Origin of the sequence: Legionella israelensis, from assembly GCF_004571175.1 — a bacterium.
GTDB lineage: Bacteria > Pseudomonadota > Gammaproteobacteria > Legionellales > Legionellaceae > Legionella_D > Legionella_D israelensis.
This window is the reverse complement of record NZ_CP038273.1, coordinates 1,845,484-2,768,229: the sequence shown is the minus strand read 5'-3', so window position 1 is coordinate 2,768,229 and position 922,746 is coordinate 1,845,484. Positions and strand designations below refer to the sequence as shown.

The window sequence follows — 922,746 nt, the reverse complement described above, 5'->3', positions numbered from 1 at the left end:
ATCTTCAGTCCAATTTCTTTGCCGGGAACCATCTCTCCTTCCATTAGATGGGCTTTAATGATTTTCTCACTGACGTTCATTTTGACTCCATTCAATTTGCTTTCCAGTGGCTTAATTATAGCAGAAAGGAGATGCGGAACCGCACAGGTATATTTTTTACTGCAACCTTGCGGTAAAATTGATACTTTGACTCTTTATTTTGGAGATTAAGATGAAAAAATATCTCATCATTCCTTTTATTGCCTTTTTATTCAGTTTGCTTTCAGCTTGCAATACAGGCACACAAATGGATGATTTCCTCGGTGTAAGTCCCTCAGATGCTATTCTCACCAGCAATGTACAAAAAGCTTTATATCTCAATGATGACCCCGTTATCGCAAATCTTCATGCTGAGAGCATCGACGGAACAGTAGTGCTTACAGGCTATGTCAAGAAAATTCATCAAAGTGATGAGGCAGAAGCCATCGCCCGCGGCACAAGAGGTGTTAAAAGCGTAAAAAACAACATTATTGTCCGTCAATAGCCTGATTCAATCCTGGGCCTTGGTGAATGGAGTTTCAAGGCCGTTTTCTTCAATGTAAAAACAACCCAAAAGCTTCTACAAAGCGAATATCGATATTTCTACTTCTTAATATTTTCTTAATCAATAAGAACTAAAATAAAACAAATTTTTAGTGACCAATAATTGATTGAGGAAAGATATGATTGTAGTAATAGGCGCAGGTCCTGCCGGTTTATATACCGCAATTAAATTAAGAAAAGAAGGCATCCGTGTAAAAGATATTATTGTTATTGATCCTCGTGCGGGCATATATACTCGCCCTGGCCATTTAAATGAAAATGCTTTCAGGAAAGCAGAAACAGGCATTGGTGTATCGTTTTGGTCAGGAAATAAAGGGCATATTAAAGATTTTGAGAGGCAGTTATATCAGCAAGCAGAAAAATTAGGAATAAACATTGAACAAAAACAGTTTATTGCCTTAAAAACTGACCCAAAACAACCGGCGGTCATTGTAGCTAATAAAGATGAGGAAAGAGAAGAAATACCTGCTGAATATGTTTTTGACTGTACCGGCTCTAGACGTGAAGTGATTAAAGCAGTCAATGCTCTATATCAAACCCCTCCTTTTCAGTTGAACACCATTGTTGATCTCCCTCTTCACAATCATTTTCTGGCTTACGTTCGTATGAGTGAAAAAGATTTGGAAGATATTAATGATAACTCTCAAATTTTACGAGGAATGGGCGAAACATATATGAAACTTTTTCCGGGTAACTTTGCCGATTCAATTCTAAAATTAAGAGAACTTGGCTGGAATGAATTTAGCTTACCCAGATGTTATGGGGTTTCATTTGGCAAAAATAAAGTTTGTTTGTATTTACAGGCACCGGATAATCTGGCACCTGAGCACTACGATGCTTGGGTTACAGCGACCATACAAAGCTATGCTCCCTCAGCAAGCTATGAGCATTTACCCCCTTCTAAAAAATACAAATCAAAACCAAGATTTGTCCCTTTCATGGTCAATGCGCACTATTTGGAACAAGTCTCTTATCAAGGAAAAAACCTACCCACTGTCATTGCTCTTGGCGATACACAGATTGACCCGGATTACTATCTGGCTCATGGCATATACAATGGAATGGAACGAATTGATGCTTTATTCAGCGAAACCATGGAAATCGTCGATGGGAAAATCCTGTATTTTGATTCTGAAGAATATCTTGCAGCCATCAATAAAATGTTAAAAAAACATAAAGAGGATATTATTGACCAGGCAAAACAACAAAAACAAACTTTTAGCGATATCTTAGAGAACATCAAAGAAGATCTTCTATGGGCTTCACGATTTAATCCAGAGGACAGTAAAAGAGAAGCCTTTTCAAAACTCTTAATTGAGGTTGAAGCAAGAATAGCCTATGAAAAAGCTCGGAAGGATTTTTCCAGCATTCATGACAGTAAAGATCAATTTAGAGAGGGGATTAGCGATACTGTCCTTTTCAAAAAATTAACGGACATTCAAAAGAATTTAATCAAAGCACATGATGAGCTACCAAAAAATCGTGAAGCTGAGAAAAAAGATACAGAGCTCTTACTGCTCAAACTGGGAGCAAGCTGGAAAGTATTGGGAAGCAAATTTTTTAAAAACAATAACCTGGAAAAAGCAGAAAAAGCGTTTCAAAAAGCCTTATTCACTTATCATTTACCTTCCTTCTCTGTTAGAGAACATATGGATCAAATAATGATTTTGTATTCCAATTTAACCATTGTTTATCTTAAAAATAATGATTATTTATCCGCAATTAAAACGGCTAAAACCGCTTTACGCTATATTCCTTCTGATAGTCAAACATCCAATCTGGTAGAAGAAAAACTGGTATTTAATCTTAATAAGGCCTTATGTTCCTATGCATCAGAATTACTTGAAAAAGGCGAGCATGAATTGGCTCTTTCCATGTTTCAGGAAACAAAGCCACTGATTGAGCAGCATCAACAGCAACTTAGTAAAGCCAATTATATACTGGCTCATAAAATCATTGGTGAATTGGAGTTGAAATTTAATTCAGCAGAAAAAAATATTTCCTATTTGTGAGGCTTTCTTCATTGAAAAACCTTTCTAAAAATTCCATGTCTTTTTATCATTGTTTTCTTTTTCAATAATATGATAATATTGGCAAAAATTTGCTCATCTTTTGTCAAGCTGCCTGAACAACAAGCTTTTTTATTATCTTGAACGGAGAAAACATGAAGGAACTACCTGATACTGTTGTTATTGTAGGTGCCGGCCCAAGTGGATTATTTGCCGCTCGTCAATTGAAAATGCTGGCAACTGAACAAAAAAAAGAGATTAGTATCATTGTACTGGAACGTGAGGACGTGGTAGGTGGAAAATGCCGTACTTACTCAGATCCCGAAAATCACGAGCTCAAAACCGAATGGGGGGCAGCCTTACTCGCACCCAATTATGGTGTGGTCCTGGATCAACTATGTCTTAACCGTTTTTTTAAATTTAATTACTCATGTTACGCACAATTGACTTTAACGAGCCATATTTTTTAACTCCTGCATGGCAATTTGGTTAGCCCTGAGTATTAATTTGTACTTGATGGCAAAGTGATTCAATTTTGTCTTTATTTTCATCATTTCCAGTTTGCAGTATGCAATGATTGCGGCAAAGATATGATTGGATTGTGTTTTAACCGTGCGGGTTGGAGATTTGTTCAGGCTTGCATTTTGTTTAATTGACTTGTGATACTCTTCAATCCGCCACCGTTTCTGGTACACTTCATAAAGACGTTCGGCACTACTGGTCATGTCATTAGAAACGAGATAGAGAACACCTGTAGAACCATTTTCGTTTTTGAAAATTTTCTTCAAAAGCCTCACTGGGAAGTCTAATCCCTTGAGATAGACTGTGTGGGCTATGTCCTCTTCAAGCTCTAATTCTCTGACTTTTGTGTACCGTCCGTTGTTGGCGTCGTTTTTGGATAAAGCTAAGGTTCGATTAGATTTAATCCCAATAATAAACGATTTTTGAAGGTCATTATGGATGTAAGCCATATTGGCCTTCGAGCCAAACCAATTGTCCGCAAGTACAAAGTCAAACAACACATGATTACTAACCGCTTGTGCGATAAGCTTGCGAAAAAGTTCATTTTTAGTCGTGGATGACTTTCTGCGAGCTTGCCTTGTTTCAATGTCACAAAAAGCAACGTCTTTTTTGATAACTTCATAACCAACAGGAACACTGAAGTCACCATACCGAACCATGCAGGTCAGGATATTAATCCCTTTGACCACATCACCTTTAGCATGGGAATAATGCCAACAATTAATTTCATTCTCATCGGTATAAGACTTCTCCTCAATCGAGTCATCCAATAAAAGAACACCGTCTGATGCTTCACTCTCCCTGACTGACTTCTTGACATAATTCCAGAGCGCTTTGGAACCAAAATCTTGTAGTCGTAAAAATCGTGTCACCTTGTCGTGCGCAAATTCACCATCCAACATCTCCGATAAACCTGTAGCTGTGGCATATTTATTCTGGCAAATTAAATAGTCAGTATAAATATCAAGCATATCCATTAAATCTTCCTCCCTAAAAATCAGGGATGAAATTTTAATTAAATTTCAGGGAGCAGCAAGGTTTAGTGCGTAACATGAGTTAATTAATCTATCATCATGCACAAAATAATCCCGAATTAAAATCTCTTATTCTGGCATTTGCAATAACAATGATTTTTCGCATTAAAGCAGTTAAAGCTACCATCTTTTTCTTTCCGGAAGAAATTAACTGATTGTAGAAAGATTTTAAGCTAGAATTTGAATTTCTTGCAGCCATGGCAGCTAAGAATAATATGGGCTTAATTCCACATCTGCCATAACCAATACACCGATAACCGCTAAACTGCCCGCTATCATTTGCCTTTGGTGCAAGGCCAGCAAGCGAAGCAATTTTACGTCGCGTTAAGGAACCTAATTCTGGTAATAAGACAAGAAGCTCATTAGCAATGATATCCCCTATGCCGGGAATAGTTTTTAGAATAGCTTTTTTTTCTCTTAACACAGAGTCAGCCTCTATCAAGGTATTTATTTCATCTGTAATGGTCTTGATTTGATTATTAAGCACCTCGAGCATTGCATTACAGCTCGCTTTGATGATGTCCGCGCGAGGAGCTTTTAATCTATTCTTTTCTGCAACAAGCATTTGTTTTAAATCATTACGACGCTGCACCAACTCAAATAAGGCAAGGGCTTTTGTTGATTGAGGAGTAAATAGTTCTAGTCGTTGTGCTCGCTCATACCCATATAAAGCCAATGAGAGGGCATCCAGTTTATCCGTCTTTGCCTCATTGCCATAAGATTGAATAAATCGTTTGACCTTACGTGTATTAGCTCGATGTACTGCAAACCCTGACTCACACAAAGTGAGCAATAATTGCATCTCATAACCACCTGTCGTTTCTAATACAGTTAAAGCATATTTTAATTTACTCTTGAAATCGTTTATAAACGCTTTAATACCTGTCGGATTATTTTCATATTCGTATATCTTTTTTGAGCCATACATCGCTACAACAAAAGAAATTTTTCCAATATCGATACCAATATAATTACTGTATAATGACATGCGCGCCTCGAAATTTTATTGTTTAGGATTGTAAGCGGACGTTCTTTAATCAGAGTCCTTTCAACTATTCAAACGTTTCGAGAGCAGGGCTAGAGTACCTTGATCCAGACGGTTGTTAAAACCTATTCCGCGACGGTCGCTCACGCCCGTGCCCTTTATTTTTACAATAAGGGGCTACTCTCTTAATGGCCATTATATAATTTTTTGTAACTTACAATGCCGTCAAAGAACACCATCTCGAGTTTGAAATGGTCTTGCCTGCTCAGACAGAAGATACTGAATTTACTCAGTACCATCAGCAGCAATCATTCTTGCAAAAATTTTCTTTAGCTAGAGCAGTAGCTCAGGAACTTTATACCTTTAATCAAGATTATGCTGTCTATAAACAGGCAAAGCAGCAAAAAACACCACTTCCCGAGTACCTGCAACAACCTTTTTCTGAATATGCGGAAGCAAAAGGAATGAAAGTTCTGCCTCTTTTTGCCAAATTGTTTGTACCTGGCTTTGGTTACGGCGCCATCACTCATTGTCCGACTTACTCAATTCTTGAATACTTTGGTAAAATGACCGTTCCGGATATTATGCTTTCTGAGACATTGCTGAGACAACCGCCCTTACTATCCATTAAAGGTGGTTTTCAGTTGTTAATGGAAAAAATCGCTGCCGGGTTTGAAGTACGTACTAAGGTGGACATCACGAAAATTGAACGTAATTGCAACAATAATGATGGCATCAGAATTCACTATCAACAAAATGGCATGGAACACGTTCTTTCTGCCGATGCATTGATTCTGGCCACTTCTCCACTAAACTGGCCGAAGATGGGACTGGATTTAACGGAGGTCGAAAAAAATTGTGTTGAGCAGCTGGAATATTACCGTTATCCTGTGGCGGTATGCAAGATCAAAGGACTTCCTCCCAAACAGCAATATTTTTCAGAAGCCTTGAATGAGGACGGTTTTGGTCATCTGGCTTTAATTACAACGAGAGACAATCGCACTAATCCTGAAGATGGTCGCTTGTGCACCATTTATGTCAATTTACCTCCAGGCAAGAACGATTATCAAATAGATCAAGACACCCTATGTGAGGAAATAAAAAAAATCGAGGGCGTCACCAAAGTCGAATTTATTGAAGAAAAAACATGGGAAGACTACATGTCTACCCTGCCCTGGGACTTGCGTCTTAAACTTGATAAAGAAAAACACCATACTAAAACGCATTATCTCGGTTCTTTTGCGCTCGGCAGCTTTGAAGATGTGGTTTGTGTAGGCAATCTAGCCACAGATGAGATGAGGCAAAGCTACAGCCCGAGTCCAAGTTTTGTAGAAGACGATACCGTGAAAAATATGTCCAGAGCCTGGCAGTTTTTTTCGGCCGATGTATATCCTCCTGTGGACTCAACAGGTTCTGAAAAAAATAAAATGAGTCGCTGTATTATTCAATAAAATACCTGTTTCAGGCCAGGTTAAGCATTTGGATTTGCTCTGACAACTGATTATACCCGGCCTCAACATTAATATAGGATTTATGGCGAAACAAAACGGATAGTGAACCATCATCGCTTGCATTTTCAGCCTGTAAAACGCCATTTAATCCTAATGTTTTGAAGTGAAGATAATCCTTTTTTTGGGTAACCAGATAAAAATTGCGGAAATAATGTCCGGGTGATAAATAAACGGCTTTTGCATCAGAAGCCAATGAATGCCCTGGCAAATAATCACGAATGGAGTAACCCTGATTATTATGAACGGCGATGATTCGCCCTTCAGGTAAATGCTTTAATATGGCCTCTGCTAATTTTTTTACTTCCTGATAGGCTTCAGGTGTATAATGGCTGTATTTTTTTAAACTCGCTTTTATGCCCTTATCGGTAAAAATACGGTTAGGGTCAAATTCAAAACGTTGATGATTTAATCGAAAATGAATATTTCTGCCGCCAGAATGTTGCAGCGTCAGTAAGCCGGCTTTCTGCTGTCTGAAAACGGTCTTAGCAGCTTTTAAGGCTGTGGTTTCATTCTGATGCAGATGAACAAAAGTTTTTTTCCCCTCTCCTTGCCAGACTTTAATGAGAACTTTTTCATTACCAACCATAACTGGATACACACTGGCAGAAACCATATGGCTGATAAGCGTTAAAAGAAAAAAAGAATACCTGAACATAAGTTTAAACATTTTTTAATTTGGCACAGGATACTGAATGCCACAAAAAAGATCAACCCTTGTTCATTTTGTTTGAAATATATCTAACCTCAACTTGACGAGCATCAAGCTGAGGTTAGATATATTTCAAAAAGAATTGCTTTAAAGCGTTCAAATAAGCCAGTATATTCCTAAGCTCATCATCACTGCCATTTTCTTTTAAAGGCATATGCTGAATAACAGCAAAACTCTGTTGCAGTTGTTTTTCAAGCGCCGGTACTGTTTTTTTCTTTTTATATCGATATAAGTCAATAATACCGGTTTCAATGACAGTCAAAGGCAAATCGTAATTTTTCGCTGTTGTTCTTGCTTTTTCAATGTTTACACTGGAATAGACATAACTAATAGTAGCCTGGATAATGACATAATGTTCAAACCTGTTTCTCAAACCAACCAATTGCTTCTCTTTTCCTGCACTTAGTTTTTGAGCACTCAAAGTTTCAATCAAACCGCGACTAAGCCAGAATAAATTGGTCAGATCATGCAGACGAACATCCTCTTTTTTACTACAGAGCACTGTGTTTAAGTTTTCTGTCATGTAATAGAACAATTTATTTAAATAACGCCGCAAGATGATCCAGGCATCCGTACGCCATAAAAGATTGCCGACAGCAAAGCTGGCAATAATCCCCATGATAATACCGGCCAGGCGTTCCAGAGGCGGTGCAAGAGTATGGGGTGGCCCACCTCCCTGAGCCAGAGTAATGATAAGAGCGATATTCGCCTGCAGACCTATATAGGCATATTGAGGATATTTAAAAGAAAAATAGGAAAATAACCAAACTGAAAACAATAAAATAACAATAAAATCATAAAGATTCATTCGAACCAGAGCAAGCGAAGTCAAGGCAATCCCACCACCTATAAAACATCCTATAAAACGATGGCTGCTGATGTTTTTCATCTCATAAAGATGTTTACGGACCGAAATAACAATGCTGCTTATAATACCGTTGATTCCTCCTGGCCAGCTACTGGCAAGCCAAATGAGCAAGGCCAGCACAATCGTGATGCCTGCTCTAACGCTATGTTTAATAATATCGGGATCGTTTCGCAGCCTTTTTTGCGCATTGATGTAAATCGAGGGCTGTTCCTTAATCTCCTTTCTTTCTAAAAGTAATTTCATGGCCATCAGATGCTGCTCTACCCCTTTCATAAAATGACTTAATGAGTAAATTGACGGTAAAAAGGCGGTCAAAAGCGAACGATTTTTCTTAAATTGCAGTTCAAATTGCTGTAAAGAAGCCTGTAATTGAAGTGGCTGTTGCCTAGATTGAGGTTTTTTTAGTGCGAATCGTAAAGAAGAAATATCGTTCTCTAAAGCATGAAAAACCTCTTTTAAAGGTAAGAATACTGGCAAATGATATGGCTTTATTGGCTGACTGATTTGATACTGAAATAAGCGTGCTAACTGATAAATGGACTCCAGCAAAGCTCGATATCGGTCAATATTTTCCTTTTTTATACTGGGGTCTTTAGGCATAGCTCCGATAAGCTCAACAGCTTTTCGGCAATGTATTTTTAGTTGCACATTCGATTCTGCCAGTGTCTGAAAATCCTTGGAAGAATCCGTAAGACAAGCATATAATTGCTTTAAACATTTGTCTAAATCCGCTAACAATATATCAAATTGCTTAATTAGAATCTTTTTTATGGGATTAGGGAACACGGATAAGGCGAACAGAGAGGACACAAAAACGCCCAAAGCAATTTCGACCGAACGCCAGATCGCCACATAAAGAACATTTTGCGGATTGACAGCCAACTGAGAAATGATGATAAGAGCAGTCAGTGAGCCAAGTAGCCAGGCATAGGCATAACGGCTGAAGTTATAATAATAAACAGCAACAGCCACTAATAAAAAACTGGTTAGTAAATACAGCAAAAAACTGTTAACCACAAGGCCGGCTGCAATAAAGCCGAGAAATGCGCCGGCAATGGTTCCGATAATCCGCATTAAAGCCTTGTCAATGATATTTCCGGTATACAGATTAGAAGTAATAACCACAGTCATTCCAGACCAATAGGGTGTTTCAAAATGAAACTTAAATGCTAAGAGTACGGCTGTTAACGTTGCGATGGCCGTTCGTATTGCTGCACGGTTTTCAGCGGTTTGCGGTATGAAAGGCAGGAAAGCAGACACGGGATCACCGATAAGTTACAGTGGTTGCGCTGGCACCTATACGCAGAGGATATTTTTCCGTCAAATCATCAATAAGAATTCTCACGGGGAAACGCTGAGCAATTCTTATCCAATCTTCCGTAGGCTCCAGGTAACTTAATGTAGATTTAGCCACATTTCCAGATTGCACACGATTTATACCCCAGCCAATACTTTCAACATGCCCATGGAAAACTTTCCCTGGATACATATCGATCATAATTCTGGCCTTATCGCCCGGTTTAATTAAACGCAGAGCTGTTTCCCGATAACGAGTGACTATCCACCAAATATTGGTATCTATCAAGGCGAATAAACCTTCCCCTGTTTTGACATATTGACCAATACGTAAATTAAAATTTGTCACATACCCTGTTGCCGGTGCTTTTATCGTAGTGTGTTCATAGAGATATCTGGCTTCATCGAGCTCGGCCTGGGCTTTTAATATGGGATTGTCATCCACATTGATCTCAGCTATTTTTAATTCCTGAACCGCCTCCTCTACTGCAGCTTCTTGTTGTTTTATTTTTTCAGTCAAATCAATTAATGTTATTTTGGCCATATCCCCTTTTATTTCCAACTTGGAATAGCGCGCAAAATGATCCTGACTTAAAGCCAGTATAAGTTTGGCCTGCTTTAATTTTTGTTGAGCCATGATGAGAGCCATTTTGTCATTCTCATAATTTAAACGAGCTATATTAAGCGCTGATTCAGCTTTCCTGACTGCATACAGATAAGGAAGAGGATCAATTTCAATGAGCTTTTCTCCTTTTCTAACAGCCTGATTCTCGCGAATAAAAATTCCAGTGACAGGACCTGAAACAAGCGGCGCCATGTTAATGACATGCGCTGAAACATAAGCATCACTGGAGCGGGTGTCATAAAAAGCAAAATATCGGTAGAGGGAATATCCAATAAGCAATAAAGCCAACACTGAGACTTGCGGCCAATATTTGAACCTGGTAAAAACAGACAGATTCATTGTTTTAATATCCCTCTTTTGTTGTTTAATTTCTACAATACATCCTTACCAAACAAGGCTCAAGATAGAGATAAAAGATTCTTGCCCAGATTATATTTTTGCAATGACTCTAAGAAGACTTGCGTCAAATACCGCCAGCTGCTGATACCTTCCTTAACGGTCTTTTCTTTTCCCTGGCAAGACGCAAACTGGCCAGGTTTAATGAATCGTAATTGTAATGCTGAGTAAAATTGATGTTCTTTTAAATAAACTACCGTATATCGAAAATGGTGTGTACTTCTTTTTTGCCCTTGATATCTTATCATTAAGCAGTTTTTTTCACCCAGGTCTTCAATAAAATAATAATATTGTCGGGTATCTTCAAAGAGGCTGCAGCCCTTTCCCTTTTTTTTCAGCAATGCAAAAACGTTATTCATCTTATCCATTTCACATCGACAAGGCTTTGGGATTTGGGTGAAATCCATCTTTACAAGTTTTCTCGCCACATATTCAAGCTGATAAAAATCCTGATGCTGCAATTTTTGTCTTGCGCTCATCTTGCTGAACAACAGCAATTCATGCATGCGGGTCAGTAGCAATAAAGCCATGATGGTAATGACCGTCAGAGTAGTAAAAAGCACAAACCCTTTATCCTGATTTTTCATAGATTGCGCATCATTGTAACCAAATGATAGGAAAAATTTTTCTTTGCTTTCAACAGAACATCAATCCAGTTTTTATTTTCATTGGTATGAGCAAAAACTTTCACATCACTCACCTTTGCAGTCAATTCTTCCAAATGATGGCTTTGTAAATAAAAACGCTTTTTGCCTTTAGAGTCGGCGCGAACTAACCATTTTTCTTCTATCCATTCTCCAATATAAATTTTATCAGAATATTGAAAAGTCAAAGGTTTTTTCAGTTGAATCAATACTCCCTGCTCATTTGCTTTAATATCTGTTATATCCTGTACTTCAGCATAATGACAGTCAGTAATGATGATAGAATGCCTGGGATTCAATAAAAAAGGCCTGTCAGCCAATACGTGTCTCGCTCCTTTAATCTGAATCACTTCGGAAATTGCTTCTCCCATATAAGATATGGCAATGAGTGGCTCAGGCACAGGTTGAATGCTCAGATATTCCAGTGGTTTATCAGCATATCGTCTATCTTGCGTTGTTAATTGAGCCAAACTCACACAAGGGGTAAATCCGACTCTCATGAACGATTGCCGCATCAAATCGGCAAGCCAGTTTATATCAAATTGTATTTCCATATTGGACAATGTGCTTAAGTATTGACGTTTATGGCTTAAATAACCCTGAACCAGAGAAGTCATAATCAATGTTGATATAAAAAGACTAATAAGCACTTCCGGCAACCCCACTCCCTTCAAGCTTTTCATGATATGACGACCCGCTTTAAGTGTCTCACTAGGGAAGATGGGGAATTACCATCACCTGGCCACTGAACATCCAGCTGTACTGCGTCATTCAGGCGTGTTGACTTTAAAATAAAGGACTGTTCTTTAGAGGGAAGACGGTTAAAACCACTTAAACAATATTCAGATGCATTGTCCAGCATTTGCAGTGCACCGGATTGTAGAGAGAGTTGATTCAATAAGCGATGACTATGCCACTGTTGTTGCAACAGGGCCAAAACTGTCGTTGTTAGTAGTATAAGTGACACAAGCACTTCAATCAGCGAGAATCCCTTCTGCCTTTCCATAACTTTTCCTGAGGTTGTTTGCTGCATGAAGCTTAACTTAATTAGCTGACAAATTGCAAGCCTGGATTTTTGGATGGTCGGGGCAAAATCATACCACTTAAAGCATAAACAATAGGACATCATTGTGAGCAATTTGGTTTTATTTGGGTAAAGTATGATTTTGTCCTGTCTTAGAATCAATAGAAGATGACATCATATGAGGGCTTCTGTAATATAAAAACAGATTTTAGAATAAGGATTCGTCATATGTCTGTAGATTTTCAACTACTTCCACACCAAGGTATTCGTACCTTATCGCCTTATAAACCTGGCAAATCTGTTAGAGAGCTTGAGCAAGAACAGGGAATAAGTAACATCATCAAACTGGCAAGCAATGAAAATCCCTTAGGTTGTAGCCCTTCCATTCTTCAGGCGCTGGCAGACATGTCAGATACTCTCATAGCGTCCTACCCGGCGCCACTGATTCATCCCTTAATGCACAAACTGGCAAAACACCTAAACATCGAACCTCAGCAATTGATTATTTCCAATGGTTCCGATCAGATTTTCAATTTCCTGTTGTCAGGCTTTGCTCTTCATACCAACAAACATTTATTAACTCATCAGTTCGCTTTCAGCACCTACCAGATTCAAGCCCAGACTTTAGGAATACCAGTAAAAACGGTAGCTATAGAAAATAATTGGCAAGTAGATGTAAATGCCTTAATTGAAGCCTGTGATGAAAAAACCGGTTTGATTTGTCTGGCCAACCCAAATAACCCTACCGGCACTTTAATTTCAAAAGAAGATATACTCCATTTGCTTGATGAGATTAATCCTCGCACCTTGGTTGTTCTTGATGAAGCCTATTTCGAGTATGCTCGTAACCAGCAGCAATATAATGCCATTAACTGGCTTGAGAAATATTCAAATCTGGTACTGACACGTACATTTTCTAAAGCTTACGGTATTGCAGGCCTCAGATTAGGTTATGCAATCGCTCATCCCTCAATAATAGATATCCTCAGGCGTCTACAGCTCCCCTTTGCCGTCAATCAGGCCGCACTTATAGCCGGTTATGTGGGACTTGACGATCAGGGCTTCATAGAAAAAACTCTGGAAATCAATCAATTGGGTATGAAACAAATTACTGAAGGATTAGCAGACTTAGGATTGAATTTTATTCCCTCTGTCTGTAATTTTATTACCTTTGACTGTAAACAAGATGGCCTGCCCGTCTACCAGCACTTATTAAATCAAGGTATTATTGTTCGACCATTACATCCATACAACATGGATAATTATTTAAGAGTGAGTATCGGCACCCCCGAACAAAATTCACGTTTTCTGGAAGCACTAAGAGGAGTTTATTCATGAGCAGCGATTTGAGCAGCAAGCATTGCGAATCTTGCGAAGGGATTGGTTCAGCTCTTAACAAGGAGCAAATTGAAAATTTATTACCACAACTGGATAAAAAATGGGGAGTAACGGCGGATCAAAAAAAGCTAAAGCGCTCTTTCTCTTTCAAAAATTTTTATGAAACCATGGCTTTTGTGAACGCCTTAGCGTGGATAGCTAACGTTGAGAATCACCATCCCGACCTGGAAGTCGGCTATAATTATTGCCATGTCAGTTTTATGACGCATGCCTTAAATGGTCTAACCCAAAATGATTTTATCTGCGCTGCCAAGACAGATAAGTTATTAGCTGATTAGTCATAAATCATGATGCAAGTGCCCAGCCTTGGTCTTCCAGGGCACTAAATGATTTAAAATTATACATCCAATATTTGACTATAAAGAAAGGTATTGATTCATATACAATTTCTACGTCCCGCCGCCTGTCCGCGAGGCCAGAAATTTCACAGCATCACTGGATGCTGAGGTCAAGCCGAGACAGAGTAAATATTTTTGAGCCATCAATAATCATTCGGCGCTCTAGGGCCTGTCATCAATGATCTTATTGGACGTTGGCAGAAAATCTCTGCGGTTTAATCCCATGGAAACGGCCAATGCACCTGCTACATAAATGGAAGAGTATGTGCCAATAACGATACCAATGATCAATGCAAGAGAAAATCCCCGGATCGTTTCTCCTCCATAGACAAATAAGGCCACAACGACAAATAAAGTCAGTACTGAGGTCATGATCGTTCGTGACAAGGTCTGGTTAATGGAGATATTCATGATCTCGATAGTATCCGAGCGGCGCAGCTTAATAAAATTCTCCCGTACACGATCAAACACCACAATGGTATCGTTAAGGGAGTAACCAATCACCGCCAATAATCCTGCCAGCGCTTTTAAATCAAACTCAAAGCCAAACAAAGCAAATACTCCAAGAATCAGTACGGGATCATGAATCAAGGCCACAGCAGAGCTTACAGCAAGACGATATTCAAATCGCATGGCAATGTAGATCATTGTAGCCAGCAAAGAAACAATGATAGCGAGAATTCCTTTTGTCGCCAGCTCCTGTCCTACCTGAGGTCCAACATAATCCACGCGCTTGCTAACAGCTCCCGGAAGTTGTTTCAATACGCGATTCACCAATTCAGTTTGATCGATGTCAACACGAGGACCTATGCTGATAAGGACATCTCTTGAAGTGCCATAACTGACCACTTGCGCTTCCTTAAAATCAGCTTTATATAAATCCTCCCGAATCTTTGCTAAATCAGCCGACTCTGGAAAAGAGACCTCAATTTGCGTACCGCCGGTAAAATCCAATCCCCACTTAAGACCATAAATGTATAAAGCGCTGAGCGAAACCACAAAGACTAAAATGGAAAACGCTGCTGTCCAGTAACGCGCACCCATAAAATCAATTTTTGAATTTGGATTAAAAAATTCCATCTCAACCTCTCAAGTAATGAGTTCGACATCAAAAGCATTAGCTTGGATGTCGCTAAACAAGTATTAGCTTATAAAAAGCACAGTTTTTTATACAGAAATCAACCAAAGTAGCCAATCAATATAAGAGTTACTTATGTTGATCTGATATTAATGCCAATAGATAATTTCTTAATCTTTCTTTGACCGTAAATCCAGTTCACGAGAGCTCTGGTATAGGTGATACCCGTAAGCATGGAAGTCAATAAGCCTAAACACAGAACCACAGCAAAACCGCGAACTGGCCCGGTACCGATGGCAAATAAAACAATCCCCACAATCAGTGTGGTGATATTGGCATCAAGAATTGTTGAAAATGCCCGATCGTAACCGGCATAAATAGCCGCTTGTGGAGACAGGCCACTGCGCAATTCTTCACGAATACGCTCATAGATCAACACATTCGCATCCACAGCCATACCGACGGTCAAAACAATACCGGCAATACCAGGTAAAGTCAGTGTAGCGTCGATAATAGAAAGCAAAGCCCCCAAAATAATAAGGTTTAGAACTAAAGCAATATCTGCAACCAATCCAAAAAAACGATAATAGACCACCATTAGGAGAAGAATAAGTCCCATGCCGACTTCAAGAGAAATAAGTCCGCGCCTGATGTTTTCTTTTCCTAAACTTGGACCTACGGTACGTTCTTCGACAGGATAAATAGCTGCAGGCAAGGCTCCTGCACGAAGAAGCAAAGCCAGGTTACTCGCTTCCTTGCTATCGGTAAGGCCTGTAATCTGAAAATTGTTACCTAAAGCACTCTGAATGACAGGGGCACTAATGATCCGTTCTTCGCGATGGGTAATTCGCTTCTGCTCACCATCTACATTTTGCAGATCTGTCTTTGTTTCAACAAAGACAATGGCCATTCGTTTACCGATATTTTCGCGGGTAATTTTGGTGAACATACTTTCTCCACCACCGCCAAGCTGAATCTGCACAGCTGGTGATGCAGTCTGTTGATCAAAACTGGAAACGGCACTGGTAATAGAGTCTCCACTCAAAACTACTTGCCGCTTCAGCAACATTGGCCGGCCATCCGTCATATACAGTTTACTGCCAAAAGGAATAGCACCTGTCTGTTTGGCAATTTCAGGATCATGCTCGTGGTCCACCAGATGAAATTCCAAAGTGGCTGTACCTCCCAGAATCTGTTTGGCCCTGGCAGCATCCTGTATCCCGGGCAAATCTACAGCAACGCGGGTAGCTCCTTGCTGTTGTACAACGGCCTCACCCACACCCAGTTCATTCACCCGATTGCGCAAAATACTCATGGTTTGTTCAATGGTATTTTGTCTGAGCTGGTTCAGTTCTGTGAGAGAGAGAGAAATAACGACTGAATTATTGTAATTTTTGACGTTGAAGGTAAATTCAGGAAACTTTGGCTTTAATTGCTGCACCGCCTTTTCCAATTCTTGAGAAGCACGGAATGCAACCGATACACCCGTGTTAGGAATATGACGAATACTGGCATAGCGGATACCAGCCTCTCGCAAGTCCTGACCCATATTTTTCATTAACCCTTCGTACCGGCGATTAATCACACTGTCAATATCCACTTCCAGTAAGAAATGAACCCCTCCCCGTAAATCCAGGCCTTGTTTCATTGGTGTTGCGCCAATCGATGTCAGCCAGGCTGGCGTCGATGCAGCAAGGTTTAATGCTATGGTATATTTGTCCCCTAAACTACGCTTAAGGGCATCTCTGGCGAGGATCTGAGTGTCTGTGGAAGAAAAGCGAATCTCGATTTGATCGTTGTTCACGGTAATTTTTTTAAAATCCAGATGGGCTTCATTCAGGATTTCCCGCACTTTTTGTTCGATTTGTGTACCATCAATGGCATTGTCATAGGAAATTTGTACAGCGGGATCTTCACTGTAAAGATTAGGAAGTACATAAATCAAACTAAGAACAGCAATCAAAATCAATAACAGATTTTTCCATAAAGGATATTTATTTTGCATATTTTTGTCCCTGAAACCGGATTAAAGGGATTTTATCGTGCCTTTAGGCAACACACTGCTTACGGCACCACGTTGCAAACTAAACTCAATACCTTCTGCTGGACTTATTTTTATATATTGCTCATCTAAGCCAACCACCTTTGCCAGAATTCCTCCTGAAGTGACTATCTCATCGCCTTTTTTTAATTTGCTTATCATTTCACGATGTTCCCTGGCTCTTTTATTCTGTGGTCTTATCAGCATGAAATAAAACAGGACAAAGATAGCGGCAATCATGATCAAAGAAAAAGTACCATCGGCTTGGCCTCCAGTAGCCGGAGTGGTTGCTGCAACAGCATCACTTATAAAAAAGCTCATTAAAATCTCCCGAAATCGACAATAACCTAATTAACGTGTTTTATGACAAGCTCATGTTAGGTTCTGTGAACAATAATTTTCACAGAGCGAAAATTTTGTTCACAGAACCTAGTTATGAAATCCATCAGGCTCCTAATATCAGGCAGCCATCTTACAATAAGCTTGACATAATATAGTGATTTCTTTCCGTCGTAAATGAGCAAATTCTTTTTTCAATGATTTCCGGATATTTTATTGAGAAGAAAATGGTTTTGGAAGACTGAGGTTAAGACTGAGGGGTCATAGCTTGCTGGATAAAATAACTGTTATGTTGAATCAAAAGTCGATGGCATAACAAAGGAGTGTGCTGAAGCAAGTGGTGTAAATAAGCACGACTGAATTGCTGTTCACATGTTGGGCATGTGCATTTCGAATCAATAAGCTCATATTGCTCAGCCACCCCAGACTCAGTCAGATTTATTTGTCCTTTTGTCGTATATACAAGCCCCTTATAAGCATCGCTTAAAGGGCGATCCGATTCTACAAATAAAGCACCTTGCTCTATCAGTCGTTTAATTTTACCTGGTTCAATGTCACCAAGCCATGCAAAAGGGAGGGGATCATGATAGCGTCTATCCATTTTTATTAGGGCAGGCGGATGCATTTCCGGGGTATAGTAAATTCCAAATGAGCGTCTGGTTTCAATCGTATCAAAATCTCTTGCAGCAATCAGGGGAAAAACAGACTCAGCAAGAAGCTCTTCCATGACCCAGTTTAAACGCTCCATACCTTCAGGCAAGACTAAATAATCCGGGGCAAGATGATTAACCAGCTGTATGCATTCTTTCAGGCCAATATGCAAGCCCGAACCGTCATAGGGAGAACGCAAGGTATAGGTCTCTTCGTTCAGAGGCATGGTCAGCAACTTAACAACAAACGTTTGTGACCAGCCCATAAAATCACTCAACTGAGTCATTTGTTTCAACACGGAAACGCCTGGTTTAAACAGCAAGGGCTCCAGAGAACAGGACAAAGCCGATAGGCCTGCCTCCTGCCAGTTTGCCGCTGTCAGGCAAGCACCGGCTCTTGTATCTATCGGCGGGACAAAACCGTATTTTTGATTGCTCATATACACTCACCTGCCATTTACCGTATTAGGTTATAACAATAAGCTGGTATCACCGTAACTGAAAAAGCGATATTGCTTCTCAATAGCCTCTTTATATAGAGCCATAGCGGTTTTATGCCCAATAAATGCCGAAACCAACATCAATAATGTAGACTCAGGAAGATGAAAATTGGTGATTAAACCATTACAGATCTTAAATTTATACCCTGGATAAATAAAAATATCGGTCTCTCCATAACGTGGATGCAGTAGACCATTATCGTCAGCCGCTGACTCAAGAGTACGCATCGCTGTTGTGCCCACGGCTATGATGCGTCCACCCCGCGCTCGTGTTTGATTGACTAAACTGCACAGCTCAGCGTCTATAGAGTAATGCTCGCTATGCATTTTGTGTTCCTTGATGTTTTCGCAACGAACGGGTCGAAATGTTCCAGCCCCAACGTGTAATGTTAAATAACCGATGTGAATGCCTTTGGCTATCAAGCGGCTAATAATGGATTCATCGAAATGTAAACCTGCTGTTGGAGCTGCAACCGAGCCTTCTTTTCTAGCATAAATCGTCTGATAACGTTGCTCATCAAGCAATTCCTCACGACGTGTAATATAAGGAGGCAGGGGGATATGGCCGACTTGATATAATACTTCAAAAACCTCCTTTTCTGAGACACATACAAACAAATCATCCTGACGTCCAGCGATTTCAATGATGAAATCATGATCAAGCCGTATTTGACTCCCTGGTTTAGGTGCTTTACTGGTCTTTATATGGGCTAAAAAAGTTCTTTCATCAACAATGCGTTCAACCAGTAACTCAATTTTACCACCCGTGGTTTTGTGTCCATATAATCTTGCAGGAATCACTTTGCTGTCATTCATGATCAATACATCACCGGTACGAAGAAAGTCTGGCAAGTCCTTGAATATATGATGACCATATTCCCCTGTTGCCCGAGAATACGTCAACAGTCTTGAATCACTGCGATTGGACAGAGGATATTGGGCAATAAGCTCAGGTGGCAAGTCAAAATAAAAATCTTGTTTTTTCATAATTAATAAAATCTAACAACAATAATTCACAGATTAAGGTCAAGCATTTTTTATGGACTCATTCGAGAACATCAAGACTTCAACATGTTCACTGTTCTTATAATAGCCGTTTTGTCCTTTCTAAACCACCAGCATCAGTAGACTAAAGAAAATAAAAAGTACGATAAATAATAAACGGATATATGTAAAAGGCCGGTGATGATGTTTTCTCTTATAAAACCAGTCAAAAAGGATCACTGGCGCAACGGTCATCAGAGACAAATTAATGATTTGTGCCGTTTTTCTCGCGCCCCATTCAAAAGGCAATATATCCATGAGTAACTGAATATCGAATTCAATCCATCGATGCACATAAAAAAGCATCAGTCCTACCCAGTATTCAAAATAAATAACAAACCAGGAAGCGATAAATAACGGAACAAAAAGTTTAACCCCGGGAATTTTTGCAAGTTTCTTTATAAATTCTGCAAACTCTTCTGAAAAAAAGACCACAATGGCGGCACTTAAAACCAGCAACACTAAGGTGAAGAACATAATCTTTCCCAAATGATTTCTGGATAATATTATTTCATTCAAAGACAATGAATTTTATCCAGTTTGTAGCAAAGAATTAAAATTATTGCCCGATATTCGCACAGTATTTTTTGGATAAAAAGCCGCAGATGCGAATATCGATATTACCGTTTCTTTACATTTATCTTTTCACATTCGTCTTTATTGTATTTATTTTTGTCACTAAAATAAACATATCATGCAATGATGGATAGATTTTATGACAAAAGCAAACAAAATGTTTAAAACAAGTTTATTGGCAACACTCTTCTATAGTTCAAATCTTATAGCTGCCGCTTATTTTCCAGTAAATATCAAAAATCAGACCAATATTGCAAGCGATCAAAATTTATATGTTTTGGTGAAAGCCAGCCTTTCAGGAAAAGATTGCATCATGTCTTTTGACGATAATGGCAAAGGTCAGTGTGAAATAATCTCTCCTGATACTCCCTTAAATTCCTATTCTTATCCTTTGTCAAAATTAACGGCTAATGAAGGCAAAGTAACCTTGTATTTGCCCCAGGTTGACTCCGGAAGAATCTATTTTTCCTTGAATTACCCGCTGGATCTGCACATCGATAAAAAGACCAATCGGATTGTTGATCCTGACGGTTTTAAACCGAGAGACAATAATTATTATACACTCTATGACAAAGTCGAATTTACCTTCAATAAAGATGGAACCTGGATCAATCCTACTGCCGTCGATTTTTTCTCAATCCCTATTACCATCGAACAAAAGGGCGCTGTCTCCGAGTTAAATAAAGCGGGATTATCCAAACCGCGTGCGGATATCTTACAGCAGGTGGAACAACAGTTTACCCAATACGACATGACCACAAACCATGAGTGGAATCACTTATTCTTAAGTTATGACGATACCATATTACGTTTAATATCACCTGGGAAAGCCATGATAAAAGGTGTCCCCAATACCCAACCCTTTGATCCAGATTACTTAAACAATGAATCACGCTACGGCTTCAGTTACATAGACAACCTCTGGGAGTACTATAAAACGCATACTTTACAAATCGATTGCAGCGAGATAGCTCCTTTCATGAAACTGGATGATTATCTCTTCACTGGACGGGTGGAAAATGATCAATTTATTTTTTCAAATCAAAGCAAAACCAGCACGGTTGCTATTGCCAAACCAAGCCTTTCACGGGCATTTTTTGCCGGTGCTGGCGACAGTTTTGATGCGGAAAACAACACGCCCAAAGCCATTATCGTCCGCCAACTGACATCAGCCTTTGAAGTAGGTTTTCTGCCTGCTCCTGACAAAACTTTACTCAATCAAGAGTACTTTAAAACCCATAAAAACCATTATTATCAGAATAATGATTTATGGCCTTCAGTTGATCAGGGGCCTTGGTACGACTTATATTCCAAAGCTTTGCACAGTTTCAATGAGGCCATTTATACCTTTGCCTACGATGATGCCCTGGCACAAGATGGAACCTTGCATGATTCAAATGGCAACAATCCTTCACCGGTTACCATCAGCTTAGGCGACATGAGCGGCACCAGAATCATCGACCCCTATTCAGATCAAAACACATATACCGTCACACCTGTTATCGGCGATGGCTCAATCGTCATGTATAAGGGTCATCAACTTCAGTCCAATCAAGCCGAGCAGGATGTCACGATACCCATGCATGTTACGGTGAATGGTACTGAGGCTGACATCTACATTTCTCCGCAAATGGTCAGGCCGTTTTTTGAGGCGGCAGACGGTATTGTCATCAATAAAACATCAGAAAAGGCAGCAACGATCATTTTTCCTGGAAAATGAGTTTCATGAGTGTTTATAACTCATGCATGTTATGCAGCACAGGATTTTTTAGAAAATTTGGGCGCATTTTGGAATTTTAAAACACAGTTTACGTCAGTAAATGCATAATGCCGGATCACTTTGCTTCCAAATTCTCCCAACGCTCATAAAGCACCGCCAACTCAGATTCGTCTGCTGCAAGCTGCTGATTATACTGACTGATGTCTTGAGGGTCTTGTTGATAGAATTGAGGCTCTGCCATTTTCATCTGCAAGGCGGCAATTTTTTTCTCCAGCACTTCAATTTTCTGCGGCAACTGGGCCAACTCCCGTTGCTCATTAAAACTTAACTTAACGGAGGTATTTCGTGGCTTTACAGAAGGCTTGACGGATTTTTCCTTCAGCTCTTTCTTCTCAAAAAGATAGTCTTCATAACCGCCCACGTATTCCCTGAAACAACCTTCGGCCTCAAACACCAGAACGCTGGTTACCACTTGATTGATAAAAGCCCTGTCATGACTGATAAGTAATAAGGTTCCTGGATAATCCATTAAAATGGTTTCCAGCAATTCCAGAGTTTCAATGTCCAGATCATTGGTTGGCTCATCCATAACCAGTAAATTGACCGGCTTGGCAAAAAGCTTAGCTAATAGCAGACGATTGCGCTCCCCGCCAGATAAAGTTGAAATGGATTGATTAAATTGTTCAGGAGGAAAAAGAAATTCACGTAAATAAGTGGCTACATGTTTTTGCTGACCATTAATGCTCACATAATCAGCCCTGTCGGCTACGTTTTGCATTAATGTTTGCCCTTCATCCAGCTGGCAGCGTAATTGATCAAAATAGGCGATTTCAAGCGCAGTTCCTCTTCTTATTTCTCCTGAATGAGGTGATAGTTCTCCTAACAAGAGACGAATCAAAGTTGTTTTTCCACATCCGTTTGGACCGATAATGCCTATTTTGGCGCCCCGTGTTAATAATAAAGAAAAATCCTTAATAAGATAACGATCGTCCAATTTATAATGAAGATGTTTAGCTTCCAATACCAGCTGTCCAGAGCGTTTAACATCTAGTTCCATGGATTTGACCTTGCCAAGCTCTGCCCGCCTGTTTTTATATTGCTCACGCATAGCTTTCAATGCACGAACACGCCCTTCATTTCGTGTTCGTCGTGCTTTTATTCCCTGGCGAATCCAGGCTTCCTCATCAGCCAGTTTTTTATCAAACAAATTCTGCTGTTTTTCTTCACTCAGACGCCTTGCTTCACGTCGATCAAGATAGGTTTCATAATCACACTTATAGGAATATAGTTGGCCTTTATCAATTTCAACAATTTTATTGGCCACTTGTTGTAAAAATTCGCGATCGTGGGTGACAATAAGCAAACTTCCACGATAAGACTTTAAGTAAGATTCCAGCCATTCAATCGCTGCCATATCCAAATGGTTTGTGGGCTCATCAAGCAAAAGTAAATCAGGTTCGGCAATGAGTGCGGCGGCCAACAACGCTCGACGCTTCATCCCGCCTGATAATGAAACCATTTTCGCTGCAGGGTCAAGAGCAAGTCGGCTGGCCATCATGTCCACACGAGGCAATAAATCCCAGGCTTGCAATCTATCCATTTTCTGTTGACATTCGGCGAGTTCCTCCAGGCTCCCCTTAGCTGACAGGCGATAATATTCAGCCATCACTTCACCGGTTAAGCCTAGACTTTTCACTAAAAAATGATAAACACTCTCATTGGCACTAACCGGCACCTCCTGAGATAATCCTGCGACTCGCAAAGAGGACTGTCGATTAATTTGTCCGCCATCTATCGTTAAATGCCCTTGTAATAATTTGAGTAAGGAGGATTTACCGGCGCCGTTTCTGCCGATTAAAGCGATGCGATCCTGGGCTTCAATAGCCCAGTCTACCTTTTCCAGGAGGCAGTTACCGGCCAGATTCAAGGTTACACCATGTAAGGAAATAATACTCATTTACAGCGACTCATATCGATTGATTGTTCAAAGTAAGCGTTCAGCTCAGCCTGGGATGCTGTGAGTGTGGCCATCAACATAGAGTTGAGCTACTTACCGTTCAAGATAAAGTTTCAAAAGCTCTGATTCACAGAACCTAATGCTTAATGATCAATTGTTTATTTTTTTGAATCATATTGAATTGATTTAAAACATTCATTCCCATCAGTACCATCTTATCACGATCCCCGGGAATAATAACCGCTTTTACATTTTTAAGAGTAAACTTGCCAAATTCCAGTTTGTCCAAACGGGTCAGCATGCCAGTAATATTTCCACCGGCTGTTTGGATACGGACTGGATAGCGGCCAGTTAAATGCAGTTGATTTGCCAAAGTTTGCGGCACAGCAACAAGGCTTGCACCCGTATCAAGCAAAAAATGGACGGGTCTATCATTAATATGACCTGCCATTCGATAATGACCTTGCTCATCAGCATCAAGAATCAACTGCCCTTGTTGAATTCGATAACGGGGTTCATTCTCCTGACCGTAATAATGAAAGAACAGGAAAAGAAAAATAAAAAAGATCAACCAGGCCAATATAAACATGGTACGTCCCGTACGGGCGTACTGATCATTACTCACTTATGTACCTCTAAATCAACCACCCGATGGCTAACCACAAAAATTGACTCATCATCTGGTGCTTTCATCCTATTTTTACTTCATAGGGCCGTTTCTCACTACTGAGTAGACATTACTCAGTTACAATACCATTATAGCATCCATTTCAACCTGAGAATCACGAGGCAAGGCCGCCACCCCAATAGCTGCCCGAGCTGGATAAGGTTCAGTAAAATAACGGCTCATTACATCATTAATCAATGGAAAATGGCTCAAATCCGTTAAATACACATTCAGTTTAACGATTTTTGCCAGACTTCCGCCCGCAGCCTCACAAACAGCAGCCAGATTTTCCATCACCTGAGTAATCTGCGAACGAATTTCATCACTGCATAATTGCATGGTTTTCGGGTCAAGCGGAATTTGTCCGGAAAGATAAACGGTATTTCCTGTGCGAACGGCCTGACTGTACGTACCTATAGCTTGAGGTGCCAAACTTGTTTTGATGGGTTGCATAACCATTATTCCCCTTGTTTTTTTCGATAAAGACGTGTCACTACTTTATTCGCTCTCAAACGCCGCATAATTCGCGCCAAATGCGTTCTGTCTCGAACGCTGATGGAAAAAGTCACTGCATTATGTCGACCATCACGAGGATCAACATTAATGTTGCCGATATTGGAATCAGCCTCGGAAATGGTGGAAGCCAGCGCAGCAAGAACACCGCGCTGGTTAGCTACTTCTACAGTAATATCCACCCAAAATTCACCTTGCACCTGTTCATCCCAACGCAGAGAGATGAACTGATCAGGATTGGATCGGGTTTGTTTGATCATCGGGCATTCATTACTATGAACAATAATTCCTCTACCTTGTTGAAAACGCCCTACAATATTATCACCTGGAATCGGCTGACAGCATTCGGCAAAATTCACCACCATTCCTTCCGTTCCCTTAATTGCCAGCGGACGAGTTTTCAAACTTTTATCCAGCTCACCACTATCCTGTGAAATCATCAATCTCTTGGCAATCACCATTGGCATCTGATTGCCAATTCCAATGGCATACAACAAATCATCTTCCGTTTTATAGTGAAGATCATTCAATAAAACCTGCATAGACTCAGGAGGAATCTTTTCGTAATCGGCGGATAATTCTGAGAAGGCCTGTTCAAGTAAACGCTTGCCAAGCACGATGGATTCAGCATGTTGCTGGCTTTTCAAAAAATTGCGGATATTGCTTCGTGCCTTACCTGTAACTACGAAATTTAACCAGGTTGGATTCGGATGGGCTCCAGGGGCGGTAATGACTTCGACCGTCTGTCCATTGGTCAATGGTATACTCAATGGCACTAAACGACGATTGACTTTGGCTGCCACACACGTATTTCCCACATCAGAATGCACAGTATAGGCAAAATCAACAGGGGTCGCGCCTTTCGGCAGCTCCATAATATGTCCTTTCGGAGTAAAGACGTACACTTCATCCGGAAAAAGATCAATTTTAACGTTCTCAATGAATTCCAGTGAACTGCCGGTACTTCGTTGCATTTCCAGCAAACTCTGCACCCATTCTCTTGCACGAATCTGTGCTTCGTTGATTTCTAATCCTGAAGATTTGTAAATCCAATGAGCTGCCACACCATTTTCAGCCACTTTATCCATATCTTTTGTGCGTATCTGTACTTCCAGAGGAACCCCATAGGGTCCGAATAATGTCGTGTGCAAAGATTGATAGCCATTTGCTTTGGGGATCCCTATATAATCTTTAAAACGTTGAGGCACAGGTTTATAAGTGCGGTGCAATGCCCCTAAAGCCCGGTAGCAGGAATCAATATCTTCAGTAATCACGCGAAACGCAAATACATCGGTGATTTCAGTAAATGAGGCTTTTTTCATTCGCATTTTTCGATAGATGCTGTATAAATGCTTTTTACGGCCAAAAACATGTTGATAAGGTATTTTCAAAGCATCCATCGCCTGTTGCAGATCTTGTTCAATCTTTTGCGTCAGCTCCCGACGATTGCCTCGTGAGTGTTCCACGGCATTTTTAATGGCTCGGTATCGCATTGGATAAAGTGCCTGAAAACCTAAATCCTCAAGCCCTGTATAAATGGCATGCATGCCCAAACGATTGGCAATGGGCGCATAAATTTCCAGCGTTTCAATGGCAATTCTTCTTCTCTTCGCTGAAGGCATGACGCCTAGAGTGCGCATGTTATGTAATCGATCGGCGAGTTTAACGATAATAACCCGAATATCCTTGACCATGGCCAAGACCATTTTGCGAAAATTCTCTGCCTGAGCTTCCGCTCGGGATTCGAATTTAATTTTTGTTAATTTGGTGACCCCATCGACAAGAGCTGTGACCTCTTCACCAAATTTCTGCAGTAAATCCTCTTTACCGAGAGAGGTATCTTCGACGACATCATGTAAAAGTGTAGCCATAATCGTCTGATAATCCAGACGCATATGAGCAAGTATTAAAGCCGCAGCCACAGGATGAGTGATATAAGGTTCACCGGAACGGCGCATTTGGCCATGATGTGCTTTTTCAGCCACCAGATAAGCCTGATAACATTTTTCAATATGAGCTGGTTCAAGATAGGTCTTAAGTTCATCGCCCAGCTCCTTAAAGTAGCTCACGCCGCACTCCCTTAACATTTAACCTCATTACAAATGATTATGATTATCAGACCCCTTTTGAAACTCTGCTGCAGATGAAGAATCACTTTTTCGATAATACTCGAACCCTCATGTACTGAGGTACACTTACATTCTGCATTCCATGTCCCTCGCACTTCTCTTTGCAGTAGTTGCGAAAGAGGTCTATTATATTCCAGTGTATCCTTATACCGGAGAATTTTTTCCTGTTTCTTTCAAACACAGATACATCTTGCAACTCTATGAGCTCACCATGATATTGAACGGTTTTGAAAAACAGGAAGAAATCCTTCAGCACAACAAATAAAATCATCTGAAATAGAATCACCTGTTACAGCCTAACAATGCCGTCAGATGTTCCTGTTAGAGCCTCCTTCTATTATCTTAACTAAACAAAACAGACAGACTCTAAGTGCGACATAAAACCACGCGTGTTTTAACTCATGTTATGCAGCCCGTCTTTTTCACATCTTTCGCAAATATTTGCTAAAAAATAATACAGTGCTGCATGATATAAGTTATTCATTCTGTAAAAATGAAGGCCGCCCTGGAACATCTGACTGGCTTCATAAAAAACAGAACCTTAATATAATTTTAGTCCTTATCCAGAATCTCGGGGCCGACCAACCCTTCGGCAATCTCACGTAAAGCAACAACGGTAGGTTTGTCGTTTTCCCACTCGACCATGGGTTGTTCTCCGCGCACAGCTATTTCACGTGCACGTTTTGTTGCAACCATAACCAGTTCAAAACGGTTTGCGACATGCTCTAAACAGTCTTCGACAGTAACACGTGCCATAAATATCCCCCCACAATCAAAAAACCAGCCAGTAAAGTCAACACTTGACTTAACAATAACCAAATAAGTTCATTAAAGTCGCCATCAAACAACTAAACATCAATTCAGTTAATTTCAATAGCATACATTTACTCGACTTTGTGAATTTTACTACTTATGAATCACCGCCGCATCGACTGCGGTGTCCATCACCAGTATACTTATCAAAATTCAGGATTTTCCAAGACTTTGATAAATAAGACTGGCCTTTTTATGGACCCGTGGTCAAGCTACAGGAATTCGTAAATTTTTCACAAAGTCGAAATTTAATCATTCAATTCTTTAGAGAACAAATTCCTATTTTACTTGGAAGACAGTAGAAATGAAAGCAATTTTGCCTGTTCTAAGGCCTGCCTCTTCAGTCGAAGTCGATGAGCGATAACGATAGCCTGTAATTCAAAGGCAGCCTTCTCAAAATCCTCATTCACAATCAAATAATCAAATTCCCCATAATGGCTTATTTCTTTCTGAGCCTGTTTCATACGATCCTGAATAATCGCCACATCCTCTCGCTGTCTATCCGATAGTCGCTGTCGCAAAGCACTGAGCGATGGCGGTAAAATAAATATACTTGCCGTGCTGGGAAATAAATGTTTTATTTGCTGAGCACCTTGCCAGTCGATGTCCAGAATAACATCAATTCCTGCCTTTAAACGATTGTTGATCTCGTCTACGGATGTTCCATAAAAATAATCAAACACCTTAGCATGTTCAACAAAAGCATTTTCATTGATCATTTTTAAAAATTGTTCTTCATCGATAAAATAATAATCAACACCATTTTTTTCACCAGGGCGTTGAGGACGTGTCGTGTGTGATATGGATACTTCAATATTATCCAATGTCTTTACCAGTTTCTTAATCAGACTGGTTTTGCCTCCCCCCGATGGAGCAGCCAAAATAAACACATTTCCTGAAATTTGATCAGCCATAATATCACTCTATATTTTGAATCTGTTCCCGCATCTGCTCTATAAGCACTTTCATTTCTACAGCACAACGCGTCAACTGAACAGAATCGGATTTTGAACCCAAGGTATTTGCTTCCCTGTTTAATTCCTGCATTAAAAAATCAAGTCGGCGACCCGCTGCCTGTTCATGTTCAAGTACGAGGCGAACTTCATTGACATGAGTGTGCAAACGATCCAGCTCTTCTCTGACATCCATTCGAGCGATTAGCAGAGCCATTTCCTGCTCAATACGCGTATCTGTTACCGAAATGTCAACCGCTTTCAATCGTGTCATAAGCTTGTCTTTCAGTTGCTCATTGATGATGGCAACAAGACCATCGGCTTGTGAAATTTTTTCACCAAGATGGTCCAGGCGTTGTAGAATATGTTGTCTTAAAGCCTGTCCTTCTTTTTTTCTGGCTGTTATCAGTTGGTTTAGAGTTTCCTGAAAGATAAGCTTGGCTTGTTCGCTGAGCATCTCAGTATCAGGTGGATTCGCTTGCACAACACCTGGCCAGGATAATATCTGACTGGCGCTTAAATCGTTAGGTATGTGTTGCTCTGATGATAATTGTTGTGCAGCATCCATCAAGGCCGTGACTAATCCTTTATTCACAAGGATTGACTGCTTATCGGCACCGGTATCTGTATATTTTAGCTGACATTCAAGCTTGCCGCGACTCAGTTTATTACGAAGCAGGGAACGAAGTTCAATTTCCATAAAGCGAAAGGGTTCTGGAACACGAAACGATACATCCAAATATCGATGATTGACTGATTTGATTTCCCAGCATAATATGCTGTCGTCAAGCTGTTTTTGTGTTCGAGCAAAAGCCGTCATACTGTAAGTCATATCTATACTGGCCAGATTAACGTGCGGTGCACTATACCCCAAATTCATATAAATGCAAGCCGCTCATTTGACATTATGGACTGAATTTCTTATCTTTACACACCTGCATGTACAAACAAACATAACGCTTAATTCTTATAGCGCTTTTTCCAAGGACTTCATTATGAGACCCAGCAACCGAGAACCCAATCAACTGCGCCAAATCAAACTGACACCTCAGTACACTCATCATGCCGAAGGCTCTGTTCTTGTTGAATTTGGACAGACCCGTGTCCTGTGTAATGCTTCGGTAATTGACGGCGTACCGCGCTTTCTCAAGGGAAAAAATCAAGGTTGGATTACAGCAGAATACGGTATGCTACCGCGGTCTACTCACAGTCGTAGTGAACGTGAAGCCAGCAAAGGTAAACAAGGCGGAAGAACATTGGAAATTCAACGGCTTATCGGTCGATCTCTCAGGGCATGCATTGATCTTAAATCCTTGGGCGAGAATACAATAACTCTGGATTGTGACGTTATCCAAGCCGATGGCGGCACAAGAACGGCTGCTATTACTGGCGCCTGTGTCGCTCTGCGAGAAGCTTTAAACTGGATGGTGAAACGGGAAAAGCTCCGTAAATTTCCTGATTTTCAATATATTGCGGCCGTGTCCGTAGGAATTTATCGTGGCCAACCGGTTCTGGATCTGGATTATGCCGAAGATGTTCTGGCGGAAACTGATATGAATGTGGTTATGAATGAGGCCGGACACTTCATTGAGGTACAGGGAACTGCAGAAGATAAAAGTTTTACTCGCGAAGAATTAAACAGCATGCTGGAACTTGCCGAAAAAGGCATCCAGGAACTCATAGAAATGCAGAAAAACATCTGAGAATAAAGGCACTAGCCAGAGGGTTTAGCATCTCCCTTTCGCGGGTCAGTATTTAAAATACTGACTTATCAATGGCCACATCCCGGGCGGTCTGGGCTGTAATCAAATGTTCATTGACCAGTTGTTTAAGATGCTGATCAAGCGTCTGCATCCCTTTTGCTTGTCCAGTTTGGATAGAAGAATACATTTGTGCCACTTTGTCTTCACGAATTAAATTACGAATGGCTGATGTACACAACATGATTTCCAGCGCAGCCACACGCCCACCACCAACTTTCTTTAACAGAGTTTGGGCAATAACTGCTTGCAAAGACTCGGAAAGCATTGAACGAATCATGGCTTTTTCCTCACCAAGAAAAACATCGATGATCCGATTTATTGTTTTTGTAGCTGAATTCGTATGCAAGGTTCCAAATACTAAATGCCCTGTTTCCGCAGCCGTCATTGCCAATCGTATGGTTTCCAGATCACGTAACTCTCCAACGAGGATAATATCAGGATCTTCGCGAAGTGCTGAACGTAAAGCAGCATTAAAGCTGAGTGTATCACGATGGACTTCACGTTGATTCACCAGGCATTTTTTACTTTCATGCACAAACTCAATGGGATCCTCTACTGTCAATATATGATCATACCGATTCCGATTAATATAATCGATCACGGCCGCCAGGGTAGTACTCTTCCCGGAACCGGTCGGACCTGTGACCAACACCAGCCCTTTGGGAAAACTGGCAATTTCAGTAAACACGGGGGGTAAGTTCAAATCTTCCATGCTGAGAATATCAGAAGGAATCGTCCTGAATACGGCACCCGCGCCTCTTCCTTGTGTAAAAGCATTCACTCTGAAACGTGCAAGATTGGTGATTTCGAATGAAAAGTCTGTTTCAAAATTTTCTTCATATTCCTTGCGTTGCTTGTCGTTCATGATATCGTAAATGATTTTAATGACAGCCTTGTGATCCAGGGGAGGTACATTTATTTTTCTTAAATCACCATCCACGCGAATCATCGGAGGCATTCCTGCAGACAAATGCAAATCAGAGGAATTATTTTTTACGGAAAACGCTAAAAGCTCTGCAATATCCATATACTCATAGTCTTTTGAATATTCTTATGTTTTATAGATTAGCTTACCCAGCCAATCGCATCAAATATTATTATCAAGTTTCACTCAGATATGCCGTTTAAAACTGACTTTTCAAAGTTTCTTGGCTATAATTCCTTTGCTGCAGCGGCTAATGCAGTATTTTTAAATGAACGGCGTAGCCCTAAATCCTCTAATTTCATATTAACCATGACAAAGATAAGCGAACGTATAGCCAGAATAAACCAGATCATCCGCCAAGAAGAAGCCAACAGTCATAGACCGCCTGGTTGTGTGAGTCTGCTTGCTGTCAGCAAGGGCCAGTCCATTGAGAAAATCAAAAAAGCCTATCGCAGCGGATTGAAGGAATTTGCTGAAAATTATCTTCAGGAAGCCGAAAAAAAAATAGCAGCCCTTCAAGAATTGTCGATCCATTGGCATTTTATTGGTTCTGTCCAGAGTAATAAAACACGCGCCATTGCCAGCAAATTTTCCTGGATACACAGCATTGATCGCTATAGAATTGCTGAGTTACTGAATCAACATCGTCCAGATGACCATCCTCCGTTAAATGTCTGTCTACAAATCAATTTAACGGGGGAAACGAGCAAGTCTGGAATAGCCAAAGAACAATCCTTTGAGTTGCTGCAGAAACTAAGAACACTTCCCCGGATTAAATGCCGAGGATTAATGACAATCCTGCATACCAGCGCTACAGAGCAGGAGCAATATCTTCTGTTCACTGAACTTAAAAAGCTTTTGCAAGAGCTCAATCATCACCTGCAGCTAAAATTGGATACATTATCGATGGGAATGAGTAATGATTATATTTCAGCCATACATGCCGGCAGCACCATTATCCGGCTGGGGCAAGCCATTTTTGGAGAACGAGAAAAGAGGTCACAACAATGAATATAGCCTTTATCGGTTTTGGCAACATGGCTAAAGCGATTGCCCAGGGACTTCTCAACACAGACCAACATCATCTTTCAGCTTCAGCACCATCTTTGTCTGAAGGCTATACCATGGATATCATAAGAACTTATTCCGATAATGCCATCGCTGTTCAGAAAGCCGATATCGTTATTTTAGCCGTTAAACCGCAGCAAATGGCTGATGTACTAAAGGACATCATTCCTGTGATACATGAAAACTGTCTGTTGATTTCCGTAGCCGCCGGCCTTTCCCTATCCTGGTTAGGTCATCGATGTCATCCCAAACAGCCCATTATTCGCAGCATGCCTAACACACCTGCTGCCGTAAATGAAGCCGCAACAGCATTAATAGCTAATACATTAGCCAACCAACAGCAAAAAATATGGGCTGAAGAGATATTTTCCAACATTGGAATGGTGAAATGGATTGAGAGAGAAACTGATCTCGATATTTTGACTGCCCTTGCCGGTAGCGGTCCTGCTTATGTTTATAAATTTATGGAATCATTGGTTTCAGCAGCCGAAGAACTCGGACTAAATCATAAGGATGCCTATTCATTCACCTGCCAGACAGTTAAAGGGGCTCTTAAATTAGCAGAACAAACCAACCTAAACATTAAAGAATTAAGAAAAAAAGTGACATCTCCTATGGGGACAACAGCGGCCGCACTCGATATACTATGTAATGGTGAATTCGATACACTCATTTTAAATGCATTAAAAGCAGCGCAACAGCGCTCGATTGAGTTAGGCAAAGACCTTTAGGTTCCAGCGCTTTATTATTCTGGAAATGACATGAGCATTAGCACAGTGAATTCCCGTGGCTTAACCATGGCACCCATGAAAGCCAGAAGACTTACAGGTCCACGACCATGTCTTATACAATTATTAAATTTAGTGAAAAGTCAGATTTGAGCTTGTTAAACAAAATTACTTTGAAAAAACGCCGCATGGCTGTCTGTTTGAGCATTTTTCAAAGTAATTTTCGTTTAAGATCTGCAAAATTTGACTTTTCGGTAAATTGTATCCTGAAGACGTGTCAAGCCATGGAAATTCATTTACCATAGTCATTTACAGGAAAGATATTTACTTTTATTTCCATTTAGTTCCATTTAGTTCTTAACAGATGACGGAGGAATAATGTCCGGTTTTCAAGCAGTAGGTTTATTTTTAGTATCGATTTTTTTTACTCTTGTGATTTTCAGCTTATGGCTGCGGATAGCCATACGATTTTTCCGTATCAGTGCTATCAACCCCGCCAGTCAAATTATCTATAAAATAACAAACCCTATCGTTTTGCCGCTAAATCATATATTTAACATCGAATACAAAGCTTCAAATCGCTACGATTGGACAACGTTTGCTGCTCTTGTCGTTGTAGAATTTATCAAAATAATTATTGTCAGTCTGCTTGTATTTGGTGCATTAATACCATTTACTTTTATATTGGTTTATGTACTGGCTGATTTAATTATTCAGCCTTGCGATCTCTTGTTTTATATCATTTTGATTCAAGTTGTTTTAAGCTGGGTCAGTCCTGCTCTCCAGCATCCAGTATTAGATGTTATCCGTATCATCACAGCGCCATTTTTAAACTTTGGTCGAAAAATCATTCCCGATATTTCAGGCTTTGATTTCTCACCGTTCATCATCTTAATTATACTGAAAGTGATTACTCTTTTTATCAACCACTCACTCCCCTGGCGTTTGTTATAGAGCAAAATAAAGCATCAGGCTGCGACTCTTAAAAAAAATGGTGATTTGGCTATACTATATACAAGTCACCTTCACTCCTTGGATTGAATCATGAAACAAGCACCTCTTATTCTTCTGATTCTTATGATGTTGCCTTTGTCGGTTTTTGCTTTGGATTCCTATTATTGCCCAGGAAATCATAAATACATTAATACAGGGATGACTCAGGACGAGGTTATCAATGCCTGCGGGCAACCCATAAAAAAAGAGCAATCTAACCAACCGGTTACAGAAAAAGTGCCAGTAACTCAACTTATATATAACAATCAAGGTACCGGAGAAGCTTTTTATGGAGTGTGGAGTGTTCCAACCGGTTATGGCGGAGCAAGATTAGAAGTAGATATCATAAACAATAAGGTAGCTTCTGCGCGGATTAACGGCTCCTCAACCAATGCCTTTAGTATCTGTGGCAGCAGTGTGGAAGTTGGCAGTCCTGTCGCAGCCGTCTACAATACCTGTGGCAATCCTTCTCTCGTCAATAAAACGTACATTAACCGGATTCTACCAGGCGATAACAAAACTGAAATATGGACGTATCAGGCAGATCAATATCAGCCATCCGTTACCTTGACTTTTGTCAATGGAAGATTACAATCCATCGTCAAATAAAATTAATGGATAACTGTAAATGGCAGAGCATATTGATGATTTAACCGTTGCATTTAAGGAAAACGGCATCGAAACCACGCGTGAGTTGGATAAACATATCTTGTCTAAAGGGGCGTGGACAACCATCATTTTTCAATATCAAGACTGGGATAATGTAAAAAAGGAATTTGGACCAGTAAAATATACTATTCGCCGTTATCAAAAAAGAAATAACCAATATTGGCAAAAATCCAAATTTAATATTTCCAGTGAAGATCAGGCACGGAAAATCATCGAGGTGTTGGGGGAGTGGTTAACCAAGAAATAAGCCACCTCCTCTCGACAGTCAATGAAGAAACACCGGCAATCGATAGAATTACCTAATCCATTGTAATAAATTAAAAATGATTAACTCATGTTACGCAGCATAGTATTTTTTAGAAGACACGAGGCAAAAAAGACGAAGCGGCGTAACATGAGTAATTAAGGATTCCATATAATACAGCAATAAAAATATCTCAAGGAAAATATGCAATCCCTTCATTCAAAAAACATTATCTATGCCTTGGCTGGATTATGTTGCATGCTTGTTGGAGTAGGTATAGCCCGCTTTGCTTATACTCCCATCATGCCGTTAATGATTGATCATCATTGGTTAAATAAACTTGAAGCCGGCTATCTTGGCGGGATAAATTTTCTCGGTTATTTTCTTGGCGCAATCTTCGCCAAGTCGTGTACTCATGTATTAGGAGAACGAAAAGCCATACAATGTGCTTTAATATCCTGTGTGATCAGCCTTTTTTTATGCGGGTTTCCCATCGGATTCTATTGGTTGGATTTTTGGAGGTTTTTAGCAGGATTCGGAGGGGCATTATTGATGGTCACCACATCTTCGCTTATATTTTCAAATACCCCGGAAAAATTGAAAGGTATAACAGGGGGAGTAATATTTACAGGTATTGGGCTAGGTATCGTCTTGTCAGGAACTGTGATTCCTTACACCATTAAAGTTGGGTTAAGCTTTACCTGGTTTATTTTAGGGTTAATATCTTTAATAACGGGCTTGTTTGCCTGGTTTAACTTGCCAACTTCAAAAGATAGCGCTCAAGTTCCACATCCCAAAGCTCTGCAGAATAATAGAATGAACTTACCCTTCTTTATACTTGCAGGCGCTTATTTCTTATTTGGTATTGGTTTTACGCCACACACGCTTTTTCTTATAGAATATATTATAAGTAATCTCCATTACAGTACTGAACTGGCTGGTTTTAATTGGTCCTTATTTGGTATAGGGACTGTAGTAGGGACCTTGAGCAGTGGCTTGATTGCTGATCGCATCGGTGTTACGGAGTGTTTAATAGCCGCATATCTAATAGGTATTTTAGCCATTCTATTGATTATACTTCCGCATAACCCTGTTCTGATAATGCTTTCCAGTTTATTGATGGGAATGCTATTTTTAAGTATCGTTTCTCTTTCTTCCGCACAATTAAGCGAAATGGTTCCCCACCAGGACTATTCTTTGCTGTGGGGAATTATGACGGCTTTTTTTGCAGTAAGTCAAACTCTAAGTGCTTATGGAATGTCCTATTTAATTCACAAAATTCCAAGAGGATATGATTGGAGCTTCTTAATTTCGTTAACGTCTCTGGCAATAGCAGCAATCATGACAACAGCACTCATCAAGCGTTAAATAGGTCCTGTTCGTTTCTTTCGCATTAGGCCGCCTTGCATTTCATAGACTTAAGCTCCCTAGGCTCTGTGCACTTATCTTACCGGCTGCAAATCACCCAAATTTTCGCTACGATAAAAGATAAGTGCACAGAGCCTAGAGCTTTTGATACCAAGAGATTAGATAAATATGAGGCAGATTGCGGCTTACACGCCAAGTTGATAACTAGTTGTAAAAATCTACTAAACTTAATTTAAAAACTCATGTTAAAAATTTCAGGAGCATCAAGATGCGTATTCTTAATTATTTTGAAGTACTGAAAGAAAAAGAACAATTTCCTCAAGGCAAAACAAATATTAATATCCTTAAATTATTCGAGCAATTACCTGAGGCTGCTTTCGCATGTGGTTATCTTTCTCCGGCAGGAAAACAGCGTAAACATTGGCATAAAACAGGGATGGACATTTTTATTATTAAAGAAGGGGAAGGAATACTTCACACTGCAGATGTAGATAAAATGTCAGAAACGGCGAGCAATTTCGAAAACCATTCTGTAAAAGCAGGCGATATTTATTATATTGGTACTTATCAAGTTCATGCTTTGGAAAACAGCAGCGACATACCCCTTATTTGGCTCAATATAGCCCCTATCTCTCATGGACAGAGCGATATATTTTTTATTTAGGATCCATCCCCATACGTCTGCTTATAAAAATAAAGAAGTTGGAAATTCTGGCAATCGGAGAAAGACCTTATTAGAGTCAGCAAAAGAAAACCTCGACTTACGATTCTTAAATCAAGGACATATTTAGCTTTATTTACTTCTTTCGAAAATCAACTCCCTAATTTGATATCGCATAGGAATAAACACGGGAATTGCATCACCCAATTCTTTTAAGGATATCTTCTAATTCTCATACCAAACTACACTGACACTATTCTTTAATAAAACTGATATTTCCATCTCTTTCCAAATAAGCTTTTTTGATTGTCTCAATCCGCAAAATCTTATTTTTTCTTGCTTCTTCTAATAAATCTTCTTCCGTAATTTTACTTTCTTTCATATGCTCCCAATTAATCTCACCATTTTCTATTAATAACTGTTCTTTTCCCTTCAAAACTCGTCCAATCCAATCGGAATGATAGGAAATCAATGCAAATAATTTATGAAGCATAATGAGAGTAAAGGTAGTAAGTAAAGTTGGAATTAGTTCTGCTTTACCATTAATTATCCTACTTAGTAAGGAACCGATTAATATTATGATGACGAAATCAAAAGGTCTTTTAAGCCGAATCCTTGTCTTTGCTATTCTCAACAGAAAAATAGCATATAAAAATACAGCTACGCCTATTCCAATCATCTTTAATGATTCAAAAAGTATATCCATATATATATTTATTCTTCCTTCATTTAACTAAAGAAACGTGAATTCGATATAACTGGTCAAACGACAGCCACGAATGTTTTTTCAATATTCAAGGAAGGTTTCTTTGGCTTAAGTGCATAAGCTGCCAAACCAGCCAAGATATTGACCATAAAATTAAAGACAGAACGATGCCTTGAGTGTTCGATATTTGAAATATTTTTTAATTGGTCAATAACAGATTCAACAATGGCTCTTTTTCTCAACAGGACTTTGTCAAAGGCATCGAGCACTTTTTGCTTCATATTTTTTCTGACTTTGGTCAGTAGTTGCAAGCCTCTTTCAGCAAGTTTCTCGGTCAGATTTTGGGAAATATATCCCTTATCTCCAATCATTTTACCCAACAGATTTTTACTTAAATCGGGCACAACCGTTCGGTCATCTGTTCGGCTTGAGGTTATTTTAAAAGCCATTAGCTCACCTTTATCATTGGCCACCAAATGAAGTTTAAAACCAAAATACCATCCCATAGTTGATTTGGACTTCTCCGCTAACCCCTTAAATGTTTTATTCTGTTGCGCTCTTTTAACGTGGCAGACCTCAATAGGGGTTGAGTCTACGAAATAAATGCCAGTTAGAGTCTTTGATTGATTGTGGCAAAATGCCGTTAATGGCACTATACAAGATGGCATCAGCTCAGTCATTCTGCTATAGCTGACCAGTTTTGGGAAATAGGGACGTAAATCTTTCTGCAAAACATAAGAATAATAGCTTTTGAAGTTTCGATAATTGGATTGGTGGTAGTGTATCACTATCGTCATTATTTCGGACATAGACAGGCTACAGGGTTTCTTCCTGACTTTGCCTGAAATATTTATAAGTTGCTGCTCAAAGATTGGTAAAAACTTTTGACAAAAATCATCGACAATACAGAATAATTCGACTAACTTATCCATTCCAGGCCTCTTGTATCCTATTACTGTTCTTAGAAAAAACAAATAAGATCACAAAAGGTCTGGGTTTTCAATATATTTTCTCTTTGCAGGATAATCCTTAAACAGTTACATCGAATTCACGTTAAAGAAGCTATTCCTTTTTACAATTAATTGAAGAAGTTGTCTATATTTAAAAAAGTTAATTAAAAGAGTCTGCTATATACCAAAAGGAGATAGATATGCCATGGACGAAATCAAACTATCCAGATTCAATGAAAAATTTAGATACTTCAACTAGAAATAAGGCAATTGAAATCGCTAATAAATTACTTGAAGAGGGGTATGAAGAAGGTCGCGCCATAGCGATTGCAATCGATCAGGCAAAAAAAGAACAAAATTCAAAATAAGTTATGAATTAAATCGACGGCCAGGTATAGCATCTGATCGTTTAACTGTTTATCCGTACAAAAAATTTTGGCAGCATGAAGCCCCATGCAAAATGGTATGTGGACATGATGTGTTCATATAATAATATTCTATTTACACTCTTCCCATCAAAAACAGAAGGATCAATATGAGTAACAGCAGCCCTATCCCGCCACTCGGATAATATCCCCATCCACGACTATAAGGCCAGGCAGGCAAGACGGCTATTAACACCAATATTAAAATAATTAAAAATAATAAATCCATCATACTCTCCTTATAAAATAATATTCCTTTCTCCTATAATAAAGATTAGTCCATAAGTTAATTTATACAATTTAGTTGGCTCATAGGGGCTGAAAAAAACCAAATTTGCGATCGTTTCATATGTCGATAGAAATTTATCGTGAATTCGATATAACTGGTCCGATTTTTCCGATTTTTTTGAAATTTATTCTTTAATATTTTATAATCCCTTACCATATTGAATTCATAATGAACAAAAACATGAGGTTTAAACGGATAGCCCTGTTCGGAATCATTCTCCTTGCTATTATCACTACAGCTTATTCTGTATTTTCAAAAAAACCTTCTCCACCCCCGGCGATAGAAAATAAACCGGTTTCAGTAGAAACCAGTCCTGTTGTTGAAGCAAGGTTTGCTGATCAGTATGAAACGCTCGGCAGCCTCAACAGTACGGACAGCATCGATATCAGCTCTGAATTAGCAGGCCAGATTTCAGCCATTCACTTTAAGCCGGGTAATCGAGTCAAAAAAGGTCAACTCTTAATTCAACTGGATGCAACCATTTATAAAACGGAATTAGCTTCTGCCGAAGGCAATCTGAAACTCAGTGAAATGAATTTCAAACGCACCCGTGAATTGGCAAAACGTCATCTTGCTTCTGAACAAGCTTTGGATCAAGCCCTTGCTGACTTAAAAGAAAAGGAAAACCTGGTCAAAGTTAAACGTGCTCAGGTTGAAAAACTTAATTTACGTGCACCATTTACCGGCATCCTTGGCTCCAGGCAAATCAGTATCGGGCAATATGTCAATGTGGGCCAACCCTTAGTACACCTGGTTGCCAATCAACAACTACGGGTGGAATTTCAAGTTCCCGAACGCTATCTTGGCCAACTTCAAAGAGGTCAGAAAGTCTCTGTGGTATCCGAAGCTTTTCCTGATAAACACTATACCGGTGTCGTCAATTACATGGGTCCTTCTATTGATAAAGATACACGCACGGTCGCGGTTGAAGCATTGATTGACAATAAGGATCATCTTCTGTATTCAGGATTGTTTGTTCGTATCACTCATCAGTTTGGCAACGAAAAAAAACGTCTGTTGATTCCTGAAGAAAGCATTATTCCAACCATTAACGGTCAAAAAGTTTTTGTGCTTCGAAATCATAAAGCCGTTGCTGTGAATGTCATTACCGGTACACATCATGCCGATATGACTGAAATTAAAGAGGGACTTGTGGCCAGTGATATTGTCATTGTCAGAGGACAGCACAAATTAAAAGATGGCAGTCTGGTCATCGACAGTAAACAGGCTTAGGAGATATTAAGTGCGTTTATCTCAATTTTTCGTTCAACGTCCTGTTTTTACCATTGTTTTTACTTTTCTTTTGATGATTGCCGGTCTTTTAAGCTTTTCCGGACTGGCTTTAAGGCACTTACCGGACATTAATAAAGCAGTTGTAAACATCAGCACAGAATATGAAGGTGCAAGTCCTGAGTTGGTTGAAAAAGAAATCAGCATTCCTATCGAAAATGCCTTGTCCGGTATTCCCGGCATTGACAGTATTAATTCAACCTCTAAATTAGGTAAAAGCTATATTACGGTTGATTTCCAATTGGGAACCGATGTCAATGAAGCCGTGAATGATATTCGCAATAAAATGTCCGCCATCCAACGCAAGCTGCCCTTAGGCAGTGACGCCCCTTCCGTCAGAAAAAACGATGCCAATGCCAATCCTGTCATGGTATTGGGCTTTGAAGACAAACAACGTTCTGCTTTGGATATCACGGATTATGTCAATCGTTTCATCAAACCTGTTATACAGGAAATCAACGGTGTCGGTGAAGTGAGTTATTACGGTGCGCGGGAATATGCCGTTAAAATAGCTATTGATCCGGTAAAAATGGCCGCCCGTAAAATCACGGTTTCTGATATTAAAAAAGCACTTACTCAACAAAACATTGATATTCCAAGCGGACAAATTCAGAGTAAAAACCGTTATTATACTGTCGTCACACAGGCACGTATCGATAAAGCCAAACATTTTGCTGATTTAGTCATTACTCGAAAAAATAACCACCTCATTCGTCTTTCGGAAGTTGCCCAGGTGAATATCGGCAATGAAAACGAAGAAAACTTGTTACGTATAAATGGCAAACCGGCTATAGGCCTTGCCGTTCTTGCTCAATCTACCGCAAATCCTGTCGATGTCGCTCAACGAATTTATGAAACGCTTAAACAACTGCACAGCAGTTTCCCAAAGTCGTTTAAAGCCTCTGTTGTATTTGATTCTACTTTATATATTAAACAATCGATTTATCAGGTGTTTAAAACCTTTCTTGAGGCCGTCCTGTTTGTTGCTCTGGTTGTTTTTTTGTTTCTTGGCGATCTGCGTTCTGCCTTAATCCCCATTGTGACGATACCTATTTGTCTTGTTGCCACGTTCTGGCCAATGCAATTGCTTGGTTTTGATTTAAATACCCTGACATTATTGGCGATGGTTCTTGCTATAGGGCTTGTTGTGGATGATGCCATTGTCGTTCTGGAAAATTGCCATCGTCATATGCAACAAGGTAAATCAGCCATTAAAGCGGCAATAGAAGGCAGCCAGGAAATCACTTTTGCCATTATCGCAATGACCATCACACTTGCTGCGGTCTACGCTCCTATGGGGTTTGTAGATGGCTTTACCGGCAAACTTTTTTTACAGTTCGGTGTCAGTTTATCACTTGCCGTTCTGATTTCAGGTCTTGTGGCCTTGACTCTGTCACCAATGATGTGCGCAAAATTACTCAAGTCTCATAAAAATCGCTATACATTGTGGCTGGATAATTTTTTTAATCATCTTGCCCATTGGTATCAAATTAGCCTGCAATATGTTTTAAAACAAAAATTATTTTTCAGTCTTTTAATTCTTGTCTGCCTTCTAACAGGCGTTTACTGTTATCAACATATCAAAGCTGAGCTGGCGCCGCTTGAGGATCAATCCTATATCATCGCTCCTATATCTTCGCCAACAAATTCCAGTACGGCCTATACGGATAAATATGCCAGGGAACTAGAATCCATTTATGACGCCGTGGCTGAAAAACAAACGTATCTAATGTCCGTCAGACCTTCAGGGGCATTTTCCTTGCTTAAACTTGTTCCTTGGGAAAAACGCCAGCGCTCACAGCAACAAATCAGTCAGGAGCTGAATAAAAAAATGGAACAGCTCACCGGTGTCAGTGTGTTTCCCGTCACACCTCATCCCTTGGGGCGAAACAGCAATAACAGTCGTTTCAGCTTTGCTTTATTAGGCCATACCTCCTATAAACGCTTAAACTTGATCAGCAATGATGTCATCAAAGCATTAAATCACATACCTGAATTACGACAGATTAAAAATAATCTGGTTTTAGACAGTGAGCAAATCAATATTGATATTAACCGCCAGCTTGCAGCAGATTTACAAGTTAATCTGGCAGACGTAGCTGAATTACTTTCTACCACGTTGGGAGGAAGCAATCCTGTTAATTTTAACTACGATGGCCAGGCCTATAAAGTTATCGTTCAACTGGATCAAAGCCTGAGGCAGGATGTATCTATCCTTAATAGCCTGTATGTACAGAGTGAGCGAAAAGAAATGATTCCTCTCTCAGCCTTGATTCAAATGAACACCAGTATCGGACCAGATGCTCTACCCCATTTAAACCGTATGCGCACAGCAACGATAACCGCTGAATTAACTGAAAATGCACACATGGATAAAGTCATTGCGAAAGTTGAACATGTTTTACAACAACAATTACCCAGTGACATTCAATACCGTTTCACTGATGGCGTTAAAGATTATCTTGAATCATCAGGGCATAGTCTTTATGCTTTTGCCCTGGCATTGTTATTCATATATCTGGTGCTGGCCGCTCAATTTGAAAGTTTTATCGATCCTTTTATAGTCTTAACCACCGTTCCCTTATGTTTAATTGGCGCTCTTTTTACCCTTTGGCTATTTAATGGAAGCTTAAATATCTACACAAATATTGGAATGGTAACTTTGATTGGTTTAATCAGTAAGCACGGCATTATGATCACAGAATTTGCCAATCAGTTAAAACAACAAGGAAAAGATAAGTTATCCGCTACAGTAGAAAGTGCCACGATACGATTAAGACCTATTTTAATGACCACCAGTGCTATGATATTAGGCGCCATTCCTTTAATACTTGCCACAGGAGCCGGTAGTGAAAGCCGTGAGCAATTGGGCTTTGTCATTATTGGAGGATTAGTGGTCGGTACCTTTTTTTCGCTATATCTTGTTCCCATGATGTATCTGCTGTTCTCAAGACAAAAACGGCAGACAGAATCGACAGAGACACAAATCATTCAAAATCAGGACATCTCCGTTGACACCGCGTAAATCTTCCGTGTTCTATCTGTTTTTTTACAAAATTTTACATAATAAATGCAAATAAATAACCTCAAAAATCAAATATTAATCATTCTGTACTAAAATAAAATTAAGACGGGTTAACGGATGGAACATATGAATAAAACAGACGAAGCGATGCAAGTTTCCAATGTGCGGTTATTGTCTGCCGTGTATTTTGGGCTTCTTGCCATCATTGGCACTATCATTATTGATACTGTGTTATATGTGTTGGGTGTGGCTGAGCTTCTACCTATTTTTCAGTCCATTCTTTTTGCCGTGATTTTAGCATCGATATTTGGCGCTCTGTTTGCCAATAAGATCATCCATTGTAAAAGACCTTATAAATTAAAAACCTTTGGCTGGGGATTTTTAATGGTTATTCTTGCCTTACCCATATATAACCTGGCACTCATATTTTTTATCTATCAACAACATACCGAAGCATTTGCCGTTACAACTCCCATGCAGTATGTCTATTTATACTTTATTTATCTGTTTTTTACCTTTATTCTGGCAGGTCTCTGGTTGGCCATTGTTTCAGGATTTGCAGCTATGTATCTGCGCGGCCGTCTGGCTTATGATATTTTGCATTCTCAAAACATGAACCGCGTACTTCCCGTAGAGAAAAAAACAAAAATGCACCGCTCAAGCACGCCGCACCGTGCGAAGCATTCTCATTAAGGAATCAAATATTTACTGATGAGGGACTTTCCCTGAATAGTTAGAAAGTCAGCCATGTTTTGCGACACTGTTTTTAACCGCCTCTTTTTGGTATTCTTTCTCAACAGGATTTTCAGTTCTCTGGCGTGTTGAGATCGCACCCGCTTACTTAACTAAATCTTTTAATCTTAGCGATTTTAAAAAACAGCCAACTCAATAAGGCTCAACGTATTTATGCTGCAATTGATTGAAGATAAAACGGTTCTCATGGAATTGCTTTTGCAAGGCAGTTATGTCATAACCCCTAATAATCGTTTAAGTCTGAGCCTTATCAATGATTATTATCATAATATGCAGCAGGCCACTGTTGCCAAGCCGCATTGCCTTCCATTTGCCGCTTTTATCAGACAAATACATCAACGATTACTTCTCAACGACAGGCTTCCAGCAGCAAGTCCCATCTTACTATCAGGTCCTCAAACCCGCTATCTTTGGGAACAGGTTCTCAAATCTCAAGCTGATTTTACTTACAGCAAGGGTCTGCTCAATACCGTCATGGATGCATGGCGTACATGTCTGCAATGGCAGCTATCCCCTGAAGATGAAAACTTTAAACAAACACCTCAATGTGAAGAGTTTCAACAATGGTGGCATGCTTTTAATAGAAAATTAAAACAGTTAAATGTACTGCCTGAAGAGCAACTCACTGACTATTTGATTTCAACAGGTTTTTCCTTGATCAGTCAGCCGTTAATATGGGCCTGTTTTGACAATTTCACTCCTCAGCAACAACTTTTGCAAAAACATTCAATACAGCAAGGTATTCAGAATTATATTTACGATCTGAGTTCTGATATTGAGTTCTGCAGTGAGCAGTTTATTGCCAAAGACGAGGAAGAAGAATGCACTCAATTGATTCAATGGCTTTTAGATCGTCTTGATAGCGGGGAGAAGAAAATTGCTGTTGTTGTTCCTGACCTACAACAACGCTCACGTACTTTGCAGAGACAATTCAAGCGTCATATCAAGGACGATGTTTTTAACTTTTCCCTGGGACAGTCCCTAAATCATTATCCCTTAGTGACTCATGCATTCATCTGCCTCTCTCTAAATTCCAGACATCTCACTCATCATCAGGCACAGGTATTGCTGTATTCTGCTTATCTAAAAGGTTCTGACGGGGAATTTCATCAAAGAACACAGGCAGCTCAGGATAGTTCTCTACTACGTGAAAAAAACATTGCTTTATCCCAGTGGATTAAAACATTCCGCTATCAGCTTCCTGTATTAACCTCCTGTCTGGAGCAACTAAACAATTACCCCATAAAAGCAAGCATTGATGAATGGATAGAGCTTTTTGTAAAACGACTGGAGATTCTCGGTTTTCCCGGAGACCTTCCTCTGAATTCTGAGAACCATCAATGTTTCCAGCGTTTTTTTGAACTTTTTGATTCTTTCAAACAACTCGCTTTGATTTCTACCACACTTAGTTTTCAGGAAGCTTTCCAGGCCTTGCGTGATTTGGCCCAACAAACCATTTTTCAGCCCGAATCAAAAAATAAACCGGTCCAGGTACTGGGTCTTTTAGAGGCTTCCGGTTGCGAATTCGACAGCCTTTGGTGTATGGGATTAACGGATCAATGCTTGCCTGCCAAAACACAGCTCTCTCCTTTCATTCCTTATCCTCTGCAACGTGAAAAAAACATGCCGCACAGCTCTCCTGAGCACGAATGGCAACTCGCGCTCAGGCTGCTCCAACGCTTTCAACGAGCCAGTAAAAGGACGGTTTTCAGCTACCCTGAATTATCCGGGGATACACCCAACTTGCCCAGCCCCCTAATCACTGAGATGGCCAAATTTATCCCTTCTGTGGTTTTGACGGAGCAATCAAGCTTACCGCCCCTAAATATTCTTAAAGAAAATTATGTTATCCCCTTACAGCCCGATGAATTGATTTCAGGAGGGACAACATTACTTGCCAATCAGGCTAAATGCCCCTTTCGTGCATTTGCAGCACATCGTCTAAGGGCCAAGCCTGCTAACCGACTAAAGGATGGTTTGGATCCACAGGAACGCGGACAGATTGTTCATAAAGTGATGGAAAAAATATGGCGTTCACTGGGCAATCAGCAAAAACTATTATCTCTTGATGAGCAAGCATTACATCAATGCATTGAGACAGCTATCAAAGATAGCTTACGTATTTTCTTCATGGATAAAAATGAGCTTTTTCCATCCTTAATGAAGGAAGTTGAATTAACTCGTTTGAAACGATTGATATACAGCTGCCTTAGCTGGGAAAAACAGCGCCCTTCTTTTACGATAGAGGCCCTTGAAAAAGACTTTATTTTCCGTATTCACGACCAGGATTTCAAAGTGCGTGTGGACAGAATAGATAAACTGGAAGATGAGGAAAAATGGGTTATCGATTACAAAACCACCATCCCAGCTGGTCAACCTTGGAATGAAGACAGGCCCATAGAGCCGCAATTGCTTTTATATGCTTTATTGGATGAGGCCATCAAAACATTAATGTTTATTCAGCTTAAAGCTGGCCAAATCACCAGTAAAAGTTTCAGTGAAAAAGATTTGAATATTCCTCATAACCGTAGCCTGAAAAACGATGAGTCCTGGTCGAAGCAGCGAAAACGCTGGAAGAAACTATTGGATGATCTGGTAAAAGAGTTCAGTGACGGTTATTGCGCGCCCCACCCCATCCATTCATCCATTTGCACACAATGTGATTTTCAAAGTTTATGTCGCTTGACCTCCAAGTAAGCGATGAACAAAAAACAAACTATATTGTATATTTTTAATCAATATGTTAGCATCGAGCTCAAACAATACCCCTCGGATACCAGAGAAGTAAAATAAGGTGACTCATATGCGAAGATATAAAAAATCTGTTATACCCGTTCCAGTCGACCCTGAAAAATGGCAACCTTCCCCAGACAAGACTCAACAACTTGAAAATCTTATCAGGTACCGTTTTGATAATAATGTCAAGAACGATTTAACGGATTCGCAATCCCCTGAAACAAAAAAACCTGTCAGTCTCGATAGTCAATTCATAGAAGACTGCGCCAGAATTGCCGCATTTCTTATGGACAAACAGGCTGTATTAGCTCAGTTGAAAAAACTTGACAGCTTGCTGGAAAGCAAGAAAAAAGAATTCGATGACAAACTTCCTGTCTCTGTTTTAAGAACGTTTCTTGAAGAGGAACTGGCAAAATTTGGTTTTCAACCCCATTTTGGAAAAACATTGGCTAATGTCCGCCCAGAATTATTTCGCGCAGCCATTTCCAATGGTCTTTTATTAAAAGACGCAGCCATTGGTGATGCTCCTCATGGTGAATTTACTCATTTAATACAGTGGTTAGTCATTGCCTGGCAACAAGAAGCCAGTCATTTTCTAAATAAGCCAGTTATAGACCTCTTTAAACAGCTTGGCGATGAAAGCTCGGTTTACTATCGTGATCCTCCATCATCCATTGATAAAGAAGGCAGTAGAGAAGAGAAAAGTTTATGGGATATCATTATAGACAACGAGGGAGAAAATGATTTTCGATCCCCTGAAGCATTTAATTTATTTATGCTTGAATCAAGCGATCTCTCTACTTTAGGCGAGTTGTTACAAAATCGAATGGATAAGCGAACGAGGGATATTGAGAAATTTGAAAAAAAATACCGAGAGGTTCAATCGCTAAGTTCGCCCCGCCTGTTTTACCGTAAAAATAATAACATTCCCTATGTAGGAGGAAGGTTAGAAGGCATTTTAGAGCCAGAGGATTGTAAGATAAATTTTAAAGCCTCCTAGGTCCTGACGTTAACGGGAGTGACTTGAGGGTTAATACATTTCCAACTAAACTACGTAAGCCTATGATCGCTTTTAAAAAGGAAAAAAGCTTATGGATATATTAATTGCCGGTGCTTCGGGATTTATTGGCCAGGAATTAGTAAAAGCTTTAAAAAATCATCACCAAATCACTGTGCTGGGCAGAGACAGCTCAAAACTGCAGGATAAATTCTCCAAGGAAATAAAACAATGTACCTGGGATAAACTGGATGAATTGAAAGCAAAAAACTATGATGCCGTCATTAACCTTTGCGGTCATAATATTTCAGCCGGACGCTGGACAGTAGAAGTCAAGCAGAAAATCATCGACTCTCGCGTCGATACGACAACCTCATTGATCAACTGGGCAATCAGCCAAAATGCCAAACCTCATTTTTATTGTGCGAACGCCGTAGGTATTTATGGCCTACAAAAAAATGGCGATAAAGAAACCTTTAATGAAAACAGTCCAATTGAATTTGAGCATCCACGTGATTTTCTCAATCTGGTTGGAGCACGTTGGCAACAGGCCACTCAATTGGCGATTGATCATGGCATGAATGTAACCATTACCCGTTTTGGTGTGGTCTTGAAAAAAGGCAAGGGAATGCTTAAAAAGTTAACTCCCAGCTATTATTTGGGCTTGGGCTCAGTTATCGGTGACGGCCAACAAGTGATATCCTGGGTTCATTTGGATGATGTGGTTCATACTTACCTTTTTTTGCTGGAACATCCTGATCTCATTGGCGCGTTTAATATCACCTCCCCTTATCCGGTAGAACAAAAAGAATTTGCTAAAACACTGGCAAAATCCATGCACAGACCACTGTTATTAAAAACACCTGCTATAGTTATTCGTCTTTTATTTGGTGAAATGGGCGATTGTTTAATCAATAAGGGTCAGCGTGTCGCAGCAAAACGTCTGATTGAGGCGGGATATCAATTCCGCTATCCAGAATTGAAAGATGCCCTAACACATGAATTTGAATAAAAGTATTGTCGATAAAATTGACCTGCTGAAGAAGCTGAATTTCAGATATAGACATCTGCAGCAAAATTGAGTTAAAACTATGTAATAAAAAAGAAAAGGATTACCGCATAATGACAAATCAGATTGATGTTTTGGTCGTCGGCGCAGGACCTGTGGGTTTATTTTGTGCAAATGAGTTGATCCGACATGGATTAAATTGTCGCATTGTTGATAAAAAAAGCGGTTTAAGCGTTAAATCCAAGGCATTGGGAATACATATCCGTACACTTGATGTATTTGCCGACTGTGGTTTTCTTGATGAAGTTTTGGCTCAAGGGCATCAAGTAAAGGGAGTGATCTTCAAATCCAAAGGCAAAGAACTAATCCATGCCAGTTTTGAGGATATCGAAGCTAGCCGACATTATTTGATAGATTTGCCGCAGAATAAAACAGAAACCATTTTATATCAGGAATTACAGAAAAAAGGACTGGACGTTGAATGGAACACTGAACTTGCTGACTTTAGTCAAGCTGAGGAAAAAATCAAAGCTATCGTTAAAAAAGCAGATGAGAAAACGGAAACCATCGAAGCCGACTGGCTTATCGCCTGTGATGGAGCACATAGCACCGTTAGAAAGCAGACTAAGGCTGATTTTAAAGGCGCTGAATATAATAAAAACTGGTGGCTTGCTGATTTATTTATAGACTGGGATGTGCCGGGTGATTATATGGCCATTTATGTCAGTGAAAAAGGACCTCTTGCCTGCTTCCCCATGGGTAATAAACGCTATCGACTGGTCATGACTGCACCGGAAGGAGCTACGAAAGATCCCTCAATGGAAGACATGAAAAAAGCCTTTGAGGAAAGATGCTCCGATAAAGCCAAGTTAAGCGATCCCATTTGGCTGAGTCAGTTTTTTATTCATCACCGACAAATTGAACAGTATCGTCATAACCGTATTTTTTTTGCGGGTGATGCTGCTCATATTCATAGTCCAATGGGTGGACAGGGATTAAACACCGGTATACAAGACATTTACAATCTAGTATGGAAACTCGCCCTGGTACAAAAAAAGCAGGCTAATCCAAAACTTCTTGACAGCTATCAGATTGAACGGCATCCCGTGGGTGAAAACGTATTGAAAAAAACAGACCTCATGACCCGTATGATATTACTAAAAAATTCTTTTGCGGTAAGTCTGCGTAATTATATAGCCAAGATGTTACTTTCCTTTAAACCGGTTAAGAGAATATTCATGAAAGACATGGCTGAACTGACCATTTCATATGCTAAAAGTCCTATTGTTACCGAAAATGGTCGCATCAGTACTATTAAAGCAGGCACCTACTGCCCGGAACTTCTTTTTATTGAGCCGGCCACCCGTGCATCTATATCCAGCTTTGATATTTTAAAAGGTACAAAACATCATCTCTTGCTCTTTAGCGGCCTTAACCAAAAACCAGAGCCCCTTATTGAACTGGCAACTAAGCTCACTCACCGCTACCCAGAAGTCTTGACCACACATCTTATTTTGAGTCAGCCTGGGGACGAAAAAGGTTGGCTAGGCCAGATATGGCATGATGAAGGACAAAAAGTCCATAAAAAACTGGCTTTAAACGATCCGGCGCTCATATTTATTCGACCGGATAAATACGTTGGGCTTATTCAGAATCCTGTAAAAGAAAAAGAGCTATTTAACTATCTGGAAAATTGGTTGTCTGCCAATCATTAATTGCGAAAAACTACTGGATAATTGATAATGATAACTTTTAAAGAGTAATGGACTGGTCATGTCACTCAAAAAAACAATAATGCTATCCCTTACAGGACTATTGATTTGTTCCCTGACAAGTTGCTTTCGGCCTCCTCACAATCATTTTCAACATTATCCTTTCACCTTATATACTGGCTGCTGTGGAAAAGTAACTTCCTCTATATTACGCAGAAATGACCGTCTTGCGCTGATCAAAGAATTGCAGAATCAGGATATTCAATTTGTACAATATGGTGATACTAAGACCTTGATTGTACCCACTGATAAATATTTCAGATTTAATAGTGCTCAAATCAATGATATTTGTTATCCAGGATTATTTAATATTGTAAAACTGATAAAACTTTATCCTAAAAGTACCATATACATTGCCGGATTTACCGATAATATCGGCTCAGAAAAACATAAAAAAACGCTCTCTCAGGCCCGCGCTGAAGCCATGTTGACATACTTATGGGCGCATAACATTCCAGCTCAATGCCTTAACGCGGAAGGTTATGGTGACAAACATGCTATTTCCAATAATAAAATTATTCATGGCAGTGCACAAAATCGCCGTTTGGAAATACAATGGTTTCAGGATCGGCTTGCTCAAGTCGCCCCACCCCCATATGTTGGCTTAACGAAATAGTTTTGTTAACATGTCTTCTTGCCGAAACGGCACTATCCGAGCCAATTTTTCTGTATACTATTCATTTTTCCTCGTGAGTAGAGGGAGATCAGGCCCGGAAATAATGAATAGTTAACAAAAGATTTTCGTATGCATTCTAGATTCATTGGCGGTATTCTTCTGATTGTTGGTACTTCGATAGGAGCGGGCATGCTTGCTTTGCCCGTTGCAAATGCAGCTGCAGGCTTCTGGCAATCTTCCTTATTTTTACTTCTTTGCTGGGCATTAATGACGCTCGGCGCTTTTTATATTCTGGAAGTAAATCTATACCTTCCTCCTCGAACCCACATGGTATCCATGGCTACAGAAACACTGGGAAAAACAGGATTGTTGACTGCCTGGCTCAGTTATTTGTTTCTTTTATATACTTTGCTGTCGGCCTATATTTCCGGCGGTGCAGATGTCATGCGCAGCTTGGTTTTTCATCTTGGAATTTCTCTTAAAGACTGGCAGGCCAGCACACTGTTTACCTTTCTTTTTGGACTGGTGGTCTATGGCGGTATTCGCTATGTTGATTATACGAACCGTTTTCTTATGTTTGGTAAATTAGGCATTTATCTGTTGCTGGTTATTTTGATTGCTCCTTATGTTCAAGCTGCTAATTTTGAACATGGAACATTTCGCTACATTGGCAGCACTTTGATGATTTTAATTACTTCTTTTGGATTCGCCATCATCGTTCCTAATTTACGGGATTATTTTAATGATGACATTCCTACTTTAAAAAAAGTGGTCTTTATCGGTTCTCTTATTCCCTTATTTTGCTATCTGGCATGGGATGCCGTCATTATTGGTACTTTGCCTTCAAGAGGAGAACACAGTTTAGAATCATTGATGTTTGCCACACATACCACCAGTTCACTCGCGGCTATGCTCTCAGATACAGTACAAAATCAAATCATTACCTCTTTTTTCAATTTGTTTACTTCTATTTGTATGCTAACGGCTTTTCTAGGTGTTTCACTCTGTTTATATAGTTTTCTTGCTGATGGACTTAAGCTTCGACAACAAGGCAAACATGGCATAGGATTATTTTTTCTTACCTTTTTACCACCTTTGCTAATTGTAATTTTTTATCCTGGTGCCTATATCCATGCTCTAAAATATGCAGGAACATTTTGCGTTATTTTACTACTGTTGCTTCCCGCATTAATGAGCTACTATGGAAGGAAAAAATTTAAGACGCCGTTTACGGTACCGGGAGGAAAAATCACTCAATGGAGTGTTATTCTATTATCTGTCCTATTGTTATTCTACAGCGCGTGGTAAATGTAAAACGATTTACTGCTAAACAGGAGAAATTTTGTGGCAAGGAAATTGGCTATAAAAAGACAAGATAAGTTCTCTTTAATTTTATACGGTATATCGGCTTCTCTTAAACTATTTTATCTTTTTTTAAATCGTCTGTTTATTTCTATTTTCTTATTATTGTCCTCCTTATCGCTACATGCTGAGCCATATTTAGCTCCTAAACATGCGCGTGCAGAAAAGAAAAACGTAGCTGGTGTTTTTATCGGTGGACTGAGAAGCGACGGTAGAAACTTTTTTTCTTATGGAATGGAATATCATCGAATCATCTCATTTCCATTTGCTGTCGCTTTTATGGCAGAGGATGTTCCAAACAATAAAAACAGCCAACATGAGTATGAAATTATTTCTTCCATGATCTGGCATCTTCCTCATAATTTTCTAGTTGGCTTTGGGCCGGGAATAAAATTTGAAAAAGGTGAGCCTGACAAGGGACTCGCTCGCTTTGAGATAGGCTATATCTTTCTTCCTGCTCAGAGCATCGAAATCCTGCCTAATGTTAATTTTGATATAGTGGAAGGCGGTTCCAGAGAATGGTCATATGGCATAACGTTTGGAAAACAATTTTAGGGTAAATGCCATACCCTGGATACAAGACCACCGACTAAGAAAGCCAATGTTACTTTAAATTATACTGTAAATAATGGCTGACAGCGCTATAAAGCCAATGAGTGTTATAAAAATGTCAGATTTCAAATGACGAAATTTCTTCATTGCTGGAACCTTAATCATTGCATACATCGGCATCAAAAATAAAATCATGGCAATTACCGGCCCTCCTAAAGTTTCAATCATCCCCAAGATGCTTGGATTGACTGTAGCAATGATCCAGCAAGTGATAACCATAAAAATATCTATAAACAATTGCAGCTTCTTTTGACAGACATGATAGTTTTTCTTGCGTAATGATTTAGCAATTAAGCCAAATAAACCTTCACTTGCCCCCAGATAATGCCCAAGAAATGATTTTGAAATGGCTATAAAAGCCACAAATGGGGCAACATAGGCAATGAAAGGCGTATTGAAATGGTTGGCAAGATAAGAAAGGATTGAGATATTTTGTTGTTTAGCCAGAGCCAGATCCTGAGGTGAGAGGCTCAATACGCAAGAAAAAACAAAAAACATAACCGTAGATACCATGAGAATATGGCTGTTTCTCAAGATCCAGGAACTCTTTTCATCTGCCTGATACCCATAAGTTTGTTTTTGACTGACAGCAAAAGATGAGATAATAGGCGAGTGATTGAAAGAAAAGACCATGATAGGAATACCAAGCCATAAAGCCATCAATATGCCATGATTCTGGCCGGCTGCAATAACATTTTCCTGCTGAAAAGCCGCCCCATTCCAGTAGGGAATTAAATAGAGTGAGAAAAAAATCAATATGGCAATAAATGGATAAACCAATACACTCATTGATTTAACCACCATATGTTGTCCAATACGAATAATAATCATTAAAGCAAGAATCAAAACAATCGATATTAAAGCTCGTGGAGGCGCTTCTAACCCCATCTGATGAACGATAAAACTCTCGGTAGTATTGGTAATCGCAATACTGTACATTAACAAGATGGGATAAATGGCGAAAAAATAAAGGAAGGTTAACAGATTACCAATTCTTGATCCAAAATGCTCATCTACCACTTCGGTTATATCATTGACCGAGGTAGAACCGGATAATACAAAACGACAAAGAGCTCGGTGAGAATAGAAGGTCATAGGAAAGATGAGAAGACTCATCAACAGTAAAGGAAATATACCGTTAAGGCCAGCCCCTATTGGTAAAAAAAGAGTTCCTGCTCCAATTGCAGTGCCATACAGGCTTAGCATCCACACGGTATCTTTTTTATTCCAGTTTAAGGATTTTACCTGTGTATCCGAGGTTAATACATTGGCTTCATTCAAGGACATAAAAACACCTTCTTGGTTATGGACCTTTGAGTACCCATCCTTGTTGACCCAATAAAGCTCTATTATACATCGGATTATATAAAATTTACCAGCACACTATGTGTAAATTTCATGTTGGCCGCTAAATTGTCTGGTTTCCATTAACGGCTTTCATAAGAAGAAAAAATAACTCAGACTCTAATTGAGCAGACTTAGTTCTTTACCTAAAATTCGCTCCATATTTTCTCTTTTTCATCCTGAGCATTCGGATCATCCCGTAATTTAGCTATTCGCTCATGTTTTTTTATTTCTTTTACTTGTGATTTGCTTTTTTCATGTTCTCTATCAAATTTATAGAGAAACTCGTCGTAAGGACTCACGTAAAATTTATCAATATCACTCATAAAATATCCAGCCTGATGTGTATGCAAAAAGAAAATTTCTATAAACCGCCTTTTCGCACCTGTCTCATTTTTCTATAAATGCGATGGTGCGTAATCTTGGCTATAAATGCTATTTTATCCTTTTTTTTTCTACGTTACTATGTCAGTATTTAAAAATTTATGAGAGCAAATAATGTCCACAATCAAAAAAGCTGAACTGCATGTACACTTGGAAGGCACGATTTCTCCTGAGCTCGCCAGAAAACTGGCCGATAGAAATCGAATTAGCCTACCTGATAATTTAATTACTGCGGATAATAAAAGCTATATTTCAAAAGACTTTCTTGATTTTCTAAACGTTTTTGATGTTCTTGCTTCTGTGATCAAAAGTCCACAGGATTATTATGACATAACCTTTGATTATCTACGAACAAATGCTTTGGAGGATACCATTTACGTAGAAATGATGTATTCACCGGATCATGCGGAAAAATCCAGTGGAATTCCATCTATAGAACATCTACATGCTATACAGCAAGCTATAAATGACACGGAAGATAAATATAATATCATAGGACGAATCATTATTGTTGCCGTTCGTCATTTTGGTGTTGATGCCGTCACAAGAGTGGCAAAACAAGAAATCAAAAACAAATTGCCCTGTGTTGTCGGTTTTGGTCTCGGTGGCGATGAGGCCAGCTTTCCCCCTAAATTGTTTCAAAAAGCATATCAAATTGCACATGACGGTGGATTAATGTGTACTGTTCATGCCGGTGAATTTGCTCCGGCAGAAGGTGTCATTGAAGCCATCAACTACCTGCCAATAAAGCGTATAGGTCACGGCGTTATGGCCATTCATTCCTCAGAGGCCATGGCTATGATTAAAGATAAAGGGATTGCTCTGGAAGTTTGCCCATCCAGCAATATTTTCCTTGGCCTGTTTCCCGATATGTCCCATCATCCATTTCCGAAACTTTTAGACGCAGGCATCAACATCAGCATTAATTCTGATGATCCTCCTTTTATGCGCACGAACCTCGCCCATGAATACAAACAAGTGCAACGGTCTTACCAATATAGTGATGAAACCATGGAGGCCATCACAACAATGGCTATTGAGCATGCTTTCGCAGATGAAGCAACTAAATCTCACTTGAAAGCAAAGATCAATAAATAAAAAATTATTTATAGTTATGGTAAATTTATAGGAAACACATTTAAATGGCTGCAAATTCATTTGATCTGATTGTTTTAGGCGGAGGTAGTGGCGGTATTGCCAGTGCGGTAAGAGCTGCTAAGCATGGCGCAAAGGTTGCCGTTATTGAGCAAGCTCACTTGGGAGGAACTTGTGTTAATCTTGGCTGTGTTCCTAAAAAAGTCATGTTTAATGCCTCAGCGGTTGCCGAATATTTGCACAAAGCTTCTGATTATGGTTTTTCTTCCCAGAAACATAAACTTAACTGGTTGACATTAGTCACTAGACGAAACAACTATATTGCAAGACTGCGAGAGAATTACAAAAATCGATTTGAACAACATCAAATCACCTGGATTCAAGGACATGGCTATTTCATTGATCAGCAAACCCTCCTCGTCAATGATAAATCTTATAAAGCGAAACATATCATTATTGCTACCGGTGGAGAGCCAGCTCAACCTCAAATAGCCGGTGTTGAATATTCCATTGATTCGGATGGTTTCTTTGCCTTAACTGAACAACCTCATAAAGTAGCCATTATTGGAAGCGGTTATATTGGTGTTGAACTTACTGGAGTATTAAATGGTCTGGGTTGTGAAACTCATTTATTTATGCGTGGCGCAACACCGTTAAGTCGTTTTGATAGCATGCTTGGCGACACATTAATGGAAATAATGAAACAACAAGGTGTTCATCTGCATCCCAACCATAAAGCCAAAGCTTTCGAGCTACAGAAAAACGGAAAAAAATCAATTGTTTGCCCGGAGGACTCAGTGATTCGGGATTTTGATGCCATCATCACTGCTGTAGGAAGAGCCCCCCGCACCAAAGATCTAAATCTCGATAAAATTGGTGTCATTACTGATCAAAGAGGACTGATTGGGGTAGATACCTATCAAAATACATCCGTTAAAGGTATATATGCGATTGGAGATGTGACCAATGCGCCCCCACTGACGCCCGTGGCTATTGCTGCTGGCAGAAAATTATCTGATCGACTGTTTGGTTCACATGAAAATGCAAAATTAGATTACGAAAACATATGTACTGTCGTATTCAGTCATCCTCCTATAGGTACAGTGGGTTTAAGTGAAAAAGAAGCTGAAATCATTCATGGCAAAGAAAATATTAAAATATATCAAACTCGCTTTAATCCAATGTTTGATGCCCTCAGTAAGGACAAAACTCCAACCGTTATGAAGTTAATCACTGCGGGGGCTGAAGAACGAATTGTCGGTTTACATGTGATTGGTTACGGTGCGGATGAAATGCTTCAGGGTTTTGGAGTTGCCATAAAAATGGGAGCTTGTAAAAAGGACTTTGACAATACCGTTGCCATTCACCCAACCAGCGCTGAAGAATTCGTCACCATGGTGTAAATAATGACACTTCGATCATTTGATTCAAAACAACCTCAGTTAGGGGAAAGAGTATACATTGATCCCTCAGCGACAATCATCGGTGATGTTATCTTGGGGAATGATACCTCCGTTTGGCCTAATGCTTCTATTCGAGGTGATGTTAATTCCATTTTTATTGATGAGATGACAAACGTGCAAGACGGTGCTATTCTTCATGTCACACATGAAGGGCCCTACACAGGAAAAGGAGAGAAGCTGTATATCGGCAAAGGCGTCACCATTGGGCATAAGGCTGTACTTCATGGTTGTCAAATTCGAGATTTTTCTTTAATTGGAATCAATGCCATCATTTTAGATGGTGTTGAAGTAGAGTCGCATGTTCTTGTTGCTGCCGGCAGTCTCGTACCCCCGGGCAAACACCTGAAAAGCGGTTATCTGTATTTGGGTAACCCTGCTCGAGAAGTGAGGATTTTAACGAAGAATGAGATAAAGCATCTGGAATATTCCGCAAAACATTATATTCAACTTAAAAATAAATATTTACGTAGACATGAATGAACTTCGTTAAAAACTATCGGGCATATCTTAACTTCTTTTACCAGCCGGATGTAGTTATCATTCATGCATGCGAATACTTTCATGCTCAGATGGTTCATCTACGGGAAATTTTTTTTACATATTCTCTTGCATTAATAATATTTTCCCCAGTTTCCATCACACCGCAGCCTTGAGCATTCATTTTCAGAATTTTATCTAAAGCGTCATTAAAAGCAGCCTCAACCAATTGCACTGTTCTGCTTCCGCCTTCTCGGCGTGAGTCCCAGGTATTTGCAGTTTTTTCATCTATAAATGGGGCATCACGCTGCATTGCCGATCGATTGAAATAGTGCAATACGTCAAGATTTCCCACCTTATAAGCCTCTATTATACAACTTAAAACTGTAATTTTGTTATCTCGTTTGCTGTCTTGATGATATAAACGAAACATGGATTGTCTTGCCATTCGTAATTTACGTAACTGTTCTTCAAGCGCATTTAATAAATTTCGATTTACCGCATAATCCTGCAAGGATTATACGGTAAATCCAGGGGGTTATTTCTTAGTTGGGTTTGGAAGTAAGATAAACAGGGAGTGGAAAGATTTTTAAATAAAAAAAAAGCGGCTTTTCGGCCGCTTTAAGGAAAAAAGCCCTGGCGATGACTTACTTTCGCATGGGGAGACCCCACACTATCATCAGCGCGTGTTTGTTTCACTACTGAGTTCGGAAAGGTATCAGGTGGTACCAAACAGCTATGGTCGCCAGGAAAACGGGTTATTCTGCCTTATTGAAGGCAGAAGGTAAAGATTGAATGGGTTTGATTCACAAGCGTTTAAACTCATTTTGTATCATGCCCTGAATGATTTCAGGATATATGGTCAAGACAATCAGCCAATTAGTACGAGTTAGCTTCACACATTACTGCGCTTCCACACCTCGCCTATCAACGTCGTCGTCTTCAACGGGCTTCAAGGGAAAACTCATCTTGAGGAAGGCTTCCCGCTTAGATGCTTTCAGCGGTTATCCCGTCCGAACTTAGCTACCCGGCCATGCCACTGGCGTGACAACCGGCGCACCAGAGGTTCGTCCACTCCGGTCCTCTCGTACTAGGAGCAGCCCCTCTCAATTTTCCTACGCCCACGGCAGATAGGGACCGAACTGTCTCACGACGTTCTAAACCCAGCTCGCGTACCACTTTAAATGGCGAACAGCCATACCCTTGGGACCTGCTTCAGCCCCAGGATGTGATGAGCCGACATCGAGGTGCCAAACACCGCCGTCGATATGAACTCTTGGGCGGTATCAGCCTGTTATCCCCGGAGTACCTTTTATCCGTTGAGCGATGGCCCTTCCATTCAGAACCACCGGATCACTAAGACCAACTTTCGTTCCTGCTCGACACGTCCGTCTCGCAGTCAAGCACCCTTATGCCTTTACACTCTTGGTACGATGTCCGACCGTACCGAGGGTACCTTTGTGCTCCTCCGTTACTCTTTGGGAGGAGACCGCCCCAGTCAAACTACCCACCATACACTGTCCTCAACCCGGATTACGGGCCTAAGTTAGAACCTCAATAACAACAGGGTGGTATTTCAAGGTCGGCTCCATGCAAACTGGCGTTCGCACTTCATAGCCTCCCACCTATCCTACACAGTCATCATCAAAGTCCAGTGCAAAGCTGTAGTAAAGGTTCACGGGGTCTTTCCGTCTAGCCGCGGGTACACTGCATCTTCACAGCGATTTCAATTTCACTGAGTCTCGGGTGGAGACAGTGTGGCCATCGTTACGCCATTCGTGCAGGTCGGAACTTACCCGACAAGGAATTTCGCTACCTTAGGACCGTTATAGTTACGGCCGCCGTTTACCGGGGCTTCGATCAACCGCTTCTCCTGCCACCGCATTACTCGTATCTGTGCGTTGAACCCCTCTTTCGCTCAGTCATTTACCCAATGTAAACGCCTTCGCTCATTCGTCGTTCACCTTCATCTACAAGCAATCCGGTGGCAGGATAACAGCATCAATTAACCTTCCGGCACCGGGCAGGCGTCACACCCTATACGTCTTCTTACGAATTTGCAGAGTGCTGTGTTTTTAATAAACAGTCGCAGCCACCTGGTCTCTGCGGCCTCCACCAGCTCATTACGTAAAGCAATTCACCAGCAAAGGCGTACCTTCTCCCGAAGTTACGGTACCATTTTGCCTAGTTCCTTCACCCGAGTTCTCTCAAGCGCCTTGGTATTCTCTACCTGTCTACCTGTGTCGGTTTGCGGTACGGTTCTCCGTAAGTTATGGCTAGCAGCTTTTCCTGGAAGCATGGCATCAGTGACTTCTCTGCGCATCGAAATGCCAGAACCACTTCGCACCTCAGCGTTAACAAGAAACCGGATTTGCCAAGTCTCTCCGCCTACATGCAAGTACCAGGACAACCATCGCCCGGCTCACCTAGCCTCCTTCGTCCCCACTTCACCACTTACAGAAAGTCCAGGAATATTAACCTGGTTCCCATCGACTACGCATCTCTGCCTCGCCTTAGGGGCCGACTCACCCTGCTCCGATTAGCGTCGTGCAGGAATCCTTAGACTTCCGGCGAGAGGGTTTTTCACCCTCTTTATCGTTACTCATGTCAGCATTCGCACTTCCGATACCTCCAGCTCACTTCTCAGTCAACCTTCATCGGCCTACAGAACGCTCCCCTACCACGTGTATCACTACACATCCGCAGCTTCGGTGTATGATTTTAGCCCCGTTACATCTTCCGCGCAGGCCGACTCGACCAGTGAGCTATTACGCTTTCTTTAAAGGATGGCTGCTTCTAAGCCAACCTCCTGGCTGTCTATGCCTTCCCACATCGTTTCCCACTTAATCATACTTCGGGACCTTAGCTGGCGGTCTGGGTTGTTTCCCTCTCCACGACGGACGTTAGCACCCGCCGTGTGTCTCCCGTGGTCCAATTATCCGGTATTCGGAGTTTGCATCGGTTTGGTAAGCCATGACAGCCCCCTAGCCGAAACAGTGCTCTACCCCCAGTAATCAACCCACGAGGCGCTACCTAAATAGCTTTCGGGGAGAACCAGCTATCTCCGGGCTTGATTAGCCTTTCACTCCTAGCCACACGTCATCCGATAATTTTTCAACATTACCCGGTTCGGACCTCCAGTTGGTGTTACCCAACCTTCATCCTGCACATGGCTAGATCGCCCGGTTTCGGGTCTACTCCCAGCGACTATCGCTCTATTCAAACTCGATTTCTCTACGGCTCCCCTATCCGGTTAACCTCGCCACTGAAAGTAACTCGCTGACCCATTATACAAAAGGTACGCAGTCACCTAACCTAAGTCAGGCTCCCACTGCTTGTACGCAAACGGTTTCAGGTCTATTTCACTCCCCTCTCCGGGGTTCTTTTCACCTTTCCCTCACGGTACTCGTTCACTATCGGTCAGTAAGGAGTATTTAGCCTTGGATGATGGTCCACCCATCTTCAACCAGAATTTCGCGTGTTCCGGCCTACTTCTCCGCGTGCCTAGTTCTACATCAATGCTTCGTGTACGGGGCCTTCACCCTCTCCGGCTTACCTTCCCAGATAATTCCACTCACATCAACGCTAAATCACGCCAGGCTCCTCCCCGTTCGCTCGCCGCTACTAAGAGAATCTCTCTTGATTTCTTTTCCTTTGGGTACTTAGATGTTTCAGTTCCCCAAGTTCGCTTCCATACCCTATGTATTCAAGTATGAATGACTAATAAATTAGCCGGGTTACCCCATTCGGACATCCCAGGTTCAACGCTCGTTTTCAGCTCCCCCAGGCTTTTCGCAGAATACCACGTCCTTCTTCGCCTCTTACTGCCAAGGCATCCACCGTTTGCGCTTCTCTTCTTGACCATATAACCTCAAATCACTCAAGACTATATCCAACATGAAGACAATACTTCTTCGCTTGTGTTACCTCGTCGTCTCTAACCTCACCCAATCAGCAACAAAACCAATCAGTCTCAGCTAAAAACTTCAATCTCTACCCTAATTTTTAATGAACCTCTGAATCATCAGAACAAAAGAATAAAAACATCCATCCCTTTGTTCTGACCACTCAATGCCATCCTGCCAAACAACCCATCCCCTTGGTGGAGCCGAGGAGGATCGAACTCCTGACCCCCTGCGTGCAAGGCAGGTGCTCTCCCAGCTGAGCTACGGCCCCTTTCTTTTGCTGCGGCTTTTTTCCTTACTTCGTTATCCGCGTGCGTTCGTGCTGTCACGTACGGATGTACGCGCCTTCACTTCCTTACACGGATGCCTCAATTAAGGCAAAAACCCCTGGCAAAATGGATGAATACTTCTTGAAAACAAACTGTGTGGGCGTTTTGAGGATTTGTCGCACCTTTTATCTTTATATTTAAGGAGGTGATCCAGCCGCAGGTTCCCCTACGGCTACCTTGTTACGACTTCACCCCAGTCATGAACCACACCGTGGTAAACGTCCCCCCGAAGGTTAGACTATCTACTTCTGGTGCAGCCCACTCCCATGGTGTGACGGGCGGTGTGTACAAGGCCCGGGAACGTATTCACCGCGACATGCTGATTCGCGATTACTAGCGATTCCGACTTCATGGAGTCGAGTTCCAGACTCCAATCCGGACTACGAACAGCTTTTAAGGATTCGCTCCAGGTCGCCCCTTCGCTTCCCTCTGTACCGTCCATTGTAGCACGTGTGTAGCCCTACCCGTAAGGGCCATGATGACTTGACGTCGTCCCCGCCTTCCTCCGGTTTGTCACCGGCAGTCTCCTTAGAGTCCCCACCATAACGTGCTGGTAACTAAGAATAAGGGTTGCGCTCGTTACGGGACTTAACCCAACATCTCACGACACGAGCTGACGACAGCCATGCAGCACCTGTACCAGTGTTCCCGAAGGCACACTCGCATCTCTGCAAGCTCCACTGTATGTCAAGGGTAGGTAAGGTTCTTCGCGTTGCATCGAATTAAACCACATGCTCCACCGCTTGTGCGGGCCCCCGTCAATTCCTTTGAGTTTTAATCTTGCGACCGTACTCCCCAGGCGGTCAACTTATCGCGTTTGCTGCGCCACTAACTTTCTCTATAAAGCCAACAGCTAGTTGACATCGTTTACAGCGTGGACTACCAGGGTATCTAATCCTGTTCGCTACCCACGCTTTCGTGCCTCAGTGTCAGTATTAGGCCAGGCAGCCGCCTTCGCCACTGGTGTTCCTTCCGATCTCTACGCATTTCACCGCTACACCGGAAATTCCACTGCCCTCTCCTATACTCCAGTCCAGCAGTCTTATCTGACCAGCCTAGGTTAAGCCCAGGAATTTCACAGATAACTTACCAAACCACCTACGCACCCTTTACGCCCAGTAATTCCGATTAACGCTCGCACCCTCCGTATTACCGCGGCTGCTGGCACGGAGTTAGCCGGTGCTTCTTCTGTGGGTAACGTCAATCCAGTCAGCTCTTAACCAACTGAACTTCCTCCCCACCGATAGTGCTTTACAACCCTCAGGCCTTCTTCACACACGCGGCATTGCTGGATCAGGGTTCCCCCCATTGTCCAATATTCCCCACTGCTGCCTCCCGTAGGAGTCTGGGCCGTGTCTCAGTCCCAGTGTGGCTGTCCATCCTCTCAGACCAGCTACCGATCATAGCCTTGGTAAGCCCTTACCTCACCAACTAGCTAATCGGACGTAGGCTAATCTTAAAGCGCCAGGCCATAAGGTCCCCAGCTTTACTCCAAAGAGCATATGCGGTATTAGCCCGAGTTTCCCCGGGTTATCCCCCTCTCTAAGGCATATTCCTACGCATTACTCACCCGTTCGCCACTCGCCATCAGTCCAGCAAGCTGGACCATGCTGCCGTTCGACTTGCATGTGTTAGGCATGCCGCCAGCGTTCAATCTGAGCCAGGATCAAACTCTTCAGTTCAATACCTAGCGCTAGTCTACACTAGCTTCTTTTCTTCAAGCACTCCAAATTCCTTCAAAGCGCCCACACAGTTTGTCTTCTAACTTCTTAATGAACTCGCCCCAAAAGCGTCTGCACATTCTAACCATTTCTCATCTACTGTCAATCGCTTTTTTTACTTTTTTTGAAAAAAAGATTTTTAAGCCGTCCTTAATAAATACAGTCTGGCAATCCTTTTTCCTGTTTGAATAAATTCGATCAAGAAACGATAAAACGCAGTATTTTTTGTTTATTTTATATACAATCTAAATAAATATAGAATACAATTTGTTTTAGGTCAAGTCATCTTGTTTAAAATTATCATCATTTTAAACTGCTTTTTCCAAGTGCAGCTTAGCAATTCTTCTTTTTCCCACTTGGACGATATAAGTTTTACCAAGAGATAATACCAGAGCAGTGTCTGTAATTTTTTCTCCGTTTATTTTTACAGCACCTTGTCTAATCAATCTTATAGACTCTGATGTGCTTTTCGTCAAGTCAGATTGTTTTAATAATTGAGCGATGGTTGTTGACTCGGAACACTGGAGTCTTTCTTCCTGTAAATCGGTCGGTATTGCCCCCTTTTGAAAACGTTCAATAAAGTCTTTATATGCCATTTCAGCTTGATGTGCATTATGAAAGCGGGCCACAATTTCTTTTGCAAATTCGACTTTTACATCCCGCGGATTTGCTCCTTGTTCAACTTCACTTTTTAATCGATTTATTTCATCGCTTGTTTTAAAACTTAACAAATCGATGTATCGCCACATTAACTCATCTGAGATGGACATTAATTTACCAAAAATTTCCACAGCAGGCTCATGAATACCAATATAATTATTAAGTGATTTAGACATTTTTTTAACACCATCCAATCCTTCAATCAATGGTGTCATCATAATGACTTGCGGCTCATAACCATAATGCTTCTGCAATTCTCGCCCCATAAGCAGATTAAATTTTTGGTCTGTACCGCCTAACTCTATATCTGCTTTTAAGGCCACAGAGTCATAGCCTTGTAACAAAGGATAAAGAAATTCATGTATTGCTATCGGTTGTCCGGACGCGTAACGTTTATGGAAGTCATCACGCTCAAGCATTCTTGCTACAGTATAAGTCGCGGCAAGACGTATGATATCAACTGCATTAAACTGGCCAAGCCATTGAGAATTAAACATCACTGTCGTTTTCTCAGCATCCAGAATTTTAAACACCTGATCCTGATATGTTTTTGCATTTTGCAATACTTCTTCCTCGGTTAAGGGCTTGCGAGTCACATTTTTGCCTGTAGGATCGCCTATTCTGGCTGTAAAATCACCAATCAAAAAAATAATATTATGACCATACTGCTGAAACTGGCGTAATTTATTTAACAAGACGGTGTGCCCTAAGTGTAAATCAGGGGCTGTCGGATCAAAGCCTGCTTTAATGGTTAAGGGTTTACCTTTCGCTATTTTTTTTTCAAATTCCTGTTCTGGAAGCACTTCTTCACAACCGCGAAGCAACTCGGTATAGATGGATTCTTCTATTCTCATTACATCAAAACCTTTTTTAATGATTGACCTATCTTCTTTCAGCCGGTATCTTAGCCCGGTTAATGTTTTCCTGCCAGAGTAACGGCTTATATTTCTTTACTAGGGTTTGTGAACATTTCGCCAGTTTAAGCTGAAAAATCGAGATTTTCGAGCATAGCTGCAGTATATAGGCTGTGAAAAATAGAAAATCAAGATTTTGAGGTCATGATAATAAAAATACCGACAGACCTACAGGAATAAAGGTAGATATGGAGCAGCGACAAAGAGCATCAGTTGAGCCACATAAAAAGCCATCCAGGCTTGTTATGCTGCTTGCTTTATGCATAGCCTTTTCTTTGCCCTATCTGCTGGTAAAAACTTTTTCCCATCCTCAAAACGCAAAACTGACAAATCAACCTCTTTCATTACCAAAACCGCAAAAGACAGAAGAGGAAACGCATAAAGATTCCATAGAAGATAATGAATGGCAAATGGTAAAAACGCAAAGTGGTGATTCTCTTGCTACGGTTTTTAATCGATTAGGCCTGTCTGCCAAAACATTACACACTATCATGAAAGACAACCCTCATGCCAAAACCCTTTCCACATTAAAGCCAAATCAGCAACTGCAATTTCTTATTCATCATAAAACATTGGAAAAACTCATTGTTCCTTTCACCACCATGCAATTTATTGTGGTATATCGTGATGGCGATACTTATCGCACGAAAATCAATTCCCGTAAAATGAACTCTCATAACCATTATGTCACTGCAACAGTAAAGGGATCTTTATACGGAACGGCCAAGCGGCTTAACATCCCTTATAAACTCATTCGGCAAATGACGGAAATCTTCAACTGGGAAATCGATTTCTCTAAAGATGTCAGGGCAGGTGATCAGTTCAGCATTATATATAAGGCCTTTTATATAGAAGACAAATTAGTGGGAACAGGTGATATTATTGCCGTGAGCTATACTACCAAAAATAACCGTTACCAAGCTATACGCCATACTAACACCGAAGGCGAATCGGATTATTTCACCCCTCAGGGAACAAGCCTGAAAAAAGCTTTTAACCGTTATCCTGTAGCATTCAGTCACATCAGCTCAACCTTTTCGCTATCCAGGAAGCATCCTGTTTTACATTATAAAAGAGCCCATAAGGGCGTTGATCTGGCAGCGCCTTTGGGAACTCCTATCCATGCCACCGGTGACGGTGTCATTGAAATCATCGACCGTCATAACGGCTACGGAAACATGATAAAAATCAAACACAATAAAACTTATAGCACAATATACGCGCACATGCTGAAATTTCAAAAAGGTCTGTCAAAAGGCTCAAAAGTCAAAAGAGGCCAGGTGATTGGTTATGTGGGGCAATCCGGCCTGGCCACAGGACCTCATTGTCATTACGAATTTCGTATCAATCAAAAACCAAAGAATCCAACTACAGTTCCTTTGCCACAAGCGGCTTCCATACCCACTAAAGAACTCGCTTCTTTTAAAGCCAATGCTAATACCTTACTGGCTCATCTTAAACTTTTCGAAGAAGCCTCCCTTGCCAGTACAGATAAAAATCATGTAAACTTGGGCTAAAGCACCGAATGATTTAAAAGTGCCCAGCCAATATTTAGCCCTAGAGTAGAGCAATTGTATTGATTTATATACCATTTCTACGCCCTATGGCTATCCTCGAGTCCAGAAATCTCTCAGTATTACTTTCGAATTACTGTCAAATATTTAAGTAACCCCAATTCGGAGTTTTAAGTAAATAAATAACGACAAACCGTCACAGCCGCCACAACACCGGCAAAATCAGCTAAAAGACCTGCAGGTATAGCATGACGCGTGCGTTTTACACCCACCGCTCCAAAATACACGGCCACCACATAAAAGGTCGTCTCTGTACTTCCCATCATTGTGGCGGCCGTTTTACCAATAAAGGAATTACCTCCATAAGTATCAATGAGCTGTGCCATCATTCCTGTTGAAGCACTTCCAGAAAAAGGACGTATCATTGCAAGAGGCAATAATTCAGAAGGCATACCGATTGCAGATAGTAAAGGAGAAAAAATATAATTCATTAACTCAAAGAAACCGGAAGCGCGTAACATACCAATGGCCACCATCATGGCAATCAAATAAGGAATAATACGGACACTTGTTTCAAATCCTTGTTTTGCTCCATCAATGAAAACATCAAATACATTGATTCGTTTTAATGCTCCATAAAGAGGTATTCCTGCCACAAAAGCAAGAAAAATCCAGTTTGAAATCTGATTCGCATAGGCAATCATCATTCACCTGTAGATTTAATTTTAAAAAAAGGTAATCTTGCAAATTGCTTAACCGCAATAATTGCAACTACAGTTGACGCAGTCGTTGCAACAAGAGAGCTGAATATCACCTCGCTTGGATTTGTACTGCCGTGGGCGGCTAAAAACGCAATAGCAGTAACCGGTAAAAGCTGAACACTTGAGGTGTTTATGGCAAGAAAAGTGCACATTGAATCGGAGGCAACCGTTAAATGAGTATTGAGCTTTTGCAATTCTTTCATCGCTTCCAATCCAAAAGGAGTGGCAGCATTTCCCAGGCCAAGCATATTTGCTGAAATATTCATGACCATAGCCCCCATTGCCGGATGTTCTATAGGTACCTCCGGAAAAAGCCGGCTTAAAATGGGCTTAAGCCATTGTGCAAAGCGAGTGACCAATCCCGATGCTGAAGCAATGGCCATGATTCCTAGCCATAAAGCCATGATGCCTGTTAAACCAAGCGCTACCTCAAATCCCAGTTTGGCCGAATCTGTGGCGGCCTGAACAACTTGATCTATTCTTCCTTGAAACATCCCGACGATAACCGAGAGCACAATCATTCCTAACCAAATTGCATTCAGCATTGTTGCCTCCAGATTTCCTGCAGGGTAGTATGTCAGATAAAAACACTAAAAAATACCATGATTCGAAAAAATATAACTCATCCATCAACCCATTTAAATCAAAACAGCTCAAGAAAACATCTATTTTCTTTCAGCATACAAGAACACCTTGCATTGTTTAAAAAACAAAAACACAACCATCAATCCATGGTTATAGCGAGAGGATTTTTAATCATATTTGCAGTCATCTTATTTTCATCACAAATTTTTGCAAAAACCTCACCGCAGATTGAACAGCAAGCTAATAAAGCCATTGAGCAACTATACCACAGTCTTGACGGCTTATATAAGACCACCATGCCAGAGAGAATTGAGTGGATAAGTGCACAGTTTAAAAACAAACCTTATCTTCTTGGGGCTCTTGGGGAAGGATATACAGCACGTTTCGATCAGTTTCCTCGCTATCGCACCGATGCCTTTGATTGTGCCACTTATGTTACAACGGTAATGGCAATTGCTTTGGCAAATAATACAAAAACTTTTGAGCAGTGTCTGAAACAAGTACGGTATAAAAATGGCCGCCGCTCATACATCCATCGTAATCATTTCACTTCTCTCGACTGGAATGTGAATAATCAGTCCCAGGGATTTTTGCAGGACATTACTTTAACAATTAAAAACCATCAGGATAAGCCCATTGCCCAAATAGCCAAGGCAGTCATTAATAAACCTGCTTGGTATCAATACAAAACAACAGTGCATATACGTCTTCACCCGGAACATCAGCAAGAACAACAGAATCGGCTTGAGGAATTAAAAACAAAAGGACAGTCGCTGGAAATTCGCGAAGCAAAAATTCCATATCTTCCTTTAAATGAATTATTTAATAACAAGAAAGAAGCAAATCATTATATATTTAAACAAATTCCTCATGGAGCAATCATAGAAATTATAAGACCAAACTGGGATTTACGTGAAAAAATAGGCACCTGCTTAAATGTATCACATATAGGCTTTGCTATCTGGTCTAATGGCATTTTATATTATCGTGAGGCATCCTCCACAGAAGGAAAAGTTATTGACATCCCATTAATTAGCTATCTCAAAAACACGCTTGACAGCCCTACCATTAAAGGAATCAATGTACAGGTTATAAAACCTCAGACGCCATTTGAAGGTCAGTGTAAAATAAATTGATGTAAAAAAATCTGCTTGCTAAATGGTTGAAGATTGTTTTGAACCAGGGAGTAGAGTTATTACGAAATTCCAGGGCGGAGTTTTTTAACATTTTTCCATCTTGGATAAAACCAGGGGAATGTCAACAGACCCTAATAAAACCTCAACGTGACGTAAGCATCGTGCCTAAACTTTGATAAATGGTATCTCGCTAAGGACGATGCTTACATCAAGTTGAGGTTAATAAAATATTATTTTTTAATTTCGGTGTTTTTCTTTGTTTCTTGAACCATAGACATCATGGCCTTCTCAAAAATATGAAAAGATTTTTGCATATAGTCTAAGGCCTTATGACCATTTTCAACGGCAAGATTGATTTGTTTTTCCCAAATTTCTTCAGGATTTTTTAATTTTTGAAAATCTTCAGGCTTTAAATAAGTCAAGTCTTGTAAAGTCTTAACATTAAGTTCAGCTATAGCTTGAAATGGTTCCTGCATTTTTTTTGCAAAATCATTCCATCTTTCATAAGCAGCTTGTGTCATCATTATCTCCTTTATGTTGCATTGCACAATAAAATTGTAGTGCATCTATGATGAATAAGTCAAATGGTATTTTTTATTTTTTTGCATATCATTCACTCAAGTTACGAGTCATTCACTTCGATTTATTAAAAAAATTTTGCCACTGCTGCATGACGGTTTCCAATTGCTCGCTCCAGGCTTCTGTGGCTTTTTGATAAGGAGTAGCCTGCAAAGGTTTATCCATTGTAGCAAGCATTTGTTCCATCATTGTTTTTAATGAATGATGCATGGGGTGATGAGCCAGACAAATGATCTGACGCAACATGTAGGATGATAAAAATTGCGTTGCACCGGCTTCCATTTCAACGATGATTTGTAACAGTGTGGAATTCGTCAAATCCTTTCCCGTAGAAGAATCAATCACTTTAAAAGGAATTCCTTCTACGACATAACGCTCTAAATTCTCAATCGTAATATACTGACTGATTTCAGTATCATATAAACGACGATTCTTATATTTCTTAATTAGTCTTGACATAAAACACAACCCCTGAATCAATAAGCCGACTTACCATTAAAGATGTAAAGCAAGAAATTATTCCATGTATAAACCACCATTGATGCAGAGGTTACTGCCCGTAATATAACGGCTTTTTTCGTCGATTAAAAAGGCAACGGCCCAGGCAATTTCTTCAGGTTCTGCCAGACGCCCGGCAGGAATCTGTTCAATAATATTTTCTAAAATATCAGACCTGATCTTTTCCATCAATCGTGTATTCACATAACCTGGTGATAAAGAATTGACGGTAATATTTTTACTCATAAGCTCCTGGGCAAGCGTTTTCGTAAAACCATAAATGCCGGCTTTGGAAGATGAATAATTTGCTTGAGAAAATTGTCCTTTTTGTGCATTAACCGAAGAAATATTGACGATGCGCCCGTACTCCCTATCCCGCATATACCCAACCACATGGCGAGTTACATTAAAGATGCCATCCAGATTCACGGTCAAAACATCATCCCACTGCTTCTTTGTCATTTTATAAAAAACCGCATCTTTTGTGATTCCGGCATTGTTAATTAACGCATCGATATGATCAAAATCATCAATGATTGAATCGATCACCTTTTTACATTCATCAAAATCCGTCACGTCCAAGCGGCGATAACTAACGTTTTTAATTCCTTGTTTTGCTAACTTTTTTTTCCATTGTTCCGCCTCTTCTGGAGAAACAATATCCAGAGCAATCACATGCGTGCGTTTATCACTGATTTGTCGGGTAATAGCGGTGGCAATATCACCTGTTCCTCCGGTAACCAGTACGATGTTAACGGCTTTCATTTAATTATCCCTAATATTAATTAAGATTGATAACATCCCCGCCAAAGTCATTTTGACGGGACATAACCGGTTTATTCATGCTACATATATTGACCGCCATTTACATCCATGTTAGCTCCTGTAATAAAATCACTTTCTTCGGATGCAAGAAAGGCAACAGCATGAGCCACATCTCTTGGCAAACCTAATCGCCCAACAGGAATATTGGCAATGATAGCATTCATGACATCCTCACTAACCGAAGCCAACATTGGCGTCTCAATGTATCCTGGGGAAACTGTGTTTACCGTAATTCCCTTTGCGGCTACTTCTTGCGCAAGGCTTTTACTAAAGCCATATAAAGCAGATTTACTTGAAGCATAATTACATTGTCCAAACTGTCCCTTCCGACCATTTATTGAGGAAATACTAATGATACGACCGTACTTTTTCTCAATCATCATCGGTAAAACATTCCGTGTCATATTAAAGACACTGGTTAGGTTAGCATCAATCACATCCTGCCATTGTTGGGGTGTCATTTTTTTCAGACTGATATCTTTTGTAATTCCGGCATTATTGACCAGAACATCAATACTTCCATAACGTTCCATAACCAGCGAGGTTATTTTTTCACAGTCGGAAAAATCGGATATATTACCGTACACGATATCGATTTCATAACCTGCTCTTTTTTGCTCTTCCTGCCACTGCTTGGCTTGCTCATGCTGGCCATTTTTATAATAGCAAGCGATCACCCTGTAATCTGCAGCCAAATGTTGGCAGATGGCAGTACCTATGCCACCTGTACCTCCGGTTACAACAACAATCCTACGATTCATAAACTACTCCTTGTCATTTCTCAAAATACCTGGACTTATAAACCGAATGACAATTTTTAATATTGTCAACGAATTCCAGTATAGCTTATTGAAAAAGATTCGCCCATACAAAATACTTCCAGCTAATATATTTTAGGGAATATCTCTAATTTTACGCTTAAAATTAACTATAAATCTCTTTCATCAGGCCAAGAACATCCAATCTCATTTGTTTTAACTCAAATTTTCCCTCTTGTATAACGCTCTGATGCAAAGCAGCATGGTAACTCCGATAAGCCTTGTTTAATATTTTAAATTGTTCCTCAGGCAGAATCCCCAGACGATATAATTTTTCCATCTGAGACAAAGGATGAATCAAACGTGAAAAAATGGGCTGGGCAGCACGTAATATCAAAAATTGCAACAAAAATTCCAAATCAAACAAACCTCCTGGAGCATACTTTACTTCATCCCCCCTCTGAAAATGATTTATTTTAGCCCGCATATCCAATATATCTTTTTTAAGCTGCTTCTCATCTCTTGGCAAACTTAAAACATACTTTTTTAAATGATTAAAAGATCGGCGGAAATGTGGACTACCTAAAAGAACCCGGGCTTTTACCAGTGCCTGATGTTCCCAAGTCCAGGCATGGGTCTTTTGGTAGTCAATAAAAGTATCTAAATGACTAACGAGAAGACCGGCAGACCCTGAAGGTCTTAAACGAGTATCCACCGAATATAAAATACCTGCCTGAGAACGAGTCATTAACATATGCAATATTTTCTGGGTCAATCGGGTCACCAGACTTTCCTCGGATGATTTAGCCGTATGCAAAAAAACCAAATCCAAATCAGAAGCATAATTCATTTCCCGACTTCCTGATTTGCCATAAGCAATGATGGCAAAATTGGATTGGATATGAGAAATGTCAGGATATTTTTCAGAAAGCTGCTCGCAGGCAAGGATAAATAATTCACCTACAATAATCTCGGCTACATCGGACAAGAATCGACCTATTCTTACAGCATCCTCTCGGTGATAAACTTCTGCTCTTGCTGCCAGTAACCAATGAGTCAATTTAAACTGGCGCAGTATTTCCTCTTTCAACTCCGGTTCATTACTATGAGCTAACTGGGCTTTTAGCAAGTCGGCCAGTTGTTTTTTTGATAAAGGCTTCCAGTTTTTATCCTGATCCAGCAAAATTTCAAGTAAAAAAGGCTGGCCAACCAATAAAGAAGAAATAAAAGGACTATGGGCAAACCAAAACAAAAGTTCTTTAAGAACAGAGGGATTTTCCGTCAATAAAGCGAGATAAGCGCTGCGTGTTACAATATTTTCCAATAGTTGTATAACTTGCAACAAAATCTTATCCGTCTCTTCGTATACCGATAACTCAGTCAAAAGAAGAGTCATGAAGCGATCCAAACGTATTCTGGCGGTCTGGGTTAAACGGCGACAACGCGGGCTGTGCCTGAAGGCATGAATCATTTGATAGCAGCGCTCCGGCTCTTTAAAACCAATACTGGCTAACCAATTGACGGCCATGTTTTGTTCTATATGCCCATGCCAAATATTGGCCAATTGCTTTGTCAGTAATCGTTTTTCATCTTCATACACATCCATTTTTTTTAAAACTGACTGAAACGAATGGCTGATGATTCTTTGATATTGCTGTATTCGTTGAAAGAAATCCTCCCAGTTTGTGTAATGCATGGCATAGGCTATCTGTATTTTTTTAATCGGCTCCTCTGGCAGGCAATGAATTTGTTGATCATTTAAAATCTGCGAGACATTTTCAAGTCGTCTTAAAAAAAGATAGGCTTGTTTTAGTGCCTCTGCCCTGTCGAGAAGCCGCTCTTTTCTTAGGATAGATAAGGCATTCATTGCATTTTGCTGGCGAAGTTGGGGCATGCGGCCTCCCCGGATTAATTGCACACTTTGAATGATAAACTCTACCTCTCTTATCCCTCCCTGACCACGCTTGATGTCATCAAGTCTCGGGTCAAGTTTCACCTCACGCTCTATCATAGCTTTCATGCTTCGCAAGGACTCAATCACACTAAAATCCACATAACGGCGATAAACAAAAGGATTAATGATTTGATAAAGAGTTTTACAGGCATTTTCATCCACCTGCTGAATAACTCGTGCTTTAACCATGGCATAACGTTCCCAGTCTCTACCCTGCTCTTGATAATAGGTCTCCATAGCTGCAAGGCTGCTGACCAAAGGACCGCTTTCCCCGTTAGGACGCAAACGTAAGTCGACTCGAAAGACAAAGCCTTCGGGGCTGATATTCTGCATACATTGAACGAACAGTTGTATTACCCTGGAATAAAATTGCTGATTGGAAATCTGTTCTTTTCCATCGGTTTCTCCATTAGCTGAAAAAGCAAAAATCAAATCAATGTCTGAAGAAAAATTAAGCTCTCTGCCACCAAGTTTTCCCATGGCCAAGGTTAATAAATGACTTGTTTTGCCTTGAGAGTCACGCGGAGTGCCAAAGCGTGTTTTCAGTTGATGTTGGCAATAATCCAGGCAATGCAGAATCAATGCATCAGCACAGTCAGACCAGGATAACAGCGTCTCTTCGGTTACCGCTATTCCGGCAAGCTCACGCAAGTAAACTCTCAATAAATGTTTATGTCGAAACAATCTTAGCACCTTCGCATATTGAGGCTGTGGTGTATCAAAAGAGATATGAGATAACATGGACTGATAGGCAGAACGGCCCAAGGCATGTTGTAAATTATCTTCAGCCAATAATTCCTGAAGTAATGCTCTGTGTCTGAAAGCATAATCGCTGGTTAACAGCAAACGATGGACAGCATCAATGCAAGGATGAGAAACATCAGCAAAATATTTTTCAATTAATAAGAGTTTGGAGCGCAATATGTCAGGGATTTCTTGAGTTGTCAGCATAGAATCGATTATAAGATAGAAAAAATGTTGCGATACAAATCACAATGTATGCCGTGGCAGCTAAAAATTCAACGCATTTCGAGAACGATATCGCAGAAAACATTCTCCATTGCAATAAAGCCTCGAAAAAAATCTTGTGGATTTGGCGGGCAAAGTAATCGGCCACATGCCCACCAATGCTTTTTACAGCCATGAATTAATGAAAACAACCCACACCATCATATCCAATAACCTGGCATTTTTTAAATCCGGATTGATCCAGCTGATAGGTTGTTTTTCCATAAAAAGCAAGGATTTTTCCATCCTTCATTTGCTGGATAAGGGGATGGCGAAAATCATCTGCAGACTCACAACTAGTATTGATGGCTTCCCATACAGCATTTTTGGCTTCTATTTTTTCCTTCGCTGGTTTAAATAAACCGTTTGAGCAAGATGCCAAGGTTGATTCAGAAATAGAAGGGGCGGATAACAATAGCTCATAACCGGTAAGCGTTGTTAAAACTGCGCTTTCTGCATCGAGAATACCGTGACCACAAGGTTTTTTACCTACACAGGATCTGTTGCTGTCCTCGGTTTGGCCAAAATCATGCGTTGTGGTATACAGTATCTGTTCAATATCCCGCGGTAATAAAGAATCATTTATCGCAAACAGCAGGCCTGCGACACCGGCAACGTGGGGTGAAGCCATACTGGTTCCCTGATAAAAGGCAAAACCGGAATGATGATAGCCGCCACCCTGATTGACTGTGGATAAAATACCGCCTGTGTCTCCATATCGTTTGTCACCTCCAGGCGCTGCCAGAGTTACCCCAGGACCATAATTGGAATAATAGGCGCGATAACCCTCAGGACCTGTAGAAGCCACTTTAACAGTACCGTTGCATACAGCAGGCGCATTATAGTGTTCCCAACGATTATCATTTCCAGCAGCAACTACAATAACGGCTCCCTGGCTTCGAGCAAATTTAATGGCTTCCTGCAAGGCTTCATCACAATGATCAATTTCCTTACCCGGCGCTTCATCTACTCCAAAACTCATATTAAGGACTTTCGCCGGATAGGGATTTTCAGGAATTCCGGGCACATCCCCGCCAACAGCCCAATAAATACCATTTATTACAGAACTTTCATAAAACATTCCTGAGGCATCAGGTATTTTAACGGTCAATACTTTAAGGTGCTCACCCATTCCCATCATCACATCACCATATCCAGCGATGGTTCCAGAAACATGAGTTCCATGATAAGACGCTGTTTCATCGGAAAGGTTTCTATTATTACCGGCAAAATTCCACCCCCAAATACTACCGTTTTTATCTTTTATTAAATTGGGCATGAGACTGTCATTAGGCTCTACTCCTGTATCTAAAACCGCTACCACAACAGGCTTTTTAGCCTGACCGGTGGTATAAGCCCAGGCACCATCGCGTCGACCAGGCGCTGATTCCAGCATGATCCCAGCCGGAGGCGTAAACTCATCCCACTGCACATCATGAGAGAGCACATTTTCGTAAGGTTTGCTTTCTGTTTCAGGTAAAGGTTTAAAATACCCTACTCTGTCTTTCACGGCATACAAAACATCAGGGTTTTTCCTCAGATTGCGTAATAGGATTTCGCTTGGATCACTATGCTGTTGCAAATCTTTTATCGACGAGGGTATGTTAAAACGAACGCTATAGGCACCGCCTGCCATTGGCGACAGAGAATCAACCGATAATCCAGTTATTTGTTTAAGTTGAGTCTGAAGGCTTAACAGGCTTGGAGGCGATTTTTTATATTTTACAATGAAACGAATACTTGTTGTATCTGCAGCCTGTGTCTGAAAAATAAAAATGAACAAGATGAGTCCCAGCAATCCCAATTTGCATTTCATAAGCATCTCCTTACTGATTCAATTTTTCAGTATAGCGACAATGATTCAGATTACCAGCATTTTAAATAATGAACGCTTTCTAAGCTTCTCTCCCCTAATACTCATAGATTTCTCATTAATGACTATAATTTATATAAAGTGTGTATAAATACTGACATTAACAATATTCATTTAACATTAGATTTAGAAAAAGAACAAAAAGAAGAACTTCGCTCAAACGTAAATTTAAATCAATAGGCATTAAATCTTTATGGTTTGAAGACACGAGAAGGTTTCATCAAAAAAGTCAGACAATTTGACAGATCCTCAGCCTTAAATTAATTTTAAAAGACTCTTTGCAGTCATTAAGATAAAAAAATGAAAGAACTTATTCTCGCGACAGGCAATAAAGGTAAAATTTCAGAGTTAACTGCTCTTTTAGCTCCTATAAAATGTATTCAGCAAGTTTCTTTAGGCATTCCTGAGGCCAAAGAAACCGGGGCAACATTTATTGAAAATGCCCTTCTCAAAGCTCGACATGCATCATCCCTTAGCCATAGGCCTGCCTTGGCAGATGATTCCGGCTTGGTGGTTCATGCTCTTCAAGGTGAACCTGGCATTTATTCTGCACGTTATGCAGGAAAGGATGCTACTAATACAGAGAACATTAAAAAATTACTTAAACAGCTTGAAGATACACCCGATGAACAACGATCAGCTTATTTTTATTGTGCTATTGTTCTCATCCAGCATGCCTCTGATCCCGCTCCGTTGATTGCCACTGGCAAATTAAACGGCTTTATTACCCGGCAACCGGCAGGCTCTGAAGGGTTTGGCTATGATCCTGTTTTTTATATTCCTTCTCAGGAATGTACGGCAGCACAGTTGCCATCTCGAATTAAAAACAGCATCAGTCACAGAGCACAGGCTTTAGCAAAATTGCGCGAACAATTATGACAAACAGTACATTTAAAATCCGACTGATGCCTTTTGAACAACTTGATCTGCAAATGCTGTATGATATTCTGGCCATGAGAAACAGGGTATTTATTGTGGAGCAAAATTGCCCATATCAAGATATTGATTATGAAGATCAGAACGCCTTGCATCTTTTAATCCATGATAAAGATCAACTCATCGCCTATGCCCGTGTTTTTATCAATGAAACCGAGAAAAAAGCAAGTTTTGGACGCGTACTGACAGCCCCTTCTCATCGGGGAAAAAAAATCAGCAAACAATTGCTACAATTTTTAATGAATTATTTTAACAAACATTGTCCCTCTTATGATATTTCAATTTCTGCACAATATTATCTCCTGGATTTTTATCGCTCCTTTGGTTTTATCGAGCAAGGAAAATCTTATGATCTCGATGGCATCCAGCATGTTGACATGGTAAAGCCCCATGAATGAAAATCTTGATACGCTTTTTGCCAAAGCCAGACAGTTTCAATACGAGAGTCAATTGCCTCAGGCCATTCAATGTTACCAACAAATCTTAGAAGAGAATCCTGAACATTTGTCGGCCTTAAATTACATAGCTCTTGCCTATGCACAGCTTGGAGATATGGAAGAGGCCATCAGATATTTAAAACGGGCCTTAAAACAGGACCCAGATCAAGCCAGCCTGCATAATAACATCGCCAATGCCTACCGTAACATAAATGATTTAAGGACAGCCATTCAGCATTACCAGCAAGCCATTCAACTGGCTCCGGATTATGCCCAGGCCCATAATAATTTAGCCGCCATTTATGATCTGCAAGGGAATTTTCATCAAGCCTTGCGACATTATAAACAGGCCGTGCATGCTGAGCCTGATTTTACAGCCGCTCATTTTAATCTAGGATTATTACTGCTTAAAAAGCATGAATTGCGCGCGGCCAAAACTCAATTCCGAAATGTATTGACGCTGAATCCCGAACACCTTGATGCCCGCTTTTTATCCGGTGTTTTATACCTTGAAGATGAGCAGTTATCGGAAGCAGAAAAAGCTTTTAAACAGGTCTTAGACATGAATCAGGAACATGTAGAAGCCATTACCAACCTTGGGGTCATCGCCTTGAAACGAAACAAGGCTCAGGAAGCCATTCATTATTTTACTCAGGCCTTGGCTCTGAACAATGAACATATAGAAGCACGAAATAACCTCGCTTCCACTTTTATGCACCATGATCGGTTTGAAAATGCCTTAATGCATTATGATGAGCTTTTAAAAAAAGAGCCTGATAATATTGAATATCATTATAATTCTGGTGTGGCGCAAATGGCTCTTGGACATTTGAACGAGGCCATTGAGCATTTTGAGCACATTCTAAGTCTTAATGACGCTCATTTTGCCGCGCTTAACAATCTTGCCGCCATTTACATCCGACTTGATGATAAGGAAAAAGCACGCTCCCTCCTTAAGCGCGCTGTACAAGCCAATCCCAAAGATGCTGCCAGTCGCCACATGCTCCAGGCATTGCTTGGAGAAGCCGTCAATGCTTCATACAGTCCTGAATATGCCAATCATCTTTTTAATAACTATGCCCTATATTATGATCAGCATATGCAAAGCCGTTTGAATTATGCCGTTCCTCAACAAATTGGCAAAGTATTGCATCAATTAAATGTTTTATCGGTGAATAATGTTTTGGATCTGGGCTGCGGAACAGGCTTATCCGGTGTGGTTTTGCGTGAGATAAGCCAGCTCTTAACCGGTGTTGATATCTCTGCTAAAATGCTGGCACAGGCGAAGGAAAAACAAATATATGATCAGCTCATAGAGGCTGAACTGATACAATTTTTAAAGAAAGACAAGCAATATTATGACTTGATTGTTGCTGCCGATGTATTACCTTATTTTGGCGAACTTCAAACTTTATTTACTTTGATTCATCAACGTCTGGAGCAAGAAGGTTTATTTATATTCACCACTGAAATCAGCACAGACAAACCGTGGCAATTGCAGACAAGTGCCCGTTTCAGTCATCAGGCCGAATATATTGAATCGCTCTGTAATTCCTTAAATTTCTCCGTCGAGAGCCGACAAGTTATAACCGCAAGATTACAGGAAAAAGCCGATCTGAAAGTATATTTATATGTTATCCGCAAATTATAGGAAATTTAAAAAGAAATGATAGAAACTTAATGCAAATTTCTGTTTATTTTGTTATTATAGTGTACAATTTTTATATACTTAATGTTTCGTTCCAGGAATGTCGTCTAAATTACCCCGAACAGAAATTATTCCACAATTTAAACCAGTTTTTATATCAGGATTATCATGACTCAAGAATCGCTCACATTTTCCTCGCTTAATTTGTCCAATGAATTGTTAAAAACCCTGGAAGAAATGAAGTTTCATACACCTTCTGCCATTCAAGCAAAAACCATCCCACCCTTACTTGAAGGAAAAGATGTCATTGGGCTTGCGCAAACAGGCACGGGAAAAACCGCCGCTTTTGCTCTGCCCATTCTGCAAGGTTTATCAGATAAAATAAAAAACACCCAGGCTCTAATATTGACACCGACACGTGAATTGGCCATACAGGTGGCTGACCAAATTGAAACGTTAAGCCGTTATCAGAAAAATTCCACCGTAGCAATCCTTTGTGGCGGACAGGATTACCGACGTCAGTTAAAACAACTTCGTGACGGCGCCAAAGTGGTCGTGGGGACCCCTGGCAGAATACTTGATCATATTGAGCGTGGCAGTTTGCAACTTGGGCAATTGTCAACTTTTGTTCTAGATGAAGCCGATGAAATGTTACGCATGGGATTTATCGAAGATGTCGAAACCATCCTCGCCCAATTACCTGAAAAAAAACAAATGGCTTTATTTTCTGCCACCATGCCTTCCCGCATTCGTCATATTGCGCAAAATTATTTAAATGACCCAGTCTCTATTGAAATTCAGTCTAAAACAGCGACAGTAAAAACCATAGAACAAAAATTTTTATTTGCCTCTGGCACTCAAAAATCAGCCGCGTTGCTGAGAGTTCTGGCCGTAGAAGATTTTCAGGGCGTTATTGTCTTTGTCAAAACAAAAAGCAGTACAGAAGAAGTGGCTCAAGTTCTGCAGCAGCAAAATTATCGCGCCATGGCCATTCACGGTGACATCAGTCAAAATCAGCGTGAGTATATCATCACTCAGTTTCGCCAGGGCACTATTGATATCCTTGTAGCCACCGATGTTGCAGCGCGAGGACTCGACGTCGACCGTATAACGCATGTCATTAATTTTGATATCCCTTTTGATTGTGAAACTTATGTGCATCGAATCGGTCGTACAGGCAGAGCCGGGCGCAGCGGGACAGCTGTTTTGTTTGTGACCCCCAAGGAAACCCGCATGCTGAATATGATCGAGCGACATACTCGCCAGCGCATTGAAAAAATGTTCATCCCTGATGATCGTCAAATCAAAACAGCGCGAAAAAAGAAGTTTATGGCAAAAATTACCGAGCGTTTGCAGCATGAGAATATTAAAGATTATTTGTCTTTGATTGAAGAATACATCACCGTTCAGCCTACTACTTCCGCCATGCATGTTGCAGCTGCCTTAGCCTTACTGGCTAATCAGGATGAATCGTTGCAGGAAGAGCTGAGGCTGCCTCAAGTCTCTGACCCTGTAAAAGATAAACCGCGAAAACACAAAGCAGATCGTTCTTATTCAGAAGACAAACCTTCACGTTCGACCCGTCGCTCAAATCGTGAGAGAAGCAGTGGTGATCCCCAGCAAGACCAGGATCTTTTTCGCATTGACATCGGCAGGGTCCATGGAGTCAAACCAGGAAATATCGTTGGCGCTATTGCCAATGAAGCAGGGCTTTTAGGAAGACAAATCAGTGGATTAAAAATTCATGCCGATCACTCAACTGTACGTTTACCTAAAGGATTACCCAAAAACATAGTCAAAGATCTGACCAAAGCCTGGGTCTGTGGCCGACAACTTAATCTTAGCTTAATTGATAAGGCTTAAGTGCCGTCTCTACCTTGGCCTTACCGTCCAAATCATCTCCAATTGCCGACGAAAGTCGGCATCCAAGTTCTTTTTATTGTAATAGTTCAACCGCTATGTTGAGATAAGGGATAATTCATACCAATTTTCCGAGCAAGGCCGAGCACTTACTTTTTATCATCTGAAGGAGGAAATATAGATAAGGCTTACAATTTATTTGTATTGTAATAGGACACCGCCGCTACCGCACCAACTAAAGCAGCGCTTCCGGCCAGCCCCCAAAAAGTGAGTGGATTATCTTTATATAGGGAGCCTTTCCATTTTTCTTGTTCGGTGGCTATTCTTTGCTTAATAATTTCTCTCCAGTTTTCAGAACTGGTATTTTCAATAAGCTGAGGCATGATGTTTGTATCAATATAATCTTTAAACTCAGCGGTCAGATGGGCTCCATTCATATTATTTACCCATTCTTCATTGGCTGCAGCAATGGCTTCGAAATAAGCAGCACTAAAAGCATATCGGTCCATTTCAGACCAATGCTGAATAGCGAAACTTTGTAATTGACAACGAGGTCCCTTGCCAAAATCATTTTTAGCCTTTTGCAAACGAGTTTCACTACAGAGCGTTAATTGAAAATAGTGCAGAAAAGTTTTTATGTATTTTTTTAAATGAACATCCATTTTATTATTCCCTGTCAAAAATAAGTAAAATCAATCAAGTGCGAACCATCAAAAGATTCGCATGGAAAATGGATTTTATAGGGAAATAAACAATAAGAAAACCGCTATCAACATCAACAGTGATAAGCTGAGGTTGCCGCCGGGTATCATAGGCATCACCTCTCCTGTGCATGTTTTACGACCCCTCCAGGCCATGATGGTGGGTAGAAGCAATAATAAAATGACACAGCAGATTCCTGCATAACTTAAAGCCTGTAAGTAAATTCCAGGTTTGACCAATACCAGTAATAAGGGCGGAAGAAAAGTTAAGGCCAGAGTAAACTTACCTTGTTGTCCGCTTTTTCCAAGCTTCAAACCATCGGCAAGAAAATCAAAAAGCCCAAGGGACACGCCAAGAAAAGCAGTTAGCATACATACTGAGCTGAATACACCAAAAAAAGCACTGATGGAATTACTGCGGACTGCATGACTTAAAGCATCACTTAAACCACTGGTGGCATGTTCTGACTGCATCAAGGCCAGCAAACCATATTGCCCATCCCTCGCCACCACACCCATAATGACGGCATCCCAGAGAATGTAGCAGGTTAAAGGAATTAAAGATCCTAAAAGAATGGCCTTTCGCAATGCCCGCACATCATCTTCAAAATACTCACGAAGGCTTGGTACAATGGAAGCAAACCCAAAGGAGGTCACTAAAATCATCAGACTGCCTGTGATGGCAAGAGATGAGCCGCCCGTTAAAAATTTAGGTGATACGTGCGGGCTGATGATGATAACCAACAGCAAATAAACGCCAAGCTTTCCAAACATTAGGCCACGATTGACATAATCAACGGAGCGTATGCCGCTGTAGACAATGAGTCCAAATAAAGCGGTAAAAAGAACCGCTGCCCATGCATCTGAAAGATGAACATTGATTTTATGAAGCAAACCGTTGAAAACATCACTACCGCCTGAAATATAGGCTGCAAGTAAGGTGTAAAGAAGAAAAAGATAAGTCATCCAGGCAATGACCTGACCAGGCAGACCAAGAGTCGATTTGGCCATGGAAATCATGTTGCTACCGGCGGGCAGACGTAAATTGACTTCAAGTACCAGTAAGGCCCCTGCCGTCATAACAAGCCAACATAAGAAAAGAAAAACTATGGAATTGGCAAAACCGACTGCAGCCGTCGAAACAGGAAGTGCCAGCATGCCGCCGCCTATTGAAGTCCCTACAATGAGTAAAAGTCCACCGACAAGTTTTGAATCTGGCACTATGTCATCCAAAATAGTACAAATTTAATACAACATGATAAGTTAAATAACCGACTAAGTCAATGATTATTTATCTTTGATAAGAAGACAGTTCAGGACAAAATCCTACTTTGTCCAAATAAAACCAAATTGCCGTTATTGCGAGCAAAGCGTTCCATCGATACCTCATAAAAAATTGAACTTACAATTGCTTTACTTCGTCCGCAATAACGTCTTACTGTGCATGCTTTAAGTGCTATGATTTTGTCCTGTGAGTTCTACTAAAAATAATAAATTCTCAGACTCGACTTTAGCTATTTTTTGGGATCGAATCGCCGCCACTTGATAGCGGGGAGACCATACGGAGCTTCGCATTGGTTACCGCGGTCGATGCCACGGTAATTCGTGCCATTCTATTTTCTCAAGCATCGATTTAAAGCGACTTTGATAAAGATAACAGTACGCTTCTATGGTCTTTAATCTATTGCATTCCTTTACTTGAAAAATGGCTAAAGTCCAGATCAGAGATATGTATTTTAATAAAATAGAAAATAAAAAAGCAGGTGGTAAAGTCCAACCTGCCTTACGATTTTAGATAATAATTTATTAAAAATAATATCGGATAATCCTAATTTTTTCCATTAAAACATTTTCGCCTTACTATTATATTTTTCCGGATTAGCCAATTTATCCAAGTTATCAATCTTTTCAATGGTAGTGGTTTTAAGCCCAAAATGACCAAAAACGCGGGTGGTAATATTTTGCCCCTTATTTAAGATTTCATAATCGGTTTCACCACCAGTTTTTAGCTGCATTCCTTTACCCTGATAAAATTCATTTAATACATCCTTAATTCCATCCATTGTTTTTTGCTTGGTAAGGTTATCAATTAAATCTTTCAGGACAGATGCTTTCTCAACTTTAAGGCTGAATAGACCGCACAAATAAGAATGGGAACGATTATCATGAAGCAAAGTCTGCTGATAATAATCATTAAGAGCCTTAAACTGCTTGCTTTCTAAAAAGTCCAAAACCTCTGGCTCCTTACCTTCTCCAAAAAGAAGTTTTTCACCTTCTTTTAAAGCACCCTTGATATGTCTTTTAACGTCTTTTTCATGTTTTTTTTGTCTCTGCTCTTTCTTCTTTACTTCCTGATGTAACTGCCGGGCAAGACCGAGCGTTCCTTCTTCTTGAAGTAATGGCTCTTTTTCCTTTTTATCGTTCTTAGGCTTATGAGGGAATAAACCAGAAAATAATGGTGCCTTTTCTTTCTTTTTAGGTTCTGATAAAGATGCAACGTGCTCTTCTATTATTTGTTCTTGAGGAACAGGAGGTTCAAAACGCATTCTGTTCTCAAATATTGGAGACCCTTTTATAAAAAGTATTAATGCTGAGCAGTGTTTATCTATGATTTTTTGATGCTCAGGATTTTGCTCTTTCTCCTTTTTATACAAAAATTCAGCTGCTAACCCAAGAGCAAAAGCATAATTAGCTAATTTTTCCTTGTATTTTTCAGAGGGAGAAATGACATTTTTTGGTACAGATTCTAATTCTTCCGCCGCTTTTCTTAAAGCATCGTTATAATAACTCCATTTTTTTTCATTATTTAAAATATTCGCTGCTTCGAAGGCAAGTCCTTTACCGGAAAGAGCCTCGGCCGCCATTTGCGCATATTGATAAACATCTTTTAAGTTATACGTCATTTCCTACCTCATCAAGACAATAAAACATACTTATTCTACACCATCGATGCTTAAGGAAAAATTAACAATAAATTTTATAAAAATTGTACAAAAAGCATTGGATTACTGCTTCCTAACTTGACTCGAGAGTCATAGCGGGTTCTAAAAAGTTTACGATGTTTATGGATCCCGCGATCAAGCCGCGGGAATTCGGCATGGCAAGCCGCGGGAATTCGGCATGGCAAGCCGCGGGAATCCGGTTTGGCAAACTGCGGGTATTCAGGCAAGCCGCGGGAATTCGATTATAATCTTTAATGAGTTTATTTGATTATCTCTAAATCAAATTTAAACTGTGCGAATTTAAATGATTTCGGAGTTTTAATAAAGCTTTTTTATCAATCCAAAGTCTTACGATAGCGGCTGAAACTAATCAGCATCACCACTACCATAAAGATAATGATGGGAATGACTCTCGCCCACACGTCCATAAAGCCGTTTCCTTTTAAAAGAATGCCGCGCACAATGACTAAAAAATGAGTCAAAGGCAGTACACTCCCTACCCATTGGGCCCATTCCGGCATGCCGCGAAAGGGGAACATGAAACCTGACAGTAAAATGGAAGGCAGAAAGAAAAACACAGAGCCTTGAATGGCCTGCAATTGATTTGAGGCCAGAGTGGAAAAAGTCAGCCCCACGGCAAGATTGGCAACAATAAACGGTAGGCAGAAAAACAATAAGAGAAGAATACTGCCTTCTATGGGTATATCAAACAAGAGTTTCGATAAAAATAAAATCAATAAAACCTGCAGATAACCAACAATAATATAAGGTAAGATTTTACCGATCATCACTTCCAGCGGTTTCAATGGTGTGGCCAGCAGATTCTCCATGGTACCGCGTTCATATTCCTTGGTGATCGCCAATGAGGTGATGATCACCATGGTCATGGTCAATACCACACCTAATAAACCTGGAACAATATTGTAAGAAGTAATTGCCAGGGGATTGTATATGGCATGAACGACGGGCTCGTAAGGAGGCTTATTGACAATGAGGTCTTTTAATGGACCGGTCAGTTCCTCATTTAATGTAAGAAAAGCAAGATCGCTGAACACAGAAATAGCGCGGCTGGTTGCGGCAGGATCCGTGGCATCGGCTTCAAGTAAAAGTTGAGGTCTTAACCCTTTAACCAGATCACGGGAAAAATTAACCGGAAAATTCACCACAAAAGATGCCTGTCCTTTTTTTAATAATTCGCGTGCTTCTTTTTCACTCGATTGTGGGCTAATAAATTTAAAATAAGTGGAGTTTTCCATGCTCTTTAAAATCCTGCGGCTGAAAACGCTGTGATCATCATTCACAATCGCTGTAGGTAGTGAACGCGGATTGGTGTTAATGGCATAACCAAATAAAATCAACTGCATTAAAGGCACCCCCATGAGCAAGGCAAACGTTCCTTTATCACGGCGCATTTGAATAAATTCCTTAACGATGACAGCAAGCAGGTGGTGTGGAATCCTTATCTTCAATCCTGTTCTCCATTCGATTTTTTCAGCAAATTGATGTATGCATCTTCCAAAGTAGGCTTGATCCTTTTCCAGCTTAAATCATTTTTTTCAGAAAATACTTTCAATTCTTTTTCAATTTTTTTGACATCTTCCCCACAAATATGAATTTGATTACCAAAAAGTGCTGCCTGAGTCACTCCTTCAATTTCTTTAATCTGCTTTAATAAAGCTGTGGTAATAAAGCCTGTAATTTCCCAGGTGTTTAATTGAGTTTTGGCAATGATATCATCCACCGTCCCCGTCACCAATAAATTACCTCGAGACAAATAAGCAAGCCGGGTACAGCGTTCCGCTTCATCCATGTAATGAGTGGAAACGAAGATGGTAACGCCTTGTTCACTGAGCAGATGAATTTTATCCCAGAATTCCCGTCTGGCAACCGGGTCTACACCGGCTGTGGGTTCATCCAGTAGCAATAACTCCGGTTTATGGATTAAACAGGCTGCAAGGGCGACTCGTTGCTTCCAACCACCGGATAAATGTCCGGTCAACTGTTTTCTTCGTGGTGTTAAGCTAAATTCCTCCATGATTTTTTCAATTTTTTCTTTGCGATGCTCGACTCCATATATTCGCGCAATAAAATCGAGATTTTCCTCAATGCTTAAATCCGTATAAAAGCTGAATTTTTGAGTCATATAGCCTACATGACGTTTGATTTTATCGGATTCATCAATAAGATCATAACCAAGGCAAGTACCTGTACCAGCATCCGGCGTCAACAGACCGCATAACATGCGAATGGTCGTGGTTTTACCACTGCCATTGGGTCCGAGGAAACCAAACACCTCCCCTCTTACCACATGCAGGTTGATATGATTAACCACGACTTGATCATCAAACGATTTCGCTAGATTTTTTACATCAATAATGATATTATCGTCTGTCATGGTAATATAACGGTTACCGGTTGCCCAGGTTTAAACATCCAAGGTTCTGCGACCCTTGCTTTAATGCGAAAGACGAGCTTCTCAGCATTTTCACGACTATAGACCAGCGGTGGAATATATTCTGCTTCCGGTGAGATATAACTTACTGTCGCTTCACTTTTTTTATCACAACCATAGCATTTAAAAGCGATTTTCTGCCTAAGATATATTTTAGAAAGATGGTCAACAGGAATAAAAAATTCAATACGAATATTTTCAGGCGGTAATAAAGCCAATACGGGTTGTTGAGTGCCCACAAATTCACCTTCACGAAAAAAAGTATCAAAAATAAAACCATTTGCAGGTGCAGAAAGGCTTTTTTGCTCCAACTGCCATTTGGCTTCCTGTAATTTTTCTTCCAGTGATTCTACTAAAGCTTGCTGAGCCTTAATCTGCCGCTCGCGACTGCCCAATTGTGCCAAAGCCAGATTGGCTTGATACTGCGCTTTTAACTGCTGTAATTCTTCATACTCGGCGACAGCTTCATCCAGTGTTTCCTTATCAGTTGCATTCCTTTCATAAAGCTCTCGTCGTCGCTTTACCACAAGTTCAGCCAGCTTGATTCTCGCTTCTGCCTGTTCAATCTGTGCTTTGATAGCAGCAATTTCAGGAGGACGGCGAGGTCGTTTTAAATCCTGTAGGGTTTGTTGCGCTTGAACCAACTCAGCTCTTCTTTGTTTTACGAGCAATTGCTCTGGATCACTGTCCAGCTTAAATAACATTTGCCCTTTTCCTACTCGTTCCCCACGCTGCACTAACAATTTCTCCAGCACACCAGAATTGGGTGAAGCCAGAAAAACGTTTTCTCCCTCGACATAACCCTGATAGTGATGCTCTTTCGGTTTGCCACAGCTCAAGAGCAATAACGTCAGTAATGTAAAAAACAAAAAACGTTTTGTCATATGTTTTGTAGTTATTTTTTCTTTAATCATGAAAAAATGGTCTGCTTATCTTATCGACTTTTCGCACCTGCGTCTTTTCTTTTAAAAAATACCACGAAGCGAAATGTCAAGTTTATTTATATAATGGCATATCTGTGTCGTTTCAGCATCACTTTCAGCTTTTTACATTTCAAATTTACTCAATTTTTAGCAAAAAAGACTCAGCTTGGGTTTTCCTGCAATAAAGGTTTGAAAAAAATTATTGTAATTTCGTGGTTATAATTTGATCTTTTCCCCGTTTTTTTGCTTCATATAGTGCCTTATCCACTGCGATCACAGCATTTTCTATATCTTTTTGATATTCAGAGGGAATAAAAACAACGCCTATGCTTAGCGATATTTGTTGAAGAAGATCATGTTCATCATTTAACTTCTCTTTTTTAGCGAACTTTGCTTTTTTAAATTCAGTACAAAGAGTTTTACATATTGACAAAGTGTTTGCCAATGTTGTGTTGGCCAATATGGCAGCAAACTCATCACCGCCAAGCCGAAAAACAGTATCATTTGAGCGACGCATGGTTTGTTTTAACAAATTGGCAAGATAGACCAATAATTTATCTCCTAAAGGATGCCCAAAGGTGTCATTAACATCTTTAAAATTGTCAATATCAATAAAAACGAGATTTAAAGCATAATCATTCCGCTTTGCCCTTTTAAATTCATGATTTAAAACTTTTTCGAAATAACGCCGGTTATATAAATTTGTTAAAGGATCGGTTATTGTTATGGTTTTTAGCTTCTGAATGTACTTTTCCAGTTTTTTATTCGTGTAAGTCAGCTTGTGAATCAAACTGTCTTTTTCCTTAGATAACTCAGAAGTCTGAAGCAATAAATAGGCATTACTGTGGGCATGAATAATCAGCATGATAATGAACAATAAAAACATAATAGCCAGAATGATTCTTTCCATTTCAAAAAAAGAAAAATTATAGGTCACAATTGGCAGAAAGATAGGTAATAAATAGGCATAATAAGCAAGCAAAAATACAGATAAACTTCCTATTGAGCCAGCACATAGACCGCCGGCGATAAGAATAATAATCACTTCAAGAAAAGGAGTGATATAAGGCAAAAAAATCACATAGGCACTGCCCCAGAAAAGTCCTGTCAGAAAAACGAACAGTAAAAATACTCCTAATACCGGTGCTGGATGGGTATTGTAATATTCGGTTTTCATCATGAAATAGCTATAGAGCCAACGTACAACACTCAGGATAATAATCGTTAAAGACCAAAGACCAACCAGCCTCATCGGTACATCATTGTAAAGCAGTATAAGAGCTAACAATGCCGCAAGGAAAACATTAAAAGGGACGGTTTTTAATGAATTACGTAATAATAACAATACCAATTCATTTTGAATGTTAAAGATATTCATTTTTTTGTATCTGTTCTCCTCTTTTTACTCTCAGTATAGTAGAGGCATAAATCAAGACTAGGTCCTGAAAATAAGAGGCAGGAATTTGGATATGGCGTGTGTCACCATTAACCCAGAAAATAATGAATCAGTTTGTAGGATAAGATGGTCAATAATGAGGATGCTGGCAAGGTTAATATCCATGAGGTAAAAATATTGCGAATAACGATCAGATTAAGTGCGCCGATGCCGCGAGCAAGACCAACACCCAATACCGAACCGACTAAAGTTTGTGTTGCAGAGACAGGTATACCCGTACTTGTTGCCACGACCACCGTCGTTGCGGCAGCAAGTGTTGCAGCGAATGCTCGACTGGGAGTTAAGGCCGTTATTGAGCTGCCTACGGTTTCAATGACTTTCCGGCCGTACATTAAAAAACCACAAATGACCCCTATACAGCCCAAAAGAATGATCCAAGCCGGATAATTTTCAGCACCAAAAGGCTGATTGGAATGAACCACCAGGCTGTGAATTATAGATAAAGGTCCGACGGTGAGTGCTACGTCATTTGAACCATGGGCAAACACCATGGCGCAGGCAGTCATTGCCATAAGCACGGCAAAATACCGTTCAACCTGAATAAATCGCTCGCGACGGCGAATATTGGGATTTTCAGGGATACGTCTTATAAACAGCAGGCCAACAATAGTAATGGTGATACTGGTGGCCAGTGTGACCGCCAAATCCTGTTTTAAATTTAAATGAATTTTAAAATGATTTAAGCCTTTAAATACTGTGATAAAGGATAAAACTGCACCTACCAAAAAAAGATAAACCGGAATATAAAGCTTTGCTTTTTCCAGGGGATTTGATTTGATGAAAATCGTTTGCTGAATACTGATAAACAGCGCATAACCAGTGATGCCGGCGATAATGGGAGAGGTGACCCAGCCAATAGCGATATGAGACACCTGAAACCATTTTACAGCATCTGTGCCAAGAACAATACTACCGAACCCTACCATCGAGCCTACAAGTGCATTGGTAATAGATACAGGAACACCTAAATAACTGGCAAGATTCATCCACACCGTACAGGCAAATAATACACCCAGCATACCTTCGATCATAATCAGCGGTTGATCGGAAAGCTGGCTGGTATAAATAATGCCATCTCTTACGGTTTCCGTCACTTCCCCACCACCAAGGAAGGCACCGGCAAATTCAAAAAAAATAGCGATCACCATTGCTTGTCGCACCGTGATGGCTTTCGACCCCATGGTGGTGCTCATGACATTGGCAAGGTCATTGGCACCAACTCCCCAAGTCATAAGGAAACAAAGGATAAGAGCTGCAAAAAGATAAATAATTGAAAAATCCATAGAAATTACCGGGCAATGAGAATTTGCAACCGACCACCCACTGTCTGAGCATAATCGGCAAGATCGCCAATCCATTGAACCAGTTTATAGAGAAAAATAATTTCAATAGCAGGTAAATCCTTTTCCAACTCAAAAATTCGATGTCGGATGGCAGCCAGCTTTTCATCACTGTCCTGCTCTATTTCATCGAGCGTTAAAATCATTTCCTCAACGATTTTAACTTCACTTCCCCTGAAGCCGCTTTCCAATAGTTCATCAAGTTCATTAATGGCCTTGCATGCCTGCTTGGAAGCATCAAGGCATCGACTTAAAAAAGGAAGAAAGTCAGGGACAAGGGCCTCAGGTATAACCATTTGTCGGCTGATAATCAAACCGGCAATATCTTCAGCTTTATTGGCAATTCTGTCCTGGGCACTCAGAAGCTCAAGTAAATCCGTACGGGAGACAGGAAGAAACAGGCCGGTAGGTAAATGTAAACGAAGATCACGTTTAATCAAATCAGCTTCTTTTTCAAGCTCGGTGATTTTGTTTTTAATGACATTGGCCGTTTGCCAGTCTTGTTGCAGTGCGGCTTCAAAGAAAGGATATAGCTGCTTTGCGCATTGATGCGCCTTGCGAATATGCTTTTCTATTGGCCGAATAGGTGACGGCCCAAACATATTAAATATGCTGCCCATGTATTAACATATTTATAAAAATTGTTGCAAGTATACCTGAAACTTTATGAGAACAAAACAATCAATTATAAAATCCTCTGGGGCATCAGAAAAATCTGTCATGCCCAGAGATAAAACCAATAAGGCAAAATCCTATTTTGATTATATTATGCCTTATTTGTCTCATCTAAGCGTAAGAGGAAGTCCATCTTGCAAAGTAATGAACTACCATAAAAATTTATTCCACCAGCTTGGAAATAACCCGTTTTTAATTCCTTTATGAAAACATTTATGAGGAATCCCCTCATCAAAAAAGCTCAGGATCTGTTGACATTTCGTTTCGTGATCTCGCTCAAATGCCCACGTGCCGCGGTTTATCCGCTGCATCCATGAGATCTCGGCAGCACGTAGGAACTATAGAGCAATTGTCAATAAGCTCGAATATTTTTTTTGATTTCTGTTGAGATGAGCCATGCCATATAAATAAAAATGGATTCATTTGCAATATAGGAGGGTAAGGCATATCTTTAAATTATAAATTGATCAAATAATAACATATATGGTTAAATAAAAATCGAATGCTGCCTTTAAATCATTTTAAATTTAGTATTTTCGGACTGTCCAACCTTCTCGTTGCCTGCGCCGTTTTGTTACTAGGCTTGGTTAGTCTTTTTCGAACGCGTTTCAGTTTTCTTGCCATAACCTTGTTTCTTTTGACTTTCACCATTAGTTCCTGGCTGTTGAGCTTTATTTTTCTTTATATCTCAAAAAGCGAAGCACTGGCGTTTTGGTGGGCCAATGTAGGTTATTTATTCGTACCTGTTATATCTCCGGCTGCTTATCTTTTTATTGCTTCCTTTTTAGGAATTGTGAATCAAAGAAAATTTTATCTTATTTTATTTTTTTCCCTTGGCGTTTTTTTTACCATTTCACAGTTTTATTTTCATGCCATTTTCAGTGAGCTTTATCAATATCAGTGGGGATATTATCCAAAATTTGAATGGCGATTCTATCCAAAATTCAATTCCGGCTTCAGTCTTATTTTTCTCTTCTTTTTCTTTTCTGTGATGATTCTCTGCTTTGTGGAGTTATGGAATGAATATAAAAAAATCCGCCATACCCATAAAATGCAAAAAATAAAACAGATTAAACTCGTAGGTTTTGCATTTTTAACCGGTTACATAGGATCCATCGATTTTATTCCTTGCTTTGGTATAGATATCTATCCGCTGGGTGTGATGTTTATTGGCTTTTTTATTGCTATTTTATGTTATGTCATTGAAAAGTATCACTTGTTGGATTCCCCTACTTTTGTAGCCAATCAAATCATTGAGACCATTAATGATGCACTTATTGTCTGTGATCATGAAGGTTTGATTCGCATTGCCAATCCTGCTGTCATTTCGCTTAGTCAATACAGACAAGAAGAACTCATCGACAGATCCATTAATTCATTGTTGCTGATTCACTCCTATGACAATGAACATGAAAACTTTTTCCAACTGATCGTAAATGAAAAATTTATTCAGGGTTTGGAAATAAGCATGGCCAGAAAAAACAATTCAGATATCCCTGTTGCTATTTCCTGTTCCCATATTGTTGGCATTAACAACAAAACAAAAGGTTGGGTCATTGTGGTTCGTGATATTAGTGAAATCAAAAAAAATATTGCCCAACTTATTTATCTATCCAGTCATGATTATCTGACAGGAATTTATAATCGTAAGAAATTTGAAGACGAGCTGGCCTATCATATTCGTTTATCGAATCGAACCCACCAGTGTAATGCCTTTTTACTATTGGATATTGATCATTTTAAAGAAATCAATGATAACTTTGGTCATCAGCATGGGGACAAACTACTTATCTGTTTTGCTGATTTTCTAAAAAAATATTTTCGCCAAACCGATGTGGTCGGTCGTTTTGGTGGGGATGAATTTGCCGTTATTGTGACAAACATTCAACCGCAAGACATCAATGAGCTTGCTACCCAACTCATCAAGACAATTCGCAATTTTCCTTTTTCCGTCAACGGACAAACCATTACAGTAACTGTAAGTATAGGGATTGCTCTCTTTCCAAAAGCTAATGAGGATAAACTGGATTTGCTCATGCATGCCGATTTGGCTTTATATCAGTGTAAAGTCAAAAACAGAAACGCCTATGAGATTTATGACCCAAGCGTTAATTGGAATTTTCTTTTTAAAAATAAAGTCCAACTAGCGAACATGATTAAAGAAGCAATGAATGAGGGGCGCTTAATTTTATTTTCACAACCCATTTTTAATGTACATCAGGATAAAGTCTCTCATTATGAGCTCTTATTGCGAATGAAAAACAAGGATAAAATTATCCTTCCCGAGAATTTTTTAGACGTCGCAGAACATTATGGCTTAATGCGGGAAATCAACCTCTTCGTTATTAAAACCACCATCGCATTACTTGAAAAATACCATGATCTTTATCTGACTTGTAATATATCCTCTAATGCTTTAAATGATGAACAAATATACCATGTATTGATAGAGTCCATTAAAGAGAAAAAATTTGCTCCAGAGCGATTAATTCTTGAAATTAATGAACACATTGTAGTTACTCATATCAAATCAGCCATCAATTTCATGAAATCCTGTAGAAACCTAGGCGTGAAATTTGCTCTTGATGATTTTGGTGTAGGATTGTCTTCTTTTACCCATTTAAAATATATGCCAGTAGATTTCTTAAAAATCGATGGTAGTTTTATTAAAAATATTCTTAAAAATGAAATTGACCGACAATTTGTGAAATCAATGGTCGAGATTGCAAAAACATTGAAGATAAAAACCATAGCTGAATATGTGGAAGATGAAGAAACTGTCCATTTGCTCAGGCAATTAGGGGTCGATTACGCCCAGGGATTCTATTTTGGCAGACCCGAATATAAATTCAAGCTTATAGACTAAATTCTACACTCCACACTTATCTTATGTGTTTTTTTTTAAAAATTTTGCTTTATATTGAAATTTAATGTTCATTTTTTGTCTTATACTTAGACTATAAGAGATGTATTTTTGCAACTTCTTTATAGCAACTATAGGATAAATAATGACCAATATAAACTCTTTAACCAATCACTTACTGATAGCGATGCCCACCTTAAACCAATCAAGTTTTGAGCGCGCTGTCGTGTATGTTTGTGAGCATAAAGAGCAAGGGGCAGTTGGTCTTATTGTCAACCAGCCAATGAATTACCACTTAAGCTTTGTGTTTGAACAATTAAATATTAAATCCGAGCACAATGAAAAAAATAAAATGCCTCTTTTATATGGCGGTCCAATGCAGCCAGAAAGAGGATTTGTGATTCATAAACAAATGGTCAATGACTGGCGTTCCAGCCTGATGTTACAGGATGACGTGACTATCACTACATCTAATGATATCATTTTAGCCATTGCGCATAACAAAGGTCCCCAGGATGTTCTTATCACCTTGGGTTATTCCAGTTGGGGTGAAAAACAACTGGAAAAAGAAGTCATTGAAGATGCCTGGCTTATTTGCCCTTTTAAAACCGAAATACTCTATGAGGTCCCTTTTAATGAGCGCTGGAATTACGCGGGATCCATTCTTGGAGTAAATATGTCACAACTTAGTACAGAAACAGGCCATGCCTAACCGAGTCTGCCTGGGCTTCGATTTTGGCTTTAAGCGTATTGGTGTCGCAGTCGGTCAGACTTTTACGCGTACCGCTTCTCCTTTAACAACCATTGCAGCCAAAGCCGGCACCCCTGATTGGTCTGATGTTAAGAAAATCATAACTCAATGGCATCCAGAGGTGTTGATTGTAGGCCTACCAACCTGTATTGATGACTCTGAGCTGTACACCACAGCGGCTGCGCGAGAATTTGCAAATCAACTTCAACAACGTTTTTTATTACCCGTACATTTGGTGGATGAACGCCTTTCCACCATCGAGGCACGCGAGCAGTTGTTTGCTAAGGGAGGATATCGTAAAATCCGCAATTCACAAATCGACAGTATTGCCGCTTGCATTATTCTGGAGCAATGGTTACACCACCCAGATGAGGTTTTATGAAACATTTCTTAGAAATAAGTCAGATCCCAGGCGATGAAATAGAAAACTGCATTCAGAGAGCTTTGTATTTCAAAAGAAATTCCCTATATCCTGTTTATCCGCAATATACGGTAGCCCATCTTTTTTATGAAAACAGCACACGCACGCGTGTAAGTTTTGAGGTGGCTGCGCATCGTCTCTCTATGCCTGTGATTAATCTTGATGTGCAACACTCTTCCGAAAGCAAAGGTGAAATCATTGAAGATACTATTCTTAATCTCTCTGCAATGGGGATCTACCATTTTGTTATCAGACATTCTCAAGATGGGCTGCACAATCAGCTGGCAACAAAATTAAACGGCAATGTTCATCTGATCAACGCAGGTGACGGCAAACACGCTCATCCAAGCCAGGCCATGCTTGATTTAGTCACCATTGTGGAACAAAAGCCTCATTTGCCAAAACTAAAGATGGTCATTATTGGCAATATCCGCCATTCGCGAGTCGCCAATTCCCTGCAATGTATATGTAAAGCGCTGGGTGTTGGAGAACTGGCCATGGTCGCCCCGAAACTCTGGCAGCCAGAGACAGTCCACTATGGCTATGTGACAGATAAAATATCTGAAGCTTTGATCGATGCAGATGTTATTGTCTGTCTGCGTGTACAAAAAGAGCGTCTGTCTCAGCATGAACAATTTGACCTTGCCATCTTTCAGCGAGATTTCAAACTTAGTAAAGAACGTTTAGCTATAGCCAAACCTGAAGCCATGGTCTTACATCCGGGACCTGTTAATCGTGGAATTGAGATCGACAGCGATGTTGCAGATGGCCCCCAATCCTTTATTCTGCAACAGGTCACCAATGGGGTTTATACACGCATGGCAATTCTTGAAGCATTAATTGGCGGTATTAAAAAATAAAAAGAATAAAGGAAGCGAAAAAATGTCACTACAAATTGTTATTCTTGCCGGTGGACAAGGCAAGCGAATGCACTCCAATACCCCTAAAGTCCTCCATCAAATCGCCGGAAAACCCATGCTGTCCCACGTCACAGGAATAGCTAAGCAGCTTAACCCTGATGCCATACATGTGATTATTGGACATGGAGGTGAGCAAATTAAAAAGGAGCTTTCAAACTTGCCTGTTAACTGGGTTGTCCAACATGAACAGCTTGGCACAGGACATGCCTTAATGCAGGCCATGCCGTTTATACCGGACTCTTCTCAGGTACTGGTCTTATCGGCGGATGTGCCGTTAATTCGCCTAAATACCCTTGAGAAGCTGATCCAAATAAGAACAGAAAAGCAACAAAGACCTTCTCTGGCTTTACTGTTAGCTGTACTGGATAATCCAACTGGACTGGGGCGCATCATACGTGATATGACAGGAAATATTCTGTCCATTATTGAAGAAAAAGATGCCAACTCTGCTCAAAAAGCCATTCAGGAAATATACAGCGGTATCTGCTGTGCGCAAGCTCATGATTTAAAACGCTGGTTGCCGCAGCTTAAAAATGAAAACGCTCAAAAAGAATATTATTTGACCGATATCATTCACATTGCTGTCAATGAAAATCAAGCCATAGCTTCCATCCATGCCGAAGAACCCATTGAAATACAGGGAGTCAATAATCGACTGCAATTACAAGAACTGGAACGTGCCTGGCAGAGGCGTGAAGCTGAAAGACTTATGCTCAATGGCGTTACCATTGCAGATGCTTCTCGTCTGGATGTACGTGGTGAACTTGTTTGTGGAAAAGATGTTTTTATTGATATCAATGTTATTTTCAGCGGGAAAGTACGCATAGGAAATCATTGTTCTATTGGGCCAAACTGTCAGTTGAAAAACGTCACCCTTGGCAGTCATTGCGAAATACAGGCGAACAGCGTTTTGGAAGATTGCATTATCGATGAAGCCTGTCAGATAGGTCCCTTCGCCCGTATTCGCAAGGGAACGGAACTGAAAGCACACTGTAAAATTGGCAATTTTGTCGAAACAAAAAATGCCCGCTTCAACACTGGAACTAAGGCCAGTCATTTAAGTTATCTGGGGGATGTGGTGCTGGGAAAGGACGTGAACGTAGGAGCCGGAACCATTACCTGTAATTATGATGGCGTCAACAAACATGAAACCATCATAGAAGACAATGTCTTCATTGGTTCAGATACGCAATTAGTTGCTCCTGTGACCGTTGGCAGAAATGCAACCATAGGTGCCGGCAGCACCATTCGGAAAAATGTCCCTCCTGATGAATTAACCCTGACCGTCAGCCAGCAAAAAACCATTCACGGCTGGAAGCGACCGAAAGCCAAAAAGTAAAAACAAGAAGTTATTAATTCATGAGTCATTAAGATATGTTGACATTTCGCTAACTGGAGTCGAAGCTTCGATGTTCGTTAAGTACTCAGTTCTTCTTAAGGAAGCGGCCATATTTGATCCCTCTTGCGAGAAAACTTCCTAAAAACTGCTGCTAATTGCCCTCAACTTTAGCCATTTTTTTAAGATTGATCCCCGCTCCTTGATAGCAGGGTCTAAACAGAGCTTCGTGTAGATTACTGCGGCCAATGCCGCGGTAATTCGTGGTTGTATTTTTACAAGTCATTTTTTCCTTCGAATCCCCGCCCGCTACCTGATAGCGGGGTCTAAACAGAACTTCGTGTAGATTACTGTGATCGGCGCCGTGGTAATTCGTGGTTGTATTTTCCAAAGTCTTAATACTTCAGAACTTCATCTTCTTTTGCTGCAGACGGTTTCTGAAAAGGTTCTGCCGGTTGAAAAATGCTTTTTTTAACGCCTGGAGAAGAAGTGCAGGATTTTATCGCATGCATCTTTTGAGCTAGCAAAGGTGTTTCCTCATTAATGGGAGATTCTGATGCATGATAGATTTCATAACATTCATATGGATTTCTGGAAATCACCACATAATCCTTAACACCGCCTTCAGCCTGCAGTAATTGCAAAGCCTTTGGTGTTATTTCAATGCTTATTATTTTATTAGACTCTACTGGGCTGAATCGCGTATCTGGACAACCGCAGAAAAAAAATTGATCGCCACTGCTTAAGGTTAATTTTTTTCTTGTCTTGCACATGGTATTAATTTTACTTTAGTGGATAAATTTACGCCACAAGATAACATATTCATTCACATTTGTATAATTCCCAACAGAAAAATTCAGGAGATTAGAAGAAAGAGCATCAGCGATAGGTTTTGCCATCTTGATTCGCTCAGGCCGCACACCCTATGGGAAAGGAATCTTTTCTCTATAGGCTGTCTCAGGACAAATTGATAAGCATCGAGCATAAGCGCCATTCAAATTTAAACGTTTATCCACTCCCATATGCATGAAGAAATCAGGACTGAGGATTTTCGTGTAATGAACTTTTGTGCAAACATCATAATGATGATAGTAATAAATTTCAGAGGAAATGATCTTTAACTCCGCTATGGCTTCATTAAAAAGAAAGGGAGGATACTGATTCAGATCATCTGTTGTCTTAACATCAATTGACTGCTCTGAAAGATTGTCCATAAAAGGAATAATAGCTTTAACACCCAAATGATTACATTGCTGGAAATTGAGATGATAATCAGAACCTGCTTTTTCTTCCAAAAGATGCGTGTTTTCAACATTATATTGAAATGTGTAACACTGCCAAAGTTCCTCAAGGGCAGAAATAAGTGCCTTTTGCAAAGATAAGCCGGCACTCGCTCCAACTGAATATTGAACAGATTCTCTCTCCGATTTGGAAAAATAAAACATAAGGACAGAATAACCCGGCAACTGCAAACCATTCTCAAAGATATACAGTTCACCATTATCAAGCAGATTTTTAACTAACTCAGAATAAGGCGTTACTTCCATCAGTAATTCAGGTTCGATTCGATAACGATAGCGGCGAGCCATCCAACTGCCGATAAGTGCCTGACGTTCTATAAATTCAGATAAAGAATTAAGTAATGATTTGTCTTTTGAACGGTGAGAGGCACAGGAACAACTGTCATTGAATGGAATGAAATGACGGTCTTCTTTTTTACCGTTCAGACTTACGGCATTAAAAGGATAATCACAGGCTTGACCGTTAAATAAATCCTCTACCTGTGTAAAACAAAAAGCGTGTTCATCTATATTTAATGATTCATTAATTTGAAGCTCCTGACATAGCGTCTTCAATTTCGCCGACAGTGTAGGCGTCTTTACTTCTGACAAAGGCTTGCGAGCCGTTATAGGTACGCCAGTAAAAAAATGGTTTCGCTCCAAAAACTCCCCATAGGCTTTACGGGCCAGATTAAAGCCAGTTCCAGTTCCGCCACCATAACCGATCATACCGTCACAACCCGCTGAACGAGGAACATAAAGCAAATGATTGGTAAAAATTTTCAGGTGTATCGGATAGTCAACAGCCGCATGTGTAGCACGGCATAAAGGACTGAAATCCAATTTATCAAACGCTAAATTTATCATTTCTCACTCAATATAACCAAAAAGTTGCATCATCAATGGCATAAAAGCACCAGGATCTAAACCCAAAGCCGCCAGAAACTCATATTCAGCAAAGGAAGACCAGACTGTATTGCTCAGTCCCAGCGCCTGTGAAGTGATAATGGCCTGCTGATACATCGAACCAGCTTCCATGACCGCATGCCTGTAACCCCGATAACGATATTTAAAAATCGATTTTCCAAGATGAGCCAGATATAGCAGACAAAAAGCCGGTCGTTTTTGCTGAGCAATAAGATGATGCAATAAGCGGCTATAAAAATGCTCTGCTGTCATGGGTTTAATCAACTGCAAGGTTCTCGAAACCGGTCGAAAATGATAGCAACCGGAAATCAATGAATGCTCTGTTTGAATACGATCCTCAAAAAGAAACACCAACGGTTCTACAGGATACAATCCTCCAGCAGAAGGATAAGGTCTTCTTCCATGCTCATCAGGAGAAAAGCTCTGAATCAAAAAGGATTGTAATTGAATAAAATTCATTTTTTGGCTGGAGAAGTGGATGGAGCTAGGCTGGCGATGAAACTGGCGCTCCTCAGTATCAGAACAATCAATATCATTTTTATGAAATGGCGATATTTCACATTCTGTAAATTGTACTCGCTCAATAATCGCCTCTTCCACAGAGCTGATAGCGGCAAACCCATGATCAATCAAGCTGATGCATTCTTTTGCATAAGCTTTGCTCACTTCATTATGTACCTTGCTGTCAATATAATTTTCCACATGACTGCTGATAAATGTTTTTTTCTTATCCACTTCTAACACTGCGCTTCCTCTTTTAAAACAGAGTCCGAGAGTTTAAGATTCATATCATATTCAGAATAAGGCGAATGAACAGCAACCTCTTTAAACACCGTAAGTCCGTTCAAATCAACATGCCAGAACCAGTTTACAGCGTCTAGCGTCATTGGAAAATTCCAGAAATGGGTATATTGAGCAGCAAATCTGGATAGACAGTGAGCAATATATCCTTTCTGTGACAGGTTAATCTTAGGATCAGGGAATTGTTCAGCGCGATCTTTTAATAATGAACGATAAAAGAGCAGCCAGTTATTTTTTGTGACCGACAAATTACTATACACGCTGGCTAAAAGATTACTAAAATTGGAAAAATGTGTTGGCAAACCACTGTTTCGATAATAAAGATTATCGATAACCAGGATATTGTGTACAACACCTGCGGTAATCAGGTAAACATCATCCGAAAGACAGTGAAATACTTTTTTGAAGTCCTGATGCGAATAATTGCGACGAAAAAATAAAAGTAGTGATTTGGGTTGGCAGGTAAAAGATTCGGTATCCACTTTTTCTACCCTGTATTCCTTATTAAAAGAATCAAATAAGGCATCTGCAATAAAATCATCATCGGCATTGATATAGATGCAGGAAAACTTCCTGGAAGTTAAGGGCTTAAGCACAGAGAGTTTTTCTATAAGTACCTGCTTAAGTTCTGAAACCTCTGTTTCAAACTGTCTGGCCATATCCTCTAACTGCTGCTCTGAAATTTCAAGCTTATCCTGTTTTTGCAACAACACTAAAATCTGCTTAAGCTTGGAGCTGGAAATTTTAATACCCTTATTGTAATTATTTAAATAAAGATCACTATCTCTTTCTATTAGCTGATAATCATTGATCATGTACATAATAAAACTCGTTTGTGATTTCTTCCGAAGCAATCATCAGACCTCTTACGAAATCTGCTGGAGAGCGAGAAAAGCAAAGAGAAACGGAGCGCAGAAACAGAATGTTCACATCAGTTCATGAAAATTCGAAAGAGGTCCATTCTATTGCTTCGGCAAAAGATCAATTCTCCGAAAACTCTTCACAGTCTGATGAACAGGCAGCAGAACAGCAGCAGGAACTACAACAGGAACAGCAGCAGGAACTCAGTGAAGAATCAATGCTAACCGCGTCGTCATAAAGAATTTCAAAATCAAGAGCATTAGCTTCATTTAACATACAACCTCCTTATCATAAATTAAAAAAAAACTTTATTAGAGCGTGTTGACATTTGCTCTATAGTCCCTAATACCTCGGCTTATCCGCAGCACGTAAACATTTGAGCGAGTTCATAAAAACGAAATGTCAACAGATCCTAACCTACCAATTTGTTTACCTTTCGCTTGAGTCAAAATTATTTTTCGGAATTTTCCGATTTATTCGATACAATAACAGAAAGTTTGCCAGTAAAAAACCACTTATAAAACCTGCCTGCAAACCCACTGCGCCAAATTTAAGCACAAAAGCAACAAAATAGGCGCAAGGTAAAGAAACAAGCCATAAACAAATTAAGCCAATATGCATGGGTGTTTTTGAATCATGCATCCCCCTTAAAACGGCACTAAAAGCATTTCTTATGGCATCGAAATACATAGTCAACAGCATGATCACGAAAAACACCAAAGTATAATGTTTAAATAGTTGATTTTCCGGAAGTGAAACATCAAAAAATAAGTTTAAAAACACATCGTGAAAAAAATAAAATAACCAGGATACAAATAGAAAAAAGAACAAAATAATAATTTGTGTCGCCTGCGAATACTGTTTAATTAAACCTGTATTATTCTGGCGATGAGCGCCGCTAACCAAAACAGATCCTGCCTGGGTAATGCCCAATATCATCATGATAGACACCAGACCAAACTGGGAAACCACCTGAGAAGCTGCCAGTGGTACTGTTCCAAAATAGCTCATTAAATACGTCATGATGGTCATAACGAGCAGCTCACCGCCAAACTGTATTCCTATAGGAACACCTATGAACAGAATGTTCTGAATGACTTTCCTGTTAAACCTTAGACCATGACTGAACAATTGATATTGCTGCAGTTTCGTACTAAAACGCATGAAAATGAGAATACTGATGCAATAAAGTATTTGCACGATAAGATTGGCACATGTCATACCACCTATATCCAGTTTAGGAAATCCAAAATGTCCTCGAATAAACGCATAGGAAAAAAATACAGCGAAAGGTAAACGCAACAAGGAAGAAAACAATCCAAAACGAGGCCTTCCAATGCCAATATAAAATTGAGCAATGGACATGGCAATAAGTGAAGGCAATACAGAGAAAGCCGCAAAATGAAAATAAACGGTGGTCAGCTGAGCCAAACTTTTTTTCTGGCCGAAAAATAACAATAAATCACTACCAAACCACAAGAGCAAACTGGTTGGTATAGCAAGAAATAAAGACACCCAAAGACTACTTCTGAATAACTCTCCTATTTCTTCCGCTGCTTTTTCCTGCGCATCAACGAAAGAATAACCAATAAGTATACTGATGGAGTACAAAACACTCGTAGCCGTGACAAAGATAGTTATATAAGTCGATGTGGCCAATGTAGCGGCCGCCACTTGTTCCATACCAAGTCCGGCAATGAAAACCATGGCTATAAAATTGGTGAGGATATTGACAACACCGGTGATGCTGATAGGCAAAGCAAAAACCGATAATGTTTTTACCCGTTGCAATAATTGCCGCATGAGAACTCCAAAGGATCACAGGATCTTTAATTTTTCTATTTCTATCTTTTCCAGCCAACGCAGGTTCGAGCGCAAAAAGCTCAATGAGAAAGTTTTTATGGCTATTAGCTGAATAAATAATCTAATTGAAAACTTTTTATAACGAAGCGATTGGCGTTTTTCGTAAGTCCTGATCAATATAAAATCTTACTATGGAATGTTGCAAATTAAATTACAACGAGTATAGAATGGCGAAGTACAAGATGTACGATTGTCTGATTTAAATTAATAAGGATGGTTAATTTCCAGATGTATTTTTGAAAGTATCATCCTCTTTGATTTAAAAGTTTCAAACCCAAAGAGAGGCCATACTAATGAAAAAAAATTGCTTAACTGCGATCGTTCTCGCTGCCAGTTCTGCCGTATCTTATGCAGGAACCATGGGACCTGCAGTCATTGATCATCATCAACTGATGATTGAAGGTGGATTTAGTTATCTGCATACTTTTTATAAGGATCGTGTTGTTCCTCCAGAGTCCCGTACCGCTTTTTTCCCCTTTGGATTCCCGATAGACCCTAGCGATTTTTACCCGGAAAACTTCTATGGCGGATACATCGGACTCTCCTACTACGTTCCCAACTGGCTATTGAACTCCCGCTTAAGCATGTATGGCACAGAAACCGAAAGAAATCGCCGGCATGATACCTCTGTCAGCCTTTCTCCTGTACGCTTGGTTTTCAGTGCAGACAGAGTATTCGGCGATATTAATAATACCTCTTTTGGTATTGGTGCCGGTGCCGTCATTACTAACAACAATGATGGAGAATACCTTGAAGGTCCACGTGCAGAGCCAGGTACAGAAAGATCTCATTCTTTAGCCGGTGAAAGTACAAGAATTGATCCTATCGTTGAGGCTTTTGTAATGCAGCGATTTGCCAATAACTTCAATGTTAAATTTAACGCTGAATATCAAATTCCTGTCAATGACTCGCACAGTCATGGAGACTTAGTGCTTTCTCTTGGTGTTAACTATGCAATGAATGTTTAATTGCAAATCGTGGGCCCCATCGGCCCGCGGTTAAACAATCTACTGATAAAAAATATACATTTTTGTGTGAAGGCTAATCTGAAATCATCTAAACGGTTAAGCACCGTTTTTAGAGTTAAAACAGATATCCTGCCTGGTGAACTGTGAGTGATTTATGTCATTATATACCAATTTAAGCTACTCCTTGTTATGTCCTTTTCAATTACTGCTTGATTTAGCCTTCCAGACAGATAAAAAAGCCTATCTGGATGTTAGTCGATTGGCTTTTACCCCCTTCGGGGAATTAAACTCTCCCAATGAATGGATTAATCTTGAATCATTGGGAAATATTGTCCCTATAAGAGCTCAGCAATTAATCAAATATTTATCTCCTTATTTATCTAAAACGCTTTGCATCCATATTTATCTTGATGAACGCAGGCTAAGCTCTGATAACCTTTACTCGCTTTTATTGTTGGCCGAAGAATTACCGCAATTGACTTTATTTTTTTATATCGCGGAAGATGAAAATCCATGTCGAGAACAATTAACTCAACTCTTTACTGCAAAAAACTCAGTGGATATTCATTTTGCAAAGTCCAATACCATCCAGGCATTTCATCAGGCTCAACTAAAAGAACTAAGGCCTCATCAACAGGCAGTTTTGGCATCAAAAGGTTTTAAATTTGATTCAGCTTTAAATATCAATCTGTTAATCGGTTATGCGTGGACATTATTAAAAACCGGAGCCTACGAGATAGGAACCCATCTTTTGGAAGAGGCACGTTCTTCTTGCGAAAACATACAAGATGCTGACATGTTATTGTTACATTTACAGCTTATTCGTTTTCATTCTCATCAATACGAAAAGCTGGCATTAGAACCCTATCCACCGTTTTTTTCTGGTGTAGATGCTGATTCGACAAAATATCTTTATTATCTCAAAGCCTATGCAGCCACTTTAACACGGCATTTGGACATCGCTGAAATTTATTTTGAAAAGGCTGGCATTAATGAGCATTTACCCTTAGCCGACGAGTTTTCTTTATATCAATTGAATATTTTTGCTTTATATAGCGTGTTTCAACAAAAAGCAGATCTCGCCTATCGGCTGGAGAAGAAAATTGAACAATTTGCCCAAGATCATCAGCTTGATTCAATAGGGTTAAAATACGTTAATTTTATCAATATTGCCCGTTTACATAAAAAAGCTCATGAATACCCTTTATCTCTCAGCTATTACGAGAAAGCCTATAAAATCATCTCTCAAGGGGGGTATACGACTTCGGATCACATATATTACAACATGAATCTTGGAAGCCTTCATGAAGCGGCGGGGGACTTTAAAGCAGCATTGCTATTCTGGATAAATGCAGCTTTACACTGGTTAGTAGCAGAAAATCCCTACGCGCTGGCCTGGCGGCCTAAATTAATTTTATGCCAGGAAAAAACCACTGAATTAAATCATCCTTTATTGTTGAGCGATGTCGTCCGATTCTTTCATCATAAAATCGATAATTTACTCGATAAAGCCGGTATTCCTGAACCCAAAGCCACAGAGCAACATTTTCATTTTTGTCTGAATCATCCAGCATTGTTAAAAGAAGCCTGCTATGTCCACAACGGATTAATTCTATATAGTTCCTATCAAATCACGCCACCTGTTTTTGAAGAATTAAAACCTCTCGCTGATTATTTATCCAGCTTACTTAAGCACATACTGAATTTTAATTCTGATTACCGAACACTGGTCATTGATGATTCCGTTCAAAACCTCTACCAAATCGACAAACAGCAGGCGCGTATTCTGGCAAGCGTTAATCACTGCCAAAGATGCTACTGGAATGGAGAGTCATTAACCTTGCAAAAAATAACGAGCAACGAACTGCAAAGCGGCTTAACCTTATCCTTATCCGAGCTTATTGAAGATACAGAAAAAGAAGAACATTTGCTGAAATTAAAATATAAGCGCTCTTTTTTAAACAAAACCCTTGATGATGAAGATGAGATTAATATCTTTCTTGCTTTAAAAGAAGGCGACCATTCAAAGGCCTCACAACAGTTACTCTCTAATTTGCCACTATTGCAGCGATTGCTTTATAAAAAAATCATTTGCCTGCAAATCAATCCTGAAAAATAACTCATGAGAAAATAATATAGATCGGGCTCAGAGAATAATGCCGACAGGATGATTCAATAGTTCGAAGCTTACTGGTGTTTGCCCAACGAGCTCACCGTCTGCCTCCACAAACAATGGCTTGCTATCTAAAGATTCAATACGAACTTTTTTAGCCTGTAAATAGTGAACATTCGGCTCCAATATATGTTTACCAGAGTAAATTTTTCTTAACTTCAAAACAGCGGAAGACTTATTAAAATCATGAAAAATAGCAACATCCAGTAAAGCATCATCCACTTTTGCCATTGGCGCGACATGCATTTGACCACCAAAATACTGGCCATTGCAGACGGCCATCAACAATAAATTAAATTCGCGGGAGAAATAATTATCAATAGAAACACGAACCCGTGTTTGACTATATTTCATCAAACCCATTAGTGCATGTAAAAAATAATTGACACGCCCCCCAAGTTTTTTTAACCAGGTACTCTTTTGAGTGAGTTGTGCAACATAGGCGGAAAAGCCACAGCTTGCCACATTGATAAAATAATGAACGGATTCATTGGCAAATACAATTTTGCCAACATTGGTATTGATCTGCTGATGGTGTTTTAAACGGCCCAGAAATTCAGTCACTCTTTGTATGGGAAACTGCCTGGCATAATCTCCGCCACTACCCGCGTTGAAATAAGCAAGTAATGTTTTAGATACGCGCCATTTATCAGTCGAAATCATCCCATTTAAAGCACTGCTTAATGTTCCATCTCCTCCAATTACTAATAAATAATCAGGTTTTTCCTCTAGCAAACTTTGGGTGAGCAGCTTTATATCATCTACATGATTTGACATTCGATAATCCACATTGTCAAACAGCGCGTGTAAGCCGGCACTCATTGCCTGCCAGATTTTCCTGCCTTTTCCCTTCCCTGCAATCGGATTAATAACAACTGCAATTTTGCGACTCATATAATAGCAGCCAGACGGCAAGCTTGATCAATGGCATGTCGAGCATCAAGCTCCAAAGCTTTATAGGCACCCCCAATCAAATGAGTGGTAATACCAGCCTTTTTCAAAGGTTCAAAGAGATCGTTCAATTCGATTTGGCCTGCGCAGATAATAACCGAATCCACTTTAAGTAATTCAGTTTTGTCATCAATCCGGACATGTATACCTTCATTATCAATTCGCTCATAAACCACTCCGGAAATCATCTGAACCTGTTTATGTTTTAGACTTAAACGATGTATCCAACCCGTGGTTTTGCCAAGACGTTTTCCAAGTTTCTCCTTTTTTCGTTGCAGCAGATAGACCGTGCGTGAACTTGGTTTAATCTCGGGTGTTTTAAGCCCGCCTCGATGCTTCACTTCAAGATCAATACCCCATTCTGCATAAAAATGCTCAGGAGGAGCATTCCGCTCATGAGTTAAAAATTCAGCAACATCAAAACCGATCCCGCCAGCACCGATGATGGCAACTGTCTGCCCTACCTCACGCCGTTGCATAATGGCATCCATATAAATCATCACTTTTGGATGATCAATTCCTTCAATATCTGGAATCCTGGGTTTAATGCCAGTGGCCAACACCACATCATCGTATCCTTTTAATTCTTCGATCCCAGGCTCTCTTTGCAGACATATCTCAACCTTATATTTATCCAGCTGGTATTGAAAATAGCGAATGGTATGCTCAAAGACTTCTTTTCCAGGAATGCGCTTTGACAGGTTAAACTGTCCTCCAAGAACATCGCTTTTTTCAAATAATGTCACCAGATGACCTCTTTCGGCGGCTACAGCGGCAAAAGCCAATCCTGCTGGCCCTGCCCCAACGACAGCAATTTTTTTAGGTTTATGTGCCGTTTGATAGACTAACTCTGTCTCGTTACAGGCTCTTGGATTAACTAAGCAAGAAGCGGTTTTATTTTGAAACACTTGATCAAGACAAGCCTGATTACAAGCGATACAGACATTAATGGCTTCGCTTTCGCCAATTTTAGCCTTCTCGGCAAATTGAGCGTCAGCCAGGAAAGGACGAGCCATGGAGACCATATCCGCAAATCCATCTTCTATAAGCCGATTAGCCACTTCCGGTGTATTAATACGATTTGAGGTGATAACAGGAATATTTAATTCCGGTTTAATGCGCCGGGTCACCTCTGCAAATGCTGCCGCTGGAACCATGGTTGCAATGGTGGGTATGCGTGCCTCATGCCAGCCAATACCGGTATTGATTAACGTTGCCCCGGCTTCTTCAATGGCTTTCGCCAGGCTGACAATTTCTTCCCAACTGCTGCCCTCTGCAATTAAATCCAACATGGATAATCGATAAATGATAATAAAATCATCGCCTACGGCTTCACGTACAGCGCGCACCACTTCAACAGGAAAACGCATGCGTTTGGCAAAACTGCCTCCCCAGGCATCCTGCCTCCTGTTGGTATGAGCAACAATGAACTGATTAATCAGATACCCTTCACTGCCCATGATTTCTACGCCATCGTAACCGGCATTTTTGGCCAGGCGGGCACAACGAGCAAAATGCTGAATGGTTTTTAAGATACGAGCATGAGTCATTACCCAGGGTTTAAAGGGGCTGATTGGTGATTTCAAGCCGCTTGGAGCGACAATAAAAGGATGATATCCATAACGTCCGGCATGTAGAATCTGCAGAGCGATTTTCCCTCCTGCCTCATGCACCGTATGGCTGATCAACTCATGACGTCGCTGCTCCTTTTTATTGGTCAGCTTTGCTGAAAATGGCGCAAGTCGTCCGGAACGATTAGGGGCAAAACCGCCGGTTACAATTAAGCCCACACCTCCTAAAGCCCTATCTCGATAAAACATCGCTAAACGGTGCAGGCTTTCCTTATCTTCTTCAAGGCCGGTATGCATTGATCCCATTAACAAGCGATTTTTCAATTGAGTAAAGCCCAAATCAAGAGGCTCCATTAAGGATTTAAAAGGCGGATTGTCGACAACTAGCTCCATGTTAACTCTCATTCATCAAAAATAAATAAACAGTATAACTGCATCCCATCATTTTGCGAAATTTGCTTATATTATTCAAGATTGCTACCATAATCAGGAACACACTCAACTTAACGCAATACCATGCAAATCAAGAAGTATCCTACCTGGATAGGATATACTGCACTGGTTTTCTGGGCCCTTGCTGCTCCTTTTGCCGTTCGCATTAAAAACATTCCTGTCTTTGAAACTTTAACCATTGTATTTACTGTCAGCTTTCTGTTTTCCGCTACCCGACTTACTCTTCTCAAACAATGGTCAAAACTAAAACAACCTTGGCTTTTATGGCTTATTGGTTTTCTGGGCATTTACGGCAATGATCTTCTTTACCTTGCCGCTTTTAAACATGCTCCTGCTGCACAAGCAGATTTAATCAATTATCTCTGGCCGGTGATTGTTATTTTATTTACAGGCTTATTGCCCGATGAAAAACTTAGCTTACGCCATATTATAGCCGCGTCTATGGGGTTTGCTGGTGTTTTCGTACTTATCAACAAAAATGGCCAGGGATTTGATAGCCAGTATCTATTTGGTTATATTCTAGCTTTTCTTGACGCCATTGTCTGGTCTGTTTATACACTGGTGGCCCGCCGCTATGGAAAAAGCCCTGTTGAGATGATCGGGATGTATTGTGGCGTTGGTGCCCTCTGCTCATTAATCATCCACTTTTACTTTGAGCCTCATTATCTCCCTACAGGAAGCCAATGGATTATTCTCATTATGATGGGAATGACCACTCAATGTCTAGCCTATTTCTTTTGGGATTTTGGCATCAAACGTGGCGATTTCAAATTATTAAGTATTTTATCTTATGGCAATCCAATACTTTCCATCGGTTTTCTGATATTTTTTGGCATGGCTGAACCCACCATCGAACTTATTATTGCCTGCCTTTTGGTAACTGCAGGAGGGATTATCGGTATTATACCTTGGCAGAGCTTATATTACCGATGGCTGCATGGTTGGTCTTTAGAGATTGCGACAAACGAAAACGATTCGCGATAAAAGCCCCGGCAAGGGCAATCAAGCCGCCGATAAAGGAGAGTAAAGAAGGCATTTCATGTAAAAAAATAAATCCCATTAACGTAGAAACTATCGGCAAACCGTACAGATACATTGCAGCATTGGAAGCGGGCAGGTGATTCAGAACATAACTCCATGCAACATAAGCTAATGCCGCAGGAAAAACTCCCATATAAATCACGGCTAAAGTGGCTTGAGAGTTAGCCTGCAATATTTCACCTGCCAATGCAGGAAAAAACATCATCAGCATCAGTGTGCCTCCCCATATAATCCAGGAAGTCACAGCGACAGGATGATAGCGCTGTAAATAATGTCTTGACATTAATGAATATACAGCTCCTGTAAATGCCGAGATCACAATGATCCACACACCTCCTGATAATTGAACTTGCGTTTGTTCACCAAGAATAATAATAAACAATCCCAAAAAACTGACCGCAACTCCAAACCACACCACCATCCCTTGTTGTTCTTTTAAGAAAAAAACTGACATGATAATCGTCATTACAGGCATTAAACCAATGATAAAACTGGCCATGCCCGCTGACACCGTCATTTCACCGTAATTTAAACAAATATTATAAAGACCGATGCCGACCATCCCCAGAAAGAGTAATTGCAAACGATCCATCCACTGCACCGATTTTTTTATCTTCATGCTTCTGTAGATAACAGCCATTGAAAATGAAGCTACGATAAACCGCAATAAGGCTAATGAGCCGGGGGAATAGGTCGTCAGCCCATAACGAATACCTACAAAAGCCGAAGCCCACAACACAATAGTGGCTGCTAACGCCGAATTAACTTTTAGAGATGTCACGAAATGTTACTCCCAGCCACAAAAAGAATAATATTTTAACAAAACCTGCACGGTTTTCGCTAGGTTCTGTGCACTTGTCTTCCAAAGAAAAATGACCTGTTTTTTAGAAAATTCTGCGATTCCATAAGAATCTAAAATAGACATTTGCCAAATACCTGCTCTTAGGTTATTTTTTGAAGGATGATTATTTTATAAGGACATATCATGAAAAAATATTTGATTTTTCTTTCCACTTTAATATTTTCCTTCAATATATATGCTGCGGAGATTTCGGTAAAGATATACAAAACAGGAAATGACAAACCCATAGGTGATATTCAATTTAAAGACACCAAATACGGACTGCTGGTTACGCCTGATTTAAGCCAATTACCTCCTGGGCTTCATGGCTTACATTTACATCAAAATCCCAGTTGCGCTGATAAAGGGCAAGCCGCCGGTGGACACTTTGACCCCAAAAAAACCAATACTCACCAAGGCCCCTATGGAAAGGGACATTTAGGCGACCTACCTGTTCTTTATGTCAATAAAGAAGACAAGGCCGATGTACCTACACTGGCTCCCCGTTTGAAAGTAAAGGATTTAAAGGGTTTGACTGTCATGATTCATGCCGGTGGAGATAACTACAGTGATACTCCCAAGCTTGGCGGTGGCGGTGACCGCATTGCCTGTGGTGTTGTTAAAATGTCTGATAATAAAAAATCCTGAAATGCTTATATCCCGCGAAGCAAGTCGCGGGATCATTGGATTAATCAAGTAATCCTAATTCCTTGACAGTATCACGCTCTTTGCGTAATTCATCCAATGTGGAATTAAATTTTTGCTGGCTATAGTCATTAAAAGGCAAATCTTCTACCACGCGCAACTCGGAATGAACTCTGCGGCAAGGATAAGAGAAAATCAAACCTTCATTCACCCCATATTCACCTTCAGAGCTCAGGCACATGGAAAAACTTTCATTATCTGCTGTATCATGGATTAAATTATTCACGCCCACAATAATTGCGTTGGCGGCAGAAGCGGCAGATGAGGAGCCTCTTGCCTTAATGATCTCAGCGCCCCGTTGCTGTACTTTTGAGACAAACTCATTTTTTAGCCAAGACTCATCATCGATGACTTTTGCGGCTGAATAGCCATTAATTTTGGCATTATAAAAATCAGGGAACTGAGTTGAGGAATGATTACCCCAAATCGTCATCTGGTTGACGGCTGTAATGTCAACGTCTGCTTTTTTAGCCAGCTGAGTTCTGGCACGTAATTCATCCAGAGTCGTCATTGCAAAAAAGCGATCATCCGGGATATCTTTGGCATGATGCTTGGCAATAAGGCAATTCGTATTGCAAGGGTTACCCACCACAAAAACACGAATATCATCACTGGCATAGTTATTAATGGCTTTACCCTGCTTGGTGAAAATACCACCGTTAATTTCCAATAAATCAGCACGTTCCATACCTTGTTTACGAGGAACAGAGCCCACCAGTAAGGCCCAGTTAATGCCATCCATTGCGGTTTTCAATTCGGAAGTACAAACAATACGCTTTAGTAAGGGAAAAGCACAATCTTCAAGCTCCATAGCAACACCGTTGAGTGCCGGCAGTGCATCCTCAAGTTCCAGCAGATTTAATTCCACATCCGTATGTGGGCCAAACATCTGACCTGAAGCAATACGGAACAATAAAGCATACCCAATCTGTCCGGCAGCGCCGGTCACAGCAACTCTTACACGTTCATTCATTTTTATTTTTCCTTCTTGTTCAACCAATCTTTAATTAAGTATAAAGCCGCTATACTGCGCGCTTCAGTAAAGTCCGGCCTTAGCAATAAATCTTCCATTGCTGTTACCGGCCATTCAACCACTTCCGGCAACTCCGGCTCATCCCCTGGCAGTACAGAGGGGTACAACTGCTGTGCAACCACCAGATCCAGTCGAGCACCGAAATATCCTGGCGCAAGAGTCATGGATCTTAACCAGGTCAGCTTCTTCGCAGCAAAACCGACTTCCTCCTGCAATTCCCTGTTAGCTGCGTCAAGACATGACTCGCCACTGTCCACCAGTCCTTTGGGAAAAGCCAATTCATAAGTATCCGTACCCGCGGCATACTCACGGACCAGCAACAAGGATTGCCCTGGCGTAATGGCAACCATCATCACCGCACCGTGCCCATGGCTGCGAATACGCTCGTATAGACGATGTGCTCCATTAGCAAATTTCAATTGCATTTCTTCGATAGTAAATAATCGGGTTTTTGCAATTACTGTTCTTTTCGAACAAAAAGGTTTCTCTCGCATCCTTCAACCATATTTGGTTACAAAATGATGCCATGATACTATTGCAGATTAAAACAAGCCAGTTTTTAAGATAAATCCTTAAGCCCAACTTATGAACATGCCTGCAGTTTCCTTATATATACACATTCCCTGGTGTATTCGCAAATGCCTTTATTGTGATTTTAATTCACATAAAAGTCCTGACACCCTTCCTGAAGAAAGCTATATAAAAGCCTTAATTCAGGATTTGGAAAATGATCTGAAACGATTTCCGGTGACAAAAGAAATCTCTTCCGTTTTTATCGGAGGCGGTACACCCAGCCTGTTTTCCGCAACAGCTTTTCATGATTTATTTTCTCGACTACAAGAGATGCTGAATTTTTCATCTTCTGTTGAGATCACCCTTGAGGCGAATCCCGGTACTGTGGAACAGGAGCGCTTCAGGGATTATCGTCAAGCAGGTATTAATCGACTATCCCTTGGAATACAAAGCTTTAATCCTTTTCACTTAAAAGCCTTGGGCCGTATTCATGATGAGCATCAATCTCACGCTGCCATCGAATCAGCCCGTCTTGCTGGATTTGACAATATTAATCTCGATATCATGCACAGTTTACCTCAGCAAACCGTAGAGGAGGGTTTAAAAGATTTACAAATTGCGCTCTCTTATAAGCCGGAACATCTTTCCTGGTATCAATTAACCATCGAACCCAATACGGTTTTTTATAAGAAACAACCCATACTACCTTCCGAGGATGACAGCTTTCAACTGGAAGAACAAGGATTGGCATTATTAGAGCAATCTGGTTTTCAACGATATGAAATCTCTGCTTTCAGTCAAGCGCGCCAATGGTCCAGGCATAACTTAAATTATTGGTTGTTTGGCGATTACTTAGGTATCGGAGCTGGTGCACATGGCAAACTAACGATTGGAAAGGATGTGTTTCGAACCCGTAAACAACGCCAGCCTAAAGATTATCTTAATCCACAGAAAGACTTTCTTGCTGCCGTGGATAAAATTGATGAGGAAAATCTCTTATTTGAATTCATGTTAAACACCACTCGTCTTGAGCAAGCCATTCCTTTTGATTTATTTTTTCAGAAAACTGGGCTATCTTCATCCATATTTCATTGCAAATTAACTGAAGCCATCAATAAAAAACTCATCAAGGTAACTCCTCAACATTGGCAGGTTACCCCGCTTGGCCGACGCTATACAAATGATTTACAATCGATTTTTTTACCGGATGAACTTCACAAGCCATAAAGATTATTTGATAATTAATCAACATTACGTACCACAGTAGTTTTTCCGGCAAAACGACGATTCTTAAACGGAGTAGATTATGTCAGTCCTGCTATTTATTTTCAGTGTTCTTTTGGGTTATTTACTTGGCTCACTCTGTTCGGCAATCATCGTCAGTCGCATGTTCTCTCTTCCCGATCCTCGTCTTGAGGGCTCCAAAAACCCGGGAGCCACGAATGTACTGCGGTTGGCAGGAAAAAAGTATGCACTTATTGTCCTTCTGTTTGATGCTTTGAAAGGCGTTATTCCCGTTTTGCTGGCCAAAGCGCTTGGTGCATCTCCTACCACAGTTGCATTTACCTGTCTTGCAGCGGTTGCAGGGCACATGTTTCCTGTCTTTTTTCAATATAGAGGCGGGAAAGGAGTGGCTACGGCAATAGGTGCATTTCTAGCATTACATTTCATTCTAGGCGTAACTATCATTGCCACATGGCTCATTGTTGCCAATTTCACCCGATATTCCTCATTGGGCTCCATTGTATCCATGTGCTTAGCTCCTTTTTATTCCATGCTCATGCTAAGCAACATTAATACTTTCCCTCCTCTTTTTTTCATCGCTATTTTTATCCTTTATAAACATAGAAACAACATCACTCGCCTAATTGATGGAACGGAACCCAAAATCATTTTCAAATCCAATGTCCTTGCCAAATTAACGGCATCAGCACGAGAAGCCAAACCTGAAATAGAAAAATCCATTCAAACAACACCAAAAGATCAGGAAAAGAAAGAGGAAAGAACAAAACGAAAAAAAGCAAAGAAAAAACAAGAAAAACCTGATTAACTTACTAAAGGCCAACGTGCTTTGACTTCGATTGCATGACTCTTATCTTTTTCCTGTTGCAACATTCGAAGACAACCGGCATATGCCACCATGGCACCATTGTCAGTGCAATACTCAAGCCTTGGAAAATACAGTTTACCTTTAAAAGTAGCCATCCACTCAGTCAATGTGGCGCGTAAGGCCAGGTTAGCTCCCACGCCTCCTGCTACTACCAGGCTATGACAGCCGGTCTGTTTTAAAGCACGTTGACACTTGATCAACAAAGTGTCCACTACCGCATCCTGAAAAGCCTTGGCAATTTCCTCTCGTGCCCTGTCATCTTTTGCACTCTGATTCCAAGTGGTTAAGGCGTAAGTTTTCAAACCACTGAAACTGAAATCCAAGCCGGGTCGATCCGTCATAGGTCTGGGAAAACGATAGGGTGTAAAACCACAACGATCAGCGAGCTTTGCCAGCTTAGCGCCGCCAGGATAATCGATTCCCATTAATTTTGCGGTCTTATCAAATGCTTCTCCTGCTGCATCATCCAGCGTATCGCCCAATAATTCATAATCACCTAAAGCATTGACCTGAACCAGCTGACTGTGTCCTCCTGAAACCAATAAGGCAATAAACGGGAAATCCAATTCCAGGCTATCCAGTTTTGCAGCAAGTAAATGAGCCTCAAGATGATGAATGGCCAAAGCCGGTATTCTTAACGAATAGGCAAAACTTTTAGCAAAGCAGGCACCAGTTAATAAAGCACCGATTAACCCAGGGCCTGCGGTATAGGCGATGGCATCCAACGCTGATTTTTTCAGGCCCGATTGCAGCAAAGCTTCATCAATGAGAGGAACAAGATGATTAACATGATCACGAGAAGCCAATTCCGGAACAACACCACCATACACCGCATGAGTTTCAATTTGTGAATGAAGTGTATGTGCTAAAAGCCCATTTTGACTATCATAAATGGCAACGCCTGTTTCATCACAGGATGATTCAATACCTAATACTCTCATAACACGCTGTTTTTCACTTAAAATGTCAATATTTTATCATAGTTTAACTCAAGGCAGGCTATTTATCGGATAAGAAGCAGCTATTTTCCCATTATTTCACTTGACGAAGAACATAACTGCAACTAAAATTGCCGCTTATTATATGAAATAACAAGAGGATCTATTTAATGCCTACCGTTCGTGTGAAAGAAGGCGAAAACCCTGAATATGCATTACGCCGTTTTAAGCGTGCATGTGAAAAGGCCGGTATCTTAACTGAGTTACGTCGCCGTGAATTTTATGAAAAACCCACTGCAGAGCGCAAACGCAAGCAAGCAGCCGCTGTTAAACGTCATCTGAAAAAAATCTCTCGTGAACTGGCTACTCGTCAAAAAGACCGACGACGACGCAAGTAATATCCTGTTTCATCAACTTCACATTCAAAAAATTCGACGCAGGATATAATAGATACCCCAACATTCCGCACCACTTTATTTTAGCAAAAAAGACTCGGGTGCGGAATGAATGCATAATTCCGAATAATTGAGAGTACCATTGCCATGATAGTTGTGGCATTTTAGTTTTTTTTGCACATCGCCATATTGAACCTGGCTACGTAAAGTATTTCAAACAGGGGAATAAAAATGACTATAAAAGAACAGATTACCAATGATTTGAAAGATGCCATGCGTGCAAAAGATAAAAAAAAGCTCGAAGCACTCAGGTTGATTACGGCAGCCATTAAGCAGATTGAAGTCGACGAACGAATTGAGGTCGATGATGACAGATTGCTGAGTATCCTCGATAAAATGGCCAAGCAACGCCGCGAATCCATTGAGCAGTTTGAAAAAGCAGGAAGAGAAGATCTCGTCGATCAGGAACAATATGAACTGGATGTGATTTCCAATTATCTGCCAGAACCTCTAACTGAGGAGGAAATTCGACAACTCATCGACGAGACCATGCAACAACTTGATGCCAAAACCATGGCCGACATGGGGAAAGTGATGGCACAACTTAAACCGAAACTACAAGGACGCGCCGATATGAGTGAAGTCAGTAAAATCATTCGGGCCAAATTAAGCTAAGAGTCTCGATAGCCATGTCTGGCTTAATTCCTCAGCCTTTTATTGATGATCTCCTGCAGCGCACAGATCTTGTTGAATTGATTGACAGTTATGTTCCTTTGAAAAAAAGAGGGACAAGCCACCTTGCTTGCTGTCCTTTTCACAATGAAAAAACTCCGTCATTTAATGTTATCGGCAAAAAACAGTTTTATCATTGCTTTGGTTGCGGCGCTTCAGGAAATGCCATTAGCTTTATCATGAATTATCTCAACCAGGGTTTTGTTGATGCAGTAGAAACCCTGGCTGGTCGGTTAGGATTAACCGTACCAAGAGATCAGCAAACCACAGCAAAAATAAATCAAAGCCAGGATCTTTATCAGTTATTGGCCAAAGTCAATCTTTTTTACCAAAAAACACTTAAAAATCAAGGTAAAATAGCTATTAAATACTTGCAGCAACGTGGGTTAAACGGTGAAACTGCAAGGCGTTATCAGTTGGGTTATTCTCCCAATCAATGGCATACCCTGGAAAAAATATTCAAAAACCAGCAACGCGAACTCATCACCACAGGCATGCTCATTAAAACGGATGAGGGAAAAATATATGACCGTTACCGACATCGAATCATGTTTCCCATTCATGACCGGCACGGTCGAATAATTGGTTTTGGCGGTCGCACGATTGATCCTGCACAAAAACCAAAATATCTGAACTCGCCTGAAACCGTGCTTTTTCAAAAGAACAGAGAGCTCTATGGCTTACATCAGGTCATCAGACATCAAAAAGATATTGATGCCATTATCATCGTTGAAGGATACATGGATGTCATTGTTCTTGCGCAATACGGCATTATCAATGCCGTTGCTACGCTGGGTACCGCTACAAGCAGCTATCATATTCAACTATTATCAAAATATACCCGTCGTCTTATCTTTTGTTTTGATGGTGATAACGCCGGCAAACAAGCTGCCTGGAGAGCACTTGAAAACAGTCTGCCTTATTTGAATCAGGGCATTGATGCCAGTTTTGTTTTTTTACCACAAGAACATGATCCCGATAGTCTTGTTCGCCAGGAAGGCAACCACGCTTTCTTAAAGAGAATCCACAATGGCATTCCCCTGCATCAGTTTTTCTTTACAACCTTAAGTATGGGCATCGACTTGCATCAGCCGGCGGGGAAAACGCAACTGATAAACATGGCCAGACCTTATCTGGCAAAAATGAATGAGGGTTCTTATAAACAGTTACTGATTGACGATCTTGCCCGTAAAACACATATCGATCACCATCGATTAACACAATTATTAAGCGACAAGGAGAATATAAAACCTCAGGAACCCAGAGCCATTATATCACGCACACCGATCCGTGTCGCTGTTGCTCTTCTTCTGCAAAATCCGGAAATTTATTCATCCTGTATCGAGCATATTAATCCAAATCTGCTGGTAGGAGACGATCAACTCATCTTGAAAAAATTACTCCTGTATCTTTCAGAGACTCCACAAAGCAATACCGCCACACTGATCGAATTATGGCGCGATTCACCGCTTTTTGAATCCATCAACAAACTGGCTGCCTGGGATCACCAAGTTCCAGAAGCAGAACAGATTAGAGAATTTATCGATATTGTTCTATTCTTACAGAAACAGAACAAAGAAAATAAAATTCATCAACTTATTGAAAAATCCCGCCAGGAAGGCTTAACTGATGAAGAACGTATCTTGTTACAAGATATGCTCAGAAAACGCCATCAAACCTCCATTGATGAAAAATAAAACAGTAATGGGCTGGCAAGTTTTCTTATGCCAGTCTATAATAAAAGGTTTGAAATTTTTAACAATTCTTACGAAAGAAACTGCCTATGACCACAAATGACCAAGAACAGCAACGCTCACAGATCACAAAAGTCATAAGTCTCGGAAAAGAACAAAATTACCTGACTTATGCTCAAATTAACGACCTGTTACCAAATATTGTTGATACTGAACATTTTGATGTGATCATCAGCATGCTGGAAGGCATGAACATCAAGGTCTTTGAACATCCTCCCAGTGACGACGAGCTGGCACTGCTTGGAAACACAGAAGAAGCTCCGGAAGATGTCGAAGAAGCCGCTGCCGTTCTTGCTTCCGTTGATAAGGAAACGGGACGCACTACTGATCCTGTCCGCATGTACATGCGTGAAATGGGTACGGTTGAGCTATTGACCCGTGAAGGCGAGATTCGTATTGCCAAACGGATTGAAGAAGGTATTTATCAAGTCCTGAAATCACTGGCACATTATCCTGAAACCATACAGCTTGTTCTTGAGGACTATGATCGGGTGCTGGAAGATGAAATGCGCCTTAGTGAAGTCATTAGCGGTTTTTCCGACTCAGAAGAAGAAGCTCCGGCGGCAAGCATCGGCTCCATGCTCGACGAAAACGAAGGAGGAGGTATCCTCGGTGATCTGGATGAAGAAAACGAGGAAGGAGGACAAGATGATATTGGCGATACGGATACCGGGCCTAGTCTGGAACAAGCAAAAGCTTATTTTGATGAACTTCGGGAAAATTTCGATCTGTCCATGAGTGCTCTCCAGGAACGGGGACGTAGCGATAAAAAAACAATTGAACTTCTGGAAATTATGTCCGATTCCTTCCTGAAGTTAAAGCTTACCTCAAGACAGGTAGATAAGCTCACACGTCATTTCCGCCAATTACGAAACCATATTCGTGAATTTGAACGAAACATCATGCGCCTGTGCATTGAAAAAGCACGTATCCCGCGAAAGCTGTTTATTGACACTTTCCCAGGACAGGAAACGGATCTGACTTGGCTTAATACCCTTCTCTCCAAACATAAGGCAAAATTGGACCTGGAACGTATCAGTGAGCATCGAAACGAAATTATTCGTCTGCAAACTAAGCTGGCCAACTTTGAAGAAGAATACGGCTTGAAAATCAGCGACATTAAAGACATTAACCGTAAAATGTCTATCGGAGAGGCCAAAGCCCGACGTGCTAAAAAAGAAATGGTAGAAGCAAACCTGCGCCTCGTGATTTCAATTGCCAAAAAATACACTAACCGCGGATTGCAATTTTTAGATCTCATTCAGGAAGGCAACATTGGTTTGATGAAAGCGGTTGATAAATTTGAATATCGACGCGGTTATAAGTTTTCAACCTATGCCACCTGGTGGATTCGTCAAGCCATTACCCGCTCCATTGCTGATCAGGCACGAACCATTCGAATACCTGTTCATATGATTGAGACCATCAATAAGTTAAATCGAATCTCTCGTCAGATCCTGCAGGAGACAGGACGCGAAGCCACGCCTGAAGAGCTGGCTGAAAAAATGGATCTGAGTGAAGACAAGATACGAAAAGTCTTAAAAATAGCCAAAGAACCCATTTCTATGGAAACCCCAGTGGGTGATGATGATGATTCTCATTTAGGTGATTTTATTGAAGATGTCAATATTGATTCTCCCATTGATAAAGCAACGGCTGAAGGCTTACGTGAAGCCACACTTGAGATACTGGAAACATTAACACCAAGAGAAGCCAAAGTCCTGCGCATGCGTTTTGGCATTGAAATGAACACGGATCATACCCTTGAGGAAGTCGGCAAGCAATTTGATGTCACCAGAGAACGTATCCGTCAAATCGAAGCCAAAGCCTTACGCAAGTTACGTCATCCATCACGTTCAGAAAAACTGAGAAGCTTCCTGGAAGGAGACGAAAGCTAAAAAAATTTCTCTGGTATTTTAAGCCTTTTATGTTTAGAATACCCGCCACATGATAGAGGTTAGACGCTCTAACCTCTATCAACAGAGAAAATCCGGGCCCATAGCTCAGTTGGTTAGAGCAGCGGACTCATAATCCGTTGGTCCTAGGTTCGAGTCCTAGTGGGCCCACCAATAAAATCAAGCACTTGCAGTGCTTTTCAAAAAACTCGAAAATCTCATGTAGACGTAATGTAGACAGATTATATCATCTGCTTTTAGATACATAGTGTGGATTAGACACATTATCACTTGGCTCAAAATTCCAATGCCGGTAAGGGTGCCTAAATCTATTAGATATATCGTTTTGATAACTAGTTGAGGCTCCTATGTTAAAATTTGGATATATTTCTCTTATGTGGCTATTTATACGTTTATATAGATTTTCTTTTAATCTTGTTTTTTCGGGTCGTTTTTTGTTTTTATTTTTATTAGCAAACTTGTCATTCAACTTTGCTTGTATAGCGCCTAATACAATATCAACTGATTGAATTATAATTGATTTTTTAGAGTCTACTTCATGTATCTGCTCAGCAGAGCAAACTAAATTATATTGATCTGGAATAAATTTATCTAAATTGCTGACAAAATACTTAAACTTATTACAATCATCTTCTTTCTGAGGCAATAAATCTAAATAATAATGCATTGAATATTTATTTTCACTTGCAAGGTATTGTAAGCCAAAAGCATGTTTCAAAAATTGATAGTATAAAAACAAATAACCTTTCTCTTTATGCTCCTTTGTTAAATTGCATGCAACCTTATTATTTTGACTAAACATTATTCTTATTTTCACGATATCATCATTTATTAAGCCGAAAAAATACTCTATAAATTTACTATATTGTAGAAATGTCTTCCCGCTAACTTTATCCCATTTTATTTCCCCATTAATTTCCAGCTCATCTTTTTTGCTATTGAGAAGTTGAGAATAACATCGTTGTGATTTTCATCGACAAGCAAAGCCCCACCATAAAAATTTGAGAAATATTTTCCCTTGCGTACTGACTCATCAGCATATACATAGATATTATTGCTTACCTGACTCATAAAATATCGTTATTCCTTTAACCGATTAGAGAAAATGCATTATAAAGGTGAGGGCTTCAAGAAAACGCTCCTTTAGTTCCCATCTCAATAATTTTGTATGTATAATTATAGAACATCAAAACTTTTCCACATTAGTTTGCAACCTGACTGCTATACTAAATATTAATGGATTAAAATGGATTTTGATTTTGAGAAAAGAAAATACAAATAATCTTCTAAAATTTTTACGCTCACTTAAAGTTCAAGAAGATACACAAAAAGGTTTCACTCCAGATTCTATTGCTCAAGAAACTAATTATGCGCCTTCCACAATAAAAAAATATCTAAGTGCCTTTTTAAGGGAGTATTGTTTTTATAGCTATAAAGAAAAATTGTGGTACTGTTCAGGCCTATCAGAATTAACTGATTTCGATTTTCTTACGTTAATGAGTCAGAATAAAGGAAGTGACTTTCTAAACGACACAGAAAAGTTTATACATAATCTATACCAGAAAAGCAAAAACTCATTCTTAACAGCTCTACAGCTTTATAACAGCCCCAATCAGCCATCAAGGATAGAATTATTTGCAATGTTGATAGCTAACTCATGGGAGTTATTACTTAAGGGAGAGATTGTTCAAACCAATGCACTTGAAGCAATTTATAAAAAGAACAAGAGTCAAACAATTAGTTGTAGAGATGCGTTGAAAAAGCAATATCCTGAACATAGTAATATTAGAAAAAATATTGAAGAAATTTTGAATATCCGAGATCAGGCGGTACATTTGGCTATAAATGAAATTCAATATGACTTATGTCGTTTATTTCAGTCAACAATTTTAAATTATGTAAAAAAATATAACCAGATAACTGGAGGAACCCCTTTACCTTCTATGAACTCAGGCTTATTAAATTTAATTATAGAAGGAAATGCTGTCTCAACAAATATATTAAAACAAAGATATGGTGAAGCTTCAGCAGATATAGTCCAAAAATTCCTTGGGAAACTCAGAAACCAGTCGAACAAAATAAATAGTCCTGAATTTGCAATATCCATGGATTATAAACTTTGCTTAACTAAGAATGAAAGTGCATCTGATATTACGTTGCATTCAGGTGATACTGGAGAAAAAGCGATAAGAATCTATGAGCCTGTCGATCCTACACGCTCTCATCCTTATAAAACTTTTGATGCTAGAGATGCTATAAACGGTAGAATCCGTCCTAAAATGATAACGAATCACATTTTTTACAAAATAGTTAGGAAATACAAAATAAAATCTAATAGAGATTATTTTTATCTAAACGAAAGCACACCTAGGTATTCAGAAAAATTTATCGAATGGTGTTCTAATAACATTAATAATCAGGTGGGTTGGCTAGAAAATATATAAAATCTTTATTAACCAGATAAAAAGATTGTTCTGCGTCACTGCATATTCCGTGCAGTGACGCAGGAAACCATCCTTGATTTTACCCAGTAAAATCAACACATTCCGCCCTTTTGTTCAAAGGCGCTCAACGCGTTTGAACAAAAAACCCACTATAAATCCTTGCGCAGCAAGCACCGATTTGATAGCTTTTAATTAGCACAGCTGATGAGCCTGTAAAGGCGAAACCTTTTACAAGGTCTTGTGCTTAGCCACCCCAATCCCTAACCCTGTGGCTGGACGTTCAGTCGGGATACCCTTCACGGATACTTGCCATTCGGCAGAACAAATTCCAGCGGAATTTGAAGTCAGCATACATACTCTGTATTGACACCATCTAAGCAAATGCTACGCATTTTGCTATGTCGTTAACATTTCAACAATAAGGAGGATAACCACCAAAAAAATGTAGTACGGCAATTTGATTTGCCCCCTGTTTCGAGCTTTATGGCATAAGCCAGGTTTCGCCTTTGAGTGAGCCGCTCGACCAACACTAAACCAAAGCCAGGGCAAATAACATTGAGGTGAAGCGATGCGAAAACAATCATTAAGACAAACCGCCAACCGGTTTTTAAACTCTGATCATCGCGGCTGTTTCAAGGAGAGAAAACGCCGGTACTATGTCATTCATAAAATGATTGACGATCTTTTTATCGTTGGCAATGTGCCGCCTAAATGGCAGACGATTAAGCCAGTACATATTCAGAAACTGGTTGAACACTGGCAGAAGAGAAAATTAAAAACTGCCACTATCACGCGCCATCTGGGCATCATTAGAAAATTCCTTTATGAAATGGAATGTCCAACTGCAAATGAAATCAATAACGAGAGCCTTGGACTTAAAAGACCAAAAAAACATAAGAAAAAGCCAAAGATTTATCCTGGCTTTTGGCAAAACATAAGCACCCCATCAGCCAGATTATTAACCGGCTTACAAATTCAATTTGGCCTCACGTTAAGCGAAGCGATGCGCCTTAGTCCTGACTTTCATGTCCAGGAACATTCTTTATGGATTACACGCGAAATTGCTACCAATAGCCACGATCGATTTATTCCAATACGCAATGACGTTCAAGTAGCCCTACTACGAGATTTTAGTTCATTAATCGGAGGTTCTGGCAACCTTATTGATGCCATTGGCTATCAGATTTTACTCTGTAGCTATAGGCAGGAATTAACCAGATTAAAACTCTCATCATCAATTAAAAATTTCCGCTATTTGTACACCAGGAATCTCAAACAACAGCTGCAATCAGATATAAGCAATTATGAATTAACCTGGCTGATTATGGAGGAGATGGGGCTATCATCACGTACAACCGTGTGGAATTACCTGCATGAGCAATAACAAACTACGCAGCGCCAAATTTTCAATTAACGAAATGGTGAAGGAGATTAAAAGATATTCTCATGCCAGCCGAGCTGACATGCGGGTGATGCTCAATCGTTGCATCAAGGATCTGCATGAGAAAGGCTATAAGTTATCGCATATCAAAGGATTAAAGCCTAAGCATATCTTTGTTCTGGTGGAACATTGGAAAGAACAAGGCAAAAGCCCTGCCACCATCAAAAATTATATGTCAAAGCTTAGAGGGACAGCCAAATTTTTAGATAAGCCCCAGCTAGTAAAATCTAAAAACGATGATTATCAGATTCCTCAGCGAAGTCATGTCACCACAGTCAACAAAGCAATCCACGAGATAGATTTAAGCAAATGCAGCGATCCATTAATACGCTTATCTTTGGAGGCACAATCCTTATTTGGCCTTCGAAGGGAAGAGTCGATGAAGGTTGTGCTATCCGATGCCTTTCAGGGAAACTATTTGCAAATAAAACCATCATGGACAAAAGGCGGTATTGGCAGAACTTTATGGATAACTAATGATGCCCAAAGGCAATGGTTAAATAAGGCACTTCAGCAATTACCGTCAGGACAATCCTTGATTCCTCAGGACAGAACTTACAAACAGCATTTAAGACATTACCAAAGTCAGACTGAATTGATGGGTATTAACAAATTACATGGCCTAAGACATGCCTTTGCACAGCGAAGGTACTTTGAATTAACAAAACAATTTGATCCGCAACATAAAGGCTGGCAATCTCCGATTAATGGAGGACCAACCACAAAACAGCTGAATCAACAGGAAAGGCAAATTGATCACAAAGCACGTGGAATTATGAGACTGTAGATAAAATTGTGTAACTGTCTATCATATAGGCCTTTATGGCTAAGGATAGATAGTAATGAATCGAAAAGAATTAGAAGCTTTTGCAAGAGAAGCAGCCAAATCATTAAAGACTGAAAAAGGTCTAAATGATATCAGTCAAATGTTAACCAAGATTACCGTTGAGGCAGCGCTTAATGCCGAACTGGATGAGCATCTTGGTTATGACAAGTATGAAAAATCTGATATCTCAAATAGCCGTAATGGCTATAGCAAGAAAATATTAAGCACTGAGGAAGGCCAGTTTGAGTTGAGCACTCCAAGAGACAGAGAAGGAAGCTTTGAGCCGCAGTTAGTAAAGAAGCACCAAACTCGTTTAACCTCAATGGATAGCAAAATCCTTAGTCTTTACGCCAAGGGCATGACAACCCGGGAAATTGTTGCAACCTTCAAAGAAATGTACGATGCTGATGTCTCTCCGACCTTGATTTCTAAAGTTACTGATGCAGTACGTTATCGAGTGGCAATCTCGTCCTTTGGAAGCCGTTTATCCTATCGTTTATCTGGACTGCATTGTGGTTAAAATCAGACAGGATAAGCAGGTTATCAATAAATCCATTTATCTTGCGCTGGGTGTTAATCTTGAAGGCCAGAAAGAGCTGTTGGGAATGTGGTTATCTGAAAATGAAGGGGCTAAATTCTGGCTGAACGTGCTGACAGAACTGCAAAATCGTGGCGTCAAAGATATTCTTATCGCCTGCATTGATGGGCTTAAGGGCTTTGCCGATGCCATTAATACTGTATTCCCGGAAACAAAAATCCAGCTTTGTATTGTCCATATGGTGCGTAACTCTGTTAAGTACGTTCCCTGGAAGGATTATAAGGCAATTACCGCTGATTTGAAGCTCATCTACAAGTCAGCAACCGAAGATGAGGCCTTGCTTGCATTAGAGCAATTTTCTGAACGCTGGGATAATAAATACCCTCAGATAAGCCGCTCCTGGCGCAGTCACTGGCATAATCTCAATACCTTATTCAATTATCCAGAGGACATTCGAAAGGCTATTTATACAACAAACGCCATCGAGTCTCTAAATAGTGTCATCAGAAAAGCCATTAAAAAAAGAAAACTCTTTCCTTCCGATGATTCGGCTAAAAAAGTTGTTTATCTGGCTATAATGGATGCTTCCAAAAAATGGACTATGCCCATTAAATATTGGAAGGCCGCTTTAAACCGGTTTATGATCGAGTTTGAAGAACGCTTAATTGATTTTGTTTAACCAATGACAGTTACACAGAATTATTTACAGGGTCGGAATTATCAGTCGTCAACTTGGCCATTCTCGCATTTCTATCCTACGAACTTATATAGGCTGAATAATAAGATAAGTTCAATCAACTCTCATGCTGTCTCAAAAACCAAGTTAACTTCTTTGTCTGTTTGATATTCGAGAATATCACCTGGCTGACAACGTAAATATTTACATATATTCTCCAAAGTAGAAAATCGAATTGCTTTTGCCTTTCCATTTTTTAGAATAGACAAATTTGCTTCTGTTATTCCTACAGCTTCAGCCAGCTCTTTTAAACGACATTTTCGCTTTGCCATCATTACATCTAAGTTAATTACAATAGCCATAATGTCTATCCTATATCGTTAATTGTGCATCATTTTTTAATTCATATGCTTCTTTTACCATCCAAGATGCTATTAGGATAATAAAAGCTGTAATGAGTGTAGTAAGATTAGTCGAGCCAAGTGTGATAGACGCAAAACGTTGGCCTGCAGGGTTATTAAAGCTCAAAGCTGCAGTTATCAGAGGTTGGTAAATAATTTGAATGAACTCCCCTATAATCATGAGAATACTTATTTGCTTTATAATCTTAATATTATCGAGCTCGAAAAGACTTCCATGCTCATATAAATTAAATAATTTAGCGAGTCGATGACAGATAAATATCGTTATAGAAAGAGGTAATAATTGAATAGTGAATATTATTGCTTTATGTATCAATGAATAATCAGTTGAGTGGATTTTTGATGAGGAAATAATTTGATCAAACATGCCATAGTGGATCATTGTATCTATGTGGAAGAATGTAAAAAATGCCGTAACTATTGGTAGCAACCAACATAACGACATGAAGATTAAATGGAGTATTCGACTAGCAGTTTTTATTTTTCTCATAGCATTCACCTTTTTCAATTAAATAAAATTGAATAATAACATATTTTTATTGTTTATCAATAAATATTTATTGTAACAATTGTAATTTCCGATAACAAACAATAACAGCCAATATCATTTGATATCAATTAGAACATCCTGTTGAATTAAATTCCTACGCTGATAAAATCAAAAGAGAAAGTAACTGATGAGCCTGTGAAATCCTGGCGAAACCTTCATGGTCTTACTATAAAGCCACCTTCTTTCCCTAATCCTGTGGCTGAGCGTTAAGTCGGGAAAAACATCTTGTATGGAAAACAAGATTTTCACGGACAGTTTTACGGTGTCATGCCGTATATGCTTTGAGCATTCATTCTTTAAAAACTTGGCAAATCAACTTTATGGTTGGTGATATTGCATAACCCAATGGGGATGAGTTTGTCCCCATCTGGGACCATCTCTCCCTCTTTTATTAAAGGAGCGATACCATGCAAAATTTCGATTCTGCAAACATTCAGATGGACCATTTACTGTTTGAATTGACCCGATGTGTAAATGACCTACAAGGATTTTATCGTCAATTGTCCATTGAAGATAGAAAACAGATTGAACTTAGTCTGAGTAAGCTGGAATTTCTGGTTTCTCATTCAGACAGGTATCAAGGTCAAACTGCCCTTGCTGTTGTTTAATCTTATTTTTTAACCGCATAACAGGAAAAAACTGCTTTATGCGGTGCTTTTTCTGTTGTGCGGACTTTTTCACTAACGGGAGAACACAATGACAGCATCATTAAATAAGGTACAACTGATTGGCAACTTGGGCGCAGAACCAAAAACCATCACCAGCCAAAACGGTCAGTCTTTTGTCACAGCCACTCTGGCAACCAATGAATCATTCAAACAGAATGACGAATGGCAAACCAGAGTTGAGTGGCATCAACTGGTGATGTTTGGCAAATTGACCAAAGTTGCTGAGTATTTACAGAAAGGATCGCAAGTTTATGTTGAAGGTAAGTTGCGTTCCAACCATTGGACTGATGGCGATGGCAATACCCGTCATAGCCTCAGTGTTGTGGTAAATAGTATTCAACTTCTTGGCCAATCCAAACCAACTAATGAGACTGCCAACAAAACCGCAGAAAGCCATATGGCACAAATGCGGGAAATGTTGCAGACAGAATCAGAAGAAATACCGTTTTAATCAAACCCAGCGCGGGAGTAAATTCCCGCAGGGGCTTGCTCTCTGATTATCATTTTCAAGGAGAACAACCCCAATGGATAAATCGGAAATCTATGTCGCTTGTTTGGGTGCGACTCGAGGTCGCCTATGTGATTGTATGAATTGTTTATGCTTCGATATCTTATATTATTTCTCGAGGCTGGACTTTTAGAGTACCTATGATTCCCTTCATAGTAGCCTAGTTCGACGTGCATGGCCGGTAACAGCGATGTGCGAAGCTCGAATGACAATGTACTGAAATTCACTTTTGTGGATGTCATAGATTTGCTGACAAGTAGACTATGAACCTAGAAGGTTCATCTGGGATAAGGCTAGGCTGGTGGGTATGGTTAACGAAAGTGTGAACTACTGATAAACATCGTGAGCGACGATGAGCTAAAGAAGCTGATAAGCTCAAGCCAAAACGGCACGCATGGGTCAACCCAGATCCAGACTTGGGTTGCAGGGACAATCAACATGCACGGTGAAGAGGTAGAACCTAACCCCTCCTTGTCATGTAGGTGGAACGAGGTAAACCCGATTCTGTGCCTTATTCATAAGGCAGGTTAACCGTAAGGAAAACTGTTGCAGGAGCGGGCAGAAGATAGACTAAAAAGCAAATGCTTTTCTATAATGGAAAAGATAGGAATTTATGTTCTAAGGTGAAAGCCTGCCCACTTAGTCTTGGTCAACATCGCGAGATAACTATAGAATTTCTTTTTAAGGAGACAAGCAAATGACCAAATCAAAATTAAATGATGAGGATGCGGCTCCTACATCGGATATATGGCATCCCATTAATTGGCATACTTGCCATGAAGAAGTTAAGAAACTGCAGCGTCGTATCGCGAAGGCAACACGAGAGAAACGCTGGCGTAAGGTCAAATCCTTGCAATGGCTGCTCACTCACTCGTTTTCAGCAAAAGCTATTGCTGTAAAACGTGTTACAGAAAATAAAGGTAAAACGACAGCGGGAGTTGATGGAAAAATCTGGTCAACTTCTAAAGCCAAATCGAAAGCCATTACTCAACTTAAGAGACGTGGGTATCGCCCACAACCTCTCAAACGAGTATATATCCCAAAATCAAATGGCACCAGAAGACCGCTAGGCATTCCTGCAATGAAGGACAGAGCTATGCAAGCTTTATATTTACTTGCACTAGATCCTGTTTCTGAAACCACTGCAGATGGGAACTCTTATGGTTTTAGGTCATATCGTTCTGCGCAAGATGCTATCAGCCACCTCTTTATCATGCTTTCTCGTAAGGGAGCTGCTCAATGGGTGCTAGAAGGCGATATCAAAGGGTGCTTTGATAATATCAGTCATGATTGGATACTTGATAACATTCTGTTAGACAAGAAAATACTCCAACTCTGGCTTAAAGCGGGATATGTTGAGAAAGGAAGTCTATTTCCTACCTACGAGGGTACACCTCAAGGTGGAATAATCTCCCCTACTTTAGCTAACTTGGTACTGGATGGTCTGGAAAAGTTGCTCGCAATAAAATTTGGATCATTGCGATACGATGGACACAGCTCTCGTACCCGTAAACACCAAGTACACTTCGTAAGATATGCTGACGACTTCATAATCACAGGAAAATCAAAAGAACTTCTTGAAAATGAAGTCAAACCACTGATCAGAAGTTTTCTGGCAAAACGAGGTTTACTGCTCTCTGAGCAAAAAACCAAGGTAACGCATATTAAAGAAGGATTTGATTTTCTTGGTCAGAATGTACGGAAGTACCGCTTGGGAAATCCCAACGAAAAACTTCTGATAAAACCATCAGTGAAAAATGTTAAGACATTTAAGCGGAAGGTAAAATCAATGATAATAAAATTGCGTACAGCTAAGCAACACGAGGTAATAGGTATTTTAAACCCTATTATTCAGGGTTGGGCAAATTATCATCGTCATATAGTGGCCAAGGAAACTTCGCCAAAGTAGATAACTTCATCTGGCACACGTTATGGCATTGGGCATGTAGGCGACATCGAAATAAAGGCCTTAAATGGGTAATGCGACGATACTATACTGCCATAGAAAATCGTCGAAATATGACATTCGCCTGTATGGTGAAAACAAAGGAAAGTAACCACAAACTGATCACATTGCGCTTTGCAACGGACACCAAAATAGTTCGTCATAAAAAGATAATGAGCTCAGCGAATCCTTACCTTCCTGAGTTTGACCAATACTTTGAGAAAAGAACATTTGAGAAAATGCTTCAAACCTCTCAGAGAAGTCCAAACTGTCAGTCGTTAAAACTGTAATGTTGTCGGCTAGCTCAAGCTAGCTTAGGAAAGGTATAGTTATAATACTGTATCTGTGATTGAAGCCGTATGCGGGGAAACTCGCACGTACGGTTTTTATGGGGGAATGCTGCAGCAATGCAGTGTTCCTACCTACTCATCTTATAATAGCGGCTACCTGCATGGTCAATGGGTTGATGCAAATCAATCTGAAGATGCAATTATGGAAGAAATTCAAGCCATGCTTGATGACAGCCCAGTTTCAGATCCAGGTGACTGGGCAATCCATGATTATCAAGGATTCGGTGATATTGAGATTCATGACTTTGAGTCTATCAGCACGATAACGGAATATGCTGAGTTTATTTCTGAGCATGAAGAACTAGGTCAGGCATTAATTGCTGATTATGGCCTTGAGGCTGCCAGGGTGATGATAGAAGATCAATATCATGGTTGTTATGATTCTGAAGTTGATTTTGCCCATCATCTTATCGATGACTGCTACAGCGAGAAACTGCCAGATAATTTGATGATGTTTTTTGATTATATGGCATACCGTTTTTCAAGAAATTTATGGTCACCAAAAATTGATGTCGGATATAATTGGATTGATGGATGTGTTCCGGTCTCAAAAGCTGGACAGGGCTTAAATACGCTTATAACCTGCCGGTCCCGGGTAAGGTGGTTCTGCGGCCTTTTTATCCTTTGTCCAGTTACCACTCGCATAATTTTGGATGTCCTTAATAACATCCCTTACTCTGTGAGAAAACGTTCCTTTTAAAGCAGATGCTTTTATGTCTTTTTTTGAATCGTTTACGCTATTTAAAATATCATTAAAGGGCTCATTTTCATCTGCATGGTTTACAGCATCATGTAATGCCTCTAAATACATAATCTTGAATTCTTTTCTTTCTTGATTCGGTAAAAAAAATCCTTTTAATCCCTTTGTTTCGCTTTTTAATTCTTTGATTAAAGCGTCCAGTTTTTCAAGCGCGTATTCTTTCCAGGAGAGCTGATTGAGTAAATTAGTCCAATCAGGGGTAGGGATTTGTTGTTGTCCTAAAGCATTTTTATAATCTTCAAAGACTTTTGTTGCATCTTCTCTCGAGTAAAGATTTTTATAAATTAGCCAGAGCAGCAACGGTTGAAGTTGATCGAGAGAAACAAAATCATTGATTTTTACGCATGCGGATTCAACACTGTATTTCTCTCCATGAGCAAAGCACGTACCTTCGGCATCTTTAAAGAAGGTTGCATCTAATCCCAACTGATTTGCAAACTCTTTAAACTGATGGGCTGTAATATCACAATAAGCCCTTATCCAGTCTATCTTTTCCTGTTGTCCTTCAACCCGGTCATCTCGTTTGTCGACAGCGAAACACAAAATCCAGCCAGGTTCTTTCTGATAACGTGAGCTATCTGAATCTATTCTTATTCGTAATTTACCTAAATCTGCCAATAAGCCCTGGTTATTTGACAAGGCCTCGTTTAAGGCTGAATTTGAAGCTGCGCCACTTGTTTTCGCAAGGATGGTAAAGGTGTTAACCTCTGAGTTTTTGTACTTGTAAATTGGATAAGGAGGGTGTGAGCTCTGTGGAAATTTTGCGCCTGCCATGATTTTGGGGACTGTATTTCCACTCTGTTTTTTAAGCTTTTTCGAAGTGTGGCGAGCCTGCCCTTTAGACGAGGATAAACCCTCAATGCTATATACTGTTTCCGGCGGAGCGGAAGGCTCAGTATAAAAATAAGAATAGCTCTCATCGTCAGGGGGCGGTGCTGATGGAGAAAAGGTATGATTATGGACATTATAGCCAAACTGTTGCTGCACAAGGCTCCATTGGCCACGGCCAATGGCACGCAAATCGATGGTTTGATAGGTCCCGGAAATAACATTCCCTACTGGATTGTTAAGCCGGGTATGAGTTGAGGTAAATAATCCCTCAATATCTTCTCTTGGATACCAACCTTCAGGCATAATACATAACTCTATAAATTTGTTTGGCTACATTATTTAAATGATAGCATTTAAGTTCTTAAGGGAGGCTTAAATGGCAATTAAAAGAACAAATTGTGCAGGACAAAACTTCATAAGTCAACTTCTATTCGTACATTTTCGGGAACAAGTTGTCTGATAATTTTTCTAAACTGCGCTAAATTTATCGCGAATAAAATCCAGGCCGTATTTGAAGAAGCTGGTTCGTGGTCTTTGTTGTTTTTTTATGGTTGTCCACTTAATTGGGCGGTTATTTGTGTCGTTATGGCCAGGCAATTGCAGAGCATTTGCTTCTGAATAATTTTAAAGTCCTTGCTATCGACTTTAATCCGGATGAAGTCAACAGCTGGCGCCGACAAGGGCATTCTGCCATTTATGGTGATGCTTGTGACATCGAATTTATGGCTTCACTTCCTTTAAAGAAAACTCAATGGGCCATATGTGCGATCCCACAACATGAACATTGCGCAACTTGGTTAAAATAGAAAACACAGGATGGTTATTTATGGAACTATTTGAAGCAATAAAACGAAGACGGGCGGTACGTCAATTTTCTGATAAACCTCTGAATGAGGAAACCATTGAAAAGATACTGCAAGCCGGTCAATATGCACCCAGCCCTTTAAATTCACAACCCTGGCATTTTACTTTGGTACGGGATAAAAAAAATCTCAAAGCATTAGCGGAAAAAGCTCGTCATGCTTCCTTTCTGGCAAAGGCATCGCTTTTAGTTATTGTGACAGTCAATACAGAACCCAATATTGACGAATGGTTAATACAGCACAACCAGCATCTCTACAGTGGTGCAGCCGCTTTACAAAACATGTGGCTCACAGCCTGCAGCCTGGGTATTGGGAGTTGCTGGGTTACCTTGGATGAGTCGTTTACCAAAGAACAAATGTCAATCCCTAAAGAGCATACCATAATTGGAGGACTGGCCTTGGGTCACCATAATGAACCACTCAAAGCCTATGCCGATGAAGACAGGAAAGCTTTGCCCATATTAATATCTTTTGAGCAGTTTAATTTACAGGAAAAGAGCGAAACAGAAAGCTGTTACACTTGTCTTAAAATGGTTCCCAAATCAGCGGCCAATTCGTTTGAGGGAGACGATTATGTCCGATATTTTTGCGGCAATGAATGTTATGCTGAATGGAAAAAACAAACCCAGAAATGGCTTGATGAAGACAGCTGACGATGGCGTTTCTTACTCAACATAAAAAACCTCTGAATGTCGGCAAGACAATAACAGTAACAATCAATAACAATTGATATCAATTAGAACAACCTGTTGAATTTTATTCGGGCATTGATAAACTGTTAAAGAAAGTAACTGATGAGCCAGTGAAAGCCTGGCGAAACCTTCTGAGGTCTTACTATAAAGCCACCTTCTTTCCCTAATCCTGTGGCTGAGCGTTAAGTCGGGAAAAACATCTTGTATGGAAAACAAGATTTTCACGGACAAAGTACAATATACACCAGGATTATTAAGAGCAATAAAACTTTTTGGTCTCTGATCGAGCTCTCCAATATGTCCCCTTGATATGTGTGGGTTATGAAACCGCCAACACCTTCTTATTTATTTTATCCATCTATAGTGTAGGCGTTCAAAATTACCGCGATAACAGTAAATTGTGAAATTTAAAACAATTTATATGCAAGATCCAAAAAAAACTGTCTTTTTTGCCGCTATAACAGTAATTATCGGTATATTTATACGAAAAAGAAAAATAAAGACTGTATCTTTACCGTTTTTACTGCTATAACAGTAATATACATTCATTTATGGTATTCTATGCCCAAACAAAATATTGCTAATATAGTTCATTATCACCGAAAACAAAGCGGCTTATCGCAACAGGAATTAGCTAGATTAGCTGGTGTTGGTAAAACTGTTATATACGATATTGAAAAAGGGAAAGAGTCCGTGCGGTTAAACACATTGCTAAAAGTGTTAGATGTTTTAAATATCCAAATGAAATTTGAAACGCCCTTTCCTCAAACAACGGATAATAATTCATGAGAAAAGCATATGTATCAGTGAGTGGTGTTAAGGCTGGAATATTAGAAGAATTACAAGGTGGAAAATATCAATTTACCTACTTTGATGATTATCACGGTGCACCTATTTCTCTCACAATGCCTTTAACAAAAAAGGTCTATGATTTTGCTGAGTTCCCCCCCTTTTTTGAAGGCTTACTTCCAGAAGGCATTATGCTTGAAGCACTATTACGCAAATATAAGATAGATAAAAATGACTATTTTGGCCAATTGATAATTGTTGGCCAAGATGTCGTAGGAGCAGTTACTATTGAGGAACTAAGATGAAACGCTGCCCCATTACGTATGAAAGGATTGGTGACCGAGAACACTATTCGCAACGTGGATTGCATTTGCTTTCCCCTAAATTAAAAAGCCTTAGTCCATTAAACTTAAGTGCTGATGAGCAGCGGCAGGAAGCAATTGCTCGTGTAGGGAAGATGTCTATTCAAGGTGTTCAAAAGAAACTAAGCGCAAAACTAAAGGTTAAAGATGGGTATTTTGAAATCGTTGATCAAAATGGTCATTATATTTTAAAACCACAAAGTGATATTTATCCAGAATTACCCGAAAATGAAGCCATTACTATGTCCCTTGCAAAAACCATTGGTCTTGAAGTACCGGTTCATGGTTTAGTTTATTCTAAAGATAACAGTATGACCTACTTCATTAAACGGTTTGATCGAATAGGCCATAATAAAAAGCTAGCTTTAGAAGATTTTGCACAGCTATCAGGTGAAGATCGTCACACAAAATATAAAAGTTCTATGGAAAAAGTGATTGCAGTCATAGAACAGTTTTGTACATTTCCAAAAATTGAGTTCGTTAAATTATTTAAGTTGACATTGTTTAACTTCCTGGTCGGCAATGAAGACATGCATTTAAAAAATTTTTCCTTAATTACTAAGGATAAAAAAATTTCCATATCACCAGCATATGATTTACTTAACTCAACTATCGCTCAAAAAAACACAAAAGAAGAAATGGCTTTGCCCCTCAAAGGGAAAAAAAATAATTTAACACAGCGTGATTTTCTTATATATTTTGCCATTGAAAAATTAGAATTAAACCAGAACGTTATCGATGGGATCCTACAAGATTTTCATCAAGTAATACCTCAATGGCAAGAACTGATTGGTTCAAGTTTTTTATCTCAACATATGCAGGAAAGATATCTCCAATTGTTAGATAAAAGATGCGAGCGATTAAATATTTTTTGATTAACTGAAATCAGCGGCCTCCATCATATTTTCTAGTAAAAAATTAGCCGCCTGCTGCATCGGCTTGCGTAAGCGTTCAACGTCCTTCATGATATACCCTGCTGTTACATCATTATTCATTTTATGATTGAGCAAAGGTTTTAAAGCATAGGCTGGTAAGTCAAGGCTATCTGCAATGGTGGCAAAGGTTCTTCTCAGATCATGTAAAGTAAACGGTACTCCTGATAATTCCACTACCCTGTTCACAGCTTTTTTAGGTTCATAGATATAACCGGTTTTGCTTTCAGCTGGGAATACATACTCACTGGTTTTGTTTCTGCTTCTTCGCTCCATTAGGTCAAATACAAAATCAGACATAGGCAACGTATGGATTTCATGGTTTTTTGTATCTTGTAGGGTGATAATTTTAGATTTGAGATCAATGTCAGTCCATTTTAGGGATGCTGCTTCCATTTTTCTCATACCGGTGAAAAGGAGCAATAAGAAATAATCGTGCCACAAGAGTGCATTTCTGTAGTTATCTACTTCCACCAACATGATCACCGCTTTATACCAAGCAGCTATTTGATGCGGTTTAATGACGGTTTGCTTTCTATCTACTCGATACCATGCTCTGGTATGTGGTAGGTATTTAACTGGATTAATGGTGATAATTGGATGACCATTGCCATCTTGATATTCATACATGGCATAATTAAAAATAGCTCTTAATACCCGCATGGCATTATTGGCACGTGCTTTACTATTGGTCTGGCCATGCTTGGTATGCCGTTTGGCAATCATCTCTCGGGTAATATTCACCAGCGGCTTATCAAGCCAATCTGGTACCACTTCATGGAGCACACATTGATAATCGGTTAAGGTGGCTTTAAATCTTTTCTTGCCTTGAGGTAATCATTCAACACCTGCTGCAAGGTCATGGCATGAACTTTTTTGGTTTTCATCTCTGCAATAGGATCATCGCCTCTAGCGACACTACCCAATAGGGCTTTGGCTTGCTTTCTGGCCTCTTCAACCGTCAAGTTACCATATTTACCTAAAGTCACCCTTTTGACCTTGCCACTAATTCTGGTTTCAACGATGAAGCTTTTCACGCCACTTGAGGTAATTCTTAAAGCAAATCCCTTTAGACCCGAACTGGGGCTTAATAATTTAGCAATTACTCCCAAAATGAAGTGGGTTTCAAATAAGTGGAAGTTGTGACTTAGTCATAAGCATATAGTATTATAGGCATAGAAGTTTGGCTTTTATAATTTTTTAAAATATGACCAATTGTTCTCATGCTGGTTTTAAAGCACAATTTAAATAGATTCCAACCTTATGATAAATCATTTAATTTCACTTAAGCTAAAATGGTATGGAAGTAATTTAATGAAAACACTATATGAATATAGTGTGGCATTTCTTCGCTCTTCATCTAGCCCTATATTTGATACTTTGTATTGGGTGACTAGAAAGAGAATGAATAAGGATATGTTAGTTGACGCCGATGATATGATTACTAATTATCTCTCAAAAAAAATATAAATCGATATTACAATTCAGCTGCCATTTCTGAATATTGGTGCGATAAATTAAATATATATTTATTTTCTCTCAACTATTATAGTTGTAGTTTTACCATGGTTAAAACAAATTTTTCATATTAAATAAAGATAGTTAAGGTCAAAATCCACCTATTTTGAGCCCTTAGCAAGCGTAGCCTTGATAAGCGCAGCGCATCAAGGTTTAGGGACATCAGCCAGAGTAGGTATCAAATTATAAAAGGACGACCTTCTGCGTCACTGCATTCATGTGCAGTGACGCAGAACAACACCGTTGATTTTACGCAGTAAAATCAACACATTAAACGCCTTTGTCCTAGCGCGCCTCATGCGATAGGACAAATTACTGCCTTTAAACCCTTGCACAGCAAGCACCACTTTGATAATTTTTTAAATGAAGCATAACTGACGAGCTGGTGGAATTCCGGCGAAACGTCATCTGACGTCTTATGCAAAGCCACTTCATTCCCTAACCCTGTGGCTGGACGTACAGTCGGGAAACCCTTCATGGATTTTCTACCAACCGGTAGAACAAATGTTTCTTAGCATTTGCAGTCAACTACTTTCATTTTGACCACGGACTTGTGACAGGCCGTTGCTTTGTCGTATTCATTTATCAATAAATTTAAGGAGGACAAAACCATAAAAACCGTTGTAACCAAATGAATTGTGAGCCATTGAACGATTGATTTGCCCCCTGTATCGAGCTTTATGGCACAAGCCAGGTATCGCCTTTGAGTGAGCCGCTCGACCAACACTAAACCAAAGACAGGGCAAATACCGGCTTGCGACATGACCAAATTCGGATCGGATGATGAGAAAATATTCTTTAAGACAGACCGCTAACCGATATTTACAAATGGATCATCGGGGCAGCTTCAAGGATAAAAAACATCGTGCTTTTGTCATTCACAAAATGATTGATGATCTATTTGCGATTGGCCATGTTCCTGTGTCATGGCAGGCATTGGAAAAGCACCACATTGAACAACTGGTTCAGCACTGGCGAAAACGCGGCATTAATCCAGCCACTATCATGCGCTATATGACCACCATTAGAAAATATCTGATGAATATTGGCAGGCTAATTGCTGATATCGATAACCAAAGCCTGCAATTGGTGCGCTTGAAAACACGTAAAAGACAAATCAATATCTATCCTAATATCTGGGAATGGATGGGTTCGCCCATACCTCGATTGATCATGGCGTTGCAAACGCAATTTGGATTAACTTTTTCCGAAGCTCTTCATTTACAGCCAGACATTCATATCAAAGATCATGGGCTTTGGATTACCCGGGAAATCGCTTTTAATTCAAAAGATCGCATGATTCCGATTAGAAATACTGTACAAAAAACGATTGTGGCCGAGTTATGCCAATTGACAAATAACCAAAGCATGAGAGAAACAAACAGCTATGACAATATCAGAACGGCGTGGCGCAACGAATTAACCACCCACCACCTACCAACCAATAAATCATGGCGCTACCTCTATGCCAGACACTTGTATCAAACCCTGTGTCCCTTATTAGGTAATTATCAAACCTGCTGGTTGATACGGGATGAAATGGGGATTAAATCACGCAACACGTTATGGCTATATCTCAATGAGTAAATCAAAACTACGCAGTGCACAATTTTCAATTAATGAAGGATTGAAACAAATCAAAGGTTACTCCCATGCAAGCCTCGCCGACATGCGCCATATGCTCAACCGTTGTGTTAAGGATCTTCACGAGCTTGGATATAAAGTTGGCCATATCAAAGGATTAAAGCCTAAGCATGTACATGTATTGGTTGAGCATTGGAAACAACAGGACAAAAACCCGGCCACAATCAAAAACTACATGTCCAAACTGCGAAAACTGGCAATTTTATTAGACAAACTAACGCTGGTTAAGCCCAGCAATGATGATTACCAGATCACACGAAGAAATTATACCCCCACCCACAACAAAGCAATTCATAACCTTGATACCTCGAAATGCACTGACCCCATGATCCGCTTATCCCTTGAGGCACAAGAATTATTCGGTCTACGCCGGGAAGAATCGATGAAAATCATCATCAGTGAAGCATGGCAGGGTAACTGCCTTAAAATCAAACCAAGCTGGACAAAAGGCGGTATTGGCCGAACACTGGAAATTAGTAATGAACAACAACACCAGTGGTTGCAACGGGCTTCGCATCAGGTATCTCCCGGTTATTCTTTAATTCCCAAAGAACGAACATATAAACAGCACCTTCGATGCTATCAGACTCAGACCGAACAGATGGGCTTAAGCAAATGCCATGGACTACGCCATGCGTATGCGCAAAGGCGATATTTTGAATTGTCTAAAATATATGATCCTCAAAGCAAAGGTATGTGTTGTCCTTTGGAAGGAGGAAAACCCTATCGAGATATGACAGCAAAAGAACAAGAAATTGATTGCAAGGTTAGAAATATACTTTCCCGGGAAATGGGGCATTCCCGTAGGGTTATAACTCGAATTTATTGTGGATAGTAGAATATTATGTGCTGTAATTTCTGACCAATTCAATGAAATTAATGATGATTATTTGTCTACTGTGCATAAGTGATAACCACAATAAATCTTATGTTCTGCAACACTTAAAATTTACCTTGAGTGCTAAAATATAAGATATATCATTATGGTTATGTAAATAAAGCCGTGTATTTTATTTATGGTTTTATATAAGGAAATATATGATAGAAAGGTTATGTCCGTAAACTGCTGTAAATTCAGGTTGACTTTTTAGGAGTGGAGTCATCGCTAAAATTCGGTACTATTGAGTTGTGAAAAACAATAACTATCGAAGGAGATTAGCGATGACGGATTACAATATTACAGTTGGAAAGGAATTGCTTCCAGAACTTTTATCAAGCCAGGATGGGCTCGCAAAGCTTGTTGAAGGTGTATTGAATCAGGTATTGGAGGCACAGGTGTCAGAAAGTCTGGGAGCAGACAAGCATGAACGTTCAGGTGAACGTATAGGCTATCGTAACGGTTACCGTCCAAGACAACTATACACTCGTGTGGGACCAGTCACTCTTCAAGTGCCGCAGACACGTGATGGCTCTTTTTCTACCGATATTTTTAAGCGCTATCAACGCAGTGAGCAGGCTTTTGTATTGGCTCTGATGGAAATGGTTGTTAATGGCGTATCAACCAGAAAAGTTAATAACATTACTGAAGAACTTTGCGGTGCTAGTTTTTCAAAGTCAACCGTCAGTCAACTGTGTTCTGGTCTTGATGCAAGAGTCAGAGCCTTCAACGAGCGTCGGTTTGATGGTGACAACTACCCATTTATCATGGTTGATGCGATGTTTATCAAGTGTCGTGATGGTGACAGAGTCGTGTCTCGAGCAGCCTTGACCATCTCGGGTATCAGAAGTGATGGCTACCGTGAAATACTGGGCCTTCGCATTGGTGACACTGAGAGCTATGCTACATGGGATGAAGCGTTTAAATGGCTAAAATCTCGTGGGCTAAAAGGCGTGATGTATGTTGTGTCAGACCAGCATGCAGGGCTTGTGGAAGCGGCTAGAAAGCACTTTCAAGGTGCAACCTGGCAACGATGCCAAGTTCACTTGATGCGCAACATCCTCGGGCACTGCTCTGTCAGACACCGCAAAGATGTTGCTGAAAAGGCAAAGCTTGTTTTTCAGGCACCTGATATGGAAGAAGCCAGGCGTAGACGCGATGATTTTATTGATGCCTTTGAGAAAAAAGCACCAAAATCAGTTACCTGCCTTGAGGAGGCTTTTGACGATGCCATGGTAGTTATGGCGTTGCCGGAGAAATACAGGAAGCGACTTCGCACCACCAACATGCAAGAGCGAATTAACGAGGAAATCAGGCGCCGAGAACGAGTGATAAGGATATTTCCTAATGATGATTCTGCATGGCGGCTGATTGGCGCTTTATTAGCTGAACAAAACGAGCAGTGGCAATCAAGGCGTTATCTTAATATGGACGAATTTAATGACTGGCTGGCTGAGAATGAAGCCGGAAAGTCTAATGTTGTAGGGATGAATGCTTTGACTAAATAACGTACTAACTTGATAGGCTGAATTAATGGGAATTTACAGCACTTTTTGGACTTGACCTGATAGAAATTTTAATCGCTTTAATTTCATCCGGGTTTTTAATATTAATATTCAAAGAATGCAAAGATTGTAGAAACAAAAAAATAAAACATGATTTAAAAATTTACCGGAAATTTAATTCTATTTTTAATGATAAAATGTTGGAGTCTATCATAAAGATGACACAAGAAGGATATTTACCTGAGGGGACTTATTGGCGAATAGATACTTTGGTTGAATTCATACAGTTACCAAGCAATCAATTTCTAGACAAAAAGTTAAATAAATTATTATCAGAGCTTACCTTCAATCTTCATGAAATTGGACAACTTTACTCAATGTGTGGCAGATGCGAGCTTGTTGGTGATAGGTATAATTTAGTTGCGCATAAAGACGGAAATCCTGAAGCATTTAAATTAATAAATGACAGTGAAGAAAAATCTCGAAGCCTTCTCAAATCCTACAGAGCATTTCGAGGTAAAGTTAAAAGAAAATTCAATTTATAAGCTTTAAATAGTAAATTACATTAATTTCATTTAATATCAATATGTTATTTTCCTTGATATTCATATCTCAATTGGTATTCTCAAAGAAACACAACTGAAGAGTCAGTGAAACCCTGACGAAACCGCAAGGTCTTGTGATACACCATTTTTTCCCTAATTTGATGGTGGAGCGTTTAGCCGGGAAACCCTTCATGGATACGTCTTGTGGCTTTAAGCCAATGGAATGTGCTTAGGCATATCATCTTTAATAATCAGGCAAATCAACCGACACGTCGGTGATCTTTGTTTTACATAACCCACAGGGGATTATTTATCCCTGCTGGGGTTAATCCTCTTTATTAAATAAGGAGTATATCATGCAAAAAGCAGAAGCGTTGCAGCTGGAAGTCGAGCACTTATTGTTTGAACTTAATTGTTGTGTGAATGATTTGCAAAATGTTCGCCTGCGAATATCTGCGGATGACATTCACCAAGCAGAACTGAGTTTAAATAAATTGGAATCGCTCATTTCCTTTGTAAAAATTTTCTCTAAGAGAAAAATCGCTTGCTGATCCCTTGAAGTAATTCATTAACCGCATAACAGAAAAACGTCTGCTTTATGCGGCTATTTTTCTGTTATGCGATTTTTAACCCCAACAGGAGAATATTATGACTGCATCATTGAACCGCATCCAGCTTATTGGCAATTTGGGTGCTGATCCAAAAAGTATCACCGGCAAAGAAGGTCAAGCTTTTGTCACTGCCACGCTGGCCACCAATGAGTCGTATAAACAAAACGACGAATGGCAAACCCGGGTGGAATGGCATCAACTGGTTTTTTTTGGCAAATACACCAAAGTTACTGAATTTTTACATAAAGGCAGCAAGGTTTTTATAGAGGGTAAGCTGCGTTCTAATTCATGGACTGATAAAGATGGAAATACCCGTTCTGCCACCAGTATTGTGGTAAGCAATGTTCAGTTACTGAGTCAAAGTAAAGCCAGTGATGACCAACCTGCTAACAGCACTGCTGAAAGCCACGTGGCTCAAATGCGTGAAATGTTGCAGGAAACGACAGAAGATATACCGTTTTAATCAATCACCCAACATGGGAGCATGCTCCCATGGGGCTTGCTCTTTAAATGATTAAGGAGAAAGCCTATGGACACCCCTCAAATATATGTTGCCTGTCTGGCATCTTATAATAACGCAATCTTGCATGGCGAGTGGATTGACGCCACACAAAGCGAAAGCGACATCATGGCTGAAATCTATGAGATGCTGGACAATAGCCCAATAGAAGGCGCAGAAGAATTTGCGCTGCATGATTTTGAAGGTTTTGGTGATGTTGATATAGATGAATATACCTCGATACAAACCATTGCTGAGTATGCGTTTTTTATTCAGCAACATGGCCGCATTGGTGCAGCATTGCTATCTGAGTATGAGGTAGCAGAAGCCGAATCAATGATGGATAACTGTTATCAAGGTTGTTTCGATTCAGAGGTTGATTTTGCTTGGCAATTATTTGATGAATGTTATGCGCACCAGATACCGGATAATTTGAGATTTTACTTTGATTGCGAGGTTTTTTCCCGTGATCTATTTATCAATGATTATTGTTCGGTAGATGTTGATGGCGAGACGCATGTATTTTCAAGGTATTAAGCCCCTGTTTGGGGCTTTTTCTTTTGTCCTAAAAGCGCTTTTTATAATAGAGGAAGGATGGTTTGATCAAGGGAGTATTCCAACAACAAATAATGGATAAATATTGATCACTTTTAACTTATTCATTATAATCTTTATTTTCTGAAATTGTTTTTCATTATATTTATATGTATATCAATAAGTTAATTATTATTCTATTGGTTTCTATTTCAAGTGGTATTTGTAATGCTACTAAAAGTTCGATCCTTATGAATGGGACCCACGATAATTTACTTATTGAATATCAAGTGTGCATTACTTTAGAGAAGAAGCATATTTGTACTGAATTGAGGACAAAAAATTTGTCTATTGGACAAACATGGATTCCAGAAAATGATACTGAGTCCCATCCAATTTTTATTACTAAAATTCAAACATCTGTTTCAGAAAAAAGTTTTCCTGGATTTGATGAAATGTTAAATATTCCTAGTAAAGAATTAAGTAAAGTGCAGTTTTGCATATTAAACATGTTTCCTATTGCTATAAATACATTTGCTGACGACTTATTTTGTTCTCACGTTGAGGGTAAGTAGTAAAAATGTCATTACCATATTATTTATTTATATTTTCTGCTTTGATTTCTACTTGTTCATATTCTTCTATCGCAGATTTACCCATTAAAAGTCATGGAAGCTATATTGTCAATTACTCTGACTATCCTATTACAGTTCGATATAAATCTTGTCGAGATCATAATAACCAATATATTTGTGATAAAAATGAATTTTCAATTTCTATAGATGGTAAATCGTCAAAGTATATTGGTAATTATACAAGTAGAAATGGCTCTAGGGACGGAAAATTATATATTGTTACGCTTATATCTAACAATGTTAGGACTAAAGAATATTCAGATGATTTAGCAATGAAGAATCAATACTTACCTACATGTATCATCCGTGAGAGAGCAGAAATCGATGATTTTGGAACCATAAATTTGTTTTGTACTGGTAGGTCTCATGCGGGAATTAAGGCATGAAAATATTTATTTTACTTTTATCTTTGATTCCATTCAGTATAAATGCCTATCAAAGTGTTTCAGGGTATTCTGTATTTAATAAAACAAAAGAGTCTATCAAAATAACTTATTTATATTGTGAAAAGAAAAATGGTGCTGGACCGAGCTCTTTATCTCAATGTGGGAATCCCAGTGAAATAGAGTTAAAATCGCAAACAATAGGATTAATTCCCTTTAATAATGATGCTGATTATGGGGTGCTTATTACCTCTATAATTTCGCCATCACAAAGGGTTTTATTTGCAACTGATAAGCAAGCTTATGATATGAATCTTCATGGAGTTGAAATGGGGGATATTATGCAATGTTATAATTTTTTTAATGCAGCAGCTAAGGATGCATTTATAATCGAAGATATTATTGAAAATAAATTAACTTGTACCCGGCATAAAATTAATGCTTATTAGCTGTTTGTTGTTATTTCCATAAGCACATTTTGTACTAACTCTTAGTGTTGATTGGAATGAATGTTGAACCATAGTCATATCGCCACAGGTAAACACAGAAACACACACATCAGTATGTGGTTTGTAAAAAATTCATTTGAATAGTGGAAAATACACATGCGTGACTTTTGCGTGTTTGAGTATGACACAGTTATACATTATACGCCATTTGTAGTGGTATCATGCGACAAATTATTATTTTAAAATCAACGGGTTAAATTTAAAGTTGAGGGCTCATAATCCGTTGGTCCTAGGTTCGAGTCCTAGTGGGCCCACCATATAAATCAAGCACTTACGGTGCTTTTTAAAAATATCGAAAATCTTATGTAGACGTAATGTAGACAGTTTAAAAAGGATTTCCACTATGTTACAGGATTTACTAAATGACAAAGTGACCCTAGTAAAAAATAATGGGATGAAAGTTAAATCTGATATTCCAGCCCAAGTTTCTTCCAATAAAATAATGTGAATTAGTTTCGACTTAATCTGACATAACCACTTGAAAAGGTGAGAGTTTCCGGTTTTGATAGAAGTGCAAACTTTAACAAAACCAAAAGGAAAACTCTCATGATAGATAATAACGTTAAAATTATTAAACACAAAGTTGGCTTACTAAATTTAGCTGAAGAATTAGGCAATGTATCGAAAGCCTGTAAGGTAATGGGTTTATCACGAGACACCTTCTATCGTTATAAATCAGCGGTAGAATCTGGTGGGGTAGATGCCTTATTTGATAAGTCACGAAGGCAACCTAATCACAAGAACCGTGTTGACGATTCTATAGAGCAAGGTAAACGCTTAATTAACCCCACTCTTCTCAGGCATTTCCAAAGCAGGTAAGCTGCGCATGTTTTCAAGTTCGGAAGGGTTTACATGAAAGGGCAGCAAAGCTTCGAGCTGTTCGATGGTTTCAGCATATTGGATGTTGGTCAGTGCGTATTTCAACCATGCGAAAGCATCAACCTGGTGTTGCTTACAGGTTTCGATGAGGGAATAGAGGATAGCACCTGCTTTGGCGCCCGTTTCGTTGCCATGAAAGAGCCAGTTTTTTCGTCCGATGACGAAAGGTTTAATGGAGCGCTCTGTTCGGTTGTTATCTATTTCGAGACGGCCATCGTCAAGGTATCGTTTGAGCGCAACCCAGTGCGTCAACAGGTAATGAACGGCTTTGCCCAATGGGCTTTTCGGTGGGATATTGATTTTTTTATCTTCAACAAAGTCTTTGAGTTCATCAAGAATAGGTTTGGCCTCTTTTTGTCTTGCCTGATAAATATCGTCTGGTGCAGCTGTAAACCTCCCTTTTTTAGTGCCAGTTATAATTAGAGTTTTCCGACCTGTTTTTAATCAATCTGTAATCCAAAGGTGACATATCACCGAGTGATTCATGTGGTCTTTCTTCGTTATATTCTTTCATCCAATTTGTGGTAATATCACGTACCTCATTGAGACTTCTAAATAGATAAAAATCCAATATTTCATTCCGATAAGTTCTATTGAACCGCTCCACAAATGAATTTTGAGTTGGCTTTCCCGGCTGAATAAACTCAAGAATAACACCATGCTTTTCTGCCCAATCCGCTAACGCAAGGGAAATAAACTCAGGTCCATTATCAAGTCGCAACCTTGCAGGATATCCTCGATTGGCGGCAATATGGTCAAGTACCCGAATAACCCTTAGAGCAGGCAAGCTCAAATCAATTTCAATTGCCAAAGCTTCCCGATTAAAATCATCTACCACATTAAAAGTCCTGAATCTTCTGCCGCAATTGAGGGCATCACTCATAAAATCAGCTGACCATGTATGGTTAAGGGAATCAGGCACAGCAAGAGGTTCCGGGTGACGGGAAGCTAATCTGCGTTTTCCTTTTCGCCTTATATTTAACTTCAACTCACAATAAACACGGTATACTCTTTTATGATTCCAGGAGAAACCTGCCTGCCGCAATTTGATAAACAACTTCCTGAAACCATAACGCGGATAGTGTTCGGTTATGGTCACCAATTCTTTTATCACCGCTTCATCCTTATCCATCGCCGGCTGATAGTAGTAAGCTGTACGACTTAAGCGTAATACCGAGCAGCTTCGCCTGAGACTCAGACCATGTTCCTGCACCAGATAATCAGCCATTTCCCTCTTTTCAGCCGGCTTCAAAGCTTTTTTTCTATAACATCCTTCAGTGCACGGTTTTCCAGAGACAAATCAGCAAACATCCGTTTCAGCTTTGCATTTTCTTCCTCAAGTTGCTTCATGCGTTTAATATCTGAGGCTTCCATCCCACCGTATTTTGCTTTCCAGTTGTAATAGGTGGCATCGGATATCCCATGTTCCCGGCATACATCCTTTACCAATCGTCCTACTTCAACTGATTTTAATATGTTTAAAATTTGATTTTCTGTAAAGCGACTGCGTTTCATCGTTCCTCCTCTTTTTTGCTTATTATGCCGGAGAAACTCTAATTGAAAATGGTGCTATTTTAAGGGAGGGTTACACAGCCTTTGCCTCTTTGAGGGAAGCTTCCAGCTGATAAAGCTCGGTAAAATAGGTCAAGACTTTATGGGCAATGCCTTTTTTCTTGCCGGCAAGTTTGACCACATCGACAAAATACCTTCTGGCGTGCGCCATACAGGCAACATGGGTAACATGGTCTTCTTTGTCTAAAGCGACATAACCACCATAACAGTCAGCATGCAGGTAGCCGCTGAAGTCGGAAAAGAAATCAGCCGGTATCTGGTGAGTGCGTGACGGATGGTACTGATAAACATAACAGCGTTTATCCGGTGGACCGCCAATGAATAGCCACATATAGGATTTTGATGTTGGCGGTTTGTTTTTCTGCTTGAGCACCTGCACGGGTGTTTCATCCGCATAAGCGATGTCATAATCGTGAATGGCCGCAACCATGAGTTTAACCAGCGGCGTTAATAAATCAGCGGCTTTTACCACCCAGTTGCAAAGCGTTGCTCTGGTAACGGGAATGCCCGCTTCTTTAAACATCGCCTCCTGGCGATAAAGCGGCATGTGGCGGTTAAACTTGGCATCAATCACTGCTGCCAGTAAACCAGACGATGCAATGCTTTGTGGAATAGGTTGTTTCGGCAGTTTGGCCGTTTGAATGGTTTCTTCACATGTCTTGCAAGCGTATTTTTTACGAACATGAACCACACGGAAGGTCATTTGCGGTACAACATCCAGTTGTTCTGAGATGTCGTCACCAATATGAGTTAACTCACAACCACAGTCGCAATGTTTTTCTTCATCGCTTAAGTCATGAATCTGCTCAACATAGGGTAATGACTTGGGCAGTGCTTTGCGGCCTGTGCCTTTTTTAGCACGGGTATAGGTAATGGTTTCAGTTTGAGAAGGCTCAACAGTCGATTCATCCTGTTCACTGGATGGCTCTGCTTCGTCAAATTGCAATGCCATTTGTTCCGGCACGACACCTTTTTCGCTTTTGCGGCCAAAGCGTGCATTACGGAATAAGTGCAGCTGGTGGCGAAGCGTTTCGATAGTGCTTTCCTGCTGAGCCAACAATGCCAACAAACGCGCATTTTCTTCGCGTAATTGCTCTACTGTTAAGTCAGATTGTTGTTTCATCGTTGGTATTATTTGTGTTGTTTTAATGGGCACTATTATACCAAAATAAGCATGCAATGTAACGGTTTAATTTAATAAAATCATGAAGTTAACTTAAAAATAATGCTTGAAATCAAGCATGGGAAATTCAGACATCAACTTAAATTCAAGCCCCGCCAACAACCAGTCCAACTGTTGGTGAGTAATGGCTTCAAGCTGGGTTGACGTCTTCTCCATCTTAAATTTTCCACGCTCTAAGCGCTTGTGATAAAGCACAAAACCATTCTTATCCCAAAACAAACACTTAACCCTGTCACGGCTACGATTATAAAAAACGTAAACAGAACCATCGTTCGCCGGCGATTCAAATTCCTCAATCACCATGGCAGCCAAGCCATTAATGGCTTTTCTGAAATCAACAGGTGTTGTTGCAACATAAATCGCTGTCGTTTCCGGTAAGCGCAACATTATAACGCCCCTGCAAACGTTAAAACTTCACGTAAAATGACTTTGTCGGTCTGACCGCTGATTCCAAGGCGTACACCATTTGGCAACATTAACTGAATGGCCGGCTCATAGGGCGTGTTTGCCGAAGTAGGTTCAACAGCTGACTTAACCGCTAGAAAATGAGGGGATGTTCTCTGCGCTTTTGAAGCTTTAGGACGAAGACGTCCTCGCCAATAACAAAACGCTGAATGACTTATGCCTTGCTGTTCACAGTAAACAGCTTGGGTTAAACCACTGACTTCCCATGAGTCATTATGAGATTGCCAAAATTCGCGTCGTGATCTTTTCGGATTGTCTGTCATGCTGATTTTCTCCGTTGTTAAAAATAAACGGAGTATCAAGGTTGGGAAGGAACTTTGCTAGGTGAGGTTAATTAAGCGCTTACAGAGCAAGCGGTAAAAGAGTACGCCATAGAATATCCAGCTCATGGTCAACTACGCACCAGTAATGAGTTGCGTAAGAAAGGGATTTTTGTATCCCCTAGTGGCGTTCGCAGCGTCTGGCTTAGGCATAATTTAGCTAACTTTAAAGACCGTTTGAAGGCACTTGAAGCCAAAGTAGCATCAGAGGGCATTATTCTCACAGAAGCACAAATTGCAGCTTTGGAGAAGAAGAAGTTTGATGATGAGGCTTGCGGCGAAATTGAAACAGCACATCCTGGCTATCTTGGTTCCCAAGATACATTCTATGTGGGAACTATCAAAGGAGTTGGCCGCATTTATCAGCAGACTTTTGTTGATACTTATAGCAAAGTGGCATTTGCCAAGCTCTATACAACAAAAACGCCTATTACATCAGCAGATCTCCTTAACGACAAGGTCTTGCCGTTCTTTGAGCAGCAGCAGTTACCTATGCTGCGTGTTTTAACTGACCGGGGTACAGAGTATTGTGGGAAAGTAGAACAGCATGACTATCAGCTTTATTTAGCTATTAACAACATTGATCACACGAAAACTAAAGCACAATCACCGCAAACAAACGGTATTTGTGAGCGTTTCCACAAAACGATTTTGCAGGAGTTTTATCAAATCACATTCCGTAAGAAAGTTTACGATGACATGGATGAACTGCAAAAAGATCTGGACGTATGGCTTCATTATTATAATAATGAGCGCACCCATCAAGGCAAAATGTGCTGTGGACGTACTCCAATGCAAACATTGATTGATGGCAAACAAATCTGGAAGGAAAAATTGATAGGCTGAATTTGACCTGACAGACACTTCTGAAAAACCGGTAACTGTCAGATCAAGTTTGAACTACTACAAATAATGGGTCTTTCCCATTTACGGGGGCACTCACTTAACAGCACAGCACTCTAACACGAGTCCTATAGTTTTCAAAGTTTCTAAATCCATATGCACGTCTTTGAATCAGTTTCATCTTTCTATGAAAGCCTTCTGTAATGCCATTAGACTTTCTAAATCGCCACATACAAGCTATCTCCTCTCTCCATGAGTAGAAAGTTCTACCAAGAGAAGCTAATGCCTTGAAGGGGCTCTGTTTCAACTCCTTTACCATGTTTAAAAACTTGGGTATAGCTTTTCGACACCACTTCTTATTCATAGCCTTGAACAGTAGTAACTGATGCAGCTGTTGTTGGAAGTCATAAACCGCTTTGACGGCAGGGTTGTCTTCCAAGAAAGCATCTCTTCTAATTCTTTTTTTAGTTGTTAGCTTGTCAGGTCTCGTACGAAGCAAAGGTAACAGGCCTCTATTGCTTTTCACGTTAGAAGCCAGCTCTCTGTAGGTCATCATACATTGATGCTGCAACAAACGAATCACATGAAAACGGTCAGCTACTATCCTTGCATTCGGAAAGTGCTTTTTTACGATAGAACGGTATGTACTACTTAAATCCATACAAACCACTCTGACTTGTTCCTTTCCTTCTAATGATGCCAAATAGCTAGAAAGGTCTTTTTCACTTCGACCTTTAACAATATCAAAGACTCTGATGTGGTCAAGCAAATTTGTACACCCCAGTTAAGCCACGTTTTTCATTAACCCCCAGAACCTGTTTTCAAATTGATTCGGACTTTGATAATCCAAAAACGAATGCAACCTTTGATTATTATAAAACATGGTCATGTAATCCAGAATATCCTGTTTTGCCTCGCGTCTGGTTTGATAATTACGCCAATGAATTAATTCATTTTTCAAGCGGCTGAAAAAGCTCTCAGCAACACTATTATCCCAGCAATCGCCCTTTTTACTCATGCTGCCCACAAGACCATGCTGATTGAGCAAGTCACGATATTGTTTGCTGGCATATTGTGAGCCTCTATCGGAATGCACGATAAGGCCTGCTTTGGGCTTTCTTTGCCAAATTGCCATGGTTAACGCATCACAAACCGTGTCGGCCTTCATTCTTGAACTCATGTTCCAGCCAACCACTTTTCGGGAAAACAAGTCAATCATCACCGTCAGGTATAGCCAGCCCTCATGGGTCGGGATATAGGTAATATCAGATACATAAGCACGATTGGGTTCATTGACATTAAATTGCCTGTTTAAAACATTATCAAAAACAGGCTGATTATGATTACTGTTTGTTGTTACCTTGTATTTCTTTTTATAGCGAACAAAAACACCAGCCTCACGCATCAAACTGCGGGTTTTTCTTCGACCAACCGGGTAGCCAAGAGCATTCAGCGCCTTTCTTATCCTGCGATTTCCATACGAGAATTTGCTAGATTCTGATATTTTTTTAACCCAATCCAATAACCCCTGATGTTCTGGTTTATTTGCCGGTCTTGTCCGTTTGCGTTTTTGATAACTATAGTATCCGGATGGAGTAACGCCCATTAGCCGGCACATCATGCCAACTGGCCAGGTCTTCTTATGCCGGGCGATAAACGAATATTTTATTTCGCTTCTTTCGCAAAGAAGACCGTCGCCTTTTTTAAAATTTCTTTCTCCTTATTTATGCAGGAAATGATCGTCGCAATAGAGGAAGTTGCTGGTACCAAATTCTTAGTAGGGGCATCAATTCTTATGCCCCTTCCCCTTCTTCTTTAATCGAGAAATTTTCCGTCGCACATGGTTATCAGGTTTGAATCCTTTCCGCTCCAGGTGATCATGTGCATTATCCGGCAATAGCACTTGACCTCCTCTGGTGAGCTGAACCAGATCGCATTTGGACAGGTTTCGCAAGCTGTTGTGATCTTTGGCTGGCGACCCTTGTCTAATGCTGAAAGGGTTGGACTGTGTACTTCCCTTTCTATTTCCGGTGGCTGTTCCAGAAGTCTCATAGCCTCCTGAAGTTCTTCCTCGATAGCTTTGTCGATTTGATCTTGATTGCTCATAAGATTTCTCCTTTTCAAAATTTAGTTTTTGACGTTGATTTTCCAAATCCAAATCAGCAAAAGTGATTGGCATTTGATAGTGAATGACGATTTGCAAAATAATCTTTTTAAACAGTGGAGACCCGTTCACACAAATACAGTTACCATAACGCTGTCTTGCCATCTCCAATGCGCTTTTCAGTGCAGAAATAGACCCACCTTTAGAAATGATAATTTCTTTTCCATTGTCTCTAATAACGCTGTTATCTTTTTTATAAATCTCAGTGCCTTCTTTCGTAACAGAGTCGATTTGTCCAAAATTTAAAGTAGTAAAAACTGAATCTGCACCTGAAATGGTATAATCATGTTTATTTTTACGATTACGATAACGCATTGCCACCAAGGCATCCTGGTCGCCACTTTGTGCTTTTTGTTTCAGCCAGTCAGCCCATGTTTTGTTTTGATGAGAATCTAATAATCGGTTACGTTCTTTGGCGTAATTTTTCCTAATGTTATCAATTTCATTAAGCAGCGTTTTGTTTATGTGACTATATAAGAACTTTTTCTGTACTTTAGATAGGTTCATTAATTTCAATGCAGCTCTTTTAATTCGGCCCCGCTTTTTAGCCTTTTCAATGAGTATGGCTCTAACCTCGCGCAAGTTTTTAAGCTTGTCTGAGATGAAGTGTTTATTATGTGATTTTTCATGCAGATATTTGGCATAGAGTGCAGAACCGAGTACTTTTTTATTTAATGGTTCATAACGGTAAACATTGGATGCAGGGGCATCGCCTTCTGAGTAGTATGGTACGAAGGAACCTAGCTTGGATTCGAGATTTTTTTTTGAAAAGCTTCTGGAAATTGAACTGGCTTTAACAGTCATCCCTTGTACATTGCAGAAAACAAAACCATTGGCTTGAGCACGTATCATCAATCCATGTTCTACCAAAATACTATGAATATCCTTCCAGCTTCTAGCCGCCTCTATTTTTTCCTTACAGTGACGCTTCATCCAATTAATCAAGCTTTCAATACCTGAATGGTGCTCCATATCGTCTGCAAGATTTTCCGAACGATTTTTCTGAGTTTGATGATTGGTTATTTGAAGACCTAATTCAATTTCGAGCTGGGATGCAACCTCAGCAAAGGTCTTATATGCCCTGTAAGGTTCAATCATATTAAAAGTTTTAGGATGAATTTTATTAATCGCGACATGAATATGAAGATTATCTGTATCATGATGAACAACTGAGATTCTTTGATGTTCTGTAAATCCAATCGACAATGCCACCCTATCTTCAATTTCCCGTAAAACTTGTGGTGCAGGGTTTTCACCTGCGGCGAAAGAAATAAGCATATGGTAGGTTTTATCCCCAGTGGCTCTTTGGTTTTTAGCCTGTGTTGCTAATACTTCCTGAACAGCCCAAATAGGATCGAGACTATTGCAGTTTGATAATCTGACCTTACCCACTCGCTCCTGTTTGTTTTGTTGATTACACAGGTAATGAACAAGACCCGAAAAACTACTAAGTCTAGTTTTCTTCATAGGAATATGGCGAATAATCATAGTTTTTTCACCACTTCCAACATTGCATCTTGGGTGGTTTGAATACGATTTAATAATGTTTTTACTGTTTGGAGGTCAAAATGCGCAACGCGTTTATCCTGAGTCAACCATAGTTTTAATAGTCCACCAAGCCGTCTTAAGTACTCGGCAATTGAAAGACCGGCTGTGGCTGCATTCGATTTAATTTGAATTTCTTCAGAAGGCAAAACAGGTACGCGAAGATGACGACCATTTTTTCTGGTGGGTGTTTTAAGATTCTCGTCCATAAGGATGCCGACCTCTTTATTAAGTGGTTATGCAATCCTTTGGGTATTGATTTGACCTCAAAACACGGGTTTTTCGTTGAGCACCGAAGGTGTGAATAAGACTTGTGAGGTTTGGTAGCCAGCTTGCTGGTTAGCTAACTTCACCTATCTTGCCCTGCGTTTTAAGTTCATCTAATAGCATACTATCAGGTAATTTTATGTAATTTCAAGGCTATTTGTTTTAAAACCAAATTAATTTCTAATAATTACCAATTATTACGATAAATAACATATTTATGCATTTAATAAGATGTTTAATTACGCCAAAAGGAAAGGGTCAAGTCCAAAAAGTGCTGTAAATTCCCATTAATTCAGCCTATCAAGTTAGTACGTTATTTAGTCAAAGCATTCATCCCTACAACATTAGACTTTCCGGCTTCATTCTCAGCCAGCCAGTCATTAAATTCGTCCATATTAAGATAACGCCTTGATTGCCACTGCTCGTTTTGTTCAGCTAATAAAGCGCCAATCAGCCGCCATGCAGAATCATCATTAGGAAATATCCTTATCACTCGTTCTCGGCGCCTGATTTCCTCGTTAATTCGCTCTTGCATGTTGGTGGTGCGAAGTCGCTTCCTGTATTTCTCCGGCAACGCCATAACTACCATGGCATCGTCAAAAGCCTCCTCAAGGCAGGTAACTGATTTTGGTGCTTTTTTCTCAAAGGCATCAATAAAATCATCGCGTCTACGCCTGGCTTCTTCCATATCAGGTGCCTGAAAAACAAGCTTTGCCTTTTCAGCAACATCTTTGCGGTGTCTGACAGAGCAGTGCCCGAGGATGTTGCGCATCAAGTGAACTTGGCATCGTTGCCAGGTTGCACCTTGAAAGTGCTTTCTAGCCGCTTCCACAAGCCCTGCATGCTGGTCTGACACAACATACATCACGCCTTTTAGCCCACGAGATTTTAGCCATTTAAACGCTTCATCCCATGTAGCATAGCTCTCAGTGTCACCAATGCGAAGGCCCAGTATTTCACGGTAGCCATCACTTCTGATACCCGAGATGGTCAAGGCTGCTCGAGACACGACTCTGTCACCATCACGACACTTGATAAACATCGCATCAACCATGATAAATGGGTAGTTGTCACCATCAAACCGACGCTCGTTGAAGGCTCTGACTCTTGCATCAAGACCAGAACACAGTTGACTGACGGTTGACTTTGAAAAACTAGCACCGCAAAGTTCTTCAGTAATGTTATTAACTTTTCTGGTTGATACGCCATTAACAACCATTTCCATCAGAGCCAATACAAAAGCCTGCTCACTGCGTTGATAGCGCTTAAAAATATCGGTAGAAAAAGAGCCATCACGTGTCTGCGGCACTTGAAGAGTGACTGGTCCCACACGAGTGTATAGTTGTCTTGGACGGTAACCGTTACGATAGCCTATACGTTCACCTGAACGTTCATGCTTGTCTGCTCCCAGACTTTCTGACACCTGTGCCTCCAATACCTGATTCAATACACCTTCAACAAGCTTTGCGAGCCCATCCTGGCTTGATAAAAGTTCTGGAAGCAATTCCTTTCCAACTGTAATATTGTAATCCGTCATCGCTAATCTCCTTCGATAGTTATTGTTTTTCACAACTCAATAGTACCGAATTTTAGCGATGACTCCACTCCTAAAAAGTCAACCTGAATTTACAGCAGTTTACGGACATAACCAAGGAAAGAAAATTACTTAACTCATTGCACAGCAACAAAATAGTTTGTACTATCAGAAAGAGAACAATAATAAGTTGATGGTATGACATGGGAAACTCCCTCAGCGAACGAATCGCAGCAAAGCAAATGGTAAGAAAAGCCTCTGCTAAATCTGTAAATAAAGCTGCATTTCTTGCTTTAAAAAATGATATCGGATCAGCACTAGCTGACGGCTGGTCTATAAAGCTTGTCTGGGAAACTTTAGTTGAGGAAGGCAAAATCTCATTTTCATATAAAACTTTTTGTGGCTATGTAGCACGTTTGATTGCTGCAGAAAAAAAGCCATCTATGCAGGAAAACACCAAGGATGATGAAAAGGCTAAAAGTAAGGCAAAAACCGAAATTCGCGGCTTTACTTTTAATCCAAAACCCAACTTGGAGGAACTCTTGTAATGGCAAAAATACATATCACACTGCAGGGAAAAGGCGGTGTCGGCAAATCATTTATTTCAGCAACAACTGCACAATACAAACAACACAAAGGCCATACCCCGCTGTGCATTGACACCGACCCTATCAATTCAACCTTTCATGGCTTTAAAGCCCTCAATGTCGATCATATTCAAGTCATGAGTGGTGATGAAATCAATCCCCGTCTTTTTGATGCCCTCATCGAAAAAATTGCAGCAACAACTAATGATGTGGTCATTGATAACGGTGCCAGTTCGTTTGTACCGCTATCTCATTATTTAATCAGCAACCAAGTTCCCACATTGTTACAGGAGTTAGGTCATGAAATGGTGATTCATACAGTCATCACCGGTGGCCAAGCGCTATTCGATACCATTAATGGTTTTGCACAGCTAATTGACCAGTTTGCAAATGAAGCACAGTTTGTTGTCTGGCTCAATCCCTATTGGGGAGCTGTAGAGCATGAAGGAAAAGCATTTGAACAACTAAAAGCCTACCGAGATAATAAAGACAGAATATCAGCCTTAATTCAAATTCCCGATCTAAAAAAAGAAACATACGGTCGGGATCTAACCGAGATGCTTCAACAGAAACTGACCTTCGATGAAGTTTTGAGTACGCCAGAGAAAAGCATTATGACCCGCCAACGTTTAAAAATCGTTCGCGATCAACTGTTTGGGCAGCTGGATAGTGCCAGGGTGATCTAATGTCTGAGAAACTCGATAAAATCGTTCAAGACATTACCGTCAAACATGGTGTTCTTTTGGGTAAAGACGATCCCATCCTCATGCTTCAGACCATGAATGAACAACTGATTGAGGAAAATCGAAAAGCCCAACAGGATTTGCTGGTAAAGTTCCGAGAGGAAATGGAGGGCATTTCCTCTCAATGGAAAGATGATGCCAAGGAAAAAGCCGAAAAGGTTCTCAATGCAGCATTAGCTAGTAGTAAAGAAGCTATAACCCGATTGCTGCACGAATCTACTAAAGAATCGGTTCAAGCCATGCAAAAATTGCTCTCGGATTCATTGATTGAAGCTCGCTCCTTGACACGAAAGACACAAAAATTCAGTCAATTTGCATTGGTATCATCAGCTACATTGTTTGCTGTTTCATTTACGATTCTCTTATTATTTTATAAATAAAGTTCTTCTGTTATTAAGCCCCATATTGGGGCACCTTATTTTTATCGACAATTTAATTTTTCTACAACTGCAACTTTTTTAAAAACAAGTTGTTATAGTTCAGTTCCTAATATTACCAAGGTTCTGTAAACGAAATTTCTGATCCATCCATTTAAGCGCTGCGGGCAAATGTTAAAATCCAGAGAAAGCGAATGAATTATTAGACATCACTCCATTGCTCTTCAGACCAAGGTAAATGCGCGTATCCTTTTATGATATTGGGTGGGAATATAGGGTACTTAATCACGGAAAAAAACGGCGAATAATCAAAATCACTCGGCGTGAATAAACGAGGATTGCGTCTGACAAGCTCCATATGATGTTTATTTCCCTCTTGAATAAAGGGTAAAATTGGATAATGCACTGACTGAAATGCATCGGCAATCATTGAAGAACAAATATCCTCTGTAGGTTGCATAGCATTGTGCTGAAATAAGGTTGAGCGCCATTTTCTAGGGAAAACTCCCCAAGGAAATAAAAGGCGCGCTAAATCGAACACATGACGCACATCATAATTCTTACCCAAGCGATTGAGCGCATAAACCACAACACGAGATACATCCTCTTGGGCTAACCATTCTGGCCTTACAATACGAAGATGGTCGTCTTTGTATTTATCAAGTGGTGAAATAATAGTTCCTAGTCCCAGCTCGCTTTCAACCAAAAGTTGTTTATCGGATGGGCCATCATAGTGCGTCTTAATGAGCTCCTGCACAGAATGCTCCTGTATGTCTTGCAGACGCCCTATATATAATGCAGCGTGAGACCAGGGGCTTTGAGTTACATGCCGAATAATGCGACTGACTCTGCTTCTTCCTTCCACCAAAAGCACATCTGCAGGATGTATTTTGTCGCATAATTTATTAAAATCACACAAATAGGCTCTTTGAGGCGGCTCTTGATGTGACAATAAACCGCCTATTTTTTCAATGAACCACTCGCTCCAGCATCCAGTCATAATGTTTCTCGAGGATTCAATTAGTGCCTCCTTTCATGCTATTAGATGGGGTATATTGATTTTTATTTAAGTAACCCCCTGCCAGTTTCGGGAAAAAAGGCCCCAATTTGCTGATGAAATCATAAGCCATGACGAGTGCTCCTAATGCAAAGACTACATCACCCGGAAGACGCAACCATTGCCACAACAACGTGGTATTATAAAACTCAAGGCTTCTGGAATGAGCAAAACCATGTTCGTAGACGTCCATTAATTGAGCCCACCCTATGGGAAAGAAATTCAGAGCAATCCACAATAAAAGCCCCAAATTATAGAACCAAAATGCCCAGGTGCCCATACGGTCACTCCATGACAAACGTTCTCCTGCCGCATAACGCAAACAAAAATAAATCAATCCAAGGCCCAGTAGGCCAAATGCACCAAATAAAGCCGTATGCGCATGATTGAGCGTTAAAAAAGTACCGTGCTCATAATAATTTACCAGTGGTGCGTTGAGTGTTCCCCCACCAAAGACTCCCGCACCAACAAAATTCCAAAATGAAGCGCCTAACACATAGAGATACGCTAAATTATAAGTAAAATCACCCTGACGTTTAATCAACTGCCGATGTTCAATCGCATCAATAATGAGAAGCACTAAGGGTAATACCTCAATAAAGGAAAACATGGAACCAAGCGGCACCCAAATATCGGGCGTACCAGTCCAATACCAATGATGCCCGGCGCCAATAACTCCACCTAAGAAAATAAGAATGGTTTCAAAATACATAGTTCGTTCTGCAAGAGCACGCGATACCAAGCCGGTACCCATTAAAAGATAAGCAGTCGCACACGCTGCAAAAAACTCAAAGGATTGCTCAACCCAAAGATGAACAACCCACCAACGCCAAAAATCAGTAATGGTAAATGATTTTTCAATGCCGGTTAACGGAATCATCCCAAAGCAATACAATACGGCAACGTTGGCGGTGCTGGCCCAAAACAGATGTTCCAGACGAATTCTACCTGTCCAAAATTGTACCGTGGCTTCTTTGACAACGCTCCAGTCAGGCCACATACCGCGAAATACAATAAAACTCCAAAGAAACAGTCCCAGACAAAACCCAATTTGCCATAAGCGACCGAGTTGCAAATAAGAAAGTCCCTGATTGCCAATCCAAAACCAGTATTGGTTGACGTACCCCATAATTCCTAAATAATCACCAATTAAGGCGCCACTTACAACAAAGAGTGTAACCCAAAATAAAAGGCTGACTAAAAAGCTTTGGCCTTTTGCTTCTTTTTTACTGATAATGGACGCTATAAATACCGCGGCACTTATCCAGGACAGCGCAATCCAGACTATGGGCGTTTGTATGTGCACATCCCGCAGAAAGTTAAAGGGTAAATAGTCATTAATTGCGATACCATAAAAACCCTCACGCTCAGAATAGTAATGCGCCATAATAGCACCTACTCCGATTTGAATGAGTAAAATCACTGCAACGACCAGGAAATACTGGCCCACTTTACGCTGGCTTGATGTCAGTGGTTTAAAATGCATGAATAGCGGTGTTCTGGGAGAATTATCTGGCACACTTAGATAGCGATGATAAATATACAAAATGGCGCCAAAACCTAAAAACACAAAACAAAAGGAAACCCACGTCCAATAAAACGTAGCTGGGGTTGGATTATTACCCATGCTGGGCTCATAGGGCCAGTTGTTGGTATAAGAGCTGTTTTGTCCTGGTCTATGAGCAATGGTGGTCAATGAGGAATAAATCAGGAATGCTGCTGTGTGCAATGCGCTTTGCTCATCGAGACTATAGGCTTTAGTCCAACCTTTTTGGGCATCATGGTTCAATAAGGTTGAGGCAATTTCTTGTTTTAATTGTCCGATTGAATCAGCAATAGATTGTGACAAAACACTGATTGGTGCACTTAAATCCGTACTTTGTAATTCACGCTGCATGGTTTTTCGAACTAAATACTGCTCTTCTTCGGCCAAATCGGCAAACGCTTTACCATATCGCGCTTGCGCTATTTTATCCTCAACAAGTCGTCCTAAACGCACGACGCGACCTGAAGGAGCTTGAAATTGTTGTGGGAGGGGCGGAGCAAGTTGATAGGTTTTATAAGTACCCCATATGAGCACCACAAAACAAATCAGTGCTGTGAACAATAAAATGAATTAGTTTCGACTTAATCTGACATAACCACTTGAAAAGGTGAGAGTTTCCGGTTTTGATAGAAGTGCAAACTTTAACAAAACCAAAAGGAAAACTCTCATGATAGATAATAACGTTAAAATTATTAAACACAAAGTTGGCTTACTAAATTTAGCTGAAGAATTAGGCAATGTATCGAAAGCCTGTAAGGTAATGGGTTTATCACGAGACACCTTCTATCGTTATAAATCAGCGGTAGAATCTGGTGGGGTAGATGCCTTATTTGATAAGTCACGAAGGCAACCTAATCACAAGAACCGTGTTGACGATTCTATAGAGCAAGCGGTAAAAGAGTACGCCATAGAATATCCAGCTCATGGTCAACTACGCACCAGTAATGAGTTGCGTAAGAAAGGGATTTTTGTATCCCCTAGTGGCGTTCGCAGCGTCTGGCTTAGGCATAATTTAGCTAACTTTAAAGACCGTTTGAAGGCACTTGAAGCCAAAGTAGCATCAGAGGGCATTATTCTCACAGAAGCACAAATTGCAGCTTTGGAGAAGAAGAAGTTTGATGATGAGGCTTGCGGCGAAATTGAAACAGCACATCCTGGCTATCTTGGTTCCCAAGATACATTCTATGTGGGAACTATCAAAGGAGTTGGCCGCATTTATCAGCAGACTTTTGTTGATACTTATAGCAAAGTGGCATTTGCCAAGCTCTATACAACAAAAACGCCTATTACATCAGCAGATCTCCTTAACGACAAGGTCTTGCCGTTCTTTGAGCAGCAGCAGTTACCTATGCTGCGTGTTTTAACTGACCGGGGTACAGAGTATTGTGGGAAAGTAGAACAGCATGACTATCAGCTTTATTTAGCTATTAACAACATTGATCACACGAAAACTAAAGCACAATCACCGCAAACAAACGGTATTTGTGAGCGTTTCCACAAAACGATTTTGCAGGAGTTTTATCAAATCACATTCCGTAAGAAAGTTTACGATGACATGGATGAACTGCAAAAAGATCTGGACGTATGGCTTCATTATTATAATAATGAGCGCACCCATCAAGGCAAAATGTGCTGTGGACGTACTCCAATGCAAACATTGATTGATGGCAAACAAATCTGGAAGGAAAAATTGATAGGCTGAATTTGACCTGACAGACACTTCTGAAAAACCGGTAACTGTCAGATCAAGTTTGAACTACTACAAATAAAATCCATTTTAAGACCAGGGCAACTGGGTCGTTTGTTTCCTGGGCATATTCCGTTACCGCTTTTTTATTTTGAGTCATTGTTCCATTCCTTGAAACATCGTGTCGCTTCTTTAAAATTATTGCTTATAAAAATACATCACTTAAGATAGCCTGAGAAGGTACGCCCGCAAGAAAAATCTTTTTTTTCATCTTATCTGTCGTTTCTTTAGGGCCACAAACATAAACTCGTGTCTCTTTCAGCTGGTTTAAATGCATTAATGCTCGTTGTTCAATGGAGGCCTCAGGATATAGCCCCTGGCTTTGAAGTACACAAGGGTCATACACAAAAGAAGGAAACAACATGGATAATAGTTCCAGCTCTTCTTGATAGTAGATGTCTTCATCCGAAAGCCCTCCGTGAACCAATGTAATGGTGCCTTGATGGTTTTGTTTCATGGCGCTTTTAATAATGGCAATGAGTGGGGCAAGTCCTGTGCCAGTTCCTGCCAGTAACATATTAAAAATCAATTGCTCCGGGTTATAGTAAAAACAGCGACCAAATGGCCCCCTTAGTTTTACTTCAGTATTTTTTGTTACTTTGTTTACCAGCCATTGCCCCATGCTTCCATCCGGGTAAATTTTAACGTGTAATTCAATAAATCCTTCTTGGTTCGGGATGTTGGCGATTGAATAACTGCGTATTGTGCCCTCAGGATTAATGAGACTAAGATATTGACCAGGAATCCAATGTTCTAAATTATCCACATGAAACCTCACTTGCATTACATTGTAATTCAGTGATTTGATATCGATGATTTGTGCGCTCACCTCGCATTCAGCGCTTTCAGGAACTGACACATCAAGTGGCGTTTCAGGCTTTGCAAGACACGCCAGAAAATAACCTTGCACTTTAAGCGTTTCGGGTAATCCTTATTGCCAGGCAGGGTTAATCTCCCCATCTTTGACTTTTATTAAGCAGGACTGACAAATACCTGCCTTACAAGAATTAGGATAATCAACCTCATGGCGCAGCAGACATTGCAATACACTTTCTTGAGACTCCAAGGTATAGAGTTGATTTTTAAATGCTACAGTACTCATGTGCGCCCCAAAACGTCATTGCGAACACTATTGGCAATTGCTGCCACTTGCTTCATATCTTCCGCGTTTACCCTTAACCCAGAAAGTGTTGCACCGAGATGCTCAATCACAATATCCACATGCGTATCATTTAGTCCGCGCTTAATTAAGTGGGCATGTCCTTCCCGCATGTTTTTTCCACTGTAGTGATTGGGTCCACCGAAGACCATGGTTAAAAATCCTTTTTGCTTCAGGATTTGTTGTTCCATATCAATATCATCAAAAAAATGACTGACTCGTTCATCTGTTAACATTTTGCGATAGAAAATATCAACCGCTGCATTGACTGCGTTTTGACCTCCCAGGCGTTCAAATAATGATTCAAACATAGCATCCCCATTAAAGATATATTTGCAATGCACCTTATAAAAAGAAATAATCACAGTCAATAACCCAATTAGGAATTCATGATGCAGCTCACCCAATTTACCGATTATTCATTACGTGCTTTAATTTATATCACGCTTAGAAAGGAAACTTGTACCATTAAAGACATTACTGAAGCTTATGACATATCAAGCAATCATATGGTTAAAATCATTCATAATTTGGCCACACTTAAACTTATTAAAACCATTCGCGGGAAAAATGGCGGCATTTTAATGGCCGCTCAACCTGAAGCCATAAATTTAGGTCGATTAATTATTCAATTGGAACCTCATTTTGATTTGGTGCCTTGTTTTAATAAAGAAAAAGCAACCTGCTGTATTGCCCCAGTATGCAAATTAAAGAGTGTCTTGCATGAAGCGCAAGCTGCTTTTATGAGTGTTTTGGAACGCTATACCTTAGCGGATGTAGTCTTTAATAAGGCGGAGCTGTCTTTATTATTAAACATGAAACCGCTAGAACAGTAAGGCCTTATCAGGAGCAATAGGCCAGATTTGCTCTACCAAAGTACTTTTATTGTTTAGTTTTTCAATGTAACAATCAATAAATTCGCTCCGTTGCTCCTCAATATTTCCTAGAAACCATTGTCTTAACGTGACACTTAGCGTGATGTCTTTTAGCCAGAAATCAAAAGTAAGCGCTTCTTTTTAAGACTACGAGGCCAAAGCCTATCAATCAAAATCCATACTCCTTCTTTAATCTATGGAGGAGTATAGACGCGGCAAATCTGAATCATATTTCGATGAGTAGAAATCATGGCATTCCTTGTTATCGACTATGCATCACCCCAGTTTTTGCGCAAGCAAGATACCAAACACACCAGGTATCTGTTTTCCAGATGCATCTTGCTTATGCAAATGCCCCACTGATTCTTTATACTCCAGTATAGACCATCCGGCATCTTGATATCGATGATAGAGCTCTTCTTGATTTGGCAGGTAAGTAAAAAATTCAGGTAATGAATAGAGTTCCGATTGAATAGGGAAAACCAAAAAATGGTACCCATTCTTATTGGTCGCCTCTTGAAGCTCTGTAAGCAAGAAGGGAATACGTTCTGAATTTAAGAATTGCAGGGCGACAGTTGAAAGCACGAAATCAAAACGTTCTACACCAAGCTTTAAGGGCTGATTTAAATCGTACAATTGGGTGACCACCTTGCCAAATGCTTCTTTTCGAGCAATCTCCTGAATAGTCTCTAATGCCGATTGGTTGTTGTCCAGCCCAGTAATTTGATACCCCATTTTGGCCAAATACAATAAATTCCTTCCTGAGCCACAACCTACATCGAGAATAGATGCTTCTTGCAGATGGTGCAAGTAAGTCTGATAAACATACACCAGATCACTCTGCACGGCACTTAGTCCGTATTTTTTATTAAAGTAGCGGTGGGGTATGCAGTAAAACTCAAGTGTTGCCTTAAATGATTTACTGACAGGGATAATTTTATGCCATGCCGCTGGTGAAATCTGAAGCTCGGGATGCTCTTGATCGATGCGCGTGCGTGAACACTCTTGTCCCAGGCCATTTAAGAATGCAAAATCAATCGCACCTTCATGCAAAAAAAGCCTTCCCCAGGTGCCTTCTTTGGTGCTGTGTTTTTCTAAAAAAAACTTCAGTTTTCCATGGCTGTCAATGTCGGTTTGTTTGTAGCACAGTAACTTATTGTGTTCTAATGACATGATGCATCCTTATATTCTTAATATTGGTTCTGTGATTCCGTGTTGTTTGCATCGTCGATGTATTCTGGTTTCAATTGAGTCAACAAAGTTCTGTCATTTACCAACTTATCTGCTAATTGATGGTTTACATCACGATGTTCCACTTCATCGTCCCGCACAACCAAAAGCACGTCGCGTAATCGAGCATTAGAGGCAAGCTCCCAATATTGTTTAGCGATCTCAGGAGCAGGAACATTCTCAATACGCCCTTCATCCAACTCCTGTAAATAATGGGTATAACTGACAACAGCCTCCTCTTCAAGATAACCAACAAAACGATGTGCTGTTTTTGAAGAACAAACATACATCAACAGATACAACACCACAAAAATAGCTTGTGCCATAAAAATAATAAAACGCTCAAACCAATTGGGTTTAGCAATGTACATAAACGTAATCAAATGCATTCGTTCATTATCTGCTTCATCCAATAAAATTTTAATCCACCCCTCATCGTTTTTAATTTTTCTTAGGCAGCGTAAATGCAACAAGGCAGCACCTACCATACCAGGAACAGCAGCTACTGTTTCCAGCACAATGGCTCGATTGCCATAGCGTTTTTGAAAAAAGGTATCCGCGAAAAATCGGAAAAACTTTACCATACCAAAGGCAATTTTATCACTTATGGTTTTGGCGGACCTATGAGTTACTGGCATGATATGCTCCTTTGTGGTGCGTGATATACGATATATTATATTAAAGATGTATTTTAAATACAACTTTAATGTGGCTGATTAACTTGAAATTGCAGGCGATGATTCGTTCAGTGAATACCGTATGCAATTTCGTTTAAAAACTATAATACTCTGATTAGTAAAGATTTTAGAATTAGCGGTTCTTGACTGAGCCCGCTTCATCTTAATAAGATGTATTTTAAATATTTATATTGGTTGTCAATTGCCACGCTCTTATGGATAAGTGGCACTGTAAATAGACCTATTTCTTTGTATTTTTTATATGATGAAAATAAAACACAGAATTTGACTGAATCAATGCGTCTTTGTTTAGGCATCTTGCTAATTCAGATTAGGTTTATCCAGTAATCCCTTATTGTTTAGTTTTTGCAATAATAAATGAAAATAAATAAATCCTGCATAGGGATACCATTTTTTCGTAATTTTTGAAATTTGTTCGTAATCCAATTTTGTTTTAATACCTAACAACAGCTGTAAATTTTTTGCGGCACCTACATCATCTCCCGGGAACATTTCAATTTTACCCAATCCACGTAATAAAACATATTCTGCAGACCATCGTCCAATCCCCTTAAATTGGCATAGAAATGTTACAATTTCATTGTTGGTTCTATCCTCTAAATTATCAAACAAGGTTTCATCAGCGATTATTCTTAACGATAACTCAATAAGTGTTCTGCATTTATTGGTGCTAAAGCCCAACTTTTTTAATTCAGGAATAGAGCAACTTGCTACATCTTTTGGGAGGGGAAATAAATAAAATGTTCCAAAAGCATCACTCATACTTTGTCCAACATATTGAACAAAACGGTTTTGAATTTGTAACCCTGCATCAAGTGATAATTGTTGGCAGGAGATAGCGTTAACAATTGCCTCAAATATACTAGGAAATCGAGGGGGCTTAAGTCCTTTAAATTGCCTCACCATAGAATTTAAATAAGGATCTTCTTCTGCAATACGATAAAAATTGAGTAAGTTACGATTAAGCCCAAACATCATTTCTAATAATCGAATTAATTCTATCTTTATTTGTGAGCTAATTTTTATATTGGTAGATACCAAAATTTCTTTTTCATTTTTTTGTTCTACATCTACTTTAATCAATTGATTTTCAATTAAAAATAATCGTGTATAACGTTCATGACTCCATAAATCAACAATGTTCTTATCCCTTCTACGTAGGGCCCAAATGGTGTAATCAAGTCTAAATGGGTATGTTGGTTGTAAAAGAAATGAACTATGCATAATCTCTCAGTCCTATTAAATTAAATATGCCTTTCCATTGATTCAATAGATCTATAAAAGTGAGCTCCATATTGAAGGACAATTTAACCTGTTCCTCCAATAACAGATAGGTGTTTTAACCAACGTCGATCATCACGTTAGGATAATCATCACGAGTATATACGCCCTATATCTTTCTTATGAGTTAAAAATTCCTGTTTAAAGATAATAAGGAAATAATGATAATTTCTTAATTCATAGCCAGAAAATACGAACAAGAATGTACAAAATTGTCATTCCAACTACAGGGATAACAATAAACCCAAGAAAATTATAAAATCCTATTCGGTTTTCTGCTGATTTATTATAGAATTTTTTGAATATTTTCCATTCACTTTTAAAAAAGTTCTTTTTGGTCATAATTAATCATCCATGCTATTGGTTTTCGCCTACTATCATTTTAAAAGTATAGCTATACTATTTAATCATTGTATTACTTTGTATAACACGTAGCATCCTTTGCGGGACCTTACCAGCATCTAAGTTAAGAAATTTCTTTTGAAATATTCATAAAATAATTAACTATACTATAAATCTCACTCCCTAAATTTCATCAATACATAAAGTTCCGATAAGGATATCGTATGCTACCAATAAAAAATTGGATCATGGGTGCAAAACAAAAAAATAATCAGGCTATAATAAACGAGTCCTCTGAGGATTCATTTCCTGCAAGCGATCCTCCCTCCTGGGCAGGGGGAATACAGGAAATCAAACAGCATACTATTGTATCAGACCTTGTTCTTACCAGTGAATTCCATAAAAGTACACAACAAATTCTTTCGATACATGGTATCGCTTATCATTACTATAGTTTACGCGCTGCTGAACAAGGAGGACTTAAAGATTTATCAAAACTACCCTACACTTTAAAAATTCTTTTGGAGAATTTACTTCGTCATCTCGACGGACAATCTGTTACAGTTGATGATCTCAAAGCAATCATTGAGTGGTTAAAACTAAAAACGTCTAATCGTGAAATAGTTTATCGTCCTGCACGTGTCTTAATGCAGGATTTTACTGGTGTACCTGCTATTGTAGATCTTGCTGCAATGCGTGCTGCGATTGAAAAGCTTGGCGGAAATCCGGAACAAATTAATCCCCTTTCAGCTGTTGATCTGATTATTGATCATTCCATACAGATTGATCAGTTTCTCATACCCGATGCCTTTACAATCAATGCCACAATGGAAATGGAAAGGAATTATGAGCGCTATGAGTTTTTACGATGGGGACAAAAAGCATTTAGAAATTTCCGTGTTGTACCACCTGATACGGGAATATGTCATCAGGTGAACCTGGAGTACCTGGCCAAAACGGTTTGGACCCAGGAAATCAATGGGAAAATATATGCCTACCCAGATACATTAGTGGGTACAGACAGCCATACGACTATGATTAATGGTCTTGGGGTACTGGGTTGGGGAGTCGGCGGTATTGAAGCAGAAGCAGCTATGTTAGGACAACCAATTTCTTTACTAATTCCTGAAGTAATTGGGGTAAAACTGACAGGACAATTACAAGAGGGCATTACAGCAACTGATCTGGTTCTTTCTGTAACACATCTTTTACGTGAAAAAGGTGTCGTAGGAAAATTTGTTGAATTCTTTGGAGATGGGTTACGTCATTTATCTCTTGCAGATCGAGCAACAATTAGCAATATGTCACCTGAATATGGTGCAACATGCGGTTTCTTTCCTATTGATGAAGCCACTCTCGATTATTTGCGTTTAAGTGGAAGAGAGGAGCAAAGCGTTGCTCTTGTTGAAGCTTATGCAAAAATTCAGGGATTATGGCATGATCCTCAAGCTGAACTTATTTATACAGATTTGGTTACGCTAGATTTATCAACTATCCGAGCATGTATTGCTGGCCCAAAACGCCCACAAGATCAAGTTGAATTGTCAAAGCTGGCTAATACTTTTGATAAATTATTAGCAGAAAACAAACGTAGCGAAGAGAGAGAACAATCGTTTGATACCGATATGAATTATGAATTGCATCATGGGGATGTTGTTATTGCAGCAATCACCAGTTGCACCAACACCTCAAACCCAAATGTACTTATTGCAGCTGGATTATTAGCAAAAAAAGCAGTTGAAAAAGGGATGACACGAAAACCCTGGGTGAAAACCTCATTTGCACCAGGTTCCCAAGTGGTCACTCTCTATCTTGAAAAAACTAACTTACAAAAATATCTTAATGAACTAGGCTTCACATTAGCAGGCTATGGATGTACAACGTGCATCGGAAATTCTGGCCCTCTTCCCGAACCTGTAGAAAAAATAGTGATTGAAAATGATTTAATTGTTTCAGCTGTACTTTCAGGTAATCGTAATTTTGAAGGACGAATCCATCCACTTGTTAAAGCAAATTGGCTCGCATCACCACCGCTTGTTGTTGCCTTTGCCATTGCTGGGACTGTATTGATTGATTTGACAAAAGATCCTCTTGGAGAAGATAAAGCAAGAAATCCTGTTTATCTACATGATTTATGGCCCACAAATGATGAAATTGCCCGAGAGGTAGCTACTATTACTAACAAGATGTTTCATGACACCTATGCAAATATATTTACAGGAACAGATGAATGGCGCTCTATGAAAATTTCTGAATCAGATACTTATGCATGGCCTTTAGATTCAACATATATTCAACACCCACCATTTTTTGATGGTATGGGCGTGACCCCAGAAAAAATTAAGAATATTAAAGGTGCGCGAATCTTGGCACTGTTTGGAGATAGCATTACTACAGACCATATTTCACCAGCCGGTTCTATAAAACCAGAGAGTCCCGCTGGGGAATATCTGCAATCCAAAGGTGTCACAATTAAAGACTTTAATTCTTATGGCTCACGACGTGGAAACCATGAAGTCATGGTACGAGGAACATTTGCAAACATCCGTATTAGAAATGAGATGACTCCAGAGCTTGAAGGAGGCTTTACAAAATATATTCCCACTGGTGAAATAATGTCGATATATGATGCTGCAATGCGTTATAAAAATGGACGTACTGCATTGGTTGTAATTGCTGGTAGGGAGTATGGAACAGGCTCTTCTCGAGATTGGGCGGCAAAAGGACCGAAGCTTCAGGGTGTTGTGGCCGTCATGGCAGAGAGTTTTGAGCGAATCCATCGCTCAAATTTAATTGGTATGGGAATTTTGCCCTTAGAGTTTCCTGAAGGAGTCACACGTAAAACACTACAAATTTCAGGCTCTGAAGTCATTGATATTATAGGTCTTACTCATCAGATGAAACCACGCATGCCAGTAAAGGTTGTTATCCATAGAGAAGATGGAAATCAAAGCGAAGTTACTCTTATTTCGCGAATTGATACATTAAATGAATTAGATTACTACAAAAATGGTGGAATTTTACACTATGTATTAAGAGGAATGTTAAAAAAATAAGCGTATCAATGTAGAGTTGTTTTTATTAGTAAGCTAAGTATTTTCGCAGGGAGCCATTTACAATGAATATACAGGTTAAACGAATTTATGAGGAATCAAACGAATCGGATGGGTTTCGAATCCTTGTTGATAGACTTTGGCCTCGCGGAATAAAAAAAACTGAAGCGAATATTGATCTGTGGTTAAAAGACATTGCACCCAGTGATTCATTACGCAAGTGGTTCAATCATGATCCAAAGAAATGGACTGAATTTCAAAAACGTTATGCTCAAGAAATAATAGATAAACAAGAGGATATTGATATTATTTTAAAAGAAGGGAAAAAAAGAGTGACTTTATTATTTAGTTCTAAAGAAACTGAACACAATAATGCTGTGGCTTTATTTGAATTAGTTTCGACTTAATCTGACATAACCACTTGAAAAGGTGAGAGTTTCCGGTTTTGATAGAAGTGCAAACTTTAACAAAACCAAAAGGAAAACTCTCATGATAGATAATAACGTTAAAATTATTAAACACAAAGTTGGCTTACTAAATTTAGCTGAAGAATTAGGCAATGTATCGAAAGCCTGTAAGGTAATGGGTTTATCACGAGACACCTTCTATCGTTATAAATCAGCGGTAGAATCTGGTGGGGTAGATGCCTTATTTGATAAGTCACGAAGGCAACCTAATCACAAGAACCGTGTTGACGATTCTATAGAGCAAGCGGTAAAAGAGTACGCCATAGAATATCCAGCTCATGGTCAACTACGCACCAGTAATGAGTTGCGTAAGAAAGGGATTTTTGTATCCCCTAGTGGCGTTCGCAGCGTCTGGCTTAGGCATAATTTAGCTAACTTTAAAGACCGTTTGAAGGCACTTGAAGCCAAAGTAGCATCAGAGGGCATTATTCTCACAGAAGCACAAATTGCAGCTTTGGAGAAGAAGAAGTTTGATGATGAGGCTTGCGGCGAAATTGAAACAGCACATCCTGGCTATCTTGGTTCCCAAGATACATTCTATGTGGGAACTATCAAAGGAGTTGGCCGCATTTATCAGCAGACTTTTGTTGATACTTATAGCAAAGTGGCATTTGCCAAGCTCTATACAACAAAAACGCCTATTACATCAGCAGATCTCCTTAACGACAAGGTCTTGCCGTTCTTTGAGCAGCAGCAGTTACCTATGCTGCGTGTTTTAACTGACCGGGGTACAGAGTATTGTGGGAAAGTAGAACAGCATGACTATCAGCTTTATTTAGCTATTAACAACATTGATCACACGAAAACTAAAGCACAATCACCGCAAACAAACGGTATTTGTGAGCGTTTCCACAAAACGATTTTGCAGGAGTTTTATCAAATCACATTCCGTAAGAAAGTTTACGATGACATGGATGAACTGCAAAAAGATCTGGACGTATGGCTTCATTATTATAATAATGAGCGCACCCATCAAGGCAAAATGTGCTGTGGACGTACTCCAATGCAAACATTGATTGATGGCAAACAAATCTGGAAGGAAAAATTGATAGGCTGAATTTGACCTGACAGACACTTCTGAAAAACCGGTAACTGTCAGATCAAGTTTGAACTACTACACTTTATTAAATATTTTACTAACTAAAATTTGATTGTTCATGTATATCGAGGTTAAAAGGAGTCGTAATTATGGCTATTTACTAAATTAAACTTTTAGATCGTCAAATTGTTGCTGAAGGAACGATGGCCTTTATTTTTGAAAAACCAAAGGATTTTACCTTTAAGTCTGGTCAATTTGGTGATTTCACCCTACTTAATCCCAAAGAGACAGATGAGGAAGGGAATACTCGTGCTTTCTCGCTCACCAATCCTCCTTTTGCGAACGATTTAATGGTGGCAACTCGGATGCGCGACACAGCCTTTAAACGAGTATTAAAAACACTTTCTTTAGGTACTGAACTTAAATTAGATGCACCCTATGGATCTTTTACGCTACATAATAATAAAGCGATACCTGCTGTATTTCTTACAGGTGGAATTGGTATCACACCAGTGAGAAGCATTATTACACAAGCTACCAAGGATAAAGTACCACATCAAATTTATTTATTTTATTCAAATAACAGACCAGAAGATACCGCCTTTCTGGAAGAACTAAAGTCTCTCGAAAAAGTGACCTTTCCCCTAAATTAGTACCACTTCCTTGATGAGATTCGAAATCTTATGCTACCTGTTTCGCATATTCAACTGGTGACATATAATTGAGTGAGCTATGCGGGCGAACATAGTTATAGTGCTCACGCCATAGAGCAATCTCATATTTTGCTTCATCCAGTGTCCGGAACCAGTGCAGGTTTAGGCATTCATTTCTAAACTTGCCATTCAAGCTTTCCACAAAAGCGTTTTGTGTTGGCTTTCCTGGTTGAATAAAACCAAGGTTCACACCACTTTCTTTGCTCCAAAAGAACATTGCTTTGCTAGTAAATTCGGTCCCATTGTCGCAAATCACTTTATTTGGCTTAGAACGTTGCTCAATTAATTGATCTAGAAAACGTGCAACTTGCCGGCCACTGATTGATGTGGAAACCAGCTGACCAACCATCTCACGGGAAAAATCGTCGACAACATTTAATACACGAAATCGTCTTCCATTACTCAGTTGATCAGATACAAAATCCATTGACCAACGTTGATTAGGTGCTGTGGGTAATTCTATTGGCTGTCTAGGTCGGGTAAGCTTTTTACGCTTCTTCGTTCGTACTTGTAATCCCTCCTCGGTATATAACCGATAAGTATGTTTCTTATTAATGACCAAGCCCTCTGCTTTGAGTAAACCATGAAGTAACAAATAACCATAAGCAGGGTATTGCGTTGCCAATGCCCTGAGTCTTGCTCTGACTACATCATCCGCCCGTGATCTGGGTTGATACCGAAACATCGTTCGACTCAATCCCGTTAGCCTACAAGCCACACGCTCACTGAGTTTAAAACGTAATATAAGGTGTTGAGCAATTGGCTTTCTTTCCGCGGGCGTTACCACTTTTTTGACAGCACATCCTTCATTGCTTCTACTTCAAGAAGTTTGTCAGCTGACAAACTTCTTAAGTTTATTGTTCTCAGATTCAAGTTCACGTAGCTGCTTAGCCTCATTAATTTCAAGCCCTGCGTACTTACTTCGCCAATTGTAAAATGTCCCTGAGGAAATGCTGTATTCACGACAGATATCAGCCACTTTGGTTCCAGCTTCGTGAGATTTAATGGCTTTGATGATTTGTTCTTCTGTATAACGTCTTTTCATTTTGAGTTCTCCAATCTTGCAATTTTAATGGAAATCTCATCAATGTCATGGTCTTATTTTTGGGGGAAAGGTCAAAAGGAAATCCTCATTATAAATTTATATCAACGATGACGGCTATGGAAAAATCAAAACAGCCATGGACTGGTGAAAAAGGTTTTATTAATCGAGAAATGCTAGAAAAATACATTAAAGATTTAACTCAACCTATTTATTATATCTCGGGTCCAGCAGCAATGGTTGCTGCCATGCGCAAGATGTTAAATGAAGCGAATATTAATGATGATAATATTCGTACAGAAGAATTTTCCGGGTACTAACAGCATTGATAAAGTCGGAGATAGGTATGGCTAATCATTCAGCTTCAATTCACTGGCAACGTAATGGTCAAGACTTTAATTATGAAACCTATGATCGTACTTACACCATCAAATTTAGCGGCGGAGAAAACATTCAGGCATCAAATCCAAAGGACTACTTCGGTAAATCAGAATTGCCTAATCCGGAGGAATTGCTCGTGTCAGCTCTATCAGGTTGTTATATGCAAACTTTTCTAGCGGTAGCTTGCAAAAATGGTTATATCATTGATAGTTACCTCGATGACGCTATTGGCATAACGAATAAAAATGAGCAGGGAAAAATTAGCGTGACAGAAATTACATTGCATCCCAAAATTAAATTTGGCGGTTCTAAACTTCCTGACGATGATGCCCTAACTAAAATGCGGGAGAAAGCTCATGCAAATTGTTTTATTTCGAATTCAATCAATAGTCAGGTAAACATAGAGATAACAGCTAACTAATCATCCAAGATGGAGGAAAGATAGAGTTAAATTATGACTAAACTTTATACCATTGGGCATTCGACACATACTATTAAAGAATTTATTGACATATTACAGGCATATCAAATTACACACGTCGTGGATGTACGTACCATACCCAAATCTCACCATGTGCCCTGGTTTAATGAAAATGAACTAAAAGAATCACTTCGAAAAGAAAAAATTGGCTATACTCATTTATCAAAATTAGGTGGATTACGCCCAACGACTCATAATTCCATCAATATGGGATGGCGCAATAAAAGCTTCCGTGGCTTTGCAGATTATATGCAAACACCTGAGTTTTACGAAGGGCTGAAGGAATTAAACAGCTTAATAAAAAATAACCATAAAGTCGTCATAATGTGTGCTGAAGCGGTACCATGGCGCTGTCATCGTTCTCTTATTGCAGATGCAGAAGTAGCTCGGCATCTTGTGGTTTTGGAAATTATGAGCAAAAACTCGGTTCATCTTCAAAATTTAACCAACTTCGCGGTAATTAATAGAAAGAAAAGACCCATTCAAATTTATTATCCAAAGATAAATGGTAAACGCTTAATTAACCCCACTCTTCTCAGGCATTTCCAAAGCAGGTAAGCTGCGCATGTTTTCAAGTTCGGAAGGGTTTACATGAAAGGGCAGCAAAGCTTCGAGCTGTTCGATGGTTTCAGCATATTGGATGTTGGTCAGTGCGTATTTCAACCATGCGAAAGCATCAACCTGGTGTTGCTTACAGGTTTCGATGAGGGAATAGAGGATAGCACCTGCTTTGGCGCCCGTTTCGTTGCCATGAAAGAGCCAGTTTTTTCGTCCGATGACGAAAGGTTTAATGGAGCGCTCTGTTCGGTTGTTATCTATTTCGAGACGGCCATCGTCAAGGTATCGTTTGAGCGCAACCCAGTGCGTCAACAGGTAATGAACGGCTTTGCCCAATGGGCTTTTCGGTGGGATATTGATTTTTTTATCTTCAACAAAGTCTTTGAGTTCATCAAGAATAGGTTTGGCCTCTTTTTGTCTTGCCTGATAAATATCGTCTGGTGCAGCCTTTGCCTCTTTGAGGGAAGCTTCCAGCTGATAAAGCTCGGTAAAATAGGTCAAGACTTTATGGGCAATGCCTTTTTTCTTGCCGGCAAGTTTGACCACATCGACAAAATACCTTCTGGCGTGCGCCATACAGGCAACATGGGTAACATGGTCTTCTTTGTCTAAAGCGACATAACCACCATAACAGTCAGCATGCAGGTAGCCGCTGAAGTCGGAAAAGAAATCAGCCGGTATCTGGTGAGTGCGTGACGGATGGTACTGATAAACATAACAGCGTTTATCCGGTGGACCGCCAATGAATAGCCACATATAGGATTTTGATGTTGGCGGTTTGTTTTTCTGCTTGAGCACCTGCACGGGTGTTTCATCCGCATAAGCGATGTCATAATCGTGAATGGCCGCAACCATGAGTTTAACCAGCGGCGTTAATAAATCAGCGGCTTTTACCACCCAGTTGCAAAGCGTTGCTCTGGTAACGGGAATGCCCGCTTCTTTAAACATCGCCTCCTGGCGATAAAGCGGCATGTGGCGGTTAAACTTGGCATCAATCACTGCTGCCAGTAAACCAGACGATGCAATGCTTTGTGGAATAGGTTGTTTCGGCAGTTTGGCCGTTTGAATGGTTTCTTCACATGTCTTGCAAGCGTATTTTTTACGAACATGAACCACACGGAAGGTCATTTGCGGTACAACATCCAGTTGTTCTGAGATGTCGTCACCAATATGAGTTAACTCACAACCACAGTCGCAATGTTTTTCTTCATCGCTTAAGTCATGAATCTGCTCAACATAGGGTAATGACTTGGGCAGTGCTTTGCGGCCTGTGCCTTTTTTAGCACGGGTATAGGTAATGGTTTCAGTTTGAGAAGGCTCAACAGTCGATTCATCCTGTTCACTGGATGGCTCTGCTTCGTCAAATTGCAATGCCATTTGTTCCGGCACGACACCTTTTTCGCTTTTGCGGCCAAAGCGTGCATTACGGAATAAGTGCAGCTGGTGGCGAAGCGTTTCGATAGTGCTTTCCTGCTGAGCCAACAATGCCAACAAACGCGCATTTTCTTCGCGTAATTGCTCTACTGTTAAGTCAGATTGTTGTTTCATCGTTGGTATTATTTGTGTTGTTTTAATGGGCACTATTATACCAAAATAAGCATGCAATGTAACGGTTTAATTTAATAAAATCATGAAGTTAACTTAAAAATAATGCTTGAAATCAAGCATGGGAAATTCAGACATCAACTTAAATTCAAGCCCCGCCAACAACCAGTCCAACTGTTGGTGAGTAATGGCTTCAAGCTGGGTTGACGTCTTCTCCATCTTAAATTTTCCACGCTCTAAGCGCTTGTGATAAAGCACAAAACCATTCTTATCCCAAAACAAACACTTAACCCTGTCACGGCTACGATTATAAAAAACGTAAACAGAACCATCGTTCGCCGGCGATTCAAATTCCTCAATCACCATGGCAGCCAAGCCATTAATGGCTTTTCTGAAATCAACAGGTGTTGTTGCAACATAAATCGCTGTCGTTTCCGGTAAGCGCAACATTATAACGCCCCTGCAAACGTTAAAACTTCACGTAAAATGACTTTGTCGGTCTGACCGCTGATTCCAAGGCGTACACCATTTGGCAACATTAACTGAATGGCCGGCTCATAGGGCGTGTTTGCCGAAGTAGGTTCAACAGCTGACTTAACCGCTAGAAAATGAGGGGATGTTCTCTGCGCTTTTGAAGCTTTAGGACGAAGACGTCCTCGCCAATAACAAAACGCTGAATGACTTATGCCTTGCTGTTCACAGTAAACAGCTTGGGTTAAACCACTGACTTCCCATGAGTCATTATGAGATTGCCAAAATTCGCGTCGTGATCTTTTCGGATTGTCTGTCATGCTGATTTTCTCCGTTGTTAAAAATAAACGGAGTATCAAGGTTGGGAAGGAACTTTGCTAGGTGAGGTTAATTAAGCGCTTACGATAAATGACAAATGAAAAGGATGTATCATATTCATGGTTCTCCACTGAAGCACATTAATGAACCTTTTTCTCGCCTCGGCTTCCAATTTTCCTTGGCGAGAAGTAAAAGATTCAAATAAATTTAAATTATCTGTTAATAATAAGAAAAGTATGGGGATTATTTATCGACTAGAGTTTGTTTATGACATCTGTAAATGACGTTATCAGTAGCAAGATCTATGAGTTCTCCTCTAGCACCGGAAGATTCCAAGTCACATAGTAGAATCAAGCGTACCTTCAACTCGTGAAGAATTTTTCCAGTAATTTTAGATATAATGTGAGGTCCTATTTTAACTCGAGCTTCATAGGTATCTTTTAACATATACGCACCTCCAGTTTACACGATTACTTAAACTATAGCTCAAAACCCTCTGAATGTACAATTTTTGAACATATCTCAGTAAAATGCTAATAATTGCTAAATTATACTCTTATGTTTATTGACCAAATAGACAATAAGATAGAAATACAAGGCATTCTAGCCAAAACTAAACAATTAGTTTCTCAAATACAAAATTAAACAATGTTTCCGATTTATTCAATAATGCCCTACCAAGTTAAACGTTTTACTTTATGAAGGTGGCACCACCAACATATCAATATAACTTAGTTGTAATAATCGCTTAGCCACACTTCCTGTCATTAAATAGTGTAATTTAGAGTGTCCTTGTGCTCCAAAAGCCAACAAATCTGCGTTCCAATTTTTTGACTGCATAATAATTGTGTCAGCCACATAACCACCCATGATTTTTTTTTCAAATTGATCATATGTAACATTGCATTCTTTTAAAAAATAATCCAACTGCTCCATAATATTTTTTGTATTTGATTCGAGGAGGTCAACGGAATTTCCTTTTAAATTCTGACTGTTAAAAATATCCACAACATGTAATAGCTGAAATTGAGCTTCTGGAAAGCATTTAAAGGTAAATTCAATGGCTTTTTTACTGGGTTTTGAAAAATCAGTTGCAATAAGTATTTTTTTATAGGAAAAAGAGGGTTCCTTTTTGATGAGCAAAACAGGAGTTTTCCCTTGTTCTATAAGATAACTCGATGTGGTTCCTAACACATACTCATGGATATAATACTGTCCCTGAGCTCCTGCAATAATTAAATTTCCTTGATTTTGCTCCGTATATTGAGTGATTTCATCTGAAGCCCTTCCTGCAAGAACTGATAGATTAATTGAAATATTGGTAGGATATTTCAGAATTAGGGCAGAGAGCTTATCCAGTGTGTCTTTCTCTAATGAGAGAAAATCTTTTGGTTGTTCACTGAGATATTGGTCAAAATCTACCGACAATGGCTGTTGTAAAACGTGTATAAGATGAAGAGGGATATGATGTCGCTCAGCTAAAGATATGGCTCTTTGTAGTGCATATTCGGCATATTTAGAAAAATCACTGGCAATGACTATGTGTTTTAGCGGCATCATCTTTTTCCTCAGAAGGATATGCTCTTAATAATAAAGCTTAGCAAAGGCGCAACGATTTAAGTAACTCCTTGCATGAGCTTTAGTCCTTGGCCTCACCATTCCAGATTCAACGGATGTTTATTTCAAATAAACAAATCACCTGTAGTTCAAAGATATGAATATAGTATGCAATGAGGCCAATCGTTTGCTAATCTTTATATAAGCTTAAGTGCAGAGAGTTTAAAATGGAAATAAATAATATATTAATTGCTAGTGACTTTTCAAAGCATTCAGACTACTCCCTTTCAAGAGCAGTTACTTTAGCTGAACAACATAAAGCAATACTCCACTTTTTACATATCTTAATCCAGCCCAGGATTGGTAATTTTTCACAATTTTCGATTGAAGAGTTGGAACAAGATTATCTTGCACAAAAAAAGAAAGTTGAAAAAAAACTTTTAAAATGCATAAAAAAATATTCTCATAACATTGAAACCTATGTTTCTGTATTAGCCGGCAGAGCCGCTGATGAGATTGTCAGATATGCTAAAGAAAACAAGTGTAATATGATTATTGCTGGCGCACATGGCGAATACTACATCAATGATTACATCTTAGGCACTACTTCAAGTTCGATGGTAAGTCATAGTAATGTTCCAATCCTACTGGTAAAAAAAGAGCCTTCTTTTGCGTATAATCGGATAATTATAGCTACCGATTTTTCCGAAGTAAGTAAAAATGCAATTGAATTTACCTTCAAATGTTTTCCTAATGCAACCTTTCAATTACTACATATCATTGATATATATTTTACTAAAATGTTACTGGGATATGGACAGGAAGAGACAAAAGATATCAGTCACAGGTTAGATGATTTTCTTGGTAAGTGTAATGTAGATCAAACTAAATTCCAGAAAAAAATCATGGGTGGATATATTGCAGACACTATTGTCATTCAGTCTGAAAAATGGCAAGCCGATTTGATTTCATTTGGTGCTCAAGGAAACTCTAAATTACAGTATTTAATAACAGGGAGTGTGGCTAAACGATTATTACAGCTAAGTACCACTGATATGTTAGTTGTTCCACCAAAACAAAAATAGGACATTGATAATTATTAAAAAGTTGATGTATTGGACTACAACCTATGCTGGCATAGAACTTCATGATGTTCCGTGAAATTTCGTACCCTCCAGCAAATTACCCTATAAAATCAGCTGTTTTAATTTTTTAGAGTAGTTATTTATGTGTCATACACCGATTGAATGGACGTAAAAAATCAATTTCTGGTCCTAAAGGAACTATCTGGGTTGGGTTAATCATAGAATGACTATAATAATAGTGGCGCTTGATATGATAGAAGTTGACCGTTTCACTCACACCAGGCCGCTGATATAACTCACGCAGATATTCCGAAATATTGGGATAATCTTCAATTCGTTGTCTATTACATTTGAAATGGCTGTAATATACCGTATCGAATCGAATTAAGGTTGTAAAAAGTCGCCAATCTGCTTCGGTGATGGTGTCACCTAATAAATAACGTTTTTTACGTAAAATTGACTCAATGCGATCCAGTGTCTTAAAAAGGCACTTGTATGCGCTTTCGTAAGCACGCTGCGATGTGGCAAAGCCGCAAGAGTAAACACCATTATTGACATTTTTGCAAACATACTCATTAATTTTATCAATAGCGCTTTGAAGATTCTGCGGATAATAGTCCTTGGCGCTTTGTGTAATAGAATTAAACGATTGATTAAACATACGAATAATATCTGATGATTCGTTGTTAACAATTACCCGTGTTTCTTGATCCCATAATACGGGAACCGTCACCCTACCTGTATATTTGGAATCATTTGCAATATATATTTCATAAAGATAGCTTGCATGATTAACTTCATCCCCGGTACTTCCTTCGCTCACACAAAAGGTCCAACCATGCTGCAACATTTCCGGGCTAACAATGGATATAGATATATGTTTTTCAAGATTTTTCAATTTTCGGAAAATTAAAGTTCTGTGTGCCCAAGGGCATGCTAGTGAAACATATAAATGATAACGCCCAGTTTCGGTCTTAAATCCACCTTTACCTGATGGTCCAGGTGCTCCATCGGGAGTTATCCAGTTGCGTATAGTAGAATCCTCTCTAAGAAATTTGCCACCGTGTGATTTAGTTTCGTACCATTGATTAACCCATTGTCCATTAATCAATAAACCCATAATGATGCCCTTCAATTGTATGTAGGTTATATGAAGTATAGACTCAAATTAATGGACTATATAATGAAGGTGTACAGCAATAAACCCTAGAATTAATACCAGTCCAAATCCTATTGCAATGGTAATAACTAAGGGAAATGAATTGATGCATTTAAAACAATCCTTTTTATTCGCTCTGCTAACTTTTCGTAGCTAATTATTTTTGTTGTAAATTTAGATAATAGGTTAATTTAAGCTACAATTATTAGTATTAAGATAGCTTATACTCAAGCATCTATTAAAATACATTGAAGCAGCCAATCTGGCAGGGAGAATGCAAGAATGAAACAATTTCATAATATCCTCTTTGTGAGTAATGGACTTGGAAAAGACACACAAGCATTGCAACAAGCAATAAGTTTGGCTTTGGCTAATAATGCCAAATTAAGTATTTTGATACTTTGCCCCTCATTCCCGCACAGTCTTGAGGAACATAAAAATTCATATGAAGCATTTCTGTTAGAGAAAATGCAGCAATCAATTGACACGGCAAAAGCCTCTTTATCACTCGCCAAGAAAAAAACCTCTTTTAAATTAGAGATTGAATGGGGGGACACACCTGATATTCGGATTATTCAACGAGTGCTCCGCGAGTCTTATGATCTTATAATTAAAGCCGTAGAAAATAAGGAAGATACAAAAGGTTTTGAAGCTTTAGATATGGCTTTATTACGTAAATGTCCTTGTACTTTATTTTTACACCGCTCATTTAACTCAACTGAAAATCTTCATATAGCTGTTGCAATCGATCCTAAAGATGAGGAAATATCTGGTCACGATCTCGCCCTTAATTTATTAAAATTATCTCAAACACTTTCAACTCATTACAATGGCCATTTAAGCATTATTTCTTGCTGGGACTTTATTTTGGAACACTACTTGCGCCATAGTGTTTTTATTGATACATCTGCAACAAAAATAGATGAAATGACCATCCGCGAGAGCGAAAAACAGTATCATACGCTTCTTAAATTGATTCATGGTGCAAACATCAAAGATCCAACTATATACTATCTGAAAGGTATTCCTACCGAAATTATCCCCACTATGGTCAGTGAAAAAAAGATCGATGTTTTAATCATGGGGACAGTAGCACGTACTGGATTATCAGGATTTATTATAGGCAATACGGCTGAAAATATTCTACAAAAAATTAATTGTTCACTATGGGCACTTAAGCCACCAGGATTTATATCACCTGTAAAAGCTTATTAAATAACAATACTGGTTCGTTCGGTGTAGAAATCAGTTCTCGTGTTGTTGTGACATCCGGAATAATTCAGTAACTACTAACATTTAAACTCATGCAGTCACCCAATAATCATAATTTTCCAAATCGATTTAAGGCATATTCTCCCATGCTTTTGGCAAGTTCTTCCTCGGCAAAGAATACTTTGCCTGAAATTTCGTTCTGTAATAATACGGCTTCTTCTTCATCATGCGTACGGACAACAATTTCTATTTTTGGATTAAGTTGATGAGCATATTGAATAATCTTCCTTAGATAGATAGTATCTGCTATGACAATCATGAGCATACTGGCATGAGCAATATGGCTTTGAATCAGCACGGAAGGTTCAGATGCATCTCCATAAACCGCAGGAAAGCCAGCGGCCCGTAGACTTGCAATTAACTCTCTATTTTCCTCAACTACAACATAGGGAATGTTTTTTTCAGAGAGTAAATGGGCAACGCGCTTCCCAACACGCCCATAGCCCACTAAAACCACTTGTCCTGCAAGATAATCATCTTTTGTGGACATCGGTAATTCAGTCAAAGAATCCTGGGCGCGTTCAAGAAAATGGAGTAATCCAGGGCAAGAGTTTATCCAAGCAAGAACAGGATTCACTAATTTAAATACAAGAGGGTTAATAGCTATAGATATAAGTGCACCTGCAAGAATAAAACTTTGCCCTTCTGCAGGAAGCATGCCCAAGCGCACCCCTAGCTCAGCAAGAATGAATGAAAACTCACCGATTTGTGCCAGACTTGCTGATACGATTAATGCTGATTGTAATGGATAGCGAAATGCAAGGACTAGTACAAAAGCTGCAATTGACTTACCGATAATGATAATACCTACCACAATTAAAATTTGTAAGGGTTGTTCAACCAACACCGAAGGATTAAACAACATGCCTACTGAAACAAAAAACAATACAGCAAATGCATCTCTAAGTGGCAAAGACTCTTCAGCAGCACGATGACTGAACGAAGACTCCCGCATAATCATACCTGCAAAAAAAGCGCCTAAGGCAAACGAAACACCAAATAATTTAGAAGCTACGTAGGCAATGCTAATTGCTGCAGTAATCACACATAAAGTAAACAATTCACGTGAGCCGGTGCGAGCAACAAGCCAGAGTAGCTTCGGGAAATATCGTCGGCCGACCAAGAGCATGAACGCAATGAACGTTGATATCTTAAGAAGTGTTAGGCCAAAAACGAACCATAGCGGCTTGGTATGAATGCCCACAGAGAAGCTGTCACCCTGCCAGTGTGATAGAGGTGGAAGCAACACCAGCACAACCACCATAACCAGGTCTTCAACCAAAAGCCATCCTACCGCAATGTGGCCATTAATCGACTCAAGAGCGCCTCGCTCTTCAAGTGCTTTCAACAATACAACGGTACTGGCTACAGATAGTGAAAGTCCAAAAATTAGAGCGCTGCTATTGTAAGCCTCCCCTAAAATAGGTGTATTTCTGATTAGAGTTCTCCAAGTTAAACTATGTTTGAGGAGAACAAAAATGAAAAAATCGCGGTATACAGAAACACAAATTGTCAAAATTCTAAAAGAAGTCGAAGCAGGTCGGCTGGTAAAAGAAATTTGTCGTGAATATGGCATTTCAGACGCAACCTATTACAACTGGAAAGCAAAATATGGTGGTATGGAGGCATCCGATATAAAACGTCTGAAAGATCTTGAAGAAGAGAACCGTCGTCTAAAGCAGATGTATGCTGAGCTAAGTCTTGATCACAAAATCCTGAAGGATATTGTCGAAAAAAAGCTGTGAAGCCATCTGTGAGACGGGAGCTGGTTGATTATGCAGTGAATGCTCATACTGTGAGTTTACGCCGGGCGTGTAAGGTTGTGGGTATCAGCGACTCAGTTTATCGATATAAGCCGGATAGCCAATCTGATGAAGGCGTTATTGTGGCATTGCAGGAATCATCCGAACGCTATCCGGCGTATGGCTTTAGTAAATTGCTTAAAGTCTTACGCCGCCAGGGTCATAGGTGGAATCATAAACGTGTTTATCGGGTGTATTGTGAACTGAAGCTCAATATGCGTCGTAAAGGCAAAAAACGGCTTCCTAATCGCTCACCCGAACCACTGAGTGTGCCAGCATCCATTAATCAGTGTTGGTCTATGGATTTTATGTGTGATGCGTTGATGTGTGGCCGACGCTTCAGAACATTTAACATAGTAGATGATTTTAACCGTGAAGTGTTGGCTATCGAAATCGATTTGAGCCTGCCTGCTCAGCGAGTGGTTCGCGTATTAGAACGTGTTGTTGCATGGCGAGGTTTGCCTGCTAAATTACGCATGGATAATGGTCCTGAATTTATCTCAAGCACATTAGCAGACTGGGCTGAAAAGCATCACGTGGCTTTAGAATTTATTAAGCCAGGTAAACCAACGCAAAATTCATTTATTGAGCGATTCAATAGAACTTACCGCACGGAGATATTGGATATGTACGCGTTTAAAAATTTACAAGAAGTCAGGGAGCTGACAGAAAACTGGATAAAAGAGTACAACGACGAAAGACCCCATGATTCACTAAATGATTTAACGCCGTGGGAATATCTGGCAAAAAATCAGCCAATGAACTCTAATTTAGGATGCCACTAAATATGGGGGGTTTACACTCTTATTCATTATGACGTCTCAAATAGTCATTTTTATGAAACCCAAATGGCCTTTCCAGTAAAATGCCAATAAAGTTGCTAAAAATATACTTGCGTGAGATTTGCGTGTTTGAGTACGACACTGTTATACTCTGTACGACATTTGTAGTGGTATCTCGCGACAGATTATTTATTTAAAATCAACGAGTTAATTTTAAGGCTGAGGGCTCATAATCCGTTGGTCCAAGGTTCAAGTCCTTGTGGGCCCACCAATAAAATCAAGCACTTACGGTGCTTTTCAAAAAGCTCGAAAATCTCATGTAGACGCAATGTAGACAGATTATTAAGGATATCGATAGGAGAGCAAATTGGAAGCAGTAACTACACCTCTATATTCTAATTGGTCCTTTTGGGCAGTGTTTATTGCTGCTATCGCAGTAATTCTTTCTCAATGCCCCCCTGTCCGTTTTTGGTTTAAAAAAGCAAAATTAGATATTGAAATATATTCAAAGATATCAATCACACATAAAGTAGGTAATCCTAATCTGCAGATCCATTTAATAGTAAATAATATTGGAGGCCGAAAAGTCAGAGTCAAAGGTATTACTGCATCAATAAAAAAAGATGGTAAGTTGGTAGCCACTTTACCCGCACAAAATTATTTAGAAAGCCAAAATAATCAGAACACCTTACTATTCACCCCCTTCTCATTAAATCCTTCTGAAGAATGGGCTCATATTATTAATTTACTCAATTTTTTTAATCGTGAAGATGAGCAAGAGTATAGAGGACTAGAAGCCAAAATACTTGCTAACTATCGTTCAAAAAAAGAAAACTCTAAACAAGAGTCACAAGACCTTATCGAAATTGATGAAGTTCTTGTTCAACCATTTCATGACTTCTTCAATAAACATTTTATCTGGAGCACTGGAGAGTACCTACTAACTGTTAATATCAATACTGATTATAAAAGTGCCGATATTTCCAAAGATTACAGGTTCACCATCTTTGAATCACATACTGCTCAACTCAAAGAAATTACTGATAAATATAAGTTTGGTGATGGAATATGGTGGAACTCTGCCTTATCAAATGTAATTATTGATATAAAAGAAGCCTAAGCTGTCGTTTGAATACGCCCAATTCTGCATATTTTTATAATGAAGATTTGTTTAATGCTGAAATAATATCAAGCAATGATGTAAACCTCCCTTTTTTAGTGCCAGTTATAATTAGAGTTTTCCGACCTGTTTTTAATCAATCTGTAATCCAAAGGTGACATATCACCGAGTGATTCATGTGGTCTTTCTTCGTTATATTCTTTCATCCAATTTGTGGTAATATCACGTACCTCATTGAGACTTCTAAATAGATAAAAATCCAATATTTCATTCCGATAAGTTCTATTGAACCGCTCCACAAATGAATTTTGAGTTGGCTTTCCCGGCTGAATAAACTCAAGAATAACACCATGCTTTTCTGCCCAATCCGCTAACGCAAGGGAAATAAACTCAGGTCCATTATCAAGTCGCAACCTTGCAGGATATCCTCGATTGGCGGCAATATGGTCAAGTACCCGAATAACCCTTAGAGCAGGCAAGCTCAAATCAATTTCAATTGCCAAAGCTTCCCGATTAAAATCATCTACCACATTAAAAGTCCTGAATCTTCTGCCGCAATTGAGGGCATCACTCATAAAATCAGCTGACCATGTATGGTTAAGGGAATCAGGCACAGCAAGAGGTTCCGGGTGACGGGAAGCTAATCTGCGTTTTCCTTTTCGCCTTATATTTAACTTCAACTCACAATAAACACGGTATACTCTTTTATGATTCCAGGAGAAACCTGCCTGCCGCAATTTGATAAACAACTTCCTGAAACCATAACGCGGATAGTGTTCGGTTATGGTCACCAATTCTTTTATCACCGCTTCATCCTTATCCATCGCCGGCTGATAGTAGTAAGCTGTACGACTTAAGCGTAATACCGAGCAGCTTCGCCTGAGACTCAGACCATGTTCCTGCACCAGATAATCAGCCATTTCCCTCTTTTCAGCCGGCTTCAAAGCTTTTTTTCTATAACATCCTTCAGTGCACGGTTTTCCAGAGACAAATCAGCAAACATCCGTTTCAGCTTTGCATTTTCTTCCTCAAGTTGCTTCATGCGTTTAATATCTGAGGCTTCCATCCCACCGTATTTTGCTTTCCAGTTGTAATAGGTGGCATCGGATATCCCATGTTCCCGGCATACATCCTTTACCAATCGTCCTACTTCAACTGATTTTAATATGTTTAAATGAATTAGTTTCGACTTAATCTGACATAACCACTTGAAAAGGTGAGAGTTTCCGGTTTTGATAGAAGTGCAAACTTTAACAAAACCAAAAGGAAAACTCTCATGATAGATAATAACGTTAAAATTATTAAACACAAAGTTGGCTTACTAAATTTAGCTGAAGAATTAGGCAATGTATCGAAAGCCTGTAAGGTAATGGGTTTATCACGAGACACCTTCTATCGTTATAAATCAGCGGTAGAATCTGGTGGGGTAGATGCCTTATTTGATAAGTCACGAAGGCAACCTAATCACAAGAACCGTGTTGACGATTCTATAGAGCAAGCGGTAAAAGAGTACGCCATAGAATATCCAGCTCATGGTCAACTACGCACCAGTAATGAGTTGCGTAAGAAAGGGATTTTTGTATCCCCTAGTGGCGTTCGCAGCGTCTGGCTTAGGCATAATTTAGCTAACTTTAAAGACCGTTTGAAGGCACTTGAAGCCAAAGTAGCATCAGAGGGCATTATTCTCACAGAAGCACAAATTGCAGCTTTGGAGAAGAAGAAGTTTGATGATGAGGCTTGCGGCGAAATTGAAACAGCACATCCTGGCTATCTTGGTTCCCAAGATACATTCTATGTGGGAACTATCAAAGGAGTTGGCCGCATTTATCAGCAGACTTTTGTTGATACTTATAGCAAAGTGGCATTTGCCAAGCTCTATACAACAAAAACGCCTATTACATCAGCAGATCTCCTTAACGACAAGGTCTTGCCGTTCTTTGAGCAGCAGCAGTTACCTATGCTGCGTGTTTTAACTGACCGGGGTACAGAGTATTGTGGGAAAGTAGAACAGCATGACTATCAGCTTTATTTAGCTATTAACAACATTGATCACACGAAAACTAAAGCACAATCACCGCAAACAAACGGTATTTGTGAGCGTTTCCACAAAACGATTTTGCAGGAGTTTTATCAAATCACATTCCGTAAGAAAGTTTACGATGACATGGATGAACTGCAAAAAGATCTGGACGTATGGCTTCATTATTATAATAATGAGCGCACCCATCAAGGCAAAATGTGCTGTGGACGTACTCCAATGCAAACATTGATTGATGGCAAACAAATCTGGAAGGAAAAATTGATAGGCTGAATTTGACCTGACAGACACTTCTGAAAAACCGGTAACTGTCAGATCAAGTTTGAACTACTACAGTTTAAAATTTGATTTTCTGTAAAGCGACTGCGTTTCATCGTTCCTCCTCTTTTTTGCTTATTATGCCGGAGAAACTCTAATTGAAAATGGTGCTATTTTAAGGGAGGGTTACATACTCAACATTATGGATTTCCAACTCATTCAATATTGATAGATAATTTTTGGACAAATAATCCACAAGAAGGAGGGATGCGAAACTGCACAATAAAACCATTTATTTCGATATCCTTTATCACTAACAATCATAATTTTATGAACTTTGGGAGCCAAAGCCAGAAAACAAAAAGAAAATCTGATATTGATAGATTTAAGAAACATATAAATTCTGATAAAGCCAATCTAACGCTTTTGATCAGAAATTATATTGATATGATATGGGAACTACACAAATCAATAAGATTGATTATTGATGAAAAATTACGAGATAATATAAAAATTTTCACTGATGCAATCGAATCAATGACACAAAATAACCAAACTAAGCTGGGGTGTCATATAGAGATATACAAAGATGGATCATCCATCTCAAAAATACCATTAGCCCAAAGAGTAATTAACGAATACAACTTGTTAAAGCAAAAACATCAGTCAGGAAAATTTTCTAATATTCTAATAAGTAACCAATATGTAGATAAGGAATGGTAATTTATTCCTTAGTAAATCATTAATAACCATACTCGATCTATACAGGACTACTTTCTGCGTCACTGCAATTTATGTGCAGTGACGCAGAAAAAGAGCTTTGATTTAACCCAGTAAAATCAACATGTTCAGCACAAATGTTCAGGCGCGCTCAACGCGTTTGAACAAAAAAGCACAATGAATTGCTAATTTTTCTAAAAAAATCACTAATGCCATTACAAATTTATCAAAAAGCACAGGGACTAATGGGACTATTGGGGCAACCGCGTCATTGCTGGTCTAAAGGAGTCCCCCACCTCAAAATTCAAGATGGGGCATATGGGACAATCTGATGATAAAGATCTCTGCAATCAAAGCAGCTCCTCAATATTAGGAATCGGATTATAAGAAAATGATGGCATCGAATCAGTTTTTTTCTTCGTGGAATGATTCTTAACCAGTTTTTTATGTCGATGCTCAACGCTTTCCTTTTGCGAATACCCTGGCTTTTGACCATTAAGATATTCCAATACATAAAGCCGGAACGTATTGTAACTGGCGGTAAAGCGTCCCTCATCCCGAAGCGTTTCCCATATGGTGGTCATAGGCCAGCCTTTTTCTAAGGCTTCGGATATATCATCTTTTAAGGCTAAAAATTCTACTTTATTTTTTCTTGCTGGCATTTTTCGCTGATTTTGATCAGCTGCCATCATACTTTCTATCAGGGAATTTTTCATAATCTTCTCTCTGTAAAATTGGTTGTTCAATACTTTGGTGTTTATTATTTTTTTTTATTTATTTTGGTCGCTTTTACTTCCTCTCAAAGTCCTTTTTGGTTATTTATCAGCCCTTTTTTATTTATTCCCGTTTATTTTTGATTATTTTCGTTAATAATCGTTTAAGTTCCAAAAAGAACCTTAAAATAACCCAACGTGAGGTCCAAAATAAATTTCAAAATACTGGGCAAGATAGGTGAAGTTAGCTAACCAGCAAGCTGGCTTTCATACTTCACGAGTCTTATTCTCACCTTCGGTGCTCAACGTTTTTAATGTTATTTTCAATCTGGAGGACTTAGGAGAAACCCCAAGATCGAGGCATAAATCTTTTTCAATGAGGGAGTTTAGATTTACTAAATGACCGAATTGAAAATGATTTATAACGAAGAGATTGGGAGTTAATCCTAAGTCCCTCATTATTCACCTCCCCAGATTTTGCTGGTGAAAACATACAACCTTGGTGTCCCTACCCCTTTGATTCTTGGCTTATGCGAGGCATTGCCATCTGGGGCAGGTTTCAACCAACCAGCTTGTAATAAGACTTTTGTCACCGTGCGTTGATCGAAGCCTTTGCATAACTCATTTTTATACACTTCGGTTAACACCATATAGATTCGAAGACCTTCGCTATCCGTTTGGAAAAATCCGGCACGGTTAATAATTTTTTCATTATTGGGGTGGTTGGCACTATCAAAACGACTTGCTCCATGGGACTCAAAGAAGGCACGCACCTGCGCCATGATGGCTCGGTCTTCACGATTACCATCTGAACCAAAAGCCTCAAGCCATGCAGTAAAGCATTTCTGTGCAGCAGTAAATGACTCTCCTTCTTTCCAGCCAGTCAAACCAAAACGACTCGCCAACTCACCAGCAGCAGCAACCAGTGCAAAGCGTCTGACAACCCGGATAATTTGACCTGTTACATCAGACTGGATTACCCTATCAACAAAGTTTTGAATAGTGTCGGTAACAAATCTGGCGATTTTTTGTCGGTGAGTAACAACCTGATTGAGCCACTCTATACCAATAGCACCATAGTATTGGCTGGTATATTGCTTTAGCGATAAGGCCATACTGGCAGGACTTAGTTGATCATGGATCGTTTCAAACAACCCCATGTCACACCCAGCATCTGCTTCAATATCAGCAAGGCGTATTTCCTGTCCTGCATTACTGCGCTGGCCTGTTTTTGCCATAAGTGCGGTCAAAGATTCCTCACCAGCGGAGAGGAAAAACAAAGACCATTGGGAAGATTTTCTGACAGTACCACTACGAGAAGCTCTTGTTTTCCCCTGACCATTGGCCAACAAATAAGCCGCCTCTCCTGCTTCTCTGGGGTCCATTTGGCTGAGTTCATCAAGGATGAGCAAGCCATCGTTATGCAATGCTGCCAGACCCTCAAGACCATTAGCCGTACTACGCCATAAACGGCAATAGGATTGTGGGTTGCCCCAAACAGAAGCAGCAACTTTCAATGCAGTGCTTTTGCCAGATGACGACGCACCTCTGAAATGAAAACCGCCTGAGTCTTCCCCGGCTAGATTTGCCAATGCAGGTGCAAGTGCTGTTGATATGGCAAAGACTAATCTTGAATTGCCATTTGCAAGACGGGCTATTGAATTACGCCATTCTTCGACCGTGCCTTTTGAAGACAACGCGGGTTCAATGGCATTGGTGTTTTGGAAAACAATTTTTTCTGATGTCTCTCCAATACACTGACCTGCAGTAACAAAAACCTCTTCATGCCAGCCGAGTTTATCAACACACCTTGCGCGCGCTTCAACTGGAAAGACTTGTAAATAGGAAGTAAGCAAGTCACGAGCGGCTCTATTGGGTGATATACTCAGCCCAAGTCTTGCCAGCTCTCGCCTTACATCAGAGGAATCGCCTTGCAGCAAGGACAACGGCATCGCCCACTGATGGGTTATGCCATCATCGTCCTGCCATTCCAGCAAGCGACCCCATTCACCACTCTGGGCATCGCGTGTTTTTGCAACGACATACAACGGCGAACATATCCATCGAGGTGGCAATGGATTGCCGTCCTTATCAATACCTACAAATATTAACCCCTCATCCGTTAAGCGAAACCGACCGCCGGCATAATCGCATGAAATCGGTCGCTGTTTTGACTTATTGGGTAATTCAATAACGTGACTTTGTGACATATATTTTTCTCCAAACAACATTCAATTAAGCGGAATGAAATAGACTCATTCCGATCAATCAAAAATGATAAAAAGTTAAGCGCTCTTAACCGTCTGTGGCTGACCTTCGTCACAGGTTGAGTGATATACTTTTTGTTGTTGGAGAAAATCCAGCACATCGCTTTTCCGATATAAAACCTTACGGCCAATTTTTAAATAAGGCACGCCACTACCAGCCCAACGGTTACGTTCAAGTAACTGGGTGGAACAACTTAAAACGGCTGCAATGGTTTGTTGATTGAAAAGTGCCGATTGAGGCGCAGATTCAAATTCGTTTAATAGATGTAAACGGGATGGTTTTTGATCAGACATAGGGGACTCCGCAAGTGATTATTCATTCAGCATAATGCCGACCTGCACCGTCCTTGGAGATGAATTCAAATGCCTATCCGACTAAAATTGGACAAGTAATTGATATTCACTAGCCTTTTGGCTATGAAAGCTTGAACTTCAAGCTTGGGAAAAGTATTGCGTATTTCTTCAAAGATTGTCAAGGGTCAAAGATCGAATTCAAAGGAATGTTATCGAATGATACTGAAAGTCGTTAAAAAAAGAATGTGTCCCATGCGTCCCATTGATGTGAAACAAGGTTGGGGCAGCTCAAACCCAGTAATGGCGCGGATGCCCCACTTGTCCCCTTTGTCCCTGCAATTTTTACTATGTATATGGAAGAGAGAAAGCAACCTTTTGAGATGATTTGTTTTTGAACATATCAAAATAATTGGAAAATATGAACTTGAATCAAATCACGAGTTAAACAAATGCAACTTTCTTAACATCAAAAAAGCCTATGCAGCGATTCTAGCTCATCTAGGGCGTGTTTTTAAAGTTTCAGCCACAGCAAAATACTTATCACAGTTAAAGCACCTAAAAACATGGCGGCAGTTTTATCATACCGCGTAGCAATTCTTCTGAACCCTTTGATTCTGTTAAAAAATCGCTCGATATGATTCCTTTCTTTATAAATATGAGCGTCATGCTCAATAAAAAGGTATCGGTTCTTTTTACTTGGAATAACGGTCTCAACTCCGCGCCTTGCCAACTCTTCTCTAAATTCATTGCTATCGTAAGCGCGATCAGCTAATAAATATTCACTTTTATCTTCACTCAATAAATCTTTCGCCATCTTTATTTCATGTTCTTGGCCACCGGTTAATATAAATCCTAATGGGAGCCCAAATGAATCTACTTTTGCATGAATTTTCGAGCTAAATCCGCCGCGACACCGTCCAAGTGCTTGATAGTCCTGACCCCCTATCGCACCTGCCGCATGTTGATGTGCCCTAACAATACTACCATCCATCATGTGCCATTCGTGATCGCCATCTTTTTTTTAAAATTTCAAGAATTCCATTGAAATTTCCCTTTTTTACCCACCTATTGTAACGACCGTAAACACTTTGCCATTTCCCATAATCTGGCGGTAAATCTCTCCAGGGCGCACCAGTCCTGATTATCCAACAAACTGCTTCAATAAATAATCGATCATTTTCCCCATGGCGACCTTTCGGAGCAGGAAGTAATTCTTCTAATTTGATCCACATTTTGTCATCAATAACAAATCTTGACATCCATTTGCTCCATTTTCAGTATGGAGTCTTTTTATCAGATTTTTAATCGTTTGAAAAACTTTAAAAACACGCCCTAGAAAAACATGAAATAAATTATCTTAAAATCAATTGGATACCTCATTTTCTCTAAATAATACTCCAGATTGGAGGATAAACTTTTCCTAAATAGACGGGTGATATTCCAGATTAGCCCTACGTATTCTAATATAACATATTGATTTTTATTAATAAAAATTTGGGAATTTCGGGTTAAGAGGTTGGATTTTTCGGGATAAGGGATTTTGAGCCATAAGTTGAGTATATTTTAAACTATTCTAAAGTTCCGAAATACATATTAAATTATCCTAGAATTCGTAAATTCCCATTAAAAAATTCTAAAATTCATACTTTTAATGTATTATATTCTATAATTCATATAAATAACTCGCTTAAATTCAATTAGTAAATAAAATCATGCTAAAAATTGCAAATACTACAGAAGAATCCAAACAGCTATCTCAAGAATATCGTGAAGGAAAGCTTATAAGGATATATCAAGGGATCTACACGGATGACTTTAAGACGAATGTAGAGCAGATTGTCATACAAAACTGGATGCAAATTCTTCCTCATATTGTATCAAAAGGGATCCTTAGCTTTGCCACAGCCTTGGAGCTCAAACCCAAGCGATATGAAAACAAAACGATTGTTTTTGTAACCAGCTCTTATGTTAAAACCATTAATCTTCCAGGTTTAATCATTAAAGTATATAAGGGTAATAATAACGAATTTATCGAGCAACTATTACCAAACTTATTTAGAAGTAACGAACCCAGAGCTTTACTTGAAAACCTGACAACAGTAAGAGGTGCTTCTTACCTTGGTATTAAGACGATTGGAAGTGAAGGTGTCGAAAAGTTTTTGGCTAAGAAATTACATACACTAGGTGAAGATTATATTAACAACCTTAGAGACGAAGCTGGAAGTATTGCTGAAAAGCTAGGTTTCACAAAAGAGTATCAAAAACTAAATAACATAATTAGTGCCTTATTATCGACCCATTCAGATAGTAATATCTTATCTTCGAATTATGCAAAAGCTATTGCAAAAAAAAATCCTTATGACGAACATAGAGTAAGTCTGTTTAATGATTTGATTATATATCTAAATCAATGCTCTTTTGCTAATAGAGAATATAAGTACAACTCAACTTCTTTTAAAAATTTAAGTTTTTATGAATCTTACTTCTCAAATTTTATTGAAGGTACGGAGTTCCTTATTGATGAAGCCGAAGATATTGTGTTTAAGGGAATAGAAATTAATAACAGACATGCAGACAGTCATGATGTTTTATCTAATTTTTATATTACCAATGATTACACTGAAATGTGCATCACTCCCCAAGACCCACATGAGCTAATTGAAATATTACAAAAAAGGCATGCATTAATAATGAAAGAGCGGCCTGAGAAACGGCCAGGGGAGTTTAAGTTAAATCAAAATAAAGCGGGTAATACCCTATTTGTATCACCTAAGGATGTAATTGGAACTCTATGGCAAGGATTTGAAAGATATACACTGCTAAAACCTGGTATTGAGAGAGCTTTATTTATGCAGTTTATGATCAGTGAAATACACCCTTTTGATGATGGAAATGGACGACTATCAAGAATAATGATGAATGCAGAGTTAGTTTCACAAGCTCAATATAAAATTATTATTCCTAATGTTCATCGAGATAATTATCTTAATGGTCTAAGGCTTGCTTCACGAGATAGGCTTTTCAGAACTTATATAAAAGTAATGGATCAAGCACAAGCTTATACTGCCTCTATCAATTGGGCTGATTACGGCGAGGCAAGGAACAAGTTAGAAAATGATGATGCTACACTTTCTTCTGATGAAGGGGTGCCGAGTTTTAATCGAGTTTTACAGAAACTACAGCTATCAGATATACCTGATTAATTGAGTCTGTAAAATTTTCTGTGTAACTAGCCATTCCATTATTCAGTAACTCTATCACCGAATTCGATCATAAACCGATTCATAGCTGGCTTCCAGTTGTGGATCGGCATTGTCCATTTCCGAGCAATTCGTTCAATCGCAAGATAGAGCAATTTAAAAACTGATTCGTCAGATGGGAACATTCTTTTATTTTTAATTACCTTTCGCAAAGTCATATTCAACGATTCGATGGCATTTGTCGTATATATGGCTCGACGGATGTGTAAGCGCTTAATTAACCTCACCTAGCAAAGTTCCTTCCCAACCTTGATACTCCGTTTATTTTTAACAACGGAGAAAATCAGCATGACAGACAATCCGAAAAGATCACGACGCGAATTTTGGCAATCTCATAATGACTCATGGGAAGTCAGTGGTTTAACCCAAGCTGTTTACTGTGAACAGCAAGGCATAAGTCATTCAGCGTTTTGTTATTGGCGAGGACGTCTTCGTCCTAAAGCTTCAAAAGCGCAGAGAACATCCCCTCATTTTCTAGCGGTTAAGTCAGCTGTTGAACCTACTTCGGCAAACACGCCCTATGAGCCGGCCATTCAGTTAATGTTGCCAAATGGTGTACGCCTTGGAATCAGCGGTCAGACCGACAAAGTCATTTTACGTGAAGTTTTAACGTTTGCAGGGGCGTTATAATGTTGCGCTTACCGGAAACGACAGCGATTTATGTTGCAACAACACCTGTTGATTTCAGAAAAGCCATTAATGGCTTGGCTGCCATGGTGATTGAGGAATTTGAATCGCCGGCGAACGATGGTTCTGTTTACGTTTTTTATAATCGTAGCCGTGACAGGGTTAAGTGTTTGTTTTGGGATAAGAATGGTTTTGTGCTTTATCACAAGCGCTTAGAGCGTGGAAAATTTAAGATGGAGAAGACGTCAACCCAGCTTGAAGCCATTACTCACCAACAGTTGGACTGGTTGTTGGCGGGGCTTGAATTTAAGTTGATGTCTGAATTTCCCATGCTTGATTTCAAGCATTATTTTTAAGTTAACTTCATGATTTTATTAAATTAAACCGTTACATTGCATGCTTATTTTGGTATAATAGTGCCCATTAAAACAACACAAATAATACCAACGATGAAACAACAATCTGACTTAACAGTAGAGCAATTACGCGAAGAAAATGCGCGTTTGTTGGCATTGTTGGCTCAGCAGGAAAGCACTATCGAAACGCTTCGCCACCAGCTGCACTTATTCCGTAATGCACGCTTTGGCCGCAAAAGCGAAAAAGGTGTCGTGCCGGAACAAATGGCATTGCAATTTGACGAAGCAGAGCCATCCAGTGAACAGGATGAATCGACTGTTGAGCCTTCTCAAACTGAAACCATTACCTATACCCGTGCTAAAAAAGGCACAGGCCGCAAAGCACTGCCCAAGTCATTACCCTATGTTGAGCAGATTCATGACTTAAGCGATGAAGAAAAACATTGCGACTGTGGTTGTGAGTTAACTCATATTGGTGACGACATCTCAGAACAACTGGATGTTGTACCGCAAATGACCTTCCGTGTGGTTCATGTTCGTAAAAAATACGCTTGCAAGACATGTGAAGAAACCATTCAAACGGCCAAACTGCCGAAACAACCTATTCCACAAAGCATTGCATCGTCTGGTTTACTGGCAGCAGTGATTGATGCCAAGTTTAACCGCCACATGCCGCTTTATCGCCAGGAGGCGATGTTTAAAGAAGCGGGCATTCCCGTTACCAGAGCAACGCTTTGCAACTGGGTGGTAAAAGCCGCTGATTTATTAACGCCGCTGGTTAAACTCATGGTTGCGGCCATTCACGATTATGACATCGCTTATGCGGATGAAACACCCGTGCAGGTGCTCAAGCAGAAAAACAAACCGCCAACATCAAAATCCTATATGTGGCTATTCATTGGCGGTCCACCGGATAAACGCTGTTATGTTTATCAGTACCATCCGTCACGCACTCACCAGATACCGGCTGATTTCTTTTCCGACTTCAGCGGCTACCTGCATGCTGACTGTTATGGTGGTTATGTCGCTTTAGACAAAGAAGACCATGTTACCCATGTTGCCTGTATGGCGCACGCCAGAAGGTATTTTGTCGATGTGGTCAAACTTGCCGGCAAGAAAAAAGGCATTGCCCATAAAGTCTTGACCTATTTTACCGAGCTTTATCAGCTGGAAGCTTCCCTCAAAGAGGCAAAGGCTGCACCAGACGATATTTATCAGGCAAGACAAAAAGAGGCCAAACCTATTCTTGATGAACTCAAAGACTTTGTTGAAGATAAAAAAATCAATATCCCACCGAAAAGCCCATTGGGCAAAGCCGTTCATTACCTGTTGACGCACTGGGTTGCGCTCAAACGATACCTTGACGATGGCCGTCTCGAAATAGATAACAACCGAACAGAGCGCTCCATTAAACCTTTCGTCATCGGACGAAAAAACTGGCTCTTTCATGGCAACGAAACGGGCGCCAAAGCAGGTGCTATCCTCTATTCCCTCATCGAAACCTGTAAGCAACACCAGGTTGATGCTTTCGCATGGTTGAAATACGCACTGACCAACATCCAATATGCTGAAACCATCGAACAGCTCGAAGCTTTGCTGCCCTTTCATGTAAACCCTTCCGAACTTGAAAACATGCGCAGCTTACCTGCTTTGGAAATGCCTGAGAAGAGTGGGGTTAATTAAGCGTTTACACGGATGTCAGCTGGATAATCAAAAAATGGGGTAATACGTATCCAGTCTCTGCGCCATGAGGAGCTTATGGATGGGTATTGGTCGTCCCATTTCTCAGAAAATGCTTCCAGCGCCATTTCAGCCTCAATGAGTGTTTTGGCACTGTAGATTGTTTTTAAATCAGCAGCAAGGATTTTACGGTCTTTCCAGCTGACATAAGCCAATGAATTTCGAATTTTGTGTACAATGCAAAGCTGAACTTTAGCGTGTGGATATACTGTTTCAATGGCTTCTGGAAAGCCAGTAAGTCCATCAACACACGCAATAAATATTTCATCCAGGCCACGATTTTTTATATCTGTCAGTACGTTTAGCCAAAATTTTGCGCCTTCATTTTGGCTAATCCACATGCCCAGAAGTTCTTTGTAGCCATCTGTATTAACACCCAATGCCAAATAGACGGATTTGTTAATAATACCTTTGTCAGTCTTTACTTTAACGACAATACAATCCAAATAAACAATGGGGAAGCAACTATCCAGAGGCCTTGCCTGCCAGGCACGTACATCTGATAAAACCGCGTCTGTCACGCTTGAAATCAATGTGGGTGATATGGTTGTACCATAGATTTCTTCAAGCTCGCTTTGGATGTCGCGTGTACTTAAACCTCGGGCATAAAATGAAATGATTTTTTCATCAAGACCATCAAAGCGGGTAGCGTATTTAGGGATAATATGAGGTTCAAATGTGCCTGTTCGGTCACGTGGCACCGCAATTTCCATTTCGCCTTCATTAACCTGAATAGTCTTCTTGCTGTACCCATTACGACTGTTGCTCTTGCGTTCAACAGCCTTGGCATGCTTGTCATAGCCTAAATGATGCGTAAGTTCTCTTATTGATAATGGCATATCGCTGATACCCATCACCGAAACCAGACTGGATGTCACTGTTTCAACCAATTATTTGAGTACAGGAATTAAAGGACTTGACCGTATGCTCGATGATAAAGGCTATCAAGAAGGAGCGCCCATTATGATTAGCGGTCGTTCGGGCACTGCTAAAACACTTTTTGCAGCCAGTTTTGCAAAATCATGTCTGCATCAAGGCAAAAAAGTTTTATTTGTCTCTTTTGAAGAATCTCCCAGTCATTTAATTCATCATTTTATATCTGTAGATATTGATTTGCGACCATTCTTAGAAGACGAGACTTTAGCGATTAATGCAAGACGCTCTGTGGAAATGGGCCTGGAAAACCATATTATTTCAATTATTGAAATGAACCAGAGACATGAATTTGATGTCATCATTGTGGATCCTATTTCATCTTTGTTAGATCTGGGCGATGTGATGGATGTCAAGATGATGTTTGTACGGTTCATTTCTTATATGAAAGCACGAAAAAATACCCTGCTTTTTACCGAGTTACTGCCAGATTATGCAGAGGAACATAGCCTGCTTGGCTTATCCAGTCTGACAGATACCTGGATTCGATTAAGCTATATTGAAAAAAATGGTGAATTTAACCGTCTAATGTACATTTCCAAATCACGCGGTATTAAGACTTCCAATCAAGTCAAGGAATTTTTAGTCACAGATGAAGGTATAATCGTCGAAGATCCTTATATAGGGGATGAAGAAATGGTTTTTGGCTCGCACAAAGCCGCTCGTATATTAGAAGATAAACAACAGGAAACGCAGAATGCTCAGGAAATTGCTCAACTGGAGAGTGAAATCAAAGCCGTGGAAGAAGAACTTGTTGCCCATCAGAAAGTTCAAATCGCAGAATATCAGGCCCGAAAAAATGCCTTGTTGCGTCAAAAAAATAAGTTAGTCAATGAGGAAAAACAAATGCAGGCAAGAAGACAGGCAAATAAATTATTAAGGGAGTAGGCAGTGAGCAAGATTAAGCTGAAACTTTATGTTATTGGAAACAGTCTTGTATCAAAACGGGCGATTAGAAATTTTAAAGTTCTGTGTTCCACGGCAGGGTTAAAAGGTTGCTGCGACATGGAAGTGATTGATCTAATGGAACATCAGGATTTAGCCGAGAAAGAAAGAATTTTGGCAACGCCACTTTTAATCCGAAAAGAGCCTCTGCCGCAACGAAGAATTATAGGTGATTTATCCAATAGACAAAAAGTACTGAGTACTCTGGAATTGCCCGATGAAGAGCATGAATAAAAAAAAGAATAATTATTGGCCCAAACTTCTTAATGCCTTGGCAGAAGGCGTGGTGATTATTAATAAAGAGGGAGAAATACTTTTCATTAACGCCTATGCAGCAAACATGTTAGGACATCCTGTCTCAGATCTTTTAGGCAGCAATTTTTTATACCCATTGGCCGAAGATGAAACACAGGAAATTGAAATTATAAAACCCGATGGTGAAATTTTACCGGCACAGATGACAGTCAAAAAAGGCGCCTGGGAAAATGATGTTGCATGGGTTATTTCATTACAAGATATTTCCGAATTTAAAGCCAAAGAAAAAATGTTAAGTATTTCTTCCAAGGGAATCAGCTCCGCTTTCGAAGGCATTATTATCACTGATGCAAATGGTACAATTCTGGAAGCAAACAATGCTTTTTTGAAAATGACTGGATTCAAGGAAGAGGAAATCATTGGTAAAAACCCGCGAATATGGAAATCAGGTTATCAATCTGCGGAATTTTATAAACAGCTATGGAGCGCTTTGATAAAAAGAGGCCATTGGAGCGGTGAACTCTGGGATAAATATAAACATAATAAATTATATCCGGTTTTTCTATCCATATCAGCCGTTAAAAATTCCGAAGGTGACATCACCAATTATATTGGTTTTTTCCATGATTTGAGCGTCATTAAAGAGCAGGAAGAGCAAATAGAGCATTTTAAATTTTATGATTTTTTAACCGGCTTACCTAACAAATTTATGCTGACTCAAAGGTTGGATAACTACATTGAACAAAGTTGGAACATGAAAAGCAGGCTCATTGTCATTAGTATCAGGATATTTGACCCGGGAAAGCAAAATTCAAGTTACAATGAAAGCGCTGAAATTCGAGATAAAATGATACTTAAAGCCATTGAACGTATCGAGCGATGGACCCATGGAAAAAAACTGTTGTCACGTATAGGTTATAGTGAGTTTATTTGTAGTAGTTCAAACTTGATCTGACAGTTACCGGTTTTTCAGAAGTGTCTGTCAGGTCAAATTCAGCCTATCAATTTTTCCTTCCAGATTTGTTTGCCATCAATCAATGTTTGCATTGGAGTACGTCCACAGCACATTTTGCCTTGATGGGTGCGCTCATTATTATAATAATGAAGCCATACGTCCAGATCTTTTTGCAGTTCATCCATGTCATCGTAAACTTTCTTACGGAATGTGATTTGATAAAACTCCTGCAAAATCGTTTTGTGGAAACGCTCACAAATACCGTTTGTTTGCGGTGATTGTGCTTTAGTTTTCGTGTGATCAATGTTGTTAATAGCTAAATAAAGCTGATAGTCATGCTGTTCTACTTTCCCACAATACTCTGTACCCCGGTCAGTTAAAACACGCAGCATAGGTAACTGCTGCTGCTCAAAGAACGGCAAGACCTTGTCGTTAAGGAGATCTGCTGATGTAATAGGCGTTTTTGTTGTATAGAGCTTGGCAAATGCCACTTTGCTATAAGTATCAACAAAAGTCTGCTGATAAATGCGGCCAACTCCTTTGATAGTTCCCACATAGAATGTATCTTGGGAACCAAGATAGCCAGGATGTGCTGTTTCAATTTCGCCGCAAGCCTCATCATCAAACTTCTTCTTCTCCAAAGCTGCAATTTGTGCTTCTGTGAGAATAATGCCCTCTGATGCTACTTTGGCTTCAAGTGCCTTCAAACGGTCTTTAAAGTTAGCTAAATTATGCCTAAGCCAGACGCTGCGAACGCCACTAGGGGATACAAAAATCCCTTTCTTACGCAACTCATTACTGGTGCGTAGTTGACCATGAGCTGGATATTCTATGGCGTACTCTTTTACCGCTTGCTCTATAGAATCGTCAACACGGTTCTTGTGATTAGGTTGCCTTCGTGACTTATCAAATAAGGCATCTACCCCACCAGATTCTACCGCTGATTTATAACGATAGAAGGTGTCTCGTGATAAACCCATTACCTTACAGGCTTTCGATACATTGCCTAATTCTTCAGCTAAATTTAGTAAGCCAACTTTGTGTTTAATAATTTTAACGTTATTATCTATCATGAGAGTTTTCCTTTTGGTTTTGTTAAAGTTTGCACTTCTATCAAAACCGGAAACTCTCACCTTTTCAAGTGGTTATGTCAGATTAAGTCGAAACTAATTCAGTTTATTGTTGTTTATTTGGGTTCTCAAAAAATTGAGGGCATGGAGTCTGTAGCAAAAAAAATTATTCATTCACTGTCAAAACCTTACAGGGTAAAGAATAAAAAATATACAATGCAATCGATTATAGGCATCACCTCTTTATCGGACAATGGTACTTTTAGCGGAGAAGATCTATTAAATCAAACCGAAATAGCGCGGCATAAAGCCATGCAAAAAGGTTTTAATCAATTTGATTTCTTTGATGCAGAAAGTGAAAAACAGACCCTGATATTTCATCAACGTATTGAAGCTCTCCGAAAAGCCATAAAACAGAATCAATTAGAGCTACACTATCAACCCAAGGTGGATTTAAGCACTGGAAAAGTCATTGGCGCCGAGGCTTTGCTCCGCTGGATACATCCCGATAAACATTTATTAATGCCTTCTGATTTTTTAGCAGGATTAGATAAACATCCCGTGTCTATAGAGCTGGGTGACTGGGTACTTAATCAAGCCTTAAAACTATCTGAGAAATTGATTAAAAATAATTTAAATATACCCATCAGTATCAATATTTCTTCATACCAACTGGAAGATAAAAATTTTACTAAACATCTGGAAGAAACATTATCCAAATACCCGCATCTGCCTAAGAGCTGTATCATGCTTGAAATTCTTGAAACCGAAGCTTTAGAAGACCTTGAGCGTATTTCAAACATCATTAATGACTGCAAAACCAAAGGCATATTATTTTCACTTGATGATTTTGGAACAGGATATTCATCACTAACTTATCTTAAAGATCTAAATACAGCGGAAGTAAAGCTGGATCAAAGTTTTGTTCGTAATGTTTTGAGTAAGCCAAAAGATCTGTCTATCTTAAAAACGACGATAGAATTATGCCGCTTGATTGATCGTGATCTGATAGCTGAAGGCGTAGAAACAATTATTCATGGCAAGTTATTACGTCATCTAGGTTGTCATTATATCCAGGGATATGTCATTACCAAACCTATTCCTGAGCAACGGTTGATTCCCTGGTTGAATAAATGGACGCTTGGCAAAGAGTGGCAGAAAGATCGATTTAGCAAGAAAGAGTTAGATGAATTGATACTTCTTTCTATTGAACATTATCTTTCTTTTGAAGCTCTGCGCCGCTATCTAGAGCGCAATCACCAGGAATTACCCGATTTTTCATTTGAACACTGTCCAACAGCGGTTCCCGGCGAAGCCGGAACCCGCTGTAAATAAGTTGTTTTAATTGTCTAAAAAGATATTTTTCGCGAAGTCTATGATTTAAAATGTCATTTTTAATTTTAAAGTTGACATCTGATGTTGAGTTGCAAAGATTTGGTTGAAACAGTTAAAACAAGTTTCGCATCGATTAAAGAAGTAAAAAAACGCCAAAGACCCATCAGTTTAGTTGATACGTTAATGTCGGGCTATGCTTTATTCAGTTTGAAATATCCCTCTCTGTTACAGTTTGATCGTCACCATCGAGAGGATATGATTAGCCATAATCTCGAGCATATTTTTGGTATTAAAGCAGTGCCTTCAGATACTCAGATGAGAAAGCGTTTAGATGAAATTGAGCCAACCTTACTCCGACCCACTTATCGACGTCTCTTTGCGCAATGCCAGAGAAGTAAGCATTTAGAGCTATTCAAATACTATGAGAACCGCTATTTGATGCCATTGGATGGAACAGGTTATTTCAATTCAGATGATGTGCACTGTGATAACTGTTGTCAGCGGCATCATAAAAATGGACGAATTAGTTACTACCATCAAATGCTATCAGCAGCCATAGTTCATCCAGACCATAAAGTGGTGATTCCTTTTGCCCCAGAGCCGATTATGAAAACAGATGGTGCCAATAAAAACGACTGTGAACGTAATGCGGCCCTGCGTTTTCTTAATGATCTGAAACGCGAGCACCCTCATTTAAAGCTAATTTTTACAGGGGATGGTCTGTTTTCAAATGCTCCATTCATCAAACGCTTATGTGATGATGATCATTGGTTCATCCTGGTTGCCAAAGAAGGGGATCATAAACATTTGTTTGAAGAGTTTAATGCATTGCCTCGAGCTACTCATGAAGTGAGAGAAGGCAAAATAACTCATCGTTTTAGTTGGTCAAATCAAATTGCAATTAATGATACTCACCTTGATTGTATAGTGAACGTTTTAGAGTATTGGGAGGTGCATGATAATGGTAAAAAACAGCGTTGGGTTTGGGTAACCAATATTCCCTTAACTGAAAAGAATGCTTACAAAATTATGAGAGGAGGACGGGCACGACATAAGATAGAAAATGAAACGTTTAATACATTAAAAAATCAAGGATATCAGTTTGAGCACAATTTTGGTCATGGTAATAAACATTTGAGCACCGTATTTGCTCATTTGATGATGCTTGCTTTTTTTGTTGATCAGCTGCAGCAGCTTGGCTGTAAACTATTTAAAAAAGCACTTGCAAGATTGCATACTAAGCGCTCGTTATGGGAAAGAAAACGAGCATTATTTTTTGATTTTTTTATCAATAGTATTGAGGACTTATGGTCTGCTTTAGCGTTTGGACATAAGGCATCATTAGCGCCTAATTCATCATAATGCTGCAAGCATCTTTTTGTTATTATATACCGGATTGGATTTGAACTACCTTGTAAATTGATTGTTTTTTAGACTGAATCTAATTTCAGCGCTTGCGCTTGCCCTATAAAAACTGAGCTAATACCGCTTTTTAAAAATTTCTTAGGCGGGAGCCGCTGACTGTCCAATAAACTATTGGCTTTTAAAACATAAGCAAGGCATGAAAGATGGAGACACATTTAAGGTATTACATCAGTTACATAAAAAACAACATGCTATGGCCAATCATATTCTTCAATTGAAAATAAAGGGAAAGAAAGAGCAAGCACTTGAAAAATTAAAAGAACTTGATGATTTGTTAAGTACTCTTTTAGTAAAGTTAATAACAGCCATTTTTGAGCCTTAGCCTGCATTAAAATTCCACCTCAGCAAATATTAACTCCTATTGCAATCCATGCAAGGCTTCCTGTATGGTCTTGTAATTAAATTCAAACCCTCTCTCAAGCAACCTTTTTGGCTGTACTTGTTCAGAATCTGTTAATACAACAGAAGACTGGCCGATGAGTAATTTTAAAACCGACTTAGGCATTGGTAATCCCTGCCCCCATTTAACTAATCGCAATTCCTTTAACATTTCATAATTTCTACATGGCTTTGGAGCAGTGATGTTTATTGCACCATCGATAATATTTCTGTTATGCGCAATAAATTCGATAGCTCTCGCCACATCTTGAATATGAACAAAAGGAACAAATTGATTACCGGAACCAAACTTACCTATATAGAAAAAACCAGATAATCTTAAATAGTGCAAAAGGCCGCCTGTATTTGATAGAACATGTCCAATTCTTAAATGTGTCACGTTGCATTTCGCTTTTTCTGCTCTGCTTTCTATTTCTTTACAGACCTTTACCCGAAATTTCGTTCCAGACTCTCCACCAGGTATTGGCTTGCTTTCTTCTGTTAAAACAGCATCACCAGCATGCCCATAAAATCCGACTGCGGAAGCTTGAAGATATTTTAATGGTTTTTCTTGAGCCCTATCTATATTATGAATAATTGTGTCAATTACGCGAAATCTTGATGTTGCTATTTCTGATTTTACCGACAGGGTCCATCTTTTAGCCCCTGGATTTGCCCCACTTAGATTGAGTATAATTGTGTTTTTATCAATAAGATCGGACCAATCTTCATCAATGAGTCGGACTTTAACACCTTCGATATTTAATCGCGTATTCGAAGAACGACTTAAGCAATATACATCATATCCTTTTTTAATAAACTCTAAGCAAACTTCTCTTCCGATCATTCCAGAGCCGCCAGCTATAATGACTCTTCCATTTTTTACGGAATCTGTTTGCTCAATCTGAAAATATCCATAATAATGGAACAAAGTGCCAATGATAGGAAAAGATACTCTACCATCAAATTCCCAGCCTTTTTCGATTGGTTTTTCGGTCCACACTGATTTAGGAGATAAAAAAGAGGGTATGGGTATTTTAAATGAATCAAAGAAGGTTATTCCTTGCGATTCATACATTAATGACTTATCCGATTGAAATTTGATGTTGTAGATAAATTGAAAAACTTTATCCAGATACCCCCCAAAGCCTTCACTTAAATACATGCACCGATTAAACCTACAATATAATGAATGTGTGGTTTGATATGTTTTTTGTAGAGGCGTTTTATAGCCGAATATTCTTCTCCAAAGTTGAAAATCTTGAGACAAATTAAATACCTCAGCATAAAACGGTTGTTTCTGCATTTCTTTGGGAAACCCGGCAAAAAATCCGATTAACTTTGACAAAAAGGTCGGTTTTTCTATTGTCACCACACCAAAACCACTACCGCCGGTTTTTGAGGTTTTAAAATCTTTTATATGATTGTCCAATAAAGGAAAGTCAGGAAAAACCCTGGCAATTAAAGAAGTCGGTGCGTCATCGACAATAAATAATGGAGGAGCTTGCCAAAATCTTGCTTTTGTTGAGCCACCTAAACTGTAAGAAACAACGTATTCAAAAATGCGCCTTTGTAACATGGGAGTAAGGAGTGTGGTAGCTCGCAATACACGGTTTCTTAATGTTTTAAGTAATGGGTTTTTAACTTGTCCTGCCGTAGCAATGAAATCCGCCACATTTTGAACGGTTTTAGCTCGAGGTTTTCGTTCTTGTTCGTATTCAGAGAGGCCCTGTAAATAATCTACTCTGTTCAGTTTAGAGACAAGGCAGGCCGCATCTTCAATACACAACCCTGCTCCTTGAGCAATATTAGGTGCAGTAGCATGAGCCGAATCGCCCATTAATAAAATCCGGCGATCACGTGATGTCCAGGGAAATTTATCGAGGCCTTCTATTTTAGCAATATCAGTTCTTAATATTTTATAAGTTAAATTAATTAATTCTTCATAATCAACTGCGACTTCACCTGGATGGGCATGGTTATGTCCGTAAACTGCTGTAAATTCAGGTTGACTTTTTAGGAGTGGAGTCATCGCTAAAATTCGGTACTATTGAGTTGTGAAAAACAATAACTATCGAAGGAGATTAGCGATGACGGATTACAATATTACAGTTGGAAAGGAATTGCTTCCAGAACTTTTATCAAGCCAGGATGGGCTCGCAAAGCTTGTTGAAGGTGTATTGAATCAGGTATTGGAGGCACAGGTGTCAGAAAGTCTGGGAGCAGACAAGCATGAACGTTCAGGTGAACGTATAGGCTATCGTAACGGTTACCGTCCAAGACAACTATACACTCGTGTGGGACCAGTCACTCTTCAAGTGCCGCAGACACGTGATGGCTCTTTTTCTACCGATATTTTTAAGCGCTATCAACGCAGTGAGCAGGCTTTTGTATTGGCTCTGATGGAAATGGTTGTTAATGGCGTATCAACCAGAAAAGTTAATAACATTACTGAAGAACTTTGCGGTGCTAGTTTTTCAAAGTCAACCGTCAGTCAACTGTGTTCTGGTCTTGATGCAAGAGTCAGAGCCTTCAACGAGCGTCGGTTTGATGGTGACAACTACCCATTTATCATGGTTGATGCGATGTTTATCAAGTGTCGTGATGGTGACAGAGTCGTGTCTCGAGCAGCCTTGACCATCTCGGGTATCAGAAGTGATGGCTACCGTGAAATACTGGGCCTTCGCATTGGTGACACTGAGAGCTATGCTACATGGGATGAAGCGTTTAAATGGCTAAAATCTCGTGGGCTAAAAGGCGTGATGTATGTTGTGTCAGACCAGCATGCAGGGCTTGTGGAAGCGGCTAGAAAGCACTTTCAAGGTGCAACCTGGCAACGATGCCAAGTTCACTTGATGCGCAACATCCTCGGGCACTGCTCTGTCAGACACCGCAAAGATGTTGCTGAAAAGGCAAAGCTTGTTTTTCAGGCACCTGATATGGAAGAAGCCAGGCGTAGACGCGATGATTTTATTGATGCCTTTGAGAAAAAAGCACCAAAATCAGTTACCTGCCTTGAGGAGGCTTTTGACGATGCCATGGTAGTTATGGCGTTGCCGGAGAAATACAGGAAGCGACTTCGCACCACCAACATGCAAGAGCGAATTAACGAGGAAATCAGGCGCCGAGAACGAGTGATAAGGATATTTCCTAATGATGATTCTGCATGGCGGCTGATTGGCGCTTTATTAGCTGAACAAAACGAGCAGTGGCAATCAAGGCGTTATCTTAATATGGACGAATTTAATGACTGGCTGGCTGAGAATGAAGCCGGAAAGTCTAATGTTGTAGGGATGAATGCTTTGACTAAATAACGTACTAACTTGATAGGCTGAATTAATGGGAATTTACAGCACTTTTTGGACTTGACCATGGGCATAAATTGGTTTCCAAGATCGAACTAATTCTAAAAGAAATTCCTTGGTTTCCTCATCAACTAATTTGACCCCTTTGATCGGTGATAAATATTTATGATTATTTTGAGTTTTAACGGCGATAAACCAAAAGACTGTCGGTGGTTTTAATGGAACATACCCAAAGCGAATTTCATAATTTCCGAACTTCTTGGATTTGCACGTTCCCCAAGTTTCAAAAGATACAGACCACCACTTATACTTTGTGTCTATTGGAAGCTTGGTATTTGCACGAAAATAAGTATAACCAAGATCGGTCTCAAAGACTGGTGGTCGTTCTAATTCAGACATCTGACGTGGTCAAGCAAATTGCGACACACCAGTTAAGCAACCATTTTTAACAACCTCATTTCCTTTTCGAATTGATTTGGGCTTTTATAACCAATTGTTGAGTGAAGCCGAAAATCATTATAAAAAACGGTGATGTAATTTAATACATCCCGGTGTGCCTCAGAACGCGTCTGATAATGTTTCCATTGCACTCGTTCTTGCTTCAAGCTACCAAAAAAGCTCTCTGCAACCGCATTATCCCAACAATCACCTTTTCTGCTCATGCTGCCAGTACACTTCCAGTCGTTGAGTAATTTACGGTACTCATTGCTGGCATATTGAGAGCCTCTATCTGAATGCACAATTAAGCCAGGTTTTGGTTTACGTTGCCATAAAGCCATTTTCAGGGCATCACAAACTAAATCTGCCTTCATCCTTGAACTCATACTCCAGCCAACAACTTTCCTGGAGAACAAATCAATAACCACTGTCAGATATAACCAACCCTCTTGTGTTGACAGGTAAGTAATATCCGATACATAAGCTCGGTCTGGCGCACTGGGCGAAAAATCACGGCTCAGAACATTTTCAAAAACCGGTTTTTTATGTCTGCTATTGGTCGTTATCTTATATTTTTTTCTGTACCGAACCATAACGCCCGCTTCTTTCATCAGGCTCTGAGTTTTACGCCGACCAACCGGATATCCTAGAGCATTTAGCGCTTTTCTCATGCGTCTACTGCCAAATGTATAAGTACTTTTCTCCGCGATGTCTTTCACAAAATCAATCATCTCCTGATGTAATGGATCGCTCGGTTTACCGTGTCGATTTCGACGGTATCGATAATATCCTGAACGCAAAACGCCCAGTAATAGACACATCTTGTCTATTGGCCAGACCTTCTCATGTTGGGCGATAAACGAATATTTCACTTCGTTTCCTGAGCAAAGAAGGCCGCCGCCTTTTTTAAAATCTCCTTTTCCATCTTCAGCCGACGGTTTTCTTCTCGTAGCTGGCGAATCTCAAGCTGTTCAGCCGTTAATTTCCCGTTACCCCTGAATGCATTCCCTTGATCTGATTCATGTTCTTTTATCCACCGACTAAGCATATTGGGATGAATTGATAAACTGCGAGAGGCCTCAGCTCGACTGTAACCTTGATCTTTTACAAGGCTTATCGCATCAAGTTTAAATTCTTGTGAAAATTTTCTTCTAATTGTCATCTTTTTTACTCCAGTTAAGCTTATTATCTCTTAACTGCTGTGTCCGAATCCATTAAACCACGTCAATCAGGCAATTTCTGATTTTTGAACGAATGCCATCACAAGCAATGAGTAAATCACCTTTATTAGGACTTACGCATTGACAAGAATCTGTTAAAATGCGTGCTTTTTGCAGGCAGGGAATGCTCCCAAAAACCAAGCCCTCAACAGCCCATTGTAACGAAGTAATTTATACCTCATATCTGTTAAGTGATCCGCGCTATCCCAGTTGTACGCGTTTATCTGAGGTGATGGGGTCGATATCACACGACAGTGTAAATCGATTTCTAGGACGAGAACGATATGAACCAAAGGACTTATTTGATGAAGAATCGGATAAAATAGAGTTAGCAGGCGGGATACTTAGCGTGGATGATTCTGTATTAGATAAACCCTACATGAACCCTAAAAAAGCTGAGTTGATAGGTAATTTCTGGTCTGGAAAGCATAAACGGGTTGTGAAAGGCGTTAACCTGATTACGCTTTTTTATACAGATGTGGCTGGGATTTCAGTGCCCGTTAACTATCGTCTTTACGATAAATCTGAAGGCAAAACGAAGAATGACTACTTTATAGAAATGCTGCATGAGGTACTGGCCTGGGGGCTAAAACCGGCCTGGGTAACAGGTGATAGTTGGTATGCGAGCATTACTAACATGAAAACGTTACGGAAATTAAGTTTGCAATTTATGTTTGGGGTTGAAAGTAACCGTACCGTATCAATCGAGCGAGGCCAGTACACCCAAGTACAAAAATTAGAGGACTGGCAAGGCGATGAGCAAACGGCTTATTTGAAAGATTACGGCATGGTGAAAGTGTATAGACAGATGTACAAAAAATCATATCGCTATTACATCATCAGCGTTCCTGACCTCGATAATTTACCAAACATTAAAAAACAAGACTTTGAAAGAGTTCATGCTGCTCATTGGTCTATTGAGCGTTACCATCGTGCTTTGAAGCAAGTGTGTCATATCGAGCATTTTCAGGTGCGTGGTTCTAATCAAATTAAAAATCATATTTTCTGCGCCATAAAAGGCTTTGTTCAGCTTGAGTTTATGCGGGTTAAAAACTTGATTTCTCATTGGTATGAGGTTCAGCGTGACCTGTTTCTTGCCAATATTCGTGGATTTATTCAAGGCGGCACAGGTCTTTTTAAAGCTGTCAATGCGTAAGTCCTATTTATATAACTTCTTATCAACTCTAATTCCGATTTGATTATTGTATCGTTCGTATTCACAGATCTTCTGGGATGTGATTATTTCAACATCTTTTCTATTTTTTAAACCTGCTGAGAGCAGGTTGATTAAATCATAGCGCTCTAAACATTGAACAGGGAATCGATCACCAAAGTCTTCATTAGCTCTTGCCAATATTCTTCCCTTCGAATCTCGATAACTCGGAGATGGCATAAAATAAGCAAATTGCTTCATAAATCTTTGATAATTTGGTATGTTCCTCAATACCGACTGACTTGGCGGCCAAATACCTATCCCTCCAGCTATATTGTTTTCCTTACAACCCAAATACGGTCGTGACTCGAACAGGGTAACATGGTATTTAATCTTTTTATTTCCATGAATTAATAAGTTAGCAAGCGTTAATCCCGAGATACCACCACCTACGATCAGAGCATGGACTGATTTCACCACTGTATTTACCCTTCATTTAAAATGTCACAGTAGATATAGCACTTATTGAGGTATTTCTGGACAAACGAAAGTAACCTTAAATAATTGCTCATATTTTTTACTACTTATACATTAGTTTATATTTTAACTTATGTGATTCACAATGCGGTATAACCTGCAATAATTAATAAAAAATTCATGCTTATGAATCGCAGAATTTAAAAGCTTATCATCGCTGAATCCGGTAAAAAATGATGATAAGCGTTGATGTATAAAACAAATTTTAATTGTCCATCGGAAGTACGCTGAACAATCCAGTCTTCACCGACAAAACATTTTATTTTTTCCCTGTTTTTGGAATGTCTAACGCGTCCTTCCCAATAAACACAACCTACAGCCCGAACTCGTTCAGGCTCATTACACAAGGGAGTGATGAGCCAGCTTTTCTGAGGGATATGAATTTCATCAATAAGTTTTTGATGGATTTCATGGTTTTTTTGTAAGCTAATATCCTCACCGTGCAGAAGAAAAATGCGAGGTTCCGGGTATAAAAAAAACTCAGATTGTTGCTCAGCGTTGCCTTTTTTTACCATAACGAGGTTATGAAATTGATGACTGAGCTCAATAATCTCTTCTTGTCCAATAGGCATGCTCGACTCCTGTAGATTAGTTATTTTAATAACAAATGAAATTCTTGCGTATGATCCGTCGGCGAATAACCTTCGCGATAAGCAAAATGTTCACAAACATGAGAGACAATCAACAAGTGGCCATCTGATTGTTTTTCAAGTCTCCACGTATGCCTTAAATCGGCAATCAACTGCTGACTGTAAGCCGCTGGATATTGCCAGGTTTTGGCATACCAGACACCTTTGGTTTCAACAATCATTTGATCGTTTTCCATGTGACTATGAATGAACTCACAATCAAAAGATTGATCAAAAAAGATTTGCTTACCTATTTGATGATCAGCTAATCCAGCAATACCTTTAAAAAAGATATTGCTGCCCTGTAAACGTATTTCGAAATTTTCAATATCAATCAGATTAACAAATTCGGCAATGGGAGCTCGAGAAGCGTTTAGTTGATTAAATTTTTCTATTATCTGGAAGGCTTCTTGTTTGCTGATGGTTGCTTTTGACATAAAAGTCCTTGTGATGAAATTAATTATCTATTTTTAGATTAGATCATTAATGCTCAATATTGAAACATTCCTTAAAACGAAGCGCAGCTTATCCATGATATATAAACGGCAATAAAAATCATTAAACTCAACTTCTTTTTCGCTATCGACATTCAGGCTAATTACAATTAAGGCTTTATCGTTCATAGAGGTTTTCTTTCAGAGTCTGAATAAAATCAGTGTTCGAAAAGAGTTTGGTTCAAGGGGTATTCAATTGTCATCGAGTTTAACTTCAGATACATTAAAAATACTTCTTTTAAAACCATTACTTATGAAAAAAATTGCTATCTTATTCATCTGCCTTTTCCTGTTTTCAACCATTACGCATTCCTGTGATTTAGACAGGACTATACGCTTCGCTGGCAATGACTGGGATAGCAATAGTTTCAGTACTGAGGTGGCCCGCTATATTCTCGAAACAGGCTATGGCTGCAAAACGGAATCGATTCGAGGCACCTCCGTACCGCTGTTAAACGCACTGGTGCGTGGTGATGTTGATATCAATATGGAGTTATGGAAAGCCAATAATATTCAAATTTGGAACAAAATGCTCAAAACAGGTCGAGTATCAGAAACTAAGGGCGTTTCCATTGATAGAGCAACTCAAAATTTTTATATCCCACGTTTTATCGTCTATGGGGATCCAAAACAAAATATCAAACCATTAGCGCCCAAACTCCGGTCGGTTGTTGACATGAAAAAATACCATCAACTATTCTCAGACCCTGCCGACCCCAATAAAGGGCGATTTTATAACTGCAAAATAGGCTGGGATTGTGAGACGATGAATAGTAAGAAACTGGCAGCCTATGGCTTATTGGATTATTACAACAATTTCCGCACAGGTTCGGGAGAAGCGCTGCGATCAGAGATCATATCAGCCCTCCAACGCAGAAAGCCATTATTTTTCTATTATTGGAGACCAACCTATTTGATGGGCAAATATGGCAATCAAATGCTGGAGCTCAAAGAACCACCATACAATACTAAAGATTGGAATCGACTCGTCAACAGCAAAACCGGCAAAGGCTTGAAAGGTGTGGCATATCCCAGTTTAACCATTCATATTGCTGCTAACGTAAAATTTTTAGACAAAGCCCCCAATATCGCCAAATTTCTCAACCTTTTTTATATGAGTACAGAATTTGTTAATGAAGGCTTGGTCTATATGAATGACCACCAAGATCTAAGGGGTCGCAAAGCAGCGATTGCTTTTTTAAAGAATAACCCGGAAATTTGGCAAAGCTGGATTCCTGAGGCCAATGCCAAACGCGTGCATGAAGCGTTATCAGCCGATCATTCTCTCGACAAACAAAAAACGGCTTCATTTTTACTTAAATTATCAGGCATCTCAGCTATTATTATATTAACGGCTCTGGCCTATTTAATTGGCCAACGACGTTGGTCTAAGCATCGGCTTATTGTCTTTATTTTACCTATTATAACCTTGATTACTCTTGTTAGCTTATATATTTTATACTCCAGGCCATTGTTTTATAACGCAACGCCAGCTCATTCCTTTATTCCTTTTCGCAGTTTTATTGACGAGTTCGTTAATGAGCTCGTAATACATTATGCTGATTTTTTAAGACATTCAATCAGTTACCCGATTTTATATATCGTAGGCGTATTTGAGCGCTTCTTGGTCAACCAACTATCTTGGTTATTTTTAACCGCATTGTTTACCGCTCTTGCTTTCCATGCTTCTAGAAAAATAGGATTAACCTTATTTGTATTGATAGGCAATTTAATCATCTGGGGAATGCAGTTATGGGTACCTGGCGTACAGACGTTAATCTTAATTTTTATTGCCATCATACTGACTGCATCACTTGGCTTACCGCTAGGTATCCTCGCAGGTTTAAATCAGACAATATATCGAACGCTTTCTCCTATACTTGATGTCATGCAAACCATGCCTTCATTTGTCTATTTAATTCCAGTGGTCATGCTGTTTGGTTTGGGTACCTTTTCTGGCGTCGTTGCCACGGCAATGTATGCCATGCCACCATTAATTCGCCTGACCGCATTGGGTATTCGCCAAGTGGATAGGGAAACCTTAGAAGCAGCCAAGGCATTTGGTACCCACCGTAAACAAATCCTGACCAAAGTCCAATTACCTCTTGCCTTGCCCAGTATCATGGTTGGTATCAACCAGGCGATTATGATGGCCTTGGCGATGGTTGTGATTGCTTCTATGATTGGTGTAAAAGGCTTGGGTCAGCAAGTGTTATTTGGTTTACAACAACAGGATATGGGGGTGGGATTTACCGCCGGTTTAGCGATTGTGTTCTTATCGATTATGCTGGATCGAATAAGTCAGGCATACGGTCATCGATTACAAGTCCATTATCATATGCAAGGATCTGAATGAATGAGTGATATTGTCATCCAAGACTTATGCAAAATATACGGTCAAGTTTCCAAGGAGGCAGTAGCCTTATTAAGGCGAGGAGCCAGCAGCGATGATATCAAAGCCAAAACCGGTGAGATGGTGAGTTTAAATCATGTGAACTTAACCATCCATCAGGGTGATTGTCATGTGATCATGGGATTATCAGGTTCTGGTAAATCGACTTTTTTGCGCCACTTGAATGGGTTACTGAAACCGACCCTAGGCCATATTTATATTGATAATGAGGATATCACCCAATATAACGAGAAAAAAACCAACCGCTTTCGCCAACAAAAAGCCAGTATGGTGTTTCAACACTATGGTTTATTGCCGCATTTTAACGTGTTTGAAAATGTAGCCTACGGGTTAATGGTGCAGTCAAAATGGCGCCGGTCTGCTTCAATTGAAAACAAAGTTGCCCATTGGATTGATCAAGTCGGATTATCCGGCTTTGAAAAAGCCTATCCGTCCGAACTGTCAGGCGGGATGCAGCAACGGGTTGGCTTGGCCAGGGCTTTAGCTACAGAGGCAGATATTTTGCTTATGGATGAGGCTTTCAGCGGCTTAGATCCATTGATACGTCATGAAATGCAGACATTATTATTAAATCTAGAATCGCAAATGAAACGCACCATTATTTTTGTTACTCATGATTTGGATGAGGCACTCAGACTGGGGGATCGGGTGACGATTTTATATCAGGGCACTATTGCTCAAACTGACACGCCAGTGAATATTGTACGAAATCCGTCTAATGAGTATGTCAAACGCTTTGTCGAACATGTCAATCGCAGCCAGTTTATGACAGCGGGTACCGCCAAACTGTCGTGCTTAAATTTTCCCCCCGATATCTCAATTGAACAGGCAATTTCCCAGATGAAACAACAAGGGGTGGGGGAGTGTTACGTTGTTGAACACACTAATATTAGTGTGGTTGGTTTGGCTCAATTAATCGGCTCGGATAAACAAGGTACTATCCAAGCTCATCTAAAACCTGCATTAACGGTTACTGAAGATAAAACACTAGAAGAAGTATTACCCTTAAGCTTACAATCGGATTTGCCATTAGCGGTCATTGATAAGCAAGGCCATATTCAGGGAAAGCTATCCAGAAAAGCCATCCTCGCCGCGCTAACCTCCTGAGCCAAGCAGATAAACCATCTTTAATCCACCGTAAATCTTTCGCTACAAATACTAGCAGGCTGTCTTCATGATAAAAAATCTTTGTAAAGGGATTATTTTGGCATACTGATTTATAGATTAAAATGAGGATTTTTATACCATAATTGCTATTATGGACTGATATTTGAGAAAATTTTAGTCTGGCGTCTATCGAATACAATGGATACATGTTTTATAAAGAGGCGCTTCGAGATGTTCTGCCTGCGGATGGTAACCTTAAACTATTTGCACACTGGAGTTTGGCGAAATAACGATAGTGCGATAAATCGTATGAATTGGGAGCTATGCACAAAGAATAGTGGGAGGTATGGGGAAGCTCCCTAGTTTACTTGATCATCTTTGTTATATCACCATTATTTTTTGTATGGTTTTGTTTCAATTTTATCAATATCATCCTGAATGTTCTCAATATTTTCTTTTGATGTGGTTTTAAATTTAAAAAACAAGTTGCTGCTAGGAGTATTCGAGCTTATGCTTTTTATCTTAACGGGAAGAGCAATAATCGCATTTAAAATTGCTCTTCCAATTTTTTCACGCCAGCTCATTTCTAATGCGTTATTATCCATTAAATGAATTTTGATGATCGTTTTCATTTGATTTTTACATTCTGACCTGAGACTTTCCTGATTTTTTCCTCTGTAACTTAAAAAGTCCTCTTTGCAACTTTGTTTGGTTGTACTGATTTGGCTTTGCATTAAAGCTTCAACATGACGTAAGTGCGTGATACGATCATCATTGGGATTCTTAAGGCTAATTCTAGTTATTTCACCGTTAATTTTTCCTTGAATGCCATTTAAAGCTAAAAAGAATGGATCCTGCTCTACTTTATCATGTATTTCTTGTTTTCTTTGTTCTTCTCTTATCCTAATTGTCTCTTCTTCCCTTTGTTTCTCTTCTTCTTTTCGTTGCTGTTTTAAGTTCTTTGCTTCCTTTACCGCTTTAGGAAAATCAGCTTTAAACATTTCTGTAGATAAGGTGGATTTGCCTTGAGCTTTTGTTGATGCTTCAATTAGCTTATAGGGTAAATTTCCAGGAAATGGTAAGTCTTTGTATGATTGAACACCAAAAAATTGGCATGCCTCTTGTAAAAAACTTTGGGCGTCAAGATAAAATTTATCACCGCCTTTTATTTGTGCAGGCTCTGTAGCAAGGGTTATAGTTATTCGTCTAAAATCCGACCACTTCTCCATTAAATCTAATAAATTCTCTGGCTTAGGCACCCTCAGAGAAAAGATATCTTCCCACTTTTTTTTGGTTTCCATCCAGTGTCTTAATACTTTGTCAGTCATTTTATTTACCTTAAACATCTGTATATATAAATTATACAGTCTGATTATTAATTAAATATTACGTAGAGATAGTTATTACAGGCAGCGGGCAGGAGAATGTCCTCTGATGACGACTTTTAAAAGCAAGCACTGGTGCAGATAACATCGAAGAGGTGGAAAATATCTCGCAATGTGCCTTGAAGAAATAAGACTGGCAACAATTTAACGCGTAGGTGTGGGTAAAAAGAAAAGTGTTTTTTTTATCTTTATTATTCAATCGTTTAAGGAATGAAGGAAGTTTTAATTATTATCTAAGATCGAAACATGCCATTTATAGGGTTGTTGAACGGACGAGGGCTTTAAAGAGGTTGCGGAAGCATTTTTTATAGATTAAAAACTCGGGATGAAACTGCACTCCTAAAAAAAATTGTTTTCTTGGATCTTCTATGCATTGCACGATTTTATTTTTTTCGGAAGCGGTAATCACAAGATCACGACCAAGTTGACTGATAGATTGTTTATGAAGACTATTCACCTTTATCTCAGGTTTTTGTATTAGTAAAAATAATTTACTTCCTTGTTTAATATAAATCTTTTTTCTAAAGAAGATATAGCCTATTAAATTTGAAGGGTATTGTGCCTTTTCATACGCTTTAGTGATATCTAAATGCAACTTGCCAGAACGAAATATATTCATAAGCTGACACCCCCGACAGAGACCAAACACGGGGATGTTTTTTTTCTCGGCAAAGGTTAAATGAGCAAGCTCTAATTCATCTCGTTCGGGTTCATACGGGTAGCCCGTCTTTTTTGTTTCCTCATATAGCTCGGGGTTTATATCCACCCCGCCACATAACACCAAGCCATCATAATCAAAAAAATTTGAATTTTTTTTAGCGGTGATGCATTTAGGCTTTCCACCAGCTAGCCAGATGGCAAATTTTACAAAAAAAATCACTGTTCTTGATTGTTTAACAGAGTGAGTAATGGCAATAACAGGTCGATTGTTCATAAATCTTGTAGATAATTTGAAGTGGTATTAATCCATTGATTTTTATTAAAAAAAAGGGATTGCCGCTCCAAAGCCAAATATTCTTTCACCATTTCCTCTTGCATTAATTCATTCGCTGCCAGTTTTTCGATATACAACCACCGTCTCCATTCAGTTGTAAAATTCCAATCAGGCAGGTTTAAATTCGAATTAGCTAGACGATAATGAAACGTGGGACGTGCATGAATCAATCTTGAGCCTACTTTTTCTTTCACAGTTTGTTCATCAATATACATAAATAACGGCAACATATCCAACGCGCGGTTACGCGTGCGATTGTAGCGGATATAATCACGCATTAAGGTATCCATTGAAGGCTGATAGTCGGATTGCAAAATCTTTTTTTTGTAAGCCCGCGGATACTCATTAATAAAGGGGGATACGGCTCGGCTAAAATCAACATCAATTTCGTTTCTTAGCCAATCACTAAGCAACACATATGCACGCAAAAAACTTAAAATGCAGGCAGCGGATAAAGAAGGGATATCAGGATTAACATGTACCCCAAACGCAGCAATTTTTGAGGTATGTGTCCCCTTTGCCCCATGTTCACGTAAATCATCTACAATCGGATCCAATGATTGAATGGATTGAATGGTCACGGGCGGAGTTATGATTTCTAAAGGAATAATTTCATCAAAGGCCGAGGAAATAAATTGTTCAATATACCCTTTTATATCCATTTTATTTTCTTTGCGATTTTTTTCTGATTCAGCCGCCAGTTGCTTTAAAAGATGCGCATCCAGTTCTACTTTAAATTGCCCAAGACATGAATCGTTTAATATGTATTCATTTTGATTGAGACGCTTAATATTTCCCGAGAAAAGATTTTTCAAAAGTTGAATGGATTCGTCAATAGAAATACCCACAAATTCAATTTCAAATCCCACAAGACGCTCATTTCCCTCATGGTTTTTTAGATAGGGTGGAAATAAATCCTTAGAAGATGTCTCATATTGAGTATTCATCCACGCTCAGGAAACTGGAAAAAAGAGTTATTTTTAAACAATAAATTAATATAGGCTATAAAACAAGAAGATCCCATTGCTGAGAGACTATTTTTACTATTACTGTTTACTGGAATGAGAAAAAATGGAAGCAGCATCTTTTTAGGTGGGCTTCCAGTGCATCGCAAACTTTTTATTCACAAGATAAGCGTAACATACTCTGTAATTTAACCCGACTTTTGCCATAACTTAAAAAATCAATGGCAAATAGCAGATATCACATAGGAACTTAAACTGGTAAATTGGATTTGAGAATTTGCATTTATAACGATTTGCATGGTTTGCAGCTGCTTGACGGAAATATTCATACTATTGCCTGTATTTAACGTTGTTCCGTTAACCTCGCCTCGTCCTCGTAATTGCTTAATATAGAATGTGTTATCAGCATAACTATCTACATGCATTTCACACCACATTTGAATATTTTTACTGGTAGAGTTAGTCATGATAACCGGCTTATTAGGTAAAAACTCATACTTTATAGCTGATGGTTGAGCTTCCAAGGCAGCCGCAGTAACATCTCCTGTCAACAAAAAAAGAAGAAAAAATGCAATTGATCTGAACATGGGTTGATATCCTATATTATTAAATTCCGTTTCATACAATGAAATAAATAAATTGAAATTTCAATATAGGCGAATGATCGCCAATCCAGAAGCTCATTTTATAAATGGATTAAGTAGATTCATATCAAGAAGAGTTAATGAAAATAACGTGCACCTTATTTGGTGTACAAATTTTAATCCCCACTAAAAAGAGAGCTTTAGATAAAAGAGGAACGCTTTATTTGACATGCCTACAGCAAATAGACTTGTAAAATATATTGCGGCCTTGGGGTTACTCAAATCAATCATAACGCCCTTAATAAAAGCTTTCATAATGGTGGTTGAGCGATTTATCGGTTGAGGGTGATCTGAAATTATTTTTTTTTGAGTGAGTATGGTTTTTATTCCCAAATAAATTAAATAAGCCCCACCTAATAATTTCAATATTTCGTAAACAAAGCTGCCTGAATGAAGGATGACAGTGACGTGGTCAAGCAAATTGCGACACACCAGTTAAGCAACCATTTTTAACAACCTCATTTCCTTTTCGAATTGATTTGGGCTTTTATAACCAATTGTTGAGTGAAGCCGAAAATCATTATAAAAAACGGTGATGTAATTTAATACATCCCGGTGTGCCTCAGAACGCGTCTGATAATGTTTCCATTGCACTCGTTCTTGCTTCAAGCTACCAAAAAAGCTCTCTGCAACCGCATTATCCCAACAATCACCTTTTCTGCTCATGCTGCCAGTACACTTCCAGTCGTTGAGTAATTTACGGTACTCATTGCTGGCATATTGAGAGCCTCTATCTGAATGCACAATTAAGCCAGGTTTTGGTTTACGTTGCCATAAAGCCATTTTCAGGGCATCACAAACTAAATCTGCCTTCATCCTTGAACTCATACTCCAGCCAACAACTTTCCTGGAGAACAAATCAATAACCACTGTCAGATATAACCAACCCTCTTGTGTTGACAGGTAAGTAATATCCGATACATAAGCTCGGTCTGGCGCACTGGGCGAAAAATCACGGCTCAGAACATTTTCAAAAACCGGTTTTTTATGTCTGCTATTGGTCGTTATCTTATATTTTTTTCTGTACCGAACCATAACGCCCGCTTCTTTCATCAGGCTCTGAGTTTTACGCCGACCAACCGGATATCCTAGAGCATTTAGCGCTTTTCTCATGCGTCTACTGCCAAATGTATAAGTACTTTTCTCCGCGATGTCTTTCACAAAATCAATCATCTCCTGATGTAATGGATCGCTCGGTTTACCGTGTCGATTTCGACGGTATCGATAATATCCTGAACGCAAAACGCCCAGTAATAGACACATCTTGTCTATTGGCCAGACCTTCTCATGTTGGGCGATAAACGAATATTTCACTTCGTTTCCTGAGCAAAGAAGGCCGCCGCCTTTTTTAAAATCTCCTTTTCCATCTTCAGCCGACGGTTTTCTTCTCGTAGCTGGCGAATCTCAAGCTGTTCAGCCGTTAATTTCCCGTTACCCCTGAATGCATTCCCTTGATCTGATTCATGTTCTTTTATCCACCGACTAAGCATATTGGGATGAATTGATAAACTGCGAGAGGCCTCAGCTCGACTGTAACCTTGATCTTTTACAAGGCTTATCGCATCAAGTTTAAATTCTTGTGAAAATTTTCTTCTAATTGTCATCTTTTTTACTCCAGTTAAGCTTATTATCTCTTAACTGCTGTGTCCGAATCCATTAAACCACGTCACAGTCAAGCCGAGTAAGCTTAAGAAACACCATATGGTAGTTCCAAAAGCAATGCCCATAGATGTTGCAATACCGGCCATACGCGAATGGGAAGCAGAGGATGATACAGTTGCAAATAAATTTGGTCCGGGCACGATAACAATGATGGCCCAACTTACAATTATTAAAATGAAACTTGAAAAATATATAGTCATAACTACCTTACCTAATCAGCTTTCTCAATATAGTCGATAATAAAATCAGTAAATTGACTGGTACGTTTTGCTTTGGTTTCATCGCTAGTCAAGTCTACAGTAATCATCCCCCTGGCAAAGGTTGCATTGATGGCTTCTTCAATAAGATTTGCCTCTTTATGCATTTCGAATGAATGCCGTAACATCATTGCAGCAGACAGTATCTGAGCACATGGATTGGCAATGCCTTTACCGGCAATTTCTGGCGCTGACCCACCGGATGGCTCATAAAGCCCCAATCCATCTGCATTCATGCTGGCAGAAGGGATTAGGCCTATGGATCCTGGTAATGCGGCTGCTAAATCTGAAATAATATCCCCAAACATATTTTCTGTGACAATCACATCGAATTGCCGGGGGTTAAGTATCATTTGCATTGCACAATTATCAACAAGCATGTGAGTTAATTCCACCTCTGGATAGTAACAGGCCACTTCATTCACTACTTCACGCCATAACTTAGAGGTTGCTAATACGTTAGCTTTGTCTACTGAACAAATTTTTTTATTTCGATTCATAGCTGCCTGAAAAGCCGAATGGGCGATTGTCTTCACTTGCGTTTCATCATAAATGCAACTATCTGAAGCTGTTCGAATATTATTTTTCTTCTGTTGTTGGTGCTCACCAAAATAGATGCCTCCCGTTAACTCTCGAAAAATGATAAAATTGATTCCATTCTTTATTTTATTTTTTTGCAGTGGACTACATTCCGCTAATTCAGGAAATACTGAGATTGGACGAATATTAATAGACAAATTAAAGTGTTTTCTTAATTTCAATATGCTATTCACTTCACAATGTTGCCATTTGTCTAGATGCTGTTGGTTAATTGGGCCTCCCACTGAGCCAAACAATATGGCATCAGCTGACTGGCAAATATCCAGTGTTTCCTCCGGTAAGTGAGATTGGTAAAGGTCAAAGGCCTGTCCGCCTATTTTGCCTTCAAAATAGTCAAACTGGTGTTCAAATTTGTCAGCTACACAATTTAAAACCCTTAAAGCTTGTTGCATGACCTCGGGACCAATGCCATCACCCGGCAAGACTGCAATTCTTTTTGTCATCTGGTTACCTCCAACAAATAATCAAGTTCATCGTGACCTTTTAAAAAACATTCTTTATGAAAAGAGTCAAATTCAAAATGATAGCTATCTTCATTCAATATCGTGATAGCTTGATGGTCTAAATCAACCGTTAGGATAGGCGCATTTTTTTTCACGTTTTTTATCATAGACTCAATCATTGAAGACTCTAGGCTAATTAGTAGCAGTCCGTTTTTTGCAGCATTGTTATAAAAGATATCTGAATAAGATTTTGCTATCACAACGCGAATGCCTGCTTGCATTAATGCCCATACAGCATGTTCTCTTGAGGAGCCACAGCCAAAATTTGTTTTTGTTACTAGAATTTCAGCATTTTTATAGCTAGGATTATTCCAAATGAAATCAGGATCCTGTTCACAAAGTCTTTGGAACAAATGATTACCATAGCCATTTTTATCAATTTTTGTTAAAAACTGTGCTGGTATAATCATATCAGTGTCAACATTATCCATATCAAGCGGGATGGCTTGACTAACGATGTTTGTAAATGGCTGCATTTTTATATCTCCTCAGCTGAACAAAAAGAGCCTTTGATGGCGCTGGCTGCGACAGTGGCAGGTGATGCCAGATGGGTAATGCTGCCAGTTCCTTGTCTTCCAATAAAATTGCGATTTGAAGAACTGATACAACGTGCGCCCGGAGGAATTTTATCTTCGTTCATTGCCAGACATAATGAGCATCCAGGCATACGAAATTCAGCGCCAGCATCTGTAAAAATTTTGTCTAGATTTTCTTTGATAGCTTGGTGATAGACCTGCTCAGAGCCAGGCACGACATACATGCTCACATGTTTTGATATTTTCTTCCCTTTAAGAATCTTTGCAGCCAATCGTAAATCTTCAATCCGCCCATTGGTGCAACTGCCAATAAAAGCCCAATCGATTGATATATTGCGAAGATAGTTGCCAGGATTTAATTTGGTATAGGCATAAGCTTGCTCGGTACCAGATAATTTGGGGATACACTCATCAATGCTAACGGCTTGTTCCGGATTAATTCCCCAGGTAACCATCGGTCTTAATTTATTGATATCAATGTTAATTTGTTTGTCGTATTGGCAACCTGGATCACTTTTTAGTTCTTTCCAAAATTTTAGGCCTGACTGCCAGTTTTGACCTTTAGGACTATAACGACGACCTTTTAAATATTGGAATGTGACTTCATCAGGGGCAATTAACCCCGCTCGAGCACCACATTCGATGGACATATTACACAATGTCATCCTGGCTTCCATTGACATAGAATTAATCACTTCCCCTTTATACTCGATGATATGTCCTTTAGCCCCAGCAACACCAATAGTGGCTATTAATTTCAATATAATATCTTTAGCTGTAACGGATTTATCCGGCTGTCCTTGGAACGTGATCAACATTGTTTTTGGTTTGTTTTGCAAAATGGCACCGGTTGCTAATACATGGGCTACTTCAGAGGTACCAATACCAAATGCTAATGCGCCAAATGCCCCATGGGTTGATGTATGTGAATCACCACAAACAATGGTTTCTCCCGGCAAGGTAAAACCCAATTCAGGGCCAATCACATGGACAATGCCTTGATGATTGCTATCAAAATCAAAGAGCTTGATACCAAATTCTTTGACATTCTTTCTTAAAGTCTCAACTTGAATCCTGGCATTTAGGTCATTGATAATTTGTCGATTGTTGGATGTCGGAATACTATGATCAATCGTTGCAATGATGCGTTCAGGATAACGGACATTAAGGCCGCGCTTTCGTAACTCATCAAATGCCTGTGCTGAAGTCACTTCATGAATTAGCATTTTATCAATTGCAAAGACGCAAGGGTGAGATTTTTTTTGCATAATCACATGATTGTCCCATATTTTTTCAATAATATTCTTAGCCATATCTTACTTCCTCAAAAACTTGATAATTTGCTTCAACATAGGCTTGATTAACTGCATCTATATAGGCTTTAAGCGCTGATATATGAATATCGGAATCAATGGCTTTACCAATGAAATTATCCTGGCCTGCAATCGACACGATGACCGTGGACATACATTTTGCATTGACATCGTTCCCTGCGCAGGAGTTTGACCGATAATCTGTTATTTCTATCAGTGGAAAATAGGCCTTTACCGCCTTATCCAATGCTGCTAAGGCAGAGTTCTCACTGATATTTTTAATGACAATACCGTTTTTAGAAAAAAACGTTCCATGTATTTTCAACGTCATATGGCCTGACTCATTTTTTGAATACTCAATTCCTTCAAGCTTGATAGGGGATTTGATGAATTTATATCCTTTAATTACCTCTTCATCGGTAATGCCTTTTCGCCTGTTTGGATACTTATCCTTTATACCTTGCGCAATAGACACTTTCTCATTGGTTTCGCAGCGATAGCCGTTTTTCTCAATAATGTGTTTTGCATGATTACCGCCACTTAAAGGTCCAAAGATGAAGCTTACTTCCTGGCCTATTTGCTTAGGATCAAATGGTTGATAGGCGAGTGGGTTTTTTAAAATAGCATTTGTATGCCCACCGGAACTATGTCGGGCCGCATTTTGGCCGGTAATTGGCCAGTGAGGCTGCCTGCTTAACATTTTTTGTGCAATAAAATCTGAAATTTCACTTAATTTTTGCAAGTTAATGTCCGTGTAAAATTCATGATCTGAATGCATGTCACGACCAAATTGGTCAATGAGCATGATGCATTGCTCCAATGCAGCATTACCCGCTCGCTCACCAACACCGTTCATACATCCTTCAATTTGCCTGGCCGGCCCATGTACAATCGCATTGATGCTATTATCTAAGGACAAACCAAAATCATTATGACAATGAGCTGACCAAGTCACTTCTTGTTGTGGGAATTCTTTTTTTATAATGTCAGCATGTTTATTCATGTTCCAAACAAAATAATCTTTCTGCCAACGTGAAGCACCGCCAATTGTATCTGGGCAGTTAATAACCGTAGCACCAGCACTTACCGCTGCTCTTATCGCATCGGTGGTAAAGTCGAAATTGCCTTGCATTCGAGAATAGCCCTCGGCGCTAAACTCCACTTCAAATCCGTTCGATGTTGCCAAGCTTATATAACGATAAATATTTTCTATTATCTGCAAACAATTTGAATTTGATTTGCCCAAAGATGCCCGCATTAAGTTGGGGTCGACAGGCACATAGGTGTGCAGTCTCGCTTTATTTAGGACTAAACTTGGCTCTAGTGCCTTCATCGTACGAATGATTTGCTCTTCCCGAAGTTGGCATAATGCAGCAATGGTCATGTTTGATTTTCTTTGTGCCATATGTTTTGCAATACTTTGTACGATCTCAAAGTCATATTGACTGGCTGCAGGAAAACCGGCTTCTAATACATCAATACCAAGTGCATCCGCATATTCTGTGTATTTGATGTTATCTTCAAAGGACATACCCGCACCGGGAGATTGTTGCCCATCTCTCAATGTTGTATCAAAAATGTATATTCGTTCTTTCTTTTTCATGCTACCACCTCTTTTTGAGGACTGATAAAAGTTAAGGCAGCATCAAATTCCTTTCTTTCGCCATGAACTATTTGATTGTAAATTCGTTTAATTTTCTCTGTAATGGGTCCAATTTTCCCGTCCGCAATGTACCGGTCATCTAAAGATCGGATTGCCGTAACTTCAACTGCGGTTCCACAAAAAAATGCTTCATCTGCTGTGTAAATTTCATCAATTTTGAAACGTCGTTCCTTGATAGAAAAGCCATTCTGATTGGCAATGTCTATAATCGTGTCTCGTGTAATCCCTTTTAAAATAGTCCCTGTTGGGGTTGTGATTATTTTTCTGTCTTTTACAATAAATATATTTTCAGCACTTCCTTCTGCCACATACCCCTCCACATCTAAAAGCAGAGCTTCATGATATTGAGTATTTTTTATGGCTAAGCCGGCTAAAATGCTGTTAATGTAATGACCACTAATTTTGGCATCAGCGATGGTTGATTTAGGGTGTATCCGAATAAAAGGACTGGTGGCAATATCAACGGCCTGTACAGGCAAATAATCCCCCCAAGGCCAGCAGGCAATGATGATATCCACGGGTAAATCAGACGTAGGGGTGACTTTCATACTTCCATAACCATAATATGCTAACGGACGAATATAGGCCTCATCACAATGGTTTTTTTGTAGTGTAGTGATGACAGCTTGGCATATTTCTTCGATACTATATGGAATTTTCATACCAAGTTGTTTTGCAGAATAAAAAAAACGTTCGATATGTTCTCGCAATTTAAAAACAGCTGATCCGGTTGATGTTTGGTAGCAACGTATGCCTTCAAATACCGCGGAACCATAATGGAGCCCATGGGTTAGAACATGCGTTTGAGCGTTTTGCCACGGAATAAAAGTACCATTTTTCCAAATAAAGCCTGATGTGTTCATATTATTTCCATAAAAGTCATGTTAAATCTTCTATGGTTAATATAATATCAAAAAGTGATTGGAATATGATTGCTAATATTTCATGAAATGGACTTGAATTGGCATAAAGTATCTCTAAAATATATTATATGTGGTATATTATTTTAATGAAGGTTTTTATATTGGTATATTTTGGTGAGCATGATGGATCGAATCGATAAACATATATTAGAATTGCTACAACAAAATAGTAAAATTAGTAACCAAGAGCTAGCAGATATGGTTTCGCTCTCTCCTTCGCCGTGTTTAAGACGAGTGAAACAATTAGAAGACAATGGTTATATTGACAGGTATGTTGCTTTGCTCAATCCCAAAAAACTTGGGCTTGAGTTAACCATCATGGTTTCCGTTGGACTAAGCAGCCATGATCATAAGATTATGACCAGTTTTGAAGGAATTATTAAAACCTTCCCGGAAGTTGTTCAATGCCATTTAATTGCTGGTCAAGCACAAGACTATATGCTTAAGGTAGTTGTTTCAAGCTTAAATGACTATCAAGAATTTTTACTTAACAAACTGACGCAGATTGAAGGCGTAAGAAATATCCACTCAAGCTTTGTCTTGAGAAGCATCGTAGACCAATCTTCGTTACCCTTGAATCAATTTAAATAAGTATGCTTGATAAAAAAGAAGTTTGTTAAAACTATTTTTGGCAACAAGAATCAAAAACTTGTCAAAGACAAGCAGAGGACCAATAGTCCATTGGTTCTAGATTTAAAAACCATATAAAACAAGTGGTTGCGTTGTTAAGAGGAAAATGTGTGGGAGTTTTTCGTGAGTTAATCCCCACAAAATCCCCACAATGGATTTCAGGGATTTAGAGATGAAATTTGCAACCTACTGATTTTAAAGGCTTAAATTGGTGGGCCCACTAGGACTCGAACCTAGGACCAACGGATTATGAGCCCTCATCCTATAAAGTAACCCGTTGATTTTAAAGTAATAATTTGTCACGGGATACCACTACAAATGTCGTACAATGTACAACAGTGTCTTACTCAAACACGCAAATCTCACGCACGAGTAATTTTGACATTCTATCCATTCTTAGCAGAGGAAGTCACTCTATTTTTATGAAAATGACTATTTGTAGCGTTTTTTTATGCTATAATAAAAATGACTATTTGTGCCGCTATAGTGAATATACTATGAACAGAAAAAAACATTACAACACGGGTTATCGTGATAAGTTAAGAAAAAAAATTAATCACATCACGAGTCATGTATTTTCAAGGGATGACTTGACCCAAGATCATTCCAATCGCGAGCAATTAAGATTAAACCGTGCGCTGCGTGCTTTTATAGATGAGGGTATCATCATTAAAGTGGCACATGGTTTATTTGCCAAGGCCGAACCTATTTCACTTCCTGGAAGAGAATCACAAGCAATGCTTACTGATTCTTTTGAGGCGGTTGCTACGGAAGCACTGGATAAATTAGGTGTTAAATGGGAGTTAGGCAGTGCCATCCGTGATTATAATGAAGGCAAGACTACTCAAGTTCCTGCTGTCTTTAGTGTTCGATTAAAAAGCCGATACCGCGGTTCAATTCATGCTGAAGGCCGAAAGCTGGTCTTTGAGGGTGGTATCAATGCCAGGTGAATTAAATGAACATCAAATTCGTCAAACTGCCATAATATTAGGTCTGTCTCCCGATTTTATTCGTAAAGATTATTTTGTGACCAAAGCAATTGGTTTGCTGTCTGATATATCCAATGATTATTTTGAGCTGGTATTTCAGGGAGGAACAAGCCTTTCTAAAGGTTATGGGGTGATTAGCAGACTATCGGAGGATGTAGATTTCCGCGTAATTTCAAAACCATCCTGTCTGAACTTGGGTCAAAGTGCAAAAAGGCGCGAGCTTAGACTGTTTCGGCATTCTTTAGTTGAGTTATTAGTTAATGCTGGCTTTGACGTCCAAGCTCAGGATGTGAAAGTGTTTTATGAAGGCCGATATATGAGCATTCGCGCTTCATTTTATGGTGCTCAAGGTATTGTCTATTTGAAGCCGCATATTGCCATTGACTGTTTTCTTGGCGAGCTTGAATTAAAACCAGAAATTAAAAACATTTCATCAATGATTAAAGTGACGCTTGGGGATGCAGAATGTGATCACCGCTATTTTCCAGTTCCTTGTGTGGCATTGAACGAAACGGCTGCAGAAAAATGGGTGGCATTGTCACGCCGAATCGTAGATGCTAATCGAACTCCGCGAGATTCAGATAAACACTTGATCCGTCATTTGTATGATCTTTATCAATTACATCAGCAAAATTGTCTTTCGGATGATTATTATCTTGTCCTTGAACGTGTGCTTGAAAAAGAGCAGGAAATGTTTGGTACGGGGGATTTTGATGGCATGCGCACAAAAGTGACATCAGCACTGTATCATCTTCGTGCTGATAAAAAGTGGGAAGAGCATTGGCAATTTTTCCTTGAGCAAATGGTTTATCAATCAGAAAAACCTAGTTTTGAGCAGGCTATTATTGCTGTAGAAGAATTAAATTGTAGATAGAAATAGGAAGCCACAAATAGCAACTTCAATTGATAACCGATTATAAGCAAACGCACCATAATCAAAATATAGTTTATCTTCAATTATTACATAGCAGCATCAAAGCCATAATCAGCAATTTTTATCTTCATCAAGCCATTTTTGGGTTTGTTTTTTCCATTCCGCATAGCACTCATTGCCGCAAAAATACCGGACCTAATCTTCCCCTTCAAACGAATTAGCGGCTGATTTTGGAACCAGTTTAAGGCAGGTATAACAGCTTTCTGTTTCGCAGTTTTCCTGAAGATTAAATTTTTCAAACGAAGTTAATAAGGGCAAGGCTTTTCTATCTTCTTCGGCATGTGCTTTGAGTGGTTCTGTATGGTGTCCTAAAGCCAATGCACCAATAATGGTATGTTCTTTAGGGATTTCTATTTGATCTTTGGAAGAAGCCTCATCCAAGGTAACCCAGCAGCAACCAATATCAAGGGCGACCGCCGCCAGCCACATATTCTGCATGGCAGCTGCACCGCTGTATAACTGCTGATTATGCTTCTTTAACCACTTATCAATATCAACGCCTGTATCAACAGTCACGATAATCAACAGTTGGGCTTGAGAGAGAAATGAAGCATGCTGTGCTTTCTTAGATAATGTTTTCAGGGTGTCTTTGTTGCGAATCAGCGTAAAATGCCAGGGTTGTGAATTTAAAGGGCTGGGTGCGTATTGACCAGCTTGCAGTATTTTTTCAATGGTTTCCTCATTCAGAGGTTTATCAGAAAATTGACGTACCGCCCGTCTTCGTTTTATTGCTTCAAACAGTTCCATAAATAAGTATCCTGTGTTTTCTATATTAACTAAGTAACACAACGCTCATCACTCAGAAAAAGTGCAGAAAAACCGTTACCGGGGTAGTTTGCGCGTTGTTGATTTTCGCCAGCCAGTGCAAGATATTTTTTCTGGGATAGTAATTCCTCGAGTACCACGCGCATCTCTAATCTGGCAAGAGGTGCTCCTAAGCAAAGATGAATCCCTTGTCCCCAAACCAAACTATGTTTCGTGTCCCGCTCAAGCTTAATGGTGTTTGGTTCATCGAAGACACGTGGGTCGCGATTAGCTGCTATCCACATCAACGACAGGTTCTCACCTTGTGGAATGGTTCTTTCAGCGATTTTAACTTCACGTGTTGTAACACGACGATTGGCGACAAGCGGGCCATCTGCGCGCAAAATTTCTTCGATTGCCTGAGGAATAAGCTTATGATCGTTTTTAAGTCTATCTTGCAGACTGAAATCTTTAGCAATATGGAATAGTAGAATACTTAATCCAGCAGCAACGGTACCGTGCCCGGCTGTCCAGTTGCGTAAGATACTTACGATTTGTTCATCATCTAATTTCGCACCATCCACCTCGGTCTTAAGTAGCGCATCGGTTGCGTTATTTTCAAACTCTAATGAAGCTCGGTGTTTATCTAAATTAGCCTTGACGCGTTCTGAAAAGAGTGTGGCCAGTGCTTTGCCAGCAGTTTGATCTCTATTAAAAGCAGCTTGTTGATTCTCATCCGCCCAGCCGCTTAAAAATTCCCATTGCTGCTCGGGCCAACCCAGAAAAGCACACAAGACTTGGAATGCAAACGGGGTAACAAAAGAGCGCATGAGTTCTGTTTTTTCATCAAAAGGTATAGAATCAATAATATCTCTGGCAATTTTGCGGGTTTGGGGCTCAAGGCTTGCCATTTGTTTTTTGCTAAAGTTGGGAGCTAAGGCTTTGCGGTATTTTTCGTGAATAGGAGGATCCATTCCGTTAGGAATCGCTAAAAATTGAGATTGATTACTAAAGATTTCTGGATCGGATAAAACAGTTGTAATATCTTGATGGTGAAATAGTGACCAGCCCATAAAATCGCTATGTGCTACTGGACATTTCTCCCGCATTTTATCATAGGCTGATCGTTGATTTTGCAAGACCGATTCATCTCTCGGGTCCCAGTCATTACGCGTCGTTTCATCCATTGTGCACGTCCTTGTTCAAATATTGGAATTGAAAAAAATCAAATGTAATTTCTTTTGTCTGGCATTTTAGTTATTTTAAACTATGAATCATAAGGTGGTGATTGTCACGTTCTTAACATTTTTGAAATACTTTACATTCTTTATTTTTACAAAAACGCATCGCTGTATATTTTAGATGAGGGAACTCCAGCCAGGAAGGCTTTTGTTTTTAGTTTATTGGTCGTTTCTTTCGGCCCACACACATAAACTTGAACACTATCGGTATTATTTAACTGTATCAATAATTGTTGTGCAATATCTGATTCCTGGTAACATCCATTACTCTTTAATACGCAGGGTAGGTATTGAAAATTCTGATAAAATGACGCCAGGGTTTCCAGTTCTTCAGCGTAATAGATGTCATCGTCCTGACAGCCCCCATGAATTAAGGTGATTTTGCCTTGGTGTTGTTTGCTTAATGCTGTTTTGGCGATAGCCAATAAAGGTGCTAATCCAGTACCGGTTCCGGCTAAAAGTATATCAAATGAAGATTGATTCGGATTCATATAGTAACATTTACCAAAAGGCCCTCTAATATGAACCATTGTGTCAACAGTTGCCTTTTTCCGAAACCATTGGCTCATTGCCCCATCTTCTTTAAGCTTGATATGCAGTTCAATGCAGCCTTCTTTTTCTGGCATGTTGGCGATGGAATAACTTCGTGATATCCCTTCAGGATTTAATAGATTCAGATATTGTCCTGGTATCCAGTTTTCCAAATGCTCTGCTAAAAGTTTTACTCGAATAACATTATGAGTGAGGGGCGTTAGCTCTGTAATCATGGCCTGTTGCTCACACTCAGCGGCATCTGGATTTTTGAGATGCAGTGTATTAGCGGGTTTGGCCTGACAAGCAAGAAAATATCCTTGAGATTTTAAGGTCTCAGGCAAGCCATCCTGCCATTTTGGCTCAATTACGGTATCGGTGGTTTTTATCAAACAAGCCTGACAAACTCCGGAACGACACGAGTTAGGATAATCAATATCATGTCGTAACAGGCAATCAAGTACTGACTCATCTTCTATTGATTGTAAGATTAGTTGGTTGTAATGCAGTTCGGCCATAATTTCACCTGTCTAACACATCATCACGCACGCTGTTAGCAATAGCTGCTACTTCCTGAATATCTTTTTCATTTGCGCCTAACTCTTGCAACGTTGCTCCCAGGTGCTCAATGACAATATCCACATGGGCATCATTCAAACTGCGCTTGATTAAATGGCGATGACCTTCGCGCATGTCTTTTCCGCTATAATGATTAGGGCCACCAAAAACCATGGTTAAGAAGCCCTTTTGTTTGAGGATTTGTTGTTCCATATCCACATCATCAAAAAAATGACTGACTCTATCATCGGTTAACATTTTGCGATAAAAGATATCAACCGCAGTATTGACGGCATTTTGACCACCTAAGCGATCAAATAAGGATTCAGACATGGTATACTCCTTAAAGATGTATTTGAAATACATCTTATAAAAAGAAATAATATCCGTCAAGAAATGATTTAGAGAGATTAGTATGCAGTTAACCCAGTTTACTGATTATTCATTGAGGGCATTGATATACATTGCTCTTAGAAAAGAATTGTGCACCATTAACGATATTGCCAATGCCTATGCAATTTCATCCAATCATTTGCTTAAAATCATTCACAATCTATCTAAGATGGGGGTGATTAAAACCACTCGAGGCAAAAGCGGTGGTATTACGATGGCGCAAAACCCTTCTGAAATTAACTTGGGCGAGCTGGTAATCAAGCTGGAGCCGAACTTTGATTTGGTGCCTTGTTTTAACAAGGAAAAGACAAATTGCTGTATCGCGCCTGCTTGCAAGCTAAAGCGTATTTTATTTGATGCCAAAGAAAACTTTTTAGCTGTTTTAAAAGAATATACGCTTGCGGATATTCTCGATAATCAAATGGATTTGAAAGGGTTGCTTTCTATTGATGACATAGAAAACTGTTAAGTTTTTAAATGCTTCTGAGCAAACAGATGACCAGTTTCTCCTTATATTCGAGAATAGACCAGCCACTGTCTTGATAAAAATGATAGAGTTCGTTTGTATCTGCCAGATAGGTGAATCTTTGAGGATAAATATAGGGTTCTGCCAGATAGGTGAATCTTTGAGGATAAATATAGGGTTCTGCCTTAATGGGGATCGCTACATTTTAAATAATGGCGTCTGTACAATTTCGTTATACGATTTAGCACTCTTATCGCTTGAACCGTACCTTCTTTCTTTTAAATTATTTAATGCCTGGCGTTGCTCCTGAGACAAGAAAACATGTCCTTTATTTTCAATATAGCTCTCAATGAATTTTGGGGTAGTAATACGTCTATTTTTAAGATAAATTTTATCTTTACGTAGTTTAATAATTTCAAAAGTAAATTCTTTAATTAATGACTCATTTGCATTGAATATAAATTTTTTGAATTCAGGAATTTGTTTGGCAGCGAGCTCTAATGCCTCAGTCCGTTTTTTTGTCTCTGTAAATATATCGATTTGATAATGTGTTATTACTTCTTGTTTTTCTACCGGAAATAAGAATTTTACCTTTATCAATGAATCAAACAAATAGTAAGGTAAGAAGCTAATAATGTAATGAGAGTATTAAAGGCATTTTTTAACTTTGCTATTTATGAATATCAAACAGGGGGAAGGCCAGCCGATTATTACTATTAACGTGAATTCGATATAACTGGTCAAACGACAGCCATGAATGTTTTTTCAATATTCAAGGAAGGTTTCTTTGGCTTAAGTGCATAAGCTGCCAAACCAGCCAAGATATTGACCATAAAATTAAAGACAGAACGATGCCTTGAGTGTTCGATATTTGAAATATTTTTTAATTGGTCAATAACAGATTCAACAATGGCTCTTTTTCTCAACAGGACTTTGTCAAAGGCATCGAGCACTTTTTGCTTCATATTTTTTCTGACTTTGGTCAGTAGTTGCAAGCCTCTTTCAGCAAGTTTCTCGGTCAGATTTTGGGAAATATATCCCTTATCTCCAATCATTTTACCCAACAGATTTTTACTTAAATCGGGCACAACCGTTCGGTCATCTGTTCGGCTTGAGGTTATTTTAAAAGCCATTAGCTCACCTTTATCATTGGCCACCAAATGAAGTTTAAAACCAAAATACCATCCCATAGTTGATTTGGACTTCTCCGCTAACCCCTTAAATGTTTTATTCTGTTGCGCTCTTTTAACGTGGCAGACCTCAATAGGGGTTGAGTCTACGAAATAAATGCCAGTTAGAGTCTTTGATTGATTGTGGCAAAATGCCGTTAATGGCACTATACAAGATGGCATCAGCTCAGTCATTCTGCTATAGCTGACCAGTTTTGGGAAATAGGGACGTAAATCTTTCTGCAAAACATAAGAATAATAGCTTTTGAAGTTTCGATAATTGGATTGGTGGTAGTGTATCACTATCGTCATTATTTCGGACATAGACAGGCTACAGGGTTTCTTCCTGACTTTGCCTGAAATATTTATAAGTTGCTGCTCAAAGATTGGTAAAAACTTTTGACAAAAATCATCGACAATACAGAATAATTCGACTAACTTATCCATTCCAGGCCTCTTGTATCCTATTACTGTTCTTAGAAAAAACAAATAAGATCACAAAAGGTCTGGGTTTTCAATATATTTTCTCTTTGCAGGATAATCCTTAAACAGTTACATCGAATTCACGTTACTATTAATCCAGTGAAATATTTATCTCATACCAGAGCTTGGTATCGAGTTGATCGCAAACCAACCGTCATTAAACCGCATCAATTAGCTGCTTGGTATAAAGCGGTCATCAAAGTAGACAACTACAGAAATGCAAGGTTATGGCATGACTATTTCTTATACTACTATTCGTGATAAATAGGGCAGGGCCTGTAAAGGCCTAAAATAGAAGTAAAATAACTCGTAATTCGCCAAGTTCTACTACATATTATTGTAGAGTATGGAGTCAGAATTCAAATCAGGGTTACAGCTTTTTTGAATTTCAGATAAAAGCGTTTCGGTTGTACTATGATGTTTAAAACTTGAAGCAAAAAAATAAAGGCCAGTGCCTCGATTGATCATTAAACTGTGCTCTCGATTGGATAAAATAGAGTTGACTCGTTCTTTAATTTTTTCTGCAGGTAATTGATATAACTCTTTAACTAAATGTTGAATTTCGTGGGCTTTGATCCTGGCTTTAATATATTTTTCACTTCTTAATTTTAGCGCATAATTAGATAAAGCATCTAAGGCATTTTTTAAATCAGGTGTGTGTAGTATTTTTTCTACTTCAACTTCATCATTAAATTCTTTCTTAATGATGCTTTGAGGTACTTCAGCAAAAACATCTTGCTCTACAATATTAGTGTAAGGTAATTTATATACAGTAATGAACGATACATCTCCACCTGCAGACTGGGCTTGGTTTAACAAATATGCTGCTAAAAAATTTACCGCATTTTCACGCGTGCTAAATTTTACAAGACCATGATTGTTTTCGTAATATTCAATTCCATCACCGTTCATTCTTAAGGCAGTGGAGTGAAAGCCAGGCTTATTTATTAAAAAATTAAAATTCAATATGGATTTGTCATCCAATTCTTGTAAAGAACGCCAAATTGCTCGTCGAATTTTTGCTTCAAGTTGAAGCGAGAAAAACCAACCTACGCGCCTGAAAAGTATATCAGCAAAAGTCCAATTTTTTTTGAAGGTTTCATATAGCTTTTGATCTGAAGCATCGGATAACTCATCTAAAATACCTTTGGAGGCCAGGCTTCCATAGCGATGACTGTGCCCCCAACAATAACCTTGAAAATCAGATCCCTTAAACGGGTCGTTGCCTTGATTAAAGGGAATGTAATGTGTGGCATACTGCTTGGCAATGACCTTTCCCCCAAAAATAAGACCATGACATTGATGAGATTTCCATTAAAATTGCAAGATTGGAGAACTCAAAATGAAAAGACGTTATACAGAAGAACAAATCATCAAAGCCATTAAATCTCACGAAGCTGGAACCAAAGTGGCTGATATCTGTCGTGAATACAGCATTTCCTCAGGGACATTTTACAATTGGCGAAGTAAGTACGCAGGGCTTGAAATTAATGAGGCTAAGCAGCTACGTGAACTTGAATCTGAGAACAATAAACTTAAGAAGTTTTTCAGCTGACAAACTTCTTGAAGTAGAAGCAATGAAGGATGTGCTGTCAAAAAAGTGGTAACGCCCGCGGAAAGAAAGCCAATTGCTCAACACCTTATATTACGTTTTAAACTCAGTGAGCGTGTGGCTTGTAGGCTAACGGGATTGAGTCGAACGATGTTTCGGTATCAACCCAGATCACGGGCGGATGATGTAGTCAGAGCAAGACTCAGGGCATTGGCAACGCAATACCCTGCTTATGGTTATTTGTTACTTCATGGTTTACTCAAAGCAGAGGGCTTGGTCATTAATAAGAAACATACTTATCGGTTATATACCGAGGAGGGATTACAAGTACGAACGAAGAAGCGTAAAAAGCTTACCCGACCTAGACAGCCAATAGAATTACCCACAGCACCTAATCAACGTTGGTCAATGGATTTTGTATCTGATCAACTGAGTAATGGAAGACGATTTCGTGTATTAAATGTTGTCGACGATTTTTCCCGTGAGATGGTTGGTCAGCTGGTTTCCACATCAATCAGTGGCCGGCAAGTTGCACGTTTTCTAGATCAATTAATTGAGCAACGTTCTAAGCCAAATAAAGTGATTTGCGACAATGGGACCGAATTTACTAGCAAAGCAATGTTCTTTTGGAGCAAAGAAAGTGGTGTGAACCTTGGTTTTATTCAACCAGGAAAGCCAACACAAAACGCTTTTGTGGAAAGCTTGAATGGCAAGTTTAGAAATGAATGCCTAAACCTGCACTGGTTCCGGACACTGGATGAAGCAAAATATGAGATTGCTCTATGGCGTGAGCACTATAACTATGTTCGCCCGCATAGCTCACTCAATTATATGTCACCAGTTGAATATGCGAAACAGGTAGCATAAGATTTCGAATCTCATCAAGGAAGTGGTACTAATTTAGGGGAAAGGTCAGCAATAACCTTAAAACGAGAATTGTTGTAAAGACCATAGCGTTCCTTTCGCATATCAGCAGTTTTCTTTATGTCAGTTAATATTTCTCTTATTAGTGGAATTCTCGGGTCAACTTCATCTTTTGGCAAATCGTTAGCTAGTATGGCATCAATGCCTACGATAACTTTTTCGAGTTGATTAATATCGAATATTCTTCTTAATTCTTCTATGGGTATTTCTGAATTTTCTTTTTGTTTAAGAAATTTGATAAAGCTTGGATTATTGACTTCGTTTTCAAGTGTTTTTAATGCTTTTTCTAAACGATTGGCGATAGTCTTGTCTTTTAATTTTTTTAAATGCAAATAGGAGTCTGAAAAATGCATGATGCTCTCGTTTTGGCCTTTATGCGTTTTATTTTATCATTTAATGCATGAAATAACAATCAAAAAGCATTTTCTGTTAATTAGGTTCTGTCGACATTTATTTTAACCAAAGGGCGGTGGCAGCGATGTAAACGAACGATAAAAAAGATTGAGCAAGTTTGTCATATCGTGTTGCCACTCTTCAAAAATGTTTGAGTTTATTAAACATATGTTCGATGAGATTTTGGCGGTATAATCGCAACAGTATTCATGTCTATGGCAGCGTTGATAATGTAATCTGCATCATAACCTTTATCTGCGAGTATAGCGGTAGTCGTCTCTCCTTCAAGCAATGTCAGTGCCTGAGTAAAATCTGAAGTCTGTCCCAGAGTAAGAATCAATTTAAGGCATAAAAATCCACAAAATAGTGAAATTAATCTGGTTATTTTTTTGATTGTTCGTTAAAATAATGTCGATTTTTTGATTGGTGGTAGGCTATGAGACCGTTAACTCGTGATATTCTGGTCACGCTCATCATAAAGTTATCCCTGCTTATTGCTTTGTGGTTTGTTTGTTTCAAAAATGTTGAAAAGCCATCGAAGGATGTTCGGCAATGGCTACTCGGCACCGGCTTGTCTACTCATATAAGCAGTAATGATCATAAACCGTAACTTAAAACGGCAATGAGGTGACGTATGATACCGGGCAGTGATGTTGTTGATTTATCCCGTCTGCAGTTTGCTTTGACCGCGCTCTACCATTTTCTTTTTGTGCCACTGACGTTGGGGCTTTCCTTGTTGTTGGCTATTATGGAAACTGTCTATGTGATGACCGGGCGGGATATCTGGCGGCGCATGGTAAAATACTGGGGTGTCTTGTTTGGTATTAATTTTGTGCTTGGTGTCGCCACTGGTTTAACCATGGAATTTCAGTTTGGTACAAACTGGGCCTATTATTCCCACTATGTGGGCGATGTATTCGGGGCTCCTCTTGCCATTGAAGGTCTTATGGCTTTTTTTCTTGAAGCCACTTTTGTGGGGCTTTTCTTTTTTGGTTGGGATAAGCTCACTAAATTACAACACATGACATGCACCTGGTTGCTTGCATTGGGCACAAATTTATCGGCATTATGGATTTTGGTTGCCAATGGCTGGATGCAAAACCCTGTAGGTGCGAAGTTTGACTATGAAACCATGCGAATGGAAGTCACGGATTTTGGTGAGATTTTCTTCAACCCAGTTGCACAGGCCAAATTTGTTCACACCATCAGCGCAGGTTATGTAACGGGTGCGATTTTCGTGTTAGCCGTCAGCGCTTACTTTTTGTTGCGGGGCCGTAATCAGGATTTTGCCAAGCGTTCCATGACCGTTGCCGTCTCCTTCGGTTTGGCTTCCGCTTTATCAGTTGTTGTTTTGGGGGATGAGAGTGGTTATGTCGCCAATAATAACCAAAAAATGAAGTTGGCCGCTATGGAAGCGATGTGGCACACGGAAAAGCCTCCAGCAGGCTTAACGGTATTCGGCATCCCAAATGAGAAAAAGATGAAAACCGACTATGGTCTGGAGGTACCTTATGTACTGGGCCTGATCGCCACGCGTTCAATTAGTGAGCCGCTGGAAGGTATTAATGAACTCATCCAGCAAGGAAAAGAACGCATACGTGAAGGCATGCTTGCATACGATGCCCTAACCCGCTTGCAGAAAAACGGTAAAGACAGCCAGGCAAAGGCGGATTTTGAAGAACATGGCCAATATTTAGGTTATGGTTTGTTATTAAAAAAATACACGGAAAATGTAACCGATGCGACCGAAACACAAATCGATAAGGCAGCACATGACTTAAAGCCGCATGTGCTGCCTTTGTTCTTCTCATTCCGGATTATGGTTGCCTGCGGTTTGTTTTTTATTTTATTGTTTGCCACAGGATTTTATTTATCCATGAAACGCAAGTTACATTTGTCTCGGTGGTACTTGCACATCGCTTTCTGGTCCCTTCCTTTGCCTTGGGTCGCTGCAGAATTAGGTTGGATCGTGGCAGAATATGGCCGGCAACCCTGGGTGGTACAAGGTGTATTGCCCACCTCATTAGCTACGTCCAGTGTCAGCTTCTCGCAAGTGTTAACGTCCTTATCCGGTTTTGTCATTTTTTATACCGTATTAGCTATCGTTGAAGTGTATTTGATGGTGAAATACATCCGGCTTGGTCCTGACAATATGACTCATTAAGGAGGAAATATGCCTTTAGATTATGAAACTCTGCGCATTATATGGTGGGTTTTGTTGGGGGTCTTGCTAATTGGTTTCGCTGTGATGGATGGGTTCGATTTGGGTGTGGCCATGTGGCTTCCATGGCTTACAAAAACTGACATGGAAAGGCGCATTTTATTAAACAGCATAGGACCAACGTGGGAGGGCAACCAGGTTTGGTTTATTTTAGGCGGTGGTGCGATTTTTGCTGCCTGGCCTGCCTTGTATGCTTTGTCTTTTTCGGGATTTTACCTGGCTATGCTCGTGGTGCTGCTGGCTTTAATATTGCGTCCCGTTGGTTTTAAGTACCGATCGAAACTACCCAATAAGCATTGGAAAGCGGTTTGGGACTGGTCGTTATTCATCGGTGGGTTTATCCCGGCTTTGATCTTTGGCGTTGCTATCGGCAATGTTTTACAAGGCGTTCCATTTTACTTTGATGACAGCTTGCGCCCTTTTTATACGGGTACCTTCCTAGCCCTACTAAATCCATTTGCTTTATTATGCGGCCTATTATCGGTATTCATGCTGGCTATGCATGGTGCGTTTTTCTTAAATGTGAAAACAGAAGGCCATTTGCAGCAACGCGCTCAATTAGCCGCTCGAATTTGCAGTTTGTTAACGATAATCCTTTTTGTCGTAGGAGGCATCTGGTTATATAAACAGATTCAAGGTTATAGCATTTCGGGTGTGATGGTTCATGATGGTCCTTCTAATCCGTTGCATAAGTCTGTGATTCGTGAAGCGGGAGCATGGTTTGCCAATTATCAGCATGTCCCATTCGCATGGCTTGCTCCTCTAAGTGGGATAACGGGCGCCCTATTGGCTCTATTGCTTGTGAATTATGCGCGTACCGCCTTTGTTTTCAGTGCAATCACGGTCATTGGCATCATCGCAACGGTTGGCGTCAGTATGTTTCCATTTATTTTGCCTTCTTCCTCAAATCCATCACAAAGCTTGCTAGTTTGGGACAGTTCATCCAGCTCATTAACTTTATTCATTATGTTGGTGGCGACCGTTATTTTTTTACCGATTATTCTTATCTATACCACTTGGGTATACCGCGTACTGCGTGGAAAAGTGACGGTGGGAACCATTACCCAAAATAAAGAAAGTGCTTATTAGGAGGTGTATATGTGGTATTTTTCCTGGATCCTAGGTACGGGCCTTGCCTGCACCTTTGCTATACTAAATGCAATGTGGTTGGAATTAAGCGTGGATGACGCTGGTTTTTGAAAGTTAGCGTGTTTTATTTTCGCCTGTGCGTGACGCTATACAAGCTAAGCCGCGATCGGTAATTGATATAATCCGCGACACATTTTCCCTCAGCGATAATTACCTAAATCAGCCACGTTTTTAGCATTGCCAACCGATTCTTCTGGGGGTAATTGTGCATCGAGACTCTCATGGCCACGATTGTAGTTATAATAACGTTGGAATGCCTCCAATTTATTTTGTAGATCATGTTATTCCAAAATAAAATTTTATCTAAAAATTCCCGTCGACATGTTCCAATGAGTCGTTCAACGAAGGGGTGGGATATAGGGACATAAGGCACTGTTTTGATCTCTTCAATTTCGAGGATGCGTAAGTTAGCTTGCCAACGATAGAATGTAAATAGCGGATCACTATCGCTTGATAAGTATTTTGGTGGAGATTTACCAGAAATAACTTGGTTAAACATAAAACAAACATAAATCCCCATGAGCGAACCTTTATGGACAGCGAAACCAATAATTCTACCTGTAAACTAATCCATCACAATCATAACCCAGTGTGTTTTCAAATTAATTGATTCGGTTTGGAAAAAAACAATTGACTAAAGGCTATCTTTCATGTGACCAATAAACGTGAGCCAAGATGGACCACCGCCATCCGGACGCAGTTGTAGTGCTTATTAAGCACTCTACGAACAATGTTTTTATCAATATTAATATCAAAAGCAATAGATATCTGCATAGTTATACGCCGGTACCCATAGCTTGGATTTCGTTTTTTCATTTCCAAAATTGCATCAATAACTGCTTGTTCAGTGCCTTTTCTACCCGGCCTTTTAGTCTTTTTACTTGAAAATAAAGTGCTATATTTTCGTTTGATAAGCGCTTTATGAAATTTTAAAATCGTATCAGGTTTTAACAATATGGATATTTTTTCTAATCGATGGATACTGATTATTGCTCCTAACATCCCAAAGAAAATACGATCACTTGTTTGTAATTTGGGTGAACGCTTCATGCCACGAGTCATTGTCATAAGCTGTTTACGCAAAGCAACATTCTCGGCAGCTATTTTACGCGTTCCACCAGGCAATAATAAACGAAGATAAAGAATAAGAAAATTTGAAATTATCAGGTTTATATCTAGCATGTACAATATTATAACACATCTTTTTTAAATTCAGATCCGTGAGTTTATAGTAAAATTAACATACCGCTACGCACGGGTCACCAGCGTACCACTATAAGCCATTGAAGCTCGTTCCCCCAGCACTGAATCTTTTGCTACGGATTGAACCTGCTTTTCTACAGCCACCGATTCACCGGTGAGGATGGACTCATCCACAATGAGTCCATGCACTTTAATCAAGCGCATGTCTGCCGGTACTTTATCACCGGAATTGTAAGTTACAAAAAATTATATAATGGCCATTAAGAGAGTAGCCCCTTATTGTAAAAATAAAGGGCACGGGCGTGAGCGACCGTCGCGGAATAGGTTTTAACAACCGTCTGGATCAAGGTACTCTAGCCCTGCTCTCGAAACGTTTGAATAGTTGAAAGGACTCTGATTAAAGAACGTCCGCTTACAATCCTAAACAATAAAATTTCGAGGCGCGCATGTCATTATACAGTAATTATATTGGTATCGATATTGGAAAAATTTCTTTTGTTGTAGCGATGTATGGCTCAAAAAAGATATACGAATATGAAAATAATCCGACAGGTATTAAAGCGTTTATAAACGATTTCAAGAGTAAATTAAAATATGCTTTAACTGTATTAGAAACGACAGGTGGTTATGAGATGCAATTATTGCTCACTTTGTGTGAGTCAGGGTTTGCAGTACATCGAGCTAATACACGTAAGGTCAAACGATTTATTCAATCTTATGGCAATGAGGCAAAGACGGATAAACTGGATGCCCTCTCATTGGCTTTATATGGGTATGAGCGAGCACAACGACTAGAACTATTTACTCCTCAATCAACAAAAGCCCTTGCCTTATTTGAGTTGGTGCAGCGTCGTAATGATTTAAAACAAATGCTTGTTGCAGAAAAGAATAGATTAAAAGCTCCTCGCGCGGACATCATCAAAGCGAGCTGTAATGCAATGCTCGAGGTGCTTAATAATCAAATCAAGACCATTACAGATGAAATAAATACCTTGATAGAGGCTGACTCTGTGTTAAGAGAAAAAAAAGCTATTCTAAAAACTATTCCCGGCATAGGGGATATCATTGCTAATGAGCTTCTTGTCTTATTACCAGAATTAGGTTCCTTAACGCGACGTAAAATTGCTTCGCTTGCTGGCCTTGCACCAAAGGCAAATGATAGCGGGCAGTTTAGCGGTTATCGGTGTATTGGTTATGGCAGATGTGGAATTAAGCCCATATTATTCTTAGCTGCCATGGCTGCAAGAAATTCAAATTCTAGCTTAAAATCTTTCTACAATCAGTTAATTTCTTCCGGAAAGAAAAAGATGGTAGCTTTAACTGCTTTAATGCGAAAAATCATTGTTATTGCAAATGCCAGAATAAGAGATTTTAATTCGGGATTATTTTGTGCATGATGATAGATTAATTAACTCATGTTACGCACTAAACCTTGCTGCTCCCTGAAATTTAATTAAAATTTCATCCCTGATTTTTAGGGAGGAAGATTTAATGGATATGCTTGATATTTATACTGACTATTTAATTTGCCAGAATAAATATGCAACAGCTACAGGTTTATCGGAGATGTTGGATGGTGAATTTGCTCACGACAAGGTGACACGATTTTTACGACTACAAGATTTTGGTTCCAAAGCGCTCTGGAATTATGTCAAGAAGTCAGTCAGGGAGAGTGAAGCATCAGACGGTGTTCTTTTATTGGATGACTCGATTGAGGAGAAGTCTTATACCGATGAGAATGAAATTAATTGTTGGCATTATTCCCATGCTAAAGGTGATGTGGTCAAAGGGATTAATATCCTGACCTGCATGGTTCGGTATGGTGACTTCAGTGTTCCTGTTGGTTATGAAGTTATCAAAAAAGACGTTGCTTTTTGTGACATTGAAACAAGGCAAGCTCGCAGAAAGTCATCCACGACTAAAAATGAACTTTTTCGCAAGCTTATCGCACAAGCGGTTAGTAATCATGTGTTGTTTGACTTTGTACTTGCGGACAATTGGTTTGGCTCGAAGGCCAATATGGCTTACATCCATAATGACCTTCAAAAATCGTTTATTATTGGGATTAAATCTAATCGAACCTTAGCTTTATCCAAAAACGACGCCAACAACGGACGGTACACAAAAGTCAGAGAATTAGAGCTTGAAGAGGACATAGCCCACACAGTCTATCTCAAGGGATTAGACTTCCCAGTGAGGCTTTTGAAGAAAATTTTCAAAAACGAAAATGGTTCTACAGGTGTTCTCTATCTCGTTTCTAATGACATGACCAGTAGTGCCGAACGTCTTTATGAAGTGTACCAGAAACGGTGGCGGATTGAAGAGTATCACAAGTCAATTAAACAAAATGCAAGCCTGAACAAATCTCCAACCCGCACGGTTAAAACACAATCCAATCATATCTTTGCCGCAATCATTGCATACTGCAAACTGGAAATGATGAAAATAAAGACAAAATTGAATCACTTTGCCATCAAGTACAAATTAATACTCAGGGCTAACCAAATTGCCATGCAGGAGTTAAAAAATATGGCTCGTTAAAGTCAATTGTGCGTAACATGAGTAATTAAATTTAAAAAAACGGTTAAGACATAGTTGATCCAGAAGCACGATATCTCCAGGTACCAGTTCTTTGGCAGGGATGGTCTGTCGCTCTTCCTGTCGAATAACTGTAGCCGTGGGCGATAACATCTGTCGTAAGGCATCAAGCGCCTTTTCTGCTTTGCCCTCCTGTATAAATCCGATACAAGCGTTAACCACCACAACAGCAAGTATGACAACCGTATCTATCCAGTGATTCAGTAAGGCTGTAATCATTGCCGCAAACAAAAGCACATAAATCAGGATATGATTAAAATGTCGGAAAAAACGCAAAATGATGGATTCTTTGGCTTTTTCAGGTATTCTATTGGGCTCAAACGCTTCCTGTCTTTTAAAAACCTCTTCTTGATTTAATCCTTGAATATCAGTTTCAAGCCAGGTCAATACCTTTTCAACTGGCAGAACATGCCAGTTACCCTGGTGTTTTTTAAGGCAATTCTTTAACATGAAAAGTCCCCACTTAATAAGCTTTTACAGGAGAAACAAACCCCTGAGGTTTTAATGCCAGCAATGAACAGTTAATTTTTTGCAGGATGTTTTCGGCGGTATTGCCGATGATAAAACCTGATATTCCGGTTCGTGCAACAGTGCCCATGACTAAAATGTCGATTTCATGATGCTCAACAAAAGAAGGAATGGCTTCTTCAGGAAGGCCTTTTTGCAAATGAATTTGATAATTTTCTTGAATATTGGAGTCTTTAATAATAGCCTCTAACGCCTTGCTTTGTTCATGTTTTTCATCTAAAACCATTTTATCTAACTCAGATTCAGAAACCTTTATCCAAATATTATCCCTTAGGTATTCTTCAAGTCGAAAAAGCCAACATGAGACAATATCCAGTTGTCCTGAGTTGTGGTGAGTCAGAGAAGATGCGTACTTAAGAAGGTCAAGAGAAAGCTCTCTGCCGACCTGTTCTTCATTTTTGGGATCAATTGCAACGGCTATCTTGATTTCTTTACCTGTATGTTTTGCAGGACGAACCATAAATAAGGGGCAAGGACATTTTCGTAATAATTCCATATCTAAGGCTTTAAAACCTCTTTGATTAGGACTTGTTTCGGCTTGTTTTATCAGTAAGTCATGAGAATGTCTTAGCGCATATTGAATAATACGAACATCCGGTGCAGATCCGCATTCAAGCTCGAGATGAATGTTGAGTTTCTTTTTACTGATTTTTAGAGCTGATTTTGTAGCTTTAATCTCTTGTTCCATTCGCTCAATGATGGATTGTTCATAAGAAGTTTTATATTCACCTAGGCTATCTGGAAATGATGGGCATGCTATGAGAATAGTTAATGAGGTTTGGTTTGCACTCGCCAGTTGGAGCGCTTTTTTTAACCCTTCATCTTCTCCGCCTAATCCATGACTGACAAACAAAATATTGTGAAATTTTGACATGACTTAATCCTTTAAATAATTAACATTCCTCTTTATTAAGTGGTCTGAAATTTATTATCAATATAGTAATGTTAGCACTAATGATAAAATGATTAACTTGGGTAGCTTTAAAATACTGCAATTAATTATTTCTGTAAAAGAGATTAAAGCAAAGATTGAATAAGTTAATAGACAAAAAATACGTGCTAATAGTATTAAAATACCATTAATTTTGATTCTAACTGTCGAATTTTCACGTAATCTAGGAAAATGGAGTCGCGGTCTCCAGCTAAGGCAATAATGCCAATGCTCGTTAGATAGTCTACTGTTTCTGGTACAATGTCACCGTTTTTAAACCAAATATGTTCATTGAGAAAAGTCGGTAATTTTGAAACATCTGCGAAAACTTCAATATTTGATATTTTCCCTTTTGCTGGTGATTTTAAAAAAACAGGAACAACGGTTTTTTCAAAAACATAGTCTTTTGTTATGACATCGCCATCGGCAAAAATTTCAACTAATTTATCTGCCTGACTACTACCAGTCGCTTCTCGTGCAAAACTTACAACGGGGCCGCCGCACATTCGGGCTCCTGTTTCTATAAGGCGAGGACCTTTATCAGTGAGAATGATTTCATTGTGAGCTGCTCCCCAGCGAATACCCAAAGCATCAAGTGCTTTTTGAGTATAATCAAAAAATTCGCCATGCATTTTCTCACTATAAGGCACAAACTCAACGTAGTCGTAAACGGTTTTGCGATGACTTGATGCTATTTTATTGTATTTGATTAAATGAGCCAAATAGTGTTTTCCATTGGCGCTGACGGTACCCACGGCGAATTCCGTGCCAATAGCTTGTTCCTGCACGACAACCGTTTCATTCATTTTCCCAGTAATTTTAGATGGCTCAGTCAAAACACGGTTGAAAGCTTTTTTCCAATCTCCTTTTGCTGGAATATGGAAGACTTTATCACTGCCGGCAGATATCGGCGGTTTAATGATAAGCGGTGAATCGGTTAATTCATTTACCTTAATCCAGTTTTCCACTTCAGTTTCTGATGAGGTATTGAATGTCTTAAGAGCCGGAATACCAGCCTCATTCAAGGATTTTTGCATTAGCGCTTTATGTAATCTATTAAGTGATTTGCTGGAATCATTGGCGAACCGCGGTGTTAAGGTTGCTGCCAGAGTTTCGGCGAGGAGAACACCTTTCTCAGTACCTGGAATAATGGCAAGAGGATTGTATTTCCTAAGTAACTCTACAAGATTTGGTTGTTCTGGAATAATCTCGATAAAATCTGAAGCCCGGATTTTTGCTCCAAAACCTATCCAGTCCGTGGATTTTAAAAGAATTGCAATCGCAGATATTTCTCGAGATTTAAAAGCTGGTGCGAGCTCTACTCCGGAAGATAATGGATCAACAATTACGACTGGTCTGTTCATATCTGATACTCCGTTCTTTGAGTTTTTTAAACATAAGCTGATATGTTAATTTGAACAATAATAACAATGCGGCAGAAAAAGGAAGTTGATTTTCCTAAATCAAGTCAACATGCTTACTGCTAAAAAGATGAAATTTTTCACCATAATCTTGCCAGAGATTCAACTTTTTCAAGGGGTGCAAAAGAGTGGATGTAGCTATCAGGCCTTACTAAAACAGCCTGGTTTATATATTGAGTGCTCTTCGTCCAAAAGTTTTCTTTGTATCTGTCTGGGTAAATTTGAATGGTTTTTATAAATTCTGGAATCTGAAGCTTGAATTCACAATCGCCAAAGATGAGTAGGGTAAACTTCGTATAGTTAAGAAGAGAATAGATTCGTGTTTTGGTGATGCCCTTATAAATTTCAAAATCAAAAAGTCGCGAGCCAGGCAAGCCCTGAGCTCCATATCGAATACCCATCCCAGTGATGTTTCCCGCACGTTTTTGAACAATTTTGACGTAATCTTGTGCATGTGTTTTATTTTGTGAATACTTGGTTGAACGAACCAGTTCACCAGAAGTCTCAATGACGCTTAAAGCAACCGGTCTTCGTTCATCTTCATAACTTTGCAAAAATGACTTCGGGGCGCCACAATGAATAACCATATTTAATTTCCACATGAGATTAAATGCATCGGCAAGGCCCGTGTTGAGCCCTTGTCCGCCGTTAACGGAATGAATATGGCCTGCATCACCGGTAAGAAAAACACGATCGTGTATGAAAAATTGTTCGGCAACCGACTCTTTGACGGAAAACTGTGAAGACCAGAGTATTTCCTTGAACTTTATAGTGTGAGGCTTTATTGCATGATTTATTTTGTTAATCGCTTCTTCTAAGGTAAATTCTTTCCTATCCATTCTTATGTAAAATCTATCCATTTTCCCTTCTCTTGGAATCCAGGCCACATCGGATGTTTCAGTCTGAAAGACGATAATCTCGGGTACTTTTGGAAAGTCGGTGTCTATAATGCCATCTATGACGGCCCATATCATTTGGGGTCGTATGATCTCAAACGGTATTTTAAAGTGATTTCTAACAAAGGACCGGGCACCATCTGCGCCAATGACATAGCTTGATTGAATGCGTTCGCCATTTGAAAGGGTGGTAAGACATCCCGCCCCGTTAATCTCGATATCTTCAATGGCTGTTGAACGTTTTACAGCAGCCCCCATTGTTTTCAGTTTTTCATCCAATAGTTTCTCTACATAAGCTTGACCAAGCATAAGGAAATGTTTATGCAAACAGCCTTCCAACTCCTCCCACCATGAAGATTGTCTTAAGAGAAATTTTCCATCTGCCCATACTGAGCTAGTGTTACATGTTTTACCTAAAGGATAGAGTTCAGTAAATAAATCGACTATCTCAAGTAATTGTAAGCTGCGCGCGTTAAGGGCATCTGCTCTACCTATTTCGATAGGCGCATCAGTCTTATCAGCAATAATTATGTTTAAACCACAAAATTTTCCCAGGTAAGCACACATAAGTCCTACCGGACCTGCCCCTACAATTAGAATGTCTGCAATTTGTGTGCTCACTCGTAATACTCCAAACCAGGGTTATCATAAGGAGGATTGCTTAAAACATGAACTCGTTGAATGTGGCGAGAAGATTTTGAAACATATTCCTCTCTACCATGTAACAGTGAAAAATTATCTGCAATGACGATATCTCCAGTTTGCCATTCATGAGCATAGAAATTATGGGGGGAATACAATGCTTTTTTCATACTTTGATGAAAGTAATCCAATGTTTCATGGCTAAGACCAGCAAACTCAAGATTGGGTGGATTTACAAAATGCCTTTTATCTTGAGAGGGAGGTTCATTGTAGCGAATGACCGAAAAGTCCTTATAAGGGTGTTTTGTGATAACAGGGGATACCGTCTTACTATTATAAAATTCCATTTTTCTCTGGTAGATACCAGTTACCTTACTCCAAAGTTCTTTTATTTCATCAGAAGCATACTTTAAAGCTAAAATTGTGTTTGAGAAAGTTGTTCTTCCTCCTTGTCCAGGCAAAGGCGCTTTTGCACAATGAAAAATTTGATACTCAGGCACCTGTGGGCGATACATACCGTCCCAATGCAGTGGAACATAATTATTATCAAAAATGTGATCTGTTGGGTTTTCCTGCTCAATCAATTCCAGTACCTTTCCAAAAGGCCAAATACTAACCTTACCCCATTGCTCACAATAATTAGAAAAGTCATCGGCGTTTTGAAAAGTGTCAAATCCTCTCAATATCAAGAGTTGTTTCTGTGAAAATAAGTTACGTAAGTTATTTATATCCAGGTCTGTTAGCTTCGTATTTTCACCTTTAGGCTCTATGAGTGCACCAAATGGTTTAAGAGCAGTGACTTTATCATTCATAGTTTACTCCATCTGGTAATTTAAAATGACTGTGACGTCCATCAGATGAATAAATTAATTTTGCTCCTAAAGATTCAGCTTTGCAGCGCTTCATTAAGACATAGTGCTCTTTGCTTTCAAGGGCAACACCATGCCATGGGGTCATCCAGATTTCATCTCTAATTAAACGAATTCCTAATTTTGTTGAGCCGCAAGTCTGTGGGTGAATAGACAGTCGAACAGCCTCAGGAAAATGCTCGGCAATTAATTGACTCCAGGCATTGCTTCTTCTGATAACCTCGTACGCTTTGTAACGTGATTCTTTCTGGATAGCAGAGCGGGTTTTTGTTTGTCCATTGTACATCGCGTCTTCAAATATAAAACGAGTGATGCCACGATACATACGGTTAACTTCAAGTTCGTCGGGGGTTGCTTCGGGTTTTGCACCCTTGTGAACCTTTTGTTTGAAAAAATCCAGTGATTTTCCATAAGTTTTCATAAGTTCAGTACGCATTTGGACAAAATGAAGTCCCTTATAAAAATCATCGAGGTTAAAGGTTGATATATCGGAAAGGGACATTTCCTCTATCATTTTATCGAGTTCAATTTGGTAGTCGGTTACATTATTTTCCTTCATTCCAACCACGTCACTGAACACTCTTCCATCCGAGCACAGAATAATTTTAATTCCGGGCGTATAAAATTTTTTGATTGCCAGACAAAGATTTCCAAGAAAATGAAGTGAAAGTTTTTCAGCCAGGTCGGGTAATGGTCCCAGCACTTTTTCAGGGTTTGGTGACTTTCCAGGGAAGGCCGGTAATACAAACCTAATGGGCTTATTATGTTTAACCGCAGAGATTATCTTTGGTAAATGAGGCGAAGTGCATCTTAGGCAATCTATATTGCTACATGAGGGCATGGACTCTGAAGTACGTCGAAAAATCATCACCTCAGCTAAAATTCTTTCGGCCATCTTTGTAGCAGAATCCCTTTTTGATAACTTTTTAAGTTTGAAACCTTTAACAGAATGATTCTGTGTTTTTTTTAAATCAAAAGCTGTGTTGTTCATTTTTTTACCTCCTGAAATGATATTACAAGCATTCCATTGATAAATAAAATGAGTTTTTTTTATTAAAATGATAAAATTTATTTATGCCTTATTTTTAATTCATAATGGTATGTCTTTATTATTGAGCGATATAAAGTATTTTATAGTGGTTAGTGAAACCCTGAATGTAACGAGGTCTTCTGAGATCATAGGAATATCTCAGCCTGCACTTAGTTATGCGATTAAAAGACTTGAGCGTAAGCTTGGCGGAGCGCTTTTTATTAGGCTTAAAAATGGTGTCCAGCTCACGAAACTTGGGGAGGAGTTTCAGAAGCGTTCTCATCGTTTATTATATGAGTGGGAACAGGTTCAAAATATTGCTAATCCTGAATCAGGCCTTGTTCAAGGGAGTTATACTATTGCAATTCACCCTTCAGTTGCTCTTTACACGCTCGAATTTTTTTTGCCAAAACTTCAGATTGATTTTCCAAAGCTTGATTTTAATTTTATTCATGGCCTTTCAAGAGAGATGGCTGAAAAGGTGATTAGTTGGGAGGCGGATTTTGGTATCATTGTTAATCCAATAGAACATCCTGATCTTGTGATTAGAAAGCTATGTATTGATGAGGTTACAATCTTTTATGCCCAGGATGCACAAGATAAACTTATTTATGATAAAAACCTTGCTCAATCACAATATATACTTAAAAAAATCAAGCAAAAGACACATTTTAGTGGTATGCTGAATTCCTCTAACCTGGAGGTTGTGGCTAAATTAGCTTCTCTCGGCCTTGGATATGGTATTTTACCCACAAGAGTTGCATCTCAATATCATCATCTTATAAAACTAAAAGATGCGCCTGTCTTTAGAGATGAGATTTGTTTAGTGTATAGACCTGAAAAACACAATAATTCAGTGAGTAAAAGAATTATTCAAGCTATTAAGGCATTATCCTTTGGCCGCTCAAGTCCGGAGTATTAAACTCAGAGCTGCCGGGAATAAGAATCCAACTACCAACTGTGGGGAGTTTATCCCTGTACAAAAGAAAAATCAATTTAAGCTGCTTTGCTCTGTGCGTAGATAATCTATGATATAATTGCTTTTTATTATATCACATTGAGTCAATTTTATTTATTTCTAATAAAAAGCCCTCTATTACCTAGGAACATAATGAATTTTAAATCTTTAGGTTTAATTAAACCCCTTCTTCTTGCTGTTAGTGAGCTAGGATACGATGAACCCTCTCTTATTCAATTGAAAGCAATCCCTGCTATATTATCGGGTAAAGACGTTATCGCTTCAGCGCAAACAGGCACTGGCAAAACAGCGGGTTTTGTACTGCCTGTTTTACAAAATATATCTGATAAACCTCCTACGAAAAGTAACCGAGCAAGGGTATTAATTCTCACACCTACACGAGAATTGGCAGCCCAGGTGTATGAAAGTATTGTGAAATATGGCCGTCATTTGAATCTTCGTTCAACTGTTGTGTTCGGTGGAGTTAAAATTAATCCGCAAATGATGAAATTACGGGCAGGTGTTGAATTATTGGTAGCAACTCCCGGACGTTTGATTGATTTGTATCGACAGAATGCAATTCAATTTGATCAAGTTGATACATTAATCTTAGATGAAGCAGATAGAATGCTTGATATGGGATTTATTCATGATATAAAAAGAATCATACAGCTATTGCCCAAAAATAGACAGAATTTACTTTTTTCAGCAACTTTTTCTGATGAGATTCGCAAATTAGTTAAAGGGATATTAAATCAGCCTGTAGAAATTGATGTAGCGCCTCGTAATACTACCGCTAAGTCTGTGAAACAAATCATACATCCCGTTGATAAAAGTCGAAAAGCAGAGCTCTTAAGCCATCTCATTCATAAAAATCAATGGGGGCAAACGCTTGTATTCATGCGAACAAAGCATGGAGCGAATAAATTGGTTAAGCAGTTAGATGCAAATCATATCTATGCTGTGGCAATTCACGGTAATAAATCTCAGTCACAACGCACAAAGGCATTGGCTGAGTTTAAATCAGGGGAATTAAATATTTTAGTTGCAACAGATATCGCCGCTAGAGGATTAGACGTTGTAGAATTACCCTGCGTGATAAATTTTGATTTACCGCAGGTAGCAGAAGATTATGTTCATCGTATTGGCCGAACAGGTCGTGCGAGTGCTCATGGATTAGCGATTTCTTTGGTAAGTGCAGATGAAGTAGGTCAATTGCACTCAATTGAAAAATTGATTAAAACAAAAATTCAGCGTAAGGAAATTGAACATTTTGAGCCTAAACATAATCTGCCCACTTCACCCATTGAGATTAAGGCCACTAAAAAGAAATGTTCTTCAAAAAATAAATGGACAGGGTCTGGAACAGGTGTGAAAAAAGAACGAATTCAACCATCAAATACAAAAACAAGTCGACGGAAATTGGGCTAAAGAATAGTTTCTTAACAACAAAAGTTTAGGACGATGCCACTTTGTGTAGCTTCGCCATGTAATTTTTAATGGTCGCCGGATTTTTATCTTGCTTTTCACAGTGCTTGACAAGTACAAGGATATGCTTTGGTTTAAGTCCTCTGACAGGCTTTAATGAAAAATTTCATTAGGCCAGCCCATATGATCTGACACCCAATATTGGTTACTGAAAAGATCATAAACCCCGGCAACTACTTGCCCATAACCCAAACTTCCTTTTCCTAATTGCATCACTTCATTTACTAGTGCAGCGCTTGGTTGCCAATAGATATAAATCAACACAGCCGCGCCATTATTGCCCAATAAATTTTTAAACCAAGGCATGGAGCGTTTAAAGGTCTCAGTAGGCATATCAGTCGAATGAGTTGCGTTAATAAATGCAATTACTTTGGGAATTAAGCCTCCCATGGTTTGTTTTAAAAAACCTAATTCCATTGGTGGTGCCGGCCTTACTTCTGTATAGCCTTTATTGGCCAAGTGAATACGCATTCTGTCATACAACTCCCAGCATTCTTGAGCCGCCATGTCCGTCCCTTAATACATGTGGTTTACCTATAAGGATAGCATAGAATGTAATCATTCTTTTTCAATTATGACCACTAATCATCGGGGTATCTACCCAAATGATCTTAATAATATTAAACATCTTGTTGCCTACCTATATCATATATGATGGTGATATATCCTTGCTTTTTTACTGTAACCCATATTCATTTTAGAGGCTTATATTATTTGGCTTTACATTTTCCGAGTTATCATCATTTATTTCATGTGACATTTTATGATGAAGTTTTTCTAGTTTATCTTGACTATTTGTCTTATCGAAAAATAAAGCATGTCCAGTAGCCTTATAGTGGATATAGTGAGCAGCACCTAATGTAAGTCCTGCAATAAAATTAACAACTCCTTTCAATACATATCGAGCAACTTGTGATGAAATGCTTCTATCCTTACCTAAAACATCTCGACAGTAATTATCTTTTGCTAGATTAAGATTTATAATTAATTCGTTTTTACCATTTGAATTTTTTGAAGGTTTTTTATGGAAAATTTCCAGAGCATTGAAGCAATCATTGAAATAATTTTTTGAATGTATTACTGCACTTTGATGTTTATTTTTATCATCTTTTAAACTTAATACAATATCATTTACTGCCGAGTGAATTTTTTCTACACTGACGCAAAAATTTTTGTTATCAATCATTAAATTAATTTGATCTCTTGTGAGTGACTCATCCCCCAGATCTATAATCGCTGAAAGAGCATCGTTTGATAATTTCTTATGATGTTCAATGATTACTTTTCGAATAAATTCGTTTTTCGACAATTTATATAAATTTTCCGAGCTTAATGATATATTTTTGTCATCTAAGAGTTTAGTAACTTCAAAAAATTCTCTTGGCTTTTTAACATCATAAGTATTAATGAGTTTTTGACGAAACTCAAAATAAGACTTTGCAATATTGTTGTAATATTGCCTTCCTTTTAATTCGTCACATTGCTCCATTAAATTATTTAATGTAAATAATAGTGATAAAGTCTCTGATGGATTTATTTTAGCTAATGTAGCCAATACATTATTGGCCAGAGCGGTTACGATTACCTGTTCGGGGATTGAAAGATTTTTGGCGTCTTTAGCATAGGTGCTAAGCAATTTCAGGGAGTCTCGGGGTTCAAAATGATGAGCTAGATATATCTGTGCCGCTTGAATCAGGCAATCCAAATCATCGGATGCATCAGGGCTAAGTCTAATTTGATCCATGACCCGGGCTAATGCAGTACCAAAATGCCCAAAACTATCTCTTTTTTCGATAATGCCTCGTGAAGCATCTCTCAGCTCTTTTTGGGTTGATGTAACAAAATACAGTTCATTGAGATTGGATAACATGTCCTTATGCTTCACGACCTTTCTAGAAGCAAGAGAAGTTTGTGTTAATATATTTCTTAATAAAGCACCGTTACTAAAATGTTGTTCTTTAATTTCTTCTAAGGTATCGCCACAAATAGAACTTATATAAGCACCAACTCGAAGATCTAAATGTTGGGCATGATCCACCCGAGAAAGTTTTTGCATCTCACTGATGACATCGCTGTCAAATTGTTCTTTTGAACAAATGGCCAACATGCGTCCATACTGTGCTTGATCTGTATGAATCATCCCAAATTTTTGGTGGCTCTCGTGAATAATGATGGATAACTTACCTTCATCAATCAGTTTTTGAACTTCAGGATCTAAGTGTAAATTTTTATACAAAGCGGTTGTGGCATCAACAACCAATGTCACAGGTTTTGTTCTTTTCGCCGCAATAATATTTCGCTTTACAAACTTATTAATATCAATTCCAGGTGTTAAACCCTCTGGATTTACTATAGGACCCGCTGATAAAACAAAAATATCAGCATCCGAACTACTGGTTGTTTTGGTAATATAATCAAACTCAAAATAACTTGGTTTAAATACTTTAACTAATGGTGGTTTTCCTGATGGGGTTTTCATTTTCAATGCCAGCTTCATTGCTAACATATATGCATTGGTACCTGACATGGCGGGACATGCCAGAAAACTGGCTTTGTCGATATTTATACTATCTATTGATAATGCTTTATCAAAGGTATGTCGAGATTCCGTAAGAAAATCACTAAAGCCTTGCTCTAAATCTTCTGTTTGCTTTTGCTCCAACAGAGAGAGGCTTATCTCATGAATTGTTGCGTAGACGGAAAAAGCAAACTTGGGATAGTCGTATTCATAAAACGTATTTGCCATGTCCACCATGCATGCAATGCGTTGTATCGCTTCAGGCCTTATATTTTTAGGTAGATTACTTAAAATTTTTTGTAAGCATACTGCCAATTTTTGTGTCGGGTGGTGAGGGTCTCTAGCAATAAATGATAATTTATCGTAAATACCACTTTTGCTTAATTCTTCGGAGGTTTTAGGTAAGTTCTTATCCAGAGTTATTTCTTTGGGGATAGTGGTTTTATCTTTCTTTTCTTGAGTATTAATCGCTATCTCCCATGGCGATGCGATTAGGCCCGCAGCCCTCAGGACGCGAATGATCTGTGTATTATGAGAGTCATGCTTTGGTAAAACAACAAAACCGACGGAATGATTTTTATCCTGGATAATTTGAGGGTGGATACGCGGAAAAAAATTTTTATATATATCTATGATTGGTGTGTTTTCTAATAACGTAACAGGAATGAAGATAGACCTGTTCTTTTCTTGTAGATCGATCTTAAATTCCCGTATCAGTCTATCAAGCAAATTACCTGAAAGATTATCATCACGATGATAAAAAGCACCACTATGGATATATGGATTACTTATTCGATGTTTCGAGGTTGGATTTAATTCCGCGACATGCCTACCGAACATAATATTAGACAGTAAGCGCTGTTCATCATCTTTATCCATTAAGGAAAGGTAAGTAAAATAAGGACTTTTTACAATTGCTTGCTTTACTTTGTTTTTACGCCAAACTCTTTGAATGACTGTTGCTGCATGTTCTTTTTGTTGTGCACTAGGCTCTTTTTTTGAGCTCTCGTGTAACCCTCCCTTAAAATAGCACCATTTTCAATTAGAGTTTCTCCGGCATAATAAGCAAAAAAGAGGAGGAACGATGAAACGCAGTCGCTTTACAGAAAATCAAATTTTAAACATATTAAAATCAGTTGAAGTAGGACGATTGGTAAAGGATGTATGCCGGGAACATGGGATATCCGATGCCACCTATTACAACTGGAAAGCAAAATACGGTGGGATGGAAGCCTCAGATATTAAACGCATGAAGCAACTTGAGGAAGAAAATGCAAAGCTGAAACGGATGTTTGCTGATTTGTCTCTGGAAAACCGTGCACTGAAGGATGTTATAGAAAAAAAGCTTTGAAGCCGGCTGAAAAGAGGGAAATGGCTGATTATCTGGTGCAGGAACATGGTCTGAGTCTCAGGCGAAGCTGCTCGGTATTACGCTTAAGTCGTACAGCTTACTACTATCAGCCGGCGATGGATAAGGATGAAGCGGTGATAAAAGAATTGGTGACCATAACCGAACACTATCCGCGTTATGGTTTCAGGAAGTTGTTTATCAAATTGCGGCAGGCAGGTTTCTCCTGGAATCATAAAAGAGTATACCGTGTTTATTGTGAGTTGAAGTTAAATATAAGGCGAAAAGGAAAACGCAGATTAGCTTCCCGTCACCCGGAACCTCTTGCTGTGCCTGATTCCCTTAACCATACATGGTCAGCTGATTTTATGAGTGATGCCCTCAATTGCGGCAGAAGATTCAGGACTTTTAATGTGGTAGATGATTTTAATCGGGAAGCTTTGGCAATTGAAATTGATTTGAGCTTGCCTGCTCTAAGGGTTATTCGGGTACTTGACCATATTGCCGCCAATCGAGGATATCCTGCAAGGTTGCGACTTGATAATGGACCTGAGTTTATTTCCCTTGCGTTAGCGGATTGGGCAGAAAAGCATGGTGTTATTCTTGAGTTTATTCAGCCGGGAAAGCCAACTCAAAATTCATTTGTGGAGCGGTTCAATAGAACTTATCGGAATGAAATATTGGATTTTTATCTATTTAGAAGTCTCAATGAGGTACGTGATATTACCACAAATTGGATGAAAGAATATAACGAAGAAAGACCACATGAATCACTCGGTGATATGTCACCTTTGGATTACAGATTGATTAAAAACAGGTCGGAAAACTCTAATTATAACTGGCACTAAAAAAGGGAGGTTTACACTCGACTCTGCCAATATGAGTTGGAACACGCTTTTTAGGTAGACTTAACTGTAGTAGTTCAAACTTGATCTGACAGTTACCGGTTTTTCAGAAGTGTCTGTCAGGTCAAATTCAGCCTATCAATTTTTCCTTCCAGATTTGTTTGCCATCAATCAATGTTTGCATTGGAGTACGTCCACAGCACATTTTGCCTTGATGGGTGCGCTCATTATTATAATAATGAAGCCATACGTCCAGATCTTTTTGCAGTTCATCCATGTCATCGTAAACTTTCTTACGGAATGTGATTTGATAAAACTCCTGCAAAATCGTTTTGTGGAAACGCTCACAAATACCGTTTGTTTGCGGTGATTGTGCTTTAGTTTTCGTGTGATCAATGTTGTTAATAGCTAAATAAAGCTGATAGTCATGCTGTTCTACTTTCCCACAATACTCTGTACCCCGGTCAGTTAAAACACGCAGCATAGGTAACTGCTGCTGCTCAAAGAACGGCAAGACCTTGTCGTTAAGGAGATCTGCTGATGTAATAGGCGTTTTTGTTGTATAGAGCTTGGCAAATGCCACTTTGCTATAAGTATCAACAAAAGTCTGCTGATAAATGCGGCCAACTCCTTTGATAGTTCCCACATAGAATGTATCTTGGGAACCAAGATAGCCAGGATGTGCTGTTTCAATTTCGCCGCAAGCCTCATCATCAAACTTCTTCTTCTCCAAAGCTGCAATTTGTGCTTCTGTGAGAATAATGCCCTCTGATGCTACTTTGGCTTCAAGTGCCTTCAAACGGTCTTTAAAGTTAGCTAAATTATGCCTAAGCCAGACGCTGCGAACGCCACTAGGGGATACAAAAATCCCTTTCTTACGCAACTCATTACTGGTGCGTAGTTGACCATGAGCTGGATATTCTATGGCGTACTCTTTTACCGCTTGCTCTATAGAATCGTCAACACGGTTCTTGTGATTAGGTTGCCTTCGTGACTTATCAAATAAGGCATCTACCCCACCAGATTCTACCGCTGATTTATAACGATAGAAGGTGTCTCGTGATAAACCCATTACCTTACAGGCTTTCGATACATTGCCTAATTCTTCAGCTAAATTTAGTAAGCCAACTTTGTGTTTAATAATTTTAACGTTATTATCTATCATGAGAGTTTTCCTTTTGGTTTTGTTAAAGTTTGCACTTCTATCAAAACCGGAAACTCTCACCTTTTCAAGTGGTTATGTCAGATTAAGTCGAAACTAATTCAACTTAACTTGGCGACATTTTCTTCAATGAAGCGACTTAAATCCTGTAATGCTTTATTGACTTCAATTAATTTCATAACCACATACAAATCATGCTGCTCTCTATATATATTAATTGATTAAAATTAAGCTATTATTAAGTGGACAAATAGGATCTTCAATATTTTATGGCTTTCTCTTAAGTTGTGGGCAATCAAATTTACTTTGAGCCAAAATGAAAAGGAACTTTATGCACGGTACTTTTTCCCAACGGTGATTAATAAACTCCATGGCTTTCATCAATTATTCTGAATGGGCTATGGACTCACGGGATAGGGGATTGAACGTTTAGCCATACTCCAAATGACCATATCCTGTTCTTCAGTTATATCAATGGGCGGATAACTTGAGTTTTCAGCCTTGAACCGGCCTTCTTTTTTAAAGAGCCGTTTAACGGTAAGTTCTCCATCAATGGCAGTAATGACGATTTTGCCGTGTATGGCTTCTAAACCTCATTCAAATATTTCATCCATTTGCCTTTTGTCTTTTTATAAAGCTACCGATTGAATCAACTAGTCGCATCACTTGCTCAGGAACCAACTTTTCTAATTGGGCAAACGCGTGAATCATGCACTTAAAATTTTCTAACGTTATGGGAACGTTCAAGTTTTTGACTTTTTCAGCAAAAGCAAGCCCTTCATCATATAAACAGCGGCTCCCGCCTAAGAAATTTTTAAAAAGCGGTATTAGCTCAGTTTTTATAGGGCAAGCGCAAGCGCTGAAATTAGATTCAGTCTAAAAAACAATCAATTTACAAGGTAGTTCAAATCCAATCCGGTATATAATAACAAAAAGATGCTTGCAGCATTATGATGAATTAGGCGCTAATGATGCCTTATGTCCAAACGCTAAAGCAGACCATAAGTCCTCAATACTATTGATAAAAAAATCAAAAAATAATGCTCGTTTTCTTTCCCATAACGAGCGCTTAGTATGCAATCTTGCAAGTGCTTTTTTAAATAGTTTACAGCCAAGCTGCTGCAGCTGATCAACAAAAAAAGCAAGCATCATCAAATGAGCAAATACGGTGCTCAAATGTTTATTACCATGACCAAAATTGTGCTCAAACTGATATCCTTGATTTTTTAATGTATTAAACGTTTCATTTTCTATCTTATGTCGTGCCCGTCCTCCTCTCATAATTTTGTAAGCATTCTTTTCAGTTAAGGGAATATTGGTTACCCAAACCCAACGCTGTTTTTTACCATTATCATGCACCTCCCAATACTCTAAAACGTTCACTATACAATCAAGGTGAGTATCATTAATTGCAATTTGATTTGACCAACTAAAACGATGAGTTATTTTGCCTTCTCTCACTTCATGAGTAGCTCGAGGCAATGCATTAAACTCTTCAAACAAATGTTTATGATCCCCTTCTTTGGCAACCAGGATGAACCAATGATCATCATCACATAAGCGTTTGATGAATGGAGCATTTGAAAACAGACCATCCCCTGTAAAAATTAGCTTTAAATGAGGGTGCTCGCGTTTCAGATCATTAAGAAAACGCAGGGCCGCATTACGTTCACAGTCGTTTTTATTGGCACCATCTGTTTTCATAATCGGCTCTGGGGCAAAAGGAATCACCACTTTATGGTCTGGATGAACTATGGCTGCTGATAGCATTTGATGGTAGTAACTAATTCGTCCATTTTTATGATGCCGCTGACAACAGTTATCACAGTGCACATCATCTGAATTGAAATAACCTGTTCCATCCAATGGCATCAAATAGCGGTTCTCATAGTATTTGAATAGCTCTAAATGCTTACTTCTCTGGCATTGCGCAAAGAGACGTCGATAAGTGGGTCGGAGTAAGGTTGGCTCAATTTCATCTAAACGCTTTCTCATCTGAGTATCTGAAGGCACTGCTTTAATACCAAAAATATGCTCGAGATTATGGCTAATCATATCCTCTCGATGGTGACGATCAAACTGTAACAGAGAGGGATATTTCAAACTGAATAAAGCATAGCCCGACATTAACGTATCAACTAAACTGATGGGTCTTTGGCGTTTTTTTACTTCTTTAATCGATGCGAAACTTGTTTTAACTGTTTCAACCAAATCTTTGCAACTCAACATCAGATGTCAACTTTAAAATTAAAAATGACATTTTAAATCATAGACTTCGCGAAAAATATCTTTTTAGACAATTAAAACAACTTATTTACAGCGGGTTCCGGCTTCGCCGGGAACCGCTGTCATATAAAGAATCATATTCAGCAACGGCGATGTAAATAGGCGGTAATAATTCCAGATGATCAAAGTTAATGGGCGATGCTTTGATTCGATCGCCGCCCTTTGCAAAATAATGTTCGAAGTACCATTTAATTTTTTCTTGCGTGAGTAAATAGCCTTGGCCATTGCGGCGAATAGAATCATATTGCATGGCAAAATCAACGGAGGGATAAATTAAAGCTAATCCTTGAATCTGCTTATCCCCCTTTTTCTTTGCTTTATGACAGACAGAAAGCGCAAGATTACCACCTGCGCTATCTCCCATCAAAAATACCTGATTCACATCAGCGTGAATATCCTTTAATATTTTTGCTCTTTCTTCAAAAGCAGCGAAACAATCTTCAAGTCCTGCTGGATAAGGAAATTTCGGCGCCAAACGATAATCAACCGCTATGACAATACACTCACTGGATTTCGCAATGCGCCGACAGATGGCATCATGAGTTTCTAAACTTCCAGCCACATGTCCCCCACCATGAAAATGCAGAATCACTGGTAAAGATATTTCAGGTTTGGGATGATAAATTCGTACGGGAATAAGATGGTCACTATAATGAAAAAAACGATTGATAATCAACGGCAACTCTAATTTTGGTAAAGCAAATATTGCTGCAACTTTTTCAGATTGCATGCGAACATCTACCGGTGTATACGATGATTTGCCTTTATTAACCTCATCTAAAAAATCTTGTAATGGTTTGGGTATTTTGTCCGGCATTATCGGTCCTTATTTCTACATGCGTTTTGGAGTTCAATGGAACGAAAACGTACGCTATGCCACTTCTCATAAATTTCATTGTCCGTTTTGAAAGCGAGATGGTCTGGGAAATTGAACGTCACAATCCGTATAGCTTACATCTTATTTGATGTTTCAAATCTGCCTCCTCATTCTTTCATCATAACAAAATATAAAATGGAGTCACGAATCTACATTCCGAATGCTTTGAATTGGATCTCCATATACCATTTTAAAAAATAAGGAGTTCTGAGCATGATCACTGAAGTTAGAATAACAAAAAAATGCTTTAAAAGATTGGAAGAAAACACCATGGCGTTCTTTCTTAAGTAAGAATGAAATTGAATTTATACCTTTGTCCGAAGTCATGACTTTGATTAGCGATTTGATTTTGTCAATAATTATTAAAGGATTTATAAAACAAAACCAACTATCGTTCAAACCGTTATAGAACGAATAGAACAGTTTATAACCGAGGATGAAGGAAAATAATATGAAACTGGCATGGCTAACAGATATCCATCTCAATTTTCTGGAAGTTGAGACTCGTCTACAATACTATGAGGACATTCTAGTTACGGGTTGTGATGCAATATTAATTAGCGGTGATATTGCTGATGCTCCCTCTTTAGACGATCTTCTAAATGAAATGGTAGGGGAAATTAAAAAGCCCATCTACTTTATTGTTGGAAACCACGATTACTATCGGGGAATCATTGCTGATGTTCGCAGGGGATTGACTGAGTTAAGCATAGCGAATGCTAATTTATTTTGGCTGCCAGCGTCAGGTTTGCAACAACTTCCTGACAATACAATTTTATTAGGCCAGGATGGTTGGGCAGATGGTCGTTTAGGTAATTATCAAAAAAGCCCTGTTTCACTCAAGGGAAGCCGTATGATTGCGGATTTATTTCAGGCAAAAATGGTTGGACGACAACAGCTATTACAAAAAATGCAAGAATTAGCAGATCTTGATGCGAATGCGCTGAAAAATGACTTGGCGCAAGCGGTAGAGCAGCAACCCCAAAAGATCATTGTTTTAACCCATGTTCCTCCATTCAAAGAGGCTTGCCAGCATATGGGGCAGGTTAGCGATGATAATTATCTGCCTTACTTCAGTTCGAAAGCGATAGGCGATGTATTGATGCCTTTTGCCATCGATAATCCTTTAATCGATTTTTTAGTTCTTTGCGGCCACACACATAGTTATGCAGGATATCAACCACGAGCTAATTTGATTGTGAGGGCTGGTAAAGCGGAATATTACAAGCCTATTATACAAGAAACAATCAAGATATAATTTTTTATACAAATTTGGTTTTCTGGTGGTATTTCTTCCCAATTATTGATTATCACAACAACCTGAAAGTACTCTATCATGCAAAATTAAAACCGCATCGTAGGGATAGCTTTTATCTGACATGCCATCTGAGCACCCTGCGGGGTTTTTCTTAGCCACTAAAGTTGCTTTGTTTTTGGTTTTTTTTAATGCATGGGTTTCAAATACCATCAAAAAGCCTGTAGGTAATCCCTGAGCCAGTCTAGGTTTTACAGATTTGTATGGCGTTTTTTTTATCTCAGGTGTTTCGTAGACAAATTCTTCCTTACTCATTGTGAATGACCAAAAAGGTTCAGTGCCAAAGCATTTCATTTTTATATTATTTGGATCTATGGGAGGAGAGTCTCCTCCATTCGCATAAGATGTAAGGCTAAACAACATACAGAGCATTATTATTTTTAACTTGCTTAGATATGTTTGCATGCAAAGTTCTCCTTAACTAGGGGCTATTGGGATAGCTCAAGCGGGCAAGTACATGGTCAAGCTTTAACCTTCAATGAGGGCAAAAAAGCAGAACAAATTTGCAGAACTTGGCCGCGCGAAGTATAAAAAGCATAGTATATCTTTTCGGAAGGTTACAAACGATTATATGAATTAGATATGAAGTACACCACATCCAATGGCTTAGAATCGGGCTCAGAGTGCATCATATTACGGATTTGGGTATTCAAAGCCATCATGTTGAAAAAACCAATAATAATCCTCACATTTTAAGTGATAAGCTACTCATAACTAATAAACTCGATCACTCTGGTGAAGTGATTGAGCTATATGGCAAGCTCAAATGGCAATTTGCATTTCATTGATTAATATCAATAAGAGATGGCATGCCAAATACATTCCTAGTATTGAACTACAACACGACGCATGATTCTTGGTTTATCAATAGCAACGGTTCCATCACCAGTATGCATGGTAGAACTGTTGTCCCAGACAATGAGATCATTTTCTCGATACTGATGAGAATAACAATACTTATCTTGAGTATAATGCTCAAATAGTTGTGTAAGCAGTGACTGGCTCTCCGATTCAGACATTCCTAAAATACAATCCGTATGTGTCCAGTTTACGAATATGGATTGTTTTTTAGTAATAGGGTGCGTTCTAATGACAGGGTGGATACAGTCAGGCCTTTGATCACAGGGATTTATAACCAACTCGTATCCAAGTTCTTTACATCGTTGCATTAATTTTTCAGAAAATCCAAAAACGGCATTTAATTCAAGAAGTTGTTTCTGAAAATTTGGTTTTAAATCAGCGAAGGCTTGTTGAGTATTTGCAAATAAGGTATTCCCTCCTTGAGTGGGAACTTTTTCGGCAAAAAGAAATGAAAATTTTGGTGGAACAGGCTCGTAACACATATCAGAATGCCAAATATGAAAGGCAGGACCTGGATAACCAACTGCTTTTCCATCGTCTGTTACATTAGAAACTCTTTATATTTGCAAGTATTGTCTTTTAGCGGATGTGGTTCAATTGGACCAAATAGACCGCAAGTTTTTATTTGTTGTTCGACAGTAAGTTGTTGATCGCGAAAAACCACTATCTGGTGTTCTAAAATAATCTCTTGAATAGTCTGTACTTCAGATTGAGACAACTTAGGGTGAAGTTGAAAGCCGGTCAGCTCTACACCAATAGCATGACTTAAAGGGGAAATTTCAAAATTATTCATAACAGCTACTCTTTTGCACTTTATTGTTAGAAGCCTTAATCGTTTCTTTCCAGTTGTGAAATAAACTGAGGCATTGATAGTACGGCATTAACTAATAAATTCTCACAGTTTATTAAATCTGCATTGTCAAAAATACCGTAATGGCTATGTGCGTAACGCACAGGAATGCCAATGTTTATAGCAGCGCTGCCATGACCGCTTTGCTGAATGTTTGCTCCATCTTGTCCGTAGGAAGGCTCACTTTCCCACTGAATTGGTATGTTATTGCGTTTTGAAATATCAACTAAATATTCAACGAGTTCAGAGTCAGGAAGCATGCTTGATTCATAAATAAAAAGACTGGGGCCTTTGCCAAGTTGTGGTCCATTTTTATTCGTGAATTGCATGGGATAATCATGGGCGATTCCAGCTTCAACATTTAAGACAACGTCAGGGTTCAATCGTTGGCCTATGATTTTAGAGCCTCGCATACCTAATTCTTCCTGGGTGGTAAAAGCAAAAATGATGTTCAATTGTTTTTGTAATTTTGTATTTGTTTTTAACGATTCGATGACTGAAAAGAGTGCTGCGATTCCGAGGCGATCATCAAGTGCTTTACCCAGGGCAAACGCATGAGTGCTCAAAAAATACCATTTAGTACTTTCTGTGCATAATCAGATTGCAAGGTTGCTTTGTACCGCTTGGCTTTTATCCCTTTTTTACATGATTTTTCGTTACGTAACGCATTAACTGCAACATGTCTAAACACACCGAAATTTTCCGAGGCATTGTCTCGCCTGACTCTAGAATCGTCTTCTCTAAATGACACATCGAGCACCCAGTGTAACTGATTCTCGACAGCCCAATGCTTTCTAACTGCATTAGCAAATATTTTAGCGTCTGGAGCTATTGATACAATAAAATATCGGGTTTCAGAAGTTGTTTTACCATCGATATAACGTTCTGATTCAACCATTCCAATGCCTTGCAAAGAAGCCCATCGTCCAGGATTGCTAATAGTATCCAACATGTCGCTAATCCAATATCGGCGCAGCTCGACACGACCATGGCCTTTATGAGCTTCCTCAAAATAATCATACCGGACATTCTTAAATTCAAATCGGCGAGATGTTTCAAAAAAATCGATTATTTCTTCGTGAAGTTGTTTTTGGTTATCTTTTACAGCCAGTACATAGTCTGCTTCTTTGTTAACTATTTTTTCCGCAATTTTCTCTTGGCAACCCATGGCATCAATGGTCACAATGCAACCCTTGATATCCAATAAATCAAGTAAAGCTGGGATAGCCGTAATCTCATTTGATTTATCATCTGTCTTTTTTTGACCGAGAACAACGCCATTTTCAGCAGCATATGCACTCACCATGTGAATCGCAGACTTACGTTTTTTCTTGTCATATGAATGACGCAGGGTTTTTCCATCAACTGCTATAATTTTACCGTCGGTTGCTTCTTCAACTGCTGCCATCCATTTAATGAAGCAGCTTTGTAATTCTTCTGGATTGAGACTGGACACTATCCTGGCGATCGTGTCATCAACTGGAATGCCTTTCTTAAAAAAACCGCGTTCTTGAAGCCAATTTAAACGAGCATGTCCAACTTCTTCTATATCCTGCCAGCCTTCAGCTCCACAAATAACTGCTAAAACACACAGAATAAGGATATCGATCAGTTCATGATCAATTTTGCTTTCTTGACGTGGATCGCGAATTATTGAAAAACATTCTACTAATGATGACATTTTTGCTCCTTTATAAATAAAGGAGCTATGAGATCACATAATCAGTTTAATTTAAAGGCACTCGTGATCTTGCCCTGGTGCTTTACCTTGATAAAAACGGCCAAAACGTTTAAATTTTACATCTGGAACGATCGTTAAGCCGGGCCTTATCCCCTTTTCCTTCAACTGTTTTGAAGACAAACCCGTATCCAGAAAAAATTGGTTAAGATTGATTTTGGGAGCCTGGGTAAAGTCAGTGAGAATATGGGGTGGATCAATTCCGCTGATGGCTGTAATTGATCTTCCCTTAGACAATACGATTCGCCAGGAATGAGCCCAAATGGCATGCTGTGACCATCCGCCTAATGGCATTACTCGTAAATACCCTTTTTCATCAATATCTGTAATGACAAAGCCAACCTCATCCATGTGAGCCATTAACAATACCGTTTTAAGATTAGGATTATAAGTATGAAATCCGAATAAAACATTGCCTAGTTTATCGACAGTTATATCCCCTCTCTTATCTTTTAATTGATTAACGACATAATTTCGGATCGTTTGTTCATTTCCACTGGCACCATCCAGATTACTTAATGCTTTGACTCGCTCAATCGTTTTAGTGTTATTTACAGCTTTTTGCATTAGATTGTTGGGAGCAGAAAAAACGGTGCCCCCAAACAATAAACTTAATGCAAAGAGTATAGGCATGCTCTTAAGCATCGAGCGCCTCCGCATTACTCCAGACATTAAAGTCACCAATTTGCTGAAAGCCAAACCGTTTGTATATGTTTAGACCATCAGGTGAAGCTTGCAAAACAGAAACTTGTTGGCCAAGAGATTTGGCTTCTTCCAAGGCTCTATAAAACAGCGCAGTTCCATAACCTTTTTGACGTTCTTCGGGACGTGTGGAGATATCAAAAATGCCCGCACAGTCTGTTAAAAATAATCCTGCGGTACTAACTGCTTTTCCATTAATATAACCAACAAATAATTTTAGATCTGGGCGGTCTTGTGCAGGAACCAGATGAAGTTGCTGATAATATCTTTTTACTTGGGCTTCCTCAGGGTAGGGCGCGAAGATAGATGACAATACTTCACCAAAATCATTAAAGTCCGCATCGGTCTCACATTGCTTAATTTCCAATTGACCAGGATAACTGTATTCCGGTAAAGATAACAAATTTGCAACCATGCCAACATCATACTCATCATGATTAAAACCGGCAGCTTGTAGAGTTTCATCAGTGTATTCTGTTTGGCTGCTTGGCCCAACCCACCAGGCCATGGGGAAATTTTTTTCTCGATAATAATCAAAGACTCTTTTTGCCGTAGAGCCGTCAATTTGTCCTCCGAAAGCGGTATTAAATGTATCGGAAGGCAGAGCCGAGTTGACAACCAATGTGCTGCCTATTTCTATGACATCCATTTTGGGGTGTCTGGCAGGAATATAGGCTAATTTTTCGCGCATATTATTTTCCATGCGGATTTTGATGAGTTCGTTATTGTTCAAATCATTTGCAGTTAACATCAGTGTCTCCTAAAGTGTGATTAATGAGCCGGGTTATTTCATTAACCCTGTCTGTCAGATAAAAATGGTTTCCAGGAAAGGGATGGTATATGATTTTTTGATGACTTTCTAATTGCCACTTTTCTAAGGTTTCTTTGTTTATCCACTCATCTTGTTCGCCATAAAGTATATGCATGGAGGATGCAAGTTTGACGTGTTCAGAGTGCTGGTATGTTTCACATAATCTGAAGTCCTGATACAGCGTCGGGAGAAAAGGCTTTAAATCTTCCAAGCCAAGTTGGTTATCTATTCCTCCCATATGCCTCATTTGTTCAACTAATTGTTCTTCATTAAGTTTGTGAAGCAGGGCTCTTTGGTAGGGTTCGGATGGTGCTCGATGTCCTGACAAAAACAAATGCCTTGTGGTTAATTCATATTCTTCCTGAAGCATCTTTGCTAACTCAAAGGCGATTAATGCACCCATACTATGCCCAAAAAAAGCAATTTCCGAATTCGGATACAATGAAATTTCTGCTGCTAAATGTTGGCAAAGTTTGGGTAATTCACCATAGGCAGGTTGTTCGAAGTATCGACCTCGCCCAGGTAGTTGTGCGTATTGTCCTGAAATATTAGGTGCCAATTTAGCAAGCCAGTGATGGTAATACTCACCGCTGCCGCCAGCAAAAGGGAAAAATATTAAATTGATCTTGTCGTTTGTTAAGGGTTTTTGAAGTAGTTTTACCATTCTTATAATTCCTCAAACTCATAATCGTCGGTTTGTTCGAAATTTGACAGGTAAACCTCATTAGATTGAGGTTTGGCAACCTCCTGCATGACTGATTCCGTCAACTGCCCTAAGGTTGGACAATCAAAAATTGCTGTGTAAGTTAATTTAAGCCCTGTCAGCAGATTAATCTGCTGAGCTAAGGCAATAGCCGTTAATGACTCGCCGCCGACTTCAAAAAAATTATCAGTGGATTGCCAGTTATGTTGTCCTAGCACTTTGTTCCATGCTTCGAGAACTTTCGACTTTATATCAGGGTTTACTACCGAATTATTAGTTAAGGTTTCAGCATCGTAATTTGGTTCGTTATCAGGCATTCCTGGCATTGGTATATGGGTTTTGTTGAATCGATAAGTAGGTTTTTTATGAATTAGCAATGAGCCATCAATGGAATCAACTGGTGCTGGACCTAGGATAATATGTGCATTGGTACCTCCAACACCTAAGGCTGATACAGCAGCATAGCTATTATTGTTTAAGGGTTGTGGTTGTGAGTATAACTGGAAGTGTGGCTTAAGATTTGGCATTGTTAACTCAGCATAAGGCTGTGGGAACGTTGCTTTTCGATTCAGTGCTAAAACTGCTTTTAAAGTGGAGGCCAAACCACTGGCGACATCCAAATGTCCTATATTTGCTTTAATCGAACCTAAAGGGATGGAACGCCCATCACCATAGACTTGTTCCAGGGCAGTGAGCTCAATTGCATCTCCGATTTTAGTCGCAGTACCGTGACCTTCAATGAAATCAATTTCATTTGCCTTGATATCGGCATTGTCCAGGGCTTCTCTCATCACATCTATTTGTGCATCCACGGAAGGGGCTGTATAACTCATTTTTCGGTGACCATCATTATTCAATGCACTGCCTTTAATAACCGCGAGGATTGGTTGGGCATTTTCTATAGCTAACCTAAGACTGGATACTATCAATACCACAACCCCCATACCTCCAACTGTACCATTGGCATCATGACAATAAGGATGGCATTGACCTGTTTGTGAAAAGATCATTCCCTCCACCAGGGGCATGGGTTTCACGATAGGAAACGTTACCGATGCTGCTCCAACGATTGCTGTATCACATTCGTTATTTTCAATTGCACGCTTGGCTTGATGTAGAGCCACTAAGCCACTGGAGCAACCTGTTTGTATAGACATGGCAGGCCCTTGACAATTAAATTTATAAGCGATGCGTGTGGCGCTGTAATCTTTGTCATTGTTAATTAAAATCTGATATTGATTAATTGGATCGGAGTATTCAGTTAATAAGGCTTGCCAATAAAAAGGGTTGGCAGAGCAACTGGTAAACACGCCAGTTTTATTATTCTCAATCAAAGGTGTTTTGATGTTGGCATTATCTAAGGCTAGCCAACTGCTCTCAAGCAATAGGCGTTGTTGAGGACAGATCATACTTGCTTCTTGTTTGGTATAATGAAAAAAAGAAGCATCAAAACAATCTACATCATCAATTTCTGCCATGTAAGCAATTTGATTTTGTAAAGGGTTTGTTAATTGATTACGAATAGCGCTGTATTGATTATCTAGATTATTCATTAAATCCAGAGGGGTTTGACAAGCCGGTAATCTCATGTGAAAACCAATGATAGCGATGCCTTGATCATCTTTATGCATAACATTCCTCTTTCGATATTGGACTCTTTTGGTGGCGCAGCTCAACTTCGTTGATTTGTTGTTCTAACGTGGTATAGCGAAAGACATCTATTACCGAAAAGGAAATAGTACTGAAATGGCTGTTAATAATTTGGGTAAGTTGTATAGCTTTTACTGAATTGCCGCCTAAATCAAAAAATGAAGCCTGATATTGCGATTTTGCTATTTTTATCCTCAAAACGGATTGCCAGCATTCGCATACTTTTTGTTGAATATTTGTGAGTTCCTGCTGAGATGAGGCAATCACTTCCTGTTTAGGATTGGGTAAAGAAGATACATCTATTTTACCATTAATCGTTAAAGGAAAGGCTGAAAGATGGATACAATGACTTGGAAGGGCGAAACTGGGTAATTGACTGGCTAAAAAATGATGCAGTGATTCCCGGTCCAACTCGTATTTTGCCAAATAATAAGCCACTAAAAATTGGATGCCTGTTTCGCTATGTATAACCTTCAATTCAGCTTGTTCTATTTGCGGATGAGCTAATAAGGCTCCAATGATTTCATTTTTTTCTAATCTGTGACCGTTTAACTTAAATTGCTTATCGATACGGCCGCAATAGTGAAATTTTCCTGAATTATCCAGTAGGGCAAGATCGCCTGAGCAATAACATGGCGTGGCATCAATATTGATAAATTTCTTGGCGGTTAATTCTGGATTATTCCAATAGCCCTTACTTAAACCTTCCCCAGATATAATGAGTTCTCCCGGAAAATTAAGCGGTAGAGGTTGGTTGTGCATACCTCGAATTTGCAAACCCATATCGGACAAAGGCTTACCTATATCGATTGTAGGTTGGTTAAAATCAATTTCTGCTACGGTTGCATGGACGGTGACTTCTGTGATGCCATAAAGATTAATCAGTCTCGTAGTTTCAGATTGCTTTTGTTGCCATAACTTGATGATATCTTGGGTTAGGGCTTCTCCACCAAAAAAGACAAAACGGGGAGAAAAGTTTATAGTGTTTTGAGTGTTCAATAAGTTTCTCAAGGCTGTTGGAGTCTGGCTTAGCATGGTGACTTGCTCAGCTTCTAAGAGCTTGGCAAATCGTTGTGGCGATGCCGTTGTTGGCTCATCGACTATGAGTAATTTTGAGCCAGTCAATAGAGCACCAAATATTTCCCAAACTGAAAAATCAAATGCGTAGGAATGGAAGAGTGTCCAAACGTCATCGCTGCGAAAATCTAACCAATCTGTACAACTATTAAAAAGACTCAGGACATTTTTATGGGTTATCGGAACGCCTTTGGGTTTACCGGTAGTACCTGATGTATAGATGATATAGGCCAAGTTGCGGGGATTATTTTTAATGGTAAATATACCGCTCGTAGACTCAATGAGTGTATCAATGAAGAGATGATTAGACGCTGCTTCAGACGGGTTATCATCATGGATTAGCCAATCAATATTTGCATCTTTTAAGATATGATTGGTTCGTTCAAATGGATTCCTTTTATCAATCGGAACATAATGACATCCGTTTAAAAGCACACCCAAAATGGCTGCAACACAACGCCAGTTCTTGTTAACAGATATCCCAATAGCACTTCCAGGTGAAATGTTTCTGTTGGCTAATTGTTGTGCAATATTACGACTGATATCAAACAGTTCTTTATAAGTCAGTTTTTTTTCAGGACATTGTAATGCGATATTGTCGGGATATGTTTTCGCTATTTGAAATAATTTTTCTGTGAGTTGGCGATGCCCTTGATAGGATTGAAACTGCTTGTGTTGATTGATAGTAGCAAGTTGTTTGGCGGGAACGATATTCAACTTTGAAAGGGGTGTATTTAATTGATCGGATATCGAAGAAATCAGAGTTTCATAGCATTGTGAAAGGCTTTCTAGCATGGGCTTAGTAAAATATGTTTGATTTGATTCAAGCCAAATCGTTAGATGGCCATCAGTTTCTGGAATTAGAGAAAGGATCAGTGGCGCTTTATTACGATTTTGCGGAATAAATTTTAGCTTGCAAATAGCGTCTGGGAGCTGAAAAGCAGATTGAGCAAAGTCCATAAAACTGAAAATAATATCAAAACAGCGAGGAGGGTTCGGCATAGCCTTAAGCACAGCTTCGATGTCGATGGTATGATGTTCAAGAGTATCAAGCAGTTGTTGGTGTTGACCGGCTAAATAATCTGATAATTTTTTTTCTTCTTGAAAATGACTATATACTGGCAGGCTTTTTGTTAAACAACAAACTTTCCTCAGCTCCGGAGTAAAACGATTGGCAAATGGAACGGCTACAAATATTTGCTTGCCCAAATCCAACTTATGCAATAAACATTGAAATAAACCAAGCAATAGTGAAGCGGGTGTAATTTCTAATTGTTGGGCAACACTCTTGATGTGGTTATAAGCATCTGAATCAATCTTGTTTTTTAAAAATAAGGCTTTCTCTTGCGAAATTTGGCTGGGCGTTATGAATTCGGCCTTCTGGCTTAATTGCTGCGTCCAGTACTGTTGTGTATTCAATAGATTGGAGCTTGCAATACGATATGGTGGTGTAAGGGCTTGCTGCGCATTTTCCAAAGTGCTGACTAGCTCTTTGGATGAGTAGTAATATGATATTTTTTCAAAAAGTGACTGTAATCCATATCCATCTATACTGATGTGAGGCATTGTTATTAATAAGCGGGCTTTATCCATACCATTGGTGATGAGGATGATACGAATATGGCCTGGATTAGTTAAATCAAAGGGTTTATTGATAAACGAAGAGGAAAGCTGTTGCATGAGCGAAGGGAGTTCATGCTCTGAATTTGAAAATGGAACCACTAAGACTTTTATGGGGACTTGCTTATAGGTGAAAGTAAAATTTCCTTCCATGTTGTCTTGTACACAATACTGACGATGGAAGGTTGCTTCATTATAGACAACGGTTTCAATGGCCTCAATTAATCTTGCTTGATCAAATTTTCCTTTAATATCAATAGCAACAGAGACATGATAGGCTTGCTGATGTTGTTGATAAAGCTGCCACATGGTTTTCTCTATTGGCATACGATTGGAGCTTTTCTGCATGGTGGAACAATGTTCTAATTGTTGCTCTAGCTTTGTAAGGCTTATTTTTTTGTTTAGAATTGTTTTCAGAGTAGTTTTGCCAATATTAAATTGCTCCAGTTGATGCAGGAGATGGACTGCCCGAAGAGAGTCGCCACCTAAATCAACAAAGGATTTATCTAAATGGATGGGGCATCCTAATACCTGTTTGCAAATATCCTCAAAGGTAGGCGATGTAGATATAGATTGAGAAGCATCATCCTTTTTAATATGCATCTCAGCGATAGTTAATGCTTGTCGACGACATAGCTTCCCATTGGGTGTTCTTGGGAGAGGATGAGTTTGCATAATGCAGTGTGAAGGAATCATATAAGTCGGCAATGTTTTTGCCAGATGTCGTTGGATAGCATCTTGAATTAGATTGTTTGAATTTGCTCTAATTATCGCAACAAGTTGGGGAAGGTTATGTTTGTGTATTACAATGATGACACATTCGATAACCTCCGGATGCAGGTAAAGACAGCTTTCAATTTCTTCTAATTCAATACGATAACCGCGAATCTTAACTTGAAAATCTATGCGGCCACAAAAATGAAGTTGATGTTCATCGTCCCAGTAACCTAGATCCCCCGTTCGGTATGTTTTTTGATTTGGCGGCGAAGGATTGTCTATGAAGGCCTTTGCCGTTAACTCGGGCTGGTTTAGATAGCCCAAACTTAAACCATGCCCACTTAAGCCGATTTCACCAACTTGGACGCCATTTTCTTTTTCTTCAGGATTAAGCAAGGTTATTGTAGTGCCTGGTATGGGTATGCCGATTGGCACTTGCTGAGGGATGGGCATATCTTTTCTACAATGATAGACTGTTGAGTAGGTGGTATCTTCCGATGGTCCCCAGAGGTTATAAATCGCTTGAATATGAGCTTTTTGATAAAGCGCCTTTACTAAATCAGAAGTGAGTACTTCACCAGCTAAATTGATAGTATGACAACTGGGCGGAATTTTATTGACACGTAATACTTCTCTAATAGCCGAAGGTACTGTATTAATAAGGCTGATGTCGAAATCCATGTCAGCTTCAATTAGGGATAATATATTTTCAACCAAGTAAATTTTTGTGCCGCAATACAGGGGTACAAAAATTTCAAATACAGATAAATCGAATGTTGTAGTAGTCGAGGCTAATACACTACGTAATACAGATGGTGAGTAATAACTTCTTGCCCAGTTTAGTAATTGATGAATGCCTTTCTCCGCAATCATAACACCTTTGGGTGTGCCTGTAGAGCCGGATGTAAATAATAAATAAGCCAGGTCTGGAGGCAAGGAAGAAGTTGAAATTTTGAGGGGTTGTAGGTTAGAAAGCGGCATGGTTTTAACATCACCAAGCCAGCTAAGATCCATTGACTCATCATCTACTATACAAACGGCGGGTTTCGCCATTGCCATCAACGATTTTTTGCGCTCAGTCGGGTGATTTTTATCTAAAGCCAAGTATGGATTACCCGTATACCAACAAGCCAGCATTAAGGTTATTAGAGATGGGGTACGGTCAACATGTAATGCAACGAGGCCTTGAATTTGCATTAATTTTTGTCCGACTTCTATGATGTTATGCCATAGTTGCGCATAGGTTATGATCCCATAAGCCGATTCAATGGCTATCTTTTCCGGTTGAAACCGGGCGTGCGCTTCAATGGCAGACAATAAAAACGAACATCGTTGCATACCTTCTCCTTTACACCATCAATGCCTGTTTATCTTCAGCGTCTTTTACTAATCGTTCCACGTATTTTGCAAAAGCAGCTAATGTCGGATATTCATAAATAGCCATTGCATGCATCTTGATGGGATAGTTTTTTGTAAGTTCCGAAATAAACTGAATTGCGATTAATGAATTTCCACCAAGCGTGAAAAAATCATCTTCCAATACGACCTTGTCAATACCTAACAAATCTTCCCAGGTACGGGCAATGGATTTTTCCATATCTGAATCAGGTTCTGTGAGGTATGGATCAAGCGTTCTTTTTTGTTTTTGTTGTGCCTTGGTAGAAATTAACGATTGCAATGAGCCAACACGACTCCAGTTTTCTATGACCTGATTAAAATCAATGGTTGAAACCACGACTCTTGGGCCTAGCTGGCTTGAAAATAAGCGACGATAAACTTCAAAAATCTCCGATTTTTCCATTTTATTTTTGATGTGTTCTTCACTAAGTTTGGCAAATTGGACTTGAGCTGAATAATTACGCGCACGAGCTTCATTGACAGCGCCCCAGTTAATGGCCAGAACATTGTTAAACCCACGATTTAGGCAATGTTCAGCGTAGGCGTCAATATAGGCGTTAGCTGCTGTATTATCGAGTTGTCCCAAACCTCCAATAATACTGTTCATGCTTGAGCATAATATTAGAAAATCTAAAGAATGGTTTAAAAAAGTACTGCAGACATTATTGGTGCCGATGACTTTGGGAGCAAATACCTGCTCTAGAGAATTAACTGTTTTATGGCGTATCATACCGCTATCAACAACACCTGCAGCATGAACAACACCTGATAATGGACCATATTGATTTTCTATGTGTTTTTTAACATTTTGTAATGAGGTAATATCAAGAACATCAGCGGTCAGTATTTCTATCTGAATTCCCTGTTTTTCAATGTTAGTAATCAGATTAATTTTTTCAGTGATGGCGTGATTGGGCTTTTGCAACTGCCATGTTTGCCATTCAGCTCGATTAGGAAATTGCATGCGGGTGGTCAAAAAAACTTGCCCTTGGTGTTGGCCGCCAATAAATTCTGCTAATTCAATACCAAAATTACCTAATCCACCGATGACAAGGTAATTTTTGCCTTTAGCAATACTTATTTTTCCGATTGTATTGTCATCTATGCGAGTAGGTTGGTAGGCTTTTATAAAACGACTTTTTCCTCTCAATGCCAATTCAGCATTTTCTTTGCGATGCAATTCTTCCATTAGTGCGGGTAATATTTGCTTCGAATTTAGGTTATCAACATCAATTAATTGACAGGCTAAATCATCATATTCTTTAGGAAGCACTTGAGACATGCTCTGCATCATGGCATTAATGGGGATAACGATTTCATTGCCAGATACATTGGCTGTGTGATTGGTAATAATTTGAACTAACCTTGGAAAGGTCATACTTGTAGCTTCTAAGCTTTGTATCGTATACAAAAGAGAATATAAACCCTTATCCAGACAGCTTTCCTGATCTTTGTCTTCATTGCTTAAACTCCAGCAATGAATCATTGTTTCAGGCATCAAAGACTGACTTTTAAGTCTGGTAAACAAATGCTCATAATCTTCTTTTTTTCTGGGGTTTAAACGAAAATTGATCTCAGACGATTGACTAAAAGATTCAGCTGCATTCACCGTTATAATGGTTGCACCAAGGACTTCAAGTTCTTGTTTATATTCTTTAACTAAAGTAGCTTCATTTTCGAATAGTAAAATCGTTTTTTTATACTCTTTTAGTGGAGGCAGAGGGGATTGGCGCCGCTGCCAATAGGGTAGGTAAAACCACCGACTGATGTCTTGTATTTTCTGGTTTTTATTTTCATTTTGATCTACCCAGAAACATTCTTTTTCAAAAGGATACTTAGGCAGTGGCACATGTCTGAATGGGATAGGGTTTTCTCTATCTAATGTATAAACGGCGCCGCTTAAGTAATTTTTAAGAACCGCCTGTGGATTTTCAAATATCTCCTGATTTAATGTAGACGGTGTTTTTAAGTTAACTTGTTTCGCTTCCGATGGATAATTAAATACTGATAGTTTATCTATGGCTTCTTGAACATGACTGGCGACTATACCAAAACGATACTCAAAATTATTTTGACCCAAAAGTAATGTTGCTGATAAATCATGTAAATTTAGGTCCGGGTTTTTCTGTAACATTTCTACGCATTTTTGGATTCTTTTTTCTAAAGCAGCTGGGGATTTAGCTGCAAATACCAATGCCTTGTTTTGCGGAACATTCATTTTTGAAGGTTCTTGGATAAATTCTTCTATAATAAGTTGGACATTGGTGCCGCCAATACCAAAAGAGCTGATAGCAGCTATGCGACGCCCTTCGATTGGCTCCCATGGTTGAAGACTTGTATTAAAATAAAAGGGTGAGTTAGATAGGTCACATTTTTCATTGACTTTAGTAAAATTGTGGTTTGGAGAAATGGTTTGATGCTTGAGATCTTCCAGCACTTTAATAAGTGCGGTGACGCCAGAAGCACAGTCAGTATGACCAATATTTGCTTTAACTGAACGTAAAGCAATACTCTGAGGGGGACAGTCGTTATAAACTTTCTGTAACCCCTTGTATTCAATAGGGTCGCCTACATAAGTTCCAGTGCCGTGTGATTCAATATAACTGACTTGTTGAGGTTGAATATCTGCATAAGCCAGCGCTGTTTCCATCGCTTTTAACTGACCACTTACAGATGGTGCCATATAACCAACTTTATCTTTACCGTCATTATTGGCATAACTGGCGATGATCGCTGCGTGAATAGTATCCCCGTCATTTATCGCATCTTCAAGCCGTTTTAGCAAAACAAAACCAATCCCGTTGGCAAATACTGTTCCTGTAGCATCCTCTGAAAAAGGGCAGCAGCGACCATCCGCAGCCAGTATTCCATCCTGTTCGTAGATATAACCAAATTGAGATAGAGTTTTAATATTAACGCCACCAGCCAAAGCATTATCGCATTCAAAATGCAACAACGACTTACAAGCCTCATGAATAGCCAGCATAGATCCAGAACAGCCAGATTTCACACTAAATGATGCGCCTTGCCAATTGAAATGATATGCAATTCTTGTACTCAAAAAATCTGGTTCATTTAAGAAAATCAAATGACTTTTTGTTGATTCATTGCCTGTCTGATAATGTCCTTTTAAATTATCATTAAAATAACTATTAACACTACTGGCTACATAACAACTGGTATCTCCCTTTAAACTTTCAGGAGCATATCCGGCAGCTTCAACTGTATGGTAGGCACATTCCAGAGCTTTACGTATTTGGGGATCCAACAACTCAGCTTCTTTGGGGCTATAGCCGAAAAAGCGAGCATCAAAGCATTGGAAATCTTTTGGACCACCACCTACATTGATAAAATTAGAATCTTGATAGATCGCTTCATCTAAGAAGTTAGATTGATCTTCAGGACTGGAACGCGAAAGTCCGCTTTTATTTTGGGAGACAATTTCATAAAATGCTTGAGGATCATCTGCACCAGCAACTTGACAATTATATCCAATGATTGCAATTTTATTTTCTGTTTCCATTAACAGCTCCGGACTTTTTGATTGAATTTTCGACGTTTTTTAAGGTTTTCCTTTCTGGAATTGGCTCGATTGATACTATTTTTTTGAACATTTTGATTGTCATTGCCTGGCTTCAGAAATTTCCCAAGTTTACTAATTGTTGGGTAAGTAAAGAGATCAATGATGGTTAAAGATGAACTGAAAACAGTATTTATATTATTTATCAGCTGTAAAGCCAGTAAAGAATGACCTCCGAGTTCAAAAAAATTATCGTTAATACCAATTTGTTCGATACCTAATATATCTGACCATATAGCCATAAGTTTTTTATCGTTATCGTTTGTTGGTGGAACAAAAGCTACTGTTAAATCGGGTCGGCTATCCTTAACTGCATTGATTTTGTATTCAAGTCCTTGTTTAAGGACCCAGTTTTGATAGCGTGTTGTCAATGAACCAGATGCCACGATGATAGAAGCAACCGGGGAAGCCAGCCATTGTTCAATAAATTGTTGGCCAACTTCAGGTCGGATGGCCAATTGATCCAGATGAGAACCAAAAGCACCTTGCTGGAAGGTTTCTGGCTCTTCGTCTTGATTACCAAACTCCCATGCTTCCCAGTTAATGGATGTCCAGGGAATGGATGATTGTTTATTTTGACGTTCAACGAAATGATCAATAAAACTATGGAGACCTGCATATACATACATTCCTATTCCTGCCAGAGTGGAGGAAATGGAGGAAATAACATGAACAGATTGTATGGGTAAAAGCTTTGTAACTTGTGCAATATTATAGAGTCCTTGCCTTTTTGCATAAAAACAATGTTCAATGAAATCAGGACATAGATCATTAATTAGTCGATAATGTTCAGAAGCCTCAATACCAGCTGCATGAATGAGTAAATTCACAGGGCCAAAAAGATCAATAGCGTTTGTTAAGGCGGCTTCTAAGCTATTTAATTTTCCAATATCTGCTTGAATAAATCGGCAATTTTGATCATTAGCGAGTTGAGCGATAAGCTCATTTTCTGTATTTTGTCCAACAATCTCGTCTTTTTTTCTTCTTTGAATCAAACTGAGTTTAATATCAGGGATTGATTTCAATGCCTTGATGTATTGTTGCCCCACGTGACCACAGCCACCAATAATGACAATATGTTTTAACTGCTTTGTAGTATTAATCGGTATGGGTTTGGGTAATGCGCTGACTTGAAAAAACTCTGCAAAAAACTGTTCGTCACGTAAAGATAATATGGGATGAGAAGAATCAATAAGAAAATTTAAATGTTTGATAAGATTAGATGGCCAGTTATTGTTCATTATATCCACTAAGCAAGATGGTAAATTTGATTTTTCCTGATTAATCGTTTTTACCATGCTTTGTAATATGGTTTGCTCAGGGGTTGCCACGGTCATCAAATTACTACTTTTATTGGCAACGATGATTTGTTTTGCTACCCAGTTCGGTTCTAATATTTTTGTCAATTCAATTTGAAACAATAATTGTTGATGGACAAAATTTTTCCAATCAGAATCTTCTGTCTCAAGCAGTGGTAATGTATTGATGATTACAACCGGTTGGTTTGACGTTGAGTATAATTCTTTAATAAGGGATTTGATTTTCAAGGTTTCATTTGCTTCCCATTGCCATGTTTTTATGGGAAGAGAGTCAGGCAAAAGAGACAGAATTGTTTCACAAATAAATTTTGAATGATGCAGGATAACTATGGGATGTTCATGTTGTTTTGAAGTTAAGCTTGACACTTGTTGCCATAACTTAACATAGGGTTTCAATGCATTTGGCTCCCCTATTGGCTCACTTTTTTCCTGGGGATGAGTGGGTATCACCCAGCAATTTTTTTCGCTGTAAGGGTATGGTGGTAAGGATAAAGGCTGACCCTTGCAGAGATTATCTCTGATATTTTCCCACTTAGGATTAATCCCTGCTTGCCATAACTGACTGAACGCTTTATAGAAACAAGACCAGAAGTTAGAACTGTCTTTAGGATGAGGTATTGTATTTATGGATACGGCCTGATGTCGAGATACAATTTGTTTGACAAAAGTAGTTAAGGTAAGGCCTGGACCAACTTCGCAGTAAACAGGTTGGTATTTCTGTTCGATCAATTCAATGCCAGCTTTAAATTGAACAGTTCCTCTGAGTTGTGAGCACCAATAATCGGGATTTTTCAGCGTATTTTCATCATGAATAAGCCCAGTCGCATTTGACACGATTGGAATGAGAGGAGGTTTAAAAGTAAGGTTATCAAAACAAGATTTAAATTCGTCTAAAATGGGCTCTAAAAGCTCAGAATGAAAGGCGTGATTTATCGGAAGATACTGATAAATGATTTGTTTTGTTTCAAGCTTAGCAACGAGTTTTTCAATGTTTGAAACGGATCCTGAAACCGTTAATAAATTTGGGGAATTGATGGCAGCAACACTAACACCATCGTTCAAAAGTGGTACTATGTTTTCATGGCTGCTAACAACCGAAAGCATTTTGCCTGGGGCTGTCATGGACATTAGAGTTGCTCTTTTATATACCAATCTAGCTGCATCACCAAAGCTTAAAACGCCACTAACGACTAAAGCACTGAATTCGCCCAGGCTGTGGCCAATGAGGATGGTAGGTTTTAGACCGATTTTTTGGATCAAAAAATTTGCCAGTGCAACTTCAAACCCCAATAATGCCATCTGGGTATGTTGTGTTTGATATAATGTTGTGTTTTCGGATTCTTCAAAAACAATCTCATGGAAATTTTCACCACTAATTTGATTAAGAATCAAAAAATATTGATCTATGAGTGACTTAAAATAACTATTTTCCTCGTATAGGGTTTTTCCCATACTAACATATTGCGAGCCTTGCCCTGGGAACAGGAAGGCCAAAGGGATATCTGTAAAACATTTCTCCGGCATTGGGCTTTGCAAACGACTAAAGATTTGTTTTTTAAGGCTGTCAAGATTTTCAGCGTAAAAGGCACATCGAAAATCGAAAGAATTTAGATGGAATTGAGTGGTTGCTGCGAGTGACGCTAACTTTGTCTCAGGTAAAGACTCGCTAAATTCTAAAAACTGGCCCAGTCTTTTTTGAAGGGCTTTTTTATCTTTTGCAGAAACCAGAATGGCAGGGGAAGTATTCGACTGAACATTCCTGTTTTCAGGAACAGTGGTCAGTATAACATGAGCATTGGTTCCACCAATACCTAAGGCAGTAACGCCAGCTGCAAGAACCCCTTCTTTTGGTAACGGTTTTGATTCTTTGTTAATATAAAAACATCCATTGTCGAAATTTAATGCTTTATTTGGCTTGTTAAAATTAATTTGAGGTGGCAGCAAACGATATCTTAATACAAGAAGGGATTTGATGATTCCTGCAAAACCACTTACGGTATTGTAAGTTACAAAAAATTATATAATGGCCATTAAGAGAGTAGCCCCTTATTGTAAAAATAAAGGGCACGGGCGTGAGCGACCGTCGCGGAATAGGTTTTAACAACCGTCTGGATCAAGGTACTCTAGCCCTGCTCTCGAAACGTTTGAATAGTTGAAAGGACTCTGATTAAAGAACGTCCGCTTACAATCCTAAACAATAAAATTTCGAGGCGCGCATGTCATTATACAGTAATTATATTGGTATCGATATTGGAAAAATTTCTTTTGTTGTAGCGATGTATGGCTCAAAAAAGATATACGAATATGAAAATAATCCGACAGGTATTAAAGCGTTTATAAACGATTTCAAGAGTAAATTAAAATATGCTTTAACTGTATTAGAAACGACAGGTGGTTATGAGATGCAATTATTGCTCACTTTGTGTGAGTCAGGGTTTGCAGTACATCGAGCTAATACACGTAAGGTCAAACGATTTATTCAATCTTATGGCAATGAGGCAAAGACGGATAAACTGGATGCCCTCTCATTGGCTTTATATGGGTATGAGCGAGCACAACGACTAGAACTATTTACTCCTCAATCAACAAAAGCCCTTGCCTTATTTGAGTTGGTGCAGCGTCGTAATGATTTAAAACAAATGCTTGTTGCAGAAAAGAATAGATTAAAAGCTCCTCGCGCGGACATCATCAAAGCGAGCTGTAATGCAATGCTCGAGGTGCTTAATAATCAAATCAAGACCATTACAGATGAAATAAATACCTTGATAGAGGCTGACTCTGTGTTAAGAGAAAAAAAAGCTATTCTAAAAACTATTCCCGGCATAGGGGATATCATTGCTAATGAGCTTCTTGTCTTATTACCAGAATTAGGTTCCTTAACGCGACGTAAAATTGCTTCGCTTGCTGGCCTTGCACCAAAGGCAAATGATAGCGGGCAGTTTAGCGGTTATCGGTGTATTGGTTATGGCAGATGTGGAATTAAGCCCATATTATTCTTAGCTGCCATGGCTGCAAGAAATTCAAATTCTAGCTTAAAATCTTTCTACAATCAGTTAATTTCTTCCGGAAAGAAAAAGATGGTAGCTTTAACTGCTTTAATGCGAAAAATCATTGTTATTGCAAATGCCAGAATAAGAGATTTTAATTCGGGATTATTTTGTGCATGATGATAGATTAATTAACTCATGTTACGCACTAAACCTTGCTGCTCCCTGAAATTTAATTAAAATTTCATCCCTGATTTTTAGGGAGGAAGATTTAATGGATATGCTTGATATTTATACTGACTATTTAATTTGCCAGAATAAATATGCCACAGCTACAGGTTTATCGGAGATGTTGGATGGTGAATTTGCGCACGACAAGGTGACACGATTTTTACGACTACAAGATTTTGGTTCCAAAGCGCTCTGGAATTATGTCAAGAAGTCAGTCAGGGAGAGTGAAGCATCAGACGGTGTTCTTTTATTGGATGACTCGATTGAGGAGAAGTCTTATACCGATGAGAATGAAATTAATTGTTGGCATTATTCCCATGCTAAAGGTGATGTGGTCAAAGGGATTAATATCCTGACCTGCATGGTTCGGTATGGTGACTTCAGTGTTCCTGTTGGTTATGAAGTTATCAAAAAAGACGTTGCTTTTTGTGACATTGAAACAAGGCAAGCTCGCAGAAAGTCATCCACGACTAAAAATGAACTTTTTCGCAAGCTTATCGCACAAGCGGTTAGTAATCATGTGTTGTTTGACTTTGTACTTGCGGACAATTGGTTTGGCTCGAAGGCCAATATGGCTTACATCCATAATGACCTTCAAAAATCGTTTATTATTGGGATTAAATCTAATCGAACCTTAGCTTTATCCAAAAACGACGCCAACAACGGACGGTACACAAAAGTCAGAGAATTAGAGCTTGAAGAGGACATAGCCCACACAGTCTATCTCAAGGGATTAGACTTCCCAGTGAGGCTTTTGAAGAAAATTTTCAAAAACGAAAATGGTTCTACAGGGGTTCTCTATCTCGTTTCTAATGACATGACCAGCAGTGCCGAACGTCTTTATGAAGTGTACCAGAAACGGTGGCGGATTGAAGAGTATCACAAGTCAATTAAACAAAATGCAAGCCTGAACAAATCTCCAACCCGCACGGTTAAAACACAATCCAATCATATCTTTGCCGCAATCATTGCATACTGCAAACTGGAAATGATGAAAATAAAGACAAAATTGAATCACTTTGCCATCAAGTACAAATTAATACTCAGGGCTAACCAAATTGCCATGCAGGAGTTAAAAAATATGGCTCGTTAAAGTCAATTGTGCGTAACATGAGTAATTAAATTTAAAAAAACGGTTAAGACATAGTTGATCCAGATGCCCAATATTTGCTTTAACCGACTGCAGCGCAATTTGCGGTTTCGTTTCATAGGCAGCAGTATAGACTTTGTTTAGTGCTGCGAACTCGATAGGATCCCCTAGGGAAGTACCCGTTCCGTGGGACTCTATAAGGCATATGTTTTTTGAGTCCAACTGGCTTAAGGACAGTGCTTTATTAACAACAGCGGCTTGTTGACGGATATTAGGTGCTGTAAAGCTCGCTTTTTGACTCCCATCATTATTAATAGCGCTGCTGGCAATCACACCTATAATATTATCATCATCACGAAGTGCTGCGTGATATGATTTTAAAGCCAACACGGCAACACCATTGGTAAAAACAGTTCCAGTCGCGTCATCATCAAAAGGTCTGATTAAACCATCTTTGGAACGAATTCCATTTTCTTGATAAGTATAGCCTTCGTTGTTTGGTGCAGACAAAGACACAGCCCCCGCTAAGGCAATATCACATTGTTTCGTTAACAGCGCTATCCTTGCCTGGTGAAGATTAACGAGAGCTGAACTACAACCACTTTGAACGGTAAATGCCGGGCCTGTAAGACTAAGTTTGAAAGCTATTCGAGTGGCAAGAAAGTCTGAAGCATTACCCAGAACAACGTCGTCTTCATTGTCAACTTTAAATTGACCGCCTAGATTTTCACCAAAATAGTTATTTAAACTTGCAGAAGCAAATACGCCAATATTAAATTGCTCGGTTTTATTCGCATAACCACTATTTTCCAGTGCCCAGAAGCTGTGTTTAAGTAAGTGTCGTTGCTGGGGATCAATAGCACAGGCTTCTTTGTATGAATAATTAAAAAATTGGTAATCAAATCCAGCTATATCTTTAACGCCACCCCAAGCGTTAACGTGGTTATTATTTTTTGTTATTGGGTGATTGTCTTCATTAGGTATTTGATATAAACATTGGCCTGAACATAGTGCTTGCCAAAAATCTTCTAACTTATTTACCCCAGGAAATTCAAATGATAAGCCAATAATGGCAATTGAGTTTTTATTCATGGTACCCTGACCTGCCAGAAAAGTTTGGGCAACACTTTAAGATCAGTGTCAGAGCCTTACTTTACTCTTCCATGCCTAGAGTAACCTATCCTTAGTGTATTTATTTTGGCCGGGAATCATATATCAGCAAAATTTTGGTGTCAAATTAATTGTTTGATATTTATACTTTTCTAGAGTGTTAAGCCCCCAAGATGGGGCTTAACAATTAACGGAAAAATATCCGCATAGAGCAAGTGGTTTTCTGTTATGCGGAAATGGCTGGTTTAAATGCTTCAACAGCAAGTAGGCGATTAGCTATAGAAGCCATGTCCCTATTTCTTTTTAAATACGACAAATTTAAGAAACAGTAAAATCAATATCACGATTGGAATAATAACTTCTGACAAAATGATGCCGGCATTGTAAGGTGAAAAATTTCCATGCAAAATCATATCTCTAATATGTCCATACAAAGCGCCTATTATGAAAAAGGACCAGCCTAAACCCGTTGCCAACCAAAAATTCCCTCGAATCAATAAAGATAAAATACCTAATAAGGCCCATGCGCCATCATGAAATCCAACTTCAAATTGAAAGGGACTACCTGTTGGCCAACCAATCATCTCTGCAGTTTTATCAGGGAAGAAGACATGGCTGATAAAACCTGTTAAACCGATAAGTCCTACCGTGAAAAACAAGAAATAGACCAGATATAAGTCTACGATTTGTTCAGCTGAATAGTGCTTGCGTTTAATGAGATAGTGAACTGTCGCAAACAAAATGCACGCTATAAGAAGTATATTATTGATCATATTTCACTCTCGGATTTTTTATATTAAACGTAGCACAAAATATCAGTAAATGTATTTCGATTAACAGCAACCGTGGTTGCTCAATTTGCATATATTAAATAAACTCCGTGCTGCAATCAGCAAGTAGCCTGGGAGCAAGTAGTCAACAAATTGATACTAATGACAGGTATAGTTTAAAACGTAATTGAAAGAATTTTTTGATGCAGCTAGAAAAAAATAGGGAGAAAAGAAACTTGTATGGTCGAGGCAGAATTGAGAACCGCTATCCTTTCGGTTTATCACCATCCTTGGTGGGGTCTCAATTTCTCCTCGTAAGTACATCTTAGCAAAATGAGATATCTTAGAAAGAGCGCATTTGCTTAATATTATTTGAGATATTTCTTGGGATTAAAGGGGTATCATTCCAATGATACGAGCCGGTGCTTCGGTAGCTTGGTTTATTTTAATCGGTAAGGTAAGAATCCAACTTCCGGTTGCGGGAAGTTTACGCGCATTCGCGACATTTTCGATAAGGTACTTACCGTTTGATAAAAACAGGTGATGAACAGGAAATCCAGAGTTGGGTGTGTCAGGAGAAAGGGTATCTATTCCTAAGGCAGCTATATTACGTTCGAGCAATAATTCTGCAGCATTAGAACTGACCGATGGAAACTGAAGGTTATTACGATATTGCTCAGGATTATTCCAATACTTTTCCCAACCGGTAAAGAAAAGTACAACGCTATTTGGCGGTATTTTTCCATGCTGTTTTTCAAATGATAAAACATCGTCAGTTGAAATGAGGTATTGCTCATGCGATTTTGTGCTGACATCAATCACAAATCCTGGGGCAATCAGATGATTTTTATTGATGCAAAATTGTTCAATGGTTTTCCCATTTGAATTACAGTGGGCCGGCGCATCAATGTGGGTTCCGATACCAGCAGGCAATGATAAATGTTGGACTTTAAATTGGACATCGGTATCACAATCTTCATAATTTAGCATATTTTTCATTTCAAACCCACAGCCTAAGTCCCAGTTTGGGGTCGTAGCACTTAGCGTATGGCTTAGGTCTATAATTTCAAAGGGAAAGCCCATGTTCAATTTCTCTTTAGATACTTGTTATAAATAGGATACAAAAGGATGGGGCAAAAAGGTACCAAGAATATTCGTGTTGTGAGGCCTGAGAATATCGAAGATAGGCCACAGTTAACCAGTTGCATTATTCTGACATTTGATAAAAGAATTCTGTTACAAAAACGACCTGACACTTGGCGAACTTACCCTGGATATGTCTGCTGTTTTGGGGGGCATGTCGAGAAGGGCGAATTACCGCTAAATGCAATACGAAGAGAATTGCAAGAAGAGCTTGGGGCAAATGCTGCTGCAACAGATTTGATTCAATTGAGTCGTTATTCTGAATCGATTACCCATTTTAAAGAAATCATACATGGATTTTTCTGGCATGATAAATACAACACAATTACCGGCTGTTATGAAGGTGAGGCGTATTACCTAAATCACATTTCAGAATTAAATAATGTGCCTCTGGTGATGGATGATGTACCATGGTTAATCGAGTGTTCAGGAGAGAAGGGGCTTTTACCAGATAACGTTAGCTAATTTTAAACAGCCATCGAGGATATAAACTATCATAATGATGAACAAAACAACCAAAGAAACCTATCGCTTTTCTTTCAAGAAGGTAACTGCATCCGAGCAGCCATTCGTCATGGACTGGATTCATAAACCCCATATTAATGAATGGTTACATGGTGATGGCTTAAATAATACCGTTGAAGATCTGAATGATTTTGTAAATAAAAGAGAAGCCTGTGCAACGCATTGGCTTGCCTTGGACGATGAGCTCCCTTTTGCCTACTTAATCACTTCTGATATTGAACCCTCAGATATGCACCCCAAAGGTGCTGTAACACTGGATTTATTTATTGGCAATTTGGATTATCTGGGTAAAGGGTTAGCTGTGCAAATGATTCAGGAGTTTATTTTATCGCAATTCTCTGATGCATCGGAAATTATAATTGATCCAGAACAATCAAATGTGAGGGCGGTGCATGTCTATGAAAAAGCCGGTTTTCAAATATTTGATGAATTTATTGCACCCTGGCATCCTGTCCCTCATTATAAGATGAGACTTTACGTTGACAATTTAAAGAAAGAAGATGATTGAAACAGAAAGACTACTCATAAGAAAACCTATGTTAGGAGATGCAAAGCCTTTAAATGATGTCATTAACCGATCATTGGTTGAACTTCAAAGATGGATGCCATGGGCAAATGATCCCAGCCTTGCGACTACAGAAAAATTTATAGAAGATGCAATGAAGCAATGGGATAGTGATAAACAAACTGACTTTCCTATGATCGTTGTTCTAAAAGCAACGGGTCAGATTATTGGTGCCAGTGGATATAATAATCAGAGCAATAAGGATGTACCTTTTTATGAAATTGGATACTGGCTGGATACCCATTACACAGGTCAAGGTTTAGCTACAGAGTTAACCGCTGCTTTAACACATTACGCGTTTACCGAGTATCAAGCAGCGCGAGTACAAATAAAAATTCAGGCAGCGAATGAAAGAAGTCGAAACGTTGCAGAGCGTTGCGGATTTACCATAGAGGCGAGATTACATCATCATTGTATTGACTGCCAAACAGGTGAGCCCACAGATGATCTCATTTATGCCATGTTTGGTCTGAATCAACTCATTGCAAGATGAAATGATGACAAATCAGTCCGTGAACATACATTCAGATCTGGTAAAACAGCTAATACTTTCCCAATTCCCCCAGTGGAAGGATTTACCAATTAAACCAGTAACTCTAAGCGGATGGGACAACAGAACTTACCATTTAGGTGATGAAATGTTGGTTCGCTTACCAAGTGCCGAATCATATGCCGCTCAAGTAGATAAAGAGCAAACCTGGCTTCCCAAACTTGCATTAAAATTGCCACTGCAAATACCAAAACCATTAGCACTCGGTCAGCCAGAATTTGGCTATCCTTTTAACTGGTCGGTATATGAATGGATTAAGGGAAGGTCCCTCGCTGAAGTCGAAGTTGATAAACAAACACTTGCCAAAGAGCTTGCGGATTTTCTGACTCACTTATATCAAATCCCTGCAATGGAGGGCCCAGCGTCAGGCGCTCATAACTTTTATCGTGGCGGTTCGCTCGCGGTGTATGATGCAGAAACAAGGCAAGCGATACAGATTCTTGATACATCCATAGATGCAAAAACAGCACTCAAAATTTGGCAGATTGCTTTGGCTGCCCGATGGCAAAATGCCCCTGTCTGGGTTCATGGCGATATTAGCCCTGGTAATCTGATCATCAGAGATGAACATTTGCATGCTGTTATCGATTTTGGCTTATTGTCAGTGGGTGATCCGGCCTGTGATTTAGTTATGGCCTGGAATTATTTCGAAAGTAAGAGCAGACAAGGATTTAAAGAAGCAATGGCTTTGGACAATAATACATGGCACCGCGCCAGGGGATGGGCTTTGTGGAAAGCATTGATCATTGCTTGTGGCATGAGTAAAACCAATGCGGTGGAAGCCAATAGAAGTCATCAGATTATAGAGGATATTATTAATGAATATCAGCATTCGCCTAATGAATGAGCAGGATATCCCGACCATTATGGAATCTATTCAGGTTCTTGATTGGAATAGGGATGATTCAGTGTATCGACAATATCTGAAAGAACAACAAAAGGGGGTAAGGGAAGTTTATGTCGCATTCCATAATGATTTATTTGCTGGCCATATAAATGAATCGGATTAGGTTATAGCTATAAAAAATTTTGACAATAGAATGATTAAAAGTAAGATCAGCGGATGAAAGCCATCCTATCTTCAGAAGTCTGGTCCTTAGCCTGGCCAATCATGTTGTCAAATATTTCCATTCCGTTGCTGGGTATGGTTGATACAGCTGTTGTAGGTCATCTGCCTCGGCCGGATGATATTGCCACTGTGGCTTTAGGAACGATGGTTTTTGATATCCTATTCTGGTGTTTTGGCTTTCTGAGGATGTCAACTACCGCTTTAGCTGCACAAGAACCCAATAGCAATCAGATCTATTATCAAAGCAGCCTTATTGCCATAGTGATTGCGTTATTATTAATTATCAGCAGCCCTTTATTGAAACAAGGAATTTTACTCTTTATTCATACAGATATGCGGGTTGAACAGCTGTTGGCTGGCTATTTTGACATTCGCATTTTTTCAGCAATTCCTACCCTAATCAATTATGTAAACTACGGTTTTTTCTTTGGCCGCCATAACACCAAGACGCCGCTGATCTTGTTATTGATAACCAATGTAACGGCGATGCTATTAGATTATATTCTGGTTTGGCATTATGACTTAGGGGCTGATGGTATTGCTTTAGCTAATCTCATCACCCAAATCATTGGAGCCAGCTTAGGATGCGGGTTAATATATAAATACTATTTGAAACAATCACCCGCCCCAAAACACCGACGTTTATTTTCATGGCAACGTACCACACAATTATTTTTGTTGAATACCGATATTTTTATCAGAACCTTCTTCCTCGTCTTAACCACTTCTTTTTTTACTCGGCAAAGCGCTTATTTAGGTGTTGAGATTGTTGCTGCTAATATGATTTTGATGAACCTGCAATTACTAACCAGTTTTGCTTTGGATGGCTTCGCTATAGCCGCAGAGACACTGGTTGGTCGAGCGGTCGGGAAACGGGATGAACAAGATTTTTACCATCAAGTGAAAGCTTGTGCGCAATGGTCTTTGATTTTTGGTCTAATGTTTATGGCTGGTTATTATCTTTTCGGTTCCGCTCTTATTTCCATGATGACGTCGTTAGCAACAGTAAGAGCTATAGCGTTGCATAGCTTACCTTGGGTGATGCTATTACCCCTTATCTCTGTACCAGGATTTCTCTTAGATGGGGTATTCATTGGCGCAGCTTGGTCCAAACCGCTACGTAACGCCATCTTATTTTCCAGTCTCATTGTCTTTTTCCCTATTTGGTACTTCTCCCAACCACTACTTAACCAAGGGCTTTGGTTATCTTATACCTGTTTTATATTGGCAAGAGGAATATTTTTAACATTTGAACTGAGAAACAAGCACAAACACTTATTAAAAAATTTCACTTGAATATTCTGTACCAAGTTATTTGCTGTAAGTTGCGGTGCGCGTCTCTTGGTGTTATTAAATATATGTCAAACAATAGAAAATAATATGAGTTTGTAAGGACAATATGACGCTCTGAACAATGTTTAGCCGTGCTGAACACCCGAATCGCTATTGAATACATATGGAATTTCGAGGATAGTTAATCCTATTTTGAAGCAGTTATAATCTAAATATCCTGACGTTCAATTGGTAGAACTTCGTTTTGATGCAGAGGTCAGCACAAATTTTTGGAGGCAAGTCCCGGATAAAGCATGAACCCTTTTAAATTCAAACCACTCAGACACGTTGATTTAACATTAATGCACCAATGGTTTCAGGAGCCAACCATCAATTATTGGTATGCTAAAAATAAAAACTGGTCACTTGATGAAATAAAAGAAAAATACGAACCCCGAATTTTAGGCAATGAACAGGTACCAGGTTTTGTTGTATACCAAGATAATACGCCTCTTGGATTCATTCAATATTATGTACTCACTGATTCTTTACCTGATGTGTAACCCTCCCTTAAAATAGCACCATTTTCAATTAGAGTTTCTCCGGCATAATAAGCAAAAAAGAGGAGGAACGATGAAACGCAGTCGCTTTACAGAAAATCAAATTTTAAACATATTAAAATCAGTTGAAGTAGGACGATTGGTAAAGGATGTATGCCGGGAACATGGGATATCCGATGCCACCTATTACAACTGGAAAGCAAAATACGGTGGGATGGAAGCCTCAGATATTAAACGCATGAAGCAACTTGAGGAAGAAAATGCAAAGCTGAAACGGATGTTTGCTGATTTGTCTCTGGAAAACCGTGCACTGAAGGATGTTATAGAAAAAAAGCTTTGAAGCCGGCTGAAAAGAGGGAAATGGCTGATTATCTGGTGCAGGAACATGGTCTGAGTCTCAGGCGAAGCTGCTCGGTATTACGCTTAAGTCGTACAGCTTACTACTATCAGCCGGCGATGGATAAGGATGAAGCGGTGATAAAAGAATTGGTGACCATAACCGAACACTATCCGCGTTATGGTTTCAGGAAGTTGTTTATCAAATTGCGGCAGGCAGGTTTCTCCTGGAATCATAAAAGAGTATACCGTGTTTATTGTGAGTTGAAGTTAAATATAAGGCGAAAAGGAAAACGCAGATTAGCTTCCCGTCACCCGGAACCTCTTGCTGTGCCTGATTCCCTTAACCATACATGGTCAGCTGATTTTATGAGTGATGCCCTCAATTGCGGCAGAAGATTCAGGACTTTTAATGTGGTAGATGATTTTAATCGGGAAGCTTTGGCAATTGAAATTGATTTGAGCTTGCCTGCTCTAAGGGTTATTCGGGTACTTGACCATATTGCCGCCAATCGAGGATATCCTGCAAGGTTGCGACTTGATAATGGACCTGAGTTTATTTCCCTTGCGTTAGCGGATTGGGCAGAAAAGCATGGTGTTATTCTTGAGTTTATTCAGCCGGGAAAGCCAACTCAAAATTCATTTGTGGAGCGGTTCAATAGAACTTATCGGAATGAAATATTGGATTTTTATCTATTTAGAAGTCTCAATGAGGTACGTGATATTACCACAAATTGGATGAAAGAATATAACGAAGAAAGACCACATGAATCACTCGGTGATATGTCACCTTTGGATTACAGATTGATTAAAAACAGGTCGGAAAACTCTAATTATAACTGGCACTAAAAAAGGGAGGTTTACAGATGGTATTGATGATCATCATCCTCTTTTTAAGAAATACCCACCGAATGAGTTAGCAGGAATCGACCTTTTTATTGCATTGGATACAGTAAGAGGTAGAGGCTTAGGCGTTTTACTGATTAATCAATTTATTTCTAAGTTTCTTACTCACTTTAAAGCCGTAATCATCGATCCTAATATCAATAACCTCCAGGCTATTCGCTGCTATGAAAAAGCAGGTTTTAAGAAGACAACATTTAGTCAAAATTCAAATCACCTTATTATGATAAAATCATTGGCCTCAGCCTTAGAATATGCAAGGGATAACTAAAACATGAGCCAAATCAATATGTACAGGCTGTGAAGAAGAATATTGGGATAATCTCAATGTATCTATAAAGGGCTGTACTGATTTTATGTTAAGTAGAATAAACAATTGGACGTTACCAATAAATCAGAAAGATCCTTGCAAGTTAATAAAATTGGCACAACAAAGCCATATGACTGGCTCAATAAATTTTGAAAATACAATTTGTTAAGAATCTGTTAAAAAGCAAAAATATCGTTCTATAATTCTATTCAATAAACTAGAATGTTGAAAAAATGCACAAATAGATGAGACGTAAAATGGCAAATGAATCGAAAAGTAAAAGAGATGAAAGATCAAAAGCTCTTGCTGGTAATCCCTGTGGTAAATGCCGTGCTGCTGGTTTGCCTATTTGCAAAGGCCATGGTGGCGGAGCTGGTGGAGATGAAGCCAAAGATGAAAACGCCTCTAAAGATAACGCCCCTACTCCAAAAAATGTACCTTCAAATATAGAAGTTAAAGCATTATCCTCATATCTAGAAAATAGCGAGGTTTGGAATTCTGATGATGATTTTCTTTATAATTTTAATAATGACTTAGCTGTATTTTCGATTGAATTGGATTTAGCAAAGGGAGTAATCCATTTTCAAGGTAATGAATCTCTCAGTGCTAACGATAAAAAGGATCTAAATGAGCTTTATGATAAGATTGAAGATGAGCTCAAAATGTTTACTGATGAAGCAGATGCACAAAATATTAGCTTCTCAAGGAAAGAGGATAATTTGAAAATTAATATTCCTGATCCAAAATTGTATGATCAGTTTGTTACTAGACTTCTGAATAAAAACCTGATTCCCGACAACAACTATAATGCAGATCTTGATTATAAGATTAATCCAGATGCCGAACGAAAGGTTGATGTCAATAAAATCGCTGATTCTTCTTATAAATTACCGAATCCATTTGATATTTCCAAAGGTCCGAGGCTACCCGATGATGGTTGAAAACTTGTGGGATGTTCAACTCGCAGCGTTTTCTCTTTAAGTTATATGCGGTAGAGCTGACCTCCATAATAAGATATAACTTTGGATTAAATTTAATATATTATGCCTAAACCAACCAAAGATGCATTAGAAAAAATCACAGGGTCGGCTCATATTCCAGCCATAGGTTATGCTTATGTTGACGTCAACCATAGCTCTGATAACACTACAATCACTTATGGCAAAAAAAATGCTGAATCGACTAAACCTGACATCAATGAAGTGAATGATGAAACTCGTTTTCCAGCGTCCTCACTAAGCAAAATAGTCTTTACTTATTTAGTGCTAAGATTGGTCAAGGAAGGGCACATCCGTTTGGATGAAAAATTATATAAAGAGTTGCCCTATGAAAGACTGATGGATCATGGTAAATATCCTGATAAGTCTACACAAAAAAATGCTGAAAGATTAACAGTTCGACACGTGTTGTCACATACCTCGGGCTTGCCGAATGTTGGATCTGCCCCCTCTTCAAGACTGAAGTTTAATTCAGAACCGGGTGGGAAATATGAATATTCAGGAGAAGCTATTCTTTATTTACAAAAATTCGTCGAAAAAAAAATGAAAATGGATTTACAAACGTTGGCTCAAAAGTATCTCTTTGACCCACCGCCAACTGGCTTGGATATGACACGCTCTACTTTTTTACCCCACTCAGGGTTAGATACCAATATTGTCAGTGTTCATTCCGAGTTAGGAAAATCAATGTCAATCGAGGAGAGCCTGGCACCGTTTAAAGATGATACATCACCCATCACAAGTGCCGTTGGAACGCTGCTTACAACAGCCGATGATTTTTCAAAATTCTTAACTGCTTGGTTAGAGATGTTGGATGATCAAGACTTCAAAAAAGCTTTTGAGCCGCCGAAAGACAAAGAGATCCCGACATTTGATAAGAAGGATGATTCCCAGGTATGTGGCTTGGGTTGGCATTTATACAGGGATAAAGAGGGTAAGCTAATCGCCTATCAATATGGTGAAAATACTAATACGAGATCCTTTGTTGCCATCAATGTGTCAGAGAAAAAAGGCGCTGCATTTTTTACAAATTGTGAACATGGGATGAGTATTGCAAACCAAATATTTAGTTCTACTGATTTAGCGCCAATTGGTAAAACGAAAAAACTATTTAAAAGCATGTCTCGTCATCCTCAAAGTGATGAACCCGGATGGAAAGAAACGCTTGCTGGTAAACTTGCTGAAGATCAAGGCAATATACAAAAAGCTAAATTTTATTTTACCCAAGCTCTTTTTGCGTCAAACCATCAGGAATCTAAAAAACAGCGTTTAAAATGGTTCAATGAAGCTCATTCATCCACTCAAAGGGAATTTAAAACACCGTTAGCAACCTTTAAAGGCGTATATAAGAATCGCTTTGGTGATAGGTGTGAGATAAGTATCAAAGAGGGAAGGTTAGTATACGAGCAATCTGGTTGTGCAATAAAACTTGTGAGAACATCAGAGACCGATTTTTTACATGAAAAGGACCAATCTTTCAAAATAAGCATTAAAGGAAAGCAGATGACTAGGACAACAGTCGCGGGTGAAGTGTATAATTTATCTGATGAGTCTTTAGCAAAATCTCAAGAACAAACTTCATCATATGCTGCTATTTCAAGTTCGTTAGCTTATCCACCTGCTCATCATAAAGCCCAGACCAAACATAGTGATACTCCCTTAGCATCATCGGACAAAAAAGAGTTAGGCGCCAAAAATCCCATTGAAAATGAACAAGAAAAACTGGATGAGTCAACTACGCAAGATGAAGAAGTACAATATCGACCAAAGTAGTAAAATAATAATCTCTGATATAGTTGGTGAACTTTACTTGCTGGTTGTCAATGAGCAGTAGCTCATATTATTAATGGCTCACTACTGTTCAAAAGATCCTTCTGTTGGCATATCGTTAAAAGCCAAGGGACATCATCCATAATACGATGCTGTTGAATAACCTCATTGATCAATTAAAAATAACAGGCTTCTTCCGCATAGCAGCCCGTATCCCAGGCTGGCTCAGTTCACCTATGATAAGCGTCTCATAATTTCTAGGCACCATGCTATACTTTCAAAAAGACAGGAAGGGCTTATAAGTAAGATGGAGCACAGGAAATGGCCATAGAGAAAACCACCACTGGCATCAGCGGATTAGATAACATTCTTTATGGCGGCTATTTAAAATCTAAACCTACACTCATTAAAGGAGCTGCTGGTACTGGAAAGACACTTTTTACCCTTTTTTTCGCTGCGGCGCAAATTAAGGAAAAAGGTGCGGTGGTGTATGCCAGTTGTGATGAACCACCTGAGCAGATCATTGCTTATATGGATAGGTTTGGTTTGGAAGGCAGCAAGCTTCAGGAAACAGGCAAATTGTTAATTCTTGATTTCACACCTTCTCTTGAAGATGAGATATCCGGTGAATTCAATATCAGCGCATTCTTACTAAGAATAGAACAAGCCATCAAAAAAACTAAAGCAAATACCTTAATCATTGACTCACTACAGTCCTTGCTCCTGGGACTTCCACACTATGATCCACATACCGAATTATTGAGTTTGTACCGTTGGACGCGTCATAAAAAGCTGACGACCTTAACGACCATTGCTGACATCAAAACCATTTTAAGTGCCGATCTTTACGAAGAGTATGTCGTAGATTGCGCCATACAGCTTAAACAGACCATCAAAAATAACTTAATGACCCGGTATCTGCGCGTCATAAAATTTCGCGGCTCAGCCCATGGTACCAACGAATATCCGTTTTCCATTATTGACTCATGTTACGCACTAAACCTTGCTGCTCCCTGAAATTTAATTAAAATTTCATCCCTGATTTTTAGGGAGGAAGATTTAATGGATATGCTTGATATTTATAGTGACTATTTGATTTGCCAGAATAAATATGCAACAGCTACAGGTTTATCGGAGATGTTGGATGGTGAATTTGCTCACGACAAGGTGACACGATTTTTACGACTACAAGATTTTGGTTCCAAAGCGCTCTGGAATTATGTCAAGAAGTCAGTCAGGGAGAGTGAAGCATCAGACGGTGTTCTTTTATTGGATGACTCGATTGAGGAGAAGCCTTACACGGATGAGAATGAAATTAATTGTTGGCATTATTCCCATGCTAAAGGTGATGTGGTCAAAGGGATTAATATCCTGACCTGCATGGTTCGGTATGGTGACTTCAGTGTTCCTGTTGGTTATGAAGTTATCAAAAAAGACGTTGCTTTTTGTGACATTGAAACAAGGCAAGCTCGCAGAAAGTCATCCACGACTAAAAATGAACTTTTTCGCAAGCTTATCGCACAAGCGGTTAGTAATCATGTGTTGTTTGACTTTGTACTTGCGGACAATTGGTTTGGCTCGAAGGCCAATATGGCTTACATCCATAATGACCTTCAAAAATCGTTTATTATTGGGATTAAATCTAATCGAACCTTAGCTTTATCCAAAAACGACGCCAACAACGGACGGTACACAAAAGTCAGAGAATTAGAGCTTGAAGAGGACATAGCCCACACAGTCTATCTCAAGGGATTAGACTTCCCAGTGAGGCTTTTGAAGAAAATTTTCAAAAACGAAAATGGTTCTACAGGGGTTCTCTATCTCGTTTCTAATGACATGACCAGCAGTGCCGAACGTCTTTATGAAGTGTACCAGAAACGGTGGCGGATTGAAGAGTATCACAAGTCAATTAAACAAAATGCAAGCCTGAACAAGTCTCCAACCCGTACGGTTAAAACACAATCCAACCATATCTTTGCCGCAATCATTGCATACTGCAAACTGGAAATGATGAAAATAAAGACAAAATTGAATCACTTTGCCATCAAGTACAAATTAATACTCAGGGCTAACCAAATTGCTATGCAGGAGTTAAAAAATATGGCTCGTTAAAGTCGATTGTGCGTAACATGAGTTATAACATAAGATCTTAGATATTGTTTTTTACAAGCCTCTCATTTTATGAACTAAGCATGGAGGTTATTATTTGAATGTCTTGAGTAATCTTGCCTTACAAATAAAGCCACTAGCTTTTCAGCTTCTACAATAATAAATCCAAGCACGCCAATGAGACCTATGCCAATACCGTACGATAAAGGAAGTGGTTCTGTGTGGAAAAGAAACTGCATGAACGGCAAATAGGTAAAACAGAGCTGAAGTATTCCCACAAGCCCAACTGCAATTAACACGGGCTTCGTGCCTTGTATACCCTCCCAAGTGAGTGAAGGACCATGAATGTATCGCGAGCTAAACAGATAAAAAATTTCAAGTAACACCAGTGTGTTCACGGTCATTGTACGCGCGGTTTCGATATTTTCTCCTTGCCATAAGGCCCACTGAAATACACCAAAAACACCAAGCAAGAATATGATCGAAACAAATGCCGTTCGCCAGGCAAGATATCTTGACAATAGTGGCTCGTGGGAGGGAACAGGCGGTCTTTTCATTATATTTGGTTCTGATGGCTCAAAGGCAAGCGCTAAACCCAAAGCTACAGAGCTAGTCATGTTGACCCATAGAATTTGCACTGGCGTAAAAGGCAATAAGAAATCAAATAGTATGGCAATAGCGAGACTGAGCGTTTCTCCGCCATTGATGGGCAACAGGAATAAAATTGCTTTTTTTAAATTATCATATACCGTACGACCCTCTTTAACAGCAGCCACAATCGAGGCGAAATTATCATCAGTAATGACCATCTCGGATGCTTCCTTGGCTGCTTCAGTGCCTTTTCTTCCCATTGCAACGCCAATATCAGCGCGTTTTAAGGCAGGTGCATCGTTAACCCCATCTCCGGTCATAGCAACCACATACCCCTTTTCCTGCAATGCCTTAACCAATCGTAATTTATCTTCCGGACTGGTACGGGCAAATACATCCGTGTGTTCGATGGACTCAGAAAAAGCCGAGTTATCCAGTCTATTTAATTCATTTCCTGTAAGTACTTGGTGCTCTTCACCTATTCCCAGCTGATTAGCAATTGCCAGTGCAGTAATGGCATGGTCTCCGGTAATCATTTTTACTCGAATTTTTGCAGCGTGGCATTCTTTAATTGCGGTAATAGCTTCTTCCCGAGGCGGGTCAATGATTCCGACAACTCCTAACAGGATCAAATCTGTTTCAATATCATTCATTTCAAGTGATTTTTTAGAGTTTGCCAGAGGCGTGTATGCAATGGCTAAGGTACGTAATCCAGACTTTGCTATTTCAGTTACTTTTTCTTCCCAAGTATTCTGTTCAAAGGGTTCCTTCTGTTGGTTTTTCAGTTGGAACTTACAACGCCTGAATATTGATTCAGTGGCTCCTTTTAAATAGATAGTTAGTTCTGAACCTTGCTGATATAGCGCAGCCATTAAGCGATGCTCAGGGTCAAATGGAATGGAGTCCATTAATACAAAAGATTTTTTTAATTCATTTCTATAGACGCCCATTTTGGCAGCAAGTGCGAGAAGAGCGCCTTCCATTGGATCGCCATTTAATTTGTAATTGTTATGAAAATCAATTTCTGCATCGTTGCATAAAACGCAGGCCAGGGATAACACACTTAAATCAGAATAATGCTCGGGATTTATTTTATTATCATCAATATAAAAATCACCTTTTGGACTATAACCTGTTCCACTGACATGAAGATCATCTGTCGCAAGACAAACTTTTTGTACCGACATCTCATTACGTGTCAATGTGCCTGTTTTGTCAGAGCAGATGATAGATACCGAACCTAATGTTTCTACAGCAGGCAGTCGGCGAATGATGACGTGTCTATTTGCCATACGCTGAACACCGATTGCCATCGCGACCGTCAAAATGACAGGTAGTCCCTCAGGAATTGCGGCAACAATAATACCCACAGCCGCCATAAACATATCGTCGGCTGAAACATTGTGCAAATAAAAACCGATTGCAAACAAAAGCGCCGCCAGTGTTAAAATAAACAGGCTCAACCAACGAGCAAAAATTGCCATTTTTCTGAGTAAAGGCGTTTGTATAGTCTTAACCTGGATTAACAATTGATTAATTTTACCTATTTCTGTTTGTATACCTGTTGCTACAACAACACCCTCTCCTATCCCGGATGTAACCAATGTACCTGAGAAAGTCATGTTGATTTGTTCTGCCAGCGGTGTGTTTTCTGGTAATTCATTGACTTTTTTTTCAACGGCAATGGACTCACCTGTGAGAATGGCTTCATCAATTTTCAAGTTTTTACAAGAGAAGAGTCTAATATCTGCAGGAACTTTATCTCCTGCCTGCAATATAACCCAATCCCCTGGAACCAACACCTTTGCAGAAATGATAAAACGCTTGCCTTCCCTTATTACCGTGGCTTTGGAAGAAAGCATTTCACGTACTGCAGCAATTGCCCGCTCGGCTTTCCCTTCCTGAATAAAGCCAATTACAGTATTGATGAAGATCACAGCAAATATAATGGATGAATCAATGTATTTTCCAAGAAAAAAAGTAGCCAATGCGGCGAACAGCAAGATACAAATCAAAATATTTTTAAATTGAGAAACCAAACGGGCAAAAGCCGATCGTTGAGCGGTTGATGGCAATTCATTATACCCATAGTCCAGAAGCCTTGTCTTTGCTTCCATCTCTGTCAAACCATACCCAGGTGAAGTTGCCAATTCATTTTGAGTATCATTCAGTGAGTGGCTATACCAGGAAGAGTTAGGTGTTATTTTTGGTTTCATAAATGTGCACCGTCCTTAAACCAAAATGTTTTCATTCTTTAACACTATCAATAGGCGTTAACAGGAGAAACAAAGCCTGGGGGCTTTAGTGTCAAAAGGGAGCAATCAATTTTCTGAAGAATATCCTCAGCTGTATTCCCAATAATAAAACCAGCTATTCCTGTTCGGGCTACCGTTCCCATCACTAAAATATTAATTTTTTGTTCAGTAATAAATGAGGGAATAAGGTCAACTGGATTTCCTTTTAATTGGTAAATTTTCTGTTTTTCATCGATTCCAGATTGTTTAATTATCCCATACAATGCTTGAAGGTGTTCATTGCATTCCCGTCCGACCACTTCATTGATTTGTTGTTCAGGTACGTTCACCAAGTAATGGCTATGAAGATATTTTTCTAAAGCCGAGTCCCAGCAAGATACTATATTGAGCTTGCTATTATAGTATTTCGCGATAATTTGCGACATTCTTAAAAGATTAATCGAAAGATCGTGAGCTGCAGGCGTATCATTTTTAGGATCAATAGCGACTGCCACATTTAGTTTAGGACTTGTGTGGCCAGAAGGCCGATGTATAAAAAGAGCACATGGACACTTGCGCAATAATGCCATATCCAAAGCCTTAAATCCTACCCTGTTTTCATTATCTTCCGCTTCTTTAACGAGCAGATCATAGCCTTTATGTATGACGCGCTGAACTATTGTAATATCAGGTACGTCTCCCCATTCTACTTCTATGTTTATTTCCATTTTCCTTTTTTTTACGAGAAAGCTCGATTTGGCAGCTTTTATTTTTTTATTTGCATTGTCTTTAATAAAAAGCTCATAAGATTCTTGATTATCTGCGATAGCATTAGGAAGTTGACGAGATACAATTAATACATCAAGTGTCGTCTCGTTCTTTTGTGCAAGCACTAGTGCTTGCTTTAATGCTTCTTTCTCACCATGGAGTCGAGTACTGATAAATAAAATATGATGAAATTGTTTCAAAAGTATTCCTCCTTGATCATTCAATCAATCATCCATTAACCAGCAATTGTTTTTACGCTGCTATTTTTCCACGTGCAACACCCGTGCAATAAAAGGAACCAATGTACCCTGAATTAGTATAGATGTTAGAACAATAAAAAATACATGATTAAAAATAGTCTCCGCTTGCGGGATTCCAGCAACTAATGGAAAAGTAGCAAGAATAATCGGTACAGCTCCACGTAAGCCCACCCAAGAGATCATCAATAAGTCCTTGTATTGAAATTTACTGTAAAACAGCGTAATAAATACGCTGACGGGTCTTGCAACCAAAATTAAGAAGAAAGAAAGTAAGATATCAACGCTAAGGTATCCAAGCAGTTTTGAAGGAAATACTAGTAATCCCAGTGCAATAAACATGATGATTTGCATCAACCAGGTTAGGCCGTCATGAAACAGTATTAATTTCTTTTTATTTTTGAATTTATATCCCGACATCGTTAATCCCGTTAAATAAACAGCCAAGAAACCATTTCCATGCAGCACTGTTGTTATGCCGTATGTAAGAAATACCAGTGCAATAGTTAATACTGGATATAATCCTTCATATCCAAGACTCAGTTTATTAATTAACCTCGGTATATGATGTCCCATAAACCACCCAATAAGAACCCCTATTGCAACCTGGGCAATAAACATCAAAAATAAGTGGGTTATCGTGGTGGTTGGAACAAGGATAATCTGAATAAAGCCAAGCGTTAATAAAACCGCTGTGGGATCGTTGCTTGCTGATTCCAGCTCAATAACAGCCTGAAGTTCTTTTTTAAGATGAACGCCCTTTGAGCGCAAGATAGAAAAAACAGCGGCCGCGTCAGTGGAAGACACAATGGCACCCAGCAACATGCTTTCATTGAATGTTAAATGTGTCACATAATAAGAAAAACCAGCGACAAGCAATGCTGTCAACACAACAGCTATGGTTGAAAGTGCAATGCCTTCTTTTGCTATGGGCCTAATGGTTTTCCAATCCGTATCTAATCCACCTGAAAATAGAATCGATACAAGGGCAGCAATCCCAATGGATTGGCCCAATAAAGCATTATCAAAATCTATGCCCCCCAATCCTTCAGAACCAGCAAGCATACCGAGAAGAAGAAAGATCAAGAGAGAGGGTACGCCTATGTACTCTGAAATTTTACTGCCTAATACGCTGAGAATCAGCAAAACCGACAAACTTATAAAGATATATTCAATGGGTATTTGCATTTTTATCAACAGTTTATGTTTTAAGAGAGAATTATAAAATCATACATGATGATAGATAACAATAAACTCCTTTGCTATTATGCGGGAACAATAAGCATATCAGTAGTACTTGTTCTTAATAGCTTATCAACAGTCCTGCCTAACAAAATGTAATGCAGCAAGGAGTGTCCGCGTGTACCTGCAACAACGAGTTGAGCATCCCAAATGGATGCGTATTTTGCTAAATCATTTGCAGGGTAGCCTCCTATAAACTTTGTTGAAAAATGGGTAGTATCGACTTCACATTCTTCCAAAAATTGTTCTAATTTTTTTTGTAAACCCCGGCTCATTTCATCATCGAATTGTTGGCGCTGACTGGTATCGTCCAGGTATTTTTCATACCAGACATCGGCAATATGTAGCAGTAGAAATTCCGCGTCAGGATAGAGTTGAAAGGCTGTTTCAGTGGCTTTTTTGCTTGCGTCTGAAAAATCGGTGGCGACTAAAACGCGTTGATAATCATTATTAGGTTTGTTTTTTACCAGTTGAACCGGAATTTTAGCATTCTTGACTACTGATTCTGAATTGGTTCCCAGTATATAATCATTTAGGTAAAAGGTGCCGTGTGCACCCATCAATACCAGCTGAATATCATTGTCGCTGATATATTGATTAATTTTGTCAGGAGCTCGACCTGAGAGTGTTATAAATTTGACGGGGTAGGAGGTGGTTGTATTTTTTAATGCCTGAGCAAAAGCGTGCTCAGCTTCTTTAATAGCCGTATCCTCATCATGAGAACTTCCTGACTTAAACCAGTTTTGATTAAGGACATGCAGACAGGTCAGCTCCGCCTGGTAACGCTCCGCAATTTGAATAGCTCTTTTCAAAGCGAAATGGGCGTGTTTGGAAAAGTCGGTCGTTATCAAGATCCTTTTAATACCATTTAATATCATGCTTTTTCTCCAAAAAACAGATAAATCATAAGGATAAAGTATAGATGAGATTCATTGGTATTTTACTCAACAGGCACATCAAAATGCTTTGCCAAATCGCTCCAAAACATAGCTGCTCATATTTTTTGCAATTTCTTCTTCGGCAAAGAATACTTTACCCGGCCCTTCGTGTTTTAACAGCGACGCTTCATCTTCATTATGTGTTCTTATAACAATTTCAATTTTTTTATTAAGTTTACGAGCACATTGAATCATGGGTCGTATGTTAAATGTATCCGAAACAGCAATAACAAGCATACTGGCATTTGCAATATGAGCTTGAATTAACACAGCTGGTTCAGTTGAATCACCGCTTACAGATGGTATTCCTTTCGATCTAAGCCGTTCTATCAACTCCCGATTTTCATCGACAACAACATAGGGGATATTATTATCAAGTAACCGATTTGCAATTCGTTTGCCCACACGCCCGTATCCTACCAGAACAACTTGCCCTGAGAGGTATTTTTCGCTGGTAGTCATGGGTAATTCAGCCAAAGGATCAGTTGATCGCTCAAATAGTCGCGCTAATTTCGATCGTGATTTAACCCATCTTTGAACGGGTTCTATCAGCTTGAATACTAAAGGGTTAACGGCTATCGATATCAGAGCACCCGCTAAAATAAAGCTCCGTCCTTCAACAGGTAGCAAACCTAATCGGACACCGAGCTCAGCTAGTATAAATGAAAATTCTCCAATTTGTGCCAAACTGGCTGAAACGATGAAGGCGGAACTTAACGGATAACGAAAAACAAGAACTAAGGCAAAAGCAGCTATTGATTTACCAATGACAATAATACCAACTACAAGAAGAATTGGCACTGGCTGTTCAATAACAACATTCGGGTCGAATAACATTCCCACAGCCACAAAAAAAAGGACAGCAAACGCGTCTCTTAGGGGCAAGGATTCTTGTGCAGCTCGGTGACTAAATTTGGATTCCTGTAATATCATTCCTGCGAAAAACGCCCCAAGCGCAAAAGAAACTCCAAACAGCTTAGCCGCTGCATAGGCAATGCTGACAGCAGCAGCAATAACACAAAGAGTAAACAGTTCTCGCGATCCGGTTTTGGCTATATGCCAGAGCAATTTGGGAAAAAATCGTCGTCCGAGAAACAACATCAATGCAATGAAAGCAGAAACCTTGATGAGCGTGATAATTAAGATTAGCCACAGATTTTTATCAATATGGTGAGACTCATTTCCCCCTAGCCAGTGTGATAAAGGAGGAAGTAAAACAAGAACCAGCACCATAAACAAATCTTCAACAATTAGCCAGCCAACGGCAATGCGTCCATTAATTGATTCGAGTATATTTCTTTCTTCAAGCGCTCGAAGTAAAACAACTGTACTTGCTACGGATAAAGCAAGTCCAAAAACCAAAGCACCGCCAAACTCCCATCCCCATGCAGCAGCAACCCCCATACCAAACATCGTTGCAACAGCAATTTGTACAACTGCACCTGGTAGCGCAATTTTACGCACTTCAAGTAAGTCAGTTATTGAGAAATGTAAACCAACTCCAAACATTAGAAGCATTACCCCAATTTCCGCAAGCTCTTGAGCTATTTGTACATCTGCAACAAAACCAGGCGTATAGGGACCAATCATGACTCCAGCTAATAAATAGCCAACCAATGCCGGTATCCTAAGCCGAACTGAAATGAAACCCATCAGTAACGCCAAGCCTAGCGCTACAGCAATTGTGGTAATTAGAGGAAGACTATGATTCATTAATGAAGTTCCGCCTATTTGTGGTTACCTTTTTATGATGCTGTCCCAGGTGGAACAGTAAGCATGTCGATATTGCTCAATTGTACCAATCGTTTAGCAACACTTCCGATCAACAAATAATGCAGTTTTGAACGCCCTTGTGTTCCAAACACCAGTAAGTCGGCACCCCAGTTTTTTGACTGCATGATGATAGCATCAGCCAAATAACCTCCAATAATTTTTTTCTCAAATTTATCGTGTTTGACCTTGCAACTTTTTAAAAAATCATCCAACTTTTCAAAAATATCCTTAGTTGGATTATTCCTTTCATTCTTGCCGACATCATCAACGTTTAAGAACTGTCGGTAATAGATATCCACAATATGCAAGAGTTGAAACCTGGCCTCAGGAAAGCATTGAAAAGCAAATTCAACGGCTTTTTTACTGGCTTCAGAGAAATCGGTGGCAATTAGTATTTTATTGTAAGAGAAAGAAGGCTCTTTTTTAATGAGCAAGACAGGCGTATTTCCCTGCCTGACAATATCACCGGATGTCGTGCCTAATACATGGTCACTGATATAATACTGACCATGTGCGCCAGCAATAATTAAATCGCCCTGATTATCCTTTGTAAATCGAATGATTTCATCTACTGCTCTACCCAAAAGCACAGATGTATTCACTGAGATAGCAGATGAAAATGGCTGCACCATACTCTGTAGCTTTTCTTCCATACTTTTTTCTAACTTCAGCAATTCTATTTGTTGATCTTTAGCAGAGAATTGGACAAAGTTTGCAGGCCAGGGCTGCTTTAATACATGAATGAGTTCCAGCATGATATCGTGGCTCTCGGTTAAAGAAACAGCCCTTTTAAGCGCATATTCAGCATGTTTTGAAAAATCCGTTGCTATAATTGCTTTTTTTATTGACATTGAATCATCCCTTTTAATAATAGTTTATTATTTCTTTAAAGCTTAGCAAAGAATAATAATTAACCCCTTATGTTATAACCGCCATCCACAAAAATGACTTGACCGGTAATGTATTTTCCTTCTGGCGATATAAGAAAGACAGCGGCGTCTCCAATAGCTTCTGTAGTAACTAACTGGTGTAGAGGTGCATCTTTTGCTGCTTTTTCCATTAAATGATCAAAATCGGCTAACCCTGATGCAGCTCGTGTTTGTATGGGGCCTGGTGAAATAGCATTGACACGAATTTTTTTATGACCGAGCTCGGCTGCCAGATAGCGAACGGACGCTTCTAGTGCAGCTTTAACTGGCCCCATTAAGTTATAATTTTTGATAACCTTTTCTGCACCATAATAACTCATGGTAATTAAACTCCCGCCGTTTTGCATTAAAGGTTCAAAAGCCTGGGCAAGCCGTATAAAGGAGTGGCAGGAAATATCCATAGCAATCGTAAACCCTTCACGCGAACAATCAACGACTCGGCCTTGTAGGTCTGCTTTAGGTGCAAAGGCAATGGCATGAATGATGAAATCTAATGTTCCCCATTTCTTTTTGATACTCTGAACCAAGTTATCTAACTGAGTTTCATCTCTCACATCAAGTGGCAGGAAAATAGGACAGGAAATTTTATCGATTAATGGTTCAACGTATTCTTTGGTCTTCTCATTTTGGTAAGTGATGGCAAGTTCAACCCCTTTTTTATCTAAAGCCTGGGCACATCCCCAGGCGATTGAATGCTCATTAGCGATACCTACAATTAGTCCCTTTAAAGAATTCATAGTTCGATCCTTATTCTTCATTCAAAATCCTCATAGCATGCATTGCCATTATTCTTTCTTCATTTGCCCTGATAACATGAATTTCAAAAGGTCTTAGGAATGCAAGGTGGGATAGGATACGTTGTCGTATATACTCAGAGTTTTCGCCTATTCCTCCTGTAAATACAATACCGTCGATACCTCCAAGTGAAGCAGACATCATACAAATATACTGAGCCGTTTTTATGCAGAAATAGTCCAGGGCAAATTTTGCTGCAAAGCTATCACTTTCTTGCAACAGACGAACATCGTTTGTCCAATTTGATAATCCTTTCAAGCCAGATTCATTATAAAGCAGGGATTCTACTTCATCTGCAGATAAACCAAGTTCTCGGATGAGGTAAATGATGACTCCAGGATCAAGACTGCCGCAGCGTGTCCCCATAGGTAAACCATCCAGTGCTGTCATGCCCATGGTTGTATCTATACTTATGCCGTTATGTATAGCACACAGACTGGCCCCATTGCCAAGATGAGCGGCAACAATTCGTCCTTTCGCAAGCCCAGGTTCATTTTCCTGTAACTTATAAACTATCCATTCATAAGAAAGACCATGAAATCCGTATCGACGAACGTCTTTATTGCGGATGTTTTCAGGCAAAGCATATTCGACAAAAAGCCTATCGTGGCCGGAATGAAACGCGGTATCAAAACACGCTATCTGAGTTATTTCTGGCTGCAATTCAGCCAAAAGCTCAATTGCAGCTAAATTATGCGGTTGATGTAAAGGAGCCAGTGAACACAGGCTCTTGAGCTTAGAAAAAACCTCTGAGGTGATCCGAGTGCTTTTGGTAAAATATTCACCACCATGAACAACTCGGTGTGCAACAATACTTATTTTTCCATTCTGCTCATCTGTTCCAATCCAGTTTAAAATATAATTCAAAGCTTCTTTATACGTATATTGCCCAGGAAGTTTTTTATCTATCTTTTGAGGTTTGTCTTCACTTGCCCTTGTTTTCATGGCTGTGAAGCAAGGAGTATTACCAATATGGGTCATTTTACCTCTGACAAGAAGATGCAAATGAGGCGCTTTAAACAGTTGAAATTTTATACTGGATGAACCTGTGTTAATAACAAGTATGCTATCGTTCGTTTCATTGTTCATTTGATGTTTCCTTTACTGCGCGCCTCTGCTAATTTGACCGCTAAAGCACAGGATAAAAGTCGGACGCGTAGTGAATCTGCTCGACTTGTTAGAATAATAGGAATACGGGCACCCAGGACAATGCCTGCGGCATCTGCGTGTCCAAGGAATGTTAATTGTTTAGCCAAAATATTCCCCGATTCTATTTCAGGCACCAGTAAAATGTCTGGATCGCCTGCAACTGAGGATTGAATACCTTTTTCCATGGCCGCTTGTTTATTGATGGCACTATCAAACGCAAGCGGTCCATCTAAAACAGCGTTTATTATTTGGCCTCGATCAGACATCTTGCATAAAGTCGCGGCATCAACAGTGGCCTGCATCTTAGGGTTGATTAGACCTATAGCTGCCAGTATGGCTACTTTTGGTTTTTTGCTCTCACCAAATACTGTACGCCAGAGATTAATCGCGTTTTGGCAAATGTCCGCCTTTTCAGACGTGTTTGGAGCAATATTGACGGCGGCATCCGTAATAATGAGGGGTTTGTGATAAGAGGGAATATCCATAAGATAAGCATGACTAATACGATATTTTGTACGTAAAGCTTTGACTGATACAATGGCTGATAATAACTCATTGGTTGAAAGTGCCCCTTTCATAATAGCGTCTACTTGACCTTCTGCCGCTAATTCCGCAGCTTTTGCTGCCGCGGCATCGCTATGTTCAGTATTGATTAATTTCCATTCGGAAATATCGATATCTTTTTCTTGTGCTGCTGATTTGATTTTCTTTACAGGGCCAATAAGGATCGGATTGATTAATTTTGTTTTGACAGCGTCATTGACTGCTTCTAACACACTGGCTTTAACGGGGTGGACAACTGCAGTAGAAATTACTTTTTTGCGCTGGCAGGATTGAATAATGGACTGAAGTCGGTCATGGGTATGTAATTCAACGTCTGGTAAATTAATTTTTGGAGCACGGACTTTTTTTGTAGGAGCAAGAACGGTAGCCAATCCTTCCATTACAGTTTCTCCACGTTGATTGACACCCTTGCAATCAAAAATTACGATGGGTTTGTCATCCTTTTTTTCGTGTACTATTACTGTCACTGTAATCGTATCGTTAATGCGTACTGGCTTTTTGAATTTGATGTCCTGTTCAAGATAAATCGTTCCTGGCCCAGGTAAAACAGTTCCAAGTAGTGTGGATATAAGGGAAGCTGACCACATCCCGTGTCCAACAATACCTTGAAAGATATCACTTTTTGCATACTCCGGATCCATGTGTGCGGGGTTGATATCACCTGAAACAGCTGCAAAAAGTTTAATATCTTTCTGAGTCAGTAGCTTATTTAAACTGGCTTGTTGACCTACTGTCAGTTCATCAAAGACAACATTTTCTAAGAATTCCTTACTCATACTTATCCCTTTCAATTTCTGCAGCACATATAAGTTTAGTTTCAATTACTGGAGGAAGCGAGGTAATTCGCCGTGCATTTGATAAAGCATTTGAGTAGCTACGCATTTCAGGTAATTCAATCAGTCATTCTCATTGAATCCTGTGATTTAGTCCTGCACTATTCGGTTCCTACTCCAACAACATATTTTTTTGAAAAAATTTCACTTGATGCGTCTAAATGGTTAGATAAATAACGAATGCCTAGGTTCCGTGAACCAATTTTCTATCGCATCCAAATAAGCGCCCCAGCCAAATGTAAGAAACCGGAAAAAGCGGTTGTTGTTTTATCAAAACGAGAAAAAACACGCCGAAAATGTTTGATTTTAAAGAAAAAAGCTTCAATTAAAAATCGCTCTTTGTACTGTTCTTTATCGATTTTTCTTGGTTTTTTTTGCATTCCTTTTTGATGGAATGGTTGCAGTGCAACCTTGATTCTCCAGTGTGTCTACAAGTGCCTGTGAATCATATCCTTTATCTGCAAGAACTACCGTATCGCGCAGCTCCTTCAATAATTCTGCTGCTTGAGTAATATCGTTTCGATGCCCACCGGTCAGAATAAATTTAATGGGATTACCCAACCCATCCACCAAAGCATGAATTTTAGTGGTAAAACCCCCTTTACTGCGGACCAATGCTTGGGAATCATTCCCATCCCTGTGATAACCAGATGCACAAGCATGAGCACGCACTATAGTGGCATCAATCATGACAGCCTGGTCATCAATATCACTAACTGAGGACATTAATCCAGACCAAATGCCCCGATCTGCCCATGTTTTATACCGCTTATGAATGTTACGCCAATGTCCGTAATAGGAAGGGAGTAAGCGCCATTGACAGCCTGTACGCAATACATACCAAACCCCTTCCACAAAGCATCTTGTCTGTTTCTCATTCTTAATGTGTAATCCCTTTGCTTTTTGTAGAAATGAATAAACTGTATCCCAGACTCGTTCTGATATATTATTATGCATGTAGGCAGTTCCATTAGTGATATTAACGACGGCAAATCGAATTTCACTATAAAAACTGCCTACTTTTCAAGTAATTAAAAAAATTGGTTCACGGAACCTAGGACTCATTCAATTCTTTAATGTTGGAGACAGTGTGATTGGATAATGATTTCAATTTCAAAAACCTAATCTATGAATACCGCCTTATTTCTGATACAACACCCAAAATAGTAACGCCGCCTTCTTCTTTCACCGATACCACAGCCCATAAATCATTTTCAGCCAGCAACTGAAACAAGCAACCATCAGATTCACCATATTTTCGTAGAACAGTTTGACTTTTAGAACCTAGATATGCCAACACATAATCACCAGGATTAGGAGATTGATCTGCATTAATCACAACAATTGAACCAGCAGGGATTTTGGGTTCCATACTATTGTCTTCAACAACCACAGCAAATAATTTCTCAGCATTTAAAGCCTTGTTAAAACTGTCGATAACAATCGTTCTTTCCTTACTATAATCAGACGCATCCAGTATTTCTTTATAATGATGCGCATCCTTCATGCTCAAAACAGGAATATGGCGCATACCAAAGTTAGCATTTCGCGTTAACTCACCCTGTGGATTATTGGTTAAACAAAGAAGATAGGATGCTGAAACATTCAAATGATCGGCTAAAATCTTTGCCTCAACAGGGCCAGGGCTTCTGGTACCTTGCTCCCAGTTCCCTATTCTTGCGGGGGAAAGATCATCGGTTTTTTCTGCCAGTTCTTTAATGGTTAATCCAGCTGCTTTCCTGGATTCTTTAATGCGATTGCCAATTTTTTCTTTGATGTTCATATCATTCGTCCATTCATTTTCAAAAAACCATTGACATGCACACGATTTGATTTATTATGGAATCTTAAAACAACGTTTTGTGTTTTTTATTCAATGATTCGAATTGGAATAATGCTACCTCAATTATCGAGTCGTGTAAATAATTTATTAAGGTGTTTGTTTTAGATGGACTTTTTATTTGTAAATACACGGGAGTTATCTGCCTTGATCGGATTGCCTTATATCCAACAATCCACCTACTTAATTGGTGTACGCCCTTTCATGGACCGTAAAACTGGCTTTGTGGGTATCAAGAGACGAATCAGCTATCAATCGCTTGCTGAGGCGCTTTATATTGAACCGCATCCTGGTATTCAATCTGGCTCGCCGTCAAAACAACAACTTCGCCGTGTCATTAAAAGCCTTGAACGAGTAGGCTTAATTGAGATTCATTCAGACAGAAAACATCTCGTTTTAAAATGCCTCTTAGCAGACGGGCATTATTCTGCCCAAAATAAAGCCGACACTATCCCGACACCTCAAGCCGACACAAAGCCGGCATTCAAAAGTAAAGAAAAATCTTATAGTTATGGTAACTCTTATCAAAAAAGCGACATAGGTCTCAATGCAAAAGCCGACATACCTCATAACTCAGTAAATAATTGTGTGTATGTGCGCGACCAATTTGAAAAATTTTGGACGCTTTATCCACAGAGAAAAAACCGTGGGCAAGCATTTGATGTGTTTGTAAAACTTAATCCCTCTGAAGATTTATTCAAGCAAATTATTACAGCCCTTCAGGCACAGATCAAAAACCACCACGAATTAGTTGCTGCAGGTCATTGGGTACCCAAATGGAAATACCCTGCCAACTGGCTATTGCAGCAATGCTGGTTAGAAGAAATTGAAACTATAAATACAAAGGAGCGCCCAAATGCAAAGAGCCGATCAAATCGTCAGCGCAAAACTTCAGCAGACATTCTCAGCGAATCCTGCCGAGAAGCAAGCTTCGACTTTGAAGAAGAATCCCCAAAATCAGAAAACGTCATCCAATTCGGACGAAAACGCAATTTGTGACAAACGGATTGATACGCTTTTTATCCGCTTTGCTGCCATTTATGGTCATTTATGGATCAACAGTTTCAATGATGAACGAACCATTTATTTTGCAAAAAAGGAATGGTCGGAAGGTTTAAAGCCTTTCAATAATGCCATTGTCAAAGAAGCATTACTCCAATTTCGTGAAAAACATCGATTCCCACCCAGCATTCCTGAGTTTATTGCTTGCTGTAAGGAAAAGGTAGCACGTAAGCAACTCATAACAATGGTATCTGAACCCATAAAAAAACCATCACCAGAAGTGGCAAAGCATCACATAAACATGATGAAAGCTGCATTAACCCGTTTATAAAACAAGGAGTACAAACATGCTCATATTGAATAGAACCATAGATCAAAGCATTTTTCTCGATAAAGGACGAATACAAATCAAAGTCATCAAAATAAATGGAGGCCAAGTACACCTGGGTTTTACCGCTTCTAAGCAAGTTGACATTGTTCGAGAAGAAATATTTTACAGAAATCAGGGTAAACCAACGAATTCCAAAGGCTTAGCAGAATCCATCAAATAAATAATGCCGGCACACGCCGGCGGAGGTGTGTATGTGTAAAATTTTATTTTGTTTAGCTTTATCATTAATTCATTTTCAAGCACTGGCAGTCAATGTCACTCAAGTAAGTCGTTACGCAACCGTCAACAATAAGCCGCTGCCAGCCCAAGTTAATCCACTGAAATCCATACAGCAAGTCCATTTCCCATCGTCAATTCAAACAATAGGCGATGCTGTTAATCATTGGCTTTCCTACTCAGGCTATCACTTAGTGCCAACTGACAAACAAAGTCCTCACTTGAAGCAAATACTCAAACAACCTTTGCCCCAAGTGGATCGTAACCTTGGACCTTTATCTATTGAAAATGGCTTAACCGTGTTGGTTGGACAAAATCTGTTTTCCCTTAAACACGATGACTTATTGCGCGAAGTGAATTTCACTCTGATTGAAAGGAGGAAAGGATGAGAGCTTATCTGGATAGCAAATGGTTATTACTGGTTTTGCTCAATGCTCTGGTGGTTTTACTTGTTTGTTTTAAAAGCCAACCGGTGAAGACTCAGGTTCAGGATTTATCTTTTTTAGAAAATCGATTGTCAGCTATTGAGTCTAAATTAAGACAACCTGTGAAAGAACCAGATTTAACGCCGATTAACCATAACCTTAAACAGTTGGGTCAATTCATTCAGCAGCTGCAAAACAAAGATGATCATCAGTTAGGTGAACTTTTTTCAACCGGACAAGTTGCAATCAAAAAGCAGCTGGATGGTATCGCAGAACTACTGACTCGATTAGAGGATCAAAAACATCCCATCAAAACCTTGCCGGCAAACAATATGCCCTTTCAAGTGTTGAGCATTGACAGTATTCAGGATGTCAGTGTTGCCTCCGTTCTTTATGACTATAAAACAAAGGCTCTTGAAAAAGGCGATTCTTTAGCTGGCTGGAAGGTAATCCAAATTGATTTTGCGAGACAGTTTATAGAGTTTGAAAATACAGACAACGCTCATGTTTCCCTCTCATTGAAATCCAATGAGGTGGCGCATGGCTAAGTTAGCGGCTTTGACTTTGGGATTGATTTTTAGCTCCGCTGCTTCTGCCGGCCTTTCTATTCCTGGGATTATCAATCCTTCCATTAAAAGTGAAGATAATGCGCTGGCCAAAGCGGGCGTAACTGAAATTCAGGATGAAGTGATTGATGAGAAAGACTTTGAACTTTCTGATAGCCAGAAGCATGAAGCTAAGGTTTGGCAATTATCGGAAGCTGAAGAAAAGCGCTATATCCAGTTAATGCAAAGTCGTAGCGGTGTTTATTACCAAGGGCTTCGCATGAGTCCGATTGATATTTTAGGACTAAATGCCCGTGATGATACAGAGCGGGAACACTTCGCCGAACTTGCCGCCATTCAAGAAGCGCAGAAAGTGGCTCAAAACATCGCCTGGAACAATGCCTTTTATCAGGCGTATAACAAGCTTTTTAAAGATGTGCCAGTTGTTGGTGATTTTGATCCATCCCCCTACTCACCCTATGCCCATCAGCCAATTCAGTTGAAATCAGGCGAACGCTTGTATTTGTTTATTAAAGCCGACGATGCGGTAAAAACCATTTTAATGCAACTCATAGATAGCGTTAGCCGAACACCCAATACCCAATTAAACCTATTTTTTGTTGATATGGATTCGGATGCCATTCAACTATGGGCTAACCGTCAGCAGATTCCATTGACATTGGTCAATTCTCAGCAAGTTACTTTGCACGATGGTACACAACAATTTGAAGCCTTAACGGTTAAGAAAAAACATACTCCGCTCTTGTTGTTATCCAATGGTAAAGCCTCTCAGATTGTCGATATGGGGAGGTTTTAATGATGCGTGTTTTGTTTTTGATGCTGATTGCGTTTAACGCATTTAGTCTGCAGGTGATTCCTTTAACGCTTGGCCACTCTGAAACATCCAGTCAGCTGGACTTATCCAGTCCCATTGGTGTGCCAGCTAAAAGCAAAGCTACCTTCGGTAAGATAGATGCCAAGAAAGTTAATACCAGTGTATTTCATAACGCTGTATTTGTGATTGGCGCTGATCGTCTTTCAAAGCAGTGGTTAGTTCAACATCAAAAACAATTACAGGATATGCAAGCCATTGGGTTTATCACTAATGTCGATGACTTTGAAACCATCATTCAACTACAGGAACAAAGCCAATTACCTTTGCTACCGGTCAATGTTGATCCTTTGATGCAATTAATCGGTGTCAGTCATTACCCCATTGTCATTGCTGAGGGTCAAGTATGGCAGTAGTAAAACAATATTCCAGAAGAATGACGTTGCACCTTGCCCTGGTGGTCTTTTTGGGCTGGTTATGTTTGCTCATATGGGCCGTAAGTCAATGGGCATTATATGGATATTCCCAAGCTTTCAATAATGTAAGCTCACTGGTAGACAATCAAAGACAAGCAATCACACCAGTATATCGAGGATCATTATTATCAGCCCTGCCTTTGGAACCCCGTTTTCAGTTATCACTGGATCACCCTTATCTTGCCAAACTTTCCTTTAACGAAATAACCGCTGATTTGGTCACGAAAGCACAACAATTTATCAAGCTGATGCTGCTTTCCAGCCAGTGCATGTTAATCAAACTCATGATTCTTTTGGCTGCCATGCCCTTATTTGCTCTGGCTATGCTCGCAGGATTAGTTGATGGTTTAAACCAAAGAGCCATCCGCACGGCCTGTCTTGGTCGTGAGTCATCTTATGTTTTTCACCGTTTAAATCACTACTTCAGGAAAGGTTTAGTCATTGTATTAATGATCTGGCTTTCGATGCCTATCAGTATCACACCAGCTTATGTGTTTATACCGATTAGTCTCATGTTGGCGCTGATGGTAGCGATGACCGCCAGTCGATTTAAGAAATATTTATAAGGGGATGCCATGAAACGAATCTTATTAGCAATATTGTTTTTTGCAAGTGTGACTGGGCATGCAAATAATGCAAACCTCAATGAAACACTGGTCCGCATCATCAATCAAATTAACGCCATTATGCCTTTGCTGGATGAAGCACAAACCGAACTCAACCCGAATGCCCGAATTCAGCTGCATCTCAAAAGCTTTACCGATAACGAAGGCCAACAGCATGCCGGCGTTCGAGAAGATTTATTAATGATTCGCAATGGCTTGATTGATTATATCAACCAGCCTGTCATTGCCCCTCGCAGGATAAAACCACTCAACAATGATTTTGTGAGGAAACCTTAATGAGTAAAGACGAAATCGCAAAGCTCTTTGCTGCCAGTTTTCAGCAGTCAAGCCAAGGAGTTTCGGTGAATGTCTTTTCCAGCAGTATCCGCTTTATTGCTATCTCAATGGTGATATTAGCGGTCATGTGGTCTGTGAACCACTTCTTAGGCTCAGAAGAAAAAGAACAGGATGGTTTTTTGCATCGTCTGGGCTCTCGTCTCATCAGACTGGTCATTGGTCTGATGGTGTTTATTTTATTGCTTTATGTCAGGGGGTAATGATGAAAACAATTACACGTTCTATTTATTTAAGCTTAATCAGTCTGTTTTACGCACCGGCCATGTTTGCTGCCGATGCCTGGTTTCCCAAGATTTCCGATGCCGACAACATTGGCGATGGATCAAAAAATATGATGTCAGTAACAGGAAACTACGTCAAACAGGGCTTGGGATTATTACTTTTTATCACCGCGGTAGTCACTTTCATTAAATTCATTACCACAGTGCAACACGGCATTGAGGAATCAAAGAAAAATGAAGGTTCGATGGTGGCCTTCGGTACTTTTGCTGTGATGGGCATTACTTATCTCGCCATCAGTATCGCTTCGGGTTATGTCGGTTATTCGATGATTACTAAATTCAAAATCTAAGGAGGTGAAGTTATGAGTCAGCCTTCATCGCGCCATTTATCCCATGACTTCCCTGCTTGGAAAGGTTTAAGTCTGCGGGAGTTATTTTGGATTGTCGTGACTACAACACCACTGGCTACCATGGTGTTTATCATACTGGGATGCCTAATTGACTTCCCTATAGCCAGCGGCTGTGTGGGCTTTATTGTTGGATTCATTCTGGCAATTAGCGTATGGCCCAAAAGCATTGCTCGCATCAAAGCGGACAAGCCTTATGGCTATGTCACTAAAAAGGCTATCCAGTTATTGGTGCGATTAAGGCTCAAACGCTCTCCCTGGATTCATTACCAAGGACAGTGGAACAAGAACAAATCAGTAGGAGGAAGTCATGTTTAACTACTGGAAGAAAATCGACAGCCTGCACCACCATAATCGTTTATTGTTGGCTTTTGTTGGTGTATTAACCACCATCATTTTGGCTTTACTTATCACTTTATATTCAATGCCCAAACGTTATGAATTCTGGCTGAGCCCAAGCATGGCTGCCAATGGTGGTTTGATGAAAGCCCATGATATCCCAAATGAATATGTACAAGGGTTTGTCACATCACTTATGCCAGCTTTATATAGCTGGCAGGCAAATGGCAAAGAGGAATTTAACCGCAATATGAAAGCCTTTCATTATTATTTCACTCCTCGTCATGAGCAATTGCTTGAACAAACTCTATCAGCCTTTAAGAACGCGCAATTGTTTAACCGCTCTCAAGTCGCCAGCCTTTATCGCTTCATGGAGGCCGATGATATTAAGCGAATTGGTCCCAACAGTTGGGAGGTAAAACTGGTTTTAAGAATTACGCAGCGGTTAAAAGACAATTCGCCCATGGTGATTGCCGATAAAGTTGTTGCCTACCATTTGCGCGTGGTCAAACTCAATTTATCCCGTCTCCATAACCCATTCCAATTAGCCCTGGATGGTTATACCAAACCTGAAACATTGGTTAAAGATTTACTGGTTCAACCGGAGGATGCTCATGCGAATGATTAAAATCTTAAGTCTGTGGCTTTGCTTAATCAATTTCAGCTATGCCCTGCAAAGCGAACATATGGTCTGGGAAAAGGTACCTTTAAATATTGAGTTGCCTTTGAAACAGGAGCGCCTGATTCAATTCCCTCAAGCCATCAAAATTATTGACCAAAACCTAAGTCCTGCGCTGGATATTTTGAAAGTGAAGGGCAGTCTCTATCTCAAAGCACAAGACAGCTTCAAAAATGCCAGGATTATTTTGCAATTGATTCCTGACGGGGAAGTGATCCTTTTAAATCTGAAAGCGGATGAACAGTTCAGTAACACCACACCCATTGAAATCCTGACCGATGATCCGAAACGAGAAGGAAAGGATGCCAGCAGTCATTATGAATACAATGCCATCCAGCTGACTCGTTTTGCCATCCAAGCTTTATACGCCCCAGAACGAGTGCAACAAATCCCAAATGGCGTTTACCGCACACCGATGCAAACTCATAAAACCATTCCTTTATTTTATGGTGCCAGTATTGAAGCGCACCCCATTGCTTCTTGGCGTGGTGGATCATTACATGTCACCGCGGTTGAGTTGAAAAACCTGCTAAATAAATCAATCCGATTGAAACCAGGTGATCTGATTGGTCACTGGCAAACAGCAAGCTTTTATCCGGCTAATCATCTATCTGCCAGAGATAAGCATGAAAGTACCACCGTTTTTTTAGTCTCCGATAAACCATTTCACGAAGCCTTAATTCAACATGCGAGGTATAGCCGATGAATAAAAACAGCGGAATTAAAATTCTATCAGGCTCTGTTGCCTTGGTTGCCATCCTGATTTTGTTTAACAGTAAAAGCACGCCACCCGCAATAGAACCGACCACCAACACAAACAATTTTAATGAAGCCATTGCCAGTCAGTTTAATGACAATATCCGTGATGTCTCAGCCCGTCTTCAAGAAACGGAAAAACGGCTGGAGCAAATGCAGCAGGAAAATAAAACTCTGCAATCCAAGCTTCAACAACCTAAGCAAGACAATAGCCACAAACTCAAAGAAGAACTTCTAGCTTTAAAAGATCAAATTGCCTCTATCGCCCAAAGTAAAACCAAATCCTATCCGATGGAAGGCAAGGTTGAGGCAAAGCAAATTAAGGATCTGGATGAGCTGTTAGACAAACCGCCAGCTGAACACAAAGAACTGTCTTTATGGGATGGACAAAAAGAAAAAGAAGAAGGTCCCAAAGCAACGCCATTCTATACCATTCCAGCCGGAAGTGACTTCAGTAAAGTAACCTTGTTATCTGCACTAATCGGTGAAGTACCCATTGATGGAAAACTCATGCAACCGCTGTTTCCTTTCTCAGCCTTGATATCCCGTGGTGATTTGATGACCGCCAACGGCATGCAATTACCTAATGAAATTATTGGCATGAAAGTCAGCGGATATTCAATCGGTGTGGGTTCATTCCTTGATAACATCAGCTGTGTACGGGCTTATGTCCATATCGTTACCCATAAGTAATGCTATATTAATTTTTCCTTACTTTTGAGATAATGCTGCCTTTTTAAAGGCAGTATTATCCATGGATTGGATCGACCATGAGTATGGTTCCGTGAATATCGGCGATCAACGTTTAAATAAACGAGCAAAAGAGTTATTAAAAAGGTTTAGTGATAAACCAACATCAAGTATACCTGAAAGTTGTAAAGGTTGGTCGGAAACCAAAGCAGCCTATCGATTTTTTGAGAATAATACGGTTACCGCAAAAAAAATTATAAAACCTCATCGCATAGCCACCCTTAAGCGAATTAAAGAACATCCGATTATCTTATTGCTTCAAGACACAACAACGCTTAACTATAGCGGTCAAAAAGAACGTGAAGATATTGGCCCTATTCAACAAGATAACGTGCGGGGTCTTTTTCTTCATCCCACTCTTGCGGTAACGCCCAACCGCGAATGTTTAGGAGTAGTTGACTATGAACAGTGGTCACGGGAAAAATTTACGCATCGAAGCTCAGAAGAACGAAGAGCTGAACGTGATTCAAAAGCAATAAAAGACAAGGAAAGTTACCGGTGGGTCAGAGGTTATAAAAAAGCCACAAAACTTGCTAAGGCAATGCCCGATACTCAATTTGTTTATATTGCTGATAGAGAAGGTGATATTTATGATATCTATCATGAAGCGAATACAGCTTTCGCTAAAGGAACTGCCGATTGGGTGATTAGAGCAACATTCGATCGTTCTATTTTGGATGAGAATCAACCTAAAAAACGCAATAAATTAAAAACAAGCGTAAAAGCCTCTTCCAGTATTGGAAAAATAACATTTACTACGTCCTCATTTGGAAATAGAAAAAAACGAGAAGTAGCACAAGATATTTATGCAAAAGAAGTGACTTTGCTCCCTCCTCGGGATAAAGCAAAAGAAGGTTTTACCCCCGTTAAAATAACAACAATCATTGCCACAGAGACAAACCCACCGCCTGGAGAGAAAGCAATCGAGTGGACACTTTTAACCAGTGTACCTATATCCAACTTGGAAGCAGCGTTACAAGTAATTCAATGGTACTTATGTCGCTGGCAGATCGAAATTTTTTTCAAGGTATTGAAAAGCGGATGCGCTATTGAAAAATTGCAGTTAAGCAACAAGCAACGATTTGACCCTTGCCTCGCTCTGTATCTTATTGTTGCTTGGCGTATTTTGTTCATGACCATGGTTGGTCGTGCTTCCCCATCATTAAGCAGTGAATGTCTATTTGAGCCCATAGAATGGCAAACCGCCTATGTTATGATCTATGAAAAACCCCCTCCAAATGAACCCCCAACCCTGAAAGATACTCTGAGAATGATTGCCCAATTAGGAGGTTTTCTCGGACGAAAGCATGACGGTGAGCCCGGTCCTATTGTGATGTGGAAAGGTTTACGAACCCTTTATGAATATATTAAAGCGCGTGAAGTATTTACACGCGCTTTTGGACATACTTATGGGTAATGATATGGCTTATGTCACCTCAGCCTTATTTGTTTTTGACGACGGCCATTTCGTCACGGTAGGCCAGGAACAAATGAAAAGTTCAGCCGAGATGATTAACAATGACAGCATTGGCTATCTTACCACTCAATACGGCAATCCTTGCATTAAGGGTCAATACATCACCAATGCACCGCAAGTACTGACTTCATTTATGGCTGCAGGGGGTATTCAAGGTGCTGGCAATGCTTTATCCAAATGGCAGATGACCTATCAGGCCGAAGGTGGCAACGCCATAGCTACCCCAACAGGCCAACTTGGGCATTTTGCTGCAGGTGGTGCCTTAAACGAAGGCAGCCAGAAGATTACCGACTGGATGGAAAAACGCATTCAAGGCAGTTTTGATATGGTCTTTGTGCCCGCCAGTCTAAAAGTACAAAACCGATTTATTCCAAATCAACTCAGCCTTCATTTCAATCAAACTATTTCTATCGATAAAGAACTCAACGGGAGGGTATTAGATTATGGCAACACTTCTGAAAAACACTTTGATAATGCTTTGCGTTAGTCTGGGGTTATGCGCCTGTTCAACGGCTAAGGTATCTCAGGGAACCATACCAGAACAGGGCTTAACGGTTAGCCAACTCTATCAGCTTAATCAATCACAACCGTTGCCCAGGCGAATAGCAAAACCAGTTTCACTGAACCATCAGGAACAGCAATTTAAGGCACTGGCCAATCCGGAGGTACCAATACATGTCTTTGCCCATGTCGCCAATATAGGGGATGAGCAAATCATCAAGCCTGCTTATGACACACGTTTTTTTCTCTATAAGCACAACCAGTATGCGCTGGCATCAGAACTGTATTGAGGTGAATTATGAAGAACATGATTAACTGGCTGTTAGGGGAGCATAATCCTAAAGCAGAACAGGAAAAGATCGTTCGAAAACGCTTTGCTGACTCCTTGCCCTCTTTTGCCGACAAACTCGCCATTGCTGATTTTAATGATGAGCATAATATCTTTTTATTTGCTGATGGTAAAAGCCTCGGTTCTGGGTTTGAGTTAGGCGATATACCTGCTGAAGCTGCCGCACCTGAATATTTGCAGGCTGTCTTTAATAAAGTGCGTGATACCTTTGCCTCAGTCGTACCACTTCATCAAACGGATCCCTGGCTGATGCAAATGTTTGTTCAAGATGATTACAGTCTTGAACCGGTGATTGACCATATTAAAAGTCATGTTGATGACAGACTCATTAACACTCAAATAACTCAAGATTACCTACAAAGGCTGCAGGATTTATTTAAAAAGATGAGTCGGCCACAAGGGATATTTGTTGATCCGAAAACAGGCCAGCCCTACCGTGGAAGAAGAAGGCGTATTCGGGTTTTATTTTATCGACTGTTAAATGAATCTAACCCTGATCGCCAAACTGTATTCAAGGAACATCAAGACATCATTGCCCAGGTTGAATCAAAACTCCGATCACCTGGATTGCAGTTAAAGCGCCTCACAGGCAAAGACTATTATCAATGGTGGGTGCGCTGGTTTAATCCAGCCAGTGCTGAAAGTCTGTTAAAACAATTTCCATATCCTGAAACAAAAGCAGCCGGCTTTAATCTGGCGCAAAATGTTTTCTTCTCACCACCTGAAAGCGATGACAAAGGCTTTATTTTTAACGACCTGAAACATCGTATTTTATATGTGGATGGCTTGAAAGAAGCACCAGAAATTGGCCTGATTTCTCGGGAAAGACCGCAAGCCAATCCCAAACACCGTTATGCCTTATTAGATACCTTACCCGAAAGCAGTATCTATACCATTCAAGTGGTATTTTCTCATGATTCATCATTAGATGCCCACCTAACCCGACTGGAAAAAGGCATTGTTGGCACCAGTTTGAAACCCTCTCAAGTAAGAGGTGATATCAAAACGGCCCGCAATGAACTGACCATGGGTAATCGTTTATTCTGGGTTAATCAAGCAGTGTTTTATCGGGCTCAAGATGAGCAAGAAGCCAACGACATTGAAAAGCGGCTGCAGGATATTTTTGTCGAAGCAAAAATGCCTTTGATTGAATCACGTTTTGATATTCACCCCTTAAACTCCTATCTCAACGCACTGCCTTTTAATTTTATACCGCAATATGCGAGACTTTATTTGTGCTATGACCGTTTGATGTATGCTTCAGAACTGGCAGCCCTTCTACCAGTCTACGGACGCAACCAAGGCGCAAGGCATTTACCCTGTTTTACCTTTTTTAATCGCTTAGGCGAACCGGTATTTTTTGATTTACTGCATCATGATTTTGTATCCCAAAATTCGCACTGCGCCATCTTTGCCAACTCAGGCGGGGGTAAATCCGTTTTAACTGGCTGGATGGTGCAGTCATTACTGGCGATGAAAAATGCCCGTATTGTTTTATTTGAAATGGGCAATTCCTTTGACCGCATCTTAACCCATTGCCAAAAGCATGGACTAAAAACCAAACAGTTAATGCTGTCTAATCAAAAAGACAAAGCCGTTCCCTTAAATCCATTTTGTGATGCCTACAAAGCATTGACGGAAATCAGCGAGCAATCTAATCATGCGCTGGAATTATTGCAGCAGTTGAAAAAGGACAGGTCGCAACCGGCAAACGAATCCGAACTTAACTGCGAAGATGAATCTCGCTCTTATCTGGCTGAACTGGCGTTGGCCTTAAGAACCATGATTACAGAAGCCAATGAAAAAGAAGAACAAGGATTCACGCTTGCTGATGAAACGCTGCTAATTGAAATATTAAGCGATGCCATCGTCACTTGTGCCAAAGAGAATATCCCGCAAATGTTGACAGAACATGTGCTACAAGCATTTGATGGGCGCATCAAAAAGGAAACGGTTCCCAAGAAAAAAGAACGCCTACAGGATATGGCTGACCGGCTAAAAAGCTATGTCATCAACAATTCAAAATCCCGATTTTTTAATGTGCCTACCGATCCCCTCGATGACTTTGATATTTTCCATATCGATATTTCAGCCATCAAAGATGATAAAGGCAAACTTGCCCTGGTCATGGTGTCGCTGTTACCCAGAATACTGGCCATGGCAGAACGCACGCAAAACGATGACCGCCCCATGTTTTTAATCATCGATGAAGCACACATTCAATTTGAAATTGATGTCATTGTTTCCTGTGCCCTGCTTATTGCTAAAGTCGCCAGAAAACTTGGACTTTGGCTCATCCCTGTTACCCAAAATGTTGCCGATATGCGTTCAGCCAAAGCAACCAAAATTTTGTCTTTGATGGAAACATGGATTGTGCTTGGACTGGATGAAAATGAGCTCAAAGACATCAAACAATTTAAACACCTGACACCACAGCAGGAAGCCTTGATTCGAGACATTGATTCACAAAAAGGACTGTATGCAGAAGCGGTACTTTTAGGCTCCCGTTATCAAGGTTTATTCCGAGTTATACCGCCTCGTTACCTGCTTGCACTGTTAATGAATGAAAAAAGTGAAAAAGTAGCCAGAGGTCAATTGGAGAAAGATTATGACGTACTCAAAGCCGCTGAGATTATGGCAGAAAAACTGGAACAGCCCAAAGTTAATGATGACACTGGGGCTTATTTTTATGATTAATACGGCTCATGCGCTTGAAAGCACCAAACCGCCCCATCCAGTGAACACCTTTACCATTGCCGGCAGAGTCATATCAAAGATATTCCATAATTCACATTATAAAATCATTGGTTCTTGTGCCTGGCGTCATGGTCATTATCCACCCAAAATATCAGTTACCGCTGCAGTTGAACAATTCTTGCCTGACCTCATTGTCACTGTGAGTAATAAACCGGAAGAAAATCCCTGGATTGAGGCACGAGCTTTGTATGAAAACAAAGCCAATAGGCACGCTTACCAACAAGCCTACAAACTTGCTACCGGTATGGATTTAGGTTTTGGCAATGACAGCAGCCAAACAACCAGTTTGCATGGTAATGATGAGCGCACCCGAGTCGTTGATGTGATTGGCAGCCCCGCTGCCTTTTACCGCTTCCCATTTTTATCCCTGAAATCGGAAACCGGTTTTGGTATGCCATATTATCTATCTGAGCTTGATGCAGTGATGGATAGAACCGAAGCAGCCGAGTTGGTGTATATAGCATCTCATCCACAACTGTTGATCAGCCATGATATCGGCACTGCAACACATATCTGGGGTACTGAAATTCCAAGACTCATGCGAGTTACTCAGCCTTATAACTTCCGCGCTTCAGTTGTCGCTGCCATGCACGCGGTTGATATCGTGACTAATCAAAACCCGCTTCATGTCACCAAATCTACCAGCAACAGTTGCGGTCAAAACTGTGTTGTCGCCAATGGCATCTTTGATCCAAATAACCAGAAAGTCATCTGGCAGGAAGTCTACCCAAACAATCGCACCTTCCATCCAGGTGATCCAAATGACTTCGGGATTGAAGATGACAAGAACGGCAACGGCAATTATGTCTTTGTTGTCTGGCGCAAATACAGAGGATGCGTGCAACACCATGGCAAACTGATTCGCTTTCTAACCTTTCCCAAAGTGGGGCAACCACAAAAACGCTAGGGTATCATATGAAAAAAATAATCCTGTTAACCACACTAATTCCAACAAGCCTTTTTGCCAGTGGCTTTATGCCCAGCCAATCCGATTACTATTATCAATTAGGCGGTGCATCCAACTTGTTTGTACCTCCCATCAACAAAGACCAAACTCTAAAAATTGGTGCAGACATCGATGGGCGCATGGGCTTTTCCTGTAGTGGATTTAATCCCGTGGTATCGATTACCAATACCATGCAGGATTTAAAAAAATCCTCGCTCAATATCCCAGCTGGTGTGATTAGCAACTTAAAAGGCTCTGTTGCAGGCTACCCTCTGTATAAACTGCAACAAGCCATGCCTGCCTTATACAATGTTCTGCAAAATACAGCATCCAGTGCGCAAAACGAATTTACTCTCAAAGTCAAAGATTGCCAGCAGGTCAAAGAAGCTTTAGAGCAAAATCAGTCTCCTGTTGAAAGCATGCTTTCGGTGTCCGACAGCCAGGGCTGGCTTGATGCAGCCAAGCGAGCCAAAAAGGAAAATGTTGATGTCACCGAAACCTCAAAAAGTATTGCCCAAAAACGGGATGAATACGGTCTGCCCTGGATAGGCAGTGATAAAGGTAATGCCGGCGGTAAATTTCAACGACCAATTAAAGTAATCAACGATGTGGTAATTGCCGGATATAACATCTTATTGGAACGCAAACCACTTGATTCAACAACCAAGCCGTATGAGAAAACACCCATGACAAAGACCTGGGCTACTCCTAATGATGCGGCGAATTGGGCAGTTAAAGTATTAGGCGATATTCACGTCAGCAGCAGTGACACCAAAGAAAACCATGACGCCAAAGCCGGTATGGGTTTATCAGCCTTACTGCAAAGCTGCGCTAATGCCAACACCTGCAGTCAAAATATTGCCAAAGCACTCTGGAATCTGGTCAATGGCAGCTGGGCATTAACCGAAGAAAATCTTCATAAAGTCAGTGCTTCCAATTTGCTGATCACCGATGAAATCATCCTAACCATCCAACACTTACCCAGAGAAGAACAACTGCTCACCGTATCCAAGCTAGCCGAAGAAATTGCCGTTCAAAATATGCTGGATAAAGCCTTAATGATGAGACGAATCCTACAAGCCGGCCTTCAGGTCCAGGAAGTGCAAAACTTAAAACCCGCCTTGAACATGGTGCGTTTTGCCTTAAAAAAACTCGATGATGATATCCATTCATTGGCATTTGAAAATGAAGTGCGCAAAAAAATGATGACTGACACTCTGACTATGATCATGGACATCCGTCATCAAGCCCAAGGCGCAAGCATGCCTGGCCAGGACCATGAGCAACCCGCTGTGAAAAATGGTGCAGTCTATGTAAAAGAACAAAAAGGGGCCTGATATGATCGTCTTCAATCCACTTTCGTTATACACCACCTACCTTGGCTGGCAGCAATATGAAATCATCTTCAATGCTTTGTGGCAAACAGGATTGTTATATCTTGGATTTCTGGCAGTCGGCTATCGCTTTTTAAAAAATGTACTGGTGCCAGCTGGTGCATTTTTTGCGGTGGAGCATGCCCTAAATCATTTCCTCTATGAATTAGCTATTACCGTTTTAATGTGCGGGATATTTGTCTACCCCTGCGTTCCACTGGAAACCAAAGCACTGCAGTTTAAACCGTTATGCGGTCTGAAATCACAATCAACAGCCACCTTCGGCGATACTGGCACAACCTATGATGAAGCATTTGCAGATGTTTTAACCCACCAGGTCAAAATCCCCATCGGTTTTGCCATCATTCAGAATTTTATGTCGAGCTTTACCTACAGTCTTATGAAAGTCACAGGCTGTACTGATAGCCTGCAATCCATTGAAGGCGATTTGGTATCTACCTATTTACCTCATGATGTGCGTGAACAAGCTTTAGATTTTCACAGACAATGCTTTATTGAAGCCAGAACGCAATTTAATAGTGATAAGCATGAACAAAGCGAATTAAATGCTTTATTAAAACGCTATGGTGGTGAAGATGATCTCAAATGGATGGGGTCGAAAATCCTGCAGCAATTGTATTACGCCAAAATCCATGCCCGTCATCCAGTCAAAGGATTTACCTTTAATCAGGCTCCGAATCCTAACCTGCAAAAAGCAGCCAATCGCGGCGACCTATCGCAAGAGCAATTACCTGAAGAAGGCTATCCCAGTTGCCAGCAATGGTGGAATAAAATCAAAACGGATCTGGTTGATGTTGCCAACAAAGCCAGCTTCTTTAATAAGCATTTGAACTATTACGCTATGCTTGAAAGAGTCCGGCAATACAAGCTCAAACATCCGAAAGCCTGGCAGGCAGATATTTCTGCAGAAGATTACATCGCAAAAATGTTGATTAACGACAGCAAAGATATGCAGCTCAACTCCGTCAGAAACGTAATGGACAACAATGGCCATGTCGGCAGTGCCATCACCAATAGCCTGGTCAATGTCGGTCAATGGGCTAAGTCGTGGACTTTAACACCGCTGAAGCGGGAATCCATTATGCAGACCCTGCCGGTCATGCAGGCATTTTTCATGTTCTTTCTAATTATCTTAACCCCAATCATCCTTTCACTTAGCAGCTATAGCCCCAGAGCACTTGGCAGCCTTTGTGGTTTATTTGTGATGAGTATTTTTCTGCAATACCTTTGGCACCTGGTTAGCTTTGTTGAGCGGTCGGTCTTGGATCCACTTGGTGAGAATGAAGCGATTTCAGCCATGAAAAATATGGCGGTGATGTTTTATTTTGTTGCCCCTGTACTTTTACTAAGATTATCCAGTCACTTTGGCAGTGATGCTGGCGCAGGTTTAATGGATATGGTCAGCGGTTCTGAAAAACAGAGTGATCAACTTAGCCAGTCAGGTATGACTACAGCAAAAACAGGGATTAAAGTTGCTTCGGGAATGATTCGATGAGTCAATTAAATACCATTGTTATTTTCAAAGGTTTCATTGTACTCACGCACACTAATCATGCCCTTCTCAAATTTTTCTCGGGCCTCATAAACCGGCATATATTGACGTTTTGGCTTTTCATCCATGATGTCAGTTATGGCATCAAGAACCACACCCAACAATCGAAATACCTTTCGCATTTGGAGTTATCCTTATGAAAAAAAATTATATACGTTCGTCCATTATAGTACTCATACAAACCATATTACCAATCATTGCACTACTAATAATCACCCCATGGTTTATCAATTCTCAAACATTTAATTATTTACAGGATTATTTAAAAGCCAATCAACCGTGGTTTTTAATTTGGCATGGCCTGTTTTATCTTGGGCTATTTTTTATCTGGCCTATTCTAATAAAAAAAATATCTCAACATCATCAACTCACTGGCAGTCAGCTTAAAAAAATCAGTCAATCCCGATGGTATCTAATCATTACCTTTATCTTAATCGATGTTTTGATGTTATGGAGTTAACCATGAAAGACTATCCAATTAATAATTTGTTACGTGAACCCACAGAAGCCTGGTCTGCATTAACGTGTTTTACTCTGGCGATATTAGCTTACAACCAGCCGCATTTCTTCTTGCTCACCGACCATATGGCAACCTATGCAGCCATCACATTATTAGTTCCAGGGTTATATCGAGCATGGCAAGCCATCAAAGTCAAACGCTATCATCGGAGATTACTTGCCATGCCCACCTATGCCTTATCAACCACAGAAATCCCATTATCAAAAAACTGGTTATTCATCGGCAAAGGCTTTCGCTGGAAACCAAGTCACACACAAAAGCTTCACCAAATCAAACAAGTTAAAAATGAACATTTCATGCAGCGAGGAAAGCTTTATCAAACCATCAGAGGTTTTTGTCGAAACCATGAGCAAACCAAACTGGCAAAGTGGCTAAACACCCGCTCAAAACTCAATCCATTTCGTCCTGATCCACCTGTTGGCGGTAGCCCTTTCTTGCATGGCGTTGGCGAAGATGACAAACCCGTATACATTCCACAAGATGTTCGAGTAGGCCATACCTTCGTTGTCGGAACAACCAGGGTCGGTAAGACCAGACTTGCCAGCATTCTAATTAACCAGGACATCCGCAATGGCGATGCCGTTATTGTGGTTGATCCAAAGGGTGATCAAGACTTGGTAAGAGATATGAAAGCAGCTGCCCTTGTCTCAGGTAGAAGCGATGATTTTCACATCGTCCACCTGGGATTTCCAGAACAGTCGGCCCATTACAATCCACTGAAAAATTATCACCAAGTATCAGAAGTCGCCACTAGAATTACTGATGCCATTGCAGCAGAAGGCGAAGGCAAACAATTTGCAGCCTTCGCTTGGAAATATGTCAACATCGTTGCCATTTGCCTTGAAGAAATGCAGCAGGAAATCACCTATCAATCCATCGCCTTCTATATCAGCCGGCTGGACCAACTGCTCATGACCTACGCTGACACCATCCTACCAGGCCATTACCCAGAATATAACCAACAAATCGAACAAATCATCGAAGACCACAACAGTAAAATCGGAAAAAATAACAAAACTAAACCTCCCATGGAACGCCATCAAGCTGTTATCCAGTACGTCAAAAACCATATCAATAAAACAATTAAAAACGGCAATACAGAAAGCCTGCACGACCAAATTCTAATTGACCTATTTGATGCTGCAGTCATGGATAAAAACTACTACGACAAAATCACCGCCAGCGTTGGACCAGTCTTATCAGAAATCAATAAAAGTAACGCCTCAAAAATCCTGTCATCCAAACCAAAGCCGGAAGATATTGAGCTCATGGACATCATTAAGAACAAAAAAATTCTCTATATTGGCCTTGATAGCTTAACCAATCCCAATATTGCCCAAGCAGTCGGCAAAGCCCTTTTATCCGATCTGGTCTCAACTGCAGGTAAGATTTACAAAGAAGAAAACGCCCATTACACGTTAAACCTGCATTGTGATGAATTATCAGAAATAATCCAGGATTCTTTCGTTAAAATCCTCAACAAAGCTGGTGGCGCTGGATTTCAGGTCACGGCTTACGCCCAGACTATTCAGGATATGGAAGTTGCTTTGGGTTCAAGAGCCAAAGCCGATGTTTCGGAAGGGAATTTTAATACTCTGATCATGCTTCGCGTGAAAAACGAGGAAACAGCACACTTACTGGTCAAAGTGCTACCGCAGGTTGGTGTGATAGGTCATACCCAAGTATCTATGGTTAATGATACACCGCATGGGGATGATGAGGTTTATTTTAATACGACTAATGAAGATCGAGTACAGACTTCTTCTGTTCCTATGATTGGCGTGGAGGATATTGTTTCTTTGCCTAAGGGGCAGGCTTTTGTTTTGGTGAGTGGTGGAGAAATTTATAAAATTAGAGTACCTTTGCCTCTTAATACCGGACAAAAGAATTAAAGACGTATTTTGGCCTATAAAAATAGGCGGGCCTTCTTTAGCCAGTAATATTGCTTTCAAAGGCATCAATCGCTGCGACGACGAAGTGCTGAAGGTTTATGAGGTAAAATAGTGTCGTATAAACTTAATTTTGATAAACCGCTTGAATTCAAGCCACAATATTTCAAAGGACTCAGCGGTGTAGTGGGAATTTACTTTATTTTCATGAAGAAAAAAAAGGTAACATACCCTTTTCGTGATTCTAAATTAATATACATTGGAATGAGTGAAAAGAAAACCAATAGCATCGCGTCACGGCTTTCAGATCACTATAATGGAAAATCAAGCAATTTAGGATTACAAAATTATCAGAAGATAACTGATTTAATGTTCACCTATCTGAACTTCAGTATTATTCAGAGTATATGGAAATACAGGATAGAAGATTTTGAAAGCTACTTATTACTCGATTTCGTTAGAGAATTTGGTGTCTACCCTATATGCAATAATAAGACAGGCTTCCCAGAGTTAGGTGAGGGTTATGAGGGCATTGTAACAGTTGATTGGAATTATTTTAATTAAAAATTATGAATGAGAGCAAAACAGGAAAAGAGATTGTCGATGATTTTTTTAAATCATTACAGGCTAATCCTGATCTTAATCAGGATGTAGTAAACCTACTTGTGTCATTACACAAAAAAGGTAAGCTCACCAATAATGAAATTGATCGTGGATTAGAAGAATTAAGAAAGGAATTACCGGATGAAACTTAAGAAAATAATTCTTAAAAATTTCCGGGGCGCGAGAGGTGAGCATTTATTAACTCTTAACATAGAGCAGGGTTCTTCAGCATTAATTTACGGAGATAATGGAACGGGAAAAAGCTCTTTTACTGATGCGTTAGAATGGATTGTAACTGGATGTGTAAAGCATCTTGGAGGAAGAGAAATAGAGAAACATGGGGGGCTTAAAAATACATTTGCATCAGAAGAAGACGAAAGTTATGCAGTAATTGAATTTGATAAGCAGCATTATTTACAAAAAAATCTCATGGAAAAGAAGGGCAAGTTTAGTGCACAGTTTGGTAACCCTGAATCCGATGAAGAGTTTGTTGACTTTCTAAAATCCGAGCACTTGTTTATCAGGAATACAGAACTTATTCAATTCATTCTTGCTACAGGTGGAGAAAGGTTAGCGGATATTTCTGATATAATTGGCTTTCAAGATATTAAAAATTTGAAAGACGTATTATCCAAAGCTTCAAATAGTCTCAACGGTTTAATACGAGCTAAAAATTTTGAAACAAGCATATCCAACAACAAAAATAAGATTCTTGAGAAACTAAAGGCAATTGTCAATTCCAAAGAACAACTCTATGCAGCAATTACAAGCCAATTAAAGGAATTGGGATTAAAGAAAAATGTAAATGATGAGGATACACTTACAAATGCACTAGAAGAATTAAAAAAAGGGGTAAATGAAGAGGAAATAATCAAAAGAAATAATATAAATACTAGTGAAAAAGGACTGCTCGATGGGCTGAGTAAAGTTAAATCAACTATGAAGGACTTGGCTGCATTTGCAAAAGAACTGAAAAAGATTACCTCAAAAAAAGAAATGATTGAGAGTATCTCTATCATTAAGCTCCTTGAGGAGGGAGAGAAAATTTTATCCGCCCAAAACAAAGATGAATGTCCTTTGTGTGAGCGTAATATTGATAAAGAAACTCTACTTGCTTTGATTAAGGATAGGCTGAATACCCTACAAGAAGCACAAAAACAGATAAATAAATTGACCGAAGAAAAGCGCACACTTCAATCTATATTTGTCGATATCAACCAAACTCTGGAAAATGCATTAAACTTATTAAAGGAATTAAAACTAGATAACGTCGATATAGAGAAACTTACAGCCGATTTGAGTTGTCTTAAAAAGATTCAGGATGTATTGGGTGAAGATATCCTTGCAATAGATAAAAAGAATTTATCCCTAAAAAAAACAGACATCAAGTATATCGATAACACAGTTCTCAGCCTAAAAAAGATAGGAAAATCTGGAGGACAACAAGAAGCCGAAAAAAGGATAGAACTATATAGTGCTATAACTGCTTCATGTGATGCATTTGATGAAGTTGTAAAATTAGAGAAAGAAAAAAAAGGAATCGAGTCACAGAAAGAAACTATGAATTCAATCCTCTCATTATTCAATGAGGTTCGTAGGAATGAAATGGATAAATTTCTTAATGACATTTCAAGCAATGTTAATGAATATTATCTTTATATGAATCATGCTGAAAAAGTGGATGAGATAAAGCTAGTTCCTACTTTAAGTGCGGATGGTGACCTCACTGGAATTACTATTGAACTAAAATTTCATGGACAGCCCGTTTCTTCCCCCAAAAAATTTCTTAGTGAATCATATATAAATTGCCTTGGATTATGTATTTTCCTGGCTTCTGTTAAGCTATTTAATAAGAAAGCGAAGTTTTTCATACTGGATGATGTAATATCCAGTTTTGATAAGCCCCATAGAATTCGCTTTGGACAACTTCTGAAAGAAAAATTTTCCGATTATCAAGTCATTACTATGACGCATGAGCATGAGTGGTTTGAATTTATGAGAAATGCGGTCAAAGGTAAGGGATGGAAAGTCATACGTACCCAATGGAGCGTTGAAGAAGGCACATATTTAGAGTTGGCTCCTGGAGAGTCCAAAGAAGAAATCGAAAAAATGCTTAAAAAAAAGCAAGAAACCGGATTAGGCAATTTAATAAGGCGATATGCAGAGAAATGTTTCAAAGCACTTTGCTATAACTTAGAAGTGCCAATGAGTTTTCATTATAATGATACAAATGAAAACAGGATGCTTGGCGAACTATTTCCGGCAGTAGTCAACAGAGTAAACAAGAAATCAGGCTATCTCAAAGATAAGCCAGTTGTAAAAAGATTAGAGATCTCAAGTTTTATCACCACTAAGGCATCCCATGATTCTAGTATCAAAGAGAATATTGACGATTTGAAAGTGGTGTATGAAGATTTGAATGAATTCTATAATCTTTTTTGCTGTGAGAGCTGTGGTCGTTTAGTTAATTATCAGTTTGTAAGCAGCCCTAAGAAAACTATCTCTTGTAAATGTGGCAAAAAAGAGTTTGATTGGAAGGGGTAGTGTTTAAATAACTTTGTTATTGCTTTGATTTTGATAACTTAGTAGTGGTTATGAATAATAAAAAGATAGACTTATAATCATTTTTTTACAGCAAATTACGAACTTGTCCCACTTAGAAGCCAATCAATTATTAACCCAACAGACACAATGAATAATACTGAAAATTTTCGAATAGAAAAATATAACTTAATCTCAAATGCTTTAGCTTGCATGAGTGTAACCCTCCCTTAAAATAGCACCATTTTCAATTAGAGTTTCTCCGGCATAATAAGCAAAAAAGAGGAGGAACGATGAAACGCAGTCGCTTTACAGAAAATCAAATTTTAAACATATTAAAATCAGTTGAAGTAGGACGATTGGTAAAGGATGTATGCCGGGAACATGGGATATCCGATGCCACCTATTACAACTGGAAAGCAAAATACGGTGGGATGGAAGCCTCAGATATTAAACGCATGAAGCAACTTGAGGAAGAAAATGCAAAGCTGAAACGGATGTTTGCTGATTTGTCTCTGGAAAACCGTGCACTGAAGGATGTTATAGAAAAAAAGCTTTGAAGCCGGCTGAAAAGAGGGAAATGGCTGATTATCTGGTGCAGGAACATGGTCTGAGTCTCAGGCGAAGCTGCTCGGTATTACGCTTAAGTCGTACAGCTTACTACTATCAGCCGGCGATGGATAAGGATGAAGCGGTGATAAAAGAATTGGTGACCATAACCGAACACTATCCGCGTTATGGTTTCAGGAAGTTGTTTATCAAATTGCGGCAGGCAGGTTTCTCCTGGAATCATAAAAGAGTATACCGTGTTTATTGTGAGTTGAAGTTAAATATAAGGCGAAAAGGAAAACGCAGATTAGCTTCCCGTCACCCGGAACCTCTTGCTGTGCCTGATTCCCTTAACCATACATGGTCAGCTGATTTTATGAGTGATGCCCTCAATTGCGGCAGAAGATTCAGGACTTTTAATGTGGTAGATGATTTTAATCGGGAAGCTTTGGCAATTGAAATTGATTTGAGCTTGCCTGCTCTAAGGGTTATTCGGGTACTTGACCATATTGCCGCCAATCGAGGATATCCTGCAAGGTTGCGACTTGATAATGGACCTGAGTTTATTTCCCTTGCGTTAGCGGATTGGGCAGAAAAGCATGGTGTTATTCTTGAGTTTATTCAGCCGGGAAAGCCAACTCAAAATTCATTTGTGGAGCGGTTCAATAGAACTTATCGGAATGAAATATTGGATTTTTATCTATTTAGAAGTCTCAATGAGGTACGTGATATTACCACAAATTGGATGAAAGAATATAACGAAGAAAGACCACATGAATCACTCGGTGATATGTCACCTTTGGATTACAGATTGATTAAAAACAGGTCGGAAAACTCTAATTATAACTGGCACTAAAAAAGGGAGGTTTACATGAGTAACAAACAATTGCAGAGCGCTTTATCTGATAGCACAGTAAAACATCAAGGTATTGGAGGCTCTTCTGTTGAAATAGAAGTTGGTAATGTACCCATTTTTGTTAAAAAAGTTCCAATTTCTGAATTCGAACTAAAACCTAATAACTATATGTCTACGGCAAATATATTCAATTTGCCTATGTGCTACCAATATGGAATTGGTTCAGCTGGTTTTGGGGCATGGCGAGAACTTGCTGCTCACATTATGACAACGAACTGGGTAATTACTGGAAAGTGTCCAAACTTCCCTATTATGTATCACTGGCGCACCATTCCTGATTCTATCAGCAAAGAGGATTTGTCTTATTGGGACTCTCAAGAAAATTACTTTGCTAATTGGGAAAATAATCCACAAATCAAGTTTCGCATAGAAAGCTTAAATCAGGCAAAAACCAGTGTTTTGTTATTCCTTGAACACTTCCCTAAAAATTTATATCAACATCTGAATGAAGTACTAACAGCAAATAAATCAAAGAATGATTCAGGCAAGCATCTTAAAAGGATAAGAAATTCGTTTAAAAATGTATTGGATTTTATGAAAGCAAACAACTTTCTCCATATGGACGTCCACTTTTGGAACGCTTTAGCAGATGAAGAAAATATTTACTTAAGTGATTTTGGACTTTCGTTATCTAAGAGATTTGATTTATCAACCAGTGAAAAGCACTTTTTTGAAGACAATAAAAATTATGATAGATGCAGTTTTTCAATTAATTTGCTTCATAGCGTATTAACTAGCTATCTGGGAAATACCAATTGGGATCAAACTCTGAACGATTATCTTAATAACAAACTCAGTGTTGATATTCCTAGGGAAGTTAAAGCCTTATTGTCCAAGCATGCAGCGGTTGCAGAAGAAAAGGGTCGCGCTACCTCGTGAAAGATTTTGGGACATCCGAGTCCCCAAAATCGACTCGCCAACGCGCGAAGCTAAAAGGCCGCGAGCGTCCTGTTTCCAGCACGTTTGCGCTGAACGCGCAAAGCGTATGCCTGCACCAATGACTTAACGGCTGCATATAGATTTACTCCGCAGCCCTTCGGGCTGTCTGCGTAAATCGCAGCCTATCGCGGTCTCCTCGCCCTCGCCTTCGGCTCTCCATGGCTCGCAGTAAATGCATAAATTCTATAGTGAGATTCAAAAGGATAAATCTTTGCCATTTCCTACACATAAACTTGATAAGTTACTTGAGCAACAGAAAGGGTATTTGTGAAAAATAAAATAGAGTTTATTAACCAGCCTGCTCCTTCGGACGTAGAGCTGCTTACTAAAAAGATCAATGAAGAAACAGCTGAATTTGGTGAGGCACACCCTTTTGCATTTCTTATCAGAGATAATGAAAAGCACATAATTGCTGGTGCTAATGGTTTTGTTATTTATGGAACAGTTTATACCGATCAACTTTGGGTAGATCCAAAGTACAGAAATCAAGGGTTAGCTAAACAAATTATGGATAAGGTACATGAGTTTGGAAGGCTAGAGGGATGTAAGGTAGCAACTATTCAGACTATGAGTTTTCAAAATGCTGTTCGATTTTATAAAAATCTCGGATATGTACCAGATTTTAAACGCTATGGATACGTAGATAATAGCTACTGTATATTTATGCGGAAAGAACTGGACTAATTAGTTAAAGCAGCTTGATATTTATCATCGCTGCATTTTCATCGTCACTGCAATTTACATGCAGTGACGATGAAAACCATCCTTGATTTTACCCTGTAAAATCAACACATTTCCACAATTTGTTCCAACCCGCACCGCGGGATGGAACAAATCCATACCCCAAAATCCTTGCGCAGCAAGCACCAGTTTGATAATTTTTAACTAAGTACTACTGATGAGCCTGTGCAACAGGCGAAACCTTTAAGGTCTAGTACTCAAGCCACACCCCTTCCCTAACCTGTGGCTGGACGTTTAGTCGGGTTGTGTTGTTCAGGAGTCGTTACCATTCGGTAGCCGATCATTTCATCTGATCTATGGATTCGGGATAAAGTCTTATGCTTTGTCGTATCTGTCACTTTTTTAAAAATAAGGAGAAAAAAACCAGAAAAACCGAACGGCAAATTGATTTGACGTTCAACAGCTGATTTGCCAGCTTTTCGAGCCTTGCAGCATTCGCTGGGTATCGCCTTTGAGTGAGCCGCTCGACCAACACTAAACCAAAGTCAGGGCAAATAATTTTTCAGGTGAGATTATGCAGCAATATTCATTAAGAAAGGAAGCGAGGCAATACATCAAAAATAATCGTCATGGTGGCTTAAAAACCCGCCGTTTTCGTAATCATGTCATCTCAAAACTCACCCAGGATATATACACCATCAAGAATACGCCCCATGATTGGTTATCATTCAATAATGACCATTTAAAACAATTAGCCAATCATTGGCACAAGCAAAAAATCAAACCAGCGACTATGCTGAATCACCTTACTGTCATCAGAAAATTTTTAAATGATATTGGCAATCAACAAACCACCCTCACCAATCGACAGTTGGGTATTATGCGCAATTTCAAGAAAAAAAAGAAAGTAAAAATTACTCAAGATTTTTGGCTGCAAATAGAAGAGCCTTTGATTCGCGTTATTCTGGCTTTGCAAGTTCATTTTGGCCTAACTTACAGCGAAGCCATACGAATCAAACCCAATATTCACACCCAACAAAGCAATCTATGGCTGACACGAGAAATCACCTTTAACAGTCAGGACAGAATGATACCTTATCGTAATGACGTACAGACCAGTATTATTGATTCGCTAAAAGAACTAACGCAGGGTCCATATAGTCTATTGCAAATATATGGTGAACAAAGCATCAAATCTCGCTTACGAAAAAGCCTTAACCAGCTCAAATTACCTCAATCAAAATCTTGGCGTTACCTTTACGCCAAGTGGCTGAATCAGGAACTGTCATCAACCCTGAGCCAATACAAATTAAACTGGTTAATCATGGATGAAATGGGGCTTAAATCCAGGACGAGTTTATGGAGATACATCAATGAGCAATAAACTCCGTAGCGCTATGTTTTCAGTTAATGAGTTCGTTAATCAAATTGACAATTATTCCCATGCAAGTCTCGCGGATATGCGCCATATGCTGCACCGTTGCATGAAAGACCTGCATGGGCTGGGATATAAAATAGGACATATGAACGGCTTAAAGCCAAAACATATTCATGTATTGGTAGAGCACTGGAAAACACAAGGCAAAAACCCCGCCACCATCAAAAATTATATGGCCAAACTGCGCAAAACGGCCAATATCCTTGGTAAATCCAATCTGGTTAAAGCAAACAATGACCGTTATAACATACCTCGCCGAGCTTATATCCCAACCTATAACAAGGCGATATTCAATATCGACCTAAACAAATGCACCGACCCACATATACGCTTATCACTTGAAGGCCAAGCTTTATTTGGACTCAGGCGAGAAGAATCAATGAAATTGGTGGTATCAGAAGCCTGGCAAGGAAATGCCCTGGTCATTAAGCCCAGCTGGACGAAAGGGGGCATTGGCAGAACGCTGCCAATCACCAATCAAGCACAACAGAATTGGTTATACAAAGTATCTAAAACGATCAAACCTCATCATTCATTGATACCAGAAAACAGAACCTATAAAAGCCATTTAAGCCATTACCAAAAGCAAATTGAATTGCTTGGGGTTAATAAACTTCATGGTCTACGCCATGCTTATGCTCAAAATCGATATCATGAATTAACCGCCCAGCTATCACCTACCAAAACGCCATTATTGTGTCCCATTCAAGGTGGTAAATCTTCTAAAGATCTTTCTTCAGAAGAAAAAATCATTGATAGGACAGCGAGAGAAATACTCAGTACCCTGCTTGGGCATTCTCGTATCTCGATTACCAGGCTCTATCTAGGATAGCGAGATGCTTCTGGTGTCAAGAAGCAATCCCAACAAACCAATTTGCTAAACTTAACAGTGGAGCAATTTTAACTGGTGATTACAAGGACGGAAATGGCAAAACTTTTAACTAAATCAAAATTTAAACTGGCCTTGGAATGTCCAACAAAGCTTTGGTATTACGATCGCCCAGATGAATATACCAATAAGCAGGATGAAGACTCTTTTTTAAAAGCATTAGCTGAAGGCGGTGCACAAGTCGAAGCATTGGCCAGATGTTATTATCCTGATGGGATACCAATAACAGCCTCAAGCAATAAAGAGGCCATTGCCACGACCCTGAACTTATTTCAAACAGACACAGTGACTTTATTTGAAGCATCGTTTCAATATCAGGGTTATTTTCTACGTGCTGATATCCTGCAAAAAAGACCTGGGCATATCAAATTAATTGAAGTCAAAGCAAAGTCAATCAGTAAGAAAGATGAATCAAAAATGGCAACGAAAAAAGGTGCTATTAGTTCAGAATGGTGCCCCTATATTGCTGATATCGCTTTTCAAAAATGGGTTCTAAAACAATTATTTCCCTCTTTCACCATTAGCAGCTATTTAATGCTCGTTGATAAAGATGCCCTTTGCCCTACTGATGGCTTGAATCAAAAATTCCTGGTACAAAAAGATAAACTGGGAAAAGCTAAAGTTACGCTCACAGCGCCTGTTACTGAAGAGGATTTGTCGGTAAAAATTCTTAAAGAAATTAATGTTGATTACCATATTGAATTACTCTGGCAAGAGAAGAATGATGACGGGCAAACGGTAAAAGACCAATTTCTTCAATTCAGCCAACTTTATTTCAATGATCAGAAATTTCCACCTAAAGCAAAAAAAGAGTGCGGTTCTTGCCAGTTTAAAACCGCTGGTTCAGATAATAATTTGCTCTCGGGCTTTAAGGAATGCTGGCGAGAGACGCTTGCATTTAAAGAATCTGACTTTAATGATCCCACCATATTGGATTTATGGGACTGCCGAGATAAGCCTAAATATTTTAGTAATGGGCTAATTAAATTAAAAGATATCGATGAGTCTGATTTAAAAATCAAAGAGCCGGATGAAGCAGGGCTTTCCAGAACACAACGGCAATGGCTACAAATAGAAAAAGTTAAAAATCAGGATAAAAGCGTCTGGATAGACGAAGATAACCTGCACGCTGAAATGAATTCATGGGAATACCCGCTTCACTTCATCGATTTTGAAACAGCAATGTTACCCATTCCTTTCAATAAAGGCGCTCACCCTTATCAAGGCATTGCCTTCCAGTATTCGCATCATACATTGGATAAAAATGGCAATGTTGCTCATGTTGGTGAATATCTTAATTCTGAGCCAGGCGTTAATCCTACAATCGATTTTATTCGACATTTAAAAAGAGAATTGGAAAATGATGAGGGAACAATTTTTCGATACAGCAATCACGAAAACACTTACCTAAACTTCATTCTGGATCAACTGGAAAAAATGCCTGATCCACTCAATGATAAAGAAATGCTCTGTTCTTTTATCCGTTCAATCACAAAATCACCTTCTGAAAGCAAAGAGAAATGGGAAGGCCCACGCTGTATGGTGGATATTTTAGAGTTAATCAAACGATTTTATTATGATCCACTGACCAATGGTTCCAATTCCATAAAGCAGGTATTTCCTGCAATTCTTAACCGATCAAAATATCTTCAAGAAAAATACAGTCAACCTATTTATGGAGCTGTTAATGGCATTCCGAGCCATAATTTTGTTAATCAAATCTGGATAGTCGAAGAAAACCAGAAAATCAAAGACCCATATCATCTATTACCGCCCATCAATAAAGATATCTCTGATGAAGATGCTCCCTTATTATTTGAAAGTAAGGATTTAAAAGAAGGTGGAGCTGCAACGATTGCCTATGCAAAATTACAGTTCACGGATATGAGTGATTTTGAACGATTGGAATTAAGAAACAGTCTATTGCGGTATTGTGAGCTGGATACCTTGGCTATGGTGATGATCATTGAGGCGTGGCAATATATGCTTAAAACATAAAACACATTTTGTGTTTACATTTACACGCCATATGTTATTATGAACTTAACACAACTGAAGAGCTAGCGAGAATCTAGCGAAACCTTAAGGTCTTGTGATAACGCCATCTTTCTTCCCTAATTCGTGGCGGAACGTTTAGTCGGGAAATTATGGACACGTCTTACGGCTTTTCGCCGATGGAATGCTTAATAGCATATCATCTTTAACAATTAGGCAAATCAACCGATATGTCGGTGATTGTTTCATTGCATAACCCATTGGGGATTCATCGTCCCTTTTGGGGCTAATCCTCTTTTATTTTAAAGGAGCATACCATGCAAAAATCAGCAATCTTACAAAATGAGGTTGAGCATATTCTGTTTGAATTAAATTGTTGTGTGAATGATCTGCACGGTTACCGGATGCAGATATCTTTGGACAACATTCATCAAGCAGAACTGAGTTTGTCTAAACTTCAAGCGCTCATCTCTTTTGTCAAAATTGCTTCCCAACGACAAATTGCTTGTTGAAGCATTTAAACCAGCCATTTCCGCATAACAGAAAACCACCTGCTCTATGCGGATGTTTTTCTGTTATGTGGTGCACCATATCAATAACAGGAGAACTTTATGACTGCAGCTTTAAATCGTGTAACTTTAATAGGCAACCTTGGCGCTGATCCGAAAACTATCGCCGGCAAAGACGGTCAGTCTTTTGTCACCGCAACCTTGGCAACAAATGAAACATTCAAACAGAATGAGGAATGGAAAACCAGAGTTGAGTGGCATCAGCTGGTAATGTTTGGCAAGTTGATCAAAGTTGCTGAGTATTTACAGAAAGGCACGCAAGTTTATGTTGAAGGTAAGCTTCGTTCCAACCAATGGACGGATGGCGATGGCAATACCCGCCAAAACTTAAGTATCGTTGTGAATAATATTCAGCTTTTAGGTCAATCCAAACCAACTGATGAGACTGCCAACAAAACCGCAGAAAGCCATATGGCTCAAATGCGGGAAATGTTGCAGGCAGACTCAGAAGACGTACCGTTTTAATCATAACCCAATTTGCGGGAGTAAGCTCCCGCAGGGGCTTGCTCTCTGATTGTCATATAAAAGGAGGACAACCCCGATGGACACACCGGAAATCTATGTTGCTTGTTTGGCATCTTATAATAGCGGCTACCTGCATGGTCAATGGATTGATGCAAATCAATCTGAAGATGCGATTATGGAGGAAATTCAAGCCATGCTTGAAGATAGCCCCGTCTCAGATCCAGGCGATTGGGCAATCCATGATTATCAAGGATTCGGTAATATTGAGATTCATGAATTTGAATCTATCAGCGCGATAACAGAGTATGCTGAATTTATTGCTGAGCATGAGGAACTTGGTCAGGCATTAATTGCGGACTATGGTCTGGAATATGCCAAAGTGATGTTAGAAGATCAGTATCACGGTTGTTATGATTCTGAAGTTGATTTTGCTGAACAAATTATCGATGAATGCTACTGTGAGAAACTGCCGGACAATTTGATGGCCTATTTTGATTACGGCGCATTTGCCCGTGATCTTTTTATCAATGATTTTTGTGCGGTAGAACTTAATGGATATGTTCACGTATTTTCTAACTATTGAAGCCCATATGGGCTTCAATAGTTTTGTTGCTTTCAATTTCTATTATCAGCATTAATGCAATATCAAATCCGTTTTTCAAGCTTTCATATAAAAAACATCTGTTGGCTCAGTAAATAAGCGTCCCTCACAAACAAGCTTTGCGCCTTGATTTTCATAAAAACGATTTAAGCTTTGCTTCAGAGTATCAAAGTAAATTAATTGCGCACCTGCATCGTGCGCTACTGCCTTAGCCTTATCAACAACTTGACGACCAAAACCTAATCCTCGGACTCTTTCATCAACATAGACATACATTAGTTCAGTTGCATTGGGTAACTTACTTAATCGCGTAGCCATCTCCGTGTGGTATTCATGAGGCAATAATGCAAACATTGCAACGGGTTGTCCTGCATAAAAACCAATATACACATAGTCACTGATTTCACGAAGGACCTGTTCTCGAAACTCAACACCCTTATTTCTAATATAACCCCATTCATCTTCAGCCCACTTTGCTGCAATTGGAGCAGAATCGAGACAATCGCTGAGCCTCGTAAAGGTAAGTTTATGCTTAGCAGTGGTAAAAAACTTCATACAAACACCTTATTAACTGAATGCCGGATTGAAATTTTGGCTTTCTTTTTCCTGGCTCTTCTCACAAATCATTAAAGCAAAAATCCCTATTGCGGCGCCAAACACATAATACCATGCAGGCGCTATAAAATTACCCGTTTTGCTCACCAACCACATCATGAATAAAGGTGTGGTACCGCCAAATAATGAAATGCCAATATTGAATGATACGCTAAAACCACTATATCGATAATGTGATGGAAATAATGAAACCATATAAGCATTTAAAGGCGCATAGATGATTGCAATTAGAACTGACATTGAAACCATCCCTGCTGTAATCAAAGCTAAATTACCAGAAGCAAGCAGATGAAAAAGAGGAATGGCAAAGATCATAAGCGCAATCATTCCTGTCGCCGATACTTTTAAAAGTCCTACCTTATCAGCAAGTAAGGCGATGAATGGTTCTAAAGAAGCATCTACAAGCAGCGATATCGTAATAATTAATGTGGCCAGACTGAGTGGAACGTTAAAATAACTGTGTAAATAAGTTGCAGAGAATACATGGGTTCCAAAGGTCATAATGCTAACTAACCAAGCTATCCCTATCACGCCGATAACAGTCAATGGCATTTCCTGGACGGCGGTTAGAAAGGGAACCCTAGGTTTATTGCTGTCCAAAGATCGGAAAACAGGCGTTTCTTCTACATGCTGTCGCAGAAAGAAAATCACAACTCCAGCAATAATCGCAACTGCAAATCCGAGTCTCCATCCCCATGAGGGCATAAAAGATGCAGTAAAAAATGAGGCACCTAATCCTGCTAACAACATTCCAGCACTATAAGCTGAACTGGTTAAACAACCAAAGAATGCCCGTCGTTCTGGTTTTGCATGTTCAACCAGAAATATAGCTGAGCCAGTGAACTCTGAACTGGCAACAAACCCTTGTAACACCCTGAATAGGGTAATTAAAATCGGAGCGCTGATACCAATTACAGCATAGCTTGGGATTAAACTTATCATTGCTGTAGGAATGGCCATTGAGAGAATACTTAAACTTAATGCTCTCTTTCGCCCATAACGATCACCAATATAACCAAAAAAAATTGCACCAAGTGGTGCAAGTAAATACCCCACAGCGAATACACCAAATGCACTCAGTAAAGCTGCCGTATGATTCTCACTTGGAAAAAAAGTTCTTGCTATGATTGGCGCAAAATAACCGAATACCGCAAAGTCATACCATTGGAGAGTTGTACCTGATACACCGGCTAAAAGAGCTTTAATTGAGTTAGCGTTTTTCATAGTAAATCCATATGCATCCAAAAAAACATGATGCTAAATCCAACAACTAAGGCAAAAGTATATCGATAAATATGGCGTCTGGGAACTGAAAATTAGTTCTATTTTTAAGCACTTTATTTCAAGATGATATATCTAGCTCTAATTTTGGTCTTCCTAATGAATCAGCACTTTAATTCTTTTTACAGGAATATCAGCCTGTTCAAAACCAGGTTTTTCTGATTGATAAAGCATTTTCTCAAGGAAAAATGCCAATGCACATCCCACTTTTTAGCACAAAAAAGATGATGCAGCACTGATAGTTAGTATTAAAAATGCTATGGTAGTTAAACCAAGTAGTTATTAGGCAAAGGATTGCGAATGAACAATAAAACCACTCATCGCAAATTGCGCCGTGATCTTGGCTTGTCTGGTGCAGCCATGATGGGCTTGGGCTCCATACTCGGTACAGGTGTGTTTGTCAGTATCGGTGTTGCAGCAGGTGTAACCGGCCCGTCAGTTATTTTTGCCATTATACTTGCGGCATTGGTTGCAACCTGTAATGCCTTATCGAGTGCGCAACTTGCAGCCAGCCATCCGGTGAGTGGTGGAACTTATGAGTATGGTTATCGATATCTTCATCCGGCAATAGGATTTACTGCAGGATGGATGTTTTTATGCGCCAAAATAGCTTCTGCCGCAACGGCTGCTTTGGGTTTTGCAGGGTATTTTTTGCACCTGTTTGGATTTCGGTCGGTTTCCATTATTCCCATTGCCGTAACCGTTGTGGTTGTTTTAACCTTGATTGTATTAAGCGGTATTAAACGTTCAAACAAAACTAACCTAGTGATTGTATCGATTACCCTGCTATCTTTGTCCGTCTTTGTTATTTTTGGATTCCCCAGCCTGATACAAAATGGTGGGCAAAATCTCTTTCCCTTTTTTCCAAAAACGGCTGAAGAGGGACCCAGCCATTTTTTGTATGCGACTGCTTTGATGTTTGTCGCTTATACCGGCTATGGACGTATTGCTACCATGGGTGAGGAAGTTAAAGAGCCGGAAAGCACCATCCCCAAAGCCATTATTCTGACCTTGATTGTAAGTGCGGTCATTTATATTTTAGTCGCTTTGGTTGCCATTGGCTCTGTCGGCTCAAACCAACTGGCAACCGTCACAGAAAGTCGAGCAACCCCGCTTGAAATAGCCGCCAGTGCCATGAACCAAACTGGACTGGTTACCCTTGTCGCTGTTGGTGCGTGTACCGCAATGCTGGGCGTACTATTAAATCTCGTATTAGGGCTTTCTCGGATGGCATTGGCCATGGGTCGTCAACAAGATTTGCCGGAATCATTTGCAATGGTTTCCAGTAAGCATCGCACACCTGTTGCTGCGGTTATTGGCATTGGACTTGCCATTATGGCTCTTACCTTAATTGGCAGCGTTGAAACCACCTGGTCATTCAGTGCTTTCACAGTTTTGATATATTACTCGATTACCAATCTATCCGCCCTGTACTTACCCAAAGAACAACGCTTGTATCCAAATTTCATTGCAGTGTCGGGTCTTATTTCCTGTTTGTTTTTAGCTTTTTGGGTGCCTCTGGCCATTTGGTTATCAGGATTGTTATTAATTGCGCTGGGACTAATTTGGCATCGCTTCCATCGTTATTACTTAAAAGGTCAATGAAATGGAGTTGATTGCATGAATAAAAACTTATTCCAACACCTGTTATATAGCTCTACCTCTCCGTGGGTGATATTCATCCGTCTATCCGTAGGACTGGTTTTCTTACCAGAAGGTATCCAAAAATTACTATATCCTAATATACTCGGTGCAGGCCGCTTTATAGGTATCGGTATTCCATATCCTGATATCATGGGGCCTTTTGTCGGTTGGGTAGAACTCATTTGTGGTTCATTGATATTGCTTGGTCTTTTCACACGTCTTGCCAGTATCCCTTTGATTATCATTATGGTGGTTGCGTTTCTTTCCACAAAAATTCCCATCTGGATAGGAACGGACTGGTGGATTTTTCATGTTCGTGAGCTCAATCGCTATGGCTTTTGGAGCTTCATGCACGAATCAAGGACCGATTGGGCGATGTTAATGGGCGCCTGTTATCTATTGGTTGTAGGAGCTGGACGCTGGTCATTGGACACAATGTTGGTTAAACAGTTAGGCTTAGTAAACTCTTCAAAACATCAGGTTTAATTATGAATTATCAACAGACAATCACAGACTTAAAAACATACAAAAAAATTGAGCTAAGCAGCGAAAAAAATCTTCAATTTTTTCTTGATAAACATAGCACCAAAGAAGGCACATGGGGACACTTGACCGTTCATGAAGGAAGTCTTGAGTTTGTTTTTCTCGATGGGCATGGACATGAACTGTCGCATCGTACCTTAAACTCCAAATCCCCAACGCTTGCGATACCGCCTGCATCATGGCATAAAATTGCCTCAACAAGCAGTAATTTCAAAGCCACTTTAGAGTTTTGCTGTCAACCGCATCGCTATTTTGAGAAAAAATATCGCCTGGCGCCTATCCATAATGACTTATGGACTATCCATCAAACATACCTGAGTGCGCAGAGAAAAATGACCGTTTTGGATGTTGGTTGCGGCTCGGGTCGAAATCCATTGTTTTTTGCCTTATCAGGACACAATGTTATTGGTATAGATAAGAATAGGGAAGCGATTGAGAATATTAGTCATATCGCAGCACAAGAGCGATTAGCAAACCTTGAAACCCATATTCATGATTTGAATCAACCGCTTCCAATCAAAGATAAATCCTTTGACTTTATCTACTCCACCGTAACCCTGCAATTTTTAAACCCACCCACTGTCAAATCGTTACTGACAAAGCTGCAATCTCTAACTTCCACTGGGGGAATGCATTTTCTCGTTTTTCCCATTAAAGCAGAACCCTATATGTACCCTCAAAGTTTTACCTATCTGGCAGAAAGCAATGAGCTCTATCATTTTTATCAAGACACTGGCTGGTCTATTTTGGAATATAAGGAGAAGCCAGGCCAATTGCATAAGCTGGATGAAAGTGGAAAACCCAAGCAAGGCATTTTTGGTCATCTGCTTGCAGAGAAACATATATAAAAATGTCCAAGGATTGCAAATGACAGCCAACGAAAAAAATATCAAAATTTGTAGAGTCTATGACCCCCCTGAAACAAAAGACGGCTTATGGTTTTTAGTAGACCGGTTATGGCCGCGCGGCTTAAAGAAAGATAAACTTCCAATTGATGCGTGGTTAAAAGAAATAGCCCCCAGTCCTGAGCCGAGAAAATGGTTCAACCATAAACCGGAAAAATGGCTGGACTTTGCAAGTCAATATATCGATGAGCTTAGCAGCAAACAAGAATTGGTTGAAGAAATACTGACAAAAGCCAAAAACAAGGAAATCATATTGTTTTATGCTGCAAAAGATAAAAAACACAATCATGCCAAGGTACTAAAAGCTTTTCTTGATTGCTGGCCGAAGAAACCAAAATTGGATTTGTTAGCTACGTCTTCTCATCAATAGAAGCAATTCTTTCAAGGCCATTTGATTATCGAGAATATCCGCAAGCGTATATTCTTTTAAAACAGCTAAAAAGTTTTCTTTGGCATCAAATAAAATACGCTTTAGCTTGCAAGCAGGCGCGATACAGCAATTTGTCTTTTCCTTGTTAAAACAAGGCACCAAATCAAAGTTCGGCTCCAGCTTGATTACCAGCTCGCCCAAGTTAATTTCAGAAGGGTTTTGCGCCATCGTAATACCACCGCTTTTGCCTCGAGTGGTTTTAATCACCCCCATCTTAGATAGATTGTGAATGATTTTAAGCAAATGATTGGATGAAATTGCATAGGCATTGGCAATATCGTTAATGGTGCACAATTCTTTTCTAAGAGCAATGTATATCAATGCCCTCAATGAATAATCAGTAAACTGGGTTAACTGCATACTAATCTCTCTAAATCATTTCTTGACGGATATTATTTCTTTTTATAAGATGTATTTCAAATACATCTTTAAGGAGTATACCATGTCTGAATCCTTATTTGATCGCTTAGGTGGTCAAAATGCCGTCAATACTGCGGTTGATATCTTTTATCGCAAAATGTTAACCGATGATAGAGTCAGTCATTTTTTTGATGATGTGGATATGGAACAACAAATCCTCAAACAAAAGGGCTTCTTAACCATGGTTTTTGGTGGCCCTAATCATTATAGCGGAAAAGACATGCGCGAAGGTCATCGCCATTTAATCAAGCGCAGTTTGAATGATGCCCATGTGGATATTGTCATTGAGCACCTGGGAGCAACGTTGCAAGAGTTAGGCGCAAATGAAAAAGATATTCAGGAAGTAGCAGCTATTGCTAACAGCGTGCGTGATGATGTGTTAGACAGGTGAAATTATGGCCGAACTGCATTACAACCAACTAATCTTACAATCAATAGAAGATGAGTCAGTACTTGATTGCCTGTTACGACATGATATTGATTATCCTAACTCGTGTCGTTCCGGAGTTTGTCAGGCTTGTTTGATAAAAACCACCGATACCGTAATTGAGCCAAAATGGCAGGATGGCTTGCCTGAGACCTTAAAATCTCAAGGATATTTTCTTGCTTGTCAGGCCAAACCCGCTAATACACTGCATCTCAAAAATCCAGATGCCGCTGAGTGTGAGCAACAGGCCATGATTACAGAGCTAACGCCCCTCACTCATAATGTTATTCGAGTAAAACTTTTAGCAGAGCATTTGGAAAACTGGATACCAGGACAATATCTGAATCTATTAAATCCTGAAGGGATATCACGAAGTTATTCCATCGCCAACATGCCAGAAAAAGAAGGCTGCATTGAACTGCATATCAAGCTTAAAGAAGATGGGGCAATGAGCCAATGGTTTCGGAAAAAGGCAACTGTTGACACAATGGTTCATATTAGAGGGCCTTTTGGTAAATGTTACTATATGAATCCGAATCAATCTTCATTTGATATACTTTTAGCCGGAACCGGTACTGGATTAGCACCTTTATTGGCTATCGCCAAAACAGCATTAAGCAAACAACACCAAGGCAAAATCACCTTAATTCATGGGGGCTGTCAGGACGATGACATCTATTACGCTGAAGAACTGGAAACCCTGGCGTCATTTTATCAGAATTTTCAATACCTACCCTGCGTATTAAAGAGTAATGGATGTTACCAGGAATCAGATATTGCACAACAATTATTGATACAGTTAAATAATACCGATAGTGTTCAAGTTTATGTGTGTGGGCCGAAAGAAACGACCAATAAACTAAAAACAAAAGCCTTCCTGGCTGGAGTTCCCTCATCTAAAATATACAGCGATGCGTTTTTGTAAAAATAAAGAATGTAAAGTATTTCAAAAATGTTAAGAACGTGACAATCACCACCTTATGATTCATAGTTTAAAATAACTAAAATGCCAGACAAAAGAAATTACATTTGATTTTTTTCAATTCCAATATTTGAACAAGGACGTGCACAATGGATGAAACGACGCGTAATGACTGGGACCCGAGAGATGAATCGGTCTTGCAAAATCAACGATCAGCCTATGATAAAATGCGGGAGAAATGTCCAGTAGCACATAGCGATTTTATGGGCTGGTCACTATTTCACCATCAAGATATTACAACTGTTTTATCCGATCCAGAAATCTTTAGTAATCAATCTCAATTTTTAGCGATTCCTAACGGAATGGATCCTCCTATTCACGAAAAATACCGCAAAGCCTTAGCTCCCAACTTTAGCAAAAAACAAATGGCAAGCCTTGAGCCCCAAACCCGCAAAATTGCCAGAGATATTATTGATTCTATACCTTTTGATGAAAAAACAGAACTCATGCGCTCTTTTGTTACCCCGTTTGCATTCCAAGTCTTGTGTGCTTTTCTGGGTTGGCCCGAGCAGCAATGGGAATTTTTAAGCGGCTGGGCGGATGAGAATCAACAAGCTGCTTTTAATAGAGATCAAACTGCTGGCAAAGCACTGGCCACACTCTTTTCAGAACGCGTCAAGGCTAATTTAGATAAACACCGAGCTTCATTAGAGTTTGAAAATAACGCAACCGATGCGCTACTTAAGACCGAGGTGGATGGTGCGAAATTAGATGATGAACAAATCGTAAGTATCTTACGCAACTGGACAGCCGGGCACGGTACCGTTGCTGCTGGATTAAGTATTCTACTATTCCATATTGCTAAAGATTTCAGTCTGCAAGATAGACTTAAAAACGATCATAAGCTTATTCCTCAGGCAATCGAAGAAATTTTGCGCGCAGATGGCCCGCTTGTCGCCAATCGTCGTGTTACAACACGTGAAGTTAAAATCGCTGAAAGAACCATTCCACAAGGTGAGAACCTGTCGTTGATGTGGATTGCAGCTAATCGCGACCCACGTGTCTTCGATGAGTCAAACACCATTAAGCTTGAACGGGACACGAAACATAGTTTAGTTTGGGGACAAGGGATTCATCTTTGCTTAGGAGCACCTCTTGCCAGATTAGAGATGCGCGTGGTACTCGAGGAATTGCTATCGCAGAAAAAATATTTTGCGCTGGCTGGCGAAAATCAACAACGCGCAAACTACCCCGGTAACGGTTTTTCTGCACTTTTTCTGAGTGATGAGCATTGTTTTACTTAATTAATATAGAAAACACAGGATGGTTATTTATGGAACTGTTTGAAGCAATAAAACGAAGACGGGCGGTACGTCAATTTTCTGATAAACCTCTGAATAAGGAAACCATTGAAAAAATACTGCAAGCCGGTCAATACGCACCCAGCCCTTTAAATTCACAACCCTGGCATTTTACGCTGATTCGCAACAAAGACACCCTGAAAACATTATCTAAGAAAGCACAGCATGCTTCATTTCTCTCTCAAGCCCAGCTGTTAATTATCGTGACTGTTGATACAGGCGTTGATATTGATAAGTGGTTAAAGAAGCATAATCAGCAGTTATACAGCGGTGCAGCTGCCATGCAGAATATGTGGCTGGCGGCGGTCGCCCTTGATATTGGTTGCTGCTGGGTTACCTTGGATGAGGCTTCTACCAAAGAGCAAATAGAAATCCCTAAAGAACATACCATTATTGGTGCATTGGCTTTAGGACACCATACAGAACCACTCAAAGCACATGCCGAAGAAGATAGAAAAGCCTTGCCCTTATTCACTTCGTTTGAAAAATTTAATCTCCAGGAAAACTGCGAAACAGAAAGCTGTTATACCTGCCTTAAACTGGTTCCAAAATCAGCCGCTAATTCGTTTGAAGGGGAAGATTATGTCCGGTATTTTTGCGGCAATGAGTGCTATGCTGAATGGAAAAAACAAACCCAAAAATGGCTTGATGAAGATAAAAATGGCTGATGATGGCTTTGATGCTGCTATGTAATAATTGAAAATAAAATATTTTTTGATTAATTGCATATACACTGTGATTTTAATCTGGCTTTAAATAATAAAGCTTAACCCGAAAAAGAGTGAGTTTTCAGTTACCGGCTCCCCCATTCTTCGCCTGATATTTTTTAAAGTACTGTGATATTTGGTATATTCATATTCCATAAAAGCAGCAATTCCAGACGTAAGCCTATAGTTTGGACGAATCACATATTGCGTCTCATTAAGGCCACTGCCAATTTCATCGGCTGCCACAGTTTTAGTCGCAGCAATCGCTCGAATATGAGTACCTAGAAATAAATTATTGGTCAACTGGGTATTACGTCCAAATTCAATATCCGCTTTCACACTGCCTTTATGGTAATAAAATCTGGAATTATTAGTGATAAAATAATACATTAAGCCTTCAAAACCGATGCCAGGCTGCCAGTAAGGGGTTTGTGAAGGACGATAAAAATAATTTGCCCCACCTTTTACCATCCAAAACTGGCTGACTTGACGCCAATAAAAAACATCGATATCGGCATTGGAGATCGTGCCTTTTTCCATTTCAGCATCATTAATGAAGAGCTGTAATTTGTTAAAATCAGGACCATATAATCCATAATAAGTCAGTGTCTGTCGATTATCGGAAAAATCACCGCCAAATTCTATAAAGGATGCCGCAAAAAACTTATTGGGCGTGTGAACTGGATGCTCCACCATGGGCAAAGGAATAGGACGGACTTCATCCACCCGAACAATGGGCCGATTATAATACGGTGTTTGTTTGACAATATTTTTTGGTTTTTCCTTGCCTTTGGCAATTTCGATAATGGAAGTATATTGAAATGTTCTGGCAAGACCTGAAGCCATATGGTTTAGCATATGGCAATGGAAAAACCACTGACCACTGGCATCTGTATCCAAATCGGCAGTCACCTCACTCCCTGGCGGGATATCAATGGTATGTAATAGCGGATCATGGCTTTTATGCCCATTTCTGAGGATAAGCCAATGTCCGTGTAAATGCATCGGATGATGCATCATAGAGTTATTGATAAAGACCAGACGATATCGTTTTGCAGGCAGTAGTTTGATTGGTTTTGCATTATATTCAGGAACACCATTTATAAACCATATGAAACGATCCATAAAGCCAAACAGTTTGAGTTCAATGGTTTTATAAATCGGCTTGCCAGGATCATTGGTGGCATATTGATCTTTTAAATTTTGATATTTTGTACCAACGGTAACGGATTTTTTGTGTGTGCTATCATGTTTTTTCTGTTTGTTGGAAGAAACATGGGAAGCAGCAATGATGTTTATAATGGGTTGATGGTGAAGTTTGCTTTGCATTCCCATATTCTTCATGGGTTTTAAACCCCGTGCTTTTTCGTTTTTCATTTTATCGCGGGTGACAGGCTTAGGTTCAGGAAAAGGTTTTACTCTTTCATAAGGTATAGGTTGGTTGGGGCGTGTAATTAAAGCGCCCAATGCTTTCCCGACTTTATCAAAAGATTCTGCATAAATGATGTAGGGTTTATCTTGTTCAATTTTTACGAGTACATCATAGGTTTCTCCCGGCCCAATAAAAAATTCCTTTATGGGGTAGGGGACGACATCATTTCCTTGGACATGCACCATCTGCATGAAACTTCCTGGTATTTTCACATTAAAAAAAGTATTGGCGGGTGCGCCAATAAAACGTAATCTAATCACATCCCCAACCTTAACCTGACGTGTCCAGGGGCGCGAGGTTGGATGACCATTCATTAAAAAAGTATCGTAAGCCACATCGCTTAAATCAAAAATACCCATGCGCATCATCTGCATCATTTTATAATCCATCCATAATTTTTTACGCTCTTCTTTGGATGCTTTGCTGTAGCTTTTTATAAAATTTAAAAGTGATGGTTGCAAAGGAAAGCTTGGCGCATAATACTCCCCTGTTTTTTTCAGATTGGCCTGGATATGATCGGCTCTGGTATTTTTCCAGTCCGATAAAACCACTTCAAAGTCTTTATTGTATGAAAAAGGCGGCGGAGACTTCGGCTCGATGATATAAGCGCCATAAAGCCCTTCTTGCTCCTGGAGACCTGCATGAGAATGATACCAATAGGTTCCGGATTGACGTAGGGTATAGTGATAACGAAAAGTACCCCCTGGAGGAATTCCTCTTTGCGTGATATTCATGACTCCATCCATTTGCCACGGCAGAATAATGCCATGCCAATGGATAGCGGCTTCTTTATCTAAATGATTATGAACATTGATTGTTACCGTATCACCTTCTTTAAACCGCAGAGTTGGCGCTGGAATCTGATGATTAACGGTAATCGCTCTGGCAGGATAGCCTGTAAAATTAACGGTATCGTAAGAAACAGTTAAATCAACGATATGATGCTTTGCCCACACATTTGCAGCACAAATGAATAAAAACAATGAGATAAATCCTTTTTTCATTTAATAATAATCCTGACCTTTTAAAGCTGCTTTGAAGGTTTTTATGCTATTTTTATAACAAAAAATACAAAAATATCCCTATAACCAGCCATAATATTGCTATTAGAGCTATAAAAAATAAACTTCTTTCTGTCCAGCCATTAATACTAAGTTGAATTTTATTGCCAGCTAAAATCCAAATTAAAAATGCAATGGACATTAAAATAAATAGACTATTGAGAAACAAAGTATAATCCACGGCAAAAAATGCTCGATCCATGACTTGTTTAGTTTGTCCGACTTGCGGCAACAAATCAAATAAAGTAAAACTATAGTGTAAAATTAAAGATGCAATTACCAGTACAGCCATGAAAACACCCAAAATATATAAGGCCATTTTCCAGCCATAATATTTAGCTTGAATGCGTAAAACTGGAAAAACGACCAAGTCACTGAATATAAAGGCCATGATTCCTGCATAACTGACGCCATTGCTAAATAATACCGCTGCTAAAGGTATATTTCCCATGGAACCTATAAATGTAAAAAAGGCTGCTACAGGACCAATAAGTGTCTGTAAAAGTATTTGCCAAAAGACAGGATTTGTCGTCGAAGATCCAACAAAAAGAGTTTCAAAAAATATCTTCGGAACAAATACGGCAATCATTCCAGCAACCGTGAATCCAATAGTGACGTCTTTCCACACCATTTTCCATTCCATAAGGTATTGTTTGGCAACACGATACCAGGCTTCTTTACTTGCTAGCAGAGTTTTCCAGTTTTGTGGATTTTCTTCCAAATCGACTTCTTTTAATTCACGTGCATGCTTACGAGCTTGTTTTTCTCGTTCTTTGCTGAGCGTTAATTTAACCAATATCCATGTTAATAAAATCAATAAAATTCCACCAAGGTATTCGCCGACCACAAATTGCCAACTTAAAAAAACGAAAATAACAATGCCTAACTCAATCACTAAATTGGTTGATGCCAGCAAAAAAGCCAAAGAGGGAATTAATCCTGCTCCTTTAGTAAAAATAGCACGGGTGGTGGCGAGGGCTGCAAAAGAACATGAGCTTGATATAAATCCAAAAAACGTACCTAAAGCGACACTTTTAAGACCTGTTTTACCCATCGCTTTTTGCATACGTTTACGGGTGACGAACACTTGTATCATACTGCTAATTAAATAACCAAAAGCAAAAGCCCAGAAAGCCATCCAGAATAATCCAATACTGGTTTGAGCAGATTTAGCCCAAAGCGTTAGAAAATAGCTCATGAGACAATTCCTTTTATCACCAGCAGATTATGCCAAATAAAAATGTAATAGCCCACCAACCAGATAAGCAAGAATTGCTGACGCCGTTCCGAGCATAAATGTTTGTAACCCGGAATAATACCAGGGCTTAATGGACCAAAGGGATTTTATCGATCCAATGATAAAAAAAGTCATTCCTGTTCCTAAACAAGACCAGAAAAAAGGATTTTCTATTTGAAGAACATAAGGCATTAAGGGAATTAAACCAAACAGAAGAAAGGAAAAAAACGTATAAACTCCTGCTTTTATCGGATTTCGAGGTGTTTGGGGTAGCCCATACTCTTCCTGCAGCATGGTTTTAATCCATAATTTTTTATCGGACGTAATTTCATTAACTACTAAATCCAGGGTTTTTGCCGATAACCCTTTCTGTTTAAATATTTCTCTGATTTCTGCTTTTTCTCCTTCTGGCACTAAATCCATGTGTTTTTCTTCAATAGACATATATTTTTCATATTGTTCTTCTTCTGATTTTGTTCCCAGATAATTGCTAACGGCCATTGAAAAACCATCTGCAAGCAGGTTAGCAAACCCAAGTATTATTATCACAAGTGCAGATAAGTGGCCGCCTACAACACCAGACACAATGGCAAATGTGGTAACTGCTCCATCTATGCCCCCATATATCCAATCCCTAAGATAATTTTGCTTATAAGGGGAGGAAATGCGCTCTTTTATCTCTTTTTTACTGTGGCCATGCTCTATCTGATTATTCATTATATTTGGTTCTTCCTGGAATTATTAATTCCATGCTTGACTCTCTGAAATGTAATTGTAAACCACTCATCCTCTATGCAAAACTGTAATTCTTGCCCTATTATTGAAATAAAAATTATTAGAGAGATAAATCATGGATTATACCGTTTTTACCCCTTATAAAGGCTTACTAGGCGGTTTTTTAATTGGCCTGAGCGCTGTTTTGCTTATGTTAATACATGGAAGAATAGCTGGAATGAGCAGTATGGTTCATGGCTTGTGCCCACCTGGTAAAAAAATAGAGTTTTGGCGTGCCGCTTTTATCCTCGGTCTAATAACAGGGGGCTTGTCCTATTATTTATTTCCCGCCATACAATTTCCATTACGGGTGAATTTTCCAATTTTAATATTAATTTTAGGCGGCTTTTGCGTGGGCTTTGGTACACGTATGGGGCATGGCTGCACAGCTGGCCATGGAGTTTGTGGGGTGGCCCGTTTATCCTTACGCTCAGTTATTGCCACAATTACCTTTTTTATATCTGCTGTTATCACAACATTGATTATGCGCCATTTGATAGGAGTATACTGATATGTATATTTTATCGGCTTTTTTAATTGGTATTCTATTTGGAACGGGATTGAGTATTTCCAATATGACTAATCCCTATAAGATTTTAAATTTTTTAGATTTTTTTGGATCATGGGATCCAACTTTACTTGTAGTGATGGTGTCCGCCGTACTGACAACTTTTATTGGATACAAAATTGTTTTTCGGGCAAAAAAGCCTAAACTGGCTGAAACTTTTTACATTCCAGAAAAAACCAAAATAAGCAAACAACTCATTTTTGGCAGCATCATCTTTGGCATAGGCTGGGGCGCAACAGGTTACTGTCCAGGACCATCTATTACTGCACTATCCACATTTAATATGGATCCTCTTTATTTTGTCATTGGAATGTTGTTAGGATCTTTCAGTTATTGGCTGATAGTTAAGTGTATAAAAAAGTAAATTTACCTCGCTTCATCGCCTTATGGGATTTTAATTTATTCAATTGGACATCCGATTGCTTTACAAGCAGCCATTGAGCCGAAGCAGATTTCCACTTGTTTAAAATTCCTTTGCTTTAATAAAGAAGCAGCAATCGTAGCTCTGCGGCCGCTGCCGCAAAATGTTGTAATAACTGAATCTTGGGGCAACTCTTTTATATGTTCTGGTAAATCACTAAGGTAGATATGTTTTGCGCCAGGTAAATGCCCTTCGTTCCATTCATTGTCCGCGCGCACATCAAGAAGTATAAATTGCTTATTTTTCTCGAGACGTTTTTTAATTTCCTGTGCATGCACAACAGGGAAATGCCAATATTCTTTGCCTGTTATTTCCCAGGCATGGATACCAGGTAACCAGCCTTTTATTCGTGTATAACCCAAACGAACGAGCTGAATGACTGCTGATTCCATATCTTCTTCGTTTTCAGAAATTAAAATGATATCCTTTTCATAATCCAAAAACCACCCGGAAAATTTAGAGATCATATCATGCGGGATTGCTATGCTATTCGGTATTGAAACACCGGCATACCCTTCAGGTGGCCGAACATCAACAAGTTGCGCCGACTTATTTTTTACCACTTCTTCAACATTTAACCGACGCGGGTGAGGAACAGAATTTAATATTTCAGGACCCCGTAGATTCCTTTTTTCCATTTCCTCAAAATAAGGTGGATGTTCAAATTGTCTGCTGCATTGATCTTTTATAAATTCTTCTTTGCTCAGTTTTTGTAAAGATTTATTATAACTTTTTTCATAGCCTATTGTAGAAAAATCATGTGTTCCCATCCCTTCTCCACATACTGATCCAGCACCATGAGCAGGGTAGATTAAAACATGATCGCCAAGCGGCAAAAGCTTTTGGTAAATACTATCATAAAGAAATCCAGCAGCTTCTTTACGAGACTTCCATAAATCAGTACGGCCTACGGCTCCGACGAATAATACATCCCCTGTAAATACAGCAAAGGGTGAATCACTAGAGGTCGTATTGTAAAGAACTAGAGAAATGCTTTCAGGTGTATGTCCCGGTGTTTCTAAGACTTTAATTAGAATATTTGAAAATTGAAATTCATCATTTTCCTTAACAGAGTTACCATATTTAAAATCCAACTGGTTGCCATGATAAATTTTTGCGTTGGTTTGCTCGGCCAGCGAGCGTGAGCCAATAACATAATCTTCATTTCGATGTGTTTCAAAAATATGTGTTATTCTTACCTTTTTCCTAAGCGCCAGATCAAGGTAATCTCCTACATCCTGATGAGGATCGATTACGATTGCTTTGTCTTCATCACCAATTATATAAGATAGATGTGCAAGTCCTTCATCATAAAATTGCTCGATAAACATGGTTAAACTCCTTTTTATCTTCATTATATGATTATAGTGTTTTTATTTCACTTCATCTGGAATTTATGTGAAAAAGTAAGGCAAAAATGAATAAACTATCTTTCCCGCTTTTTAGCTAATTCATAATAACGTCAGAAATAGTCAGGTTCATAAAAAGAGACAGATTTCTTCTCTAAGAAGGGATAAAATGCCAGCTACATCTTCGCAAAAAAAGCTGTGGGCGAGCATATGACGAATCATGCTTCGGCCTACCGCCCTGAACACTGAGAAGATTACGACCATGTCTATATAATGCTTTAATAAAAAACTGATAATGGCAATGACCAATAAAACATAGATGAAGATATTATGGAAATGTTTAAACCAACATTTCCAAATACTTTCCGCCATATTGCTTAATGCGTTCTTGTGACTCTGTGTTTGAGAGTCCAGAAAGTGCCATTTCAGGCATAATGAGAACTTTATCTATGTCTTTTATCGTCCCAGATCTATGGTTTCTTAATTCATCAGCGTAATCACATCTTGTTTATTTTTTAGTGGTGAAGTAGGGTAACGTGGGAAGGTTAGCCGAAAATCCTAGGTTACAATGCTTCCATGTCTATTTTGGAATTTTAAGTAAATCATGAATTTCTTTAACCAAACCATCTACTGTTTCTTCTATAGACCGCCTAAGCGTTTTGCTTAATTTAAAGTCTTTGGAAACGTTTTCTATTTCAATGCCGTATAAAATAATTTGCTTAGGCAATTCATTCAATGCCTTACCAATCTCAATTGCATCAATTATACCTATACCATGGGTTGATAAGCCATTGGTAAAACTGATGATTTCCTCATTTTTCAGATAATGTAATGTTCCTGCTGGTGCACCTGTCATCACTGCATCAATTAGAAAAACTTTATCCGCAGAACGCATTAATTCTAATATACGAGTTCCCGGGCGATCGCATGCAGTGATTAACAATTGGCCCGAATCCGGACCGATTTGTTGTTTAAGAAGATTAACCACATGCCATCCAACCTGATCATCACCAAACGGTGAGCCAATGCCCAACACCCGAATATCATTCATGTCGCTTCACACGCAAATTTAAAAAATGAGTAGAGCAGGATATGCAAGGATCATAGTTTCGAATGATTTGTTCACTATAAGCTTGCAAATCATCGTCTGTTTTGTTTAAGCCATATTGTTCTAATGAAGTTCGAAGATCTTGTTCGATACGGGCTTGATTTTGACTGGTTGGAGGAACAATCCGGGCGGATTGTACAAGCCCATTCTCCGTCATGTCATAACAATGCCAAAGCATACCTCGAGGGGCTTCTGTGCAGCCATATCCTCTGCCGGCACGTGTTGTAATTTCGGCATGTGGGGCTTTCGGATAAACATATTTTTGTAGCAAATGCTGAGCTTCCAGCACGCAGTAATAGATTTCAACTGCACGGGCGATGATGCTGTGATTCATGTTTTGAGTTGGGAAGGAAATTCTAGATTTTTTCAACACGCCTTTGATCACTTCAGGTAAATGATGATAATTGTTATTAACGCGAGCTAATGGCCCAACCAAATACGGCTTTCCTTGGAGGAGGCAATGGAGGGCATTAGAATAAGGCACTTGATTTTCTTTAAAGTAATCATCAAATTGATCGATACTTATTTCGAGACCTTGATCTGAGACAATTTTTCCTTCATTTATAGGATATTCATCAGGATGTCGTAAGGATACACTGGTAAATGGATGAGAGTTGTCTATTTTTGGTAGGGTTGCTGTCCACTGGATTAATCGTTCACAGTCTCCTATTCTATCTGGTACAAGTGCTAACAATTCATTTATTTGCGCCTGAGTGGGAGCTTTATAAAAACCGCCAATACATGCACCCACAGGATGTACAGAACGACCACCAAACAATGATATCAGTGCGTTACCAAAGGATTGCAATCGTAAACCGCGCCGCACCTCTTCAGGATAAACTTTTGCCATTTCTGGGGCGGAATGAAACCCCAAAAAATCCGGTGCAGCCAAAAAGTGAACATGTAAGCTATGACTTTCTAACCATTCACCGCAATAAAACAAGCGCCGCATGTCACGCACCCAGCTACCTGGCTTGACCCCAAAGCAATGCTCAATGGCGTGGGCGGCGCTCATTTGATAAGCCACTGGACAAATCCCACAAATACGTGCGACTATGTCCAGCACTTCCTTATAACTCCGTCCTTCCAGGAATTTTTCAAACAGTCGCGGTGGTTCATAAATCTGCAATTGCAGCTTTTGAATTGCATCATTTACGATTTCGATTTCAAGCGCACCCTCTCCTTCGACTCTTGCCAATATGGGCACATGAATGCTTTTCTTATTCTTTGACAATTTTAATCCCTTTAAAATAACTTGCCGCTTGATTAAAAGCTGGCGCCTGATTATTAATGTGTAAAAATTGTTTGGCGATTGCTTTTTTGTCCAAGCCAATTTTTTGTTTAAACCATCCACCTAAAGAATCCGTATTCGGGTTTTCCGAAGGGCCATAGCAGGCATAACAGGCGCGGTTCGCACCAGGACAAAGCACGCCACATCCTGTTTGAGTCACAGGCCCCATGCAGGGCTCTTTTTTTGCCACCAAAACACAGACGTAGTTTTTTCGTTTGCACTCCATGCACACTGAGTCTCTTCTAATGCGTGGACTTGCGGAAAACAATAATGAACGTATTGCATCCATCACTTGCCCGGTATTAACCGGGCATCCCCATAATTCCCAATCTACTTTAACATGATGCGAAATGGCCGTTGAAGTCTCCAGACTCTTGATCGTATTCGGTGTCGCATAAATACTGGACATCCATTGGTGATAATTTGCAGCATTTCGTAAAGCTTGAATACCGCCTGCAGTTGCACAAGCACCAATCGTAATTAAGTATTTGGTTTTTTTGCGAACGGTTTGAATGCGTTCAACTTCATCAGGTGTAGATATACTGCCTTCCACAAAGGTTATATCCACCGGCGTATCCATATCAACTTGACCGGCTTCAACAAAATGGATGATTTCCATCATTTCAGACAGGGTTAATAAAGCTTCCCCAGCATTTAAAAAAGCCAGCTGGCAGCCATCACATGAGGTAAATTTATGTACAGCCAAGCGTGGTTTCGCCATGGCTAAAATCCTTTTATGTTAAACAGTGCTTTCACTTCTGGATAGGAAAACACCGGTCCATCTTTACAAATGAACAAGCCTCCATATTGGCAGTGGCCACAATGTCCAATGGCGCATTCCATATTTCGCTCCATGCTAAGATATATATCATCTTCTGAAATCAACTTATTGCGCAAGACTTCGACCGCCGCACCCATCATCATTTCAGGTCCACACATCATAACTATGGTCTTTTTTGGGTTTAAGATCAAAGTGTCGATGAGTTCAGTGACATAGCCTTTGTGCCAGGTCCAATTTGGCCTGGCTTGATCAGCGGCGATATGCACTTCGGTGTCATATGCTTCCTGCCATTTTTTATATTGCTTACGATAAATAAAATCTTCACTGTGCTTAACCCCTTGCAGGATTTTCAAGCTGCCGAAATATTTTCGTCTTGCTAAAATATATCGAACTAAGGAGACCGTGGGCGCACAACCTAAGCCCCCTGTGATAATGAGTACATTTTGGCCCTTAGCTCTATCTACGGGCCAACCGCGACCATATGGGCCACGAATGCCTATCGTATCGTTTTTTTTTAACGCATTCATTGCCTTGGTTACCCGCCCCACAGTACGAATGGTATGACTTAAAAAATGATCTTCCGCGGGATCAGAAGAGATAGAGATTGGCACTTCACCCACGCCATAAAGGTAAAGCATATTGAATTGGCCTGGAGAAAATTGAAAAGGTTTAGATGAATCAACAAATTGTGTATTCAGGGTAAATATGGTTGGGGATTCTTGCTTGCGTTCTATAATTTGAGCTGTACGGGGTAAGTAGGAGTCCTTCATTTTTGTTGTCTCGTCATGAGTTTATTTATAATATCATGTTGTTGTGAAAAATTAGTTCTGTGACGAATAGTGCCTACTTAAGATGCGTAAAAAACTTAAAAAATCACCTTTGGGCATCGCCGACCTATACTTTTAATCATCCTTGACCTTTTTAATATTTGACTCACCAGAAATTGCGGCCAATTCTTCAGTGATGTCGATACCTACCGGGCACCAGGTTACACAACGACCGCAACCTACACAGCCGCTAACGTCAAACTGATCGAACCAACTCCCTACTTTATGGGTTAACCATTGTCGGTATCGCTTACGTGTATCCTCTCGAATCGGCTCACCACCCAAATAACTGTGGCCTTCACTAAAGCAAGAGTCCCATTCTCGTTGGTGTTCACTGCCACTGCCATCAAGGCTTGGCTTTTCTACTTCACTGTGGCAAAAACAGGTCGGGCAAACAAGAGTACAATTGCCACAAGACAAACAACGCTCAGCCACATCATCCCAACGCGGGTGATTTAAATTTGAAAACAGCAAATCACGTAGTCCTTTTTTATTATCCAGAGGAATGCGTTTGGTTTGCATGCTGGCCGCTTGTTTGGGCTGGTCGGCAGCTTGTTCTTGTTGCAGTGGCGAGGCTTTGGATAAAATGAGTTTTAATAAAATGTTTTGGCCCCGCTCACTTCCGCTTTTTACTGTAAATCCTTTATCAATTTCGGTCAGCAGTAAATCATAAGAACTTTGCACTTCAGGACCAGTACCAGCGGAGACGCAAAAGCAACTGGAAGAAGCATAGCTACAATTCACGGCCACCACAAATAATTGTTCACGACGGTAACGATAGCGAGGGTCTTGGTGAGGACCTTCTACAAATACCTTATCTTGGATGGACATAGCCATCAGATCACAGGAACGTCCTCCGATATAAGCGATAGGCTGTTCTTCTGCTTGCTCAGGCTTAAATTCAAGCTTTCCAACATCGTTTCGAATGACACGCCAAATTGTTTCTCGTGCTTTGAACAGATGTGGCTTGATTCCCTGTGGACCGTTGGCCCAGGCGAAGGCTTTTTTCTCTGCGGTAGTTTTGAGCGTGTATTCACCGGGCTGTTGACTGTCTCGCACTCCCCAGGGCAATTGCTTTGCTTCGGTAAGGTCGTCATAAACAATTGCACCGTCTCGTACTTGCGGACCAATGCAGCGATAGCCTGATTGTTGCAAAACTTCTAGCAGAAACTGGAAGTTTTCGTGTGGAAGGAATTGCGCGTCCATATCTTTTCTCTTCTCATATTGTATATCAGCAAATTCTTGGAAGTTGCTCTCCAGTGAGCCAATCTATGATTCTTTTGCCGCCAAATTTTGTTTGTAATTGAACAAAATGACGTGAGTCCTCAACCACTTCCCCAATAATTGCAGCGTGTTTTCCCAGAGGATGTTGGTGCATGGCTTCTAAAAGTTTCTTTGCATCATCCGGCGCACAAATGGCTAACAATTTGCCTTCATTAGCCACATACAGAGGATCCAGTCCTAACAGCTCACAAGCACTAACTACTTCCGTGCGCACCGGTATTTTTGCTTCATGAACGAGAAAGCCGACTTGTGACTGTCTAGCAAACTCATTCAATGTGGTAGCAACTCCGCCTCGTGTTGGATCACGCAAGCAATGAATGTTTGGTACTGTTTTGATCATATTAGAAACCAAATCATGTAATGATGCTGTGTCTGACTGTATTGACGTTGAAAATTGTAAATTATTGCGTAATGACATAATTGCTACGCCATGATCGCCAACATAACCGCTTACAATGACTTGATCACCTGGCGTGGCCTGGTTACCGGAAATGTTGACACCTTCTGGCACCACGCCAACGCCGGTAGTGGTAATAAATACGCCATCTCCTTTACCACGTTCCACAACTTTGGTATCGCCGGTAATGATGGCTACTCCCGATTCCTTTGCCGCAAGAGCCATGGATGTAACAATGATTTTTAAATCAGTCAAAGGCAAGCCCTCTTCTAAAATGAAACTGGCTGATAAATAAAGCGGTTTTGCTCCCGACATAACGATATCATTGATGGTACCATGTACAGACAATGCTCCAATATCCCCGCCCGGGAAAAACAAGGGGGAGATGACATGAGCATCTGTTGCCATCACCATTCGCCCTGCATTGACAGAAAAACAAGCCTGATCATTTTTCTGCGCTAACCATTCATTATCAAATGCCTCTAGAAACAGTTGATCGATTAATTGTGCCATGGCACGGCCACCACTGCCGTGGCTTAAATTAACTCGGCCTTTTTTTATATTCAGTTTAGGTCCTGTTGATTTTCTTCGCTTGATTGAATGCTCTAAAACTGTCTCACTCATACCACATCCCCTCTACCATAAGCATAAACTGCGGCGCAGGCTCCCTCTGAAGAAACCATGCAGGAACCCAATGGATTTTCCGGAGTACATATCTTGGCAAACAATTTGCAATCCCGCGGCTTTTTTACCCCTCGCAGAATGTCACCACAATCACATTGCTTATGTTCTGTACCATGGCTTTCAGGAGGCTGAAAGCGCTTTTCCGCATCAAAAAAAGCAAAAGCTGATTTGATTTCCAGTGCACTTTGAGGGATATGACCTAATCCACGCCATTCAAAGCTTGAGCGCAGCTGTAGGACTTCATCCATCATGGCTTGGGTGGTTAAGTTTCCTGTTGACGTTACTGCTCTTGTATATTGAATTTCCACTTCACAGCGATTTTGATTGATTTGTTCAACAAGCATAAGAATGGAGTGCAGCACATCCAAAGGCTCAAATCCTGAAATCACTATCGGTTTTTGATATTTTTGGCACACTGCTTCATAAGCCTGACTGCCAATGACAATGCTGACATGGGCAGGGCCGACGAACCCATCCAAATTCACAGCGGCGTCTTCTTCACGTTGCGCTTGCAACAAACATTCCATGGCCACGGGAGTAAGGACATGATTACAAAACACGGTGAAGTTGGAGAGGTTTAAATGCCTGGCTTGTAAAATGGCAAATGCGGTTGGTGGTGTAGTGGTTTCAAAACCAATTGCGAAAAAAATAACTTCTTTTTCAGGATTTTGTTGAGCTATTTTCAAGGCATCATCGACCGAATAAATCATTCTCACATCAGCGCCGTCTGCTTTTGCCTGCAATAAGCTTTTTTGGCCGGATCCTGGCACACGTAACATATCGCCATAGCTGCAGAGTATGACATTTGGTTGAGACGCCAACCAGATTGCTTTATCTACACGTCCAATAGGTAAGACACAAACAGGACATCCTGGACCATGGATCATTTCTATATTATTTGGCAATAGACTGGGTATATCATAGCGGTGGATGGTATGAGTATGTCCTCCGCAAAATTCCATCAGATTATAGTGTCGTGAAGGGAAGGCCTTATCTGCAATTTCCTTAGCCAGCGTTTGTGCATAATCGGCATTACGAAATTCTTCAATATATCTCATACAGCACGTCCTGTTGCTTGCATTTGAGCAAATAATTCCAACGTTTTTTTGGCTTCTTGTTCATTTAGTTTTGTGAGAGCATAACCTACATGGAGAATGACATAATCACCTTCGCTGACATCTTCAACAAGTGAAAGGGCAATTTCTTTTTCTACTCCGCCGATGTTAGCAATTGCGCGTTGGTTTGGAAGCAGTTTTGTGATTTGTGCTGGTATGGCCAAACACATTTTTGAATCCTTATGCCGTGATGAATAACTCATGAGTGAATAAGAACACTAGCGTTTCTTCCCACAATTAGCAACCCCTGCTACCCAAGCTTGACCCAGGGATATTCCCCCATCGTTGGCAGGAAGCTGTTTTGGCAAATAGACACTCAAGCCTCGCTGACTCAAGGTTTGGATTAAACCCTCCGTTAATCTCTGATTTAAAAAGCAGCCGCCGCTTAATAATACAGTACGCAAACCGGTGTTTTTAACCCATATTAAAATCCATTCACTTAATCCCGCAACTAAAGTTCCATGGAAACGATTACTGCCTGTTATCGGATCGAGTTCCAAAAGCTCTGCGAAAGTTGGCAATAAATTAAAATGTCCATTTTCAATGATCCAGCCGTTTGATATCACCTCAGGCTCTGTTACCAAACTTTCCAGCAATTGTGCTGCATGACCTTCATAATTGGAAACGTGAGTGACCCCCAACAGCGCGCTGGCTGCATCAAAATAACGGCCACAACTACTGGTTGCTGGCAATGAACATTGGCTGACAAGTAGATCAGATAAGTACTTCGCTTGAGTCATATTGCCAAAACGTGCACTGATTTCTTCATTTAAACCCAACTCATGTAAAACAGATGCGCCCATCCGCCAGGGTTCTTTAGCGACACGATCGCCTCCTGGCATAGTGAGGGGGTAAAAACTCCCCAGCCTTTCAAAGCAGGCATTATCCAATAACATCAACTCCCCACCCCAGGACGCCCCTTGTGTTCCATAGCCGTATCCATCCAGGGCCAAACCAAGAGCAGGATGGATGATGTGATGCTCAGCGGCGACTGATGCCAAGTGGGCGTGTTGATGTTGCACATTAATCATTGGACAGTCATAGGTTTCAGCCAGTTGAGTCGTATAAAAATCGGGGTGTAAATCACATGCCACTTGTTCAGGTTTGATGTTTAAAAAATCTTGTAAATGCTCTAAAGATTCATGAAAAAACTCGATGGTATCCTTGTTACTTAAACTACCGATGTATTGTGACACAAAGGCTTCATCCTTCCGGGTTATGCAAAATGTATTTTTAAGATGCCCGCCTAAGGCCAATGTTGTTGGTATCGTAAAAGGCAGTTTAATGGCTTGTGGAACATAACCACGAGCACGGCGGATAAAAGCCGGTGAATGATTGATTAATTTTATGACGGAATCATCCACCCGTGTGACAATATTACGGTTATACGAAATTGTTAAATCAGCAATAGAAGCCAACGCTTCTTCAGCTTGGGTATCGTCAATTAGAAGCGGATTACCACCTACATTTGCACTGGTGACGACCAACATAGTTGAATCCGGTTTATCTAACCACTCTAATCCCCTAGGAAAACCCATTATGGCGTGAAACAGTAGGTAATGAATTGGGGTGGTTGGCAGCATAATGCCTAGCTGATTTAAACCTGGAGCAAGATCTTCAGGCATGCAATCCATTAATTTATTTAACAAAACGATAGGCCGAGTTTGGCAAGTTAGTAATTCTCGTCCCAGCGGAGAGATAGAGACTATTTGCTCGGCGCTTTTTAAATTAGGCACTAAAACGGCAAAGGGTTTAGCTGCTCGTTTTTTTCTTGCACGTAACGTTGAAATACTTGCTTTATTCCATGCATCACAGATTAGCTGATAGCCGCCTAACCCCTTAACCGCTAAAATTTTGCCTTGTTGGATGGCTTTGGCCATTGCTTTAATGCTGGTAGATAGTTGTGGGCCGCATAAGCTGCAAGCGGTAGGCTGGGCATGATAGCGACGATTGATAGGATCACTATAATCTTTTTCACAGGCACTACAAAGTGAGAAAGTATCCATAGAAGTTTGAGCGCGGTCGTAGGGAAGCTGGCGAGTGACCGTTAAACGCGGTCCACATTGAGTGCAATTTAAAAACGGGTAGAGATAGTACCGGCTTTTGGGATCAAATAATTCCTTCAGGCAATCCTGACATATTCCAATATCCGGGGAAATAATCGTATTACTGCTCTCTCCTTCACTGGACTTAATTTGAAAATGCTTCTCATTTTGGATTAAAGGGATCTTCTGACATTGTATGGCATCAATGCGCGCTAGTGGGGGTAACGATTCTTTGAGCTTTGATAAAAATTGATCGGTGGATGAACCCTGGATTTCTATGATGACTCCATGATTATTGTTTTTTACCCAGCCAGTCAGATTTAAATGGATTGCTGTATGGTAAACATGGGGGCGAAAGCCTACACCTTGAACAACGCCTTGAATTGTAATTTGTTGTCTTTTTAAATTCATACAATCCGAAACTTACTCCGAAATTTTTTTAAAATCTTTTTGGATGACAATTCAAGTCACTCAGATTACAAGCAACATGCAACCATTGATGCCAATCATGAATGCCTTGGTCTGAGGTAGAGGCTAGATGTAAAATCCGAACTTTTTGGTTGATTCGCCGTATGTAATCTTCGCATTGATCAAGATCAAATTGTACATAGGGTAATAAATCCATTTTGGTAATTAATACCAAATCGGCGCCGCGGAACATGTCAGGGTATTTCAAGGGTTTATTGTCACCTTCCGTTATGGATAACAGGACAATTTTATGGGTTTCCCCTAAATCAAAACTTGCCGGGCAGACCAGGTTTCCTACATTTTCAATGAATAAAAGAGTATTATCCTGGATTGATAACTCCTCAACGGCGTGGCCGATCATGTGAGCATCCAGGTGGCAAACTCGTCCTGTATTAATTTGCAAGGCCTGCGCACCACACTCTTTTAGTTTTGCTGCATCTTCATCGGTTTGCTGATCGCCAACAATGACTGCCATGCGTTTGTATTTTTTTAAGCTTTGAAACGTTTTACCGAGTAGGGTTGTTTTTCCGGCACCAGGGCTCGACATTAAGTTTAAAGCAATTATATTTTTTTGCTGAAAATGAGCACGGTTCTTAATGGCATATTGCTTGTTCTTAGCCAATAAATCTTCTTCCACAACGATGATATTGCGGTCACTTTGGTGATGATGAATTTCATTCACATCCTGATCATGAATGTGATCCGAGCACCCACATATTCCACACATTATTCCATCTCCATATATTTTACCTTTAATTCCTCACCCTGTAGGATGGATAATGAGAAATTACCACAGCTTTGGCACGGATCATAATACTGTTTAATCTTGATGATCTTCTGGCACGTTTCACAACGTGCTTTCCCCTCTATGTCGATGATATCTAATATAGCTTGTTCAGCAACGGTACCTTTGGCGGCGACATCAAAACTAAACTGCAGGGCAGAGCGCTCAACACAAGTTAATTGTCCAATTTCTAAACAAATTTTTTTAACCCACGCGCCCTTTGTCTCCTTAACATGTTGCTTAACAATCTCCAGTATATTTTTACATAAGGTCATTTCATGCATATAAAACACTCATCATTAATCAAGTTAGCGATTTTCTGGAAAGCACACTGGAACTATTTTCTTTGTGTGATTCAACTTTAAAACTGAGATTGCTTGCAAGCTCAATTATATTTTCATTTTCTTTAAGGATGTCACCGCACATTTTTTTGATTGCATGATTTGTTCCTATAATTTTTGGTTGATTTAAATTGCTAAACCACGAGAATAGAAAAATTCGCTTTCATTTGTTATACATAGTAAGTAATTTTTGCTTTCTCCAGAACTTGTTTATTAATAATAATTGTAAGTTTAAATCCAAGGAGACTAAACGTTAATTTTTCTTTTCCTTTATTAATTCTGATGGTATTAACCTTAGGCATGCGACATGGGTTTGATCTGGATCATTTAGCAACAATTGATGCAATCAGTCGTACGACTAAAGATAGTAAAATGCTCTCTCGGCTCGCTGGGATTTTATTTTCGTTAGGCCATGGCTTGGTGGTTGTTTTTATCAGCTTGCTTGTTGGCAGTGGACTTTTGCGAACAGTCGTCCCAAGCTGGTTGGATGATTTTGGGCAATGGGTCTCTATATTTTTCTTGTTGTCCTTTGGATTCATGACGATCTGGATGCTGTGGTCTCAAAGGCTAAATTCTTCGATTCCCCTTGGGCCAAAAAGCTTTATTTTGAACAAAATTACCAACAAAGTATCCGGCTCTTTTTCTATTATTTTCATAGGCGCTCTATTTGCACTTTCTTTTGATACCATCACTCAAGTGACTTTATTTTCAATTTCCGCATCCGTCATGTCGGGATGGTTGTTATCTGGTCTGCTAGGAGTGGTATTCATGTTAGGTATGATGGCATCGGATGGCTTAAATGGTTTTTTGGTTTCTGCTCTCATTCGACATGCCGATAAAAGCTCTCAGATAATTGCATATTCTTTGGGCTTATGCATTGCCGGCTTCAACCTATTGCTAGGGGCTTGGTCTTTGCTAGATAAATTATAAATCTCTTTCTCCAAAAAATAAGACAGCGATTTTTCCGATATCCTCTGTGATCAAATAGATCTAAATAATTGGCAGTTGTCTACATAGAGATCCAAAGAATATTAGAATAAAGTCATTTTGCCTTACACTCTAAAATAAGACATCTGAAGGGGGAGCATGAATGAATATACAATTTTTAGGTGCTACGCAAACCGTCACTGGTTCGAAATACCTGTTGAAAACGACAAATGAAACGATTCTTATTGATTGCGGACTTTTTCAAGGATTTAAAGAGCTTAGGCTTCGTAACTGGAATCCTTTACCTATTAATCCCGCAGACATCAGTACTGTTCTATTAACTCACGCCCACATCGATCACAGTGGTTATATTCCTCTACTGGTAAAAAATGGATTTCGAGGTAAAATCTTTTGTAGTGAGGCCACGTTGGATTTATGCGAGATTTTACTTCCGGATAGCGGTCATCTTCACGAAGAAGAAGCTCGTTTTGCCAATAAAAAGAAATATTCTAAACATCACCCAGCATTGGCTCTCTATACCCAGGAAGAGGCTGAAACTTCGCTACAATACTTTGAATCGATTCCTTTTGAAAAACCATTTCATTTAAAGGATAACCTAACAGCACAATTTTTTTATGCTGGTCATATATTAGGTGCGTCTTTCATACGTGTTCAGCACAATCAAACATCGATACTCTTTTCAGGAGATTTAGGACGCCATCAAGATCCCATCATGTATCCACCACAAAAGCCACCACAATCGGATTATTATGTCATTGAATCGACCTACGGTGATCGCCTACATGAATCGACTGATCCACAGGAACAGCTTAAGCACATCATTAACAAAACCGCTAAGAGGGGTGGAGTGATTGTTATTCCTTCATTTGCAGTGGGGCGTGCTCAAACACTTCTTTATTATATCCATCAAATACGATCGAACAATGAGATTCCAGATATTCCAGTATACATCGATAGCCCAATGGCAACAGATGCAACCAAATTATTTTACCATCATTCCACAGAACATCGATTGAGTAAAAAAGAAAGTCAGGCAATTTGTCAAAGTGCCCGATACGTTCATACCCCGGCAGAGTCCAAAGCTTTAGATGATAAAAAAGTGCCGATGATCATTATCTCAGCTAGTGGCATGGCCACAGGAGGGCGAGTTTTGCACCACATCCGAAGGTTTGCCCCAGATCATAGAAACTCAATTGTCTTTGCCGGATTTCAGGCTTCTGGAACACGCGGAGATCGAATGATTCGCAGAGAGAAAGAAATTAAAATGTTTGGTTTGATGGTTCCCATTCGCGCCGAAATTTTTCAACTAGAAAATATCTCGGCACATATTGATTCTGAAGAAATGTTGGCGTGGTTAAGTCAAATTAAAAAAACTCCCAAAACTGTATTCATCACCCACGGAGATAAAAACGCGTCTCAGGCACTCAAACAAAAAATTGAACAGCGATTCAAATGGCAATGCCAGATTCCTTCTTATAAAGAAGTCCATGACTTAAAATAAATTAGTATATCTTTCTAGATATAGTGAATTAAAATTTAAACAATCCCCAGAAAAGCATGATCAACCGCATGAGCTAATGAATCAAAATTAGCAATTTCATGCTTAATTTTCTTCTTTAAATTTGCTCAATCTTTTTTATCGTTCGTTTATATTGCTGCCACCGCCCTTTGGTTAAAATGAATGTCGACCGAACTTGTGACAAAAAAATTTTCATCTTAAATAGACGCTCAATTGTATATATATATTTTCTGCGTTAAGTTAATTTAATCCTCTGTGCTAATCTTGATATATTTACAATACATTTTCAGACTATTTGATAAACAGGAATTTTTAGTTATTTAAAGGATTAAATCATGTCAAATTTTCACAATATTTTGTTTGTTAGTCATAGGTTAGGTAGAGAGGACGAAGGATTAAAACAAGCTCTCCAACAGACCAGCCATAAACCAAGTCTTATTAACTATTCCTTGCTGGTGCTAAAACCCCAAGACTTTATTTCTCCCATAAAAGCTTATTAAGTGGAGACTTTTCATGTTAAAGAATTGCCTTAAAAAACACCAGGGTAACTGGCAAGAACTGCCAGTTGAAAAGGTATTGACCTGGCTTGAAACTGATATTCAAGGGTTAAATCAAGAAGAGGTTTTTAAAAGGCAGGAAGCGTTTGGGCCCAATAGAATACCTGAAAAAGCCAAAGAATCCATCATTTTGCGTTTTTTCCGACATTTTAATCATATCCTGATTTATGTGCTTTTGTTTGCGGCAATGATTACAGCCTTACTGAATCACTGGATAGATACGGTTGTCATACTTGCTGTTGTGGTGGTTAACGCTTGTATCGGATTTATACAGGAGGGCAAAGCAGAAAAGGCGCTTGATGCCTTACGACAGATGTTATCGCCCACGGCTACAGTTATTCGACAGGAAGAGCGACAGACCATCCCTGCCAAAGAACTGGTACCTGGAGATATCGTGCTTCTGGATCAACTATGTCTTAACCGTTTTTTAAATTTAATTAATCTATCATCATGCACAAAATAATCCCGAATTAAAATCTCTTATTCTGGCATTTGCAATAACAATGATTTTTCGCATTAAAGCAGTTAAAGCTACCATCTTTTTCTTTCCGGAAGAAATTAACTGATTGTAGAAAGATTTTAAGCTAGAATTTGAATTTCTTGCAGCCATGGCAGCTAAGAATAATATGGGCTTAATTCCACATCTGCCATAACCAATACACCGATAACCGCTAAACTGCCCGCTATCATTTGCCTTTGGTGCAAGGCCAGCAAGCGAAGCAATTTTACGTCGCGTTAAGGAACCTAATTCTGGTAATAAGACAAGAAGCTCATTAGCAATGATATCCCCTATGCCGGGAATAGTTTTTAGAATAGCTTTTTTTTCTCTTAACACAGAGTCAGCCTCTATCAAGGTATTTATTTCATCTGTAATGGTCTTGATTTGATTATTAAGCACCTCGAGCATTGCATTACAGCTCGCTTTGATGATGTCCGCGCGAGGAGCTTTTAATCTATTCTTTTCTGCAACAAGCATTTGTTTTAAATCATTACGACGCTGCACCAACTCAAATAAGGCAAGGGCTTTTGTTGATTGAGGAGTAAATAGTTCTAGTCGTTGTGCTCGCTCATACCCATATAAAGCCAATGAGAGGGCATCCAGTTTATCCGTCTTTGCCTCATTGCCATAAGATTGAATAAATCGTTTGACCTTACGTGTATTAGCTCGATGTACTGCAAACCCTGACTCACACAAAGTGAGCAATAATTGCATCTCATAACCGCCTGTCGTTTCTAATACAGTTAAAGCATATTTTAATTTACTCTTGAAATCGTTTATAAACGCTTTAATACCTGTCGGATTATTTTCATATTCGTATATCTTTTTTGAGCCATACATCGCTACAACAAAAGAAATTTTTCCAATATCGATACCAATATAATTACTGTATAATGACATGCGCGCCTCGAAATTTTATTGTTTAGGATTGTAAGCGGACGTTCTTTAATCAGAGTCCTTTCAACTATTCAAACGTTTCGAGAGCAGGGCTAGAGTACCTTGATCCAGACGGTTGTTAAAACCTATTCCGCGACGGTCGCTCACGCCCGTGCCCTTTATTTTTACAATAAGGGGCTACTCTCTTAATGGCCATTATATAATTTTTTGTAACTTACAATTCCGGTGATAAAGTACCGGCAGACATGCGCTTGATTAAAGTGCATGGACTCATTGTGGATGAGTCCATCCTCACCGGTGAATCGGTGGCTGTAGAAAAGCAGGTTCAATCCGTAGCAAAAGATTCAGTGCTGGGGGAACGAGCTTCAATGGCTTATAGTGGTACGCTGGTGACCCGTGGTCAGGCTAAAGGCGTCGTTGTAGCGACCGGTGAATTCACTGAAATTGGACAAATCAGTCATCTGTTATCAAAGGTAGACATGTTAAAAACGCCTTTGATTCAGCAAATGGATGTTTTTGCCAAATGGTTAACCGTTTTCATTTTGATGGTTGCCGGATTATTGCTGGCCTATGGATATTTTATACAGCATTATAATTTTGGCGCGTTGTTTATGGCCGTTGTTGGCTTATCGGTCGCTGCCATTCCTGAAGGGCTTCCTGCAGTTTTATCGATTACCTTAGCCGTTGGCGTTCAGGCAATGGCGAGGCGAAATGCAATCATTCGCAGGCTTCCTGCTATTGAGACCTTAGGCTCCGTTTCTGTGATTTGCACGGATAAAACAGGCACGCTCACCAAAAATGAAATGACGGTGGTATCCATTTTAACGGCAGAACATCAGTTTAATGTTGAAGGCTCAGGCTATGAACCGTCAGGCTCCATTAAACTTCATGGCAATATCATTCAAAAAGCACAACATCCTCTACTTATGCAACTGGCACAAACTGCAATACTTTGTAACGATGCCGAGTTATATGAGCGCAACGGAAACTGGATCATAGAAGGTGATCCGATGGAGGGAGCATTACTGACACTGGCGGAAAAATTAGGGCTATCGGTTATTGAAGAGCGCAAAATCTGGGCGCGCACGGATGCCATTCCCTTTGATGCGAGACACCGTTTTATGGCAACGCTTCACCATAATCATCAGGAACATGCCTTTATTTTTATGAAAGGTGCACCTGAGAAATTGCTAGAGATGTGCCAAAAACAACAAAATGAAACCGGCAATTTGGAGCCAATCAATCCAAGCTATTGGTTGGACCAGATTGAATCCATAGCTAAAAGCGGCCAGCGGGTATTGGCTCTGGCTGCAAAGTCCGTTTCTCCAGAGCATACCGTCCTTCAATTATCCGATATAGAAAACGATTTAGTTTTATTAGGCATGGTCGGGATGATTGACCCGCCAAGGGAAGAATCCATAGCCGCAGTAGCACAGTGTTTGAGCGCCGGCATTCAGGTGAAAATGATTACCGGTGATCATGCAGCAACTGCTGGTGCGATTGGTCGGCAAGTTGGACTAAATCATCCAGATAAAATACTGACTGGCCTAGAACTTGATAAAATGAATGATGCAGAGCTAGCAAGTATCGTTTTGGAAGATGATATTTTTGCCCGCACCAGCCCGGAACATAAACTGAGGCTAGTTATGGCGTTGCAGTCTCATGGAATGACCGTGGCTATGACTGGTGATGGCGTCAATGATGCATTGGCATTAAAAAGAGCAGATGCAGGCATTGCCATGGGAAAAAAAGGCAATGAAGTATCAAAAGAAGCCGCAGAACTTGTATTAGCAGATGATAATTTTGCCTCCATTGCAGCGGCTGTTCAGGAAGGACGCACTGTATATGATAATCTAAAAAAAGTGATTAGTTGGACTTTGCCGACCAGTAGCGGGGAAGCCATGACCATTATTTTGGCGTTATTGTTAGGTTTAAGTCTTCCAGTAACACCAGTCCAGATACTATGGGTTAATTTAATCACAGCGGTAACCCTTGGCCTATCGCTTGCGTTCGAACCCACAGAAGACAACACCATGCAGCGACCGCCAAGGCCAAGGAATGAGTCTATTTTAACCGGTTCACTGGTGTGGCATATCATTCTAGTATCCTTTTTGTTTCTTTGTGGGGTATTTGGTATTTACTACTATGCCCTTGATAAAGGATATTCGATTGAACTTTCGGTCAAGTCCAAAAAGTGCTGTAAATTCCCATTAATTCAGCCTATCAAGTTAGTACGTTATTTAGTCAAAGCATTCATCCCTACAACATTAGACTTTCCGGCTTCATTCTCAGCCAGCCAGTCATTAAATTCGTCCATATTAAGATAACGCCTTGATTGCCACTGCTCGTTTTGTTCAGCTAATAAAGCGCCAATCAGCCGCCATGCAGAATCATCATTAGGAAATATCCTTATCACTCGTTCTCGGCGCCTGATTTCCTCGTTAATTCGCTCTTGCATGTTGGTGGTGCGAAGTCGCTTCCTGTATTTCTCCGGCAACGCCATAACTACCATGGCATCGTCAAAAGCCTCCTCAAGGCAGGTAACTGATTTTGGTGCTTTTTTCTCAAAGGCATCAATAAAATCATCGCGTCTACGCCTGGCTTCTTCCATATCAGGTGCCTGAAAAACAAGCTTTGCCTTTTCAGCAACATCTTTGCGGTGTCTGACAGAGCAGTGCCCGAGGATGTTGCGCATCAAGTGAACTTGGCATCGTTGCCAGGTTGCACCTTGAAAGTGCTTTCTAGCCGCTTCCACAAGCCCTGCATGCTGGTCTGACACAACATACATCACGCCTTTTAGCCCACGAGATTTTAGCCATTTAAACGCTTCATCCCATGTAGCATAGCTCTCAGTGTCACCAATGCGAAGGCCCAGTATTTCACGGTAGCCATCACTTCTGATACCCGAGATGGTCAAGGCTGCTCGAGACACGACTCTGTCACCATCACGACACTTGATAAACATCGCATCAACCATGATAAATGGGTAGTTGTCACCATCAAACCGACGCTCGTTGAAGGCTCTGACTCTTGCATCAAGACCAGAACACAGTTGACTGACGGTTGACTTTGAAAAACTAGCACCGCAAAGTTCTTCAGTAATGTTATTAACTTTTCTGGTTGATACGCCATTAACAACCATTTCCATCAGAGCCAATACAAAAGCCTGCTCACTGCGTTGATAGCGCTTAAAAATATCGGTAGAAAAAGAGCCATCACGTGTCTGCGGCACTTGAAGAGTGACTGGTCCCACACGAGTGTATAGTTGTCTTGGACGGTAACCGTTACGATAGCCTATACGTTCACCTGAACGTTCATGCTTGTCTGCTCCCAGACTTTCTGACACCTGTGCCTCCAATACCTGATTCAATACACCTTCAACAAGCTTTGCGAGCCCATCCTGGCTTGATAAAAGTTCTGGAAGCAATTCCTTTCCAACTGTAATATTGTAATCCGTCATCGCTAATCTCCTTCGATAGTTATTGTTTTTCGCAACTCAATAGTACCGAATTTTAGCGATGACTCCACTCCTAAAAAGTCAACCTGAATTTACAGCAGTTTACGGACATAACCGAACTTTCACGAACTATTGCTTTAAACACTTTGGTGGTTTTAGAAATTTTTCACTTGTTTTATATCCGCAATATCTACGGAACCTCCTTAACCTGGCAAGCGGTAAAAGGAACAAAAATGGTATGGATGAGTGTTATTGTGATTACGATTGCTCAATTTGCCATAACTTATTTGCCACCGCTACAAAGTATTTTTAATACTGAATCGATTCCTTTTTTCGATGGTGTTCTCATCATCGTCATTGGCATGGTGTTTTTTGCCATGATTGAAACAGAAAAACAACTGAGATTACGGATTATATCGCTTCGTCATATGAATGCCCTTTCTTATCCCAAAGAGCGCGTATGATGTTTTCTGTACAAAGATAGGAGAAACCATGCAAAAGGATTTTTTAGAAAATGTAACATTTGATGAAATGACTGTAGGTCAACAAGCCAGTTTAAAAAAGCAGCTGACGGAAAAAGATATTAAACTGTTTGCGGCGGTCTCAGGCGATGTCAATCCTCAGCACATGGATCCAGAATATGCAAAAAGTGATATTTTTCATGGTATTGTCGGGCATGGCATGTGGTCGGCGTCTCTTATATCCACAGTGCTCGGAACCATTTTACCTGGTCCGGGAACGATTTATCTTGAACAGGACATCAAATTTAAAAAACCAGTACGTATTGATGATACAATCACAGTAACCGTCATCGTACATGAAAAAAAAGCGGACAAGTCAATTGTCATCCTAGATTGTAAAGGTATCAATCAACGTGGAGAAACCGTTATGGAAGGACGGGCTACCGTTCTTGCACCAACCCAAAAAATCCGTGCCCCTAAAATTCATTTACCGGAAGTTCAAATCCATAGCTATGACCGACTTGAGTCAATTATACAAACCTCTCAAAGTATGAAAAGAATCTCTACAGCGATTGTTCACCCAGTAAAAACCAAAACATTAGAGGCGGTAAATGATGCATTCAAGACAGGCTTGATTAATCCTATACTCGTAGGCCCTGAAAAAAAAATTAAAGCAGCAGCACAAGAGACGAACATCAACGTTTCCAATTGGAAAATCATTGATACCGAACATAGCGATGCCGCTGCGGCTAAAGCCGCTGAATTGGCTGAAAAAGGGCAAGTAGAAGCTATAATGAAAGGCGCTCTGTCAACCAATGAGTTATTATCGGCTATTGTTTCAGTGAAAACTTTACGAACAAAATATCGTATCAGCCATGCGTATCTTATGGATATCCCCTCCTATCACAAGCCACTCATTATTACGGATGCCGGTGTCAATATTTCTCCGACCACCTCGGAAAAAGCAGATATTTGCCAAAACGCTATTAATCTCTGGCGTACCCTGTTTGGAGAGCGCAAGAAACCAAAAGTAGCCATATTAGCTGCCATTGAGCTGATTAACCCCAAGATGCAAGCTACCGTTGATGCGGCAACCTTATGCAAGATGGCCGATCGCGGTCAAATCACCAATGGCATATTAGATGGTCCTCTTGCATTTGATAACGCCATTAATAAACAAGCCGCCGAGGATAAAGGCATTCAATCGATTGTTGCAGGCGATCCGGATATTCTCCTGGTTCCAGATATTGAGTCAGGAAATATGTTGGCCAAGCAATTAACATTTCTGGGAAATGCAGATGCAGCCGGCATTGTGCTGGGAGCAAGAATTCCTATCATACTGACAAGTCGAGCTGACTCACTACGTGTACGGTTATTATCCTGTGCTTTGGCAGTAAAAATGGCAGATGCGCGAAGAAAAGGGATAATCAAATGATTCATAAAATAAACCACAGCATCCTCGTCATCAACAGCGGTTCATCCAGTATCAAATTTCAATTGTTTAAGAAAGAGCGATTACAACTACTGGCTAAAGGTAAAATTGTTAATATAAACACAGCTCCATTGTTCAAAGCCATCGAAACGCATTCAAAACAAGAAAAAATACAACGAACGGAGATCAAACTTCCTGACGAGTATACTTATAAAGAAGCATTGAATTATATTTTAAGTTGGATTGAAGCACATTTTAATCAGTGGAAAATCGGCTGTGCGGCTCATCGAGTGGTGCACGGGGGGCATTATTTCTCAAACAGCGTTCAAATTTCCTCTGAGGTTCTTTCCAAGTTAAAGAGCTTATGTCCATTAGCGCCTCTGCATCAACCTCACAACCTTACAGCAATTGAGCTGTTGGAGGAGTTGAAGCCAGATATAACTCAGATAGCTTGTTTTGATACTGCATTTCATTCTGGCCACTCTCGCCTTTTCATCGAATATGCCTTGCCAGAAGCCTTGCGTTATAAAGGAATTCGCCGATTTGGTTTTCATGGCCTTTCTTATGAATGGCTAGTCTATAAATTACGGAAATGTGAACCTGAGCTTGCCAAAGGGCGAGTCATTGCCGCACATCTTGGCAATGGCGCAAGCCTTTGTGCTATAAAAAACGGTGTAAGCATTGACACGACAATGGGCATGACCGCTCTTGATGGGCTACCGATGGGAACACGATGCGGAAATCTCGATCCAGGGGTCATCCTCTATATTCTCAAAGAACTTGGCCTGACTACAGATGAACTGGAGCGAATGCTATATCACGAATCAGGTTTGAAAGGATTATCAGCTTGGACAAATGATGTTCGTCTGCTTGAAGCAAGTGATAATCAAGACGCAAAATTTGCACTCGAATATTTCTGTATGAAAACAGCCCAGTATATTGCCATGATGGCTGTATCGCTTGGCGGTATCGACGGTATTGTGTTTACAGGAGGAATAGGAGAAAACTCAGAACTGATCCGTCAATATATCTTGCGACGTCTTGATTTTCTGAAACCCTTTGAGATCCGAATCATCAAAACAAATGAAGAAAAAATAATGGCAATGCATGCCATTCAAATGATTGAGGAATAAGGAGAGTACTGTGAGCCGCTTAAAAGGACTTATTGTAGGTATAGCTAATGAGCATTCCATAGCATGGGGATGCGCCCAAGCTTTAGATAAAAAAGGAGCAGAGCTTGCTATCACGTATCAAAATGAAAAAACCAAACCATACGTTGAGCCATTAATCCAAGAGGTTACCTGCCCAATATTTATGCCGCTTGATGTGAGGGATGATGCTCAATTAGACAGCTTAGTTCAAACCATACAAACCAAGTGGGGAACATTGGATTTCGTTATTCATGCCATTGCGTTTGCACCTAAAACTGACTTACAAGGCCGTGTTATTGATTGTTCCCGTGAAGGCTTTACGATCGCAATGGACGTATCCTGTTATTCTTTTATCCGACTTGCTAACATTTTTGAGCCTTTAATGCAACATGGTGGAAGTTTCTTAACCATGAGTTATTATGGCGCAGAAAAAGTGGTTAAAAATTATAATTTAATGGGACCGGTGAAGGCTGCATTAGAAGCTTCTGTTCGTTATCTGGCAACTGAGCTTGGGCACAAAAAAATTCGCGTGAATGCTATTTCACCTGGACCCATTAAAACACGAGCAGCATCAGGATTAGCGGATTTTGACTCTTTAATGGAAAAAGCAGCCAAAGAAGCCCCTCTGCATCAGGTAGTTACCATAGAGGCAATTGGAGAGGCTGCTGCCCTTCTTATATCGCCAGAAGCAAAATACATTACAGGTCAAGTCATCTATGTGGATGGTGGTTATAATATAAGAAGCTAAAGTATGATAGAGATAGCCTTTTTACAGACCGCCCCATTTTATGAATTAAGCGCTCTTTTGCTTTGCGCTATGATCATTGGTTTTTTGAGCCTTTTATTGCGCCAACCAATGATTGTGAGTTTTATCATTGTAGGTATTCTGGTCAGCCCGAATTTTTTTGGCATCGTACAGTCTTACGAACATATTGAGCTTTTGGCAGAACTTGGAATTGCGGTATTGCTTTTTCTGGTGGGGCTGAAGCTGGACTTGCAGCTCATCAAAACATTGGGACTGGTGTCATTGGCAACAGGTATCGGCCAGGTCGTCTTTACCGCAATCATTGGCTTTTTTATAGCGATAGCACTCGGAATGAATATAACGAATGCTGCTTATGTTGGCGTAGCATTAACGTTTTCCAGCACCATCATTATTGTTAAGTTGCTCTCAGATAAGCGGGAGGTAGATTCGCTGTATGGACGAATAGCCATTGGCTTTTTGATTGTGCAGGATATTGTCGTTGTATTTGCCATGATTGTACTTTCTGCGTTTGGAATGGGAATTGATCACAGCACAACCCCTGATGTGCTGGTCAATCTGGCTATGATGGCCTTTTATGCTCTGATTATTTTTATACTTCTTTGGCTTTTTATTCACTACCTTGCGAATCCTTTAGTGAGCAGTATCGCACACTCGCCTGAGTTATTGATCATTTGTTCGATTGGTTGGGCAGCGCTATTGGCCAGTCTTAGTCATTATTTTGGTTTCAGCAAAGAACTGGGAGGATTGCTTGCTGGTATATCCCTGGCTTCAACGCCATTCAGGGATGCCATTGCATCGCGATTGTCTTCAGTGCGAGACTTTTTGTTGTTGTTTTTTTTCATATCTTTAGGCTCACAGCTTAATTTAAACCAGCTTGGTAATCAGATACTTCCTGCAACGGTTTTTTCTCTGTTTGTTCTTATCGGTAATCCACTTATTGTCCTCATTATTATGGGATATATGGGCTATCGCAAACGCACAGGATTTCTCGCGGGACTTACGGTTGCTCAAATCTCTGAGTTCTCTCTCATTTTTATGGCCATGGGACTTAAACTCGGTCATGTTTCAACGGAATCACTGGGATTAGTAACCTTGGTTGGGTTAATCACCATTGCTGCATCAGTTTACATGATAACTTATTCCTACACGCTGTATCGATGGATTGAACGACTATTAACACCATTTGAACGTAAGATTCCTTATCGCGAAAAAGGAGATGTTACTGAAAAATTTAATCATAAACGGTATGATATAATTCTATTTGGCCTTGGTCGTTATGGTCAGGCTATGGCGAAACATTTGCTTCAGAATAATTTTAAAGTACTTGCAGTTGACTTTAATCCCGATGAAGTGAACAGTTGGCGTCAAAAAGGCCGTTACGCCATTTATGGGGATGCATGTGATATCGAATTCATGGCTTCACTTCCCTTAAAAAATACTCAATGGATCATATGCGCAATCCCACAACATGCGCCAGGTTTAACACATGACGATCCCAGAATCATGCTGGTCAAGGGCCTTAAAGAACATCACTACAAAGGGAAAATTGCTGTATCGACCCAGCATGCCAGTCAAGTTGAAGCACTGAAAGAAAAGGGGGTGGATATGGTGTTTTTACCCTTTGATGATGCAGCGGATAGAGCCGTAGAGAAAATCATACAGAGTTGATTTTTATTTTTCAGGTAGCGCGGCAAGCCTGTCTATATTGCTCAAACCCATGAGTCAATAATTTCGAGGAATTTGAACTGTTCTGATAAACGGAGCTTTTTCTAGTACAACGTTTCACTGATTCTGTCCTGCCAAAAGAACTGTATATGGTCTTTCATTATTTGTATAGGAGCACAACGATTCATTTTAGAAGTGAAGAGTTAAACGAACTCTAAAGGTTTATGAAAAAATTTACTGACAGAATATTGGTGAGAAAATTAGGCGCACCAAAACGTCGAATATATTGGTTCATATAGCCAACTTCTGTTGAAAGAACAGGGGAAAATTGGTAAGCAAATCCAATAAAAAATCGATTCTGATCAAAACCTTGCCCATTTCTGCCAATAAAATTATTTTTATGCCAAAAGATTTCATCCGAGCTTACAATGCTATAATTAGGAGCGATTTCTAATGGTTTTATAAGCTTGACAAGTTGTCTGGCACGATAGGCTGTTTTAGTGCCATTAGCCAGGAAACGTTGCTCCATGCGCGTTCTGCTGATGAACGTAAAGCGCTTGATTGATGTGCTCCATAGAAGTTGTTCCCAAACTCGGTTTTCATGAAATGGTTGGGTAGTAAAAGGCTCACCAGTGTATATCCAAGCATATCCAAGCCAAAAGCTTATATTGTCTGAAATAGTATATCCAAGCCCTATGCGTCCCAGAGTTTGTGAAAAGCGACTACTGTTTTCGCCCACGCGTTCTTGGCCTTCTAACCAATACTTAAAACGACCAAAATCCCGACTTTCTCGGTCAAAATGACCTGTTGTGGTAAGATTAAGCCACGTTTGGAAATCATGTACTGTATCAGAATACGATTTTGAAATAAAAAAAGACAAAACGCAGGCAGTGAAACCTAATAATAAATGTTTGCAAACTACGCTCAACGTAATTCCTTAAATGTTATAGCGGCTCTTAATGTAAACCTGTGATTTATATTATTTGAAATCAAGAAAATCAATCGTTTGTACTTCGATATTTTTATATTTGGCATTTTCTTTAAAATCATTTATTAGCTCAACCACGTCATATGCAATCGATTTAGAATTGGAGCAGTCAATGATAACCTTTGACCCTGATGGAATAGCATCTAAAGCCTGCATAATGTTTGCTTTATTAAAAAATGAAACTTCCTCTGCCAAAACCAGGTGATAAACAATGTCACCATTCTCTTTTTCAGTGATTGTTTTCATATAATAGGCATTGCGATAGCTGTGCTTTAATGTGAAAAAAATACCAAAACCAATACCGATGATAATTCCTCTCAACAAGTCAGTCACCAAGATACCTATTACTGTGGCTATAAAGGGCATAAATTGCTCTGAGCCGAGTTGATACATTTTTTTAAATAGCGTTGGTTTTGCAAGCTTGTAGCCTACAATGATTAATATTGCCGCAAGAGAAGACAATGGAATCATATTGATAAGAGGAGCAAGTATTGCAGCGGAAATCAAAAGAAAGATACCATGAAGTATTGTGGATAGTTTTGTTTTTCCTCCAAAATTAATGTTAGCTGAGCTGCGAATAATAACTTGGGTAAGAGGTAATCCACCGAGCAGTCCGGAAATCACATTACCAAGACCTTGAGCCTTAAGCTCCCGATTAACCGGCGTAATCCGTTTATGTGGATCCAGTTTGTCTGTTGCTTCAACACACAATAGTGTCTCAAGACTGGCCACGATAGCGAGCACTACCGCTATTTTCCATACTGTAAATTCCTTTAGTGCTGAAAAATCAGGATGTGTAAGTTGTTTTAAAAAATCGAGAACACTTTCAGCCACAGGGATTTGAACCAAATTATCCTTACCAAGACTCAGTTCCCAAAAGCCAATTTGATAAAGTTTATTCAATAAAATGCCAACAATAACCACCACAATTGGAGCCTGGATTATCTGAAAAAATCTGTTTTTCTTTATAAGCACGGTATCCCATAAGATGAGAATTGCCAATGAAACGAAAGAAATGAATATCGCCCCATTATTAAAGGCATTCAGTGCATTCAAAATATAATTGATAGTGATATCAATACTAAACTGAAATGACGACAAATCGCCGATTGTATCCGGATCAAAACCTAAAGCGTAAGGAATTTGCTTTAAAATGATTAACAGACCAATTCCTGTTAACATCCCTTTAATCACCGACGATGGGAAAAAATAAGCGATAAACCCCGCTTTTGCATATCCCATAAAAAGTTGAAAACACCCAGCCAAGACTACAGATACTAGAAATGCCGGCCATGAACCAAGACTTTCAATGGCCAACAATACAATAACCACTAAACCAGCTGCTGGTCCGCTAACCCCAAGATTTGAACCACTGGCAATTCCTACAACGATTCCTCCGATGACCCCTGAAATGATCCCTGAAAACAAAGGAGCACCTGAAGCAAGTGCAATGCCGAGGCACAATGGCAATGCTACAAAAAAAACAACAATGCTTGCCGGAAGGTCATGTTGAATTCTTTTAAAAGATATTTCTTTTAAGACATTTAACATGGGCTATCCATTATTGAAAATATTGGTATATGTTTTACAGATTAAAAAAAGAGACTTCTCCACTGGTTATATCGTACAAACTCCCTATAATTTTTATCTTTTTTTCCGACACTAATTTACTTAATGTTTTACTTTCGCTTAAAACAGTATTGATGCTGTTTATCACATTTAACTTAGCAACTGCATCCACAAAACGAGGATTGTTTCCATTACGTTCTCCTTTTATCGACATTTCTTTATCAATCGCCGGTTCAATTTTCTTTAAGAGCCCTGACAAATGTTCCATTTCCACCCTGTTGCAAGCTCCTTTTATTGCCCCGCAATTAGTGTGTCCTAATACCACAATAAGTTTTGAACCTGCGACCTCGCAGGCAAACTCCATGCTTCCCAGAACATCATCATTGATGACATTTCCCGCAATTCGAATACTGAAAATATCACCAAGTCCCTGATCGAATATCAACTCTGCAGGGGTTCTGGAATCAATGCAGCTTAAAATGGTTGCAAAGGGGTATTGACCGCTTGCTGTCTCGTTGACCTGCTGTAAAAGATTTCTATTAAGGCGTAGATTTTGTATAAAACGTTGATTTCCTTTTTGTAACAACTCAATCGCTTGTTCGGGAGTAATTTTTTGTTGTAACTCTTTTGTTATTGTCTTCATTATCAACCTTATATCTGTTTCCAAGATTTACGAATTCGGAGGTACAGCGAACATATCAATATGACTCAATTGTAACAGTCGTTTGGCAACACTTCCCATCAACAAATAATGCAGTTTCGAACGTCCTTGTGTTCCGAAAACCAACAAATCAGCACCCCAGTTTTTTGACTGCATGATGATGGCATCAGCAAAATAACCGCCAATAATTTTTTTATCAAATTTATCATGGTTTACCTTACAGTATTTTAAGAAATCATCCAACTTCTCCAAAATATCTTTTGTTGGGTTATTTCTTTCATTCTTGCCAACGTTATCAACATTTAAGAACTGACGGTAATAGATATCTACAATATGCAAGAGCTGAAATCTGGCCTCTGGAAAACACTGAAAGGCAAATTCAACGGCTCTTTTACTGGCTTCAGAGAAATCGGTAGCAATCAATATCTTATGGTAAGAGAAGGATGGCTCTTTTTTTATGAGTAAAACAGGAGTATTCCCCTGCCTGACCATATCACCGGATGTTGTGCCTAATACATAATCACTGACATGGTACTGGCCATGTGCGCCGGCAATAATTAAATCGCCCTGATTATCCTGCGTAAACCGAATGATTTCATCTGCTATTCTGCCCAAAAGAACTGAAATCTTCATTGAGACTTTAGATGAAAAGGGCTTCACCAGTTTTTGTAGTTTTTCTTCTGTGTTTTTTTCCAATCTAAGTAGTTCTTTTTGTTGCTCTTTATTGGAGAATTGGACAAAGCTTGCAGGCCATGGCTGTTTCAATACGTGAATAAGTTCCAGTGTTATATCTTGATGCTCGGCTAAAAGAATAGCTCTTTTAAGCGCATATTCAGCATGTTTTGAAAAGTCAGTTGGTTATGTCCGTAAACTGCTGTAAATTCAGGTTGACTTTTTAGGAGTGGAGTCATCGCTAAAATTCGGTACTATTGAGTTGTGAAAAACAATAACTATCGAAGGAGATTAGCGATGACGGATTACAATATTACAGTTGGAAAGGAATTGCTTCCAGAACTTTTATCAAGCCAGGATGGGCTCGCAAAGCTTGTTGAAGGTGTATTGAATCAGGTATTGGAGGCACAGGTGTCAGAAAGTCTGGGAGCAGACAAGCATGAACGTTCAGGTGAACGTATAGGCTATCGTAACGGTTACCGTCCAAGACAACTATACACTCGTGTGGGACCAGTCACTCTTCAAGTGCCGCAGACACGTGATGGCTCTTTTTCTACCGATATTTTTAAGCGCTATCAACGCAGTGAGCAGGCTTTTGTATTGGCTCTGATGGAAATGGTTGTTAATGGCGTATCAACCAGAAAAGTTAATAACATTACTGAAGAACTTTGCGGTGCTAGTTTTTCAAAGTCAACCGTCAGTCAACTGTGTTCTGGTCTTGATGCAAGAGTCAGAGCCTTCAACGAGCGTCGGTTTGATGGTGACAACTACCCATTTATCATGGTTGATGCGATGTTTATCAAGTGTCGTGATGGTGACAGAGTCGTGTCTCGAGCAGCCTTGACCATCTCGGGTATCAGAAGTGATGGCTACCGTGAAATACTGGGCCTTCGCATTGGTGACACTGAGAGCTATGCTACATGGGATGAAGCGTTTAAATGGCTAAAATCTCGTGGGCTAAAAGGCGTGATGTATGTTGTGTCAGACCAGCATGCAGGGCTTGTGGAAGCGGCTAGAAAGCACTTTCAAGGTGCAACCTGGCAACGATGCCAAGTTCACTTGATGCGCAACATCCTCGGGCACTGCTCTGTCAGACACCGCAAAGATGTTGCTGAAAAGGCAAAGCTTGTTTTTCAGGCACCTGATATGGAAGAAGCCAGGCGTAGACGCGATGATTTTATTGATGCCTTTGAGAAAAAAGCACCAAAATCAGTTACCTGCCTTGAGGAGGCTTTTGACGATGCCATGGTAGTTATGGCGTTGCCGGAGAAATACAGGAAGCGACTTCGCACCACCAACATGCAAGAGCGAATTAACGAGGAAATCAGGCGCCGAGAACGAGTGATAAGGATATTTCCTAATGATGATTCTGCATGGCGGCTGATTGGCGCTTTATTAGCTGAACAAAACGAGCAGTGGCAATCAAGGCGTTATCTTAATATGGACGAATTTAATGACTGGCTGGCTGAGAATGAAGCCGGAAAGTCTAATGTTGTAGGGATGAATGCTTTGACTAAATAACGTACTAACTTGATAGGCTGAATTAATGGGAATTTACAGCACTTTTTGGACTTGACCAGTCAGTTGCTATGATTACCTTTCTAAGTGACATTAAAACTCCCTTTTTTAACTTTTCATTATTTCTTTAAATCTTAGCATAAAGCCATTCCCTTATTGCGAGCCTACCTATAATTCGGATAGTTATATAAAATAGTTAAACCAAAGCAATTATTACGCAAAGAAATCTCAGGCTTCATCATGAACCATCATCAAGGGGCAACCACAGCCTTAAAGACATACAAACAAATCGAACTCAACGGCGAGAAGAATCTTCAATTTTTTCTTGATAAACACAGCACCAAAGAAGGCACATGGGGACACTTGACCGTTCATGAAGGCACCCTTGAGTTTGTTTTTCTCGATGGGCATGGACATGAACTGTCACATCATACATTAAACTTTAAATCTCCAACACTTGCGATACCGCCTGCAGCATGGCATAAAATTGCATCAATAAGCCGTGATTTCAAAGCCACTTTGCAGTTTTGCTGCCAGCCGCATCGCTATTTTGAGAAAAAATATCGCCTGGCACCTATCCATCATGACTTATGGGCCATCCATCAAACATACCTGAGAGAGCGGGGAAAAATGACTGTTCTGGATGTTGGCTGCGGTTCGGGGCGAAATCCATTGGTTTTTGCCTTATCAGGACACAACGTTATTGGTATAGATAAGAATAAGGAAGCGATTGAGAATATTCGTCATATCGCAGCACAAGAGCGATTATCAAAGATTGAAACCCATATTCATGATTTGAATCAACCTCTTCCCATCAAAGATAAGTCCTTTGACTTTATTTACTCCACCGTAACTCTGCAATTTTTAAACCCGTCCAGCATCAAACCGTTACTGACAAAATTGCAATCCCTAACCTCGACAGGAGGGATGCATTTTCTCGTTTTCCCCATTAAAGCAAAACCCTATACTTACCCTCAAAGTTTTACCTATCTGGCAGAAACCAACGAACTCTATCATTTTTATCAAGACAGTGGCTGGTCTATTCTCGAATACAAGGAAAAACCAGGCCAATTACATAAGCTGGATGAAAGCGGGAAACCCAAACAAGGTATCTTTGGTCATCTGCTTGCTCAGAAGCACTTAGAAAGCTTCGGTAGATAGCTAATGGGAAAGAAAATAAAAACGTGCGTTATTGATAAAGAACCACTCAAATCTATACCAAAGAAGATAAAAAATCCTTGCCCTGCTAACTCATTTGAAAAATTTAATCTCCAGGAATGATTCCCTCTTAACCCAAGAAATATCTCAAGTAAAATTAAGCAAATACACTCTTTCAAAGACATCTCATTTTGCTAAGATGTACTTACGAGGAGAAATTGAGACCCCACCAAGGATGGTGACAAACCGAAAGGATAGCGGTTCTCAATTCTGCCTCGACCAATTCATTTCCATTTATCATTCCCTGTCTTTAAAACCAACAAAATTCAATTGCGTATTCTTTTGACAAACGGGACTAAAAAATGACCTGCAATGGCGCAATATGTCATATAATAAACATAAAGTTAGAATTAAGCTAAAGGATAATTTTCATGTCCAATGCCTTCCGATCCTTGCTGGATAATCCAGACTTTAAATCGCAAGTTAAATATCGTGTAAAACGCATTAAAGCAGGTGAAAAAATACTGAAACAAGGCGTCAAACACCACTATCTTTATTTTATTTTAGAGAGAACGGTTAGAGTCAGCATTCAGGGGAAAAAAACGTATACGTCCAGCATTGCTGATTTGGACTCGGATAATATTTTTGGCGAGTTTGCCTTGTTTGATGACTGCCAGCGCGGATGTGGTTTCCCTTACTAAAAGCAAATTAATTGAAATAGACACTTCCTGCTTGCAGGCATTTATGAATGCTCATCCTAAAATTGGGTATAATCTCCTACTGTACATCATGAGTGCTCTCATCCACCGTTTACAACATGCGGATAAATGCATCGTCAATTTATACGCCTGGGAATCGAAGCACATCAAATCGATAAATATCTGGATGAGTAGGCCATCCTAATGGTTTTCTCAAGGAAAAACTCAATGTCAGAGTCCAAAAAATTAATCCTCTTTTAAATGGAATTGTATGAAATATTTTTAATGTCAGCTCATTATTCTTATATTCTAAATTTTCAAAATTGTCCGATACAAAGTAAAAATGCACTTATTTTGTTCGCTTTAAGAAAACATTAAGAAATTCTTTGTATACTTAATGTACAAGGAATTATTTCTGGTCAAGGAAAATATCTCAACATAAGACCTAAGCAGTATGGTTGTAGAGAGTAAGTTGTATGTTAGATATTTATATTTGGAATCCCAGTAAATCCGGTAAAGCAAACCCATATTCAAATAATTTTAAAACACTTGCTAAAACTAGTATGAAAGGTGGAGCCGTTGGGCATATCAGCTTAGCGGTTACTGTTTATGAAAATAATGGAAATTTCAATAAAATATCAAGTGATCCAAATTTATCAGGTATTTTAGAACCCGCTACACCAACGTATGAACGTGTCGTCAATAATCAATCAAGAGAAGTTACGGAATATGGAAGAGGAAGAAAATTAGAAGGGGTGACTGTTAATAGTTTTTGGCCATCTAAACCGATTGGCAAGAAATTTTTTGGTAAAAGTATTTTGAAGGTAGGTTCTAAAATAGACCCCAGTTTAGTGGAGTCTATCACACAAGATATGATATCCGAATCTGCGATTCCTGATGCACTAATTCATCACGGTAAATTTTTTAAAAAAGAAAAAGAATTCATTTCTCATCGTGAGCGTCTTTATTCAGCGCTTAAAAAACAAGCAGAGCAATATGATCAAGACTACTTATCTTTGATCAATGAAATGGCGGCTGTAGATAACAGCTTAAAACAGATGCAAGAGCTATATCCAGGTTTAAAGTACAACGGCAATTTAAACGATCCAATGAAAGTATTAGGGTTAAAAAAAATAAAGATACATTATTGGTATTATAATAAAAAGAATTACGAAGACGGTGATGGGAAGGTATATGCTTCCAGTATTAATTATGAATCGGTTTCTGATATCCTGGAAAGAGCAAAACAATTAGAGGAAATAACCAAAAATAAATTCCTTAATTTGTTGCCTGAGCTAAAAATACTGAATAACCCAGTCCTTAATTCACTGTGCGAAGAGTATATAGAACTTACTCGTGAGTTAGACTATCTTTCAAAAAGTACTGATCCTTTTGCTGGTGCACACCAAGCCATCGCAGATACCAAATTAACTATTATCAGAATGCAAATGATGAATGAAATAGAAGCACTCGATTCTGCCGAACATCAACATTTAAAGGAAGAGGTATTAACAGTCGATTCACAGTTGCATTCATGCTCTCAACAAGTAGATAAAATTTCAAAGCATATTGAAAGTATTGAAAAGCTAAAAGATAAGTTAATAAAGATCCAACTTGAAAAAAATGATAACCGGGCAAAAAAGGCAATTTGCACAAAAGAAAGTGATAAACTAATTCGTGAAATCAGTGCATTTGAGAAAACTGAAGGAAGAAATGCCGATCATGTAATTTCATTACCCACCAGCGAAAGCGGTAAGCATTTTTTTATTGATGAAGCGGCTATATTGAAACAAATTAAAGAGAACAGAACAGGTAACACTAAATATCAATTAATTGGCGAGAATTGTGCTCGAAATGTTAAAGGTTGTTTGTTAGCCGCTATTCGTGAAAACCCGGAATTAAACGAAGCATTGAAGAATATGCATGATCTACCCAAAGATTTCTTCAAATATAAATTTCTTGAAACGCCAGGTTCTGTCATGAAATGGGTACTGGAGCTCTCTAAACGCTTAGACATATTAAATAACAATTATGACCATGACCACGAACAAAAATTGATCCCTTAAAACAGTCAGAGTTAAAAATTTAAACTATTTTGTAATATACTTGCGTGCATTGCACTTTTACAATGGTTTTTCCTTAACCAATAATTCCCTGCTCTCTTCCTCCTCTAAATCCTTATTCACAAAAGAAGCGGCGCTGCTTACATTCATTTTTAAATCCAATTGCATAAATAATTCTGAACGTCTATTCTAGCTTAGAACAATCATTCTAAACAGGATGTCCATGGCATATAAAAAGCGTATACAACATCAAGAAGCTGTCAATCGCTGTATGCTTTTATTCTGGCAACAAGGCTATTTTAAAACTTCTGTTGATGATTTAGTTAAAGCCAGCGGCCTTAACCGAACTGCCATTTATAATCAATATGGTAGTAAGGATGCTTTTTTTAAAGCAGTCCTTGAACGATATGAAAAAGAAGTCACCAGCCAGCTTATTGCTCCATTACAACAAAAGCCCAATGGAATAAAAGCTATCCACGCTTTTTTTGAGCAGTTTATTTCCTTAAGTGAGAAAGGCGCATTGAAAAACGGATGTCTTTACATTAATACAGCCACAGATGCGCCCCTCCACTCCTCAGATATTGTTGAAAAAATAAATGCCTTTATTCTTATTCTGACCGATTTATTTCGTAAGACTTTGTGCAATGCGCAATTGAACGGTGAGGTATCCAAAAGTTTAGACATTGAAGACTCCTGTCAATTTTTAGTGGCCAATGTTTTCGGATTGTTAACCATGGCCAGAGCCACCAATGACAGCAATAAATTGAAAGCTCAGGTGCGTTTTATAAAACAGTGTTTAAATAAACCATGAAACTTAGGATAAAAAGGATTTGGACACGAATGAATGATGGTACGAGTGACCATGTTCAATATCCACTGGAGCAATGATGATGAAATTGAACAGTAATCAAAAACGACTTTGGTTAATGCACCTGAAGCGATGGTTGCCTCTTATAATTATATTTGCTGTGTTGATCCTTATATTTAGTACAGGTCTGCAAAAGTATTTAAGTTTTGAAAGTCTTAAAACGCATCGAAATCAGCTATTGGAGTGGACAAATTCATATTTTTTACTGTCCTCACTGACGTTTGTGATCATTTATACGATTGCCGTAGCGGTTTCGATACCAGGAGCTACCTTTTTAACTTTGGCCGGTGGTTTTCTCTTTGGCCCTTTGTTTGGCAGTATCTTGGTGATTATCAGTGCCACCATGGGAGCAACACTTTTGTATTTTGCAGTGAAAACTTCTTTAGGTGATTGGCTCGCACAAAAGGCTACCGGATGGGTCAGTCGCATGCGCGAAGGCTTTCAAGAAAATGCTTTTTCTTATTTATTGTTTCTTCGTCTGGTTCCATTGTTTCCTTTTTGGGTCATTAATATAGTTCCCGCCTTGCTTGGCGTGAATGCTGTGACTTTCATTATTGCAACCTTCTTTGGCATTATGCCGGGTTCCGTGGTCTATGTATTGGTCGGCAATGGACTCAGTCATATCTTTGCCACCGACCAAGCTCCAAACCTCGATATCATTTTCGATCCAAAAGTTTTTTATCCCTTATTGGCATTAGCCGCTTTGTCTTTGTTACCCGTCATTTATCAGAAATGGTTCAAAAAACGAAAAGGAAGCAAAAATGAGTAAGGACAACTTCTTTGATTTGGCCATCATCGGCGCAGGTTCAGCCGGATTAAGCCTGGCTTCAGGCACCTCACAACTTGGACTCAATGTCGCATTAATTGAAGGCCACAAAATGGGAGGTGACTGTTTAAATTACGGGTGCGTGCCTTCCAAATCTTTATTGGCCGCGGCCAAATCAATTTATCAATGTCAGCATCAGGCACCAGCCTTTGGCGTAGAGATTAAACTTAAGTCTGTTGATTTTTCCAAAGTCATGCAGCACGTTCATTCCGTCATTAAAACCATTGCGCCCCATGACTCGGTAGAGCGTTTTGAATCCTTAGGCGTGACGGTATTTCAGGAACAAGCTCAATTTCTTGATGCCCAGACGCTCAAGGCGGGTGAGCAAATCATCAAAGCCAGAAAGATAGTCATTGCCACAGGAACATCTCCGTTTGTCCCACCCATTAAAGGACTGGATAAAATCAATTATCTGACGAATGAAACGATTTTTGATTTAACCCTGCTGCCTAAACACTTGATCGTCATCGGAGGTGGACCCATTGGCTGTGAACTGGCGCAAGCCTTTGCTATGCTGGGTAGTAAAGTTACGATTCTTGAGGCCAGAAAAATACTACCCAAAGATGATGAAGACGGCGTGGAAATCGTAAAAAACTCCTTGCTTGCCATGAAGATTGATATTTTAGAGCATGCTGAAGTCAATGAAGTGACTCAGAAAAATGCAGAGATCCTTGAAGTTAAAGTCAAAACCTCTTCAGGCGAAAAAATCATCGAAGGCTCTCATCTTCTGATTGCTACCGGAAGAAAGGCAAATATTGAACAACTGAACCTGGATAAAGCCGGGGTTTCCTATTCATCCAAAGGCATTGAGGTGAATACGAGATTACAAACCCATCAAAAACACATCTATGCCATAGGAGATGTTGTTGGTCCTTATCAATTTACTCATATGGCTTCTTATCAGGCAGGTATTGTTTTACGAAACATTGTCTTTAAATGGCCAGCCAAAATAAGTTATGAAGCAGTACCCTGGGTGACCTATACTTATCCGGAACTTGCCCATGTAGGCAAAACAGAAGTAGATATCAAAGAGCACTCCGACTTTATCATCACCAAAGGGTCATTCAGTCAATCCGATAGAGCGCAAACCGAAAACGAAACCGATGGCTCCATCAAAGTCATTACCGATAAAAAAGGTAAAATTGCAGGTGTAACGATTGTCGGCGTTCATGCTGGAGAGCTTATTTTTCCCTGGGTGATGGCGCTTCGAGAAGGTAAAAGCCTGCGAGCTTTTACAGATACCATCGCACCTTATCCGACTTTAAGCGAAGTCAGCAAACAAGTGGCCGGCGAGTTTTACAAACCCAAACTGTTCTCCAAAAAAGTTCGCAAGCTCGTTTCATGGTTACAGAAATTATGGTGGTAAATAACAATGATAGAAACTTTTATAAGAGCACCTTATCAACATATGTTAGTGGACCCCGTAGCAAAATGGCTAATAAGAAGCGTATCGCCTAACCAGTTAACGCTGCTTTCGGGTTTTGCAGGATTGTTGATACTCCCTTGCCTGTATTTCGGAGCCCCCATCCTGGCTATCGTTTTATTATTGTTTTCAGGATACCTCGATACCCTGGACGGTACTTTGGCACGCTTGACAGAGCAGTCTTCAGATTGGGGAACAGTGCTTGATATCACCGTCGACCGAGGGGTGGAATTTATAATCATCCTGAGCTTATGGGTCGTGTCACCCGATGCGCGCAGTTTTTGGGTCATCATGATGTTAGGCAGCGTTTTGCTCTGTATTACCAGTTTTTTGGTCGTCGGCATTTTTACGAGCAATGATTCTGATAAAGGTTTTTATTACAGCCCTGGCATCATGGAACGAGCGGAGGCGTTTTTATTTTTTATCGCTATGATGCTCTGGCCTGCCTATTTTTCAACATTGGCTTTTTTATTTTCCTTTCTCGTTTTATTAACTGCCATTATCCGGCTTAAACAGTTTTACAATGTACATCTATCCAAGCCTAAACCAGTTGCCGACCAAACCATCGACAGGAGCTGGTCTCATGATTAAGCAAATCCTCTGGATTCTTAGCAGCTTTCTTTTATTCATCAGTACATCCTTTAGCGCGCCACAGAAAAATCTTTGGTCGTTTTGGGATGCTTCCAATGAAAAAAGCAACAAAATCATTTCACACACGAGCTATCAGATTTTTTTAGACCGCTATTTATTTAAAGGAGAAAAGGGTATCAATCTGGTGTATTACAGTAAAGTCACGGCTGAGGACAAAAAAGCACTGGCTCAATACATTCAAAAGCTTACCAGTCTTCCCATCAGGGAATTTAATCAACAAGAGCAGCTGGCTTACTGGATTAATTTATATAATGCCTTAACCATTCAACTCATTCTCAAGCACTGGCCGGTTAAAAGCATTACCAGCATTCATATTTCACCTGGATTTTTCAGCTATGGTCCCTGGGATGCGCCACTTGTCACCATTGAAGGACAAAAAATCACTTTAAATGATATTGAACACCGGATTCTGCGCCCTATCTGGAATACCCCTCTGCTGCATTATGCATTGAACTGTGCTTCGATGAGTTGTCCGCAATTGCAAAATAAAGTGTTCACGGCCCAAAACAGTCAAGAACTGATGAAAAAAGCAGCGCGTGAATATGTCAACAGCTCTTATGGCGTCAAAGTAGAACCCAATAACTTAAGATTATCAAAAATCTATCAGTGGTATCAAAAGGATTTCGGCGCCAATGAATCGCAAGTTTTAAAGCACATGGCACAATTTGCAAATCCCAAGCTTAAGCAACAGCTTTTAAATCATCAAAAATCGATTTCATATTATTACAACTGGGATATCAATGGTCGTTAATCAAGGAGGACACATGAACTTTGAGAAAAAACTGGCAATATCACTTTTTAGCATGAGAATCACGGTTTTTATCGTCATGCTGATGTGGACCGTTGATAAGCTCGTTAGACCAGAACATGCAAGTACCGTTTATGAAACATTTTATGGTTTATCGGGCATTATGGGACATATGATGCAAGCTGTAGGTGTACTAGAGTTGATATTAATCCTCGGTTTTCTGCTGGGATTGTTTAAATCCATCACTTATTTATTGGTATTGATTTTTCATACTATTTCAGCCTTTTCAACCATCGGCGCTTATTTCACTCCTTTTACCGGCAATCATTTATTATTTTTTGCTGCACTTCCCATGTGGGCTGCCTGCTTAAGTCTTTATTTGCTGAGAGATAAAGATACGCTGTTAAGCTTGAGTAAAAATATACATCCATATTAACCATAGGAGAACATCTATCACATCTGCAGGGCCTGATATTTATTCTGCATGACATTGAGAGCAGTTATCACTTAAAGACATCTGTTCCCTGCTGGATTTGAGACAGTCTAATGCCTTTATTGCATCGAGCAAGGAAAGTGCTTTATGTTCAGGTTGAACGTTTTTTAATAACTGGAAATAACAAGGAAATGGAATGAAAAAAATACTCAATCAAAAACAAATCGAACAATGCGAGAGCTGGAAACAGGATTATTCAGATTTAAAAGCACTGTTTATTAACTGCACTTTGAAACGTTCTCCTGAGCTATCTCATACCGATGGGTTGGTTAAAATGTCCCGAGCCATCATGGAACGGCAAAAGATGCAGGTCGATGAAATCCGTGCGGTTGATTTTGATATCGCCAATGGCGTTTATCCGGATATGACTGAACATGGTTGGGAGAAAGATGACTGGCCAGACATTTATAAAAAAGTCATGGCCGCCGATATTCTCATTCTGACATCACCGATCTGGCTTGGTGAAAAATCTTCAGTTTGTACAAAAGTTATTGAACGATTGTATGGCAATTCCGCTATATTGAACGACAAAGGACAGTATAGCTATTACGGCCGAGTCGGTGGATGTTTAATCACCGGCAATGAAGATGGTGCCAAACATTGTGCGATGAATATTCTATATTCTTTACAACATTTAGGCTTTGTGATTCCACCACAGGCTGACGCAGCCTGGGTAGGAGAAGCAGGTCCAGGTCCTTCTTATCTGGATGAAAACTCAGGTGGACCTGAAAATGATTTTACCAACCGCAACACCACTTTTATGACCTGGAATCTGATGCATTTGGCTAAAATTTTAAAAAATGCCGGGGGGATGCCTGCGCATGGAAATCAACGCTCAGAATGGGATGCTGGATGTCGGTTTGATTTCGCGAATCCAGATTATCGCTGATAACTCATGTTATAGCACAGTATTTTAGCAAATTATTCACTGGAAGATGCAAAAAAGGCGGTGTTGCGTAACATGAATTAATAAAGCCAATTCTGCATCCTTAGTGTGTAAGATAGAGTCTTAATAAAAGTTTTTTCATTGTTGAGCTCTTGTGCACTTATAAATTCATTCGTATTTAAAAAATGAATGGATACTCTTTTTGTTAATTTGGATCCATTAACTATAATGAAACAAATAAAATATGACAAAAATGCCATTACTTGTAGATGATCGCGGTCAAATGGAGGAAGGGATGCAAGGATTGAAGCGAAATAAAATTAAAGTATCGATGTTAATTCTCTCTATCCTACTCATTGCCTCAGTAGGCGTGTACGTTTATAACCGATACCATACCAAGCCAGTAATGATCCCTTCATGTAAAAGAATATAAAACCCATGAATATCCGGATAATCCGGCAATGTTAAGCAAGCAACATGGAAGGTACTCACACGAAAAATTACAGTTAAAAAAAGAAAACGGCTCACATTTTACGTTTACTTTCCTACCAGGCAATAAAGAAAGTGCTACCATCACATTCAAAAATATTGATGTCAGCTTAATGACACCCTCACTGCCCGCCTGCGTTAAAGACGATCCAGATTTAACTAGAATTTCACTCACCGACAGACAATGGAATCGACAGCAAGTCTCTTTTAAGTTAAACAGCCCTCATATTGAAATCAAAGGGGGAGATGGATTTGAAAAAAAGAACATCTATAGCGCTGAGCTCGCAAAAAACTGCTTGAACGCCGGCCTTTGGGAAGTCTTGCTGTTTAATAAAGAAAACGGTAAAAAAACTTTATTTTATCAAGGATGGTTTACCTTTCCTTTGGGACATTACAAGGAAGTGTTTGAAAAGAACACAGGATTAGCTTATCGCAATCATTGGTATTATTTAGAGCACTGGTTTGATCCAGAAGGCACAGTTGTCGATGTGAAAAAACTCCGTGAAGTGATTCGCTCATACCCCGTAAAATTCCAATCCAATTTTGTAGAGCCTGTGGTTTTCGATGGCGAACAAGTTAACAAGAAGAAAAACATCATAGCAGAACGCAAGATTCATCAATTTAAGGATTATTATCGAGATGATGTGAAATTTTCCACTTTCCTTCCGCCAGGAATATATCGCAAAGATAAGCCATGGAATAACGAGTATCAGTTAATTGGTAAGCCCATCTCAGCCAGCTTTAATCAAATTAAAACACCCGATGGTAAAAAAAGACAGGAACTCATTATCCATTATCAAAATAAAGATCGACGCTATGATTTTTAGGTCAAGTCCAAAAAGTGCTGTAAATTCCCATTAATTCAGCCTATCAAGTTAGTACGTTATTTAGTCAAAGCATTCATCCCTACAACATTAGACTTTCCGGCTTCATTCTCAGCCAGCCAGTCATTAAATTCGTCCATATTAAGATAACGCCTTGATTGCCACTGCTCGTTTTGTTCAGCTAATAAAGCGCCAATCAGCCGCCATGCAGAATCATCATTAGGAAATATCCTTATCACTCGTTCTCGGCGCCTGATTTCCTCGTTAATTCGCTCTTGCATGTTGGTGGTGCGAAGTCGCTTCCTGTATTTCTCCGGCAACGCCATAACTACCATGGCATCGTCAAAAGCCTCCTCAAGGCAGGTAACTGATTTTGGTGCTTTTTTCTCAAAGGCATCAATAAAATCATCGCGTCTACGCCTGGCTTCTTCCATATCAGGTGCCTGAAAAACAAGCTTTGCCTTTTCAGCAACATCTTTGCGGTGTCTGACAGAGCAGTGCCCGAGGATGTTGCGCATCAAGTGAACTTGGCATCGTTGCCAGGTTGCACCTTGAAAGTGCTTTCTAGCCGCTTCCACAAGCCCTGCATGCTGGTCTGACACAACATACATCACGCCTTTTAGCCCACGAGATTTTAGCCATTTAAACGCTTCATCCCATGTAGCATAGCTCTCAGTGTCACCAATGCGAAGGCCCAGTATTTCACGGTAGCCATCACTTCTGATACCCGAGATGGTCAAGGCTGCTCGAGACACGACTCTGTCACCATCACGACACTTGATAAACATCGCATCAACCATGATAAATGGGTAGTTGTCACCATCAAACCGACGCTCGTTGAAGGCTCTGACTCTTGCATCAAGACCAGAACACAGTTGACTGACGGTTGACTTTGAAAAACTAGCACCGCAAAGTTCTTCAGTAATGTTATTAACTTTTCTGGTTGATACGCCATTAACAACCATTTCCATCAGAGCCAATACAAAAGCCTGCTCACTGCGTTGATAGCGCTTAAAAATATCGGTAGAAAAAGAGCCATCACGTGTCTGCGGCACTTGAAGAGTGACTGGTCCCACACGAGTGTATAGTTGTCTTGGACGGTAACCGTTACGATAGCCTATACGTTCACCTGAACGTTCATGCTTGTCTGCTCCCAGACTTTCTGACACCTGTGCCTCCAATACCTGATTCAATACACCTTCAACAAGCTTTGCGAGCCCATCCTGGCTTGATAAAAGTTCTGGAAGCAATTCCTTTCCAACTGTAATATTGTAATCCGTCATCGCTAATCTCCTTCGATAGTTATTGTTTTTCACAACTCAATAGTACCGAATTTTAGCGATGACTCCACTCCTAAAAAGTCAACCTGAATTTACAGCAGTTTACGGACATAACCGATTTTTACTTGAGCGGCTTTGATATGAATAAACTTCCTCGTCTTGATACACAAAACTATGCTGACGGTCATCTTTATCTCATGGGGATAGGTGCGGCGCCATTAAAGCAACGTTACAACGATTTAATGAGTCTTCCACCGGAAAACCGTTCAGAATTTTCAGTATTTTTAAATGAGCAGGATGAATGGATCAATCATCATGATATGGCAATTGATGGAGCAATATTATTTATAGATAAAGACAATCCTAACCTGCTGCATATGTATCTTGTTTCCTATGAAAGACACGCTGTTGTTGCGCATTACAAAATGAATGTGCCTGAAAAAACTCATCTTGCTCAACCAAAAGAAAATACTTTGTAACTCATGTTACGCACAATTGACTTTAACGAGCCATATTTTTTAACTCCTGCATGGCAATTTGGTTAGCCCTGAGTATTAATTTGTACTTGATGGCAAAGTGATTCAATTTTGTCTTTATTTTCATCATTTCCAGTTTGCAGTATGCAATGATTGCGGCAAAGATATGATTGGATTGTGTTTTAACCGTGCGGGTTGGAGATTTGTTCAGGCTTGCATTTTGTTTAATTGACTTGTGATACTCTTCAATCCGCCACCGTTTCTGGTACACTTCATAAAGACGTTCGGCACTGCTGGTCATGTCATTAGAAACGAGATAGAGAACCCCTGTAGAACCATTTTCGTTTTTGAAAATTTTCTTCAAAAGCCTCACTGGGAAGTCTAATCCCTTGAGATAGACTGTGTGGGCTATGTCCTCTTCAAGCTCTAATTCTCTGACTTTTGTGTACCGTCCGTTGTTGGCGTCGTTTTTGGATAAAGCTAAGGTTCGATTAGATTTAATCCCAATAATAAACGATTTTTGAAGGTCATTATGGATGTAAGCCATATTGGCCTTCGAGCCAAACCAATTGTCCGCAAGTACAAAGTCAAACAACACATGATTACTAACCGCTTGTGCGATAAGCTTGCGAAAAAGTTCATTTTTAGTCGTGGATGACTTTCTGCGAGCTTGCCTTGTTTCAATGTCACAAAAAGCAACGTCTTTTTTGATAACTTCATAACCAACAGGAACACTGAAGTCACCATACCGAACCATGCAGGTCAGGATATTAATCCCTTTGACCACATCACCTTTAGCATGGGAATAATGCCAACAATTAATTTCATTCTCATCCGTGTAAGGCTTCTCCTCAATCGAGTCATCCAATAAAAGAACACCGTCTGATGCTTCACTCTCCCTGACTGACTTCTTGACATAATTCCAGAGCGCTTTGGAACCAAAATCTTGTAGTCGTAAAAATCGTGTCACCTTGTCGTGAGCAAATTCACCATCCAACATCTCCGATAAACCTGTAGCTGTTGCATATTTATTCTGGCAAATCAAATAGTCACTATAAATATCAAGCATATCCATTAAATCTTCCTCCCTAAAAATCAGGGATGAAATTTTAATTAAATTTCAGGGAGCAGCAAGGTTTAGTGCGTAACATGAGTTTGTAAGATGAGCGTTTAACATTATATTTATATTTGAAAATATTTTAATTAAGGAGAAAAACCATTGCCGGTGATTTTTGAAACAATTTCGGCAATAACTCATGTTGCGCGGCACACTATTTTTTAGGAGATTTGGACGCATTTTGGAATTTTAAGGCGCAGTTTACATGGAGTAAATGAGCATTTGAAATTCCAAAAATGCGTCCAAAGAGGCAAAAAAAACGAAACTGTGTAACATGAGTAATAATTCACTCTTTTGCAAAACCCAAGTGGCAGGAAGACTCAGAACTTCATCAAAGAATCATCAAATCATTCAATTAACCCAGCAATCATCAAGGAGATGACCATGAAAAGTAAATCAACGCTATTAGCTCTGGGCGCAAGCCTAAGCCTTGGCTTGGCCAATATGGCCAATGCCGATACCGGCAACCCATTCCAGGCTGAAAAACTACAGACTGGATACAGTAATACTGACGGCAGTTTTAAAATCGCTAAAAGTGAAAGCGATACCGATAACAATAAAAATGACAAAAACGGAAATGGTAAATGCGGCAGCGGGAAGTGTGGCTCTAATGGCGGCAAATGCGGTGCCGGCAAATGTGGCGCTGGTAAATGCGGTTCTAAATCCTAATCAACCATTGCAGGCGGTTAAGCTGCATGACTTATCCGCCTGACTTGGAGTTCATAATGAGTTTTAAAGCACTAAAGAGAGCCGGTCTGGGTTTAAGAACTGAGTTCAGTGATGAATTGTTAAACTGCACTGACAAAGCCGTGGATTTTTTAGAAATCGCTCCTGAAAATTGGATGAACATGGGAGGTAAACGAGTCAAAGCTCTCAAAGAATTCAGTAAACGATATCCTTTAGTGGCTCATGGCTTAAGTTTATCTATAGGTGGTCCGGCACCGCTTGATTGCTCTTTTATCGAAGCATTAGATGATTTTTTCAAAACGTATCAGATTGATTGTTACAGCGAACACCTAAGTTATTGCAGTGATAGCCGAGGTTATTTTCATGACCTGTTACCCATTCCTTTTACCAGAGATGCGATTGACTATGTCAGTCAAAGAATGATTAGCGTACAACAAGCTTTACAACGGCAAATTGCCTTTGAAAATTCGTCTTACTATTATGCACCGGGCCAGCAAATGCCTGAAATTGAGTTTATTAAAGCGATACTTGAACAAAGTGATTGCCTCATGCTGCTTGATGTTAACAATGTGTATGTTAACAGCGCGAATCATAATTATGACCCGTATGCGTTTATACGCGAGATACCTTCTGAAAAAATCGCTTATATTCATATAGCCGGTCATGAACAACGCGAGCCCGATTTAATCATTGATACCCATGGGGCTCAAGTCATTGACCCTGTTTGGGACTTATTACGACATACTTACGAATGCCATGGCATCAAACCAACGCTTTTGGAACGTGATTCAGATATACCCCCTCTTAATGCCTTATTGAATGAAACCCAAAAGATTTATTCCATACAAAGCATGGAGGCCGAAGCATGAGTGAGGCTCTCAAGCAATTGCAAAACGCTTTTAGCTTTGCTGCCAGGGGACATGATAACGCTCAAACATCTGCATTTGATAAAAAACGATTAACTATTTATCGGGAATTATTACTCAATAATCTCCATGATGTCGTGAGTCCCTGCTTTCCGGTATTACTCTCTATTTTACCTAAAAAAATTTGGTGGGGTATTCTCAAAGACTTTTTAAAGCATCATCAGGTACTAACCCCCATTTTCCATGAAGTGCCTTTATGTATGGTCGAGTATCTAAAAGCACATCCTGTCCCGGGCTATCCTTTTGCTCACGAGCTTGCCCACTATGAATGGGTTGAGCTTGAAGTTGAACTGTGTGAACCACAAAATACACAACCAACCGCAGGCGCAATCAGTCTGCTGGAACAAGCATGGCAGTTATCAAATACCGCAAGACTTTTACAATACAACTATGAAGTGGATAAAATCAGTCCGGATTACCAGCCTCAAACCGTCTTTAAAACTTACCTGATGGTCTATCAAATGAAAGGCGAGGTTGAATTTTTAAAAATCAACGAAATGAGTTTTCAGCTGTTATCAATGATGCTTCATGAAACAATGTCGGCAAGAGAGATTATCCATTCACTGTGCGAAATGCATCCCCAATTAAATGAAAACGAACTGGTATCGGCCTGCATCCCTTTCATCACCCAGTTGTATGATGAAAAGATTTTGCAGCCTGTGAGTGCCTCCAATCCTGGAAGCAAGCATGGCTGAAAAAAACATGCAGTCCATAACCAGCTTTGGGATACTTGCTGATTTTAGCCAAGCAGCACTTGGCATAAGTCATGATATTCAGTTCAACATCCTTTCTTTAATACTTCCTGATTGCATCAATAAACCATCTTTTATATAAACGTATTCTTTTTTGACGATTATATGTATCTTGTGTTTAATAAATTGCTATTGTCATTTCAAAGTTCGCACTCAAATTAAGGGCTTCTAATGTCAGCATCCAATATAAAAATTTGGAGTACTGTCTCATATTTATCTCAATGCCTGGGTTTTGTGTCGAATGCTTTATCCGCAATCTTTAATTTTATTGCGAAATTAGCCAGGGTCAGCAAATCTACTGGAAAAACCATGGGCATTGCTGGGCTTTTAATATCTTGCCTTGGCCTTATAGCAAATACAATTGCAACGGTGGCAAATCCTAATATCTCTAAAAGAGAAAAAATAAGAGCGGTCATTGTATTGATAATTGGCTTAAGTCTGTCGATACCTGCATTTTATTTAACTTTAACCTACCCTGCGGCTGCTTTGGTCATCGGATTGAGTCTGCTTGGCTTCTGGGTGGTCAACTCGCTTTTTTCTTTTGGTTCAAACATATATCAAACCTATCAGCTAAAAAAGAAATACCGTAAAAACCCCGGCTATCTTGTAGAGAAATATAAAGAAAAACTTAATACATTGGAGGATAAAATAAAAAAAGCGCAGCAGAATGATGAGCGAGACAAGCAAGAGAAATTATTTTTATTATTATGCGAGCTAAAGAGCAAATTAAAATACGCTGAAGCTCATGGAGCTCAGGCATTGTACGAAAAAGAACTGGCTATAAAGAGAAAAGAGAGAATAGCGTGCTATATTGACTTTACACTTGCAACCACCGGTTTGTTATTGGGTATTCTTGGAATAGGAATAATGCCTGTTATGCCTGTTCTTGGTCCTCTTATGATCGTTTTATCGATAGTAAATTTAACAATAACTTTGATAAAATCGGGCATCGAGATTCACGATAATATCAAAAAATCTCAAAAAACAGCAAAAAAATTAGACAAGATGTTTTCTTCCCAGGATAAAAAGCATGAAAATAAACATGATGTTGAGCCTACTTATAATTACATTCAAAGTCGTCTGTCTGAAAAAACAAACCCTTCAAGCTCGTATGTAAACTATATTGTTAATGAACAGGATAAGAACAAGGATAAGTACTTAGAAACATCCCCGAAAACAGAAGAATTTAACATTAAAAGAAATGAATCCTGTTTAAGCTTAAATTAGTCAAATTTACCAGCACTCTAAGTAAAATTAAGCAGCATGAAGTTGAAATCTTTTATTTTTATAGAAGAAGAGGGCAAATGTTCATGAGAAAAAAGATTATAAAGCGGCGAAGTGGTTTTTATGTGTTTATTTAAATCAAATTCATAAGTGCTATCAGAAAAATTGATGGCCGTTAAAAGATAGGACTTATTGGGAAGCTGAGTAATAAAAGCAGTTATTTGTGGATGAATTTGAAGAACTTTAATTATTTTGCCTTCAGCTACTTGTAATTTTTTTCTTAAAGTGAGAATTGATTGGACAGAAAATACAAAACTGTTTTTATCTTTAAGCTGTATAAGAAGGTTGGGGAAAAGATGCTTGGCTATTGGCATTCTGTGTTTGGGCTCATTCACTGGTAATAAAAAATAAGACCCGCGAGTTAGCCATCGATTATCTCCATCCTGCAGTTTATCTTTGATATCTGAAGGTTTTAATGGAAGGGAGCCGGTTAAATCCCATCCGGATATTGCAAGAATACCGGGTTGCATTCCGTTAAATACCAGCATTAACAAGAGGCCTTGTTTTATTTTATCGATTTGATGCGCTTTCATCGCATATGGATTGTTTATGTTCAGCCGACTCGCTATAAGTCCTGCTAATGTAGTGCATAACCCATTTCCGGATGATGCATTATAAGATTTGGTTAAAGCCAATTTTTGCAATTGATCGATGACAATGTGTTTGATTTCTCTACCGATGAGTTTTTTTTGGCCAAAGATATAAAGTTTTTCAGGGTTTTTTGTAAATTCATTCAGTTCATAGTTGATTTCATCATGATTTTGAAGTCCATGGACTAGCCTTGACGAATGAATATTATTATCCAGCATAAGCTGAAGAGAAGTATTTAATAACCTTGCATCTTTAGTGAGTACGGCATGCTCAATCCCGGGGTGCATAATAAAATCATAAGAAAATTCAGGTCCATTCTCCATATACTTTTTTATCGTATTAATTGGCATATTTAATTCCTGATAAGACCATCCATCCATTTTTCTTATCATTTGAGAAATTATTCTTGTGACTATCATCGAAACGTCGGTTGCTTCAGAATGAGCAACTTTACTTCCTTCTGCAGGTTCAATGCCTAAAAAAGGATTGGCATCAATTCTTAATCCCTTGGCCCCTAACACTTTAAGTGAGTGAAGCAGTTGTCCATATATGATGCGCTGAGCAGCGAAACTAAAGGAAAGCCAATTTAGCGATGGTTGTCCAGGTTTAAAATAATGCAGATACACAAACCGACGTTTGACGCCATCCACCCCGGTAATCTTACCGGTTACTTCCCAAGCAGTTGGTTTTTTTAGTGTGGGCAGAGAAAAAAGGACCCTTTCCAAGTGGCCAGGTAGATATTTCTTTTCAATGAGTTTATCAACTTGTTCTGCCGTAAGGTTTTTAAATAATTCGGTTTTTTTGATTTCAGGTAATATGCTCCAATCCTCTTTTTTTATTTCAATCAGCATATAAATATCAGGATAATTTTTATAATTTTTTAAAGCCAATTGAAAATCCGGGCCAATCCCAGTATGACCAGGAACCAAATCACCGATAATTATTCCGTGAAAAGAGGCAGCCTGTGCTGTCATGTTTTGATACTGCTGGTTTGTACCATAATAAGGAGCGATATTCATACCAATTGGATCAAACCCCCCATCAACAGTGGGACCATAATGGCCGTTATAATAACTTCCTGCCAATTTCATAGGTCCCGTATGAATCGCAGTTATTCCAACAGACGAAAGCGTGGACCAAAGTTCAGGACTTCCTAAAAACTCGATTAAGCTTTGGTTTTTATTGGTAATAATAGAATCAGGATATGCATCATACCAAACGGAATAATCTTGAAGAATTTTATAATAATTGGGTTTAATGTATGGTTTTGACCATTGATTGACGAAAGGCTTTAATTGTTTTTGTAATTGATTAGACTGAAATAAGAGAGAGTTTTTTTCAAGTTCGTGTAAGCCATTAGAATAGGCATTGCTTATTAAAGAAACCAATAAAAAAAAATTAATTTTTTTCATAATGTCATGTATAAATTATATTATGGTCGATATCATCCGACACAATGTACGAAAAATGCAAGCTCTGTTTTTTTGATTATTCAAATATTTTTTGGTGATACAGAAGCAAAATAAAAAGCATGAGGATAAAGAAAAATGATAAAGCAAAAGAAGAATCAGCATTACCCAGATGATAGATTAAAGTCGTGTTAAGCAAATACTGTTTTAATATCTTTAAGCCAGTCAAAAAGATATTGATTATCAGCCTTTTGCTTTCAGGAAATAAATTGTTAGCTCAACCCAATCCAATAAAAGAACTCAATCAATTTGCTTAATTTCCTTTGACAAAGCAAAATAGGTACAAAGTTGCCGGTCCAAGGAGGACAAATTCCATGATTTTTATACCCTCTAAAACTGCCTCTGTGGTTAAAAGACTGGTTTTCTCAATCATTCATATAAAAATGAATGCAAAAAAATTACATTATTTTATTGGCAGCCTTTTATTCCTTGCTTCCTGTATGCTCCAGGCAATGATGACCGACTCAATATCAAAACCAACATTTAGTGTCATTGCAATAAAAAAAGCCCCTGACAATCTATTAGGTAACGATATTAGTTTTGCACAATACCAAATAGTCAATAATACCAAAATAACCAGAATACTCACTATGGTTCCTATACCAGGAGTGACCCAATTATTAGGCCCAAACTTATGCGGTAATCCATTTATATTGGCTCCTCAAGCGTCTTGTCTACTCAATCTGCAATTAAACGCCAGCCTTATGACATCCATACATTCTGGGCCTGTTATTTGTAAAACCAAAGGTTCAGGAGATAATGGTCCAAGTCCTTTTCTTTGTTCACAGCCAAGCTTTCAGGATCAATTGAATGTTGAAGTCAGTCCTTGTTTACCGGGAAAATGCTTACCCAGTACAATAGCATCTCAATTACGTATAATAACGAATCAATTTAGACAGCAATACGCGATACCTGGAATAGTATCTGGAATCTGGATTGGTGGGCGAGGTCAGTTAATTATAGAGAATGGCTTTGCTGATTTAGCGAGGTTAATACCGATAAATCGTTCTGATCATTTTCGAATAGGGAGTATCACCAAATCATTTACTGTAACGGTCATGTTGCAATTAATCGAACAAGGATTGCTTCAGTTATCCGCTCCTTTAAGTCATTTTTTACCAGGTATTCAAAATGGCAATGCAACGATGAAACAACTTGCTAACATGCGAAGTGGTATTTTTAACTATACGGAAGACCCCGATTTTGTGAATGAGTTTTTTAATGATTTAACACGTGTCTGGTCGCCTTTGGAACTGATTTCAATAGCTAATGACAACCTCCCTTATTTTCCGGCGGGAACAAACTGGCATTACTCCAATACAAATACGGTCATTTTAGGCGTCATCATTGAAAGGCTAACCCATCAACTTATTGCGAATGAAATCACTCAACGTTTGCTCATTCCACTTAGACTTTCCAATACCTTTTATCCCTATACCCTTCCGATACCGGAACCTTTTGCTCATGGCTATGGACTTAGCCCACTCCAGGATCTCACTAACACAAGCCCAACAGGGGCTGCAGCTTCAGGCGCTATGATTTCTCGCCTGGATGATTTGCATGCGTGGGGTATTGCATTAGGGAAAGGTCAATTATTGAGTGCAGGAATGCAAAAAATACGGATAGCCAGTCTCATGCCTGTCGTTTTTTCACCCTGTGCTGATACTGTTCCTGGAAGAGGACCAGTTAATTGCCCGGAATATGATAAATATGGTATGGGCATAGGAGAAATCCAAGGCTGGATTGGGCATACGGGTGAGTTTGTAGGATATACCTCATTGGTGATGTACCATCCTCAAACCGATTCAACCATCGTTATTCTTATGAATATATTTGGTCAAAGTCAACATCTTCCTACAGCACTTTTTAAAGAATATTTAAAAGTTTTAAGCCCGTGAGCATTGTAAAGAAATGACTTCAACGAAAAACCGACCAAGATAGAGGCACACAAAGTTTCAATGAAAGATCCATTTTCATCCTAAATCTTATACCCTATCGAGCGAGGTACATTCTTCTTGTGTACGATTAAGATCAATAGGCTTCGTTGAATATAAAGAAGAAGTTCTTTCCGGGAAAAGATCTTCAAATTTAATCCGCTGTTGTCTTTCTATGATGTGTTGGCGACGTTGGGCAAGATTGAAAAATTTATAGACTAAAAAAGGCACGATAAAACTAATTAATCCTATTGCAAAGGAAACGATAAAGATTGAATCATTATTAAAAAGCAACAAAATTAACGAAGCCAGCATTAAACCAATAGCTAACATGGCTGTATATGGAGAACCTGGTGCCGCAAACTTCAAATCAGCCACCGAATAACCTTGAATTTTGAGCCTCTTGCGGAAGTTAATTTGTGCCCAACAAAGAGAAATCCAACATAACATTCCCGTAAACCCTGATAAAAGTAATAATGCGATATAAAGTTTGCTCTGTCCAAAAAAATAACCAAATGCCAATAAAGTCCAAACGGCTGCCAAGGTAAAAAATACGGCATTTTTGGGGATGCCTAAATGGTTAAATTTAGCCAATGATTCCGGAGCCATCCCTTCTCTAGCTAATGCATTTAAAGAACGAACTGTACCATATAGTCCGGAATTGGCACATGAGAGAGTAGCCGTCAGGGTCACAAAACTTGTGATGGTTCCAGCCCATTTTAGACCATAAAAATTCAGTGCATCGGCAAAAACGGAGTTATTCAAATTAGCTTTTTGCCATGGAAATATAAGCACTAAGAAAAATACGGGAATGACATAAATAAAAATAATTCGTAAAGTGACATTACGAATGGCATTAGGTATCACACGTTCAGGATTTCTAGACTCCCCTGCAGCAAGGCCGATGATTTCAGAGCCTTGATAATTCACCAGTAATAAAACCATACCGGTAAGCAATGCCATGGAGCCATTAGGCAAAAGTCCCCCTTTATGAAATAAAAAGTTTAAGCCTATAGGTTGATGGGGCTGATTTCCATGTATTAAACCGAAGAATATCAAGATTGATAGAATAACAAACCCCAGTAATGCAACAATTTTTATCAATGCAAGCCAAAACTCTATCTCTCCGAAGGCTTCAACTTTAGCCAAATTGAAATAGGTTATTAACATGCCAAATACAACGGCCCAAATATAACCATTTATACCCGTGAACATTTCCATTATAATGCCACCTGCGACACATTCAGCGGGAATATAAGCCACCCAGCTTAACCAATATGACCAGCCCACACCGCAGGCTACCTCAGGGGCAATAAAATCTGAACTATAGGCAACAAATGATCCGGAAACGGGTATGGCTACCGCCAGCTCACCCAAACATAGCATGGTTAAATAAATGATTATCCCCCCAAGTATGTAGGCCAAAAACACAGCAGGACCAACTAAATGAATCATCTCACCTGTTCCAAGAAAATAGCCAGAACCTATTATTCCACCTAAGGCTATTAATTGGATATGCCTGTCTTTTAAAGATCGGTTAAAACCACCATCACGGATTTGCTTTGGTCTTATAGGGTTGGTTACATGCACGAGTGGATATCTGAAAATTCTGGGAAGCTCAATTTTATTTTGATTTCTTAAGTTTTAAAATAGAAAGTTATAAAATTTTGCATTTTTTACAAAAAAATATCGTTTTTGGCAGAGTAAGGCGAAGGTAAGAAAACAGTGCAGTTATACATCAATCTATTTGAACCAATAATTTTAGGATTAGTTCTCAGTGCAGATTCATTTTCAGCGGCCGTAGCTATGGGTTTCAGACCGCATAAGTTCAGCGATTCTTTAAAGTTCGCAGCTTCTTCAGGTGGTGCAGAAACTATTTTAACTTTATTAGGGGCTATGGCTGGGGAAAAAATTGTTTCTCAATTTAGTCCCATTGATCATTGGATTGCTTTTATTTTACTTTTTTCCGTCTCAGCTCATATGGTCTATGAAGGATTTTTAGAATTGAGAAACAAAAGCAGTCATATTGAAACTATAGCATTTCACGGATTTGCAAAAGTCTTAATTGTTTCATTAGCAACAAGTATTGATGCGCTTGCCGTAGGTGTCAGTCTGGGAGTTTCCAACAAGCCTTTATTAGCTTACCTGCTTTCTATTGGAGGCTTTGCTTTCGCATCCGTTATTGTTGGAATGGCTCTTGCCAGAAAAATGCCTAAACATTTATCTGTCGTATTTAATCTGGTTGGGGCATTCATTATTTTTATCCTTGCTTGCGATATGTTGGGATTCATCATCAAATGAGCATCTACCTTAACGGGATAAAAATACGATTAATTAGCGCCAAAAATCTCTGGAATTGTCATCTTAAAGGGTATTTTCAAAGTGAGTATCTTTTTTATAAATTTTTATAGCGATAACGATTAAAATAATATTATAAGTAATACCGCTGCCGATATAACATATCATTGCGCCTACCAAATTAAGCCACGGAATAAGGATAAGACAAGCAATGATTTGCAAACTTAAGAGGAAAAAAGAGATTTGCGCACCAATTCTGTTGCCATGCCGTGAAAACTGGGCCATTCTTGCCAGTGGTATAGAGAGTGCATAGGTAAAAATACTTATTAAAGCAATATATGTATAAGGCAATGCATCAATGAAATTTGACTGAAAAAACAATAGAATTTGTTTGGCGAAAACACCTATTGTCAAAGCAGTGGCAACGGCTATGCTCAGGCAGATAATTAAATATTTTTTCATTTTAATTCGCAATATGCGCTTACCTTGAGTAAATGCCGCCGAAATATCAGGGGCAATTAAAATTCCGATGGGGCTGATACCTATATATGCCAAGGAAATAATAGAAACCACGGCAGAAAATAATCCTACAGCATGTTCACTCTGCCCCAACCACTCCATAACCAGTAATGGAATCGTGGTAAACACATATCGAGTAATATTTTGTATCGAATAGCCATAAATTTTTTCTTTCCAGACATGCAGGGGTTGTATATGGTGAATATTTGTTGTGGATAATATCTCCAATTTAGCTTTTTTATACATCAAAGGGACGGTAAGCAAAATCAGAACATAGCTTAAAATAAAGGCCATTAACATGATATGAGGGAAATAGTTACGATCATGATGAAATAAAATCGAATAGAGATAAAAGTACGTAAATAAGCTGAGTATAAAATAAAACACAGTTTGCAACAGGCTTAACAGCACTGACATTCGCATGTAATCTATGGCTTGCAAATACTGTATATATATATGGTAAAGTGAAATGGCAACGGCTCCCCAAAGAAAAAGCATCAATGGGTGATTTATCTCAAAAAAATGAAGATGTTCAAGTGCACGACTTAGCGCAATAATCGCTATGCTCAGAGTAACTCCAAGCAACAGTATGGTTATATGTATTGGCGTTAGGAAATTTTTAACTGAAATCGTCAAAGCAAAAATTCGTTCATAACGTTCCTTGATATAAAATTTTGGAACATAATAGGCAATGATTGAGTCAATACCAAAAGTCATTATCGTTGCGATTAAATACAGTGCATTTGTAGCTACTGTAAAATCACCAAACAAGGACGCACCTGCACTTCTGGCCACAAGAACATTAATGCCAAAAAGCATGAATTGATCAGCAATAATAATAAATAGATTGAATAAAAAAGACATACGATGCCATTGTTGTTATTGTTACCCTAATATAGTAAAAAAAGTATTCATTGACACTTGCTATGAGCCATTATAATGAAACCATAGTTCTATTATTAACTCATGTTACACAGCACAGACGAAGCTGCGTAATATGAGTTATTAACGGCTTCAAAATTTGGCTATTAAGGATGCTATCAAAAATGGCTCAAAAAACGAAAAGAAAGTAAAAATGAATAAGAACAGCGATACTCAGTTTTGTACCCTTTTTATAACCATATCTTCAATATCAAAATTTTTTTGAATCAAAAAATAAGACCCTGAAATTATCTTCAATTTTCCACCATCATAATAAAGTATTTAAATAATTTTATGACTGTATCTTTATCCAGATAACCTTTTCCGGAAAGCACAAGATTAAATTTCAGCGGACTAATTTCAAGAATTTTAGCCAGCGCATTAAAATCACACTCACTATAGTTCAGCAAATATTCAATAAAATGCTTCTGTGTATTTTTTTTTACCTTAAATTTAACATCAATAACAGGTTCGTAAGCTTCAGTGAAACATCCCATGTAAAAAACCTCTTTTTTAAATGATTTGGCTTATTCCAACGAAAAATAGTAAAACAAAAACTTGATAACGATGAAATTGGGTTTTTTATATAGAAAAATTCAGAGGAAAAATGCTATTTTGAACGATTTATTATCAATTTATTATTTCTATAGTTACTCGACTTTGTGAACAATTTACGAAGCCGAGAGATAGTAACTATATTACGCCGCACAGTATTTTTTAGCAAATATTCGCAGAAAAATACAAAAAGACAGGCTGATGCAGTGAAAAGCTAATTTTCCGGATCCCAAAAATCACATCCATGCCAGGTTCCGTGCATTTATCTTTTAGCGGCTGCAACTTCGGCTGATTTTCTCAAATTTAAGTTCGTTAATAGAACAGCCACTCACTCAAAAAGATAATCAGAACCTAGACAAATGCAGTTAAAAAGCGTAATTTTTAGTCATTTTCTTCAAATTTAATACTCTCTTAATCTAGAAGAATTATATTTAATATTACCATTCACTCAAGTGGAGAAAAGAATGCCTAAGTCTAAATACAGCCTTCCTCCCGTGGTGTTATATGAGAGCCATGCTGATAGGGCAACAAGCGACTTTCTTATTAGCCAACTACCTCATTTGAAAAAAACAGGATATACCACTATCTGCGTGGATGGAATGGAACCAGGAGCATCCTTGGAAGAAATGCTTGCACTGCAAAATACACTCGTTAAAATGCAAGTAACCACCGTATCTAACTTGTCTCTTAATGATCCTAAGCGAGAACACGAAATTGAAAAATTAAGAAGTGTTGTTTCTAAAGCGCAACTTTTTCAGGCAATGAAAGATCAGGGGTTTAAACTTGGGGGAATTGATTTACCTGTCTCTGAGCAACTTAAGGAGCCCAGTCTCTCCTCTATAAGAAGAGAAAGCACACTTACGGAAAACACCTTAAAACTTGCGAAGGAAAATGACGGAGGCATCGTTGTCCTTCTGGGATTTGGCCATTGTATCTTTCAGCAAATGATTAAAGAACACGATGAAAATGCGGATCAATACCTCTGGTACCATGTACATAACCCGGATAATGAAACTACAGCTTACAAAAAATTGGTTAATGCTTATGTAGAAAATAATTTCTCGTATTTCCCCTTGGGAGTTGATATTTTTAAAAACACGGATACAAATATTGATACACATTTCTGGGATAAACTCAGCGCTAATTGTTACAATTATGAAGCAAACAACCTTGACACCTCGACTGCAGCTATTCTGAAATCTCTCGTAGGCCCTGAGGTTTCCGCTCATTTGCGCACAGATGGTCAACATCATGTAGATGCACTAATCTCTCTTGAAGAAGTTGAGAATAAACGCCACGTAAAATCTTCTGATTTCTTAGTGGATTTAGGTAAAGTTTTAGGTAAACTTCACTACGAAGTGACCAATATCAAGAAAAAAGATCATGTGATTATTCGTGGCATTAATGAACCTGAAGTAGCAGAGCAAATCAGTAAATTGCCCAACAAGTGAAGCTGATTTTTTTCGAAAATCAGATGGGATATCCTGCCTGTCCGGTTTATATTTTTGGTTTCAATAGACTCAAACTGACCCGAAAATTTATTTATTTCCATGGTAGGCTCGCTGAAGAGCTGCAATGTCAAATTTTTTCATTGGAAGAAAGGCTTGAGTCACACGAGCGATTTGCTCAGGTGTGCCTTTCATCATCATTTCACCCATCATCGTTGGCCAGACTTGCCATGAAAGACCGTACTTATCTTTAAGCCACCCGCATTGCTCAGCCTTCGGATCAGCAGAGAGTTTTTCCCAATAATAGTCTATGTCTTTTTGTGTCTCACAGGGTATTAAAAGAGATATGGCTTCATTAAAAGTAAACTGGTGCTCCCGAGCACTGTCCATCGCCGCAAACCATTGGCCATCGAGCATAAAATCAGTAAACATTATAGTACCTTCCTTCTCCGGATCCTGGCCTTTATTATAACGATGTATGAAGCCTCGCTTTGAATTTTTGAACACTGACACATAAAAATTGACAGCCTCCTCTGCTTGTCCTGCAACATCTTCCACAAACAACAATGAGGGAATGATCGCTGGTCTTTCTGCTCCTTTGGGATCCGTAAAGATCAGCTGCCATGAAAGCCCGTATTTGTCCTGTATCCAGCCATAGCGTTCGCTGAAAGAATACTTATCCAGAGGCATAAGCGCCGTGCCGCCTTGAGCGAGTTGTTCCCATAGCACATCAAGTTTTTTTATTGCATTCCTGTCTTTTGCAGGATCAAAATTCACGATAAACGATATGGATGGATTGAATTTGAATAACGGTCCAGCGTTAATGGCCATAAAGGGATGACCAGAAAGTTCAAAAGAAACCATATCGCAATCCCCTGTTGGGGTTGGAACTTCATGGATTGTTGTTATATTTACGATCCTGGAATGCGAAAATATGGAAGTGTAAAACTGGACAGCTTCTTTCGCTTCCTTGTCGAACCATAAATGCGGAGTAATTTTTTGCATAGGTTTTTATCCTTCTTCAAGTGGCAATCCCTTATAACTCATGTTACGCAGCACCGTATTTTTTTAGAAGATTTGGACGCATTTTGGAATTTTAAAGCGCAGTTTACGTAGAGTAAATGAGCATTTGAAATTCCAAAATGCGTCCAAAGATGCAAAAAAGACGAAACTGCGTAACATGAATTATAAGGAGCAATCCCTTACCTGAGCATAATGCATTGTTTACTGTTTGCAATGCGGCGCGAGCTCTGAACCGCGCCACATCTTCGGTAGATTAATGACATTCGCGGCATGACTTAGCACATTCTCTGCACGCCTTAGCGCAGGCTTTACACAGCTCCTCATCATGTCTGTCGCATTCTGAAGCACAGGCATCACAGATTTTCGCACAAAGAGCGCAGATTTCTTCACAAAAGGCCATGTGACCGCGCATACAGAGTCTGGCACATAGCGCGCAAATATCGGCACAAGTAGTGCAGAGTTTAAAACATTCGAGATGTGAGTCCTTTCCTATACAGCATTGATAGGCACAAGCCTCACAGGCTTTTAAACATTCTAAACAAGATTGAATGCAGCTTGAACAGGATTCCTTTTTCATGATTTCCTCCTTGATTAATTGGTAAAGTAATGCCCATCTGAAAACCAGGGTGACAAATTCAGTTTATAATGTGATTACGAGTCCCTTTTTATACTATAGATAAATGTAGTCGTTCTATATCGAACCTATGCTAACTATAGACCTTTTACTTAGCTTCTGTGCACTTATCTTTTGTCGTAGCGAAAATTTGGATGATTTAGCTCAAATTTCAGCTTGAGTGAGGCGAACCGATTCTATTGAACGAACTCAGGCTGACATTTGAGAAAATTAGCCGAATTTGCAGCCGCTAAAAGATAAGTGCACAGAACCTAGAGTAATATCAAATCAGGGGGATTTTTCACAAGACGAACTGTCGTTTAACCTCGTTTTTTGCCAGTAAGCAGCCAGCGGTGCCTGCACAAAAATTGAAAATAAAACCACGCCAAAGACAATGGATTGAATAGTCCACCAGTAATCAAGGGTTTCAGGCAGCATAAAGGCAAGTGCGATGGCGAGTGCCCCGCATGTTCCACTAGCACTGAGCAATAACTGCTCTTTAAGAGTTATCACTTGTTGTGTGGTTTTTTTAGAGATAAGAGAAAATCCTGCGGTTAAACTGAGAAAACGGCTCATCAAAATGGCAGCAATACCAATAATCATCGCAAGCCATCGCTCAGAAAACATGGTCACAGTTACGGTCATGCCCAGGATAAAAAACATTAAAAGCGTGGCCAAAAAAGAATTGGCAAGCCAATATTGTTTAATGACAAGATTTTTTTCTACGAATGGCTTGCTAAATAATCCAAAAACAAAAACAGCGATGCTTCCTGAGGCGGAAAACAGAATACTATTGATAAAATACAGCCCATAGACGCAGCTCACGAGAAATAATATTGATGCAATAGCATCCTTATTTTTTGACAGCAAGCGTTTTGCAAAAACACCCAGGCCAATGCCAGTAATTACTGGTACAATAAACGTAATGAATAATTGAGTAAGCCATAAGTGGTAATGTGCTTCAGTTTGAGGCGTAAGCCTGCTTAATAAAAAACTGACAATACTCAAAGACAATACGCTGTTGATTAGGCTTTCACCTTTTAATAAAGATAAGAGCCTCATGGATATGCCGGAATTTTTTAATAAGTCGCTGATAACACGCGTATTTGTCGCAGCCAATATACAACCGGTTAAAAGAGCGGCAAACCACGGAAATCCGCTTGGGTGGTTCATGGAAAAATACAGGAGTATTGTAGCAATGAGAATGGTTAAACCATAAGTGCCTGTAATAAGGTAAATAAAATAAATTTTATCCTTATACAAGGATTGTTCGTTGAATGAGAGCGCCGTATTAAAAATAATCGTAGGAACCAGAAAGGCGCTGATAAGCCAGTCAACATGATAATAACGAAGCCCCGTATCAACGCCAAGGGCCACCAGAACCTCGGAAGATAAAAAACCAGCCAGCGTCATGATCACTGGATAGGAAATGAACCACTTGTTTGCCCATAATTTAATTGCAGAGGCTAAGGCAAGACACATAATCGCAGCAAGGACAGTGAACACCATATTTATTCCTTGCTCACATCAAGGACAGTAAATGCGTTGTTATCCTCATTCTCAAATCCTTTTGTAAAAAAATGCTTAATAAGACGAATCTGTACTTTTAAGGTATTTTATTCATCTCCAAAATAGCTCATATACAAATTCACATATTCAGGCGTCTTTTCTAATTTCATAATTTCTTCATTGAATTCATTTATTAAAGCTTGGTTGCTGGAAACGGACATGATTCCAATTCCGTTGCCTATAGGTACAGGTTTATTCAACATTTTAAAACGTCCGCTGCCGTTTTGCTCCCAGTAAATGGCTGTGGACCCATGTGTAAAAGCAGCATCAATACTGCCTTCACTTAAAGCTGTGATCTGATCCTCCATATTATTATATAGAATAATCTGAAACTCTCCAGAATAGTGCTTCATTAAATAATCGTAAAAAACACCTCCTCCATTATCTTTTTCTTTCATCACACCTATTTTTTTTCCCATCAAGTCATTAATTGATTTAATATCGCTACCGGCATTAACCAAAAATACTGCCTGGCTTAACAAATAAGGAAGACTAAAAATATAGCCTCTTTTGCTTGGAAAAGTGGTAATGCCTCCAACGGCAATATCTATTTCACCACTTTTTAAAGACGTAAACAGTTGATAAAAATCCATGGAAACAAATTTACAGTCCTGCTGAAGACGCTGACACAGCAACTGTATAAATTCAATATCAAAACCTTGGTTAGCGGACGTAACAAAGGGAGGGTAAAACATCACTGTACCAACTTTAATACCAGCATGTCCATTAGTGAAATTCAACCAAAAAAACAAACCTAGAAAAAGAGCGCCTATTCCTTTCATAGAAGAGCCTTCCTTTGCACTGTTCTCCTCTTATTTTAAGATTAGACATGCTGTTTATAAAATCAAATGGATTAAAATTAGAATAGACATATGATTTTCTTTATAAAGCACATAGCCCAATAAGGGGCAACAATCTCAATGAAACTAAGTTATTTACTCATGTTACGCACAATCGACTTTAACGAGCCATATTTTTTAACTCCTGCATAGCAATTTGGTTAGCCCTGAGTATTAATTTGTACTTGATGGCAAAGTGATTCAATTTTGTCTTTATTTTCATCATTTCCAGTTTGCAGTATGCAATGATTGCGGCAAAGATATGGTTGGATTGTGTTTTAACCGTACGGGTTGGAGACTTGTTCAGGCTTGCATTTTGTTTAATTGACTTGTGATACTCTTCAATCCGCCACCGTTTCTGGTACACTTCATAAAGACGTTCGGCACTGCTGGTCATGTCATTAGAAACGAGATAGAGAACCCCTGTAGAACCATTTTCGTTTTTGAAAATTTTCTTCAAAAGCCTCACTGGGAAGTCTAATCCCTTGAGATAGACTGTGTGGGCTATGTCCTCTTCAAGCTCTAATTCTCTGACTTTTGTGTACCGTCCGTTGTTGGCGTCGTTTTTGGATAAAGCTAAGGTTCGATTAGATTTAATCCCAATAATAAACGATTTTTGAAGGTCATTATGGATGTAAGCCATATTGGCCTTCGAGCCAAACCAATTGTCCGCAAGTACAAAGTCAAACAACACATGATTACTAACCGCTTGTGCGATAAGCTTGCGAAAAAGTTCATTTTTAGTCGTGGATGACTTTCTGCGAGCTTGCCTTGTTTCAATGTCACAAAAAGCAACGTCTTTTTTGATAACTTCATAACCAACAGGAACACTGAAGTCACCATACCGAACCATGCAGGTCAGGATATTAATCCCTTTGACCACATCACCTTTAGCATGGGAATAATGCCAACAATTAATTTCATTCTCATCCGTGTAAGGCTTCTCCTCAATCGAGTCATCCAATAAAAGAACACCGTCTGATGCTTCACTCTCCCTGACTGACTTCTTGACATAATTCCAGAGCGCTTTGGAACCAAAATCTTGTAGTCGTAAAAATCGTGTCACCTTGTCGTGAGCAAATTCACCATCCAACATCTCCGATAAACCTGTAGCTGTTGCATATTTATTCTGGCAAATCAAATAGTCACTATAAATATCAAGCATATCCATTAAATCTTCCTCCCTAAAAATCAGGGATGAAATTTTAATTAAATTTCAGGGAGCAGCAAGGTTTAGTGCGTAACATGAGTTATTTAGACGTAAATCGACTTGGCATTTATAAAAATTCATGTCTGATTTTCGGCGGCAACCTGTAATCAAAGCATATATACTGATAAACAGATAATGATTTTGAAATGTATATATGAAAGATAACAAACATGCAGAATATTACGCGGCCTTAATCAACCGAAATGCAGATTATGAAGGTATATTTTATGTTGGTGTGAAAACAACCGCTGTATTTTGCCGTCCCACTTGTTCGGCGAGAAAGCCTAAATTTGACCATTGTGAATTTTTCAGTACTGCACAGGACGCTTTATTAGCTGGCTATCGCCCTTGTAAAAGATGTCAACCGCTATCTCATCCAAATCAAGTTTCGCCTCTCATTCAAACCCTAGTAAAAGCCGTTGAAGCGCATCCTGAAAAAAGATGGAAAGATAGTGATTTTCAACAACTATCCATTGATGCAACCACCGCGCGTCGTCAATTTAAAAAGAGATTTGGCATGACTTTTGTTGCTTATGCAAGAGCTCGCCGATTAGGAATAGCAATGAAGCAAATAAGGGATGGGGATTCGATTATCAATACTCAGGTTTCTATTGGTTATGAATCTGGCAGCGGTCTAAGAGATGCCTTTTCTCGCCTTATAGGTACTGCACCTTCAAAATCTGGCAATGCTTTCATTGTATACGCCTCGTGGCTCGACACAAAATTAGGTCCCATGCTCGCTATCAGTTCTGACTCGGCCTTATATCTCTTAGAGTTCGTCGATCGACGTGGTTTAGAGCGAGAAATTGAACATTTGAAGCGGAAAACAAAAGCCATTCTTTTGCCAGGGAAACCTTCCCCTATTCTTTCCATCGAAAAAGAATTAACGGATTATTTTAATGGCCATTTGAAAAATTTTAAAACAAAAGTCTTCCTTTCAGGCTCTGCTTTTCAACAAAAAGTCTGGAAAGAGCTAAGAAAAATACCTTATGGTGAGACTCGCTCATATTCTGATATTGCCAAATCCATCGGACAACCTTCTGCTTATAGAGCCGTTGCCCGTGCGAATGGAGCTAACCCATTAGCTATCATCATACCTTGTCATCGGGTTATCAATGAAAATGGTGAATTAGGTGGTTATGGTGGTGGTATTGTCCGGAAAGAATGGTTTATTCATTTAGAAAAATCGCGTGTATAATAAAAAAATTTACGGGAATTTTATGGAAAAAGAACGATGTCAATGGGTTGGTACTGACTTGTTATCCATTCAGTATCACGACAATGAATGGGGAAAACCTGTTTATGAGGATAAGTTGTTATTTGAATTTTTAATTCTTGAAGGAATGCAAGCAGGACTAAGTTGGTTAACCATATTAAAGAAAAGACAAAATTATCGCGAAGCCTTTGATCATTTTGATGCGAAACGTATCGTGAATTACGATAGCCATAAATTTAAAGAGTTAATGGCTAATGAAGGTATTATTCGAAATAAATTAAAAATTCAATCCATCATTATCAATGCCGGTGCATTTTTAAAGCTGAAGCAGGAAGCTGGCGACTTCTCCACATACATATGGAGTTTTGTGGACAACAAACCCATCATCAATCACTGGAAAAATTTCAGGGAGATTCCGCCTCAGTCTGTTATTTCCGATGCAATGGCCAAAGATTTGAAACAACGAGGTTTTAAATTTGTGGGTTCTACGATCTGCTACGCCTTCATGCAGGCTATTGGAATGGTAAATGATCATACCGTAGATTGTTTCTGCCATCCTGAGAGTGGCTTTTGAGTGAACACTTACTTATATTTGTATTTTTATGTCTTTAAAGAAGTAATTGAAGAAAGATTTTATTTATCGAATTTTATGATTATCATGTAAATTATTGTTCGTTTACCTTTTAAAAGAATCCAATTATGGCTAAGCATATCTATACGGGCTGGCAAACATATGAGGAGTTGAAAGAAGATTATACTCTTAACAGAGCACGCCCATCTCTTTCGATATATCATATCGCAAATGATGATCAAGCGATTATTATTGACTACTCCGAGTATGCCATCCTTTCATATGGTGTGGATCAGTGTAAAAAAGCCATATTAGCGGAAATAAAATCATTAGACGATCCGAAAAATGAGATTTTAGAGGAATTTCTTGAAGATATTGACAGCCTGATAGCGAACTTTAAAGATAAAGTAAAAACGGATTGGATAGGCTCCCCTACCAAAGAACTTCCACAAATTAGCAAGCGTTTTTTAAAAGATTCACACGTTTTGATTGAAAAATATCAACCACAAATCAGGAGTAACACGAGCTGGAAGCCCTTTTTATCTAATGGACTGCTTCTTTTAACCGTTATTGGCACGCTTCCAGCTCTTTTTTCCATGGGAATGAAAGCCACCACTGGAAGATACAGCTTTTTTGACTGTAAATTCTTAACTCCCGAACAACGCTCCAGAGAACTTCCTTCTCAAATAGAGGCAAGAAACAGCCAGACAGAACCCCTTGGATGTTAAAAAATAGAACGCCTATGCCTCATTGTTCAAAATCTTTAAAATGGACTTAGCTCAATATCCCAAAAATTTTTCCACAGTAAATATAGACTTTTTCAATAAATGCATTTATACCTCTAAATTCAGGCTAAACATTATCTGTTCAGGGAGGAACGTATTATGCCGGCTTTTTTAGTCAATTATGGCGGACCATTGACCAACTTAACATCCAATCAAGCGTCCTTCCAACACATACTTACCGCTTGTGAAGAAAAATACAAGAGTTCAATCCAATCCGTGGCTTTTACAGCAAATAGTCTTGATCTCACTTACTACCAGATAGGTATTCACCGGATGATAAAAGTAGAGTTACCAGAGCAAATCGAAAAGGATATGAAATCTCAGGACCTTGATGTACAAAATAAAGCAAAAATGAGCAAGCAATTGTTTAACAAGGCAAGAGCATCAGCAAGCGATTTTAATGTCGGGCAATATAAACTGTTGGCTCATAACTGCGTCACAGCTGTTGCGAATGTGTTAAACGTTATTGATCAAAATATTTTAAAAAGAAAAAAGAAAGTTGTACCCACAATACTAGATGACAATATTAAGAATGCGACTTTGCTGCAGGCTATGGTTGATGAAGCATTAAGAGGCACAAGCTTACCTCCATCTCAGAAACATAAAAATTATCAACAGGCGCATATTTCTTCTGAAATATGGAGCAACGTGATGACAGACGTTAATAGGCATCAACAAAAAACAATGAAAGAGGATTTAAAGAATCTTCACGATAACCCATCCACCATGGAATCAAAAGAAAATGAAGACAAGGAAATAAGCTTGTAAAAAACTCAGAGCAATCGAGATAGAAAGTCATGCAGGTACTTATGTACTTAAATAGCTCTTAATTGAAGCTTCGGCGAGTGGATATAAGAAACTACTGATTTTTCTGAAATTTTTGCATTATGATTGAATATTGCTTGAACTTTTGAGAAACATATGAGTTTTATCTTAAATTTATTGATCATTATTGCTGATCAATTTATGCTTTTTTTTATCAATGTTCTTGTAGCCAGGCATACAGGCGAGGTGTTATTCGGCAATTTTTTGGTGGCCATTAAAGGATTGCTATTTATTGCCGCTTTCCTCACTCTTGGGCTGGATTCTATTATTTCTTATTATATTCCTAAACTTTTTCATAAAGGCAAACATGAAGAAATTGTTGCCCTTTTAAAGTCCATTTCAAAATTCGCAAAGCCCTATTATCTCGCTGTTCTAATGGCAGGATTACTGCTGGCTATTTTTATTTTAGTCAGTTCGGCCATTTTTAAGGCTTTCTATGTGTTTGAAATCTTCCATCCCGTGATGTTATTTTTATGGGGAACCGTTTGTATTGCTATTTATAACATATTGATTCAGTTGTTTCGCGCCGTTGATTATATGCGAACCTCCGTGATTCTGAGTTTCATGCAAACCGTTTTATATCTTATTTTCAGCCTTATCTGTTATCGATACTACCCTTTGTTTTTTGCAAAAAACGTCAGTTATTTCCCCCATTTTATGATATTAGGATACCTCTTAAGCTACATACTGATTATCCTGATCGGATGTTGCCTATTTTTTCGTACACATTTTGCTACAAGAGAGCTTTCTTCATCCTTTGGCCATGAATGGAAGACGAAGATCTATGGATATACTATTCAAAACTTAAACTCTTATATTTTTTCCGCTATTCCTTTGATTGCCATTGAATGTTTTTATCATGATGAACATTCGGTAGGATTATTTGCAGCTGTGGTTTCCATTGTTTCCTTAGCTCATATTTCGATCTACCCTCTAGGTGTTTTAATGGGTCCTGAAATATCAGCTTCTCTCATTCAAGATGGAAAGCAAGTAAAAAAAATATTGTTCAAATATTTAAAAATTTGTTTGAGCATATCGATTATAGCGACTGCAGTGTTCGGCCTCTGCGCCAAACAAATCTTATTGTTTTATAAATCCAACTTTATCGATGCCTTACCTTATTTGTATATTTCTTTGCTATCGATTATAACTTATGCTATCTCTATGCCTTTGGCAAAGATGATCCAATATTCAAAATATGGGGATATCCTTGGTTCAAAATTAACGCTTTTCTTTTTGATTTTTCAAAGCATTTCCAGTGTTATTTTAGTCATTCTATTTGGTATTCATGGGGCAGTAACAACTTATGTGGGCACAAATATCATTTATGTGATGTCCATGATTTTCATTACGCGACAAATATATAGAAAGTTGTTTTCATAACTTATGAAAATAAAGAACACCCAACCAATCCGAGTTACACCAATTATGGTCATCCCTTGCCCAAAACGATAAAATACTGTCGCTTTAAATTTTTTATAAAGGTCATTATATGAACATAATAAAAAGAGTTATCCTTACCCTTTTTTGCACTTCCTTGCTGGCTTCTCAGACCATGGCTGCAAAAATAATCCTTACTCCTGAAAAAGAATTGCAATATCAGCAAATGGTGTTGCAAGCTGTCAATCAATATCGAAGCTCTAAAGGACTCTCTCCGCTTGTCTTGAAAACCTTGATATCAGAGGAAGCGAAGCAACACAGTCTTGATATGGCCAATAAAAAAATGCCGTTTGGTCATAAAGATTTTGATAAACGCATCATGCACATTAAAAATCATATTCCATCTTTTAAAGGTGGTGCGGAAAATATTGCCTGTTTTAAACTCCCGCCCAAAGAAGTCGTCAAAAAATGGTTAACCAGTCGCGGTCATCGGCGAAACATCGAAGGTAAATACAATCTAACCGGCATAGGAATTGTACAAGACAAAAAAGGCTGGCTTTATTACACGCAGATTTTTGTTAAAAACGATCAGGTGAAAAAAACCAATCTTCACAGACCAGTCAGTAAATTCCTGAAGTTCTTATCATGATCATAACCGCTTTCTTCAAGGAGAAAGCGGTTGCTGCTCCCATCCCTTTGCATTTTTACTATATTTTATAACCTCAGAAAAGGAGATCGAACCTAAGCTATAGAAAATAAAGTATTCAGGGGTAAAGCGAAATCCACAATAAAATTCACTCATGGGAATGGATTGATGAGCATATTGTTCTGAAAGTTCTTTTTTTCTTTTTTCCAATTGATCTAAATTCTCAATAGCCTGTCCTGAAGTTGAAGCATAGGAAGAAAACCGCAACTGACGTTCTCGAGATAGGGTTTGCCAAAATTGCTGATTTTCATCTTTAGACAGTGGTCTGGCAGTACCCTCCAAAATAATCTGGCGTTGTTGCATCGGTAAGAAAAAAGTCATGGAAGAGGCTGGATTATGCTGCAAATCTTCTACTTTTCGCGTTCCTTTCTGGGTGAAGAAAACAAGATGCTCATTTTCAATCTTGCGAATGGCGACGACTCGGCTATGGGGCATGCTATCCGGTGAAACCGTAGCTAAGACCGTATAATCCATTTCTATTCCCAGTTCTTTTTCTTTTTTGAACCATTCAAGCATTTTGTTAAAAGGCATAGTATATTCTCATTGATAAAATAATTAAGTCTGTATTAAATACCACCCAGGATGTCGGTTGCGTTATATGAATTTGTAAGTTAGTTTAAAACATCCAATGCCCAAAAATTCATTGTTACCTAGGTACTTAATAACTCATGTTACGCGGCACAGTATTTTTTAGAACATTTTGGACGCATTTTGGAATTTTAAAACACAGTTTACATGGAGTAAATGAGCATTTGAAATGCCAAAATGCCTCCAAAGAGGCATAAAAGACGAAACTGCATAACATGAGTTAATAAAATACTGTAACCAACGAGAACGACGTAGGATATAGATGCAACTATTCACTCATCAATTCCATCTGATTGTGACAGTGATGACTCTCTTTTTCGCTATCATCAGTTTTATTCGCGAAAAGATACCGGCTCATATCACAGCGCTGCTGGTCATGGCCACACTGTTATTATTTGGTGTTATCAGCACTGGCGAAGCCTTAAGTGTTTTCAGCAACAATGCGCCGATAACCATTGCGTCCATGTTTGTTATAGGTGCGGCATTAAAGAATACCGGCGTCCTTGATCAGATGGTATCTTACCTTATTCGCATTGCCGAAAAAAATTTCTGGCTAGCCATTGCCGCATTTTATCTATTTGTCTTGATCGCTTCAGCTTTTATGAATAACACCCCTATTGTCATTATCATGACTCCTGTGATTATCATGATAACAAGAAAATTTAATCACTACCCCTCAAAATTTTTAATTCCACTCTCTTATATTGCCATTATGGGTGGAACCTGTACGCTGATTGGAACGTCAACCAATTTACTGGTCAATGGAATTGTCATCACATCACAAGTCCCTTCTTTCAATATATTTGATATTAGCCTGCCTGGCTTAATCATGGCCGTTGCAGGAATATTATTTTTGCTCATTTTTGGCGATAAATTGCTACCCGTGAGGCCATTGTTTACGGAAGAAGTATTCACGCCTGAAGCGGGAAACAAGCATTTTATTGCCAATGCAATGGTTTTACCCGAATCTGAATCCATTGGCAAAACCTTAGATGAACTTGGCTTTCCTCAAGGTAAAGACTGCTTAGTCATTGATATCATTCGCAAGGATAAAAGCTTAACAGAAAGCTTATCGCATCAGCAGAATCAAGTTGATTATTTATTAAGAAATATTCCCTTGCAATCCTTTGACAGGATCTTAATCCGTTCCAATAAGGAAAAATTAATTGCGGTTAATAAGTTAAAAGGCCTTATATTGGGAGCCCGAGAAGGTTTGTCAGAACTGAGAGAAGCAAAAGAAACCGTTGTGATGGAAGGTATCGTGGGTCCTGGGTCAAGACTTATCCATAGCCATATCAGTTCGGCATGGATTCGACGGCGTTATAACTGCCACATTTGGGCTTTGCATCGTCAAAATAAGATCATTAAGAAAAATTTTTCTAAAATACCTTTAAAATTCGGTGATGTCTTACTTATTGAAGGCACATCGGAAGATTTGGATGATTTTTTTAAAAATGAAGAAGTGATAAGCCTGACCACTTACCGAAAGCGCGCATTCAGTAAAAAAGGATTGATTGCTCTTTTGACCATTATCGCGGTGGTGGTTTTATCTGCTTTAAACTTTATGCCTATCAGCGGACTTGCTTTAATTGGTGCCATTCTGGTTATATTTACGGAGTGTATTACACCTCAAAAAGCCTATGAGTCGATAGACTGGCGTATTTTGATGCTGATTTTTGGTATGCTGACCTTATCCATTGCGATGGAAAAAACAGGTATTGCGGAATTTATTGTCCAGAATACAGCCTCCTTTACCTCTCAATTCGGCGCACGTGCAATTCTTATCTCTATATATTTTATGACCAGTTTACTGACAGAGCTCATGACCAATAATGCAGCAGCTGTATTGATTACACCTCTCATCATCAGCTTAACCCTAAAATTAGGATTAAACCCCCAGCCTTTTATTGTGGCTATCATGTTTGCAGCAAGTGCCAGTTACGCCACACCTTTGGGATATCAAACCAACACTTACGTTTATAATGCCGGCAATTACCAGTTTCGCGATTTTCTGAAAATCGGAATTCCCATGAACATCATCAATTTGATTACAGCAGTTCTTGTCATTCCTTTATTCTGGGACTTAAAACAATAACTTCCTAAAAAAACACTAAGTTTAATTAATGATCAACTTGATTTTATAATTGACAAATATTATCGTTCTTCCTACATTTTAAGTACATGATAAAAGGACTTTAACACATGAAACGATTCATGTTCATCATCTTATTCCTTGGTAGCCTTTATGCCTACGGAAAAACGCTCACTGTAGGAGTTCCCACGTATGCACCGCCTTTCGTATCTACATCTGGTCATGGCAACATATATTTTGGCTTCAGCATCGATTTGATGAATGCGATTTGCAAGGACATACAAATAAAGTGCAAATATAAGGGAGAGAATTTCCATGAGTTATACAGTCTTCTAAATAATGAAGAAATTGATATCCTTCTTGCACCTACCCCCATTGCCCCCCTTAACAACAGTAACTATATCTTCAGTCTTCCTTACTTAGAAAGTAATGCACGGTTTGTCACCTTACAATCCAATACTCATATTAATACCATCATGGATCTTAAGGGTAAAAAAGTTGGGGCATTAAAATACACTTTATATGGTAAATTATTGGAAGATGATTTTGAAAATTTGTACATTTTAATACAATTTTCAAAAATTACAGACATGGCATCCGCACTAGCCAATAAAAAAATTGACGGTGTCATTCTTAATGCAGATGTCGCAAAATATCTTATTAGCAGCTCAACCATAGGTTTAAAATTTGTTGGAGATGAAATTCCTGCAGGTGAAGGATTTGGTATAATGTCACTAAAAAAAAATGCCCCATTGATTCAACAAATCAATGATGCCTTATTAAAAATGGAAGAAGATGGAACTTATTTAAACATTTATAATACGTATTTTGGCAATTAAAAAGGTTATGTCCGTAAACTGCTGTAAATTCAGGTTGACTTTTTAGGAGTGGAGTCATCGCTAAAATTCGGTACTATTGAGTTGTGAAAAACAATAACTATCGAAGGAGATTAGCGATGACGGATTACAATATTACAGTTGGAAAGGAATTGCTTCCAGAACTTTTATCAAGCCAGGATGGGCTCGCAAAGCTTGTTGAAGGTGTATTGAATCAGGTATTGGAGGCACAGGTGTCAGAAAGTCTGGGAGCAGACAAGCATGAACGTTCAGGTGAACGTATAGGCTATCGTAACGGTTACCGTCCAAGACAACTATACACTCGTGTGGGACCAGTCACTCTTCAAGTGCCGCAGACACGTGATGGCTCTTTTTCTACCGATATTTTTAAGCGCTATCAACGCAGTGAGCAGGCTTTTGTATTGGCTCTGATGGAAATGGTTGTTAATGGCGTATCAACCAGAAAAGTTAATAACATTACTGAAGAACTTTGCGGTGCTAGTTTTTCAAAGTCAACCGTCAGTCAACTGTGTTCTGGTCTTGATGCAAGAGTCAGAGCCTTCAACGAGCGTCGGTTTGATGGTGACAACTACCCATTTATCATGGTTGATGCGATGTTTATCAAGTGTCGTGATGGTGACAGAGTCGTGTCTCGAGCAGCCTTGACCATCTCGGGTATCAGAAGTGATGGCTACCGTGAAATACTGGGCCTTCGCATTGGTGACACTGAGAGCTATGCTACATGGGATGAAGCGTTTAAATGGCTAAAATCTCGTGGGCTAAAAGGCGTGATGTATGTTGTGTCAGACCAGCATGCAGGGCTTGTGGAAGCGGCTAGAAAGCACTTTCAAGGTGCAACCTGGCAACGATGCCAAGTTCACTTGATGCGCAACATCCTCGGGCACTGCTCTGTCAGACACCGCAAAGATGTTGCTGAAAAGGCAAAGCTTGTTTTTCAGGCACCTGATATGGAAGAAGCCAGGCGTAGACGCGATGATTTTATTGATGCCTTTGAGAAAAAAGCACCAAAATCAGTTACCTGCCTTGAGGAGGCTTTTGACGATGCCATGGTAGTTATGGCGTTGCCGGAGAAATACAGGAAGCGACTTCGCACCACCAACATGCAAGAGCGAATTAACGAGGAAATCAGGCGCCGAGAACGAGTGATAAGGATATTTCCTAATGATGATTCTGCATGGCGGCTGATTGGCGCTTTATTAGCTGAACAAAACGAGCAGTGGCAATCAAGGCGTTATCTTAATATGGACGAATTTAATGACTGGCTGGCTGAGAATGAAGCCGGAAAGTCTAATGTTGTAGGGATGAATGCTTTGACTAAATAACGTACTAACTTGATAGGCTGAATTAATGGGAATTTACAGCACTTTTTGGACTTGACCATTAAAAAATAGTCCACTGAATGAAATATTTTGCTTAAACCCTGCATAGAACTTGACTTTTTACAGGATAACAATCGCCTAACAATATAAAAGAATTATGTCGAAGTCATGTTTTAATTTTAAACCACAGGAGCTTTTGATATTCTCTGGAGAAATTTCATCATTGCATAATCAAGCAAATTAATGTATTATGCAAGATATTTAATCAATTTGTTTTCTAATTAACAGTTATTAACTCATGCAGCACAGTATTTTTTAGAAGATTTGGACACATTTTGAAATTTTTAAAGCAGTTTTACATAGAGTAAATGAGCATTGGAAATTCCAAAATACGTCCAAAGAGGTAAAAAGACGTAACTGCGTAACATGAGTTATTAATTAAATTTCGGTCGCTTGCTTATTCCGATCAATACATATAGGAGTTTTTATGATCGCCTGGATTCGTTCAATTCTCGCAAATTATAGTCGCAATGAGCAACGAGACGGAATTGGCTCTGTAAATAAGGAGCAAAACACATCTACTCAGAATAAGGATAGTCAACCAACCTGGGTTTACGTCTGGAAGATGACGCGTGATACTCCTGGCCATGCGGCCATTCAAGTAGGAGGAAACAAACTAAAATTAAAACAGGAAGATGAAGGTGAATATATAAGTATCCATCCTTATGGTTTTCCTTCAGCTGGTCTTACAGCGATATTACCTTTACCGGCAATTTATGCTAAGACACTTGCCGAAGACATGGAAACAGAAGCAGCGGCAAGAACTCATATCCTTATAGATGATTTTAATTCCAGACCTTACTTTCCTTCAGATGCTCCCGCTTTAGCTGAGCCGGATTATATTTTTAAATTGCAAAAACTAGATACAGCAAACATGCTAAAATACATTCATCAAACACGCCGATCCGTTGAGAAGGGAGAGACCGGCTATCAATTATTCCCCAATTTAAACGTGATTGGATTTTTTAAAGCCGCTTCATCCTTTGTTTCACAGGATCCCATTGATGTGGAATTATATAGAAGACGAGCGACACATGAAAAAGAAACATCTCAAGTAACAAACTGCACAAAATTGGTTAGCGAAATTTTAAAAAGGGGCGGACATCCGATTGCATCTTCCAAAAAACCCTGGGAGATAACGCCAGATGGATTAGCTCAGAAAATAAACGACAGCCCCTCATCCCAGCCGGGGGCTTAATCGCTTTAGCTCAATTTTATACTTTAAATTTTGTTTTAAATTCGCTCTTATCCATCTCCTGAAATCCTCTTTTTTGTAATTTAGGAGTAAATAAAGAAGGAACCAACGTATGTTCGATATTCATTCCGGCTCCATTTAAAACATGTCTCACTGAACTGGAACAGTTATCGGTCTTTATGCCGTCGATTTTAACCTCATTTTCATCGTAAAGATTAAATCCACACATGTCTTCGACAGGAGAAAACCCATGCCTGCGCGTATAATCCATTTTTGTCATATGATCCGCTCGAAAGGCACTGAACAAATGGGAAAATGTACTGGCAATTGGATTCCAGTGTCCAAAAACAGAATAAAACCTTTGACCATTTTCTACTTCGCGGGAAAACTCTTTTTGAGCGATTTTAGCTTTTTTATAGGTGTCTCTTTCAATTTCTTTGACCAAAACTCGATCCGCTTCCTCTAAGTCTTCGTGATGAGATGGAGCCATCTCACCTCTTACAGGCACGGAACCAAAAGTCACTCCATTAATTAATGAACCTAGAGCTCCAGGAAAAAAACTGGTATGGGATACCTTACTGTCAGTTTTTTTTTGTTTTAAAACGGAAACAGATACATGTCCAGGCCCATCTTTGGTTTCTTTAACATAAGTGACCATATAATGTTTAGCCTCATGAACACTCCCCTCTTTATCAATTTTATTTTTTCTCATGATATGAAATTCCCCATTTAAGCTTATTTTAAAAATAATAAATTGTTCGCAATGTTTAAAAATAATACGCCCAATTGGCTTAAGGGAAGCTTAAATAGGTACACTCTGATAATAATTTTTTCAAAATTTAACTCATGTTACGCACTAAACCTTGCTGCTCCCTGAAATTTAATTAAAATTTCATCCCTGATTTTTAGGGAGGAAGATTTAATGGATATGCTTGATATTTATAGTGACTATTTGATTTGCCAGAATAAATATGCAACAGCTACAGGTTTATCGGAGATGTTGGATGGTGAATTTGCTCACGACAAGGTGACACGATTTTTACGACTACAAGATTTTGGTTCCAAAGCGCTCTGGAATTATGTCAAGAAGTCAGTCAGGGAGAGTGAAGCATCAGACGGTGTTCTTTTATTGGATGACTCGATTGAGGAGAAGCCTTACACGGATGAGAATGAAATTAATTGTTGGCATTATTCCCATGCTAAAGGTGATGTGGTCAAAGGGATTAATATCCTGACCTGCATGGTTCGGTATGGTGACTTCAGTGTTCCTGTTGGTTATGAAGTTATCAAAAAAGACGTTGCTTTTTGTGACATTGAAACAAGGCAAGCTCGCAGAAAGTCATCCACGACTAAAAATGAACTTTTTCGCAAGCTTATCGCACAAGCGGTTAGTAATCATGTGTTGTTTGACTTTGTACTTGCGGACAATTGGTTTGGCTCGAAGGCCAATATGGCTTACATCCATAATGACCTTCAAAAATCGTTTATTATTGGGATTAAATCTAATCGAACCTTAGCTTTATCCAAAAACGACGCCAACAACGGACGGTACACAAAAGTCAGAGAATTAGAGCTTGAAGAGGACATAGCCCACACAGTCTATCTCAAGGGATTAGACTTCCCAGTGAGGCTTTTGAAGAAAATTTTCAAAAACGAAAATGGTTCTACAGGGGTTCTCTATCTCGTTTCTAATGACATGACCAGCAGTGCCGAACGTCTTTATGAAGTGTACCAGAAACGGTGGCGGATTGAAGAGTATCACAAGTCAATTAAACAAAATGCAAGCCTGAACAAGTCTCCAACCCGTACGGTTAAAACACAATCCAACCATATCTTTGCCGCAATCATTGCATACTGCAAACTGGAAATGATGAAAATAAAGACAAAATTGAATCACTTTGCCATCAAGTACAAATTAATACTCAGGGCTAACCAAATTGCTATGCAGGAGTTAAAAAATATGGCTCGTTAAAGTCGATTGTGCGTAACATGAGAATTTAAATATAAATTTTGTTTTTCTTTACATTAGAGAGTGATTAATGACAATTTTATATATTTTTGACGTGATTAAATCGAAAAACGCATGAGTAACTGACGTTAGCATGTTTTGGTTTACCGTATTTTAAAGCAAACATTGCATTTGTTTAGATACCATCTTATGATTTATCTTACTAAATTATCTACCGTAAGGAAAATGCGATGCCTTCCTTTTATAAACCTCTTCCGGAAGGAATTAAAATCGAGCTTTATATAAAAGTTTTATCCTCACTGAAAGAGATACCTACCGCCCAAGCCAGACAATCCAACATTCAGTCTCTTGTGAGTGAGCTTAAAGATATTCGAAAATACTCCGATGTCGCTGACCTGATATCCAACTTACAATGGCGCGACGAAAAATCCCCCTCCTATCCCAAAGCAGAAGAGCTAGACCGAAAAACAAACCACAGAGAAGCTTTTAAAGCAGCGCAGGAGCGGGTGGCTGATATGATAGAAAATATTTTAGGTAAACAAAATGCAAAATTAATTTTTGATTCATTTCATCAAGCCGGAACAGAATATACAGGAAATAAAAAAGCTTATATGGAAACCATCATGCAAGCCATGGAAGAAATCATTACCAAAGATTCAAACCTTGTCATTTAGGTCTCTGCTCTATTAGGTCATGATGAATTGTAAACACAGCCTAACTTTTTAGGATCAAAACTTTTCAACTCTAACTATAGAGTTCAACAGACGGTGACTCTCATACATTAAAACCGTTTGCAATTTTCCAGGTTCTTAAAGGCTTATTTTAAGAACAATTAAGCTGCATTCGGTTTTAATGTTAATAACTCATTTTCTTTTTATTTACAATGCGTTCCAGTTTCCTTGATAAAAAACAAAAGAAAAATAGAAAGCGCCAAATAAATCGATAACACGGATAGTCCGAAACGATAATCAACCACCGAAAACAATCGAACACCATTTAACTGCTGTCCATTCCAGCTAATATCCAATAATTTACCTACAAAAGGCTCCGTTAAAGCTTCACAAAGCGAATCAAAAGTGTTCATAAAACCCAATACCGTTCCGGCAAAAACCAAAGAATGGATTTCTTTTATCATGGAAAAGCAGAGAAAAAAGCAACTGGTGCCAAGACCAAATAAAAATAAAAGAAAATATAAAATGAAAGATGAAATGGGAGCATACAATATGAGACTAAGACTCAAAAAGGCCGTTAAGGTACCAAACCACATGAGTGGTTTGCGCCTCTGCATATAATCAGAGAGCCAGCCACTGAAAGGACATCCAATGGCAAAGCCTACAAAAATAAGTGAAACAGCACTTGCTGCATTTATGGATACCAGCCCATAAGCTTTCTCAATAAAGGAAACGCCCCATAAGCCACCAAACACAGAAACAGGAGAAAAAGCCAGTCCACTGTACAGTGACAACAACCAGGTTTGCCTGTTTTTACAAATACCCTTGATATTTGGAAATAATTTCTCAGGTTTCTTTCTTTGAGCACCATCTGTTTTTTTATCCGATAAAATAAACAGAATGAGAAAAGACAATAAAAACCCAAAAACAGCAATAATTTCCAAGGATTTGCGCCAATCATACCGGCTCACCAAATACGATAGCGGCGCTTCCCCACTGATAGCTCCTAACATCGCCATGGCCATGCTTAGACCGGCCATGAGTGCAAATCGCTCCGGGGGAAACCATAAAGTTATCAACTTAAAACAGGCTACTGCCGCGAAAGCCGCGGTCAAACCATTTAAGAAACGACTTAATTCTGCCCAGTAAAGTTGCTGAGAATGAGCAAAAATCAATATACCTACGGCACATAAAAAAGAAGCCAAAAACAAAATCATGCGCGGACTGTATCGATCTAAAATAAGGCCTGCCGGTATTTGCATGATGAGATAAGCATAAAAAAAACAGGCGGCTAAATGACCTAATCCTGCACCAGATAGAGCAAAAGTATTCATCAGTTGAGAACTAATGACACTGGGAGATACTTGAATAAAGTATTTATAAAAAAAGAAGCCTGCGGCTAGTGTCCATATCAGCCAGGGATACAGTTTCTGAAGTAGTAAATTATTTTTTAATGACATCGGTGCCTCCTTTTTTTCATTTACCTTCTTCAGGAGTTCCGATATGAGATTCTACCGCAGCTCCCTCAGAAGTGCGGTAGTGTTTCATTTTAAGTCAAATGGCTGCCGCACGTTACGAAAGTAACGACGACCACCACATTTGCTATAAGAAATGACTTAAAATCAAACATAACGATTTATATGATTTAAACAATTAATGTCATATTAACAGCAAGATGAACAAATAACAAGCTAATTTAATTTTCCTGATCAAACATTATCCGTAATGGCATTTGTGAATTGTTTCAGATGATGTTCTGCTCAGGATCCCCTTCCTCTTTTGCATGCGCAAAAACTGTATTGATAAAAATAGATTTACACTGATTGCAAGAATAACGCATAATTCAAGTAACGGTTTAGCAAAAGGTGATAAAATGATTAAAATTGATTTTCTCAAAAATCATCCACACATCATTCCATCCCTGGCCCAGATCTGGCATAAGGTGTTAGGTAGTATCTGGATGCCTGATAAATCCATTGAAGACGTCGAGCAATGTTTTTTTAGTCATTTGAATGACGGGCAAATGCCATTAACATTTGTAGCTTTTCATCATAATAAACCCGTGGGTATGTGCAGTTTGCGGGAGAATGACGGCATTCGTTCTGATTTGACACCTTGGCTTGCTTCACTTGTCGTTGACTCCGATTATCAAAAGCGAGGCATTGGTAAATTACTGATGGATTCCACTAAACAAAAAGCAAAACAATTAGGATTTGCAGAACTTTTCCTTTTTGCCTTTGCTCCCAAAGTTTGCGCTTATTATGAAAAGCTTGAATGGGAAAAAATAGCAATGGATCAATTTGCCGAACATCCTGTCACTGTAATGAAAACCCTCCTCACTGATAAGAATGAAGCTTGATAGAGTGTGTCGTAATCGTCAACGATGACGGTTGAGCAATTTCAAGCCTCTTTTTCCGAAATCTTTTTCAAAACATGCTCTGCATGTTCTTCAAGTTTCCCATTGTCCGTATTAATGGTCACATTAGCCACCTGTTGATATAAATGATCACGTTGAGTATGAAGTTTTTCAAAAAAATCTTTAAGTTCAAGACCTGGTAACAAGGGAAGAAAACTTTTCGATACACGCTCTAACTGGACAGATGGACTTGCATTGAGAAACACAACAAATTCCGAGAACAGTATTTGAGTATTTTTTTCACTATCCACAACGCTTGCATCCGTTGTAATGACGACCCTTTCTTTATTCATCTGTGCCGATAATATTTCTGATTGACAATCAAGAAATTTTTTTTCGCCTTCTTTTCCAACTATCTCATTTAAGCTTCGACCCACGTAGTATTCCAATCCAAGATCAGCATCAATAAACCGCCAATTGAGCTTTTCAGCCAGAGTTTTTCCCAGCAATTCTTTGCCGGCACCAGGATGACCCACAATAAAAACACGTTTACATTGGTTCATTATATACTCCCAAATTTGACTGGCCTAAAAATCTGTAATGAATACACATAATGATTTTAATATATAACCTTAACAATACCAATTCCATTCAAATAAAGAAATGACTGGAGACTGGTTGAATATATAACCTTCTTTATCCACTCAAACAGTCCTCTTAAGACAAACCATACGCTTTGCTTTCATAAACTCTTTTTTAATCAATAGCCTATATAATTTGACTGAAATCAGCTCCTTCGTGAAAAACATTTTTAAAATAGCAAACCAGGATATTGATTAAAGGTTTTCACATTGTTACATTGGGGATAATTAATATGAGAGCAGCAAAATATTGTGAATGAGTCACCACCCCAGAATCAAACCCTCTTTTCATTGTCTTTGGCAGCATTAGGTATTGTTTATGGTGATATCGGTACAAGTCCTTTATATGCCATTCGTGAATCCCTTGAAGGTTTACCCATTAATCTCATTGATGTACTAGGGGTACTATCTCTTATTTTCTGGGCGCTGATTCTTGTTATTTCGATTAAATACTTGACCATTATTTTTCGCGCCGACAATGATGGTGAAGGTGGTATATTGGCCTTGCTGGCTCTTTTGAGACGAAAAAACGGTAAATTTCAGAAATATTTTTTTCTTATTGGTATATTTGGCGCAGGACTGGTGTTTGGCGATGGTATGCTGACACCGGCTATTTCTGTAGTCAGTGCATTGAAGGTCTTGATGTTACTCTGCCTGCTCTTTCAAACTGGGTACTTCCGATATCCTGTTTAATTCTGTTAACCTTATTTTTTTTTCAATCCCTTGGAACGGCAAGAATCGGTTTTACTTTTGGGCCTATTGTGTTTATATGGTTTTGCACCATAGGTATCCTGGGCTTAAAAGAAATTATTCATAATCCCATCGTTTTTAAGGCAGTTAATCCTTATTATGCGGTTGAATTTATTCATGTGAACGGATGGCGGGGGTATGCTTTACTGGGTGGGATTTTTCTTGTTGTCACAGGCGGAGAAGCTCTATATACCGATCTGGGACATTTCGGCAAAAATCCTATTCGCCTAAGCTGGTTTTGTGTGGCTCTGCCAGGATTACTGTTAAATTATTTTGGCCAGGGAGCTTATTTGCTGAAGCACCCTGATGCCATTTCCAATCCTTTTTACCATCTGGCTCCAGCCTGGTTTTCCCTGCCTTTATTGATCATTGCTACCATAGCCACGATCATCGCTTCACAAGCTGTCATTTCAGCCACTTTTTCCTTAGCAAAACAGGCAGTATTATTGGGTTTATATCCGCGATTACCGATCATACAGACATCTGAAACAAAAAAAGGACAAATTTATATCCCTCAAATTAATTTTATCCTGGCTCTGGGAACTCTTTTGCTGGTTTTCACCTTCCAGACATCAACCGCTTTAGCTCATGCCTATGGCATTGCAGTGAACCTGGACATGCTGCTGGTTACTTTATTGGTCTCTTTTGCAGCTTATAAAATATGGCGGTGGAATATTATTCTTTTGATTCTTCTCTTTTCCTGTTTTTTATTCATTGATCTGCTTTTTCTTGGTGCCAATCTTCAGAAGCTTCTGACAGGAGGCTGGGTCCCGGTCGTTTTTGCCATGATATGTGCCTTTATCATGTACACCTGGAAAAAGGGCATGGACTTTTTACGCAAATTTTATTATACCAACAAGGAAGATGTCTCAAAAATTTTAAAACAGTTGCATTATAAGAGCCTTAACCGTCTACCCGATCTGACAGCGATTTTTATCACCGATGTTTATGACAAAAGCGGAGGAAGTTTTCTGCATTTTCTCAAGCTTAATCGCGCCCTACCAGAGCATGTGCTTATCGTCAGTTATGTCATCGAAAACGTTCCTTATGTCAAATCAAGCGATCGATTTGAGGTCTCCTGTCTGGATGAAAACATCTGCAATCTGATTTTACATTACGGTTTTAAGGATTTTATTTCCATTCCTTTAGCTCTTTATAATGCCAATGACAGAAAAATGCTACCTTTTTCAGTGAACGTGGATTCTGCGGTTTATCTGATGGAGGTCCCTAATATCGTTGCTACACGTAAGAAAAAGACCTTATGGTTTTTCTGGCAGGAAAAGATATTTTCTTTCTTATCAAGAAACTATTCTGCGAATCTGAATATTGATTTTTATCAACTTCCTTATAACCGAACCATCGCCATTGGCGCCTATCTTATGATATAGAGAATCCTGTTCAAATTGAATGAAAAATCCATTTCTGGTGATTCTTTACTCTATCCCATATTCGGCAGTAAATGATATTTTTAGTCGAAACAAAAATAATTCAAGTGGCGCATTTTATGTGCTAACGAATGAGTAGAGCAATGGACTCTCCACGTATACATTTCTTGAAATCCCTTCTTTGCTTAGCGATCTGCTGATTTTCAAACTATCACGCCTCATAATTAATCAATTTAATTGATTGTTTGTTCTAATTTTATTCGTTTCAAATGAATAAAAAATATTTATATATTCAGTGTGCTTACTTATTAATCAAACAGAGGTCATTTCTTATGAAAGCACACAAAGAAAACTTGAAAGCTAAAATCATTTCCAAGATAAAACCTTTTTTGAAAGAAGAAATGCAGGCCAAGCTGGATGAAAATGTACGCTGGACCTACATCAGCCATCCTGAACACATGGAAAAATCAAATGTCATTTCCGCAATAAGCTATTTTATTGAAAATAAACTGGATGAATTTATAGACCTTTGCCAGGATATCCTTCCCTCATTCACCCAAATAGATAGTGAGTCTATTGGTACAGAGCATCCAACTGAAATGGCCAAAAAATTCATTGACTTGTTTGACTACCTGGAAAAAAACGGATTTCCAGGAGCAACATCATTTAAGAAGCCTGTCAATTTCTGGTCTGGTGAAGTTGCCAAGAAAAAAGCATTTGAAGCCGTTCATGAATTATCAGATAGCCAGGTACCTTCTATTTCTATTATATTTGACGTATGTCGTGCGATTTATAAAGTGCAGCAAACTTATGATGACTTCATTATTTTATTCACTTGCAGCATCTCGCGCGTATTTTCTTCATATGCCTTTAATGTTGCAAATGTGTATATAAGTTCAGAAAAAAAGTCTGAATCAGCGGGAATCACTGTTTCTAACAATTTTTGGCTTGCAGAATTGCCGACTTTAATGAAATTGCATGAGCGTCAACTTCTTCAAGACATTCAAATTCATCTTTATGATCATCATCGAGAACAATGGAATAACCCCGTCAGCCTTTTTTCCAAAGAAGGCTATGAGATTCCAGTGAGAAGAAGGAGTCTTCATCCTCTCGATTCTAAAGAATTAACTGATCGATTTAAAACGATCAATATGTCGAGAGAGGAAAAAGAGCGCTGGGCTAACAGTCAACCTCGTCCAAACCTCACCTATGGGAAATTAAAAATAATTGCTCAGATTTGGCGAGAACGAACAAAACAGAAAAAATCCAAGGATACTGAATTTCCAAACGCCAAAACGTCCATGTCACTTGTTTAACGTAATTTGAGTCATGGATGACTCTTATTGAATCCCGCTTTCAGTTCTTTTCCCCTTGGCTGCTTTTTTAAATTACGAGCAGAAAAAGAATTAATTTTTTACTTTATGGTTAATCTCTACTTAATAATTTATCGATAAAATACCAACTAGAAAAATCTATTTAATTTGCGGAGTTTGTATGCAGGAAAAACGAGAAGATTCATCATTAGTTACCGATGAACAATTACCATTAATTACACCACCGAAAAAATCCATTTTTCAAAACTCAGGAAAAGCAGGGCTTACACTGGTAAAACTCATCACCAGTTTACCAAAAGGGGCAGGCTCATGGTCATCCACCTTTGGCCCAATCGCGATTTATTATAAGCCTGGCCTTTGGTTAATTGCACCTGTAACCACAGGTTCTGGTATCAGCCTGACGCACGAAGCGGTCACTGCTCTTGCAGAAAAAAACCCCGAAAATAAATTTTTTAAAGCTTTAAATAAAGGTACTTTTGCAGTCGAAAAAGGAATCAGTGGTTTTTTAGGCGACTTTGGCTTTGCCTGGAGTACAATAAATACTTTAGCAGGATATATCGGAGGCATAGAATACCACAGCAATGATTTTGCCAGAATGGTAGCCCCGGCTCTGGCTGTCCTTCCAGCCATTCTAACTCGCAGTGTGAACTATAAAAATGCCCAGAATCAACTAACCGAACGCAGCATAACAAGACATGTCGCAAATACATTCCGTGGACTGGTAGCGCCTGGCGGTGTTTTGGGAGTGCTTTTACAGCAAGAGATTATTGATCCTGAATCTCCTGTTCCGAGCAGCATTATTTTAGCCACCGGTATTGTGGGCTTGCTGAGTTCTTTATTGAAAGAAAGCCACCCAAAAATTAGTAAAGTCCTCTCAGCACTTATTGAGATCATTTGTGAAAATCCTTCTCTGGCAGCCACTTTTTTCCATTTTCCCAATGATATATATGCCGCAACCAATGAGGAGCATGAAATCAGTTATGGTTTTTTCTTCACCAATGTGGGACTGTCAATGATATTTTTAATCACACTGACACTTTTTTCCCTAAAAAATCACCTGCAACCTTCTTCAGAAAATCAGCCGTCCAATGTTCATTTTGATATAGAAACAGGATATAGCTCAGAAAGTGAAGATAGCGAAGAAGACGAAGATAGTGAAGAAGACGAAGAAAAACTTAAAGAAGAGCCAAAGATTCAGGTTTTACCGGATGTAGAAGAGGAAAACCTGTCAAGCGATTTAGAAAAGAAAGAAGAAATTAGGAAAAAAGAAGACGTAGACAATAAAGACGAAGGAAAAGAATTGCAGGAAGAGATAAAAAAGGAACCACCACCAAAAAATTTAGAAGAAAAAATGCATGAAAGAGAGCCAAAAGCTCAAAATGATGAGGAGATAGTCTTGGCAAGAAGCATAGAGAAAGTTGACTCGCTGAAAAATACCCAGGAAAATCCAGTCGATAGAAATCCGCTGTCGATTTCCTCCTCACAGGAGTTCCGCTTTTTTCTCCCAGCCGAGGAACAATCATCTGAAAAAAGTCCAAAAAGTATTGTCAGACAACCTAAGGAGGCGACAAATACAACAATAGAAGATCATGAAGAAAGAAAAGAATCACTCGTAAATAATTCATGAGGAGAATAACAATGAAAAAATCAGTTTTAGGTATTACATTATTGCTTAGCAGCAGTATAGCTATGGCCTCATCAGGGAGTTATCTATTTCTGGAAACGGCTTATCAGGGAAGCTTGATTAAGAATAAGGACAATAGCTATAGCCTGACCTTACAGAATGAATCAAAAAACATTGATTATTTTGCCGATCGCCCCGCACGAAAAACAGGAACCATGCCTTTACAAGAATTTGTCGGTTTGTGGAAAAATAAAGATATCAAAAATAATTTTTCTGACATTCCACCCAATGTAGCCATTACCCTAAAGGATGCCGCAGGTCAATCAAAGCATTTCTTCGCCGAGGTGCTAAACCCCAGTTACAGTAAAGACAGGGTAAATTATAAGTTGATTGTTCTCAGTAAAAATCCAGTTCCTACGGGCAAGGTAAAAGATTTAAGTTTGTTTTTTGACGGCATTCACTGGAATCCAGGTGGTTTTGGTCGGTAATGTCTGGTGCGTTGAGGCCCATGTCTCAACGCATTCAAAACCCCAGTTCGGAGTTTTAAAAAAATTCCATCACTGTTCAATATACTGGTACTTAACATCTCATAAACCTAACGCTGCTTGGGATTTATTAAACTTAAAAAGATACTGACCATTATAATGGTAAGTATTATTGTCAAAATGATTAAAATCGGAATTTCAATCCAATAAGCGAGCAACATTTTAAAACCAATAAAAGCTAATAAAACGGCAATACCGTATTTAAGCATTTGGAATCTGTCCACCAGATTGGCAAGTAAAAAATACAATGCTCTCAATCCTAATATGGCAAAAATATTGGAGGTAAAAACAATAAATGGATCATGAGTGATGGCAAAAATAGCAGGAATACTGTCAACAGCAAAAATCAAGTCACTTATCTCTATTGATACAAGCACAAGAAAAAGCGGTGTAAAATAAAACAAACCTTTATCACGTATAAAAAAACGCTCTTTATGAAGTTTATCGGTAATACGAAAATGATGACGCATCCAACGCAAAATAAGGTTTTGCTCCAAATCAGGTTTTTTTTCGGAAAGAATCAACATCCTAAGACCTGTTATCAACAGAAAAGCACCAAATAGATAAAGTATCCACTCAAATTTATGAATTAACCAGATGCCCATCAAAATAATGATTAAGCGCATGAAAATTGCGCCTAATACCCCATATAATAAGACCCGCCGCTGGTATTTGGCTGGAATAGCAAAATAATTAAAGATCATCAAAAAAACGAAAATATTATCGGTAGACAGAGATTTTTCCACAAGATAGCCTGTGAAAAATTCCAGTGCCTTTTTATTGGCTATGGCAGTTGTGGATGTTTGCATTAAATACCACCATAACAGTATATTAAACAGCAAAGCGGTGGCCACCCAAACACTGCTCCAGAAAAGCGCCTCCCTGGTAGATACACGATGAGCTTTCCTGCCCCCTAAGGCAAAAATATCCAGACCTAAAATAAGCGTGACAATGACTAGAAAAAGCAGCCACATCCACCATTCACCAACTGTGCTCATTTATTGCCCCATCTTTTTTATTCTTTGAGATCTTAGCTGTTAATATGGCGAAACCAGCGCTGACTACACCAGAATACAGCCAACAGATAGGGTATACCACCAGCAACCCACATGATTAAACCTGCAAGTTGCTGGCTTTGAAGCGAGCGATGATGACCATATAAGGAAATATGCGCAAAGGTCAATAAAGCACCAAGAAAACCGGTATGCATTAAAGTGAAGAGCAAAGCAAGAAAAGCTTTAACGGTTGTATATTTTGTGCTACGAAGCACTGCCCACCAAAATAAGCCAGCAGTGACTATAAAACAAGCGTGTTCAACCACATGCCACCAAGAATTGTTCAGCGCAAGAAGATACGGCTTTGGTGCATGCCAGAACCAGATCATGACGGCATGCAAAGCTGCCGCCAACATTGGATAATGAAGGATGCGAAAGAAAGGAAGGAAAAATAGCACTGCTACTCGATTGCTGGCTATCGATAATTGAGGCAAGGGTTGCGCCAGAACCCACAACGGCGCAATAACCACCATCATTAACATATGCTGTGTCATGTGAGCCGCTGTGTTCGTTTCAGCCCATTCATCCAGAGGACCAAAAATAGTCCCTATAATAATTAGCGTTGCCAACTGAAATATGCTCCACTTTTTTAAACCCGGCCAATTTTTCCAAGCCCCAATTGTATAAAATATCCATATACACAATAACAATATCGCACTCAAAACAATGGGTAATTGCGAGGATTTACCAGAGGCAAACGGATCATGTGCGAAGCTTAAAGAAGGAAAAATCACCATCAAAGATAATGTGCATAATATGAGATTTTGCTTTTTCATGCCGTTATTCCTTTTTTGTTTTCCATTCGCCAATGTTATAAGCAAGGCGGGAAAAACAAAATCATCATTCCAATACTAAACATTGCGAACATGGCTACCAGATAGCCTCCCAGGCTAAGCCATATCATAAAACGGGTAATGCTGGATTTTGAACGAGAACATTGATAGCTCTTCCAGCAGCAATAAGTCAAATATATTAGTATAAAAAATATCAACAATGTAAGGCATAAAAGAATAGTTTTTATCCAATAAAATGAATTGTCATACATATTTGGATAAATCGCACAATAAATCGATAAAACACTGTATATAAGTACAAACCACACACTCCAGATGGTCAAACCCAAGACCAAATGGAGGGGATGAGGTGAAAAAGACATTATGCCCCCCAGGACATGGGAAATAAGATAACAGCGACATATATAACCCAGAAGATAGCCAATGTGTAAAACCACCATTGCTCAACCACAATAGGCTCATAAGGCGCTTTTTTACCTATATAACCATAAGCGACACGCAGGGCTAACATTACTGTCATAATCATAGCCAAAACAGTGTGAATAATTTGATATAAAAGCATGACCAGGATAACTCCATCATGGGCTAATGCTGTGGGTTTTAAACCAGAATTTACCAATACCCATAACAACATGGCAGATTGAATAAGGGCTAGAAAACTGATGCTCCAGAGGTTTACCTGCAGAAATTTAATTTCACGCTTTCGTACTTTCTTGATAACTCGGTTAAACCAGAAGGCAGATAGGGTCAGTAAAAAACCATTCCCAAGTAATAAAACATTGGAAAGGTTCACATTATTGGGTATTTTCCAGTGAGGAGCCGCCGTCCATAAATAAAACCATCCGAACAATAAGGACATAAACAAGGCAGCGTCAGCAAGCAAACTAATACCCATACCCCAAAGTCCAGGTCCATCAAAAGTACGGGAATGTAAAGGTGGGTCACCAGGTGCTTTTTTTGCATCTGGCGCAGCTTTAGGATGAGCGCCATTTTCCCATGACCAACGCAATACAATCCCAAGGAAAATTATAAAAGCAAAACATGTAAATAAATAATATCGCAAAAGCAGGGAAATAAAAATGACTGCCAAAAAACCGGAAGCCAAAAATGGCAACCAAGTATTCCCTGGAAGATGAATGATCTCACGAACACGCCCAGTAACCGGATCGGTTCCCCAGGTTTCACGACGCCCGTGGCTGGCTACAGCCAGAGCGTGTTTGCCTTCAGCAATGGTTTGTTGAAGATCTGGGTTCTCCCAGAGTGGATGGCGGGTAGGACAATCTGGCAAACTGATAAAATTATATGGATTGGGAGGTGTGCCTGTAGCCCACTCAAGAGTATCGGCATTCCATGGATTTCTGCCGCAAGGTCTCCCATAACGAAAATGAATAAACAAATCAATTAAAATCATTGCAATACCAGCTGCCATCACAAAAGATCCTACCGATGAAATGAAGTTTGGCCAGTCCCAGCCCAAATTTGCATCATAGGTGTAAATTCGTCGCGGCATACCAAGCAACCCTGTCCAATGCATAATTAAAAAGGTCACATTAAAACCAATGAACGTTAACCAAAAAGCCCATTTCGCAAGTGACTCTGAGGGCATGCGACCAGAAAAATGTGGCATCCAATAATAAAGCCCTGCAATTAAAGGAAAAAACATGCTCCCTATCATGACATAATGAAGATGAGCAACGACAAAGTGCGTGTCATGCACCTGCCAATCGAAAGGCACTAGCGCCAACATAACACCGGTTAATCCGCCAGCGACAAAGATGATTAAAAATCCAGTGATCCAAAGCATAGGGACACGAAAAACCGGACGTCCGGCGAAAAGCGTTGTCAACCAGGCAAACAATTGAATTCCCGTAGGAATGGCTACCAACATGCTCGCAACTGAAAAAAATGCCTGGGCCAATTTTGGAATTCCTACTGTGAACATATGGTGCACCCATACACCAAAACTGATAAAGCCAGTGGTTATTACAGCAAGAACAATCCATCGATAACCTACCATTGCGCGACGAGCAAAAACAGGAAGTATGGTTGAAACGATCCCGGCAGCGGGCAAAAAAATAATATAAACATCTGGATGACCAAACAACCAGAATAAATGTTGCCAAAGAATAGGATCCCCGCCGCGGCTAATATCAAAAAAAGGAATATTTAATGCCCTCTCAAGTTCAAGCAGAATACTGCCAAGAATTAAGGGAGGAAAACCAAAAATGATCATGATGGCCATGACCAAAACATACCAGCAATAAAGAGGCATTTTGTCTAATGTCATTTTGGAAGTCCGTGTACGTATAATGGAAACCACGAGCTCAATACCAGTCACAATGGCAGAAATTTCCACAAACGTGACGCCCAGCAACCAAAAATCAGCGTTTTTTCCAGGAGAATACACCGCACTTGTTAAAGGCGTATACATAAACCAGCCAGTATTAGGAGCAATCTCGAGAATAAGACTACTTACTAAAAGCAAGCCACCAAATAAAAAACAAAAGTATCCCAAAACACTTACACGGGGAAACACCAGATCTCTAGAACCAATCATTTTCGGGACAAGATAAATAGCCAATCCTTCCATCATTGGAACAGCAAAAAGAAACATCATTATTGTTCCATGCATAGTGAACAGTTGATTATAAAGTTCGGAAGAAATGATACTCTGTTCAGGAAGAGCGAGCTGTGTGCGCATGACCATCGCTAAGACACCACCAATTAAAAAGAAGACGGCCGCAGTAATGATAAAACGGATGCCAATGGTCGTATGATTAACAATGGTTAATGCCCGCCACCCTCTTGGGTTACCCCAGACTTTGTTGAATTCATCATGTTTATGCAGTTGATCTACTTTACTTATCTTACTCATTATGCATTCGTCTCAATAATTGCTGATCAAGGTTCTGACGGTCAGATAAAACAATAGATGCCTGCTGACGCTTCAACCAGGCATTAAACTCATCATGAGAATGAACTTCTACATCGAGCAGCATACGCGCATGCCATAGACCGCAAAACTCAGCACACTGTCCGCGAAAATGTCCAGGTTTAGTTGCTTGAATTCGCAAAATATTGGTATGCCCCGGGATCATATCAATCTTGCCATTCAAGCGCGGTACCCAAAAAGAATGGATAACATCATGGCTCGTGGCATAGATATCAATAGGTTGGTTAAGTGGCAAATGTAATTCGTTGATCAAGGTTATTCCTGCATCAGGATAATGAACTTCCCAAAACCACTGATGCCCTGTCACATTAATTCGCAGGATTTTTTGATTTCCCGGCAAAGGCAACATGCTGTGTCCTATAGGAACACCGAAAAGAAGCACTAGCGAAATACTGATGGTCGGCAGCAAAATACCTCCACCTATAATAAAGTATCGACTTAATCGTTCAACCTCGTTTTTATTTGCTTCTTTATCACGAGATCGCATAGCATAAAACCATAAGATACAAACGACAATAAACACCAAACTAAAAAAAATAAACATCCCCCACCATAATTTTGAAACCAGCAACGCTGCTGGCCCGGCAGGATCCAACATGGACTGGGGTCCTTTGCAACCACCAAGGAAAAAAAGGATGAATATTGATAAAACTATTGGTAATCTTTTAATTAAGCCTTTTTTTTTCATTAACTGACTGACGGAATCTGCATGTCTCAAGAACCTATTATCAGTCGAATGTCTATTGCCGGACATCCTATACATCCGATGCTGATCCATTTTCCTGTTGCGGCATTGCTTGGTCTGATGGCCACCGACTGTGTCTACATTTACACAAAAGATTTTTTCTGGGCCAGAGCCGGTTTCTGGTTGGCAGTTGTTGGCACATTGGGTGGGGCTCTCTCTGGACTGATTGGTTTGATTGACCTGATCACTGTCGCTCGTATCCGTCGGCTGATTAGCGGATGGTGCCATGCTATTTTTGCGATAACCATGCTCTCGCTGGCAACGTTCAACTGGCTGTTGCGTATGCCAGATCCTGCAGTAAATATCTTCCCGGCGGGAATTTACATGTCCTTTCTGACCACTTTTCTGATTTTTCTTACGAGCATCATGGGAGGTCAACTTGTTTATGAATACGGCGTGGGTGTTGATATAAAATCCTGAATGACACCCTGGGGTCATAATATGACTCCCAAACGAGGTTTTGCTAATACCAGCGAAATAATAGACGTTATTAAAATCAACGAAGTTATCCCACAAAGAAAACAGAGAACATTCAATCTTTTTCCTGCCCCCTTCTCCATTTTTAAAATTAACCAACCATTAAAGGTATGACATATCACCAGACCTACAACTAGAGTTAGCTTAATGACCAGCCAAAAAGTAATGATTTGTTTTATTGCAAATACAAGGGTTCCTGAAATTATTGCTACTAAAGCCATGGGGGTAAGGATAAGATTGAAAATCATTCTTGGTAAGTGGACTTGCTCACCCTGTAGATTAATGCGCTGAGCAGCTATGCCAGATATAAGAGCAGGTAAATAAATCAAAACTCCGCACCAACAGAGCATTGCTGCTATATGCAACAACAATAACCAACGCATAAAATGTCCCTATGTTTATGACTCCGTTACCGATCAGCTTGACATCTCATATGAGCTTAAAAAACTGTAACACAGACGCGCCAGGTAAAAAACCATTACAAACTTTCATTAAAATATCAGATAAGACATCGTAAAAAAATTAGCAGGAACTTTTTTATTTGTAATTCTCAGTTTTCTCTTCTTTTTTTGTTGCTTGATCCAAGAAAACCCCGTGCCGATAACTTGCCCTTCCAATGAGATGGAAACCTACCGGTGCTGATAAAAACAGAAAAATGATGACCATAATTACTTTTAAAATGACTGACCAACTGGAAAAATGAATCGCCTCGGCAATCAGCATTAAACTGACTCCTAATGTTCCTGCCTTTGCTGCCGCATGCATCCTTAAAAATAAATCCGGCATACGCATAATTCCTAAAGCTGCGATAAATATAAATATTGCTCCTGTCAGCAAAAATACATCACTAACCACCTTGATTTCTCCTCATTGTTTTTCCAGGTAATAGGCATACATAGAAATACTTAAAAACATCACTAGTCCCACCAGTATGATAAAGTCAATATACACGGTTTCCTGAACGACCAAACTGAATAAAATCACGGAAGCTATAAGTATATTTGTTAACAAGTCCATGGCTATTACCCGATCGGACAAATCTGGCCCTATAAAGAGACGAATAAAACAAAAAATCATTGAAAAAATAATAAATACGCAGGATAGCCCAAACAGGATGCTCATGGCCAAATCCTCATTATGGGATGTTCAAATTTTCGCTTTATGTCGCTAATCAACCGTTGCTTGTCCGAAAAAAACATCACATGTAATAACATATTTTTTTTATCCCTTGATATTTCCAACGTTAAAGTTCCAGGAGTTAATGAAATGACGTTCGCCAGAAAAGTAATTTGGATATCATTTGTACAACTCAAAGGAAAATCGATTAACGCCGGCTGCCATTGATATCGCGGTAGCAAAATGGATCTGGCTACTCGAAAGCTAGCGATTATGATTTCATAAATAACAAAAATAATGAAATACAATAAAGAGAAAAATCGTATCAAATAACCACCTCCAGGCATTTCCCTCTCCTTTAAATGCTTATAAAAAATCTTTTAAAGCCTGGTCCAAACCCCTGATTTCTGTATAAATGATCATGCTGCAAACTCTAATGAGTTATCAATTGATAAAATCCTGTTAATAATAGTATTACCATGAGTAATACAATTCAATGTATTCATGTTTAAACACCACAGAGTAATAAATTGTATTAGACTTATATTTATGAAAACCATATGAGAGCTGTGGACAAATACACAACCACATAGAAATTTGGAAAATTTATTTCAAGGAGATTTTCAATTATGCATCAATTTACAAATATCCTCTTTGTAAGCCATGGTATCAGCGATGAAACAGCCGTCTTAAAGGAAACCATCAAGCTGGCAATAGATAATGAAGCCAGATTAAGCGTACTCATCGTATGTCCGGATTTTCCAAAAAGATTAAAAGATTATGTGCAACCTTATGAACAGACGCTTAAAGACCATTTAAATGAAAATATAAAGGCCGCCATTTCTGAATTAAATCTAAACAAGAAAAAGCCAGACATCGCTATTCATGTAGAATCAGGCAAGACCCCCGATATTCGAATTATTCGTCATGTATTACGTCATTCGCATGATTTGTTAGTTAAAGAAATAGAAAGTAGCGATAATGCAAAAGGTTTTAAAGCACTGGATATGGAGTTATTACGTAAATGCCCATGTGCTTTATTTCTTCATCGCCCTTCAAAACATGCTTATAACAAATTGCATGTGGCCGTGGCCATTGATCCTTTTGAAGAGGATCAAGCAGGGCTTGATCTAACCATTGAACTTTTACAAATTTCCCATTCCCTTGCAAAACAGTACACCGGAAAATTAAGTATTTTCTCTTGCTGGAGTTTTGCTCTGGAAGGTTATGTAAGAGGAAATCCCTGGTTAAAAATAACTCCTGAAGAAATCGATAACCTGCTCGCTGAAGAAAAAGAATCGCATAAAAAAGCAATAAAAGAACAGATTAAAGCAGCAAAAATCAAAGATAACTATACCATCGTTCAACTCAAAGGACAGCCGGAATATCTTATTCCTAAAGAAATTGAGCATAAAAAAATTGATATACTGGTTATGGGAACAGTTGCCCGTACGGGAATTAGCGGTTTTATCATTGGCAATACGGCAGAAAATATTCTACAAAGAATTAATTGTTCCTTATTGGCATTAAAACCACAAGGATTTACTTCTCCAGTGAAAGCTTATGAATAAACCCCCAAAAATTAAGCTATAAAAACCAATAAACCCAGAATTTACAAAAACCGCTCATTAGCGGCTTGTCGACCTTATCTCTAATCACATAAATTATTAGCTATACTTATATAAAAGTTTTTACAGGGAATGTCTTATGTACACAAAAATATCCAGTGTATCCATCTTCATAGCATTTATGCTCTTTTTTAAATTAATCCATGCAAAAAATGAACAGGAAATCAGTGTATTACCAACCATCAAGCCTCCTTTATTGGTGCATGTTAACACGCAAGCCAATGCTCAATATATGGTTAAAAATCTCAGTCAAAAAAACATTACCTTAGCGCTCATACCGCAAAAAGGAATCAGTCAGAATACAACGGGACTTCTTGCCTGCCCACATTCCATTACCTTACAGCCTGGTCAAAAATGCCTTTTAAATTTAACAATTAAAGGCGATGCTGTAGGTCAAAAAATCAAGTATGGACCTTTACTTTGCAAAGCCGTTAAGTCAGGAAAGATCAAACCAGATACCTCTTTTTGTGCCCAGCCTTCACCACGAGACAGTTTGAATGTCACCTTTACCAAGCCGAAAATAGCCGTTATTGAAGTGAAACCACAGGCTCTTACGCTGCATGCAACCAGTAAGTCACCTGATAAATTGACCGTCATTAACCATTCAAAAACCATTACGGCAAAAAATATAAGAGTTAACCTTCCCGCTCATTGGAAAGACGTTAAACAAAATGCGGAAAATTGCATAAAGGTCGAGCCGCAAAAAAAATGCCTTATTTATTTAAACGCTAAAAAACCTCATGCAACCACAACGGTGTCTGTTGCAGGACATAACACTACGACTATTCCACTAAAAATAATGATAAAACCACATGATGTGAAAATGTTGGGGCCCGCTGTAAAAATCAATGATATCAAAAAATAAACCTTTGCCCTTGTAGAATAGCCTTTAACGGTGATGACGAAATTGCTGCTGTGACCATTCAGGGCAAAATCATACTTCGCCCAATAAAACCAAATGGCCATCTTATTGTTTATGCTTTAAGTGGTATAATTTTACCCTGCCTGACCACTATATTTAGTTGATTTCTGCTTATCAAGTTATACAATAAGAACGGTAAATAATAACGACATTGGAAGTTAATGCCTGCAATAACATTTTTTTGCCTGAATATTAACCTGTCGACGATGAAGCTGAGGTATAACATTCCGGTAATCCAATGATAATACTTTCTCTTTTGCTACTGCCTTTCATTGCAGCCTTTTTATCACTTTTGCTTGCACGCAAAATCCATAACAACAGTGTCGGTTGGCTACTAGCGCTTATTCCATTCCTCATGTTTCTCATCACTTTGCAGAACAGCAAACATCTTATCGATCACAATGTCATTCATTTAGAATTTCCCTGGATAGATGCTTTAAACATCTATTTTAGCTTTCGTTTGGATGGATTAAGCCAACTTTTTTTGCTGCTGATCAGTGGCATCGGAATTCCAATTACGATATACAGCAAACCATATTTTAAAACAAACCCTTATTTGGAAAGATATTATTTTTTATTTTTTATTTTTATGGCATCGATGACAGGAGCCGTTTTAGCAGATGATCTACTAACTTTATTTATTTTTTGGGAAATGACCTCCGCCTGTTCTTTTTTATTGATCAGTCTGAATCATAAAAATCGAACCGCAAGAAAAGCTGCCATTGAAGCCTTGTTTATAACCTTGCTGGGTGGTTCCTGTTTACTGACCTCATTTATTTTAATGAATCAACTTGCTGGAACAAACCAAATATCAAAATTACTCAACGACACCTCCCTGGTGAATAATAATCTCTATTTTCCATGGATTTTAATTTTATTCTTAATCGGTGGATTTACCAAATCGGCACAGTTTCCGTTCAGTTTCTGGCTGCCTGGAGCCATGAAAGCACCTACACCCGTAAGCGCTTACCTTCATTCAGCAACAATGGTTCAATTAGGTATTTATTTATTAGGTCGCTTCCACCCCTTATTTGGACACACCAATTTATGGTTCATCAGCTTAACCACTATAGGTGGTATAACTATGTTAACAAGTGCATTGGCTGCTTTTAAACAATTCGATATGAAATTAATGCTTGCTTATACCACTGTAACTGCCTTAGGCTCACTCGTGTTTATCCTGGGAGGCACTCACCCAGTTATTATTAAAGCTGCTGTTGGTTTTCTGTTGGTTCATGGCTTATATAAAGCCACTTTATTCATGGCTGTTGGTGTCATTCAACACCAAACAGGTACCCGGCATCTGAAAAAACTGGGTGGATTACATCGGGTCATGCCCATCACCTTTCTTGCTGTCTTGGTTGCTTGCTCATCCATGGCAGGCTTACCCCCTTTACTTGGATTTTATATCAAAGAATTGGTTTATGAAGCCAGCCTTTCAGAACCAGTGGTATCCTACATTCTTACCTTTATTGTTGTTCTTGCTAACATGCTGATGGCAGCTATTGCTTTTATTCTGATCATTAAACCTTTCTGGGGAAAGCAACATCCATTAAACGTGAAAGAAGCCAATTTTAATATGTCGGTTAATGTATTGCTGGTTGCAATGATTACCTTATTTTTAAGTATTTTCACTGAGATACTGGATCGTTACATACTGTCACCAGCCGCAGAAACTATTCTCAAAAGAAAAGAATATATTGGACTTAGCCCCACTGCCGGCTTTACCCCCTCTCTTCTGCTTAGCTTATTAACCTTAACCGGCGCAATCATCCTTTATTTTAATCGCCATCTTTTACGTGAGGTAATCGGCAGATTGTATATATTGCGTTGGCTTATTTCACAAACCATTATGCAATTTATTCTAAATATCAGCCTGAAACTCGCGGAAAAATGGACTTTATTTTGGCAAAGGAGAACTTTAAGCCAATACATATCTATAATATTTTTGACGCTGTGTTTCGTGGGCGGAATTGAGTGGCCTTATTTTAAGCATCATTTTATGTTAGATAAGAATGAGCTTTTTTTAGTTATTATCTTCTTCTGGTTAGTCCTTCCCGCAAGCATCCTTTTATTCGTGAAGACATTTATTCATGGTTTAATCGCATTAAGTCTTTTCGGTCTTGGATTAGCCTTTTTCTTTGTTGTAGAAGGAGCCCCTGATCTCGCCATGACACAAGCACTTATCGAAACATTGATGGTCATTTTAATTGTTTCCAACTTATCGGGAGTGACCCAATGGCCAGATATGGATAGAGAAAGCCATTGGCATCGATGGTCAAGAGGTGCGATTGCCCTTATATTCGGCTTCTCTATGGCTTGCATGCTAAACACCGTATTAAACCAACCATTTGATAATATAGTCGGACGTTATTTTATGAATAATAGCCTTCCCATAGGACATGGACGAAATGTGGTGAATGTCATATTGGTTGATTTTCGTGCTTTAGACACACTGGGTGAAACAATTGTTATACTGATTGCAGCAATAGGAATTCTTTTTTTACTACGACATTATTCGAGGAGAATTCATTGAATTCCTTGATATTACAAACCATCTCGCGTCTCTTGCTCGGATGGTTATTGTTTTTTTCTTTATGGATTTTATTGCGTGGTCATAATGCAGCCGGAGGTGGGTTTATTGGTGGATTGCTTGCGGCATCGGCTTTCGCTCTGTATTTACTTGCCTATGACAAACGACACTTGTTGGCCATTATTTTTTTTCCACCCTTAACATGGTTGTGTTTGGGTTTATTTTTCCTTTTACTAAGTGGCCTTTGGGGGATTTTCGTGGGTGAAAGCTTTTTAACAGGGATTTGGATAAAAAGAATACCCTGGATAAACTCACCATTATTGTTTGATATCGGCATTTATCTAATGGTTTGTTTTTCCATTTTAAGTATATTGATAGAACAACTGGAGCAGTCACAATGAGTTTACTGATTATCATGACAGGGCTGCTTACTTCTCTGGCCTCATATTTGTTAATGAGCAGACAACTTGGTCGTTGGCTTTATGGCTTAATTCTTTTTTCCTCAATCATTAACATCACTATCCTGTTATCTGGACGTGTATATTTATCTCAACCGGCATTTATCGATGATAAAACGACTTCGCAAAGCATAAATCCTTTACCTCAGGCCATGGTTCTTACGTCTATTGTCATTGCTTTTGCGGTGATTATTTTCTCTCTGATACTCCTTCATTTATTTTATAAAAACCACCATCGTTTTCAGTTCAATACATCTAGAAAGAGAGGCGAATCCAAGAATAAAAGAGGCATGCATGAATAACATGATAATTGCCCCCTTAATATGTTGTTTACTTACGGCATTATTAGCGCTGCTTTTTCTTACTTTTCAGCGCCTACAACAAATTGTGCACCTGACTGGAGCAATGTTTTACCTGTTTTTCACTTTCTATTTATATTCACAAGTTCAGCAACAAGGTATAGTTATACTTAACCTCGGAAATCATCCCTCAGGCTTTGCCATATCTTTTATTCTCGATTATTTGTCTTCTCTTATGTTATTGGTTACCGCAATTATCGTTCTTGCCGTTTCCATTTACTCCATCAACGACAGGAGTATTAACCAAAAAGCATTTTTCTATCCCTCCTTCTGGTTCATTATCGCCGGTGTTACGGGTTCCTTTTCTACCGGGGATTTGTTTAATTTATATGTCTGGTTTGAAGTCATGATCCTTGCATCCGCCGTTATCATGACACTAACAAGAGAAAATATTTTGTCTGGGCTGATTTCCTACATCGCCTTAAATTTGCTGGCAACATTAATTATGCTCTTATCAATAGGCTTTCTTTATGGCTTCAGCGGTACGCTGGATATAGGGCAACTTGCATTGAAATCACAAACTTCAAGCACCTATGTGGCTGCGCTATCATTACTACTGATAGCTTTTGCCATAAAATCGGCCTTATTTCCCTATTATTTTTGGTTGCCTGTATCCTATCATTTAACCAGTATCTCTGCTGGCGGTCTGTTAGCGGGCTTATTAACTAAAGTTGGCATTTATGCCTTACTCCGTATTACAACGCTTTTTCTTCCTCCTCATTCAATATTAATGAAAATTCTTTTGGTCCTCTCTTGCCTGACCATGCTTGGAGGGGTTTTTGGGGCTATGAGTGATTTTCATGTTCGACGAATTTTATCCTTTCATATTATTTCACAAATTGGTTATATGGCGTTAGGTCTTGCTATGGGAACGACATTAGCATTAACTGCTTCGATATTTTATATTGTTCATCATATTCTGGTTAAAACAAATCTGTTTCTTATCACCGGAATTTTCACGCGTTATAGCGGACATACTGATTTAAGACAAATGGGCGGTTTTTTTCAAAAAAAACCCATACTAGCCATTCTTTTTTTTATTCCTGCTTTTTCTCTAGCAGGTTTACCACCGTTGTCCGGGTTATGGGCCAAATATCTCTTGTTGAACGCTGCTATCAGCTCCGGCTTTTGGCTAAGCGCATTCGTTGCCTTACTCGTCGGTTTTTTCACCTTATATTCTATGGTCAAAATATGGCGCTATGCTTTTTTACAGCCTTTTTTATCCCCTTTGAAACAGATCCCAACCAAAGAGAAGATTCTTCTTTATATGCCGAGCCTGTTCCTTGCATCACTCACACTATTTATCGGTTTATATCCTGAGTCTTTATATAAGGCGGCCAAGCAGGCTGCAGTTGCCATGTATAAACCAGAGAGTTATTTACGGACCGCTCACGGGGAAAAGAATGCCTGACCTGAATTCACATCCAAGGAGTAATTTGTAGCTTCAAAGCTCGATTAATAGACAAGCCTATATAGAAGAAGATGGCAATTCTGTTATTACAATATTTCCCTCAGCAAGGCCTTGCTCTAAATCTTCCAGGCGTTGCAACTGCATTTTTAATTCTTCTATTTGTTGCTGGGTAGGCACATTATCTTCTAAAGAATACACCTCATTTAATGCCATTCTGTCTTCCATCTCTTCCAGTTTCTGTCTCGTTAAACGCAAGCTATCACTGAGACAAGTGACATATAAACTCTCAAATAAACGCACAAAATCACTTAACTCTATCACCGAGACACCCTTAGAATAATTGATTTGCTGACAAATCATACCGTCATATGACAAAGGTGCATCACATTCATTATCCATTAACAAATCGATATCTAAAGACTCATGCTTCGAAAAGATTGAAAACGTCGGAGAACGCACACAGGGTTGCATCCCACCGCTATCTGTTTTTTTATATCCACGCGAATAACTTCCCCAAGGGTTATTTACGAGCACATATCGTTTACCATTTTCATCCACAAAACAATTAATCACCATATATTCATGCCCACTGACCATGCCTTTAGCCTTATTAAATTTATGGGATGTTCCTAAGGTGATTAACTCATGATTACTCAAGGCAGTTTCTATCTTCCTATACACATCAACATCATGACCTGTATAGCCGTGTTGCCCTACCATAGCATTCATCAATCTCACTTCCATCATATTGATATAATGGTTAGGGAAAAATTGATGGAGTATGTTTAGTAGCTTCTCCATTTTATCTTTGGTTAAGTTGATATTTTCCAAACGTGTGGCCAGTTTTCGCAACTGTTGATAATCTTCATAATTTGTGGGAAAACAGCTTAAAAAATCAACGATAACCTCTTCATCCAGTTCATGACCAAAAAAGGCCGTGATATCTTTAATTACCTGTTTGTAATGTGCTTCACTTACTATTTCCATATTTGCAAAAAACGTAGGGGCAAGTCTATCAAACGCCTCCTTTGCCTGGGCTCGTTTTTCTTTTTTTGTTAACTTAACCTCCATACCGAATATATTTTTTTTGACTTGCGGCTGTGAAAGCATGCATTCTTTGTCAAGATCAATTAGCATTTCATTTTTGATAAAAGGCTCCAATGCTCTTAACATACGAAGAAAAGGGCTATGGATGTTTTCATATGAGCTTGAGCAGCCTAGTAAATGTTCCAATGCCTCATGACCATAACCTCCGGAAATCGTCTCGCTATAACTTCGGCCATAGTATTTTTCCAAGTTAAGGAATTGTCGAAACACAGCGTAAGCTTTTTCAAATAAAAATACCCAGGCTTCTCTATGGCCATAGTCAGAAATAATGGGTAGCTCATATATGGTCTTATCGATGGTGATAATCCAGGGCTGGTAAGATTCACTAAAATCTGATTTTCTATAAAAACGTACGCTCACAGTATTATGGCCATTGTCTCTTATCATATCTCTTACTAGCTCAGGATTACGCAACATGACTGATTGCAAGGCTACCAGAAAATAACAATCTCCTAAGGAAGTTTGTTTTATATCTGTCCAGTTGGAATCTGGAGCAAATATCTCACCCTTAACTGCTTTAAATCCACGCTTTAAAAGATTCCCATTTTCAGCAAATAGACCTATGAATTCATCGTCAGATACATTAACAGCATGTATGCTGTTAAAAAGATCTTCTTCTTCAATCATTTTATGTATACTAATTAATTAAATTAGTTTAATTATAGACAATTAATTTAATTGATAAGCATTTGTGGCGGAAACTGAGGATAGTGCATTAAATCCATTTTGGAGTAATCTTGCCTTGTGATGTCGGCACAACTCTCGTATAGACCATGACCCCATAACAAAAAATAGATCTCCGCCTGCGCAGAGATAACAGCTGATAAAATTGTCAGGAAAAAATAACTTATAGTCGTTAGTCTGCTTCAGTAGCAATCTTTTTTGCCTATAAGAGAGTTGCAGTCGTTAATAATATGGTTTTTTGTCCTGAATTAAGTGATACTACAGGGTCAAAGAAAGTAAAAATAATTATGAGTAAAGTAAAACCTTTTTTAAAATGGGCTGGTAATAAATTCCATTGTCTTGAACAGATTCTTTCTTCATTTCCTTCTGCAAACCGACTCATTGAACCTTTCACCGGTTCAGCCGCTGTCTTTATTAATACTCGTTATTCATCTTATCTGCTTGCTGAGGCAAATCCTGATTTAGTCCAGCTTTTTCGTTTTATCCAAAAAGAAGGTCATTCCTTTATTGCTTATTGTCAGACTTTCTTTTCCCAGTCTAACAACAATGAACATTGTTATTATCAGTATCGCGAGCAATTTAATCAAAGCGAAAATCCGAAACTCAAAGCAGCGTTATTTCTCTATCTCAATCGACATGGTTATAATGGCTTATGCCGTTATAACGCTCAGGGAAAATACAATGTTCCTTTCGGACGTTACGATAAACCTTATTTTCCTCGCAAGGAAATGGAATATTTTTATCAAAAAAGCCAAGCAGCGGAATTTATTCAAAATGATTTCCGCAAAACCTTTGCACTGGCTCAGCCAGGCGATTTAATTTATTGTGATCCCCCTTACGTTCCTTTGTCTGACAGTGCCAAATTTTCTTCTTATACCAAAATAAAATTTACCGAACAGGAGCATATCGAGCTTGCCAAACTGGCTCTGCAAGCCACTACGAAAGGAATTACCGTTATGATCTCAAACCATGATACTGAATTTACCCGCAGGCAATATGAAAAGGCCACCATCAAAAGTTTTCTAGTCAACCGCTTCATCAGTTGTAATGTTCGTCAACGACATCCCGTTAAGGAGGTGTTAGCGATTTTTACACCTTGAGGTAGCAATTAAAGTGCAAATGAAGAACAAAAGTGTTAATCCTGCCCAATCTGGTTTAAATCTTTAAGAAAAAAGCCCAGAATGGTCACCAACAGCAAGGATATAGGAAGGATAGACAAGGCAAGCTGATAATCCACTACTGTATAAATATGTTCTCCTGCAACAATTTCACTGTCTCCGAACATGTCGAGAAGCTTGCCCACCAAAGGCTGAAAAATCACTCCGCCAAGCGTGACAATCATATTGGTTGCAGCAAAAACCGTACCCGATAGTTTCGCCCCGCTGTTTTCTTTTGCCATAATAAATACCAGAATTTCTGTAGCACTGAAAAGACCATACAGAAAGAGCAACATATTCAGACTTCTATACGAAAGTCCAGGACAATAAAGTACAATGCTGATACAGATTAGGCCAAATATTGCACCTAACATCAGAGGGAGGACTCGTTTACCGGTGCGATCAGAAAAATAACCGGCTACAGGTGCGCCTACTGCCCAGCCAAAAAACATGGCAGAAATGGTATGTGCAGCTTGAAGCTTTGTCAGATGATGAGCCTGTTCCAGGTATGTTTTACCCCATAACTCACCAAAGACCGACAAAGAAGTATAAAGACAGGCACCAACAATCCCGATTAACCATACCTCCGAACACGTCAGAACATAAAGAACATTTTTAAAAAACTCAGGTAAGGGAGAGCCATTTTTTACACGCCCTTTAGGTCCATCATTTACGAACAAAAAGGTCAAAACTGTAAGCACGGCACCTACGATCACCATCAAATCCAAAGCATGTTGCCAGCCCACAGTTATGGCAATATCAGTAATTTTAACTTCACCATACACTAATCCCAACATACCGAGGGTGGTAATCAATCCTGCTACCAGTGAAAAATAATGTTTGGGCAGCCAGTTTACGGCCAGAGAAAGCACGCCTACAAAAGCAAATGAAGAACCAAATCCCACCAGAAAACGGCCAATTCCAGCAATAACAATAGAGGAAGTAATGCTAAATAGCCAGGAACCGAGTGTACAGGACAAGCAGGCAAAAATCAGCAATCGTCTGGGTCCATATCGATCCATCAGCATACCCACAGGCAATTGCATTGGAGAATAGGCAAAATAGTAAAAAGCAGACAATTGACCAAATGTCGTTGCCGAAATATGACCGAAAGCAGCACTTAACTCGCTCTGTAAAGCACCTGGAATAATCCGTAAGACAAACTCATAACAATAAAATAATCCGCCTACGGCACAGACTATAATACCTGCCAGAGTCAGCCTGTCTCTGAATAATTTATTTAGGAGCGTCTGCATGAGTTTCTTTCAGGAAAAAGGTTAAAATGGCTCCGATTAAAATTCCCAAAGGAATTAATGTCAATGCGAATTTATAATCACTGGCGGTATAAAATTTCTGTAAATTTTCTATAGCTCCTACATCGATATCCATTTTTGTTAAATGAGTGGCCAGACTTATATCGAGCAAACGACCCACCAAAGGTTGTAGAAACATAGCTCCTAACATCACGATCATGTTTGTCATGGCCATGGCTGTTCCAGCAGCTTCGCCAGGACTTAACTCCCTTCCTACCGCAAAAACAATACACTGGACGCTGTAGAAAATACCCAAAAGAAATAAAAGCGCATCCATTCGTCCTTCAGTTAAACCTGGCAAATATAAAACACAGGCCATAATAATGGCAGCGCCCATAGAGCCTATAAACATCGGTAACTTACGACGGGAAAGTTTATCCGAAAGATATCCCATAATTGGAGCGCCAACAGTAAATCCTAGAAAAAGCAATGAATTGGCAAAATCAGCAGCTGCTGGGGTCATTCCACTGGCATTTTTTAAATAAGGTATTCCCCAGAGTTCAGCAAAGACGGTAGTAGGCAGATAAACTAAGCAGCCAAACATTCCGTTTATCCAAATTTGTTTGTTGCGAACAATAAGCTTTAAGTCCGCCATGCTCTTTTTAAAATTATGAATTGTACCGCTATGTCTTTGATGGCTCTTTTTGTCCCGTAATCCAAACCATAAAATGACAGTTAATATGGCTCCAAGAATACCGGTAATGATTAAGGTCTGACGCCAACCGAGGTGAATCACGAATATGCCAAGCACATTGTCGCCTATCATTGCACCTATGGTTCCAAGCGCTGCTGCAAGGCCAGAAACCATGGCCAGTTTATTTTCAGGTAACCATATGGTGGCCAGTTTTAAAACTCCTACAAAAGCAAAAGCTGAACCAAGCCCTACCAAAAAGCGCCCACTAGCCGCCAACCACAACGAGGAGGAGGCAAACATAAATGTACCTATCACACAAGTCATGCAGGCTAGCGTTATTAACAGTTTTGGACCATAACGATCCATCAAAACTCCCACAGGAAGCTGCATTGGGACATAGGCATAGTAGTAAAAAGCAGATAAGAAACCAAAACCGGTTGCAGATAAATTGAAATGATCTCTTAATGCATCTTCCATCACACTTGGAGATATTCGTAAAAAATACTCATAGGTATAAAAAAGAGCACCAAGACCACAAATCAACCAAGCAATGATCATGTATTTTCTATTCTTCTCTATTGGCAAAACAAGCTCCTTAACGTATTGGTTATGCGCGTACAAATTTATGATGCTGTATTAATACGGCTGACACCGCTGTTAATAGCTGCTTTAGCTACAGCAGTTGATACTCTCTCTTTTAATCGAGGATCAAAAGGTTTAGGTATGATGTAATAGGGACCAAAATCCCAATCAGACATACCGGGATAATTTTCTTTTACAGAGTGCGGAACAGGCTCCTGAGCCAACTGGCGGATGGCCTCTACTGCGGCAATTTGCATCGCCTGATTGATGGTTGATGCCCTGACATCCAGAGCACCGCGAAAAATATAAGGGAAACAAAGTACGTTGTTAACCTGATTAGGATAATCGCTTCGGCCTGTAGCAATAATTAAGTCATCTCTGGCCTGTAAGGCTACTTCAGGAAGTATTTCTGGATGGGGGTTGGATAAAGCAAAAATAACCGGTTTTTCTGCCATCAGATTTAGCAACTCAGCATTGAGTAAATTAGGTTTGGCCACACCAATAAAAACATCAGCATCTACAAGAGCATCCGCCAATGTTCGACGCTCGGTAGTACGGGCAAAAGCAAATTTATAGGCATTTAAATCTTCACGACCAGAGTGAATCACCCCTTTGCTGTCCAAAAGGAGCATGTGTTTTTTATCGGCCCCTAAAGCAACCAACAAACGCATGGAGGCAATTCCTGCAGCCCCGGCTCCAATACATACAATTCGCGCTTCAGATAATTTTTTGCCTTGCAATTCCAAGGCATTCAGTAAACCTGCAGCAACCACTATCGCTGTACCGTGCTGATCATCATGGAAGACGGGAATATCAAGCTGGTCAATCAGCGCCTGTTCTATCTCAAAACATTCCGGTGCTTTAATGTCTTCAAGATTAATACCGCCGAAGGTAGGAGCAATGCGTTTTGCTGTGGAAATAAATTCCTGAGGGTCATCAGCATCAATTTCGATATCAAAAACATCAATACCGGCAAACCGTTTAAATAAAACCGCTTTTCCCTCCATAACCGGTTTGCCGGCTAAAGCACCAACATTACCAAGACCGAGAACAGCCGTTCCATTGGTCATCACTGCAACCAGATTTCCCTTCGAAGTATAGCGATAAGCATTATCCTTGTTATCAGCAATGGCCAATACAGGCTCAGCAACCCCAGGTGTATACGCCAATGATAGATCATCCTGAGAGTTGGTTGGTTTCGTAATTTGTATCTCTAATTTGCCCGGCATGGGAAATTCATGGTAGTGCAAAGCACGTTTTTTTAAAACATCTTTATCCAAAGTGTCTACTCTCTTTTCAGACGGCTCAGCGAGAAATCATATAGAAAAATTTATGAGATTAACAGGGGTTTCGAAAAAAAGGCGCATTTCATTGCGCCTTTAATCCTTTACGGTAAAAATGGAAAAGTTCTCACTAGCCGTTAATAAATGGCAATAAAAACAAGGAGTTACTGAAGCCTGAGACATACAATGCAATCATTAAAACTAATTGGCTTTTTCTTTATTTTTTTTATTACTAAAATTATAACGATCACGAAACTTCTGAACACGACCTCCGGTATCCACCAGTTTTTGTTTACCTGTATAAAATGGATGACACTGAGAACACACTTCAATGCTCAGATCGTGACATAAGGTAGAACCTGTCTCAAACGTATTACCGCAACTACAGGTTACATTGATCGTTTTATATTCAGGATGTATGGAAGCTTTCATAATACCACTCTCTTTGTAGTCTAAAACTGAACAGCAGTACCGATAATATCGGGTATAATGTTCTTTCAAATGACGCAAAACAATAGCAGAAAACACTTGTCAAATCAATTAATATTTGTCCCTTAACAGGACAAAATCCTACTTTGCCCAAATAAAACCAAATTGCCGCCATTGTGAGCAAAGCGAAGCAATCCGGATCGATGCCTCATAAAAAAACTGAACTGGATTGCTTCACTTCGTGCGCAATGACGCCTTATTGTTTATGCTTTAAGTAGTATGATTTTGCCCTGTGTCCCTTAAGACGAAAGTGAAAGATTCTCATCTTTTAGTTTCACCCATACTGGAGCATGATCCGAAGGTCTGTCCCAACGACGAGGCTCAATGTCAATTTCTGATTCAATACAATTTGCACGCAATTCATGACTTAATAAAACATGATCAATTCTTAAGCCTCGGTTGCGACGAAACCCTCCGGCCCGATAATCCCACCAGCTGAATCGCTGCAATTGCGGATGAAGAGCACGAAAACTATCGATAAGCCCTAATGAGAGTATTTCTGAGAAAGCTTCCCTTTCTTTCGGGCTGACCAGGACCTGACCCTCCCATTCTTCTGGATCATGCACATCTATATCTTCCGGTGCAATATTAAAATCCCCTACCACAGCCAACTTTGAATAAACTTCCATCTGCTGTTTAATAAATTCAGTAATCTTTTCAAGCCATGAAAGTTTGTACTGATATTTATCTGAAGCCAGATCGGAACCATTAGGAACATATAAGTTAATGAGGCGAAGATCACCAATGGTGGCCACCAGAATCCGCCGCTGAATATCCTCCAACGCAGGAATATCTCTGACCACCTCTTTCATCGGGTATCGTGATATGAGCGCAACACCGTTATAAGTTTTCTGGCCGGAAAATTCAATAAAATAACCCCGTTCTTTAAAAACATCCACAGGAAAATGTTCATCCATTAATTTGGTTTCCTGCAAGGCCAAAATGTCAACCTTGCTTGATTCAATCCAATCCAATACATGTTGCAGACGAACCTTGATGGAATTGACATTCCAACTGGCTAATTTAAACACACCAGTCTCCTTTATATTCAATTGATAAAGGGGCATGATCGGACATTCTTATCTCCCTGTGTATCTTTGCAGCAATAACGCTGTCCTTTAATCCGGGAGTGATAACCTGATAATCAATGCGCCAACCGACATTATTTTTCCACGCCTGAGGAGAGCGATACGTCCACCAAGTGTATTGATCGGTTTCCTGATTAACCACTCTGAAAGCATCCACAAAACCCAATGGCCCGAACAGTTGATCAAGCCAGACACGCTCCTCGGGTAAAAAACCTGAATTTTTCTGATTCGCCTGCCAGTTTTTTAAATCCATCTTTTTATGAGCAATGTTGTAATCCCCGCAGAGTATCAGTTCTCTACCCTCTTTTTTTAATTCAATTAAATGCTGAGCAAAACGATCCAGAAAATCAAATTTCACTTCCTGCCGATGTTCGCCACTGGTACCTGAGGGAAGATAAAGCGAGATGATACTGAATCTCTGATAATCAAATTGAAGATATCTCCCTTCTTCATCGCAAGAATCAAAGCCTAAACCTTTAACGATGTTCAGTGGTTTTTTACGGGCATAAAGAGCAACACCACTATATCCTTTCTTCTGAGCAGGGAAATATTCGCAAAACAAATTGCGGGGATAATACAATTCTTCCGGCACAAGCTGCTCTTCTTGCACTTTGGTTTCTTGCAAACAAACAAAATCGGCCTCCTGTCCGGCCAGCCAATCATAAAAACCTTTTCTTGCGGCAGAACGAATACCGTTCACATTAAAACTGATTACTTTCACAAATATCGCCAATAAAATCTTAACTTTACTCACTGCTTATCAAGATTACAAGCCTAATAAAACGATTAATATAGCAAGTAATTCTTTTGGTTGACTAATTTATACATTCATGAATCTCTGATAAAGCTATGTAACACTATGCTATAATTTACAAATAATAAACAATATGGTTGTTTTTATGCCGGTTAATTTGGAAAAATTTTTTGCCAGATTTATTAATGAGCAATATTGGAAACTTATTATTGATCAAAAAAAATGGCCATCAAATAATCCCCTTATTTTCGACCAGGAAGATTCGCCAGGTTATTTGGAATCCACGAGCTTGGCTTTATGGGGGATGTTAGCCACCGTCGATGATCCGGTTACAACAGACTATATCCAGGGACTTCATGATCTACTCATGTTACGCACAATCGACTTTAACGAGCCATATTTTTTAACTCCTGCATAGCAATTTGGTTAGCCCTGAGTATTAATTTGTACTTGATGGCAAAGTGATTCAATTTTGTCTTTATTTTCATCATTTCCAGTTTGCAGTATGCAATGATTGCGGCAAAGATATGGTTGGATTGTGTTTTAACCGTACGGGTTGGAGACTTGTTCAGGCTTGCATTTTGTTTAATTGACTTGTGATACTCTTCAATCCGCCACCGTTTCTGGTACACTTCATAAAGACGTTCGGCACTGCTGGTCATGTCATTAGAAACGAGATAGAGAACCCCTGTAGAACCATTTTCGTTTTTGAAAATTTTCTTCAAAAGCCTCACTGGGAAGTCTAATCCCTTGAGATAGACTGTGTGGGCTATGTCCTCTTCAAGCTCTAATTCTCTGACTTTTGTGTACCGTCCGTTGTTGGCGTCGTTTTTGGATAAAGCTAAGGTTCGATTAGATTTAATCCCAATAATAAACGATTTTTGAAGGTCATTATGGATGTAAGCCATATTGGCCTTCGAGCCAAACCAATTGTCCGCAAGTACAAAGTCAAACAACACATGATTACTAACCGCTTGTGCGATAAGCTTGCGAAAAAGTTCATTTTTAGTCGTGGATGACTTTCTGCGAGCTTGCCTTGTTTCAATGTCACAAAAAGCAACGTCTTTTTTGATAACTTCATAACCAACAGGAACACTGAAGTCACCATACCGAACCATGCAGGTCAGGATATTAATCCCTTTGACCACATCACCTTTAGCATGGGAATAATGCCAACAATTAATTTCATTCTCATCCGTGTAAGGCTTCTCCTCAATCGAGTCATCCAATAAAAGAACACCGTCTGATGCTTCACTCTCCCTGACTGACTTCTTGACATAATTCCAGAGCGCTTTGGAACCAAAATCTTGTAGTCGTAAAAATCGTGTCACCTTGTCGTGAGCAAATTCACCATCCAACATCTCCGATAAACCTGTAGCTGTTGCATATTTATTCTGGCAAATCAAATAGTCACTATAAATATCAAGCATATCCATTAAATCTTCCTCCCTAAAAATCAGGGATGAAATTTTAATTAAATTTCAGGGAGCAGCAAGGTTTAGTGCGTAACATGAGTGATCTAGCCTACCATGATAGAAAAGGTGGAATACATTTCACTTACACTTCAAAAGGAATTTCAGGCCTTAGTCCTGAAAGTTTCAATGAAAAAGGTTTTGAGGAATTAATTCATAAAATACGACAAGGCGTCAAACTATCCATCATTTATAAAAAAGATAAAGATGATAAAAATGAAAAATCAAAAATCTTCAATTTGGATCCTTCCAAAACACCCCAAGAGCTCTACCAAGAACTTCTTGGAAAGGTAGCTGCTGGAGAAATCGGTTGGGCCGGATTAAAAAGATCTACAAGCGTTTCGGATGCCATAAAAGTTTCACAAAATTATATTGACAGGTATAAGGAAGAAATAAAGAAGGCGGTAAACACGGATGAAAAGTTAACGGCAATTGTCCATTTTATTCAAGATATGCATCAATACCACCCTTTTGCTGATGGCAATGGCAGAACTTTTATTTTTTTACTTCTTAATAAATTATTACTACAAAACAACTTATCACCCGCGGCCGTTCCTGTTCCCGGGCGATTCACTGGCTGGTCGACAGAAAGTTGGGTTGAGGAGGTCAAGAAAGGGCAAAAAGCTTTTCAGGATTTATGTACCGATAACTCCAAAACACTGCCATTTATGGATTATCTAAGCCAAACCTTAAAAATAAAAGATGAAAAAAGAGAAAAAGTCCTTGCTAAAATTAATATTCAGTCTTTACTTCAACAACCTCATCCCAAATCAGTCTTTTCCTATTTTGATTTTGGCGATGAAGTTGTCCAGCTCGCCAGGATCAGAGATAAAAATACAATAGATATGATATTTGAAAAAAATCCTGACCTTCTAGTTTCCCCTCATGCTACCGATCTTTTAGCTACCAGTGCTTATTTTTGCAATAATTACATGGTAAAAAAGGTGCTTGATAAAACCACAGAACATTCAAGCTTAAACCATTATAAATCTGCTTTTGTAATGAGCTACGTGATAAGTGGATTTACCTTTCCAGATTTCAAAGAAATCATTGAGCATAAAAACCTGAAGATGTCCTCTGCAGATATATTTAGTTTACTTCAAGAGCACGAGAATGTCTTGACTACCGATAAAGATTTAGATGAAAACAAACCTCTTTTTTGGCAATTGTTAGTTTTAAATTACAACGATGCTCTTGAGTATTTGCTAAAAAAGCTAAAGACTTCTCAGCTTGAAAATCTAATCTCAATCGAAGTTGATGGTATTAACGGTGCACAACTGCTTTCATTATTTCATCCTGATTTGCTTGAATATTGTTTTAGTAAAATCAATGAGACGGACTTACAGAATCTTTTACAAAAACCGATTACTACATCATCAAAAAAAGAGGTAGAGAAATTAAAGACCATCGATCCCGTTAAAACAGGTAAAGAAGTTCTGGAAAAGTATAAAAATAAGCAGCAGACACTACAGGGATTAACACAATACAGTTTACACTCAGCTAATCAACAGGTAACTTCAAAAGAAGAGCTAAATGAAGACGCTTTGCCCAAAAGAGAGTATAAATAATGCCAGCTTTTTATAAATCAAATCCTTTCTTTCACGACACAGAATATTGAATAGCTATAGAAGCCAGGCGTCTACCCATGTATTTTGCCAACTTGATTTCATCCTCACTTAACGGAAGATTATTATCGGCACCGGCAACATGGGTAATGCCATATGGCGTGCCGCCTGTCTGGGTGGTGGTTAATTCCAGTTCGGTGTATGGCAGTCCTATCAACATCATTCCTTGATGCAGTAACGGAAGCATCATGCTGATAAGTGTTGTTTCCTGTCCGCCGTGCATTGATGCTGAAGATGAAAAAACGCATGCCGGTTTATTGACCAAATCTCCTGAAAGCCAAAGAGGAGAAGTACTGTCAATAAAATATTTCATAGGCGATGCCATATTACCGAAACGGGTTGGACTACCAAGAGCCAGGCCCTGGCATTGTTTTAAATCATCCAAAGACGCATAAAGAGCACCCTCATCCGGAATGGTCTTATCTATAGCTTCACAAGTTGTTGATACCGGAGACACTGTTCGAAGTCTTGCTTCAATTCCCTCAACCGTTTCTACCCCACGGGCGATATGTTGCGCCAGTTTGGCTGTAGCTCCTGTTCGTGAATAATATAACACGAGAATATATGGTTTGGTCATCAACCTGCTCCCCTTGGTTTTATGGTCAAGACAATCGACTTATATTACAATTCAAATCATTATCTTATCATATTGAAAATGGATTAAATGACAAAAAAGCGTTGGGATCAATCTTTATACGGACTTATTTTCCAAAGACGAACAGGATCTCGTTCGCTTTTAAGCTTATATTCCGACTGTTTCGCATCGCAGCATCTTTGCAGAAAACGTTTTTGTTTAGATAATTGAGTAAATGAGCATTTACTGTCAAATTGACTCAATTTCTAGTAAAAATTACAGGTGCAATCGGTTAATACAAAACCAACTCTAACTTATAGAACAAGGCTAAATGATGACTGAATATAAAAGGGAAACCATGACGGATCGCTCTGTTATTTATTTTGCTCGCTTAAATCGAGTCATTTTCTTCTGGCCCTTGGCCTTGCTGATTGCGGCAATCTATCTTTATTATCAGTTTCAAACCTTAAGAGAAGTATCACTGTTTCTCGGAGGTTTTGCCCTCCTCTGGATAGCCATGACCTGGGTGACTTATTATTTTTCCTCTTTGGTTATCAAGAAGAATCAAGTGATATTGCGCACAGGATTACTGGTCAGAAAAACCATAGATATCCCTTTAAACAAAATTGAAAGCATTGACATCAGCCAGACCATCATCGGCAGTATCTTTCGGTACGGAACACTGGTCATCACTGGCACTGGAGGTACAAGGCATCTAATCAACTACCTCTGCAAGCCTTTAACCTGCCGCCGCTATATTGAACAATTGATGAATGAAAGCCACAGGTGATTTCGCTGAGCAGTAAAACTGCTTAACCTAGAACCTCTGTTGACAATTGCTCTATAGTTCCTACATACCGCGGCGCATAGGCATTTGAGCGAAATCATGAAAATGGAACGCCAACAGCCCCCTACACATATTTAATTTTTTGTGTAAGGGTGGATTTATCACAAGATGAGCGAGGTAAAACAATGGCCTCTTACCTCAATCATCGGTGGATTTATATCCACAACCTTCATGTGGACAGAGAATTTGACGGCCAAAACGTTTTGTTTCTTTAACCGTTAAAATAGGCCAGCCGCATTTGGGACAAGGCTTGTCAATCGGTTCATTCCATAAAGCATAATCACACTTGGGATATCCTGCACAAGAATAGAAAATCTTTCCCTTGCGTGATTTACGTTTCAAGATACTATGTTGATGGCATTTAGGGCAGGTTACCTCGGTATCGGTAGGTTTTTCCAGTGGCTCAATGTATTTACAATTAGGGTAATTGCTGCAACCAATAAAACGACCGTATTTCCCTGTTTTAATCTGTAAAGGATGTTGACACTCTGGACATTCACGCCCTTCCACCACTTCCGGTTCTGCGGATTTTTCTCCATCATGTACTGCCAAATCTTGAGTATAATCACATTCAGGATACCCCGTACAACCGATAAAGCGCCCTCTTTTGCCTAGACGAATCGATAAAGCCTTACCGCATTTTGGGCATTTTTCATCCAATATTTCGCTGGTGACATCCTTACGCTGGACTTTTTCATCAATGTGGTGGATTTGCTCGATAAAAGGTTCCCAAAACTTTTCAAGCACAGGAACCCATTCCTTTTCTCCACGCGCTATGGCATCAAGCTTATCCTCAAGTTTTGCCGTAAATTCATAATCCACATAACGGGTAAAATGTCCGGTTAAAAAGCGATTCACAATTCGACCTACATCGGTTGGAATAAAACGCTTTTTATCAACGATCACATAATCTCTTTGTTGCAAGGTATGAATGATTGTCGCATAAGTGGAGGGACGGCCAATCTCATATTCTTCCAAAGCTTTTACCAATGTGGCTTCGGAATAACGAGGAGGAGGTTCGGTAAAATGCTGATTTGCCTGAATATCCAGCAGCTTAACCATTTGACCTTTGCTCAAATTTGGCAGTAAAGCACTCTCCTTGTCTTCATCTTTTAAATCATCACGACCTTCTTCATAAACGCTGAGAAAACCAGAAAAAACGACCGTTGAACCATTCGCTCTGAACACATTGCCTTCGCCACAACTTAGATCAACTGCGACGGTGTCCAGCAAAGCATCTGACATTTGGCTGGCTAGAGTCCGCTTCCATATCAGATTGTACAATTTGAATTGATCAGAGGTGAGGGCCTTTTCCACCATTTCCGGTGTTCTTTTTGTCGAGGTTGGACGAATGGCTTCATGAGCTTCCTGGGCATTTTTCGATTTGGTTTTATACACTCTGGGTTTCTCAGGACAGGTGTCTTTGCCATAACGTTGACGTATCACTTCCCTCATTTCATCGACCGCTTCACTGGCAAGATGAACAGAATCGGTACGCATATAGGTAATTAATCCAACGGTTCCGGAACCAATATCTATGCCTTCATAAAGCTGCTGAGCAATCATCATGGTTTTTCGTGCCGTAAACCCAAGCTTGCGGGCAGCTTCCTGTTGTAAAGTTGAAGTAATAAAGGGGGGTGCAGGTTTGCGTTTACGCTGTTTCTTCTCAACATGGATAACCTGCAGTTGCCCTCCGGCTTCTTTTAAAAGCGTATCTCTAACGGCATAAGCTTGATTCTGCTCAGTGACACTGAATTGCTCAAGTTTATTGTGTTGATAATGCGTTAAGCGCGCTTCAAATGAGGAGGAATCCTGTTCGCATTGAGCTAAGACGCGCCAGTATTCTTGCACTACAAAACGCTCAATTTCCTCTTCCCTTTCCACAATCAAGCGCAATGCCGGACTTTGTACACGCCCTGCGGACAGGCCGGGTCGGATTTTCTTCCATAAAAGAGGAGATAAATTGAACCCTACAAGATAATCCAGCGCGCGTCTTGCTTGCTGTGCGTTAACCAAATCCATTGAAATTTCACGCGGATGATTAATGGCTTCTTGAATGGATGTTTTTGTTATTTCATTAAAAAATATACGATGGACTTCTTTATTTTTGAGCAGGTTCCTGTCTTTCATTAACTCATACACATGCCATGAAATGGCTTCTCCCTCGCGATCAGGGTCAGTTGCAAGAAACAGAGAGTCCGATTTTTTGAGGGCCTTGGCAATGGTTTCAATATGTCTGGCATTTTTTTCTATTGGATGATAGGTCATTAAAAAATGCTGCTCAGGGTTTACTGAACCCTTGCGGGGTGGCAAATCACGAACATGACCATAAGAAGCCAGCACATCATAATCCTTACCCAAATACTTTTGAATGGTTTTCGCTTTTGCCGGTGATTCAACAATCACCAAGTGTTTACTCATAAAATATCAGCCTCATATCCAGGTTATGAAGAGTTATACATCCGATCTAATGTTTATTTTTTGTTAAAATGATGCCTTGCTTCACATAAGATGACCCCAAAGCAAAAATCAGTTCATCCTAACAAAAACTCAAATAAACCTGTGAATTTTTAATGAAGTGTTAATTGATCTTCTTTTTGGTATAGCACAAGATCCAGGAAAGCCAACTGCTCTGTATCCAGGCTGTCCGCAAGCGTATTGCGAATCGTCCATTTCGTTTCCTGCAAGCTAACCACGCGTGAGTCTGAAAATAACAGCTGATTCAAGATTAATTCAAAAACACGAGCATCGATAATTCCCCATAATTTGAGGCGAGTGAGAAATTGATAACTGGCTTTGGTCAGTTTTAGCCTTTCATCCGAGGTGAAAACACGCGTCGATAATCCATTGGCCCCTTTTATACAAATAAGATTCTCTTGTGAATCCAGATCTTCTTCCGTTACTTCTTCAACAGAAGTTCCTGATTCGCTACCTGAATTCTCCTTCTTTTTCAGTTGAGCAAGGCTTTTTTCAAAAAGACTTAACAACATTTCAAATAAATTTTCTTTCATACTAACACCTCATGTAACCACCGGGAACCGCTTTTACAATACCCTCTAATTCCAAATCAGCCAGTCCGCAGGTTACTTGCTCAACTTCCAATCCGCTGCGAACGATAATTTGATCGATTGTTGTCATCTCAAAACCAATGCACTTTACTAGTTTTTCGTTGGAATTTGCAAGCTTTAATGGATGAGTTTTTTGATGGAAGACCTGCTTTTCCATATTTAATTCATCCATTATATCTTCTACAGAAGTTACCAGTCGAGCCCCTTGCTTTAATAAATAATGACAACCACGAGCTTTGGGATTATGAATCGAGCCAGGAATGGCAAGCACGTCTCTGTTTTGCTCCAAAGCAAAACGAGCTGTAATCAGTGAACCGCTTTTTACTGCTGCCTCAACAACCAATGTGGCTAATGACAAACCACTTATTATACGATTTCTGCGGGGGAAATGTCCAGCCGTTGGTGGACTTTTTAAAGGAAACTCACTCAATAACAATCCATTTTTTCGTATATCTTGAGCCAAACCATGATGCCGCTTTGGATATATATGGTCAATTCCCGTTCCCATAACTGCGATGGTTTTTCCTTCTGCTGCAAGACAGCCCCGATGTGCCTGAGCATCAATGCCCAGTGCCAGTCCACTGACAATAGTCATGTCTCTGGCAGCCAATTCCCTTGCAAAATACTCCGCATTTTCGCTCCCGGTTACGGAAGGATTGCGGCTGCCTACCATAGCCAGAGTTGGTTGCTGTAAGCATGACAGCTGACCGATGGCATACAAAACCACAGGTGGGTCATGAATTTCTTTTAACAGCTGTGGATATTCTTTATCTTCCCAGGTTAAAATATGATGTTCATCCTGGCCTGACCAATTGAAATCTACATCCACGAGACGAAAATTAAAATGAGCAATCGCCTCAGCAAGAGAAAAAGGCAGCCCCTCTTTTTCCAGCTGATGGGCTGAAAGACTAAACATCTCCTTTAAATCAGGCCAGCGCTGAAGTAATTTCATCAATGAACGCGGGCCCAGCTTAGGGATACGGTTAAGGGCCAGAAAAAAACGCAAATTCCTCCTCATGGATTACCCACACCATCCTCTAAATTAATGGTTTGAGTTGAACGAACCACTAAACTGAAGCTTGTTTTACTGAAGGCACGAAAAATCATCGTTTCACCAATTCGCTCTGGAGGAAGGGTGATGGTTTTACCAGGATTTTCCGGATCATTAATCACCCGGCATTTCCCATATATTCCTAAAACATCTCCAGGCTTAAGTCCTGCATCACGACCCTTATCAATAACCACCACCTGCCCCGCAGCACCTTTGGTAAAACCTCCAAGCATATCGATAATGGCCCCTTTTACCTTAAGGGAAGGAGCCTGCGGCTCAAAATAAAGATTAAATTCTGGATGAGTATTCGGTAAAACCCTGTCACGAAGTTTTATCCCTTTATTAATTCCTGTCAGCAACACCATGGCAGGATCACCTTCTTTTACCAGTTCACCATAACCTACCAGTGACGCCTTATATCCCAATATACGATTCGTGCCTGACTCAAGATAGGGCCCGCATTGCCGGAAGATGGCATAAGGATAATTTGTGCCACGAGGTATTTGTGGACATGGCTGTAGATTTTTGACATACACTTCATCACCCTGCCCACCTAAGAGGTGTTCACCTGAAAAAGCAACGATGTAAGGCGCGTTTGTTAATTGATCAGTGTCCATCACTAAAGACTCATTCAGAAAAGGCTTTATATCGTTTAAGGGTATAGGGGGGATGGCATTATCTTTTAACATGGGGCGAAGATGCGGGGATAATTTAATGGTACCGTTGGGCAGAACTTTTAAATAAGGTTGCCGACGGGCATAACGCAAAATGATAACATCGCCTGGATAAAGCCTGTCAGGATTTTTTATTTGCGGATTGGCATGCCAGAGATTTTTCCATTCCCAGGGTTGCTTAAGATAGCAATTGGCAATCCCCCACAAAGTATCTCCATATTGAACAATATATCGTCTTGGTGCCGTTTCCTTTATGGTCAAAGCCTGAAGATCAGCTGACAACAAGAAACACACCAAGAGCAAGAAATAGCGCATAGCTCCAATCCTTTATTCTATTGCATCATATAGCAAGGTGCTTACTTGTCCCGAATGTCTTGCAGTGATTACGGGTATTAGCGATAATAACACGCATTTGACATTGAGAACCAGTCATGATTCGAAGAATACATTATTTACCAGAAAGCGTACTACGAAAAGTGGCCAAACCCGTAGAACATTTCGACGATGAACTGCAAACACTCATCGATGATATGTTTGATACCATGTATGATGCCAAAGGTGTAGGACTTGCAGCTCCCCAAATCGGAATTAGTCAACAACTGTCCGTGATTGATATCAAAGGAGATAAAACAGAACAGCTTGTTATTATCAATCCCGAAATCATTGCTTCTGAAGGTCAACAGGAGTTTCAGGAAGGCTGCCTTTCTATTCCGGGCGCTTACGATACAGTAATTCGCGCTAAGAAAGTAACGGTGCGAGCGCAGGACAGGCATGGCACAGCTTTTGAAATCACTGGGGAAGATCTATTGGCTGAGTGCCTCCAGCATGAAATTGATCATCTGAACGGCAAGTTATTTATTGATTTATTGTCTCCTTTAAAACGCAGCATGGCGCGCAGGAAACTGGAAAAATTCAAACGTCAGCAAATACGCAAACAATGAATTATAATTGCAGCTTTATACTGATATTCCGTTCTCAGTATTTCTTAGCAAAAAAGACGCATGCGGAACGTTAGTTAATTACAAAGTCAATGAGTAAGGGTCCATGAATCGTTTAAGAATTGTTTTTGCAGGAACGCCTGAATTTGGATTATCCAGTCTTGAAGCTCTGCACCAATCGCCGCATGAATTAATTGCCGTCTATACTCAGCCCGATCGACCCTCGGGTCGCGGCAGAAAATTGCAGGCTTCGGCCGTTAAGCAATGGGCATTGCAGAGTGGAATTCCTGTTTATCAACCTGCCAATTTTAAAGACGCTACGGCTGTTGAACAACTGGCTGCTTTATCACCGGATGTAATGGTGGTCATTGCTTACGGTCTTATTTTGCCTGAATTAATCCTCAAACTGCCAAAATTTGGATGTATTAACGTTCATGCTTCCTTATTACCCCGCTGGCGCGGAGCCTCCCCCATTCAGCAAGCTATTTTGCATGGTGACCATGAATCAGGGATCACCATTATGCAAATGGATATGGGCATGGATACAGGTCATGTCATTAAAAAGGCTGCAATAGTACTTAATCCTGAAGAAACAGCGGGAAGTTTACATGACAAATTATCACTTCTTGCCGTCGATCCGCTATTAGCTACGCTAAACGGGCTTCCGCACACCCTTGCAGAAGCTCAAGCTCAAAACCCACAACTGGCAACCTATGCTCCAAAAATCAGGAAAGAAGAAGCAAAAATCAACTGGCATCAACCCGCTATTCATATTGAGCGGCAGATACGTGCATTTAATCCATGGCCAATTGCTTTTACCCATATGGGTGAAACAACGATTCGTATTCATAAGGCTAAAATTAACCCTGTTACATCTGATGAAATTCCAGGTACCATTATTGATATCAGTCGAAATGCCATCTTGGTAGCGACAATGCATGAGAGCATAGCCATCGAGAAGCTGCAATTTCCGGGAGGTAAGGTGCTGAGCATTTCTGAATGGTTTAATTCCAGTCGACAACAACTTTCGGTAAATACTGTATTCCAATGAAAAACAGCGCACGATCCCAGGCGATGAACATTTTGTTGTCCTTATTGAAAAACAAAATGCCTCTAAGCCACTTATTAACGGTTCATCCGACACTACCACCTCTGGGGAAGGAAATATGCTTTGGTGTTTGTCGTTATTATTATCAACTGAAATCACTTGCCGACAGCCTGCTACAAAAACCGCCAAAATCGCTGGAAGTTTGGGTGGCCTTGCTCATGGGGTTGTATCAATTGCATTACATGCGCCAGCCCGATTATGCTGTGGTCAAAGAAACGGTATCACTGCTTGAGTCTCATCATGCTGCTTGGGCAAAAGCGCTGGTCAATGCAGTATTGCGCAATTCTTCAAGACGTTATGAGGAGCTAACCAGTCATCTTCAACAAAAAGAGCAATATCGACTGAATCATCCAGAATGGTTAATAAAAGAGGTAAAAAAAAGCTGGCCTGAGCATTGGCAGATGATAATCAAGGAGAATGATGCGCATCCACCAATGACCCTTCGAGTAAACCGTTTAAAAATCTCAAGAGATGACTATCTGGTAACACTTGAAGACAAAGGCATAAAAGCTAAGCCTCACCCCCTGGCAACAGAAGCCATTGTCTTAAATAAACCTTGCGATGTGCATTTTTTGCCAGGTTTTGCGGAAGGATGGGTATCCGTTCAGGATGCAGCCGCTCAACTGGCTGCTCATTTATTAACGTTAAAACCTGGTATGAGAATTTTAGATTCCTGCTGCGCTCCTGGCGGGAAAACCTGCCATATTCTGGAAACGGAGCCTTTAATTAACAATTGTGTTGCTCTTGATATGGATGGAAAACGCTTGCAGAGAGTTAAGGAGAATCTGAGCCGCTTACAATTATCGGCAACCGTTTTGCAGGGTGATGCAACCCATCCTGAAATCTGGTGGGACGGAAAAACCTTTGACCGTATTTTGCTGGACGCGCCCTGCACAGCCACAGGTGTTATCAGAAGACATCCGGACATTAAAATTTTGCGACAGCCAGAAGATGTCCAAACCATTATTCAAGTGCAAAATCAATTGCTCCGACAGTTATGGCCTTTGCTGTCTTCGGGGGGGCGAATGTTATATGCCACCTGTTCTATTTTACCAGCTGAAAATGAGCAGCAAATCGCTCTTTTTTTATCTGAATATCCTGATGCTAAATGTATAACGGAAAAATATCGATGGGGGCATTTCACGGACCATGGCTGGCAAATTTTTCCCGGTGAGCAGAGTATGGATGGATTTTTTTACAGTCTATTGGAAAAGGAATAAAAAATGACAATAAATTGGCCTTTAATTATGGTGCTCTTTGCTCTATCCACACCAGGGGTAATCATCGCTGTGCCGCGCCTAATCCGCTTTCTTTTGCCCGATAGCAGCAAAAGCTTAATTCAGCGTGTCAGCCGCCTTGCCGTCATGCAAACGCTGTTTATGGTATTTATTCTATCCCTTGGAGGAGCTGTCCTTTCACGCTCTACTGGTTTGCAGGCTGAAATCCTTGAAGCCTTTTTGCAAGGAAAAGCCTCCTGGATATCCTTGCAAAATCTTCTAACACCCGTTTTATTATATGCCTTTATTATAGCTCTTGTGTTCTGTGTGTTTTTTTACGGTGTCCTGGCCAGCATTCTGGATGAGCATTCTTTTCAAATTATGAGAAAATTACATCGCACCTTAGGGCTCGATGGATGCGTATTATACGGGGGAGTTGCGGAAGAGATTATCGCGCGTTGGGGTTTGGTGAATGTAACCGCTTTTTTTGCCATACTTCTTACGCACAGTAGAAGTGACAGCATCATGTGGTTCTCTGTCATTATCAGTGCTCTTCTGTTTTCCTTCAGTCAACTGCCAGCTTACATCGCTGCCGGCTGTAAAAAAAATCGACGTTTTATCTTCTCTTTTCTTTTCCTTTATCTATGGCTGGGAATTATGTTTGGTTTCCTTTTCTGGCAATATGGTTTGCTGGCTGCCATACTTAGTCACATGCTATTTCATGCCTTTTGGTCTTTATATGATAAAAAATAAATGAAGAGAATCATCTTAAATTGACATATACTGTTTTATTATCAATAAACATCAAATACACTGAATTTCGCAATGCCACCAACAAAACAGAATATGAAAAAAACAGATTCCTTTTATAATCTGGAAACCATCGGGGGAATGTTATTGTTTATTGCTGCAATGATAGCAATTTTAATCGCAAATTCTCCTTATCGCTTCGCTTATGAACAATTTTTACAGGTTAAAGTTTTGGTCGGTACTGAGGAAATGTTCATTCGCAAACCTCTGTTGCTGTGGATCAATGATGGCTTAATGGCCATTTATTTCATGCTGATTGGCCTTGAAATCAAGCGTGAAATAAAACGTGGTGTGTTGAATAATGGAACCAATGTCCTGGTTCCCGCAGTAACTGCTCTTTCTGGCTTATTGATACCCGCATCCATCTTTATCCTGTTGAATGCGCATAACACGGTTTATCTTAAAGGTTGGGCCATTCCGACGGCTACTGATATTGCTTTTACTCTCGGCATTATCTCCCTTTTATCTTCCCGCGTTCCCCTGTCTTTGAAAATTCTTTTAACCGCCATTGCCATCTTTGATGACATAGCTGCTATTGTCATCATTGCCTTGTTCTACACGCAAAATTTATCGCTGTATTCTCTGTTTATCGCTCTTGTGTTTACCCTCGTTTTGATTCTGTTGAATTATTTCCATTGCCGACGGCCCTCTGTCTATATTGTCATAGGTATTGCTTTATGGATAGCGGTACTAAAATCGGGTGTGCACGCCACACTGGCAGGAATTGTCATCGCCATGACTATACCGGATCAGAAAAATGAATCCATGTTAGAGCGCCTGGAAAACGGAATTCATCCCTGGGTCGTTTTTTTAATTCTTCCTGTATTTGCTTTTGCCAATGCTGGCGTAAGCTTTATCGGTGTAGATGCCTCTGTTTATCTTCATCCGATTGTCCTTGGAACAGCATTAGGCTTATTTATAGGTAAGCAAATTGGAATTTTCCTGCCGCTGAGTTATTTTTTTAAATTCAAGCATTTTTTAAGAAAGGATGGTATTAATCTAATGCAGTTGTATGGCATTGCCTTAATTTGTGGCGTGGGTTTTACCATGAGTCTGTTTATCGGCTCTTTAGCCTATCATCACTCTAATCTGAGCTTAATGGCTATGGTTAAAATTGGGGTTGTACTTGGATCGCTGGCTTCCGGTCTGTTAGGTTTCCTTGTCTTGAAAAAAGCCCTGAAGCCATTAAAATGAGACTTAAGCTTAATCTGAACGTAATAACTCAACTCCTTTGTTGAGCTATTACTTTTTTAAGCGCCTTTTCGCTGCTTCGCTGTAAATTCCAACAACAATTTTAAATCATGGTGTTTAATTAGTATCTCATAATACATCTTATAAGCATCTTTTCCACCCACAGCCGCTTCTACCATTTCATTCAATTCTTCATCGATTTGATTTTTATCTGTTTGCTCCAGGATATCTTTGCACTCAGGAGAGCTAAATATAACCAGATAGACAACAGCCAACGATTGGGAAAGACATTGGCCTATGACTTCTTCATTTAAATAAGGATTCATTTCTTTAATACATCTTATTATTGAATCGCTTAAGAATTCATTTTGCATCAATACATTTCGGAGAATACTGAGCTTTTGCGAAAAAAATTCTCGATAAAAATTGCTATGATGCATCGTTAAAAAAGAATTTTTACTCATCGATAAACCCGATGTTCTATAATAACGTTCTGACATATTAATAATGGATAGGTCAATAGCTGAGTTTATTTTTGAAAGGCCGCTAAGAATAAGCGTACATGCCTCAGCCAGTTTTTTCTCAAACAAAATATCTCTTTTTTTCAACTCGGCTTCTTCTTGAGGAGATAGCATGAAACACCTGTGAATTAATAGACAAAATATTATTTATCCTATTGTATATATGCCCGTCCACTTTGACCAGATATTTCGCAGTTTTTTCAGTAATCTTTCAATGTAATTTCTGTAAGCTCAGAAACAAACTCGGAAGACAACATTTGTTCAATGTTAATAAAATCCATCCATATGGTTTGTAAGCAAAGCAAGACCTTATAACCTAATCGAAGGTTATTTTCCAGTAACAGCTCAATAAGCTCTATCAGTTCTCTGTTTTTATCGTCATCCATCGATGCTTTATTTTCAAATTCAGAAACAGAAGTTTGGATCATTTGTTCAAACATTTGCTCAAAACATGTTTGCATCAGCTTAGGTATACGCTTATTCCCGTCAAATATACGATGATCGGCGCTGATAGATACTGGTAAAACGTCCTGCTCCTCAAATTTTTTGCAGTGTTTATTCCAAACCATCTTACGGTCAATATCCAGCAAGGTGAACCTGCCAGCTTCATTGATGCGCAACGGCGCCTTCACATGCACATAACCACAATGAGATATGTTACTAACACTCATTAATGGATTTCCCGGCATTGGGTATGGATAAACTCCATTATTCATTTCATCTATCGTTTGATTAAGAATACTCTCTAACTCAGGATGGTTCTTTTCCAGGAGTTCTCTTTTTTTATAACAGTAAACCATCATTTTCAAAATACGACGAATTTTAAAAAACAATTCCTGAACCGGTATGCAATGGCAATTCTCAAAAACAATGGTGGCAAGATGATCGCCACAATTCGGCAGCTTCGCGATAACACCTACATAAGTCTCATCAGACTTGTACAGCTTTGAATGACTTAAATAATAACGAAATTCAGGAGCCTTCGTTAACAACAGGCTGACGGTTTGTAACATCAACGTGGTGATGGTGTGAGCGGGAAAAGTCTTGTTAAAAACATCAAGACAACTAACGTTTAAATTAAACTCCGCCACCATGGTGGGATCAGTGGGATTTTTCCATTGGGTCATGTAAATCTTGCGCATAGATGACATTGGAATGGCATGATTTTTTTCAGCATAACGCTGTATTTCAGGAAACATCTCACGCATTACCCGCATACATAATTTCCAGCCTTCGCCTGGCTCAAGATTGATTTTTTCCAACTGTTGACTGTGCTTTTTCTCTAATGATTGCAGAAATTTAATGCTTCCCTCAACGCCAAGTAAAAAAGCAAAAGAACTGTTATATTTATATTGCAAAAAAACATTGGTCAGCAATTGTTCCTCTATATAAGCCAGCTTTTCCTTGATGACATCCATATTCGGAAGACCAATCTCACGATATAAATCAGCCTCACTGATGTGCCGACGTTCATCGGAAAGAATGGTAGCAAAAACCTTATGCGCAATCCCCTTTTCCTGCATGAGAGAGAAAATTTCCTCTATCCAGCCCTCAGCAATCAAATTTAACAGCATTAAGGCAACTTGAGGACAGTTTTCATTGCGAATAAAATTGCAGAGTTGTTCTATATTCTCATTGTATGTCGGAGGCATGGCGTAGGGAGCACAAAGCATGTATACAATTTTAGTGAACACGATGCCATGAAATATCTCATCCAATAACTGGACATGTAATTGTTGCCTGAATAAAGGATTGGATAATTTTGATTTAAATTTCAAGGGCACCTGAATAGCCAATACCTCTAATTGGGCTAACATGGAAAAAGCGTAGATGTAAAACAGCCTGTCATGCTGAATCTCAAAAGGAAGACCGTCTTTGAAAAGCTCATTGACACGCTCTTCAATAAATTCCTGTTCTTCTTCGGTGATTTGTTGCCATCCTTCCTCTATCCATTTTTCGGAGCCCCAGGTTGGCCTGAGCAATGCATTCAATTTATCCACGTCTTACCCTACAATACCCTGCGAGCATGCATTATCAATGATAATTGCATTAAAAAGCAGACAATCAGTTACAAAAGAACAATCATCATACCTAACTGTCAAGAATTTCGTCAAGAAGAGGAGCTCGCTTACCGTCGACTGAAAAAAGCTGTGAGCCAAATAAGATGAACGGATGAAATCTGATTCGAGCAGTGGAGATTCACTTTAACGAAGAAGACTCGAAAAAGGGTCCTCTAATGTAGTTACAGACCCGTCAACCAATCGTACATGACAGCATTGGCAAAGGATACATTTCCAACCTGACAATGCGTTCCTGCTCCTTCAAAGTCACTAAATTCATAATAATCTGCACCGACAGCTTGACAGAATTCATCGAATTGTTTTCGTGGCTCTCCTCCTTCACTGCTGCCAATCATGGCAAAGCAAGGGCACTCAATATTGCTAATCGCTTCGCCCACGATAAATTGCCTCAAATAAACAAAGGTATTTTTAAAGGAATGCCGCCCGTAACGTATCATTAACTGCTCGCTTTGCACCTTCAGAGCTTTTGGAAACTCACTGTCCGGAATAGAGGGAAAATCCTCAATGGTAAAATCCTCTTCATCAGGGATTTGAGTCGGATCGTAACCAATAAATGAAGATAGATAAGAAAAAACATCAAGAATCGGCGAATTGGCAATAAGAGCTTTAATACGTGGCTCATGGCTCGCTGCTCTTGTAACAAAATAGCCGCCTATACTGATCCCAAGCAGGGATAAATGCTCCATATCCACTTCCTGACGAAACTCAAAATGATCAATCACCTTTTTGACCACGTTTTCAAAATCAGGTTCGAAATAGGTATCGGAATATCTTCTGAATACATCCATCTGACCTGGTCCGGCAAAATGAATGACATTATACCCCCGTTGAATGGCAGCCAGCCCACGCATCAAAAATTCTTCTTCTAAGGTGCCGTCAAAACCACTGACGATCATGATGGTTTTCCGTTTTACACCATCATTTGCCGGGGAAATAAAATAGGCTGGAATATGAATGTTTTTATAAGGAATGGAATGGCTTTCATAATGAATATCCATTGCTGTAATTGCCATACCAAAACAATGTTCTGAATTCAAACCCAGTTTTTGATGATGCTCTGAAGAACAGGGAGAATAATATTCAGCGGCTCGATAGGAATTACAGGCTTTAAATAATTGCTCGCGTGCACTGACAATATGATCCTTGGCCAGGCGTTCCATTCCATCCTTTTTCTGCCATTCTGCCAAACGTTCAAACTCCTTGACCCAGTCTTCAGGATCTCCCTGAGAAATTCGATTGGCAAGTCCCAGACACTCCCCAACGGACGCTCCCCCGTAAGTAGAAGAGCCTAATTGGCGGATTAACTGAAAGTCCATCTCAGGATCATCAAAACCTTTCACAGCAATCTTTCCACGACTAATATCGCTCACGTTCATCCCCTTATGTAAAATGGCTTTTCATCATAGTTTATTTTCATTACCATAAGCAACATAGCAAAATTTTTAACAAAAGTTTGTAAAATATACTCTTATCAGCTAAACATTGAACTATGCGAAAATTAACACGCGAATTCTATGCCCGTGACACGGAAACAGTAGCACAAGAGCTACTGGGAAAATATCTGGTGCGACGGCATAACTCCATTGAACAAATTGGCCGAATTGTTGAAGTGGAGGCTTATCTGGGTCAGCATGATTTAGCCTGTCATTCTTCAAAGGGCTTAACGCAGCGCACCAAAACCATGTTTGGCCCGGCGGGATATGCTTACATTTATTTGATTTATGGAATGTATTATTGTACTAATGTGGTGACTGAAAGTGAGGGTATCGGTTCAGCCGTTCTTTTAAGAGCCGTTGAGCCTCTAAAAAACATCAGCGATAAAACCCACGGTCCAGGATTGCTGTCAAGAGCAATGTCCATTGATAAAACATTAAATAATCATGACATGACCAGTGAGCATTTCTACATTGCCGTAGCTGAAGATAAGTCGTCTTTCCTTATCCAGAAAAAACCGCGTATCGGTGTCGCCTATGCTAAAGAGTGGGCAAATAAGGAATTAAGATTTTATATCAAAAACAATCCCTATGTTTCTAAAAAATGACCTCAGTGACTTAGCCGACATTATGCACCACAATATTTCCAGATAAAAATTTTCAGCAAAAAAGACACAACTGCGGAATGTCAAACTCAGAGAAACAGAGAAAAAAACTTCATAGAATTGACTTGATATTCCGCTAAAATCCTCTCAATATACCAAATTAAGGACAGTTTTTTTGCTATATTTTAAATATAAATTACTGAATATCAACTGACTTGATAATGGCAGACCTATTCAGAATAGCAACAAGGAGAGCACGATGAAAAACCACTGTAAACTAAGTCCCTTGGCACTGGGATTATCCCTGGGTGTTTTTTGGGGAGTATCCTTGTTGATCATGGGATTACTGGCTTATTTTCTTTCCTACGGAGTAGAATTTGTCACGGCGATAAATGCTTTGTACATGGTTTATGAGCCTTCGATACTCGGAAGCATCATAGGCGCCATCATTGGCTTTATCGATGCCTTTATCTGCGGTGTCATTATTGCCTGGTTATATAATTGCTTTGGACGCTGCCATGCATGTCATGGGAAAAAAGCCGAATAATGCTTCATTATTCAGGGTGAAACTGAAAAAATAAAAATTTAAGTGTGCTTTCAATGAGAGCACATGATGTTATCTCACTGCTTGCAGGACATTGGCGTTCGTTAGCGCAGACCAAAAGATCTTAATTTTCTGGATGCCTATAAACATATGTGAGTAGCTCATGTTACCCAGCCTGAATTGAGTTTAAAATTTCGAACAAGGACTATTATGTCAACACAAGATAAAGCTAAAAAAGCCCATGGACATATTGTATTAACCTCACACCCAGCCAGCCACACCACAGCCCCTCTGGGTATTAACTGGGCAGCCGAACATCCAAAAGAACGTGGACCTGTAATTGCTTCGCTGACCAATATCAAGCATCGCAATGCCATAGGAACGCACTCCGGTTCCTATTCAGTTTACCGTGCTCTGGCTGTCGCTGCTGGCGTCCTTGATCCCGAACACAAGCCGGATTTAACCAATACAACTCCTCCTATCAACATCGGTCCCCATAAGCAATGGGCAGAAAAAAATAAAATCGTATCTATTGATCCTTGGGGACATGCCGTCGCCGACATATTTGCAGAAGAAATTCATGCCGGTTATGATATTCGCCCCACCATTGCCATCACCAAAGCGCATATTAATATGCCTGAGTTGCAAACGGCCATTCAAAAAGGCCGTCTTAAGCCCGATGGAGTGATTCTTAGGGAAAACGGTGATGTTGTGGTTACTAAAGCCGCTATAGAACCCGTTTGGTATCTTCCTGGCATTGCCGATCGTTTTAACGTATCTGAAGCTGAGCTGCGCCGAACCCTTTTTGAACAAACCGGAGGAATGTTTCCTGAATTGGTTACTCGCAGCGATCTCAATGTCTTTTTACCTCCTATTGGTGGACTGACGGCTTATTTTTTTGGTGATGTTACCACCATTCATGACTCTAAAATTGAGTTATCCTGCCGCATTCATGATGAATGTAATGGTTCTGATGTTTTTGGCTCAGATATCTGTACCTGCCGGCCTTATCTTGTTCACGGTATAGAATTGGGCATTGAATCCGCACAACGGGGAGGAGCAGGGCTCATCGTTTATAATCGCAAAGAAGGAAGAGCTTTGGGAGAGGTCACCAAATTTCTTGTCTATAATGCCCGCAAAAGACAACAAGGCGGGGATACTGCCGCGAAATATTTTGAAAGAACCGAGTGTGTTGCTGGCGTACAAGACATGCGTTTTCAGGAACTTATGTCAGATGTATTGCATTGGCTGGGTATTACTCGTATTCATCGCTTCGTCTCTATGTCCAACATGAAATATGAAGCCATCATCCAGTCGGGCATTGAAATTAATGAGCGCGTCACGCTTCCTGACGAACTCATTCCCAAAGACGCACAGGTGGAAATGGATGCCAAACGTGCCGCCGGTTACTTCTCTCCGAATCGTATTGTCGATATCAATGAATTGGCATTGCCTAAAGGACGCAGCCTCGATGAATAAAGAAGATATTTTAAAAAAATTGCGCAATTTACATACCATTCGCTCGCAAGCTTATCGTCTTCTGGAACTGGCGCAACAAAACAAATTAAAGTATTTCAGCCTGGATGCACAGCAACTTCCAGCTACAGCCAGTTATATTTCTGAAGTCATTATGGATAATTATCCTTCTCTGGAGATACCTTATCACAGCCGCTGGCGTCATTTTGAAGCAGGAAACATTGATCGTATCAAGGAATTGCGTCAACACTTAAACCAGCTTTCAACAAATGAACAAGGGAAACTGTTCTTTGAATTGGTTATCATCAGCGTTTTACTCGATGCCGGGGCCGGTAAAAACTGGTCTTATCATGAAAAAAAAACCGGACAATGGCTTAATCGTTCTGAAGGGCTAGCTGTAGCCAGCCTTGAACTCTATCTTTCCGGGGCTTTCAGTAAGGATGCAAAACAGCCATGGCGTGTGGATGGCCGACGTTTGCTGAGTTTTACAAAAACGCAGTTGGAAGAAAGTTTCCAGGTAAGTACAGCCAACCCTCTTGAAGGGATTGACGGTCGTTTAAGCTTATTGAATCGCTTAGGAAGTGTGATTGGGCAAAAAACAGAATTTTTTGGACCAGAAGGCAGGCTAGGCAACTTTTATTCCTACATCACTTCTTACTCTTCTCAGCAAGAGACATCCGTCCAGACTCTCTTCGAGTCCGTACTGTCAGCCTTTACAGATATCTGGCCCAAGCGACTTCAACTGGCAAATACAGCTCTTGGAGATGTCTGGATTCATACTGCATTAAAAACTGAAGCGCAAGGCTCGGAATACATTCCTTTTCATAAACTGTCCCAATGGTTGACTTATTCACTCATCGAGCCTTTGCAATGGACAGGATTTCATGTGAATGATATTGATTTATTAACGGGTCTGCCGGAATATCGTAATGGCGGTTTGTTAGTGGATATGGGTTTACTGAAAGCAAAAAGCGATAATGTGCTGAATAAACCTCACCGGGCTGAGTCTGAGCTTATCGTGGAATGGCGAGGCCTAACGGTCGCCTTACTGGATGAACTGGCAGAAAGGATTCGTGACCATTTCAACCTTGATGCAGAAAAACTTCCTCTTGCCAAAATCCTGCAAGGAGGAACCTGGGAAGCAGGACGAAGAATTGCTGCACAAAAACGCACTGAAGGTACTCCACCCATTCAAATCATCAGCGACGGCACTGTTTTTTAAGAAAAAGGATAAACATGAGCACAAACATCATTGAAGTCAAACACCCTCTGATTCAGCATAAGCTGACCATTATGCGAAAAAAAGAAACCAGCAGTGCTAAATTTCGAACCTTGCTTCATGAAATCAGCATGCTACTGACTTATGAAATCACTCGTGATCTTGAGCTTGATTTTGAAGACATTGAAACACCTTTAGCCTCTATGTCAGCACCGGTATTGAAGGGGGAAAAACCCATTTTTGTTTCCATTTTACGCGCTGGCAATGGTCTGTTAAATGGCATGCTGGAATTGATCCCCACAGCACGGGTCGGTCATATTGGCTTGTATCGGGATACAAAAACCGCCATGGTAGTGGAATATTATTTTAAATTACCTGAACATATTGAGAACAGAGATATCATTGTCGTTGACCCTATGCTTGCCACCGGTCATACCGCGGTCGCAGCGGTTAATCGAATCAAAGAAGTCAAGCCCAAATCGATTAAATTTCTTTGTCTTTTAGCTGCTCCTGAAGGCTTATCCACCTTCCAGGAAATGCACCCCGAAGTCCCCGTATACACCGCCGCCATTGATGAAAAACTCAATGAGAAGAGTTATATTTTGCCAGGCTTAGGCGATGCCGGAGATAGAATTTACGGCACAAAAATGGATAATTAGAGCAGAGTGCAGGCTGGATTTTTTACCTCAATCCGAATTTACGAAAAAAACGCCAGCCTCGTCTTAATTAACTAGTTCAATTCTTTTTTTAAGCCACCATGCTCTGCCAACACACGTCCCATAGCCTCTTTTAATACAGGGATATTTAAATCAACATCCCCAGCTTTATTGATCCATTGCAAATCTTCAAGGACTTCGCGGCTGCGTTGTCCTCCTCCATAAAGGGCATGTTGAAAAATTTTATCTAGGGTTAAATCCTTAAGATTAATTTTAGATTTTCTTAAAGAACCAAAAAAACCATGCCTATCCATGTCCCAATGTCTTTTATAATGTTTTTCGAAAGCCGTTAACAAATCTTTTTCACTGATATCAAGTTCTTCGGATTGGATCGCCTCCACCTGCGGTGCAGAAAAATGATATTCAATACTGTATTTTTCATAAAATTTTTCGGCAAGAAAGGCATGTAGGTCAGCTGTTGGATGCACATCATCCCAAAACATATAGCCAGTGGAGGGGGAAAGATGTTTTTTTTCGTCGATTTTAAAATCTTTAGATTTTGTAAATGGTGTCCTTAATTTATCCTCCTCAAAACCGTATTTTCCTGGGCTGTTATAGGCTTCGGAAAACAAGCCGTTCACATCAAAAACATCAAACGAGCAATGAGGATATAATTCTTCAAGTTCCTTGCATTTTTCAGCCAGGAGTTTGTTAAAATACTCTGAACACTTCTGGGCATTTTCTTTTTCTGACTTGCTTTTAGCCTGGTATCTTGGTGTGAGTGAGAGGTCAGGTAGGTTAAAGAGAACAAAATGGCGATAGCCATTTTTCATCAAAGCCTTTATATTTTGTATTCTTGCTTGAACAGCACGCTCTGCCTCAATCTCAGAAGGTTCCCGGTTAACCGTAATCAGATCATTGGCCATATCATTACCCATAAGTATGTCCAAAAGCGCGTGTAAATACTTCACGCGCTTTAATATATTCATAAAGGGTTCGTAAACCTTTCCACATCACAATAGGACCGGGCTCACCGTCATGCTTTCGTCCGAGAAAACCTCCTAATTGGGCAATCATTCTCAGAGTATCTTTCAGGGTTGGGGGTTCATTTGGAGGGGGTTTTTCATAGATCATAACATAGGCGGTTTGCCATTCTATGGGCTCAAATAGACATTCACTGCTTAATGATGGGGAAGCACGACCAACCATGGTCATGAACAAAATACGCCAAGCAACAATAAGATACAGAGCGAGGCAAGGGTCAAATCGTTGCTTGTTGCTTAACTGCAATTTTTCAATAGCGCATCCGCTTTTCAATACCTTGAAAAAAATTTCGATCTGCCAGCGACATAAGTACCATTGAATTACTTGTAACGCTGCTTCCAAGTTGGATATAGGTACACTGGTTAAAAGTGTCCACTCGATTGCTTTCTCTCCAGGCGGTGGGTTTGTCTCTGTGGCAATGATTGTTGTTATTTTAACGGGGGTAAAACCTTCTTTTGCTTTATCCCGAGGAGGGAGCAAAGTCACTTCTTTTGCATAAATATCTTGTGCTACTTCTCGTTTTTTTCTATTTCCAAATGAGGACGTAGTAAATGTTATTTTTCCAATACTGGAAGAGGCTTTTACGCTTGTTTTTAATTTATTGCGTTTTTTAGGTTGATTCTCATCCAAAATAGAACGATCGAATGTTGCTCTAATCACCCAATCGGCAGTTCCTTTAGCGAAAGCTGTATTCGCTTCATGATAGATATCATAAATATCACCTTCTCTATCAGCAATATAAACAAATTGAGTATCGGGCATTGCCTTAGCAAGTTTTGTGGCTTTTTTATAACCTCTGACCCACCGGTAACTTTCCTTGTCTTTTATTGCTTTTGAATCACGTTCAGCTCTTCGTTCTTCTGAGCTTCGATGCGTAAATTTTTCCCGTGACCACTGTTCATAGTCAACTACTCCTAAACATTCGCGGTTGGGCGTTACCGCAAGAGTGGGATGAAGAAAAAGACCCCGCACGTTATCTTGTTGAATAGGGCCAATATCTTCACGTTCTTTTTGACCGCTATAGTTAAGCGTTGTTGTGTCTTGAAGCAATAAGATAATCGGATGTTCTTTAATTCGCTTAAGGGTGGCTATGCGATGAGGTTTTATAATTTTTTTTGCGGTAACCGTATTATTCTCAAAAAATCGATAGGCTGCTTTGGTTTCCGACCAACCTTTACAACTTTCAGGTATACTTGATGTTGGTTTATCACTAAACCTTTTTAATAACTCTTTTGCTCGTTTATTTAAACGTTGATCGCCGATATTCACGGAACCATACTCATGGTCGATCCAATCCATGGATAATACTGCCTTTAAAAAGGCAGCATTATCTCAAAAGTAAGGAAAAATTAATATAGCATTACTTATGGGTAACGATATGATCATTGGCCCCTGACCATTCAACGACTAAAGTTTGCGCTTTATGTTCTTTGGACAATTGATGTTGTGCATCATAGGAGAGCAATTTTTCACGTTTTCCAGTCAAGGTGGCAAGAATAAGGCGGCTAAAAAAACGCTTGATGCTATTACTTGGCCACCAATGATAATCAAAAGCCGTCAAACCACCTTCATCATAGTTTCGAACAAAATCAAGTCCTTTATATTTAACATATAAATCATCTGCCAAAAGATAACTGTGCTCAGCCAGTGCTTTTAAATGGGGTTTGCCTTCAATAATTTCATCAGCAATATCCTCAGGTGTTAAATGATATTTAATTTCTTCTTCATCGATGACAAATTGTTCAGCAATTTTTGCACTAATAGTATCCGTCCATGTATAACCGTTGGTAAAACGCCCTTTTGGCGATTTTCCTGCCAATCCACTTAACCAGCGCATAGGAATAAAACCCAACAATTTACGATGAGCCATGGTGCCTCGGTCAGACAAGCTGTCACCCATCATTACAAAATGTCTTATTTTTGCTGGTTTCATACCTCACCCGGGGAAATGCTTATTGTGTGAGCATTATATCTAATTTTTATTAAAAAAAGATTAAGCTTTATTTTTCTTTCTAAAGCAAAATTTATATCTTTTTCTGTCTTTCGAGACTCATTTTGGGATTTGTGCATATAATTGATACATCAATATTGAATTATCAATAAAAGCCGGTATCCTTTTTCAAGAAAATGGATACCGGCTTTTTGAGCTTCTAAATCAGGCAATCGCCATGGCCTGTGATGCAGCATTCAAGACAGCGGCAAGGCGAATGACCGATTGAATGGCTTTTCTACTTAAACCATGTTGAACAAGCTGCCTTGTATGAGAAGCCATACATAAACCACAGCCATTAATGGAGGATACGGCCAGGGCATATAGCTCGAAATCCAATTTATCCACCCCATGAGTATTTAAGCCATTCATACGTAATTGAGCAGGCATGCTGGCAAACTCTTTATCTTCAACAAGATGAATAAAACGATAGTAAACGTTATTCATGGCCATTAAAGTGGCGGCAGTTTTTGCCGCTTCTTCAAGTTCAGGCTGGTAATCAGAGCCGACTTCGGCTTGAATGGCTTCAATTAAGGACGAATTTTTCAAGCTGTAAGCAACAGCTAAGGCCACACCGTAAAACTGCACAGGAGCTAATCCAGTTTGTTCAATATTGCTGAAAAGATTGCTCAGATTAAGACGTATATCCTTAGCAAAATCAGGTAATTGTTGTTTGATCATTTCAATTGACATAATAACTCCAAAAGGACAATTTTTTGCCCTGTAAAATGATGACTTAAATCATGACACAAAAAGTATTTAATACTCTTTATATGAACGATATAAAGGCAATATAGCTGCCTTTATATCGAATTCATGTTAATTAAAGGGTTTCTCCGCCCACAGGTCGGTTACATGGACATAACTCATCCGTTTGCAAGGCATCTAAAATGCGCAGGATTTCCTGGGGATTACGACCTACATTAAGACCATTCACACTGACATGCTGAATGATATTCTCCGGGTCAACAATAAATGTAGCCCGAAGCGCAACTCCGGCTGATACATCGCGAACGCCGAGACCATCGGTTAACTGGCCTTGTGTGTCGGCAAAACTGTATTGATTAAGCTGATACAGATCTTTATGTTCACGACGCCAGGCCAGCTTTACAAACTCATTATCTGTACTTCCGCCTAACACCACTGCATCCCTGTCGGCAAATTCTCCATTCAACTTGGCAAACTCAACAATTTCCGTTGGACAGACAAAAGTAAAATCCTTCGGATAAAAGAAAATGATTTTCCATTTCCCTGCAAAGCTTTTATCTGTGATGGTTTCAAATGCGGATTCGCCGTTTTCTTCGTGATGATTAAAACCAGGCTTAACAGCCACAACCGAAAATTCCGGTAATTTTTGACCTACGGTTAACATATTTTCTCCTTTTTTATTGATTAAGTGACATGCTAAGTATAAGATGACAATAGAATCATTTAAAATGAATAAAATTAATCATGTTAATCGATATAATCAATGAAAAGACTACCGAGCATTAAACAATTACAATATTTGCTGGCTTTACATGAACATGGTCATTTCGGCCGGGCTGCAGAAGCCTGTTTTATAGGCCAATCCACACTCAGCGCTGCCATTACCAATCTTGAAGAAACATTAGGGGCCCAGCTGTTAGAGCGCGATCATAAAACCTTTATCTTTACATCCTTAGGAAAAGATATCGTTAAACAAAGCCGACGCATTATTGAGCAATGCGTTGAAATGACTGAATTTGCAAAACATCAGGGGCAAGCCATGCGAGGTACGCTGCGTTTAGGATGTATTCCGACCATCGCACCTTTTATTCTCGGTGAATTCATGACGTTAACGGGAAAACAATATCCTGAATTACAGCTACTTTTACGTGAAGACACCACAGACAATGTCTTACATGCCTTGGCAGAAGGCCATCTGGATCTGGTTATTTTGGCGCTCCCTTATGCAACGGATCTTTTTTACACTAAAATTCTGGCCAAAGACCCGTTTAAACTGGTGTTACATCGTGATTGGTTAAATAAAGGGTTTGAAAAAGACATTCATTTTTGGCCGGATGAAAGCATCTTTTTACTGGAAAAAGAACATTGCTTAACCACACATGCTTTACAGGCCTGCGAATTAAGGGAAAGCCAAAAAATCAATCCTTTTTTTGCCACCAGTCTGCACACGCTGACACAAATGATCAATAACAAACTAGGAGTCAGTTTTCTGCCCCAAATGGCCATTAATAGTGGCATACTTTCATCCACTGCGCTGATACAACTCACACCGAAAGCCCAAAATGCCTATCGGGAAATTGGTGTCGCCTGGCGAAAAACATCGGCCAGTCAACAAAATTATCAGATAATTGCCGATATTCTCAAAGAGGTTTTAAAGATGAAATGTAAGCCATCCAAGGGCACTGAATGATTTAGACCGCGTGCTGTCAACATGCAAAATCATCCCTGTATGCTAAACTAACTGAAAGCAACAGCAGAAAAAAAGGGACTTTGAATGGCTCTCAATGTTAATTTGCGTGGACCCTCTTTATTACGTGATCCATTACTCAATAAAAGTACCGCTTTTACCGCCAACGAACGTGATCGATTTGAATTAAACGGCTTGCTTCCTCCACATATCGAAACCATTGAAGAACAGCTGGTTCGCTGTTATGAAGCCTATTCCATCAAGCAGGACCAACTGGAAAAGCACATTTATTTGCGTGCCTTACAAGACCATAATGAAACTCTATTTTATCGTCTGATTCTGACTCACATTGAGGAAATGATGCCAATTATTTATACGCCAGTGGTTGGCGAGGCCTGTCAAAAATTTCATCGTATTTATCGCCAGCCTCGCGGCGTATTTCTCAATTATCCCGAACGAAACAAAATAGAGCGTATTCTCTCAGCAATTGCTGCTCATCGTGATGTAAGAGTGATTGTCGTTACGGACGGTGAGCGCATTTTAGGATTAGGTGATCAAGGAAGTGGAGGTTTGGGAATCCCTATTGGAAAACTATCATTATATACAGCCTGTGGCGGCATTCATCCTGCAAATACATTACCGGTGATTCTGGATGTGGGTACAAACAATCAGGAGAAACTGGATGACCCGGAATATTTAGGTTGGAGACACGAGCGTATTTCAGGAAATGAGTATGATGAATTTGTTGACAGCTTTGTGCAGGGTGTAAAAAAACATTTTCCGAAAACCTTATTGCAGTTTGAAGATTTTGCCCAGCTTCATGCTTATCCACTTTTGAAACGCTATCAGGATCAATTGTGCACTTTCAATGATGATATCCAGGGAACCGCTGCAGTTACAGTGGCAGCCATTGTTGCAGCCACAAAAGTAGCCGGCGAAACACTTAAAGATCAACGTATTGCCTTGTTAGGAGCAGGCTCAGCCGGTTGTGGCATCAGCGAGCAACTGGTTCAGGTCATGATACAACAGGGCTTGACAGAGTCAGAAGCACGTTCTCGTTTCTACCTCGTTGACCGCGTTGGTTTACTGCATGACAAAATCGTTGGATTACTGCCTTTTCAACAAGCATTTGCTCAACCCTATGATACAGTCAAGAACTGGCAAGTAAGCAACCCGGATAATATAAGCCTGGAGGACGTTATCCATCAGGTTAAACCCACGATATTACTTGGGGTTTCAGGCCAGCCCAATCAATTCAGTAAATCCATGATTGAAAAAATGTTCTCCTATTGTAAACGCCCTATTGTGCTTCCCTTGTCCAATCCCACATCAAGAGCTGAAGCCATACCTGAAGATGTGTTGAATTGGACCGATGGTCAGGCTCTGGTAGCCACTGGCAGTCCTTTTGAACCGGTAAATATCCATGGACACCATATTGACATTGCCCAATGCAATAACGCCTATATATTCCCCGGGGTAGGTCTTGGTGTCGTTGCCTCAAAGGCAAAAAGAGTTAGCGATAAAATGATGATGGCAGCCGCTATTGCCTTGAGTGAACTAGCACCGGCAATGAAAACGGGTGAAGGGCGGCTTTTGCCAGAATTAATCAATATTCGTCAGGTCAGCCGTCACATTGCCAAAGCCGTTATCCAACAAGGCATCAAGGAAAACCATATTTATCCTTTAGATGATTTAGCGATTGAACAAAAAATAAATGAAACCATGTGGTATCCGGATTATCAGGTATACAGCTAATGGAATATAAAGATTATTATAAAATCATGGGAATTGACCGTTCAGCCACCCAGGAAGATATCAAGCGAGCCTATCGAAAGTTAGCCAGAAAATATCACCCTGATGTAAGCAGTGAGCCTGATGCTGAAGTCAAATTCAAAGAGCTTGGGGAGGCCTATGAAGTCTTGAAAGACCCTGAAAAACGGGCAAAATATGATAAATATGGTCAATATTGGCAAGAACAGTCCCAACGACAAAGTGCAGGTCAACAGCAGTACGGTTATTCTTTTGACGAAGCCACTGCCGCAGATTTCGATGAATTCATCAACAGCATTTTCAGGCAGCGCTCACGTCAAAAAAGCTATCAGTCCTATTTTGATGAAGGACAGGACATCCACGCAAGAATGACCATCAGCCTGGAAGACAGTTTTTACGGAAGAGAAAAAACCTTACAACTTCAGGTGCCGACCCTTGATCAAAATGGATTTATGAATTATGCGCAACGTTCCATCAAAGTCAAAATACCGAAAGGGATTACGAATAAAAAACAAATTCGCTTAAAAGGACAAGGCGGGCTGGGCGTTGGACAAAAAGCCGGTGATCTATACATTGAAATTTACATTCAGCCCCATCCCCTATTTCATTTAAATCATAAGGATATTCATCTCGATTTACCCATTACGCCCTGGGAGGCAGCACTTGGGGCAACCGTACAGGTACCTACCCTTGCTGGGCGAGTAAATCTGAAAATCCCCAAACTATCACAAACCGGGAAACAATTGCGTCTGAAAGGCAAAGGATTACCTGGTAGCCCTGCAGGGGATCAATATGTCCGACTGAAAATCGTTATTCCTCCTGTAGAGAATGAAAAAGCAAGACAGTTGTATGAACAACTTGCAAAATCCTTTGACTATAATCCTCGTGAACATCTGGGAGGAAGCGGATGAACGACAAAAGAAAAACAGATTCAGGGTGTGAAGAATGGTTTGCTTTATCCATGAGCGAAGTGAGTTATTCTTTCGGGGTGGGTACGGAAATCATACAGGAAATCATCGATGAAGGCATTGTTACACTCAAAAAAGACAAACACAATCAGTGGCAATTTGACAGTGAATCGATTCGCTGTATACGTATGGTTTTACGACTCAAACAGGATCTTGGAGTAAATATAGCAGGGGCTGGTCTGGCTCTGGATCTAATGAAAAAGATCGAACAACTGCAAAAGGCAGTAAACAATCAGGGATGAACGAGCGCATCAGGAGGAAATATGGAGCGATTTGCAGACCGATATGCAGCAGGAAAACTTCTGGCTAAAGAATGTAAACCGTATGCTAACCGGCCAGATACACTAATATTGGCCTTACCACGAGGCGGAGTTCCTGTAGCTTATGAAGTGGCTAAATCATTGTCCTTACCCCTCGATGTTTTTGTTGTGAGGAAATTAGGAATGCCAGGCTATGAAGAATTAGCCATAGGGGCGATAGCCTCAGGTGACGTGACCGTTTTTAATCAGAATATTTTAAATCAATTTAATCTCTCCCAAGCTGCGATTGACAACGTCATTGAAAAAGAAAAGGCGGAATTAAACCGTCGTGAGAAAACTTATCGTGGCAAAAAATCACCCTTAGACCTCAAGGATAAAATTATTATTCTGGTCGATGATGGCATTGCTACGGGCGCAACGGTTAAAGCGGCCATCAAAGCCATTCGCTGGCAAAAACCGCAAAAAGTGGTTCTTGCCATACCTGTGGCAGCTCTATCCTCTTATGAGGAAATGAAAGCACTGGTCGATGAGGTTGTTTGTTTAATGAGACCTGAATATTTTAACGCAGTAGGTTTATGGTATGAAGATTTTTCACAAACTTCCGATGAGGAGGTTTTTCAATTACTAAAAGATAATGACATACCATCGGCGAATGAGAGCTAGAATTAAGTTAATCAGTAAGTGGTCGATATTAAAGAGAATGAAACCTAAGTGATGCTCAAAAACGGAAAATAGCTATGGATACCAGCATACATAAACATCATATCCCTCCCAGCTCGGTCGTTTTAAAAAGCCATGTCAACCGATATGCTCTAATTGGGCTTATGATTTCCATCGTTAGTATTGTGGTCGCAACCTTCCTGGTCGCCTATCAAATGACAGGAGAAATCACGTTAGGCAGCCTACTTCTGGCGCAAACATCCAATCCCGCCATCTGGGCTTTGGATCTGACGCCTTTCATGTTCGCCTACTGGGGACAGGCTTTTTGTTACGGATTGGCAGATAAAGCGGAATCGATCCTTGAAGATAAGGAAAGGGAGTATAAATCTAAAAGCAGTGATCTGAAATTAAAACTTGAATACGAAACCAATCATGACAGCCTAACCCAATTGCCTAATCGCCGACTCATTACAGAGAAAATTGACCAGCTCATCAGTCAAGTTCCTTCCTCTTCCCTGGCTGTGATTATTATAAATATTAACGATTTCAAAAACATTAATTACAATGTTGGCGTCTTTAATGCAAATCATATTCTTAAACAATTCGCTGAAAAATTGAAATCAATTCTTCTTGAACCTTTTCTCTTACGTGCTTGTATGGGAATGAACCTGGTAGCTCATTTACAAGCGGATGAATTTGCCATTATGTTACCGAGGCTTAATCCGGAAATTAGTCTTAAAACAGCCATACAGAACATTAATGATTTAACTTCCACGGACTATATGGTTGACGGTCTTAATATACATATTGCCACGACCATAGGAGTAGCTGTTTATCCTGAGCATGGCAGAAATGCAGAAGAATTGATCCACCATGCTAACGTCAGTGCTTATAATGCGCGAAAGGAAAGGAAAAATTTTGCCATTTATGATGCAAAAATGAATGAAGATTACACGCATAATCGTATCTTATTAGCAGAATTAGAAAACGCTCTGGAAAATGACAAATTAGAAGTTCATTATTTGCCTTTCTTTGATATCGCTTCGAGAAAAATTGTCGGAACTGAAGCTTCAATCCAGTTTTACAGTCCTAAATTGGGCAAGGTCAATTCAGAAAGAATCGTTTCCTTGATTGAAGGGACAAATCTCACCAAAAAATGGAGAGATACTCTTCTTGAAAAAGCCATCCGACAAACCGCACTCTGGCATAAGGCGGGATTTAAAATTCCTTTGACCATCCATTTGTCCACCTCAGATTTTGCTGATCAGCAATTAGCTGAATCCATTCAAAACCGACTGAAAACCTGCAAGCTATCTGCCAAATATCTTGAAATTGAATTAACCGAACAAACCTGTCTAAGCAACCAGCCTCAGACTTTCACCATTTTAAATCAGTTATCGGCAACGGGCATAAAGATTTTGATTGAAGATTTCTGCAGTGGTCACTCCTCCTTTGTTTATCTAACTCGTTTTCCCATTGACAAAATTAAAATAGACAAATCTTTTATCATGAACATGATAAAAGATGAAAAAAAATTAAAGCTGGTCAAAGCCATGATAAATATCGCCAAAACGCTTAAATTGAAAACATTAGCAATGGGAGTTAATGAGGAAAATATTCAAAAACTCAAAGAAATGGGTTGTAACTACGCTCAGGGTTTACATTTTAACCAACCTGCCACAGCTCAAGATCTCGAGCAATTGTTCAAAACGGACAGGGCTTCTTAAAAAAGAGAAGGCAGGACGATAGACTTGGCTATATAAGGCCATGTTCTCCTATGTTCACAGAACCTAAGTTCCGTGAACAATTGCTCGCATTTTCATCTATGAAAATTTTTGCTCACCGAACCTAAGGCTATGACTGCTTTTCCGTGATTTCTCGATTCGCCGTTTTCTTTTTTTGCTCAGGCTTGGAAGCCCCCTGGCGATTTCCTTGTTGCCCTGATTGGCTTTGCGAAGGACGTCTACGTTGTGACCCAGATCCTGATCTTGATTGTCCGCCTCCCGAGCGGCGTTTACGATTGGACTGACTTTTTGGACGTCGTTCGCCCTGAGTCTGAGGTTTTGCTGATGAATCGACTTTTGATGAAGTCTTTTTTTCCTTTGTTTCCTCCACTTGTGAAGAAGGTTCAGTACTTCCACCAAATAAGCTGCTCCACAAACGTTTGATGAAACCGGCTTGCTGTTGCTTACCAGACAACCGGCCGGAAAAGGCTTTGACCACGGGCTCATCATGTTTTACATTTTCCTTGGCCGATACAAAATGAACTTCCGGCTGCTGAATTAAGGTATAACTTGCCTTCTTGCTTTTACCTACATTATCTTCCTTAAGCCGTGTAATGGAATATTGAGGCGTTTGCATGTAAGGATTGGCAATGATAATAGCAGATACACCATGACGTTTCTCTATGTTCAAAATGAAGTTCCGTTTTTCATTCATCAGGAAAGTGGCCATCTCGACAGGAAGCTGCACTTGTATTTCCGCCGTCTTTTCTTTCAAGGCTTCCTCTTCGATCAAACGAACAATGGACAGAGCATGTGACTGGATGTTTCTTACTGTACCTCGACCTTCACAACGAGGACAAACTTCCTGTGCACTTTCTCCAAGAGAAAGACGAAGGCGTTGGCGCGACATCTCGAGCAAACCAAAGCGGGAAATACGCCCAACCTGAATGCGAGCCCGATCCGCCTGTAAAGCTTCTTTTAAGCGGTTTTCCACCTCACGCTGATTTTTACTGGAGCTCATGTCGATAAAATCGATCACCACCAGACCACCAAGATCACGCAAACGCAATTGACGGGCAATTTCGTTGGCTGCCTCAAGATTGGTATTTAAAGCCGTGGTTTCAATGTCTGAGCCACTTGTGGCTTTAGCTGAGTTCACATCGATGGATACCAGCGCTTCAGTACGATCAATCACGAGAGCGCCGCCGGAAGGCAACAAAACTTCTCGTTGATAGGCCGTTTCTATCTGACTTTCAATCTGATAATAATTAAATAAAGGTATTGTGCTGTTATAGAGTTTCAGATGAGGTAAAAATTCAGGTTTAATATGCTCAATATACTTCTTGGCTTTAATATAGGACACCTGATCATCAATGATGATTTCACTGATCGACTTACGCAGATTATCACGAATGGAACGAATAATAACGTCCCCTTCCTGATGAATAAGGCAAGGAGCCAATTCTGAATCGTAGGCCTGTTTGATAGCTTGCCATTGATTGCAAAGCATGTTCAGATCATCTTGTAATTCTTCCTGGCTCTTTCCTACTCCTGCCGTACGAATGATAAGTCCCATTTCTTCGGGCAGATTCAGCGCATTTAAAGTTTCACGCAATTCCTCACGCTCTTCACCTTCAATACGTCGCGAAATACCGCCTGAATGGGGATTGTTTGGCATAAGAACCAGATAACATCCAGCCAGCGTAATATAAGTGGTTAAAGCAGCTCCTTTACTTCCTCTTTCTTCTTTATCCACCTGAACCAACAGTTCCTGCCCTTCACGAATTAATGCAGTGACTGGAGGTTTTTCATCGCCAAACTCATCGGGATGTTTACTTAAATATTCCGGAGCAATTTCCTTAAGCGGTAAAAATCCCTGACGTTTTGCGCCATATTCAACAAATACAGCATCAAGACTTGGTTCACGTCGTGTAACTATCGCTTTATAAATATTTCCTTTTTTCTTAATTTCGCTTGGACACTCAATGTCCAGATCAAATAAATGATTATTTTTTATTAAAGCAACCCGGACTTCTTCAGACTGAATTGCATTGATCAACATTTTTTCCATTGGTAACCCCATATTTTATGGGCGCCACCACTTAATTCATGATAGTAAAAGGCAATTTTTACTAAAATCTGTTGGCCTTTCTGCTTCTTGGTCGCAAAACTCGATGTTCTGTGCTGCACGGCTCAAACATTGAAGCTTTTTAACTTAAGCTCTCGAAATATCAACAGACTCCTCAATCAAAATTCATTCAATGGACGTGTATAGCGAGTATTAACTTGAATGATCGTATTTTCCTTTCATTCAAGATTCAATGCCCGTATACATCAAATATATTCTTTATAAATGACTGCTCAAAGGCAGTATCATTGATATCAAAACCGTTTGCCATGTCATTTATAACAAAATATACAGTCCTCTGATCAAATTAAGAAAAAGGCGTTCTTTACGCATGACCCATCACCTTCAGGACAGACCGAACGCATGTTACCTCTGGTTTAAAAGGCGCATACTGTTTGATATATCGAGAACAAACAACATCTGGAAATAAAGGTATAAGCCGTTTATCAGGGCGAGTGAAAGTCCCGAAATCATTCGTTATCGATATAAAGCATGTCTGGCATGCGTGGGTATCTGACAAGTTCGTATTCAATTTGGCTCTGGTACTGGGTCGCTTCCTTGTATCATTTTCTTAAGTGGAAGCGCATTTTCCTGACTCCGTTTCTTTTCAACCTTTCTGGATACTGCAGTTTGATTTTTAACGAGCACGATTACCTCGGCAATCAATCTGCTGGCACCAAACCAGCGAAAATCCGCAAAGTCTGATTAAAGTTAATTTTACATCAACCGTTAAGCTTTTATTTAATTATAAGTTATAATTCTGTCGCGCTACAATTAATCTGCGCGATTTAAGATCATATCAAAAAAATCACAAACCGCAAACAGGTTTATTTACCATGAATAAAGTTCAATATCACGAAGTCCATTCTGAAGAGCATGGGCAACGACTGGATAATTATCTGATTCGCATCCTTAAAGGTGTGCCAAAAAGTCATATATACCGTATTATTCGCAGCGGTGAAGTTCGCATTAATAAAAAGCGGGCAAGAATCAACACACGACTGGAATACGGCGACCTCATTCGCATTCCTCCCGTTCAGGTCTCCGATAAAAAAGAATTTTTTGTCGGAGCTGCACTGGAAAAACAACTGCAGGCTTGCATTATACATGAAGATTCTCAACTTCTGGTGGTCAATAAACCAACAGGAATTGCCGTTCACGGTGGCAGTGGTTTGAGTCTGGGCATGATTGAAGCTTTTCGCAAAATTCGCTCAGATCTTCATTACCTGGAACTCATACATCGTTTGGATAAAGATACTTCCGGCTGTCTTTTAATGGCCAAAAAACGCAGCATCTTAAGAGCCATCCAAGCGGACCTTGCAACGCGCAAGGTACGTAAAACCTACTGGGCATTATTGGCACATCCCTGGCTTGGGAAAAAAACAGTGACTGTGGACGCTGCTCTGGAAAAAAATACACTTTTATCAGGGGAGCGACTGGTCAAAGCCTCAGACACTGGAAAATCGTCTGAAACCCGCTTTAAACTTTTGGAAAATTTTCAGCAGGCCTGCTGGATAGAAGCATTGCCTAAAACGGGACGAACGCATCAAATAAGGGTACATAGCGCCCTCATGGGGCACCCTATTATAGGAGATGGAAAATACGGCTTTATTGCAGGCGAAGTTGAAGGGATTGCAAAGCAGCAAAAAAGACTTTATTTGCATGCAAGAGAAATTCAATTTAATCTGAACGGTATTGAGCATAAATATTATGCAGATATTGATGAAGAGTTTAAAGCAACTCTTGAAAAATTACGTATGAGGAGTTAAAAAACAAATGAGTAGTTTATATCATTTGATCATCTTTGACTGGGAAGGCACATTGACTGACAGTTTAGGGCAGATTGTCCATGCCATCTCCAAAGAAGCTCATGCTCTGAATTTCGGGAAAATTAAGCCGGAAGTAGCGCGTCAATATATTCATTTGGGCTTGGTTCCAACTTTGAAAAAAGTGCTGCCTCAGTTAACTACTACCCAGCATGAACAACTTTTATATCAGGTACAGCAAAAGCTCACGGCCAAATCTGCAGAGGTTCACTTAATACCTGGAGCAAAAAAATTTATTCATCAATTACAAAAAGCGCATATTGATTTGGCCATTGCCTCCAATAAAAGTCAGGTTTCTTTGCAGCGAGCACTGAGAGCAAGTCATCTGGACAGCATTTTTAAAATCACACGCTCTGCTGGCCAGACACCTCCCAAGCCAGATCCACAAATGCTTAAAGAAATCATGGATGTCTTTGATGTTAATGCCCAGACAACATTAATGATTGGAGATTCGATGGCCGATATGGAAATGGCGAATAATGCAGGAGTCACCGCCATTGGCATGGATTTTTACCAGCAACAGGCAAGCTCATTGAAGGAAGCAGGAGCAAAAAAAATTTTTGATAACTATCCGCAATTAGCAACTTATCTGGGGTTAAATCATTAATTATTTATCTGTATATTATTCTTACTTGAACCCGGTTCAAAGTTTACTTGAATTAACTTTAAACGCGATATCTTGCATGACCGTATTTTAGATAAAAATTGAGTAAGAAGCGCTGTTTACATAGATACCCATTAAAACGTGACGCTTCAGAAGATGACTTGGGAGCCAGAAATTGAGTACATTAACCAGCCTGCCGAATTTACTAACTTTACTACGCATCTTACTGATTCCCATCTTTGTCATTGTCTTTTATTTGCCTTTTTCCTGGGCACATGCAGCCACCGCTATTATTTTTGCCATTGCCTGTTTAACCGATCTGCTGGATGGCTACCTCGCCCGCAAACTGAAACAAATCTCTATTTTTGGTGCCTTCCTCGATCCTGTGGCCGACAAACTCATTGTCGCCACAAGCTTGTTATTATTGGTCGGAGTGAGAGATCTTAATTACATCACTCTGCCAGCCATTATTATTGTCGGACGTGAGATTGTCATTTCAGCTTTGCGTGAATGGATGTCGGAAGTTGGGAAAAGGACCAGTGTTACTGTTAGTTACATCGGCAAGGTTAAAACAACCATGCAAATGGTAGCGATTATTTTATTGCTTGCCTTTCACCCGGTAACCTCATCATGGTGGGGCATATTAGGTTTTATCTTGCTCTATATTGCTGCCATTCTGACCATTTGGTCTATGGTGATTTATATTGTAATTGCCTGGCCTGTTCTGATTAAAAAAAGTTAAGCTTTTTACTTGCATTATTGCACAAATCTAAACACAATTTATCGTATCAACTTATTGCTTACGCAAAAGTCAATGAAAATGGACCGCCCATATAATCAATTTTTATTTTTTTTCGGTATTTTATTGTTCTTTTATTGTCCATTTTCTTTGGCTAATCCTCTGATATTCATTACTTATTATCCTACAAGTTCGACCACTGAAATGGCATACGCAATTGCTAAAGGCACACAAACCATTCCTGGAATCGATGTAAAAATTTTACCGATCGATAAAGCCCATTTTAATAATGTAAAAAATGCTAATGGAATCATTATTGGAAGTCCCGTTTATAATGCAAATGTAGCTCCACAAGTTCAGCAATTTATTAACACCTGGCCACTGAATGTTTCCTCATATCGAGAAAAAGTTGGAGCGGCCTTTGTTGTTGGCGCTGGAATTTCCGCTGGCGAAGAAGGAACCCAGATGAATCTTATTCGAGCAATGATGATTTTTAATTTTATTATCGTAGGCGGTCCAAATTGGCGCCAACCTTTTGGTGCATCAGCCATCACCCATAATAAATTAATAAAAAAAGAATCAGAACAACAGCACCTTAATCCAGAATTTTTAAAAAGAGGGGAAGCATTAGGGCGACGAGTGGCCGAAGTGGTTCTTCGTTTACACAATTCAAAATATCACGAAAAGCATAAAGAAACGATTTAATTTAAATTGATAGCCGAAAATTTAAAAATTAATTATTGACAGTCATCTGATTTAAGGTAGAATCACAACCCGTAGAGGCGCGGGAATAGCTCAGTTGGTAGAGCACAACCTTGCCAAGGTTGGGGTCGCGAGTTCGAGTCTCGTTTCCCGCTCCAAATTAAAGCGACCTTTGTCGCTTTTTTTTTTAGAATGTAATTTTTTTGACAAGGCTGTGTGGCAGAGTGGTTATGCAGCGGCCTGCAAAGCCGTGTACGCCGGTTCGATTCCGGCCTCAGCCTCCAGATTATGCCCAGGTGGCGAAACAGGTAGACGCAAGGGACTTAAAATCCCTCGGAGCAAAAACTCCGTGCCGGTTCGACTCCGGCCCTGGGCACCATAAACTTTTATCCTATGCAATACTTCGTTATCGGCAATTTCGGTAATCATTCCTTGGCCGCTTTGCAATATCTGATCGACCGAGAACTGGAAGAACTTCATTTTATCTATGTGGATACCGGTTGGAGCTCAGCAAGCTGGTCTCAACGGGTTAAAACATGTACCGCTTTTGCAGAAAGTCGAGGTGTTCGTGTTCATCACTTATCTGCTGCGGCAAGCTTCAGTGATATGGTCTGTGATCGTCAACAATTTCCCAGTCAGAAATTTCAATGGTGCGCCGGCTTTTTGAAAGGATTAACCATTCTTAATCATTTAGATGATATCGATCCTTTTTGCGAAGCTCTTATCGTTTCAGGAAAACGCCGACTGGATTCCAGACGTTATCATGATTTACCCGAATATAAGGAAGATGATAGATATTATAATGGACGCAGGATATGGCATCCTTTGTGGCAAACCAGTGACGAGGATTTTCAAGCTCTCATCGCAAAAACCGGTTTTGACGTTCTTTCTTATGCCAGCCAGGAATGCAGCCCCTGTATTCATCTAGCAGAGGATAAGCTTGGCTTGCTGGATCCTTTAGCCAAAACTCGCCTTGACAGACTGGAAAAGAAACTGAACAAAACAATGTTTGAAAAAGCCATCATGGAATATTCACAGGAATCTGCCGCCGGCCATCAAAAACAAACTGGACTTGAACAGTTTGAGCTTAGCTGTGGCTCGCCATGGTGCTGTGGGGAATAAGATATGGATTTACGAATAGACAATAAAGGGAAAATTGTTGGATGGAGAGCAGATTTTCATTGGCGGTCATGAATCCTATGTATTGACATGCAGGCTTCATTATAAACCTGGGGAAGCTAAAATCCTTCAGTCTGTAAAAAAAATAACCAATAAAAATACACTTTCCTTCTAAAATTTGTTATAATCGCCGCCAATTTATACCGCCTTTAGTTTAGGAGATGGCTTGTCTGATTCAGCGTCTGTGGATTCGGGGTTCGTTTTAACACATCGTGAGCGCATGGCATGGCTGGTGTGTCTTTCTGCCGGACTCTTTTTCTTCTATGAATTTTTCCAACTTAACATTTTTGATGTCATCAATTCTCCACTGCGCCATGATTTTTCCATTGACGCGACTCAATTAAGCTGGATGTCCAGTACTTATTTATGGGCCGATATTCTTTTTCTGCTTCCTGCCGGCATTATTCTTGATCGTTTTTCCACTCGTAAAGTGATCCTGACTGCAATGGCCATTTGCATTCTGGGTACACTTGGATTTGCCATAACCACCTCATTTGCTCTGGCCTGCTTTTTCCATTTTCTTTCAGGAATCGGCAATGCCTTCTGCTTTCTCTCCTGCATTGTGTTAATTTCACGCTGGTTTCCTTCGCATCGACAAGCTTTGGTAGTAGGTATAGTCGTCACCATGGCTTTTCTTGGTGGAATGATGGCTCATACGCCTTTTGCTCGCCTGAACGAATGGCTGGGCTGGCGACGCTCCTTAATCATTGATGGGCAAATTGGCATTTTATTGTTCCTCTGGATTTATTTTATCGTTAAAGACAGGCCAGCTCATTTATCCATCAAAAAAAATCAGCCATCTTCCGCTGCCCTTTTCGGTTTTATCAAGGCATTAAAAAATAAGCAAAACTGGCTTGCCGGCCTGTTCACTTCTTTATTAAATCTGCCCATTATGGTGCTTTGTGCGCTTTGGGGAGCAAGTTATTTGCAAACCGTACACCAGCTGTCCGAAATCAGTGCATCCAATATTGTCAGTCTTATTTTTATAGGAAGCATTATAGGCTGCCCACTGGCAGGCTGGTTATCCGATCGTCAGGGGCGACGTAAACCTCTCATGTTCATTGGAGCTTTACTGACCTTAATTACTGTTTGCCCTTTATTTCTGAAGATGACACTTTCACCGATGATACTTTCGGTTATTTTTTTCTCTTTAGGCTTGTTTACCAGTACGCAAGTGATTGCCTATCCTCTGGTTGCCGAAAGCAATTCTGGTGAAAATACCGGTTCCGCCACAGCCATTGCTTCTGTAATTATCATGGGTGGCGGTGGTGTGGGGCAAATTTTATTCGGCTGGTTAATGCAATTTCATGCAGGCCATGCGGCTATCCGATACAGCAGTGCGGATTTTCAATTTGCTATGTGGATTTTTCCATTAAGCGCCATTGCAGCATTAATTGCCGTTTTGTGTTGTCGCGAAACAAACTGTAAACCAATGGATTAAGGAGTTTATATGCAAGTCATAGAAGAATACAGTGGAATTGATCAGGCAAAGCCAACATTACTTCCATGGCTCGTCTGCTTTGCAGCCACTTTATTTTTCTTTTATGAATTTATTCAGGGCAATATGTTTGCCTCCATAGCTGAACATGTCATGAAGGATTATCATATTGAAGCCAATAAAATGGCTTATCTTTCAAGTATTTATTATTTATCCAACGTGATTTTTCTTTTTATTGCCGGCATGATTCTGGACCGTTTTTCCATTAAGAAAACCATTATTCTGGCCATGTTTCTTTGTGTTATCAGCACCTTCATCCTTGCCTGGTCTCAATCCTTCTATCTAGCCTTGTTGTGTCGTTTTGTAACTGGTATTGGCAGCGCCTTTTGCTTTCTCGGCCCGGTACGTCTTGCCTCACAATGGTTTCCTCCCAAGCGCATGGCGCTGGTAACAGGAGCCATTGTGACAATGGCAATGACAGGAGGTATGCTGGCGCAATACCCATTAACGCTCCTGGTTGCGCGGGTAGGTTGGCGCCAGGCGGTACAAGATGTAGGTTTGCTGGGTTTGATGATGCTGGTGGTGATGGCGTTCTGGATAAAAGAAAAGTCCCCTGCCAAAAACAGAAATTCAGGCATCAGGCTGGATATCCTCACCACCGCCAGAAAAGTCTATTTGAACACGCAATATTTAAGAGCTGCATTATTTACCAGTCTGATGAACATGGCCATTGCCGTATTTGGAGCCATGATGGGAACCTTATATCTGGAACAACGTTTAGGCATCAGCGCAGAAAAAGCGTCCATGATCAATTCCATGCTCTTTCTTGGTGCCATCATAGGAGGACCGCTATTGGGAGGATTGTCTGATAGGGTCGGTTTGCGTATTCTTCCTATGAAAATAGGCGCACTCGCTTCATTAATAACAGCACTCATTGCTCTTTATCTTCCTGTCTCCTTTCATGCCATGATACTGCTGTTTTTCTTGCTCGGTTTATTTACTTCTGCCCAAGTGATAAGTTATGCCCTGGTAGCTGAAACCAGCTCTCCTGCAATAACCGCGACTGCGGTGAGTGTAGTTTCCATTCTGACTCAAGGCGGATTTATTCTTTATCAAAACCTGTTCACACGTTTGTTAACCAGCCATGGCACAGTGTCTATCATCCATAACACTCCTGTTTATTCATTAGCAGATTATCAGTATGCTGCGATCATTTTGCCTTGTGGTTTATTGCTTGCACTGTTAGCATTGTTTGGTCTAAAAGAAACTCATTGCCAACAACAAGAACATTAACATGACAAAACGGCGCGTTTGTATATTACTTCTTGACTCCATGGGAATTGGCGCAAGCCTTGATGCTGAGCGCTACGGAGATGAAGGGGCCAACACCTTCGCTCATATTCATGAAGCCTGTGAGGCTGGTAAAGCCAATCAAAAAGGCTTACGACAAGGTCCTCTGCACCTGCCGAACATGACAAAGCTAGGTATTTATCATGCAACGGTGGCCAGCTGCGGATATCGTCTGATTGATTTATCAACGCTGTCAGATCCCATTAGCCATTTTGGCTATGCCGTAGAACAAAGTCTTGGCAAGGACACCCCCAGCGGTCACTGGGAGCTTGCTGGTGTACCGGTCACTTTCGATTGGGGATATTTTCCAGAAACCGAACCTTGTTTTCCCCAGGAACTGATTGACAGCTTCATCCAGAAAACCAATCTTCCAGGTATTCTCGGGAACAAACATGCCTCAGGAACCGTTATTATCGAAGAGTTAGGAGAAGAACACCTGCGCACAGGAAAACCCATTGTTTACACTTCAGCTGACAGCGTATTCCAGATTGCTGCTCATGAGCAGTCTTTTGGATTACAACGCCTGTATGAAGTTTGTGAAACAGCACGCTTACTGGTTGACGATTACCAAATTGGACGCGTAATTGCCCGTCCCTTTACCGGCGTTCCTGGTCAATTTAAACGCACTGCCAATCGCCGTGATTATGCTACACCACCCCCCGAAAAAACCCTGCTTGATTTTTTAAAAGAAGCCGGTCATGAGGTCATTGCCATCGGTAAAATTGCAGATATTTATGCGCATCAAGGCATCACTAAGACCATCAAGGCGGATGGCAACATGGCCTTATTTGATGCGACTGTCCATGCCATGAAAAACGCTCCAGAGGGCAGTCTGGTCTTTAGCAATTTTGTCGATTTTGATTCTTCTTATGGACATCGAAGAGATGTCATTGGTTATGCAAGAGCCCTGGAAGATTTTGATCGAAGATTGCCGGAACTGTACGATGTTTTGAAAGAAGACGATCTTATCGTCCTTACCGCCGACCATGGCTGTGATCCCACATTTCCCGGTTCTAACCACACCCGTGAACATGTTCCGGTATTGGTCTATGGTAAGCAATTAGGCTCAAAATTTATCGGTCGTCGTGACAGTTTTGCTGACATTGGACAAAGCATTGCTGAATATCTGAATCTTGAACCCTTAGGGAAGGGAATATCTTTTTTAAATTATTCCTATTGATTTTTTATTTCCCGTCCCCATCTACAACGATTACAAATGAGCACATTGAGTCAAGAACGAATATCACATAAGGTATCTGCTCTGAGCAGAAAAGATTTCATTATCATTTGTAGTCCGAGATTCCGCACCATATTTTTAGCAAAAAAGCGGTGTGAAATGTCGATAGTCGATCTTATTTTATATGTAAATTAGGTAAGGAAATTATTTTGGAACAATATCGCGGAACTACTATCCTTTCGGTAAGGCGAAATGACAAAGTCGTTATAGGCGGTGACGGTCAGGTGACTTTAGGCAATACCGTTATGAAAGGTAATGCCCGTAAGGTCAGACGGCTTTACAAAGATCAGGTTATTGCCGGATTTGCCGGCGGTACGGCGGACGCTTTTACCTTATTTGAACGATTCGAGCGTAAACTTGAAATGCATCAGGGACATCTGGTCCGTGCAGCGGTAGAACTGGCAAAAGACTGGCGTACCGATAAAATTCTCCGCCGTCTTGAAGCGCTTTTAGCGGTTGCAGACAGTAAAGCTTCTCTTATTATTACCGGGAACGGTGATGTGATTGAGCCTGAAGAAGGCTTAATTGCTATCGGTTCAGGCGGGCCATTCGCACAGGCCGCTGCTCGGGCACTTCTCGAAAATACAAAATTATCAGCTAAAGATATCGTGCAAAAAAGCTTGATGATAGCCGGCGCTATCTGCATTTACACTAATCATAATCTAACCATAGAAGAGCTGGAAAATAAAAGTGAATAATACAACGATAATGACTCCCAGAGAAATTGTACAGGAATTAGACAGATATATCATTGGCCAAGACGAAGCCAAGAGAGCAGTTGCCATCGCCTTACGAAACCGATGGAGACGAATGCAAATTAAAGACGACAGTTTGCGCAGTGAAATTATGCCGAAAAATATTTTGATGATCGGCCCCACCGGCGTGGGTAAAACGGAAATAGCCAGACGTCTTGCCAAACTTGCGCAGGCACCTTTTATCAAAGTCGAGGCTACAAAATTTACTGAAATTGGTTATGTTGGTCGTGATGTCGAATCCATCATCCGCGATCTGGCTGATGTTGCCGTCAAGCAGGAACGAGAGATTGCGATGAAAAAAGTAGAGCATCTGGCTGAAGATGCTGCAGAAAATCGCGTCCTGGATGCCTTGCTGCCTCCTGCGCGTGATCACGCCACGCCTGCAGAAAAAGATTCTTCAACAAGACAAGTCTTCCGTAAACAATTACGGGAAGGAAAGCTGGATGATAATGAAATAGAAATTGATCTGGCAGCTTCTCCGGTCGGTGTTGAGATCATGGCTCCCCCTGGCATGGAGGAAATGACGAATCAATTACAATCCATGTTCCAACAAATAGGTTCAGGACGCACTAAAACAAGAAAGCTGACCATTGCCAAAGCAATGAAGCTGCTGCGGGAAGAAGAAGCGGCCAAACTTATCAATGAAGAAGACATTAAAAGCCGCGCCATTGAAAAAGTCGAGCAGCATGGAATTGTTTTTATCGATGAGTTGGATAAAGTGGCCAAAAGAGCAGAGCATGGTAGCGGCGGTGATGTGTCTCGAGAAGGTGTGCAGCGTGATCTTCTTCCTCTTGTTGAAGGCTCCACAGTATCCACCAAATACGGGATGATCAAATCCGATCATATTCTCTTTATTGCTTCCGGTGCCTTTCATGTCGCCAAGCCCTCGGATTTGATTGCTGAGCTGCAAGGTCGTTTGCCCATCCGTGTTGAATTAGCGGCCTTAACGGTTGAGGATTTTATTCGAATTCTAACGGAGCCTAGCGCCTCATTAACGCGCCAATACGCGGCATTGATGGCCACCGAAGGGGTAACCTTAACCTTTGATGCCACAGGAATCCAGCGTATTGCTGAGGTTGCCTGGCAAGTCAATGAGAAAACAGAAAATATTGGTGCTCGCCGCTTGTACACGGTCATGGAGAGATTGCTGGAAGTCGTTTCCTTTGAAGCTACGGATAAATCCGGTGAAACGGTTCATGTGGATAAAAAATACGTAGATGAGCATCTTGGAGAACTTATAGGCGATGAAGATTTAGCCCGCTATATCCTATAATTAAGGTATACTCTGTAAAAAACATCAGACCCTGGATTTCTTTCCCGGGTCTTGTTTTTTCTTTCACCGTACCTTTGCGAATGGTATAGTTATGACGGATGATTTTCTTTCTGATGAAGATAAAGCCTTGTTCCGTGCCAGCATGTGCACAGTCACCCCCTTGAAACCAAACAAAAAAATCAATACCCAATCATCGACACCTAATCAATCAGTAAAGAAGCAAAAAAAAGAAACGTTTCCTGAATCAAGACGCTCGGAGATTTTTTTGTCCTCTTTTATCCAAGAGGAAGTTCAGGCTAATACTCTTTTATCCTGGTGCCATCCTTCCCTACCCTTTCGTCGCTTTCAAGCCTTAAAAAAAGGAAAAATAAATTTGGAAGCCCGTCTCGATCTTCATGGTCTCAAACCCGATGAGGCAGAAAAAAAATTATGTGATTTTATAAGCCATCAACATCATGCCGACAAACGATGCCTGTTAATCATTCATGGAAAAGGAAGCCTGGAAGGTGAACCACCTGTGCTTAAAAATTTAATTCATCGCTGGCTTCCTCAGTTTAAGGAAGTGCTTGCTTTCCACAGTGCGCTGCCCAAGCATGGGGGCACAGGTGCTGTATATGTTTTGCTAAGATGTTTAAAAATAGCAAAGCTTTAATCCAAAGAAGAAATAATAATATAGTGTTGAATAAATATTTATAATAAATCATAATTATTTCAATTACATAGAAAATAATCAATTCAGTGGAAAAACATGAAAAATAAAACCTTACTGTTAACTGTTCTGCTAACTCTTTTTGGTTGTTCAACAGACGTGGGAACCCGACGCTCTGCAGGCGCTACTGCAGCTGATAGCGAAAATCTTACAGCAGCAACAAGAGCAGAACAGGTAGGCTCAACTGCCACCGACGCCACCGTAGCAATTCCTGCAGAAGCTGCCATTCCTCCAACACCTCCTCCAGTAGCTGTACCCGAACCAACGCCCGAACCAACGCCCGAACCAACGCCCGAACCAACGCCCGAACCAACGCCCGAACCAGAACCCGAACCAGAACCTAACCCCATACCACAGTGAAATTTCAAAATGAAAAATCTTGACCTCCACTATGTTGATTAAACTTTCATCTATAAAGAGTGTATGAAAAAAATGAAATATTTTTTGTTAATTATTCTCTGTGTACTGAGCCTGTTTTCTCATGCAGAAAAGAATAAGGCCGGCAAAAATAAAGCAGCTGACCGTGACAAGGTCACCCAGTTCCTCCGTCCTAAAATGTATTCCAGCGAAATATATAATGATTTTAATTTTTCCTCTCATCTGCTGGCTAATTTCTATAAATACCATGGACATTCATATATCAGTACTGTAGGTATAGATAATTTATCATGGGGACCTGTTTACAGCGGTATTTTCTTAAGTGAAATTGAAACGCGTTATAACACCGGTTCAAAATTCGGCTTAATTGGCACACAAGGACAAACCAAAATTAACAATCACAGTATATTCGGGCATCTTCTATGGAAAGTTTATCATTATGTTTATCTTGATTTCTTAGGAGGAATTGGTGAAAATCATTTTGTACTGGATAATACAGTCAACAGCCCTTTTTTGGTGACAGGTTCAAGACGAGGATTAGCTCGATATGATGGCAGTGATGGATATGCCGGTATTCGTACAATACTAGGTTACCGATTCAAACGCTTTTTTATCAATGCTAATCTCAGCTATATTTATAGTCGCTACCGTCAGGATGGGTATGTTATCCAATATCCTGGTATTCCGCAGCTTGTCCCTTCTTTAACCACTAAACTAGATACGTTTATTGAAAGAGCATACCTTTACTATCTCTATAATGAGCATTTTTACCCCTATCTTAACGGCGGTTTACTACAGGTTGCTAACAGACGCTTCAGCCGAGCAATAAACCAAAATACCGTTATCAATTCTCCTTTGCCCCAAACCATACTGGATAACAATGGTTATTTTTTGGGTTTAGGAGCACGTATTATTTACCGCAGAGTGGAAATTCAACCTTCATTTGAACATTCCAGACGCGGCGATGCTTTCAGGAATAACCAAGCCACATTGCGTGTTTCTCTTTACATTTAGCAATATACACCTTAGTACATAGTAAAATTTTTTGTAACTTTCGCCAGTCATCCATGATAAGCAATAACTACAATACTATTGAAGAAACCGCTTTGTTGATTCAAAATGACATTCTTGGCCACCAATAACTTGCGTTAAAAGCACAATCAAAGGATAATTCGCACTTTCAGTCTTAAAAATAGAGTTTTTTTATGGAACACTTAGGGCAGTTTATTATAAATCATTGGCATCTTTGGCTTGCCTTGATCATTATTATCCTGTTTATCGTGATCAATGAAACGATTGCTCAAAAAAAGAAAGCCAAGGAAATATCGCCCCAATCAACAGTGGATCTGATCAATCATCAGGGTGCTAAAGTTATTGATATGCGTGATAAGGAAAGCTTTAAAAACGGGCATATTATTGATGCAGTAAATGCCAGCGCAGAAGATTTTGAAAAAGGGCGAATGGATAAATATAAAGATAAACCTCTTGTTCTTGTTTGCGCACGCGGGTTGCAATCAGCAACATTTGCTGCCAAACTTCAGTCACAGGGATTTCAGCAAGTGATGGTTCTCAATGGCGGGATGAATAACTGGCAGGCTGCCAACATGCCTATAGTCAAAGGTAAGGAATAAATATTATGGCTAAGGTCTTAATGTACAGTACCGCCCATTGCCCTTTCTGTGTCAGAGCCAGAGAGTTATTGCGCAGAAAAAAGATCGATTTCCATGAAATACGCGTCGACGAAAAACCTGAGTTACGCGATGAAATGATCGCCAAAAGCGGACGTAGAACCGTTCCTCAGATATTCATCAATGATAAACCGATCGGCGGATTTGATGATTTATATACCCTGGATCAGCAGGGTCAACTGGATCAATTGATACGAGGATAAATGATAATGAATGAACAACAAAATAACCAAGAAACACAATTCATGATTCAACGAATTTATGTAAAAGATTTCTCTTTTGAAGCCCCTAATACACCAGACATTTTCCAGCAGAAATGGGAACCTGAATTAGATCTGGATATCGATACCAGCCATACAGAATTGGAAAAAAATGTATATGAAGTCGTTTTACATGTAACAGCTACTGTTAAAAATCAAAAAACCGTCGCTTTTCTTGCTGAAGTCAAGCAAGCAGGAATTTTTACCATAAAAGGTGCTCCAGATGAACAAATGAAGCACTTGCTTGGAAGCTTTTGCCCCAATATCCTGTTTCCTTATGCTCGTGAAGCCATTACAACAGAAGTGATTCGAGGGAGTTTCCCTCAATTAGTTCTTGCTCCCGTCAATTTTGATGCACTTTACATGCAGAAGATGGAAGGGCAAAAAAAGGCAACGAATTCTCAGGACACTGAAACTTCTCACTAAGATGCAAAAGCAAACCATTGCCATTTTAGGCGCTGGCTCTTGGGGCAGTGCCATAGCTATTCATCTGGCAAAATCCGGACATCACGTTTTGCTGTGGGGGCGAAACCCACAGCATATCGCAGAAATGATCACTGCTCGGGCTAATCAAAATTACCTTCCAGATATCAGCTTTCCAAGCAATATAGAACCTACGACAGACTTAAACCTCAGTATAAAACAAGCCGACAAGATCATTATTGCCGTACCCTCCCATGCTTTTTCAAATCTGCTGGAACAAATCAGCTGCCAAATACACAGTTTAGCTTGGTTAACAAAAGGCGTTGATCCTAAGACTCATAAATTACTCAGTGATTTGGTCAAAGAGCGTTTTGGAGAAAAATTACCCATTGGCGTTATTGCTGGACCATCCTTTGCCAGAGAAGTTGCACTTTCTCTGCCCACGGCATTGACCATTGCCAGTAATGAAAAAAAATATCAAAGCCAGCTTCAGCAACTGTTGCATCAGAACAACTTACGCGTTTATCGCTCCTTCGACATTACTGGCGTACAAATCTGTGGTGCTATAAAGAATATTCTGGCGATTGCCTGCGGCATCAGTGACGGACTGGGCTATGGAGCAAATGCTAAAGCCGCTTTGATCACAAGGGGGCTTGCTGAAATGACTCGATTGGGTCTGGCACTGGGAGCAAAGTCAGAAACATTCACCGGTCTTGCCGGTGTTGGTGATCTGGTACTAACCTGTACCGATAACCAATCACGCAACCGCCGTTTTGGTTTACAGTTGGGAAAAGGTGTTGATATCGTTGAGGCGGAAAGACATATTCAACAGGTTGTAGAAGGTAAATACAACGCTGCACAAATCTGCTCGATGGCCAAAAAAAATCAGGTTGAAATGCCCATCTGTGAACAAGTAAACCACCTTCTTCTAGGAAAAATCACTGCAAAAGAAGCAGTAACGGCCTTAATGAATCGACCTGCCAAAATGGAATAAAACAATTCTCTCCCAACAGCGTTTACGAAAAAACCAATTTCTTCGCTAAGTTTTCTTTACTATCAGAGCACTATAAATTCACAATTTGTTTATGTTAACCTAATCTTTAAGTAGAGCTCAAAAAAACATCCATTAATTATTCATGTCTTTTGCAAACCAGTATTATTTTAACTTATCAGCTGCGAAATCTCCTACCTCCTATCAACTGGTACAACATCTTAAAGAATCCGGTTGGAAAGCGACGCGGGTGAACTGGCGAGCACATTTCAGCGAAGCTAACCTTCAATTTAACCCCCAAGTCGCTGAAACACTCGAATACAAACACTTGCTGGCCGAAATCGTCAGTAAACACTGTCCGGATATCATGCCACTGACTTTCCAAATCAATGACGTGAATTGGTCTGTCGTATTGAATCAGATAGCAAATGCCTATTACCATCAGAACGGACAGATTGCAGATCAAATCGATTCATTAAAATGGATTTTAAAACCGGCATTACTCAACAATGGGCAACATATTCATGTCTTTGAACGCTTGAGTGATATCGAACATTTTTATCTTACACCAAACCGCCTGGGTGGAGAGCATGTACTTCAGCGGTATCTGACTGAGCCTCATCTGTTACAAGGTCCTAAACTCGGTCACAAATACAGTATTCGTATGTTTGTCATTTTAACGAACTATAATGGGGTTCATATCTACCCAGACGGTTATTTTAATATTGCCTTACACCCTTATCCCGGCAACGAATTTCAAAACTTAAAGCCGCATCTTACCAATGAACATCTGAGTCATGACGAATTCAATGTCGTTCAAATTCCAACTTATCGCTATGAATTATTTAAACCGTTTTACCCGCAAATCAAAACCATTCTCTCAGAACTTATGAACGCTCTTGTCAAAGAATATCCATATCCTTTTCAAAACACCATAGATAAAACGCTGGGCATTTTTGGTTTTGATTTTATGGTGGATACAAGAGAGAAAGTATGGCTACTTGAAGCCAATCATGGACCCTGCTTTCCCATAGAAGATGAGCACCCCTTGCAGAGTTCCTTGTATGCTCCCTTCTGGAAAGCTGTATTAGAAGATTTTATATTTCCTATAGCCACAAATAAAATAAACGACAAAAACCCCCTTTTCGAAAAAATTCTATAAAATCATTTGTTCGATAATGATCAAGCTGCTATTCTTCCATCCTGATTAAAATCCTGAAAAAAATGATCAAGCCATGACCACTGCACCGAATAACCAAGATAATATCCAAAGTGCCCAACATGATGGCCGATTAAGGCAGGCACAGCTTAAAATGCTGACCATTCTCGAGGTTGTAGATTCAATCTGCCAAAAACATCATCTGGATTATTGGCTGGAAGGTGGCACCCTTCTTGGAGCCATTCGTCATCAAGGATTTATTCCCTGGGACGATGATTTAGATATCTCCATGCCAAGAGAAAGTTATGAGGCCTTTTTACGGCTGGCGCCGGATGAAATGCCTAAAAGCATGTGGTTACAAACCCCAAAAACCGATCCAGGCTATTTTGATCTCTCAGTACCCTTAAAAATTCGCGATCTGGACAGCCGTTTTATCAGCATTCACGAACAGGGTAATGAGCCTTATCAACAAGGTATCTTTATTGATGTTTTTGTCTATGACAGAATGCCGACAGATAAAATGAAACGTCGCCTCAGAAAGCTGAAAGCCAAAAAAACCTTACGGCTGTTATACTGGAAATATGCCAGCATTCCTTGTGGGCATTATGCGCATTTGTATAAAAACCTTTCGCGATTGTTCCCCAAACAAACACTGGAAAACATGTTGAAAAAGATCATCAGAAACAGCAATCAAGCAGACAGCCCATATCTCGGCTATGGTTATGATTGTGTGAACAGCAACTGCGTGGATTATGAAGATATTTATCCCTTACAACGCACAGTCTTTGAAGGAAGATCATTCAGCATTGCCAGACGGCCTGAAGCTATATTAACCCAGCTTTTCGGTGATTTTATGCAACTGCCGCCAGAAAATGAACGGATCATGAAACATTGCCGGGAACTCATTCCGAGCCTGTCTCAAATCGAATTAATAAGCGAGGATCGATGAGTCAGGTTTAAACAAATTTTCCTTCATACTGGCATTTTCATCCTCAGCATGTTGGGGAGCATCTTCCTTTTTCAAAAGAGCCGTAAAATCATTTTCCCTGTCGGTTTTAGCTGCTCTGAAAAAGAAGCTCGTTTTAAAAACTCCTTTACGAATGCCACCCACAACAAACCCCAAACCGGCAAACAGGAAACCAATGAACATCAAGGCATCAGCGAGAAGTCGGCGCGTGGTATGACGGTTATTAAATTTATCATGAGCCTCTTCTTTCATTTGCTCCTGTTGTTTTTTTACTGATAGATCAGACAGCCGTATTTTTAACGTTTCCTCATAAAAGCCATCCAAAGAAGCCGTATATTTTTTTCCAAATTTATTATCTTGATTTAATTGACATTTATCATCATGAAATTTCTTTAATATGAATAAATCTTCAATGACGGCCTTGGAAAATCTGGATAATTTTTCTTTATGATCATTAATAACCTGAGATAAGATAGTATCCTCTCTCGCCGCGTTAATTAAACTTTGGTAAAGCTCTTTTTCTTCAAGGAGTTTCCCAACGGCTTCGGTGTTGGCATTGTCAATGTGTAAGCTCTCTTCTATCATCTCAATGGCACCTAACTTTTCCTGCAAGGTCTTGATTTCAAATATTTGATTAGCTCGCAACCATTGGACAAATTGATTTCGTGCTTCTATATAATCTTGTTGATGGTTTTGTTTTACATCTTCTGTGAGCGCAAAAAAAGCATTTTGTAATTCCTTAAAAGCTTTGAGTTTACCGTTTTCAACCGCATAAAAGTCGGTTAACTTTTGCAGATAATTTCGGAGCGCATCAAGTTCGCTTGCAGGAATAATCGGCTGATTGTCAATGTCAATTTCTTCTAATAAAGAATATTCTTCTTGTAATATTTTAACCGTTGCCAACTTTTTAGTAAGAGTCGTCGCATCAGACAATTGATTGCGTTTAAGGCTGGCTGCTATTTTTGCCCATGCCCCAATGTAACTCTCATGATATTCTTTTTGTAAATCTGTTGGCAGTTGAAAAAAAGCGACGTTTAATGTCGAAAAATCAGCATATGTAGGGGCATCTGGATTAAATTGCTGTAGTGCTTTTTTATATTTATCCTCCTTACTCACTAAGCCTTCATACAGTTCCTGGGATTCTATTTTTTCTTGAGTAAGCAATTCCTGCAGGCATTCCGGCAGTTGATCGTATGCACTGCTCATGCCTAAAAAGCTTTTCTTTATATCTCTGGATGAACTCGTACGTCTGGACTTCTCAAATTCCTGGGAATGTGAAGTAAATTCAGTGGCCTGTTTATGCCAGTTTCGCATTTTCTGAATATCGACTTTACTGGCTTCAAATTGAGGGCTGTCTATCACTTCATCCATGATCTGCCACAACCGGTTATCACCAATCACCGCTGCAATGACTTTATCCGGCTCTCCCAGTTTTAACTCTTCCAGGCAGAGAACAGCAAGCTGCTGGCCAGAAAGCGAGAATAAAACTTCTTTTTCAGAAAATAGAAAATCAACAAACTTATTCCAGGCATAAGCATAACTTTCTTTATAAGCTTCCTTAAGGATAGAGGGAAGTTTGGAAAAAGATTGCTGTAATTCAAAAAATTGAATGCGTTTTCTCTTTTTACTGTTTTCAGATTCCGTTGAGAAAGATACCCATGCATCTATCGAATCGTCCATCTCAATTTGAGGAGTGAAAGCCATGGTTTCCTTAAACTCCTGCAATTGAGTTAAATAATCAATTAAACCTTTGCCGAAAATTTTCAGAACTTCGGGTAAATTCTCATAATATAATTCTATTTCTTCTATTTGTAGCTTTGAAGAATTCAGCTCCTTAGCCTTTGCTATCATCTCCCCCCAGCATTGTAACTGTTCTATATTTTTTGCATTGTGACCAGTGTTTCGACGTTTTAATTCCTCAGCTTTCTCATCGAGAACCGTATTTATTTTATCCCAGCGTTTTTTGTCTGAAACAATGCGTGTGATCAGAGAGCTTGAGGCACAATTTGGACCGTTTAATTCTTCCATACAGATGCTGGCAAGCTGCTCCCCTGCCATCTCATCAAGCTCTTCATCTGCAATGGGATAAAAGAAATCACTTTCAAATGACTCTTTGCTAACTGCAGAGCTTAAAAGCCTGTTCTCTATTTCGAGATAACAGCCCATAAACTCTTTGACATCCCTAATGATTTGATCTGTAAAAATTGTGATCTGCTCAAGCTCCTCTGTTGACTTAGCGAATTCTTTGAAATCCTTTATTTTTTTCATCATCGTAATGATGAGAACGCCTTTAGACAGTAAGGCTTGAATTTTTTTCCAGTTTTCATCATCAATTTCTTGCAGATGATTTTCATCGTATGGCTGAAAACGTGATGCGCCTTCTAGTTTCTCCTTCCCGAAAGGAAGCATGGAATATAAACGACGAATAATCGTAGCTTCGCGATAATGAGGGACAAAAGCATCACCATGATAGAATGTATCTTTTTGTCCGGTAAAAAAAGGAGCGAGGATGTTTTGAGTCTTTTGATGTTGCCAGAAATTAACCTCTTCAGCATGCCTGGCTATGCTATCAACAAAATCATTAAATTTTCTTACGAAAACATTTACTTCATTTAAACCAATTTGATCATGCATTGAGCCAAGCAAATCTGCTCCCATGTTTTGCAGCGTCAACATAAGATCAATAAGTGTTGATTCCGGTTTATTAATGACCTCAGCAATATTAGGGGCAGCCGCTTTTTTAACCATATGCTCCTCTAATTGAGTCGTTTTTTGCAATCTTTTCATCAAAACACTGGTAAAATCAAAAGCAAAATGCTGATAAGAATCTTTATTTTTAATATCTATTTCAGTAAATGATGGAATACCCAGATACTCTGCGATATCCTTTTGGGTTTGTCCATTGAGCAGCTCAGAAGGAACTTGGCTTAGCGCAGTTGAGACGATATCTGTCATGAGCTTTTCAGGGGGAATTTCTGATTCTTCAGCTTTTTGTCCAATCTTATCTTGCAGAGTTTTTGCATTTAATGCAATGGAAGGAAATAAACCTGGAATGCTTTGATATTTGGCATAATAATTTTTATGTTTTGCTGTTAAACTCTGGATTTCCAATGTCACTAATACATTTCTATTGTTTTTTGGGTGTCCATAATTTCGAAAAGCTGCCCCCCAGTCAATGCGCGCAAATTGTCTCGGCCTATCAGGTGTAACCTCTGTCAAGCGAACGACATTACCGCTGTGAACGCTGTTATCACCGAATATAACAGAAAGCATCAGAGATTCATCTAAAGCAAACCATGCACCTTCAGCCCTAAGTTTTCCATAATCGGTAAAAAACTCTTGAAAGGCGCTGCGGTCGGATTCAGTGGAGTTTTCAGTACCTGTAATTTTAGATAGCCTGGCAAAATTAACTTTTGGCTGAATCAAGGCAAGAGAATCATCAGGTAACCGAATGCAGTCAGCCAGGATAAAAGAGTCATGATAGACAGGGTCAATTAGACCGCGCTTTATAAACTCCTTAAGGAGCAAGCCGGCAAAAAGTTCTGCAAAAAGCTCTTTGGGTTCAGATTGTTTTATAAAATATTCAGTTTGATCTTGCTCACAACGATAAAATCCATCATAACCGCTACGATGATTCTTGCCACCCTCTTTTTCAGCGATTTTTTTCAATATCCTGGTTTTATAATGCACTGCTGATGTGTTAGGCATAATAATGATTTGTAAAAAAACATGATGGTATTGTAATACACAAAACTTAAAAAAAGATTAAAAGGAATGCCTAAAAAAATTCTTTTCAGGGCGATTTCATCAAAGTTCAAAATCCAATCACTTTTTTCAAATATTGCGTAGAAAGGGCAGCTTTCATTCGTTTTAAAGCAATGCCATCTTGGTTTGAAGTATCTTGGGTTAATAATTTAAGGACTATTTTACGCATAATGCTCAAATTTCTATCTGCATAGCCGCGATATATGGGGCATTGATCTTCGTTCATACCGACATCCAACTTATAGTGTAAGCCATTTTCTATTTTCCAATGGTCGCGAATCGCCTGACGCATTAAGTTGTGTTTTTTATAAGGCAGGGATGTCATGTAGTAACGTGTAGCCGTTTCAATGTCTCCTGTGGGTAAATGCCGCGTGGATTGCACACGGATATAGGCGCTTAAATCTTTCCATTGTTGACCGCGAAGGTACATGGCTGGTAATACGGTGTATGTTCTTTCTTCAAAACGGCTGTGGTCATAATTATTGGTGTCTTTCTGTTGGAAAACCATGGCTTTGTAATTTAGGGAGTCCGCTTTTTGAAAGAGGTTATCCACTTTCCGGTGCATGCGTTTATGATTCTTTTTTAAAGCAAGCACATAATGAGCTTGTTTGAGACGTATTAAATTGGCAATTCCCTTTTGCGTTCCCATTGCATCAATCGTTATTACTTTATCTTTGATATTGAGTGCTTTTAGTAGTACAGGTATCCCCTTTATTTCATTAGACTTGTCAGGTGTAACCGTGCTTCCAAGCGTCGCGGATAAGCGTGGGGAGTAAGCATTCACCAGATGGGTCGCCTTCTTATGGCCCCTTTGATAAGAGGAGCCGCGACTCGTCTTACCATCAATCGCAATCAGCTCATCCATAAAAAATTGACTGATTCCTTCTATCCATGAACTTAAACAACGCTCAAATTCTAAAGGGTCAATCAGAGAAAATACCCGTGCCAATGTGTGATGGCTTGGCAAACCTTCACTGACGTCAATAAATTGGCTTAACCATCGCTTGCGCGACCTGGCAAAAATCTCCATGGCTTTCCAACTGTCACAGCCACATATTAATCCGCATAAAACAATAATCAGTATCGTTAAAAGTGAATACGTGCAACGACCTCCAACTCGTGGATCGCGGATGGACAGAAAACAATGAAACAAATATTGATTTTTTCCAAATTTACGCGTACTTTCTAACACAATCAGGCTCCTTCTTAAGATTTTTATAATCTACGTCGGTCAACGTAGGTGCCTGATTATTAACACTTTCTATTTTAATTTGCCAGATAAATCAACTCTCTCTTCTACAGTTGAGATACTCTTATCGTTTGATTTTTGAACTTTGATGAAATCGCCCTGAATTCTTTTGTTTTTTTTAATTCATTAGATGAAATCTAAAACGATAAGGGTTTTTATTTACGCGACACAACGGAGGCTGTCATTCTGGATACACAGGTCTGCTTTCCGGTTTCATTATAAATATCAATATGCCACACCTGAGTGGTTCGTCCTATATGAACAGGACGTGTGACTGCCGTTACTATCCCCTCTTTCACCGAGCGAATATGATTTGCGTTGATTTCAAGACCGACACAATAAAATTTATCCAGATCAACCACCGCATTCGCCGCTGTACTGGCAACCGTCTCTGCCAATACCACGTTTGCTCCACCATGAATAATCCCTAGAGGTTGTCTAGTACGTTCACTGGCTGGCATGGTAGCTGTCAACGAATCTTCTCCGACTTCGGTGAATTGAATGCCTAAAAAATCGGCAAGCGTGTTTTTGCCTCTACAATTTAAATCATCCACAGTAATAGCTTTAAACCAAATGGCCATATTCAATCGCATATTATTTATTGTCTATTAAGTTTATTTTAAACTGTATCTTCTAGCAATTTATAAATACAACACACTGTGTCCGACATTTCGCATCTGCGTCTATCGGCTGGTTATAAAAAAATCGAATTTAACATATAGAGAAAGCAATGACGCCATTTCAAAAACTGAGTACCTTAGGGATATTATTATTTATTTACCTAACCAGCCATTCACTGATTGCAGCCGAATCTTTCTCTTTGCAAAACAGCAAAGCTTATTGTCGATGTCAGCCACAAGATAGTTGTTGGCCGAAAGCTAAAGAATGGGCAACATTGGAAAAACAATTAACCGGACAACTGATAAAACCCGTTTCAGCCATCACCCCTTGCAAGAAAGATAAGAACAGCGAGGCTTGCAAGAACGCACTTAAACATATTTATAACCCTTTTTTCCTGAGCTCTAATCCTGGAAATGCACAAAGTCAGGGATGGTTGAATGCCTGGATCTATCAAAACAGCAACTATGCGGTGGAAGCTGTTAATACAAAAGACATTGTCGAGGCGGTAAATTTTGCCCGCCAACATCGATTGAGAATCGTGATTAAGGGAACCGGACATGATTATCTTGGCCGCTCTAATGCCAGAGATTCATTGTTGATCTGGACACATAAAATGAATCAGGTTCAGTTTGATCCTGCTTTTGTACCGAAAGGCTGTACGATAAAATCGGCTGTGCCTGCCCTCAGGATAAGTGCTGGAACGCAATGGTTGCAAGCTTATGATGAAGCAACGAATAAACACGGACGTTATGTACAAGGCGGAGGTTGTACAACGGTAGGTGCGGCTGGAGGTTTTACTCAGGGCGGTGGATTTGGTAGTTTTTCCAAACGATACGGAACGGGGGCGGCCGGTGTATTACAGGCAGAGGTAGTCACTGCTGATGGTCAAACGCTCATAGCGAATGCTTGTCAAAATCAGGATCTGTTCTGGGCCGTTCGTGGAGGTGGGGCCGGTACATTTGGTGTAATCAGTCATCTAACCTTAAAAACGCATGCGCTTCCTCCATACACCGCCATTTTTCAGGGAACAATCACCTCCAAAAACGATGAGGCTTATAAAAAACTATTGCCAACCTTTCTTTCCTTTTATCGGGATAAGCTCAATAATGAGCACTGGGGGGAGCAAATAACCTTTACACCCGATAATCAGATTCAGATGTTCATGGTTTTTCAGGGTGAAAGTCAAAAAGAAGCCGAAGAAGCCTGGCAGCCAATGAAACAATGGCTCAATCAACGAGCCCATTTATATACTATAAATTCCAGCCTTTGGACCATACCATCAGATAAAATCTGGAACATCAACTTCTGGCAAAAAAGCCATCCCGACTTTATCAAAGAAAATGAGCTAAATGATGCATCCTCGGGACAATTCTGGTGGGCACCAAACAGTCGCGAAGTCTACACTTATTGGTATACCTATCAATCCTGGTGGTTACCTGCATCCTTGTTTGAAGATTCACACCTCAAGACACTCAGTAACCTCTTTTTTCGTGCTTCTCGACTCGCCTCTGTAGGCATGCACATCAACAAAGGGCTGGCAGGCGCTGCCAAAACGGCCATTATTGACAATGAAAAAACATCCATAAATCCAGCTGTTCATGAGGCAGCTGCCCTTATCATCATGGCGGCAGGGAGTAATAAAGTTTACACTGGAGTAAAAGGACTGGAGCCTGATAAACAACATGGGGAAAAAATCGTAGAAAGAATCAACAAAGCCATGGCGCTTTTTCGAAACACAGCCCCTGAAGCTGGAACCTATGTCAATGAAGCCGATTATTTTGAAAAAAACTGGCAACGGGCTTTTTGGGGCAAGCATTACCAAAAACTTTTAAAGATCAAACAAAAATATGATCCAACAGGATTATTTTATTGCCATCATTGTGTCGGTAGCGAGTTTTGGTCGCCAGATGGCCTGTGCAGAAAAAAATTTAATCCTTAAACGATAAAAAATGCTTAATAAGCAATAGTGTTTCCTCAATATCCTCTACCGATTGGGGTGCTATGAAAATCGAATCATCCCCGGCAATTGTGCCTAAAATTTTACATTGCTGATAATCCAGAAATCTTGCAATTAACTGGGCAGAGCCTGGACTGCATTTAATGATAATGGTCGTCTCATTAGCCAGGATATCAAGTATTAACTCAGACAGTGGAGTATATATAGGTGGCGGTGCACTGTCGTGCGGTAAACGATAAACCATTTCCCCCTTTTCATTTTTTGATTTTATGGCATTTAGTTTTCTAAGCAATCGTGAAATTTTTGATTGATTCACCTGATGTCCTTTAGACGTCAACACCTGACAGAGACTTTCCTGTGTGGTCGCTCCGCCCTTTAATAGTAAAATTTTTAAATCCTGACTTAAGGTATTACGTTTTTGCATTAGACAGATCCTGATGTGGTTTTTTGAATAATTATGCATTAAATTTACAAAAAAGTGAATAAAAATATTGACATTTATGGAAAACAAGGTAAGGTAGAGAAAATATTGTGCAGCAGATAACTTTAGTGAGGTTAACGTGAGCAGAGAAAAAATTGTTTTAGCATATTCCGGTGGTTTAGACACTTCCGTAGCCATCAAATGGTTGCAGGAAGAATATCACTTCGATGTCATTGCTATGGTAGCCGACTTGGGTGAAGATAAAAATTTAAATGAAATCAAGAAAAAAGCCTTGAATATTGGCGCTATCTCCTGTCACGTGGTCGATTTAAAAGAAACCTTTGCCCAAAATTATTTAGCAAAAGCCCTTAAGTCCAATGCCCTCTATGAAGGGGTCTATCCTTTAATTTCTGCCCTCTCAAGACCGCTCATTGCACAAAAAATTATTGAAATAGCCCATCAGGAAAAAGCCATCGCCGTAGCACATGGCTGTACCGGTAAGGGCAATGATCAGGTCAGATTTGATGTCTCGTTAAAAACGCTTGATCCAAACATCAAAATCATAGCACCGGTTCGTGAAAATCCCATGAGCCGCGAGGAAGCCATTGCCTATGCCATCAAACATCAAATTCCCATACCGATTGGAAAAGAAAACCCTTTCAGTATCGATATGAATCTCTGGGGAAGAAGTTGTGAGTGTGGTGTGCTGGAGGATCCTTGGTGTGAGCCGCCGGAAGCCGCCTACGCACTGACCAACGGACCTGAGCAATGTCCTGAACAACCAGACATTTTAGAGATCCAATTTGAGCAAGGACTTCCTACGGCACTGAATAATGAAAAAATGTCATTTCATACCTTAATTGCCGCTTTAAATGAAATCGCCGGTCAGCATGGTGTAGGACGTATCGATCACGTCGAAAATCGCCTGATTGGCATCAAGTCACGGGAAATTTATGAAGCCCCGGCAGCAGTGACTCTCATTAAAGCTCACCAGGCGCTTGAAGCGCTTTGTTTAACCCGTGATGTTTCTTCTTTCAAGGCATTAATGGAACAGAAATTTGCTAACCTCGTTTACGACGGTTTATGGTTTTCACCTTTATTCAAAGCAGTCAATGCCTTTATGGATGAAACACAAAAGCATGTCACCGGCACGGTTCGCTTAAATCTTTTTAAAGGCAACATCACGATTACAGGTAGAAAATCACCACATTCCTTATATCAATACGAGTTGGCCACTTATAAAAATGGCGATGCATTTGATCATCAAGCTGCAAAAGGATTTATTAAACTGTTTGGTCTTCCTCTTGAAGTCCACTCAAAAGTCAATAAAGAGCATGAGTTATGAAGCTTTGGTCTGGAAGATTCAGTAAAGAAACCAATGAGAAGGTGGATGCCTATAATGCATCCATAGGATTTGATTACAAACTGGCAAAATACGATATTGAAGGCAGTCTTGCTCATGTTGCTATGCTGGGCAAATGCCAGCTCATCTCTAAGCACGAAGCTGAAACCATTCGTGAAGGCTTAGTGCAAATACGAAGCAAACTTGAAAAAGGAGAACTCGAATTCCGCCAAAGCGATGAAGACATCCATATGAACATTGAGCGTTTGTTACACGAATTCATTGGGCCCACAGCAGGAAAGCTACATACAGGGCGAAGCAGAAATGATCAGGTGGCGCTGGATATGCATTTATACTTACGCCATCACCTCATTCTACTGATCAATAAAATATACCAATTGCTAGCTGTCCTTCATGAGCTTGCCGAAACTCACGTGGATACCTTTTTACCGGGTTATACGCATTTACAACGAGCAGAACCTATTCGCCTGGCTCATCATTTTCTTGCTTATTTCAGCATGTTGAATCGCGATGCTCAACGTCTTTGTGATGGTTTTAAGCGTATCAACATTTGTCCTCTTGGAGCTGGTGCCTTGGCAGGCAGCGGCGTGAAGATCGATCGTGAACATGTAGCTGAATTACTTCATTTTGATGGCCTTTACGAAAACAGCCTTGATGCGGTGAGTGATCGTGATTTCCTGATTGAATTTTTATCCTGTGCTGCCATATTAATCATGCATCTTTCTAAAATGAGTGAAGAACTCATTCTCTGGAGCAGTCAGGAATTTTCCTTTATTCAACTGGATGATGCCTTTTGCACAGGCTCAAGTATGATGCCGCAGAAAAAAAACCCCGATGTCTGTGAACTGACACGTGGAAAAACTGGACGCGTCTATGGCGCCCTGATGGGACTACTAACCGTTATGAAAGGCTTGCCGCTCGCCTATAACAAGGATATGCAGGAGGACAAGGAAGGAGTATTTGATACCGTTGAAACCTTATCTCTATGTCTTGATGTCTACCCGCCCATGTTAGCCAGCATGCAGATTAATGAGAAAAAAATGAAACGGGCAGCGGAAAACGATTTTTCCAGCGCAACCAGTCTAGCCAATTATCTGGTGAAAAAAGACGTTCCTTTCCGAAAGGCCCATGAAATTGCAGGCAAGCTTGTGCTGTATTGCATTGACAATGACTGCCTGCTAAAAGATTTAAGCTTAAAAGACTATCAGACCTTCAGCAAGTATTTTGAAAAGGATGTCTATGAGGCCATAGACATCCTACAAGTCATAGAAACTCACGAAGCACTCGGCGGTACGGCAAAAGCAAGTGTTGAAAAACAACTGCAATCAGGCAGAAAACAGATGAAACAATTGAAACGCTGGATAGATGAGCATGCCGTATTTCTTTGAAAAGGTTTAAGGTTGTAAATGATGTTAAAATTGGCTGGCGGTATTTTTCTCATTATTGGTGCGGTGATAGGAGGCGGCATCATTGCCATTCCCATTGCATCGGCCAAATTTGGCTTTTATCTAACTTTTCTTCTTATTGTTTTGTCATGGGCCATCATGACCAAAACAGGATTGTATGTTTTATCCTCTTCTCTTAAATGCCCGGAAAAACACAACACGTATTATAGCATTGTGGGGCATTATTTAGGGAGAAGAATGCAATGGATAACTATACTGTTGTATCTAACGTTACTCTACTTTACTTTATCTTCCTATATATCAGGCTGCGTCTCTTTATTCATGGCATGGCTCTTTGTCTCCAAATCCTCTTTTTCTTATTTTTTTCTTTGTTTTCTTTACGTTCTTATCTTTGGTGGCTTAATCACTCTCAGCCACAAGCTGGTCGTGCGAGGCAATGTTCTTTTTGTTTCCCTGAAAGTTGGCTTGCTGATTTTAGTGGTGCTGGTCTCTAGCTCCTATTTTAAAACGATTCCTTTTCATATGGGCAGTGTTCACCAGTCTGGATTAAGCTCACTGGCGTTAATCACTATTAACGCCTTTGGTTTTCACTTTATCATTCCCAGTCTGGTCACTTATTACGGAAGGGAGCATCAGGCTTTATATAAACCCTTGTTAATTACCAGCACATCTATTGTGGCCATTTTGTATTTGATATGGTTGTTTGCTATCTATTCTTTCATACCCATGCATGGAGAAGATGGTCTAATCGCTATCTATCACAGTTCTAATCAAATCATGGCCTTTAATAAAAGTCTGCAATACTTTTTACAATCGGATGAAGTGGTAAATGTCTTTAAATATTTCCAGATCATTTCCTTATTTGGCTCGTTTTTCTGCGTTTCTCTGGGCGTCTTTGATTTTTTGGTGGATGCTTTTAAAGCACAAAAACGCTTTATGATTGGGTTACTGACTTTTTTGCCCCCTTTGCTTCTGACCCTCATTTCAGAAAATATGTATTTAATGGCCATGGCCGCTTCTGGTTATCTGGCCATAGTTCTTGAAATTGTCCTGCCTGCCTGGACGATAAGAACACAGGAAAAATCCTCCATATTTAATCCAATCAAACTTTCAAAACTTGCGAAAAGCGCCAAGCTCAAGGCATCAAAAATTTTCAATGAGGGATTGTAATAAGGGTATAAAATTGACATCTTATTGATATATGGATTTGACGTAATCACACTGATTTTATTATGATCAGAAAATATCAGCAGGCATAAGCAACAGTGCAATGACAAGAACCCGTACAAAAGGCAACTCTAAAACACTCAGAGAACAAATTCATCAGTTCATTATCCAATTAAAAAATACACTTGAGGGTGAAAAAGCACTTGAGTTGCTGGAGGATTATTTAAGTCATAAACTCGTACCAAGTCACAGCGATACCATTACCCAAAAAAGAGATCGTTTTACTTATTTTCTAAACCAGCTACCAAAAAGCGAAGTATTTTGTAAAAACTTTAATAGCATTAATGCAGAAGTACAGGCAACATTGAATCCTTCAGGAAAACCGGCAAAAGGAAGAAAACTGGCTGGAACGAAATTAAATGCTGACTTTGAAGCTTTACTCAGGGAATGGACGATTTTTTTACAAAAAGAGCACTCTAGTAAAGAACAGTTTTTTTACGCACTAAGAAAGCTGGAAAGCTTAAGCAAACCCAAAGCCCCTCGCAAATCCAACTCAGTCAGAATCCATAATAAAAGGCCGCCTTTCTTTTCATCTAAAAAAAGCTCTGACAGCTTACTAAGCACCACTGAAACAGAATCAACCCTTAAAGAAGATGAAGAAAAGAATCGGGATAACCCCATTCAAACGCCCCGTACATCTTTTACTATTCATGAAACAGAAGAAGAAACAAAAGATGTGTCTGACTCTCAAGTAGAAGTCTCTTTTGCAAATTTATCTAATGCCGCAATGAAAAGAACTCCGGCAACAGATTTATTAAGAGCTTTACAGCAACACATTAAAGCTCAAAACTGGGATATTACTGGTTTTGGGGGTACGGTGGTCGATTTTTATCATGACAAACAGGCTAAAAAAGCTCAAAAACCTTCTAAAACAAATGTCGTTCCAAGATTTGTCAAAAAACAGCTTGATGCTATTGAGTCCTTTATGAAGGCAGTCAATTACACTCCAAATTTCGATGAACCTGAATATACTGAAGAAATGGCTCTAAAAGCAGTCGTTCAAGCTTTCATCCATATTCCACAAGAAGCGAGAGAAAGCAAATCGCCGGTAGCACGAATAAGTCGTTTTTTTACTCGAAAAGAATCGACCAAGCGTTATTATGATTCTTTTTGTAATGAAAGCGTGAACACTCTTATTGAAAAATTACAATTAGAGGATAATGAAAAAGCCAGTCAATTATTAAAAAATGTTTTTAATGATCCACAAAAATACCAGTCAGATACTCCTATCCAACTTAATTCATGAAGTATCAAAAGCCTGACAGATTATATGGATATTTTATAAGATCTGAAATGCCGTATGATTTTCCCATGATTTTTCTTCACGCTCTACTTTATCTACATGAGCCAGTTGAGGACCGTCCTGCAGCCAACTATAAAAAGTTTCAAGTTGTTCTTCCTCACCACAGGCAATGACCTCCACCCTACCATCGTTTAAATTTTTTGCCCATCCCGTAAGACCCAGTTTTTCTGCTTCTTCCTTGGCTGAAGCTCGAAACCACACGCCTTGAACCTTACCGGAAACATAACAATGGATGCATAACTGTTTTGCCACAACATTTTCCTTTTATTATTTAATTTTGTTAAAACGCGACTTTAGCCATTTTTTAGGGGTCGAATCCCCGCCACTTGATAGCGGGGTCCATACGGAGCTTCGCATGACGCGGTAATTCGTGCCATTCTATTTTCTCAAGTTATCGATTTAAAGCGACTTTGATAAATATAACGATGCGCTTCTATGGCTTTAATCTCTTGCTTTCCTTTACTTGAAATTTGGCTAAAGTCCAGTAAAAGACGGCTGGATTAAATGGTTTAAACTTATCAAAAATAGTATATCCGCAATAAAAAGTACAATGAATATTTACTGTAAAAATGGCAATAGTGAATTAAATCAAATAATATTTGCAATTAGAAAAAATTTGCCCTCATTAAAACCAAAAAGGAATAATATGTATAAAATCAGTTTTTATGTTCCCAAATCTTACGCTGAAACGGTAAAAGAGGCCATGTTCAAAGCCGGTGCCGGTAAAATCGGTCATTACTCCCGCTGTGCCTGGCAGGTTTCGGGTGAAGGTCAGTTCATGCCTCTTGAAGGGAGTCAGGCTTTTATCGGCGAAAAGAACAAACTGGAAAAAGTCGCTGAATATAAAGTTGAAATGATTTGTGCAGAAGAATATATTCTTGATGTCGTTTCTGCTTTAAAAAAAGCACATCCATACGAAACACCGGCCTATTATATTACCCGCTGTGAAGTTTTTTAACACAACAAGACATTATCAGTTAATAAGACAGGTCATCCTATGGTACAGCCCTTAATCCACATCTCTCGAAAGCAAGCCTTGATCTTTGCCGCGTTTCTTGTACTGTATGAATTCCTCACCTATATTGCAAACGACATGATCATGCCTGGCATGATTAAAGTGGTGAACTCTTTTAATGCGCCTGAATCCGTCGTTGCCAATTCATTAACGGCCTATGTTCTCGGTGGAGCAAGTCTACAGCTATTTTTAGGTCCCATCTCGGATCGATACGGTCGTCGACCGGTGATGTTGACTGGTGTTGTGATTTTCTTTTTATGTACGGTTTTTATTGCCTCCTCCAACTCCATGGAACAATTCATTATCGCCCGATTTTTTCAAGGCATGGGACTATGTTTTATTGGGGTAATTGGATATGCCACCCTGCAGGAAATTTTTGCTGAAGTGGATGCCGTTAAACTCATTGCTATCATGGCAAATGTCTCCATTTTAGCGCCCTTACTAGGGCCATTGTTAGGTTCGATTTTTATTCATTTTTTCACATGGCGTCTTATCTTTGTCTGCATTGCATCTTTCACGTTGTTGGCCTTATGGGGATTGTGGCATTTTATGCCTGAACCTGTTGGGCAAACTAAACGAGACGGAGAAATCATACCCCGTGTGTCACTCTTACCAAGGACTATCGCTCATAATTATAAACAATTATTTGTCAACCGTAGTTTTTTTCTCGGCTCTGTTGCGATGGGGGTATTAACCGTACCTTGTATTTGCTGGATTGCTCTTGCACCGGTGATGTTAATGGCAGAAGCCAAATTAACGGTTATTCAGTATGCTTTATGGCAACTGCCTGTCTTTGGCGCTTCCATTTTAGGCAACTGGACTCTGCACTATCTAAGTAGCCACTATACGCTTCGTTATATTTTAGCTATAGGCTCAATCATTTCGCTTGTCAGTTTGCTGATGGTTTGCCTTTTATCTTTCCTCATACCTCATTCCTTCCTTGGCTTAATGCCTGGGTTAATTTTTTATTTTTTTGGGTTGGGTATCAGCAACGGCCCTTTGGGACGATTGATTCTTTTTTCAACACCGGTTGCGAAAGGAACGGCTTCTGCTCTAATGACCATGATTTTAATGTGTCTACTTGCCTTGGGCATCGAAATAGCCAATCTGTTATATTTCCAACATGATAATCAAATACTGGCTAACTATTTTGCTTTGACAGGCATCTTATATATTATTGTCATCAGCCTTGCTTTTTATTTGAACCCGAAGCCTCATAATGGAAGAACGGAATAAGCGGCTTGCCGAGGAGTTTATAAGGCTGCGTTTTCTGATGTAATACGATACAAAACATGTTTGGCCAATCGGTGCTTACGGGGTAATTTCGGATGAAAGAAGTCCCCATTCATATCCTGAACCATGCCGATTTTTTCCATGACTCTTTGTGAACGTATGTTTTTTGGTACAGTAAACGCCACAATTTCCTGTAAATGGCATTGATGAAATCCAAATTCAATCACTTTTCTCGCGCCTTCTGTAGCATAGCCTTTACCCCAAAAGGAGGAGCTCAGACGCCAACCTATTTCTACAGCGGGAGAAAAATGTACAGGGTAATCAAAATAATTTAATCCAATAAACCCGATTAAGTCAGATGTCTCTTTAAGTTCTGCAGCCCAAAGTGCAAAACCTCGTTCAACAAATTGCTGGTTTTGCCGAGCCATAAAATTCTTAACCTCGGTTCTCGTCAATGCGCCTGGCAAAAACTCCAGAACATCAGGATCCTGATTGATTTGATAGTAAGCGTCAATATCGCCCTCTTTCCATAAGCGTAAAAGTAATCTGGATGTACTTATAGTAAACATGCTTAATCTCCATAGGAAAATAACTTAACGCTAGTTTATTTTTTTTGAAATATTAAAGAACACTCCGTACAAACCGATATACTTATAAAAGAATGAGTAAAGGTATTGCATGAAATCAAAATTATTAAATTTGTTATCCTCTATTCATGCCAGTTTCTGGTATTATCCTTTGCTCATGTCTATTATTGTTACCTTGCTTTCCATCATTACCCTGCATCTTGATGCTTGGATTCAACCCAAGTGGTTTGAGATCCTTTGGTTCCATAATCCTGAAGGCGCAAGAGCACTTTTAACCATCATAGCTTCTTCAATGGTGACTGTCATCAGCGTCACTTTTTCCATGACCATTATTGCCGTATCTTTCGCTGGTAGTCACATAGGTCCTCGTCTCATCACCAATTTTATGCGCGATCGCACAAATCAAATCACTCTTGGTGTATTTGTCGCCACCTTTTTATTTTGTATCCTCATTTTACGATCTGTAGTGGGTACTAACACTGATGACTTAACTTTTATCCCCCAGATATCCCTTTTTATGGCTTTTATTCTCACACTTTGCAGCATAGTTGTGTTGATTTATTTTTTTCATCACATACCGGAAAGCATTAACATGTCCAATGTCATTGCCAGAGTTGGTAATGAATTATACCGACAAATTGATACACTGTTTCCATTTAATATCGGAAAAGAAAGAGATCAAACTGCCACAGGGATTCCGGAGACTTTTCAAAAATATCAGAAAACAATTACTGCCGATCAATATGGTTACATCCGTGTTCTGGACGGCGATACGCTTATTAGTCTGGCTAAAAATTACAATGTCATTATTCAGTTAAAAGAGCCTGTGGGAAAATTTATCACACCCCATACGGATTTACTTCACATCTATTCTTCCGAAAGCATTCCTGATTCCCTCGACAAAGAATGTTTAAATACTTTTGCTTATGGTTATCAAAGAAACCAGGAGCAAGATACGATCTTTTTAATCCATCAGTTAATAGAAATTATCGGCCGCGCCTTATCACCGGGCATCAATGATCCATACTCAGCAATGACGGCAATGAATTGGCTACAACTCAGCCTGGAAAAAATATCCTGTCAAAAACAAGCCTCTCCCTACCGCTATGATGACGATGATCATTTAAAATTGATTGTACCTGTTTTGAGTTTCAGTGACTTCTGCGAGATCATCTTTTGTGGTATACAAGCCTATGTGTGCAGAGAGAGGAACTCCTGCTTTCATATGATGCGAATGATGGTCAACCTGCATGATAATCTCAATAACAATGAACATAAAATTACCTTGGCGTCACATGCAAATGAACTCAAAAAGGCAGCCCTTGAATGCCTTCCTGTCGAAGCTGATCGCAGAGCCATTGAACATTTATACTTAACCTATTTTAAACTCTAATTTCTGCTTTTAAATTATCCGCAGCTAAAGGTCGAGGACCCAACATTTTCTTAAACATTGTTACATAAGCCTGATAATTATTATTTAAAGGATGAAAGCAGTCTTCAATCTCCGCCTTATCATCAACCATACACTTTGCAGCTATTCGCGCTTCATTCATTGCTATGGTAGATGAGAATCCCAATGGGTAATGGGCTGACATTGCGCAGTCTCCTATTAATAAAATATAACTGCCACTAGAAAGTTGACGAATGGGATTATCCACGTAGTGGATATCTGAAATAAAGGCCACTGCATTCAACTTATGATGCGTATCTTCTTCTTTGGTATCTATTTCAAAACAGTCTCTGGGTATACGCATTAAACGTGAAGCAAAGATAGTCGACCACTCGAGAATTTTTTTTCTTCTTTCCTGTTCATCTTGAATATCATATAACGACTCAGGGATTTCTGAGGCAACAAACAAACGAGGACGCCATCTTTTATCATCCAAACTTTCTTTGTATAAGTTGGTATCAAGAATGTAAACCGGATCATCATACCCAGATGAATGCCAGCCTAAAGCCTCGGCTGCTTCATAAATAGAACCCTCCTCCTCTTCGTACAACTTCCTTTGCTCTTTTAGAAATTTTCGATAATCTCCATCAGTTGCTGATTTTACCGTAAGTCGCACAGCCATGTGATAGGATTTCTTTCCCAATGCCTGATATTTAAATTTATCTTCAGCGTTCATTTCCTTATTAATGAGATTGACCACTTCACGCCGCTCCCCCTCACACACGATAAGATAATCGAAAGAAAGAGCCTGCATATGGTTGGTTTTTGTTTCAGTGACCGATATCGAACTTCCGGACACGTTTATTTTTTCAACCACTGTCTCAGGATGCCAATCTATCTTGGCATTACGCACTTCTGCTCGCTCAAGATATTCTTTCAAAGCTTTTTGCAGTGTTTTTATTGAGAAATTTTTAGGTGATTTAAAAAAAGGGGTATTTACTTCCGGTTGTCGCAAGACTCTGCGCAAAAATTTTTGTTGTTCATTTAATTCTTTTTTCATCTCTTTATTAAAACGTAATAGGTGTCCTGAATCATCTACCGTCAACTGATGCTCAGGATCAAAAGCTTTTTGACAAAAATCATCCCACCGTAAACTTTCACCTATGCTTTTAAGATATGAAGTATATGGAGCCTGTCTGTAAGGTATGATAATTAATTTTTGCCGACGCTTGAAATCAAAATCCCGCTTTTCAATGATATGAATTTCAAACTGTTTTGAAGGGTGCTTTTTAGCTTCTTCTAAAAGAGACATTGCCATTGCCAGTCCACCAGGACCTGCACCAACAATACATACTTTGATAACCTTTGAAGATATCTCTTCTTTCCGCTCCATAAAAACCATCCAAACAACTTTTCTATAATTATAGGTTATAATATGAGCATTAAGATTATTTTAATATCTTCAATCAACTTTACTTTATTTCATGATTTAGAAGTGACCATCCCCATTTTCACTAATTAAAAGTTTGGAAGAATCGGCCTGGAGGTTTAATAAAACCAATGTCATACAGCCAATGAAAAATAAAAATATAAAACCGAACACCAAAGGCTTAATGCTGCCATCAAAGTGGTGACTGATGACTGCAATAAAACCGGCTGTAAACAGTAAACGAAAACTGGTCACAAGACTTGCCGTCACTCCTTTTATATCCGGTAGCGCTTCCATGCTCTCAGTAAAATATGGACCGATTAACCAGCCCGCCCCAAATGAATAAATGATCATGCCCAAATGGAAGAGGTGATATTGTTGCGGTAACAAATAAGCGGTCAATATAAAAGCGGCTCCACCGAATGAAAGCAGGGAAAGCCCATATGTTTTAACCTTACTTACGGTGAATCGATTTATCATTTTATTTGCACTTAAGCTTGCGCAAACAAAACTGATGAGGACGCTGGCCTGATAAACCGGAAACAAGGCTCGACTTACTCCGAAATCATTGACAAACAATAAAGACGTATAGGAAATATAACTAAGATAACCGGCAAAAATACAACTGACAATGATGGTAGGAGCCCAAAATCTAAAACACAGCATTGCCCGGGCAAAGTCTTTCAAAATCCGTCTTGTCTGAAATACAGCGCGTTTGGTTTTAGGCAGTGTTTCCTCCAATTGCCAGGAGCAAACCAATAAGGTTAACAGCGAAAAAAAAGCAATAAAGATGAAGTTACTGCGAAACCCATAGTGAATGTTCAAATAAGCGCCAAGCATGGGCGCCATTGCCATAATCACAGGAATCACCGAATTAAGATCATTAATAACTTTCGTTGCTTCTTCCTGCTGAAATTTATCGTAAACAATGGCCGTACCTACCGTAAAACAACCTCCGCATCCTAAACCCTGAATCACTCGCCAAAATAACATCCATTCAATGTGCTCACTGAAAACAGTGCCCAGGCTGCCTAATGAAAACAATCCCATAGCGCAAAGTAATAATTTCTTGCGGCCGAAAGAGTCTGACAACGGACCATAAAAAGGACCTGATAAACAAATGCCGATAAAATTCCAACTTAGAAAACTTTGGATCATGGCTTCAGTGGTATGAAAATAATGCATCATGTCAGGGAATGCCGGCAGATAAACATCAGTTTCAAAACAGGCAACAATAAACATCATGGTAATCAGAAAAATGTATTTGATGTTTTCTTTGCCTTTCAGTTGCTTCTTCATGATAGTACTACTTTTGTTCACCAACTTTTACGATTGTTTATTTTATTATCAGAAGCTGGATTTTTAAAAGGGGATGACATATTACTAAAAAGAACCATTTTTGTGAAATCAAATTAGGGATGTGCAAGGAAAAACCATGCTTTGATTGCTCTATTTGTGTCATTTCCCACCATAGGAAAACCATCTTGCCCAGGAAGTGATGAACGACCATAAAGAAATAGATGATGTTTTGAGATAAATCTTTGTTACAATATCTTTAACAATTAGGTCATTTTTCATCACTTAGGGCGAAATTTTTTCTATAACATTAGGAGGCAAATTATGCTAAGAAAGTTCTTTTCTCATAATGGTAAATCCAGCGAAAAATTTTTAAAACAACTTGAAACGGTTAGAGAGCAATTGCAAAGGATTGATGAAGAAATAAAAGAAAACAGACAGGAAAGCAATTCCGGTGATTCTGCTGACAGGGCGGCAAGCTATATGATGTTTCATTCTCTAAGTCAAAGGAAAAGGATGCGGGAAAACTCAGAGGCGCAACTGATAAAAGCATTGCAATCCTTTGAGAGAGAGAGTCAAGAGAATGAGGCTCATCAAAACGTGATTTAATGTATACTACTTAAAATTAAATTTTAATACCAAAGACCCAGCGGTCTATCTCTCAGAATCAAGCCGCTGGAAGTCGAAATTAACTGTTCAAAAAAATCAGTGCCTTATTCCTACCTCCCTAACCAGCCTCTTCCATGGTCCAATACGATTTTTTTTATCTCTCGTTAGAAGCATTTAATGTTCTCATAATATTCGTGGCGCATAATTAATACACATAAAAATATATATTGAATAGAGTATGAGTATTGCAAAAGAATGTATCGACGCCTTGCGTGAAGGAAATTTGAATCTCTTAAGAATCCGTGTAATGGAATTAGTACGTAAATACGAAGAAATATATAATGAAGCAATATATAATAATGTAAAGCCCATGGGTGGTGATGAGCTTATACCAATCATAGCCCACGAGCTTGCCCACACAGATATAGAAAAAGATGATTTAACCAGAATACATATTCTTGAAAGAAAAATAAACTATGGAGAGATTGACCCTGGATTTTCTGATAAAGAAAAATATGCGCTAAGTTTATTAATAAGCACCGGTGCTGTTGCCGTCGGAGTAAAAACAATTGAAAATTATTCCGATTATCTTGTGGAAGAAGTCAATGAAGATAATATTTTAAAATTTAGCGAGGAAAGTTTTAGTTTCTCGCAATTGACAGGAGAAAATAGCTGTATAGAAAAAACAAGTGAGCTTTTGAATGAGTATTTTGTCAATTTGTCTACTGAAGAAGCCGTCACTGGGTTATTTAATGAAATGCAGAGCACTCATCCGGAGGATCCTTTTATTTCTGCCATTATTCGGGAAGAAGTTGACGTTCAAATAAAAGTCACTCATTTAAATGCACTTTGTGATAGCTATCTAAGTTATCTTGAAAAAATAATTAAAGATCATATCAAAGAAAAAAACCAAGAACTTTTTAACAACATGTTCTCCAGTCCAGAAGAAAAAGGTAGTAACATTGAAATGAAAGAAGGAGCCTCTATCAGCCTTTCTGAGGCTGTTACCAAATTAAATGAGAAAGATAATACAGACTTAAACACTTTAATAAATGACGATTTCTGCTTTAAATTAGCCTGCAATAAGTATGATACCGTTAAAGAGATGAAAGATATACTTAATGATGATAAAAAACCTTCCGCTAAGAAACTAAGTGATTTTAAACACACTTTTAATGCAAACCGCGACTTGCTTAATAAGCGAAGAGACAATGCAGGCACCACCTTTTTAAAAGGGGTTGCCACGGTTTTAAGTTTAGGATTTGTGCTACTTTTGTACAAAAATTTCTGGAAACCCGAAAGTCAAAAAACTGCGGAACAAATTGATCATGTCTTACGTCCTAAATTATAGCTTTTCGAACCATTATTCCAATAATTGTAAAACTTTCTCAGGTGGACGGCCGATAACAGCCTTACCTTCATAAGTGATAATGGGTCTTTATTAATATAGGTTCTTTCACCATGGCTTGCAAAACCTGCATTTCATTATCCAGAGACAATCCCAATTCTTTAAACCGATTTTCATTTGTGCGCACGACATCCTTAAGGTCAAACTGAGCTCGTAAGTTTTTCAATTGTTTAAGGCTCAACGGTGTTTTAAGGTATTCAACAATTTCAAGCTCAAGGCCTTTATTTTACAATATTTCCAGTGCTTTTCTTGATTTTGAGCAGCGAGGATTGTGGTAAATGGTGATTTCTTGCATTTTTAAATTTGATGGTGAATAGATTCAGCAAATATATCATTTATTTTCCCCGTGTTGAAATATCCTGCCATATCAAAATAAACCAATAAATATTGCTATCATGCATGAATCAGTATAAAAAATAAAAAGTACAGCTTTGTTCAGACGAGGAAACATCCGGATGATTCAGAAAAATAAAAAAAGAAGCTGGCTTAGCGCCTTTTTTATTATGGCAGTATTGAGTGAAACGAATTCTTATGCCTTCACCCAAGATCCCGACATTAAAATCGGAAATAGAGTATATACATTATCTCAATTAAAAAAGCAGTTTAAACCCGTTAAAGTCACCGTTTTTCATAACCCTGCTTATGCTAATGAAAAAAAAGAATATTGTGCCTTTCCCTTAAACCCGATATTATCCAAGCTGCTTGATGTTGATTTTAATCAAAAAAACAGCGAGCAGGTTTTATTGGTTGATACCCTCGATGATTACCTCTCCCAGATACCAATACCGCATTTCACTACTAAAGGGCGTGCCTATCTGGCCTATCGAGAAGTTCCGGGTACGATTTCCGAAAAATATCGTACGAAAGATGGTTTCTGGTCGTATGTAACCAAGGACGGTAAAAAAGTAAATCCAGGTCCTTATTATATCATTTGGGATAATAGCAGTACCTATCCAACTGGCTGGCCTTATCAGGTGGTCTCAATGAGTATCGTCAATAAAAATCCCTAAAGCTCTGGCCTTTCACCTTCACCTTCGCCCTCTTCTTCCTTTTCTCTTTTGTCCCCCTTTACTTTTAATGTCTTTTCATTGTTTAAGGATGGATAGGGAACAACGTTTTGTGAATATTTTCCAGTCTCATCTTTTAATTGATGATGATTATCTGCATAAGCATTTTCAGCTCCCTTGGCTAAACTTTTTCTAAGGTTGCCATTTGGAGACAAAAGTTCTGCAATATGATATTCAGAACTATGTCCGAATTGCATCTTTTCCTCGTCGGTTGAGGAAGTTTCAATTTTTTTAGCCTCTTGCGCCGATTCTTCCGCTTTCAATTGGGCGTTTTTCATTTGATATCGTTTCACCTGTCTGGCAATGAATGACCCTGCAAGTGTAGTAATGGACATAAGGCTTGCAACCACCATTAGTATTCCACCCACAGGTGCCGCAGGAGTTAACATTAAGGCAGCCCCCACAATGGCAAGAACACCTGAACTGGCATATATGCCTTTTTTAGCAAGCTCCCAGCGACTGGTTCGTTTTTCTCGTAATTCTAACAGTTTCGCGCTTTTTTTTGCCAGGACAACATTTTTATTTTCCAGCGTATTGCTCAGAGTTTCCAATTCATTTAAAGACGTTTCAAGCCGGGAACGCAGCTCTTTGATCTTTTCATGATTTATTTTCGCAGGATTAGAAAATTCTTTGGTCAATTGCTCATTAAGTTGAGTAATATTATTACGCTTTTCATCTATCTCATTAACTATATGATTAATCTCCTCTCGAAGATGGTTTACCTCTTTTTCCAAGGCCTTGCGCTCTCTCCATTCATGGAAAAAACTAACCGCAGTACGGCCTAAACCGATGGTGGTTGCCGCGAAAATGAAAATTCCAGCGGCTAGCGGACCACCTACTGCAGCGAGCGCTAAAGCTCCGAGCACAATAACGGTAAGCGATAAACCCATTTGCGCCATCTCTGTCGGTTTGGGTCTTCGTTTTTCTAGTGCGCATAGGAGAGGGATAGTGATAATGCCAAGCGTTCCAGCTACCAATGTACCTATACCGCCGGTATGAGAAAGTGACTTAGACAGATGTTCGGAGAAATGAAGCAGCGTGTGTGATTTTTCCGAAATTTCACCTAGAAGTTTAGTAACTTCACTTCCTCCTTCAGCAAATTCTGTAGCTTGTTCAAAATTCTCAGTATTTTCCACCCTTTCAGAGGCTTTCTGCTCTGTATGACTAAGATGAGATTGGAGTCTTTGAGCTTCTTTTTTTTCAAAATAAGCATTGATGAAATATTGGTTTTTTTTAGCTTTTTCAGCCTTGTCCAGTTTAAATCGTGCATTACGATTAAGACTGGATGCCTCCACTAAAATTTGAGGCTCAGAGGTATCACTGCCATACAAAACATCATCAATGTCTTTAACAGTCGAATCCTTAGGAATCTGCTCTGACAAAGAAAGCGCTAAAATATGGCGAATATAAAATCCAACCCCTCTTGCAGAGCGTTGCTTTATTAATTTTGCAGTCTCAGATTTGGGACCATATTTTTTGCTGAGAGTAAAATCGACCCAACCTTCGTCTATGGCATCCTCAACAAACGCAACAAATCCTTTTTTAAAAATGCCCTCTTCTTTAGGAGTTTGCCATTCAACTTTCACAGAATTATCAAGCCGTTTGTATGCGTTTTGCAAAGCTTCTGTGATATATGATATGAGTAATGCCGAGTCAGTAATCTCATTCTCGTTCATTCCAAAGGTCTGCAGTCGTTTCATGATAAGCTGAGCAAGATTGTTTCTTTCATTACGACTATCAATAGTGACTCGAGCATTGGCCAACTTCTCCTTAAGCTGATCCTGTAATTTTTCTAAGGGGGATGTCATGATTACACTCACCGATTCTCTCTATATTTAACAGTTTAGCTCATGAGGATTAATGTAATCTTAACCAAAAAACCTAAAGAGGGTTAAAAAATGATTCAATTCCAATCAGAGTGAAAATTTTCAACTTTTTTTCTCATAGGTTAGAGGCGATTCTTCTTTCGTCATTGCCTTAACAATTTCTTCAAAAATACGATTGTAGTATTGTAAGCTGGATCGAACTACATTTGAATTCACGGTAATCAGTTCTTCACAGACATCAAAAGCCTTTTGAATATCCAACCAGAGTTTCACCTCAGAAGATGCACTTTCTTCATCAACTGTTTCAGCCTGCAACACCTTTTGATAAAAAAAAGACCATTCAGGCGCATTTTGCAAGAGGCTTATTTGTTTTTCTATGGCATTTCGTACCGTTAATTTTTTAATATTATTTTCTTCAATGGCCTGTGATTTTCTTTCCGGCAAAAGCGTTTTATCGATTTCCAAATATTGATTCAGCTCTAAAACCAAATCATATAGCCGTTTTAATTGGGTGTTAAAATCAGGTTGCATCACTCTCTTCCTTCATCATGTGCTCAATAAGCAAGTGCTGGGACAACTGCGATAAATTCACCTGAAAATTTCCGGATTGAATATCTTGGGAGATTTTTTCAATTTTTTTCTGATGATCGGTACTCTGCTGACTATCCTTAACCTGCTGCAACATTCTCATCAACCCATTGTTATCGATGATAATGCTGTCATTTGTTTTTTGACGGCCATTTGCCTGTGTTTTCTGTGCATTAGACAGATTAGATAAATAAGATGCTATACGATTTGTATGGTTATGTCCGTAAACTGCTGTAAATTCAGGTTGACTTTTTAGGAGTGGAGTCATCGCTAAAATTCGGTACTATTGAGTTGTGAAAAACAATAACTATCGAAGGAGATTAGCGATGACGGATTACAATATTACAGTTGGAAAGGAATTGCTTCCAGAACTTTTATCAAGCCAGGATGGGCTCGCAAAGCTTGTTGAAGGTGTATTGAATCAGGTATTGGAGGCACAGGTGTCAGAAAGTCTGGGAGCAGACAAGCATGAACGTTCAGGTGAACGTATAGGCTATCGTAACGGTTACCGTCCAAGACAACTATACACTCGTGTGGGACCAGTCACTCTTCAAGTGCCGCAGACACGTGATGGCTCTTTTTCTACCGATATTTTTAAGCGCTATCAACGCAGTGAGCAGGCTTTTGTATTGGCTCTGATGGAAATGGTTGTTAATGGCGTATCAACCAGAAAAGTTAATAACATTACTGAAGAACTTTGCGGTGCTAGTTTTTCAAAGTCAACCGTCAGTCAACTGTGTTCTGGTCTTGATGCAAGAGTCAGAGCCTTCAACGAGCGTCGGTTTGATGGTGACAACTACCCATTTATCATGGTTGATGCGATGTTTATCAAGTGTCGTGATGGTGACAGAGTCGTGTCTCGAGCAGCCTTGACCATCTCGGGTATCAGAAGTGATGGCTACCGTGAAATACTGGGCCTTCGCATTGGTGACACTGAGAGCTATGCTACATGGGATGAAGCGTTTAAATGGCTAAAATCTCGTGGGCTAAAAGGCGTGATGTATGTTGTGTCAGACCAGCATGCAGGGCTTGTGGAAGCGGCTAGAAAGCACTTTCAAGGTGCAACCTGGCAACGATGCCAAGTTCACTTGATGCGCAACATCCTCGGGCACTGCTCTGTCAGACACCGCAAAGATGTTGCTGAAAAGGCAAAGCTTGTTTTTCAGGCACCTGATATGGAAGAAGCCAGGCGTAGACGCGATGATTTTATTGATGCCTTTGAGAAAAAAGCACCAAAATCAGTTACCTGCCTTGAGGAGGCTTTTGACGATGCCATGGTAGTTATGGCGTTGCCGGAGAAATACAGGAAGCGACTTCGCACCACCAACATGCAAGAGCGAATTAACGAGGAAATCAGGCGCCGAGAACGAGTGATAAGGATATTTCCTAATGATGATTCTGCATGGCGGCTGATTGGCGCTTTATTAGCTGAACAAAACGAGCAGTGGCAATCAAGGCGTTATCTTAATATGGACGAATTTAATGACTGGCTGGCTGAGAATGAAGCCGGAAAGTCTAATGTTGTAGGGATGAATGCTTTGACTAAATAACGTACTAACTTGATAGGCTGAATTAATGGGAATTTACAGCACTTTTTGGACTTGACCGAAAACGGAATAAAAGAAAAGATTCATATGATTCCGATTATATCTATGAAAAGCCACAGGACTGGAGATATTGTATAGAGGGTAAAGATATAGATGATAAAGATGTACGAATTATTCTAACCTTTACCGATGATCATATGCCGATAATTACGGTAATTGATATTAGCTAGGAGGAAAAAACCATGCAAACGAAAATCGAGCCCGTTTTCCTCTATGATGGGTTGGGATTTCCTATTGAACTTCAACATGTTGAAATGGTCAATATTGGCGGTGAATGGCACCCCAAAATTGATGTTCGATATGTAGCTGATCAAGTCATAAAACAGTTGGCTGTCCAAGAAACCCCTTTAACCGGTAATCAGGTAAAATTTATTCGCTCTTATTTTTCCATGCCATTAAGAGCCTTTGGTGAAAAAGTAGTCCATGAATCCCATACTGCTGTTAGCAAATGGGAAAAGAAAGGTGATGAGCCAACTAATATGAATGAAAATACCGAACAAGTATTGCGGTTATATATCATAGAGCAGACTGAAACCAAATCCGAAGCACGAGGGGAGAATTTTCGTGGAAGATATATGCGCAGCAGAGGTTTTTACGGCGCCAAAGGTAAAAAACCTAAAACGCTGCGACTAGATCTTTGTGCCTAAAGGAAATATGTTGTGGGTTCATTTACGTTCATTGAATAACTGAACCCAGCATTATATTGACAACACTCGTATGTTTCTTACAATAATCCTTGGGTTCAATTGGTAGGCGTCGCTTTAAAAAAATCTAATTTTTTCAAGCCCTCAATCTGTCCAAAACAAGGCCGACCCTAACCCGTCATACCAACCCGACACAAATCCGACACCTTACACATCAAGCATAACAATACTCAGAAAGAAATGTCTTATAAAAACCCGTCATAGCAAACGTTCCTAAGCCGACCCACCTCATAACTCAAAAATTAATTTGTTTTTTTTTATCGCGCGTACGCGCGTAACAAAAATTTTTTTCATTGAGTTATCCACAGCCTCAAATTTTTTTTAAGTTCATTTAATATCATTCAGTAACAGAGCCATTTGGCCTATTGACGGTCAGTAAATTCCGATGAAAAATGGTTTATCAATAAGCCAGTATGATTTATTGATTGTCACCAAATGATACCCAATGAGATTGATTGAGCCAGAAAATGTTTGTAGGAGTATGACCATGAAGCAAGAAGCAAGAAATTTTATTTTCATCAGTTGCCTAGAGTTAGATGCTTTATGCGAGATACCACATATGCAAAGGCTGGTATACATCATGGGCATTCGCCCCCATATGGATCGTAAAACCCTAATGGTCGGTATTAAGCGAAAAATCAGCTACCAGTCCCTCAGAGAAGCACTATATGTCGCTCCGATCAGAGGAGTCAAAACTGGCTGCCCCAGCCATCAACAGATGAAACGCGCCATCAAATCCTTAGCTCGGCAGGGAATAATAGAAATTCACTCCACGGCGTATAACTTGGTTGTGAAATGTCCTTTGGCTGATACAAGGCTGCCAACTCAACAGGAAATAAATTCCAAGAAATCTCAGACTGAATACCTACCTCAAATCAAAAACGCTACTTTAAGGAAAAACCACAGTTCGAATAGTGTTATTAACCACCAAAATAGCCAAAATAAAGTGCATCTTGATTTATGTACGAATGAAAAACAATTACAAATAAAGTTTGAACAGTTCTGGAAAAACTATCCTTTACCAGCCTATATGAAAAATGCATGGGATCAGTTTAAAAAGCTAAATCCTGATGATGCGTTATTTGAATCGATTTTGCAGACACTAGCACGTCAAAAAGACATTTCTGAAGAATCCCAATCAAGCGATGCATTTTCGCCGTATTCAATGATTGCTGCCGAATGGTTAATCAAGCAACAATGGTAAGTTAGTTAAAGGCGTTTTTAGTTTAAAACTCATAATCCGTTGGTCCTAGGTTCGAGTCCTAGTGGGCCCACCAATAAAATCAAGCACTTACGGTGATTTTCAAAAAACTCGAAAATATCATGTAGACGTAATGTAGACAGATTGCGAATGTATGTCATCGACATATTAATGATGAAACATCACTTTGCGTAATAAATTCAACTTTGATAAATGAGCATTATTATTTAATAAAACCCATAGGGACTAATCTATTTGTTACCATTAACGGCTTAATTTCAATTATCTGTTGGATTATCCCTAACCTCGAACATACTGTGTACATTGGGCGTTATTATTATTGCACTTGGTGTAGCATTGCTCCATCATTAAAAACAGTATCTGCTAAGCCTCATCTTATAAAAATAGATGCCAACGCAAAAATTGATAATATTTTAATTAGTTCTACACAACTTGCTGTTAATCGTCGTCACATACCCTTGAAGAGTATTAATCTTTGAATTTATTGACGCTGTAATGTTTTAAAAAAGCTCAGCACAAGCAACGTAACAACAAACATAATTATTCTCCATTCACACACAAATAAAAATGGAGCAAAGAAATATATCAAGCTTCATTTGCTCAAACGATTAGATTAGAGTTATTATTCCTCTATCACCGCCTCCATTGGCGCCAAGGCAGTTATTCGCCTTTGTTCACAATGGATGTTATTAAACACTCCACCACTTCCAATAGGCTCAATTCCATGCTCGAATAAGGAATTGACTAGATCTTGAATAACGTGCTTTTTGTTCATAACAAAAGTAGAAGCAAAACATCGCCAGAATTTCCACCCTGCACGCTCAAGAATTCTTTGCCTGTTCATATCGTCTTCCCATTTTGAAGCATCATGAAAACGATCCCCATCGCACTCAATAGCCAAACGAGCATCATTATGTCCCTCTACAACCATATCCAGACGATAGTTTCCTACTTTGACTTGAGGAATTACTCTGTAACCACGCTCAGTTAATAGATCATAAATTTCCAGTTCAAACCCTGACTCGCAGAGTTCTCTAAGGTTTTGTACCTTTATTTCATCTTGGGCAAAGGGTGAGCTAAAATGCTCTATTAAACCGCGTCTTAAGCTATCTTTGGGGCTTAGGTTATCTAACTCAATACTTCTAACTAAATACATGCGATCTCGTGCCCTTGAGGCAGCAACATTAAATCTCTGCGCAGAGGCTTCACGTGGATCCGCTTTCACATTATCTGGAGTCGCTACCATTGATAAAAACATGATGTCCCGCTCTTTACCTTGGAATGTAAGGGCATCACCACAAGTGATTTTATGGTTGGTTATTTTATCTGGCGTAATATCTTGCTGAATCATTTCCCATATTTTTCTTGCCTGTTCATTGCCTAGCAAAGAAACAACGCCAATTGTTCGATTGGCCATAGCAGGGTCATTACAAATATTATTTATTTCCTCAACAATAAATTTTGCTTCAGCGGTGTTTTCTTTATTCATACGATAGCCATCTTCAATAATAACGTCTATTAAGGGTGGCTCTAGGCGTTCTGATTTCGTTGGCAATCTCAGTGGTTTTAGTTCATGGTTATAAAATTTTCTCTTGGAGTACTCAATAATTGGCGTAACACTGCGAAAATGCTCGCGCAGCATAACTTGTGAATCAGAAAATACAACCTTACATAAGTCATAGATTGAACGCTCTGGAGACATTGCTTGTCTATATATCGCTACTTGGTTGGATAAATATTGAGCCATTAAATTATTGATTTTTTCTTCTTCCAGGCCAACACCATCAGGCGAAACCTGCTTATCATCACCAACAACCAGCAATTTATTGGCACGAAGCATGGCCGGAAGAGCATTCAAATCTGATTGTGAGGCTTCATCAATAATGACTAAATCAAAGCATCCAAACTCAGGAGGTAATGACTCCGATATTCTATAATGAGGCATAATCCAGCACGGTATTGCTTTATTAGTAAGTGCAGCAGAATTTTTAGCATCTCGCCTATAACGAATGGCTCTTTTACCTGTTCCTTTACCTATTTTTGAAATAGCGGATTGAAAGGCTTGTAGTGCTGCTCGAATGTCTGGGGTTGCATTCTTTGCTAATTGCAACCAAGTACGTTTGGCAACTACATCTTGATAGGCCTTTGCCAATTGTTTTTCATATTCATAGCGTTGAGTGGTTAATTTTTTAAATTCATCAAAATGACTGATTGAATAAAAATAGTTAGCGAAACGACGAAGTCGCCATGCTTGGCTCCAATTATCGGGCAATAAAGAATCTACGGTACTTTCTAACGGAGTCTCTTTAAGTTTTTGCGCCCACCGGATAGCACCAGACTGGTGTATTAAATCACATATAGAGTACACATCATCCAATGCAGGTTTTAATCCATGAATACGTCTCAACTCATCAATTAAGTTAGTTGATAGATTTTGTATTTCCACATCACTAATGGATGGATTGCCCACAGCTTCAGAAAAAAATGTTTTGATTTTTTCAGATATCCGGCCATTAAAGTTTGCTAGGTTGTTTAATATTGTTTCTCTATCAGACCAAGCTTTGGAGGAGTGATAAAAATTAAGATTTTTTTCAAGCAGTCCAATCAACTCATCAATATGAGCATTAGCCTCAAACAGCCCATTTAAATAAGGCCATGATTGCAAAAGTGAATCCGAACGTTTTTTAATTTCAGCTTCCAGTGCAATGAGTTTTTTGACAGCGAAATAAAAATCTAATTCTGCTCTAGCATGCTGAAGTGGGTTAACAGTCTCACTATTTATGAGTGAAAAAAAAGACATTTCAGTGGCTATTTTATTCCATCGTAAAACGAGTTCATCAATACGATTGCAAAGTGATACATAACGGTAAATATGCAGCCACTCATCTTGGTTCTTGGCTGGTCTATTTAAAATTAGAATGCCATCAATTTTTTTAATTAATGCTCGCTTTGTTAATCTCCCACTGATTCCAAAAGGTTGTTTACCTTCACTTTTATTAGCAATAGCCTGAGTAATTTCATCTGTTAATTTGAGATCCGTTGGTATAACAACAGGGTTTTCTAAAAAAATATTTTTTTCGGCATGTAAGTTATTAACTTCATCAGTAATTTTTTCAATAAGCTGAATGATTGATGTTGAATCAGAATTCTTTAAGCAAGATTGTAACGAGCCAAACCATGATAAGTTGGCCGTCTTTAACTGACTTTTTATAGCTCTATATTCATAGAACGCATTCAATACAATTTCAACTTCAGTAATGTTTTCTGCTAAATCTGGAATTTGAAAAACATTAGCAGACAGAACCTGATCTTTTAGCGTTTTGTTTTTCAATAACTCGCGGTGAAGGTTCAATATACTGTTTAATTTAGGGATATCTTCCAATGTAGGTAGTAACTTACCTAAGTAATCAAGATCTCCCTGCAAATTACGTCTTGCTTCTCTAAGTTGTATAATATCGGTATTATCAAATCTTGGTTTATGTTCGTCTGCGATAGAAATGGGATCATCAAGCCAATCAAATTCCTCACTTGCTGCAGCAATTTCTTTAGCTGCGTCTTCTGGATGAATTTCTTGTCCATCCATATAAATAGATTGAATATTGCTTTTCGCCCAATTGGTAATAGATCGATCAATCCATGCCAATTTTGCATGAAGCTTATCAATAAATTGCTCGTCATTTTCAATCTCGCTTCCAAGTGCAGCACGATCAATAGCTTGTAATTCTTGAGCGATTTTAGAGATAGCGAACTCAAACTGCTTCATTCCGTCTGGCTCATTGGTTAAAAGAGAAATGGCCAAAGGCTGAATTGTTGCAGGAAGTTTTTCTTTCAACACAGATAATGCAGGCTCTTTCATAGAAGTAACAAGCACACGCTTACCATTTGCCATATAATGAGCAATAATATTAGCAATCGTATGTGTTTTACCTGTTCCTGGAGGGCCTTGGACAACAACCCCATTTGAATGTTCTAGTTTTTGTACAATTTTTACTTGTTCTTCGTTAAATGGAAGAGGAAAAAATAACTCGCATGCTGTCTCTGCGTTGCTTTCATTTGAAGTATATCCAAGGCTAGATAAGCCACGAAAATTAGTAAGCTTTATTTCACGATGCTCACCGACCGGCTCTTGCACCATTTCTTTAATAACGCTAGATATTTCACCTGTTTTTTCAGCATTGAAATGTTTTTTGAAATTTTCCAAGTCTTGGATATAAAGACTTTTGCTACGGGGTCTGGCAAATAAAATCCATGTATCAGTAACTTTTAGGTTTTCCCCTGAATCAGGGATTTGGCGATCCTCATTTGTAATTTGTGTTGGCCAATATACTCCCTTTGAATCTAAATGTGTTGCTGCAAGTTGTAACTGTGGTTCATAGGAGAAACGCTCAAATGGCGAAAAGTCTTGAGTTTGTTTTGACATCAAATCATTATAAGCTTTCTGAACGTCGGCCACGCCCAAACTATCAATAGACATATAGGCATCTAGCTCGAAAAGCGGCTCAGCAGATCGTCTTGGCCTAATTTCCATAGCCATATCTTTCGGATTTAATGAAACCTCAACAGATTGAGTGATAAGAGGATATCTAATATTAAACTCATTTGTTTTCCACACTCCAAGCCCAATACCCCATACTAATTCAATTTGGGTATCAACAATCGATCCCTCTAATTGCTGTTTTAGAGTGAACAGCTCTGAATATAGTTTAATTGTACGGCGTCGTTTTTTCTCTTCTTCTGCCCAAATGTTCCATTGGTTATGCACGTAATCTTGTAATAAACGCCCAATAGTTTCTCGATGCTCATATTCTGACAACAACATCAATTTGGGCTGTTCTTGTACACTATCAGTTTCTTCATTCTTAACAACATTTACTGTGTCAATTTTGCTAATATCTACGGCGCTTTTTAATAAAGGTGCTGTTTCAGTTTTTCTTGATATATCAAGCCAAGGGATTAATTGCTGATCTTGAGGTTCTGGGGGATGGGTTTCTGCCAGTCTATCAATTCTTAACCACAGTTCATCATCATCTTCCGCAATATTAATGTGAACTCCGGGTAAAGAAAGTAGCTCATGCTCAAAATGATTAAACAAACCATGTTTTACTACGTCTTTAACAGGATTAAGTTTTAAACGAGCAGATTGTTGGGCAAATTCTATAAGAGATAATAGACGTTCTTCTTCCATGCTTCTGGAAAAAATTAATGATTGTCTGGAAGCATGGAGATTGATATCGTCATTCTTATCTTGCATTGTATTTCCTCAATTTTAATTACAGCCTTACTCTTTGCTAATTTTGGGCAATAGCAACCCATGCAAAGATTCATTTGCTTACATAGACTCCTTTTTTATTGTTATTATTGGTGGGTTACGTAAGAACGTGGTAAGCGTTACATTGTTAACATGATTTTTTGATCAATTTCACTGTGGTGTTATTAAATATTTGCGCAATTTTATATCAAAAAGGAGGTTCATACCAATTTCCAAAGCAGTAATTGGTGCAGCCTCTTACTAACAAAACAGTTCTTTGAGTCTGCTATTACTGCCATCGCCTTTAATGTATTGTATACCTTCCTTTTTTAGTCCATTCCTTAGCTAAAGTTTGTGCTCTTTCTATTTGCTCGTTAGTCATTTTTTTAGCCAACATATCACGAACTGTAGCAGCATCCTCTATTCCATTTGCAGATGCTAAATTATAAAATGCATGGGCTAGTGTGTAGTTTTGTAAGACACCTTGGCCTTTTGTATACATTACCCCTAAATTATATTGAGCATAAGCGTTATTACCATATTTACTTGCTTTTTTATACCAATCTAAAGCTAATGCATAATTTTGAGAAACTCCTTTGCCTGTTTGGTACATATAACCTAATTCAAATTGAGGTATACCCCAACCGTTAAGAGATTGATCAAAAATTGACAGGTATCTGAACGCCTCTTGATAATCTTTGTTTGAAAACAATTGTTCACCATATCCAATAAATTCGGCATTACACATATCTTTATTTTGTTGCTTATACATACCATTCAAGTAGTTCATGATGTTTGCTTCTTTTGCAAATTCATAGCAAACCTCAGCTCTCTTAACCAAATTTTTATCGAGTCCATCGAACAAATATGAATTATATACGCTTGTAAACATTTTGGTCTTTTCAAGAGGGGATAACTTTATCTCTTTTGTATATAGTGCCTTCAAACATATATCTTTCGATAGGGCATCAACTTCATTAACCACCCAAAAACCATCACCTTCATCTAGCACGCATAATAATTTTATTGGGCCAATTGATCCTTGATTTGCATAATTTCTATATATACTAAATGCATGCTCCATATATTTAGAATAGAGATTTAATTTTTTTTTGTTTTCATTTTTTTCCATTATATTAAGTGCTGCTTCATAAATGCCCAAAGCTAAATTCGCATTTGCCCCACATAAATCTGATTTTTTAGATTTGGAAATTAAAAGATCAAACTGAGATTTGGTTAATTTAATCACCGATAACTTTTGTTTGAATATCTTTAATTTATCTAAAGAAGCAAAATCAGCAAAATGTCTAAAAAGGAAATCAATGTTGCTTATTTTCCTGATTATTTCTGAATCTAAACAATTTTCAAGCATCAGCTCATTTGGAATAAATTTTTTAATACTGCTTGTGGGAGATAGATCATTGGAATTGGCACAAAAGGCTACGTTAATGGCAAATAGGATTGTTATTGATAAAAATAATCTAATTAAATACATCCCCATACAGCTCCTATCAAAACATGACCAATTTGCTTAGTGATAAAAAATTTAAAATCAAAAGCATTATATCCAACCCCAAATTAATGATCAAATTTTGCCCACCACAATCTAAAATAACTCTCTTATTTGATATAATAAACATAAGCGATTTCAAGTCTGATTATAAAATTAAGATTCGCAATAGTAAGTAACTGCGTCACTGCAATTTATGATTTATGTGCAGTGACGCAGAACCATAAAACGATAATTTCCCTTTCAAACATTAAAGCTACTTATAAATATCCAATCCCACGCCACAGGATTGAACAAAATACTTACAAAAATCTATTGTCTACCGCTTCACTCTTTGGTACGTTTTTATTAAGCATAACTGACGAGCCTGTGTGATTCAGGCGAAACCTTTGGGTCTTATGCATAAGCCACACCTTATTCCCTAACTTTGTGGCTGGGCGTTGAGTCGGGAATTTGTTGTTCTAAGGATCAGCTGCCGTTTGGCAGACTTTTCACAATGCACATTTCTGTATTGAATGGATAGGTAGCAAAGCCTGTGCTTTGTCTCTGCTATTTGCATGCCTTTATAAAAAATAAGGAGGTGAGCTCATAACACTGTTGGTATTTATTTTTGTTCTTTGATTTGCCCCACTTTCGAGCCTTGCAGCCACTGCTGGACGTCATCACGGAATGAGTCGCTCGATTAACACTAAACCGAATCAGGGCAAACCCGTTTTGTATGAGGGAATATGCGACGATACTCTTTACGACAAACCATAAACAACTATCTAAAGTCCAATCGATGTGGGAGTCATCGGGACAAACAATATCGGCAATTTGTGATTTATAAGATGCTGGATGATTTGTTTGTGCTTGGTGAAACGCCTTCTCATTGGCAAGCGTTAACTGCAAACCAGCTTGAGAAACTAATTCAACATTGGAAGAAACAACGAATTACAGTTTCAACCATGATGAATTACATGACCATTATACGAAAATTTTTGCATTGTATTGGACATGATTTGGCTGGTATTGATAATCAAAATCTGAGGCTTAAACGAAAAACAACTTCTCATAAAATTATTCGCTTGAAATATGATGGCTGGCAAAAACTTCATGATCCAATTGCGCAAGTGCTGATGGGATTCCAAATGCATTTTGGCCTCACGTTAAGCGAAACCATGAGGCTTTTACCGGATGTTCATGTCCAAAATAATCATTTGTTATTAACTCGTGAGATAACCTTTAATCATCTAGATAGAAAGGTGCCTATTCGCACCCCTACTCAAATGGCCATCTTGAGAATATTTCATCATCTAACTCAGAAACAGCACTGCTTAATCAATTCCTTTGGTTATCGGGTGGTCTGTTTTCGCTGGCAAAAGGCTATGAAAGCCTTGCGATGGCCAGCTAAGAAATCATATCGCTATATGTATGCTCAACTCACACAGGCAAGCCTTTCATCACAACTGGATCACTATCGATTATCCATACTCATCATGGACGAAATGGGCTTGAAATCTCGAACCACACTCTGGAGTTATCTCAATGAACAACAAGCTGCGTAATGCTTTATATTCTGTCAATCAATTCGTTAAAAAAATGCGGTGTTATTCCTATGCCAGTCAAGCTGATACTCGCCATATGCTCAGACGGTGTATGAAAGATTTGCATGAGCTTGGCTTCAAAGTTGGCCACCTAAAAGGATTAAAGCCCAAGCACATTTATGTTTTGGTAGAGCACTGGAAACAACAAGTTAGAAGTCCAGCAACCATTAAAAATTATATGGCCAAATTGCGAAAGACTGCTGATTTATTAGATAACCCCAAGTTAGTTAAAAAAGGAAATGACAGTTATCAAATCGATAAACGCTCTTATGTGCCAACTCACAGCAAAGCGATTACCCATATAGACTTAGATAAATGTACCGATCCCTATATACGTTTATCCCTAGAAGCTCAAATGCTGTTTGGTTTACGACGAGAAGAATCGATGAAATTTGTATGGAGTGAAGCTTGGCGTGGTGATTGTCTATGGATTAAACCCAGCTGGACAAAAGGTGGAATTGGGCGGGTCATTGATATCACTCATGAAAAACAAAAGGAGTGGTTAAATAAAGTATCGCAACAAATTCCAAAAAATTTATCTCTAATACCTCTGGGAAGAAGCTACAAGAAGCATTTAAGTTATTACCAGCAACAGATTAACAGCATGGGGCTTTGTAAATTACATGGCTTACGTCATGCTTATGCACAACGCCGTTATGCAGAAATCACTAAACAACTTAATCCCTTGAGACAAGGGCTGATTTGTCCCATTGCTGGCGGCAAACCAACTCACTTTTTAAATAAAATAGAAAAAGAAATTGATCGAAAAGCTCGGAAACAGATAAGTCGAGAACTTGGCCATTCGCGGCTGAATATTACGAAAATTTATCTTGGTTAGATAGAGATGGTCAAATTATTATTTAATCCTACCTACAACCGTTATTTCAATAGGTACCAAATGATGACATTCTTTAACTGGTACCAAAAGTGGTACCAAAATTGGTTGAGCGGTGAAGGTTAAATTTCTTAAGTCATTGATTTTATTGGTCGGGACGGCAGGATTTGAACCTGCGACCACTAGCGCCCCATGCTAGTACGCTACCAGGCTGCGCCACGCCCCGACTGGCTGAGAATCATAACTTGATCTGGCTGAAATAACAAGGTCTTTGCGATATTCGATGATTTAATCAAGACGTGGTTTTGGCGTATTCATCGGTCCTGGGATTTGTTCCAATTCCTCTTCAATTTGATCATCTGTGCCTTCTTGTCCAGTAGTTTGATATCCAGGAACTCCATCTTCAAGCAAATTGCTTTCATCAGCTCCGATGAAACTGTTGTGCTCTTCATCATTGTCCGTTTCTGCCAGCTCAAGTTCTTCTGATAATTCTTCATCGGGGGTAATTACAGTATCTACCAGCTCTTTTTCCATTTTGACCATGTATCTCTCACTCATTTTTAGATTATATATTTATAAGTGTAGCATTCTGGTGAAATATGTTGCATCAGAGACGTTAGATACAATAGCGCGACCATTCTTCTGGTGTCGGTTGCGCTATTTGAAATGTCAGGAGAAGGCATTGATACCGGTAATGTGCCTTCCCAATACCAGCGTATGAACGTTATCCGTTCCTTCATAGGTAAATACGGATTCCAGGTTCAGCATATGACGAATCACGTGATATTCAAGACTGATGCCATTACCTCCCAATAAATTACGGCATTGACGGGCAATCTTTAAAGCTTCGCGGCAAGCGTTGCCTTTAGCCAGAGAAATCATGACCGGGGTTTCTCTGTTTTGCTCTTTCAGCCGGCCGATTTGTAAATTCATCCATTGTGCTTTAATGATTTCTGTATACATCTCAGCTAAATCTTCCTGGATGAGTTGAAAGGAAGCCAACGGTTTATCAAACTGTTTTCTTTCCAAGAGATAATCTCTGGCAATATCAAAACAAGCCATGGCCGCCCCCATAGCGCCCCAGGCAATACCGTAGCGGGCCTGGCTTAAACAGCTTAACGCCGCACCTAAACCTTTTTCACTGCCTGCTAACAGATTTTCATCAGGAACAAAAACATCTTCAAAAAATAATTCACCGGTAATGGAGGCTCTTAGTGACATTTTTAACTTGATTTCTGTGCGCTTGAATCCTTCAAATTTTTTCTCAACGATAAAGCCACGAATTCCAGCCTCAGTCTTCGCCCAGACAAGGGCTATATCGGCAATAGGTGCATTGGTGATCCACGTTTTAGAACCGTTTAAACGCCAGCCGCCATCCACTTTTTTGGCCTGTGTTCTCATACCGGCTGGGTCAGAGCCGGAATCAGGCTCGGTAAGGCCGAAGCAGCCAATCACTTCACCTCTGGCCATCGCCGGAAGAAAGCGCTTTTTTTGCTCTTCATTTCCATAGCGAAAAATGGGATACATACATAAAGAACTTTGTACGGAAACAAAACTTCTCAGCCCGCTGTCACCGCGCTCCAATTCTTGACAAACCAAGCCATAAGCTACATATGAGGCCTCAGCGCCACCGTATTCTGCAGGAAGAGTCAATCCTAGTAAACCTAAATCCGCGGATTGTTTAATCAATTGTTTCGGGAAGTCCGCCTCTTCAAAAGCATCAGCCATTAATGGAATGACATCTTGTGCCACAAAACGCGCAACCGTGTCGCGAATCATTTTTTCATCATCGTGTAACTGCTCATCTAAAAACAATAAATCATCCACTACCTTTCTCCCTTCATCGCAAAATATAACCAATCTCCCCATTCTTAAGATGAATAGGAAGCTATTTGACAGTCACCGACCTTGCTGTATTATCGACCAATGACAATATCGCTGTAACAATACTGTCACGACTGGGTAAGAGATACTGCCAGGCCTGGCCTAAAGGAATAAAGCAATCTTCTCCGGTAAGGCGCCTGACTTGCAGGTGCGAAGAAGCCTTTTCCATCAATAAGGTCATTAAACCTTCACTAAGAGAAGCACTTTGCCTGCCTTCATCCACAATCAGCACACGACGTGCTTTAGCGACCACCTTAAGAATTGCCTCTTCCGGCAAGGGATTTAACCAGCGTAAATCCACTGTTTTTACCGAAAGACGATATTTATCTTTTAGTATTTTTGCCGCCTGTCGAGACAGATAATAACCGTTCGCATAACTGAGAATGACCGTATCACCTTCACCGTGAACGCCAACTTCTCCCAACTCAATGTGTTCATCCAAGACAGGATACTCAAATAACCAGCCATTATCTCCAGCTTCATGTAAATCTTTGGTCATGTATAAAGCAATGGGTTCAAGAAAAACCACTACCCGACCGTTCTGATGAGCTAATCGTACACAAGTACGTAACATTTTAGCAGCATCCGGTCCATTGGATGGACAGGCAACCACCACGCCTGGTAAATCCCGTAGTACGGCAATGGAATTATCATTATGAAAATGTCCTCCGAAGCCTTTTTGATAGGCAAGAGAGGCAATGCGCACGACCATCGGATTGCAATATTGACCATTGGAAAAAAAGGATAAGGTAGATGCCTCGCCCCTTAACTGATCTTCTGCATTATGTAAGTAGGCTAAAAACTGAATCTCGGGGACTGGAATAAAACCATTATGCGCCAATCCGATGGCTGTTCCTAAAATCGTCGTTTCATCCAATAACGTATCAAAGACTCGCCTGCGTCCAAATCTGGCTTGCAGATCAGCTGTGACCCGATAAACGCCACCTTTTTTTGCTACATCCTCACCAAACACCAACATATTGCTGTACTGCATCATTAAGTCGGTTAAAGCAAAATTAATATGCTGACACAGGTTTCGCTTCATGTTCAATTGCTTATAAGCGGCAGCAAACACCTGTTTTCGCTGCGCTTCATCAGGCAGCAAATAGACCTTGTTCTGATGAATTTTAGGCAAAAGGCTGGATTTGACTTCATCAGCGCTGCTTAATTTTGGCAGAGCTATCACCTCCATGGCCTTTGCTTCAATTAAAGCCCGATTATCCAGATACAAATCAGCCATAGCCTGAATCGACATCCAGCCTTCCCTATATAAAAATCCAGCCGTATGCAGCAAAGGATCCTCAGACTCTATCTGCTCAATCTCGTCCAAAGATCGATATTGCAATTCAATATCTGAACCGGCATGGCCCAATAAACGAATGCATTTCATATGTAAAAAAACGGGCTGTTTTTTACGCCTGGCTATTGATTCAGCCAGAAGTCCCTTCATGTAACAGTCGGCAAAATTCAGACCGTCACAGGCAATGTAATGAAAACCAACACGTGCTTTTATAGAGTTTTCAATCCAGCTCCCAGGCGTGGGTACGGATATACCTATGCCATTATCTTCACAAAGAAAAACAATAGGCAGGGGATACTGCTGTTGATGAATCCATGAGCAGGCATTCAATGTCGCTTGAGCAGCTGCGTGGTTAACGGAGGCGTCACCAAAAGAACAGAGGATGACAGAATTGGACGGCAATTTACTGTCAATACCAAGTTCCTTCGCTCTGGTAATGGATAAAGCGGCACCCAATGCCTTTGGAAGATGAGAGGCAATGGTTGATGTTTGAGGTGGAATAAACAAAGGTACTGAACCAAAAACCTTATGTCGTCCCCCCGAAATAGGATCCTTTGCCGAAGCCACAAGTGACAAGAGAATATCCTTGACTCCATCAGAACCCTGTAGCTGCTTTGCCCGCTGTAAGTAAAAAGCACCACTGCGATAATGTAAAAAAGCCATATCGCTGTGTCTGAAAATCTGGCCGAAAACTGCATTTCCTTCATGGCCACTACTGCCAATCGTATAATAGGATAAGGATTTTTCTTTTAACTGACGAGCAATTAAATCCAGAAGTCGTGACTTAATTTGCGAATCAAACAATTCTATCGCCGTTTTCTTATCCAGACCGGCTTGAGAAGCAGTCATGAAGCTTTTAGGTGAGGGAAAGTCAACCTGTTTCAGCCGTTTGAGAAATTGCTCATCGACAACCGTGGCTCTATCCAACATAACTACGTCCTGTAAAAGTTTATATAAATTATCAAGCAATGCAAATCATAGCCGATAATACTGAAAAGAGTATATCATTTTGCAATATTTTAGGCGATTTGCTTTTTACAGAATTTGAATGACCTGTTGAGGATAAAAATGATAAGAATATGGATGACTTTAATGATGGTTTTTTTCATCACTGCGTGCGGCAGAACGAATGTGGTTGAAGATCAAGAAGTTACTGTGGTAACGGCGACTGAACATTTTCATCCTTTTAAAAAAGAGCCAGTGGATGTTACCACCACATGTATTCAATGTTATTAAATCACTTACGATTCAAATGCTCATTTATCCAATAAACCGATTCAAATATCAGGTTTTTATCAAAGGAGTAAATCATTATTTCATTGCCAAATCTGACAGAGACTCGAGCATTTTTTGACCAAATAAATCTCTATAAACTTCTGACAACTCTGCTTTATGACTCTGCATGGATGAACTGTTTTTTTGAGACAGCCGCGTTAAACGGGAGGTTTCAGCCACATTGGTATTGTATTCCGAAATAACGCCTTCATTTGCTTTGTTTTTTGAAGATTTAATTTTTGAAGAAGCCGCCTGGTCTTCTTCGCTGATGGAAGCTACAGAACCTTGCAAATTATACAGGTTATAAGCAACATCCATGCATTCTTGTAATTTCTCACAACCACCGCCTTCGACAGCAAATCTATCCAATTCCAGCACCAGATCCTGCTCAGCTTCTGACAGTTCTTCCCATTTGCGAGAAGAAATGCTTTTCAATAATTCTACCCGCCCTGATACTGCTTGATAGCGTTCATTGGCACTTTTACAGCCGGCCTCAGACATCGGTTCAACAAAGACAGACAAGGCCTGGATAAGCATACCGAATTGTTTGTTGTAATGAGCATTCTGGCTATACATATTAAACAAGGTCTTTACAACCATACCGCTGAGATTTCCACGGGCTGATAGGGGTTTATTTTCTTTCCATTCCGCTTTTTTTTCATTTAATATTTTTATTAAATCCTCACCTTCTTTTGATGAAGAGAAATAATGGGTACCATCGGCTTTCCCTGACGCAAGAAAAGCTTGATAAAGTTTTTGGCTTTGTTGATAGGTCTCTTCAAGACTTTTCTGCATGGCAGGAGAAAACTTAGCAGCATGGTGTCTCAATGTCGCCAGCATGGCCATATTGGTGAGTAAAGTGGCTTCCCTGACCGCTTTATCCATATCGTTATCGTTCAGTGCCTCCCCGTGTTGATTGACCGGGATATTTTGTACAAAGGTAAATCCCTGGCTATTACCTTTTTCCATAAGCTCGCGGTTATACACATGTGAGCCTTTGAAAATCCTTGCCGCACTTTTCCTTTGGCGGTTTTGCAGTTCTACTTTAGGTAGAATATCTTTTGCTTTACCGTGCAAAGAAGTCAATAAATTGTATGTCATAGGGCCATGGTAATCCGGTCGCATTTTTTGCATCAATGCTCGGCTTTCTTTTAACTTCTGCACCACATCGTCAATCGCTTGTTGATGCTCCCTTTTTTGGGTTCCTGGCATACGGAATATGACGTTTTCATCGACTCCAACAGCAATGGAAGGCACTCTGGCTTCAGAAGTATCGTCATGATAAGGTCTGACCTCTTTGGACCGGTAATGATTTCGATTTAAAACCCGGATGGCTTGATGACCTATTTTTTTATCATGTGCGGTTTCATCTGTTGCTGTGATGCGAACAATGGTTTGATTGCGGACATCATTGCGCAGATAATCAAGGCCTGTGGCTGTTTTGGACGTAAAGTCATGCTTTTTAAGACTGGCCAGTTGTTCAATTATCTCGTCCTTCTCATCCTCCACTCTCTCCAATACAGTGTCGACCAAATCTTCACGACAGGCTTGTGCTAATTCCAGACGCGCTTCATCCATGATTTTGTTTAAAAGAGCAACCTTGTCTATAGATGGTTCATCTAAAGCCGCTTTGTCACATTCTTCCATAGCTTTTTGAATGAGGTTTTGAATTCTTTGATTAATTTTTTCCATCAACTCCTGACGAAAATCATCACCAATTTTTAAATTTAACTTTCCTGGAAACACTTTTTCCTGAAGAACTCTTAAAGCAAGAAACACGTGTACGCTCATTTCTTCCTGCAAGGCAATGATGCTGCCTCGGTCGTCTTTAAATTCTTCAAAGAAATCTGACTCCTTTCTGTCAAGCCATTCATTGAAACGACTGCTTAAATCTTTATCATCCGCTACATCAATATTACAAAATATGGTTTCGGTAACAGGACCTATGATGTCTTCAAGAACATCCTTAGCAGAACCATGCCAATCCAGTCCGCAATTTTTTAAAATTTGTTGATAATCGTTTTCTTGCAAATGCACTAAAGCCAGTGCGTGCCCTTGCGGGTCAAAAATAGGCTTGTCTTGTTTTGCGATGAGTTCCAGAGCCTGTTGGTGTATATATTGTTGATATTGAGCCTCAACAAGCTGTCTCCGCTGGGTTTTTCCTTGCAATAAAACATCGGCTTTTGATTGCAAGTCACCTATCACAGAGAGAATAGAGTCATCCAGTGCCGTTTGCGGGATTCTTTCTCCGGTGAACAATTGATGAGCACGTTTTTTGATTTCGTCTGGAGTTTTAAGTTTCTCTGCTCTCTCATTCAGCTTCTCTAAATCGCTCATTAATTGCTGTGCTCGAGTAGGCTTGGACAATAATTTTTGGCCTTTATTAAAAAAAACCTTAAGTAAGTCTTTACTGAGCCCATTTCTTCTGATTGAATTACGTAAATCTTGAAAAAATTGATATTTTTCACCGGCTGAGTCTTTTTTCGCCAAATAACCATTGATGCCCTTAACAGCTTTCTCCTGTACATCTTTGTCAATAGTTGCATGGAATTCTTTCTTATGGCGTTCGGTAATTAAAGACAAAACATGTTGATATTCCCTGCTGTTTCCTGCTTCCTCGGCACGAATTTCAGGATCGGTTAATATGGCTATAATTTTTTCTTCTTCTGCTTTATCAAATCCTTTTTCTTTCCCCTTTTTTGAAGGGCTGCCTGAAAACAACCATTCAGCCGTGGCATTTTGAATGGCTTCACGTACCTTTGGGTTTTCTTTAAAATAAGAGAATACCTCGTGTTGCATAGAGGATGGTAATTGAAAATAGTATACACCTATTTCCTCTTCAGGACTTTCTTTAATCCATTTGATGGCAAAATCAATATCCGCCTTTATGAAATAAGGAGCAATTTCTTTGTTTTCCTCAAAAAAAGGAGTTACTTCCTCTAAAAATTCTGATGTCTCTTCAGTCCTGCATAAAGAATAGGCCTCATATAAGAATTGCGGAAGAAAATCAGGCGCTTCCTCATAAATGGTATTTAAAACAGATTCCAAGCTTTCTTCTGGAAGTTGTTTAGTACTCCAAAGTTCATACAATACTTGAGCTAAGGGTTTTCCTCGATTGTTAGAACTATTCCATTGTAAACGGTCTTTTAACTCATGATCCAGATCCCTTTTTTCTCTTGCAGCGGTAGGATTCTCTAACCAGTTTTTATAGCGGACTCCTTTCAATATTTTTTCTGTGCGTTCTGTTATTCCTTCTTTAACGATGGTGGCCATATCATTGGTCGTAAGAGACACATTCATGAGTTGATATAGTTCTTGAATAAGTTCCGCCGCCTTACTCTCTTCAGCCTTTTTAGAGCGACTGTAAAATAATGATTTACGCTGTTCAGGTGATAAATTTTTAATTTTATCGGTTAAACCGGCCACAGTGAGCTGATTATCTATTAGCAGTTTATACAAATCTGTAAAGATTTTCTTTTTTACCGCATCATGGCCTTTTTTAGATTTACCGCTAATGTATTCCAAGATTTTGGTTTCTATGAGAGGCATGGTTTTCTCTTTTTAGAAATATTGATATATTTAACTAAAAATAGAACACCTAGATTAAGGAATTATGAAATAAGTCAAATTGCAACAATAATTGTTATTTTTTTTACAAAATAATACTTTAAAGACTGTTTTCATTCGCAAAATCAGTGGTAATTGCTATAATTGTCTTTTTTTATAAATGCTTAGAGATTCAGGAGCCTTACATGCGTGCATCGCAATGGTTGTTAGCCACCTTAAAAGAAACCCCTCATGATGCCGAAATTATATCTCACCAGCTGATGTTACGTGCCGGGATGATTCGCAAATTAGCCTCGGGCTTATACAGCTGGCTGCCTTTAGGCTTGAAGGTGTTACGTAAGGTTGAGCAAATTGTTCGTGAAGAAATGAACCGTGCTCAAGCCATGGAAATGCTGATGCCGGCAGTACAGCCGGCTGAACTCTGGCAGGAAACCGGCCGATGGCATAGTTTTGGCGGACAATTATTGACCATGCATGACAGCAGCGAGCGTGAATATTGTTTTGGCCCCACACATGAAGAAGTTATCACTGATATCATGCGCCATGAATTAAAATCTTATAAGCAACTGCCGGTGAATTTCTATCAAATTCAAACCAAGTTCCGTGATGAAATTCGGCCGCGTTTTGGTGTGATGCGAGCACGCGAATTTTTAATGAAAGATGCCTATTCCTTTCATTTGACGCAAGAAAGCCTACAAGACACCTATGATGCCATGTATCAAGCCTATTGCCGTATTTTTGACCGGCTCGGTTTAAAATACCGTGCTGTTGAAGCGGATACCGGAGCGATAGGCGGATCGGTTTCTCATGAGTTTCAAGTTTTGGCGGATTCAGGTGAAGACCTGATTTTTTATAGTGATCAAAGCAACTATGCCGCCAATATTGAACAGGCAACAAGTTTAAGTCCTAATAAAGCCCAAAATCTGCCTGACGAGAAAATGACTTTGGTTGACACGCCAAATCAGAAAACGATAAATGACTTGGTTCAATTTTTAAATACACCCATTGAGAAAACCATTAAAACATTGATTGTTGAGGGCACAGAAGCGCCCTTAATTGCTTTGGTTTTGCGCGGTGATGATGAGTTAAATGTACTCAAGGCAGAAAAACATCCTCTGGTCAAATCCCCTTTAAAATTCGCAGATGAAGAAACTGTTTTTCATCATCTAAATGTACCTGTCGGCTCTCTTGGACCGGTGAATCTCAATATTCCCGTTATCGCCGATTACCAGGCTCTGGCCCTTTCCTCTTTTGCCTGTGGAGCAAATCAGGCCGATAAACATTTCCTGAATGCGGCCTGGGGGCGTGATGCACATTATCAGGATGCTTTCGACTTACGAAATGTAAAAGAAGGTGAACCCAGCCCTGATGGACAAGGATATCTCCACTCCTGTCGCGGAATCGAAGTTGGTCATATTTTCCAGCTGGGTGATAAGTACACCCGTGCAATGAATGCTACAGTCCTTAATGAAGAAGGACAATCGCAAGCGATGTTAATGGGTTGTTATGGTTTGGGCGTTGGCAGGGTGGTTGCAGCAGCCATTGAACAACATCATGATGATAAAGGCATTATCTGGCCGCAATCCATAGCTCCCTTTCAATTGGTTATCGTTCCTTTAAACGGCCATCGCTCACAACAGGTTAAAGAACAGGCCGAACTGTTATATCAGCAGCTCTCTGCTCTTGGAATAGATGTTCTATTGGATGATCGTAATGAGCGCGCTGGGGTATTGTTTGCTGATAATGATCTCATTGGCATTCCCCACAGGCTTGTGGTCAGTGAACGCAATCTAGCAGAAGACTGTATCGAATATAAAGCCCGAAGTCAGGAAGACAGTGAAAAAATAGCTATAAATAATGTGGGAAATTTTATAAAAAATTTGCTTCATCTTTAACAGCAACCGTGGATGTAATGATTAAAATCTGGCGAACCAGGTTTATGTGCCTTCTTTTTTTGAAGATCATGGATACCGGCTTTCGCCGGTAATTCGCTGACTTTTAAAAAGAGCCAATATATGTCCGAAAATTTTTTAGCTTAAAATAGCCAAATACGGCCGTTGCTGATGAGGCTGAGCAGGTATTTCCGAATTGCCGACGAAAGTCGGCATCCACTGTTCCTTTTGATGGCTAAAATCGCTGCTCATACCTCAAGTACCGCAGACAAAAGTTGCTGCGTGTAGGCATGCTTGGGTTTATGTAATACTTCCTCACAAGACCCTGTTTCAATAATCTTCCCCTCTCTCATGACCATGACATCATCAGCAATGTAGGCAACCACTCCCATATTGTGAGTTATAAACAAATAGGATAATCCCGTTTCCTGCTGAACCTCCTTTAATAAATTCAAGATTTGTGCCTGAACTGAAACGTCAAGTGCGCTGGTTGGCTCATCACAAATGAGTATCTCAGGTTCCATAGCCAACGCACGGGCAATACAAATTCTCTGACGCTGCCCTCCAGAAAACTGGTGTGGATAACGAGACAGACCGGTTACCGACAAGCCCACCTGCTCTAACAATTGCCGCTGTTTTGATATCATTCGTTTTTTAGATACTCCCTGTGCTTTCATTCCTTCGGCTAAAATTTCACCAATGGTCATACGGGGGTTCATGGCTGAAAAGGGATCCTGAAAAATAATCTGTACTTTTTTTCGGTAATCATTTAAAAAACGCCCACGCAAACCAAGAGCATTTTTTTTCTGGTAGAGCACTTGACCGGCGGTTGCTGGCACTAACTGGAGTAAAGCACGGCTAATGGTTGTTTTTCCACAACCCGACTCGCCGACCAGTGCCAGCGTTTGTCCCTTATATAACTGAAAAGAAACATCGTCAACAGCTTTAATGATGTCCTTTTTAAACGGAAAGCCTCCATGGCGCTGCTTAAAATAGACGGATAAATGTTCTACAGATAATAACGCTTTTTCCGGAGTACTTCTCTCAATCCACTGCTTGGATTCTTTTTTCTGCAATGTAGGTAAGCTCGAATGCTCAGGATACAAATGACAGCGCACCGTTCTTCCGGCAAAGGTCTGCAGCTCAGGCTCAACTTGTTGACAACGCTGAAAAACATAATCACAGCGGGGATGAAAACGACAACCGCTCGGCATATGATCCAATGCCGGCACCGTACCGGAAATCACTGAGAGGTGCTGGTTTCGCAAGTCAAAAGAAGGTACGGAGGCCAACAATTGCTGTACATAAGGATGCCTGGCTTCGGTAAAAAATGAGGACACATCGGCCTGTTCCACCACTTCTCCGGCATACATTACGCATACCTGATCAGCAACGGCTTTCACCACACCGAGATCATGGGTAATTAACAACAAACTCATCTGATATCTTTTCTGTAATTTTTTCAGCAAGGCAAGAATCTGCGCTTGGACAGTCACATCAAGTGCTGTAGTGGGCTCATCAGCGATCAGAATTTGTGGGTTACAGGCCAGTGCCATGGCAATGACCACTCGCTGTTTCTGTCCACCTGATAGCTGATGCGGGTATTGATGAACTCTTAAATGAGGTTGCGGCATATCCACTTCTTTTAGTAAGGCAATCATACTCTCTTTAAGTGCAGAGCGTGTCATTTTTTCTTGTCTCAATAAAATTTCCGATAATTGCTGACCAATGGTCAAGACCGGATTCAAAGCAGTCATCGGTTCCTGAAAAATCATAGCCAGTTTACATCCCCGCAATTGCTGCATTATTTGCTCAGGAAGATTAAGCAGATCATCATTATCCACAAAGACTTTGCTTAAAGAGCCATAGACCGCATTTTCCGGTAATAAACGCATGATAGCGAGTGACGTCAATGACTTGCCGCAGCCTGACTCTCCAAGTAATGCCAATGTTTCACCCGCTCTCAGCTGAAAGCTCACGTTTTTAACCGCTGTTATCATTGCATTCCGCTCTTGAAAAGCAATTGATAACTGTTTGATTTCAGCAATATTTTCCATAAATATTATTTTGTAATGCTCACTTTAGTTGCTGGACTTTAGCCATTTTTTAGATCGAATCCCCGCTACTTGATAGCGAGGTCCAAATAAAGCTCCATATTACCGCGGTCGTTCGTGGGGTTAGAGATTTTTAATTTATTGCTTTTCTTTATTAAAAAAATGGCTACAGCCCAGTTTAGCAAGAGTATAAATTTATGTGCAACAGAAAGATGGCGTCTAAAGAACAGACATGTCAACAGCACCTGATTCTATGTTAAAATAATGTTTTTATCTGAGAAAAAAACATGTCTGAACAATATACCGCCGAAGCCATTGAAGTGCTAAGTGGTCTGGAGCCGGTACAAAGGCGACCAGGAATGTATACCGATACAGCCAGACCGAACCATCTGGCCCAGGAAGTGATTGATAACAGTGTTGATGAAGTCATTGCCGGCTTTGCATCAAAAATAATCGCCACTCTTCATGAGGATGGCTCTGTAGAAATCGAAGATAATGGGCGCGGTATGCCCGTGGATTTGCACCCTCAATTAGGTTTAAGCGGTGTAGAAGTCATTATGACCCGTCTTCATGCCGGAGGCAAATTCTCAGATAAAAACTACCAATTTTCCGGAGGGCTGCATGGAGTCGGGGTGTCGGTGGTCAATGCTCTTTCTGAACGGCTTGAGGTAACCATCAAACGTGGCGGCATCATTTATCAAATGAGCTTCAGCAATGGCGATAAACTCACTGAACTCAATGAAACAGGCGTAACCCGTAAAAGAGACTCCGGCACCATTATTCGTTTCTGGCCAAACGCAAAATATTTCGATACAACCCGTCTCTCCATTAAGCAGTTAATTCATGTGTTAAGGGCAAAAGCCGTCTTGTGTCCGGGTTTATCCATGACCTTCGTTAATAAAATTAACAATGAAAAACTGGAATGGTGTTATGAATACGGTATTGCCGATTATCTTAAACAATCATTAAGTGATGATTATTTGCCGGATGAGCCATTTACAGGCCAGTTTAATGAGAGGGATGCCGCCGTGGACTGGGCTTTAGTCTGGTCGACACAACCTAACAGTAGTCTTAATGAAAGCTATGTGAATCTGATTCCAACACCTCAGGGCGGAACCCATGTTAACGGATTGCGTTCAGGCCTGTTTGATGCACTTTCTGCCTTTTGTGAACTAAGAAACCTACTACCACGTGGCGTCAAGCTAACAGCGGATGATCTTTGGGAGCCCTGCCAATATGTGCTTTCAGTAAAAATGAAAGAACCTCAATTTGCCGGACAAACCAAGGAACGTTTAAGTTCCCGCCAAACAGCTGTCTTTGTCAGTAATATTGTGAAAGATGCTTTTGCCCTATGGTTAAATCAGCATCACAATCAAGGTGAAGCATTGGCTGCGTTAGCAATTGAGCGTGCACAGAAGCGTTTAAAACAGGCCAAGCAAATCGCTCGTAAAAGAGTAAGTCAAGGTCCTGCCTTACCGGGTAAGTTGGCTGATTGTCTGCACCAGGACTTAGCTCAAACTGAGCTTTTTCTGGTCGAGGGCGATTCTGCTGGAGGCTCAGCGAAGCAAGCACGAAATAAAGATTTTCAGGCCATCATGCCTTTACGAGGTAAGATCCTCAATGCCTGGGAAATTGATTCCTCACAAATTCTTGCCTCTCAGGAAATTCATGATATTTCCGTAGCAATTGGCGTTGATCCTGGATCTGAGGATATAAGTGGGCTTCGTTATGGTAAAATATGTATCCTTGCCGATGCCGACTCCGATGGTGCTCACATTGCCACATTAATCTGCGCCTTATTTTTAAGGCATTTCAAGCCATTAATCAAGGCAGGACACGTTTATGTTGCCATGCCTCCTTTATACCGAATCGATGCAGGCAAAGAAGTCCATTATGCACTCGATGAAATAGAGAAAGATCAGGTTATCAATAGACTATCCAAAAACAGTCGAACCCGAATGAATGTACAGCGTTTTAAAGGTCTGGGAGAAATGAATCCAATGCAATTACGGGAAACAACCATGGATCCTGACACGCGACGCTTGGTTCAATTAACTCTCGATGACGAAATATCCAGCATGTCCATCATGGACATGCTGCTATCGAAAAAGCGCGCAGCGGACAGGAAAAGCTGGCTGGAGAAGAAAGGTAATCTGGCAGATATCCTGAATTACTCATGAGTGAATAATCCTTGTATTGACGGTGGCACAAACAACAGCTCAGCTTGCGAGACTCTTTACCATTTTAATAACGGTATTAAATTAGAGTAGTCATCGGTCCATAAATAGGTAGAGTTGTCAGCGACAAACCGCCAGCCAAAACGATTGATAAGTTGAAACGCCAAAGGCTCATTTAAAGTAAGAAGCACCCATTGAGAATCAAATTGTCCTAATCGCTTGTCTCCTTTATGGACAAGCTCTAACACAATCAAATCGTTCGCTCTACCGCTTGCAGTCAATACCGGCAATAATTCTAGATGGCGATTGCTGATGTTCACTAAAATGGCACCGTCTTCTGTCATTTTTTGGCGATATAATGTAAACGCTTCTCTGGTGAGTAAATGCACCGGGATAGCATCCGAACTAAAGGCATCCACAACTATTAAATCCTGTGAATGATTTTTCATTTTCGCTAAAGCCAGACGGCCATCATCATTAATGAGTGTCTGCTCAGAAGGACAAAAACTTAAATAAGTAAAATAATTCGGATTTTTAGCAATATGAAGAACCTGAGAATCGATTTCAATCAAACTTAGCCGATCCGTATTACGGAACTGACACACGAGAATCCCAGCACCCAGTCCCATAATGGTCGTTTTCAGAACCTCATTCTGTTGTTTAAATACATCAATCACTGGTTCGACCGCACCATAATAAGCCAACGTACCTTTTAATGACTCAGGATTATTGAGCAGCTGAAAACCGTGTATCGTCGTCTGACTCATTAAAGCGTGCACATTTCCCTTGGCAATCACCTGCTTTATGCCATAAAAATTTCGCTGCTGTAAAAGCACGTCTGAATGTTTAAACCAGGGAACAAAAAGAAAAATAAATAAAATGGCAAAAGCAAGACTTATACTTCGTGCACTTTGCTGCCAGATGGTCGCTACTAATAGCGCAGCAATCTCACCGATGTGCCAACGCTTTAGTATCTGTAGGGAAGAAATACCAGCCAAATAATGGCTGAGCAATAAAATGATTAAGACGGTAAAAGGCATCCACCATTCTCGCTGAAAGCGCTTGATGGGAAGCACCAATAAACTTAAAACTATTAGCAAAGGATATTCATAAGGTTGACTGAATAAGCGAGGCGCCATTAAACCATTGAAGATCCCAGCAAGCACTCCTCCCAAAGCAATACAAAAATAAAACAGTGTCAATCCTTCGGGGCCAGGACGTCTTCGAATTAACTCTCCATGACAAAGCAATGCCAGCATAAAAAAACCGACAAGATTAAACAATACCATTTGCCAGGCTAAAATCTGACTTTCCCCGAAAATAAAACCTAAAACAGGAAAGATGAGAACAAAAACTGTATTACGAACAACCCACCGATGAGGTATCAAAGGACTTCTGGAGAAAGTCACAATAAAGGACAAAAGATATAAAGATAAAGGCAATACCCAAAAAAGAGGTGTGGGTGCAACATCAGTGGTAATATAAAAAGTGACTCCCAACATCAGGCTACAAGGAATAAAACTTAGAAAAATCCACCAACTGATGTCTGTGTAATGACTTTGCTTTTTTACTATACTTTCTCTTGGTTGATACTTCCAGCCCAGTAAAAGGCATGCCAAAAGCACTAAATAAACGACATATCCTGCCGTCCATAATTGAAATTGAGTCTTTAATCCGAGAAAACGTTCGATAAGCCAAGGATAACTTAATAAAGCAAGCAGACTTCCAATGTTACTGGCTACATACAAAAAATAAGGATCTGCTGCATGCTTTTCTTCAGTTCTGCTGTAAGCAAACTGCAGCAAAGGTGCTGAGGCACCGATGATTAATAACGGCAGTCCCAAATGATGAAACAATGACCATAAGATACCCCATTCCGGCATATGTAAGCTGGGGGTAGGTTGAAACATAACAGGAAGGGCAAAAAAGGTCAGCAAAGCCATTAAGCCATGCACAAAAGGCCAAATTCTGGCACGAGGCAAATGTGCTAATAACCAAGCATATCCATATGCTACCAACAATAATAGCTGGAAAAACAGCATACATATGATCCAGACTGCCGGAGTTCCGCCATACAAGGGTAACAATACCTTTGCAGCCATGGGCTGTATACAAAAAAGCAATACAGCACTTAAAAAAAGACTAACAGGAAATAAAATCCACATTTAAAGAAGATTCCGCAGCAATTTTAGTGACTTTAACATATACAGGGCTTTACAAAAACGCGGACATAAAAATTTTCAAGAAGGGAGCTTATTGGGGTATTCCCATTAAGGACACGCCTTTTATAAAAAAACCGATGTTGATCATCAGAATATTTTATTTTAGTTTCTGTGCTTTATCTACTATGATAATGAGAATTGAAACAATAAGGAGCTGGGAATGACCGATGTAATGAATAAATTGGCCGTAACACTTGCTGATACATATGCATTATATTTAAAGACGCAGAACTATCACTGGCATGTCAGAGGACCTCATTTCAAAGCCTTACACGAGCTCTTTGAAATGCAGTATAAGGAATTGGCTCAGGCTGTGGATGAGATTGCTGAACGGATGTTAATGTTGGGCCATAAGGCACCGGCTACTTTTAAGGAATTCGAAAAGTTGAAACGTATTCAAGATGGCAATTCCGATATTGATGCTAATCAAATGGTGACCGAGCTCGCTAAAGATCATAATCAGTTGGTTAAAGATTTGAATCAAGCCATGACCATTGCCCATGATAATGACGATGAGGGAACAGCAAATTTATTGGCTGACCGGATTTCTGCCCATGAAAAAGCCCATTGGATGCTAAATTCTTCTAAATCAAACGCCTAACGTTAGCTCAGAGAGATACTGGGCATCAACGTTTCACTCATATTTTTATTAAGCAATATTTTCCCGCTGCAAGTCAGTGGGAAGCAAAAATTTCAGTGTTTCAGCTTTAAGGATGAACCCATTGAATGGTTAATAAAAGGCATCTTTACCAAAAAGAACTATTAGCGGCCGTTTTACTTTGGTTTTCTTCTTCCTTGTTTTACATGCATCAGTATATGTACAGAGTCCTGCCAACGACATTGCGTCATAAGTTTATTAAAGAGTTTTCCCTGGAAATGACAGATGTCGCCCAATTAACTGTTTTTTTGTTTTACTCTTATTTGTTCCTGATATTGCTTTCTGGAGTCATTATTAGACGCTTTGGAAAAAGCAGGACGCTGATTACAGCGGTTTTTTGCAATCAATTGGCTATCATCATTATGATAAAAGCCGATCAATACTGGATGCTGGTTATTTCTGAAGTTCTTTTCGGTTTAAGCGGAGCTTTTTCTGCCAATATTGCCCTTTCTTATATAAAGGAAATGAATTTAAAACAACACACAGGATATCTTACCAGTATAACACTTTGCATGGGTTATTTTGGAGTTTTTTTAGGTGGTTGGCCTGTCAAAACTTTAAGTGATCTGTTTACCTGGCGAATTGCCATCATTTCATTTTCTTTAATAAATGTGATTATTTTTTGTATGCAAATATTAGGATACCGCTATAGTGTTAAGTCTTCTTCTGCAAAATGGATTAACCGACCAACCACTTTATTTACTCGGCCTACCGTGTCACCTTATAAATCATGGCTTACATGGAGTCAAAATTTATATGCATGTTTTCAATTTTTACCTGCAAGTTGCTTTGTTCTGGTTTGGTTAGGTCCATTTATGCATTTAGAATTAAAAGAGCATAAGGCTTATTCTATTTTTTCAACAAGCTGTGTTGTTTTAGGTATCGCTTTAGGATTATTACTTTTAGGTCATCTGCTGAACTTGAAACTGAATAAGAAAGGGTTGCAGATAATCAGCAGCTTGATTGGATTGATAGCCTCAACGTGCATTATTTATGCAGAGTTACTCCATGTTTGGATACTTTTTATTGTTTTATTTATTATGGGATTAGCCATGTCTGCTTACATGGTGGCCACCATTATTGTCCAGACTCATACGCCTACAACATATATTAGCCCGATTTTAGCCATTCATATTTTTTTTATAAATATTGGAGTAGGACTTACGCATTGACAAGAATCTGTTAAAATGCGTGCTTTTTGCAGGCAGGGAATGCTCCCAAAAACCAAGCCCTCAACAGCCCATTGTAACGAAGTAATTTATACCTCATATCTGTTAAGTGATCCGCGCTATCCCAGTTGTACGCGTTTATCTGAGGTGATGGGGTCGATATCACACGACAGTGTAAATCGATTTCTAGGACGAGAACGATATGAACCAAAGGACTTATTTGATGAAGAATCGGATAAAATAGAGTTAGCAGGCGGGATACTTAGCGTGGATGATTCTGTATTAGATAAACCCTACATGAACCCTAAAAAAGCTGAGTTGATAGGTAATTTCTGGTCTGGAAAGCATAAACGGGTTGTGAAAGGCGTTAACCTGATTACGCTTTTTTATACAGATGTGGCTGGGATTTCAGTGCCCGTTAACTATCGTCTTTACGATAAATCTGAAGGCAAAACGAAGAATGACTACTTTATAGAAATGCTGCATGAGGTACTGGCCTGGGGGCTAAAACCGGCCTGGGTAACAGGTGATAGTTGGTATGCGAGCATTACTAACATGAAAACGTTACGGAAATTAAGTTTGCAATTTATGTTTGGGGTTGAAAGTAACCGTACCGTATCAATCGAGCGAGGCCAGTACACCCAAGTACAAAAATTAGAGGACTGGCAAGGCGATGAGCAAACGGCTTATTTGAAAGATTACGGCATGGTGAAAGTGTATAGACAGATGTACAAAAAATCATATCGCTATTACATCATCAGCGTTCCTGACCTCGATAATTTACCAAACATTAAAAAACAAGACTTTGAAAGAGTTCATGCTGCTCATTGGTCTATTGAGCGTTACCATCGTGCTTTGAAGCAAGTGTGTCATATCGAGCATTTTCAGGTGCGTGGTTCTAATCAAATTAAAAATCATATTTTCTGCGCCATAAAAGGCTTTGTTCAGCTTGAGTTTATGCGGGTTAAAAACTTGATTTCTCATTGGTATGAGGTTCAGCGTGACCTGTTTCTTGCCAATATTCGTGGATTTATTCAAGGCGGCACAGGTCTTTTTAAAGCTGTCAATGCGTAAGTCCTATGGAGGAGTTCTGGCATTAAATTTTATTGATTTTCTACTCAATTTGGAATTGAATTTATATCATCTGGAAACATTAAAAGCCTACCATTATACCTTCATCATTATACCTATCAGTTTTCTTATGGCTTTCATCATCGCTTTGCTAATGCCTAAAAATCTTTAATAACGTTCAGTCATTTAGTGTTCTGGATCTCTATATGGGTTTAAATATGTACAATTCAAATTAAATATTCCACACGCTCCGTTATCCGATGAAAAGTCAAACCTCAGCATGAATATAATATTCCATTAACTTTTGTTAGAATCAACCTTTTGAAACTCATTACAAGAATGGTCCTTAAATGAATGAAAGATTGTATACGCTAAAGATCAGCCATTTAAATGAATTAAATACGGAGGAGACAAAACAAGCGATCTCTTCACTGGAAAGCGGTAAAGTCATTTACCTGCCCAATTATCCTTTTACCCGTCAGAAAGATGATGCACAATTATTATCAGACAAATTACTTGACGGCTCACATAAAAACATTAGCTTTGATTATTCCAGAAAAAAACTGGGGGCTTTTAATGCCCTGCCTGATGTGGCAAATTCAAAGGAAGCTCTGCAACAATTCATGCAGCGCTTTGCAGAATTTGCTAAAGAACTGGTTAATCAAGTATGCCCTCATTATAAGAATGCCTTAGTTTGGGGCAGAACAAGTTATCGTCCGGCTGAAATAAAAAATCGTCATCTTTCCAAACGTAAAGATGACACTCGCCTGCATGTAGATTCTTTTCCCGGCACACCTGTATACGGCCATCGAATTTTGCGTGTCTTTTCTAATATAAATCCAGTTGGAGAGTCACGTGTATGGAATCTTGGTGAACCGTTCAGTAACGTGCTTTCACGCTTTTCAAACCAGATACCAGCATTCAGTCCTTTACGCTCAAAATTTCTTTATCTTATTAAAGCCACGAAAAAACCTCGCTCTGCTTATGATCACTATATGATAAATATGCATGATCTCATGAAAAAAGATGACGAATATCAGCAAACGGTTCCAAAAAACCGTGTTGAATTTCCACCGGACAGCAGCTGGATTGTTTTTACGGATCATGTCTCACATGCTGCCTTGAGTGGTCAGTATGTCTTGGAACAAACCTTCTATCTGCCTGTAGAAGCAATGGTTGATCCAGAACAGTCCCCCTTGAGACACTGGGAAAAAATCAAAGCATCTAAACTAAAATAGCGCAAGTCTCAACTTTAACCATTTTTAGTAAAAAAGTAATAGATTAAAAACCTCTAACCCCATGAATTAGCTCAGTATCCACGCGAAGCTCTATTTGGACCCCGCTATCAAGTAGCGGGGATGCGGGTTATAAAAAATAACTTTGGAAAAATACAAGCTCGAATTACCGCCGCATCGACCGTGGTATCAATAGCTAAGTCCAGATGAGTGTTCGACATATTAAAAAAACCCGCCTAATGGCGGGTTTTTAAATGGATGAAAGAAATGGAGGATGATTACATCATACCCATGCCGCCCATTCCTCCCATGCCGCCCATGCCGCCTACATCACCGGCAGAGGCTTCTTCTTTTTTCGGTAATTCAGCAACCATGCATTCTGTGGTTAACATTAGACTGGCCACAGAAGCAGCATTTTGCAGTGCTGTACGAGTAACTTTGGTTGGGTCAAGAATACCTAATTCAACCATGTCACCATATTCACCTGTTGCTGCGTTGAAGCCAAAGTTTCCTTTACCTTCAGCCACTTTATTTACAATAACGGATGATTCATAACCGGCATTAGCCACGATCTGACGAAGTGGAGACTCAATCGCACGACGCAGAATGCTGATGCCCATATCTTGATCATGGTTATCGCCTTTCAAGCCATCCAAAGCTTTTTGAGCACGGATTAAAGCAACACCACCACCGGCAACGATACCTTCTTCAACGGCAGCACGAGTAGCGTGTAATGCATCTTCAACACGAGCTTTCTTTTCTTTCATTTCTACTTCGGTTGCAGCGCCAACTTTAATGACGGCAACGCCACCAGCCAATTTGGCAACGCGCTCTTGCAACTTTTCGCGATCATAATCAGAAGAGGTTTCTTCCATTTGAGCACGAATTTGATCAATGCGCGCATTGATGTCTGTTGCCTTGCCTTCGCCATCGATGATGGTTGTGTTTTCTTTGGTGATGACTGCACGCTTGGAAGAACCAAGATCTTCAAGAGTAGCATTCTCAAGGCTCTTACCGATTTCTTCAGAGATAACCTGACCATTGGTAAGAATAGCGATATCCTGCAGCATGGCTTTACGACGGTCACCAAAGCCAGGGGCTTTAACAGCGCAGACCTTAACAATACCACGCATATTATTGACCACCAGCGTAGCCAGTGCTTCACCTTCAACATCTTCAGCAATGATCAATAAAGGACGGCCTGATTTTGCGACGTTTTCCAGTATGGATAACATTTCACGAATGTTGGATATTTTTTTATCAACCAGCAAAATGAATGGATTTTCAAGTTCCGTACTCATGTTTTGTTGGTTGTTAATAAAGTATGGAGAAATATAACCGCGATCAAACTGCATACCTTCAACCACAGCTAATTCATTTTCCAGGCTGTTTCCATCTTCAACGGTGATTACGCCTTCTTTGCCCACTTTAGCCATTGCTTCAGCAATGATGGCGCCGATAGCTTCATCAGAATTAGCAGAAATGGTACCGACTTGGGCAATTGCCTTTCCGTCTTTGCAAGGCTTAGACATTTCCTGTAATTTCTTGGTCACTTCCAGTACAGCTTTATCAATACCACGCTTCAGGTCCATTGGATTCATACCGGCAGCAACAGCTTTGTGACCTTCTACCAATATGGATCGAGCCAGAACAGTAGCGGTTGTGGTGCCGTCACCAGCTGCATCAGATGTCTTGGAAGCCACTTCTTTAACCATCTGAGCGCCCATGTTTTTAAAGCGCTGTTCAAATTCAACTTCTTTGGCAACAGAAACACCATCTTTGGTTACTGTAGGTGCACCAAATGATTTTTCCAAAACAACATTACGGCCACGTGGACCCATCGTTACTCTAACGGCATCTGCTAATTCATTTACACCGGCAATCATTTGCTGGCGAGCATCATCGCCAAATCTTAATTCTTTAGCCATTGTTTTTTCTCCTTCAATAGGTTCATTACTTCTCAATTATGCCCATAATATCATCTTCGCGCATGACAACCAGTTCCTGACCGTCAAATTTGACTTCTGTACCTGAATATTTGCCAAACAATACGATGTCACCCACTTTCACTGCCAAAGCGCGCACGTCGCCGTTGTCCAGTACCTTGCCTTCGCCCACAGCAATAATTTCACCGCGCATGGGTTTTTCTGCGGCGCTGTCCGGAATAACAATGCCACCAGCTGTGGTACGCTCTTCTTCCATACGACGAACAACGACTCGATCGTGTAAAGGACGGATTTTCATACTTTATCTCCTGATTTGGTTAATCACCTTTAAATTTCAGAGTAACCTCTGACTCTATAGTAAAACCCATCAAAACATGATGTATTTTACTGATGACTGCCATATGGGGATAACTCATCGACTTTCAAGGGGGAGAATGAAAATATTTTTGGTTTTTTTTCATCCAGCCCATAAAATGTTTTACAATAGGATGAAGTATCTGAGTATAAAGGTTGAAGTATGCTACGATGGTTATGGTTAGCTGTATGTTGTTGTGTTTCTCTCACAGTATACAGCAATACGCCGGCCCCTGCCGCAGAAGTTTTTCAAGTCGAAACAAAAACGGTTGATCCTAATACTTTTCTCGTTAACTGGCAGATTAAGCCAGGATATTTTCTCTATGCAAATCGCATTAAACTGACGGAACCGTTGGACAATAATGCTCAACTGAACATTATTCAATTTCCCAAAGCAGAGAAAAAAACAGACCGCCAAGGTAAAACATTCTCCATTTATCGTAATGAACTGAGCTTGCCCGTTGCCGTTCTGGGTACTCAACCGGGGGAAGCTGTGGTCAGCCTTCATTATCAAGGTTGTGCTGAGGATGGTTTTTGTTACCCTCCTGAGAAAAGACAGATCAAGTTAACCATTAATGAGAACAAGGAGTTGGTTTCGGCCAGTCTGGAACCTCTTCCTGCCGCAGACAAAACCATTATAGCAGAGCAGCAAACCCGAGAAGCAATCAGCAAGGAAGAAGCTGTATTCGCTCATAATTGGCCATTTATCATTCTTAGTTTTTTTGGCTTTGGTCTCCTTCTTGCCTTTACGCCCTGTGTATTACCCATGGTGCCCGTCTTATCAGGCATCATTGTGGGGCATGGGGAAAATATGACGACAGGCAAGGCTTTTTTTCTTTCCCTAAGCTATGTATTAAGCATGGCCGTTACTTATGCCATCGTTGGAGCAGTGGTGGCTTTATTGGGGAGTAATCTACAGGTTATTATGCAATCTGCATGGTCTATTACCGCTTTCAGTCTTCTTTTCATTTTACTCTCTCTTTCAATGTTCGGCTTTTATGAGCTTCGCTTACCTGCCTCGTGGCAAGCCAAGCTGGCCAGTGTCAGCCGTAATCAAACCAGCGGTCATTATTTGGGAGCAGCTGTCATGGGCTGCCTGTCAACGCTTATCCTCTCGCCTTGCGTCACTGCGCCATTGATTGGTGCATTAAGTTATATTGCCCATAGTGGTAATTTAATATTAGGTAGTCTGGCCTTGTTTTTTCTTGGTTTAGGGATGGGAACACCTTTATTGCTTCTCGGCACTTCGGCCGGCAAATTATTACCTAAAGCAGGTCCTTGGATGAACGCTGTCAAGTCTTTTTTTGGTTTTTTATTATTGGCCATGGCTATTTACCTTATTCAACGCCTTCTTCCTGCCTTTGTTGTTATGATTTTATGGGCTGCTTTATTAATCTTTGCCGGCATTTACAGTGGCGCTTTAACCACGCAAGCTTCCAACAAATTTAGCCAGGGAATCGGAGTCATTTTATTCGTCTATGGATTGTTAATCTTGATTGGTGCCAGCATGGGAAGCCATAATCCTGTTCAACCCTTGCAACCTGTAATGACTCAAGGATTTCTGGTTCCAGCAGAAGCCAATATCAAAAAACCGGTCACAACCATAGCAGAAACCAAGCAAGCCATTGAACAGGCTCAGGGAAAACCCGTATTGGTGGATTTTTATGCCGATTGGTGCAATTCATGCAAGGTTATGGAGGCGACGACATTTAAAGATCCTTCAGTGATAAAAGCGCTTAAGAATTTCGTTATTCTTAAAGCAGACGTGACAGCAAACAACAGGGAAGAAAAAGCTTTATTGGAACATTATAATGTCGTTGCACCACCTACGTTTCTGTTTTTTGACAAAGAGGGAAATGAAATCAAACCATTGAGAACGGTGGGTGAGATAGAGGCAGAATCCTTTCTTAAGAAAATTAAAGCCTATCATCAATTAACGGCAAAAGAATCTTAAAATTATCAAGCAGTATGTCTCTGCCGAATTGTTTTGGCGAACGGCTGGAATTCCCTAAGACGATAGACAACATCCTATCAATAGCGTTATACTCCGACCATTTTTTTTACAATTAAAGATTATGACGCATAAGGTTGGTTTTGTTAGCCTCGGCTGCCCTAAGGCTCTTGTGGATTCGGAACGAATCATTACTCAACTTAAAGCCCAGGGATATGATTTGGTCTCCACTTATAAAGATGCCGGTGTCGTGGTAGTGAATACCTGTGGTTTTATCGACGCCGCGGTGACGGAATCTTTGGAAACCATTCAGGAAGCCATGGCCGAAAATGGACGTGTTATTGTTACAGGCTGTCTGGGAGCTAAAGCCGATATCATTCGTGAGGCTTGCCCCGATGTGCTTCACATCAGTGGCGCTCACGCCTATGAAGAAGTGGTTCAGGCCGTTCATCAACACCTGCCTCCCCCTGCCGATCCCTTTACTCAACTGATACCGCCTCAGGGAATAAAGCTGACACCACGCCATTATGCCTATTTAAAAATTTCCGAAGGATGTAATCAAAAATGCACATTCTGCATCATCCCGACCATGCGAGGGAAATTACAAAGTTACCCCATCACCCAGGTGTTAACTGAAGCAAAACGCTTAAAAAATGCTGGTGTTAAGGAACTTTTGGTCATATCACAAGATACCAGCGCCTATGGTATCGATACCCGTTATCAGCAAACGGAATGGCACAACAAAGCCATACAAACTCGCTTCTATGATCTATGTGAAGCCCTGGGTGAATTAGGTCTATGGGTACGACTTCACTATGTTTATCCTTACCCTCATGTTGATGATATTATCCCTTTAATGCAAAAAGGCTTAATTCTACCCTATCTTGATATTCCTTTGCAGCATGCCAATCAGCGAATACTGAAAGCCATGAAGCGGCCCGCTAACAGTGAAAACACCCTTTCCCGCATCAAATTATGGCGTGATATCTGCCCGGATATCAGCTTACGCTCGACCTTTATTGTGGGATTCCCAGGAGAAACAGAAAAAGAATTTGAGGAATTACTGGAATTTTTGCAAACAGCACAGTTGGACAGAGTAGGTTGTTTCCAATATTCGCCTGTAAATGGCGCTAAAGCCAACGATTTGCCCAATCCAGTACCGACTGAAATTAAGGAAGAACGTTATCAGCGTTTTATGGAATTGCAAGCAGACATCAGCCGGCAGAAACTACAAGCAAAAATTGGCACTCAGCAAACCGTTATTGTCGATAAAGTGCTTAAAGAAGAAATCATTGCACGCAGTAAAGCCGATGCTCCGGAAATTGATGGCTTAGTCTATTTGCCGGCAAGGGAAGATATACAGGTAGGTTCCCTGGTCAACGTAACCATCGTTGACAGCGATGATTACGATTTATTTGGGGAATTTATATAATGGCTAACTGCTCAGCCTCACTCATTAGTAAGGCAGTATTCGGCTCATCCTGAGCTTAAATTCAACCATTCGCCAGATTTAACAGCCCTTTTGAGTTGTTACTATAAAATTGATGACACCGCGGCCAAGCCGCAGTGTCTCTGTAGCAGGATTGCCTTGAGCTTATATCTTAATGCTTCTTGGCACATAGCTCTTCAATTGCTGGGCAAATTGACTTAATACCTCCAAACCGGACTCTTCTGCCTGTCGGCACCAATGCTGCAAGGAATCCACCAGTTCTTTCTGGGAAGAAGCCGTTTTTAACCAGATGTTTTGCAAAGACTGTTTGAAATGATACACCAGTTTTAACTGCTCGCGACTTTTTAACAGCGTTTCAAGATGAGATTTTGCCGAGGGAGATAACAAGGCATCCGGACGTTTAAACAATCGCCCTGCCCGCTGAAACAGTTTTTTATCTGAATGATTGGGGGCAAGATTTTGTTTTTCATGTTTCAAAATAGGTCGCACGACGTTCCGGTAATAATGTGACATCACGTGAAATCGATTGGAAATTACCGCCTTTACCGTCTCCAAATCGACATGGAATTTACCAGCATCTATAGCAAGCTTAGGCGGTAATTTTCTCACCTTGGCAAGCCGCAAAAATGACAAGCAGCGAATGTAGAACCAGCCCAGATCAAACTCCCACCACTTGATTGAAAATTTTGCAGAAGAGGCAAAAGTATGATGATTATTATGCAATTCTTCACCACCTATCCAAAAACCCCAGGGGAAAATATTGGTGGCAGCGTCAGGACATTCAAAATTACGATATCCCCAATAATGTCCAATACCATTGACAACGCCCGCCGCATGCAGAGGTATCCATAGCATTTGAATAGCCCAAATGCTAATGCCTGGCACACCAAACAATAACAAGTCCAGTAAAAGCATGATTAAAATGCCTTTAGAGGAATGGCGTTGATACAAATGCTTTTCGATCCGGTCATTGGGCGTTCCGTGAGAATATTTAGCGATCATTGCTTTATCTTTGCTGGCCTCACGATATAATTCCGCCCCCTGCCAAAATACCTTTTTAATACCCATGACCTTTGGACTGTGGGGGTCACCTTCCACATCAGTCGTGGCATGGTGTTTGCGATGAATAGCCACCCATTCCGCTGTTATCATACCCGTGGTAAGCCACAGCCAAAAACGAAAAAAATGACTGACAACAGGATGTAAATCCAATGCTCTGTGTGTTTGATGACGATGCAGATAAATGGTTACAGCAGCAATAGTAATTTGTGTCAACACTATTGTAGCAATCACATATCCCCAAAATGTCAAGTTTAATAATCCAAAAACCATAAATACCTCATTTTCAAATGATATAATTGTTATGATAACACATTTTTTACTAGGCTCTGCGATTCCTGCCACCATAAAAGCAAATAAAACCGATATCTTGCGAAGTTAAAAAAATAACTTGACTATTTATTAATCGCTAGATTCTGTGTACTTATCTTTTGTAGTTATCAAAAGATGAACTTCTATGGCACATTCAGATTGCATCCTTAAGCCTAGTCAACGATAATTATAATAAACCTGTTGCTTTGGAAGAAGTATGAAAAATCAATTGCAAAAAATTGTCGATCAAATCGTTCCTTTTTTAGTACTAGGGATCAGCATTGCTTTAATCATTGCAGTGCTTATTATGCTTTCATATGTGGTCATATGGGGAATTATTATTGGTGCAGTGCTTTGGCTTATATTCTGGATAAAAAATTTTTTTTTCCCTCCAGCCAGTACAAAAAAACAATCCAAAGGACGAATCATAGAGCATGATAAACATAAATAGCCATGCCTGAATTACCTGAAGTCGAAACCACCAAACAAGGCATAAGGCCTTTTCTGGTCAATCAAACCATTAAAGCCATCATTGTCCGCCAGCCAAAGTTAAGATACCCCGTATCTGCCGATATTGAACAATGCATCAATCAGTCTCTTCTTGAGGTCAGCAGAAGAGGCAAATATCTTCTTTTGCACCTTTCCAAAGGTACTCTGCTGATTCATCTCGGAATGTCCGGGCATCTCAGGATTTTGACTTCAAAGCTTGCTGCAGGCAAGCATGATCATATTGATTTAATCTTAAACAATGACCATGTTTTAAGATATTGTGACCCAAGACGCTTTGGTTTTTGGCTTTTTATTCCTGAAAATCCCTGCGAACATCCTTTTCTGAAAAATTTAGGGCCTGAGCCCTTATCGAAAACTTTTAATGGGAAGTATCTCTATAATGTTAGCCGTCATAAAAAAACAGCCATCAAGTCCTTACTGATGTCTAATGAAATGGTCGTTGGTATAGGTAATATATATGCTACTGAAAGCTTGTACCTGGCGGGCATTCACCCTCAAATAGCGGCCGAAAAATTAACGATGCAAGACTCTCATCATCTTGTTGCCTGCATCAAAAAGGTATTGAGACAAGCAGTCAATGCCGGCGGAACTACATTAAAAGATTTCTATGGAATTTCCGGCAAACCCGGTTATTTTGCTCAATCCTTACTCGTTTATGGGCGTAAAAATCAGCCTTGCATTAAGTGTAATAATTTAATAGCAAGCATTAAAATTAATGGCAGAAATTCAGCCTATTGTCCTTTCTGTCAAATCCCCTAGATTCTTTATGCCCCAGGTTCGCAGTTTTATAGACTTGATACTATAAAAGTCAAACAACATACAGTATCATGGCACCATGTTTTTTTTCTATATTGCCCATGAGAATAAGTCGATTACGAACCGCGTGGATTATTTTCCTTTCCGGATTTTATACAGCCTACGCTTGCTCGCGCGCAATAATAAAAAGCCTTTTTGGCAAACCAAGCCGCGCCTGGGTGGATCAGGTTATTGACCAGTGGATTAACCGTTTATTAAATCTGATTGGTGTTAAATGTAAGGTATTTAATCCTCACAACGTGGAACCTCAGCCCGGTGAGGCTACGATCATCATGTGTAATCATTCCAGTCTTTACGATATTCCAATCAGTTATAAAACTTTTCCAGACCACTCCATTCGTATGCTGGCTAAAAAGGAATTATCCAATATTCTGCTGTTGGGGCGCGCCATGAAAATTGCCGAATTTCCATTTGTTGATCGAAAAAACCGCCATCAGGCCATTAAAGATTTGGCTTACATGAAAAAACTGATGGAAAGCGGTATTGTGATGTGGATTGCTCCGGAAGGTACACGTTCAAAAGACGGTAAAGTGGCGAAATTCAAAAAAGGCGGTTTTATCACCGCAATAGAGGCAAAAGCAACCATTATCCCTATAGGTATTCGTGGTGCTTTTGATATCCTGCCTGCGCGAACTTATCGTTTTAACATTAACCGAACAGCAGAAATTCATATTGGAAAGCCAATTAATACCTCAGAATACTCTATGGAAAATAAAGAAAAACTGATCAGTAAAGTTCATAAAGAAATTCGAACTTTAGCTGGTGAAAAAAAAAATTCCTCTGAAGAATAAATTAGAATGCGCTCGAAAATACCGGTTAATAATTAACCCCATATCCTTCCATGCGACTCGTCACTGCTACGGCAAGCCCTATATGCCTCGGATCAGAAGCTGCTGTAAGCAGATGATTTTTCTTGTCCCAGGTAATGGCTTGCATATCACCATAATATTGAAATAAAGGCACCAACTTATAACCCATGTTTTTCAATTCGTTTTGCAAAGAGCTGGGAAATGTATCAGGCTCAAACTGTAACCAGTCAGGCAAATATTGATGATGAAAGCGCATTGCTGAAACCATCGAAATGGCGCCATGATCTTTGTGAAACTGCAATGTTCCTAAAAGCATCATGGTGGGTATTCTGCTTCCGCCCGGCGTACCAAAGATGGCTAAGCGCCCAGGCATTTCGAGAAATGTAGGTGTCATGCTGGATACGGGTCGTTTACCTGGAGCAATACTATTTGCTGCATTGCCTACAAGGCCAAACACATTTTTTACTCCAGTCTTTGAAGAAAAATCATCCATTTCATCGTTCAGCAAAACCCCTGTTCCTTCAGCAATGACGCCGGAGCCGAAAATATAATTCACTGTCAAAGTTGCAGCAACAAGATTTCCTTCTGCATCGATCACTGAGATATGTGTTGTATTTCCCCTCATATTTTTTTCTCGAACAGCATTGGGTAATAACTGACTTGCCGTCGCCTTATCGGGTTGAATAAAAGTTGTCAGCCATTGAGCATTTTTCTCTGATAAAAGTCTGTCCAGTGGAATATTAACAAAATCAGGATCACCTAAATATTGAAAGCGCTGCCAATAGGCAAGGCGCATGGCTTCAACCAAATGATGTACCCATTGTGCCTTCGAAAAAGACTGCAAGGGGTAATTTGTCAAAATATTAAGCATAACCAATAATGAAACACCGCCGGCAGAGGGTGGTGGAGCCGTGATAATCCGCATGTTTTGATAAACACCCTGCAAGGGCTTGCGTATTTTAACCTGGTAGTTTTTCAGATCTTTTAATGCCCAGACTCCTCCTTCCTGGTTAATACCTTTGACCAGTTTTTCTGCAACAATGCCTTCATAAAAACCCGCATGACCCTTTTTAGCAAATGTCCTTAAAGTTTTTGCCAGATCAGATTGTATCAATCGTTCTCCAGGCTGATAGGGGTTGCCATGATTTAAAAATATTTTTCCCGTTGCAGGATAGCGTCTAAGCTGCTTTAACCTGTCTCTCATGGTGCTGAATGACCAAAACTGATGATCAACAATGAATCCATCATCTGCCAGTTTAATTGCAGCTGCCAAAGATCGAGACAATGGAAAGCGCCCATAATGAGAAGCAATATAAGCCATTGCTGCAGGTTGGCCAGGAATAGCCGCAGCCAATCCACCATTAAGAGATAAATCTTTAATCACTTGTCCATCTTTTGCCAAAAACATATCTTTTTTAGCTGCAAGAGGCGCTACTTCTCTTCCGTCAATAAAAATATTTTTGTGAGTCCTCGCATCATGCAACAGCCAGAATCCCCCACCGCCGAGACCAGAATGATAAGGTGCCACAACACCCAAGACAGAGGCCACAGCAATTGCAGCATCAAAAGCATTACCGCCTTGTTTTAAAACGTCAAGCCCCGCCTGGGTTGCCAGAGGATGAGCACTGGCTACTGCATACCCTGGGGGAATATCATCGTATGATCCGGCAAACAGCCATTGAGAGAAAAGGATAAATGCGACATAACAAATACGTATAAGGTTCATGGGACTAGCGGACTTTTTCTTTTAAAGCTTGCACGACATTTTCAGGAACAAATTGTGATACATCTCCACCCAGTAAAGCAATTTCACGCACTAACGTCGAGGAGATAAACATTAAATCTTCTGAGGGAGTCAAAAAGATGGTCTCAATATGGCGAGACAGCTTACGGTTCATACCCGCTAATTGAAATTCATACTCAAAATCGGAAACAGCTCGCAGACCACGTAATATAATGCTTGCCTTCTGCTGTTTTACAAAATCAATAAGCAGACAATCAAATCCCACCACAACGACAGATGTCAGTTCTTTAAGCGATTCCTCAACCAGTCTTATTCGCGTTTGTAAAGGGAAAAAGGGTTGTTTAGCCCGATTACTTGCCACTCCAATCACCATCTCGGGAAAAAGTTTTGCTGCACGCTTGATGATATCAATATGACCGTTAGTTACCGGGTCAAAAGTGCCTGGATAAATTACTTTTTGTTTCATATCATTAACGGATAAATATTTGTAAAAACAGTCTAGCGTATTGTATTAAGAAAAACTATATTATCTTACTAAAGGTAATTTCCATTTAGTTCTGATAAGCTGTTTTAAAATGCTGCGGTTTTTCAGGCATCCATCTTTTGTCATCTAAAAATGGCGATAGCAAAAGATAAAAAGAAAATTCGTTGGATTCAGATTCCCCGGCACGTGTTAATGGAAAAAATGACAAACAAAAAGGAATAATCATCATGTTAACGAAAATAATAAAAATAATATCGGTATTGTTTTTCTTCCTTTTAGCGGCTTGTGCTCCCCATCCACGCGCTGCTTCCGAACTGCCGGTTGATGATGAGGCTAAAGCTGTTGAAGCTAAACCTGTGGCTGAACAAGAAAGAGAAACAGCCAAGGTCTCCTCTTGGGAAATCTCCGGCGCCATGGCAGCAAAAAGCAAAAATAAAGCCTGGTCGGCTTCTCTCAACTGGCTACAGAGAGGCATAAACAATTATCAAATGCGCCTCTTTGGACCTTTAGGAAGCGGAACCGTCATCATTGAAAAAAAAGGCGGTACTGTCACCTATCGAGATGGACCAAAAACAGCAAGTTCCCGTAACGCAAGCGAATTACTGCTGAAGCAGACCGGTATCCGTCTCCCCGTTAATAATCTTTATTATTGGGTAAGAGGACTTCCTGCACCTGGGTCGGTACAAGGGGAAAAACGCGACCGGTATAATCACTTAAGCCAATTAAAACAAGGAGGTTATGTCATCAATTATGCTCGCTATACTTCAGTGAAAGGGAAAGATCTACCCAGTAAAATCTACTTACAGGGCCATGGACTATCAATCAAACTGGTCATAAGAAGCTGGAAGATATAAAGCGCTATAAAGGAGCATGTCATGACGGTAACGACGGGGTTATCTGGAAACGAAATTTATTGCCTTGCCGAAAAAGGATATGCTCCAGGAAATATTGTAGTTGGTAACAGCGTTCATTCTCTAGGCCTGCTCGGCAGCGTGGGTTCCGGGTTGAAAGCGATCATGGGTGGCGAATTAAAACAAATTACCCAGTGGATAGAAGAAGGACGCAAGAGCGCCTATCAACGAATGTTGCAAGAAGCGGTCAGTCAAAAGGCAACAGGGATCACAGGCGTGACCAGCCAGATCATCTTTCATGGATCGAATGTGGAGTTTCTTACCATTGGCTCAGCCATACACGCGGACAAAACGAATTTCAATAACAAATTTTCCACCTCGGATGACGGTCAGGAACTGTACGCACAATTAGATGCCGGTTACAAGCCTATCTGCTTTGCTTTTGGCAATGTGGCTTATTCAATGGGAGTAGGACGAGGACTTCTCGGTAGTTTGAAAACTTTGGGGCGTGGTGAAATTAAAGAATACTCCAAAATCTTTAATCAAACCCGTCATTTGGCCTTAAACCGTATTATTGGACACGCCAGAACACATGGTGCCAATGCCGTGCTTGGGATTCGAACTACTATTTTGCCATTCGGAGGGGTTAATGAAATGCTGATGATAGGAACAGCTTCACACAACTCCCAACTCCCCACCGATAAACTTCAGACTCTGATCAGCAGTGACATGACCAATGTTGAAATGTGGAATATGGCCAGCAAAGGATATATACCACTGCGCTTACTGCTGGGAACGTCGGTTTATTCCCTGGGATTGGTCGGCGGTATTACATCCGTCATCAAGTCTTTTGTGCGCGGCGAAATTAACGAATTAACCCGCCTGTTGTATGATGCACGAGAAAATGCACTGGCGATTATCAATGATGAAGCCAAAGTCATAGACGCAGATGACGTGGTTGGTATTAAAACGTATGTTTATCAGATAGGCAATGGCTTAATTGAGTTTTTAGCGATAGGCACTGCAGTAAAAAAATTACCCAACATCAATACGCAATCACCACAGCTTCCTCCTCAAGCCATTGTAGTTGATCGTGACACGTTTTACAGTTCCGTTAATACGAACAGTCTTAATGTTAATGCAAATAAAGGAGCCAAGCCTATTAATAAAGGATACATGTCCTGGCTTGTTCCTGTCATTATTATTCTTCTGATAGTTATTCATATCTTGTGGGGCCAGTTTTTCTAAACAACATCCATCTGACAAATGGTTTATAATAGACTTATCCACAGGATATGAATTTTTTTGCAGGAAGCAGAAACATTTTTTTAAATTTTTTATTTATTTTGAAAACTCGGCAGAAGGTTCAAAAAATTATCTTTGAACATTGACAAGCATAAAAATCCGCTGCAAAATATGCACCACATCGCAAGGAGGTTTCCTGCATTATGGACGATGTGTGATAACTGATTTTGGGGTGTCGCCAAGTGGTAAGGCACAGGGTTTTGATCCCTGCATTCCTAGGTTCGAATCCTAGCACCCCAGCCAGATTCTTAATTTAACCTGATTTTTGTCTTTATGATGCTCAGGTTTAAGTAAACAGACAGCAGAAGATACCTTGAGAGAAAGCGTTTTTTCTATAATGCTAAAAAATAACAACAACAACTTTCTGGCTGTCTTCTGCTATGTGTTTAAGTTATTGATGAACTCTAAGGCTTTTTACACATGTCCACAATGATGATCTTTACCGGCAATGCCAATCCTGAGCTTGCATTAAAAATTTCTTCTCACCTACAGATGCCCATGGGCCAAGCTACTGTTGGCACCTTTAGTGATGGCGAAACCATGGTTGAAATTCTGGAAAATGTACGTGGAAAGGATGTGTTTATTATCCAATCCACCTGCTCTCCTGCCAATGACAATCTCATGGAATTATTGACCATGGCAGATGCACTGCGACGCTCATCTGCTGGCCGTATCACTGCAGTGGTTCCCTATTTTGGTTATGCTCGACAGGATAGGCGCGTGCGCTCAGCAAGAGTACCTATTACTGCCAAAGTCGTGGCAGACATGATGGCATCCGTAGGCATCTGCCGTGTACTTACCGTTGATCTTCACGCCGATCAGATTCAAGGATTTTTTTATATGCCGGTTGATAACGTATATTCAACCCCGGTACTCATTGAAGATATAAAAAATCAGAAATTAAAAAATCTTATGGTTATCTCGCCTGATGTAGGGGGAGTGGTCAGAGCACGCGCAATGGCTAAACGATTAAATGATGTCGAACTCTCCATTATTGATAAAAGACGCAGTGGACCCAATAAGGCTGAGGTTATGCATATCATTGGCGACCCGGCAGGACGCAATTGCCTCATCGTAGATGATATTGTAGATACAGCCGGCACTTTATGCTCGGCTGCTGCCAAACTAAAGGAAAATGGAGCTGCCAGCGTCAGAGCATATATTACGCATCCCGTATTATCGGGACCTGCAGTAGACAATATCAATAACTCGTCTTTGGATGAAGTTGTAGTCACTGACACCATTCGATTATCCGAAGCAGCAAAAACATGCCATAAAATAAGAGTTGTCAGCCTTGCAGATATGCTGGCACAAGCCATTAAGCGTGTAAATATTGAAGAGTCTGTTAGCTCAATGTTCAGTGAGTGATTCAACTTACCTCATCACCAACTGACATCGCGACTTTTTCAGATGGGTTGCAGATGCTCAGCCTTGCTCGGGAAACAATCACGCTCATTTTTTCGGAAAACATCACTAAAAAGTGTCGCATAGGCTACTATGCTGCACTTTTTAGCAAGGTTTTCTCCCAGCCTGAAATCCGGTGTTGCTACAGAGGTTAAGCTATTAAAGTTAACTGACATATAAATATCAGATTGTTATACAATTTTTATAAAACTTATGGCAGGGCAAAATCATACTTCGCCCAAATAAAACCAAATTGCCGTCATTTCGAACGCAGTGAGCCCTTATTGTTTATGCTTTAAGTGATATGATTTTACCCTGAGCTTATGGTACTTGAAATCAGTTTATTAGCTCATGTTACTCAGCTTCATCTTTTTGCATCTTTGCACGTATTTTGAAATTTTAAATGTTCATTTACTTCATGGAAACTGCACTTTAAAATTCCAAAAAGCGTCCAAATCTTCTAAAAAATACGGTGCTGCTAACATGAGTGATTCATTTATTCACGAGTTCCAACGTATTTATCATCAAAATAACGTCTTAATTTAGTGCGCAAAGTTCCTCGACTAATTCCCAACATAATCGCCGCACGAGACTGATTGTATTTGCAATGCTCCATAACTGCGCGAAATAATGGGGTTTCAATCTCTTCCAGAACAAATTGATATAAATCAACAGGATCAGTGCCATTAAGCTCGGAAAAGTATTTTTGTACTGACTGAGTGACACTCTCGGCCAAAGAAGCTGTTGCATCTCCGATCTTACTACTGATTGTTGTCATTTGTGTTAACTCCTCCTTTAAAAAGCAACATATTACAGAACTGAACTTTTCCTGACAAGTCAAAATCAGAAAAAATATTGTTAAAAATCAATCATTATTTTGAGCTGAAAAAATACAATTTTCAGGCGGCAACCTGAAACAACATAGATGGTAAGTTGTTCTGGATTGCACCGCCTGGGCAAAAGTAGACTCCTCTACAGGATATGAAAATCACTGAATTAAAAATTCAACATTGCCGGATTGAAAGGCTTATCATTGATGGTCAGCTTACCGTTTTCCAGTTTAAATTCAATGACGTAATAAGAGTCCTGTTTTACAAGTGCTCCTACCTGCGTTAATACAGCCAAGTTCTGGTTTACCCGAGCCTCAACCATTTGATCAAAGTTAGGGGGATTAGAACTATCCGTTTGAGTAGCAGCAGCGTCGTTCTCATCCGATGAAGCTTGATTGTTTTTCTGCATCTGTTGAACCAAAGCTTGCTGAATATCAGGCTTTTGCAACAGTTTCTGTTTAACGGATTCTCGCATAAATGTTCTTAATACATCTTCCGGAATAGAAAGTTTACCATTTCCGGTAACTTTTTGTATCATTGCCAAAGGATTAACATCTTCACCTTTTGGCACTGAAAGCAGCAAATGTCCTTCAATGGTTCCCTGCGGCATGGTAAATTTCAGCGCGGATATTTCAAACTCTGCACCTTTGCTGAACAATTTAGGCAACAGAGGAAGAGTTGATAATAAAGCCTGTCGCTGTTCGGCTTCAGTGCCATGTTGCGCTGCTGCAGTCTGAGCATTGATCTTGGCAAGAACCTCTGCGTCCAGATTTCGCAAAAACATTTCTACGCGCCCGGGACCATAAGTTTGCCCAGTAGCGTATACCTTATCTAAAGAGGCTTTCAAATGTGCATTAAAAAGATCATCATCAACATCACTTTTTGAATTAAGTGTTACACCAGCAACTTCAAAAAGTTTAGCCTTGTCATTGGTAATGGTGAAAATAGGAAAATCTAAATTAGCCTCACCTAACATCAGCCCCCTTGAAGAACGATATAAATCGTAAGTGGTACTGAAGTTACCCATTTTAATTTTAGTTTTGTCTTTAGACAGACGAAAACCTTCGATTTTGAACTCCCCATCAACCGTATTAAGATTAGATGATACGGAGGTTGTACTGGACATACCTAACCATTCAAACTCCCCATCGCCTTTTTTAGCAATGAGCTTAAAGGAAGGAACACCAACAACCACATCCGTCTTGTTCAAATAATTAACAAAAAGACTCAAACTAAGTTTCGGCCTCTCTGAGCTGGCGGTAAACATTTCATCAAATTGTTTTGCATAATTTTGGGGAAGTTTTAAATCAGTATGTGCATACCCTAAGCCAAAATGCAGTCCTGTGTCTGAAAAAATGATTGGGCCATGATAAATTTTCAGAGGCATCTGAACACTGTAGTCCTTAGCGGGTACAGTTTTTGATTGTCCGTTGGTTTTAACCACTCTCTCTGGAACCCTAAAATTCCAGTTAATCATAGCATCTGCAGTAAACCAGCCGCGATCATATTGCTCAATATCAGCAAATAATCCGTTGACTTCATTTAAATTGGCAATGGTCCGTTTGACATTTCTCTCCGTTAAATAACCCATGCTGTAATAAGCACCAAGAAGCACTATAACCAGGATAACCAATAATCCTGCAATTTTTTTCATTATTATCTCCAATGTTATTTTTATCTGTGCACAAATTAAGTGTATCTGGTTTAATGTGGTTTTTTGTCAAAACTGTAAGAATAATAATAAGATAGAGAGCACTGGATTACCAGTCACTATACAAAAAAATATCTGTTCCTGATAAAAATATATTTTATGTTTCGCTCTTTCTGAAGAGATTTTATCCTTCTGAGCAAAATAATGTATCATATTTATTTTTACTAGAAAGAAATAGCTATGTTCAATCTAAATTTTTTATTAGGCGAAAACTTCTGGTTATTGCACTGCTTTGTTTTATTATTTCTTACAGCCGGCTTGCATTTCCTAAGTCGTTATATCTTAAAGCATCTTCTGAGAAAGGCTGAGCAAACCCGAATTATTTATGACGAGGCCTTACTTAGAGCCATCAAAGCACCTTTAATACTCATGATTTGGTTCACGGGACTATCAGCTACCAGTTTGCTTGTTTTATCTCATAACAGCCCATGGTCAATATCTGAATATTTATCTCCAATTAAAAAGCTAGCCATTATTTTTTCCGCCTCATGGTTTATAGTGCGCTTCATTCACCAAATTGAAGCGCTCTATATCCGATTTTGTGCGGAAAACTGTAAAGAAGTGGATAAAACATTAATCAGGGCATTAACCCAATTAATCACTATCATTACAATCATTCTCGGTGTTCTTGCTGTCATGCAACTGTTTGGTTTACCTATATCTGGACTCCTCGCCTTTGGAGGGATTGGTGGAGCCGCTGTGGCTTTTGCCTCCAGGGATTTATTGGCCAATTTATTTGGCGGCCTGGTGGTTTATCTGGATCGTCCTTTTAAAATAGGTGACTGGATTCGCTCCCCGGATAAACAAATAGAAGGCACTGTCGAATGCATTGGATGGCGCGTCACTTGCATCCGAACGTTTGATAAAAGACCGTTGTATGTGCCAAACGGTGTATTTTTAAACATTAGTGTGGAAAATGCCTCCCGTATGTTGAATCGTCGCATTAAAACAACCATTGGAATACGATATCAAGACGCTGGAAAAATAGATAAAATTACACAGAAAATCAGACAGATGTTATTGGAGCATCCAGAAATTGACACTCAACAAACCATTATTGTGAATTTCATTGAATTTGGACATTCTTCATTAAATTTTATGGTCTATGCTTTTACGAAAACCACCCAGTGGGTCAAGTTTCAAGCCGTGCAACATGACGTATTTATAAAAATCATTCGTATCATCTCGGCAAACAATGCAGAATGCGCCTTTCCTACTCAAACTTTATTTCTGCAAAATGAATCAGCAATAAACCCACTTGCCCAGGAGATTGAAAAAAACAGTGTTTTCGATACAAACGGATAATCTCCGCAATCGTCAATATCATTATCTTTAACCTAGTGCAGAATGTATCAATTACCGGCGAAAGCCGGTATGGATTTTCACTTCTTATAATTCACTGGTCTGCAATAAGTTTCTTTCACCGTTAAAGCCAGTATAAAAGCTATGAGAGAGGATAGAGGCAAAATGCGTAATCCTGCCTGAAAATCAGAAAGCAGCAAAGTTTCAACATTGTATGCTCTAAATCCCGAAACCATATCGACTAAATGGCCCACTAATGGTTGCAGTAAGGCGCCAACAAAAATGGAAGTCATGTTTGTAAACGCTATCGAGGTGCCTACGACATTTTTATCGTGCAATTCAGTAGATACAGCATAAGCAATAGCTACTCCGGTATTGGTCATGCCAAATACAAAAAAGATAATATAGGCAAGGGTCTTATCCAAATGAGGGTAAAAAACAAATATCGACGTAAGGATTATGCCGAAAAGTGCAGATGCAATCATTAATGGTTTACGACGCCCAATTTTGTCCGATAACCAGCCTGTGAGTGGGCCACTTATTCCCCAGCCAATGAATATCAAACCTGTGGCAAAAGCCGCAGCGTGCGCTGATAAACCACGGCCATATTGTAAATAAGCAGGGCCTATGGCTTCCCCAATGACTGCGGTAGGTCCAAACAAAAAGCCCGCATACAAAGCATTCAGCCATGTCTGGCGGTTCGATAAAATAACTTTCAAGCTTTGCAAAATGCTCAGTCGGTTTTCATGTTTTATATCATGTCGTCTGCCACCTGGTTTATCCTGTATAAATTGATAAAGTAAGCCTGCTAGGATAATAAATACAAAGGCAATGACAAGCATGCTATGCCGCCAACCCACAGCACCTACCAGAAAAGATACCGGAGCTTCTCCTGCTGCAGCTCCTAACATGCCTAAAGCTTGTGTAAATCCTGCCAGCAAACCTAACATGGCCGGAGGAAACCAGGATGTTGCCAGTCTTAATGCACAAACAAAAGCAAACGCAGCGCTAAAACCAATAAACATCCTGCCTATAGATGCAGTTAATAAACTGTCTGCCAATCCAAAAACAACACATCCAAAAGCAGTTAATAAGGACATCAGGGTCAAAATCCAGCGGATACTGAAGCGATCGACCATCAGCCCTACAGGCAATTGCATTAAAATATAAGGTACATAAAAAGAAGCAGTTAAAATACCAAAGCCCGTCTCATTGATACCGAAATCCATTTGCAAATATTTGTGCATCACACCATGTGAAACTCTGGCAAGATAATCAGAAAAATAAAAGGTAGCGGCCAATCCCCAGACAAGCCAGGCCAGACTCAGGTAATTTTTTCGTTCAATCATTTCAACTCGCGACATTATCATTTTACTCTCTAACCTGCTCATACTATCTGCATTCCATTCCGCTCTGATAGTCAGACTCTTAAAAGAATTTCCAGAAACAAGAATTTATACAATAAAGTTATAAAATCGACACTACATTATACTGGCATGTGCAATGATTTCAACCAATCTGCCATAGCTTACTGGGCAAAATCATACTTTGTCAAAATAAAACCAAATTGCCATCATTGAGAGCAAAGAAAAACAAACTAGAGCGATGCCTCTTAACAAATTGAAATTACAATTGCTTCACTTCGTTCACAATGAGTTCTTTTGGCCTGCCATAGCTTACTGTTGTAAATTTCATTGTCATGGTTTTTAGACTAAACACAGGGCAACCCATCTAATTTTTAATCACAAAATAACCCTCTTTTGCCTACCTGCTGTGTTTTATGCACAACATCCATATGATCTCATATCAAGCGCTGTATAAGGTTCCGTGCATAAAGCACATAAAAGTAGGTATATTGATTTTATATTGCGCTATTAGATGCGTTTATCCTGAGCTAGACATAGACTTTCAGATAAAGCTTTTAGAAAAACACAGTTAAGGTGAACAATAACAAACTCTATTGGATATTTTTAGACGTAATATGGAATAGAAAAAGGCCAAGATAAACACACATTCTGATATTTCCTGGGTATAATATTTTAGGTTATAATTAAAGTTTTAGATGTATCAATGATGAGAGCACTTGAAGAAAGCATAAAAAAGGCTTTTGCATCCACGGGTGAAGCTAAAGATATCAATAAAGCTTATCTCGAATTTATTAAAGCTAATTTTATTATCCCTGTCGAAAAGAATACTGAAAGCGAACCTCGTGTTCTTTTTCTGCAGGAAAAAGAACAGACATACCTCCCTGTTTTTTCTGACATCTCTTATTTCCATCCCTGGGCAGAGGAAATAGCAGAGCAGATTGAGTTGCTTAACTTGTCTGGAGTAGATTTATTAAAAGGCATTGGCGAGCAAGTCACCGTTTGTCTTAATATAGGCAGTGAGATATATAAAGAATTTAATCCAGCAGAAATTGCAAGAATGAAAAACATGGTCTTAAAAATATTCAGCCCCAAAATAATATGAGTTCGCTATAAAACTTTCATGAGCACCAAAACGGACAAGACTTAGGAAAAATGCCAAGGTTAGGGTGTAAAATTTTCAATTCAGGAGTTAGGCGAATAGCGCCCGACTTCCAACAGCCAGATCACAGGAAGTCGTTATGCGCCTTTATATCGCTAATTAAGCTACCAAATCAATGACTTGGTAACCAATCACTGCAGAGGCTGCCAATGCGCCAGTGATCTTCCACACCTTTGAAAAGAAATTTTTTTCTTGCTGGTATAAATTATCGTTGGCAGCTGCATCGATGGTTTTTGTCTCTACAGGCGTTGGTGTTATGGCAAAGAGCGGCTCTTCACCATAAAAGCCAGCCCACCATCCTTCGTTCCATTGTTCTGCCTCAACTGAGGTTTCAGGATATGGATTTTCTTCTATTTCCAGCTTAGCCACAGCACACTCATAACCAAAAACATAACATTCTTCATAGCTGGGATGTTCAATATTGAATCTTAATCGAACATGCGGTAACAAAGTATTTATATCGTTCATAGCTTACCCCTTTTTATCATTAAGATTATTCTTACATCCTGTAAAATCTTTTATTGAGTCATCGCATATTAATGATGTTGTATGCTTACCCTTATTTTACGAATAAAAAAGGTAAGATAAAAAAGGAGGAGGGAATTTTACTCTTTCTTGACAATATTAAGACCAAATAAGCAACAATGGAATGTTTTAATTATTAATTGCTTGATTTTTAATAAATTTTAAAAAAAACATGTAGGTGTTTGCATTTTAAGGCGCGAGTCTTCGATGTATCCATTGATTATGCTGCTTATAATAATGGATGCGATCATGCAATCGATTATCTCGCCCCTGCCAAAACTCAATTTCATCAGGTAAGATCATGTATCCACCCCAATAATCTGGTCTCATTACAGGCTTTTGACCATATTGCTGAATTAATTCATTTAATTTGCGCTCAAGAAATGCCCTGTCTGAAATTTCCCTGCTTTGTGGTGAAGCAATGGCACTATACTGACTTTTCACAGGTCTTGAAGCAAAATAATTATCCGACTGTTCCTTTGGACAACATTTAACCCGACCACGTACACGAACCTGCCTTGCCATTTGCGGCCAGTAAAAATTCAAGGCAGCATAAGGATTATGCTGTAACTGCATAGCCTTGGTACTTTGATAATTGGTAAAAAATATAAATGCTTCTTCCTGCAAAGCTTTCAGTAAAACAACACGAGAATCAGGATAGCCTTTTTCATCCGCTGTTGACAAAACCATTGCTGTTGGATCACTTTTTTCAGACTTTAATACTTCTTCAAACCATAATTTAAATTGAGCAATAGGTGAGCTGGAAGCTGATTCTTCGCTTAAACTTAACTCACCGTATTCGCGTCTGATGTCGGCTAATGTTCGCCATTCATTCATGCTTTATCCAAGTGCTCAGCATCAACTCGACCAACCGGTCATTTCTGCTACAGCATCACCTAAAAAAGCAGGCGATTTTACCGTTTTTACACCCGCTGATTCCAAGGCGGCGAATTTTTCTTTTGCTGTTCCCTTGCCACCGGAAATAATAGCTCCAGCATGCCCCATTCTTTTTCCTGCAGGGGCTGTAACACCAGCAATATAAGAAACAACTGGTTTACTGACGTGTGATTTTATGTACTCGGCAGCTTCTTCTTCTGCTGAGCCACCTATTTCACCCACTAAAATAATAGCCTTGGTTTGCTCATCCTTTTCAAATAATTCCAATGCATCAATAAAACTTGTACCAGGTATTGGATCACCACCAATTCCAATACAGGTACTTTGCCCAAAGCCCCGGTCAGTCATTTGCTTGACAGCTTCATAGGTTAAAGTACCAGAGCGAGAGACGATACCTACTTTTCCCGGTAAATGTATACTGCCAGGCATAATGCCAATTTTGCATTCCCCCGGGGTAATGATACCTGGGCAGTTTGGACCGATGAGTCGAGTCCCAGGATGATCATCAAGATAAGCTTTTACCTGGAGCATATCCAGGACAGGAACCCCTTCTGTAATACATACAATTAACTTAATTCCGGCTTCAGCCGCTTCTATAATAGAGTCTTTACAAAAAGCAGCGGGAACATAAATCACCGAAGCATCGGCACCTGTCTCATCCACTGCTTCCCGCACTGTGTTAAAAACAGGCAAATCAAGATGCGTTTGTCCTCCTTTACCGGGAGTAACACCGCCAACCATACGTGTTCCATAAGCAATAGCCTGTTCTGAATGATAGGTCCCCTGTTTGCCAGTAAATCCCTGGCAGATCACTTTGGTTTCTTTATTTACTAATACACTCATTTTTTAGCCTCAAATTCAGTCTGGTAATGATTTACCGATTCTATTTTTTAATACTTGATTGACACACTGAGCTTGTGATGAAGGAACCCCACAGCATATACACTTTAACGTTATGTAAATGACATTTTGAGTAAAACATTCAACAGGATTCCAGTCTAAATATTGATTATTTCCCCTCAACTTCCTTAACGATTTTCTTAGCCGCATCCGTCAGGTCAGTAGCCGCGATAACGTTCAAATCGCTGTTATTTAATATGTCAGCGCCCTTTTGAGCATTATTACCTTCCAATCTGACAACGACCGGCACTTTTACATCAACCTCTTTGACTGCAGCAAGAATACCATCAGCAATCAAATCACAGCGAACAATTCCACCGAAAATATTCACGAGAATCCCTTTAACCTTCTCATCAGACAAAATAATTTTCAATGCTTCACTTACCCGCTCTTTGGTCGCTCCGCCCCCTACATCAAGAAAATTGGCCGGCTCACCACCATGCAATTTAATAACGTCCATAGTCGCCATGGCAAGCCCAGCACCATTTACCATACAACCTATACTTCCATCCAAAGGAATATAGTTTAACTCCCAGTCGCTGGCCCGATTCTCCCGATCGTCTTCCTGGCTTGTATCGCGCATGCCTTTCAATTGCGGATGTCGATAAAGTGCATTACCATCAATAGATACCTTGGCATCCAGGCAAATGAGCTGACCGGACTTAGTGACCACTAGGGGATTCACCTCCAGTAAACTCAAATCACATTCCGTAAACATTTTACCCAACTGCACAACAATATGACCGAATTGTTTTACCTGATCAGCAGATAAACCAAGTTTAAAAGCTATCTCTCGGCCTTGATAAGGCATAACACCAAGCAGAGGGTCGACAGTCACTTTGAAAATCTTTTCTGGCGTTTCTTGTGCAACTTTTTCTATTTCAACACCACCTTCTGTGGAGGCCATAATGACAACCCGACGAGTAGCTCGATCTACAACTGCTCCCAAATACAACTCCCGATCTATATCACTCGTCTCTTCAACCAACACAGCATTAACAGGTTGTCCTTTTTCGTCGGTCTGATAAGTCACCAGACGCGTACCAAGAAGCGATTTGGTAAATTGAGCCAACTCATCTTTGCCCGAAACCAGTTTCACACCACCAGCTTTTCCCCGGCCTCCAGCATGAACCTGTGCTTTTACGACACAGCGGGCAGTAGACAGCTTATCACAAACCTGAATAGCATCATCAACACTATACGCCACTTCTCCTCTTGGTACCGGCAACTCATAACTGGCGAACAACTGCTTAGCCTGATATTCATGTAAATTCATGTTTTATACCTTTTAAAAAACAAGACAGAATAATTGTCTTAGTAGTTAAACATTTGCAAAATGTGATGTCACTCGCAGACTTTATCTGGAATGACGACGGTAGATATTTGAAAAATATCTACAAAACCTAAATATTTAACAGTAAGCGAGAAGGATCTTCCAGCAACTCTTTAACACTCACTAAGAACTGCACCGACTCCTTACCATCAATTAACCGATGATCATAAGACAGAGCAACATACATCATCGGACGTATAACAATTTGACCATTTTCTACAATCGGTCTCTCTTCAATTTTATGCATACCCAAAATACCTGTTTGGGGCGGATTAATAATAGGAGTGGCCAGCAGAGAACCAAATACACCTCCGTTGGTAATGGTAAACGTGCCGCCTTGCATTTCTTCCAGACTCAACTTGCCGTCTCTTGCTCGACTTGCACAATCATTGATAGCCTTCTCAATATCGGCCATGCTCATGTATTCTGCATTTCTTAAGACAGGAACCACGAGACCACGCTCTGTTGACACAGCTATCCCGATATCATAATAACCATGATAAACGATGTCTTGACCATCAATAGAGGCATTTACCGCTGGAAAACGCTTCAAAGACTCAATGACTGCTTTGGTAAAGAAGGACATAAAACCAAGTCTTACACCATGTTTTTTCTCAAACCTGTCTTTATATTGTGCGCGCAGGTCCATAACTGCTTTAAGATTAACCTCATTGAAGGTGGTCAGCATTGCTGCATTGTGCTGAGCCTGAACCAGGCGTTCAGCAATTTTTGCTCTTAGACGAGTCATAGGAACACGTCGTTCTTCGCGCTCTCCGCCAGAAGTGATTTCTTCTTTTTCCTCTTTCTTTTTCTCAGACGCGGATCGTTTTTTTGATTCAAGATAAGATTCCACATCTTCCTTTGTGATTCGTCCACTTTTGCCTGAGCCTTCAATCTGCTCAGGTTTTAAATCATGCTCGGCCAGCAAGCGTCTTACTGCAGGGCTCGTGACCTTGTCTCCATCAATGCTTTCTGATCCCTCTTCTTTCTCAGGCTCTTCTTTTTCTTTCTCAGCTTTTTGTTCCGCCTCTTTTTCCCTGGATTCCTTTTTCTTTTCTGACTTCTCTTCCTCTTTTTCAGCACCAGCTTCTTCAAGACGCGCAAGAATTTCACCAGCTTCTACGGTATCACCTTCCTTATATACAATTTCCTTCAATATCCCATCAGCGGGCGCAGGAACTTCAAGGACTACCTTATCCGTTTCCAAATCCAGCAAGTTCTCGTCACGAGATACTTTATCGCCCTCTTTTTTATGCCAGGCAGCAATGGTGGCATCGGCTACCGACTCAGGTAAAACAGGAACTTTCACTTCAATAGACATAGCATACCTTCTTTATTTTTATTTCGCCCCATTCTAAATTGAGCTTTCATTGGCTCCTTAAACAAAAGCAAAAGCAGAAAAAAACCATATAAAAACTCAATTTATAAATAAGCGAAAACAGGTTATTGTTCTAACAAGGCTTCCTCAACCAGCGCTTTTTGTTGCTTCGCATGCAAAATCGGACTACCAACAGCGGGTGCTGCGGCGAATCCACGTCCGGCATAGTGTAATGTCTGATCTTTGCGCAGACAATCCTTAATATTATGTTGTGAAGAAAACCAAACTCCCTGATTCTTTGGTTCTTCCTGGCACCAGATAATCTTAGAAGCAGCAGAATATTTATTTAATTCAGTCGTTAATGCTTTTTTAGGAAATGGATATAGCTGCTCGACTCGAATAATTGCCACATTATCCAGTTCCTCATCACGTCTTTTCTGCAACAGGTCATAATAAACCTTACCACAACATAAAACCACTTTTTCAACTTTCTCCGCATTTAAATCATCAATTTCTGGGATCACATTATGAAACTTACCATTAAATAAATCATCCAGTGGTGAAACAGCAAGCTTATGACGCAAGAGACTTTTCGGTGTCATGACAATAAGCGGCTTACGAAAATTTCTAATCATCTGACGACGCAGAAGATGGAAAATTTGCGCAGGTGTGGAAGGTGAGCATACTTGCATATTGTGCTGTGCACACAATTGCATAAAGCGTTCCAGGCGCGCGGATGAATGCTCAGGTCCCTGGCCTTCATATCCATGAGGCAAGAACATGGTCAGGCCGCATAAGCGCCCCCATTTTTGCTCTCCTGAACTGATAAATTGATCAATAACGACCTGGGCGTTATTGGCAAAATCACCAAACTGTGCTTCCCAAATCACCAGAGAATGTGGTTCGGAGGCCGCATAACCGTATTCATAAGCCAAAACTGCTTCTTCTGACAGAACTGAATCAATCACTACAAAAGAGCGAGAGGGATGAGTGGCTGTTTTTTCCAAGGGTATGTAGACATCACCATTTTTGGCGTCATGCAAAACGGCATGGCGGTGAGCAAAAGTACCCCGGCCTGAATCCTGTCCGGATATGCGCACGCCGTATCCTTCATGAAGCAAACTGGCATAAGCCATGGTTTCAGCATATCCCCAGTTCATGGGTATTTCTCCTTTTGTCATTTTTTCACGTTCATTAAGCAAACGTTTGACAACAGAATGTAATTCAAAACCATCCGGTAGAGTATGCAGTTGTTCAGATAATTTTTCGAACACTTCTTTTGTAATAGTGGTGTCAGCTTTGTCTGTCCATTTAGCATTAAGATAGGGTGTCCAATCAATGGATATTTTTCCTTGATAATCACCCTGATAGATGTCGACAACCGACTTGCCGCTATCGAGACGCTCACGATAGTCTTCCGTTATTTTCTCAACTTTTTCTGGTGTGATCAGTCCTGCATCAATAAGTTGAGCTGCGTAAATATCTCTTAAAGGTTGTTTTTCTTTAATTTTTTTATACATCATCGGTTGAGTTACAGAAGGTTCGTCGGCTTCATTATGTCCATGACGTCGATAACATACTAAATCAATTACAATATCACGCTTGAATCTCATCCTGAAGTCGAGGGCAATCTGGGCCGCAAAAATGACCGCTTCAGGATCATCACCATTGACATGAATAACCGGTGCCTGAACCATCTTTGCCACGTCTGTACAATAAAGCGTAGAGCGGGCATCGAGCGGATTACTGGTGGTAAATCCTATCTGATTATTAATGACGATGTGCACTGTCCCGCCTGTACCGTAACCGCGAGCCTGGGAAAAATTGAAGGTTTCCATCACCACACCTTGGCCCGAGAACGCGGCATCACCATGAACAACCACTGGCACAACTTTATTTTTTTTCTTCAGATCGTCGCGACGGCGAAGCCTTGAACGAACCGAACCTTCAACAACAGGCCCTATGATTTCAAGATGAGAAGGGTTAAATGCCAAAGCAACGTGGATGATTTTGTTCGATTCTGTTCTTAAATCCGATGAAAAGCCCATGTGATATTTTACATCGCCCGTTCTGTCCGATTTGACCTTGCCTTCAAACTCCTGGAATAACTGATTAGGCTCTTTACCCAACACATTCACAAGAACATTCAGACGACCACGATGCGCCATGCCAATGACGATTTCTTCTACACCCACGTCTGCACCACGCCTGATAATTTCTTTCAGCATAGGTATAAAAGAATCCCCGCCCTCCAGTGAAAAGCGTTTTTGACCCACATAGCGAGTTCCAAGATAGCGTTCCATACCATCAGCAGCAATTAAATCCTTGAGAATAGTCAGCTTTTTATCATCATCATATTGAGGAAGGCCACGAACAGATTCCATTCTTTCCTGTAGCCATTCTGTCTCTTCATTGCTGGAAATATGCATGTATTCAATGCCTATACTTCGACAATAAGTATCACGAAGAGCATGCAGGATTTCACGCAGTGTCATTTCCGGGCCATTAAAACTATGGCCGGCAAAAAATTTTTGATCCAGATTTTTTTCAGGCAATTGATGATAATCCAGTTCAAGATTCGGGACATGTACTCTTTCAGCCATGCCCAGAGGATCAAGCCTTGCTGCATGGTGCCCTTGTGCTCTGTAAGCATTGATAAGATGAGCCACCTGATATTGCTTGCTGTCTCTGGATTCAGTCATCTGAACCGGTCTTTTATCAGCCATTTTTAAAAAATGATTGCGTATTTCCCGGTGCGATACTTCACTTGTACCCGTTTTTGGAAGCTTATCAAAAATGTTGCGCCAATCTTCAGACACGGAATCAGGATCATTAAGATAATCTTCATATAAGGCGTCAACATAGCCCATGCTTCCTCCAGATAAATAGGAGGATGCCCACTGTTTTTGCAGATCACTGCTGCTCATTAGTCTTTCTCCAAAGGGTCTGCTTCAAATCAGGGACAGCGTTTGTTTTCTTAACCAGAAAGCCGACACAAATTCTAATTTGAAAGCAACAAGAAAATTTAATTAAGTTTCCTGGTTCAACATTTGCTTGCGAATTTCAGCTATCGCTTGCGTTGGATTGAGTCCCTTCGGGCAGACATACGTGCAATTCATAATTGAACGACAACGAAATACGCTGAATGGATCCTGTAAATTATCCAAACGATGCAAAGTAGCGCTATCACGGCTGTCTGCCAAAAAACGTCTTGCCTGCAAAAGACCGGCCGGTCCGACAAATTTGTCAGGATTCCACCAGTATGAAGGGCAAGAACTTGTGCAACAAGCACACAAAATACATTCGTATAAACCGTCCAGCTTAGCCCGTTCTTCTGGCGATTGCAGACGTTCACGTGCTGGCGGTTCCTCTTCGTTTTGCAAGTAGGGTTCTATTCGCTCATATTGCTGGTAAAACTGACTCATATCCACCACTAAATCGCGAATCACAGGAAAACCCGGCAAAGGGCGGATCACAATTCTGTCGGTCTTAAGATGCGACAAGGATGTCACGCAGGCCAGGGCGTTGGTGCCATTAATATTCATACCATCTGAACCACAAACACCTTCACGACAGGAGCGCCGGTAAGCAATGGTATTGTCCTGCTCTGCCTTAAGACGTTCAAGCAAGGTCAACAGCATAGGGTCACTTTTAGCTGGAATGCTTATTTCATAATCCTGCATATAAGGTTTCGCATCCTTTTTTTCCGGATTATATCGATAAATAGAAAGGCTCAGAGTCTTTGTATCAGCCATGGAATATCCTCTCTAGTAAACGCGCTCTTTCGGCTCAAAAGTCGCGATATGTTTAGGTGATGTATTAACCGGTCGATAATTAATCCTATCGCCTTCAGCAAAATAAAGCGTATGTTTGATCCAGTTTTCATCGTCCCTTTCAGGGTAGTCTTCACGGCTGTGCGCTCCACGACTTTCGGTTCTTGCCAAAGCTGATTGAGCACTGGCATAGGCAGTTGCCATTAAATTATCCAGTTCCAGCGCTGAAATTCTTTCTGTATTAAATACAGAGCTCTTATCACCCAGTTTAGCATGCATTAGACGCTCACGCAGATCCTGTAATTTGTGCAAGCCTTCTTCCATGACATCGCCCTTGCGGAAAACGCCGAAATCCTGTTGCATTACACGCTGCATTTCGTTTTGCAGTTTTGCTATATCTTCTCCGTCTTCTTTGGAATTTTCCCAGCGTTCATAGCGTTGCATGGAGGGAGCAATATTGTCATCAGAAATATAAGGCATATCAGGCAATTGATTGGATTGCCATAAATGCTCAATGTGTAACCCGGCAGCACGTCCAAAAACCACCAGATCAAGCAATGAATTGCCACCTAACCGATTGGCGCCGTGAACTGAGACGCAGGCACATTCTCCTACAGCATACAAACCTTCCACAACCTGATCTTTACCATTATCCCTTGTAAGCACCTGGCCATGAATATTGGTAGGAATACCCCCCATGCTGTAATGGCAGGTAGGCACTACCGGAATAGGTTCATACACAGGGTCAACGCCAGCAAATTTCATGGATAACTCACGAATGCCGGGCAGTCTGGACGTAATTAAATCAGCCCCAAGATGATCCAGCTTTAACTTTACGTGATCAACGCCATCCGGATCAAAACCTTTACCCTCACGTATCTCCAAAGCCATGGCTCGTGCAACCACATCACGCGAAGCCAAATCTTTTACTCGGGGCGCGTAACGTTCCATAAAGCGTTCGCCATCTTTGTTGATCAAATAACCGCCCTCGCCGCGACATCCTTCCGTCACCAGGACACCTGCTCCAGCAATTCCTGTAGGATGAAACTGCCACATTTCCATATCCTGTAAGGGAAGACCGGCACGCAGCGCCATGCCAAAACCATCTCCGGTATTGATAAGGGCGTTTGTGGTCGACTGGAAAATACGGCCAGCGCCGCCGGTTGCCATGATACAAACGCGAGTCTGATAAAAGACAATTTCACCTGTTTCAATGCATAAGGCTGTCACGCCGGCAATCCTGCCATGAGAATCTTTCACGAAATCCAATGCATACCATTCTGAAAACACATGCGTTTTTGCCTTTAAATTCTGCTGATAGAGCGTATGCAATAAAGCATGCCCGGTTCTGTCCGCTGCTGCACAGGTTCTGGCAGCCTGCTCACCGCCAAAATTTTTGGATTGCCCACCAAACTGGCGCTGATAAATTTTACCATTATCCATCCTGGAGAAAGGCAGCCCCATATGTTCAAGTTCATAAACCGCTTCAGGGCCTGTCTTACATAAGTATTCGATACTTTCCTGATCGCCAATATAGTCAGCACCTTTTACAGTGTCATACATGTGCCAGCGCCAGTCATCTTCATCGGCATTGCCCAGCGCTGCCGTTATCCCTCCTTGCGCCGATACCGTATGTGAACGAGTAGGAAAAACTTTGGATAATAAGGCCACTTTCATGCCGGAATTGGCCAACTGAAGTGCAGCACGCATTCCTGCGCCTCCGGCACCAATGATGACTGCATCAAATTTATTACGTGGAAATGCCATGCTCATTGCCCCCAAACGATCATCAGACCCCAGATAAACTGAGCCGATAACCATAAAACGATGAATAATTGGACGGAAATTCTCAGCGCCGTTGATTTTATATAATCTGTGGTAACGGTCCACACACCAATCCAGGCATGCAAGGTCAAAGTAATAAGCGCAATAATAGTGGCAATTTCAAACCAGGTGTTTGCAAACAGGGCATGCCATTCACTGTATTGCAATTGAGGTTTTAATAATAAATAAAAGACTACCACTAAGGAATATACAGCAAAATAAACTGCGGTAATTCTTTGAATTAACCAATCTTTTAAACCATTGCCAGTCAAACTGGTCACATTGCTAACCATATCCAGAGTCCCAGTAATATTGTTAATATAATGGTGAGAATAATAACGGCCAAGGCACTGTTGCGACCAGCTTCCAGGCTTTCACCAAAGCCCAAGTCCATTACCATATGACGTATTCCTGCCAGCAAGTGATAAATCAAAGCTGCGCAAAAAGCCCATAGCAGCAACTTCCAGTGCAGTTGAGCCAATAAGCTCTGTGTCTCATGGAAAGCTTCTTCAGAAGATAATGACTTGGCCAGAAAATAAAGTACGGCAGGCATTAATAAAAAAAGCACAATCCCGGATATCCTGTGCAGGATAGACGCTATGGCCATAGGAGGATACTTTAAGGTCAATAAAGCAAGATTAACCGGTCTTTTTTCATTCACAATATTCTTCTTCCTTCTGCGTGAAAAGTCGTAAATATAACACAACTCAATGGAATGTGTTTAATGGATTATGACAGTAAAGAAAAAAAGAAGTATATCATTCTGAAATGAACACGAAAAGTTTGTAACCTAGATGATTTTGTGGAATGCTGTTGACGATGAATACTTAAGAAAAATTGCAGGTACTTTGCCGCTTATACGAGAACGATTAATCCGTTGTGCAAATTCGGCCTTTCTTGACCAGTTCGTAAATATTTTAATCGTTTTTTCCAATTTCATGACACGGGAAAACCTTAAAAGCACAATGAATTAAAATACGGTTAACTCAGCTACCTGGAACTGCAAAAAAATGTTTTATATCAAATACGTATGTGCTCAATGCTATGATTTTTTTATTGCAGTGACATTGGCATTGACTTTTACTGCCTTCTGTCTTGCCTTACGCCAAGGCAAGGTAATTCCTCCGCATAGTTTATGGTATCAACTTAGTCTCATTCTTATTTTTTACAGTTACTATTATTATTCAGTGAAATATGGAGGACAAACCTTAGGCATGCGGGCATGGCGAATCAGGCTCATCTCCTGTAAATCAGGGCCTCTGACTGCTGTTCAGGTTACATTAAGACTGGTTCTTTATTGGCCAGCACTGTTTGTTGCACCTTTCTGCCGAAAGACTCCAGCCTCTTTGTTAAGGAGCTGGAGTAAAACAACATTAATCCTGATTTAAAAAGATTGCATACTATCGCTTGATGGCTGGCGCAGCCCCATGGTGTTGTTTGTAGGAATCTCGCGGCGCCTCGGGTGGGTATCCATAACCTTTATCAGCCAGTCTTTTAACTGTCTCCAGATACCGTTCACCCCAAACACCAGGATTGAAGTTAGTCACCACCACATTATAAGAGAGGTTAATAATGGACTCAAAAGCCTTTCTTTGTGCTAATTCATGCCCGTGAAAGGCCACCTGAACTTCCGTTTCAGGGTCAATACCACCGGATTTCAATCGATCGACCAGCATGGAAATCATCTTTTCAATGGTATAGTACAATTTGCACATAGACATCCCGGCACTGAACATATCAGCGCTTTTAGATGTGGACAGCTTATGACCATGATCATGGATATCATAAACAAATTCCTGTTCTCCCTCGCTACCCAGTTGTTCGGGCTTGACTATTAAAGGTGGTGTAATGGGATCAATACTGGGTGTAACTATATATAAATGAAAGTCAGACCAGTGAGCCCATAGCAAATACACGCGCTCAAGTAATTTTGCCGGGTCGTTAAGATCTTCCAGCATCCATTCTTTTCTGAGCGACTCAGAAACTTCTTTTATACCAGGTTGAGAATTATCGGATTCATCTGCCATTCTGTAGCCCAACGACTTATCGGTAATATTTATTATCTTAGCCCAATTTCATCCATCAATCACGACAGAGGGACGTTTGCAAGGTAAAAAAAGCGTAAATTCAACATATTTGATAGTATTCAGGAGGCATTCTGCAACGCGAACAACGGCTTTTACAACTCACCTGAGGCTGACATTTTTTAATAATCCCTTTTCTTAACCAAAATTCAAGCATAGGCTTAAGTGCCATTTCATCGATTTGAAATGCTCGTGTCATTTGCTCAGAACTGACCATTTTCTCCCTTTGAATAAAATCACGAAGTGCTAATAACATGATTATTTCCATTAAAGCGTCTATTGAAACGAATCAAGGCAATAAAGAAAGCAATTAGCATAAACATAGCCAGCACCCATAACAAACTTTGCTGCGGATGAGCAGAAAACCGGGCAAGCTGATAGAAGACAACCGATAGGCTGTAAGCAAGAACAAACGACCAAATGACAGATAACCACATCAGACGTTTACTGGCTTCCTGACGAATCACCGCCATCGTGGACACGCAGGGAATATACAGTAAAATAAATAACAAATAAGCAAAAGCACCTGCCTGACCATCGAAGCGCTGCGCCATCATACCGTAAACGGATTGAGACAGCTCGCTGTCAGGTGCGCTGGCAAGAATCGGATTAAGCAGCGCCTCTCCAAGAGAAGAAAAATTCTCAGGCACAGAGTAAAATGCTTCCTTAAGACTTCCCCATAAATTGAAGTGAGTGACTGCCATTTGACTGAAGTGTCCGACTTGTGCATATAACGAATTCAACGACCCCACCACCACTTCCTTAGCCAGCATTCCGGTCAGCAATCCGACGGTAGCCGGCCAGTTATCCTGACTGAGCCCCATAGGAGCAAACATCGGCGTCAACCATTTCCCCATTAAGGATAATAACGATTGGGAGCTCGCCTCTCCACTATTAATGCTTCCATCAAGCATGATGGCATTTAAAGCACCTAACAAAATACAAATTGGAATAATTAATTTCCCAGCACGTAGAACAAAAAAATTCAAACGAACTTTGGTTTCTTTAAACAACCGGCGCAGGGAGGGTTTATGGTAAGCTGGCAATTCCAGGATAAGAGGTGAAGATTGTCCCTGAAAATGGGTTTTTCTTAACATAAAACCGGTCAAAACGGCCATCAATATACCTATCAAGTACAATGAAAAAACAATGTTCTGCCCCCCGACGGGGAAAAAGGCTGCGACAAACACTGTATAGATGGCCAGCCGCGCACTGCATGACATAAAAGGACTCATCATGATGGTTAATCTTCTGTCACGTTCAGAATCCAAGGTTCTGGCAGCCATAATGGCCGGAACATTGCAGCCAAACCCAACGATCATCGGAACAAAGGATTTTCCGGGCAATCCAAGAAGACGCATCAGCTTGTCAACCACAAAGGCAGCGCGGGCCATGTAACCTGAGGCTTCGAGCAATGACAAAAAGAAAAACATGGAAGCAATGACAGGAATAAACGTTAATGTGGTGTTAATGCCTTTGCCTACTCCATTGGCTAAAATGGCAATAAGCCAGTTTGGCATGGACAAGCTATACAATAACCAGGCTGTTCCCTGCACAAAAATCGCATCGGTACTGATGTCAAAAAAATCCTGAAAGGCTCCGCCGATATTTATGGCAAATAAAAACATCAGATACATCATACCTAAAAAAATAGGTATTCCCCAAAATCGATGTAATACAATGCGATCGATTCTTGCAGTTACAAAATCACTCATGTCGCTTTTTTTGCGCTGCACTTCTTGTACGATTTGGTGAATAGAAGCATATCTTGCATCGGCCATCAAAATATCATCATCGTCCTGACCAACATCGAGAATATTAAAAATAAGCCTATCTTTGATGGCAGAACGGCTATCCCCTTCCAGCCAACGACAGGCGTAATAATGAGCCAGATCGGCATCGATGCCCTTTGCTGAGAATTGTTTCTTTAAATGAACAAGCTTGTTCTCAAGTCTTTGCGGTAAAAAGGGTTTTAATGAAAAGCCAGCGGGTTTTGGCGGGCTATTTTGCAGTGCTTCATAAAGGGCATTCAGGCCAATTTGTTTATGGGCCTGAATGCCTAAAACAGGAAGATTTAAGGCTCTGGATAAAGCTTTTGTATCAATATGAATCCCTCGTTGCTCAGCGATGTCCATCATGTTAAGAACGAGGATTAAAGGGCGTCCCAGTTCAATGAGCTGACTGGTTAAGTACAAGTGCCGCTCCAGATGACAAGCATCAACCACATTAATTATGCAGTCAGCTTTGAGGTCTAAAATCGCTTGTGCAGCAATTTGCTCATCCTGGCTGACTGCATCATGATTCACCGCCAATGAATAAACACCAGGCAGATCCGTAATTTGCAAGGTTTGCTTGTTGCATTGAAAAAAACCGGTTTTCTTTTCAACGGTCACGCCTGGCCAGTTGCCTATGCGCTGGTTATCACCGGTCAGTGCATTGAATAAAGTGGTTTTACCACTGTTAGGATTACCAACCAACAGAACATGCTTCATATTTGCTCCCATTGCAGGTCAGCAGCTTCTTCCTTGCGTAAGGAAAGATAAGTATCACGAACTTCCACCAGAACAGGGCAACCGAGTGGCGCAAACTGGACAATCCGAACCTCTGTACCATAGGTAAATCCCAGCGATAAAAGACGCCGTTTATAAACAACATCGGTTTGGCCAAAACCCACCAGCCGGATTCTATCGCCTTTTGAAAAATCAGTAATTCGGCTCATTTGAGAAAAAAACGATCCAAGGATAGATTCAATTTTAACATAAAATGATTATGATAATCATTCTCATTTTCAAAAAATCTTTTGTCTCAGGTTCAAATTCAGTCCAAGCCATACATCTTTAAAAATGCTCTCCTCGGCGCCGAGGAGGATGTTTAAGATAATCAGCCGACTGCATCTCATGAAGTCGGCTTAAAGTCCGTTTAAACTCAGCTTTCATTTCCCCTTCACGATACAATTGTTCAAGTGGGACCGCAGCCGATAGGATCAAACGAATGCCCCGATCATACATAACATCAACAAAATGGATCAATAAAATCACAGCCAGAGTGTCTTTTTCCGTCAATATCGGCAGGTTACTGACAAAAACCGTTTCAAAACGATCAGCAATTTCAAGATAATCCAGTTGGCTGCGAGGGGAATTGCAAATCACGGAAAAATCAAACCAGATGGCGTTTGCTGAGCATTTGATATAAGGAATACAGCGATTTTGAATGGTTATATTGCTTTTTTCTTCCACATAAGAGGCAATCGACATGAATTGCTGATTCATTTTTTGATCCGTTTTTGGGCCCGCAGGATAAAGATAGGCCTCAAATAAAGTTTCTCTTCCAAGCCGATAATCTTTTTTTTCATTCAAATACAAAATCTGACAATGCTGCTTTATCAAGGCAATCGCCGGTAAAAAGCGTGCGCGCTGCACGCCGTTCAGGTACAAATCCTCAGGACGGGTATTGGAGGTTATTACCAATACCACACCGCGCGAAACCAAGGCTTGTAAAAGATCGGTAAGAATCATGGCATGGGCAACGTCATGAACCATGAATTCATCAAAACATAACAGCTTGACGGATTTGGCAAATTCAGTGGCCATTTTCTGCAGTGGATTTTTTTCGCCCTGTAATTGCCGTAGCTTAGCATCCACTTGCTGCATAAAATGGTGGAAATGAAAACGGGCTTTATAACGGTAATTCAGTGATTTGTAAAATAAATCCATTAGAAAAGTCTTACCGACACCCACAGGCCCATATAAATAAATGCCTTTGATTCGCTGTCCTCGAATTCTTGCCAACCAGGACCGCCCGGATACACTCAGTTCGCAGGCAAGTCGCTCAAATTCAACAATGACTTCCCGTTGCAGGAAGTCATCCTTTATTTCATGCTTTAGAACAGCCTGTTCATAATCGGTTAAAATACTCATGTCAATCTGAGAGAACCTCTTCCTCAAGCACAGCGAATAGGCGGCTTTTAAGTTCAATCAATTTACCGTGAAAAAAATGACCCGTATCTTCAAAGCGAAGAATTTTGGGTGCTGGAGCAATCTGAATGGCAAAATCATTCACTAGCTCAGCAGGCGTTACTTCATCCTCATTTCCTTGCAGAATAATCCAGGGCTCAGGCGGCGGAGAAAATTCATGGTAGTCATAATGATGAACGGGCGGCGCTACTGTCACCAAGGTTCGATGTGGACATTGGGCAGCAGCTCTGTAGGCCACATAGGAGCCGAAAGAAAAGCCGGCAAAGAAACATTCCGACTCTGGCTGTTCCTTAAGCCAGAGATGGGTTAATGCCAGCATATCTTTACTTTCACCTATTCCGGCATCGTACTGTCCTTCAGAGGCACCTACGCCTCGGAAGTTAAAACGCAGAGAAGGAATACCAAGCTCTTTAAATGTACGCGCCAAAGTAGTAACCACTTTGTTATTCATTGTGCCGCCCTGTAAGGAATGAGGGTGGCCTAAAATCGCGACACTGTTTTCTTTAAGAGATTCAGGTACAGCCAAAACACCCTCAAGTTGCCCCTTTGCACCTTGAAACACAAAAGCATGTTCACCTGTTTTATTCAGTTTATCAGCAAATAACATAGCAATCCTGATGTTCATCAATCATTCAGTGTCAGGACAGTATTGGATGAGAAAGGTTGCTCATTTAGATGTGTGAAAAAACATCCCTCCGGCTCTTGGCCACTATTGTAAGCAATGTTTAATACACAACCTCCTTTCAATAGTATCCCCATAATAAACGATCTTGCAATTTAATGCCCATTCTATATGATATATGCCCGATAGCATAATATTTTTGCACCGACTGATATCAGCGGTGACCATCTTATCATTCAGATTTTAAACAATGGAGGACTTGATCTATGAGACAGGTACCTGTATCTCTCCATCCTGCTGAAATATATGATTCAGGAGGATGTTAATGAATATTCTAGATTTCAAAAAGAAAAAACAGCAACAGCAAAAAATTTCCATGCTGACCTGTTATGATTATCCTTCTGCCTGCATTATAGCAGAAACTGAACTCGACTGTGTTCTGGTCGGTGATTCCGTCGCCATGGTTGTTCATGGGCACAATAGCACCCTTATGGCCACCATGGATATGATGGTGTTACATACGGAAGCTGTAGCGCGTGGCCTGAAACAGCAATTTCTTGTTTCTGACATGCCTTTTCTGAGCCACAAGGAAAGCCAATCTGAAACGGTCAGGCACGTAAAACGTCTGCTACAGGCTGGGGCTCATGCCGTCAAAATAGAAGGCGCAGAACAAGATACCTGCGAGCGAATTCAATTTCTCGTCTCCAGCGGCATTCCCGTTATGGGCCATATTGGCTTGACACCGCAGTCAGTACACCAGTTAGGTGGTTATGTAGTACAAGGAAAAACGACGAAAGAAGGAGAAAAATTACTCCATCAGGCCCAGCAGCTTGAGGCAGCCGGTTGTTTTGCTCTGGTCATTGAATGTGTACCTCAACTTTTGGCAAAACTCATCACAGAATCTTTGTCCATACCTACAATTGGTATTGGAGCCAGCCACTACACGGATGGACAAGTACTGGTATGGCATGACATGCTGGGATTGCAAACGGCCTTTAAACCTAAGTTTTTGAAACAATTTACTCAGGGCAAGGAATGGATACACCAAGCCATCCGCCAATACGATACGCAGGTGAAACAAGTTCATTTTCCTGCCACTGAACACGCTTACTGAGCATTCATCATGGATATTTTTTACGATCTGACGGAATGGCAGCAAATTCGCCATCAACTTCCATCCAATGCCTCATTGGGATTTGTACCCACCATGGGAAATTTACATGCAGGTCATGCTTCTTTATTCATGCAAAGTCTTAAAGAAAATGATTACACCGCTGTCAGTATTTTTGTCAATCCAACTCAGTTCAACCTGCCAGAAGATTTTCACCGATACCCAAAAACTTTAAATGCCGACCTTACGCTGTTGAAAGAACTGAATGTCCACTATTGCTTCCTGCCGAATGAGAGCATGATGTACAAAGACCACTATCGTTTTCAAATACAGGAAACCGAACTATCTCAGTATATGGAGGGCAAACATCGCCCTGGTCATTTTACAGGTGTACTGACTGTTCTCATGAAATTATTGCATCTCATCAAACCACATAAAGCCTACTTTGGTGAAAAGGATTACCAGCAATTTTTATTGATTCGTGACATGGTGGATGCCTTTTTTATGGACACAGAAATCATTGCCTGTCCTACGATTCGTGAAAACAGTGGCTTAGCTTACAGCTCGCGAAACAGTCGATTAAATATTGCGCAAAAAAAGAAAGCCGAATGGTTCGCTAGACGTTTTCATCAGGCAGCAGATTGCAATAGCCTTAAAGATGAATTAATAAAAGCAGGCATCAAGGTCGACTATGTGGAGGAACATTTTAACCGTCGTTTTGCCGCAGTTTATATTGATGATGTTCGCTTGATTGATAATTATTCTCTCGCTCAAAGCGATTAAGATCTATTCTGTGGGCCATGGCTTCTCCAAAATATTTATATAAAAATCAATATGTTATGTTTTATTAAAAATAATTTTCCATTTCCTTGAGTAATTTCATTTTCCTTACTAATGTTAATTTGCTTAACCCACATTTTTTCAAATAAAAAGGAGAAAAAAATGACTCACCACAATACCCATCACCAGAAAAAAAACGCTCACACAGCAAACAAACCTGCAAAAAGCAATGAATCTCAAAAACCGGCACATGAAACGGGAAAAAGTCAGGGGTATGGCGACAGTAAGCGTAAACAAGGAAACTGATGCTTTTCAGTCATTGTTCGAAAGAAACCTGCCAAGGAATAATGATTCTTTGGCAGGTTTGACACGGAGTAAATATCGATAACATCGCTTTAAACCGGCGGTGGAGGTCCTCTTCGTCCCAAAACCAGAAATACGATAAAAATAACAAGGAACAAGAAAAATAAAATTTTTGCTATCCCCGCCGCGGCTCCGGCTATACCGCCAAAACCAAAAATGGCAGCAATGATTGCGATAATAAAGAAAAATATTGCCCAACCAAGCATGCTTTCCTCCTTGTAAAATATTATTTCCTTATCGTCTTTAAACTATAGATACTGATGAAAAGAACTCAAACTAAAAGCCACTCATTGGCAAAAAAAAATCTCTGGATGCCCAAACCATTGGAAACTATCCAACCTAAATATAGACAGACTTGACTTACCAACGAAGTCCAGCATTCCTCTCATCTTTAAATTTTGCAATCGCTTCCCCGCAAATATGCTGTTATATTGTTTTTTTCACCGATGTGAAAATAATAAAAATATCACAAAACAAATTAGGTCATTTTGTTCAACATTGTCTGAATTTTCTGTCATATCATTTTTTTCTTTACAACATCCATGTTTCGACTATGCTTTACATCCATACCAAGAAAGGAGTTTCACCATGGATAAATTGAAAGGAATGAAAATAGCGATTTTGGTTGCCAATGGCTTTGAGCAAGTCGAATTGGAAAAACCCAGAGAAGCATTGAAGGAAGAAGGAGCAGACACCTATATCGTCTCGCCTGAAAAAAATGAAGTTCAGGGATGGCATCATTTTGATAAAGGGGACATGTTTAAAGTTGATGTACCCTTAAATGAAGCCCATGCGAATGATTATAGTGCGCTTTTATTACCTGGTGGTGTCATCAATCCCGATCAATTACGACTTCATTCAGCAGCGATAGAGTTCATCAAAGAAATCAACAAACAAAATAAACCTATAGCCGCCATTTGTCATGGCCCATGGACATTAATTAATGCAAAAGCGGTTCATGGCAGGAAAGTAACGTCCTGGTATTCCATAAAATGTGATCTCATCAATGCAGGAGCAGAATGGGTTGATGAGTCGGTCGTCAAAGATGACAATTTAGTGACCAGCCGCAAACCGGATGATATTCCCGATTTTAATAAAGAAATGATTGAATTATTTCAAACCCGAAAAATTTAAATTCGAACGCTAGCTGTAAAAAGATTAAGACGGCATGCCAAAGCAGCACGCCGTCAGTATGTAAACGGCACGCTTCCATTTCAAATAGACTCCATTTTTACCTTAACAATACTAATGGGAAATATCGGGTATATAATAATAAAAAATATTCAAAGGAATGTTTCATGCTCATTTTATATTTGTACCCGCAGATGTTTGGCGGTCAAGTCCAAAAAGTGCTGTAAATTCCCATTAATTCAGCCTATCAAGTTAGTACGTTATTTAGTCAAAGCATTCATCCCTACAACATTAGACTTTCCGGCTTCATTCTCAGCCAGCCAGTCATTAAATTCGTCCATATTAAGATAACGCCTTGATTGCCACTGCTCGTTTTGTTCAGCTAATAAAGCGCCAATCAGCCGCCATGCAGAATCATCATTAGGAAATATCCTTATCACTCGTTCTCGGCGCCTGATTTCCTCGTTAATTCGCTCTTGCATGTTGGTGGTGCGAAGTCGCTTCCTGTATTTCTCCGGCAACGCCATAACTACCATGGCATCGTCAAAAGCCTCCTCAAGGCAGGTAACTGATTTTGGTGCTTTTTTCTCAAAGGCATCAATAAAATCATCGCGTCTACGCCTGGCTTCTTCCATATCAGGTGCCTGAAAAACAAGCTTTGCCTTTTCAGCAACATCTTTGCGGTGTCTGACAGAGCAGTGCCCGAGGATGTTGCGCATCAAGTGAACTTGGCATCGTTGCCAGGTTGCACCTTGAAAGTGCTTTCTAGCCGCTTCCACAAGCCCTGCATGCTGGTCTGACACAACATACATCACGCCTTTTAGCCCACGAGATTTTAGCCATTTAAACGCTTCATCCCATGTAGCATAGCTCTCAGTGTCACCAATGCGAAGGCCCAGTATTTCACGGTAGCCATCACTTCTGATACCCGAGATGGTCAAGGCTGCTCGAGACACGACTCTGTCACCATCACGACACTTGATAAACATCGCATCAACCATGATAAATGGGTAGTTGTCACCATCAAACCGACGCTCGTTGAAGGCTCTGACTCTTGCATCAAGACCAGAACACAGTTGACTGACGGTTGACTTTGAAAAACTAGCACCGCAAAGTTCTTCAGTAATGTTATTAACTTTTCTGGTTGATACGCCATTAACAACCATTTCCATCAGAGCCAATACAAAAGCCTGCTCACTGCGTTGATAGCGCTTAAAAATATCGGTAGAAAAAGAGCCATCACGTGTCTGCGGCACTTGAAGAGTGACTGGTCCCACACGAGTGTATAGTTGTCTTGGACGGTAACCGTTACGATAGCCTATACGTTCACCTGAACGTTCATGCTTGTCTGCTCCCAGACTTTCTGACACCTGTGCCTCCAATACCTGATTCAATACACCTTCAACAAGCTTTGCGAGCCCATCCTGGCTTGATAAAAGTTCTGGAAGCAATTCCTTTCCAACTGTAATATTGTAATCCGTCATCGCTAATCTCCTTCGATAGTTATTGTTTTTCACAACTCAATAGTACCGAATTTTAGCGATGACTCCACTCCTAAAAAGTCAACCTGAATTTACAGCAGTTTACGGACATAACCTGTTTGGCTTACCCGATAATAATCCTTTTGGTTTAAAAGTAGATACGTTCTTAAGATTGCATAAAATCAGTTATATCTATCACAATATTATAGATATCAAGAATGCACCGCGAGGACAGCTGCCCTACATCGACGATGGCGGCAATATTATCACTGACAGTAATCATATTATTGATTATCTTTGTGAAAAACATCATCTTCAACCCGATAAGCACTTGTCTGATCAGCAAAAAAATCTTCAATTTTTAATTACTCGCACCCTTGATAATCATCTGTATTGGGTCATGTCATATTCTCGATGGCAAGATGAACGGTTCTGGCCTGAGTTTAAAGAAGCTTTTTTAAAGCAATGTCCTGATGTTTCTGAAGCAACACTCATAAAGGCCCATGAATACAATATTGAAAAATATCATTTCCAGGGCATTGGCCGGTATGAAGCGGATGCTATTTACCAATCCGGCATTGCCGATCTACAAGCCGTTGACAATGAATTGGGCCAGCAAACCTTTCTTTTTGGTGATAAAATCCATACCGTGGACGTTGTCTGCTATGGATTTTTAGCCAATATTTTTTATTTTAAGATTGATACGCCTTTAAGAGCCTTTCTTAAACAGCAAAAACGTTTAAGAAATTACGTCAGTAGAATACGAGAACGACTGGATTATTAGCGCCAAATGTTCATAACCCTCTAAGAACTCAGCCATGCCGCCTGGATTTGGTGGTACTTTGTAATGATCCTATTTGATTATTTTAAATCAATTTAGGCTAATTGTTCTTCTTTAAGAATATTTGTTTAAAAGCTTGACTTTTCGCATATTAATTAGTATTTTTCCTATCATCTTCTTATTTTTTAATCTCCTTATCTTTTTTTATCCAATTTAAAAAACAAAGCGTCCGAGAGTTTAGACATGCCTCAGTTAAAACCAGGTACAATCGAAAAGTTTACTATATTAAAAAAGATTAGCTTTAATCATGAACACAAAACCCACACTTATCTGGCCCAAAACTCGCAAAATAAATTAGTCCTTGTTAAGCAAATAAAGGCAAATCCTGAAAATTGCGGACAGGTAGAGCGAGAAATAGAATGCCTTGAGCGTCATAAAAAACTCCTCGCCTATCAATCGAAGAAAACAGGTCGAAATCATACTTCTTATACCATCGTATCGGACTTTATTCCGGGGGAATGTTTTCAAAATCTTATTGAGAATAATAGTTTTACCCCCCATCAAATGCTCGTTCTTTTTTATCATCTGGCCAAAGGATTGGATAAGTTTCATGATAAAGGGTATGCGCATCGGGATATAAAACCGGATAATTTCATCATTAACCAAGATGGCATCCACGTCATAGATTTCGGAAATGCGATTCTAAAAGAATATGCAAATCAATTTTTTATCCCAGGGAAACTGGGCTTCATGGCACTTGAAGTAACTCCTTCTTCAAGCGATGTTGACCCGACAAATAATCAATTTTCTGATTTGGCTTCTATAGGATATATTTATCTTTGGGCGCTCGGTTGTCTGGAATTAACCAAATTTTACAGAAAGCAAAGAGAATTTGATTTTAAACAAACCGTTCCGCAACAGCTGAGGCAACTTCAATTCAGCGAACAAGAAATATCGGTCTTGGTGGAAATCCTTGAAGGATTAGTTCACGAAGACCCTAAACAACGACCCAACCTCTCGCTGGTATGTGAAAAACTTTTTAATTTATGTGAAAAAGACGTCAGTCTTGACTGGATTGGTAATTTTGAAGAGGAAGAAAGGCCGGCTGAATCTTCTCGGACCGTTGAAGTCACTTCTATGCCGCTATCTACTCTCAGTTCCCTTGGTTATCCTTCTCAAACGCTGGAAGACATTTTAGATGATGACATTGAAAGGAGCCAGCCATCAGACACACTGCTGCCCCTTCAGAAAGAAATCAATACGATAACCGAATCTCAACTGCGCCCCTTTAACCGTTATCTGCAGCAGTTAAAAGAAAAGCAAGCAGAGTTTCAAGCTTTAAGAGATAAAATTAAAGATAAATCCTGTAAGGACTATCTTAAATATGATTCAGCCTTTCAGCGTACAGAAGCGCTCACTGAAACACTGGACAGGGAAGCTCAAAATCTGATATGCAAGAAAACTCCCAGCGAAGATGATTATAAGCAATTTAAAGAGAACTGCGGCGAAGCCATTGATAAAGCCAAACCGGAATTGAAAACCCACCGAAACATGAATTATATTTTGGCCAATGTTGGGCTTGCTGTTTTAGGAGTCGGCGTTGGTTATGCGATCGCCGGTGTTATCAATCTGGCCATAAACCGAAAATTTTTCTTTTTCACCGAGACCGATTCGATGAAAAAATTAGACCAGCTTGAAGCCTCACTGAATCCTATCAAACTGCCTTAACTGGCTCATGTTAAGCAGCTTTGTCTTTTTTGCACCTTTGGACGCATTTTGAAATTTTAACTGTGCTGCGTAACATGAGTGAATTGGTTTTTTAAAAAGCCGGCAAGAGCATTCTGACTAAGAAAAATAAAAAATTGAAATAAACCAGGCTTCCTATATAAGCCATCAAGATAAATAAGCCATCTTTTTCAATAAATCCAAGACTAAAGAGAATAATTAAGCCAGACAAAATAAAATTACTGAACGGAATGGGTAACATTAATAAAATGGACAATATAAATATACAAAAACCAGTCACCATCTCTATCGGACGTCTGAACAAAAAAACCAGACGTGGTCTTAGCAATTGTTCCATTTTAACAAGAAAAGGCAAAGCCTTCTCAATCATTTTTTTTAATGTTTCATGCTCAACGCTTCGCCTGGCAATGATGCCTGGTATCCAGAGCGTTTGTCGTCCCAGAATCATTTGCAGGCTACAAAGAGCTAAAGGTATGCTGAATACCAGCGCCACACCAGGAATGGCAGAAAGGGGTAAAGCGCTTGGAAGAGCAAAAAATAACAACACCAGGCCAAAAGCCCGCTCACCAAGCATGTTAAAAAGGTAACGATAAGATACCGTTTTGCCGGCGCTTTTATCAGAGGCAATTAGCAATAAAATATCAGATGAACGTCGAGAATTTTTATTTTTCATTGTTCCTAGCGATGATGAAATTTTTTTGTGCACTTTTAGGATAAATCATTATTTAGATCAAATTGGCTCTTCTGCTCTTCTTCACGATGATTTTTTATAAATTGTATACGTCTGAATAAGGGATCAGAGGTATGTTCCGAGTTAGCCTGGATATTATCAAATGCACTGATTAAATCATCAAGTGTTGTAATTTGCATATCATCAATTTTCTTAACGAGCTCATTCACTTCTTTCACATAATGTCTGTCATTCCAATGACCGTGCAGCAAACGCAGGAACGAAGAGTCATTTTTTGTATAATCCACCAATAGCTGACGGGCACTGTCAAGAGAGTTCTGGCCTCGTTGATAAAGCTTTTCATAGGACAGAGGGAAGGTTTGATTCGACACCTCGGTTGCGCCTGCATTTTTGTCTATGGAAAAAAGGGATAATTCCGCCCCAGCGTTTGAATTCGATGTGCTTTCCTTAGTGTCCCCTCGCATTTTTAAAGGATGAGACTGCAGCCATGGATGATTCGGATCCATGTCCTTACCGTCCTGATATGCCTGAAAAAAAGGATTTTCTTTTTGTTTATCCTCATCCTGATCAAGAAACTCATTTAGCAGGTTTAATTGTTCAAGATAATGGCGGGCTAAGAGCAGATTAGGGACAGATTGTATGCCGCCCCAGAAATTTGGTTCATACAGTTGTTCAGCACCCAAACCTTCATCAAAGTAGTCCTCGTTTTCATGAAACCGAACAGGTAAGATTATATGATAACCTGCGCCAGCCGCACGATATAAATCGGCAATGGCCGTTTGCACAATTTCCTGTTGCTTTTTGTCCTTTTCCCATTTCTCCATATTGGTGGTGGGCAAACTCAAGGTGGCATAACCTTCCCTGCCGATCTGTGCCGCTGCCCTGGCCAGCCCACCTCCACTTTTAATTGAAAACAAGGTGCTTTCTTTCGTATGGTGGCTGGCATTCCCGGGAAAAATAAAAACGGCGTTTTCAGGCTTTATTTTATGGTTTTGACAATACTGTTTATAATTTTCGATGTTAATTTGCCCATCGATGAGATAAAGAGGCATACCTTATCCAAAATAATTAAACGAATCATACATGCATTTATATATTCAATTAGACTAAATAGCAACCAATTTTGCAGGTTATACATCAATTTTATATATGGCGATAAAAATAAGCTAGGCTTCTGAATGACTGTGACTGTACATGGCCAGTGCAGCAGCAATGACTGCCGCTTTGTGCTGCGGCATCGTCTTATTAGAGTATTCCAGCCATTCTGGGTGTGATTCTACCAGGGAAGTGGTCAACAAACCTTCCTGTAATTCACTGGACTTTAACATTTCCAGATAATAAGGAATGGTTGTTTTCACACCAAACAATCGCATTTCTTCTAAAGCTCTTCTGGCTCGACAAAGTACACTTGGCCAGTCCAGAGCCCAAACTGTTAATTTGGCACAAAGAGAATCATAATCCGGAGGAATCGTATAGCCTGTGTATATTGCGCTGTCCGTACGCACACCGGGTCCACCCGAAGCATAATAGCGTGTCACGCGTCCAAAACTGGGTAAAAAATCATTCTGAGGGTCTTCAGCATTGATACGAAATTCAATGGCAAAACCTCTTCGACTGATCTGCTCCTGTGCCAATTGCAGTTTTTCTCCAGCCGCAATACGAATTTGCGCCTGAACAATATCAATGCCAGTGATCTGCTCTGTCACAGGATGTTCCACCTGCAGTCGGGTATTCATTTCCAAAAAATAAATGTTTGACTGCTCATCGACAATAAATTCAACAGTACCTGCATTGGTATAACCAACAATATCCACAATTCGAAGCGCATAGTCATAAAGTTTTGCACGTACCTCTTGCTGTAATTGTGGTGAAGGCGCAATTTCAACCAGTTTCTGATGACGGCGTTGAATGGAACAGTCCCTTTCAAATAAATGTACACGGTTTCCATAGTGATCCGATAAGACTTGCACCTCAATATGGCGTGGATTAACAATCAATTTCTCCATAAAGATATGCGCATCACCAAATGCTTTCTCGGCCTCAGATTGTGCTCTGGAAAAATTCTGGCGCAACTGCTCATCGTTCTGACAGATACGAATGCCTCTTCCACCTCCGCCAAAAGTCGCCTTCAGCATCACCGGGTATCCCAGATGTCTGGCACATTCAATCGCATTAGCCACTGTATCTAAATTTCCATCACTGCCAGGAATCACAGGAATCTTGGCCTTTTGCATGAGCGCGCGGGCAGCAATTTTAGATCCCATTTTTGCGATAATGGATGATTTAGGACCAATAAAGACAAGACCAGCTCGCTCGCAGGCATCGGCAAATTCAGCATTTTCCGATAGAAAACCATAGCCAGGATGGATGGCTTCGCAACCTGCTGCTTTTGCGCATTCAATAATGCGATGCGCATCAAGATAGGCTTTCATGGGACTTTTTCCTAAGCAATGCGAGTGCGAAGCCCTCTTGACATGGAGAGCGTAGCGATCCACCTCGCTGTAAATAGCCACCGCTGCTATACCCATTTCTTTACAGGAGCGTATAATCCTTAATGCGATTTCACCCCGGTTAGCTACGAGAATTTTTTTAAACATGCCTGACCTTAATGATTAAACTTGTTTATATAATAGCTAATGAACACTGGCTACGTGAACAGTATTTTAGTACCTGGAAAAAAATTAAAGATAAAGTCGCATAATTATTTACGGCAGGTATAATAATTTTATTTTAATGATACCCCGGCACCGCACATACGAGCAAATGAGCATTGATGTTTAAAAATTTAATTTTTTAGCCAAAAACGCAGGTGCGGAAGTCGGTGAGATGCAATAATTGTCCAAACAATATCGGAGACTGCAATGCCGGAACGCACCCCCCTGGTTCTTATGATTCTTGATGGCTGGGGCTACAATGAAAATGCGGATCACAATGCTATCCATGCCGCCAGGACACCTCAATGGGATAAATGGTGGAACACTCGACCACACATGTTGCTACAGGCCTCCGGCCAATCGGTTGGTCTCCCGGATGCGCAAATGGGAAATTCGGAAGTAGGCCATATGCATTTAGGCGCAGGCCGCATTCTTTCACAGGATTTCACTCGCATCAATCAGTCTATTCGCGATGATCGTTTTTCGGAAAACACCATCTTTAATCAAACCATTGATCATTTAAAAGAAACAGGGAAATCGATGCATGTTATGGGGCTGCTCTCACCTGGAGGTGTACACAGTCATGAAGACCATCTGTTTGCCTTTCTGGATTTATGTGCAGAAAAACAATTTCAATCTCTTTGTCTGCATCTCTTTCTGGATGGAAGAGATACACCGCCACAAAGTGCCCTGCAAAGCGTACATCGCTTAAATCAGCAATTAACTCAATTACCCGGTGCTAAAATCTGCTCTATCACCGGCAGATATTATGCAATGGACAGGGACGAAAGATGGGAAAGAATAAAACCGGCCTATCATTTAATCACAGCTGCCGAATCTGAACACCATTATCCTGCGGCAGAAGAAGCGATTAAAGAGTATTATTTATCTGGTGTGAGTGATGAATTCATCCCTCCTACACATATTAACGATGGTACACCCATTAAAAATGGCGATGCTGTTTTCTTTTTTAATTTCCGTGCAGACAGAGCAAGACAACTTACTTCAGCGTTTATCGATGAAGAGTTTCAAGGATTCGAACGAAAAACACAGCCTAAGCTGAGTGCATTTATCAGCATGACTCAATATTCCAAGGATCTGAACACCATCTGTGCTTTTCCTCCCCTTAAAATGCAGCATACCCTGGGTGAAATCATTTCCGAATACGGCCTGACTCAATTGAGAATAGCGGAAACCGAAAAATACGCCCACGTCACTTTTTTCTTCAATGGAGGAACAGAAGAGGTGTTTGCAGACGAGGACCGGATACTGGTTCCTTCCCCACAAGTTGCCACCTATGATTTGCAACCTGAAATGAGTGCCCCGGAACTAACCATGGCCTTAGTCGACGCTATTAACAGTCAGGCTTATGATGTCATCATCTGTAACTATGCCAATGCAGATATGGTAGGTCACAGCGGCAATTTTTCAGCCACAGTTCGTGCCATTGAATGTCTTGACAAGTGCATGAGCCAGGTTTGGTCTGCCTTAAAAAAACACAAAGGACAATTGCTGATAACCGCTGATCATGGAAATGCTGAAACCATGTATGATGAAACTACGCATCAACCTCATACAGCACATACCTGTATGCCTGTACCTTTGCTGTATATTGGCCATCCGCAATGGAAGTTTACTCAACAAAATGGCAGTCTGGTGGATGTAGCACCCAGCATACTGGCTTTACTGGATATCGAAAAGCCGGCGGAAATGACTGGAAAAGCCCTGTTGGAAAAAGATAATGATTAAAACCACGCTCTTTCGCTCACGGGAATATCTCATTTGCGCCATATTTTTCTGTCTTTTTATCAACAAGCCCATATCAGGTACGAGCACTCTACAGGCTGCTCCTCTTCCCTCCTCGACCAGGGAAACCCAGCATCGACTGAAAAAACTGGACGCTCAAATCGGTGCTCTTCAGCAAAAACTAAAGCAGGCCAATAATCGACGAGAGGTTCTTGATAAGGAATTGGCAAAGACGGAAAAACAAATTAGCGCCAGCATCTTAAAACAGCGTCAACTGCAAAAAGAGATCAATGATAAAGAAGAAAAAATTAAAATTTTGCAACAACAAAATCATCAATTAAATCAACAATTGTCAACACAACAGGAACTTTTGGCTAAACATGTTCGCTCCTGCTATCAGATAGGGGAATATCAACCTTTAAAATGGCTGCTGAGCCAGGAAAATCCGGGCAGTTTCAGTCGAGTCATGAGCTATTATCAATACATTATAAAATCCCGTAAAGAATTAATTGATGAGATTGAAACTGCCCATAAGCAATTAACGCAAACAAGACACCATCTTCAGGAAGAGTTGTCCACAAAGCATCAGCTGCAAAAACAATTAAATACCCAGCAACAAAAATTGATAGAAACGAAAAAGTATCATCAAAGCGTTATTGGCGCTTTAAACAACGATATCCAGAAAAAACAGTCCAGATTAAAGGAATTTAAACGCAATAAAGAAAATCTGACTCATTTATTAGCTACTCTCGCCAAACAAAGCCTACGGGAAAATCACAAGCCATTTCATCAAATGCGCCGTAAGATGCCTTATCCTGTCACAATAAAGCCTCATACTTTTAAAAAAATGAACCAGGGCGTTACCTTTTTTGCCAAGGAAGGTACACCGGTTATTGCCATCTATTCTGGTAAGGTGGTGTTTAGTAACTGGTTAAAAGGATATGGTTTATTGCTTATCATTGATCATGGAAATGGATTTATGAGTCTTTATGCGCATAATGAATCTCTTTTCAAACATAAAGGGGAAGAAGTGCTGCAAAATGAACAAATTGCAAGCGTTGGCCATAGCGGCGGAATTAAGGAAAACGGACTATACTTCGAAATAAGGCATCATGGAAAAGCGGTATCTCCGCTAAGTTGGCTATCCTAAATGTGTATTAATTTAGTCTCTACATCCATCGTGCACTATACTTGTTAATAAAGAATAACAATCAACGAACAGTGTTCGACTGTTCAAGGCCGTGCTATCGAAGGAGAATGCTATGCAAACAAAATGGTTATACTCACATACCCTGGCATTACTGTTAACGATACCTGTTTTTCCGACTTCAGCACTGGCCGAGAATAATGAAACAAACAGCCCTGTTCCTCTTGAAGATGTACAGAGATTTTCTAATGCACTTAATCAGATCAAAAAATATTATGTCAAACCAGTAGAAGATAAAGAGCTCTTTGATAATGCAATCCAAGGCATGTTAAGCAATCTTGATCCACATTCCTCTTATCTCAATGAAGATGCTTTTAAAGACCTGCAAACGGCCACCAGCGGTGAGTTCGGTGGATTAGGAATTGAAGTCACCATGGAAGAAGGCGTCGTTAAAGTCATTACTCCTCTCGTGGACACACCTGCTTTTAAAGCTGGAATTAAAGCCGGTGACTATATCATTAAACTCGGCCATCAATCCGTGCAAGGCATAAGCCTTAAAGATGCCGTCAATATCATGCGGGGCAAACCAGGAAGCACCATTGATCTGACCATATTGCGCAAAGGGGAAGACAAGCCCTTAACCTTTACCTTAGTCAGAGAAACCATCCAGATAAAAAGTGTTAAAAGTAAACTTCTGGATGGACACTACGGCTATATTCGTTTGACGCATTTTCAGGCATTAACGGGTAAAAGTTTAATACAGGCTGTAGAAAGACTGAAACAGCAGTCTGGAGGAAAATTACAAGGTCTGATACTTGATCTGAGAAATAATCCGGGCGGTTTGCTGGATTCCGCAATACAGGTTTCCGATGCCTTTATCAATAACGATAAGAAAGGCAAAGAAGAAAAAATCGTTTACACAGAAGGCCGCTTACCAGGTTCAAAATTTACTGCCCTGGCAAATCCAGGCGATATTATGCACAATGCACCGATAGTGGTCTTGATTAACAATGGCTCTGCTTCTGCCTCAGAAATTGTTGCCGGTGCCTTGAAAGATAATAAACGAGCTATTATCCTGGGCACAAAGAGCTTCGGTAAAGGTTCTGTGCAAACGGTTCTTCCTCTTGATGAGAAAAGAGCCATCAAATTAACCACGGCTCTCTATTATACGCCATCAGGCCATTCCATACAGGCCAAAGGTATCACTCCTGATATCGTTGTTGAAGAAGTAAGTATTCCAGATAAAAAAAATAATACTAACTTTAAAGGATTTACTGAAGCCAGTCTTAAAAACCATTTAAACAATGGAGAAGAAAATAATCAGCAAGTTGAAAAAAAGAACAAACCGATGGATTCACAGGCATTATTGCATGAAGATTACCAACTTTACACCGCATTAACCATTTTAAAAGGTTTGGTCGTAGCAAAACGGTAAAAAAATAAAGGGGCAGTTAACCCAAATAACAGAAAAAGAAGGGAGCTCTTATGGCCAGGACGAGCAAAAAAATAAATTTAGCCTTACAAGGTGGTGGAGCTCATGGAGCGCTTGCTTGGGGGATTATCGATAAATTACTGGAAGACGGCAGAGTTAGCTTTGATTCCATTTCAGCAACCAGTGCAGGAGCAATGAATGCTGCTGTGCTTGCCTATGGCCTGGCACGGGGAGGAAATGATGCAGCTCGGGAAGCCTTGCACAGCTTCTGGAAAATGATCAGCGATGCTGGCGAACTCTATAGTCCAATCCGCTCCACCCCCATTGAATCCTTCTTTAATGTCAAAATGGAACACTCCATGAGTTATTTCCTTTTTGATTTGTTAACCAAGATCTTTTCTCCCTATCAGTTAAATCCTTTTAATTTTAATCCATTAAGAGAAGTACTTGAAAAAAACGTAGATTTTAATGAAATTGCTTCTTGTAAACACACCAAGATTTTTATTTCAGCAACCAATGTAAAAACCGGAAAAATCAAAGTTTTCGATAATAAAGAAATTTCAATCGATGCGGTGATGGCTTCAGCTTGCCTGCCATTTATGTTTCAGGCGGTTAAAGTGGAAGAGGATTATTATTGGGATGGTGGCTATATGGGAAATCCAGCCATTTTCCCTCTCATTTATAATTCAGACTGTAATGATGTGCTTATCCTTCATATCAATCCCATTTATCGCGATGAAGTTCCGGAAACGGCTGCGGATATTCTAAACCGCGTGAATGAAATCAGTTTTAATTCCTCATTAATGCGCGAAATGAGAGCCATTAATTTTGTCAGCCGCTTGATCGATGAAAACTGGATCAAAGATGAATATAAAAGCAAATTAAAACGCATGTTTATCCATGCCATTCGTGCGGATATGACCATGCAATCCTATTCAGTAGCCAGCAAGCTTAATCCGGAATGGGCTTTTATTCGGGAACTATATGAAACGGGTCGTGCTAAAGGAGAGGAGTGGCTCAAGGATAATTTAAATAAAATAGGCAAAGTGTCCAGCATTGATATTACAGAATACATGTAAAGGATATTTTTAAAGGACTTGAAAAAATGAATAACAATAAAGAAAATAAAGAAACACCGGCAACTCGCCAAAACAGTTTATTTTCTCAGAAGCTTGCACGATTTTTTGCTCTTTTTAACGAGGCTATCAGCTTTCTTGCCCGTATAGCCTGGCCAATCATTGATATCGTTTTTCGTATATGGATAGCCCAGCAATTATTGGTTTCGGCCATACTTCTGACCAGCAGCTGGAATACTGCTGTCTTTCTTGCAAGCCAGGAGTATCCTGTCCCTTGGTTATCACCGGCTTGGCAAGCCTTTTTAGGTATATTTGCCCAATATGCAGGTGGAATTTCACTTTTACTCGGGCTATTTACCCGGGCAGGCGCTTTAGCCGTCTTCGTTTTTGCTGTCATGACACAAATTTACTATACTCCCATCGATCTGAATTTATTCTGGATCATTCTTATGCTGGGTTATATTTTAAGAGGCCCAGGGCCCCTATCTCTTGATCACCTCTTTCAGCAAGGCTTAAGTCGCAGCCCCTTACCTTTTGCCATGACCTTAAGAACTTTCTTTGACAGGACTCATGAAGTTCTTTCTGATGTTTTTTTGCTGATTTTAAGAATTTGGCTAATGCTCACTTTGTTGCTGGTAGCACAGCAAATCAATGCACTATCTACCATAGGCATGGTCAAATATTCAACCTGGCTGCCATTAAGCTCAGCCTGGTTCATTTTTGGAAACCTCTCCATTGCTCTGGCGCTACTATTTGGTCTTGGACTTGCCACTCGTCTTAGTGCCATAGCAGCTATGATCATTATCTCAATCAACTATATGGAAGGTGCAGTAGCCTTCTATCCTTACTGGCTGATGGTCATGGCCGTTTTATTTGTTTCAGGGCCCGGAAGAGTCTCTCTTGATCATCTGATTCTTTCCTTTTTACGACAACGTTATCCTCAATTATCCGGAAAACCGGCATTCCATTTGGATCGTTTACCCCATGTGGTTATTGTTGGCGGTGGATTTGGAGGTATTGCCTGCGCCAAAGCGCTGCGCAATGTTCCGGTCAAAGTAACGCTCATTGACCGGCATAATTATCACCTTTTTCAACCTCTGCTATACCAGGTAGCCACAGGTAGCCTTTCACCTGGAGACATTGCGATTTCCATTCGTTCTCTCTTTTTAAAACAATTTAATGCGGAAGTGCTGCTTGGAAATGTGACGCAAATTGATAAAGACAAAAAAATCGTTAAAACCGATGATTTTCAAATTTCCTATGATTATCTGGTGATAGCTACCGGAGCCACCCATAGTTATTTTGGTAAAGATCAATGGGCGCCATTTGCTCCAGGGTTAAAAACGATCAACGATGCCACAACGGTGCGCAGCAGCCTGTTAGAAACGTTTGAACTTGCTGAAATCACTGAAAACGATGAAGAAAGACAGCAACTGTTAAATTTTGTGATTGTAGGAGCAGGCCCGACAGGCGTTGAGCTTGCCGGAGCCATTGCAGAACTGGCCCGCTACGGGATGGAGAAAGATTTTCGCCGCTTTGATCCTGCTTCGGCAAACATTATTCTTGTCCAGGCAGCACCCCGAGTTTTACCCACTTTTTCAGAAAAGATATCTGCCAAAGCACAAAATGCTTTAGAAAAAATGGGAGTAAAAGTTATGATCAACAGCATGGTCGAAGACATTGATGATCAAGGGGTGATCGTTAACGGAGAAAGAATATTTTCCAAGTCCGTTTTATGGGCTGCTGGCGTCACTGCCTCCCCGGCTTTCCAGTGGCTTGGTGCAGAGGCGGATCGAGCAGGCCGCATTATTGTTGAAGAAGACCTAAGCCTACCCGGGCATCCAGACATCTTTGTCATTGGTGACACGGCGTCCTCAAATGCCTGGGATGGCCAGCCGGTACCTGGGCTTGCACCCGCTGCAAAACAAGCGGGGAAATACGTGGCGAAGAAAATCGCAACACAAGTCTATAATAAAACATATACAAAACCCTTTAAATATAAACACCTGGGCAGCCTGGCTACCATCGGCCGCAAATCTGCCGTGGCTGAATTTAATACATTTAAAGTCAGTGGTGAGTTGGCTTGGTGGTTTTGGGGGGGAGTGCATGTTTCCTTTTTATTGGGCGGACGAAACCGTCTCAGTGTCATTGTTAATTGGCTCTGGGCTTATTTTACCCTGCGAGCCAATAACTTGCTCATCACCAAAACCTCTCGGCAAAAACATACATCGGCTCATCAAGCAAAAAACAAACCTATAGAAGGATAATACACCATGGATAAAAAACTTGCTGCCACCAAAAAATACAGTTTCGTTAATGAATTTGATATGCCTGCACCCAGATGGATAAGAACCTATCCTGCAGGTCCTTATCGCTTCATTAATCGTGAATTTTTTATTATTAGCTATGAAACCGATCCGGACATTTTGGAAAGTATCTTACCGCCTCACCTAGAACTTCTTGAACCGGTTGTTAAGTATGAATTTATTCGCATGCCAGACTCTACGGGATTTGGTGACTATACAGAAACCGGTCAGGTGATACCGGTCAAATATAAAGGTGAGGAAGGAACATTCACCATATCTATGTTTCTTGATTGTCATGCGCCTATCGCAGGAGGAAGAGAAATTTGGGGCTTTCCGAAAAAACTGGCCAAACCCAAATTATTTGTCGAAGAAGATGCCCTTATTGGCATTCTCGATTACGGAAGCACAAGATTGGCTACTGCCACCATGGGCTATAAACACCACAAACTGGATGAAGAACAGGTTTTGCAATCTTTAAAAAAGCCTATTTTTCTATTAAAAAACATCCCAGGCGTGGATGGAAAACCAGAAATCAATCAGCTAACCCGCACTTATTTGAGCGATATTAACGTTAAAGGGGCATGGACAGGGCCGGGAAGTCTGGAACTACACCCTCATGCACTTGCTCCTATTTCCGATCTTTACATTAAGAAAATTGTGTCCGTGGCGCATTTTGTAACGGATTTAACCTTACCGTATGGGGAAGTGGTTGAAGATTATCTGAAGAAAAAATAAAAGCTTCAAACTAAGATTGAATGCGGTTGCTTATTTCAAACCGCGTTCACTCGTATCTGAAAAATGAATTATTTTGATTGATTCCCGTATAAAAAGCTTTTTACGTGATAAGGTTCGTTTGGCGACATCAAAGCCATGAATGCTTTTGATGTCGCCAAACGAACCTTATTTAAATTCAAAGGATTGTCCTTTTTTCACAAATCCCAGGAACCCATCGGCTTTGGCATTCGGTAATTTACCTGTTCCATAATGATACAACCATATTTTTTTCTTTAAATGCGCAGGGATGGTCATCAGTTCGGTATAATGAGCATGCACGCCGCTTTTTTGCTCAGCAATTTCGCAGTCGTGAAAAATGATATCCGCCTCTTCATAATAATCCAGCAGCTGATTAGGCGCATACTGCGTATCGGCTGTATAGTAAATGCGAGTGTTTTTATAATCCATTAACAAGCCATAACATGGCATTAACTCATAATTGCTGACGACGTGAACCGCTTGAATTAGCTTAAAATTCACTTTTTGCCATGAAAATCTTTCCTGCGATTGAACCGGATGCACATTAAAAAAGGTGTCCAGCGTAGCTAATTCAGTTTGCAAGGTTCGAAGTCCTCCAGATAACGAACGCTCCCATAAATCATTCACTAGATTTTCAGAAAGAATCAGATTTGGCTTTCCCTGATATTTGGGATCAAAAAAGGTTGTTGTCGCCAGCCATTCCAACCCACCAATATGATCGGCATGAAGGTGACTGATATAAATATTACGGACATCCATGTAATTAAAGTCTTGCTCATACAATGAAAAACGAATATCTGTTCCTGCATCAATCAATAAAGTATCATTGTCTTTTTGCAACAAAACGTTTGATTGATAGTTCTCAGAACCCACAGTAAATGCAGAGCCAGCACCCAGGAATATCATTTTCAACATCATCAAATCATCCTATATTGCTTTTGCCTTCATACATTGCAATAGTTATGAATTACATATCCTCTCTTTTAATTGTAGCAAGAAAACCATCTCAGCCTTTCTTGTTCTCTGGCGTTTCTTCAGAAACCTGCTCAGGTATCAGGAAATAAGTCGGAACCTCACCTAAACCTTTTAAGGATGTTTTGCCTCGTGCTGAAAAGCGATACTCCTCTTTCATCCGCTTATAGACCGCTTCTGAACAATGAATACATCCAGGTTGCGAAGTACTTTCAAGCCGAGAAGCGATGTTCACTGTATCGCCCCATAAATCATATGTGAATTTATATGTTCCAATCACACCAGCTGTAACGGGGCCGGTATGCAGACCCATACGAATTTTTATTTTTTCCGGCCCCTTATATTTTTCATTAATAAAAGTCATCATGGCTAAGCCGGCTTCAATGCTGCGTTTCAAATGATCTGGTTTAGGTTCGGGAATACCCCCTGCCATCATATAAGCGTCCCCTATGGTCTTAATTTTTTCCAGACCATATTGCAAGGAAATGGCATCAAATTGAGAAAAAATATTATTCAGCATATCCACCAGTTTTTGTGGACTCAACATTGATGTTAGCGGAGTAAAGCCAACAATATCGACAAATAAAACGGATACATCATCAAACTGGTTGGCGATATTTGTTTCTTCGGACTTCAACCTTTGAGCAATGCTTGCTGGCAAAATATTTAATAAAAGTTTTTCCGATTTCGCCTGCTCAGCTTCAATTTGACGCTCATACCTTCTACTGACCTTCAATGCAGCATATGAAGCAGGAAAAGCCACCACAAAACCCAACAATATAAAAGTAATGATCACGGTTTTTTCAAGCTTGGAAATTTCCTTGTTCAGGCGGTCAAGATTCTCATGAGAGAAAACACGTATATTGGTGTTTGGAATACGGTAAGAATCAACGAGCTCAGCATGACCACTTGGCGTTTTTAAAATGCCTCCTGAGCTTACTTTATTTTTTTCAATAGCTTCACCCCAGTTTTCAGGTTTTCCATTAACACCAGGCAAATAATCGATTTTCAGCTGATTAACTTTGTAGCCAATCAGTTTTTTAAGCGGATGAGCTAAAAATACACCGCTTTCTTGATTAACTAAACAAAGATAGCCGCGATCCATTTCTGTTCTGGCTAACGATGCCTGAAAAGCAGCAATGATCTTTTTCTTATCCTGTCCTTCTTGCAAAAGATTCGATAAAATTTTTCCAATAATTTCAGCCTGTCTCTGATTAACATCCATGTTCAGAGTAAGATAGGTGGTTCGAATTTTATCTAATAACAGCGGAGATAGTATTGCACCAACTAAAATGAGGCTGGAAAAGATACCTAAAAAGGTAAATATATATAGATTCGACTTCTTTGCCATGATATGTGGAATCTCTCTAATAATAGGAATATCCAGCTAACGCAAATAGAGTTATAGAACTTATGTCTATCTCTATTTACATTAGACTGAACCAGACAACTTGGCAAACCATTATCAAGAAGAGTCGTTATAAAAGTTGAATAATTCTACAGTGCGTTCATCAATGAGCATCGGTGAGTCATTTTTAACTGAATGCAAAATAAATTCATGAAGTCGAATATAAGTCTTCTGTTTTATTCATACGCAATTTATGGCACAATAGCGACTCAATGTTTTTATTTTTATCTCAATGAATATTTTTAGACCATTTCTATTCGTTATTTTCTTGTCTTTTGTTTTATCTGCAAAAGCAAATGTCAATCTGTATTTTAATCAGATAAAAAACAATCCCGACAAACTGCATGCCTTTTTAAAAAAAATGCCTAAAGGAGGTGAGCTCCATTATCATTTAGATGGCGGTGTTCTCCCTGAAAAAATGATTCAATGGGCCGCAGAAGAACACTATTGTTTGCAAAAAGATACTCTGGTCATAAAAAAAACAATGAACGATTGCGGCCAGGATGTGTCAAGCAAACAATTGGTTAAGTCTCCAGGGCTTTATGAACAAACCGTTCGAGCCTGGTCGATGAAAGACTTTGTCAGCACTAAAGAATCAGGGCATGATCATTTCTTTAACAGCTTCCCCAAATTCATGCCACTTGCATTTGACAAACAAACTGAAATTCTTGCTGAAATCTTAAAGCAAGCAGCTCAGCAAAATGTGCTTTATCTTGAGCTTATGGTCAGTCCTGATAAAGCACGGTCATCTGAATTTGCTCAAAGCATTAGCAAAATGGATACACTTGCGAAAAAAAAACAGGCTTTATTACGCAACAAGGCCTTTCTCAACAATATTCAATCCACAGTGGCCGAGACAACAAATATTTTAAAAAAAGCGCGTCAACGTCTCGGTTGTGACCGTACTCCTAAACAAAAGGCTTGTAAAATCACGGTCAAATTTCAATATTATGTCCTGCGAGAGCAATCAGCAAATGCCGTGTTTGCTCAGGCTTTAAGTGCGTTTGCTGCCGCTGCAAATTCCAGCGATCTCGTGGCCGTCAATCTCGTGCAGGCAGAAGACGGTTATTTATCTTTACGGGATTACCAAAAGCACATGCAAATTTTCCAATTCCTGCATCAGGTTTATCCCGAAGTTCATATTGCACTGCATGCAGGAGAGCTATCGCCAGAACTCGTGGCATCTGAGCATCTTAAAGACCATGTTCGAGAAGCCCTCTTAACCGGCCGTGCTGAACGTATAGGCCATGGCGTAGATATCATGCATGAGAATAAAGCAGAAAACACTTTGAATTACATGGCTAAACATGACATAGCAGTTGAAATTAATCTCACCAGTAATCGTGAGATTCTGTCCATTACGGGTAAAGATCATCCTTTAAGGCAATATCTCTTGCACCATGTCCCTGTAGTACTTTCCACAGATGATGAAGGTGTACTGCGAACAGATTTGAGCCAACAATATTTGGAGGCAGTACTTAATCATGGTATAGATTACCCCCTCTTGAAACAAATTAATCGGAATGCACTAACTTACAGTTTTCTTCCTGGGAAAAGTATCTGGTCAAATTCTCAAACCGCTCAACCCGTCAATGAATGTAGACAATTAGATTCTATTGCTTGTAAAAATTTTACGAAAAAGAGCCAAAAGGCCAGATTACAATGGTTACTGGAAAAAAAGCTAATCTCTTTTGAGCAAAAATATTAGGTGTGTTGACAATTGGGCTCCTACCCGACGTGGCAACCCTGCTTAACTTATGTGGGTGCTTTTTTCTCGCAAGATGGACTAATAAATTTCCCAATCAGGACTGAGCATTCAGAATCCGCTTGCCCCAACAGAAGAAAGAGAAAAACCAATACTGCTCTTTTCTTCAGCCAAAGGAGTGAGTTGGTTTTCAAACCACCGATTAAGCATTACTGGATTTTTTGATATGTTTTGGATACTCATAATGGCCTGCTGCAAGTTCTGCCCTTCGGCTAATAATTCATTTTCAGGTAATTGAGCATGCGTCATAAGCAATGCATGCCTCAGCCTTCTGGCAAAAGAGCCTTGTGGATTAAATCCAGCATTTTCCTTGACATCATCATACACTTCAAGCAAAGCTTCGTAGCGTTTATTGACCGAGGAATCTTTTAACTTATCGCTCAACTCACGGGCTTCTTTTCTGTGGCTTCTTTGAGAGTGGAAGAACATGGCCTTTGGAGATGCATAATCGGCAAATAAACCTGCCACACTGAAATTTTGATAGGATTGTGGTAATTGATCCTGATTTCGGGCAATATTCTCAGGCAATTCAGACTTTTGGTGATTTAAAAAACAATCTGTAATAAGTGCAATGATCGTTCGAATCGCTATCTTTTCGCCAATATGTTCTTTAAATACCTCAGGAGCACTATCTTTAATGATTTGAAACATCTCTCGTGTCTGAGGCGAAAGAATAAACGTTTCAATGCTTGGGTCGCTAAAATCAAATTGTTGCTCAACAAACTCCTCAATGAGATGGCTATCGTATTGATCAATGAAGGATTTGAAAACATCGCCTGCAAAATTACTGCCTCCAGGGGCGACGAACTCTAAGCCATTATTCTCATAAGCAAGTTGAGTCAAGTCAGCTATATTCTCCTCAAACTCCTCTTTATCCACATCATAACAGGCAATAATCTCATTTTTTGCCTTTTGTTTTGCTTCTTCCGTTAAAGAAGCCCAATGCTGGTAGAGTTCAATTAACTGTGCCTTCCTCATCGGTTTAAGCCCCTAGTGAAAATCAACAGCCTAACAGGGAAAGATTAAGAAAATATTACAATATTTGAAAAAAATAGAACAATTTTTTAAATTAATTAACTAATTTGTTGAAAAAAACTTGTTTATTGTCTATAAATTTTACTATGTTTTTATAATATATCCAACTTGAGATGTCTTTGATGTTTTCCAATTTTTTAAATTTCTTTCTTGTCAAAGGCCCTAAAAAAATCATCATTCTTATTGGTGTTTTATTTATACTTACATGGATAGGCTTAAGCTTTATTTATCCCTTCTCTTTTTTTTATAAGGGCTTTATCAGCATGAGCATGGCTGGCCTTATTCTTTTTTATATTTTGTCTGCTCATTTTTCCATGGTTTCAACATCCTTATTTCTCCATAGAAATCAGACCCATCTGGCGGTAAATTTTAATCCTGTAGTCAGTTTCCTTATGCGGTTCCACCTATGGTTAACTACAGGCATAAACACAAAAGAGTGGGTAGCCATCCATCGCAAACATCATCGTCATACGGATAGAATAAATGATCCGCATAGTCCGAAATATAAAGGAATAGGCAACATGCTACGCTATGGATATGACATTTATAATGAGGCTAAGACTCCAGAAGTACTGGATAAATATGGAGTAGGTACAGTGGATGACTGGTTAGAGAGGTATTTTTTTTCTCCTTATGCCAAACTTGGTCCCTTGATCTATTTGATTCTATTGACTTTCGCTTTTGGTCTGTATGGAATTATCTTCTGGAATCTGCAGATGATTTATCAGATTTTTTTCCAAGCCTCTGTCATCAATGGACTGGGACATTATATAGGCTATCGAAACTTCAATACCAATGATAACTCAAGGAACATTTTACCGATAGGAATACTCGTTGGTGGAGAGGAATTACATAATAATCATCACCATAACCCCGGCTCGGCAAAATTTTCATTTAAGCTTTGGGAGTTTGATATAGGCTGGTTATACATCAAGTGTCTTATTTTGTTAAGGCTGGCAAAACTAAACGGCCGGCAAAAAAACGATAAGAAAGAAAATGAATCTGTACTGGTTTAAAGCTTATAATTTATGGCAACACAGTATTTTTTAGAAAATCCCATAAAAAACCCCCGCAATAATGCGGGGGTTTTTGGTAATATTTGTAACGATTAACGCTTGGAGTACTGAGTAGCTCGACGTGCTTTATGTAGACCAACCTTTTTACGCTCTACACGTCGTGGATCACGAGTTAATAAACCGCGTGCACGTAACCTTCTACGGAATGAAGAGGGATCAGGCTCACTTCCTTCAGACAGACCGACTTCGTCGTATTGAACCAAAGCTCGAGCAATACCTAAACGGACAGCGCCTGCCTGGCCAGAAATACCTCCACCTGTCACCGTGGCATAAATATCGAACTTATCAATGGCATCCACTGTTTCTAAAGGCTGCCTTACAAGCATGCACGAAGTTTGTCGACCAAAATAGTCTTCAAGCAAGCGATTGTTGATTTTGATTTCACCTTTTCCAGGACGTAAAAAAACTCTTGCTGAAGAGTTTTTTCTACGACCCGTGCCATAATATTGCTGCTTTTCAGCCATTATCTTTATTCCTCAATCTCAAGTAGTTTAGGTTGCTGCGCCGCATGCGGATGCTCACCGCCGACATATACTTTCAGCTTTCGATACATTTCACGGCCTAAGGCATTTTTGGGAAGCATGCCTTTAACAGCAAGCTCAATGATTTTAACCGGATTTTTCTGCTGCAACTTTTCGAAAGAAGCCGATTTAATACCGCCAGGATAACCGGAATGATGATGATACATTTTATTTTTAAATTTATTTCCGGTCACCGTTACCTTTTCAGCGTTTGTCACAACAATATAATCGCCCGTGTCAACATGAGGGGTGTATTCAGCCTTATGCTTGCCACGCAAACGCCTAGCTATCTCGGCAGCTAAACGACCCAGGACTTTATCAGTAGCATCGACCACATACCAGTCACGTTTGACTTCATGTGCCTTGGCGCTAAATGTATTCATTAAATAAACTCCGTACCGCCTAATTGGTTATCTTTTACTTTTGGATGGGCGATTTTAACCAAATATACAACATCCTTCAAGTAAAACTGTAATTATTTTTAATCAGCTGATCAGTAAGCGTTTGACGAGATGTCCTTCTAACAGATGATGATGGATAATTTCGTCTATATCTTTAAAAGAGGAGTAATTATACCAGACTCCGTCGGGGTAAACCACTATACAAGGTCCAAGGCTACAGCGGCCAAGACAACCGGATTTACTTACTCTTATTTTCCCGGGACCATGCATATCCATTTCAAGTAATTTGCTTTTCATATAATCAAAATATTCATCCGCTCCGGCTGTAGCACAACATTTTTTGCCAGCGGCTTTTTGATTGGTACATATAAAAATATGTTTAATATAATGATTCAATGAAATATTACCTTCTTGATTCAATTTTTGTTTTTAGTTTCAAGCCAGGTTTAAAAGTAACTACACGTCTCGCTTCAACTGGGATTTCCTCGCCAGATTTCGGGTTTCTTCCCGGTCTTTGTGGCTTATCACGTAAGGTAAAGTTGCCAAATCCCGATAACTTTACATGATGGCCGCTCTCAAGGCTTTGTTTCAACTCCTCAAAGAAGTTTTCTACCATATCCCTGGCATCGCTTTTAGACATCTGTAACTCGTCACAAAGAGTTTCTGCTATTTTTGCCTTACTTAATGCATTCACAATTAGTCCCTCAATATAATGGCAAAGTTGTCTTCGAGTTTTTTAATTATAGCATTAATTAATTCATTGATCTCAATATCGGTTAATGTACGACCGGCATCTTGAAAGGTCAAAGAAACTCCCAGACTTTTTTTACCGTCCACAACGCCCTTACCTTTATACAAATCAAACACGTCAAACGATTTAAGCCAATTGTTTTTAACCGTTTCAGAAATCACTTTTTTAATATCATCGACAACAATGTCTTCTGCCACCAGGAAAGACAAATCACGTCGAACTTGCGGATATTTCGAGATAGCTTTGTATTTAACTGTACTCTTCTCAGTTAACGAAGAAAGCAATAATTCAAACAGTATTACCTCATGAGTTATAGACAATGCATCGACAATGCCTGGATGCAATGCCCCAATCCACCCCACATTCTTGCCGGCAATTCTAATCATGGCCGTTTTTCCTGGATGCAGGGCAGGATGTTCTTCGGCAATAAACTCGCTTTGATCTATCTTAAGATCATTAAATAAAGCCTGAAGTTCCCCTTTTAAATCATAAAAATCATAATTACGCGTAGTCTCTGCCCAATTTAAGGCACCCCGTTCCCCCATCAGAAGCCCGGCAATCTTTGCCTGCTCTTGAATGTGTTCGTTTTCTTTATTAAAGACCACTCCTACTTCAAACAATTTCATGGCCGATGATTGGCGATGAGCATTATAAACCATAGAAGCTATTAATCCCGGCCAAAGACTCATGCGCATTTGAGACAATTCTGAAGATAAAGGATTTAATAAAGATAAGGGCTGTTTCTGTGGATGCAGCGTTTCCTGTAATTCTGGATCTACAAAACTGTAGCTAATGGTTTCATGATATCCACGGTGACTAAACCAACGGGATAATTGAGCCGTCAATTTCTCAGTTAAGCTTGATCGCCCTGCCTTGACTATGCAGGACGGTGACTCAGCAGGTAATTTATCGTATCCATATAAACGAATTATTTCCTCAACAAGATCTTCTTCAATAGATATATCAAAACGGTGCAAAGGAACGATAACTTCAAGCTGCTCAGCCGCCGTCTCAGTGATTTTCATCCCTAATGACTGCAATAGTGATATCAGGTGCTCAAAAGGTACATCTACCCCGGTTAACTGTTTGACTTTCTGCGGCTGAAACATCAATTTTACTGGTTTTGGTTTATGTGTTTCATCACTGGCTGTCATCATTGGACCAGGCTCTCCACCGACAATGGAAAGCAATAATTCAGTAGCCGTCTCCAAAGCTCTGCCTTGCAGCTCTGGCTCTACACCCCGTTCAAAACGTTGGGAGGAATCGGTGCAAAGACCATAGCGCCTTGCCACTCCTGAAATGGCGAGTGGATTAAAAAATGCACTTTCAAGAAAAATATCCTGTGTAGTTTCCTGCACAGCACTGGATGCACCACCCATAATACCTGCCATCGCTAACGCCTGCTTTTCATCAGCGATCAACAGAACATTTTCATCCAAACTGACTTTTTGACCATCCAGTAACTCCAAGGTCTCATTTTGCATAGCCATACGCACACTGATATCACCAGAGAGCATTTCTAAATCAAAAGCGTGCATGGGTTGTCCTAGCTCCAGCATGACATAATTTGTTACATCAACCACTGGATGGACAGATCGAATACCACTGCGTCTCAGTTTTTCACTCATCCATACCGGCGTCTTTGCCTGTGGATTGATCCCTTTTATAATTCGCCCACAATAAATTGAACAACTTTCAGGCTGATTTAAGTGAACTTTCACTGCATCATCAATGGCGGGAGGAATCTTTATCTGTGATTTCTGTTTTAAAGTCGATTGGTTTAAAGCCGCTATTTCACGGGCGACACCTAAAACACTAAAACAGTCGGCACGATTAGGTGTTAAATCAATATCAAGAATAAAATCATTCAGTTTAAGATAATCTCGAAAAGATTCTCCGACAGGTGCGTCTTCATTTAATTCTATGATGCCCTCTGACTGTTCAGCCATGCCAAGCTCGGTTGCCGAACACAGCATTCCCTGTGATACTTCTCCACGAAGCTTTGCTTCTTTTATTTTTATACCACCAGGTAATTTTGCACCTACCGTAGCTAAAGCCACCTTTAATCCGGCACGAACATTGGCCGCCCCACAAACAATCTTTAAGTGTTTATCACCGCCGGCATTAACTTCACATAAGGTCAATTTATCAGCCTGAGGATGCGGCTCGGTTTTCATGACTTCAGCAACCACAACACCATTAAACTCACTCGCTACCGGCGTGACAGCGTCAACTTCGAGACCGGCCATAGTTAATTGTGAGGCAAGCTGTTGGACGGTTAAAGAAGGATTCACCCATTCACGCAACCATAATTCGCTAATTTTCATTAAACATCTCACCCATCAGATTTAAGTCAAAATTAAAAGAAAAACATAAGAGCAGCGCATAAGTTAATAATACAGCTTAAAATTGACTTTTAGTTAACCATTTGCTTATAAATCGAAAATTCGAATTCCAGCTTCCAGTCTTGAGCCGGGAGAGGGAATCCGAAGTTTATATAAAAATTATTCAAATATACTGCTTTACTTTGAATCATTCAACGTACTAGAACTGTTTCAAAAATGTCAAATCGTTTTCAAACATCATGCGTAAATCATCAATAGCAAAATACAACATGGCCAACCTGTCAATGCCCAGGCCAAATGCCCAGCCTTGATAAGTGTCGGGTGATATATTGACCGATTTTAATACATTTGGATGAACCATTCCACATCCGAGAACTTCCAGCCAACCCGTAAATTTACAGGAACGGCATCCTTTTCCCTGGCATTGAGTACATTCAATATCGACTTCGGCAGAAGGTTCAGTAAAAGGAAAATAAGAGGGTCTGAAACGCAGTGCAAGCTCACGGCCAAAAAAGTAGGCGAAAAAATCATGCAAAAGACCTTTTAGATGAGCGATTGTGGTTTGTGTATCAATCCATAATCCCTCTACCTGATGGAACATAGGTGTATGTGTTACATCCGAATCACAGCGGTAAACACGACCCGGGGCAATCAGTCTTAAGGGTGGAGTTCTCACTTCCATGGTTCTAATCTGAACAGGGGAAGTATGCGTTCGTAATAAATGCCCATCACCAAAGTAAAACGTGTCATGCATCGCGCGTGCAGGGTGATGTTGTGGAATGTTCAAGGCTTCAAAATTATAAAATTCTGATTCTATTTCTGGCCCATCAACAATATCAAAACCCAAACGACTGAAATAATCGTTAATGCGTTGTTTAACCCGTGTTACTGGATGCAGAGAACCCGCTTCGAGATTTCTCCCCGGCAAACCAACGTCAATGGTTTCTTGTCGTAATTTTTTTTCGAGCATCTGCTCTTTCAAGAGTTGTTTTTTTTCCTCTATCAAGCTGGCTATCAGGCGCTTTGCCTCATTAACGAGTTGACCCACCTTAGGTCTTTCTTCAGCAGACAATCCAGCAAGACTTTTCAGTATATCCGTAAGACGACCTTTCTTACCTAAAAACTCAACCCGTATGCTTTCCAGTTCAGCAGTATCTTCTGCATGACGAATGGCCTCGGAGGCTTCTTTTTGTATCTTGATAATATCTTGCATGATAAAACTCACATAAATAACAGGATCATGAGTAACTCAGCACACTATATAACGCTTGTTACACAGTATTTTTTAGCAGATTCTGGTGAATATTTGCTGTTCGAGCGTAATTTACTGAAAGTAAATGGGCACTTGAACAGCAAATATTCGCCGAAGATGCAAAAAAGACGACGCTGCGTAACATGAATATATGCAGGAAAAAAATAACTGTCCACCAAAAAATTCTGATGGACAGTTATCCAACGATAACGTATTACCTCGGATTTACAAAATACTTAGCTGGATAAAGCAGCTTTAGCCTGTTCTGCGATGCTGGCAAAGGCGGTTTTATCGTACACTGCCATATCTGCCAATATCTTACGATCCAGTTCAATATTAGCTTTTTTCAAACCATTGATGAGACGACTGTATGATAAGCCACACTCCCTGGCTTGAGCATTAATTCTTGTAATCCATAAGGCGCGAAACTGTCTTTTTCTTTGTCGACGATCACGATAGGCATATTGGCCTGCTTTAATGACTGCCTGCTTCGCTACCCGGTATACACGACTACGGGCACCATAATAACCTTTTGCTTGCTTTAAAACTTTTTTATGACGCGCTTTGGCGGTCACACCACGTTTAACTCTTGGCATGATTCATCTCTCCTCTTAACTACCTTGCAACATGCGTTCTGCTAAACGCGCATCACATCGCTTCAAATAATTGGATTCAACACGCAAATGACGTTTTTGCTTGGTTGACTTTTTTGTGAGGATATGATTTCGATAAGCGCCACGACGTTTGATTGCACCGCTCGCTGTTTTGCGGAAGCGTTTTTGTGCTCCGCGATGAGTTTTTAACTTTGGCATATAAATATACTCCGCATTTATTATATTACTTCCGACATTCTGCATTATCAGAAATGTCTGCTACTTGGTTTTTTTAGGTGCCAAAACCATCAGTAATTGACGTCCTTCACGTTTTGCCTGCTGTTCAACTACAGCAAATTCTGCTGTATCTTCCTGCAGACGCTCCATAATTTTCATGCCAATGTCCTGATGTGCCACCTCACGGCCACGAAAACGTACCGTGATTTTGACCTTGTCACCATGTTTAAGGAAACGTATCAGGTTGCGTAGCTTGACCTGATAATCCCCTGTTTCCGTTGTAGGACGGAATTTAAGCTCTTTAACCTGTATCTGCTTTTGCTTCTTCCTGGCTTCTGCCTGCTTTTTATTCTGCTCAAAAAGGTATTTACCGTAATCCATAATTCGGCAAACAGGCGGCTTGGCCGTAGGAGAAATTTCCACCAAATCATAACCAGCTTCTTCAGCTGCTCGTAATGCCTCTCGTGTTGATACAATACCTACCTGATTGCCATCGACATCAATTAAGCGTACCTCAGGTACATTGATCATTTCATTAATTCGCGCGCGATCACCTTCACGCTTACTTGATGCACTAATAGTTCAGTCCTCCAGTTTAAAATTGGTATTTCAATTAATTTTTGCCTGCTGCCAATTCAGCGAACAATGGTCTTACATGAGCCTTATTTCTTACTCTCTATTTCCCTTTGAAGGGTAGCACAAATCTCATCTAGAGACATTACCCCTTGATCAATACCTTCACGAGTTCTCACAGAAACCTGATTATTCTCAACTTCTTTATCGCCAATAATCAGTAGGTATGGAATTTTCTGTAAAGTATGCTCGCGAATTTTAAAACCTATTTTCTCATTTCTCAAGTCAAAATTTGCACGAATACCATGTTTTTGCAATATTTGGGTGATTTTTTTTGCATACTCATTCTGTTTTTCACTAATTGTTAAAATAACAACTTGAATGGGCGACAACCAAAGAGGTAATTTTCCGGCATAATGTTCAATCAATATCCCCAGGAAGCGCTCAAAAGAACCAAGAATGGCGCGGTGCAACATTACGGGTATTTGTTTGCTGCCATCTTCCCCCACAAATTGAGCACCTAATCGCTCCGGCATGGAAAAATCCACCTGAATGGTTCCACATTGCCAGATGCGTCCAAGACAGTCGGATAGAGAGCACTCAATTTTCGGCCCATAAAATGCCCCTTCTCCCGGAGCATCGATCCACTCAATCTCATGTTCTTTCATCGCCTGCTTGAGAGCAGCTTCTGCCTTATCCCAAACAGCATCACTTCCTACCCGTTTTTCTGGACGTAGAGCCAATCGATATTTTATTTCATTGAAACCGAAATCCGCGTATACCGATTCTACCAGCTCAAGCATCATGGCCACTTCAGACTGAATCTGATCTTCTGTACAAAAGATATGAGCATCATCCTGAACCATATTGCGTACGCGCATTAATCCATGCAATGCGCCTGAAGGCTCACAACGGTGACAATTACCAAACTCAGCATATCGCAAAGGCAGATCACGGTAGCTCTTTAAGCCTTGATTATACACTTGCACATGACAGGGGCAATTCATGGGTTTTACCGCATAGAAACGATTTTCCGTCTCAGTAATGAACATTTCATCACGAAAATTATCCCAGTGACCGGATTTTTCCCACAAAACCCGATCAACTAATTGGGGCGTTCTGATTTCCTGATAGCCAAATTCATCCAGACGCGTGCGCATGTAGCACTCAAGACTCTGATAAAGCGTCGAGCCTTTAGGGTGCCAAAATACCATACCGGGGGCAATATCTTGAAAATGAAATAAATTCAAAAACTTACCCAGCTTGCGGTGATCTCGCTTTTCAGCCTCTTCAAGGCGATGTAAATACGCCTTAAGCGATTTTTTATCAGGCCAGGCTGTACCATAAATGCGCTGCAGCATTTCATTGTTTGAATCACCTTTCCAGTAGGCTCCAGCCAATTTGGTTAATTTAAAAGCTTTAATAAAACCTGTTGAAGGAACGTGAGGACCTCGACAAAGATCTTCAAAATCTCCCTGTCTGTATAAGGAAATCACCTCACCTTCAGGAATCTCAGCGATAATCCGGGCCTTATATTCCTCCCCCATCGCTTTAAAATGAGCAATGGCAGCATCACGTGGCATTTCCCGGCGAGTAACCGGATAATTCGCTTTTACCAGTTCCTCCATTTTCTGCTCGATTTTTTCTAAGTCTTCAGGTGTAAAAGAGCGGGAAAAAGCAAAATCATAGTAAAAGCCATCTTCAATTACAGGCCCAATCGTAACTTGGGCTGTAGGAAACAGTATCTTTACAGCTTGCGCTAATAAATGAGCGGCAGAATGACGAATAACCTCAAAGCCTTCTTCCTGTTTTTCAGTAATGATCAGCAGAGAACAGTCATTTTGAATCTGGTAACTGGTATCAACCAATTTCCCGTCCACTTTACCAGCCAAGGCAGCTTTTGCAAGTCCTGAACTAATGGATTGTGCCACGTCGCGAACAGTTAAAGGATGCTCAAAATGTTTTACACTTCCGTCAGCTAATGTCACGTTAGGCATTGTCTTTTTCCTTCCATAACCAAAATTTTCAAGCTCACTGCTACAACAAACATTCCGCACCCCTTGTCTTTTTTGTTAAAAATTGAGAAAAACTGAAGCACTATGCTCGTTTACAAACTGCACCTTTCGTTACAAATTCACTCAATTTTTATCTAAAAAATACTGTGCTGTGGAATATCGATTGCAATAACAGGAATCAATCATATCACTTCAAAAAAAAACCCTGCCATGCAGGGTTTAAATGGTAGGCACGAGTGGGATCGAACCACCGACCACCACCATGTCAAGGTGGTGCTCTACCACTGAGCTACGTGCCTATTATTCAATCTACCGTAAAAATTGGCTTGAATTATATAATAAGCTGCTAGCTTGTGGCAAATACTTTTATGGAAAATCAGGAAATTATCTTACCTTTCAGCGGAATTTTACTACAACGAACTCTTATCTTCAGAAAGTCTAAACTTTAATATATACGTTTAATAAAAAATCAAGGAAATGGTTCATGTCATTGAGAAAGTACCGTGAAAAAAGGGATTTCAGTAAGACAGACGAGCCTTATGGCAAGTCTCATTCAGGCCATCCTCATTTGTTTATTATCCAAAAACATGCAGCCACTAAGTTACATTATGATTTTAGAATGGAACTGGAAGGAGTTCTTAAAAGCTGGGTAATACCTAAGGGTCCTTGCCTTGATCCTGACACTAAACGATTAGCCATACAGGTAGAAGATCATCCCATTGAATATGGCAGCTTTGAAGGCATTATTCCCAAAAATGAATATGGTGGCGGTACGGTTATGCTTTGGGATAAAGGAAGATGGGAATCTCTGGATGAGGATGCTCTATCTGCCTTTGAAAAAGGTCATATGCGGTTTGTACTGGACGCCATCAAACTTAAAGGAAGATGGGATTTGGTCCGTTTTCAATCTGAGGAGGATAATTCCTGGTTTCTTATCAAATACGATGATAAATACGCCCGATCACTTAAGGATTATGATATTACCCAGGAATTACCCAACAGCGCAGTCAGCCAACAATCCATGGATGAAATTACTGAGCATTATCAAAACATCTGGTCTGGTCAAAACTTAAAAAAGCGATCTGTAACATTAGTGGCGGATTTTATAAAAGCGAATAACCTGCCTTCCTCCCCTTTCCCCTCATTTCTTGACCCCCAGTTGGCAACACCAGTGGACACACCCCCCGAAGCAGATAATTGGCTTCATGAAGTCAAATGGGATGGTTATCGAATTTTAGCCTTTAAACATCATCAAGATGTTCAGTTGCTCTCCCGAAATCATAAAAGTTGGACACATGTCTTTCAGAACATCACGGATGAAATTAAAAAATTACCGGTTGATCATATCGTTTTCGACGGTGAGGTGGTTGTTTTGGATAAAAAAAATCATTCCAATTTTCAGCTTTTACAAAATGCCATTCATGATAAAAAACACACTGTTTTTATATATTATGTATTCGATCTTTTATACTACCATCAATGGAATTTACAATCCTTACCCTTAATAAAGCGCAAAAATCTATTGGCTGAATACTTGCGAGGTCATGAGTGTTTAAGATATAGCGAACACATCTTAGGACAAGGAAAGGAGGTGTTTCAAAAAGCCTGTCAAATGGGAGTGGAGGGCATCTTATCCAAACGAGTAAACAGCCGTTATTTAAGTCAGCGCACGAAGGCCTGGTTAAAGATTAAGTGTATAAAAAGGCAGGAATTTGTTATTACCGGCTTTTCTCCCCCAAAAGGTCAGAGAGATTTTTTCAGTGCACTCTATTTAGGCCTATATAATGAACAGAATCAGCTGGAATTCTGCGGCAAGGTAGGCACAGGGTTTACTCGGAATTCATTAAAAAACATCCACGAAAAATTGAAAAAATTAATCATTCCGCATCCTCCTTTCGACGTCGTACCTGCGGGTACGAAAAACGCGATTTGGGTAAAACCCGAGCTTATTGCAGAAATTAAATTCACAAATTGGACCCAACATGGGAAATTAAGACATCCCAGTTTTCAAGGTTTACGCATGGATAAAAAAGCTAAAGATGTTCACAGGGAGCAACCGCTGAAAAATTGTCTGCATGAGCATGATGCTGTTCTTTCCAATCCACAAAAAATGTTGTACCCAAAAGATAAAATCAGTAAGGCAGATGTCTATCAATATTACGAAGAAATAGCAGATTATATTCTTCCTTTTCTGCAAAAACGACCGCTCAGTCTATTACGTTGTCCTGACTCTTATGATGATTGTTTTTATCAAAAGCAATTTTCTCAATATAACGTCAAACATATACAGACATTCCCAAGTAAAAACAAAAAAATGATTTACCTGACAAATAAAGAGGGTTTATTGGAGTTGATTCAAATGGCCAGCTTGGAAATTCATCCTTGGGGAAGCACAGTCGATCATATTGAACGGCCAGACATCATCACCATCGATCTGGATCCAGGCCCTGATGTGGCCTGGTCAAATATTGTCAGGGCAGCTGTCGAGATAAAAGATTACCTTATTGAGCTTCAATTAACTTCTTTTGTGAAAACCACTGGAGGAAAAGGGCTTCATGTCGTTATTCCTATCTTACCTGAGCATTCATGGGATACTATTAAACGATTTACAAAACTTTTTGTTCAATTCGTGGCAAGACAACATCCTGAGCGTTATACAAGTCATATGGCAAAAGCAAAAAGAAAAGGGAAAATTTTTCTTGATTATCTGAGAAATCAACGTGGTGCTACGGCCATTAGTCCTTATTCAACTCGCGCAAAATTGCATGCTCCAGTGGCGGTCCCTATCCACTGGGATGAATTAACTTCTAACATAGAAGATACGCTGTTCACACTGCAAACGCTTCCCAAACGATTGAGGGCGTTAAAAGTGGACCCATGGAAAAACTTCTGGCAAATTGGACAAAGATTAAAAATAAATACTCATGAATAACTCAGTTAAGAAGCCTTTGATTTTAAGCTTTTTTTCAGCAACTCCATAATATCCGTCACTTTTTCGGGTTCCACAACTTCTTTTGGCTTTTTAAATTTCTTACCCTTAGCTTTTGCTTCAATCAGTTTTTTAAGATCTATGACATAAGTGTCTTTATAATCTTCGGGCTTAAATGTCTCCGTTAATTGATCTATCAATTGCTTCGCCATATCTAATTCTTTTTCCTTGAATAAATCTGACTCAGGTAATGACAGCATCTCGGGATCACGGATATCCTCTTTATAGCGAAGTTTGTTTAATAACAGCAAATCGCCATATGGTTTTATCACCGCCAGATTCTCTCGATTACGCATCACAAATTCCCCAACACCTACCATCTTTGTCTGTTTGAGCGCTTCGCGAAGTAACGCATAGGCTTTACGCCCTTCTTTTGTGGGCTCCAGATAATAGGGTGTGTCATAAAAAATGGAATCGATTTCAGCTTCCTTCACAAATTCATTAATCTCAAAGGTATGGCTTTTTTTAGCACTGGCTTTTTCAAAATCTTTTTTTTCAAGAATCACGTAATCACCTTCCTGATATTCATATCCTTTTACGATCTCTTCCCAAGGAACTTCTTTACCATCGACCCGACAAACACGCGCATATTGTATGGGACAAAGATCATTTTTTCTCAGCAAGTGAAAATCCAAGCTATGGCTCTCTGTACCACTATAGAGTTTAATCGGTATATTGACTAAGCCGAAACTGATGGAACCAGACCATATTGCCCTCATAGCATCCCCGATGATTCATCCCTTAAACATTAAGATAGTTTAATTTAAAAAAAATTGTCACATCTATTAAGGAGAAAAAAGAGAAGAAAGGCTTGAATTGCTGTATACACATTCCGTAATAGGGTTATTTTAGGGTCTGTTTACCTTTCTACCATCTCGGCCGAAGCTGGCGAAATGACACAAACCTGCTTAATTCTTCGTTAAAATGATTATCTGCTGCTCATTTATGGGCACATAAACTAGACCGCTCGAATCATTTTTGCCTCGACTAAACAAAAAATATCCTCTACTGCGAAACGTGGGCTCATTCAAGCCTGTATAACGCGAGGCTAACTGCTATGGTTAAGCCACTTTCCTGTATTTTGGACTGTTGTTCAGCACATGTTCCATCCTGTACTGTGTTTTTACACGTTTGGACTTCCTCGAACATCTTCCTGATGTTTCCAAAAGCATTATATCTTTAACTCAGATAAAGTCAACCAATTATTTCTATTCGAAATCATTTGTTTCGCAAATCAAGGGTATTTGCAGCAATAAAAACCATTTGTTACAATTATGGAAATTACTATTTTCCAAAAAACCCCATTGGCATGGAAAAACTCGACTTGACGAAACAATTCGCCCATCGTTTAAAGGATGCAATGATTAAAGCTGGCTTTAACTCACATCGCTCAACTTCAGGCGTTTCCATTCACAAACTGGCCGAAATAACCGGTTATTCACTCCAGATTTGCCGTAAGTATTTGCGTGGTGAAGTGATACCTGAGCCCATGAAGCTGGTGGATATTGCTGCAAAATTAAATGTTTCCGCTGGTTGGTTGCTGTTTGGTGATGACGACCATGAGCACCACGGCCTGGAAAAAAAAATCACCATTAATCAAGGCTTACTTCACTATATTTTCACAAAAGCAGCTCATTTATATCATCACAGCTCACTGGATGAGGATGTTCCGGACTTTCTCACGGATTTGACGAATGATGTCAGTCAGATTCATGCTGATGAGGAGCAATTAAAAAAAATAATTGATTTAGCTTTGTCTTCCGTTAAACATTTCAATCCGGACAAAAGGGCTTTACCTAAGAAAAATTTATAGGAAAGTTAACGACAGAGACTTTAAAACTTCTCTTTTAATCGTGAAATTTCTTTCACCCTGTTTGCAATTTTTTTACTGAACTCTTCCATAGGTACGTTGTTATAAATGGTGTCAGCCTCATCATCCGTTATGGGCCTATTCATTAAGTTTTCAATTTGTTGAATGGCTATATCCACTTCCTCGGCAAGCTGCTGAAGGTATTTATATTCTTCATGTTCTTTTGTAAGTGATTCGAGTTTCACGCTAATTTCTGTTTTTAAGCCTTTTAATTTTTGTTGCAGTCGAATGATATTATCATGAGTATCTGCATCCAGAAGATTAATGAGCGGCTCGGTTTTTTTGTTCATCTGTTCACTCCGATAGGTCTTAGAATTTAGTATATACTCTATTTGAATGCTTTTCCTCTGTTTAAAATACTTCTGCAAAAAAATCAATAAGCTCTCTATTTCACCAAATTGTTACTCAATGATATAATCAATGTTTTGCGCCTTCATATCATCATGTTACTTCATTATCTGTTTATTCTTGGCATCTGTGTAGAAGCCATTACTGGAGCAATTGCGGCCGGCCGCAAAAAAATGGACTTCTTTGGTGTTATGCTCATAGCAAGTATTACCGCTTTAGGTGGAGGAACAGTCAGGGATACACTTTTCAATACCTATCCTTTAACCTGGGTAGCACATCCTGAATATCTACTATATACGACAATCTGTGCTCTTCTGACGATTTTTATCGCTCACTCACTGACCAGGATTATGAGAGTCTTTTTGATTCTCGACGCACTCGGTTTGTCTACCTTTGTTATCATCGGGACGCAAAAAATATTGTCACACGGCATGGCACCAAGTGTAGCTGTCATCAGCGGGATGATCACAGGAGTCTGCGGCGGCATGTTAAGGGATATCCTCTGTAATGATATCCCCCTGGTTTTAAGGAAGGAGCTTTATGCAGTCATCGCATTGGCAGGAGCCATTTTATTCATTGCACTGGCTCATTTTCATGTACCTAAAAACATCACCATCATCATCACTTTAATTGCCATATTTACCACCCGACTTTTGGCCATTTTTTTTCACATCGAAATGCCGAAATTCGATTACGCCAGCAGTTTAAATAAACGACGCCGATGATGATGTTAACTCATATTTCACTTATTTGATAAATCGTGATGGGATCTTCAGGAACATCGGCATGTCCTGCCTGCCCCCCCGTTTTGACTTTTGCTATTTCATCAACCACATCCATACCACTCACCACTTCACCAAACACACAATAGCCAAATCCGCCCGTATGCTCATCACTGTAATTTAAAAAATCATTATCCACCACATTTATAAAAAATTGCGCTGTGGCCGAATGTGGATCATTGGTTCTGGCCATGGCAATACTGCCTCGTTTATTCGGTTTTGCCGATTTTGCTTCATTTTTGATCGGTGAAAGCGTCGATTTCTGTCGCATATCAGCTGTCATGCCCCCACCCTGAATCATGAAGCCATCGATCACGCGATGAAATATTGTTTCATTATAGAAGCCGCTTCGCACATAGTTTAAAAAATTTTCTACGGTTTCAGGCGTATTCTTTTTATCCAATTTAATTCTAATGTCCCCCTTTGAGGTTTCAATAACAATCATTCTCTCCCCCTAACAATCAATAAATGGACTGATTTTCCAGCTTCGCTCGCATTTTTGCGCAAAGATCATGTAAAACATGTACATTATGAATACACGCCAATGCCGTAAATAACTCAGCTTTCTGCTTTATTAACTGGTGCAAAAAAGCCCGGCTATAGTGGCGACAAGTGTAACACTGACAGCCTGACATGATTGGAGATAAATCATCCGCGAAACTGGCCTTTTTAATTTGAATTCTTTGGTGCTTGTAGGGACTGTCAAAGCGTAACCAATGACCATCAGAAACCACTTCTCCACAATAAAGTGCTCCGTGCCGAGCATTTCGGGTTGGCGCCACACAATCAAACATATCAATGCCCTCAGCCACCACATCCAGTAAATCTTGCGGCGACATACCAACCCCCATCGTGTACCTTGGTTTATCTTCAGGCAAATATCTCCTCACCCAGCGGATCACATCTACGGTGGCAGGCATATTAAAACCAATGGTTTCTCCGCCAATGGCAATACCATCGGTATTCATGGAGGCAATAAATTCAGCACTTTCACAGCGCAGTTCTTCATAAATACCACCTTGAATAATACCAAACAGGGCTTGTTGATGGCCATAGCGCGATAAGGGGTTTTTTTGATGATATGCCATTGATTGCCGCAGCCAGCGATGTGTCCGATTCATGATATGACGCACTTCTTTTCGAGTACTATCATCAGGAGTACATTGATCAAAGGCCATGATGATATCTGCACCGATGATTTTCTGAGTTTCCATCGACATTTCCGGGGTCATGTGAATGATACCTCCGGAATTGGGCAATTTAAAATGAGCCCCTTGCTCATCAATTCGACATATTTCACTGTTTTTAGATAAGCTAAAAATTTGAAAACCGCCGCTGTCGGTTAACATTGGACCATCCCAACCCATAAAAGGATGCATACCACCAGCAGCTTCAATGACCTTCATCCCAGGCGCACAAAGCATATGGTAAGTATTACCGCCTAAAATAATTTGACTGCCAGCCTGACGTAGTTCAGCAGGGGTCATGTTATTTACTCCCGCACGCGTCCCCACAGGCATAAATGCTGGCGTAAGGAATTGTCCATGAGGGGTTGTAATTTCTGTGACACGTGCCTGAGTAAGGGCATGACGATGCAAAATTTTACATTGAAAACGGTTCATGGATTAAAAGTGAATAAATTAAACATCGTTAAATACGTGTCCAAAAGGCGAAAAAAATTCCGTTGACATTTTTGGCTTATCCTATTGTCGAATACAGAGCATGCGACACTGGTTCAGCGCAAACGCCAATAAAGCAAAATAGAAACGGAAAGCATAAATATAAAATAAAGCAAAGTCCAGGCCGGCATAGATAATCCAAGCCACTGCCAGCTAACTTCCGCACAATCACCAGCCCCCCAAAATAAGGCGCGAATAACATCCTGCCAGGGAAAATATTTAAAAAGGACATCAAGTGTCGGCATACAGGCAGGAGTAGACTCTGGAGGTAAGGATTGTAACCACAATTGCCTGCCTGAAAAATATATTCCTGCTACAGATACGATCATCTTTAATAAGGATATCAGCTTGGCTCGTTTAATGGTTCCAAGACGAACCCCTACAAAAGTAAGAAATAGCAAAAGAAAAACACAGAGCCGTTGCATTAAACACAGCGGACAGGGTTCCATATTTTTATAATACTGAAAATAGAACGATGCACCCAGCACAAAAAGAGTAATCAGGCTAAGTAATACTTCGATATTTCGATAAACACGTTTAGTCATGATTAGGCAACATATATTCAATGGCTGCTTTTATATCAGCTTCTGAACATTCCATGCAAGTTCCTTTCGGGGGCATTGCATTAATCCCCTTTATGGCCACAGCCGTTAATTCATCTATATTTTTCTCGGCGGTCTTGGATTTCCAGTCTTCCTGATTGCGAAATTTCGGCGCTCCGGCTAACCCTCCTTTATGACAGGTCATACAGTATTGCTCATATATTTTCTGACCCGGCTCCTGCTTTTTCTTCGTTTGCTCTTTTTCTATCTTTTCATCCGGTTTCTTCTGTTGAACTGGTCCGGTTTCCTTTTTGATGCGAACCTGACCCACCGGCTTAATTCTTTGCTCAATTTGCGTTCTTTCATAATCCTGGGCAGCAACATTTATGCTCACGGAAATAAGGAGTATAAAATAAGCAACAAAAATGCGCATAAATATTCTTTTCCTTTCATCAAAAATATCTACAGATAATACCGGTAAGTCCGGAGTGTGTCATCCCAATCTTTGTCAAGAAATATGAATTTTCGCCTATTCAAAGCATGTTTTTAGCTTGAAAAAGAGCCATTTGACAGAGCCTTAAATCTTACCAAGATTTGCTTGGCTTCTGCCTGTTGTGATGATAGATTCCCTCAGCCTTATTAAGAAGAATATTTTCCATCTACATCATCAATAATTCTTCCGCATCGAGTTCTTCCAGATAATGATAATAAGAGCGTATCTTATCTTGGCAAATATCAAACGGCAAGGAATCGCGCATATAAGAGTAAAAATAAATTTCATTGGCAACCAGTTCTTTTGCTGGAACAAGGTAACTGGACCATTGTATATTTTGTGGGATATTCATACTTGCGTCCCCAAAATAAGGTATTTTTTCACCACTTCCTATTTGCTGTAATATATCTGCACCAGCTCCATTATCAAGAGCAAAATCGTAATACGATTTCATGTCTTTTGCATTTTTAACCATTAAAAAGCTGGCATTAGCATCATCATCCAGGAAAAGAAAACTTCCAGAATTATCCACCATATAATACTCAACCACCTTATTTTCAGCACAAATTGTCTGAAAAAAATCAATAAACGTCTTATCCTGCAAACAACTTGGAGAAGATACAGACAGCATTTTTACAAACATATCTGACATGGACTGAAAATACTGTAATTGCAATTCGTAAATGCTTTTTGTGATCAGATCCGCTGCGTTGGCATCACTTTTTTTGATATAGCGGTCTATCAAACCTTCGTGAAAAGCTTCTATTGCTAATTTCTCATCTGCCTGTCCAGTTAAAAGAATTTTTTTGATGTTTGTATGTGCGAGCTTTCTACAAAAATCGAGTCCATTGATACCCGGCATAACATAGTCAATAACCACCACGGATATCTCTGAGAAACGGTTGGGATTGTATACTTCAGAGCGAATCGCTGCCAAGTCCAGATTGATGGTCTGATGGGTTGAGGGGAAATGTTTTGCTTCTATCTGCTCTTTAAGGCAGTGCTGATTCAACAGATCCAATTCACTCTGTGTTTTCTCAATAAATTTTAACGCATCAAATGGAGAATCAAATACACGATAAGCTAATCCTTCATCAAGTTGCAAAACAAAATTTAATAAAAAATCGCGACAATCATCGATAAATAAAGTCGTGCTGGGAAAAAAACAGGTTGGTATTGAAAAATGTTGCATAGCTCCTCCTGAGCACAGTTCCCTATTAAGGCTCTGTTGAGTTCTCGTCTATGCCGGTTTATATCCTGATTTCTATGCTTCGTGCTCACATATTTGATATCTGTCAGCTTTGATGCTCGAAATCAATGATTTTTCTCGACCTGCGAAAACTGAACAGTACCGGCATGTAATCAATGCTTTGGCATGAAAAAATCCATTTTCAAGTTCCAGCAAAAGATTACAATCTGCTTATAAAATACCACGTTTGTTTACTTTAGCCAATCCATCTTTTTTTACCAGTTAAGATCTGTTTTTCTATCTTTTATTGAGATGACTCAGCTCAAACTTTATCCTGTATGAGGCAAATAATGAACTCTACCTCATAAATTCGGGTTAAAATTTGAGCAAAATAATCTCGATTTATAGAGGAAAGAGGAGTTGACGACAGCCTCTAATGATAACCTTCCTGAGTTTTGCCACGAAAAACACGATAAGCATAGATAGTATACGCTAAAAGAATTGGCAGCATGATAGCGACTCCAACTAAAATAAAAATCAGGGTTGAATCAGGGGCAGCCGCTTCCCATATCGTCACCTCATGAGGAAGAAGATAAGGATAAACACTGATAGCGATACCGGTATAAGAACACAAAAAAATGACAACGCTGAATAAAAACGGTCTTAACTCATGACCCAAGCTTAAGGAGCGCCAGGTTAAAACAATCATGGCCAAGGTGATTAAAGGGAGAGGAGAAAGGAAAATCAAATTGGGAAAACTGTACCAACGATCAAATATTTCCGTATTGTGTAACGGTGTCCAGATACTGACAAACACCAGAAAAAAACTGACCAGTATCAGCAACCCCTTGGCAAAATGGATCATGTTTCTTTGAAGTCGTCCCTGGCTTTTAATCACCATAAATGTTGCGCCCAATAAACCATAACCACATACGAGAGCCACGCCGGTCAGTAAACTGAATGGTGTTAACCAGTCAGGTTCATTAATGGTAAGATTTGCTTCATTTATAGCAAAGCCCTGAACAAATGCGCCCAAAACCACTCCTTGAAAAAAGGCCGCTGCAATGGAGCTTAAAGAAAAAGCCCAGTTCCAGATAGGTTTTGATGTTTCGGCTTTAAAACGAAACTCAAAACTTACGCCTCTGAAAATAAGAGCAATTAACATCAACATAAGCGGCATATAGAGAATAGGGAGCAATAGCCCATATACCAAAGGAAAAGCGCCGTAAAGCATTGCACCACCAAATACAAGCCAGGTTTCATTTCCATCCCAGACCGGCGCTATCGCATTCATCATATGATCTCTTTCTTTTTCACTGTTTGTAAAAGGAAATAAAATGCCTATACCTAAATCAAAACCGTCCAGAATCACATACATGATGATGATAAAAGCCAATAATCCAGCAAAAATGAATGCTAACATTATAAATTCTCCCCCTGAGCCTCCGTCATATACTGAAAGGAATGATGCTCGATGTCATGGGTATCGAGTTCACGTGGACCTGTACGAATCATTTTGAATAAATAATAAAGATAAAAACTAAAAATGATCCCATAGGCCAAGACCAGCAGGATAAAAGAAATAATCACTTCTTCCGTTTCAACCGCCGAAACAGCATCATGTGTACGCATCAAGTTATAGACAATCCAGGGCTGGCGTCCTATTTCCGCCGTAAGCCAGCCAGAAATACTGGCAACAAAACCTAACGGAGCCATGAAAAAGCACCATTTTTGAAAAAACTTTGAGGTATAAAGTTTCTCGTGATAACGAAGTATCAGAGCAGCAATCGCCGTTATCAACATTAAAACGCCAATACCAACCATAACCCTAAAAGAAAAAAATACCGGAGCAACACGGGGCTGATCGCTTTTTGCCACAGATTTTAAGCCAAGCAATTCACCGTCCCAGCTATGCGTATTGATCAGGCTGGCCAATTTGGGAATACCTATCGTATACTCATTTTTCTGTCTTTCCTGAGAAGGCCAGGCAAACAGAAGAAGCGGAGCTCCTTTTTGAGTTTCCCAAACTCCTTCCATAGCAGCCGTTTTCAAAGGCTGGTATTTATGGACAAGCAATCCTACAGTATCACCCAAAAATATTTGTATCGGCACCACCACAAGGGCGGCCCACATTGCAAATGACAGACAGGTCTTTGCGATATTGATGTGTCGATGCTTTAGCAGATAATAACTGGATACAGCAGCAATGACAAAACAGGTCGTTGTATAGGAGGCCAAAATCATGTGAGCCATCCTCGGAAGGAACATGGGGTTAAAAACCACTTGTGCCCAGCTGTCAACAACGTATTTTCCATTTATTAACTGATAACCGCTTGCTGTTTGCATCCATGAATTCGCAGACATGATCCAGAAGGCCGATATAGTCGTTCCAATACCCACGAGAAGTGTCGCTGTATAATGAAGATAGGGTGGAACTTTTCTCCAACCAAAGAGCATCACTCCTAAAAATCCTGCCTCCAAAAAAAATGCCGTCAGCGTTTCATAAGCAAACAATGCCCCAATTACATTACCAAATTGTACAATAAAAGGTCCGAAGTTGGTGCCTATCTGATAAGCGAGCACGATGCCAGAAACAACCCCCATGCCAAAGGTTAAAGCAAAAATTTTTGTCCAGAATTTACAGATTCTCAAATAAACAGGATCTCTTGTCTTGAGCCATACAGCTTCCATAATCACTAAAAACACAGCCAGGCCAAGATTTAATGTGGGGAAAAGGATATGAAATCCAATGCTGAAAGCAAATTGAATTCTTGACAAAATTTCTACTGTCATAGATAACCCTCACAAACAAGGATGAGCCTTGTGGTTAATAAAAATGCCGTGTCCTTTTGTCATTCTTTCCAACGACAAGATTTCAGTATAATTTTTCCGAGATCATCCTGTAAAAATTTATAAATGTTCGAGGCAAAAGATGAGATATTGTAGGCTGTCCCAAAATATACTGGAATGGGATAATCCATTGTTTATCATTTTTTTATTTAAACACATAATTCTCTTAAAATGAATGAGTTTTTACCGGGAATTTGTTCTTACTGGAATATAAAAAATCAATTCTCATAAAAGGGAAAAGATAAAGTAAACAAAGTATATTCCCCTTCCTTGGCTTCACAATGAATATTTCCGCCAAATCGATACATGACCAGTTTGCAAAAAGACAGGCCAATGCCTGTACCGGTGAATTTTGTGGTATAAAAATGATCAAACAGTTTCGCCTGTTGCTGATCCGTCATGCCTTTTGCCGTGTCTTTAAAAAAAAGATACTGCCATTTTGCCCCTTGTTTCGTCCAGATGCGAATATCCCCTTTCTGCACCATCGCTATTGCATATAATGCATTTTTAATTAAATTAAACAAGACATGCTGCATGAGTAATTTTGATCCCTTAAAATAAAAATCACCCTGCCAGCTGACCAGATTACTTTCTTTCAGGGACTTAAACGGGTATCTTGAAATGGCTTCTTTAATACAATCTGCCATGGAACACAACTCCAAAGTACAGTTTTGTAATGTATTTTCACGACCGACATTAACCAGCAGCATATCTATAATGGTATTTGCATAATTAATTTCGCTGATAATACGAAGGCTAACCTGCTCCAGCTGGTTAAGACGCCGCTCCTTAAATGCCCGGTTGATAAGCCCGTGTTCTTTCGCTTCCTGATAACCTTTAATTAATTGCGGTGCATGTTTTGCCAGTGCCTGCGCACCGCTTTTTATGCCGAGCAAAGGTGTTCTCAGTTCATGAGCAATCATTCCCGCTGCCGCGGCCATGCCGGCAAGGCGCTGTTGCTGCAACATCGCTGTTTTATAATTAAAGGTGGTTCCAGCAATAATGACGAACAATAGAATTAAAAGCATTTCAATATGCTCAGCGCCGAAATAAAGCGGTGTCGCCAGTAAAAAGTAGAAAAAAAGCGCTATTCCCCAGCCAAGAAGCAAGATAACCAACAGGCTTAACAAATCAACCACTAACACCAGTAAAAAAACACTGCATAATAAAAACATGGCGGATATCACCGAGGCCTTGCTCATCAGGAAAGAAAAGGCAAAAAAGAAGGATAAAGTGTAGACTAAAGTAACAAACCAATACCAGGGAAGATAACGCTTCATTGTGACAGGCCAATAAGGCGTTAAAATCAATCCCAGTCCCAGTAAACTACTAAGCAGGCGCAAAAATAAATTTTCATAAGGTTGCGGAAACCATTCCGTCCAGACCCAATAAAAAAGGATAAAGCCAAAAAAGGCAATGGTTCCCACAGCCACCAGTTGATGTGAAGCACTGGCAAGACTGCGCTGCATGGATTCTTCAAGATAGTGTATTATTTTTATTCTCATCCTTTTTTTCATCCATTACATTGAATGTCATTATCCTCGTAAAAATCTATCCAGCTTAATTTTGCAATCTTTGGGAAAAAACTTTTTTTCAAGTTACATCAAATACGATGGTGCTGAAAAGTTACTCCTGAAAAAACTCACGAGTAATTCATGTTACACAGCACAGTATTTTCCCTGACCCCTGAAAATGATATCATGACACAACAAAATCTAAGGTGTTAATCTTTTTATGACACGACGAACATTGCATATTGCCACACGCAAAAGTCCTCTAGCCCTTTGGCAAGCCAATCATGTTCGCGAACAGCTACTGTCTCACTGGCCGGAATTAACCATTGAACTGCTACCCATGAGCACTTCTGGTGATACCTTCAATAAAGACAAATTACTAGCCATGGGAGGCAAAGGACTTTTTATCAAGGAACTTGAAGAAGCACTTCTGGATAAAAAAGCTGATCTTGCCGTCCATTCTATGAAAGACGTTCCAGCTGAATTTCCCAATGGGCTGGCTTTAAAGGCAATTTGCAAAAGAGGCGATCCTCATGATGCCTTGATCTCAATTCGTCATGACCAACTCAAGTCCTTGCCAAAAGGAGCCATCATTGGAACCTCGAGTCTAAGGCGGCAATCACAGTTGTTGGCATTACGTCCAGATTTAAACATTCAATTTCTGCGTGGCAACATCAATACCCGCCTAAAAAAACTACATGAAGGAAAATATGATGCCATTATATTGGCTGTAGCAGGGCTTGAACGTATGAAGTTGCAATATTTAATCAGTGAAATCCTTTCTGATGATGTGCTTCTTCCAGCTTGCGGGCAAGGCGCCTTGGGCATAGAGTGTCGAAAGGATGATCCCGAATTGCATCAACTGATAGCACCCTTAAATGATCCTGTTTCTTCTTTATGTGTACAGGCAGAACGTCAGGTTAACGCCAGGCTGGGTGGTAACTGCCATATTCCTGTGGCTGTTTATTGTCGAATGAAAAACACCAGTGATATCATTATACGCAGTAAAGTCTCCAGCGAAAATGGCCAAACCGTTCTTACTGCACAAGAAGAGGGACCAAAGGAGATGACCATGGAACTTGCTGAGCGATGTGCCCAGTCTCTCATTGACCAGGGGGCCAATCAATTGTTGAAATTAAATCCATGATGAATTTGCCTCTGCAGGGATTAAAAGTACTGAATACTCGACCGCTTAGCGCGGCGAAAGAGTTAAGTATGGCCATCAAGGCAGCGGGCGGTATCGCTCTGAATTGTCCTGCTCTTCTTATTAAACCTGTAAAAACAAATAAATTACGCTTCATACAAACTTTACATGACATTCGTATTGCTGTATTTATCAGCGCCAACGCTGTTCACTTTGGTTTAAAACAACTGAAGGAAAGAAACATCTCCTGGCCAGCTTCTATTGAAGTCATTGCTATTGGAAAGAAAACGGCCTTTGCACTGAGAAAACATCATATTCACGTGTCTTGCCAACCTGAAATCTCGGATAGTGAACATTTAATACAACTATCCATTTTACAAGACATAAGAAATCAATCTATCTTGTTGTTTAAAGGCAAAAATGGCCGTACGCTTATAGAACAAACACTGATTGACCGCGGCGCAAAACTCACCGTGGCCGAAGTTTATAAGCGGGGAATGCCTCCATACAACAAATCGAAAATTGATTTCATATGGCATGACAATACCATAGATATTATACTGTTCACTAGTGAGCAGGCAATGCATAATCTGTTTAAGATGTTTGGAAGGGAAGCTTATCAATGGCTTTGCGATAAACCATGCCTTGTTATCAGTGAGCGACTTGCAAAATCGGCAACGAGACTTGGTATCAAACACATCCTTATAAGCACGCCTGAAACTGTTTTTGATACACTATGTCATTACAATCAAGGATTAATTCATGGCCAACAGCAATGAACCACAACAAAAAAAGAACGAAACAGACCATCAATCTGGTAAAAAACCTAAACAAAAGGCTTCAGCTTCTCCTATCCGCAAAGACCCGATACATTTGCTCTCTCTCCTATCTTTGCTTATAGCCATTATTGCCATTGCGACAGCTATATATGTTCTGCAGGTTAATAAACAATTGCATCAGGATTTTGACCAGCAAAAAAACACCATGGATACCCGTCTGTCTAAATTAAGAACGCAGCAATCCTCTATACAAGATCATCTTAAAGCAACAGGTAAAAGTTTAAAGCAGGCCAAGGAGGAAATTAAAGAGCGCATGGATAATGTAAACCAGCAATTTAAGCTCACTATGGAGCAACAGTTGTATGAAAATCAAGACTGGATGTTATTGAAGGCCCGCTATTACATAGAATTGGCGCAAATCAATGCTCACTGGAGTGACAATGTATCAACAACCGTAGCCTTACTTAAACAGGCAGACATGATTTTAAGCCATATAAACACAAGTGAAGTCTTTAATATCAGACAAGCCATTGCCCGTGAAATCGCTCAATTAAAATCAAAACCAAAAATTGATGTAGCAGGCCTGCTGAGTCAGTTAGACGCTGCCCAGCAAACCGTCAGAAAATTACCTCTTGCCCTTACAGAAAAAAAATTGACTGAGGCCACCAATCATCAGAATGCAAGTAATGAGACACCCAGGACTTGGCGAAAACGCTTACAGGATAGTGTCAGCTTACTGGAAAAACTGGTCGTGATTCGAAGACATGACGAAGACATCAAACCCTTGCTCTCTCCATTGTATGTTGCGGTAATTAAAGAAACGATCCGGCTGAATTTACAGGAGGTTCAATGGGCTGTACTTAATAATAATCATCAAGTCTATCAAATCGCATTAAATCAAGCCATTGAAAATATAAAACGTCATTTTGATACCAGTGCGACAATAACCAGCCACTTAATACAGCAATTGAATCAACTCAAAAATATTAATCTCAATCAAAAAACGATAAACATCAATGAATCACTTCCTTTATTAAATAACTTCATTGCCCACAAAAAAGACACAAAAGTAAACTCTCAGACTGACAGTAGAGGAGAATCCTCACAATGATGCGTATTTTATTTATTTTTTTACTTTTATTCGCCTCAGGATGGCTAGGGGTTCAACTCAGCAAAGATCCGGGTTACATTATGATTGCCATTCAGCATTGGACCATTGAAACCACACTATGGATAGGGGTCGTCGCTGCTTTGTTATTTTTCTTTCTGCTATATTTCCTGATTCACTTAACGGTCAAGCTTTTTAACATCCCTGCTCGTTGGCGCAACTGGCTTAACAAGCGACGAATACGCAAAGCTCGCGCCACCACAAGTCAGGGTTTGATCGAATACAGCGAAGGATATTGGCAAAAAGCAAAGCATCATCTGATAAAAGCATTGCCTAATACTGATACACCACTTCTTAACTATTTAACCGCTGCCCGTGCCGCTCAGAAAATGGGGGATAATCAGCTACGGGATCATTATTTGCGTGAAGCCCAGCAATCCATGCCAGAAGCAAAAATTGCCGTTGAACTGACACAGGCAGAACTTCAGCTTGCCAATCAACAATGGGAGCAGGCTTTAGCTACGTTAAAACATTTGCAGGATTTAGCTCCCAGTCATCCTTATGTCCTTAAACTTCTCATGAATTTATACAAAGAAGTGCGCGATTGGCCTCAGCTTATTTCCCTCTTACCGGAATTAAAAAAACATCAGGTGATTTCCCAAAATGAATATGAAAAATTAAGATTAGACGTTTACTATCAGGAAATAAAGGATCGGACAAAATCAAATCATCCGCAAGCCCTTGAAGAATTTATGAAACACCTCCCCAAACCACTCTACTTTCATCCCAAGTTAAATGCGCAATACGCTCGATTTCTACTGCAACAGAACCGACATGAACAGGCGGAAAAAGTACTTCGCCAATGTCTGCGAAAAGAGGTTTATGAGGAATTATTTGTATTGTATGGATTATGTGAACAGAATACAGAACAACAGTTGGCATTTGCTGAATCCATGCTCAAAAAAGCTCCACATTCAGCCACCTTATATCTTTGTCTCGGGCGTCTCGCTCTGAAAAGCCAGCTTTGGGGAAAGGCAAAAAACTATCTGCAGCGAAGCATTGAATTACATCCTGTTCCTGAAAATCATGCTGAGTTGGGCAAGCTTTATGAACAACTGAATGAGCCATTCAAAGCAAGTCACTGTTATAAGCAAGGGCTGGAGCTGGCTATTGAATAACATTCATGGGAATCACTAATGTGTATTACAATACTCAGAACATAATCTTTGGTCTTGCTCAACTTGCAAGGTGATATGATGAATATCATGATGAAGTTTGAGTTGTTGAATCAGCTCGTTTCTTGCTTCATCCGTTAAGGGAACTTCAGGCATGTAAAGATGTACAGAAAGAGCATTTTCCATGGTACTTAATGCCCAGATGTGCAGATCATGAAGTCCTTCTACACCTGGTACAGCAAGCAATTGATCGCGAACCGCTTCTAAGGACACTGAGCGGGGAACTGCATCCACAATTAGTCGGAGGCTGTCTGTAAATAAAGCCCATGTCCCTTTTATAATGACAAAAGCAATGATTAAGGCTACTGCTGGATCAAGCCATAACCATCCGGTTAAATACATCAAAAATGCCGAAACAACCACACCAGCAGAAATCAAGGCATCATAAAATAAATGTAAAAAGGCTCCTCGTATATTCAGATCTTCCGAGCCATGCATAAAAAGTGCGGCTGTGGCTCCATTTATCACTATACCTATTCCGGCTACGATCATAACGGATAAGGCATGAATGCTTTCAGGGGAAAAAAACTTATACATGGCCTCGGTGGCAATAATTCCACAAGTAAAAACAAGCAGCACCCCATTCGCTAAAGCTGCAAGTATGGAGGTTTTTTTCATGCCATAAGTGGCGCTTGCTGTTGGCTGGCGCTTCATTAATACAGTAGCAACCCAAGCCAATACCAGGCTTAAAACATCACCGAGATTATGGAAGGCATCGGCCAGTAAACTGGTAGAATTAGCCCATATGGCGAAAATAATCTGAAACACAACAAACAATCCATTGGCCACAATGGATATAATAAAAGCTGCATTATAATTCTGCACGTGCTCATGGCCATGGCGGTGCTCATGATGAGTCGTGCTTTGACTTTTACGATGTTGTGCCATTGTTGTCCTTGTTATCATCATGAAGAATGTTTTCCTCATAATAATAATTATGACCTATCTTGATTCGATCACGATTGTTCTGCTTGCGCCATAAATTGGTGTCTCTTAATGAATAAACGCAGCCGCAATATTCCTGTTTATAAAAATTCTCACGTTTGGCAATTTCATACATTCTTCCTGAGCCACCGCTCTTACGCCAATTGTATGTCCAGTAAACCAAATCAGGGTATCGGCTTGCTGCACGAATACCGCAATCGTTGATTTGCTCCATATTTTTCCAGCGTGAAATCCCCAAAGAGCTGCTGATTACCGGAAAGCCATGCTCATAAGCATATAAAGCCGTTCGCTCAAATCGCATGTCAAAACACATTGTACAACGCTTACCACGCTCTGGCTCCCATTCCATTCCCTTTGCTCGGGCAAACCAGTTATCCTTATCATAATCTGCATCGATAAAAGGGATGTGATGTTTTTGAGCAAACTTGATGTTTTCCTCTTTACGTATTTCATATTCTTGTATGGGATGAATATTGGGGTTATAGAAAAAAATGGAGAAATCAATTTCTGAGAAAAGCAAGGCCTCCATCACTTCCCCTGAACAAGGGGCGCAGCATGAGTGTAAAAGTAATTTATCAGCTTCATTGGGTAATGAAAGTTTGATTCGTTCAGTCATTCTGTGTGTCACCTTCTAAACGTATAAAATGTTGGCGATAATAAATCAATTCATCGATAGAGTCTTTAATATCATCTAAAGCCAAATGTTTGGATTCTTTAGTCAGTCCACTCATTAGTTGCGGCCTCCATCGTTTGACCAGCTCTTTTAATGTGCTGACATCTAAATTTCTATAATGAAAAAAAGCCGCAAGTTCAGGCATGTAGCGGTATAAAAATCGTCTGTCTTGACAAATGCTATTGCCACACATGGGTGATTTGCCCTTATCAAGATGCTGACTTAAAAAATCAAGCGTCTTTTTTTCTGCTTCCTTCTCACCGACCTCACTTTCCTTAACCCGTTGTATCAAACCTGACTGCTGATGCTGGCGAGTATTCCATTCATCCATTTTGTCCAGCAGGGATTGAGGTTGAGAAATAGCAAAAACCGGGCCTTCAGCAATGATATTTAATTGAGCATCCGTGACGACTGTAGCAATTTCTATGATGCGGTCATGGTCAGGCTCAAGACCCGTCATTTCCAAATCGATCCAGATTAAATTTTGATTATTTTTCATTTTTCTTCCAGGATTTTTTAATAAAATCAACACAAGCAACCCTGCGCTGATGAAGTTGCTCTTGAATCGCTTTGCCTTGATAACCTTGTTCCACCAGGGTTTTTGCTGTTACTTTAGCACATTCTGTTCGTATATACTGCCAACTCGATGCCTGTTTGTAATCCACCTCTCGTCCACGCCCCTGAGCATCGGCTTCACAGGCAAGAAGTAATTGATCAAAACGAGCGATACGGCGAAAGGCATCGGTTTTTTCAAGTATTTTAACGATCGTGCTCGCATTCAATTCAAACAAGCGGTGAATGTTTAAATGGAATCGGGACGTCAGCACAGCCAGAGAACGATAGTCAGCTGGGATGCGTAAGCGCTCACATAATGCCTCAATGACGTCCACACCCTTTTCTTCATGACCGTGGTGCCTGGGCCATTCTTTCATGGGAATCAAAGCCTTGCCTAAATCATGAAGCAATGCCGCAAAGCGAACTAAAGGCTCCTTGGACAATTTTACTGCTGCCTGTAAAACCAGCAAGCTGTGTACACCCGTATCCACCTCTGGATGATGATGCGAAGGATTGGGAACACCAAATAAACGATCAATTTCTGGTAAAATTATTTTTAGCGCACCACACTCTCTCAGTGTATGGATAAACATTTCCGGATTGCGTTCATCCAGGCTGCGCTGCCATTCCTGCCAGACCCTTTCGGCCACTAAATGATTCAACTCTCCTGTTTTAACCATCCTATACATCAGTGAACGAGTCTCATTTGCTAAATGAAAACCTAAATGATGATAACGGGCCATAAAACGGGCAGTTCTGAGTACGCGTACCGGGTCCTCAGAAAAAGCTGGGGAAATATGTCGTAGATATTTGTTTTCCAGATCGCGTCTGCCATGATATGGATCAATTAAAAGATTGTTCTCATCCAGCGCCATGGCATTAATGGTTAAATCACGACGTTGTAAATCCTCTTCCAAGGTAACATCTGGACTATAATGACACTGAAATCCATAATAACCTGAGCCTGATTTACGTTCTGTTCTGGCCAATGCATATTCTTCACCTGTTTCTGGATGGATAAACACCGGAAAATCACGACCCACCTGCCGAAACCCCTTTTGTTTTAATTCTTCAGGTGTTGCCCCGACCACTACCCAGTCACGCTCTTTAACCGGATAACCCAGTAACTGATCGCGCACTGCTCCGCCTACTAAATATACTTTCATTAATCGCTGTTGTCCTTCATACTATTAAGATACTTGCATCTATAACTTTCAGAATCAATCGTTTAATTCTTTTTATGAGATAAAACGGAGATTATAGTATATTTTCTTACCATGAGTAAAAGACGCATCAGCAAACAACAATCACAGCGAATTGCCAGAAAACAGAAAGCTTATCAACAAAAAGAGCATATGGATCAGTCGGGATTGGCAGACGGACTGGTGATCAGTCGATTCGGCCGTCATGCTGAAATAGAAGTTGAGAACGGTTTACGAATTCATTGCTCCATTCGCCCTGATATCCAATCTTTGGTGGCAGGGGATCGCGTAGTCTGGCGTCCTGAGGGCCAAGGACAAGGTGCCATCGTCAGCTGCTACCCAAGACAATCTGTATTAATCAGGCCAGGTATTCGTGGAGATAAGGCTGTGGCTGCCAATATTACGCAGATGATTGTGGTTATTGCACCAAAACCTGAAATTTCATGGCCATTGCTTGACAGTTATTTAATCATGGCTGAAATTCTTCATCTCAACGCCTTAATATTATTGAATAAAACCGATTTACCCTGTCAGGCCATCCAACAACAGTTAATACAAGATTATCATCCACTGGGTTATCATCTGTTATTTGCTGGAGAACATCTGAAAACAGGACATCAGGCTCTCGAAGAAGCACTCAATCATGAAGTCAGTGTTTTTGTAGGGCAATCCGGAGTAGGAAAATCGTCCATCATCGCAAGCCTACTTCCTCATGAAAGTGCAATAGAAACACGAAGCATCTCAGAACATAAGGCACTTGGCCGACATACTACGTCCAGTTCCCGCTATTATCATTTAAAAGGAGGAGGAGCACTGATTGATTCTCCCGGAGTCAGGGAAATCAGTCTACTTTATCTTGAGCCTACCACCATTATTCAAGGGTACCGAGAATTTAAACCCTTTTTGGGGCTATGCAAATTCAGAAACTGCAATCACATCACATCAGTGGGCTGTGCCGTTAAAGAAGCGGTAGCTGAGCAAAATATATCACAGAGACGTTACGATAATTTTGTCAAATTATGCCAGCAATATGCAAAATACTAGAGCAGCAGGATTCATTGATATATAAATTGCTTATCATTGCTATACATTTCCCTCCAACATGGCACTGAAATAATCTGATTTATTTTCCCAGGATTCTTCTCTGGCTTGTGACGGTGTTAATATAGGACAGTCTAAACTTCTTAGATAATCCGTCATGTGAGAAATATCCTTATCGGTCAAATCCAGCTCTTCCTTATGTAAGGACTGTTTTAAGCGCATAATGAACTCGCAAAAATTTGAGGATGCACATATATCTATGCTCAATTGAGGAGGAAAGACAAAGGTTAATCTAGGCTTTTTATCCCATAAGAATAAGAAACGCTTGCCAGAATCCTGTTTGATTAAATTTAATCTGTTTTCAATGTAAGTTAAACATTGGAAAAAAAAATCTTTTTTAACGAATTCATATTGAAAATCAGCTAAAAGATCCATCCATTCTGATATTTCCGGGCTGGAGCCATTCAAATAATTTACAAATGCAATGTTGGCGCGTATGTATTTTTCCAGCGAAGAATGTTCCTGAGTACCAATTTTTATCAGCTCGTCAATTATATCATCGAGCTTTAATTGTTTATAAGAAGGATGTGTTCGCAGAAAAAATAAAAACTGTAAAATATGCTCTAATTCCAGTAATGAATATTTAAAATCCAAAGGCCGATTTTCCTTAACATTTAAACTCCACAGTTTTAGCGGATTTGAAGAACACAACCTTGATAATAATCCACCATTTTCCTCAATAAGCGGTTTAATATGCTCTTCCATGATCCTTGCATATATGAAACGGCTATTCCTGAAATCATTATTTTCAACCATTGGCAGGATCAAATCAAAGATGTGCTTAACTCTGTCATTCACCTTTCTATGAAGATCCCAAAACTCAATGTTTTTAAACACAAACGCCGGTAATGAGACTGTCAATAAAGAAATAAAAATAAGCAAGCATCTCTCCTTAGCTTCTTTTTGTGAGAGAACTTCATAATCACTGGGGATCAATTGAGCGCTGTTTTTACGCATGGTATCCACATCTACTTTTATGTTTTTTTCAAGCTCATTGGAAAATTTAAAATAAGGTGCATAGTCCATTACAAATTGAGCAAAATACAATGCGGCAGAGGTAATGCACTCATTGTCTTCAACTTCCTTCAAAAGATCTTTAAAGGTTTTCTCAACACCGTTATAGACAATACGTTGCTGATTTAAGGCTTCTTTTTCCACTGGATTTATTTTTGAGTAATACTCATAAAAACGCTGATATGCGATAGCAGATGTCCTGTATTCCTTTGCATTATATTCACCTAAATAAGATAAACCTTTAGAATAAAAACTACCGTTAACTAAAACTCTCACTTCCTCAAGCGTTTTTAGACTTACTGGAATCTGCATTTGTTCTTTTAACACACAACGATCATAGTAAGATATAAATTGTCGATCTGCGAAAGGAAGTCGTAATAATTCGATTTGGGTCAGAGACACCAGCTTTTCTTCCCGACAATAACGAAACGTACCATTGGTTTTATGATTGCAGACACAAACATCCAAAAGAATTAACTGTGTTTCATCTTCGCTTAATATAAAATGGGATAAGGGATAATCTGTGATAAGGCAGGAAAATACAGGTTCAACATCTTGTCTTAAAGTAGGCATGATAAAACGATAATAATTGGCGGGAATTTTTTTTGCGCCGGCCAGGTATTGAGCAAGTCGGATCCAGCTTTCATTCTCACCGAATGGCATTCTGGTATAATCTTTCTCGCTTGCTTTTATGCATGTCCAGCGCATGCTGTAAATTTCACTTAATTTCTGAATCAGCAACCCACTGATTTCACCAACTTCTTCAGCTATACACAGAAGTTCAGCAATTTTCTCTTTTATCAATTCGGATTCATTAGCATTAAGCTTGTTTACTAATTGCATAAACTTTTTTAAAGAAAAATACGGCCCCGTTTGTAACTTTTGATAAACAGACAGCAAACTCTTCTCTTCATGAAGCACATACGCAGGGTTAAACTGATTTAAGTATTGTCCAATGGTAAGAAAATGCTCTGCCAGGGTAAAATCTTTAGCATTATGAATATCAATCAGCAATTCAAGCATATATTTTTTTTGCTGTTTAAAGTTCAGGACAACACCATAAAAAGCATTGACGTCATCAATGGGACATTGCATCAGATGTTTAAGCCATGATAAAAATTGCTGTTTAAATTGAATAAAAGAAGCGGTTTTTGAGCAAGCATCAAAATAAAGTTTTATAAGCTCAAGGAAGGAAGGAAATAAATGAGCAGGTATTTCTCCTTTTGCTTGTAATTTTGGAAATAATTGCTTATTCAGATAAGCCCAGGCATTCTGATAACGCACCTTATTAATGAATAGAACGTTTTTAGTATTATGACTACGATGTATTCGTGCAAGCTCTTTAACAGTCACCGCTCTTAATTGCTTAAAATTAGAGGAATAAGTAGACAGTTGATCCTTTGCACGAATCAAATGCTTGATAAATCCGCTTAGTTCATAGACGGATTGATCGTCATCCCCCAGATATAAATGTGTAAAATCCGAAATATTTGCAAGTAATGAAAAGTTATTTGAATCCCGCGTGTTTTTTACTGTGGGACACAAGAGTTGAATGACGGTGAGAGAAGGATTTTCTTTGGTTAGCAACCTGGCAATACCAATCCAAATTTGATTGATGCCTTGCATGTTTTGCATATAATCGTACGGCGTATCTATAACCGTTTGCCAACGATCCTGAAAAATCAGCTTGACAATTTTTAAATCGTTTTTTGTAAACTTATCATCACCCATCCGATGAGCAAATTGATTCTGTAAACGGTCTACCAGCTTCTTATCAAAATTCTCAAGATCATTTGATTTTGCCAGTACCTCTACCAACTCCTGTATTTCTTTAATTAACATAATCTCTTATTAAGAGGCAAAATTCGGTCGATTTTACAGCAATAAAACACATAATACGAATAAAATCTTTCAATACAAGTATTTCTTCTTTGTCTTCACGAAAATATAAACACTCTTTCCTTGACTGGCGCTGAAAGAAAAGATAAGTCGAGAGTTTATTGTTTGGAGGGCTTCTGGTGGTATTTTAAATAAAAAAAGCGGCTTTTCGGCCGCTTTAAGGAAAAAAGCCCTGGCGATGACTTACTTTCGCATGGGGAGACCCCACACTATCATCAGCGCGTGTTTGTTTCACTACTGAGTTCGGAAAGGTATCAGGTGGTACCAAACAGCTATGGTCGCCAGGAAAACGGGTTATTCTGCCTTATTGAAGGCAGAAGGTAAAGATTGAATGGGTTTGATTCACAAGCGTTTAAACTCATTTTGTATCATGCCCTGAATGATTTCAGGATATATGGTCAAGACAATCAGCCAATTAGTACGAGTTAGCTTCACACATTACTGCGCTTCCACACCTCGCCTATCAACGTCGTCGTCTTCAACGGGCTTCAAGGGAAAACTCATCTTGAGGAAGGCTTCCCGCTTAGATGCTTTCAGCGGTTATCCCGTCCGAACTTAGCTACCCGGCCATGCCACTGGCGTGACAACCGGCGCACCAGAGGTTCGTCCACTCCGGTCCTCTCGTACTAGGAGCAGCCCCTCTCAATTTTCCTACGCCCACGGCAGATAGGGACCGAACTGTCTCACGACGTTCTAAACCCAGCTCGCGTACCACTTTAAATGGCGAACAGCCATACCCTTGGGACCTGCTTCAGCCCCAGGATGTGATGAGCCGACATCGAGGTGCCAAACACCGCCGTCGATATGAACTCTTGGGCGGTATCAGCCTGTTATCCCCGGAGTACCTTTTATCCGTTGAGCGATGGCCCTTCCATTCAGAACCACCGGATCACTAAGACCAACTTTCGTTCCTGCTCGACACGTCCGTCTCGCAGTCAAGCACCCTTATGCCTTTACACTCTTGGTACGATGTCCGACCGTACCGAGGGTACCTTTGTGCTCCTCCGTTACTCTTTGGGAGGAGACCGCCCCAGTCAAACTACCCACCATACACTGTCCTCAACCCGGATTACGGGCCTAAGTTAGAACCTCAATAACAACAGGGTGGTATTTCAAGGTCGGCTCCATGCAAACTGGCGTTCGCACTTCATAGCCTCCCACCTATCCTACACAGTCATCATCAAAGTCCAGTGCAAAGCTGTAGTAAAGGTTCACGGGGTCTTTCCGTCTAGCCGCGGGTACACTGCATCTTCACAGCGATTTCAATTTCACTGAGTCTCGGGTGGAGACAGTGTGGCCATCGTTACGCCATTCGTGCAGGTCGGAACTTACCCGACAAGGAATTTCGCTACCTTAGGACCGTTATAGTTACGGCCGCCGTTTACCGGGGCTTCGATCAACCGCTTCTCCTGCCACCGCATTACTCGTATCTGTGCGTTGAACCCCTCTTTCGCTCAGTCATTTACCCAATGTAAACGCCTTCGCTCATTCGTCGTTCACCTTCATCTACAAGCAATCCGGTGGCAGGATAACAGCATCAATTAACCTTCCGGCACCGGGCAGGCGTCACACCCTATACGTCTTCTTACGAATTTGCAGAGTGCTGTGTTTTTAATAAACAGTCGCAGCCACCTGGTCTCTGCGGCCTCCACCAGCTCATTACGTAAAGCAATTCACCAGCAAAGGCGTACCTTCTCCCGAAGTTACGGTACCATTTTGCCTAGTTCCTTCACCCGAGTTCTCTCAAGCGCCTTGGTATTCTCTACCTGTCTACCTGTGTCGGTTTGCGGTACGGTTCTCCGTAAGTTATGGCTAGCAGCTTTTCCTGGAAGCATGGCATCAGTGACTTCTCTGCGCATCGAAATGCCAGAACCACTTCGCACCTCAGCGTTAACAAGAAACCGGATTTGCCAAGTCTCTCCGCCTACATGCAAGTACCAGGACAACCATCGCCCGGCTCACCTAGCCTCCTTCGTCCCCACTTCACCACTTACAGAAAGTCCAGGAATATTAACCTGGTTCCCATCGACTACGCATCTCTGCCTCGCCTTAGGGGCCGACTCACCCTGCTCCGATTAGCGTCGTGCAGGAATCCTTAGACTTCCGGCGAGAGGGTTTTTCACCCTCTTTATCGTTACTCATGTCAGCATTCGCACTTCCGATACCTCCAGCTCACTTCTCAGTCAACCTTCATCGGCCTACAGAACGCTCCCCTACCACGTGTATCACTACACATCCGCAGCTTCGGTGTATGATTTTAGCCCCGTTACATCTTCCGCGCAGGCCGACTCGACCAGTGAGCTATTACGCTTTCTTTAAAGGATGGCTGCTTCTAAGCCAACCTCCTGGCTGTCTATGCCTTCCCACATCGTTTCCCACTTAATCATACTTCGGGACCTTAGCTGGCGGTCTGGGTTGTTTCCCTCTCCACGACGGACGTTAGCACCCGCCGTGTGTCTCCCGTGGTCCAATTATCCGGTATTCGGAGTTTGCATCGGTTTGGTAAGCCATGACAGCCCCCTAGCCGAAACAGTGCTCTACCCCCAGTAATCAACCCACGAGGCGCTACCTAAATAGCTTTCGGGGAGAACCAGCTATCTCCGGGCTTGATTAGCCTTTCACTCCTAGCCACACGTCATCCGATAATTTTTCAACATTACCCGGTTCGGACCTCCAGTTGGTGTTACCCAACCTTCATCCTGCACATGGCTAGATCGCCCGGTTTCGGGTCTACTCCCAGCGACTATCGCTCTATTCAAACTCGATTTCTCTACGGCTCCCCTATCCGGTTAACCTCGCCACTGAAAGTAACTCGCTGACCCATTATACAAAAGGTACGCAGTCACCTAACCTAAGTCAGGCTCCCACTGCTTGTACGCAAACGGTTTCAGGTCTATTTCACTCCCCTCTCCGGGGTTCTTTTCACCTTTCCCTCACGGTACTCGTTCACTATCGGTCAGTAAGGAGTATTTAGCCTTGGATGATGGTCCACCCATCTTCAACCAGAATTTCGCGTGTTCCGGCCTACTTCTCCGCGTGCCTAGTTCTACATCAATGCTTCGTGTACGGGGCCTTCACCCTCTCCGGCTTACCTTCCCAGATAATTCCACTCACATCAACGCTAAATCACGCCAGGCTCCTCCCCGTTCGCTCGCCGCTACTAAGAGAATCTCTCTTGATTTCTTTTCCTTTGGGTACTTAGATGTTTCAGTTCCCCAAGTTCGCTTCCATACCCTATGTATTCAAGTATGAATGACTAATAAATTAGCCGGGTTACCCCATTCGGACATCCCAGGTTCAACGCTCGTTTTCAGCTCCCCCAGGCTTTTCGCAGAATACCACGTCCTTCTTCGCCTCTTACTGCCAAGGCATCCACCGTTTGCGCTTCTCTTCTTGACCATATAACCTCAAATCACTCAAGACTATATCCAACATGAAGACAATACTTCTTCGCTTGTGTTACCTCGTCGTCTCTAACCTCACCCAATCAGCAACAAAACCAATCAGTCTCAGCTAAAAACTTCAATCTCTACCCTAATTTTTAATGAACCTCTGAATCATCAGAACAAAAGAATAAAAACATCCATCCCTTTGTTCTGACCACTCAATGCCATCCTGCCAAACAACCCATCCCCTTGGTGGAGCCGAGGAGGATCGAACTCCTGACCCCCTGCGTGCAAGGCAGGTGCTCTCCCAGCTGAGCTACGGCCCCTTTCTTTTGCTGCGGCTTTTTTCCTTACTTCGTTATCCGCGTGCGTTCGTGCTGTCACGTACGGATGTACGCGCCTTCACTTCCTTACACGGATGCCTCAATTAAGGCAAAAACCCCTGGCAAAATGGATGAATACTTCTTGAAAACAAACTGTGTGGGCGTTTTGAGGATTTGTCGCACCTTTTATCTTTATATTTAAGGAGGTGATCCAGCCGCAGGTTCCCCTACGGCTACCTTGTTACGACTTCACCCCAGTCATGAACCACACCGTGGTAAACGTCCCCCCGAAGGTTAGACTATCTACTTCTGGTGCAGCCCACTCCCATGGTGTGACGGGCGGTGTGTACAAGGCCCGGGAACGTATTCACCGCGACATGCTGATTCGCGATTACTAGCGATTCCGACTTCATGGAGTCGAGTTCCAGACTCCAATCCGGACTACGAACAGCTTTTAAGGATTCGCTCCAGGTCGCCCCTTCGCTTCCCTCTGTACCGTCCATTGTAGCACGTGTGTAGCCCTACCCGTAAGGGCCATGATGACTTGACGTCGTCCCCGCCTTCCTCCGGTTTGTCACCGGCAGTCTCCTTAGAGTCCCCACCATAACGTGCTGGTAACTAAGAATAAGGGTTGCGCTCGTTACGGGACTTAACCCAACATCTCACGACACGAGCTGACGACAGCCATGCAGCACCTGTACCAGTGTTCCCGAAGGCACACTCGCATCTCTGCAAGCTCCACTGTATGTCAAGGGTAGGTAAGGTTCTTCGCGTTGCATCGAATTAAACCACATGCTCCACCGCTTGTGCGGGCCCCCGTCAATTCCTTTGAGTTTTAATCTTGCGACCGTACTCCCCAGGCGGTCAACTTATCGCGTTTGCTGCGCCACTAACTTTCTCTATAAAGCCAACAGCTAGTTGACATCGTTTACAGCGTGGACTACCAGGGTATCTAATCCTGTTCGCTACCCACGCTTTCGTGCCTCAGTGTCAGTATTAGGCCAGGCAGCCGCCTTCGCCACTGGTGTTCCTTCCGATCTCTACGCATTTCACCGCTACACCGGAAATTCCACTGCCCTCTCCTATACTCCAGTCCAGCAGTCTTATCTGACCAGCCTAGGTTAAGCCCAGGAATTTCACAGATAACTTACCAAACCACCTACGCACCCTTTACGCCCAGTAATTCCGATTAACGCTCGCACCCTCCGTATTACCGCGGCTGCTGGCACGGAGTTAGCCGGTGCTTCTTCTGTGGGTAACGTCAATCCAGTCAGCTCTTAACCAACTGAACTTCCTCCCCACCGATAGTGCTTTACAACCCTCAGGCCTTCTTCACACACGCGGCATTGCTGGATCAGGGTTCCCCCCATTGTCCAATATTCCCCACTGCTGCCTCCCGTAGGAGTCTGGGCCGTGTCTCAGTCCCAGTGTGGCTGTCCATCCTCTCAGACCAGCTACCGATCATAGCCTTGGTAAGCCCTTACCTCACCAACTAGCTAATCGGACGTAGGCTAATCTTAAAGCGCCAGGCCATAAGGTCCCCAGCTTTACTCCAAAGAGCATATGCGGTATTAGCCCGAGTTTCCCCGGGTTATCCCCCTCTCTAAGGCATATTCCTACGCATTACTCACCCGTTCGCCACTCGCCATCAGTCCAGCAAGCTGGACCATGCTGCCGTTCGACTTGCATGTGTTAGGCATGCCGCCAGCGTTCAATCTGAGCCAGGATCAAACTCTTCAGTTCAATACCTAGCGCTAGTCTACACTAGCTTCTTTTCTTCAAGCACTCCAAATTCCTTCAAAGCGCCCACACAGTTTGTCTTCTAACTTCTTAATGAACTCGCCCCAAAAGCGTCTGCACATTCTAACCATTTCTCATCTACTGTCAATCGCTTTTTTTACTTTTTTTGAAAAATTAAATTCTGCTCTACATAATCCTGTACATTGTTTAATCTTTTCTTCCGATCAAGATAAAAAGAAAGAACAACAGCTACACCTAAAACAATAATCAACAGTGAAAGAGCCTGGGGATAGCTAAAACCTAAAAAGAGCATTTTCCCGATAAGCGGCTGCAAAAGCAGGGCGCTGCTCATAAGGATCATGTTTGAAGTTGAAAGCGCAGTGCCGCGATGGCTTACCTTCACGGCATCTTTGACAACAGCAAATACTTGTATATATCCCGATGAAAAAAAACCTAACAAAAGTAACAAAAAATATAGCGCCCATAAGGACAAATGTGGAATATAAACCACAATCATCAGCAGCAATGTCGTCGCAAGAGCAAAAAAGCCTAAGAAAAGGCGTCTTTTATCCTCGTAATAACGCACAAGCCAAGCAAGAAAAGGACCGCCTATGCCTATGCCCAGAAAAATCATTGATATAAGCGAACCTACCGTATGTAAAGAGATGGGATGATATTGATGCTCAATAAAAGAAACACCCCACAATGTAGCAAAAACGTTAATAATGGACACCATGGCAAAGCCATAGAAACCAGCTATCCAGACCTGTTGATTCAAAAGAACTTGTCCTAAGATGGTAGGCAAAGAACCGCGTTGATACTCTTCTTCCTGGCTTAAATAATCAGCCTGATCATGAATGAACAAAGCCACCAAAAGGGTGATCAGTAAAACCATAAAACCTACAATCATCAAGGTTAATCGCCATCCATAATGAGTAATGACCCAGGCCATTCCTATTTCACCTAGAGTCACACCCATCATAGCCAGTGTTTCAGCTAACCCGACAAATAAAGCAAATTGACGACCTGAAAACCAGGTTGCCGTCACATAGAGCATTCCGACAAAGCCAAATCCGCTACCCATGCCCATCAGCAGACGAGAAACAAAAGCCTGCCAATAAACCTGGCTGTATGCTAACAGAAAAATACCGGCGGCTAGTATCATTGAAGCTGTGATAAGCACCTTACGAGCACCCAGACGATCATAGGCTAATCCTACAGGAATCTGCATCAACACATAGGTTATAAAAAAGGCGGCAGAAAGCGAACCCACCTGTGTCGAGGTCAAATTGAAATCCATTTTCCATGATGCTGCCATTAAACCAGCAGTGGCCTGCAGAAAAAACTGAAACAACACAAAGCTGGTCGCAATCGCCCAATTTAATACGGGTAATATTGTTTTTTGTTTTATCATACCTGCCCCAATGAGAAAAATGAGTTATCCATCGCATAACACACTAAATTTTAGATTCAGAATGAATTAACAGCTGCATTTAAGAAAAAATGATCAGAGAAACTTTATTTTTTATGAGGGTATTCATCCATTAGTTTCTGAAGCGAAAATTTATATAATTTAGAGCAAATTCCAGTTTGAGGCGAATAGCCTGTTCTACTTAACGAACTCCATCTAAAATTTACACCTCAGGCAAATTCGCTGCCAAAAATCTAATGAATGACGCGCCCTAAAACAGCTTGAGTTATTAAAAGATAAATCATCCGCAAATATTGCTCAAAATCAAAACAAAACCTTAAAACTCAACGTCAATTGGTTAAATTTTAACTCAAAAGTGAGTAATATAAAACCAAAAAATAAGATCATATAGCCATTCCCCTCATCGTATATTTAATGTGCTCGAGATAAAAGGCCTAATGATTCTAAAATAAATATTTGCCTCGCAAAAAAGTAAATTTATTGCACTGAGTTCAGTCAAAAAGCTGATAACAGTAAGAAAACCACTTGCTTGCTTATGTTGAGCTGATGTTATAGTTATAGTTATAGTTACATCTATGGATAAAACAGGGAGTCAATATGAAATGTTATGCCATAGCCGTTAAGTTTGGCGCTGAAAAAATGGAGTGGGTAACCGCTCATAGCAGCTTATGGACCAGTGTATTCTTCCAAAATATGGAAAAATATTATGAGTTGGAAGTTGAAAAATTTCTACAGGGCATGAAGCCGGGCGATCAACATATCGCGCAAAAAAACGGTTATTGTCTACATGCTCAAAGGCACATGGATGATTATTGTATCATCATTACCGATCAGCTTCTCAGTAGAGGCCAGCTTGCCCATCTAACCACTTATCTGCTCGTGCTCGAAGAAAAAGTAAATAAATCCATCGTCTTTAAAGATTTTGAGCAATATTGCAGCGATCGTAAGCTCCGACAAATCAAAGAAGAGCTAGAAGAAACCAAAAAAATCATGACCGACAACATCGATAAGCTTCTGGAACGCGGGGAGCGTATTGAACAATTGATAGAAAAAACGGAAGAGTTATCCAGAAATGCCAAGCAATTCAAACATGAAGCAGAAGAACTGAACCGTTGTTGGCCGAGCTGTACGATACTTTAATCGTTAATTTTTCCAATCGTCATCATAGATATTTTTGAGCTGGATAACATCCGCTCTGTTGTAAAAAATGAAAATTTTTCTTTACAAAACAATCAGAAGTTACGGTTGCGGAGAAAAATTTTTAATGGATTGAACTTCAGCCTTACGCGCAGATTTTTTTAAATTAAAAAACGATACCCTGTATTACGATGGCAAAGAAATGATGATTAAAAATAAGCTAAAATTAAGATGAGTAGAATTAACCAGGGTATTAGTTATGATCAGGCACTTAAACATTTTAGCTATTGTCTTATTTCTACTTCCTATTGTTTCACAGGCAGAAACTATATATAAAGGAGCATCCCCCTATGGAAAAATGGTAGAAATTCCTAATCCAAATAAACAATTATTGCCAAATCCCTTTCCCGTTTATAGTAACGACGATGTTGTGATTATAAATCATCCGATGCCAGGATTTAGTAAAATCAATATTCCTCTAGACAACGGTTATAAGAAAAATCCTGGTTGTTACATTATGTGTTATTCCCACCAACAAGGTTTATACAAAGCAGCAAAAGATATTTATGCCCAAGGTATGGTACGCGTAGCCGGCACTTATGATAATAATAGAATTTGTCAACCAACAGGCGATGAACAACAAGTTATCAGTGCCATGCAAAAATATAAAGATCTGTGTAACCACAAAATAAAAAATTGTGCAAACGATTGCTGGGCTGGTGGTGATACCGGTGGATGGTATGGAATGCAATTAAATCCATAATAAACTCATGTTACGCACTAAACCTTGCTGCTCCCTGAAATTTAATTAAAATTTCATCCCTGATTTTTAGGGAGGAAGATTTAATGGATATGCTTGATATTTATACTGACTATTTAATTTGCCAGAATAAATATGCCACAGCTACAGGTTTATCGGAGATGTTGGATGGTGAATTTGCGCACGACAAGGTGACACGATTTTTACGACTACAAGATTTTGGTTCCAAAGCGCTCTGGAATTATGTCAAGAAGTCAGTCAGGGAGAGTGAAGCATCAGACGGTGTTCTTTTATTGGATGACTCGATTGAGGAGAAGTCTTATACCGATGAGAATGAAATTAATTGTTGGCATTATTCCCATGCTAAAGGTGATGTGGTCAAAGGGATTAATATCCTGACCTGCATGGTTCGGTATGGTGACTTCAGTGTTCCTGTTGGTTATGAAGTTATCAAAAAAGACGTTGCTTTTTGTGACATTGAAACAAGGCAAGCTCGCAGAAAGTCATCCACGACTAAAAATGAACTTTTTCGCAAGCTTATCGCACAAGCGGTTAGTAATCATGTGTTGTTTGACTTTGTACTTGCGGACAATTGGTTTGGCTCGAAGGCCAATATGGCTTACATCCATAATGACCTTCAAAAATCGTTTATTATTGGGATTAAATCTAATCGAACCTTAGCTTTATCCAAAAACGACGCCAACAACGGACGGTACACAAAAGTCAGAGAATTAGAGCTTGAAGAGGACATAGCCCACACAGTCTATCTCAAGGGATTAGACTTCCCAGTGAGGCTTTTGAAGAAAATTTTCAAAAACGAAAATGGTTCTACAGGTGTTCTCTATCTCGTTTCTAATGACATGACCAGTAGTGCCGAACGTCTTTATGAAGTGTACCAGAAACGGTGGCGGATTGAAGAGTATCACAAGTCAATTAAACAAAATGCAAGCCTGAACAAATCTCCAACCCGCACGGTTAAAACACAATCCAATCATATCTTTGCCGCAATCATTGCATACTGCAAACTGGAAATGATGAAAATAAAGACAAAATTGAATCACTTTGCCATCAAGTACAAATTAATACTCAGGGCTAACCAAATTGCCATGCAGGAGTTAAAAAATATGGCTCGTTAAAGTCAATTGTGCGTAACATGAGTAATAAAGAGAAGAATAGAGATATAGGTTCTGTGCACTTATTCAGGTTGTAAATTCGGCTGATTTTCTCAAGTTTTCGCTACAACAAAAATGATAAGTGCACAGAACAGAGGATTAGCCGTTGTGCTACAGTATTGCTGTTAGATTGTTTGATGTGGACAGAGGACGATAACTGTTCTTGAGCTTTGAGGAAAAAGAGTACTAGCCAACTGACTGTTTTTTTGCTAGTCTCTGCAATTCATGTATGGTGGTTGCAGGGGTCCCCCCGCGACGATAGATCATGAACCCCGTCAGGCCCGGAAGGGAGCAGCGGTAGTGATTGATTCGTGCACGGGGCATGGCTCCTGTAATCGCCGCCCAAATTTTGTGAAAGCCCTTATGAGCTATCTAGCACTAGCGCGCAAATGGAGGCCACGTACTTTCTCTCAATTGGTCGGCCAGACACATGTCAGTAAAGGTTTGATTAATTCGCTTAATCAACAGCGCTTACACCATGCCTATTTATTTACTGGTACGCGAGGGGTCGGCAAAACCAGTATTGCGCGACTTCTGGCAAAAGCGCTCAACTGTGAACAAGGAATCAGTGCCGAACCTTGTCTAAACTGTGAGAATTGTCGAGCCATTGAGCAGGGGAGCTGTATTGATCTGATTGAAGTGGATGCCGCTTCAAGAACAGGCGTAGAGGATACGCGGGCCTTGCTCGACAATATCCAGTATGCAGCGACCAGTGCCCGCTTCAAGATATATCTCATCGATGAGGTACACATGCTTTCCCAGCACAGCTTTAATGCTCTGCTGAAAACCCTGGAAGAGCCACCCCTTCATGTGAAATTTCTACTGGCTACGACGGACCCGCAAAAACTACCTGCAACGGTCTTATCAAGATGCTTACAATTCCATCTCAGGCACCTGTCTGTTGAACTTATCAGCAAGCATTTAGCCTATATTCTGAAAGAAGAAAAAATTGCTTATGAAGCAGAGGCCTTAACCTTGCTTGCACAAGCGGCCAAAGGCAGCATGCGTGACGGTTTAAGTATACTTGACCAGGTGATCGCAAGTTGCGACGGCAAGATTCTTACACAGGAGCTTAAACATCTTCTTGGTTATACACAGCAGGATTATGCGCTGCAAATTTTACAGGCGCTGGCTGAGCAAAATGCAAAACAGCTTCTCGACTTAAGCCGGCAAATTGCTATGGAAGGCTCCCATTTCAACCATGTGCTTGAAGAAATCATTCAATACTTACATCAAATAGCCATTTATCAAACCTTACCCGAGCTTCAAACTGAAACGGTGTTTACAGGAGAAATAACGCAACTTGCAAGCCTGTTTTCAGCAGAAGATATTCAATTATTCTATCAAATTGCTATTAAAGGAAGTGAGGAAGTACATCTTGCACCTACATTAGCCATTGGCTTTGACATGACTATTCTGCGCATGTTGACCTTCAGACCTGCGCCAACAGCAAAACAGCCGCCTTTGGCCTGGGAAATGAAGAACAACATGGAAAACAACATGCTCAAGCCTTCTGCCTCTTTGGACAAAGAGGAAAAGCTAAACAATGATTCTATAAATACAGAAGAAAAAGTCTCTTTGCCAGAACCGGCGCTGAAAGCCGGCGAAGAAGAGCATTGGACGGTGATTCTACCAAAGCTTAAACTCCGTGGACTTACGCTGAATGCCGCTGAAAACATGGAATTGCTTCATAAGGAGAGCGGACGAATCCATTTCAGGGTCACCAAAGGACATTTGTCTCTTTTTACTCCCGCGGTTATTCAACGCATTGAAACATCACTAACAGATTATTATCGACAAACGATTAAAATTAAACTGTGCAGCGAGGGCCTTGTGAACGATTCACCTGCGCAGCAAAAACAGCGCCACAAAGAGGAAAATTTAAAACTTGCCGAACAGGCTCTCAATGACGATCCGATCTTTCAGCAAATTCAAGAGGATTTTTCTGCCAAAATTATTAAAAATTCTATTGAGCCCTTGCAAGATGATTTATAATTAAGTAACACAACAACGATGAGGTACACATGGATATTAATCAAAATCTTGGTAATCTGATGAAAGAAGCGCAAAAGATGCAACAACGTATGCAGGAGGCGCAACAGGAATTAAGCAAACTCACTGTAATCGGTAAGTCCGGTGGGGGTATGGTAGAAGTTGAAATGAATGGCCGTCATGACGTTTCAAAATTTAAAATCAATCCTTCCTTGCTGGACGATGTTGAAATGCTGGAAGACCTTGCAGCTGCTGCTGTTAACGATGCTGTGCGTAAAATTGAAAAAGCGTCCAAAGAAAAAATTGGTCAGTTAACCGCTGGTTTAAATTTACCAACGGATTTAATGGGACAAGGTGATAAAGAGGAATAATCCCAAACATGGAAATGATAAGCAGCCTGGTGAACGCTTTCCGCTGTCTGCCGGGCATCGGTCCAAAATCAGCCCAACGTATGGTCTATCATTTATTGCAATACCAGCGACAACAGGGCTTGCACTTGGCCCAATGTCTAGAAAAGGCCATGCAAAGCATTGGTCACTGCCAACGCTGTAATAATTTTACCGATCTTAACCTTTGTTCTCTTTGTCAAAATCCCGACCGAGACTGGTCCACACTTTGTGTGGTTGAAAGTCCATCAGATCTAACAGCCATTGAACAAAGTTACGCTTATCAAGGCGGTTATTTTGTACTTATGGGAAAGATTTCTCCCATTGATGGGCTTGGACCGGAAGAAATAGGACTTCCCCAGTTACGCTCTTTAGTCCTTAAACATCAGGTGCAGGAAGTCATTCTCGCTTTAAGCCCAGGCATTGAGGGACAAACTACGGTTCATTTCATTCATCAATTATTACAGGGTCAACCCATAAAAATCAGTCAGCTTGCACACGGTATCCCCTCTGGTGGAGAACTTGAATATTTGGACAGCAATACGATTGGCAGCGCGCTTCGTAACAGAGCCATCGTGAATATCTGATAAGATGATGAAAAAAAAGCTTTTTAAAATAATTCAAATCCTTACTGTTTCTCTGATTTTATCTTTTTTAGCACAACTTTCTTCTGCTACCAGCAATAAACATCACTGGCCGATGTGGGAAGCTAATAACCCTCTGTCAAAAAAACGAATTTCCCATCAGGAGTGGCAAACCTTTCTTGAGCGCAACGTATTTACGAATAAAGAAGGCATTAATATGATTGATTATGCCAACATGGCTCAAGAAGATAAAAAATTGTTGCGAAACTATCTGCATCGCTTGTCGACTATTAATATCGATAATTATAATCGAAAAGAACAATTGGCTTATTGGATTAACCTCTATAACGCCTTAACGGTAAGAACGGTAGCTAAATACTATCCTGTCACCAGCATCAAAGACATTAAAATTTCTCCAGGGCTTTTCAGTATAGGTCCTTGGGGAGCTAATTTAATTGTCGTAACCAATACTGCTTTATCCCTTGATGAAATAGAAAATCGCATTATTCGACCCATTTGGAATGATCCGAGGGTTCATTATGCCCTTAATAATGCCAGCATTGGGGCAGCCAACCTCAGTAAAAAAGCTTACCAGGGAGACACGCTCGATGAGCAACTTAATGAGGCGGCCACAAATTATATTAATTCATTGCGCGGAGTGCAGGTGATTGAAGGCAAGCTTATTGTTTCAAAAATTTATGAATGGTATGCCGAAGATTTTGGTGAAAATAAACAGGATATCCTTGAGCACATCAAACAAGTTGCAAGAGAACCCTTGCGCAGCCAGCTCAAACATATCAATACCATTGACAGCTATGTTTATAATTGGCATTTGAATGCCCCTGCTCTTTCTTAATTAAACATCGATGTTCTTATCGTCCCCTTTCCTCGATTTTTCAAATGACCTAAGTTCGCTATCCATCTCATATTTGCTAAAATTTGAGCTAAAATCATTTTCATTTCATGTAAGATATATCCATGCGATCTAAAATTTTCAGTCATTTTTTACTATTTAATCTACTTTTTTTTAGTTTACAGCTTATCTTTATCCTCAATAAAAGTAGCAGTTTCATTAGTGCTGTCCCACTTCCATGGCAAGTACACACGGAATTGCTGTTAACCCTTTTTATTCATATTGGCCTCTACTGCATTTTGTCTTTTATACAGAGTCTATTGCTGATGGGGGTAATGGCCCACTACCGGCATTTTTTCACATGGCAGCAGGGATTAATCATTATTTGGGCATTAACCGTTTGCGCATTAGTCACAGCCAATATTTATTTTTTCCCCTTAAGTCTATTCAGTAAACTGTTTTCACCACCTATTCCGAGAAGTATTGTTACTTTTCTTCTACTGCTCTCGTCAGGCGTTCTGACTTTATTATGTATCAATGCGCTTTTAAGTCCTTTTCGAAAGTCTTTCATCATCATTTCTGTCGCATTATTTATTGTGTTTTTTGCTCATATTCCAGGCATCTTGCAGAATAAAAAATCATCTGAAATACATAAAAAGCCCAATATTATTCTTATAGGCATCGATTCTTTAAGCCCAGACAATATCAACAAGGAAAACATGCCTCACCTGACCCGTATTCTTGAAAACAGCACGATATTTACTGATACCATTAGCCCATTGGCAAGAACATACCCCGCCTGGACCAGCATTCTTACTGGGCTTTATCCTAAACGGCATCATGCCCGTTATAATTTAATTGCCAAAAACATGGTTAAAAGCCCAGCCAGCATTGCCTGGGATTTAAAACGACAAGGCTATCTGACCGTTTTTGCCACTGATGATCGTCGATTCAACAGCATAGGAAAAGAATTCGGCTTTGATAAAACGATTGGTCCGCAATTTGGCGTGAATGATGTGATACTAGGTGCTTTTAATGATTTTCCCTTAAGTAATTTGTTGATTAACTTACCCGCCGGCTACTGGCTCTTTCCTTACAATCATATGAACCGTGCTTCCTATTTTTCCTACTACCCACAAACCTTTAACAAACAGCTTAAAACACAAGTAAAGCGGCTGGAATCAAAAAAGCCGCTCTTTTTAATCGTACATTTTACCTTACCACACTGGCCTTATGCCTGGGCTGTCTCCTTACCGGCACAGGTTAAGGATGAATATAGCATGGAAGAACGGGAACAGCTGTATAAAGCAGCTTTAAAGCGTGTCGATTTTCAGCTGGCTGATACGGTTAACTGGTTAAAAAAACAAAGCTATCTCAATAATAGTTTTTTGATGTTTCTAAGTGATCACGGCGAAGCATTGTATGTAAAGGGTTCAAGGCCAATCACATTAGAAAAATATCAGGGCGTCAAACCAAGCCCATTTTTTGATTATTTAAAAAGAAAAACAGCAACAGAGTTAGACAAAAGTGCAGGACATGGCTCAGATTTATTAAGCCCGGAGCAATATCGCTGTCTTCTGGCTTTTAAATGGTATTCTCAGGGGAAGCTCATTAACAAGCCCGCAAAAATAAGTACCAGAGTTAGTCTAATTGACGTTGCCCCGACTCTTTATGATTTTATGGATACTGCAAAGCAACGGAAAATGGATGGTATATCTTTACTCCGTCAAATTATTTATCCTTCCGCCCAACTTCCTGAAAGATCATTTTACCTGGAAAGCGGCATGCTGCCCAATCAGGCACTCACTCAGGAAAAAGCAAGGAAGCTGGGACAAAAACTGTTTATAGTAAATGCCTCTGGTGAGCTTGAGCTTAAGAAAGATCAACTTCCCTATCTTGATGAAATGAAGCTTTATGGCATTATATCCGGGGATTGGCTGTTGGCTTTGTATCCGGATGACAAGGAGTATATTACTGTTATTCAGAACTTATCCTCTCATCAATGGACCGATGATAAAGACAGTCCATTTTACAAAAAATCGAAAGCTGAACAATTACTTAAACAGCTTCAGAATTTTCTACTGCATTAAACAATTGCTCAAGGGATTTATTTTCTTTGACACCAAGACTGTCATACACAGTCAATATCCGTAAAACCGCATTTCGTTTTCTACGCCCTGGTTTTTTAAGCGGTTTACTAAAATCCACCGGATAGGCTTCTGTGAATATTTGGCGATGAGCCAGTTCTACACGCAGCGCTTCCATTATACTTTGAAGTGCCTGAAACACCCGAAAAACAGCTTTCTTTTCCGTCTCTTTTAATTCTGGCAGCCATCTCAGTTGCCGTTGTTCAATAACCGCTCGAAGGAGGCGTAATAGATAGCTGCTGTCCTTGTTAGCAAAATAACCATATAAATCCAGACATTCCGTAGTTTTAAGAGGCTTATAGAGCAAAGTCATTTTTTGTTGAAACTGTTGCTCATTAAATTCAGCTTCAATGCTTTGATGCATCAATGCCTGTTGTAATACCATCACTGCATCGATCAGTCGAGAAGGATTAAACCAGAATTTATAGGCACGAAACATGTCATACAATTTATTATCGATGTTTTTCTGATCATAACCGCCTATATGACTTACTTTGTATTCTTTTACGATCTGCTGTAAAGATTCTTTGCACAAAGGATTTACCTGAAATCTGATTCCCTGCAGCAACTCATCACCGTGAAACAACAGATCATTTACCGGGGGAATATGATGGTGAAGGCAGTAATGGATCAGTTGTTGTTGCAAATGTTCAATCACTTGATAAAGTGAATCCAGTCTAGTACGAACCGATAGTAATTTTTCAGACGGGATTTTCGCATCAAACAAGTGATCCGGGTTCAATTTAAAATAAAATACGGCATTAAAAAAATGAACAAATTCCTGATCTGAAAAAAAATACAGCCACGTCTGAATACCTGAAAGCGGATGGCTGAATAATACACTGATCAAGTCATAGACTTCTGTACTATAAATATTGCAAATTTCTACCAAATGTTTTAACCAAATATCGGGGGTTTTAGCTTTAAGAAGAACATCGAAGACTGAAACCTGGGGCTCAATCATGCTCGTGAAGTTATCCTCACTTTCTTTATTGAGCAAGACATATTTAAATTGACAGTATTGTCTGATTAAATCTTTGATATATTTTCTCTGATCACTCGGTAAAAAGCTTTTGGTCAGCTTTTGCTTGCCGTTCATAATCCTTGTATAAATTTTCTTTGCAGATACATTGGAAAAACTGCTGAAGTGGTCAGGATAAAAGGTTTCGCCATACATTTGCAGATAATCACAATAATGCTGAATGATTTGCTCACATAATGTAGTTACCTCAGTCAGAGGAAATGTTGCCTTATCAAAAGAACAATAGCTTCTATGCAAATCAAGTTCATATTGATTTAATTTATATTTGATCAGGGCTTTTTTCCGACAATCATCACTAAGCAACCATTGCAAATTTACTGAAGAATGATGAGTCATTTTTTACTCCTTAATCAACTTTGATAAAGAGCAAGCCATTATTTTTACTATAACAGGACTTATGAAAAAACCCTAATCTCTTCTCTCTTCGTATAAAGTTTTCAAGTCTGTTATTTAATTCGTCTAAATTATTGAAAACCCTTTATGCTTCGATCTTCTTTTGAAGTGTTTGAAAATAAGTAAAACAATTTTCTCTTGTTAAAAAATGGAAAGTCCTTGAATTTATTGCAAAATAAATTAAAATTTGTCAAAATTATAAACAAGAGTACTACTTTGGCTTAACTTTAATGGAAGAAAACGATTATTTACTTTTTTTTGATAAAGACCCGGTCGACCCAGAACTGGAAGATTATTTTAAAAATTTTAATATCAATATTGTTCAAAAAAGCAACTTAACAGCCGTTCAGCCCATGGCCACTTTACCAACGGCCATTTTAATCAGCTGGTCGCTATTGAAAGAGCAGCCGGACATGCTACAAACCATTTACCAATCGTTTCAAACACCGCTTATCGTCATTCAGGAGCATCGCGATGAACAAAGCTGTGTCAACCTCCTTGAAAAAGGTGCAGATGATGTGTTGGTCAAACCTTTACTTCCTCGAGAGCTGCACGCACGAATTAATGCTATCCACAGGCGCGTAACGGGTATGCAATCGCAAATGGCCGAGGATAAAGAAGTTTTAAAATTTGCCAATTGGCGTCTTTACCCTTCCTCCAGACAAGTGTTTGACGAGAACCATGAAGAACTAACCCTGAGTGCAGGTGAATACGATCTGTTATATGCATTTATACAGCAACCTCATCAGGTACTGACACGGGAATTTTTATCTCAGATCACCAAACACAGTGATCTTGGGCCCCTTGACCGGCGAATTGATGTACAAATCAGTCGTCTGCGTCATAAAATAGAACCCCAGGCGAAAAAACCCGGACTCATTAAAACTATTCGTAATGAGGGATATCTATTTACCGCGAATGTCTTGGTCCTGAAAGAAAGCGAGTTGTAGCTCACATTCCATACCGCGTACTCTGCCTCGACCTGGCTCATTTTCCTGAATTGTTACCCACAATAAAGAAACAAATCTAAAATCCGATCTTTTTTGTTATCTTTCCAGCTTTTACTATCTTGACGCTTTTTATCGTTTTCTCGCCAACCTTCAGAATTTCAATCCGATATTGCTCAATCATCAAACAGCAATCAGCCGGTGGTATATAACCCAAATACTCAATGATCAAGCCACTGAGAGTTCGCGGGCCTAGAGAAGGCAATTGCCAAGCCATTGCCCGATTGAGCTGACGTAAGGTAATGCTGGCGTCAACGATCACTGAACCGTCTTCCTGAGGAACGATATCACGACTTAAATCAGCAATATCTGTGGTAAATTCTCCCACCACTTCCTCAAGAATATCCTCCATGGTCACTAATCCCTGAAGATCACCATATTCATCCACCACAAAACAGCTACGTTTTTTCATTTTGCGAAAATTTAAAATCTGCACATTTAAAGGTGTACCTTCCGGTATAAAATAAGGTGTCTCGGCAATATTTAACAGTGTCTCTTTATCCAGTTGATCTTCTAAAAGTAAATGCAAAACCCTACGGAGATGGACCATGCCAACAATATTATCAATTGAATCGCGATACAAAGGCAGGCGGGTATGCTGCGTGGACTCCAATTGCTCGAGCACTTGCTGCCAGGATTGCTCCAAATCAATACCAACGATATCAGCACTGGGGACCATGATATCTTCCACTGTAGCTCCTTCCAGATCAAGCAGGCTCAACAGCATGCTTTTATGTTCCGACGGCAAAATCCCACCGGCTTCATGAACCATGGAACGCAACTCTTCTCCTGAGAGTGCCTCAGTGTGCACCCGGTTTACCGATAAACCAAAAAGACGAAGAATTGCTTTGGCTATCCAGGATATAATAAAAACAAAAGGGGCAAAAAGTATCTGTAAAATTCTCAATGGTCCCGAAGTAAGGAAGGCAACCTGCTGAGGATATAAAGCCGCCAGTGTTTTAGGTGTCATTTCGGAAAACACCAAAATTACCATCGTTAACAATATCGTCCCAATCGCAACTCCTGCATCTCCATAAACACGTTGACCAATTAGTGTAGTCACTGTTGAAGCCACAATATTAGCCAGAGTATTGCCAATTAATATCACGCTTAACAATTGATCTGGTCGCGAAAGCATTGTATAGACACGGATAGCTCTTTTATTTCCTTTTTTAACCAAATGTCTTAATCGATAACGATTTATAGACATTGTGCCTATTTCAGAGCCTGAAAAAAATCCCGATAAAAAAATAAGAAAAAGAAGAATGAGCGCCAGAGTAGTAAGAGAAAAATGCACTGAACTTCCTTATATTGAATAACAATACAAAAACCAATCATAACAAAAATGACAAAAAGCACCATTGCCTGAGATGATGCTTTTTATCCTTTTTATATTCCGATTTATTTATTAGATAACTCCAAAAATAAGAAATTTTAAAAAAACTATTGAGAAAAGACCATAATCTGCGTTATGTTGGAAGAACCCGTTATAAAAATGGGTTTAATAATCGTCATTTAAGGATAAATGATAAGTGTTCACAAAAGGAGGAGTTATGGCTAAAGGCGAAGTTAAATGGTTTAATAACGCCAAAGGTTGGGGATTCATCATTCCAGAACAAGGTGGAGATGATATTTTTGTTCATTTCTCAGCCATTAATGGTGCAGGATATAAAACACTTACTCCCGGGCAAATAGTGACTTATGATGTAGAAGAAGGAGAGAGAGGACTTCATGCATCAAATGTAACTGCGCTGGATGAGATAGCAGAAGAAGAAATGGCTTAGTCCCGCTAACAGAGTTTGTTAGAAATCAGCAGGCAAACGAAGTATGTTGCTGGCATGTTCATGTAAAAAACTCCATGACAGTGGGCTATTGATTTTTTAACAAGCTCTTGTTACCTATCTTCCTCACCATCGTATTTTTAGCATTTATGGTCAAAATCACTCTGGCAATTTTCAGCAAAAAAAGATGCAGACGCGCAATGTGTCAGTTGTTATACACAATCTTTATAATTTCTACATGCAAAATGAGGCCTCACCACTGATATCGGTAATATAAATCCACAACCAGGCTGGTGTTTGTCTTATCTTCAGGTATGATAAACGTAATGGGTCACTTCCAATGTTAAAGATTTATCTAACGGTAGGATTTTCGTTCAACATGGACCAAATAAGGCCGTTCAAGGAGGTTGATCTCTTGCTGATAAACAAGTTTAATTCATTTTTGATGATATGAAAAAAGGTTTGCTTCTCATTAACCTCGGAACACCTGAGCATCCCGATATATTCTCGGTGGGACGTTATTTGAGCGAATTTCTTGCCGACAAAAGAGTCATTGATCTGCCAGCTCCGTTACGGTATCTCTTATTATATGGCTTTATTTTACCTTTTCGTCTTAAAGCCTCTACAGCAGCCTACCGCTCCATATGGACAGCAAAAGGCTCGCCACTTTTATATCACAGCCAACGACTGGTCAAAAAAGTTCAGCAGAAAGCAGGAAATGAGTGCAAGGTCGTTCTGGGCATGCGTTATGGCCGTCCAAGTATTGATGAAGCGCTACAATCGCTTAAATCATGTGAACATATCACCATTTTACCTTTATACCCACAGTATTCATCAGCAGCCACAGGTTCATCCATAGAATACTGTCTCCATCTTATGAAAACACAAACCATTTTTCCTTCTCTGAAGATTATCAGAGATTTTTATCAACATCCTGCATTTATTAAAGCCCAAGCTGAACTTATCGCTCCTTTTTTTACAAAGCAGGATCACTTGTTATTCAGTTACCATGGTTTACCCGAACGACAACTGCTCAAAAAGGCATGTCCTGTTCTCTGCCAGAGAGAGTGTAGGCCCATGATGCTGGATAATCAGGCTTGCTACAGAGCACAATGTTACCAAACCTCCCGCCTGCTAGCGCAGCAATTAAACCTTACAGAAACTCAGTTCAGTACTTCATTCCAATCAAGGCTGGGCAAAACACCCTGGATCAAGCCCTATACCGACGAAATGCTCCCACTGCTCATCAGCAAAGGCATTAAACGACTCGTGGTCGCCTGCCCATCTTTTATGGCCGATTGTCTGGAAACGCTTGAAGAGATTGGAATACGGGCCAGAGAACAATGGCTGGCAGCGGGCGGTGAAGAACTCAAGCTTGTAACCTGTTTAAACGATAATGCATCCTGGGCTGAGGCGATATTGAAAATAACCAGAATCCATTCTTAATTCATGAGTTCCTCCAGATTCTACAGTCAGTAAACGCCCTTTCTCAGCCCCTTCCCAAAGCTTCTCTTAGGATAGCCGAGATGTTTTTTAGCACCCCATTCATACTATTGACCATACGCTATGCATTACAAATCTGATTTTTTGTGCTATATGAAAATAGAAGATGTTAAGGAGGAGAAAAATATGCCTAACAAGCGTTTTTCCGAGAGGCTTAATAATGAGCTCGATACCATCGGTGTACCTCAATCGACTTCTGAACGCATTGATGCCTTTGCCAAATTACTGAAAGTACCTAAATTTAAAGCAGAAGCTTTACTAAATGGCATGACCGTACCGGATGAACCATTGCTTTCCGCTATTGCTGAAGAGCTCGAGGTCAGCGCTGACTGGCTGATTGGCAAATCAGATGATAAGTCGGCGGCCAATTAAACAAGGATTCAAACTCTTTTTTATCCTCACAACAGATTGCCTTGAACCCCCGTTCGAAGTTTTAATGCTTCATAAACCACGTCAAATCAATGATTACTTCACTCCCGTCAGTAATAATGGTCAGTCTTCCGAAAATTCTGTGGGCAAATTCGGCTCATCAAATTTTTCAAATAAAGCCAGATGAAACAGAGCATCGCCGGTATTGGTTAAAGGGATATTCGATTTACCAATGATCACACCCTCTGCCGGGGAAAGAACGGCAATTTCATCCTCACCTAGCGGATCAACAATTAAAGCCAGCCTATCCTCTTTTTGCACCCTTTCTCCTAATGGCCTGGGGTGTGTAACCATGCCACTCATAGGAGCTCGAACCCAATAAGACGTTTTGGCAACCGCCACTCTGGAATCCAATGAGCGGGAAGATGATTTATGTGGTGAAATCATATGAAGTGAAGCCATGACTTTGAGAATACCTCTTACTCCAAGCCTGATAGCAAATTCATCAAAACGCAAGGCTTCTCCCGCTTCATACACGATCACTGGAATATCCAGATTGTCCGTGGCATGCCTTAAAGAGCCATCACGGAGGTTAGAAGGGAGCATTACCGGCGCTCCAAAGGACTCAGCAAGCAAGAAGGACTTCTGACAGGAGGCATTGTAACGAGTTTGAGGATAGTTTGAGCGGTGAATGGCTCCTGTATGTAAATCAATGCCATGTGTTGAATGCCGAACAACTTCTTTCATAAGCAAATAAGCCAGCCTCGATGCCAACGAGCCTTCTTCGGTACCTGGAAACTGACGATTCAAATCCCTTCTATCTGGTAAATATCGTGATTGAAGCAGAAAACCATAGACATTCACGATAGGTATGGTCATTAAGGTTCCATGCAGACGTTTGATTTGAGGTGAGTGATGCAAGCGCCGGATAATCTCCACACCGTTGATCTCATCTCCATGAATGGCCGCGGAGACAAAGAGTACCGGACCCTCTTTTTTGCCGTGAAACACATAAATGGGGACCTCGATGGGAGTCGATGTATGTAACATAGATAACGACAACTTTACACATCGTGATGAGCCGGCTTTAACCTCTTCGCCAGCAATAACAATACTTGCTCGTTTTGTCATCCTTGAAACCGTGTATGGATATTTTTAGGTTTGGCATGTTTTTCTATATATTGAATAATTTTAGCAGCAATATTCACCTGGGTCGTTTTTTCAATGCCTTCCAATCCAGGGGACGAATTGATTTCCAACACCAAAGGCCCATGGTTGGAACGAATAAGATCGACACCTGCAACTTTCAGTCCCATGGTTTTTGCCGCACTAACGGCAATAGCTCTTTCCTGAGGCGAAAGCTTCACCTTAACGGCTTTGCCTCCTTGATGAACATTGGCGCGAAAATCACCCTCTTTAGCCTGCCGCTTTATAGCAGCCACTACTTTGTCGCCAATAACAAAACAACGAATATCCGTACCATGTGATTCTTCGATAAATTCCTGCACCAGAATATTGGCATCCATTCCCTTAAAGGCATTGATGATGCTTACTGCCGATTGATGACTATCGGCAAGAATGACCCCTTTTCCCTGAGTCCCTTCCAACAACTTAATAACCAACGGAGCCCCACCCACCATACGAATCAAATCTTCCGTATCATCGGGGGATTGAGCAAAACTGGTCAAGGGCATAGGAATGCCTTTACGGGCTAATAATTGCAAAGCACGAAATTTATCCCTTGAACGGGAAATGGCAATCGACTCATTGACTGCGTACATTCCCATGGTTTCCATATGTCGTAATACAGCGGTCCCATAATAAGTAATCGATGCGCCTATGCGAGGAATAACCGCATCAAAACGAGGCAAAGCTTCACCTCCTCGATAATGTACTTTAGGATTTGAAGCCGCGACGTTTAAATAACAATAAAGAGGATTGATAATACTCACCTCATGGCCAGCCTCCTCGCCGGCTTCTTTCAATCTTTGGTGAGAATAAAGTTTTGGATTTGTAGCCAATATAGCGATCTTCATGTGTTTACATTCCAATATAAAGATGATGTTCAGTCTGTTTGTTCACATTCCATGTTGTAAATGGCTGCACTATACATCGCTCTTAGCGAATTCACCACTGCTTTTATTAAATTTAGGATCAAAATTTATCAGTAGCCACCATCTTTTATCTATTACTGATAAATTGATAAATAAATTATAGTGAAAATTTGATGTTAAGCTTTATAAGCTGGGGGAAGAATTATAGAAAAATGCAGTTCTTTTTTAAAACGGCTTTCAAAATGATCTACCGATGTAATGAAAAACAAGATCAAAGCTTAAGATAAATTCGCATTTACTAACATTGGACTTAACCATTTTTCAAGCAAAGGAATGCAATAGATTAAAGACCATAGAAGCGCACATTATATATAAAAGTCGCTTTAAATCGATGACTTAAGAAATAGAATAGCAGGAATTACCGCGGCATCGACCACGGTATTGCAACGCTCCGTATGGACCCCGCTATCAAGTAGCGGGGGTTCAATCTCTAAAAAATGGCTAAAGTCGAGTTAAAACGTATCTGGCTTAAGCTTGATCTTACTCAAAATGACTTTATTTTTTAATTAAATACAACTACAGAATTTTGCTTTACAGAATGATCCTTCTCTGCCCTTTGCACGAACTCTTTGAAGAAAGTCCGAGCCGTTTTGCCTGAGCGATTTGTCAGAGCCTCCCAGCCTTCATTATGGCCATTATCCAAACGACGAGCAGTTTCCATCTTTCTATCGCTTTTAAGGCTTTCTCTGGCTTCAGACAAGGAAGTCAATGCTTCACCTATTTTTTCCTTGGAGCAAGGATCTCCTGCAGTGCGTGTCACAGAAACTAATGCATCTATCTTCGCTTTTTTATCGCGTCTTTCTGAAGTCAGTTCCTTATGGATAGAAGCATAGTGAGGAATAACCGCATCATCAATTCGATTTTCTCTTATATTTTTCCTTGAGCGGACCACGATATAGTCTCTGTATTCTTCAGGAATATTTTTGAAAGCTTCGCCTGCATTAATTTCCCATTTTGCCAAAACAACACCTAATTTGATGAATGGTAATCAGTATCGTTAAAAGTGAATACGTGCAACGACCTCCAACTCGTGGATCGCGGATGGACAGAAAACAATGAAACAAATATTGATTTTTTCCAAATTTACGCGTACTTTCTAACACAATCAGGCTCCTTCTTAAGATTTTTATAATCTACGTCGGTCAACGTAGGTGCCTGATTATTAACACTTTCTATTTTAATTTGCCAGATAAATCAACTCTCTCTTCTACAGTTGAGATACTCTTATCGTTTGATTTTTGAACTTTGATGAAATCGCCCTGGAAAAAATTCTGGGTTCGAATTCCTCGTTTGAATTTATGAATAAAGGCTCGGCTTTCTTGTTTGTGCAGTGCGCTTTAAGTGCATCCGCACAAACAATCTTCAGAGGTTAAGAGACGAGTTGGATATAATCTTCAGCCAGTAGATCGGCTTGATGAGGTGTTGTAAAAAAGGCATTGAGTTCACCTTTTGGATTAAACAACATCACAGCCCCACTGTGCTGGATATCGTAATTTTCAGCGTCATCCTTACTTAAGGCTACTTTGGCATAGGCGATTCCCATTTCGCGGGTTAAGGTTTTTATGCGTTCGTTATCGCCACGAGCTCCGTAAAAATGCTTGTCGAACGCCGTGACATAATGACTTAATTTATCTAAGCTGTCGCGCTCAGGATCGATGGATACCATCACGACTTTTGGCATGGTTTTAATGCCTTTTTTCTCAAGTAGTCGATACATTTTTCCTAATTCTGCCATGGTGGTGGGACATACATATCCACAGTTGGTAAAGCCGAAAAACACCATGGTCCATTGTCCCTTCATGCTGTCATTGGTAAAGGGCTTTTGATCAATACCGGTTAATTGAAAAGAATTCACAGGACGCGGTTGCTCTAAATAGGTTCCGTGAAATTTATTGGTGTCAATTTTTTTGGAGAAAGGAAGGTGCTGAGCAACAAAAACACCAAGCATTAAGGCTGCAAAAGCCAACACCCCCACCACGGTTAATTTAACACGCTGAGCTTGATTTGCCATTTTATCCCCTTACAAATAATGATCAGTTAATAAAAACAAAAACAATAACATTAAATAGATTATCGAAAAACGAAACGTCTGCATCGCAATCACCGCACGCTCAAAACGATACAATTTTATCGCCCAAAACAAAAAACGCGCCCCCAGAATGGATGCTCCTGCAAGATATAACCAGCCGCTCATGCCCACAGCAAAAGGAAGTATACTGACGGCAAATAATAAAATGGTATATAACAGAACATTCAGTTTAGTAAATGCAATGCCATGGGTTACGGGCAGCATGGGAATTTTGGCATGTTTGTATTCTTCGAAGCGATAAATAGCCAATGCCCAGAAATGAGGTGGTGTCCAGGTAAAAATAATGAGCACTAAAAGCAGAGCTTCTGGATTAAGTTGATTGGTTACAGCGGTCCATCCAAGCAATGGAGGTGCAGCTCCTGCCAGACCACCAATCACAATATTCTGGGGGGTGGCTCGCTTCAAATAACCAGTATAGATGCCCGCATAACCTATCAAGGTCAAAAAAGTCAGCAAGGCAGTAAGTAGATTGACACAACAAATTAAAATCATCAGCCCGCTTATACCCAGAATCACAGCAAAAGTGAGGGCCCGCAAAACAGAAATGCGGCCATGTGCAACAGGTCTTTTTTTCGTGCGGGCCATGATGGCATCGATACGTCTGTCCACCAGGTGATTGATGGTCGCTGCACTGCCAGCACAAAGACCTATGCCGGACAAAGCGGTCAGTATCAAACTAAAAGACAACCAACCCGGGGTTGCCAAATACATGCCAACCAAAGCCGTTAATAACATTAACATAACCACACGCGGCTTACATAATTCCATGTAATCCCGCCAGGTCACCGATAAACGCTGCATGATCTCAATTTGCATAGCCCCCTCTCCTTGATTTCGTCAAATGCAGCATGGTAAAGAGTGTCGCCAGAAGCAAAGCCGCAACACCATTATGAGCAACAGCAACGGGTAGCGGAAGCAAATATATCACATTCATTACCCCCAAGGTAAATTGAATGAGCACTAACACCAGAGCCAGTGCCGCAGCCATGAAAAGAACAGAGCGAGGCTTGCTTCTGACCAAAACTGTGCTGGATAGCGCCAACACATATAAAGCAGTAATGATCGCGCCCACACGATGAACCATTTGAATGGATACCCTCACTTCATTCTCTAATAGCCCTCCCTGATAATTGGCACCGACGGGTGAAAACAGATTAAAGCCTTCAGAAAAATGCATGCTTGGCCAAAACACACCATTACAGCTTGGGAATCCCACACAGGACACACCGGCATAATTAGCGCTGACCCATCCTCCCAAAGCAATTTGGCAAAAGACAATGATGACTGCAAGCCCGATCCAGAGCCGATAGGATGGCAGATTTTCTGTAGGCCATTCACTGAGTTCAGCACGAAAACGGCACAGACTGGAAAAAATCATAATGCCGCCTAATAAATGAGCCATAACAACCACTGGCAGTAATTTTAAGGTCACCGTCCACATTCCCAATAAAGCCTGGAAAATCACCAGAAATAACAAAAACACCGGTAAATGCCAAGGCAAATGGTATCCCTTTCTGTGCTTATGCCAAACGGTGAGCAGCATTCCGAAAATCAACAAAGCAAGCATTCCTGCTGCATATCGATGAACCATTTCCGTCCAGGCCTTGCTCTTTTCAATGGGAAGCTGTGGATACTTGATCTGAGCATGATTTAAACCCTCATTTGTTGATGGCAAAACCATGCGTCCATAGCAGCCAGGCCAGTCCGGACAACCTAATCCGGCATCCGTCAATCGGGTATAAGCACCCAGCATAACCACACATAATGCGAGAAACATGGCAAGGGTGGCCATCTTTTTTAACGGTTTAACTGACATCTGAGTGCCCACTCCCTTTTCCAGGTAATGCTAACAAATGTTTCAAGTCTTTATAAATATCATCAGGAGAGCCTTTCACAGGATAGGACAACACCAAATCCAGATTCGGGCTCACCAGTAGAATTTTAGGTCGCAGTTGCAGAGTTTTTCTTAAGGCATCATTCTTGGCTGATAAAGTATAAAACCCAGTATTTTGTTTTTTTATTTGATTTAACCCTTCTTCTGTCGGTATTGTCGCATCTGCATCTAACAGTAGCCAGGTTTCCACTTCATAAAAATGCCTGCCCAAAGACAAACGTATTCTTGCAAGTTTATCAAGTTGTTGTAAACAATCCTTCTCACAGCGATCAAAGCCCCAATAGAGCAGTTTCCACTTAGCTGAATCGCCTAAGGGCACCATCTTTACTGAGGATTGCAGCAATTGACCTTTATTGCTTGTTCCTATAGGGATTAATTTTGGATTTTTATAAAGAAAAATCGCCACAAGACCAGGTGCAGTAAATAGCAAAAACAATAAAGCAGGAATGATTAATCGGTGACTCAAGCGGTTTTTCATGGTTGTTTCTTACCGTTTAATGCGAAAAATATAATTGTAACCAGCAATGCCATAGCAAACCATTGCCATGCATAAGCAAAATGGCGTTGGGGAGGCATGCTGACCACCGCCCACTCACGTACAAATCCATTGGCTTCTTTTTCATCAAGGCGAATAATAAACGGATAGACTTTTTTTTGCAAAATATAGCTCAACTTTTGTACATCAATATGCTCTATCACTGTTCGATTTTTATCTTTTCTCTCCATCATCGGCCCTAAAGAAATCAAATTTTTCAAGGGATAATAACTTGCACCATGTACGACCTGTATTGCCAATGGAACATTGACCTCGGGAAGTTCTCTGCGCATCACATCACCTTTAATCCATCCTCTGTCTACAAGAATCACGCTGTCTTTATCCTGCTGCAATTGTAAAGGAGAGAGGACATGATAGCCAAATTGATGCTGATAATGTTGGTTATCAAAGAAAAATAATTGAGGCATGAATTGCCCCCTGACGCTGATTTTTCGATATTGTTCTGGCAAGGGCATACCTGACTGCCAATGCCTTGCTGGCTGTTTTGCCAGACTGGCTTGAGCCGCCAGCATGTTTTGTTTTGCGTGCCCACGAGCTATTTGCCAGAAACCTAAGCGTAAAAATAACAAAACAAACGCCCCGCTCAGCAAAATCATGGGCCAACTTGGGGTGAATCGATGATTAAAAAAAGATAAACTAGGCATCACATCAATAATTGACTGAAACTTTCAGCAAAAAAACGGAGTATAGCAAAAAATGATGACTAAAATCTTTATTCTTCTCGCTATGTTGATCATTTTAATCGCTTTAGGCAGTGGGCTTATTTTCTTAGTGAGGGATGGAGGAAAAAGTAAACGCACTGTGAAAGCACTTACCTGGCGTATTGGGATATCCCTTGCTTTGTTTATTTTTTTATTGATTGCCTTCAGCCTAGGATTGATTGAACCACATTCGCTTTAATAACCCATGTTACATGGCTGCCTGACAAAAAGGTTATAATCTATGTTCCTGCGAAGCTGATAAAGTATTTTTACCAGCTTGGTATTCGAATTGGAAAATTTGAAACTGAAACAGAGTGAGAGATTCAACCACTTTGCGCCGATTCAACAAATAGAACAACAAAGATTCAATCACTTTGCAAACATCCTTTTAATATCTATTTGCATGCCCTAGATTCCATAACAACGTCGGTTCGCTTCATAATTTTGTAATTTGTCGTTTACATCATCATATATTTTCTCGAATTCCGGATCATTTTTTAGAAAAATTAATGCCCTTTTTATATCTGGAAAAATATATTCCTTTTGCAATGTCGGAGCATTAAAAAAAGGTTTTTTATTGCGCTGCTTTATAAACCTATTCTCACGAAAGGAAAGTTCTATTAGATATAATTGATCAACATGGTCTTTTTTAATTTTTATTGAGCTTATTGATGAAAGTTGAGTATTGTTATTTTCATATAATACGCTTTCATTAGGTTTCTTCTTTTTTTGATTTATATTGCGATCATTTTTCTCTCTTTTAAACATTTTTTTCCTTACTGTTTTTATAGCCTATATACTGGGGCAACTTTTTTGATTATTTATATTTACGGCATCAACATTTTGTTTGTGCTTGTTATTGGGATTTCCAAAAAAGGTGAGGTCTCGATTTTTAATTACTGTTCTTTTATCACTATTAATTAATCCCTGATAAAAATCATTGAGTTGTATTTCAATAGAAGAATATTGCTTAATTAATTCTTTTTTTAAATAAGACAGTATCTCAAATAATTCATCTCCTTTGGGTTGTTCTCTAGGATCCATGGATACCATTTTAGAAATGATAAAAAAGAAAGAACTATGAATATCCCCTCTGTTTTGCTGATTAAACTCATCCAGGAATGTTGGAGGATTTTCTTTAAAATTTTTCTGCGATTCTTCATAGGAAGTCATCTTTTGATAAAGTAATTGAGGTATATTTAAATGGCATGATTGTTCATAAAATCCCTTTTTTGCCAAGATATTCAATACTTGTCCCAGAGCATAGATGTCATTGTTTGTTGTCCGATTAAATGAATTTTCATTGATGCATCTAGGGTGTAAATATAACGCTGAACCTTTCACTTCCTGCTCAAGTTCTTCCTTATCTCCCAAAATATCCGTTGCGCACCCTAAATCTAACAAGCACCACTTGCCTAGATGAAAACCAATATTATGTAATTTAATGTCTCGATGCACGATACCATTACTGTGCATATAATTTATAGCTTTTAATAAATCAAGTGCCAACTGAATACATAAAGCAAGGTGAAGATTTGGATTGGTGCTCCTTAAAGAAAATAAGATATTTTTTTGTTCTTTAAATAAATCACCAAGAATTAATTCACAAAAAGGATATAGCGCATAATTTCTTCCTTTATTTTCCAGATGAGCGATGAGCTTTATAATATTGTGTTCTTCAGAGCTTTTATCATGCTTTGTAAGACTGGAATTCAATTTTATTTCTTTTGTTATATCATCAGCTTCTCCTCCTTTAAGAGCACACCAAAATAATTCTTCTTCATTATCTGGAGCCTTTATCTTTACAGACACCTTATAAACATCACCATAACTACCACTCGCAATGTGTTTTTTCTTTCTAAGGTTTATTGTAGCCAGGCGATGGACAAGAAGGCTCTTAACTTCTCCAGATAATCTACGAGACTTTTTTTTATTACCCATGTTTTTTACTCCATTAAAAAAGTACCACCATTTTTGAGAGTTATCATCGGCTGACATTTTTCATTGATGCCTCCTTTTCCACGAAACGAAGTATAAATTATTTGAAGTTAATCAGCGAATCACCTTTCATTCCTACCTAAATCCTAAATAATTATCAATGTTCAGATCTGCGTAATTCACGACATATTTTTAAGATTCATTTAAGTTTTTATTGATAAATTGAGTTAATTTTATGCAACTGGAATATTAAATGATTAATCCTGACATTTTAATTCGAGAGATAGAAACTCTTTTATGTTCTATCAATGATCGATTTCACCAAGATAATGGACGTGATTTTAGCTGGGAAAATAGAAGGAATGGGCAAGGCGAATTGTCCCAAATGGTTAGTGAATTGATGACAAAAAAACAAGCAAAATTAATATATGATGAGCTATCTAAAGTATTACCGGCGGCTGTATCCGTAGTTAAGTCGAGAAGAGCTGAAGGTGAGAGCAGTTATCGGGTCATGATTAGTCTGAAGAAGTGTCAAAAAGATTTAACAGAAAGCATCTACATTAACTCTTTTTTAAACAGCGTTCGTAAATTCCCCAGTGTTCATTGGTCGCACACAGAAGAGGGAAATATCAAAGCCATTTACCCCATTCAATGTAAACAGTATTACAAATTGCTGTGCCAAGCGTTAAATGAATTTAATTCTGGTATTAATGTAGAATGCTTTGAGTATTCGAAAAACGAAAATGGTGAACTGGTTGTTATAGGTCATATCGATAATATTAGAACGGTGATTGATCATCATAAAATTCAATGCTTGAATATTTTGGAAAAATACCTCAAGGATGTTGAAGGTATTTCGAATGTCACTTTGTATGCAGATGTTGAGAGATTTAACAGTTACTATGCTTACTTAATTGTAAATAATGCACATGACAGTGGTTTACCAGGTTTGACCTTCCAAGTTAAAGATACTAAATCTTATGAGCAGGCGAAGATATGCTTTCCCGATATTATTGAGTGCAAACCAAATGGTTACATAAATTCCGATGGGGACGAAAACACCAATCGTGAGATAGGAGTAAAAGTGCGTTACATGGATGATATGGCCTATTTATTAACGCGTAAACTGTATCAAAATATTCATGAAGCGCGTAGTGATTTCTGTGAGCAGTTGTGGGCTTTGAAAACCAAAGGGAGTTTCTATGCCAGTAATCTTCGCTTTTTCCCACAGGATATTACCAGATACATTTATAAAAATGTTTGCTCAGACAATGCCTATCTTACCCAAGATGAAATCATGGATGCTATTCTAAAAATAGAGGCCAACTCGCTTTCAGAAGAAATGAAGACATATACCTCAAATGGCTTTGTTGGATCGCTCAATTAATAATCGCGTATTGATCTTACTTATAAATGTATTAATATCTATATTGGTTTTAAGAGATATAAGTTAAACCATATCGTTGATTGATTAACTCATGAGTGATTAAATTCAGGGTCTATTTATGCGCATCATCACTGCTTTTTTTCTGTTTCTTTGGCATCAGGTTTATGCTGATACCATGGATCATTACATGAGCATTGCCGACAACATACCCAAAATGGAAATGAAAGCTGATTCACAATCCCAGGCTTGGGCTCGCTCAGCTCGTAATGTGTTGATCATCACCTGTGAAAGTATCGCTGAAACGATAAATCAGGCAAATGTCTATGCACAAAAGCAGGATAACCCTTTTTTTTGCCTGCCTGCAAACAAGCAACTTACAGCCAGTGTTTTGAATGAATTGATTCAGCAGACTTATAAAGAAATACCTGAGTTGCAAAAAGACAGAATGACCGTCTCAGAAGTGGCATGGATTGCGGTAAAAAAGAACTTCCCATGTAAACAACGTTCAACTCATGCTAAACAAATGGAACATGTGAGCGCATTGTTCAGCCATTAAGACCCATCACAAGACGAATCGAAAAAACGTAGTAAAGGATGCATCATGACTTTTCGCCCAGTCTGCACTTAAACCCGAGCTTCCTTAAAGACTTATAGACCATAGAGCACCGTTACAAAACCTCTTGCAAAGCCTCGCTTATATACTGTCACATACGGTAATGATTTTATTCTGCCGATCATAGGTACACAGCCCGAAATATTTATCTGCGTCTGCGTCCACAGGCTGCTTGTCAAAAATGGAAAAATAGTAGGAATCAAAGCTATCACTACCCGCTCTGCTTTGCCACCATTGATAATATTGTTGCTCTGCCAGCAGACTTGCATGAGGATTCTGGGCATCAGAACTATGACTTGGCCAGCCTTCTTCCGTAACGATAACCTCTTTTTCCTTAAATTTCGCATGGTTTTTTATGGCTTCATACCGGTTGTTAAATTCTGTTTGAGCGGCTTGCACATCAGGCTGCTGAGGACTCCAGAAAGGATAAATATTGGCCCCAAGAAAATCGATTTTACCGATAATATCATTAGGGTCATCGTTGGCCAGTTTTAGCCAGGCGCCATCTTGTTGCGCACTACCAACACGAATGTTAAGCCCGGTTAAAGCTTGTTTAATGGTCGTAATATCTTTGGCGATTCTGGCCTGCATCGCTCGATTGGGTTGTGTAAAATTCCAGTTATAGATATCTTCATTTCCAACCACAATACCAATAATACAATTTGGATATTGCTTAGCACTTTCAATCGCTTTTTCAACCTGAATTTCAGTAGCCTTTTCGCACCAGTTGGCACAGTTATCCCTGTCGGGATTGAATTCAAAAACGCCTAGCATTAAACGCAAACCAGCGGGACAGGCCAAATCAGCGAAGTTAAATGATCGTTGGCCGTCAATGGTTGACAGACTGGAATAAAATGTTTTTACTGCCGTAAAACCTGCGTTTTTAAGGATGGTAAAATCTTTAGACACTTCTTCTTTCATTGTGCCAATGTTGTTCGCTGCCTGAGCTTTGGTAAAGATTACACTGTGTGCCGGATCGTAATTAATGCCTCTTTCTATGGCAAAAACAGGAAAGGCTAAAAGCAATGAGGATAAAAAAATAGCGGCTCTCATATCTTATCCTTTTTATTATTGGGATGATTGTTATTTTAGCTCATCCTTCTTTTTTTTACCTGTCACTAATGGTAAAAAACATGCAATTTTCAACAGATATCTTGCACTATGGCATTTCTTCAGATAGAAATGAAGCAAATGGAGTGAGAAATAGTTTAGATAATGGGCATTGCGGAGCGCCAGTTTCAATATTGCAGCCATTATAATCCTTCCAATGGTCTATCTTAATCAGCGTTTTTTATCTACAATAGTCCTTTAACCAAATTTCAATTGTTATGTTTAAACCTTTAGCGCTATTTATTGGCCTGCGTTACACCCGTGCTAAAAAAAAGAACCATTTTGTTTCTTTTATTTCCTTAAGTTCCATGTTAGGAATTGCATTGGGTGTTATGGTATTAATCACGGTGCTTTCAGTAATGAACGGCTTTGATGAGGAAATTCATCAACGCTTCTTCGGTATGGCTCCCGAAATAACGATCACCGGGCAGGATAATCAAATCGATGACTGGAAAACGCTGGCCGAAAAACTGGAAAAGGAAAAAGGGATAAAAGCCGTTGCGCCTTATGTTGGTGGACAAGGCTTGCTCACCCATGAAGGACAGGTCTTACCCATTGTTCTGACCGGAATTCTGCCGGAAAGAGAAAAAGATGTGACCCATCTACAGGATAAGCTGATTGCAGGTAAAATGTCTGATCTGGAGCATTTTGGTATGATTCTCGGCCGCGGTCTCGCCGATCGGCTGGGGGTAATGTTAGGTGATAAAGTCACCATCATGATTCCGCAGGCAACTGTAACGCCAGCAGGGATGATCCCACGTTTCAAGCGCTTCACGGTAAAAGGTATTTTTTCAGCCGGGTCAGGGTTTAATTTTGATACACAGCTGGCCTTTATTAATCTGAAAGATTCGCAGAAACTTTTAAGACTTGGCGATAATGTCAGTGGTGTAAAAATGAAAATCAATCAGATTTATCAGGCACCAGAAATTTCAGCGGACCTATCCTTTCGCCTTGGTCCTTCCTATCAGGTGGGGAACTGGACACAGCAGTTCGGTGCTTTTTTCCAGGCCGTTAAACTTGAAAAAACAATGATGTTTCTCATTTTATTGCTCATCATCGCTGTGGCCGCATTTAACCTGGTATCTTCACTGGTGATGGTGGTGAACGACAAACAGGCTGAAATTGCCATTTTACGCACAATAGGCGCCTCCCCTTCTAATATACTTTGGATATTTATTGTCCAGGGGATGATGGTTGGAATTGTCGGTACCGTTTTGGGCATGATTGGAGGGCTGCTGCTTGCATCCAATGCCACTGAGATTGTGAATTCCTTACAATCCTTTTTTAATGTACAGGTACTTTCATCCAGTATTTATTTCGTGGATTACCTCCCTTCCAAAATTTTAATCAGTGATTTGTGGCATATCTGCGTCGCAGCACTATTCATGAGTTTTGTTGCCACCATTTATCCGGCATGGCGTGCATCAAGAACGGTCATTGCGGAGGCACTGCATTATGAGTAAACCCATTATTGAATGTCAAAATTTGTATAAATCATACCATGATGGTACTTCAACGGTAGAAGTGCTGAATGGGATCGACTTTACCATCCGCCCTGCAGATAGAGTTGCCATTGTAGGTCCATCAGGCTCTGGCAAAAGCACGTTACTGCACCTTTTAGGTGGCCTTGATAAACCCACGCAGGGAGAAGTCCTTATTCAAAATGAAAACTGGCAGAAATTGAATGAAAAAAAACGCTGTCGGTTACGAAATCAGCAATTAGGATTTATTTATCAGTTTCATCACCTTCTTCCTGAATTTACCGCTCTTGAGAACACAGCCATGCCTTTATTACTGGCGGGTTTGACCATTGAACATGCGCGTCAGCAAGCACATGAAATATTAAAGAATGTTGGACTGGCAAACCGAGAAACACATAAGCCATCCCAGCTTTCCGGAGGCGAGCGTCAGCGAGTCGCCATTGCCCGAGCCTTAGCCCACAAGCCTAAATGCGTGCTTGCCGATGAACCGACAGGGAATCTTGATCAGCATACAGCGAGTAAAATTTTTGAGCTGATGCTTGAAATAAATGAAAAAATGAAAACGGCTTTGGTGATTGTAACGCACGATCAGCAGTTAGCAGAAAAAATGGATGAAAAGTTCATATTACAGGAAGGGAAATTAGCCCCTTAACTTTCTTCTTAATAAACCTCGACGTAAGCATCATGACAAAGCGAAATAAATTATATCCTGCGAGGCAAAAGGAGGGCCTAGTTGAGCTGGTTCGAGCATTTTGGCCTCCTTTTAACGAAGCAAGATACCATTATCGAAGTTTAGCAGTAATGCTTACGTCGAGTTGAGATTAATAAAGTTCTGGTTGCAAAATAGATCTCGTAGTTCCTGCAAAAGTAGAAGAAGAATTCCTTTTTAATGGTCACCTTCGGATAAGATAATAGTTAAATTTTTGAAATATAATCAATAATTTGTTAGTGTACGCCGTTGGTTCAATATTTCTGTTAGTGATCAGATTTAAGCCGGCATTTAGTTTAACTCATAGTCATATTGAGATTTTCATTGTGAATAAAAAACTTAGCTTTCTTGCCTTTTTCAATTCATTACCATTATATGCAGGAGCTATGGGCGAAGTTGTTCCCCCTGATTATCCTTGGTTTGCTTCTATAAGCACAGGTTATTCTTGGACTGAGAAACCAGGCATTAAGAATCCGGATCCGGCTGTTTGGGATCCTGCTATTCAAGGTTATGACGCCAGTTTAGGTGACAGAGGTTTTTACACTTTTGCTATTGGCAAACAAGTTCATCAATACGTTGATATTAGTGTTAGTTATTTAAATCATGAAGTATTTGATTATCAAAAATTTCAATCAGGTGCTCTGGCTGGTCAACCGGGTTTTACGGGTAATGAGAGAACTCGCTTTTTCCGATTATCTAACCGTGCACTCTTGGTGAATGGTTTTTTGCATCCTGATAGAAGCTGGGCTAATTTCCTGGGTATTGAACTGATGCCATTTGTTGGAGATGGAATTGGTTTTTCTCACAATGAAGTGCGTGATTTTCATACTATAGGAAACATAGTCGTTGCTGGAATACCTATTGGCTCCACCAGCTCTGTTGGCAAGCCATCGAGTAAATAGCTTCTCCTGGCAAGGATCCCTGGGTTTAAATTTCCGACCTGCTCAAAGTCATTTAAGTGTAGATATCGGTTATCGCTATTTCGATGGAGGAAAATTTGAAGGTCCTTCATTAGTATATACTAACTCCGCGGGTTGGCTCTCTGCCCCGCCTTGGAGAGGTCGATTGAAAGCAAATCAAGGTTTTGTTGAGTTTAAGTATTCTCACAAGCACCACTGGATGATGTGGTGCATTGTGCAAAAGTTTTATTTTAATAAAAATTAATAGTCCACATGTCCGGGCGTACGTGGAAATGGAATAACGTCACGCACATTGGGAAGACCCGTAACATAGCTAATCAGGCGCTCAAATCCAAGACCAAAACCAGCATGAGGCACTGTGCCATAACGGCGCAAATCACGATACCAGTGATAAAACTCCTTATCTAAATGGCATTCATCCATGCGCTGATCCAGTATATGCAATCTCTCTTCCCGCTGACTGCCCCCGATAATTTCGCCAATACCAGGTGCAAGCACGTCCATTGCCGCAACGGTCTTGCCATCGTCGTTAAGGCGCATGTAAAAACCCTTCACCTCTTTAGGATAATCCGTAATGATCACTGGTTTCTTGCATAATTCCTCAGCCAGATAACGTTCATGCTCGGACTGTAAATCCAGCCCCCAGTGCACTGGAAATTCAAAAGTTCGCTCCGCTTTTTCAAGAGCCGTTATAGCATCGGTATACGTCATGATTTCAAAATCCGATTCAACGATATGCTCCAGACGCTCAATACAACCGGGAGAAACAAACTGATTGAAAAAATCCATGTCGTCAGGACGCTCATCCAATACGGTCTTACACAAGTATCTAAGCAATGACTGACTCAAATCACAGATATCCGCTAAAGTGGCAAAGGCTAATTCTGGCTCAATCATCCAGAACTCGGCAAGATGTCGACTGGTATTTGAATTTTCAGCACGGAAAGTCGGTCCAAACGTGTATACTTTAGACATCGCCAGACAATAGGCTTCAGCATTTAACTGACCAGAAACAGTGAGATAAGTTTCACGACCAAAAAAATCTTTGCTGAAATCTATTTCCCCTTTCTCTGTTTTAGGTAGATTCAACAAATCCAGCGTAGACACGCGAAATAACTCGCCAGCACCTTCACAATCACTGGCTGTAATGATAGGCGTATGAATCCAGAAATAGCCTTTCTCATGAAAAAATCGATGGATGGCTTGTGCCAAACAATGGCGAATACGCGTTGCAGCACCGATGGTATTTGTCCTTGGGCGTAAATGCGCTACCTCACGTAAAAATTCCAAGGTATGACGCTTAGCTTGTATGGGATAATTGTCTGGATTTTCAACCCAGCCGATAACCTCTATTTTTTCGGCCTGAACTTCAAATGATTGTCCTTTACCCTGGGAAACAACCAATTTCCCAGTGGCTATAATTGCACAACCGGAAGTTAATTTAAGAATTTCCTGCTCATAGTTATCCAATTGTTTAACAGCCACAATCTGTATAGGTGAAAAACATGAACCGTCTTGTAAGCTGATAAAAGAAAGTCCTGCTTTGGAATCACGCCGTGTTTTTACCCATCCCTGGACAGTAACAGTATGATCCACACTGATTTCACCTTCCACGCATTGCTTCACAGTAAAAACTTCTGACATTAGATACTCCGCATAAATCAAAAATAAGTTAAACTGAATGTTTAATATATATATAAAATATGATGTTCAATTTTTTTGAATTCCTGTGCGGGAGGCTGTCGATGTAAACCTGGAATGAATACCGCGATCGCTCACCTTTAAAAAAGTCGAACATCTCGTATACTATTATTAACTCATGAGTTATTAAATATATGCTAACCAATATAGTACACTAAAGAAAATCATCGAGGAAACACTCTTATGCATAGAGTTTATTTGATTCTATTATTTTTATGTTCATTAACCGCTCAATCCAAAGACACTTTATTAAAACTTTATCGCCCCTTTAATGTATCTGATGAACAAGCAAATATAAACATTCATGCGACAAAGTCCGGCCAGTGTCTGCAACAATCAAAACTCATCTTGCGTGAAGATGCCTGGCGCTGCCATGCCAATGGAAAAGTTTATGATCCTTGTTTTACAAAAAACTTTGGAAATAAAAAAGAGGCCTTATGCCCCACATCTCCTTTAAACGGGGAAAGTACTCTAATCACCGTCAACGAACCTTTAAACAATATTTTTCATACCTCTCTTGATATGTCTCGCGCTTATCCATGGGCTGTAATACTGGAAAACGGTACCTATTGCCAGGCTATTGAGAGCAAGGAATCTTATGATCATCTGCCTGTTCACTACAGGTGTCAAGATAACAGTCTATTGCTTGGCCATATCCAACGCTGCGATCCTAATTGGAAAATGCTGCAAAAAAAAGAAGATCAAATACAAACCGTCAGTCTGGCAAAAGTGTGGTTTTAATTGAGATAACTCATAAAACACGGGCAATTGTATGAAAAATGCCATAATTTCATCAGGAGCTTTTGATATTTTTTACCAGTTTGCCCAAAAAAGGCAAAAAAAGACGGCACAGACCCACCCTGAGATGTTAAGATTCTGAAATCATGGAAGATTAATTCTGAATATCTCTTGCAAAAATTCATTTCACCGGCTTTAATTAAAAAAGAGAATATCTTTCAGGGAGAAAGACATGTTTTTTGCAGCTGAAGATTTTCATTCATATATACTAGGGCAGATTTTTGGTTTATATCTCATTATTATGGCCATCATCATGTTGGCACGCGCCCGCTATTACCGAGATATGATACGAAATTTAAAACCGGTAAGCGGTTCTGTTGTATTCGGAGCAACGTATGGACTGTTACTGGGACTGTTTTTAATCACCGTACATAATCACTGGGTCTGGGAACCTGATGTTATCGTCACCTTTCTAGCGTGGCTCATATTAATAAAATCCATCCTTTGGCTGGCATATCCTGAAGCCATGCTTCGCTTTGCCAAGAAAGCCTATACGGGTAAAAGCTATTACGTCATTATTGGCATAGCAGCTATCTTAGGCATTCTTTTAATGGCGAGAGGATATTATCCGTTTATATAAATCATGTGTCTTGCGGGGCAGCCATATAAAAGGCTTCTTTAGTCAGACAATGCTCATTGATCTGCTGGATGAGGGGAAAATCATCCAGTGGCAAAGCAAAGCGTTTGGCATTATAGACTTGAGGAACCAAGCAGAGATCAGCCAATGAGACTTTATCACCAAAACACACCGGGACAGTTCGATCAATGTCTTGCAGCCGTGCTTCAAGTGCCTCAAAACCTATTTTAAGCCAATGATGATACCATTGAAGCTTCTGCTCTTCATCCGCTTTAAACTGTTCTTTTAAGCGGTTTAGCACCCTTAAATTATTAAGCGGATGAATATCACAGGCAATCATTTGCGCCAACATTCGCACCGTAGCTTTTTCGATGGGCAGCTCAGGTAATAATGGTGGGTCAGGCGCAATTTCATCAAGATATTCAATAATGGCCAAAGACTGGCTTAAAACCATATGATCCACTGTAAGAGAAGGAACTAAACCTTGAGGATTCATCTTGCGATAAGCCGGTTGATGCTGTTCACCCCCATGAAGCACCAGATGTATTGGAATTTTTTCATGTGGGAGTTGCTTAAGGTTTAAGGCAATCCTGACTCTATAGCTAGCCGTCGATCGAAAATAATCATAAAGTTTTATCATCATGATTTCACTGCTCATCAAAAAACAAAAATGTTATGATTTCTCAACCGGATAATATTCAACCTGTTGATCAATGGCTCCAAAAATACTGTTGCCCTGCTCATCCAGCATTTCAATGCGTATTTTGTCACCGAAACGCATGAATTCCGTTTTTGGCTGACCGTATTCAATAATCTCCAGCATTCTTCGTTCAGCAATGCAGGAAGAGCCTTTACTGCGATCCACATTGGATACAGTTCCCGAGCCAATAATTGTGCCTGCTGCAAGACTTCTGGTTTTAGCGGCATGTTTAATCAGCTGAGGAAAAGAAAAGGTCATGTCCTGCCCAGCATTAGGCTGTCCGAATAATTCCTCATTAAGATGGCTTAGTAATGGCAAATGCACACGATAACCATCCCAGTGCAAACCAAGTTCATCAGGAGTAACGGCAACCGGTGAAAAACTGCTCGCCGGCTTGGATTGAAAAAAACCAAACCCTTTGGCGATTTCAGCAGGTATCAAATGACGTAAGGAAACATCGTTAACCAGCATGATTAACTTAATATGTCCAATAGCTGCTTCCTCGTCTATAGCCATGGGTACATCATCGGTTACAACGGCAATTTCTGCCTCAAAATCAATGCCGTAGCTTTCATCTCTTACTGAAATCGGATCTCCAGGACCAATAAAACCATCGGAGCCGCCTTGATACATTAAAGGATCCGTCCAGAAATTTTCTGGCATTTCAGCGCCTCGTGCCCGACGCACAAGTTCAACATGATTGACATAAGCACTTCCGTCGGCCCATTGATAAGCACGCGGCAAGGGAGATGCCATTTGTTCCACTTTAAAGGGAAAATGCTCTTCTATAAGATTATCGTTTAATTGCTGATAAACCTCCTGTAAAGCAGGCTCACAGGTTTGCCAATGCTCCAGAGCATATTGTAAGTGAGGAGCAATCTGAGGTACGCGAACAGCTATGGTTAAGGCACGATTCACCACGCATAGTTCACCGTCACGACTAGATATCGATTTTAGACTGGCGAGTTTCATACATCCTCCCAAGCTGATTCGTTTAAGGTTCCACGTTTGATTTGATCTCTTTCAATGGCTTCAAATAAAGCTTGAAAGTTACCTTCACCAAAACCTTCATTTCCCTTGCGTTGAATGATTTCAAAAAATACAGGACCGAAAATATTTTCGGTAAAAATCTGTAATAACAATCCGCTGGAAGGTTCGCTTTCACCATCAATCAAGATACGTTGCTGTTGAAGTTGTTCCAGCGATTCATGATGCCAGGGTATTCGGGCATTAATCATTTCATAATACGTATCAGGAACATCCAAGAAATCAACACCCTGCTCTCTCAACTGCTGGATAGTACTGTAAATATCCTCACAGTTTAAAGCAATGTGTTGAATGCCTTCGCCTTTATATTCATGAAGAAATTCTTCAATTTGCGACTGGTTATCTTTGGACTCATTCAAGGGAATTTTTATTTTACCGCAAGGACTTGATAATGCCCGGCTGACAAGCCCGGTCATTTTACCCTTAATATTAAAAAAACGAATTTCCTGAAAATTAAAGATGGACTCATAAAATTCAGCCCATTTATCCATATTACCGCGAAAGACATTATGTGTAAGGTGATCGATGGCTTTAAGACCACTGCCTTTGAAATCAGAAAGGGTTGTTTCATTCCACTGCCCTGCAAAAGGAGTAGAGGCATCATCAACAAAATAAATGACACTACCACCTATTGCCTTAATGGCCAATAAACCATGATTTTCCGGCGATTTTTCTTCAAAAGGTTCAGCCCCTTGCTCTATGGCGTGCTGATAAGCCTTTGCTGCATTCTTTGTGCGAAAGCCCATTGCACAAGCCCCTGCCCCGTGCGTTTTGGCATGCGAGGCAGCCTGGCAGTTTGGCTCGGCATTGACAATAAATTGAATGTCTCCTTGCTGATATATGACAATATCCAGCTGTTGGTGTTTAGCTGCAATAGAAAACCCCATTTTCTTGAATTGTTGATGGAGCTGATGTTTATCCGGGCCGGAAAACTCTAAAAAAGCAAATCCATCCAACTGGCAGGGATTTTCATTCATTGACTTGTACATGAGGCACTCCTTTTTCATATATTTGAAAAACAGGACATTTTTCGGGCTGTCTTTTCTCAAGACATATATTTCTTCTATCCATTAACTCCAGGTAAAATGGCCTTAGATAAAAAACAATCCATCATTATCATGGATATCCTCAGAGAATTCATTTTTTCTTTGGTTTCAACAGAAACAATCCATCTGCAATGGCAAGCAGACTGACTGAAACACGATCATCACACTTAATCAGCTGATTGAGCTTTCGTATTTCCCGAGTCTGCCCCCCTGTTTCATTTTCGTCAATCACCTTACCGCCCCAAAAAATATTATCGATGGCTATCAGACCATCTGGTTGAATGAGTTTCAAAGCTAACTCATAATATTGGGTGTAATTGGTTTTGTCGGCATCAATAAATATAAAATCAAAACCGTGCTGCCATCCTTCTTCAAGCAAAAGATTCATTGAATCAAGCGCTTTCCCAAGACGCAAATGAATTTTTTTATCCTGACCCGCTTTTTTCCAGAAAGGATAGGCATGGCTTGTCCATTCTTCACTGATATCACAGGTAATCAGCTTTCCGTCTTCAGGTAAAGTCAGTGCCATCGCCAAGGCAGAATAACCGGTAAAAGTGCCTAATTCTAAAACGTATCTGGCTTTAAGGATTTGCAACAACATTTGCATAAACTGAGCCTGCTCAGGCGCCACCTGCATGGCCGCCAAGGGCAAACGAGAAGTCTCTTCTCTTAACTCGTGTAAAACAGGATGTTCGCGCAGGGAAACATCAAGCATGTAATCATACAACTCTGGTGTAAGGGATAAGTGCTTCACGTCTCATTACCTTATGCTAATTTCTCCTGAGCCAAGGTATCGGCAATTTCACTGGTTGGCAAGTTTTCTTGTGCAGAACGATGAAAAATTTCCATTAAGGAAGTATATATCCCATCAATTTGTTCATTTACATTCCGAATTGTGGTATTTAAATACTTGCTGGCAGCGTAAATGAGTCCTCCCGCATTCAACACATAGTCAACGGCAAAAAGAATGCCCTTTTCATGAAGCAGCTTACCATGAGAGGCATGAGCAAGCTGATTATTAGCAGCTCCAGCAATGATCGATGTTTGCAGTTGATTAATACTCATATCATTGATCACAGCTCCAAGCGCACAGGGAGAAAAAACATCGCAGGGAATTTTATAAATCTGATCCGCATTTACAGCCTGAGCGCCCATCTCTTCGACCGCTTTACTCACCACCGCCGGGTTAACATCGTAAATACTCAGTTTTGCACCTTCTTCAGACAGCAATCGACATAACTGATAGCCGACATGTCCAAGCCCTTGAACAGCCACATGAAGACCTTTCAGGCTATCTTTTCCTAACTTGAAAGCCACAGCCGCCTGTATGCCGCGCAACACACCCAAGGCTGTATAGGGAGAGGGATCCCCGTTAGATTTGGAAAGACTGGCCACATAAGAAGTATGCTCAGCAATAATGTCCATATCGGCCAATTCAGTACCGCTATCCAGAGCTGTGATATAACGGCCGTTCAGCTCATTCACAAATTTGCCGAAAGCATGCATGTAGCTGGCGCGATCAAAGCTCCTCTGCGGCTTGATAATCACTGCCTTTCCACCCCCCAGGGGTAAATTAACAGAAGCTGCTTTATAACTCATACCGCGGGCAAGTCGCATGGCATCCTTAAGAGCAGCCATCGTATTCGGATATTCAATAAAACGACATCCTCCCAGTGCAGGGCCCAGCTTGGTGCTGTGAATTGCAATAATAGCTTTCATGCCCAGTTCACTGTCGACTTTGAAATGCAAATCACCAAATCCTCTTTCCATGGCATAATCGAGGAAATCATGGCTATCCATAAAATCGACGGGGTTCTTTTTATTATCGAAAGACATCATGAGAAACACTCCAGACAGAAAATATTTTTGGTTAAAGTTATAGACTTTTTCTATCATTAAATCAATAAATCAATGTTCGTCTAATAAGTTGATACGGGCCTCATTTTTGCTCATACTATGGCGTTAAGAATGAAATCCGTCAATCAACCGGAGATATGATGAAAAAAATAGCCTTAATATTGATGTGCCTGATACTGATACCATTGGCCCATGCTGGAAACAAGTCTGACATACCTCTGGATAAAATTATTTTTCAAATATCCGCCAAGCAGTGGGTCACGACTCAAACGGCTTTATTAAGTGTTGATATCAACGCCACGCTGTCCAGTGCAGATTTGGTCAAAGCACGTGCTGATATCATGAGCAGTTTAAATAAAATAGCCCAGGGTGATTGGCAGTTAACAAGATTTGATCGCTCCCAGGATAGTTCCGGACTTGAAAAATTGACGGTCAATGCTCAAGCACGAGTTCCACAAGAGGCTTTAACGGATGTTTATAATAATGCCAAATCAGTGAGCAAGCCCGGTGCAAATTACAGTATTGCTAATGTCGAATTTAAACCAAGCCTTGAAGAAATACAAAATGTACGCGGAAAAATACGTGAACAACTGTATCAGCAAATCAATAATGAACTTAAGCGCATTAATAAAAATTACCCAGGTCAAAATTACAGTCTGTCACAGCTCATTTTTATGGAAGGCGATCAACCCATACAACCCAAAGCCTTTCAGGCTCGTGAAATGAATGCAATGGTCATGGCAGCTACACCCGCGCCACAGGTAAGCGTCAGTAATGAATTAATCATGACAGCCATGGTTGTCGTAGCCTCCAACCGTACGACGGAGGATTAATTTGTTTTTATCGCAAAAAGTTATAGGGCACCGCGGAGCTTCAGGTTATGCTCCGGAAAATACCATGGCCGCATTTAATAAAGCGCTTGCCTTGGGTTGTCGCATGATTGAATTTGATGTGATGTGCAGTGTCGATGGGGAACCATTCGTGTTTCATGATGAAAATCTAAAGCGAACAACCAACGGTCGCGGCCAATTTGGACTTGCAGAGTCCAGTTATCTTGAAAGCCTTGATGCTGGGAAATGGTTTTCAAGGCGATTTCGTCACGAAAAAATTCCTCATTTCCGTGATGTTTTAAAATGGCTGGCATTTTCCGAGGTCCAGGCAAACATTGAAATCAAACCTTATCCTGGAACCAGCAAGCAAACCACGATCACAGTGCTAAGTCATATCAATCGTTACTGGCCTCAAAATAAGGATTTACCTCTTGTTTCAAGCTTTGATTGGGAGGCTCTGGCGCTGAGCCGAAGCATTTCTCCTGAAATGCCTTTGGGTTTTTTACTTCATGAGTGGGATGAAGGCTGGGAACAAAAAGCAGAGCAGCTCTATTGCTATTCTGTCCATCTTAATCATAGAATCTTAACCGAAGAACGGGTAAAAACCATCAAAAATCATGGATATCGGGTATTTTCCTATACCGTTAACCGTAAGCGGTTGGCTAATAAACTGTTCAATTGGGGCGTGGATGCTATATTCAGCGATTACCCAGATTTACTGATATGATAAAAAAATTTTATTTTCTTCAAAAAAAAAATCGCTTCAGAATCCTGGCAGCGACCATCGTGTTTTTTTTAAGTTTTCCTCTATGCGCCAAACGAATAAATATCATATGGTGGCATGCAATGGCAGGTCACCTGGGAAACGAAATTCGTCATCTAGCCTATGATTTTAACCAGCAACAAGACCAATATTTTATCAAACCGGTTTATAAAGGCGATTATATTGAAACTTTAACCAGCTTTGCAGCTGCTTTCAGGGCTCACCAGCCTCCCGACATGGTACAAGTGTTTGAAGTTGGTGCAGCAACCATGCTTAAACCAAAAGGAATTATAAAACCTGTAGCTCAACTGATGAAGGAACAACATATCCCTTTGCCCACTAATGATATTATCCCTGCCGTACGCCATTTTTACAGTAAAAACGGTGAATTGATGGCATTTCCATTAAATCTTTCTGTCCCCGTGCTTTATTACAATGCTGAAGTCTTGAAAAAAATAGGATACGATCAACGCAATTTTCCCCACAGCTGGCAAGAACTGGAAAAATTAGCTGAAAAACTAAAAAATGCCGGTTATCGTTGCGCCTATACCAGCGCACAACCTGCCTGGATATTGGTTGAATCTTATCTGGCTATTCATGGAATAGCGACAACTGAAAACATGCCTCTACGTGCTATATATAACTCTCCTTATTTTGTCGCTCATCTTGCACGATTGAAACACTGGCAGGAGCTTGGCTATTTCCGCTATGGTGGCCGGGCAGATGATGCTACGGTATTGTTCACCAGTAATGTATGCCCCATGTACAGTCAATCATCTGGCGGCTATAACAGCCTTTCAGAAATAGTACCTTTTCGTCTGGGCGTGGCTTTATTACCGCTGGATACTGAGGTGAGTCAAACAAGGCATGCCAATGTTGCCGGCGGTGCTGCATTATGGGTGACAGCAGAACGTCCTGCCGTAAAAGAAAAGGGAATTGCGCTTTTTTTGCACTATCTTTCCCGGCCTGATGTACAAAAACGCTGGCATGAGCACAGCGGTTATTTACCGCTTGGATTAACCGGGCAATATGCTGCCATCAGCTCCATAAGTCAGCATCCCGTATTAAAACTGGCACAAGCGGATTTAACCACAAGCAGCGAACATCTGAAAACAAATACACTGATTCCTCAACACCAAATCAGGGCAGTTAATGAAGCAGCCCTTGAAACATTATTTGCCGGTTTAAAAACACCAAAACAGGCCGCTGATGAAGCAGTAAAGCAAGCAAACCATCTCATCTGGCGATACATACGTAACACCCAATCCTAAACAAAATTTATCGTATTAAAAGCAGAACTGACAACAGGTCATTTTTCGCCTCATCGGCCTTCTCTCTTTTAATATCAGTTTTATATGCTATAAAAAATATATAAACCCCGGTTAGAGTTATATAAAAATTAAGCTGTTTATTTGTCCACTTTTCTCAGCTAAGGGACCAGGCATGAATAATGAGACAAATCACCAGGCCACTCCCTGGGAAGAATTGGAGAAAAAAGTTGAGTTTCTGAAAAAGACTGAGTCTTATGAAAAACCATGTAAAAAGATTGAAGCCATTGAAACCCATATGTCATGGGTATTTTTAACTGAAGAACATGCTTTTAAGCTTAAAAAACCCATCCAATATTCTTTTCTCGATTTAAGAAAATTAGACGCCCGTTATTTGAACTGTCTCTGTGAGCTGGAAATCAACCAAGATTTAGCGCCAGGCTTTTATATAGAAGCAACGGCTTTATGTCAGAATAAACAGCAATTTTACCCTGTAGGTCAAGACATAAAGGGGAAAGTGGTCGATTGGCTGCTTAAAATGCAGCGTTTTCCCCAGGATAAAACATTAAAACAACAAATTAAGCAAGACAAAATTGACGAAACAAAACTTAGAGAAGCGGCATTGACCCTCACTCGATTTTATAAACAATCTGCACCTGAGAAAATAAAGAACAATGATTACAGAAAACAATTAAATCGATACGTCACCGACAATTTCAACGCGCTCACTAGATCACAATATGGTTTGGATCAAATACAAGTTCAAGCCATTCACTCTGCCCAGTTTCATCTTCTTTGTGAGTTGTCCGATGAACTGAAACAACGGGAGATGCAGGGAAAAATCATTGATTGTCATGGCGATTTACGTCCAGAGCATATTTGTCTTATTTCCCCACCGATATTTGTGGATCGTCTCGAATTTGACCCCGAACTAAGAAAAATGGATCCAGTCGATGAACTATCCTATTTAACCCTTGAATGTGATTTGTTAGGCAGAGCAGATATTGGTGAATTTTTTTTTGATGTTTATCAAAAAAAAACGAATGATCAACCCTCAGCAAAGCTTTTATCCTTCTATCAAAGTCTTCGTGCTTGTGTGCGGGCAAAAATTTCTGCCTGGCATCTTGATGACCCACGGGTTTCAGATAAAGATAAATGGCAGCGAAACGCCAAAAAATACCTGCAATATGCGGCTTTTATACTTTAACCTCATTGATATGGAAATTCTTCCAGCAAGTCTACAATGGATCCATTTTCATGTATTCTCTTTATCGCTTGCGCAAACAAAAGCGAAGCATCCATCATCTCTACTTTTTTTTCCCTCAAGGAATCTTTCAGACGAAATGAGGAAATACTGTTGGTGACCATTATTTTTTCTATTCTTGGATCATCGATAACATCATTGGCTCCTTTGACAAAAACCCCATGACTGGCGCAAACCCATATCACTTTGGCCTTTTGCTGATGTAAAGCCTCTACTGCAAGCCCTATGGTGGTTCCGGAACTGATGATATCATCGATGATGATTGCAATTTTTTCGCGTACATCACCAACAATTTCCTGCCCACCACTAACTTCTCCTTCACTTCTTTTTTTAGATAAAAACGCTTTTTTGATCTCTCGTTGCATTAAATCAGATAACAGCTCTCTGAATTGCTCTGCACGTTTAAGACCTCCAGCATCCGGAGATACAACCACCATGTCCTTATCCTTTAAGCTGTGCCTAAAATAAGGTGCGAACAAAACCATGGCCTCCAGATGATCCGTAGGAATACGAAATGCATTCTGGAAAGCAGCAAGATTATGAATGTCCATGGTAAGAACATGATCCGTTCCCACTGCTTCCAACATTTGAGCCATATATTGTATGGTCACAGGATCCCTGCTTTTTGTTTTCCGATCCTTGCGAGCATAGGCAAAATAGGGAATGACTGCCGTTACTCGTGCGGCAGAGGCCGCTTTTAATGAGCCAATAAAAAACAAAAGTCGGCAAATCTTGTCATTGACCGTTTGCTGTTGATCACTGAACAAGGATTGGACAACAAAAACATCACATCCCCGCACATTTTCAAGCGAACGTACCTTATGCTCACCATCTTCAAAATCCCTTTCTTCATGAGAAGCCATCTGAATTGCTAAATGACGAGCTATTTTTTCCCCCCATTCTTTGGAAGAATGAAGCGCAAAAAGTTTCATATCCATATCTCAATCTCCCTTTCTTTTAATAGAATGTGAACGCTATTTTTTACGATCTAATGCCCTTTATGGGACCTGGGCTCGACAAATATGGATTATTCTCCACCCTCATCGGAAACAATTCTCTTTTAAATGTATTTAGCCATTTTTTTAGGGATCGAATCCCCGCTACTTGATAACGGGGTCCATACGAAGCTTCGCATGGATTCCAGTATTTATAGAATACAGTTATTTTAAAAAAGGATAGACTTTATCCAACAATTGTTTATTGGTTGCCAGAAAACTTTTTTTCATTTGCGTTTCTTCCGAGCCATAAAATGGTTTTTCTCCTGATGATAAAATGAGTAATCCTCCAGCTTCTGTCAAAATCGCTTCAGGTGCACAAAGATCCCATAAATGACAATGACAAGAAAAGTTCAAATAAAGATCCGCTGTTCCTTCTGCTATTTTTCCCAATTTAAGTCCAATTGAGCCAAGCTTTGATGTTCTGGAAATGCCCAAGGCCTTAGCCACATCATCGACCTTGGAGCTCCAGTGACTGCGAGATTGAATTAAAACAGCCTCTTCAGGCTGAGATACAGAACGTATTTTCAAGGTTTTAAAGCCTTGAGGCGTTTTAAGAAATGAGCCTTTATTTTTAGCCGAATAATACAGCTTATCTCTATCAGGCTGATAGACCACACCAAGACAAGCGACTCCCTTGATGGCCAGGCCAACCATAATTGACCATTCATCACGATTTTCTATAAATTCTTTTGTTCCATCAATTGGGTCAATAAACCAGATACGTTCAGACTGAGCGGCTCCTTCATGCTGGGATGCTTCTTCAGAGATTAAAAGATCATCAGGAAATTCCCTGCCGATTTTTTCAAGCAATAACTCACTGACTGCATGATCGGCATCAGTGACAGGCCCCTGACTTTTTTCTTTATAGTGAACTTTATAATGTCCTGTGCGAATGCTTCGAGCCAATTTTCCCGCTTCCTGGACGAGGGGCATGACCGTCTTTAACTCTTTATCCAGAATGAAATTCATCGTATGCTCATTAGACATGCAAAATCCCCTTGATTGTTTTTTTCAGCTTCTTTCCAAATATATTCTGCCATCATCATTTAATTGAAGTTTTTCTAAGGGAAACGGCGATTTTCGTTGCAACATTTGCATAACCCATCGACAATCTTTAAAACAGGCATAATGAAGACGGAATTTTTTTAAGCTCATTGGCACGATTTCAAGTCCTTTTAGTTCTCTTGTCTCAGCCTCAAGTTCGAGAAAATACATTAAGGCTAAATCGCTCTTAAATTCTTCATAACCAGAGATACCTTCATAATCATTTATAAAATCACCGCAGCCATAAAAAATGAGTTTGCCTCGATATATCTCTATCCCCATAGGATGATGCGAAGAATGTCCATGAACAACATCAACACCTGCTTCATTGATAAGAAGATAGGCAAACTTTTGATGAAGAGAAGGAATTTGGTAACCCCAATTTCCTCCCCAATGAAGGCTGACAATACAAAGATCCTGAGTGCCTTTAAATGCCATGATCCTGTTTTTAATGTGCAAGAAGGTATTTAAACTCAAATCATTGAGCAACCATACACCTGGACGGTGAGATGTAGCCTGCCATTCCCTTGGAATCCCACTGGATTCCACTCCCATAGAAAAGATCAATATTCTCCCCCCATGAGCGATATTTATAACAGCGGGAGCCTGCACTTTGTCAAGCTGCTCTCCTGCGCCAGCAAATTGAATAGAGGCTTTTGTCAGTGTTTGCAAGGTTTCATGTAGTCCCTCGACACCCCAATCGAGGATATGATTATTAGCCAAAGCACAAACATCAATCTTTGCAGAGGTCAAGGCGTTAATATTTTCCGGACTCATTCGGTAATGGATACCCTTATTTAACCAGGGAGTGGGGCTTGCAGTAATACTGGTTTCCAGATTAATTAAGCGTAAATGGGGTCGATGTCGCTCCCATTCCTGGTGGGCATCTCCCCATAGATAGTCACCATGAACCAACCGGGGTATCTTACCGTTAATTGCTTCAGCAAGACGAACATATTCTCTGGCATCATGAACATAACTTTCATAAAGCTGCGGTTCAGCGGGATATTGTAAAATTTGATCGATGCCCCTTCCTGTCATGACATCGCCACATAAGAAAATTCTTATATATTGAGACGCTTTTTGGCCCATACCATTCCTTGTCGGCATCTAATTAAGAAAATTATAGTTCATTGCCTAGGGGGTTTCCTGGAGCGCAGAATGATTTAAATGGGAGCCATAAATTCCCTTAAATCAGGTTTTTTTTGCAATCGATATTGATATACAGCATAAAAAGCAATCACATTTTTCAAATAATTACGTGTTTCATGCCAAGGTAATGTTTCTATCCAGACATCAACGGCCTTTGGCGGATGATTTTTCAGCCAGTAATTGACCTGCTCCGGGCCAGCATTATAAGCCGCGGCAATTAAAAGAGGATGCCGGTTAAAGCGTTTAGACAATAGCTGAAGATAAGCAACTCCAATGTTAATGTTCTTTCTGAGCGAAAACAGTTGCTGCTGATTCTGATAAGAAATGTTTTCTTTTTTGGCCACCATTTTTGCAGTTCCTGGCATAATCTGCATTAACCCACGTGCTCCTGCTCTGGATGTGACATCAGGACGAAATGCACTTTCCTGACGAATAATCGCATAAATAAATTCAGGTCGAATGGTATAGTTTCTGGCAAAATTATTCACGGTTTCTCTATAAGATAAAGGAAAGCGAAGCGTAAGCTGATTATTCAGCGCCTCATAAACATTACTTAAATAAACAGATTTCCCTGGCCATTCTAATTCATAGGCTACCCAGTAGGTCAGAGCACTTGCTTCATTTTTAGGCAGTTCACTGATAAAGTCATTTAATAGCCTTGATGCCTCGAGCTTTTTATTGGAATGATACTGAGTCTTTATATGCTCAAGAAAAGGTTGATAGACTTTAAGAAGAGACATATCAATCACGGGGTTTTCATTATCAAAATAAAAGGACTGGTTTAATTTCAAGCTGGCTAGAAATCCATAATAATGACGAGTTTTCGCCAATTCCTGATACAAGGCTTTCGCTTTACTCTTTTGTCCCTGGGCCTCAAGGGATCTTGCCAGCCAATATTGCCAGCATAGCTCATTCTTTACGCCGAAATGAGCAATCAACTGTTGCACCTGAGCCCAGTTCTGTCGCTTAAGAGCAAATCTTATCTGCCAGTCCAGCAAACTGTCATTATAATTGGCCGGTTCCACTTTCCTGAACCACTCATAGGTATCATCATGACCTCTTATGGCCTTATATAGTGCAAGGTGAGCTAAAAATGACTGTTGTTGGCTTTCGCTTAGTAATTTTTTGGTTTTAACATGACGCCAATATTGAATGGCTTGATCCATGTTTCGTGCAACCATACGCTTTAAACCGTACAGATAAAAATCATCGTGCAATTCACCCGTTTCCAGATGAGCAATTTTTGTTGGATCCCTGTAAATAATGAAGAGGGTTTTTGCATCCTGCAAACGCGGTTCTTTATATTGCTTCAATAAATAACGAGCCAATTGCAGATTGCGTTTCTCCAATGCCAGGATAATGCGTCGGGTAATAAGGCTTTCATCAAAATCCTCACTATGAAGCAATAACGAAAACAATTCATCACATGCCGCAGGCTGAGACTCACCAACGAGCCATAAGGATTTTGCTTGTTTTAAAGCCTCCTTCTTCTCTCCCATATGATGTTTGGCAATCTCAGCATAACACTGCAAAGATGTATCTTCTGAATCTCGATAATAGCGGTGATAGGCTGGCCAGTCCTTTTTTTCTGCCAGATGATAAAGCCATTTTTCCCGCAGTTTATTAGCCAAAGGGGTATCTTCACGGATAAAACTGAGAAATGGCGTTGTAGCGGCAGCGGCCTCTGGTAAATTTTGATTCCATTCTCTATAAGCGAGAAATCGGTCGAGATAGGCTTGGCTGGAAAAGGCGCAAGGAAGCATCAGAAACCACATCACACCAATGGTAATTAATATTTTTTTCATTGCTTTTTTATTAATCCTTCAGGCCGTGTTTACCTAAAAAATCTTCACAGATCACCAGGTTGTCCATTATCTTTTATCTTTAAATTTGGCTGATTTGCTCAAATTTTCTCTATGACAAAAGATAAGCGCACAGAATCTAACGCATTCAAAACCCATTCCATGAAAGCTATTTAATTTTTGACAGGGACTCACGCATGCTCTTTATCGTCTGTTCATAGTCCTTGCCATTAAATATAGCAGAGCCAGCTACAAACTGTTGAGCACCAGCCTGAGCTAAAATGGTAATGTTATCCAGTGTTACTCCACCATCCACGCAAACAGCTAATCGTGGATATTGCTTCCTTACCTGTGTCATTTTGTCAATAACTTCACGAATAAGCTTTTGCCCTCCAAAACCCGGATTGACTGTCATTATCAAGACAAAATCCAGATGATAGGCACACCATTGCAGATGTTCAATCGAAGTTGAGGGATTTAAGGCCAAGCCTGCTTCACAGCCCTCATCTCGAATCAACTGTAAACTACGATCAAGATGAATGGTGGCATCAGGATGAATACTAATTCGTTTAGCTCCAGCTTTGGCAAATGACGTAATTAATGCATCGACAGGAGTTGCCATCAAATGAACATCTACCGGTAAATTCGGAAAACGTTTTAATAAGGCAGCACAGAATGCTGGTCCAAATGTCAGATTTGGAACATAGTGATTATCCATAACATCAAAGTGAATCATGTCTGCGCCTGCCTGCATGACGGCTTCAACTTCATCACCCAAGCGTGTCATGTCTGCTGATAAAAGTGAAGGGGCAATTTTAAAAGTCATCTAAAAATGGTTTCCTCATTAAAATGTTATAAAATTATCGACTTTTCATTTATATTTTTTAGCGGAACATGCATCCCAATATCATTTTTATGCCGGAAAGTTTTAGAGCGTGTCGTCACGCTCTAAAACACCGAATGATTTAAATATGTACAAGTTAAATTTGATTATTGATGAATCAAAAATATTAACTCCGTCTCTACGTTCTGCGGCTTGGCCGCAGAATTGTGATGCTGAGAGATTTCTGGTTCCCGCGGACGAGCCGAGGGACGTAGAAATTGCATACAAATCAATACAATTGCTCTATTCTAAGCCAAATATTGGCGGTACACCTTTAAATTATTCGGTGCTCTAGGTCATAAACCTTTGTAATGAGGGGCCGCCGTTAAAAAATTAAAATGGAAACAATAAATAATAATAGTACAATGTTTTCTTTGTTCTGTCCTCTCCAAAATATAAAAGACAGAAGCAGCACAGCTTCTTATTCAGCTTCGTTTTTTTTGTATTTTTGGGCTTATTTTGGCGTTTCAAAATACTCATTTATTGCATGTAAACTGCGCTTTAAAATTCTAAATCAGTCCAATCTGCTAAAAAATACTGTGTGGCATGAGATCTTTATCATACTTTTTTTTAAATTAATTTTTGATAAAAATTTATACATTATATTGATAAATTATACAAATTATGGCATAATGCTATTTCTTCAGTCTTCTAACACTTGTAATTTACACATCTATCCCCAGATTTGTATTACAAATAAAAAGCTGAGCCTTGACATACCGTGAAATAATGAGGGAGTACCCATGAACCAGAACTGGCCAACAAAAGATAAAGACTTGCAAGTTGCTCGTATCATTATGGAAGAATATGCCAATGAACGAGACACTGATGCTCTTGGGCTGATGGAAATTGTAGTCAATCAAAGTGAAAAACGCATGGATTTTCGTCTATCTGGATGGGTAATTTTGCTGGCAAAACATTTTAATTCTCTTTATGGTGCCACTCAAGGCGATTATGTCACACGACAAGTCATCAGTCGTTGCATAACTCAGGGAGCAACGGTTCACTAAATGGTAAGAGATCAACCTCCTGCCTTGAACATGGAGGATGATCTTTTACATTAAATAGCGCACTTACCAATTTAAATAAGCTCAGCGTAGATGCCCTAAATATTTTCGGTAATTTTTCTGATATTCCCCGCTGTTTTGATAATTCAATAAGGCTGCATTAATTTGTGTTAATAAGGTTTCATTTTCTTTATTAACAGCAATAGCCAGCCCGAACCCATAATCAAAAGGCATACCAAGTGTTTTGAATCGTCCCCCCGACTGATGCTCCCAAAAAACAGCGCTGGGATTATCAAGCAATGCGACGTCCACGTCATCATTCCCGAGTGCTTCAATAAGGCTATGGACATCATCATAGGGAATCACGCGTGTATTCTGGAGTCCCATCTGCCCAATTTGGTTATTGAAGACGCTGCCAGCCTCAACTCCAATTTTTTTATTATTCAGCAACATCAGGCTAAAAGGCGCATCACTCAGTTCCTTTCCACCAAGAAAGCGGGAACGGCTGATTAAATAAGGGAGGGAAAATTTAACACGGCGCGCTCTGGGAATCGTGATGGCAATAGCACTGATGGCCACATCAGCCAAGTTACTTTCCACGGCAAAGATGAGATCCTCAAAACGCATCACATTGTACTGACAGGCTCTGTCCAGCTGCTTACAGATATTCTCTATCAAGCTGATATCAAAACCATAAAATTGATTGTTGCTTGCCCGCATAATAAAAGGAGGAGAAAAATGTTCTATGGCCACTCTCAGTGGTGGGCCCTGCCCATATAAAATAGAGGAAAAAACAATTCCAATGATAAGAACCAGTCTTTGCAGTAATTTCATGATATCAAGAACATTTAGTTCGCCTCTTTGTTCAGTATAAATCAGAAGATTGGCAAATCCATAAAATTTATTCAAAACGAATATAAATCCAGGCAATTTTTTTTATCAGAACATTCGACTCCATATATGAGTCAATAAGTCTCTACCCGCCATTCCACGCCTCGGCCTTTTTTTGTTGAAAATATTATGGCGCGGAATGGCGGCTTCTGATTCTTTTATGAACTCGTCTACATAAAAACCTGATAACAGATGCTATTGATTAAATTCCTCATAAGCTTCTAAGGCATCGGCAGCATACATTAAAGAGGGACCACCGCCCATATAAACAGCCATGCCTAGAGTCTCCAACAGCTCTTCTCTAGACGCTTGAAGTTTGACCAGTGTCTGAGAATGAAAACCAATACATCCCTGGCAATGGGTAGCTACTGCAAGGGCCATAGCAATTAACTCTTTTGTTTTTTTATCCAAAGCGCCTTCTTTTGTGGCTGCCTGTGCCAGTGAGGAAAAACCAGACATCAATTCAGGCATCTCTTTACGCATTTTAGCCAGTTGAACATTAATTCTTTTTGTCATTTGTTCATATTTATCAGACATTTTTTCGCTCCATTGCATTTTTTTATAAACCCGCAGGTCTTATCCGATGATTTCAAACAGGCTCGACCTTATTCCTAATCTATCGCATGAACGCAATTCCTGCAATTCAAAGCTATACTTAAAAAAACAACCTCCCTTCATGGATAAGCAGGACATGTCTTTATGAAAAAAATGGAGTTGCTTTTACAGAACAATGACCTGCCTTCTCATCAAAAAAAAGATAGAATCAAATCTGCAGCAATCTTTTTAATATATAAACAAATTCCCCTGGGTATTGTCTGTCAGCTTGTGGTTGCTTTATTTCTCGTTATGGCTTTATACCATCTTATTAATCCCTTTTATCTTTTAAGCTGGTTCCTCACCCTGTCCTGTTTATCTGCATTATTTCTTTTCTTTTACAGAATTTATCCTAAAGCTCGGCAAATCACCAGATTAAGTTTATTGACTTTATTTGTCTTTCTTTTAGGCAGCAGCTGGGGTATGGCCGGAGTGCTATTTGTTCCTTCTGAATATCCGAATTATCAAATCTTTATTGCTGTTCTTATTTTCAGTTTGTCTGCAGGCGCTGTGATTTTTTTATCAAGTATCTTATGGATGTATATTCTGTTTCTTTTATCCGCCACACTCCCTTTTACCTTATGGGCTTTTTTTCAAGGCGATATCTATATTTTTCTGGGGATCTCCAGCAGTATATTTATTCTTTTCATGTTCAGCATCAGTTATTATATCCATCAATTTATGCGAACCTCTCATTCATTAAAATATCAAAACATTGATCTTGTGGCACGAAATCATCGGCTGGGAAAAAAAATGATTGAACGTTCAGAATGGCTTACCAACCATGATTTACTGACACAATTGCCTAACAAACCAGCCATGCTTGATCATATTCGTAAAAGTATTGCTTATGCAAAACGCTTTCACAGTAGTCTTTTCCTGTTTTTTATCGATATTGATAATTTTAAGATCATAAATGACCACTTTAGCCATGAAGAAGGTGACTTCTTACTGAAAAAAATAGCTCAGCGTCTAACAAAAAGTGTGAGAGAAAGCGATACAGTGGCTCGCTTTGGAGGTGACGAATTCGTCATTTTATTTCTTACCAATGACACTAAAGATCTGTGTAAGTTGGCTGAAAAACTACTTCATGAAATCAATCGACCTGTTAAAATTGAAAATCATCACGTTATCGTAACGGCCAGTATAGGCATAAGCCTATATCCAAAAGACGGAAAAAAGGCTGGCACTCTGTTAAAGAATGCCGATATTGCCATGTCCATGGCCAAAAAAAATGGAAAAAACAATTTCAAATGTTTTGAAAAACAAAGTAATGTCTTGATAAAAAAACGACTGAATTTACAGATTGATTTATATAATGCATTACAAAAAAATGAATTTTTCCTTCTTTTTCAACCCATTGTAAACTTAAAAACCGGCCACATCGTGGCCACAGAAGCACTGGTACGTTGGCAACACCCACGCGAAGGTATTCTCATGCCCTCGGAATTTATACCCATTGCCGAAGAATCCGGCATGATCATTCAATTAGGGCAATGGATTTTTTATAAGGCCTGTCTGCAGAACAAAGCATGGCAAGAAGCGGGATTAAGGCCTATCCGAATGGCTGTGAATGTTTCAGCGCATCAATTTAAAAACAGCGATTTCATTCATTTTATAGAAGATATTCTTAAAAAAATTGAACTCAAACCCCAGTACATAGAAATTGAGCTTACCGAACGCTCACTCATGGACAATAGCCACATGATTCAACAAGCCTTAGAGCATTTGCATAAAAAGGGGGTTTCCATTGCCATTGATGATTTTGGTGTCGGTTATTCAGGCATCAGTTATATTAGGCAGTTTCCTATCGATAAACTAAAAATTGACGGTTCATTTATTTGTCAATGCACCAGCAATCCGGATGATGCTTCAATTATAAAAGCCATCATAGGTATGGCACGAAGTTTGAAACTTGACGTCATTGCTGAAGGCATTGAAAATGATGCTCAAAGACAATTTCTTATTCACTCCCACTGCCATGAGGGACAAGGATTTATTTTTAGCCCACCTGTAGAAGGAAAAGCCATTGTTCCATTCATGAAAAAGAACTGGAAAACGAATCAGGTTTCCGGCACTTAGGACAATGATAAGTGCACAGAAGCTAGGGCTGAGAGTTAGGGCCTAAAGTAACTGATGAAAACTTTCTTTAGCAAGAGTTAAATATCGTTCCAACTGGCCTAATTCATGTTTTAGCGCTAAAATTTTATCGGAATGACCTGAAGTTTCAGCCTGTCTGAGCCTTTTGCTTAGTGCCTGTCGTTGTTCCAGCAGTTTATTAATGCGCTCCTCAAATTCCTTTAGCCACTGCTGCTTTGAATGAATTCTGTTGATATCAAATATTGATGAATGTTCATGATGTTTTTTATCAACTTTATCATGAGATAAACTTATCAGCACACTGATTTTTTGATGTATTTTTTCAGCAAGGTAACAAGCACTTCGCTGATTAGTCTGTAAAGCCAGTTTTCTGATATCAGATTTAATTTCAGCAATGCACGCAGAAGTACGATAATTAAAAGAGTAATGAAATAATCCAGGCGGCAATGCATGCCGTGGTATGAATTCGCCCAGATGAGAGATTTTCCATTCAAGCTCCGGTAATCGCGCTGATAACTGCTGTAAAAGCGATTTAAAAGACATAAAAAAAGAAGCTGATTTCGATTAAATCCATTTTAACCAATAATAAAGCCCTTTTGTATACAAACTCACGATGGACAGCAAAAACTCCATACATCAATTTGACAAAAATGGACAGAACAGCAAATGGTCAGGGAACTAAAACTTCATTGTAATTTTGTTTGCGCATTTGCAACCAGCTGCTGATAAAAGGAGGTGAGCACATTAAAATCAAACCGACAATTAAAGTTAATTCATAACGGCTTATGCTACCAATATTAATGCCTTGCGGAGGAATGAAACTAACGATGAGCGTGGCTACTGCACCAATTATTCCAATACCAGCCACCAACAATAAACCGGGTAACCCTCCTGGAATTCGAAAGCCGCGCGGATGTTCTGGGGCAGACAGCCTTAATTTGATGGCGGCTGCAAACATCAGCAAATACATCATCATATATAATTGTGCAGCCAAGGCCGTCAATAGCCAATAGGAGCCATTGACGCTCGGCATAAATAAAAACATGGCTGATAAAATGGTCACAATAACAGCCTGCACAATTAACATGACAACAGGAGCTCCCTGTTCATTGGCTCGACGAAAACCCGCTGGTAAATTGCCGTCCTCAGCAGCAACCAGCAATCCTTTCGTCGGGGCAATGATCCAGTTGCTGACACCTCCCAAGCCTCCTAAAACCAGCATTAAAGCAATAACAGGCATTAAAGCCGTTAAATGATAACGAGCAAAAAAAGCATCAAAAGCTTGCATAATTCCCGCCACCAGATTGATATCCTGTTGAGGCAAAACCACAGCAATGGCTAATGAACCAAATATTAATGTACTTAAAATAATGATGACTGAGTACATTAGTGCCCGAGGAAAAACACGCTGCGGATTGCTAACATCGTTTGCATGAACGGTTGCAATTTCAATACCACAGAAAGACATCATAATGGCCGTTAGAGATACCCACATGGATTTATCCTGCCAGTGGGGGGCAAGACTTTGCCCGTCAAAGCTGATTTGCAGGGGATTACCGCCCGCAACCCACGCCGCCCCCAGGCCAATAATTAAAGACATGGGCAATAATAAACCTGAAATAGCACAAACATTGCTGAAGAAAGCGGATGAACTCATTCCACGGAGATTAACAAAGGTCGCTCCCCAAAAGGACGCAATGATCACAAGCCAAAGAAAATAAGGGTTATTTGCCAAATGAGGATTGATCAAATAACCTATGGTTCCTGCTACAAAGGATAAAATGGTTGGATACCAAATCACATTTTCAATCCACTGAAGCCAAATCGCCAGAAAACCTGTTTTTTTACCGAAAGCTTCCTTAACCCAGATATAGATACCACCCTGTTTTGGCCATCCTGACGCCAGTTCAGCCGAAACCAGTGCGGTAGGAATAAGAAAAAATAACGCGCCCATCATAAAAAAAGAAATCAATTGGCTGCCGAATAAAGCCGTTGCTGGTAAATTACGGATGCTGTCCACTGACCCTACCGTTATCATGATCAGGCTAAAAATGGTTAAACTATGCTTTCTGTTGCTCATTCTATTCCTTCATCTATACAAACACGGCTTCAGCAAGAATTCTCATTATAAATAAAATAAATTAAGAAAACCTTAATAATAGGTTAAAAAATAAACAAAAAATCTTATCTACTCTACTGGAGATAGCGTCTTTTGTAAATAACTTAAGCTTGCCGGCACAGACCGATAAAGCCCATCCCACTTCATTAAAAGAAAGCAAAAATGCTCAAATAGCACAGCGGATCCAGCGCTTTACCGCCTTTGCTTCGCAGGATACTCCTTCTCTTTTTTTCTGAGCCCACTTCTTACATCAAGCGGATTAAATAAAATATCATGCCAAATTTTGACCATTCCCAAGATATTGCGCTAGGATTATAATAGTTATGTTCATGTTGGATAATGAATTATGCAATATGTTGTCGCCGTCGTCTTCGTTGTTTTAATTGATTGTCTTTTTTTATCCCCCGTCTCTGCAAAATCAACAGAAACTCCTCCATTTCATCTTTGCCAGGACGCACATCAGATATACCACAATGCCACTTTCATTACCTTGGATCCGCAAAAGCCACGTGCTGAAGCAGTTGCCGTCATTCACCATCGATTGGCAGCTGTAGGTGATGAAAAAACAATTATGGAAAAATGCCGTGGCTCGCATACGGAAATCATTGATCTGAAAAAAGCCTATGTGACCCCCGGATTTATTGATTCGGGAAGCCTGTTGGTGTTATATGGCTGGCTGGCCAATCACAGCATCGATTTGTCTACAACCAATACCTTCCATCAAAAAAACTGGAAACCAATTAAAACCACCGACATGTTTTTATCGACTCTGGCTGATAAAATCTCCGCATCTAATGAACAACAAATTATCGTGTATGGGTACGACAGTACGCGTTTAAAAGGAGAGCCTTTAACTCAGAACAAGCTGAATAAAATAAGTAAGGATAAAGCCATAGTAGTCTTTTACTCTTCAGAACAATCCGCTTTATTGAATGATAAAGCAGCCCGGGAAATTAAAGAGCTTGATCCGACTATTGCCATTGATGAAGAAGGCAAAATCAATTCCAAAGATTTTCAGTCCTTTCTAGTAAGTATCCTCGGCAAAAATGAACTGGAAAAAGCCATCATGACAGCGATTGATTTTTTTTCTTCCCAAGGATACACCACCATTAGTGAAAATCAATTTCATCCAGCCTGGCTAGATACGTATGCCCGCATCATCAATAACGATTCTCCGGTAGATGTTATTTTCAATGCCTCAAATTTATGGCATATAAAACTACTGAATCTTGTACAGAAGGATTTTAAAAGATTTTATTCTGGCTACTATATCCTTAAAATAGACGGCAGCCTGGGTGATTACGCTGCCTATCTCAGTGCACCTTATTCTTTCCCCCCTATTGGTTATGACAGAAGCTGGAGAGGCAGCTTAGCCATCAGTCCTCGAAAGATGGAAGAGCAGGTTATAACGGCGGCAAAAGAAAAAATATCATTGGCTTTTGAAGCTCACGGTGACGCAGCCATTGATGTTGCTCTTAACATGACGCAAAAGACTCAACAAAAGCACCCTCATTTTAAACCCAAATTACTTAATGCACAGGTTATCAGGAAAGATCAATTCCAGCGGATGAATTATTTGAGCATGAGCGCCAGTTGGTTTGCGCCCCATCTTTATTACTGGGGAGAAGCAATGTGTCATGAAATTGTCGGTCCTGAAAGAGCACATTTTAATAATCCACTTCGTCAGGCCAAAAAGAGCTTCAACACAATAAGCATGTATGCCAATGCACCCGTAACGCCTCTGCAACCTTTAAAGATGATGCAACGCATGCAAACCCGTAAAGTGCAAAGCTGGCAATACCCTTTAAATCGCAACTGCCCTCAATATTATGCACCGCATCAGCGCATCAGCGCCGAGGACACCTTAAGAGCCATAACCATTGATAACGCCTTATTTTATGGTCTGGAAAAAGAGAAAGGCACCCTGGAAGTGGGTAAGCTTGCCGATATGACCCTTTTAAGCGCAGATCCTTTAACCCCGTCTGGCAACTCATCGATTAAAGTCTTAGGTACGATTTCTCGCGGGCAATTACACATGAATCTATAAATCTGCTATGCTATCACTCATTAACGGCTAAAAAATGTTCTTTTATTGAACAGGCAAATTGGGAGCCGCCAATTTCCCCTTTGATATCTTTCTGGTGATAACTATGTTTGAAAATTTAACTGAACGCTTAAACCGCACATTTAAACATCTTAGCGGTAAAGGACGACTTACTGAAGAGAATATACAACAGGCTTTACGCGAAGTTCGCATGTCGCTGCTTGAAGCGGATGTGGCATTGCCAGTGATCAAGACGTTCATTGAACAGGTTAAGCAAAAGGCACTGGGGCAGGAAGTCAGCACCCACTTGCAACCGGATCAAGCCTTTATAAAAATCGTAAACGATGAGCTGGTGCACGTTATGGGGGACGAACGTGCTGAATTAAATTTTAAAACCCAGCCCCCGGCTGTCTTTCTTATGGCTGGATTGCAGGGTTCAGGTAAAACCACCAGTACCGCAAAGTTGGCTCGTTATTTAAAGGAACAAGAAAAGAAAAAGGTCATGGTCGTCAGCACCGACGTTTACCGCCCGGCAGCCATACATCAGTTAAATGTTCTTGCTGATGAACTGGACGTTGCCTTTTTTCCCTCCCAGACGCAGGAAAAGCCGACTGACATCGCACAGAAAGCCCTGGATGCAGCCAAAAAACAATATATGGATGTGCTTATCATTGATACAGCCGGTCGGCTTCATATTGATGAAGCCATGATGGATGAAATTCAGTCTTTGCACAAGACGGTCAATCCCATCGAAACACTGTTTGTCGTGGACAGCATGACAGGACAGGATGCAGCCAATACAGCAAAAGCCTTTCATGAGGCGCTGCCACTGACAGGTGTTATCCTGACCAAAACAGATGGTGATGCCCGAGGCGGTGCAGCACTATCGGTTCGTCAGATCACAGGCAGGCCCATCAAATTTCTCGGTAGCGGTGAAAAAACCGATGCGCTTGAGCCTTTTCATCCGGAACGAATCGCCTCGCGTATTCTCGGCATGGGCGACATGCTGACCCTCATTGAGGAAGTGGAACGAAAAGCGGATAAAAAAGCCAGTGAAAAACTGGCCAAAAAGCTGAAAAAAGGAAAAGGATTTGATCTGGAAGACTTTAAGCAACAATTACTGCAAATGAATAATTTGGGGGGTATTTCCGGAATGATGAACAAGCTCCCGGGCATGAGCCAATTGCCGCAGCAGGCTATGCAGCAGATCAATGACAAAGCCATGGCACAGACCATTGCCATTATCAACTCCATGACCCCCAAAGAGCGACGCATTCCCAAAATTATTGTCGGTTCACGCAAAAAGCGGATTGCAAATGGCGCTGGATTGCAAATTCAGGACGTGAATCGCCTTTTAAAACAATTTGAAAAGATGCAAAAAATGATGAAGAAATTTACCAAACCCGGAAGCATGCAAAAGCTCATGCGGGGAATGGGAGGTATGGCTGGAATGAAAGATTTATTTCCAAGTGACCGCAAATAATAAAAATTGCTCAGAAGCCCGGTTTTTATACTACCGGTCAAACAATATATTTTTTTATGTGGAAAATTGCAGCAAATAATTATAGTAAGCTCTTCACATGGCGAGTTAATTTTCGTACAATACAACGCATTTTTACATAACTACTTCAAGGTAGAGGAAAATAATGGTCGTTATACGTTTATCAAGAGCCGGCGCCAAAAAGCGTCCTTTTTACCATATTGTTGTCACCGATAGCCGCAAACGTCGTGATGGGAACTACATTGAGCGAGTAGGGTATTTCAACCCTGTCGCCCGGGGCCAGGAAGTTCGTTTGCATCTGGACAGGGAAAAAGTGAACAAATGGTGCGAAACAGGTGCGCAGTTATCTGAGCGTGTTAAAGGATTAATTAAAGAATACGCAACATCAGCTGCTGAGAAAAGTGAATAAAAAAAAGGCGTGGATTATTGTAGGGCGTTTTGGTCGGGTACATGGCGTTAAGGGGTTTATAACCGTTCATTCTTATACTGATCCCCGCGATAATATATTGTCTTACAATAATTGGCACATGTTTTTGAATGAACAGTGGCTTCCTGTTAAGCCATTACAAGTTAAAGTGAATAATAAATCCATTCTGGCGCTCATCGAAGGCTATGAACGACGAGAATTGGCCTCTCAATTAACAAATATTGAAATAGCGGTTAGTAAAGACAGTTTGCCTGAACTTAAACCCGGTGAGTATTATTGGTATGAACTTATAGGGATGCAAGTCATTAATCGTGACGGAAAAGAATTGGGAAAAATAACTGACATCATGCCCACCGGTGCTAATGATGTGTTGGTAGTGACAAGTGAAAAAAGGCATTTAATACCTTATTTACCTGAACAAGTCATCTTGGAAGTCAATAAGGATAAACGATTTATTAAAGTTGACTGGGATTTGGATATTTAACCATGTTGCATTTAGGCGTGATAAGCCTGATGCCAGAAATGTTTAATAGCTTGCACTTTGGCATTACAGGTCGTGCTATTGAACAAGGACTGGTAAAAATCGATTACTGGAACCCTCGTGACTGGGCATCGAGGCCTTACCGTCAGGTAGATGATAAACCTTATGGTGGAGGTCCAGGCATGGTGATGATGTATGAACCATTGCATGCAGCCATTGGACATGCACGTCAGCAGATGCCAAACAATAGCAAAACCATATATCTGAGCCCCCAGGGCAAAATGGTTAACCAGGCCGATCTGAATAAGATAGTGGCTAATCATCAGTCCTTCATTTTTGTGGCTGGTCGATATGAGGGAGTGGATGAACGGGTCATTCAGCATGATATCGATGAGGAATGGTCTTTAGGAAATTTTATTTTAAGCGGTGGTGAACTGGCTGCCATGGTATTTATTGATGCAATGGTCCGCTTAATACCTGGAAGTCTGGGACATCCGCAATCCGCAATACATGATTCATTCATGAGCGGCTTGCTGGATTATCCACACTATACCAGACCTGCAAGTGTTCACGGCATGAATGTGCCGGAAGTACTGCTTAAAGGTCATCACAAGGAGATAGAAATCTGGCGTCGAAAACAAGCTTTGGGTCAAACATGGCTTAAACGACCTGACTTATTGGAGTCAGTACAATTAGACGAAACTGATGAAAAATTGTTAAATGAATTTAAACAAGAACATGGTGATTAAACCATATTGGCTCTTTAACGTTTCGCTGGCTTGAGTCGAAAAAGCTTTGATTTTCCTGAACAGCCCATGCTGCTGTACTTGAAAATTAAAATTTTTTCGGCCAGGTCGTAAAAACGCAAAGCGCCTCCCCTTTTAGGAGTGACTCATGACAAATATTATTGATCAAATCAATGCTGAGCAAATGCAAGGCAAAACAATTCCAGAATTCAATGCCGGAGATACCGTTCAGGTTCAGGTTAAAGTAACTGAAGGCTCTCGTGAACGGCTGCAGGCTTTCGAAGGCATTGTTATTGCTAAACGAAATCGTGGTTTAAACTCCGCTTTTACTGTGCGTAAAATATCTCACGGCATCGGTGTTGAGCGTGTCTTTCAAACCTACAGTCCTATTGTTGACAGCATTAAAGTATTACGTCGAGGGGATGTGCGTCGTGCTAAACTTTATTATCTACGCAACCTGACTGGCCGTGCTGCCCGTATTAAAGAAAAATTGAATACCAAAAAAGACAGTTAATGCTTGACATGCTCATCAGTTCAACATTTAAAACACCTTTTGGTTGGCTGAATGTAAAACATGATGAGCATTACATTTATCAATCTTTATTTACCAAAACCAAAGGTGATCCCATTGATCACCCCCTTTCTATGCTTGTTGCCGAAGAATTAACGTCCTACCTTAAAAATCCACATCACCGGTTTCAATTACCCCTAAAACCGACAGGCAGTGTTTATCAACTCAAAGTGTGGAATGCTCTATTGGTCATTCCTGTCGGCCGGACCATAACCTACGGTGAATTAGCAGGTTCTCTGCAAAGCAGCCCCCGTGCTGTGGGGCAAGCCTGCAAGAGAAATCCTCTAGCCTTGTTTATTCCCTGTCACCGGGTCGTAGGCAAACATAATCATGGCGGCTACATGGGGAATCCATCTGCCTTGTCTTATAAATTAGATTTATTACAACATGAAAATGCAAACATTTACCAACACAGTTCTGCCTCTTTTTAAAAACAAGGATCGATTAACACCCCGCCAGCGCACCACTGAAAGGTTAAATTTACTCAGTCTTTCTTTGCTCAAATTTGCTCTTCTGGATCTGAGGCTCTAAGCTAATCTGTATTTGTACCATAGCGTTCATATCAACTAAGCTTAGCTAAGAACTTATAAGTAAGACGGGAGCAATATAGATGCAATTTCAGGATAAATATGATGTTGTGATTGTTGGCGCTGGTCCCACGGGGTTTATGCTTGCCTTATATCTGGCAAGAGCTGGTATCTCTTTTTTGTTGGTAGATAAAAAATCGCAAGTATCAACCATCATGAAAGCGACCGCTATCTCTTCTTTATCACTGGAATGCTTTTCTGATTTAAATTATGCCGCACCTTTTGAACAAACAGGTATTTTTACTCATGCCTTATCGGTTTATATCGAAAAAAGACCATCTTTGCATCTACCATGGACAGGCATTGATTCAAAATATCCATACGCTTGTCTTTTAGGGCAAAATTACGTGGAGAAATTTCAATATCAGCTGCTGCAACAGATGAAGGGTGATGTTTCCTGGGAGACTGGCTTTAAGGATTACGAAGAAAAACAAGATCAACTCAGGGTAAGCCTTGAAAAAAACGGCCAGTCCTTTACCGTCAACTGCCAGTACCTCATTGGTTGTGATGGGGCAAAAAGTAAGGTACGGGAGAAAGCCGGTATCGAACAAAAAGGCAAAAAATATCCATCTCACTATATGATTGCTGATGTGGAACTGGATGGGCAATTTGATGCTAAAGACTGGTATTTTTTCCTGGCGAAAAAAGGATTTTGTAGCGTTGGAGCGCTGCCTGCCCATCGCTGGGGTATTTTAGTCTCATTGCCCAAAAACATGGAATACCAAGCTGGAGAAACCCCGACACTCGAATTTTTCCAACAACAATTCAATGAGCTATGCAGTATACCCGGAACCTTGAAAAATCCGAACTGGATATCGCATTTTCATACCTATAACAAGTCTGTTAAACAACGAAGAAAAGGTCGAGTCTTTTTATGCGGCGATGCTGCTCATCAGGTGAGTCCTCTCACGTCTTTGGGAATGAACTCAGGCATTCTCGATGCCACCAATTTAGGATGGAAACTCGCTCTGGTTTGCCGCAGGGAAGCGAAAGAGACTCTCTTGGATAGTTATGATATTGAACAGCGTCAAACCCTTAAAATCGTCAAACAATTATCAGATAGCAATGAACGCTCCTTTGCCATGACAGGGGCTTTAACCCGCGAGATAAGAGATCACCTCACGGAACTGATTTTAAATTTCAAACCGGTCATGAAAATGTTTGGCGGCATCCTGTCTCAAACATCTATTCGCATTAAAAAAAGTCCCATCATTGATGAGTTTATTGGCATGCCCATTCATCTTAAACAGGATTCTCACTATAGCCTTCACGGAAGCTGTCTAAAGGCATGGAGCACTTTTGGCAAAGGCCCCGCTGCCGGAAAAAGAGCGCCCGATGTTTATGTTTTCTTAGATAAAGAAAACTCACAACCACAGTGGCTGTTTGATCATCTTCTGGAAGGAAGGCATGCATTAATTGTATTTTCTGGCTGTGAACATCACCATGAAAAGCAAACAGAAACCATAGATGAGATTCTTACAAAGACAGAAAAACATTATTCGAAGTGGATAAAGCCTGTGTTAATTCTTGCTGCAACAGAAAAACCTGAGAAGTTGCAATGGCAGGGAAATATATTTTATGATCATCAGCAAATGATTCACCAACGCTATGGAGCAAGTGCAAGTTGTTTGTATTTAATCCGACCTGACAGAATCATAGGTTTTCGCAGTTTGCCTTTGCGATGGGATAAATTAGAACAATATTTGAAACGAATATGGCAATAACGTAAGTGCTCAACCTGTCCTGGAAACGGCCATACTTGGGTCAGTCTGCATTTTTGCACTAACCTTATATAGGCTAGACTTTGTGAATTTTTTCCGCTACGAATCACCGCCGCATCGACTGCGGTGTCCATCACCAGTATATTTATCAAAATCAGTGTTTTCCAAGACTTTAATAAATAGGATGGGTCTTTTTATGGACCCCGTAGTCCAAGCCACGGGGATTCGTAAATTTTTCACAAAGTCGAGTATAGAGTATTTATAGTTTATACTGCTTAAATAGAATGCCTGGATGATGATGTTTCTTCATTTTCTGACTTGGAATCGAGTGGATGCTTGTCAGCAATAAGAACATGATTAAAAAAGGTGGATGCAAAGCGAGTAGACCATATCAATAATCGCCTACTCCAATGTTGCGAAACCATCGCAGTAAAATATTCTTCTTCCCAAGGTTGGAGGTTATCAAAACAGCGTAATTGATTGAAATAATATTGGATGGTCTCTTGCATTTCTTCTAATTTAGGCCCATGCATATCTAATGCTTTCCGTAAAGAGTTGATGAGACCTTTTCGCATGGCTTTATTCTTTACCGTTATCGAATCGTCTTCTTCCACCGCATTCATATAGCCATCAATCAAATAGAATGCTTGTCTTTGCTCACGAAATAGTGCTATTTCCTTGTGGTACTTTTTGGCCAGAAGATTTAAATGCTGATTTTGCAGCAACAATTGTTTGCAATTTTCCTTATCGCTTAACCTGTGGGTATTGGTTTTCATAAACTCCAGAATATCTTCCTTGTCCATTTCCCTATCGACAGAATAATGCTTGATTAAATCATTTTTTTTAAACACCTGGCACTGGCATGCCGCTACAATTAAATTCACACCGGCATTGATTTGTTCATTTTCAAGTAAACAGTTCTCATCATAGATGATGGCATTCATGATAGCCGCAGCCTTAATATCCTCATCGCCAAACTCTTCTTGTATCCAGTGAAAGATAAGAAGATCAACCAGACTATCTGCATCATAGACCTTGTAACGCTTGCTGATAAAATCAGGCCATTGTAAAAAAAGCAAATAATTACCCTGGCGCAAAGCTTGAATAAAACCTCCGTTTGAGAGATCGGACATCTTCAGCACTCCATATGGCCTTATGAGCTTTATTATATTTACAAATTTGCTATATCTATTATATGGTCTGTGCAAATATCATTAAAAAAAATTTCACAGACACCGGAATAGGGTTACCATATTATTATAACCATTCTAAACAAAATATGAGATAAAAAAAATCGGAGCCCCTGACCATGTTAAAACTTAATCTTCTTTTTTCGGGCATGATGACAATAATAGTGACCACCGCTTATGCCAATTGTGATTTAAGTCGTTATCGCTGGGATTGTGATTTACCCGTACAGGTAAAACCTGTCCCAGGAAAGTCCTCACTATTTTATTGTGGAAACTCCTATGGTTATATTAGTAAAGCACAATACGATATCTTATCAAGATATCGACGTGCCTCGGTTAACATGGTTTTAAAAATTAATGGGGAATACATTGACAGTCCATGTATCCCGGCTGAGAGAGAATATACACACAGTGTAAAAACATATCATGCAGAAATCTACAAATAAAAACCCCAAGATCATTGTACGCAATGCCAAGCCTAAAGATATTGGCGCCATCCGTGAGCTAGTAGGTCTTGTCTATCCCAGTGAGATGGAAAACTATCCGCCTGATGCCTTGCGTGGCCATATGAACCATTATCCGCAAGGACAATTTGTCGTGGAATATGAAAATAAAATTGTGGGCTATTGTGCTACCTTTAAAATCAGTGGAGAGATTGCTCTTAAACCTCATACCTGGGATGAAATCACCGGCCATGGTTTTGCCTCACGCCATGATCCGCAAGGCGATTATATCTATGGAATGGAAGTTTGTGTGCATCCGGATTATCGAGGATTACGTATCGGTAACCGTCTGTACACAGCAAGAAAACGTTTGTGTCAGGCTGAAGGTCTGAAAGGTGTCGTTTTTGGTGGACGACTGCCGGGTTATCGTCGCCACCATAAAAAATATCCCAGAGCCGAAGATTATCTTCAAGCCGTTATCGAAAAACAAATCAGGGATCCTGTGATTTCTTTTCAGCTACGCAATCAGTTTGAACCTATTGCAGTATTAAAAAATTACTTGCCGCAAGATAAAGCTTCTATGGGTTACGCAGCCCACCTTTTATGGATTAACAATGACATTGCTTCCAAGCCCGACACGACTAAAAAAGGAATCATTACTCGTGGGCGAATGGTGGACAGAGTTCGTTTAAGCCTTGTGCAATACATGCAAAGACGTGTGCACTCTTTTGATGAATTTGCCCGTTACGTGGAATATTTTGTCGATGTGGTAGCAGATTATTACGCTGATTTTGTTCTCTTTCCCGAGATGCTGACCCTACAGTTGTTATCTATTGAGAATGAGCCTTTAAAGCCAGAGAAAGCCATATTAAAGCTTACCGAGTATCAAGAGTCCTTCATCGAGCTGATGTCTTCTCTGGCGGTCAAATACAATATCAACATCATCGGAGGTTCACACCCTACAAAATTGAAAGATGGTGTTTATAACATAAGCTATATTTTTCTTCGTGATGGTCAAATTCATGAGCAAAGTAAAATTCATCCGACCCCCAATGAGCGATACTGGTGGAATATTCGGGGAGGGAATGAATTAAAAACCATTGCTACAGATTGCGGACCCATTGCTGTTTTGATTTGTTATGATTGTGAATTTCCAGAACTTGCCCGCCATGCGATTAATCAAGGAGCCAAAATCATTTTTGTTCCATTTTGTACCGATGAGCGACAAAGCTACATGCGGGTTCGCTATTGTGCTCAGGCTCGAGCGGTTGAAAATCAATGCTATATTGTCATGGCCGGCAACGTGGGCAATCTTCCAGGAGTATTGAACATGGATATTCAATATGCCCAAAGCGCTATCTTTACTCCTTGTGATTTCCCTTTTGCCAGAGATGGAATAGCAGCCGATACCACACCCAATGTGGAAATGGTTTCTTTTGCCGATCTCAGCCTTCATACCTTGGAAGCCACGCGCAGTCAGGGAACGGTGCTGAATTTAAAAGATCGCCGCCATGATTTATATTCAGTGAAATGGAAAACAAAATAAATCCATTTCCAAGTCCCTCTCAAAGAAAGGCTGTTTAAAAAATGAAGAAAAAATGCATCGAAATCGATGGTATTTCCATTGAAATTACGAGAAAAGCCATCAAAAACCTGAATATGCGCATTTATCCGCCCGATGGTTTTGTGCGTGTCAGTGCTCCTTTTGGCCTAAATGAGCATTTTATTCATCAGTTTCTGCAATCTAAAAAAGACTGGATAAAAGAAAAAAAGCTGCAACTACAACAACGAACACCTGTTTCGAAAAACAAGCTTGTCACAGGAGAGTCATTTTACATTCTTGGTAAAAGATATCGATTGCTCATTCTAAGTCGTGCTGAACAAGCCGAAATAAAGACAAAAAAGGATGAATTATGTATTTACATTAACGCCCAAACCACAGAACAACAAAAACAGAGCCTCTTAGATCAATGGTGTAAATTACACATGACTGAGAAGCTTCCGGAGCTCATCGAAAAATGGTCAATCATCATTGGCGTAAAAGCAAAGGAGTGGCGAATTCGCAAAATGAAAACCCGTTGGGGCTCTTGTAACGTGAGAGCTAAACGTATATGCCTGAACCTCAGACTGATTCATACTCCTTCGCTCTGCATGGAATATGTTCTGGTGCACGAATTAGTTCATTTGCTGGAACCCAGCCATAACAAACGCTTTTATGCCTTGATGAATAAGTTTATGCCTGAATGGAAACATTATAAGCAGTTACTTGATTCCTCATCTTTTCTTTGACGTATACTTTAAGATGATTTTGCCAGGTAAATTGGATTGGTATTTTTTCCGGTTTCACGTAAAATAGCTCACCTTATTTTAATTTCAGGTGTTGATTGAACGCTCTGGATCGAATTGCCGATGATATCTATCATCAAGGTTTTTCCGTCATTGATTCTTTCTTACCAATCGATGATTATAAAGACTTGTTACTTACGGTACAAACCATGCACAGTAATGGTCTTTTTCAAAGTGCTAAAATCGGTCGTAAGCTTCAGGCTATTGAAAACTCAAACATTCGAAGCGATAAAATTGCCTGGCTTGATCATTCATCCAATAACAAGGCCATAGAAAGCTATTTCTCAAGAACAAACCAGATTGCCTCAATGCTTAACAATTCCCTTTTTCTTGGTCTCAATGATTTTGAAGCTCATTTTTCTGTTTATCTCCCTGGTACATTTTATCGCAAACATGTTGATCAATTTAAATCCACACAAGACCGACGTATATCCTGTGTTTATTATTTAAACGAAGGATGGCAAGAAAATAACGGTGGTCAACTTAAGCTTTATGACTATGCTCATCAGCCTCTCATTCATCTCTTACCTCTTGGAAATCGCTTTGTATGTTTTAAAAGTGATCTTGCTCATGAAGTTTGTGAAACACATCAAACGCGATACAGCATCGCCGGCTGGATGAAAATCAGAAGCCTCTCGCTCATTGCCTAGCCAGGGACAATGACCAGTACTGAATGATTTAAAAGTGTACAGCTTTGAATTAGAATAAAGCACAGCAATAGGCAAAAGAGGGGCTTTTGTGATCAAAAATTAGATGCGTTTGCTCTGATTTTTACCAATTAGATTTCATAAACCCGGATTGCTGAGGTATAATCTTGCTTTTGACATATTTTGTTTATGGATGCTTTAAATCTTTCTCAGCTACGCAAAATTTATTCTAACGGCATTGAAGCATTGAAGGGAATCGACTTATCCGTCAGTAAAGGCGATTTTTTTGCCTTGCTTGGAGCCAATGGCGCCGGCAAATCAACCACCATTAGTTTGATAGCCACACTTCTAACGAAAACCTCAGGAAAAATCGTTATTAATGGCTTTGACATTGATAAGCAGCCGGAACAAGCCAAGTCCTGCCTTGGACTTGTGCCACAGGAATTTAATCTCAATATTTTTGAACAGTGTGAGCAAATACTTTTGCATCAAGCCGGCTTCTATGGCATACCTTATAAGAAGGCTTTGACCCGGGCACAAGATTTGCTGAAGCAACTGGGGCTGTGGGAAAAGCGTCATGCCATGGTCCGATATTTATCCGGTGGCATGAAACGGAGGTTGATGATTGCCAGGGCGATGGTCCATCAACCTGAGGTCCTGATTCTTGACGAACCTACAGCAGGCGTTGATGTTGAAATTCGTCGAAGCATGTGGGATTTTCTCACCCGCATTAATGAAGAGGGTACCACCATTATTCTTACTACACATTACTTGGAAGAAGCTGAGCAGCTATGTAAAAACATTGCTATTATCAAGCACGGAGAAATCATTGAACATACATCCATGAAAAAACTGCTGCAAAGCTTAAAGCATCAGACATTTGTGTTTAACACGGAAAAACCCATCACTCATCTACCGCCAATGGAAGAATTTTTGATCACGACAGTGATTGATCCAACCTCCTTTGAGGTGAGAGTGGACAATCAAATGTCGCTTAATGAGGTGTTTGCCATTTTATCCGAACACAATATACGTATTCACAGCATGCGCAATAAAACCAATCGATTAGAAGAACTGTTTATGGATTTAATCAACCATGACCATTAAAATACAACTCATTGCTTTCCATACCTTGGTGAAATGCGAAGTCATTCGTATGTTTCGCATTTCAAGCCAAGTCTTTCTTCCCCCCATCATAACCACCGGTTTATATTTTCTGATATTTGGTGCCTTAATCGGCGATCGCATTGGTCCTATAGATGGAATCAGCTATTCTCAGTTCATTGCTCCAGGTCTTATCATGATGACCGTCATTACCAATTCCTATGGTAATGTCTCTTCCTCTTTATTCAGCACCCGATTTCAGAAAAGTATAGAAGAAATACTAATAAGCCCAATGCATGAAAGCTTACTGCTGGCAGGATATGTGGTGGGTGGTATTTTACGCGGATTGATTGTAGCCACGCTGGTTTTTACCGTTTCCTGCTTTTTTCTGCCTGACATTGAGTTTCATCATTTACCCATGACCTTACTGGTCGTCATTCTTGTCTCTGCTCTCTTTTCTCTCGCCGGATTTACAAATGCCATGTTGGCCAAAAATTTTGATGACGTTATGCTGATACCCACTTTTCTACTGACACCTCTCACTTATCTGGGCGGTGTATTCTACAGTACCAACATGCTGCCCCCTTTTTGGGAAAAACTATCCCATTTAAACCCAATCCTCTATATGGTAAGTGCCCTGCGCCATGCAATGTTCGGCATACAAGACATTAATATGACCCTGGCCATGGCTGTCATCTGCCTAACCTTAATTCTCCTGTCCCTCATAAACATGATCTTGCTGAAAAAGGGTGTTGGCCTGAGAGATTAAATAACTCAGTTAAGCCACCAAGCTCTATCCACTAATCCCAGCGTGGCACACTTGTGTTAGATAAGGAGGTATCGTTTGTCTTTGATTCCGTCACCCTGGAAAATAAACGGACTGCATTACCAGCTACTGTAGACAGAACATTTTTAGCTGTAGTGACAAAGTCATCTGTTTTTTTAACTGACCCTTTTAACTCCAAGGCCAATTCTGGCAGCTCTTTCACTTCAAATTCAGACAGCAGATTTGCAAACTGTCCTGGCCCTTCTGCGAATCGTCTAAGATATTGAACAATTTCTTCTATATCATTTGTTTCCAGCAATTGTTCGAGCAAACGCTTTCGATTATCCAGAAAAACCAATTGATTCTCATCCAGCCATTGACCCAGCTTCCGATCATTTATCCTTTGGCGAAGCAAACTTTCAAAACATTGATCCACTTGTTTTCGCAAATCCATTTCATTGGTTCTGTCGATCACACTCATATTGTAATGCATTAACGCTTCATGAATGTTTAAATAAAATTCCGAGGCCAATGCAGCTTTTAATTTTTCCTCAGCAGAAAACAAAGGATTTCTATGTGCCGGAGGGAATTTATGAATCGCTTGTTTACCTTCTTCATCGAAAGGAATGACATATTGTGGTCGCTTAGGCGTAAAAAAACCATGCCAACCATAAAAATGACAACGTTTAAACCAGCAACGTAAGCCTTTAAAATATCCTTTCATTTTTGAAAGTTTCCATTCAAATTCCGCCTCCTGCTTTGCTTTATTGATGATACGCCCTGTTTCAAAAGGTAAAGCCTCTTTTAAAGCGTATGTGCATTTTTGAATTAAGCATTCATACTGTTTTCGTTGGCCATAGTGCTTAACCGTTTCTTTGGCATCTACTTTTAATAGATTTAAAAACACTTCATCATCATGTAGAGCGGGATGTGCCAAAAAAGCGCTGAAGATTGTTTTTCTTACTTTCTGCGATACGTTGTCCTCGTTCATTAACCAAGAGGTGCTGTATAACGGACGCAAATCCATATTCTCATACTCATAACACATGAGGTAATCATCCAGCAATTTAGAAAGCACCGACCCTTTTCCCTGGAAGTGCACTAAATAATAATCGATAACTTTAAGAGGCATCTCTTTTCTTTTCATCTCTTCGATAAGTTCGTTCTCATTTGCTATTTTTTTATCCGCTTTATTTTTTTCCTGTTTTTCCCAAAGAACTTCAAAAGATTCTGCCAATAATCGATTAATTTTTTCTTTTGATTTTTCCGCTTGTAGTGAAATGAATATATTTGCTCTGGATAAATTAAAAAAATGTTCATCATAAAAAAGGCGGCTCTCTGAAACCTGTGCCGCTAATCTCAAGTACTGATTCATGAGATGAGCCGTTTCTTTCTTCAAATCCGCAAAATCTTTATCAGCACTTAAGGTTAATAACCATGGAATAATTTCATTGGAAAAAGAAGATTTGTTTTTTTTAAAACGATGATACATTGAATGAATGAAATTTTTTAAAACAGGCGAATTCTGCCCATTTATATATAATTGGATAGCGTGACGCAAATGAGTTTCATCACAGTGTCTTAAAAATGACTCCTTATTGATGCTCGTTGCAAACAAGTCGGCATGATGAATAAGGCGTGTAATAAGCTCTTTTTTTAGATGAGTATCCAATTTATTCAAATAGGAGAAAAAATAAGTATGAGCAATTTCTGTAATATAAGACAATATCTGCATGGCATTTGGCATATGAGTGAAATGGGCCAGCCAGTAATCGATAACCGCAGGTTCAGGATAACGTTCTATCAAGGCATTCAACTGTGTTTTATTCCAAACATGAAAATAACGCACCGAACACAACAACCCTACGGTTGCCTCAGGTGATAACTGACTAATGATAGCCGGCGTTAATTGATGCGGGTCAATTTGCTGTAGTAAGGCTTGCAGTCGTGGTTTTTGCCGTTTTTCCGTGGATAATTTTTTAATAAAGGATGGCTCTGCCAGGGCTTTCAGGTAATCATCTCGTCCGAGTAAGTGAATGATCAATAAAGAGCGCAATTTTTTATCTTCACTCTCCTGTAAAAGTTGTAAAATCGTTTGAAAAGGAAATGCTTCCTTAGCAAGCCTTTGCAGAAAGTCTATTCGCGCATCTTCACTGCTGGCTAATTGCTGAATGCACTCAGGTTTGTTTAGCGCTTGCCGAATAAATGCATAAGAATCGTCCTTATTGGCAAACATCACGCTCCATGGCCCGCTTTGCAAAGCAATTTTGACCAGATGTGAGATATACTCGGAATTGAACCCTTCAATGCAGGTTAAACTTTGACAGAACCAATGAAGTTGTTGCAAATTAAACTCACCCATCTGCTCTACCCCCTCGCATAGTGGCTTCATCAAGCCCTGGTCTGAAATATACTGCAGCAATCGTTGCAACTCTTGGGTATGCTCGGAACTGAATTCCGTTATTTGACTGAGCCAGGCCATAAAACCATTAATCAATAGCTGTGGACTGTCATCCAGCTCAGCAGACCAGGTTAACCAATAATATTGAATTAAAGGATATTGCCCTGGTTTTTTCAGTAAAAACATATCTAAGCTAAGCATATTCATCGTCAGTCGATAACTAATAGGAGCTTCACTGCATTGAGACTTAAGCCAATGTAGGGCTATATCAAGGTTATTTTCATCAGTGCTCGCCGAGTGTTCTTTTTTTAATCTTGCAAGCTGATGGAATACACTGACATCAGCGATAAATGCCTGCTTTTCCAATATGGACTCACTGGCAAACTCTGTATTCATTAATATTTCTGCATCTTCCTCCGGATGGCTCATTAATAACAAACGTAAAATAGCGATAATTTGCTTACTTGTATGAGAAGAGAGTTTGGAAAAAATAACAGTATTCATCTGTCTTAATGAGGTCATCGTCTCAATATTGTTCTGATAACATAATGTTTCTAATTGTTTCTGCAATTGCTGCTGACAAAGTGTTTTATAGTTGCTATTAATGAACAGTTGCAGCAAAGTTTGATGATTTTCGGGATTTTTTAATGCTTCTGCGAGGATGTACTCTACTAAATCAGAATGAAGATGATGAATGATATACTTTGTTTCAGAACCTTCTTTCAATAAAAACTGGCTAATGAGGTTTAAAAACTCAGTTTTGTTGCCTTTCCTGGTAAACAAGGCTCTATAACTGTTTAAGCAATTGGTCACCAATTCTTTTGTAAAGCATTGTGGAAACCCCTGCAACAAACAAGACAGCCTTTGTCTGTTTTTCTCATCTCGAGCATAACTGAATGCCAATCTTGATAATTGTTTGCAGCGATAGGCTAAAAATTCCTCGCAGGCATCAAATCGCTCTACATCGGCCAGTAGCCATTCAATGTTCAAACCGTTATCCATCACTATAGGAAGTAACTTTTCAGGCTCAAATTGAGAGGAATTGCTTATTTTTTTGACATCAACCGCCAGTTGAAGAACATCTGACAGAAATATAAGATTCAATGCACGGGCAACCTCGGATAACTTCTGTAATTTACCAGCATCAAAGCCTGATAAATGCGTGAGGACATCTTTCATGGATTTTTGATTGCGCAGAAAGCTCATAACCTGCAGCGCCGTCTGAAAAAAAAGTTGCTTTTGCTGAAAAAGACGAATGGCTTTGTAGGCCTTTTCTGGGGACAATGATTGCAGATAAGCCTTTAAATATCTTTCCTCAATTTTCGCTGATAAGGGGGATATCAGTATTTGATCAAATAAAAACTGATAAAATGTCACATCCTTTGACAAATGCCGATCCGTTAACGCGGTATACAAAATTTGATGGAATTGATGCTCCATGCTTTCTGACTTTGATGTTGACTCCTCATCAAAATAATAACTATAGGCATTCAGCAAAAGCTGCTGATTTTCTTTTACTTGTATTCTCCTTTTAGGGGAGCACGGTTCAAAACAATGATATAAATAACTGGAGGTGTAATTTCCAATAATATCGAGTTTTTGTTGATAGCGCTCTAATATCTGACGTATGGCTTGACAGTGTTCAGGTGCAACAGGCTGCAATCTTTCAATATAATCTTCTAACCATAGAAGCAGCTGATTGGATAAATCAATATCAAAGGTTAAAGGAAACCTGACTTCCTGATATAAACGACTTTCCTTGATTTGTTCTTGAACAGATGGTTCTGCTTCCGAATAATAAATCAATACATCCAGTAATGCATTATAAAGCAATAATTGATGATGCCAGCGCGCAGCCACAAGGCTCTTTATCACCACATTTTCACTATTTTCAAAAGGTTTGAGCAGCCTGGCTAAATTCTGCCAATTCCGGCTAAGCTGAAATTGCTGGGTAAGCGCTTCACGGATTAATTCTGAAGGCAGTTGAGTTAAGAATGCTGTGCTGCATAAATGTCCTCTTTCAGGATGGATTATGGCTTCTGCCAGGAAATCATACAGATAGCTGCCTGGAGTTAAAGCCATATCCAAAGCAGGACGAGAGAGATAATTCTCTATAAATTCACGATAATACGTTTTTTGACTGATGATGCGATTTAAAATGCGTTTATTCTCTTGTTTGACGGTAAAATTAGCCAGTGCTGCAAGGGACAAATGATTGACACTCCAACGAAAAAGCAGTTCAGACAATTTTTTTTCGTCATAATTACAATAGGCAAAAATTTCCTCAACAAGGGCTATGCGTATTTCAGGTGGGCTGTTTCCGTTAAGAATTCTAAGAAGCTGCTCACCGGACGTGATGGCCGTTATCAGTTCAGCTTTTTCTGTTTTATTAAGCCCTGTCAATCCATTCTTATGGGAAAGAAGGGTTTTCAGGATAAGGGGATCTTCCTTTTTTTCATGGTAAAGCAAATAAAACTCTTTGACCGTCAAATAATTTGCCAAAATAGGTAACGCCACCACTTGCACAGGATAGTAATGAGCATCCAAACATATTTTTTTCGCCAAAACGATTTTTTGCTCATGCGGTAAATGCTCAGATAGCATTAAAAACTGATCAATATTCATCGAAGCAGGCGGAGATATGAGTAATTGCATAATAAACTGCTGAAAATCCACATTACTTCTCAATTCAGCTTGAAATGGACCTGTGATATTGTCCATTAATAATTGCGTTAGAGGGTGTTGATGAAGCAGATGAGGTAAGCGCTCAAAATTAAGATTTTTAAGCCAGCCAGTCATTAGGTTTGTAAAAGAATCTGTAGGCAGAAGCTGTTTTGCCCAATGAACATCCTGATAGCAGAAACGAGTCAGCAAATTCAACATTAATCGCCGACATTCATCCTGTTGACTCGCTTCCTCAGCATGATCAATAAGAGAACCAAACAATTGCAATTGTTTTGACATCAATTTACTGTCTTCTGAACGTCTGGGACTTAATTGCTCCACCATCATGAGCAAAAACACATTGAGCACATGAACAGCGGGAGGATTCACAGCTCGTGAATGGATAAGGTTCAATGTCTGCTTAATAAACTGCTTTCTCCACTGCAAATCAAAACGAGAAATGTTCTGATGTAAGTGAACGAACAACCAGATACCGTCATTTTCTTCCGCAAGTTCCGCAAATAGACTGGCCATTCCTTCGGGCGATTGAAAAAATTCTTTAGATAAAATCTGCTCAATCAGCCCATCCTTCTCGGGCAACAGGATCAATAATCGACCAATGTTCAATGACTCTTTATGAGGATATTGAATCAACAAGTCGAACCAGTAAGGAAAAGATGAATTGAGAAGTTCAAGGGGGGTATGGCGAAAGAACCAATGCCAGTGATGCTCTGACAGTTGAACGAAAACAGTCTCAAAATACCTGGAGTTGAGAATTAAGTCATAGGCTTTACTCACAAGTATGGGATTGAAATGAGCCTTTTCAACCGCATTAAGCAGTTGGCGGATAAATAAAACATTCTCTGAAACACTTCTTTCATCCAATAACTGTTTTGCCTTTTGCCAATTGCCAAGTGTTTCCTCATGTACTGAATGAATGAGTAAAGGCAGCAATGCTTCGTTCGAAATATCAGAGGGCAAAGGGCTTTGAGTTAATGCCAATAAACGCGCCCCTTGTGCAGGATTATCCTGCAAGCTGTCTTGTGTTGCCAATTGACATAAGATCGGATCGAAAGTTTGAGGTTGTTTTAATTGTTTTATAAAAACCTTGAAGTATTCATCAGTATATTTATTATCCTTTTTTAAAAGATTCCAGCAGCTTTTTTTTAGTGAGGCATAATTTACACGACCGATCTCATCTCGGTTGCCTCCTGTCTGCTCAAGGTGGTTAAAAATAAGAATCAATTTATCAGGCGATTGGCGGAAATGACTTAACCAGATAAAGGCCACTTTTTTGATGTCCGTGCTACTGAGAAGGGTAGCATTTAAAATTCTGTCAATTCGTAAAGCCAAGGCTGCTGAAATAGATGTCCAGGAGACCCATGACCACAATGTGGAGTCGGTAAGTGACAATTCATACACACAATCGGGATCTTCTAAAATGTTCTGCGCGAGTATGGGAGTAAAGGGCTGTTCAGTCCACTGATGAATATTTTCTTTTTTATCTTTTGACAGAGGTAAACGTCGACAAAACAAAAGCAGTACCTGATGAAGTGTATTTTTAAATTCGCTGTTTTCTTCACTTTTATTCAATAACTCATCAATTAAGGTCAGTAAATTCTTATCATCCAGTTTTTGGATTAAATCATTCAGTAACTCTTGATGGATGGCGGGTGTATTCAGTAATAAATAAAACAGCTGCGGATGTCTATCTGATTCAGAGAATAAAGTTTTAAATATATCATAGCTTGGAGCAGGCGCTTTTTCCTGGACCATTAAAGTATAAAGCATGACCAGATCTTCACTGCTTAAGTTTTGGAGCAAAGGTAAAAGCAACTCGCTTTTCTTCCAGAAATTACAAAGAAAAGCACAGCAATATGGCAATAAACTTTTTTTATTAGGAAAAATCTGCAATGCAGCCGTTAACCAGTAACTCTGTAGCAGAAGATCACCAGCCACCTGTTGGGTGACTTCTTTGACCAACTGTTCTATTGCAGGCTCAGGCAGTCTTTCAGCGGCTTTTGCCAAGGCCATCAACTCACTGAAGGGCTCATTTGCTTTTTTGATTCTTTGGCAAAAAACAAAGATAAAATTTTCAAATAGAAAGGAATAGGCCCGCTGTTGGACAGCTATATGGTTCATTGCCAACATATGGCCTACAAAATCAGGCAAATTTTCCTGTGGTATATTCTCCAGAAGTTTAATATTCAGTTTACTGTCATTCAGTTTACTGTTCGTCAAAAAATTGATAAGAAAGTTGTTGTCAGTGTCAGCTGCCTGAATACAACGGTTGATGAAATCTACAGAACCATTAATTTGATAACATTCATCCAGCAAATGAATCCTGTCTTTTATTGTTGGGTGTCTGTCATGCTTTAATTTTATATATTTGCTGAAAAGCTCAATCGACTTGTCTGAATCAGCTTTAGCTAAAACCTTTGCTAATTCAGGTAAAACCATTTTTTTAAAGACACCATCCTGCCAGTCATAACGTGTGTTTTGCTTGAATAAATCTTCAATGATTTTTTGTCGTTGGCTTTCATTTTCAACATGACGTAGCCGATTAATAATGATCAAATTAGCTAAAAAAGGATTATCATTTATCAGCAAAGACAATTTAAAATCCGGATTACTGGCATGGATACATAATGCCGTTAATAACACTTCGTATTTCAACTGATAATGACGATTTATTTTTTGAGAACTACGATCTTTTTGTGAATCAAAAATCAGATCGGATGACTGCTGATGCAGCTCAAGTAGAATATCACCCAGTTTCTGAGGATTAACGCGGGCAATTAAAGCATTTAAGTCATTCGCTGCAATAGGAAATGGTGACAGCAGCAAAATACTGATGAGTTCATTGCAATCGTCATTACGCAACTCCTCCTTTTCAAGAATAAAGGCCACCATGGTTTTCATGCATTCGGGAGAAAGTTCCGCAGAAGATGTGAGGCGTTTGAAAAAAGCTTTACAAATATTAAACGGTAACTCATCAAGAACAGCAGACATGCTCTCAGGAGAAAACTCCTGTTCTACAGCACAGGTCAGTGAAATCAGTACCTCTTCCCAAGCCATAACCTCGTCAGGTAAAGTTGCTCTCAAATAGCCTATCTGTTCACGACAAGCCTCGGCATCTTTCTTTGCAAACAACTTACAAAAATCAACCATACCCGCTCTCCCTGGTTATAAGAAGATTTTGTCAGTCTTTCATCATTCGTTGCCAGGACTTACATACAAACCCACCCTCTTCGTATAAAAAATTTTCAATTCAGTCATTTAGGATCAGTTGACATTTCGTTTCTTGATCTTGCTCAAGTGCCTACGTGCCGCGATTTATCCGCGGCATCCATGAGATCTCTGGATACCGCAGACAAGCCATGGTACATAGAGACTATAGAGCAATTGTCAACAGGCTCTAGTGCGCCTAAATTTTTTCGTTGAAATTTTCTACCTCGCTTTAACGTTTTTCGTGAGTCTTGTTTGTTCTACTGAACGCAATGATAAAGCTTAACTGTTAACCATTAATCCTTCGTATGCTGCAAGCGTCGCCCCCGGGTTATTGACATACTGTTTCTAATTCATTTTGACGAGCAGAATCTGTTTTTAGACTATTTAACCTCAACTCGACGTAAGCATCATACCTAAGCAAGATACGATTTATCGAAGTTTAGGTATGATGCTTACGTCGAGTTGAGATTATTTAGATCTTTAACATCCAGAATAACGCTTTGAAATAAAAATTCAAGATGTTTTATTTTTGCCAAAAATGTCGTGAAAAAAGGATGAGTAAAGAAAAGATTTCCAAACGCCCTGCCAACATGGCAAAAATGAGCAGCCATTTACTTGGACCATTCAAATCGACAAAGGAGGTACTAATACGACCGATACCAGCTCCAGCATTAGCTAATGTAGCTGTAATGGCCGAAAAAGAAGTGACAAAATCATTACCGAAAGCGATAAAAATCACCATCAATAACAAAAAAAGAGCGATAAAAACTGAAATAAAACTCCACATCGACTGCATAACCTGATCAGGCAATGTCTGTCGTCCGAATTTAACTGGCACCACAGCATTTGGATGCAACAGACGGGCCATTTCTCGCTTGCTTTGTTTATATAGCAAAAGTGCACGAATCATCTTAATGCCGCCACTTGTCGAGCCCGAACAACCGCCGACAATGGCGAGAAGCATAATTAACACAGGAATATAAGTGGGCCAGGAACTGAATGGTGCGGAAATAAACCCTGTGGTTGTTGCTAATGAAATCACATTAAATAAACTTTTAACTAAGGCATGATGACTGGCATGCATATTAAAATAATTATAAGCCACGAGGCTCACGGTTATTATCCAGCTTGCAAACAACAGTGTAGCAATATAAAAACGAAATTCTTCATCCTGCCAATAATGCAAAAGTGTGCCTTTTTTAAAGACCAGAAAATGTAAGGCAAAATTTGTACCGCCTAATAACATAAAAAAACAAGCAATTAATTCAATCAAATCGCTATGATAATAAGCAAAGCTGGCATCATGCATTGAAAATCCGCCAGTTGATACAGTAGCGAAACTTTCTCCTAAAGCATCAAACCAATCCATACCGGCTGCCCAGTAACAAACCATACACAGCAATGTTAAAAACACATATATGGACCATAAAGCCTTCGCTGTCTGTGCTATTCGTGGGGTCAGTTTCGCATCCTTCATCGGTCCTGGTGTTTCTGTGCGAAAAAGCTGCATTCCACCAACACCTAACATGGGCAAAATGGCCACGGCCAATACAATAATTCCCATCCCGCCTAAAAACTGTAGTTGTTGGCGATAAAATAATAAAGCATTAGGTAATTCATCCAGACGGGCAATCACACTTGCCCCAGTGGTGGTGAGTCCTGAAATGGATTCAAAAACAGCATCCGTTATGCCTTTTTTAAAATCAATAGTGATAATGAAAGGCAGTGAAGCAAAGAAAGAAAGAACCGCCCAAAAGAGGCTCACGATCAAAAAACCGTCACGTGTTTTTAATTCCTGCTGCTCATGCCTAAATAACAACCATAACAACAAACCAGTAAAAAACGTCAGGGCAAATGCAGATAAAAAAGGAAACCATAAATGTTCATGAAAAACAATATTGATTAATAAAGGCGTCAACATGCTCAGGCTAAAAATCATTAACAGAACACCCAGCAGACGCAGGATGGTTTTTATTTGCATCTTTATCAGCTCATAAAATTCAATTTGACTTGAAACAGTGATTCAACCTGGCGAACATAACGTTTCTTTAATATCACCAAAATAACGTGATCGCCAGCTTCAAGAACCAAATCATTGCTGGCCATCATGACGGTTTCATCACGCAAAATAGCGGCAATGGAACAACTCGATGGTAAGGAAATTTCATCCAACCTGCGTCCTACCACGTTGGAAGTGACCTCATCGCCATGAACAATCAATTCGATTGCTTCTCCTTCATCGTTCTGCAAACGATGAACTTTTACCATATTACCACGGCGCATTTTCGTCAAAATACTCCCTATGGTGATCAATTGAGGGGAAATGGCATGATCAATGCTACTGTCCTCAATCAACTCAACATAGGCTTTTCGATTGACTAAAGCCATGGTATGGCGGGCACCCAAACGTTTAGCCTGTAGACAGGACATGATATTTGCCTCATCATCATTGGTGACAGCACAAAAAACATCGGTAAATTCAATATTCTCGTTAAGCAACAGATCCCTGTCTGCAATATCCCCTTGCAAAACGGTCGATTTATATAAACGTTCGGCCAGTTCAGAGGTACAAACCGGATTATGATCGATGATTTTGATTTTGTAATTTTTTTCTAATGTCTGAGCAAGATGAGCTCCGATATGACCGCCGCCAGCAATGATGATTCGTCGATTGGGATGCATATATCGTCCCAAAGCAATTAAAACCTGTTGAATAGCCTGAGAAGAAACCACAAGCAGTACATCATCGCCTTTCTCAATCACACTGTTTTCCTCAAGCAGTGTTTCTATCTGATTCCTGAATACGGCAACGATGCGAGCATCTATGTTTGCCAGCAGTTCATGCAACTCCCTGATTGTTTTACCTGTCATAATGCCTTTTGCCGCAGACTTTATGGTGACCAATAATATTTTACTCTCGGCAAAATCAATGAGTTGAGACACCCCTGGATAATGAATAAGATTTTCAATATGCTCTGTCACCAGCATTTCAGGGCTGATAAAAACATCTACGGGAATATGATCATTGGTAAATAACTGGGGATATTGGTAGTAATTTTTTGAACGAATCCTTGCGATTTTATTGGGAGTTCGAAAAAGACTATATGCTATCTGACATCCTATCATGTTAACTTCATCACTATTGGTCACAGCAATCAGCATGTCGGCCTGCTCGATACCAGCTTGAATCAATACATCAGGATGAGAAGCTGAGCCTTGTATCGTTTGAATATCCAGACGATGCTGTAACTCACGAAGTCTTTCTTCATCGAGATCAATCAAGGTGACGTCATTGTCTTCATTGACTAGATTTTGTGCAAGGGTGCCCCCTACCTGCCCGCCTCCTAGTATAACTATATGCATGGCATCAATTCCCCTTCATATACAAAGGTGGCAGGACCTGTCAAAAAGACATCTTCGCTCATCTTTGACCAGCTAACGGTTAAATCACCTCCCGGTAAACTAATGTTAACCGGACTGGTCAGCTGATAAAAACATCGACCTACAACAGCCGCTGCCACAGCGCCACTCCCACAAGCCAATGTCTCGCCACAACCGCGTTCATAAACTCTTAATTTAATATAATTTTCCGAGGTTAATTGCATAAAACCCACGTTGACTTGCTCAGGAAATAAAGAATGCTCACTGATTTCTTTTCCCAATGCTGCAACTGGCGCTTCATCCACATCATTAACCAGGATAACGGCATGAGGGTTACCTACATTAAGGGCATGAAAATGCCATATACTTCCCTCCAGCGATTGGAAGGAATACAAGGAAGCCTGTTGCTCAACGGCCAGAGGAATCTCTTTAGGTACAAAGCGCGGCTTACCCATGTTAACGCTCACTGAGCCATCCTCATTAAGGAATAGTTGCATGCGAGTCGTTGACGTGGCTATGGTCATGGACGATTTATCCGTTAAACCGTAATGCTGTAAAAAACGTCCCAGACATCGTGCACCATTACCACACTGTCCTACTTCCTGACCATTGGCATTGAAAATTCGATAATGGAAATCAACACCTTCTTCCCGTCCTGCTTCCACCACAAGACATTGATCAAAACCAATGCCGGTATGACGATTGGCCAAACTGGCCATGTTTATTTCATTCAATCTCAGCTTCTGATGAATGGCATCAATCACGACAAAATCGTTGCCTAAACCGTGCATTTTTGTGAATTTTAGACCCATAGATTTTACTCTTTAACGATATAGGCATTATTTTTAGGCTCGCCAGGCAAATAAAGCGGTCCTTTTTGACCGCAGGAGACCAGGAATAATCCTGCAAAAACAATGAAAATAAGGGGTATGGATTTCATAAAAAATCATCCGTAAAAAAGAGGATTATATGAAATTTATTCAAAAAAGAACAACACTGTCTTCTGACAGAGGTTCCACCCTCGTAAATTAATGCTTTATAAACTTTCTGGATCCATCCTTTCTGAGAAGCGGATGTTTGAAGAGGAGTTTTCAGAAACTAGCCACAAAAGAAAAATGCCTATTGAACTAAAAACAATGGCGGGAACCGATAATGGCAAAGTGGAATTCACGGTTTTGGTCATGACTAAATACCCGACGGCTCCGGCAAATAAAAATCGGGATGCCCCAATGGCTGCTGATGCGGCTCCTTTAGCCGTGTCAAAAGGAGCCATGGCGCCACCTGTTCCAGCCCCCATACAAAATGTTCCTCCAATACCAATAAAAAGCATAGGATAGACAAAATTATGCACACTCAAACCATACATTTCATACCAAAGCAACATCCATAAACCACCGGCAAAGGTCAGAAGAAAGCCGAGCATACATGTTTTATAAATACCCAGACGCTCAACAATAACACCACCAATAAAACTGCCGATCAATAAAGAAAACCCCATAAAGCAGAAATAAAAACCATAATACTGCTGCGGGATGGCTAATGTTTTCAATAATAAAAAAGGTGATAAAGCACAAAACAAATAAAAATAACAATGACCAAAAGAAGACACTATGTTGTATATCATGAATTGCCGTTGTTGAAAAACAGAGCGATAAGTAGCCATCACATTCCATGATAAAACCGTTCTTTTGCCTTCAGGAAGCGACTCACCTAACCAGAAACCCATCGAAAATACTGCAGGGATGGCAACCAGCAATAACACCCAGAAAGTGGCCGACCAGCCAAAATAAAGATCAATGAAACTGCCTATGAACGTAGCAAAAATAGGTGAAAAGGAAATCATGCCATTAAGAAAACTGTATGCTCTTGCACTGCGTGTCCCTGTAAAAAAATCCCTTACAATGGCAAATCCGAGCACTAACATGCCACAAGAACCTAAAGCCTGCAGAATGCGAAAGAAAAGCAGATCAACGACATTACGGGAAAAACCACAACCTAATGAAGCCAATGCAAAGCAGACTATCACTATCATTGATATTTTACGCCGACCATAATGATCCGACAACGGGCCTACAATCAGTTGCATAAAACCAGCACAAAGCATAAACAAATTCAACGTCATCAACATTTGACTGTCGCTGGCATGAAAATCACGAGCCATATGCGTAATTGCCGGCACATAAATATCCATGGCTAAAGGCAGAGCCAACACCATAGGTGTAAGGGCAAGAATCAATTTCGCAAACATTTTGCATCCAAAAAAATCAATAAGTATAAATGAAATACTATTCGGAAAACAAGAGCAATTCCTCTAATACCTTTATGCGAGAATGAGAGTCAGTAGACAATGCCGTCACATGCCCTAACTTTCGACCCGCCCGTGCTTGTTTTTGATAATGGTGAATATGCAGTTCAGGATAGACTGCCAATTGCTCAATGGGAGGAAACTGACCAATGATATTATACATGGTTGCATAAGCAAGGCTATCAGTGGGTCCAGGTGTCCAATCCAGAACACATCGCAAATGATTTACAAATTGGCTGGTCATCGCCCCTTCAATAGTCCAATGACCACTGTTATGAACTCTTGGCGCCATTTCATTCGCTATCAACCGTTCATTCTGTTGAAAAAATTCAAGAGCCAAGACTCCCACATAATTTAAATGATTCATTAAACATGTAACATGGTCACAAGCCTGACTGAAAAATGGGTCTTTCCGCTGATTGGCTGTATAAAATAAAATACCCTTCTCATGCCTGTTTTCACAAAGATCATAAAATACCATTTCGCCCTTCTTATTGCGGGCAGCAATTAAAGACACTTCACGGTCAAAAGCAATCCATCCTTCAAGAATCGAATTTTGACATTGCTCAAGAGTAAGCTCGGCAACATCGTTGGCTGAATAGAGCCGGAATTGTCCTTTACCATCATATCCTCCCCGTCTTTTTTTTAAAATGGCAGGATAACCGGTTTCACTTATCGCTGCCTTGAGCTCAACTTTGTCATTTACTTCAAAATAATCGGTGGTAGGAATGTTAAGCGCACGGAAAAGATTTTTTTCCAACAGCCGATCCTGGCTGATTTGCAAAGCCTTTTTATCTGGATAAACGACGCTTTGTTTTTCGAGAAAAGAAAGCGTCTCAAGGGGTATATTTTCATTCTCAAAGGTAATAAGATCGACCTGCTCGGCAAAGCTCTCAAGAGAGGCTTTATCCTTGTATTCAGCATGAACCACTGAACCTAGTGTCTCAGCAGAACACGGTGTATTAGGTTCAAAAAAGCAAAAATCAATCCCGATAGGTATACCGGCCAAGGCAAGCATGCGGCTTAACTGCCCTCCCCCTAATATTCCAATCTTCATTCAATTTTTCTCCGGGTCGTTACTGGCAAGTACCTGTTCCGTTTGGCTGGTTCTGTATGCCTCTAAATGTTCTAAAACTATGTCATACTTGTTTGCTAAAATGGAAGCAGCCAGAAGGGCAGCATTGATGGCCCCGGCCTTTCCAATGGCCAGGGTACCAACAGGAATACCCGCTGGCATCTGCACTATTGACAATAAGGAATCCATGCCTTTAAGCATCTTTGACTGCACGGGAACACCTAAAACAGGCAAAGAACATTTAGCCGCCAGCATCCCCGGCAAATGCGCAGCTCCTCCCGCTCCTGCGATAAGCACTTCAAATCCCTTTGAACGAGCCGAGTCGGCAAAAGAAAACAACAGATCAGGTGTTCGATGAGCGGAAATGATTTGCGTGTGATAGGCAATATTAAGTTCTTTTAGTGTATCCACAGTATGCTTCATGGTGTCCCAATCGGATTGAGAACCCATGACAACGGCAACGAGGGGTTTAGTGTTCATAAATAAATACCTTTTTAAAACGAAAAGATGGACGCTTTTCCTAAGTCCTGACAAAATCAATTGCCAAAGCCTAGCAGATAATGGTTGATTTTTAAATTTTTTACTGATGAAATATCAACTATATTGATTAAATCGGAGTAATCATGACGCAAAAAGAAATGATATGTCGAATTGTTAGAGAAATCCTTCAAAACAAAGAGTGGGACAAAACCTGTTGCGGTTAATGGATAAAGTTGATTTAGCTAAATTGCAACAATATGAGAACTCAAAGATTATTCATTATTTTTGGCAGAAAAATCAACATTACAGACTTGAACAATGTCAACAGTTTTTTTCAGATTTATTGGCATGGATGGGATTAAAAACCATCCGTAATGCCACGCATAAAAAAACCTATTTGTTCGGACCTTTACTGATTTTGGATGAACTTTGGCATGTTTTCATTTTACACAGCCGTGATTATGTGAGTTTTTGTCATCAACATTTTGGGCAATACCTTCATCATGAAGTGGAACCCATCGGCTCTGAACATCGTTTAACAGCAGAAGAGCTTGCCGATTTTCTGCAGGATTGTTTTAGACATCTGGGAGAGAGCTGGGTAAAACGATATTTTGGCTATTTATTATAACTTTTTATAACTTAATTTGAGTACGCGCTGAAAAAGAGATAGCATAATTATCGTTTAAAATTTCCTAATTTTATAACCATGCTCCAACACTTAATTGAATTGCGAAGAAGAGCTCTGCAAGTTTTCTTATGTTTCATCATTTTATTTATTTTCTTTTTCTTTTGCGCTTCTGATTTATTTTACCTGCTGGTAAAGCCCTTACTTCACTCATTACCAAAGTCATCCCGGCTTATAGCAACGCAAATTACTGCTCCGATTTTAACGCCGATTCACCTGTCTTTTAATGCCGCTTTGTTTTTCTCCGCACCCATAACTTTATATCAAATCTGGCGTTTTTCAGCTCCGGGACTTTATCCTTCAGAGCGTCGTTATTTGCGTATTTCTATCCTTCTGAGTCTGCTGCTCTTTATTGTAGGTGTATTATTTTGTTACTGCATTGTATTGCCCTTTATGTTTCATTTTTTTGCTGGTGCACTACCCAAAGGTGTTCAGCTTTTACCGGATATGTCTTATGCCCTGGATTTTATAACCCATATGCTGATCCTGTTTGGCCTTAGCTTTCAATTGCCTTTGCTCTGTTTAACGCTCATACAATCTGGCCTGCTTCAACTGCAGCAGCTAAAAACATTTCGTCCTTATGTGGTTGTGGCTTGTTTTACTCTTGGCATGCTGCTGACACCTCCTGACGTATTATCTCAGATTATGTTGGCAGCACCCTTATGTGCTCTTTATGAGCTTGGCATTCTTTTAGCAATGTTTTTACCAAAATCAAGGAAGGTTAATATCATTGAAACACAGTAAAAATAGATTTGGCAGCAGGCATTCAATAGTGATTTTTAATGAGCTTATTTTGCTTAGTGCGTTCGACAAGCTCTATGCGCCCGGATTAAGCAGATGGTAATAGATCACCTCTATGTTAAAAATTTATCTAAGGGTGGATTTGAGTTCAGCATGGACAAAAACAAGGCTGAAAAAGCGCAGCATATGGCTCTGGACTTTAACCATTTTTCAAGTAAAGGAAAGCAATAGATTAAAGACATAGAAGCGCATCGTTATATTTATCAAAGTCGCTGTAAATCGATGACTTGAGAAAATAGAATGGCACGAATTACCGCGGCATCGACCATAGTATCTATGCGAAGTTCCGTATGGCCCCCCTATCAAGTCGGGGGATTCGATCCCTAAAAAATGACTAAAGTCGAGACGGCTATGTAAGCATTTTAAAGGCTTATTTTCGGGGAAAATACGCCCCATCAGAGCGGGAGGTTGATCAGATTAAGAGTAAGGGACTAACCAGGTTATCAGATTGTTGAGAGGGTAACGCAACAAGACAATAAGCATCAATATACTCATCACCATATAACGGTTCAGGTAATCCATTATGCCGACATGCTCCAGCAAAAACGGATTTTCCTGATTTAACCAACGGGTAACCGCAATACAGACGGGCAGATACAATAAAATAAAAATCTCTCCAAAAATTCTTGATTCCATAAAATTGCCCACTAGCAGCAATCCTATGAAATAAAGAAGACACAAGTAGCGCAATGGCCTGTATCTTAAAGGAATATAATCATAAAAAGCAAACCAGAACAGCGGAACTCCAGCCAGGCAGAAAACAAAAAGAAGAAAATTTTTCATGTTCAACAACCAATAGGTATTAAGTTCAAAATAGGTTCGCAGCAGTTTCAGGTTGTATAGTTCAAACACGCTCCCAGGTAGATCTCTGACCAGATACAAGACTAAAGCACGAGCAAGAATATAACTCAACATAGCGAAAAAAAAAGGTTTTAAATGCTGGCGAAAATCACGCCAGTGCAATGCCGGAACTAAAAATACGAGCAGAACACTGCTTTCCCGATTTAAAGTAGCAAAAAAAATCCATGGAATAAAAATATGCCAGCGTTTTTGTAAACAGAACAAATAACCTCCTGCCATAAAAAACAATGTGGCCGTATCAAAAGGATAGTAAAAGGCCGCCCAGGATTTAATGGTTAAACGATAATTAATCACAGAGATAAGAGGCAATAATAATAAAAACAACCAGGCAAAGGCTTTTGCATGAATGTCTGAAAATTCATAACGGAACAAAGCCTTCATCATATGATAAGTCAAAGCAACGAACACACCTTCCATAACAAAAAACACAGTGACATATTTAAATGGCAGGTAAGTGGTTATAAAATGAGCCAGGTAAGGAATCAATAAGCGCTGCCCAAAGGGCAGTCTCGCTGTAAAATGAACCAATTTTCCGAGTGTGGCATCAGCATACACGCCCGTTAATTTAAAATGAAGATAAGCGTAACTTATTATCAAAAAGATGGTGATAAAACGATTTTTATAACGAAAAAAATCTTCATTCATTGCACTGTTTTTATGAATAATTTTTAAGATTTATTCAGATTAACCGATATTACCTATAGCAGCAAGGATAAAAGACCTCAGATCCCGCATTCTGTAGTAGAGGATATTTTTGTTTGATAGAGGCAGAAAACGCCATGTTTATGCGCCAACAAACGAACGGCAAAAAACATTTTTAACAAAAATAGACCTCGGAGCGGGATGTTGAGCAACCCCTATTCACTGAATTACATAGGAGTGAATAATGACAAAAGCAGCAAAATTCAATCTTGGGGATATTGTCATTCATAGCAAACAGGGATATCGAGCCATCATTGTAGATATCGACCCATTATTTCAAGCCTCAGGCCGTTATAATCCTCAGGCTTGCAAACGGGAATTTGCCACAAAAAATCCCTGGTATCGATTACTTGTCGATAAAACCAGTCAGGAAACCTATGTCGAGGAATGTTATTTAATTAAAGACTACCAGGTAAAAAGGATCGAAAATCCAGGAATCCATCAATATCTGAAAAAACGAAAAGGGCAATATTGCAGTCGTTTACCACTGCATTGATCCATTAAATCAGTTTGTGGATACTTCTGCTCACCTGACCGATGAGCATAAAATCGCTGCAATTGAGACGATTGATCATCAGGTGAAGGTCAGATCTTTATTGATAACGCAGCATCAGAACTAAAAGCGCAATAAATACAATCAAAAAAAGGGCAAGAATTCCCATTGTGGAAAAACTTTTATTAAGATTTTCCCGGCTGAACATATCAGGACGACCTTTAATCATTCGATACAATGAAAAAATAATTAGCCCTGCTGCTAATAAACCGAGGATTTGATATAAAGTCTGCATTGTTTATGATTCCTCTTTTTGTTCAAAACTAAACGCGTCTGAAAAAAGATATTGGGGCGAAACGCCCTGCTCAAGCAAAATATCGCGTGTTTGGTAAACCATATCAAATGGACCGCTGATAACTATTTGCCAGTCCTTGACATCCTGGGTATGCCTTTTGAGCAGCATCTTGCCCAAAGAAGATTTGCTCCTATCAGAAACAGATGAAAAATAGTGGAAATGACTGACATGGTCCTTCCAATAATTCACTTTATCATCCATGTACAGATCGCTCTGTGAACGTACCCCCCAGTACAGTTCAAAAGCTCGATCATCGGCATTTGCCAGTAACTGTTCTATCATCGCTTTGACAGGCGCAAACCCTGTTCCGGCGGCAATAAAAAGGATGGGTCGCTCAACATCAAGCCTTTGCAAATGGCAATCACCTAAAGGAACCAGAATGGTTACCGCTCCACGGCTCTTGATTTCCTCAAGCAGACCTTGATTGTAAGGGTTTTCACGGGAATGGCGAATATGTAATTCATATTTATGTGACCCTAATGGGGCATTGGCGATGGAATAACTCATGGCTTGATTAGCATGTAAAATCTGCAAATACTGTCCTGCTTGATATGCAACATACTCATCAGGCATTAAAATAAGTTGTAAAATGCTGTCTGTTAAAGGAGAGATTCGTTCTACCCGTGCAATAACTTGTTTTTCCCTCATATATCAAGCCCTAATTCAAACCAGTAACCATCTACTTTTTGCTGTACGATCTCATCCATAACAATAGGTCGGCCCCACTCGCGTTTCGTTTCTTCGGGCCATTTAGATGTCGCATCCATCCCCATTTTTGAGCCAAGACCAGATTCAGGAGAGGCAAAATCAAGATAGTCTATCGGAGTATTCTCTATCATTACTGTATCGCGTGCCGGGTCCATTCTCGTTGTCATTGCCCAGACCACATCTTGCCAGTTTCGTGCATCGATGTCCTCATTGCAGACAATCACAAATTTGGTATACATAAACTGTCTTAAAAATGACCACACGGCCATCATGATACGTTTTGCATGTCCGGGATATTGTTTTTTTATGGTAACCACTGCAAGTCGGTACGAACAGCCTTCCGGCGGCAAATAGAAATCAACGATTTCAGGGAATTGTTTTTGCAGCAGGGGAATAAAAACTTCGTTCAATGCAACGCCTAAAATGGCAGGTTCATCGGGTGGGCGGCCTGTATAAGTGCTATGATATATTGGCTCGTCTCTGAAACTCATGCGTTCTACCGTAAAGACCGGGAAAGACTGAACCTCATTATAATATCCTGTATGGTCACCAAAGGGTCCTTCTGGCGCCTCATCTCCTGGCTGTAAATATCCTTCCAGGATGATTTCAGCCGAGGCAGGGACGTGTAAGTCAGAGCCAAGACAGGAAACAAGTTGAGTGCGTTGCCCACGTAACAAACCCGCAAAGGCATATTCCGATAGCGTATCTGGAACGGGGGTAACAGCAGCAAGAATCGTGGCAGGATCAGCACCTAAAGTCACGGCCAGTGGGAAACGCTCACCGGGATAGATTTTTTGCCATGCTTGATAATCCAGTGCTCCGCCTCTGTGAGATAACCAGCGCATAATGAGTTTATTTTTACCCAGCAATTGCTGGCGATAAATTCCAATGTTTTCACGATTTTTTTCCGGTCCCTTGGTTGTGACCAATCCCCAGGTAATTAAAGGAGCAACATCTCCAGGCCAGCATCGCTGAAGCGGTAAGCGGCGCAAGTCCACTTCATCGCCTTGCCAAACATTCTTTTGACAAGGGGCATTGCCCACGTATTTTGGCGCCATGTTAAATGCCTGTTTTAATAAGGGAAGCTTATTAAAAGCATCCTTAAAACCTTTAGGCGGCTCTGGTTCTTTTAAAGCTGCAAGTAACTTACCTATTTCTCTGAGTGCACCGATATTTTCTTCTCCCATACCCAGAGCCACTCGCTCGACAGTACCAAATAAATTGGTCAATACGGGCATGTGATGGTTGGCCGGATGAGTAAATAAAAGCGCTGGCCCTCCAGCACGCAATACCTTATCACTAACAACGGTCATTTCAAGCTCAGGAGAAACAGGATAATTCACCCGTTTTAGCAAACCACGCGCTTCAAGTTGTTCAATAAAATCTCTTAAATCGGTGTATTTCATATTCTTATTTTGTCATTTAATTATCCATGAAATAGGTATCTATTATATATTCTTCATGGGTTTTTTGTACTCAGGGTAGCATCATCATTGCTGAAATCATATAAACCAAAATTGAATTTTCACCCCCGCACTTGATTCGGGAGCGAAAATTCAGCATAGAGAAATATTGCTTAAATTTGAATCATTCAGAACTCTGGATGAGCCACAATGAAAATAAGAAATGATTCCTTGGAATTGGCTGGTTTTTTATTCTTGCCGCTTCATGGCTTCGAAAAATTCAGCATTGGTTTTGTGATTTTTCATTCGCTCCAGGAGGAATTCAATAGCGTCACACTCATCCATGGATTGCAATATTTTTCGCAAAATCCACGTACGATGCAAGTCTTCAGGAGATAACAACAGATCTTCACGGCGGGTTCCGGTACGATTGATGTTGATAGCCGGGAATACGCGACGTTCGGCAATGTTGCGGCTTAAATGAATCTCCATATTACCTGTTCCTTTAAATTCTTCATAAATCACTTCATCCATTTTCGAACCAGTATCCACCAGTGCGGTAGCAATGATGGTCAGGCTACCGCCTTCTTCAATATTTCGTGCAGCCCCATAGAGGCGCTTAGGCCGTTGCAGAGCGTTCGCGTCCACACCACCCGTTAAAACCTTACCCGATGCAGGAACTACAGTGTTATAAGCACGGGCCAATCGGGTAATGGAATCGAGTAAAATAACCACATCACGTTTATGCTCAACAAGCCGCTTGGCTTTCTCTATGACCATCTCAGCAACCTGAACATGTCGATTCGCAGGCTCATCAAAAGTACTGGCCACAACTTCTCCTTTCACTGAACGCTGCATTTCAGTGACTTCCTCAGGCCGCTCATCAATAAGCAGAACAATGAGATAACACTCCGGATAATTTTTTTCTATTGAGCGTGCCATGTTTTGCAACATCAGAGTCTTACCGGCTTTTGGTGGAGAAACAATCAAGCCACGCTGACCTCGACCGAATGGAGCACACAAATCAATGACTCGGGCAGTGAGATCTTCCGTACTGCCATTGCCTTGTTCCATAACGAGACGCTCGGAAGCAAAAAGAGGAGTCAGGTTTTCAAAGAGAATTTTACGTTTTGAGCTTTCCGGTGACTCGTAATTGATTTTATCCACTTTTAATAAAGCAAAATATCGCTCATTATCTTTCGGAGGACGAATTTTTCCTGAAATTGTATCACCGGAACGCAATCCGAAACGCCTGATTTGACTGGGAGAAACATAGATATCATCAGGACCGGCCAGATAAGAACCGTCGGCTGAGCGTAAAAAACCAAATCCATCACTCAAGACCTCAAGAACACCGTCACCATAAATGTCTTCGCCTTTTTGGGCATGAGACTTCAAGATGGTAAAAATGATGTCCTGTTTACGCATACGGGAGGTGTTTTCAACACCCATTTCCTGGGCAATATTAACGAGATCAGCAATAGGTAGTTGCTTTAATTCACTAAGATTCATACTTCTCACTTGATGTGTTAGTTAATCGAAACGGATTTCCGGGATAGTTTAACGGGGGTGCCAGCTTGGGAAGCTAGCATGCTTTAAAAGCTTACCATAGCTTCCCAATGAAATACAACTTTTTAAAGTGACATACATATATTATACATTACTTTCAACAAAAGCACTTAATTGAGATTTGGAGAGTAATCCCATTTTCACTGCCTCTACCTGACCATTTTTAAACAAAATCAAGGTGGGGATGCTCATCACTCCATATTTAGAAGGAGCCTGCGGATTTTCATCAATATTGATTTTTGCGAAAACCACATCCTCGCTGTGATTAGCCGCAACCTCTTCAAGAACAGGACTTAATGCGCGACAGGGACCGCACCATTCTGCCCAAAAATCCACTAAAACAGGCTTAGATGAATTTAATACCTCCTGCTCAAAACTGGCATCGGTTACTGTTTTAATATGATCGCTCATAGGAAACCTCTATCGTTTGTTTTTAATTTAGCCTCTGCGGGGTCATTCCTTTTACGACTGCATGAAGGCAGGTTCAGCACATCAGCCTTGTGAATGACATCCACAGACTAAGTCCCTCATTATACTGGCTATCGCGGCTCAAAACAGAAAGGCCAACAAGCCTGATAACTTACCATGTTTTGTGCTGCCTATCATCACAATAGCAACACCTTGACAAAAAGACAACGCATGTATGACCATTATAGATCACCTCCTGCAGCTTGCAAAATACTGATTGCAGCAATGGCTGCCGTTTCGGTGCGTAAAACTCTTGGTCCTAGTGATAAAGGCATAAAACCTGCAGCAAGCGCTTGCCTCACTTCATCCTGACTAAAACCACCTTCCGGACCAATTAATAAAGAAAGCCCATCGAAGTTAAAAGAATAATGCCGCCAACTTTTTTCGGTCTGGGGGTGGAGTATTAATTTGTCGACATCCTGATTTTGCGCCAAGTACTCCTCAAAAGAAAGTATGGGGTGTATCAACGGTAATTGATTACGTCCCGACTGTTCACAAGCAGCAACCGCAATGGCTTGCCATTGCGCAATTTTTTTGGCAGCCCTTTGCTGATCCAGTTTAACCACACAACGACGAGTGACCAATGGCTGAATACTGCTCACACCCAGTTCCACAGCCTTTTGAACGACCCACTCCATTCGCTCGCCTTTGGACATTGCCTGAGCCAGATGAATGGCCAAGGGTGATTCGCGATTTACCTCAGCAACCGATAAAATCTCCACCGATACCTTTTTTTTATGGACGGTAGAAATCACCGCATCAAATTCTAGATTATTTCCTGAGAATAAGGTGATTTTTTCACCGGGTAACATACGCAAAACGACACCTACATGCTGTCCGGCAGACTCCGTTAACTGAATAAGAGAGCCCGGCTGATAATCGCCTGCCTGATAAATACGGATATTTTTCAAGAAAAAAACATGCAGTTAATATCATCTGAGTTTAGATTATATTCTCTCATCTTGTCTTAGGCAATTTGATTTTCCTGGTTTTAGTATCGTTTTCAACAAGCATTAGGTTCTGGCCGCTTTTCTGCTTATTACTCATGAGTTATTACTATAAAATCATGCTATGATGCATAATTTCGTTTCACTAAGGGAATCTTTTATGAATAAAACACGTATAGAAACCGACAGCATGGGTGAGATTGAAGTGCCAGCCGATAAATACTGGGGAGCACAAACGCAACGTTCCCTGCATCATTTTAATATTGGCAAAGATATTATTCCACGAGAAGTAAGCCATGCCTTTGGTATTTTGAAAAAAGCAGCCGCCCTGACCAATCTCGACTTAGGTAAACTACCCAAGAACAAAGCGGAGTTGATTATAAAAGCTGCAGAAGAAGTCAGTTCAGGCCAACTTGACGAGCATTTTCCTTTACATGTCTGGCAGACAGGCAGCGGTACACAGTCTAATATGAATACCAATGAAGTCATTGCCAACCGTGCCATAGAACTTGCCGGCGGTAAGATGGGCAGCAAAACTCCCATCCATCCCAATGATCACGTCAACATGTCACAATCCTCAAACGATACCTTCCCTACTGCCATGCACATTGCCGCAGCTCTTGCCATTCATAAAAAATTACTGCCTGCATTAGAGCAATTACGTGATGCCCTGGCAGCGAAAAAAGAAGCTTTCAAGGACATTGTCAAAATCGGTCGTACACACTTGCAGGATGCCGTGCCTTTGACCCTTGGGCAAGAATTTTCAGGCTATGTTGCTCAGATGAATGCCTGTATTGACCGCATTAAAGAAAGTTTGCCTGAGCTTTATGAACTGGCTTTAGGTGGAACCGCTGTGGGCACAGGCTTGAACACTCATCCTTTATTTGCTGAAAAAGCAGCGGCTCAGATTGCCAGATTAACGGATTTACCTTTTATCTCTGCCCCTAATAAATTTGCCGCCCTGGCCTCTCATGAACCTCTGGTTGCTGCACATGGTCAATTAAAGGCGCTGGCTTGTGCTTTAATGAAAATTGCCAATGACATTCGTTGGCTCGGTTCAGGCCCTCGTTGTGGAATTGGCGAATTAATTCTTCCTGAAAACGAACCAGGTTCATCGATCATGCCCGGCAAGGTCAATCCTACTCAGTGTGAAGCCATAACCATGGTCTGCGCTCAGGTGATTGGCAATGATACAACGATTGCCATGGCCGACAGTCAAGGTAACTTTGAGCTTAACGTGTTCAAGCCGGTCATTATCTTTAATCTGCTGCATTCACTGAACCTGCTGGCTGACAGCTGTCAATCGTTTCGAAAATTCTGTATTGAAGGACTCGAAGCTAACCATAAAGTCATTGATGAATATCTTCATAATTCGCTGATGCTGGTCACGGCTCTTAACCAGCATATTGGTTATGATAAAGCCGCCAAAATTGCCAAAACGGCGCACCATGACCATACATCCTTAAAAGAAGCTGCCGTAAAACTCGGCATTTTAACGGCTGAAGAGTTTGATGAATACGTTAAGCCAGAAGAAATGACTTCACCAGGCTAAGGTCTGCTGCATTTCCAGTGCCTGTTTACATTTGCGCTTCGCCAAGCGCAAATGTGGATAGCCTGGCCAAATACTTCGAATCCAGATATCGCAGCCAGGGCGCGAGAATTCATGTCCGCTTTAAAAAAGTTGAAGGCCGCGTTTTCTACCTCTTCTATCGCATCTCTTCCTTTTTTTAATCTCTATTTTTAACGTTATACTTGCAAATGATAATCATTATCATTTATATTGGCGTTTACGATATAAATCATTCATGTTACGCAACATAGTATTTTTTAGAACATTTGGACGCATTTTGAAATTTTAAAGCGCAGTTTACATGGAGTAAATGAGCATTTGAAATTGCAAAATGCGTCCAAAGAGGCAAAAAAGACGAAGCTGCGTTACATGAGTCAATTAGGAGTTTCGCAATGGCACTGGCCTATGGAAATTTTGATGAACTGAGCCACCAATTACGTTTTTTATTGTTTGAGGCAGGCATTGGGCTCTCATCATCCACAGTGGATTATTTTATTGCCATAGCTCATCGAAAATCATTATACAGACTGCAGCAAGCCGCACTTCTTGAAGGATTAATAAATCAGCCGATTCACAGCCATCATATTCAAGACTTCATAACGCAGCTTAGGATTAAGCTCAAACAATACTTACCAGAAAGTCAATTTTTTCATTGGCAAAGTTTGAGCTATGAAATGAAGGAATCCATAGCCAATGAAGCTTTGGCTCTGGCGTTTAGAGAGCATTGGCAGCGTCAGTTAAAACGGGACAACCATTCATGCGAGAACTTCTGGAAAGGATTAACTGAAACCAAATCTCAGGCCGAATTGTTGCTGTTTCTTGAACAATGGGGATGCACAGGACACCCTACGCATCCAAATTTTCGTGCTAAAATCGGCTTCAGTCGCCGCGAAGTTTTACAATATTCACCCGAATTTCGCGCCCGAGTCAGCATCCACTGGTGCGCTTTAAAGAAATCAAGCGCCCACACTACAGACGTTCCCTTCAATTATCAAAGCATTCTGGCTGAACAGTACCCGAAAGAATTTGAGGCTTGGAGGAAACATCTTGCTTTTAAACAATTCAATCCGGATGAATATTATCCGGTTCCCGTTCATCCCTGGCAATGGCGCAATCAGCTGATCAGCCAATGTGCAACGCTCATTGACAGCAAAACGCTGATTCTCTTGCCGCACCACCAAAGTTTATATCCGTCTATGTCATTTCGCACCATGATGCCCGAACCCTCACACAAAGCTTGTCATATTAAGCTTGCCACCAATATTCATGCCACCTCGGCAAAACGGACGGTATCTCCAGCATCCGTTCATAATGGACCGCGCTTATCCCAGTGGATAAATCAATTGCTTGGCAACAAAAACCATTATGAACAAACGCTGTTTATTGCCAGAGATTTTACAGGCTTAAGAATCAATGATGCGAGTATTGCTGAGCATGGACAAAGGCAATTATCTGTTTTATTAAGACAGCATCCGGTTCACCTGCTTAACGAACAGCAGCAGGCCGTTCCTCTGGCGGCTCTTTTGACCGCTTCACTCAACCACACCTCTTTACTCATTGACATTATTCAAGCCAGTGGTTTACATCCACTGGATTATTTCAGAAATTATTGCGACATTGTCCTGTCAGGGCAATTGCATTTTATGCTAAGCCATGGAATCGCCTTTGAAGCTCATCAGCAAAACACCTTGCTTATATTTTCTCATCATCGGCCAAAAGGACTCATTCTTCGTGATCTCGGTAATATCAGAGTCTGCCAGCAAGCCATGTTTGACCACCCCAATAAACCTGAACTGCATCCAGAATCGACCATTACAACGCAAAACATGGATGAGGTGCGTCATAAATTTATTCATGGAAATCTGGAAAGTAATATTATTTATTGGATTCATGCCCTCCACCAACATTATCATATTTCCGTGACAAAGCTATGGAAAGAAGTAAGAGGCATCGTGGAGAAGGCCTTAACCAGGATCAGGAAAGATGTTCATCCTGCTCTATTTAATGAACAATCTTATAAGCTGTTAAACGAACCTTGGCAGCATAAATGTCTGCTGTCCATGCGGCTTAATCCAATACAAGCAGATTATGTGTATTATCCTTTACCCAACCCTCTGGCCGACTCATGACTAAAAAAATTCAGACTATCCTTCTGTGCAGCCAGTTTTTTATTCTTTTGGCCTTGGAAATGGGCAATCCTTTCCTGCCTCTTCTGGTTCATGAACAGCAAAACACAGGAACTTTATCGCCTTCTATATACAGTTCCATTCTGTTAGCCTTGCCCATGCTTATGACCATCCTAATGGCGCCAATCTGGGGGCTGCTTGCTGATCGTTTTGGTTATAAATCCATGCTGATGCGCGCTGCCTGGGCATTGGTGATTAGTCAAGCCTGTATGGCCATGGCCAAGTCATTATTCAGTATTTTGTTGATACGTCTTTTGCAAGGCGGATTTGCCGGTTTTATTGCTGCCATGCAAACCTATGCTTTATCCCTGTCCAATTGGGAAAACAAGGGAAGGCAATTGGCCAGATTACAAACCTCCAAGGCACTGGCAACGAGCGTTGCCGGAGCCTGCGGCGGCTTTCTTTTAACCTTTTTCGGCTTTAAAGGACTGTTTCTCACAGCCTCGCTATTTTGTCTGATACCAACACTGATCATGCACTGGACCTTGCCGGAAAGTAAAAGCACGATGTCCGCTGAGAAAGCGAGCCAGCCCTCCGCCCCTTCGCTCGGCCTTCTCTTTCCCTCCTTAGCCCTTTTGATCATTTTGACGCAGACAGCAAGATTTTTACCTGACTCTTTTTTTTCTATTTATGCTTCAGTTTTTACTGAACAACCTTGGCTTATCGGCCTTTTATACTCGCTTCCTGCAACAGGAATCCTGTTAAGTGCTGAATACTGCGGCCGTCAATTTGATAAAGCCCGCGGCCAGTCGGGAAAGATTAAAACTTATTTTGTCACTTATTCGGGAATAGGAATGTTGCTGATGCTAGCTCATGCCTGCGTGCAAAATTTTGCACTACTTTGCCTCATCCGCCTTTGTTGGGGTATTGTGATTGCAGCCTTACTGCCAGCCTTATTCACCCTCGTCAGTGATCTTTCGCCAAAACAAGGTTATGCCATTGGTCTTGCTAATTCACTGGCTAAAATGGGTAACCTCACGGGTCTTTTGCTTGGAGGATGGGTTGCAGGTTTTATACCTTTGCCCTTCATTTTTTTTCTTTTAGCCATGGTTTATGCATTGATATCTGTCGCATGCTTCATCACTCAGTTTACCCAGATGAAAATCAATAAACATTCATCCACACAATTTCTGGGAGCCAAACAGTGAGCCGGAGAGATTCATCGATCATTTTATTCAGTTGGTTTTTAGGGAACCTGGCTATCCATTTGGTTACCCCGGCCCTGCCGCATTTAACATCGGTTTTTCATACTACTGCCGGGAAAATGCAGCTTACCATCAGTTGCTTTTTATTTGGAAAAGCATTTAGCGTTTTGTTCTGGGGGCCATGGTCTGAAAAAACCGGACGTAAACCGATATTTTTTACCGGCCTGCTCTTATTTACTCTCAGCAATTTTGCCGCTGCAGGCACCAACAGTATTATCTTGTTGTTCATTTGTCGTTTTATCCAGGGATGCGCAGTAGGCGCCACACTGTTAATGGGTCGAGCCATTATTAATGATCGTCATAATGAACGACAGGCCACCCGACTTTTCTCCTTTTATTTTTCTTTGGCAGGACTGATGATATGTTTTCTGCCACTTTTAGGCGCTCTGTTGAATGCCCATTTCAACTGGCAGACACCTTTTCTGTTTATGGGGATGTACAGTCTTCTGTTGTTATTCTTCCTTAACGGTATCCATGAAAGTAAAAAGCTTCCCAGTCCCCATCTAACATCCTCCTTCCTTTTTTCTACCATCCTCAAACATCCTCTTTTCATAGGATATTTACTCATTTCTGCTTTAATGATGGCGGGAGAATCTGCTTTTAATACCAGTGCCGCTTTTATTCTCATTAAAAATGAAGGCATAAGTCTTAAGTTATATGGTGCAATTAAAACAGCCATGCTGATTGCCCATGTCCTTGGAACGGCATTTTGCGGCAGCCTGGTCAATAAAATCGACAGTCGTCGTCTTGTGGGTATCGGTGTTCATTTTTTTGTGGCGGCTTCATTCAGCATGCTTGTGTTTCATCTTTACAGTCCTTCGCTGTTCTGCTCTTTCATCATCCCGATGCTGATTTATTATTTCGGTACAGGCTTTATTGTCGCCTCGACCACAGCTTCGATTGTCCGTCCTTTTCCGAAACACATGGCTACCGCCATGGCAATATCCTTGTTTATTCAGTTCAGCCTTTCTGCCGCCTTCAGCGCAATAAGCGCTTTTGCCGTTATTGAAACCGTTGAGCCTTTTATGATTCTTCTCAGTTTAGTAAGTCTTCTCGCTTATTTGGCGATGAAATGGCTGATTCTTCCTCATCAGCAACCATCTTCAGGTCTGACGAAAAACGCCAAGCTCGAGACATAAAAATTTTTCAATGAAAAACGCATGTTACGCAGCCTGAAACCAGGAAACAATCCATTACGAGCCAAAGCCAGTTTTTCAATAGCGTGACAGAAAGGAAGGTATTGTATAAACTAATAACGTTTCTATTTAATTTGACCGGCCATATTTTTAAAATATGGAGACGGCAGACATACCCTCTGCCCGGCAATTAATGTGCACAAATGCCCCTCTTCTCTGTAAAAGAGGGTAAATAAAAAAATGACCGAATTCACTCATGATTTTAAAATATATACCCAATGCATTAACTTTTTTTCGGCTGATCTTAATTGTGCCATTTCTGGTCTTTTTACATCAGCAGGAATATATATACGCATTTTATATTTTTATTATTGCGGGCTTAACCGACGGGCTGGATGGCTGGCTCGCTCGTCATTTTCACTGGCAAACGGTCTTTGGCTCAATGATCGATCCTCTGGCCGATAAGCTTTTAGTGGTATGCAGTTTCATTTCCCTTGCCTTGCTTGGAAGTTTGCCGTGGTGGCTGGTTATTCTGGTTATTTTAAGGGACATCACTATATCTTTTGGTGTTCTGGCCTGGTATCTGTTAATTCAGCGTCAGATGGATTTTGAACCTACTCGATTAAGCAAGTTTAATACTACTTTTCAATTATCGTTAGTGACCATATGCCTATTTGAATTGGCTTATTTTCGCTTCCCTCCTTATATTCTCTTTTCACTCATTGTATTGACCACCATTACTACAAGTGCGAGTTTCATTGATTACGTGTGGACATGGGGAAATAAAGCATGGCCAAAACACAGCCGGAATTAACCAACCAACAACTGGCTTTGGCAATTCATCTCAATGAAGAGGCGACGCTTGCTGATTTCTGTTGGAACAACAATCACCTTCTCGAGCAACAATTGCAGTTAATCTTGCAAAATCAAGGAGAACGCACACTTTATCTATGGGGCAATTCGGGAAGCGGCAAATCACATTTATTACAAGGCTGTTGTCAGGAAGTGGCTGCCAGTCAAGCGGCAGTGTACCTGCCAATGACCGTTTTAAAAGAATGGGGACCACAGTCCATTGAAGACATTGAGGGTCAACATTTCATTTGTATAGATGATATTGATGCTATTGCCGGGCATAAGGAATGGGAAGAAGCACTTTTTCATTTATATAACCGTATCAAAGAGAATGGGCGCAGCCAATTAATCATGTCCGGCAAATTGCCGCCCGCAGCCATGCCTATTCTTCTTGCCGATTTAAAATCACGCTTAAGCTGGGGGCTTGTACTGCACCTTCATGAACTTTGTGATGAAGACAAAATCAAAACCTTAAAACATCATGCGCAAAAACGAGGGTTTAATTTCCCTGCCAATGTCGGCCAATATCTTATTAATCGCTGTTCGCGTAACATGCACGATTTAAATCTGCTGCTTCATCATCTCGATAAGGCTTCACTAGCCGCGCAGCGAAAAATCACCATTCCCTTTGTGAAAGCGACATTGAAGATTTAATGCAAATACCGATTATTGGCTGGTTGAGTAAACAGGGCTCTCAGAAGTTTTATGATAATGAACATCAGATTCTATATTCTGACCCTTAGGTGAAGAAAACCAAAGAACACCTGAGTTCGCCTTTTCTCCTGAATAGTGTTTCTCAGGCACAGATGTGGATGTAACTCGTCTCACATTCGATACGCTATAATCCATGCTCACCAGCTTAGGATAACGCGGATCCTTGCGAGAAGTCTGAGGTTCAATCGTTATAGGTTGCGAAGCGACACTTTGACGCTCTTCTAATTTAATGTTTTGCTCTTTCATTTCAATCATATTTCTGGCTATCTTAAGATTCTCAGAGTCTCTATCAGCAACACTTTTTTTATTTGTTTTCTTCTCATCGTGAGGAGTTGTTTCATCGGAAAACTGCTCAATTTTATCCTTATCCAAGCCCATCCAACGACCAATAAGGTTTTGTACAAAAGGGCGTTCCACAAACCAGTATATACTGAATGCGGCCAAAGCCACGGTCAAACTTATTGCAATCACAGGCCATGAAACCGGTGAAACCGAAGCGATAAACAAGCCAACAACAGCCAAAGCGACCGTTTGACCAGCAAAATATCCGCCGCCAAAAAACAAAACACCGGCCACAGCCGCCGTAGCATACTTTGCGACAACCAAAGCAGGATGATGAATCGCTTTGTCAAAAGTTTTCTGAGTTTCCTGTAACTCCCCTTTTCGACTTTCCAGATAATTCAGGATAGCCAGGTAATTATTTAAATCCTCCTTTGAGGCCGTTTTAGCCTTGAGTGAAATTTGGGTGTACAGTTCTCTGGCGTATTTGAGTTGCTTCAAATAAAGATCCAGCAATTTTGGTGCATTTTTTATCTTGACACCTAAATGTTGAGAAATTTGCTGTAAATCAAAACCGTAGAAGACAAGAATAGAAAAAATGGAAAAAACAGAACCTACAATAAAGGTCGCCACCGCAGGTAAATTAAAAATTCCCAACAAAGCAGTGATACTGTCAAATCCTTCACAGCCATAGAAAATGGTTCCCGCAATTACTAATAAAGCAAATTTAATTTTAGCGGGCCAACGTTTTTTTTCTTTTTTATCTTTTTGATCGGGCTCACATTCTGACAAATGATTCTTATAATCACGCAATAAAGCAGCACGGATAGACTCAAGCAGAAAACGTTTATCTTTTACTGCTGAGTCAACACAACTTTCTTCTTTATTTAACCAGATGAGTAATGTATCAGTTGTAATATCTGATACAGTCACTTCAGTCCCCAAGCATTGAGACATGAGTCTTTTACTATGTTTACTGAGTTTAATATCAGCCATTATGCTGCCTTCAATCACGTTTAAATTTGTAAACAGCATTGTAATGCTTGTTTATTAAACAAATATTAAGTTATAGAGGTAATTTACGAAAATTCAGGGCGATTTCATCAAAGTTCAAAATCCAATCACTTTTTTCAAATATTGCGTAGAAAGGGCAGCTTTCATTCGTTTTAAAGCAATGCCATCTTGGTTTGAAGTATCTTGGGTTAATAATTTAAGGACTATTTTACGCATAATGCTCAAATTTCTATCTGCATAGCCGCGATATATGGGGCATTGATCTTCGTTCATACCGACATCCAACTTATAGTGTAAGCCATTTTCTATTTTCCAATGGTCGCGAATCGCCTGACGCATTAAGTTGTGTTTTTTATAAGGCAGGGATGTCATGTAGTAACGTGTAGCCGTTTCAATGTCTCCTGTGGGTAGATGCCGCGTGGATTGCACACGGATATAGGCGCTTAAATCTTTCCATTGTTGACCGCGAAGGTACATGGCTGGTAATACGGTGTATGTTCTTTCTTCAAAACGGCTGTGGTCATAATTATTGGTGTCTTTCTGTTGGAAAACCATGGCTTTGTAATTTAGGGAGTCCGCTTTTTGAAAGAGGTTATCCACTTTCCGGTGCATGCGTTTATGATTCTTTTTTAAAGCAAGCACATAATGAGCTTGTTTGAGACGTATTAAATTGGCAATTCCCTTTTGCGTTCCCATTGCATCAATCGTTATTACTTTATCTTTGATATTGAGTGCTTTTAGTAGTACAGGTATCCCCTTTATTTCATTAGACTTGTCAGGTGTAACCGTGCTTCCAAGCGTCGCGGATAAGCGTGGGGAGTAAGCATTCACCAGATGGGTCGCCTTCTTATGGCCCCTTTGATAAGAGGAGCCGCGACTCGTCTTACCATCAATCGCAATCAGCTCATCCATAAAAAATTGACTGATTCCTTCTATCCATGAACTTAAACAACGCTCAAATTCTAAAGGGTCAATCAGAGAAAATACCCGTGCCAATGTGTGATGGCTTGGCAAACCTTCACTGACGTCAATAAATTGGCTTAACCATCGCTTGCGCGACCTGGCAAAAATCTCCATGGCTTTCCAACTGTCACAGCCACATATTAATCCGCATAAAACAATAATCAGTATCGTTAAAAGTGAATACGTGCAACGACCTCCAACTCGTGGATCGCGGATGGACAGAAAACAATGAAACAAATATTGATTTTTTCCAAATTTACGCGTACTTTCTAACACAATCAGGCTCCTTCTTAAGATTTTTATAATCTACGTCGGTCAACGTAGGTGCCTGATTATTAACACTTTCTATTTTAATTTGCCAGATAAATCAACTCTCTCTTCTACAGTTGAGATACTCTTATCGTTTGATTTTTGAACTTTGATGAAATCGCCCTGAGAAATCAGATAAAAATTCAGCCTTATTACGAGGATTATTGGGGTTATTTTGCTACGGTAATCCGCCCACAAAATAGTTGATGCCAAAAGTAGAATTTTATCGTAATGTATGTGCAAGGAGATTCTGCATGAAGAAATCAAAATTTAGTGCCAGCCAAATCCTGTCGATATTGAAGCAAGCTCAAAGTGGTGTTGCAGTTCCAGATTTATGTCGAGAGCATGGTATAAGCAATGCGACATTCTATAACTGGCGAGCCAAGTATGGAGGCATGGATCTTCCAATGATGGCTCGGCTAAAGGAACTTGAAGCAGAGAATAGCCGCTTAAAGAAGATGTACGCTGAAGAGCGCTTAAAGTCAGAAATTTTAAAAGAGGTGCTTGAAAAAAAGTAAAAAAGCCATCCGCTCGCCGAGAGCTTGCGCGCATGATAGTGCGGGAACGGAATATTGCAGTCAGGATGGCTTGCTGGTTATTTAGCATCAGTGAGACGTGCTACCGTTATGAACCCAAACTGAATGAGGAAAACAGGGTCATAGCGGATTGGCTAATGCGCTTAACTCAAAACAACCGTAACTGGGGATTTGGCTTGTGTTTTTTATATTTGCGCAACGTGAAAGGTTTTTGTTGGAATCACAAACGTGTTTACCGTGTATACAAAGAGCTCGAGTTAAATTTACGGATAAAACCCAAAAAACGGTTAATTAGGGAAAAGCCTGAGTCCCTGGCCGTGCCAACATCAAGCAACCAGTCCTGGTCAATGGATTTTATGCATGATCAACTGGATAATGGACGCTGTTATCGGTTACTGAATATTATTGATGACTTTAACCGGGAAGGCCTGACAATCGAAGCGGATTTTTCATTGCCTTCTGCCCGAGTCATCCGGACACTGGAGCAAGTCATTGAATGGCGAGGCAAGCCTAAGCAGATACGTTGTGATAATGGGCCTGAATACGTAAGCCATAAGCTCGCAAGATGGGCTAAAAATCACGATATTGAGCTTGTATTCATTCAGCCAGGTTGTCCGCAGCAAAATGCCTATATTGAGCGCTATAATCGTACTGTTCGGTATGATTGGCTTAATCAATACTTATTTGAGAGTATCGAACAAGTCCAACAACAGGCCACCAAGTGGCTTTGGTCTTATAACAATGAACGTCCTAACTCGGCTATTGGAGGTATACCACCCAAAAGAAAATTGGCTCTAGCAGCCTAGGTTTCTACTTTTAGTGTCAGTTAAAAATGGGGGGATTACCCTACATTTTATTTATATTGGGTGTCTTAGCACTAATTAAGTCTCTATAAACTAAATGGATTTTTGATTTTGTGACATATAATCAATTTTAAAGGGCATTAGATTTTTATCAAAAATGTAATAGACCCTGTTATATCTTACAGGAAGTGTCGTGTCACTAGGTCTAATTGTATTTAAATTTCACTTTTGGCACCCAATGCTTTTCACCATAATTATCTATGACAGCTATATCTGAAACAAAATCTACTCCTTCCTTTTTAAAGGGAGGTTCAACCCAAAAATTTAAAGATATTTTTGTGGTGGTACCTGGTGGAATTGGATTTTCAGTGCTATAAACTCTTCCATTAACAGCTTTAGTTAAAACCTGTCCTCGAATTTTACGTTTTCTCAACAAAGAACCTGTAAGAATAATTTGCTTATCAGTGTTATTCGTCGCAAGCAATTCGGCTACTACTTGCATAGCTGGATTTGAGCGTATAGCCCCCATATGCCACCAATTTGAAAGTTCAGGGAATTGACTATTTTCAAGGTGAATAACTATTTTTTTGTTTTTTTTATTAAGAATCTTATAAATAGACTTTATCTTTTTTACGCACCACTTAAAAAAACCAGTAACATATCCCAAAAAAACCAATATCCCTAATAGTATGGTCACCAAAGAGCTAATATAATTTACGTCCATTATCCCTCGCTTTTTTAACCCTTAATCAAACTTCATTCACCATATTATAAAAAAGAGTCTCGATCGTCTCTTGCATCTCTTCTTCACTTGGTTTTGCATAACGAAATATTTCTTTAATCGAAACATTCCCACTTACCTCTTGCGCAAAATGAACACCATGTTTATCTGTTACTCTTTTAAGAAAAGTATGCCGTAGCTTATGAGGAGTAAACTCAAATTTTTCCTCATCCGGCAAAAAGGCCAAAGCCTGTTTCAAAAGACGCTGGCAAGTTCGATATACGTCCAACGTTTTAAGCCGAGTGTTATAGCGTGTTACAAATAATGGCCCTTCCGGATCAGGCTGCCTTTGTTCCAAATACTGATCCAGGAATTGCCTGGACTCTACTGGCAACGGCACCCTGCCCGTCACCCGTTTACTTTTATGGCGAACAACATTGGATAGCCCCTTTCTTTCATACTGATAGACATTTAGCGATACCAGCTCCGATGCTCGAAGCCCACTTCCTAATAAAGTATAAAAGATGGCTGCTTCGAATAATGGATTTTGATTTTTTCGGGTACAGCTTTTAATGCGTTGTTCACAAGCAGATTTAAGTCGCATTAATTGACGGCTGGTTAATCCATTCCAATCTGGCGAATCAACCTGTACATCTTTTACTTGGGATAATGGATCACCCGCCAATAATGGCCGATGTTGATGCAGCCACCGCCCCACATGTCGAATCGTTGCCATGGTGCGATTAACCGTGGTTGCCTTATACGATTTTCCGGTCACTGATGAAATGGTGGAGGATAAATTTTTTTGAAACTGTTTGCTGACCGCTGGTGTCCAGCTATCCACATGATCATGCCCTACTTCCATTTCAAAGAACTGAATAAATTTGGTCAGATCTTTCATTTTGGCCTGTTCGGTTTTAAGCGGTGCACCTTTGACATGAACTTCATAATAATATCCAAGCCATGCTTTTAAAGAATTGGTATCAAATTGAACACTAACCTTGCTTGAAATTTTATCTATCACAAACTTCGCATTTTTGTCATTTTGATGATCGAGAAAATTCAAGGGTCACTCCTTTGGCTTTTTCACGATATTAGCATGTTTGAGATAGATAAGGTACGCTATCTATCTCAAATAAGATTAGCTCAAATCCACTCGTCTAAAATAGTATAAATAAGGTAGGCGAGAGAGTTATAAACAACGTGGACTTTGAGAATCTCAAAATACGATTACGAAAACGGACAATCCTGGCTTTTGATATTATTATTAAACAAAGATGAAATAGAACGAACATGAGTATAAGAATAGAGCTGATTATATTTGATAATGACGGTGTACTAATTGATAGTGAAATAATATGGCACCAATTTTGTGCAGCAGAAATGATCCGTCTTGGATATCCCATAACAGTTGAACAATCCTTGAAATTATTTTCTGCTCTCAGTAATGAAAAAACATTCGCGGATATTTTAGCGGATGAATTTGGCTCATCTGAAATAGGATTAGATTTTTCTAAAATTGGACGTGAAACTGAAGCTAATTACCCATCTCTTCTAAAACCAGTAGAGAATATTCATCAAATCCTGAATTTTCTGGATAATAAGAAAATAAATAAATGTATTGCTTCTAATGGTAACTTCGATTACATCCAAAGCACTTTGCAAATTACCGGTTTAAAAAAATATTTTAGTGATGAATTGATCATAGGCGTGGAGGAAACAATGCAGCGCAAGCCAGAGCCTGATGTATTCTTAAAAGCGGCACATACATTCGCTATCCCTCCTGGGCATTGCCTTGTTATTGAAGATCATGCTTTGGGAATTAAAGCTGCGAAGGCAGCAAAAATGCAGGTTATTGGATTTTTGGGCGCTACACATGCACAAGGCATTAGGCATCGTGATTGGATTGCTAATTCAGAACCTGACATGATAGTAAATAATGTAAATGAACTACTGGCAGTTATAAAGAATCAATTTATTTGATAATGAGGTAATGTTATTAGTTCTTTTGTCTATATATGGATATCAGTTTGTGAAATTAGGAATCAATGCAGGAATAGCTTGTACCAACGCTTATTTCACGAAGTATTCACAGAGTTATCCACTGTTTTTGTGGATAAGAAAGTATCCTCATTTCAATTAAATTAAGATGTAAAGCCTTGATGGCTCTGATGTTTTAGAAATAGCGCGGGAAATTTTATGAAAATCAGAGTGCTTAGCAAATACACTTATCCACAAGGAGAATTGATTTCAATTTTGCAGGAAGCACAAACACTATATCAGAATTTTTTTAGAAAAACAGGCTTGATTTTTATTTTTTTATTCCTTTGAAATCGGCTCAATAGCATCTTGCAATTTAAAACACGCATTGTTCATTTTTGGGGTGATAAGATAACTAATTAAATCATCATGTTGATAAGGAACAAGTACATTTTGCAATTCATCTATATCACTTTCAGGGTTTAACCAAGTGTTTTGGGTCTTTGATCCAAAATTACAGGCATGCGATGATGAACATCAGACAAAAATTCATTGGCTTCGGTTGTGATCAAGCAGCAGAATTGATATGTTCTCCCTCTCTTCCCTGCCAGTGTTCCCAAATTGAAGCCACTGCTAGTAGGTAATTCATTCAATGTTTAATATAAAACGTTTTTTTATCTCACTGCCTTTCCCATTCAAAAAAAACAGACATGGGAACAATACAACGACGTTGTTCAAAAGCTTTTTTAAAGTAGGTTTTTGTGACAGTGTTTCTGCTTTTGCATTGATCATCTGACTTCCAATTTTTTTATCTTTTGCCCAGAAAGGAATTAATCCCCAATAAAAATAAGAAGCTTTTAGATAATCAGGTTCGATTTGATAGATAGCCAAAATATCTTGTGTTGGAGCGATATTATATCGAGGCTCTATTTCTTCCAGTTCATCAAGATGAAATTTGGCTTTTATCGTTTTGATATCAGCCTCTAATCTAAAACGACGGCACTTGGTACCATATTAACGACTTACTTTGATTACGGGTGATGTCTTCTCATTTTCAATCAGTAAGGGCTCCCCTACTTTAAACATAAATTTCATCAATAACCATAAACCAATCACTTAAAAAGTTTCCTGCAAGACAACCTGTGTTACGCACAAAGCTGCGTATTATTATATTTTTTCTCGTTTTCTATCTCTTGTTCAATAAGAAACTGCTCATGCCATAAGCCTTCCAGCTCTCTGCGCAGCTTTTGGATTTTTTCCCGAAGACTTAAAATTATTTCTTCAGAGGACTCTTGATAGATGCTTTCTGTTAGTTTTTTGATTAAGCACCCCTTCTCATAAATCTTGGCCTCGAGTTTGACTAAGCGTTTATCTATTATATCGCTAGATGTATCAAACCCTGAGCTGATTTCATTTTTGCTGATTTTAGTTGGGTTGATTTCTGCTTCTTTTTCTTCCTGCCATTGCTGTTCGCGTAATGATAGTTTGTCTTTAAAATTCTGGCCAAGATAGAAGTGATTAAAAAATCCTTTCGGGGTTCCCCAATTATTGTTTCGGAGGATTTTAGCGAGAATATTGTTACGATGCTTTATGCACTGAATATGAGGCATATAAAACTCAATGTTTAATAATGCAAATATACCCATGATCATTCAAAATGCTTGTATTGTTCAAAAAAAGGATCATACTATGCGGCATGAAAAGATTATTTCTAACAAAAGAAGAAAAAGACCGCCTTGAGATAGAGCATTCCCTTAAAGAAAATGGGAAGGAACGAGATCGCATTAAAGCAATATTATTGCGCTCAGAAGGATGGACGGTTCCCAAAATTAGCCAGGCTCTCAGAATCCATCAATCTAAGATTATTCGCCATATCCAAGATTATCAAGCCGGTAGTTAAAGAATGAAAGCGGTGGTTCATCAGGTCAATTAACACAAGCTCAAACTCAGGAGCTTATTGCTCATCTAGAAGCACATACCTACCATCATAATCATGAAATCATTTTGTATGTGCAAGAGCATTATGGTGTTAGTTACACAGTGTCTGGCATGAACAAATGGCTACACCGCAATCGATTTAGCTATAAAAAGCCTAAAGGCCGACCCCACAAAGCCGACCCCGAATTACAAAAACAATTTATTACTGCCTATGAAACGCTTAAAGAAGAAGTTGGAAGCGATGAACCAATCCTTTTTATGGATGCAGTACATCCAACACAAGCAACAAAATTATCTTATGATTGGATAAGAACAGGCAAAACAAAACATGTAGACACAACAGCTAGTCGCACGAGATTAAATATCGTTGGTGCCATCCAACTTGGACAAATTGCACAGACCATAACATCAGAATATGAAACAATTAATGCGCAGTCTATCGTTGATTTCATGGGTAAAATACGTTCTCAATATGGCTCAAAAACAGTCCATCTGATTTTAGACAGGTCTGGTTACCACCGTGCCTCACTCATTGCCGAAAAAGCCGTGGAACTTGGTATTAAGCTGCTCTTTTTACCCCCCATATAGTCCTAATCTTAACCCTATCGAGAGATTATGGAAGGTGATGAATGAAAAGTGTAAACCTCCCTTTTTTAGTGCCAGTTATAATTAGAGTTTTCCGACCTGTTTTTAATCAATCTGTAATCCAAAGGTGACATATCACCGAGTGATTCATGTGGTCTTTCTTCGTTATATTCTTTCATCCAATTTGTGGTAATATCACGTACCTCATTGAGACTTCTAAATAGATAAAAATCCAATATTTCATTCCGATAAGTTCTATTGAACCGCTCCACAAATGAATTTTGAGTTGGCTTTCCCGGCTGAATAAACTCAAGAATAACACCATGCTTTTCTGCCCAATCCGCTAACGCAAGGGAAATAAACTCAGGTCCATTATCAAGTCGCAACCTTGCAGGATATCCTCGATTGGCGGCAATATGGTCAAGTACCCGAATAACCCTTAGAGCAGGCAAGCTCAAATCAATTTCAATTGCCAAAGCTTCCCGATTAAAATCATCTACCACATTAAAAGTCCTGAATCTTCTGCCGCAATTGAGGGCATCACTCATAAAATCAGCTGACCATGTATGGTTAAGGGAATCAGGCACAGCAAGAGGTTCCGGGTGACGGGAAGCTAATCTGCGTTTTCCTTTTCGCCTTATATTTAACTTCAACTCACAATAAACACGGTATACTCTTTTATGATTCCAGGAGAAACCTGCCTGCCGCAATTTGATAAACAACTTCCTGAAACCATAACGCGGATAGTGTTCGGTTATGGTCACCAATTCTTTTATCACCGCTTCATCCTTATCCATCGCCGGCTGATAGTAGTAAGCTGTACGACTTAAGCGTAATACCGAGCAGCTTCGCCTGAGACTCAGACCATGTTCCTGCACCAGATAATCAGCCATTTCCCTCTTTTCAGCCGGCTTCAAAGCTTTTTTTCTATAACATCCTTCAGTGCACGGTTTTCCAGAGACAAATCAGCAAACATCCGTTTCAGCTTTGCATTTTCTTCCTCAAGTTGCTTCATGCGTTTAATATCTGAGGCTTCCATCCCACCGTATTTTGCTTTCCAGTTGTAATAGGTGGCATCGGATATCCCATGTTCCCGGCATACATCCTTTACCAATCGTCCTACTTCAACTGATTTTAATATGTTTAAAATTTGATTTTCTGTAAAGCGACTGCGTTTCATCGTTCCTCCTCTTTTTTGCTTATTATGCCGGAGAAACTCTAATTGAAAATGGTGCTATTTTAAGGGAGGGTTACAAAAGGTCAGGAATAATCGATTTTTTAAAGGGGCCAAAGATTTTAAAGAGGCAATATCTGGATTTTTTGAAGACATACTACCCAGTATTGGAAATGAGCTAAATGATCGAATTAATGATAATTTCCAAATCTTAAAAAATTAGCATTTTGAAGTTTATTGGGTATAGGTATTCTGCAACCACTTGTTTTGGTGATGAAAAGTTAACTTTGTGTTTATACGTCAGATTAAAAAATGTGCCAGCCACCTGTTTTTTGATTTCTTCAGGTATCTCTTCTTTTATTTCAGTAAATAAAAACTGACGTACTAATAGGTTGTTTTGTTTAAAATAATGCTAAAAGTCCTCTCTAGCTCATTTTTCGGATTTTCCACCATTGATTGGCTGCGCCAGGCAACATGTCCATCAGGGCGTACCAGGACACAGCCTTCCCTGGTTATATCATAAATACCATGCCATGTATTTTCAGGATCAATCAAATCACCATCCGATCCCACTTTATAAACGGTTAATGGAAATGATAATGTTTGGGTTAATTCGCTGGCAGCAGTTCGCCAAGGTTCTCCTTCTGAACCAACGAAAAGAACAAAATTCTTTTCGAAAAGGTCTAAGGTAGAAATGATTTCATTATCTTTTATTAATTTCACATAAGGTGCTCGACTACCTGGTAGAGTAGTGGGAATATATTTAGAGGGAGATACATTGATGGTTTGACTATTTTCAGACACCACGGCATTTGAATGATAAATAAAACCCAAATCTAATCCTTCATAATTAAGATTTTTTTGTTGCTCATGCAATTTTATTTTTAACGTTTCATGATCACCGGCATGAATGGCTTTATAGATATCAAAAAAACGTTTCGCGTTTTCAGTACTCCATTCAATATTGCGTTTAGCAATGGGTGCACGTTCTTCATAATAAGTATCTAATAGCGAATCAGAAAGGTCATGATTCAGCACAAATGCTAATTTCCAGGCTAAGTTATGTGCATCAGCAATACCTGTATTCATTCCTAAACCACCGGTAGGCGGTAAACGATGAGCGGCATCGCCGACTAAAAAAATTCGGCCATAACGATATTGTCTCGCGACTTGCGCCGCCATTGTCCAAAAACTTTTATTTATAATTTTGACATCAAGATTAGAAACATCAACAACACGTCGAATTTCATTTATACAGTATTCATCTGTAAAGTCTTCTTTTTTATTTTCTGCTGTAAAGCGCATACCGACTATCCAACGGTTTTTACCATAGGCCATAAATAATGACCTGCTGGATATCGTAGGATCAATAAAGAAAAATCCGGCGCTAGGCCGATGTTTTGTCCATTGTGATATGTCAAATTCACAATAAACACTACAACTTCGTCCTAAGTTATCAGTCCCTTCCATTTCAATTTCCAATTGTTTGCGTGTAAGGCTATGAGCGCCATCAGCAGCAACAACATATTGAGCGTGTACCAATTCTTCTTTATTGCTTTTTCGATTCAGCAGTCGCACCATTACGCCAGTATCATTTTCTTCAAAAGAAACCATTTCTTTTGAAAATTGAATCTCTGCTTCTTGATGATATCGCAAAGTATGATGTAAATAGTCTTCCACACAATCTTGTGTAACAAAACTGGCCCCGATAGGCCCATGCGTATAATTTTCTATGCCTTTCATTTCCACCCGAGTCACTTCTTTGCCCTGCAAGGACTCTGACCAAATAAATCTTATTGCTTCTTTTGGAAATTCATATTTCAATAATTCATTAATATTTCCCCATTGCCTAAATAGCTCCATCGTTCGCATGCTAACACCACGAGCACGAGGGTGTGCTGTACGGCCTGGATGTTGTTCGATCACTAATGAATGAATATTTTGACGTGCTAATGCTAAAGCCATGCTAAGGCCAACAGGTCCGCCACCAACAATTAGTACGGGAATTTTTTTCATGAATAGCTCTTACTTAAATCTAAGTTAAATTTTGAAAGTCTGTGACAATCATTGGAAATGAAAGGGATATCTCATGCTTTGTAAATATTTTCTGCTTGTTGTTTTAACTCATCTTGATTAGCCATATTATGCTTCATAAATTTACCTTAAGACATTGGCCAGATAAACTATCTGGCCAATGAAAAACCGCTCGGAAAAGCTCGCATTTTCCCATTTCTGTAACCATTAAACAAAAAAATCAGCAAATTATTAAATCTTAGCTACCTTCTTCGCTTCTTTGCGGATGTGCATCAATTAAGCCGCTTTGTGCAGTGGCAGACACATCTTTGACGGGTTGCATGCCAGTCATTGGGATAGATTTAAGTTCTTTGTCATTTAAATCAAATGCACTAAGAGCGATCATTTTGATGTTTTGATCGTTATAAGTTCTGAAATAGTAATTTATATTTTGCGGATCTTTTACTGTTGTTGCCAGTGTCAAATCAAAAGTAACTTTTTCATTTGTTTTAGAACCCACTGCACCGGGTGGTATGTCAAATTGATTGAGCAAATGAAAGGCTTCATATACAGCTTTGGCAGCGTTACTGACAGGTGTGGCCGTTGCTGAAAATATAGCTGCTCTTACAAAGCGTGATGGAGGAGAAAAATCACCAGGTAATCCATGTAGACCTGAACCTTGACCGAATGAATTGAGCTTATATCCATCAATAACTTTGCTAGGTGCGTTCATTGGAGAAAGATTGAGATAGTTGGATAAGTTTGTTAGATGCCAATCAAAAGTCGGTGAATTGGTAATGACACCAATTGGATTGTCATTGACAACCAGTTTGCCGTTAATTGGCTCAATCACAATACTTTTACCAGTTTTATCATAAACCACATAATGAAAGGGAGGGACCAAACCCCATCCAGCAGGAGAGGTTGGCACAATAACAACCGAATTAATATTTTGTTTAACTTCATCAACGGTTGTAAATTGAGTCAAAATCCAGTTAGGGAATTCTGTAGGTGACAAAGCTATATTTTTATTTTTAGGTGTCACTTCTGTATAAGTGGCATAATTTGGGAAATAAAATGCGGCAGATGCCAAGCCCTTTTCATTTAAACCGTCCAGAATGGCTGCTTCACCAAAAGCATTTGCACCAATAACAGCAAATTGAGCCTTGTAAGCTAACCCTTTTGTGCCATCTGGCAATGTGCCATTAAAAGCATAATTTCTAGGAATAACTAGCCCGCTCAATGGGATTGGTGAGGCAAATTCAACAGTGCGTCCATTAATAAATGAGTCATCGCCTGCCTTTAATTGCAGCCCAGTACAAGCCTGTGTGATTGTGCTTACAATAGTGCTTGCCAATATGAGTAACAATCGTAGCATTTGTGTCATCAAAGTCCTTTTCATTATAATCTCCTATGATTTGGAAAGAGAAATATCCCCAACGACCATCTTTATACAAATTATCTTTATAGTCATATATAATGCGGCGGCAAAATGAACCAGAATTGGTTAATCCACAACTTTACAAGTTGATCCTTTTTTTCCATGCCTTACCTACGATATTGATAATCGATTTTCGAGATAAGAACCTGGGTAATAGCGATATAGTTTTGTTTTTCTTACCGATTACAACGTGCCGCTTCCCTTGCAGAAATGCCTCTAATCCTTTTTGAGCAACAAATTCTGCAGAATCAAAATCACCTTTTTCATAGTTTAAGTGTGGCGCTGCAACTTTGGCAAAGTTTGATTCGGTACCTCCAGGACATAATGCCATTATATGTAATCCTTTATCTTTATATTCGCCACTTAAGGCTTCAGTAAAAAACAAAACATAGGATTTGGAAGCAGAATATACGGTAGCATACGGTACAGGTGTAAAAGAAGCTAATGAAGCTACATTTATGATGCCACCACTGCCTGCTTTGATCATATGTGGAATAAATAAATAACAAAGTTCAGTTAAAGCATTGATATTGAGCTGCAACATATTATTATAAGTTTCCAAATCAAAATCCAAGAACTCACCCCACTTCCCAAATCCCGCATTATTAATTAATAAGTCAATGGCAATATTCGCTTCTTGTATTTGCTGATAAAGTAAATTGGCGGCACCTTTTTTAGATAAATCACAGGTGAAAACCTGGACATCCGCCCCTTTTTTTCGTAACTGTTCTGCTAATGTATTTAATTTATCCGTTTGCCTTGCGGTGATAACCAGTTTCATTTTATATTCTGCTAGTAGTTGTGCAAAAGCAAAACCAATACCAGATGAAGCACCTGTTATTAACACGGTTTTATTTTCTAGTTTTTTCATGTCATCCTCCATCCCCAAATTATGTTCTTACCTATCCTAACATTGAATGAGCCTTTAAATGGTTTTCCAGAAAAAATATTTTCTTGTTTGCACACAAGCAAATAACCATCACAGAAACGACAAGATTAGCTAATCATTTGGTTTATCTTGAAAATCGATGAAATTAGTTAGCGCCAGGGTGTGTTGACAATTGGTTTGGCGGGCGTGCATATATAAATCACCGAGTGCATCGTGAGATGGAAGTCCATTGGATAACTTTAAAAATATTTTCAACCACTCTTCTTTATTTAGGTGCTCTCCACGCCAAGGCGCGAAGAGCCAAAACCAGCAGTTTAGACAGTTCGGTGATTTTATGCGACAGAATCATCCACAAAGTCGCAGTCAAACGCTAATCCGGCAGATTTCCGTCATTGTCACAACCGGCGCCGTTTACGCAGGAGCAGCCGCTGTCATCGCACGTAACCGCTCCAGAGCAACAACCGGAATAAACCATGTTGACGCAATCACCGGCACCTTTGCATAGACAGCTTCCGTTACACTTGAATTCTACCGCACCGTCCTTTGCAATCAGTTTCGTTGGACCTTTTTGACCTCTTTTCAGTTGGATAACAGTGTCTGACTGTCCCTTCCTGGCGTTCATTTGCTGGGCCAATTGAACACCTACTTGCTGGCTTTGCACAGTAGCCTGCCGCTGATTCTGTGTGGCATCTGCGTAAGCAAATTGCAACCCAAAGATCGATACAACAACAATGAAGGCCACCGTAAAATGCTGTAATAATCTCATCCAATGATCCATAGCGATTCTCCATAATGAACGATGATGCCGAAAAGAGTTTTTCCCGGATGGGAATACTTTGTACTCGCCCTCACTAGTATAGTCCGCACCCAACCTGATTACAAATTGTCCATATTATTTATAAGATGATGCTCCGGTGGATATACATTGACGCAGAACTTTTATATCACCTACTTTACAAGCGAATAAATAGTTGACAATCTAGAAGAGCATGTTCTTTTTGTATAGGGATTTACCAGGAGAATTTTGATCATGGAAACTGAAACAACTCGCGAGTTACCTGCGAATGAAAGTAGCATTTTCTCAAAAATTAAAAATGCTCAATCAACGTCCTATCTTTATCCAATTGCAGTCTCTGTCGTAACAGGTTATTTTGTTGCACCCTATGTATCAACCATCACAAGATATGGTTTTCCTTATTTTTATGGGAGCATTACAGGAACGATGCCCGAAGACCTGGGCTATCTTGAATATGGAAGTATCTATATTCCAATGAGAGAACATGTTACTGATTTTGCATATCAAAATGCCTATGCTATCAGTATGACTGCTGGATTAGCCGGATATGCTCTTGTGAAAGGGTCATACCATACTACAAAATTAGTGGCTAATAATGCCTATCAAGCAGTTAGTTCAATCGGACGTTCTCTTTTTTCATTCTTTTCAAGCCAAGATGATAATAAAATTGAAGATGAATTGGATTCTCAGCCTTCCCAGCGAGCCATTAAGGAACATCCCTAGGTTCTGCGGCCAAGCCGCAGAACCTAGAGACAGAGTTAATATTTTTGATTCATCAATAATCAAATTTAACTTGTACATATTTAAATCATTCAGTGCTCTAGCTTGTGCCGCTACAAAATCCATATCTTCTTTATCGATGGCCGATGAGATGACATGGTTGAGTGCGCTTGTATCAAGCTCAATTGTACTCTTGGACTTTCCAATTCAGGTTGTTCAAGCCCCGTAAACATGCGCAATACGAGCTTGCTTGTCAGGTGGAAATTCATTTAAGAACTCAACCACAGGAATTTTATCGGATACTTTTTGATAAAATTTTAGTATAACTGTCTGAAAACAGACTTTTGATGGGTGATAATGACTCTCATTAAATTGTCTTATCCAATTTGTGGAATTAAAAAACAATCAAGAAAACACTTGTGATAACGCCCATTTCACGAAGTATTCACAGAGTTATCCACCGATTTTGTGGATAACAAGGAATGCTCATTAAAATTAAAAGAAAAGGCAATGACTTGGTGGCTTTGATGTTTTAGGTATGCATCGAGAAAACAGGAAAAAAATAGGGTGAGTAATAAATAGACTTATCCACAAGAAGAATTGATTTTAATTTTGCAGGAAGCAAAAACACTATATCAGATTTTTTTTAGAAAAACAGACTTGATTTTTAATTTTTTTATTTCTTATCTTTGAAATCGGCTCAAAGGAAGTCACAGGGAACTTGATTAAATATTATCTTGCAAATAAGTTTAGCGAAAAATAAATGGAAAACGGTTATATTTCCGGCATGAGACTTTCTTTTGAAAGGTCTTCAGTATCCATCTCCAGGGCTTCACCGAATACCTCTGCTTTCATGGCAATAACTCGATTAAGCCAAGGAGCAAGCAACCACATAACAAGCGAAGCAGCCAAGGTAAACAAACCGATACCAGCAAACACTTTCGTGTAAATCATCAAAGAGCCAATACCGGCGTTTACGTGCTGGGGAATGGCCGTATAGGAGGCGACAAAAGCACCTGTAAACCCGGATATTGCAGAAGTAAGAAACCACATTCCCATGACGAAACCGGCAATCTGAATTGGCACCAATTCAGCAACCATGGCTACACCCAGAGCTGAAACCAACAACTCGCCCAAACTCTGAAGCAAATAGCTAACAACCATCCACCAGGAAGATACCATTCCGCTTTCAGAACTGGCAAAACGAGCAAAATACAGCAACAAAAAACTTAAGCCGCACATGGTCATTCCCAAGGCAAACTTATGGGCAATGGTAAAACTTGTGCCTTCTTTATGCGGTCTGGAATACATCGTCGCCAAAACAGGACTCATAAGCACAATCCAAATCGGATTAAGCGCCTGAAAGCTTTGCGGATCAATAGAAATACCTAAAAAGGTAGGGCGTACATTGTGTACAGCAAATAAATTTAAAGAAGTTGGCATTTGCTGATACAGGGTAAAAAAAGCAATCGCTTCAATCATCAGGATAAAAGCAACGAACATGCGCAGAGCAGAGATTTTATCTTCCCGGCTCATGTAAAAAGCATAGATCAGCAGAGCTATGAAAATCACCAGCCATAACAGAGCCTGGGCCATCAGGACATGCTGCAGCAAATAAGCCGAGCACAGGGTTAAAGCAATTACACCGATAATCATCAAATTCCATTGAGAAAAATGGATTTGCCTCTGATCTGCTTTTGTTTGGATATGAGCCACATGCTTTCTCTGAAAGAGGTAATTGACCACCCCTAGCACAAGACCAACAGCGCTGAGAAAATAAGCATAAGAATATCCATAGCGGCTGGAAATGGTGGGGCCAGCAAAAAGAGCCACCATAGAGCCTAAATTAATCGCCATATAATACAGGGTAAAACCACCGTGTAAACGAGAGTCATTGTCATGATAGCATTTAGCCAGCAGATTGGAGGGATTGGCTTTAAAGAGACCATTGCCAACACAGATTAAGCCCAGTGCCAGAAAAACGTTATGTTTATTGGTTATTGCCAGGGAAAAATAGCCTAAAGACAAAATGACTAAACCGAGCACAATGGTACGTTTGGTACCAAGGATTTTATCGCCGAGATAGCCACCAAGAACCACCATGCCGTAAACAAGAGCGGAGAAGGCGCCAAAAGTATAATAAGCTTGCGTATCGCTATAGCCTAAAAAGCGGATGAAGTAGAGGGTTAAAATGCCCTGAGCGGTATAGAAGCCAAAGCGCTCCCACAACTCCAGCATAAAAATCATATAAAAAGCGCGCGGTTGCTGACGAAACAATGACAACATAAAAAATCCGTTTTCTGAGTCAGCATTCCAACTTAACGGATTTTATATGGTTTTGCAAGAAAGGATTAGTGATGGGAGGTTGAGAGTGTATCTCCGCCTTTTTCTCTTTCTCCTTCGCTATCTTCTTCTTTTTGCTTTATAGCAGGAGAAATCCTGGCAGAGGCTTTTTTTTCCTCAAAAACAGGAACATCGCTCCAGTCTATCCCTTTTTCCTCCAATGCCTTCTTCAAAACTTCATTGTTTAAAATATGTTGGGCTTTCTCAATAGAAGTGACATCGGTTTTTAAATCCTCCGATTTAAAAGCTTGTTGTAACAATCTGAGACCTGGCTGAAGATTATTAAGCCGTTCAAGAAAAAAGTCGACATTTCTTTGACCCATCTGATGTCTATCAAAGCGCTCAGCTAAATTACTAAAATACTCAAGAATACCTTTATGATCCTGAGCCTTAGTTAGAGCCTCTAATTTTCGGTCTATTTTCTCCATATGCTGGGTTTGACAAATCTCTTTTTTTAATGCAACAACAACATTCTCGCTAAAAAATGTTTTAAAGATATCTGCAGTGGATTCATGTACCTCATCAGATGGAACAATTTTTTTATGAGGTTTGGGCGCATTCATAACGTCCTTTACAGCAGGCTCTTTTTCCTCTTCAGGTTTATTTATGATTGATTTTGCTTTACTGACCAGCCATGAACCCAGCTTCTTAAATAACGGTGTTGCAAGACGTGCACTGGCGTAGGTCAGAGCAGCAGCACTGACTCCGAGCAATATACCAGCACCGATGGGTGGGAAAAAAAGCGATACCACAAGTCCGCCAAGTGCTGCAGCACCCAAAATGGTTCCTACCCCCTTATCTACGACTGACATGAGGCCCATTTCCTCATTTTCTTTTTCCAGTTCGGCAACCTTGTCTTTCAGATTTTGCAAATGCTCCATGTTTGTCTGCAATTTCTTTTGAAATTCTTCCATTTCTTCAAAAATAGCATCCAACTCTTTGGGGGTGGATGCTTTATCCCTGCGTGCTTTAAAATATAATGAGATGAGTTTATTTTGTGATGACTCCAGTTTTTTTCCGGCTTCCTTAATTTCCTCCTCAGTTGCATTTTTACTTTTTAATGCATCTAAATCTTCTTTTGCCTTACGCATGTCTTTAATGGCGTTCTCTATATTTTCATTAGAAAATTTGTAATTAAGCGCATCATCAATCTTCGCTTGCCTTAATTTGTCAATATCATTTTCAACCTTTTCAATCGCTTCATTTTGCTTCGATAGTTCTTTTTTTATCTGTCTTTTTCGGTAAAAAAAGCGGCCCACGGTAAATAGGCCAACGCCTACAGCAAGAGCAGATATCCCAATGGCTAGAAATGGAGCAACCCCAGGTACGGCAATGGCGGCAATACTTAAGCCTAATAACACAGCAGAATAAAGCCATTTGGCGTTGTTTTTTAGCGTAAAAGGAACTTTTCTACCTAAAATGAAAGAAGCAAGATAAATCCCGGGTATACGGAAAAACTCAAAGGCATAAAAGACAAGGGAAGCAATGGAAAAACCCGTACCTACCGCAGTGGCAGCTTTTGCCGAACCCCGTATATGGTGGCTCAGAATTTCCTCTTTAATAAAAGCATCTGTATGGCTTCCTGTGTCACGTAAACGATTGGCAATGTTCGCCACGCCCGGTATCTGTTTCTCAAGGGCTTTTATGATGCTGTCCTCATCGGGCGTTTTTCCGACAATACCGTTTTTTAATGTTCCCAGTTTTTCTTCTATATCTGGCAGAAGAATGTTTTCAAAATACTTTCTTCGCCACTCTAGTTCTCGTTGATCATTTATCACTTTATTATTCATGTCACTACAAAAAAAATATATCTGTATAACGTGAATTCGATATAACTGGTCAAACGACAGCCACGAATGTTTTTTCAATATTCAAGGAAGGTTTCTTTGGCTTAAGTGCATAAGCTGCCAAACCAGCCAAGATATTGACCATAAAATTAAAGACAGAACGATGCCTTGAGTGTTCGATATTTGAAATATTTTTTAATTGGTCAATAACAGATTCAACAATGGCTCTTTTTCTCAACAGGACTTTGTCAAAGGCATCGAGCACTTTTTGCTTCATATTTTTTCTGACTTTGGTCAGTAGTTGCAAGCCTCTTTCAGCAAGTTTCTCGGTCAGATTTTGGGAAATATATCCCTTATCTCCAATCATTTTACCCAACAGATTTTTACTTAAATCGGGCACAACCGTTCGGTCATCTGTTCGGCTTGAGGTTATTTTAAAAGCCATTAGCTCACCTTTATCATTGGCCACCAAATGAAGTTTAAAACCAAAATACCATCCCATAGTTGATTTGGACTTCTCCGCTAACCCCTTAAATGTTTTATTCTGTTGCGCTCTTTTAACGTGGCAGACCTCAATAGGGGTTGAGTCTACGAAATAAATGCCAGTTAGAGTCTTTGATTGATTGTGGCAAAATGCCGTTAATGGCACTATACAAGATGGCATCAGCTCAGTCATTCTGCTATAGCTGACCAGTTTTGGGAAATAGGGACGTAAATCTTTCTGCAAAACATAAGAATAATAGCTTTTGAAGTTTCGATAATTGGATTGGTGGTAGTGTATCACTATCGTCATTATTTCGGACATAGACAGGCTACAGGGTTTCTTCCTGACTTTGCCTGAAATATTTATAAGTTGCTGCTCAAAGATTGGTAAAAACTTTTGACAAAAATCATCGACAATACAGAATAATTCGACTAACTTATCCATTCCAGGCCTCTTGTATCCTATTACTGTTCTTAGAAAAAACAAATAAGATCACAAAAGGTCTGGGTTTTCAATATATTTTCTCTTTGCAGGATAATCCTTAAACAGTTACATCGAATTCACGTTGTATAATAATATACTAGTATATCCTTAAGAAAAGATGACGTGATGAAAGTATGACTTGCCAACAGATAAGTAAGTCATCTATAGTCCTATAACTTAAAAAAAGAATTTTTCATTATGGCCAAAATTGCCCTTTATCTTGCTGGCGGTGGAGCACGGGGCGCTTATCAAGTCGGTGTTTTAAAAGCCATTGATCACATTTTGCAGGTGAAAAGTCTGCCTTTTAACGTGGTCAGTGGCGTCAGTGTCGGGAGCATTAATGCTATAGTGCTCGCTGAAAATGCACAGAATTTTCCTGCTGCCGTTGAAAAATTAAATCATTTGTGGAGCGAAATTCGTTGCCAGCAGATTTACAATGCCAGCAATTATGAATTAAGCAAATCAGTTTTGCGTAATTTAAGCACCATGATCATTAAACAGCGCCAGGCAGGACATTTGCTCAATACCCAGCCTTTGCGCCGTTTTATTAGTGATAATGTCGATTTGAATTTGATTAATGAAAACATTGCCAATCAACATCTGGAAACCATAGAAATCATTACCAATTGTTATGAAACTCATCAAACTATCTCATTCTATAATCATGGAGATACAAATTTTGAGGATTGGCACTATCCTCGACATAGCAGTAAGAAAGTCCAATTGCAGACGGAACACATTCTAGCTTCAGCCGCTCTGCCGCTTTTTTTTCCTACGGTCAATATTGATGGGCAACATTACGGGGATGGCAGCATGGGATTGGTATCTCCTCTAAGAGGAGCCATCCGTTTTCAAGTGGATAAGATACTTATTTTGGGCACCCGTCATTTACCAACTTTCAAGGAAAATGAAGACTTGAAAAACGGAGACATTGGCTTTGCTCATATTTTAGGCTCTATGCTCAATGGATTATTTATGGACAATCTTGACAGAGACATTGAGATGGTGAATCACATGAATGAAATTGCCCGCCTCCTTTCCATGTGGAGAAAACGTTACTCCTCCTGGCGTCCAATCACCACCTTGCATCTTCGGCCCAGTTGTGACATGGCAAAAGTAGCTCAGGAACAATATAAAACCATGCCCGTTTTTCTTCGGTTTTTACTGAATACTCTAGGTGCCAAAAGCCATTCTGGTGATTTGCTCAGTTTTTTATTGTTTGAAAAAGAATTCACCAATGAACTAATCAAATTGGGTTATCAGGATACTCTTGCCGTTGCCCCGGAAATTCAGTCATTTTTTGATCAATAATACTATTCATATAACGCTCGACTTTGTGAAAAATTTACGAATCCCTGCGGTTTGATCATGGTTTAATCACAAGTCAATAAAAGGCCGAATCAATCTTTCTGTTTGATTCGTAATTTTTTTAACACCGATAAGGTATCTGGCATTACCCCATGCCAGATTTTAAAGGCTTCTGCGGCTTGTTCAACCAACATACCTAATCCATCCACTGCCTGACAGCCTAAGGCACGCACATAGGCCACAAAAGAAGTCACTCCTGAAGAACTATAGGCTAAATCGTAACAAAAAGGCCGATGAGCAAAAAGGCGGGAAGAAAAAGGAACTTCACCTTCACTGAGGCTTGAAGATGTAGCATTAATCACTATCTCAGAGGAAAAATCCAGATGCTCAAAAGAGCAGACTTCAATGGAAGGAAAATCCTTTTTTAGGGATTCTGCCTTACTTAAAGTACGATTGGCAACAAGCAGGCGGTCAGGAGAAAAATCAAGCAGTGGCGAAAGAATACCGCGTGCTGCCCCACCTGCACCAAGTATTAGAATGTTACGACCATTCAAAGTCAGATAACGCTGTAAATCCCGAATAAGTCCAATGCCATCCGTATTATCCGCCTGCAATTTCCCGCTTTCCATCCACAGCGTATTGGCGGCTTTTGCCGCCAAACATCTTTTTGTCGCCATGCTCGCCATAGCGTATGCACGTTCTTTAAAAGGCAAGGTTACATTTAATCCTCTCCCCCCTCGGGCAAAAAAATCATTGACCTGCTTTTCAAAGGCGTGTTCATCTCCGAGCAGCTTGTCGTACTGTAAGCTAATGTCCGCTTGACTTGCAAAATCCTGATGAATAACAGGAGAAAGACTATGGGCAACAGGATGACCAATAACGGCAAAACGATAACTCATACCCACCTCTGAAAAAATCTACGCCAATGGTTTATCTGACAAGCTCATCACCCGATATTTTCACATTAAGCTTTTCTCCACCATTTCAGTCAGATCGTTTGATAACTCGACAGAAGAAAGTTGTTTTAACTGTTTTTTCATCATCTTTTGTCTCGGCTTGTCAAATTGTTGCCAACGAGTAAATGGTGTAGCCAGGCGTGCGGCAACCTGTGGATTTATTTTATCCAAGGTGATTAATACATCCTTCAGGAAATCGTAGCCACTCCCATCTAAAGCATGAAAATTTCTTGGATTTGCCATGCAAAAGGTACCGATTAATGCCCGTACCTTATTTGGATTTTTAAGATTGAAATCCGGATGATGGATTAACTCCTTGACTCGCTCCAGCGTGGAAGGAAGCTCACTACTGGCCTGAACCGCAAACCATTTATCTAAAACCAGTTCATTCTGCTTCCATTGCTGGTAAAAATCTTGGCGTATTTTTTCCCGATCGGCTTTTTGAGAATTGAGTAACAAGGTAAAGCTGGCCATTTGATCACTCATGGTCCTTGCTTTGTTAAATTGCCGCTCACAAACTGACAAAGATTCTTCCTCATTGGCTTTCATCATGAACCATAAGCAGAGATTACGAAACTTGCGACGGGCATAAGCCTCATTGTATAGCCCGTGATCCTCTTTTTCCCATAATTCCTCATATATCTGCAACGCATTTTCAAATAAAAACTGTGCTAACTGATGGCGAAAAGCATCCCTTACTTTTTCAACGGCAGTAACATCCACTTCCCTTAAAAGGTCAATAACTTCCTGAAATCCGGGTGGTGTTAATAGTTCCGCTCTGAGTGCACGATCATAAGAATCATCCAGAAAAACATGCCGATAAGCCTGAAGCAAATCCTCGGAAATGACCCACTTCTCCTCAGGTAGATTTAACCATTGGTGAAGGCATTCCAAAGCCAGACTTTGTGCCGCATTCCACTTGGCATAGCCATTGACTTCATAACGCAACAACCCCAGCTTTTCTTCCTTATTCATGGGGTATTCCAATTTTACGGGGGCCGAAAAATCACGTAACAGGGAAACAATGGGCTTAACACCCAGGTGCTGAAAACTGAAAGATTGTTCAGCTTCTTTCAATTGTAGAACTTCATTTTCCACAGGTAGTTTTTCACCATCGGGGGAGAAAAGAGCAATTCGAATGGGAATATGAAAAGGCAATTTTTCCTTATTTTCAGGTGTGGGCGGGCAGCTTTGCTGCATATTAATTTTTAAGTGGCCTGCCTCATAATTCGTTTGCACCTTAACCACCGGTGTGCCTGCCTGACTGTACCAGCGTTTGAACTGAGTAAAATCAACATCATTGGCATCTTCCATGGCTTTAACAAAATCATCTATTGTCACTGCCTCACCATCGTGACGGTCAAAATATAAATCCATTCCCTTCCTAAAGCCCTCATCACCCAACAAGGTATGCTGCATTCGTATAACTTCTGCACCTTTGTTATAAACGGTAGCCGTATAAAAATTATTGATTTCCTGATAGGATTCCGGCCTGACAGGATGAGCCATGCTGCCGGCATCTTCCGGAAACTGGGTTGTCAATAATGCCTTGACATCTTGAATACGGTTAACCTCACGTGAATTCATGTCCCGGGAAAACTCCTGATCCCGAAACACCGTTAATCCTTCCTTAAGGCTCAGCTGAAACCAGTCACGACAGGTCACCCGGTTACCGGTCCAGTTGTGGAAATATTCATGAGCGACCACACCTTCAATATCAGCAAAGTCCTGATCGGTTGCTGTATCCGGTCTTGCAAGAATATATTTGGAATTAAAGATATTCAGTCCCTTATTTTCCATGGCTCCCATGTTAAAATCACTGACTGCCACAATCATAAAGATATCTAAATCGTATTCTCGATTATACCTCTCTTCATCCCAGTGCATGGCTTTTTTTAAAGAAGCCATGGCATGAGAACATTTATCCTCATTTCCAGGTTCCACATAAATTCGCAAGTCCACAGCTCGACCGGAAAAAGTATGAAATTCATCCCGAACACAAGCCAGATCCCCGGCCACTAACGCAAACAAATAGGAAGGCTTTTTAAAAGGATCCTGCCAGATGACCCAATGACGCCCGTTTTCAGCATCACCCTGAGCAATTAAATTCCCATTTGACAAAAGCACAGGATACTTTTTCTTATCGGCGCAAATACGAGTGTTGTACGTCGTGAGGACATCCGGGCGGTCGGGAAAAAAAGTGATGCGTCTGAAACCTTCTGCCTCACATTGAGTACAGAACAATTGATTTGAGCGATACAAGCCTTCCAATTTCGTATTCTCTTGCGGGTATATTTGAGTCACTACCTCCAGATGGAATTGGTCTGGGCAATCGTGAATATATAAATCATCCTCTTTAAGTTCATAATGCTCTGGCTTTAAAACCTGATCATTCATTTTTATTCCCAGCAGTTCCAGTTCGTCGCCATATAAATGCAATGGCCCCTCGCTTTGACGTTGCAACTGCATTTGGCTCGTCACCAGAGCATGATCATCATAAAGTTCAAAATTTAACTCTACTTGTTCAACAATAAAGGCCGGTTTCTGGTAATCTTTTAAATAAATGGTTTTTTTTGTCATATTACATCCTTCCAATAATGAATGTTTATAAAAACAGCCATCCAAATAATCAATTGATTCTTAAAAAAATTTTCAAAGCAAATGACTTTTGACTATACTCAGGTTAAGGGCTAGTGTCTCGCTTTTACAGGTGAAATGCAAAAAACCTTAACAAAAAAACAAATGGTTGTACCCGGCAGGGGGATTTTAAAAGGGGATCGATTATGAGCACGCATGATTTTTTGCAAAATTATACTCAACGCTTTGTGGATAATAAAGAAGAAGAAATAAGCCTGAATGAGTATCTTGAACTGTGTCAAACCGATCCTTCAGCCTATGCCAATCCAGCCGAGCGACTGCTGATGGCCATCGGCGATCCCGAGCTGGTAGATACAAGACATGATCCTGTTTTATCACGTATTTTCTCTAACAAAGTGATTCATCGTTATCCGGTATTTAAAGATTTTTATGGGCTGGAAGAGCCAATTGAACAAATTGTAGGGTTTCTCAAGCATGCAGCTCAAGGGCTGGAAGAAACAAAACAGGTCCTCTACCTGTTAGGTCCAGTCGGCGGAGGAAAGTCTTCCCTGGCCGAAAAATTAAAAGACCTGATGGAAAAAATCCCTTTTTATGCCATTAAAGGTTCGCCCGTGTTTGACTCCCCCTTATCCTTATTTAATCCGGATGAAGACGCCGAATTATTATACGAACGCTTTGGTATTCCGGCCAGACATCTCCGTTATGTGATGTCACCCTGGGCTGTCAAACGTCTACATGAATACAACGGGGATATCAGTCAATTCAAAGTCATCAAAATAAAACCTTCCCGCTTGAGACAAATCGCCATTGCCAAAACAGAGCCAGGGGATGAAAACAATCAGGATATCTCTTCCCTTGTCGGCAAAATTGATATACGTAAGCTGGAAGAATTTTCTCAGGATGATCCTGATGCATACAGCTACTCAGGCGGACTCTGCCGGGCAAACCGGGGACTAATGGAGTTTGTCGAAATGTTTAAAGCGCCTATTAAGGTATTGCATCCCTTACTGACAGCCACCCAGGAAGGAAATTATAATGCCACCGAAGGTTTATCAGCCATTCCTTTTGAAGGTATCATTTTAGCTCACTCCAATGAATCTGAATGGCAGAGTTTCCGTAACAACAAGAACAATGAAGCCTTTATTGACCGAATCAATATCGTCAAAGTTCCCTATTGTTTACGTGTCTCGGAAGAAATCAAAATTTACCAGAAACTTATCGACAGCAGCTCTCTGGCCAATGCTCACTGTGCTCCGGGCACGTTAAGTATGCTGGCGCAATTTTCCGTGCTGACTCGTCTGAAAGAGCCGCAAAATTCCAGCATTTATTCGAAAATGCGCGTTTACAACGGTGAATCCTTGAAAGACACTGATCCCAAGGCTAAATCTTATCAGGAATATAAAGACTTTGCGGGTGTGGACGAAGGAATGAGCGGTATTTCCACCCGATTTGCCTTTAAAATATTGTCCAAAGTCTTTAACTTTGACCATACCGAGGTCGCGGCAAACCCGGTACATCTGCTCTATGTTCTTGAACGCCAAATTGAACAGGAACAGTTTCCACAGGAGATGCATGAAAAATACCTCAATTTTATCAAGGAATATTTGTCACCCAAGTACGTGGAGTTCATAGGCAAGGAAATTCAGACGGCCTATCTGGAATCCTATTCTGAGTATGGTCAGAATATTTTTGATCGTTATGTCACCTATGCTGATTTCTGGATCCAGGATCAGGATTATCGTGACCCCGATACCGGGGAAATATTTGACCGTAGTTCTTTAAACATGGAACTGGAGAAAATTGAAAAACCTGCAGGTATCTCAAACCCGAAAGATTTTCGCAATGAAGTGGTCAACTTTGTGTTAAGAGCCCGTGCTAACAACCATGGCAAAAATCCGGTGTGGAACAGTTATGAAAAACTAAAATCGGTCATCGAGAAAAAGATGTTCACCAATACAGAGGATTTATTGCCTGTCATCTCCTTTAATGCCAAAGCCTCGGAAGATGATAAGAAAAAACATGAAGAATTCATCTCCCGCATGGTTGAAAAAGGCTATACCCGCAAACAGGTTCGACTGCTTTGTGAATGGTATTTGCGAGTACGCAAATCGCAGTAATGTGGAGAATTAAACGCTATGTCACAGCTGATTGACAGACGACAAAACGCCGGTAAAAAAAGTACTGTCAATCGACAGCGCTTTTTAAGGCGTTATAAAAATCAAATCAAACGTGCCGTTTCCGACGCCGTTGGCAGGCGAAGTATTACTGAAATTGATCAGGGGGAACAAATCACCATTCCTTCCAAAGATATTTCCGAACCTCGCTTTAAACAAGGTAAAGGAGGAAAAGTGGAGCGTGTTTTTCCCGGCAATGACAGTTTTATCAGCGGTGATCGTATCAAAAGACCGCAGGCCGGGGGTGGTGGTAATGGAGGAGGACAAGCCAGTAATACCGGTGAAGGCGAAGATGATTTTATTTTTGAATTGACGCGTGAAGAGTTTCTCGATATCTATTTTGAAGATTTGGAATTGCCTGACTTGGTGAAAAAAGAGCTCGCCAAAATCAATACTTTCAAGAACATACGAGCAGGTGTTACCACCAGCGGTATTCCCAGTAATATCAACGTCGTTCGTTCGATGAAACAAGCCGTCGGACGACGCATGGCATTGGCTGCTCCCTACAAAAGGCAACTGCGTGAAGCGGAAGAAGCCTTGGCCAGACTGAATGCTGACCCAAACGCTGAAAAAGTGGATCGATTAAGACTTGAGCGCGATATTGATTTTTTAACGAAGAAAATCAATTCCGTTCCTTTTATTGACACTCTTGATTTGCGCTATAACTATCGCATTCGCGTGCCCGCACCGTCAACACAAGCCGTCATGTTTTGTGTTATGGATGTCTCTGGTTCCATGGATGAGGCGAAAAAAGACATTGCCAAACGATTCTTCATTCTCTTATACATGTTTTTAACCAAAAATTATGAAAAAATAGAACTGGTTTTCATTCGCCACCATACTTCGGCCAAAGAAGTGGATGAAGAAGAATTTTTTTATTCACGGGAAACCGGGGGAACTGTTGTCTCAAGTGCTCTTGAGCTATTAAACAGCATTATTGAAGCCCGTTACCCACCTTCTTCCTGGAATATTTATGTCGCTCAGGCCTCCGACGGGGATAACTGGAATGCTGATTCACCTTATTGTCAGGAGTTGTTGCAGGAAAAAATCATGCCCTTACTGCAATATTTCGCCTATATCGAAATCATGCCCCGACATCACCAAAGCCTGTGGGAAGTCTATCAACAAGTGAAAGAACATTTCCCCAATTTTGCTATGGAAAATATTGATCATGTCTCTGATATTTATCCAGTATTTCGCGAGTTGTTCAAAAGGAAAAGCGCATGAGAAAAAAACCTTTATCCACAGGGTCCGAATGGAGCTTTGAACTGATTCAAACCTACGATGAAGAAATTGCGCGTATTGCAAAAGACTTCAAGCTGGACACATACCCAAATCAAATTGAAGTTATCTCTGCGGAGCAGATGATGGATGCCTATTCATCTGTCGGCATGCCCATCGGTTATCATCACTGGTCTTTTGGGAAACATTTTGTCGGCGTTGAAAAAAGCTATAAACGTGGGCAAATGGGGCTGGCTTATGAGTTGGTCATTAACTCCAATCCCTGTATCTCTTATCTCATGGAAGAAAACACCATGGCCATGCAGGCTTTGGTCATCGCTCATGCCTGTTATGGTCACAATTCTTTTTTCAAAAATAATTATTTATATAAAATGTGGACCTCTGCCGATGCCATTATTGATTATCTTGTGTTTGCCAGAAAATATATCAGTGATTGTGAACTGCGTTATGGCATTGATGAGGTAGAATCCATTCTCGATGCCTGTCACGCCTTGATGAATTATGGTGTTGACCGTTATAAGCATCCGAGCGGCTTATCCATTCAGGAGGAAAAAATACGTCAGCAAAACCGTGAAATGTATCTTCAATCCCAGGTTAATGAATTATGGCGTACCATCCCGCAAAAGAAAAAAATGGATGAGAACGGTCGTAAAAAACGTTTTCCGGAAGAGCCACAGGAAAATATTCTTTATTTCATTGAAAAAAATGCGCCTTTGCTTGAGCCCTGGCAAAGGGAAATTGTTCGCATCGTCAGAAAGGTAGCGCAATATTTTTACCCACAAGGCCAAACCAAGGTCATGAACGAAGGATGGGCCTGCTTCTGGCATTACACGCTATTGCATGCCTTATACGATGAAGGATTGGTCACCGATGAGTTCATGCTGGAAATTCTGCAAAGCCATACCAATGTCATCATGCAGCCCCCATACAACAGTCCCTATTATAATGGCATTAATCCTTATACACTGGGTTATCATATGATGCAGGACATTAAACGCATCTGCGAAAATCCAACGGAAGAAGATAAGCGCTGGTTTCCTTATCTGGTTCACAAAGACTGGCTAAGCAGCCTGGATTCTGCCATGCGCAATTTCAAGGATGAGAGCTTCATAGCCCAATATCTATCCCCCCGCCTCATTCGTGAACTGAAACTGTTTCATATCATAGACGATGATCAACAGCCTGAGCTAATTGTTAATGCCATTCATGATGAATCTGGTTATGCGAAAATTCGCTCAGCCCTATCCAAACAATATAATCTGGGTAATCTCGAACCGGATATTCAAGTTTTCTCCGTGGATACAGAAGGCGATCGTTCTTTGACCCTTCATTACAGCCAGCAAAATCATGTGCCATTAGCCGATACGGCTCTGGACGTTCTCAAACATCTATATGCTCTTTGGAAATTTCCAGTGGTATTAAAAACCATTGACTCAGAAGGAAATATTGTCTCTGAACTTCACTGTCCTCCTCTTAACCGTGAAAAAAATACATAACTCAATTAGACGTAAGTATCACGCCTAAACGAGAGAGATTGTATCTTTCACAAATCCTCAATCATGAGGGATATCCATCCTCTTTAAAGCATGCTAATGTTAAAAATCAGGATGTAGGAACTTGAGTCCAAAATAAAAGATAAATTACCTAAACTCCGAAATCCTGAACTACAAAATGGATTTGTAACTCATGTTAGACAGCACCGTATTTTTTTAGCGGATTTTGATTATTTCGGATGTTCAAAGCAGCGTTTACTGGAGTAAATGAACATTTGACAGCAAATATTCGCCGCCGCTCGACATGAGTTTGTAATTAAAGCAAGGAGAACAGCACATGAAAGGCATAAAAATTGAGCAACAAAAGTTATTACAGGACCTCAAATTGCAATTGGCTGAAAATGAAGAAGCATTGCAAAAAATTCATAATAACAATCTCAAAGCTTTAAGAGAACGTGGAGGAGCAAAATTTTTTGCTGAATTTGCAGCTCTCGGTCAGTTAAACCTGAAATTTGCCGATGCTGACAAATTTTCTGACAAAATGAGCTGCTTTTCCCAATTAAAAGACACCTCAGAAGGTTATTTTCATGAATTTCAAACGTTCATGTGCAGAGTACTCAACCTGAATGCGCATCATTCAGAAAAAGAGATTCAAACCCTTCAGGCGGCTTTTGAAACCACAGCCAGACAATATTATTCTTCATTGGTACAGATGAATCTGCAACTAAAAGAATTGATCCTGAACCGCTTTCAAAAAACTTCTCTCTTTAAAACCCCAAACGTCAGTAAAGACATTGATCTGCTGAAAGAAAATATTACTCTTACAAAAAACAAGATAAAGGCATTTGAAGATGCAATGAACGAGGCTTCATTACAATTGATTAAAAATAATTTATATAGTGATTCGACTTGCCAAAATGAGAATCATAAGAAACTCATTTCAATTAACTTAAAAGCAGCTATAGATAATTTGGAAAGTGAATATCGTCATGCCTATGACCAAGCTTATGGCAAAACAGGCTTCTGGCGTAATTTTAAAAACTGGTCCAGAAAAAAGGAGCGGGATCAGGAAATCCAGTTCCTTAAAGACGTCTCTAATCACCCTGATGCCAATGACGCTATACGTTATGAAGCCATGCTACTGGTTCATAATAAAATCAGCGAAAGTGAAGTATTTAGCGACAAAAGCCAACTAAAAAAGATTCTCGATAACCTTACTCTACCTGATTTCACAGGCTTCAAAGATGAGCAAAACGATTTGAATCGCTTTCTTAAAGCTCATAAAGACATCCGATTACCAACTGGTCTTTCTTGTTATTATGAAAAACATAAAGGACAATACAGTTGTGATAACCTTGTAAAATATAGTTAACTCATGTTGGACATAAGGAAACAATATTGTTTTCTTATGTCCAACTCTGCGATATTTGCCTGAACTTATAAAAAGCTTTGTTTTTTCACAGGATAGCACTCGTTTAGCGGCATAAAGAGTTAGGGATGTGGCATATGCTTAAGAGCTCCCTATAATAGACCTGCCGTGGAATGTGGAATTTACATGCCTTTCAAACTAATGGAGTCATCCCAGGGAAATGCCGTTTCCGTGAACAAATATTGCTGCGGTTTAAATTCCGAAGCGTCCAATGTATTAACTCTTACAACCACCTTATCTTTATATTCGGTAGGAAATGCATATAATTGAGTAGAACAAACAGGACAGAAATGCATAATGATTGGATTTCCGCTTCCTCCCTTATACGTATAAGTTTGGGTTTCCTTTGCTTTTTGTAACTGAGCTTGATCAAAAACCATTCCACATAAATGTCCTCCACTATTTAATAATCGGCAATCATTGCAATAACAAATAAATTGAAATTCTGGCTTATTCTTGATGGCAAAGGTGTTTTTACCACAATGGCACTTTCCAGTTAACTCATTTATCATCATTTTTCTCCCTTTTTTGGCAGTTTTTTTCGTAAAATGTTGGCGATATGGATTATCCCATACCTTTTATGAATATAAACTCACCATTCAAATTTCTCTATCTCTTCCGAAGACTTACAAACAAGTAGAGATCAACAAAGGCTTTGATATTTTACGTTTGTATACTTCGTCATATGAGTTCATAATTTCCAAGCAAGTTTGTTTGGACTCAGGTATAATGGCATTTTGATCTTAAAAAAGGCCTAAATATGCGAAATTTTCTTTCTTGCTTATTCATTGTCCTATTGTCTTTCGGTCTGTTTATCAATGAAGCATCGGCAAAACGATTTGGCGGCGGCAGAAGTTTTGGTGTACAACGCTCTCATAGCAGCCTTTTTTCATCCCATAAACCAAAAACCACTGCACTAAAGGGACAACGAGCTAATACAGGCAAATGGGGTGGAATATTAGGTGGAGCCTTAATCGGTGGTTTATTAGCCAGTTTGTTTATGGGGCATGGCTTAATGAATGGTTTAATAACCTGGCTGATGCTGGGCTTTGCCGTCTTTCTCATCGTCAGTTTATTACGAAAAAAAATGCAGCCCGGAATGCAGTTCGCCCAGTCTAATGCTAATGCATTCAGATCAAACTCGTATAATAACTTTGCTCAATCCAATGCCTTTGGCAATAGCAGTACTGATTTTGATGAGGAAGGCTTTTTACGCAATGCAAAAGTGACCTTTATTCGGTTACAGGCAGCATATGATCAAAAAAATCTGCAGGATATTCAATCCTTTACTTCACCTGAAGTCTATGCAGAAATTAAAATGCAACTGGATGAACGTGACGATAAACCGAATAAAACGGAAGTGATTGATTTAAACGCAAGATTACTGGATGTTTCCAAGCAAACACAATCTACTGTTGCCAGTGTTCATTTTACCGGTTCCATTAAAGAGGATGAAGCCATTATCCAACTCGATGAAATATGGCATTTTTATCAGTTTACATATTCAAATGAATGGCTTGTCAGTGGTATCCAGCAAGAAGTGTATCAACCCTAAAGCAAAAACCGCTACAGCACTGTTACTCATACAGTGCTGTCTCCTGAACAATGCCTTGAGAGGCTAGCCAATAGACTTTGCTCTCTCATTCAGAGCGAAATCATACCTTGTTATTAACCAAATTTGTATCATTTCCGCGCTGGCCTGCGCGGAAATGACCGCCTTTAATCCCTTTATAAAAATATTAGGGTGTGTCTACACTCTTGTTATCATATTTTTTAAAGCGTTCTGAGAAAAGCCGTTAGATCTTGTTTTTCATCTTTTGTTAACTGTAATTGCAAGACCAGGTTGAAAAATTCTACTGTATCTTCCAGAGTTAACAGCCGACCATCATGTAAATAAGGTGGTGAATCCTTAATGCCGCGCAGCGGGAAAGTTTTTATCGGACCATCAGCTGCTGCCATACGTCCATTAATCATCTGAGGTTTAAAAAACCGTTCCGTCTTTAAATTATGCATGCTGTTATCGGTATAATAAGGAGGAGCATGGCAAGTGGCACATTTCGCCTTTCCAAAAAACAATTCCTGACCGCGCAATTCCTCTTTGCTTGCCTTATTGGGATCAAGTTTACCCTCCCAGTTTAATTTTGGCGCAGGGGGGAAATCAAATAGCTCCTGGACTTCCGCCATAAAATGTACTTGACTTCCCCGTTCAAGAATATTGACCCCTTTTTTGGTTGCTATTACTGGATCACCGTCGAAATAAGCCGCTCTTTGCTCAAATTCGGTAAAATCCTCTACTGATTTTAAAGCACGCTGTGAACCGAACAAGCGCTGAATATTCACGCCGCGCAAGCTGGGAGTATCAATACGATGACGGAATTCCTGTGGACGAATATCTCCTACCAAATGCGTCGCTGCATTGGTATGGCCGTTCACATGGCAATCTAAACAGGCAACTCCTCGGCTGGTTAATTTTGAACGACGATCTTTGGTCTGATTAAACTGCTGTTGGGGAAAAGGCGTCACCAGTAACCTTAAACCTTCCAATTGTTTGGGGTTCAGTATGCCATTAAACAATTCGTAATAATTGGTAATATTCACCAGTTTACCTTTTGATACATCACCCAAATCCGGCCGTGTAGTTAAAAAAATAGGCGGAGGAAATGGAGGTAAAAAATGCTCCGGAATATCAAAATCCAAATCAAAGCGTGTCAAATCACGTCCTTCCTGTTTATTCAGCTCATCGATAAAAAACTGGGGGAAAAGCATTCCTCCTTCTGCATGATTTGGGTGAGGCAAGGGTAAAAATCCCTGCGGGAATACCCCTTTTTCCTTGATTTCATCCGCCGTCATTTTAGCCAGATCTTCCCAAGTCAATCCCTGTGGAAGTTTAACCCTTACGCCTTCCTGTATGGGCTTACCATTTGACATGGTTACATCTTTTGCTGGCCGGTTACTCAAGTCATAGCGTTTTTCAAGCAAATCTTTTTGTTTTTGGTTAACGCTTTCCTTTTCGCCTGACATCCGCTGGAGAATGCTCTGGAAGTCTTCTTCAATCACAACGGGCATGTAACTGGAGGGCTGATCGGCTTGAACAGTAGTCAGAAAACTGAATAAACCAATCATTAATCCATATCTTTTTTTAAGCATGATAAAATCCGTTTTATATATATGAATTAATAATTTTATGGGAATTGTGAGACATCGACAATATCTCATCACCGTATAATTTAATTTTTATTCTGATTTTTAAGCTTTTGAATTTTTAAACGTCTTTCACAGGCAGGGAGAGATAACTCCTTGACAATTCAGAGATTCTATCTTCTAAATACCCGGTGTTGAAATTATTTAATTTTTGTCAAAAGGATTTTCTTTTATGGATATAAAAGCGAAGAAGATGATTCAGCGTTTACTGAATGTGACTCAGCAAAACATTCTGCCATTGACATATGAAAGCGTCAGGGCCGGAAATAAATTGTTTGGCGCTGCGATTTTAAAAAAAAATGACTTGTCTGTTGTTGTGGCAGGTACAAATAGAGAGCTTGAAAATCCACTATGGCACGGCGAAGTCTATACCATTAAAAAATTCTATGAGTTACCCGCCAACGAAAGACCCGATCCGAAGGATTGCATTTTTTATAGCACTCATGAACCATGCCCCCTTTGTCTCTCAGCCATTACCTGGGGAGGATATGATGTTTTTTATTATTTATTCAGTTATATGGATACGCGTGATGTCTTTAATATGCCCCATGATCTCAGGATATTAAAAGAAGTCTTTAAATGTGAAAACGGCCACTATGCTAAAGAAAATTATTATTGGAAAGGCTACAGTATATTAGAAATGATTAAGCACTGCGATAAAGCCAGTCAGCAGGAATTGCAACAACAAATTCAGGAACTGAAGCGAAGCTATGATGATTTGGCCCAGCTCTATCAGCAGTGCAAACCGGATAAAGGTGTTCCCTTAAATTAACATGAGTTCGACACAAGAAACGAATTGTTCAGCAAACATCATCTGGCTATTAAGCCAGGGAGACGGCTTCGATAAAACCCTCTCTTTTTCCCGGAATCGCTGAAGTGGTCATGATATAAAGCACGTTGTCACTACCATGAATACAATCGAAAGGGTGATGACGCGTTTTAATACGCTGAAGGACTTCCCCCTCATCATTGATCTGGATCACTTCATCCCCTCCCGGAGAACTTAGCCACAATGTGTTCTTTAAGCCTGCACAAATTCCGTCAATATAGACCCGCTCAAGATTTAAAGGCACGCCCTGTTCATCAAAACGGACGGTAAAACCCAAATCATCAAATTGCTTTAAAATCCGCCTGTGATTTAAATTTCCCTGTTCATCAATATCAAAAACCGTTAGTCGTGAAGCAAAAGTTTCCGCTACATAGAGCTGCTGATTCTTAATGATAATTCCATTAGGATAGCCCAGTTCTTTTGCTGCATAAGAGAGCTTATGCCCGTCTATTTTAATGATAGGAGAAGAGATAACTTTTGCTTGAGGTCCCGGATAAAATCCGGAGTTGCTTAAATAGATAATGTCTTTTTCACTGACCACCATATCATGGCAGTAACCGGGCGGTGCAAACTCGTTTAGATCGGCATAGGTTTTGATGTCTTTACCATCATAACTTAACAATAAGCGATCAAATAAAGACGTTATTAATAAAGTTCCATCGCTGAGCCAGCCTAAGCCGGCCGGTTTGTCCTTTATTTTAACGATCTCTGTTAATTGGCCCTGTTTATCGGCCTGATAAACTTTTTGATCCCAAATATCCACGAACCAGAGTTTATCTTGATACCAACGACCTGCTTCCGGAAAAAGAAGTCCTTCAATAAAGATGTCTGTATCCGCCATGCTATTCCTTACTATATGGATGAGGTATTTTTAACCCGAATTTTTAACAAAGCATTCTTATTTGATGTAAGCTTCTACCTGTTGAATTCTTTGTTCACGTGTTCCCCAAATCTCAATTAATTTATCAGCATATTTCTCTACGATATCGTAAAGATTTTCCCGATATAATTGCTTAAAATATTCGTCCACTTCCGAGCGGTAACTCACATCCACAGGTCGAATCCCGTCGTCTTCCAGTTCAACAAGGTGCTTTTCAGTAATGGGAATAAAAATCAACAAATCAATATTCTTTAAAGCTTTCCTTGAAGGCTCAATCAGGCTTTCGACAAATTTCAAATCAATATCCGTTTGTCGGTAACGTGCGGTATACAAAGAATAGGCAATATAATCAACGGGACATCGATCAAAAATCACTTGCTCAGAACCTTGATAACTCAATAATCGACTTAAATTATAATAAAATTGTAATCCATTACAAAAACAAGTCGAACTTTTGCCAAATTTTATGTCATAGATATCTCTTAATGCCCGATAAGGCTCTTCTTCACGAATGAAATTTGGAAAATATGAAATAAAATCTTTTACAAAAGTGCTTTTTCCAACAGAATGAGTGCCAGATATAACGATTCGCATGCCAGCTATTTTCTTGATTCACATAAAAACAAGTATAGTCCATTCCCCCCCGGCAAATGTTATAAAGCCAAACATACAATATTATGCATTACTGCACCCCATACCGATGTCTGAAACCTGGGGTGCAGCAAAAGCCGATGAAATAAACCTTATGCACTCGCCAATTCAATAGCAAAAGCCAGAGCAAGTTTGGAGAAGTTGGCCATGTGTTCACGACTCAGTAAGTCCATGGTATCCGATGAAGAATGAATATAAGGATTATGTTCTTCAAAGCTGGTTTCACACGGAAAAGCAGCAGGAATGCCTATGTCATGCCAGGAAGCATGATCGCTACATCCGTAACCACAATGAGAGTATTTAACGGGAACTTTAATGTAAGTTTTGATCAAATCCGCAATAAATGTGCTTAATTTTTTATCGGTATAATCGGTAAATACCCACATGGTAGGATCGTGAGGATCATTTCTAAAACCTGTCATATCCAGTTGAACAACCGCTCTGACAGGAATGGATTTATTCGAGAAATGCTCAACTACATATTGTGAACCCACAAGACCTCGTTCTTCGGCAGAATACCAAATAATATAAACCGGACGGTTTAAAACATTTGTTGAAGCCAGCAAAACCCGGGCAGCTTCCATAAGACTGGAAGAACCACTGCCGTCATCTCCAGCGCCAGGCATACGGCCGTCAAGCGTATCCATGTGAGCGCCGATAACCACAGCCGGAGCCTGAATATCCTTGCCAATCACCGTTACTAAAGAGGGTTGTTTGTAAAAACCGGTTTTGACAAAATAAGCCGCCGTATCCTGGCGTCCATTCTCCACAGCCATTTTTTCAAATTGAGCTTTCAACCATTCAGCCGTTTCAACCCCCGTATTTTTTGTGGCCGAGCGGTTAAAATAAGAAGTTAAATGAGTGAGGGTTTGCCAGATGTTTTCCTCATCGACTTGAGCGATCGCTTCCTTAACCTCTTTCTCATGATGAATTTCATAATTATCCGCCTCGGTTTTAATGCTTTTAACGGAGTGGCGCTGAAGAAGTTTAAGAGCGGCTTGAGGCTTAGCCTGCAATGATTGCTGCAGTCTGTGGGTCACATTAACAAAACGACCGCAACGAACTTCATCAGCCAACCGTGCCAGATTCTCAATCTCATCGGAAGCGATGTCAATGATCTTGTATTGCTTATTTTCAGCGAGTGTCTGGTAAGAGCTTCTGATTTTTGCCGCAAGGCATTGAGGAACTTGTAATTGCTCCCTAATTGGCGTGGATTGCGCCCAGAGAGGTTGAACGATAAATGCCAAACCAGCAACAAGCCCTGTTTTCCATTGGTTAAATTGCATTGCTTCTCCTTGTTTTTTTTACAAAAGCTTTTAGATACTACCTTATGAACATAAGGATGCAAACCAATATTATTATTTATTTTTATATGTGCAGACGTTGCTTTTGCTCATTCAAATCCAATTGATTTATAATCATGATTGAATTTATAGTTGGCTGCAGTCAATATAGGGTTTCAAGTTTTTTCAAGTGACTTTTGTGATAGGCTCACTTTAAAAGAAACCATAGAACCATGTTAATTCTATTGATAAATAAGGAAAAAATATAATTTGCAAACCCACAGTCCAAAACATCTCAAAGAGGGAAAACTTCATGAAAGTAACGTTTAGAGCTCATCACGCTCTGTTATATGCGCTGGCGGTATTAAATACTCAATCGGCACTGGCAGGAGGCCAATCAACCGAACTTTTAAAAAACAAAAGCAGTCGTCATTTATCGGGTTATGTTGTTGCAGTGGGTACAGGTCCGGTCTGGGCTCGGGGCGGCAAAACTCAAACGTTTTACTTACAACCGGACATACAAAAAACCTGGGACGCTCAGAAAACGCATCATGTTCTTGCCAGCGGTGAATTATTTTTAGGGATACAGCGTTCTGTAAGCTCCCTTCTGCTGGGGCAAATCGGAATCGCAGTGGCTGCGACAACCTCCACATGGCTAGATGGTGATATATGGGAAGATGCCGACCCTGAATTTAATAATTTTCGTTACACCTACAAAATCAATCACACGCGAGTGGCGATAAAAGCCAAACTGCTGGCAGATATCAATGACATGGTTCAGCCCTATGTAAGCGCAAGTTTAGGAACCGCTTTTAATCGGGCTTATGATTTCACGGTGACTCCAAAGATTTTTGAAGAAGTGCCGGCACCTCCTTTTAGTAATAACACGAAAAACACCTTTACTTATACGGTGGGCCCTGGTGTACAAAAAGCCATTGACCGTCACTGGCAAGCCCGGCCTCGGTTATGCATTTAGCGACTGGGGTAAAAGTCAGCTTAACCGCGCTCCCGGACAAACGCTAAATACAGGATTGTCGCTTTCTCATCTCTATACGCATGAGGCACAATTTTATTTAAGTTATGTGGCATAGGAAAAACAAGCACGCTTGGTGTTCGTTGTGTTCGAGTTTTTACTCCTTAACAAATTTTTTTATTGATACTTGTTTCCTCTTAATGCTATTGATAATCATTTTCATTTGTTATAAAGTTCGTATTTTCTGCTCTTTTGGAATGCAATGAAAGCAAAAAAAATACCTTTATATCTTCTCATTTTTTTATTGACCTTAGGCGCCAGTGTCACCGTGGGCTTTCTCAGCTTTGGCGGGATGCTTGCTTTATGGCCTATCCTGCCACTTGCTATCGGCGCTTTTGCATTATCCACTTCCTATGAAGGAGAGGTGTATTTTCAAAACATCAAAAATGGATTAAACAAACTTTTTAAACCGGGTTACATCAAACAGGATTTGGCTAAAAAATTTCTACTCAATCATTTTCCTAAAGATAAAAACCGTCCCGAATTTTTTAACGATTACGAAGAACAATTAAAGCGGGTAGAAGCTTTAAGAAAAGCCTATAAAAAAGACAAATCTTTAAAACAAGAAAAAGAGTTGGCAGAAAAAGCCCTGCGCGATATGGACAAATGGTTTGCCAGACAGTTGTTCAGAAAGAAAAAATTAGAGGAGGAAGAAGAGGGTATCACAGAATATCAAAGAGCGCTTTTGGCTTGGCTTAAAGCTAATGGCCAGAACGATATGCAGGCTCTTTACAAAAGACGCTATTATATTAATCAGGCTGCAAAAGTTTTTTCCCTTGTGGCCGGTGTTTTTATGGGCTTGGGCACATCTTATTTATTTGCAGAATCCTTGGCAGCTATGCCTTTGTTATCCGCCTTACTGGCCGGTTCCGTGTTTGGTGGCCCGATTGGCATACTTATTGCTTCTCTAATAGTTATGGCCGGTATCGCCTATGCCGTACAAACTTATAACTCCATCATGGATATGGTGAATAACGAGGTCTTGCAAAAATGGTACAAAAACATCAAAGAAAAACTGAGCGAAGGATTCACCATAGGGAATGTGGTACGTGTTTTAGCGGTTGTCACCTTGGTTATTCTTGCTGTTGCCTTAACGCTCTGTACAGCGGGAACATGGTTTACCATCGCTAAAGCAGCAAAACCTCTTTATACCTGGATGAGCAAAATACCGGGCTTTATTATGGGTATAATAAGCCCTATCGTTCTCGGCTTGTCTACTGGGGTATTTTGCTTAAACAACAGTTACGAAAGTTATACCGAACTTGAAGAATTGACGCATAAAGATGAAAACGAAAAGCATAAAAGCGGCTTCTTCGGTAAGATCAAAGAAGGCTTTAAAAATCTGCGCGAAAGAGAAAACTGGCTGCAATTGTTTAATCCATTCAGACTTTTGTTAAAAATCACCGTAACCCCGATTCGTATTCTCCTTTTTTTAGGGCATTTGACCAGCATCGGTGTTAATGCTGATCGCGTGCCCGGCATACCTAACATCCTCACGGCTCTTTTAGGTGTCATCGCGGAAGGGTTTGAAGATTTACATTATTTTATGGATTTAGGTGGACATCATCATCACCATGGTGAAAAATCAGCCGATGAACTAAGGAGAGAACATCTGGACGCTCAGGCTGGACATGATCACAGTCATGATATTCCAACACAGATTGTGAAGTTCATTTTTTCACCGCTTTATTTCTTATCTGCCGTCTGGGACTGGGCAACGAGCAAACTGAATACGGAAGATAAAAAACTCAGTTTTGTCGATGCTTGTAAAAGGCAGAGATTATTTATTTTTGATTATTTTCCTGATTTATTCTCTTCCCACCCGCCGTCTAAAACTGCAGAAAAAAATGAAGTCGAAAACGCTTATCCAGTGACTTCTACAAACTGGAAGCTGGTGCATGCTCAATACCGTATCGAGCGATATGAAGAGAAGCATTTCAATAAAACACTGGTTGGTCGCAGCACGGCTAAAAGCAAAATAAATGAACTCCACCAATTAAAAAATGAACTGGCGGGATTGGAAACAAGTGAAGAAGCGCACGCCCTACACAATATGTTAACCGAAGCCAAGGATAAGCCTGTGTATAATCAGCATCGCTGGTTTTCTTCTCCAAAAGAAACGAGCACACAACGTTTTATTAACGATCTACCTCAACGTATCGGCGCTCCTGCTGCATAACGGATCTTAAAGCCCAAGGATGGGTAACCGCTGAACCCCTATATTGGCAGTAACACAAACGTATGAACAAGGAGCAGGGCAAACTCACATATTGGGACAGACTCAATCAACCTGCTTTTCCTTGAGCAAATTTTTTAAACCAGACAAATGAGTTTTTGCCAAGGCTTTTGAGCGTTCTTCGTTTCGCTCACCCAAGCGGCCAAACCACTCCAGGCTGTCTTGAGGTAATTCTTCCAGAAATCGACTGGGCAGGCTATCCTGTAGCTCCCCGTCTCTTCTTCTTTTTTTAGCCAAAGTCATGCAGAGTGTTTTTTGTGCTCGGGTAATTCCTACATAGGCTAAACGCCGTTCCTCTTCTATGTGCCCGTCCTCAATACTCACTCGATGAGGCAGCACATTTTCTTCCATGCCGACGAGATAAACAAAGGGAAACTCAAGCCCCTTTGAAGCATGAAGGGTCATCAATTGAACCCTATCTACATCCTGTTCATCAGACTGCTCCAGGATATCGATCAGGATAAGTGTATTGATAACATCGGCTAAGGTGTTTTCCGGTTTTTTATTGAACAAACGCCCTACCCACTCGACTAATTCCCAGACATTCTCCATCCGTTTCTGTGCTTTAGCCGGTGTTTCGGCTTGTTCATAAAGCCAGGCTTCATAACCACTGTCCTCAACCATTTGCCTTAATTGCTCAGCTACATACATTGTATCGAAAGAGCGCTTAATGTTTTCCAGCCATTGTTTAAACTGCTGTAAAGCCATGCGCGGCTTATCAGCCATGAGTTCGGATAAGGCCAGATGGTCACAGCTTTCATAAAGACTTAAATGTCTTGATTGAGCATAATGTCCCAGTACATTTAAGCTGGCCTCGCCTATGCCTCGTTTTGGCGTATTAATGATCCTTAAAAACGCCGCATCATCCTTTTCATTTACTAAAAGCTTAAGATAAGCAAATATATCCTTCACTTCTGTTCGTGAAAACCAGGATTGCCCCCCATTGATGCGATAGGGAATGCCTTGCTGCCTTAAGATTTTTTCAAAAACACGCGATTGATGATTCCCTCGATAAAGAATTGCATACTGACCATAACAAGCTCCTGTACGCAATTTGTGGCTAATCAAATCTGCTGTCACTTGTTCCGCCTCATCCAGCTCGTCTTTGCAACTCAGTACACGCAATAATTCACCGTGCCCCAAATCACTCCAAAGTTTTTTAGTAAAAAGATGGCGATTATTAGCGATCAAATGGTTAGCAGCATGTAAAATTCGTCCTGTTGAGCGATAATTTTGTTCCAGCTTAATGACTTTAAGCTGAGGAAAATCATTCTTGAGCTGAATGAGATTTTCTGGTCGAGCACCTCGCCAGGCATAAATGGATTGATCATCGTCTCCAACCACTGTGAATTGCGCTTTTACCCCTGCCAGCAGTTTAACGAATCGATATTGACTGCTGTTGGAATCCTGATATTCATCAATGAGCAAATAACGTATTTTATTTTGCCAATACTCGAGAACTTCAGGACATTTCGCTAAAAGTTGAACAGGCAATCCAATTAAGTCATCAAAATCAACTGCATTATAAGCACGCAGGCTGCTCTGGTAAAAAGGATAAATATGTTGCGCTTCTTCAGCAACAACATGTTCTGCTGTAACATCTTCAGGACTGAGCAAATCATTTTTCCAGCCAGAGATCTGCTGTTGAATTTGCATTAAGTAATCTCTGTCTTTAGCTCGCCCGGAAGGCAAGTATTTTTGTAATAAATGTAAACAATCTTCACTGTCGAAAATGGTAAATCCCTTTTTTAAACCACAGAAGGCAGCATTTTTTTTGATGATATCAAGTCCCAGGCGATGAAAAGTCGCAACCTTTAAGCCTCGTCTGTGCTTGGCATCCAACAGAGCATTGATGCGCTCTCTCATCTCATTAGCCGCTTTGTTGGTAAAAGTAACCGCACAAACTGAACTGGCCGGATAACCACAATCTTCAATTAAATAAGCTATTTTCTGTGTAATGACTCTGGTTTTTCCACTACCTGCGCCCGCCAGTACCAGCAAGGGTCCCTCAATATAGGTCATTGCTGCTCTCTGTTGGGGATTTAGCATCTTTTACTCGTGCAAAAAAAGAACATTATCCCTTGTTCATTTCTCATGTGCAATGGAGAAAGTAAGGAATTTTAGCTATAAATCGTATAAAATAGCCTGCTTATTCTACACTAAGATTTAAATGGCTCATGTGACACAGCTTCGTCTTTTACATTTCCGGATAATTTATGCAATACACTGATACTATACAAACTTTTATTTTTGAACATGCCAGCATTCGCGGTGAAATCGTTCGTATTGAAGAGACTTATCAAGCGATTATCCATCAACATCATTATCCTCCTTTGATAAATCATTTGCTCGCTGAAGCGGTTTTATCTTGTCTTCTTTTAGCAAGCAGCATCAAATTTGAAGGTGAATTAAGTCTGCAATTCCAAGGGGATGAACGACTCTCCTTATTACTGGTGCAATGTAATCATGAACGGCAAATTCGCGCTTTTGCCAAATTTAAAAAAGCGATGGATATCAAAGACTATGCCGCTGCTTTTCTACAGGGAAAAATGGTATTAACACTTAATCAATATCACCAAACCCAGGCTTATCAAAGTGTTGTGCCCCTCCATAGCACTTCCATGAGTGAAAATATTATGCATTATTTTGCTCAGTCTGAACAATTAGCTACGCGGGTGTGGTTGGCTGTCGGCAAAGGAAAAGCGGCTGGTATGATGCTTCAGCTTATGCCGGATCAAAATACAGAACAACGTGAGCAATTTTGGGAATATGCCGTTCAGCTTGGACAAACCGTTTCAGAAGAAGAATTATTAAATCTTGATAATCCAACTTTATTATATCGTCTTTATCATGAAACTGATCTTCGTCTGTTTGATAGCAGGTGGATTTCCTTTAAATGCCGCTGCAGTCAAGACAAAATGAAACAAGTGTTATCCATTCTTGGGGAAGAGGAAGTTCAGTCTTTGTTAAAAGAAAAAGGCAAAGTGGTCGTGACTTGCGACTTTTGTAATCAAGAATACAGTTTTGATGCCATTGATATTGCCATGTTATTCCATAACAAATAACTGTTTCTATATCTTCTGACCTATATTCTGCAGTGGAAGGTGGGTTCTGACGAGCGTATCAACACAAAAAATTGCCCAATTATTGGGCAATGCTTGATGATTAAGTATATACTTAATATAAGAAGCGGCGGGGTATTCAATGAAATTCTACAGGATTTTACTGATATTTACATTCATAACCTCTTTTGCCACAGTTGTATCTGCTGATAATTTGGCAAAGTATAAGTATTGCCACGCAAAATATCAGGACTTAAATGCGCGGCAAATGCATCTCGAGCGCTTAATAAAAACCGTTCGTTTTCATGCCATAGCTTTTAAGAAATACAATGATTTCAAACATGAAAATTTAGCCAATTTTCATAAAGAACATTATCACTCTCTACATCAAATCCTTCAGCAGCAAAAACAACAGTTCAAAGAACTGCAGGAAAACTATAACAATGAATGCAACTCCATCACAGAGCCGACTTTACATATCATGAATCATGAACACAAAGAAATTATATCTCCTATCTAGGGCCATCATGAACGTTCATTGAATTGGCGACTCGGGATAATTTGAAGATTTATTGCTCAATTCTTTTTTCGAGATACCTCCGCGCATTGCCTGTAGTATTTTTTGCAAATCGATAAACTGATCACTCAGCTGAAAATATAAATCTGAGCCGGGCTTATCCTGCAATTCACTCACGGTTAAATAGGCCATTTGCCCCATATCAATAAAATAATCAATACTTACTCTGCGTCGTTGCGCCATGCCAGGAAATAATCCACAAAAGAGTAAACTTTTATCTCCCACATCCCGCAATAACTCAACTTGCTGTTTGCCCGTGCGTTTCATTGAATTCAGAAAATCCATTGCCAAAATGGAATCAATTAATCTTGAACCTAAAGAAAAACGCATGAGTAGAAATACCAGATAACTTTCCGTGTTTTCATTAAGGATTAGACTTGTTTCAGCTTGCGCTTCATTCACCAAGGCGTACCATTGACTTGTATCAGTAGGATGCAAAACCAACTTATCCATACAGCCCCTCTCTTTTTTTACCCATTCTTTATCCTAATTCTAGCAAAAATTAAGCTAAGGTAATGACATGAACCCTGCCATATCATAATAAGTTCAAGAAAAATAAATAAAAATGTTTTAATTTTTTCATGATTGACTTATAATTTTGCATTTTATTGTCAGCGAGTGAGACTATGAGACCCTCTACCTTACTAGGCACTTTATTAATACTTCTTTTTACGACAGCCTGTGGTGCTGTGCAAATAAAAGTTCAGGGCTTGGAGCATTTTCCTGTAAATGCCAATTTTGAAATAACTTATACGCTTTATACTAATTGCGATAACAAAGGGAGTCAGTATCAATGCAGTGAAAGTAATTCCCACGGCTTTGTCCCTGTTGAAAATTTAAAACCACTGCTTGCTGTCATTGGACGCAGATCGGATACCTTTGATCATAACCATAGCATCCCGTATCGCGATTCAACCCTGGCTTTACGTCTTGAAAACGCTGTAAATACCTGTCAAGTCGTATTAACCCAAAAAAAATCGGTGAATATTTATTTTCAACCTGATGGTTCCTGCAGTTACTGAGATTCAGAAATAAAGACACGATTTGAGCAAACGTACAAAATCCTAGTTACAGCTAACTGAAGGGCTACAAGCTCATCTTGTTGAACTGGTATGAATCAATTTTCTAATTTTTTAACCGAGTAGATCATTGCGTATTTGGATAGACGGCGATGCCTGCCCGAATCAAATAAAAGATATTTTGTTTCGGGCGGCAATTCGCACAAAGACTGAGGTTATCATCGTTGCTAATCACACCATCTCTATTCCTTCATCCCCTTTTATCAAACGATTGCAGGTAGAGTCAGGATTTGATGTAGCTGATAACAAGATTACAGAAAATATTCAGCCCAATGACTTGGTGGTGACAGCAGATATTCCACTGGCAAGCGAAGTAATCAATAAAAAAGGGATTGCATTAAATCCTAGAGGTGAGTTGTATACAAAAGCAAATATCAAGCAAAAACGTGCAATGCGTGATTTTAACGAGTCCTTAAGGGAAAGCGGTATGATTAGCGGCACAGTAGCAAAGCTAAGCTCAGCAGATATTAGGAGGTTTGCAAATAACCTTGATGCGTTTCTCAGTAAATATATTGAGCCAAAATAAATATACTCATTCTGTTACAGTTTCGTCTTTTTTGCATTTACGCGCACTTTGGAATTTTAAACCGTGCTTAAAATTCCAAAGTGCGCCGACGTAAAATGAAAATAAATGTCGGATTGTGAAACTAAAAAACAATTCGGAAAAAGCTTGCAGCAACGCTCATTTCACCAAATATTCACAGAGTTATCCACTGATTTTGTGGATAACAAGTAATTCTCATTTGATGAAAAATAGAACGCGAATGTAAACCTCCCTTTTTTAGTGCCAGTTATAATTAGAGTTTTCCGACCTGTTTTTAATCAATCTGTAATCCAAAGGTGACATATCACCGAGTGATTCATGTGGTCTTTCTTCGTTATATTCTTTCATCCAATTTGTGGTAATATCACGTACCTCATTGAGACTTCTAAATAGATAAAAATCCAATATTTCATTCCGATAAGTTCTATTGAACCGCTCCACAAATGAATTTTGAGTTGGCTTTCCCGGCTGAATAAACTCAAGAATAACACCATGCTTTTCTGCCCAATCCGCTAACGCAAGGGAAATAAACTCAGGTCCATTATCAAGTCGCAACCTTGCAGGATATCCTCGATTGGCGGCAATATGGTCAAGTACCCGAATAACCCTTAGAGCAGGCAAGCTCAAATCAATTTCAATTGCCAAAGCTTCCCGATTAAAATCATCTACCACATTAAAAGTCCTGAATCTTCTGCCGCAATTGAGGGCATCACTCATAAAATCAGCTGACCATGTATGGTTAAGGGAATCAGGCACAGCAAGAGGTTCCGGGTGACGGGAAGCTAATCTGCGTTTTCCTTTTCGCCTTATATTTAACTTCAACTCACAATAAACACGGTATACTCTTTTATGATTCCAGGAGAAACCTGCCTGCCGCAATTTGATAAACAACTTCCTGAAACCATAACGCGGATAGTGTTCGGTTATGGTCACCAATTCTTTTATCACCGCTTCATCCTTATCCATCGCCGGCTGATAGTAGTAAGCTGTACGACTTAAGCGTAATACCGAGCAGCTTCGCCTGAGACTCAGACCATGTTCCTGCACCAGATAATCAGCCATTTCCCTCTTTTCAGCCGGCTTCAAAGCTTTTTTTCTATAACATCCTTCAGTGCACGGTTTTCCAGAGACAAATCAGCAAACATCCGTTTCAGCTTTGCATTTTCTTCCTCAAGTTGCTTCATGCGTTTAATATCTGAGGCTTCCATCCCACCGTATTTTGCTTTCCAGTTGTAATAGGTGGCATCGGATATCCCATGTTCCCGGCATACATCCTTTACCAATCGTCCTACTTCAACTGATTTTAATATGTTTAAAATTTGATTTTCTGTAAAGCGACTGCGTTTCATCGTTCCTCCTCTTTTTTGCTTATTATGCCGGAGAAACTCTAATTGAAAATGGTGCTATTTTAAGGGAGGGTTACACGAAGCCTTGGTGGCTCTGATGTTTTAGAAATAACTAGAGCAAATCGGTAAAAATCAGGGTGCCTAATAAATAGACTTATCCACAAGAATAATGATTTTCATTTTCGCAGCAGGCCCAGGTAACTGATAGGCTTGAATAAATAACAGCCACGGCAATCTATCGAAGTGGGAAGAGCTCCATATTAAGTAAATTATCAACCTTTATAATTATGAGCCATGGCTTCCAACTTATTGATATCAGAAGAGCAAAGATAATCCTTCATTTCATTTATTTTTTCTTCTGGCCAATCATAGATTTTAAGCGCTAACAATCGCTCTATTGTTTCATGATCAAACCGACTTTTGACAAGTTTCGCAGGACTCCCTGCCACAATAGTGTAGGGTTCAACATCCTTTGTTACTACCGCATTAGCAGCTATAATAGCTCCCTCGCCTATTTTGATCCCCGGCATTATCATAGCTCTCATTCCTATCCACACACCGTCACTAATCACAGTATCACCACGAGAATCATACGATTCGGCATACCTATCGTCAAAAGGATATAAAATAAACCAATCCACTCGATGATTATTGTTGCCGCCAAGCATGATAACAGCTTCCGCTGCGATACAAACATAATCACCAATATATAAGTGATCTATTTCCCATCGAGGCTCCCAATGAGCCAGGCTATATTCATCTCCATAAAGATAGCGCACGACGGACTCTTCGAAATTTCCTGTCCATGCATTAGAGTAATAACTATGTGTACCTTTAATATGGATATTTGGATTTTTAACGCTTTGATGAAGAAATTCTATCTTAGACCAGTGCTTCTTTACCATTTTTTTCTCTCATGTAGTCATTAAAACGAGCATTATATATTTTAACCATATCACTTTTTACAACCATTTTTCCCCGGACCACATGGATTGAGCAGATTTTGAAGTCTGGTCATCATAATGCAATTAACACGATTACTGATTTCCTTCCTGACGGGGTTCATTAAAAAATGGAAAAATTAATAAACTGCGATTAACAGTAGCAAAAAAATTTATGTAAAAGGCTTTTCCTGTTCAGAATCTGATTTCAGAGATTTCTGGCTCCACCCAACTTTGAGTAAAGGTCCATACAATAATAGTGCAACTATCCACGCATCAACCACACCCTCTAAATGCTAATTTATTCTCAGTCCAATGCCTCATCCATATGCATCTGTTAAGGTATAGAAACTACAATTTTTCCTGTTGCATGATGAGTTTCACTTTTTTGATGTGCCTCAGCAATCTTTTCTATTGGATAGATACTGTCAATATGAGTTTTAAGTTTGTTATCTTCAATTAATTTCGTAATAAAGTCCAAATCAGCTTTATTTGCCTGCATAAAAATAATTTTTGCTTTTTGCGAAGTAAATCTGCTTAAAAAAAGATAAAAAACAAGAAATAAAGAAGGCAGTGTAGTAACATAAGTTCCATGTGCTGTTAGGTGTTTTTTGGCCTTTTGATAACTATGGGCTGCTACACAGTCATAAATAAGGTCGTATTTTTGTTCTTCTACAAAAACATCTTGTTTTTTGTAATCCACGACCTCATCCGCTCCCAAATTTTGCACAAAAGGTACATTTGGCGTGCTGCATACACCAGTTACATGTGCGCCAAATCCTTTAGCAATTTGAACAGCAAACATACCTACCCCGCCTGAAGCTCCAATAATGAGTGCCCTTTGCTTAGCTTTTAAAGCTCCCTTGTCTCTTAAACCTTGTAAAGCTGTAAGCGCGGATAAAGGGACGCTGGCGGCCTCTTCAAAGGTCATTGACGTAGGCATTTTTGATACGTCATTTTCTTTAAGGGCGATAAGTTCAGCATACGTTCCGCCGCTTTTTTTATTCGAACAACCATAAACCTGATCGCCCGGTTTTAATTTTTGAACATTTTTGCCTACGGATTGAACTTCACCTGCAAAATCAAACCCTAAAATAACAGGTAGCTTCACAGGATAAACCCAACGCATAGATCCTGAGCGTATTTTCCAATCGATAGGATTGACACTGCATGCTTTGATACGAATTAAAACGTCATCGTCGGCCACCATTGGATCAGGCACATCTTTCAGCACTAATTGATTCGTACCACCATAGCTATCAACAGTTATCGCCTTCATTGTTCTCAACCAATATTATTCATTGTCACTTAATGTACCAACACTTATTATAAATACCAAGCTTAAGATAGAAAAAATTTTCAATGAAGTAGTACAGATGAAGTGAATAAATGACTGAATTTGAAATTTTTTATAACGAAACAACTGGTCATTTCTTGAGCCTCAGTAAGACATTTTTTCTCACTTAGTGAATCTTTTTGGAAGGGGTAGAAGATAAAAAAAAGCCCGCTGTTTACGGGCTTCAAATAAATTTATAACTGTTTAATCCATCTGTGGGATAGAGGCTCATTTTGTGCCCTCTATAAAAATTTATTGGTTCCTATTAATATTAAAAAAACCGAGCATCATGAATTAAGCTTCGGACGAGCTTTCATCAATCTCAGTTGGTCTGTCGATAAGTTCAACAATAGCCATAGGAGCATTATCTCCAGGTCGGAAACCACATTTAATCACTCTTACATAGCCTCCTGGACGCTCAGAATATCGTGGACCTAACGTTGTAAATAATTTTCCGACGGCAGATTTTGATCGTAATGTATCAAAAACATATCTTCTGTCAGCAACTGAATCATTCTTGCTTCTTGTAATTAACGGTTCAATATATTTTCTTAATTCTTTCGCCTTAGGAAGTGTAGTCTTAATCAGCTCATGCTCAATTAAAGAGCAGCACATATTTGAAAACATTGCTTTTCTATGACTGCTGGTGCGACTAAAACTACGACCTGAATTACGGTGACGCATGACAAAACTCCTACTATTACTCGCCTAGATTTTCTGGCGGCCAATTCTCAAGCTTCATACCAAGTGACAAGGAACGTGACGCTAGCACATCCTTAATTTCAGTAAGTGATTTTTTACCTAAGTTAGGTGTTTTCAGCAGTTCATTTTCTGTTTTTTGAACTAAATCACCAATATAATATATATTTTCAGCTTTTAAACAATTTGCAGAGCGGACAGTCAATTCTAAATCATCAACTGGACGCAGCAATACCGGATCAAACTCATTCTTCTCTTTGCTTTCCTTTCTGGACTCTTCAAACTTCATGTCTACGAATGCATGAAGTTGCCTTTGAAGAATGGTTGCTGATATACGTATAGCTTCTTCCGGATCAATTGTACCATTGGTTTCCAAATCAATGGTCAGTTTATCCAGATCCGTTCTGTTCTCAACACGGGCACTGTCAACATAATAAGCCACTTTTTTAACTGGAGAAAAAGTATTATCAATTTTTAAATGCCCTACGGCTTTCTTCACAATTTCATCATCAAGACCACGAATAAAAGTGTCCGTCGTGTGAAAGCCTACGCCTTTCTCAATTTTTAAGGTCATATCCAACTTACCGTTTTCATTAAGATTAGCAATAATTAAATCAGGGTTAATAATTTCGACACCATGTGTAGCCTGAATATCACCAGCGGTGACCGGCCCTGGACCTTCTTTACTTAATTTGAGGCTGACATCACGGTCGGTATTTAATTTCACAGCAACTTGTTTAAGGTTCAGCAAGATATCAACCACATCTTCTTGTACACCTTCAATTGTACTGTATTCGTGCAACACGCCCTCAATTGAAGCTTCAGTTATAGCACTTCCTGGCATGGAAGATAACAAAATTCTTCGCAAAGCATTACCTAAAGTGTGACCGTAACCACGTTCTAAAGGCTCTAAAACAATTTTAGCATGATAAGGTGACTCCGATTGCACTTTCAGCACAGTAGGTGTCAGCATTTCGTTTATTTCAGTATACATTCGGCTATGTCTCCGAGCTTACTTAGAGTAAAGTTCTACAACCAAGTTCACGTTGTAGTCAGACGATAAATCACCTAATGAAGGAGCCGTCGAAAAAGTCCCTTTTAAAGAGGACGGATCAACCGAAATCCATTCACAGGGTGCCCGCTGTTCAGAAAGTGCAACAGCAGCCTGAATGCGGCCTTGTTGTTTTGCTTTCTGGCGAACACTTACCACATCACCGGGCTGAACAAGATATGACGGGATGTTAACCACCTCATCGTTAACTAGAATTGCCTTATGTGAAACAAGTTGTCGAGCTTCAGCTCGAGTACTAGCAAAACCCATGCGATAAACCACATTATCAAGTCGTCGCTCAAGCAATTTCATTAAGTTTTCACCGGTTGAGCCCTTCTGTCTGGCTGCCGTTTTATAATAATTTCTAAATTGCTTTTCCAGAACACCATATAAACGACGTATTTTTTGTTTTTCACGAAGCTGCAATCCATAATCGCTGAGTCGCGGCTTTTTATCACCATGTTGTCCCGGTAATTTTTCTGCTTTGCATTTGGATTTATGATCACGCACCCCGCTTTTGAGCAGAAGATCTGTTCCTTCACGGCGTGACAATTTACATTTTGGTCCTAGATATCTAGCCATTATTACTCCCGAATCTTATACACGACGTTTTTTAGGAGGCTTGCAACCATTGTGTGGTATGCCTGTAACATCGGTTATTTCAACAATTTTGAAATTCTGTGAAATCAGCTCACGTATTGTGGATTCTCTACCAGGACCTGGTCCACGTACAAATACAGCGATAGAATTCATGCCAAATTCTTTAGCCATCGCAGAAGCACGCTCTGCTGCCACCTGAGCCGCGTAGGGCGTGCTTTTCCGAGAACCTCGGAAACCGGAGCCTCCGGCTGTTGCCCAGCATAACACATTTCCTTGCCGATCAGTAAAAGTCACAATAGTATTATTAAAAGAAGCATGCACATGCACAATACCATCAGATACTACACGTTTCGTTTTTTTACGTGTTTTTTGTTTTGTTTTTGATATAGCCATCTCTTATTCCCAAATAATAATTCGATTACATCAGCCTTTTCGTCGGCCTTTACGCGTGCGGGCATTTGTTTTCGTTCTTTGACCACGTAGAGGTAATCCACGTCTATGTCTTAAGCCTCTATAGCAACCCAGATCCATCAGTCGTTTTATATTCATGGTAACGATTCGTCGCAAATCACCCTCTACTGTCAATTTGTTGATTTCATTTCTTATGGAATCTAACTCTTCTTCTGATAACTCAGCCACTTTTCTTGAAGGGTCTATTTTTAATGTTACACACAGTTTATTTGCTGTCGATCTGCCAATACCATAGATTGATGTTAATGCAATCACCACATGCTTATGATCCGGTATGTTTACTCCCGCAATACGCGCCATTTGTTTCTCCGAACGTTGTTTTATTCTGCCCAGAAAGGGACAGAAGAATACTAGTTTCAATTAATAAAATCAAGAAGTCTTCAACCTTGTTTCTGCTTATGTCTCGCATCTTTGCATATTACACGTATGGTTCCGCTACGTTTAATAATCTTGCAATGACGGCAAATACGCTTGACGGATGCTCTTACTTTCATTTCTTAACTCCAAAAATATTCATAATAAACCAGGCAGTTTTGTACCTTTTACATTGGCTTTTTTCATTAAAGAATCATATTGTTGGGTCATTAAATGGGCCTGAACCTGGGCAACAAAGTCCATAATAACAACGACAATAATTAATAATGAGGTACCACCAAAATAAAATGGCACATGCCAAGTGTACATTAAAATCTGAGGCAGCAAACAAACCAACACAAGATATAAAGCACCTATTAAAGTTAATCTTGTCATGACAGAATCAATATATTTTGTGGTTTGTTCTCCAGGTCTTATTCCTGGTATGTAGGCTCCAGATTTTTTTAAATTATCTGCAGTGTCTTTAGGATTAAATACCAGTGCCGCGTAAAAAAATGCAAAAAATACGATAGCCAATGCATAGACAATCAAATACAACGGTTGTCCAGGCGAAAGCGCCATTCCAACATCTGATAACCATGCCATCCCCCGAGTATTAGAGAAAAACTGAGCCAACGTTGCAGGCAATAATATAATACTCGATGCAAATATGGGTGGAATAACACCCGACATATTTATTTTCAATGGTAAATGACTGGTTTGTGCTGCGTAAACTTTTCTTCCTTGTGTACGTTGAGCATAATTTACGCGTATTCTCCGTTGCGCCCTTTCAACAAATACAACAAAACCAGTAACCGCCACAACGACTGCGGCGATAACTATCAAAGTTAGGGCCTGCATCTGCCCTTCTTTCACTTGCTGCATGACAGAACCTATAGCATTTGGCATACTGGATACAATACCTGAAAAGATGATTAAAGATATACCATTGCCAATACCCTTTTCAGTTATTTGCTCCCCTAACCACATTAAAAACATGGTGCCGGTTACCAAAGTGCTTACAGCAGTGAAATAGAAGGAAAAATCCGCCTGTAATGCAATTTGCTGACCTGCAAGCCATCTCGCCATTCCCAATGACTGAAAAACAGACAAGACTAAAGTTAAGTAACGTGTATATTGATTTATTTTTCGTCTGCCAGATTCACCTTCCTTTTTAAGCTGCTCGAGTTTAGGCGATACTGCCGAAAATAACTGTATGATAATTGACGCTGAGATATAAGGCATTATACCTATAGCAAACACAGTAACCCGGGATAACGCGCCTCCCGAAAACATGTTAAACAAACCAAAAATTGTGTTTTGTTGTTCCTTAAAAAAATTAGCCAATTTGGTTGGATCAAGACCAGGAACTGGAATATGTGCACCTAATCTGTATATCAATATGGCTATAACGACAAACATCAGGCGGGATTTTAATTCAGATAATCCTCCCTGTGATCGACTGCTTTTTTGGCTTTTCATAATCACTCTTCTATGCTGCCGCCCATTTTTTCAATGATCTCTTTGGCGCCTTTAGTAACTTTTAACCCTTTTAATTTTACAGGCTTATTCAATTCTCCAGACAAGATTACTTTAACCTGCTTAATTGATTTATTGATAACACCTGCACTTTTAAGCGAATCAAGTGATACAACATCAGCCTCTATTTTTGCCAACTCATCAAGAGTAACCTGATCTATAGAGTGGCTAATTCTGGATTTAAAGCCCATCTTAGGCAGACGTCTTTGAATTGGCATTTGGCCGCCTTCAAAGTTGATCTTATGGTATCCGCCAGAACGTGATTTTTGTCCTTTATGCCCCTTGCCACTTGTTTTTCCAAGCCCGGAGCCTATGCCTCTGCCCAAACGTTTTCCAGATGAACGAGAGCCTGGTTCAGGCGTTAAACTGTTTAATTTCATTGCCCACTCTCCTCAACAAGAAGCATGTAATTAATATGATTAATCAGACCTCGGATTGCAGGAGTATCTCGATGATATACGCTTGAATTTAATTTCCCGAGACCAAGTTGTTTAGCCATCAATTTATGCTTTGGTTTTCGACCTATAAGGCTTTTTTTCAAAGTAATTTTTATTTTATTTTCCATTATTAACCTGCCATCACTTCTTCGACTGTCTTACCACGCTTAGCAGCTACATAGTCGGGTGTACTCATATTTTTCAGAGCACCCACGGTTGCACGTACAATATTGCTTGGATTAGTGGAGCCAATACTTTTGGCCAAGATATTATGTACACCAAGTACTTCAAGCACCGCTCTCATCGCACCACCAGCAATAATCCCAGTTCCCTCACTGGCTGGTTTCATAAACACCTTAGATGCGCCATAGCTCCAGGTAATTTCATGCTGTATCGTGCTGCCTGCCAAAGAAATGTAAACCATATTTTTCTTTGCTTGATCCATTGCTTTTTGGATGGCAATGGGAACTTCACGAGCTTTTCCGCGACCAAAGCCAATTTTACCTTTTCCATCACCCACAACGACTAAAACAGCAAAACCAAACACACGACCGCCTTTTACTACTTTAGCTGTTCTGGTCACAGACACTAATTTTTCCTGGTAACCATCTGTTTTAGTTGTATCTTCAAACGCCATAACCGTTCCTTAAAAATTCAAACCAGCGTCACGAGCACCATCTGCGAGCGCTTTCACGCGACCGTGGTATCTATAACCTGCTCTATCAAATGCCACTTTTTCAACACCGTTTTCAAGAGCTCGTTTACCTAGCAATTTTCCAACCATAAATGACTGGTCAACTTTTTTCTTACCAACCAACTGAGTTTTTAACTCTTTATCAATGCTAGAAGAAGCAGCTAATACCTTATTGCCTTTGGTATCATCAATGACAATTTGGGAATAAATATGAGAATTACTTCGGTATACTACAAGCCTTGCACACTCTGTTAGATTTATTCTTGCCTTAGCCTTTAATCCACGTCTTCTGCGTGATTGATATTTATTCATAATTTATACCTTATTTCTTTTTCGCTTCTTTTCTGGCGATTATTTCACCCGCATACTTGATGCCTTTCCCTTTATAAGGTTCTGGTGGTCTGAATCCACGTATATTAGAAGCAGCCTGACCTAATATTTGTTTATCGATACCACTTAGTATAATGGTGGTGTTATTAGGGGTTTCTGCTTTGACTCCTTGAGGCAAGACATATTCTACTGGATGCGAGTAGCCTAAAGATAAAGTAATGGATTTGTCTTTTGCCTGTGCACGATAACCCACTCCAACCAATTCTAAAGTTTTGGTGAAACCATCTGTCACGCCACGAACCATATTGTTCACCAGCGCACGTGCTGTCCCGGCTTGAGCCCATGCATTTGGATCTTTTGAAGCAGGATGAAACAAATACTGTTTTTCATTATCGCTATTTTTATTTATGCGCACCAACTTATTAATTTTTTGGGTTAGTGTGCCCTTTGGTCCCTTTACCGTCACCAGATTATCTTTTATCAAAACTTCAACATTTGCCGGTAAATTTATAGGCGCTTTCGCTACTCTTGACATATTGATCCTCGCCCGTATTAAGCTACTTCACAAAGTATCTCACCACCAACACCTTTGGTTTTAGCTGAGACATGTGTCATTACACCACTGGATGTCGATAAGATTGAAACTCCGAACCCAGGGATCGATGTTAACTCCTTACAAGATCTATATACTCTCAGACCAGGTTTACTGATTCGTTGAATGCGTTCAATAACCGGTCTTCCTTGATAATACTTGAGCTTAAGGGTAATCATTTTTATATTGTTGTTTAATGATTCCACATGATAACTTTCAATATACCCTTCTTCCTGCAGTACACGAGCGATTTCTTCTTTTATCTTTGAAGATGCTAACGTAATGTACTGGTGCTTAGCCTGCTGCCCATTTCTTATTCTGGTCAACATATCCGCTATAGGATCATGCATACTCACAATCATTCTCCAAAAAAGTTTGTTACCAGCTGGATTTTCTACCACCAGGTACATTTCCAGCCATAAGTTGTTGTCTTAAACAAATTCGGCAGAGCTTAAATTTACGATAAACAGCGTGCGGTCTACCACATTGTTTGCAACGAGTATTAAGCCGTACCGGATTAGAATTAACTGGTAATTTGGCTAATTTGGCCTGAGCATCCATTATTTCATGCATATCATCAGACGATTTAATCAATTCTTTAAGTTCACTTCTGCGCTTTTGATATTTAGCTACTAACTTTTCTCGTTTTTGTTGCCGCGCAATCATTGATTTTTTAGCCACATTATCACCCTTTATTTTTATCTCTGTCTTTAAGTGGAAGGTCAAAGGCTTCTAATAAAGCTTTTGCTTCTTCATTTGTTTTTGCCGTGGTGGTAATACATATATCCATTCCACGTATTGTATCTGTCTTATCAAAATCAATTTCAGGAAATACTATCTGTTCCTGAATGCCCATGCTGTAATTTCCTGTGCCATCGAAAGATTTCGGGTTCAGCCCACGGAAATCTCTTACACGAGGAAGAGCAACGGAAATAAGCCTATCAAGAAACTCGTACATTCGATCGCTTCGCAAAGTAACCTTACAACCTATTGGCCAACCTTCTCTGATTTTGAACCCAGCAATGGATTTCCTTGCTTTAGTAATAATTGGCTTTTGTCCGGCAATTTTGGTCATATCCTCAAGAGCATGATTCAATACCTTTTTATCGCCAACAGCCTCACCAACTCCCATGTTAAGTGTAATCTTACTGATTTTAGGCACTTCCATTACACTGCTGTAGCCGAATCGCTTCATCATCATGTCGACTACATTTGTTTTGTAATATTCTTTTAGTCTTACCATTACATTCACCAATTATACCAGATCGATAATTTCATTATTTGATTTGAAATATCTTACTTTATGTGGGATCCCATCTTTTTCAATATATTTAAAACCTACTTTATCAGCCGCATTTGTGGTCGGATTATAAAGCGCAACGTTTGATACATCCAAAGAAGCTTCACGAGTGACTATTCCACCTTTCTGATTAAGCTGTGGATTTGGCCGTACGTGTTTTTTTATTAAATTTGCACCTTCAACAACAACTTTATTTTCTTTTCGGCTTTTTACTTTACCCACATGCCCTTTGCTTTTTCCTGTAATAACGATAACGGTATCACCTGTTTTTATACGTTTCATAATTATTTCCTCCCTACAACACTTCAGCAGCCAGAGAAATAATTTTCATGTATCGCTCTCTAAGCTCACGAGTCACTGGCCCAAAGATACGAGTGCCAATCGGCTCATTTTGATTATTTAATAAAACTGCTGCATTGCCATCAAATCGTATCAGGGAACCATCATCTCTTCTCACCCCTTGACTAGTGCGGACAACAACGGCATTCATAACAGCGCCTTTTTTAACTTTGCTTCTTGGTATGGCATCTTTTATGCTCACTTTAATGACATCACCAATCCTGGCATAACGTCGGTGCGATCCTCCCAGCACTTTGATACACATCACTTTACGTGCGCCACTGTTATCGGCCACGTCAAGCACGGTTTGCATTTGTATCATTCTAAAACTCCAGCTCTAATATCGACCTGCAAAGGGTTGCTGATTATATCAGCCCTTTGAACAATTTTAAAGTAAATCAATGTTATTTGTTTAAGAAATTACTTCTACTAACATCCAGTTCTTTGTTTTGGAAATAGGTCTGGATTCACGTATTTTAACTACATTTCCAATTTTACATATTTGATTTTCATCGTGGGCATGGAGCTTAGTATTTCGCTTAATCATTTTACCATACTTTGGATGCTTTACAGTACGCTCAACCAATACAACGATGGTTTTTTCCATTTTGTCACTAACAACTTTTCCAATGACAGTTCTGGCGTTGGTTTCACTATTTGACATTGCTGTTACCTGCTTTTTCAGTAAGTATTGTTTTAACTCTTGCTACTGTTCTACGTGCTTGATGAATAAGATGAGTTTTATCTAAAGTTCCATTCGCCTTTTTCATTCTCAAATTAAACTGTTGTTTTCGCAATGACAATAACTCTTCGTTTAATTCATCAATTGACATTTCTCTAAGTTCAGACACTTTTTTCATTACATCACCTCGCGTTCTTCAAATATGACTTTGAAAGGTAATTTTGATTTAGCAAGATTAAATGCTTCAATAGCCAGTTCTTTACTAACACCTTCCATTTCAAAAAGAACTTTACCAGGTTGAATTTGCGCCACCCAATATTCTACATTTCCCTTTCCCTTTCCTTGTCTTACCTCGAGAGGCTTTTGGGTGATCGGCTTATCCGGGAAAACACGAATCCATATTTTCCCACCTCTTTTTATGTGTCTTGTCATAGCTCGTCGGGCAGATTCAATTTGTCTTGCAGTTAATCGCCCACGCTCTATTGCCTTAAGACCAAATTCACCGAAACTAATTTTATTGCCTCTCTGGGCAAGACCTCTATTACGGCCCTTCATTTGTTTTCGGTACTTAGTACGTTTTGGTTGTAACATGATTATAAATCCTCAGTCATTTATTGCTATCAGAGCTACGTTTCTTTTGAGGGAGTATCTCGCCTTTAAAGATCCAAACTTTGACGCCAATAATTCCATAAGTCGTCTTGGCTTCAGCCGTACCATAATCAACATCCGCACGAAAGGTGTGCAAGGGAACACGCCCTTCTCTGTACCACTCGCTGCGGGCAATTTCAGCACCACCTAATCTACCACTAACACAAATTTTAACGCCTTTTGCACCTGCCTTCATAGCTGAAGACACAGCTCTTTTCATAGCACGTCGGAACATAACCCTCTGCTCAAGTTGTTGTGCAATGCCTTCAGCGACAAGTGTTGAGTCAAGCTCAGGTTTTTTTATTTCTTCTATATTTAAATGGACTGGCACACCTAATTTGGCGGAGATCTCACCACGCAAGGATTCAATACCACCGCCTTTTTTTCCAATAATGACACCAGGTCGAGCAGTAAATATGGTTACAACGGCATTGTTTGCAGGCCGTTCAATTAGTATTCGACTCACTGCGGCTGAAAGAAGTTTCTTTTTCAGCTCTGACCTCAGTTTAATATCCTGTATCAAAAGGTCAGCATATTTTTTGCCTGCAAACCACTTTGAATTCCAATCTTTAACAATACCAAGACGTATGCCAGTAGGGTTTACTTTTTGTCCCATTATTATTCCTCATCAGACACTTTTATAGTGATATGACACGTGCGTTTCATTATTCGATTTGCACGACCTTTAGCGCGCGGTCTAATTCGTTTTAATGTTGGAGCCTCATCAACGCAAACCATACCCACTTTTAATTCATCAATATCAGCACCTTCATTGTTTTCAGCATTTGCAATTGCTGATTCCAACAACTTAAGCATCAGTTGCGCGCCTTTTTTGGGTGTGAACTTGAGCACATCAAGTGCCCCTGACACCTGCATATTACGTATCATATCCGCAATTAATCTGCATTTTTGTGCAGACAGTGGTGCATTTTTTAATTTTGCAGTTACTTCCATCTCAGCCTCTTATTTACCTTTGGTCTTTCTGTCACCAGCATGACCTTTAAAAGTTCGAGTCATGGCAAATTCACCTAGCTTGTGCCCTACCATATTATCAGTGATGTATATAGGCACATGGTCTTTACCATTATGAACCGCTATCGTTAAATCTATCATTTCTGGAACAACAGTAGAGCTTCGGGACCACGTTTTTATTGGTTTTTTAGATTTAGCTTGAACTGCCATTTCAACTTTTTTGCTCAAATTTGGGTCTACATATGGACCTTTACGAATAGAACGAGCCACCTTACTTTCCTCTCACTAGTTATTTTTTCTTACGCCTGCGCACAATAAATTTATCTGTTCCCTTATTACTTCGCGTCTTATATCCCTTAGTTGGCACTCCCCATGGCGTAACCGGATGACGTCCACCAGAAGTTTTACCTTCCCCACCTCCATGAGGATGATCTACCGGGTTCATCGCAACACCACGAACTGTTGGGCGAATTCCTCGCCAGCGCTTGGCACCAGCTTTACCCAAAGAGCGCAAATTGTGTTCGCTGTTGCTAACTTCTCCAACAGCAGCTTTACAAAGCAAATGAATTTTTCGCATTTCGCCGGATTTTAAACGTATTGTAGCGTACTCGCCTTCTTTAGCAACAATTTGCCCGCCACATCCAGCACTTCTTAGTAACTGAGCGCCTTTTCCTGGTTTCAATTCAACACAATGAATAATTGTTCCCACAGGAATATTCTTTAAAGGCAAACAATTACCGACGGAGATAGGGGCATCATTAGCACTTATAATCACATTACCAACTTCAAGTTTTGCAGGAGCTATGATATATCTGCGTTCGCCATCTTTATATACGATTAATGCAATTAAAGCTGATCGATTAGGATCATACTCCAAGCGCTCTACACGTCCTTCAATACCAATTTTGTTACGTTTAAAATCAATAATTCGGTATTTGTTTCTTTCGCCGCCTCCGATATGGCGCACGGTAACTCGCCCTTGGTTATTTCGACCACCGGTTTTATTGCTTTTTTCTACTAAAGGTCCATAGGGTTTGCCTTTATGAATGTGATGATGCACAACACGAATTTCACTGCGCTTACCAGGTGATGTTGGTTTTGATTTTAATAAAGCCATTTTTATCTACCTTATTCGCTGACCGTAAAGTCAATGTCTTGATCTGCATGCAAAGTAACAAAAGCTTTTTTCCAATCGTTACGTTTTCCGCTTAGTTGTCTGAATCGCTTAGTTTTTCCCTTCACATTTACAACAGTTACGTTTTTTACCTTTACATTAAATAAATGTTCAACAGCTTCTTTGATTTCTTTTTTCGTTGCAGTTTGTAATACTCTAAATGTAAACTGCTTAAATTTATCAGCCATTACCGTTGATTTTTCGGATGTATGAGGTTCGCGTAGAACCATCAGCAATCGTTCAGAATTCATTGTAATTGCTCCTCAATTTCTTTGATGGCCGCTTCTGTAACTATTACATTTTCAAATTTTAATAAGTTAAACGGATTAACTGACTGAACATCACATATATCAAAATTTGCAAGATTTCTTGAACCCAAGTATTCAGCCTCACCAATTTCATTCATGATGATTAAAGCATTATCAATTTTAAGTTCATTCATTTTTTTGATGAAATCTTTTGTTTTATGCGTTTGACATTGAAAATCACTCAATATAATCAGGTTTCCGCTGCGGTTAAGCTCGGAGATTATACTACGCAATGCGCGTTTGTACATTTTTTTATTTAATTTTTGCGAATAATCACGTTTTTTTGAAGCAAAAGTCACCCCACCTGAACGCCATATTGGGCTTCTTATCGAGCCTGCTCTGGCTCGTCCTGTACCTTTTTGAGACCAAGGCTTTCGTCCACCTCCGCTGACTTCGGATCTTGTTTTCTGGGCGCTGTTACCTGATCTTGTACTATTTAAATAGCAGGTCAAAGCTTGATGAATTAAGCCTTCATTATAATCATATGCAAATATTGCATCATTAAGATTCAGTTGAGTATTTGTATCTTTTGTTACTATTTCCATTACTCACCCCTTGCTTGCTTTTTTAAAGCAGGCTTCACTTCAACTCTTGAACCAGGTGCACCAGGAACAGCTCCCTTAATCAAGAGAAGATTTCTTTCATTATCGACGCGCACAAGCTCCAAAGATTGAACTGTACAACGCTTATTACCCATTTGACCCGCCATTTTCTTCCCTTTAAAAACGCGTCCCGGTGTCTGATTTTGACCAATTGAACCAGGAACGCGATGCGACAATGAATTACCGTGTGTCGCATCCTGAGTACGGAAATTGTGACGTTTTACAGTTCCTGCAAAGCCTTTACCTTTTGAAGTTGCTGATACGTCAACATGTTGACCGTCTGAAAAAACATCAGCTACGCTCAGTTCTTGTCCCATCTTGAATTGCTCAATCAAATCGGTGCGATATTCAACCAGCATATCACCAGCGCCAATTTCAGCTTTTGCAAAATGACCAGCCATAGGCTTTGAAACTTTATTGGCTTTCTTTTTACCGCCTGTTAGCTGCACAGCACTATACCCATCCGTGTCAATTTTTTTAATTTGAGACACGCGGTTAGGTACAACTTCTACTACTGTTACTGGTATTGATAATCCATTATCCGTATAAATTCGTGTCATCCCGATTTTACGGCCTAATAAACCGATATTCATTTTAATACCTCGTCTAATATCCTTGCTTGATGGTTAATCATCAAGGCTAATTTGAACATCTACCCCGGCCGCTAAATCTAGTTTCATTAAGGCATCAACTGTTTTCTCAGTTGGGTGCACAATAACGACCAATCTTTTATGGGTACGCAACTCATACTGATCTCTGGCATCTTTATTGACATGAGGCGATATAAGTACAGTAAATTTTTCTTTTTTGATTGGCAAAGGAATAGGTCCTCGTATTTGAGCACCCGTTCGCTTTGCTGTCTCAACAATCTCTCGTGTCGACGAATCAATGAGTCGATGATCAAAGGATTTTAATCGTATTTTGATATTTTGATTATTACTCATTTTAATTACTCGATAATTTTAGCGACTACGCCGGCACCAACCGTACGACCACCCTCGCGAATTGCAAATCGCAAGCCTTCATCCATAGCAATGGGTGAATGCAGGTTAACGGTCATTTGAACATTGTCACCCGGCATTACCATTTCCACTCCCTCAGGAAGCTCACATGAACCTGTCACATCCGTCGTGCGGAAATAAAATTGAGGTCGGTAACCATTAAAAAACGGAGTATGACGACCACCTTCATCTTTCGACAAAACATACACTTCCGCTTCAAACTTCGTATGCGGCTTAATCGTGCCTGGCTTCGCCAATACCTGGCCCCTTTCAACCTCATCGCGCTTCGTCCCACGCAGCAATACACCTACGTTGTCTCCCGCACGACCTTCATCCAGAAGTTTACGGAACATCTCAACACCCGTACACGTCGTCTTCTGAGTATCACGTATGCCTACAATCTCTACTTCATCTCCCACCTTGATAATGCCACTTTCTACACGGCCAGTAACCACCGTTCCTCGTCCAGATATCGAAAATACATCTTCAATCGGCAATAAGAAACTCTTGTCAATGTCTCTTTCAGGTTCAGGTATGTAAGAATCCATCACTTCAACTAACTTCTCAATCGCCGGTATACCAATCTCACTCGTATCACCTTCCAGCGCTTTCAAAGCCGAACCTACCACAATCGGTATATCATCCCCTGGAAATTCATAGCTGCTCAACAAATCACGTACTTCCATCTCCACCAACTCAAGCAACTCAGGATCATCTACCATATCCGCCTTGTTTAAAAAAACAACAATATACGGAACACCTACCTGGCGTGATAACAAAATATGTTCCCGGGTCTGTGGCATCGGGCCATCCGCAGCAGATACAACCAAAATCGCCCCATCCATCTGAGCAGCTCCCGTAATCATGTTCTTCACATAATCCGCGTGGCCAGGACAGTCTACATGAGCATAATGACGCTTGGCTGATTCATATTCAACGTGCGCTGTCGATATCGTAATCCCTCGCTCACGCTCTTCTGGAGCCGCATCAATTTGATCATAAGCACGGGCCATCCCCCCATACTTCTGCGACATAATTAATGTAATAGCCGCCGTCAACGTCGTCTTACCATGGTCTACGTGGCCAATAGTACCAACGTTTACGTGCGTCTTCGTTCGCTCAAATTTTTCCTTCGCCATTTTAATACCTCATTAAATTTTATTGTTTCTTTATGATTGCTTCAGCTATGTTAGTAGGCGCTTCTGCATACTTTGAAAATTCCATTGAATATGTAGCTCTTCCCTGAGTAGCAGATCGCAAGTCAGTTGCATAACCAAACATTTCGGCAAGAGGCACCTCTGCGGTAATGATTTTTCCAGCAGGAGACTCGTCCATTCCCTGAACCAGACCTCTTCTTCTGTTTAAATCACCCATTACATCACCCATATATTCTTCGGGGGTTACCACCTCAACAGCCATTATGGGTTCCAACAATACAGGGTTGGCTTTTAATGCTCCCTGTTTAACTCCCATAGATCCGGCGATTTTAAATGCCATTTCGCTAGAGTCAACTTCGTGGAAGGAGCCATCAAATAAGGTAACTTTCACATCAACCACTGGATATCCAGCAATGACTCCATTTTGCAATTGTTCCTGAATACCTTTATCTACAGCCGGTATATATTCCTTGGGAATCACCCCACCAACAATCTGATTAACAAATTCGTAACCAGCACCTCGCTCTTGAGGTTCAATTTTAAGCCATACATGACCATATTGGCCTCGTCCACCTGATTGACGTACAAATTTACCTTCTTGCTCAACCCTTGATTTTATCGTCTCCCTGTAAGCCACTTGTGGTTTACCCACATTGGCTTCAACGTTAAACTCTCTTTTCATTCGATCCACGATAATTTCAAGGTGGAGCTCCCCCATTCCTTGAATAATCGTTTGACCAGACTCCTCATCGGTGTGAACACGGAAGGAAGGATCTTCCTGGGCCAGTTTGCCAAGGGCAATAGACATTTTTTCCTGGTCAGCTTTTGTTTTAGGCTCAACAGCCACAGCAATAACCGGATCAGGAAAGTCCATGCGCTCAAGTGTAACCACATGATGTGTGTCACACAGAGTATCACCTGTGGTAACTGTTTTAAGGCCAACAGCAGCAGCTATATCTCCTGCCCTAACCTCTTTAATTTCTTCGCGAGAATTCGAATGCATCTGTAAGAGACGCCCAATTCGTTCCTTTTTTCCTTTAACTGGATTGTATACCGTGTCGCCACTTTTCAAGATACCTGAATAAACACGTATATAGGTTAATGTTCCTACAAACGGATCGGTAGCAATTTTAAATGCCAAGGCAGAGAATGGTTCCTCGTAGGAGGTTTTACGCTTAATTTCATTTCCATCTTCATCAACACCTCTGATGGATGGAATCTCTAATGGTGAGGGCAGAAAATCGATGACCCCGTCCAGCACAGCCTGAACACCTTTATTTTTAAAGGCTGATCCGCAATAAACTGGAACAATTTCATTGTTAATTGTACGTGTTCTTATGGCCGTCTTTATTTCTGCTTCAGTTAATTCGCCACCTTCCAAATATTTTTCCATTATTTCCTCAGAAGATTCTGCAGCGGCTTCAAGAATCTCGGCACGGTACTCTTCACATTGCGCCTGCATTTCTTCTGGTATATCCTTGTATGAAAAAGTCATTCCCTTACTTTCTTCATCCCAATAGATAGCTTTCATTTTAATCAGGTCAATAACCCCCTCAAAAGAATCTTCAGCCCCTATAGGTAATTGAAGAACAACCGGATTAGCACCAAGCCTCTGTTTAATTTGTTTGACCACACGGAGGTAATTAGCTCCCATACGATCCATTTTATTGACAAAAACAAGTCTTGGCACACCATATTTATCAGCTTGTCGCCATACGGTTTCAGACTGGGGTTCAACACCGGATACTGAATCAAAAACCACTATGGCGCCATCCAATACTCGTAATGAACGTTCAACTTCAATCATAAAGTCGACGTGTCCAGGTGTATCAATAATATTGATGCGATGACGCTTATATTGCTGATCCATGCCAGCCCAGTAACAGGTCGTGGCTGCAGAAGTAATGGTAATGCCGCGCTCTTGCTCCTGCTCCATCCAATCCATGATGGCAGCACCATCATGAACCTCACCAATTTTATGTGACATGCCTGTATAAAATAATACCCGCTCGGTTGTAGTGGTTTTTCCAGCATCAACGTGTGCTGCAATACCTATGTTTCTATATAATTCTAATGGAGTTATTGACACGGCTTACCTCTCTTCTAATTCCATCTAAAATGAGCAAAGGCCTGATTAGCTTTTGCCATTTTGTGGGTATCTTCTCGCTTTTTAACAGCAGCCCCTTTGTTTTCATAAGCATCGCTTAATTCGCCGGCCAAGCGCATCATCATACCTTTTTCGCCTCGTGTGCGGGCTGCTTTTACAATCCAACGCATTCCCAATGCAATGCTGCGATCCATTCTCACTTCGACGGGCACCTGGTATGTTGCACCACCCACGCGACGTGATCTGACCTCAACCGTGGGCTTCACATTCTCCAGCGCAGTTTCAAAGTATTTCAATGCACTTCCACCTTCAGCGTCACCCGAGTCAGAATCGTCAGATTTCTTGCTTTTATGCAAGCGCTGCTGCATCAGTTCCAATGCACCATAAATAATTTTTTCCGCAATTGATTTTTTGCCATTGACCATTAACACATTGATGAACTTAGCAAGCAATTCACTGTTATGTTTTGGATCCGGCAAAATTTCCCGTTTTGGGACTTCTCTTCTTCTTGGCATTTTCAAATTCCTACAATCAGATTATTTTTTATCTTTTGGTTTCTTAGTACCATATTTAGAACGACCCTGCTTTCGTTCATTTACTCCAGAAGTATCAAGACTCCCACGAACGGTGTGATAGCGCACACCAGGAAGATCTTTAACCCTTCCTCCGCGAATAAGAACCACAGAGTGCTCTTGAAGGTTATGTCCTTCTCCACCAATATACGACGTCACTTCATAGCCATTAGTTAACCTTACACGAGCCACCTTACGCATTGCTGAATTAGGCTTTTTAGGTGTTGTAGTGTAGACGCGCGTACACACACCTCGTCGTTGTGGACAGGACTCCAGTGCAGGAACGTTACTTTTCTTTTTAACGTCAACACGAGGCTTTCTTACTAACTGATTAATAGTAGCCATTTATCATTAACTCCGAACTTTCTTTGTGATTATTTCGAATGCATAAGGAGGCCGGATTCTATATAGGTACGACACATTTGTCAAGTGATCATGTCGTACCTGAACCCAGATCAGTGATCGCTGTTATCAGCATTAAGTGCTTCACTTAATGCATGCTCAACATCACTGGCAGATACAGTATGTGAGATGTGCTCACTACCTGCTGCCCTTGCACGCTTAGCCTTTCGGCCTTGATGATAAGTAAAACCTGTTCCCGCAGGGATCAAACGCCCTACCATCACATTTTCTTTCAAGCCGCGTAATTCATCGACTTTACCACTAACCGCCGCTTCGGTCAGTACCCGTGTTGTTTCCTGGAAGGAAGCTGCCGAAATAAAGGATTCTGTAGCTAATGAAGCTTTAGTAATACCCAGCAAGATGGGGGTGCCTTCTGCTGGTTGTTTATTGTTTTCTATTAGCTTGTCATTTTCCTGTAACATGACACTTTCTTCTATCTGCTCGCCTATCAGGAATTTTGAATCACCGGGATCAGTAATTATTCTTTTTCGTAACATCTGCCGAACAATGACTTCAATATGCTTATCATTAATTTTTACACCTTGAAGGCGATAAACGTCTTGAACTTCATTAACAATATAGTTGGCCAGAGCTCCTACACCCAAAAGACGCAATATGTCATGTGGATTTAATGGGCCGTCAGCGATAACCTCACCTCGTTCCACATGTTCACCTTCAAACACAGATATATGGCGCCATTTTGGTATTAACTCCTCATAAGCGTTTTCTTCAGATTCAGTAATAATTAATCTGCGCTTGCCTTTTGTTTCTTTACCAAAATTAATCAGCCCTGATACTTCTGCCATTACCGCAGAATCCTTTGGCTTTCTTGCTTCAAAGAGATCAGCAACACGCGGCAGACCTCCGGTAATATCACGGGTTTTAGAACGTTCTTGTGGTATACGTGCAATAATATCACCTACGCCAACCAATGAGCCATCCTCAAAGTTAATGATGGCATCCACAGGCAGATAATATTGCGCAGGAACATTGGTTCCAGCCAGAAATATATCTTCTCCATCTTTAGTTACCAGCTTGACCATCGGGCGTAGATCACGACCGGCTGTGCTCCGCTGTTTAGCATCTATAACCACAATATTGCTTAAACCGGTTAATTCATCGGTTTGACGGTTCATGGTGATGCCATCGATTAAATCTACAAATTTCAGATAACCGCTCACCTCGGAAATAACTGGATGGGTATGAGGATCCCAGGTTGCAATAACTTGTCCAGCCTCTACAGGGGCCTTGTCCTGAACGGTAATCACCGCACCGTAAGGAAGCTTATAACGTTCCCTTTCACGTCCATATTCATCAACAATAGATACCTCGCCCGAGCGAGAAACAGCAACTAAGTTACTATTTTCATGAGTAACCGTTTTGATGTTATGCAGGCGTATAATTCCTTTATTTTTAATTTGAATATTATTTGCAGCCGTTGCTCTTGAAGCTGCGCCTCCAATGTGGAATGTACGCATGGTGAGCTGAGTTCCAGGCTCACCAATGGATTGTGCTGCTATAATTCCAACAGCCTCACCGGTATTAACTAAATGTCCTCGCGCCAAGTCTCTTCCATAGCACTTGGCACATAATCCAAATCGAGTTTTACAATTAATCGGTGAGCGAACCAACACTTGATCAATACCCATTTTTTCAAGATGTTCTACCCAATCTTCATCCAGCAAAGTTCCTGCTTTGACAATCGGCTCTTCTTCGGATGGAAGATAAACATCCTGTGCAACAACCCGACCTAAAACCCTCTCGTGAAGTGGTTCAACAATATCGCCGCCTTCAATGAGTGGCTGCATTAATATACCTTCTTCTGTACCACAATCCAACTCAGTAATAACAACATCTTGAGAGACATCGACTAAACGTCGTGTCAGATAACCAGAGTTTGCTGTTTTTAAAGCTGTATCGGCAAGACCTTTTCTAGCTCCGTGGGTAGAAATAAAGTATTGGAATACATTCAAACCCTCGCGGAAATTAGCCGTAATAGGTGTTTCAATAATCGAGCCATCAGGCGCAGCCATTAATCCCCGCATTCCTGCCAACTGCCTGATCTGGGCGGCTGAACCTCTGGCACCTGAGTCAGCCATCATGTATATTGGATTAAATGATTCCTGTCTTATTTTTTCACCCTTCCGATCAATAACTTCTTCAGTGGCAATTTTAGCCATCATTGATTTTGCAACTAATTCATTCGTTCTTGACCAAATATCAATGACTTTATTATAACGTTCACCATTTGTAACCAATCCTGAGCGAAATTGTGATTCAATTTCTCTGACCTCATTATCAGCTCGCTCGATAATGCTGGCTTTATCATCTGGAATTTCCATATCTTCTATGCCAATGGAAGCACCAGCTCGTGTGGCATATTTAAAACCTGTATACATTAATTGGTCAGCAAAAATAACCGTTTCCTTAAGACCAAAACGACGATAACAACTGTCTACAACCTTAGAAATGGCTTTTTTAGTCATCGTTTTGTTAATCTGTTCAAAAGACATTCCTTTTGGCAGGATATCGGCAAGTATGGCGCGTCCAACAGTGGTTTCAACCAATTGATATTTCATCTCACTGTTGTTCTCAGCAGGCATGCGGATTTTTATCTTTGCATGAATATCCAAATGCCCGGCCTCATAGAAATTTTGTGCTTCCTGGGCACTGACAAAGATTTTACCTTCACCCTTGGCATTAATTTTTTCCCGGGTCAGATAATATAATCCTAGAACCACATCCTGGCTGGGAACAATAATAGGCTCACCGCTGGCTGGTGATAAAATATTATTTGTAGACATCATTAACGAACGAGCTTCCAACTGTGCCTCTAAAGTCAGAGGGATATGCACAGCCATCTGGTCACCATCAAAGTCAGCATTGTATGCAGTACACACCAGTGGATGCAGTTGAATGGCCTTTCCTTCAACCAGAACAGGCTCAAAAGCCTGGATACCCAAACGATGTAAGGTTGGAGCACGGTTTAGCAAAATAGGATGCTCGCGAATAACATCATCAAGGATATCCCAAACCACAGGTTCTTCACGCTCAACCATTTTTTTCGCAGCTTTAATGGTTGTTGCAAGTCCTCTGAACTCCAGCTTGCTGAAAATAAAGGGTTTAAACAATTCCAAAGCCATTTTTTTAGGTAAGCCGCACTGATGCAAACGTAATGTAGGTCCGACCACAATAACGGAACGGCCTGAATAATCTACGCGTTTACCCAGAAGATTTTGTCTGAAACGACCTTGTTTACCCTTGATCATATCAGCCAAGGATTTCAAAGGACGCTTGTTTGTCCCGGTAATCGCTCTGCCCCGACGTCCATTATCCAGCAGGGCATCAACAGACTCCTGAAGCATACGTTTTTCGTTTCTTACGATAATGTCAGGGGCATTTAAGTCAAGCAGTCGCTTTAACCGATTATTACGATTAATCACTCTGCGATATAAATCGTTTAAATCAGAAGTAGCAAATCGGCCACCATCTAAAGGAACCAATGGTCGTAAATCGGGCGGAAGAACTGGAAGAACATCCATGATCATCCACTCTGGTTTATTACCAGACTCATAAAAGGCTTCCAAGAGCTTAAGTCGTTTGGTAATTTTTTTGATTTTGGTTTCAGAAGTGGTTTCCGGTAATTCCTCACGAAGTGTCTTAATCTCTTCTTCCAGATCGATATCTCGAAGCAAATCACGAATAGCCTCTGCTCCCATTCTTGCGTCGAATTCATCGCCATACTGCTCCATGGCTTCAAGATAGACTTCATCATTGAGCAATTGACCTTTTTCAAGCTCAGTCATTCCAGGATCAACAACAACGAACGCTTCAAAATACAAAACACGTTCAATGTCTCTTAACGTCATGTCCAGCAGCAATCCGATTCTTGACGGTAGAGATTTGAGAAACCAAATGTGGGCAACCGGGCTGGCAAGTTCTATATGGCCCATGCGCTCACGCCGCACTTTAGCGAGAGCCAACTCCACACCACATTTTTCGCAGATAACACCACGATGCTTCAAGCGTTTATACTTTCCGCACAGGCACTCATAATCTTTCACCGGGCCAAATGTTTTGGCACAGAAGAGACCATCGCGCTCTGGCTTAAAGGTTCGGTAATTAATCGTTTCCGGCTTTTTTACCTCTCCATATGACCAGGAACGTATTAGCTCAGGAGATGCCAGTGCAATTTTAATGGCATCAAATTCTTCAGTTTGTCCTTGCTGTTTTAAAATACCCAATAAATCACTCATTACGGGTGCTTTTTTCATTGGATCGTCGTTTAGAGTAGCCAAGTCTATGCCTCCAAAAATTGGTTAGTCGGAATGTACATTAAGCTTTTGTTATTCATGCTCAAGTTCAATATCAATTCCGAGCGCCCTAATCTCTTTCAATAAAACGTTGAATGATTCCGGCATGCCAGGATCCATGCGATGATCACCATCGACTATGTTTTTATAGATTTTTGTTCTTCCAGCCACATCATCAGACTTCACCGTCAGCATTTCTTGCAGAGTATATGCCGCGCCATAAGCTTCCAGTGCCCAAACTTCCATTTCACCAAAACGCTGTCCACCAAACTGCGCCTTACCTCCTAATGGTTGCTGTGTCACGAGGCTATAAGAACCTGTAGAACGTGCATGCATTTTATCATCAACCAAGTGATTAAGTTTCAGCATATACATATATCCAACGGTAACGGGATTATCAAATTTATTGCCAGTTCTTCCATCAATGAGTGCTGTTTTACCATCTAAAGGCAGGTCGGCCAGGTTGAGCATCGCTTTAATCTCACCTTCATTTGCTCCATCAAAAACGGGAGTGGCCATAGGTATACCTGCGCGTAAATTGTCAGCAAGCTCTAATAATTCATCTTCAGTTAAATCATCAAGCTTAATCCGCTCATTTCCATCATGGTTATATACCTTATATAGAAATTCTTTAAGCTGTTCAGGCGATTTCTTTTCATCCAGCATCTGTCCAACTTTCTTACCTAATCCTTTTGCCGCCAGACCAAGATGAGTCTCTAAAACCTGTCCAATATTCATCCTTGATGGCACACCCAGAGGGTTTAATACGATGTCAACTGGGGTCCCATCTTCCATATAAGGCATATCTTCTACTGGAACAACAATAGAGATCACCCCTTTATTTCCATGCCGACCGGCCATTTTATCGCCAGGTTGAATACGTCTTTTGACAGCAAGATAAACCTTAACTATTTTCAGGACACCAGGCGCAAGATCATCTCCCTGGGTTATTTTCTTTCGGCTGTCATTAAAGCGTTTTTCCATTTCCTTGCTAAGAAGTTCCAGTTGTTTTGATGACTGCTCCAGATGTTGACTGGTTTCATCACTTTTCAACCGGATGTCGAACCATTTTTCCCTAGGTAGCTTGTTCAAATAGTCTTCGCTAATTTTACTGTTCGCTTTAAGCCCTTCAGGACCACCCGCCGCTATGGTATTGATCAATAAGCTGCGAACGCGATGATATATGTCTTCCTCCCTAATTCTGCGTTCATCCACAAGATCCTTCCTTACCCTGGCCAAGTGCTCTTCTTCAATGCTTTTTGCACGCTCATCTTTTTCAAGTCCATCGCGAGTAAAGACTTGAACATCAATTACTGTTCCGTTAATGCCAGATGGTACACGCAATGAAGAGTCCTTAACATCAGATGCCTTCTCACCAAAAATAGCACGCAGTAATTTTTCTTCTGGAGTCAGTTGTGTTTCTCCTTTAGGTGTCACTTTTCCAACAAGTATGTCACCAGATGAAACCTCTGCGCCAATATAGACAATTCCTGATTCATCAAGACTGGATAAAGCTGCCTCTCCAACGTTGGGAATATCAGCCGTGATTTCCTCTGGTCCAAGTTTAGTGTCTCGAGCAATGCAGGTTAATTCTTCTATATGAATGGTTGTAAAACGATCATCCTGAACAATTCTTTCAGAAATTAAAATGGAATCCTCAAAGTTATAGCCATTCCAGGGCATGAAAGCAACCAGCAGGTTTTGACCAAGTGCGAGCTCACCCATATCCGTACACGGACCATCCGCAATGACATCCCCTCGTCGAATGACATCGCCTTTGGAGACAATGGGACGCTGGTTGATACAAGTATCCTGATTTGAACGAAAATATTTCGTTAAGTTATAAATATCTACTCCGGTTTCACCGGCGCGAGTTTCCTCATCATTGACGCGCACAACTATTCTTGAAGCATCAACCAAATCGATGGTTCCACTGCGCTTAGCTATGACCGAGACACCTGAATCAGAAGCAACCGTTCGCTCCATTCCTGTACCAACAAGCGGTTTTTCTGAGCGAAGTGTAGGCACTGCTTGACGTTGCATGTTAGAACCCATCAAAGCACGGTTAGCATCATCATGCTCCAAAAATGGAATTAAAGACGCTGCGACTGAAACGATCTGTTTAGGAGAAATATCCATATAATTGATCTTATCAGGCGTTGTTAAGGAAAATTCATTTTGATGTCGGCAAGGAACCAAATCAGCAAGGATTTTCCCTTTTGCATCCACTTCCACATTAGATTGAGCAATGTATTGATCTACTTCTTCTATCGCTGACAAATATTCAATTTCTTCCGTAACATGACCGTCAATGACTTTTCGGCAAGGGGTTTCAATAAAACCATAATCATTAGTTCGAGCGTATACTGAGAGTGAATTAATCAAGCCAATGTTTGGACCCTCCGGAGTTTCAATAGGGCACACGCGACCATAATGGGTAGTGTGTACGTCACGAACTTCAAAACCTGCACGCTCTCTTGTTAAACCTCCTGGTCCAAGTGCTGAAACCCTACGTTTATGAGTAACGCCGGATAATGGATTGACCTGGTCCATAAACTGAGACAATTGACTGGAACCAAAGAATTCTTTTATCGCTGCAGAAACAGGTTTTGCGTTAATTAAATCCTGTGGCATTAAATTTTCAGATTCCACAAGACTCAATCGCTCTTTAACAGCCCGTTCAACACGAACCAATCCCACACGAAACTGATTTTCGGTCATTTCACCAACGCTTCTTACGCGCCGATTCCCCAGATGGTCAATATCATCTACCATTCCAATACCATTGCGGATATCAATAAGGGTACGGATAACAGCAAGAATATCGTCTTTGGTAAGTGTTCCTGGTCCTGTATCTTCTTTCCTTCCAACGCGACGATTAAACTTCATTCTTCCTACAGCTGAAAGATCGTAACGTTCTTCCACAAAAAATAAGTTTTTAAACAAGGCTTCAGCAGCTTCTTTCGTCGGCGGCTCACCTGGGCGCATCATACGATAAATTTCAACCAGAGCCTCAAGCTGATTAGAAGTAGGGTCAATTTTTAAAGTGTCGGATATATAAGAGCCGTGATCAAGATCATTGGTATATATTGTTTCAAATTTATGTATACCAGCATCAGCCATAGCATCTAAAATCTCGCTGGTAACTTCGTCATTAGCCTGGGCAATTAGCTCGCCGGTACTTGCATCAATAATGTTTTTAGCTAATATTTTGCCGATTAAATAATCTCTTGGCACGATAAGATCGTGCATATCCGCTTTTTCCATTTGTTTGATATGCCGAGCAGTAATTCTTCGACCTTGCTCAACTATTACTTCGCCTGTTTCGGGAATGATGATATCAAAGGAAGCTATTTCTCCACGCAATCTTGATGGAATTAATTCTATGTGATACTCACCATTTTTAAGATGGCAATTCGTATATTCAAAAAATGCAGCTAGAATTTCTTCTGTTTCATAACCCAGAGCACGAAGTAAAATGCTGACAGGCAATTTTCGTCTTCGATCAATTCTCACGAAGACACAGTCTTTTGGATCAAACTCAAAATCCAGCCATGAGCCACGATAAGGAATAATCCGTGCAGAATACAATAATTTACCGGAAGAATGAGTTTTTCCTTTATCGTGTTCAAAAATAACGCCAGGGGATCGGTGAAGTTGCGAAACCACAACACGTTCTGTTCCATTAATCACAAAGGTGCCAACGTCTGTCATCAGAGGGATTTCGCCCATAAAAACATCTTGCTCACGAATATCCTTTACGGGTTTAGAATCACCTGGAGCATCCTTATCCAATACGACCAAACGGATCTTTACACGCAACGGAGCTGAATAGGTCAGTCCTCTGAGCTTGCATTCGCGCACATCAAATGCAGGTTCGCCAAGCGTGTAGCTTACATATTCCAGGCGAGCATTTCCTGAAAAGCTGTCAATTGGAAAAACGGATGAAAACGCAGCATGTAACCCTGTAAGTTGTTGATTTTCAAGATTTGAATCAGTTTGTAAAAAATCACGGTATGATTTAAGCTGAATTTCAAGTAGATTTGGTATCTCCATTTTATCAGCCTGCTTGCCAAAGCTTTTTCGAAACCTTTTCTTTTCAGCATGAGAATATTGAGGGTTAGCTACTGCAACGGCCATGGTGATTCCTCTTTAAAAATGTTATATTTTCAAATAAGTATACCCAGCCATGAAAACATAGCTGGGTATCTAATTAATTTTAGTACAACTTATTTAATTTCAACAGCTGCACCGGCTTCTTCAAGCTCTTTCTTCATTTTTTCTGCATCATCTTTGCTGACTGCTTCTTTGATGGTAGAAGGTGTGGATTCCACTAAATCTTTGGCTTCTTTCAATCCAAGTCCGGTTATGCCACGAACAACTTTAATGACAGCCACTTTGTTTGAGCCAAAGCTTGTCATTACAACATCAAACTCCGTTTTTTCCTCAGCAGCTTCAGCGCCGGCACCAGCAGCAGGTGCGGCAACAGCCACGGCAGCAGAAGCAGCAGAAACATTAAATTTTTCTTCCATTGCTTCAATTAATTCAACAACTTCCATTACAGACATATTAGAAATTGTATTTAAAATATCTTCTTTTGAAACAGCCATTTCTAGCTCCTAATAAAACAATTAATGATTAGTGGTTAAGCTGATTTTTTATCTTTAATGGCAGCAAAAGTCCTCACCAATTTAGCATGAGGTTCCGCAAGCGTTTTGACAAATTTCTCAACTGGCGCCTTCATAACAAACAGTAGCTTGGATAAGGCTTCTGTACGTGTTGGTAAACTAGCAACAGCTTCAAGCTGATTTGCTTCATAAAGTTTACCGCCCACAGACAAAGCTTTAATTTCCAATCTTTCAAATGTTTTGGTAAAGTCTTTAAGTAATCGGGCAGCATCACTAGGAGCTTCCATAGACATGGCAATGAACAAAGGCCCTACCAAACAATCACTTAAGCACTCGAAAGAAGTGTTATGAAATGCTCTGCGAGTTAAGGAATTTTTCACTACACGCAGATAAACACCAGCTTTACGAGCCTCACCACGAAGTTGCGTCATTTGATTAACAGTTAAACCACGATAATCAGCAACTACTGCTGAAACAGCCTTAGAGGCGACCTCAGTCACTTCTTCTACAACGGCTTTCTTGGCAGCTAATGTTAATGTCACGTTACTGACCTCCTAAATTGTTCAAATCAACATTGATTTGACAGTTATGGTGGCCGTTTCAATATCTGATTCGGCACACCGTCTACGCAGGATATTAAGCTATTGCACCTGCGGTCTTCGACGGCATGGAAGCAAGTCTATGCCGTGAAATCTTAAAATGGGTGTGTATTCTACACAGGTATGCTTGCAATATCAATAGGTAAACCAGGTCCCATCGTTGATGAAAAGGTTATTTTTTTAATGTAAACACCCTTTGCAGCAGCAGGCTTGGCTTTCTTAAGATCATTAATCAATGCGGCTGCATTCTCGAGTATATCTTCAGGACTAAAATCCACTTTGCCGATAGTACAATGAATGATTCCATTTTTATCGGTACGATAACGCACTTGTCCTGATTTTGCATCCTTTACTGCTGCTTCGACGTTTGTGGTAACAGTTCCTACTTTAGGATTTGGCATTAATCCTCTTGGCCCTAAAATCTGACCTAGTTGACCAACGATCCGCATTGCATCAGGTGTGGCAATAACCACATCAAAGTCCATGTTGCCAGATTTAATTTGTTCAGCCAAATCTTCAAAACCAACGATATCAGCACCAGCTTCTTTGGCTTTCTCTACGTTATCGCCTTGAGCAAAAACGGCCACTCTTACTTTCTTTCCTGTTCCTTTAGGAAGATTTGTAGATGAACGAACAACCTGATCAGATTTTCTGGGATCAACACCTAAGTTAACACTGATATCCATACTTTCATTAAATTTTCCTGATGCAAATTTCTTAATCACATCAATGGCTTCTTTTGCCTCATACAAATGATTGAGCTTGATGACTTCTCTGATTTGCTTTTGTTTTTTAGATAGTTTTGCCATGACAGTACCTCTTATTCTAAACCTTCGACTTCTATACCCATACTGCGCGCAGTGCCTGCAATACTTCTAACGGCTGCATCAAGATTAGCTGCAGTTAGGTCAGGTTCTTTTGTCTTGGCAATATCTTCCAGTTGGCTTACGGTTACCTTGGCGACAATCTTTGAGTTGGGAGTACCGCTGCCTTTTTGTATACCAGCCGCTTTCTTCAATAAAACCGATGCTGGAGGGGTCTTGGTAACAAATGTAAAACTGCGATCCGAATATACAGTAATAACCACAGGCGTTGGCAATCCTTGCTCCAAATTCTGCGTGGCAGCATTAAACGCTTTACAAAATTCCATAATATTCACACCTCTTTGACCTAATGCAGGTCCTACCGGTGGACTTGGATTTGCTTTGCCGGCGGGAATTTGAAGTTTGATATATGCTTCTACTTTTTTAGCCATAATAACTCCTATTTTGGGTAAAGCGCTATTTCATGTTCTATTACTTTAGCTCCCCAGTTACATAAATCAGGTCTTTTCTACCTGACTGAATTCAAGCTCAACAGGTGTTGAACGACCAAATATTAACACAGCGACTCTTAATCGGCTTTTCTCGTAATTGACCTCTTCTACAACACCATTGAAATCAACAAAAGGTCCTTCCTTGACACGAACAATTTCACCAGGCTCAAATAATGTCTTGGGCCTTGGTTTACTCACACCTTCTTCTACTCTCTGCATGATTGCTTGAGCTTCTTGATCAGTAATAGGAGTTGGTGTTTGACTTGTACCACCTATAAACCCAAGCACACGTGGAATAGCACGAATCATGTGCCACGTTTCATCATCCATAATCATATGAACAAGCACATAACCGGGAAAAAATTTACGGGTACTTTTTCGCTTTTGACCTGAGCGCATTTCTACAACTTCTTCGGAGGGCACTACGACCTCACCAATCTTTTCTTCAAGATGGAGACGTACAGCGCGTGATGATATTTCACGTTTAACAAAATTTTCATAGCCTGAATAGGCATGAACAACATACCACTGCTTCGTTTTTTGCTCTTCCACCGCTTTCAACCTAAATGTGTTATTTTACCAATGATCCACATCATAGCAGAATCAACGCCCCAAAGTACAAATCCCGTAATAGCAACCATGATCATCACTATAGATGTTGTTTGAACCGTTTCCTGTCGTGATGGCCAAACTACTTTCTGTAATTCAATTTTTGCCTCTTTTGCAAATTTTAATATTTGCTTTCCTTTTGAGGTTAATAATCCTAATCCAAGAACAATAACCAACCAACCTATCCAAAGTATGGCTTTAATGGCTGAAGAAAAATTAAGATAATACGAACAGTAAAATGCCACCGCCGTTAGTATGATAATAGCTAAGGTAGCAAATGTATTTGTCAGTTTACTTGCACTATCAACATTACTTTTCATAATCAACACATAAGGTTGGCAGGCCAGGAGGGAATCGAACCCCCAACCTGCGGTTTTGGAGACCGCCGCTCTGCCAATTGAGCTACTGGCCTATATCTTGGCGTGAAGGGCAAACTTCACGCCACCTTTTTACTCGATAATTTTAGCGACTACGCCGGCACCAACCGTACGACCACCCTCGCGAATTGCAAATCGCAAGCCTTCATCCATAGCAATGGGTGAATGCAGGTTAACGGTCATTTGAACATTGTCACCCGGCATTACCATTTCCACTCCCTCAGGAAGCTCACATGAACCTGTCACATCCGTCGTGCGGAAATAAAATTGAGGTCGGTAACCATTAAAAAACGGAGTATGACGACCACCTTCATCTTTCGACAAAACATACACTTCCGCTTCAAACTTCGTATGCGGCTTAATCGTGCCTGGCTTCGCCAATACCTGGCCCCTTTCAACCTCATCGCGCTTCGTCCCACGCAGCAATACACCTACGTTGTCTCCCGCACGACCTTCATCCAGAAGTTTACGGAACATCTCAACACCCGTACACGTCGTCTTCTGAGTATCACGTATGCCTACAATCTCTACTTCATCTCCCACCTTGATAATGCCACTTTCTACACGGCCAGTAACCACCGTTCCTCGTCCAGATATCGAAAATACATCTTCAATCGGCAATAAGAAACTCTTGTCAATGTCTCTTTCAGGTTCAGGTATGTAAGAATCCATCACTTCAACTAACTTCTCAATCGCCGGTATACCAATCTCACTCGTATCACCTTCCAGCGCTTTCAAAGCCGAACCTACCACAATCGGTATATCATCCCCTGGAAATTCATAGCTGCTCAACAAATCACGTACTTCCATCTCCACCAACTCAAGCAACTCAGGATCATCTACCATATCCGCCTTGTTTAAAAAAACAACAATATACGGAACACCTACCTGGCGTGATAACAAAATATGTTCCCGGGTCTGTGGCATCGGGCCATCCGCAGCAGATACAACCAAAATCGCCCCATCCATCTGAGCAGCTCCCGTAATCATGTTCTTCACATAATCCGCGTGGCCAGGACAGTCTACATGAGCATAATGACGCTTGGCTGATTCATATTCAACGTGCGCTGTCGATATCGTAATCCCTCGCTCACGCTCTTCTGGAGCCGCATCAATTTGATCATAAGCACGGGCCATCCCCCCATACTTCTGCGACATAATTAATGTAATAGCCGCCGTCAACGTCGTCTTACCATGGTCTACGTGGCCAATAGTACCAACGTTTACGTGCGTCTTCGTTCGCTCAAATTTTTCCTTCGCCATCGGAAGATCTCCCCGTTTGCCAATTAATATTCATTTGGTGCCCACAACTGGACTCGAACCAACGACCTCTTCCTTACCAAGGAAGTGCTCTACCACCTGAGCTATGTGGGCGTTTAAATCAGCGTTTTGCCTAAAGCTTATAGAATTAACATCCATATTTGGAGCGGGTGATGGGAATCGAACCCACGCTATCAGCTTGGAAGGCTGAAGTTCTACCATTGAACTACACCCGCAATATTGTAAAAACCTATAAGCTGGTGGAGGGGGGAGGATTCGAACCTCCGAAGGCAGAGCCGTCAGATTTACAGTCTGATCCCTTTGGCCGCTCGGGAACCCCTCCGAAAAGTAAGCTATTCTCGTCCAAGCTGTAACTAATGTCAAATTATTTAGTCTATTATTGATGGTGCTGGCACCAGGAGTCGAACCCGGGACCTACTGATTACAAGTCAGTTGCTCTACCAGCTGAGCTATACCAGCTTTTATCCAGGAATTTTATTCCTAATGTTAAAAAAGCCCTGGCGATGACTTACTTTCGCATGGGGAGACCCCACACTATCATCAGCGCGTGTTTGTTTCACTACTGAGTTCGGAAAGGTATCAGGTGGTACCAAACAGCTATGGTCGCCAGGAAAACGGGTTATTCTGCCTTATTGAAGGCAGAAGGTAAAGATTGAATGGGTTTGATTCACAAGCGTTTAAACTCATTTTGTATCATGCCCTGAATGATTTCAGGATATATGGTCAAGACAATCAGCCAATTAGTACGAGTTAGCTTCACACATTACTGCGCTTCCACACCTCGCCTATCAACGTCGTCGTCTTCAACGGGCTTCAAGGGAAAACTCATCTTGAGGAAGGCTTCCCGCTTAGATGCTTTCAGCGGTTATCCCGTCCGAACTTAGCTACCCGGCCATGCCACTGGCGTGACAACCGGCGCACCAGAGGTTCGTCCACTCCGGTCCTCTCGTACTAGGAGCAGCCCCTCTCAATTTTCCTACGCCCACGGCAGATAGGGACCGAACTGTCTCACGACGTTCTAAACCCAGCTCGCGTACCACTTTAAATGGCGAACAGCCATACCCTTGGGACCTGCTTCAGCCCCAGGATGTGATGAGCCGACATCGAGGTGCCAAACACCGCCGTCGATATGAACTCTTGGGCGGTATCAGCCTGTTATCCCCGGAGTACCTTTTATCCGTTGAGCGATGGCCCTTCCATTCAGAACCACCGGATCACTAAGACCAACTTTCGTTCCTGCTCGACACGTCCGTCTCGCAGTCAAGCACCCTTATGCCTTTACACTCTTGGTACGATGTCCGACCGTACCGAGGGTACCTTTGTGCTCCTCCGTTACTCTTTGGGAGGAGACCGCCCCAGTCAAACTACCCACCATACACTGTCCTCAACCCGGATTACGGGCCTAAGTTAGAACCTCAATAACAACAGGGTGGTATTTCAAGGTCGGCTCCATGCAAACTGGCGTTCGCACTTCATAGCCTCCCACCTATCCTACACAGTCATCATCAAAGTCCAGTGCAAAGCTGTAGTAAAGGTTCACGGGGTCTTTCCGTCTAGCCGCGGGTACACTGCATCTTCACAGCGATTTCAATTTCACTGAGTCTCGGGTGGAGACAGTGTGGCCATCGTTACGCCATTCGTGCAGGTCGGAACTTACCCGACAAGGAATTTCGCTACCTTAGGACCGTTATAGTTACGGCCGCCGTTTACCGGGGCTTCGATCAACCGCTTCTCCTGCCACCGCATTACTCGTATCTGTGCGTTGAACCCCTCTTTCGCTCAGTCATTTACCCAATGTAAACGCCTTCGCTCATTCGTCGTTCACCTTCATCTACAAGCAATCCGGTGGCAGGATAACAGCATCAATTAACCTTCCGGCACCGGGCAGGCGTCACACCCTATACGTCTTCTTACGAATTTGCAGAGTGCTGTGTTTTTAATAAACAGTCGCAGCCACCTGGTCTCTGCGGCCTCCACCAGCTCATTACGTAAAGCAATTCACCAGCAAAGGCGTACCTTCTCCCGAAGTTACGGTACCATTTTGCCTAGTTCCTTCACCCGAGTTCTCTCAAGCGCCTTGGTATTCTCTACCTGTCTACCTGTGTCGGTTTGCGGTACGGTTCTCCGTAAGTTATGGCTAGCAGCTTTTCCTGGAAGCATGGCATCAGTGACTTCTCTGCGCATCGAAATGCCAGAACCACTTCGCACCTCAGCGTTAACAAGAAACCGGATTTGCCAAGTCTCTCCGCCTACATGCAAGTACCAGGACAACCATCGCCCGGCTCACCTAGCCTCCTTCGTCCCCACTTCACCACTTACAGAAAGTCCAGGAATATTAACCTGGTTCCCATCGACTACGCATCTCTGCCTCGCCTTAGGGGCCGACTCACCCTGCTCCGATTAGCGTCGTGCAGGAATCCTTAGACTTCCGGCGAGAGGGTTTTTCACCCTCTTTATCGTTACTCATGTCAGCATTCGCACTTCCGATACCTCCAGCTCACTTCTCAGTCAACCTTCATCGGCCTACAGAACGCTCCCCTACCACGTGTATCACTACACATCCGCAGCTTCGGTGTATGATTTTAGCCCCGTTACATCTTCCGCGCAGGCCGACTCGACCAGTGAGCTATTACGCTTTCTTTAAAGGATGGCTGCTTCTAAGCCAACCTCCTGGCTGTCTATGCCTTCCCACATCGTTTCCCACTTAATCATACTTCGGGACCTTAGCTGGCGGTCTGGGTTGTTTCCCTCTCCACGACGGACGTTAGCACCCGCCGTGTGTCTCCCGTGGTCCAATTATCCGGTATTCGGAGTTTGCATCGGTTTGGTAAGCCATGACAGCCCCCTAGCCGAAACAGTGCTCTACCCCCAGTAATCAACCCACGAGGCGCTACCTAAATAGCTTTCGGGGAGAACCAGCTATCTCCGGGCTTGATTAGCCTTTCACTCCTAGCCACACGTCATCCGATAATTTTTCAACATTACCCGGTTCGGACCTCCAGTTGGTGTTACCCAACCTTCATCCTGCACATGGCTAGATCGCCCGGTTTCGGGTCTACTCCCAGCGACTATCGCTCTATTCAAACTCGATTTCTCTACGGCTCCCCTATCCGGTTAACCTCGCCACTGAAAGTAACTCGCTGACCCATTATACAAAAGGTACGCAGTCACCTAACCTAAGTCAGGCTCCCACTGCTTGTACGCAAACGGTTTCAGGTCTATTTCACTCCCCTCTCCGGGGTTCTTTTCACCTTTCCCTCACGGTACTCGTTCACTATCGGTCAGTAAGGAGTATTTAGCCTTGGATGATGGTCCACCCATCTTCAACCAGAATTTCGCGTGTTCCGGCCTACTTCTCCGCGTGCCTAGTTCTACATCAATGCTTCGTGTACGGGGCCTTCACCCTCTCCGGCTTACCTTCCCAGATAATTCCACTCACATCAACGCTAAATCACGCCAGGCTCCTCCCCGTTCGCTCGCCGCTACTAAGAGAATCTCTCTTGATTTCTTTTCCTTTGGGTACTTAGATGTTTCAGTTCCCCAAGTTCGCTTCCATACCCTATGTATTCAAGTATGAATGACTAATAAATTAGCCGGGTTACCCCATTCGGACATCCCAGGTTCAACGCTCGTTTTCAGCTCCCCCAGGCTTTTCGCAGAATACCACGTCCTTCTTCGCCTCTTACTGCCAAGGCATCCACCGTTTGCGCTTCTCTTCTTGACCATATAACCTCAAATCACTCAAGACTATATCCAACATGAAGACAATACTTCTTCGCTTGTGTTACCTCGTCGTCTCTAACCTCACCCAATCAGCAACAAAACCAATCAGTCTCAGCTAAAAACTTCAATCTCTACCCTAATTTTTAATGAACCTCTGGTTATCCAGATCAAAATATTCTCAAAAAGAACACTTTGATCTGGAAACGCAATTTATAATCCGGTTGGTTTGGTGGGTCTGGGTGGACTTGAACCACCGGCCTCACCCTTATCAGGGGTGCGCTCTAACCAACTGAGCTACAGACCCAATCTCAGGATCCAGACAGAAACTAACTCCTGAATACTTCTTGAAAACAAACTGTGTGGGCGTTTTGAGGATTTGTCGCACCTTTTATCTTTATATTTAAGGAGGTGATCCAGCCGCAGGTTCCCCTACGGCTACCTTGTTACGACTTCACCCCAGTCATGAACCACACCGTGGTAAACGTCCCCCCGAAGGTTAGACTATCTACTTCTGGTGCAGCCCACTCCCATGGTGTGACGGGCGGTGTGTACAAGGCCCGGGAACGTATTCACCGCGACATGCTGATTCGCGATTACTAGCGATTCCGACTTCATGGAGTCGAGTTCCAGACTCCAATCCGGACTACGAACAGCTTTTAAGGATTCGCTCCAGGTCGCCCCTTCGCTTCCCTCTGTACCGTCCATTGTAGCACGTGTGTAGCCCTACCCGTAAGGGCCATGATGACTTGACGTCGTCCCCGCCTTCCTCCGGTTTGTCACCGGCAGTCTCCTTAGAGTCCCCACCATAACGTGCTGGTAACTAAGAATAAGGGTTGCGCTCGTTACGGGACTTAACCCAACATCTCACGACACGAGCTGACGACAGCCATGCAGCACCTGTACCAGTGTTCCCGAAGGCACACTCGCATCTCTGCAAGCTCCACTGTATGTCAAGGGTAGGTAAGGTTCTTCGCGTTGCATCGAATTAAACCACATGCTCCACCGCTTGTGCGGGCCCCCGTCAATTCCTTTGAGTTTTAATCTTGCGACCGTACTCCCCAGGCGGTCAACTTATCGCGTTTGCTGCGCCACTAACTTTCTCTATAAAGCCAACAGCTAGTTGACATCGTTTACAGCGTGGACTACCAGGGTATCTAATCCTGTTCGCTACCCACGCTTTCGTGCCTCAGTGTCAGTATTAGGCCAGGCAGCCGCCTTCGCCACTGGTGTTCCTTCCGATCTCTACGCATTTCACCGCTACACCGGAAATTCCACTGCCCTCTCCTATACTCCAGTCCAGCAGTCTTATCTGACCAGCCTAGGTTAAGCCCAGGAATTTCACAGATAACTTACCAAACCACCTACGCACCCTTTACGCCCAGTAATTCCGATTAACGCTCGCACCCTCCGTATTACCGCGGCTGCTGGCACGGAGTTAGCCGGTGCTTCTTCTGTGGGTAACGTCAATCCAGTCAGCTCTTAACCAACTGAACTTCCTCCCCACCGATAGTGCTTTACAACCCTCAGGCCTTCTTCACACACGCGGCATTGCTGGATCAGGGTTCCCCCCATTGTCCAATATTCCCCACTGCTGCCTCCCGTAGGAGTCTGGGCCGTGTCTCAGTCCCAGTGTGGCTGTCCATCCTCTCAGACCAGCTACCGATCATAGCCTTGGTAAGCCCTTACCTCACCAACTAGCTAATCGGACGTAGGCTAATCTTAAAGCGCCAGGCCATAAGGTCCCCAGCTTTACTCCAAAGAGCATATGCGGTATTAGCCCGAGTTTCCCCGGGTTATCCCCCTCTCTAAGGCATATTCCTACGCATTACTCACCCGTTCGCCACTCGCCATCAGTCCAGCAAGCTGGACCATGCTGCCGTTCGACTTGCATGTGTTAGGCATGCCGCCAGCGTTCAATCTGAGCCAGGATCAAACTCTTCAGTTCAATACCTAGCGCTAGTCTACACTAGCTTCTTTTCTTCAAGCACTCCAAATTCCTTCAAAGCGCCCACACAGTTTGTCTTCTAACTTCTTAATGAACTCGCCCCAAAAGCGTCTGCACATTCTAACCATTTCTCATCTACTGTCAATCGCTTTTTTTACTTTTTTTGAAAAAAAGACATTAATGGTGGGAATTATCTTTTTATATAACGATAAAAAGTTAAATCGTATGGATTTCTTTCATCATGCCATCTTGTCACACTCGATTCACAGTCCCAAGCCGACAGGTCAATTTCAGGAAAAAAGGTATCAGCAGTAAATTGATGATGTATCACGGTTAAGTATAGACGATTTGCCAGAGATAGCGTTTGTGCAAATAATTCAGCACCACCAATGATCATGATTTCCGATGCGTCAGAAGCAGCCTCTATTGCAGCTTCAATTGAATTCACTGTCGTAACGCCTTCAATCGATTGCATCTTCCGGCTGATGACAATATTGAGGCGACCAGGAAGCGGTCTGCCAATGGATTGATACGTTTTACGTCCCATGACAACAGGCTTTCCCATTGTTAATGTTTTAAAATGCTGAAGATCGGCTGGCAAATGACATAATAACTGATTATTTTTTCCCAAACCTCCACGCTCATCTACCGCTGCAATTAAACTAAGATTTGTCATCGCTATGCTCCCTGTTTAAGACCATCTCTGCAGCAAGCCTAACAGCGGCAAGCAAACTGGCAGAGTCTGCAATTCCTTTTCCGGCTAACTCCAATGCCGTGCCATGATCCACCGATGTTCGAATAACAGGAAGCCCCAAAGTCACGTTTACGGCTTGTCCAAAACCAGAATATTTCAATACAGGCAAGCCTTGATCATGATACATGGCTACAAAAGCATCACAGGACTCAGGGCTATGATGAACAAACATTGTATCTGCCGGCAGAGGGCCTTCAATTTTATATTTATTGGAACGTAGTGCTTCTAAAGCTGGATGGATGATGTCCGTCTCTTCCTGTCCTAAATAACCTGATTCACCTGCATGGGGATTTAATCCAGCTATTTTTATTTTCGGAGAAGGTATGTTGAAATCTTTCTGCAAGGATGAAATGACCGTTTCAACAACATACACGATCAGTTCTTTATTAATAACATTCGAAACCTGCTTTAAGGGGAGATGGGTAGTCACCAATGCCACCCGCATGAATTCTGTAACCAACATCATCACAGCAGTCTCAACCTGACACTTCTTCGCCAGAAATTCAGTATGCCCCGTAAATGCATAACCGGCTTTATTAATTATGGCCTTATGAACAGGTGCCGTTATCAAAGCAGAAAATGTATGATTCAGCGTCAAGTCTACGGCAAGAGATAATAATTCCAGAACATAGGAAGCATTCCTGTCATTTAATTGGCCTGGTATTACCCTTTCAGGGCATGAGAGCGGCAAGATGGTTAACTGACCTTTTCGTGCATCTACCTCAACTCCGGATTGGTATTCTTTAAAAATTATTGCTTTATTGATTGCCCGTGCGCGCGCTTGCAAAACATCTACATCCCCAAGGATAACAAGAGGAATATTCAGATCGGCTAGAGCCAGACATATATCAGGCCCGATGCCAGCAGGCTCACCGCTACTAACCAATAAGGGCTTCATGTCAAGTCCTTATCCATAATTTTCACATAGGCATCAGCACGCAGATGTTGCTGCCAATTTTGCACGGCCTCAACAAATTTTCGCTGCTGCAAATGTTGCAAAACCTGTGCTTTCTCAAAAGCATCCGAATCATCCTCTTTTTTTCGCCCTAAAACCTGAATAAGGTGCCAGCCAAATTGCGATTTAACCGGTTCGCTCACCTTGTTCAGCGGAAGCTTATTCATAGTGTCTTCAAATTCGGGCACCAACTCTCCAGGCTTTACCCAGCCTAAATCCCCTCCTTTAACCGCACTTGTGGCATCCAGTGAATATTGTTTAGCCATCAGCGCAAAATCCTTACCTGCTTTAAGCTGCTGATAGATATTATTGACCTGCTTTCTGGCCTCTTCTGGAGTCATGCCAGCAGTGGGTTTCAATAAAATATGACGCACATGAGTTTTGGTGATCAAGTGAGGTTGTTTTTTATTCTCACTTGTTGAAATTAATTTAATTAACTGATACCCATTCCCTGTTCTTAATGGTCCGGCCACTTCCCCTGCTTTCATTTTAACCACTTCTTTGGCAAATACGTCCGGTAACTCAGCCAGGTGACGCTCCCCCAAATCCCCGCCTTCTAAAGCAAACTCTCCACTGGACTCTTCCACAGCCAGACGAGTAAAATTTTCACCTTTTTTGATTTTGGCCAATAATTTCTGGGCTTTATTTTTAGCTTTTGTCAGCTGCTCTGTAGTAGGCTCTTCAGGCAATGGAATAACAATGTTTTGTACGTGGAAGGTCTGCTCTGATTTATTCGTCTGCTTTGCTGCTTTAAGATAATTTTCCACTTGTTCTTTTGATATGACCACATCTTTACCTACAGCTTTTTGCTGCAAGCGTGAAATAATCATCTCCTTACGAATATTTTGTCGATATTCTTTCCAGCTCATTCCCTGTCGAATCACTTCCTCTCGCAATTGAGATAGCGTCAATTTATTCGTTTCAGCTATTTTATGGATTGCCTCGTCCAGTTCAATGCTGTCTACGGTAATACCATTGTTTTTGGCGAGCTGTAATTGCAGGTCAACATCAATTAAATGCTGCAATACCTGCTTACGCAAGATCTTATCTTCCGGCAAAGCCATTTTTTTGGCAAGGATCTGTCTTTTTAAGACATCTACCTGCGCATTTAACTCAGTTTCTGTAATCACATCATCATTTACCAGAGCAACTACTTTATCTAAGAGTTGCGTGCTTTCAGCAAAAGCCACGGATGAAAAGAAAAGCAGACATATAATAACTCGAGCCAACATATCTAACCTCATTTTGATGCCCATCAGTTTAGCGACAAATATAGGGCAATATTTATAAAAAACAAGCAATTTAAATTGATTGTCTCCCAAACTCATCGATGAAATTGATCATTATAACCTGGAATATACGTATGTATGGTGCTGTAGGGATCGCTATTGGCAACAGAGCCTAGTCCTTTTAATAAAATCTGCAAATAAACATTGTTATTATATTCCGGCCTGAAATCTGAATTTAAATTCTTAAAGGTACGGCCTCCTAATAAACGAACCGCCCAACAACAACTGTCATACTGTATTCCTAGAAAAGTCATCATGCCATAACCCTTACTAAGGTTATAACTGTAAGCGCCAAGGCTACTCCAATGATCATTAAAAGGCCAGGCATAAGCAAAGGTTGCCTGATGCAGTGTCGTGTTTTTAAACGTATTATCGGCCACGGGACTGACATCGCCATTCACTAAATAACTGTAAGCAAAACGAAGCACATGATTGTATGCGGGTTGATAATGAAAATTGAGATGGCCGTTATTGGTCGCACGGGTTGCAGGATCCCAAACATAATCACCGGTTAAAATCCAGGAAGGGCTAAAGTGATAGGTTGCTCTCGCAGCCACCGGTGAATATTCAGAATCGGGGGATAAAAATCCCAGCGCATTTGGATTATCGGTACATTGACCAGTAATGCTCTGACATAATTGAACACGACGGTCAGAAAAATAACGGATTTGACCGATGGAAAAACTGGCCTTTTCATTGCCTGTTTCTTCAGATAACCAGCGGGAGGCCACCGCATAGGAGAGTTGATTGGCATCTCCGACGCGATCATAACCGGAAAAACGGTTTGTCCTGAACAATTGATCGGTATTGAAAATCATATACGCTGAATCATAGACAGGTATTTGTGTCTGATCACGATAGGGAACGTAAAGATAAAATAATCGTGGCTCCAGCGTTTGCGTATAAGACTGCCCCATGAGTTGAATATTTCGTTCAAAAAAAAGGCCGCCGTCAATACTGTATCTTGGGATAGTGCGATTGAAATTCTGATCTGAAATCTTACGATTATTGTAATTAACGTCATAATAATCTTCCACAAGCTGCACCGAAGGCGTTAAATATCCCCAAGGCTGTGTCTGCGGAAAACCTAATATAGGGTTAAGATGAAGACGAGGACCCTCAGGGCGAAGACGTACCGAATCGTTTGGCCAGTGAAACTGATCATATTGACTCAACAACTGAAAATCGGCATTTAAGGGTAAGTCGGTATAAAGTCCCTGCGCAAACAGTTGAGGCAAGCGTTCATAAACGCCCTCAACCGGGGTCTGGTTGACGGGGTTTAAAGTCTGATAACTCTGCGCCATGGCTTTGAATTTCCAATGCTCACTGAAATAAACCATATCCGCTTGTCTGATTAACTGCCTTTCAGTCAATACAGCCAGGTTTGTGCTGAAATCCTGTAAAAAATAGTCATCTGAGACTTGCTGGAAATTAATGGTTGAACGCAAATTTGGACTCCATGAGGTAATGTCATGTATACCTACAGACCAACGATTAAAGGATTCATTTTTTAATGTCGGGTATTGCAGTAAATTTTCACGAACAAAATTCTTAAAAGCCCTGTCCTGCGGTAAAAAATGTCCCTCCACAACGCCCGTTGATTGTTTTGTCAGGTATCTGAATTGCCCACCCATCATCACTCCACGGCGGGTATACATATGAGGAATAAGCGTGGCGTCATAATTTGGGGCAAGATTCAAATAATAGGGAAGCGCTAAATCATAGCCACCTACATTGGAATAACCAGTGACAGGCATTAAAAATCCGGATTTACGTTCTTTATTGGTCGGAAAGCTGATATAAGGTATATACAAAACCGGAACATCACGTATCCGTAAAACAGCATTTCTGGCAACCCCTCTGCCTTTGGCATGATCAAGCCTGATGCTTTCAGCGCGGATCTCCCACGCATTGTCTTGAGGTGCGCAATTACTGTAAGTTGCCTGCTTTAACAGATAATCTTTATCAGGAAAACGTTGTATAAGGCTGGCTCTTCCCCAGGCAGGCAAAATAGCGCCCCTGCGACCAGTTTTAAAACGGTATAATACATCTTCCACCTGCCCGGATTTATCCTGGGGATAAATGATGGCTTTTCTTGCAATCATCAGGCGATCCGGCTCCATGTAGCGAACATCGCCCAATAGTTCAATGCGATTTACCTGGCTGGTCTTGGCATCACGATATACGTAGGCTGTTTGAGCGCTAAGCACACGCTGCCCCTCCTGCACTTCCACGTTTCCTTTTAAAAGCGACTGTCCCTGCTGATAAAAGGACACTTCTTTCGCCATAATGCGAATTTCATCAGGATCAGCTAATGGAGCTATGGAAACGGGGCTGTAGGCACCATAACAGAGAGGTGACTGATCAGGCAACCAACCCAAACATTGAGCATATTGAGCGCGAACGACAGAGTTTAAAGATACATCCGGCACCCGGATACAGGCCTGAACCGGTTCGCTTTTCAGCTCGCCAGCAAAAGCTGCTGCATAAAACGCTGCTGACACCAGACTCAAGATCAAAACCATCATAGCAGCCAAGGTGTAATAAAATCTGATATTCACTGCTATCAAGTCACCTTATATCAAACTCGCGTGATTTAACTTTATTTGACCGAAATATCGCACAATTCATCCTTATTAGGTATATTATCTCGACTTTAGCCATTTTCGTAGCATACGAATCACCACGGCATCGACCGCGGTCCATAGTCAATGTATACCTCCTTTATGGACCTGGGGATCCGAAAAAATGGCTAAAGTCGAGGTATATAATCACCTGCAATTTTAGCCATAAAGCATACAGAAAAAAGAGGTTGGGAAGTATATCATGCAACAAAGGGAAAACACACTTAAAGAATGGCTGGAAAAACTGATTGGCCATTCGATGTTTACCCTGATACCTCTGGCAGGAGATGCCAGTTTCAGGCGTTATTTTCGTTTAACCGTTAACGGGATGAGTCGAATCGTGATGGATGCTCCTCCCGAAAAAGAAAGGCTTGAACCATTCATTAAAATAGCCGAAATACTGGCTCTCAATGATGTTTTATCGCCTGAAATCTTTGCCATCAATAGAAAAGACGGCTTTCTGCTGCTGGAAGATTTTGGTGATAAATTACTCTTACATACTCTTAATGCCGACAACGTCAACTTCTATTACAGCCAGGCCATCGACATCCTCTTTAAAATCCAGCACGCTTGGCCAACGGAATCTTTTCCTCTATTCAATACCCAGTTCATTCAGGAAGAAATCAGCTTGTGTAAGCATTGGTTTTTGCAACGTTATTTATCCTTGACATTAACAAGCAGCGAAGAAAAACTCCTTATTGAGCTTATGTGCTGGATTGCTGAACAAATCAATCAACAGCCACGGGTGTTAATCCATAGAGATTATCACTCACGTAACCTGATGATCCTCGATAATGGGTTAGGGGTCATTGATTTCCAGGATGCCATGAGAGGGCCCTTGATGTATGATTTGGTTTCCTTACTCAAGGATTGTTATTTATCATGGCCGCGAGCTCAAGTTCTTCAGTGGCTGGCTGATTTTCATCGCCGTTCAACTGATATCAGAGACTGGTCTCTCGATGAAGTGATTCGTGCTTTCGATCTCTGTGGATTGCAGCGTCATCTAAAAGTTTTAGGAATCTTCACAAGACTTTATTTACGTGATAATAAGCCTGGTTATCTGCAGGATTTGCCTTTAACCCTACACTATGTGCGAGAATGTGCAGCGCTTTATCCTGAATTACATACTTTTTTGGATTTTTTGCAAACCAGGGTGAATTTACCATGAAAACTGCCATGATCCTTGCCGCCGGCCGCGGCAGCCGCCTGAAACCTATCACGGATGCAATACCTAAATCACTTTGTGAGGTTCACGGCAAAACCCTGATTGAACATCATGTGATTCGCCTGGCAAAAGCCGGTTTCACTCGTCTCATCGTTAATCATGCTTATCTGGGTGGGCATATCCGACGCCATCTTGGCAAGGGTCATCAATGGGGCGTTCAAATCAGCTATTCTCCCGAGCCTACCGGGGGCCTGGAAACAGGTGGAGGCATTGTTAATGCGCTTCCCTTGATTGGTTCAGAAGCTTTTGTCTGTGTTAACGCAGATATCTATACCGATTATGATTTCAGTCAGCTTCAATTGCCAACTGAAAGCCTTGCTCATTTGGTGCTGGTAAAAAATAATGCCGCTCTAAATCATTTTGGTGACTTTGCTTTGTCTAGGAAAGGTATCCTAAGTAACGACCATGCAGAATATACATATTCCGGCATCGCCGTTTACCGACCTGAGATCTTTAAGAAACTGCCTCTGGGGCGTTATTCCGTTATCCCTTTATTGAGGAAGCTGACTCAGCAACAACGGCTCACAGGAGAAATTTATACCGGTCTTTGGTTTGATGTTGGCAGCCATGAACGACTGAAAGCCGTCAATAAGTTTGTCTTTTAAAACCCCAGCTCAGAATTTTATTTCATCAAGTGTCCTCATTTCATTTATAGAAGAGAAAATGGACAATTGGCACCAAAAAATGAAATGAGTGCACGCATATGGACTCATCCCTCCTGTTTACAAAACTCGCTAATTTAGCCACATTATTATAAAATTGCTCACTTCTTCATAATTGACTTATCTGGTATGTTATTCAGGACTTTTGAAATACCAACATAAAATTGACAAAATAATCATCCATTGGTTTTTAGAAGTCTATTTCTTAAAACAAGGGGCTCTGATGAAACAGATAATCATTCTTTTTTTTTCTTTAGTGTTATTTATCGGAACTGCTATGGCCGAGAATGAAAAAACCCTATTTGGCTTTGTAGAAAAAGCGACCTTAGTTGATAAAAACCTCACCTTATCTGCCAAAATGGATACGGGAGCTAAATCGGCTTCTTTAAACGCGGTCGATATCCATGAAATTGAAATTGACGATGAGCCATACCTTCGTTTCACCGTACCCACTAAAAATGGCCCGGTGGTGTTTCAAAAAAAATTTCTTGGAAATGTTAAAATCAAGGTTCGCAGCGGCGAAAGCCCATTTCGCTCATCAAAAACAGGCGCCATTAAACGGCCGGTCGTTTTAATGGATATTAAACTGGGAAATAAAGTTCGAACGATAAAAGTGAATCTTACCAACCGTAAACGGTTTAATTATCCGCTTCTTCTTGGCCGAGAAGCCATTATTGAATTCGGAGGAATCATCGATCCCTCCCGAACATTCATATCAACCTCAAACCAGACAATGGATAAAAAATGAAAAGCAATAAACGCCATGTGTATGGCCTGATTCTCACCTTGCTGGTTTCTGGAGTAAGTATTTTCCTGTATCGACATTTTTCCCTCGATGTTCCGTTAACCGATACTGAAACCATTAACAGCTGGACAGTTGAGGCCAATCTGCGTTTTACCGCCAGTCGCAACACTCCGATTAAAGCCAGCTTTACCATTCCTTATTTACCACCTTATTTTGCTATTCTTGATGAGTATTTTGTTTCCCGAAATTATGGTGTGACGACCAATCTCAGCGGTTATAACCGTCAGACAGTATGGTCCATCCGCCGAAGCAGCGGACCTCAGTCATTGTATTATCGAGCCATATTCCGTGAAACCGACAATAACGAATCTGCCCTGGGAAAGCCGCAAGCGACAAAATCTCCTCAACCCCTTGAAGAAAGTAAGAAATCTGCTGTTGATACAATAACCAGCCAGGTCAGACAAGCTTCCGCCGATATTCAAACCTTTGCCCAGAGCACGATCAGAGAATTAAATAAAAAAAGCGGTAATGCCAAATTGTTGGTGGGAAACCGCTTTGATGATGAATCTATCGTCAATGCAGCACTTTTGGTTTTAAATCAGGCCAATATTAATGCTTTATCTGTGCGGGGAATTCATTTAACACGGCAAAACAAAACCGATTTTAAATGGCTTCTAGCTGTTTATAACGGTAAGGAGTGGGCGTACATTAATCCTCTCACCGGAGCTGCGGGTTTACCAAAGAATTTTTTGGTTTGGCAGTATGGAAGCGAGCCTGTTTTTGAGTTAAACGGCGGTAAAAATCCCAAATTTACAGTGACCGTTTCACCTACTCCTATGAATGCCTTAACAATTGCCAAGTCACGGGCTTTGGAATCAGACTCACAGTTATTGCGCTTTTCACTTCTCCAGTTACCGGTTCATGTGCAGGAAACTTATAAAATATTGCTGACCGTTCCCATCGGTGCATTTATCATCTTGTTACTGCGTAATTTCATTGGTCTCAGCACATTTGGCACTTTTATGCCTGTACTGATTGCTCTGGCTTTTCGTGAAACGCATGTGATTTGGGGAGTGGTTTTATTTACCTTTATCGTCTCTGCCGGCTTACTGGTACGATTTTATCTTGATCAACTTCGACTTTTACTGGTCCCAAGGCTTGCGGCCATTCTTACCGTAGTTATACTTCTCATGGTCTTTATTTCAGTGATGAGCCATAGCTTAGGGTTGGAAACAGGTTTGTCGGTCGCCTTGTTTCCCATGATCATTTTGACCATGACCATTGAACGAATGTGTATTACCTGGGATGAGCGTGGGGCCTATGAAGCGATTAAATCAGGCATAGGAAGCCTGATCGCTGCTATTATTTGTTATTGGGCCATGAATTATCCGCCATTACAGTATTTGGTATTTGCCTTCCCGGAAACCTTATTGATATTGCTGGCTTTTATTTTGTGGTTTGGTCAATATCGCGGATATCGTTTGACAGAATTAATGCGTTTCAAGGCCCTGGCCGGAGATAACCAGCATGCTATTTAAAGTATATCGCCGTTTACGGGAGCAAGGCATCTTAAGCATCAATCAGCGCAATAGCGATTATGTGTTACGTTATAACCCAAGAAAGCTTTATCCCCTGGTGGATGATAAACTTAAAACCAAGCAGCTGGCTTTGAAAGCCAATATCCCTGTGCCTTCTTTATACATGTCGGTCAAAACAGAACATGAGATTCATTCCCTGCATGAGCATTTGAAAAAATACAAAGATTTTGTCATTAAGCCCGCAAGAGGCGCGGGAGGTGATGGTATTTTGGTTATTACGGATCGTGTGTTTAATCGTTACCGACAGGTTAATGGTAAATTGATAACAGACTCGGAATTGAACTATCATTTGTCCTGCCTTTTATCCGGCGCTTTCAGCTTGGGTGGTTACAGTGATTACGCTCTCATAGAAAAACGTGTCATTGTCGACCCTGTTTTTGCTGAAGTGAGTTATGAAGGTGTTCCGGACATACGTGTGATTACCCTTCTTGGATATCCCGCCATGGCCATGGTCCGCCTACCTACCCGCATATCCGGGGGCAAGGCAAATCTTCATCAGGGAGCGATTGGAGCCGGTATCAGCCTAAAAACAGGTAAAACTCTGACTGCGGTATTTCATAATGATATTATTGACTATCATCCGGATACGCTTCATTCAGTGGTCGATATTTCGGTCCCCTACTGGGAAAAAATACTTAAAATTGCTGCTGGCTGTTATGAGTTAACGGGTTTAGGATATTTAGGTGTTGATATTGTTCTTGATAAAGAGCAAGGGCCTATGATGTTGGAGTTAAACGCCAGGCCAGGATTAAATATACAAATTGCTAATAAAACCGGCATTTTAAAAAGATATCATCTAATAGAAAAGCGTTACGAGGAAATGCCCCATGCAGAATCCATAGAACAGCGGGTTACTTTTAGTCGCGAGTCTTTTATTTAACTCATGTTGCGCAGCATAAGCAGATGCCACCTCCGCCGCGCAGGGCTCAGCATTTACCGCTCTCTAAAGTTCGGATTTTGAAGATGATTGAGTTTTGAACTGGATTTGGAAAAAGTGTCCAATATAATTGGGATTTGAGCCTGAGGAAACCGTTTGCGCAGTTCATCCTTATTAATAAATAAGGAAAAAGTTTTTCCTCGCAGCGTAGGGATATCTCTGATAGCTATTTTTTTCTCAATGACATTGAAAGCAAGCCAGGCTGCGGAATAACCCTGCTCAAGGCCAGAAATAGCAATGGCAATCATTCCGCCATCGATAATAAATGATTCATAGACACCGACCACCGGGATACGGCTGTTTTCGTTCATCCAGGAGACCAGTTTTTGGGTGTTGATATTTTTTTTGCCATCTTTAATGGAATGATAAACAGAGACAAGCAGAATATCGGCGGTTTTGTTTGCTTCTTGTACCGCCTCTTTCCACTCATCCAATGTCTTTAAACGTTTATGTGCCACTAATTCATAAGATCCCCAGTTTTGAGAAAGCATATTCTTTTCCAGGGTTCTGGACGTAATAGAATCATCGGATAAATAGTAAATCCTTCGCTCCTGACGAAAGATAAGAGAGAGAACCTCCCTAATGGCTGCTACAGGAATTTCTTCGGTGATTCCGGTAATGTTCGGCAATTTATCATACTCTGGCCATCTTTTGTTGTCCGTAACCCCACCCATGATGATTTTTGTGTTTTTAAAACGGGTCAAATTCTGCCCTATTAGATTTTGAGCATCATTATCAAAACTGATCAACACATCAGGCTTCCAGGCATGGATGGCAGCTAAAACAGCCTTTGAAATTCGCTGTATATATACAGGCGAATTTCTACGCTTTGTGTCCATATAAAAGTAACGAAGGCTGATGTAGGCTTTGTCCTTAAACACATGGCGTATGCCTTGATTAACACGCTCAACCCAAGGCATATATTCGTTATAGCTGTGGAGAATAAAAATACGCGGCTTATGCACGCGTTGATAACCAAGAAAAGAAAAGGCGAGAATAAGAAAAACACCGGTCATGGTAGGAATAAGTGATTTTATCCTCATAAAACACCCATCACATGCCATGCCGGTATACTTATTAATATTGCCGCAAGACGAATAAAAACAAACCAGAAATTAATCATAAGGGTGGGTCTGAGATGATAGGCCTTATGGCTTGCAGTCGTCTCTTCATAGCAAAGATAATAGCTTGACTGATAGGGAAACACCCATGCTTCGGTAGCCATTAGTACAATAAAAGCAATTAACCAGGTATTTAAAACAGAATGTTGGGCTATCGGCAAAAAAACCGTAAATAATAAAGCTGGGGCAGCCATTGTGCCAAACAGAAAACCTCCAAGCCAACTTAAAATATAAATAAGAATCATAAACCATACGGGCTCATCTTCGGCAATATTGGTTAACCAGGTAAAATTGTCAATAATCCAGCTATCAATACCAATTTCCTGAACGCATTGCATAATGCCGATGATGGCTCCCAGATAAAATAAGAAAGGCCAGTTAATACTGCTTTTAAAATCCTGCTTATTGAGAATGCCTGAGGTCAATAAAACAAAAAAGATGGAAAAACTGATCCAGGCACTCGGGATCTGATGCCAGGAAGAAGAGATTAAACCGAACAGCAGGGCAAAAATACTGATAAGGGCCGCCCACTCATTAATTGACAATGCTCCTAAACGTAATAATTCCTTTCGAATCGTGACAAGATTAATGTGAATGGGTTCATCACTGCGAAACATCCAACTGCTCATGATAAAAAAAGCCAACATAAGAATGAAAGCAGGCAGCGCTGCGGCAGTTAACCAGTTTAACCAGCCATATTGCCATTGAGCTTGTTCTGGCAACATACCAAAAAGGACGAAATTGCTGGATTTTCCAGTCAAAAAAATCACTGACAATAAAATACTGCCGTTAAAAGCGGCACAGGCCAAACCATTCGCAGCTATACTATAAGGCTTAAATCCAGCCGTTTTTCTCATGTCCTCCAGCAAATGAGCAATCAAGGAAACCCGCGAGCTTTGGGCGGTCATCACTGGCGTCATTAAAGCGCCTATACCAAAGATGACCATTTGCAGTAACATGCGATGTTTAGGCAAGTGATTTAAGGTGAGCAAGGAGAGCCGATAGAACAATCTTGATTTGACGATTACAGCGCCAATACCAAACACACTCAGGGCCATGAAAAAACTGTCAGACTCAAAGCCTGACAACAACACTGGCTGAGGCGCTAAACCCAGTAGCATTGTGGATAAAATAACAAAAACGGCGGGCGCATATTCCGGCACAAGACGAAAAATCCACATGATAAGCGCGGCGGAGAAAATCACCATAAAATTGATGCAGGCCCAATTCAGGAGAGTACTCTTAAGCAGCCACCATAAAATGGCCGGAATAATAACAGCCAAAGACCAACCAGCCACCTCCAGCATGTGATTTCGATGTTCTGTTGACCCCATGGATTTTAGCGTTTAAAAAATAGTCACTATTTTAGGACAACGGGATTAAATTGCAATGTTTCGTCCTGATTTTCTATGATTATGAAGTCTTTTCCGAGTTTTACTTCCATTTTCGGTGGGTTCTTGTACTTTTTTCTTTAAAAATGATCCGCAGTAAAACTAGAAAAATACTCCTATTCCGAAAAATTGCTCTTTAAAACGACAAATTGATTAAACGACTAAAATATCCTAGGTTATTAGATAAATGGATAGCGAGAATGACATTTTGAATACAAGGAAAATAAAAAATAAGGCGGGACTGCATTTATTTAATCTGGTGGGATTTGAAGTCCGACTGGACCCATCCTGGTTCATCCTTGCCTTATTGGTTTGCTGGACGCTTGCTGCGGGATATTTTCCTTTCTACTTTCCCAAACTTACTACATTCACCTACTGGCTGATGGCCATTGCCGGTGCCATAGGGCTTTTTTTATCGATTGTTCTTCATGAATTATGCCATTCCCTGGTTGGGCGTTATTATGGTATTCCGATTGGCGGTATTACGCTTTTTATTTTTGGCGGCATTGCTCATATGAATGATATGCCCCCTAACCCCAAATCAGAGTTTTTTATGGCGATTGCAGGCCCTCTGTTCAGTATTGCCTTTGCTTTTATTTTATTTTATTTATTCCACATGGGTATCTATCTACATTGGCAAACAGCAATTACGGGCGTCATTCAATATTTGGCCATGATCAATTTAGTCGTAGGCATTTTTAATCTTTTGCCAGGGTTTCCCTTAGATGGCGGGCGTGTCTTTCGCTCCCTTTTGTGGTGGTGGAAAGATGATGTGAAATGGGCGACGGACATTGCCTGTAAAGGTGGGAAATTTTTTGGCTATTTATTAATGGGCTTCGGCATTGCGCAGTTTATTTTAGGCGCTTTAATTGCCGGCATCTGGATGTTTGTGCTCGGTTTTTTTATTGAACGAATTTCAAAAATGTCTTACAAAGAATTATTAATAAGGCAAATTTTTGCTGACGAATCGATCAGAAAATATGTCAAGACCGATGTGGTTGCAGTAAAACCTGACATGAGTCTTGATGAACTGAGTGAACATTATTTCTATCGTTACTATCACAGCTTTTATCCCGTGGTTGATAAGGAAAAACTTGTCGGTTGCATTTCACTAAATGACATAAAAAAACACGATAAACAGACATGGTCATCATTGACTGTCAGAGATGTTATGCAGGATTGTTCTTCCTCCGCAGTGATTGATGTAGAGACAGCCGCCATGAAAGTTCTGCAAAAAATGAGTACTGAAAACATTCGCCGTATACTTGTTACTGATAATGGTAAGCTATATGGCATGATTACTCTTGAAGACATGACGGATATTATTTCCTTACGCACAAGCCTGGAAGAATAAAAACCATTGTGCCTAAATGTATTCAGCTAACGTCAAACCCCTCAGGTCTTGCGCAGGCTCAGAGCGATTAAAATATAAGCCCAGCCATTGATGATAAGCTCAATGGCAATCAACAAGCCAATAAACCACAAGCCACTGAGAGGCCATTGCATAAGGATAAGAATACCGAGTATAAGTGCAGCGATCCCAGCAAGAAACATCCAGCCCCAACCTTTGACCTCTTTAAGTAAAAAAGCCATCAACAGACGACTAACTCCTATGATGATCAAAACGATAGCAAGAAAAGCGGTGATAAGAGTCGAAGCAAGCAAAGGATCATAGATGACCAAAGCGCCACCAGCAATATAAAAAAGGGCAATGATGATCTGCCAGAAAACACCCTTCCATTTTTTGTATTTAACTGCATCAACCGCTTGTGATACCCCAGCACATATCAGCAAAACACCAAAAAAAATCATGCTGACGATGGTCAGTCCAATGACCATAGCCAGACCAATGGTCCCTAAAATGACAAACAAAATCCCTAATCCTAAGAGCCAACCCCAATGATGAGGAATAAGACCGACATTCGCGGAAAATTGGTTTTTATTGGCTGAGTTTTGCATAAATTTCCTTATTTAATAGGCATTCCCTGACAAATCATTTTGCATTGTTTTATCGATTTTTTCCAGTGTCATGTCAAACCACCAAAAAATCACAACCTCTTTAAAAAAACTAATTCAAAAGAGCTAAAAAGATCCTTCTTCACAACGTTTATAAATTGCAGGATAAGGGAAAATCATGTAGCATCCCGAGCTTGGCTAAGGATGGATGGATTGAGCAGATGGATTGTGCTCTCTTTTTATTCTGAATGGGTGTTTATTTTATGCCGTCCACTCTTTATGATCAGTTTGAACAACAAGCAAAATCAACCCCATCTAAGCCTTGTTTAAGTAATGGTAAGAAAACATTCAGTTACGCTCAAGCCCTCGAACTCATCGATGTGATTTCCTGCCAACTGCAGAGAAAGGGCGTGCAATCGGGGAATATTGTCGCTATTTATAGCGAAAAAAACATCACTTCCGTGCTGTCTTTTCTGGCTATTTCCAGACTTGGTGCCACTGTATTGACGCTTGATACGGCTTTTCCGGCTAAGATGCTTTCATTTGTATTAGAAGATGCAAACGTTCAATGGATCATCAGTGAACATACCTTTCCGGTGAAGGTGTCTTTACCTGTTCTATTTTTCTCTGAGCTCATGGCAAAAACTGAGTCATCCTTCACAAACTGCCATACACCTGTTCCAGCTCCTGCCTGGCTGGTTTATTCATCCGGCACGACAGGAAATCCAAAAGGCATTGTCATTTCCCATCAGGCCATATTGTCTTCCATCTTTAGTCGTTACCAGTTCAGCGATTATCAAAGTAACGACAAGGTAGCTTGTTCCATTTATTTTTACTGGGAAGTTTTTCGTCCTTTATTTCGTGGAGCTTGTGTGTATGTCATTGAGGACCGTTTACTGCTGGATATAAAAAATTACACTGCCTTTATTCATCAACATGGCATCACTGAAACTTTGTGGACACCTTCTTATGCCCAGATGTTGTTACAATGCCTTGATTTTGAGCAGCTCAGATGCTTGTTACCGCTCAAGCGGGTCTGGTTAAACGGAGAAGTGGTTTGCCGTCAGCTAACAGAAGAAGCCTTGGCGAAATTAAGTCATATCGACTTTTTTAATCTTTACAGTATTTCTGAAACTTTTGATGTGGCTGCCCGCTCTCTTTCTCACCAGAACATATCGGAGGATGGATTTGCCAGTATAGGTTATCCTCTTTCACAAGTTGAAGCCCTGGTTTTGAATGAAAATGAACAACGCTGCTTACCCCGGGAGCAAGGCGAACTGTATATCAGCAGCCCTTTTTTAGCGAACGGCTATTTAAATCAGAATGAACTTCAGAAACAAAGTTTTAAAGATGTGCACATTGGGGGTAAAAAGAAACGTTTTTTTAAAACCAAGGATGTGGCCCGACAAAATGAGGATGGTGAAATTTTTATACTGGGCCGCAATGATCATGTGGTTAAGCTGCGTGGCTATAATATATCCTTGTTAGCCATTGAAGATACGATAAAGCAACATTTGCCAGTAAGACAATGTGTGGTGACAATTGAAGGACATCATCCTGTCAGCCAGATGATCGTTGCTTTATTGCAACCAGAGAATTTGGATACCTTTATAAGCACTTATGAACTGGACATAGCGTCTGGCTTGTCCGCCAAATTACAGGCGTTTTTGAAGTCTTTTCTGCCTCACTATGCCATACCGGTTAAATTTTCCTGTGTTCATTCCTTACAGTGGAATCGCTATTCAGCCAAGTTGGATAGAAAAAACACCAAACAATCAGCGATAGGCGAGACAGTTAGCACTCATGCAAGTCAATCCAATGCAATCGCCTTAAAAGGAATCTGGCATGAAGTGTTGCAGCTCCCACAAGAATTGATTCATGAAAACAGTGATTTTTTTGTCCTCGGTGGCCATTCTCTACAAGCCATACAATTTATCCAGCGTTTCAATCAGCATTTTATAAAGAAACTGGATCTAAACCGTCTGTACCAGTTACCTGTTTTTGCAGAGCAGCTTTATTGGTTAACTAATGACGAGCCTCCTGAGAATTCTTCAAATACGTCTTATATTTTGAATGACGCAAACGTTCAGTTTTCTTCTTCTGTAAAGCCACCTCGTCATTCAAATTTAGCCACGGCAAAAACCGTATTTATCACCGGCACCACCGGTTTTCTAGGCGCACATTGGCTGGCTTCCTGTCTGAAACAGACGGCTTGTCGGTATTACTGCCTGATTCGCTGCGAGAACAAAGAAAGAGGCTTTCATCGATTGAAAGAGACATTTAAAAAATATCGACTGGACACCTCACTTCTTAATGGGCGAATCGAGGTCATTCCTGGCACCCTTATTGAGCCGCAATTTGGACTTGAAGCAAAAAACTGGGATTTTCTGACTCATGAAATAGATGTTATCTTGCATGCCGCAGCCACCGTTAATCTTTTATACCCCTACGACAAGCTAAGAGCATCTATCGTTGAAGGTACCAAAACAATATTGACCCTGGCCACGACCCAGTCATTGAAACCTACGGTCCTCATCTCCTCAGATGCCGTTTTTTCTCATGCGGCTCATAGAAGTGCGTCTTTCTTGCCCAAATCCTCATTTTATCATTTAAGTTACGGTTATGCGCAGGCAAAATGGATACAGGAGCAGCTGGTTCAGGCTGCCGCTTCAGCCTGTCAATTACCCTATTGCGTCGTGCGCCTCGGCAATTTATCAGCCTCCTTAAAAACTGGTATAGGCAATGATCAGGATGCCAATCATCTATTAATGAAATGGATTAAACAACAGGGATATCTTCCACAAAATATATTCTTAGAGTTTACGCCGGTGGATTTGATCGCCGATGTTTTAAGCAAACAATGCCTAAACAAAATAGAAGCCGATGTCTTTTCTTTAAGCCAGTTAAATTGCTGCCGCGAAAGAGAAATAAGTGCTTTGCTTGCCGATTGGCCATTAAGAAGCATTCAAGAACAGGATTGGCTGCAATTGTTGGAAATTCATGAACCTGCTCTGCATGCTCTCTGGCAGATTGAGAATTTATTTTCAGCAAAAGCTTATACCCTTAAAGATGATAGCAAAAGAGAGTGTTATTCTGAGTCATTGACCTTATCGCCTCATAAATTACGACATTCACTTCTGCTTTTAGCCGAGCAACAGGAAACTATATTAACCCATGAAAAGGAAAAGGCATGAACGGCTGGCAAAATAAAACCATACTCATTACAGGAGCTGGCAGCGGGATAGGTTTGGCTTTGGTCAAAAAGGCGCTTGCTGAAGGCGCCAATGTCAGCGCCCTTGTCCGTCGACCAAATGAAGAATTGCAAAAGGTTTCACAGTCCTTTCTTTTGTATCAAGGCGATGTAAGGAGTCGAGAGGATATCAGAAATTGGCTGCTCCGCTCACTGGAAACATTCAATACCATCGATGTGGTCATTAATAATGCCGGTGCGATGTATTATATGGACATCACACAACCAGACTATCAGCAAATGAAAACCATGATTGACACTAATTGTCTGGGTTTTATTCATCTGATTCAGGAGGTTCTTCCTCAACTATTGAAATCGCCAAAAGGGCACTGGATCAATATTACTTCTGATGCTGGCAGACAAGCTTTTCCAGGGCTTGCAATTTATTCCGGCACGAAAGCCTTCGTAGAATTCAGTGCACGCGCCATGCGACAGGAACTCATGAAACATCAGATTAAAATCACTAATATCCAGCCAGGAAATGTGCAAACTCCCTTACATAATAAGTCAACCGACAAAGAGGCCGTTGAACGTTACGGCACCATTGATTCAGGACAATATTTAGCACCAGACGACGTGGTCAACGCCATTCATTTCGCTCTGGCAACACCTTTTGAAGTGGCAGTGAATGAGATATTGATAGAGCCATTTTCAGAAAGTATTTAGATGGAAGCCAACCATCGAGAAAAACTTTTTCAGTTCATTACTCACTCATGTTACGCACTAAACCTTGCTGCTCCCTGAAATTTAATTAAAATTTCATCCCTGATTTTTAGGGAGGAAGATTTAATGGATATGCTTGATATTTATAGTGACTATTTGATTTGCCAGAATAAATATGCAACAGCTACAGGTTTATCGGAGATGTTGGATGGTGAATTTGCTCACGACAAGGTGACACGATTTTTACGACTACAAGATTTTGGTTCCAAAGCGCTCTGGAATTATGTCAAGAAGTCAGTCAGGGAGAGTGAAGCATCAGACGGTGTTCTTTTATTGGATGACTCGATTGAGGAGAAGCCTTACACGGATGAGAATGAAATTAATTGTTGGCATTATTCCCATGCTAAAGGTGATGTGGTCAAAGGGATTAATATCCTGACCTGCATGGTTCGGTATGGTGACTTCAGTGTTCCTGTTGGTTATGAAGTTATCAAAAAAGACGTTGCTTTTTGTGACATTGAAACAAGGCAAGCTCGCAGAAAGTCATCCACGACTAAAAATGAACTTTTTCGCAAGCTTATCGCACAAGCGGTTAGTAATCATGTGTTGTTTGACTTTGTACTTGCGGACAATTGGTTTGGCTCGAAGGCCAATATGGCTTACATCCATAATGACCTTCAAAAATCGTTTATTATTGGGATTAAATCTAATCGAACCTTAGCTTTATCCAAAAACGACGCCAACAACGGACGGTACACAAAAGTCAGAGAATTAGAGCTTGAAGAGGACATAGCCCACACAGTCTATCTCAAGGGATTAGACTTCCCAGTGAGGCTTTTGAAGAAAATTTTCAAAAACGAAAATGGTTCTACAGGGGTTCTCTATCTCGTTTCTAATGACATGACCAGCAGTGCCGAACGTCTTTATGAAGTGTACCAGAAACGGTGGCGGATTGAAGAGTATCACAAGTCAATTAAACAAAATGCAAGCCTGAACAAGTCTCCAACCCGTACGGTTAAAACACAATCCAACCATATCTTTGCCGCAATCATTGCATACTGCAAACTGGAAATGATGAAAATAAAGACAAAATTGAATCACTTTGCCATCAAGTACAAATTAATACTCAGGGCTAACCAAATTGCTATGCAGGAGTTAAAAAATATGGCTCGTTAAAGTCGATTGTGCGTAACATGAGTTACTCATGTTATGAAAAAAGACGCTCTTTCTGTGCTCTGGTCAAACGGATGGTCAGCAGCCATTCCCCGGACTCATTAATGGACTCATCCAGCACGGCTCCAAGCTCATACAGCCGAGCTCTTAATTTGGCCTCCCCTGGGCTGAGAACAATTTTTTCAATCACAATTTGACCATGCAACTGCTCAGCGATCACACCTTTAAGCAAATCCAGTCCAGCACCCGTAGCCGCCGATACCCATACTTTGACATATTGACCCGTGTAATCCACTTTCGACTCCCAGCCTTCCTGTAAATCGATCTTGTTAAAAACCTGTATCAATGGAATGTCATCGACTTTTAATTCTGCCAGTACCTGCTGGACGGACTGCACCGTATCACGCCAGTTAGGATCAGAAATATCAATAACGTGCAATAACAAATCCGCTTCCTGCGTTTCTTCAAGAGTGGCTCTGAAGGCCTCGATCAGATGATGGGGAAGCTCGCGAATAAAACCTACGGTATCGACCAGAATGGCATCAGAGGAACCCGGCAATTCCAATTTGCGCATGGTAGGGTCAAGGGTGGCAAATAACTGATTAGCCACGTATATTTTTTCATGCGTCAGGGCATTAAACAGAGTAGATTTGCCGGCATTGGTATAGCCAACCAGTGATACAGTCGATAGTGCTGCCTTGCGACGGGCTTGTCGGCTTTGATCCCGGCTGCGCCTGACTTTTTCCAGACGTTTATGTATGGATTTTATGCGCTCTCGCAAAAGGCGGCGGTCTGTTTCTAACTGTGTTTCTCCAGGGCCACGAAGACCGATTCCACCTTTCTGCCTTTCCAGGTGTGTCCATCCTCTGACAAGGCGAGTAGAAAGATGCTGTAATTGTGCAAGTTCAACCTGTAGTTTACCTTCAAACGTTCTTGCCCGTTGGGCAAAAATATCGAGAATCAAACCGCTTCTATCCACCACACGACACTGTAAAAGCCGCTCCAGATTGCGCTCCTGGGAGGGTGATAATTCATGATTAACCAACACTAAATCGGCATTTAAGGCCGCCACCTGCTCCTGTATTTCCTTAGCCTTACCTAAGCCTACATAATATTTGACTTCAGGAGTGGCGCGTGCGCCTCTGATAATACCCATTATTTCGGCATTAGCAGAACGCGCCAGTTCTTCAAACTCAGCCAAAGCTTTTTCACTATCAATACCAGGAAGGCCTAATTGGACCAAAATGGCACGCTCACCACCCTGCCACCGTTCAAACAACTCTGTTCACCTCTGCCATTAAAGATGGGTTAGTCTGCCATAGTTCCGCTTTCCTCACCAGAGGGAAGCTTGATCATTTTCGCAGGCACAACCGTGGAAATGGCATGCTTGTAGACCATTTGCGTAATGGAATTTTTCAACATCACCACGTATTGATCGAAGGAGTCCACAACACCATGTAATTTTATGCCATTCACCAGAAAAATCGAAACCGGAACCTTCTCCTTACGGAGTTCATTTAAGAAAGGATCCTGCAAATTATGATTCTTTGACATTGCCTCGCTCCTTATTATTTTTATTAAAGGCAACAACGTTTAACTTTATTTTCGACCTTTTACATAAAAACTTTAGACCAGTTTTCATGACAGAGTGAAATGAATTCGTTACTATAAATATACCTGTGATACTTCAAAGTATTACAGGTATAAACCAATTTTTTTAAAACCCTAGTTCAGAGCTATTTCGGCTGTGAATCACGAGAAATCAACGTTATGAGGAATAATTCTGAACTGGGGTTTTTTAAAATAAATTGGCAGAAATTAATCTTTTTAACGATTTTATAAAAGGAGATTTACATGGGACGATTTACTTTTAAACAAATACTGGGCATGGAAGATCCATACAAGGAGCTTATCGATCAAGATGAAGAAGGACTGGCGGAGCACGCTGAGGAATTAAATCAACTGAGTCAGGAAGAGATGCGGCAAGTGGCCACAAAACTTGTCCTAAATTGCCCCGATGAAAACATAAGGGCACTCGGCAAACAAAAAGAAGCTTTACGCAGTCATATCACAAGCACCGTGCCCAGTTTTTACAGCGTTCTTTCTCAAGCCTATACCGTGCGTATGAATGTCTATGCTTTATTGGATGAAAGAAATAAGAAGCCTTATCAGATCTTCACACGCGAATTTAATGCGGATCTTTATAATCAGTTTCCTGAGCTGTTCAACTCTTTGCTTAAGGGGCATGAAAGTGAGATTGGCCAAAGACTGGCTCAGAATGAAAGCAGCTTAAGTGAAATTGCAAAGAAACTTGAGCAATTAAGCCAGAATGCTGTGGATAAAGATGCGCCTGTTAAGTTGTTGGCGAAAGCATTTAATGAAGAAGCAGAAGCGACCCATCAAAAGTTTCAATCCACCGCAAGAGAAGGAAGGGAGCGTTTTGGTACATTTTCCCCTGTGACTTCTTCTCCAACCCCACCGTTAAGAGAAAACAACGAAGAAGAGACGAAACAATCTCGTTGTTTCCCTTCTTGCACTATTCTTTAGAAGCTGTTGACATTTCGTTTTCGCGATCTCGTTCAAGTGCCTAGGTGCCGCGGTTTATCTGCGGCATCCATGAGATTTCTGAATACCCCAAGGAGATATTTCAACCGATTCTTTGAGATATTTCTTACAAATCGCTCCGCATAATGCCTAATGAAAAGCCTAAGGAAAGCTTTATACTGAAAAACATAAGGATGACACGGATAGTCTGACAGGAGGTCAAGTAAGGGACCAGCACAGTGGATGTGCTTCGCCGCAAGGATGCGGCCTTTTTTATGTTTGTCGACATGTCACCACCGGCAGGCTAGACCAGCTTGTTGTGTAAGCCGGGGATTTTAATGCCGCATTCCCAAGCCAGGACATACGGTAGCCTTCTGCGGCCAGTTTAATGGAATGACGACCATATTTCTGCTTGATGCTGTCAAATGCCATCATTAATTGTTCTTTTTTCTCCGATGCAATGGAGTCCCTCTGGTGAAATATATCCAGCTGGACATGATGTTTACTAAGCAATTGCTCTAACCGAACACCTACTTTTTTATAGTGAAAACCACAACGAAACAGTTTTTTTAAGCCTTCTTTAGCCCTTTTAGTCAACAAACGAACATCGTCAGTAGGGACCGTCAACTGCAATTCAATGCCGTTATAATACTGGGGTAAGTCCTGACGAAAGCGATTAGTCAAAAGAAAAACGGATAAATACTGAGCAAGAAGATGATTCTCCCTTAGTTTTTCGCAGGCTCTGGCACAGTGGTAACTCACAGCTTGCGCAAGATTTTCAAAGTCCGTTTGCATGTCTGCAAAGCTTCGCGATGACATGATGCTTTTTCTTGGTGAAATATCGTCAGTGTCCAAACAGGATATCCCTTGAAGTTCCATTGCCGTACGTTGCAAAGTGACATTAAACCCAGCCCTTAAAAGATAGGGATTTGCCATGGACAGATCATAAGCGGTGTAAATCCCCCGTTGCAGAAGTTTTTTATGCCATCTGCGCCCAATCCCCCAAACTTCGCCTACATCAATATGCTTTAACCATTCCCGTTGATTGCTGATATCAAAGACAGGGATTTTCAGTTTCTTTTTACATATATGGTTGGCTATTTTAGCCAGTGTTTTGCTCGGGCCAATTCCGATGGATACAGGAATACCAACAGCTTTTAAAATTTTTCTTTGCAAATCGGTACAAAAAATATCAGAGGTTATCCCGGGCAGAGAGCGCAAATCAAGGAAAGCCTCATCAATGGAATAGATTTCAGTCTCCGGCCAGGCACTTTCAATCACGGACATGACTCGTCGAGAAAGATCACCATACAGAACAAAATTGGAGGAAAAAATATGCACTTGATACCGCTTGCATAAGGTTTTCACCTGAAAATAAGGCTCTCCCATTTTAATGCCTAAAGCTTTGGCTTCATTGGAACGGGCAATGACACAACCGTCGTTGCTGGAAAGCACCACCACCGGTTTATCGCGCAAATCCGGGCGAAACAAACGCTCGCAACTGACAAAAAAGTTATTGCAATCAATAAGTGCATACATGATTAACTCATCTGATGAATTACGTGAGTCACCACACCCCAAATGACTAACTCCTGTTCTTCAGTAATATCTATTGGCTGATAACTGCTGTTTTCCGGAAGCAACTGCACTCTTCCGCCCCTATTGGCCAGGCGTTTAACGGTTAATTCACCATCGATAGCAGCAATGATGATTTTGCCATGCGTTGCTTCCAGACTCTTATCAACGATAAGCATGTCGCCGGATTGAATTCCGGCTCCTGACATGGAATCCCCTAAGGCGATGACAAAAAAAGTAGACGCGGGATGTGCAATTAAATGACTGTTCAGATCCAGGCAAGTTTCAATATAATGATCGGCTGGTGAGGGAAATCCAGCCTGAACTTTACTGGTATAAAGAGGCCGTTGATATATTTCTCTTTCTTTTTGCTGTAACAGGTTTTTAACTTCATTTAAGCGCGAAAGAGGAACACGAATGGGCTTGGTTGCCTCACCATACAGACCACCTCCTTTCGGACGTCCAGCACCTGCTCGCTTACCACCATGCTGAGTACTCATAGACACACCTCTTGATTAATGCACGTTAATCAAGAACGATAGAATGAAAAAATGATTTTGTAAAGCAATTTGTATAGGTCAGGCTTAAAAAATAATATGGGCATGCCAACATTGGCGCAAAACCACATCTTATCTTCGTAAACGACGAATGGAAATAAAGCGCAAAGTTAAGAAAAATTGTTTAATTAATGTGGTTTTTTTATCTGCTATTTTTGAACAATAATAAATCTTGTCGTATAATTTGTATACATCAAACGGCTGGGATGCAATCATGAAAAAGGTATTCATTGCTGCACTTTTGTTATTACCCACGATGTTTCTAACCAGTTGTTCCGTTCGCACCACCACAGGCGTTACCACTTATAGTACAGGCGTATATTACACTCCGGCCTATTATCGCAGCGGAATATATACCCCTGCTTATTATCCTGGCAGCCCATACTGGGGCAGCAGGACCGTTTACTGGGGAACCCGCGGCTATTGGGGCGGATATCATCCTTACTGGCGTGGTTATCGAGGATATTACCGTTACCGCCTCTACTACTGAGCCTATGGGGGCAATGAATCCAGGTTAAAGCTGCCTGGATCTCTTGCCTCTGTGAATGGACATGACTTATTCCTTGGCGCGAGACACATATTCACCTTTGCGCGTGTCCACTTTAATCAATTCACCAATCTGCACAAATAACGGTACACGAACCACAGCTCCTGTCTCTAAAGTCGCTGGTTTTCCGCCTCCACCAGATGTATCCCCTTTTAAGCCCGGATCCGTTTCGGTAACTTCCAGGACAACAAAATTCGGTGGGGTGACCTGTAAAGGTTCATTGTTCCATAAGGTTACTGCACATATATCCTGCTCTTTCAGCCATTGTGCGGCATCAGAGACAGCTTCAGCACCGGCTGCATATTGTTCAAAGGTATCAGGAACCATAAAATGCCAAAATTCACCATCGTTGTACAGGTACTGCATTTCAACTTCCACCACATCTGCGGAAGGGAGAGTCTCTCCGGATTTATAGGTTCGCTCTACCACGCGTCCCGTTTTTAAATTACGTATTTTTGCTCGTGTAAATGCTTGCCCTTTTCCAGGCTTGACGAATTCACATTCCAAAATATTACAGGGGGCGTTGTCCACCATCACTTTCAAACCAGGTTTAAATTCATTTGTACTATAAGTCGCCATAGGTGCTCCATTAATCACAGGAATTGAAAAAAACAGAATGACATTTCTTCAGAATTGACCTTATACAGGCAGTCTGTACAGGTTGAGGTTTTGATTCTTTTTAGTTAAAGTTCACGCAGTTTATCAAGACTATGACATAAATGCGAGATTCCTCTTCTTCCTGGCAAAAAGTTCTGGCCCAAGGCTTTAGTTGTGCGGCTGAATTGCTAAGCTTTCTAAAACTTCCCGCAGAGTATGGCAGTTCATTTGCTGAAACCAGCTTTAAAACCCGCGTACCCCGAAGCTTTGCCGAACGCATGCAAAAAGGAGATCCTTTTGACCCGCTATTACGTCAAGTCCTTGCCGTCAGTAAAGAAGAAGAGGATATACACGGTTACAGCCATGATCCTCTGCAGGAGAGAGAATCCAATCCAGTCAAGGGCTTAATCCACAAATATCATGGTCGGGTACTTTTAACATTAACGGGAAGCTGTGCAGTTAACTGCCGTTATTGCTTTCGCCGTCATTTTCCCTACCAAGAGAATAATCCCGGAAGGCGGGGATGGCAGGCAGCTATGAGCTATATTGCAGCCAATAAAAGCATTTACGAGGTCATTTTAAGCGGTGGCGATCCCTTACTTGCTTCAGATGAAGTCATTGGTGAGCTATTAAACCAACTGAATGAGATTCAACATCTTCAGATTTTGCGGCTACACACCCGTATACCGGTTGTCCTTCCTGAGCGCCTTGATAGTGAGTTACCGCGACTGCTTCAGGTCTCCCCCCTGCAGAAAGTCATGGTCATTCACAGCAATCACCCGCAAGAACTCGACCCCTCAGTGGCGAAAGCCTGTCAGCAATTAAAACAGGCAGGCTGCCAGCTGTTAAACCAATCCGTCCTACTGGCGGGAGTAAATGATAAAGCCCAAACCTTAGCTGACTTAAGCCAACGCTTGTTTCAGTTGGGCGTCATGCCATATTATTTACATCTTTTGGATAAAGTCCGGGGCGCTGCTCATTTTGATCTGCCTTTAAGCCAGGCCCTGGCCATTTATCGTGAATTACAGACACTTGTTCCAGGCTATTTATTGCCGCGGCTGGCTCGGGAGGAACCCGGGCTCAAAAACAAGACCTTGCTCATTTAACCTCATAAACATCACGCCTGGTGAATGGCTGGATTTGAGTGCTGAGTTTAATTCTCCCCCTTGGTATAATACTCAATGAGCTTTTCCTGTGCACAATAGCCTCCCTGATTTAAAGGTTTATAGCTGCCGTCCGGCTGCATTTCCCATGTATAGCTGTTGTCCTTAAGATAATTTTTGATAATGTCCTGCTTGATTCTTTTTTGTATCTCTTCATCCAGAACAGGAAACATGATTTCAATGCGGTTATACAGGTTTCTTTCCATTAAATCTGCACTGGAACAAAAATATTTTTCTTTATCACCGCTGCGAAAATAATAAACACGATGATGTTCAAGAAATTGACCAATATATGAAAGCACGCGAATACGTTCAGACACTCCGCTTATACCGGGCCTCAGACAGCAAATCCCTCGAACCAGCAAGTGAATGGTCACTCCTGCCTGGGAAGCACTGTATAAAGCCTTTATAATACTTTTATCCGTTAATCCATTCACTTTAATAAAAATCTCAGTTTCAGCGCCTTTTTTTGCTTCCACTGCCAATTCATCTATCTTTTGCAACAAGTATTTATGCAAGGTAAAAGGGGCATACCACAAGGATTTTAATTTAATGGCTTTTCCCAAACCTGTGAGTTGTTTAAAAATGGCTTGTATATCGGAGACAATATTGGGCTCACAGGTTAACAAACCAAAGTCCGTATACCTTTTTGCTGTTTGTTCATGGTAATTCCCTGTCCCCATATGAACATAGCCTTTTAATTTTCCATGGGTTTTACGAACAACCAATGTCATTTTTGCATGGGTTTTATAACCTACTACTCCATACAGCACCAATACGCCGGCATCATGTAATCGACTGGCCAGCTTCAGGTTGGATTCTTCATCAAAGCGGGCACGAAGCTCGATCACAGCAGTGACTTCTTTCCCGGATCGGGCTGCATTAACCAGAGCATCCACCATAACCGAGCCAGAGTGCGTTCGATACAGGGTTTGACTGATGGCCAATACATCAGGGTCAGTCGTCGCCTGCCTTACGAAATCGATCACCAATTCAAAGCTTTGATAAGGGTGATGTAAAAAGATGTCACGCTCATCCAGGACATCAAATAAACAATGTTCAGATTTGGCTGATTTAGGATATTTCGGAATGAAAGCCTGATAATTCAAATCGGGCCGATTAATGCTGTTAACCGCTTTCAAATAACGCTGTAAATTAACAGGCCCGTCGCAATAATAAGCATCCTCATGTCTTAGATGATGTTTCTGCAATAAAAAATCAACGATCTTATCTGGACACTGTTTATCAATTTCAAGTCGAACCACATCGCCATAATGACGGGAAAAAATTTGTTTCTGTAAAGCTTCAGCCAGATCTTCAATTTCCTCTTCCCGCAAAAACAAATCACTGTTACGTGTCAGTCGAAACGAGTAGCAACCACTGATATCCATTCCAGGAAACAAACTGTGTACATGCGTTTTAATAATGGATGATAAATAAACAAAAGTATCGCTCTCACCACAAAGTTCTGAAGGTAAATGGATCATTCGCGGCAGAGAGCGAGGCGCATGGACAACGGCATAGTCAATACTTCGATTAAACGCATCCTTGCCACTTAATGAAACGATAAAGTTAAGACTTTTATTCAATAATCTCGGGAAAGGATGAGCCAGATCAAGAGCAATTGGACTTAAGATAGGTAATATTTCATTTTTAAAATAATGCTTTGACCATAAATGAATATCATCCGTCCACTGTCGGGTTTCCAAAAAATGAATATTCTCCTTACGCAATTGCGGTAACAGTCTTTTATTAAAGGTTTGATAGAGTTGATCACTTAGCTCGTGAGCTTTTTTACTGATTTGATGAAAAGCTTCATCCACATAAAGACCATCTAAAGAACGCTTGTTAGAAGCAAGGAGCATTTGTTCTTTCAGTCCGGCAACCCTTATCTCAAAAAACTCATCCAGATTGCTGCTGCATATGGCTAAAAAACGCATTCGTTCCAATAAGGGAACACGCTCATCGCTTACCAGCGACAACACCCGTTCGTTAAATGCCAAGGCAGAGAATTCGCGGTTAATGTAATATTCCGAACTGTCCAGATCTTTGGTCAATGAGCAACTCCTGCTATACACTTCATTATTAAAGTTTAAATTAAGGGACGAGAAAAAAACATATCCCTATAAAAGCAATAAAGCCCCAGAAGGGTGAAAGATTAAGATAAATTAGCGCTAGAAAAAACAGCAGGCTAACAAAAGCCACTGGAATTGAAAAATACAGGCCAAAGACACCTTGTGCTACAGCAAATGAAGCCGCCGCCAATAAAGCCAGGGCACCGTATTGCACCGAAATCATGATCTTGCGTGTAAAGGGGTTATCATGGACCGTCAGCAGTTGATAGCCAATGACAGCCAATATAAGACCAGGTAAATTCAGACAGGCAACAGCAACTAACAACCCCGGCAATCCTGCAGCCTTATAACCAATCAAAGCCGATAATTTGACGGCCGTTAATCCCGGGAACAAAAAGCTTGAACCCACCATACGAACAAATTCTTCCGGCAGAATCCAATGGCGGTACGTAACAGCCTCATATTCTATCAGTTTCAGCATAGAATTGCCGCCGCCTAAAGATATAATGCCTATTTTGCCAAAACTGCACATCAGTGCATATAAGGTTTTTATCATAAGTCCATCATTTGTTTCAGAAAACTGACATAATCGCAGGATTTTTGCTCATTGAGCAAGCGCTTGCCTAAAGATTGAATCAATGGAAAACAACGCCCGGAAAGACAGACACTGAAATAGATATGATTTTTAATACTTAATCTTGCAAACTCGAGCTTAATTCCTGGCTCAAACCGTAATTTACAAGTCAGTGTCTCTTTTTCAACATCCAGTCTGCGCCCTTCTTTTTGAACTAAGCGCAAAAGCTTTATGCGTTCGTTTTCTGCCTGCACCTCTTTTGCGGATTCATCAAGGTCTATTTTTTTGTCAAAACCATAGATATGGTCTTTTTGCTCAAGCAAGGGCTTGTATAACAACGCCCCCCGTCGCCATTTAATATTGTAATGATGATCCGCCAGCAAAATGTAAGTGTCCGAATGCTGTTTGATTTTATAATCGGATATATTGAGAAAGCGTTCATTGAGACCTTGAAGCTTTATAATGGATGTTTCAGGCCAGAAAAAGCGGCTTTCCCAGCGAATATGTTCCTTTTCGCCCTCAATGCCCTGCGATAAAGGATGGCTGGTTTCAAATTCAAAATTCCAGATAAAACGTTTATTCATTCAACACCTGTATATTACCTCAATCTCATCATTATCTATCTTCTCAAACTTTCTGTCATCTATTCGAAATGGTGTGCCGCTTATAGTTAAAGCCCATGCTTTGATGAGCCATCTAACAGCGAGCCAAAAAAATGACATGCGGGAGAAATGAAAAGCGAATTTTTTTATCATTGAATGCTACATTGCTCTCGCAAAACCATCGCAAAAAACGATATACTTCTCTTTCATATATTTTTCAAAAGCATAACAGTAAGTTATCTTGGCTCAACGTACAGGGAGGAAGGCATGGCCATACTGTTTTTTTTAATTTATCTCATCTTTACACTCATCGTCCTTTATCATGCCATGGACTCACTGGTATGGGAGATTGGAAGCGGCATTTATTTACTCATAGCCACCTTTTTTATCGGTATGCCCTGGTTTATTGCTCTTCTTCTCTGGGTCATTATCATTGCTGCCATCGTTGTCATTCGTGTGGACATTGTCCGGGCAGCGCTCACTGATTACTTGTATAAAACAGCAGGGAAATCCATTCCTCAGCTATCTAAAACTGAAGAAGAAGCATTAAACTCAGGGGATACCTGGTTCGAAAAAGATATTTTTACCGGCCAGCCAGATTGGGAGAAGCTAAAAAATCTTTCCCCCGAATTAACCAAAGAAGAGCGGTCTTTTCTCGACAATGAAACCCAGACACTTTGCACGATGCTTGATGAGTGGCAAATCAACCAGGAACAGGATTTACCAGAAAAAGTCTGGAAGTACATTAAGGAAAAAGGATTTCTGGGTCTTGTTATTCCCAAGAAATTTGGCGGTAAAGGTTTTTCTGCTCGCGCCCATTCCGATATCGTGATGAAGATCGCCAGCCGTTCTGGCGTGGCTGCTGTGACCATTATGGTTCCCAATTCCTTGGGTCCTGGTGAATTATTGAATTATTACGGCACAGATGAACAGAAAAAATATTACCTGCCGCGACTGGCTAAAGGTGAAGACATCCCCTGTTTTGCCTTAACTGAACCCGGTGCGGGAAGCGATGCCACCTCCATCGTTTCGGAAGCCGTGGTGAGCAAAAAGAAAGTGGATGGCAAAACCGTTCTGGGCTTAAGTATCCATAACTTGAACAAGCGCTGGATAACATTGGCACCTGTCGCCACCTTGATTGGCCTTGCCGTTAATCTAAGAGATCCGGATGGATTGCTGAAAAATGAAGGACAGGAGGGCATTACCTGCTTACTGATTCCCAGAGATACAGAAAATCTGGAAACCGGCAACCGTCATTTGCCTTGTGCACAACCCTTTATGAATGGAACGGTTCGTGGAGAAAATATTTTCGTGCCGATTACCACGATTATTGGTGGACAAAAAAAGGCAGGCCACGGCTGGCAAATGTTAGTGGATTGTCTTTCTATCGGACGCTCCATTTCCCTACCCGCTTTGGGCGCTGCATCTTCATCCATTGCTTATCTCACCACAGGTGCCTTTGCCCGTATTCGCCGTCAATTCAACGTAGAAATTGCCAATTTTGAAGGCATAGGTGAAAAACTGGCGGAAATAGCTGGTTTGAGTTACATGATTAATGCCACACGACTGCTCACCGTTGCTGCAGTCAATGAGCATAAAAAGCCTTCAGTCGCCTCAGCTATAACCAAATATTTTAATACGGAACTGGCGCGTGTTACGGTTAATGATGCCATGGATGTCCATGCCGGTCGTGCCGTCGTCGTTGGTCCTCGAAATTACCTCACCAGCCTTTATCAAGGTGTACCTATTTCTATCACTGTGGAAGGCGCAAACATCATGTCACGTAATTTATTGATCTTTGGTCAAGGTTCCATGGCATGCCACCCCTATATTCGTGATGAATTTTATGCCATTTCCAGGGAAGATAAAGAAGCCTTTAAAACGGTTATCTGGAAGCATATTCATTATTTCATGCAGAATTTCGCCAAAGCCATATGCTCTGCATGGACTGGTGGTCTTTTTACACAAGCTCCGGGCAATGCCTTACAACGTGAGTACCAGCGTTTGACTCGATTAAGCCATGCTTTCGCCTGGCTTGCTGACTTCTCATTAATTTATTTGGGGGGGCAATTGAAACGAAAGGAGCGTTTATCAGCCCGTCTTGCTGACGCTATGTCTTATTTATACATAGCGATGGCAACACTTCGAGTCTATCAACAGCATGAGCCAGATGAAGCGCATAAAATACATGCCAAATGGGCTCTAGGCTATTGTTTTTATCATGCCCAAAAAGCAATGCTCGATCTTTGCAAGAATTTCCCCTCACGCCCAATAGGATGGCTTATGCGCTGTATAGCTTTTCCATTTGGCCAAACCATGCCATATCCTGCTGATAAGCTGGAACAACAATTGGCAGAAATCATGACTGAAAATCAGTCTTATCGCGATCAGCTCAAACAGTTTATTTACTTAAGCGGTGACGTAAAGCAACCTGTCGACAGAATGGAGCATGCATTGCAGTTAATCCTGAAAAATAAATCTCTCTATCAAAAAATAAGGGATCTAAAACGGGTCAAATTCGTTCAATTGCAGCAAAAACTTGAAGAAAAAGTGAAAAAAGGTGAATTAGGTAAAAAGGAGATGAACGAATTGATAAAAACTGAAAAAGCCCGCTGGGATGCTATCCTGGTGGATGAATTTACCTTTGAATCCATGAAAAATAAAACTTTTGATTCCGTCATTGACCAACAGAAAAATCCATTTGATTGATTTTTTACGTGCTTTTTACATTATCGACCCTATTCACACGCGCCTTTGCGTGTGAATTTGCTATAATAGCATTAAATAAAATGCTGGTATTTAGTGTGCTTTACAGCGTCGTTAGAAATTGGTGATAAGAGTTATTTTAGGCCTTATTTTCTTTGCCAGCATCTACCTCAAAGAGGATAAATAATATGGTGGTTGAAAAAAGAGAATTCCCTGATAAAAAAGCCATGGAAAAAGCCATGGAACTAGCTAGACAAAGTGCAGAAGCTGCACAGTATTTATATCAATCATTTAAAAAAATGGTGGAAAAGTACAAACTTTTTGATCTTAAGGGATTGGTTGAGGAACTCAAAAAGTTTGCTGAGTTGGTTGATTCTGAGCATGCTTCAAAAGGAATATGGGATGGGAAAAAAGTATCTACAGCCATTGAAAATATACAACAGCATCTCGCTAATAGCATGTCAAAACAGCTTAAAGAGTCCGTTGGCGATAAAGAAATAAGACATGATATCGCCATCAGTGATGATGCTGAGCTTCGCCGTGGTTATTCGACAAATAAGGAGTCCGTTGGAAAAGAGACAGCGAAACAAATGGATACCATGTTTAATAACTGGCTTGCTAAACATGGTTTTATCAATAAAAAAAGCGTCATTTATAAATTTAACGAAGAGAGCAAGCAGTATGAACGAGCTGATGCCAGTGAGCTCAGAAGTTTGTTAAATAGCAAAGAGGAAGGTTTTCCCAAATACATGAAGGAGCAGGGATTCAACCTGAACACTTACCAGCAGCCTTATACAGCAAAAACGGAAGAAAAAGCTGCAAAAGCAGAAGAAAAGGCGGCGACTGAAATGAAAAAAGAGTTAGCAGAAAGTAAAAAAGAAAAAGCAGCTCCCAGCAAAGAAACACCAGAACCACCCAGCAGACCTTCAGCAAGCTCATAAGCTGAAACATCTGATAGGCTAAGTGAGCAGTTGAGCACTTAGCTTAGTAAGAGCTCACTTCTGCCTTGAACGGCCGTATTGGTCCATTTTGAATATGAGGATGATCCATTGTGCTGTCTTACAAATGGGTTACCAGACCTTTATTTAGCCAGATTTTCTAATAACAAAATTAACAGAAAACCGATGAAGAAAGAGGCCGTAATATACGGTGTATCTTCTGTTTCATGTGCTTCAGTCAACAGCTCTTCAGTCACAAGATACAGCAATGCTGCCACACCAAAAGCCAATAAACCTTCTGTATAATAAGACGGCAGTTGCGATAGCAAACTGGCTCCACTCAAACTGCCGGCAGGAATCAGCAAGGCAAGTATGCAAAGCAGAATCAAACGAATCTTGATACTCACACCTCGAGCCCCCAGTGAAGCCGTCGCCGACAGTCCAAGAAAAAGAATTTCTATCGCCAAAGCTATGGCGATTAAAATGCCTCCTTGCTCGCCTGCTAAAAAGGCAATACCGATGAGTACACCATCAATGAATAAATCGACACCTACAGCCGTGATCAATCCCCAGGAAATGCCTTTCGAAGCAGTGGAGTTTTCATTCAAAGTTTCGCTGAACAATTTAAGCAATAACATGCTTAATACACCGACTATAAAGCCGACAGTAAGCACCACAGGTTCATTTTCCGCCCCTAGTTTCGGCAATAGTTCTTTTGCCACCGCAGCAAAAACCACACCGGCAGCAAAATGCTGCATAGCGCTGGTCAATCGTGCTTTAGGCTGATATAAACTGGCAATGAGCCCGCCCACCAACATACACAAAGCGGGGATCAGTGAATAAAAAAGAATATTTAAAATGGATATCTTCATGGCAATATCGTCCTATAATCAAGCAATGAATGAATTTAAATACTCATGTTACTCAACTTTGTGAATTTTTTCCGCTTACGAATCACCGCGGCATCGAACGTAGTGTCCATCACCAGTATATTTATCAAAATCCAGTGAGGGATTTGATGAGTGGATTTGGCCTTTTTATAGACCTCGTGGTCAAGCCACGCGGATTCGTAAATTTTTCACAAAGTCGAGTGTTACGTAGCTTCATTTTTTTCATCCTCGGACACTAGGTTTCGCAATTCAGCCTGTGTAAGTTAAAAATGAAAATTTAAAACACCAAAAATAATTTCAATGGCAATCAAAACAATAATAATAACTTCGAGGCTGTGAGAATGGCGATTTTCCAGATAGCCATTAAACATATCAAAGATCTCATTTAAAGTGTCGAGGCGATGATTGATCGCGTTCACACGCCTTTGAATGTGAAGATAACGCTCCATTAAGGTGTAATGCTCCTCAAGAGTTGGATGCTGCCAGAAAAATTTCGGATGATATAAAAAATTACTGATAAGATTCATTTCGCTTTTAGCCCCCAGAATTTCACCAATGACCTGACGAATCTGGTTTCGACTAATCGGCATGTGCCCCTTGTTGGACAAACTGGTAATTAAAGGATTGTACTTATCAATTAAAGCATCAATGATCGTTTCAAAATATTGCAACTTTACTGACTGTGAAAAGCCATAAGAAAAACTCAGTTTTAATTCTTCACTGTCAGAATCCAGCGTCAGACAATCCACATCAAAAAAGCGGTGAGGTTCTATGGAAATTTTATCACTGATTTTATAGCTAAATTCATCGTGAACGTCGAAAGCCACTGGCTTAGCAGTAAATAATCGGATGGTATCCAAATAAGCTTTCATTTGATGGCGCTTTACGCTCCAGGAGACCACCGTGCCATTTTTAAAAACGTAGACGACTTTATCCTCTCTGCCATAAGCGCTTAATTTAAGAACATCTCGTGTGCGCACCGATTCATAACCGACTAAAGTACGTTTATAATGAGCGTCGAGTTTGGTTAAATCAATCGAATTGGCAATGCAGTAACTCAAGCATTCCATAATTCACCTTACAAGTGCACAAACCACAATTATTGTATCTTATCCATGCAGTGTCAAAGTAAAGAATAAAATCTGAACTCTTTTTCAGTATTTATACCATTTACTTTTATAAAACAAATTGTATTGACTCAGATGGTTTCAACCGCATCTTTACTTATATAGGCTTTTTTGCGATCGGTCGCACCACTAAGCCATTGTGGACAGACTTCCAGAATGGCCGCTATTTTATCCAGCTCTTCAGCAGAAGGTAATAAATGCCCAAAAATCATGGCGTTCGCCAAATGACGTGTAACGCCAAACACTTTCGCAACCGCTTTGGTTTTTTCGTTTATTTCTTCCGGAAAACCTAATAAGGATAATTCCCGATTAAAGCGCTGTGAAAATACTTTACTGTTCATTTTTCTCTCCTTGAAAAATAGTTAGCATAAGCACTTAAGATACCTGATGTTATATCCGACCTGCCAAATGAGCATTTTTACCTCATTGTGGGAAAAATAAACTTACAAGCGTTAATTGCCGTTTCGCCTTCTCTTTTCTCACAGTTTATCCGTTTTGCAGATATCGGCTATGTATTTTTATCCTGCTAATCCTTAAGTCAGGTTGGAGCGTTTCCTCATTTCATTCGTTGAAGCAAAAAAGTGGATGAGGGCCAAAATGGTTTTGAATAAGGCAAATAGCGAATCCTATTCAAGAATTCAAAGCCATTTTGGCACCCCTTAGCCGCCTTTACAGCCAGGGAATGAAGGAGAATGCACCCTAATTCTTTATAACTTATTTTATTTCAACAGCAAAGTATTTTTTTTAAAAAAATTAAATGAATTATCATTAGGTTAGGACATAAATTGTTTTACGAAAGTTAAAAAAGATACAAGTTAGGCAATTACTGTTCCAAATTTATAACTCATCTTAGGAAGCTCAGTATTTTTTAGACTGGACGCATTTTGATGGGTATTTGAAATGGCAAAATGCATCCAAAACAAAGCGGATTTACAGAGTTTATAGACAAGAACCCATTGTAAGCGGCAAATAAAAGTAAAAACGGTCCATTTGCCCGATATTTTTATTTATCTTGATAAAAATTAAGATCCAGTTCTCTGGCTGCTTTCACATCATCAAGCCTCCTTACGGGAAGTGTATGTGGCGCTTCTTTAATAACTTCTGCCTTATCTTTTGCTTCGTTACGAATGGCTTGCATAGCGCTGACAAATCCATCCAGTTCTTCTTTGGATTCAGTTTCAGTTGGTTCAATAAGAAAACACTCTGGAACCAAAAGAGGAAAATAGGTGGTTGGCGCATGGAAGCCAAAATCCAGTAATCGTTTAGCTATATCCATAGCAGTGACTTGATAAGCTTTTTTCTCAGGACTTAATGTTAAAATAAACTCATGCGAAGCACGACGACCTGGATAAGCCACCTTGAATCCTGCCTTAACCAATTGATCCATAAGATAATTAGCATTAAGGGTTGCATATTGCGAAACTCGTGATAAACCTTCTTTGCCCAAAATCTTAATGTAAAAATAGGCACGCAACAAAATACCAGCATTACCCATAAAACAGGACAGACGGCCAATGCTCTGCGGGTAATCGGCTTTGCTTGCCCAGCAATAGTGCCCATCATTTTTCTTAACCACGGGCAAAGGTAGAAAAGGACTTAATCGTTTGCCTACAGCCACAGGACCGGCTCCAGGTCCACCGCCGCCATGGGGAGTTGCGAAAGTTTTATGGAGATTTAAATGCATCACGTCAAAACCCATATCGCCGGGTCTGACTTTTCCTAAAATGGCATTTAAATTCGCACCATCATAATACAATAATCCGCCGGCCTGATGAACGATAGCAGCAATGTCCTTAATTTGACGCATAAAAAGCCCCAAAGTCGAAGGATTAGTCAACATAATTCCTGCTGTTTTAGGCCCTACTTTCTGTTTCAATACTTCCAAATCGATATCACCATCGCTTGCGGTAGGGATTTCCACCACTTTAAAACCACACATCACTGCAGAAGCAGGATTAGTTCCATGCGCGGCATCAGGAATAAGCATTTCATCACGAGCACTGTCACCGCGTGACTGATGATAAGCCTTAATCATCGCCACTCCGGCAAACTCACCTTGTGAGCCTGCCATGGGCGTCAGGGATACAGCAGACATGCCTGTAATTTCCATAATGTATTCCTGCAATTCATAAAGCGCCTGCAGAAAACCTTGGCTGCCGGCTTGGGGGGTCAGCGGATGACGATTAAGAAAACCAGACAGAGATGCAGCCTTATGTACACCTCTCGGGTTGTATTTCATGGTACATGAACCCAATGGATAGAAATTGGAATCAATGGAATAATTTTTATGGGACAAGCGTGTATAATGGCGAACCACTTGTAATTCAGAGCAAGCGGGTAATTTAGGCGCTATTTTACGTTGATATCGTTCAGGTAATTCATACTGATTTTCTGTCAATTTAGGCGATTGTGCAACAGCTTGTCGATGAGCCTTTGATAATTCAAAAATTAACATAATTTGCCTTCCGTTCTCTGAATGATGTTCTTTAAAGGATCACAATGCTTAACCGGTGTAAACTCAATAAAATGATATTCAGCGATATCTGCAAGGTAATAAGGATCTTCTCGCATCAACGTTTCCAGATAATCGCGATCATTGGTGGCGGCTATAATGACGGCACCGGTTCTTGGTTTCATTGGCCCAGAGGCGACTAACAATCCTTGCTTATAATGGTAATCGAGAAATTCTCGATGAGCCTGCAGGTATTTATCCACCTCGCTTATGGGTGCTTTATAAGTTAACTGTATTATAAACATCACTTACCTCTGGCCAGAATACCCGTTAAAGCTGTGTTATAGCGATGGATATCCTCATGACTACGCATTTCGGTGGCACAAACCAACAGTGTGTTGTCTAACTGCGGATAATGAGTGGCCGGCGCATAACCTCCAATAATGCCTTCTTCAGCCAGGGCAGCAAGAACCTCATCTACAGGACGACTCAGCTTCAATAAAGCTTCATGAAAATAGGGAGCCTGAAAAACAGTCTTTACACCTTCAATTTGCGTTAACATTTCCACCAGTTCATGAGTATTATGATGACATTGAATGGCCACTTGTCGCAGACCTTCGGCACCTAAAAGACTCATATGAATGGTAGCAGCTGTCACCAGTAAACCTTGATTAGTGCATATATTGGATGTTGCCTTACCGCGGCGAATGTGTTGTTCTCTTGCCTGTAAGGTTAACGTGTAGCCACTTCGGCCATCCTTATCGAGCGTTCGTCCGATTAATCGACCTGGCATTTGCCGCACGTGCGCAAGGCGAGTGCTGAAAAAACCAAAATATGGGCCGCCTGATGCCATAGGCACACCCAGTGGCTGACCTTCTCCACAGACAATGTCCACACCGTGCTCACCCCATTCTCCAGGGGGGTTAAGCAGAGCCAGTGAAACAGGATTAACACAGGCTATACTGATAATTTT

Annotated in this window: 833 protein-coding genes, 15 tRNA genes, 9 rRNA genes, 1 other RNA gene and 33 pseudogenes (2 of these 891 cut by a window edge); 423 read left to right on the top strand and 468 right to left on the bottom strand. The window is 40.0% G+C overall.

Annotated elements, in window-relative coordinates; genetic code table 11:
- Positions 1-80, bottom strand: partial view of an aconitate hydratase gene (locus E4T55_RS12730; protein ID WP_058500607.1) — the 5' end (the start) only. It extends 1,858 nt beyond the left edge of the window; 80 of the gene's 1,938 nt are visible here — the first part of the coding sequence; its start codon is at positions 78-80; its stop codon lies beyond the left edge, outside the window.
- A 131-nt stretch (positions 81-211) separates the two neighbouring features.
- Between E4T55_RS12730 and E4T55_RS12725 the strand changes: the two genes are divergently transcribed.
- The 3 genes from E4T55_RS12725 (at position 212) to E4T55_RS12715 (ending at position 3,061) form a co-directional block, all read left to right on the top strand.
- Positions 212-523 (top strand): BON domain-containing protein, encoded by a 312-nt coding sequence (locus E4T55_RS12725; protein ID WP_058500608.1) that lies wholly within the window; start codon positions 212-214, stop codon positions 521-523.
- Positions 524-701: 178 nt separating this feature from the next.
- A complete protein-coding gene (locus E4T55_RS12720) occupies positions 702-2,594 on the top strand; it encodes an NAD(P)/FAD-dependent oxidoreductase (RefSeq protein ID WP_058500609.1) in 1,893 nt (630 codons plus the stop codon).
- A gap of 152 nt (positions 2,595-2,746) precedes the next feature.
- Complete coding sequence (locus tag E4T55_RS12715) at positions 2,747-3,061, top strand: NAD(P)-binding protein (RefSeq protein ID WP_058500610.1); 315 nt, start codon at positions 2,747-2,749, stop codon at positions 3,059-3,061.
- Here the strand turns inward: E4T55_RS12715 and E4T55_RS12710 are convergent.
- Both E4T55_RS12710 and E4T55_RS12705 read right to left on the bottom strand, forming a co-directional pair.
- A complete protein-coding gene (locus tag E4T55_RS12710; RefSeq protein ID WP_115325221.1) occupies positions 3,041-4,090 on the bottom strand; it encodes an IS701 family transposase in 1,050 nt (349 codons plus the stop codon). The two genes, E4T55_RS12715 and E4T55_RS12710, sit on opposite strands and share 21 nt — an antisense overlap.
- A 94-nt stretch (positions 4,091-4,184) precedes the next feature.
- Entirely contained in the window at positions 4,185-5,135 is a 951-nt protein-coding gene (locus tag E4T55_RS12705) for an IS110 family RNA-guided transposase (protein ID WP_115325220.1), read from the bottom strand.
- A 248-nt stretch (positions 5,136-5,383) separates the two neighbouring features.
- Here E4T55_RS12705 and E4T55_RS12700 point away from each other — a divergent pair, with 248 nt between their 5' ends.
- Complete coding sequence (locus E4T55_RS12700; RefSeq protein WP_058501634.1) at positions 5,384-6,583, top strand: hypothetical protein; 1,200 nt, start codon at positions 5,384-5,386, stop codon at positions 6,581-6,583.
- Positions 6,584-6,593: 10 nt separating this feature from the next.
- Here E4T55_RS12700 and E4T55_RS12695 read toward each other — a convergent pair whose 3' ends face one another.
- The 6 genes from E4T55_RS12695 to E4T55_RS12670 form a co-directional block, all read right to left on the bottom strand.
- The gene (locus tag E4T55_RS12695; RefSeq protein ID WP_223168294.1) at positions 6,594-7,298 is read right to left on the bottom strand and encodes a capsule assembly Wzi family protein; all 705 of its coding nucleotides are present in this window, start codon (positions 7,296-7,298) and stop codon (positions 6,594-6,596) included.
- 115 nt (positions 7,299-7,413) lie between these two features.
- Positions 7,414-9,480: an FUSC family protein gene (locus E4T55_RS12690; protein WP_058501633.1), complete on the bottom strand. Its 2,067-nt coding sequence runs from the start codon at positions 9,478-9,480 to the stop codon at positions 7,414-7,416.
- A gap of 4 nt (positions 9,481-9,484) precedes the next feature.
- Positions 9,485-10,480, bottom strand: a complete 996-nt coding sequence (locus tag E4T55_RS12685; RefSeq protein WP_058501632.1) for an HlyD family secretion protein — start codon at positions 10,478-10,480, stop codon at positions 9,485-9,487.
- 59 nt (positions 10,481-10,539) lie between these two features.
- A complete protein-coding gene (locus tag E4T55_RS12680) occupies positions 10,540-11,124 on the bottom strand; it encodes a hypothetical protein (RefSeq protein ID WP_058501631.1) in 585 nt (194 codons plus the stop codon).
- A complete protein-coding gene (locus E4T55_RS12675) occupies positions 11,121-11,864 on the bottom strand; it encodes a PulJ/GspJ family protein (protein WP_058501630.1) in 744 nt (247 codons plus the stop codon). The genes E4T55_RS12680 and E4T55_RS12675 overlap by 4 nt, the downstream gene beginning before the upstream one ends.
- A complete protein-coding gene (locus tag E4T55_RS12670) occupies positions 11,861-12,187 on the bottom strand; it encodes a prepilin-type N-terminal cleavage/methylation domain-containing protein (RefSeq protein WP_058501629.1) in 327 nt (108 codons plus the stop codon). The genes E4T55_RS12675 and E4T55_RS12670 overlap by 4 nt, the downstream gene beginning before the upstream one ends.
- A gap of 246 nt (positions 12,188-12,433) precedes the next feature.
- Here E4T55_RS12670 and hisC point away from each other — a divergent pair, with 246 nt between their 5' ends.
- Together hisC and E4T55_RS12660 are read left to right on the top strand one after the other, a co-directional pair.
- On the top strand, positions 12,434-13,543 hold the full coding sequence (hisC, locus tag E4T55_RS12665) for a histidinol-phosphate transaminase (protein WP_058501628.1): 1,110 nt from the start codon (positions 12,434-12,436) through the stop codon (positions 13,541-13,543).
- Positions 13,540-13,881 (top strand): 4a-hydroxytetrahydrobiopterin dehydratase, encoded by a 342-nt coding sequence (locus tag E4T55_RS12660; RefSeq protein ID WP_058501627.1) that lies wholly within the window; start codon positions 13,540-13,542, stop codon positions 13,879-13,881. Before hisC ends, E4T55_RS12660 begins: the two co-directional genes overlap by 4 nt.
- A 222-nt stretch (positions 13,882-14,103) precedes the next feature.
- Here the strand turns inward: E4T55_RS12660 and secF are convergent, their stop codons facing one another.
- From secF to E4T55_RS12630, 6 genes are all read right to left on the bottom strand, one after another.
- Positions 14,104-15,021 carry a protein translocase subunit SecF gene (gene secF / locus E4T55_RS12655; RefSeq protein ID WP_058501626.1) on the bottom strand — a complete coding sequence of 306 codons (918 nt, stop codon included), beginning with the start codon at positions 15,019-15,021 and terminating at the stop codon, positions 14,104-14,106.
- A gap of 131 nt (positions 15,022-15,152) precedes the next feature.
- Entirely contained in the window at positions 15,153-17,024 is a 1,872-nt protein-coding gene (gene secD, locus E4T55_RS12650; protein ID WP_058501625.1) for a protein translocase subunit SecD, read from the bottom strand.
- Positions 17,025-17,045: 21 nt separating this feature from the next.
- A complete protein-coding gene (gene yajC, locus E4T55_RS12645) occupies positions 17,046-17,381 on the bottom strand; it encodes a preprotein translocase subunit YajC (protein WP_058501624.1) in 336 nt (111 codons plus the stop codon).
- Positions 17,382-17,646: 265 nt separating this feature from the next.
- Positions 17,647-18,489 (bottom strand): tRNA guanosine transglycosylase family protein, encoded by an 843-nt coding sequence (locus E4T55_RS12640; RefSeq protein WP_058501623.1) that lies wholly within the window; start codon positions 18,487-18,489, stop codon positions 17,647-17,649.
- A gap of 30 nt (positions 18,490-18,519) precedes the next feature.
- Entirely contained in the window at positions 18,520-19,536 is a 1,017-nt protein-coding gene (gene queA, locus E4T55_RS12635; protein ID WP_058501622.1) for a tRNA preQ1(34) S-adenosylmethionine ribosyltransferase-isomerase QueA, read from the bottom strand.
- A gap of 120 nt (positions 19,537-19,656) precedes the next feature.
- On the bottom strand, positions 19,657-20,070 hold the full coding sequence (locus tag E4T55_RS12630; protein ID WP_065235985.1) for a hypothetical protein: 414 nt from the start codon (positions 20,068-20,070) through the stop codon (positions 19,657-19,659).
- Between the two features lie 238 nt (positions 20,071-20,308).
- Between E4T55_RS12630 and E4T55_RS12625 the strand changes: the two genes are divergently transcribed.
- Positions 20,309-21,889, top strand: a complete 1,581-nt coding sequence (locus tag E4T55_RS12625; protein WP_058501620.1) for a beta-1,3-glucanase family protein — start codon at positions 20,309-20,311, stop codon at positions 21,887-21,889.
- Positions 21,890-22,004: 115 nt separating this feature from the next.
- Here E4T55_RS12625 and E4T55_RS12620 read toward each other — a convergent pair whose 3' ends face one another.
- The 7 genes from E4T55_RS12620 to E4T55_RS12590 all read right to left on the bottom strand — a co-directional run bounded on the left by E4T55_RS12620 (position 22,005) and on the right by E4T55_RS12590 (position 29,753).
- Complete coding sequence (locus E4T55_RS12620) at positions 22,005-23,846, bottom strand: ATP-binding cassette domain-containing protein (protein WP_058501619.1); 1,842 nt, start codon at positions 23,844-23,846, stop codon at positions 22,005-22,007.
- A 136-nt stretch (positions 23,847-23,982) separates the two neighbouring features.
- Positions 23,983-24,471, bottom strand: coding sequence for a retropepsin-like aspartic protease family protein (locus tag E4T55_RS12615; protein ID WP_058501618.1), 489 nt, complete (start codon positions 24,469-24,471; stop codon positions 23,983-23,985).
- A 120-nt stretch (positions 24,472-24,591) separates the two neighbouring features.
- Complete coding sequence (locus E4T55_RS12610) at positions 24,592-24,966, bottom strand: RidA family protein (protein WP_058501639.1); 375 nt, start codon at positions 24,964-24,966, stop codon at positions 24,592-24,594.
- Positions 24,967-24,971: 5 nt separating this feature from the next.
- On the bottom strand, positions 24,972-27,095 hold the full coding sequence (gene spoT, locus E4T55_RS12605; protein WP_058501638.1) for a bifunctional GTP diphosphokinase/guanosine-3',5'-bis pyrophosphate 3'-pyrophosphohydrolase: 2,124 nt from the start codon (positions 27,093-27,095) through the stop codon (positions 24,972-24,974).
- Positions 27,096-27,707: 612 nt separating this feature from the next.
- On the bottom strand, positions 27,708-27,911 hold the full coding sequence (gene rpoZ, locus E4T55_RS12600; RefSeq protein WP_058501637.1) for a DNA-directed RNA polymerase subunit omega: 204 nt from the start codon (positions 27,909-27,911) through the stop codon (positions 27,708-27,710).
- Positions 27,912-28,252: 341 nt separating this feature from the next.
- The gene (gene gmk, locus E4T55_RS12595; RefSeq protein WP_058501616.1) at positions 28,253-28,882 is read right to left on the bottom strand and encodes a guanylate kinase; all 630 of its coding nucleotides are present in this window, start codon (positions 28,880-28,882) and stop codon (positions 28,253-28,255) included.
- Between the two features lie 4 nt (positions 28,883-28,886).
- Entirely contained in the window at positions 28,887-29,753 is an 867-nt protein-coding gene (locus E4T55_RS12590) for a YicC/YloC family endoribonuclease (protein ID WP_058501636.1), read from the bottom strand.
- A 163-nt stretch (positions 29,754-29,916) separates the two neighbouring features.
- Here E4T55_RS12590 and rph point away from each other — a divergent pair, with 163 nt between their 5' ends.
- On the top strand, positions 29,917-30,624 hold the full coding sequence (rph, locus tag E4T55_RS12585; protein WP_058501615.1) for a ribonuclease PH: 708 nt from the start codon (positions 29,917-29,919) through the stop codon (positions 30,622-30,624).
- Between the two features lie 52 nt (positions 30,625-30,676).
- On the opposite strand, the gene E4T55_RS12580 is transcribed toward rph, so the two are convergent.
- Positions 30,677-31,711: a type IV pilus twitching motility protein PilT gene (locus E4T55_RS12580; protein ID WP_058501614.1), complete on the bottom strand. Its 1,035-nt coding sequence runs from the start codon at positions 31,709-31,711 to the stop codon at positions 30,677-30,679.
- A gap of 207 nt (positions 31,712-31,918) precedes the next feature.
- Here E4T55_RS12580 and E4T55_RS12575 point away from each other — a divergent pair, with 207 nt between their 5' ends.
- The 7 genes from E4T55_RS12575 to E4T55_RS12545 all read left to right on the top strand — a co-directional run bounded on the left by E4T55_RS12575 (position 31,919) and on the right by E4T55_RS12545 (position 37,343).
- On the top strand, positions 31,919-32,620 hold the full coding sequence (locus tag E4T55_RS12575; protein WP_058501635.1) for a YggS family pyridoxal phosphate-dependent enzyme: 702 nt from the start codon (positions 31,919-31,921) through the stop codon (positions 32,618-32,620).
- Positions 32,617-33,408 carry a pyrroline-5-carboxylate reductase gene (gene proC / locus E4T55_RS12570; protein ID WP_058501613.1) on the top strand — a complete coding sequence of 264 codons (792 nt, stop codon included), beginning with the start codon at positions 32,617-32,619 and terminating at the stop codon, positions 33,406-33,408. Before E4T55_RS12575 ends, proC begins: the two co-directional genes overlap by 4 nt.
- Before the next feature lie 375 nt (positions 33,409-33,783).
- On the top strand, positions 33,784-34,359 hold the full coding sequence (locus E4T55_RS12565; protein ID WP_058501611.1) for a YggT family protein: 576 nt from the start codon (positions 33,784-33,786) through the stop codon (positions 34,357-34,359).
- Between the two features lie 90 nt (positions 34,360-34,449).
- The gene (locus E4T55_RS12560) at positions 34,450-35,007 is read left to right on the top strand and encodes a DUF2845 domain-containing protein (RefSeq protein WP_058501610.1); all 558 of its coding nucleotides are present in this window, start codon (positions 34,450-34,452) and stop codon (positions 35,005-35,007) included.
- Positions 35,008-35,026: 19 nt separating this feature from the next.
- Positions 35,027-35,314 carry a hypothetical protein gene (locus E4T55_RS12555; protein ID WP_058501609.1) on the top strand — a complete coding sequence of 96 codons (288 nt, stop codon included), beginning with the start codon at positions 35,027-35,029 and terminating at the stop codon, positions 35,312-35,314.
- A 201-nt stretch (positions 35,315-35,515) separates the two neighbouring features.
- Positions 35,516-36,679 carry a YbfB/YjiJ family MFS transporter gene (locus E4T55_RS12550; protein WP_058501608.1) on the top strand — a complete coding sequence of 388 codons (1,164 nt, stop codon included), beginning with the start codon at positions 35,516-35,518 and terminating at the stop codon, positions 36,677-36,679.
- A 268-nt stretch (positions 36,680-36,947) separates the two neighbouring features.
- On the top strand, positions 36,948-37,343 hold the full coding sequence (locus E4T55_RS12545) for a cupin domain-containing protein (RefSeq protein ID WP_058501607.1): 396 nt from the start codon (positions 36,948-36,950) through the stop codon (positions 37,341-37,343).
- Positions 37,344-37,593: 250 nt separating this feature from the next.
- Here E4T55_RS12545 and E4T55_RS12540 read toward each other — a convergent pair whose 3' ends face one another.
- Positions 37,594-38,046 carry a DUF421 domain-containing protein gene (locus E4T55_RS12540; protein WP_058501606.1) on the bottom strand — a complete coding sequence of 151 codons (453 nt, stop codon included), beginning with the start codon at positions 38,044-38,046 and terminating at the stop codon, positions 37,594-37,596.
- A gap of 56 nt (positions 38,047-38,102) precedes the next feature.
- A complete protein-coding gene (locus tag E4T55_RS12535; RefSeq protein WP_115325218.1) occupies positions 38,103-38,978 on the bottom strand; it encodes an IS982 family transposase in 876 nt (291 codons plus the stop codon).
- Positions 38,979-39,196: 218 nt separating this feature from the next.
- Here E4T55_RS12535 and E4T55_RS12530 point away from each other — a divergent pair, with 218 nt between their 5' ends.
- On the top strand, positions 39,197-39,364 hold the full coding sequence (locus E4T55_RS12530; protein WP_115325217.1) for a DUF2188 domain-containing protein: 168 nt from the start codon (positions 39,197-39,199) through the stop codon (positions 39,362-39,364).
- Positions 39,365-39,497: 133 nt separating this feature from the next.
- On the opposite strand, the gene E4T55_RS12525 is transcribed toward E4T55_RS12530, so the two are convergent.
- On the bottom strand, positions 39,498-39,653 hold the full coding sequence (locus E4T55_RS12525; protein WP_223168314.1) for a DUF3309 family protein: 156 nt from the start codon (positions 39,651-39,653) through the stop codon (positions 39,498-39,500).
- A gap of 237 nt (positions 39,654-39,890) precedes the next feature.
- On the opposite strand from E4T55_RS12525, the gene E4T55_RS12520 reads away from it, so the two are divergent.
- From E4T55_RS12520 to E4T55_RS12475, 10 genes are all read left to right on the top strand, one after another.
- The gene (locus E4T55_RS12520; RefSeq protein WP_058501339.1) at positions 39,891-40,943 is read left to right on the top strand and encodes an efflux RND transporter periplasmic adaptor subunit; all 1,053 of its coding nucleotides are present in this window, start codon (positions 39,891-39,893) and stop codon (positions 40,941-40,943) included.
- 10 nt (positions 40,944-40,953) lie between these two features.
- Positions 40,954-44,025 (top strand): efflux RND transporter permease subunit, encoded by a 3,072-nt coding sequence (locus E4T55_RS12515; RefSeq protein WP_058501340.1) that lies wholly within the window; start codon positions 40,954-40,956, stop codon positions 44,023-44,025.
- 126 nt (positions 44,026-44,151) lie between these two features.
- Positions 44,152-44,718, top strand: coding sequence for a hypothetical protein (locus E4T55_RS12510; RefSeq protein ID WP_058501341.1), 567 nt, complete (start codon positions 44,152-44,154; stop codon positions 44,716-44,718).
- A gap of 213 nt (positions 44,719-44,931) precedes the next feature.
- Positions 44,932-47,475: a PD-(D/E)XK nuclease family protein gene (locus E4T55_RS12505; RefSeq protein WP_058501342.1), complete on the top strand. Its 2,544-nt coding sequence runs from the start codon at positions 44,932-44,934 to the stop codon at positions 47,473-47,475.
- Positions 47,476-47,581: 106 nt separating this feature from the next.
- Positions 47,582-48,514, top strand: coding sequence for a LirA/MavJ family T4SS effector (locus E4T55_RS12500; RefSeq protein ID WP_058501343.1), 933 nt, complete (start codon positions 47,582-47,584; stop codon positions 48,512-48,514).
- A gap of 91 nt (positions 48,515-48,605) precedes the next feature.
- Complete coding sequence (locus tag E4T55_RS12495) at positions 48,606-49,523, top strand: TIGR01777 family oxidoreductase (RefSeq protein ID WP_058501344.1); 918 nt, start codon at positions 48,606-48,608, stop codon at positions 49,521-49,523.
- 110 nt (positions 49,524-49,633) lie between these two features.
- Positions 49,634-51,235 carry an FAD-dependent monooxygenase gene (locus tag E4T55_RS12490; RefSeq protein WP_058501345.1) on the top strand — a complete coding sequence of 534 codons (1,602 nt, stop codon included), beginning with the start codon at positions 49,634-49,636 and terminating at the stop codon, positions 51,233-51,235.
- A gap of 58 nt (positions 51,236-51,293) precedes the next feature.
- A complete protein-coding gene (locus E4T55_RS12485; protein WP_058501346.1) occupies positions 51,294-51,908 on the top strand; it encodes an OmpA family protein in 615 nt (204 codons plus the stop codon).
- Between the two features lie 129 nt (positions 51,909-52,037).
- On the top strand, positions 52,038-53,216 hold the full coding sequence (locus tag E4T55_RS12480) for an amino acid permease (RefSeq protein ID WP_058501347.1): 1,179 nt from the start codon (positions 52,038-52,040) through the stop codon (positions 53,214-53,216).
- Between the two features lie 36 nt (positions 53,217-53,252).
- Positions 53,253-53,825 (top strand): hypothetical protein, encoded by a 573-nt coding sequence (locus E4T55_RS12475; RefSeq protein ID WP_058501348.1) that lies wholly within the window; start codon positions 53,253-53,255, stop codon positions 53,823-53,825.
- Between the two features lie 54 nt (positions 53,826-53,879).
- On the opposite strand, the gene E4T55_RS12470 is transcribed toward E4T55_RS12475, so the two are convergent.
- Together E4T55_RS12470 and E4T55_RS12465 are read right to left on the bottom strand one after the other, a co-directional pair.
- A complete protein-coding gene (locus tag E4T55_RS12470; protein ID WP_058501349.1) occupies positions 53,880-55,169 on the bottom strand; it encodes a serine/threonine transporter in 1,290 nt (429 codons plus the stop codon).
- Between the two features lie 203 nt (positions 55,170-55,372).
- On the bottom strand, positions 55,373-55,552 hold the full coding sequence (locus E4T55_RS12465) for a CBU_0585 family protein (protein ID WP_058501350.1): 180 nt from the start codon (positions 55,550-55,552) through the stop codon (positions 55,373-55,375).
- 172 nt (positions 55,553-55,724) lie between these two features.
- Between E4T55_RS12465 and E4T55_RS12460 the strand changes: the two genes are divergently transcribed.
- Genes E4T55_RS12460 through E4T55_RS12450 form a run of 3 tightly spaced genes read left to right on the top strand, consistent with a single transcriptional unit; the run spans position 55,725 to position 58,648 of the window.
- Positions 55,725-56,708 carry an adenosine deaminase gene (locus E4T55_RS12460; RefSeq protein ID WP_058501351.1) on the top strand — a complete coding sequence of 328 codons (984 nt, stop codon included), beginning with the start codon at positions 55,725-55,727 and terminating at the stop codon, positions 56,706-56,708.
- A gap of 44 nt (positions 56,709-56,752) precedes the next feature.
- Positions 56,753-58,108, top strand: coding sequence for a glutathione-disulfide reductase (gene gorA, locus E4T55_RS12455; protein WP_058501352.1), 1,356 nt, complete (start codon positions 56,753-56,755; stop codon positions 58,106-58,108).
- A gap of 3 nt (positions 58,109-58,111) precedes the next feature.
- The gene (locus tag E4T55_RS12450) at positions 58,112-58,648 is read left to right on the top strand and encodes a gamma carbonic anhydrase family protein (protein WP_058501353.1); all 537 of its coding nucleotides are present in this window, start codon (positions 58,112-58,114) and stop codon (positions 58,646-58,648) included.
- 94 nt (positions 58,649-58,742) lie between these two features.
- Here the strand turns inward: E4T55_RS12450 and E4T55_RS12445 are convergent, their stop codons facing one another.
- The 6 genes from E4T55_RS12445 to tyrS form a co-directional block, all read right to left on the bottom strand.
- Positions 58,743-59,159 (bottom strand): hypothetical protein, encoded by a 417-nt coding sequence (locus tag E4T55_RS12445; protein ID WP_058501354.1) that lies wholly within the window; start codon positions 59,157-59,159, stop codon positions 58,743-58,745.
- A 120-nt stretch (positions 59,160-59,279) separates the two neighbouring features.
- Positions 59,280-59,395: ribosomal RNA gene (gene rrf, locus E4T55_RS12440) — 5S ribosomal RNA — on the bottom strand.
- Positions 59,396-59,503: 108 nt separating this feature from the next.
- Positions 59,504-62,508: ribosomal RNA gene (locus tag E4T55_RS12435) — 23S ribosomal RNA — on the bottom strand.
- A gap of 237 nt (positions 62,509-62,745) precedes the next feature.
- Positions 62,746-62,821 (bottom strand) — tRNA-Ala (locus tag E4T55_RS12430).
- 196 nt (positions 62,822-63,017) lie between these two features.
- Positions 63,018-64,561 (bottom strand): 16S ribosomal RNA (locus E4T55_RS12425).
- Together the 16S, 23S and 5S rRNA genes with 1 tRNA gene alongside form the textbook arrangement of a ribosomal RNA operon.
- Positions 64,562-64,908: 347 nt before the next feature.
- On the bottom strand, positions 64,909-66,114 hold the full coding sequence (gene tyrS, locus E4T55_RS12420; protein ID WP_058502773.1) for a tyrosine--tRNA ligase: 1,206 nt from the start codon (positions 66,112-66,114) through the stop codon (positions 64,909-64,911).
- Positions 66,115-66,362: 248 nt separating this feature from the next.
- On the opposite strand from tyrS, the gene E4T55_RS12415 reads away from it, so the two are divergent.
- Positions 66,363-67,691, top strand: coding sequence for a peptidoglycan DD-metalloendopeptidase family protein (locus tag E4T55_RS12415; protein ID WP_058502774.1), 1,329 nt, complete (start codon positions 66,363-66,365; stop codon positions 67,689-67,691).
- Between the two features lie 167 nt (positions 67,692-67,858).
- On the opposite strand, the gene E4T55_RS12410 is transcribed toward E4T55_RS12415, so the two are convergent.
- Positions 67,859-68,392 (bottom strand): spore maturation protein, encoded by a 534-nt coding sequence (locus E4T55_RS12410; RefSeq protein WP_058502775.1) that lies wholly within the window; start codon positions 68,390-68,392, stop codon positions 67,859-67,861.
- Positions 68,392-68,994 carry a nucleoside recognition domain-containing protein gene (locus E4T55_RS12405; protein WP_058502776.1) on the bottom strand — a complete coding sequence of 201 codons (603 nt, stop codon included), beginning with the start codon at positions 68,992-68,994 and terminating at the stop codon, positions 68,392-68,394. Before E4T55_RS12405 ends, E4T55_RS12410 begins: the two co-directional genes overlap by 1 nt.
- A gap of 57 nt (positions 68,995-69,051) precedes the next feature.
- On the opposite strand from E4T55_RS12405, the gene E4T55_RS12400 reads away from it, so the two are divergent.
- A complete protein-coding gene (locus tag E4T55_RS12400; RefSeq protein WP_223168256.1) occupies positions 69,052-70,170 on the top strand; it encodes an N-acetylmuramoyl-L-alanine amidase-like domain-containing protein in 1,119 nt (372 codons plus the stop codon).
- Positions 70,171-70,400: 230 nt separating this feature from the next.
- Here the strand turns inward: E4T55_RS12400 and E4T55_RS12395 are convergent, their stop codons facing one another.
- From E4T55_RS12395 to E4T55_RS12370, 6 genes are all read right to left on the bottom strand, one after another.
- On the bottom strand, positions 70,401-70,691 hold the full coding sequence (locus E4T55_RS12395) for a phasin family protein (protein ID WP_058502777.1): 291 nt from the start codon (positions 70,689-70,691) through the stop codon (positions 70,401-70,403).
- A gap of 112 nt (positions 70,692-70,803) precedes the next feature.
- Positions 70,804-71,208, bottom strand: coding sequence for a polyhydroxyalkanoate synthesis regulator DNA-binding domain-containing protein (locus tag E4T55_RS12390; protein ID WP_058502778.1), 405 nt, complete (start codon positions 71,206-71,208; stop codon positions 70,804-70,806).
- A 57-nt stretch (positions 71,209-71,265) separates the two neighbouring features.
- Positions 71,266-72,012, bottom strand: coding sequence for an acetoacetyl-CoA reductase (gene phbB / locus E4T55_RS12385; RefSeq protein ID WP_058502779.1), 747 nt, complete (start codon positions 72,010-72,012; stop codon positions 71,266-71,268).
- Positions 72,013-72,092: 80 nt separating this feature from the next.
- Positions 72,093-72,833, bottom strand: coding sequence for an acetoacetyl-CoA reductase (phbB, locus tag E4T55_RS12380; RefSeq protein ID WP_058502780.1), 741 nt, complete (start codon positions 72,831-72,833; stop codon positions 72,093-72,095).
- A gap of 163 nt (positions 72,834-72,996) precedes the next feature.
- Entirely contained in the window at positions 72,997-75,735 is a 2,739-nt protein-coding gene (gene glnE / locus E4T55_RS12375; protein WP_058502781.1) for a bifunctional [glutamate--ammonia ligase]-adenylyl-L-tyrosine phosphorylase/[glutamate--ammonia-ligase] adenylyltransferase, read from the bottom strand.
- Positions 75,736-75,931: 196 nt separating this feature from the next.
- On the bottom strand, positions 75,932-77,608 hold the full coding sequence (locus tag E4T55_RS12370) for a S8 family serine peptidase (RefSeq protein WP_115325216.1): 1,677 nt from the start codon (positions 77,606-77,608) through the stop codon (positions 75,932-75,934).
- Positions 77,609-77,965: 357 nt separating this feature from the next.
- Between E4T55_RS12370 and rdgB the strand changes: the two genes are divergently transcribed.
- The 4 genes from rdgB to E4T55_RS12350 all read left to right on the top strand — a co-directional run bounded on the left by rdgB (position 77,966) and on the right by E4T55_RS12350 (position 82,549).
- Positions 77,966-78,544 carry an RdgB/HAM1 family non-canonical purine NTP pyrophosphatase gene (gene rdgB / locus E4T55_RS12365; RefSeq protein ID WP_058502783.1) on the top strand — a complete coding sequence of 193 codons (579 nt, stop codon included), beginning with the start codon at positions 77,966-77,968 and terminating at the stop codon, positions 78,542-78,544.
- Entirely contained in the window at positions 78,541-78,999 is a 459-nt protein-coding gene (locus E4T55_RS12360; protein WP_058502784.1) for a GNAT family N-acetyltransferase, read from the top strand. Before rdgB ends, E4T55_RS12360 begins: the two co-directional genes overlap by 4 nt.
- A complete protein-coding gene (locus E4T55_RS12355; RefSeq protein ID WP_058502785.1) occupies positions 78,992-80,689 on the top strand; it encodes a tetratricopeptide repeat protein in 1,698 nt (565 codons plus the stop codon). Before E4T55_RS12360 ends, E4T55_RS12355 begins: the two co-directional genes overlap by 8 nt.
- 165 nt (positions 80,690-80,854) lie before the next feature.
- The gene (locus E4T55_RS12350) at positions 80,855-82,549 is read left to right on the top strand and encodes a DEAD/DEAH box helicase (RefSeq protein ID WP_058502786.1); all 1,695 of its coding nucleotides are present in this window, start codon (positions 80,855-80,857) and stop codon (positions 82,547-82,549) included.
- Positions 82,550-82,734: 185 nt separating this feature from the next.
- On the opposite strand, the gene E4T55_RS12345 is transcribed toward E4T55_RS12350, so the two are convergent.
- The 9 genes from E4T55_RS12345 to E4T55_RS12305 all read right to left on the bottom strand — a co-directional run bounded on the left by E4T55_RS12345 (position 82,735) and on the right by E4T55_RS12305 (position 92,980).
- Positions 82,735-83,208: a hypothetical protein gene (locus E4T55_RS12345; protein ID WP_058502787.1), complete on the bottom strand. Its 474-nt coding sequence runs from the start codon at positions 83,206-83,208 to the stop codon at positions 82,735-82,737.
- Positions 83,209-83,283: 75 nt separating this feature from the next.
- Positions 83,284-84,468: an amino acid permease gene (locus E4T55_RS12340; protein ID WP_058502788.1), complete on the bottom strand. Its 1,185-nt coding sequence runs from the start codon at positions 84,466-84,468 to the stop codon at positions 83,284-83,286.
- 620 nt (positions 84,469-85,088) lie between these two features.
- Positions 85,089-86,150 carry a hypothetical protein gene (locus E4T55_RS12335; RefSeq protein WP_058502789.1) on the bottom strand — a complete coding sequence of 354 codons (1,062 nt, stop codon included), beginning with the start codon at positions 86,148-86,150 and terminating at the stop codon, positions 85,089-85,091.
- 374 nt (positions 86,151-86,524) lie between these two features.
- A complete protein-coding gene (locus E4T55_RS12330) occupies positions 86,525-87,658 on the bottom strand; it encodes an ABC transporter permease (protein WP_058502790.1) in 1,134 nt (377 codons plus the stop codon).
- Positions 87,655-88,584 (bottom strand): ABC transporter ATP-binding protein, encoded by a 930-nt coding sequence (locus tag E4T55_RS12325; RefSeq protein ID WP_058502791.1) that lies wholly within the window; start codon positions 88,582-88,584, stop codon positions 87,655-87,657. The genes E4T55_RS12330 and E4T55_RS12325 overlap by 4 nt, the downstream gene beginning before the upstream one ends.
- Positions 88,581-89,555, bottom strand: a complete 975-nt coding sequence (locus E4T55_RS12320) for an HlyD family secretion protein (protein WP_058502792.1) — start codon at positions 89,553-89,555, stop codon at positions 88,581-88,583. The genes E4T55_RS12325 and E4T55_RS12320 overlap by 4 nt, the downstream gene beginning before the upstream one ends.
- Positions 89,556-89,763: 208 nt before the next feature.
- The gene (locus tag E4T55_RS12315; protein ID WP_058502794.1) at positions 89,764-90,942 is read right to left on the bottom strand and encodes a GGDEF domain-containing protein; all 1,179 of its coding nucleotides are present in this window, start codon (positions 90,940-90,942) and stop codon (positions 89,764-89,766) included.
- A gap of 107 nt (positions 90,943-91,049) precedes the next feature.
- Entirely contained in the window at positions 91,050-92,303 is a 1,254-nt protein-coding gene (locus E4T55_RS12310) for an inorganic phosphate transporter (protein WP_058502795.1), read from the bottom strand.
- A 5-nt stretch (positions 92,304-92,308) separates the two neighbouring features.
- The gene (locus tag E4T55_RS12305) at positions 92,309-92,980 is read right to left on the bottom strand and encodes a TIGR00153 family protein (RefSeq protein WP_058502796.1); all 672 of its coding nucleotides are present in this window, start codon (positions 92,978-92,980) and stop codon (positions 92,309-92,311) included.
- A gap of 557 nt (positions 92,981-93,537) precedes the next feature.
- Between E4T55_RS12305 and E4T55_RS12300 the strand changes: the two genes are divergently transcribed.
- From E4T55_RS12300 to glmU, 5 genes are all read left to right on the top strand, one after another.
- Positions 93,538-95,901, top strand: coding sequence for an EAL domain-containing protein (locus E4T55_RS12300; RefSeq protein ID WP_058502798.1), 2,364 nt, complete (start codon positions 93,538-93,540; stop codon positions 95,899-95,901).
- A 142-nt stretch (positions 95,902-96,043) separates the two neighbouring features.
- The gene (locus E4T55_RS12295; RefSeq protein ID WP_058502799.1) at positions 96,044-96,610 is read left to right on the top strand and encodes a YqgE/AlgH family protein; all 567 of its coding nucleotides are present in this window, start codon (positions 96,044-96,046) and stop codon (positions 96,608-96,610) included.
- On the top strand, positions 96,603-97,031 hold the full coding sequence (ruvX, locus tag E4T55_RS12290; protein ID WP_058502800.1) for a Holliday junction resolvase RuvX: 429 nt from the start codon (positions 96,603-96,605) through the stop codon (positions 97,029-97,031). Before E4T55_RS12295 ends, ruvX begins: the two co-directional genes overlap by 8 nt.
- Positions 97,028-97,930: an aspartate carbamoyltransferase catalytic subunit gene (locus E4T55_RS12285; RefSeq protein WP_058502801.1), complete on the top strand. Its 903-nt coding sequence runs from the start codon at positions 97,028-97,030 to the stop codon at positions 97,928-97,930. The genes ruvX and E4T55_RS12285 overlap by 4 nt, the downstream gene beginning before the upstream one ends.
- Before the next feature lie 22 nt (positions 97,931-97,952).
- The gene (gene glmU / locus E4T55_RS12280; protein WP_058502977.1) at positions 97,953-99,329 is read left to right on the top strand and encodes a bifunctional UDP-N-acetylglucosamine diphosphorylase/glucosamine-1-phosphate N-acetyltransferase GlmU; all 1,377 of its coding nucleotides are present in this window, start codon (positions 97,953-97,955) and stop codon (positions 99,327-99,329) included.
- A gap of 392 nt (positions 99,330-99,721) precedes the next feature.
- Here glmU and E4T55_RS12275 read toward each other — a convergent pair whose 3' ends face one another.
- The 4 genes from E4T55_RS12275 to E4T55_RS12260 all read right to left on the bottom strand — a co-directional run bounded on the left by E4T55_RS12275 (position 99,722) and on the right by E4T55_RS12260 (position 103,155).
- Positions 99,722-100,099, bottom strand: coding sequence for a hypothetical protein (locus E4T55_RS12275; protein WP_058502802.1), 378 nt, complete (start codon positions 100,097-100,099; stop codon positions 99,722-99,724).
- A 150-nt stretch (positions 100,100-100,249) separates the two neighbouring features.
- Positions 100,250-101,473 (bottom strand): YcaO-like family protein, encoded by a 1,224-nt coding sequence (locus E4T55_RS12270; protein WP_058502803.1) that lies wholly within the window; start codon positions 101,471-101,473, stop codon positions 100,250-100,252.
- 3 nt (positions 101,474-101,476) lie between these two features.
- Positions 101,477-102,277 carry a SagB/ThcOx family dehydrogenase gene (locus E4T55_RS12265; RefSeq protein ID WP_058502804.1) on the bottom strand — a complete coding sequence of 267 codons (801 nt, stop codon included), beginning with the start codon at positions 102,275-102,277 and terminating at the stop codon, positions 101,477-101,479.
- Positions 102,271-103,155: a hypothetical protein gene (locus E4T55_RS12260; protein ID WP_058502805.1), complete on the bottom strand. Its 885-nt coding sequence runs from the start codon at positions 103,153-103,155 to the stop codon at positions 102,271-102,273. The genes E4T55_RS12265 and E4T55_RS12260 overlap by 7 nt, the downstream gene beginning before the upstream one ends.
- Before the next feature lie 101 nt (positions 103,156-103,256).
- Here E4T55_RS12260 and E4T55_RS15270 point away from each other — a divergent pair, with 101 nt between their 5' ends.
- On the top strand, positions 103,257-103,433 hold the full coding sequence (locus E4T55_RS15270) for a hypothetical protein (protein WP_156411826.1): 177 nt from the start codon (positions 103,257-103,259) through the stop codon (positions 103,431-103,433).
- 191 nt (positions 103,434-103,624) lie between these two features.
- Here E4T55_RS15270 and E4T55_RS12255 read toward each other — a convergent pair whose 3' ends face one another.
- Entirely contained in the window at positions 103,625-104,998 is a 1,374-nt protein-coding gene (locus E4T55_RS12255) for an MATE family efflux transporter (RefSeq protein WP_058502807.1), read from the bottom strand.
- A 353-nt stretch (positions 104,999-105,351) separates the two neighbouring features.
- On the opposite strand from E4T55_RS12255, the gene E4T55_RS12250 reads away from it, so the two are divergent.
- Both E4T55_RS12250 and E4T55_RS12245 read left to right on the top strand, forming a co-directional pair.
- A complete protein-coding gene (locus E4T55_RS12250; protein WP_058502808.1) occupies positions 105,352-106,026 on the top strand; it encodes a hypothetical protein in 675 nt (224 codons plus the stop codon).
- Positions 106,027-106,180: 154 nt separating this feature from the next.
- Complete coding sequence (locus E4T55_RS12245) at positions 106,181-108,145, top strand: hypothetical protein (protein ID WP_058502809.1); 1,965 nt, start codon at positions 106,181-106,183, stop codon at positions 108,143-108,145.
- 27 nt (positions 108,146-108,172) lie between these two features.
- On the opposite strand, the gene E4T55_RS12240 is transcribed toward E4T55_RS12245, so the two are convergent.
- Positions 108,173-109,093, bottom strand: a complete 921-nt coding sequence (locus E4T55_RS12240) for a diacylglycerol/lipid kinase family protein (RefSeq protein WP_058502810.1) — start codon at positions 109,091-109,093, stop codon at positions 108,173-108,175.
- A complete protein-coding gene (locus tag E4T55_RS12235; protein WP_058502811.1) occupies positions 109,090-111,114 on the bottom strand; it encodes an NADPH-dependent 2,4-dienoyl-CoA reductase in 2,025 nt (674 codons plus the stop codon). Before E4T55_RS12235 ends, E4T55_RS12240 begins: the two co-directional genes overlap by 4 nt.
- Positions 111,115-111,237: 123 nt before the next feature.
- On the opposite strand from E4T55_RS12235, the gene E4T55_RS12230 reads away from it, so the two are divergent.
- The gene (locus E4T55_RS12230; protein WP_058502812.1) at positions 111,238-112,158 is read left to right on the top strand and encodes a DMT family transporter; all 921 of its coding nucleotides are present in this window, start codon (positions 111,238-111,240) and stop codon (positions 112,156-112,158) included.
- Here the strand turns inward: E4T55_RS12230 and E4T55_RS12225 are convergent.
- Entirely contained in the window at positions 112,076-112,996 is a 921-nt protein-coding gene (locus E4T55_RS12225) for a DMT family transporter (protein ID WP_058502813.1), read from the bottom strand. The genes E4T55_RS12230 and E4T55_RS12225 overlap by 83 nt on opposite strands.
- A gap of 201 nt (positions 112,997-113,197) precedes the next feature.
- Here E4T55_RS12225 and E4T55_RS12220 point away from each other — a divergent pair, with 201 nt between their 5' ends.
- Positions 113,198-113,704, top strand: coding sequence for a superoxide dismutase family protein (locus tag E4T55_RS12220; protein ID WP_162262350.1), 507 nt, complete (start codon positions 113,198-113,200; stop codon positions 113,702-113,704).
- Positions 113,705-113,744: 40 nt separating this feature from the next.
- Here the strand turns inward: E4T55_RS12220 and E4T55_RS12215 are convergent, their stop codons facing one another.
- Both E4T55_RS12215 and nudE read right to left on the bottom strand, forming a co-directional pair.
- Positions 113,745-114,734, bottom strand: a complete 990-nt coding sequence (locus tag E4T55_RS12215; protein WP_058502815.1) for a malate dehydrogenase — start codon at positions 114,732-114,734, stop codon at positions 113,745-113,747.
- Positions 114,735-114,736: 2 nt separating this feature from the next.
- The gene (gene nudE / locus E4T55_RS12210) at positions 114,737-115,288 is read right to left on the bottom strand and encodes an ADP compounds hydrolase NudE (RefSeq protein ID WP_058502816.1); all 552 of its coding nucleotides are present in this window, start codon (positions 115,286-115,288) and stop codon (positions 114,737-114,739) included.
- 97 nt (positions 115,289-115,385) lie between these two features.
- Between nudE and hemW the strand changes: the two genes are divergently transcribed.
- Both hemW and plsY read left to right on the top strand, forming a co-directional pair.
- The gene (gene hemW, locus E4T55_RS12205) at positions 115,386-116,534 is read left to right on the top strand and encodes a radical SAM family heme chaperone HemW (protein WP_058502817.1); all 1,149 of its coding nucleotides are present in this window, start codon (positions 115,386-115,388) and stop codon (positions 116,532-116,534) included.
- A 79-nt stretch (positions 116,535-116,613) separates the two neighbouring features.
- Positions 116,614-117,357, top strand: a complete 744-nt coding sequence (gene plsY, locus E4T55_RS12200; protein WP_115325214.1) for a glycerol-3-phosphate 1-O-acyltransferase PlsY — start codon at positions 116,614-116,616, stop codon at positions 117,355-117,357.
- On the opposite strand, the gene tsaD is transcribed toward plsY, so the two are convergent.
- Entirely contained in the window at positions 117,354-118,358 is a 1,005-nt protein-coding gene (gene tsaD, locus E4T55_RS12195; RefSeq protein ID WP_058502818.1) for a tRNA (adenosine(37)-N6)-threonylcarbamoyltransferase complex transferase subunit TsaD, read from the bottom strand. The two genes, plsY and tsaD, sit on opposite strands and share 4 nt — an antisense overlap.
- Positions 118,359-118,525: 167 nt before the next feature.
- Between tsaD and rpsU the strand changes: the two genes are divergently transcribed.
- The 5 genes from rpsU to E4T55_RS12170 all read left to right on the top strand — a co-directional run bounded on the left by rpsU (position 118,526) and on the right by E4T55_RS12170 (position 123,305).
- Positions 118,526-118,753 (top strand): 30S ribosomal protein S21, encoded by a 228-nt coding sequence (rpsU, locus tag E4T55_RS12190; RefSeq protein WP_058502819.1) that lies wholly within the window; start codon positions 118,526-118,528, stop codon positions 118,751-118,753.
- 228 nt (positions 118,754-118,981) lie between these two features.
- Entirely contained in the window at positions 118,982-119,425 is a 444-nt protein-coding gene (locus tag E4T55_RS12185) for a GatB/YqeY domain-containing protein (RefSeq protein WP_058502820.1), read from the top strand.
- A 14-nt stretch (positions 119,426-119,439) separates the two neighbouring features.
- The gene (gene dnaG / locus E4T55_RS12180) at positions 119,440-121,179 is read left to right on the top strand and encodes a DNA primase (RefSeq protein ID WP_058502821.1); all 1,740 of its coding nucleotides are present in this window, start codon (positions 119,440-119,442) and stop codon (positions 121,177-121,179) included.
- A gap of 86 nt (positions 121,180-121,265) precedes the next feature.
- Positions 121,266-123,134 carry an RNA polymerase sigma factor RpoD gene (rpoD, locus tag E4T55_RS12175; RefSeq protein ID WP_058502822.1) on the top strand — a complete coding sequence of 623 codons (1,869 nt, stop codon included), beginning with the start codon at positions 121,266-121,268 and terminating at the stop codon, positions 123,132-123,134.
- Between the two features lie 94 nt (positions 123,135-123,228).
- Positions 123,229-123,305: transfer RNA gene (locus tag E4T55_RS12170), tRNA-Ile, on the top strand.
- Positions 123,306-123,378: 73 nt separating this feature from the next.
- Here the strand turns inward: E4T55_RS12170 and E4T55_RS12165 are convergent.
- A complete protein-coding gene (locus tag E4T55_RS12165; protein ID WP_335622023.1) occupies positions 123,379-124,056 on the bottom strand; it encodes a DUF3800 domain-containing protein in 678 nt (225 codons plus the stop codon).
- On the bottom strand, positions 124,053-124,223 hold the full coding sequence (locus E4T55_RS15265) for a hypothetical protein (RefSeq protein WP_156411827.1): 171 nt from the start codon (positions 124,221-124,223) through the stop codon (positions 124,053-124,055). Before E4T55_RS15265 ends, E4T55_RS12165 begins: the two co-directional genes overlap by 4 nt.
- Positions 124,224-124,411: 188 nt before the next feature.
- Between E4T55_RS15265 and E4T55_RS12160 the strand changes: the two genes are divergently transcribed.
- Positions 124,412-125,596, top strand: a complete 1,185-nt coding sequence (locus E4T55_RS12160; RefSeq protein ID WP_058502824.1) for a DUF3644 domain-containing protein — start codon at positions 124,412-124,414, stop codon at positions 125,594-125,596.
- Positions 125,597-125,824: 228 nt separating this feature from the next.
- Here the strand turns inward: E4T55_RS12160 and E4T55_RS15560 are convergent, their stop codons facing one another.
- Positions 125,825-125,947, bottom strand: coding sequence for a hypothetical protein (locus tag E4T55_RS15560; RefSeq protein WP_256595061.1), 123 nt, complete (start codon positions 125,945-125,947; stop codon positions 125,825-125,827).
- 217 nt (positions 125,948-126,164) lie between these two features.
- Between E4T55_RS15560 and E4T55_RS12155 the strand changes: the two genes are divergently transcribed.
- The 3 genes and pseudogenes from E4T55_RS12155 (at position 126,165) to E4T55_RS12145 (ending at position 129,080) form a co-directional block, all read left to right on the top strand.
- Entirely contained in the window at positions 126,165-126,980 is an 816-nt protein-coding gene (locus E4T55_RS12155; RefSeq protein WP_058502825.1) for a phage integrase N-terminal domain-containing protein, read from the top strand.
- Complete coding sequence (locus E4T55_RS12150) at positions 126,970-127,824, top strand: phage integrase N-terminal domain-containing protein (protein ID WP_058502826.1); 855 nt, start codon at positions 126,970-126,972, stop codon at positions 127,822-127,824. The genes E4T55_RS12155 and E4T55_RS12150 overlap by 11 nt, the downstream gene beginning before the upstream one ends.
- 55 nt (positions 127,825-127,879) lie before the next feature.
- Positions 127,880-129,080 (top strand): annotated as a pseudogene (locus tag E4T55_RS12145) (IS256 family transposase).
- A 122-nt stretch (positions 129,081-129,202) separates the two neighbouring features.
- Here E4T55_RS12145 and E4T55_RS12140 read toward each other — a convergent pair.
- The gene (locus E4T55_RS12140; RefSeq protein ID WP_058501355.1) at positions 129,203-129,439 is read right to left on the bottom strand and encodes a helix-turn-helix domain-containing protein; all 237 of its coding nucleotides are present in this window, start codon (positions 129,437-129,439) and stop codon (positions 129,203-129,205) included.
- A 10-nt stretch (positions 129,440-129,449) separates the two neighbouring features.
- Positions 129,450-129,866, bottom strand: coding sequence for a DUF2975 domain-containing protein (locus tag E4T55_RS12135; RefSeq protein WP_223168329.1), 417 nt, complete (start codon positions 129,864-129,866; stop codon positions 129,450-129,452).
- Positions 129,867-130,456: 590 nt separating this feature from the next.
- On the opposite strand from E4T55_RS12135, the gene E4T55_RS12130 reads away from it, so the two are divergent.
- The 9 genes and pseudogenes from E4T55_RS12130 (at position 130,457) to E4T55_RS12085 (ending at position 138,692) form a co-directional block, all read left to right on the top strand.
- Positions 130,457-130,657 (top strand): hypothetical protein, encoded by a 201-nt coding sequence (locus E4T55_RS12130; RefSeq protein WP_058501357.1) that lies wholly within the window; start codon positions 130,457-130,459, stop codon positions 130,655-130,657.
- A gap of 88 nt (positions 130,658-130,745) precedes the next feature.
- The gene (locus E4T55_RS12125) at positions 130,746-131,168 is read left to right on the top strand and encodes a single-stranded DNA-binding protein (RefSeq protein ID WP_058501358.1); all 423 of its coding nucleotides are present in this window, start codon (positions 130,746-130,748) and stop codon (positions 131,166-131,168) included.
- 754 nt (positions 131,169-131,922) lie between these two features.
- Positions 131,923-133,460: pseudogene (ltrA, locus tag E4T55_RS12115) on the top strand (group II intron reverse transcriptase/maturase).
- Between the two features lie 55 nt (positions 133,461-133,515).
- Positions 133,516-134,220 (top strand): antirestriction protein ArdA, encoded by a 705-nt coding sequence (locus E4T55_RS15585; protein ID WP_316409774.1) that lies wholly within the window; start codon positions 133,516-133,518, stop codon positions 134,218-134,220.
- 1,466 nt (positions 134,221-135,686) lie between these two features.
- On the top strand, positions 135,687-135,917 hold the full coding sequence (locus E4T55_RS12105; RefSeq protein ID WP_058501361.1) for an NAD-binding protein: 231 nt from the start codon (positions 135,687-135,689) through the stop codon (positions 135,915-135,917).
- Positions 135,918-135,937: 20 nt separating this feature from the next.
- Positions 135,938-136,627, top strand: coding sequence for a DUF3330 domain-containing protein (locus E4T55_RS15340; protein WP_058501362.1), 690 nt, complete (start codon positions 135,938-135,940; stop codon positions 136,625-136,627).
- 600 nt (positions 136,628-137,227) lie between these two features.
- Positions 137,228-137,455 carry a helix-turn-helix transcriptional regulator gene (locus E4T55_RS12095; protein ID WP_058501363.1) on the top strand — a complete coding sequence of 76 codons (228 nt, stop codon included), beginning with the start codon at positions 137,228-137,230 and terminating at the stop codon, positions 137,453-137,455.
- Positions 137,452-137,760 carry a HipA N-terminal domain-containing protein gene (locus tag E4T55_RS12090; RefSeq protein ID WP_058501364.1) on the top strand — a complete coding sequence of 103 codons (309 nt, stop codon included), beginning with the start codon at positions 137,452-137,454 and terminating at the stop codon, positions 137,758-137,760. Before E4T55_RS12095 ends, E4T55_RS12090 begins: the two co-directional genes overlap by 4 nt.
- Entirely contained in the window at positions 137,757-138,692 is a 936-nt protein-coding gene (locus tag E4T55_RS12085; RefSeq protein ID WP_058501365.1) for a HipA domain-containing protein, read from the top strand. Before E4T55_RS12090 ends, E4T55_RS12085 begins: the two co-directional genes overlap by 4 nt.
- Here the strand turns inward: E4T55_RS12085 and E4T55_RS12080 are convergent.
- Positions 138,693-139,822 (bottom strand): annotated as a pseudogene (locus E4T55_RS12080) (tyrosine-type recombinase/integrase); the annotation flags it as partial.
- Positions 139,823-141,050: 1,228 nt separating this feature from the next.
- On the opposite strand from E4T55_RS12080, the gene E4T55_RS12070 reads away from it, so the two are divergent.
- The 11 genes and pseudogenes from E4T55_RS12070 to E4T55_RS12020 form a co-directional block, all read left to right on the top strand.
- On the top strand, positions 141,051-141,854 hold the full coding sequence (locus E4T55_RS12070; protein ID WP_058501367.1) for a phage integrase N-terminal domain-containing protein: 804 nt from the start codon (positions 141,051-141,053) through the stop codon (positions 141,852-141,854).
- A complete protein-coding gene (locus tag E4T55_RS12065; protein WP_058501368.1) occupies positions 141,847-142,746 on the top strand; it encodes a phage integrase N-terminal domain-containing protein in 900 nt (299 codons plus the stop codon). Before E4T55_RS12070 ends, E4T55_RS12065 begins: the two co-directional genes overlap by 8 nt.
- 326 nt (positions 142,747-143,072) lie before the next feature.
- Positions 143,073-144,296 (top strand): IS256 family transposase, encoded by a 1,224-nt coding sequence (locus E4T55_RS12060; RefSeq protein WP_115325208.1) that lies wholly within the window; start codon positions 143,073-143,075, stop codon positions 144,294-144,296.
- Positions 144,297-144,511: 215 nt separating this feature from the next.
- Positions 144,512-144,838, top strand: a complete 327-nt coding sequence (locus E4T55_RS12055; RefSeq protein WP_131780785.1) for a hypothetical protein — start codon at positions 144,512-144,514, stop codon at positions 144,836-144,838.
- 356 nt (positions 144,839-145,194) lie between these two features.
- The gene (locus E4T55_RS12050; RefSeq protein WP_058502034.1) at positions 145,195-145,389 is read left to right on the top strand and encodes a hypothetical protein; all 195 of its coding nucleotides are present in this window, start codon (positions 145,195-145,197) and stop codon (positions 145,387-145,389) included.
- Between the two features lie 97 nt (positions 145,390-145,486).
- Entirely contained in the window at positions 145,487-145,912 is a 426-nt protein-coding gene (locus E4T55_RS12045; protein ID WP_058502033.1) for a single-stranded DNA-binding protein, read from the top strand.
- Positions 145,913-145,978: 66 nt separating this feature from the next.
- Entirely contained in the window at positions 145,979-146,485 is a 507-nt protein-coding gene (locus E4T55_RS12040; protein WP_058502032.1) for an antirestriction protein ArdA, read from the top strand.
- Between the two features lie 341 nt (positions 146,486-146,826).
- A complete protein-coding gene (locus tag E4T55_RS12035; RefSeq protein WP_131780784.1) occupies positions 146,827-147,057 on the top strand; it encodes a hypothetical protein in 231 nt (76 codons plus the stop codon).
- Positions 147,058-147,062: 5 nt separating this feature from the next.
- Positions 147,063-147,503, top strand: coding sequence for a hypothetical protein (locus E4T55_RS12030; protein WP_131780783.1), 441 nt, complete (start codon positions 147,063-147,065; stop codon positions 147,501-147,503).
- Positions 147,500-147,949, top strand: coding sequence for a hypothetical protein (locus E4T55_RS12025; protein ID WP_058502030.1), 450 nt, complete (start codon positions 147,500-147,502; stop codon positions 147,947-147,949). The genes E4T55_RS12030 and E4T55_RS12025 overlap by 4 nt, the downstream gene beginning before the upstream one ends.
- A 606-nt stretch (positions 147,950-148,555) precedes the next feature.
- Positions 148,556-148,777: pseudogene (locus tag E4T55_RS12020) on the top strand (helix-turn-helix domain-containing protein); the annotation flags it as partial.
- Positions 148,778-148,786: 9 nt separating this feature from the next.
- Here E4T55_RS12020 and E4T55_RS12015 read toward each other — a convergent pair.
- From E4T55_RS12015 to tnpA (E4T55_RS11995), 5 genes are all read right to left on the bottom strand, one after another.
- A complete protein-coding gene (locus E4T55_RS12015; protein ID WP_245183919.1) occupies positions 148,787-149,227 on the bottom strand; it encodes an IS66 family transposase in 441 nt (146 codons plus the stop codon).
- 64 nt (positions 149,228-149,291) lie between these two features.
- A protein-coding gene (locus E4T55_RS12010; RefSeq protein WP_242604080.1) for an IS3 family transposase occupies positions 149,292-150,403 on the bottom strand; the annotation gives its coding sequence in 2 pieces (ribosomal slippage) (positions 149,292-150,151 and positions 150,151-150,403; 1,113 coding nt in all).
- A 70-nt stretch (positions 150,404-150,473) separates the two neighbouring features.
- A complete protein-coding gene (gene tnpC / locus E4T55_RS12005; RefSeq protein WP_115325363.1) occupies positions 150,474-151,583 on the bottom strand; it encodes an IS66 family transposase in 1,110 nt (369 codons plus the stop codon).
- A 93-nt stretch (positions 151,584-151,676) separates the two neighbouring features.
- Positions 151,677-152,030, bottom strand: coding sequence for an IS66 family insertion sequence element accessory protein TnpB (gene tnpB, locus E4T55_RS12000; RefSeq protein WP_058501898.1), 354 nt, complete (start codon positions 152,028-152,030; stop codon positions 151,677-151,679).
- Positions 152,030-152,371 carry an IS66 family insertion sequence element accessory protein TnpA gene (tnpA, locus tag E4T55_RS11995; protein WP_058501899.1) on the bottom strand — a complete coding sequence of 114 codons (342 nt, stop codon included), beginning with the start codon at positions 152,369-152,371 and terminating at the stop codon, positions 152,030-152,032. The genes tnpB (E4T55_RS12000) and tnpA (E4T55_RS11995) overlap by 1 nt, the downstream gene beginning before the upstream one ends.
- 81 nt (positions 152,372-152,452) lie before the next feature.
- Here tnpA (E4T55_RS11995) and E4T55_RS11990 point away from each other — a divergent pair.
- Positions 152,453-153,341: pseudogene (locus E4T55_RS11990) on the top strand (IS481 family transposase); the annotation flags it as partial.
- A gap of 30 nt (positions 153,342-153,371) precedes the next feature.
- Here E4T55_RS11990 and E4T55_RS11985 read toward each other — a convergent pair.
- The 5 genes and pseudogenes from E4T55_RS11985 to E4T55_RS11965 form a co-directional block, all read right to left on the bottom strand.
- Positions 153,372-154,025, bottom strand: a pseudogene (locus E4T55_RS11985) (ISL3 family transposase); the annotation flags it as partial.
- 30 nt (positions 154,026-154,055) lie between these two features.
- Positions 154,056-154,988: pseudogene (locus tag E4T55_RS11980) on the bottom strand (IS3 family transposase); the annotation flags it as partial.
- Positions 154,989-155,057: 69 nt separating this feature from the next.
- Positions 155,058-156,923 carry a TraI/MobA(P) family conjugative relaxase gene (traI, locus tag E4T55_RS11975; protein WP_058500450.1) on the bottom strand — a complete coding sequence of 622 codons (1,866 nt, stop codon included), beginning with the start codon at positions 156,921-156,923 and terminating at the stop codon, positions 155,058-155,060.
- Entirely contained in the window at positions 156,920-157,189 is a 270-nt protein-coding gene (locus E4T55_RS11970) for a plasmid mobilization protein (protein ID WP_058500451.1), read from the bottom strand. Before E4T55_RS11970 ends, traI begins: the two co-directional genes overlap by 4 nt.
- A 371-nt stretch (positions 157,190-157,560) precedes the next feature.
- Complete coding sequence (locus tag E4T55_RS11965) at positions 157,561-158,784, bottom strand: IS256 family transposase (RefSeq protein ID WP_115325208.1); 1,224 nt, start codon at positions 158,782-158,784, stop codon at positions 157,561-157,563.
- Between the two features lie 200 nt (positions 158,785-158,984).
- Here E4T55_RS11965 and E4T55_RS11960 point away from each other — a divergent pair, with 200 nt between their 5' ends.
- The 3 genes from E4T55_RS11960 to E4T55_RS11950 are packed head-to-tail and all read left to right on the top strand — an operon-like array spanning position 158,985 to position 160,491.
- Positions 158,985-159,329, top strand: coding sequence for a TraK family protein (locus tag E4T55_RS11960; RefSeq protein ID WP_058501819.1), 345 nt, complete (start codon positions 158,985-158,987; stop codon positions 159,327-159,329).
- Positions 159,329-160,054 carry an ArsA-related P-loop ATPase gene (locus tag E4T55_RS11955; protein WP_058501820.1) on the top strand — a complete coding sequence of 242 codons (726 nt, stop codon included), beginning with the start codon at positions 159,329-159,331 and terminating at the stop codon, positions 160,052-160,054. The genes E4T55_RS11960 and E4T55_RS11955 overlap by 1 nt, the downstream gene beginning before the upstream one ends.
- Entirely contained in the window at positions 160,054-160,491 is a 438-nt protein-coding gene (locus E4T55_RS11950) for a conjugal transfer protein TraM (RefSeq protein WP_058501821.1), read from the top strand. The genes E4T55_RS11955 and E4T55_RS11950 overlap by 1 nt, the downstream gene beginning before the upstream one ends.
- Positions 160,492-160,690: 199 nt before the next feature.
- Here the strand turns inward: E4T55_RS11950 and E4T55_RS11945 are convergent, their stop codons facing one another.
- Together E4T55_RS11945 and E4T55_RS11940 are read right to left on the bottom strand one after the other, a co-directional pair.
- On the bottom strand, positions 160,691-161,488 hold the full coding sequence (locus E4T55_RS11945; RefSeq protein ID WP_058501822.1) for a YiiX/YebB-like N1pC/P60 family cysteine hydrolase: 798 nt from the start codon (positions 161,486-161,488) through the stop codon (positions 160,691-160,693).
- A gap of 16 nt (positions 161,489-161,504) precedes the next feature.
- Positions 161,505-163,661 (bottom strand): annotated as a pseudogene (locus tag E4T55_RS11940) (cbb3-type cytochrome c oxidase subunit I); the annotation flags it as partial.
- A 97-nt stretch (positions 163,662-163,758) separates the two neighbouring features.
- Between E4T55_RS11940 and E4T55_RS11935 the strand changes: the two are divergent.
- A pseudogene (locus E4T55_RS11935) lies at positions 163,759-164,860 on the top strand (IS481 family transposase).
- A 123-nt stretch (positions 164,861-164,983) separates the two neighbouring features.
- Here E4T55_RS11935 and E4T55_RS11930 read toward each other — a convergent pair.
- Together E4T55_RS11930 and E4T55_RS11925 are read right to left on the bottom strand one after the other, a co-directional pair.
- Positions 164,984-165,940, bottom strand: a pseudogene (locus tag E4T55_RS11930) (FAD-binding oxidoreductase).
- Entirely contained in the window at positions 165,937-166,308 is a 372-nt protein-coding gene (locus E4T55_RS11925; protein WP_058502124.1) for a group I truncated hemoglobin, read from the bottom strand. Before E4T55_RS11925 ends, E4T55_RS11930 begins: the two are co-directional and overlap by 4 nt.
- An 81-nt stretch (positions 166,309-166,389) precedes the next feature.
- Here E4T55_RS11925 and E4T55_RS11920 point away from each other — a divergent pair, with 81 nt between their 5' ends.
- On the top strand, positions 166,390-166,833 hold the full coding sequence (locus E4T55_RS11920) for an Rrf2 family transcriptional regulator (RefSeq protein WP_058502123.1): 444 nt from the start codon (positions 166,390-166,392) through the stop codon (positions 166,831-166,833).
- A gap of 315 nt (positions 166,834-167,148) precedes the next feature.
- On the opposite strand, the gene tehB is transcribed toward E4T55_RS11920, so the two are convergent.
- From tehB to E4T55_RS11905, 3 genes are all read right to left on the bottom strand, one after another.
- Entirely contained in the window at positions 167,149-168,045 is an 897-nt protein-coding gene (gene tehB, locus E4T55_RS11915; RefSeq protein WP_058502122.1) for an SAM-dependent methyltransferase TehB, read from the bottom strand.
- Positions 168,046-168,062: 17 nt separating this feature from the next.
- A complete protein-coding gene (locus E4T55_RS11910) occupies positions 168,063-168,740 on the bottom strand; it encodes an alternative oxidase (protein WP_058502121.1) in 678 nt (225 codons plus the stop codon).
- A 360-nt stretch (positions 168,741-169,100) separates the two neighbouring features.
- Positions 169,101-170,024 carry a DNA-3-methyladenine glycosylase family protein gene (locus tag E4T55_RS11905; protein ID WP_115325206.1) on the bottom strand — a complete coding sequence of 308 codons (924 nt, stop codon included), beginning with the start codon at positions 170,022-170,024 and terminating at the stop codon, positions 169,101-169,103.
- Between the two features lie 623 nt (positions 170,025-170,647).
- Here E4T55_RS11905 and acnA point away from each other — a divergent pair.
- The 4 genes and pseudogenes from acnA to E4T55_RS11885 all read left to right on the top strand — a co-directional run bounded on the left by acnA (position 170,648) and on the right by E4T55_RS11885 (position 175,635).
- Positions 170,648-173,479, top strand: a complete 2,832-nt coding sequence (gene acnA / locus E4T55_RS11900; RefSeq protein ID WP_082636533.1) for an aconitate hydratase AcnA — start codon at positions 170,648-170,650, stop codon at positions 173,477-173,479.
- A 62-nt stretch (positions 173,480-173,541) separates the two neighbouring features.
- Positions 173,542-173,883 (top strand): DUF488 domain-containing protein, encoded by a 342-nt coding sequence (locus E4T55_RS11895; protein WP_058501945.1) that lies wholly within the window; start codon positions 173,542-173,544, stop codon positions 173,881-173,883.
- 82 nt (positions 173,884-173,965) lie between these two features.
- A pseudogene (locus E4T55_RS11890) lies at positions 173,966-175,094 on the top strand (IS481 family transposase).
- Between the two features lie 91 nt (positions 175,095-175,185).
- Entirely contained in the window at positions 175,186-175,635 is a 450-nt protein-coding gene (locus E4T55_RS11885; RefSeq protein WP_238583431.1) for an FAD-dependent oxidoreductase, read from the top strand.
- A 28-nt stretch (positions 175,636-175,663) separates the two neighbouring features.
- Here the strand turns inward: E4T55_RS11885 and E4T55_RS11880 are convergent.
- A pseudogene (locus E4T55_RS11880) lies at positions 175,664-176,740 on the bottom strand (IS3 family transposase).
- Between the two features lie 47 nt (positions 176,741-176,787).
- Here E4T55_RS11880 and E4T55_RS11875 point away from each other — a divergent pair.
- The 3 genes from E4T55_RS11875 to E4T55_RS11865 are packed head-to-tail and all read left to right on the top strand — an operon-like array spanning position 176,788 to position 178,157.
- Positions 176,788-177,057, top strand: a complete 270-nt coding sequence (locus E4T55_RS11875; protein WP_058502229.1) for a hypothetical protein — start codon at positions 176,788-176,790, stop codon at positions 177,055-177,057.
- Between the two features lie 26 nt (positions 177,058-177,083).
- Complete coding sequence (locus E4T55_RS11870; RefSeq protein ID WP_058502228.1) at positions 177,084-177,539, top strand: OsmC family protein; 456 nt, start codon at positions 177,084-177,086, stop codon at positions 177,537-177,539.
- Between the two features lie 33 nt (positions 177,540-177,572).
- On the top strand, positions 177,573-178,157 hold the full coding sequence (locus E4T55_RS11865) for a DUF488 domain-containing protein (RefSeq protein WP_058502227.1): 585 nt from the start codon (positions 177,573-177,575) through the stop codon (positions 178,155-178,157).
- Here E4T55_RS11865 and tnpC (E4T55_RS11860) read toward each other — a convergent pair.
- The 4 genes from tnpC (E4T55_RS11860) to E4T55_RS11840 form a co-directional block, all read right to left on the bottom strand.
- The gene (tnpC, locus tag E4T55_RS11860; RefSeq protein ID WP_058501897.1) at positions 178,116-179,705 is read right to left on the bottom strand and encodes an IS66 family transposase; all 1,590 of its coding nucleotides are present in this window, start codon (positions 179,703-179,705) and stop codon (positions 178,116-178,118) included. The genes E4T55_RS11865 and tnpC (E4T55_RS11860) overlap by 42 nt on opposite strands.
- A 93-nt stretch (positions 179,706-179,798) precedes the next feature.
- Positions 179,799-180,152: an IS66 family insertion sequence element accessory protein TnpB gene (tnpB, locus tag E4T55_RS11855; RefSeq protein WP_058501898.1), complete on the bottom strand. Its 354-nt coding sequence runs from the start codon at positions 180,150-180,152 to the stop codon at positions 179,799-179,801.
- A complete protein-coding gene (tnpA, locus tag E4T55_RS11850; RefSeq protein ID WP_058501899.1) occupies positions 180,152-180,493 on the bottom strand; it encodes an IS66 family insertion sequence element accessory protein TnpA in 342 nt (113 codons plus the stop codon). The genes tnpB (E4T55_RS11855) and tnpA (E4T55_RS11850) overlap by 1 nt, the downstream gene beginning before the upstream one ends.
- Positions 180,494-181,187: 694 nt before the next feature.
- A complete protein-coding gene (locus E4T55_RS11840; RefSeq protein ID WP_316409779.1) occupies positions 181,188-182,051 on the bottom strand; it encodes a universal stress protein in 864 nt (287 codons plus the stop codon).
- Between the two features lie 224 nt (positions 182,052-182,275).
- On the opposite strand from E4T55_RS11840, the gene E4T55_RS11835 reads away from it, so the two are divergent.
- On the top strand, positions 182,276-183,133 hold the full coding sequence (locus E4T55_RS11835; protein WP_058502502.1) for a universal stress protein: 858 nt from the start codon (positions 182,276-182,278) through the stop codon (positions 183,131-183,133).
- Between the two features lie 136 nt (positions 183,134-183,269).
- Here E4T55_RS11835 and E4T55_RS11830 read toward each other — a convergent pair whose 3' ends face one another.
- Positions 183,270-184,253 (bottom strand): glutathione S-transferase family protein, encoded by a 984-nt coding sequence (locus E4T55_RS11830; protein WP_058502503.1) that lies wholly within the window; start codon positions 184,251-184,253, stop codon positions 183,270-183,272.
- A 321-nt stretch (positions 184,254-184,574) separates the two neighbouring features.
- Here E4T55_RS11830 and E4T55_RS11825 point away from each other — a divergent pair, with 321 nt between their 5' ends.
- Positions 184,575-185,507 (top strand): universal stress protein, encoded by a 933-nt coding sequence (locus E4T55_RS11825; protein WP_058502504.1) that lies wholly within the window; start codon positions 184,575-184,577, stop codon positions 185,505-185,507.
- Positions 185,508-185,613: 106 nt separating this feature from the next.
- Here E4T55_RS11825 and E4T55_RS11820 read toward each other — a convergent pair.
- Positions 185,614-186,966: pseudogene (locus E4T55_RS11820) on the bottom strand (cation:proton antiporter); the annotation flags it as partial.
- Between the two features lie 76 nt (positions 186,967-187,042).
- Between E4T55_RS11820 and E4T55_RS11815 the strand changes: the two are divergent.
- A protein-coding gene (locus tag E4T55_RS11815; RefSeq protein ID WP_238583443.1) for an IS3 family transposase occupies positions 187,043-188,151 on the top strand; the annotation gives its coding sequence in 2 pieces (ribosomal slippage) (positions 187,043-187,295 and positions 187,295-188,151; 1,110 coding nt in all).
- Between the two features lie 364 nt (positions 188,152-188,515).
- Positions 188,516-189,268 carry a hypothetical protein gene (locus tag E4T55_RS11810; protein ID WP_058502506.1) on the top strand — a complete coding sequence of 251 codons (753 nt, stop codon included), beginning with the start codon at positions 188,516-188,518 and terminating at the stop codon, positions 189,266-189,268.
- A gap of 95 nt (positions 189,269-189,363) precedes the next feature.
- Here E4T55_RS11810 and E4T55_RS11805 read toward each other — a convergent pair.
- A protein-coding gene (locus tag E4T55_RS11805; RefSeq protein ID WP_245183917.1) for an IS3 family transposase occupies positions 189,364-190,463 on the bottom strand; the annotation gives its coding sequence in 2 pieces (ribosomal slippage) (positions 189,364-190,223 and positions 190,223-190,463; 1,101 coding nt in all).
- Between the two features lie 81 nt (positions 190,464-190,544).
- Here E4T55_RS11805 and E4T55_RS11800 point away from each other — a divergent pair.
- Together E4T55_RS11800 and E4T55_RS11795 are read left to right on the top strand one after the other, a co-directional pair.
- Positions 190,545-191,664 (top strand): annotated as a pseudogene (locus tag E4T55_RS11800) (IS481 family transposase).
- A gap of 230 nt (positions 191,665-191,894) precedes the next feature.
- The gene (locus E4T55_RS11795) at positions 191,895-192,287 is read left to right on the top strand and encodes a hypothetical protein (RefSeq protein ID WP_131780764.1); all 393 of its coding nucleotides are present in this window, start codon (positions 191,895-191,897) and stop codon (positions 192,285-192,287) included.
- A 347-nt stretch (positions 192,288-192,634) separates the two neighbouring features.
- On the opposite strand, the gene E4T55_RS11790 is transcribed toward E4T55_RS11795, so the two are convergent.
- The 5 genes from E4T55_RS11790 to E4T55_RS15330 all read right to left on the bottom strand — a co-directional run bounded on the left by E4T55_RS11790 (position 192,635) and on the right by E4T55_RS15330 (position 196,817).
- Positions 192,635-193,000, bottom strand: a complete 366-nt coding sequence (locus E4T55_RS11790; RefSeq protein WP_058501882.1) for a TraK family protein — start codon at positions 192,998-193,000, stop codon at positions 192,635-192,637.
- A gap of 455 nt (positions 193,001-193,455) precedes the next feature.
- On the bottom strand, positions 193,456-195,207 hold the full coding sequence (locus E4T55_RS11780) for a DUF927 domain-containing protein (RefSeq protein ID WP_058501884.1): 1,752 nt from the start codon (positions 195,205-195,207) through the stop codon (positions 193,456-193,458).
- A 75-nt stretch (positions 195,208-195,282) separates the two neighbouring features.
- Positions 195,283-195,558 carry a helix-turn-helix domain-containing protein gene (locus E4T55_RS11775; RefSeq protein ID WP_058501880.1) on the bottom strand — a complete coding sequence of 92 codons (276 nt, stop codon included), beginning with the start codon at positions 195,556-195,558 and terminating at the stop codon, positions 195,283-195,285.
- Positions 195,559-196,069: 511 nt separating this feature from the next.
- Positions 196,070-196,552: an IS5 family transposase gene (locus E4T55_RS15335; protein WP_082636595.1), complete on the bottom strand. Its 483-nt coding sequence runs from the start codon at positions 196,550-196,552 to the stop codon at positions 196,070-196,072.
- Positions 196,539-196,817, bottom strand: coding sequence for a transposase (locus E4T55_RS15330; protein ID WP_058503023.1), 279 nt, complete (start codon positions 196,815-196,817; stop codon positions 196,539-196,541). The genes E4T55_RS15335 and E4T55_RS15330 overlap by 14 nt, the downstream gene beginning before the upstream one ends.
- 453 nt (positions 196,818-197,270) lie before the next feature.
- Here E4T55_RS15330 and E4T55_RS11765 point away from each other — a divergent pair, with 453 nt between their 5' ends.
- Positions 197,271-198,761, top strand: a complete 1,491-nt coding sequence (locus E4T55_RS11765) for a Fic family protein (protein WP_058501771.1) — start codon at positions 197,271-197,273, stop codon at positions 198,759-198,761.
- Positions 198,762-198,799: 38 nt separating this feature from the next.
- On the opposite strand, the pseudogene E4T55_RS11760 reads toward E4T55_RS11765, so the two are convergent.
- A pseudogene (locus tag E4T55_RS11760) lies at positions 198,800-199,021 on the bottom strand (transposase); the annotation flags it as partial.
- Positions 199,022-199,106: 85 nt separating this feature from the next.
- Between E4T55_RS11760 and tnpA (E4T55_RS11755) the strand changes: the two are divergent.
- From tnpA (E4T55_RS11755) to tnpC (E4T55_RS11745), 3 genes are all read left to right on the top strand, one after another.
- Positions 199,107-199,448 (top strand): IS66 family insertion sequence element accessory protein TnpA, encoded by a 342-nt coding sequence (tnpA, locus tag E4T55_RS11755; RefSeq protein WP_058501899.1) that lies wholly within the window; start codon positions 199,107-199,109, stop codon positions 199,446-199,448.
- Positions 199,448-199,801 (top strand): IS66 family insertion sequence element accessory protein TnpB, encoded by a 354-nt coding sequence (gene tnpB / locus E4T55_RS11750; RefSeq protein ID WP_058501898.1) that lies wholly within the window; start codon positions 199,448-199,450, stop codon positions 199,799-199,801. The genes tnpA (E4T55_RS11755) and tnpB (E4T55_RS11750) overlap by 1 nt, the downstream gene beginning before the upstream one ends.
- A gap of 93 nt (positions 199,802-199,894) precedes the next feature.
- Positions 199,895-201,484: an IS66 family transposase gene (tnpC, locus tag E4T55_RS11745; protein ID WP_058501897.1), complete on the top strand. Its 1,590-nt coding sequence runs from the start codon at positions 199,895-199,897 to the stop codon at positions 201,482-201,484.
- Positions 201,485-201,492: 8 nt separating this feature from the next.
- On the opposite strand, the pseudogene E4T55_RS11740 reads toward tnpC (E4T55_RS11745), so the two are convergent.
- Positions 201,493-202,362: pseudogene (locus E4T55_RS11740) on the bottom strand (IS256 family transposase); the annotation flags it as partial.
- Positions 202,363-202,465: 103 nt separating this feature from the next.
- Between E4T55_RS11740 and E4T55_RS11735 the strand changes: the two are divergent.
- From E4T55_RS11735 to E4T55_RS11725, 3 genes are read left to right on the top strand one after another with little or no spacing between them, the layout of a single operon-like run.
- The gene (locus E4T55_RS11735; protein ID WP_058501895.1) at positions 202,466-203,362 is read left to right on the top strand and encodes an ATPase domain-containing protein; all 897 of its coding nucleotides are present in this window, start codon (positions 202,466-202,468) and stop codon (positions 203,360-203,362) included.
- 3 nt (positions 203,363-203,365) lie between these two features.
- Positions 203,366-203,653, top strand: coding sequence for a circadian clock KaiB family protein (locus tag E4T55_RS11730; protein ID WP_058501894.1), 288 nt, complete (start codon positions 203,366-203,368; stop codon positions 203,651-203,653).
- Positions 203,646-204,629 (top strand): sensor domain-containing diguanylate cyclase, encoded by a 984-nt coding sequence (locus E4T55_RS11725; protein ID WP_162262329.1) that lies wholly within the window; start codon positions 203,646-203,648, stop codon positions 204,627-204,629. Before E4T55_RS11730 ends, E4T55_RS11725 begins: the two co-directional genes overlap by 8 nt.
- On the opposite strand, the pseudogene E4T55_RS11720 reads toward E4T55_RS11725, so the two are convergent.
- Positions 204,601-205,702 (bottom strand): annotated as a pseudogene (locus E4T55_RS11720) (IS481 family transposase). The gene E4T55_RS11725 and the pseudogene E4T55_RS11720 overlap by 29 nt on opposite strands.
- Positions 205,703-205,843: 141 nt before the next feature.
- Between E4T55_RS11720 and E4T55_RS11715 the strand changes: the two are divergent.
- From E4T55_RS11715 to E4T55_RS11705, 3 genes are all read left to right on the top strand, one after another.
- The gene (locus E4T55_RS11715; RefSeq protein ID WP_058501833.1) at positions 205,844-207,034 is read left to right on the top strand and encodes a putative bifunctional diguanylate cyclase/phosphodiesterase; all 1,191 of its coding nucleotides are present in this window, start codon (positions 205,844-205,846) and stop codon (positions 207,032-207,034) included.
- Positions 207,035-207,115: 81 nt separating this feature from the next.
- Positions 207,116-208,396 (top strand): hypothetical protein, encoded by a 1,281-nt coding sequence (locus tag E4T55_RS11710; RefSeq protein WP_058501406.1) that lies wholly within the window; start codon positions 207,116-207,118, stop codon positions 208,394-208,396.
- A gap of 199 nt (positions 208,397-208,595) precedes the next feature.
- On the top strand, positions 208,596-208,781 hold the full coding sequence (locus E4T55_RS11705) for a hypothetical protein (protein WP_058502430.1): 186 nt from the start codon (positions 208,596-208,598) through the stop codon (positions 208,779-208,781).
- A 36-nt stretch (positions 208,782-208,817) separates the two neighbouring features.
- Here the strand turns inward: E4T55_RS11705 and E4T55_RS11700 are convergent, their stop codons facing one another.
- Positions 208,818-210,677 carry a TIGR01777 family oxidoreductase gene (locus E4T55_RS11700; protein ID WP_245183915.1) on the bottom strand — a complete coding sequence of 620 codons (1,860 nt, stop codon included), beginning with the start codon at positions 210,675-210,677 and terminating at the stop codon, positions 208,818-208,820.
- A gap of 250 nt (positions 210,678-210,927) precedes the next feature.
- Between E4T55_RS11700 and E4T55_RS11695 the strand changes: the two genes are divergently transcribed.
- A complete protein-coding gene (locus E4T55_RS11695; RefSeq protein WP_115325208.1) occupies positions 210,928-212,151 on the top strand; it encodes an IS256 family transposase in 1,224 nt (407 codons plus the stop codon).
- Positions 212,152-212,184: 33 nt separating this feature from the next.
- Here the strand turns inward: E4T55_RS11695 and E4T55_RS11690 are convergent, their stop codons facing one another.
- Both E4T55_RS11690 and E4T55_RS11685 read right to left on the bottom strand, forming a co-directional pair.
- Positions 212,185-212,541 carry a hypothetical protein gene (locus tag E4T55_RS11690; protein ID WP_058502574.1) on the bottom strand — a complete coding sequence of 119 codons (357 nt, stop codon included), beginning with the start codon at positions 212,539-212,541 and terminating at the stop codon, positions 212,185-212,187.
- A gap of 32 nt (positions 212,542-212,573) precedes the next feature.
- Positions 212,574-213,742 (bottom strand): IS3 family transposase gene (locus tag E4T55_RS11685; RefSeq protein WP_115325230.1). Its coding sequence is split into 2 segments (ribosomal slippage): positions 212,574-213,478 and positions 213,478-213,742, totalling 1,170 coding nucleotides; the frame shifts between segments, so codons are not numbered across the junction.
- 182 nt (positions 213,743-213,924) lie between these two features.
- Between E4T55_RS11685 and E4T55_RS11680 the strand changes: the two genes are divergently transcribed.
- Positions 213,925-214,956 (top strand): IS701 family transposase, encoded by a 1,032-nt coding sequence (locus tag E4T55_RS11680; RefSeq protein WP_058501601.1) that lies wholly within the window; start codon positions 213,925-213,927, stop codon positions 214,954-214,956.
- 3 nt (positions 214,957-214,959) lie between these two features.
- Here E4T55_RS11680 and E4T55_RS11675 read toward each other — a convergent pair whose 3' ends face one another.
- The 3 genes from E4T55_RS11675 to E4T55_RS11665 all read right to left on the bottom strand — a co-directional run bounded on the left by E4T55_RS11675 (position 214,960) and on the right by E4T55_RS11665 (position 216,556).
- Positions 214,960-215,433, bottom strand: a complete 474-nt coding sequence (locus E4T55_RS11675; protein WP_058502463.1) for an FAD-dependent oxidoreductase — start codon at positions 215,431-215,433, stop codon at positions 214,960-214,962.
- Positions 215,434-215,630: 197 nt separating this feature from the next.
- Entirely contained in the window at positions 215,631-216,062 is a 432-nt protein-coding gene (locus E4T55_RS11670; RefSeq protein ID WP_058502462.1) for a hypothetical protein, read from the bottom strand.
- Positions 216,063-216,082: 20 nt separating this feature from the next.
- Positions 216,083-216,556 (bottom strand): hypothetical protein, encoded by a 474-nt coding sequence (locus E4T55_RS11665; protein WP_058502461.1) that lies wholly within the window; start codon positions 216,554-216,556, stop codon positions 216,083-216,085.
- A 253-nt stretch (positions 216,557-216,809) separates the two neighbouring features.
- Between E4T55_RS11665 and E4T55_RS15480 the strand changes: the two genes are divergently transcribed.
- A complete protein-coding gene (locus E4T55_RS15480) occupies positions 216,810-218,969 on the top strand; it encodes a glycine betaine ABC transporter substrate-binding protein (protein WP_065236011.1) in 2,160 nt (719 codons plus the stop codon).
- Positions 218,970-220,133, top strand: coding sequence for a quaternary amine ABC transporter ATP-binding protein (locus tag E4T55_RS11655; RefSeq protein WP_065236010.1), 1,164 nt, complete (start codon positions 218,970-218,972; stop codon positions 220,131-220,133).
- Positions 220,134-220,525: 392 nt separating this feature from the next.
- Here E4T55_RS11655 and E4T55_RS11650 read toward each other — a convergent pair whose 3' ends face one another.
- The 12 genes from E4T55_RS11650 to E4T55_RS11595 form a co-directional block, all read right to left on the bottom strand.
- Positions 220,526-221,461, bottom strand: a complete 936-nt coding sequence (locus E4T55_RS11650) for a hypothetical protein (RefSeq protein WP_058502460.1) — start codon at positions 221,459-221,461, stop codon at positions 220,526-220,528.
- Positions 221,462-221,771: 310 nt separating this feature from the next.
- Positions 221,772-222,452, bottom strand: coding sequence for a gamma-glutamyl-gamma-aminobutyrate hydrolase family protein (locus E4T55_RS11645; RefSeq protein WP_058502459.1), 681 nt, complete (start codon positions 222,450-222,452; stop codon positions 221,772-221,774).
- Positions 222,449-223,459, bottom strand: a complete 1,011-nt coding sequence (locus tag E4T55_RS11640) for an amidoligase family protein (RefSeq protein WP_058502458.1) — start codon at positions 223,457-223,459, stop codon at positions 222,449-222,451. The genes E4T55_RS11645 and E4T55_RS11640 overlap by 4 nt, the downstream gene beginning before the upstream one ends.
- Positions 223,460-223,695: 236 nt before the next feature.
- Positions 223,696-224,064 carry a hypothetical protein gene (locus E4T55_RS11635; RefSeq protein ID WP_058502457.1) on the bottom strand — a complete coding sequence of 123 codons (369 nt, stop codon included), beginning with the start codon at positions 224,062-224,064 and terminating at the stop codon, positions 223,696-223,698.
- A gap of 183 nt (positions 224,065-224,247) precedes the next feature.
- Positions 224,248-224,553: a LysE family transporter gene (locus E4T55_RS15660; protein ID WP_058502456.1), complete on the bottom strand. Its 306-nt coding sequence runs from the start codon at positions 224,551-224,553 to the stop codon at positions 224,248-224,250.
- A gap of 3 nt (positions 224,554-224,556) precedes the next feature.
- Positions 224,557-225,725, bottom strand: a protein-coding gene (locus E4T55_RS11625; protein WP_115325230.1) for an IS3 family transposase whose coding sequence is annotated in 2 segments (ribosomal slippage) — positions 224,557-225,461 and positions 225,461-225,725 — 1,170 coding nt in all. Because the reading frame shifts where the segments join, the coding sequence is not laid out codon by codon here.
- Between the two features lie 30 nt (positions 225,726-225,755).
- Positions 225,756-225,983: a LysE family transporter gene (locus E4T55_RS15655; protein ID WP_082636561.1), complete on the bottom strand. Its 228-nt coding sequence runs from the start codon at positions 225,981-225,983 to the stop codon at positions 225,756-225,758.
- A gap of 11 nt (positions 225,984-225,994) precedes the next feature.
- The gene (gene leuB, locus E4T55_RS11615; RefSeq protein ID WP_218564008.1) at positions 225,995-227,032 is read right to left on the bottom strand and encodes a 3-isopropylmalate dehydrogenase; all 1,038 of its coding nucleotides are present in this window, start codon (positions 227,030-227,032) and stop codon (positions 225,995-225,997) included.
- Positions 227,033-227,079: 47 nt separating this feature from the next.
- Complete coding sequence (gene leuD / locus E4T55_RS11610) at positions 227,080-227,619, bottom strand: 3-isopropylmalate dehydratase small subunit (protein ID WP_058502448.1); 540 nt, start codon at positions 227,617-227,619, stop codon at positions 227,080-227,082.
- A gap of 2 nt (positions 227,620-227,621) precedes the next feature.
- A complete protein-coding gene (leuC, locus tag E4T55_RS11605; protein ID WP_058502447.1) occupies positions 227,622-228,992 on the bottom strand; it encodes a 3-isopropylmalate dehydratase large subunit in 1,371 nt (456 codons plus the stop codon).
- A complete protein-coding gene (locus tag E4T55_RS11600) occupies positions 228,985-230,595 on the bottom strand; it encodes a homocitrate synthase/isopropylmalate synthase family protein (protein WP_058502446.1) in 1,611 nt (536 codons plus the stop codon). The genes leuC and E4T55_RS11600 overlap by 8 nt, the downstream gene beginning before the upstream one ends.
- A complete protein-coding gene (locus tag E4T55_RS11595) occupies positions 230,592-231,518 on the bottom strand; it encodes a branched-chain amino acid transaminase (protein WP_058502445.1) in 927 nt (308 codons plus the stop codon). Before E4T55_RS11595 ends, E4T55_RS11600 begins: the two co-directional genes overlap by 4 nt.
- A gap of 183 nt (positions 231,519-231,701) precedes the next feature.
- Here E4T55_RS11595 and E4T55_RS11590 point away from each other — a divergent pair, with 183 nt between their 5' ends.
- From E4T55_RS11590 to E4T55_RS11580, 3 genes are all read left to right on the top strand, one after another.
- Positions 231,702-232,169 (top strand): Lrp/AsnC family transcriptional regulator, encoded by a 468-nt coding sequence (locus E4T55_RS11590; RefSeq protein ID WP_058502464.1) that lies wholly within the window; start codon positions 231,702-231,704, stop codon positions 232,167-232,169.
- 536 nt (positions 232,170-232,705) lie between these two features.
- Positions 232,706-233,158 (top strand): hypothetical protein, encoded by a 453-nt coding sequence (locus tag E4T55_RS11585; protein WP_058502444.1) that lies wholly within the window; start codon positions 232,706-232,708, stop codon positions 233,156-233,158.
- On the top strand, positions 233,148-234,071 hold the full coding sequence (locus E4T55_RS11580; protein WP_058502443.1) for a nucleotidyl transferase AbiEii/AbiGii toxin family protein: 924 nt from the start codon (positions 233,148-233,150) through the stop codon (positions 234,069-234,071). Before E4T55_RS11585 ends, E4T55_RS11580 begins: the two co-directional genes overlap by 11 nt.
- Before the next feature lie 195 nt (positions 234,072-234,266).
- Here E4T55_RS11580 and E4T55_RS11575 read toward each other — a convergent pair whose 3' ends face one another.
- The 4 genes from E4T55_RS11575 to E4T55_RS11560 all read right to left on the bottom strand — a co-directional run bounded on the left by E4T55_RS11575 (position 234,267) and on the right by E4T55_RS11560 (position 237,538).
- Entirely contained in the window at positions 234,267-234,878 is a 612-nt protein-coding gene (locus tag E4T55_RS11575) for a nitroreductase family protein (RefSeq protein WP_115325357.1), read from the bottom strand.
- Between the two features lie 29 nt (positions 234,879-234,907).
- The gene (locus E4T55_RS11570; RefSeq protein ID WP_058502318.1) at positions 234,908-236,062 is read right to left on the bottom strand and encodes a cytochrome P450; all 1,155 of its coding nucleotides are present in this window, start codon (positions 236,060-236,062) and stop codon (positions 234,908-234,910) included.
- 146 nt (positions 236,063-236,208) lie between these two features.
- A complete protein-coding gene (locus E4T55_RS11565) occupies positions 236,209-237,165 on the bottom strand; it encodes an FAD-binding oxidoreductase (RefSeq protein ID WP_058502317.1) in 957 nt (318 codons plus the stop codon).
- Between the two features lie 4 nt (positions 237,166-237,169).
- Entirely contained in the window at positions 237,170-237,538 is a 369-nt protein-coding gene (locus E4T55_RS11560; protein ID WP_058502316.1) for a group I truncated hemoglobin, read from the bottom strand.
- A gap of 82 nt (positions 237,539-237,620) precedes the next feature.
- Here E4T55_RS11560 and E4T55_RS11555 point away from each other — a divergent pair, with 82 nt between their 5' ends.
- A complete protein-coding gene (locus tag E4T55_RS11555; protein ID WP_115325356.1) occupies positions 237,621-238,067 on the top strand; it encodes an Rrf2 family transcriptional regulator in 447 nt (148 codons plus the stop codon).
- A gap of 195 nt (positions 238,068-238,262) precedes the next feature.
- Here E4T55_RS11555 and E4T55_RS11550 read toward each other — a convergent pair whose 3' ends face one another.
- The 3 genes from E4T55_RS11550 to E4T55_RS11535 form a co-directional block, all read right to left on the bottom strand.
- A complete protein-coding gene (locus E4T55_RS11550; protein WP_058501369.1) occupies positions 238,263-238,664 on the bottom strand; it encodes a hypothetical protein in 402 nt (133 codons plus the stop codon).
- 140 nt (positions 238,665-238,804) lie between these two features.
- On the bottom strand, positions 238,805-239,680 hold the full coding sequence (locus tag E4T55_RS11545) for an IS982 family transposase (RefSeq protein ID WP_115325251.1): 876 nt from the start codon (positions 239,678-239,680) through the stop codon (positions 238,805-238,807).
- A 363-nt stretch (positions 239,681-240,043) separates the two neighbouring features.
- A complete protein-coding gene (locus E4T55_RS11535; protein WP_115325355.1) occupies positions 240,044-240,700 on the bottom strand; it encodes a hypothetical protein in 657 nt (218 codons plus the stop codon).
- Between the two features lie 358 nt (positions 240,701-241,058).
- Here E4T55_RS11535 and E4T55_RS11530 point away from each other — a divergent pair.
- Positions 241,059-242,135 (top strand): annotated as a pseudogene (locus E4T55_RS11530) (IS3 family transposase).
- Between the two features lie 14 nt (positions 242,136-242,149).
- Here the strand turns inward: E4T55_RS11530 and E4T55_RS11525 are convergent.
- Together E4T55_RS11525 and E4T55_RS15650 are read right to left on the bottom strand one after the other, a co-directional pair.
- A complete protein-coding gene (locus tag E4T55_RS11525) occupies positions 242,150-242,545 on the bottom strand; it encodes a hypothetical protein (protein ID WP_058502132.1) in 396 nt (131 codons plus the stop codon).
- Positions 242,546-242,642: 97 nt separating this feature from the next.
- Positions 242,643-242,744 (bottom strand): annotated as a pseudogene (locus E4T55_RS15650) (IS5/IS1182 family transposase); the annotation flags it as partial.
- Between the two features lie 277 nt (positions 242,745-243,021).
- Between E4T55_RS15650 and cydP the strand changes: the two are divergent.
- Genes cydP through cydX form a run of 4 tightly spaced genes read left to right on the top strand, consistent with a single transcriptional unit; the run spans position 243,022 to position 246,006 of the window.
- Entirely contained in the window at positions 243,022-243,195 is a 174-nt protein-coding gene (gene cydP, locus E4T55_RS15575) for a cytochrome oxidase putative small subunit CydP (protein WP_335622031.1), read from the top strand.
- 24 nt (positions 243,196-243,219) lie between these two features.
- Positions 243,220-244,749, top strand: a complete 1,530-nt coding sequence (locus E4T55_RS11515; RefSeq protein ID WP_058502133.1) for a cytochrome ubiquinol oxidase subunit I — start codon at positions 243,220-243,222, stop codon at positions 244,747-244,749.
- Positions 244,750-244,758: 9 nt separating this feature from the next.
- Positions 244,759-245,895 carry a cytochrome d ubiquinol oxidase subunit II gene (cydB, locus tag E4T55_RS11510; RefSeq protein WP_058502134.1) on the top strand — a complete coding sequence of 379 codons (1,137 nt, stop codon included), beginning with the start codon at positions 244,759-244,761 and terminating at the stop codon, positions 245,893-245,895.
- 9 nt (positions 245,896-245,904) lie between these two features.
- The gene (cydX, locus tag E4T55_RS11505) at positions 245,905-246,006 is read left to right on the top strand and encodes a cytochrome bd-I oxidase subunit CydX (protein ID WP_058502135.1); all 102 of its coding nucleotides are present in this window, start codon (positions 245,905-245,907) and stop codon (positions 246,004-246,006) included.
- 597 nt (positions 246,007-246,603) lie between these two features.
- Here the strand turns inward: cydX and E4T55_RS11500 are convergent.
- The gene (locus E4T55_RS11500; RefSeq protein ID WP_058502137.1) at positions 246,604-247,137 is read right to left on the bottom strand and encodes a hypothetical protein; all 534 of its coding nucleotides are present in this window, start codon (positions 247,135-247,137) and stop codon (positions 246,604-246,606) included.
- Between the two features lie 66 nt (positions 247,138-247,203).
- A pseudogene (locus E4T55_RS11495) lies at positions 247,204-247,386 on the bottom strand (P-type ATPase actuator domain-containing protein); the annotation flags it as partial.
- 218 nt (positions 247,387-247,604) lie between these two features.
- On the opposite strand from E4T55_RS11495, the gene E4T55_RS11490 reads away from it, so the two are divergent.
- Both E4T55_RS11490 and E4T55_RS11485 read left to right on the top strand, forming a co-directional pair.
- On the top strand, positions 247,605-248,555 hold the full coding sequence (locus E4T55_RS11490) for an IS110 family RNA-guided transposase (protein WP_115325220.1): 951 nt from the start codon (positions 247,605-247,607) through the stop codon (positions 248,553-248,555).
- A 94-nt stretch (positions 248,556-248,649) separates the two neighbouring features.
- The gene (locus E4T55_RS11485; RefSeq protein ID WP_115325221.1) at positions 248,650-249,699 is read left to right on the top strand and encodes an IS701 family transposase; all 1,050 of its coding nucleotides are present in this window, start codon (positions 248,650-248,652) and stop codon (positions 249,697-249,699) included.
- Here the strand turns inward: E4T55_RS11485 and E4T55_RS11480 are convergent.
- From E4T55_RS11480 to E4T55_RS11455, 6 genes are all read right to left on the bottom strand, one after another.
- Positions 249,679-250,206: a cation-transporting P-type ATPase gene (locus E4T55_RS11480; RefSeq protein ID WP_115325353.1), complete on the bottom strand. Its 528-nt coding sequence runs from the start codon at positions 250,204-250,206 to the stop codon at positions 249,679-249,681. The two genes, E4T55_RS11485 and E4T55_RS11480, sit on opposite strands and share 21 nt — an antisense overlap.
- Before the next feature lie 13 nt (positions 250,207-250,219).
- Positions 250,220-251,158: a universal stress protein gene (locus E4T55_RS11475; RefSeq protein ID WP_058502199.1), complete on the bottom strand. Its 939-nt coding sequence runs from the start codon at positions 251,156-251,158 to the stop codon at positions 250,220-250,222.
- Positions 251,159-251,352: 194 nt separating this feature from the next.
- Positions 251,353-252,579 carry an ATP-grasp domain-containing protein gene (locus E4T55_RS11470; protein ID WP_058502200.1) on the bottom strand — a complete coding sequence of 409 codons (1,227 nt, stop codon included), beginning with the start codon at positions 252,577-252,579 and terminating at the stop codon, positions 251,353-251,355.
- A gap of 137 nt (positions 252,580-252,716) precedes the next feature.
- Positions 252,717-254,153, bottom strand: coding sequence for an FAD-binding protein (locus E4T55_RS11465; RefSeq protein ID WP_058502201.1), 1,437 nt, complete (start codon positions 254,151-254,153; stop codon positions 252,717-252,719).
- Complete coding sequence (locus tag E4T55_RS11460) at positions 254,150-254,986, bottom strand: TauD/TfdA dioxygenase family protein (protein WP_058502202.1); 837 nt, start codon at positions 254,984-254,986, stop codon at positions 254,150-254,152. Before E4T55_RS11460 ends, E4T55_RS11465 begins: the two co-directional genes overlap by 4 nt.
- A complete protein-coding gene (locus tag E4T55_RS11455) occupies positions 254,979-256,034 on the bottom strand; it encodes an L-tyrosine/L-tryptophan isonitrile synthase family protein (RefSeq protein ID WP_058502203.1) in 1,056 nt (351 codons plus the stop codon). The genes E4T55_RS11460 and E4T55_RS11455 overlap by 8 nt, the downstream gene beginning before the upstream one ends.
- Positions 256,035-256,101: 67 nt before the next feature.
- On the opposite strand from E4T55_RS11455, the gene E4T55_RS11450 reads away from it, so the two are divergent.
- Both E4T55_RS11450 and E4T55_RS11445 read left to right on the top strand, forming a co-directional pair.
- Positions 256,102-256,995, top strand: a complete 894-nt coding sequence (locus E4T55_RS11450; protein ID WP_223168330.1) for a LysR family transcriptional regulator — start codon at positions 256,102-256,104, stop codon at positions 256,993-256,995.
- Positions 256,996-257,184: 189 nt separating this feature from the next.
- Positions 257,185-258,462, top strand: a complete 1,278-nt coding sequence (locus E4T55_RS11445) for a DEAD/DEAH box helicase (RefSeq protein ID WP_082636546.1) — start codon at positions 257,185-257,187, stop codon at positions 258,460-258,462.
- A 34-nt stretch (positions 258,463-258,496) separates the two neighbouring features.
- Here E4T55_RS11445 and E4T55_RS11440 read toward each other — a convergent pair.
- The 3 genes and pseudogenes from E4T55_RS11440 to E4T55_RS11430 form a co-directional block, all read right to left on the bottom strand.
- Positions 258,497-258,607: pseudogene (locus E4T55_RS11440) on the bottom strand (phage integrase N-terminal domain-containing protein); the annotation flags it as partial.
- A gap of 5 nt (positions 258,608-258,612) precedes the next feature.
- Positions 258,613-259,026 carry a hypothetical protein gene (locus E4T55_RS11435; protein ID WP_058502205.1) on the bottom strand — a complete coding sequence of 138 codons (414 nt, stop codon included), beginning with the start codon at positions 259,024-259,026 and terminating at the stop codon, positions 258,613-258,615.
- A 190-nt stretch (positions 259,027-259,216) separates the two neighbouring features.
- The gene (locus E4T55_RS11430; RefSeq protein WP_058502206.1) at positions 259,217-261,916 is read right to left on the bottom strand and encodes a hypothetical protein; all 2,700 of its coding nucleotides are present in this window, start codon (positions 261,914-261,916) and stop codon (positions 259,217-259,219) included.
- Between the two features lie 205 nt (positions 261,917-262,121).
- Between E4T55_RS11430 and E4T55_RS11425 the strand changes: the two genes are divergently transcribed.
- A protein-coding gene (locus E4T55_RS11425) for an IS3 family transposase (protein ID WP_242604080.1) occupies positions 262,122-263,233 on the top strand; the annotation gives its coding sequence in 2 pieces (ribosomal slippage) (positions 262,122-262,374 and positions 262,374-263,233; 1,113 coding nt in all).
- 60 nt (positions 263,234-263,293) lie between these two features.
- On the opposite strand, the pseudogene E4T55_RS11420 reads toward E4T55_RS11425, so the two are convergent.
- From E4T55_RS11420 to E4T55_RS11405, 4 genes and pseudogenes are all read right to left on the bottom strand, one after another.
- Positions 263,294-264,395: pseudogene (locus E4T55_RS11420) on the bottom strand (IS481 family transposase).
- 395 nt (positions 264,396-264,790) lie between these two features.
- Positions 264,791-264,946, bottom strand: a complete 156-nt coding sequence (locus E4T55_RS11415; protein ID WP_425339865.1) for a S24 family peptidase — start codon at positions 264,944-264,946, stop codon at positions 264,791-264,793.
- Between the two features lie 394 nt (positions 264,947-265,340).
- Complete coding sequence (locus tag E4T55_RS11410; RefSeq protein ID WP_058501406.1) at positions 265,341-266,621, bottom strand: hypothetical protein; 1,281 nt, start codon at positions 266,619-266,621, stop codon at positions 265,341-265,343.
- A gap of 85 nt (positions 266,622-266,706) precedes the next feature.
- Positions 266,707-267,495: an alpha/beta hydrolase gene (locus E4T55_RS11405; protein ID WP_058502425.1), complete on the bottom strand. Its 789-nt coding sequence runs from the start codon at positions 267,493-267,495 to the stop codon at positions 266,707-266,709.
- Between the two features lie 511 nt (positions 267,496-268,006).
- Between E4T55_RS11405 and E4T55_RS11400 the strand changes: the two genes are divergently transcribed.
- Complete coding sequence (locus tag E4T55_RS11400; RefSeq protein WP_058502426.1) at positions 268,007-268,813, top strand: metallophosphoesterase family protein; 807 nt, start codon at positions 268,007-268,009, stop codon at positions 268,811-268,813.
- A 42-nt stretch (positions 268,814-268,855) separates the two neighbouring features.
- Here E4T55_RS11400 and E4T55_RS11395 read toward each other — a convergent pair whose 3' ends face one another.
- The 12 genes and pseudogenes from E4T55_RS11395 to E4T55_RS11345 all read right to left on the bottom strand — a co-directional run bounded on the left by E4T55_RS11395 (position 268,856) and on the right by E4T55_RS11345 (position 287,840).
- Positions 268,856-269,275, bottom strand: a complete 420-nt coding sequence (locus E4T55_RS11395) for a COG3650 family protein (RefSeq protein WP_058502427.1) — start codon at positions 269,273-269,275, stop codon at positions 268,856-268,858.
- A gap of 419 nt (positions 269,276-269,694) precedes the next feature.
- Positions 269,695-270,255 (bottom strand): annotated as a pseudogene (locus tag E4T55_RS15475) (TauD/TfdA dioxygenase family protein); the annotation flags it as partial.
- A gap of 17 nt (positions 270,256-270,272) precedes the next feature.
- A complete protein-coding gene (locus tag E4T55_RS15555; RefSeq protein ID WP_202967200.1) occupies positions 270,273-270,524 on the bottom strand; it encodes a TauD/TfdA dioxygenase family protein in 252 nt (83 codons plus the stop codon).
- Between the two features lie 35 nt (positions 270,525-270,559).
- Entirely contained in the window at positions 270,560-271,147 is a 588-nt protein-coding gene (locus E4T55_RS11385) for a M20/M25/M40 family metallo-hydrolase (RefSeq protein WP_058502428.1), read from the bottom strand.
- Entirely contained in the window at positions 271,144-272,262 is a 1,119-nt protein-coding gene (locus tag E4T55_RS11380; protein ID WP_058500405.1) for an ISAs1 family transposase, read from the bottom strand. Before E4T55_RS11380 ends, E4T55_RS11385 begins: the two co-directional genes overlap by 4 nt.
- A 51-nt stretch (positions 272,263-272,313) precedes the next feature.
- Positions 272,314-272,964 (bottom strand): zinc-binding metallopeptidase family protein, encoded by a 651-nt coding sequence (locus E4T55_RS11375; RefSeq protein WP_058500404.1) that lies wholly within the window; start codon positions 272,962-272,964, stop codon positions 272,314-272,316.
- Positions 272,957-273,772 carry a GNAT family N-acetyltransferase gene (locus E4T55_RS11370; RefSeq protein ID WP_058500403.1) on the bottom strand — a complete coding sequence of 272 codons (816 nt, stop codon included), beginning with the start codon at positions 273,770-273,772 and terminating at the stop codon, positions 272,957-272,959. The genes E4T55_RS11375 and E4T55_RS11370 overlap by 8 nt, the downstream gene beginning before the upstream one ends.
- Positions 273,756-274,496, bottom strand: coding sequence for a thioesterase II family protein (locus E4T55_RS11365; protein WP_058500402.1), 741 nt, complete (start codon positions 274,494-274,496; stop codon positions 273,756-273,758). Before E4T55_RS11365 ends, E4T55_RS11370 begins: the two co-directional genes overlap by 17 nt.
- 2 nt (positions 274,497-274,498) lie before the next feature.
- Positions 274,499-276,166: a beta-ketoacyl [acyl carrier protein] synthase domain-containing protein gene (locus E4T55_RS11360; RefSeq protein WP_058500401.1), complete on the bottom strand. Its 1,668-nt coding sequence runs from the start codon at positions 276,164-276,166 to the stop codon at positions 274,499-274,501.
- Positions 276,159-280,937, bottom strand: coding sequence for a non-ribosomal peptide synthetase (locus E4T55_RS11355; protein WP_058500400.1), 4,779 nt, complete (start codon positions 280,935-280,937; stop codon positions 276,159-276,161). The genes E4T55_RS11360 and E4T55_RS11355 overlap by 8 nt, the downstream gene beginning before the upstream one ends.
- Before the next feature lie 10 nt (positions 280,938-280,947).
- Positions 280,948-284,520, bottom strand: a complete 3,573-nt coding sequence (locus tag E4T55_RS11350; protein WP_058500399.1) for an SDR family NAD(P)-dependent oxidoreductase — start codon at positions 284,518-284,520, stop codon at positions 280,948-280,950.
- Positions 284,520-287,840 carry an SDR family NAD(P)-dependent oxidoreductase gene (locus E4T55_RS11345; RefSeq protein ID WP_058500398.1) on the bottom strand — a complete coding sequence of 1,107 codons (3,321 nt, stop codon included), beginning with the start codon at positions 287,838-287,840 and terminating at the stop codon, positions 284,520-284,522. Before E4T55_RS11345 ends, E4T55_RS11350 begins: the two co-directional genes overlap by 1 nt.
- A 272-nt stretch (positions 287,841-288,112) precedes the next feature.
- On the opposite strand from E4T55_RS11345, the gene E4T55_RS11340 reads away from it, so the two are divergent.
- Positions 288,113-289,063 carry an IS110 family RNA-guided transposase gene (locus tag E4T55_RS11340; RefSeq protein WP_115325220.1) on the top strand — a complete coding sequence of 317 codons (951 nt, stop codon included), beginning with the start codon at positions 288,113-288,115 and terminating at the stop codon, positions 289,061-289,063.
- 94 nt (positions 289,064-289,157) lie between these two features.
- A complete protein-coding gene (locus tag E4T55_RS11335; RefSeq protein WP_115325221.1) occupies positions 289,158-290,207 on the top strand; it encodes an IS701 family transposase in 1,050 nt (349 codons plus the stop codon).
- On the opposite strand, the gene E4T55_RS11330 is transcribed toward E4T55_RS11335, so the two are convergent.
- From E4T55_RS11330 to E4T55_RS11320, 3 genes are all read right to left on the bottom strand, one after another.
- Entirely contained in the window at positions 290,187-291,296 is a 1,110-nt protein-coding gene (locus tag E4T55_RS11330; RefSeq protein ID WP_058501953.1) for a beta-ketoacyl synthase N-terminal-like domain-containing protein, read from the bottom strand. The genes E4T55_RS11335 and E4T55_RS11330 overlap by 21 nt on opposite strands.
- A gap of 311 nt (positions 291,297-291,607) precedes the next feature.
- A complete protein-coding gene (locus E4T55_RS11325; RefSeq protein ID WP_058501952.1) occupies positions 291,608-292,087 on the bottom strand; it encodes a DUF6790 family protein in 480 nt (159 codons plus the stop codon).
- Between the two features lie 387 nt (positions 292,088-292,474).
- A complete protein-coding gene (locus tag E4T55_RS11320; protein ID WP_058501951.1) occupies positions 292,475-293,167 on the bottom strand; it encodes a cyclase family protein in 693 nt (230 codons plus the stop codon).
- A 45-nt stretch (positions 293,168-293,212) separates the two neighbouring features.
- Here E4T55_RS11320 and E4T55_RS11315 point away from each other — a divergent pair, with 45 nt between their 5' ends.
- From E4T55_RS11315 to E4T55_RS11255, 13 genes are all read left to right on the top strand, one after another.
- Positions 293,213-293,692, top strand: a complete 480-nt coding sequence (locus tag E4T55_RS11315) for an NUDIX domain-containing protein (RefSeq protein ID WP_058501950.1) — start codon at positions 293,213-293,215, stop codon at positions 293,690-293,692.
- 37 nt (positions 293,693-293,729) lie between these two features.
- The gene (locus tag E4T55_RS11310; RefSeq protein ID WP_394367510.1) at positions 293,730-294,260 is read left to right on the top strand and encodes a GNAT family N-acetyltransferase; all 531 of its coding nucleotides are present in this window, start codon (positions 293,730-293,732) and stop codon (positions 294,258-294,260) included.
- Positions 294,253-294,810 carry a GNAT family N-acetyltransferase gene (locus tag E4T55_RS11305; protein WP_058501948.1) on the top strand — a complete coding sequence of 186 codons (558 nt, stop codon included), beginning with the start codon at positions 294,253-294,255 and terminating at the stop codon, positions 294,808-294,810. The genes E4T55_RS11310 and E4T55_RS11305 overlap by 8 nt, the downstream gene beginning before the upstream one ends.
- A gap of 1 nt (position 294,811) precedes the next feature.
- Complete coding sequence (locus E4T55_RS11300; protein WP_058501947.1) at positions 294,812-295,714, top strand: aminoglycoside phosphotransferase family protein; 903 nt, start codon at positions 294,812-294,814, stop codon at positions 295,712-295,714.
- Positions 295,686-295,877, top strand: a complete 192-nt coding sequence (locus E4T55_RS11295) for a hypothetical protein (RefSeq protein ID WP_131780775.1) — start codon at positions 295,686-295,688, stop codon at positions 295,875-295,877. Before E4T55_RS11300 ends, E4T55_RS11295 begins: the two co-directional genes overlap by 29 nt.
- Before the next feature lie 53 nt (positions 295,878-295,930).
- Positions 295,931-297,232 carry an MATE family efflux transporter gene (locus E4T55_RS11290; RefSeq protein ID WP_058501946.1) on the top strand — a complete coding sequence of 434 codons (1,302 nt, stop codon included), beginning with the start codon at positions 295,931-295,933 and terminating at the stop codon, positions 297,230-297,232.
- Between the two features lie 290 nt (positions 297,233-297,522).
- Positions 297,523-297,771, top strand: coding sequence for a GNAT family N-acetyltransferase (locus tag E4T55_RS11285; RefSeq protein WP_115325352.1), 249 nt, complete (start codon positions 297,523-297,525; stop codon positions 297,769-297,771).
- Positions 297,772-297,841: 70 nt separating this feature from the next.
- Positions 297,842-298,953, top strand: a protein-coding gene (locus E4T55_RS11280) for an IS3 family transposase (protein WP_242604080.1) whose coding sequence is annotated in 2 segments (ribosomal slippage) — positions 297,842-298,094 and positions 298,094-298,953 — 1,113 coding nt in all. Because the reading frame shifts where the segments join, the coding sequence is not laid out codon by codon here.
- A gap of 94 nt (positions 298,954-299,047) precedes the next feature.
- A complete protein-coding gene (locus tag E4T55_RS11275; protein ID WP_238583421.1) occupies positions 299,048-299,278 on the top strand; it encodes a GNAT family N-acetyltransferase in 231 nt (76 codons plus the stop codon).
- 296 nt (positions 299,279-299,574) lie between these two features.
- The gene (locus tag E4T55_RS11270; protein ID WP_058501794.1) at positions 299,575-300,258 is read left to right on the top strand and encodes a hypothetical protein; all 684 of its coding nucleotides are present in this window, start codon (positions 299,575-299,577) and stop codon (positions 300,256-300,258) included.
- A gap of 102 nt (positions 300,259-300,360) precedes the next feature.
- Entirely contained in the window at positions 300,361-302,088 is a 1,728-nt protein-coding gene (locus E4T55_RS11265; RefSeq protein ID WP_058501795.1) for a serine hydrolase domain-containing protein, read from the top strand.
- Between the two features lie 318 nt (positions 302,089-302,406).
- Positions 302,407-303,102 (top strand): ATPase domain-containing protein, encoded by a 696-nt coding sequence (locus tag E4T55_RS11260; protein ID WP_058501796.1) that lies wholly within the window; start codon positions 302,407-302,409, stop codon positions 303,100-303,102.
- A 45-nt stretch (positions 303,103-303,147) separates the two neighbouring features.
- Positions 303,148-304,197: an IS701 family transposase gene (locus E4T55_RS11255; RefSeq protein WP_115325247.1), complete on the top strand. Its 1,050-nt coding sequence runs from the start codon at positions 303,148-303,150 to the stop codon at positions 304,195-304,197.
- Positions 304,198-304,271: 74 nt separating this feature from the next.
- Here the strand turns inward: E4T55_RS11255 and E4T55_RS11250 are convergent, their stop codons facing one another.
- From E4T55_RS11250 to E4T55_RS11200, 11 genes and pseudogenes are all read right to left on the bottom strand, one after another.
- A complete protein-coding gene (locus tag E4T55_RS11250) occupies positions 304,272-307,001 on the bottom strand; it encodes a cation-transporting P-type ATPase (protein ID WP_058500880.1) in 2,730 nt (909 codons plus the stop codon).
- Positions 307,002-307,048: 47 nt separating this feature from the next.
- Positions 307,049-308,011, bottom strand: a complete 963-nt coding sequence (locus tag E4T55_RS11245; RefSeq protein ID WP_335622030.1) for a universal stress protein — start codon at positions 308,009-308,011, stop codon at positions 307,049-307,051.
- A gap of 36 nt (positions 308,012-308,047) precedes the next feature.
- Positions 308,048-309,232 carry a potassium/proton antiporter gene (locus E4T55_RS11240; protein WP_058500879.1) on the bottom strand — a complete coding sequence of 395 codons (1,185 nt, stop codon included), beginning with the start codon at positions 309,230-309,232 and terminating at the stop codon, positions 308,048-308,050.
- A 77-nt stretch (positions 309,233-309,309) separates the two neighbouring features.
- The gene (locus E4T55_RS11235; RefSeq protein ID WP_058500878.1) at positions 309,310-310,164 is read right to left on the bottom strand and encodes a universal stress protein; all 855 of its coding nucleotides are present in this window, start codon (positions 310,162-310,164) and stop codon (positions 309,310-309,312) included.
- A 78-nt stretch (positions 310,165-310,242) separates the two neighbouring features.
- Positions 310,243-311,937, bottom strand: coding sequence for a cation:proton antiporter domain-containing protein (locus E4T55_RS11230; protein WP_058500877.1), 1,695 nt, complete (start codon positions 311,935-311,937; stop codon positions 310,243-310,245).
- Positions 311,938-311,969: 32 nt separating this feature from the next.
- Positions 311,970-312,848, bottom strand: a complete 879-nt coding sequence (locus E4T55_RS11225; protein ID WP_058500876.1) for a universal stress protein — start codon at positions 312,846-312,848, stop codon at positions 311,970-311,972.
- Between the two features lie 59 nt (positions 312,849-312,907).
- Positions 312,908-313,663: an enoyl-ACP reductase FabI gene (fabI, locus tag E4T55_RS11220; protein ID WP_058500875.1), complete on the bottom strand. Its 756-nt coding sequence runs from the start codon at positions 313,661-313,663 to the stop codon at positions 312,908-312,910.
- Between the two features lie 10 nt (positions 313,664-313,673).
- Positions 313,674-314,810: an acetate/propionate family kinase gene (locus tag E4T55_RS11215; RefSeq protein WP_058500874.1), complete on the bottom strand. Its 1,137-nt coding sequence runs from the start codon at positions 314,808-314,810 to the stop codon at positions 313,674-313,676.
- A complete protein-coding gene (locus E4T55_RS11210; protein ID WP_058500873.1) occupies positions 314,807-316,210 on the bottom strand; it encodes a bifunctional enoyl-CoA hydratase/phosphate acetyltransferase in 1,404 nt (467 codons plus the stop codon). The genes E4T55_RS11215 and E4T55_RS11210 overlap by 4 nt, the downstream gene beginning before the upstream one ends.
- A gap of 263 nt (positions 316,211-316,473) precedes the next feature.
- Positions 316,474-317,224: pseudogene (locus E4T55_RS11205) on the bottom strand (IS5 family transposase).
- 169 nt (positions 317,225-317,393) lie between these two features.
- Complete coding sequence (locus E4T55_RS11200) at positions 317,394-318,050, bottom strand: LexA family transcriptional regulator (RefSeq protein ID WP_058500872.1); 657 nt, start codon at positions 318,048-318,050, stop codon at positions 317,394-317,396.
- 165 nt (positions 318,051-318,215) lie between these two features.
- On the opposite strand from E4T55_RS11200, the gene E4T55_RS11195 reads away from it, so the two are divergent.
- The 22 genes and pseudogenes from E4T55_RS11195 (at position 318,216) to E4T55_RS11095 (ending at position 335,027) form a co-directional block, all read left to right on the top strand.
- Positions 318,216-319,106: a hypothetical protein gene (locus E4T55_RS11195; protein WP_058500871.1), complete on the top strand. Its 891-nt coding sequence runs from the start codon at positions 318,216-318,218 to the stop codon at positions 319,104-319,106.
- The gene (locus tag E4T55_RS15250; protein ID WP_058500870.1) at positions 319,045-319,440 is read left to right on the top strand and encodes a hypothetical protein; all 396 of its coding nucleotides are present in this window, start codon (positions 319,045-319,047) and stop codon (positions 319,438-319,440) included. The genes E4T55_RS11195 and E4T55_RS15250 overlap by 62 nt, the downstream gene beginning before the upstream one ends.
- 16 nt (positions 319,441-319,456) lie before the next feature.
- On the top strand, positions 319,457-319,660 hold the full coding sequence (locus E4T55_RS11190) for a carbon storage regulator (RefSeq protein WP_058500869.1): 204 nt from the start codon (positions 319,457-319,459) through the stop codon (positions 319,658-319,660).
- 31 nt (positions 319,661-319,691) lie between these two features.
- Positions 319,692-320,105: a PFGI-1 class ICE element type IV pilus protein PilL2 gene (gene pilL2 / locus E4T55_RS11185; RefSeq protein WP_058500868.1), complete on the top strand. Its 414-nt coding sequence runs from the start codon at positions 319,692-319,694 to the stop codon at positions 320,103-320,105.
- Positions 320,102-320,689, top strand: a complete 588-nt coding sequence (locus E4T55_RS11180) for a hypothetical protein (protein WP_058500867.1) — start codon at positions 320,102-320,104, stop codon at positions 320,687-320,689. Before pilL2 ends, E4T55_RS11180 begins: the two co-directional genes overlap by 4 nt.
- Complete coding sequence (locus E4T55_RS11175; protein WP_058500866.1) at positions 320,682-321,503, top strand: TIGR03759 family integrating conjugative element protein; 822 nt, start codon at positions 320,682-320,684, stop codon at positions 321,501-321,503. The genes E4T55_RS11180 and E4T55_RS11175 overlap by 8 nt, the downstream gene beginning before the upstream one ends.
- Positions 321,503-321,934, top strand: coding sequence for a PFL_4695 family integrating conjugative element protein (locus tag E4T55_RS11170; RefSeq protein WP_058500865.1), 432 nt, complete (start codon positions 321,503-321,505; stop codon positions 321,932-321,934). The genes E4T55_RS11175 and E4T55_RS11170 overlap by 1 nt, the downstream gene beginning before the upstream one ends.
- Positions 321,925-322,560, top strand: coding sequence for a TIGR03747 family integrating conjugative element membrane protein (locus tag E4T55_RS11165; protein WP_058500864.1), 636 nt, complete (start codon positions 321,925-321,927; stop codon positions 322,558-322,560). Before E4T55_RS11170 ends, E4T55_RS11165 begins: the two co-directional genes overlap by 10 nt.
- A gap of 9 nt (positions 322,561-322,569) precedes the next feature.
- On the top strand, positions 322,570-322,896 hold the full coding sequence (locus tag E4T55_RS11160) for an RAQPRD family integrative conjugative element protein (RefSeq protein WP_058500863.1): 327 nt from the start codon (positions 322,570-322,572) through the stop codon (positions 322,894-322,896).
- Positions 322,896-323,156 (top strand): hypothetical protein, encoded by a 261-nt coding sequence (locus E4T55_RS11155; protein ID WP_058500862.1) that lies wholly within the window; start codon positions 322,896-322,898, stop codon positions 323,154-323,156. Before E4T55_RS11160 ends, E4T55_RS11155 begins: the two co-directional genes overlap by 1 nt.
- Before the next feature lie 2 nt (positions 323,157-323,158).
- Complete coding sequence (locus E4T55_RS11150; RefSeq protein WP_058500861.1) at positions 323,159-323,527, top strand: hypothetical protein; 369 nt, start codon at positions 323,159-323,161, stop codon at positions 323,525-323,527.
- A 12-nt stretch (positions 323,528-323,539) separates the two neighbouring features.
- Complete coding sequence (locus tag E4T55_RS11145; protein WP_058500860.1) at positions 323,540-323,902, top strand: TIGR03750 family conjugal transfer protein; 363 nt, start codon at positions 323,540-323,542, stop codon at positions 323,900-323,902.
- Positions 323,895-324,551, top strand: a complete 657-nt coding sequence (locus E4T55_RS11140; protein WP_058500859.1) for a DUF2895 family protein — start codon at positions 323,895-323,897, stop codon at positions 324,549-324,551. The genes E4T55_RS11145 and E4T55_RS11140 overlap by 8 nt, the downstream gene beginning before the upstream one ends.
- Complete coding sequence (locus E4T55_RS11135) at positions 324,538-325,308, top strand: TIGR03749 family integrating conjugative element protein (protein WP_058500858.1); 771 nt, start codon at positions 324,538-324,540, stop codon at positions 325,306-325,308. Before E4T55_RS11140 ends, E4T55_RS11135 begins: the two co-directional genes overlap by 14 nt.
- A pseudogene (locus E4T55_RS11130) lies at positions 325,305-326,030 on the top strand (TIGR03752 family integrating conjugative element protein); the annotation flags it as partial. The gene E4T55_RS11135 and the pseudogene E4T55_RS11130, both read left to right, overlap by 4 nt.
- An 82-nt stretch (positions 326,031-326,112) precedes the next feature.
- Entirely contained in the window at positions 326,113-327,525 is a 1,413-nt protein-coding gene (locus tag E4T55_RS11125) for an IS4 family transposase (protein WP_058500493.1), read from the top strand.
- A 7-nt stretch (positions 327,526-327,532) separates the two neighbouring features.
- Positions 327,533-328,072 (top strand): annotated as a pseudogene (locus E4T55_RS11120) (TIGR03752 family integrating conjugative element protein); the annotation flags it as partial.
- On the top strand, positions 328,029-328,376 hold the full coding sequence (locus E4T55_RS11115) for a hypothetical protein (RefSeq protein ID WP_058502189.1): 348 nt from the start codon (positions 328,029-328,031) through the stop codon (positions 328,374-328,376). The pseudogene E4T55_RS11120 and the gene E4T55_RS11115, both read left to right, overlap by 44 nt.
- Positions 328,377-328,384: 8 nt before the next feature.
- A complete protein-coding gene (locus E4T55_RS11110) occupies positions 328,385-331,132 on the top strand; it encodes a conjugative transfer ATPase (RefSeq protein ID WP_058502190.1) in 2,748 nt (915 codons plus the stop codon).
- Entirely contained in the window at positions 331,125-332,099 is a 975-nt protein-coding gene (locus E4T55_RS11105) for a TIGR03756 family integrating conjugative element protein (RefSeq protein WP_058502191.1), read from the top strand. Before E4T55_RS11110 ends, E4T55_RS11105 begins: the two co-directional genes overlap by 8 nt.
- A gap of 8 nt (positions 332,100-332,107) precedes the next feature.
- On the top strand, positions 332,108-333,475 hold the full coding sequence (locus E4T55_RS11100; protein ID WP_058502192.1) for an integrating conjugative element protein: 1,368 nt from the start codon (positions 332,108-332,110) through the stop codon (positions 333,473-333,475).
- Position 333,476: 1 nt separating this feature from the next.
- The gene (locus tag E4T55_RS11095) at positions 333,477-335,027 is read left to right on the top strand and encodes a conjugal transfer protein TraG N-terminal domain-containing protein (protein ID WP_058502193.1); all 1,551 of its coding nucleotides are present in this window, start codon (positions 333,477-333,479) and stop codon (positions 335,025-335,027) included.
- A 5-nt stretch (positions 335,028-335,032) separates the two neighbouring features.
- Here E4T55_RS11095 and E4T55_RS15245 read toward each other — a convergent pair whose 3' ends face one another.
- Positions 335,033-335,206: a hypothetical protein gene (locus tag E4T55_RS15245; RefSeq protein WP_165475168.1), complete on the bottom strand. Its 174-nt coding sequence runs from the start codon at positions 335,204-335,206 to the stop codon at positions 335,033-335,035.
- Positions 335,207-335,220: 14 nt separating this feature from the next.
- Here E4T55_RS15245 and E4T55_RS11090 point away from each other — a divergent pair, with 14 nt between their 5' ends.
- The 14 genes from E4T55_RS11090 (at position 335,221) to E4T55_RS11025 (ending at position 349,661) form a co-directional block, all read left to right on the top strand.
- Complete coding sequence (locus E4T55_RS11090; RefSeq protein WP_058502194.1) at positions 335,221-335,544, top strand: hypothetical protein; 324 nt, start codon at positions 335,221-335,223, stop codon at positions 335,542-335,544.
- Between the two features lie 2 nt (positions 335,545-335,546).
- Positions 335,547-337,496, top strand: coding sequence for a type IV conjugative transfer system coupling protein TraD (traD, locus tag E4T55_RS11085; protein WP_058502195.1), 1,950 nt, complete (start codon positions 335,547-335,549; stop codon positions 337,494-337,496).
- Positions 337,497-337,607: 111 nt separating this feature from the next.
- A complete protein-coding gene (locus tag E4T55_RS11080) occupies positions 337,608-338,057 on the top strand; it encodes a hypothetical protein (RefSeq protein ID WP_202967191.1) in 450 nt (149 codons plus the stop codon).
- A gap of 5 nt (positions 338,058-338,062) precedes the next feature.
- Positions 338,063-338,248: a hypothetical protein gene (locus tag E4T55_RS11075; protein WP_058502197.1), complete on the top strand. Its 186-nt coding sequence runs from the start codon at positions 338,063-338,065 to the stop codon at positions 338,246-338,248.
- On the top strand, positions 338,238-340,640 hold the full coding sequence (locus E4T55_RS11070) for a coiled-coil domain-containing protein (protein WP_058502198.1): 2,403 nt from the start codon (positions 338,238-338,240) through the stop codon (positions 340,638-340,640). Before E4T55_RS11075 ends, E4T55_RS11070 begins: the two co-directional genes overlap by 11 nt.
- Before the next feature lie 290 nt (positions 340,641-340,930).
- Positions 340,931-342,042, top strand: a protein-coding gene (locus E4T55_RS11065; RefSeq protein WP_242604080.1) for an IS3 family transposase whose coding sequence is annotated in 2 segments (ribosomal slippage) — positions 340,931-341,183 and positions 341,183-342,042 — 1,113 coding nt in all. Because the reading frame shifts where the segments join, the coding sequence is not laid out codon by codon here.
- A 15-nt stretch (positions 342,043-342,057) separates the two neighbouring features.
- Complete coding sequence (locus tag E4T55_RS11060) at positions 342,058-342,981, top strand: protein kinase family protein (protein ID WP_058502301.1); 924 nt, start codon at positions 342,058-342,060, stop codon at positions 342,979-342,981.
- Between the two features lie 327 nt (positions 342,982-343,308).
- Positions 343,309-343,725, top strand: coding sequence for a GNAT family N-acetyltransferase (locus E4T55_RS11055; RefSeq protein WP_058502302.1), 417 nt, complete (start codon positions 343,309-343,311; stop codon positions 343,723-343,725).
- 571 nt (positions 343,726-344,296) lie between these two features.
- Positions 344,297-345,106, top strand: coding sequence for a hypothetical protein (locus tag E4T55_RS11050; protein ID WP_058502303.1), 810 nt, complete (start codon positions 344,297-344,299; stop codon positions 345,104-345,106).
- Positions 345,096-345,992: a phage integrase N-terminal domain-containing protein gene (locus E4T55_RS11045; RefSeq protein ID WP_058502304.1), complete on the top strand. Its 897-nt coding sequence runs from the start codon at positions 345,096-345,098 to the stop codon at positions 345,990-345,992. Before E4T55_RS11050 ends, E4T55_RS11045 begins: the two co-directional genes overlap by 11 nt.
- Before the next feature lie 93 nt (positions 345,993-346,085).
- Positions 346,086-348,047, top strand: a complete 1,962-nt coding sequence (locus E4T55_RS11040; protein WP_058502305.1) for a DUF2779 domain-containing protein — start codon at positions 346,086-346,088, stop codon at positions 348,045-348,047.
- Positions 348,048-348,361: 314 nt separating this feature from the next.
- Positions 348,362-348,556, top strand: a complete 195-nt coding sequence (locus tag E4T55_RS11035) for a hypothetical protein (protein ID WP_058502306.1) — start codon at positions 348,362-348,364, stop codon at positions 348,554-348,556.
- Between the two features lie 99 nt (positions 348,557-348,655).
- Positions 348,656-349,078 carry a single-stranded DNA-binding protein gene (locus tag E4T55_RS11030; protein ID WP_058502307.1) on the top strand — a complete coding sequence of 141 codons (423 nt, stop codon included), beginning with the start codon at positions 348,656-348,658 and terminating at the stop codon, positions 349,076-349,078.
- Between the two features lie 76 nt (positions 349,079-349,154).
- Complete coding sequence (locus tag E4T55_RS11025; protein ID WP_058502308.1) at positions 349,155-349,661, top strand: antirestriction protein ArdA; 507 nt, start codon at positions 349,155-349,157, stop codon at positions 349,659-349,661.
- A 75-nt stretch (positions 349,662-349,736) separates the two neighbouring features.
- Here E4T55_RS11025 and E4T55_RS11020 read toward each other — a convergent pair whose 3' ends face one another.
- Both E4T55_RS11020 and E4T55_RS11015 read right to left on the bottom strand, forming a co-directional pair.
- Positions 349,737-350,234: a GNAT family N-acetyltransferase gene (locus tag E4T55_RS11020; RefSeq protein ID WP_058502309.1), complete on the bottom strand. Its 498-nt coding sequence runs from the start codon at positions 350,232-350,234 to the stop codon at positions 349,737-349,739.
- 12 nt (positions 350,235-350,246) lie between these two features.
- Positions 350,247-351,518, bottom strand: a complete 1,272-nt coding sequence (locus E4T55_RS11015) for an MFS transporter (RefSeq protein WP_058502310.1) — start codon at positions 351,516-351,518, stop codon at positions 350,247-350,249.
- Positions 351,519-351,875: 357 nt separating this feature from the next.
- On the opposite strand from E4T55_RS11015, the gene E4T55_RS11010 reads away from it, so the two are divergent.
- The 4 genes from E4T55_RS11010 to E4T55_RS10995 are packed head-to-tail and all read left to right on the top strand — an operon-like array spanning position 351,876 to position 355,037.
- On the top strand, positions 351,876-353,180 hold the full coding sequence (locus tag E4T55_RS11010; protein WP_058502311.1) for an APC family permease: 1,305 nt from the start codon (positions 351,876-351,878) through the stop codon (positions 353,178-353,180).
- Positions 353,181-353,195: 15 nt separating this feature from the next.
- Positions 353,196-353,705, top strand: a complete 510-nt coding sequence (locus E4T55_RS11005; protein ID WP_058502312.1) for a DoxX family protein — start codon at positions 353,196-353,198, stop codon at positions 353,703-353,705.
- A gap of 2 nt (positions 353,706-353,707) precedes the next feature.
- On the top strand, positions 353,708-354,610 hold the full coding sequence (locus E4T55_RS11000) for a methyltransferase domain-containing protein (RefSeq protein WP_058502313.1): 903 nt from the start codon (positions 353,708-353,710) through the stop codon (positions 354,608-354,610).
- 19 nt (positions 354,611-354,629) lie between these two features.
- Positions 354,630-355,037: a DUF488 domain-containing protein gene (locus E4T55_RS10995; RefSeq protein WP_058502314.1), complete on the top strand. Its 408-nt coding sequence runs from the start codon at positions 354,630-354,632 to the stop codon at positions 355,035-355,037.
- Here E4T55_RS10995 and E4T55_RS10990 read toward each other — a convergent pair.
- Entirely contained in the window at positions 355,014-355,457 is a 444-nt protein-coding gene (locus tag E4T55_RS10990; RefSeq protein WP_058502315.1) for an Rrf2 family transcriptional regulator, read from the bottom strand. The genes E4T55_RS10995 and E4T55_RS10990 overlap by 24 nt on opposite strands.
- An 82-nt stretch (positions 355,458-355,539) precedes the next feature.
- Between E4T55_RS10990 and E4T55_RS10985 the strand changes: the two genes are divergently transcribed.
- The 4 genes from E4T55_RS10985 to E4T55_RS10970 all read left to right on the top strand — a co-directional run bounded on the left by E4T55_RS10985 (position 355,540) and on the right by E4T55_RS10970 (position 358,895).
- A complete protein-coding gene (locus E4T55_RS10985; protein ID WP_058502316.1) occupies positions 355,540-355,908 on the top strand; it encodes a group I truncated hemoglobin in 369 nt (122 codons plus the stop codon).
- Between the two features lie 4 nt (positions 355,909-355,912).
- A complete protein-coding gene (locus tag E4T55_RS10980; protein WP_058502317.1) occupies positions 355,913-356,869 on the top strand; it encodes an FAD-binding oxidoreductase in 957 nt (318 codons plus the stop codon).
- Positions 356,870-357,015: 146 nt separating this feature from the next.
- Positions 357,016-358,170 (top strand): cytochrome P450, encoded by a 1,155-nt coding sequence (locus tag E4T55_RS10975; protein ID WP_115325350.1) that lies wholly within the window; start codon positions 357,016-357,018, stop codon positions 358,168-358,170.
- Positions 358,171-358,199: 29 nt separating this feature from the next.
- Positions 358,200-358,895 (top strand): DUF3330 domain-containing protein, encoded by a 696-nt coding sequence (locus tag E4T55_RS10970; protein WP_115325349.1) that lies wholly within the window; start codon positions 358,200-358,202, stop codon positions 358,893-358,895.
- Positions 358,896-358,979: 84 nt separating this feature from the next.
- On the opposite strand, the gene E4T55_RS10965 is transcribed toward E4T55_RS10970, so the two are convergent.
- The 3 genes from E4T55_RS10965 to E4T55_RS10955 are packed head-to-tail and all read right to left on the bottom strand — an operon-like array spanning position 358,980 to position 363,381.
- Positions 358,980-361,370, bottom strand: coding sequence for a multicopper oxidase domain-containing protein (locus E4T55_RS10965; protein ID WP_058502984.1), 2,391 nt, complete (start codon positions 361,368-361,370; stop codon positions 358,980-358,982).
- A 52-nt stretch (positions 361,371-361,422) separates the two neighbouring features.
- On the bottom strand, positions 361,423-362,625 hold the full coding sequence (locus tag E4T55_RS10960; protein ID WP_058502985.1) for a permease: 1,203 nt from the start codon (positions 362,623-362,625) through the stop codon (positions 361,423-361,425).
- Between the two features lie 27 nt (positions 362,626-362,652).
- Positions 362,653-363,381, bottom strand: coding sequence for a VIT1/CCC1 transporter family protein (locus E4T55_RS10955; protein WP_058502986.1), 729 nt, complete (start codon positions 363,379-363,381; stop codon positions 362,653-362,655).
- 133 nt (positions 363,382-363,514) lie between these two features.
- Between E4T55_RS10955 and E4T55_RS10950 the strand changes: the two genes are divergently transcribed.
- Together E4T55_RS10950 and E4T55_RS10945 are read left to right on the top strand one after the other, a co-directional pair.
- Positions 363,515-363,949, top strand: a complete 435-nt coding sequence (locus tag E4T55_RS10950) for a YeeE/YedE family protein (RefSeq protein WP_058502987.1) — start codon at positions 363,515-363,517, stop codon at positions 363,947-363,949.
- Position 363,950: 1 nt separating this feature from the next.
- Positions 363,951-364,370, top strand: a complete 420-nt coding sequence (locus E4T55_RS10945; protein ID WP_058502988.1) for a DUF6691 family protein — start codon at positions 363,951-363,953, stop codon at positions 364,368-364,370.
- Between the two features lie 35 nt (positions 364,371-364,405).
- Here E4T55_RS10945 and E4T55_RS10940 read toward each other — a convergent pair whose 3' ends face one another.
- The 13 genes from E4T55_RS10940 to hypA form a co-directional block, all read right to left on the bottom strand.
- A complete protein-coding gene (locus tag E4T55_RS10940) occupies positions 364,406-365,758 on the bottom strand; it encodes an MBL fold metallo-hydrolase (RefSeq protein WP_058502989.1) in 1,353 nt (450 codons plus the stop codon).
- A 147-nt stretch (positions 365,759-365,905) separates the two neighbouring features.
- Positions 365,906-366,148 (bottom strand): cation-transporting P-type ATPase, encoded by a 243-nt coding sequence (locus tag E4T55_RS15645; RefSeq protein ID WP_058502990.1) that lies wholly within the window; start codon positions 366,146-366,148, stop codon positions 365,906-365,908.
- A gap of 208 nt (positions 366,149-366,356) precedes the next feature.
- Positions 366,357-366,827, bottom strand: a complete 471-nt coding sequence (locus E4T55_RS10930) for a hydrogenase maturation protease (RefSeq protein WP_058502991.1) — start codon at positions 366,825-366,827, stop codon at positions 366,357-366,359.
- The gene (locus E4T55_RS10925) at positions 366,820-368,118 is read right to left on the bottom strand and encodes a Ni/Fe hydrogenase subunit alpha (protein WP_058502992.1); all 1,299 of its coding nucleotides are present in this window, start codon (positions 368,116-368,118) and stop codon (positions 366,820-366,822) included. Before E4T55_RS10925 ends, E4T55_RS10930 begins: the two co-directional genes overlap by 8 nt.
- Complete coding sequence (locus E4T55_RS10920; protein WP_058502993.1) at positions 368,105-368,896, bottom strand: NADH-quinone oxidoreductase subunit B family protein; 792 nt, start codon at positions 368,894-368,896, stop codon at positions 368,105-368,107. Before E4T55_RS10920 ends, E4T55_RS10925 begins: the two co-directional genes overlap by 14 nt.
- Positions 368,897-368,898: 2 nt before the next feature.
- Complete coding sequence (locus E4T55_RS10915) at positions 368,899-369,726, bottom strand: FAD/NAD(P)-binding protein (RefSeq protein ID WP_058502994.1); 828 nt, start codon at positions 369,724-369,726, stop codon at positions 368,899-368,901.
- Between the two features lie 132 nt (positions 369,727-369,858).
- Positions 369,859-370,989 (bottom strand): 4Fe-4S dicluster domain-containing protein, encoded by a 1,131-nt coding sequence (locus E4T55_RS10910; protein ID WP_058502995.1) that lies wholly within the window; start codon positions 370,987-370,989, stop codon positions 369,859-369,861.
- Between the two features lie 25 nt (positions 370,990-371,014).
- Positions 371,015-372,088, bottom strand: a complete 1,074-nt coding sequence (hypE, locus tag E4T55_RS10905; RefSeq protein ID WP_058502996.1) for a hydrogenase expression/formation protein HypE — start codon at positions 372,086-372,088, stop codon at positions 371,015-371,017.
- Positions 372,085-373,206 (bottom strand): hydrogenase formation protein HypD, encoded by a 1,122-nt coding sequence (hypD, locus tag E4T55_RS10900; protein WP_058502997.1) that lies wholly within the window; start codon positions 373,204-373,206, stop codon positions 372,085-372,087. The genes hypE and hypD overlap by 4 nt, the downstream gene beginning before the upstream one ends.
- Positions 373,203-373,433, bottom strand: coding sequence for a HypC/HybG/HupF family hydrogenase formation chaperone (locus E4T55_RS10895; RefSeq protein ID WP_058502998.1), 231 nt, complete (start codon positions 373,431-373,433; stop codon positions 373,203-373,205). The genes hypD and E4T55_RS10895 overlap by 4 nt, the downstream gene beginning before the upstream one ends.
- A gap of 48 nt (positions 373,434-373,481) precedes the next feature.
- Positions 373,482-375,719 (bottom strand): carbamoyltransferase HypF, encoded by a 2,238-nt coding sequence (gene hypF, locus E4T55_RS10890; RefSeq protein WP_058502999.1) that lies wholly within the window; start codon positions 375,717-375,719, stop codon positions 373,482-373,484.
- Between the two features lie 28 nt (positions 375,720-375,747).
- The gene (gene hypB, locus E4T55_RS10885) at positions 375,748-376,503 is read right to left on the bottom strand and encodes a hydrogenase nickel incorporation protein HypB (RefSeq protein WP_058503000.1); all 756 of its coding nucleotides are present in this window, start codon (positions 376,501-376,503) and stop codon (positions 375,748-375,750) included.
- On the bottom strand, positions 376,503-376,844 hold the full coding sequence (gene hypA / locus E4T55_RS10880) for a hydrogenase maturation nickel metallochaperone HypA (protein ID WP_058503001.1): 342 nt from the start codon (positions 376,842-376,844) through the stop codon (positions 376,503-376,505). The genes hypB and hypA overlap by 1 nt, the downstream gene beginning before the upstream one ends.
- A 339-nt stretch (positions 376,845-377,183) precedes the next feature.
- Between hypA and E4T55_RS10875 the strand changes: the two genes are divergently transcribed.
- The 3 genes from E4T55_RS10875 to E4T55_RS10865 all read left to right on the top strand — a co-directional run bounded on the left by E4T55_RS10875 (position 377,184) and on the right by E4T55_RS10865 (position 380,388).
- Positions 377,184-377,831, top strand: coding sequence for a HoxN/HupN/NixA family nickel/cobalt transporter (locus E4T55_RS10875; RefSeq protein WP_058503002.1), 648 nt, complete (start codon positions 377,184-377,186; stop codon positions 377,829-377,831).
- Between the two features lie 160 nt (positions 377,832-377,991).
- On the top strand, positions 377,992-379,350 hold the full coding sequence (locus E4T55_RS10870) for an MBL fold metallo-hydrolase RNA specificity domain-containing protein (RefSeq protein WP_058503003.1): 1,359 nt from the start codon (positions 377,992-377,994) through the stop codon (positions 379,348-379,350).
- A 531-nt stretch (positions 379,351-379,881) separates the two neighbouring features.
- The gene (locus E4T55_RS10865) at positions 379,882-380,388 is read left to right on the top strand and encodes a cation-transporting P-type ATPase (RefSeq protein WP_115325348.1); all 507 of its coding nucleotides are present in this window, start codon (positions 379,882-379,884) and stop codon (positions 380,386-380,388) included.
- On the opposite strand, the gene E4T55_RS10860 is transcribed toward E4T55_RS10865, so the two are convergent.
- The gene (locus E4T55_RS10860) at positions 380,374-381,324 is read right to left on the bottom strand and encodes an IS110 family RNA-guided transposase (protein ID WP_115325220.1); all 951 of its coding nucleotides are present in this window, start codon (positions 381,322-381,324) and stop codon (positions 380,374-380,376) included. The two genes, E4T55_RS10865 and E4T55_RS10860, sit on opposite strands and share 15 nt — an antisense overlap.
- A gap of 218 nt (positions 381,325-381,542) precedes the next feature.
- On the opposite strand from E4T55_RS10860, the pseudogene E4T55_RS10855 reads away from it, so the two are divergent.
- A pseudogene (locus E4T55_RS10855) lies at positions 381,543-383,501 on the top strand (HAD-IC family P-type ATPase); the annotation flags it as partial.
- 56 nt (positions 383,502-383,557) lie between these two features.
- On the opposite strand, the gene E4T55_RS10850 reads toward E4T55_RS10855, so the two are convergent.
- The gene (locus E4T55_RS10850; RefSeq protein ID WP_115325208.1) at positions 383,558-384,781 is read right to left on the bottom strand and encodes an IS256 family transposase; all 1,224 of its coding nucleotides are present in this window, start codon (positions 384,779-384,781) and stop codon (positions 383,558-383,560) included.
- 113 nt (positions 384,782-384,894) lie between these two features.
- On the opposite strand from E4T55_RS10850, the pseudogene E4T55_RS10845 reads away from it, so the two are divergent.
- The 5 genes and pseudogenes from E4T55_RS10845 to E4T55_RS10825 all read left to right on the top strand — a co-directional run.
- A pseudogene (locus E4T55_RS10845) lies at positions 384,895-385,242 on the top strand (cation transporting ATPase C-terminal domain-containing protein); the annotation flags it as partial.
- A gap of 28 nt (positions 385,243-385,270) precedes the next feature.
- Entirely contained in the window at positions 385,271-386,674 is a 1,404-nt protein-coding gene (locus E4T55_RS10840; protein ID WP_058501145.1) for a bifunctional enoyl-CoA hydratase/phosphate acetyltransferase, read from the top strand.
- Positions 386,675-386,682: 8 nt separating this feature from the next.
- A complete protein-coding gene (locus tag E4T55_RS10835) occupies positions 386,683-387,804 on the top strand; it encodes an acetate/propionate family kinase (protein ID WP_058501148.1) in 1,122 nt (373 codons plus the stop codon).
- A gap of 10 nt (positions 387,805-387,814) precedes the next feature.
- Positions 387,815-388,570 (top strand): enoyl-ACP reductase FabI, encoded by a 756-nt coding sequence (fabI, locus tag E4T55_RS10830; RefSeq protein ID WP_058501144.1) that lies wholly within the window; start codon positions 387,815-387,817, stop codon positions 388,568-388,570.
- Positions 388,571-388,573: 3 nt separating this feature from the next.
- Complete coding sequence (locus tag E4T55_RS10825; protein WP_058501143.1) at positions 388,574-390,256, top strand: cation:proton antiporter; 1,683 nt, start codon at positions 388,574-388,576, stop codon at positions 390,254-390,256.
- 211 nt (positions 390,257-390,467) lie between these two features.
- Here the strand turns inward: E4T55_RS10825 and E4T55_RS10820 are convergent, their stop codons facing one another.
- The 4 genes and pseudogenes from E4T55_RS10820 to E4T55_RS10805 all read right to left on the bottom strand — a co-directional run.
- Positions 390,468-391,133 carry a DUF2490 domain-containing protein gene (locus tag E4T55_RS10820; protein WP_238583413.1) on the bottom strand — a complete coding sequence of 222 codons (666 nt, stop codon included), beginning with the start codon at positions 391,131-391,133 and terminating at the stop codon, positions 390,468-390,470.
- Positions 391,134-391,232: 99 nt separating this feature from the next.
- A complete protein-coding gene (locus E4T55_RS10815) occupies positions 391,233-392,792 on the bottom strand; it encodes a SulP family inorganic anion transporter (RefSeq protein WP_058501141.1) in 1,560 nt (519 codons plus the stop codon).
- Between the two features lie 34 nt (positions 392,793-392,826).
- The gene (locus tag E4T55_RS10810) at positions 392,827-393,453 is read right to left on the bottom strand and encodes a carbonic anhydrase family protein (protein WP_058501140.1); all 627 of its coding nucleotides are present in this window, start codon (positions 393,451-393,453) and stop codon (positions 392,827-392,829) included.
- Positions 393,454-393,480: 27 nt separating this feature from the next.
- Positions 393,481-394,317 (bottom strand): annotated as a pseudogene (locus tag E4T55_RS10805) (universal stress protein); the annotation flags it as partial.
- 123 nt (positions 394,318-394,440) lie between these two features.
- Between E4T55_RS10805 and E4T55_RS10800 the strand changes: the two are divergent.
- The 12 genes from E4T55_RS10800 (at position 394,441) to E4T55_RS10740 (ending at position 406,791) form a co-directional block, all read left to right on the top strand.
- Positions 394,441-395,664 carry an IS256 family transposase gene (locus E4T55_RS10800; protein ID WP_115325208.1) on the top strand — a complete coding sequence of 408 codons (1,224 nt, stop codon included), beginning with the start codon at positions 394,441-394,443 and terminating at the stop codon, positions 395,662-395,664.
- 237 nt (positions 395,665-395,901) lie between these two features.
- On the top strand, positions 395,902-396,822 hold the full coding sequence (locus E4T55_RS10795; RefSeq protein ID WP_058501797.1) for a methyltransferase domain-containing protein: 921 nt from the start codon (positions 395,902-395,904) through the stop codon (positions 396,820-396,822).
- Positions 396,823-397,250: 428 nt separating this feature from the next.
- A complete protein-coding gene (locus tag E4T55_RS10790) occupies positions 397,251-397,520 on the top strand; it encodes a cyclic nucleotide-binding domain-containing protein (RefSeq protein ID WP_058501798.1) in 270 nt (89 codons plus the stop codon).
- A gap of 473 nt (positions 397,521-397,993) precedes the next feature.
- Positions 397,994-399,583, top strand: a complete 1,590-nt coding sequence (locus E4T55_RS10785) for a hypothetical protein (protein ID WP_058501799.1) — start codon at positions 397,994-397,996, stop codon at positions 399,581-399,583.
- Between the two features lie 220 nt (positions 399,584-399,803).
- The gene (locus tag E4T55_RS10780) at positions 399,804-400,391 is read left to right on the top strand and encodes a TetR/AcrR family transcriptional regulator (protein WP_058501800.1); all 588 of its coding nucleotides are present in this window, start codon (positions 399,804-399,806) and stop codon (positions 400,389-400,391) included.
- A gap of 73 nt (positions 400,392-400,464) precedes the next feature.
- The gene (locus tag E4T55_RS15470) at positions 400,465-401,217 is read left to right on the top strand and encodes a TVP38/TMEM64 family protein (protein WP_245183879.1); all 753 of its coding nucleotides are present in this window, start codon (positions 400,465-400,467) and stop codon (positions 401,215-401,217) included.
- A complete protein-coding gene (locus E4T55_RS10770; RefSeq protein ID WP_058501801.1) occupies positions 401,210-402,640 on the top strand; it encodes a dihydrolipoyl dehydrogenase family protein in 1,431 nt (476 codons plus the stop codon). The genes E4T55_RS15470 and E4T55_RS10770 overlap by 8 nt, the downstream gene beginning before the upstream one ends.
- A 6-nt stretch (positions 402,641-402,646) precedes the next feature.
- Positions 402,647-403,288 carry a CDP-alcohol phosphatidyltransferase family protein gene (locus E4T55_RS10765; RefSeq protein ID WP_058501802.1) on the top strand — a complete coding sequence of 214 codons (642 nt, stop codon included), beginning with the start codon at positions 402,647-402,649 and terminating at the stop codon, positions 403,286-403,288.
- Positions 403,281-404,099, top strand: coding sequence for a DUF547 domain-containing protein (locus E4T55_RS10760; RefSeq protein ID WP_058501803.1), 819 nt, complete (start codon positions 403,281-403,283; stop codon positions 404,097-404,099). Before E4T55_RS10765 ends, E4T55_RS10760 begins: the two co-directional genes overlap by 8 nt.
- Before the next feature lie 13 nt (positions 404,100-404,112).
- The gene (locus E4T55_RS10755) at positions 404,113-404,532 is read left to right on the top strand and encodes a hypothetical protein (RefSeq protein ID WP_058501804.1); all 420 of its coding nucleotides are present in this window, start codon (positions 404,113-404,115) and stop codon (positions 404,530-404,532) included.
- A gap of 193 nt (positions 404,533-404,725) precedes the next feature.
- On the top strand, positions 404,726-405,478 hold the full coding sequence (locus tag E4T55_RS10750; RefSeq protein ID WP_058501805.1) for a flavodoxin family protein: 753 nt from the start codon (positions 404,726-404,728) through the stop codon (positions 405,476-405,478).
- A gap of 458 nt (positions 405,479-405,936) precedes the next feature.
- Positions 405,937-406,791 carry a hypothetical protein gene (locus E4T55_RS10740; protein ID WP_058501807.1) on the top strand — a complete coding sequence of 285 codons (855 nt, stop codon included), beginning with the start codon at positions 405,937-405,939 and terminating at the stop codon, positions 406,789-406,791.
- A 56-nt stretch (positions 406,792-406,847) separates the two neighbouring features.
- On the opposite strand, the gene E4T55_RS10735 is transcribed toward E4T55_RS10740, so the two are convergent.
- Positions 406,848-408,071 carry an IS256 family transposase gene (locus tag E4T55_RS10735; protein WP_115325208.1) on the bottom strand — a complete coding sequence of 408 codons (1,224 nt, stop codon included), beginning with the start codon at positions 408,069-408,071 and terminating at the stop codon, positions 406,848-406,850.
- Between the two features lie 137 nt (positions 408,072-408,208).
- Between E4T55_RS10735 and E4T55_RS10730 the strand changes: the two genes are divergently transcribed.
- Entirely contained in the window at positions 408,209-408,547 is a 339-nt protein-coding gene (locus E4T55_RS10730; RefSeq protein WP_058501067.1) for a hypothetical protein, read from the top strand.
- 22 nt (positions 408,548-408,569) lie between these two features.
- Here the strand turns inward: E4T55_RS10730 and E4T55_RS10725 are convergent, their stop codons facing one another.
- Positions 408,570-409,619 (bottom strand): IS701 family transposase, encoded by a 1,050-nt coding sequence (locus E4T55_RS10725; RefSeq protein WP_115325247.1) that lies wholly within the window; start codon positions 409,617-409,619, stop codon positions 408,570-408,572.
- Between the two features lie 426 nt (positions 409,620-410,045).
- On the opposite strand from E4T55_RS10725, the gene E4T55_RS10720 reads away from it, so the two are divergent.
- The 5 genes from E4T55_RS10720 to E4T55_RS10705 all read left to right on the top strand — a co-directional run bounded on the left by E4T55_RS10720 (position 410,046) and on the right by E4T55_RS10705 (position 413,253).
- A complete protein-coding gene (locus tag E4T55_RS10720; RefSeq protein WP_058501090.1) occupies positions 410,046-410,330 on the top strand; it encodes a hypothetical protein in 285 nt (94 codons plus the stop codon).
- A 56-nt stretch (positions 410,331-410,386) separates the two neighbouring features.
- Positions 410,387-411,217, top strand: coding sequence for an HvfB family MNIO-type RiPP peptide maturase (locus E4T55_RS10715; RefSeq protein ID WP_058501091.1), 831 nt, complete (start codon positions 410,387-410,389; stop codon positions 411,215-411,217).
- Positions 411,214-411,969: an HvfC family RiPP maturation protein gene (locus E4T55_RS10710; protein ID WP_058501092.1), complete on the top strand. Its 756-nt coding sequence runs from the start codon at positions 411,214-411,216 to the stop codon at positions 411,967-411,969. Before E4T55_RS10715 ends, E4T55_RS10710 begins: the two co-directional genes overlap by 4 nt.
- Positions 411,962-412,108 (top strand): hypothetical protein, encoded by a 147-nt coding sequence (locus tag E4T55_RS15240; RefSeq protein ID WP_156411794.1) that lies wholly within the window; start codon positions 411,962-411,964, stop codon positions 412,106-412,108. Before E4T55_RS10710 ends, E4T55_RS15240 begins: the two co-directional genes overlap by 8 nt.
- Positions 412,109-412,197: 89 nt before the next feature.
- Complete coding sequence (locus E4T55_RS10705; protein WP_058501093.1) at positions 412,198-413,253, top strand: MFS transporter; 1,056 nt, start codon at positions 412,198-412,200, stop codon at positions 413,251-413,253.
- A gap of 17 nt (positions 413,254-413,270) precedes the next feature.
- Here E4T55_RS10705 and E4T55_RS10700 read toward each other — a convergent pair whose 3' ends face one another.
- Positions 413,271-415,313 (bottom strand): alpha-amylase family glycosyl hydrolase, encoded by a 2,043-nt coding sequence (locus E4T55_RS10700; RefSeq protein ID WP_058501094.1) that lies wholly within the window; start codon positions 415,311-415,313, stop codon positions 413,271-413,273.
- A gap of 371 nt (positions 415,314-415,684) precedes the next feature.
- On the opposite strand from E4T55_RS10700, the gene E4T55_RS10695 reads away from it, so the two are divergent.
- Positions 415,685-417,268, top strand: coding sequence for a serine hydrolase domain-containing protein (locus tag E4T55_RS10695; protein WP_058501095.1), 1,584 nt, complete (start codon positions 415,685-415,687; stop codon positions 417,266-417,268).
- Positions 417,269-417,355: 87 nt separating this feature from the next.
- Here E4T55_RS10695 and E4T55_RS10690 read toward each other — a convergent pair whose 3' ends face one another.
- Positions 417,356-418,894: an amino acid permease gene (locus E4T55_RS10690; RefSeq protein WP_223168321.1), complete on the bottom strand. Its 1,539-nt coding sequence runs from the start codon at positions 418,892-418,894 to the stop codon at positions 417,356-417,358.
- A 135-nt stretch (positions 418,895-419,029) separates the two neighbouring features.
- Between E4T55_RS10690 and E4T55_RS10685 the strand changes: the two genes are divergently transcribed.
- On the top strand, positions 419,030-419,605 hold the full coding sequence (locus E4T55_RS10685; RefSeq protein WP_223168322.1) for a manganese efflux pump MntP: 576 nt from the start codon (positions 419,030-419,032) through the stop codon (positions 419,603-419,605).
- A gap of 63 nt (positions 419,606-419,668) precedes the next feature.
- On the opposite strand, the gene E4T55_RS10680 is transcribed toward E4T55_RS10685, so the two are convergent.
- On the bottom strand, positions 419,669-420,985 hold the full coding sequence (locus tag E4T55_RS10680; protein WP_058501096.1) for an MATE family efflux transporter: 1,317 nt from the start codon (positions 420,983-420,985) through the stop codon (positions 419,669-419,671).
- Between the two features lie 311 nt (positions 420,986-421,296).
- Positions 421,297-421,539, bottom strand: a complete 243-nt coding sequence (locus E4T55_RS10675) for a hypothetical protein (protein ID WP_058501097.1) — start codon at positions 421,537-421,539, stop codon at positions 421,297-421,299.
- A gap of 522 nt (positions 421,540-422,061) precedes the next feature.
- Between E4T55_RS10675 and E4T55_RS10670 the strand changes: the two genes are divergently transcribed.
- Positions 422,062-423,048 carry a TraB/GumN family protein gene (locus E4T55_RS10670; protein ID WP_058501098.1) on the top strand — a complete coding sequence of 329 codons (987 nt, stop codon included), beginning with the start codon at positions 422,062-422,064 and terminating at the stop codon, positions 423,046-423,048.
- Between the two features lie 87 nt (positions 423,049-423,135).
- Here the strand turns inward: E4T55_RS10670 and E4T55_RS10665 are convergent, their stop codons facing one another.
- The 5 genes from E4T55_RS10665 to E4T55_RS10645 form a co-directional block, all read right to left on the bottom strand.
- On the bottom strand, positions 423,136-424,050 hold the full coding sequence (locus E4T55_RS10665) for a VOC family protein (protein ID WP_058501099.1): 915 nt from the start codon (positions 424,048-424,050) through the stop codon (positions 423,136-423,138).
- A gap of 271 nt (positions 424,051-424,321) precedes the next feature.
- Positions 424,322-424,645 (bottom strand): four-helix bundle copper-binding protein, encoded by a 324-nt coding sequence (locus E4T55_RS15695; RefSeq protein WP_058501100.1) that lies wholly within the window; start codon positions 424,643-424,645, stop codon positions 424,322-424,324.
- 324 nt (positions 424,646-424,969) lie between these two features.
- Entirely contained in the window at positions 424,970-426,190 is a 1,221-nt protein-coding gene (locus tag E4T55_RS10655; protein WP_058501101.1) for a cation:proton antiporter domain-containing protein, read from the bottom strand.
- Between the two features lie 107 nt (positions 426,191-426,297).
- Positions 426,298-427,032 (bottom strand): transporter substrate-binding domain-containing protein, encoded by a 735-nt coding sequence (locus tag E4T55_RS10650; protein WP_058501102.1) that lies wholly within the window; start codon positions 427,030-427,032, stop codon positions 426,298-426,300.
- A gap of 178 nt (positions 427,033-427,210) precedes the next feature.
- The gene (locus E4T55_RS10645; protein WP_115325247.1) at positions 427,211-428,260 is read right to left on the bottom strand and encodes an IS701 family transposase; all 1,050 of its coding nucleotides are present in this window, start codon (positions 428,258-428,260) and stop codon (positions 427,211-427,213) included.
- Positions 428,261-428,453: 193 nt separating this feature from the next.
- Between E4T55_RS10645 and E4T55_RS10640 the strand changes: the two genes are divergently transcribed.
- The 6 genes from E4T55_RS10640 (at position 428,454) to E4T55_RS10615 (ending at position 433,725) form a co-directional block, all read left to right on the top strand.
- Positions 428,454-429,497 carry a bifunctional transcriptional activator/DNA repair enzyme AdaA gene (locus E4T55_RS10640; RefSeq protein ID WP_058501330.1) on the top strand — a complete coding sequence of 348 codons (1,044 nt, stop codon included), beginning with the start codon at positions 428,454-428,456 and terminating at the stop codon, positions 429,495-429,497.
- Positions 429,498-429,519: 22 nt separating this feature from the next.
- Positions 429,520-430,089: a DNA-3-methyladenine glycosylase I gene (locus E4T55_RS10635; protein WP_058501337.1), complete on the top strand. Its 570-nt coding sequence runs from the start codon at positions 429,520-429,522 to the stop codon at positions 430,087-430,089.
- A 125-nt stretch (positions 430,090-430,214) separates the two neighbouring features.
- Positions 430,215-430,814, top strand: coding sequence for a hypothetical protein (locus tag E4T55_RS10630; protein ID WP_058501331.1), 600 nt, complete (start codon positions 430,215-430,217; stop codon positions 430,812-430,814).
- 156 nt (positions 430,815-430,970) lie between these two features.
- Positions 430,971-431,639, top strand: a complete 669-nt coding sequence (locus tag E4T55_RS10625) for a hypothetical protein (protein ID WP_058501332.1) — start codon at positions 430,971-430,973, stop codon at positions 431,637-431,639.
- A 153-nt stretch (positions 431,640-431,792) separates the two neighbouring features.
- Positions 431,793-433,079, top strand: coding sequence for a lipopolysaccharide biosynthesis protein (locus E4T55_RS10620; protein WP_058501333.1), 1,287 nt, complete (start codon positions 431,793-431,795; stop codon positions 433,077-433,079).
- A 109-nt stretch (positions 433,080-433,188) separates the two neighbouring features.
- The gene (locus E4T55_RS10615; protein WP_065235977.1) at positions 433,189-433,725 is read left to right on the top strand and encodes a CAP domain-containing protein; all 537 of its coding nucleotides are present in this window, start codon (positions 433,189-433,191) and stop codon (positions 433,723-433,725) included.
- Positions 433,726-433,740: 15 nt separating this feature from the next.
- Here the strand turns inward: E4T55_RS10615 and E4T55_RS10610 are convergent, their stop codons facing one another.
- On the bottom strand, positions 433,741-434,313 hold the full coding sequence (locus E4T55_RS10610; protein WP_058501334.1) for a pyridoxine/pyridoxamine 5'-phosphate oxidase: 573 nt from the start codon (positions 434,311-434,313) through the stop codon (positions 433,741-433,743).
- Positions 434,314-434,632: 319 nt separating this feature from the next.
- Here E4T55_RS10610 and E4T55_RS10605 point away from each other — a divergent pair, with 319 nt between their 5' ends.
- The 4 genes from E4T55_RS10605 (at position 434,633) to E4T55_RS10590 (ending at position 439,896) form a co-directional block, all read left to right on the top strand.
- On the top strand, positions 434,633-436,465 hold the full coding sequence (locus tag E4T55_RS10605) for an SLC13 family permease (protein ID WP_058501335.1): 1,833 nt from the start codon (positions 434,633-434,635) through the stop codon (positions 436,463-436,465).
- A gap of 107 nt (positions 436,466-436,572) precedes the next feature.
- Positions 436,573-437,301, top strand: coding sequence for a transporter substrate-binding domain-containing protein (locus E4T55_RS10600; RefSeq protein WP_058501336.1), 729 nt, complete (start codon positions 436,573-436,575; stop codon positions 437,299-437,301).
- Positions 437,302-437,417: 116 nt separating this feature from the next.
- On the top strand, positions 437,418-438,641 hold the full coding sequence (locus E4T55_RS10595) for an IS256 family transposase (protein WP_115325208.1): 1,224 nt from the start codon (positions 437,418-437,420) through the stop codon (positions 438,639-438,641).
- 484 nt (positions 438,642-439,125) lie between these two features.
- Positions 439,126-439,896 (top strand): hypothetical protein, encoded by a 771-nt coding sequence (locus tag E4T55_RS10590; protein ID WP_058501664.1) that lies wholly within the window; start codon positions 439,126-439,128, stop codon positions 439,894-439,896.
- Between the two features lie 16 nt (positions 439,897-439,912).
- Here the strand turns inward: E4T55_RS10590 and E4T55_RS10585 are convergent, their stop codons facing one another.
- Positions 439,913-440,605: a hypothetical protein gene (locus E4T55_RS10585; protein WP_058501663.1), complete on the bottom strand. Its 693-nt coding sequence runs from the start codon at positions 440,603-440,605 to the stop codon at positions 439,913-439,915.
- A gap of 210 nt (positions 440,606-440,815) precedes the next feature.
- Between E4T55_RS10585 and E4T55_RS10580 the strand changes: the two genes are divergently transcribed.
- Both E4T55_RS10580 and E4T55_RS10575 read left to right on the top strand, forming a co-directional pair.
- Positions 440,816-441,865 carry an IS701 family transposase gene (locus tag E4T55_RS10580; protein WP_115325247.1) on the top strand — a complete coding sequence of 350 codons (1,050 nt, stop codon included), beginning with the start codon at positions 440,816-440,818 and terminating at the stop codon, positions 441,863-441,865.
- A 227-nt stretch (positions 441,866-442,092) separates the two neighbouring features.
- Positions 442,093-442,536 (top strand): hypothetical protein, encoded by a 444-nt coding sequence (locus E4T55_RS10575; protein ID WP_058500852.1) that lies wholly within the window; start codon positions 442,093-442,095, stop codon positions 442,534-442,536.
- 200 nt (positions 442,537-442,736) lie between these two features.
- Here E4T55_RS10575 and E4T55_RS10570 read toward each other — a convergent pair whose 3' ends face one another.
- Positions 442,737-443,993: an MFS transporter gene (locus E4T55_RS10570; RefSeq protein ID WP_058500851.1), complete on the bottom strand. Its 1,257-nt coding sequence runs from the start codon at positions 443,991-443,993 to the stop codon at positions 442,737-442,739.
- Between the two features lie 413 nt (positions 443,994-444,406).
- Between E4T55_RS10570 and E4T55_RS10565 the strand changes: the two genes are divergently transcribed.
- On the top strand, positions 444,407-444,892 hold the full coding sequence (locus E4T55_RS10565) for a GNAT family N-acetyltransferase (RefSeq protein WP_058500856.1): 486 nt from the start codon (positions 444,407-444,409) through the stop codon (positions 444,890-444,892).
- A 41-nt stretch (positions 444,893-444,933) separates the two neighbouring features.
- Here E4T55_RS10565 and E4T55_RS10560 read toward each other — a convergent pair whose 3' ends face one another.
- Positions 444,934-445,452 carry a shikimate kinase gene (locus E4T55_RS10560; protein ID WP_058500850.1) on the bottom strand — a complete coding sequence of 173 codons (519 nt, stop codon included), beginning with the start codon at positions 445,450-445,452 and terminating at the stop codon, positions 444,934-444,936.
- A 330-nt stretch (positions 445,453-445,782) separates the two neighbouring features.
- Here E4T55_RS10560 and E4T55_RS10555 point away from each other — a divergent pair.
- The 4 genes and pseudogenes from E4T55_RS10555 to E4T55_RS10540 all read left to right on the top strand — a co-directional run bounded on the left by E4T55_RS10555 (position 445,783) and on the right by E4T55_RS10540 (position 451,111).
- Positions 445,783-447,668 (top strand): annotated as a pseudogene (locus E4T55_RS10555) (potassium transporter Kup).
- 329 nt (positions 447,669-447,997) lie between these two features.
- Positions 447,998-448,981 (top strand): hypothetical protein, encoded by a 984-nt coding sequence (locus tag E4T55_RS10550; protein WP_131780742.1) that lies wholly within the window; start codon positions 447,998-448,000, stop codon positions 448,979-448,981.
- Between the two features lie 178 nt (positions 448,982-449,159).
- Complete coding sequence (locus E4T55_RS10545) at positions 449,160-450,626, top strand: hypothetical protein (RefSeq protein WP_058500848.1); 1,467 nt, start codon at positions 449,160-449,162, stop codon at positions 450,624-450,626.
- An 11-nt stretch (positions 450,627-450,637) separates the two neighbouring features.
- The gene (locus E4T55_RS10540; protein ID WP_058500847.1) at positions 450,638-451,111 is read left to right on the top strand and encodes a hypothetical protein; all 474 of its coding nucleotides are present in this window, start codon (positions 450,638-450,640) and stop codon (positions 451,109-451,111) included.
- A gap of 107 nt (positions 451,112-451,218) precedes the next feature.
- Here E4T55_RS10540 and E4T55_RS10535 read toward each other — a convergent pair whose 3' ends face one another.
- The 4 genes from E4T55_RS10535 to coxB form a co-directional block, all read right to left on the bottom strand.
- Positions 451,219-452,166: a TerC family protein gene (locus E4T55_RS10535; protein WP_115325344.1), complete on the bottom strand. Its 948-nt coding sequence runs from the start codon at positions 452,164-452,166 to the stop codon at positions 451,219-451,221.
- 32 nt (positions 452,167-452,198) lie between these two features.
- The gene (locus tag E4T55_RS10530) at positions 452,199-452,999 is read right to left on the bottom strand and encodes a cytochrome c oxidase assembly protein (protein WP_058500845.1); all 801 of its coding nucleotides are present in this window, start codon (positions 452,997-452,999) and stop codon (positions 452,199-452,201) included.
- A gap of 379 nt (positions 453,000-453,378) precedes the next feature.
- Positions 453,379-455,892 carry a cytochrome c oxidase subunit I gene (gene ctaD / locus E4T55_RS10525; RefSeq protein WP_058500844.1) on the bottom strand — a complete coding sequence of 838 codons (2,514 nt, stop codon included), beginning with the start codon at positions 455,890-455,892 and terminating at the stop codon, positions 453,379-453,381.
- Positions 455,885-456,568 (bottom strand): cytochrome c oxidase subunit II, encoded by a 684-nt coding sequence (gene coxB / locus E4T55_RS10520; RefSeq protein WP_065235965.1) that lies wholly within the window; start codon positions 456,566-456,568, stop codon positions 455,885-455,887. Before coxB ends, ctaD begins: the two co-directional genes overlap by 8 nt.
- Before the next feature lie 111 nt (positions 456,569-456,679).
- Between coxB and E4T55_RS10515 the strand changes: the two genes are divergently transcribed.
- Complete coding sequence (locus tag E4T55_RS10515) at positions 456,680-457,135, top strand: DUF2231 domain-containing protein (RefSeq protein WP_058500843.1); 456 nt, start codon at positions 456,680-456,682, stop codon at positions 457,133-457,135.
- Positions 457,136-457,149: 14 nt separating this feature from the next.
- On the opposite strand, the gene E4T55_RS10510 is transcribed toward E4T55_RS10515, so the two are convergent.
- From E4T55_RS10510 to E4T55_RS15640, 4 genes are all read right to left on the bottom strand, one after another.
- Positions 457,150-457,575, bottom strand: coding sequence for a CopD family protein (locus E4T55_RS10510; RefSeq protein WP_058500842.1), 426 nt, complete (start codon positions 457,573-457,575; stop codon positions 457,150-457,152).
- Between the two features lie 154 nt (positions 457,576-457,729).
- Positions 457,730-458,047: a monovalent cation/H(+) antiporter subunit G gene (mnhG, locus tag E4T55_RS10505; protein WP_058500841.1), complete on the bottom strand. Its 318-nt coding sequence runs from the start codon at positions 458,045-458,047 to the stop codon at positions 457,730-457,732.
- Between the two features lie 12 nt (positions 458,048-458,059).
- The gene (locus E4T55_RS10500) at positions 458,060-458,314 is read right to left on the bottom strand and encodes an MrpF/PhaF family protein (RefSeq protein ID WP_058500840.1); all 255 of its coding nucleotides are present in this window, start codon (positions 458,312-458,314) and stop codon (positions 458,060-458,062) included.
- Entirely contained in the window at positions 458,311-458,655 is a 345-nt protein-coding gene (locus E4T55_RS15640; RefSeq protein WP_058500839.1) for a Na+/H+ antiporter subunit E, read from the bottom strand. Before E4T55_RS15640 ends, E4T55_RS10500 begins: the two co-directional genes overlap by 4 nt.
- Positions 458,656-458,937: 282 nt before the next feature.
- Between E4T55_RS15640 and E4T55_RS10490 the strand changes: the two genes are divergently transcribed.
- From E4T55_RS10490 to E4T55_RS10465, 6 genes are all read left to right on the top strand, one after another.
- On the top strand, positions 458,938-459,879 hold the full coding sequence (locus E4T55_RS10490) for a universal stress protein (protein WP_058500838.1): 942 nt from the start codon (positions 458,938-458,940) through the stop codon (positions 459,877-459,879).
- 136 nt (positions 459,880-460,015) lie between these two features.
- Positions 460,016-460,801 carry a hypothetical protein gene (locus tag E4T55_RS10485; protein WP_058500837.1) on the top strand — a complete coding sequence of 262 codons (786 nt, stop codon included), beginning with the start codon at positions 460,016-460,018 and terminating at the stop codon, positions 460,799-460,801.
- Between the two features lie 295 nt (positions 460,802-461,096).
- A complete protein-coding gene (gene mbhE / locus E4T55_RS10480; RefSeq protein ID WP_115325343.1) occupies positions 461,097-463,394 on the top strand; it encodes a hydrogen gas-evolving membrane-bound hydrogenase subunit E in 2,298 nt (765 codons plus the stop codon).
- Positions 463,391-463,792, top strand: a complete 402-nt coding sequence (locus E4T55_RS10475) for an MnhB domain-containing protein (protein ID WP_058500836.1) — start codon at positions 463,391-463,393, stop codon at positions 463,790-463,792. Before mbhE ends, E4T55_RS10475 begins: the two co-directional genes overlap by 4 nt.
- Positions 463,789-464,151 (top strand): NADH-quinone oxidoreductase subunit K, encoded by a 363-nt coding sequence (locus tag E4T55_RS10470; RefSeq protein WP_058500835.1) that lies wholly within the window; start codon positions 463,789-463,791, stop codon positions 464,149-464,151. Before E4T55_RS10475 ends, E4T55_RS10470 begins: the two co-directional genes overlap by 4 nt.
- The gene (locus E4T55_RS10465) at positions 464,144-465,619 is read left to right on the top strand and encodes a proton-conducting transporter transmembrane domain-containing protein (RefSeq protein ID WP_058500834.1); all 1,476 of its coding nucleotides are present in this window, start codon (positions 464,144-464,146) and stop codon (positions 465,617-465,619) included. The genes E4T55_RS10470 and E4T55_RS10465 overlap by 8 nt, the downstream gene beginning before the upstream one ends.
- Before the next feature lie 57 nt (positions 465,620-465,676).
- On the opposite strand, the gene E4T55_RS10460 is transcribed toward E4T55_RS10465, so the two are convergent.
- A complete protein-coding gene (locus tag E4T55_RS10460) occupies positions 465,677-467,353 on the bottom strand; it encodes a C2 family cysteine protease (RefSeq protein WP_058500833.1) in 1,677 nt (558 codons plus the stop codon).
- 344 nt (positions 467,354-467,697) lie between these two features.
- On the opposite strand from E4T55_RS10460, the gene E4T55_RS10455 reads away from it, so the two are divergent.
- Positions 467,698-468,510, top strand: a complete 813-nt coding sequence (locus E4T55_RS10455) for a Dam family site-specific DNA-(adenine-N6)-methyltransferase (RefSeq protein WP_058500854.1) — start codon at positions 467,698-467,700, stop codon at positions 468,508-468,510.
- A gap of 35 nt (positions 468,511-468,545) precedes the next feature.
- Here the strand turns inward: E4T55_RS10455 and E4T55_RS10450 are convergent, their stop codons facing one another.
- From E4T55_RS10450 to E4T55_RS10425, 6 genes are all read right to left on the bottom strand, one after another.
- The gene (locus E4T55_RS10450; protein WP_058500832.1) at positions 468,546-469,823 is read right to left on the bottom strand and encodes an MFS transporter; all 1,278 of its coding nucleotides are present in this window, start codon (positions 469,821-469,823) and stop codon (positions 468,546-468,548) included.
- A complete protein-coding gene (locus E4T55_RS10445; RefSeq protein WP_223168295.1) occupies positions 469,804-471,099 on the bottom strand; it encodes an MFS transporter in 1,296 nt (431 codons plus the stop codon). Before E4T55_RS10445 ends, E4T55_RS10450 begins: the two co-directional genes overlap by 20 nt.
- Positions 471,100-471,137: 38 nt before the next feature.
- Positions 471,138-472,376, bottom strand: coding sequence for a malic enzyme-like NAD(P)-binding protein (locus E4T55_RS10440; RefSeq protein ID WP_058500830.1), 1,239 nt, complete (start codon positions 472,374-472,376; stop codon positions 471,138-471,140).
- A gap of 204 nt (positions 472,377-472,580) precedes the next feature.
- A complete protein-coding gene (gene rpmE / locus E4T55_RS10435; RefSeq protein WP_058500829.1) occupies positions 472,581-472,811 on the bottom strand; it encodes a 50S ribosomal protein L31 in 231 nt (76 codons plus the stop codon).
- Between the two features lie 296 nt (positions 472,812-473,107).
- The gene (xth, locus tag E4T55_RS10430) at positions 473,108-473,899 is read right to left on the bottom strand and encodes an exodeoxyribonuclease III (RefSeq protein WP_058500828.1); all 792 of its coding nucleotides are present in this window, start codon (positions 473,897-473,899) and stop codon (positions 473,108-473,110) included.
- A complete protein-coding gene (locus tag E4T55_RS10425) occupies positions 473,892-474,677 on the bottom strand; it encodes an exodeoxyribonuclease III (protein WP_058500853.1) in 786 nt (261 codons plus the stop codon). Before E4T55_RS10425 ends, xth begins: the two co-directional genes overlap by 8 nt.
- A gap of 178 nt (positions 474,678-474,855) precedes the next feature.
- On the opposite strand from E4T55_RS10425, the gene E4T55_RS10420 reads away from it, so the two are divergent.
- Positions 474,856-475,128, top strand: a complete 273-nt coding sequence (locus tag E4T55_RS10420; protein ID WP_058500827.1) for a hypothetical protein — start codon at positions 474,856-474,858, stop codon at positions 475,126-475,128.
- On the opposite strand, the gene E4T55_RS10415 is transcribed toward E4T55_RS10420, so the two are convergent.
- Positions 475,097-476,146: an IS701 family transposase gene (locus tag E4T55_RS10415; RefSeq protein ID WP_115325247.1), complete on the bottom strand. Its 1,050-nt coding sequence runs from the start codon at positions 476,144-476,146 to the stop codon at positions 475,097-475,099. The two genes, E4T55_RS10420 and E4T55_RS10415, sit on opposite strands and share 32 nt — an antisense overlap.
- A gap of 74 nt (positions 476,147-476,220) precedes the next feature.
- On the opposite strand from E4T55_RS10415, the gene E4T55_RS10410 reads away from it, so the two are divergent.
- On the top strand, positions 476,221-477,750 hold the full coding sequence (locus tag E4T55_RS10410) for a Fic family protein (protein ID WP_058500825.1): 1,530 nt from the start codon (positions 476,221-476,223) through the stop codon (positions 477,748-477,750).
- A 31-nt stretch (positions 477,751-477,781) separates the two neighbouring features.
- Here E4T55_RS10410 and wrbA read toward each other — a convergent pair whose 3' ends face one another.
- Entirely contained in the window at positions 477,782-478,384 is a 603-nt protein-coding gene (gene wrbA / locus E4T55_RS10405; RefSeq protein ID WP_058500824.1) for an NAD(P)H:quinone oxidoreductase, read from the bottom strand.
- A gap of 355 nt (positions 478,385-478,739) precedes the next feature.
- Here wrbA and E4T55_RS10400 point away from each other — a divergent pair, with 355 nt between their 5' ends.
- The gene (locus tag E4T55_RS10400) at positions 478,740-479,171 is read left to right on the top strand and encodes a PH domain-containing protein (protein WP_245183878.1); all 432 of its coding nucleotides are present in this window, start codon (positions 478,740-478,742) and stop codon (positions 479,169-479,171) included.
- 195 nt (positions 479,172-479,366) lie between these two features.
- Here E4T55_RS10400 and topA read toward each other — a convergent pair whose 3' ends face one another.
- The 4 genes from topA to E4T55_RS10380 form a co-directional block, all read right to left on the bottom strand.
- Positions 479,367-481,649, bottom strand: a complete 2,283-nt coding sequence (gene topA / locus E4T55_RS10395) for a type I DNA topoisomerase (protein ID WP_058500822.1) — start codon at positions 481,647-481,649, stop codon at positions 479,367-479,369.
- 149 nt (positions 481,650-481,798) lie between these two features.
- Positions 481,799-482,239, bottom strand: coding sequence for a DUF494 family protein (locus E4T55_RS10390; RefSeq protein ID WP_058500821.1), 441 nt, complete (start codon positions 482,237-482,239; stop codon positions 481,799-481,801).
- A 1-nt stretch (position 482,240) separates the two neighbouring features.
- The gene (gene dprA, locus E4T55_RS10385; RefSeq protein ID WP_058500820.1) at positions 482,241-483,314 is read right to left on the bottom strand and encodes a DNA-processing protein DprA; all 1,074 of its coding nucleotides are present in this window, start codon (positions 483,312-483,314) and stop codon (positions 482,241-482,243) included.
- Positions 483,311-484,336: a LysM peptidoglycan-binding domain-containing protein gene (locus E4T55_RS10380; protein ID WP_058500819.1), complete on the bottom strand. Its 1,026-nt coding sequence runs from the start codon at positions 484,334-484,336 to the stop codon at positions 483,311-483,313. The genes dprA and E4T55_RS10380 overlap by 4 nt, the downstream gene beginning before the upstream one ends.
- 116 nt (positions 484,337-484,452) lie before the next feature.
- Between E4T55_RS10380 and def the strand changes: the two genes are divergently transcribed.
- The 5 genes from def to nhaA all read left to right on the top strand — a co-directional run bounded on the left by def (position 484,453) and on the right by nhaA (position 489,288).
- The gene (gene def / locus E4T55_RS10375; protein WP_058500818.1) at positions 484,453-484,962 is read left to right on the top strand and encodes a peptide deformylase; all 510 of its coding nucleotides are present in this window, start codon (positions 484,453-484,455) and stop codon (positions 484,960-484,962) included.
- A gap of 103 nt (positions 484,963-485,065) precedes the next feature.
- The gene (gene fmt / locus E4T55_RS10370; RefSeq protein WP_058500817.1) at positions 485,066-486,010 is read left to right on the top strand and encodes a methionyl-tRNA formyltransferase; all 945 of its coding nucleotides are present in this window, start codon (positions 485,066-485,068) and stop codon (positions 486,008-486,010) included.
- Complete coding sequence (gene rsmB / locus E4T55_RS10365; RefSeq protein ID WP_058500816.1) at positions 486,007-487,287, top strand: 16S rRNA (cytosine(967)-C(5))-methyltransferase RsmB; 1,281 nt, start codon at positions 486,007-486,009, stop codon at positions 487,285-487,287. The genes fmt and rsmB overlap by 4 nt, the downstream gene beginning before the upstream one ends.
- Before the next feature lie 3 nt (positions 487,288-487,290).
- Positions 487,291-488,037, top strand: coding sequence for a CPBP family intramembrane metalloprotease (locus tag E4T55_RS10360; RefSeq protein WP_058500815.1), 747 nt, complete (start codon positions 487,291-487,293; stop codon positions 488,035-488,037).
- Between the two features lie 93 nt (positions 488,038-488,130).
- Positions 488,131-489,288 carry a Na+/H+ antiporter NhaA gene (gene nhaA / locus E4T55_RS10355; protein ID WP_058500826.1) on the top strand — a complete coding sequence of 386 codons (1,158 nt, stop codon included), beginning with the start codon at positions 488,131-488,133 and terminating at the stop codon, positions 489,286-489,288.
- Positions 489,289-489,344: 56 nt separating this feature from the next.
- Here the strand turns inward: nhaA and E4T55_RS10350 are convergent, their stop codons facing one another.
- The 3 genes from E4T55_RS10350 to E4T55_RS10340 all read right to left on the bottom strand — a co-directional run bounded on the left by E4T55_RS10350 (position 489,345) and on the right by E4T55_RS10340 (position 493,263).
- Positions 489,345-489,920, bottom strand: coding sequence for a hypothetical protein (locus E4T55_RS10350; protein WP_058500814.1), 576 nt, complete (start codon positions 489,918-489,920; stop codon positions 489,345-489,347).
- 86 nt (positions 489,921-490,006) lie between these two features.
- Entirely contained in the window at positions 490,007-491,806 is a 1,800-nt protein-coding gene (locus E4T55_RS10345) for a hypothetical protein (RefSeq protein WP_058500813.1), read from the bottom strand.
- A gap of 242 nt (positions 491,807-492,048) precedes the next feature.
- Positions 492,049-493,263: an alpha/beta hydrolase family protein gene (locus tag E4T55_RS10340; protein ID WP_223168309.1), complete on the bottom strand. Its 1,215-nt coding sequence runs from the start codon at positions 493,261-493,263 to the stop codon at positions 492,049-492,051.
- 113 nt (positions 493,264-493,376) lie between these two features.
- Here E4T55_RS10340 and E4T55_RS10335 point away from each other — a divergent pair, with 113 nt between their 5' ends.
- The 5 genes from E4T55_RS10335 to upp all read left to right on the top strand — a co-directional run bounded on the left by E4T55_RS10335 (position 493,377) and on the right by upp (position 497,823).
- Positions 493,377-493,928, top strand: a complete 552-nt coding sequence (locus E4T55_RS10335) for a DNA-3-methyladenine glycosylase (RefSeq protein WP_058500811.1) — start codon at positions 493,377-493,379, stop codon at positions 493,926-493,928.
- 256 nt (positions 493,929-494,184) lie between these two features.
- The gene (locus E4T55_RS10330; RefSeq protein WP_058500810.1) at positions 494,185-494,472 is read left to right on the top strand and encodes a bacteriophage holin; all 288 of its coding nucleotides are present in this window, start codon (positions 494,185-494,187) and stop codon (positions 494,470-494,472) included.
- Positions 494,473-494,679: 207 nt separating this feature from the next.
- On the top strand, positions 494,680-495,948 hold the full coding sequence (locus E4T55_RS10325; protein WP_058500809.1) for a GTP cyclohydrolase II: 1,269 nt from the start codon (positions 494,680-494,682) through the stop codon (positions 495,946-495,948).
- A complete protein-coding gene (locus tag E4T55_RS10320) occupies positions 495,941-497,167 on the top strand; it encodes a URC4/urg3 family protein (RefSeq protein ID WP_058500808.1) in 1,227 nt (408 codons plus the stop codon). The genes E4T55_RS10325 and E4T55_RS10320 overlap by 8 nt, the downstream gene beginning before the upstream one ends.
- A gap of 14 nt (positions 497,168-497,181) precedes the next feature.
- A complete protein-coding gene (gene upp, locus E4T55_RS10315) occupies positions 497,182-497,823 on the top strand; it encodes a uracil phosphoribosyltransferase (protein WP_058500807.1) in 642 nt (213 codons plus the stop codon).
- 71 nt (positions 497,824-497,894) lie between these two features.
- On the opposite strand, the gene E4T55_RS10310 is transcribed toward upp, so the two are convergent.
- The 5 genes from E4T55_RS10310 to E4T55_RS10290 form a co-directional block, all read right to left on the bottom strand.
- Complete coding sequence (locus tag E4T55_RS10310) at positions 497,895-498,746, bottom strand: SGNH/GDSL hydrolase family protein (RefSeq protein ID WP_165475161.1); 852 nt, start codon at positions 498,744-498,746, stop codon at positions 497,895-497,897.
- A gap of 4 nt (positions 498,747-498,750) precedes the next feature.
- Positions 498,751-500,163, bottom strand: a complete 1,413-nt coding sequence (locus E4T55_RS10305; protein ID WP_058500493.1) for an IS4 family transposase — start codon at positions 500,161-500,163, stop codon at positions 498,751-498,753.
- Between the two features lie 61 nt (positions 500,164-500,224).
- Positions 500,225-500,797: an SGNH/GDSL hydrolase family protein gene (locus E4T55_RS10300; protein WP_115325341.1), complete on the bottom strand. Its 573-nt coding sequence runs from the start codon at positions 500,795-500,797 to the stop codon at positions 500,225-500,227.
- Positions 500,798-501,019: 222 nt separating this feature from the next.
- Complete coding sequence (locus E4T55_RS10295; RefSeq protein WP_058502672.1) at positions 501,020-501,547, bottom strand: carboxymuconolactone decarboxylase family protein; 528 nt, start codon at positions 501,545-501,547, stop codon at positions 501,020-501,022.
- A 130-nt stretch (positions 501,548-501,677) separates the two neighbouring features.
- A complete protein-coding gene (locus E4T55_RS10290) occupies positions 501,678-502,226 on the bottom strand; it encodes a peroxiredoxin (RefSeq protein ID WP_058502673.1) in 549 nt (182 codons plus the stop codon).
- Positions 502,227-502,325: 99 nt separating this feature from the next.
- Here E4T55_RS10290 and E4T55_RS10285 point away from each other — a divergent pair, with 99 nt between their 5' ends.
- The 6 genes from E4T55_RS10285 (at position 502,326) to E4T55_RS10260 (ending at position 508,634) form a co-directional block, all read left to right on the top strand.
- Positions 502,326-503,252, top strand: a complete 927-nt coding sequence (locus E4T55_RS10285; protein WP_058502674.1) for a hydrogen peroxide-inducible genes activator — start codon at positions 502,326-502,328, stop codon at positions 503,250-503,252.
- Positions 503,253-503,336: 84 nt separating this feature from the next.
- Positions 503,337-505,004 carry an NAD-dependent malic enzyme gene (locus tag E4T55_RS10280; protein ID WP_058502675.1) on the top strand — a complete coding sequence of 556 codons (1,668 nt, stop codon included), beginning with the start codon at positions 503,337-503,339 and terminating at the stop codon, positions 505,002-505,004.
- The gene (locus E4T55_RS10275; protein ID WP_058502676.1) at positions 505,004-505,930 is read left to right on the top strand and encodes a DnaJ C-terminal domain-containing protein; all 927 of its coding nucleotides are present in this window, start codon (positions 505,004-505,006) and stop codon (positions 505,928-505,930) included. The genes E4T55_RS10280 and E4T55_RS10275 overlap by 1 nt, the downstream gene beginning before the upstream one ends.
- Positions 505,927-506,229 (top strand): chaperone modulator CbpM, encoded by a 303-nt coding sequence (locus E4T55_RS10270; protein WP_058502677.1) that lies wholly within the window; start codon positions 505,927-505,929, stop codon positions 506,227-506,229. The genes E4T55_RS10275 and E4T55_RS10270 overlap by 4 nt, the downstream gene beginning before the upstream one ends.
- 21 nt (positions 506,230-506,250) lie before the next feature.
- Positions 506,251-506,910, top strand: a complete 660-nt coding sequence (locus E4T55_RS10265) for a phosphoribosyltransferase (protein WP_058502678.1) — start codon at positions 506,251-506,253, stop codon at positions 506,908-506,910.
- A 74-nt stretch (positions 506,911-506,984) separates the two neighbouring features.
- Positions 506,985-508,634 (top strand): putative bifunctional diguanylate cyclase/phosphodiesterase, encoded by a 1,650-nt coding sequence (locus E4T55_RS10260; RefSeq protein WP_058502679.1) that lies wholly within the window; start codon positions 506,985-506,987, stop codon positions 508,632-508,634.
- A gap of 127 nt (positions 508,635-508,761) precedes the next feature.
- On the opposite strand, the gene E4T55_RS10255 is transcribed toward E4T55_RS10260, so the two are convergent.
- Positions 508,762-510,702, bottom strand: coding sequence for an Rne/Rng family ribonuclease (locus E4T55_RS10255; RefSeq protein ID WP_058502680.1), 1,941 nt, complete (start codon positions 510,700-510,702; stop codon positions 508,762-508,764).
- Between the two features lie 893 nt (positions 510,703-511,595).
- Between E4T55_RS10255 and E4T55_RS10250 the strand changes: the two genes are divergently transcribed.
- The 22 genes from E4T55_RS10250 (at position 511,596) to E4T55_RS10145 (ending at position 528,419) form a co-directional block, all read left to right on the top strand.
- Entirely contained in the window at positions 511,596-512,528 is a 933-nt protein-coding gene (locus tag E4T55_RS10250; protein ID WP_058502681.1) for an RluA family pseudouridine synthase, read from the top strand.
- Between the two features lie 7 nt (positions 512,529-512,535).
- The gene (locus E4T55_RS10245) at positions 512,536-513,192 is read left to right on the top strand and encodes an HAD family hydrolase (RefSeq protein ID WP_058502682.1); all 657 of its coding nucleotides are present in this window, start codon (positions 512,536-512,538) and stop codon (positions 513,190-513,192) included.
- A 172-nt stretch (positions 513,193-513,364) separates the two neighbouring features.
- Positions 513,365-513,931 (top strand): CDP-diacylglycerol--glycerol-3-phosphate 3-phosphatidyltransferase, encoded by a 567-nt coding sequence (pgsA, locus tag E4T55_RS10240; RefSeq protein ID WP_058502683.1) that lies wholly within the window; start codon positions 513,365-513,367, stop codon positions 513,929-513,931.
- 78 nt (positions 513,932-514,009) lie between these two features.
- Positions 514,010-514,633: a flavodoxin family protein gene (locus E4T55_RS10235; RefSeq protein ID WP_058502684.1), complete on the top strand. Its 624-nt coding sequence runs from the start codon at positions 514,010-514,012 to the stop codon at positions 514,631-514,633.
- Between the two features lie 79 nt (positions 514,634-514,712).
- Positions 514,713-514,788, top strand: a tRNA-Gly gene (locus E4T55_RS10230).
- A 52-nt stretch (positions 514,789-514,840) separates the two neighbouring features.
- Positions 514,841-514,914, top strand: a tRNA-Cys gene (locus tag E4T55_RS10225).
- Positions 514,915-514,920: 6 nt separating this feature from the next.
- Positions 514,921-515,009: transfer RNA gene (locus tag E4T55_RS10220), tRNA-Leu, on the top strand.
- A gap of 14 nt (positions 515,010-515,023) precedes the next feature.
- A complete protein-coding gene (locus E4T55_RS10215) occupies positions 515,024-515,752 on the top strand; it encodes a phosphoadenosine phosphosulfate reductase domain-containing protein (RefSeq protein WP_058502685.1) in 729 nt (242 codons plus the stop codon).
- Positions 515,753-515,975: 223 nt separating this feature from the next.
- Complete coding sequence (locus tag E4T55_RS10210; protein ID WP_058502686.1) at positions 515,976-517,250, top strand: MFS transporter; 1,275 nt, start codon at positions 515,976-515,978, stop codon at positions 517,248-517,250.
- A gap of 9 nt (positions 517,251-517,259) precedes the next feature.
- Positions 517,260-518,540 carry an MFS transporter gene (locus E4T55_RS10205; protein ID WP_058502687.1) on the top strand — a complete coding sequence of 427 codons (1,281 nt, stop codon included), beginning with the start codon at positions 517,260-517,262 and terminating at the stop codon, positions 518,538-518,540.
- A 1-nt stretch (position 518,541) separates the two neighbouring features.
- Positions 518,542-519,777, top strand: coding sequence for a phosphopentomutase (locus tag E4T55_RS10200; protein ID WP_058502688.1), 1,236 nt, complete (start codon positions 518,542-518,544; stop codon positions 519,775-519,777).
- 206 nt (positions 519,778-519,983) lie between these two features.
- Complete coding sequence (gene hslV / locus E4T55_RS10195) at positions 519,984-520,532, top strand: ATP-dependent protease subunit HslV (RefSeq protein WP_058502689.1); 549 nt, start codon at positions 519,984-519,986, stop codon at positions 520,530-520,532.
- Between the two features lie 10 nt (positions 520,533-520,542).
- Positions 520,543-521,862 carry an ATP-dependent protease ATPase subunit HslU gene (hslU, locus tag E4T55_RS10190; RefSeq protein WP_058502690.1) on the top strand — a complete coding sequence of 440 codons (1,320 nt, stop codon included), beginning with the start codon at positions 520,543-520,545 and terminating at the stop codon, positions 521,860-521,862.
- 91 nt (positions 521,863-521,953) lie between these two features.
- Positions 521,954-522,514 (top strand): Smr/MutS family protein, encoded by a 561-nt coding sequence (locus E4T55_RS10185; protein ID WP_058502691.1) that lies wholly within the window; start codon positions 521,954-521,956, stop codon positions 522,512-522,514.
- Between the two features lie 96 nt (positions 522,515-522,610).
- Positions 522,611-522,931, top strand: a complete 321-nt coding sequence (locus E4T55_RS15310) for a hypothetical protein (protein ID WP_058502692.1) — start codon at positions 522,611-522,613, stop codon at positions 522,929-522,931.
- A gap of 63 nt (positions 522,932-522,994) precedes the next feature.
- Positions 522,995-523,963 carry an autotransporter outer membrane beta-barrel domain-containing protein gene (locus E4T55_RS10175; protein WP_058502693.1) on the top strand — a complete coding sequence of 323 codons (969 nt, stop codon included), beginning with the start codon at positions 522,995-522,997 and terminating at the stop codon, positions 523,961-523,963.
- A 191-nt stretch (positions 523,964-524,154) separates the two neighbouring features.
- Positions 524,155-524,580, top strand: coding sequence for a rhodanese-like domain-containing protein (locus tag E4T55_RS10170; protein ID WP_058502694.1), 426 nt, complete (start codon positions 524,155-524,157; stop codon positions 524,578-524,580).
- Between the two features lie 5 nt (positions 524,581-524,585).
- On the top strand, positions 524,586-524,840 hold the full coding sequence (gene grxC / locus E4T55_RS10165) for a glutaredoxin 3 (RefSeq protein WP_058502695.1): 255 nt from the start codon (positions 524,586-524,588) through the stop codon (positions 524,838-524,840).
- 6 nt (positions 524,841-524,846) lie between these two features.
- Positions 524,847-525,323, top strand: coding sequence for a protein-export chaperone SecB (secB, locus tag E4T55_RS10160; protein WP_058502696.1), 477 nt, complete (start codon positions 524,847-524,849; stop codon positions 525,321-525,323).
- Position 525,324: 1 nt separating this feature from the next.
- Positions 525,325-526,314 carry an NAD(P)H-dependent glycerol-3-phosphate dehydrogenase gene (locus E4T55_RS10155; protein WP_058502697.1) on the top strand — a complete coding sequence of 330 codons (990 nt, stop codon included), beginning with the start codon at positions 525,325-525,327 and terminating at the stop codon, positions 526,312-526,314.
- A gap of 142 nt (positions 526,315-526,456) precedes the next feature.
- Positions 526,457-527,473, top strand: coding sequence for a YheC/YheD family protein (locus E4T55_RS10150; protein ID WP_058502698.1), 1,017 nt, complete (start codon positions 526,457-526,459; stop codon positions 527,471-527,473).
- Between the two features lie 73 nt (positions 527,474-527,546).
- Complete coding sequence (locus E4T55_RS10145; RefSeq protein WP_058502699.1) at positions 527,547-528,419, top strand: LicD family protein; 873 nt, start codon at positions 527,547-527,549, stop codon at positions 528,417-528,419.
- Here the strand turns inward: E4T55_RS10145 and E4T55_RS10140 are convergent.
- The 3 genes from E4T55_RS10140 to E4T55_RS10130 form a co-directional block, all read right to left on the bottom strand.
- Positions 528,399-532,145 (bottom strand): LepB GTPase-activating domain-containing protein, encoded by a 3,747-nt coding sequence (locus tag E4T55_RS10140; protein ID WP_131780744.1) that lies wholly within the window; start codon positions 532,143-532,145, stop codon positions 528,399-528,401. The genes E4T55_RS10145 and E4T55_RS10140 overlap by 21 nt on opposite strands.
- 106 nt (positions 532,146-532,251) lie before the next feature.
- Positions 532,252-533,394, bottom strand: coding sequence for an ISAs1 family transposase (locus E4T55_RS10135; protein ID WP_115325252.1), 1,143 nt, complete (start codon positions 533,392-533,394; stop codon positions 532,252-532,254).
- Between the two features lie 212 nt (positions 533,395-533,606).
- On the bottom strand, positions 533,607-534,032 hold the full coding sequence (locus E4T55_RS10130) for a hotdog fold thioesterase (RefSeq protein ID WP_058502893.1): 426 nt from the start codon (positions 534,030-534,032) through the stop codon (positions 533,607-533,609).
- Positions 534,033-534,181: 149 nt separating this feature from the next.
- Here E4T55_RS10130 and E4T55_RS10125 point away from each other — a divergent pair, with 149 nt between their 5' ends.
- Complete coding sequence (locus tag E4T55_RS10125) at positions 534,182-536,011, top strand: FAD-binding oxidoreductase (protein ID WP_058502894.1); 1,830 nt, start codon at positions 534,182-534,184, stop codon at positions 536,009-536,011.
- Here the strand turns inward: E4T55_RS10125 and E4T55_RS10120 are convergent.
- Complete coding sequence (locus E4T55_RS10120; protein ID WP_058502895.1) at positions 536,001-536,453, bottom strand: arginine repressor; 453 nt, start codon at positions 536,451-536,453, stop codon at positions 536,001-536,003. The two genes, E4T55_RS10125 and E4T55_RS10120, sit on opposite strands and share 11 nt — an antisense overlap.
- A gap of 136 nt (positions 536,454-536,589) precedes the next feature.
- Here E4T55_RS10120 and E4T55_RS10115 point away from each other — a divergent pair, with 136 nt between their 5' ends.
- The 4 genes from E4T55_RS10115 (at position 536,590) to E4T55_RS10100 (ending at position 541,692) form a co-directional block, all read left to right on the top strand.
- Complete coding sequence (locus tag E4T55_RS10115) at positions 536,590-537,795, top strand: argininosuccinate synthase (RefSeq protein WP_058502896.1); 1,206 nt, start codon at positions 536,590-536,592, stop codon at positions 537,793-537,795.
- Positions 537,792-539,201 (top strand): argininosuccinate lyase, encoded by a 1,410-nt coding sequence (gene argH / locus E4T55_RS10110; protein WP_058502897.1) that lies wholly within the window; start codon positions 537,792-537,794, stop codon positions 539,199-539,201. Before E4T55_RS10115 ends, argH begins: the two co-directional genes overlap by 4 nt.
- A gap of 18 nt (positions 539,202-539,219) precedes the next feature.
- A complete protein-coding gene (locus tag E4T55_RS10105; protein ID WP_082636581.1) occupies positions 539,220-540,389 on the top strand; it encodes an aromatic amino acid transport family protein in 1,170 nt (389 codons plus the stop codon).
- Between the two features lie 100 nt (positions 540,390-540,489).
- Positions 540,490-541,692 (top strand): hypothetical protein, encoded by a 1,203-nt coding sequence (locus tag E4T55_RS10100; protein WP_058502899.1) that lies wholly within the window; start codon positions 540,490-540,492, stop codon positions 541,690-541,692.
- Positions 541,693-541,725: 33 nt separating this feature from the next.
- Here E4T55_RS10100 and E4T55_RS10095 read toward each other — a convergent pair whose 3' ends face one another.
- On the bottom strand, positions 541,726-542,001 hold the full coding sequence (locus E4T55_RS10095; RefSeq protein WP_058502900.1) for an acylphosphatase: 276 nt from the start codon (positions 541,999-542,001) through the stop codon (positions 541,726-541,728).
- A gap of 394 nt (positions 542,002-542,395) precedes the next feature.
- Between E4T55_RS10095 and E4T55_RS10090 the strand changes: the two genes are divergently transcribed.
- Entirely contained in the window at positions 542,396-542,707 is a 312-nt protein-coding gene (locus tag E4T55_RS10090) for a YqfO family protein (RefSeq protein ID WP_058502901.1), read from the top strand.
- Positions 542,708-542,746: 39 nt separating this feature from the next.
- Positions 542,747-544,000, top strand: a complete 1,254-nt coding sequence (locus E4T55_RS10085) for an MdfA family multidrug efflux MFS transporter (protein WP_058502902.1) — start codon at positions 542,747-542,749, stop codon at positions 543,998-544,000.
- Positions 544,001-544,017: 17 nt separating this feature from the next.
- Here the strand turns inward: E4T55_RS10085 and E4T55_RS10080 are convergent, their stop codons facing one another.
- The gene (locus E4T55_RS10080) at positions 544,018-544,566 is read right to left on the bottom strand and encodes a GNAT family N-acetyltransferase (protein WP_082636582.1); all 549 of its coding nucleotides are present in this window, start codon (positions 544,564-544,566) and stop codon (positions 544,018-544,020) included.
- Between the two features lie 109 nt (positions 544,567-544,675).
- On the opposite strand from E4T55_RS10080, the gene E4T55_RS10075 reads away from it, so the two are divergent.
- Complete coding sequence (locus E4T55_RS10075; RefSeq protein ID WP_058502903.1) at positions 544,676-545,977, top strand: DUF2254 domain-containing protein; 1,302 nt, start codon at positions 544,676-544,678, stop codon at positions 545,975-545,977.
- Here the strand turns inward: E4T55_RS10075 and E4T55_RS10070 are convergent.
- Both E4T55_RS10070 and E4T55_RS10065 read right to left on the bottom strand, forming a co-directional pair.
- Positions 545,967-547,367, bottom strand: a complete 1,401-nt coding sequence (locus E4T55_RS10070; RefSeq protein ID WP_058502904.1) for an FAD-dependent monooxygenase family protein — start codon at positions 547,365-547,367, stop codon at positions 545,967-545,969. The genes E4T55_RS10075 and E4T55_RS10070 overlap by 11 nt on opposite strands.
- Positions 547,368-547,463: 96 nt before the next feature.
- On the bottom strand, positions 547,464-548,702 hold the full coding sequence (locus E4T55_RS10065; RefSeq protein ID WP_058502905.1) for a multidrug effflux MFS transporter: 1,239 nt from the start codon (positions 548,700-548,702) through the stop codon (positions 547,464-547,466).
- Positions 548,703-549,023: 321 nt separating this feature from the next.
- Between E4T55_RS10065 and E4T55_RS10060 the strand changes: the two genes are divergently transcribed.
- Complete coding sequence (locus E4T55_RS10060; protein WP_058502906.1) at positions 549,024-549,308, top strand: hypothetical protein; 285 nt, start codon at positions 549,024-549,026, stop codon at positions 549,306-549,308.
- Positions 549,309-549,546: 238 nt separating this feature from the next.
- Positions 549,547-550,659: a hypothetical protein gene (locus tag E4T55_RS10055; RefSeq protein WP_058502907.1), complete on the top strand. Its 1,113-nt coding sequence runs from the start codon at positions 549,547-549,549 to the stop codon at positions 550,657-550,659.
- A 12-nt stretch (positions 550,660-550,671) separates the two neighbouring features.
- On the opposite strand, the pseudogene arsC reads toward E4T55_RS10055, so the two are convergent.
- Positions 550,672-551,011: pseudogene (gene arsC / locus E4T55_RS15550) on the bottom strand (arsenate reductase (glutaredoxin)).
- A gap of 160 nt (positions 551,012-551,171) precedes the next feature.
- Between arsC and E4T55_RS10045 the strand changes: the two are divergent.
- Positions 551,172-551,726: a hypothetical protein gene (locus tag E4T55_RS10045; protein ID WP_058502908.1), complete on the top strand. Its 555-nt coding sequence runs from the start codon at positions 551,172-551,174 to the stop codon at positions 551,724-551,726.
- On the opposite strand, the gene E4T55_RS10040 is transcribed toward E4T55_RS10045, so the two are convergent.
- The 3 genes from E4T55_RS10040 to E4T55_RS10030 form a co-directional block, all read right to left on the bottom strand.
- On the bottom strand, positions 551,723-553,591 hold the full coding sequence (locus E4T55_RS10040; RefSeq protein ID WP_058502909.1) for an AAA family ATPase: 1,869 nt from the start codon (positions 553,589-553,591) through the stop codon (positions 551,723-551,725). The two genes, E4T55_RS10045 and E4T55_RS10040, sit on opposite strands and share 4 nt — an antisense overlap.
- Before the next feature lie 120 nt (positions 553,592-553,711).
- Complete coding sequence (locus tag E4T55_RS10035) at positions 553,712-554,140, bottom strand: hypothetical protein (protein ID WP_058502910.1); 429 nt, start codon at positions 554,138-554,140, stop codon at positions 553,712-553,714.
- Positions 554,130-554,465 carry a flagellar biosynthesis anti-sigma factor FlgM gene (locus E4T55_RS10030; protein WP_058502911.1) on the bottom strand — a complete coding sequence of 112 codons (336 nt, stop codon included), beginning with the start codon at positions 554,463-554,465 and terminating at the stop codon, positions 554,130-554,132. The genes E4T55_RS10035 and E4T55_RS10030 overlap by 11 nt, the downstream gene beginning before the upstream one ends.
- A 58-nt stretch (positions 554,466-554,523) precedes the next feature.
- Here E4T55_RS10030 and E4T55_RS10025 point away from each other — a divergent pair, with 58 nt between their 5' ends.
- The 3 genes from E4T55_RS10025 to E4T55_RS10015 all read left to right on the top strand — a co-directional run bounded on the left by E4T55_RS10025 (position 554,524) and on the right by E4T55_RS10015 (position 557,712).
- The gene (locus tag E4T55_RS10025; RefSeq protein WP_115325208.1) at positions 554,524-555,747 is read left to right on the top strand and encodes an IS256 family transposase; all 1,224 of its coding nucleotides are present in this window, start codon (positions 554,524-554,526) and stop codon (positions 555,745-555,747) included.
- Positions 555,748-555,986: 239 nt separating this feature from the next.
- Positions 555,987-556,451 carry a hypothetical protein gene (locus tag E4T55_RS10020; protein ID WP_058501547.1) on the top strand — a complete coding sequence of 155 codons (465 nt, stop codon included), beginning with the start codon at positions 555,987-555,989 and terminating at the stop codon, positions 556,449-556,451.
- Between the two features lie 544 nt (positions 556,452-556,995).
- Positions 556,996-557,712 (top strand): hypothetical protein, encoded by a 717-nt coding sequence (locus E4T55_RS10015; protein WP_082636515.1) that lies wholly within the window; start codon positions 556,996-556,998, stop codon positions 557,710-557,712.
- 640 nt (positions 557,713-558,352) lie between these two features.
- On the opposite strand, the gene E4T55_RS10010 is transcribed toward E4T55_RS10015, so the two are convergent.
- Together E4T55_RS10010 and E4T55_RS10005 are read right to left on the bottom strand one after the other, a co-directional pair.
- Positions 558,353-562,981: an AAA domain-containing protein gene (locus tag E4T55_RS10010; protein WP_058501548.1), complete on the bottom strand. Its 4,629-nt coding sequence runs from the start codon at positions 562,979-562,981 to the stop codon at positions 558,353-558,355.
- 301 nt (positions 562,982-563,282) lie between these two features.
- A complete protein-coding gene (locus E4T55_RS10005; protein ID WP_082636516.1) occupies positions 563,283-564,479 on the bottom strand; it encodes a tetratricopeptide repeat protein in 1,197 nt (398 codons plus the stop codon).
- Positions 564,480-565,216: 737 nt separating this feature from the next.
- Between E4T55_RS10005 and E4T55_RS10000 the strand changes: the two genes are divergently transcribed.
- On the top strand, positions 565,217-566,035 hold the full coding sequence (locus E4T55_RS10000; protein WP_058501550.1) for a phage integrase N-terminal domain-containing protein: 819 nt from the start codon (positions 565,217-565,219) through the stop codon (positions 566,033-566,035).
- Entirely contained in the window at positions 566,016-566,912 is an 897-nt protein-coding gene (locus E4T55_RS09995; RefSeq protein WP_058501551.1) for a phage integrase N-terminal domain-containing protein, read from the top strand. Before E4T55_RS10000 ends, E4T55_RS09995 begins: the two co-directional genes overlap by 20 nt.
- Before the next feature lie 146 nt (positions 566,913-567,058).
- Here the strand turns inward: E4T55_RS09995 and E4T55_RS09990 are convergent.
- From E4T55_RS09990 to E4T55_RS09975, 4 genes are all read right to left on the bottom strand, one after another.
- Positions 567,059-567,135, bottom strand: a tRNA-Pro gene (locus tag E4T55_RS09990).
- 62 nt (positions 567,136-567,197) lie between these two features.
- The gene (locus E4T55_RS09985) at positions 567,198-567,452 is read right to left on the bottom strand and encodes a hypothetical protein (protein ID WP_058501552.1); all 255 of its coding nucleotides are present in this window, start codon (positions 567,450-567,452) and stop codon (positions 567,198-567,200) included.
- Between the two features lie 126 nt (positions 567,453-567,578).
- Positions 567,579-568,736 (bottom strand): acyl-CoA dehydrogenase family protein, encoded by a 1,158-nt coding sequence (locus E4T55_RS09980; RefSeq protein WP_058501553.1) that lies wholly within the window; start codon positions 568,734-568,736, stop codon positions 567,579-567,581.
- A gap of 61 nt (positions 568,737-568,797) precedes the next feature.
- Positions 568,798-571,023, bottom strand: a complete 2,226-nt coding sequence (locus E4T55_RS09975) for a thiamine pyrophosphate-dependent enzyme (RefSeq protein ID WP_058501554.1) — start codon at positions 571,021-571,023, stop codon at positions 568,798-568,800.
- A gap of 138 nt (positions 571,024-571,161) precedes the next feature.
- Here E4T55_RS09975 and E4T55_RS15230 point away from each other — a divergent pair, with 138 nt between their 5' ends.
- Positions 571,162-571,329: a hypothetical protein gene (locus E4T55_RS15230; RefSeq protein ID WP_156411798.1), complete on the top strand. Its 168-nt coding sequence runs from the start codon at positions 571,162-571,164 to the stop codon at positions 571,327-571,329.
- 75 nt (positions 571,330-571,404) lie between these two features.
- Here E4T55_RS15230 and E4T55_RS09970 read toward each other — a convergent pair whose 3' ends face one another.
- Positions 571,405-574,917, bottom strand: coding sequence for a hypothetical protein (locus tag E4T55_RS09970; protein WP_058501555.1), 3,513 nt, complete (start codon positions 574,915-574,917; stop codon positions 571,405-571,407).
- A gap of 203 nt (positions 574,918-575,120) precedes the next feature.
- On the opposite strand from E4T55_RS09970, the gene E4T55_RS09965 reads away from it, so the two are divergent.
- A complete protein-coding gene (locus tag E4T55_RS09965; RefSeq protein WP_058501556.1) occupies positions 575,121-576,830 on the top strand; it encodes a proline--tRNA ligase in 1,710 nt (569 codons plus the stop codon).
- Between the two features lie 245 nt (positions 576,831-577,075).
- Here the strand turns inward: E4T55_RS09965 and E4T55_RS09960 are convergent, their stop codons facing one another.
- Positions 577,076-578,884, bottom strand: coding sequence for an ABC transporter ATP-binding protein (locus E4T55_RS09960; RefSeq protein ID WP_058501557.1), 1,809 nt, complete (start codon positions 578,882-578,884; stop codon positions 577,076-577,078).
- Between the two features lie 284 nt (positions 578,885-579,168).
- On the opposite strand from E4T55_RS09960, the gene parE reads away from it, so the two are divergent.
- Positions 579,169-581,061, top strand: coding sequence for a DNA topoisomerase IV subunit B (gene parE, locus E4T55_RS09955; RefSeq protein WP_058501558.1), 1,893 nt, complete (start codon positions 579,169-579,171; stop codon positions 581,059-581,061).
- Between the two features lie 56 nt (positions 581,062-581,117).
- Here parE and E4T55_RS09950 read toward each other — a convergent pair whose 3' ends face one another.
- Positions 581,118-583,223 carry a spermidine synthase gene (locus E4T55_RS09950; protein WP_058501559.1) on the bottom strand — a complete coding sequence of 702 codons (2,106 nt, stop codon included), beginning with the start codon at positions 583,221-583,223 and terminating at the stop codon, positions 581,118-581,120.
- Between the two features lie 217 nt (positions 583,224-583,440).
- Between E4T55_RS09950 and E4T55_RS09945 the strand changes: the two genes are divergently transcribed.
- The 5 genes from E4T55_RS09945 (at position 583,441) to kdoO (ending at position 587,416) form a co-directional block, all read left to right on the top strand.
- Positions 583,441-583,881, top strand: coding sequence for a Dps family protein (locus tag E4T55_RS09945; protein WP_058501561.1), 441 nt, complete (start codon positions 583,441-583,443; stop codon positions 583,879-583,881).
- Between the two features lie 125 nt (positions 583,882-584,006).
- Positions 584,007-585,110 (top strand): MFS transporter, encoded by a 1,104-nt coding sequence (locus E4T55_RS09940; RefSeq protein WP_058501562.1) that lies wholly within the window; start codon positions 584,007-584,009, stop codon positions 585,108-585,110.
- 39 nt (positions 585,111-585,149) lie between these two features.
- Entirely contained in the window at positions 585,150-586,181 is a 1,032-nt protein-coding gene (locus E4T55_RS09935; RefSeq protein ID WP_058501601.1) for an IS701 family transposase, read from the top strand.
- The gene (locus E4T55_RS15225) at positions 586,174-586,350 is read left to right on the top strand and encodes a hypothetical protein (protein WP_156411799.1); all 177 of its coding nucleotides are present in this window, start codon (positions 586,174-586,176) and stop codon (positions 586,348-586,350) included. The genes E4T55_RS09935 and E4T55_RS15225 overlap by 8 nt, the downstream gene beginning before the upstream one ends.
- Positions 586,351-586,528: 178 nt before the next feature.
- Positions 586,529-587,416, top strand: coding sequence for a Kdo hydroxylase KdoO (gene kdoO, locus E4T55_RS09930; protein ID WP_058501563.1), 888 nt, complete (start codon positions 586,529-586,531; stop codon positions 587,414-587,416).
- A 275-nt stretch (positions 587,417-587,691) separates the two neighbouring features.
- On the opposite strand, the gene groL is transcribed toward kdoO, so the two are convergent.
- Together groL and groES are read right to left on the bottom strand one after the other, a co-directional pair.
- Positions 587,692-589,341, bottom strand: a complete 1,650-nt coding sequence (groL, locus tag E4T55_RS09925) for a chaperonin GroEL (protein ID WP_058501564.1) — start codon at positions 589,339-589,341, stop codon at positions 587,692-587,694.
- Between the two features lie 25 nt (positions 589,342-589,366).
- Positions 589,367-589,657 carry a co-chaperone GroES gene (gene groES / locus E4T55_RS09920; protein WP_058501565.1) on the bottom strand — a complete coding sequence of 97 codons (291 nt, stop codon included), beginning with the start codon at positions 589,655-589,657 and terminating at the stop codon, positions 589,367-589,369.
- Positions 589,658-589,876: 219 nt separating this feature from the next.
- Here groES and dsbD point away from each other — a divergent pair, with 219 nt between their 5' ends.
- Both dsbD and rimO read left to right on the top strand, forming a co-directional pair.
- On the top strand, positions 589,877-591,667 hold the full coding sequence (gene dsbD, locus E4T55_RS09915) for a protein-disulfide reductase DsbD (protein WP_058501566.1): 1,791 nt from the start codon (positions 589,877-589,879) through the stop codon (positions 591,665-591,667).
- Positions 591,668-591,788: 121 nt separating this feature from the next.
- Entirely contained in the window at positions 591,789-593,096 is a 1,308-nt protein-coding gene (rimO, locus tag E4T55_RS09910) for a 30S ribosomal protein S12 methylthiotransferase RimO (RefSeq protein WP_058501567.1), read from the top strand.
- A gap of 162 nt (positions 593,097-593,258) precedes the next feature.
- On the opposite strand, the gene E4T55_RS09905 is transcribed toward rimO, so the two are convergent.
- Positions 593,259-594,446 carry a DesA family fatty acid desaturase gene (locus E4T55_RS09905; RefSeq protein WP_115325338.1) on the bottom strand — a complete coding sequence of 396 codons (1,188 nt, stop codon included), beginning with the start codon at positions 594,444-594,446 and terminating at the stop codon, positions 593,259-593,261.
- Between the two features lie 256 nt (positions 594,447-594,702).
- On the opposite strand from E4T55_RS09905, the gene E4T55_RS09900 reads away from it, so the two are divergent.
- The 3 genes from E4T55_RS09900 to E4T55_RS09890 all read left to right on the top strand — a co-directional run bounded on the left by E4T55_RS09900 (position 594,703) and on the right by E4T55_RS09890 (position 596,602).
- Positions 594,703-594,936, top strand: coding sequence for a hypothetical protein (locus tag E4T55_RS09900; protein WP_058501568.1), 234 nt, complete (start codon positions 594,703-594,705; stop codon positions 594,934-594,936).
- Positions 594,937-594,938: 2 nt separating this feature from the next.
- Positions 594,939-595,754, top strand: a complete 816-nt coding sequence (gene mutM, locus E4T55_RS09895; RefSeq protein WP_058501569.1) for a bifunctional DNA-formamidopyrimidine glycosylase/DNA-(apurinic or apyrimidinic site) lyase — start codon at positions 594,939-594,941, stop codon at positions 595,752-595,754.
- Between the two features lie 98 nt (positions 595,755-595,852).
- The gene (locus E4T55_RS09890) at positions 595,853-596,602 is read left to right on the top strand and encodes a lysophospholipid acyltransferase family protein (protein ID WP_058501602.1); all 750 of its coding nucleotides are present in this window, start codon (positions 595,853-595,855) and stop codon (positions 596,600-596,602) included.
- A 25-nt stretch (positions 596,603-596,627) separates the two neighbouring features.
- Here E4T55_RS09890 and ggt read toward each other — a convergent pair whose 3' ends face one another.
- Together ggt and coaD are read right to left on the bottom strand one after the other, a co-directional pair.
- The gene (gene ggt / locus E4T55_RS09885) at positions 596,628-598,346 is read right to left on the bottom strand and encodes a gamma-glutamyltransferase (protein ID WP_058501570.1); all 1,719 of its coding nucleotides are present in this window, start codon (positions 598,344-598,346) and stop codon (positions 596,628-596,630) included.
- Positions 598,347-598,350: 4 nt separating this feature from the next.
- Positions 598,351-598,830, bottom strand: a complete 480-nt coding sequence (gene coaD, locus E4T55_RS09880; protein WP_058501571.1) for a pantetheine-phosphate adenylyltransferase — start codon at positions 598,828-598,830, stop codon at positions 598,351-598,353.
- A gap of 245 nt (positions 598,831-599,075) precedes the next feature.
- Between coaD and lolB the strand changes: the two genes are divergently transcribed.
- The 4 genes from lolB (at position 599,076) to E4T55_RS09860 (ending at position 602,372) form a co-directional block, all read left to right on the top strand.
- Positions 599,076-599,702 (top strand): lipoprotein insertase outer membrane protein LolB, encoded by a 627-nt coding sequence (gene lolB / locus E4T55_RS09875; protein ID WP_058501572.1) that lies wholly within the window; start codon positions 599,076-599,078, stop codon positions 599,700-599,702.
- A 21-nt stretch (positions 599,703-599,723) separates the two neighbouring features.
- Positions 599,724-600,947 (top strand): heavy metal-binding domain-containing protein, encoded by a 1,224-nt coding sequence (locus E4T55_RS09870; RefSeq protein ID WP_058501573.1) that lies wholly within the window; start codon positions 599,724-599,726, stop codon positions 600,945-600,947.
- A 225-nt stretch (positions 600,948-601,172) separates the two neighbouring features.
- Positions 601,173-601,247: transfer RNA gene (locus tag E4T55_RS09865), tRNA-Gln, on the top strand.
- 177 nt (positions 601,248-601,424) lie between these two features.
- On the top strand, positions 601,425-602,372 hold the full coding sequence (locus E4T55_RS09860) for a ribose-phosphate pyrophosphokinase (protein WP_058501574.1): 948 nt from the start codon (positions 601,425-601,427) through the stop codon (positions 602,370-602,372).
- A gap of 532 nt (positions 602,373-602,904) precedes the next feature.
- Here E4T55_RS09860 and fis read toward each other — a convergent pair.
- Positions 602,905-603,219, bottom strand: coding sequence for a DNA-binding transcriptional regulator Fis (gene fis / locus E4T55_RS09855; RefSeq protein ID WP_256595125.1), 315 nt, complete (start codon positions 603,217-603,219; stop codon positions 602,905-602,907).
- Positions 603,220-603,404: 185 nt separating this feature from the next.
- Positions 603,405-604,892, bottom strand: coding sequence for a YdgA family protein (locus E4T55_RS09850; RefSeq protein WP_058501576.1), 1,488 nt, complete (start codon positions 604,890-604,892; stop codon positions 603,405-603,407).
- A 237-nt stretch (positions 604,893-605,129) separates the two neighbouring features.
- On the opposite strand from E4T55_RS09850, the gene E4T55_RS09845 reads away from it, so the two are divergent.
- A complete protein-coding gene (locus E4T55_RS09845; RefSeq protein WP_065235982.1) occupies positions 605,130-606,254 on the top strand; it encodes a mechanosensitive ion channel family protein in 1,125 nt (374 codons plus the stop codon).
- Positions 606,255-606,331: 77 nt separating this feature from the next.
- On the opposite strand, the gene E4T55_RS09840 is transcribed toward E4T55_RS09845, so the two are convergent.
- Positions 606,332-607,621 (bottom strand): MFS transporter, encoded by a 1,290-nt coding sequence (locus E4T55_RS09840; protein ID WP_058501577.1) that lies wholly within the window; start codon positions 607,619-607,621, stop codon positions 606,332-606,334.
- A gap of 703 nt (positions 607,622-608,324) precedes the next feature.
- Between E4T55_RS09840 and E4T55_RS09835 the strand changes: the two genes are divergently transcribed.
- Positions 608,325-608,720, top strand: coding sequence for an SseB family protein (locus tag E4T55_RS09835; RefSeq protein WP_058501578.1), 396 nt, complete (start codon positions 608,325-608,327; stop codon positions 608,718-608,720).
- Between the two features lie 156 nt (positions 608,721-608,876).
- Here E4T55_RS09835 and E4T55_RS09830 read toward each other — a convergent pair whose 3' ends face one another.
- From E4T55_RS09830 to sdhC, 10 genes are all read right to left on the bottom strand, one after another.
- Entirely contained in the window at positions 608,877-609,245 is a 369-nt protein-coding gene (locus E4T55_RS09830; protein ID WP_058501579.1) for a hypothetical protein, read from the bottom strand.
- A gap of 246 nt (positions 609,246-609,491) precedes the next feature.
- Entirely contained in the window at positions 609,492-610,139 is a 648-nt protein-coding gene (gene pdxH, locus E4T55_RS09825) for a pyridoxamine 5'-phosphate oxidase (RefSeq protein WP_058501580.1), read from the bottom strand.
- Between the two features lie 21 nt (positions 610,140-610,160).
- Positions 610,161-611,042, bottom strand: a complete 882-nt coding sequence (gene sucD / locus E4T55_RS09820) for a succinate--CoA ligase subunit alpha (RefSeq protein WP_058501581.1) — start codon at positions 611,040-611,042, stop codon at positions 610,161-610,163.
- Positions 611,043-611,208: 166 nt separating this feature from the next.
- Positions 611,209-612,375: an ADP-forming succinate--CoA ligase subunit beta gene (gene sucC / locus E4T55_RS09815; protein WP_058501582.1), complete on the bottom strand. Its 1,167-nt coding sequence runs from the start codon at positions 612,373-612,375 to the stop codon at positions 611,209-611,211.
- A gap of 127 nt (positions 612,376-612,502) precedes the next feature.
- Complete coding sequence (gene odhB / locus E4T55_RS09810; protein ID WP_058501583.1) at positions 612,503-613,753, bottom strand: 2-oxoglutarate dehydrogenase complex dihydrolipoyllysine-residue succinyltransferase; 1,251 nt, start codon at positions 613,751-613,753, stop codon at positions 612,503-612,505.
- 122 nt (positions 613,754-613,875) lie between these two features.
- On the bottom strand, positions 613,876-616,677 hold the full coding sequence (locus E4T55_RS09805; protein WP_058501584.1) for a 2-oxoglutarate dehydrogenase E1 component: 2,802 nt from the start codon (positions 616,675-616,677) through the stop codon (positions 613,876-613,878).
- 102 nt (positions 616,678-616,779) lie between these two features.
- On the bottom strand, positions 616,780-617,505 hold the full coding sequence (locus tag E4T55_RS09800; protein ID WP_058501585.1) for a succinate dehydrogenase iron-sulfur subunit: 726 nt from the start codon (positions 617,503-617,505) through the stop codon (positions 616,780-616,782).
- A gap of 12 nt (positions 617,506-617,517) precedes the next feature.
- Positions 617,518-619,290, bottom strand: coding sequence for a succinate dehydrogenase flavoprotein subunit (sdhA, locus tag E4T55_RS09795; protein WP_058501586.1), 1,773 nt, complete (start codon positions 619,288-619,290; stop codon positions 617,518-617,520).
- 2 nt (positions 619,291-619,292) lie between these two features.
- Positions 619,293-619,640 carry a succinate dehydrogenase, hydrophobic membrane anchor protein gene (sdhD, locus tag E4T55_RS09790; protein WP_058501587.1) on the bottom strand — a complete coding sequence of 116 codons (348 nt, stop codon included), beginning with the start codon at positions 619,638-619,640 and terminating at the stop codon, positions 619,293-619,295.
- Positions 619,625-620,008 (bottom strand): succinate dehydrogenase, cytochrome b556 subunit, encoded by a 384-nt coding sequence (gene sdhC, locus E4T55_RS09785; RefSeq protein ID WP_058501588.1) that lies wholly within the window; start codon positions 620,006-620,008, stop codon positions 619,625-619,627. The genes sdhD and sdhC overlap by 16 nt, the downstream gene beginning before the upstream one ends.
- 349 nt (positions 620,009-620,357) lie before the next feature.
- Here sdhC and E4T55_RS09780 point away from each other — a divergent pair, with 349 nt between their 5' ends.
- Positions 620,358-620,735, top strand: a complete 378-nt coding sequence (locus E4T55_RS09780) for an RDD family protein (RefSeq protein ID WP_058501590.1) — start codon at positions 620,358-620,360, stop codon at positions 620,733-620,735.
- A 12-nt stretch (positions 620,736-620,747) separates the two neighbouring features.
- Here E4T55_RS09780 and E4T55_RS09775 read toward each other — a convergent pair whose 3' ends face one another.
- From E4T55_RS09775 to E4T55_RS09750, 6 genes are all read right to left on the bottom strand, one after another.
- Positions 620,748-621,374, bottom strand: coding sequence for a hypothetical protein (locus E4T55_RS09775; RefSeq protein WP_058501591.1), 627 nt, complete (start codon positions 621,372-621,374; stop codon positions 620,748-620,750).
- A gap of 100 nt (positions 621,375-621,474) precedes the next feature.
- Entirely contained in the window at positions 621,475-621,687 is a 213-nt protein-coding gene (locus E4T55_RS09770; RefSeq protein ID WP_058501592.1) for a FeoC-like transcriptional regulator, read from the bottom strand.
- Positions 621,668-623,923 carry a Fe(2+) transporter permease subunit FeoB gene (gene feoB / locus E4T55_RS09765; RefSeq protein ID WP_058501593.1) on the bottom strand — a complete coding sequence of 752 codons (2,256 nt, stop codon included), beginning with the start codon at positions 623,921-623,923 and terminating at the stop codon, positions 621,668-621,670. The genes E4T55_RS09770 and feoB overlap by 20 nt, the downstream gene beginning before the upstream one ends.
- Entirely contained in the window at positions 623,920-624,150 is a 231-nt protein-coding gene (locus tag E4T55_RS09760) for a FeoA family protein (RefSeq protein ID WP_058501594.1), read from the bottom strand. Before E4T55_RS09760 ends, feoB begins: the two co-directional genes overlap by 4 nt.
- A gap of 118 nt (positions 624,151-624,268) precedes the next feature.
- Complete coding sequence (zapE, locus tag E4T55_RS09755; protein WP_058501595.1) at positions 624,269-625,348, bottom strand: cell division protein ZapE; 1,080 nt, start codon at positions 625,346-625,348, stop codon at positions 624,269-624,271.
- Position 625,349: 1 nt separating this feature from the next.
- Entirely contained in the window at positions 625,350-626,012 is a 663-nt protein-coding gene (locus E4T55_RS09750; protein WP_058501596.1) for an alpha/beta hydrolase, read from the bottom strand.
- 340 nt (positions 626,013-626,352) lie between these two features.
- Between E4T55_RS09750 and panB the strand changes: the two genes are divergently transcribed.
- The 3 genes from panB to E4T55_RS15220 all read left to right on the top strand — a co-directional run bounded on the left by panB (position 626,353) and on the right by E4T55_RS15220 (position 628,224).
- The gene (gene panB / locus E4T55_RS09745; protein ID WP_058501597.1) at positions 626,353-627,141 is read left to right on the top strand and encodes a 3-methyl-2-oxobutanoate hydroxymethyltransferase; all 789 of its coding nucleotides are present in this window, start codon (positions 626,353-626,355) and stop codon (positions 627,139-627,141) included.
- Positions 627,142-627,150: 9 nt separating this feature from the next.
- Complete coding sequence (gene panC, locus E4T55_RS09740) at positions 627,151-627,921, top strand: pantoate--beta-alanine ligase (protein WP_058501598.1); 771 nt, start codon at positions 627,151-627,153, stop codon at positions 627,919-627,921.
- A 159-nt stretch (positions 627,922-628,080) separates the two neighbouring features.
- Entirely contained in the window at positions 628,081-628,224 is a 144-nt protein-coding gene (locus E4T55_RS15220; RefSeq protein ID WP_156411801.1) for a hypothetical protein, read from the top strand.
- Between the two features lie 89 nt (positions 628,225-628,313).
- Here the strand turns inward: E4T55_RS15220 and E4T55_RS09735 are convergent, their stop codons facing one another.
- A complete protein-coding gene (locus E4T55_RS09735) occupies positions 628,314-628,487 on the bottom strand; it encodes a DUF1328 family protein (RefSeq protein WP_065235983.1) in 174 nt (57 codons plus the stop codon).
- A gap of 382 nt (positions 628,488-628,869) precedes the next feature.
- On the opposite strand from E4T55_RS09735, the gene E4T55_RS09730 reads away from it, so the two are divergent.
- The gene (locus E4T55_RS09730; RefSeq protein WP_058501599.1) at positions 628,870-629,415 is read left to right on the top strand and encodes a type 1 glutamine amidotransferase domain-containing protein; all 546 of its coding nucleotides are present in this window, start codon (positions 628,870-628,872) and stop codon (positions 629,413-629,415) included.
- A gap of 257 nt (positions 629,416-629,672) precedes the next feature.
- On the opposite strand, the gene E4T55_RS09725 is transcribed toward E4T55_RS09730, so the two are convergent.
- Positions 629,673-630,896 (bottom strand): IS256 family transposase, encoded by a 1,224-nt coding sequence (locus tag E4T55_RS09725; protein WP_115325208.1) that lies wholly within the window; start codon positions 630,894-630,896, stop codon positions 629,673-629,675.
- 58 nt (positions 630,897-630,954) lie between these two features.
- Between E4T55_RS09725 and E4T55_RS09720 the strand changes: the two genes are divergently transcribed.
- Together E4T55_RS09720 and E4T55_RS09715 are read left to right on the top strand one after the other, a co-directional pair.
- Positions 630,955-631,677, top strand: coding sequence for a glutathione S-transferase family protein (locus E4T55_RS09720; RefSeq protein WP_058500917.1), 723 nt, complete (start codon positions 630,955-630,957; stop codon positions 631,675-631,677).
- 240 nt (positions 631,678-631,917) lie between these two features.
- Entirely contained in the window at positions 631,918-633,402 is a 1,485-nt protein-coding gene (locus E4T55_RS09715) for a protein kinase domain-containing protein (RefSeq protein ID WP_058500916.1), read from the top strand.
- Between the two features lie 91 nt (positions 633,403-633,493).
- Here the strand turns inward: E4T55_RS09715 and E4T55_RS09710 are convergent, their stop codons facing one another.
- From E4T55_RS09710 to E4T55_RS09700, 3 genes are all read right to left on the bottom strand, one after another.
- A complete protein-coding gene (locus E4T55_RS09710; RefSeq protein ID WP_058500915.1) occupies positions 633,494-634,093 on the bottom strand; it encodes an exopolysaccharide biosynthesis protein in 600 nt (199 codons plus the stop codon).
- 35 nt (positions 634,094-634,128) lie between these two features.
- Complete coding sequence (locus E4T55_RS09705) at positions 634,129-635,163, bottom strand: DUF5617 domain-containing protein (RefSeq protein WP_058500914.1); 1,035 nt, start codon at positions 635,161-635,163, stop codon at positions 634,129-634,131.
- Between the two features lie 114 nt (positions 635,164-635,277).
- A complete protein-coding gene (locus E4T55_RS09700) occupies positions 635,278-636,708 on the bottom strand; it encodes an acetyl-CoA carboxylase biotin carboxylase subunit (protein ID WP_058500913.1) in 1,431 nt (476 codons plus the stop codon).
- 264 nt (positions 636,709-636,972) lie between these two features.
- Here E4T55_RS09700 and gpmI point away from each other — a divergent pair, with 264 nt between their 5' ends.
- From gpmI to E4T55_RS09670, 6 genes are all read left to right on the top strand, one after another.
- Complete coding sequence (gpmI, locus tag E4T55_RS09695; RefSeq protein WP_058500912.1) at positions 636,973-638,514, top strand: 2,3-bisphosphoglycerate-independent phosphoglycerate mutase; 1,542 nt, start codon at positions 636,973-636,975, stop codon at positions 638,512-638,514.
- Positions 638,507-639,661, top strand: a complete 1,155-nt coding sequence (locus tag E4T55_RS09690; RefSeq protein ID WP_082636470.1) for a murein hydrolase activator EnvC family protein — start codon at positions 638,507-638,509, stop codon at positions 639,659-639,661. The genes gpmI and E4T55_RS09690 overlap by 8 nt, the downstream gene beginning before the upstream one ends.
- Before the next feature lie 112 nt (positions 639,662-639,773).
- The gene (locus tag E4T55_RS09685) at positions 639,774-641,093 is read left to right on the top strand and encodes a S41 family peptidase (RefSeq protein ID WP_058500911.1); all 1,320 of its coding nucleotides are present in this window, start codon (positions 639,774-639,776) and stop codon (positions 641,091-641,093) included.
- Between the two features lie 50 nt (positions 641,094-641,143).
- Positions 641,144-642,169 (top strand): patatin-like phospholipase family protein, encoded by a 1,026-nt coding sequence (locus E4T55_RS09680; RefSeq protein WP_058500910.1) that lies wholly within the window; start codon positions 641,144-641,146, stop codon positions 642,167-642,169.
- Positions 642,170-642,195: 26 nt separating this feature from the next.
- Entirely contained in the window at positions 642,196-644,433 is a 2,238-nt protein-coding gene (locus E4T55_RS09675) for an FAD-dependent oxidoreductase (RefSeq protein ID WP_082636469.1), read from the top strand.
- Positions 644,434-644,439: 6 nt separating this feature from the next.
- Entirely contained in the window at positions 644,440-645,207 is a 768-nt protein-coding gene (locus E4T55_RS09670; RefSeq protein WP_082636468.1) for an acetoacetate decarboxylase, read from the top strand.
- A gap of 165 nt (positions 645,208-645,372) precedes the next feature.
- Here E4T55_RS09670 and E4T55_RS09665 read toward each other — a convergent pair whose 3' ends face one another.
- Positions 645,373-646,143: an MBL fold metallo-hydrolase gene (locus E4T55_RS09665; protein WP_082636467.1), complete on the bottom strand. Its 771-nt coding sequence runs from the start codon at positions 646,141-646,143 to the stop codon at positions 645,373-645,375.
- A gap of 88 nt (positions 646,144-646,231) precedes the next feature.
- Positions 646,232-647,548 carry an adenylate/guanylate cyclase domain-containing protein gene (locus E4T55_RS09660; RefSeq protein ID WP_058500909.1) on the bottom strand — a complete coding sequence of 439 codons (1,317 nt, stop codon included), beginning with the start codon at positions 647,546-647,548 and terminating at the stop codon, positions 646,232-646,234.
- A 289-nt stretch (positions 647,549-647,837) separates the two neighbouring features.
- Here E4T55_RS09660 and E4T55_RS09655 point away from each other — a divergent pair, with 289 nt between their 5' ends.
- Positions 647,838-649,313: an adenosine deaminase family protein gene (locus tag E4T55_RS09655; RefSeq protein ID WP_115325337.1), complete on the top strand. Its 1,476-nt coding sequence runs from the start codon at positions 647,838-647,840 to the stop codon at positions 649,311-649,313.
- 108 nt (positions 649,314-649,421) lie between these two features.
- Here E4T55_RS09655 and E4T55_RS09650 read toward each other — a convergent pair whose 3' ends face one another.
- Positions 649,422-650,348, bottom strand: coding sequence for a hypothetical protein (locus E4T55_RS09650; RefSeq protein ID WP_058502741.1), 927 nt, complete (start codon positions 650,346-650,348; stop codon positions 649,422-649,424).
- A gap of 179 nt (positions 650,349-650,527) precedes the next feature.
- Here E4T55_RS09650 and E4T55_RS09645 point away from each other — a divergent pair, with 179 nt between their 5' ends.
- Positions 650,528-651,421, top strand: a complete 894-nt coding sequence (locus E4T55_RS09645; protein ID WP_058502742.1) for a fatty acid desaturase — start codon at positions 650,528-650,530, stop codon at positions 651,419-651,421.
- Between the two features lie 92 nt (positions 651,422-651,513).
- Here E4T55_RS09645 and rpsI read toward each other — a convergent pair whose 3' ends face one another.
- From rpsI to E4T55_RS09590, 11 genes are all read right to left on the bottom strand, one after another.
- Positions 651,514-651,945, bottom strand: a complete 432-nt coding sequence (gene rpsI / locus E4T55_RS09640; RefSeq protein WP_058502743.1) for a 30S ribosomal protein S9 — start codon at positions 651,943-651,945, stop codon at positions 651,514-651,516.
- Positions 651,946-651,950: 5 nt separating this feature from the next.
- The gene (gene rplM, locus E4T55_RS09635) at positions 651,951-652,385 is read right to left on the bottom strand and encodes a 50S ribosomal protein L13 (protein WP_058502744.1); all 435 of its coding nucleotides are present in this window, start codon (positions 652,383-652,385) and stop codon (positions 651,951-651,953) included.
- Positions 652,386-652,487: 102 nt separating this feature from the next.
- Complete coding sequence (locus E4T55_RS09630; RefSeq protein WP_058502973.1) at positions 652,488-652,799, bottom strand: (2Fe-2S) ferredoxin domain-containing protein; 312 nt, start codon at positions 652,797-652,799, stop codon at positions 652,488-652,490.
- Positions 652,800-652,806: 7 nt separating this feature from the next.
- Entirely contained in the window at positions 652,807-653,097 is a 291-nt protein-coding gene (locus E4T55_RS09625; protein WP_058502745.1) for an integration host factor subunit alpha, read from the bottom strand.
- 2 nt (positions 653,098-653,099) lie between these two features.
- Entirely contained in the window at positions 653,100-655,481 is a 2,382-nt protein-coding gene (gene pheT, locus E4T55_RS09620) for a phenylalanine--tRNA ligase subunit beta (RefSeq protein WP_058502746.1), read from the bottom strand.
- Positions 655,482-655,698: 217 nt separating this feature from the next.
- Complete coding sequence (pheS, locus tag E4T55_RS09615; protein WP_058502747.1) at positions 655,699-656,712, bottom strand: phenylalanine--tRNA ligase subunit alpha; 1,014 nt, start codon at positions 656,710-656,712, stop codon at positions 655,699-655,701.
- 275 nt (positions 656,713-656,987) lie between these two features.
- Entirely contained in the window at positions 656,988-657,347 is a 360-nt protein-coding gene (rplT, locus tag E4T55_RS09610; protein WP_058502748.1) for a 50S ribosomal protein L20, read from the bottom strand.
- A 15-nt stretch (positions 657,348-657,362) separates the two neighbouring features.
- Positions 657,363-657,563, bottom strand: a complete 201-nt coding sequence (gene rpmI, locus E4T55_RS09605) for a 50S ribosomal protein L35 (protein ID WP_058502749.1) — start codon at positions 657,561-657,563, stop codon at positions 657,363-657,365.
- 60 nt (positions 657,564-657,623) lie between these two features.
- On the bottom strand, positions 657,624-658,160 hold the full coding sequence (gene infC, locus E4T55_RS09600) for a translation initiation factor IF-3 (protein WP_058502750.1): 537 nt from the start codon (positions 658,158-658,160) through the stop codon (positions 657,624-657,626).
- An 83-nt stretch (positions 658,161-658,243) separates the two neighbouring features.
- A complete protein-coding gene (gene thrS, locus E4T55_RS09595) occupies positions 658,244-660,151 on the bottom strand; it encodes a threonine--tRNA ligase (protein WP_058502751.1) in 1,908 nt (635 codons plus the stop codon).
- Between the two features lie 242 nt (positions 660,152-660,393).
- Positions 660,394-660,468: transfer RNA gene (locus E4T55_RS09590), tRNA-Val, on the bottom strand.
- A 185-nt stretch (positions 660,469-660,653) separates the two neighbouring features.
- Here E4T55_RS09590 and ligD point away from each other — a divergent pair.
- Complete coding sequence (gene ligD / locus E4T55_RS09585; RefSeq protein WP_058502752.1) at positions 660,654-663,101, top strand: DNA ligase D; 2,448 nt, start codon at positions 660,654-660,656, stop codon at positions 663,099-663,101.
- 5 nt (positions 663,102-663,106) lie between these two features.
- Here the strand turns inward: ligD and ku are convergent, their stop codons facing one another.
- Positions 663,107-663,877, bottom strand: coding sequence for a non-homologous end joining protein Ku (gene ku / locus E4T55_RS09580; RefSeq protein ID WP_058502753.1), 771 nt, complete (start codon positions 663,875-663,877; stop codon positions 663,107-663,109).
- Positions 663,878-664,467: 590 nt separating this feature from the next.
- Here ku and E4T55_RS09575 point away from each other — a divergent pair.
- Positions 664,468-664,971 (top strand): helix-turn-helix domain-containing protein, encoded by a 504-nt coding sequence (locus tag E4T55_RS09575; protein ID WP_058502754.1) that lies wholly within the window; start codon positions 664,468-664,470, stop codon positions 664,969-664,971.
- A 20-nt stretch (positions 664,972-664,991) separates the two neighbouring features.
- Here E4T55_RS09575 and E4T55_RS09570 read toward each other — a convergent pair whose 3' ends face one another.
- Positions 664,992-665,318, bottom strand: a complete 327-nt coding sequence (locus tag E4T55_RS09570; protein ID WP_058502755.1) for a hypothetical protein — start codon at positions 665,316-665,318, stop codon at positions 664,992-664,994.
- 153 nt (positions 665,319-665,471) lie between these two features.
- Between E4T55_RS09570 and E4T55_RS09565 the strand changes: the two genes are divergently transcribed.
- Positions 665,472-666,101: a trimeric intracellular cation channel family protein gene (locus tag E4T55_RS09565; protein ID WP_058502756.1), complete on the top strand. Its 630-nt coding sequence runs from the start codon at positions 665,472-665,474 to the stop codon at positions 666,099-666,101.
- Between the two features lie 10 nt (positions 666,102-666,111).
- Here E4T55_RS09565 and E4T55_RS09560 read toward each other — a convergent pair whose 3' ends face one another.
- The 8 genes from E4T55_RS09560 to E4T55_RS09525 all read right to left on the bottom strand — a co-directional run bounded on the left by E4T55_RS09560 (position 666,112) and on the right by E4T55_RS09525 (position 674,416).
- Positions 666,112-666,603 carry a peptidylprolyl isomerase gene (locus E4T55_RS09560; protein ID WP_058502757.1) on the bottom strand — a complete coding sequence of 164 codons (492 nt, stop codon included), beginning with the start codon at positions 666,601-666,603 and terminating at the stop codon, positions 666,112-666,114.
- Between the two features lie 16 nt (positions 666,604-666,619).
- Positions 666,620-667,780 (bottom strand): tRNA guanosine(34) transglycosylase Tgt, encoded by a 1,161-nt coding sequence (gene tgt / locus E4T55_RS09555; protein ID WP_058502758.1) that lies wholly within the window; start codon positions 667,778-667,780, stop codon positions 666,620-666,622.
- A 113-nt stretch (positions 667,781-667,893) separates the two neighbouring features.
- Positions 667,894-668,382, bottom strand: coding sequence for a disulfide bond formation protein B (locus E4T55_RS09550; RefSeq protein WP_058502759.1), 489 nt, complete (start codon positions 668,380-668,382; stop codon positions 667,894-667,896).
- Positions 668,375-668,812, bottom strand: coding sequence for a c-type cytochrome (locus E4T55_RS09545; RefSeq protein WP_058502760.1), 438 nt, complete (start codon positions 668,810-668,812; stop codon positions 668,375-668,377). The genes E4T55_RS09550 and E4T55_RS09545 overlap by 8 nt, the downstream gene beginning before the upstream one ends.
- 226 nt (positions 668,813-669,038) lie before the next feature.
- Positions 669,039-670,064 (bottom strand): response regulator, encoded by a 1,026-nt coding sequence (locus E4T55_RS09540; RefSeq protein WP_058502761.1) that lies wholly within the window; start codon positions 670,062-670,064, stop codon positions 669,039-669,041.
- Positions 670,065-670,494: 430 nt separating this feature from the next.
- Positions 670,495-671,484: a cytochrome d ubiquinol oxidase subunit II gene (gene cydB, locus E4T55_RS09535; protein WP_058502762.1), complete on the bottom strand. Its 990-nt coding sequence runs from the start codon at positions 671,482-671,484 to the stop codon at positions 670,495-670,497.
- The gene (locus E4T55_RS09530; RefSeq protein ID WP_058502763.1) at positions 671,484-672,854 is read right to left on the bottom strand and encodes a cytochrome ubiquinol oxidase subunit I; all 1,371 of its coding nucleotides are present in this window, start codon (positions 672,852-672,854) and stop codon (positions 671,484-671,486) included. Before E4T55_RS09530 ends, cydB (E4T55_RS09535) begins: the two co-directional genes overlap by 1 nt.
- Before the next feature lie 275 nt (positions 672,855-673,129).
- Positions 673,130-674,416, bottom strand: a complete 1,287-nt coding sequence (locus E4T55_RS09525) for a sensor histidine kinase (RefSeq protein WP_065236026.1) — start codon at positions 674,414-674,416, stop codon at positions 673,130-673,132.
- A 229-nt stretch (positions 674,417-674,645) separates the two neighbouring features.
- Between E4T55_RS09525 and hemC the strand changes: the two genes are divergently transcribed.
- The 4 genes from hemC to E4T55_RS09505 are packed head-to-tail and all read left to right on the top strand — an operon-like array spanning position 674,646 to position 678,634.
- Entirely contained in the window at positions 674,646-675,572 is a 927-nt protein-coding gene (gene hemC / locus E4T55_RS09520) for a hydroxymethylbilane synthase (protein WP_058502765.1), read from the top strand.
- Positions 675,569-676,348 (top strand): uroporphyrinogen-III synthase, encoded by a 780-nt coding sequence (locus tag E4T55_RS09515; RefSeq protein WP_223168260.1) that lies wholly within the window; start codon positions 675,569-675,571, stop codon positions 676,346-676,348. The genes hemC and E4T55_RS09515 overlap by 4 nt, the downstream gene beginning before the upstream one ends.
- Positions 676,332-677,459 (top strand): uroporphyrinogen-III C-methyltransferase, encoded by a 1,128-nt coding sequence (locus tag E4T55_RS09510; protein ID WP_058502766.1) that lies wholly within the window; start codon positions 676,332-676,334, stop codon positions 677,457-677,459. The genes E4T55_RS09515 and E4T55_RS09510 overlap by 17 nt, the downstream gene beginning before the upstream one ends.
- Positions 677,456-678,634 carry a heme biosynthesis HemY N-terminal domain-containing protein gene (locus tag E4T55_RS09505; RefSeq protein ID WP_058502767.1) on the top strand — a complete coding sequence of 393 codons (1,179 nt, stop codon included), beginning with the start codon at positions 677,456-677,458 and terminating at the stop codon, positions 678,632-678,634. Before E4T55_RS09510 ends, E4T55_RS09505 begins: the two co-directional genes overlap by 4 nt.
- A gap of 15 nt (positions 678,635-678,649) precedes the next feature.
- Here E4T55_RS09505 and E4T55_RS09500 read toward each other — a convergent pair whose 3' ends face one another.
- Genes E4T55_RS09500 through E4T55_RS09485 form a run of 4 tightly spaced genes read right to left on the bottom strand, consistent with a single transcriptional unit; the run spans position 678,650 to position 682,030 of the window.
- Complete coding sequence (locus tag E4T55_RS09500) at positions 678,650-679,579, bottom strand: cation diffusion facilitator family transporter (protein ID WP_058502768.1); 930 nt, start codon at positions 679,577-679,579, stop codon at positions 678,650-678,652.
- Positions 679,563-680,252 carry an epoxyqueuosine reductase QueH gene (locus E4T55_RS09495; RefSeq protein ID WP_058502769.1) on the bottom strand — a complete coding sequence of 230 codons (690 nt, stop codon included), beginning with the start codon at positions 680,250-680,252 and terminating at the stop codon, positions 679,563-679,565. Before E4T55_RS09495 ends, E4T55_RS09500 begins: the two co-directional genes overlap by 17 nt.
- Positions 680,245-680,808 carry an oligoribonuclease gene (gene orn / locus E4T55_RS09490; protein ID WP_058502975.1) on the bottom strand — a complete coding sequence of 188 codons (564 nt, stop codon included), beginning with the start codon at positions 680,806-680,808 and terminating at the stop codon, positions 680,245-680,247. The genes E4T55_RS09495 and orn overlap by 8 nt, the downstream gene beginning before the upstream one ends.
- Positions 680,798-682,030, bottom strand: a complete 1,233-nt coding sequence (locus tag E4T55_RS09485; protein WP_058502770.1) for a multifunctional CCA addition/repair protein — start codon at positions 682,028-682,030, stop codon at positions 680,798-680,800. The genes orn and E4T55_RS09485 overlap by 11 nt, the downstream gene beginning before the upstream one ends.
- A 111-nt stretch (positions 682,031-682,141) precedes the next feature.
- Here E4T55_RS09485 and rsgA point away from each other — a divergent pair, with 111 nt between their 5' ends.
- Positions 682,142-683,110 (top strand): ribosome small subunit-dependent GTPase A, encoded by a 969-nt coding sequence (gene rsgA / locus E4T55_RS09480; RefSeq protein WP_058502771.1) that lies wholly within the window; start codon positions 682,142-682,144, stop codon positions 683,108-683,110.
- A 39-nt stretch (positions 683,111-683,149) separates the two neighbouring features.
- On the opposite strand, the gene E4T55_RS09475 is transcribed toward rsgA, so the two are convergent.
- From E4T55_RS09475 to E4T55_RS09450, 6 genes are all read right to left on the bottom strand, one after another.
- On the bottom strand, positions 683,150-686,023 hold the full coding sequence (locus tag E4T55_RS09475; RefSeq protein WP_058502772.1) for a hypothetical protein: 2,874 nt from the start codon (positions 686,021-686,023) through the stop codon (positions 683,150-683,152).
- 227 nt (positions 686,024-686,250) lie between these two features.
- A 5S ribosomal RNA gene (gene rrf / locus E4T55_RS09470) occupies positions 686,251-686,366 on the bottom strand.
- A gap of 108 nt (positions 686,367-686,474) precedes the next feature.
- Positions 686,475-689,479: ribosomal RNA gene (locus E4T55_RS09465) — 23S ribosomal RNA — on the bottom strand.
- 237 nt (positions 689,480-689,716) lie between these two features.
- Positions 689,717-689,792, bottom strand: a tRNA-Ala gene (locus E4T55_RS09460).
- A gap of 196 nt (positions 689,793-689,988) precedes the next feature.
- Positions 689,989-691,532, bottom strand: a 16S ribosomal RNA gene (locus E4T55_RS09455).
- Between the two features lie 154 nt (positions 691,533-691,686).
- On the bottom strand, positions 691,687-692,943 hold the full coding sequence (locus tag E4T55_RS09450) for an MFS transporter (protein ID WP_058501542.1): 1,257 nt from the start codon (positions 692,941-692,943) through the stop codon (positions 691,687-691,689).
- Positions 692,944-693,558: 615 nt separating this feature from the next.
- Between E4T55_RS09450 and E4T55_RS09445 the strand changes: the two genes are divergently transcribed.
- The 9 genes from E4T55_RS09445 (at position 693,559) to E4T55_RS09405 (ending at position 701,935) form a co-directional block, all read left to right on the top strand.
- Positions 693,559-694,101: an R-SNARE family protein gene (locus E4T55_RS09445; RefSeq protein WP_058501541.1), complete on the top strand. Its 543-nt coding sequence runs from the start codon at positions 693,559-693,561 to the stop codon at positions 694,099-694,101.
- 256 nt (positions 694,102-694,357) lie between these two features.
- Entirely contained in the window at positions 694,358-694,861 is a 504-nt protein-coding gene (locus tag E4T55_RS09440) for a hypothetical protein (RefSeq protein ID WP_058501540.1), read from the top strand.
- An 83-nt stretch (positions 694,862-694,944) separates the two neighbouring features.
- Positions 694,945-695,994 carry an IS701 family transposase gene (locus E4T55_RS09435; protein ID WP_115325221.1) on the top strand — a complete coding sequence of 350 codons (1,050 nt, stop codon included), beginning with the start codon at positions 694,945-694,947 and terminating at the stop codon, positions 695,992-695,994.
- Positions 695,995-696,269: 275 nt separating this feature from the next.
- An RNA gene (gene ffs / locus E4T55_RS09430) (signal recognition particle sRNA small type) lies at positions 696,270-696,365 on the top strand.
- Between the two features lie 28 nt (positions 696,366-696,393).
- Positions 696,394-698,025, top strand: coding sequence for a DNA polymerase III subunit gamma/tau (dnaX, locus tag E4T55_RS09425; RefSeq protein WP_058501961.1), 1,632 nt, complete (start codon positions 696,394-696,396; stop codon positions 698,023-698,025).
- Positions 698,026-698,054: 29 nt separating this feature from the next.
- Complete coding sequence (locus E4T55_RS09420; protein ID WP_058501944.1) at positions 698,055-698,393, top strand: YbaB/EbfC family nucleoid-associated protein; 339 nt, start codon at positions 698,055-698,057, stop codon at positions 698,391-698,393.
- 8 nt (positions 698,394-698,401) lie between these two features.
- Positions 698,402-698,995 (top strand): recombination mediator RecR, encoded by a 594-nt coding sequence (recR, locus tag E4T55_RS09415; protein WP_058501943.1) that lies wholly within the window; start codon positions 698,402-698,404, stop codon positions 698,993-698,995.
- A 7-nt stretch (positions 698,996-699,002) separates the two neighbouring features.
- On the top strand, positions 699,003-699,848 hold the full coding sequence (locus tag E4T55_RS09410; RefSeq protein ID WP_058501942.1) for a DUF547 domain-containing protein: 846 nt from the start codon (positions 699,003-699,005) through the stop codon (positions 699,846-699,848).
- A 122-nt stretch (positions 699,849-699,970) separates the two neighbouring features.
- Positions 699,971-701,935 (top strand): sulfatase-like hydrolase/transferase, encoded by a 1,965-nt coding sequence (locus tag E4T55_RS09405; RefSeq protein WP_058501941.1) that lies wholly within the window; start codon positions 699,971-699,973, stop codon positions 701,933-701,935.
- Here the strand turns inward: E4T55_RS09405 and E4T55_RS09400 are convergent.
- Positions 701,904-703,370 (bottom strand): hypothetical protein, encoded by a 1,467-nt coding sequence (locus E4T55_RS09400; RefSeq protein WP_058501940.1) that lies wholly within the window; start codon positions 703,368-703,370, stop codon positions 701,904-701,906. The two genes, E4T55_RS09405 and E4T55_RS09400, sit on opposite strands and share 32 nt — an antisense overlap.
- A 287-nt stretch (positions 703,371-703,657) precedes the next feature.
- On the opposite strand from E4T55_RS09400, the gene E4T55_RS09395 reads away from it, so the two are divergent.
- Positions 703,658-704,377, top strand: a complete 720-nt coding sequence (locus E4T55_RS09395) for a response regulator transcription factor (protein ID WP_058501939.1) — start codon at positions 703,658-703,660, stop codon at positions 704,375-704,377.
- 76 nt (positions 704,378-704,453) lie between these two features.
- Here E4T55_RS09395 and E4T55_RS09390 read toward each other — a convergent pair whose 3' ends face one another.
- Entirely contained in the window at positions 704,454-705,731 is a 1,278-nt protein-coding gene (locus E4T55_RS09390) for an HlyC/CorC family transporter (protein WP_058501938.1), read from the bottom strand.
- A gap of 256 nt (positions 705,732-705,987) precedes the next feature.
- Here E4T55_RS09390 and E4T55_RS09385 point away from each other — a divergent pair, with 256 nt between their 5' ends.
- The 3 genes from E4T55_RS09385 (at position 705,988) to E4T55_RS09375 (ending at position 708,090) form a co-directional block, all read left to right on the top strand.
- Positions 705,988-706,218: a cold-shock protein gene (locus E4T55_RS09385; RefSeq protein ID WP_058501937.1), complete on the top strand. Its 231-nt coding sequence runs from the start codon at positions 705,988-705,990 to the stop codon at positions 706,216-706,218.
- A 447-nt stretch (positions 706,219-706,665) separates the two neighbouring features.
- Positions 706,666-707,661, top strand: a complete 996-nt coding sequence (gene hemH, locus E4T55_RS09380; RefSeq protein WP_058501936.1) for a ferrochelatase — start codon at positions 706,666-706,668, stop codon at positions 707,659-707,661.
- A gap of 183 nt (positions 707,662-707,844) precedes the next feature.
- Positions 707,845-708,090, top strand: a complete 246-nt coding sequence (locus E4T55_RS09375; RefSeq protein WP_058501960.1) for a hypothetical protein — start codon at positions 707,845-707,847, stop codon at positions 708,088-708,090.
- Positions 708,091-708,210: 120 nt separating this feature from the next.
- Here E4T55_RS09375 and E4T55_RS09370 read toward each other — a convergent pair whose 3' ends face one another.
- The 9 genes and pseudogenes from E4T55_RS09370 to E4T55_RS09335 all read right to left on the bottom strand — a co-directional run bounded on the left by E4T55_RS09370 (position 708,211) and on the right by E4T55_RS09335 (position 715,336).
- Positions 708,211-709,218 (bottom strand): succinylglutamate desuccinylase/aspartoacylase family protein, encoded by a 1,008-nt coding sequence (locus tag E4T55_RS09370; protein WP_223168241.1) that lies wholly within the window; start codon positions 709,216-709,218, stop codon positions 708,211-708,213.
- Positions 709,215-710,123: a 30S ribosomal protein S6--L-glutamate ligase gene (rimK, locus tag E4T55_RS09365; protein ID WP_058501935.1), complete on the bottom strand. Its 909-nt coding sequence runs from the start codon at positions 710,121-710,123 to the stop codon at positions 709,215-709,217. Before rimK ends, E4T55_RS09370 begins: the two co-directional genes overlap by 4 nt.
- A 580-nt stretch (positions 710,124-710,703) precedes the next feature.
- Complete coding sequence (locus E4T55_RS09360; RefSeq protein WP_058501934.1) at positions 710,704-711,162, bottom strand: hypothetical protein; 459 nt, start codon at positions 711,160-711,162, stop codon at positions 710,704-710,706.
- Between the two features lie 4 nt (positions 711,163-711,166).
- Positions 711,167-711,304, bottom strand: a pseudogene (locus tag E4T55_RS15215) (ISAs1-like element ISCbu1 family transposase); the annotation flags it as partial.
- A gap of 266 nt (positions 711,305-711,570) precedes the next feature.
- On the bottom strand, positions 711,571-712,212 hold the full coding sequence (locus E4T55_RS09355) for an SCO family protein (protein WP_058502597.1): 642 nt from the start codon (positions 712,210-712,212) through the stop codon (positions 711,571-711,573).
- A gap of 9 nt (positions 712,213-712,221) precedes the next feature.
- Positions 712,222-713,106, bottom strand: coding sequence for a heme o synthase (gene cyoE, locus E4T55_RS09350; protein WP_058502598.1), 885 nt, complete (start codon positions 713,104-713,106; stop codon positions 712,222-712,224).
- Entirely contained in the window at positions 713,096-714,106 is a 1,011-nt protein-coding gene (locus tag E4T55_RS09345; protein WP_058502599.1) for a COX15/CtaA family protein, read from the bottom strand. The genes cyoE and E4T55_RS09345 overlap by 11 nt, the downstream gene beginning before the upstream one ends.
- Positions 714,096-714,662: a hypothetical protein gene (locus E4T55_RS09340; protein ID WP_058502600.1), complete on the bottom strand. Its 567-nt coding sequence runs from the start codon at positions 714,660-714,662 to the stop codon at positions 714,096-714,098. Before E4T55_RS09340 ends, E4T55_RS09345 begins: the two co-directional genes overlap by 11 nt.
- On the bottom strand, positions 714,659-715,336 hold the full coding sequence (locus E4T55_RS09335; RefSeq protein WP_394367478.1) for an SURF1 family protein: 678 nt from the start codon (positions 715,334-715,336) through the stop codon (positions 714,659-714,661). Before E4T55_RS09335 ends, E4T55_RS09340 begins: the two co-directional genes overlap by 4 nt.
- Positions 715,337-715,436: 100 nt before the next feature.
- Between E4T55_RS09335 and E4T55_RS09330 the strand changes: the two genes are divergently transcribed.
- The gene (locus tag E4T55_RS09330) at positions 715,437-715,640 is read left to right on the top strand and encodes a twin transmembrane helix small protein (protein WP_058502602.1); all 204 of its coding nucleotides are present in this window, start codon (positions 715,437-715,439) and stop codon (positions 715,638-715,640) included.
- Between the two features lie 209 nt (positions 715,641-715,849).
- On the opposite strand, the gene E4T55_RS09325 is transcribed toward E4T55_RS09330, so the two are convergent.
- Together E4T55_RS09325 and E4T55_RS09320 are read right to left on the bottom strand one after the other, a co-directional pair.
- Positions 715,850-716,209, bottom strand: a complete 360-nt coding sequence (locus E4T55_RS09325; RefSeq protein ID WP_058502603.1) for a hypothetical protein — start codon at positions 716,207-716,209, stop codon at positions 715,850-715,852.
- Between the two features lie 24 nt (positions 716,210-716,233).
- Positions 716,234-717,439 carry a protein kinase domain-containing protein gene (locus E4T55_RS09320; protein WP_058502604.1) on the bottom strand — a complete coding sequence of 402 codons (1,206 nt, stop codon included), beginning with the start codon at positions 717,437-717,439 and terminating at the stop codon, positions 716,234-716,236.
- Between the two features lie 193 nt (positions 717,440-717,632).
- Between E4T55_RS09320 and E4T55_RS09315 the strand changes: the two genes are divergently transcribed.
- A complete protein-coding gene (locus tag E4T55_RS09315; protein ID WP_058502605.1) occupies positions 717,633-718,766 on the top strand; it encodes a hypothetical protein in 1,134 nt (377 codons plus the stop codon).
- A gap of 118 nt (positions 718,767-718,884) precedes the next feature.
- Positions 718,885-719,322: a hypothetical protein gene (locus tag E4T55_RS09310; RefSeq protein ID WP_058502606.1), complete on the top strand. Its 438-nt coding sequence runs from the start codon at positions 718,885-718,887 to the stop codon at positions 719,320-719,322.
- Between the two features lie 138 nt (positions 719,323-719,460).
- Here E4T55_RS09310 and E4T55_RS09305 read toward each other — a convergent pair whose 3' ends face one another.
- Positions 719,461-720,432, bottom strand: a complete 972-nt coding sequence (locus E4T55_RS09305) for a glycoside hydrolase family 17 protein (protein WP_058502607.1) — start codon at positions 720,430-720,432, stop codon at positions 719,461-719,463.
- 275 nt (positions 720,433-720,707) lie between these two features.
- On the opposite strand from E4T55_RS09305, the gene E4T55_RS09300 reads away from it, so the two are divergent.
- From E4T55_RS09300 to E4T55_RS09290, 3 genes are all read left to right on the top strand, one after another.
- Positions 720,708-721,952, top strand: coding sequence for a lipoprotein-releasing ABC transporter permease subunit (locus E4T55_RS09300; protein WP_058502608.1), 1,245 nt, complete (start codon positions 720,708-720,710; stop codon positions 721,950-721,952).
- Positions 721,945-722,622: a lipoprotein-releasing ABC transporter ATP-binding protein LolD gene (gene lolD / locus E4T55_RS09295; protein WP_058502609.1), complete on the top strand. Its 678-nt coding sequence runs from the start codon at positions 721,945-721,947 to the stop codon at positions 722,620-722,622. The genes E4T55_RS09300 and lolD overlap by 8 nt, the downstream gene beginning before the upstream one ends.
- 383 nt (positions 722,623-723,005) lie before the next feature.
- Positions 723,006-723,581 carry a porin family protein gene (locus tag E4T55_RS09290; protein ID WP_223168240.1) on the top strand — a complete coding sequence of 192 codons (576 nt, stop codon included), beginning with the start codon at positions 723,006-723,008 and terminating at the stop codon, positions 723,579-723,581.
- 258 nt (positions 723,582-723,839) lie between these two features.
- On the opposite strand, the gene asnS is transcribed toward E4T55_RS09290, so the two are convergent.
- The gene (gene asnS, locus E4T55_RS09285) at positions 723,840-725,243 is read right to left on the bottom strand and encodes an asparagine--tRNA ligase (RefSeq protein WP_058502610.1); all 1,404 of its coding nucleotides are present in this window, start codon (positions 725,241-725,243) and stop codon (positions 723,840-723,842) included.
- 240 nt (positions 725,244-725,483) lie between these two features.
- Here asnS and E4T55_RS09280 point away from each other — a divergent pair, with 240 nt between their 5' ends.
- The gene (locus E4T55_RS09280; RefSeq protein WP_058502611.1) at positions 725,484-726,041 is read left to right on the top strand and encodes a hypothetical protein; all 558 of its coding nucleotides are present in this window, start codon (positions 725,484-725,486) and stop codon (positions 726,039-726,041) included.
- Between the two features lie 229 nt (positions 726,042-726,270).
- A complete protein-coding gene (locus E4T55_RS09275; RefSeq protein WP_058502612.1) occupies positions 726,271-726,678 on the top strand; it encodes a hypothetical protein in 408 nt (135 codons plus the stop codon).
- A gap of 1 nt (position 726,679) precedes the next feature.
- On the opposite strand, the gene maiA is transcribed toward E4T55_RS09275, so the two are convergent.
- The 5 genes from maiA to E4T55_RS09250 all read right to left on the bottom strand — a co-directional run bounded on the left by maiA (position 726,680) and on the right by E4T55_RS09250 (position 731,307).
- Positions 726,680-727,312 carry a maleylacetoacetate isomerase gene (gene maiA / locus E4T55_RS09270; RefSeq protein ID WP_058502703.1) on the bottom strand — a complete coding sequence of 211 codons (633 nt, stop codon included), beginning with the start codon at positions 727,310-727,312 and terminating at the stop codon, positions 726,680-726,682.
- Between the two features lie 36 nt (positions 727,313-727,348).
- The gene (locus tag E4T55_RS09265; RefSeq protein ID WP_058502613.1) at positions 727,349-728,347 is read right to left on the bottom strand and encodes a fumarylacetoacetate hydrolase family protein; all 999 of its coding nucleotides are present in this window, start codon (positions 728,345-728,347) and stop codon (positions 727,349-727,351) included.
- Positions 728,344-729,411, bottom strand: a complete 1,068-nt coding sequence (hppD, locus tag E4T55_RS09260; RefSeq protein WP_082636571.1) for a 4-hydroxyphenylpyruvate dioxygenase — start codon at positions 729,409-729,411, stop codon at positions 728,344-728,346. The genes E4T55_RS09265 and hppD overlap by 4 nt, the downstream gene beginning before the upstream one ends.
- A 148-nt stretch (positions 729,412-729,559) precedes the next feature.
- Positions 729,560-730,222 (bottom strand): class I SAM-dependent methyltransferase, encoded by a 663-nt coding sequence (locus E4T55_RS09255; protein ID WP_058502615.1) that lies wholly within the window; start codon positions 730,220-730,222, stop codon positions 729,560-729,562.
- Between the two features lie 11 nt (positions 730,223-730,233).
- The gene (locus tag E4T55_RS09250) at positions 730,234-731,307 is read right to left on the bottom strand and encodes a Leu/Phe/Val dehydrogenase (protein ID WP_058502616.1); all 1,074 of its coding nucleotides are present in this window, start codon (positions 731,305-731,307) and stop codon (positions 730,234-730,236) included.
- A gap of 158 nt (positions 731,308-731,465) precedes the next feature.
- Here E4T55_RS09250 and E4T55_RS09245 point away from each other — a divergent pair, with 158 nt between their 5' ends.
- The 4 genes from E4T55_RS09245 to E4T55_RS09230 all read left to right on the top strand — a co-directional run bounded on the left by E4T55_RS09245 (position 731,466) and on the right by E4T55_RS09230 (position 735,393).
- The gene (locus E4T55_RS09245; protein ID WP_058502617.1) at positions 731,466-732,158 is read left to right on the top strand and encodes a P-loop NTPase family protein; all 693 of its coding nucleotides are present in this window, start codon (positions 731,466-731,468) and stop codon (positions 732,156-732,158) included.
- 64 nt (positions 732,159-732,222) lie between these two features.
- Positions 732,223-732,882: a glycerophosphoryl diester phosphodiesterase gene (locus tag E4T55_RS09240; protein WP_425339864.1), complete on the top strand. Its 660-nt coding sequence runs from the start codon at positions 732,223-732,225 to the stop codon at positions 732,880-732,882.
- Positions 732,879-734,189: an extracellular solute-binding protein gene (locus E4T55_RS09235; protein ID WP_058502619.1), complete on the top strand. Its 1,311-nt coding sequence runs from the start codon at positions 732,879-732,881 to the stop codon at positions 734,187-734,189. Before E4T55_RS09240 ends, E4T55_RS09235 begins: the two co-directional genes overlap by 4 nt.
- Before the next feature lie 172 nt (positions 734,190-734,361).
- On the top strand, positions 734,362-735,393 hold the full coding sequence (locus E4T55_RS09230) for a hypothetical protein (RefSeq protein WP_058502620.1): 1,032 nt from the start codon (positions 734,362-734,364) through the stop codon (positions 735,391-735,393).
- A gap of 2 nt (positions 735,394-735,395) precedes the next feature.
- Here E4T55_RS09230 and E4T55_RS09225 read toward each other — a convergent pair whose 3' ends face one another.
- The 5 genes from E4T55_RS09225 to rpe form a co-directional block, all read right to left on the bottom strand.
- Complete coding sequence (locus tag E4T55_RS09225) at positions 735,396-736,388, bottom strand: ribose-phosphate diphosphokinase (RefSeq protein WP_058502621.1); 993 nt, start codon at positions 736,386-736,388, stop codon at positions 735,396-735,398.
- Positions 736,389-736,610: 222 nt separating this feature from the next.
- Complete coding sequence (locus tag E4T55_RS09220) at positions 736,611-737,435, bottom strand: 3'(2'),5'-bisphosphate nucleotidase CysQ family protein (protein ID WP_082636572.1); 825 nt, start codon at positions 737,433-737,435, stop codon at positions 736,611-736,613.
- A gap of 24 nt (positions 737,436-737,459) precedes the next feature.
- On the bottom strand, positions 737,460-738,584 hold the full coding sequence (locus E4T55_RS09215) for a CapA family protein (RefSeq protein WP_058502623.1): 1,125 nt from the start codon (positions 738,582-738,584) through the stop codon (positions 737,460-737,462).
- 74 nt (positions 738,585-738,658) lie between these two features.
- Positions 738,659-740,449, bottom strand: coding sequence for a transglycosylase SLT domain-containing protein (locus E4T55_RS09210; protein WP_058502624.1), 1,791 nt, complete (start codon positions 740,447-740,449; stop codon positions 738,659-738,661).
- A 166-nt stretch (positions 740,450-740,615) separates the two neighbouring features.
- Positions 740,616-741,272, bottom strand: coding sequence for a ribulose-phosphate 3-epimerase (rpe, locus tag E4T55_RS09205; protein ID WP_058502625.1), 657 nt, complete (start codon positions 741,270-741,272; stop codon positions 740,616-740,618).
- Positions 741,273-741,417: 145 nt separating this feature from the next.
- On the opposite strand from rpe, the gene E4T55_RS09200 reads away from it, so the two are divergent.
- Complete coding sequence (locus tag E4T55_RS09200; RefSeq protein WP_058502626.1) at positions 741,418-741,624, top strand: hypothetical protein; 207 nt, start codon at positions 741,418-741,420, stop codon at positions 741,622-741,624.
- A 448-nt stretch (positions 741,625-742,072) separates the two neighbouring features.
- Complete coding sequence (locus E4T55_RS09195) at positions 742,073-742,339, top strand: hypothetical protein (RefSeq protein ID WP_058502628.1); 267 nt, start codon at positions 742,073-742,075, stop codon at positions 742,337-742,339.
- Between the two features lie 81 nt (positions 742,340-742,420).
- Here E4T55_RS09195 and E4T55_RS09190 read toward each other — a convergent pair whose 3' ends face one another.
- Together E4T55_RS09190 and E4T55_RS09185 are read right to left on the bottom strand one after the other, a co-directional pair.
- Positions 742,421-743,245, bottom strand: a complete 825-nt coding sequence (locus E4T55_RS09190) for a transporter substrate-binding domain-containing protein (protein WP_131780711.1) — start codon at positions 743,243-743,245, stop codon at positions 742,421-742,423.
- 177 nt (positions 743,246-743,422) lie between these two features.
- Complete coding sequence (locus tag E4T55_RS09185) at positions 743,423-743,764, bottom strand: carboxymuconolactone decarboxylase family protein (RefSeq protein WP_058502630.1); 342 nt, start codon at positions 743,762-743,764, stop codon at positions 743,423-743,425.
- Between the two features lie 162 nt (positions 743,765-743,926).
- Here E4T55_RS09185 and E4T55_RS09180 point away from each other — a divergent pair, with 162 nt between their 5' ends.
- Positions 743,927-745,903, top strand: coding sequence for a putative bifunctional diguanylate cyclase/phosphodiesterase (locus tag E4T55_RS09180; protein ID WP_058502631.1), 1,977 nt, complete (start codon positions 743,927-743,929; stop codon positions 745,901-745,903).
- Positions 745,904-745,945: 42 nt separating this feature from the next.
- On the opposite strand, the gene E4T55_RS09175 is transcribed toward E4T55_RS09180, so the two are convergent.
- Both E4T55_RS09175 and E4T55_RS09170 read right to left on the bottom strand, forming a co-directional pair.
- The gene (locus tag E4T55_RS09175) at positions 745,946-746,464 is read right to left on the bottom strand and encodes a primosomal replication protein PriC (RefSeq protein ID WP_058502632.1); all 519 of its coding nucleotides are present in this window, start codon (positions 746,462-746,464) and stop codon (positions 745,946-745,948) included.
- 127 nt (positions 746,465-746,591) lie between these two features.
- The gene (locus tag E4T55_RS09170; RefSeq protein ID WP_058502633.1) at positions 746,592-748,001 is read right to left on the bottom strand and encodes an APC family permease; all 1,410 of its coding nucleotides are present in this window, start codon (positions 747,999-748,001) and stop codon (positions 746,592-746,594) included.
- A 385-nt stretch (positions 748,002-748,386) separates the two neighbouring features.
- On the opposite strand from E4T55_RS09170, the gene E4T55_RS09165 reads away from it, so the two are divergent.
- From E4T55_RS09165 to E4T55_RS09130, 8 genes are all read left to right on the top strand, one after another.
- On the top strand, positions 748,387-750,087 hold the full coding sequence (locus E4T55_RS09165) for an amidohydrolase (RefSeq protein WP_058502634.1): 1,701 nt from the start codon (positions 748,387-748,389) through the stop codon (positions 750,085-750,087).
- Positions 750,088-750,190: 103 nt separating this feature from the next.
- Positions 750,191-751,567: a signal recognition particle protein gene (gene ffh / locus E4T55_RS09160; RefSeq protein WP_058502635.1), complete on the top strand. Its 1,377-nt coding sequence runs from the start codon at positions 750,191-750,193 to the stop codon at positions 751,565-751,567.
- A gap of 163 nt (positions 751,568-751,730) precedes the next feature.
- Positions 751,731-751,994: a 30S ribosomal protein S16 gene (gene rpsP, locus E4T55_RS09155; protein WP_058502636.1), complete on the top strand. Its 264-nt coding sequence runs from the start codon at positions 751,731-751,733 to the stop codon at positions 751,992-751,994.
- Positions 751,987-752,496 carry a ribosome maturation factor RimM gene (rimM, locus tag E4T55_RS09150; protein WP_058502637.1) on the top strand — a complete coding sequence of 170 codons (510 nt, stop codon included), beginning with the start codon at positions 751,987-751,989 and terminating at the stop codon, positions 752,494-752,496. The genes rpsP and rimM overlap by 8 nt, the downstream gene beginning before the upstream one ends.
- 2 nt (positions 752,497-752,498) lie before the next feature.
- A complete protein-coding gene (gene trmD, locus E4T55_RS09145) occupies positions 752,499-753,242 on the top strand; it encodes a tRNA (guanosine(37)-N1)-methyltransferase TrmD (protein ID WP_058502638.1) in 744 nt (247 codons plus the stop codon).
- 145 nt (positions 753,243-753,387) lie between these two features.
- On the top strand, positions 753,388-753,753 hold the full coding sequence (rplS, locus tag E4T55_RS09140; protein ID WP_058502639.1) for a 50S ribosomal protein L19: 366 nt from the start codon (positions 753,388-753,390) through the stop codon (positions 753,751-753,753).
- A gap of 8 nt (positions 753,754-753,761) precedes the next feature.
- Positions 753,762-754,241 carry a methylated-DNA--[protein]-cysteine S-methyltransferase gene (locus tag E4T55_RS09135; protein WP_058502704.1) on the top strand — a complete coding sequence of 160 codons (480 nt, stop codon included), beginning with the start codon at positions 753,762-753,764 and terminating at the stop codon, positions 754,239-754,241.
- A gap of 179 nt (positions 754,242-754,420) precedes the next feature.
- Positions 754,421-756,121, top strand: a complete 1,701-nt coding sequence (locus E4T55_RS09130; RefSeq protein ID WP_058502640.1) for an FAD-dependent monooxygenase — start codon at positions 754,421-754,423, stop codon at positions 756,119-756,121.
- A 272-nt stretch (positions 756,122-756,393) separates the two neighbouring features.
- Here the strand turns inward: E4T55_RS09130 and E4T55_RS09125 are convergent, their stop codons facing one another.
- Entirely contained in the window at positions 756,394-757,251 is an 858-nt protein-coding gene (locus E4T55_RS09125; protein WP_058502641.1) for a hypothetical protein, read from the bottom strand.
- A 176-nt stretch (positions 757,252-757,427) separates the two neighbouring features.
- Between E4T55_RS09125 and E4T55_RS09120 the strand changes: the two genes are divergently transcribed.
- From E4T55_RS09120 to E4T55_RS09095, 6 genes are all read left to right on the top strand, one after another.
- On the top strand, positions 757,428-757,754 hold the full coding sequence (locus tag E4T55_RS09120) for a hypothetical protein (RefSeq protein WP_058502642.1): 327 nt from the start codon (positions 757,428-757,430) through the stop codon (positions 757,752-757,754).
- The gene (locus E4T55_RS09115) at positions 757,735-759,297 is read left to right on the top strand and encodes a bifunctional GNAT family N-acetyltransferase/carbon-nitrogen hydrolase family protein (protein WP_058502643.1); all 1,563 of its coding nucleotides are present in this window, start codon (positions 757,735-757,737) and stop codon (positions 759,295-759,297) included. The genes E4T55_RS09120 and E4T55_RS09115 overlap by 20 nt, the downstream gene beginning before the upstream one ends.
- A 41-nt stretch (positions 759,298-759,338) precedes the next feature.
- A complete protein-coding gene (locus tag E4T55_RS09110; RefSeq protein WP_058502644.1) occupies positions 759,339-760,040 on the top strand; it encodes a M48 family metallopeptidase in 702 nt (233 codons plus the stop codon).
- Between the two features lie 95 nt (positions 760,041-760,135).
- Positions 760,136-760,747 (top strand): 2OG-Fe(II) oxygenase, encoded by a 612-nt coding sequence (locus E4T55_RS09105; RefSeq protein WP_058502645.1) that lies wholly within the window; start codon positions 760,136-760,138, stop codon positions 760,745-760,747.
- A gap of 186 nt (positions 760,748-760,933) precedes the next feature.
- Complete coding sequence (locus tag E4T55_RS09100) at positions 760,934-761,851, top strand: ABC transporter ATP-binding protein (RefSeq protein WP_058502646.1); 918 nt, start codon at positions 760,934-760,936, stop codon at positions 761,849-761,851.
- Entirely contained in the window at positions 761,841-762,617 is a 777-nt protein-coding gene (locus E4T55_RS09095) for an ABC transporter permease (protein WP_058502647.1), read from the top strand. Before E4T55_RS09100 ends, E4T55_RS09095 begins: the two co-directional genes overlap by 11 nt.
- Before the next feature lie 31 nt (positions 762,618-762,648).
- Here the strand turns inward: E4T55_RS09095 and E4T55_RS09090 are convergent, their stop codons facing one another.
- From E4T55_RS09090 to purE, 8 genes are all read right to left on the bottom strand, one after another.
- The gene (locus E4T55_RS09090) at positions 762,649-770,850 is read right to left on the bottom strand and encodes a hypothetical protein (protein WP_058502648.1); all 8,202 of its coding nucleotides are present in this window, start codon (positions 770,848-770,850) and stop codon (positions 762,649-762,651) included.
- A gap of 583 nt (positions 770,851-771,433) precedes the next feature.
- Complete coding sequence (locus E4T55_RS09085; RefSeq protein ID WP_058502649.1) at positions 771,434-772,891, bottom strand: TrkH family potassium uptake protein; 1,458 nt, start codon at positions 772,889-772,891, stop codon at positions 771,434-771,436.
- Between the two features lie 5 nt (positions 772,892-772,896).
- Positions 772,897-774,273, bottom strand: coding sequence for a Trk system potassium transporter TrkA (gene trkA, locus E4T55_RS09080; protein ID WP_058502650.1), 1,377 nt, complete (start codon positions 774,271-774,273; stop codon positions 772,897-772,899).
- Complete coding sequence (dapF, locus tag E4T55_RS09075; RefSeq protein ID WP_058502651.1) at positions 774,264-775,103, bottom strand: diaminopimelate epimerase; 840 nt, start codon at positions 775,101-775,103, stop codon at positions 774,264-774,266. Before dapF ends, trkA begins: the two co-directional genes overlap by 10 nt.
- A 5-nt stretch (positions 775,104-775,108) precedes the next feature.
- On the bottom strand, positions 775,109-775,231 hold the full coding sequence (gene lptM, locus E4T55_RS09070) for an LPS translocon maturation chaperone LptM (protein ID WP_082636573.1): 123 nt from the start codon (positions 775,229-775,231) through the stop codon (positions 775,109-775,111).
- A gap of 96 nt (positions 775,232-775,327) precedes the next feature.
- Entirely contained in the window at positions 775,328-776,539 is a 1,212-nt protein-coding gene (locus E4T55_RS09065) for a multidrug effflux MFS transporter (RefSeq protein WP_058502652.1), read from the bottom strand.
- A gap of 37 nt (positions 776,540-776,576) precedes the next feature.
- Positions 776,577-777,653, bottom strand: a complete 1,077-nt coding sequence (locus tag E4T55_RS09060; protein WP_058502653.1) for a 5-(carboxyamino)imidazole ribonucleotide synthase — start codon at positions 777,651-777,653, stop codon at positions 776,577-776,579.
- A complete protein-coding gene (gene purE, locus E4T55_RS09055) occupies positions 777,654-778,151 on the bottom strand; it encodes a 5-(carboxyamino)imidazole ribonucleotide mutase (protein WP_058502654.1) in 498 nt (165 codons plus the stop codon).
- A gap of 223 nt (positions 778,152-778,374) precedes the next feature.
- On the opposite strand from purE, the gene E4T55_RS09050 reads away from it, so the two are divergent.
- Entirely contained in the window at positions 778,375-778,779 is a 405-nt protein-coding gene (locus E4T55_RS09050; RefSeq protein WP_058502655.1) for a glycine-rich domain-containing protein, read from the top strand.
- 78 nt (positions 778,780-778,857) lie between these two features.
- Positions 778,858-779,580, top strand: coding sequence for a twin-arginine translocase subunit TatC (gene tatC / locus E4T55_RS09045; RefSeq protein ID WP_058502656.1), 723 nt, complete (start codon positions 778,858-778,860; stop codon positions 779,578-779,580).
- Between the two features lie 474 nt (positions 779,581-780,054).
- Here the strand turns inward: tatC and E4T55_RS09040 are convergent, their stop codons facing one another.
- Positions 780,055-781,143, bottom strand: coding sequence for a hypothetical protein (locus E4T55_RS09040; RefSeq protein WP_058502657.1), 1,089 nt, complete (start codon positions 781,141-781,143; stop codon positions 780,055-780,057).
- A gap of 241 nt (positions 781,144-781,384) precedes the next feature.
- Between E4T55_RS09040 and hspQ the strand changes: the two genes are divergently transcribed.
- Complete coding sequence (gene hspQ / locus E4T55_RS09035; RefSeq protein ID WP_058502658.1) at positions 781,385-781,696, top strand: heat shock protein HspQ; 312 nt, start codon at positions 781,385-781,387, stop codon at positions 781,694-781,696.
- 97 nt (positions 781,697-781,793) lie between these two features.
- On the opposite strand, the gene E4T55_RS09030 is transcribed toward hspQ, so the two are convergent.
- From E4T55_RS09030 to E4T55_RS09005, 6 genes are all read right to left on the bottom strand, one after another.
- A complete protein-coding gene (locus tag E4T55_RS09030; RefSeq protein WP_058502659.1) occupies positions 781,794-781,988 on the bottom strand; it encodes a hypothetical protein in 195 nt (64 codons plus the stop codon).
- A 3-nt stretch (positions 781,989-781,991) separates the two neighbouring features.
- Positions 781,992-782,696, bottom strand: a complete 705-nt coding sequence (locus tag E4T55_RS09025; RefSeq protein WP_058502660.1) for a ferredoxin reductase domain-containing protein — start codon at positions 782,694-782,696, stop codon at positions 781,992-781,994.
- A complete protein-coding gene (gene ubiD, locus E4T55_RS09020) occupies positions 782,693-784,162 on the bottom strand; it encodes a 4-hydroxy-3-polyprenylbenzoate decarboxylase (protein ID WP_058502661.1) in 1,470 nt (489 codons plus the stop codon). The genes E4T55_RS09025 and ubiD overlap by 4 nt, the downstream gene beginning before the upstream one ends.
- A 246-nt stretch (positions 784,163-784,408) precedes the next feature.
- Positions 784,409-785,671, bottom strand: a complete 1,263-nt coding sequence (gene rho, locus E4T55_RS09015; protein WP_058502662.1) for a transcription termination factor Rho — start codon at positions 785,669-785,671, stop codon at positions 784,409-784,411.
- Between the two features lie 141 nt (positions 785,672-785,812).
- Positions 785,813-786,139 (bottom strand): thioredoxin, encoded by a 327-nt coding sequence (gene trxA, locus E4T55_RS09010; RefSeq protein ID WP_058502663.1) that lies wholly within the window; start codon positions 786,137-786,139, stop codon positions 785,813-785,815.
- 239 nt (positions 786,140-786,378) lie between these two features.
- Positions 786,379-787,107 (bottom strand): 16S rRNA (uracil(1498)-N(3))-methyltransferase, encoded by a 729-nt coding sequence (locus E4T55_RS09005; RefSeq protein ID WP_058502664.1) that lies wholly within the window; start codon positions 787,105-787,107, stop codon positions 786,379-786,381.
- Positions 787,108-787,303: 196 nt separating this feature from the next.
- Here E4T55_RS09005 and fumC point away from each other — a divergent pair, with 196 nt between their 5' ends.
- The 6 genes from fumC to hda all read left to right on the top strand — a co-directional run bounded on the left by fumC (position 787,304) and on the right by hda (position 794,746).
- A complete protein-coding gene (gene fumC / locus E4T55_RS09000) occupies positions 787,304-788,695 on the top strand; it encodes a class II fumarate hydratase (RefSeq protein ID WP_058502665.1) in 1,392 nt (463 codons plus the stop codon).
- A gap of 410 nt (positions 788,696-789,105) precedes the next feature.
- Positions 789,106-790,842 carry an IucA/IucC family protein gene (locus E4T55_RS08995; protein WP_058502666.1) on the top strand — a complete coding sequence of 579 codons (1,737 nt, stop codon included), beginning with the start codon at positions 789,106-789,108 and terminating at the stop codon, positions 790,840-790,842.
- Complete coding sequence (locus tag E4T55_RS08990) at positions 790,839-792,047, top strand: MFS transporter (protein ID WP_058502667.1); 1,209 nt, start codon at positions 790,839-790,841, stop codon at positions 792,045-792,047. The genes E4T55_RS08995 and E4T55_RS08990 overlap by 4 nt, the downstream gene beginning before the upstream one ends.
- Positions 792,044-793,243: an MFS transporter gene (locus E4T55_RS08985; RefSeq protein WP_058502668.1), complete on the top strand. Its 1,200-nt coding sequence runs from the start codon at positions 792,044-792,046 to the stop codon at positions 793,241-793,243. The genes E4T55_RS08990 and E4T55_RS08985 overlap by 4 nt, the downstream gene beginning before the upstream one ends.
- Positions 793,244-793,496: 253 nt before the next feature.
- Positions 793,497-794,054, top strand: coding sequence for a CDP-alcohol phosphatidyltransferase family protein (locus tag E4T55_RS08980; protein WP_058502669.1), 558 nt, complete (start codon positions 793,497-793,499; stop codon positions 794,052-794,054).
- A complete protein-coding gene (hda, locus tag E4T55_RS08975; RefSeq protein WP_058502670.1) occupies positions 794,030-794,746 on the top strand; it encodes a DnaA regulatory inactivator Hda in 717 nt (238 codons plus the stop codon). Before E4T55_RS08980 ends, hda begins: the two co-directional genes overlap by 25 nt.
- Positions 794,747-794,758: 12 nt before the next feature.
- On the opposite strand, the gene E4T55_RS08970 is transcribed toward hda, so the two are convergent.
- Positions 794,759-796,081 (bottom strand): hypothetical protein, encoded by a 1,323-nt coding sequence (locus tag E4T55_RS08970; RefSeq protein ID WP_131780712.1) that lies wholly within the window; start codon positions 796,079-796,081, stop codon positions 794,759-794,761.
- 114 nt (positions 796,082-796,195) lie between these two features.
- Complete coding sequence (locus tag E4T55_RS08965; protein WP_115325252.1) at positions 796,196-797,338, bottom strand: ISAs1 family transposase; 1,143 nt, start codon at positions 797,336-797,338, stop codon at positions 796,196-796,198.
- A 287-nt stretch (positions 797,339-797,625) separates the two neighbouring features.
- On the opposite strand from E4T55_RS08965, the gene E4T55_RS08960 reads away from it, so the two are divergent.
- Positions 797,626-798,713 (top strand): IS3 family transposase gene (locus E4T55_RS08960; protein WP_162262348.1). Its coding sequence is split into 2 segments (ribosomal slippage): positions 797,626-797,887 and positions 797,887-798,713, totalling 1,089 coding nucleotides; the frame shifts between segments, so codons are not numbered across the junction.
- Between the two features lie 202 nt (positions 798,714-798,915).
- Here E4T55_RS08960 and E4T55_RS08955 read toward each other — a convergent pair.
- Together E4T55_RS08955 and E4T55_RS08950 are read right to left on the bottom strand one after the other, a co-directional pair.
- Positions 798,916-799,434: a hypothetical protein gene (locus tag E4T55_RS08955; RefSeq protein WP_058502888.1), complete on the bottom strand. Its 519-nt coding sequence runs from the start codon at positions 799,432-799,434 to the stop codon at positions 798,916-798,918.
- 25 nt (positions 799,435-799,459) lie between these two features.
- Positions 799,460-800,497, bottom strand: coding sequence for a tyrosine-type recombinase/integrase (locus E4T55_RS08950; RefSeq protein ID WP_058502889.1), 1,038 nt, complete (start codon positions 800,495-800,497; stop codon positions 799,460-799,462).
- 227 nt (positions 800,498-800,724) lie between these two features.
- Between E4T55_RS08950 and E4T55_RS08945 the strand changes: the two genes are divergently transcribed.
- A complete protein-coding gene (locus tag E4T55_RS08945; protein WP_058502890.1) occupies positions 800,725-801,414 on the top strand; it encodes an HAD family hydrolase in 690 nt (229 codons plus the stop codon).
- Positions 801,415-801,893: 479 nt separating this feature from the next.
- On the opposite strand, the gene E4T55_RS15635 is transcribed toward E4T55_RS08945, so the two are convergent.
- The 3 genes and pseudogenes from E4T55_RS15635 to E4T55_RS08930 form a co-directional block, all read right to left on the bottom strand.
- Positions 801,894-801,983 (bottom strand): SOS response-associated peptidase family protein, encoded by a 90-nt coding sequence (locus tag E4T55_RS15635; protein ID WP_162262349.1) that lies wholly within the window; start codon positions 801,981-801,983, stop codon positions 801,894-801,896.
- 73 nt (positions 801,984-802,056) lie between these two features.
- A pseudogene (locus tag E4T55_RS08935) lies at positions 802,057-802,401 on the bottom strand (SOS response-associated peptidase family protein); the annotation flags it as partial.
- A gap of 155 nt (positions 802,402-802,556) precedes the next feature.
- Positions 802,557-803,063, bottom strand: coding sequence for a hypothetical protein (locus E4T55_RS08930; protein ID WP_058502892.1), 507 nt, complete (start codon positions 803,061-803,063; stop codon positions 802,557-802,559).
- A gap of 44 nt (positions 803,064-803,107) precedes the next feature.
- Here E4T55_RS08930 and E4T55_RS15460 point away from each other — a divergent pair, with 44 nt between their 5' ends.
- Genes E4T55_RS15460 through E4T55_RS15630 form a run of 3 tightly spaced genes read left to right on the top strand, consistent with a single transcriptional unit; the run spans position 803,108 to position 804,022 of the window.
- Positions 803,108-803,311, top strand: a complete 204-nt coding sequence (locus E4T55_RS15460) for a helix-turn-helix domain-containing protein (RefSeq protein WP_223168342.1) — start codon at positions 803,108-803,110, stop codon at positions 803,309-803,311.
- Between the two features lie 56 nt (positions 803,312-803,367).
- Positions 803,368-803,937 (top strand): IS630 family transposase, encoded by a 570-nt coding sequence (locus tag E4T55_RS15455; RefSeq protein ID WP_238583452.1) that lies wholly within the window; start codon positions 803,368-803,370, stop codon positions 803,935-803,937.
- Entirely contained in the window at positions 803,870-804,022 is a 153-nt protein-coding gene (locus E4T55_RS15630) for a transposase (protein ID WP_242604091.1), read from the top strand. Before E4T55_RS15455 ends, E4T55_RS15630 begins: the two co-directional genes overlap by 68 nt.
- On the opposite strand, the gene E4T55_RS08920 is transcribed toward E4T55_RS15630, so the two are convergent.
- The 6 genes from E4T55_RS08920 to E4T55_RS08890 all read right to left on the bottom strand — a co-directional run bounded on the left by E4T55_RS08920 (position 804,003) and on the right by E4T55_RS08890 (position 810,229).
- Positions 804,003-805,114 (bottom strand): IS3 family transposase gene (locus E4T55_RS08920; RefSeq protein ID WP_242604080.1). Its coding sequence is split into 2 segments (ribosomal slippage): positions 804,003-804,862 and positions 804,862-805,114, totalling 1,113 coding nucleotides; the frame shifts between segments, so codons are not numbered across the junction. The two genes, E4T55_RS15630 and E4T55_RS08920, sit on opposite strands and share 20 nt — an antisense overlap.
- Before the next feature lie 378 nt (positions 805,115-805,492).
- Positions 805,493-807,124 (bottom strand): FAD-dependent monooxygenase, encoded by a 1,632-nt coding sequence (locus E4T55_RS08910; RefSeq protein ID WP_058502300.1) that lies wholly within the window; start codon positions 807,122-807,124, stop codon positions 805,493-805,495.
- Positions 807,125-807,380: 256 nt separating this feature from the next.
- Positions 807,381-808,508, bottom strand: a complete 1,128-nt coding sequence (locus E4T55_RS08905) for a linear amide C-N hydrolase (protein ID WP_115325395.1) — start codon at positions 808,506-808,508, stop codon at positions 807,381-807,383.
- Between the two features lie 133 nt (positions 808,509-808,641).
- On the bottom strand, positions 808,642-809,433 hold the full coding sequence (locus E4T55_RS08900; RefSeq protein ID WP_058502298.1) for an SDR family NAD(P)-dependent oxidoreductase: 792 nt from the start codon (positions 809,431-809,433) through the stop codon (positions 808,642-808,644).
- Complete coding sequence (locus E4T55_RS15625) at positions 809,430-809,528, bottom strand: toxin-antitoxin system HicB family antitoxin (RefSeq protein WP_162262335.1); 99 nt, start codon at positions 809,526-809,528, stop codon at positions 809,430-809,432. Before E4T55_RS15625 ends, E4T55_RS08900 begins: the two co-directional genes overlap by 4 nt.
- A gap of 293 nt (positions 809,529-809,821) precedes the next feature.
- Entirely contained in the window at positions 809,822-810,229 is a 408-nt protein-coding gene (locus tag E4T55_RS08890) for a hypothetical protein (RefSeq protein ID WP_058502297.1), read from the bottom strand.
- A 252-nt stretch (positions 810,230-810,481) separates the two neighbouring features.
- Between E4T55_RS08890 and E4T55_RS08885 the strand changes: the two genes are divergently transcribed.
- The gene (locus E4T55_RS08885) at positions 810,482-810,970 is read left to right on the top strand and encodes a hypothetical protein (RefSeq protein ID WP_058502296.1); all 489 of its coding nucleotides are present in this window, start codon (positions 810,482-810,484) and stop codon (positions 810,968-810,970) included.
- A 771-nt stretch (positions 810,971-811,741) separates the two neighbouring features.
- Here the strand turns inward: E4T55_RS08885 and E4T55_RS08880 are convergent.
- From E4T55_RS08880 to E4T55_RS08870, 3 genes are all read right to left on the bottom strand, one after another.
- Complete coding sequence (locus tag E4T55_RS08880) at positions 811,742-813,253, bottom strand: oligopeptide:H+ symporter (RefSeq protein ID WP_058502295.1); 1,512 nt, start codon at positions 813,251-813,253, stop codon at positions 811,742-811,744.
- A gap of 65 nt (positions 813,254-813,318) precedes the next feature.
- On the bottom strand, positions 813,319-815,100 hold the full coding sequence (locus E4T55_RS08875; RefSeq protein ID WP_131780767.1) for an ATP-binding protein: 1,782 nt from the start codon (positions 815,098-815,100) through the stop codon (positions 813,319-813,321).
- A 49-nt stretch (positions 815,101-815,149) separates the two neighbouring features.
- Positions 815,150-816,025, bottom strand: a complete 876-nt coding sequence (locus E4T55_RS08870; RefSeq protein WP_115325218.1) for an IS982 family transposase — start codon at positions 816,023-816,025, stop codon at positions 815,150-815,152.
- 234 nt (positions 816,026-816,259) lie between these two features.
- Between E4T55_RS08870 and E4T55_RS08865 the strand changes: the two genes are divergently transcribed.
- Positions 816,260-817,375, top strand: coding sequence for a patatin-like phospholipase family protein (locus E4T55_RS08865; RefSeq protein WP_115325332.1), 1,116 nt, complete (start codon positions 816,260-816,262; stop codon positions 817,373-817,375).
- Between the two features lie 89 nt (positions 817,376-817,464).
- Here E4T55_RS08865 and aroE read toward each other — a convergent pair whose 3' ends face one another.
- Positions 817,465-818,271, bottom strand: a complete 807-nt coding sequence (gene aroE, locus E4T55_RS08860) for a shikimate dehydrogenase (protein WP_058501389.1) — start codon at positions 818,269-818,271, stop codon at positions 817,465-817,467.
- 60 nt (positions 818,272-818,331) lie between these two features.
- Positions 818,332-820,908, bottom strand: a complete 2,577-nt coding sequence (gene pepN / locus E4T55_RS08855; protein ID WP_058501388.1) for an aminopeptidase N — start codon at positions 820,906-820,908, stop codon at positions 818,332-818,334.
- A 203-nt stretch (positions 820,909-821,111) separates the two neighbouring features.
- On the opposite strand from pepN, the gene E4T55_RS08850 reads away from it, so the two are divergent.
- From E4T55_RS08850 to E4T55_RS08835, 4 genes are all read left to right on the top strand, one after another.
- The gene (locus E4T55_RS08850; protein ID WP_058501387.1) at positions 821,112-823,043 is read left to right on the top strand and encodes a PrkA family serine protein kinase; all 1,932 of its coding nucleotides are present in this window, start codon (positions 821,112-821,114) and stop codon (positions 823,041-823,043) included.
- A gap of 18 nt (positions 823,044-823,061) precedes the next feature.
- On the top strand, positions 823,062-824,327 hold the full coding sequence (locus E4T55_RS08845) for a YeaH/YhbH family protein (RefSeq protein WP_058501386.1): 1,266 nt from the start codon (positions 823,062-823,064) through the stop codon (positions 824,325-824,327).
- Positions 824,324-825,838: a SpoVR family protein gene (locus tag E4T55_RS08840; protein ID WP_058501385.1), complete on the top strand. Its 1,515-nt coding sequence runs from the start codon at positions 824,324-824,326 to the stop codon at positions 825,836-825,838. Before E4T55_RS08845 ends, E4T55_RS08840 begins: the two co-directional genes overlap by 4 nt.
- Before the next feature lie 334 nt (positions 825,839-826,172).
- Positions 826,173-827,207: a hypothetical protein gene (locus tag E4T55_RS08835; RefSeq protein ID WP_058501384.1), complete on the top strand. Its 1,035-nt coding sequence runs from the start codon at positions 826,173-826,175 to the stop codon at positions 827,205-827,207.
- A 179-nt stretch (positions 827,208-827,386) separates the two neighbouring features.
- On the opposite strand, the gene E4T55_RS08830 is transcribed toward E4T55_RS08835, so the two are convergent.
- On the bottom strand, positions 827,387-827,779 hold the full coding sequence (locus E4T55_RS08830) for a GFA family protein (RefSeq protein ID WP_058501383.1): 393 nt from the start codon (positions 827,777-827,779) through the stop codon (positions 827,387-827,389).
- A gap of 245 nt (positions 827,780-828,024) precedes the next feature.
- On the opposite strand from E4T55_RS08830, the gene E4T55_RS08825 reads away from it, so the two are divergent.
- Positions 828,025-828,819, top strand: coding sequence for a Tim44 domain-containing protein (locus tag E4T55_RS08825; RefSeq protein ID WP_058501382.1), 795 nt, complete (start codon positions 828,025-828,027; stop codon positions 828,817-828,819).
- A 218-nt stretch (positions 828,820-829,037) separates the two neighbouring features.
- Here E4T55_RS08825 and E4T55_RS08820 read toward each other — a convergent pair whose 3' ends face one another.
- Positions 829,038-830,411: a cytochrome B6 gene (locus E4T55_RS08820; RefSeq protein ID WP_082636503.1), complete on the bottom strand. Its 1,374-nt coding sequence runs from the start codon at positions 830,409-830,411 to the stop codon at positions 829,038-829,040.
- A gap of 226 nt (positions 830,412-830,637) precedes the next feature.
- Here E4T55_RS08820 and E4T55_RS08815 point away from each other — a divergent pair, with 226 nt between their 5' ends.
- Positions 830,638-831,237 (top strand): nucleoside deaminase, encoded by a 600-nt coding sequence (locus E4T55_RS08815; RefSeq protein ID WP_058501381.1) that lies wholly within the window; start codon positions 830,638-830,640, stop codon positions 831,235-831,237.
- 49 nt (positions 831,238-831,286) lie between these two features.
- On the opposite strand, the gene E4T55_RS08810 is transcribed toward E4T55_RS08815, so the two are convergent.
- The 3 genes from E4T55_RS08810 to lapA form a co-directional block, all read right to left on the bottom strand.
- Complete coding sequence (locus E4T55_RS08810; RefSeq protein WP_058501380.1) at positions 831,287-832,135, bottom strand: SMP-30/gluconolactonase/LRE family protein; 849 nt, start codon at positions 832,133-832,135, stop codon at positions 831,287-831,289.
- A 57-nt stretch (positions 832,136-832,192) separates the two neighbouring features.
- Positions 832,193-832,768 carry an AAA family ATPase gene (locus E4T55_RS08805; RefSeq protein WP_058501379.1) on the bottom strand — a complete coding sequence of 192 codons (576 nt, stop codon included), beginning with the start codon at positions 832,766-832,768 and terminating at the stop codon, positions 832,193-832,195.
- A 149-nt stretch (positions 832,769-832,917) separates the two neighbouring features.
- Complete coding sequence (gene lapA / locus E4T55_RS08800) at positions 832,918-834,111, bottom strand: aminopeptidase LapA (protein ID WP_058501378.1); 1,194 nt, start codon at positions 834,109-834,111, stop codon at positions 832,918-832,920.
- 310 nt (positions 834,112-834,421) lie between these two features.
- On the opposite strand from lapA, the gene E4T55_RS08795 reads away from it, so the two are divergent.
- Together E4T55_RS08795 and E4T55_RS08790 are read left to right on the top strand one after the other, a co-directional pair.
- A complete protein-coding gene (locus E4T55_RS08795; RefSeq protein ID WP_058501377.1) occupies positions 834,422-835,084 on the top strand; it encodes an outer membrane protein in 663 nt (220 codons plus the stop codon).
- Positions 835,085-835,343: 259 nt separating this feature from the next.
- Entirely contained in the window at positions 835,344-837,320 is a 1,977-nt protein-coding gene (locus tag E4T55_RS08790) for a hypothetical protein (protein WP_058501376.1), read from the top strand.
- A gap of 102 nt (positions 837,321-837,422) precedes the next feature.
- Here E4T55_RS08790 and E4T55_RS08785 read toward each other — a convergent pair whose 3' ends face one another.
- Complete coding sequence (locus E4T55_RS08785; protein WP_058501375.1) at positions 837,423-839,426, bottom strand: UvrD-helicase domain-containing protein; 2,004 nt, start codon at positions 839,424-839,426, stop codon at positions 837,423-837,425.
- Positions 839,427-839,593: 167 nt separating this feature from the next.
- Between E4T55_RS08785 and hslO the strand changes: the two genes are divergently transcribed.
- A complete protein-coding gene (gene hslO, locus E4T55_RS08780) occupies positions 839,594-840,442 on the top strand; it encodes an Hsp33 family molecular chaperone HslO (protein WP_058501374.1) in 849 nt (282 codons plus the stop codon).
- Positions 840,443-840,581: 139 nt separating this feature from the next.
- Positions 840,582-840,959 carry a hypothetical protein gene (locus tag E4T55_RS08775; RefSeq protein ID WP_058501373.1) on the top strand — a complete coding sequence of 126 codons (378 nt, stop codon included), beginning with the start codon at positions 840,582-840,584 and terminating at the stop codon, positions 840,957-840,959.
- 15 nt (positions 840,960-840,974) lie between these two features.
- On the opposite strand, the gene E4T55_RS08770 is transcribed toward E4T55_RS08775, so the two are convergent.
- Entirely contained in the window at positions 840,975-841,469 is a 495-nt protein-coding gene (locus tag E4T55_RS08770; RefSeq protein WP_058501372.1) for a hypothetical protein, read from the bottom strand.
- A gap of 173 nt (positions 841,470-841,642) precedes the next feature.
- Here E4T55_RS08770 and E4T55_RS08765 point away from each other — a divergent pair, with 173 nt between their 5' ends.
- On the top strand, positions 841,643-842,038 hold the full coding sequence (locus tag E4T55_RS08765; protein WP_058501371.1) for a hypothetical protein: 396 nt from the start codon (positions 841,643-841,645) through the stop codon (positions 842,036-842,038).
- Positions 842,039-842,165: 127 nt separating this feature from the next.
- Entirely contained in the window at positions 842,166-842,621 is a 456-nt protein-coding gene (locus E4T55_RS08760) for a YaiI/YqxD family protein (RefSeq protein ID WP_058501370.1), read from the top strand.
- 255 nt (positions 842,622-842,876) lie between these two features.
- Here the strand turns inward: E4T55_RS08760 and E4T55_RS08755 are convergent.
- The 57 genes from E4T55_RS08755 to E4T55_RS08475 form a co-directional block, all read right to left on the bottom strand.
- Positions 842,877-843,988, bottom strand: a protein-coding gene (locus E4T55_RS08755; RefSeq protein WP_242604080.1) for an IS3 family transposase whose coding sequence is annotated in 2 segments (ribosomal slippage) — positions 842,877-843,736 and positions 843,736-843,988 — 1,113 coding nt in all. Because the reading frame shifts where the segments join, the coding sequence is not laid out codon by codon here.
- Between the two features lie 269 nt (positions 843,989-844,257).
- Positions 844,258-844,890: a CatB-related O-acetyltransferase gene (locus E4T55_RS08750; protein ID WP_058502188.1), complete on the bottom strand. Its 633-nt coding sequence runs from the start codon at positions 844,888-844,890 to the stop codon at positions 844,258-844,260.
- Positions 844,891-845,263: 373 nt separating this feature from the next.
- Positions 845,264-846,205, bottom strand: coding sequence for an NAD(P)-dependent alcohol dehydrogenase (locus E4T55_RS08745; RefSeq protein WP_058502187.1), 942 nt, complete (start codon positions 846,203-846,205; stop codon positions 845,264-845,266).
- Positions 846,206-846,556: 351 nt separating this feature from the next.
- Positions 846,557-846,946, bottom strand: a complete 390-nt coding sequence (rplQ, locus tag E4T55_RS08740) for a 50S ribosomal protein L17 (protein ID WP_058502186.1) — start codon at positions 846,944-846,946, stop codon at positions 846,557-846,559.
- Positions 846,947-846,962: 16 nt separating this feature from the next.
- Positions 846,963-847,955, bottom strand: a complete 993-nt coding sequence (locus tag E4T55_RS08735) for a DNA-directed RNA polymerase subunit alpha (protein WP_058502185.1) — start codon at positions 847,953-847,955, stop codon at positions 846,963-846,965.
- A gap of 18 nt (positions 847,956-847,973) precedes the next feature.
- Positions 847,974-848,594 carry a 30S ribosomal protein S4 gene (gene rpsD, locus E4T55_RS08730; RefSeq protein ID WP_058502184.1) on the bottom strand — a complete coding sequence of 207 codons (621 nt, stop codon included), beginning with the start codon at positions 848,592-848,594 and terminating at the stop codon, positions 847,974-847,976.
- Between the two features lie 15 nt (positions 848,595-848,609).
- A complete protein-coding gene (rpsK, locus tag E4T55_RS08725) occupies positions 848,610-849,005 on the bottom strand; it encodes a 30S ribosomal protein S11 (protein WP_115325331.1) in 396 nt (131 codons plus the stop codon).
- Positions 849,006-849,035: 30 nt separating this feature from the next.
- The gene (gene rpsM, locus E4T55_RS08720) at positions 849,036-849,383 is read right to left on the bottom strand and encodes a 30S ribosomal protein S13 (protein ID WP_058502183.1); all 348 of its coding nucleotides are present in this window, start codon (positions 849,381-849,383) and stop codon (positions 849,036-849,038) included.
- Between the two features lie 80 nt (positions 849,384-849,463).
- Entirely contained in the window at positions 849,464-849,577 is a 114-nt protein-coding gene (gene rpmJ / locus E4T55_RS08715; RefSeq protein WP_082636545.1) for a 50S ribosomal protein L36, read from the bottom strand.
- A gap of 19 nt (positions 849,578-849,596) precedes the next feature.
- Positions 849,597-850,919, bottom strand: a complete 1,323-nt coding sequence (secY, locus tag E4T55_RS08710; RefSeq protein ID WP_058502182.1) for a preprotein translocase subunit SecY — start codon at positions 850,917-850,919, stop codon at positions 849,597-849,599.
- A gap of 2 nt (positions 850,920-850,921) precedes the next feature.
- The gene (gene rplO / locus E4T55_RS08705; RefSeq protein WP_058502181.1) at positions 850,922-851,356 is read right to left on the bottom strand and encodes a 50S ribosomal protein L15; all 435 of its coding nucleotides are present in this window, start codon (positions 851,354-851,356) and stop codon (positions 850,922-850,924) included.
- Positions 851,353-851,541 (bottom strand): 50S ribosomal protein L30, encoded by a 189-nt coding sequence (gene rpmD, locus E4T55_RS08700; RefSeq protein ID WP_058502180.1) that lies wholly within the window; start codon positions 851,539-851,541, stop codon positions 851,353-851,355. Before rpmD ends, rplO begins: the two co-directional genes overlap by 4 nt.
- Before the next feature lie 2 nt (positions 851,542-851,543).
- A complete protein-coding gene (rpsE, locus tag E4T55_RS08695) occupies positions 851,544-852,050 on the bottom strand; it encodes a 30S ribosomal protein S5 (protein ID WP_058502179.1) in 507 nt (168 codons plus the stop codon).
- Between the two features lie 9 nt (positions 852,051-852,059).
- On the bottom strand, positions 852,060-852,419 hold the full coding sequence (gene rplR / locus E4T55_RS08690) for a 50S ribosomal protein L18 (RefSeq protein ID WP_058502178.1): 360 nt from the start codon (positions 852,417-852,419) through the stop codon (positions 852,060-852,062).
- A 10-nt stretch (positions 852,420-852,429) separates the two neighbouring features.
- The gene (gene rplF / locus E4T55_RS08685) at positions 852,430-852,972 is read right to left on the bottom strand and encodes a 50S ribosomal protein L6 (RefSeq protein ID WP_058502177.1); all 543 of its coding nucleotides are present in this window, start codon (positions 852,970-852,972) and stop codon (positions 852,430-852,432) included.
- 17 nt (positions 852,973-852,989) lie between these two features.
- Positions 852,990-853,379 carry a 30S ribosomal protein S8 gene (rpsH, locus tag E4T55_RS08680; RefSeq protein ID WP_202967192.1) on the bottom strand — a complete coding sequence of 130 codons (390 nt, stop codon included), beginning with the start codon at positions 853,377-853,379 and terminating at the stop codon, positions 852,990-852,992.
- Between the two features lie 28 nt (positions 853,380-853,407).
- Complete coding sequence (gene rpsN, locus E4T55_RS08675) at positions 853,408-853,710, bottom strand: 30S ribosomal protein S14 (RefSeq protein WP_058502176.1); 303 nt, start codon at positions 853,708-853,710, stop codon at positions 853,408-853,410.
- A gap of 4 nt (positions 853,711-853,714) precedes the next feature.
- The gene (gene rplE, locus E4T55_RS08670) at positions 853,715-854,272 is read right to left on the bottom strand and encodes a 50S ribosomal protein L5 (RefSeq protein WP_058502175.1); all 558 of its coding nucleotides are present in this window, start codon (positions 854,270-854,272) and stop codon (positions 853,715-853,717) included.
- A gap of 12 nt (positions 854,273-854,284) precedes the next feature.
- Positions 854,285-854,611: a 50S ribosomal protein L24 gene (gene rplX, locus E4T55_RS08665; protein WP_058502174.1), complete on the bottom strand. Its 327-nt coding sequence runs from the start codon at positions 854,609-854,611 to the stop codon at positions 854,285-854,287.
- Positions 854,612-854,624: 13 nt separating this feature from the next.
- Positions 854,625-854,990: a 50S ribosomal protein L14 gene (rplN, locus tag E4T55_RS08660; protein WP_058502173.1), complete on the bottom strand. Its 366-nt coding sequence runs from the start codon at positions 854,988-854,990 to the stop codon at positions 854,625-854,627.
- Positions 854,991-855,080: 90 nt separating this feature from the next.
- Positions 855,081-855,332 carry a 30S ribosomal protein S17 gene (gene rpsQ / locus E4T55_RS08655; RefSeq protein WP_058502172.1) on the bottom strand — a complete coding sequence of 84 codons (252 nt, stop codon included), beginning with the start codon at positions 855,330-855,332 and terminating at the stop codon, positions 855,081-855,083.
- Entirely contained in the window at positions 855,322-855,528 is a 207-nt protein-coding gene (gene rpmC, locus E4T55_RS08650) for a 50S ribosomal protein L29 (RefSeq protein ID WP_058502171.1), read from the bottom strand. The genes rpsQ and rpmC overlap by 11 nt, the downstream gene beginning before the upstream one ends.
- On the bottom strand, positions 855,528-855,941 hold the full coding sequence (gene rplP, locus E4T55_RS08645; protein ID WP_058502170.1) for a 50S ribosomal protein L16: 414 nt from the start codon (positions 855,939-855,941) through the stop codon (positions 855,528-855,530). Before rplP ends, rpmC begins: the two co-directional genes overlap by 1 nt.
- A 16-nt stretch (positions 855,942-855,957) precedes the next feature.
- The gene (gene rpsC, locus E4T55_RS08640) at positions 855,958-856,614 is read right to left on the bottom strand and encodes a 30S ribosomal protein S3 (RefSeq protein ID WP_058502169.1); all 657 of its coding nucleotides are present in this window, start codon (positions 856,612-856,614) and stop codon (positions 855,958-855,960) included.
- Between the two features lie 2 nt (positions 856,615-856,616).
- Positions 856,617-856,952: a 50S ribosomal protein L22 gene (gene rplV / locus E4T55_RS08635; protein ID WP_058502168.1), complete on the bottom strand. Its 336-nt coding sequence runs from the start codon at positions 856,950-856,952 to the stop codon at positions 856,617-856,619.
- Between the two features lie 9 nt (positions 856,953-856,961).
- Positions 856,962-857,240, bottom strand: a complete 279-nt coding sequence (gene rpsS, locus E4T55_RS08630) for a 30S ribosomal protein S19 (RefSeq protein ID WP_058502167.1) — start codon at positions 857,238-857,240, stop codon at positions 856,962-856,964.
- Between the two features lie 19 nt (positions 857,241-857,259).
- The gene (gene rplB, locus E4T55_RS08625) at positions 857,260-858,087 is read right to left on the bottom strand and encodes a 50S ribosomal protein L2 (RefSeq protein ID WP_058502166.1); all 828 of its coding nucleotides are present in this window, start codon (positions 858,085-858,087) and stop codon (positions 857,260-857,262) included.
- Between the two features lie 11 nt (positions 858,088-858,098).
- Positions 858,099-858,395, bottom strand: a complete 297-nt coding sequence (gene rplW / locus E4T55_RS08620) for a 50S ribosomal protein L23 (RefSeq protein WP_058502165.1) — start codon at positions 858,393-858,395, stop codon at positions 858,099-858,101.
- On the bottom strand, positions 858,392-858,997 hold the full coding sequence (gene rplD, locus E4T55_RS08615) for a 50S ribosomal protein L4 (RefSeq protein ID WP_058502164.1): 606 nt from the start codon (positions 858,995-858,997) through the stop codon (positions 858,392-858,394). The genes rplW and rplD overlap by 4 nt, the downstream gene beginning before the upstream one ends.
- Complete coding sequence (gene rplC, locus E4T55_RS08610; RefSeq protein ID WP_058502163.1) at positions 858,997-859,647, bottom strand: 50S ribosomal protein L3; 651 nt, start codon at positions 859,645-859,647, stop codon at positions 858,997-858,999. Before rplC ends, rplD begins: the two co-directional genes overlap by 1 nt.
- Positions 859,648-859,680: 33 nt before the next feature.
- Positions 859,681-859,998: a 30S ribosomal protein S10 gene (gene rpsJ / locus E4T55_RS08605; RefSeq protein WP_058502162.1), complete on the bottom strand. Its 318-nt coding sequence runs from the start codon at positions 859,996-859,998 to the stop codon at positions 859,681-859,683.
- Between the two features lie 5 nt (positions 859,999-860,003).
- Positions 860,004-861,194 carry an elongation factor Tu gene (tuf, locus tag E4T55_RS08600; protein WP_058502161.1) on the bottom strand — a complete coding sequence of 397 codons (1,191 nt, stop codon included), beginning with the start codon at positions 861,192-861,194 and terminating at the stop codon, positions 860,004-860,006.
- A gap of 19 nt (positions 861,195-861,213) precedes the next feature.
- Positions 861,214-863,301, bottom strand: a complete 2,088-nt coding sequence (gene fusA / locus E4T55_RS08595) for an elongation factor G (protein WP_058502160.1) — start codon at positions 863,299-863,301, stop codon at positions 861,214-861,216.
- A 14-nt stretch (positions 863,302-863,315) separates the two neighbouring features.
- The gene (gene rpsG, locus E4T55_RS08590) at positions 863,316-863,834 is read right to left on the bottom strand and encodes a 30S ribosomal protein S7 (protein ID WP_058502159.1); all 519 of its coding nucleotides are present in this window, start codon (positions 863,832-863,834) and stop codon (positions 863,316-863,318) included.
- A 21-nt stretch (positions 863,835-863,855) separates the two neighbouring features.
- Positions 863,856-864,236: a 30S ribosomal protein S12 gene (rpsL, locus tag E4T55_RS08585; RefSeq protein WP_058502158.1), complete on the bottom strand. Its 381-nt coding sequence runs from the start codon at positions 864,234-864,236 to the stop codon at positions 863,856-863,858.
- 110 nt (positions 864,237-864,346) lie between these two features.
- Positions 864,347-868,549 (bottom strand): DNA-directed RNA polymerase subunit beta', encoded by a 4,203-nt coding sequence (gene rpoC / locus E4T55_RS08580; protein ID WP_058502223.1) that lies wholly within the window; start codon positions 868,547-868,549, stop codon positions 864,347-864,349.
- Between the two features lie 90 nt (positions 868,550-868,639).
- Positions 868,640-872,746, bottom strand: a complete 4,107-nt coding sequence (rpoB, locus tag E4T55_RS08575) for a DNA-directed RNA polymerase subunit beta (RefSeq protein WP_058502157.1) — start codon at positions 872,744-872,746, stop codon at positions 868,640-868,642.
- Positions 872,747-872,835: 89 nt separating this feature from the next.
- Positions 872,836-873,216 (bottom strand): 50S ribosomal protein L7/L12, encoded by a 381-nt coding sequence (rplL, locus tag E4T55_RS08570; RefSeq protein ID WP_058502156.1) that lies wholly within the window; start codon positions 873,214-873,216, stop codon positions 872,836-872,838.
- 35 nt (positions 873,217-873,251) lie between these two features.
- On the bottom strand, positions 873,252-873,776 hold the full coding sequence (gene rplJ, locus E4T55_RS08565) for a 50S ribosomal protein L10 (protein WP_058502155.1): 525 nt from the start codon (positions 873,774-873,776) through the stop codon (positions 873,252-873,254).
- Between the two features lie 170 nt (positions 873,777-873,946).
- Positions 873,947-874,642 carry a 50S ribosomal protein L1 gene (gene rplA / locus E4T55_RS08560; RefSeq protein ID WP_058502154.1) on the bottom strand — a complete coding sequence of 232 codons (696 nt, stop codon included), beginning with the start codon at positions 874,640-874,642 and terminating at the stop codon, positions 873,947-873,949.
- A gap of 11 nt (positions 874,643-874,653) precedes the next feature.
- Positions 874,654-875,088, bottom strand: coding sequence for a 50S ribosomal protein L11 (rplK, locus tag E4T55_RS08555; protein ID WP_058502153.1), 435 nt, complete (start codon positions 875,086-875,088; stop codon positions 874,654-874,656).
- Positions 875,089-875,154: 66 nt separating this feature from the next.
- Entirely contained in the window at positions 875,155-875,700 is a 546-nt protein-coding gene (gene nusG / locus E4T55_RS08550; protein ID WP_058502222.1) for a transcription termination/antitermination protein NusG, read from the bottom strand.
- Between the two features lie 5 nt (positions 875,701-875,705).
- Complete coding sequence (secE, locus tag E4T55_RS08545) at positions 875,706-876,077, bottom strand: preprotein translocase subunit SecE (RefSeq protein WP_058502221.1); 372 nt, start codon at positions 876,075-876,077, stop codon at positions 875,706-875,708.
- Between the two features lie 16 nt (positions 876,078-876,093).
- Positions 876,094-876,169: transfer RNA gene (locus E4T55_RS08540), tRNA-Trp, on the bottom strand.
- A 37-nt stretch (positions 876,170-876,206) separates the two neighbouring features.
- Positions 876,207-877,397 carry an elongation factor Tu gene (tuf, locus tag E4T55_RS08535; RefSeq protein WP_058502161.1) on the bottom strand — a complete coding sequence of 397 codons (1,191 nt, stop codon included), beginning with the start codon at positions 877,395-877,397 and terminating at the stop codon, positions 876,207-876,209.
- A gap of 35 nt (positions 877,398-877,432) precedes the next feature.
- A tRNA-Thr gene (locus E4T55_RS08530) sits at positions 877,433-877,508 on the bottom strand.
- A gap of 48 nt (positions 877,509-877,556) precedes the next feature.
- Positions 877,557-877,630, bottom strand: a tRNA-Gly gene (locus E4T55_RS08525).
- A 22-nt stretch (positions 877,631-877,652) separates the two neighbouring features.
- Positions 877,653-877,737, bottom strand: a tRNA-Tyr gene (locus E4T55_RS08520).
- 61 nt (positions 877,738-877,798) lie between these two features.
- Positions 877,799-877,874 (bottom strand) — tRNA-Thr (locus E4T55_RS08515).
- A gap of 36 nt (positions 877,875-877,910) precedes the next feature.
- Positions 877,911-878,026 (bottom strand): 5S ribosomal RNA (gene rrf, locus E4T55_RS08510).
- A 108-nt stretch (positions 878,027-878,134) separates the two neighbouring features.
- Positions 878,135-881,139 (bottom strand): 23S ribosomal RNA (locus E4T55_RS08505).
- Positions 881,140-881,365: 226 nt separating this feature from the next.
- Positions 881,366-881,442, bottom strand: a tRNA-Ile gene (locus E4T55_RS08500).
- A gap of 97 nt (positions 881,443-881,539) precedes the next feature.
- A 16S ribosomal RNA gene (locus E4T55_RS08495) occupies positions 881,540-883,083 on the bottom strand.
- 190 nt (positions 883,084-883,273) lie between these two features.
- The gene (locus E4T55_RS08490) at positions 883,274-883,759 is read right to left on the bottom strand and encodes a dihydrofolate reductase (RefSeq protein ID WP_058501525.1); all 486 of its coding nucleotides are present in this window, start codon (positions 883,757-883,759) and stop codon (positions 883,274-883,276) included.
- Positions 883,746-884,735, bottom strand: coding sequence for a 4-hydroxythreonine-4-phosphate dehydrogenase PdxA (gene pdxA, locus E4T55_RS08485; RefSeq protein ID WP_058501526.1), 990 nt, complete (start codon positions 884,733-884,735; stop codon positions 883,746-883,748). Before pdxA ends, E4T55_RS08490 begins: the two co-directional genes overlap by 14 nt.
- Positions 884,732-886,024, bottom strand: coding sequence for a peptidylprolyl isomerase (locus tag E4T55_RS08480; protein WP_058501538.1), 1,293 nt, complete (start codon positions 886,022-886,024; stop codon positions 884,732-884,734). The genes pdxA and E4T55_RS08480 overlap by 4 nt, the downstream gene beginning before the upstream one ends.
- A 92-nt stretch (positions 886,025-886,116) precedes the next feature.
- Positions 886,117-888,606, bottom strand: coding sequence for an LPS-assembly protein LptD (locus tag E4T55_RS08475; protein ID WP_058501539.1), 2,490 nt, complete (start codon positions 888,604-888,606; stop codon positions 886,117-886,119).
- 301 nt (positions 888,607-888,907) lie between these two features.
- On the opposite strand from E4T55_RS08475, the gene E4T55_RS08470 reads away from it, so the two are divergent.
- The 5 genes from E4T55_RS08470 (at position 888,908) to E4T55_RS08450 (ending at position 893,815) form a co-directional block, all read left to right on the top strand.
- Positions 888,908-889,873 (top strand): aminoglycoside phosphotransferase family protein, encoded by a 966-nt coding sequence (locus tag E4T55_RS08470; protein ID WP_058501527.1) that lies wholly within the window; start codon positions 888,908-888,910, stop codon positions 889,871-889,873.
- Entirely contained in the window at positions 889,870-890,535 is a 666-nt protein-coding gene (gene murU, locus E4T55_RS08465; protein WP_058501528.1) for an N-acetylmuramate alpha-1-phosphate uridylyltransferase MurU, read from the top strand. The genes E4T55_RS08470 and murU overlap by 4 nt, the downstream gene beginning before the upstream one ends.
- 280 nt (positions 890,536-890,815) lie before the next feature.
- On the top strand, positions 890,816-891,340 hold the full coding sequence (locus tag E4T55_RS08460; protein ID WP_058501529.1) for an ATP-dependent zinc protease family protein: 525 nt from the start codon (positions 890,816-890,818) through the stop codon (positions 891,338-891,340).
- Positions 891,337-892,875 (top strand): inactive transglutaminase family protein, encoded by a 1,539-nt coding sequence (locus E4T55_RS08455; protein WP_058501530.1) that lies wholly within the window; start codon positions 891,337-891,339, stop codon positions 892,873-892,875. The genes E4T55_RS08460 and E4T55_RS08455 overlap by 4 nt, the downstream gene beginning before the upstream one ends.
- The gene (locus tag E4T55_RS08450; protein WP_058501531.1) at positions 892,865-893,815 is read left to right on the top strand and encodes an alpha-L-glutamate ligase-like protein; all 951 of its coding nucleotides are present in this window, start codon (positions 892,865-892,867) and stop codon (positions 893,813-893,815) included. Before E4T55_RS08455 ends, E4T55_RS08450 begins: the two co-directional genes overlap by 11 nt.
- A 53-nt stretch (positions 893,816-893,868) precedes the next feature.
- On the opposite strand, the gene E4T55_RS08445 is transcribed toward E4T55_RS08450, so the two are convergent.
- Complete coding sequence (locus tag E4T55_RS08445; protein ID WP_058501532.1) at positions 893,869-894,915, bottom strand: ABC transporter substrate-binding protein; 1,047 nt, start codon at positions 894,913-894,915, stop codon at positions 893,869-893,871.
- On the bottom strand, positions 894,912-896,327 hold the full coding sequence (locus E4T55_RS08440; RefSeq protein ID WP_082636514.1) for an SLC13 family permease: 1,416 nt from the start codon (positions 896,325-896,327) through the stop codon (positions 894,912-894,914). Before E4T55_RS08440 ends, E4T55_RS08445 begins: the two co-directional genes overlap by 4 nt.
- 244 nt (positions 896,328-896,571) lie before the next feature.
- On the opposite strand from E4T55_RS08440, the gene E4T55_RS08435 reads away from it, so the two are divergent.
- On the top strand, positions 896,572-897,738 hold the full coding sequence (locus E4T55_RS08435) for a site-2 protease family protein (RefSeq protein WP_058501534.1): 1,167 nt from the start codon (positions 896,572-896,574) through the stop codon (positions 897,736-897,738).
- A 41-nt stretch (positions 897,739-897,779) separates the two neighbouring features.
- On the opposite strand, the gene E4T55_RS08430 is transcribed toward E4T55_RS08435, so the two are convergent.
- Positions 897,780-898,343, bottom strand: a complete 564-nt coding sequence (locus E4T55_RS08430) for an HdeD family acid-resistance protein (RefSeq protein ID WP_058501535.1) — start codon at positions 898,341-898,343, stop codon at positions 897,780-897,782.
- Positions 898,344-898,603: 260 nt separating this feature from the next.
- On the opposite strand from E4T55_RS08430, the gene E4T55_RS08425 reads away from it, so the two are divergent.
- The 3 genes from E4T55_RS08425 to E4T55_RS08415 all read left to right on the top strand — a co-directional run bounded on the left by E4T55_RS08425 (position 898,604) and on the right by E4T55_RS08415 (position 903,429).
- A complete protein-coding gene (locus E4T55_RS08425; protein WP_162262321.1) occupies positions 898,604-901,534 on the top strand; it encodes a non-ribosomal peptide synthetase in 2,931 nt (976 codons plus the stop codon).
- Positions 901,531-902,256, top strand: coding sequence for an SDR family oxidoreductase (locus E4T55_RS08420; protein ID WP_058501537.1), 726 nt, complete (start codon positions 901,531-901,533; stop codon positions 902,254-902,256). The genes E4T55_RS08425 and E4T55_RS08420 overlap by 4 nt, the downstream gene beginning before the upstream one ends.
- 123 nt (positions 902,257-902,379) lie before the next feature.
- Positions 902,380-903,429 (top strand): IS701 family transposase, encoded by a 1,050-nt coding sequence (locus tag E4T55_RS08415; protein ID WP_115325247.1) that lies wholly within the window; start codon positions 902,380-902,382, stop codon positions 903,427-903,429.
- A 31-nt stretch (positions 903,430-903,460) separates the two neighbouring features.
- Here the strand turns inward: E4T55_RS08415 and hflX are convergent, their stop codons facing one another.
- Entirely contained in the window at positions 903,461-904,705 is a 1,245-nt protein-coding gene (hflX, locus tag E4T55_RS08410) for a ribosome rescue GTPase HflX (protein ID WP_058500774.1), read from the bottom strand.
- 29 nt (positions 904,706-904,734) lie between these two features.
- Positions 904,735-904,980, bottom strand: coding sequence for an RNA chaperone Hfq (hfq, locus tag E4T55_RS08405; protein ID WP_058500775.1), 246 nt, complete (start codon positions 904,978-904,980; stop codon positions 904,735-904,737).
- A 300-nt stretch (positions 904,981-905,280) separates the two neighbouring features.
- On the opposite strand from hfq, the gene E4T55_RS08400 reads away from it, so the two are divergent.
- Positions 905,281-905,973 (top strand): hypothetical protein, encoded by a 693-nt coding sequence (locus E4T55_RS08400; protein ID WP_058500776.1) that lies wholly within the window; start codon positions 905,281-905,283, stop codon positions 905,971-905,973.
- 270 nt (positions 905,974-906,243) lie between these two features.
- Here E4T55_RS08400 and E4T55_RS08395 read toward each other — a convergent pair whose 3' ends face one another.
- Both E4T55_RS08395 and E4T55_RS08390 read right to left on the bottom strand, forming a co-directional pair.
- On the bottom strand, positions 906,244-907,509 hold the full coding sequence (locus tag E4T55_RS08395) for a Y-family DNA polymerase (RefSeq protein ID WP_058500777.1): 1,266 nt from the start codon (positions 907,507-907,509) through the stop codon (positions 906,244-906,246).
- 2 nt (positions 907,510-907,511) lie between these two features.
- Positions 907,512-908,045, bottom strand: a complete 534-nt coding sequence (locus tag E4T55_RS08390) for a LexA family protein (RefSeq protein ID WP_058500778.1) — start codon at positions 908,043-908,045, stop codon at positions 907,512-907,514.
- A 271-nt stretch (positions 908,046-908,316) separates the two neighbouring features.
- On the opposite strand from E4T55_RS08390, the gene E4T55_RS08385 reads away from it, so the two are divergent.
- On the top strand, positions 908,317-908,592 hold the full coding sequence (locus E4T55_RS08385) for a hypothetical protein (protein ID WP_058500779.1): 276 nt from the start codon (positions 908,317-908,319) through the stop codon (positions 908,590-908,592).
- Between the two features lie 66 nt (positions 908,593-908,658).
- On the opposite strand, the gene efp is transcribed toward E4T55_RS08385, so the two are convergent.
- Complete coding sequence (efp, locus tag E4T55_RS08380; RefSeq protein ID WP_058500780.1) at positions 908,659-909,228, bottom strand: elongation factor P; 570 nt, start codon at positions 909,226-909,228, stop codon at positions 908,659-908,661.
- Positions 909,229-909,368: 140 nt separating this feature from the next.
- Between efp and epmB the strand changes: the two genes are divergently transcribed.
- Positions 909,369-910,352, top strand: coding sequence for an EF-P beta-lysylation protein EpmB (epmB, locus tag E4T55_RS08375; protein WP_058500781.1), 984 nt, complete (start codon positions 909,369-909,371; stop codon positions 910,350-910,352).
- Between the two features lie 47 nt (positions 910,353-910,399).
- Here epmB and ppk1 read toward each other — a convergent pair whose 3' ends face one another.
- Genes ppk1 through E4T55_RS08360 form a run of 3 tightly spaced genes read right to left on the bottom strand, consistent with a single transcriptional unit; the run spans position 910,400 to position 913,642 of the window.
- On the bottom strand, positions 910,400-912,466 hold the full coding sequence (ppk1, locus tag E4T55_RS08370; RefSeq protein ID WP_058500782.1) for a polyphosphate kinase 1: 2,067 nt from the start codon (positions 912,464-912,466) through the stop codon (positions 910,400-910,402).
- A gap of 40 nt (positions 912,467-912,506) precedes the next feature.
- Entirely contained in the window at positions 912,507-913,040 is a 534-nt protein-coding gene (locus E4T55_RS08365; RefSeq protein WP_058500783.1) for a chromate transporter, read from the bottom strand.
- Positions 913,037-913,642 (bottom strand): hypothetical protein, encoded by a 606-nt coding sequence (locus tag E4T55_RS08360; RefSeq protein WP_058500784.1) that lies wholly within the window; start codon positions 913,640-913,642, stop codon positions 913,037-913,039. Before E4T55_RS08360 ends, E4T55_RS08365 begins: the two co-directional genes overlap by 4 nt.
- A 285-nt stretch (positions 913,643-913,927) precedes the next feature.
- Between E4T55_RS08360 and E4T55_RS08355 the strand changes: the two genes are divergently transcribed.
- Together E4T55_RS08355 and E4T55_RS08350 are read left to right on the top strand one after the other, a co-directional pair.
- Positions 913,928-916,369, top strand: a complete 2,442-nt coding sequence (locus tag E4T55_RS08355; protein ID WP_058500785.1) for an acyl-CoA dehydrogenase — start codon at positions 913,928-913,930, stop codon at positions 916,367-916,369.
- A 185-nt stretch (positions 916,370-916,554) separates the two neighbouring features.
- On the top strand, positions 916,555-917,307 hold the full coding sequence (locus E4T55_RS08350; protein WP_058500786.1) for a hypothetical protein: 753 nt from the start codon (positions 916,555-916,557) through the stop codon (positions 917,305-917,307).
- A gap of 140 nt (positions 917,308-917,447) precedes the next feature.
- On the opposite strand, the gene E4T55_RS08345 is transcribed toward E4T55_RS08350, so the two are convergent.
- The 6 genes from E4T55_RS08345 to gcvPA form a co-directional block, all read right to left on the bottom strand.
- Positions 917,448-918,176, bottom strand: coding sequence for a ZIP family metal transporter (locus E4T55_RS08345; protein WP_058500787.1), 729 nt, complete (start codon positions 918,174-918,176; stop codon positions 917,448-917,450).
- A gap of 281 nt (positions 918,177-918,457) precedes the next feature.
- Positions 918,458-919,264: an RMD1 family protein gene (locus E4T55_RS08340; RefSeq protein WP_058500788.1), complete on the bottom strand. Its 807-nt coding sequence runs from the start codon at positions 919,262-919,264 to the stop codon at positions 918,458-918,460.
- 128 nt (positions 919,265-919,392) lie between these two features.
- On the bottom strand, positions 919,393-919,662 hold the full coding sequence (locus E4T55_RS08335; protein ID WP_058500789.1) for a hypothetical protein: 270 nt from the start codon (positions 919,660-919,662) through the stop codon (positions 919,393-919,395).
- A gap of 662 nt (positions 919,663-920,324) precedes the next feature.
- Positions 920,325-921,776 (bottom strand): aminomethyl-transferring glycine dehydrogenase subunit GcvPB, encoded by a 1,452-nt coding sequence (gcvPB, locus tag E4T55_RS08330; protein WP_058500790.1) that lies wholly within the window; start codon positions 921,774-921,776, stop codon positions 920,325-920,327.
- Complete coding sequence (locus E4T55_RS08325) at positions 921,770-922,078, bottom strand: YciI family protein (RefSeq protein WP_058500791.1); 309 nt, start codon at positions 922,076-922,078, stop codon at positions 921,770-921,772. The genes gcvPB and E4T55_RS08325 overlap by 7 nt, the downstream gene beginning before the upstream one ends.
- A protein-coding gene (gcvPA, locus tag E4T55_RS08320; RefSeq protein ID WP_058500792.1) for an aminomethyl-transferring glycine dehydrogenase subunit GcvPA crosses the window boundary here: on the bottom strand, positions 922,078-922,746 show its end. 699 nt of this gene lie beyond the right edge of the window; 669 of the gene's 1,368 nt are visible here — the last part of the coding sequence; its start codon lies off the right edge, out of view; the stop codon is at positions 922,078-922,080. Before gcvPA ends, E4T55_RS08325 begins: the two co-directional genes overlap by 1 nt.

Coding starts and splice junctions, on each gene's coding strand:
- rpoC (WP_058502223.1), bottom strand. CDS start 868,549: ATGAGTGATTTATTGGGTATTTTAAAACAGCAAGGACAAACTGAAGAA.
- E4T55_RS10155 (WP_058502697.1), top strand. CDS start 525,325: ATGCAAAAGCAAACCATTGCCATTTTAGGCGCTGGCTCTTGGGGCAGT.
- E4T55_RS08470 (WP_058501527.1), top strand. CDS start 888,908: ATGCAACAAAGGGAAAACACACTTAAAGAATGGCTGGAAAAACTGATT.
- E4T55_RS09800 (WP_058501585.1), bottom strand. CDS start 617,505: ATGGCTGATACAAAGACTCTGAGCCTTTCTATTTATCGATATAATCCG.
- E4T55_RS09030 (WP_058502659.1), bottom strand. CDS start 781,988: ATGCAGACTTTATATCAAATCCTCGGTTTATTAGCAGCAGGGCTAATT.
- lapA (WP_058501378.1), bottom strand. CDS start 834,111: ATGCAATTTAACCAATGGAAAACAGGGCTTGTTGCTGGTTTGGCATTT.
- gorA (WP_058501352.1), top strand. CDS start 56,753: ATGGCTGCAAATTCATTTGATCTGATTGTTTTAGGCGGAGGTAGTGGC.
- secY (WP_058502182.1), bottom strand. CDS start 850,919: ATGAAAAGCCAAAAAAGCAGTCGATCACAGGGAGGATTATCTGAATTA.
- E4T55_RS10100 (WP_058502899.1), top strand. CDS start 540,490: ATGACAAGAACCCGTACAAAAGGCAACTCTAAAACACTCAGAGAACAA.
- E4T55_RS11960 (WP_058501819.1), top strand. CDS start 158,985: ATGGGAAACTCCCTCAGCGAACGAATCGCAGCAAAGCAAATGGTAAGA.
- gcvPB (WP_058500790.1), bottom strand. CDS start 921,776: ATGTTAATTTTTGAATTATCAAAGGCTCATCGACAAGCTGTTGCACAA.
- E4T55_RS12215 (WP_058502815.1), bottom strand. CDS start 114,734: ATGAATGAACGTGTAAGAGTTGCTGTGACCGGCGCTGCCGGACAGATT.
- phbB (WP_058502779.1), bottom strand. CDS start 72,012: ATGAAAGCCGTTAACATCGTACTGGTTACCGGAGGAACAGGTGATATT.
- E4T55_RS12320 (WP_058502792.1), bottom strand. CDS start 89,555: ATGATTAAAGAAAAAATAACTACAAAACATATGACAAAACGTTTTTTG.
- E4T55_RS11445 (WP_082636546.1), top strand. CDS start 257,185: ATGAATTTTAAATCTTTAGGTTTAATTAAACCCCTTCTTCTTGCTGTT.
- E4T55_RS11970 (WP_058500451.1), bottom strand. CDS start 157,189: ATGGACGAGAATCTTAAAACACCCACCAGAAAAAATGGTCGTCATCTT.
- E4T55_RS11100 (WP_058502192.1), top strand. CDS start 332,108: ATGAAAAAAATAATCCTGTTAACCACACTAATTCCAACAAGCCTTTTT.
- ggt (WP_058501570.1), bottom strand. CDS start 598,346: ATGAACCTTATACGTATTTGTTATGTCGCATTTATCCTTTTCTCTCAA.
- E4T55_RS11375 (WP_058500404.1), bottom strand. CDS start 272,964: ATGCTTAAGAGCATGCCTATACTCTTTGCATTAAGTTTATTGTTTGGG.
- E4T55_RS11255 (WP_115325247.1), top strand. CDS start 303,148: ATGGATATGCTTGATATTTATAGTGACTATTTGATTTGCCAGAATAAA.
- E4T55_RS11835 (WP_058502502.1), top strand. CDS start 182,276: ATGGAAATAAATAATATATTAATTGCTAGTGACTTTTCAAAGCATTCA.
- E4T55_RS09890 (WP_058501602.1), top strand. CDS start 595,853: ATGAGAATAAGTCGATTACGAACCGCGTGGATTATTTTCCTTTCCGGA.
- E4T55_RS12040 (WP_058502032.1), top strand. CDS start 145,979: ATGGACACCCCTCAAATATATGTTGCCTGTCTGGCATCTTATAATAAC.
- E4T55_RS09660 (WP_058500909.1), bottom strand. CDS start 647,548: ATGGCAAAGAAGTCGAATCTATATATATTTACCTTTTTAGGTATCTTT.
- E4T55_RS09330 (WP_058502602.1), top strand. CDS start 715,437: ATGATGACTAAAATCTTTATTCTTCTCGCTATGTTGATCATTTTAATC.
- rplV (WP_058502168.1), bottom strand. CDS start 856,952: ATGGAAGTAACTGCAAAATTAAAAAATGCACCACTGTCTGCACAAAAA.
- orn (WP_058502975.1), bottom strand. CDS start 680,808: ATGAAAAATAATCAAAATTTAATCTGGATCGATTTGGAAATGACGGGT.
- E4T55_RS11955 (WP_058501820.1), top strand. CDS start 159,329: ATGGCAAAAATACATATCACACTGCAGGGAAAAGGCGGTGTCGGCAAA.
- E4T55_RS11310 (WP_394367510.1), top strand. CDS start 293,730: ATGAACAAAACAACCAAAGAAACCTATCGCTTTTCTTTCAAGAAGGTA.
- E4T55_RS11895 (WP_058501945.1), top strand. CDS start 173,542: ATGAATATACAGGTTAAACGAATTTATGAGGAATCAAACGAATCGGAT.
- E4T55_RS08365 (WP_058500783.1), bottom strand. CDS start 913,040: ATGATAAAAACCTTATATGCACTGATGTGCAGTTTTGGCAAAATAGGC.
- E4T55_RS08430 (WP_058501535.1), bottom strand. CDS start 898,343: ATGCAAAACTCAGCCAATAAAAACCAATTTTCCGCGAATGTCGGTCTT.
- tnpB (WP_058501898.1), bottom strand. CDS start 152,030: ATGTTGCGCTTACCGGAAACGACAGCGATTTATGTTGCAACAACACCT.
- E4T55_RS09215 (WP_058502623.1), bottom strand. CDS start 738,584: ATGGGCCAAAAAGCGTCTCAATATATAAGAATTTTCTTATGTGGCGAT.
- E4T55_RS10330 (WP_058500810.1), top strand. CDS start 494,185: ATGAAAAACCACTGTAAACTAAGTCCCTTGGCACTGGGATTATCCCTG.
- panB (WP_058501597.1), top strand. CDS start 626,353: ATGAATATTCTAGATTTCAAAAAGAAAAAACAGCAACAGCAAAAAATT.
- E4T55_RS09700 (WP_058500913.1), bottom strand. CDS start 636,708: ATGTTTAAAAAAATTCTCGTAGCTAACCGGGGTGAAATCGCATTAAGG.
- E4T55_RS10085 (WP_058502902.1), top strand. CDS start 542,747: ATGGTACAGCCCTTAATCCACATCTCTCGAAAGCAAGCCTTGATCTTT.
- E4T55_RS09775 (WP_058501591.1), bottom strand. CDS start 621,374: ATGGCAGATGAATCCGATAATTCTCAACCTGGTATAAAAGAAGTTTCT.
- E4T55_RS11260 (WP_058501796.1), top strand. CDS start 302,407: ATGGCCATAGAGAAAACCACCACTGGCATCAGCGGATTAGATAACATT.
- E4T55_RS15470 (WP_245183879.1), top strand. CDS start 400,465: ATGATGATGAAATTGAACAGTAATCAAAAACGACTTTGGTTAATGCAC.
- E4T55_RS10605 (WP_058501335.1), top strand. CDS start 434,633: ATGCAACTATTCACTCATCAATTCCATCTGATTGTGACAGTGATGACT.
- groL (WP_058501564.1), bottom strand. CDS start 589,341: ATGGCTAAAGAATTAAGATTTGGCGATGATGCTCGCCAGCAAATGATT.
- hemW (WP_058502817.1), top strand. CDS start 115,386: ATGCCTGCAGTTTCCTTATATATACACATTCCCTGGTGTATTCGCAAA.
- E4T55_RS10485 (WP_058500837.1), top strand. CDS start 460,016: ATGTACACAAAAATATCCAGTGTATCCATCTTCATAGCATTTATGCTC.
- E4T55_RS09115 (WP_058502643.1), top strand. CDS start 757,735: ATGCAGAAATCTACAAATAAAAACCCCAAGATCATTGTACGCAATGCC.
- E4T55_RS12510 (WP_058501341.1), top strand. CDS start 44,152: ATGAATAAAACAGACGAAGCGATGCAAGTTTCCAATGTGCGGTTATTG.
- E4T55_RS15245 (WP_165475168.1), bottom strand. CDS start 335,206: ATGCGAAAGGTATTTCGATTGTTGGGTGTGGTTCTTGATGCCATAACT.
- pdxA (WP_058501526.1), bottom strand. CDS start 884,735: ATGAAGCCCTTATTGGTTAGTAGCGGTGAGCCTGCTGGCATCGGGCCT.
- hypF (WP_058502999.1), bottom strand. CDS start 375,719: ATGAATTTAAAAAGACAACAAATTACAATTCAAGGCGTTGTTCAAGGT.
- E4T55_RS12550 (WP_058501608.1), top strand. CDS start 35,516: ATGCAATCCCTTCATTCAAAAAACATTATCTATGCCTTGGCTGGATTA.
- E4T55_RS12675 (WP_058501630.1), bottom strand. CDS start 11,864: ATGAAAAGCTTGAAGGGAGTGGGGTTGCCGGAAGTGCTTATTAGTCTT.
- E4T55_RS08900 (WP_058502298.1), bottom strand. CDS start 809,433: ATGAAAAAACTAGAAAATAAAACCGTGTTAATAACAGGTGCTTCATCT.
- queA (WP_058501622.1), bottom strand. CDS start 19,536: ATGAAAAAACAAGATTTTTATTTTGACTTGCCACCTGAGCTTATTGCC.
- E4T55_RS09675 (WP_082636469.1), top strand. CDS start 642,196: ATGAATAACAATAAAGAAAATAAAGAAACACCGGCAACTCGCCAAAAC.
- E4T55_RS10645 (WP_115325247.1), bottom strand. CDS start 428,260: ATGGATATGCTTGATATTTATAGTGACTATTTGATTTGCCAGAATAAA.
- E4T55_RS12710 (WP_115325221.1), bottom strand. CDS start 4,090: ATGGATATGCTTGATATTTATACTGACTATTTAATTTGCCAGAATAAA.
- E4T55_RS09860 (WP_058501574.1), top strand. CDS start 601,425: ATGTCCACAATGATGATCTTTACCGGCAATGCCAATCCTGAGCTTGCA.
- E4T55_RS12300 (WP_058502798.1), top strand. CDS start 93,538: ATGCTGCCTTTAAATCATTTTAAATTTAGTATTTTCGGACTGTCCAAC.
- E4T55_RS11430 (WP_058502206.1), bottom strand. CDS start 261,916: ATGGATAAAGATGATGAACAGCGCTTACTGTCTAATATTATGTTCGGT.
- rpsD (WP_058502184.1), bottom strand. CDS start 848,594: ATGGCTAGATATCTAGGACCAAAATGTAAATTGTCACGCCGTGAAGGA.
- dnaX (WP_058501961.1), top strand. CDS start 696,394: ATGAGCTATCTAGCACTAGCGCGCAAATGGAGGCCACGTACTTTCTCT.
- E4T55_RS11360 (WP_058500401.1), bottom strand. CDS start 276,166: ATGCATAAAGATGATCAAGGCATCGCTATCATTGGTTTTCACATGAGA.
- E4T55_RS12025 (WP_058502030.1), top strand. CDS start 147,500: ATGAAAATATTTATTTTACTTTTATCTTTGATTCCATTCAGTATAAAT.
- recR (WP_058501943.1), top strand. CDS start 698,402: ATGGAAATGATAAGCAGCCTGGTGAACGCTTTCCGCTGTCTGCCGGGC.
- E4T55_RS11840 (WP_316409779.1), bottom strand. CDS start 182,051: ATGATGCCGCTAAAACACATAGTCATTGCCAGTGATTTTTCTAAATAT.
- E4T55_RS11790 (WP_058501882.1), bottom strand. CDS start 193,000: ATGAAAAATTCCCTGATAGAAAGTATGATGGCAGCTGATCAAAATCAG.
- E4T55_RS09165 (WP_058502634.1), top strand. CDS start 748,387: ATGCAATATGTTGTCGCCGTCGTCTTCGTTGTTTTAATTGATTGTCTT.
- E4T55_RS11695 (WP_115325208.1), top strand. CDS start 210,928: ATGACGGATTACAATATTACAGTTGGAAAGGAATTGCTTCCAGAACTT.
- rpsH (WP_202967192.1), bottom strand. CDS start 853,379: ATGCATGATCCTATAGCGGATATGTTGACCAGAATAAGAAATGGGCAG.
- rpoZ (WP_058501637.1), bottom strand. CDS start 27,911: ATGGCACGTGTTACTGTCGAAGACTGTTTAGAGCATGTCGCAAACCGT.
- tnpA (WP_058501899.1), bottom strand. CDS start 152,371: ATGACAGACAATCCGAAAAGATCACGACGCGAATTTTGGCAATCTCAT.
- gpmI (WP_058500912.1), top strand. CDS start 636,973: ATGCCGGAACGCACCCCCCTGGTTCTTATGATTCTTGATGGCTGGGGC.
- proC (WP_058501613.1), top strand. CDS start 32,617: ATGAATATAGCCTTTATCGGTTTTGGCAACATGGCTAAAGCGATTGCC.
- upp (WP_058500807.1), top strand. CDS start 497,182: ATGAGCACAAACATCATTGAAGTCAAACACCCTCTGATTCAGCATAAG.
- E4T55_RS09170 (WP_058502633.1), bottom strand. CDS start 748,001: ATGAGCAACAGAAAGCATAGTTTAACCATTTTTAGCCTGATCATGATA.
- E4T55_RS09685 (WP_058500911.1), top strand. CDS start 639,774: ATGCAAACAAAATGGTTATACTCACATACCCTGGCATTACTGTTAACG.
- E4T55_RS09900 (WP_058501568.1), top strand. CDS start 594,703: ATGAAAAATCAATTGCAAAAAATTGTCGATCAAATCGTTCCTTTTTTA.
- E4T55_RS11645 (WP_058502459.1), bottom strand. CDS start 222,452: ATGAACAATCGACCTGTTATTGCCATTACTCACTCTGTTAAACAATCA.
- E4T55_RS10005 (WP_082636516.1), bottom strand. CDS start 564,479: ATGGGGATGTATTTAATTAGATTATTTTTATCAATAACAATCCTATTT.
- E4T55_RS11140 (WP_058500859.1), top strand. CDS start 323,895: ATGTTTAACTACTGGAAGAAAATCGACAGCCTGCACCACCATAATCGT.
- E4T55_RS11025 (WP_058502308.1), top strand. CDS start 349,155: ATGGACACACCGGAAATCTATGTTGCTTGTTTGGCATCTTATAATAGC.
- E4T55_RS10875 (WP_058503002.1), top strand. CDS start 377,184: ATGGTATTAACCTTAGGCATGCGACATGGGTTTGATCTGGATCATTTA.
- E4T55_RS09110 (WP_058502644.1), top strand. CDS start 759,339: ATGAAGAAAAAATGCATCGAAATCGATGGTATTTCCATTGAAATTACG.
- E4T55_RS11500 (WP_058502137.1), bottom strand. CDS start 247,137: ATGCTAGATATAAACCTGATAATTTCAAATTTTCTTATTCTTTATCTT.
- E4T55_RS09830 (WP_058501579.1), bottom strand. CDS start 609,245: ATGAACGATATAAATACTTTGTTACCGCATGTTCGATTAAGATTCAAT.
- E4T55_RS09325 (WP_058502603.1), bottom strand. CDS start 716,209: ATGTTTAAAAGAGAGAAAAATGATCGCAATATAAATCAAAAAAAGAAG.
- E4T55_RS10630 (WP_058501331.1), top strand. CDS start 430,215: ATGGCTAAGCATATCTATACGGGCTGGCAAACATATGAGGAGTTGAAA.
- E4T55_RS08980 (WP_058502669.1), top strand. CDS start 793,497: ATGATTTTAAAATATATACCCAATGCATTAACTTTTTTTCGGCTGATC.
- secE (WP_058502221.1), bottom strand. CDS start 876,077: ATGAAAAGTAATGTTGATAGTGCAAGTAAACTGACAAATACATTTGCT.
- E4T55_RS12295 (WP_058502799.1), top strand. CDS start 96,044: ATGACCAATATAAACTCTTTAACCAATCACTTACTGATAGCGATGCCC.
- E4T55_RS08350 (WP_058500786.1), top strand. CDS start 916,555: ATGGTGGTTGAAAAAAGAGAATTCCCTGATAAAAAAGCCATGGAAAAA.
- rpmD (WP_058502180.1), bottom strand. CDS start 851,541: ATGGAAAATAAAATAAAAATTACTTTGAAAAAAAGCCTTATAGGTCGA.
- E4T55_RS09355 (WP_058502597.1), bottom strand. CDS start 712,212: ATGGCAAATCAAGCTCAGCGTGTTAAATTAACCGTGGTGGGGGTGTTG.
- E4T55_RS10390 (WP_058500821.1), bottom strand. CDS start 482,239: ATGAAAGAAAATTTATTTGAAATGTTGTTAAGTCTTTTTGAAAAAAGC.
- E4T55_RS08490 (WP_058501525.1), bottom strand. CDS start 883,759: ATGACAAATCTTAGTTTAATTGCAGCGGTAGATGAGCGTGGAGGTTTG.
- hslO (WP_058501374.1), top strand. CDS start 839,594: ATGCAATACACTGATACTATACAAACTTTTATTTTTGAACATGCCAGC.
- zapE (WP_058501595.1), bottom strand. CDS start 625,348: ATGAGTATTTTAACCGATTATGAACAGGCTGTTCTAAAGCATGAAATA.
- parE (WP_058501558.1), top strand. CDS start 579,169: ATGTCTGAACAATATACCGCCGAAGCCATTGAAGTGCTAAGTGGTCTG.
- E4T55_RS09850 (WP_058501576.1), bottom strand. CDS start 604,892: ATGAAAAAAATTGCAGGATTATTGGTTATCCTGGTTATAGTGCTTCTT.
- gmk (WP_058501616.1), bottom strand. CDS start 28,882: ATGGCTGATCAAATTTCAGGAAATGTGTTTATTTTGGCTGCTCCATCG.
- E4T55_RS09440 (WP_058501540.1), top strand. CDS start 694,358: ATGATCAGGCACTTAAACATTTTAGCTATTGTCTTATTTCTACTTCCT.
- tgt (WP_058502758.1), bottom strand. CDS start 667,780: ATGAACCGTTTTCAATGTAAAATTTTGCATCGTCATGCCCTTACTCAG.
- E4T55_RS08910 (WP_058502300.1), bottom strand. CDS start 807,124: ATGAAAAAAATTCCCGTACTAATTGTTGGTGGCGGACCTGTTGGCCTT.
- E4T55_RS11145 (WP_058500860.1), top strand. CDS start 323,540: ATGAGTCAGCCTTCATCGCGCCATTTATCCCATGACTTCCCTGCTTGG.
- E4T55_RS12450 (WP_058501353.1), top strand. CDS start 58,112: ATGACACTTCGATCATTTGATTCAAAACAACCTCAGTTAGGGGAAAGA.
- E4T55_RS08875 (WP_131780767.1), bottom strand. CDS start 815,100: ATGAATAATAAAGTGATAAATGATCAACGAGAACTAGAGTGGCGAAGA.
- E4T55_RS11365 (WP_058500402.1), bottom strand. CDS start 274,496: ATGGTAAAACTACTTCAAAAACCCTTAACAAACGACAAGATCAATTTA.
- cydB (WP_058502134.1), top strand. CDS start 244,759: ATGCCTTTAGATTATGAAACTCTGCGCATTATATGGTGGGTTTTGTTG.
- E4T55_RS09565 (WP_058502756.1), top strand. CDS start 665,472: ATGTTACTTCATTATCTGTTTATTCTTGGCATCTGTGTAGAAGCCATT.
- rpsM (WP_058502183.1), bottom strand. CDS start 849,383: ATGGCGCGTATTGCGGGAGTAAACATACCGGATCATAAGCATGTGGTG.
- E4T55_RS10325 (WP_058500809.1), top strand. CDS start 494,680: ATGTCAACACAAGATAAAGCTAAAAAAGCCCATGGACATATTGTATTA.
- E4T55_RS12060 (WP_115325208.1), top strand. CDS start 143,073: ATGACGGATTACAATATTACAGTTGGAAAGGAATTGCTTCCAGAACTT.
- E4T55_RS12575 (WP_058501635.1), top strand. CDS start 31,919: ATGACAAAGATAAGCGAACGTATAGCCAGAATAAACCAGATCATCCGC.
- E4T55_RS11015 (WP_058502310.1), bottom strand. CDS start 351,518: ATGAAAAACGCTAACTCAATTAAAGCTCTTTTAGCCGGTGTATCAGGT.
- E4T55_RS12235 (WP_058502811.1), bottom strand. CDS start 111,114: ATGGAGCTAGTTGTCGACAATCCGCCTTTTAAATCCTTAATGGAGCCT.
- E4T55_RS09840 (WP_058501577.1), bottom strand. CDS start 607,621: ATGATAATGTCGCGAGTTGAAATGATTGAACGAAAAAATTACCTGAGT.
- cydB (WP_058502762.1), bottom strand. CDS start 671,484: ATGTTAGCATTCATTTTTGCTGGATTATTGGCTTTTATCATCATCATG.
- E4T55_RS11050 (WP_058502303.1), top strand. CDS start 344,297: ATGCAGCAATATTCATTAAGAAAGGAAGCGAGGCAATACATCAAAAAT.
- rplX (WP_058502174.1), bottom strand. CDS start 854,611: ATGAAACGTATAAAAACAGGTGATACCGTTATCGTTATTACAGGAAAA.
- E4T55_RS10400 (WP_245183878.1), top strand. CDS start 478,740: ATGACGGATCGCTCTGTTATTTATTTTGCTCGCTTAAATCGAGTCATT.
- E4T55_RS08395 (WP_058500777.1), bottom strand. CDS start 907,509: ATGTATGCACTTATTGATTGCAATAACTTTTTTGTCAGTTGCGAGCGT.
- E4T55_RS09845 (WP_065235982.1), top strand. CDS start 605,130: ATGTTCAATCTAAATTTTTTATTAGGCGAAAACTTCTGGTTATTGCAC.
- E4T55_RS11270 (WP_058501794.1), top strand. CDS start 299,575: ATGGCAAATGAATCGAAAAGTAAAAGAGATGAAAGATCAAAAGCTCTT.
- E4T55_RS12610 (WP_058501639.1), bottom strand. CDS start 24,966: ATGCAACCCATCAAAACAAGTTTGGCACCTCAAGCTATAGGTACGTAC.
- E4T55_RS11250 (WP_058500880.1), bottom strand. CDS start 307,001: ATGAAACCAAAAATAACACCTAACTCTTCCTGGTATAGCCACTCACTG.
- hisC (WP_058501628.1), top strand. CDS start 12,434: ATGTCTGTAGATTTTCAACTACTTCCACACCAAGGTATTCGTACCTTA.
- E4T55_RS10865 (WP_115325348.1), top strand. CDS start 379,882: ATGTTAAAGAATTGCCTTAAAAAACACCAGGGTAACTGGCAAGAACTG.
- E4T55_RS09650 (WP_058502741.1), bottom strand. CDS start 650,348: ATGAGGAAGGCACAGTTAATTGAACTCTACCAGCATTGGGCTTCTTTA.
- E4T55_RS11165 (WP_058500864.1), top strand. CDS start 321,925: ATGGCAGTAGTAAAACAATATTCCAGAAGAATGACGTTGCACCTTGCC.
- E4T55_RS08805 (WP_058501379.1), bottom strand. CDS start 832,768: ATGCGAATCGTTATATCTGGCACTCATTCTGTTGGAAAAAGCACTTTT.
- E4T55_RS09705 (WP_058500914.1), bottom strand. CDS start 635,163: ATGCCTCTTTATCTCATCGATGGGCAAATTAACATCGAAAATTATAAA.
- hppD (WP_082636571.1), bottom strand. CDS start 729,411: ATGTACAAGTCAATGAATGAAAATCCCTGCCAGTTGGATGGATTTGCT.
- E4T55_RS08480 (WP_058501538.1), bottom strand. CDS start 886,024: ATGTTGGCTCGAGTTATTATATGTCTGCTTTTCTTTTCATCCGTGGCT.
- kdoO (WP_058501563.1), top strand. CDS start 586,529: ATGAATGAAAGATTGTATACGCTAAAGATCAGCCATTTAAATGAATTA.
- E4T55_RS11330 (WP_058501953.1), bottom strand. CDS start 291,296: ATGAATAAAAACTCAATTGCCATTATTGGCTTATCATTTGAATTTCCT.
- E4T55_RS09100 (WP_058502646.1), top strand. CDS start 760,934: ATGGATGCTTTAAATCTTTCTCAGCTACGCAAAATTTATTCTAACGGC.
- E4T55_RS08475 (WP_058501539.1), bottom strand. CDS start 888,606: ATGGTTTTGATCTTGAGTCTGGTGTCAGCAGCGTTTTATGCAGCAGCT.
- E4T55_RS09960 (WP_058501557.1), bottom strand. CDS start 578,884: ATGGAAAATATTGCTGAAATCAAACAGTTATCAATTGCTTTTCAAGAG.
- hypD (WP_058502997.1), bottom strand. CDS start 373,206: ATGAGATATATTGAAGAATTTCGTAATGCCGATTATGCACAAACGCTG.
- epmB (WP_058500781.1), top strand. CDS start 909,369: ATGCGAGATTCCTCTTCTTCCTGGCAAAAAGTTCTGGCCCAAGGCTTT.
- E4T55_RS12470 (WP_058501349.1), bottom strand. CDS start 55,169: ATGTCCTTGAATGAAGCCAATGTATTAACCTCGGATACACAGGTAAAA.
- E4T55_RS12525 (WP_223168314.1), bottom strand. CDS start 39,653: ATGATGGATTTATTATTTTTAATTATTTTAATATTGGTGTTAATAGCC.
- E4T55_RS11325 (WP_058501952.1), bottom strand. CDS start 292,087: ATGATCAATAATATACTTCTTATAGCGTGCATTTTGTTTGCGACAGTT.
- coxB (WP_065235965.1), bottom strand. CDS start 456,568: ATGTTGGATCCTGCCGGGCCAGCAGCGTTGCTGGTTTCAAAATTATGG.
- E4T55_RS10415 (WP_115325247.1), bottom strand. CDS start 476,146: ATGGATATGCTTGATATTTATAGTGACTATTTGATTTGCCAGAATAAA.
- E4T55_RS09315 (WP_058502605.1), top strand. CDS start 717,633: ATGATTAATCCTGACATTTTAATTCGAGAGATAGAAACTCTTTTATGT.
- murU (WP_058501528.1), top strand. CDS start 889,870: ATGAAAACTGCCATGATCCTTGCCGCCGGCCGCGGCAGCCGCCTGAAA.
- E4T55_RS12050 (WP_058502034.1), top strand. CDS start 145,195: ATGCAAAAAGCAGAAGCGTTGCAGCTGGAAGTCGAGCACTTATTGTTT.
- E4T55_RS12310 (WP_058502795.1), bottom strand. CDS start 92,303: ATGGATTTTTCAATTATTTATCTTTTTGCAGCTCTTATCCTTTGTTTC.
- E4T55_RS10530 (WP_058500845.1), bottom strand. CDS start 452,999: ATGAAAAAGCAAAATCTCATATTATGCACATTATCTTTGATGGTGATT.
- E4T55_RS09395 (WP_058501939.1), top strand. CDS start 703,658: ATGGAAGAAAACGATTATTTACTTTTTTTTGATAAAGACCCGGTCGAC.
- E4T55_RS11020 (WP_058502309.1), bottom strand. CDS start 350,234: ATGAAGTTTTTTACCACTGCTAAGCATAAACTTACCTTTACGAGGCTC.
- E4T55_RS11265 (WP_058501795.1), top strand. CDS start 300,361: ATGCCTAAACCAACCAAAGATGCATTAGAAAAAATCACAGGGTCGGCT.
- rpsG (WP_058502159.1), bottom strand. CDS start 863,834: ATGCCAAGAAGAAGAGAAGTCCCAAAACGGGAAATTTTGCCGGATCCA.
- E4T55_RS11665 (WP_058502461.1), bottom strand. CDS start 216,556: ATGTCAAAAGCAACCATCAGCAAACAAGAAGCCTTCCAGATAATAGAA.
- E4T55_RS08850 (WP_058501387.1), top strand. CDS start 821,112: ATGAGCACGCATGATTTTTTGCAAAATTATACTCAACGCTTTGTGGAT.
- rpsL (WP_058502158.1), bottom strand. CDS start 864,236: ATGGCTACTATTAATCAGTTAGTAAGAAAGCCTCGTGTTGACGTTAAA.
- E4T55_RS12335 (WP_058502789.1), bottom strand. CDS start 86,150: ATGACGTATAACTTAAAAGATGTTTATCAATATGCGCAAATGGCGGCC.
- E4T55_RS15460 (WP_223168342.1), top strand. CDS start 803,108: ATGAAAAGATTATTTCTAACAAAAGAAGAAAAAGACCGCCTTGAGATA.
- E4T55_RS12405 (WP_058502776.1), bottom strand. CDS start 68,994: ATGCTGAATGCAATTTGGTTAGGAATGATTGTGCTCTCGGTTATCGTC.
- E4T55_RS12565 (WP_058501611.1), top strand. CDS start 33,784: ATGTCCGGTTTTCAAGCAGTAGGTTTATTTTTAGTATCGATTTTTTTT.
- mbhE (WP_115325343.1), top strand. CDS start 461,097: ATGATAATACTTTCTCTTTTGCTACTGCCTTTCATTGCAGCCTTTTTA.
- E4T55_RS09680 (WP_058500910.1), top strand. CDS start 641,144: ATGGCCAGGACGAGCAAAAAAATAAATTTAGCCTTACAAGGTGGTGGA.
- E4T55_RS09505 (WP_058502767.1), top strand. CDS start 677,456: ATGATGCGTATTTTATTTATTTTTTTACTTTTATTCGCCTCAGGATGG.
- E4T55_RS08785 (WP_058501375.1), bottom strand. CDS start 839,426: ATGCTAAATCCCCAACAGAGAGCAGCAATGACCTATATTGAGGGACCC.
- hypA (WP_058503001.1), bottom strand. CDS start 376,844: ATGCATGAAATGACCTTATGTAAAAATATACTGGAGATTGTTAAGCAA.
- E4T55_RS10300 (WP_115325341.1), bottom strand. CDS start 500,797: ATGAAACCAGCAAAAATAAGACATTTTGTAATGATGGGTGACAGCTTG.
- E4T55_RS11400 (WP_058502426.1), top strand. CDS start 268,007: ATGAAACTGGCATGGCTAACAGATATCCATCTCAATTTTCTGGAAGTT.
- rpmE (WP_058500829.1), bottom strand. CDS start 472,811: ATGAAAGCTTCCATACATCCTGAATATAAAACGATCAATGTAACCTGT.
- E4T55_RS08845 (WP_058501386.1), top strand. CDS start 823,062: ATGTCACAGCTGATTGACAGACGACAAAACGCCGGTAAAAAAAGTACT.
- E4T55_RS09410 (WP_058501942.1), top strand. CDS start 699,003: ATGAAAAAAAAGCTTTTTAAAATAATTCAAATCCTTACTGTTTCTCTG.
- hda (WP_058502670.1), top strand. CDS start 794,030: ATGGCCAAAACACAGCCGGAATTAACCAACCAACAACTGGCTTTGGCA.
- E4T55_RS10055 (WP_058502907.1), top strand. CDS start 549,547: ATGAGTATTGCAAAAGAATGTATCGACGCCTTGCGTGAAGGAAATTTG.
- E4T55_RS11475 (WP_058502199.1), bottom strand. CDS start 251,158: ATGTCAAAATTTCACAATATTTTGTTTGTCAGTCATGGATTAGGCGGA.
- E4T55_RS15640 (WP_058500839.1), bottom strand. CDS start 458,655: ATGCCTGGAGGTGGTTATTTGATACGATTTTTCTCTTTATTGTATTTC.
- E4T55_RS09230 (WP_058502620.1), top strand. CDS start 734,362: ATGAATAATGAGACAAATCACCAGGCCACTCCCTGGGAAGAATTGGAG.
- E4T55_RS08870 (WP_115325218.1), bottom strand. CDS start 816,025: ATGGATAAGTTAGTCGAATTATTCTGTATTGTCGATGATTTTTGTCAA.
- E4T55_RS10670 (WP_058501098.1), top strand. CDS start 422,062: ATGCCTAAGTCTAAATACAGCCTTCCTCCCGTGGTGTTATATGAGAGC.
- E4T55_RS10945 (WP_058502988.1), top strand. CDS start 363,951: ATGTATATTTTATCGGCTTTTTTAATTGGTATTCTATTTGGAACGGGA.
- E4T55_RS10450 (WP_058500832.1), bottom strand. CDS start 469,823: ATGCAGACGCTCCTAAATAAATTATTCAGAGACAGGCTGACTCTGGCA.
- E4T55_RS11950 (WP_058501821.1), top strand. CDS start 160,054: ATGTCTGAGAAACTCGATAAAATCGTTCAAGACATTACCGTCAAACAT.
- E4T55_RS10570 (WP_058500851.1), bottom strand. CDS start 443,993: ATGTCATTAAAAAATAATTTACTACTTCAGAAACTGTATCCCTGGCTG.
- E4T55_RS10620 (WP_058501333.1), top strand. CDS start 431,793: ATGAGTTTTATCTTAAATTTATTGATCATTATTGCTGATCAATTTATG.
- E4T55_RS10295 (WP_058502672.1), bottom strand. CDS start 501,547: ATGTCAATTGAAATGATCAAACAACAATTACCTGATTTTGCTAAGGAT.
- E4T55_RS11700 (WP_245183915.1), bottom strand. CDS start 210,677: ATGGGCGATTCGGCTCATGCTACTGCACCTAATATTGCTCAAGGAGCA.
- E4T55_RS11105 (WP_058502191.1), top strand. CDS start 331,125: ATGATTAATACGGCTCATGCGCTTGAAAGCACCAAACCGCCCCATCCA.
- E4T55_RS10340 (WP_223168309.1), bottom strand. CDS start 493,263: ATGAACGTGAGCGATATTAGTCGTGGAAAGATTGCTGTGAAAGGTTTT.
- E4T55_RS10910 (WP_058502995.1), bottom strand. CDS start 370,989: ATGGACGCGCAATTCCTTCCACACGAAAACTTCCAGTTTCTGCTAGAA.
- E4T55_RS10995 (WP_058502314.1), top strand. CDS start 354,630: ATGACAGCCAACGAAAAAAATATCAAAATTTGTAGAGTCTATGACCCC.
- E4T55_RS11045 (WP_058502304.1), top strand. CDS start 345,096: ATGAGCAATAAACTCCGTAGCGCTATGTTTTCAGTTAATGAGTTCGTT.
- E4T55_RS10970 (WP_115325349.1), top strand. CDS start 358,200: ATGGAACTGTTTGAAGCAATAAAACGAAGACGGGCGGTACGTCAATTT.
- E4T55_RS08750 (WP_058502188.1), bottom strand. CDS start 844,890: ATGGTAAAGAAGCACTGGTCTAAGATAGAATTTCTTCATCAAAGCGTT.
- E4T55_RS10310 (WP_165475161.1), bottom strand. CDS start 498,746: ATGGCCAATGATCTGATTACGGTTAACCGGGAACCTTCTGAGATTGAG.
- E4T55_RS08890 (WP_058502297.1), bottom strand. CDS start 810,229: ATGGATCATTGGATGAGATTATTACAGCATTTTACGGTGGCCTTCATT.
- E4T55_RS10595 (WP_115325208.1), top strand. CDS start 437,418: ATGACGGATTACAATATTACAGTTGGAAAGGAATTGCTTCCAGAACTT.
- leuD (WP_058502448.1), bottom strand. CDS start 227,619: ATGCAGCCATTTACAAACATCGTTAGTCAAGCCATCCCGCTTGATATG.
- secD (WP_058501625.1), bottom strand. CDS start 17,024: ATGCAAAATAAATATCCTTTATGGAAAAATCTGTTATTGATTTTGATT.
- E4T55_RS10850 (WP_115325208.1), bottom strand. CDS start 384,781: ATGACGGATTACAATATTACAGTTGGAAAGGAATTGCTTCCAGAACTT.
- E4T55_RS08745 (WP_058502187.1), bottom strand. CDS start 846,205: ATGAAGGCGATAACTGTTGATAGCTATGGTGGTACGAATCAATTAGTG.
- odhB (WP_058501583.1), bottom strand. CDS start 613,753: ATGTCTATTGAAGTGAAAGTTCCTGTTTTACCTGAGTCGGTAGCCGAT.
- ruvX (WP_058502800.1), top strand. CDS start 96,603: ATGCCTAACCGAGTCTGCCTGGGCTTCGATTTTGGCTTTAAGCGTATT.
- E4T55_RS12630 (WP_065235985.1), bottom strand. CDS start 20,070: ATGTTCTTCACCTTAGTGTTGCTGGTTTTAAGTGCCGCCATTGTGGTC.
- E4T55_RS09665 (WP_082636467.1), bottom strand. CDS start 646,143: ATGATGTTGAAAATGATATTCCTGGGTGCTGGCTCTGCATTTACTGTG.
- E4T55_RS08445 (WP_058501532.1), bottom strand. CDS start 894,915: ATGAGGATAAAATCACTTATTCCTACCATGACCGGTGTTTTTCTTATT.
- E4T55_RS10130 (WP_058502893.1), bottom strand. CDS start 534,032: ATGGCCATTTGGTTTAAAGCTATTACTGTGGATGATTTAAATTGTAGA.
- E4T55_RS10950 (WP_058502987.1), top strand. CDS start 363,515: ATGGATTATACCGTTTTTACCCCTTATAAAGGCTTACTAGGCGGTTTT.
- E4T55_RS09510 (WP_058502766.1), top strand. CDS start 676,332: ATGGCCAACAGCAATGAACCACAACAAAAAAAGAACGAAACAGACCAT.
- hspQ (WP_058502658.1), top strand. CDS start 781,385: ATGACAAAAGCAGCAAAATTCAATCTTGGGGATATTGTCATTCATAGC.
- E4T55_RS12045 (WP_058502033.1), top strand. CDS start 145,487: ATGACTGCATCATTGAACCGCATCCAGCTTATTGGCAATTTGGGTGCT.
- E4T55_RS10250 (WP_058502681.1), top strand. CDS start 511,596: ATGAATAAAGTTCAATATCACGAAGTCCATTCTGAAGAGCATGGGCAA.
- E4T55_RS12395 (WP_058502777.1), bottom strand. CDS start 70,691: ATGACACAAGCTGCTTATGAAAGATGGAATGATTTTGCAAAAAAAATG.
- E4T55_RS09550 (WP_058502759.1), bottom strand. CDS start 668,382: ATGACTAAACGTGTTTATCGAAATATCGAAGTATTACTTAGCCTGATT.
- E4T55_RS10895 (WP_058502998.1), bottom strand. CDS start 373,433: ATGTGTTTGGCCATACCAGCACAAATCACAAAACTGCTTCCAAACCAA.
- E4T55_RS15310 (WP_058502692.1), top strand. CDS start 522,611: ATGAAAAATAAAACCTTACTGTTAACTGTTCTGCTAACTCTTTTTGGT.
- E4T55_RS08945 (WP_058502890.1), top strand. CDS start 800,725: ATGAGTATAAGAATAGAGCTGATTATATTTGATAATGACGGTGTACTA.
- E4T55_RS12530 (WP_115325217.1), top strand. CDS start 39,197: ATGCCATGGACGAAATCAAACTATCCAGATTCAATGAAAAATTTAGAT.
- E4T55_RS10070 (WP_058502904.1), bottom strand. CDS start 547,367: ATGGAGCGGAAAGAAGAGATATCTTCAAAGGTTATCAAAGTATGTATT.
- E4T55_RS11070 (WP_058502198.1), top strand. CDS start 338,238: ATGAAACTTAAGAAAATAATTCTTAAAAATTTCCGGGGCGCGAGAGGT.
- E4T55_RS10090 (WP_058502901.1), top strand. CDS start 542,396: ATGTATAAAATCAGTTTTTATGTTCCCAAATCTTACGCTGAAACGGTA.
- E4T55_RS10040 (WP_058502909.1), bottom strand. CDS start 553,591: ATGACATCCCCCTTAGAAAAATTACAGGATCAGCTTAAGGAGAAGTTG.
- tnpA (WP_058501899.1), bottom strand. CDS start 180,493: ATGACAGACAATCCGAAAAGATCACGACGCGAATTTTGGCAATCTCAT.
- E4T55_RS10550 (WP_131780742.1), top strand. CDS start 447,998: ATGAAAGCACACAAAGAAAACTTGAAAGCTAAAATCATTTCCAAGATA.
- E4T55_RS09300 (WP_058502608.1), top strand. CDS start 720,708: ATGTTTAAACCTTTAGCGCTATTTATTGGCCTGCGTTACACCCGTGCT.
- E4T55_RS09525 (WP_065236026.1), bottom strand. CDS start 674,416: ATGAGAATAAAAATAATACACTATCTTGAAGAATCCATGCAGCGCAGT.
- E4T55_RS12260 (WP_058502805.1), bottom strand. CDS start 103,155: ATGTACATGATCAATGATTATCAGCTAATAGAAAGAGATAGTGATCTT.
- E4T55_RS11355 (WP_058500400.1), bottom strand. CDS start 280,937: ATGCAACGATGTTCGTTTTTATTGTCTGCCATTGAAGCGCACGCCCGG.
- E4T55_RS10170 (WP_058502694.1), top strand. CDS start 524,155: ATGGAACACTTAGGGCAGTTTATTATAAATCATTGGCATCTTTGGCTT.
- E4T55_RS11160 (WP_058500863.1), top strand. CDS start 322,570: ATGAAACGAATCTTATTAGCAATATTGTTTTTTGCAAGTGTGACTGGG.
- E4T55_RS10795 (WP_058501797.1), top strand. CDS start 395,902: ATGAACCATCATCAAGGGGCAACCACAGCCTTAAAGACATACAAACAA.
- E4T55_RS10870 (WP_058503003.1), top strand. CDS start 377,992: ATGAATATACAATTTTTAGGTGCTACGCAAACCGTCACTGGTTCGAAA.
- nhaA (WP_058500826.1), top strand. CDS start 488,131: ATGAAAAAAACAGATTCCTTTTATAATCTGGAAACCATCGGGGGAATG.
- rplB (WP_058502166.1), bottom strand. CDS start 858,087: ATGGCTTTATTAAAATCAAAACCAACATCACCTGGTAAGCGCAGTGAA.
- E4T55_RS12695 (WP_223168294.1), bottom strand. CDS start 7,298: ATGTTCAGGTATTCTTTTTTTCTTTTAACGCTTATCAGCCATATGGTT.
- E4T55_RS10680 (WP_058501096.1), bottom strand. CDS start 420,985: ATGTCTTTTTTATTCAATCTATTTATTATTATTGCTGATCAATTCATG.
- E4T55_RS11590 (WP_058502464.1), top strand. CDS start 231,702: ATGGATCGAATCGATAAACATATATTAGAATTGCTACAACAAAATAGT.
- ubiD (WP_058502661.1), bottom strand. CDS start 784,162: ATGAAATACACCGATTTAAGAGATTTTATTGAACAACTTGAAGCGCGT.
- E4T55_RS11560 (WP_058502316.1), bottom strand. CDS start 237,538: ATGTCTGAATCCTTATTTGATCGCTTAGGTGGTCAAAATGCCGTCAAT.
- E4T55_RS12285 (WP_058502801.1), top strand. CDS start 97,028: ATGAAACATTTCTTAGAAATAAGTCAGATCCCAGGCGATGAAATAGAA.
- E4T55_RS10540 (WP_058500847.1), top strand. CDS start 450,638: ATGAAAAAATCAGTTTTAGGTATTACATTATTGCTTAGCAGCAGTATA.
- E4T55_RS10270 (WP_058502677.1), top strand. CDS start 505,927: ATGAACGACAAAAGAAAAACAGATTCAGGGTGTGAAGAATGGTTTGCT.
- tnpB (WP_058501898.1), top strand. CDS start 199,448: ATGTTGCGCTTACCGGAAACGACAGCGATTTATGTTGCAACAACACCT.
- E4T55_RS12155 (WP_058502825.1), top strand. CDS start 126,165: ATGCGAAAACAATCATTAAGACAAACCGCCAACCGGTTTTTAAACTCT.
- E4T55_RS11170 (WP_058500865.1), top strand. CDS start 321,503: ATGATGCGTGTTTTGTTTTTGATGCTGATTGCGTTTAACGCATTTAGT.
- E4T55_RS09175 (WP_058502632.1), bottom strand. CDS start 746,464: ATGTCTTTTAAATCGCTTTTACAGCAGTTATCAGCGCGATTACCGGAG.
- E4T55_RS11920 (WP_058502123.1), top strand. CDS start 166,390: ATGCAGCTCACCCAATTTACCGATTATTCATTACGTGCTTTAATTTAT.
- E4T55_RS11335 (WP_115325221.1), top strand. CDS start 289,158: ATGGATATGCTTGATATTTATACTGACTATTTAATTTGCCAGAATAAA.
- E4T55_RS09495 (WP_058502769.1), bottom strand. CDS start 680,252: ATGACTGAACGAATCAAACTTTCATTACCCAATGAAGCTGATAAATTA.
- E4T55_RS08440 (WP_082636514.1), bottom strand. CDS start 896,327: ATGGGGTCAACAGAACATCGAAATCACATGCTGGAGGTGGCTGGTTGG.
- E4T55_RS12245 (WP_058502809.1), top strand. CDS start 106,181: ATGTCATTATATACCAATTTAAGCTACTCCTTGTTATGTCCTTTTCAA.
- E4T55_RS11555 (WP_115325356.1), top strand. CDS start 237,621: ATGCAGTTAACCCAGTTTACTGATTATTCATTGAGGGCATTGATATAC.
- E4T55_RS10065 (WP_058502905.1), bottom strand. CDS start 548,702: ATGAAGAAGCAACTGAAAGGCAAAGAAAACATCAAATACATTTTTCTG.
- E4T55_RS15340 (WP_058501362.1), top strand. CDS start 135,938: ATGGAACTATTTGAAGCAATAAAACGAAGACGGGCGGTACGTCAATTT.
- E4T55_RS09780 (WP_058501590.1), top strand. CDS start 620,358: ATGTTTTATATCAAATACGTATGTGCTCAATGCTATGATTTTTTTATT.
- E4T55_RS15330 (WP_058503023.1), bottom strand. CDS start 196,817: ATGTCAAGATTTGTTATTGATGACAAAATGTGGATCAAATTAGAAGAA.
- leuB (WP_218564008.1), bottom strand. CDS start 227,032: ATGCAACAAGCTTTAAGGGTTTTAAATTGTGTAGCTGACAAATTTGAA.
- E4T55_RS09225 (WP_058502621.1), bottom strand. CDS start 736,388: ATGGATATGAAACTTTTTGCGCTTCATTCTTCCAAAGAATGGGGGGAA.
- E4T55_RS11380 (WP_058500405.1), bottom strand. CDS start 272,262: ATGTCATCATTAGTAGAATGTTTTTCAATAATTCGCGATCCACGTCAA.
- E4T55_RS09400 (WP_058501940.1), bottom strand. CDS start 703,370: ATGACTCATCATTCTTCAGTAAATTTGCAATGGTTGCTTAGTGATGAT.
- E4T55_RS09690 (WP_082636470.1), top strand. CDS start 638,507: ATGATTAAAACCACGCTCTTTCGCTCACGGGAATATCTCATTTGCGCC.
- E4T55_RS09050 (WP_058502655.1), top strand. CDS start 778,375: ATGGATAAAGTTGATTTAGCTAAATTGCAACAATATGAGAACTCAAAG.
- rplW (WP_058502165.1), bottom strand. CDS start 858,395: ATGAATTCTGAACGATTGCTGATGGTTCTACGCGAACCTCATACATCC.
- E4T55_RS08880 (WP_058502295.1), bottom strand. CDS start 813,253: ATGTTGTCATTGTTTCGTCAGCAACCGCGCGCTTTTTATATGATTTTT.
- E4T55_RS11155 (WP_058500862.1), top strand. CDS start 322,896: ATGAGTAAAGACGAAATCGCAAAGCTCTTTGCTGCCAGTTTTCAGCAG.
- sucC (WP_058501582.1), bottom strand. CDS start 612,375: ATGAATTTACATGAATATCAGGCTAAGCAGTTGTTCGCCAGTTATGAG.
- E4T55_RS10730 (WP_058501067.1), top strand. CDS start 408,209: ATGAATAAACTTCCTCGTCTTGATACACAAAACTATGCTGACGGTCAT.
- coaD (WP_058501571.1), bottom strand. CDS start 598,830: ATGAAACAAAAAGTAATTTATCCAGGCACTTTTGACCCGGTAACTAAC.
- E4T55_RS11180 (WP_058500867.1), top strand. CDS start 320,102: ATGAGAGCTTATCTGGATAGCAAATGGTTATTACTGGTTTTGCTCAAT.
- E4T55_RS10780 (WP_058501800.1), top strand. CDS start 399,804: ATGGCATATAAAAAGCGTATACAACATCAAGAAGCTGTCAATCGCTGT.
- E4T55_RS10015 (WP_082636515.1), top strand. CDS start 556,996: ATGAAGCAAGAAGCAAGAAATTTTATTTTCATCAGTTGCCTAGAGTTA.
- E4T55_RS10915 (WP_058502994.1), bottom strand. CDS start 369,726: ATGAAGGACTCCTACTTACCCCGTACAGCTCAAATTATAGAACGCAAG.
- E4T55_RS12490 (WP_058501345.1), top strand. CDS start 49,634: ATGACAAATCAGATTGATGTTTTGGTCGTCGGCGCAGGACCTGTGGGT.
- pheS (WP_058502747.1), bottom strand. CDS start 656,712: ATGCAAGATATTATCAAGATACAAAAAGAAGCCTCCGAGGCCATTCGT.
- E4T55_RS11235 (WP_058500878.1), bottom strand. CDS start 310,164: ATGATATTAAATGGTATTAAAAGGATCTTGATAACGACCGACTTTTCC.
- rimO (WP_058501567.1), top strand. CDS start 591,789: ATGACGCATAAGGTTGGTTTTGTTAGCCTCGGCTGCCCTAAGGCTCTT.
- E4T55_RS11635 (WP_058502457.1), bottom strand. CDS start 224,064: ATGTTCAGATCAATTGCATTTTTTCTTCTTTTTTTGTTGACAGGAGAT.
- E4T55_RS11830 (WP_058502503.1), bottom strand. CDS start 184,253: ATGGGTTTATTGATTAATGGACAATGGGTTAATCAATGGTACGAAACT.
- dnaG (WP_058502821.1), top strand. CDS start 119,440: ATGTCTGGCTTAATTCCTCAGCCTTTTATTGATGATCTCCTGCAGCGC.
- rpoB (WP_058502157.1), bottom strand. CDS start 872,746: ATGGCCGTTGCAGTAGCTAACCCTCAATATTCTCATGCTGAAAAGAAA.
- acnA (WP_082636533.1), top strand. CDS start 170,648: ATGCTACCAATAAAAAATTGGATCATGGGTGCAAAACAAAAAAATAAT.
- E4T55_RS08415 (WP_115325247.1), top strand. CDS start 902,380: ATGGATATGCTTGATATTTATAGTGACTATTTGATTTGCCAGAATAAA.
- E4T55_RS12505 (WP_058501342.1), top strand. CDS start 44,932: ATGCTGCAATTGATTGAAGATAAAACGGTTCTCATGGAATTGCTTTTG.
- E4T55_RS10840 (WP_058501145.1), top strand. CDS start 385,271: ATGCAAAAGGATTTTTTAGAAAATGTAACATTTGATGAAATGACTGTA.
- E4T55_RS12535 (WP_115325218.1), bottom strand. CDS start 38,978: ATGGATAAGTTAGTCGAATTATTCTGTATTGTCGATGATTTTTGTCAA.
- rsmB (WP_058500816.1), top strand. CDS start 486,007: ATGAAAAACAGCGCACGATCCCAGGCGATGAACATTTTGTTGTCCTTA.
- E4T55_RS12370 (WP_115325216.1), bottom strand. CDS start 77,608: ATGAAATGCAAATTGGGATTGCTGGGACTCATCTTGTTCATTTTTATT.
- E4T55_RS10335 (WP_058500811.1), top strand. CDS start 493,377: ATGCGAAAATTAACACGCGAATTCTATGCCCGTGACACGGAAACAGTA.
- E4T55_RS11715 (WP_058501833.1), top strand. CDS start 205,844: ATGGAGTCTGTAGCAAAAAAAATTATTCATTCACTGTCAAAACCTTAC.
- trmD (WP_058502638.1), top strand. CDS start 752,499: ATGTTGCATTTAGGCGTGATAAGCCTGATGCCAGAAATGTTTAATAGC.
- E4T55_RS09945 (WP_058501561.1), top strand. CDS start 583,441: ATGACCGATGTAATGAATAAATTGGCCGTAACACTTGCTGATACATAT.
- E4T55_RS11875 (WP_058502229.1), top strand. CDS start 176,788: ATGGTCTTATTTTTGGGGGAAAGGTCAAAAGGAAATCCTCATTATAAA.
- secF (WP_058501626.1), bottom strand. CDS start 15,021: ATGGAATTTTTTAATCCAAATTCAAAAATTGATTTTATGGGTGCGCGT.
- E4T55_RS12715 (WP_058500610.1), top strand. CDS start 2,747: ATGAAGGAACTACCTGATACTGTTGTTATTGTAGGTGCCGGCCCAAGT.
- rpsK (WP_115325331.1), bottom strand. CDS start 849,005: ATGGCTATATCAAAAACAAAACAAAAAACACGTAAAAAAACGAAACGT.
- E4T55_RS11470 (WP_058502200.1), bottom strand. CDS start 252,579: ATGAACAGACCAGTCGTAATTGTTGATCCATTATCTTCCGGAGTAGAG.
- E4T55_RS11480 (WP_115325353.1), bottom strand. CDS start 250,206: ATGTTAAAGAATTGCCTTAAAAAACACCAGGGTAACTGGCATGTTCTG.
- lptM (WP_082636573.1), bottom strand. CDS start 775,231: ATGAAATCCATACCCCTTATTTTCATTGTTTTTGCAGGATTATTCCTG.
- E4T55_RS09185 (WP_058502630.1), bottom strand. CDS start 743,764: ATGTCTGATAAATATGAACAAATGACAAAAAGAATTAATGTTCAACTG.
- rpsI (WP_058502743.1), bottom strand. CDS start 651,945: ATGGCTGAAAAGCAGCAATATTATGGCACGGGTCGTAGAAAAAACTCT.
- E4T55_RS11305 (WP_058501948.1), top strand. CDS start 294,253: ATGATTGAAACAGAAAGACTACTCATAAGAAAACCTATGTTAGGAGAT.
- E4T55_RS09095 (WP_058502647.1), top strand. CDS start 761,841: ATGACCATTAAAATACAACTCATTGCTTTCCATACCTTGGTGAAATGC.
- E4T55_RS12055 (WP_131780785.1), top strand. CDS start 144,512: ATGACACAAGAAGGATATTTACCTGAGGGGACTTATTGGCGAATAGAT.
- E4T55_RS10140 (WP_131780744.1), bottom strand. CDS start 532,145: ATGCCTAACACATCAGCAGTGCATTATAAAACCAGGATATTGAAAAAA.
- nudE (WP_058502816.1), bottom strand. CDS start 115,288: ATGCGAGAGAAACCTTTTTGTTCGAAAAGAACAGTAATTGCAAAAACC.
- E4T55_RS10610 (WP_058501334.1), bottom strand. CDS start 434,313: ATGCCTTTTAACAAAATGCTTGAATGGTTCAAAAAAGAAAAAGAACTG.
- E4T55_RS11485 (WP_115325221.1), top strand. CDS start 248,650: ATGGATATGCTTGATATTTATACTGACTATTTAATTTGCCAGAATAAA.
- E4T55_RS10760 (WP_058501803.1), top strand. CDS start 403,281: ATGATTAAGCAAATCCTCTGGATTCTTAGCAGCTTTCTTTTATTCATC.
- E4T55_RS10255 (WP_058502680.1), bottom strand. CDS start 510,702: ATGGAAAAAATGTTGATCAATGCAATTCAGTCTGAAGAAGTCCGGGTT.
- E4T55_RS09435 (WP_115325221.1), top strand. CDS start 694,945: ATGGATATGCTTGATATTTATACTGACTATTTAATTTGCCAGAATAAA.
- E4T55_RS12135 (WP_223168329.1), bottom strand. CDS start 129,866: ATGTTTGATCAAATTATTTCCTCATCAAAAATCCACTCAACTGATTAT.
- E4T55_RS11410 (WP_058501406.1), bottom strand. CDS start 266,621: ATGTTGAGTTGCAAAGATTTGGTTGAAACAGTTAAAACAAGTTTCGCA.
- E4T55_RS08795 (WP_058501377.1), top strand. CDS start 834,422: ATGAAAGTAACGTTTAGAGCTCATCACGCTCTGTTATATGCGCTGGCG.
- E4T55_RS12625 (WP_058501620.1), top strand. CDS start 20,309: ATGACAAAAGCAAACAAAATGTTTAAAACAAGTTTATTGGCAACACTC.
- E4T55_RS12130 (WP_058501357.1), top strand. CDS start 130,457: ATGCAAAATTTCGATTCTGCAAACATTCAGATGGACCATTTACTGTTT.
- E4T55_RS08765 (WP_058501371.1), top strand. CDS start 841,643: ATGAGACCCTCTACCTTACTAGGCACTTTATTAATACTTCTTTTTACG.
- E4T55_RS11315 (WP_058501950.1), top strand. CDS start 293,213: ATGGGGCAAAAAGGTACCAAGAATATTCGTGTTGTGAGGCCTGAGAAT.
- E4T55_RS11775 (WP_058501880.1), bottom strand. CDS start 195,558: ATGTCTGATCAAAAACCATCCCGTTTACATCTATTAAACGAATTTGAA.
- E4T55_RS10030 (WP_058502911.1), bottom strand. CDS start 554,465: ATGACTCCACTCCTAAAAAGTCAACCTGAATTTACAGCAGTTTACGGA.
- E4T55_RS09530 (WP_058502763.1), bottom strand. CDS start 672,854: ATGACAGTAGAAATTTTGTCAAGAATTCAATTTGCTTTCAGCATTGGA.
- E4T55_RS10985 (WP_058502316.1), top strand. CDS start 355,540: ATGTCTGAATCCTTATTTGATCGCTTAGGTGGTCAAAATGCCGTCAAT.
- E4T55_RS11095 (WP_058502193.1), top strand. CDS start 333,477: ATGATCGTCTTCAATCCACTTTCGTTATACACCACCTACCTTGGCTGG.
- tnpA (WP_058501899.1), top strand. CDS start 199,107: ATGACAGACAATCCGAAAAGATCACGACGCGAATTTTGGCAATCTCAT.
- E4T55_RS08970 (WP_131780712.1), bottom strand. CDS start 796,081: ATGGCTGATATTAAACTCAGTAAACATAGTAAAAGACTCATGTCTCAA.
- E4T55_RS10695 (WP_058501095.1), top strand. CDS start 415,685: ATGATTTTTATACCCTCTAAAACTGCCTCTGTGGTTAAAAGACTGGTT.
- E4T55_RS12720 (WP_058500609.1), top strand. CDS start 702: ATGATTGTAGTAATAGGCGCAGGTCCTGCCGGTTTATATACCGCAATT.
- E4T55_RS10815 (WP_058501141.1), bottom strand. CDS start 392,792: ATGTTAAATGTCTTAAAAGAAATATCTTTTAAAAGAATTCAACATGAC.
- fabI (WP_058500875.1), bottom strand. CDS start 313,663: ATGAATTCTTTAAAGGGACTAATTGTAGGTATCGCTAATGAGCATTCA.
- rpsC (WP_058502169.1), bottom strand. CDS start 856,614: ATGGGACAAAAAGTAAACCCTACTGGCATACGTCTTGGTATTGTTAAA.
- rplK (WP_058502153.1), bottom strand. CDS start 875,088: ATGGCTAAAAAAGTAGAAGCATATATCAAACTTCAAATTCCCGCCGGC.
- E4T55_RS10490 (WP_058500838.1), top strand. CDS start 458,938: ATGCATCAATTTACAAATATCCTCTTTGTAAGCCATGGTATCAGCGAT.
- E4T55_RS09935 (WP_058501601.1), top strand. CDS start 585,150: ATGCTCCCAAAAACCAAGCCCTCAACAGCCCATTGTAACGAAGTAATT.
- E4T55_RS09710 (WP_058500915.1), bottom strand. CDS start 634,093: ATGAAAAATAAAAATTCTCGACGTTCATCTGATATTTTATTGCTAATT.
- E4T55_RS09760 (WP_058501594.1), bottom strand. CDS start 624,150: ATGAGCCGAATTACTGATTTTTCAAAAGGCGATAGAATCCGGCTGGTG.
- E4T55_RS11450 (WP_223168330.1), top strand. CDS start 256,102: ATGATAAAATTTATTTATGCCTTATTTTTAATTCATAATGGTATGTCT.
- hslU (WP_058502690.1), top strand. CDS start 520,543: ATGACTCCCAGAGAAATTGTACAGGAATTAGACAGATATATCATTGGC.
- E4T55_RS10675 (WP_058501097.1), bottom strand. CDS start 421,539: ATGGGATGTTTCACTGAAGCTTACGAACCTGTTATTGATGTTAAATTT.
- rplO (WP_058502181.1), bottom strand. CDS start 851,356: ATGAAATTAAACAGTTTAACGCCTGAACCAGGCTCTCGTTCATCTGGA.
- E4T55_RS10150 (WP_058502698.1), top strand. CDS start 526,457: ATGTCTTTTGCAAACCAGTATTATTTTAACTTATCAGCTGCGAAATCT.
- E4T55_RS10560 (WP_058500850.1), bottom strand. CDS start 445,452: ATGAACCAATGTAAACGTGTTTTTATTGTGGGTCATCCTGGTGCCGGC.
- E4T55_RS12095 (WP_058501363.1), top strand. CDS start 137,228: ATGCCCAAACAAAATATTGCTAATATAGTTCATTATCACCGAAAACAA.
- E4T55_RS12325 (WP_058502791.1), bottom strand. CDS start 88,584: ATGACAGACGATAATATCATTATTGATGTAAAAAATCTAGCGAAATCG.
- E4T55_RS10665 (WP_058501099.1), bottom strand. CDS start 424,050: ATGCAAAAAATTACTCCGCATTTATGGTTCGACAAGGAAGCGAAAGAA.
- E4T55_RS11090 (WP_058502194.1), top strand. CDS start 335,221: ATGAAAAAAAATTATATACGTTCGTCCATTATAGTACTCATACAAACC.
- E4T55_RS11585 (WP_058502444.1), top strand. CDS start 232,706: ATGAACAGAAAAAAACATTACAACACGGGTTATCGTGATAAGTTAAGA.
- E4T55_RS08460 (WP_058501529.1), top strand. CDS start 890,816: ATGAAACAGATAATCATTCTTTTTTTTTCTTTAGTGTTATTTATCGGA.
- E4T55_RS10585 (WP_058501663.1), bottom strand. CDS start 440,605: ATGAGAAAAAATAAAATTGATAAAGAGGGGAGTGTTCATGAGGCTAAA.
- E4T55_RS10120 (WP_058502895.1), bottom strand. CDS start 536,453: ATGCAAAAACGTAATACCTTAAGTCAGGATTTAAAAATTTTACTATTA.
- E4T55_RS12485 (WP_058501346.1), top strand. CDS start 51,294: ATGTCACTCAAAAAAACAATAATGCTATCCCTTACAGGACTATTGATT.
- E4T55_RS12580 (WP_058501614.1), bottom strand. CDS start 31,711: ATGGATATTGCAGAGCTTTTAGCGTTTTCCGTAAAAAATAATTCCTCT.
- E4T55_RS12540 (WP_058501606.1), bottom strand. CDS start 38,046: ATGGATATACTTTTTGAATCATTAAAGATGATTGGAATAGGCGTAGCT.
- E4T55_RS09450 (WP_058501542.1), bottom strand. CDS start 692,943: ATGATAAAACAAAAAACAATATTACCCGTATTAAATTGGGCGATTGCG.
- E4T55_RS10700 (WP_058501094.1), bottom strand. CDS start 415,313: ATGAAAAAAATTAATTTTTTTTTATTGGTTTCTTTAATAAGCAATGCC.
- wrbA (WP_058500824.1), bottom strand. CDS start 478,384: ATGACCAAACCATATATTCTCGTGTTATATTATTCACGAACAGGAGCT.
- E4T55_RS11655 (WP_065236010.1), top strand. CDS start 218,970: ATGAGTGATATTGTCATCCAAGACTTATGCAAAATATACGGTCAAGTT.
- E4T55_RS10035 (WP_058502910.1), bottom strand. CDS start 554,140: ATGCAACCTGATTTTAACACCCAATTAAAACGGCTATATGATTTGGTT.
- E4T55_RS11885 (WP_238583431.1), top strand. CDS start 175,186: ATGGCCTTTATTTTTGAAAAACCAAAGGATTTTACCTTTAAGTCTGGT.
- rplN (WP_058502173.1), bottom strand. CDS start 854,990: ATGATACAAATGCAAACCGTGCTTGACGTGGCCGATAACAGTGGCGCA.
- E4T55_RS11910 (WP_058502121.1), bottom strand. CDS start 168,740: ATGCCAGTAACTCATAGGTCCGCCAAAACCATAAGTGATAAAATTGCC.
- E4T55_RS09545 (WP_058502760.1), bottom strand. CDS start 668,812: ATGCGCATTTTTGTTGCTTATTTTATACTCCTTATTTCCGTGAGCATA.
- E4T55_RS10020 (WP_058501547.1), top strand. CDS start 555,987: ATGCAAACGAAAATCGAGCCCGTTTTCCTCTATGATGGGTTGGGATTT.
- hfq (WP_058500775.1), bottom strand. CDS start 904,980: ATGTCAAAGAATCATAATTTGCAGGATCCTTTCTTAAATGAACTCCGT.
- E4T55_RS11595 (WP_058502445.1), bottom strand. CDS start 231,518: ATGAACACATCAGGCTTTATTTGGAAAAATGGTACTTTTATTCCGTGG.
- E4T55_RS12555 (WP_058501609.1), top strand. CDS start 35,027: ATGGCAGAGCATATTGATGATTTAACCGTTGCATTTAAGGAAAACGGC.
- E4T55_RS10305 (WP_058500493.1), bottom strand. CDS start 500,163: ATGGATTGGATCGACCATGAGTATGGTTCCGTGAATATCGGCGATCAA.
- E4T55_RS12670 (WP_058501629.1), bottom strand. CDS start 12,187: ATGGAAAGGCAGAAGGGATTCTCGCTGATTGAAGTGCTTGTGTCACTT.
- trxA (WP_058502663.1), bottom strand. CDS start 786,139: ATGAGCGATCATATTAAAACAGTAACCGATGCCAGTTTTGAGCAGGAG.
- rplA (WP_058502154.1), bottom strand. CDS start 874,642: ATGGCAAAACTATCTAAAAAACAAAAGCAAATCAGAGAAGTCATCAAG.
- pdxH (WP_058501580.1), bottom strand. CDS start 610,139: ATGAATGAATGGCGAACATTAGCCGACATCAGACGCGAATACGGTGAG.
- E4T55_RS12480 (WP_058501347.1), top strand. CDS start 52,038: ATGCATTCTAGATTCATTGGCGGTATTCTTCTGATTGTTGGTACTTCG.
- E4T55_RS15560 (WP_256595061.1), bottom strand. CDS start 125,947: ATGCTGACTTCAAATTCCGCTGGAATTTGTTCTGCCGAATGGCAAGTA.
- E4T55_RS12500 (WP_058501343.1), top strand. CDS start 47,582: ATGCGAAGATATAAAAAATCTGTTATACCCGTTCCAGTCGACCCTGAA.
- hemC (WP_058502765.1), top strand. CDS start 674,646: ATGACACGACGAACATTGCATATTGCCACACGCAAAAGTCCTCTAGCC.
- tuf (WP_058502161.1), bottom strand. CDS start 877,397: ATGGCGAAGGAAAAATTTGAGCGAACGAAGACGCACGTAAACGTTGGT.
- E4T55_RS11175 (WP_058500866.1), top strand. CDS start 320,682: ATGGCTAAGTTAGCGGCTTTGACTTTGGGATTGATTTTTAGCTCCGCT.
- E4T55_RS10600 (WP_058501336.1), top strand. CDS start 436,573: ATGAAACGATTCATGTTCATCATCTTATTCCTTGGTAGCCTTTATGCC.
- hypE (WP_058502996.1), bottom strand. CDS start 372,088: ATGAGTGAGACAGTTTTAGAGCATTCAATCAAGCGAAGAAAATCAACA.
- rplE (WP_058502175.1), bottom strand. CDS start 854,272: ATGGTAAGACTAAAAGAATATTACAAAACAAATGTAGTCGACATGATG.
- E4T55_RS09715 (WP_058500916.1), top strand. CDS start 631,918: ATGCCTCAGTTAAAACCAGGTACAATCGAAAAGTTTACTATATTAAAA.
- secB (WP_058502696.1), top strand. CDS start 524,847: ATGAATGAACAACAAAATAACCAAGAAACACAATTCATGATTCAACGA.
- E4T55_RS09040 (WP_058502657.1), bottom strand. CDS start 781,143: ATGAATGAAGATTTTTTTCGTTATAAAAATCGTTTTATCACCATCTTT.
- feoB (WP_058501593.1), bottom strand. CDS start 623,923: ATGAAGCATGTTCTGTTGGTTGGTAATCCTAACAGTGGTAAAACCACT.
- hemH (WP_058501936.1), top strand. CDS start 706,666: ATGAAAAAAGGTTTGCTTCTCATTAACCTCGGAACACCTGAGCATCCC.
- panC (WP_058501598.1), top strand. CDS start 627,151: ATGGATATTTTTTACGATCTGACGGAATGGCAGCAAATTCGCCATCAA.
- E4T55_RS11765 (WP_058501771.1), top strand. CDS start 197,271: ATGCTAAAAATTGCAAATACTACAGAAGAATCCAAACAGCTATCTCAA.
- E4T55_RS11010 (WP_058502311.1), top strand. CDS start 351,876: ATGAACAATAAAACCACTCATCGCAAATTGCGCCGTGATCTTGGCTTG.
- E4T55_RS09965 (WP_058501556.1), top strand. CDS start 575,121: ATGCGTGCATCGCAATGGTTGTTAGCCACCTTAAAAGAAACCCCTCAT.
- E4T55_RS11225 (WP_058500876.1), bottom strand. CDS start 312,848: ATGTCAATAAAAAAAGCAATTATAGCAACGGATTTTTCAAAACATGCT.
- argH (WP_058502897.1), top strand. CDS start 537,792: ATGAAGCTTTGGTCTGGAAGATTCAGTAAAGAAACCAATGAGAAGGTG.
- rimK (WP_058501935.1), bottom strand. CDS start 710,123: ATGAAGATCGCTATATTGGCTACAAATCCAAAACTTTATTCTCACCAA.
- E4T55_RS11680 (WP_058501601.1), top strand. CDS start 213,925: ATGCTCCCAAAAACCAAGCCCTCAACAGCCCATTGTAACGAAGTAATT.
- E4T55_RS09085 (WP_058502649.1), bottom strand. CDS start 772,891: ATGCAAATAAAAACCATCCTGCGTCTGCTGGGTGTTCTGTTAATGATT.
- E4T55_RS11150 (WP_058500861.1), top strand. CDS start 323,159: ATGAAAACAATTACACGTTCTATTTATTTAAGCTTAATCAGTCTGTTT.
- E4T55_RS11370 (WP_058500403.1), bottom strand. CDS start 273,772: ATGTTAACTGCAAATGATTTGAACAATAACGAACTCATCAAAATCCGC.
- E4T55_RS11515 (WP_058502133.1), top strand. CDS start 243,220: ATGATACCGGGCAGTGATGTTGTTGATTTATCCCGTCTGCAGTTTGCT.
- E4T55_RS11925 (WP_058502124.1), bottom strand. CDS start 166,308: ATGTTTGAATCATTATTTGAACGCCTGGGAGGTCAAAACGCAGTCAAT.
- rpmI (WP_058502749.1), bottom strand. CDS start 657,563: ATGCCAAAGTTAAAAACTCATCGCGGAGCACAAAAACGCTTCCGCAAA.
- E4T55_RS09385 (WP_058501937.1), top strand. CDS start 705,988: ATGGCTAAAGGCGAAGTTAAATGGTTTAATAACGCCAAAGGTTGGGGA.
- E4T55_RS12360 (WP_058502784.1), top strand. CDS start 78,541: ATGACAAACAGTACATTTAAAATCCGACTGATGCCTTTTGAACAACTT.
- E4T55_RS11125 (WP_058500493.1), top strand. CDS start 326,113: ATGGATTGGATCGACCATGAGTATGGTTCCGTGAATATCGGCGATCAA.
- ffh (WP_058502635.1), top strand. CDS start 750,191: ATGTTTGAAAATTTAACTGAACGCTTAAACCGCACATTTAAACATCTT.
- rplL (WP_058502156.1), bottom strand. CDS start 873,216: ATGGCTGTTTCAAAAGAAGATATTTTAAATACAATTTCTAATATGTCT.
- E4T55_RS12545 (WP_058501607.1), top strand. CDS start 36,948: ATGCGTATTCTTAATTATTTTGAAGTACTGAAAGAAAAAGAACAATTT.
- rpmJ (WP_082636545.1), bottom strand. CDS start 849,577: ATGAAAGTAAGAGCATCCGTCAAGCGTATTTGCCGTCATTGCAAGATT.
- E4T55_RS11000 (WP_058502313.1), top strand. CDS start 353,708: ATGAATTATCAACAGACAATCACAGACTTAAAAACATACAAAAAAATT.
- E4T55_RS10655 (WP_058501101.1), bottom strand. CDS start 426,190: ATGGTGTTCACTGTCCTTGCTGCGATTATGTGTCTTGCCTTAGCCTCT.
- mutM (WP_058501569.1), top strand. CDS start 594,939: ATGCCTGAATTACCTGAAGTCGAAACCACCAAACAAGGCATAAGGCCT.
- E4T55_RS08425 (WP_162262321.1), top strand. CDS start 898,604: ATGCCGTCCACTCTTTATGATCAGTTTGAACAACAAGCAAAATCAACC.
- E4T55_RS08905 (WP_115325395.1), bottom strand. CDS start 808,508: ATGACACAAATGCTACGATTGTTACTCATATTGGCAAGCACTATTGTA.
- E4T55_RS10045 (WP_058502908.1), top strand. CDS start 551,172: ATGATTCAGAAAAATAAAAAAAGAAGCTGGCTTAGCGCCTTTTTTATT.
- E4T55_RS08335 (WP_058500789.1), bottom strand. CDS start 919,662: ATGAACAGTAAAGTATTTTCACAGCGCTTTAATCGGGAATTATCCTTA.
- E4T55_RS09725 (WP_115325208.1), bottom strand. CDS start 630,896: ATGACGGATTACAATATTACAGTTGGAAAGGAATTGCTTCCAGAACTT.
- aroE (WP_058501389.1), bottom strand. CDS start 818,271: ATGAGTTATCGTTTTGCCGTTATTGGTCATCCTGTTGCCCATAGTCTT.
- E4T55_RS12275 (WP_058502802.1), bottom strand. CDS start 100,099: ATGTGCAAGACAAGAAAAAAATTAACCTTAAGCAGTGGCGATCAATTT.
- E4T55_RS09475 (WP_058502772.1), bottom strand. CDS start 686,023: ATGTTAATTAAAGAAATACAGGAGTTGGTAGAGGTACTGGCAAAATCA.
- rho (WP_058502662.1), bottom strand. CDS start 785,671: ATGAATCTTAGTGAATTAAAGCAACTACCTATTGCTGATCTCGTTAAT.
- rpe (WP_058502625.1), bottom strand. CDS start 741,272: ATGACTTTTAAAATTGCCCCTTCACTTTTATCAGCAGACATGACACGC.
- E4T55_RS11455 (WP_058502203.1), bottom strand. CDS start 256,034: ATGAACAACACAGCTTTTGATTTAAAAAAAACACAGAATCATTCTGTT.
- E4T55_RS09275 (WP_058502612.1), top strand. CDS start 726,271: ATGTTTTTTGCAGCTGAAGATTTTCATTCATATATACTAGGGCAGATT.
- E4T55_RS10740 (WP_058501807.1), top strand. CDS start 405,937: ATGTTAAGCAAGCAACATGGAAGGTACTCACACGAAAAATTACAGTTA.
- E4T55_RS10960 (WP_058502985.1), bottom strand. CDS start 362,625: ATGAGCTATTTTCTAACGCTTTGGGCTAAATCTGCTCAAACCAGTATT.
- E4T55_RS09180 (WP_058502631.1), top strand. CDS start 743,927: ATGAAAAAAATGGAGTTGCTTTTACAGAACAATGACCTGCCTTCTCAT.
- E4T55_RS08450 (WP_058501531.1), top strand. CDS start 892,865: ATGCTATTTAAAGTATATCGCCGTTTACGGGAGCAAGGCATCTTAAGC.
- E4T55_RS11710 (WP_058501406.1), top strand. CDS start 207,116: ATGTTGAGTTGCAAAGATTTGGTTGAAACAGTTAAAACAAGTTTCGCA.
- E4T55_RS10940 (WP_058502989.1), bottom strand. CDS start 365,758: ATGTTTATCGAGCAATTTTATGATGAAGGACTTGCACATCTATCTTAT.
- grxC (WP_058502695.1), top strand. CDS start 524,586: ATGGCTAAGGTCTTAATGTACAGTACCGCCCATTGCCCTTTCTGTGTC.
- leuC (WP_058502447.1), bottom strand. CDS start 228,992: ATGGCTAAGAATATTATTGAAAAAATATGGGACAATCATGTGATTATG.
- E4T55_RS11640 (WP_058502458.1), bottom strand. CDS start 223,459: ATGAATACTCAATATGAGACATCTTCTAAGGATTTATTTCCACCCTAT.
- E4T55_RS11040 (WP_058502305.1), top strand. CDS start 346,086: ATGGCAAAACTTTTAACTAAATCAAAATTTAAACTGGCCTTGGAATGT.
- E4T55_RS09735 (WP_065235983.1), bottom strand. CDS start 628,487: ATGCTTGGTTGGGCAATATTTTTCTTTATTATCGCAATCATTGCTGCC.
- E4T55_RS09720 (WP_058500917.1), top strand. CDS start 630,955: ATGACTCCACTCCTAAAAAGTCAACCTGAATTTACAGCAGTTTACGGA.
- E4T55_RS10825 (WP_058501143.1), top strand. CDS start 388,574: ATGATAGAGATAGCCTTTTTACAGACCGCCCCATTTTATGAATTAAGC.
- E4T55_RS09420 (WP_058501944.1), top strand. CDS start 698,055: ATGGATATTAATCAAAATCTTGGTAATCTGATGAAAGAAGCGCAAAAG.
- E4T55_RS10980 (WP_058502317.1), top strand. CDS start 355,913: ATGGCCGAACTGCATTACAACCAACTAATCTTACAATCAATAGAAGAT.
- E4T55_RS10285 (WP_058502674.1), top strand. CDS start 502,326: ATGAAAAGACTACCGAGCATTAAACAATTACAATATTTGCTGGCTTTA.
- hypB (WP_058503000.1), bottom strand. CDS start 376,503: ATGTGTGGAATATGTGGGTGCTCGGATCACATTCATGATCAGGATGTG.
- E4T55_RS12410 (WP_058502775.1), bottom strand. CDS start 68,392: ATGATTGCCTATGCGAATCAGATTTCAAACTGGATTTTTCTTGCTTTT.
- lolB (WP_058501572.1), top strand. CDS start 599,076: ATGTTAACGAAAATAATAAAAATAATATCGGTATTGTTTTTCTTCCTT.
- E4T55_RS09575 (WP_058502754.1), top strand. CDS start 664,468: ATGGAAAAACTCGACTTGACGAAACAATTCGCCCATCGTTTAAAGGAT.
- trkA (WP_058502650.1), bottom strand. CDS start 774,273: ATGCATATAGTTATACTAGGAGGCGGGCAGGTAGGGGGCACCCTTGCA.
- E4T55_RS10185 (WP_058502691.1), top strand. CDS start 521,954: ATGACGGATGATTTTCTTTCTGATGAAGATAAAGCCTTGTTCCGTGCC.
- E4T55_RS11405 (WP_058502425.1), bottom strand. CDS start 267,495: ATGCCGGACAAAATACCCAAACCATTACAAGATTTTTTAGATGAGGTT.
- E4T55_RS12030 (WP_131780783.1), top strand. CDS start 147,063: ATGTCATTACCATATTATTTATTTATATTTTCTGCTTTGATTTCTACT.
- E4T55_RS12560 (WP_058501610.1), top strand. CDS start 34,450: ATGAAACAAGCACCTCTTATTCTTCTGATTCTTATGATGTTGCCTTTG.
- plsY (WP_115325214.1), top strand. CDS start 116,614: ATGTCAGTCCTGCTATTTATTTTCAGTGTTCTTTTGGGTTATTTACTT.
- rpoD (WP_058502822.1), top strand. CDS start 121,266: ATGACCACAAATGACCAAGAACAGCAACGCTCACAGATCACAAAAGTC.
- E4T55_RS12355 (WP_058502785.1), top strand. CDS start 78,992: ATGAATGAAAATCTTGATACGCTTTTTGCCAAAGCCAGACAGTTTCAA.
- glmU (WP_058502977.1), top strand. CDS start 97,953: ATGTCACTACAAATTGTTATTCTTGCCGGTGGACAAGGCAAGCGAATG.
- E4T55_RS12640 (WP_058501623.1), bottom strand. CDS start 18,489: ATGAGCAATCAAAAATACGGTTTTGTCCCGCCGATAGATACAAGAGCC.
- E4T55_RS09200 (WP_058502626.1), top strand. CDS start 741,418: ATGTACAAGTTAAATTTGATTATTGATGAATCAAAAATATTAACTCCG.
- E4T55_RS09310 (WP_058502606.1), top strand. CDS start 718,885: ATGCGCATCATCACTGCTTTTTTTCTGTTTCTTTGGCATCAGGTTTAT.
- E4T55_RS10710 (WP_058501092.1), top strand. CDS start 411,214: ATGAGTGAGGCTCTCAAGCAATTGCAAAACGCTTTTAGCTTTGCTGCC.
- E4T55_RS09245 (WP_058502617.1), top strand. CDS start 731,466: ATGAAAAAAATAGCCTTAATATTGATGTGCCTGATACTGATACCATTG.
- E4T55_RS09065 (WP_058502652.1), bottom strand. CDS start 776,539: ATGTTTGCGAAATTGATTCTTGCCCTTACACCTATGGTGTTGGCTCTG.
- rdgB (WP_058502783.1), top strand. CDS start 77,966: ATGAAAGAACTTATTCTCGCGACAGGCAATAAAGGTAAAATTTCAGAG.
- rplP (WP_058502170.1), bottom strand. CDS start 855,941: ATGTTACAACCAAAACGTACTAAGTACCGAAAACAAATGAAGGGCCGT.
- E4T55_RS11865 (WP_058502227.1), top strand. CDS start 177,573: ATGACTAAACTTTATACCATTGGGCATTCGACACATACTATTAAAGAA.
- E4T55_RS10465 (WP_058500834.1), top strand. CDS start 464,144: ATGAATAACATGATAATTGCCCCCTTAATATGTTGTTTACTTACGGCA.
- E4T55_RS09135 (WP_058502704.1), top strand. CDS start 753,762: ATGCTCATCAGTTCAACATTTAAAACACCTTTTGGTTGGCTGAATGTA.
- E4T55_RS08775 (WP_058501373.1), top strand. CDS start 840,582: ATGAAATTCTACAGGATTTTACTGATATTTACATTCATAACCTCTTTT.
- E4T55_RS10715 (WP_058501091.1), top strand. CDS start 410,387: ATGAGTTTTAAAGCACTAAAGAGAGCCGGTCTGGGTTTAAGAACTGAG.
- E4T55_RS12465 (WP_058501350.1), bottom strand. CDS start 55,552: ATGAGTGATATTGATAAATTTTACGTGAGTCCTTACGACGAGTTTCTC.
- E4T55_RS11285 (WP_115325352.1), top strand. CDS start 297,523: ATGAACCCTTTTAAATTCAAACCACTCAGACACGTTGATTTAACATTA.
- topA (WP_058500822.1), bottom strand. CDS start 481,649: ATGAGTAAACACTTGGTGATTGTTGAATCACCGGCAAAAGCGAAAACC.
- E4T55_RS11215 (WP_058500874.1), bottom strand. CDS start 314,810: ATGAACAATGAAACGAACGATAGCATACTTGTTATTAACACAGGTTCA.
- E4T55_RS11435 (WP_058502205.1), bottom strand. CDS start 259,026: ATGGCGGCTCAAGAATGCTGGGAGTTGTATGACAGAATGCGTATTCAC.
- E4T55_RS11320 (WP_058501951.1), bottom strand. CDS start 293,167: ATGGGCTTTCCCTTTGAAATTATAGACCTAAGCCATACGCTAAGTGCT.
- E4T55_RS11395 (WP_058502427.1), bottom strand. CDS start 269,275: ATGCAAACATATCTAAGCAAGTTAAAAATAATAATGCTCTGTATGTTG.
- E4T55_RS10735 (WP_115325208.1), bottom strand. CDS start 408,071: ATGACGGATTACAATATTACAGTTGGAAAGGAATTGCTTCCAGAACTT.
- E4T55_RS10500 (WP_058500840.1), bottom strand. CDS start 458,314: ATGAGCATCCTGTTTGGGCTATCCTGCGTATTTATTATTTTTTCAATG.
- E4T55_RS09670 (WP_082636468.1), top strand. CDS start 644,440: ATGGATAAAAAACTTGCTGCCACCAAAAAATACAGTTTCGTTAATGAA.
- E4T55_RS10990 (WP_058502315.1), bottom strand. CDS start 355,457: ATGCAGTTAACCCAGTTTACTGATTATTCATTGAGGGCATTGATATAC.
- E4T55_RS10720 (WP_058501090.1), top strand. CDS start 410,046: ATGAAAAGTAAATCAACGCTATTAGCTCTGGGCGCAAGCCTAAGCCTT.
- E4T55_RS11780 (WP_058501884.1), bottom strand. CDS start 195,207: ATGTCACAAAGTCACGTTATTGAATTACCCAATAAGTCAAAACAGCGA.
- E4T55_RS12700 (WP_058501634.1), top strand. CDS start 5,384: ATGGTCTTGCCTGCTCAGACAGAAGATACTGAATTTACTCAGTACCAT.
- ligD (WP_058502752.1), top strand. CDS start 660,654: ATGTCATTGAGAAAGTACCGTGAAAAAAGGGATTTCAGTAAGACAGAC.
- E4T55_RS10755 (WP_058501804.1), top strand. CDS start 404,113: ATGAACTTTGAGAAAAAACTGGCAATATCACTTTTTAGCATGAGAATC.
- E4T55_RS10810 (WP_058501140.1), bottom strand. CDS start 393,453: ATGAAGACAATAACAAAAGAGTTACAACAAAAAATTACTCCCGAACAA.
- E4T55_RS08400 (WP_058500776.1), top strand. CDS start 905,281: ATGGGACGATTTACTTTTAAACAAATACTGGGCATGGAAGATCCATAC.
- pilL2 (WP_058500868.1), top strand. CDS start 319,692: ATGTGTAAAATTTTATTTTGTTTAGCTTTATCATTAATTCATTTTCAA.
- E4T55_RS11965 (WP_115325208.1), bottom strand. CDS start 158,784: ATGACGGATTACAATATTACAGTTGGAAAGGAATTGCTTCCAGAACTT.
- E4T55_RS08955 (WP_058502888.1), bottom strand. CDS start 799,434: ATGGACGTAAATTATATTAGCTCTTTGGTGACCATACTATTAGGGATA.
- E4T55_RS11295 (WP_131780775.1), top strand. CDS start 295,686: ATGAATATCAGCATTCGCCTAATGAATGAGCAGGATATCCCGACCATT.
- E4T55_RS11460 (WP_058502202.1), bottom strand. CDS start 254,986: ATGAATGATAAAGTCACTGCTCTTAAACCATTTGGTGCACTCATAGAG.
- pheT (WP_058502746.1), bottom strand. CDS start 655,481: ATGAAAATTAGCGAATTATGGTTGCGTGAATGGGTGAATCCTTCTTTA.
- tatC (WP_058502656.1), top strand. CDS start 778,858: ATGCTCCAACACTTAATTGAATTGCGAAGAAGAGCTCTGCAAGTTTTC.
- E4T55_RS09645 (WP_058502742.1), top strand. CDS start 650,528: ATGTTTTCCAATTTTTTAAATTTCTTTCTTGTCAAAGGCCCTAAAAAA.
- E4T55_RS09950 (WP_058501559.1), bottom strand. CDS start 583,223: ATGTGGATTTTATTTCCTGTTAGTCTTTTTTTAAGTGCTGTATTGCTT.
- lolD (WP_058502609.1), top strand. CDS start 721,945: ATGAGTAAACCCATTATTGAATGTCAAAATTTGTATAAATCATACCAT.
- E4T55_RS12460 (WP_058501351.1), top strand. CDS start 55,725: ATGTCCACAATCAAAAAAGCTGAACTGCATGTACACTTGGAAGGCACG.
- E4T55_RS08390 (WP_058500778.1), bottom strand. CDS start 908,045: ATGAGTACTCAGCATGGTGGTAAGCGAGCAGGTGCTGGACGTCCGAAA.
- rplT (WP_058502748.1), bottom strand. CDS start 657,347: ATGCCAAGAGTTAAACGTGGTGTGACCGCCAAAGCGCGTCATAAAAAA.
- E4T55_RS10380 (WP_058500819.1), bottom strand. CDS start 484,336: ATGCGCTATTTCTTGCTCTTGGTGTGTTTCTTGTTGTCAGCTGATCTT.
- E4T55_RS12315 (WP_058502794.1), bottom strand. CDS start 90,942: ATGAATATCTTTAACATTCAAAATGAATTGGTATTGTTATTATTACGT.
- E4T55_RS12725 (WP_058500608.1), top strand. CDS start 212: ATGAAAAAATATCTCATCATTCCTTTTATTGCCTTTTTATTCAGTTTG.
- E4T55_RS09250 (WP_058502616.1), bottom strand. CDS start 731,307: ATGATGTCTTTCGATAATAAAAAGAACCCCGTCGATTTTATGGATAGC.
- E4T55_RS12590 (WP_058501636.1), bottom strand. CDS start 29,753: ATGACTTACAGTATGACGGCTTTTGCTCGAACACAAAAACAGCTTGAC.
- E4T55_RS10460 (WP_058500833.1), bottom strand. CDS start 467,353: ATGATTGAAGAAGAAGATCTTTTTAACAGCATACATGCTGTTAATGTA.
- E4T55_RS12185 (WP_058502820.1), top strand. CDS start 118,982: ATGACTATAAAAGAACAGATTACCAATGATTTGAAAGATGCCATGCGT.
- E4T55_RS08455 (WP_058501530.1), top strand. CDS start 891,337: ATGAAAAGCAATAAACGCCATGTGTATGGCCTGATTCTCACCTTGCTG.
- rpsJ (WP_058502162.1), bottom strand. CDS start 859,998: ATGAGTAATAATCAAAATATCAAAATACGATTAAAATCCTTTGATCAT.
- groES (WP_058501565.1), bottom strand. CDS start 589,657: ATGAAAATCCGTCCTTTACACGATCGAGTCGTTGTTCGTCGTATGGAA.
- E4T55_RS08735 (WP_058502185.1), bottom strand. CDS start 847,955: ATGTATACTGAAATAAACGAAATGCTGACACCTACTGTGCTGAAAGTG.
- E4T55_RS12090 (WP_058501364.1), top strand. CDS start 137,452: ATGAGAAAAGCATATGTATCAGTGAGTGGTGTTAAGGCTGGAATATTA.
- E4T55_RS10025 (WP_115325208.1), top strand. CDS start 554,524: ATGACGGATTACAATATTACAGTTGGAAAGGAATTGCTTCCAGAACTT.
- E4T55_RS10060 (WP_058502906.1), top strand. CDS start 549,024: ATGCTAAGAAAGTTCTTTTCTCATAATGGTAAATCCAGCGAAAAATTT.
- E4T55_RS15655 (WP_082636561.1), bottom strand. CDS start 225,983: ATGACTATATATTTTTCAAGTTTCATTTTAATAATTGTAAGTTGGGCC.
- E4T55_RS12150 (WP_058502826.1), top strand. CDS start 126,970: ATGAGCAATAACAAACTACGCAGCGCCAAATTTTCAATTAACGAAATG.
- E4T55_RS10545 (WP_058500848.1), top strand. CDS start 449,160: ATGCAGGAAAAACGAGAAGATTCATCATTAGTTACCGATGAACAATTA.
- E4T55_RS10640 (WP_058501330.1), top strand. CDS start 428,454: ATGAAAGATAACAAACATGCAGAATATTACGCGGCCTTAATCAACCGA.
- E4T55_RS12305 (WP_058502796.1), bottom strand. CDS start 92,980: ATGGGCAGCATATTTAATATGTTTGGGCCGTCACCTATTCGGCCAATA.
- E4T55_RS09375 (WP_058501960.1), top strand. CDS start 707,845: ATGCCTAACAAGCGTTTTTCCGAGAGGCTTAATAATGAGCTCGATACC.
- E4T55_RS12520 (WP_058501339.1), top strand. CDS start 39,891: ATGAGGTTTAAACGGATAGCCCTGTTCGGAATCATTCTCCTTGCTATT.
- E4T55_RS09500 (WP_058502768.1), bottom strand. CDS start 679,579: ATGGCACAACATCGTAAAAGTCAAAGCACGACTCATCATGAGCACCGC.
- E4T55_RS08930 (WP_058502892.1), bottom strand. CDS start 803,063: ATGATCATGGGTATATTTGCATTATTAAACATTGAGTTTTATATGCCT.
- rpmC (WP_058502171.1), bottom strand. CDS start 855,528: ATGAAAAAAGTGTCTGAACTTAGAGAAATGTCAATTGATGAATTAAAC.
- E4T55_RS08355 (WP_058500785.1), top strand. CDS start 913,928: ATGGCCATACTGTTTTTTTTAATTTATCTCATCTTTACACTCATCGTC.
- dsbD (WP_058501566.1), top strand. CDS start 589,877: ATGCTACGATGGTTATGGTTAGCTGTATGTTGTTGTGTTTCTCTCACA.
- E4T55_RS11705 (WP_058502430.1), top strand. CDS start 208,596: ATGAAAGATGGAGACACATTTAAGGTATTACATCAGTTACATAAAAAA.
- cydP (WP_335622031.1), top strand. CDS start 243,022: ATGAGACCGTTAACTCGTGATATTCTGGTCACGCTCATCATAAAGTTA.
- E4T55_RS08990 (WP_058502667.1), top strand. CDS start 790,839: ATGACTAAAAAAATTCAGACTATCCTTCTGTGCAGCCAGTTTTTTATT.
- E4T55_RS09940 (WP_058501562.1), top strand. CDS start 584,007: ATGGTTAATAAAAGGCATCTTTACCAAAAAGAACTATTAGCGGCCGTT.
- E4T55_RS12230 (WP_058502812.1), top strand. CDS start 111,238: ATGCAAATCAAGAAGTATCCTACCTGGATAGGATATACTGCACTGGTT.
- E4T55_RS08835 (WP_058501384.1), top strand. CDS start 826,173: ATGAAAGGCATAAAAATTGAGCAACAAAAGTTATTACAGGACCTCAAA.
- E4T55_RS09120 (WP_058502642.1), top strand. CDS start 757,428: ATGTTAAAACTTAATCTTCTTTTTTCGGGCATGATGACAATAATAGTG.
- E4T55_RS10860 (WP_115325220.1), bottom strand. CDS start 381,324: ATGTCATTATACAGTAATTATATTGGTATCGATATTGGAAAAATTTCT.
- E4T55_RS15335 (WP_082636595.1), bottom strand. CDS start 196,552: ATGATGGATGGTAGTATTGTTAGGGCACATCAACATGCGGCAGGTGCG.
- E4T55_RS11490 (WP_115325220.1), top strand. CDS start 247,605: ATGTCATTATACAGTAATTATATTGGTATCGATATTGGAAAAATTTCT.
- tyrS (WP_058502773.1), bottom strand. CDS start 66,114: ATGAGAATAGAAGAATCCATCTATACCGAGTTGCTTCGCGGTTGTGAA.
- E4T55_RS10615 (WP_065235977.1), top strand. CDS start 433,189: ATGAACATAATAAAAAGAGTTATCCTTACCCTTTTTTGCACTTCCTTG.
- E4T55_RS11870 (WP_058502228.1), top strand. CDS start 177,084: ATGGCTAATCATTCAGCTTCAATTCACTGGCAACGTAATGGTCAAGAC.
- ctaD (WP_058500844.1), bottom strand. CDS start 455,892: ATGAGTAAGATAAGTAAAGTAGATCAACTGCATAAACATGATGAATTC.
- pepN (WP_058501388.1), bottom strand. CDS start 820,908: ATGACAAAAAAAACCATTTATTTAAAAGATTACCAGAAACCGGCCTTT.
- E4T55_RS09220 (WP_082636572.1), bottom strand. CDS start 737,435: ATGTCTAATGAGCATACGATGAATTTCATTCTGGATAAAGAGTTAAAG.
- E4T55_RS12495 (WP_058501344.1), top strand. CDS start 48,606: ATGGATATATTAATTGCCGGTGCTTCGGGATTTATTGGCCAGGAATTA.
- E4T55_RS11690 (WP_058502574.1), bottom strand. CDS start 212,541: ATGTCTGAATTAGAACGACCACCAGTCTTTGAGACCGATCTTGGTTAT.
- E4T55_RS12390 (WP_058502778.1), bottom strand. CDS start 71,208: ATGTCAAGACTAATTAAGAAATATAAGAATCGTCGTTTATATGATACT.
- E4T55_RS10275 (WP_058502676.1), top strand. CDS start 505,004: ATGGAATATAAAGATTATTATAAAATCATGGGAATTGACCGTTCAGCC.
- E4T55_RS09025 (WP_058502660.1), bottom strand. CDS start 782,696: ATGAGGGAAAAACAAGTTATTGCACGGGTAGAACGAATCTCTCCTTTA.
- fumC (WP_058502665.1), top strand. CDS start 787,304: ATGAATAAAACACGTATAGAAACCGACAGCATGGGTGAGATTGAAGTG.
- E4T55_RS09870 (WP_058501573.1), top strand. CDS start 599,724: ATGACGGTAACGACGGGGTTATCTGGAAACGAAATTTATTGCCTTGCC.
- E4T55_RS08885 (WP_058502296.1), top strand. CDS start 810,482: ATGGAAACTGAAACAACTCGCGAGTTACCTGCGAATGAAAGTAGCATT.
- E4T55_RS08435 (WP_058501534.1), top strand. CDS start 896,572: ATGGATAGCGAGAATGACATTTTGAATACAAGGAAAATAAAAAATAAG.
- E4T55_RS08815 (WP_058501381.1), top strand. CDS start 830,638: ATGGATATAAAAGCGAAGAAGATGATTCAGCGTTTACTGAATGTGACT.
- E4T55_RS11300 (WP_058501947.1), top strand. CDS start 294,812: ATGATGACAAATCAGTCCGTGAACATACATTCAGATCTGGTAAAACAG.
- yajC (WP_058501624.1), bottom strand. CDS start 17,381: ATGAGCTTTTTTATAAGTGATGCTGTTGCAGCAACCACTCCGGCTACT.
- E4T55_RS10360 (WP_058500815.1), top strand. CDS start 487,291: ATGACAATAAATTGGCCTTTAATTATGGTGCTCTTTGCTCTATCCACA.
- rpsQ (WP_058502172.1), bottom strand. CDS start 855,332: ATGTCAAATAGTGAAACCAACGCCAGAACTGTCATTGGAAAAGTTGTT.
- rpsP (WP_058502636.1), top strand. CDS start 751,731: ATGGTCGTTATACGTTTATCAAGAGCCGGCGCCAAAAAGCGTCCTTTT.
- E4T55_RS15645 (WP_058502990.1), bottom strand. CDS start 366,148: ATGGCGGAAAGTATTTGGAAATGTTGGTTTAAACATTTCCATAATATC.
- E4T55_RS10920 (WP_058502993.1), bottom strand. CDS start 368,896: ATGGCGAAACCACGCTTGGCTGTACATAAATTTACCTCATGTGATGGC.
- E4T55_RS10965 (WP_058502984.1), bottom strand. CDS start 361,370: ATGAAAAAAGGATTTATCTCATTGTTTTTATTCATTTGTGCTGCAAAT.
- E4T55_RS11575 (WP_115325357.1), bottom strand. CDS start 234,878: ATGGAACTGTTTGAAGCAATAAAACGAAGACGGGCGGTACGTCAATTT.
- dapF (WP_058502651.1), bottom strand. CDS start 775,103: ATGGGTCTAAAATTCACAAAAATGCACGGTTTAGGCAACGATTTTGTC.
- E4T55_RS08770 (WP_058501372.1), bottom strand. CDS start 841,469: ATGGATAAGTTGGTTTTGCATCCTACTGATACAAGTCAATGGTACGCC.
- tnpC (WP_058501897.1), top strand. CDS start 199,895: ATGAAACAACAATCTGACTTAACAGTAGAGCAATTACGCGAAGAAAAT.
- E4T55_RS12255 (WP_058502807.1), bottom strand. CDS start 104,998: ATGCGGCAATTATTGCAACGGGTAAAAACATTATCGGTTTTTGCTTTG.
- rplQ (WP_058502186.1), bottom strand. CDS start 846,946: ATGCGTCACCGTAATTCAGGTCGTAGTTTTAGTCGCACCAGCAGTCAT.
- rplD (WP_058502164.1), bottom strand. CDS start 858,997: ATGGAAATAGTAACAAAAGATACAAATACTCAACTGAATCTTAATGAT.
- E4T55_RS10280 (WP_058502675.1), top strand. CDS start 503,337: ATGGCTCTCAATGTTAATTTGCGTGGACCCTCTTTATTACGTGATCCA.
- E4T55_RS10765 (WP_058501802.1), top strand. CDS start 402,647: ATGATAGAAACTTTTATAAGAGCACCTTATCAACATATGTTAGTGGAC.
- E4T55_RS12240 (WP_058502810.1), bottom strand. CDS start 109,093: ATGAGTCGCAAAATTGCAGTTGTTATTAATCCGATTGCAGGGAAGGGA.
- E4T55_RS09485 (WP_058502770.1), bottom strand. CDS start 682,030: ATGAAAGTATATTTAGTAGGCGGAGCAGTGCGCGATCAGTTACTGGGT.
- E4T55_RS10590 (WP_058501664.1), top strand. CDS start 439,126: ATGATCGCCTGGATTCGTTCAATTCTCGCAAATTATAGTCGCAATGAG.
- E4T55_RS11945 (WP_058501822.1), bottom strand. CDS start 161,488: ATGACTGGATGCTGGAGCGAGTGGTTCATTGAAAAAATAGGCGGTTTA.
- E4T55_RS10975 (WP_115325350.1), top strand. CDS start 357,016: ATGGATGAAACGACGCGTAATGACTGGGACCCGAGAGATGAATCGGTC.
- E4T55_RS10790 (WP_058501798.1), top strand. CDS start 397,251: ATGTCCAATGCCTTCCGATCCTTGCTGGATAATCCAGACTTTAAATCG.
- E4T55_RS10080 (WP_082636582.1), bottom strand. CDS start 544,566: ATGTTTACTATAAGTACATCCAGATTACTTTTACGCTTATGGAAAGAG.
- rpsE (WP_058502179.1), bottom strand. CDS start 852,050: ATGGCGTTTGAAGATACAACTAAAACAGATGGTTACCAGGAAAAATTA.
- E4T55_RS10955 (WP_058502986.1), bottom strand. CDS start 363,381: ATGAATAATCAGATAGAGCATGGCCACAGTAAAAAAGAGATAAAAGAG.
- E4T55_RS09540 (WP_058502761.1), bottom strand. CDS start 670,064: ATGCAACATTTTTCAATACCAACCTGTTTTTTTCCCAGCACGACTTTA.
- E4T55_RS11650 (WP_058502460.1), bottom strand. CDS start 221,461: ATGACTGACAAAGTATTAAGACACTGGATGGAAACCAAAAAAAAGTGG.
- E4T55_RS11195 (WP_058500871.1), top strand. CDS start 318,216: ATGGACTTTTTATTTGTAAATACACGGGAGTTATCTGCCTTGATCGGA.
- E4T55_RS10000 (WP_058501550.1), top strand. CDS start 565,217: ATGCGACGATACTCTTTACGACAAACCATAAACAACTATCTAAAGTCC.
- E4T55_RS10145 (WP_058502699.1), top strand. CDS start 527,547: ATGACCACTGCACCGAATAACCAAGATAATATCCAAAGTGCCCAACAT.
- rplS (WP_058502639.1), top strand. CDS start 753,388: ATGACAAATATTATTGATCAAATCAATGCTGAGCAAATGCAAGGCAAA.
- cydX (WP_058502135.1), top strand. CDS start 245,905: ATGTGGTATTTTTCCTGGATCCTAGGTACGGGCCTTGCCTGCACCTTT.
- E4T55_RS11545 (WP_115325251.1), bottom strand. CDS start 239,680: ATGGATAAGTTAGTCGAATTATTCTGTATTGTCGATGATTTTTGTCAA.
- E4T55_RS10565 (WP_058500856.1), top strand. CDS start 444,407: ATGATTAAAATTGATTTTCTCAAAAATCATCCACACATCATTCCATCC.
- E4T55_RS09130 (WP_058502640.1), top strand. CDS start 754,421: ATGCAATTTCAGGATAAATATGATGTTGTGATTGTTGGCGCTGGTCCC.
- tsaD (WP_058502818.1), bottom strand. CDS start 118,358: ATGAGAGTATTAGGTATTGAATCATCCTGTGATGAAACAGGCGTTGCC.
- E4T55_RS08820 (WP_082636503.1), bottom strand. CDS start 830,411: ATGCTTAAAAAAAGATATGGATTAATGATTGGTTTATTCAGTTTTCTG.
- def (WP_058500818.1), top strand. CDS start 484,453: ATGATTCGAAGAATACATTATTTACCAGAAAGCGTACTACGAAAAGTG.
- E4T55_RS10350 (WP_058500814.1), bottom strand. CDS start 489,920: ATGCTATCTCCTCAAGAAGAAGCCGAGTTGAAAAAAAGAGATATTTTG.
- E4T55_RS12250 (WP_058502808.1), top strand. CDS start 105,352: ATGAAAAAAAATTGCTTAACTGCGATCGTTCTCGCTGCCAGTTCTGCC.
- traI (WP_058500450.1), bottom strand. CDS start 156,923: ATGATTATTCGCCATATTCCTATGAAGAAAACTAGACTTAGTAGTTTT.
- E4T55_RS10800 (WP_115325208.1), top strand. CDS start 394,441: ATGACGGATTACAATATTACAGTTGGAAAGGAATTGCTTCCAGAACTT.
- E4T55_RS12140 (WP_058501355.1), bottom strand. CDS start 129,439: ATGGCTATTGTAATTAACTTAGATGTAATGATGGCAAAGCGAAAATGT.
- E4T55_RS08810 (WP_058501380.1), bottom strand. CDS start 832,135: ATGGCGGATACAGACATCTTTATTGAAGGACTTCTTTTTCCGGAAGCA.
- E4T55_RS11340 (WP_115325220.1), top strand. CDS start 288,113: ATGTCATTATACAGTAATTATATTGGTATCGATATTGGAAAAATTTCT.
- E4T55_RS12680 (WP_058501631.1), bottom strand. CDS start 11,124: ATGAAAAATCAGGATAAAGGGTTTGTGCTTTTTACTACTCTGACGGTC.
- E4T55_RS09560 (WP_058502757.1), bottom strand. CDS start 666,603: ATGATTGTTATTGAAACCTCAAAGGGGGACATTAGAATTAAATTGGAT.
- rplR (WP_058502178.1), bottom strand. CDS start 852,419: ATGAATAAATATCAATCACGCAGAAGACGTGGATTAAAGGCTAAGGCA.
- E4T55_RS08825 (WP_058501382.1), top strand. CDS start 828,025: ATGCGAAATTTTCTTTCTTGCTTATTCATTGTCCTATTGTCTTTCGGT.
- E4T55_RS10205 (WP_058502687.1), top strand. CDS start 517,260: ATGCAAGTCATAGAAGAATACAGTGGAATTGATCAGGCAAAGCCAACA.
- E4T55_RS09985 (WP_058501552.1), bottom strand. CDS start 567,452: ATGGTCAAAATGGAAAAAGAGCTGGTAGATACTGTAATTACCCCCGAT.
- E4T55_RS10410 (WP_058500825.1), top strand. CDS start 476,221: ATGAGTGATCTAGCCTACCATGATAGAAAAGGTGGAATACATTTCACT.
- E4T55_RS11600 (WP_058502446.1), bottom strand. CDS start 230,595: ATGAAAAAGAAAGAACGAATATACATTTTTGATACAACATTGAGAGAT.
- E4T55_RS12070 (WP_058501367.1), top strand. CDS start 141,051: ATGAGAAAATATTCTTTAAGACAGACCGCTAACCGATATTTACAAATG.
- E4T55_RS11110 (WP_058502190.1), top strand. CDS start 328,385: ATGAAGAACATGATTAACTGGCTGTTAGGGGAGCATAATCCTAAAGCA.
- E4T55_RS11240 (WP_058500879.1), bottom strand. CDS start 309,232: ATGCAAATACCCATTGAATATATCTTTATAAGTTTGTCGGTTTTGCTG.
- E4T55_RS09905 (WP_115325338.1), bottom strand. CDS start 594,446: ATGGTTTTTGGATTATTAAACTTGACATTTTGGGGATATGTGATTGCT.
- E4T55_RS10785 (WP_058501799.1), top strand. CDS start 397,994: ATGTTAGATATTTATATTTGGAATCCCAGTAAATCCGGTAAAGCAAAC.
- tnpB (WP_058501898.1), bottom strand. CDS start 180,152: ATGTTGCGCTTACCGGAAACGACAGCGATTTATGTTGCAACAACACCT.
- glnE (WP_058502781.1), bottom strand. CDS start 75,735: ATGCTGACAACTCAAGAAATCCCTGACATATTGCGCTCCAAACTCTTA.
- E4T55_RS09235 (WP_058502619.1), top strand. CDS start 732,879: ATGATAAAAAAATTTTATTTTCTTCAAAAAAAAAATCGCTTCAGAATC.
- E4T55_RS09335 (WP_394367478.1), bottom strand. CDS start 715,336: ATGATTTTGCTGAGCGGGGCGTTTGTTTTGTTATTTTTACGCTTAGGT.
- E4T55_RS11135 (WP_058500858.1), top strand. CDS start 324,538: ATGCGAATGATTAAAATCTTAAGTCTGTGGCTTTGCTTAATCAATTTC.
- E4T55_RS09125 (WP_058502641.1), bottom strand. CDS start 757,251: ATGTCCGATCTCTCAAACGGAGGTTTTATTCAAGCTTTGCGCCAGGGT.
- E4T55_RS11030 (WP_058502307.1), top strand. CDS start 348,656: ATGACTGCAGCTTTAAATCGTGTAACTTTAATAGGCAACCTTGGCGCT.
- E4T55_RS08830 (WP_058501383.1), bottom strand. CDS start 827,779: ATGATGATAAATGAGTTAACTGGAAAGTGCCATTGTGGTAAAAACACC.
- E4T55_RS11290 (WP_058501946.1), top strand. CDS start 295,931: ATGAAAGCCATCCTATCTTCAGAAGTCTGGTCCTTAGCCTGGCCAATC.
- E4T55_RS15225 (WP_156411799.1), top strand. CDS start 586,174: ATGCGTAAGTCCTATGGAGGAGTTCTGGCATTAAATTTTATTGATTTT.
- E4T55_RS11525 (WP_058502132.1), bottom strand. CDS start 242,545: ATGCATTTTTCAGACTCCTATTTGCATTTAAAAAAATTAAAAGACAAG.
- E4T55_RS12345 (WP_058502787.1), bottom strand. CDS start 83,208: ATGGATGTTCATTTAAAAAAATACATAAAAACTTTTCTGCACTATTTT.
- E4T55_RS09090 (WP_058502648.1), bottom strand. CDS start 770,850: ATGGTTGATTTTTGTAAGTTGTTTGCAAAGAAAGATGCCGAGGCTTGT.
- E4T55_RS12685 (WP_058501632.1), bottom strand. CDS start 10,480: ATGAATCTGTCTGTTTTTACCAGGTTCAAATATTGGCCGCAAGTCTCA.
- E4T55_RS09345 (WP_058502599.1), bottom strand. CDS start 714,106: ATGTCAGTTAAACCGTTAAAAAAGATGGCCACCCTTGCCATGTTTCTC.
- E4T55_RS10125 (WP_058502894.1), top strand. CDS start 534,182: ATGACGCCATTTCAAAAACTGAGTACCTTAGGGATATTATTATTTATT.
- E4T55_RS12065 (WP_058501368.1), top strand. CDS start 141,847: ATGAGTAAATCAAAACTACGCAGTGCACAATTTTCAATTAATGAAGGA.
- phbB (WP_058502780.1), bottom strand. CDS start 72,833: ATGAATCGTAGGATTGTTGTTGTAACCGGAGGTACAGGTGGCATAGGT.
- E4T55_RS15555 (WP_202967200.1), bottom strand. CDS start 270,524: ATGAATAATTTTGAAATTTCCCCTTTAAGTCATGCTATTGGTGTAGAG.
- rpsU (WP_058502819.1), top strand. CDS start 118,526: ATGCCTACCGTTCGTGTGAAAGAAGGCGAAAACCCTGAATATGCATTA.
- E4T55_RS10470 (WP_058500835.1), top strand. CDS start 463,789: ATGAGTTTACTGATTATCATGACAGGGCTGCTTACTTCTCTGGCCTCA.
- E4T55_RS11115 (WP_058502189.1), top strand. CDS start 328,029: ATGGCAACACTTCTGAAAAACACTTTGATAATGCTTTGCGTTAGTCTG.
- E4T55_RS12085 (WP_058501365.1), top strand. CDS start 137,757: ATGAAACGCTGCCCCATTACGTATGAAAGGATTGGTGACCGAGAACAC.
- E4T55_RS10075 (WP_058502903.1), top strand. CDS start 544,676: ATGAAATCAAAATTATTAAATTTGTTATCCTCTATTCATGCCAGTTTC.
- E4T55_RS09320 (WP_058502604.1), bottom strand. CDS start 717,439: ATGTCAGCCGATGATAACTCTCAAAAATGGTGGTACTTTTTTAATGGA.
- E4T55_RS10580 (WP_115325247.1), top strand. CDS start 440,816: ATGGATATGCTTGATATTTATAGTGACTATTTGATTTGCCAGAATAAA.
- E4T55_RS08790 (WP_058501376.1), top strand. CDS start 835,344: ATGAAAGCAAAAAAAATACCTTTATATCTTCTCATTTTTTTATTGACC.
- E4T55_RS11190 (WP_058500869.1), top strand. CDS start 319,457: ATGCTCATATTGAATAGAACCATAGATCAAAGCATTTTTCTCGATAAA.
- E4T55_RS09195 (WP_058502628.1), top strand. CDS start 742,073: ATGAACCAGAACTGGCCAACAAAAGATAAAGACTTGCAAGTTGCTCGT.
- E4T55_RS09655 (WP_115325337.1), top strand. CDS start 647,838: ATGAATATTTTTAGACCATTTCTATTCGTTATTTTCTTGTCTTTTGTT.
- E4T55_RS10535 (WP_115325344.1), bottom strand. CDS start 452,166: ATGAGCACAGTTGGTGAATGGTGGATGTGGCTGCTTTTTCTAGTCATT.
- E4T55_RS12400 (WP_223168256.1), top strand. CDS start 69,052: ATGATTCGAAAAAATATAACTCATCCATCAACCCATTTAAATCAAAAC.
- E4T55_RS10575 (WP_058500852.1), top strand. CDS start 442,093: ATGCCTTCCTTTTATAAACCTCTTCCGGAAGGAATTAAAATCGAGCTT.
- E4T55_RS10750 (WP_058501805.1), top strand. CDS start 404,726: ATGAAAAAAATACTCAATCAAAAACAAATCGAACAATGCGAGAGCTGG.
- E4T55_RS10650 (WP_058501102.1), bottom strand. CDS start 427,032: ATGAAAGGAATAGGCGCTCTTTTTCTAGGTTTGTTTTTTTGGTTGAAT.
- E4T55_RS09340 (WP_058502600.1), bottom strand. CDS start 714,662: ATGAAAAACCGCTTGAGTCACCGATTAATCATTCCTGCTTTATTGTTT.
- E4T55_RS15265 (WP_156411827.1), bottom strand. CDS start 124,223: ATGAGTCAGGTAAGCAATAATATCTATGTATATGCTGATGAGTCAGTA.
- E4T55_RS08420 (WP_058501537.1), top strand. CDS start 901,531: ATGAACGGCTGGCAAAATAAAACCATACTCATTACAGGAGCTGGCAGC.
- E4T55_RS09305 (WP_058502607.1), bottom strand. CDS start 720,432: ATGAGAGCCGCTATTTTTTTATCCTCATTGCTTTTAGCCTTTCCTGTT.
- E4T55_RS10455 (WP_058500854.1), top strand. CDS start 467,698: ATGAGTAAAGTAAAACCTTTTTTAAAATGGGCTGGTAATAAATTCCAT.
- E4T55_RS12620 (WP_058501619.1), bottom strand. CDS start 23,846: ATGAGTATTATTTCCTTACATGGTGTAACCTTGAATCTGGCCGGTAAC.
- E4T55_RS09970 (WP_058501555.1), bottom strand. CDS start 574,917: ATGCCTCTCATAGAAACCAAAATCTTGGAATACATTAGCGGTAAATCT.
- E4T55_RS11795 (WP_131780764.1), top strand. CDS start 191,895: ATGAACTTTGGGAGCCAAAGCCAGAAAACAAAAAGAAAATCTGATATT.
- E4T55_RS10510 (WP_058500842.1), bottom strand. CDS start 457,575: ATGCGTTGGTTATTGTTGTTGCATATAGCAGCAATGCTCTGTTGGTGC.
- fmt (WP_058500817.1), top strand. CDS start 485,066: ATGAATCGTTTAAGAATTGTTTTTGCAGGAACGCCTGAATTTGGATTA.
- E4T55_RS11570 (WP_058502318.1), bottom strand. CDS start 236,062: ATGGATGAAACGACGCGTAATGACTGGGACCCGAGAGATGAATCGGTC.
- E4T55_RS11565 (WP_058502317.1), bottom strand. CDS start 237,165: ATGGCCGAACTGCATTACAACCAACTAATCTTACAATCAATAGAAGAT.
- E4T55_RS11735 (WP_058501895.1), top strand. CDS start 202,466: ATGCTCGATGATAAAGGCTATCAAGAAGGAGCGCCCATTATGATTAGC.
- efp (WP_058500780.1), bottom strand. CDS start 909,228: ATGGCGACTTATAGTACAAATGAATTTAAACCTGGTTTGAAAGTGATG.
- E4T55_RS12660 (WP_058501627.1), top strand. CDS start 13,540: ATGAGCAGCGATTTGAGCAGCAAGCATTGCGAATCTTGCGAAGGGATT.
- E4T55_RS10175 (WP_058502693.1), top strand. CDS start 522,995: ATGAAAAAAATGAAATATTTTTTGTTAATTATTCTCTGTGTACTGAGC.
- E4T55_RS15695 (WP_058501100.1), bottom strand. CDS start 424,645: ATGAAAAAGGAATCCTGTTCAAGCTGCATTCAATCTTGTTTAGAATGT.
- rsgA (WP_058502771.1), top strand. CDS start 682,142: ATGAGTAAAAGACGCATCAGCAAACAACAATCACAGCGAATTGCCAGA.
- E4T55_RS09750 (WP_058501596.1), bottom strand. CDS start 626,012: ATGTTATTTGCTGATAAACTGAATAAAACAGGTGAACATGCTTTTGTG.
- E4T55_RS10930 (WP_058502991.1), bottom strand. CDS start 366,827: ATGAATGATATTCGGGTGTTGGGCATTGGCTCACCGTTTGGTGATGAT.
- E4T55_RS09265 (WP_058502613.1), bottom strand. CDS start 728,347: ATGAAACTCGCCAGTCTAAAATCGATATCTAGTCGTGACGGTGAACTA.
- E4T55_RS12705 (WP_115325220.1), bottom strand. CDS start 5,135: ATGTCATTATACAGTAATTATATTGGTATCGATATTGGAAAAATTTCT.
- rph (WP_058501615.1), top strand. CDS start 29,917: ATGAGACCCAGCAACCGAGAACCCAATCAACTGCGCCAAATCAAACTG.
- E4T55_RS09060 (WP_058502653.1), bottom strand. CDS start 777,653: ATGAAGATTGGAATATTAGGGGGAGGGCAGTTAAGCCGCATGCTTGCC.
- rplC (WP_058502163.1), bottom strand. CDS start 859,647: ATGAATATCGGTTTATTAGGCCGTAAAATCGGGATGACACGAATTTAT.
- E4T55_RS15240 (WP_156411794.1), top strand. CDS start 411,962: ATGGCTGAAAAAAACATGCAGTCCATAACCAGCTTTGGGATACTTGCT.
- E4T55_RS10215 (WP_058502685.1), top strand. CDS start 515,024: ATGCAATACTTCGTTATCGGCAATTTCGGTAATCATTCCTTGGCCGCT.
- sdhD (WP_058501587.1), bottom strand. CDS start 619,640: ATGGTTAGCAATGTGACCAGTTTGACTGGCAATGGTTTAAAAGATTGG.
- E4T55_RS09405 (WP_058501941.1), top strand. CDS start 699,971: ATGCGATCTAAAATTTTCAGTCATTTTTTACTATTTAATCTACTTTTT.
- ku (WP_058502753.1), bottom strand. CDS start 663,877: ATGAGGGCAATATGGTCTGGTTCCATCAGTTTCGGCTTAGTCAATATA.
- E4T55_RS10235 (WP_058502684.1), top strand. CDS start 514,010: ATGGACCGCCCATATAATCAATTTTTATTTTTTTTCGGTATTTTATTG.
- E4T55_RS11825 (WP_058502504.1), top strand. CDS start 184,575: ATGAAACAATTTCATAATATCCTCTTTGTGAGTAATGGACTTGGAAAA.
- E4T55_RS08360 (WP_058500784.1), bottom strand. CDS start 913,642: ATGAATAAACGTTTTATCTGGAATTTTGAATTTGAAACCAGCCATCCT.
- E4T55_RS10635 (WP_058501337.1), top strand. CDS start 429,520: ATGGAAAAAGAACGATGTCAATGGGTTGGTACTGACTTGTTATCCATT.
- E4T55_RS10515 (WP_058500843.1), top strand. CDS start 456,680: ATGTCTCAAGAACCTATTATCAGTCGAATGTCTATTGCCGGACATCCT.
- asnS (WP_058502610.1), bottom strand. CDS start 725,243: ATGTCAGAAGTTTTTACTGTGAAGCAATGCGTGGAAGGTGAAATCAGT.
- E4T55_RS10290 (WP_058502673.1), bottom strand. CDS start 502,226: ATGTTAACCGTAGGTCAAAAATTACCGGAATTTTCGGTTGTGGCTGTT.
- E4T55_RS11350 (WP_058500399.1), bottom strand. CDS start 284,520: ATGGAAACAGAAAATAAAATTGCAATCATTGGATATAATTGTCAAGTT.
- E4T55_RS10010 (WP_058501548.1), bottom strand. CDS start 562,981: ATGCAAGATAAGAATGACGATATCAATCTCCATGCTTCCAGACAATCA.
- E4T55_RS11060 (WP_058502301.1), top strand. CDS start 342,058: ATGAGTAACAAACAATTGCAGAGCGCTTTATCTGATAGCACAGTAAAA.
- E4T55_RS10420 (WP_058500827.1), top strand. CDS start 474,856: ATGCCGGTTAATTTGGAAAAATTTTTTGCCAGATTTATTAATGAGCAA.
- E4T55_RS11230 (WP_058500877.1), bottom strand. CDS start 311,937: ATGAATCATAGTCTTCCTCTAATTACCACAATTGCTGTAGCGCTAGGC.
- E4T55_RS09445 (WP_058501541.1), top strand. CDS start 693,559: ATGAAATGTTATGCCATAGCCGTTAAGTTTGGCGCTGAAAAAATGGAG.
- E4T55_RS09515 (WP_223168260.1), top strand. CDS start 675,569: ATGATGAATTTGCCTCTGCAGGGATTAAAAGTACTGAATACTCGACCG.
- E4T55_RS10265 (WP_058502678.1), top strand. CDS start 506,251: ATGGAGCGATTTGCAGACCGATATGCAGCAGGAAAACTTCTGGCTAAA.
- E4T55_RS10105 (WP_082636581.1), top strand. CDS start 539,220: ATGATGTTAAAATTGGCTGGCGGTATTTTTCTCATTATTGGTGCGGTG.
- purE (WP_058502654.1), bottom strand. CDS start 778,151: ATGAACACTAAACCCCTCGTTGCCGTTGTCATGGGTTCTCAATCCGAT.
- E4T55_RS09370 (WP_223168241.1), bottom strand. CDS start 709,218: ATGACAAAACGAGCAAGTATTGTTATTGCTGGCGAAGAGGTTAAAGCC.
- thrS (WP_058502751.1), bottom strand. CDS start 660,151: ATGCCTAACGTGACATTAGCTGACGGAAGTGTAAAACATTTTGAGCAT.
- E4T55_RS08345 (WP_058500787.1), bottom strand. CDS start 918,176: ATGAAGATATCCATTTTAAATATTCTTTTTTATTCACTGATCCCCGCT.
- E4T55_RS11075 (WP_058502197.1), top strand. CDS start 338,063: ATGAATGAGAGCAAAACAGGAAAAGAGATTGTCGATGATTTTTTTAAA.
- E4T55_RS09570 (WP_058502755.1), bottom strand. CDS start 665,318: ATGAACAAAAAAACCGAGCCGCTCATTAATCTTCTGGATGCAGATACT.
- E4T55_RS11035 (WP_058502306.1), top strand. CDS start 348,362: ATGCAAAAATCAGCAATCTTACAAAATGAGGTTGAGCATATTCTGTTT.
- E4T55_RS12350 (WP_058502786.1), top strand. CDS start 80,855: ATGACTCAAGAATCGCTCACATTTTCCTCGCTTAATTTGTCCAATGAA.
- E4T55_RS15220 (WP_156411801.1), top strand. CDS start 628,081: ATGACTCACCACAATACCCATCACCAGAAAAAAAACGCTCACACAGCA.
- E4T55_RS09975 (WP_058501554.1), bottom strand. CDS start 571,023: ATGTTGGATAGAGCCACGGTTGTCGATGAGCAATTTCTCAAACGGCTG.
- E4T55_RS08340 (WP_058500788.1), bottom strand. CDS start 919,264: ATGGAATGCTTGAGTTACTGCATTGCCAATTCGATTGATTTAACCAAA.
- E4T55_RS12415 (WP_058502774.1), top strand. CDS start 66,363: ATGGAGCAGCGACAAAGAGCATCAGTTGAGCCACATAAAAAGCCATCC.
- sucD (WP_058501581.1), bottom strand. CDS start 611,042: ATGAGTGTATTAGTAAATAAAGAAACCAAAGTGATCTGCCAGGGATTT.
- E4T55_RS10260 (WP_058502679.1), top strand. CDS start 506,985: ATGGATACCAGCATACATAAACATCATATCCCTCCCAGCTCGGTCGTT.
- E4T55_RS10625 (WP_058501332.1), top strand. CDS start 430,971: ATGCCGGCTTTTTTAGTCAATTATGGCGGACCATTGACCAACTTAACA.
- E4T55_RS09240 (WP_425339864.1), top strand. CDS start 732,223: ATGGCCGCATTTAATAAAGCGCTTGCCTTGGGTTGTCGCATGATTGAA.
- E4T55_RS09280 (WP_058502611.1), top strand. CDS start 725,484: ATGCATAGAGTTTATTTGATTCTATTATTTTTATGTTCATTAACCGCT.
- E4T55_RS09730 (WP_058501599.1), top strand. CDS start 628,870: ATGGATAAATTGAAAGGAATGAAAATAGCGATTTTGGTTGCCAATGGC.
- sdhA (WP_058501586.1), bottom strand. CDS start 619,290: ATGGCATTTCCACGTAATAAATTTGATGCAGTCATCATTGGTGCCGGA.
- E4T55_RS12125 (WP_058501358.1), top strand. CDS start 130,746: ATGACAGCATCATTAAATAAGGTACAACTGATTGGCAACTTGGGCGCA.
- rplM (WP_058502744.1), bottom strand. CDS start 652,385: ATGAATACATTTAGCGCCAAGGCACATGAAGTCAAACGTGACTGGTAT.
- E4T55_RS11005 (WP_058502312.1), top strand. CDS start 353,196: ATGAATAAAAACTTATTCCAACACCTGTTATATAGCTCTACCTCTCCG.
- E4T55_RS10320 (WP_058500808.1), top strand. CDS start 495,941: ATGAATAAAGAAGATATTTTAAAAAAATTGCGCAATTTACATACCATT.
- E4T55_RS15270 (WP_156411826.1), top strand. CDS start 103,257: ATGTTCACATCAGTTCATGAAAATTCGAAAGAGGTCCATTCTATTGCT.
- E4T55_RS10725 (WP_115325247.1), bottom strand. CDS start 409,619: ATGGATATGCTTGATATTTATAGTGACTATTTGATTTGCCAGAATAAA.
- E4T55_RS15230 (WP_156411798.1), top strand. CDS start 571,162: ATGATAAGAATATGGATGACTTTAATGATGGTTTTTTTCATCACTGCG.
- E4T55_RS11200 (WP_058500872.1), bottom strand. CDS start 318,050: ATGAACATCAAAGAAAAAATTGGCAATCGCATTAAAGAATCCAGGAAA.
- E4T55_RS11670 (WP_058502462.1), bottom strand. CDS start 216,062: ATGCCTATTGGACAAGAAGAGATTATTGAGCTCAGTCATCAATTTCAT.
- E4T55_RS08995 (WP_058502666.1), top strand. CDS start 789,106: ATGGCACTGGCCTATGGAAATTTTGATGAACTGAGCCACCAATTACGT.
- tnpC (WP_115325363.1), bottom strand. CDS start 151,583: ATGAAACAACAATCTGACTTAACAGTAGAGCAATTACGCGAAGAAAAT.
- tehB (WP_058502122.1), bottom strand. CDS start 168,045: ATGTCATTAGAACACAATAAGTTACTGTGCTACAAACAAACCGACATT.
- E4T55_RS09835 (WP_058501578.1), top strand. CDS start 608,325: ATGAGAGCACTTGAAGAAAGCATAAAAAAGGCTTTTGCATCCACGGGT.
- E4T55_RS11210 (WP_058500873.1), bottom strand. CDS start 316,210: ATGAGTAAGGAATTCTTAGAAAATGTTGTCTTTGATGAACTGACAGTA.
- E4T55_RS11725 (WP_162262329.1), top strand. CDS start 203,646: ATGAATAAAAAAAAGAATAATTATTGGCCCAAACTTCTTAATGCCTTG.
- E4T55_RS09805 (WP_058501584.1), bottom strand. CDS start 616,677: ATGAGCAGCAGTGATCTGCAAAAACAGTGGGCATCCTCCTATTTATCT.
- traD (WP_058502195.1), top strand. CDS start 335,547: ATGAAAGACTATCCAATTAATAATTTGTTACGTGAACCCACAGAAGCC.
- E4T55_RS08325 (WP_058500791.1), bottom strand. CDS start 922,078: ATGTTTATAATACAGTTAACTTATAAAGCACCCATAAGCGAGGTGGAT.
- E4T55_RS11905 (WP_115325206.1), bottom strand. CDS start 170,024: ATGCATAGTTCATTTCTTTTACAACCAACATACCCATTTAGACTTGAT.
- tnpC (WP_058501897.1), bottom strand. CDS start 179,705: ATGAAACAACAATCTGACTTAACAGTAGAGCAATTACGCGAAGAAAAT.
- E4T55_RS09995 (WP_058501551.1), top strand. CDS start 566,016: ATGAACAACAAGCTGCGTAATGCTTTATATTCTGTCAATCAATTCGTT.
- tuf (WP_058502161.1), bottom strand. CDS start 861,194: ATGGCGAAGGAAAAATTTGAGCGAACGAAGACGCACGTAAACGTTGGT.
- E4T55_RS11580 (WP_058502443.1), top strand. CDS start 233,148: ATGCCAGGTGAATTAAATGAACATCAAATTCGTCAAACTGCCATAATA.
- E4T55_RS09770 (WP_058501592.1), bottom strand. CDS start 621,687: ATGTTATTAGCACTTCGTGATTTTATTCAAAGGGAGAAAATGGTCAGT.
- E4T55_RS09210 (WP_058502624.1), bottom strand. CDS start 740,449: ATGAAAAAAATATTAATTACCATTGGTGTGATGTGGTTTCTGATGCTT.
- dprA (WP_058500820.1), bottom strand. CDS start 483,314: ATGAGGAGGAATTTGCGTTTTTTTCTGGCCCTTAACCGTATCCCTAAG.
- E4T55_RS12270 (WP_058502803.1), bottom strand. CDS start 101,473: ATGATAAATTTAGCGTTTGATAAATTGGATTTCAGTCCTTTATGCCGT.
- E4T55_RS10770 (WP_058501801.1), top strand. CDS start 401,210: ATGAGTAAGGACAACTTCTTTGATTTGGCCATCATCGGCGCAGGTTCA.
- E4T55_RS08840 (WP_058501385.1), top strand. CDS start 824,324: ATGAGAAAAAAACCTTTATCCACAGGGTCCGAATGGAGCTTTGAACTG.
- rplF (WP_058502177.1), bottom strand. CDS start 852,972: ATGTCAAGAGTAGCGAAAGCGCCTATAAATTTACCGGCAAATGTTGAA.
- cyoE (WP_058502598.1), bottom strand. CDS start 713,106: ATGCAAATTGAGATCATGCAGCGTTTATCGGTGACCTGGCGGGATTAC.
- E4T55_RS10705 (WP_058501093.1), top strand. CDS start 412,198: ATGTCAGCATCCAATATAAAAATTTGGAGTACTGTCTCATATTTATCT.
- E4T55_RS10200 (WP_058502688.1), top strand. CDS start 518,542: ATGACAAAACGGCGCGTTTGTATATTACTTCTTGACTCCATGGGAATT.
- E4T55_RS10245 (WP_058502682.1), top strand. CDS start 512,536: ATGAGTAGTTTATATCATTTGATCATCTTTGACTGGGAAGGCACATTG.
- E4T55_RS08385 (WP_058500779.1), top strand. CDS start 908,317: ATGAAAAAGGTATTCATTGCTGCACTTTTGTTATTACCCACGATGTTT.